The sequence below is a fragment of the Sphingomonas sp. GW822-FHT03G08 genome (genome assembly GCF_058801135.1).
The window spans coordinates 54,076-970,463 of the sequence record NZ_JBXAMZ010000002.1 but is presented as its reverse complement, the minus strand read 5'-3'; the positions used below and the strand labels follow the sequence as shown (position 1 = coordinate 970,463).

General features: G+C 67.2%; 778 protein-coding genes, 4 tRNA genes, 2 pseudogenes and 2 riboswitches (1 of these 786 running past the window's edge). Of the genes and pseudogenes, 408 read left to right on the top strand and 376 right to left on the bottom strand.

Annotated features, from left to right (window positions below; translation table 11 throughout):
* The 3 genes from AC1RJ5_RS21630 to AC1RJ5_RS21620 form a co-directional block, all read right to left on the bottom strand.
* Window positions 1–623: the 5' portion of a FecR family protein gene (locus tag AC1RJ5_RS21630; protein ID WP_493115654.1), read on the bottom strand. It extends 358 nt beyond the left edge of the window; the window shows 623 of its 981 coding nt (coding positions 1–623); the start codon lies at window positions 621–623; its stop codon lies beyond the left edge, outside the window.
* Between the two features lie 76 nt (window positions 624–699).
* Complete coding sequence (locus AC1RJ5_RS21625) at window positions 700–1,206, bottom strand: RNA polymerase sigma factor (RefSeq protein ID WP_269575923.1); 507 nt, start codon at window positions 1,204–1,206, stop codon at window positions 700–702.
* A gap of 73 nt (window positions 1,207–1,279) precedes the next feature.
* Window positions 1,280–1,627 (bottom strand): DUF2958 domain-containing protein, encoded by a 348-nt coding sequence (locus tag AC1RJ5_RS21620; RefSeq protein WP_269575924.1) that lies wholly within the window; start codon window positions 1,625–1,627, stop codon window positions 1,280–1,282.
* Window positions 1,628–2,306: 679 nt separating this feature from the next.
* On the opposite strand from AC1RJ5_RS21620, the gene AC1RJ5_RS21615 reads away from it, so the two are divergent.
* From AC1RJ5_RS21615 to AC1RJ5_RS21605, 3 genes are read left to right on the top strand one after another with little or no spacing between them, the layout of a single operon-like run.
* Window positions 2,307–3,050 carry a response regulator transcription factor gene (locus tag AC1RJ5_RS21615; RefSeq protein WP_269575925.1) on the top strand — a complete coding sequence of 248 codons (744 nt, stop codon included), beginning with the start codon at window positions 2,307–2,309 and terminating at the stop codon, window positions 3,048–3,050.
* Window positions 3,047–4,345 carry a FecR family protein gene (locus AC1RJ5_RS21610; RefSeq protein WP_493115651.1) on the top strand — a complete coding sequence of 433 codons (1,299 nt, stop codon included), beginning with the start codon at window positions 3,047–3,049 and terminating at the stop codon, window positions 4,343–4,345. Before AC1RJ5_RS21615 ends, AC1RJ5_RS21610 begins: the two co-directional genes overlap by 4 nt.
* Window positions 4,346–4,347: 2 nt before the next feature.
* Complete coding sequence (locus tag AC1RJ5_RS21605; protein ID WP_269575927.1) at window positions 4,348–6,531, top strand: CHASE2 and HATPase_c domain-containing protein; 2,184 nt, start codon at window positions 4,348–4,350, stop codon at window positions 6,529–6,531.
* On the opposite strand, the gene AC1RJ5_RS21600 is transcribed toward AC1RJ5_RS21605, so the two are convergent.
* The 8 genes from AC1RJ5_RS21600 to AC1RJ5_RS21565 form a co-directional block, all read right to left on the bottom strand.
* A complete protein-coding gene (locus AC1RJ5_RS21600; protein WP_493115649.1) occupies window positions 6,499–6,996 on the bottom strand; it encodes a hypothetical protein in 498 nt (165 codons plus the stop codon). The two genes, AC1RJ5_RS21605 and AC1RJ5_RS21600, sit on opposite strands and share 33 nt — an antisense overlap.
* A 169-nt stretch (window positions 6,997–7,165) precedes the next feature.
* Entirely contained in the window at window positions 7,166–8,590 is a 1,425-nt protein-coding gene (locus AC1RJ5_RS21595) for a sensor domain-containing diguanylate cyclase (protein ID WP_493115647.1), read from the bottom strand.
* 231 nt (window positions 8,591–8,821) lie between these two features.
* Window positions 8,822–9,154 (bottom strand): c-type cytochrome, encoded by a 333-nt coding sequence (locus AC1RJ5_RS21590; RefSeq protein WP_493115645.1) that lies wholly within the window; start codon window positions 9,152–9,154, stop codon window positions 8,822–8,824.
* A gap of 11 nt (window positions 9,155–9,165) precedes the next feature.
* Entirely contained in the window at window positions 9,166–10,611 is a 1,446-nt protein-coding gene (locus tag AC1RJ5_RS21585; protein WP_342249883.1) for an alkaline phosphatase family protein, read from the bottom strand.
* 41 nt (window positions 10,612–10,652) lie between these two features.
* Window positions 10,653–13,997: an outer membrane beta-barrel protein gene (locus AC1RJ5_RS21580; RefSeq protein WP_493115642.1), complete on the bottom strand. Its 3,345-nt coding sequence runs from the start codon at window positions 13,995–13,997 to the stop codon at window positions 10,653–10,655.
* Window positions 13,998–14,089: 92 nt separating this feature from the next.
* Window positions 14,090–15,097: a FecR family protein gene (locus AC1RJ5_RS21575; RefSeq protein WP_342249881.1), complete on the bottom strand. Its 1,008-nt coding sequence runs from the start codon at window positions 15,095–15,097 to the stop codon at window positions 14,090–14,092.
* Window positions 15,063–15,665 carry an RNA polymerase sigma factor gene (locus AC1RJ5_RS21570; protein ID WP_493115640.1) on the bottom strand — a complete coding sequence of 201 codons (603 nt, stop codon included), beginning with the start codon at window positions 15,663–15,665 and terminating at the stop codon, window positions 15,063–15,065. Before AC1RJ5_RS21570 ends, AC1RJ5_RS21575 begins: the two co-directional genes overlap by 35 nt.
* Before the next feature lie 94 nt (window positions 15,666–15,759).
* Complete coding sequence (locus AC1RJ5_RS21565; RefSeq protein ID WP_342249880.1) at window positions 15,760–16,119, bottom strand: response regulator; 360 nt, start codon at window positions 16,117–16,119, stop codon at window positions 15,760–15,762.
* Between the two features lie 313 nt (window positions 16,120–16,432).
* Between AC1RJ5_RS21565 and AC1RJ5_RS21560 the strand changes: the two genes are divergently transcribed.
* The 3 genes from AC1RJ5_RS21560 to pgmB all read left to right on the top strand — a co-directional run bounded on the left by AC1RJ5_RS21560 (window position 16,433) and on the right by pgmB (window position 20,452).
* Entirely contained in the window at window positions 16,433–17,473 is a 1,041-nt protein-coding gene (locus tag AC1RJ5_RS21560; protein WP_342249879.1) for a LacI family DNA-binding transcriptional regulator, read from the top strand.
* A 121-nt stretch (window positions 17,474–17,594) separates the two neighbouring features.
* Window positions 17,595–19,814 carry a glycoside hydrolase family 65 protein gene (locus tag AC1RJ5_RS21555; RefSeq protein ID WP_493115637.1) on the top strand — a complete coding sequence of 740 codons (2,220 nt, stop codon included), beginning with the start codon at window positions 17,595–17,597 and terminating at the stop codon, window positions 19,812–19,814.
* Window positions 19,811–20,452 (top strand): beta-phosphoglucomutase, encoded by a 642-nt coding sequence (gene pgmB / locus AC1RJ5_RS21550; RefSeq protein WP_269575938.1) that lies wholly within the window; start codon window positions 19,811–19,813, stop codon window positions 20,450–20,452. Before AC1RJ5_RS21555 ends, pgmB begins: the two co-directional genes overlap by 4 nt.
* Before the next feature lie 169 nt (window positions 20,453–20,621).
* Here the strand turns inward: pgmB and AC1RJ5_RS21545 are convergent, their stop codons facing one another.
* Window positions 20,622–21,845: an MFS transporter gene (locus AC1RJ5_RS21545; protein WP_493115635.1), complete on the bottom strand. Its 1,224-nt coding sequence runs from the start codon at window positions 21,843–21,845 to the stop codon at window positions 20,622–20,624.
* Between the two features lie 69 nt (window positions 21,846–21,914).
* Complete coding sequence (locus tag AC1RJ5_RS21540) at window positions 21,915–24,158, bottom strand: glycoside hydrolase family 3 N-terminal domain-containing protein (protein WP_493115633.1); 2,244 nt, start codon at window positions 24,156–24,158, stop codon at window positions 21,915–21,917.
* A 234-nt stretch (window positions 24,159–24,392) separates the two neighbouring features.
* On the opposite strand from AC1RJ5_RS21540, the gene AC1RJ5_RS21535 reads away from it, so the two are divergent.
* Complete coding sequence (locus AC1RJ5_RS21535; protein ID WP_184168432.1) at window positions 24,393–26,921, top strand: TonB-dependent siderophore receptor; 2,529 nt, start codon at window positions 24,393–24,395, stop codon at window positions 26,919–26,921.
* A gap of 89 nt (window positions 26,922–27,010) precedes the next feature.
* Window positions 27,011–29,080 carry a hypothetical protein gene (locus AC1RJ5_RS21530; RefSeq protein ID WP_493115630.1) on the top strand — a complete coding sequence of 690 codons (2,070 nt, stop codon included), beginning with the start codon at window positions 27,011–27,013 and terminating at the stop codon, window positions 29,078–29,080.
* Window positions 29,081–29,142: 62 nt separating this feature from the next.
* On the opposite strand, the gene AC1RJ5_RS21525 is transcribed toward AC1RJ5_RS21530, so the two are convergent.
* The 5 genes from AC1RJ5_RS21525 to AC1RJ5_RS21505 form a co-directional block, all read right to left on the bottom strand.
* Window positions 29,143–29,808, bottom strand: a complete 666-nt coding sequence (locus AC1RJ5_RS21525) for a DUF6445 family protein (protein ID WP_493115628.1) — start codon at window positions 29,806–29,808, stop codon at window positions 29,143–29,145.
* Window positions 29,805–31,319, bottom strand: a complete 1,515-nt coding sequence (locus AC1RJ5_RS21520) for a tryptophan halogenase family protein (RefSeq protein WP_493115626.1) — start codon at window positions 31,317–31,319, stop codon at window positions 29,805–29,807. The genes AC1RJ5_RS21525 and AC1RJ5_RS21520 overlap by 4 nt, the downstream gene beginning before the upstream one ends.
* A 107-nt stretch (window positions 31,320–31,426) precedes the next feature.
* Complete coding sequence (locus AC1RJ5_RS21515; protein WP_493115624.1) at window positions 31,427–32,887, bottom strand: FGGY family carbohydrate kinase; 1,461 nt, start codon at window positions 32,885–32,887, stop codon at window positions 31,427–31,429.
* Complete coding sequence (locus AC1RJ5_RS21510; protein WP_493115622.1) at window positions 32,887–33,840, bottom strand: transketolase family protein; 954 nt, start codon at window positions 33,838–33,840, stop codon at window positions 32,887–32,889. The genes AC1RJ5_RS21515 and AC1RJ5_RS21510 overlap by 1 nt, the downstream gene beginning before the upstream one ends.
* The gene (locus AC1RJ5_RS21505) at window positions 33,837–34,697 is read right to left on the bottom strand and encodes a transketolase (protein ID WP_493115620.1); all 861 of its coding nucleotides are present in this window, start codon (window positions 34,695–34,697) and stop codon (window positions 33,837–33,839) included. The genes AC1RJ5_RS21510 and AC1RJ5_RS21505 overlap by 4 nt, the downstream gene beginning before the upstream one ends.
* A 321-nt stretch (window positions 34,698–35,018) precedes the next feature.
* Here AC1RJ5_RS21505 and AC1RJ5_RS21500 point away from each other — a divergent pair, with 321 nt between their 5' ends.
* Window positions 35,019–35,807 (top strand): DeoR/GlpR family DNA-binding transcription regulator, encoded by a 789-nt coding sequence (locus tag AC1RJ5_RS21500; RefSeq protein ID WP_493115618.1) that lies wholly within the window; start codon window positions 35,019–35,021, stop codon window positions 35,805–35,807.
* 90 nt (window positions 35,808–35,897) lie between these two features.
* Window positions 35,898–36,878 carry a sugar phosphate isomerase/epimerase family protein gene (locus AC1RJ5_RS21495; RefSeq protein WP_342249868.1) on the top strand — a complete coding sequence of 327 codons (981 nt, stop codon included), beginning with the start codon at window positions 35,898–35,900 and terminating at the stop codon, window positions 36,876–36,878.
* 112 nt (window positions 36,879–36,990) lie between these two features.
* On the opposite strand, the gene AC1RJ5_RS21490 is transcribed toward AC1RJ5_RS21495, so the two are convergent.
* Both AC1RJ5_RS21490 and AC1RJ5_RS21485 read right to left on the bottom strand, forming a co-directional pair.
* Window positions 36,991–38,238, bottom strand: coding sequence for an SGNH/GDSL hydrolase family protein (locus AC1RJ5_RS21490; RefSeq protein WP_269575950.1), 1,248 nt, complete (start codon window positions 38,236–38,238; stop codon window positions 36,991–36,993).
* A 2-nt stretch (window positions 38,239–38,240) separates the two neighbouring features.
* On the bottom strand, window positions 38,241–39,824 hold the full coding sequence (locus AC1RJ5_RS21485; protein WP_269575951.1) for a DUF5060 domain-containing protein: 1,584 nt from the start codon (window positions 39,822–39,824) through the stop codon (window positions 38,241–38,243).
* A gap of 202 nt (window positions 39,825–40,026) precedes the next feature.
* Between AC1RJ5_RS21485 and AC1RJ5_RS21480 the strand changes: the two genes are divergently transcribed.
* A complete protein-coding gene (locus AC1RJ5_RS21480; protein WP_269575952.1) occupies window positions 40,027–41,286 on the top strand; it encodes an MFS transporter in 1,260 nt (419 codons plus the stop codon).
* A gap of 93 nt (window positions 41,287–41,379) precedes the next feature.
* Here the strand turns inward: AC1RJ5_RS21480 and AC1RJ5_RS21475 are convergent, their stop codons facing one another.
* The 4 genes from AC1RJ5_RS21475 to AC1RJ5_RS21460 all read right to left on the bottom strand — a co-directional run bounded on the left by AC1RJ5_RS21475 (window position 41,380) and on the right by AC1RJ5_RS21460 (window position 46,892).
* The gene (locus tag AC1RJ5_RS21475) at window positions 41,380–41,748 is read right to left on the bottom strand and encodes a hypothetical protein (RefSeq protein ID WP_269575953.1); all 369 of its coding nucleotides are present in this window, start codon (window positions 41,746–41,748) and stop codon (window positions 41,380–41,382) included.
* 146 nt (window positions 41,749–41,894) lie between these two features.
* Entirely contained in the window at window positions 41,895–45,005 is a 3,111-nt protein-coding gene (locus AC1RJ5_RS21470; RefSeq protein WP_269575954.1) for a TonB-dependent receptor domain-containing protein, read from the bottom strand.
* A gap of 148 nt (window positions 45,006–45,153) precedes the next feature.
* On the bottom strand, window positions 45,154–46,107 hold the full coding sequence (locus AC1RJ5_RS21465) for a transketolase family protein (RefSeq protein ID WP_493115614.1): 954 nt from the start codon (window positions 46,105–46,107) through the stop codon (window positions 45,154–45,156).
* Entirely contained in the window at window positions 46,104–46,892 is a 789-nt protein-coding gene (locus tag AC1RJ5_RS21460) for a transketolase (RefSeq protein ID WP_342249862.1), read from the bottom strand. The genes AC1RJ5_RS21465 and AC1RJ5_RS21460 overlap by 4 nt, the downstream gene beginning before the upstream one ends.
* Window positions 46,893–47,328: 436 nt before the next feature.
* On the opposite strand from AC1RJ5_RS21460, the gene lldD reads away from it, so the two are divergent.
* From lldD to AC1RJ5_RS21400, 12 genes are all read left to right on the top strand, one after another.
* Entirely contained in the window at window positions 47,329–48,468 is a 1,140-nt protein-coding gene (gene lldD / locus AC1RJ5_RS21455) for an FMN-dependent L-lactate dehydrogenase LldD (RefSeq protein WP_269575957.1), read from the top strand.
* The gene (gene lra1, locus AC1RJ5_RS21450) at window positions 48,465–49,229 is read left to right on the top strand and encodes an L-rhamnose 1-dehydrogenase Lra1 (RefSeq protein WP_342249861.1); all 765 of its coding nucleotides are present in this window, start codon (window positions 48,465–48,467) and stop codon (window positions 49,227–49,229) included. The genes lldD and lra1 overlap by 4 nt, the downstream gene beginning before the upstream one ends.
* A 216-nt stretch (window positions 49,230–49,445) precedes the next feature.
* Window positions 49,446–50,840, top strand: a complete 1,395-nt coding sequence (locus AC1RJ5_RS21445) for a glycoside hydrolase family 140 protein (protein ID WP_493115611.1) — start codon at window positions 49,446–49,448, stop codon at window positions 50,838–50,840.
* A 10-nt stretch (window positions 50,841–50,850) separates the two neighbouring features.
* A complete protein-coding gene (gene rhmD / locus AC1RJ5_RS21440; RefSeq protein WP_493115609.1) occupies window positions 50,851–52,041 on the top strand; it encodes an L-rhamnonate dehydratase in 1,191 nt (396 codons plus the stop codon).
* Between the two features lie 12 nt (window positions 52,042–52,053).
* A complete protein-coding gene (locus AC1RJ5_RS21435; RefSeq protein ID WP_493115607.1) occupies window positions 52,054–52,911 on the top strand; it encodes a fumarylacetoacetate hydrolase family protein in 858 nt (285 codons plus the stop codon).
* The gene (locus AC1RJ5_RS21430) at window positions 52,908–53,657 is read left to right on the top strand and encodes an SDR family NAD(P)-dependent oxidoreductase (protein ID WP_269575962.1); all 750 of its coding nucleotides are present in this window, start codon (window positions 52,908–52,910) and stop codon (window positions 53,655–53,657) included. The genes AC1RJ5_RS21435 and AC1RJ5_RS21430 overlap by 4 nt, the downstream gene beginning before the upstream one ends.
* The gene (locus AC1RJ5_RS21425; RefSeq protein ID WP_493115605.1) at window positions 53,657–54,568 is read left to right on the top strand and encodes an amidohydrolase family protein; all 912 of its coding nucleotides are present in this window, start codon (window positions 53,657–53,659) and stop codon (window positions 54,566–54,568) included. Before AC1RJ5_RS21430 ends, AC1RJ5_RS21425 begins: the two co-directional genes overlap by 1 nt.
* A complete protein-coding gene (locus AC1RJ5_RS21420; protein WP_493115603.1) occupies window positions 54,565–57,648 on the top strand; it encodes a family 78 glycoside hydrolase catalytic domain in 3,084 nt (1,027 codons plus the stop codon). The genes AC1RJ5_RS21425 and AC1RJ5_RS21420 overlap by 4 nt, the downstream gene beginning before the upstream one ends.
* A 2-nt stretch (window positions 57,649–57,650) precedes the next feature.
* Window positions 57,651–58,334, top strand: coding sequence for an aspartate/glutamate racemase family protein (locus tag AC1RJ5_RS21415; protein ID WP_493115834.1), 684 nt, complete (start codon window positions 57,651–57,653; stop codon window positions 58,332–58,334).
* Window positions 58,331–59,575 (top strand): MFS transporter, encoded by a 1,245-nt coding sequence (locus AC1RJ5_RS21410; protein ID WP_342249856.1) that lies wholly within the window; start codon window positions 58,331–58,333, stop codon window positions 59,573–59,575. The genes AC1RJ5_RS21415 and AC1RJ5_RS21410 overlap by 4 nt, the downstream gene beginning before the upstream one ends.
* 11 nt (window positions 59,576–59,586) lie before the next feature.
* On the top strand, window positions 59,587–60,972 hold the full coding sequence (locus AC1RJ5_RS21405; RefSeq protein ID WP_493115601.1) for a glycoside hydrolase family 140 protein: 1,386 nt from the start codon (window positions 59,587–59,589) through the stop codon (window positions 60,970–60,972).
* On the top strand, window positions 60,969–63,041 hold the full coding sequence (locus AC1RJ5_RS21400) for a beta-galactosidase (RefSeq protein ID WP_493115599.1): 2,073 nt from the start codon (window positions 60,969–60,971) through the stop codon (window positions 63,039–63,041). The genes AC1RJ5_RS21405 and AC1RJ5_RS21400 overlap by 4 nt, the downstream gene beginning before the upstream one ends.
* Before the next feature lie 882 nt (window positions 63,042–63,923).
* Here the strand turns inward: AC1RJ5_RS21400 and AC1RJ5_RS21395 are convergent.
* The 6 genes from AC1RJ5_RS21395 to AC1RJ5_RS21370 all read right to left on the bottom strand — a co-directional run bounded on the left by AC1RJ5_RS21395 (window position 63,924) and on the right by AC1RJ5_RS21370 (window position 74,617).
* The gene (locus AC1RJ5_RS21395) at window positions 63,924–65,198 is read right to left on the bottom strand and encodes a four-carbon acid sugar kinase family protein (RefSeq protein ID WP_493115597.1); all 1,275 of its coding nucleotides are present in this window, start codon (window positions 65,196–65,198) and stop codon (window positions 63,924–63,926) included.
* A gap of 105 nt (window positions 65,199–65,303) precedes the next feature.
* Entirely contained in the window at window positions 65,304–66,569 is a 1,266-nt protein-coding gene (locus AC1RJ5_RS21390) for a ribulose-bisphosphate carboxylase large subunit family protein (protein ID WP_342249852.1), read from the bottom strand.
* Window positions 66,570–66,573: 4 nt separating this feature from the next.
* On the bottom strand, window positions 66,574–68,397 hold the full coding sequence (locus tag AC1RJ5_RS21385; protein ID WP_493115595.1) for a beta-L-arabinofuranosidase domain-containing protein: 1,824 nt from the start codon (window positions 68,395–68,397) through the stop codon (window positions 66,574–66,576).
* A gap of 141 nt (window positions 68,398–68,538) precedes the next feature.
* Window positions 68,539–69,300 carry a FadR/GntR family transcriptional regulator gene (locus AC1RJ5_RS21380; RefSeq protein ID WP_493115593.1) on the bottom strand — a complete coding sequence of 254 codons (762 nt, stop codon included), beginning with the start codon at window positions 69,298–69,300 and terminating at the stop codon, window positions 68,539–68,541.
* 95 nt (window positions 69,301–69,395) lie between these two features.
* Window positions 69,396–70,439: an aldo/keto reductase gene (locus tag AC1RJ5_RS21375; protein WP_493115591.1), complete on the bottom strand. Its 1,044-nt coding sequence runs from the start codon at window positions 70,437–70,439 to the stop codon at window positions 69,396–69,398.
* 128 nt (window positions 70,440–70,567) lie between these two features.
* Window positions 70,568–74,617 carry a glycosyl hydrolase gene (locus AC1RJ5_RS21370; RefSeq protein WP_493115589.1) on the bottom strand — a complete coding sequence of 1,350 codons (4,050 nt, stop codon included), beginning with the start codon at window positions 74,615–74,617 and terminating at the stop codon, window positions 70,568–70,570.
* A gap of 144 nt (window positions 74,618–74,761) precedes the next feature.
* On the opposite strand from AC1RJ5_RS21370, the gene AC1RJ5_RS21365 reads away from it, so the two are divergent.
* A complete protein-coding gene (locus AC1RJ5_RS21365) occupies window positions 74,762–76,840 on the top strand; it encodes a beta-galactosidase (RefSeq protein ID WP_493115587.1) in 2,079 nt (692 codons plus the stop codon).
* Window positions 76,837–78,039 carry an SGNH/GDSL hydrolase family protein gene (locus tag AC1RJ5_RS21360; RefSeq protein ID WP_493115585.1) on the top strand — a complete coding sequence of 401 codons (1,203 nt, stop codon included), beginning with the start codon at window positions 76,837–76,839 and terminating at the stop codon, window positions 78,037–78,039. Before AC1RJ5_RS21365 ends, AC1RJ5_RS21360 begins: the two co-directional genes overlap by 4 nt.
* Window positions 78,040–78,123: 84 nt before the next feature.
* On the opposite strand, the gene AC1RJ5_RS21355 is transcribed toward AC1RJ5_RS21360, so the two are convergent.
* From AC1RJ5_RS21355 to AC1RJ5_RS21295, 13 genes are all read right to left on the bottom strand, one after another.
* Window positions 78,124–80,334 carry a hypothetical protein gene (locus AC1RJ5_RS21355; RefSeq protein WP_493115583.1) on the bottom strand — a complete coding sequence of 737 codons (2,211 nt, stop codon included), beginning with the start codon at window positions 80,332–80,334 and terminating at the stop codon, window positions 78,124–78,126.
* A gap of 62 nt (window positions 80,335–80,396) precedes the next feature.
* Window positions 80,397–82,022 carry an alpha-L-fucosidase gene (locus AC1RJ5_RS21350; RefSeq protein WP_493115581.1) on the bottom strand — a complete coding sequence of 542 codons (1,626 nt, stop codon included), beginning with the start codon at window positions 82,020–82,022 and terminating at the stop codon, window positions 80,397–80,399.
* Window positions 82,019–82,471 carry a hypothetical protein gene (locus tag AC1RJ5_RS21345; protein WP_342251363.1) on the bottom strand — a complete coding sequence of 151 codons (453 nt, stop codon included), beginning with the start codon at window positions 82,469–82,471 and terminating at the stop codon, window positions 82,019–82,021. Before AC1RJ5_RS21345 ends, AC1RJ5_RS21350 begins: the two co-directional genes overlap by 4 nt.
* Window positions 82,472–82,490: 19 nt before the next feature.
* The gene (locus AC1RJ5_RS21340) at window positions 82,491–84,272 is read right to left on the bottom strand and encodes a DUF5060 domain-containing protein (RefSeq protein WP_493115579.1); all 1,782 of its coding nucleotides are present in this window, start codon (window positions 84,270–84,272) and stop codon (window positions 82,491–82,493) included.
* A 203-nt stretch (window positions 84,273–84,475) separates the two neighbouring features.
* On the bottom strand, window positions 84,476–85,528 hold the full coding sequence (locus AC1RJ5_RS21335; RefSeq protein ID WP_269575982.1) for a glycoside hydrolase family protein: 1,053 nt from the start codon (window positions 85,526–85,528) through the stop codon (window positions 84,476–84,478).
* A gap of 14 nt (window positions 85,529–85,542) precedes the next feature.
* On the bottom strand, window positions 85,543–86,265 hold the full coding sequence (locus AC1RJ5_RS21330; protein WP_269575983.1) for an SDR family oxidoreductase: 723 nt from the start codon (window positions 86,263–86,265) through the stop codon (window positions 85,543–85,545).
* An 11-nt stretch (window positions 86,266–86,276) separates the two neighbouring features.
* Complete coding sequence (locus tag AC1RJ5_RS21325) at window positions 86,277–87,329, bottom strand: Gfo/Idh/MocA family protein (RefSeq protein ID WP_269575984.1); 1,053 nt, start codon at window positions 87,327–87,329, stop codon at window positions 86,277–86,279.
* An 8-nt stretch (window positions 87,330–87,337) separates the two neighbouring features.
* The gene (locus AC1RJ5_RS21320) at window positions 87,338–88,492 is read right to left on the bottom strand and encodes an extracellular solute-binding protein (RefSeq protein ID WP_493115576.1); all 1,155 of its coding nucleotides are present in this window, start codon (window positions 88,490–88,492) and stop codon (window positions 87,338–87,340) included.
* A complete protein-coding gene (locus AC1RJ5_RS21315; protein WP_269575986.1) occupies window positions 88,489–89,607 on the bottom strand; it encodes an ABC transporter permease in 1,119 nt (372 codons plus the stop codon). The genes AC1RJ5_RS21320 and AC1RJ5_RS21315 overlap by 4 nt, the downstream gene beginning before the upstream one ends.
* A complete protein-coding gene (locus AC1RJ5_RS21310; protein WP_493115574.1) occupies window positions 89,604–91,250 on the bottom strand; it encodes a sugar ABC transporter ATP-binding protein in 1,647 nt (548 codons plus the stop codon). The genes AC1RJ5_RS21315 and AC1RJ5_RS21310 overlap by 4 nt, the downstream gene beginning before the upstream one ends.
* Window positions 91,244–92,245 (bottom strand): sugar ABC transporter substrate-binding protein, encoded by a 1,002-nt coding sequence (locus AC1RJ5_RS21305; protein WP_493115572.1) that lies wholly within the window; start codon window positions 92,243–92,245, stop codon window positions 91,244–91,246. Before AC1RJ5_RS21305 ends, AC1RJ5_RS21310 begins: the two co-directional genes overlap by 7 nt.
* 5 nt (window positions 92,246–92,250) lie before the next feature.
* Window positions 92,251–92,700 (bottom strand): MaoC family dehydratase, encoded by a 450-nt coding sequence (locus tag AC1RJ5_RS21300; protein ID WP_184168470.1) that lies wholly within the window; start codon window positions 92,698–92,700, stop codon window positions 92,251–92,253.
* Window positions 92,697–93,845, bottom strand: a complete 1,149-nt coding sequence (locus tag AC1RJ5_RS21295; protein WP_269575989.1) for a CaiB/BaiF CoA transferase family protein — start codon at window positions 93,843–93,845, stop codon at window positions 92,697–92,699. The genes AC1RJ5_RS21300 and AC1RJ5_RS21295 overlap by 4 nt, the downstream gene beginning before the upstream one ends.
* Before the next feature lie 144 nt (window positions 93,846–93,989).
* Between AC1RJ5_RS21295 and AC1RJ5_RS21290 the strand changes: the two genes are divergently transcribed.
* The 8 genes from AC1RJ5_RS21290 (at window position 93,990) to AC1RJ5_RS21255 (ending at window position 106,623) form a co-directional block, all read left to right on the top strand.
* On the top strand, window positions 93,990–95,069 hold the full coding sequence (locus tag AC1RJ5_RS21290; RefSeq protein WP_493115832.1) for an extracellular solute-binding protein: 1,080 nt from the start codon (window positions 93,990–93,992) through the stop codon (window positions 95,067–95,069).
* Window positions 95,063–96,181: a CaiB/BaiF CoA transferase family protein gene (locus AC1RJ5_RS21285; RefSeq protein WP_493115569.1), complete on the top strand. Its 1,119-nt coding sequence runs from the start codon at window positions 95,063–95,065 to the stop codon at window positions 96,179–96,181. Before AC1RJ5_RS21290 ends, AC1RJ5_RS21285 begins: the two co-directional genes overlap by 7 nt.
* Window positions 96,182–96,194: 13 nt before the next feature.
* Window positions 96,195–97,028, top strand: coding sequence for a ThuA domain-containing protein (locus AC1RJ5_RS21280; RefSeq protein ID WP_493115567.1), 834 nt, complete (start codon window positions 96,195–96,197; stop codon window positions 97,026–97,028).
* 388 nt (window positions 97,029–97,416) lie between these two features.
* Window positions 97,417–100,170 carry a TonB-dependent receptor gene (locus tag AC1RJ5_RS21275; protein WP_493115565.1) on the top strand — a complete coding sequence of 918 codons (2,754 nt, stop codon included), beginning with the start codon at window positions 97,417–97,419 and terminating at the stop codon, window positions 100,168–100,170.
* Between the two features lie 65 nt (window positions 100,171–100,235).
* On the top strand, window positions 100,236–101,642 hold the full coding sequence (phoA, locus tag AC1RJ5_RS21270) for an alkaline phosphatase (protein ID WP_493115563.1): 1,407 nt from the start codon (window positions 100,236–100,238) through the stop codon (window positions 101,640–101,642).
* 52 nt (window positions 101,643–101,694) lie between these two features.
* Window positions 101,695–102,339: an RNA polymerase sigma factor gene (locus AC1RJ5_RS21265; RefSeq protein WP_269575993.1), complete on the top strand. Its 645-nt coding sequence runs from the start codon at window positions 101,695–101,697 to the stop codon at window positions 102,337–102,339.
* Window positions 102,305–103,267: a FecR family protein gene (locus AC1RJ5_RS21260; protein WP_269575994.1), complete on the top strand. Its 963-nt coding sequence runs from the start codon at window positions 102,305–102,307 to the stop codon at window positions 103,265–103,267. Before AC1RJ5_RS21265 ends, AC1RJ5_RS21260 begins: the two co-directional genes overlap by 35 nt.
* Window positions 103,268–103,350: 83 nt before the next feature.
* Window positions 103,351–106,623: a TonB-dependent receptor domain-containing protein gene (locus AC1RJ5_RS21255; RefSeq protein WP_493115561.1), complete on the top strand. Its 3,273-nt coding sequence runs from the start codon at window positions 103,351–103,353 to the stop codon at window positions 106,621–106,623.
* A 69-nt stretch (window positions 106,624–106,692) separates the two neighbouring features.
* Here the strand turns inward: AC1RJ5_RS21255 and AC1RJ5_RS21250 are convergent, their stop codons facing one another.
* The 4 genes from AC1RJ5_RS21250 to AC1RJ5_RS21235 all read right to left on the bottom strand — a co-directional run bounded on the left by AC1RJ5_RS21250 (window position 106,693) and on the right by AC1RJ5_RS21235 (window position 111,048).
* Window positions 106,693–107,070 carry a YdbL family probable chaperone protein gene (locus AC1RJ5_RS21250; protein ID WP_269575997.1) on the bottom strand — a complete coding sequence of 126 codons (378 nt, stop codon included), beginning with the start codon at window positions 107,068–107,070 and terminating at the stop codon, window positions 106,693–106,695.
* Window positions 107,070–107,294, bottom strand: coding sequence for a YnbE family lipoprotein (locus AC1RJ5_RS21245; RefSeq protein WP_260396173.1), 225 nt, complete (start codon window positions 107,292–107,294; stop codon window positions 107,070–107,072). The genes AC1RJ5_RS21250 and AC1RJ5_RS21245 overlap by 1 nt, the downstream gene beginning before the upstream one ends.
* Window positions 107,291–110,320 carry an intermembrane phospholipid transport YdbH family protein gene (locus tag AC1RJ5_RS21240; RefSeq protein ID WP_493115558.1) on the bottom strand — a complete coding sequence of 1,010 codons (3,030 nt, stop codon included), beginning with the start codon at window positions 110,318–110,320 and terminating at the stop codon, window positions 107,291–107,293. The genes AC1RJ5_RS21245 and AC1RJ5_RS21240 overlap by 4 nt, the downstream gene beginning before the upstream one ends.
* Before the next feature lie 329 nt (window positions 110,321–110,649).
* Window positions 110,650–111,048, bottom strand: a complete 399-nt coding sequence (locus AC1RJ5_RS21235; RefSeq protein ID WP_342251317.1) for an Imm39 family immunity protein — start codon at window positions 111,046–111,048, stop codon at window positions 110,650–110,652.
* A gap of 246 nt (window positions 111,049–111,294) precedes the next feature.
* Between AC1RJ5_RS21235 and AC1RJ5_RS21230 the strand changes: the two genes are divergently transcribed.
* Entirely contained in the window at window positions 111,295–112,164 is an 870-nt protein-coding gene (locus AC1RJ5_RS21230) for a hypothetical protein (protein ID WP_493115556.1), read from the top strand.
* Between the two features lie 453 nt (window positions 112,165–112,617).
* On the opposite strand, the gene AC1RJ5_RS21225 is transcribed toward AC1RJ5_RS21230, so the two are convergent.
* Window positions 112,618–115,593 (bottom strand): TonB-dependent receptor plug domain-containing protein, encoded by a 2,976-nt coding sequence (locus AC1RJ5_RS21225; protein WP_493115554.1) that lies wholly within the window; start codon window positions 115,591–115,593, stop codon window positions 112,618–112,620.
* A 110-nt stretch (window positions 115,594–115,703) separates the two neighbouring features.
* Window positions 115,704–118,769: a glycosyl hydrolase family 28-related protein gene (locus tag AC1RJ5_RS21220; protein WP_493115552.1), complete on the bottom strand. Its 3,066-nt coding sequence runs from the start codon at window positions 118,767–118,769 to the stop codon at window positions 115,704–115,706.
* A 158-nt stretch (window positions 118,770–118,927) separates the two neighbouring features.
* Here AC1RJ5_RS21220 and AC1RJ5_RS21215 point away from each other — a divergent pair, with 158 nt between their 5' ends.
* Complete coding sequence (locus AC1RJ5_RS21215; RefSeq protein ID WP_260396174.1) at window positions 118,928–119,455, top strand: gluconokinase; 528 nt, start codon at window positions 118,928–118,930, stop codon at window positions 119,453–119,455.
* 128 nt (window positions 119,456–119,583) lie between these two features.
* On the opposite strand, the gene AC1RJ5_RS21210 is transcribed toward AC1RJ5_RS21215, so the two are convergent.
* Both AC1RJ5_RS21210 and AC1RJ5_RS21205 read right to left on the bottom strand, forming a co-directional pair.
* Window positions 119,584–120,261 carry a FadR/GntR family transcriptional regulator gene (locus tag AC1RJ5_RS21210; protein WP_184168485.1) on the bottom strand — a complete coding sequence of 226 codons (678 nt, stop codon included), beginning with the start codon at window positions 120,259–120,261 and terminating at the stop codon, window positions 119,584–119,586.
* 43 nt (window positions 120,262–120,304) lie between these two features.
* Complete coding sequence (locus tag AC1RJ5_RS21205; protein WP_493115549.1) at window positions 120,305–121,645, bottom strand: GntP family permease; 1,341 nt, start codon at window positions 121,643–121,645, stop codon at window positions 120,305–120,307.
* A 318-nt stretch (window positions 121,646–121,963) separates the two neighbouring features.
* On the opposite strand from AC1RJ5_RS21205, the gene AC1RJ5_RS21200 reads away from it, so the two are divergent.
* The 4 genes from AC1RJ5_RS21200 (at window position 121,964) to AC1RJ5_RS21185 (ending at window position 128,997) form a co-directional block, all read left to right on the top strand.
* Window positions 121,964–122,194: a helix-turn-helix domain-containing protein gene (locus tag AC1RJ5_RS21200; RefSeq protein ID WP_269576481.1), complete on the top strand. Its 231-nt coding sequence runs from the start codon at window positions 121,964–121,966 to the stop codon at window positions 122,192–122,194.
* A gap of 64 nt (window positions 122,195–122,258) precedes the next feature.
* A complete protein-coding gene (locus AC1RJ5_RS21195; RefSeq protein WP_493115547.1) occupies window positions 122,259–125,249 on the top strand; it encodes a glycosyl hydrolase family 28-related protein in 2,991 nt (996 codons plus the stop codon).
* A gap of 116 nt (window positions 125,250–125,365) precedes the next feature.
* A complete protein-coding gene (locus AC1RJ5_RS21190; protein ID WP_493115545.1) occupies window positions 125,366–128,359 on the top strand; it encodes a sensor histidine kinase in 2,994 nt (997 codons plus the stop codon).
* Complete coding sequence (locus AC1RJ5_RS21185; RefSeq protein WP_493115543.1) at window positions 128,356–128,997, top strand: response regulator; 642 nt, start codon at window positions 128,356–128,358, stop codon at window positions 128,995–128,997. The genes AC1RJ5_RS21190 and AC1RJ5_RS21185 overlap by 4 nt, the downstream gene beginning before the upstream one ends.
* Window positions 128,998–129,075: 78 nt before the next feature.
* Here AC1RJ5_RS21185 and AC1RJ5_RS21180 read toward each other — a convergent pair whose 3' ends face one another.
* From AC1RJ5_RS21180 to AC1RJ5_RS21160, 5 genes are all read right to left on the bottom strand, one after another.
* Window positions 129,076–129,537, bottom strand: coding sequence for a cupin domain-containing protein (locus tag AC1RJ5_RS21180; RefSeq protein WP_493115541.1), 462 nt, complete (start codon window positions 129,535–129,537; stop codon window positions 129,076–129,078).
* On the bottom strand, window positions 129,534–130,451 hold the full coding sequence (locus AC1RJ5_RS21175) for an alpha/beta fold hydrolase (protein ID WP_493115539.1): 918 nt from the start codon (window positions 130,449–130,451) through the stop codon (window positions 129,534–129,536). The genes AC1RJ5_RS21180 and AC1RJ5_RS21175 overlap by 4 nt, the downstream gene beginning before the upstream one ends.
* Before the next feature lie 106 nt (window positions 130,452–130,557).
* Window positions 130,558–131,844 carry an alanine racemase gene (locus AC1RJ5_RS21170; RefSeq protein ID WP_493115537.1) on the bottom strand — a complete coding sequence of 429 codons (1,287 nt, stop codon included), beginning with the start codon at window positions 131,842–131,844 and terminating at the stop codon, window positions 130,558–130,560.
* Complete coding sequence (locus tag AC1RJ5_RS21165) at window positions 131,837–133,252, bottom strand: D-arabinono-1,4-lactone oxidase (RefSeq protein WP_493115535.1); 1,416 nt, start codon at window positions 133,250–133,252, stop codon at window positions 131,837–131,839. The genes AC1RJ5_RS21170 and AC1RJ5_RS21165 overlap by 8 nt, the downstream gene beginning before the upstream one ends.
* Before the next feature lie 3 nt (window positions 133,253–133,255).
* Complete coding sequence (locus tag AC1RJ5_RS21160) at window positions 133,256–133,597, bottom strand: c-type cytochrome (RefSeq protein WP_342251641.1); 342 nt, start codon at window positions 133,595–133,597, stop codon at window positions 133,256–133,258.
* Between the two features lie 330 nt (window positions 133,598–133,927).
* On the opposite strand from AC1RJ5_RS21160, the gene AC1RJ5_RS21155 reads away from it, so the two are divergent.
* From AC1RJ5_RS21155 to AC1RJ5_RS21140, 4 genes are read left to right on the top strand one after another with little or no spacing between them, the layout of a single operon-like run.
* Complete coding sequence (locus tag AC1RJ5_RS21155) at window positions 133,928–136,354, top strand: TonB-dependent receptor (RefSeq protein ID WP_493115532.1); 2,427 nt, start codon at window positions 133,928–133,930, stop codon at window positions 136,352–136,354.
* A complete protein-coding gene (locus AC1RJ5_RS21150) occupies window positions 136,341–137,714 on the top strand; it encodes a GH1 family beta-glucosidase (RefSeq protein ID WP_493115530.1) in 1,374 nt (457 codons plus the stop codon). Before AC1RJ5_RS21155 ends, AC1RJ5_RS21150 begins: the two co-directional genes overlap by 14 nt.
* Before the next feature lies 1 nt (window position 137,715).
* Window positions 137,716–138,933, top strand: coding sequence for an MFS transporter (locus AC1RJ5_RS21145; protein ID WP_493115528.1), 1,218 nt, complete (start codon window positions 137,716–137,718; stop codon window positions 138,931–138,933).
* A gap of 28 nt (window positions 138,934–138,961) precedes the next feature.
* Window positions 138,962–139,615: a TetR/AcrR family transcriptional regulator gene (locus AC1RJ5_RS21140; RefSeq protein WP_184168497.1), complete on the top strand. Its 654-nt coding sequence runs from the start codon at window positions 138,962–138,964 to the stop codon at window positions 139,613–139,615.
* On the opposite strand, the gene AC1RJ5_RS21135 is transcribed toward AC1RJ5_RS21140, so the two are convergent.
* The 6 genes from AC1RJ5_RS21135 to pal form a co-directional block, all read right to left on the bottom strand.
* The gene (locus AC1RJ5_RS21135) at window positions 139,612–140,790 is read right to left on the bottom strand and encodes an NAD(P)/FAD-dependent oxidoreductase (RefSeq protein ID WP_493115526.1); all 1,179 of its coding nucleotides are present in this window, start codon (window positions 140,788–140,790) and stop codon (window positions 139,612–139,614) included. The genes AC1RJ5_RS21140 and AC1RJ5_RS21135 overlap by 4 nt on opposite strands.
* Entirely contained in the window at window positions 140,787–142,082 is a 1,296-nt protein-coding gene (locus tag AC1RJ5_RS21130; RefSeq protein WP_493115524.1) for a dipeptidase, read from the bottom strand. Before AC1RJ5_RS21130 ends, AC1RJ5_RS21135 begins: the two co-directional genes overlap by 4 nt.
* A gap of 26 nt (window positions 142,083–142,108) precedes the next feature.
* Complete coding sequence (locus AC1RJ5_RS21125; RefSeq protein WP_269576016.1) at window positions 142,109–142,603, bottom strand: nuclear transport factor 2 family protein; 495 nt, start codon at window positions 142,601–142,603, stop codon at window positions 142,109–142,111.
* Between the two features lie 13 nt (window positions 142,604–142,616).
* Entirely contained in the window at window positions 142,617–145,082 is a 2,466-nt protein-coding gene (locus tag AC1RJ5_RS21120; protein WP_493115522.1) for a TonB-dependent receptor plug domain-containing protein, read from the bottom strand.
* A gap of 274 nt (window positions 145,083–145,356) precedes the next feature.
* The gene (locus tag AC1RJ5_RS21115; protein WP_493115520.1) at window positions 145,357–146,631 is read right to left on the bottom strand and encodes a glycosyltransferase family 4 protein; all 1,275 of its coding nucleotides are present in this window, start codon (window positions 146,629–146,631) and stop codon (window positions 145,357–145,359) included.
* 49 nt (window positions 146,632–146,680) lie between these two features.
* Complete coding sequence (pal, locus tag AC1RJ5_RS21110) at window positions 146,681–147,196, bottom strand: peptidoglycan-associated lipoprotein Pal (RefSeq protein WP_269576019.1); 516 nt, start codon at window positions 147,194–147,196, stop codon at window positions 146,681–146,683.
* 253 nt (window positions 147,197–147,449) lie between these two features.
* On the opposite strand from pal, the gene AC1RJ5_RS21105 reads away from it, so the two are divergent.
* The 3 genes from AC1RJ5_RS21105 (at window position 147,450) to AC1RJ5_RS21095 (ending at window position 151,342) form a co-directional block, all read left to right on the top strand.
* Window positions 147,450–148,952: a sensor histidine kinase gene (locus tag AC1RJ5_RS21105; RefSeq protein ID WP_342251213.1), complete on the top strand. Its 1,503-nt coding sequence runs from the start codon at window positions 147,450–147,452 to the stop codon at window positions 148,950–148,952.
* Window positions 148,949–149,629, top strand: a complete 681-nt coding sequence (locus AC1RJ5_RS21100) for a response regulator transcription factor (RefSeq protein ID WP_493115517.1) — start codon at window positions 148,949–148,951, stop codon at window positions 149,627–149,629. The genes AC1RJ5_RS21105 and AC1RJ5_RS21100 overlap by 4 nt, the downstream gene beginning before the upstream one ends.
* 81 nt (window positions 149,630–149,710) lie before the next feature.
* Window positions 149,711–151,342 carry a Na+/H+ antiporter gene (locus AC1RJ5_RS21095; RefSeq protein WP_493115515.1) on the top strand — a complete coding sequence of 544 codons (1,632 nt, stop codon included), beginning with the start codon at window positions 149,711–149,713 and terminating at the stop codon, window positions 151,340–151,342.
* A gap of 58 nt (window positions 151,343–151,400) precedes the next feature.
* On the opposite strand, the gene AC1RJ5_RS21090 is transcribed toward AC1RJ5_RS21095, so the two are convergent.
* Complete coding sequence (locus tag AC1RJ5_RS21090) at window positions 151,401–152,099, bottom strand: pirin family protein (RefSeq protein ID WP_184168505.1); 699 nt, start codon at window positions 152,097–152,099, stop codon at window positions 151,401–151,403.
* Window positions 152,100–152,213: 114 nt separating this feature from the next.
* Here AC1RJ5_RS21090 and AC1RJ5_RS21085 point away from each other — a divergent pair, with 114 nt between their 5' ends.
* Entirely contained in the window at window positions 152,214–153,143 is a 930-nt protein-coding gene (locus tag AC1RJ5_RS21085) for a LysR family transcriptional regulator (RefSeq protein WP_269576023.1), read from the top strand.
* A 98-nt stretch (window positions 153,144–153,241) separates the two neighbouring features.
* Here AC1RJ5_RS21085 and AC1RJ5_RS21080 read toward each other — a convergent pair whose 3' ends face one another.
* From AC1RJ5_RS21080 to AC1RJ5_RS21045, 8 genes are all read right to left on the bottom strand, one after another.
* Window positions 153,242–153,940, bottom strand: a complete 699-nt coding sequence (locus AC1RJ5_RS21080; protein WP_493115512.1) for a YoaK family protein — start codon at window positions 153,938–153,940, stop codon at window positions 153,242–153,244.
* 131 nt (window positions 153,941–154,071) lie between these two features.
* Complete coding sequence (locus tag AC1RJ5_RS21075; RefSeq protein ID WP_493115510.1) at window positions 154,072–155,409, bottom strand: alginate export family protein; 1,338 nt, start codon at window positions 155,407–155,409, stop codon at window positions 154,072–154,074.
* A 112-nt stretch (window positions 155,410–155,521) separates the two neighbouring features.
* Window positions 155,522–155,944, bottom strand: a complete 423-nt coding sequence (locus AC1RJ5_RS21070) for a DoxX family protein (RefSeq protein WP_493115508.1) — start codon at window positions 155,942–155,944, stop codon at window positions 155,522–155,524.
* 3 nt (window positions 155,945–155,947) lie between these two features.
* Complete coding sequence (locus AC1RJ5_RS21065) at window positions 155,948–156,862, bottom strand: glyoxalase (protein WP_493115506.1); 915 nt, start codon at window positions 156,860–156,862, stop codon at window positions 155,948–155,950.
* 110 nt (window positions 156,863–156,972) lie between these two features.
* Window positions 156,973–158,901 carry an amidohydrolase gene (locus AC1RJ5_RS21060; RefSeq protein ID WP_493115504.1) on the bottom strand — a complete coding sequence of 643 codons (1,929 nt, stop codon included), beginning with the start codon at window positions 158,899–158,901 and terminating at the stop codon, window positions 156,973–156,975.
* Window positions 158,898–159,146, bottom strand: coding sequence for a DUF1427 family protein (locus AC1RJ5_RS21055; RefSeq protein WP_493115502.1), 249 nt, complete (start codon window positions 159,144–159,146; stop codon window positions 158,898–158,900). The genes AC1RJ5_RS21060 and AC1RJ5_RS21055 overlap by 4 nt, the downstream gene beginning before the upstream one ends.
* Before the next feature lie 27 nt (window positions 159,147–159,173).
* Window positions 159,174–160,010 (bottom strand): alpha/beta fold hydrolase, encoded by an 837-nt coding sequence (locus tag AC1RJ5_RS21050; protein ID WP_493115500.1) that lies wholly within the window; start codon window positions 160,008–160,010, stop codon window positions 159,174–159,176.
* A gap of 81 nt (window positions 160,011–160,091) precedes the next feature.
* A complete protein-coding gene (locus AC1RJ5_RS21045) occupies window positions 160,092–160,751 on the bottom strand; it encodes a hydrolase (protein ID WP_269576031.1) in 660 nt (219 codons plus the stop codon).
* Between the two features lie 256 nt (window positions 160,752–161,007).
* Between AC1RJ5_RS21045 and AC1RJ5_RS21040 the strand changes: the two genes are divergently transcribed.
* The 7 genes from AC1RJ5_RS21040 (at window position 161,008) to nusG (ending at window position 167,040) form a co-directional block, all read left to right on the top strand.
* A complete protein-coding gene (locus AC1RJ5_RS21040; RefSeq protein WP_493115497.1) occupies window positions 161,008–161,964 on the top strand; it encodes a GAF domain-containing protein in 957 nt (318 codons plus the stop codon).
* 151 nt (window positions 161,965–162,115) lie between these two features.
* The gene (gene adh / locus AC1RJ5_RS21035) at window positions 162,116–163,642 is read left to right on the top strand and encodes an aldehyde dehydrogenase (protein WP_493115495.1); all 1,527 of its coding nucleotides are present in this window, start codon (window positions 162,116–162,118) and stop codon (window positions 163,640–163,642) included.
* A gap of 77 nt (window positions 163,643–163,719) precedes the next feature.
* On the top strand, window positions 163,720–164,751 hold the full coding sequence (adhP, locus tag AC1RJ5_RS21030) for an alcohol dehydrogenase AdhP (protein WP_342250984.1): 1,032 nt from the start codon (window positions 163,720–163,722) through the stop codon (window positions 164,749–164,751).
* A gap of 10 nt (window positions 164,752–164,761) precedes the next feature.
* On the top strand, window positions 164,762–165,139 hold the full coding sequence (locus AC1RJ5_RS21025; protein ID WP_269576035.1) for a DUF779 domain-containing protein: 378 nt from the start codon (window positions 164,762–164,764) through the stop codon (window positions 165,137–165,139).
* A gap of 378 nt (window positions 165,140–165,517) precedes the next feature.
* Entirely contained in the window at window positions 165,518–166,099 is a 582-nt protein-coding gene (locus AC1RJ5_RS21020) for a YqaA family protein (RefSeq protein WP_184168514.1), read from the top strand.
* A 168-nt stretch (window positions 166,100–166,267) separates the two neighbouring features.
* Window positions 166,268–166,465, top strand: a complete 198-nt coding sequence (secE, locus tag AC1RJ5_RS21015; protein ID WP_269576036.1) for a preprotein translocase subunit SecE — start codon at window positions 166,268–166,270, stop codon at window positions 166,463–166,465.
* Window positions 166,466–166,500: 35 nt separating this feature from the next.
* Window positions 166,501–167,040, top strand: a complete 540-nt coding sequence (gene nusG / locus AC1RJ5_RS21010) for a transcription termination/antitermination protein NusG (protein WP_184168516.1) — start codon at window positions 166,501–166,503, stop codon at window positions 167,038–167,040.
* Window positions 167,041–167,104: 64 nt separating this feature from the next.
* On the opposite strand, the gene AC1RJ5_RS21005 is transcribed toward nusG, so the two are convergent.
* From AC1RJ5_RS21005 to AC1RJ5_RS20995, 3 genes are all read right to left on the bottom strand, one after another.
* Window positions 167,105–167,647 (bottom strand): GNAT family N-acetyltransferase, encoded by a 543-nt coding sequence (locus tag AC1RJ5_RS21005; RefSeq protein ID WP_269576037.1) that lies wholly within the window; start codon window positions 167,645–167,647, stop codon window positions 167,105–167,107.
* A gap of 95 nt (window positions 167,648–167,742) precedes the next feature.
* A complete protein-coding gene (locus AC1RJ5_RS21000) occupies window positions 167,743–170,295 on the bottom strand; it encodes a TonB-dependent receptor plug domain-containing protein (protein ID WP_269576038.1) in 2,553 nt (850 codons plus the stop codon).
* A gap of 383 nt (window positions 170,296–170,678) precedes the next feature.
* Window positions 170,679–172,004, bottom strand: coding sequence for an MFS transporter (locus tag AC1RJ5_RS20995; RefSeq protein ID WP_493115830.1), 1,326 nt, complete (start codon window positions 172,002–172,004; stop codon window positions 170,679–170,681).
* A 169-nt stretch (window positions 172,005–172,173) separates the two neighbouring features.
* Between AC1RJ5_RS20995 and cyoA (AC1RJ5_RS20990) the strand changes: the two genes are divergently transcribed.
* From cyoA (AC1RJ5_RS20990) to cyoD (AC1RJ5_RS20975), 4 genes are read left to right on the top strand one after another with little or no spacing between them, the layout of a single operon-like run.
* Window positions 172,174–173,202, top strand: coding sequence for a ubiquinol oxidase subunit II (gene cyoA, locus AC1RJ5_RS20990; RefSeq protein WP_493115491.1), 1,029 nt, complete (start codon window positions 172,174–172,176; stop codon window positions 173,200–173,202).
* 15 nt (window positions 173,203–173,217) lie between these two features.
* The gene (gene cyoB, locus AC1RJ5_RS20985; protein ID WP_493115489.1) at window positions 173,218–175,218 is read left to right on the top strand and encodes a cytochrome o ubiquinol oxidase subunit I; all 2,001 of its coding nucleotides are present in this window, start codon (window positions 173,218–173,220) and stop codon (window positions 175,216–175,218) included.
* A 1-nt stretch (window position 175,219) separates the two neighbouring features.
* Entirely contained in the window at window positions 175,220–175,855 is a 636-nt protein-coding gene (cyoC, locus tag AC1RJ5_RS20980) for a cytochrome o ubiquinol oxidase subunit III (protein WP_269576041.1), read from the top strand.
* Entirely contained in the window at window positions 175,852–176,202 is a 351-nt protein-coding gene (gene cyoD, locus AC1RJ5_RS20975; RefSeq protein WP_184168522.1) for a cytochrome o ubiquinol oxidase subunit IV, read from the top strand. Before cyoC (AC1RJ5_RS20980) ends, cyoD (AC1RJ5_RS20975) begins: the two co-directional genes overlap by 4 nt.
* A 62-nt stretch (window positions 176,203–176,264) precedes the next feature.
* Here cyoD (AC1RJ5_RS20975) and AC1RJ5_RS20970 read toward each other — a convergent pair whose 3' ends face one another.
* Window positions 176,265–176,912 (bottom strand): hypothetical protein, encoded by a 648-nt coding sequence (locus AC1RJ5_RS20970; RefSeq protein ID WP_184168523.1) that lies wholly within the window; start codon window positions 176,910–176,912, stop codon window positions 176,265–176,267.
* A 288-nt stretch (window positions 176,913–177,200) separates the two neighbouring features.
* Between AC1RJ5_RS20970 and rplK the strand changes: the two genes are divergently transcribed.
* Both rplK and rplA read left to right on the top strand, forming a co-directional pair.
* Window positions 177,201–177,632 (top strand): 50S ribosomal protein L11, encoded by a 432-nt coding sequence (rplK, locus tag AC1RJ5_RS20965; RefSeq protein WP_184168524.1) that lies wholly within the window; start codon window positions 177,201–177,203, stop codon window positions 177,630–177,632.
* A 4-nt stretch (window positions 177,633–177,636) separates the two neighbouring features.
* Window positions 177,637–178,329 (top strand): 50S ribosomal protein L1, encoded by a 693-nt coding sequence (gene rplA / locus AC1RJ5_RS20960; RefSeq protein WP_184168525.1) that lies wholly within the window; start codon window positions 177,637–177,639, stop codon window positions 178,327–178,329.
* 240 nt (window positions 178,330–178,569) lie between these two features.
* Here rplA and AC1RJ5_RS20955 read toward each other — a convergent pair whose 3' ends face one another.
* The 4 genes from AC1RJ5_RS20955 to AC1RJ5_RS20940 all read right to left on the bottom strand — a co-directional run bounded on the left by AC1RJ5_RS20955 (window position 178,570) and on the right by AC1RJ5_RS20940 (window position 180,415).
* On the bottom strand, window positions 178,570–179,034 hold the full coding sequence (locus tag AC1RJ5_RS20955; RefSeq protein WP_184168526.1) for a helix-turn-helix domain-containing protein: 465 nt from the start codon (window positions 179,032–179,034) through the stop codon (window positions 178,570–178,572).
* A 15-nt stretch (window positions 179,035–179,049) separates the two neighbouring features.
* On the bottom strand, window positions 179,050–179,481 hold the full coding sequence (locus AC1RJ5_RS20950; protein WP_269576042.1) for a hypothetical protein: 432 nt from the start codon (window positions 179,479–179,481) through the stop codon (window positions 179,050–179,052).
* Window positions 179,482–179,526: 45 nt separating this feature from the next.
* A complete protein-coding gene (locus AC1RJ5_RS20945; RefSeq protein WP_269576043.1) occupies window positions 179,527–179,871 on the bottom strand; it encodes a hypothetical protein in 345 nt (114 codons plus the stop codon).
* A 67-nt stretch (window positions 179,872–179,938) separates the two neighbouring features.
* Complete coding sequence (locus AC1RJ5_RS20940; RefSeq protein ID WP_269576044.1) at window positions 179,939–180,415, bottom strand: helix-turn-helix domain-containing protein; 477 nt, start codon at window positions 180,413–180,415, stop codon at window positions 179,939–179,941.
* A 255-nt stretch (window positions 180,416–180,670) separates the two neighbouring features.
* Here AC1RJ5_RS20940 and AC1RJ5_RS20935 point away from each other — a divergent pair, with 255 nt between their 5' ends.
* The gene (locus AC1RJ5_RS20935) at window positions 180,671–182,464 is read left to right on the top strand and encodes a hypothetical protein (protein ID WP_493115485.1); all 1,794 of its coding nucleotides are present in this window, start codon (window positions 180,671–180,673) and stop codon (window positions 182,462–182,464) included.
* 54 nt (window positions 182,465–182,518) lie between these two features.
* On the opposite strand, the gene AC1RJ5_RS20930 is transcribed toward AC1RJ5_RS20935, so the two are convergent.
* Window positions 182,519–185,089: a TonB-dependent receptor gene (locus AC1RJ5_RS20930; RefSeq protein ID WP_493115483.1), complete on the bottom strand. Its 2,571-nt coding sequence runs from the start codon at window positions 185,087–185,089 to the stop codon at window positions 182,519–182,521.
* A gap of 393 nt (window positions 185,090–185,482) precedes the next feature.
* Here AC1RJ5_RS20930 and rplJ point away from each other — a divergent pair, with 393 nt between their 5' ends.
* The gene (rplJ, locus tag AC1RJ5_RS20925) at window positions 185,483–185,998 is read left to right on the top strand and encodes a 50S ribosomal protein L10 (RefSeq protein ID WP_184168532.1); all 516 of its coding nucleotides are present in this window, start codon (window positions 185,483–185,485) and stop codon (window positions 185,996–185,998) included.
* A gap of 54 nt (window positions 185,999–186,052) precedes the next feature.
* Window positions 186,053–186,430, top strand: coding sequence for a 50S ribosomal protein L7/L12 (gene rplL / locus AC1RJ5_RS20920; protein ID WP_086130246.1), 378 nt, complete (start codon window positions 186,053–186,055; stop codon window positions 186,428–186,430).
* A 488-nt stretch (window positions 186,431–186,918) separates the two neighbouring features.
* Here rplL and AC1RJ5_RS20915 read toward each other — a convergent pair whose 3' ends face one another.
* Window positions 186,919–188,109, bottom strand: coding sequence for a hypothetical protein (locus AC1RJ5_RS20915; protein ID WP_269576048.1), 1,191 nt, complete (start codon window positions 188,107–188,109; stop codon window positions 186,919–186,921).
* A gap of 125 nt (window positions 188,110–188,234) precedes the next feature.
* Between AC1RJ5_RS20915 and AC1RJ5_RS20910 the strand changes: the two genes are divergently transcribed.
* A complete protein-coding gene (locus AC1RJ5_RS20910; protein WP_342250994.1) occupies window positions 188,235–190,235 on the top strand; it encodes an acyltransferase family protein in 2,001 nt (666 codons plus the stop codon).
* A 139-nt stretch (window positions 190,236–190,374) separates the two neighbouring features.
* Here AC1RJ5_RS20910 and AC1RJ5_RS20905 read toward each other — a convergent pair whose 3' ends face one another.
* The 5 genes from AC1RJ5_RS20905 to AC1RJ5_RS20885 form a co-directional block, all read right to left on the bottom strand.
* Window positions 190,375–191,784 (bottom strand): M16 family metallopeptidase, encoded by a 1,410-nt coding sequence (locus AC1RJ5_RS20905; protein WP_269576050.1) that lies wholly within the window; start codon window positions 191,782–191,784, stop codon window positions 190,375–190,377.
* The gene (locus AC1RJ5_RS20900) at window positions 191,784–193,175 is read right to left on the bottom strand and encodes a M16 family metallopeptidase (protein ID WP_493115479.1); all 1,392 of its coding nucleotides are present in this window, start codon (window positions 193,173–193,175) and stop codon (window positions 191,784–191,786) included. Before AC1RJ5_RS20900 ends, AC1RJ5_RS20905 begins: the two co-directional genes overlap by 1 nt.
* A gap of 295 nt (window positions 193,176–193,470) precedes the next feature.
* Window positions 193,471–195,420 (bottom strand): CocE/NonD family hydrolase, encoded by a 1,950-nt coding sequence (locus AC1RJ5_RS20895; protein ID WP_269576052.1) that lies wholly within the window; start codon window positions 195,418–195,420, stop codon window positions 193,471–193,473.
* 115 nt (window positions 195,421–195,535) lie between these two features.
* A complete protein-coding gene (locus AC1RJ5_RS20890) occupies window positions 195,536–196,855 on the bottom strand; it encodes a hypothetical protein (protein WP_493115476.1) in 1,320 nt (439 codons plus the stop codon).
* 130 nt (window positions 196,856–196,985) lie between these two features.
* A complete protein-coding gene (locus tag AC1RJ5_RS20885) occupies window positions 196,986–198,263 on the bottom strand; it encodes a phage tail sheath family protein (RefSeq protein WP_493115474.1) in 1,278 nt (425 codons plus the stop codon).
* A 288-nt stretch (window positions 198,264–198,551) separates the two neighbouring features.
* On the opposite strand from AC1RJ5_RS20885, the gene rpoB reads away from it, so the two are divergent.
* From rpoB to AC1RJ5_RS20860, 5 genes and pseudogenes are all read left to right on the top strand, one after another.
* Window positions 198,552–202,709: a DNA-directed RNA polymerase subunit beta gene (gene rpoB / locus AC1RJ5_RS20880; RefSeq protein WP_269576055.1), complete on the top strand. Its 4,158-nt coding sequence runs from the start codon at window positions 198,552–198,554 to the stop codon at window positions 202,707–202,709.
* A gap of 87 nt (window positions 202,710–202,796) precedes the next feature.
* Window positions 202,797–207,083: a DNA-directed RNA polymerase subunit beta' gene (gene rpoC / locus AC1RJ5_RS20875; RefSeq protein ID WP_342250858.1), complete on the top strand. Its 4,287-nt coding sequence runs from the start codon at window positions 202,797–202,799 to the stop codon at window positions 207,081–207,083.
* A 172-nt stretch (window positions 207,084–207,255) separates the two neighbouring features.
* The gene (locus tag AC1RJ5_RS20870) at window positions 207,256–207,690 is read left to right on the top strand and encodes a hypothetical protein (protein WP_269576057.1); all 435 of its coding nucleotides are present in this window, start codon (window positions 207,256–207,258) and stop codon (window positions 207,688–207,690) included.
* Between the two features lie 103 nt (window positions 207,691–207,793).
* A pseudogene (locus AC1RJ5_RS20865) lies at window positions 207,794–208,141 on the top strand (YciI family protein); the annotation flags it as partial.
* A gap of 232 nt (window positions 208,142–208,373) precedes the next feature.
* The gene (locus tag AC1RJ5_RS20860) at window positions 208,374–210,047 is read left to right on the top strand and encodes a tetratricopeptide repeat protein (RefSeq protein WP_342250859.1); all 1,674 of its coding nucleotides are present in this window, start codon (window positions 208,374–208,376) and stop codon (window positions 210,045–210,047) included.
* On the opposite strand, the gene AC1RJ5_RS20855 is transcribed toward AC1RJ5_RS20860, so the two are convergent.
* From AC1RJ5_RS20855 to AC1RJ5_RS20845, 3 genes are all read right to left on the bottom strand, one after another.
* The gene (locus AC1RJ5_RS20855; RefSeq protein ID WP_184168546.1) at window positions 210,044–210,307 is read right to left on the bottom strand and encodes a hypothetical protein; all 264 of its coding nucleotides are present in this window, start codon (window positions 210,305–210,307) and stop codon (window positions 210,044–210,046) included. The two genes, AC1RJ5_RS20860 and AC1RJ5_RS20855, sit on opposite strands and share 4 nt — an antisense overlap.
* Window positions 210,308–210,351: 44 nt before the next feature.
* Window positions 210,352–211,278 (bottom strand): sulfotransferase domain-containing protein, encoded by a 927-nt coding sequence (locus tag AC1RJ5_RS20850; RefSeq protein ID WP_269576059.1) that lies wholly within the window; start codon window positions 211,276–211,278, stop codon window positions 210,352–210,354.
* 218 nt (window positions 211,279–211,496) lie between these two features.
* Window positions 211,497–212,642 carry a carbohydrate porin gene (locus AC1RJ5_RS20845; RefSeq protein WP_269576060.1) on the bottom strand — a complete coding sequence of 382 codons (1,146 nt, stop codon included), beginning with the start codon at window positions 212,640–212,642 and terminating at the stop codon, window positions 211,497–211,499.
* Between the two features lie 150 nt (window positions 212,643–212,792).
* On the opposite strand from AC1RJ5_RS20845, the gene AC1RJ5_RS20840 reads away from it, so the two are divergent.
* Complete coding sequence (locus AC1RJ5_RS20840; protein WP_269576061.1) at window positions 212,793–214,553, top strand: methyl-accepting chemotaxis protein; 1,761 nt, start codon at window positions 212,793–212,795, stop codon at window positions 214,551–214,553.
* Between the two features lie 82 nt (window positions 214,554–214,635).
* Here AC1RJ5_RS20840 and AC1RJ5_RS20835 read toward each other — a convergent pair whose 3' ends face one another.
* A complete protein-coding gene (locus AC1RJ5_RS20835; RefSeq protein ID WP_493115469.1) occupies window positions 214,636–217,410 on the bottom strand; it encodes a TonB-dependent receptor in 2,775 nt (924 codons plus the stop codon).
* Between the two features lie 236 nt (window positions 217,411–217,646).
* On the opposite strand from AC1RJ5_RS20835, the gene AC1RJ5_RS20830 reads away from it, so the two are divergent.
* The 4 genes from AC1RJ5_RS20830 to AC1RJ5_RS20815 all read left to right on the top strand — a co-directional run bounded on the left by AC1RJ5_RS20830 (window position 217,647) and on the right by AC1RJ5_RS20815 (window position 220,617).
* Window positions 217,647–218,153, top strand: a complete 507-nt coding sequence (locus AC1RJ5_RS20830) for a DUF1993 domain-containing protein (RefSeq protein WP_269576063.1) — start codon at window positions 217,647–217,649, stop codon at window positions 218,151–218,153.
* Window positions 218,153–219,022 carry a 2-dehydropantoate 2-reductase gene (locus AC1RJ5_RS20825; protein WP_493115467.1) on the top strand — a complete coding sequence of 290 codons (870 nt, stop codon included), beginning with the start codon at window positions 218,153–218,155 and terminating at the stop codon, window positions 219,020–219,022. The genes AC1RJ5_RS20830 and AC1RJ5_RS20825 overlap by 1 nt, the downstream gene beginning before the upstream one ends.
* 45 nt (window positions 219,023–219,067) lie before the next feature.
* On the top strand, window positions 219,068–219,814 hold the full coding sequence (locus AC1RJ5_RS20820) for a GGDEF domain-containing protein (RefSeq protein WP_269576065.1): 747 nt from the start codon (window positions 219,068–219,070) through the stop codon (window positions 219,812–219,814).
* 92 nt (window positions 219,815–219,906) lie between these two features.
* Window positions 219,907–220,617: an HAD family hydrolase gene (locus AC1RJ5_RS20815; protein ID WP_269576066.1), complete on the top strand. Its 711-nt coding sequence runs from the start codon at window positions 219,907–219,909 to the stop codon at window positions 220,615–220,617.
* A 24-nt stretch (window positions 220,618–220,641) separates the two neighbouring features.
* Here the strand turns inward: AC1RJ5_RS20815 and AC1RJ5_RS20810 are convergent, their stop codons facing one another.
* The 5 genes from AC1RJ5_RS20810 to AC1RJ5_RS20790 all read right to left on the bottom strand — a co-directional run bounded on the left by AC1RJ5_RS20810 (window position 220,642) and on the right by AC1RJ5_RS20790 (window position 224,006).
* Complete coding sequence (locus AC1RJ5_RS20810; protein ID WP_493115464.1) at window positions 220,642–221,250, bottom strand: ATP-binding cassette domain-containing protein; 609 nt, start codon at window positions 221,248–221,250, stop codon at window positions 220,642–220,644.
* Window positions 221,240–221,926, bottom strand: coding sequence for a molybdate ABC transporter permease subunit (gene modB, locus AC1RJ5_RS20805; RefSeq protein ID WP_493115462.1), 687 nt, complete (start codon window positions 221,924–221,926; stop codon window positions 221,240–221,242). Before modB ends, AC1RJ5_RS20810 begins: the two co-directional genes overlap by 11 nt.
* A 27-nt stretch (window positions 221,927–221,953) precedes the next feature.
* Window positions 221,954–222,106 (bottom strand): hypothetical protein, encoded by a 153-nt coding sequence (locus AC1RJ5_RS20800; protein ID WP_184168556.1) that lies wholly within the window; start codon window positions 222,104–222,106, stop codon window positions 221,954–221,956.
* Between the two features lie 84 nt (window positions 222,107–222,190).
* Window positions 222,191–222,961, bottom strand: a complete 771-nt coding sequence (gene modA, locus AC1RJ5_RS20795) for a molybdate ABC transporter substrate-binding protein (protein ID WP_493115460.1) — start codon at window positions 222,959–222,961, stop codon at window positions 222,191–222,193.
* Window positions 222,962–223,001: 40 nt separating this feature from the next.
* A complete protein-coding gene (locus tag AC1RJ5_RS20790) occupies window positions 223,002–224,006 on the bottom strand; it encodes a phytase (protein ID WP_493115458.1) in 1,005 nt (334 codons plus the stop codon).
* Window positions 224,007–224,141: 135 nt separating this feature from the next.
* On the opposite strand from AC1RJ5_RS20790, the gene AC1RJ5_RS20785 reads away from it, so the two are divergent.
* Both AC1RJ5_RS20785 and AC1RJ5_RS20780 read left to right on the top strand, forming a co-directional pair.
* On the top strand, window positions 224,142–225,845 hold the full coding sequence (locus AC1RJ5_RS20785) for an Hsp70 family protein (RefSeq protein WP_493115456.1): 1,704 nt from the start codon (window positions 224,142–224,144) through the stop codon (window positions 225,843–225,845).
* Entirely contained in the window at window positions 225,842–227,539 is a 1,698-nt protein-coding gene (locus AC1RJ5_RS20780) for a hypothetical protein (RefSeq protein WP_493115454.1), read from the top strand. The genes AC1RJ5_RS20785 and AC1RJ5_RS20780 overlap by 4 nt, the downstream gene beginning before the upstream one ends.
* A 12-nt stretch (window positions 227,540–227,551) precedes the next feature.
* Here the strand turns inward: AC1RJ5_RS20780 and lepA are convergent, their stop codons facing one another.
* The 4 genes from lepA to pnuC form a co-directional block, all read right to left on the bottom strand.
* Entirely contained in the window at window positions 227,552–229,360 is a 1,809-nt protein-coding gene (lepA, locus tag AC1RJ5_RS20775) for a translation elongation factor 4 (RefSeq protein WP_493115452.1), read from the bottom strand.
* A gap of 122 nt (window positions 229,361–229,482) precedes the next feature.
* Window positions 229,483–231,804: a TonB-dependent receptor gene (locus AC1RJ5_RS20770; protein WP_342249805.1), complete on the bottom strand. Its 2,322-nt coding sequence runs from the start codon at window positions 231,802–231,804 to the stop codon at window positions 229,483–229,485.
* A 216-nt stretch (window positions 231,805–232,020) separates the two neighbouring features.
* Window positions 232,021–232,542: an ATP-binding protein gene (locus AC1RJ5_RS20765; RefSeq protein ID WP_269576074.1), complete on the bottom strand. Its 522-nt coding sequence runs from the start codon at window positions 232,540–232,542 to the stop codon at window positions 232,021–232,023.
* Window positions 232,539–233,093 (bottom strand): nicotinamide riboside transporter PnuC, encoded by a 555-nt coding sequence (gene pnuC / locus AC1RJ5_RS20760; protein ID WP_269576075.1) that lies wholly within the window; start codon window positions 233,091–233,093, stop codon window positions 232,539–232,541. Before pnuC ends, AC1RJ5_RS20765 begins: the two co-directional genes overlap by 4 nt.
* A gap of 98 nt (window positions 233,094–233,191) precedes the next feature.
* On the opposite strand from pnuC, the gene AC1RJ5_RS20755 reads away from it, so the two are divergent.
* The 3 genes from AC1RJ5_RS20755 (at window position 233,192) to AC1RJ5_RS20745 (ending at window position 236,599) form a co-directional block, all read left to right on the top strand.
* Complete coding sequence (locus tag AC1RJ5_RS20755; protein ID WP_269576076.1) at window positions 233,192–234,487, top strand: FAD-dependent oxidoreductase; 1,296 nt, start codon at window positions 233,192–233,194, stop codon at window positions 234,485–234,487.
* 77 nt (window positions 234,488–234,564) lie between these two features.
* Window positions 234,565–234,641, top strand: a tRNA-Pro gene (locus AC1RJ5_RS20750).
* Window positions 234,642–234,736: 95 nt separating this feature from the next.
* Window positions 234,737–236,599: an ABC-F family ATP-binding cassette domain-containing protein gene (locus AC1RJ5_RS20745; RefSeq protein WP_493115448.1), complete on the top strand. Its 1,863-nt coding sequence runs from the start codon at window positions 234,737–234,739 to the stop codon at window positions 236,597–236,599.
* Between the two features lie 246 nt (window positions 236,600–236,845).
* Here the strand turns inward: AC1RJ5_RS20745 and pelA are convergent, their stop codons facing one another.
* The 4 genes from pelA to AC1RJ5_RS20725 form a co-directional block, all read right to left on the bottom strand.
* Window positions 236,846–238,135: a pectate lyase gene (gene pelA / locus AC1RJ5_RS20740; RefSeq protein ID WP_493115446.1), complete on the bottom strand. Its 1,290-nt coding sequence runs from the start codon at window positions 238,133–238,135 to the stop codon at window positions 236,846–236,848.
* Between the two features lie 234 nt (window positions 238,136–238,369).
* The gene (locus AC1RJ5_RS20735; RefSeq protein ID WP_269576079.1) at window positions 238,370–240,865 is read right to left on the bottom strand and encodes an FtsX-like permease family protein; all 2,496 of its coding nucleotides are present in this window, start codon (window positions 240,863–240,865) and stop codon (window positions 238,370–238,372) included.
* Window positions 240,866–240,886: 21 nt separating this feature from the next.
* Window positions 240,887–241,567, bottom strand: a complete 681-nt coding sequence (locus AC1RJ5_RS20730; protein ID WP_269576080.1) for an ABC transporter ATP-binding protein — start codon at window positions 241,565–241,567, stop codon at window positions 240,887–240,889.
* A gap of 20 nt (window positions 241,568–241,587) precedes the next feature.
* Complete coding sequence (locus tag AC1RJ5_RS20725; RefSeq protein ID WP_342249809.1) at window positions 241,588–242,892, bottom strand: efflux RND transporter periplasmic adaptor subunit; 1,305 nt, start codon at window positions 242,890–242,892, stop codon at window positions 241,588–241,590.
* Window positions 242,893–243,293: 401 nt separating this feature from the next.
* On the opposite strand from AC1RJ5_RS20725, the gene AC1RJ5_RS20720 reads away from it, so the two are divergent.
* The 3 genes from AC1RJ5_RS20720 (at window position 243,294) to AC1RJ5_RS20710 (ending at window position 247,809) form a co-directional block, all read left to right on the top strand.
* Window positions 243,294–244,694 (top strand): sigma-54-dependent transcriptional regulator, encoded by a 1,401-nt coding sequence (locus tag AC1RJ5_RS20720; protein ID WP_269576082.1) that lies wholly within the window; start codon window positions 243,294–243,296, stop codon window positions 244,692–244,694.
* Window positions 244,684–246,009, top strand: coding sequence for a sensor histidine kinase (locus tag AC1RJ5_RS20715; RefSeq protein ID WP_493115442.1), 1,326 nt, complete (start codon window positions 244,684–244,686; stop codon window positions 246,007–246,009). The genes AC1RJ5_RS20720 and AC1RJ5_RS20715 overlap by 11 nt, the downstream gene beginning before the upstream one ends.
* A gap of 171 nt (window positions 246,010–246,180) precedes the next feature.
* Window positions 246,181–247,809 (top strand): response regulator, encoded by a 1,629-nt coding sequence (locus AC1RJ5_RS20710; protein WP_493115440.1) that lies wholly within the window; start codon window positions 246,181–246,183, stop codon window positions 247,807–247,809.
* 60 nt (window positions 247,810–247,869) lie between these two features.
* Here AC1RJ5_RS20710 and AC1RJ5_RS20705 read toward each other — a convergent pair whose 3' ends face one another.
* The 3 genes from AC1RJ5_RS20705 to AC1RJ5_RS20695 all read right to left on the bottom strand — a co-directional run bounded on the left by AC1RJ5_RS20705 (window position 247,870) and on the right by AC1RJ5_RS20695 (window position 250,431).
* On the bottom strand, window positions 247,870–248,745 hold the full coding sequence (locus AC1RJ5_RS20705) for a type II secretion system minor pseudopilin (RefSeq protein WP_493115438.1): 876 nt from the start codon (window positions 248,743–248,745) through the stop codon (window positions 247,870–247,872).
* Window positions 248,742–249,314, bottom strand: a complete 573-nt coding sequence (locus AC1RJ5_RS20700; protein WP_493115436.1) for a PulJ/GspJ family protein — start codon at window positions 249,312–249,314, stop codon at window positions 248,742–248,744. The genes AC1RJ5_RS20705 and AC1RJ5_RS20700 overlap by 4 nt, the downstream gene beginning before the upstream one ends.
* Before the next feature lie 76 nt (window positions 249,315–249,390).
* Window positions 249,391–250,431 (bottom strand): penicillin-binding protein activator, encoded by a 1,041-nt coding sequence (locus AC1RJ5_RS20695; RefSeq protein WP_342249815.1) that lies wholly within the window; start codon window positions 250,429–250,431, stop codon window positions 249,391–249,393.
* Window positions 250,432–250,520: 89 nt separating this feature from the next.
* Between AC1RJ5_RS20695 and gspN the strand changes: the two genes are divergently transcribed.
* Window positions 250,521–251,147: a type II secretion system protein N gene (gene gspN / locus AC1RJ5_RS20690; protein ID WP_493115828.1), complete on the top strand. Its 627-nt coding sequence runs from the start codon at window positions 250,521–250,523 to the stop codon at window positions 251,145–251,147.
* A gap of 46 nt (window positions 251,148–251,193) precedes the next feature.
* Here the strand turns inward: gspN and AC1RJ5_RS20685 are convergent, their stop codons facing one another.
* From AC1RJ5_RS20685 to gspL, 4 genes are all read right to left on the bottom strand, one after another.
* Entirely contained in the window at window positions 251,194–252,420 is a 1,227-nt protein-coding gene (locus AC1RJ5_RS20685) for a type II secretion system F family protein (protein ID WP_493115434.1), read from the bottom strand.
* A 121-nt stretch (window positions 252,421–252,541) separates the two neighbouring features.
* Window positions 252,542–254,017 carry a type II secretion system ATPase GspE gene (gene gspE / locus AC1RJ5_RS20680; RefSeq protein WP_493115826.1) on the bottom strand — a complete coding sequence of 492 codons (1,476 nt, stop codon included), beginning with the start codon at window positions 254,015–254,017 and terminating at the stop codon, window positions 252,542–252,544.
* A gap of 5 nt (window positions 254,018–254,022) precedes the next feature.
* The gene (locus tag AC1RJ5_RS20675) at window positions 254,023–254,520 is read right to left on the bottom strand and encodes a type II secretion system protein M (RefSeq protein ID WP_493115432.1); all 498 of its coding nucleotides are present in this window, start codon (window positions 254,518–254,520) and stop codon (window positions 254,023–254,025) included.
* Complete coding sequence (gene gspL, locus AC1RJ5_RS20670) at window positions 254,517–255,536, bottom strand: type II secretion system protein GspL (RefSeq protein ID WP_493115430.1); 1,020 nt, start codon at window positions 255,534–255,536, stop codon at window positions 254,517–254,519. Before gspL ends, AC1RJ5_RS20675 begins: the two co-directional genes overlap by 4 nt.
* A 171-nt stretch (window positions 255,537–255,707) precedes the next feature.
* Here gspL and gspG point away from each other — a divergent pair, with 171 nt between their 5' ends.
* The 5 genes from gspG to gspD are packed head-to-tail and all read left to right on the top strand — an operon-like array spanning window position 255,708 to window position 259,990.
* Entirely contained in the window at window positions 255,708–256,169 is a 462-nt protein-coding gene (gspG, locus tag AC1RJ5_RS20665) for a type II secretion system major pseudopilin GspG (protein ID WP_493115428.1), read from the top strand.
* Between the two features lie 5 nt (window positions 256,170–256,174).
* A complete protein-coding gene (locus AC1RJ5_RS20660) occupies window positions 256,175–256,657 on the top strand; it encodes a prepilin-type N-terminal cleavage/methylation domain-containing protein (protein WP_269576095.1) in 483 nt (160 codons plus the stop codon).
* 35 nt (window positions 256,658–256,692) lie between these two features.
* Entirely contained in the window at window positions 256,693–257,091 is a 399-nt protein-coding gene (gene gspI, locus AC1RJ5_RS20655; RefSeq protein ID WP_342249849.1) for a type II secretion system minor pseudopilin GspI, read from the top strand.
* The gene (locus AC1RJ5_RS20650) at window positions 257,091–257,921 is read left to right on the top strand and encodes a type II secretion system protein N (protein ID WP_269576097.1); all 831 of its coding nucleotides are present in this window, start codon (window positions 257,091–257,093) and stop codon (window positions 257,919–257,921) included. The genes gspI and AC1RJ5_RS20650 overlap by 1 nt, the downstream gene beginning before the upstream one ends.
* An 11-nt stretch (window positions 257,922–257,932) precedes the next feature.
* Window positions 257,933–259,990, top strand: coding sequence for a type II secretion system secretin GspD (gspD, locus tag AC1RJ5_RS20645; RefSeq protein ID WP_269576098.1), 2,058 nt, complete (start codon window positions 257,933–257,935; stop codon window positions 259,988–259,990).
* Between the two features lie 660 nt (window positions 259,991–260,650).
* On the opposite strand, the gene AC1RJ5_RS20640 is transcribed toward gspD, so the two are convergent.
* From AC1RJ5_RS20640 to AC1RJ5_RS20630, 3 genes are read right to left on the bottom strand one after another with little or no spacing between them, the layout of a single operon-like run.
* Window positions 260,651–261,097 carry a hypothetical protein gene (locus AC1RJ5_RS20640; RefSeq protein WP_342249823.1) on the bottom strand — a complete coding sequence of 149 codons (447 nt, stop codon included), beginning with the start codon at window positions 261,095–261,097 and terminating at the stop codon, window positions 260,651–260,653.
* A complete protein-coding gene (locus tag AC1RJ5_RS20635; protein ID WP_342249824.1) occupies window positions 261,088–261,555 on the bottom strand; it encodes a type IV pilus inner membrane component PilO in 468 nt (155 codons plus the stop codon). Before AC1RJ5_RS20635 ends, AC1RJ5_RS20640 begins: the two co-directional genes overlap by 10 nt.
* Entirely contained in the window at window positions 261,552–262,079 is a 528-nt protein-coding gene (locus AC1RJ5_RS20630; RefSeq protein WP_269576101.1) for a hypothetical protein, read from the bottom strand. The genes AC1RJ5_RS20635 and AC1RJ5_RS20630 overlap by 4 nt, the downstream gene beginning before the upstream one ends.
* Window positions 262,080–262,239: 160 nt before the next feature.
* Here AC1RJ5_RS20630 and AC1RJ5_RS20625 point away from each other — a divergent pair, with 160 nt between their 5' ends.
* Window positions 262,240–264,699, top strand: coding sequence for a PhoX family protein (locus AC1RJ5_RS20625; protein ID WP_493115424.1), 2,460 nt, complete (start codon window positions 262,240–262,242; stop codon window positions 264,697–264,699).
* Between the two features lie 335 nt (window positions 264,700–265,034).
* On the top strand, window positions 265,035–267,590 hold the full coding sequence (locus AC1RJ5_RS20620; protein ID WP_493115422.1) for a TonB-dependent receptor: 2,556 nt from the start codon (window positions 265,035–265,037) through the stop codon (window positions 267,588–267,590).
* Between the two features lie 84 nt (window positions 267,591–267,674).
* Here the strand turns inward: AC1RJ5_RS20620 and AC1RJ5_RS20615 are convergent, their stop codons facing one another.
* The 5 genes from AC1RJ5_RS20615 to AC1RJ5_RS20595 all read right to left on the bottom strand — a co-directional run bounded on the left by AC1RJ5_RS20615 (window position 267,675) and on the right by AC1RJ5_RS20595 (window position 272,948).
* Window positions 267,675–269,012 (bottom strand): sensor histidine kinase, encoded by a 1,338-nt coding sequence (locus AC1RJ5_RS20615; protein ID WP_342249828.1) that lies wholly within the window; start codon window positions 269,010–269,012, stop codon window positions 267,675–267,677.
* 3 nt (window positions 269,013–269,015) lie between these two features.
* Window positions 269,016–269,720 (bottom strand): response regulator transcription factor, encoded by a 705-nt coding sequence (locus AC1RJ5_RS20610; protein ID WP_342249829.1) that lies wholly within the window; start codon window positions 269,718–269,720, stop codon window positions 269,016–269,018.
* 68 nt (window positions 269,721–269,788) lie between these two features.
* Window positions 269,789–270,157: a hypothetical protein gene (locus AC1RJ5_RS20605; RefSeq protein WP_269576106.1), complete on the bottom strand. Its 369-nt coding sequence runs from the start codon at window positions 270,155–270,157 to the stop codon at window positions 269,789–269,791.
* Window positions 270,158–270,219: 62 nt separating this feature from the next.
* Window positions 270,220–271,527, bottom strand: coding sequence for an amidohydrolase family protein (locus tag AC1RJ5_RS20600; protein WP_493115419.1), 1,308 nt, complete (start codon window positions 271,525–271,527; stop codon window positions 270,220–270,222).
* Window positions 271,527–272,948, bottom strand: coding sequence for an amidohydrolase (locus AC1RJ5_RS20595; RefSeq protein WP_446745978.1), 1,422 nt, complete (start codon window positions 272,946–272,948; stop codon window positions 271,527–271,529). The genes AC1RJ5_RS20600 and AC1RJ5_RS20595 overlap by 1 nt, the downstream gene beginning before the upstream one ends.
* A 222-nt stretch (window positions 272,949–273,170) precedes the next feature.
* Between AC1RJ5_RS20595 and AC1RJ5_RS20590 the strand changes: the two genes are divergently transcribed.
* Both AC1RJ5_RS20590 and AC1RJ5_RS20585 read left to right on the top strand, forming a co-directional pair.
* Entirely contained in the window at window positions 273,171–275,831 is a 2,661-nt protein-coding gene (locus AC1RJ5_RS20590; protein WP_493115416.1) for a PAS domain-containing sensor histidine kinase, read from the top strand.
* Entirely contained in the window at window positions 275,832–276,446 is a 615-nt protein-coding gene (locus AC1RJ5_RS20585) for a response regulator transcription factor (RefSeq protein WP_184168596.1), read from the top strand.
* A gap of 14 nt (window positions 276,447–276,460) precedes the next feature.
* Here AC1RJ5_RS20585 and AC1RJ5_RS20580 read toward each other — a convergent pair whose 3' ends face one another.
* A complete protein-coding gene (locus tag AC1RJ5_RS20580) occupies window positions 276,461–276,811 on the bottom strand; it encodes a hypothetical protein (RefSeq protein ID WP_342249832.1) in 351 nt (116 codons plus the stop codon).
* Window positions 276,812–276,927: 116 nt separating this feature from the next.
* The gene (locus tag AC1RJ5_RS20575; RefSeq protein ID WP_493115413.1) at window positions 276,928–278,268 is read right to left on the bottom strand and encodes an alginate export family protein; all 1,341 of its coding nucleotides are present in this window, start codon (window positions 278,266–278,268) and stop codon (window positions 276,928–276,930) included.
* Between the two features lie 202 nt (window positions 278,269–278,470).
* Between AC1RJ5_RS20575 and AC1RJ5_RS20570 the strand changes: the two genes are divergently transcribed.
* Both AC1RJ5_RS20570 and AC1RJ5_RS20565 read left to right on the top strand, forming a co-directional pair.
* On the top strand, window positions 278,471–280,363 hold the full coding sequence (locus AC1RJ5_RS20570; RefSeq protein ID WP_493115411.1) for a methyl-accepting chemotaxis protein: 1,893 nt from the start codon (window positions 278,471–278,473) through the stop codon (window positions 280,361–280,363).
* Window positions 280,364–280,438: 75 nt separating this feature from the next.
* Window positions 280,439–282,319, top strand: a complete 1,881-nt coding sequence (locus tag AC1RJ5_RS20565) for a methyl-accepting chemotaxis protein (RefSeq protein ID WP_342249835.1) — start codon at window positions 280,439–280,441, stop codon at window positions 282,317–282,319.
* On the opposite strand, the gene AC1RJ5_RS20560 is transcribed toward AC1RJ5_RS20565, so the two are convergent.
* Window positions 282,316–282,966, bottom strand: a complete 651-nt coding sequence (locus AC1RJ5_RS20560) for a TetR/AcrR family transcriptional regulator (RefSeq protein WP_269576113.1) — start codon at window positions 282,964–282,966, stop codon at window positions 282,316–282,318. The genes AC1RJ5_RS20565 and AC1RJ5_RS20560 overlap by 4 nt on opposite strands.
* 91 nt (window positions 282,967–283,057) lie before the next feature.
* Here AC1RJ5_RS20560 and AC1RJ5_RS20555 point away from each other — a divergent pair, with 91 nt between their 5' ends.
* Entirely contained in the window at window positions 283,058–283,639 is a 582-nt protein-coding gene (locus AC1RJ5_RS20555) for a DUF308 domain-containing protein (RefSeq protein ID WP_269576114.1), read from the top strand.
* A 77-nt stretch (window positions 283,640–283,716) separates the two neighbouring features.
* Here the strand turns inward: AC1RJ5_RS20555 and flaF are convergent, their stop codons facing one another.
* Complete coding sequence (gene flaF / locus AC1RJ5_RS20550; RefSeq protein ID WP_184168603.1) at window positions 283,717–284,079, bottom strand: flagellar biosynthesis regulator FlaF; 363 nt, start codon at window positions 284,077–284,079, stop codon at window positions 283,717–283,719.
* 115 nt (window positions 284,080–284,194) lie between these two features.
* Between flaF and AC1RJ5_RS20545 the strand changes: the two genes are divergently transcribed.
* The 15 genes from AC1RJ5_RS20545 (at window position 284,195) to AC1RJ5_RS20475 (ending at window position 296,884) form a co-directional block, all read left to right on the top strand.
* Window positions 284,195–286,591, top strand: a complete 2,397-nt coding sequence (locus AC1RJ5_RS20545; protein WP_493115408.1) for an HAD family hydrolase — start codon at window positions 284,195–284,197, stop codon at window positions 286,589–286,591.
* Window positions 286,588–287,406, top strand: a complete 819-nt coding sequence (locus AC1RJ5_RS20540) for a class I SAM-dependent methyltransferase (protein ID WP_269576116.1) — start codon at window positions 286,588–286,590, stop codon at window positions 287,404–287,406. Before AC1RJ5_RS20545 ends, AC1RJ5_RS20540 begins: the two co-directional genes overlap by 4 nt.
* 81 nt (window positions 287,407–287,487) lie before the next feature.
* The gene (gene motA, locus AC1RJ5_RS20535) at window positions 287,488–288,372 is read left to right on the top strand and encodes a flagellar motor stator protein MotA (protein WP_269576117.1); all 885 of its coding nucleotides are present in this window, start codon (window positions 287,488–287,490) and stop codon (window positions 288,370–288,372) included.
* Complete coding sequence (locus AC1RJ5_RS20530) at window positions 288,347–288,664, top strand: STAS domain-containing protein (RefSeq protein WP_184168607.1); 318 nt, start codon at window positions 288,347–288,349, stop codon at window positions 288,662–288,664. Before motA ends, AC1RJ5_RS20530 begins: the two co-directional genes overlap by 26 nt.
* On the top strand, window positions 288,661–289,026 hold the full coding sequence (locus AC1RJ5_RS20525; protein WP_269576118.1) for a response regulator: 366 nt from the start codon (window positions 288,661–288,663) through the stop codon (window positions 289,024–289,026). Before AC1RJ5_RS20530 ends, AC1RJ5_RS20525 begins: the two co-directional genes overlap by 4 nt.
* Window positions 289,023–291,206 carry a chemotaxis protein CheA gene (locus AC1RJ5_RS20520; RefSeq protein WP_269576119.1) on the top strand — a complete coding sequence of 728 codons (2,184 nt, stop codon included), beginning with the start codon at window positions 289,023–289,025 and terminating at the stop codon, window positions 291,204–291,206. Before AC1RJ5_RS20525 ends, AC1RJ5_RS20520 begins: the two co-directional genes overlap by 4 nt.
* Window positions 291,203–291,700 (top strand): chemotaxis protein CheW, encoded by a 498-nt coding sequence (locus AC1RJ5_RS20515; protein WP_184168610.1) that lies wholly within the window; start codon window positions 291,203–291,205, stop codon window positions 291,698–291,700. Before AC1RJ5_RS20520 ends, AC1RJ5_RS20515 begins: the two co-directional genes overlap by 4 nt.
* A complete protein-coding gene (locus tag AC1RJ5_RS20510) occupies window positions 291,697–292,575 on the top strand; it encodes a CheR family methyltransferase (RefSeq protein ID WP_409372639.1) in 879 nt (292 codons plus the stop codon). The genes AC1RJ5_RS20515 and AC1RJ5_RS20510 overlap by 4 nt, the downstream gene beginning before the upstream one ends.
* On the top strand, window positions 292,575–293,612 hold the full coding sequence (locus AC1RJ5_RS20505) for a protein-glutamate methylesterase/protein-glutamine glutaminase (RefSeq protein ID WP_493115404.1): 1,038 nt from the start codon (window positions 292,575–292,577) through the stop codon (window positions 293,610–293,612). The genes AC1RJ5_RS20510 and AC1RJ5_RS20505 overlap by 1 nt, the downstream gene beginning before the upstream one ends.
* On the top strand, window positions 293,612–294,001 hold the full coding sequence (locus AC1RJ5_RS20500) for a response regulator (RefSeq protein ID WP_184168612.1): 390 nt from the start codon (window positions 293,612–293,614) through the stop codon (window positions 293,999–294,001). Before AC1RJ5_RS20505 ends, AC1RJ5_RS20500 begins: the two co-directional genes overlap by 1 nt.
* Window positions 294,001–294,525 carry a chemotaxis protein CheD gene (locus AC1RJ5_RS20495; RefSeq protein WP_184168613.1) on the top strand — a complete coding sequence of 175 codons (525 nt, stop codon included), beginning with the start codon at window positions 294,001–294,003 and terminating at the stop codon, window positions 294,523–294,525. Before AC1RJ5_RS20500 ends, AC1RJ5_RS20495 begins: the two co-directional genes overlap by 1 nt.
* Complete coding sequence (locus AC1RJ5_RS20490; RefSeq protein WP_269576122.1) at window positions 294,525–294,860, top strand: hypothetical protein; 336 nt, start codon at window positions 294,525–294,527, stop codon at window positions 294,858–294,860. The genes AC1RJ5_RS20495 and AC1RJ5_RS20490 overlap by 1 nt, the downstream gene beginning before the upstream one ends.
* A gap of 2 nt (window positions 294,861–294,862) precedes the next feature.
* Window positions 294,863–295,717, top strand: a complete 855-nt coding sequence (locus tag AC1RJ5_RS20485; RefSeq protein WP_269576123.1) for a flagellar motor protein MotB — start codon at window positions 294,863–294,865, stop codon at window positions 295,715–295,717.
* A gap of 11 nt (window positions 295,718–295,728) precedes the next feature.
* Window positions 295,729–296,181 carry a hypothetical protein gene (locus tag AC1RJ5_RS20480; protein WP_184168616.1) on the top strand — a complete coding sequence of 151 codons (453 nt, stop codon included), beginning with the start codon at window positions 295,729–295,731 and terminating at the stop codon, window positions 296,179–296,181.
* Between the two features lie 85 nt (window positions 296,182–296,266).
* Window positions 296,267–296,884: a PilZ domain-containing protein gene (locus AC1RJ5_RS20475; RefSeq protein WP_269576125.1), complete on the top strand. Its 618-nt coding sequence runs from the start codon at window positions 296,267–296,269 to the stop codon at window positions 296,882–296,884.
* Between the two features lie 301 nt (window positions 296,885–297,185).
* On the opposite strand, the gene AC1RJ5_RS20470 is transcribed toward AC1RJ5_RS20475, so the two are convergent.
* The 4 genes from AC1RJ5_RS20470 to AC1RJ5_RS20455 all read right to left on the bottom strand — a co-directional run bounded on the left by AC1RJ5_RS20470 (window position 297,186) and on the right by AC1RJ5_RS20455 (window position 299,414).
* A complete protein-coding gene (locus AC1RJ5_RS20470; protein ID WP_342249841.1) occupies window positions 297,186–297,521 on the bottom strand; it encodes a hypothetical protein in 336 nt (111 codons plus the stop codon).
* A gap of 339 nt (window positions 297,522–297,860) precedes the next feature.
* On the bottom strand, window positions 297,861–298,595 hold the full coding sequence (gene fliP / locus AC1RJ5_RS20465; protein WP_342249842.1) for a flagellar type III secretion system pore protein FliP: 735 nt from the start codon (window positions 298,593–298,595) through the stop codon (window positions 297,861–297,863).
* Entirely contained in the window at window positions 298,588–299,178 is a 591-nt protein-coding gene (locus AC1RJ5_RS20460) for a FliO/MopB family protein (protein WP_342249843.1), read from the bottom strand. Before AC1RJ5_RS20460 ends, fliP begins: the two co-directional genes overlap by 8 nt.
* Complete coding sequence (locus AC1RJ5_RS20455; protein WP_184168621.1) at window positions 299,178–299,414, bottom strand: FliM/FliN family flagellar motor switch protein; 237 nt, start codon at window positions 299,412–299,414, stop codon at window positions 299,178–299,180. The genes AC1RJ5_RS20460 and AC1RJ5_RS20455 overlap by 1 nt, the downstream gene beginning before the upstream one ends.
* Window positions 299,415–299,531: 117 nt before the next feature.
* Between AC1RJ5_RS20455 and flgC the strand changes: the two genes are divergently transcribed.
* The 5 genes from flgC to flhB are packed head-to-tail and all read left to right on the top strand — an operon-like array spanning window position 299,532 to window position 302,366.
* On the top strand, window positions 299,532–299,939 hold the full coding sequence (gene flgC, locus AC1RJ5_RS20450; RefSeq protein WP_269576128.1) for a flagellar basal body rod protein FlgC: 408 nt from the start codon (window positions 299,532–299,534) through the stop codon (window positions 299,937–299,939).
* A 12-nt stretch (window positions 299,940–299,951) separates the two neighbouring features.
* The gene (gene fliE / locus AC1RJ5_RS20445) at window positions 299,952–300,269 is read left to right on the top strand and encodes a flagellar hook-basal body complex protein FliE (RefSeq protein WP_342249844.1); all 318 of its coding nucleotides are present in this window, start codon (window positions 299,952–299,954) and stop codon (window positions 300,267–300,269) included.
* Between the two features lie 5 nt (window positions 300,270–300,274).
* The gene (locus AC1RJ5_RS20440; RefSeq protein ID WP_184168624.1) at window positions 300,275–300,541 is read left to right on the top strand and encodes a flagellar biosynthetic protein FliQ; all 267 of its coding nucleotides are present in this window, start codon (window positions 300,275–300,277) and stop codon (window positions 300,539–300,541) included.
* A complete protein-coding gene (gene fliR / locus AC1RJ5_RS20435) occupies window positions 300,538–301,296 on the top strand; it encodes a flagellar biosynthetic protein FliR (RefSeq protein ID WP_269576129.1) in 759 nt (252 codons plus the stop codon). Before AC1RJ5_RS20440 ends, fliR begins: the two co-directional genes overlap by 4 nt.
* Window positions 301,296–302,366, top strand: a complete 1,071-nt coding sequence (flhB, locus tag AC1RJ5_RS20430; RefSeq protein WP_493115397.1) for a flagellar biosynthesis protein FlhB — start codon at window positions 301,296–301,298, stop codon at window positions 302,364–302,366. Before fliR ends, flhB begins: the two co-directional genes overlap by 1 nt.
* Before the next feature lie 31 nt (window positions 302,367–302,397).
* Here flhB and AC1RJ5_RS20425 read toward each other — a convergent pair whose 3' ends face one another.
* The 3 genes from AC1RJ5_RS20425 to AC1RJ5_RS20415 all read right to left on the bottom strand — a co-directional run bounded on the left by AC1RJ5_RS20425 (window position 302,398) and on the right by AC1RJ5_RS20415 (window position 304,769).
* Entirely contained in the window at window positions 302,398–303,699 is a 1,302-nt protein-coding gene (locus AC1RJ5_RS20425) for an OmpP1/FadL family transporter (protein WP_342249845.1), read from the bottom strand.
* A gap of 49 nt (window positions 303,700–303,748) precedes the next feature.
* Window positions 303,749–304,162 (bottom strand): DUF2147 domain-containing protein, encoded by a 414-nt coding sequence (locus AC1RJ5_RS20420; RefSeq protein WP_184168628.1) that lies wholly within the window; start codon window positions 304,160–304,162, stop codon window positions 303,749–303,751.
* A 184-nt stretch (window positions 304,163–304,346) separates the two neighbouring features.
* Window positions 304,347–304,769: a flagellar assembly protein FliX gene (locus AC1RJ5_RS20415; RefSeq protein WP_269576132.1), complete on the bottom strand. Its 423-nt coding sequence runs from the start codon at window positions 304,767–304,769 to the stop codon at window positions 304,347–304,349.
* A 101-nt stretch (window positions 304,770–304,870) separates the two neighbouring features.
* Between AC1RJ5_RS20415 and AC1RJ5_RS20410 the strand changes: the two genes are divergently transcribed.
* Genes AC1RJ5_RS20410 through AC1RJ5_RS20400 form a run of 3 tightly spaced genes read left to right on the top strand, consistent with a single transcriptional unit; the run spans window position 304,871 to window position 306,681 of the window.
* A complete protein-coding gene (locus tag AC1RJ5_RS20410; protein ID WP_269576133.1) occupies window positions 304,871–305,953 on the top strand; it encodes a flagellar basal body P-ring protein FlgI in 1,083 nt (360 codons plus the stop codon).
* Window positions 305,953–306,255 (top strand): rod-binding protein, encoded by a 303-nt coding sequence (locus AC1RJ5_RS20405; protein WP_342249846.1) that lies wholly within the window; start codon window positions 305,953–305,955, stop codon window positions 306,253–306,255. The genes AC1RJ5_RS20410 and AC1RJ5_RS20405 overlap by 1 nt, the downstream gene beginning before the upstream one ends.
* On the top strand, window positions 306,256–306,681 hold the full coding sequence (locus AC1RJ5_RS20400; protein ID WP_269576134.1) for a flagellar protein FlgN: 426 nt from the start codon (window positions 306,256–306,258) through the stop codon (window positions 306,679–306,681).
* A gap of 99 nt (window positions 306,682–306,780) precedes the next feature.
* Here the strand turns inward: AC1RJ5_RS20400 and AC1RJ5_RS20395 are convergent, their stop codons facing one another.
* Window positions 306,781–307,194: a flagellar basal body protein gene (locus AC1RJ5_RS20395; RefSeq protein ID WP_184168632.1), complete on the bottom strand. Its 414-nt coding sequence runs from the start codon at window positions 307,192–307,194 to the stop codon at window positions 306,781–306,783.
* Between the two features lie 3 nt (window positions 307,195–307,197).
* Window positions 307,198–309,918, bottom strand: a complete 2,721-nt coding sequence (locus AC1RJ5_RS20390) for a hypothetical protein (RefSeq protein WP_493115393.1) — start codon at window positions 309,916–309,918, stop codon at window positions 307,198–307,200.
* A gap of 159 nt (window positions 309,919–310,077) precedes the next feature.
* On the opposite strand from AC1RJ5_RS20390, the gene AC1RJ5_RS20385 reads away from it, so the two are divergent.
* From AC1RJ5_RS20385 to AC1RJ5_RS20350, 8 genes are all read left to right on the top strand, one after another.
* Window positions 310,078–311,112, top strand: coding sequence for a flagellar motor switch protein FliG (locus tag AC1RJ5_RS20385; RefSeq protein ID WP_184168634.1), 1,035 nt, complete (start codon window positions 310,078–310,080; stop codon window positions 311,110–311,112).
* A 12-nt stretch (window positions 311,113–311,124) separates the two neighbouring features.
* Entirely contained in the window at window positions 311,125–311,787 is a 663-nt protein-coding gene (locus AC1RJ5_RS20380) for a FliH/SctL family protein (RefSeq protein ID WP_184168635.1), read from the top strand.
* Between the two features lie 267 nt (window positions 311,788–312,054).
* Window positions 312,055–313,662 carry a flagellar basal-body MS-ring/collar protein FliF gene (gene fliF / locus AC1RJ5_RS20375; protein WP_493115391.1) on the top strand — a complete coding sequence of 536 codons (1,608 nt, stop codon included), beginning with the start codon at window positions 312,055–312,057 and terminating at the stop codon, window positions 313,660–313,662.
* 10 nt (window positions 313,663–313,672) lie between these two features.
* Window positions 313,673–314,026, top strand: a complete 354-nt coding sequence (gene fliN / locus AC1RJ5_RS20370) for a flagellar motor switch protein FliN (RefSeq protein WP_269576137.1) — start codon at window positions 313,673–313,675, stop codon at window positions 314,024–314,026.
* 17 nt (window positions 314,027–314,043) lie between these two features.
* Window positions 314,044–315,369: a sigma-54-dependent transcriptional regulator gene (locus AC1RJ5_RS20365; RefSeq protein ID WP_269576138.1), complete on the top strand. Its 1,326-nt coding sequence runs from the start codon at window positions 314,044–314,046 to the stop codon at window positions 315,367–315,369.
* Window positions 315,370–315,406: 37 nt separating this feature from the next.
* Window positions 315,407–317,488, top strand: coding sequence for a flagellar biosynthesis protein FlhA (gene flhA, locus AC1RJ5_RS20360; RefSeq protein WP_269576139.1), 2,082 nt, complete (start codon window positions 315,407–315,409; stop codon window positions 317,486–317,488).
* Between the two features lie 75 nt (window positions 317,489–317,563).
* Window positions 317,564–319,006 carry a flagellar hook-length control protein FliK gene (locus AC1RJ5_RS20355; RefSeq protein WP_493115388.1) on the top strand — a complete coding sequence of 481 codons (1,443 nt, stop codon included), beginning with the start codon at window positions 317,564–317,566 and terminating at the stop codon, window positions 319,004–319,006.
* 12 nt (window positions 319,007–319,018) lie between these two features.
* Window positions 319,019–319,732, top strand: coding sequence for a flagellar hook assembly protein FlgD (locus AC1RJ5_RS20350; RefSeq protein ID WP_269576141.1), 714 nt, complete (start codon window positions 319,019–319,021; stop codon window positions 319,730–319,732).
* Window positions 319,733–320,040: 308 nt separating this feature from the next.
* On the opposite strand, the gene AC1RJ5_RS20345 is transcribed toward AC1RJ5_RS20350, so the two are convergent.
* The 7 genes from AC1RJ5_RS20345 to flgF form a co-directional block, all read right to left on the bottom strand.
* The gene (locus AC1RJ5_RS20345; protein WP_342251578.1) at window positions 320,041–320,322 is read right to left on the bottom strand and encodes a hypothetical protein; all 282 of its coding nucleotides are present in this window, start codon (window positions 320,320–320,322) and stop codon (window positions 320,041–320,043) included.
* Between the two features lie 149 nt (window positions 320,323–320,471).
* A complete protein-coding gene (locus AC1RJ5_RS20340) occupies window positions 320,472–320,873 on the bottom strand; it encodes a hypothetical protein (RefSeq protein ID WP_184168643.1) in 402 nt (133 codons plus the stop codon).
* A gap of 153 nt (window positions 320,874–321,026) precedes the next feature.
* Window positions 321,027–321,881, bottom strand: a complete 855-nt coding sequence (locus tag AC1RJ5_RS20335; RefSeq protein ID WP_269576143.1) for a flagellin — start codon at window positions 321,879–321,881, stop codon at window positions 321,027–321,029.
* Window positions 321,882–322,202: 321 nt separating this feature from the next.
* The gene (gene flgH, locus AC1RJ5_RS20330; protein WP_184168645.1) at window positions 322,203–322,955 is read right to left on the bottom strand and encodes a flagellar basal body L-ring protein FlgH; all 753 of its coding nucleotides are present in this window, start codon (window positions 322,953–322,955) and stop codon (window positions 322,203–322,205) included.
* Between the two features lie 25 nt (window positions 322,956–322,980).
* Window positions 322,981–323,409, bottom strand: a complete 429-nt coding sequence (flgA, locus tag AC1RJ5_RS20325) for a flagellar basal body P-ring formation chaperone FlgA (protein WP_493115384.1) — start codon at window positions 323,407–323,409, stop codon at window positions 322,981–322,983.
* A complete protein-coding gene (gene flgG / locus AC1RJ5_RS20320) occupies window positions 323,409–324,194 on the bottom strand; it encodes a flagellar basal-body rod protein FlgG (protein WP_493115382.1) in 786 nt (261 codons plus the stop codon). The genes flgA and flgG overlap by 1 nt, the downstream gene beginning before the upstream one ends.
* Before the next feature lie 29 nt (window positions 324,195–324,223).
* Window positions 324,224–324,961 (bottom strand): flagellar basal-body rod protein FlgF, encoded by a 738-nt coding sequence (gene flgF, locus AC1RJ5_RS20315; RefSeq protein WP_269576146.1) that lies wholly within the window; start codon window positions 324,959–324,961, stop codon window positions 324,224–324,226.
* Between the two features lie 114 nt (window positions 324,962–325,075).
* On the opposite strand from flgF, the gene AC1RJ5_RS20310 reads away from it, so the two are divergent.
* The 4 genes from AC1RJ5_RS20310 to AC1RJ5_RS20295 are packed head-to-tail and all read left to right on the top strand — an operon-like array spanning window position 325,076 to window position 327,625.
* Complete coding sequence (locus AC1RJ5_RS20310) at window positions 325,076–325,624, top strand: flagellar basal body-associated FliL family protein (RefSeq protein ID WP_342251624.1); 549 nt, start codon at window positions 325,076–325,078, stop codon at window positions 325,622–325,624.
* Window positions 325,621–326,640 carry a flagellar motor switch protein FliM gene (gene fliM, locus AC1RJ5_RS20305; RefSeq protein ID WP_269576148.1) on the top strand — a complete coding sequence of 340 codons (1,020 nt, stop codon included), beginning with the start codon at window positions 325,621–325,623 and terminating at the stop codon, window positions 326,638–326,640. Before AC1RJ5_RS20310 ends, fliM begins: the two co-directional genes overlap by 4 nt.
* Window positions 326,637–327,038 carry a DUF6468 domain-containing protein gene (locus AC1RJ5_RS20300; RefSeq protein ID WP_184168651.1) on the top strand — a complete coding sequence of 134 codons (402 nt, stop codon included), beginning with the start codon at window positions 326,637–326,639 and terminating at the stop codon, window positions 327,036–327,038. The genes fliM and AC1RJ5_RS20300 overlap by 4 nt, the downstream gene beginning before the upstream one ends.
* Window positions 327,038–327,625, top strand: a complete 588-nt coding sequence (locus AC1RJ5_RS20295; RefSeq protein ID WP_493115380.1) for a MotE family protein — start codon at window positions 327,038–327,040, stop codon at window positions 327,623–327,625. The genes AC1RJ5_RS20300 and AC1RJ5_RS20295 overlap by 1 nt, the downstream gene beginning before the upstream one ends.
* A 74-nt stretch (window positions 327,626–327,699) precedes the next feature.
* Here the strand turns inward: AC1RJ5_RS20295 and AC1RJ5_RS20290 are convergent, their stop codons facing one another.
* Window positions 327,700–328,110 carry a hypothetical protein gene (locus AC1RJ5_RS20290; protein ID WP_493115379.1) on the bottom strand — a complete coding sequence of 137 codons (411 nt, stop codon included), beginning with the start codon at window positions 328,108–328,110 and terminating at the stop codon, window positions 327,700–327,702.
* Between the two features lie 139 nt (window positions 328,111–328,249).
* On the opposite strand from AC1RJ5_RS20290, the gene AC1RJ5_RS20285 reads away from it, so the two are divergent.
* The gene (locus AC1RJ5_RS20285; protein ID WP_269576152.1) at window positions 328,250–328,417 is read left to right on the top strand and encodes a hypothetical protein; all 168 of its coding nucleotides are present in this window, start codon (window positions 328,250–328,252) and stop codon (window positions 328,415–328,417) included.
* Complete coding sequence (locus AC1RJ5_RS20280) at window positions 328,417–330,234, top strand: hypothetical protein (RefSeq protein ID WP_493115377.1); 1,818 nt, start codon at window positions 328,417–328,419, stop codon at window positions 330,232–330,234. The genes AC1RJ5_RS20285 and AC1RJ5_RS20280 overlap by 1 nt, the downstream gene beginning before the upstream one ends.
* Window positions 330,235–330,612: 378 nt before the next feature.
* On the opposite strand, the gene AC1RJ5_RS20275 is transcribed toward AC1RJ5_RS20280, so the two are convergent.
* From AC1RJ5_RS20275 to AC1RJ5_RS20265, 3 genes are read right to left on the bottom strand one after another with little or no spacing between them, the layout of a single operon-like run.
* Window positions 330,613–331,521 (bottom strand): flagellin N-terminal helical domain-containing protein, encoded by a 909-nt coding sequence (locus tag AC1RJ5_RS20275; RefSeq protein WP_269576154.1) that lies wholly within the window; start codon window positions 331,519–331,521, stop codon window positions 330,613–330,615.
* A 23-nt stretch (window positions 331,522–331,544) separates the two neighbouring features.
* Entirely contained in the window at window positions 331,545–333,626 is a 2,082-nt protein-coding gene (locus tag AC1RJ5_RS20270) for a flagellar hook-associated protein FlgK (RefSeq protein WP_269576155.1), read from the bottom strand.
* A gap of 24 nt (window positions 333,627–333,650) precedes the next feature.
* Window positions 333,651–335,009, bottom strand: a complete 1,359-nt coding sequence (locus AC1RJ5_RS20265) for a flagellar hook protein FlgE (RefSeq protein WP_269576156.1) — start codon at window positions 335,007–335,009, stop codon at window positions 333,651–333,653.
* Between the two features lie 184 nt (window positions 335,010–335,193).
* On the opposite strand from AC1RJ5_RS20265, the gene AC1RJ5_RS20260 reads away from it, so the two are divergent.
* From AC1RJ5_RS20260 to AC1RJ5_RS20200, 13 genes are all read left to right on the top strand, one after another.
* On the top strand, window positions 335,194–335,586 hold the full coding sequence (locus tag AC1RJ5_RS20260) for a flagellar biosynthesis repressor FlbT (RefSeq protein ID WP_269576157.1): 393 nt from the start codon (window positions 335,194–335,196) through the stop codon (window positions 335,584–335,586).
* 9 nt (window positions 335,587–335,595) lie between these two features.
* Window positions 335,596–336,936 (top strand): flagellar protein export ATPase FliI, encoded by a 1,341-nt coding sequence (gene fliI / locus AC1RJ5_RS20255; RefSeq protein ID WP_269576158.1) that lies wholly within the window; start codon window positions 335,596–335,598, stop codon window positions 336,934–336,936.
* Complete coding sequence (locus AC1RJ5_RS20250; protein WP_184168660.1) at window positions 336,933–337,358, top strand: hypothetical protein; 426 nt, start codon at window positions 336,933–336,935, stop codon at window positions 337,356–337,358. The genes fliI and AC1RJ5_RS20250 overlap by 4 nt, the downstream gene beginning before the upstream one ends.
* A complete protein-coding gene (locus AC1RJ5_RS20245) occupies window positions 337,355–338,410 on the top strand; it encodes a peptidoglycan-binding protein (protein WP_342251261.1) in 1,056 nt (351 codons plus the stop codon). Before AC1RJ5_RS20250 ends, AC1RJ5_RS20245 begins: the two co-directional genes overlap by 4 nt.
* Before the next feature lie 227 nt (window positions 338,411–338,637).
* The gene (locus AC1RJ5_RS20240; RefSeq protein ID WP_269576160.1) at window positions 338,638–339,699 is read left to right on the top strand and encodes a sigma factor-like helix-turn-helix DNA-binding protein; all 1,062 of its coding nucleotides are present in this window, start codon (window positions 338,638–338,640) and stop codon (window positions 339,697–339,699) included.
* Window positions 339,700–339,765: 66 nt separating this feature from the next.
* On the top strand, window positions 339,766–340,281 hold the full coding sequence (locus AC1RJ5_RS20235; protein ID WP_269576161.1) for a hypothetical protein: 516 nt from the start codon (window positions 339,766–339,768) through the stop codon (window positions 340,279–340,281).
* Between the two features lie 69 nt (window positions 340,282–340,350).
* Window positions 340,351–341,460 (top strand): helix-turn-helix domain-containing protein, encoded by a 1,110-nt coding sequence (locus AC1RJ5_RS20230; protein ID WP_493115372.1) that lies wholly within the window; start codon window positions 340,351–340,353, stop codon window positions 341,458–341,460.
* 27 nt (window positions 341,461–341,487) lie between these two features.
* Window positions 341,488–342,159 carry a dTMP kinase gene (locus AC1RJ5_RS20225; protein WP_342251259.1) on the top strand — a complete coding sequence of 224 codons (672 nt, stop codon included), beginning with the start codon at window positions 341,488–341,490 and terminating at the stop codon, window positions 342,157–342,159.
* Window positions 342,160–342,267: 108 nt separating this feature from the next.
* On the top strand, window positions 342,268–343,371 hold the full coding sequence (locus AC1RJ5_RS20220; protein ID WP_342251258.1) for a fumarylacetoacetate hydrolase family protein: 1,104 nt from the start codon (window positions 342,268–342,270) through the stop codon (window positions 343,369–343,371).
* 48 nt (window positions 343,372–343,419) lie between these two features.
* Complete coding sequence (gene xylB, locus AC1RJ5_RS20215) at window positions 343,420–344,217, top strand: D-xylose 1-dehydrogenase (protein ID WP_184168666.1); 798 nt, start codon at window positions 343,420–343,422, stop codon at window positions 344,215–344,217.
* Window positions 344,218–344,220: 3 nt separating this feature from the next.
* On the top strand, window positions 344,221–345,108 hold the full coding sequence (locus tag AC1RJ5_RS20210) for an SMP-30/gluconolactonase/LRE family protein (protein WP_269576164.1): 888 nt from the start codon (window positions 344,221–344,223) through the stop codon (window positions 345,106–345,108).
* 206 nt (window positions 345,109–345,314) lie between these two features.
* Window positions 345,315–345,764: a MarR family winged helix-turn-helix transcriptional regulator gene (locus AC1RJ5_RS20205; protein ID WP_493115369.1), complete on the top strand. Its 450-nt coding sequence runs from the start codon at window positions 345,315–345,317 to the stop codon at window positions 345,762–345,764.
* Between the two features lie 443 nt (window positions 345,765–346,207).
* Entirely contained in the window at window positions 346,208–348,259 is a 2,052-nt protein-coding gene (locus AC1RJ5_RS20200; protein ID WP_493115367.1) for a hypothetical protein, read from the top strand.
* A gap of 134 nt (window positions 348,260–348,393) precedes the next feature.
* Here AC1RJ5_RS20200 and AC1RJ5_RS20195 read toward each other — a convergent pair whose 3' ends face one another.
* From AC1RJ5_RS20195 to AC1RJ5_RS20185, 3 genes are all read right to left on the bottom strand, one after another.
* Window positions 348,394–350,172, bottom strand: a complete 1,779-nt coding sequence (locus AC1RJ5_RS20195; RefSeq protein ID WP_493115365.1) for an IlvD/Edd family dehydratase — start codon at window positions 350,170–350,172, stop codon at window positions 348,394–348,396.
* An 81-nt stretch (window positions 350,173–350,253) separates the two neighbouring features.
* Entirely contained in the window at window positions 350,254–351,657 is a 1,404-nt protein-coding gene (locus AC1RJ5_RS20190; RefSeq protein WP_342251254.1) for a sugar porter family MFS transporter, read from the bottom strand.
* Window positions 351,658–351,941: 284 nt separating this feature from the next.
* Entirely contained in the window at window positions 351,942–353,030 is a 1,089-nt protein-coding gene (locus tag AC1RJ5_RS20185; RefSeq protein ID WP_342251253.1) for a LacI family DNA-binding transcriptional regulator, read from the bottom strand.
* 158 nt (window positions 353,031–353,188) lie between these two features.
* Here AC1RJ5_RS20185 and AC1RJ5_RS20180 point away from each other — a divergent pair, with 158 nt between their 5' ends.
* Complete coding sequence (locus AC1RJ5_RS20180; protein ID WP_342251252.1) at window positions 353,189–355,579, top strand: glycoside hydrolase family 3 N-terminal domain-containing protein; 2,391 nt, start codon at window positions 353,189–353,191, stop codon at window positions 355,577–355,579.
* A gap of 143 nt (window positions 355,580–355,722) precedes the next feature.
* Here the strand turns inward: AC1RJ5_RS20180 and AC1RJ5_RS20175 are convergent, their stop codons facing one another.
* Genes AC1RJ5_RS20175 through AC1RJ5_RS20150 form a run of 6 tightly spaced genes read right to left on the bottom strand, consistent with a single transcriptional unit; the run spans window position 355,723 to window position 365,080 of the window.
* On the bottom strand, window positions 355,723–357,546 hold the full coding sequence (locus tag AC1RJ5_RS20175) for a glycoside hydrolase family 9 protein (RefSeq protein ID WP_493115362.1): 1,824 nt from the start codon (window positions 357,544–357,546) through the stop codon (window positions 355,723–355,725).
* Complete coding sequence (locus tag AC1RJ5_RS20170) at window positions 357,543–359,207, bottom strand: glycoside hydrolase family 43 protein (protein ID WP_493115360.1); 1,665 nt, start codon at window positions 359,205–359,207, stop codon at window positions 357,543–357,545. The genes AC1RJ5_RS20175 and AC1RJ5_RS20170 overlap by 4 nt, the downstream gene beginning before the upstream one ends.
* Window positions 359,204–360,721: a tryptophan halogenase family protein gene (locus AC1RJ5_RS20165; RefSeq protein ID WP_493115358.1), complete on the bottom strand. Its 1,518-nt coding sequence runs from the start codon at window positions 360,719–360,721 to the stop codon at window positions 359,204–359,206. Before AC1RJ5_RS20165 ends, AC1RJ5_RS20170 begins: the two co-directional genes overlap by 4 nt.
* Complete coding sequence (locus tag AC1RJ5_RS20160; protein WP_493115356.1) at window positions 360,718–362,235, bottom strand: tryptophan halogenase family protein; 1,518 nt, start codon at window positions 362,233–362,235, stop codon at window positions 360,718–360,720. Before AC1RJ5_RS20160 ends, AC1RJ5_RS20165 begins: the two co-directional genes overlap by 4 nt.
* Complete coding sequence (locus AC1RJ5_RS20155) at window positions 362,232–363,632, bottom strand: tryptophan halogenase family protein (RefSeq protein WP_493115355.1); 1,401 nt, start codon at window positions 363,630–363,632, stop codon at window positions 362,232–362,234. Before AC1RJ5_RS20155 ends, AC1RJ5_RS20160 begins: the two co-directional genes overlap by 4 nt.
* The gene (locus tag AC1RJ5_RS20150; protein ID WP_493115353.1) at window positions 363,629–365,080 is read right to left on the bottom strand and encodes a tryptophan halogenase family protein; all 1,452 of its coding nucleotides are present in this window, start codon (window positions 365,078–365,080) and stop codon (window positions 363,629–363,631) included. Before AC1RJ5_RS20150 ends, AC1RJ5_RS20155 begins: the two co-directional genes overlap by 4 nt.
* Window positions 365,081–365,353: 273 nt before the next feature.
* On the opposite strand from AC1RJ5_RS20150, the gene AC1RJ5_RS20145 reads away from it, so the two are divergent.
* Window positions 365,354–368,680 (top strand): TonB-dependent receptor, encoded by a 3,327-nt coding sequence (locus AC1RJ5_RS20145; RefSeq protein ID WP_493115351.1) that lies wholly within the window; start codon window positions 365,354–365,356, stop codon window positions 368,678–368,680.
* Between the two features lie 128 nt (window positions 368,681–368,808).
* On the opposite strand, the gene AC1RJ5_RS20140 is transcribed toward AC1RJ5_RS20145, so the two are convergent.
* Window positions 368,809–369,537, bottom strand: a complete 729-nt coding sequence (locus AC1RJ5_RS20140; protein WP_493115349.1) for a DUF6445 family protein — start codon at window positions 369,535–369,537, stop codon at window positions 368,809–368,811.
* 39 nt (window positions 369,538–369,576) lie between these two features.
* On the opposite strand from AC1RJ5_RS20140, the gene AC1RJ5_RS20135 reads away from it, so the two are divergent.
* A complete protein-coding gene (locus AC1RJ5_RS20135; RefSeq protein ID WP_184168681.1) occupies window positions 369,577–370,584 on the top strand; it encodes a cupin-like domain-containing protein in 1,008 nt (335 codons plus the stop codon).
* A gap of 47 nt (window positions 370,585–370,631) precedes the next feature.
* Here the strand turns inward: AC1RJ5_RS20135 and AC1RJ5_RS20130 are convergent, their stop codons facing one another.
* Entirely contained in the window at window positions 370,632–372,782 is a 2,151-nt protein-coding gene (locus AC1RJ5_RS20130; protein WP_493115347.1) for an alpha-glucuronidase family glycosyl hydrolase, read from the bottom strand.
* A 132-nt stretch (window positions 372,783–372,914) separates the two neighbouring features.
* Here AC1RJ5_RS20130 and manD (AC1RJ5_RS20125) point away from each other — a divergent pair, with 132 nt between their 5' ends.
* The 4 genes from manD (AC1RJ5_RS20125) (at window position 372,915) to AC1RJ5_RS20110 (ending at window position 377,290) form a co-directional block, all read left to right on the top strand.
* Entirely contained in the window at window positions 372,915–374,126 is a 1,212-nt protein-coding gene (manD, locus tag AC1RJ5_RS20125) for a D-mannonate dehydratase ManD (RefSeq protein WP_493115823.1), read from the top strand.
* Between the two features lie 17 nt (window positions 374,127–374,143).
* Window positions 374,144–375,283, top strand: a complete 1,140-nt coding sequence (locus tag AC1RJ5_RS20120; RefSeq protein ID WP_493115345.1) for an endo-1,4-beta-xylanase — start codon at window positions 374,144–374,146, stop codon at window positions 375,281–375,283.
* Between the two features lie 72 nt (window positions 375,284–375,355).
* Window positions 375,356–376,357 (top strand): P-loop nucleotide/nucleoside kinase family protein, encoded by a 1,002-nt coding sequence (locus tag AC1RJ5_RS20115; protein ID WP_493115343.1) that lies wholly within the window; start codon window positions 375,356–375,358, stop codon window positions 376,355–376,357.
* A gap of 3 nt (window positions 376,358–376,360) precedes the next feature.
* Window positions 376,361–377,290 (top strand): 1-phosphofructokinase family hexose kinase, encoded by a 930-nt coding sequence (locus tag AC1RJ5_RS20110; protein ID WP_269576183.1) that lies wholly within the window; start codon window positions 376,361–376,363, stop codon window positions 377,288–377,290.
* Here the strand turns inward: AC1RJ5_RS20110 and AC1RJ5_RS20105 are convergent.
* Window positions 377,263–377,589 (bottom strand): ArsR/SmtB family transcription factor, encoded by a 327-nt coding sequence (locus tag AC1RJ5_RS20105; RefSeq protein ID WP_269576184.1) that lies wholly within the window; start codon window positions 377,587–377,589, stop codon window positions 377,263–377,265. The genes AC1RJ5_RS20110 and AC1RJ5_RS20105 overlap by 28 nt on opposite strands.
* A 129-nt stretch (window positions 377,590–377,718) precedes the next feature.
* On the opposite strand from AC1RJ5_RS20105, the gene AC1RJ5_RS20100 reads away from it, so the two are divergent.
* A complete protein-coding gene (locus tag AC1RJ5_RS20100; RefSeq protein WP_493115340.1) occupies window positions 377,719–378,297 on the top strand; it encodes an alpha-ketoglutarate-dependent dioxygenase AlkB in 579 nt (192 codons plus the stop codon).
* Between the two features lie 43 nt (window positions 378,298–378,340).
* On the opposite strand, the gene AC1RJ5_RS20095 is transcribed toward AC1RJ5_RS20100, so the two are convergent.
* The 4 genes from AC1RJ5_RS20095 to AC1RJ5_RS20080 all read right to left on the bottom strand — a co-directional run bounded on the left by AC1RJ5_RS20095 (window position 378,341) and on the right by AC1RJ5_RS20080 (window position 387,094).
* A complete protein-coding gene (locus tag AC1RJ5_RS20095; RefSeq protein WP_493115338.1) occupies window positions 378,341–379,582 on the bottom strand; it encodes a threonine synthase in 1,242 nt (413 codons plus the stop codon).
* A 4-nt stretch (window positions 379,583–379,586) separates the two neighbouring features.
* Complete coding sequence (locus AC1RJ5_RS20090) at window positions 379,587–380,753, bottom strand: serine hydrolase domain-containing protein (protein ID WP_493115336.1); 1,167 nt, start codon at window positions 380,751–380,753, stop codon at window positions 379,587–379,589.
* A 37-nt stretch (window positions 380,754–380,790) separates the two neighbouring features.
* A complete protein-coding gene (locus tag AC1RJ5_RS20085; RefSeq protein WP_493115334.1) occupies window positions 380,791–383,796 on the bottom strand; it encodes a TonB-dependent receptor plug domain-containing protein in 3,006 nt (1,001 codons plus the stop codon).
* Window positions 383,797–384,028: 232 nt separating this feature from the next.
* Window positions 384,029–387,094, bottom strand: coding sequence for a TonB-dependent receptor domain-containing protein (locus tag AC1RJ5_RS20080; RefSeq protein ID WP_493115332.1), 3,066 nt, complete (start codon window positions 387,092–387,094; stop codon window positions 384,029–384,031).
* 257 nt (window positions 387,095–387,351) lie between these two features.
* Here AC1RJ5_RS20080 and AC1RJ5_RS20075 point away from each other — a divergent pair, with 257 nt between their 5' ends.
* From AC1RJ5_RS20075 to AC1RJ5_RS20065, 3 genes are read left to right on the top strand one after another with little or no spacing between them, the layout of a single operon-like run.
* On the top strand, window positions 387,352–388,902 hold the full coding sequence (locus tag AC1RJ5_RS20075) for an MFS transporter (RefSeq protein ID WP_493115330.1): 1,551 nt from the start codon (window positions 387,352–387,354) through the stop codon (window positions 388,900–388,902).
* Window positions 388,899–389,903: a serine hydrolase domain-containing protein gene (locus AC1RJ5_RS20070; RefSeq protein WP_493115328.1), complete on the top strand. Its 1,005-nt coding sequence runs from the start codon at window positions 388,899–388,901 to the stop codon at window positions 389,901–389,903. Before AC1RJ5_RS20075 ends, AC1RJ5_RS20070 begins: the two co-directional genes overlap by 4 nt.
* Entirely contained in the window at window positions 389,900–391,087 is a 1,188-nt protein-coding gene (locus AC1RJ5_RS20065) for a dipeptidase (protein WP_493115326.1), read from the top strand. The genes AC1RJ5_RS20070 and AC1RJ5_RS20065 overlap by 4 nt, the downstream gene beginning before the upstream one ends.
* Window positions 391,088–391,129: 42 nt before the next feature.
* On the opposite strand, the gene dacB is transcribed toward AC1RJ5_RS20065, so the two are convergent.
* Window positions 391,130–392,581, bottom strand: coding sequence for a D-alanyl-D-alanine carboxypeptidase/D-alanyl-D-alanine endopeptidase (dacB, locus tag AC1RJ5_RS20060; RefSeq protein WP_342250459.1), 1,452 nt, complete (start codon window positions 392,579–392,581; stop codon window positions 391,130–391,132).
* A gap of 122 nt (window positions 392,582–392,703) precedes the next feature.
* Between dacB and AC1RJ5_RS20055 the strand changes: the two genes are divergently transcribed.
* Both AC1RJ5_RS20055 and AC1RJ5_RS20050 read left to right on the top strand, forming a co-directional pair.
* Complete coding sequence (locus tag AC1RJ5_RS20055) at window positions 392,704–394,719, top strand: S9 family peptidase (RefSeq protein WP_493115324.1); 2,016 nt, start codon at window positions 392,704–392,706, stop codon at window positions 394,717–394,719.
* A gap of 8 nt (window positions 394,720–394,727) precedes the next feature.
* The gene (locus AC1RJ5_RS20050; protein ID WP_493115322.1) at window positions 394,728–395,993 is read left to right on the top strand and encodes an amidohydrolase family protein; all 1,266 of its coding nucleotides are present in this window, start codon (window positions 394,728–394,730) and stop codon (window positions 395,991–395,993) included.
* A 287-nt stretch (window positions 395,994–396,280) separates the two neighbouring features.
* Here AC1RJ5_RS20050 and AC1RJ5_RS20045 read toward each other — a convergent pair whose 3' ends face one another.
* The 7 genes from AC1RJ5_RS20045 to AC1RJ5_RS20015 form a co-directional block, all read right to left on the bottom strand.
* On the bottom strand, window positions 396,281–397,522 hold the full coding sequence (locus AC1RJ5_RS20045; RefSeq protein ID WP_493115320.1) for a dicarboxylate/amino acid:cation symporter: 1,242 nt from the start codon (window positions 397,520–397,522) through the stop codon (window positions 396,281–396,283).
* Complete coding sequence (locus tag AC1RJ5_RS20040; RefSeq protein WP_493115318.1) at window positions 397,522–399,087, bottom strand: N-acyl-D-amino-acid deacylase family protein; 1,566 nt, start codon at window positions 399,085–399,087, stop codon at window positions 397,522–397,524. The genes AC1RJ5_RS20045 and AC1RJ5_RS20040 overlap by 1 nt, the downstream gene beginning before the upstream one ends.
* The gene (gene dgcA / locus AC1RJ5_RS20035) at window positions 399,084–400,073 is read right to left on the bottom strand and encodes an N-acetyl-D-Glu racemase DgcA (RefSeq protein ID WP_342250464.1); all 990 of its coding nucleotides are present in this window, start codon (window positions 400,071–400,073) and stop codon (window positions 399,084–399,086) included. The genes AC1RJ5_RS20040 and dgcA overlap by 4 nt, the downstream gene beginning before the upstream one ends.
* A complete protein-coding gene (dgcN, locus tag AC1RJ5_RS20030) occupies window positions 400,031–401,065 on the bottom strand; it encodes an N-acetyltransferase DgcN (RefSeq protein WP_269576197.1) in 1,035 nt (344 codons plus the stop codon). Before dgcN ends, dgcA begins: the two co-directional genes overlap by 43 nt.
* 94 nt (window positions 401,066–401,159) lie before the next feature.
* Window positions 401,160–402,041 (bottom strand): LysR family transcriptional regulator, encoded by an 882-nt coding sequence (locus tag AC1RJ5_RS20025; protein WP_269576198.1) that lies wholly within the window; start codon window positions 402,039–402,041, stop codon window positions 401,160–401,162.
* Window positions 402,042–402,111: 70 nt separating this feature from the next.
* A complete protein-coding gene (gene hutC, locus AC1RJ5_RS20020) occupies window positions 402,112–402,804 on the bottom strand; it encodes a histidine utilization transcriptional repressor HutC (protein WP_269576199.1) in 693 nt (230 codons plus the stop codon).
* Entirely contained in the window at window positions 402,801–404,141 is a 1,341-nt protein-coding gene (locus tag AC1RJ5_RS20015; protein WP_493115314.1) for a formimidoylglutamate deiminase, read from the bottom strand. The genes hutC and AC1RJ5_RS20015 overlap by 4 nt, the downstream gene beginning before the upstream one ends.
* A gap of 59 nt (window positions 404,142–404,200) precedes the next feature.
* On the opposite strand from AC1RJ5_RS20015, the gene hutI reads away from it, so the two are divergent.
* From hutI to hutU, 4 genes are read left to right on the top strand one after another with little or no spacing between them, the layout of a single operon-like run.
* Window positions 404,201–405,394 carry an imidazolonepropionase gene (gene hutI / locus AC1RJ5_RS20010; protein ID WP_493115312.1) on the top strand — a complete coding sequence of 398 codons (1,194 nt, stop codon included), beginning with the start codon at window positions 404,201–404,203 and terminating at the stop codon, window positions 405,392–405,394.
* Complete coding sequence (hutH, locus tag AC1RJ5_RS20005; RefSeq protein ID WP_493115310.1) at window positions 405,391–406,920, top strand: histidine ammonia-lyase; 1,530 nt, start codon at window positions 405,391–405,393, stop codon at window positions 406,918–406,920. The genes hutI and hutH overlap by 4 nt, the downstream gene beginning before the upstream one ends.
* Window positions 406,917–407,726, top strand: coding sequence for an N-formylglutamate deformylase (hutG, locus tag AC1RJ5_RS20000; protein WP_493115308.1), 810 nt, complete (start codon window positions 406,917–406,919; stop codon window positions 407,724–407,726). Before hutH ends, hutG begins: the two co-directional genes overlap by 4 nt.
* Complete coding sequence (hutU, locus tag AC1RJ5_RS19995) at window positions 407,723–409,378, top strand: urocanate hydratase (RefSeq protein ID WP_493115306.1); 1,656 nt, start codon at window positions 407,723–407,725, stop codon at window positions 409,376–409,378. The genes hutG and hutU overlap by 4 nt, the downstream gene beginning before the upstream one ends.
* A 183-nt stretch (window positions 409,379–409,561) precedes the next feature.
* Here the strand turns inward: hutU and AC1RJ5_RS19990 are convergent, their stop codons facing one another.
* The gene (locus tag AC1RJ5_RS19990) at window positions 409,562–410,053 is read right to left on the bottom strand and encodes an asparaginase domain-containing protein (protein ID WP_342250740.1); all 492 of its coding nucleotides are present in this window, start codon (window positions 410,051–410,053) and stop codon (window positions 409,562–409,564) included.
* 120 nt (window positions 410,054–410,173) lie between these two features.
* On the opposite strand from AC1RJ5_RS19990, the gene AC1RJ5_RS19985 reads away from it, so the two are divergent.
* The 6 genes from AC1RJ5_RS19985 to AC1RJ5_RS19960 all read left to right on the top strand — a co-directional run bounded on the left by AC1RJ5_RS19985 (window position 410,174) and on the right by AC1RJ5_RS19960 (window position 418,500).
* A complete protein-coding gene (locus tag AC1RJ5_RS19985; RefSeq protein ID WP_342250741.1) occupies window positions 410,174–410,572 on the top strand; it encodes a DUF2946 family protein in 399 nt (132 codons plus the stop codon).
* 33 nt (window positions 410,573–410,605) lie between these two features.
* Complete coding sequence (locus AC1RJ5_RS19980) at window positions 410,606–412,888, top strand: TonB-dependent receptor (protein WP_342250742.1); 2,283 nt, start codon at window positions 410,606–410,608, stop codon at window positions 412,886–412,888.
* Window positions 412,885–414,270, top strand: a complete 1,386-nt coding sequence (locus AC1RJ5_RS19975; RefSeq protein ID WP_493115303.1) for a PepSY-associated TM helix domain-containing protein — start codon at window positions 412,885–412,887, stop codon at window positions 414,268–414,270. The genes AC1RJ5_RS19980 and AC1RJ5_RS19975 overlap by 4 nt, the downstream gene beginning before the upstream one ends.
* A gap of 85 nt (window positions 414,271–414,355) precedes the next feature.
* Window positions 414,356–414,481 (top strand): hypothetical protein, encoded by a 126-nt coding sequence (locus AC1RJ5_RS19970; RefSeq protein WP_269576209.1) that lies wholly within the window; start codon window positions 414,356–414,358, stop codon window positions 414,479–414,481.
* Window positions 414,482–414,793: 312 nt separating this feature from the next.
* Window positions 414,794–418,159, top strand: coding sequence for a glycosyltransferase (locus tag AC1RJ5_RS19965; RefSeq protein WP_493115301.1), 3,366 nt, complete (start codon window positions 414,794–414,796; stop codon window positions 418,157–418,159).
* Entirely contained in the window at window positions 418,156–418,500 is a 345-nt protein-coding gene (locus tag AC1RJ5_RS19960; protein ID WP_311768497.1) for a hypothetical protein, read from the top strand. The genes AC1RJ5_RS19965 and AC1RJ5_RS19960 overlap by 4 nt, the downstream gene beginning before the upstream one ends.
* 39 nt (window positions 418,501–418,539) lie before the next feature.
* Here AC1RJ5_RS19960 and AC1RJ5_RS19955 read toward each other — a convergent pair whose 3' ends face one another.
* Genes AC1RJ5_RS19955 through AC1RJ5_RS19945 form a run of 3 tightly spaced genes read right to left on the bottom strand, consistent with a single transcriptional unit; the run spans window position 418,540 to window position 421,022 of the window.
* Complete coding sequence (locus AC1RJ5_RS19955; protein WP_493115298.1) at window positions 418,540–419,901, bottom strand: sensor histidine kinase; 1,362 nt, start codon at window positions 419,899–419,901, stop codon at window positions 418,540–418,542.
* Between the two features lies 1 nt (window position 419,902).
* Window positions 419,903–420,586, bottom strand: coding sequence for a winged helix-turn-helix domain-containing protein (locus AC1RJ5_RS19950; protein WP_184168711.1), 684 nt, complete (start codon window positions 420,584–420,586; stop codon window positions 419,903–419,905).
* Window positions 420,555–421,022, bottom strand: a complete 468-nt coding sequence (locus AC1RJ5_RS19945) for a PDZ domain-containing protein (RefSeq protein ID WP_184168712.1) — start codon at window positions 421,020–421,022, stop codon at window positions 420,555–420,557. The genes AC1RJ5_RS19950 and AC1RJ5_RS19945 overlap by 32 nt, the downstream gene beginning before the upstream one ends.
* A 119-nt stretch (window positions 421,023–421,141) precedes the next feature.
* Here AC1RJ5_RS19945 and AC1RJ5_RS19940 point away from each other — a divergent pair, with 119 nt between their 5' ends.
* The 3 genes from AC1RJ5_RS19940 to mprF all read left to right on the top strand — a co-directional run bounded on the left by AC1RJ5_RS19940 (window position 421,142) and on the right by mprF (window position 424,957).
* On the top strand, window positions 421,142–421,876 hold the full coding sequence (locus tag AC1RJ5_RS19940; RefSeq protein ID WP_493115295.1) for an AcvB/VirJ family lysyl-phosphatidylglycerol hydrolase: 735 nt from the start codon (window positions 421,142–421,144) through the stop codon (window positions 421,874–421,876).
* Between the two features lie 76 nt (window positions 421,877–421,952).
* Window positions 421,953–422,378 carry a DUF2147 domain-containing protein gene (locus AC1RJ5_RS19935; protein ID WP_493115293.1) on the top strand — a complete coding sequence of 142 codons (426 nt, stop codon included), beginning with the start codon at window positions 421,953–421,955 and terminating at the stop codon, window positions 422,376–422,378.
* Window positions 422,379–422,389: 11 nt separating this feature from the next.
* A complete protein-coding gene (gene mprF / locus AC1RJ5_RS19930) occupies window positions 422,390–424,957 on the top strand; it encodes a bifunctional lysylphosphatidylglycerol flippase/synthetase MprF (RefSeq protein WP_493115291.1) in 2,568 nt (855 codons plus the stop codon).
* Window positions 424,958–425,003: 46 nt separating this feature from the next.
* Here the strand turns inward: mprF and AC1RJ5_RS19925 are convergent, their stop codons facing one another.
* The 14 genes from AC1RJ5_RS19925 to cyoA (AC1RJ5_RS19860) form a co-directional block, all read right to left on the bottom strand.
* On the bottom strand, window positions 425,004–426,152 hold the full coding sequence (locus AC1RJ5_RS19925) for a glycosyltransferase family 2 protein (RefSeq protein ID WP_493115289.1): 1,149 nt from the start codon (window positions 426,150–426,152) through the stop codon (window positions 425,004–425,006).
* Window positions 426,153–426,418: 266 nt separating this feature from the next.
* Window positions 426,419–428,803, bottom strand: a complete 2,385-nt coding sequence (locus AC1RJ5_RS19920; RefSeq protein ID WP_493115287.1) for a TonB-dependent receptor — start codon at window positions 428,801–428,803, stop codon at window positions 426,419–426,421.
* The gene (locus AC1RJ5_RS19915) at window positions 428,790–429,743 is read right to left on the bottom strand and encodes a FecR family protein (protein WP_260396190.1); all 954 of its coding nucleotides are present in this window, start codon (window positions 429,741–429,743) and stop codon (window positions 428,790–428,792) included. Before AC1RJ5_RS19915 ends, AC1RJ5_RS19920 begins: the two co-directional genes overlap by 14 nt.
* A gap of 33 nt (window positions 429,744–429,776) precedes the next feature.
* Window positions 429,777–430,289, bottom strand: coding sequence for an RNA polymerase sigma factor (locus tag AC1RJ5_RS19910; protein WP_269576219.1), 513 nt, complete (start codon window positions 430,287–430,289; stop codon window positions 429,777–429,779).
* A gap of 82 nt (window positions 430,290–430,371) precedes the next feature.
* Complete coding sequence (locus tag AC1RJ5_RS19905) at window positions 430,372–431,964, bottom strand: ArnT family glycosyltransferase (protein ID WP_493115284.1); 1,593 nt, start codon at window positions 431,962–431,964, stop codon at window positions 430,372–430,374.
* 119 nt (window positions 431,965–432,083) lie between these two features.
* Entirely contained in the window at window positions 432,084–432,491 is a 408-nt protein-coding gene (locus AC1RJ5_RS19900; RefSeq protein ID WP_269576221.1) for a hypothetical protein, read from the bottom strand.
* 102 nt (window positions 432,492–432,593) lie between these two features.
* Window positions 432,594–434,189 (bottom strand): SulP family inorganic anion transporter, encoded by a 1,596-nt coding sequence (locus tag AC1RJ5_RS19895; protein ID WP_493115282.1) that lies wholly within the window; start codon window positions 434,187–434,189, stop codon window positions 432,594–432,596.
* A 284-nt stretch (window positions 434,190–434,473) separates the two neighbouring features.
* Complete coding sequence (locus AC1RJ5_RS19890) at window positions 434,474–435,007, bottom strand: response regulator transcription factor (RefSeq protein ID WP_269576223.1); 534 nt, start codon at window positions 435,005–435,007, stop codon at window positions 434,474–434,476.
* Window positions 435,004–436,293: an ATP-binding protein gene (locus tag AC1RJ5_RS19885; RefSeq protein ID WP_342250753.1), complete on the bottom strand. Its 1,290-nt coding sequence runs from the start codon at window positions 436,291–436,293 to the stop codon at window positions 435,004–435,006. Before AC1RJ5_RS19885 ends, AC1RJ5_RS19890 begins: the two co-directional genes overlap by 4 nt.
* A complete protein-coding gene (locus tag AC1RJ5_RS19880; RefSeq protein WP_342250763.1) occupies window positions 436,290–436,952 on the bottom strand; it encodes an SURF1 family protein in 663 nt (220 codons plus the stop codon). The genes AC1RJ5_RS19885 and AC1RJ5_RS19880 overlap by 4 nt, the downstream gene beginning before the upstream one ends.
* 44 nt (window positions 436,953–436,996) lie before the next feature.
* The gene (gene cyoD / locus AC1RJ5_RS19875) at window positions 436,997–437,368 is read right to left on the bottom strand and encodes a cytochrome o ubiquinol oxidase subunit IV (RefSeq protein WP_269576224.1); all 372 of its coding nucleotides are present in this window, start codon (window positions 437,366–437,368) and stop codon (window positions 436,997–436,999) included.
* Window positions 437,365–437,994, bottom strand: coding sequence for a cytochrome o ubiquinol oxidase subunit III (gene cyoC, locus AC1RJ5_RS19870; RefSeq protein ID WP_269576225.1), 630 nt, complete (start codon window positions 437,992–437,994; stop codon window positions 437,365–437,367). The genes cyoD (AC1RJ5_RS19875) and cyoC (AC1RJ5_RS19870) overlap by 4 nt, the downstream gene beginning before the upstream one ends.
* Window positions 437,995–437,997: 3 nt before the next feature.
* The gene (cyoB, locus tag AC1RJ5_RS19865; RefSeq protein WP_493115278.1) at window positions 437,998–439,998 is read right to left on the bottom strand and encodes a cytochrome o ubiquinol oxidase subunit I; all 2,001 of its coding nucleotides are present in this window, start codon (window positions 439,996–439,998) and stop codon (window positions 437,998–438,000) included.
* Between the two features lie 14 nt (window positions 439,999–440,012).
* Entirely contained in the window at window positions 440,013–441,188 is a 1,176-nt protein-coding gene (cyoA, locus tag AC1RJ5_RS19860; protein WP_493115277.1) for a ubiquinol oxidase subunit II, read from the bottom strand.
* A 165-nt stretch (window positions 441,189–441,353) separates the two neighbouring features.
* Here cyoA (AC1RJ5_RS19860) and AC1RJ5_RS19855 point away from each other — a divergent pair, with 165 nt between their 5' ends.
* On the top strand, window positions 441,354–442,679 hold the full coding sequence (locus tag AC1RJ5_RS19855) for an MFS transporter (RefSeq protein WP_269576227.1): 1,326 nt from the start codon (window positions 441,354–441,356) through the stop codon (window positions 442,677–442,679).
* A gap of 96 nt (window positions 442,680–442,775) precedes the next feature.
* On the opposite strand, the gene AC1RJ5_RS19850 is transcribed toward AC1RJ5_RS19855, so the two are convergent.
* Both AC1RJ5_RS19850 and AC1RJ5_RS19845 read right to left on the bottom strand, forming a co-directional pair.
* Entirely contained in the window at window positions 442,776–443,240 is a 465-nt protein-coding gene (locus AC1RJ5_RS19850; protein ID WP_493115276.1) for a DUF3617 family protein, read from the bottom strand.
* On the bottom strand, window positions 443,234–443,563 hold the full coding sequence (locus AC1RJ5_RS19845) for a hypothetical protein (protein ID WP_493115275.1): 330 nt from the start codon (window positions 443,561–443,563) through the stop codon (window positions 443,234–443,236). Before AC1RJ5_RS19845 ends, AC1RJ5_RS19850 begins: the two co-directional genes overlap by 7 nt.
* Window positions 443,564–443,916: 353 nt before the next feature.
* Between AC1RJ5_RS19845 and AC1RJ5_RS19840 the strand changes: the two genes are divergently transcribed.
* The 4 genes from AC1RJ5_RS19840 (at window position 443,917) to AC1RJ5_RS19825 (ending at window position 451,409) form a co-directional block, all read left to right on the top strand.
* On the top strand, window positions 443,917–444,651 hold the full coding sequence (locus AC1RJ5_RS19840) for an EF-hand domain-containing protein (protein ID WP_493115274.1): 735 nt from the start codon (window positions 443,917–443,919) through the stop codon (window positions 444,649–444,651).
* Window positions 444,652–444,658: 7 nt separating this feature from the next.
* The gene (locus AC1RJ5_RS19835; protein ID WP_493115273.1) at window positions 444,659–447,265 is read left to right on the top strand and encodes a TonB-dependent receptor plug domain-containing protein; all 2,607 of its coding nucleotides are present in this window, start codon (window positions 444,659–444,661) and stop codon (window positions 447,263–447,265) included.
* A 242-nt stretch (window positions 447,266–447,507) separates the two neighbouring features.
* Window positions 447,508–449,745: a TonB-dependent receptor gene (locus AC1RJ5_RS19830; RefSeq protein ID WP_493115272.1), complete on the top strand. Its 2,238-nt coding sequence runs from the start codon at window positions 447,508–447,510 to the stop codon at window positions 449,743–449,745.
* Window positions 449,746–449,810: 65 nt separating this feature from the next.
* Window positions 449,811–451,409 carry an AMP-binding protein gene (locus AC1RJ5_RS19825; RefSeq protein WP_493115271.1) on the top strand — a complete coding sequence of 533 codons (1,599 nt, stop codon included), beginning with the start codon at window positions 449,811–449,813 and terminating at the stop codon, window positions 451,407–451,409.
* Between the two features lie 158 nt (window positions 451,410–451,567).
* On the opposite strand, the gene AC1RJ5_RS19820 is transcribed toward AC1RJ5_RS19825, so the two are convergent.
* Both AC1RJ5_RS19820 and AC1RJ5_RS19815 read right to left on the bottom strand, forming a co-directional pair.
* Entirely contained in the window at window positions 451,568–453,184 is a 1,617-nt protein-coding gene (locus AC1RJ5_RS19820) for a carboxylesterase/lipase family protein (RefSeq protein WP_493115270.1), read from the bottom strand.
* Window positions 453,181–454,461: a spinster family MFS transporter gene (locus AC1RJ5_RS19815; RefSeq protein WP_493115269.1), complete on the bottom strand. Its 1,281-nt coding sequence runs from the start codon at window positions 454,459–454,461 to the stop codon at window positions 453,181–453,183. The genes AC1RJ5_RS19820 and AC1RJ5_RS19815 overlap by 4 nt, the downstream gene beginning before the upstream one ends.
* Window positions 454,462–454,602: 141 nt before the next feature.
* Between AC1RJ5_RS19815 and AC1RJ5_RS19810 the strand changes: the two genes are divergently transcribed.
* The 3 genes from AC1RJ5_RS19810 to AC1RJ5_RS19800 all read left to right on the top strand — a co-directional run bounded on the left by AC1RJ5_RS19810 (window position 454,603) and on the right by AC1RJ5_RS19800 (window position 457,490).
* Complete coding sequence (locus AC1RJ5_RS19810; RefSeq protein WP_269576235.1) at window positions 454,603–455,283, top strand: TetR/AcrR family transcriptional regulator; 681 nt, start codon at window positions 454,603–454,605, stop codon at window positions 455,281–455,283.
* Between the two features lie 76 nt (window positions 455,284–455,359).
* Window positions 455,360–456,250 carry an SDR family NAD(P)-dependent oxidoreductase gene (locus tag AC1RJ5_RS19805; RefSeq protein WP_493115268.1) on the top strand — a complete coding sequence of 297 codons (891 nt, stop codon included), beginning with the start codon at window positions 455,360–455,362 and terminating at the stop codon, window positions 456,248–456,250.
* A gap of 82 nt (window positions 456,251–456,332) precedes the next feature.
* Window positions 456,333–457,490, top strand: a complete 1,158-nt coding sequence (locus tag AC1RJ5_RS19800) for a cytochrome-c peroxidase (RefSeq protein WP_493115267.1) — start codon at window positions 456,333–456,335, stop codon at window positions 457,488–457,490.
* 179 nt (window positions 457,491–457,669) lie between these two features.
* Here the strand turns inward: AC1RJ5_RS19800 and AC1RJ5_RS19795 are convergent, their stop codons facing one another.
* Window positions 457,670–459,298 (bottom strand): hypothetical protein, encoded by a 1,629-nt coding sequence (locus AC1RJ5_RS19795; RefSeq protein WP_493115266.1) that lies wholly within the window; start codon window positions 459,296–459,298, stop codon window positions 457,670–457,672.
* Window positions 459,299–459,540: 242 nt separating this feature from the next.
* On the opposite strand from AC1RJ5_RS19795, the gene AC1RJ5_RS19790 reads away from it, so the two are divergent.
* Complete coding sequence (locus AC1RJ5_RS19790) at window positions 459,541–460,296, top strand: helix-turn-helix domain-containing protein (protein WP_269576239.1); 756 nt, start codon at window positions 459,541–459,543, stop codon at window positions 460,294–460,296.
* A gap of 43 nt (window positions 460,297–460,339) precedes the next feature.
* Here the strand turns inward: AC1RJ5_RS19790 and AC1RJ5_RS19785 are convergent, their stop codons facing one another.
* Both AC1RJ5_RS19785 and AC1RJ5_RS19780 read right to left on the bottom strand, forming a co-directional pair.
* Complete coding sequence (locus tag AC1RJ5_RS19785; protein ID WP_493115265.1) at window positions 460,340–461,185, bottom strand: ABC transporter permease; 846 nt, start codon at window positions 461,183–461,185, stop codon at window positions 460,340–460,342.
* Complete coding sequence (locus tag AC1RJ5_RS19780; RefSeq protein WP_269576241.1) at window positions 461,178–462,101, bottom strand: ABC transporter ATP-binding protein; 924 nt, start codon at window positions 462,099–462,101, stop codon at window positions 461,178–461,180. The genes AC1RJ5_RS19785 and AC1RJ5_RS19780 overlap by 8 nt, the downstream gene beginning before the upstream one ends.
* A gap of 342 nt (window positions 462,102–462,443) precedes the next feature.
* Here AC1RJ5_RS19780 and AC1RJ5_RS19775 point away from each other — a divergent pair, with 342 nt between their 5' ends.
* From AC1RJ5_RS19775 to AC1RJ5_RS19755, 5 genes are all read left to right on the top strand, one after another.
* Window positions 462,444–464,159, top strand: coding sequence for a pectinesterase (locus AC1RJ5_RS19775; RefSeq protein ID WP_493115263.1), 1,716 nt, complete (start codon window positions 462,444–462,446; stop codon window positions 464,157–464,159).
* A gap of 143 nt (window positions 464,160–464,302) precedes the next feature.
* Window positions 464,303–464,953: a sensor histidine kinase gene (locus AC1RJ5_RS19770; protein ID WP_269576243.1), complete on the top strand. Its 651-nt coding sequence runs from the start codon at window positions 464,303–464,305 to the stop codon at window positions 464,951–464,953.
* Between the two features lie 80 nt (window positions 464,954–465,033).
* Window positions 465,034–466,554, top strand: a complete 1,521-nt coding sequence (locus AC1RJ5_RS19765; RefSeq protein ID WP_269576244.1) for a sensor histidine kinase — start codon at window positions 465,034–465,036, stop codon at window positions 466,552–466,554.
* Entirely contained in the window at window positions 466,551–467,210 is a 660-nt protein-coding gene (locus AC1RJ5_RS19760) for a response regulator transcription factor (protein WP_493115260.1), read from the top strand. The genes AC1RJ5_RS19765 and AC1RJ5_RS19760 overlap by 4 nt, the downstream gene beginning before the upstream one ends.
* A 66-nt stretch (window positions 467,211–467,276) precedes the next feature.
* The gene (locus tag AC1RJ5_RS19755) at window positions 467,277–467,645 is read left to right on the top strand and encodes a response regulator transcription factor (RefSeq protein WP_269576245.1); all 369 of its coding nucleotides are present in this window, start codon (window positions 467,277–467,279) and stop codon (window positions 467,643–467,645) included.
* A gap of 214 nt (window positions 467,646–467,859) precedes the next feature.
* Here AC1RJ5_RS19755 and AC1RJ5_RS19750 read toward each other — a convergent pair whose 3' ends face one another.
* On the bottom strand, window positions 467,860–468,903 hold the full coding sequence (locus AC1RJ5_RS19750; protein WP_269576246.1) for a cupin domain-containing protein: 1,044 nt from the start codon (window positions 468,901–468,903) through the stop codon (window positions 467,860–467,862).
* Between the two features lie 225 nt (window positions 468,904–469,128).
* Here AC1RJ5_RS19750 and AC1RJ5_RS19745 point away from each other — a divergent pair, with 225 nt between their 5' ends.
* The 3 genes from AC1RJ5_RS19745 to AC1RJ5_RS19735 all read left to right on the top strand — a co-directional run bounded on the left by AC1RJ5_RS19745 (window position 469,129) and on the right by AC1RJ5_RS19735 (window position 471,157).
* The gene (locus tag AC1RJ5_RS19745; RefSeq protein WP_269576247.1) at window positions 469,129–469,428 is read left to right on the top strand and encodes a hypothetical protein; all 300 of its coding nucleotides are present in this window, start codon (window positions 469,129–469,131) and stop codon (window positions 469,426–469,428) included.
* A 188-nt stretch (window positions 469,429–469,616) separates the two neighbouring features.
* Window positions 469,617–470,453, top strand: coding sequence for an alpha/beta fold hydrolase (locus AC1RJ5_RS19740; protein ID WP_269576248.1), 837 nt, complete (start codon window positions 469,617–469,619; stop codon window positions 470,451–470,453).
* Window positions 470,454–470,539: 86 nt separating this feature from the next.
* Window positions 470,540–471,157 carry a hypothetical protein gene (locus tag AC1RJ5_RS19735; RefSeq protein ID WP_493115257.1) on the top strand — a complete coding sequence of 206 codons (618 nt, stop codon included), beginning with the start codon at window positions 470,540–470,542 and terminating at the stop codon, window positions 471,155–471,157.
* Between the two features lie 13 nt (window positions 471,158–471,170).
* On the opposite strand, the gene AC1RJ5_RS19730 is transcribed toward AC1RJ5_RS19735, so the two are convergent.
* Window positions 471,171–471,641 (bottom strand): hypothetical protein, encoded by a 471-nt coding sequence (locus AC1RJ5_RS19730; protein ID WP_493115255.1) that lies wholly within the window; start codon window positions 471,639–471,641, stop codon window positions 471,171–471,173.
* A 92-nt stretch (window positions 471,642–471,733) separates the two neighbouring features.
* Window positions 471,734–472,249, bottom strand: coding sequence for a Dps family protein (locus AC1RJ5_RS19725; protein ID WP_269576251.1), 516 nt, complete (start codon window positions 472,247–472,249; stop codon window positions 471,734–471,736).
* 216 nt (window positions 472,250–472,465) lie between these two features.
* Between AC1RJ5_RS19725 and AC1RJ5_RS19720 the strand changes: the two genes are divergently transcribed.
* A complete protein-coding gene (locus AC1RJ5_RS19720) occupies window positions 472,466–472,747 on the top strand; it encodes a UBP-type zinc finger domain-containing protein (protein ID WP_342251083.1) in 282 nt (93 codons plus the stop codon).
* A 16-nt stretch (window positions 472,748–472,763) separates the two neighbouring features.
* Complete coding sequence (locus tag AC1RJ5_RS19715; RefSeq protein WP_342251082.1) at window positions 472,764–473,954, top strand: MFS transporter; 1,191 nt, start codon at window positions 472,764–472,766, stop codon at window positions 473,952–473,954.
* Between the two features lie 118 nt (window positions 473,955–474,072).
* Here the strand turns inward: AC1RJ5_RS19715 and AC1RJ5_RS19710 are convergent, their stop codons facing one another.
* The 6 genes from AC1RJ5_RS19710 to AC1RJ5_RS19685 all read right to left on the bottom strand — a co-directional run bounded on the left by AC1RJ5_RS19710 (window position 474,073) and on the right by AC1RJ5_RS19685 (window position 485,525).
* Complete coding sequence (locus tag AC1RJ5_RS19710; RefSeq protein WP_493115252.1) at window positions 474,073–475,536, bottom strand: MFS transporter; 1,464 nt, start codon at window positions 475,534–475,536, stop codon at window positions 474,073–474,075.
* Window positions 475,533–477,617 carry a glycoside hydrolase family 97 protein gene (locus tag AC1RJ5_RS19705; protein WP_493115250.1) on the bottom strand — a complete coding sequence of 695 codons (2,085 nt, stop codon included), beginning with the start codon at window positions 477,615–477,617 and terminating at the stop codon, window positions 475,533–475,535. The genes AC1RJ5_RS19710 and AC1RJ5_RS19705 overlap by 4 nt, the downstream gene beginning before the upstream one ends.
* Before the next feature lie 11 nt (window positions 477,618–477,628).
* On the bottom strand, window positions 477,629–479,248 hold the full coding sequence (locus tag AC1RJ5_RS19700; RefSeq protein ID WP_269576256.1) for an alpha-amylase family glycosyl hydrolase: 1,620 nt from the start codon (window positions 479,246–479,248) through the stop codon (window positions 477,629–477,631).
* Window positions 479,245–481,020 carry an alpha-amylase family glycosyl hydrolase gene (locus tag AC1RJ5_RS19695; RefSeq protein ID WP_493115248.1) on the bottom strand — a complete coding sequence of 592 codons (1,776 nt, stop codon included), beginning with the start codon at window positions 481,018–481,020 and terminating at the stop codon, window positions 479,245–479,247. The genes AC1RJ5_RS19700 and AC1RJ5_RS19695 overlap by 4 nt, the downstream gene beginning before the upstream one ends.
* A gap of 107 nt (window positions 481,021–481,127) precedes the next feature.
* Entirely contained in the window at window positions 481,128–482,633 is a 1,506-nt protein-coding gene (locus tag AC1RJ5_RS19690) for a tryptophan halogenase family protein (protein WP_493115246.1), read from the bottom strand.
* 60 nt (window positions 482,634–482,693) lie between these two features.
* On the bottom strand, window positions 482,694–485,525 hold the full coding sequence (locus AC1RJ5_RS19685; protein ID WP_342249038.1) for a TonB-dependent receptor: 2,832 nt from the start codon (window positions 485,523–485,525) through the stop codon (window positions 482,694–482,696).
* A 189-nt stretch (window positions 485,526–485,714) separates the two neighbouring features.
* On the opposite strand from AC1RJ5_RS19685, the gene AC1RJ5_RS19680 reads away from it, so the two are divergent.
* Window positions 485,715–486,737 carry a LacI family DNA-binding transcriptional regulator gene (locus AC1RJ5_RS19680; RefSeq protein WP_342249039.1) on the top strand — a complete coding sequence of 341 codons (1,023 nt, stop codon included), beginning with the start codon at window positions 485,715–485,717 and terminating at the stop codon, window positions 486,735–486,737.
* Window positions 486,738–486,808: 71 nt separating this feature from the next.
* On the opposite strand, the gene AC1RJ5_RS19675 is transcribed toward AC1RJ5_RS19680, so the two are convergent.
* The 9 genes from AC1RJ5_RS19675 to AC1RJ5_RS19635 all read right to left on the bottom strand — a co-directional run bounded on the left by AC1RJ5_RS19675 (window position 486,809) and on the right by AC1RJ5_RS19635 (window position 495,676).
* Window positions 486,809–487,132: a hypothetical protein gene (locus AC1RJ5_RS19675; RefSeq protein ID WP_269576260.1), complete on the bottom strand. Its 324-nt coding sequence runs from the start codon at window positions 487,130–487,132 to the stop codon at window positions 486,809–486,811.
* A 143-nt stretch (window positions 487,133–487,275) separates the two neighbouring features.
* A complete protein-coding gene (tdh, locus tag AC1RJ5_RS19670) occupies window positions 487,276–488,349 on the bottom strand; it encodes an L-threonine 3-dehydrogenase (RefSeq protein WP_342249040.1) in 1,074 nt (357 codons plus the stop codon).
* Window positions 488,349–489,545 (bottom strand): glycine C-acetyltransferase, encoded by a 1,197-nt coding sequence (locus AC1RJ5_RS19665; protein ID WP_269576262.1) that lies wholly within the window; start codon window positions 489,543–489,545, stop codon window positions 488,349–488,351. The genes tdh and AC1RJ5_RS19665 overlap by 1 nt, the downstream gene beginning before the upstream one ends.
* Before the next feature lie 71 nt (window positions 489,546–489,616).
* Window positions 489,617–490,177 (bottom strand): helix-turn-helix domain-containing protein, encoded by a 561-nt coding sequence (locus AC1RJ5_RS19660; protein WP_269576263.1) that lies wholly within the window; start codon window positions 490,175–490,177, stop codon window positions 489,617–489,619.
* A gap of 103 nt (window positions 490,178–490,280) precedes the next feature.
* On the bottom strand, window positions 490,281–491,096 hold the full coding sequence (locus tag AC1RJ5_RS19655) for a TorF family putative porin (protein ID WP_342249041.1): 816 nt from the start codon (window positions 491,094–491,096) through the stop codon (window positions 490,281–490,283).
* A gap of 272 nt (window positions 491,097–491,368) precedes the next feature.
* Window positions 491,369–492,877 carry a SulP family inorganic anion transporter gene (locus AC1RJ5_RS19650; protein ID WP_269576265.1) on the bottom strand — a complete coding sequence of 503 codons (1,509 nt, stop codon included), beginning with the start codon at window positions 492,875–492,877 and terminating at the stop codon, window positions 491,369–491,371.
* Window positions 492,874–493,569, bottom strand: a complete 696-nt coding sequence (locus AC1RJ5_RS19645) for a carbonic anhydrase (protein ID WP_493115242.1) — start codon at window positions 493,567–493,569, stop codon at window positions 492,874–492,876. Before AC1RJ5_RS19645 ends, AC1RJ5_RS19650 begins: the two co-directional genes overlap by 4 nt.
* An 83-nt stretch (window positions 493,570–493,652) precedes the next feature.
* Window positions 493,653–494,807 (bottom strand): ATP-binding protein, encoded by a 1,155-nt coding sequence (locus AC1RJ5_RS19640; RefSeq protein ID WP_493115240.1) that lies wholly within the window; start codon window positions 494,805–494,807, stop codon window positions 493,653–493,655.
* Between the two features lie 158 nt (window positions 494,808–494,965).
* Window positions 494,966–495,676 carry a response regulator transcription factor gene (locus tag AC1RJ5_RS19635; protein WP_184168763.1) on the bottom strand — a complete coding sequence of 237 codons (711 nt, stop codon included), beginning with the start codon at window positions 495,674–495,676 and terminating at the stop codon, window positions 494,966–494,968.
* 191 nt (window positions 495,677–495,867) lie between these two features.
* On the opposite strand from AC1RJ5_RS19635, the gene AC1RJ5_RS19630 reads away from it, so the two are divergent.
* On the top strand, window positions 495,868–496,110 hold the full coding sequence (locus tag AC1RJ5_RS19630) for a hypothetical protein (protein ID WP_493115238.1): 243 nt from the start codon (window positions 495,868–495,870) through the stop codon (window positions 496,108–496,110).
* Between the two features lie 203 nt (window positions 496,111–496,313).
* Window positions 496,314–497,819, top strand: coding sequence for a hypothetical protein (locus tag AC1RJ5_RS19625; RefSeq protein WP_493115236.1), 1,506 nt, complete (start codon window positions 496,314–496,316; stop codon window positions 497,817–497,819).
* Window positions 497,820–498,088: 269 nt separating this feature from the next.
* On the opposite strand, the gene AC1RJ5_RS19620 is transcribed toward AC1RJ5_RS19625, so the two are convergent.
* The 3 genes from AC1RJ5_RS19620 to AC1RJ5_RS19610 are packed head-to-tail and all read right to left on the bottom strand — an operon-like array spanning window position 498,089 to window position 500,186.
* A complete protein-coding gene (locus AC1RJ5_RS19620) occupies window positions 498,089–499,180 on the bottom strand; it encodes an HlyD family secretion protein (RefSeq protein ID WP_493115234.1) in 1,092 nt (363 codons plus the stop codon).
* A complete protein-coding gene (locus tag AC1RJ5_RS19615) occupies window positions 499,177–499,596 on the bottom strand; it encodes a PaaI family thioesterase (RefSeq protein WP_493115232.1) in 420 nt (139 codons plus the stop codon). Before AC1RJ5_RS19615 ends, AC1RJ5_RS19620 begins: the two co-directional genes overlap by 4 nt.
* On the bottom strand, window positions 499,593–500,186 hold the full coding sequence (locus AC1RJ5_RS19610; RefSeq protein WP_493115230.1) for a TetR/AcrR family transcriptional regulator: 594 nt from the start codon (window positions 500,184–500,186) through the stop codon (window positions 499,593–499,595). Before AC1RJ5_RS19610 ends, AC1RJ5_RS19615 begins: the two co-directional genes overlap by 4 nt.
* Before the next feature lie 71 nt (window positions 500,187–500,257).
* Here AC1RJ5_RS19610 and AC1RJ5_RS19605 point away from each other — a divergent pair, with 71 nt between their 5' ends.
* Window positions 500,258–501,805, top strand: a complete 1,548-nt coding sequence (locus AC1RJ5_RS19605; RefSeq protein ID WP_493115228.1) for a DHA2 family efflux MFS transporter permease subunit — start codon at window positions 500,258–500,260, stop codon at window positions 501,803–501,805.
* Window positions 501,806–501,980: 175 nt separating this feature from the next.
* On the opposite strand, the gene AC1RJ5_RS19600 is transcribed toward AC1RJ5_RS19605, so the two are convergent.
* Complete coding sequence (locus AC1RJ5_RS19600) at window positions 501,981–502,352, bottom strand: winged helix-turn-helix transcriptional regulator (protein WP_342249048.1); 372 nt, start codon at window positions 502,350–502,352, stop codon at window positions 501,981–501,983.
* 99 nt (window positions 502,353–502,451) lie between these two features.
* Here AC1RJ5_RS19600 and AC1RJ5_RS19595 point away from each other — a divergent pair, with 99 nt between their 5' ends.
* The 6 genes from AC1RJ5_RS19595 to AC1RJ5_RS19570 all read left to right on the top strand — a co-directional run bounded on the left by AC1RJ5_RS19595 (window position 502,452) and on the right by AC1RJ5_RS19570 (window position 509,794).
* The gene (locus AC1RJ5_RS19595) at window positions 502,452–503,564 is read left to right on the top strand and encodes an NADH:flavin oxidoreductase (RefSeq protein WP_493115226.1); all 1,113 of its coding nucleotides are present in this window, start codon (window positions 502,452–502,454) and stop codon (window positions 503,562–503,564) included.
* A gap of 242 nt (window positions 503,565–503,806) precedes the next feature.
* Complete coding sequence (locus AC1RJ5_RS19590) at window positions 503,807–504,538, top strand: response regulator (protein ID WP_269576275.1); 732 nt, start codon at window positions 503,807–503,809, stop codon at window positions 504,536–504,538.
* Entirely contained in the window at window positions 504,535–507,306 is a 2,772-nt protein-coding gene (locus AC1RJ5_RS19585) for a hybrid sensor histidine kinase/response regulator (protein ID WP_493115223.1), read from the top strand. Before AC1RJ5_RS19590 ends, AC1RJ5_RS19585 begins: the two co-directional genes overlap by 4 nt.
* 72 nt (window positions 507,307–507,378) lie before the next feature.
* Window positions 507,379–507,867, top strand: a complete 489-nt coding sequence (locus AC1RJ5_RS19580; protein WP_184168772.1) for a hypothetical protein — start codon at window positions 507,379–507,381, stop codon at window positions 507,865–507,867.
* Window positions 507,868–507,884: 17 nt separating this feature from the next.
* Entirely contained in the window at window positions 507,885–509,174 is a 1,290-nt protein-coding gene (locus AC1RJ5_RS19575) for a hypothetical protein (protein WP_493115221.1), read from the top strand.
* Window positions 509,175–509,197: 23 nt separating this feature from the next.
* Window positions 509,198–509,794 (top strand): hypothetical protein, encoded by a 597-nt coding sequence (locus AC1RJ5_RS19570; RefSeq protein ID WP_269576278.1) that lies wholly within the window; start codon window positions 509,198–509,200, stop codon window positions 509,792–509,794.
* A gap of 93 nt (window positions 509,795–509,887) precedes the next feature.
* On the opposite strand, the gene AC1RJ5_RS19565 is transcribed toward AC1RJ5_RS19570, so the two are convergent.
* Complete coding sequence (locus AC1RJ5_RS19565; protein WP_493115219.1) at window positions 509,888–511,231, bottom strand: sigma-54-dependent transcriptional regulator; 1,344 nt, start codon at window positions 511,229–511,231, stop codon at window positions 509,888–509,890.
* On the bottom strand, window positions 511,231–513,015 hold the full coding sequence (locus AC1RJ5_RS19560; protein WP_493115217.1) for a sensor histidine kinase: 1,785 nt from the start codon (window positions 513,013–513,015) through the stop codon (window positions 511,231–511,233). Before AC1RJ5_RS19560 ends, AC1RJ5_RS19565 begins: the two co-directional genes overlap by 1 nt.
* A 217-nt stretch (window positions 513,016–513,232) precedes the next feature.
* Here AC1RJ5_RS19560 and AC1RJ5_RS19555 point away from each other — a divergent pair, with 217 nt between their 5' ends.
* The 13 genes from AC1RJ5_RS19555 to AC1RJ5_RS19495 all read left to right on the top strand — a co-directional run bounded on the left by AC1RJ5_RS19555 (window position 513,233) and on the right by AC1RJ5_RS19495 (window position 531,910).
* On the top strand, window positions 513,233–514,576 hold the full coding sequence (locus tag AC1RJ5_RS19555) for a dicarboxylate/amino acid:cation symporter (protein ID WP_269576281.1): 1,344 nt from the start codon (window positions 513,233–513,235) through the stop codon (window positions 514,574–514,576).
* On the top strand, window positions 514,573–517,659 hold the full coding sequence (locus tag AC1RJ5_RS19550; protein WP_493115215.1) for a TonB-dependent receptor domain-containing protein: 3,087 nt from the start codon (window positions 514,573–514,575) through the stop codon (window positions 517,657–517,659). The genes AC1RJ5_RS19555 and AC1RJ5_RS19550 overlap by 4 nt, the downstream gene beginning before the upstream one ends.
* Window positions 517,659–518,585 carry an alpha/beta hydrolase gene (locus tag AC1RJ5_RS19545; protein ID WP_493115213.1) on the top strand — a complete coding sequence of 309 codons (927 nt, stop codon included), beginning with the start codon at window positions 517,659–517,661 and terminating at the stop codon, window positions 518,583–518,585. The genes AC1RJ5_RS19550 and AC1RJ5_RS19545 overlap by 1 nt, the downstream gene beginning before the upstream one ends.
* Window positions 518,586–518,728: 143 nt before the next feature.
* The gene (locus AC1RJ5_RS19540) at window positions 518,729–519,187 is read left to right on the top strand and encodes an RNA polymerase sigma factor (protein ID WP_493115211.1); all 459 of its coding nucleotides are present in this window, start codon (window positions 518,729–518,731) and stop codon (window positions 519,185–519,187) included.
* Entirely contained in the window at window positions 519,184–520,152 is a 969-nt protein-coding gene (locus AC1RJ5_RS19535; RefSeq protein WP_493115209.1) for a FecR family protein, read from the top strand. The genes AC1RJ5_RS19540 and AC1RJ5_RS19535 overlap by 4 nt, the downstream gene beginning before the upstream one ends.
* Before the next feature lie 109 nt (window positions 520,153–520,261).
* Window positions 520,262–523,669: a TonB-dependent receptor gene (locus AC1RJ5_RS19530; protein ID WP_493115207.1), complete on the top strand. Its 3,408-nt coding sequence runs from the start codon at window positions 520,262–520,264 to the stop codon at window positions 523,667–523,669.
* A 69-nt stretch (window positions 523,670–523,738) separates the two neighbouring features.
* Window positions 523,739–526,456, top strand: coding sequence for a M16 family metallopeptidase (locus AC1RJ5_RS19525; RefSeq protein WP_493115205.1), 2,718 nt, complete (start codon window positions 523,739–523,741; stop codon window positions 526,454–526,456).
* Between the two features lie 170 nt (window positions 526,457–526,626).
* Window positions 526,627–526,794, top strand: a complete 168-nt coding sequence (locus tag AC1RJ5_RS19520) for a hypothetical protein (RefSeq protein WP_184168783.1) — start codon at window positions 526,627–526,629, stop codon at window positions 526,792–526,794.
* 113 nt (window positions 526,795–526,907) lie between these two features.
* Window positions 526,908–527,351 carry a MarR family winged helix-turn-helix transcriptional regulator gene (locus tag AC1RJ5_RS19515; protein ID WP_269576287.1) on the top strand — a complete coding sequence of 148 codons (444 nt, stop codon included), beginning with the start codon at window positions 526,908–526,910 and terminating at the stop codon, window positions 527,349–527,351.
* 3 nt (window positions 527,352–527,354) lie between these two features.
* Complete coding sequence (locus AC1RJ5_RS19510) at window positions 527,355–529,400, top strand: FUSC family protein (protein ID WP_493115202.1); 2,046 nt, start codon at window positions 527,355–527,357, stop codon at window positions 529,398–529,400.
* Window positions 529,397–529,612: a DUF1656 domain-containing protein gene (locus AC1RJ5_RS19505; RefSeq protein ID WP_184168786.1), complete on the top strand. Its 216-nt coding sequence runs from the start codon at window positions 529,397–529,399 to the stop codon at window positions 529,610–529,612. Before AC1RJ5_RS19510 ends, AC1RJ5_RS19505 begins: the two co-directional genes overlap by 4 nt.
* Entirely contained in the window at window positions 529,609–530,514 is a 906-nt protein-coding gene (locus tag AC1RJ5_RS19500) for an efflux RND transporter periplasmic adaptor subunit (protein WP_342249060.1), read from the top strand. Before AC1RJ5_RS19505 ends, AC1RJ5_RS19500 begins: the two co-directional genes overlap by 4 nt.
* Window positions 530,507–531,910 carry an efflux transporter outer membrane subunit gene (locus AC1RJ5_RS19495; RefSeq protein ID WP_269576290.1) on the top strand — a complete coding sequence of 468 codons (1,404 nt, stop codon included), beginning with the start codon at window positions 530,507–530,509 and terminating at the stop codon, window positions 531,908–531,910. Before AC1RJ5_RS19500 ends, AC1RJ5_RS19495 begins: the two co-directional genes overlap by 8 nt.
* Before the next feature lie 6 nt (window positions 531,911–531,916).
* On the opposite strand, the gene AC1RJ5_RS19490 is transcribed toward AC1RJ5_RS19495, so the two are convergent.
* Together AC1RJ5_RS19490 and AC1RJ5_RS19485 are read right to left on the bottom strand one after the other, a co-directional pair.
* Complete coding sequence (locus tag AC1RJ5_RS19490; protein ID WP_493115199.1) at window positions 531,917–533,632, bottom strand: M61 family metallopeptidase; 1,716 nt, start codon at window positions 533,630–533,632, stop codon at window positions 531,917–531,919.
* An 87-nt stretch (window positions 533,633–533,719) separates the two neighbouring features.
* Window positions 533,720–534,226 carry an Lrp/AsnC family transcriptional regulator gene (locus AC1RJ5_RS19485; protein WP_493115197.1) on the bottom strand — a complete coding sequence of 169 codons (507 nt, stop codon included), beginning with the start codon at window positions 534,224–534,226 and terminating at the stop codon, window positions 533,720–533,722.
* 143 nt (window positions 534,227–534,369) lie between these two features.
* On the opposite strand from AC1RJ5_RS19485, the gene AC1RJ5_RS19480 reads away from it, so the two are divergent.
* Both AC1RJ5_RS19480 and AC1RJ5_RS19475 read left to right on the top strand, forming a co-directional pair.
* Window positions 534,370–535,560 carry an aromatic amino acid transaminase gene (locus AC1RJ5_RS19480; RefSeq protein WP_493115195.1) on the top strand — a complete coding sequence of 397 codons (1,191 nt, stop codon included), beginning with the start codon at window positions 534,370–534,372 and terminating at the stop codon, window positions 535,558–535,560.
* A complete protein-coding gene (locus AC1RJ5_RS19475; protein WP_493115193.1) occupies window positions 535,557–536,480 on the top strand; it encodes a DMT family transporter in 924 nt (307 codons plus the stop codon). The genes AC1RJ5_RS19480 and AC1RJ5_RS19475 overlap by 4 nt, the downstream gene beginning before the upstream one ends.
* Here AC1RJ5_RS19475 and AC1RJ5_RS19470 read toward each other — a convergent pair.
* Window positions 536,460–536,933 carry an Lrp/AsnC family transcriptional regulator gene (locus AC1RJ5_RS19470; protein WP_183998663.1) on the bottom strand — a complete coding sequence of 158 codons (474 nt, stop codon included), beginning with the start codon at window positions 536,931–536,933 and terminating at the stop codon, window positions 536,460–536,462. The genes AC1RJ5_RS19475 and AC1RJ5_RS19470 overlap by 21 nt on opposite strands.
* 128 nt (window positions 536,934–537,061) lie before the next feature.
* Between AC1RJ5_RS19470 and AC1RJ5_RS19465 the strand changes: the two genes are divergently transcribed.
* The 3 genes from AC1RJ5_RS19465 to AC1RJ5_RS19455 are packed head-to-tail and all read left to right on the top strand — an operon-like array spanning window position 537,062 to window position 540,799.
* Window positions 537,062–538,015 carry an ornithine cyclodeaminase family protein gene (locus AC1RJ5_RS19465; RefSeq protein ID WP_269576294.1) on the top strand — a complete coding sequence of 318 codons (954 nt, stop codon included), beginning with the start codon at window positions 537,062–537,064 and terminating at the stop codon, window positions 538,013–538,015.
* Entirely contained in the window at window positions 538,015–540,090 is a 2,076-nt protein-coding gene (locus AC1RJ5_RS19460; protein WP_493115190.1) for an amidohydrolase family protein, read from the top strand. The genes AC1RJ5_RS19465 and AC1RJ5_RS19460 overlap by 1 nt, the downstream gene beginning before the upstream one ends.
* 46 nt (window positions 540,091–540,136) lie before the next feature.
* Complete coding sequence (locus AC1RJ5_RS19455) at window positions 540,137–540,799, top strand: hypothetical protein (RefSeq protein ID WP_493115188.1); 663 nt, start codon at window positions 540,137–540,139, stop codon at window positions 540,797–540,799.
* Here the strand turns inward: AC1RJ5_RS19455 and AC1RJ5_RS19450 are convergent, their stop codons facing one another.
* Both AC1RJ5_RS19450 and AC1RJ5_RS19445 read right to left on the bottom strand, forming a co-directional pair.
* The gene (locus tag AC1RJ5_RS19450; protein ID WP_269576297.1) at window positions 540,800–542,311 is read right to left on the bottom strand and encodes a S10 family serine carboxypeptidase-like protein; all 1,512 of its coding nucleotides are present in this window, start codon (window positions 542,309–542,311) and stop codon (window positions 540,800–540,802) included.
* Between the two features lie 11 nt (window positions 542,312–542,322).
* The gene (locus AC1RJ5_RS19445) at window positions 542,323–543,555 is read right to left on the bottom strand and encodes an aminotransferase class V-fold PLP-dependent enzyme (RefSeq protein WP_269576298.1); all 1,233 of its coding nucleotides are present in this window, start codon (window positions 543,553–543,555) and stop codon (window positions 542,323–542,325) included.
* A 314-nt stretch (window positions 543,556–543,869) separates the two neighbouring features.
* Here AC1RJ5_RS19445 and AC1RJ5_RS19440 point away from each other — a divergent pair, with 314 nt between their 5' ends.
* The 6 genes from AC1RJ5_RS19440 to AC1RJ5_RS19415 all read left to right on the top strand — a co-directional run bounded on the left by AC1RJ5_RS19440 (window position 543,870) and on the right by AC1RJ5_RS19415 (window position 553,170).
* The gene (locus AC1RJ5_RS19440; RefSeq protein ID WP_493115186.1) at window positions 543,870–545,285 is read left to right on the top strand and encodes a S10 family serine carboxypeptidase-like protein; all 1,416 of its coding nucleotides are present in this window, start codon (window positions 543,870–543,872) and stop codon (window positions 545,283–545,285) included.
* A 166-nt stretch (window positions 545,286–545,451) separates the two neighbouring features.
* On the top strand, window positions 545,452–548,502 hold the full coding sequence (locus AC1RJ5_RS19435) for a TonB-dependent receptor domain-containing protein (RefSeq protein WP_493115184.1): 3,051 nt from the start codon (window positions 545,452–545,454) through the stop codon (window positions 548,500–548,502).
* Between the two features lie 177 nt (window positions 548,503–548,679).
* A complete protein-coding gene (locus AC1RJ5_RS19430; protein ID WP_493115182.1) occupies window positions 548,680–549,789 on the top strand; it encodes a pyridoxal phosphate-dependent aminotransferase in 1,110 nt (369 codons plus the stop codon).
* A gap of 2 nt (window positions 549,790–549,791) precedes the next feature.
* Window positions 549,792–551,252 (top strand): S10 family serine carboxypeptidase-like protein, encoded by a 1,461-nt coding sequence (locus AC1RJ5_RS19425; RefSeq protein ID WP_493115180.1) that lies wholly within the window; start codon window positions 549,792–549,794, stop codon window positions 551,250–551,252.
* Window positions 551,249–552,583 (top strand): APC family permease, encoded by a 1,335-nt coding sequence (locus AC1RJ5_RS19420; protein ID WP_493115177.1) that lies wholly within the window; start codon window positions 551,249–551,251, stop codon window positions 552,581–552,583. The genes AC1RJ5_RS19425 and AC1RJ5_RS19420 overlap by 4 nt, the downstream gene beginning before the upstream one ends.
* 98 nt (window positions 552,584–552,681) lie before the next feature.
* Entirely contained in the window at window positions 552,682–553,170 is a 489-nt protein-coding gene (locus AC1RJ5_RS19415; RefSeq protein ID WP_493115175.1) for a hypothetical protein, read from the top strand.
* 1,011 nt (window positions 553,171–554,181) lie between these two features.
* Here AC1RJ5_RS19415 and AC1RJ5_RS19410 read toward each other — a convergent pair.
* Window positions 554,182–556,914 (bottom strand): TonB-dependent receptor, encoded by a 2,733-nt coding sequence (locus tag AC1RJ5_RS19410; RefSeq protein WP_493115173.1) that lies wholly within the window; start codon window positions 556,912–556,914, stop codon window positions 554,182–554,184.
* A gap of 444 nt (window positions 556,915–557,358) precedes the next feature.
* On the opposite strand from AC1RJ5_RS19410, the gene AC1RJ5_RS19405 reads away from it, so the two are divergent.
* From AC1RJ5_RS19405 to AC1RJ5_RS19370, 8 genes are all read left to right on the top strand, one after another.
* The gene (locus AC1RJ5_RS19405) at window positions 557,359–558,087 is read left to right on the top strand and encodes a GntR family transcriptional regulator (protein WP_493115820.1); all 729 of its coding nucleotides are present in this window, start codon (window positions 557,359–557,361) and stop codon (window positions 558,085–558,087) included.
* Window positions 558,088–558,118: 31 nt separating this feature from the next.
* Window positions 558,119–559,000 carry an IclR family transcriptional regulator gene (locus AC1RJ5_RS19400; RefSeq protein WP_269576306.1) on the top strand — a complete coding sequence of 294 codons (882 nt, stop codon included), beginning with the start codon at window positions 558,119–558,121 and terminating at the stop codon, window positions 558,998–559,000.
* Between the two features lie 215 nt (window positions 559,001–559,215).
* Window positions 559,216–560,511 (top strand): L-fuconate dehydratase, encoded by a 1,296-nt coding sequence (locus AC1RJ5_RS19395; RefSeq protein ID WP_493115171.1) that lies wholly within the window; start codon window positions 559,216–559,218, stop codon window positions 560,509–560,511.
* A 346-nt stretch (window positions 560,512–560,857) separates the two neighbouring features.
* A complete protein-coding gene (gene fucP, locus AC1RJ5_RS19390) occupies window positions 560,858–562,141 on the top strand; it encodes an L-fucose:H+ symporter permease (protein ID WP_493115169.1) in 1,284 nt (427 codons plus the stop codon).
* Window positions 562,138–562,476, top strand: a complete 339-nt coding sequence (locus AC1RJ5_RS19385; protein ID WP_269576309.1) for an L-rhamnose mutarotase — start codon at window positions 562,138–562,140, stop codon at window positions 562,474–562,476. The genes fucP and AC1RJ5_RS19385 overlap by 4 nt, the downstream gene beginning before the upstream one ends.
* Complete coding sequence (locus tag AC1RJ5_RS19380; protein WP_269576310.1) at window positions 562,473–563,498, top strand: aldo/keto reductase; 1,026 nt, start codon at window positions 562,473–562,475, stop codon at window positions 563,496–563,498. Before AC1RJ5_RS19385 ends, AC1RJ5_RS19380 begins: the two co-directional genes overlap by 4 nt.
* A gap of 63 nt (window positions 563,499–563,561) precedes the next feature.
* Window positions 563,562–564,299 carry an SDR family oxidoreductase gene (locus tag AC1RJ5_RS19375; RefSeq protein ID WP_269576311.1) on the top strand — a complete coding sequence of 246 codons (738 nt, stop codon included), beginning with the start codon at window positions 563,562–563,564 and terminating at the stop codon, window positions 564,297–564,299.
* Between the two features lie 25 nt (window positions 564,300–564,324).
* The gene (locus AC1RJ5_RS19370) at window positions 564,325–565,167 is read left to right on the top strand and encodes a fumarylacetoacetate hydrolase family protein (protein WP_493115166.1); all 843 of its coding nucleotides are present in this window, start codon (window positions 564,325–564,327) and stop codon (window positions 565,165–565,167) included.
* Between the two features lie 41 nt (window positions 565,168–565,208).
* Here the strand turns inward: AC1RJ5_RS19370 and AC1RJ5_RS19365 are convergent, their stop codons facing one another.
* The 3 genes from AC1RJ5_RS19365 to cysK all read right to left on the bottom strand — a co-directional run bounded on the left by AC1RJ5_RS19365 (window position 565,209) and on the right by cysK (window position 569,466).
* Window positions 565,209–567,569, bottom strand: a complete 2,361-nt coding sequence (locus tag AC1RJ5_RS19365; RefSeq protein WP_493115164.1) for an arylsulfatase — start codon at window positions 567,567–567,569, stop codon at window positions 565,209–565,211.
* 242 nt (window positions 567,570–567,811) lie between these two features.
* Window positions 567,812–568,495: a DOPA 4,5-dioxygenase family protein gene (locus AC1RJ5_RS19360; protein WP_493115162.1), complete on the bottom strand. Its 684-nt coding sequence runs from the start codon at window positions 568,493–568,495 to the stop codon at window positions 567,812–567,814.
* Between the two features lie 14 nt (window positions 568,496–568,509).
* Window positions 568,510–569,466, bottom strand: coding sequence for a cysteine synthase A (cysK, locus tag AC1RJ5_RS19355; protein ID WP_269576315.1), 957 nt, complete (start codon window positions 569,464–569,466; stop codon window positions 568,510–568,512).
* 168 nt (window positions 569,467–569,634) lie between these two features.
* Between cysK and AC1RJ5_RS19350 the strand changes: the two genes are divergently transcribed.
* The 6 genes from AC1RJ5_RS19350 to AC1RJ5_RS19325 are packed head-to-tail and all read left to right on the top strand — an operon-like array spanning window position 569,635 to window position 576,818.
* The gene (locus tag AC1RJ5_RS19350; RefSeq protein WP_493115160.1) at window positions 569,635–572,007 is read left to right on the top strand and encodes a TonB-dependent receptor; all 2,373 of its coding nucleotides are present in this window, start codon (window positions 569,635–569,637) and stop codon (window positions 572,005–572,007) included.
* A gap of 2 nt (window positions 572,008–572,009) precedes the next feature.
* On the top strand, window positions 572,010–573,350 hold the full coding sequence (locus AC1RJ5_RS19345) for an LLM class flavin-dependent oxidoreductase (protein WP_493115158.1): 1,341 nt from the start codon (window positions 572,010–572,012) through the stop codon (window positions 573,348–573,350).
* 20 nt (window positions 573,351–573,370) lie between these two features.
* Window positions 573,371–574,309, top strand: a complete 939-nt coding sequence (locus AC1RJ5_RS19340; protein WP_269576318.1) for a TauD/TfdA dioxygenase family protein — start codon at window positions 573,371–573,373, stop codon at window positions 574,307–574,309.
* On the top strand, window positions 574,306–575,283 hold the full coding sequence (locus tag AC1RJ5_RS19335) for an aliphatic sulfonate ABC transporter substrate-binding protein (protein ID WP_493115156.1): 978 nt from the start codon (window positions 574,306–574,308) through the stop codon (window positions 575,281–575,283). The genes AC1RJ5_RS19340 and AC1RJ5_RS19335 overlap by 4 nt, the downstream gene beginning before the upstream one ends.
* On the top strand, window positions 575,280–576,059 hold the full coding sequence (locus AC1RJ5_RS19330; protein ID WP_269576320.1) for an ABC transporter permease subunit: 780 nt from the start codon (window positions 575,280–575,282) through the stop codon (window positions 576,057–576,059). Before AC1RJ5_RS19335 ends, AC1RJ5_RS19330 begins: the two co-directional genes overlap by 4 nt.
* 3 nt (window positions 576,060–576,062) lie before the next feature.
* On the top strand, window positions 576,063–576,818 hold the full coding sequence (locus AC1RJ5_RS19325; protein WP_342249082.1) for an ABC transporter ATP-binding protein: 756 nt from the start codon (window positions 576,063–576,065) through the stop codon (window positions 576,816–576,818).
* A gap of 81 nt (window positions 576,819–576,899) precedes the next feature.
* Here AC1RJ5_RS19325 and AC1RJ5_RS19320 read toward each other — a convergent pair whose 3' ends face one another.
* The gene (locus AC1RJ5_RS19320) at window positions 576,900–578,219 is read right to left on the bottom strand and encodes an NAD(P)/FAD-dependent oxidoreductase (protein ID WP_342249083.1); all 1,320 of its coding nucleotides are present in this window, start codon (window positions 578,217–578,219) and stop codon (window positions 576,900–576,902) included.
* Between the two features lie 83 nt (window positions 578,220–578,302).
* Between AC1RJ5_RS19320 and AC1RJ5_RS19315 the strand changes: the two genes are divergently transcribed.
* A complete protein-coding gene (locus AC1RJ5_RS19315) occupies window positions 578,303–578,923 on the top strand; it encodes a TetR family transcriptional regulator (RefSeq protein WP_493115153.1) in 621 nt (206 codons plus the stop codon).
* Window positions 578,924–578,931: 8 nt separating this feature from the next.
* Here the strand turns inward: AC1RJ5_RS19315 and AC1RJ5_RS19310 are convergent, their stop codons facing one another.
* Together AC1RJ5_RS19310 and AC1RJ5_RS19305 are read right to left on the bottom strand one after the other, a co-directional pair.
* Window positions 578,932–580,122, bottom strand: a complete 1,191-nt coding sequence (locus AC1RJ5_RS19310; protein WP_493115151.1) for a carbohydrate porin — start codon at window positions 580,120–580,122, stop codon at window positions 578,932–578,934.
* A gap of 197 nt (window positions 580,123–580,319) precedes the next feature.
* Window positions 580,320–582,749, bottom strand: a complete 2,430-nt coding sequence (locus AC1RJ5_RS19305; RefSeq protein ID WP_493115149.1) for a glucose/quinate/shikimate family membrane-bound PQQ-dependent dehydrogenase — start codon at window positions 582,747–582,749, stop codon at window positions 580,320–580,322.
* 282 nt (window positions 582,750–583,031) lie between these two features.
* On the opposite strand from AC1RJ5_RS19305, the gene AC1RJ5_RS19300 reads away from it, so the two are divergent.
* The 4 genes from AC1RJ5_RS19300 (at window position 583,032) to AC1RJ5_RS19285 (ending at window position 589,402) form a co-directional block, all read left to right on the top strand.
* On the top strand, window positions 583,032–584,237 hold the full coding sequence (locus tag AC1RJ5_RS19300; RefSeq protein ID WP_493115147.1) for a TetR/AcrR family transcriptional regulator: 1,206 nt from the start codon (window positions 583,032–583,034) through the stop codon (window positions 584,235–584,237).
* Between the two features lie 61 nt (window positions 584,238–584,298).
* Entirely contained in the window at window positions 584,299–585,633 is a 1,335-nt protein-coding gene (locus tag AC1RJ5_RS19295; RefSeq protein WP_493115145.1) for an MFS transporter, read from the top strand.
* Between the two features lie 102 nt (window positions 585,634–585,735).
* The gene (locus AC1RJ5_RS19290) at window positions 585,736–588,114 is read left to right on the top strand and encodes a TonB-dependent receptor (RefSeq protein ID WP_493115143.1); all 2,379 of its coding nucleotides are present in this window, start codon (window positions 585,736–585,738) and stop codon (window positions 588,112–588,114) included.
* 73 nt (window positions 588,115–588,187) lie between these two features.
* Window positions 588,188–589,402, top strand: coding sequence for a Ca2+-dependent phosphoinositide-specific phospholipase C (locus tag AC1RJ5_RS19285; RefSeq protein WP_493115141.1), 1,215 nt, complete (start codon window positions 588,188–588,190; stop codon window positions 589,400–589,402).
* A 147-nt stretch (window positions 589,403–589,549) separates the two neighbouring features.
* Here the strand turns inward: AC1RJ5_RS19285 and AC1RJ5_RS19280 are convergent, their stop codons facing one another.
* From AC1RJ5_RS19280 to AC1RJ5_RS19235, 10 genes are all read right to left on the bottom strand, one after another.
* Window positions 589,550–592,102 (bottom strand): glycoside hydrolase family 3 C-terminal domain-containing protein, encoded by a 2,553-nt coding sequence (locus AC1RJ5_RS19280; RefSeq protein WP_493115139.1) that lies wholly within the window; start codon window positions 592,100–592,102, stop codon window positions 589,550–589,552.
* Window positions 592,102–594,120: an AMP-binding protein gene (locus AC1RJ5_RS19275; protein WP_446745947.1), complete on the bottom strand. Its 2,019-nt coding sequence runs from the start codon at window positions 594,118–594,120 to the stop codon at window positions 592,102–592,104. The genes AC1RJ5_RS19280 and AC1RJ5_RS19275 overlap by 1 nt, the downstream gene beginning before the upstream one ends.
* Window positions 594,117–595,715, bottom strand: a complete 1,599-nt coding sequence (locus AC1RJ5_RS19270; RefSeq protein WP_493115137.1) for a tannase/feruloyl esterase family alpha/beta hydrolase — start codon at window positions 595,713–595,715, stop codon at window positions 594,117–594,119. The genes AC1RJ5_RS19275 and AC1RJ5_RS19270 overlap by 4 nt, the downstream gene beginning before the upstream one ends.
* Window positions 595,712–596,599 (bottom strand): alpha/beta hydrolase, encoded by an 888-nt coding sequence (locus AC1RJ5_RS19265; RefSeq protein WP_342249092.1) that lies wholly within the window; start codon window positions 596,597–596,599, stop codon window positions 595,712–595,714. The genes AC1RJ5_RS19270 and AC1RJ5_RS19265 overlap by 4 nt, the downstream gene beginning before the upstream one ends.
* A complete protein-coding gene (locus AC1RJ5_RS19260; RefSeq protein ID WP_493115134.1) occupies window positions 596,596–598,080 on the bottom strand; it encodes a carboxylesterase/lipase family protein in 1,485 nt (494 codons plus the stop codon). Before AC1RJ5_RS19260 ends, AC1RJ5_RS19265 begins: the two co-directional genes overlap by 4 nt.
* On the bottom strand, window positions 598,077–601,310 hold the full coding sequence (locus AC1RJ5_RS19255) for a family 78 glycoside hydrolase catalytic domain (protein WP_493115132.1): 3,234 nt from the start codon (window positions 601,308–601,310) through the stop codon (window positions 598,077–598,079). Before AC1RJ5_RS19255 ends, AC1RJ5_RS19260 begins: the two co-directional genes overlap by 4 nt.
* A gap of 79 nt (window positions 601,311–601,389) precedes the next feature.
* On the bottom strand, window positions 601,390–604,083 hold the full coding sequence (locus tag AC1RJ5_RS19250) for a TonB-dependent receptor domain-containing protein (protein WP_493115130.1): 2,694 nt from the start codon (window positions 604,081–604,083) through the stop codon (window positions 601,390–601,392).
* Window positions 604,084–604,236: 153 nt separating this feature from the next.
* On the bottom strand, window positions 604,237–605,523 hold the full coding sequence (locus AC1RJ5_RS19245) for a TetR/AcrR family transcriptional regulator (RefSeq protein ID WP_493115128.1): 1,287 nt from the start codon (window positions 605,521–605,523) through the stop codon (window positions 604,237–604,239).
* 437 nt (window positions 605,524–605,960) lie between these two features.
* A tRNA-Gln gene (locus AC1RJ5_RS19240) sits at window positions 605,961–606,035 on the bottom strand.
* A 23-nt stretch (window positions 606,036–606,058) separates the two neighbouring features.
* Window positions 606,059–607,156 carry a branched-chain amino acid aminotransferase gene (locus AC1RJ5_RS19235; protein ID WP_184168846.1) on the bottom strand — a complete coding sequence of 366 codons (1,098 nt, stop codon included), beginning with the start codon at window positions 607,154–607,156 and terminating at the stop codon, window positions 606,059–606,061.
* 67 nt (window positions 607,157–607,223) lie between these two features.
* Between AC1RJ5_RS19235 and AC1RJ5_RS19230 the strand changes: the two genes are divergently transcribed.
* Window positions 607,224–607,709 (top strand): MarR family winged helix-turn-helix transcriptional regulator, encoded by a 486-nt coding sequence (locus tag AC1RJ5_RS19230; protein WP_269576383.1) that lies wholly within the window; start codon window positions 607,224–607,226, stop codon window positions 607,707–607,709.
* 115 nt (window positions 607,710–607,824) lie between these two features.
* On the opposite strand, the gene AC1RJ5_RS19225 is transcribed toward AC1RJ5_RS19230, so the two are convergent.
* Window positions 607,825–608,487: an O-methyltransferase gene (locus AC1RJ5_RS19225; RefSeq protein WP_493115125.1), complete on the bottom strand. Its 663-nt coding sequence runs from the start codon at window positions 608,485–608,487 to the stop codon at window positions 607,825–607,827.
* A 97-nt stretch (window positions 608,488–608,584) separates the two neighbouring features.
* Here AC1RJ5_RS19225 and AC1RJ5_RS19220 point away from each other — a divergent pair, with 97 nt between their 5' ends.
* The gene (locus tag AC1RJ5_RS19220; RefSeq protein WP_269576385.1) at window positions 608,585–609,244 is read left to right on the top strand and encodes a TetR/AcrR family transcriptional regulator; all 660 of its coding nucleotides are present in this window, start codon (window positions 608,585–608,587) and stop codon (window positions 609,242–609,244) included.
* Here the strand turns inward: AC1RJ5_RS19220 and AC1RJ5_RS19215 are convergent.
* From AC1RJ5_RS19215 to AC1RJ5_RS19185, 7 genes are all read right to left on the bottom strand, one after another.
* Entirely contained in the window at window positions 609,233–610,276 is a 1,044-nt protein-coding gene (locus tag AC1RJ5_RS19215) for a rod shape-determining protein (protein ID WP_446745948.1), read from the bottom strand. The genes AC1RJ5_RS19220 and AC1RJ5_RS19215 overlap by 12 nt on opposite strands.
* Window positions 610,277–610,472: 196 nt before the next feature.
* Window positions 610,473–611,081, bottom strand: a complete 609-nt coding sequence (locus AC1RJ5_RS19210) for a hemerythrin domain-containing protein (protein ID WP_493115122.1) — start codon at window positions 611,079–611,081, stop codon at window positions 610,473–610,475.
* A gap of 62 nt (window positions 611,082–611,143) precedes the next feature.
* The gene (locus AC1RJ5_RS19205) at window positions 611,144–611,941 is read right to left on the bottom strand and encodes a pyrroline-5-carboxylate reductase family protein (RefSeq protein ID WP_342249097.1); all 798 of its coding nucleotides are present in this window, start codon (window positions 611,939–611,941) and stop codon (window positions 611,144–611,146) included.
* Window positions 611,938–612,441, bottom strand: a complete 504-nt coding sequence (locus AC1RJ5_RS19200) for a type III secretion system chaperone family protein (protein WP_446745949.1) — start codon at window positions 612,439–612,441, stop codon at window positions 611,938–611,940. Before AC1RJ5_RS19200 ends, AC1RJ5_RS19205 begins: the two co-directional genes overlap by 4 nt.
* Window positions 612,442–612,544: 103 nt before the next feature.
* Window positions 612,545–612,838, bottom strand: coding sequence for an accessory factor UbiK family protein (locus tag AC1RJ5_RS19195; protein WP_269576388.1), 294 nt, complete (start codon window positions 612,836–612,838; stop codon window positions 612,545–612,547).
* 19 nt (window positions 612,839–612,857) lie between these two features.
* Entirely contained in the window at window positions 612,858–613,415 is a 558-nt protein-coding gene (locus tag AC1RJ5_RS19190; RefSeq protein ID WP_269576389.1) for a TspO/MBR family protein, read from the bottom strand.
* A 91-nt stretch (window positions 613,416–613,506) separates the two neighbouring features.
* Complete coding sequence (locus AC1RJ5_RS19185) at window positions 613,507–614,241, bottom strand: TlyA family RNA methyltransferase (protein ID WP_342249098.1); 735 nt, start codon at window positions 614,239–614,241, stop codon at window positions 613,507–613,509.
* 106 nt (window positions 614,242–614,347) lie between these two features.
* Between AC1RJ5_RS19185 and AC1RJ5_RS19180 the strand changes: the two genes are divergently transcribed.
* The 8 genes from AC1RJ5_RS19180 (at window position 614,348) to AC1RJ5_RS19145 (ending at window position 623,610) form a co-directional block, all read left to right on the top strand.
* Window positions 614,348–614,812, top strand: a complete 465-nt coding sequence (locus AC1RJ5_RS19180) for a lysozyme (protein ID WP_342249099.1) — start codon at window positions 614,348–614,350, stop codon at window positions 614,810–614,812.
* Window positions 614,813–615,008: 196 nt separating this feature from the next.
* Window positions 615,009–615,686, top strand: coding sequence for an RBBP9/YdeN family alpha/beta hydrolase (locus AC1RJ5_RS19175; RefSeq protein ID WP_269576392.1), 678 nt, complete (start codon window positions 615,009–615,011; stop codon window positions 615,684–615,686).
* Between the two features lie 163 nt (window positions 615,687–615,849).
* On the top strand, window positions 615,850–616,830 hold the full coding sequence (locus AC1RJ5_RS19170) for an alpha/beta hydrolase (RefSeq protein ID WP_493115118.1): 981 nt from the start codon (window positions 615,850–615,852) through the stop codon (window positions 616,828–616,830).
* A 243-nt stretch (window positions 616,831–617,073) separates the two neighbouring features.
* Window positions 617,074–617,460, top strand: a complete 387-nt coding sequence (locus AC1RJ5_RS19165; protein ID WP_269576394.1) for a MerC domain-containing protein — start codon at window positions 617,074–617,076, stop codon at window positions 617,458–617,460.
* 38 nt (window positions 617,461–617,498) lie between these two features.
* Window positions 617,499–617,957 carry a Fur family transcriptional regulator gene (locus tag AC1RJ5_RS19160; protein WP_184168859.1) on the top strand — a complete coding sequence of 153 codons (459 nt, stop codon included), beginning with the start codon at window positions 617,499–617,501 and terminating at the stop codon, window positions 617,955–617,957.
* Between the two features lie 83 nt (window positions 617,958–618,040).
* Window positions 618,041–619,966 carry a 1-deoxy-D-xylulose-5-phosphate synthase gene (gene dxs, locus AC1RJ5_RS19155; protein ID WP_184168860.1) on the top strand — a complete coding sequence of 642 codons (1,926 nt, stop codon included), beginning with the start codon at window positions 618,041–618,043 and terminating at the stop codon, window positions 619,964–619,966.
* Between the two features lie 108 nt (window positions 619,967–620,074).
* Window positions 620,075–622,426, top strand: coding sequence for a penicillin acylase family protein (locus AC1RJ5_RS19150; protein WP_493115115.1), 2,352 nt, complete (start codon window positions 620,075–620,077; stop codon window positions 622,424–622,426).
* Window positions 622,423–623,610, top strand: coding sequence for a serine hydrolase domain-containing protein (locus AC1RJ5_RS19145; RefSeq protein WP_493115113.1), 1,188 nt, complete (start codon window positions 622,423–622,425; stop codon window positions 623,608–623,610). Before AC1RJ5_RS19150 ends, AC1RJ5_RS19145 begins: the two co-directional genes overlap by 4 nt.
* A 99-nt stretch (window positions 623,611–623,709) precedes the next feature.
* Here AC1RJ5_RS19145 and AC1RJ5_RS19140 read toward each other — a convergent pair whose 3' ends face one another.
* Window positions 623,710–625,251 (bottom strand): N-acyl-D-amino-acid deacylase family protein, encoded by a 1,542-nt coding sequence (locus AC1RJ5_RS19140; RefSeq protein WP_493115111.1) that lies wholly within the window; start codon window positions 625,249–625,251, stop codon window positions 623,710–623,712.
* Between the two features lie 188 nt (window positions 625,252–625,439).
* Here AC1RJ5_RS19140 and AC1RJ5_RS19135 point away from each other — a divergent pair, with 188 nt between their 5' ends.
* From AC1RJ5_RS19135 to AC1RJ5_RS19105, 7 genes are all read left to right on the top strand, one after another.
* Complete coding sequence (locus AC1RJ5_RS19135) at window positions 625,440–626,471, top strand: COX15/CtaA family protein (protein WP_342251330.1); 1,032 nt, start codon at window positions 625,440–625,442, stop codon at window positions 626,469–626,471.
* A complete protein-coding gene (gene cutA, locus AC1RJ5_RS19130) occupies window positions 626,468–626,782 on the top strand; it encodes a divalent-cation tolerance protein CutA (protein ID WP_342251328.1) in 315 nt (104 codons plus the stop codon). The genes AC1RJ5_RS19135 and cutA overlap by 4 nt, the downstream gene beginning before the upstream one ends.
* Window positions 626,782–627,540 carry a hypothetical protein gene (locus tag AC1RJ5_RS19125; protein WP_269576399.1) on the top strand — a complete coding sequence of 253 codons (759 nt, stop codon included), beginning with the start codon at window positions 626,782–626,784 and terminating at the stop codon, window positions 627,538–627,540. Before cutA ends, AC1RJ5_RS19125 begins: the two co-directional genes overlap by 1 nt.
* A gap of 45 nt (window positions 627,541–627,585) precedes the next feature.
* Window positions 627,586–628,524: a hypothetical protein gene (locus AC1RJ5_RS19120; protein ID WP_493115109.1), complete on the top strand. Its 939-nt coding sequence runs from the start codon at window positions 627,586–627,588 to the stop codon at window positions 628,522–628,524.
* Between the two features lie 145 nt (window positions 628,525–628,669).
* Window positions 628,670–629,149, top strand: coding sequence for a 50S ribosomal protein L13 (gene rplM, locus AC1RJ5_RS19115; protein ID WP_184168867.1), 480 nt, complete (start codon window positions 628,670–628,672; stop codon window positions 629,147–629,149).
* Window positions 629,149–629,706 (top strand): 30S ribosomal protein S9, encoded by a 558-nt coding sequence (gene rpsI, locus AC1RJ5_RS19110; protein WP_269576401.1) that lies wholly within the window; start codon window positions 629,149–629,151, stop codon window positions 629,704–629,706. Before rplM ends, rpsI begins: the two co-directional genes overlap by 1 nt.
* 86 nt (window positions 629,707–629,792) lie before the next feature.
* Window positions 629,793–630,278, top strand: a complete 486-nt coding sequence (locus tag AC1RJ5_RS19105; RefSeq protein ID WP_184168869.1) for a hypothetical protein — start codon at window positions 629,793–629,795, stop codon at window positions 630,276–630,278.
* Here AC1RJ5_RS19105 and AC1RJ5_RS19100 read toward each other — a convergent pair.
* The 6 genes from AC1RJ5_RS19100 to AC1RJ5_RS19075 are packed head-to-tail and all read right to left on the bottom strand — an operon-like array spanning window position 630,275 to window position 634,426.
* Window positions 630,275–630,694 carry a hypothetical protein gene (locus AC1RJ5_RS19100; RefSeq protein ID WP_493115106.1) on the bottom strand — a complete coding sequence of 140 codons (420 nt, stop codon included), beginning with the start codon at window positions 630,692–630,694 and terminating at the stop codon, window positions 630,275–630,277. The genes AC1RJ5_RS19105 and AC1RJ5_RS19100 overlap by 4 nt on opposite strands.
* Complete coding sequence (locus AC1RJ5_RS19095; RefSeq protein WP_269576403.1) at window positions 630,691–632,295, bottom strand: saccharopine dehydrogenase family protein; 1,605 nt, start codon at window positions 632,293–632,295, stop codon at window positions 630,691–630,693. The genes AC1RJ5_RS19100 and AC1RJ5_RS19095 overlap by 4 nt, the downstream gene beginning before the upstream one ends.
* Window positions 632,292–632,684: a thiol-disulfide oxidoreductase DCC family protein gene (locus AC1RJ5_RS19090; protein ID WP_493115104.1), complete on the bottom strand. Its 393-nt coding sequence runs from the start codon at window positions 632,682–632,684 to the stop codon at window positions 632,292–632,294. The genes AC1RJ5_RS19095 and AC1RJ5_RS19090 overlap by 4 nt, the downstream gene beginning before the upstream one ends.
* Complete coding sequence (locus AC1RJ5_RS19085; protein ID WP_269576405.1) at window positions 632,681–633,157, bottom strand: hypothetical protein; 477 nt, start codon at window positions 633,155–633,157, stop codon at window positions 632,681–632,683. Before AC1RJ5_RS19085 ends, AC1RJ5_RS19090 begins: the two co-directional genes overlap by 4 nt.
* Before the next feature lie 4 nt (window positions 633,158–633,161).
* Complete coding sequence (locus AC1RJ5_RS19080) at window positions 633,162–633,848, bottom strand: DUF4166 domain-containing protein (protein ID WP_493115101.1); 687 nt, start codon at window positions 633,846–633,848, stop codon at window positions 633,162–633,164.
* A 17-nt stretch (window positions 633,849–633,865) separates the two neighbouring features.
* The gene (locus AC1RJ5_RS19075) at window positions 633,866–634,426 is read right to left on the bottom strand and encodes a GbsR/MarR family transcriptional regulator (RefSeq protein ID WP_342251325.1); all 561 of its coding nucleotides are present in this window, start codon (window positions 634,424–634,426) and stop codon (window positions 633,866–633,868) included.
* A gap of 248 nt (window positions 634,427–634,674) precedes the next feature.
* On the opposite strand from AC1RJ5_RS19075, the gene AC1RJ5_RS19070 reads away from it, so the two are divergent.
* The 3 genes from AC1RJ5_RS19070 to AC1RJ5_RS19060 all read left to right on the top strand — a co-directional run bounded on the left by AC1RJ5_RS19070 (window position 634,675) and on the right by AC1RJ5_RS19060 (window position 638,302).
* The gene (locus tag AC1RJ5_RS19070) at window positions 634,675–636,369 is read left to right on the top strand and encodes a DUF1800 domain-containing protein (protein ID WP_342251324.1); all 1,695 of its coding nucleotides are present in this window, start codon (window positions 634,675–634,677) and stop codon (window positions 636,367–636,369) included.
* A gap of 12 nt (window positions 636,370–636,381) precedes the next feature.
* Window positions 636,382–637,761: a DUF1501 domain-containing protein gene (locus AC1RJ5_RS19065; RefSeq protein ID WP_269576409.1), complete on the top strand. Its 1,380-nt coding sequence runs from the start codon at window positions 636,382–636,384 to the stop codon at window positions 637,759–637,761.
* A gap of 160 nt (window positions 637,762–637,921) precedes the next feature.
* Complete coding sequence (locus tag AC1RJ5_RS19060; RefSeq protein WP_221416472.1) at window positions 637,922–638,302, top strand: bleomycin resistance protein; 381 nt, start codon at window positions 637,922–637,924, stop codon at window positions 638,300–638,302.
* Here the strand turns inward: AC1RJ5_RS19060 and AC1RJ5_RS19055 are convergent, their stop codons facing one another.
* From AC1RJ5_RS19055 to AC1RJ5_RS19045, 3 genes are all read right to left on the bottom strand, one after another.
* On the bottom strand, window positions 638,303–639,049 hold the full coding sequence (locus tag AC1RJ5_RS19055; protein WP_493115097.1) for a metallophosphoesterase family protein: 747 nt from the start codon (window positions 639,047–639,049) through the stop codon (window positions 638,303–638,305).
* Window positions 639,046–639,882, bottom strand: a complete 837-nt coding sequence (locus AC1RJ5_RS19050; protein ID WP_269576412.1) for a diacylglycerol/lipid kinase family protein — start codon at window positions 639,880–639,882, stop codon at window positions 639,046–639,048. Before AC1RJ5_RS19050 ends, AC1RJ5_RS19055 begins: the two co-directional genes overlap by 4 nt.
* Before the next feature lie 103 nt (window positions 639,883–639,985).
* Window positions 639,986–641,437: a DUF5597 domain-containing protein gene (locus tag AC1RJ5_RS19045; protein WP_342251322.1), complete on the bottom strand. Its 1,452-nt coding sequence runs from the start codon at window positions 641,435–641,437 to the stop codon at window positions 639,986–639,988.
* Window positions 641,438–641,534: 97 nt separating this feature from the next.
* On the opposite strand from AC1RJ5_RS19045, the gene AC1RJ5_RS19040 reads away from it, so the two are divergent.
* Window positions 641,535–641,852 carry a hypothetical protein gene (locus AC1RJ5_RS19040; protein WP_269576414.1) on the top strand — a complete coding sequence of 106 codons (318 nt, stop codon included), beginning with the start codon at window positions 641,535–641,537 and terminating at the stop codon, window positions 641,850–641,852.
* A gap of 13 nt (window positions 641,853–641,865) precedes the next feature.
* Here AC1RJ5_RS19040 and AC1RJ5_RS19035 read toward each other — a convergent pair.
* Together AC1RJ5_RS19035 and AC1RJ5_RS19030 are read right to left on the bottom strand one after the other, a co-directional pair.
* Window positions 641,866–641,939, bottom strand: a tRNA-Gly gene (locus AC1RJ5_RS19035).
* Window positions 641,940–642,102: 163 nt separating this feature from the next.
* Complete coding sequence (locus AC1RJ5_RS19030; RefSeq protein ID WP_493115094.1) at window positions 642,103–642,696, bottom strand: cysteine hydrolase family protein; 594 nt, start codon at window positions 642,694–642,696, stop codon at window positions 642,103–642,105.
* A gap of 79 nt (window positions 642,697–642,775) precedes the next feature.
* Here AC1RJ5_RS19030 and AC1RJ5_RS19025 point away from each other — a divergent pair, with 79 nt between their 5' ends.
* From AC1RJ5_RS19025 to AC1RJ5_RS19010, 4 genes are all read left to right on the top strand, one after another.
* Window positions 642,776–643,501: an NUDIX hydrolase gene (locus AC1RJ5_RS19025; protein ID WP_269576416.1), complete on the top strand. Its 726-nt coding sequence runs from the start codon at window positions 642,776–642,778 to the stop codon at window positions 643,499–643,501.
* Window positions 643,502–643,547: 46 nt separating this feature from the next.
* Window positions 643,548–644,852 (top strand): nicotinate phosphoribosyltransferase, encoded by a 1,305-nt coding sequence (gene pncB / locus AC1RJ5_RS19020; protein ID WP_342251319.1) that lies wholly within the window; start codon window positions 643,548–643,550, stop codon window positions 644,850–644,852.
* Window positions 644,853–644,957: 105 nt separating this feature from the next.
* Window positions 644,958–646,343: a M20/M25/M40 family metallo-hydrolase gene (locus AC1RJ5_RS19015; RefSeq protein WP_493115091.1), complete on the top strand. Its 1,386-nt coding sequence runs from the start codon at window positions 644,958–644,960 to the stop codon at window positions 646,341–646,343.
* Between the two features lie 13 nt (window positions 646,344–646,356).
* Entirely contained in the window at window positions 646,357–647,532 is a 1,176-nt protein-coding gene (locus tag AC1RJ5_RS19010) for an aromatic ring-hydroxylating oxygenase subunit alpha (RefSeq protein ID WP_493115089.1), read from the top strand.
* A 190-nt stretch (window positions 647,533–647,722) separates the two neighbouring features.
* On the opposite strand, the gene AC1RJ5_RS19005 is transcribed toward AC1RJ5_RS19010, so the two are convergent.
* The 3 genes and pseudogenes from AC1RJ5_RS19005 to AC1RJ5_RS18995 all read right to left on the bottom strand — a co-directional run bounded on the left by AC1RJ5_RS19005 (window position 647,723) and on the right by AC1RJ5_RS18995 (window position 649,065).
* Window positions 647,723–648,007, bottom strand: coding sequence for a methyl-accepting chemotaxis protein (locus AC1RJ5_RS19005; RefSeq protein ID WP_446745959.1), 285 nt, complete (start codon window positions 648,005–648,007; stop codon window positions 647,723–647,725).
* Window positions 647,984–648,370 (bottom strand): annotated as a pseudogene (locus AC1RJ5_RS19000) (PAS domain-containing protein); the annotation flags it as partial. The gene AC1RJ5_RS19005 and the pseudogene AC1RJ5_RS19000, both read right to left, overlap by 24 nt.
* Window positions 648,371–648,498: 128 nt before the next feature.
* The gene (locus AC1RJ5_RS18995; protein WP_269576421.1) at window positions 648,499–649,065 is read right to left on the bottom strand and encodes a hypothetical protein; all 567 of its coding nucleotides are present in this window, start codon (window positions 649,063–649,065) and stop codon (window positions 648,499–648,501) included.
* 146 nt (window positions 649,066–649,211) lie between these two features.
* On the opposite strand from AC1RJ5_RS18995, the gene AC1RJ5_RS18990 reads away from it, so the two are divergent.
* Window positions 649,212–650,801, top strand: coding sequence for a phytoene desaturase family protein (locus tag AC1RJ5_RS18990; protein WP_493115087.1), 1,590 nt, complete (start codon window positions 649,212–649,214; stop codon window positions 650,799–650,801).
* Here the strand turns inward: AC1RJ5_RS18990 and AC1RJ5_RS18985 are convergent.
* Both AC1RJ5_RS18985 and AC1RJ5_RS18980 read right to left on the bottom strand, forming a co-directional pair.
* Complete coding sequence (locus AC1RJ5_RS18985) at window positions 650,781–652,064, bottom strand: APC family permease (RefSeq protein ID WP_493115085.1); 1,284 nt, start codon at window positions 652,062–652,064, stop codon at window positions 650,781–650,783. The genes AC1RJ5_RS18990 and AC1RJ5_RS18985 overlap by 21 nt on opposite strands.
* A 12-nt stretch (window positions 652,065–652,076) precedes the next feature.
* Window positions 652,077–652,832, bottom strand: coding sequence for a competence/damage-inducible protein A (locus tag AC1RJ5_RS18980; RefSeq protein ID WP_493115083.1), 756 nt, complete (start codon window positions 652,830–652,832; stop codon window positions 652,077–652,079).
* Window positions 652,833–652,915: 83 nt separating this feature from the next.
* Here AC1RJ5_RS18980 and map point away from each other — a divergent pair, with 83 nt between their 5' ends.
* Entirely contained in the window at window positions 652,916–653,740 is an 825-nt protein-coding gene (gene map, locus AC1RJ5_RS18975) for a type I methionyl aminopeptidase (protein WP_269572599.1), read from the top strand.
* 44 nt (window positions 653,741–653,784) lie between these two features.
* Here map and AC1RJ5_RS18970 read toward each other — a convergent pair whose 3' ends face one another.
* A complete protein-coding gene (locus tag AC1RJ5_RS18970; RefSeq protein ID WP_493115081.1) occupies window positions 653,785–654,720 on the bottom strand; it encodes a 6TM ABC transporter family protein in 936 nt (311 codons plus the stop codon).
* Window positions 654,721–654,940: 220 nt separating this feature from the next.
* Between AC1RJ5_RS18970 and AC1RJ5_RS18965 the strand changes: the two genes are divergently transcribed.
* The gene (locus AC1RJ5_RS18965; RefSeq protein ID WP_269572601.1) at window positions 654,941–655,543 is read left to right on the top strand and encodes a hypothetical protein; all 603 of its coding nucleotides are present in this window, start codon (window positions 654,941–654,943) and stop codon (window positions 655,541–655,543) included.
* A 55-nt stretch (window positions 655,544–655,598) separates the two neighbouring features.
* On the opposite strand, the gene AC1RJ5_RS18960 is transcribed toward AC1RJ5_RS18965, so the two are convergent.
* On the bottom strand, window positions 655,599–655,826 hold the full coding sequence (locus tag AC1RJ5_RS18960; RefSeq protein ID WP_269572602.1) for a hypothetical protein: 228 nt from the start codon (window positions 655,824–655,826) through the stop codon (window positions 655,599–655,601).
* A gap of 264 nt (window positions 655,827–656,090) precedes the next feature.
* Between AC1RJ5_RS18960 and AC1RJ5_RS18955 the strand changes: the two genes are divergently transcribed.
* The 5 genes from AC1RJ5_RS18955 (at window position 656,091) to AC1RJ5_RS18935 (ending at window position 659,877) form a co-directional block, all read left to right on the top strand.
* The gene (locus AC1RJ5_RS18955) at window positions 656,091–656,429 is read left to right on the top strand and encodes a P-II family nitrogen regulator (RefSeq protein ID WP_086131131.1); all 339 of its coding nucleotides are present in this window, start codon (window positions 656,091–656,093) and stop codon (window positions 656,427–656,429) included.
* Between the two features lie 93 nt (window positions 656,430–656,522).
* Window positions 656,523–657,935, top strand: a complete 1,413-nt coding sequence (glnA, locus tag AC1RJ5_RS18950) for a type I glutamate--ammonia ligase (RefSeq protein WP_269572603.1) — start codon at window positions 656,523–656,525, stop codon at window positions 657,933–657,935.
* A gap of 167 nt (window positions 657,936–658,102) precedes the next feature.
* Window positions 658,103–658,588 carry a hypothetical protein gene (locus tag AC1RJ5_RS18945; RefSeq protein WP_493115078.1) on the top strand — a complete coding sequence of 162 codons (486 nt, stop codon included), beginning with the start codon at window positions 658,103–658,105 and terminating at the stop codon, window positions 658,586–658,588.
* Window positions 658,589–658,598: 10 nt separating this feature from the next.
* Window positions 658,599–658,967 (top strand): hypothetical protein, encoded by a 369-nt coding sequence (locus tag AC1RJ5_RS18940; protein ID WP_342249288.1) that lies wholly within the window; start codon window positions 658,599–658,601, stop codon window positions 658,965–658,967.
* A gap of 148 nt (window positions 658,968–659,115) precedes the next feature.
* Window positions 659,116–659,877 (top strand): SPFH domain-containing protein, encoded by a 762-nt coding sequence (locus tag AC1RJ5_RS18935; protein ID WP_184168901.1) that lies wholly within the window; start codon window positions 659,116–659,118, stop codon window positions 659,875–659,877.
* A gap of 63 nt (window positions 659,878–659,940) precedes the next feature.
* On the opposite strand, the gene AC1RJ5_RS18930 is transcribed toward AC1RJ5_RS18935, so the two are convergent.
* Entirely contained in the window at window positions 659,941–662,415 is a 2,475-nt protein-coding gene (locus AC1RJ5_RS18930; RefSeq protein ID WP_493115075.1) for a TonB-dependent receptor domain-containing protein, read from the bottom strand.
* A gap of 184 nt (window positions 662,416–662,599) precedes the next feature.
* Between AC1RJ5_RS18930 and AC1RJ5_RS18925 the strand changes: the two genes are divergently transcribed.
* Entirely contained in the window at window positions 662,600–664,636 is a 2,037-nt protein-coding gene (locus tag AC1RJ5_RS18925) for a M13 family metallopeptidase (protein WP_493115073.1), read from the top strand.
* A gap of 137 nt (window positions 664,637–664,773) precedes the next feature.
* Here AC1RJ5_RS18925 and AC1RJ5_RS18920 read toward each other — a convergent pair whose 3' ends face one another.
* Window positions 664,774–665,004, bottom strand: coding sequence for a hypothetical protein (locus AC1RJ5_RS18920; RefSeq protein WP_269572608.1), 231 nt, complete (start codon window positions 665,002–665,004; stop codon window positions 664,774–664,776).
* Window positions 665,005–665,082: 78 nt separating this feature from the next.
* Between AC1RJ5_RS18920 and AC1RJ5_RS18915 the strand changes: the two genes are divergently transcribed.
* From AC1RJ5_RS18915 to AC1RJ5_RS18890, 6 genes are read left to right on the top strand one after another with little or no spacing between them, the layout of a single operon-like run.
* Complete coding sequence (locus AC1RJ5_RS18915; protein WP_184168905.1) at window positions 665,083–665,364, top strand: RebB family R body protein; 282 nt, start codon at window positions 665,083–665,085, stop codon at window positions 665,362–665,364.
* A gap of 20 nt (window positions 665,365–665,384) precedes the next feature.
* Window positions 665,385–665,654: a RebB family R body protein gene (locus AC1RJ5_RS18910; RefSeq protein WP_184168906.1), complete on the top strand. Its 270-nt coding sequence runs from the start codon at window positions 665,385–665,387 to the stop codon at window positions 665,652–665,654.
* Window positions 665,655–665,682: 28 nt separating this feature from the next.
* Entirely contained in the window at window positions 665,683–665,979 is a 297-nt protein-coding gene (locus AC1RJ5_RS18905) for a RebB family R body protein (protein WP_493115070.1), read from the top strand.
* Window positions 665,980–665,982: 3 nt separating this feature from the next.
* Complete coding sequence (locus AC1RJ5_RS18900) at window positions 665,983–666,354, top strand: hypothetical protein (RefSeq protein WP_269572610.1); 372 nt, start codon at window positions 665,983–665,985, stop codon at window positions 666,352–666,354.
* Window positions 666,355–666,366: 12 nt separating this feature from the next.
* Window positions 666,367–667,389: a hypothetical protein gene (locus AC1RJ5_RS18895; RefSeq protein WP_493115068.1), complete on the top strand. Its 1,023-nt coding sequence runs from the start codon at window positions 666,367–666,369 to the stop codon at window positions 667,387–667,389.
* A 28-nt stretch (window positions 667,390–667,417) separates the two neighbouring features.
* Window positions 667,418–667,630 carry a hypothetical protein gene (locus tag AC1RJ5_RS18890; protein WP_269572612.1) on the top strand — a complete coding sequence of 71 codons (213 nt, stop codon included), beginning with the start codon at window positions 667,418–667,420 and terminating at the stop codon, window positions 667,628–667,630.
* A 46-nt stretch (window positions 667,631–667,676) separates the two neighbouring features.
* On the opposite strand, the gene AC1RJ5_RS18885 is transcribed toward AC1RJ5_RS18890, so the two are convergent.
* Entirely contained in the window at window positions 667,677–670,226 is a 2,550-nt protein-coding gene (locus AC1RJ5_RS18885; RefSeq protein ID WP_493115065.1) for a TonB-dependent receptor, read from the bottom strand.
* Between the two features lie 190 nt (window positions 670,227–670,416).
* Here AC1RJ5_RS18885 and AC1RJ5_RS18880 point away from each other — a divergent pair, with 190 nt between their 5' ends.
* The 4 genes from AC1RJ5_RS18880 (at window position 670,417) to AC1RJ5_RS18865 (ending at window position 676,123) form a co-directional block, all read left to right on the top strand.
* Window positions 670,417–671,940 (top strand): PQQ-dependent sugar dehydrogenase, encoded by a 1,524-nt coding sequence (locus AC1RJ5_RS18880; RefSeq protein ID WP_493115063.1) that lies wholly within the window; start codon window positions 670,417–670,419, stop codon window positions 671,938–671,940.
* A gap of 36 nt (window positions 671,941–671,976) precedes the next feature.
* On the top strand, window positions 671,977–673,788 hold the full coding sequence (locus AC1RJ5_RS18875) for a vWA domain-containing protein (RefSeq protein WP_269572615.1): 1,812 nt from the start codon (window positions 671,977–671,979) through the stop codon (window positions 673,786–673,788).
* Window positions 673,789–673,874: 86 nt separating this feature from the next.
* A complete protein-coding gene (locus tag AC1RJ5_RS18870; RefSeq protein ID WP_493115061.1) occupies window positions 673,875–675,299 on the top strand; it encodes an aldehyde dehydrogenase family protein in 1,425 nt (474 codons plus the stop codon).
* Window positions 675,299–676,123: a hypothetical protein gene (locus AC1RJ5_RS18865; protein WP_493115059.1), complete on the top strand. Its 825-nt coding sequence runs from the start codon at window positions 675,299–675,301 to the stop codon at window positions 676,121–676,123. The genes AC1RJ5_RS18870 and AC1RJ5_RS18865 overlap by 1 nt, the downstream gene beginning before the upstream one ends.
* A 33-nt stretch (window positions 676,124–676,156) precedes the next feature.
* Here the strand turns inward: AC1RJ5_RS18865 and AC1RJ5_RS18860 are convergent, their stop codons facing one another.
* The 3 genes from AC1RJ5_RS18860 to AC1RJ5_RS18850 form a co-directional block, all read right to left on the bottom strand.
* Window positions 676,157–677,131, bottom strand: a complete 975-nt coding sequence (locus AC1RJ5_RS18860) for a quinone oxidoreductase family protein (RefSeq protein WP_493115057.1) — start codon at window positions 677,129–677,131, stop codon at window positions 676,157–676,159.
* A gap of 12 nt (window positions 677,132–677,143) precedes the next feature.
* Window positions 677,144–678,916: an SLC13 family permease gene (locus tag AC1RJ5_RS18855; protein ID WP_269572619.1), complete on the bottom strand. Its 1,773-nt coding sequence runs from the start codon at window positions 678,914–678,916 to the stop codon at window positions 677,144–677,146.
* 162 nt (window positions 678,917–679,078) lie between these two features.
* Window positions 679,079–679,291 (bottom strand): hypothetical protein, encoded by a 213-nt coding sequence (locus AC1RJ5_RS18850; RefSeq protein ID WP_269572620.1) that lies wholly within the window; start codon window positions 679,289–679,291, stop codon window positions 679,079–679,081.
* A 159-nt stretch (window positions 679,292–679,450) separates the two neighbouring features.
* On the opposite strand from AC1RJ5_RS18850, the gene AC1RJ5_RS18845 reads away from it, so the two are divergent.
* Window positions 679,451–679,636 carry a hypothetical protein gene (locus AC1RJ5_RS18845; protein ID WP_269572621.1) on the top strand — a complete coding sequence of 62 codons (186 nt, stop codon included), beginning with the start codon at window positions 679,451–679,453 and terminating at the stop codon, window positions 679,634–679,636.
* A gap of 59 nt (window positions 679,637–679,695) precedes the next feature.
* Here AC1RJ5_RS18845 and AC1RJ5_RS18840 read toward each other — a convergent pair whose 3' ends face one another.
* The gene (locus AC1RJ5_RS18840) at window positions 679,696–680,331 is read right to left on the bottom strand and encodes a S24 family peptidase (protein ID WP_493115054.1); all 636 of its coding nucleotides are present in this window, start codon (window positions 680,329–680,331) and stop codon (window positions 679,696–679,698) included.
* A 79-nt stretch (window positions 680,332–680,410) separates the two neighbouring features.
* Between AC1RJ5_RS18840 and AC1RJ5_RS18835 the strand changes: the two genes are divergently transcribed.
* Window positions 680,411–680,611: a hypothetical protein gene (locus AC1RJ5_RS18835; RefSeq protein WP_269572622.1), complete on the top strand. Its 201-nt coding sequence runs from the start codon at window positions 680,411–680,413 to the stop codon at window positions 680,609–680,611.
* The gene (locus tag AC1RJ5_RS18830; RefSeq protein WP_493115052.1) at window positions 680,608–680,925 is read left to right on the top strand and encodes a hypothetical protein; all 318 of its coding nucleotides are present in this window, start codon (window positions 680,608–680,610) and stop codon (window positions 680,923–680,925) included. Before AC1RJ5_RS18835 ends, AC1RJ5_RS18830 begins: the two co-directional genes overlap by 4 nt.
* A 127-nt stretch (window positions 680,926–681,052) precedes the next feature.
* Here AC1RJ5_RS18830 and AC1RJ5_RS18825 read toward each other — a convergent pair whose 3' ends face one another.
* The gene (locus tag AC1RJ5_RS18825) at window positions 681,053–682,099 is read right to left on the bottom strand and encodes a hypothetical protein (RefSeq protein ID WP_493115050.1); all 1,047 of its coding nucleotides are present in this window, start codon (window positions 682,097–682,099) and stop codon (window positions 681,053–681,055) included.
* Window positions 682,069–683,313 carry a TIGR04063 family PEP-CTERM/XrtA system glycosyltransferase gene (locus AC1RJ5_RS18820; protein ID WP_493115048.1) on the bottom strand — a complete coding sequence of 415 codons (1,245 nt, stop codon included), beginning with the start codon at window positions 683,311–683,313 and terminating at the stop codon, window positions 682,069–682,071. The genes AC1RJ5_RS18825 and AC1RJ5_RS18820 overlap by 31 nt, the downstream gene beginning before the upstream one ends.
* 87 nt (window positions 683,314–683,400) lie before the next feature.
* Here AC1RJ5_RS18820 and AC1RJ5_RS18815 point away from each other — a divergent pair, with 87 nt between their 5' ends.
* Genes AC1RJ5_RS18815 through AC1RJ5_RS18805 form a run of 3 tightly spaced genes read left to right on the top strand, consistent with a single transcriptional unit; the run spans window position 683,401 to window position 685,983 of the window.
* On the top strand, window positions 683,401–683,553 hold the full coding sequence (locus tag AC1RJ5_RS18815) for a hypothetical protein (RefSeq protein ID WP_184168923.1): 153 nt from the start codon (window positions 683,401–683,403) through the stop codon (window positions 683,551–683,553).
* Entirely contained in the window at window positions 683,546–684,898 is a 1,353-nt protein-coding gene (locus AC1RJ5_RS18810) for a putative O-glycosylation ligase, exosortase A system-associated (RefSeq protein WP_269572626.1), read from the top strand. The genes AC1RJ5_RS18815 and AC1RJ5_RS18810 overlap by 8 nt, the downstream gene beginning before the upstream one ends.
* Complete coding sequence (locus AC1RJ5_RS18805) at window positions 684,895–685,983, top strand: acyltransferase family protein (protein WP_493115045.1); 1,089 nt, start codon at window positions 684,895–684,897, stop codon at window positions 685,981–685,983. Before AC1RJ5_RS18810 ends, AC1RJ5_RS18805 begins: the two co-directional genes overlap by 4 nt.
* On the opposite strand, the gene AC1RJ5_RS18800 is transcribed toward AC1RJ5_RS18805, so the two are convergent.
* Window positions 685,934–686,485: a type 1 glutamine amidotransferase domain-containing protein gene (locus tag AC1RJ5_RS18800; RefSeq protein ID WP_493115043.1), complete on the bottom strand. Its 552-nt coding sequence runs from the start codon at window positions 686,483–686,485 to the stop codon at window positions 685,934–685,936. The genes AC1RJ5_RS18805 and AC1RJ5_RS18800 overlap by 50 nt on opposite strands.
* Before the next feature lie 102 nt (window positions 686,486–686,587).
* Here AC1RJ5_RS18800 and AC1RJ5_RS18795 point away from each other — a divergent pair, with 102 nt between their 5' ends.
* The 8 genes from AC1RJ5_RS18795 to AC1RJ5_RS18760 all read left to right on the top strand — a co-directional run bounded on the left by AC1RJ5_RS18795 (window position 686,588) and on the right by AC1RJ5_RS18760 (window position 693,616).
* On the top strand, window positions 686,588–687,616 hold the full coding sequence (locus AC1RJ5_RS18795; protein ID WP_269572628.1) for a DNA topoisomerase IB: 1,029 nt from the start codon (window positions 686,588–686,590) through the stop codon (window positions 687,614–687,616).
* Complete coding sequence (locus AC1RJ5_RS18790) at window positions 687,613–688,773, top strand: mechanosensitive ion channel family protein (protein WP_269572629.1); 1,161 nt, start codon at window positions 687,613–687,615, stop codon at window positions 688,771–688,773. The genes AC1RJ5_RS18795 and AC1RJ5_RS18790 overlap by 4 nt, the downstream gene beginning before the upstream one ends.
* A gap of 203 nt (window positions 688,774–688,976) precedes the next feature.
* Window positions 688,977–689,408 carry a MaoC family dehydratase gene (locus AC1RJ5_RS18785; RefSeq protein WP_184169284.1) on the top strand — a complete coding sequence of 144 codons (432 nt, stop codon included), beginning with the start codon at window positions 688,977–688,979 and terminating at the stop codon, window positions 689,406–689,408.
* A 21-nt stretch (window positions 689,409–689,429) separates the two neighbouring features.
* Window positions 689,430–690,608, top strand: coding sequence for an acetyl-CoA C-acyltransferase (locus tag AC1RJ5_RS18780; RefSeq protein WP_184168929.1), 1,179 nt, complete (start codon window positions 689,430–689,432; stop codon window positions 690,606–690,608).
* Between the two features lie 2 nt (window positions 690,609–690,610).
* The gene (locus AC1RJ5_RS18775; RefSeq protein WP_493115040.1) at window positions 690,611–691,177 is read left to right on the top strand and encodes an SMI1/KNR4 family protein; all 567 of its coding nucleotides are present in this window, start codon (window positions 690,611–690,613) and stop codon (window positions 691,175–691,177) included.
* A 548-nt stretch (window positions 691,178–691,725) separates the two neighbouring features.
* On the top strand, window positions 691,726–692,676 hold the full coding sequence (locus tag AC1RJ5_RS18770) for a glucokinase (protein WP_269572630.1): 951 nt from the start codon (window positions 691,726–691,728) through the stop codon (window positions 692,674–692,676).
* 47 nt (window positions 692,677–692,723) lie between these two features.
* Window positions 692,724–693,203, top strand: coding sequence for a pyridoxamine 5'-phosphate oxidase family protein (locus AC1RJ5_RS18765; protein WP_269572631.1), 480 nt, complete (start codon window positions 692,724–692,726; stop codon window positions 693,201–693,203).
* Between the two features lie 38 nt (window positions 693,204–693,241).
* The gene (locus tag AC1RJ5_RS18760) at window positions 693,242–693,616 is read left to right on the top strand and encodes a YkvA family protein (RefSeq protein WP_269572632.1); all 375 of its coding nucleotides are present in this window, start codon (window positions 693,242–693,244) and stop codon (window positions 693,614–693,616) included.
* A 143-nt stretch (window positions 693,617–693,759) separates the two neighbouring features.
* Here AC1RJ5_RS18760 and AC1RJ5_RS18755 read toward each other — a convergent pair whose 3' ends face one another.
* Complete coding sequence (locus tag AC1RJ5_RS18755; protein WP_493115037.1) at window positions 693,760–694,992, bottom strand: polyhydroxyalkanoate depolymerase; 1,233 nt, start codon at window positions 694,990–694,992, stop codon at window positions 693,760–693,762.
* Between the two features lie 273 nt (window positions 694,993–695,265).
* On the opposite strand from AC1RJ5_RS18755, the gene AC1RJ5_RS18750 reads away from it, so the two are divergent.
* Complete coding sequence (locus AC1RJ5_RS18750; protein WP_269572634.1) at window positions 695,266–697,047, top strand: ABC transporter transmembrane domain-containing protein; 1,782 nt, start codon at window positions 695,266–695,268, stop codon at window positions 697,045–697,047.
* Window positions 697,048–697,054: 7 nt separating this feature from the next.
* On the opposite strand, the gene AC1RJ5_RS18745 is transcribed toward AC1RJ5_RS18750, so the two are convergent.
* Both AC1RJ5_RS18745 and AC1RJ5_RS18740 read right to left on the bottom strand, forming a co-directional pair.
* Window positions 697,055–699,007 carry a PAS domain-containing sensor histidine kinase gene (locus tag AC1RJ5_RS18745; protein ID WP_493115034.1) on the bottom strand — a complete coding sequence of 651 codons (1,953 nt, stop codon included), beginning with the start codon at window positions 699,005–699,007 and terminating at the stop codon, window positions 697,055–697,057.
* 167 nt (window positions 699,008–699,174) lie between these two features.
* Window positions 699,175–699,600: an organic hydroperoxide resistance protein gene (locus tag AC1RJ5_RS18740; RefSeq protein ID WP_269572636.1), complete on the bottom strand. Its 426-nt coding sequence runs from the start codon at window positions 699,598–699,600 to the stop codon at window positions 699,175–699,177.
* Window positions 699,601–699,738: 138 nt separating this feature from the next.
* On the opposite strand from AC1RJ5_RS18740, the gene AC1RJ5_RS18735 reads away from it, so the two are divergent.
* Both AC1RJ5_RS18735 and AC1RJ5_RS18730 read left to right on the top strand, forming a co-directional pair.
* Window positions 699,739–700,176 carry a MarR family winged helix-turn-helix transcriptional regulator gene (locus tag AC1RJ5_RS18735; protein ID WP_493115032.1) on the top strand — a complete coding sequence of 146 codons (438 nt, stop codon included), beginning with the start codon at window positions 699,739–699,741 and terminating at the stop codon, window positions 700,174–700,176.
* A gap of 323 nt (window positions 700,177–700,499) precedes the next feature.
* Window positions 700,500–701,669: a saccharopine dehydrogenase family protein gene (locus tag AC1RJ5_RS18730; protein ID WP_493115030.1), complete on the top strand. Its 1,170-nt coding sequence runs from the start codon at window positions 700,500–700,502 to the stop codon at window positions 701,667–701,669.
* Here the strand turns inward: AC1RJ5_RS18730 and AC1RJ5_RS18725 are convergent.
* From AC1RJ5_RS18725 to rnr, 3 genes are all read right to left on the bottom strand, one after another.
* The gene (locus tag AC1RJ5_RS18725) at window positions 701,658–701,972 is read right to left on the bottom strand and encodes a hypothetical protein (protein ID WP_493115028.1); all 315 of its coding nucleotides are present in this window, start codon (window positions 701,970–701,972) and stop codon (window positions 701,658–701,660) included. The genes AC1RJ5_RS18730 and AC1RJ5_RS18725 overlap by 12 nt on opposite strands.
* A complete protein-coding gene (locus AC1RJ5_RS18720) occupies window positions 701,969–702,382 on the bottom strand; it encodes a hypothetical protein (RefSeq protein WP_184168940.1) in 414 nt (137 codons plus the stop codon). Before AC1RJ5_RS18720 ends, AC1RJ5_RS18725 begins: the two co-directional genes overlap by 4 nt.
* A 69-nt stretch (window positions 702,383–702,451) precedes the next feature.
* Window positions 702,452–704,692, bottom strand: a complete 2,241-nt coding sequence (rnr, locus tag AC1RJ5_RS18715) for a ribonuclease R (RefSeq protein ID WP_342249305.1) — start codon at window positions 704,690–704,692, stop codon at window positions 702,452–702,454.
* 54 nt (window positions 704,693–704,746) lie between these two features.
* On the opposite strand from rnr, the gene glpD reads away from it, so the two are divergent.
* The 5 genes from glpD to AC1RJ5_RS18690 all read left to right on the top strand — a co-directional run bounded on the left by glpD (window position 704,747) and on the right by AC1RJ5_RS18690 (window position 709,812).
* Window positions 704,747–706,195 carry a glycerol-3-phosphate dehydrogenase gene (gene glpD / locus AC1RJ5_RS18710; protein ID WP_493115025.1) on the top strand — a complete coding sequence of 483 codons (1,449 nt, stop codon included), beginning with the start codon at window positions 704,747–704,749 and terminating at the stop codon, window positions 706,193–706,195.
* A gap of 49 nt (window positions 706,196–706,244) precedes the next feature.
* Entirely contained in the window at window positions 706,245–706,577 is a 333-nt protein-coding gene (locus AC1RJ5_RS18705; protein ID WP_493115023.1) for a PilZ domain-containing protein, read from the top strand.
* Between the two features lie 318 nt (window positions 706,578–706,895).
* Entirely contained in the window at window positions 706,896–708,905 is a 2,010-nt protein-coding gene (locus AC1RJ5_RS18700) for a beta strand repeat-containing protein (RefSeq protein ID WP_493115021.1), read from the top strand.
* Entirely contained in the window at window positions 708,902–709,402 is a 501-nt protein-coding gene (locus AC1RJ5_RS18695; RefSeq protein WP_342249309.1) for a TadE family protein, read from the top strand. Before AC1RJ5_RS18700 ends, AC1RJ5_RS18695 begins: the two co-directional genes overlap by 4 nt.
* Window positions 709,399–709,812, top strand: a complete 414-nt coding sequence (locus AC1RJ5_RS18690; RefSeq protein ID WP_342249310.1) for a TadE/TadG family type IV pilus assembly protein — start codon at window positions 709,399–709,401, stop codon at window positions 709,810–709,812. The genes AC1RJ5_RS18695 and AC1RJ5_RS18690 overlap by 4 nt, the downstream gene beginning before the upstream one ends.
* 4 nt (window positions 709,813–709,816) lie before the next feature.
* Here the strand turns inward: AC1RJ5_RS18690 and AC1RJ5_RS18685 are convergent, their stop codons facing one another.
* The 3 genes from AC1RJ5_RS18685 to AC1RJ5_RS18675 all read right to left on the bottom strand — a co-directional run bounded on the left by AC1RJ5_RS18685 (window position 709,817) and on the right by AC1RJ5_RS18675 (window position 713,109).
* The gene (locus AC1RJ5_RS18685; RefSeq protein WP_342249311.1) at window positions 709,817–710,824 is read right to left on the bottom strand and encodes a pectinesterase family protein; all 1,008 of its coding nucleotides are present in this window, start codon (window positions 710,822–710,824) and stop codon (window positions 709,817–709,819) included.
* Window positions 710,821–711,429 (bottom strand): TIGR02466 family protein, encoded by a 609-nt coding sequence (locus tag AC1RJ5_RS18680; RefSeq protein WP_269572647.1) that lies wholly within the window; start codon window positions 711,427–711,429, stop codon window positions 710,821–710,823. The genes AC1RJ5_RS18685 and AC1RJ5_RS18680 overlap by 4 nt, the downstream gene beginning before the upstream one ends.
* Before the next feature lie 144 nt (window positions 711,430–711,573).
* Complete coding sequence (locus AC1RJ5_RS18675; RefSeq protein WP_342249312.1) at window positions 711,574–713,109, bottom strand: aminoacyl--tRNA ligase-related protein; 1,536 nt, start codon at window positions 713,107–713,109, stop codon at window positions 711,574–711,576.
* Window positions 713,110–713,338: 229 nt separating this feature from the next.
* On the opposite strand from AC1RJ5_RS18675, the gene AC1RJ5_RS18670 reads away from it, so the two are divergent.
* Both AC1RJ5_RS18670 and AC1RJ5_RS18665 read left to right on the top strand, forming a co-directional pair.
* Window positions 713,339–714,136 (top strand): hypothetical protein, encoded by a 798-nt coding sequence (locus AC1RJ5_RS18670; RefSeq protein WP_493115018.1) that lies wholly within the window; start codon window positions 713,339–713,341, stop codon window positions 714,134–714,136.
* Between the two features lie 50 nt (window positions 714,137–714,186).
* The gene (locus AC1RJ5_RS18665; RefSeq protein WP_269572650.1) at window positions 714,187–715,092 is read left to right on the top strand and encodes a DMT family transporter; all 906 of its coding nucleotides are present in this window, start codon (window positions 714,187–714,189) and stop codon (window positions 715,090–715,092) included.
* Between the two features lie 132 nt (window positions 715,093–715,224).
* Here AC1RJ5_RS18665 and AC1RJ5_RS18660 read toward each other — a convergent pair whose 3' ends face one another.
* The gene (locus AC1RJ5_RS18660; RefSeq protein ID WP_493115015.1) at window positions 715,225–715,806 is read right to left on the bottom strand and encodes a DUF938 domain-containing protein; all 582 of its coding nucleotides are present in this window, start codon (window positions 715,804–715,806) and stop codon (window positions 715,225–715,227) included.
* Entirely contained in the window at window positions 715,803–716,312 is a 510-nt protein-coding gene (locus tag AC1RJ5_RS18655; RefSeq protein ID WP_493115014.1) for a CcdC protein domain-containing protein, read from the bottom strand. Before AC1RJ5_RS18655 ends, AC1RJ5_RS18660 begins: the two co-directional genes overlap by 4 nt.
* Window positions 716,313–716,441: 129 nt before the next feature.
* Between AC1RJ5_RS18655 and AC1RJ5_RS18650 the strand changes: the two genes are divergently transcribed.
* Complete coding sequence (locus tag AC1RJ5_RS18650) at window positions 716,442–716,915, top strand: methyltransferase family protein (protein ID WP_269572653.1); 474 nt, start codon at window positions 716,442–716,444, stop codon at window positions 716,913–716,915.
* Between the two features lie 21 nt (window positions 716,916–716,936).
* Here the strand turns inward: AC1RJ5_RS18650 and AC1RJ5_RS18645 are convergent, their stop codons facing one another.
* Window positions 716,937–717,263 (bottom strand): phage tail protein, encoded by a 327-nt coding sequence (locus AC1RJ5_RS18645; RefSeq protein WP_342249316.1) that lies wholly within the window; start codon window positions 717,261–717,263, stop codon window positions 716,937–716,939.
* 125 nt (window positions 717,264–717,388) lie between these two features.
* On the opposite strand from AC1RJ5_RS18645, the gene AC1RJ5_RS18640 reads away from it, so the two are divergent.
* Complete coding sequence (locus AC1RJ5_RS18640; RefSeq protein WP_493115011.1) at window positions 717,389–718,300, top strand: oxygenase MpaB family protein; 912 nt, start codon at window positions 717,389–717,391, stop codon at window positions 718,298–718,300.
* A 138-nt stretch (window positions 718,301–718,438) separates the two neighbouring features.
* Here AC1RJ5_RS18640 and gcvPB read toward each other — a convergent pair whose 3' ends face one another.
* The 6 genes from gcvPB to AC1RJ5_RS18610 all read right to left on the bottom strand — a co-directional run bounded on the left by gcvPB (window position 718,439) and on the right by AC1RJ5_RS18610 (window position 724,382).
* The gene (gene gcvPB / locus AC1RJ5_RS18635) at window positions 718,439–720,013 is read right to left on the bottom strand and encodes an aminomethyl-transferring glycine dehydrogenase subunit GcvPB (RefSeq protein WP_342249318.1); all 1,575 of its coding nucleotides are present in this window, start codon (window positions 720,011–720,013) and stop codon (window positions 718,439–718,441) included.
* Entirely contained in the window at window positions 720,010–721,368 is a 1,359-nt protein-coding gene (gcvPA, locus tag AC1RJ5_RS18630) for an aminomethyl-transferring glycine dehydrogenase subunit GcvPA (protein WP_269572657.1), read from the bottom strand. The genes gcvPB and gcvPA overlap by 4 nt, the downstream gene beginning before the upstream one ends.
* Window positions 721,369–721,378: 10 nt before the next feature.
* The gene (locus tag AC1RJ5_RS18625) at window positions 721,379–721,867 is read right to left on the bottom strand and encodes a hypothetical protein (protein WP_493115009.1); all 489 of its coding nucleotides are present in this window, start codon (window positions 721,865–721,867) and stop codon (window positions 721,379–721,381) included.
* Window positions 721,864–722,235 carry a glycine cleavage system protein GcvH gene (gcvH, locus tag AC1RJ5_RS18620; RefSeq protein WP_269572659.1) on the bottom strand — a complete coding sequence of 124 codons (372 nt, stop codon included), beginning with the start codon at window positions 722,233–722,235 and terminating at the stop codon, window positions 721,864–721,866. The genes AC1RJ5_RS18625 and gcvH overlap by 4 nt, the downstream gene beginning before the upstream one ends.
* Window positions 722,235–723,398 carry a glycine cleavage system aminomethyltransferase GcvT gene (gene gcvT / locus AC1RJ5_RS18615; protein ID WP_493115007.1) on the bottom strand — a complete coding sequence of 388 codons (1,164 nt, stop codon included), beginning with the start codon at window positions 723,396–723,398 and terminating at the stop codon, window positions 722,235–722,237. Before gcvT ends, gcvH begins: the two co-directional genes overlap by 1 nt.
* A 67-nt stretch (window positions 723,399–723,465) precedes the next feature.
* Window positions 723,466–723,555, bottom strand: a riboswitch (glycine riboswitch).
* Window position 723,556: 1 nt separating this feature from the next.
* Window positions 723,557–723,645: riboswitch (glycine riboswitch) on the bottom strand.
* 89 nt (window positions 723,646–723,734) lie between these two features.
* Window positions 723,735–724,382 (bottom strand): hypothetical protein, encoded by a 648-nt coding sequence (locus tag AC1RJ5_RS18610; RefSeq protein WP_184168961.1) that lies wholly within the window; start codon window positions 724,380–724,382, stop codon window positions 723,735–723,737.
* 108 nt (window positions 724,383–724,490) lie between these two features.
* Between AC1RJ5_RS18610 and ispH the strand changes: the two genes are divergently transcribed.
* The 4 genes from ispH (at window position 724,491) to AC1RJ5_RS18590 (ending at window position 728,342) form a co-directional block, all read left to right on the top strand.
* A complete protein-coding gene (gene ispH, locus AC1RJ5_RS18605; protein WP_269572661.1) occupies window positions 724,491–725,444 on the top strand; it encodes a 4-hydroxy-3-methylbut-2-enyl diphosphate reductase in 954 nt (317 codons plus the stop codon).
* A gap of 81 nt (window positions 725,445–725,525) precedes the next feature.
* A complete protein-coding gene (gene thrB, locus AC1RJ5_RS18600) occupies window positions 725,526–726,482 on the top strand; it encodes a homoserine kinase (protein ID WP_342249323.1) in 957 nt (318 codons plus the stop codon).
* Window positions 726,479–726,919 carry a ribonuclease HI gene (rnhA, locus tag AC1RJ5_RS18595; protein WP_269572663.1) on the top strand — a complete coding sequence of 147 codons (441 nt, stop codon included), beginning with the start codon at window positions 726,479–726,481 and terminating at the stop codon, window positions 726,917–726,919. The genes thrB and rnhA overlap by 4 nt, the downstream gene beginning before the upstream one ends.
* A 64-nt stretch (window positions 726,920–726,983) precedes the next feature.
* Window positions 726,984–728,342 (top strand): class I SAM-dependent methyltransferase, encoded by a 1,359-nt coding sequence (locus tag AC1RJ5_RS18590; RefSeq protein ID WP_493115003.1) that lies wholly within the window; start codon window positions 726,984–726,986, stop codon window positions 728,340–728,342.
* A gap of 31 nt (window positions 728,343–728,373) precedes the next feature.
* Here AC1RJ5_RS18590 and AC1RJ5_RS18585 read toward each other — a convergent pair whose 3' ends face one another.
* On the bottom strand, window positions 728,374–728,730 hold the full coding sequence (locus AC1RJ5_RS18585; protein WP_493115001.1) for an STAS/SEC14 domain-containing protein: 357 nt from the start codon (window positions 728,728–728,730) through the stop codon (window positions 728,374–728,376).
* Window positions 728,731–728,832: 102 nt separating this feature from the next.
* Complete coding sequence (locus AC1RJ5_RS18580; RefSeq protein ID WP_184168966.1) at window positions 728,833–729,243, bottom strand: acyl-CoA thioesterase; 411 nt, start codon at window positions 729,241–729,243, stop codon at window positions 728,833–728,835.
* A gap of 179 nt (window positions 729,244–729,422) precedes the next feature.
* Between AC1RJ5_RS18580 and AC1RJ5_RS18575 the strand changes: the two genes are divergently transcribed.
* From AC1RJ5_RS18575 to AC1RJ5_RS18565, 3 genes are all read left to right on the top strand, one after another.
* Window positions 729,423–730,121 (top strand): hypothetical protein, encoded by a 699-nt coding sequence (locus AC1RJ5_RS18575; protein WP_493114999.1) that lies wholly within the window; start codon window positions 729,423–729,425, stop codon window positions 730,119–730,121.
* Between the two features lie 87 nt (window positions 730,122–730,208).
* Window positions 730,209–731,384 carry a glycoside hydrolase family 88/105 protein gene (locus tag AC1RJ5_RS18570; protein WP_493114997.1) on the top strand — a complete coding sequence of 392 codons (1,176 nt, stop codon included), beginning with the start codon at window positions 730,209–730,211 and terminating at the stop codon, window positions 731,382–731,384.
* 9 nt (window positions 731,385–731,393) lie between these two features.
* Window positions 731,394–732,335, top strand: coding sequence for a DUF4861 family protein (locus AC1RJ5_RS18565; protein WP_493114995.1), 942 nt, complete (start codon window positions 731,394–731,396; stop codon window positions 732,333–732,335).
* Between the two features lie 43 nt (window positions 732,336–732,378).
* Here AC1RJ5_RS18565 and AC1RJ5_RS18560 read toward each other — a convergent pair whose 3' ends face one another.
* The 4 genes from AC1RJ5_RS18560 to AC1RJ5_RS18545 form a co-directional block, all read right to left on the bottom strand.
* Entirely contained in the window at window positions 732,379–733,500 is a 1,122-nt protein-coding gene (locus AC1RJ5_RS18560; protein ID WP_493114993.1) for an alginate lyase family protein, read from the bottom strand.
* A 181-nt stretch (window positions 733,501–733,681) separates the two neighbouring features.
* On the bottom strand, window positions 733,682–736,600 hold the full coding sequence (locus AC1RJ5_RS18555) for a TonB-dependent receptor (protein WP_493114991.1): 2,919 nt from the start codon (window positions 736,598–736,600) through the stop codon (window positions 733,682–733,684).
* A gap of 114 nt (window positions 736,601–736,714) precedes the next feature.
* Window positions 736,715–738,592: a hypothetical protein gene (locus AC1RJ5_RS18550; protein WP_493114989.1), complete on the bottom strand. Its 1,878-nt coding sequence runs from the start codon at window positions 738,590–738,592 to the stop codon at window positions 736,715–736,717.
* A gap of 70 nt (window positions 738,593–738,662) precedes the next feature.
* Entirely contained in the window at window positions 738,663–739,433 is a 771-nt protein-coding gene (locus AC1RJ5_RS18545) for a FadR/GntR family transcriptional regulator (RefSeq protein ID WP_184168972.1), read from the bottom strand.
* 87 nt (window positions 739,434–739,520) lie between these two features.
* Between AC1RJ5_RS18545 and manD (AC1RJ5_RS18540) the strand changes: the two genes are divergently transcribed.
* The gene (gene manD, locus AC1RJ5_RS18540; RefSeq protein ID WP_493114987.1) at window positions 739,521–740,732 is read left to right on the top strand and encodes a D-mannonate dehydratase ManD; all 1,212 of its coding nucleotides are present in this window, start codon (window positions 739,521–739,523) and stop codon (window positions 740,730–740,732) included.
* Window positions 740,733–740,969: 237 nt separating this feature from the next.
* On the opposite strand, the gene AC1RJ5_RS18535 is transcribed toward manD (AC1RJ5_RS18540), so the two are convergent.
* The 5 genes from AC1RJ5_RS18535 to AC1RJ5_RS18515 form a co-directional block, all read right to left on the bottom strand.
* Window positions 740,970–741,830 carry a hypothetical protein gene (locus AC1RJ5_RS18535; RefSeq protein ID WP_493114985.1) on the bottom strand — a complete coding sequence of 287 codons (861 nt, stop codon included), beginning with the start codon at window positions 741,828–741,830 and terminating at the stop codon, window positions 740,970–740,972.
* Window positions 741,831–741,842: 12 nt separating this feature from the next.
* Window positions 741,843–742,097, bottom strand: a complete 255-nt coding sequence (locus AC1RJ5_RS18530; protein WP_493114983.1) for a hypothetical protein — start codon at window positions 742,095–742,097, stop codon at window positions 741,843–741,845.
* A 242-nt stretch (window positions 742,098–742,339) separates the two neighbouring features.
* Window positions 742,340–742,513, bottom strand: coding sequence for a YegP family protein (locus AC1RJ5_RS18525; protein ID WP_269572675.1), 174 nt, complete (start codon window positions 742,511–742,513; stop codon window positions 742,340–742,342).
* A gap of 34 nt (window positions 742,514–742,547) precedes the next feature.
* Window positions 742,548–743,633 (bottom strand): NAD(P)/FAD-dependent oxidoreductase, encoded by a 1,086-nt coding sequence (locus AC1RJ5_RS18520; protein WP_493114981.1) that lies wholly within the window; start codon window positions 743,631–743,633, stop codon window positions 742,548–742,550.
* Entirely contained in the window at window positions 743,633–744,577 is a 945-nt protein-coding gene (locus AC1RJ5_RS18515; protein WP_269572677.1) for an alpha/beta fold hydrolase, read from the bottom strand. The genes AC1RJ5_RS18520 and AC1RJ5_RS18515 overlap by 1 nt, the downstream gene beginning before the upstream one ends.
* A gap of 49 nt (window positions 744,578–744,626) precedes the next feature.
* Here AC1RJ5_RS18515 and AC1RJ5_RS18510 point away from each other — a divergent pair, with 49 nt between their 5' ends.
* The 10 genes from AC1RJ5_RS18510 to AC1RJ5_RS18465 all read left to right on the top strand — a co-directional run bounded on the left by AC1RJ5_RS18510 (window position 744,627) and on the right by AC1RJ5_RS18465 (window position 754,522).
* The gene (locus AC1RJ5_RS18510; RefSeq protein WP_184168977.1) at window positions 744,627–745,100 is read left to right on the top strand and encodes an A24 family peptidase; all 474 of its coding nucleotides are present in this window, start codon (window positions 744,627–744,629) and stop codon (window positions 745,098–745,100) included.
* A gap of 62 nt (window positions 745,101–745,162) precedes the next feature.
* Window positions 745,163–746,194, top strand: coding sequence for a Flp pilus assembly protein CpaB (gene cpaB / locus AC1RJ5_RS18505; protein WP_269572678.1), 1,032 nt, complete (start codon window positions 745,163–745,165; stop codon window positions 746,192–746,194).
* Window position 746,195: 1 nt separating this feature from the next.
* Window positions 746,196–747,917: a type II and III secretion system protein family protein gene (locus AC1RJ5_RS18500; protein WP_269572679.1), complete on the top strand. Its 1,722-nt coding sequence runs from the start codon at window positions 746,196–746,198 to the stop codon at window positions 747,915–747,917.
* A 29-nt stretch (window positions 747,918–747,946) separates the two neighbouring features.
* The gene (locus tag AC1RJ5_RS18495; RefSeq protein ID WP_311768512.1) at window positions 747,947–748,573 is read left to right on the top strand and encodes a CpaD family pilus assembly protein; all 627 of its coding nucleotides are present in this window, start codon (window positions 747,947–747,949) and stop codon (window positions 748,571–748,573) included.
* A complete protein-coding gene (locus AC1RJ5_RS18490) occupies window positions 748,570–749,862 on the top strand; it encodes a CpaE/TadZ family protein (protein ID WP_269572680.1) in 1,293 nt (430 codons plus the stop codon). Before AC1RJ5_RS18495 ends, AC1RJ5_RS18490 begins: the two co-directional genes overlap by 4 nt.
* Before the next feature lie 51 nt (window positions 749,863–749,913).
* Window positions 749,914–750,894, top strand: coding sequence for a type II secretion system F family protein (locus AC1RJ5_RS18485; protein WP_493114977.1), 981 nt, complete (start codon window positions 749,914–749,916; stop codon window positions 750,892–750,894).
* A gap of 4 nt (window positions 750,895–750,898) precedes the next feature.
* On the top strand, window positions 750,899–751,906 hold the full coding sequence (locus AC1RJ5_RS18480) for a type II secretion system F family protein (protein WP_269572682.1): 1,008 nt from the start codon (window positions 750,899–750,901) through the stop codon (window positions 751,904–751,906).
* Between the two features lie 67 nt (window positions 751,907–751,973).
* Window positions 751,974–752,546 carry a hypothetical protein gene (locus AC1RJ5_RS18475; RefSeq protein ID WP_269572683.1) on the top strand — a complete coding sequence of 191 codons (573 nt, stop codon included), beginning with the start codon at window positions 751,974–751,976 and terminating at the stop codon, window positions 752,544–752,546.
* 12 nt (window positions 752,547–752,558) lie between these two features.
* Entirely contained in the window at window positions 752,559–753,071 is a 513-nt protein-coding gene (locus tag AC1RJ5_RS18470) for a helix-hairpin-helix domain-containing protein (protein WP_493114974.1), read from the top strand.
* 176 nt (window positions 753,072–753,247) lie between these two features.
* Window positions 753,248–754,522 carry a serine hydrolase domain-containing protein gene (locus AC1RJ5_RS18465; RefSeq protein WP_269572685.1) on the top strand — a complete coding sequence of 425 codons (1,275 nt, stop codon included), beginning with the start codon at window positions 753,248–753,250 and terminating at the stop codon, window positions 754,520–754,522.
* Window positions 754,523–754,537: 15 nt separating this feature from the next.
* On the opposite strand, the gene ppdK is transcribed toward AC1RJ5_RS18465, so the two are convergent.
* From ppdK to AC1RJ5_RS18450, 3 genes are all read right to left on the bottom strand, one after another.
* Window positions 754,538–757,204: a pyruvate, phosphate dikinase gene (gene ppdK / locus AC1RJ5_RS18460; protein ID WP_269572686.1), complete on the bottom strand. Its 2,667-nt coding sequence runs from the start codon at window positions 757,202–757,204 to the stop codon at window positions 754,538–754,540.
* Window positions 757,205–757,483: 279 nt separating this feature from the next.
* Window positions 757,484–759,598: a glycine--tRNA ligase subunit beta gene (gene glyS, locus AC1RJ5_RS18455; protein WP_493114971.1), complete on the bottom strand. Its 2,115-nt coding sequence runs from the start codon at window positions 759,596–759,598 to the stop codon at window positions 757,484–757,486.
* Window positions 759,595–760,488, bottom strand: a complete 894-nt coding sequence (locus AC1RJ5_RS18450) for a glycine--tRNA ligase subunit alpha (protein WP_493114968.1) — start codon at window positions 760,486–760,488, stop codon at window positions 759,595–759,597. The genes glyS and AC1RJ5_RS18450 overlap by 4 nt, the downstream gene beginning before the upstream one ends.
* A gap of 81 nt (window positions 760,489–760,569) precedes the next feature.
* Between AC1RJ5_RS18450 and AC1RJ5_RS18445 the strand changes: the two genes are divergently transcribed.
* The 5 genes from AC1RJ5_RS18445 (at window position 760,570) to pth (ending at window position 763,961) form a co-directional block, all read left to right on the top strand.
* Window positions 760,570–761,469, top strand: a complete 900-nt coding sequence (locus tag AC1RJ5_RS18445; protein WP_493114966.1) for a TraB/GumN family protein — start codon at window positions 760,570–760,572, stop codon at window positions 761,467–761,469.
* A 181-nt stretch (window positions 761,470–761,650) separates the two neighbouring features.
* Complete coding sequence (locus tag AC1RJ5_RS18440; RefSeq protein ID WP_269572689.1) at window positions 761,651–761,980, top strand: ArsR/SmtB family transcription factor; 330 nt, start codon at window positions 761,651–761,653, stop codon at window positions 761,978–761,980.
* Complete coding sequence (locus AC1RJ5_RS18435; protein WP_269572690.1) at window positions 761,977–762,453, top strand: SRPBCC family protein; 477 nt, start codon at window positions 761,977–761,979, stop codon at window positions 762,451–762,453. The genes AC1RJ5_RS18440 and AC1RJ5_RS18435 overlap by 4 nt, the downstream gene beginning before the upstream one ends.
* Window positions 762,454–762,687: 234 nt before the next feature.
* Window positions 762,688–763,308, top strand: a complete 621-nt coding sequence (locus AC1RJ5_RS18430) for a 50S ribosomal protein L25/general stress protein Ctc (protein ID WP_269572691.1) — start codon at window positions 762,688–762,690, stop codon at window positions 763,306–763,308.
* Window positions 763,309–763,391: 83 nt separating this feature from the next.
* Entirely contained in the window at window positions 763,392–763,961 is a 570-nt protein-coding gene (gene pth, locus AC1RJ5_RS18425) for an aminoacyl-tRNA hydrolase (protein ID WP_493114963.1), read from the top strand.
* A 61-nt stretch (window positions 763,962–764,022) separates the two neighbouring features.
* Here the strand turns inward: pth and AC1RJ5_RS18420 are convergent, their stop codons facing one another.
* Window positions 764,023–764,418 carry a MerR family transcriptional regulator gene (locus tag AC1RJ5_RS18420; protein ID WP_493114961.1) on the bottom strand — a complete coding sequence of 132 codons (396 nt, stop codon included), beginning with the start codon at window positions 764,416–764,418 and terminating at the stop codon, window positions 764,023–764,025.
* A gap of 76 nt (window positions 764,419–764,494) precedes the next feature.
* Here AC1RJ5_RS18420 and AC1RJ5_RS18415 point away from each other — a divergent pair, with 76 nt between their 5' ends.
* Together AC1RJ5_RS18415 and AC1RJ5_RS18410 are read left to right on the top strand one after the other, a co-directional pair.
* Window positions 764,495–765,475 (top strand): aldo/keto reductase, encoded by a 981-nt coding sequence (locus tag AC1RJ5_RS18415; protein ID WP_493114959.1) that lies wholly within the window; start codon window positions 764,495–764,497, stop codon window positions 765,473–765,475.
* A gap of 86 nt (window positions 765,476–765,561) precedes the next feature.
* Window positions 765,562–766,002: a GFA family protein gene (locus AC1RJ5_RS18410; RefSeq protein ID WP_493114957.1), complete on the top strand. Its 441-nt coding sequence runs from the start codon at window positions 765,562–765,564 to the stop codon at window positions 766,000–766,002.
* Between the two features lie 34 nt (window positions 766,003–766,036).
* On the opposite strand, the gene AC1RJ5_RS18405 is transcribed toward AC1RJ5_RS18410, so the two are convergent.
* Window positions 766,037–767,224, bottom strand: a complete 1,188-nt coding sequence (locus tag AC1RJ5_RS18405) for a JmjC domain-containing protein (protein WP_493114955.1) — start codon at window positions 767,222–767,224, stop codon at window positions 766,037–766,039.
* Between the two features lie 187 nt (window positions 767,225–767,411).
* Window positions 767,412–768,437 carry a HupA family protein gene (locus AC1RJ5_RS18400; protein WP_269572697.1) on the bottom strand — a complete coding sequence of 342 codons (1,026 nt, stop codon included), beginning with the start codon at window positions 768,435–768,437 and terminating at the stop codon, window positions 767,412–767,414.
* Between the two features lie 269 nt (window positions 768,438–768,706).
* Here AC1RJ5_RS18400 and ychF point away from each other — a divergent pair, with 269 nt between their 5' ends.
* Window positions 768,707–769,804 (top strand): redox-regulated ATPase YchF, encoded by a 1,098-nt coding sequence (gene ychF, locus AC1RJ5_RS18395; protein ID WP_184168997.1) that lies wholly within the window; start codon window positions 768,707–768,709, stop codon window positions 769,802–769,804.
* A gap of 38 nt (window positions 769,805–769,842) precedes the next feature.
* Window positions 769,843–770,952, top strand: a complete 1,110-nt coding sequence (locus tag AC1RJ5_RS18390) for a DUF4272 domain-containing protein (protein WP_493114952.1) — start codon at window positions 769,843–769,845, stop codon at window positions 770,950–770,952.
* 7 nt (window positions 770,953–770,959) lie between these two features.
* Here AC1RJ5_RS18390 and AC1RJ5_RS18385 read toward each other — a convergent pair whose 3' ends face one another.
* Window positions 770,960–772,279: an acetamidase/formamidase family protein gene (locus AC1RJ5_RS18385; RefSeq protein WP_493114950.1), complete on the bottom strand. Its 1,320-nt coding sequence runs from the start codon at window positions 772,277–772,279 to the stop codon at window positions 770,960–770,962.
* Between the two features lie 125 nt (window positions 772,280–772,404).
* On the opposite strand from AC1RJ5_RS18385, the gene AC1RJ5_RS18380 reads away from it, so the two are divergent.
* Window positions 772,405–773,019, top strand: a complete 615-nt coding sequence (locus AC1RJ5_RS18380; protein WP_493114948.1) for a hypothetical protein — start codon at window positions 772,405–772,407, stop codon at window positions 773,017–773,019.
* On the opposite strand, the gene AC1RJ5_RS18375 is transcribed toward AC1RJ5_RS18380, so the two are convergent.
* Window positions 772,988–774,442: an alpha/beta hydrolase gene (locus AC1RJ5_RS18375; protein ID WP_493114946.1), complete on the bottom strand. Its 1,455-nt coding sequence runs from the start codon at window positions 774,440–774,442 to the stop codon at window positions 772,988–772,990. The genes AC1RJ5_RS18380 and AC1RJ5_RS18375 overlap by 32 nt on opposite strands.
* 129 nt (window positions 774,443–774,571) lie before the next feature.
* Between AC1RJ5_RS18375 and AC1RJ5_RS18370 the strand changes: the two genes are divergently transcribed.
* Entirely contained in the window at window positions 774,572–775,852 is a 1,281-nt protein-coding gene (locus AC1RJ5_RS18370; protein WP_493114944.1) for an alkaline phosphatase family protein, read from the top strand.
* A 172-nt stretch (window positions 775,853–776,024) separates the two neighbouring features.
* Window positions 776,025–776,480, top strand: a complete 456-nt coding sequence (locus tag AC1RJ5_RS18365; RefSeq protein ID WP_269572704.1) for a MaoC family dehydratase — start codon at window positions 776,025–776,027, stop codon at window positions 776,478–776,480.
* Between the two features lie 133 nt (window positions 776,481–776,613).
* Here the strand turns inward: AC1RJ5_RS18365 and AC1RJ5_RS18360 are convergent, their stop codons facing one another.
* The 4 genes from AC1RJ5_RS18360 to petA all read right to left on the bottom strand — a co-directional run bounded on the left by AC1RJ5_RS18360 (window position 776,614) and on the right by petA (window position 779,916).
* A complete protein-coding gene (locus AC1RJ5_RS18360) occupies window positions 776,614–777,144 on the bottom strand; it encodes an adenine phosphoribosyltransferase (protein WP_184169003.1) in 531 nt (176 codons plus the stop codon).
* A 99-nt stretch (window positions 777,145–777,243) separates the two neighbouring features.
* A complete protein-coding gene (locus AC1RJ5_RS18355) occupies window positions 777,244–778,080 on the bottom strand; it encodes a cytochrome c1 (protein WP_184169004.1) in 837 nt (278 codons plus the stop codon).
* 15 nt (window positions 778,081–778,095) lie between these two features.
* Complete coding sequence (locus tag AC1RJ5_RS18350) at window positions 778,096–779,355, bottom strand: cytochrome b (protein WP_184169005.1); 1,260 nt, start codon at window positions 779,353–779,355, stop codon at window positions 778,096–778,098.
* 12 nt (window positions 779,356–779,367) lie between these two features.
* Window positions 779,368–779,916 carry a ubiquinol-cytochrome c reductase iron-sulfur subunit gene (gene petA / locus AC1RJ5_RS18345; RefSeq protein ID WP_184169006.1) on the bottom strand — a complete coding sequence of 183 codons (549 nt, stop codon included), beginning with the start codon at window positions 779,914–779,916 and terminating at the stop codon, window positions 779,368–779,370.
* Between the two features lie 202 nt (window positions 779,917–780,118).
* Here petA and AC1RJ5_RS18340 point away from each other — a divergent pair, with 202 nt between their 5' ends.
* The 3 genes from AC1RJ5_RS18340 (at window position 780,119) to AC1RJ5_RS18330 (ending at window position 782,149) form a co-directional block, all read left to right on the top strand.
* A complete protein-coding gene (locus AC1RJ5_RS18340) occupies window positions 780,119–780,571 on the top strand; it encodes a tRNA (cytidine(34)-2'-O)-methyltransferase (RefSeq protein ID WP_184169007.1) in 453 nt (150 codons plus the stop codon).
* Window positions 780,568–781,422, top strand: a complete 855-nt coding sequence (gene hemF / locus AC1RJ5_RS18335; RefSeq protein WP_493114940.1) for an oxygen-dependent coproporphyrinogen oxidase — start codon at window positions 780,568–780,570, stop codon at window positions 781,420–781,422. Before AC1RJ5_RS18340 ends, hemF begins: the two co-directional genes overlap by 4 nt.
* Window positions 781,423–781,549: 127 nt before the next feature.
* Window positions 781,550–782,149: a GNAT family N-acetyltransferase gene (locus AC1RJ5_RS18330; protein ID WP_493114938.1), complete on the top strand. Its 600-nt coding sequence runs from the start codon at window positions 781,550–781,552 to the stop codon at window positions 782,147–782,149.
* Here AC1RJ5_RS18330 and AC1RJ5_RS18325 read toward each other — a convergent pair.
* Complete coding sequence (locus AC1RJ5_RS18325; protein ID WP_269572709.1) at window positions 782,113–782,853, bottom strand: hypothetical protein; 741 nt, start codon at window positions 782,851–782,853, stop codon at window positions 782,113–782,115. The two genes, AC1RJ5_RS18330 and AC1RJ5_RS18325, sit on opposite strands and share 37 nt — an antisense overlap.
* A complete protein-coding gene (locus tag AC1RJ5_RS18320; RefSeq protein WP_269572710.1) occupies window positions 782,850–783,683 on the bottom strand; it encodes a DUF7847 domain-containing protein in 834 nt (277 codons plus the stop codon). Before AC1RJ5_RS18320 ends, AC1RJ5_RS18325 begins: the two co-directional genes overlap by 4 nt.
* A 93-nt stretch (window positions 783,684–783,776) precedes the next feature.
* Between AC1RJ5_RS18320 and lipB the strand changes: the two genes are divergently transcribed.
* The 3 genes from lipB (at window position 783,777) to AC1RJ5_RS18305 (ending at window position 785,644) form a co-directional block, all read left to right on the top strand.
* Entirely contained in the window at window positions 783,777–784,421 is a 645-nt protein-coding gene (gene lipB, locus AC1RJ5_RS18315; RefSeq protein WP_269572711.1) for a lipoyl(octanoyl) transferase LipB, read from the top strand.
* 114 nt (window positions 784,422–784,535) lie between these two features.
* Window positions 784,536–784,772: a hypothetical protein gene (locus tag AC1RJ5_RS18310; RefSeq protein ID WP_269572712.1), complete on the top strand. Its 237-nt coding sequence runs from the start codon at window positions 784,536–784,538 to the stop codon at window positions 784,770–784,772.
* Between the two features lie 191 nt (window positions 784,773–784,963).
* Complete coding sequence (locus AC1RJ5_RS18305; RefSeq protein WP_269572713.1) at window positions 784,964–785,644, top strand: hypothetical protein; 681 nt, start codon at window positions 784,964–784,966, stop codon at window positions 785,642–785,644.
* Window positions 785,645–785,807: 163 nt separating this feature from the next.
* On the opposite strand, the gene queE is transcribed toward AC1RJ5_RS18305, so the two are convergent.
* The 8 genes from queE to AC1RJ5_RS18265 all read right to left on the bottom strand — a co-directional run bounded on the left by queE (window position 785,808) and on the right by AC1RJ5_RS18265 (window position 792,649).
* Entirely contained in the window at window positions 785,808–786,440 is a 633-nt protein-coding gene (gene queE, locus AC1RJ5_RS18300; protein ID WP_342250776.1) for a 7-carboxy-7-deazaguanine synthase, read from the bottom strand.
* Between the two features lies 1 nt (window position 786,441).
* Window positions 786,442–787,125, bottom strand: a complete 684-nt coding sequence (queC, locus tag AC1RJ5_RS18295) for a 7-cyano-7-deazaguanine synthase QueC (protein WP_493114934.1) — start codon at window positions 787,123–787,125, stop codon at window positions 786,442–786,444.
* A 163-nt stretch (window positions 787,126–787,288) separates the two neighbouring features.
* On the bottom strand, window positions 787,289–787,699 hold the full coding sequence (locus tag AC1RJ5_RS18290) for a hypothetical protein (RefSeq protein WP_342250778.1): 411 nt from the start codon (window positions 787,697–787,699) through the stop codon (window positions 787,289–787,291).
* A gap of 69 nt (window positions 787,700–787,768) precedes the next feature.
* Window positions 787,769–788,695, bottom strand: a complete 927-nt coding sequence (locus AC1RJ5_RS18285; RefSeq protein ID WP_342250779.1) for an Hsp33 family molecular chaperone HslO — start codon at window positions 788,693–788,695, stop codon at window positions 787,769–787,771.
* 101 nt (window positions 788,696–788,796) lie between these two features.
* On the bottom strand, window positions 788,797–789,219 hold the full coding sequence (locus AC1RJ5_RS18280) for a hypothetical protein (RefSeq protein ID WP_493114931.1): 423 nt from the start codon (window positions 789,217–789,219) through the stop codon (window positions 788,797–788,799).
* 1 nt (window position 789,220) lies between these two features.
* On the bottom strand, window positions 789,221–790,141 hold the full coding sequence (gene argF / locus AC1RJ5_RS18275) for an ornithine carbamoyltransferase (protein ID WP_493114929.1): 921 nt from the start codon (window positions 790,139–790,141) through the stop codon (window positions 789,221–789,223).
* Window positions 790,142–790,318: 177 nt separating this feature from the next.
* Window positions 790,319–791,515: an aspartate aminotransferase family protein gene (locus AC1RJ5_RS18270; protein ID WP_269572719.1), complete on the bottom strand. Its 1,197-nt coding sequence runs from the start codon at window positions 791,513–791,515 to the stop codon at window positions 790,319–790,321.
* 294 nt (window positions 791,516–791,809) lie between these two features.
* On the bottom strand, window positions 791,810–792,649 hold the full coding sequence (locus tag AC1RJ5_RS18265) for an ABC transporter permease (RefSeq protein ID WP_269572720.1): 840 nt from the start codon (window positions 792,647–792,649) through the stop codon (window positions 791,810–791,812).
* Between the two features lie 55 nt (window positions 792,650–792,704).
* Between AC1RJ5_RS18265 and AC1RJ5_RS18260 the strand changes: the two genes are divergently transcribed.
* Window positions 792,705–793,376, top strand: a complete 672-nt coding sequence (locus AC1RJ5_RS18260) for a GcrA family cell cycle regulator (RefSeq protein ID WP_184169023.1) — start codon at window positions 792,705–792,707, stop codon at window positions 793,374–793,376.
* A gap of 163 nt (window positions 793,377–793,539) precedes the next feature.
* On the opposite strand, the gene AC1RJ5_RS18255 is transcribed toward AC1RJ5_RS18260, so the two are convergent.
* A complete protein-coding gene (locus AC1RJ5_RS18255) occupies window positions 793,540–795,270 on the bottom strand; it encodes a phospholipase D-like domain-containing protein (protein WP_493114926.1) in 1,731 nt (576 codons plus the stop codon).
* 262 nt (window positions 795,271–795,532) lie between these two features.
* Here AC1RJ5_RS18255 and AC1RJ5_RS18250 point away from each other — a divergent pair, with 262 nt between their 5' ends.
* From AC1RJ5_RS18250 to AC1RJ5_RS18235, 4 genes are all read left to right on the top strand, one after another.
* Entirely contained in the window at window positions 795,533–795,847 is a 315-nt protein-coding gene (locus tag AC1RJ5_RS18250; protein ID WP_493114924.1) for a hypothetical protein, read from the top strand.
* Complete coding sequence (locus tag AC1RJ5_RS18245) at window positions 795,844–797,370, top strand: methyl-accepting chemotaxis protein (protein WP_493114922.1); 1,527 nt, start codon at window positions 795,844–795,846, stop codon at window positions 797,368–797,370. Before AC1RJ5_RS18250 ends, AC1RJ5_RS18245 begins: the two co-directional genes overlap by 4 nt.
* 199 nt (window positions 797,371–797,569) lie before the next feature.
* A complete protein-coding gene (parE, locus tag AC1RJ5_RS18240) occupies window positions 797,570–799,552 on the top strand; it encodes a DNA topoisomerase IV subunit B (protein ID WP_493114920.1) in 1,983 nt (660 codons plus the stop codon).
* A gap of 220 nt (window positions 799,553–799,772) precedes the next feature.
* Window positions 799,773–801,101 carry a serine hydrolase gene (locus AC1RJ5_RS18235; protein ID WP_493114918.1) on the top strand — a complete coding sequence of 443 codons (1,329 nt, stop codon included), beginning with the start codon at window positions 799,773–799,775 and terminating at the stop codon, window positions 801,099–801,101.
* 58 nt (window positions 801,102–801,159) lie between these two features.
* Here the strand turns inward: AC1RJ5_RS18235 and AC1RJ5_RS18230 are convergent, their stop codons facing one another.
* Window positions 801,160–801,423 (bottom strand): hypothetical protein, encoded by a 264-nt coding sequence (locus tag AC1RJ5_RS18230; RefSeq protein WP_184169028.1) that lies wholly within the window; start codon window positions 801,421–801,423, stop codon window positions 801,160–801,162.
* On the bottom strand, window positions 801,420–802,253 hold the full coding sequence (locus tag AC1RJ5_RS18225) for a TIGR00266 family protein (protein ID WP_269572726.1): 834 nt from the start codon (window positions 802,251–802,253) through the stop codon (window positions 801,420–801,422). Before AC1RJ5_RS18225 ends, AC1RJ5_RS18230 begins: the two co-directional genes overlap by 4 nt.
* Window positions 802,254–802,357: 104 nt before the next feature.
* Here AC1RJ5_RS18225 and AC1RJ5_RS18220 point away from each other — a divergent pair, with 104 nt between their 5' ends.
* Window positions 802,358–803,548, top strand: a complete 1,191-nt coding sequence (locus tag AC1RJ5_RS18220; protein ID WP_493114915.1) for a hypothetical protein — start codon at window positions 802,358–802,360, stop codon at window positions 803,546–803,548.
* A gap of 4 nt (window positions 803,549–803,552) precedes the next feature.
* On the opposite strand, the gene AC1RJ5_RS18215 is transcribed toward AC1RJ5_RS18220, so the two are convergent.
* From AC1RJ5_RS18215 to AC1RJ5_RS18200, 4 genes are read right to left on the bottom strand one after another with little or no spacing between them, the layout of a single operon-like run.
* On the bottom strand, window positions 803,553–804,104 hold the full coding sequence (locus AC1RJ5_RS18215; protein ID WP_342251638.1) for a GNAT family N-acetyltransferase: 552 nt from the start codon (window positions 804,102–804,104) through the stop codon (window positions 803,553–803,555).
* Window positions 804,101–804,892: a LysR family transcriptional regulator gene (locus AC1RJ5_RS18210; protein ID WP_269572729.1), complete on the bottom strand. Its 792-nt coding sequence runs from the start codon at window positions 804,890–804,892 to the stop codon at window positions 804,101–804,103. Before AC1RJ5_RS18210 ends, AC1RJ5_RS18215 begins: the two co-directional genes overlap by 4 nt.
* The gene (apaG, locus tag AC1RJ5_RS18205) at window positions 804,889–805,287 is read right to left on the bottom strand and encodes a Co2+/Mg2+ efflux protein ApaG (protein WP_184169032.1); all 399 of its coding nucleotides are present in this window, start codon (window positions 805,285–805,287) and stop codon (window positions 804,889–804,891) included. Before apaG ends, AC1RJ5_RS18210 begins: the two co-directional genes overlap by 4 nt.
* Window positions 805,287–806,495: a trans-sulfuration enzyme family protein gene (locus AC1RJ5_RS18200; protein ID WP_493114912.1), complete on the bottom strand. Its 1,209-nt coding sequence runs from the start codon at window positions 806,493–806,495 to the stop codon at window positions 805,287–805,289. The genes apaG and AC1RJ5_RS18200 overlap by 1 nt, the downstream gene beginning before the upstream one ends.
* 237 nt (window positions 806,496–806,732) lie before the next feature.
* Between AC1RJ5_RS18200 and AC1RJ5_RS18195 the strand changes: the two genes are divergently transcribed.
* Window positions 806,733–808,034, top strand: coding sequence for a phospholipid carrier-dependent glycosyltransferase (locus AC1RJ5_RS18195; RefSeq protein WP_493114910.1), 1,302 nt, complete (start codon window positions 806,733–806,735; stop codon window positions 808,032–808,034).
* 35 nt (window positions 808,035–808,069) lie between these two features.
* Here the strand turns inward: AC1RJ5_RS18195 and AC1RJ5_RS18190 are convergent, their stop codons facing one another.
* The 7 genes from AC1RJ5_RS18190 to uvrC all read right to left on the bottom strand — a co-directional run bounded on the left by AC1RJ5_RS18190 (window position 808,070) and on the right by uvrC (window position 817,903).
* Entirely contained in the window at window positions 808,070–809,170 is a 1,101-nt protein-coding gene (locus AC1RJ5_RS18190; protein WP_493115816.1) for a glycosyltransferase, read from the bottom strand.
* On the bottom strand, window positions 809,170–810,222 hold the full coding sequence (leuB, locus tag AC1RJ5_RS18185) for a 3-isopropylmalate dehydrogenase (RefSeq protein ID WP_269572732.1): 1,053 nt from the start codon (window positions 810,220–810,222) through the stop codon (window positions 809,170–809,172). Before leuB ends, AC1RJ5_RS18190 begins: the two co-directional genes overlap by 1 nt.
* A gap of 47 nt (window positions 810,223–810,269) precedes the next feature.
* On the bottom strand, window positions 810,270–811,001 hold the full coding sequence (recO, locus tag AC1RJ5_RS18180) for a DNA repair protein RecO (RefSeq protein ID WP_493114907.1): 732 nt from the start codon (window positions 810,999–811,001) through the stop codon (window positions 810,270–810,272).
* 119 nt (window positions 811,002–811,120) lie between these two features.
* Window positions 811,121–812,062, bottom strand: coding sequence for a GNAT family N-acetyltransferase (locus AC1RJ5_RS18175; protein WP_493115814.1), 942 nt, complete (start codon window positions 812,060–812,062; stop codon window positions 811,121–811,123).
* Window positions 812,063–812,067: 5 nt separating this feature from the next.
* The gene (locus AC1RJ5_RS18170; RefSeq protein WP_493114905.1) at window positions 812,068–813,024 is read right to left on the bottom strand and encodes a polysaccharide deacetylase family protein; all 957 of its coding nucleotides are present in this window, start codon (window positions 813,022–813,024) and stop codon (window positions 812,068–812,070) included.
* A 62-nt stretch (window positions 813,025–813,086) separates the two neighbouring features.
* On the bottom strand, window positions 813,087–815,876 hold the full coding sequence (locus AC1RJ5_RS18165) for a DUF3857 domain-containing protein (RefSeq protein ID WP_493114903.1): 2,790 nt from the start codon (window positions 815,874–815,876) through the stop codon (window positions 813,087–813,089).
* Between the two features lie 104 nt (window positions 815,877–815,980).
* On the bottom strand, window positions 815,981–817,903 hold the full coding sequence (gene uvrC / locus AC1RJ5_RS18160) for an excinuclease ABC subunit UvrC (RefSeq protein ID WP_493114901.1): 1,923 nt from the start codon (window positions 817,901–817,903) through the stop codon (window positions 815,981–815,983).
* Between the two features lie 98 nt (window positions 817,904–818,001).
* Here uvrC and AC1RJ5_RS18155 point away from each other — a divergent pair, with 98 nt between their 5' ends.
* Window positions 818,002–818,748: a class I SAM-dependent methyltransferase gene (locus AC1RJ5_RS18155; protein WP_342249550.1), complete on the top strand. Its 747-nt coding sequence runs from the start codon at window positions 818,002–818,004 to the stop codon at window positions 818,746–818,748.
* A 173-nt stretch (window positions 818,749–818,921) separates the two neighbouring features.
* On the opposite strand, the gene AC1RJ5_RS18150 is transcribed toward AC1RJ5_RS18155, so the two are convergent.
* Window positions 818,922–819,113: a hypothetical protein gene (locus AC1RJ5_RS18150; protein WP_269572738.1), complete on the bottom strand. Its 192-nt coding sequence runs from the start codon at window positions 819,111–819,113 to the stop codon at window positions 818,922–818,924.
* A gap of 71 nt (window positions 819,114–819,184) precedes the next feature.
* Between AC1RJ5_RS18150 and AC1RJ5_RS18145 the strand changes: the two genes are divergently transcribed.
* Complete coding sequence (locus AC1RJ5_RS18145; RefSeq protein WP_493114899.1) at window positions 819,185–819,640, top strand: surface-adhesin E family protein; 456 nt, start codon at window positions 819,185–819,187, stop codon at window positions 819,638–819,640.
* Window positions 819,641–819,667: 27 nt separating this feature from the next.
* On the opposite strand, the gene AC1RJ5_RS18140 is transcribed toward AC1RJ5_RS18145, so the two are convergent.
* From AC1RJ5_RS18140 to AC1RJ5_RS18115, 6 genes are all read right to left on the bottom strand, one after another.
* The gene (locus tag AC1RJ5_RS18140; RefSeq protein ID WP_342249552.1) at window positions 819,668–821,527 is read right to left on the bottom strand and encodes a CHASE3 domain-containing protein; all 1,860 of its coding nucleotides are present in this window, start codon (window positions 821,525–821,527) and stop codon (window positions 819,668–819,670) included.
* 55 nt (window positions 821,528–821,582) lie between these two features.
* The gene (locus AC1RJ5_RS18135; protein WP_184169043.1) at window positions 821,583–822,134 is read right to left on the bottom strand and encodes a F0F1 ATP synthase subunit B family protein; all 552 of its coding nucleotides are present in this window, start codon (window positions 822,132–822,134) and stop codon (window positions 821,583–821,585) included.
* The gene (locus AC1RJ5_RS18130; RefSeq protein ID WP_269572742.1) at window positions 822,127–822,621 is read right to left on the bottom strand and encodes a F0F1 ATP synthase subunit B family protein; all 495 of its coding nucleotides are present in this window, start codon (window positions 822,619–822,621) and stop codon (window positions 822,127–822,129) included. The genes AC1RJ5_RS18135 and AC1RJ5_RS18130 overlap by 8 nt, the downstream gene beginning before the upstream one ends.
* An 18-nt stretch (window positions 822,622–822,639) precedes the next feature.
* On the bottom strand, window positions 822,640–822,855 hold the full coding sequence (locus tag AC1RJ5_RS18125) for a F0F1 ATP synthase subunit C (RefSeq protein ID WP_086130767.1): 216 nt from the start codon (window positions 822,853–822,855) through the stop codon (window positions 822,640–822,642).
* 63 nt (window positions 822,856–822,918) lie between these two features.
* Entirely contained in the window at window positions 822,919–823,692 is a 774-nt protein-coding gene (locus tag AC1RJ5_RS18120) for a F0F1 ATP synthase subunit A (protein WP_342249553.1), read from the bottom strand.
* Complete coding sequence (locus tag AC1RJ5_RS18115) at window positions 823,689–823,991, bottom strand: AtpZ/AtpI family protein (RefSeq protein ID WP_446745967.1); 303 nt, start codon at window positions 823,989–823,991, stop codon at window positions 823,689–823,691. Before AC1RJ5_RS18115 ends, AC1RJ5_RS18120 begins: the two co-directional genes overlap by 4 nt.
* Before the next feature lie 174 nt (window positions 823,992–824,165).
* On the opposite strand from AC1RJ5_RS18115, the gene radC reads away from it, so the two are divergent.
* Together radC and AC1RJ5_RS18105 are read left to right on the top strand one after the other, a co-directional pair.
* Entirely contained in the window at window positions 824,166–824,846 is a 681-nt protein-coding gene (gene radC, locus AC1RJ5_RS18110) for a RadC family protein (protein WP_269572743.1), read from the top strand.
* A gap of 283 nt (window positions 824,847–825,129) precedes the next feature.
* Complete coding sequence (locus tag AC1RJ5_RS18105) at window positions 825,130–825,426, top strand: hypothetical protein (protein WP_493114895.1); 297 nt, start codon at window positions 825,130–825,132, stop codon at window positions 825,424–825,426.
* Window positions 825,427–825,528: 102 nt separating this feature from the next.
* On the opposite strand, the gene AC1RJ5_RS18100 is transcribed toward AC1RJ5_RS18105, so the two are convergent.
* A complete protein-coding gene (locus AC1RJ5_RS18100) occupies window positions 825,529–826,077 on the bottom strand; it encodes an EF-hand domain-containing protein (RefSeq protein WP_493114893.1) in 549 nt (182 codons plus the stop codon).
* Between the two features lie 244 nt (window positions 826,078–826,321).
* Here AC1RJ5_RS18100 and purB point away from each other — a divergent pair, with 244 nt between their 5' ends.
* The 3 genes from purB (at window position 826,322) to AC1RJ5_RS18085 (ending at window position 831,466) form a co-directional block, all read left to right on the top strand.
* Window positions 826,322–827,632 (top strand): adenylosuccinate lyase, encoded by a 1,311-nt coding sequence (gene purB, locus AC1RJ5_RS18095; protein ID WP_184169049.1) that lies wholly within the window; start codon window positions 826,322–826,324, stop codon window positions 827,630–827,632.
* Between the two features lie 240 nt (window positions 827,633–827,872).
* A complete protein-coding gene (locus tag AC1RJ5_RS18090; protein WP_493114890.1) occupies window positions 827,873–830,425 on the top strand; it encodes an HWE histidine kinase domain-containing protein in 2,553 nt (850 codons plus the stop codon).
* Between the two features lie 234 nt (window positions 830,426–830,659).
* On the top strand, window positions 830,660–831,466 hold the full coding sequence (locus AC1RJ5_RS18085; protein ID WP_493114888.1) for a hypothetical protein: 807 nt from the start codon (window positions 830,660–830,662) through the stop codon (window positions 831,464–831,466).
* 42 nt (window positions 831,467–831,508) lie between these two features.
* On the opposite strand, the gene AC1RJ5_RS18080 is transcribed toward AC1RJ5_RS18085, so the two are convergent.
* Window positions 831,509–831,832 carry a winged helix-turn-helix transcriptional regulator gene (locus AC1RJ5_RS18080; RefSeq protein ID WP_269572747.1) on the bottom strand — a complete coding sequence of 108 codons (324 nt, stop codon included), beginning with the start codon at window positions 831,830–831,832 and terminating at the stop codon, window positions 831,509–831,511.
* Between the two features lie 158 nt (window positions 831,833–831,990).
* On the opposite strand from AC1RJ5_RS18080, the gene AC1RJ5_RS18075 reads away from it, so the two are divergent.
* Complete coding sequence (locus tag AC1RJ5_RS18075; protein ID WP_269572748.1) at window positions 831,991–832,566, top strand: NADPH-dependent FMN reductase; 576 nt, start codon at window positions 831,991–831,993, stop codon at window positions 832,564–832,566.
* Between the two features lie 73 nt (window positions 832,567–832,639).
* On the opposite strand, the gene AC1RJ5_RS18070 is transcribed toward AC1RJ5_RS18075, so the two are convergent.
* Entirely contained in the window at window positions 832,640–833,032 is a 393-nt protein-coding gene (locus tag AC1RJ5_RS18070) for a glycine zipper 2TM domain-containing protein (protein ID WP_269572749.1), read from the bottom strand.
* Window positions 833,033–833,297: 265 nt separating this feature from the next.
* Here AC1RJ5_RS18070 and AC1RJ5_RS18065 point away from each other — a divergent pair, with 265 nt between their 5' ends.
* The gene (locus AC1RJ5_RS18065; RefSeq protein WP_493114885.1) at window positions 833,298–834,161 is read left to right on the top strand and encodes a hypothetical protein; all 864 of its coding nucleotides are present in this window, start codon (window positions 833,298–833,300) and stop codon (window positions 834,159–834,161) included.
* 68 nt (window positions 834,162–834,229) lie between these two features.
* On the opposite strand, the gene dnaJ is transcribed toward AC1RJ5_RS18065, so the two are convergent.
* Together dnaJ and dnaK are read right to left on the bottom strand one after the other, a co-directional pair.
* On the bottom strand, window positions 834,230–835,351 hold the full coding sequence (gene dnaJ / locus AC1RJ5_RS18060; protein WP_269572751.1) for a molecular chaperone DnaJ: 1,122 nt from the start codon (window positions 835,349–835,351) through the stop codon (window positions 834,230–834,232).
* Window positions 835,352–835,423: 72 nt separating this feature from the next.
* A complete protein-coding gene (dnaK, locus tag AC1RJ5_RS18055) occupies window positions 835,424–837,334 on the bottom strand; it encodes a molecular chaperone DnaK (RefSeq protein ID WP_493114883.1) in 1,911 nt (636 codons plus the stop codon).
* A 188-nt stretch (window positions 837,335–837,522) separates the two neighbouring features.
* Here dnaK and AC1RJ5_RS18050 point away from each other — a divergent pair, with 188 nt between their 5' ends.
* From AC1RJ5_RS18050 to AC1RJ5_RS18030, 5 genes are all read left to right on the top strand, one after another.
* A complete protein-coding gene (locus tag AC1RJ5_RS18050; RefSeq protein WP_493115811.1) occupies window positions 837,523–837,936 on the top strand; it encodes a copper chaperone PCu(A)C in 414 nt (137 codons plus the stop codon).
* Window positions 837,937–838,209: 273 nt separating this feature from the next.
* Window positions 838,210–839,937, top strand: coding sequence for a TadE/TadG family type IV pilus assembly protein (locus AC1RJ5_RS18045; RefSeq protein ID WP_493114881.1), 1,728 nt, complete (start codon window positions 838,210–838,212; stop codon window positions 839,935–839,937).
* The gene (locus AC1RJ5_RS18040) at window positions 839,934–840,533 is read left to right on the top strand and encodes a TadE/TadG family type IV pilus assembly protein (RefSeq protein ID WP_493114879.1); all 600 of its coding nucleotides are present in this window, start codon (window positions 839,934–839,936) and stop codon (window positions 840,531–840,533) included. Before AC1RJ5_RS18045 ends, AC1RJ5_RS18040 begins: the two co-directional genes overlap by 4 nt.
* Window positions 840,530–841,249 (top strand): TadE/TadG family type IV pilus assembly protein, encoded by a 720-nt coding sequence (locus tag AC1RJ5_RS18035; RefSeq protein WP_269572756.1) that lies wholly within the window; start codon window positions 840,530–840,532, stop codon window positions 841,247–841,249. The genes AC1RJ5_RS18040 and AC1RJ5_RS18035 overlap by 4 nt, the downstream gene beginning before the upstream one ends.
* A gap of 60 nt (window positions 841,250–841,309) precedes the next feature.
* Window positions 841,310–841,846 carry a PH domain-containing protein gene (locus AC1RJ5_RS18030; protein WP_493114877.1) on the top strand — a complete coding sequence of 179 codons (537 nt, stop codon included), beginning with the start codon at window positions 841,310–841,312 and terminating at the stop codon, window positions 841,844–841,846.
* A 144-nt stretch (window positions 841,847–841,990) separates the two neighbouring features.
* Here the strand turns inward: AC1RJ5_RS18030 and AC1RJ5_RS18025 are convergent, their stop codons facing one another.
* Both AC1RJ5_RS18025 and AC1RJ5_RS18020 read right to left on the bottom strand, forming a co-directional pair.
* Complete coding sequence (locus AC1RJ5_RS18025; RefSeq protein ID WP_269572758.1) at window positions 841,991–842,668, bottom strand: CDP-alcohol phosphatidyltransferase family protein; 678 nt, start codon at window positions 842,666–842,668, stop codon at window positions 841,991–841,993.
* 81 nt (window positions 842,669–842,749) lie between these two features.
* Window positions 842,750–844,324, bottom strand: a complete 1,575-nt coding sequence (locus tag AC1RJ5_RS18020; RefSeq protein ID WP_493114875.1) for an ABC-F family ATP-binding cassette domain-containing protein — start codon at window positions 844,322–844,324, stop codon at window positions 842,750–842,752.
* A gap of 148 nt (window positions 844,325–844,472) precedes the next feature.
* Between AC1RJ5_RS18020 and AC1RJ5_RS18015 the strand changes: the two genes are divergently transcribed.
* Window positions 844,473–845,120: a hypothetical protein gene (locus AC1RJ5_RS18015; RefSeq protein WP_493114873.1), complete on the top strand. Its 648-nt coding sequence runs from the start codon at window positions 844,473–844,475 to the stop codon at window positions 845,118–845,120.
* 31 nt (window positions 845,121–845,151) lie between these two features.
* Window positions 845,152–845,604, top strand: a complete 453-nt coding sequence (locus tag AC1RJ5_RS18010) for a vgr related protein (protein WP_269572761.1) — start codon at window positions 845,152–845,154, stop codon at window positions 845,602–845,604.
* On the opposite strand, the gene AC1RJ5_RS18005 is transcribed toward AC1RJ5_RS18010, so the two are convergent.
* Complete coding sequence (locus AC1RJ5_RS18005; RefSeq protein ID WP_493114871.1) at window positions 845,601–847,280, bottom strand: hypothetical protein; 1,680 nt, start codon at window positions 847,278–847,280, stop codon at window positions 845,601–845,603. The two genes, AC1RJ5_RS18010 and AC1RJ5_RS18005, sit on opposite strands and share 4 nt — an antisense overlap.
* Window positions 847,281–847,483: 203 nt before the next feature.
* Here AC1RJ5_RS18005 and uvrA point away from each other — a divergent pair, with 203 nt between their 5' ends.
* The 12 genes from uvrA to AC1RJ5_RS17945 all read left to right on the top strand — a co-directional run bounded on the left by uvrA (window position 847,484) and on the right by AC1RJ5_RS17945 (window position 857,239).
* On the top strand, window positions 847,484–850,432 hold the full coding sequence (gene uvrA, locus AC1RJ5_RS18000; protein ID WP_493114869.1) for an excinuclease ABC subunit UvrA: 2,949 nt from the start codon (window positions 847,484–847,486) through the stop codon (window positions 850,430–850,432).
* Between the two features lie 166 nt (window positions 850,433–850,598).
* Entirely contained in the window at window positions 850,599–851,903 is a 1,305-nt protein-coding gene (locus AC1RJ5_RS17995; protein ID WP_493114867.1) for an AAA family ATPase, read from the top strand.
* Entirely contained in the window at window positions 851,904–852,557 is a 654-nt protein-coding gene (locus AC1RJ5_RS17990; RefSeq protein ID WP_493114865.1) for an RloB family protein, read from the top strand. It begins immediately after the preceding gene.
* A 103-nt stretch (window positions 852,558–852,660) separates the two neighbouring features.
* Complete coding sequence (locus AC1RJ5_RS17985; RefSeq protein ID WP_493114863.1) at window positions 852,661–853,767, top strand: hypothetical protein; 1,107 nt, start codon at window positions 852,661–852,663, stop codon at window positions 853,765–853,767.
* Window positions 853,752–854,198 carry a hypothetical protein gene (locus tag AC1RJ5_RS17980; RefSeq protein WP_493114861.1) on the top strand — a complete coding sequence of 149 codons (447 nt, stop codon included), beginning with the start codon at window positions 853,752–853,754 and terminating at the stop codon, window positions 854,196–854,198. Before AC1RJ5_RS17985 ends, AC1RJ5_RS17980 begins: the two co-directional genes overlap by 16 nt.
* A 180-nt stretch (window positions 854,199–854,378) precedes the next feature.
* On the top strand, window positions 854,379–854,591 hold the full coding sequence (locus tag AC1RJ5_RS17975) for a cold-shock protein (RefSeq protein WP_184169071.1): 213 nt from the start codon (window positions 854,379–854,381) through the stop codon (window positions 854,589–854,591).
* Between the two features lie 98 nt (window positions 854,592–854,689).
* Window positions 854,690–854,899 carry a hypothetical protein gene (locus AC1RJ5_RS17970; RefSeq protein ID WP_493114858.1) on the top strand — a complete coding sequence of 70 codons (210 nt, stop codon included), beginning with the start codon at window positions 854,690–854,692 and terminating at the stop codon, window positions 854,897–854,899.
* Entirely contained in the window at window positions 854,896–855,051 is a 156-nt protein-coding gene (locus tag AC1RJ5_RS17965; protein WP_269572771.1) for a hypothetical protein, read from the top strand. The genes AC1RJ5_RS17970 and AC1RJ5_RS17965 overlap by 4 nt, the downstream gene beginning before the upstream one ends.
* Before the next feature lie 182 nt (window positions 855,052–855,233).
* A complete protein-coding gene (locus tag AC1RJ5_RS17960; protein ID WP_493114856.1) occupies window positions 855,234–855,767 on the top strand; it encodes a DUF3617 domain-containing protein in 534 nt (177 codons plus the stop codon).
* A gap of 92 nt (window positions 855,768–855,859) precedes the next feature.
* The gene (locus tag AC1RJ5_RS17955; RefSeq protein ID WP_493114854.1) at window positions 855,860–856,264 is read left to right on the top strand and encodes a hypothetical protein; all 405 of its coding nucleotides are present in this window, start codon (window positions 855,860–855,862) and stop codon (window positions 856,262–856,264) included.
* A gap of 67 nt (window positions 856,265–856,331) precedes the next feature.
* On the top strand, window positions 856,332–856,736 hold the full coding sequence (locus AC1RJ5_RS17950) for a glycine zipper 2TM domain-containing protein (RefSeq protein ID WP_184169076.1): 405 nt from the start codon (window positions 856,332–856,334) through the stop codon (window positions 856,734–856,736).
* 77 nt (window positions 856,737–856,813) lie between these two features.
* Window positions 856,814–857,239 carry an OsmC family protein gene (locus AC1RJ5_RS17945; protein WP_184169077.1) on the top strand — a complete coding sequence of 142 codons (426 nt, stop codon included), beginning with the start codon at window positions 856,814–856,816 and terminating at the stop codon, window positions 857,237–857,239.
* Window positions 857,240–858,429: 1,190 nt separating this feature from the next.
* Here AC1RJ5_RS17945 and AC1RJ5_RS17940 read toward each other — a convergent pair.
* Window positions 858,430–858,867 carry a cupin domain-containing protein gene (locus tag AC1RJ5_RS17940; RefSeq protein ID WP_493114851.1) on the bottom strand — a complete coding sequence of 146 codons (438 nt, stop codon included), beginning with the start codon at window positions 858,865–858,867 and terminating at the stop codon, window positions 858,430–858,432.
* 106 nt (window positions 858,868–858,973) lie between these two features.
* Here AC1RJ5_RS17940 and AC1RJ5_RS17935 point away from each other — a divergent pair, with 106 nt between their 5' ends.
* The 5 genes from AC1RJ5_RS17935 (at window position 858,974) to AC1RJ5_RS17915 (ending at window position 862,276) form a co-directional block, all read left to right on the top strand.
* Complete coding sequence (locus tag AC1RJ5_RS17935; RefSeq protein WP_269572775.1) at window positions 858,974–859,333, top strand: glycine zipper 2TM domain-containing protein; 360 nt, start codon at window positions 858,974–858,976, stop codon at window positions 859,331–859,333.
* Window positions 859,334–859,435: 102 nt separating this feature from the next.
* On the top strand, window positions 859,436–860,611 hold the full coding sequence (locus AC1RJ5_RS17930; RefSeq protein WP_269572776.1) for a glycosyltransferase: 1,176 nt from the start codon (window positions 859,436–859,438) through the stop codon (window positions 860,609–860,611).
* A 62-nt stretch (window positions 860,612–860,673) separates the two neighbouring features.
* Window positions 860,674–860,832 carry a hypothetical protein gene (locus tag AC1RJ5_RS17925; protein WP_184169081.1) on the top strand — a complete coding sequence of 53 codons (159 nt, stop codon included), beginning with the start codon at window positions 860,674–860,676 and terminating at the stop codon, window positions 860,830–860,832.
* A 77-nt stretch (window positions 860,833–860,909) separates the two neighbouring features.
* Window positions 860,910–861,608, top strand: coding sequence for a hypothetical protein (locus AC1RJ5_RS17920; protein WP_342249573.1), 699 nt, complete (start codon window positions 860,910–860,912; stop codon window positions 861,606–861,608).
* A 41-nt stretch (window positions 861,609–861,649) separates the two neighbouring features.
* Window positions 861,650–862,276: a TMEM175 family protein gene (locus tag AC1RJ5_RS17915; RefSeq protein ID WP_493114847.1), complete on the top strand. Its 627-nt coding sequence runs from the start codon at window positions 861,650–861,652 to the stop codon at window positions 862,274–862,276.
* A 3-nt stretch (window positions 862,277–862,279) separates the two neighbouring features.
* Here AC1RJ5_RS17915 and AC1RJ5_RS17910 read toward each other — a convergent pair whose 3' ends face one another.
* The 5 genes from AC1RJ5_RS17910 to yajC form a co-directional block, all read right to left on the bottom strand.
* On the bottom strand, window positions 862,280–863,398 hold the full coding sequence (locus AC1RJ5_RS17910) for a DUF3089 domain-containing protein (RefSeq protein ID WP_493114845.1): 1,119 nt from the start codon (window positions 863,396–863,398) through the stop codon (window positions 862,280–862,282).
* 62 nt (window positions 863,399–863,460) lie between these two features.
* Complete coding sequence (locus AC1RJ5_RS17905; RefSeq protein ID WP_342249576.1) at window positions 863,461–863,832, bottom strand: Mth938-like domain-containing protein; 372 nt, start codon at window positions 863,830–863,832, stop codon at window positions 863,461–863,463.
* 4 nt (window positions 863,833–863,836) lie between these two features.
* Window positions 863,837–864,787, bottom strand: coding sequence for a protein translocase subunit SecF (secF, locus tag AC1RJ5_RS17900; protein WP_269572781.1), 951 nt, complete (start codon window positions 864,785–864,787; stop codon window positions 863,837–863,839).
* A gap of 14 nt (window positions 864,788–864,801) precedes the next feature.
* On the bottom strand, window positions 864,802–866,394 hold the full coding sequence (gene secD / locus AC1RJ5_RS17895) for a protein translocase subunit SecD (RefSeq protein ID WP_184169086.1): 1,593 nt from the start codon (window positions 866,392–866,394) through the stop codon (window positions 864,802–864,804).
* Window positions 866,394–866,735 carry a preprotein translocase subunit YajC gene (gene yajC / locus AC1RJ5_RS17890; protein WP_184169087.1) on the bottom strand — a complete coding sequence of 114 codons (342 nt, stop codon included), beginning with the start codon at window positions 866,733–866,735 and terminating at the stop codon, window positions 866,394–866,396. The genes secD and yajC overlap by 1 nt, the downstream gene beginning before the upstream one ends.
* A 144-nt stretch (window positions 866,736–866,879) precedes the next feature.
* Here yajC and AC1RJ5_RS17885 point away from each other — a divergent pair.
* Window positions 866,880–866,956, top strand: a tRNA-Pro gene (locus AC1RJ5_RS17885).
* A gap of 26 nt (window positions 866,957–866,982) precedes the next feature.
* Here AC1RJ5_RS17885 and AC1RJ5_RS17880 read toward each other — a convergent pair.
* The 5 genes from AC1RJ5_RS17880 to AC1RJ5_RS17860 all read right to left on the bottom strand — a co-directional run bounded on the left by AC1RJ5_RS17880 (window position 866,983) and on the right by AC1RJ5_RS17860 (window position 874,013).
* On the bottom strand, window positions 866,983–868,323 hold the full coding sequence (locus AC1RJ5_RS17880; protein WP_269572782.1) for a hypothetical protein: 1,341 nt from the start codon (window positions 868,321–868,323) through the stop codon (window positions 866,983–866,985).
* A 12-nt stretch (window positions 868,324–868,335) separates the two neighbouring features.
* Window positions 868,336–870,519: a polysaccharide biosynthesis tyrosine autokinase gene (locus AC1RJ5_RS17875; RefSeq protein ID WP_269572783.1), complete on the bottom strand. Its 2,184-nt coding sequence runs from the start codon at window positions 870,517–870,519 to the stop codon at window positions 868,336–868,338.
* Between the two features lies 1 nt (window position 870,520).
* Window positions 870,521–871,378, bottom strand: coding sequence for a UTP--glucose-1-phosphate uridylyltransferase GalU (galU, locus tag AC1RJ5_RS17870; protein WP_269572784.1), 858 nt, complete (start codon window positions 871,376–871,378; stop codon window positions 870,521–870,523).
* A gap of 350 nt (window positions 871,379–871,728) precedes the next feature.
* Window positions 871,729–872,664 carry a hypothetical protein gene (locus tag AC1RJ5_RS17865; protein ID WP_269572785.1) on the bottom strand — a complete coding sequence of 312 codons (936 nt, stop codon included), beginning with the start codon at window positions 872,662–872,664 and terminating at the stop codon, window positions 871,729–871,731.
* A gap of 68 nt (window positions 872,665–872,732) precedes the next feature.
* Window positions 872,733–874,013 (bottom strand): aldehyde dehydrogenase family protein, encoded by a 1,281-nt coding sequence (locus AC1RJ5_RS17860; RefSeq protein ID WP_493114840.1) that lies wholly within the window; start codon window positions 874,011–874,013, stop codon window positions 872,733–872,735.
* Between the two features lie 312 nt (window positions 874,014–874,325).
* Here AC1RJ5_RS17860 and AC1RJ5_RS17855 point away from each other — a divergent pair, with 312 nt between their 5' ends.
* From AC1RJ5_RS17855 to AC1RJ5_RS17840, 4 genes are all read left to right on the top strand, one after another.
* Complete coding sequence (locus AC1RJ5_RS17855; RefSeq protein WP_269572787.1) at window positions 874,326–875,678, top strand: UDP-glucose dehydrogenase family protein; 1,353 nt, start codon at window positions 874,326–874,328, stop codon at window positions 875,676–875,678.
* Window positions 875,675–876,688, top strand: a complete 1,014-nt coding sequence (locus AC1RJ5_RS17850; RefSeq protein ID WP_342249580.1) for an NAD-dependent epimerase/dehydratase family protein — start codon at window positions 875,675–875,677, stop codon at window positions 876,686–876,688. The genes AC1RJ5_RS17855 and AC1RJ5_RS17850 overlap by 4 nt, the downstream gene beginning before the upstream one ends.
* Window positions 876,689–876,725: 37 nt before the next feature.
* Entirely contained in the window at window positions 876,726–877,907 is a 1,182-nt protein-coding gene (locus AC1RJ5_RS17845; RefSeq protein ID WP_493114838.1) for a glycosyltransferase family 4 protein, read from the top strand.
* A 520-nt stretch (window positions 877,908–878,427) separates the two neighbouring features.
* Window positions 878,428–880,614 (top strand): calcium-binding protein, encoded by a 2,187-nt coding sequence (locus AC1RJ5_RS17840; protein WP_493114836.1) that lies wholly within the window; start codon window positions 878,428–878,430, stop codon window positions 880,612–880,614.
* A 110-nt stretch (window positions 880,615–880,724) separates the two neighbouring features.
* On the opposite strand, the gene AC1RJ5_RS17835 is transcribed toward AC1RJ5_RS17840, so the two are convergent.
* Window positions 880,725–881,894 carry an acyltransferase family protein gene (locus tag AC1RJ5_RS17835; RefSeq protein ID WP_493114834.1) on the bottom strand — a complete coding sequence of 390 codons (1,170 nt, stop codon included), beginning with the start codon at window positions 881,892–881,894 and terminating at the stop codon, window positions 880,725–880,727.
* Between the two features lie 198 nt (window positions 881,895–882,092).
* Between AC1RJ5_RS17835 and AC1RJ5_RS17830 the strand changes: the two genes are divergently transcribed.
* From AC1RJ5_RS17830 to AC1RJ5_RS17820, 3 genes are read left to right on the top strand one after another with little or no spacing between them, the layout of a single operon-like run.
* Window positions 882,093–883,286 (top strand): glycosyltransferase, encoded by a 1,194-nt coding sequence (locus AC1RJ5_RS17830; protein WP_493114832.1) that lies wholly within the window; start codon window positions 882,093–882,095, stop codon window positions 883,284–883,286.
* Complete coding sequence (locus tag AC1RJ5_RS17825; protein ID WP_269572793.1) at window positions 883,283–883,846, top strand: polysaccharide biosynthesis/export family protein; 564 nt, start codon at window positions 883,283–883,285, stop codon at window positions 883,844–883,846. The genes AC1RJ5_RS17830 and AC1RJ5_RS17825 overlap by 4 nt, the downstream gene beginning before the upstream one ends.
* Window positions 883,847–883,851: 5 nt before the next feature.
* Window positions 883,852–884,595: a serine acetyltransferase gene (locus AC1RJ5_RS17820; RefSeq protein ID WP_493114830.1), complete on the top strand. Its 744-nt coding sequence runs from the start codon at window positions 883,852–883,854 to the stop codon at window positions 884,593–884,595.
* Here the strand turns inward: AC1RJ5_RS17820 and AC1RJ5_RS17815 are convergent.
* From AC1RJ5_RS17815 to AC1RJ5_RS17795, 5 genes are read right to left on the bottom strand one after another with little or no spacing between them, the layout of a single operon-like run.
* On the bottom strand, window positions 884,571–889,367 hold the full coding sequence (locus AC1RJ5_RS17815) for a beta strand repeat-containing protein (protein WP_493114828.1): 4,797 nt from the start codon (window positions 889,365–889,367) through the stop codon (window positions 884,571–884,573). The genes AC1RJ5_RS17820 and AC1RJ5_RS17815 overlap by 25 nt on opposite strands.
* Window positions 889,368–889,380: 13 nt before the next feature.
* Window positions 889,381–890,679: an outer membrane beta-barrel protein gene (locus AC1RJ5_RS17810; RefSeq protein WP_493114826.1), complete on the bottom strand. Its 1,299-nt coding sequence runs from the start codon at window positions 890,677–890,679 to the stop codon at window positions 889,381–889,383.
* Window positions 890,676–891,593, bottom strand: coding sequence for an endonuclease/exonuclease/phosphatase family protein (locus AC1RJ5_RS17805; protein ID WP_493114824.1), 918 nt, complete (start codon window positions 891,591–891,593; stop codon window positions 890,676–890,678). Before AC1RJ5_RS17805 ends, AC1RJ5_RS17810 begins: the two co-directional genes overlap by 4 nt.
* Window positions 891,590–892,543: a glycosyltransferase family 2 protein gene (locus tag AC1RJ5_RS17800; RefSeq protein ID WP_493114822.1), complete on the bottom strand. Its 954-nt coding sequence runs from the start codon at window positions 892,541–892,543 to the stop codon at window positions 891,590–891,592. Before AC1RJ5_RS17800 ends, AC1RJ5_RS17805 begins: the two co-directional genes overlap by 4 nt.
* On the bottom strand, window positions 892,543–893,412 hold the full coding sequence (locus tag AC1RJ5_RS17795; protein WP_493114820.1) for a glycosyltransferase family 2 protein: 870 nt from the start codon (window positions 893,410–893,412) through the stop codon (window positions 892,543–892,545). Before AC1RJ5_RS17795 ends, AC1RJ5_RS17800 begins: the two co-directional genes overlap by 1 nt.
* A 224-nt stretch (window positions 893,413–893,636) precedes the next feature.
* Here AC1RJ5_RS17795 and AC1RJ5_RS17790 point away from each other — a divergent pair, with 224 nt between their 5' ends.
* The 5 genes from AC1RJ5_RS17790 to AC1RJ5_RS17770 are packed head-to-tail and all read left to right on the top strand — an operon-like array spanning window position 893,637 to window position 900,437.
* Window positions 893,637–894,398, top strand: coding sequence for a glycosyltransferase family 25 protein (locus tag AC1RJ5_RS17790; protein WP_269572800.1), 762 nt, complete (start codon window positions 893,637–893,639; stop codon window positions 894,396–894,398).
* Window positions 894,388–895,869 (top strand): lipopolysaccharide biosynthesis protein, encoded by a 1,482-nt coding sequence (locus AC1RJ5_RS17785; RefSeq protein ID WP_342249590.1) that lies wholly within the window; start codon window positions 894,388–894,390, stop codon window positions 895,867–895,869. The genes AC1RJ5_RS17790 and AC1RJ5_RS17785 overlap by 11 nt, the downstream gene beginning before the upstream one ends.
* Window positions 895,866–896,867, top strand: a complete 1,002-nt coding sequence (locus tag AC1RJ5_RS17780) for a polysaccharide pyruvyl transferase family protein (protein WP_269572802.1) — start codon at window positions 895,866–895,868, stop codon at window positions 896,865–896,867. Before AC1RJ5_RS17785 ends, AC1RJ5_RS17780 begins: the two co-directional genes overlap by 4 nt.
* Window positions 896,868–896,892: 25 nt before the next feature.
* Window positions 896,893–899,046, top strand: a complete 2,154-nt coding sequence (locus AC1RJ5_RS17775) for a type I secretion system permease/ATPase (RefSeq protein WP_493114817.1) — start codon at window positions 896,893–896,895, stop codon at window positions 899,044–899,046.
* A complete protein-coding gene (locus AC1RJ5_RS17770) occupies window positions 899,043–900,437 on the top strand; it encodes an HlyD family type I secretion periplasmic adaptor subunit (protein ID WP_493114815.1) in 1,395 nt (464 codons plus the stop codon). The genes AC1RJ5_RS17775 and AC1RJ5_RS17770 overlap by 4 nt, the downstream gene beginning before the upstream one ends.
* A gap of 283 nt (window positions 900,438–900,720) precedes the next feature.
* Here AC1RJ5_RS17770 and AC1RJ5_RS17765 read toward each other — a convergent pair whose 3' ends face one another.
* Window positions 900,721–902,109: an exopolysaccharide biosynthesis polyprenyl glycosylphosphotransferase gene (locus AC1RJ5_RS17765; RefSeq protein WP_342251426.1), complete on the bottom strand. Its 1,389-nt coding sequence runs from the start codon at window positions 902,107–902,109 to the stop codon at window positions 900,721–900,723.
* Window positions 902,110–902,280: 171 nt separating this feature from the next.
* Between AC1RJ5_RS17765 and AC1RJ5_RS17760 the strand changes: the two genes are divergently transcribed.
* Window positions 902,281–903,630 (top strand): MFS transporter, encoded by a 1,350-nt coding sequence (locus AC1RJ5_RS17760; protein ID WP_269572805.1) that lies wholly within the window; start codon window positions 902,281–902,283, stop codon window positions 903,628–903,630.
* 38 nt (window positions 903,631–903,668) lie between these two features.
* On the opposite strand, the gene AC1RJ5_RS17755 is transcribed toward AC1RJ5_RS17760, so the two are convergent.
* Window positions 903,669–905,954, bottom strand: coding sequence for a glycoside hydrolase family 3 N-terminal domain-containing protein (locus AC1RJ5_RS17755; RefSeq protein ID WP_342251427.1), 2,286 nt, complete (start codon window positions 905,952–905,954; stop codon window positions 903,669–903,671).
* Window positions 905,955–906,160: 206 nt separating this feature from the next.
* On the opposite strand from AC1RJ5_RS17755, the gene AC1RJ5_RS17750 reads away from it, so the two are divergent.
* Window positions 906,161–907,177 (top strand): LacI family DNA-binding transcriptional regulator, encoded by a 1,017-nt coding sequence (locus tag AC1RJ5_RS17750; protein ID WP_269572807.1) that lies wholly within the window; start codon window positions 906,161–906,163, stop codon window positions 907,175–907,177.
* Between the two features lie 171 nt (window positions 907,178–907,348).
* Window positions 907,349–908,785 (top strand): glucoamylase family protein, encoded by a 1,437-nt coding sequence (locus AC1RJ5_RS17745; RefSeq protein ID WP_269572808.1) that lies wholly within the window; start codon window positions 907,349–907,351, stop codon window positions 908,783–908,785.
* 104 nt (window positions 908,786–908,889) lie between these two features.
* Here the strand turns inward: AC1RJ5_RS17745 and AC1RJ5_RS17740 are convergent, their stop codons facing one another.
* Together AC1RJ5_RS17740 and AC1RJ5_RS17735 are read right to left on the bottom strand one after the other, a co-directional pair.
* Window positions 908,890–910,692, bottom strand: coding sequence for a family 43 glycosylhydrolase (locus tag AC1RJ5_RS17740; RefSeq protein ID WP_493114811.1), 1,803 nt, complete (start codon window positions 910,690–910,692; stop codon window positions 908,890–908,892).
* 77 nt (window positions 910,693–910,769) lie between these two features.
* Window positions 910,770–913,652, bottom strand: a complete 2,883-nt coding sequence (locus AC1RJ5_RS17735; protein ID WP_493115809.1) for a TonB-dependent receptor — start codon at window positions 913,650–913,652, stop codon at window positions 910,770–910,772.
* 317 nt (window positions 913,653–913,969) lie between these two features.
* Here AC1RJ5_RS17735 and hslV point away from each other — a divergent pair, with 317 nt between their 5' ends.
* Together hslV and AC1RJ5_RS17725 are read left to right on the top strand one after the other, a co-directional pair.
* Window positions 913,970–914,521: an ATP-dependent protease subunit HslV gene (hslV, locus tag AC1RJ5_RS17730; RefSeq protein WP_269572811.1), complete on the top strand. Its 552-nt coding sequence runs from the start codon at window positions 913,970–913,972 to the stop codon at window positions 914,519–914,521.
* A gap of 19 nt (window positions 914,522–914,540) precedes the next feature.
* On the top strand, window positions 914,541–914,909 hold the full coding sequence (locus AC1RJ5_RS17725; protein WP_342251431.1) for a hypothetical protein: 369 nt from the start codon (window positions 914,541–914,543) through the stop codon (window positions 914,907–914,909).
* Between the two features lie 116 nt (window positions 914,910–915,025).
* Here AC1RJ5_RS17725 and AC1RJ5_RS17720 read toward each other — a convergent pair whose 3' ends face one another.
* The gene (locus AC1RJ5_RS17720; protein ID WP_269572813.1) at window positions 915,026–915,346 is read right to left on the bottom strand and encodes a hypothetical protein; all 321 of its coding nucleotides are present in this window, start codon (window positions 915,344–915,346) and stop codon (window positions 915,026–915,028) included.
* 116 nt (window positions 915,347–915,462) lie between these two features.
* On the opposite strand from AC1RJ5_RS17720, the gene AC1RJ5_RS17715 reads away from it, so the two are divergent.
* Window positions 915,463–916,299, top strand: a complete 837-nt coding sequence (locus AC1RJ5_RS17715; protein WP_493115807.1) for a 23S rRNA (adenine(2030)-N(6))-methyltransferase RlmJ — start codon at window positions 915,463–915,465, stop codon at window positions 916,297–916,299.
* Window positions 916,300–916,388: the final 89 nt, after the last annotated feature.

Sequence of the window (916,388 nt, the reverse complement as noted above, 5' to 3'; positions counted from 1 at the left end):
GCGACATCGGCGCCCTCGCCATTGCCGGTCGAGACTTCGAAGGCGGTGCCGACATCCTCGGTGGTGCCGCCCGCCGCATCGACGCGGAACGGCCGCCGGTCGCCATGCGCGACGTTGAACCAGGCTCGCCCGCGCAGCAGCCGCACCCGGCGCTCGCCCTGGGCATACTCGACGGCAATCGCCGATCCGCTGTCGAGCATGGCGGCGGAACCGTCCGCCAGCGCGACCGAACGGATCTCGCCGGTGCCGGTCAGGTGATCAGCCCGCAGCCGGACGTTCAGCTCAGGTGCGGCGACCAGCGCGGCGAGGCAGGCCGCCATTCCCGCCCCCACCAGCCCGCGCCGCACCGGCCGCGGCAGCGCGCGCCATCCGCCTCCACTCCGGCGATCCCGCCGCGCGGTCACCGGCGACAGCTCGGGCTGGGCGAACAGGCCGCGATGCACCTCCAGTTCCTGCCAGAAGGCCCGCTCGCGCTCGAAGGCACGGGCATGCGCAGGGTCCGCCGCCAGCCACTGCCGGAGTTCCGCCAGCGCCCCGCCGCGCATCTCACCCGAGGCGAGCAGCCGCACCCATTCGCGCGCGCGCTCGGCAATCTCGCCGGACCTGTCCATCGATCCCGTCATCCGTTCGCGCAAGAGCCCCTCCGCGCATAGGACTGTCAGTCGCGCCAAACACCCAACCCCCGATACCGCGATTTCCTCATTCGCCGTCGCGCGCCCTGGCCAGCAGTTGCATCGCGCGCCGCATATGCTTCTCGACCGTGGTGGTCGAAACCCCCAGCCGCTCGGCGACCGCACGCTGCGACAGCCCTTCATAGCGATGCAGCTCGAACACCCGCCGCGTCTGCTCGGGCAGCGCCCGCGCCGCCGCCTCCACCCGGGCGAGCGTGTCGTTGGCGATCGCCACCCGCTCGGCCGCAAGCGCTTCGTCGCATCCCCAGAGCAGCGCCTGCGCCTCGACCTCGATGTCGGATCGGCGCGCCTCGCCCTTGAGGTGATCGATCGCGAGATTGGTGGCGAGGCGATAGAGATAGGCGCGTTGATTGGTGATCGGCGGATCGTCCGCGATGCGCTGCGCCCGCAGCCACAGGCTCTGCGTCACATCCTCGGCCGCCGCCGGATTGCCGACAATCCGCCCGATCAGCCGCAACAGGGACGGCCTCTCCGAAACTACGAGCCGGGATATGACGAGTGCGTTCGTCCGCATGTCGCGGCTCTAGTAAGTTTGCGAATGACTCGCAACAACCAGCGAAGATCGGTCGCTGCGGATCAGGTCCCGCTCAGGCGATGATCCGTCCCGCGGCCAGCGCCCCTTCGCCATAGGCGCGCAGCGACCGGTCCGCCTGGAAGAGCAGGTCCCGTTCGATCGCCAGGCCCAGCGGCCCGCGAAACTTGCCGAGTTCGGCAAGCGAAACCGTGCACACGCGCGGGGCGCCGGGAAGCGGATCGCACAGCCCAAAGGCCCGGTCGGGATCCCTCGGGTCGAGTTCCGTCAGGAGCCAGATGCCCCCGGTATCGGGGCAGTGCAGCTTGACGACGGGCATGGGGTCATGGGCGATACCTGCCAGGGTCTTCTCGCCATTTTCGAGGAGCGCGCCCAGGATCGCGGTGGGCAAATCAAGCGTCATATGGTTTCCGTTACTGACATGCGACGCGGTCCCCGCGCCTCGCCGCCGTTCGGATCCCGGCACTCCGCCGGTCTTCCCCAGGTAAATCAGGGCCTTGGCCCGGACAATCGGAAGCCCGCCTGCCTGACAAGATTTTACATCGGGATGGGGCGCTCCCCTGCCAGCCATGCGCCTAGCCCCGCCGGGCCGGGGGACCCGGCGGGGCAGCACGGCCCGACAATCGAGGGAGAGTCGGACCGGCCGGGACTCCGGGAGCACGTGGGGCGTGCTGTCCGGAGGGGGGCGAATATCGTCTGCACGAACGCGCGCACCCCTGAGCCACGCGTCCCGAGACGGCCCGCCAATATCCCATCCGCCTGGGCAAAGCCCGATCAAATGAGCTTCGGTTACAACAGTTTACAATCGCGCTCCGCGACGATTGCGCCAGCGCGCGGACAGGAGGGCTCGAACCGCACCTTCCCGTTACAACAGTTTACACCGGCAATGACTGTCCCCGTGGGCAGCGCTTTGCTAGCACCTCACCGTGAGGCGAGTTGGTAGCAGCCAGGAAAGCCCCGCGTCCATTCGGCGCGATCGATCTGGAGGAAACGCACGCGACACCGACATCTGGAGTTCGGGAATAAATGCTCGCTCTCAATGACAAAGGACGAGACGTACTTGCGTAACGGTTTCAGCCGCGATGGTCGCTGTTAAGCCGGGGTTCCCGGACCAGAACGGTGCGATGCACATCGCCGTGGTCGACGATGACGAGGAGATCATCGACTTCGTCAGTGCCGCGCTGACCGCAGCCGGATATGTCTGCACCCCGTTCCGGACCGGCGCCGCCCTGCTCGCCGCGCTGCGCCGCCAGACCTTCGACCTCATCCTGCTCGACTGGAACCTGCCCGACAGCCTGGGCATCGACCTGCTCCGCTCGATCCGCGGCACAGGAGCGCATTCGACCGCGATCATCATGCTGACCAGCCGCTCGGACAAGGACGACATCGCCGTCGCCCTGCAGACCGGGGCCGATGACTATGTGGTCAAGCCCGAGAGCTCGATCGTGATCGCCGCGCGCGTTGGCGCGGTGCTCCGCCGCTCGCTGCCCGATGCCGCGCAGCAGCGCGTCTCGATCTTCGGCAAATACGGCTTCGACCGGCTGACCGGCCATGTGCGCTTCGAGGGCGCCGATATCCCGCTCAGCGCCAAGGAGTTCGGGCTCGCGCTGCTGCTCTTCGAGAACATGCACCGGCCGCTGTCGCGCAGCTATCTGCTCGAGAAGATCTGGCAGAGCGCGGGCGACCTCCCTACCCGCACGCTCGACATGCACGTCTCGCGCATCCGCGCCAAACTCAACCTGACCCCCGCCAATGGCTACCGCATCGTGGCGATCTCCGGCTTCGGCTATCGCATGGAGCAGTTCGGCGCGGAGGAGTTGCAATGATCCTCGACACGCCCCCACCCGTCACGCGGCCCGCGCCGCATGCCAATGCCATCGCCTATGTCATCCGGCGCGGCGATACGGCTGACCAGCTGAGCCGCAAATATCTGGTCGAGGGACGCGACTGGCGCGCGCTGCTCAAGCTCGCCCGGGTGCAGAACCCGCGCCGCCTGCCGACGGGTCGGCAGCTCCTGATCCCGCGAAGCTGGCTGCGCTACCGGATCGAGCCCGCCCGGCTGGCCAGCTATCGCGGCAAGGTGGCGATTACCGTCAACGGGCGCGAAGCCTCCGCGGTGATCGGCGCGAGCATCGACGAGGGCATGTTCATCGCCACTGCCGCCAACAGCTTCGCCACGCTGATCCTTGCCGATCAGTCGCGGATCGTGCTGCCCTCGCAAAGCCGCGTGCGGGTCCGTGAATTGCGCCGCATCCTGCTCACGAACGCGATCGACTATCGCCTGGAGATCACCAGCGGCCGGCTGGAGACCAAGGTCCAGCCGCTGGAGGGACCGTCCGGCAGGTACCGGATCGAGACGCCGGTGAGCATGACAGCCGTGCGCGGCACCGAGTTCCGCGTGTCGTTCGCGGCGGGAACGGCGATCACCGAAGTGCTGAGCGGCCATGTGCTCGTCACCGACAGCGACGGGCAGACGCGCGCGCTGGCGCTCGATCCCGGCATCGGCGCGGCCCGCGACGGCGACGGCGCGGTGCGTACCGAGCCGCTGCTCCCTGCCCCCGCGCTCGAGGATCCGGGCGCCGTGCAGCTCGACGACAATGTCGCGTTCCGCGCCGCGCCGACGCCGGGCGCCGCGCGCTATCGACTGGTCATCGCCAGCGATGCGGGCTTCATCGACAATAATGTCGAGCAGGTCTCCGAGGATGGCCGTTTCACCTTCACCGACATTCCCAATGGCAACCAGTTCGCGCGCATCTCGGCGATCGCGCCGAGCGGTGTCGAAGGCTTTGCCCAGAGCTATGGCTTCAAGCGCCGCCTCGCCTCGCTCCATGCCTCGGTCGACACGGCGGACGATGGTTATCGCTTCCGCTGGTGGGGCTCGGGCAATGGCACTCGCCGCTATCGCTTCCAGCTGCTGAGCGACACGCCCGAGGCCCCTCCGATCGTCGATCGAGTCGGGCTCGAGCAGGACTCGCTCACGCTCCACCGGCTCACGCCCGGCGTCTATCACTGGCGCGTCGGCCTGTTGCAGATCGAGGCGGACGATACCGTCGAGACCTGGACCAATCCGGAGAAGCTGACGATCGCCGGCCCGTCCGCCAGGCGCAAGGCGGATCGCTGACCTTGGCCCGCACCCGGCTGCTGCTGGAGTGGACGGCGATCGCCCTGCTGGCACTGGCCGTTTCCAGCGGCCTGGTGCTGGGTGGCGGCGTCTCCCGGCTGGACAGTGCGCTCTATGACGGCCTGGTCCGCTTCCGTGCCGCGCCGCCCTCCGACCGGATACTGATCGTCGCGATCGACGATGCCAGCGTTGCCGCGCTCGGCCATTGGCCTTGGCGCCGCGACATCCATGCCCAGGCGCTCGCGCGCATGACGGCGGCCCGGCCCGCCGCGATCGCCTATGACGTGCTCTTTACCGAGCCCGCCGCGCGCCCCGCCGAGGATCGGGCACTGGCCGGGTCGATGCGCCGCGCGCCGATCGCCCTGCCCATCCTGCTAGAGGCACCCGGCACCGCCGGCAGGGAATTCGACGCGACCCTTCCGATCTCGCCCGAGCGCGAGGCGGCGGCGGCGCTCGGCCACGTCGCGCTGCCGCACGATCCGGACGGCAGCGCCCGCGCCGCGCTGCTCGCCCTCGACATCGACGGCCACCCCTTCCCGCATCTCGCCGAGACGGCCTATCGGCTGGCCAACCGCGCGCCCTCGCCGGCCTTTGCCCACGCCGCCGCGCAGGGCGACTACCGGGTGTTCGTGCCCTATGCCGCAGCGGGCAGCTTCCGCACCGTGCCGTTCAAGGACGTGCTCGCGGGCGACGTTCCCCATGGCTTCCTCGAGAACAAGCTGATCCTGGTCGGCGCCACCGCGGCGGGCCTTGGCGACCGGCATTTCGTCGCGGGCGCGGGCACCCTGCCCGGCGTGGAGGTGCAGGCCAATCTGCTGAACGCGCTGCTCGCCGACCGCTTCGTCCAGCTCGCATCGACGCCGTGGCGCCTGCTCTTCGCCGGATTGCCCAGCATCATCCTGCTGCTGCTCTTCCTGCGGTTGCGGCCGACCCAGTCCCTGCTCGCAGCGCTGGCGATCTTCGCGGTGACGGCGACGCTGCCCATCATCCTGCTCCTGCTCGCCGGCATCTGGATCCCGCCGGTATCGGCACTGCTGGCGCTCGCGCTGGTCTATCCGCTCTGGGGATGGCGCCGGTTGAGCGCCATCCACCGCGCGATGTCCGATGAGCTGACCCGCTTCGGGGCGGACAGCGCCATCGCCCCTTCCGCGCCCGTGGGGCTCGATCCGACGGGCAGCAATGCGCTGGCGCTGAGCAGCTCGATTGCGCGCCTGCGCGATCTCAAGCAGTTCGTCGCGGACACGATCGAGGGGGTTGCCGATCCATTGATCGTGACGACCCTGTCAGGCGAGGTGCTCCTGGCCAACCAGCCCGCACAGCTGCTGCTCGACGGCCCGCTCGACCTGTCGGAAGTGGCGCGGCTGATCCAGGAACCGCCGGCGGAGGACTTGCGCCTTTCCGACGGACGCAGCTTCTCGCCGCGCAAGACCGCCCTCACCGGTGCGACTGCCGAGCAGCGCGGCTGGATTCTGCTGCTCGCCGACATCAGCGCGATCCGCGCCGCGGAGCGCGACCGCGAGGTCGCGATCGAGTTCCTCAGCCACGACATGCGCTCCCCCCAGGCCGCGATCGTGGCGCTGGTCGAGGGCGAACCGGGCAAGGATATTCCCGATAGTCTCGCGCGCCGGCTCACCGGCCATGCCCGCCGAACGCTGCGCCTGGCCGAGGATTTCGTACAGTTTGCCCGGCTGGAGACCGCTGCCTTCCAGCCCGAGGAAATCGACGTGGCGGATTGCCTGGCCGAAGCGAGCGACGCGGTCTGGCCGCTCGCCAACGCCAAGGGCGTGCGCGTCGTCGTCGATGCCGGCTTGGAACCGCACTGCATCCAGGGCGAGCACCAGGCATTGACGCGCACGCTGCTCAACCTGCTCGACAATGCCGTGAAATTCAGCCCAGAAGGGGGAGAGGTTCATTGCACCCTGGAAGCGGTGACGGAGGAAGGCGCACGCTGGCAGCGCGTCGAGGTGCGGGACGCCGGATCCGGCGTGCCCGCCGAACAGCTGCCCTGGCTGTTCGAGCGCTTCGGCCCGACATCGAAGGAGAAGAAGGGCCTAAGCGCCGGCCTGGGCCTCGCCTATGCCCGCACCGTGGCGGAGCGCCACAACGGCGTCCTGGTCTATCGCGCCGCACCAGGCGGCGGCGCCTGCTTCACCCTAGTCCTTCCCGCCAGTCCAGGGGCTGCCTGACAGGGCGGCGCGGGCCAGCAGCGGCAGCACCTTCCGGACCGAGCGCGGGCAGCGATGCGCGGTCGCCGCGCTCCGGAAGAGCACCCGACCGCTGTCCCGCGCGATCATCGCGACCGACAGGACATACTGGCTACGACGGCAGGTGGCGATGCCTTCGGGATCGTCGGGAACCGGCCTGACGCCCGGAAGCGCTACCTGGAGCGCCTTGCGCGCTACCGCGAACCCCACATCGACGCGGACCGACGCGGCAGGATCCTCCTGCAGGCCGGCTGCGACCAGGGCGCGACGCACTTCCTCGCGCGCCTCGATGCCGATCGGCGTACTGGTGTCCGTGCCGGCGATGGTGAAGCGCGTCGCTGGCGGCACCGAAGGCTCGCCGACGATCAGGTCGCTCCGCTCGATCGGCGCGACGCAACCGGCCAGAAGGGCGCAGAAGGCAGCCGTGATCCAGAAAGCACAACGCAATTCGTTCCCCCTCATGGTCCACCGGGGAGAACCATAGAGATGCCGCCGCCGAGCCTCAACTCGGCGGCGACTGCGACCGATGGGAGGTTCGCAACCATGCGTGTAACCGGTTAGATCATAGGAAGTCGCGCGCCATTTCGCCCGCTTTACAAGGTTTTACAAAGCCCGATCAGAAGCGGGTAACCACGACCCGGTCTCGCCCTTCCTTCTTCGCCCGGTACAATGCCTTGTCGCTCTCCCCGATGATGTCTGCAGGCGCGATCGCGCCGGGATCGGTCACCACCACACAGCCGCAGCTCATCGTCACGAAGGGCGAAATGGGCGACGCGGCATGCGGGAGCCGCGCCCGTGCCAGTTCGGTCGCGATATCCTCGAGCAGCTGTCGGGGCTGGTCTGTGCCGGGCAGCAACAGCATGAACTCCTCACCGCCATAGCGCGCGGCAAGGTCATAAGGCCGCCGGGCCGCGTCGGCGAGGATATCGGCGATCCGCTTCAGCGCGGCATCGCCGCGCACATGGCCGTAGCAATCATTGTAGAGCTTGAAGAAATCGACATCGACCATCGCCAGGGCAAGCGGCTGGCCCGTGCGCGCGGCATGCAGGCAGGCCCGTTTCAACGCTTCGTCGAAGCGGCGGCGGTTGGCGATACCGGTCAGCGCATCCTCGCCGGCCTGCCGCCCCAGCTCGGCGGTGCGCAGGGAAAGCGCCAGCTTCTCCTCTTCCAGCGAGAGATTCGCCTGCGTCAACCGTGCCTCGACCAGGCGGGCGCGCTCGCGAAGATCGGTGACGTCGCGGGCGATACTCACCAGGCCGTCGATCTCGCCCCGTTCGTTGCGATGCGGACTCCGGGTGATGAGGAAGATCCGTTCCCCGCCATCCACCCGGAAGACTTCCTCGGTGACGGAGCAGATGCCAGTCGACAGGACCTGCTCCTCCCCCGCGCGAAGGCGCATGCCGATCGCGTCGCCGAAGATCTCGATCGCGTTCCGGCCGAGGATTTCCCCGCGCGGCAACCCCGCCAGCGCCTCCGCGCTGCGATTGAGCATCAGGCAACGGCCCAGCCGATCCTGGAAAGCGATGACGTCGTCGGCGCTGTCCATAACCGCGCGCAGCTTTCCATGGACCGACTGGGCCTCTCGCGCCCTGTCGCGGGTGGAGATCCCGGGCGATGTGACACGGGGCGATGCGGGGAAGCCCAGGTTCCGCACGAACGCCATGAACAACTTGCGGCCGGCGACCATCTGGCAGGCAAGGCGAACCTCGGCCGGATAGGTGGTGCGATCCTTGCGGACGACGATCTGCGACAAGGTGGCGGCGGCCCCCGGAACCGCGGCGGCCCACAGCCTTGCGTTCGCAGCCCGCGCCCTGCCGCAGGATATCTCGTCGACCGTCAGCCCGGTCAGCTCCGCCCGGCTATAGCCCAGGTCGCGGCAGAAGCGGTCGTTCACGTCGAGGATGCGCCCGGTCATGTCATGCACCAGGAAACCGTCCGGCGAACCTTCGATCAGGATGCGGAGGCTGTCCGCGCCCATCGCCGGCACGTCCGGCACGATCTCCAGGGGATGCGCGCCCATCAGGCCCTGCGCCGCGCGCACGGGATCGCGCGCCCTTCCCCGTTCAGTTCCGGCCGATACCGGCAATAGTTGATCACGCCCCACCCAAGCTCTTCGCAAACCCGATACAGATCGCTGAGCCCATCCGGGATCAGCGCACCCACCGTATCCGCCAAAAGCTTTACCGAAGAACAGCCCCGCAATGTAAAATTCGTTTTACATTACAAGATTTTACAACGGCAATATCCGAGTCAAAGTGAGTTCGTTCTGCAGCTAGTTGCCCGCCCCGGTCGTCGCGAGCCGGCCATGGTTGGCCGCGGAGACTAGCGCGACGAGGTCCGCAGCGTCGGCCTGTGAAAGCGATCCGGGGTCGTCCTGTGGCATCGAGCGCCGGATCTTCTCGTAGAGCCTCACCGTCTGGCCGCGCCACTTCGCTTCGAACCGCGCCCCGGTCAGCGCCGGGGCTTCCTCGACGCCTTCGAAGCTGCGGCCGTGGCAATCGGCGCAGCGGGCGAGATAGACCGAGCGCCCGCGCTCCCCGACGGCAGGCCGGGGCAGCGCCGCTGCGGACAGCAACGCCACCACGCCCGGAAGCAGCAGGTGCAAATGCAGGCACCTCACTTGATTCGCTTGCGCGTGCCCTTCTCCTGCACCGGTAGCTGCTGTTCCGCGCCCGGCACCGGCGGATTGGGCAGGTTGGCCGCCGCATAGGTCGCGCGGTCAAGCATCGCCTGGGTGCCGGGCAGCGGCGGAAATCTGGTCGCGGACTGCTGGAAGCGGAATGCCGCGGTCAGGTCGCCGAATGCCTGGCGGCGCCATGCGCTGATATTGGGCTCGCGCACGCCGGTCACCTGCTCGCAGAACTGGAGCACCGAGGTATGGTCGAAGGGCTGGCTGCACACCCAGCCACCCGCCGTCCAGGGCGAGATCAGGATGCAAGGCACGCGGAAGCCGCCGCCGATCGGCAGGCCGTTGACGAACTCCTGCGGCGTGCCCGGCGCGGGCACCGGCGGCGCCACGTGATCGAACAGCCCGTCATTCTCGTCATAGTTGAGGATGAAGACGGTCTTGGCCCAGACTTCTGGATTGGCGGCGAGCTCGTTCAGCCGGTCGGCGATGAACTTGGCGCCGGCCGCCGGCATGTGTTCGGGGTGCTCGTTCGCCTCGGCGCTCGGCATGATCCAGGAGACGGCGGGCAAGCGGTCGTGCAGCACGTCCTGCGCGAAGGCGCCCTCGTCGGTGTCGGGCATGCCCTTCACCGCCAGCGGCGAGCCCGCCGGCGCTCCCCGGAACTGGGCGAAATACTTGAACAGATTGTGTGCGCGCTTGCCCTGCTCGCCATATTGATAGACCCGCCACGGCACGCCCGCCGCCTCGAGCCGCTCGGCATAGGTGGTCCAGCGGAAGCCCTCGGGCGGGGCCTTGTTGCTGATCACCGGGCCGCCACCGGTCGCCTCGGTGTCGATCATGCCGGTCATCCAGTAGAGCCGGTTCGGCCAGGTCGGCCCCATCACCGAGCAGTGATAGGCGTCGCAGATCGTGAACGCCTCGGCCAGCGCATAGTGGAACGGGATGTCCTCGCGCTTGAAATAGCCCATGGTGTAGGGCCCATCGGTGCCGTCCGCCGCGCGGTGCGCCGGCAGCCACTGGTCCATCCTGCCTCCGTTCCATGCCTGGTGCTGCACCTTCCAGGCATGGCTGGTCGAGGGCAGCTTCTGCGCGTTGGTGGTCGCGGTATCGAGGTGGAAGGGCAGCAGGTAGCCGGCCGGGTTCTCGGCGTCCGGCTGGTGGAACACGCTCCTGCCGTCCGGCAGCTTCAGCGCATCGGGATCGCCGAAGCCGCGCACGCCGGAGAGCGTGCCGAAATAGTGATCGAAGGAGCGGTTCTCCTGCATCAGCATCACCACATGCTTGATGTCCTTGATCGATCCGGCGCGGTTCGGCGCCTGCGCCAGCGCCTTCTGCACGTTTGGCGGCATCAGCGTGGTGGCGGCGGCGAGCGAGGCGAGCTGCGCTGCATCGGCGATCAGGCGGCGGCGGGTTAAGATCGGGGTATCTGCCATGGGAAGGTTCCGCTGGTTGCGATGAAAGGAGTACGCGCGCCCTAGAAGCGTGCGCGGATGCCGAACGTGCCGGTGCGGCCGTTCTGGACGAAGATGGCGCTGTGGTTCGGGAAGCTGCTCGCGCTGGTGGCAAGCGTGCCCGGCACGATCACGTTGTAGGGCTGGCTGAGCAGGTTGTTCACCGAGAAATAGGCCTCCCAATGCTTCACCAGCTTGATCCGGCCCGACACGCTCAGATCGGTGCGCGCCTGGAACCAGCTCGGCGTGGTGGAGCGGTATTTGTCGTCGTTCCACAGCATGTTGACGAAGAGCTTCACCGGCCCCTTCTCGTACATCAGCGCCGCCGATCCGATGTTCTTGCCGACACGGGTGATCGGCTCGCTCGGCTCGTTGTGCATGAAGCCGCCGCGTACCGACAGCCCGTCGAACGGCGCGGGCAGCCAGCTCAGCGCATGCTGGAACGAGACCTCGATCCCCTTGATGCTCACCACGCCGAGCTGGCGATAGGTGGTGTAGGTATAGTCGGCATAGGACGGGTCGTCGGCATAGCCGCCGGCCGCGCTGCCCACCTCCGCGGCGCTCAGCCCCTCCTGCAGGTCGGCCAGGCCGTCGATGCGGTTGTAGTAGAAGCCCGCGGTGAACAGGCCGACCGACTTGAAATAGTGCGAGAGCCGGACCGAGATATTGTCCGACATCGCCGGGGTCAGGCCTGGATTGGGCACCGAGATCACCTTGTCGGCATCGTCAACGCTGGCGCTGCCGGCGATCGCGTTGAGGCCCGGGCGCAGGATGGTGCGGCTATATCCCACTTCGGCATCGGTGCTGCGGGCGAAGGTGAACTTGGCCGAGGCGCTCGGATAGAGCTTGAAATAGTCGCCCTTGATCGCCTGATAACCGTTGGTCCGGAACTGATAGTCGACACAGGGAATGGTGGTGGCGATCCCGGTCGAGGCGGTGACCGCGCACTTCACGCCGTTCACCGTCGCTGCCTTAACGTCGGTGGCCGAGAGCGGCGACCAGCCCCAGCTGGTGTTGGCTGTCCATTCGGCACGCAGGCCGGCACGCAGCTTGAGCTTGCCGATCTGCGCGGTCGCCATGCCATAGGCGGCCTTGATGTTCTCCTGGAACCGCGTGTTGTTCGAATAATTGGCCGCGGCGTAGTTCGCGGCGGTGAGCGTGTGCGTCCACTCGTCCGGATGGGTGGCGTACATCTCGTAGAGCTTGCTCATGTCGATCATCGGCACATAGGACGAGCCCGAGATCGAGGTGAAGCTGGCGTTGCTCTTGTCCCACGAGGTGCGGGTGTAGGGGCCGGTCACCGCCGCGAGGAACGCCGCGTTCGAGAGGCCGCCGGTATAGGTGTAGAGATTGTCGCCCGAGGTATCGCCGAAGCGATAGACCGTGTCGGTGACCTTGAAGCCCGCCTTGAAGGTGATCGGCACATTGCCGAACTGCGCGTCATAGCTGGCGTTCAGCCCGCCCGACTTCTCGTAGATAAAGGCATTGGCGCCGCTGGTGGTGCGGATCTGCGGCGCGGCGGAGAGAGTATAGGAGCCCGTCTTGCTCCAGTCCGGCCCGCTCACCTGGGTGATGTCCCAATCGGTATAGGCCAGGCTCGAGCTGCCCTTCACCGCCGAGAAGTTGCCGGTCGAGGTCACCGTCGGGATGAACGAGGTGACCTGCCCCATGTGCGGCGAGTCATAATAGGACCTGGAATCCGAATAGGCGAAATAGCCGTCGAGATGCAGGTTGCCGCGGTTCCACTCGAAGCTCGGCGCGATGATATTGCCCTTGTTGACCTTGTACTGGGTGGAGTTCGCCGCCTGGAAGGTCTTGGTCGTGGCCGGGTTCAGCGTCGTATAGTCGCTGAGGATATCGCCGCTCACGCCATTGGTGCGGGCGCCGGTGGTGAAGGTCGCGTCGGACTGGTTCTGATAGACATTGCCGCGATAGGCGATGCCGAGCAGCGACACGGTCAGCCGGTCGTCCACCTTGAAGTCGATCACCGTCGAGGCGGTGCGCCGCGTCGTCTGGCGCGCCGAGGTCTCGAACTCCATCGACGTGAAGGCGAGCGGATCAGGGCTCTTGGCGGTCGGCACATAGTTGCGGCTCATGGTGAGCTGCTCGCGCTCGATATAGCTGTTGTTGTAGCCCAGCGAGAGCATCACGCCGAGCCGCCGGTTGAAGAAGCTGTTGGCGTAGAAGAACGATGCCTCGGGCAGGAAGCGATCCTTCCCGTAGCCGCGCGGATCGGGGCCGGTGTGGATGGTGCCGTCGAGCATGTTCTCGTGGCTGAAGCCGCCGACCGAGATTACCAGCGCCTGCTTCTTCCGGTCATAGGCATGCTTGGTACGCAGATCGATGATGCCGGCCGGGGCATCGGCATTGTTGTCGGCGCTGACAGTCTTGTAGACCGTCACGGAATCGATCGCCGACATCGAGATCGATTCATAGCTGAAGATCCGCGCGGCGGCCGCCGAATTGGCATAGCCCGACGGCGCATTGGCATTGGCCGACACCACGTCCATGCCGTTCAGCTGGGTGCGGGTATATTCCGCCGGCAGGCCGCGCAGGAAGGCGTAGAGCGAGCTGCCATTGGTGCCGTCCACATCGATGCCCGGCATGAATTTCAGGAACTCGGCCGGATTGCCGCCGGCGATGTCGCCATAGGCATCGGTCGACAGCACATCGACGATGTTCATCGACTTGCGCTGCTGCATGATCTCCTGCGCATAGTCCTCGCGCGCGCCGTTCACGACGATGCGGTTGCTCGCCTGCTCGCCGTCCGCCCCGCTCTCGCTCAGGCTGAAGTCGAGCTTCGCGGTCTTGCGCGGCTGGACCTGCACGTCCGCTTCCTCGGTCGCATAGCCGGTGAAATGGACCGACACCCTGGCCGGCCCGGCCGGCACGTCGTTGAAGCGATAGGCGCCGCCTTCGCCCGAGGTGGCCGAACGGCGTTCCCCGTTGGCAGCGACCAGCTCGACGATCGCGGCGCGCAGATAGTCGCCGCTCGTCGTGTTGGCGACCTGGCCGGCAACCGTACCCCGCCCGCTCACCTGGGCGGCATTGTGGCCGGGCGCCCGGCGCGAGCGCAGCGTGATGACCTGGCCATCGTCGCTGGCGATCTCCAGCGCGGTGCCGGCAATCAGGCGATGCAGGGCCTGCCGCACATCCATGGCCCCCTTGATCGCCGGCGTGCGCACACCGGCCAGGTCACGGGCCGACGCGATGACCTGGATCTGCGCCTGGCGGGCGAATTCCGGAATGGCCTTGACCGCGGTCTGTGCGGGAATGTCGAAGCTGCGGACCTGCGCGAAAGCCGGCGCCGTTGCCGTGCATGCGGCAAGGATCGCCGTGGTCGAGAGAATGGCATTCCGGGAAAACATGGTTCTGGGACCCCCAATCCGTGCGGCGGGCGCCGCACCCTTTGGTGGCTGAGAGACCTGGCGGAGAAAGTTCCGCCATTCCGGCGCTAAATTTAGGGACGTCCCTGGGTTCGGCTGAGCACCACCGTGTTGCCGCTCTGCTCGATCCGCGCTCCGAACAGGCTGGCAACCGCGCGGCTGAAGCCGATCGGATCGCTGGCTGCGAACAGTCCGGCAACGGGTTCGCGCGCCAGCGAAGGATCGCGGATCTCGATGCGGACCTTGCTGTAGCGCGCGAACTCGGCGGCGGCGTCGATCAGCGCCTCCCCCTCAAAGGCGATCTTGCCTTCACGCCAGACAAGCTCGCGCGAGACGAGGTCCGGCGCGATCGCTTGCGGGATGGGCAGCTGCCCGATCGGACTTTCCAACGGGAATACCAGCCGGCTGCCCTGGGGAAGCTGCAACGGCGCAGAGGCGCTTGCCGCCACCAACGCGAGCCCGCCCTGATCGGCCAGGATATCGACCGGCTTGCCCTCGAGCTTGCGCACGCGGAAGGTGCCGCGCGTAGCGCGAACCCTTTTGCCGGGCAGCTCGACGAAAAAGGGGCGGCCCGGGTCGGCGAGAACGGTGAAGAAGGCTTCGCCGTAGAGCAGCTCGACGCTGCGCTCGCGGGGCCCGTAGTGCACCTTCACGCTGGTCTGCGTGTTGAGCATCATCGTCGATCCATCCTCGAGCGTGACGAGGCGGACCTCCCCCAGTTCGGTGGTGATCGCGGCGGCTGGCAGGCTGATCCCCAGTGCCACGACCGACGCCGCGATCGCGCCTCCCGTACCGATCATCGCGAGCATCGATCGTCGCGTGACGCGCCGGGTGCGCGGCTGCGGTGCGGGTTCGGGCACGGCAAACTGCTTCGGGTCGAACTGCGGGCCCAATGCTCGGGCGGACTCGCTCAGCATCCCCAGGGCATTGGCGCGCAGCATCGCGCCGCGCCGGCGGGGATCGCCGGCCAGCCAGTCGTTCAGCGCCTGCGATTCCGCTTCCGATAGCCCCCGATCGAGCCTGGCGATCCAGTCGGCGGCTTGCTCGTCAATGGATCGACTGGTTTCTCGCTCGATCGTCAAAAGCGCTACTCTCCATTTCCCTTTCCCTAGAGGCTTTTGCCAGAGCTTTTCCGCCATGGCCAAACCAATCGATCAGGAAACGAAGCCCCCGCGAGATATGCTTCTCGACCGTATTCTCCGAAATCGCCATGCGCGCGGCGATCTCGCGCTGGGACAGTCCGTCCACCCGGCGCAGCATGAAGGCCTGCTGCGTCTTCGCCGGCATCGCCCCGATCGCCTGGGCCAGCCGCCCCAGTTCGTCGCGATCGATCGAAACCTGTTCGGGGGATGGGCGATCATCCGCCATATCCAGCTCGCCGAGATCCTCCACGGTGTGGATCGACACGACCCGGGCGCGGCGGACATGGCGGGTGATTACTGAACGGGCGACCTGGAACAGATAGGCGCGCGGATTGCGGATGCCGTCGATCCCGTCGAGATCGACCAGGATCGCATAGGATTCCTGGATGATGTCGTCGACATCGAGGCCGATCGGCTGGCGCCGGGCAAGCCAGCTGCGCAGCGCCGGTTCATGCGGCAGGATGTTGCGCAGGAACCATCGCGTCCGTTCGCGGTCAATCGCGTGCATCGGCCATCCCTGCTGGGTGCAACTCGATCCCGCCGGGCGGCGAGTCGGCATTCCGTTAGGCGGCGAATGTGACAGTCTGAGTTTGGAGAACTGCTCAATCAAGCCCGGCGAATATCCCCCGGAGCTGGTCCAGGTCGACCGGCTTGGACAGGACGAAATCGACATGGGCGGGCGCCTGGTCGTCCGTCGCCATCCGGCGCCCCCATCCCGTCAGCAGGATCACCGGGGTGTCGGGGAATATCGCCTTGGCCGTACGCGCGACCTGGTTGCCGTCGACATGCGGCATGCCCAGGTCGGTGATGATGACATCGAAACCCTCGCCCTTCCGCGATGCGTGCTGCATGGCATCGATCCCCGCCTGACCGCCTCCCGCGGCGGTGACGCCATGCCCGCTCAGACAAGAAAGTCGGCATCCGCTGCCACTTGAGGCACGTCCGGTCCGGTCACAAAGCACCAGACCACGAAAGAGCAGATACAGACATATCTTCCCTCGAACCGATCTTAACCTGGATCATACAGGGAAATACTTTGCAATCCACCCTCATCACTTCCACGAGATAGCTTAGGTATATTTCCTGATGCCCAATTTCTCCAAGCATCGCGGGCCGGACGGGCGCATTCACCTGCCTGCGGTGCACGCCGTTATCTTGTGAATGCTCCGCCCCTTCGTCAAAACGAGGCACGCGCCAGCAGGTTCTTCCGCAATCCGGTCCGCATGTTGCGCTTGAGCAGTTGATGCCTGTCGATTCCACGCCATAGTGGCGGCAATGACGAAGAAATCGGCAAGCAAGAACGAACAGCGCCCCAAGCCCGGTGCCCGCCTGACGATGCAGGACATCGCGCGGCTGGCGCAGGTCTCCACGCCCACCGTCTCACGCGTGCTGAACGGCAGCCCGCTGGTGACCGAGGAGACGCGCGAGCGCGTGATGGCAGTGGCGCAGGCGCATGGCTATGCGGTCAACCGCAACGCCGCCAAGCTGCGCCACACCCGCACCAATACCGTGGCGGTGATGCTTGATTTCGGCTCGCACCGGCATGGCGCGATCGGCGATCCCTTCATCTTCGAGCTGCTCGCCGGGGTGTCCGAGGCGCTGTCGATCCGCAACCAGGATCTCCTCCTTTCCCCGCCCGGGCTCGAGGACGTCCGCGCCTTTCGCGATTTCTACCAGGCACGCGGCGCCGACGGGTTCATCGTGCTCGGCCAGGGCACGCGGGACGCGATGCTGCGCGAGCTGGGCCGCGCCGATGTGCCGCTGGTCGTCTGGGGGGCGGTCGCCCCCGATGCCGGCTATTGTGCGATCGGCAGCGACAATTTCCTGGGCGGCGAGCTGGCCGGGCGGCATTTCCTGGCGAAGAAGCGCAAGCACTGGCTGTTCGTCGGCGACATCCGGCATGAGGAGCTGCGCCTCCGCTATGAGGGCCTGTGCGCGGCGGCGAAGGAGCAGGACGACGTCACCGTCGATTTCCTGCCGATCGCCTCGATGGCCTTCCACGCCACCGCCGATACGGTGACTGCCTATCTCGCCGCGGGCCGCCTGCCCGATGCGGTGTTCGCCTTTTCGGACACCGCCGCGATGGCGGTGATCGGTGCGTTCAAGGAACGCGGCCTCGCCGCCCCCACCGATTATTCGCTGGTCGGCTACAACAACATCCCGCCTGCAGCGCATTTCAGCCCTGCGATCACCACGATCAACCAGAAGACCGACGTGGCCGGCGCACTGCTCGTCGAGAAGCTGATGCAGCAAGTCGATGGCGGCCGCGCGCGCTCGACCACGCTGCCGACGGAGATCGTGGTTCGGGATACCTGACCGGCGGCGGCCCAACTCTCCCTCGTCATCCGAAACTGGAAACACCAACCGGTCCTTTATCCTTGAAAACGATATCAAAGACCCTGTATCGCACCACTCGATAAGAGTTGGGGAGCGGGTGTTGGCTCGAGTATTGAACGGCGCGGACGATGGTGTGCTCTTCGCGGAGGACGGCTGGTCGCTCGATGTGATCGGCGACGACCCCGCCCGCGAAGGCTGGGCCGCGACGATTCTCGCTCTCTCGAACGGCGCACTGGGTGTGCGCGGCGCCATCGAGGAGCGCGCCGAGGCGACGACCTTCCTTGCCCATGCCTATGAACAGGCGCCGATCCATTATCACGAAAAGCTGAAGGGCTTTGCCGCCACCTCCGATTCGCGCGTCCCCGTTGCCGAGGGGCTCGGCCTCGAGGTCCGGCTGGACGGCGAAGCAATCGATTTCAGCGCCCTCCGCTCGGCCACCCGCCGCACGCTCGACCTGCGCGCCGGCATGCTCCGCCGCGAGACGCGCTGGTCCTTTCCCGATGGACGGCTGCTGCGCATCCGCAGCGAGCGGATCGTGCCGCTCGATGGCAGCACCCTGCTGCTCCGCCGTTTCCAGGCCGAGATCGACGGGGAGGCCGACGTCACCCTCCACCCCCGCCTCGCCCCCGCTCCCAGCGGCGCCGCGCAGTCGGACGACCCGCGCATCGGCGTGAATCTTGCCTCGCGCGGGTTCGAGACCGAACAGGCAACCGATGAACAGATCGTCGAGCGGCTGCCCGGCAGCGGCATCGGTGTCGCCGCGGTTCAGCGGATTGGCGAGGAAGATGGCTGGCTGCTGGTCGCCACCGGCTTCGCGGCAGGCCGCGACGCTTCCGAGACACTGGTCGCCGATGCCGGCGCGCTGGCCGGCACCGCGCTGGCCGACGGCTTCGTCGCCGCCGCCGCTACCCAGGCCGCCTTGCTCGACCGCTTCTGGGCCGCCGCCGACCTTTCCATCGCCGGAGAGCCGCGCCTTGCCGCGACGCTGCGCGCCAACCTGTTCCACCTCTTCGCCTCTGCGGGCCGCGACGGCCGCTCGAGCGCCGCCGCCAAGGGCCTGACCGGCGAAGGCTATGAGGGCCATTATTTCTGGGACACCGAAGCGTTCATGCTGCCGGTGCTCTCGGTACTGGCGCCGGAGATCGCCCGGGCGATGCTGGTGTACCGCGCCGGCACGCTCGATGCGGCCTTCGCCAATGCCCGCGCGCTCGACCACAAGCAGGGCGCGCTATACGCCTGGCGGACGATCGAGGGCCGCGAATGCTCGGCCCATTATCCGAGCGGATCGGCGCAATATCACATCAATGCGGCCATCGCCTTCGCGATCGGCGCCTATGTCGATGCGACCGGCGACGATGCTTTCCTGGTCGAGCACGGCGTGCGCATGCTCGTCGAGACCGCACGGATCTGGCTGGCGCTGGGCGATTGGGCGGATGGCAAGTTCCACCTGCGCGGCGTCACCGGCCCGGACGAATATACCGCGCTGATTGACGATAACTGGTACACCAACCGGATGGCCCAGAAGCATCTGCGCCTCGCCATCTCGGCCGCCGACCGGGTCTCCGCGCTCGATCCGGAAGCCTGGGGTTGGCTCGCCGCCGAGATGCAGCTCGGCGCCGAGGAACTGGCGGAGTTCACGCGCGTCGCCGATGCGATGCATTTGCCGTTCGATGCCGAACGCAACCTCGATGCGCAGGATGCGAGCTTCCTCGACAAGCCGCGCTGGGACGTTGCCGGCACGCCCGCATCGGACTTCCCGCTGCTGCTCAACTACCACCCGATGACGCTCTACCGGCATCAGGTCTCGAAGCAGGCGGATATCGTCCTCGCCATGGTGCTGGGCGGCGAGGAGGTCTCGGCGGAGCGCAAGCGCCGGGTGTTCGACCATTACGAGCCGATCACCACGCACGATTCCACCCTCTCCGCTTCCACCTTCGCGATCCTCGCCAGTGAGGTCGGGCACGAGGCACAGGCGCTCGATTTCTTCGCCGAGACCAGCCTGGTCGATATCGACGATCGTCACGGCAATACCGGCCACGGCGTCCATATGGCCGCGCTTGCCGGCTCCTGGCTGGCACTGGTCTGGGGGTTCGCGGGTTTCCGCCCCTATGGCCCGCAGCTCCGCTTCCGCCCGACCCGTCCGGCCGCCTGGCCCGGCTACAGCTTCGGCCTCAACTGGCGCGGCACGCTGGTGCGCGTCGAAGTGGCGGGCGAGCAGATCACCTATAGCGCCGTCTCGGGGCCCGCGATCGTGATCGGCCACCACGATGCCGAGATCGCCCTCGCTCCCGGCGAGAGCTGGACGGGCCTGCTGGCATGAACCTCAAGGGTGTCGCCTTCGACCTGGACGGGGTGCTGACCGACACCGCCCGTGCGCATTACCGCGCCTGGAAGAAGCTTGCCGACAGTCTTGGCATCCGCTTCGACGAGGAAGCGAACGAAGCGCTAAAGGGGGTAGACCGGATGGGCAGCCTGGCGCTGATCCTCGGCGACCGTCCCGGCTATGGCGAGACCAAGCGCCTCCGCCTCGCTGCGCAGAAGAACGACTGGTATCTCCAGGAGATCGCCCATTTCGGGCCTGCGGACCTGTTCCCCGGCGCCCGCGAGGCGCTGGAGCAGTGCCGCGCCGCCGGACTGCGCATCGCCCTCGCCTCGGCCAGCCGCAACGCGCCGTTGCTGGTCGCACGGATGCAGGTGGCCGACCTGTTCGACACGATCATCGACCCCGCCAGCCTCGCCGCCGGCAAGCCCGCGCCAGACATCTTCCTTGCCGCCGCCCGGGCGCTGGGCGCCGCTCCCGCCGAGATGCTCGGCGTCGAGGATGCTCCCGCGGGGGTCGAGGCGATCCATGCCGCCGGCATGAAGGCCGTCGGGGTCGGCACCCCGGCCGCGCTCCCCAAAGCCGACTGGATCATCCCGGCGATCGCCGACTTCGACCTGGCCGCCTACTCGGCCTGACGGCTCCCTCCCGCCATCCCTTCCCCCACACCCCGGGGATGGCGGACCTAGTTCCCCGGCGAGGGCCCAGTAGCGCGCCGCTTGCCAGGCCCGGCCTTCTCCGGGGAACCATCTTTTCCAGAAGCATTCCAACCCTGTTCCCCGGCTTCCGCCGGGGAACAGGTAGCGCCTAAATCTTCCGCGTCAGGCGCTCGAGCCGCACCAGTGCGAGCGCAATCAGCACCAGCGGCACCAGCACCAGGTAGAAGGCGGTCTGGCCCGAGAAGCGGTCGAAGGTGAAGCCGGTGATGAACGATCCGATCGTGCCGCCCAGCGCCGAGAAGATCACCATCAGCCCGACCATCGCGGCGTGCCTTTCACGCGGCAGCGCGCTCAGCACCACCGAGGAGACGATCGGGTAGATCGGCGCCATGAACACGCCGATCAGCGGGAAGATGTACGCGGCGATCGGCGCGTCGAACCAGCCCATCTCCGCGCGCGGCTGCAGCCCCTGGGTGGTCGGCAGGGTGAGCAGCACCAGCGCCGCGAGTTGGCTCAGGCAGCCGAGCAGCAGCCTGAGCCAACCGAGCCGGGCGACCAGCCCGCTCGCGCTCAGCCGCCCCACCGCAAGCGCGGCGATGAAGATGCTCGACGCCTGCACGCTCATCGCGCCGGGCAGGTGGAGCACCTGGTTGTTGAAGGTCGGCAGCCAGGTGCCGACGCCCTGCTCGATCAGCACATAGAGGAAGATCGCGGTGAGGAAGGCGATGGTCGAGGGCAGCACCAGCAGCGCCAGCGCATCGCGGTAGCCGCCGGCCGCCTGGCCTTCGACGGCGCGGGCGCCGCTCTCGTCGAGATCGGCGAACCACCACAGGATCGCTGCCAGCACCGCCAGCACCGCGACCACCCGGTAGACGCCCAGCCAGCCCTGCCCGGTCGTGTCCTGGCCGATGAACCAGCCGAACAGCCAGATGCCGGCGAGGATGCCGACCATGAACACGCCTTCGATCAGCGAGGTCAGGCTGGCGTGGCGGGCGGGATCCGGGCGAACCAGCCCGATCGAGCTGTAGGTCGCCACCTTGGCGATGCCGAAGCACAGGCCGACCAGCACGAAGAACAGCTGCATCGCCCAGAAGCTGTTGGCGAAGCTGATCGCCACCGCCCCGGCCGCCACCGCCAGCATCACCCCGATCTGTGCGCGGCGGAAACCGAAGCGCGGGAGCGTGGTCGCGAACAGGAACGAGGCGACCACCACCGACAGGTCCTTGCACGCCTCGAGCGTCGCGGCATGGGTCTTGGTGACGCCGTAATGCGCGATCGACTGGAGGATCACGGTGCCGACGCTGTTCATCAGCAGCCCGAGCAGGGCGTAGCTGGTGATCAGGGCGGGTACCGCCCAGGCTGCGCGCTTCATGGATGATCCTCTCTCGTCGCTTTGTCCGGCGCAGCCAAGCAGATCATGCAATGCATTTCAACGCCTGCTTCACAGGGCCTCGAATTGGCTGTGGAGTTCCTCGCCCCCGGCGCTCACCCAAAGGTCGAACACCCCCGGCTCGGCCCGCCACTGCCCGTCCGCCGCGACCAGCGCCAACTCGCCATAGGGAATGGCCAAGGTCACCACCCGCCGCTCGCCGGGATCGAGCGTGATCCGGGCATAGGCCTTCATCTGCCGCACCGGCCGGGTCCGGCTGGCGACACGATCATGCACATCAGCCCGCACGAACGCCGCGCCGCGCCGGAGCCCGGCATTGGTGACGGCAACGCGGACCTGCACCGCCTCGCCCTTCGCCACCCGTGCCGGGGCCTGCAGCTCGGCCAAAGCGAAGCGCGTATAGCCCTGCCCGCTGCCGAACGGGAACAGCGCCCGGTCCGGCGCATCGCGCCAATGGCTGCGGCCCGGCTCCATCGGATCAGCGTCTCCCGCCGGCCGCCCGGTGCTGCGCCGATCATAGGACCAGGGCTGCTGCCCGGTGGCGAGCGGGAAGCTGACCGGCAGCCGCCCGGTCGTCTCACGCACCCCGAACAGGACATCCGCCACTGCCGGCCCGGTCTGCTCGCCGAGGAACCAGGTGCAGAGGATCGCCGGCGCATCGCGCACCGCCCCTTCCAGCGCCAGCGCACGCCCGTGGCGCAGCAGCACCACCACCGGCTTGCCCGTGTTCGAAACCGCTTCGGCCAACGCCTGCTGCGCCGCCGGCACAGTGATCTCAACCCGGCTGTTGCCCTCACCCGACATCTCGCCCGCCTCGCCGATCGCGAGCAACACCACATCCGCCGCCTTGGCCGCCGCCACCGCCCGCGCGACACCTCCGGCGAGCGGTTCGTGGATCCCGCTCCCCGCCTCCACCGCCAGCGCTGCGGGATCGGCGAGCATCGCGCGGATGCCGGTCGCCAGGTCGATCCCGTCCCCAGCATCGCCGGCAAAGGACCAGGGTCCATTGAGGTTCGCCTTGTCCGCCCCGAACGGGCCGATCAGCGCGATCTTCTTCCCCTTCACCGGCAGCGGCAGCAGATCTCCCGCGTTCCGCAGCAGCACGATCGAGCGCGTCGCCACTTCCCGCGCAATCGCCTTGATCGCAGGCGTCGCAGTCCGCTTCTTCTCGGCGACGGCATCGAGCGAGCGGAAGGGATCGTCGAACAGGCCCAGCGTTTCCTTGAGCGCCAGCACCCGCCGCACCGCCTCGTCCACCCGCGCCATCGGCACCTTGCCGTTCTCGACCAGCGCCGGGAGATATTTGTTGTAGAGCCCGCTCTGCATCGAGACATCGACGCCCGCCAGGATCGCCAGCCGCGCCGCATCCGCCTCGTCCGCGGCAACGCCGTGCGCGATCAGTTCGCGATCGGCGTCATAGTCGGAGACGCAGACGCCCGCGAAACCCAGCTCGCCACGCAGCACATCGGTGAGCAGCCAGCGATTGGCGGTTGCCGGCACGCCATTGAAGTCGGTGAACGACGCGATCGTCGCCAGCGCACCCGCGCCGAACCCGGCGGCAAAGGGCGGGAGATAGGTCTCACGCAGCTCGGCCAGGCTCATGTCGACCGCAGCATATTCCATGCCGCCGCGCACCGCCGAATAGCCGGCGAAATGCTTGGGCGTCGCGAGCAGGCTGTCCGCCCGGCGCAGATCCTTCCCCTGGAAACCGCGCACTCGCGCGGCGGCAAGCTGGCGGTTGAGCAGCACATCCTCGCCCGCCCCCTCGGCCACCCGCCCCCAGCGCTGGTCGCGCGCGACATCGACCACCGGCGCGAAGGTCCAGTGCAGTCCGCCGGCGCTGGCCTCCTCCGCCACCGCCCGTGCCGCGCGCTCGGACAGCGCGGGATCGAACGCCGCCGCCTCGGCCAACGGGGTCGGGAAGACGGTGCGACAGCCATGTATCACGTCGGCCGCGAAGATCAGCGGGATGCCGAGCCGGCTCCGTAGCGCCGCGGCCTGCGCCTTGCGCGCGCCAGCCACGCCATAGCCGTTGAACAACATCCCCACCCGACCGGCGGTGATATCGGCGAGCATCGCATCGGCGCCGCGCGGATCGACCACCGGATTGAACACCGCGCCGACCGGACGGATCTCGTCGTTGAAGCAGCTGAGCTGTCCCGCCTTCTCCGCGATCGTCATCCGCGCGATCAGCCCCTCGATCCGCGCCGATGCCGCGCGCGCCCGGACCGGCAGCAAACCGTGCAGCGCCGCCTGCGCCGATCCCGCCATCAAGGCACGCCGGTTGATTCGCATGCCCCCTGCGCCACCCGCGCTTTTCTGTGTCAAAATCTCTCTCCCGCGTGGCGTAGCATTGCAACGAAGCCCGCCGAAATCCGTTGGTTTCGGCACCTGTTGCACCAGCGCACCAGTGCTTGGCAAATTCCGCGTGACAGTTGCAGAAAACGATTTCATTATGCGGGCGTCGTGATTAATCGAGCGGGATCAACCCGCCGGACTGTCCGGCATAAACTCGGTTGGGGAGGATATATGTTGCTTTCCGTTCGCGCTGGCGTTCGCGCCGCGCTGTTGGCCAGTGCCGCGCTCGCGCCGCTCGCCGCCCAGGCCCAGACGGCCACCACTGATGCGGCTGCTCCCGCCGCGCAGGATGACGCCGCCGATGAAGGCCAGATCGTCGTCACCGGCCAGACCACGCCGAACCGCCCGCTGATCACCTCGTCGGCCGACATCACGCTCGCCAATCGCGAGCTGATCGACCAGAAGGCCCCGCGTTCGACCGCCGACCTGCTCGAAATGGTCCCGGGCATATTCGTCGAGGCGACCGCCGGCGCGGTTTCGAACAACTATTCGGTCCGCGGCCTCCAGGGCGGCGGCCAGCGCTTCGTCCAGCTGCAGGAAGACGGCATGCCGATCCTGTACGGCGGCGGCGGCGCCGACTTCTTCTTCGATCAGGACCTGACCATCGATCGCCTCGAAGCGGTCAAGGGCGGTTCGTCGGGCGTGCTCACCGTCAACGGCGCGGGCGCGACGATCAACTTCATCTCCAAGGCCGTGAACCATGAGCGCCCCGAGGGCGCGGTCCGCTTCACCGGCTATAATTACGGCCTGAAGCGCGCCGACGGCTATTACTCGCAGCCGATCACCGACAAGCTGGCCTTCAGCGTCGGCGGCTATTTCCAGTCGAGCCCGGGCGTTCGCAAGAACACCAACGACTATACCGGCTGGCGCATCAAGGGCGCGCTCGAATACAAGTTCGACGACGGTGGCTATGTCCGCCTGTCGGCCAAGGGCGGCGACATGAAGAACGCCTATTACGCCGACCAGCCGTACAAGTTCACGGATGGCGAGCCGGGCGGCGTGCCGAGCCTCGACACCCAGTTCGGCAATGTCGGCGGCCGGGCCTTCTCGAACATCGCGGTGCCGGTTTCGACCAACGCGCATTCGAGCGGCTATCGCGAATTCAACTATGACGACGGCATCGTCTCGAAGACCTGGCAGGTCCGCCTCGACTTCGAGAAGCCGATCTCGGACTCGTTCACGCTGTTCGGCCATGGCCGCTATCTCGACTACAGCTACGACTTCAACGGCCTGTTCCCCGGCTCGGGCACCGGCAATGCCGGCCTGACCAGCGCGGTGAACTACCTGACCCCGGGCAGCAGCTCGCCGATCAACGACCTGCTGACGCTTGGCCAGGCCGCCTTCCCGACCACCGTGCGCTATGGCATCAAGAACCTGCGCACCGGCCAGGTGATCGGCTCGAACCAGACGGCGCTGCTCAACGCGCTGAACGGCAACGGCTTCCTGCAGCGTACCACGCTCAACCACGACGCGATCGACGCCTATGACCTGGGCTTCAACGTCGGCGGCCGCTGGAACTTCGAGAGCGGCAGCTTCAAGAACTCGCTCACCGCGGGCGTGATGTACTACAAGACCAAGCGCAACCAGGACCAGTCGGCGACGGCGAGCGTGGTCAACGATGTGCGCACCAACAGCGATGTCTATGACATCGTCGCGCTCAACGCGAACAACCAGGTGATCGGCACCCTGTCCGACAACGGCCTGGTCTCGTACGGCGACTGGGGCGCGGGCATCCGCAGCCGCCAGGATTCGAGCCTGTCGCTCTATGTGAACGACGAGTTCTCGATCGGCGACCTGCACATCGACGCCGGCGTGCGCTGGGAGCATGACAGCGCGACGGCGTGGGACGGCAACACCGCGGCGGTGAACCAGGCGGTGCAGCCGGGCACGGCCGGCGTGCTGACCACGGTCGGCTCGACCTGGGACGGCACCTATGCGGTGCGCAAGGCGAACAAGAAGGCGGTGGCCTACACCGTCGGCGCGAACTACCTGATCACGCCGAACTTCTCGATCTATGCCCGCTACGCCAACGGCTTCCAGATGAACAATGTCGATCCCATCACCGGGATCGAGCTGTACGAAGCCGGCGTCCGCTACCAGATGGGCCGCCTGGTCTCGGCTTCGGCGACGGTGTTCCGCACCAACTTCCGCAACCAGAACTACAACTTCGCCGATCCGGTGAACCCGTCGCAGCAGAGCAACATCAACGCCGATCTGCGTACCAACGGCGTCGAGCTCAACCTCAACGTCCGTCCGGTCGATGCCTTCAGCATCGACTTCCAGGGCGTGTTCCAGGATCCGAAGCTCGTCAACCTGGCGATCAACGGCGCCAACCAGCAGGGCTTCGAGGGCAATCGCCCCGAGCGCACGCCGGCACGCCTGTTCACGATCACGCCGAGCTACAAGCTGCCGAACGGTCTCGGTGAGATCTATGGCCGCTACAAGTATATCGGCAAGATCTACGCCGATGCCGGCAACGGCGTGGCGCTGCCGAGCTACGGCGTGACCAGCGTGGGTGCCTCGTTCAACCTCAGCAAGCAGCTGCAGCTGAGCGTGAACGCGGACAACATCTTCAACGTCATCGGCCTGACCGAGGGTAATCCCCGCCAGGGCCAGACGCAGGCGATCACCGACGGCTATTTCTATGCCCGCGGCATCGTCGGCGCCACCTATGGCGGCACGATCACGTTCAAGTTCTGATAAACCCCGCAAGGGTCGCAAAAGGGAGGGCGCGGCAACTGAAAGGTTCGCCGCGCCTTTCCATTTCTGGATTAAGAGGAGAGAGACGGATGCGAGGTTCGATGCGGTTGCTGCTGGCGGGCGGGCTGCTGCTCGCGGGCACCAGCACGGTGGCGATGGCGCAGAAGGCGGCCAGGGCGCCGGAGCTGGCCTACAGCCTGACCGAGGGCCAGAACCTCAACGCGTTCGTGCGCGAGGGCAAGGTCGCGGCGCACCTGCTGCTGCGCAACGGCAGCGATCCGCGCATCCTGGTCGCCTTCCCGGCCGGCAACAGCGGCGTCGGCCTGTGGTTCCAGCCACTTGCCCGCCCCGCCACCTGGCGGCTCGACCAGGCGCCGCGCCCGGTGACCTTCGCCGACGCCAGGGGCCGCCCGCTCCACGGCATCGAGAGCATCGCCACGATCGACACCCCGCGCCTCGCCCCCAAGCAGGCCGTGCTCTCCAATGTTCGCTTCCTGCGCGATTACCAGTCGGTCAGCCGCTTTCCCGCCGAAGTGGCGGCACCGGTCCGCATCGAGGGTAATCGCATCCTCTACGCCCGTGACCGTGTTGACGGTGCGCCGGGCTACAGCCTGGAGATTCAGGTGCTGAGCGGCCGGATCGAGAAGGGCGAGATCGTCGCCGGCGCGAATGGACGCATTCAGTTGCGGATCGTTGCAGCGACCGGCGATACGCCGCTGACCGGCCTCAGCAAGGCAGAGCTGCTCAATAGCAAAGCAGCCTCCGATCCGGCAGCGCGCAACGCGCTCGCTTTCCTCAGCTACCGCGAGAAGTTTCTGGCCGGCTCGTGGCGCTTCGACACCTATTTCGGCCGCGACACGCTGATGTCGGTTCGCCTGCTGATGCCTGCGCTCAAGGGCGCTGCGGTGGAAGCGGGCCTGGGCGCGGTGCTCGCCCGGCTCGATCGGGACGGCGAAGTCGCGCATGAGGAGGGGCTCTCCGAATTCGCGCTGATCGACCATGCCCAGCACAAGCAGCCGGGCGGTGCCGCTGCGACTCTCGATTATGGTATGATCGACGACGATTACATGCTCGGTCCCGTCTCCGCCGATTATCTGCTCGGCTCGGCAACCCGGGCCGCCGCGCAAACTTTCCTGGCCAGAATGGTACAGAGCGAAGCGAATCCGGGCAGTGCGGCGTCGGCAGGAACCCTCCTGGTGCGCAACCTTCGCTACGTTATCGATCAAGTGCGTCCATTCGCCGAGGATCCGCGCTGGAACAACCTCGTCGCGATCCACAAGGGCCGCCTGACCGGCCAGTGGCGCGATAGTGAGGAAGGTTTGGGCCGTGGCCGCTATCCCTATGATGTGAATGCGGTTTTTGTCCCTGCCGCGCTCGAGGCCGCCGACAAGCTGCTCCGCGCCGGCCTGCTCGATCGCTTCCTCACCCCGGACGACCGCGCCGCGCTGGAGCGCGCCCACGCCATGGCGGCGACCTGGCGGAGCAAGGCCCCCGGCCTGTTCGCCGTCGAGACCCCCGGCCCCGAGGCCGCAGCCCAGGTCCGCGCCTATGCCGCCCGCGTCGGCGTCCCCGCCGCCCCGGCCCTCGCCTCGCTCAAGGGCCAGCCCCTGCGCTACCACGCGATCGCGCTCGACGATCATGGCAAGCCGGTGCCGATTATCAATTCGGATGAAGGCTTTAGCCTGCTGTTCGGCCATCCCGACCCGGCCGATCTCCAGGCCTATGTCGGCGCGCTGGCACGGCCGTTCCCGGCCGGGCTGATGACCGATATCGGCCTGCTCGTCGCCAATCCGGCGCTGGCCGGCACCGAGGTGCAGGACCGCTTCACCCCGGCCGCCTATCACGGTGCGGTGGTGTGGTCGTGGCAGCAGGCCCTGTTCGCCGCCGGCCTCGAGCGCCAGCTCGCCCGTACCGACCTGCCCCCCGCCACTCGCGCGGTGCTGAAGGATGCACAGGCCAGGCTGTGGCGCGCGATCCAGGCAACCCGGGCGACGCAGAGCTCGGAGCTCTGGTCCTGGGCGTTCGAGAATGGCCGCTACAAGGTCGTCGCCTTCGGCGCCGGCAAGGCGGACGTCGATGAGTCCAACGCCGCGCAGCTGTGGAGCACGGTCTATCTCGCCGTACAGCCACCCAAGGCTGCGGCGAAGAAGAAGCACTGAGCTGCGCTAACCCTACACCCCACCTCGACCCGTCATCCCTCCCCAGGGATGGCGGGTGATTTTTATGTGGCGGAGAGGAACGCCGTCACCGTCAGCCGCCCGGTCGCCGGATCGCCGTCCAGCACCGCATCCGGCGAGATCGCGCCGCTATGGAGCAGCGCGCTGCGGTAGATCACCGCGCGATTATAGCGTGCCTCGACATGCGCGATCCGCTCGAAAAGCTTCGTATCGCCAAAGGGATAGGCCGCTTCCGGCGGATCGGCGCGCAGCTCGGCGTTGAGCGTGGCGAGATAGCCGGCCGAGCGCGCCGCATCGATCGTCTCGAACCCCGTCGCCCGGTGTCGGAAGAACGCCGTGCCGTCGCCTTCCGACAGATAATGGACCAGCGCGATCCGCCCGGGTTGCACCGCATCGATATGCGGCAGCCGCTGTTCCACGCCGAGTTCGGCGGGCGGGGTGGTCACCATCGAGAAGCTGGCATCGAGCAGCTCCACGCTCGCAGCCCCCAGCACCTCGCGCAGCACCGGCACCAGCGCCGGGCGCACCTGGGCGAAATACTCGGCCGGCAGCGGCGCGCGGATGCCTGGATAGTGATGCCGTCCCGGCTCGAACTTCGCCGCCAGCGCCGCCGCGCGCAGCGCATCCGGGTCGGGATGGAAGCCGTCGACGATCGCGATCGGCTGGCTTTCGCTGCCGATCCGCCGCGCGACGATGTCCGGCTTGATCACCCGCCCATCGCCGCCGCAAGCGCCGCGTCGTGCAGCGGTAGCGTCGGCGCGGCGCGCTGGATGACTTCGGCGACCTGGCGGACCTGCGCGCTGTTGGCCGCGCTGTCGAGCACGTCGGCGAGCGGGTTATAGTCCTCCGCCACGATCTCCTGCCCGTTGAGCACCGCCAGCCAGCTCGCGTCGCGGAACAGCTCCTCGGGGCCGAGCATCAGCCGCCCGGAGCGGCGATATTGCTCCTCGCGCGCCACCAGCGTCTCGGGCAACGCCATCTCGCGCCGCTCCACCCAGAACGGATCGGTGCGGCCGGGATTGGCGTGGTAGTGGAGGATCAGGAAGTCCTTGATATTGTCCATATCGGCATTGAGGAGCGCATTGTACCGCTCGGCCAGCGCCGGATCCATGTCGCGGTCCGGGAATAGCGTCAGCAGCTTGGCGATGCCGCTCTGGATCAGGTGGATCGACGTCGATTCCAGCGGTTCTAGGAAGCCCGAGGACAAGCCGATCGCGATAACATTGCCGATCCAGGCCTTGCGCCGCGTGCCCGCGGTGAAGCGCAGCGTGCGCGGCTCGGCCAGCGCCTCGCCGTCGAGGTTCGCCAGCAGCGTCCCCGTCGCCTCGTCCTCGCTCATGAAGCGGCTGGAGAAGACATGCCCATTGCCGATCCGGTGCTGGAGCGGAATGCGCCACTGCCAGCCCGCCGGGCGCGCGGTGGAGCGGGTGAAAGGCGTGGTATGCTCGGTCCGCGCGCAGGGCACCGCCACGGCACGGTCGCAGGGCAGCCAGTGCGACCAGTCCTCGAATCCACCGCCCATCGTTCCGTCGATCAGCAGCGCGCGGAAGCCCGAACAGTCGACGAACAGGTCGCCCTCGATCCGCTCGCCGCGCTGGGTGGTGAGCGCGGTGGCCAGCCCGCTCTCGCCGTCGCACGCGACGTCCTGCAGCTTGCCCTCGATGCGGGTGACGCCCGCTGCTTCGGCAATGCCGCGCAGGTGGCGGGCATAGAGGCTGGCGTCGAAATGATAGGCATAGCCGAGCGTCGACAGGATCGAGCGCGCGTCACCCGTCGGCATGGCGAAACGCCCCTGCCCGGCCAGTTCGGTCGCCAGCGAGAAGGCGGCAAGCGGCAGGTCGAGGCCCTCCGCCCTGGCCTTCATCCAGCGATGGTGGAAGGCCACGCCCGGGAAGCGCACGCCATAGTCGCCGAACGGGTGGAAATAGCGATGCCCCGGCCGCACCCAGTCGACGAACTCGATGCCCAGCTTGAAGCTCGCCTTGGTCTCGCGGAGGAACGCCGCCTCGCCGAGCCCGATCAGCTGGTTGAACCAGTGGATCGTCGGGATCGTCGCTTCACCGACGCCGACCGTGCCGATCTCCTCGGACTCGAGCAGGGTGATATCCAGCGTCCGGCCGAATTGGCGCGCCAGCGCCGTCGCGGTCATCCAGCCGGCCGTTCCACCACCCAGGATGACGACGGAACGCACGCGCCGCGAAGGGGTATCGGACAGGCTCATGGAATCGATTTCTCACTCGTAGTTTCACGAGTGTTTAGCCGAGCGATTTCCTGCTGACGACCTCGGATTTCGATGTTCTACGGGTGACTCCGCCGGGCATGCACCGGCTAGGGATGCGCCGCGGCGGACGCGGCAACCGCCTGGCGCCAGCGCGCCATCAGGTGCGCGCGATCGGCACCGGCGATGCCCGGCTCGAAGCGGTCCTGATCCACTATTGCCCAGGCATTGCCACCCAGCTTCCCGGCAGCCAGCTGCGCCACCCCGCGCGCGCCCAGCTCGAGCTGGCGCGGGCGCAGGACCGGGCGATCGATCACGTCGGCGAGGATCTGGACGAGCAGGTCATTCGCCGCAGCCCCCCCATCGACGGACAGCACATCAAGCGGCGCGCCGAGATCGGCGTCCATCGCAAAGACGATATCGGCGATCTGCAGCGCGATGCCCTCCAGCACGGCGCGGGCGACGTGCGCCGGGCTGGTGCCGAGCGACATGCAGCTGAGCAGCCCCCGCGCTTCCGAGCGCCAGTGCGGCGCGCCGAGCCCGGCCAGCGCGGGTACGAAGGTCACGCCCTGGCTGTCGGGCACTTCGGCGGCGAGCCGGGTCAGCTCGCCCTCGTCGCGCAGGTTGAGCAGGCGCACCGCAAAGGCCGCGGCATGGCCCGACACCGCGACATTGCCTTCGAGCGCATGAAAGACGTCATGCCCGCGTGCCCAGGCGATCGTGCTCCACAGGCCGTGCGCGGAGGTGACGCGCGCCGGCGTCACCGCCATCAGCGAGGAACCGGTGCCGCAGGTGACCTTGGCCTGTCCGGGCGCCGCAAAGCCGTGGCCGAGCAGGGCCGCGTGTGAATCGCCGAGCAGCACTTCGATCGGCAGGCCCGAGGGCACGCCGCTCGCGGCGGTGAAGCCAAACTGGGCGTCGGACGGACGGATCGTCGGCAGCACCAGCCGGGGCACCCCGAACAGCGCGAGCATCGAGCGGTCCCAGTCGAGCGCGTCGAGCGACATCAGCTGGGTACGCGAGGCGTTGCTCACATCGGTCGCGTGCTGCGCGCCGTTGGTGAGCTTCCATAACAGCCAGCTGTCGATCGTGCCGGCGCGGAGCAGCCCGGCCTCGGCCCTGGCGCGCGCGCGCGGCGTCTCGTCGAGCAGCCAGGCAAGCTTGGTGCTGGGCGCCAGCGGATCGATGCCGAGCCCGGTCGCCGCAATGATTTCCTGCGCACGCGGCGCCAGCGCGGCACAGCGATCGGCGGTGCGCCGGCATTGCCAGCTGATCGCGGGTGCCACCGCCTCGCCGCTCTCGGCGTCCCACAGCACGATCGTCTCGCGCTGGTTGGCGATGGCGAGCGAGGCGACTTCGGCGCCCGGCGTCGTCGCGATGACTTCGCCGATCGCGCCGGCGACGCTGCCCCAGATCGCCTCGGCCGATTGCTCGGCCCAGCCGGGACGCGGATGGACCACGCCCAGCGGGTGCGAGGCACGGCCGAGCACTTCGCCGGTGTCCGCCGCGAACAGCAGCGCCTTGGTGTTGGTCGTGCCCTGGTCGACCGCCAGGATCGCCGGGCGCGCCATCAGCCGCGCTTCTCGACCAGCTCGCGCGCCGCGGCAGCGATGCCTGCCGGTGTCAGCCCGTGCCGCTCGAACAGCCATTCGGCCGAGCCAGTCTCCAGGAAGCCGGGGAAACCCAGGACGCGCATCGGAACCGGCCTCTCCTCCACCACGACTTCGGCCACGGCGCCGCCCAGGCCACCGCGCACGACATGTTCTTCAGCGGTGACGATAGCACCCGTGCCGGCCGCGGCAACGATCGCCTCGCGGTCGATCGGCGAGATCGTCGCCATGTTGAGCACACAGGCCGAGATGCCTTCCGCCGCCAGCGCCTCGGCGGCGTCGAGCGCACGGTGCACCAGCGTGCCGCAGGCGATGATTGCGACGTCATCGCCTTCGCGCAGCACTTCGGCCTTGCCGGCCTCGAAGCGCGCGCCTTCCGGACGGGCCAGTGCGGGCACTGCCATGCGGCTCACCCGGATGAAGACCGGACCGTCATAGCCGGCGGCCCAGCGGATCGCCTCGGCGGTTTCCCAGGGATCGGACGGCACGATCACCGTCAGCCCCTTCATCGCGCGCAGCCAGGCCAGGTCCTCGATGCTGTGATGGGTCGCGCCAAGCTCACCATAGGCGACGCCGCTCGAGATGCCGCACAGCTTCACATTGACGTTGCTGTACGCGATGTCCGCCTTGATCTGCTCGAGCGCGCGGCCGGTGAGGAAGCACGAGGCGCCGCTGACGAACGGCACCTTGCCGCCATTGGCCAGGCCCGCACCGACGCCGACCATGTTCTGCTCGGCGATGCCGACATTGACCAGCCGCTCGGGAAACTGGTCGCGAAACTTGTTGAGCTTCGACGAACCGACCGAGTCATTGACCACCGCGACGATCCGGGGATCCTCGGCCGCCAGAGCCTCCAAAGTCTCGACATAGGCATTGCGGCAATCGAAGCCCTTGCCCTGCGGCGCCGCACTCATGCCGCAAGCTCCGCGTCGAGTTCGGCGAAAGCCTGGGCCAGCTGCGCGTCATTGGGCGTGCCATGATGCCAGCCCGCCTGATTTTCCATATAGCTCACGCCGCGTCCCTTGATCGTATGCGCGATGATGCAAAGCGGCTTGCCGTCGGCGCCACGCGGTGCGGAGAGCAGTTCGAGCAGGGCCGCGGGATCATGGCCGTCGACATCGGCGACTTCCCAGCCAAAGGCTGCCCATTTGTCGGCGAGCGGCTCGAGCGAATTGGTATCCTCGGTCGGCGCGCCCTGCTGCAGCCGGTTGCGATCGATGATGACCGTCAGCTTGCCGAGCCTGCGATGCCCGGCGAACATCGCCGCTTCCCACATGCTGCCTTCCTGCAGCTCGCCGTCGCCAGTGAGCGCAAAGACCCGGAAGTCCGCCGCGTCGATCTGCCCGGCCACCGCCATGCCGACCGCGACGGGCAGGCCATGACCGAGCGGGCCGGTATTGGTCTCGACGCCCGGCAGATAATTGCGGTTCGGGTGGCCGTTCAGCCGCGAGCCCGGCTGAAGATAGGTCTCCAGATCGGCGACCGGAAAATAGCCCGCACCTGCAAGCGCCGAATAGAAGGCACCGGTGCAGTGGCCCTTGCTCATCACGAAGCGATCGCGCGTCGGGTCCTGCGGATTGGCGGGATCGAAGCGCAGCACGGCGGAATAGAGCGTCGCCAGGATATCCGCGCACGACATATCGCCGCCCGGATGCCCCTGCTTCGCGCGGTGCGCCATCGTCAGCGCCTCGCGCCGTATCCAGTCCGCGCGGCGGCGAATGTCCGCCACCCGCGCATCGACGAATTCCTCGGTTGCTACTGCCTTGCCCATGGCCGGGCCTTAACCGAGGACGGATATGAACGGCAACCGGCTTCTTACGATTATTTTCGTTTACCTCCATTTCGCAACGAATCTCGGTTCGTTCGTTGACACTTCGCTGCGTTACCGCTTAGCGTTGCGCAAAATCCGGCGATCAGAGCTACGATACGGAAGAGGATGGGCTGTGCGGCGTTTCGGCATGGAAAATGGTGAGCAGGCGGGCGCGCCTCCTGCCCTTGCCGCAGCCTCGGAAGTCCGCCGCATCTATGCCGCACGCGCCCGCATGCTAGAGCCACTGCAGCTCCGCATCGCAGGCGGGGATTGGAGACAGGCATGAACACTCGAGCCGGAACGCCCGGGCTGCTTGGCGAAGCCCGCCGGATGAAGATCCTGGAATGGATGCAGGAAGAAGGCGCCGCCCGCGTCCGCACGCTTGCGGATGCTTTCGGCGTGTCCGAAGTAACGGTGCGCCAGGACCTGGAGAAGCTCGAGGCGGAAGGCCATGTCGTGCGCGAGCATGGCGGGGCATTCCTCAAGTCGGTCACCCAGCAGGTGCGCGCGATGGCGCTGCACCACATGGTGCACATGGAAGCCAAGCGCCGGATCGGCCGCGCGGCGGCGGCGCTGGTGCAGGATGGCGAGACGATCATCCTCGATTCCGGATCGACCACCACCGAGATCTCGTCCCACCTCGCCACCCGCAGCGGGCTGACGGTGATCACCAACGCGCTCAACATCGCGCTGGCGCTCGGCGGCCTGCCAGGGTTCGACGTCCATATGCCGGGCGGCCATTTCAAGGCACCGACCCTGTCACTCAGCGGCGAGCGCTCAGGCGACTATTTCCGCGGGCTGTTCGCGCAGAAGCTGTTCCTGGCGACGGCAGCGGTGTCGCTCGATGCCGGCCTCACCTTCCCGTCGCTTTCGGACATCACGGTGAAGCGCGCGATGATCGAATCCGCGGCCGAGGTGATCCTGGTCGCCGACAGCAGCAAGATCGGGCAGCGCTCCTTCTCGTCGCTCGGCGGCATCGAGCTGATCCACACGCTGGTGACCGACGACGGCATCCGGGACGAGGACCGTGCGGGCTTCGAGGCCGCCGGGGTGAAGCTACTCATCGCCTGACCGGCAGGCGCACGGCCAGGCGCGAAAACGCGACGGCCCCATGATTTCACGTCCGGCACGAAGCCGGGCGGCACTTCGAGAGGACTGATGATGGCGAGCGAGCAGAAGTACGGCGCGGGGATCTGGCACTTCGCCACCTATGTGGATCGCTATGCGACCGATGGCTATGGCCCGGCGCGCTCGCTGATCGAGATGATCGACCTGGCCGGCGAGGTCGGTGACCTGTCGGTCGTCGACATCAATTACCCCTTCCCGGGCGGCGAGACCGATTTCGCCGCGGTCGAGGCGGCGCTCGCCCGCAACAACCTGTCGGTCATCGGCATCACGCCGGAGATCTACACCCGCAAGTTCGCCAAGGGCGCCTTCACCAATCCCGATCCAGGCATCCGCCGCGAAGCGCATGCGATGATCACCGAGGCCGCCGGCGTCGTCCGCCGCTTCGGCGCCAAATATGTGAAGCTGTGGCCGGGCCAGGATGGATGGGACTATCCCTTCCAGGTCGATCATGGCGATCTGTGGCGGATGAGCATGGACGGCGTCGGCCAGCTCGCCTCCGAGAATCCCGATCTCCAGTTCGTGATCGAATACAAGCCGCGCGAGCCGCGCAATCACATGAGCTTCGACAGCGTCGCGCGCACGCTGCTCGGCATCGAGAAGATCGGGCTGCCCAATATCGGCATCCTGCTCGATTTCGGCCACGCGCTGTACGGCGGCGAGAGCCCGGCGGATTCGGCCCAGCTCGCGATCGATCATGGCCGGCTGTTCGGCATGGACGTGAACGACAATCTGCGCGGCTGGGACGACGACATGATCGCCGGCTCGGTCCACCCGATCGAGCTGTTCGAGTTCTTCTACACGCTGCGCAAGAACAAGTGGGAAGGCGTGTGGCAGCTCGACCAGTTCCCGTTCCGCGAGGATTGCGTCGGCGCCGCCAAGAGCGCGATCGGCTTCCTCAAGCATATCGAGAAGGCGCTCGACCGGCTCGACTTCGACGCGATGAAGGCGGCGCAGGCGAAGCAGGATGCGGTCGAGACGCTGCGCCTGGCGCGCGAGGCGCTGTTCGCGGGGTAATTCTTTCAAACTATTCTGTTCCCCGGCGAAAGCCGGGGCCCAGGGTCACAAGCGGGATGGCAGAGAAACCCTGGGCCCCGGCTTTCGCCGGGGAGCTTTCAGGGTGCGAGCGTCACCCCGCCCTTCGAAACAAAGCGATATCGACACTATCACCCATCGCTCGGTATCCCGCCTCGCCCGGATGGATATGGTCGCCGGAATCATAGGCGGGCAGAAGCTGCAGCGGCGCGGCGGGATCGCGGACGGCCTTGTCGAAATCGATCACGCCGTCGGGCTCGCCCGAGGTGCGGATCCAGCGATTGACCGCCTGGCGCTGCGCTTCCCGCGCCTCATTGTACGAAGTCGCGCCCCGGAACGGCGTCAGCGTCCCCATCACCACCTTGATATTGGCGGCATGCGCCCGGGCGATGATCTGGCGGTAGCCGGCGATCAGCTCGTCCACGTCGAGCGGCGGGTTGTTGCCGAACATGGTGCTCGATCCGCCATTGCCGATATCGTTGATGCCTTCGAACAGGATGACGTGGGACACGCCCTGCACGCGGGCGACATCGCGATCGAACCGGGCCAGCGCCGCCTTGCCCCAGCTGGTCGAGAGCACCCGGTTGCCGCCGATACCGGCATTGATCACCGCCAGCGCCGGGCGGACGGGCGCGGCGGCGATGCGCTGGTTCAGCCGTTCCGGCCAGCCATGCAGCTGGTCGAGCGCGGGCCGGTTGCCGTCGGTGATCGAATCGCCAAGCGCGACGATAACGCGCGGGGGGCTGGCGCTGCGCACCATGACACCGCTCACCGGCGGCCGGCCGATGATCGTATCGGCATTTGCGATCTTTTCAGCGAGGATTTGGTCGCCCTCCCCCATCGCCATCACCGCATTCCCGAATCCCTTGAGCTTAAGCCCCGCGGGAATATGCACGCTCACCACCAGCTCGCCCATTGCCGGAACGGACAGGGCGACAGGATCGCTCAGCACAGGCGCACCCGGTGCGATCGTCACCTGCGCCGCGCCACCGAAGCTGAGCCGGCGCAGCGTGCCGGGCTTCGCATCGAAGCCGGTCGCGGCGATGCCGGCGCTGGCTGCAACCACGGTGAGCGGCGTTGTGCCATCCTCATTGGACAGGCGGATACGGACCTGCCGCCCGCCCGCCGCAACCGCGAAGCGCATCCGCAGCGTGCCGGTCACCGGCGGACGATCACGCAGACGCTGGCGGGTCTCGGGCGGGAGCTTCATCTCCTTGGGAATGACGAAGTCGTAGTCGGCCGGGCTCGACTGATAGGCGTCGATCCACACCTCTCGACTACCCTGCGCGGCGGCAGGCAAGGCGAACAGCATCGCCGCTGCGAAGAAGCCCGCGTACCGCATCCCTATGCCTGCACCTTGACCATCCGCAGCGCGATCCAGGGCTTGCCCGGCAGCTCCACGGTCGGCCGCGCGGGATCCTGGACGTCATAGTCATTCTTCTTCGCCATCCGGAACAGCCCCTCGACCGGAGTGACTGTCATGTTCCAGGTGTCGATGACGTCGATCCGATAGCTCTGCAGCGACTCCGGCCCCTTGCCGGGCAATACCACCGGCCATTCGGTCGGCTGCTCGGCGCCGAAATAGCGGAGGTAATACGCGTTCTGCTGGCCACCGAGATGATAGTTCCACCAGGCCTGGATCGGCTCGACGCCCGGCACCGGCCCTTCCTCCATAATCTTGCGCAGGAAGGCGAGCCGCGGCGCGCTGTGCCCGGCCAGGCTGCCACCCTGACCCAGCCAGGAACTGTCGGCATTGCGATCCGCCGCGAAGGTCTCGCTATGCCCGACATAGCAGCCGCCGATCAGCCCGTACCAGAAACGCTGGACCATATCCTCGGCGCTCAGATTGCCCCAGCGCTTGGCGATGTTCCCCTCATAGACGACCTCGTCGAAGACCACCGGCTTGAGCGTCATCGCGCGGTGCAGCTCGGCGCGCAGATCGTCGAGCACGGCCGCGCCATTCTGCACGCTGGCATGGGTGATCCACGGCTTGCGATGGTCGTAATAGGTGTTGATCTGGTGGATCGAGCGCAGCCGATCATGCGGATCGGCGGCGACCAGCACCTCGAAGAGATGGTCCCAGTCCGCGATCGTCTTGGTTTCGATATTGTCGTATTCGTTGGCCATCGACCACCAGACGTTGCGGTACGCGCCAAAGCGCGCGGCGACGTAGCGCAGATAGCGCTCGTCATCGGCACGCTGCATGTCCGAATAGCCGCGCTTCTCGTCATAGGGGTGGTAGAGGATCACGTCCGCTTCGATCCCCAGCGCGCCGAGCTTCTGGATGCGATCCTCGTAGCGGCGGAAATAGGCGGGATCGAACCGCGCCGGATCCCAATCCCTTGGCCCGTCGCCGGTGCGCGCGAACGGGTTGGTCGCCACCGACGGGACATTGGGGAACACCAGCATCCGCATCTTGTTGAACGGCGCGCCGGCGAGCGTCTTCAGCGTCTCGGCGCATTTCGCGTCGGACTGGAGCGCCCAGCTGTAGCAGGTCGTGCCGATCTGGCGGAACGGCGTGCCATCGGCATAAGCGAAGTGATAGCCGTCCTTCGACACACGGACCGGTCCGCGACTGCCCTTGCCCGGCGCGACTACGGTGAACTCGCCCGACTTGCCAGCAAGCGCACCGGCATTGCTCTCGCTGCGCCAACGCCACGCGCCCAGCTCGGGCGGGCTGAAGCGGATGCGGTAGGTGCCATTGCCGTCATAGAAGCCGGGCACGCGGACCCGCTTTCCCGCCCCTTCGAAAACCGCGGCAAGCGTCACGTTGACGAACGGATTGCCCCCTCTCGGGCCGGCCAGTTCGATCTCGAACACACCCCAGCGCTCGACCGTTCGAGGGGCTGCGGCGGCCATGGCGGGAGTGGAAGTCGCGGCACCGATCGCCATGGTCTGGGCGAGCATGTTCCGTCGCGTGATCTTCATTCCAACCCTCTCCCGATCTGCCGCATCCGCCCCGGAAGGGCGTCGCGCTTTATAATAATATTATCGTACTAGAAATCACTGCCCGCACAACCATGATTAAGGGGTCGGCGAGGCGCTGCAAGCGCTTGCCCCGGCCCTCGGGCACCGCTAGGCTGCGCCACAAATAATACTATCATATGTTGTAAAGGAGGGGTGCCAGGCGATGGCCAGCACGAATGCGCAGGACAAGGACGATTGGCGGAACACGATCCTCGCCGGCCTTGCGAACTATATCGACGCCGGGTCGATCGTCGCCGGATCGGCAGCGCTCGCGCTGTGGCAGGAAGCCTATCATCTCAACAACAATACGGTCGGGCTGATCGGCGCTTTCGGGCCGAACGCGATCTCCGCCGGTATCGGCGCGTTGATCGGCGGGAGGCTGTGCGACCTGTTCGGGCGCAAGAAGATCTACCAGTACGACATGCTGTTCTACGCGTTCGGCATGCTGTGGCTGGTGTTCGCGATGAACGCCTGGATGGTCGTGCTCGGCTTCTTCCTGGTCGGCCTCGCGGTCGGCGCGGACATTCCCGCTTCCTGGTCGATCATCGCCGAGATGGCGCCCAAGGGTAAACGCGGCAAGCATAGCGGCGTGGCGCAGGTGCTTTGGTATCTGGGTCCGGTCGTCGTGCTGCTGCTGTTCCTGGTGCTCACCCCGCTCGGGTTGCTTGGCGCGCGCATCGTCTTCGCGCATCTCGCGCTGCTGGCAATCGGCCTCACCTTCCTGCGCTCGCGCATGCAGGAATCGCCGCGCTGGCTCGAAGCCCAGGCCGCAGACGAGCACAAGCAGATCGAGCCGGCCAGGATCAGCGCGCTGTTCAAGCCGCGCTATCTCGGCTCGATGGCGTTCCTGATCGGCATGTACGGCATGTGGAACCTGTGGGCTGGCACCAACGGCTTCTTCTTCCCCTATATCTTGCGCACCGTCGGCGATGCCAGCCAGGCGACCGCGGTGGCGATCCAGACGCTCAGCTTCCTGATCGGCATGCTGTCGATCTGGGGGGTATTCATGCAGTTCTCCGACCGGCTGAACCAGCGGACGATGTTCCTCGTCTCGGCAGTGATCCAGGTGGTCGGCATGTCGCTGCTCGCGCTGTTCCCGCTCACCCTGCCGCTGGCGATTCTCCACGTCTTCCTGATGGCGTTCGGCCAGGGCTTCGGTGCCCAGTCGTTCTTCCAGCTGTGGAGCTCGGAGATGTTCCCGACGCTTCTGCGCTCGACCGCGCAGGGCCTGATGTTCGCGGTGGTGCGCATCGGCCTGGGCATCTGGAGCTTCTTCGTGCCGGTGCTGACCGCCACGGGCTTCACTACCCTCGCCTGGATCCTCACCGGCTTCCTCGCGGCGAGCGGCATCATCGGCATGCTCGGCGCCCCGCGCAACGAGGGCAAGTCGCTCGAGGAGCTGGAGGCCAAGCTGAAGGCCTGAACGAACTGCGGGCCGCCGGTTCTTCGACCCGCCGGCACCTCGCACGGGCGGTCTCCGCAAGGAGGCCGCCCTTCTTCATTCGCCCATACCGGCCTATTTCAAGACGCGAACGCTGACGAGACGTTCGATGAGAACGTCCCTGCTGGCATCGCCCAGATAGCGCTTCTTGTGCTGCGCAAGGCTCACCCGCCCCACCAGCTGGACCGTGAAGTTGCCCCAGGGCGGCTCGGCTTTTCGCCAGCCCGATGCCTCCCGGGCTGCGGCATCCAGTTGCCTGCACGTGTCTCCACGGCATTTGATCGATGCCCCGTCGCCTTCCCCCAGCAGCGGTCCTGTCGCGTCCCGGCATTGCTCGAATCGGCTATTTTCGAAATTGGTGAACCAGGTGCAGCTAAGGGTGCGCTGTGGGCCGAAGGCCACGCCTTCGAAAGTCACGCCCTGCCCCGCGGGCGAAGCAGACATCAGAGCAAGGATAGCCGGTTGCCACATCGGGCCAGCATATCCTCGCGCTCCCCGCTGGCAATCCAGTCGATTTGGGCGCCCCTGTCGCGCACAAAAAAAGGGGCGGTGCAATGCACCGCCCCGACAGGAGGCAACTTGGGGGGCCTTCAGAACTTGAGACGGATACCCGCATAGTAACGGCGACCGATGATATCCCAGATCGCGTTCGGGCTGCCGTTGGGCGTGCCGGTCCAGAGCGGCGGCGCCTGGACGTTGAACAGATTGTTCACACCCGCATAGAGCTCGAAATTCTCGATGCCCTTATAGCGGATTTGGGCGTTGTTGTAGTTCTTCGCGCCGATCGTGAAGTACTTCTTGTCCGGAAGCGAACCGTTGGCCAGACGGAACGTCGTCTGGTAGTTCTCATAGTCGAACATCTGGGAGCCGGTGACTTCACCCGTGATGGTGAACCCGAACGAGTCATTGTCCCAGTTCAGGCCGTAGTTGAACGAGTCGCGCGGCGTGCCGATCTCGCCCATGGTGTTGTCATAGGCGTCGCCGGTCAGCGGAACGATGCCCTGCTTGAGCAGGTGGGTCCAGCTGCCCGACCAGGTCGCCGTGCCGCCCAGGATCTTGTGGCTGTAGCTCAGCGTCATGTCGATGCCGCGGGTGAACTGGCCACCGCTGTTGACGAGACCGCGCACCACCTGCTCGACCGAGCCGACGCTGAACGCGCCCGAAGGCTGCTGGCGGCGGGTCACGAACTGGCAGAAATCCGCCAGGCCACTGACATAGCATTTGTTGAGCACGGTCGCCGCAGCGAGGCGGTTGATCGCGTTCTCGAGCTTGATGTCGTAGTAGTCGGCGGTGATCGTCAGGCCGCGCAGCGCGTGGATCGAGCGCGGGTTGATCACCACGCCGAACGTCTTGGTCTTGCCGGTTTCCTGCTGGATGCCGGGGTTGCTAGCCGTGATGCTGCCGACGCCCGCCGTGTCCGACGAAGTCAGCGTCATCGATCCGTTCGCGTTGATGTTCGCGAGCACGCCCGGATCCTTGCGGCAGTTCACTGCCACCGCCGAGGTCTGCGCCAGCGTCACGCCCTGGCACGGATCGGTGATGGTGATGATGCCGGCCGCGGCCGCCGCATAGAGCTCGCCGATGTTCGGCGCGCGGACGGCATGGGCATAGACCGCACGGAAGCGGATATCCTCGACCGGCGCCCATTCGCCGCCGACGTTCCAGGCCCAGAAGCTGCCGACGGTGGAGTAGTCGGACAGGCGCGCAGCGCCGCGCAGCGTCAGGTTCTGGAAGAAGGGCGTGTCGCGCAGGATCGGCACGACGAGTTCGCCATACGCTTCCTTGACGTTGAACTTGCCCTTGGTGTCGAGCAGTTGGACATAGCCGTTACGCGCGGTGTTGGTCAGCGGATCGAAGTCGTCCATGCTGTACTCGGAACGCCACTCGGCGCCGACCGAGACCTGCACCGGGCCGGCCGGCAGGTTGAACAGCGTACCGCCGACGTTCACCGCCGCCGTCTGCAGCTCCTGCTTCGAATAGCGGCTCATCTCGGTCATCAGCCACGCAGCGGCTTCCTTCGAGACCTTCGAAGTACCGTCCGCGTTCAGGCCGAAGACGTTGATCGGCACGCAGCCATTCGCACGCGCGGTCGCGTCGACGCACACGGCTTCGGTGGTGTTGCCGTTCTTGTTGTAGTCGAACACGTCGGGCATCACCTGCACCGCCTGGGCAAGGCGGTTGAGGTCGGCGAGGCCGGTCATGCTCTGGCGCTGCTTGGTGAAGCCGTACTGATAGTAGAAGTCGGCGGTCCAGTCGCCGCCGATCTTGTAGGTGCCGCCGATCACCGCGCGGAAATTGTCACGCTCGGTCGGGGTACTGCGCGTGCCGTCGCCGAACATCGTCGTGCGGAGCAGAAAGCTGACGTCCTTCGAAGCGATCGCGTCGTTGACGGCGCGATTGTCCGCCGCGTTGAACACCGCGGTCGGCACAAACGGGTTGTTGACGATGCGGACATCAGCCGGGTTGCTCGGGTTCACGACCTGGAACTGGATCGGGAAATACCCGTTCGTGCCGTTGAACGCGCCCAGCGCGCTGTCCGTGCGCATCGGCGAGGCTTCGCGACGGCCCTTGGTCTTGTAGTTCGAGAAGGTCGATTCAACGAACAGGTTCAGCTTGTCGCTCACGTCGAAGTTCGCGCGCGTGGCGACCGTGATCTGGTTCGACGGCGAGGCCTGCTGGCCCAGCGCGGCCGCGTTATAGCCGTACTTGTTGATCTTCGCGACGACCGTGGGGTCGTTGTAGTTCGTGCCGTTCACCGCCGGATAGGTGTCGAGCGTGCCGTCCGCCAGGATCAGCCGGCTGCCGACGCCACCGAAGTTGAACACGCCGCCCGGACCGACGTTCGACGGCTGGTAGAAGCGCGTGAACAGGTTCTGCGCGGCGGTCAGGTTCGCGTCGCTGTTGCCTCCAACGCGCTGCGTGTTGCCCAGGCTGCTATAGCCGGCTGCGGTCCGCTCGCGCTTGTAGTTGGGCACGTCACCTTCGTGATTGTACCCGGCATAGATCATCACGTTGCCACGGCCGTCGGCGAAATTCTGGCCGAAGGTTCCGTTGATCGAATAGCGCTTGTCGTCGCCGAGTTCCGAGATGCCGGCCTGTGCATTGGCCTGGAAGCCCTGGAAATTCTTCTTGTAGACGAAGTTGACCACGCCCGCGATCGCGTCCGAGCCATAGACGGCTGAGGCGCCGCCGGTCAGCACGTCGACACGCTCGACGAACGAGGTCGGGATCATCGACAGGTCGACGGTCGAGGTGCCCGGAATGCCGGCGACCGAGCGGCGGCCGTCGATCAGCACCAGGGTGCGGTTGTCGCCAAGGTTGCGCAGGTTGACGGTGGCGAGACCCGGATTGGTATCGCCGGCGTTGCTGACGCGGGTCTGGCCGGGCACGCCGACCGCCGGGATCTGGGCCAGTGCTTCCTGGACGTTGGTCGCGCCGATATTCTGGATCGTCTCGGCGGTAACGGCCTGCAGCGGCGACGGCGAAGTCAGCGTCGGGCTTTTGATGCGGCTGCCGGTGACGACGATCGCATCATTCTGCGTCACTGGCTCCTGCGGCGTCTCGGCCACGGTGTCCGGCGCCGGCGCGGTCTGCTGCGCGAATGCGGCAGGCGCGACGACGAGCGTCATGGCGCTGACCCCGGTCAGTAGCATTCCGCGCAGCAGCGGCGCGGGACGCACTGTCTTGAACGACTTATTCATTTCCACTCCCTTCCCAATTCTTATGTTCTCGTGCCGAAGCACCTCACGTCATTCGTTGCGGCCCCACCGCCGCCCCGTCACGTTCCCCCCGGCGGCAGCGCGGAGCGCTCCGCCATGTTGCGACCGGTCGATGCCGACGGCGCTGCCATCAGCCTTTCCCCGCCACCAGTTCGCGGGCGGCATCGGCGATGCCTTCCGCGGTGAGTCCGAAATGCTCCATCAGCCAGCTCGCCGACCCGGTCGGCAGGAAGCCGGGGAAGCCCAGCATCCGCATCGGTACCGGGCGGTGGCGCGCGCAATGCTCGGCAACCGCGCCGCCAAGCCCGCCGGTCGCCAGCCCTTCCTCGGCCGTCACGATCGCGCCGGTTCCAGCCGCGGCAAGCACCGCATCGCCGTCGAGCGGCGACACCGTCGTCATGTTGACCACGCGCGCCTCGATTCCCTCGCCGGCCAGCAGCGCGGCAGCGGCCAGCGCGCGGTGCACCAGTGTGCCATTGGCGAGGATCGCAACGTCGCCGCCGTCGCGCAGCAGCTCTGCCTTGCCGATCGTGAAGGCCGCATCCTCGCCGCGCGCGAGCGCCGGCACCGGCATCCGGCTGATCCGGACGAACACTGGCCCGGCGTGCGCCGCTGCCGCCTTGATCGCCTCCGCGGTTTCCCAGGGATCCGACGGGACGATCACGGTCAGCTTGTCGATCGCGCGCAGCCAGGCGACGTCCTCGATGCTGTGATGCGTCGCGCCGAGCTCGCCATAGGCGACGCCGCTCGAGATGCCGCACAGCTTCACATTGGCCTGGCTATAGGCGCAATCGACCTTGATCTGCTCCATCGCGCGGGCGGTCAGGAAGCAGGCCGCCCCGCTGACGAAGGGGATCTTGCCGCCATTGGCGAGACCGGCGCCGACGCCGACCATGTTCTGCTCGGCGATGCCGACATTGATCAGCCGCGCCGGAAAGCGATCGCGAAACTTGCCGAGCTTGGACGAGCCCACCGAATCATTGACCACGGCGACGATGCGCGCATCCGCCGCGGCCAGTTCCTCGAGCGCACCGACATAGGCGTCGCGGCAATCGAACATGTCGGGTGCGACCACGTCCTTCACGCGCGCAGCTCCGCTTCCAGCTCGGCGATCGCCTGGGCATATTGCTCGGCGTCCGGCACGCCGTGGTGCCAGCCTGCCTGGTCGCGCATGTAGCTGACGCCCTGCCCCTTGAAGGTGTTCGCGATCAGCACGCGCGGCTTGTCGCGCGGCTCGGCAGCTTCATCGAACGCCGCGAGCAGCGCTTCATGGTCATGGCCATCGACTTCGACCACGTCCCAGCCGAACGCGCGCCACTTGTCGGCCAGCGGTTCGAGCGAATTGGTGTCCTCGGTGCGGGCGCCCTGCTGCAGCCGGTTGCGGTCCACGATCACGGTGAGGTTGCCGAGGCCGCGATGGCCGGCGAACATCGCCGCTTCCCACATGCTGCCTTCCTGCAGCTCGCCGTCGCCGGTGAGCACGAACACGCGGTAGTCCGCACCGTCGATCTGCCCGGCCACCGCGACGCCCACGCCCACCGGGAAACCGTGCCCGAGTGGTCCGGTGTTGGTCTCGACGCCAGGCAGATAGTTGCGATTCGGGTGGCCGTTCAGCCGCGAGCCCGGCTGAAGATAGGTGTCGAGCTCGGCCTCGGGAAAGAAACCCGCCCCCGCCAGCGCGCTATAAAGCGCGCCGGTGCAATGGCCCTTGCTGAGGATGAAGCGATCGCGCTCCGGCGCATCGGGCGATTTCGGATCGATCCGAAGGATATCGAAATAGAGCGATGCCACGATGTCAGCGGCTGAGAGGTCGCCGCCCGGGTGCCCCTGGCCGGCAACGAAGATCATCTTCAAGAGACGCCGGCGCATCCAATTGGCGCGCTCACGCACGTGGTTTGCACGAATTTCCAAGCGCGTGGAGCGGTCGCCCGCCACCTCCGGCCTTTCCAGCTTATGCATCTATCTCTCCTTTCCGCTCGTTAGCCGGGGAAAGGGGCAATTGCAACGATTAGTACTATAATATCTTCAATATCCCGGGTATCCGGCTTACGACTTTTTTGTTTTCCGTCATTTAGCGAAGAAATTGACAATATCGAAACCGGGCCGTTAGACCGGCGCAGCACCCCCAAGACGCTGCCAGAGGGGCGAATTTTAGGATCGAGATGATGAAAGCACGCGACTCGCGCCGGTCGGGAAAGCGCCGGCGCGCCCCCTTCGGAGCAGCCCTCATCGCCAGGAAAAATGTGGCGACGATGATTGCACAATCCGTTTCCCGCGGCCGCGCCGAACGCCATAAGGCATTTCCATGATCATCGCTTCAGCCACTGATTTCCGCGAGGCCGCCCGCCGCCGCCTGCCGCGCTTCCTGTTCGACTATGCCGATGGCGGAGCCTATGCAGAGGAGACGCTCCGCCGCAACGTGAGCGACCTGTCGGGCATCGCCCTGCGCCAGCGCGTGCTGAAGGATGTCGCCACGATCGACCTTTCCACCACCCTGTTCGGCCGCGAGATCGCGCTGCCGGTGGGGCTCGGTCCGGTCGGGATCAGTGGCATGTACGCCCGGCGCGGCGAGCTCCAGGCAGCAAGCGCCGCCCGCGCAGCCGGCGTGCCGATGTGCCTGTCCACCGTGTCGATCTGCCCGATCGAGGACGTCGCGCAAAAGGCCGATCCCTTCTGGTTCCAGCTCTATGTGATCCGCGACCGCGCCTTCATGAAGGACCTCATCGCCCGCGCGAAGGCGGCCGGAGCGAAGGCGCTGGTATTCACCGTCGACATGCCGGTGCCCGGCGCACGCTACCGCGACGCGCATTCGGGCATGTCCGGCCCCAATGCGCCCCTGCGCCGCGTGCTCCAGGCAATGGGCAAGCCGCACTGGTCCTGGGATGTCGGCCTGCGCGGCCGCCCGCACACGCTGGGCAACCTTCTTCCGGTGCTCGGCAAGGACAGCGGCCTCAACGACTATATGGGCTGGCTCGGCGCCAATTTCGATCCGTCGATCCAGTGGCGCGATCTCGAATGGATCCGCGCCGCCTGGGATGGCCCGCTGATCATCAAGGGCATCCTCGATCCCGAGGACGCGCGTGAGGCCGCCGCGATCGGCGCCGACGGCATCGTCGTCTCGAACCATGGCGGCCGTCAGCTCGACGGCGTGCTGTCGAGCGCCCGGGCGCTGCCCGCGATCGCCGATGCCGTCCGCGATAGACTGACCATCCTGGCGGATGGCGGCGTGCGCAACGGGCTCGATGTGGTGCGGATGCTCGCGCTCGGCGCGCACTCGGTGCTGCTCGGCCGGGCTTGGGTCTATGCCCTCGCCGCGCAGGGCGAAGCAGGCGTGACGAAGCTGCTCGAGCTGATCGCCAAGGAAATGACGGTCGCGATGACGCTGACCGGGGTCAATCGGATCGAAGCGATCGATCGCTCGATCCTGGCAGAGGATGTAAGATGAAGCTTCTTGAAGGAAAGACCGTGCTGGTCACCGGCGGCTCCACCGGCATCGGCCGCGCAGCCGCGATCGGCGCCGCGCAGCACGGCGCCGATGTCGCGATCAACTATGTGGCGAGCGACGAGAAGGCCCAGTCCTGTCTCGCCGAGATCGAGGCGCTGGGCCGCCGGGGCATTGCGGTGAAGGGCGACGTCGCACTGCCCGAGACCGCGACCGATTTCGTGGCCAAGGCGGTCGAGGCATTCGGCAAGGTCGACGTGATGGTCTCCAACGCGGGCATCTGTCCGTTCCACGCCTTCCTCGACATGCCGGTCGAGACGGTCGACCGCACCTTCCGGGTCAATCTCCACGGCGCCTATTACATGGTGCAGGCTGCGGCCAACCAGATGGTCAAGCAAGGGCATGGCGGCGCAATCGTCGCGGTCTCCTCGATCTCGGCGCTGGTCGGCGGCGAGTTCCAGACGCACTACACGCCCACCAAGGCCGGTGTGCATTCGCTGATGCAGTCGGCTGCGATCGCACTCGGCAAGCACGGCATCCGCTGCAACAGCGTGCTGCCTGGCACCATCCTCACCGAGATCAACAAGGACGATCTCGCCGACGAAGCGAAGCGCCATTACATGGAAGAGCGCACCCCGCTCGGCCGCCTCGGCATGCCCGAGGATCTCGCCGGGCCGATCGTCTTCCTTGCTTCGGACATGGCAGCCTATGTCACCGGCGCCGCGCTGCTGGTCGACGGCGGCATGTTCGTGAACCTCCAATAAGCCCGCCGCCCCGTTTGGGGCCGGAGGGATCGCCGGACAGCGCATCATGCTCCGCGTGATGCGCTCGACTGCGTACGCCGCGCGCCGGCGTCGGCCCGTATCCACCGCAATTAACGGCAGAAGTGCGCGACGGCGGTTGACTTAAATAATACTATTATACAATGAACGTCAGACAGCGGGGGCCACGATTCCCGCGCTTCGGGAGAGGGAAGTCTGATGCACGCCGGCTCGTTTCTGCTGGCCGCGCTTGCGGCCGCTGCGGCAGTCGCCACGCCGGCCGCCGCGCAGACCCCCCCCCTCTCGGTCGCGCCGAACGGCCATTATCTGCTCGCCGGCGGCAAGCCCTTCTTCTGGATGGGCGACACCGGCTGGCTGCTGCTCAGCCGCACCAGCCGCGCCGAGGCAGAACAGTACCTCCTCACCCGCAAGCGCCAGGGCTTCAACGTCGTCCAGATCATGGTGCTCCACACCGAGAAGATGACCAACCCGGCTACTGGCCCCGCGCTGGTCGATGGCGATCCCGGCCGCCCGCGCACGACGCCGGGCAATGATCCGGCCAGGGCCGGCGAATATGACTATTGGGACCATCTCGACTGGGTCGCGAAGCGCGCCGAGGAACTCGGCATCTATCTCGCGATGGTGCCCTGCTGGGGCTCGATCGCAGACGGCGGCAAGCTGAACCTGCAAAACGCACCCGCCTATGGCCGCTTCCTCGCCGAGCGCTACAGGAACCAGCCCAACATCATCTGGCTCAACGGGGGCGACACCCGTTCAGAGATGCGCACCGCAGTGTGGGACGCGCTGGGATCGACGATCAAGCGCTACGATCCCGGCCATCTGATGACCTTCCACCCGATCGGCCGCACCGACTCCTCCTGGCAATATCACGACGCGCCCTGGCTCGATTTCAACATGTTCCAGTCAGGCCATCGCTCCTATGCGCAGGAAGGCGCGAGCGCGATTGGTGAGGACAATTGGCGCTATGTCGCCACCGACTGGATCCGCCTGCCCACCAAGCCGGTGATCGACGGCGAGCCGAGCTATGAGGGCATCCCCCACGGCCTGCACGAGGCGAACCAGCCGCGCTGGCTGGCCCCTGACGCGCGCCGCTATGCCTGGTGGGCGGTGATGGCCGGCGCGTTCGGCCACACCTATGGCGAAAACCACGTCATGCAGTTCTTCACGCCCGGTGCGGACACGGCCAATTTCGAGCCGGTCACGCCGTGGCAGCAGGCGATCGAGGCGCCCGGCGCCAACCAGATGCAGTATCTGCGTCGCCTGATCGAATCGCGCCCGATGCTCGAGCGCGTGCCCGATCCGTCGCTGATCACCGACAATGGCACCCGCTATGACCGTGTGCTGGCGAGCCGCGGCAAGGGCTATGTATTTGTCTATACATATACCGGTCGCCCGTTCACGCTGCGGCTCGGCACGACCACGGGCAAGCAGGTCAGCGCGCACTGGTATTCGCCGCGCGACGGCCAGTCGGTGGAAATCGGGACTTTCAACAACACAGGCCAGCACCGCTTCGATCCGCCGGGGGAAACCGCGCCGGGCAATGACTGGGTGCTGGTGCTCGACGACGCGCGCACGCCGCGCGCCGGTCAATAAGGGAATGCGCATGAGCCTGCCGAAGATCAAACATGTCCGCGCCTTCGTCGTGCGCGGCGGTGGCGGCGCCGATTATCACGACCAGGGCGAAGGCCATTGGATCGACGATCACATCGCCACGCCGATGGCGCGCTATCCCGAATATCGCGCCTCGCGGCAGAGCTTCGGCATCAACGTGCTCGGCACTTTGGTGGTCGAGCTGGAGGCCGAGGACGGCACGGTCGGCTTCGCGGTCACCACCGGCGGCGAGCCCGCCGCCTATATCGTCGAGAAGCATCTCGCCCGCTTCCTCGAAGGGCGCAGCCCGTACGAGTTCGAGAAGATCTGGGACCAGATGTATTTCTCGACCCAATATTATGGCCGCAAGGGCCTGGTGATCAACGCGATCTCGGGCGTCGATCTCGCGCTTTGGGACCTGCTCGGCAAGCTGCGCGGCGAGCCGGTCTATCACATGCTCGGCGGCGCGGTCCGCGACGAGCTGCAATTCTACGCGACCGGCGCGCGGCCGGACATCGCCAAGGAACTCGGCTTCATCGGCGGCAAGCTTCCGCTCCACCACGGCCCGGCCGAAGGCTTTGAGGGGCTGGAGAAGAACATCGCCCTGCTCGCCGACATGCGCGCCAAGTGCGGCGACGATTTCTGGCTGATGTATGATTGCTGGATGTCGCTCGACCTCGACTATGCCACCCGCCTCGCGCATCGCGCCTGGAACGAGTGCGGGCTGAAGTGGATCGAGGAGGCGCTGAGCCCCGATGATTACTGGGGCTATGCCCAGCTCAAGAAGAATGCTCCCAAGGGCCTGCTCGTCACCACCGGCGAGCATGAGGCGACCCGCTGGGGCTTCCGCATGCTGATGGACATGGAATGCTGCGACATCATCCAGCCGGACGTGGGCTGGTGCGGCGGCGTGACCGAGCTGATCAAGATCGCCAACTATGCCGATTCAAAGGGCGTGATGATGGTCCCGCACGGCTCGTCGGTGTACAGCTATCACTTCGTCATCACCCGCCACAATTCGCCCTTCGCCGAGTTCCTGATGATGCATCCGGGGCCGACCGAGGTGGTGCCGATGTTCGCGCCGCAGCTGCTCGGCGAGCCGGTGCCCGTAAACGGCAGGATCCGCGCGAGCGAACTCGACAAGCCGGGTTTCGGCGTCGAGCTCAACCGCGATATCGCCCTTCACCGCCCCTATTCCCGCTAAGGATAGTACCTCATGAAGCTTTGCCGTTATGGCGCCCCGGGCGCCGAGAAGCCCGGCCTGATCGACAGCGATGGCCGCATCCGTGATCTCTCCGCGCATGTCGCCGATATCGGCCCCGACGCGCTCGGCAAGGATGCCCTCGCCCGCCTCGCCGCGATCGATCCCGCCAGCCTGCCCTTGGTCGAGGGCGATGTCCGCTACGGCGCGTGCGTCGGCGGCACCCGCCAGTTCATCGCGATCGGCACCAACTTCGCCGATCACGCCGCGGAATCGAACCTGCCGGTGCCCGAGGAGCCCGTGGTCTTCCAGAAGTGGGTGAGCTGCATCCAGGGCCCGAACGATCCCGTCACCATCCCGAAGGACTCGAAGAAGACCGATTGGGAAGTCGAGCTCGGCGTCGTCATCGGCACCGCCGCTTCCTACGTCACCGAGGAGGAAGCCCTCGACTATGTCGCCGGCTATTGCGTCATCAACGACGTGTCCGAGCGCCACTGGCAGGTCGAGCGCGGCCTGACCTGGGACAAGGGCAAGGGCTTCCCGACCTTCGGCCCGATCGGCCCGTGGATGGTGACCAAGGACGAAGTCGGCGATCCGCAGGATCTCGGCATGTGGCTGTCGGTCAACGGCAGGAAGATGCAGAACGGCAACAGCAAGACGATGATCTTCACCGTCGCGCAGATCGTCGCCTATTGCTCGCAGTTCATGACGCTGCTCCCCGGCGACGTCATCACCACCGGCACCCCGCCGGGCGTCGGCCTCGGCCAGAAGCCCGAGCCCTGGTATCTGAAGGCCGGCGACGTGGTCGAGCTCGGCATCGAGAAGCTCGGCGAGCAGCGCCAGGAGTTCGTCGCATGGCAGGCCGCCAAGTGAGCGTGTTCGCGGGACGCTATGCCGGCCGCTGCGCCGTCGTCACCGGCGGCGCCTCGGGCCTCGGCAAGGCCGTGGCGACGCGGATCGTCGCGGAGGGCGGCAAGGTCGTCCTCTGGGATCTCAACGCAGACGCCCTCGCCGCCGCCCAGGCGGAAGTCGGCGCTGCCGGCGTGCAGGCGCTCGACGTGTCCGATGCCGCCGCGGTCGAAGCCGCTGCGAAAGCCAGTGCCGAAATCCTCGGCAAGATCGACGTGCTGGTCTGCTCGGCCGGGATCACCGGCGCGACCGTGCCGGTCCATGAATTCCCGCTCGACAGCTGGCTGCGGGTGATGGACATCAACCTGAACGGCCTGTTCTACTGCAACCGCGCGATCGTGCCGCTGATGCTCGAGAACGGCTATGGCCGCATCGTCAACATCGCCTCGGTCGCCGGCAAGGAAGGCAATCCGAACGCCAGCGCCTATTCGGCGTCCAAGGCCGGTGTGATCGGCTTCACCAAGTCGCTCGGCAAGGAACTGGCCGGCAAGGGCGTGATCGCCAATGCGCTCACCCCCGCCACCTTCGAGAGCCCGATCCTCGCCCAGCTCCCCCAGAGCCAGGTCGATTACATGCGCTCGAAGATCCCGATGGGCCGCCTCGGCGAAGTCGAGGAATCGGCCGCCATGGTCTGCTTCATGGCCTCGGAGGAGTGCAGCTTCACCACCGCCTCGACCTTCGACACCTCGGGCGGCCGAACCACCTTCTGATGCCCCAGCGCCCGCCCTTCATCGATCCGCACGTCCATCTCTGGAACCTGTCGCACATCCGCTATCCGTGGCTGATGCCGCCGTTCAGCGAGGACGGGCCCAATGGCAGCGTCGAGCCCATCGCCAGCGATTATGGGCTCGACGACTATCTGGTCGATGCGGGCGATTGGGACGTGCGCGGGATCGTCCATATCGATGCGGGCGCGCATCCCGACGACGCGCTCCGCGAAACCGAGTGGCTCCAGGCCATGGCCGACCGGAGCGGCATGCCCAACGGTATCGTCGCCTTCGCGGCGCTCGAAAGCCCGACGCTGGAGGGCCTGCTCGGCGCCCATGTCGCGCACCCCAATGTGCGCGGCATCCGCCACATCGTGAACTGGCATGCCGATCCGCAGCGCAGCTATTCGCCGGCCGACATCACCACTTCGGACGCATGGATGCGCGGCTTCGGCCTGCTCGCGAAATACGGCCTGAGCTTCGATCTCCAGGCCTATCCCGGCCAGCTCGCGCATCTCGCCGGGCTGATCGCCAGGCACCCGGACATCCAGGTCATCGTCAATCACACCGGCATGGCGATCCCCGGCGACGCGCATGGCTGGGCGGTCTGGCGCAACGGCATGGCAGCGCTCGCCGCGCTGCCCAATGTCGCGGTCAAGATCTCGGGCATGGGCTTCACCTGGCGCCCCTGGGACCTCGACCGGGCCCGCCCCTATGTGCTCGAGACGATCGAGCTGTTCGGCACCGACCGGGCGATGTTCGCCAGCAACTTCCCCACCGACAAGCTGTTCGGCAGCTTCGACCGGCATCTCGGCGCCTATGACGCGATCACCTTCGATTTCTCGGCGGACGAGCGCCTCGCGCTGTTCGCCGGCAATGCCAACCGCATCTATCGTCTTGGCCTGACCCTATGACCCTGCACGTCGTCGATCTGCGTACCGAGAACACTGTCGAGCTTCTCGGCACCGAGGCCGAGCGGCCTCGCCTTTCCTGGCGGATCGAAAGCGACACGCCGGGCACGGTGCAGGCACAGTACCGCATCCGCGCCGCCGCCAGCGCAGACTCACTCGCCGGCGCCGGTCTGCTCTGGGACAGCGGCGCGGTGGCCAGCGATGCCAGCTTCGACATCGCCTATGCAGGCCCGCCTCTCGCTTCGATGCAGCGCATCTGGTGGTCGGTCGAGGCCCATGACGATGCCGGGCGCGTCGCCCATTCTGACCCGTCCTGGTTCGAGACCGGTCTGCTCGCGCCCACCGACTGGCGCGCCGACTGGATCGAAGCCGAAGACGCATTCGCCGCAGCCGAACGCGCCGCCGGGGTCACCTGGGTGTGGAGCGAAACCGCGCTCGACGACCGACCCCACGCCTTCCGCCTCGATTTCGACGCCCCCGCCGATCTCGTCCGCGCCGAGGTGCTGGTCGCCGGCAAGGACCACCTCCGCGGCGTCTGGGTCAATGGCGAGAAGTCGCCGCTCGACTGGCATTTCGACTGGGACACCTATCTCCCCTTCTGGGGCACGCTCGCCCCCTATGCCGGCGAAGTGAAGCCAGGCCGCAACAGCGTCTGCGCGCTGGTCGAAGCCGACACCACCGGCTTCTTCCCCGTGGATGGCGGCGCCTTCGCCGCGCTGATCCGGCTGTACCGCGCCGATGGCAGCGTCGATCGGATCGTCAGCAGCGCCTTCCGCCTGATGCCCTCCCCGCCGGAGGGCTGGACGGCGCCCGGCTTCGACGCGAGCGACTGGACCGCGCCCGTCCCCAGCGGCGCCAACGTCCACAACGATCCGCGTCCCAGCGAACCGGCGATGCTGCTGCGCACGGAGTTCACCGCCGACCAGCCGGTCGTCGCGGCACGGCTCTATGCCACCGCGCTCGGCGCCTATGACGCACGGATCAACGGCCAGCCCGTCTCCGGCGCGATCCTCGCCCCTGAGATCAGCGTCACGGCCGACCATGTCCTCTACCAGGCGTACGACGTCACCGACCTGATCCGCCCCGGCGCCAACGCGTTCGGCGCGACGGTCGGCGACGGCTTCTATGCCAGCCCGTTCGGTTGGCGGATCGAGCGCTATGGCTTCGGCCCCGCCCCACGCCGCTTCCGCGCCCAGCTGCGCCTCGATTACGCCGACGGCACCAGCCGATGGATCGAGACCGGCCCCGACTGGCGCCTCGCCCCCTCGGCGATCTCCAAGTCCGAAATCTATGACGGCGAGACCCGCGATGCCCGCGACGAGCAGCCTGGCTGGGACCTGCCCGGCTTCGACGCCTCGGCATGGACGCAAGCCAAGCGCGGCGCGGAGCCCGACACCCGCCTGATCGCCCTGACCTCGCCCCTGCTCGAACGCACCGGCAGCCTGAAGGCACGCAGTGTCAGCGAGCCGCTGCCCGGCCGCTACGTGTTCGACTTCGGCCAGAACTTCCCCGGCTGGGTCCGCATCCGTGCGACCGGCCCGGCGGGTACGACGATCACCGCCAAGTTCGCCGAACTGCTCAACCCCGACGGCACCGCCGATCTCGCCAATCTCCGCCTGGCAAAAGCGACCGACAGCTTCACCCTAGCTGGCACCGGCGAGGAAGTCTTCGAGCCGAGCTTCACCTATCACGGCTTCCGCTATGTCGAGATCGCCGGCTATCCCGGCGTGCCGACCCTCGACGACATCGAGGGCGTGGTCGTCCACAGCGCCTGCCGCGAGACCGGCGGCGTGACCTTCCACGACGCGCCGCTGCTCCAGACCATCTTCGACAACGCATTGTGGAGCCAGCGCTCGAACTTCTTCGCGGTGCCCACCGATTGCCCGCAGCGCGACGAGCGCATGGGCTGGATGGGCGACATCCAGGTCTTCGCGGACGCCGCCGCGTTCAACATGGAGGTCGATCCCTTCATCCGCCGCTTCCTGCTCGAAGCGCGCGCGGCGCAGCGGCCCGACGGTGCCTATCCGATCGTGGTGCCGCAGCCGCTCTCCTTCCCTGACGTCGTGACCGCGGGCTGGAGCGAGGCCGGGATCATCCTGCCCTGGCAGCTCTGGCGGCGTTACGGCGACACCGCCGTGATCGACGAGAATTGGGACGCGATGGCAGGCTGGATGGCCTTTGTCGCACGCACCAACCCCGACCATATCTGGCGCAACGATCGCGGGCTCGATCTCGGCGACTGGCTCTCGGTCGATGCGATCAAGCCCGATGACGAGACCACTCCGCGCGTGCTGTGCGCCACTGCCTATTGGGCCTGGTGCGCCGAGCTGATGGCCGAGATGGCCGAGGCCACCGGCCGCGACGCCGGCGAATGGCGCGCGCTGCACGCGAAGATCGCCGCCGCCTTCGCCGCCGAGTTCGTCGCCGCTGACGGCACCGTCGGCAATGGCAGCCAGGCGAGCCAGGTGCTCGCGCTGTTCATGGGTCTGGTGCCCGAGGATAGCCGCGCCGCCGCTGCCGAAGTGCTGGCCAAGGACATCCGCGCACGCGGCATGAAGCTCTCCACCGGCTTCCTCGGCACGCCCTATATCCTTGACGTGCTCGCCGATGCCGGCCGGCATGACGAAGTCACGGGGCTGCTGCTCCAGACCGGCTATCCGAGCTGGGGCTATATGCCTGCCCAAGGCGCTACGACGATGTGGGAACGCTGGAACGGCGACACCGGCGACCTGTCGATGAACAGCTACAACCACTATGCCTTCGGCGCGATCGTCGGCTTCTTCTACCGGCGACTGGCGGGCATCGCGCCCGCCGCGCCCGGCTTCCGCCGGATCGCCGCGCGGCCGCTCTGGTATCCGGCGATCGGCCGGGTCTCGGCGCGCTACGAGTCCGTGGTCGGCCTTATCGCCGCCGAAACCGATGGCGATGCAAGCGGCCTCACCCGCTTCACGCTCACCATCCCCGCCAACACCATCGCCGAAATCGACCTGCCCGGAAGCGGCTGGCGCCTCGGCGACACGCCGGTCGACAGCCGTACGGAAGTCGGCGCTGGCACCCATGCATTCATGAAATCCGGAGAGTGACGATGCCTACCCTCGGCCTGATCCATAATTCGGCAACGCTGGTGCCGATCTTCACCGAGATCGCGGCACGGGTAATGCCCGCCGACGTCAAGCTGCTCCACTTCGTCGACGAGAGCACGATCAAGAACACGATCGCCGCCGGCCATCTCCAGAAGTCGACGATGCGCCAGGTGGTCCGGCTGGTCGGCTCGGCATTCGATGCCGGCTGCGATGTCGCGATGGTCACCTGCTCGTCGATCGGCAAGGCCGTCGAGATGGCGGCCGAGCTCTACGACCAGCCCGTGCTGCGCGTCGATCGCGCCATGGCCGAGAAGGCCGTCGCCAGCGGCACCCGCATCGGCGTGGTCGCCACGCTTCCCACCACCCTCCAGCCGACCGCCGACCTTGTCCGCCGCGTCGCCGCCGAGCAGGGCAAGCAGATCGAGATCGTCGAGCATCTCTGCGAAGGCGCGTTCCAGGCCGTGATGGCCGGCGACGGCGCCACGCATGACCGGATCGTGAGCGAAGGACTGACCGAAGGCATGAAGGGCGTCGACGCGATCGTCCTCGCCCAGGCATCGATGGCGCGCGTCGTCGCCAGCCTGCCCGAGGGTGCGGTTTCGGCACCCGTGTACGCCAGCCCCGAACTCGGCATGGAGCATGCCCGCGCCGTGCTGGCGGGCCTCGGCCAAGGCTCGGGGAAGTGAAGAAGCGGCGGCTGGTCCTCGGCTTCCTCGCCACCCTATCGATCATCACCTTTATCGACCGGCTGGCGATCGCGGTCACCGGCCCGTCGATCCAGAAGGACCTCGGCATCACCCCTGCCGAATGGGGCTGGGTGCTGAGCGCCTATGTCATCGCCTATGCGGTGTTCGAGATCCCCTCGGGCGCGATGGGCGACAAGCATGGCTATCGCAAGGAGCTGACCCGGATCACGGTCTGGTGGTCGTTCTTCACAGCGATCACCGCGGTGTGCCGCAACTTCTGGCAGCTCGCCGCCGCGCGCTTCCTGTTCGGCCTCGGCGCGGCCGGCGCCTATCCCAACATGACCGGCGTGCTCTATCGCTGGCTGCCGGCGCGCGAGCGTGCGCGCGGCCAGGGCGTGATCTGGGCCGCCAGCCGCTTCGGCGGTGCCCTCGCCCCGCTACTACTGGTTCCCGCCAACAAGCATCTCGGCTGGCAGGCGGTGTTCGTCCTGCTCGGCGTAATCGGCGCGATCTGGGCGCTGGCCTGGTGGAAATGGTTCCACGACAAGCCCGCCGAACAGCCCGGCATTACGCCTGAGGAAGTCGCCGAGATCGGCAGTGACGAGCATGCCGGCCATAGCGGCACGCCGTGGAAGCAGCTGTTCGCCCTGCCCCAGCTGTGGCTGATCTCGATCGCCTATCTGTTCTACGCCTTCGGCAGCTGGTTCTTCTTCGGCTGGTTCCCGACCTGGATGGTCAAGGGCGCCGGCTTCACCGTCGACGAGATGGGCCTGTACGGCTCGATTCCGTTCCTGCTCGGCGTGGTCGGCAACCTCGTCGGCGGCGTGCTGTGCGATCGCCTCGCGGCGCGGATCGGCATCCGCAACGCCTATCGCCTGATCGCCTCGACCTGCCTGGTGGTCACCGCTGCTTTGCTCGTCGCAATGAGCCTGGCGACCAGCAAGTTCGCGATCGTGGCACTTGCCGGCGCCGCCTTCATGGTGATGGACCTGATGCTCCCCGCCGCCTGGGCGATGTGCATGGCGATCGGCGGTCGCTTCGGCGGCACCGCCTCGGGCGTGATGAACACCGCCGGCAATCTCGGCGGCTTCGTATGCTCGGTGGCGTTCGGCTACGTCGTCGCCGCCACCGGCAACTACAACCTGCCGCTGCAGGGCATCGCGCTGATGGTGGTCCTGGCGGCCGTGATCTTCGCGACCATCGATTGCACCAAGGGCTTCGACCACAAGAAGTCGATCTGAGGAGGGAAGACATGCGCTGGCTGATCGCCGCCGCCGGATGCTCGCTCGCCACATCCGCTGTGTCCGCGCAGGACCGCACGCCGCCGCTCAAGCTATCGGCGAACGGCCGCTATCTGGAATCGAACGGCAAGCCCTTCTTCTGGCTCGGCGACACCGGCTGGCTGCTGCTCGGCAAGCTCAACCGCGAGGAGACCGAAGCCTATTTCGCCAAGCGCGAGGCGCAGGGCTACAACGTCATCCAGGTGATGATGCTGCACGGGCCGAAGATGGAGAACCCCGTCGCCGGCCCGGCCCTGGTGGAAGGCGACCTCACCCGCCCGCGCGTCACCCCCGGCAACGATCCCGCCAAGCCCGGCGAATATGACTATTGGGACCATCTCGACTGGGTGTTCGACCGTGCCGCCGCGCACGGCCTCTACATCGCGCTGGTGCCGGTCTGGGGCGACTTCGCCGATTTCCGCCTGCTCAACGCCGATACCGCCCCGGTGATCGGCCGCTTCGCCGCCGAGCGCTACAAGAACAAGCCCAACCTGATCTGGGTCAACGGCGGCGATCGCTATCCCGAGCTCTCCCCGCTCGCCTGGGACATTCTCGGAAAGACGATCCGCGCGATCGATCCCAACCATCTGATGACCTATCACCCGGCCGGCCGCGCCAGCTCGTCCTGGATGTTCCACGACGCGCCCTGGCTCGATTTCAACATGTACCAGTCGGGCCACCAGAGCTATGCGCAGGACCACCAGCTCAACGCGCGCGGCGAGGATAACTGGGTCTACACCACCGACGATCTCTCGCGCAGCCCGGCCAAGCCGACGATCGACGCCGAGCCGAGCTACGAGAACATCCCCCACGGCCTCGATCGCGCGCCCGAGCCGCGCTGGGGCGCCGCCGACGCACGCCGCTATGCCTGGTGGTCGGTCCTCGCCGGCGCCTTCGGCCACACCTATGGCGAAAACAGCGTCATGCAGTTCTTCACGCCGGGCAAGAAGGCCAATGCCTATTGGCCCAAGCTCTCCTGGCAGGAAGGGCTAGACGCCCCCGGTGGCAGCCAGATGCACCACCTCAAGGACCTGATCCTCTCGCGCCCCTTCTTCGAGCGCGTGCCCGATCAGTCGCTGATCCCCGACAGCGGCCCGCGCTACGAGCGCGTCGCCGCCACCCGCGGCAAGAGCTACGCCATCGCCTATACCTATACCGGCCGCCCCTTCCATGTCCGGATGGGCAAGATCAGCGGCACCCGCGTCCGCGCCGCCTGGTTCGATCCGCGCACCGGGGCAAGCACGCCGATCGGCACTTTCGCCAACACGGGCGTCCGCCTGTTCACGCCGCCCGGCAAGACCGCACCGGGCAATGACTGGGCGCTCGTGCTCGACGACGCCAAGGGGAATAACCAGTGAAGACCTTCGCCCTCGCCACCGCCCTCCTGCTCGCCGGCGCCGCCGCCCCGCTGCCCGCGCTTGCGCAGCAGGAAGCGCAAAAGGCCTCCCCCGCCGCCGCCAAGGTCGCGCACGAACGCCTCTATATCGGTTCGGCATGGTATCCCGAGCAATGGCCCGAAAGCGCCTGGGCCGAGGATCTCCGCCTGATGCAGGGCCACGGCGCCAATGTCGTCCGCATCGGCGAATATGCCTGGAGCAAGATGGAGCCGGAGGAAGGCAAGTACGACATGGACTGGCTGGTCCGCGCCGTCCGCATGGCCAACAAATACGGCATGAAGGTCGTCATCGGCACGCCGACCGACACGCCCCCGGCCTGGATGACCCAGAAATACCCGGACACGCTGCAGATCGACGGCACCGGCAAGCAGATCGGCCATGGCAGCCGCCGGCAATTCTCGATCTCCTCAAGCCGCTATCGGACGTTCGCCCGCGACATCGTCACCCGCATGGCCCAGGCGCTCAAGGACGAGCCCAATGTCATCGGTTGGCAGATCGGCAACGAGCCGACCGACGAGAGCTATGACCCCGAAGCCCGCGCCGCCTGGGTGGCGTGGCTCAAGCAGCGCTACGGCACGCTCGACAAGCTCAACGCCGCCTGGACCACCGAATATTGGTCGCAGACCTACACCGCCTGGGAGCAGGTGCCGTTCAACAGCGACAAGGCCAATCCCGGCTGGATGCTCGAGCTCAAGCGCTTCATCACCTCGCAGTGGCGCGCCTTCCACCGCAACCAGATCGACGCGGTCCGCGCCGTGGTCGGCGACAAGCAGTTCATCACGATCAACTTCGGCGGGCTCGGCTGGGCCAATCGCTTCGATCGCTACGAGATGAACCGCGACCTCGATTTCGCTTCCTGGGACGAATATGTCGGCATGGGCCATGTGAAGCCCTATCGCATGGGCGCCACCCACGACCTCGTGCGCGGCTGGAAGCGCAAGAATTTCTGGGTGATGGAAACCCAGCCCGGCTTCGTGAACTGGGCGCCGGTCAGCAACATGCTCTATCCCGGCGAGACCCGCGCAGTCGCCTGGCAGGCGGTCGGCCACGGCGCCGACGCGGTGCTCTACTGGCAGTGGCGCAACGCGCTGAACGGCCAGGAGACGATGCACGGCTCGATCGTCGGCCCCGACGGCAAGCCGCTGCCCGTCTATCCCGAGATCCAGCAGATCGGCCGCGAGATGAAGGCCGCCTCGCCGGCGCTGGCCGGCACCACCCCGGTCTCCCCGGTCGCGATCCTCCAGGACTATCCGAGCCGCTGGGCGATCGACTTCCAGCTCCACCACAAGGATTACGACCAGATCGAGACGCTGCTCGACTATTACCAGCCGCTCAAGAACGCGCTGGGCGCCGTCGATGTCGTCGAGGCAGCGGAAGCCCCGCTGGCCGGCTACAAACTGGTCGTCGCCCCCAGCCTCAACGTCATCACGGACGCGACTGCCAAGCGCCTGACCGACTATGTCCGCGGCGGCGGGCACCTGATCCTTGGGCCCCGCTCGGGCATGAAGGACGAGTACAACCGCCTAGACACCGTCCGCCAGCCCGGCCCGCTCGCCGAACTGCTCGGCGGCCAGGTCGAGCAATTCTACGCGCTCGACGAGCCGATCGAGGTTGGCACCGGCAAGGCAACGATCTGGGCCGAAATGCTCTCGACCAGCGCACCGGACACCCAGGTGCTGCTGCGCTACGGCAAGGCCAATGGCTGGCTCGACGGCAAGCCCGCCGCGATCTCGCGCAAGGTCGGCAAGGGCAGCATCACCTATGTCGGCGCGCTGGTCGATGACGGCGTGATGAAGACCCTTATCGACACCGCCCTCGCCGACGCCAGGGTATCGCGCGATTTCGCCGTGCCCGAGGATGTCGAGCTGATGACCCGCGAGGGCCAGGGCAAGCGCATCGTCATCCTGGTCAACCATAGCCGGGAGCCGCGCGAGGTGGTCCTGCCGGCGGCGATGACCGACCTGCTGGCGGGTGGGAAGGTGAGCAAGGTTACGCTGGGCAGTGAGGGTGTCGCGGTGCTGCAGCGGTGAGAGGCAACAATTCCCCTCCCTGCAAGGGAGGGGCAAGGGGTGGGTTAGAAAAGGTCGGGCTCGATGCCCGGCCTTTTCTTTTCTCCCCCAACGGCCAGCTGAGCTCGCTACGCTCGCAACCCACCCCCAACCCCTCCCTTGCAGGGAGGGGAGCAAGAAGGCGGGGTGGTGTGTTCGCTCAACCCCACCCCTTCCCCGGCGAAGGCCGGGGCCCAGTTTCGGCGCAGTATCGATGGCGCAGGAACCTCACGAACGACATCGCAACTGGGCCCCGGCCTTCGCCGGGGGAACGAAAATAGCGAAATGCCGACGGCCTGGGCTCTTGCCTTCAGCTTCAAAGCCCGATGAACCGGCGGCGCCGAACTAACGTCGAGGATGCTTCATGCTCTTGGAGCTCTCGATCCGCCATCTATTGTCGGCTCTAGGCTTCAGGGTAGCTATCTCAAGGATAGCGAAAGATCGATATTTGACCGTATATCGACAATCGACTGCCGGTCCCAACGCATCTGTCGCATCGACGCATGCTATATCGCTGATTCTGGGGTCGTTTGTCGTCTTGACGAACTCCATATCCCCGTCGAGCACCGAAAGACCGGCCGTAGCTCTGCCAAATTCTTCAGAGTCCCGCTCGATAACCGCTTCAAGTAATTGCCCTTTCGTTGGGCACACGGGCATGGATTGGCAATTCAGAGCTTGCACCAATGCGAACAACAGCATCCTGATCTCCCCCGCTGTCGAGAATCAGATGCTACGCGGGAGATCAACCTCCGCATACCCCTACGGGCCTTTGACCTATTCCGTCCGCGCGGATTGGTGGCTGCCGGGCACAAGGCCGGAGTGAGGCGGCATCCTGGGAAAGCCCGACGCTGATAGGCCCCAAACCTATCCCCCCAGCCGAACCGTCTCGAAAAACCCGTCCCCGCCCATCTGCCCGCCCTTGAGCACCAGCTCGAGCCCATCCACGGCAGGATCGGCAGCATGCGCCCGCACCAGCGGCGCGCCGCGTTCGATCGGTGCGGCCCAGGTCAGCGCGTCGATGCCGAGCTGCGCGACGCCGTGGCTCGACGTGTCGCCGCCCGCGAACAGCAGCCGCTGCAATCCGGCCCGGCGCACCACCTGCGCGGCAACCCGGCCCAATGCCTGACCCAGCTTCTCGCCCGCCGCCGGTGCCGTCGCGTCCAGTGGCCCCTCGGCCGAATGGATCAGCGCCTTGCCCTGCCCGGCCAGCGCCGCCAGCGCCGCATCGGCCAGCCGCGCCTCTTCCGCCGAAGACCCCTCCAGCAGCGCGCCGACATCTGCCAGCGTCGCGGCGAAGCCATCCGCCGCACTCCGCCCGATCTGCCGCGCCGTCGCCGGCGAGCAGCTCCCGCTCACTACCAGCAACCGGTCGACCGCCCCGGCGCGCACCTCCGCCGGTCGCCCGTCGATCAGCCCGGCCGCCTGCCAGGCCAGCACCAGCGCCCGGGTCACGCCTGAGCTGCCCGCCGCGAAGCGCACGCCGCGCGACAGCAGCACCTCGCCCGCCGCCGCCAGATCCTCCATCGCGACGCCGTCGAACAGCACTGCATCGGCATCGGCCGCGTCGAACCCCGCGCCCGCCTGCCCGGCCCGGATCGCTTCCAGCGACACCAGCGCCACCCGTGCTTCGCTCTGCCCGGCGAGATGGCGGATCAGGTCGGCCTCGTGCATCGGCGTTACCGGATGGCGCGCCATGGTCGGGTGGCGATCGATGCGGAACACCTCGGCGCCCGCCGCCGCGAACAGATTGCCGAACGCGACATAGCGGCGCAGGTGCGGCGCGCCGACCAGGATCGCCGCCTTGCCCGGAAACGCCGCCCGGCCCAGCTCGATCGCGCGGCCGATCGATCCGGTGGTCGGGCTGGAATCGAAGGTTGAGCAGGTCTTGTAATGGACCGTCGCTCCCTCCCCCAGCGCCGCGAAGGCGGGGGGAAGATGCGCGTCCATCCACGCGGGCGATTGGCTGCGGCTGTCCCCGGCAATGCCGATCGCGCGCACGTCGGCAAAGCGCGCCCGCAGCGCCGCATCGGGCGCGCGCAGGAACAGCACCGCCGGCACCCCGCCTTCGGCAAGCTGCTCGAGCACATCGGTGGAGCCGGTGAAATCGTCGCCGTAAAAGCCGTAGAGAAGGTCGGTCATTTCACTCTCATCCGTCATCCCGGCGAAAGCCGGGATCTCAGGCGAAGGCACGGGACAGGAGCCGCGCGAGATCCCGGCTTTCGCCGGGATGACGACGGTGGCGGATCATCCCCCAAACGCCCCCAGCGCCGCCGCCAGTTCGGGCGCGTCCTTCGCCGCCTGCTCGGCCGGCACCCCGGCAACCGCCGCATCCCAGGCCTGGCGCAGCGCGCGCACGCCTGCCGCCGGGCCGCCCGGATGCGCCATGATCCCGCCGCCGGCGGCGAACATGCAATCGACCGATCCGAGCGCGGCATAGGTCGGCGCCGCCTGCCGGGCCGACTGGCCCGAGGAGAAGACCGGCATGATCTCGCAGCCCTTGTTCGGCGCGTCGAACATCGGCGTCAGGCATTCGCGGGCCGATGCGATCACGCTCTCATTGGTCTCGCAGAACTTGTTGTCGATGCCGTTGACATGCGTGTGGTCGATGCCCGCAAGCCGCCACAGCTTCTGGAAGGCGATATAGCTCATCCCGATCGCCGGCGAGCGGCCGAGCATGCCCCAGCCGTTGCGGTGCCCGTGGATCGGCAGCTGCGAATGGGCGCGCAGCACCTTCATCGCCGGCAGGCCGATCGAGTTCATGCTCGCCATGATGCAGGTGCCGCCCTCGGCCAGAACATGGTCGTGCCGCGCCAGCATCTCGTCGATCTCGCCGGTCAGGTTCGCGGCGTACATCACCTTCTTGCCGGTGCGCTGCGCATGATCGTTGATGACGCGCATGACCGCGCTCACCCGCTCGTTGAACGGACAATGCGGCCCGTCGGCCTGGAGCTCGTCATCCTTGATGAAGTCGATCCCGGCCTCGACCAGCCCGCGCACCTGCTCGGCGGTCGCTTCGGGGGAGAGGCCGACGCTCGGCTTGATGATCGTGCCGATGATCGGGCGACCATGCACCCCGGCCAGCTTGCGCGTGCCCTCCACGCCGAATTGCGGCCCCTGGTAACGGGTGAGGAATTCGGGCGGCAGCTTCAGGTCGATCAGCCGCAGGCCCGAAAAGGCCTTGAGCTCGCTGAGGTTGCCGTTGACCGTCGCCAGCAGATTGGGAAGCGACAGCCCCATGTTCGACACCGGCCAGGACAGCACCACGCGTGCCGCCCGCCGGGTCGCGTCACCCGATTTGGGCAGCCCCGATCCCGGCAGCGACGGCACCGCGACTTCGCCCAGCTCGGTCAGTTCCTCGACACGGGCCGCATGGGCCTCGCGCAGCTCATCGGTCTCGCCCGGCACGCGGACGAAGGTGCCGGTCGATTGCTCGCCGGCCATCGTCGCCGCCGCCTGCGCGAGCGGGAAAGCGGTTTCGATCCAGTAGGTAGCGTAGATCCGCGGTTCCATCCGATCAGGCCGTCTTGAAATAGGTGGTCGAACGCTCGGTATCGACGTTGAAATAGGGGATGAAGACGAGGTTCCGGCCATCCACCTTCACGCGGTAGGCCTGGTCCTGGTCGGGCATCGCCTCCAGCGCGCCGGGCAGCGCGATGGCCTGCTGGTCGATGCCGTCCCACGGGTTAATCCCGGCATACATCACCGCACCGCGCATCACGGCGGCGAGGTTGGGGTTCTGATCGTCGATCGGCAGCGTGCGCAGCGGCTGCGGGATGGTCAGCTCGACCACATCGCCCGCCTTCCATGTCCGCTTGACCACCGCGAGCGTGCCCGGCGTCGCGGCCTGGGCTACGCCGTTGACCTTGAGCGTCGCGCCCTTGGTCCAGGCCGGGATGCGCAGCTTCATCGCGAAGCGGCCATTGCCGGCCTTGCGCACCTTGAGCTTCACCGTGTCGCGCGCCGGATACTCGGTCTCCTGCACCACCTCGACCGTGCCGCCGGCGCGATCCCAGCTGACTTCGGACGGCGCGTACATGTTGACCAGCAGGCTGTCGTCGTCATGGAAATAGAGGTTCAGCACATAGTCCGCCACGCCCTGCACCAGCGTGCCCGAGCAGCACGGCCATTTCTGGTGATAGTAGCGCTTCTCGCCCGCCGCGCCGTAGTCCGAATAATAGGGATAGCCGCCGTCGCTGTCGGGCAGGCGGACGGCCAGCATCGTGTTGTACAGCGTCCGCTCCAGCCCGTCGCCATAGCGCGCGTCGCCGGTGAAGCGCATCAGGTAGCGCGCCAGCTTGAGGTCGGCAAAGGCGCCGCACGGCGTCTCGAAATGCGCCTTGGAGCTCTTCAGGCTCGCGGCGAGCTTGCCCTGGTGGAGGTGCACGAACTGCTCCTCCGGCCCCCAGCCGCCCGAGGCGAAGCGCTGCGGCTCCATGAACTTCCAGGCATTTTCCAGCGCCTTGCGATACTTGTCGTCGCCCAGGTGCAGATAGGCCTGCGCGCCCGAGCTCAGCGCGATCGTGTGGCTATAGGCATGCTTCTCCGGCAGCACGTCCTGCCCGGCCGCGAGCGGATCGAACCATTCCTTGTCGAGCAGATAGTGCACCGCCATGTCGCGATACTTCTGGTCGCCGGTGATGTCGGCGACGTGGAACAGGTTCTCCGACATGATATAGGTTTCGTCATACGGCGGGTTCACCTTGCCGATGCGATCCCGCGAGACCGGCGAGATATAGGGCCGGCACTTCTCGATGATGATCGGCAGCAGCTTCTTCGCCTGCTCGACGCCCGACAGCCGGTACGCGTCGATCATGCCGACGACGTACTTGTCCATCACATAGGCGGCCCACTGGTCCTGCGCCTTGGGACCGGCATAGGGGTTGCTGCCCTTGACGAACGCCTCGCCGAACCCCTGGACGAGGGCTGCGACCTTGGCGTGGATGTCCTTGTCGCCGGTGGTGGCGCCAAGCCGGGCGAGGCCCGAGATATACTGGCCGATCGTCAGCCCGGGGACGAAGCCATCCTTGTCGTACCAGCCGCCCATGTTCGGGCCCGGCGCCGGCAGCCCGGCATTCTCGCGGAACACCTTGAGCACCCGGTCATTGTCGAGCGCCAGGTAATGCGACTGGATATGGTCGTATTGCTGCTTGATCCGCCCGCCGGTCAGCCGGACTTTGCCATAGGCGAACTCGTGCACGGCTTCCTTGCCGCCCGCCACCGCGGCGGCGGCCGCCAGCGCTGCGGGGCTCGCGATCGTCGTGCCGGCAGCGGCAGTCGCGCACGCAGCGCAATGGACGAACTCGCGACGCGAAATTCCGGCCTTTTCGAAGCCCTTCATAGCGATCCTCTCACATGGAATCGGCTACCCTTACGCGGCGCGCCGATCGTTATCGCTAGGCTTATAATAATACTAATCAGAGGCGCAAGGCCGGACAAACTTTGTAACGCAAATCCTCCACCAGGGGGAAGAATTGCGGAATCAATCCTTGCCGCGCTTCTTCCGCGCCCCACCGCTGCCCGCCCGCTCGAGCCGCGCGAAGCCGTGCCCGATGATATCCCGCATCGCCTGCGCCGCGCCTTCGCCGTCGCGTGCCTCGATCGCATCGACGATCCGGCTGTGCCCCTTCACGCTCTCCTCATGCACTTCCGCCTCGCGCACCGGCGAGCTCATCCGGAACGAAGCGAGCAGCGCGGTCTCGATCACCGCGGAGAGCGAGCGCATCAGCACATTGCCCGAAGCCTGGCCCACTGCCTTGTGGAACTCTAGGTCGGCGGTGGCGAACTCGCCCGCATCGCCCGGCGCATCGCCCATCCGCGCCACACAGTCGCGCATCAGTGCGATGTCCGCCTCGGTCGCCTGCTCGGCCGCCGCCTGCGCCGCCGCCGGCTCGATCGCCAGCCGGATCGCGGCGAGATCGCGCACGAACGCCATGTCGAAGCCCTGCGACACCTTCCAGGTCAGCACATCGGCGTCGAAGAAATTCCAGTGCGCGCTGTCGAGCACGGTGGTGCCAACCCGCGTCCGCGACACGATCAGCCCCTTGGCGGTCAGCGTCTTGAACGCCTCGCGCAGCACGGTGCGCGACACGCCGAAGCGCGCCAGCATCTCGGCCTCGGAGGGCAGCTTCGCGCCGGGCGGATAGACGCCGGCCAGGATCTCGCCCCCCAGCGCCCGCGCCACCTGATCGTGGCTCGACAGCGCTGTCTCTGCAAAACGGCTGAAGTTCGGGCGGGCCAGCATTTTCAAGGTTCTCCAGGGGACCGGAATAGCCGGCCAGTCCACTTCCTTACAGTTATAATAGTATTTGTGGCCAGCCCCTCGTCGCGGTTCCGGTGCTATCTCCCCCGCCCGGAAAGCGCCGCCTCCAGCGGTCCGTCGGCGGCGTTGCGCCAATGCCAGTGCGGGTAGAGCTCGGCCGGCGCGGTCAGCGCATCGAGCCGCGCCACAACGTCATCGGGCAGCACCAGTTGCGCCGCTCCCAGATTGTCGGCCAGCTGCTCGGGCCGCGACGCCCCCAGGATCACGCTGTCCACCGACTTGGCGAGCAACCAGGCCAGCGACACCTGCGCCACGCTCGCCCCCAGCTCCCCCGCGATCGCGCGCAGTTCGTCGACCAGCGCGAAGCCCAGCTCCCGGTCGAACGGCATGTATCCGGTCGCCGCCAGCCGATCCTCCGCCCCGCCCGGCCGGTCGCGATCATATTTGCCCGACAGGAAGCCGCCCGCCAGCGGGCTCCACGCGGTAACCCCGATCCCGTAGCGCCCCCGCATCATCATCAGGTCGCGCTCGATGTCGCGGCCGAGCAGCGAATAATACATCTGCCCGTGCGTGAACGGCGCCCAGCCATTGGCCCGCTGCAGCTCGAGCGCGGCGGCGACCTTCCAGGCCGACCAGTTGGAGAAGCCGAGATAGCGCGCCTTGCCCGCGCGGACGACCGCGTCGAGCGCCTCCAGCGTCTCCTCCAGCGGTGTGCGCACATCCTCGTTGTGCGCGATATAGACGTCCACCCAGTCCGTCCCGAGCCGCCTCAGGCTCTGGTCGATCGCCCAGCCGATGTGCCGCCGGGTCAGCCCCGCCTGCACCAGCGGCGCGCCCATCCGCCCCATCACCTTGGTCGCGATCACCACGCCGTCGCGATGCGGCGCCAGCGCCTTGCCCAGCACTTCCTCGGACTGGCCGCCCGCATAGATGTCGGCGGTGTCGAAGAAGTTGATCCCGGCATCGAGCGCCTGGCCGACCAGCGCATCGGCATCCGCCCCGCGCACCTTGGCAAGGCCCTGCATCGGATCGTCCCGGGTCAGCGTCAGCGCGCCGAACGCAAGCCGCGAGACGACCAGCCCGCTATTGCCGAGCAAGGTGTATTGCATGGCCTCAGGCATCCATCGTCATCCCGCTCCTTCGCTTCCCCGGCGAACGCCGGGGCCCAGGGTTACTCTGCCGTCTCGCTTGTGACCCTGGGCCCCGGCGTTCGCCGGGGAACAGCTGCCACACCCAAGGTTGATGCCACCTAGCGCTCCCGCTTCACCGAAACCTCCTGCGCGAACACCAGCCGCACCGGCCCGAGCAGCCCGGAATCGAGCAGCGGCTCGTCCGCCGAATAGAAGGTCCAGGGCGTGAAACCCACCCGTCCACCCGCCGGCTTGGCTTCGCCGGCCTTGTACCAGTCGGGCAGCGCGGTGATCTTGCGCGCCATCACTGGCACCTTCCTGCCGTCCGCCGCCACCTTCTCGCCGATCTGCCATTCGGCATCGACGAACTTGCCTTCCTCGGGCAGCGCCGCATCGGCGATCATCCGGTTGGCCCAGAGATTGGTCACGGCGAACGAGACGCTGTTCGCCCCCGGCTTCACCACATCGGTGATATCGACGCGGTACGGCTCCTTCCATACCACGCCGAGATCCTTGCCGTTCACGGTCACGCCCGACAGCACCTCGACCCGGCCCAGATCGAGATAGACCCGCCGCCCCTTGCCCAGCGCGCTCGCCGGTACGTCGATATTGCGCTGATAGGTCGCGGTCCCCGAGAAATGCCGCACCCCGTCATCGGCATGATGGCTAAGCGATTCCAGCTTCGGCAAAACCACGCTCTCGGGCGCCCCGCGCCCGGGCTGGAAGCGCACCGTCCACGGCCCCGCCACCGTCACCGGCTCGGGCACCTTGGCGGTGAAGCCGCTGCCACCCTCCAGCGTATAGCGCCCGCTCGCCCAGGCGAGGCCACGCAGCCCGCCCGTGTCGTCGCGCTCCACCGTCACCGGCGTCGCCGCGATCGGCGCCACCGGCGGATCGCCCGCCGCTTCGGCAGCGATCTCGTCCGCGCTCAGCGCCCGCGCCACCGTCTTGAGCGGCGTCGAATTGCCCTCGAAGAAATAGCTCACGCCCAGCGGCTGCGGCGCGTCGCTGCCGCCCGCGAACACCCGCCGCCCGCTGCGCAGCCCGGTGCGCACCAGCTTGCCGTTCAGATAGAGGCTCGGTGTGCCCCGATCATAGACCAAAGCGACATGCGTCCAGCCGGAAACCGGCACCCGGCTTACCAGCACCGCCGGCACGCTGTCCGGGCTCGACCGCTCGATCACCATCGCGCCGTTGCGGCCGATCGCCAGCCCGGCAATCGCACTGCCCTCGCCGTGCAGGTCACGCCCCGATCGCGCGTTGATGAGGTAGTTCTTGCCGGTCTCGTTGATCCGCCCCTCGGTCTTCTCGTCGGGCAGCACGCGCAGGTCGATGTCCGGCTTGGCCCAGAGCGACAGCGTGAAGCTGCCCTCCGGCGCCGCCGCCCGTACCGCGACCGGCGGATCGAGTTCCGCCACCCGCTTGCCGTCCCGCGCGATCCAGCCGGCCCGCGCCTCGCCCTTGTCGGGGTCGAGCATCACAAAGGTCGATCCGGCCGGCGACAGGTCGAACGTCACCTTCGTCTCCGCCGCATCGCTCGCGAACAGCACCGGCCGCGAGACCGTCCCCGTCTCGGCATCCCAAAGCGACGGCACGGCACTGCCGACCCGGAAGCTGCACGTCACCGTCTCGGCGCGGCGCTGGCGATTGGCGACGAAATACATCTCGCTGCCCGCCAGCTTGCGGTGCAGCCACGCCACCTGCCCGTCGGGCGTCCGCGTCTCGCACCGGGCGTCAGGCCCGACCTTGAGCGCGTCCATCGCCTCGAGCACGCTGCCCTTGGGGAACACCATTCCCGCGCCGACCTTATGCGGCGCATCCCCGCCGCCCCACAGCGCCTCGGTCGCCGCGCGGAAATCCGCGTCGCCCGTCATCGTCATCGAATGGACCGGCCGCGGCCCGAGGATCACCGCACCCTGCTCGACCAGCGCATGCAGCTTGCTCGCCAGCTGCGGCGTCATGCTCGAAAGCGTCGCGGGCAGCACCAGCAGCCGATAGTCCGCGCCGTTCGCCAGCACGATCCGCCCGTCCTTCACGCGCGCCCGGGTCAGCAGCACCTCGGCATTGACCAGGTCATATTGATAGCCCGGCGGGATATGCGGCTCGAAATACTGCCCGATCTTCGGGTTGCTGTCCGGCGACACATCGGGCCGCGCATATTCGGCCTGATAGGGCGTTTCCTCCCCGGTGAAGAACAGCACATCGGCAACGTAATTGCCCTGGCGCAGCAGATACTGGCTGCGCGCCAGATACTGCATCCACGGCTTGGCCTGGGCGAACCAGGTGTTCGACCGGTCGAGGTTGATCCCCCACGGCCCCATCACCATCCCCGGCGCCGCCTTGGGATTGGGCTGATGCGCATAGCGATGGAAGATGATCTGGTTGAGCCCCAGCGCGAACATCTGGTCGCCCAGCGCCTTCATCGCATAGGGATAATCCTGCCAGCGGCTGGTCTGCGCCTCGCCGGTGAAGCTCTCCGCCGCGATCACCGGCTTGCCGTACACATGCGCCGCCGACGTCACCATCTTCATCGATCGGTTGTCGGTCCAGGGCGTGCGCGTCCAGAACTCGCTGCTCGGCACCTCCGTCCGCCCCGACACCTGCAGCGTGTCGAACGCGCCGGGGCCGTACGGCTCGGCATAGAAATGCAGGCCGATCGCGTTGGCATGGCTCTGCATCCGGCCGTAATAATTGTCCGCCATCAGGTCCGAGAGCGTGTCGCGGAAATCGAACAGGAAGCGGTCGGACTGGTCGGCATCGCCGACGATCCGCCCGGTCAGCGCCGGCAGCCAGGGCGTGATCGCATAGCCCTTCTGCCTGGCGAAGAACTGCGGCAGCTTCGCCGTCCAGTTCTGCAGCCCGGCTTCGTAGCTGTCGATCATCAGCATGTCGAAGGTCTTGCCGAGATACCCGCCCGAAGCCTCGGCCAGCTTGCCGACGCTGCTCTGGAACTGGAAATCCACCGCATCGGGATCGAGCTTGTCGACCTCGAGGCCCCGCCCGGCATCCGATGCCGCGACGTTCAGATGCGCGGTGCTGGTGTGCCCCAGCCGCAGCACCGTCCAGCGCCCCGCCGGCGGCGTCCAGCGCAGCGTGCCGCTGGCATCGAGCTTGCCGGTGAGGTCGATCACCTTCGCCGGATCGATCGCATCGGCCTTGCGCAGATCGCTCGGGTGCGGCTCCACGGCGGGCGAGGCACGGAACAGATGCTCGCCCTTCAAATCCCAGCCATCGATGCGCGGCGTCGCATGGAACAGCGCCTCGGTGAGCTTCAGCCGCCCCTTCGGCGTGACGCGGAACCAGCTGGCAGTGACCGGTGCGAAGTTGATCGTGCCGGGCGCCTCGATCCCGCGCTCATGCTGCGCCGGCGCGCTGACCTGGCCGATGCGCGTCCAGCTCTTCCCGTCACTTGAGACTTCGATGCTTGCACTGAACGGCCCGGCATGCGCGTCGCTGTACAGAGTCACCGCCTGCGCGGTGAAGGGCGACTTCATCCTTATGGTCAGCGGCGCATCGGGGGTTGCATCCGTGCCCGTGTTCAAGTCCCGGTCGGTCAGCACGGCCGAGGGGACCGGGCTCGCCGTCCGCATCTCGGCGACTGCATCGCGGTACAGGCTGTCGTCGCCCGCGCTCGCCGGAAAGGCGATCAGCGCGGCGTCGCGATAATAGCCAAGCTTCGTATAGGGTTGCGCCAGCTTCACCGTGATCGGCTTGCCACCCGCCACGGTCGTCTCGGTCCAGACGAGCTGCTGCATCGATCGCTCGGGGGTGATCCAGGGCCCGCCCGAGGACGACCAGCCCGGCGCGTTGTGCAGCCCCACCTTCATGCCAAGCTGCTCGGCTTTCGCCATCATGTGCGTCATCAGTCCCAGCCACTGTGGACTGAGATAGTCGACCGGCCCCTTGGGCACATCGCTGCTCCCGTCGAACGCCATCACGCTGCCGATGCCGATTTCCCGCATCGCGCCAAGATCGGCGTCCAGACCGTCTGCTGAGACGTTCCCATTCATCCAGTGATAGAAAGTCCCGGGCCGCACCTCGGCCGGCGGATCGCGGAACGCCTCGGGGCTGGGCCGGTCGGCTGCCGGTTGCGGCACCTCCTGCGCCATCGCTCCCGCCGCCGGAATCACCAGCGCGCACCTCGCCAGCCACCGTCCGATGCCCGCCATATCTCTCCCTCTTCGGCTATTCTTTTGCCGTAACCTAGCAGGTCAAAACATCATATAAAACGATAAATAAGGCTTGGCCTCCGGGTCATCTCGCGGCATCACCTTTGCAACCAAAAGCGTATGAAACGACAAGGGAGAGAGAGGATGGCCCGTTGGGCAGGATGGGCAGTGCTGGCATTGGCCCTGAGCACCACCGCCCCGGCGGCTTTGGCGCGGGCAGGCAGCCTCGACCGCGCCACTGCCTTTGCCGACAAGCCGGCCATCGCGGTCGGCGTCGCCTGGTATCCCGAGCAATGGCCGGAAGCGCGCTGGGACGTCGATCTCGCGCTGATGAAAGCCACTGGATTCAACACGGTACGCGTCGGCGAGTTCGCCTGGAGCCGGATGGAGCCGGAGGAAGGCAAGTTCGATTTCGCCTGGCTCGACCGCGCGATCGCGGCGGCGAAGAAGCACGGCATGATGGTAGTGATCGGTACCCCCACCGCCGCCCCGCCCGCCTGGCTCACCCAGAAATATCCCGAGGTGCTGCGGGTCGACGAGAACGGCACCCGCGCCGGCCATGGCGGCCGCCGCCACTTCTCCTTCGCCAGCGCCCGCTACCGCGACTTCTCCCGCCGCATCGCGGTCGAGATGGCCAGGCGCTACGGCAAGGATCCCGCGGTAGTCGGCTGGCAGATCGACAACGAAGTCGGCCCGCCCTCGTTCGATCCCGAATCGGTAACTGCCTGGCACGCCTTCCTGCAGAAGCGCTACGGCAGCATCGACGAGCTAAACCGCCGCTGGACCACCGAATATTGGAGCCAGCATTACAACGACTTCGGCCAGATCCCGCTGCGAGCCACCGGCCAGCAGAACCCGGGCTTGCTGCTCGATTTCAAGCACTTCACCACCGCGACCTGGACCGACTATGTCCAGAACCAGGTCCGTGCGATCCGCCCGCTGATCGATCCCCGCGCCTTCGTCACCACCAACACGATGTTCTGGAATGCGGGCTTCGATCACTTCGCGATGCACCGCGATCTCGATATCGCCTCCTGGGACAATTACATCCAGGAAGGCCGCCCCGATTGGGTGGCGAACGGCGCCAATCACGATCTCGTCCGCGGCTACAAGCAGCGCAATTTCTGGCTGATGGAAACCCAGCCCGGCCGCGTCGACTGGGCGCCGGTCAACCGCGCCCTCGACCCCGGCCAGGTCCGCGAAATGGCATGGCAGGCGGTAGCGCACGGCGCCGATGCCGTCCTCTACTGGCAGTGGCGACCGGCCGCCAACGGCCAGGAGACCTATCACGGCGCGGTGCTGGGGCAGGACGGCAAGCCCAACCCGATCCAGCCCGAGATCGCCCGCACCGCCGCCGATCTCGTCGCCGCCGCGCCCCTGCTCGCCGACACCGCCCCCGCCGCCGGGGTCGCGATGCTCTTCTCCTATGACAGCCGCTGGGCGATCGATATCCAGCGCCATCACAAGGACTTCGACGCCATAAGGGCGTTCACCGACTTCTACCGCCCGCTGCGCACCCAGGCGCAGGGCGTGCATGTCGTCGCGCCTGAAGCCGACCTCGCCCGCTACAAGCTGGTGGTCGCCCCCAATTTGATGGTCCTCACCGAAGCACAGGCCAAGGCGCTGGAAACCTATGTCCGCGGCGGCGGCAACCTCGTGCTCGGCCCGCGCTCGGGCATGCGCGACGATGCCAATGCGCTCTGGCCGCAGAAGCAGCCCGGACCGCTCGCCGGGCTGCTTGGCGCTGAAATCGCCCAATATTATGCGCTGGACGAAAGTATCGGCGTGACCGGTGCTGTCGCGGGCAAGGCGACGATCTGGGCCGAAGACATCACCCCGCTGGCCAAGGACGTGCAGGTTCGCGCGACCTATGCCGACAAGGGCGGCTGGCTCGACGGCAAGCCCGCGATCGTCACCCGCAAGGTCGGCAAGGGCAGCATCACCTATGTCGGCGCCTGGCTTGATCCGGCGACGATGCAGCAGCTCGCCACCAGCCTGCTCGCCGATGCGAAAGTGAGTCCGGTAATCCCCGGCGCCGACCCCGATCTCGAGATCGCCGTCCGCGCCGGTGGCGGCAAGCGCGTGCTGATCGCGATCAACCACGGCAAGCAGGCCCGTCCGCTCACCGTACCCGCCGGTGCGAAGCCCGTGGGCGGCGACTGGACGAACGGCCAGGTTGCCGCGCACGGCATCGCCTGGTTCACGCTGGGAGAGGCCAAATGATCAAGCCGCTGACGCTCTCGCTCGCCGCCCTGCTCCTCGCCGGCGCGGCAAGCGGCCCCTATCGCTGGGTACCCGCCTGGTCCGGCCCGCCGATCGGCTATGAGCCCGACACGCGCGACGGCAAGGCGCTCGGCCGCCCGTTCAAGGCCGAGACGGTCCGCCAGGAGCTGCGCGCAGGCATTGCCGGCAAGACGCTGCGTGTCCGCCTCAGCAACGAGCTTGCCGACGAGGCGCTCCGCATCGGTGGCGCCTCGATCCTCCGTCTCGACGCCGAGGGCAAACCGGTGCCCGGCAGCCTGCGCACGCTGACTTTTGGCGCCGCGCGGGATGTTCGCATCCCCGCCCGTGCCCCGATGCTCTCCGATCCGCTCGCCTATCCGGTGGCCGCCGGCGAGCGGCTGGCGGTCTCGCTCTACTTCCCCGGCGAAGTGGCGCCGCCCACCCATGCCCAGATGGTCGACATCGCCAGCGGCGACGCCAGCGCCGAACTCACGCTTCCCAGCCCCCGCCGCGCCCGCGCCTCGGGCGTGGTCAGCGCGCTGGAGCTGTCCGGCACTGCGGCAACCAAGGTGCTGGTAACCTTCGGCGATTCGATCACCGAAGGCGCCGGCGCCTCCAAGGCGATGAGCTGGCCCGACCAGCTCGGCCGGATGCTGCCCGCCAATCCGCAGGGCCGCTGCTGGGCGGTCGCCAATGCCGGGATCAGCGGCAATCGCCTGCTGAGCCAGGGTCGCGGCCCCGGCGCGCTCGCCCGCTTCGATCGCGATGTGCTGTCGGTCCCGGGCGCCACCCATGTCGTGATCCTCGAGGGCATCAACGACATCGGCACGGTCAGGAACCCGGGCAAGGACTGGCAGCCCCCCGCCGCCAGCCTGATCGCCGCCTATGAGCAGTTGCTGACGCGAGCCAAGGCACGGGGCCTCAAGGTGATCTTCGGCACCCTGCTGCCCTATCAGGGCGCCGCCTATGCCGATGCGGCGGGCGAGCAGCGCCGCCAAGCGGCCAATGCCTGGATCCGCGCCAATGCAGGGCGTTTCGACGGCCTGATCGACTTCGACAAGGCGATGGACGAGCCCGGCCAGCCGGGCACGATGCGCCTCGCCGAGCAGATCGGCGATCATCTCCACCCCAACGATGCGGGTTATACCCGCATGGCGAAGACCGCCCTGCCCCAGATCCTGAAGCAGGGCTGCCGGTAACTGGGGTGTATCGATATTCAACACTTAGGTTCCCCGGCTTTCGCCGGGGAGCTAAAGGGTGCCGAAACTACATAATACCGATGCCTAGCGCTCGACGCGGATCAGATAACTGGTCGTTGCCGGCGCGCCCACGCGGATCTCCCAACCCGGCTCGATCATCTTGCCGGAGATCTCCTTGCCGATCGGACGCGCCGCCCCGTCCAGCGGCTGGGCAAAGACACCAATCGCGCCTTCCAGATCCTTGAGCTGGATCCAGCCGGTCACCGGCTCGATCAGCGTAGGCGCGGTACCCCAGTTGGTCAGCATCGCCCGGCGCTCATCCCAGGTGGCGCCGGTGTTCTGGGTCGTGCTCGTCGTGGTGAGCAGCAGCCGGTTCGACAGGTTGATCGGCTTGCCGTCGAGCGACGACAGGGTGATCGTCGCGAAGCGGTTGGCGATCTCGGCCGAGAGGTTGCGCGTCTGCACCTTCGGGTTCTCGCGCACGAAGCCGACCAGCGCCTGGCTGCGCGCCGTATCGACACTGACGATGCCGTCCTTGCCGTCCGAGGTCTTCCAGCTGAGCTCCTTCGTATCCGAGACGATCGGGTTCGCAGGCGGCAGCGGCGCGGGCAGGCTCGGCTTGCAATCAAGGCACGAGACGCGCGAGCCGTGCACCAGCGGGATCATCTTGTCGAAGCCCGGCGTGTAATAGGGCATCTCGGCCCGCGGCAGGCGCGAGGCCTCGCTGATCTGGTCGGTCGAATAGGACCGCGTCAGCACCGTCTTCGCCGCCGAAACGTCGCCGCGCAGGAAGATCATCGCCCCCGCCGGCATCTGCGCCATCTTCACCGGGTCCAGCGTCATGTCGAAATGGTCGGCGATCGCCGGCTTCCACTCGCCGCTGATCTTGGTCTCGAAGGTGTAGAAGAAGATGCCATCCCAGTCCTGCAGCGCCGCATAGGAGGCGAGGATCGGGATCATCTCCGATCCATATTCGCTCGGGAACGGGTGATTGACCTCGCTGACCGTGAACGGCTTGCCGACAGCGGTGCTGCGCGCCAGCTTCTGGATGATCGACAATTCCGGACTGTTCACCATCGGCTCGTTGCGCCGCCCATAGATCGCCGGGTGCTGCCAATAGACATGCGCATCGACGATATCGCCCTTGAGCGCGGTGCGCATCAGCGGCTGGTTGGCGATGAAGTAGGTGTGGTCCGCCATCGGTACGACCGGCGACTTCACGCCCAGCTCGTCCTTCAGGAAGTGCTTCATGTCGGCGTGGAAGTCGATCTCGACCTGGGTCAGGAACGCCAGCTCGGCGTCGAGGCGCAGGCGCGGCGCATCCGGATGGTCACCGCGCCGCATGAACGGCACCGGCTTGTCCGCCATCACGCCCGCCATGCGGTGCAGCTCGGCGACCTGCGCCGGCGTGCGGTTCTTCGCCAGCCACGCATTGTACTTGTCGACCAGCAGCGCCTGGTAATGCGGCGTCATGTCGAGCTGGTAGTTGGCCCCGCCCTTCACCCGCTCGCCGCGCAGCCAGTTGCGCATCCAGAATTCGAGCACCGAATTCTCGTTGACCACTTCGACGGTCATCACCGCCGGATCATCGGCATAGCGCAGCCCGGTATATTGGTTGGTGTGGCCGAGCAGCTGCTTCGCATATTCCTTCTGCAGCGCGACCAGCTCGGGCCCGAAATAGGTGAAGGCCTTGGCGTTGTTGATCAGATCGACATCGGGCACCCCGTCACCGGGCTTGAAGACGCGGCCGACATTCAGGTTGAAGTTGACGTAGATGCCGTTCTTCTTGAGCTGCGCGAACCAGTAATCGAGCCGCTCCATCCGCTCGGGATTGATCTCGCGGCTGTTGTTCACATCGCCGCGGATCAGGCCGCGCGGGCCGTGCGTGACCGGCCCGTTCGTACCCTCGTTGCGCATCTGGTCCGGCGTGTCGGGCCGGTCGAGGAAGTGCATGCGGACGCAGTTCACCCCCAGCCGCGCCAGCGCATTGGCATAGGTTTCGGCATCCTTGTGCGACGGGATCTCCTCGCCGCCGATCGTCCAGCCGGTCAGGTTAACGCCCCAGCAGCGGAAGCGCTTGCCGTCGCCGCGATAGAGGTGGCCGTCGCGCGCCTGGATGAAGCCGTATTTGCCCGCCGGCCCATCGAGCAGGAAACGGGCATCGGCACCGGAATCGACCCGGGCCTCATGGTCCACCGGGAAGGGCTGCATCGGAATGTCCTGCGCCGAGGCAGGTGCAGAGAGCGCCGTCCCCGCAAGCGCGGCGGCGGTGAACAGGCAAGCGAACCGCTTCATGATATCTTCCCCTGAGTGTCGGCCGGCCGGTGCACCTGGCCCGGCCGTGCCTTTTCGTTGATTCAGCGCGTGCGGATGCGGAGGGCGTAGGGATAGGCCCCGTCGCCAACCGCCGGCAGCGTGATGCGCAGCCCCTTGGGGGTCTGCTCCCATTCGACCTTGCCGCCGTCGAGCAGCGCGATGCTCTTGATCGGCGCCGTCAGATAGGGCGTGCCGGCATAGAGCGTCTTGATCAGCACCGCGCCGTCCTTCGGCCGCTCGAGCCCCAGCGCGTAGAGATTGTCGCCCTTGGTGGTGAAGCGGATGTCGGCGGGCGTGTAGCCCTTCACCGCCGATTCCTCGACCTGGCCGCCCACGCGCACCTGACCCGACTTGGTCGGCCCCTCACCGAAGAACTGGAACGGGCGCGTGCCGTAGATCGCTTCGCCGTTCACCTTGAGCCAGCCGCCCATGCCCTGTAGCACCTGGGCGATCTCGTCGGGGATCGTCCCATCGGCCTTGGGGCCGACATTGAGCAGCAGATTGCCGTTCTTGCTGACGATGTCGATCAGGTCGGAGATCAGCGACTGCGCCGTGCGGTAACTGTCGTTCCTGGCATAGCCCCAGCTATGGACGCTCACCGAGGTATCGGACTGCCAGGGCGTCAGCTTGAGCGCGTCGGTCTTGCCGCGCTCCATGTCGAACAGCGCGCTGCCCTCGGCGAACTGCCCGCCCTTGTACGCGATGATGCCCTGCTGACCCCAGCCCGCCGAGCGGTTGTAATAATAGGCTGCGGTATCGCGCATCAGCGGTTCGAAGCTGGGCGCCGCGGTCCACCAGTCGAAATAGATCAGCTCCGGCTTGTACTTGTCGACCAGCTCCGAGGTGCGCGCCATCCAGTCATTGAGGAACGCCTTGTTGGGCGGCATCCAGGTCTGCAGCTGGCCACCATCGGGCCAACTCTCGGGCCTGTCGGCCGGCAGGCCCATCGGCGCCGCCGGCCCGTACAGGCCGTCATTCTTCGGATCGTTCACGTCGGAATCGAAGGTGCGGCCCATATAGTACCACCACCAATGCTCGGCGCGATGCGAGGACAGGCCGAAATGCAGGCCCGCCGCACGCGCGGCCTTGGCAATCTCGCCGGTGGTGTCGCGCTTCGGCCCCATCTTGGAGGCATCCCATTCGGTGAAGTCCGACGCGTACATCGCGAAGCCGTCGCAATGCTCGGCGACCGGCACGACATATCTGGCTCCGGCGTCCTGGAAGAGCTTCATCCAGGCGGTGGGGTCGAACTTCTCCGCCTTGAACTGCGGAATGAAGTCCTTGTAGCCGAACTTGGACTGGGGGCCGTAGGTCTCGACATGATGCTTGTACGCAGCGTTGCCGGGCACATACATGTTGCGCGAATACCATTCATTGGCGAACGCCGGGACCGAGTACGGCCCCCAATGGATGAAGATGCCGAACTTGGCATCGCGGAACCATTCGGGCGTGCGATACTTGCCACGCAGCGCGTCCCAGTCCGACTTGAACGGCCCCTTCGCGATCCCCGCCTTGACCTGCTTCAGCTTGGCATCGACCTTGGCTTCATAGCCCGGCACCTGTGCCGCCGCCGGCACGGCCAGCGCCAGCGCGGCCATCGCCACCGACGCGCCAAAAATGCGCTTGCCCGATATCATCCTGGTCTTCTCCATGATCCTGGTGCTCACCGCTTCCACGCGGTGATGCGAACTTCCGCGCCTTCGTCGACTGCTGTGGCGGTACCGAAGGCGATGATGCCGACGCCTTCGATACGCACCCGGTTGTCCAGGTCATCGCGGCCTTCATTGCCCTTGGAGCTGGTCAGCGAAACGATCCGCGACTGGATCGGGATCACCTTCCCGCCGACGATGATCCGGTCGAACGCGAAGTCGAGGATGGCGTGATCGGCGCGCACCACCTTGCCCTCGATCACCGCCCCGCGCAGCTCGCGCGGATCGATCAGCATACCGGTGATCGGGTCGCCGGGCTTGCTGGCGGTGCTGCTGATGGAGGTGTTCATCTTGACGAGCATGCTGCTGTTCATCGGCGACACGACCTCCGCGCCGCCGCCGCCTTCCTGCGCGAGGGCAGCGGGCGAGAGCAGCAGGGCTACGAGCGTGAGTAGAAGCTTGTTCATGGCTTGATCCTCTCTGCGCTCAGCGCGTGCCAGTCTTGCGGACGAGCACGGTCCAGTCGCCGGCGGCACCTTTCGGTGCGGTGCCGAGCGTGACGGCGGCCCCACCCAGGACGGTCCGCACGCTGCCGTTCTGCAACGCGCCGCCGGTCCGCGGATTGTACCATTTGACTTCGAACGGCCCCGTCGCCGCCGACAGATCCAGCGTGGTCGTGCCGCCCTCTGGCAGATAGACCGCATAGACCGCGCCCGGCTTGGCCAGGACATAGTCGTCGGTCGCCGGGGTCAGCGCATCGGCATGCTTCATCTCGGTCACCGGCAGATAGTTGCTGACGAAATCATGCGCGTGGCGGATCAGGTCGAACAGCTGATCGCGGCTGCGGAAGTCCTCCATGTTCAGATCACCGATCGGATCGGTGAAGAAGAACATCGTCCCGGTGCCGCCGGCCATGTAATGGCCCCAGATCGCCAGCTTGCGGACCTTGTCGTGGCCCGGATCCTCGATGTCGGTGCGCACGCCCGGGTTCATCTCGATCAGCTGGACCAGCCACGGATGTCCGGCAGCCGCCGACTTGTCGAGCCACTTGATCGTCTCGGCATGGGTGTTCTCGGGATCGTGCTGGAGCGCGGTCGCATCGAAGTTCTTGAAGCCGAGCAGCCGACCATAGGTCTTGTCGTCGGCGATCATCTCCGCCTTCCACTGGACATACTGGATCGGGTGCTTCCAGGGATCGATCGCCTTGATGTAGTTGGAGATTTCCTCGATGTCCCGCGTCGTGAAATAGCGGAACCGGTCCATCTCCTCATCGAGATCCCAGATCACCCCGCGATGATGCGCGAAGCGCGCGATCAGCTCGCGATAATAGATCCGCCGCTCCACCCCGAGCTTGCCGAGCGTCTGCTCGCCTTCCTCTTCCTGGGTGATGAGCATGACCTGCATGCCCAGCCGGTCCATGTGCGAGAACACGATCTCCCACTGGGCCAGCTTCGACACGTCATAGCGGGTATGCGCGTCGTAGGAGATCCATGGATTGATATCCATGGCGTCGCCGTAGTTGTTCATCGTCAGCGTGTAGAAGGAGTTCATCCCCTTCGACGCGAGATAGTTGAGCGCGCCGATGATGCCCTTGCCCTTGCCGCCCTGCCAGGTCGGGTCGCCGGCCTTCCAGTCGCGGACGTGCGGGTCGTAATGGTGGAGCTGGTCCTCGGCCGCGAAGCCCTTCGCCCCCCGATAGTCCTTGGTGTTGTCGAACTGGTAATAGGCGAGGAAATTCTCCGGGCTCTGCGATCCCGCCATCACGAAGTATTTCCCGCTGCCGGAATAGCGCAGGAAATGCTGGCCGACATATTGCAGCATGCCGTTGTCGAGCTTGTTGCGGCCCGATTTGTCCGCCGCCGCAATCTGGAGCGTACCCTTCTCGCCATCGATCGAGACCCCAGTGCCGGCGCCCGGATCCTGGCTCGCCGCCACGTCCTTGCCGGTGCGGAACGACACCCGATAGCTCCAGATACCGGCCTCGTCCGGCACGAAATGGACGCGCCAGATGCTGCCTTCGCTCGCGCTGGTTTCGGCGGCATTGCCGTCCGCGGCGAAATAGCCGGGCACGACATAGGTCTTGCTGCCGTTGGTGAAGGTGACGTTCAGCCGATAGTCGCTGAAGGGGTTGGGATCGGCGGTCTCGCTCGTCTTCGGTCCGTTGAAGCTGAGCCGGACATCGCGCCATTGCTGGAGCTTGCCCTCGATCGTCGCCGCCGAAGCTGCAACACCGCCGCCAATGCCGACCAGCACGGCGACGAGTTTCAAGCAGACAAGCAGCGGCCTCCACCGCCGTTGGGCGTGTGCCATCATCCCTCTCCCTGTTTGCGCGGCAACCCCGCGTCAGAGCGCTCCTCGGCACCCGCTCTTCACTGGGCGCCGGCTCCTACGCAACCGCATCAATAATATTCTAATATGATTATTCAGCGAAGCTATTTCTGCAGTTTTGCCGAGTCAAATATTTTGATCGCTCACCAGGGCTTCGAGCGCGCCACTGCGAGCCCGCGCACGTCGTTCGGCCATTTTCCGCTCACCGCGCAGTAGAAATGGTAGAGCGCGCCGTCGTGGTGGATCACCGCCGGCTTGTGCGCGAATTTCTCGTCGATCGAGCCGGGGGGCCCGACATCGATCAGCACCTCGTCCGCCTTGGTGAACCGGGTCGGGCTGTCGCCGAACGCGAACAGGTCGCGCGCATAGCCGTCCTTGGCGAGGCCGAAATAGAACATGCCCCATTGCCCGCGGTGCGAGACGACGACGGGGTCGCTCGCGAAGCGGAAGTCGGGCGCGCCCTCAGCCCCGTTGCGGATCAAGGGACTGGCGGGATGCCGTGCCCAGCTCTTGAGATCCTTCGAGATCGCAAGGCCCGTCTGCTCCTTCCAGGGGCGACCGGTGGTCTTGGCGTTGTAATAGAGGTGAAAGGTGTCGCCGATCTTGACCAGATAGGGCTTGTAGAGCCCGCCGCGCTCCCATTCCGCACCGTCCTCGGCACGCAGGATCACGGGCCCGCGCTCCCAGTGGAACAGGTCGTCGCTCCAGGCGAGCCCGATCACGGCCGCCCCTTCCTCATAGCCCGCATTGGGATAGGCATGCCACGCAGCGACATAACGCCCACCCACCTTGACCAGCCGCGCTGGCGATTGCAGCTCGTTCTCCCGCAGGATCGAGGCGCAGGCGATGTTGAACCGGGTGATCGGATCGCTCGGGTCGCGGGCCAGGATCACCCCCTTGCGGGTCCAGTCGACCAGGTTGGTCGATTCACAGATGCCGGTCTGGTAGCCGGTGCCGTCGAAGCCGACATAGGTCAGGTAGAATTTGCCGTTGGCGGAAAAGACGAACGGGCAATCGACCGCCTTCTCGTCGAAGCTGCCGGGAATGCCCGACCCGCCGAGGATCAGCTTGGGATATTTGTAGGACGTCCGATAGGGCGCCAGACGATCGGGCGCCGCGCTCGCGGATCCCGGCAGCAGCATCGTCCCCACCGCACCTGCCCCGGCGCCCAGCACACTCCGTCGATCGATCGTCATCACCCTGCCTCCGCTCAGATCGTCCAGCCGCCATCGATGATCTGCACCTGCCCGCTCGTGTAGGTCGCGCCCGCCAGATAGACGACGAGGTCGGCGATCTCCTCCGGCGTGCCGATCCGCCCGATCGGCTGGCGCGCGACGAAGGCGGCGCGTGTGCCTTCATAGTCGCCGCCCGCGCCCAGGCGCTCCTGCAGCGACGGGGTATCGACCGTACCAGGGCAGATCGCGGTGACGCGGATGTTCTGGCCGACGAAATCGGCGGCAATCGAGCGGGTGAGCCCGACCACCGCCGCCTTGGTGACCGAATAGGCAAAGCGGTTCGGCACGCCCTTCACGCTCGAGGCTACCGACGACATGTTGATGATCGCCCCGCCCCCGCGCGCAGCCATGCCGGGGATGACCGCCTTGCAGGTGTGCACCATCGCCATCACGTTGAGCCGCCAGGCGAAGTCGAGATCGGCGTCGCTGGTCTCGAGCACCGTGCCGCCGTGGACGACGCCGGCGCAGTTGAACAGGATATCGATCGTCTCATCAGCCAGCGCAGCCACCGCGGCAGGATCGAGCACGTCGAGCCGCCGCGTCTCGACGCGGTCGCTGGCAAGTCCTTCCAGCCGCACTTCGTCGATATCGGTCGCGATCACCCGCGCGCCAGCAGCGGCAAGGGCGAGCACCGAGGCGCGACCGATGCCCTGGGCGGCGGCGGTCACGAGTGCGGTCTTTCCGGTAAGGTCGGTCACAATAGGGTCCTTCAGGGTCTGGGAATGGACATGCCGGACTGGTCGCCCGAGCGATAAGCGGCCTCGACGAGCGCCATGGTGCGCCACGCGTCTTCGACATGGGTGGAAAGCACCGTGTCCTCTCCCGCGGCGAAGCGCTGGAGATTGGCCATCGGGCCGATGAATGCGTCGGGGAACCAGGCGCCGGTCAGCGGCACCTGCTCCCAGTCCCGCCGCCGATCGGTCAACCAGAGCGCGTCAGGTTCGCCGGCCGGATAGTCGAGCAGCACGCCCAGCGTGGCGATCGCCGCGCCTTCCAGGCCCTCCACCCGGAAGCTCGCATCCTGGAAGCGGCGGCCGAAATCATGCTGGTGGTTGATCGACAACAGGCAGCGCAATGTCGGGCCGTAATCGAGGATCATCGAGGTCCGCGTATCGGCAAGCTCGCCCGAGGGATGATCGAAGCTGCGCGCGAACACGCTTTCCGGCTCGCCGACGAGCGCGCGGATCGCGTCGAGATAGTGGATCGAGTGGCTGACGATCTCGACCCGCTTGTTGCTCCGCAGATGCGGGAACAGGTGCCAGGGGGTGGCGAGGTTTATGCGGACTTCGATTTCCGTCAGCGTGCCCAGCCGGCCCTGTCGTACCGCATCCCGTATCGCCAGCATCATCGCCGAATAGCGGAGCTGGAAATTTACCGAGGCGACCAGGCCGCGCTTGCGGCAGGTGTCCCGGATTGCCGTTGCGGCCTGCAAATCGAGGCCCATCGGCTTTTGCAGAAGTACCGTCGCGCCATAGGGGAGGGATTCGAGAATCTCTCCGTGCGCCACCGGCGGGGCGGCTATATCGAAGACCGCATCCGCCTTTGCCGCCTCTTCCAGCGAGGCGAACACGCGGGGCACGCCCCACTCGGCCGCCAGCGCCTCGGCACGCCCGCGATCCACATCGTAGAGCCCGGCCACCGGGAAACCGGCCTTGAGATAGGCAGGGAGATGCGCGTCCGCAACGATCCCCCCGGTGCCGAGGATGACGATCGGACGCGGGGCCGAGGGCATCGGCCAGCTTTGCTGGAGCTTGTGGTTCATGGGAGCATTCATCGGATTGCGCGGCTCTGCGCTTCGGCGAGCAGTTCGGCCGTCGGGCGATCGCCGGTGACCGCTGCGGTCATCAGATCGTCGACGATATGGCTGATCCGCGCGAGATCGGGCGTGATCGGCATCGAACGGGCATGCGCGTGCAGCCATTCGAGCCGGTGATAATAGGGCAGACGCGCGTTGATCTCCGCATCCAGCCAGGTCGAGCGCCGCACGCCGATCGCGCCCTCGCTCGTGGTCAGCCGGTCCATCGGTGCGGTCGCGCAGTGGCGCAGGAAATCCCAGGCCAGCGGCTTGTTGCCCGAGCCAGACCCGATCGCCAGCACCCAGAAGACGTTGAGCGACACGTTTCCGGGCAGCGGCGCGACATCGACCAGCCCGCGCACTCGGCTCTCCGGCGCGGTATCGGCATAGGCCGCGAAGCCGAACCAATTGGCCATCAGCGCGACCTTGCCCTCGGCAAACAGCCCGCCCGAGGCGACACTGTCGAGCGACCGGCAATCGGGGGCGATCGCACTGGTATCGCGCGCCAGCATGCGCAGGAAATCGAGCGCTTCATGCGCCTGAGGCGAAGCGAGATCGGGCCGTCCGAGACTGTCGAAAACCTCGCCGCCGCGCGACCAGACATGGATGCAGAAATCGTAGAAGCTGTTGTGCCCGTCCGGATAGAGCGCGAGCACCGTGCCGTAGCGATCCTCCGCCGGCGCATGATGCGCCCGCGCCAGCGCATGGAATTCCGCCCAGGTCGCGGGCGGCTCGGCGATCAGGTCCTTGCGATAGACGAGGCATTCGGGCCCGTCATGATAGGGCATCGCCCACAACCCGCCGCCGAACTGCTGGAGGCCGGTGAGCGACGGGCTCCAGGCATCGGGCCAGTCGGGGATCGGCGCGCGCGCCTGATGCGGCGCCAGATCCTCGAGCAACCCGTCGGCCACCGCCTCGGCCAGCCAATCGGTGTTGAGAAAGGCGATGTCCCATTCGCCGCTGGCCAGCCCGCGCCCGGCAATCGCGCTTTCGTGCAGCGGATTGAGGTCCATCGCCACGGCTTCCAGCGTCGCGTCACGGCCGGTCACGCGCAGGAAATCGTCGAACTGCTTGCGGATCGCGCTCTCGAACGGGCCGAAGCGGCGGACGGCGATGCGCAGCCGGCTCATCGCGCCGCCTCCTTGCGGCGGCGATCGCCACCAACCGTGTAGATCGCAGCCGCGGCGATCACGACCACGCCCTCGATCAGCCCTTGATAGCTGGCGCCCAGATCGAGCACGTTGAAGCCGTTGGTGAGCGTGAACAGCAGCAGCGCGCCGGCCACTGTCTTGAGCACGCTCCCCGCCCCGCCGAACAGCGAGGTGCCGCCCAGGATCGCCGAGGCGATGACGGTGAGCTCGGCACCCTGCAGCGCGGTGGGGTTGATCGCGCCGAGCCGGCAGCCGAACAGCACCCCGGCAAAGCCGGCTGCCGCGCTCGACAGGATGAAGGCGCCGAGCTTGTAGGCATGGACGTTGACGCCCGACAGCCGCGCTGCCTCGGCGTTGCCGCCCACGGCGTAGATACGGCGGCCGACCACGGTGAAGCGCAGCACCGCCCAGACCAAAGCCGTGAACAAGGCGAGATAGACCACCGGCGCCGCCACTGCGAAATCGCGCCCGGCCAGCAAGGCCAGGCCCGCGACGACGACACCACCCAGCCCCAGCGCGATCCGGCGGCGGAAGGCGGCGTAGGCGAACAGCGCGACGGCCAGCGCGAGCAGCGGCCAGAACAGCGGCACCCGCGTGCTTTCGAAGGCCAGCATCTGCTGGAGCACTTCGGGCTGTTCGACCATCAGCGAGCGGCCATCGGTGAGCACCAGCACCAGCCCGCGCACCGCCGTGAGCGTGCCCAGGGTCACGATGAAGGCGTTGATGCCGACGAACTGGACGATCACGCCGTTAAACAGGCCGACCGACACCGCGGTGACGATCGCGGCGAGTGCCGCCAGCGGAAAGCCGATGCTCGGCGCCAGCCCGACCAGCACCGCCGCCGCCAGCGCCGCGACCGAGGCGACCGAGAGATCGAAGGCGCCGGTGATCAGCATCACCGTCATCGCCACGCCCATGATCCCGACGAGCGAGGCCTGATAGGCGATGTTGCCGAGATTCTGCGCCGAGAGATAGGCCGGGAGCCCGCGCGATTGGGCGATGCCGGCAAGCAGCGCGAGCAGGATCAGCAGCGCGTAGTAAATGCCGGCCTTGCGCAGCCCGAGGCCGGCGCGCCAGTCTGTCGTCTGCATCATGCAGCCATTCCTGTGCTTGGAAAATTGCCACTGGCGCGCTGGATCAGCGCCGCCTCGTCGGTGGTTTCGGGATCGACTTCGGCGATCACCAGACCGTCGCGCATCACCAGGATGCGATCGCAGATGCCGATCAGTTCCTCGAACTCGGAGCTGACCAGCAGCACCGGCAGGCCTGCATCGGCGAGCCCGCGGATCAGCCGGAGGATGTCGGTGCGCGCGCCAATGTCGATGCCGGCGGTCGGCTCGTCGAGCAGCAACAGCCGCGTATCGGGGGTGAGCCATTTGGCGATCACCACCTTCTGGGCATTGCCGCCCGAAAGCTCGCCGACCGGGGCATCGGGCCCCTGCACCTTGATCGCCAGCCGCTCGATCGCCGCCAATGCGGCTTCGCGCTCCTGCCCCGGCGACTGGAACAGGCCGGTGCGCGGCAGCGCGATATTCTCGGCGACGCTCATGCCGGCGACGAACCCCTGGGTCGCCCGATCTTCGGGCACCAGCGCGATGCCGGCCGCCACGGCTTCCTCGGGCGTGGGACCCACCCGCTTGCCGTGGAGCAGCACCGTACCGCGCGCGGCGGGATCGGCGCCGAAGATCGCATGGAGCAGCTCGCTGCGCCCGGAACCGAGCATGCCGGCGATGCCGACGATCTCGCCGGCTGCGACGGTGAGGCTGGTGGGGGCGAGCTTGCCGGGGGAAGCTAGGTCGCGCAGTTCGAGAGCGGGTGGATCTGACGGGGTCAGGTCGTATCGACCTTCAGGCGGGATCGTCACCCCAGCTGTTCCCCGGCGAACGCCGGGGCCCAGAGTTTCTCTGCCGTCTTGCTCTGTTACCCTGGGCCCCGGCGTTCGCCGGGGAACAGAAAGTGCCGTGGGCACGATTGCGCCCAACGGCCTGGCCCGCGACCTACGTTCGAGCGCCTGAACCGAACGGCCCGCAATCGCTTCCGCAATCGCCGCTTCGTCCAGCGTCGCGGTCTGGGCGTGCAGCACTGCGCGGCCATCGCGCAGCACGGTGACTTCGTCGGTGAGCGACAGGATCTCGTCGAGGAAATGCGAGACGAACAGCACCGCATGGCCCTGTGCGGCGAGCAGGCGGACCACGGCATAGACGCGTTCGCGCTCATGTTCGGCGAGCGAGGCGGTCGGCTCGTCCATGATGAGCAGCGCCGGATCGGCCATCAGCCCCTGGGCGATCGCGACCATCTGGCGCGTGCCGATCGGCAGATCGCCGACCAGCGCATCGAGATCGAAGGGATTGCCGAGCAGCCCAGCGACTTCGGCGGCGCGGGCGCGCCCTGCCCGATCGGCGCGCCAGCCGCCGGCACGCTCGAGCAGCATGTTCTCGACCACCGACAGCGTCGGCACCAGCGGGATATGCTGGTAGATCGTCGCCACGCCTGCCGCCCGTGCCGCGCGCGGGCTGGTCCAGTGCACGGGTTCGCCCCGCCAGTGGATCGTGCCGCCGCTCGCCGGGATCGCGCCGGCAAGCACCTTGATCAGCGTCGACTTGCCCGCGCCGTTGGCGCCGAGCAGCCCGTGGACGCGGCCGGCATGCAAGGTGAGATCGACCCCGCGCAGCGCGGCGGTGCCGTTCGGCCAGATCTTCTCGACGCCGGCGAGGCTGAGGAGCGGCGCGCCTACCATTGGCCGACACATTCGCTGACGGTCGCCCGGGTCACCGCCGGGATCGGATAGGTGCGGAAGCGCGAGGCGCCCTGGGCCTTGTCGTGCAGCGCTTCGAAGGCGAGCGCGCCCAGCGCCTCGGGCTTGAAGCAGACGGTGCCGTCGACCGCGCCGGCCTTGATCGAGGCGATGGCGAGCTTCGAGCCGCCGACGCCGATCAGCCGGGCCTTTGCGCCCGCCGCGCGCACGGCGCGGGCGCAGCCGATCACCATGTCGTCGGCCTCGTTATAGAACAGGTCGATATCGGGCTGGGCGGCCAGGATGTTCTGACAGGCCGCCTCCCCGCCCTGGCTGGTCCAGTTGCCCGGCTGCGAAGCGACGATCCGGTAGCGCAGCCCGGCGGCATCGAGCGCGAGGCGGAAGCCGCGGGCGCGCTGCTCGACTTCGGGGAAGCCGGCAGCACCTTCGATGATCGCGATGCGGGCGGTGCGGTCGCGCGGCAGCCAGGTCGCGGCGAGCGAGCCCGCCGCGCGGCCGGCGGCGACTTCGTCCTGCGAAGCGAGCGCGACGAGGCCGGGATAGACGTTGTCGATCGCGCGGGTGCGCGGATCGCCGACCAGCGCCGCCACCGCCGCGATCGGAACATTCTGGCTATTGGCGCGGCGGACCCAGCCCTGGGCGACGACGGAGTCGATCGGCATCACCGCGACGCCGGCGACCTTCTGGGCGATCAGGTCGTCAATGTCGTTGGCCTGTTTCTGGACGTCGCCCTTGGCATCGAGCACCACGGCGCGGGCACCGGCCCTGGCGGCGGCGTCGCTGAAGCCCTTGGCGATGGCGGCGGCGAAGGGATAGCTGAGCCCGACGGTGGACAGGCCGTAGCGCGGGCCGTTGCCCGCCTGGCTGGCCACCGCGCCATTGGCCGCGCGCGCGGCATTGCGCACGCCGGCGAGCGATGCCGCCGAGATGGCGACGACGCAGAGCGCGAGGACCAGGGGGATCGGGCGCAACCGCATCGGGTTCAGGCCAGATCGCGCCGGGCGACGAGATAGAGATGCTCGCAGGCCAGCACGGTCTCGCCGCGCTGGTTGCGGATATCGACCGCCTCGGTGACGACGCCGTGGCTGGTGCGCTTGGGGTGGTCGCGCTTGTCGGCGATGCGGGTGATCGTCGTGATCGTGTCGCCGATATGGACCGGGCGGATGAAGCGCAGCCGATCATAGCCATAGGACATGGCGTGCGGATTGATCACCGTGGCGGTGAGCCCGATGCCGATCGCGAAGATCATCGTGCCATGCGCGATGCGCTGGCCGATCTCCTGCGTGCTGCACCACTCGGCATCCATGTGATGCGGGAAGAAATCGCCGGTATGGCCGGCGTGGACGACGAAATCGGTCTCGGTGATCGTGCGGCCGAAGCTCGTGCGGGTGGCACCGATTTCGTACTGCTCGAAATATTGCTCGACGATCATGCGGCGAACTCCCGGTCGATTGCGGTGCGGTCGGCGCCGAGACGGGGCGCGGCGCGCGGCGAGGTGAGGATGCTGCCGTCGATGCGGATCGGGCAGCGGGTGAGCGTGAGTTCGGCGCCGTCGGGGGAGCGAACCGTCTGGGTGGCGTGCAGCGCGGCGAAGGCGGGTTCGGCCCGGAGCGCCGGCCAGTCGAGCACCGGCGCCGCCCAGATGCCGGCAGGCTCGAGCAGGGCGAGCCAGTCGGCGGTGGCTCGGGTAAGCAGGTGGTCGCGGAGCAGCGCCTTGATCGCGTCACGCTCGGCGAACCAGCTGGCGGGCGGGAAGCCGGCCAGGGTTTCGAGGCCGATTATGGTGCCGAGCCTGTCGACCGGGGCCATGGCGAGCGCGAGCCAGCCGTCCGCGGTCTGGTAGATGCCATAGGGGGCGGCGAGATAGACATTGCCGTTCGCGACAGCACTGCGCGGGGGCATCGTCTCGTCGCGGTTGAGATGGACCGAGAGATGCTCGAACTGGAGGTCGATCGCGGTCTCGATCAGGCTGACATCGACGCGGCCGCCCTGCCCTGTGGTGCCGCGGCGGACGAGCAGCGCGAGGATGCCCTGGGCGAGCTGGGCGCCGGCCATCATGTCGGTGATCGACAGGCCGGCGGGGACTGGCGGGCCGTTCTGGTCGCCCGAGAGCCAGGCGATGCCGGAGAGCGACTGGACGAGCAGGTCCTGTCCCGGCTTGTCGCGCCACGGGCCGTCGGGGCCATAGCCGCTGACGCCGGCATAGATCAGGCGCGGGTTGAGCGCCGAGACGTCGGCCCAGCCGAGGCCGAGCCGCTCCATGATGCCGGGGCGGAAATTGTGGATCAGCACATCGGCGCGGGCGACGAGGCGGCGAACGGCGTCGAGGTCTTCGGGGTGCTTGAGGTCGGCGGCGTAGCTCTGCTTGCCGCGGTTGATCGCGTGGAACAGCGCGCTGTCCTGGTCGAAAGCCATGTCCGCGAGAAACAGGCCGCGACTCGAATCGCCGCCCTCGCGCCGCTCGACCTTGATGACGCGCGCACCGAGGTCGGCGAGACGCAGCGCGCAGGACGGGCCGGCGAGGAACTGGCTGAAATCCAGCACCGTCACGCCGGCCAGCGGCGCTGATGCGCCCATGCCTGTGCTGTGGTCACCCTCTCCCACAATCCACTCCGATTAATATTCTAATATGATTATTGCCCTGACGCTATTGTCGCGGCTATGCCGAGTCAAATGATTTCCCGGGAAGCGGGAGAAACGGGAGAGAAGGCCGTGCGCGGCATGACCTGGGACCATTCGCGTGGCTATGATCCGCTGGTGGCGGCGGCTTCGGCATGGGAGGCGCGGACCGGGCAGGCGATCGCCTGGGACCGGCGCTCGCTGCAGGATTTCGAGAGCTGGCCGGTCGAGGAGCTGGCGCGGCGCTATGACCTGATCGTGATCGATCACCCCCATGTCGGCCAGGTCGCGGAGAGCGGATGCCTGGTGGCGCTCGATGGCTTGGTGGACCTGGCGGAGATCGCGAGCGGTTCGGTCGGCGGCTCGTATGAGAGCTATGCGTGGGGCGGGCATCAATGGGCTCTGCCGATCGACGCGGCGGCGCAGGTCCAGGCCTGGGCGCCCGGGCGGATCGCGGGGCCGGTGGCGCGGTGGGAGGAACTCGCGGCGCTGTTTGCCGAGGGCCGCGCTTCGCTGCCGCTGCGACCGCCGCACAGCCTGATGAGCCTGTTCACCCTGTGCGGGCTCGCCGGCGTCGAACTGGGCGGCGAGGCGTTCTTCCCGGCGGAGGCGGTGCGGGCCTATGACCTGCTCGCGGCGGTGGCGGATCCGGCGGCGTTCGCGATGGACCCGATCGCGATGTTCGAGGCGATGGCGGCGCCGGACAGCCGGCTGGTGGTGGTGCCGCTGATCTATGGCTATGTGAACTACGCCCTGCCCGGCTACCGCGGCACGCGCATCCGCTTCGCCGATATCCCGGTGCTCGACCACGGCCCGCGCGGATCGGCGCTGGGGGGCACGGGCATCGCCGTCTCGGCCTATGCGCAGGATCGGGCGGCTGCAGTTGCTTTCGCGGCCTGGGTGGCGAGCGGGGCGGTGCAGCGCGGGATCATCGCTCCGAATGGCGGCCAGCCGGGGCATGCAGATGCGTGGGAAGATGCCGACGCCAATGCGGCCAGCGGCGACTTCTACCGCGCGACCCGGAACACCCTGGACAATGCCTGGGTCCGGCCGCGGCATGCCGGGTACATGGCCTTCCAGCATGCCGCCTCGGAACGGCTCAACCAGGGGCTGCGCGCGGGCGAGGACGGCGCCTCCGTCATCGCGGCGCTCAACCGGCTCTACGCGGACTCGCAATGCTAGAGGGGCTGCTCATCATCGACATGGCGCAGTTCCTGTCGGGGCCCTCCGCCGCGCTGCGGCTCGGCGACCTCGGCGCGCGGGTGATCAAGGTCGAGCGGCCGGGGAGCGGCGACATCTGCCGCTCGCTCTACCTGAGCGACACCGACATCGCCGGCGACTCCACGCTGTTCCACGCGATCAACCGCAACAAGCAGAGCCTCGCCGCCGACCTGAAGGACCCGCGCGACGCGGCGCGCGTCCACCGGCTGATCGCGCGGGCCGATGTGGTGATCCAGAACTTCCGGCCCGGCGTCGCCGAGCGGCTCGGCTTCGGACCGGCGGCACTGCGCGCGCGGAACCCGCGGCTGATCGTCGGCAGCATCTCCGGCTATGGCGAGGACGGCCCCTGGGCCGACCTGCCCGGCCAGGACCTGCTGGCCCAGGCACTGTCCGGCGCGATGTGGCTGAGCGGCGATGCGCAGGACGGCCCGGTACCCTTCGGCCTGTCGGTGGCGGACATGCTCGCCGGGCACGTGCTGGTCGAGGGCATCCTCGCCGCGCTGGTCCGACGCGGCATCTCGAGCGAAGGCGCGCATGTCGAGACCAGCCTGCTCGAGGCACTGATCGACCTGCAGTTCGAAGTGCTGACCACCCATCTGAACGACGGCGGCCGCCCGCCCCGCCGCGCGGCGGTGGACAATGCCCATGCCTATCTCGCCGCGCCCTATGGAACCTATCGAACGCAGGACGGCTGGCTTGCGCTGGCGATGACCCCGCTCGAGACGCTGGCGCCGCTGCTCGACCTGCCGCTTGCCGGCCGCGATCCCTTTGCCGAACGCGACGCGATCAAGGCGCTGATCGCCGTGCGACTTGTCGGGGCAACCACCCGGCACTGGCTCGACCGGCTGCGCCCGCACGACATCTGGTGCGCGCCGGTGAACGACTGGCCCCGCCTGCTTGCCGAAGACGCCTTCCAGCGGCTCGACATGCTCCAGCAGGTCGGGCGCGGCGTGACGACTACCCGCAGCCCCGTCCGCATCGATGGCGCGCGGGCCGGCAGCCCGGCCGGCGCCCCCCGAGTGGGCCAACATGATGACGCGATCGTCGCCGAATTCGGCCTCGACCAGGATTGATCGGAGAGAGTTGATGTCGCTGAGCCTGCTTGCCCTCGCCCTGCTCGCCCAGACCGCCCCCGCCACGCAGCAATCGGCGACGCCGCCGCCACGCGACCCGCGCAACTGGCCGACACCAGTGATGGACACGGCCGCCCCCAAGCTGCCGCCGCTGCGGCGCGGCGCGGTGCTCGTCCTGTCGAAGACCAACGGCTTCCGCGATCCCGAGCAGATCGATGCCGCCAACGCCACCCTGGCCGAGATCGTCCGCAAGCAGGGGCGCGACGTGTTCGAGACCGAGAATGCCGCGGTCATCAACCCGCGCGACCTCGCCAAATTCTCGACGATCGTGCTCAACAGCACTTCGGGCAACATCTTCGACGACGGCCAGCGCGCAGCGTTCAAGGCCTGGGTGGAGAAAGGTGGTGGCGTGGTACTGCTCCACGGCGCCGGCGGCGATCCGACCTATGACTGGAAGTGGTATCCCGAGACGCTGATCGGCGCGCAGTTCATCGGCCATACCGGACGGCCCAAGCAGTTCCAGCAGGGCAGCATCGACGTGATCGACCGCAGCAACCCCGCCACCCGCGACCTGCCCGCCAAATGGGTGCGGACCGAGGAATGGTATTCGTTCGACAAGGTGCCGAGCGGCAACTGCACCCGCATTCTCGCGACGCTGGACGAGACCAGCTACGAGCCGTTCCCGGAGCGCACCCGGATGGGCAAGACGCATCCGCTGATCTGGACCCGGTGCGTCGGCAAGGGGCGGGTCTTCTTCTCGGCGCTGGGGCACAAGGCCGAGACCTATGCCGAGCCGCTGCACCAGACGCTGATCTCGGGGGCGATCCGCTGGGCCGCGCGGCGCTAGGCAGTATCGGCAACCGCCAGCCAACACCCCAGCAACATTTTGTCTGATATCCGGCCGGCGGCGTGTTTTCCCCTACGGCCTGCGGGCATTGCACGCGGATCGCCGCGCGGGGGATGCCCGCGCGGCGCGGATATATTCGCCCCGCGTCACAGCCACGTAATATCTGTTCCCCACCGGACCCCGCGAAAGAAAAGTTTCAGGTCGAGACGCGTCAGGGCCGTCGTCAGACCTGGAGGAGCGGAGAGGCAGGCGTGAAGGGGCCGACGGGCCCCTGAATCGCCGACAGAAGAAGTTCGAACAACGCCGCCATCCCGGTCTCTCGCAGGCCGGGAAACGCCGGCGTTCGCCCGCGCAACATGGCGGGATCCATATCCAGAGGGGGATAGATATGCTTATCAAGTCGAGTCATCGTACCCATGCCGCGCAGCTTCTGCTGGGCGCGGCGTTCGCGGCGCTCTGCGTCGCTCCAGCCGCCGCGCAGACCGCGCCGGCTGCCGAGCCGGTCGCCGAGGAAGACAGCGGCGCGATCGTCGTCTCCGGCTATCGCCGCAGCCTCGAAGACGCGATCGACATGAAGCGCAACACGATCGGCTTCTCGGATTCGATCGTCGCCACCGACATCGCCGACTTCCCCGAGCAGAACCTGTCCGAAGCGCTGCAGCGCGTGCCCGGCGTGACCATCGAGCGCGAAAAGGGCCTGGGCACCCGCGTCAATGTGCGCGGCCTGCCGAGCGAGTTCACCTTCGTCTCGATCAACAAGCTCGCCACCGCCTCGGGCTCGGGCGGCCGCGACGTCGAGTTCGACATCTTCGCCTCCGAACTGATCCAGTCGGTCACCGTGCAGAAGTCGCCGACCGCGGCGGACGAGGAAGGCGGCATCGCCGGCTCGGTCGCGATCCGCACTGCGCGCCCGTTCGACAATCCTGGCCTGCGCCTGGTCGGCAGCGCCGAAGGCGCCTACAACTCGATCTCCGAGAAGATCGACCCGAGCTTCTCGTTCCTCGCCAGCAACACCTTCGGCGATTTCGGCGCGCTGATCTCGGTCGCCAAGCAGCAGCGCACCAACCGCACCGATTCCAATTCGGGCATCAACTTCCGCCCGATCGCGCGCTGGACCGACCGTGCCGGCACCACCTATCGCAACCAGGCGATCGCGGTGCTGCAGCGCGACGCCGGCATCACCTTCACCGACGCGATGAAGAACAAGATCGTCTTCCTCGACAAGGTGGGCGACCGCGTCTACCAAAACGACCAGGACCGGCTCGGCATCTCGGGCTCGCTCCAGTACAAGCCGCACAACAATTTCAGCCTCGCCTTCGACGCGTTCCTCGGCTCGTACGACACGACCGAGGACGAGTATGACGCGGCGGGCTATTCGGCTTCGAGCAACTCGACGCTGGAGACGATCCACGGCTTCGACGCGACCACGCTGTCGAGCGCGGGCATCGTGGTGCTGCGTGACGTTTCGTACACCAACACCCAGCACGAATTCCTGAGCAAGCAGTACATCACCGATACCGATTATCGCCAGTTCAGCGGCGAGATGAACTGGAAGACCGGCCGGCTGACGATCAACGCGCTGGGCGGCTATTCGGGCGCCAAGCGCGTGCTGGACTATGCCAACCTCAAGCACGTCGCCTATGCGCCGTCGCGCACCCGCTATACCGAGAATGGCGGCGAGACGATCCCGAGCGCCAACCCCAACACGATCGACATGTACAATGCGCCGAGCAAGTACCTGTTCGAGGCCTATGAGACGACGCGCGAGCAGATCAACGACGACAAATATGCCGGCCAGATCGACCTGGGCTATGATTTCGGTTCGTCGGTATTCAAGCGCTTCACGCTGGGCGGCCGCTACACCAGCAAGACCAACGAGCGCCAATATGGCGAGGAGAAGATCCAGGGCCCGACGCGCGGCAGCACCGCCTATGTCAACGTCCGCAAGCTCGGCGACAGCCCACTCACCAATGTGACCGACATCGTCGGCGGCAAGGACTATCAGGCGCGCAACCTGAGCTGGTCGCAGATCTCGAACGACTATGCCCGCAGCTTCTTCCGCCCGGCCGGCTTCGTGACGCCGTTCCAGAACGCCAACTATTACAAGGTCAAGGAAGAGACGATCGCGGGCTATGCGATGCTCGACATGGAGTTCGACGTCTCGTTCCCGATCGTGGCGAACCTGGGCGGGCGCTATGTGCGCACGACGATCAATTCCGAGGGTTTCCACCAGGTCCAGAACCCGAACGGCACCACCGGGCTGACCCCGGCGCCGGTTTCGAGCACGGGCCGCTACGAGAAGTTCCTGCCCTCGTTCAACGCGCATGCTGAGCTGACCGACAGCTTCTACCTGCGCGCCGCCGCTTCGCAGACGCTGATCCGCCCGGCGCTGACCGACCTGGCCTACAAGCGCACCGCGAGCTTCAGCAGCTATCGCTACACCGACGGCAATCCGGGCCTGAAGCCGACCTTTGCCGACCAGTGGGAAGTCGGCGTCGAGAAGTATCTCGGCAAGGACGGCGGCATCCTGGCGGCGTCGTATTTCTGGAAGAAGATCAAGGGCGTGGTCCAGAGCCGCCTGACCGGGGTGGTGAAGGGCGTGACCGTGTACAACGCCAACGGCTCGGTCAACGGCGTCTATGATTTCGACGTCTACCAGCCGGTCAATGCCGAGGGTTCGTACAATGTCAGCGGCATCGAGCTGAACGCGGTGATCCCGTTCGGCATGTTCGCCCGCTGGATGGAAGGCTTCGGCATCAACGCCAACGCCACCTTCCTCGACAGCTCGCTGACCGGCCAGTCCGACCTGGGCGTGCCGACCTCGCCGATCGGCCTGTCGGACAACACGTACAATGCGACGGTGTTCTACGATAAGGGCCCGATCTCGCTGCGCGTGTCGTACAACCGCAAGGGCGCCTATGTGGAGCGGATCGAGCGCAACATGTATCCGGTCTATCGCGACGCCTATGGCCAGTTCGACTTCGCGGCGAGCTACCAGCTGATGCGCAACTTCCGCGTGGAGCTGCAGGGCATCAACGTGGGGAACGCCAAGACCACGGGCTACACGATGGATCCGTCCTTCCCGACCACCTACGAATTCTCGGGAAGCCGCATCACGCTGGGCATCCGCGCCCAGTTCTGACCCCTCTGACCGGGCCGGCATGTCCTGGGCATGCCGGCCCGCTATCCGCTTCGGAGTATATTGCCATGATCTCGCGCATCGCCCTCGCCGCGCTTCTCGCGCTTTCCAGCCAGCCCGCGCTGGCGCAGGAAACCACGCCCGACCTGTCGCGCACCGCGCGCGGTGACGTGCGCGAACCGGGCGGCGCGCGCCGCCTGCCGGGCGACATGCGCGCGCTCTACGAGAAGCTGAGCAAGGAGGGCGAGGTCCGCAACGTCATCCTGCTGATCGGCGACGGCATGGGCGATTCCGAGATCACCCTGGCGCGCAACTATGCCGAAGGCGCCGGCGGCTATTTCAAGGGCATCGACGCCCTGCCCTTCACCGGCCAGTACACCCATTATTCGCTCGATCGCGAGACCGGCAAGCCGAACTATGTGACCGACAGCGCCGCCTCGGCGACGGCATGGGCATCGGGTGTGAAGAGCTATAACGGCGCGATCGGCGTCGACGTGAACGGCAAGGCGCAGCGCACGCTGCTCGAATATGCCAAGGCCGCCGGCCTCGCCACCGGCGACGTCTCGACCGCAGAGATCCAGGACGCGACCCCGGGCGCGCAGATCGCTCATGTCGCCTTCCGCAGCTGCTACGCCCCGGCGGTGACGCTCAAGACCTGCCCGCAGAACGCGCTGGAGAATGGCGGCCTCGGCTCGATCACCGAGCAGCTGCTCGACGTCCGCGCCGATCTGGTGCTGGGCGGCGGCGCCAAGAGCTTCGCCGAGGCCGCGAGTGCCGGCAAGTGGAAGGGCAAGACGCTGGAGCAGCAGGCCCGGGCGCGCGGCTACCGCATCGTCCGCAACGCCGCCGAGCTCGACGCCGTCACCCGCGCCGATGACAGGCAGCCGCTGATCGGCCTGTTCGCGGAGGGCAACATGCCGGTGCGCTGGACCGGCCCCAAAGCGAGCTATCACGGCAATATCGACCAGCCGGCGATCACCTGCCAGCCCAATGCCGATCGCACTGCCGGCATCCCGACGCTGGCGGGGATGACGCGCAAGGCAATCGCGCTGCTCAAGGGCAACCCCAGGGGCTTCTTCCTCCAGGTCGAAGGCGCCTCGATCGACAAGCAGGATCATGCCGCCAATCCGTGCGGGCAGATCGGCGAGACGGTCGATCTCGACGAGGCGGTGCAGGTCGCGCTCGAATTCGCCCGCAAGGACGGCCACACGCTGGTGATCGTCACGGCGGATCATGCCCATACCAGCCAGATCGTCGGCAACGGCACCAAGGCGCCCGGCCTGACCGCGGCGCTCAACACGCTCGAGGGCGGGGTGATGACGGTCAGCTACGGCACCGCCGAGGAAGGCTCGCAGGGGCATACCGGCACCCAGCTGCGCATCGCGGCCTATGGCCCGCGCGCGGTCAACGTCAGCGGCCTGCTCGACCAGACCGACCTGCACTACATCATCCGGGACGCGCTTGGATTGAAGTGATCGGGCGCCACCGCATCCGACTTGTCACAATGGCGTGGCAGGGGGCGCCGAGATGAGTGTTCCGTCCGACGATCGCAGCCAATGGCTCGCCACGCGCATCCTGCCGCACGAGCCGGCGCTGCGGCGCTGGCTGCACGGGCTGAGCGCGCTCGACGACGCGGATGTCGATGACCTGGTGCAGGAAACCTATGCGGTGCTCGCCACCCGCGCCTCGGTCGCCGAGATCGCCGATCCGCGCGCCTATGCCTTCCAGGTCGCGCGCTCGCTGTTCCTCCAGGGGGTGCGGCGCGCCAAGATCGTGTCGATCCAGGCCGTCGCCGACCTGGCCGAGCTCGACACGGCGGACGATGCGCCCTCGCCCTTCGATCAGGCCGCCGGGCGCGAGGATCTGCGCCGGCTCGCCGCCGCGATCGAGGCGATGCCGCCCCAGACGCGGCGCGCCTTCCAGCTGCGCCGGGTCGAGGGATTGTCGCAGCGCGAAGTCGCCGCCGCGACCCGGCTTTCCGAGAGTACGGTCGAAAAACATATCGGCCGCGGCATCAGAATATTGATGGCGCAATTTGGACGTGGCGGAAAAGCGGTGCCCCGTGCATCTACATCCGGGGAAAGGGTGCCGGGCACGCCGGAGCCGAACGAAACCAGCCAGAAGAACGCCACGCCGGATGCACGATCGCGAGACAGCCGAAACTATCGATGATGCGGCGTCCGAATGGGCGGCGCGGATCGATCGTGGGCTGAGCGAACCCGAGCAACAGGCGCTCGACGCCTGGCTGGCAGTCGATACGCGGCGGATCGGCGCACTTGCACGGGCACGCGCGCTATGGGTCCACGCCGACCAGGCAGTGGCCGCGCCGCCCACCCTTCCCGATCCACCTGCGGGCCTGCTGGGCCGTCGCCGGCTGCTCGCCGGAGGCGCCACCGCCCTGGCCGCCACGCTCGCCGGCGTGCTGGTCGTGCCGCGCCTGCTGGGAGACAGCGGCGAACTTGCGAGCGGGATTGGCGAGACCCGCCGGGTGACGCTGGAGGACGGTTCGGCGGTTACTCTCGGGCCGGGCACCCGGTTGCGGCAGAGCTTCGACACAGCGCGCCGACTGATCGAGCTGGTCTCCGGAGAAGCATTCTTCGAAGTCGCGCAGGATGCGCGCCGGCCCTTCGTCGTCCTCGCCGGGCAGCTCACGATGCGTGCGCTCGAAAGCGCCTTCGGCGTGCGCGCGATCGAAGGCGTGCCGCTGGCGGTGATCGTCTCGACCGGCAAGGTCAGGGTGGGCGCCGGCGGCGTCGAACGGGTGCTGGAGTCCAATATGCGGCTCGACGCCAGCGCGCCCGGCGCCACGGCGCGGGTGACCCGGCTCGAGCCCGATGCGTTGCAGCGCTCGCTCGCCTGGCGCGAGGGGATGCTGGCGTTCGAAGGCGACATGCTGGCCAGCGTCGCCAAGCAGTTCGATCGCTACGGCGCGGCGCGGATCGTGATTGCCGATCCGGTGCTGGCGCGCGAACCGATCACCGGCAGCTTCGCCGCCAATGATCCGCGTGGCTTCGCCCGGGCGATCGCCGCCAGCCTTGGCGCGCGGGTCGCTATCGAAGGCGACACGATCCGCCTGAGCCGGCAACCGCCAGCGAAATAATTTTCGCGCACCGGTGGGGGAAGATCGCGCCCCGGCCATCTACCGGGTGACGCCGGCGTTTGCCGGCCCAACGGGGATACTCAATGCAGTCCAGGATGGTGTGTGGCACGGCGATTGCCGTGGTGGTGGCGTGCGTCTCGCAGCCGGCCCAGGCGCAGGTGCGCCAGTTCAACCTGCGCGAGCAGGCCGCGGTAAAGGGCATTCCGGAGTTCAGCCGCCAGGCCGGCATCCAGGTGGTTGCGCCCGCCGGGCGCCTTGCGGGCAAGACGACCAAGGCGGTGAGCGGCCGCATGTCGATCGACGCCGCGCTTGACCAGCTGCTGCGCGGCACCGGGCTGCGCGTGGTTGCGCGCAGCGGCGCGACGATCAGCCTTGGCCAGGGGCCGGAGGATCCCCGCCCCCAGCCGGAACCCGCCGTCGCTGAGGACGAGGGCCAGGAAATCACCGTCACCGGTTCGCGCATCGCCCAGCGCGTCCGCGATACCGCCACCCCGGTCGCGGTGGTGACCGAGGAGGACATCCAGCTCTCCGGCACGATCAATGTCGAGGATTTGTTCAACGACATGCCGCAGTTCGTGCCCTCCACCAATGGCGGCGCGTACGGCAATGTCGTGCCCGGCGGCACGGCGGATGCGAATTTGCGCGGCTTCGGCGCGACGCGGAACCTGGTGCTGGTCAATGGCCGGCGCTTCACCATCTCGGGCCCCGAGCAGGTTACCGATCTCAACTCGATCCCAACCGCGCTGATCAAGCGCACCGAGATCGTCACCGGCGGCTCGTCGGCGGTCTATGGCTCGGACGCGATCACCGGCGTGATCAACTTCATCCTGCGTGACGATTTCGAGGGGATCGAGCTCGGCAGCCAGCTCAATCTAGACAGCCCGACCGCAACGCCGACCTACAGCATCGACCTGACGCTGGGTAAGAACTTCGGCGGCGGGCGCGGCAACCTCACCGTGTCGGGCAACTATCTCGATCGCGGCGCGGTGACCCGGCGCCAGCGCGGCGACTTCGCGCCGCAATGGCTGGTCGATGGCTGCGTGACGCCCGAAAGCTATGACAAGCGCGGCGCGGGCAAGCCGATCGCGGTGCCCTCGGGCTCGACCTGCCGCGCGGCGGGCGGCGTGCCCGGGCTGATCGCCAGCGGCAGCGGCGACATCCCCAATGGCCGCTTCACCGGCGTGCCGCTGGTCGGCTCCTCGACCTCGACCCCGGGGCTCGATGCGGCGCTGGTCGCCGCCGGCCTGGGCGGGCTCGGCTCGCGCGGCTTCACCTTCAACGATGCCGGCACGGCCGCGCGCCCGGCGCTCGATCCGCAGGACAATTACAACCTCCAGTCCGACAATTATCTGATCGTGCCGCAGAAGCGCTGGATGGTGAACGCGTTCGGCCATTACGACTTCAGCGACGCGGCGACCGCCTATGGCGAGTTCCACTACAGCCAGAACAAGGTCGACCAGCAGCTGGCGCCGGCGAGCATCAGCGGCACCTTCCTGTTCAACACCAACAATCCCTATCTCACCCCGGTGATGCAGAATGTGCTGCAGCAGCTCGACCTGGCCGAGCGCACCTCAAGCGCGACCAACCGGCCCGGCGACGGCATCGTCGCACTCACCGCGGCACGGCGGCTGGTCGAGGTCGGCCAGCGCGTCAACCACAGCCAGCGCGACGTGGTGCGCGGCGTGTTCGGCCTGCGCGGCGAGATCGGCAGCGTGTCGAGCAGCTTCCTGAGCGACCTCAACTACGACGTCTATTACAGCTATGCCGAGACGAAGCAGCGCGACAGCCAGGACGGCAATATCTCGCGCAGCCGCTACCAGACCGGGCTGCTCTCGCAGAACGGCGCGACGCCGCTGATCAACATCTTCGGCCAGAACATGTCCCAAGCGGCAGTGGACTCGATCATCGGCGACGCGACCAACCGCAGCGTGGCGAAGCAGCAGGTGGCGCAGGCCACGCTTTCGGGCACTTTGTTCAAGCTGCCGGCCGGCCCGGCGGGCTTCTCGCTGGGTGCCGAGTGGCGCAAGTCCTCGGCGCGCTACACGCCCGACACCTTCCTGTCCTCGGGCGACGCGGTCGGCTTTCCGGCAAGCCAGCCGACCAAGGGCAGCATCACCGCGCGCGAGATCTTCGGCGAGGTCAAGCTGCCGCTGCTCCACGACCTGCCACTTATCCAGAAGCTCACCGCCAATGGCGGGTTCCGCTACTCCGACTATGACCTGAAGGGTGTCGGCGGCGTCTGGACCTATCTCGGTGGCATTGAATGGCGCGTCGACGACAATATCGCGCTTCGTGGCCAGTATCAGCGCGCGGTGCGGGCGCCCAATGTCGGCGAGCTGTTCGGCGGCCTGCGCCAGAGCAGCGAAGCGGCGATCGACCCCTGTTCGAGCCGCCAGCCGACCGCGCAGCAGACTGCGGCGGTGCGCGATCTCTGCATCGCCACCGGCGTGCCGGCATCGATGGTGTTCACCGCGCCGGTGCAGCCGAACAACACCGTCACCGCCACCTATGGCGGCAACCCCAGTGTCGGTGAGGAGCGCTCGAACACCTATACGCTGGGTGCGGTGATCACGCCGCGCGCGATCCCGCGACTGGTGCTGAGCGTCGACTATTTCAACATCACGCTCGACGGCGCGATCGCGCCGCTGGGCGGCGGGCTGAACAACACGCTGAGCCTCTGCTACAACACGGTGCAGGACGCCACGAGCGAGTTCTGCCGCGCGATCAGCCGCAACCCGGCGACCGGCGAGATCAGCGGGCAATACACCGCGCAGATCCTCCAGGCGAACACCGGTTCGCTCAAGACCTCGGGCATCGACTTCGGCGCACGCTATGCCTTCGACCTGGGCTTTGCGCTGCCGGGGCTGGGCGACGGGCACAGCACGCTGGAGCTGGGCACCAATTGGACCTGGACGCGCGAGTTCACTTCGGTTCCCGTCGCGGCGCTGCCTGCGATCAAGAACGAATGCGTCGGCGCGTTCGGCACCACTTGCGGCGAGCCGATCCCCGAATTCCGGGGCGTGACCCGCGTCACCTGGCGCAACGGCCCACTCGACCTGAGCGTGCGCGGTCGCTTCATCGATGCGGTGACGATCGACACCTATCTGCTGCCCAGGCGCCGGGGCAGCACGACCACGCCGGACCTGGCGAACCTGGTCAATCCGCGGATTCGCCCGCAGCAATATTTCGACCTGTCCTTCGCCTACAAGATGGACAATGTCCGGCTGTTCGGCGGGATCAACAACCTGCTCGATCACAAGCCGCCGATCGTCAACAATCCGCGCGCGAACACCTATCCCACCACCTATGACGCAATGGGAATGGGCTTCTTCTTCGGTTCCACGATCAAGTTCTGAAGAAGGATGGCCGGGCGGTTCCCTCACCGCCCGGCCACACCCTGTTCCTGCAATTCCGACGCGATCGCGTCAGAGGCAGCGCGGGTCGCGCACCGGAGCGTCGTTGCCACGGGTCAGCCAGCGGCCGTCGGGGGCGCGGTACTTTTCGCCCGGCACGGTGCGCAGGATCAGGTTGCAACCGGTGACGAAAGCCATCTGCTCCACGGTCGAGCTCGCGGCAGCCTGCTTGGTGTACTGGCTCTTCCGCTGGATGTTGATGTTGTTCACGATCGCCTGAAGCGCGGGCGTGGCCGCGCCGACGATGCCGATATAGCCGTCGGGCTGCTCGCCCACGAGCCCGTCCTCGCGCGCGGCCTGATAGGCCGGGTCGCGCTGGGCGAAGGCGGGAGCGATCAGGCCGGCTGCGAGCGCCGCCGACAGGCCGAGAGTGGAGAGCATGTTGCGCATCAGAAAATTCCCGGATTGTCCTGGATGAGTTCCTTCGCCTTGTTGTCGAGACGATAGACTACTTCCTGGGTGATCGAAATATTGAGGTTGATGACGATCGGCTTGTCGGGCGCGGTCACGTTGATGCAGCCGCCCGCGAGCAGGATCGGAGCTACTGCAAGATATCTGCGCCAGCATGGTTGCACCTGTGTCATGCGTCGAAACTGCATCTTCTTGCCTTTCATGGAACAGGGGCGCTTTCGCGAGGCTGAACGGCTGGTTTCGCCGCCTCCTGTGCACGATTCTGCTCCTCGATCAATGCGGGCAGGTTCCGCTCGATCAGGCGGCGGGGATCGTACCAGGACTGCACCGAGTCGAGCAGCTGGCGGAAGGGTGCGCTGATCCGCACGTTGAACACGAAGGGCAGCCGCGCCAGCCGGCGGATCAGGAAGTTCGATTTCGTGCCCTTGCCCTGGCTGATGCCGGAGAAGTTGATGTCGGTGATCATCTCGCCGGCCAGCGGGCCGTTCATGCGGATCGTGAGGTTCCGGTAGTTCAGCGACTTCAGCGCCTGGAAAGCCATGTTCCCCCACAGGCCGACATCCTGCCGGGAGACCTCGCCGACATAGGCGATGTGTCCTCCCTCCCGGGCGCGGAGCTCGCCGCCCTCGATGCGCCCGCCATTCGCATCGAAGATCATCGGCAGCGTGCCATCGAACGTGCCGGTGGCGTCGAGATTGTCGAACGCCATTTCCTTCAGGAACAGCGCCGCATCCGCGCCCTTGACGTGGAAGGTCAGCCGCCGCTCGCCCTTTTCGTTGAAGTCGAGGATGGTCGGGTCGAGGACGAGCTCGCCGCCCGCGAAGGGCCAGCGGGCGCCCTCCACCTGGACGCGGCGGCTGTCGAGCAGCTGGTAGCGCAGGGCGCCGTCGCGGACCGGGACGCCGGGGTTGATCTCGGCGACGCGGGCGGCCTGGCCCGGCGCGGTGCGCATGTTGAGCAGGTCGACGAAATCGAGCTGCGTCGTCAGCCCCGAGACCGGACCGAATGCCGCCGCCAGGGCGATGTCGGTCGCGGTGAAGCGGCCCGTGCTGGTCACCGTGTCGCCCGACCAGGCGAAGCGGCCGGTGCCGGCTACCAGGCCCTCGACATCCGCGATCACACCATAGGTGAGCGCGGTAAGATCCGTCGGCTGGAGGCCGTCGACCTTGAAGCGGATGCCCGGGATATCGAGCACGGCCTGTCCCTCGCCCTTGGCCAGGTCATGCGCGACTTCCACCTTGCCCACCGCGACCTGGCGCTTGGGGCCGAGCAGATCGGCATGCGCTTCGATCCTGCCGTCGCGAAAATTCACGGTCGCGGCGGGGGCGGCGAGGGATTCGAAACGCGCAGGGGCTTCGGCGTCGGAGAGGGTGAAACCGCCCAGCAGCGCGAGGTTCCCGTCCTCGAATTTCCAGCTCCCCTTCCCTTCCGACACCACCAGCGGCACCGCGCCGATCCGGCCGCCGAGCCCCAGAAAATCGCCGGCCAGCCCCGACCCGAACCCGCCGCCCAGCTGGGCGATATCGAGCCGCGTCGGCTGATCGACACCCAGGCGCAGCGCGGCCCCGGCAAGACGGAAGCGGCTCGCGCCCAGATCGAGCTGCGCCGCGTCCACCACCAGATCCAGCGGACTGTCGCCGACCTTGCCGTGCAGGTTCAACTTAGTGCCGCGGACCCCGCCCGCAAGGCCCCGGGGGCTCCACCGGACCATCGCCGGGCCGACCGGGCAAAGCGGCAGCCGATCGCCGTCCAGCACCACGCTGCCCGCCGAGATCCGCGCGAAGCCGAGCGTGGCGCAGCCCGGGTTCAGCTCGAACGCGCGCGCGTCCCAGCGGGCGAGCAGCGGCATCGCCAGTCCCTCGACGCGACCGCCGCTCACCGGACCCGACAAAGTGGCCGAGGTGCGCACTTCGCCGGCAGTGCCGCGCAGGCGGAAATCGAGGTTCGAGAATGCGAGCCGCGCATCGCCCGCCACATAGGGCCGGACGAAACCGGTACCGCGCAGCTCGGCGCTTCCCGGCCGGCGCGACAGGCGGACCACGGCATCGGGCAACCCGCCGCCGCCGAGCGACAGCTGGCCCGCCAGATCGATCGCGCCGCCCGGCAAGGCCAGCCCGGCGCCCGACCCCTGGCCGAAATGCAGCCGCGCGCCCGATGCCGCCGCGACCGCCAGGTTGCGCAGGCGAAGCTCGGCCGGGTTGACCGCCACCACGGCGGTACCGCTGAAATTCCGGCCGGCGTCGCGCACGGCACCGGCGAACTTGCGGACCAGCGGCGCCACCGGGCTGCCCTGGCCGAGATCGCCATAGCCGGCCAGGCGCCCGAGCATCGCCGGCGGCAGCGCCGCGCGCTCGACCGCGACTTCGCCCTGGAACGCCGCCGCGTCGCCCAGCGCGTAGCTGCCCGAGATCGCAGCCGCGCCCGCGCTGATCTCCCGGGCGGCCAGCGCGCCGGAGCGGAGCGCGACCTTGCCCTCGGTGCGGGCGCCGGTGCCGGCGAAATCGACCGTGCCGCTGAACAGGCGCAGGCTGCCGAGCGAAGACGCGACGGCCGGCGCGGCGAGGCCGGCACTGCCCTGCCAGCGTGCCAGCGACGCGTCGAGCGCGGCGCGGAGATCGATGCGCGGCTGCGCGGCGCGGACATCCGCACAAGCCAGCCGCGCCGCCTGGGCCGGCCCTTCGAGGCTGGGCGCTCCCTTGCGGATGCGCAGCTGCATCCGGGCGGTGGTGCCGTCGAGCGTGCACTCGGCAAGGCGCAGGCGCGGCGCGGTGGCGCGCACATTGCCGGCGAACCCGTCGCTCAGCATCCCCTTACCGCTGAACTGCAGCAGGACGCGGCCGGCATCGCTGTCGAGCCGGAGCCGGGCATCGGCGAGATCGACGATCATGCGGGGGAGCGAGAAAGGCTTGCCCGAGGGCGGCGGCATCAGCCGGTCGAGCGATCCCAGCGAGAGCGCCCCATTGACGATGCGCCCCTTCGCCCGGATCGCGCCGGCCTTCACCACCAGCACTTCGGCACGCCAGGGAGAGAGCGCGGTGCGCAGCTCGATCCAGTCCGCGGCCAGATCGGGATCGCGCGGATCGCCGATCGACACATTGGTCAGCCGCTGCCGCCAGGGCGACAGCTGCTCGATCTCGTAGCGGGCGGCAACGCCGCGCGCGGCCAGCTCGCGATCGACAAAGCCGCGCGCGATCGTGCGCCGCTGCAGCCAGACCGCGGCGAGCGCCACCACCAGAACGATGGACAGGACAATGGCAATGCGGCGCCGGCGCGACATCCCGCGGGGGGCAGCGGGTTGCACACTCCCTGCGTCCGTCTCTTCCTCCCTGCCGCTCACACCCGCTCCAGCTCACCAGCGGCCGTCCGGTTGCGGCGCCGTAATCACTTAGAGCTTTTCTATGCTGCAAAGGTTCCGTGAAAGGCAACGGCGTGCGGGTTACACCCCTGCCTTAGAGGGAGGGGTGCGTATCGATATTCAGATGCAGCGGTTTAGGCCGTGGGCTCATAAGAGCAGCTTGTCGGCTAACGCCCCAATAGCGGACGTGGGATTTGCCGGCCTCAAGTCGCATCAAGAAGTTCTTTAAACCTATCGATGGGCAAATTGTATTTCTTGCCAGCGTGGACCAGTGCAGTAAGCGTTGCCTTCCGATATACCCGAGCCATCTCATCTTCGGTTGCGCCCAATAGCCGATGAACATCGATTTCTATCGCCAGTGGCAGTTCACCATCTTTGGGGTCTATCCTGCCAAAATGCGGCTTTTCCTCATCGACCAACCCCTCTCTAATGATGAGCCCGACCCACCTGAATGGCGTATTTTCGAGATACTCTGACTGGATTATTTCCTGTTCCAATTCCTCGCGTACCCGATTACCGGCCGATGCCACGGCCTTTGTGGGCCGCACTCTAGCCATCGTAAGCGCGACACAGCCTATTACCAACTTTCTATTGTGAGCCATGTCGAAGCCCGCTTCCCGCTATCGCTCGTTCGTGAGAACGATCGACCATTTCCTAGGCAAGCACAACGACCGCTTTCCGCCCAATAGCGGCCGCTCAGCGGAGACGGCCGATCCAAAAGCTGCCGGGCTGCAAACGCCCGAATTGCAGCCATGCCCGCGAAGGCTATAGTCTACTTTGCGGCGCTTAGATTATGAACCTCGATTTGGAGCTTGGGCATTGGATATCGTGTTCGGGGAGTGTGACCAGTGAGAGCGATGTGGCGATTCCTTTCCTTCGGGTGGATAGGGTTCGTTCTCTTTGGGGCCCCAGTCCATGCTCAGGATGGCCCGCGCCTGCAGAAGCTCTCCGATAACTATATCGCGTATCTGACAGGTGGCGCATCGACATCCAATGGACCGATCGAGGCGACAATTCGTCGATTTTCTGAACGGCCGGCAGGGCCTAAGATTATTTCAGCGGCGGAATGGGAAACGTTGGTCGACAGTCGATTGATCCCCATTACTCAATTGCGCGCTATGCTATCGAATTGTCGGGGAGGCGGAACCGCTCTGCTCTGGGAGGATAAAGTCCCTGAATTTAGCCGCCATCAATTTTTGGAGTGCGTCATCGCGGGCGAGGTTAGGGTGATGTATGTCATCGTTCGGGCAAGGCAGAACGACGGCAGCATCGTCTCCGTGAAGGCTATCGAAGGCAGTCCTATGGGTTGGCAGCCGCCGCCCCCAAGCGGACCTGCGTGGCGGCAGTTCGATGAACACCTGTTTGCTCAATACAAGTCAACCGTTGGCAGATTTATAGACACTTTGTCTAAAGGCACGCCCCCAAGCGACGCCCATTCGCCGAAATCAATTGAACTATATCGAGACGAAGGTGATCCAGAGAGCATCTCTGTAGGTGCGCTGAGGAATATTACGACGGGGTGCAAGGTTGCATTTATGGCAGCCGCGAAAGTTTGGATCAGAAAGGAAAAAATTCAAAAAGAGGGCATTAAGACTGCCCTAAAGTGCGACGCAGCTAGTTCTGCGCCTTCGGATATTGTAATTTATTCGTCATTCTCGGGCGTGGATATCGATACCGTAGCAGTGGCGGCGGCGAACAACTATAAATTGCCACATTAGAAGCGGCGGCGCGGAAATAAAAATGGCTGGCCCGCCCCAAATTCCCGATGAAGCCAAGCCTCGCCCGCATGGACGAATGACCCATAAAACGTCCAGCAAATCTGGCCGTGGCGGCTAGCCACCCAATCTCGGACGTTCCACCCTCGTGCCAGAAGCGGTCGTTTAGGCGTTCGCGACCTGGCAGTTCCCCGGCGAAGGCGGGGTCCAGGGTCACAGGCGATCCGGCAGAGAAGCCCTGGGCCCCGGCCTTCGCCGGGGAACTGGAAGGGCTGGATGTCGATATGGTGACGCCGGGCTTGCCCTGACATATCGCCAGGCCTCCACCCACCCCTAGCCCCTCCCTTCCAGGGAGGGGAATTTGCCGCTGTCCCGCAGTGTCCTCCCCCAAAAAACAGAGCAGGCTTGGCGGAGGGACGGGCCCTGCGCCAAGCCAGAGGGGAGTTCGGAAGGCGATCAGAACTTCAGGCGGACACCCACGCGATAGGTGCGGCCGAGCGTGTCGTAGAGCGCCGGGTTCACGTCGAGGCCGGTGTTGGTCTGCGGCGACGGCGCGGGATCGTGGTCGAAGAGATTGTCGACCTTGAAATAGGAGGTGATGTTGCCCGTCAGGTTCACCGAGCCGCCGACGTCGAAGTAGAAGGCGCCCTTCATCGTGTTGGTGTTGATCGTCGGGTGGTTGGTGGTCGAGACCGGGCAGCCCGACTGGCAGACGACATATTGGTTGCCGTACACGCCGTCGGAGAACCAGCGCTGCTGCGCCATCAGCGTGAAGCCGGGGCCGTCATAGGACTGGACGGCGAGCCACTTCCAGTGCGGCGTGTTGCCGGTGTTGGCGCCCGCCTGATCGACGACGTCCACACCCTTCACGCCGGCATCGACGAGGAACTCGCGGACATGCGTGCCGAGCGCGCGGACCGTGAAGGAACCGGGCAGGCCCAGCGGCCGCTTCCACTGGTAGCTCGCTTCGATATCGAACCCGCTGGTCTTCCACGAGGCGAGGTTGAACGGCTGGACGTTGACGAAGTTGCCGCCCTGGGTCGGGCTGTTGAGCACGAAGCCGCCGCAGAACTGGGTGAGGCCGTCATGGCAGAACTGGACGATCTGCGCCGCCGAAAGCGTCGAGATCACGCCCTTCAGCTTGATGCTGTAATAGTCGAACGAGAGGCTGAGCCCGGGCAGCCAGGACGGGTTCGAATAGACCACGCCCAGTTCGGTGTTGCGGGCGATTTCCGGCTTCAGATCGGGGTTGCCGACCGTGTTCTGGAAGATCTGCACCGTCGGGCCATAGGGATTGGCGAAGCTCGGCACCGTGGTGACGGTGGGCGCGGCGTAGAGTTCGGAAAGGTTCGGCGCGCGGACGTCGCGCGAGGTCACCGCGCGGAAGCGGAGCCCGTCGAGCGGCGTATCCCAGGTGCCGCCGATCTTCCACGCCCAGACGGTTCCCGAGGTGCTGTAATGGGTCATGCGGGCGGCGGGGTTGAGGTTCGCCTTGCCCATCGGCCCGTCGAACAGCGGCAGGTTGAGCTCGAGAAAGCCTTCATAGACGCTGTAGGCGCCGTTGCCGTTCTTGTAGTTGCCCGCCGCATAGTTGCTGCCCTGCGCCGAATTGAGCAGCGGATCGGCGGGATAGGCGGCCGAGTTCGGGCTGATCGCGGAGACGCCGGCGCCATAGGGATCGGCGTTCACCCGGTAATATTCGTGGCGATACTCGCCGCCGAACGCGACCGTGAGCGGCCCCGCCCAGAGATCGAACGCCTCGCCCGAGAAGTTCACGCTCGCGACATCCTGGGTCAGCGTGGTGTGCTGGAACGGCCCGTTCTCCGGCTGGACATAGGCGAGCGCCGCCGCGGACGGCGCCGCGCCGCCGAAGACGTTGATCGGCTGGCAGCCGAGCGCGCGCGCCTGGGCGTTGGCACAGACGACCGCGCCGTTGAGCATGACCGCGTCGACCGCCGCGGCATAGCGGTTCTGCAGCACGATGTGATCGACATCGATGTACGACTTGGTGGTGCCGCGCTCGTAATAGGCGTCGTAATGCCACTTGCTGCCGAGCGCGCCCTTCACGCCGGCGACGAAGCGATATTGCCGCCGGTCGGTGCTGACCTTCGGGCTGGGGAACGAACCGTTGCTCGATCCGAAGGCGAAGGAGGTGATGTTGGCGGTGCCGCAGCGATCCTTGATCGACTGGGGCAGGAAGGCGTTGGCGCAGGAGATGGTGAGGTTGACGCGGTTATAGCCGGGGCTCGGCTGGTTGCTGGTCAGCACCTGCGCGACATTGGCGGTGATGTAGAATTCCTGGCCCTCGGCGAAATCGAAGCCGATCCGGCCATAGCCGTTGATGCGCTCGAGCGAGGACTTGAGCGAGGCGCCCGAGCCGACGCCGCCCGAAAGATCGCCGCCGACGCAGAAGCTGTTGCCCGGATAGCAGTTCGACACGGTGCCGTTGCCCTGGGGCACGCCGTTCGAGCCATAGTTGAAGTTGTAGGGGACGCCGTTCTGGTCGAACGCGATGCCCTGGAGCGGCCCGTTGGTGATCAGGCCGTATTTCGCATACTGATAGGACTGGGCGTAGTCGCTATAGGTATATTGCGGCGCGCCGCCGGTGGTGACCCGGCTGTCGAGCAAGGTCGAGGCGCGGAACCAGTCGCGGTCGCCGGCAAGGTCGGTGCCGAAATTGCCCGGCCCGACGCCGCCTTCATTGTCATATTCGCCGCTGACCACGAGGTGCACGCGATCGTCGAACAGCGAGGTGCCGAAGGCCGCCTGGGCCAGCCCGGTCTTGTCGTCGTTGTAGCGGGTGATGCTGCCGAGGATGTTGGCCTTGAACCCGGTGAAGTGGGTATCGGTGATGAAGTTGACGACACCGCCGACCGCGTCCGAGCCATAGGAGGCCGAGGCGCCGCCGTTCACCACGTCGACGCGCTTGACCAGCAGCTGCGGGAACATGCTGATGTCGGGCACGCCGGTGACGTTGGCGCCGACGACGCGCTGGCCGTCGAGCAGGGTCAGCGTGCGGATCGCCTGGAGGCCGCGCAGCGAGAAGGAGCTGAGGCCCTGCTGGCCGCTCGAGGTGCTGAACGTGCCGGTGGAAGCGCCGGTCGAGCCCTGGAGCGAGGGCAGCTGGGCGATCGTGTTGAAGATGTTGGGCTGGGCGTTGCTGGCGATCTGCTCCTCGCCGATCACCGTGGTCGGCGTGGGCGCGTTGAAGCCGCTCGCGATGATGCGGGTGCCGGTGACGATGATCTGGCCATTGTCGCTGGCCGCGCTGTCGTCCTGCGGCGCGGCGGCGGGCGCCTCCTGGCTTTGCGGCGCCGGTGCCGGCGCGGTCTGCGCGAAGGCCGGCGTGCAGCACAGCGCCGCGGCGAGCGCGGCAAGGCTGGTAGCGCTATCACGAAGCAACGCACCGCGGGTGAAGCTATTCCCCATCATCCATCCCCTGATCGTTATCGTCACATGGTCTGTGCCATTGTGTCCGAACCTTATCTGATCGGGGTGGGCGCGGCATCTACGACCATGGTCGCAGACGCCGCCGGGCCGGTTCAGGGACGGGCCGAATAGAGGCCGTGATGCGCGAGGATGAGCAGGGTCTTGCCGTCGGTACCGCCGAAGAGGAGCTGCAGCGGACGCTCGGGCACGGTGATGCGGCCGAGCTCGCTGCCGTCGACCGCATAGACGAAGACATCGCCGTTCGCGATGTAGACACGCCCGTCCGGCCCGACGGCGACGCTCTCGCCGCCGCGCGGGGCGAAGGGCTTGAGATCGGTGACCGCGCCGCCCGCGCCGAGCAGGCCGGTATAGGTGCGGTTCTCCGAGCCGTTGGCGAGGTGGACGCGCTCGCCGGGCTTGCCGGTGACCCAGCCATAGGTGTCGAGCGTATCGGAGAAGCGCCAGCCGAGATGGTCGGACGGGCCCTGCTGCCAGACGCGGAAGGCCGGCAGGCGCAGGCTGCCGTCGGGCGAGACATATTCGCGCGGCTTGGGCACGGCCATGTCGCGCGCAAACATCTCGGCGAGGGTGGTGAAATGGTCGGTCCTCGCGTCATACTGGTCGCGGAACTCGCCATTGTTCCAGAAGCTGCCGGGGAGCGCGACCTGGGCGCCCTTCCCTTCCTTAACGGCTGTCGGCTCGATCAGGCGGACCTCGGCGGGCCTGGCCGGATCGATGCTGTAGACGGTGGCGGCCGGGCCCATCGAGGACAGGACGAGCAGGTGGCCCGAGCGATCGACCGCGAGGTTGATCGCGTCGAGCGGGGCGTCGGCGGCGATGGTCAGCCCTTCCTTCTCGGACCAGCCATGGATGCGCTGGAACGGGCGGTCGATGAAGTAGAGCTTGCCCGTGCCGTCCACCGCGCCGCCGCCAAGTGCGCCGAAGCCGGTGGCGAGCTGGGTTACCGGGGCGAGCGAAGGCGTGGCGGCGGGCGTGGGTGCGTCGGTCACGTCGAGCACCGCGAATTCGCGCTCGCGCACCTCGCCGCCGCGGGTCACGTCGACGATCGCGTTCGAATAGGGATATTTGCTGGCGCGCAGATAGGTGCCGCAGCCATTCGCGTCGCAGGTCGAGAAGCCGCTCTCGGCGTTCACATGGACGTTGCGGAAGCGGATGTTGGTCGAGTTGGTGAGCTTGACCGCCGCCGGGGCCGGCTGGAGCGAGCGGGTGACGCGGTAGCCGTGGAAATTGGCGAACAGGATGTCGCCCGAGTTGCGCACCTCGAGCGCGACGGTGTTGCGGCTCTCGCCGGCTTCCTCCTCGGTCTGGGGGGCGAGGAACTCCCAGTTGCGGACGCGGTCGAGCACGATCTCGGCACGGACATGATGCTCGGCGGACATCTCGTAGACGAAGCCGGGGGTGTCGGTGTCGGAGACGTAGAGGCCGGCATGGGCATAGGTGTTGGGGGTCCACAGCCCGTTGAAGGTGCCGCCGCCGCCATCGGTGACCCAGAGGCTGGAATATTGGCCGTCCCAGCGCTTCTTCGGGTCGGCGTCCGCCGTGTGGTTGGCGTTGTACGGATCGAAGCGGCTGCCGTCGGCGAGGTTGGTGCCGTGGCCACCCTGGAACTTGACGTCATCGACCAGCGACTTCGTGCCGGCGCGCCAGAGCAAGGCGGTGGCGCGCGGGTTCTGCCCACCGGTGAACAAGCCGAGGCCGGAGACGAGCGCGTCGCCGCCCTTCGCGCTCTCGATCAGCGCCCTGGCCGGGCCCACGCCGCGATAGGCAGGGCTGTCCTCGGCGAGGACGATCTGGGTGAGGCTGGGGTGGAGGCCGATCAGCACGCTGTCGGCACGCAGCTTCAGCGTGTCGGTGACGCGGTAGAAGCCTGCCGGAAAGTAGAGGACTCGGTGCGTATCGATCGCCTTCTGAAGGGCGGCGGTGTCGTCGGTGGCGTTGTCGCCCTTGACGCCGAGGTCGCGGACACTGGTCCAGCTGGTGACTGCCGGGAAGGCGCGGATGGCGGGGTCGCGGCGGGCTGGGAGCTTGGGCAGCGCTGCTGCGGCGATGCGGGTTTCGTAGCGGCCCGGCTGGTTCAGGCCGGCAAGCGTCAGGCCATAGGTGAATTCCTTGACCCGGTAGTTCGGCCCCGAGCCCGCCACCGTCTTGCCGCTGTCGCGGAAGCTTGCGAAAACCGGGGTACCGCTGGCCAGCGCATTGTCGAAGCCGATCTGAGTATAGGCATTGCCTTCGTTGCTGATGACGACGCCGGCCCTGGAGACATTCTCGAAGCGGACGTCCTTGCCCCACAGCCAGTCGCCATAGCCGCGGTCGATATCGATGCCGACGGGCGTGTTGCGGATGACGGTGTTGACCAGGGTCAGCCCCGCCTCATGCTCGCGGATCGCCGCATCGCGCTGCCCGTCGAAGCTGGAATCGAGCAGCGTGTACTGCCAGGCGGGCGAGGTCTTCTCCGCGAGGATGCCGTAGCGCCCGCCATGGAAGCGCAGGTTCATGCCGAGATTGCCGACCTGGTAGATGCCGGCGAGGCCCGAGCCGAGATGGAAGTCGATATGCGCGAGATAGCTGTGCTGCGCGGTATGCTGGCGCACCGCCGTCGCCGCCGGATTGCCCGCGCCGATCTCGAAATCGACATTGGCCAGCGCGGAATAGAAGGTGCCCGAATTGGCGTCGGCAATGTCGGGATTGAACGGCACGCTGGTCGGCGGCGGCACTGGGACCTTGCCGCGCAGCGGCACCCCGCCTGCCCCCGGCGCCGCGCCGTTCGGCTGGTTGCCGGTGAAGAAGACCATGCTGCCGACGCCCTGCTGGAAGCCCGGCGTATTCGGTGCCAGCACGAAGACCGGCCGCGTCCTGCCCACCCCGAACAGGCGGACGCCCGGCCAGATATAGATGGTGCGGGTAATGCGGTGCCGGCCCGAGGGCAGGAAGACGATGCCGCCGCCGGGCTTCGCCGCCGCCACATCGATCGCGGACTGGATCGCGGCGCTGTCGTCGGTGACGCCATCGCCCTTCGCCTTGACCAGGACCGCGGCAGGATCGTTCGGCGCCGTCGCATAGACCGAGACCGACCGGACCCGCTGCGCCTGGGCGGGCATCGCGGACACCGCCACTGCGATCACCGACGCCGCGGCGCCCCATCGAATCCCGCCGATCATGCCGGTCCCCTCTTTTGTTATGGCCAATCCTGACACGCGGATACGCGCGCGCCCAGACCCGGACGACCGCGACAAAGGTCGCAATGGTCAAAGCGCCCGCATGCGAACATCTAGCGTCCTGTCCGAAGCCGGGGAACGACGTGAAAGCGCAGCCAAAAATGACCGGATTGCTCCCCTGCGCGGTCGTCGTGATGGGCGTGAGCGGCTGCGGCAAATCGACGCTGGCCAGCCATCTCGCCACCTATCTCGCCGCCCCGGCATTCGAGGGCGATGATTTCCACTCGAGCGAAAGCGTCGCCAAGATGCGCGGCGGCCAGCCGCTCGACGATGCCGACCGCTGGCCCTGGCTCGACCGGCTGGGCGCGGCGATCGGCGGCGCGGTGCGCGAGCGCGGCATCGCGGTCGCCGCCTGCTCTGCGCTCAAGCGCAGCTATCGGGAGCGGCTGGAACGTGCGGCGGGCGTGCCGATCGCCTTCATCCTGCTCGACGGCGAGCCAGCGGAGATCGCGCCGCGACTGGCCGCGCGCGCCGGGCATTACATGGCACCGAGCCTGCTCGACAGCCAGTTCGCAACGCTGGAGCGCCCGGACGGCGACGAGCGCGCGCTGGCGCTGCACTGCTATCGGCCGGTCGATGCGCTTTGCGGCGAAGTGTTCGCGTGGCTGCGGACAGAGCTTGGGTCGTAGGGACACATCGTCACCCTGAACTTGTTCAGGGTCCAATCCTCCACCCGCGAAGACATCCTTTGTTGTGCGTTGGATGCTGAAACGAGTTCAGCATGACGGTTTGGGGGTATTGGACGACGGTTGGGGCTTCAGGGCATCAGCCGCTTGCGGCCCTGGGACAGGTGCCAGCGCATCGCCAGTGCCGCGCCGTCGCCGTCCTGGGCGCGGATCGCGTCGACAACCGCGTCGTGCTCCTCCATCATCGAGCCGATCACCTCGGGCGGGCGCGATCGCGAGATGTCGACGCCAGCGCGCAATATGCCCATCACGTCATGCTGGAGATGATCGAAGGTGGAGATGAAGGCGCTGTTGCCCGTCGCCTCGGCGATGGCGCGGTGGAGCCGCCAGTCCTCGTCATGCGCCGGTGCGCTGGAGAGCAAGGCGGTGCGCAGCGCCTCGAGCGCCGCGTCGATCTCTTCCATCTGCTCCTGCGAGCGGCGCTGCGCCGCGAGGCGCGCGGCCTCGGCTTCCAGCACGAAGCGCACCTCATAGGTGCCGAGCGTCGCCGCCAGCCCGTCCATCGGCACGTGCGAGCCGAGCCGGGCGGAAGGCCGGCGCTTCACATAGGAGCCGGCACCGCGCCGCGCCTCGGTGATCCCGTCGGCGGCGAGGCGGACCAGCGCCTCGCGCACGATCGTGCGCGACATGCCGAACAGCTCGGCCAGCCGCGCCTCGGACGGCAGCCGGTCGCCGACCGCCAGATCGTCTTCGTTGATGATCCCGACGATCGCCGTATAGGCGCGATCGGCGAGCCTGCCCTCCTGCACGGCGCCTCTCTTCTTCGCGCCTCGATTTTCTCCAGGGCGCGTCTCAGACAAGGTAGCTGAGCCCCACCACCATGACCAGACCGGCGACCGAGATCACCGTCTCGAGCAGCGACCAGGTGCGGAAAGTGTCCGCCGTGGTCGTGCCCATATAGCCTTTGACCAGCCAGAAGCCGGGATCGTTGACGTGGCTGAAGAACACCGAGCCCGCGCCGATGGCGAGCACGACCAGCTCGGGCGAAGCGCCCGAGGCGGCGACCACGCCCGGCATGATGCCGACCGCGGTGATCGTCGCCACCGTCGCCGATCCGGCCGCCAGGCGGATGCCGACCGCGACCAGCCAGCCGAGCAGCAGCGGCGAGATCGAGTACATCATCACCAGCCGCGCCAGCAGGTCCGACAGGCCGGCAGTGACCAGCACCTGCTTGAGCGCGCCGCCCGCACCGATCGCCAGCAGGATCGCGCCCGCCGCGCCCATCGTCTCGAACCAGATAGCATCCTGGATGCTTTCCTCGCCCAGCCGCCGGCCGAACAGCAGCGGCAGCGCGAGGAGGTTGGTGATGAGCAGCGCGAGCACCGGATTGGCGGCGGCGGCGAGCAGGGGCGAATTGGCCAGCGCCGGCACCAGCTTGGCGAGTTCGCCGGTGGCGATCAGCACGATCGGCAGCAGCACGATGAACAGCGAGACCGCGCGGTGCGGCGGCTGCAGGTCGTGCACCGGGTCGCTCAGCACCGGTTCGGTGAGCTTGACGCCGGGGGTGACGAATTTGGCGAGGACGGGTCCGGCGAGGATCGCGATGGGGATGGCGATGATGACGCCGTAGAGCATGGTCAGGCCGAGGCTGGCCTTGAGCGCCTCGACCGCGAGCAGCGGGCCGGGATGCGGCGGGACCAGCGCGTGGACGACGCCGAGACCGGCCAGCGCGGGCATGATGAGCCGCAGCTTGGTACCGTCGGGATCGCCATTGTCGGGCATCGCCTTGGCGGCGGCGACGACGATCGGCAGCAGCAGCACGAGGCCGGTCTCGAAGAACAACGGCAGGCCGATGACGATCGCGATGCCGAGCGTCGCCCAGGGCGCGGCCTTTGGCCCGGTCAGGCGCAGCGCGCCGGTGGCGAGTGAGGCCGCGGCGCCGGAAAGGTGGAGCATCGCGCCGAGCGACAGGCCGAGCGCCACGACGAGGCCAGTGCCGCCGACGATATCGCCCACGCCCTTCTGCACCGCCTTGGCGGTGTCGGCGAGCGGCAGGCCGGCGAACAGGCCGACGGCGAAGGCGCCGACGAGCAGGCCGATAAAGGGATGGAGGCGCCAGCGGACGATCAGCAGGATCGCCAAGACGATGCCGGCGACCGCAGCGATTACCAGCCGGATATCCTCGCCGTTCATTCGGCGATCCCCTGGGCGCAATCGAACGCGAATCCTGACATCGTTGTCCTCCCCGGAAGTCCTCGGCTTTTTATCGCAAGCTCATTGGACACGCAGAGTTGTATGACAAGTTTTTGCAAATCGGCAACGAAAAAGGCTTGCTACCGTTACCAATTGGGGAACATATTAAAACCTGTCCAACCGATTCCATCAGAAGGAACATGGACAGGGATCGTGCAGAACCGCCGATCCGCGAGCATGACGCCATGCGCCTCGGGGAGAGGATCGATGAAGGTGACCGTTCAGGAAGCGAGCCAGAAGGCGGCAGTTTCGGCCGCGATGCCCCATCTGATTGATGGCGCGGGCCGGCCCGTGCATCTCACGCCGACCCAGCTCAAGGTGATGCGGGGCGTGCATTCGGGGCAGCTCAACAAGCAGATCGCCTATGAGCTCGGCATCGCCGAGGCGACGGTGAAGGCGCACATGACCGCGCTGATGCGCAAGCTCAACGTGCGCAACCGCACCCAGGTGGCGATCGCGGCGCAGAGCCTGGCGCTCAGCCAGGCCTGATTTCCCGGGCGCGGCCCTGCCCGCGCCCCATTGTCTTTCCATCAGCCCATTCCGGGAGAGGTTCATGAAGGCCTTCCGCCTGCTTTGCGCGGCCCTGTTGCTGTGCCCGCTTCCCGCGCCTGCCCAATCGACCTCGGTCTACCGGACCCAGCCGAACGATCCGCGCGCGATCACCGTGAAGGGCGTGGGCGACGGCCGCGCCGACGACAGCGCCGCGCTGCAGCAGGCGATCGACGCGGCGGCCGTGGGGGGCAAGGGCGGCGTCGTCTTCCTGCCCTCCGGCCGCTACCGGATCAGCCGCACCATCTTCGTGCGCTCGGCCGTGCGCGTGTTCGGCGTCGGCGCCACCAGGCCGGTGATCGTGCTGGGCGACGATACGCCGGGCTATGGCAAGGGCGTGGCGGCCATGGTCAGCTTCACCGGCGAGGACCAGTACCGCGTCGGCAAGGTGCCGGTGCCGCCGCCCACCAGCGTGCCGGCCAATCCGGACATCTATGACGCGACGTCGAGCACCTTCTATTCAGCGCTGTCCAATGTCGATTTCGAGATCGGCAAGGGCAATGGAGGCGCGGTCGCGGTGCGTTTTCGCGTCGCGCAGCACGGCTTCCTGCGCCATGTCGACTTCCATCTCGGATCGGGGCTGGCCGGCATCTACCAGGCCGGCAACGAGTGCGAGAATCTGCGCTTCTATGGCGGGCGCTACGGCATCCTGACCGAGAAGACCTCGCCCGCCTGGCAGTTCACGCTGATCGATTCCGAGTTCGAGGGGCAGCGCGACGCGGCGATCCGCGAGCATGAGGTTGACCTGACCCTGGTCAATGTCGCGATCCGCAACACCCCGGTGGGGATCGAGATCGACCGCGGCTATTCGGATTCGCTGTGGGGCAAGGACGTGCGCTTCGAGAATGTCGCCCAGGCCGGGGTGCTGATCTCGAACGAGAACAGCGTGTTCACCCAGGTGGGCTTCATGAACGCGGTGGCGCAGGACACGCCGGTCTTCGCCCGCTTCCGCGACAGCGGCCGGACGGTGGCGGGCCAGGGCCGCGCCTACCGGGTGAGCGACTTCTCCTATGGGCTCAAGCTGCCCGGGCTGGGCGCGATGGGCGCCTTCGCCACCGATGTGTCGATGGCGCCGCTGGCGAAGATGCCCAAGCGCCCCGCGCCGGCGATCCGCGCCCTGCCCCCGGTCAGCGAATGGGCCAATGCCCGCGACCTGGGCGTGAAGGGCGATGACGAGACTGACGATACCGCCGCGTTGCAGAAGGCGATCGATACCCACCGCGTGGTCTATCTGCCGATGGGCCGCTACCGGGTGACCGACACGCTGCGGCTGCGGCCGGACAGCGTGCTGATCTCGCTGCACCCCAGCCTCACCCATCTCTACCTGCCCGACGAGACACCGGCCTATGCCGGGGTGGGCAGCGCCAAGGCATTGTTGGCGAGCGCCAAGGGCGGCGACGCGATCGTCTCGGGCATCGGGTTGTGGACCGGCGGGGTCAATCCGCGCGCCACGGCACTGCTGTGGAAGGCGGGCGCGGCCTCGATGGTCAACGACGTCAAGATCCAGGGCGGCGGCGGCACCGTGCTCACCAAGGGCAGCCCGATCGGCTTCGGCGACCCCAAGGCGCGCTTCGACGGCCAGCATCCGAGCATCTGGGTGACCGATGGCGGCGGCGGCACCTTCGCGGCGGTCTGGTCGCCCAACACGCTGGCCTCGGCGGGCTTCTATGTCTCGGACACCACGACGCCCGGCTATGTCTATGAGCTGTCGGCCGAGCACCACTACCGGGCCGAGATCGTGCTCGACCATGTCGAGAACTGGGAGTTCCATGCGCCGCAGACCGAGCAGGAAGTGCGCGACGGGGTGAACGCGATCTCGACGGAGTTCCGCAACTCGCGCAACATCCTGTTCGCCAATTATCACGGCTACCGGGTCACGCGCTCGATCAAGCCGATGGATGCGGCGGTGAAGCTCACCAACTCGAGCGACATCCGCTTCCGCAACGTCCATGTGAACGCCGAGAGCGGCTTTGCCAGTTGCGACGACAAGGGCTGCGGCACCTATTTGCGGGCGAGCAAATATCCGTTCGAGAATGCGATAAAGGACGTGACCGGCGGGCAGGAAGTGCGCGAGCGCGAGTTCGCCCGGCTCGATGTCGGCGCGGTCGCACCAGGCAGGACGCCGGTGCCGGTATCGCCGGAGGTGCGCAAGCTGGCCGACGGCTTCTATTCGATCGCGGGCGCTGCGACGGATGCGAAGGGCAAGCTCTACTTCATCGACCGGCAGTTCCAGCGGATTCATGGCTGGTCGGAGAAGGAAGGCCTGACCATCGTCGCGGATGCGCCGCTCGATCCGGTGAGCCTGGCGGTGGACGCTTCGGGCCATCTGCTGGTGCTGTCCTCGGCCGGGCATGACGCCACGGTCTACAGCATCGATCCGGCCAGGCCCGGCGCGGTGCGGGTGATCGACCCGACCGCCGCCAGGGTGCAGGACGGCGCGGCGACGCTGCTGCCGGTCAACATGTGGGCCAACGGCGAGTTCGCCGACCGCATCGACCCGGAGACCTACCAGTTCCCGCCGATCGCCGACTTCTTCACCCGGGCGATGGCCACGCCCAAGATGCGCGAATATGTCTCGCCCGACGGGTCGCTGGTGCTGCCGGCATTCCGGGTGTGGAACCAGGGGCCGGACGATCACAATGGCTGGCGCTGGTCGGACACGCTGGACGCGCACGGACTGGTCGCGGCGCGGCCGGGCGAGCGGGTGACGCTGACCAACGGCTCGGAGAACCGCACCTATAGCGGGCTGGTGGGCGCGAACGGGACGGTGACCGACCTGCGCATCGTCGCGGATCGCGGCGGCGAGAGCGTGGCTCGCGACAAGGACGGCACGCTCTATGTCGCGAACGGGCAGGTGTTCGTCTATGACGCCGCCGGCAAGCCGGTCCGCCGCATCGACGTGCCCGAGCGGCCGCTGCAACTGGTGATCGGCGGGGCGGACGGGCGCACCCTGTTCATCCTCGCGCATCACGCGCTCTATGCCGTGCGCCTCTGACCCGCACCGCCGCGGGCTGGAGAAGGGCCCGCGGCTTTGCTATCGCTACCAGAACGGGGACGAACTGGGCGCGGGGCTGGATGATTTGGCGGGGGATCGTCGGCTGGCGGGGACGTTTGGCGGGTAGTGCCCGGGCGCTGCTCGCCGCCTGCCTGCTCGCGCCGATACCGCTCCAGGCGCAGGTCTCGCCGCCGGGGTTCGGCGGGCTGAAGCATGTCCGCTGGGGTCCCGATGAAGGCGCGCCGAACGGTGTCTTCAGGATCACCCAGACCCGCGACGGCTATATCTGGCTGGCGGGCGACGCGCTCTACCGGTTCGACGGAATCAGCTTCGAGCGGATCGACTGGCCCGCCGACGCGGCGCGGACACGCGTGGAGCCGACCGGGCTGCTGGCCGGCCGCGACGGCACGCTCTGGGTGGGGCTGGGCGGCAATGGCGCCGTGGCGATGTACCGCGGCGGGCGGCTCGTCGACATGCACCTGCCCGCCCCGCCCGCCTCGATCGGCCCGATGGCACAGGCGCCGGACGGCTCGATCTGGGTCGCCTCCGGACGGTTCGACACGCAGCTCAGGCGCCTGCGCGGTGGAAAATGGGAGTCGATCGGGGAAAAGCTGGGGCGGCCCGAAGGCGCGGTCATGGGGCTGGTGATCGCGCCGGATAGCGGCGTGTGGATCGCGCTCACCCACCAGGGCGGGAACAGCGGCGCCCTCGCCTATCTCGCACCGGGCACGACCCGCTTCCAGCTGCTGCCCGACCGCGTCTCGGGCAGGCCGAGGATCGCGCTGGATCCGTCCGGCGCGCTGTGGGTCTCCGACGGGACGGGCACGCGCATGGTGCGCGACGGACATGGCCGGGCGCCCGCGCGCGCCATCCAGTTCCCCTCCGCCCCCAATGTCCGCTCCGCCACGCTGAGCTTCGACCGGCAGGGCGGGCTGTGGCGCACGACCGCGGCCATCGGCATCTCGTACATTCCGTCGGCCGCCGGCGCGAGGGCAACCGCCTACCCGTTCGACGCGGCGAACGGGCTGACCTCGGACTTCAGCTATGAATCATTCGTCGATCGCGAGGGCAGCGTCTGGATCGCCACCGAGACCGGCATCGACCAGTTCCGCCGCGCCAGTGCGACGCAGGAACTGGCCATTCCGGCCGACCCGGTCCACGGCCTGGCGCTTGCCGGCGCCAGCGACGGCAGCGTCTATATCGAATCGAACGACACGCTGTTCCGGATCGCGCCGGGGGGAGCGCCCCGGCCGATCCTGAAGCTGGACGGCAGCAACCTGTCGATGTGCCGCGCCCGTGCCGGCGGCATCTGGATCGTCCAGAACGCCCGCACACTCCATATTGTGGGCGAGCATATCGAGACCGCACCAGGCTTTCCCGGTCAGGGCACATCGACCTATTGCGCCGAGGATGGCCAGGGCCGGCTGTGGGTCGCCATCTTCGGTGAGCCGCTGGTCTGGCGCGACGTGGGGGGCTGGCACCATGCCACCGGAGCGCTCGCGCAGCAGCATGTGTGGGACATGATCGCCACGCCCGCGGGCGGCATCGCCTTTACCGGCCGTCCCGACTTCACCACGCTCGAGGGCGATCGCCTCACCCTGAGAAAGGGCTTCGGCACCGCCACGATGCTCGCTGCCGGCACGCGTGACATCTTCCTGAGCGACGATCGGGGCCTGGTGCGCCTGCGCGACGGCAAGCTGACCCGGCTCGACCAGAGCCGCTTTCCCTGGCTGATCTGGCTGCGAAGCCTGGTGCAGACCGCGCGCGGCGAGACCTGGCTGGTCGCCCGCACCGGCATCTCCCGGGTGGCCACCGCCGACCTGGACCGCGCCTTCCAGGACCCGCATGCACCGTTGCCGCGCACGCTGTTCAACTCGCAGGACGGGCTGGTCAGCGCGGCCCAGCATGCAGGCTTTGCGGGCCTGCAGAGCACGGTCGCCGGCGACGGCCGCGTCTGGTTCCTCAACCGCCAGGGCGCGGGCTATTTCGATCCGGCGACGCTCAAGCAGAACGCTCTCCCTCCGCCCGTCACGATCCGTTCGCTGACCAGCGGTGGACGAAGCTGGCGCGATCCGGGCAGCCTGACCCTGCCGCCCGGCACTCGCGCGCTCGATATCGCCTATGCCGGTCTCAGCCTTGCGGTGCCGCAGCGCGTGCACTTCCGCTATCGGCTGGACGGCGTGGACGATGGCTGGGTGGATGCCGGCACCCGGCGCGTGGCCTCCTATGCCAATCTCGGCCCGGGCAGCTATCGCTTCCATGTGATCGCCGCGAACAATGACGGTGTGTGGAACCGTAGCGGTGCCGAGATCGGCTTCGAGATCCGCCCCACCTTCGTGCAGAGTTGGCCGTTCCTGCTGCTGTGCGCGGCCGCGCTGCTCGCGCTGCTCTGGCTCGCCTATTCGATGCGGATGCGCGTGGTCGCCAGCCGCATCCGGCTGCGCATGGCGGAGCGTTTCGAGGAGCGTGAGCGCATCGCCCGCGAGCTGCACGACACACTGCTGCAGGCGATCCAGTCGCTGACCCTGCGATTCCAGCTCGCGGTCGACGATCTGCCGGCGAAGCAGCCCGGCCGCCCGGCGCTGCTGCGGGCGATCGACACCGCCGACCGGGTGATCGCCGAGGGACGCGACCGGGTGCTCGACCTGCGCTCCCGCCAGGCGGCGGATATCGAGCAGGTCATCCGGGAGCTGATCGCCCGACAGGGCTTCGGCCCCGACGTCGAGATATGCGTCGCCATCAACGGCACGCCCCGCGCGCTGGACACGCCGGCGCTGGAGGAGACCGGCCGCATCGCGGGCGAAGCGCTGTTCAACATCTGGCGGCACGCCTGCGCCCGGCGCGTCGAGGTGGAGATCGACTATGGCGCGAGCTTCGCGCTGCGCATCGCCGACGACGGCGTGGGCATCGACCCCGAGCTCGCGGCGCGAGGCCGCACCGGGCATTACGGGCTGGCGGGCATGCGCGAACGGGCGCGGAGGCTGCGCGGAAGCCTTGTCATCCGCCCCTCGGCGGATCAGGGTACCGAACTGCTGCTCACGGTGCCTGGCGGAATCGCGTACAAGGCCGAGAAGCGCAGCCTGCTAGCACGCCTGTGGAGCCGTGGATGACCGTTGCCTCGCCTGGTGCCTCGCCGATCCGCGTCCTGGTGGTGGACGATCATCCCGTGGTGCGCGAAGGCGTGACCGGATTGCTGGCGCGGCAGGACGATATGGAGGCCATCGGCGAGGCATGCGACGGCCCGGACGCGATCGCGAAGTTCCGCGACCTCGCGCCGGACGTCACGCTGATGGACGTCCAGATGCAGGGCATGAGCGGCATCGAGGCGATCGAGAAGATCCGGGCGCTGTCCGGCGACGCGCGCATCCTGGTGCTCACCACCTATCCCGGCGATGCGAACGCGATCCGCGCGATCCGAGCAGGGGCATCCGGCTATCTGCTGAAGAACTGCGTCCGAAGCGAGCTGATCGACGCGATCCGTTCGGTGCATGCCGGGCGCCGGGTGGTCTGTTCCGACATCGCCCACGCGCTGGCCGAGCATGCGCTGGACGAGCCGCTGACGGACCGCGAGGCAGCGATCCTGCGCCTTGTTGCCGAGGGCCATCCCAACAAGCAGATCGCCTGGCGGCTGACCTTGTCGGTCGACACCATCAAGGCGCAACTCAAGACCATCTTCGAGAAGCTGGGCGTCCATGACCGCACCCACGCCGTGACGGTGGCGACGCGGCGGGGCTATATCGATCGCTAGAGCGTATCGAGGTTTAGCGCTTCCTGTTCCCCGGCGAACGCCGGGGAACCGTAGAGTAACGGCCGCACCCACGATGGCTCAGGGCTTGGCAGTGTAGACCGTGTCGGTCGGCCCCCAGCCGCTGATATAGACGATCGCCGGTTCGTCCCGCGTCAGGGCGAAATGCGCATCGTTCGCGCCTTCGGTATAGAAGCTGCCCGGCGGCAAGGCCTTCACCTTCGCTTCGTCGGCGATGGCGCCATAGCCGAAATACCAGGTACCGCTGACGACCACCGCGCTGCGTTCGTCGCGGTGGGTGTGCGCCTGGATCCGGGTATGCGCGGGCACCCGGATCTCGATCGTGTAGGGGCCGGCCTTGGTGGGATCGCCGAGCAGCACGGTGGTGCGGATGCCGGCGACACCGGAGGTCCCCGGCCCTGCCCCGCCTTTTGCCAGCGCCTCGATCTCCGCCGGCGTCAGCCGCACCTGCTGGGCGTGGGCGGAGAGGCTGGTCAGCAGCGCGAACGGCGCGATACCGGCGGCGAGCAGGGACACCCTCATCGGCCGGACTCCAGGAAGGCCTTCACCAGCTTGACCGTGGCGGCGGGGTTTTCCTCCATGATCCAGTGGCCGGAATCGGGGACGACCCCTTCGGTCACGTTGGTGGCGCCGGCGCGCATCACCGCGGCCGTGGTCAGCCCGAACGACTTCTCGCCGCCGAGTGCGAGGATCGGCATGTTCAGCTTCGCACCGGTGGCGAGCCAGGCGCGGTTGTCGACCGCGTCCTGGTCGAAGGCCGCGAACTGGGCGAAGCCGGAATGCATGCCGCCGGGTCGTGCGTAGAGCGCGGCATAGTGCTGGCGCGACTTCTCGTCGAACCGCGCCGGATTTGCGGAGAACTCGTTCCAGAAGCGATCGAGATAGATCCGCTCGCGCCCGGCGACGAGGCGCTCCATGTCCGGTCCGCCGAAGCGGAAATGCCAGAGCAGCGGGTTCTTGAGGATCTCTTCCCAGGGACCGACACCCGGCACCGGCGCGTCGATCAGCACGAAGCGGCCGACCCGGTCGGGCTGCTGGGTGGCAAGGGCGAAACCGACCATGTTGCCGATATCGTGCGTGACCAGATCGAACTTCTGGATGCCGAGCGCGGCGAGCACGCCCTGCATGTCGCGTCCCTGGTTCATCTTGTCGAACCCGCCGGCGGGATGGGCGGACAAGCCCATGCCGCGAAGATCGGGCACGATCACGGTGTGATCGTCGTCGAGCGCGGCGGCGAGCGGCGACCACATGTCGCCGGTCTCGCCATAGCCATGGAGCAGCAGCACGGCGGGGCCGTGCCCGCCGACGCGGACATGGATGGTGGTGCCGTTCGTGGCGATTTCCTGCGTCTTGAAGGCGGCCGGGAACGGCGCGACCTGCGCGACGGCGGGCGCGGCGACACAAAGTGCCGTCGCCATGAGAAGGGATTTGAGCATTGGGACTTCCTCGAGCCTGGGATCCGGTTTTCGCGAGGAGAGTGTCCGGCCCGCCTGCCCGTCTCAATGCCAGTGCGGGCGCCAGACGTTACCCGGACGGGTAAAGTCAGGCCGAGACCGGGAGCGTCGGCCAGCGATCGACGATGCGCTGGCCATCGAACAGCGCGATGTCGCCGAACTGGAGGAACAGCGCCTCGCTCTGGTTCGGGCGCAGGAAGACATAGTCGTCCGGGCGCAGCGCGACCCTTGCCGAGCCGGTGAGCAGCTCCTGGTTGCTCGACCGGCCGAACAAGCCATTATATTCGAGCCCCGGCGGCGAGACCGGCGTGGCGAGCCAGTGGCCGCCATAGACGAAGAAGCCCTTCTCGGTGTTCGGATCGAAGAAGTTGATCGGCCCGGATAGCCATTCATAGCCCGGCAGGCGGAAGCGCTGCTGTGCCTTGATCACCGGCGTGGCGATGAAGGCGGCGGGCAGATGCGGCTCGAGCGTGGACACGTCGAAGTCCACCGGCTTCACAAAGGCCGAGCCGACCGAGACTTCGTTCGCCACCGTGCCCTTGCCGGCATGGAGCGCATAGGTGGGGCTGCCGGCACCGTTGAGGGTGAGCCCCGCGAGGTCGATTCCGGCAGACCTCATCGCTGCTATTGATTTGCGATAGCGTTCCTGCGCCTCGGCATAGGCGGCGTCGGGATCGAGCATCTTCACGACATGCGGGTCATAGCCCATCAGCCCGGAGAGGCTGAGCAGCGGGTTGGCCCGCGCCTGCGCCACCGCCCTGGCCAGGCTCTCCGTGTCGGGGAAGCCGCCCCGGTGCAGACCGACATCGATCTCGAATGCGACACGGATCGGGCGGCCGATGCCCTGCGCGATCCCGGCATATTGGGCCAGCCGCTCAGGGGTATCGACCAGCCATTGCACCCTGGCGCCGGCCTCGGGGCTGTGAGTGCGCAGGAACGCCGCGGCTTCGATCGCCGGCAGCGGCTTGCCGAGCAGCAGGTCGGCATCGGGGTGCAGCCGCGCCATGTCGGCCAGCATCGCGCCGTTGAACACCATCAGCCGGTTGGTGCCCATGCCGGCCATGACATGGCCGATCAGTCCCGGCGCGGGCAGCGACTTGACCACCACGCGCAGCGGCAGGCGCGACGGCGCCAGCACCTTCTTCGCGGCGGCGATATTGTGATCCAGCCGCTGGCGATCGACCACTAGGATGGGATGCGCGATGCCGGCGTCGCGCAGCGCCCTGCTCAGCTTGAGGAAATAGGCGTCATGCGCGCCGCCCTGGTCGCCCTTGCGCAGCGCCGCGACGCCGATGCCGCCGGCGACCACCGCCGCGCCGCCGACGATCATTGCCCGGCGGCCGAAGCGGCGCGGTCTTGCGGGTGCGTCAGCCATTTCCCAGGATACCCTTCAGATAGGGGTTGAGCATGCGCCCCTGCGGATCGAGCGCGCGGCGGATCTCCATCGCATCGCGCCAGCGCGGATAGAGCGCGGCGAAGTCCTGTGCGCCCAGCGAGTTCATCTTGCCCCAGTGCGGCCGCCCGCCATGGCGGCGCAGAATCGGCTCGATCAGGGCGAAGAAGAAGTCGTGGTCCTCCTTGTAATAGGCATGGACCGCGACCGATCCGCTCTCGCGCTGGTAGAAGGGCGAGAGCCAGGCATCGTCTGCGGCGACGATCCGCGCCTCGAACGGGAAGAACACGTCGCGGCGATGCGTCTCGACCGCATCGATCACCTCGCGCAGCGCGGCGACATGCGCCTCGATCGGCACATGATATTCGATCTCCTTGAAGCGCACCGGGCGCTCGTTGGAGAGCAGCTTCCAGCCTTCGTCGACCGCGATCTCCGGCGCGATGCGGTCGAGCTCGCGCGCGGCGATGGTGCGGCGAAAGCCGGGGGCGAACTCGAACACATCGCGCAGCGTCTTGAGGCTCATCAGCGTCTCGGCGTCCGCATCGGGGCCGCGCGGCTGGACCGGGTCGCTGGTCACGTCATGGGTGATGACCGCGCAGCGATTGGTGAAAGGCAGCACGAGGAACTCGGCATTGCGGTGCCGGGCGCGCAAGGCGGGCCAGTCCTCGAGCACTTCGCGGGTAGGCCGGATCTCGACGCGCTTGCGCACGCGGGTGAGCGGCCGGTTCTGCAGCGTGACCTGGGTCACCACCCCGAAAGCGCCGAGATTGACCCGGGCGGCGTTGAAGATGTCGGCATTGCGGGTGGCGTCGCAGTCGAGGATCTCGCCCGCGGGCGTCGCCAGCCGCATCGCAATCACTTCGCCGTGCAGCGCCTTCAACCCCTTGCCGGTGCCGTGCGTGCCGGTCGCCAGCGCGCCGGCGAGCGACTGTTTGTTGATGTCCGGCAGATTGGGCATTTCCTGCCCGATCGCGGCAAGCGCGCTGCCCAGCTCGCGCAGGCGGGTGCCGGCCCAGACCGTCGCCTGATGCTTCGCAGCATCATGGCTAACCAGGCCGGTCAGCCCGTCGAGCGTGAGCAAGGTGCCCTCGGTCGGCACCAGCTGCGAGAAGGAATGGCCCGAGCCGACCGGGCGCACCGGCGCCGGGCCCGACTTGAGCAGCGCGACCAGCTCGTCCTCGCTGGCGGGCGCGGCGCGCCTGGCGGGATAGGATTGCGCGGTGCCCGCCCAGTTGCGCCATAGCAGGTTGCCCGCCTTGTCGGCGAGTAGCGGTTCGGGGGGCTCGCGGTCGAGCCAGAGCCGGCGACCGGCAAGCCCCCCTGCGGTCAGCGCCCCCGCACCGACCACACCCCCACCGACCAGCAGCGCGCGGCGCGAGATCCGGGCCATCGCTCAGCGCCCCGCCATGAAGCGGATCAGCGCGGCATAATCCTCGGGCTTGCAGGCGAAGCATTGCCCGCCCGGCGGCATGCCGTTCAGCCCGGCCACGGCGTTGCGGGTGAGCTCCTGCTCGCCCTTGGCCCAGCGCGGATCCCAGGCATTGCGGTCGCCGGTCAGCGGCGCGCCGGTGTCGCGCACAGTGTGGCAGGCCTTGCACGAGGTCTCGTAGAGTTGGGCGAGGTGCGTATCGCCGGGCTGCATCGCCGCGCTCTGCGCCTCGGTGATCGGCGACGGGCGGGCAGCGGGCGTTCCGGTGGAACCGCCACAGGCGGACAGCGCAACCAGGCTCGCCACGGCCAGGCTTCGCGCCCCTGCCCTCCAGCCAGAAGCCCCACGCAATTCCCCCCGCGGCAAGGCCATGCGCACCCCCATTGACACTATAAATTAGTCATGGCTAACTAATAGTCATCGCTAATCCGGTCAAGAGCCGTACGCGAGGGGGACTGGGTGGCCGACCAAGCGAACCAAGCATTGTCCGATACCCGAAGGGCGCCGCGCGGCGCCCCACCCCACCTGCATTTCGATCCGACCCGGCGCGTCATCGCGCGGGAACCGCGCTGCCCGGCAACGGGCCGAAAGGACTTCTAGCAAAAAGCAAAACGGCACACGCCAGAGGGAGGCGACATGAGGGACGTGCAAAGGGGGACGGCAATCTGCGCAGCGGCATTGCTGTGGAGCGGCCAGGCATGGGCGCAATCGACGACGACTTCGGCCGAGACCGGCGCCGGTGGAGGGAACGGCCAGGCAGCGGGGGTCGAGGAAATCGTCGTCACCGCGCAGCGGCGCGAGCAATCGCTCCAGGACGTGCCGATCAGCGTCAACGTGTTCAGCGCCGCGACGCTCGACGCGCTGGGCGCGCAGAGCGCCGGAGACATCGACACCTTCACGCCGGGCCTGACGATCGACGACACCTCGGTCACCCAGCCCCATTATGCGATCCGCGGCGTCTCCTCGGACGATTTCGGCATCGGCACCGAGCCCGCGGTCGGTGTGTTCCTCGACGGCGTCTATACCGGGCGCTCCGGCTCGGCGCTGATCTTCTTCAACGATGTCGACCGGGTGGAGGTGCTGAAAGGCCCGCAGGGCACGCTGTTCGGGCGCAACACCTCGGCGGGCGCGATCTCGATCATCACCAAGAAGCCGGTCGACGCGTTCGAGGGCAATGCCCAGCTGCGCTTCGGCAATTACGGGCGGAAGCGTGCCGAGGGCATGGTCAACGTTCCGCTGGGCGACACGCTCGCGCTGCGGGTGAACGGTGTCTACAACAAGCGCAACGGCTATCTGACCGATGCCGTGACAGGGCGCGACTATGAGCGCGAGGACAATTGGTCGGGCCGCGCCGCGCTGCGCTTCCGCCCCGGTGCGGGCACCGACATCCTGCTCGCCTATGACCATGACAACACCCACAAGGACGGCCCCGCCGCGATCGGCATCGGCCCGCTCGCGCTCAGCCAGGATCCCGAAGGCCCCTTCGCCAACGACACGCTCGGCGGATCGCGCGAATCCCGGCTGCTCGACGCCTTCACGCTGACGATCGACCAGGATCTGGGCAACAAGCTCAAGCTGACCAGCCTGTCCTCCTATCGCTGGTTCAAGACGCTCAACCGCGAGGATGAGGACGGCACCAACCTGGCCGCGCATCACCTCGACACCGAGAATAACGAGCGTAACCGGAGCTATTACCAGGAACTGCGCCTCGCCCAATCGACCAGCGCGCTCACCTGGGTGCTCGGTGCCAGCTATTTCCACGAGAGCGCCACGCAGAAGACGCGGACGATCGCGCTGACCGATTCGATCGACACGGTGCTCGCCAATGTCGCCGGCCTGCCGCTGTTCACCGTGCTCGACAGCGTCGGCCTGCCGGTGTTCGGCATCCCCTGGGTGGAATCGATCGACAACCATGCCGACAATGATTCCTACGCGGCGTTCGGCGACCTGACATGGTCGGCCACGCCCAAGCTGAACCTCACCGTCGGCCTGCGCTACACGCGGGACGAGAAGAAGTTCTCCTGGCAGGTCAATCCGTACAGCGCGCCGGGCCTGGCGCAGGTCGGCGCACCGGGCGCGCTCTACAACGCGATCCTGGGCGCCAGCGTCTTCCCGGACACCGCAACGATCAGCGTCGCCGATTTCTACAACGCGGTGGTCGGCACCAACATCATCTTCGAGGCTGGCGCGCTGAACGGCACCCGCTTCACCCGCAAGGAAAGCTTCTCCGACGTCAGCCCGCGCTTCGTGATCGACTATCACTTCACGCCGGACGTGATGGCCTATGCCTCGGCCGCGCGCGGCTACAAGGCGGGCGGATACAACAGCGTCGAGCTCAATTCCTTCTTCAAGCCCGAGACGGTGTGGAACTTCGAAGGCGGCCTCAAGTCGAACCTGTTCGAGCGCCGGCTGCAGTTCAACCTCTCCGCCTATCACTATGTCTATCGCGACCGGCAGCAGCTGAGCCTGGAATCGATCAGCGGCTCGGGCGTGCCGCAATATGTGACGCTGAGCGGCGACTCCAGGGCATGGGGCATCGACCTCGACACCCGTTTCTCGATCGCACCGGGCATCTCGATCGGCGCGGTGGCCGGCTATATCGACTCGGTCTGGGTCAGCCGCACCGAGCAGGGCGTGGACATTGACGGCCAACCGACCGGCGAGCCCAGCTTCCGCGGCGTGCTGAACGCGCATCTGGACCAAGACCTTGGCGGCGGCGCCGGCGGCATCTTCGCCGATGCCAGCTACAGCTACACCTCGAAGCGGCGGCTCAACGATGCGATCCGCGCATCGGATGCAGCGCTGGAGAACAGCCCGATCTACGGCGACATGGTCGATTTCTCGAAGCTCAAGCGCCTGCGCGGCAGCCGCGAGATCGTCAATGCGCGGATCGGCTGGCGTCTGCCGGGGAATGCCTTCTCGCTGTCGGTCTTCGCCGAGAACCTGTTCGACGTGCGCACGCCGCGCACGCTCAACCCGATCAGCGCGCAGACGCTGGGCACGCCCTATGTCCGCATGGACCGGCCGCGTTTCTGGGGAGTGGAGTTGAATGGGCGGTTCTGAGCCGGGCCGCCCGGCCTTCCCGCCCGGCTTCCGCTGGGGCGTGTCGGCCTCCGCCTATCAGATCGAGGGCGCGGTCGCCGAGGGCGGCCGCGGCCCTTCCACCTGGGACCGGTTCTGCGCCGAGCCCGGGCGGATCACCGACGGCAGCAGCGGCGCGGTGGCCGCCGATCATTATCATCGCTTCGCCGAGGACATCGCGCTGATGCGCGACCTGGGGGTGACCGACTATCGCCTGTCGATTGCCTGGCCGCGTATCCTGCCCGAGGGTCGCGGCACGGTGAACCAGCCCGGGCTCGACTTCTACGAGCGGCTGGTCGACGCGCTGGGCGAGGCCGGCATCGCGCCGATGGTGACGCTCTACCATTGGGACACGCCCCAGGCGCTGGAGGACCAGGGCGGCTGGACCAACCGCGACATGGCCGGCTGGTTCGCCGATTATGCAGGGATCGCCGGCGCGCGGCTTGCCGACCGCGTGGCGCGATGGGCGACGCTCAACGAACCGATGGTGCTGACCAACATGGGCTATGCAGTCGGCGGCCATGCACCCGGCAGGACGCTCGGGCTCGGCGCTCTGCCGGTGGCGCATCACCAGCTGCTTGGACACGGTCGCGCGGTCGCCGCGCTGCGCGCTGCCGGGGCGTCGGGCATCGGGATCGTCAACAACCAGATGCCGGTATGGCCGGCCAGCAACGATCCGGCCGACGTGGCTGCCGCCAATCTCTACCGCATCCTCACCTGCTGGCTCTATTCCGACCCGGTGCTGCTCGGCCGCTATCCCGAGGCGATCGGCGCGGTGATGCCCGGTCCGGTCGAAGCCGACCTCGCTGAGATCTCCGCACCGATCGACTGGTATGGTCTCAACTACTACAATGCCGAGAAGGTCGCCGCGCCGAGCGAGACCGTGCGGGTGGTCGATGGGCATGCAATGCCGTCCGACCTGCCCTTCGACCTGGTGCCGATCGAGGACCGCGCAACCACCGATTTCGGCTGGCCGGTCACTCCTGAGGGGCTGGGCGAGATACTTGCCGAGCTGCGCGCCCGCTATGGCGCGGCGCTGCCCCCGATCCATATCACCGAGAATGGCGCGGCCTTTGGCGACGAACCCGGCCCGGACGGCGTGGTGCGGGACAGCAGGCGGATCGACTATCACGCCGCGCATCTGGAGGTGCTCGCCGCGGCGATCGCGGACGGCGCGGACGTGCGCGGCTATTTCATCTGGTCGATCCTCGACAATTTCGAATGGGCGGTCGGCCTGTCGCAGCGCTTCGGGCTGGTGCATGTCGATTACGAGACGCTAAAGCGCACGCCCAAGGCGAGCTTCGCCTGGTATCGCGACTTCATCCGGGCCCAGCGGAGCTGAGATGACCGGGATCGCCTCCGCCTCGCCGGCGCCGCGGAGCGATCCCCTTTCCGCTGCCGGGCTCGCCGCACTGTCGCTGGCCAATGCCGGGCTATGGGCCGCGCTGTTCGGCCCGATCGAACTGCTGCTCGCCCAGCATTCGAGCCTGCTGGCGCCGGACGGCAAGGTCGCCGTGCTCGGCATGGTCAGCGCCGCCGGAGGCGCGGCGGCGATGCTGACCAACCCGATATTCGGCGCGCTGTCCGACCGCACCCGTTCGCGCTTCGGCCGCCGCCGTCCCTGGGTGGCGCTGGGCGCGCTGGCCGGCGCGGGGAGCCTGTTGCTCCTGTCCGGCGCGCAAAGCGTCGCGATGCTGACGCTCGGCTGGTGCCTGGTCCAGGCATCGCTCAATGCGATGATGACCGCTTTGGTCGCGACCATCGCCGACCGTGTGCCGGTGGCGGAGCGGGGTGCGGCCGGCGCCTGGTTCGCCTTTGCCCAGGCGCTGGGGATCGTCGGCGGCGTGGCACTTGCCCATGCCACCGCGCCGGACCTTGCCGCCGGCTATCGCAGCTGCGCGGCGCTGCTGCTGGTCTGCGCCCTGCCCTTCCTGCTGATCGAGGATCCAGGCCCGACACCACTGCCCGCCGCGCCGGCAGCGACGGCGCGTCCGCCCGCCGGCACCGCCGACATGGTCTGGGCCTGGCTGACCCGCTTCTGCTTCAACCTGATCTCCGCCCTCGCCCTGCTCTATCTGCTCTACTATCTCGGCGACGCGATCCATCGCCCCGCGCCGGACAGCGACGTGCTGCTGCTCACGGCGCTCCACATCGCCGCCATGGTCATCGTGCTGGTGCCGGCGGGCCTCGCCTCGGACAGGATCGCGCGGCGCAAGCCGTTCGTGCTCGCGGCATCGGCTTCGATGGCGATCGGCATGACCCTGCTCGCGGTGCAGCCGGCCTGGGGACTGGTCATCACCGGGGTTGCCTTCGCCGGGATCGGCTTCGGCCTCTATTCGGCGGTGGACGTCGCCATCGTCACCGAAGTTATCCCCGAGGCGACGGAATCGGCGCGCGATCTCGGCATCTTCAACATCGCCAATGCCCTGCCCCAGGTCGCCGCCCCGGCGCTGGCCGCCGCGCTGATCGCCTTTGCCGGCTATGGCGCGCTCTATGGCGCGGGCGCGCTGCTGGCGCTGGTCGCGGCGGCTACCGTGCTGCGGATACGGGCGGTTGGATGACGCCGCCCGATCGCGTAGAGCGCCCCCGATGGCGAAGCTGAATATCTCCCGGCCCTCCTCCACCGTCGAGCCGAAGCAGGCCCGGGCGCTGCAGACGCGCGAGACGCTGCTGGAAGTGACCGCCGAGCTGCTCGCCGAAGTGGGCATCGAGCGCATCTCGACCAACATGATAGCCCAGCGCGCGGGCATGACCCCGCCGACCTTCTATCGCTATTTCGACGACAAGTTCGCCGTGGTGGAAGCACTGGGCATGCGGCTGATGGAACGCCAGAACGCCGTGCTCGCGGACTGGATCGAGCGCTATGCCCATCGCGGGATCGAGGTAGCGGCCGCGCATGCCGGGGATCTGCTGCGCGAAACCGCGCTGGTGACCCAGAACGAGCCCGGCGGGGTCTGGGTCGAGCGCGCGCTCCACGCGACACCGCGCCTCGAGCATATCCGCATCGAGTCCCACCGTTTCGTCGCGGACAAGCTGGCCGACGCCTTCGCGCCGCTGCTGCCGGCAATTCCGCGCGAGGCGATCTGGCGGCGGATGCGGATCGCGGTCGAGTTCGGCTATGTCACCGGCGAGCTGCTGCACAGCGAGCAGGACGTGCCCGAGGAGCTGCTGCTCGCGGAGACGGCGGAGATGCTCCGGTCGGCCTTCACCAGCTGGGGCAGCGCCGCGGGGAGCGCCGGCTAAGCGAAGCGATCCGGCCGGAAGGCGGCCAGCGGTTCGGCGGTTACGCCATCCACGATCTCCTGCGCCGCCAGCCGCCCCAATGCGGGCGCGAGCGTGACGCCGCTATGGGTGACGGCGACATAGAGCCCGCCCAGCTTCGGCGTGAACCCGACGACGGGGAAGGAATCCGCCGGCACCACGCGCTGGCCGACGCTGACGCGCTCGATCCCGGCATTTGCGATGCCCGGCAGATAGGTGGCCGCCGCGCGCTGGATTGCCTGTCCGAAGGCTTCCACCCCCGCCCCTTCCGGTGCGCCGCCCTCATGCCCGCTGATGCTGGCGACGAAGCGACCGTCCGGCATCTGCTTGAAGGTACTGCGCGGCGCGAAGACCACTCGATCGAGCACCGGCCTTTGCGGACGGGTGTGGAGCAGCACGCCCGGCGAGGCGGTGAGCGGCAGCCCTATGCCCGCCCGACCGGCCAGCGCCTCACTGCCCAGGCCCGCCGCGAGCACCACGGTATCGGCTTCGATCACGCCATCCGCCGTCTGCACGCCGGCAACCTTGCCGTCGCGGACGAGCAGCGAGCGCACTTCGACCGGCGCCCGCAATTTCGCACCGAGTTTCCGCGCACGCTCGAGCAATGCGGCCACCGCGCCGGCGGGATCCACCGCCCCTTCCTCCGGGAAGAAGGCCGCCGCCGAGACCGAGCCGATGCCGAGCCCCGGCAGCAGGGTCTTGAGCGCCCCCGCATCCACACTGCGACCGGCATAGCCCCAGGATTGCGCGATTCTCAGGCTCGCACCCAGCCTGGCCGCCTCGGCCTCGCTGTCACGCCAATAGGTGGCTCCGCCCCATTGCAGGGGGAGCGCAGGGCCGGCCTCCTGCTGCCAGATCCGCCAGCCGGCCATGCCCAGCCAGTTCAGCTGGAAATAGGGCCGCGAGCCGGTCTTGGTCGAGGCGTTGAGATAGGCGAAGGAATCGCCCGTCGCCCCCGCCGCCGGCCTGGACTTCTCGAGGATAGTGACCGCGACGCCACGCTTGGCCAGCTCATAGGCTATCGCGGCGCCGACGATCCCGGCACCGATCACGATCGCGGTGCGGGTCCCCGGCGCGACCGGACGGGCGCGTACGGCCCCGGGAAGCAGCGGGGCGGCTGCCAGCAGCCCCAGCGTGGCGCGGCGGTCGATCCTCACTGGCCGGCCTTCGGCTTGGCGAGCGCCTGCACCTGGCCCCAGACGCGCAGGAAGTTGCCACCCCACAGCTTGGCGATATCGCCCTCGCCATAGCCTCGGCGCTGCAGCTCGGCGGTGATGTTGACGGACTCGCCGACATCGTTCCAGCCGATCACGCCGCCGCCATGGTTGAAGTCGGACGAGATGCCGACATGGTCGATGCCGATCTTCTTCACGACATAGTCGATCTGGTCGACATAATCCTTGAGCGACGCGCGATAGTCCGGGCTGCCGGTGATTTCGTGGAATTCCTCGCTGTACTTCGCGAAGACCTCGGGCGGGAGCACCTTCACGCCCTTGTCCGACAGCGGCTGGATGCCCGCCGGCGTCTTGTCCTCGGGAATGCCGTAGCGGCGGCGGATCTCGTTGAGCTTGGCCAGCGCTTCCGGCGGGAAGGCCTTCACCCAGGAGCTATAGGCGTTGATCGCGACGACGCCGCCCTTGGCCGCGATCGCCTGCAGGGTCGCGTCGTCCAGGTTGCGCGGATGGTCGATCACCGCACGCGCATTCGAATGCGAGGCGATCACCGGGGCACGGCTCAGCTCCAGCACCTGGCGGACGCCCTGCGCGGTGATCTGCGACACATCGATCACCACGCCGAGGTCGTTGAGCCGCGCGACCGCCTGGCGACCCAGCGGCGACAACCCACCGTGTTCATTGAGCTTGTCACCGCGCAGCAGGTTGGGCCGGGCGGAATCCGCCAGGTCGTTGTTGCCGGCATGGGTGAAGCCGAAGATCGACACGCCCTTGGCGTGCCATGCGTCGAGCTGGCTCAGGTCCTTGCCGATCAGATTGCCGTTGAGGATCGACAGGATGATCGCGACACGGCCCGAGCCTTCGATCGCCTGCAGCTCCTCGGGCGAACGCGCGATCTCGGTTTGCTGCGGATAACGGCGGACCACGGCTTGGATCGCATCCAGCTTCTGCTGCCCCTTGGCCGCGGCTTCGGCATAGCCGGCGGGGGTGCGCGCGTTCTGCGGCACGAAGATCGCCAGCACTGCGCCCTTCAACCGGCCGCGCTTCGCCTTGACGAAGTCGAACTGGTCGGGCCCGTCCTGGCCGGGGTCATGCGCGCCGGTGCCGAAGTCGAACGGAATATCGAGATGGTTGTCGAGATTGGGGATGCGCTCCTGCAGCGCGGTCGCCGCCTGGAGCTGTTCCGGCGTGAAGCTTTGGGCATGTGCACCGGCGAAGGGCAGCGCAGCGCCTGCCAGCAGCAGGAGCAGTTTCGAACCAAGGGCAAATCGGGCCATGGAATGTCTCGCTTGGAAAAGGGGGATTATTGCGCGGGGCGGGTCAGCTGGCGGGCGATGAGCTGCCAGCCGCGCGATCCCTTGGTCCACACGTCGAGGCCCGAAAGCCGTGCGGTGCTGGTGGTGCCGTCGTCCTTGCTCAGGTGGAAGGTCCAGCTGGCGGTGACATAGGCGACATTGCCGTAGCTGCGGACGCTGGCATCGGCGATGTCGACTGCGGTGAAGCGCTTGCCGGGCGCCAGCGTCCGGTCGATCTGCTCATTCTTGCCGAGTACCGCACCATCGGTGTGGCCATAGGAAAGGTCGGGATGGAAGGCGGCGTCCAGTCCCGAGCGGTCAGCCTTCACCACCGCCGTGCGATAGGCATCGATCGCAGCGATCACGGCAGTGCGGGTCGCGGCGGGGCCACGCTCCTCGACCGCCGCATGCTCCTGCGCGAAGACGGGCATGGACGACAGGCTGACGGCACCGGAAAGGCCGGCCGCGGCGATCAGCAGCGCGCTAAGATATCGGGATTTCATGGGGACTGGCTCCTTAGAAGGACAGGTCGAGGCGAGCGAAATAGGTGCGGCCGGCGCCACCCTCGGGCGACAGGCCGGAATAGAGCGCGACCACGGGATTGCGGGCGGCCGGGAGCACCTGATCAGGACGGCTGTCGAGCAGGTTGTTGATGCCGGCCGAGACACGCGCATTGGCGAACAGGCGATAGCCGGCCGAGAAGTTCACCACTTCCTGCGGCCCGAAGCGCTGGTCATAGGCGACCACGGCGTTGCGCGCCCAATAGATGCCGTAGCGTGTGCCCGAGAGGTGCGCGTCGAAGCCGCCATTGGTGTAGTCGGCGGCCAGGCGGACGAACGTATCGGGGTTCCATTCCTCGATCAGCCCGCGCGCCTCATGCCCGATAAGCGACAGGCCGCTGCCGGCCAGCACCGCCGGAGTTGCCTTGATATGGGTGATCCTGGTGTCGCTCAGGTTGAAGCCCGCGCTCAGGTCGAGCCGCTGGTCCTGGTCCAGCCGCCAGCGATAGCGCGCGGTCGCATCGATGCCGCGGGTCCGGGTGTCGACGGCATTGGTGAAATATTGCGCGCCCGAATAGGTCGGGAAGCCGGCACCGGTCAGCACCTGGCGGACCAGCGTGCCGGTCAGCGTCTCGGACAAGGCGATGCGATCGTCGATCGTCGTCTGGTAGAAATCCACCGTCACCGACAGGTCGCCGCTCGGCGTCCAGACCAGGCCGGTCGAAAGGTTGGTTGCCTTTTCCGGCTTGAGCGGCGTCGCGCCGAGCGCCCGGGCAACCGCGCTGTCCACCCGCGCCAGCTTGTTGGTCGCCAGCACGCCATTGGTGATGTTCGGGATCGTGCGCGAATAGGCCGACTGGCCGAGCGACGGCGCGCGGTAGCCGGTGCCGGCGCTGCCCCGCCAAGCAAGCTTCGGCGTCACTTCATAGCGCAGCGCCAGGCGGGCGTTGGCGGTGGTGCCGAAGTCCGAATAATGCTCGACGCGGCCGGACGCGGTGACGCGCAGGCCCTTGGCAAGTTCGGTCTCGAGCTCGAGATAGCCGCCGACCACGTCGCGGGTGGTGCGTCCGGCATCGTCGGGCGAGAAGCCGCCAAAGCCCTGCGAAGCCGGCGTCGCCACCTTGCCGGCATTGGGGCCGTCGAGGATCGGCACGCCGCCATTGGCCCAGGAACCATAATCGCCCTGGAACACCTGATAGGCCTCCTGGCGATAGGCCAGGCCCGCCGCGACATTAAGCGGCCCGCGCAGCAAGCCGGTCTCGAACGGACGCTTCCAGTCGAAGGTGACATTGGCCTGCTCGTTGAGCAGGTCGCCGGTGTTGAACGATGTCGGACTGGCCGTGCCGAGGCTGGCATTGTTGGTGTTGTAGACCAGGCTCTCCACCCGGTTGCGGCCATAGTTCGCCCCCAGGTCGAAGTCGCCGGCCTTGCCCGACCAGCGCGCACCGCCGCCGATCGAGGCGTCGCGCGAATGGACGCGCAGGAAGGGCTGGAAACCATCCGGGAAAAGCGCGCGAACCGTCTGGTCCGCATTGGGCTGGCGGAGATTGCCAAAGCCCTCATCCTTGCGCCAGCCATAGCTTCCGGTGAGGTAAAGCGTCACGCCGCCGACGGTGCTCTCGGCGTTGAGCAGCAGGTTCTCCCGCTTGGTGGCGCCGCTGCCATAGAACCAGTTGCGGTTGGGGAAGCTCGCTTCGCGCGGATCTCCGGCGAAGTACATCGTCCGGTTGTCCCGGCCCGAAAGCCGAGTACGGCCGATGTCCCAGACGTCGAACGCCAGGGTGACCGAACCGTCGCCCGGCAGCTTCGCGCCGATCGAGCCCTCGATGCTCTTGGTCTCGCCATCGCCCTTGTCGTTGACGCCGTACTGGACCGCGAGATTGCCGTGCCCGGCCTGCTTCTTGAGCACGATGTTGACCACGCCCGCGATCGCATCCGAACCATATTGGGCCGAGGCGCCGTCGAGCAGCACCTCGACGCGCTCGATCGCGCTCAGCGGGATGCTGTTGAGGTCAACCGTCTGCGCGCCCTTGGCAACACCGCTGCCGGCGTTGAGCTGGGCGGTCGCGTGGCGGCGCTTGCCGTTGATCAGCACCAGCGTCTCGTCCGCCGCCAGGCCACGCAGCGACACGCCCTTCACGAAGCTGGCCGCATTCGAAGACGGTACCGATGTGGGGAAATTGAAGGAGGGCACGAGGCGCTGCAGCGCTTCGGACAGGGTGCGGGCGCCAGTTGCCTGCAGATCCTCGCCGCTGACGAGCTGGACCGGAGCGGAGCTTTCCAGCGCCTTGTTGCCGCTGCGCGAGCCGACCACAACGATGGCGTCCTGCTCGTCTCCGGTCGCGCCGGATTGCGCCTGGGCGGGGGCGATCAGCGCGAGAGGCGCCGCTATCGCAGCGGCGGCAACGCCACCGAACAATCGAAGATCAATCCTGCCGATACCAGCGCTCGCCGCTGGAGCACCATAGTTCTGATAACGCATGACTATGCTATCCCCCTGATGGACATCAGGCGGGTTGACCCACATTATTTCAGCACAACTTCCCGTTCGCGAAGCCAGTTAAAAAGCTTCATCGCATGGAATTATCATCCCTTCCGGGAATCATTGCAGAAACGCGCAACCCACCTTTGTTTTGCTTACGGCTAAAAACCTATCCAAATGGTGGGAATTGGCGAGATAGTTACCCTTTATGTCCACTTAGGGGAGCTATCGGTAATTAAATTTCGCAAGCAAACCCAGGGCTTGGCTGCCTTTGTCAGCGCGCGATCAGCCCGGAATAGGATTGGAGGACCTGGTCCAATATGCCCGGCCAGCGATACCCACTCGCCGCGACATGCGCCTCGCGGGCGAGCGAGAAGCGCAGGTCAGGCCGCTCGATCAGCTGCTCTGCCGCTTCGGCCAGTTCCGGTGCCGAGGCCGGTGTGAGCATGCCGGATCGTCCCGGCGCGATCAGTGCCTGGGCGCTCCCGACATCGGCGCTGACCACCGCAAGGCCGGAGGCCATCGCCTCGAGATTGACGTTGCCAAAGGCCTCGGTCGTGCTTGGGTTGATCAGGACGTCGGCACTCGCCACCGCGCGACCCAGCGCCTTGCCGTCGAGATGACCCGTGAAGACTGCGTCGGGCAGCAAGGTGCGGAACCGCGCCTCGGCCGGGCCGGTGCCGACGATCAGCGGGCGCAGCGGATAGCCGCGCTCGCGCAGCAGCCGGATCGTGTCCGCGAATACGGCGATGCCCTTCTCGATCACCAGCCGGCCGAAGAACAGCGGGACGATCTCGTCGTCGCGGTAGCCCAGCGCGCGGCGCCAACCCAGGTCGCGCAGCATGGGCGAGAATGCGGCGGGGTCGATGCCCCGTCCCCAGATCGCGATATCCTCGCGCGCCACACCCATTGCCACCAGGCTGTCGGCCGAGGCGGCATTAGGTGCCAGCACCCGGTCGCTCGCCTGGTAGAAGCGCCGCAGGTGCCATTCGCCCAGCCCTCGCAGCGCGCCCAGCCCGTAATAGTCGAAATAGGTCTCGAACCGGGTGTGCAGGCTGGCCACCACCGGCACATCAAGCCGACGCGCCAGCTTCTGGGCGCCCCTGCCGAGCAGGTCCGGCGCGGAGACATGGATGATGTTGGGCGCGAAGCGCTCGATATCGGCGCGCACCGATCGCGGCACGCCCAGCGCGATGCGGAACTCACTGCGGCCCGGTATCGGCACCGACGGCACCGACACCAGGTCCCCCGCCGGCGCGAAGGCGGGCTCCGCTATGGTCGGGGAATAGACCCGCACATCGGCGCCACGATCGAGCAGGTGGTCGACCAGGCGATTGAGCGCCCGATTGGCTCCGTCCCGTACGCAGTTATAGTTGCCCGAGAACAGCGCGACCCGCATCCGCGTCGCCGGTGCACCGTCATTGGCGGGGCGGTCGGTACGTGCGGGCGCTGCCAGATCGGGCGCTCCGATCGGGCGGACCTGTGGCGGCGGGCCCGGCCTGCGAGCGGAGACGTCGGCACGGGGAAATTCGGCGGGCGAAATCTTCATGGCAATGCAGATCATGCGCGAGGCGACGCTGCCTCGCACGCACTATTCGTTACGGAAGCTGAATGACGACTGACACGGCGCGGCGGTTCTGCGCGTGCGAGGCCTCGTCGGAACCCAGCGCCTCGGGCCGCTCCTTGCCATAGGAGATGGTCGTGATCCGCGCCGGTGCGATGCCCTGCATGGTCAGGAACTCGGCTGCGGCCCGCGCCCGGCGATCCCCCAGCGCGAGGTTATATTCGCGCGTGCCGCGCTCGTCGGCATGCCCCTCTACCAGGAAGGCGACGCGCGGATGCTGGCGCAGCCACTGCGCCTGGCGGGTGAGCGTGGCGCGCGCTTCCGGCGACAACGTATAGGCGTCGAAGGTGAAGAACACGCGGTCCCCCGCGGTTGCTGCCAGATCGGCCTGGAGACGAGCCAGAGCCGGATCCTCGCCATTCTCGGCATAACCCTCGCCACCCGTGCCACCGCCGGTGACGTCGGAGGCGTTGCCCGGCGCCTGCCGCTTGGTGCAGCCGCCAAGCGCCACCGCACCGATCATCACCGCCAGCATCAGTTCCTTACGCATACCCTCTCCCAGGGAATGTTTCGGAAACATCCCTAGAGAGGCTTTGGCGGTAGGCGTTACTATAGGTTTTTTATGCATGGACCCGCATGCACAGGCGCCATAGCCCTTTTCGTCGAGAGCGCGCTTTTCTGCATTCCCCTCTCGCAGGCCTCCCCCCAAAAGAGGCGCGTGTTCCCACCGCGGCGGCGGGCAGCAAGGTCGTCCCCGGCCAAGCCCGCCGCCCGGACCAGCCAGAGGCAACGCAACGAGCTTGATGACGTCCCGACGCCCGAACGCGATCGCCCGCCTGCTTCTCGCGCGTCTGCACCTGGACCGCGACGACATGCTGCGCACCGCGATCGTGCTCGCGCTTTCGGCCGTCATCGCCTTTACCGTCTATCCACTGGGTGAAGTCGCTTCGGCGCTGGTATTCGTGCTCGGCATCACTGTCGCCGGCGCGCTGAGCGGTCTGGCATCGGCGCTCATCGCCGCGCTCGCCGCGTTCCTGATCTACAATTTCTACCTCACCGAGCCCGCCCTCACCTTTCGGATCGCGACCGGGGGCGATCTTGCACCGCTGATCGTCTTCAACCTGTGCGCTTTGGTCTCCGGCGTGCTGGCCGGCCAGCTCAAGGATCATGCCCAGGCGGCGCGATCGAGCAACCTGCAGCTCCACAGCCTGCTGGCGCTGAGCCGCCAGCTCCAGTCCGCGATCCGCCTGCCCGACGTTGTCGCCACGGTGGAGCGCGCCGTCCATGACATCCTTGGCGCGCGTGCCGCCCTGTTCCGCTTCGAGGACGGAGAACTGCGCAGCCTTGCCGCGGCGCCGGCCGAAGCCGACTGGTATGCATTCGCCGAACGAATCGCGGCCCGCGCCGAGCCCCAGGGTGAAGGCACGTTGTTGGGCAGGCTGCTCAAGCCCGCCAACGCTTCCGATGCCGTGCTGGTAATCGAGCCGCTGCGTCCGGGAAAGATCACGCCGGCCTTCATCGATGCGGTCGCCAATCTGGTCACGCTCGCGCTCGAACGCGCCGCCCTGTCCGAGCAGATCACCGAGCGCCAGGCGGTCGCGCGCGCCGAACAGCTCAAGACCGCGTTGCTCGCTTCGGTGAGCCATGATTTCCGCACCCCGCTCACCGCGATCAGCGCCTCGGCGTCGAGCCTGATTGCTTATGGGGAGAGATTCGATCCCGAGACCTCGGCGGGGCTGTTGCGGGGGATTGTCGAGGAATGCGAGCGGCTAAATCGCTACACCGCCAACCTGCTCGAGATGAGCCGGCTGGAAGCGGGGGGTGTCGCGCAGCCGCTGCAGATCCTGGGCGCTGCCGAGATGGCCGCCGCGGCGCTCCACCGAGTCCGCCCGCGCGCCGGCGGGCGGCAGATGGTGCTCCAGGCCCCCGCCCCCGATCTGCTCGTCGCCGCCAATGCCGCCCTGTTCGAGCTGGTGCTTATCAACATCCTCGACAATGCGATCCTCTACAGCGACGACGATGCCCGGGTGGAGATCGCCATCACCGCCGAGCAGGGCGCCTGCCGGATCGACATCGCCGACAGCGGCCAGGGCATTCCCGAGGCGGCACTGCGCCGCGTGTTCGAGCGTTTCTATCGTGCGGGCCGCAGCGAGGCGGCCGGGCGCGGCAACGGCCTCGGGCTCGCCATCGCCAAGGGCTTTGTCGAAGCGCTGGGCGGCACGATCGAAGCCACGCTTCCCGGCCTGGACGGCCGGGGCACCCGCATCACCATTCGTCTCCCGCTCGCCGAGGCAGCCCAAGCATGACCAACATCCTCCTCGTCGATGACGAACCCGCGCTGATCGCGGTGCTGAAACCGGTACTCGGCGCCGAGGGCTATAGCGTCGCCACCGCATCGGGCGGCGCGGCGGCGCTGCGCATGGCCGAGGACATCAAGCCCGAAGTCGTGCTGCTCGACCTCGGCCTGCCCGATATCGACGGCAAGGACGTGATCCGCGCGCTTCGCGCGACCAGTGCCGTGCCGATCATCGTCATCTCCGCCCGCCACCAGGAAGGCGAGAAGATCGCCGCCCTCGACAATGGCGCCGACGACTATGTGAACAAGCCCTTCGAGATCGGCGAGCTGATGGCCCGCATCCGCGCGGCGATCCGGCGCAGCTCCAGCCTGGAGAACGCCCCCAGCACCTATCGCAGCGGCCCACTGGAAATCGATTTCCAGACGCGGCGGGTGTCGCTGGCCGGTGATGCGGTGAAGCTTTCCCCCAAGGAATATGACCTGCTGCGCACGCTGGCGCTGAGTGCAGGCCAGGTGGTTACCCACAAAAGGCTGCTCGCCGTCGGCTGGGGCAGCGACGGCGCCGACAGCCAGTATCTGCGCATCTATATCGGCCTGCTTCGCCAGAAGATCGAGGAAGACCCGAGCGATCCCCGCTTGCTGGTGACCGAGCCGGGCGTCGGCTACCGCCTCGCCAGCGCCAACTGATCCATAACGGAACCTCGCAGCGGGGTCCGGACATTCAACAGGGCAGCCGCGATCGGGCGGCGCCAGAAACGGGACAGAGCCTTGGAAACCGTATCGATCATCCTGTTCCTGCTGCTTGCCGTGGTGGTCAGCGGCGCATTCGCCCGGATGCTGCCGTTCGGCGTACCGGTGCCGCTGGTGCAGATCCTGCTCGGCGCGGTGATCGGGCTGTCCACCTCGCACCGGGTCGTGCTGGATCCCGAACTGTTCCTCTTCCTGTTCCTGCCGCCGCTCCTGTTCCTCGACGGCTGGCGCATCCCCAAGGACGAGCTGTTCAAGGATCTGTCGACCGTGGTCGAGCTCGCGCTCGGGCTGGTGCTGCTCACCGTGATCGGCATGGGGCTGCTGATCAACTGGATGATCCCGGCGATGCCGCTCGCCGTTGCCTTCGCGCTTGCCGCCGTGGTCTCGCCGACCGATCCGATCGCGGTTTCGGCGATCGCCGCGCGCGTGCCGATCCCGAAGCGCATGATGCACATCCTCGAAGGGGAATCGCTGCTCAACGACGCATCGGGCCTGGTCTGCCTGCGCTTCGCCGTGGCCGCCGCGCTGACCGGCAGCTTCTCGGCAGGCGAAGCGGCGCTCACCTTCCTCTGGGTCGCCGGCGGCGGTCTGGCGATCGGCGTGCTCGTCACCCTGGCGGTCTCGGCTGCCAAGACCTGGGTGACCCGGCGCTGGGGCGAGGATACCGGCTCGCAGATCCTGGTCAGCCTGCTGATCCCCTTCGGCTCGTACCTGCTGGCCGAGCATTTCCACGCCTCGGGCATCCTTGCCGCGGTGGCGGCGGGCGTGACGATGACCTTCGCCGAGATCTCCCGTCAGGCGATGGCCGTCACCCGCATGCGCCGCAACTCGGTGTGGGACACGCTGCAGTTCACCCTGAACGGCGTGATCTTCGTGCTGCTCGGCGAGCAGCTGCCCGGCATCGTCGCCGGCGCCAAGGAAACCGTGCTGCTGACCGGGCACCATTCGCCCTGGTGGCTAGGCATCTATGTCGTGGCGATCGTCGCCGGCCTCGCCGCGCTGCGCTTCGCCTGGGTGTGGACGTCGCTGCGCCTGACCATCCTGCGCAAGCGCGAGGGCACCGCCGAGATGCAGAGCCCGAACTGGCGACTGGTCGCGGCGACTTCCTTCGCCGGCGTGCGTGGCGCGATCACCCTGGCCGGTGTGCTCACCCTGCCGCTCGCGCTGCGCGACGGCACGCCCTTCCCTGCGCGCGACCTGGCGATCTTCCTTGCCGCCGGCGTGATCATCGTGTCGCTGGTCCTCGCCAGCGTCGGGCTGCCGATCCTGCTCAAGGACCTGAAGCTGCCGCCCGAGCCCTCCCGCCAGGCGGAAGAGGATTCCGCGCGCGTCGCCACGGCGGAGGCGGCGATCCGCGCGGTCGAGCGTCACCAGCATGAACAAGGCGAGGCGCATGACGATCCCGGCCTTTATGCGGCGGCCGGCGCCCGGGTGATGGACTTCTACCAGGAGCGGATCGACGGGCTGAGCGACGGCAGCGCCGACGAGCTGCGCCTGCAGGAACGGCTGGCCAGCGAATTGCGCCTGGTCGGCATCCAGGCCGAGCGCGCTCAGCTGCTGGAGCTTGCCAGGGGGCGTGCGATCGGCAGCGAGATCGCCCGCAAACTAACCCGCGAACTCGACCTCGCCGAGGCCCGCCACCGCGGGTGAGGCACGCGAAAAAGCGCGCGGTGCCGGAACACCGCGCGCCCTTCGTTCAGCTGGTCGTTCAGGCAGCGTCGACCATCACGATCTCGCTGTCCTCGATCGCAGTGACCTTGAGCACGGCAAGGTCGCTGATCGCGGCGCCGTCCCGGGCGTTGACCCGGACGCCGTCGATCTCGATCGCGCCGGTAGCGGGAACGAGATAGGCCTTTCGGTCCGCGCCCAGCGCATACTCGGCGGTCTCGCCGGCCTTGAGCGTGGCGCCGATCACTCGCGCATCGGTGCGGATCGGCAGGGCGTCATTGTCGTTCTCATAGCCCGATGCGAGCGTGACGAAATGGCCCGAGCGATCGCCCTTGGGGAAGGGCTTGGCGCCCCAGCTCGGCGCTTCGCCGTCACGGGTCGGCACGATCCAGATCTGGAAGATCCGGGTGGTGACGTCCTCCAGGTTGTATTCCGAGTGGCGGATGCCGGTGCCGGCGCTCATCACCTGGACGTCGCCCGCTTCGGTGCGGCCCTTGTTGCCCAGATTGTCCTGGTGGGTGATCGCGCCTTCGCGGACATAGGTGATGATCTCCATGTCGCGGTGCGGGTGCGGCGGGAAGCCGGTCTGCGGCGCGATCGTGTCGTCGTTCCACACGCGGAGGTTGCCCCAGTGCATGCGGGCGGGATCATGATAGCCGGCGAACGAGAAGTGGTGCTTGGCGTCGAGCCAGCCGTGATTGGCGCCGCCGAGGCTGTCGTAAGGGCGAAGTTCGATCATCTTGTATCTCCTGTGGGGTAGCGCTGGCCGCCCCTTGTGAGACTGGATTTAGGACTTGCCCGCTTTATTGATCAGAGGGATAAAATCCTTCGAAACGTTCGAGGAAGTTGAATAGTGAATACGCCGGGCACGCCGACCTATGACCAGCTGCGCATCTTCCTGACGATCGTCGATACCGGCAGCTTCGCGGGCGCCGGGCGCAAGCTCAACCGGGCGGTTTCGGTCATCAGCTACGGCATCGCCAATCTCGAGGCACAGCTCGGCATCCTGCTGTTCGAGCGCGAAGGCACGCGCAAGCCGCAGCTCACCGTCGCCGGCCGCGCCCTGCTCGCTGAGGCGCGCAGCATCGCGCACGGCATGGACGGGCTGCGCGCCAAGGTGAAGGGGCTGCTCGACGGGCTGGAGGCCGAAGTCAGCCTGGCGGTGGATGTGATGCTGCCGGCCGAGCGGCTCGGCAAAGTGCTGCGCGCCTTTGCCCGCGAATATCCCACGGTGCAGCTGCGCCTGCATGTCGAGGCGCTCGGCGCGATCACGGCGATGGTGCTCGATCACGAAGCGGTGATCGGCATTTCGGGGCCGCTCTCGTCCGGCGTCGAGGGGATCGAGAGCATGACCGCGGGATCGGTGCCGATGGTGCCGGTGGCTGCGCCCGATCACCCGCTCGGACGGATGGAAGTGATCCCGCCGGGCGCCGGGCGCGACTATACCCAGCTCGTGCTGACCGACCGTTCGCGCTTCACCGAGGGGCAGGATTTTTCGGTCACCAGCCCCAAGACCTGGCGGCTGGCCGACCTGGGCGCGAAGCACGCGCTGCTGCGCGAGGGGATCGGCTGGGGCAACATGCCGCTGCCGATGATCGAGGCGGACCTGGTGGCGGGCACGCTGATCCGGCTGGGGATGCCCGACCATGTCGGCGGCACCTATCGCTTCTCGGGCATCTGGCGCCGCGACACCCCGCCGGGGCCGGCGGCGGCGTGGCTGCTTGACCAGTTCGTCCAGCTCGGCGCGCATGATGCGGAGCTGGCGGGGATGACGGATGTCTAGAATTTAGCTGCTACCCGGCGGAAGCCGGGGCCCAGGGTTTCTCTACCGTATCGCTCTGTTACCCCGGGCCCCGGCTTTCGCCGGGGAGCGGGAAGGCGTTACTTTGCCAGCGGCTCCCGCGCCGCCGGGTGCAGCGCGCAGGCGGCGGTGCCGACCAGCACCATCGCGCCGGCAAGGATCAGCGGCGGGGTGAGCCCGTAGCGGTTGACCAGCAGCGCCCCCAGCACCGCGCCGAGGAAGATCGCCGCCACGCCGCCAATCCGCCGCGCCCAGTTGGGGTTGCTGCCCCCGGCGAAGTGCGAGTCCGCCGCCAGGCCGGTGAGCGTCAGCGTCAGCACCGTCGTCGTCAGGTCGGGCACCTTGAGCTGGCGGATCGTCGCGTTGCGGAAGCCCATCGCTACGCCCGTGAGCGCGATGATCGCGAACACGCTGGCGGTCGGCGACTGGCTGGGAATGTCGAAGCCGATCGAAACGCCGGCAGCGATCCACAGCAGCGCCGCCTCGACCAGCGCCGCGACGATCAGCCAATGGTGCAGCGGTCGTCCCGCATGATGCTTGCCGATCCGCCCCGCAATCAGCGCTCCCAGCAGGAAGGCCGCGATCGCGGCGACGAACGGCGCCACCCGGAAGCCCGGCGTACCGGCGGCGGCGAAACCGAGAAAGACGATGTTGCCGGTCATGTTGGCGGTGAACACCTTGCCCAGCCCGAGCACGCTGATCGCATCCACCAGGCCGGTAGTGACCGAGAGCAGCAGCAACAGCCAGGGGAGCGGGGTCGAGGATTTGGCGGCGGACATGGTGGGAACTCCCTTTTTCTAATCTGGCTGTTTGATCTGGCTTTCGCCGGGGAACGATTGGGTCCTAGGGCGCCCCCGATTTCGCAAACATCCGAATAAAATCAGCCCTATCATTCGATATTTTCGAAAGGTCAGAACCGGAAATTGGCCTCCAGCCCCAGCATGGCGATCGTCTTCGCCGGTCCCGTCTCGCGGATGAAGGCGCCGGGTACGAAGGCGGAGAGCGAGGCGGACAGCTCGAGCTCGGCCGTCGCCTGCCAGGCGATCGTCGCCTCGGCTTCCTTGCCGATGAAGCGGGCACGGCTGTTCCCCGCCGCGCGGATCAGATTGCCGGGAATGTCATAGACCCCGTCAATGCGGCTGTACCGCCAATAGGCCATGGCGGCGAGGCTGGCGGAGATGTCCCTGGCCAGTGTGGCGCTGACGCGGGGATTGAGGCTGACGATGTTGGTCGGCCCGACCGGCGACAGCTCGCCGAAATACTTCCCCTTGGGAAACAGCGCATTGAAGGTGCCGAGCGTGCCGTTACCGGGCTTGCCGTCGCCGCTGACAATATTGAAGCGCAGTGTCGCATCGGGCGCCAGCGGCGCGACGGGAAAGCTGCGGCCGACTTCGGTGCCCAGCGTCCAGGCAGCGATGCGTTCACGCCCGAAGCTGCCGAACTGGGCGACACCCTCGACATTCCAGTGCCAGTCACCGCGCGTCCCGTGCGAGCGCAGCCCGAAGCTGTGCCGCGTCTCGCGTCCGGCCACTCCGCCGAAGCGCGCGAGATCGTTGCGATAGCCGAGATAATAGAGGTCGAGCCCCGGCAGCACGCCGTACGCGCCCCAGAGCGACTTGCTGTCCGAGGTCCGGTCGTCGAACGTCCCCGGCCGCGGCTGGACCGGACGGACCGCGAGCAGGCTCACCTTCGCCTTGCCGAGCGTCACATCCGCCCGCGCCCCGTCGAACGCGAGCGGGACATTGGGGCCATAGCGGGTGCCGACCAGCCGCTCGGTGCCGAGCGACAGCATCTGGCGCCCGGCGCGCAGCGTCACCGGGCCGAGATCGACCTCGCCGAACCCCTGGAGCAGGTCCACCCGGGTCTGGTCGACCGGCCCGGCCGCCGGCGCCACGCCTGCCGCATAGGCGGCAATCGGCTGGACGAAGGCGCGTACCCGGCCGACATGGAGATCGGCATAGGGCATGGCGCGCAGCCACAGATAGCCGTCGTCCGGCGCATCGGCCCCGCCCCAGAGATTGTCGTGGTAGTTCTCGTTGCGGGCACGCAGTTCGATGCCGGTGGAGAGCCAGGCGTCTTCGCCGAGCGGGATGTACTTGAGCGGCCCGGTCCAGTGATGTGCGCGCTTCTCCGCGTCGCTCAGGTCGGACCAGTCCTCGTCATAGCGCGTGATGCTGAGGGTTGGGGCTTGCCAGGGTTCGTGATCCTGAGCGGAGGCGGGGATGGTGGTGAGGAAGAGGGCCGGCAACAGGAGCGTAGCTGCTGCCCGGCGAAGGCCGGGGCCCAGGGTAGCGAGCGAGCCGGAAGAGAAACCCTGGGCCCCGGCTTTCGCCGGGGAACTGAAAAAAGCAACCCCAAGCCTACCCACGCCGCCGCTCCCACTCGGCGACCAGCGCCACCAGCACGAAGCCGCCGATCAGCCCGAGATGCTCAAAGAACGCATTGGTCGCGCCGAACCGCTCGGCGCTCCCCGGCACCATCGCCCAGAAGGCGTTGGCGGTGATCGCGGCGAAGAAAGTGAACACGCCCAGCATCCCCGCGCCCAGCCAGACCAGCCGCCCGCTCAGGATCAGCACCGGGCCGATCAGCTCGACCGCGATGGTCAGCGCCGCCCAGAGCGCCGCGGGCTGCATGCCGAAATGCGCCTGCTCGGCGACGGCGCCGTGCCAGTCGGTCAGCTTGACCACCCCGCCGAGCAGATAGGCGCCGCTGAGCGCCAGCCGGGCAAGGAACCAGGTCGGACGCCAGTCAAGCACGGCATCCACGAAGCGGGGCGTGTCCATCGCTCAGTTCTTCGCCACGGGAGCGTGGATCTCGGCGATATAGCCGCCGGGGAAGCGGACGATCGCGGCATCGCGGTCGCCCTCGCGGTGCGCCGGCACCAAAGTCTCGACGCCTGCCGCCTTGGCCTTGTCGAGCGTCACGGTGAGGCTCGATACCTCATAGCCGGTCAGCTCGCGGCCATAGGGCCAGGGCAGCTGCCCGTCCGACACCAGCACCGTCATCTTGCCATAGCCCGAAGTCAGGCGGACGCGGCGATAGGTCTTGCCCGGCTGGCCGATCTCGACGCCCGGCGCCGCCTTGTCCTCAGAGACGATCTTGGCATGGGCATAGCCGGTCCAACTCTTAAGGAAAGCGTTCGCCGAGTCCGCGGTCAGATAGACCCGGTTCTCCGGCACCGTCGCCAGCGGCGCGTAGTGCGGCTTGGTGGTGTGCCAGTAGAGCTGCATGTTCACCCCGCCCGGCCACTGCACGACCACATCGCGACCGATCGGATCGGGGAAGCTGGTGACCAGCCGGCTCGCGCCATGGCTGAGAGCGGAGGTCACCGCCGCATCGATATTATCGACCAGATAGCCGGTCCGCTCGTCCCCGAACGGATAGGGCACCGGGGTAACGAAGCCGAACACCGAGAGGATGCCAACAGGCGTGAGGACGAGCTGCGAGTTGGTCTGGCTCGCGGTCGGGGTAACCTGGAACACGCCCTTCTTCGTGGCAGTGCCGCCGAAAGTGGCGGTCACGCTGGTAACGAAGCGATCAAAATCCTCGGGCGCGACATAGACATGGGTGGAATCATATTCCGGCCCGATCGCGTGATCGGCGCTGGCCTTGGGCGCCTGCTGGGCAAAGGCAGCACTGGGGGAAACGGCGGGAGAAAGCACGACCAGAGCGGTCGCGAGCAGGAAGGTGTGGCGGGTCATTTCAGCTACTCCGATGGGATATGCACTGCCTCTGCGGACGGGTTTAGCCACCGCCCGAAAGCCGAACGATCCGAATAAAATCATCGGAACTGTTCGACATTCTGGAACAATCAGACCGCCCAGCACCCGCAACCGAGCGCGCCCCAGAAGCTCTGGACATCGGCGGCCGGCACCTTGGCGCCGAGTGCGGCAGCATGGTCATGGCCATGCACCCCGCAGGCCGAGTGGCAGGCGCACGCAGCGGCGAGCTTCTTCGCGTCGTCACGGCGATAATGGCCACCGAAGGTCGCGACCGGCGACCAGTCGGGCATCGCCTTGGGCGCCTTGGGGCCGAGCGGCGCGAAATCGCCCTCGCCATAGACCACCTTGCCACCGAGCACGGTCAGCACCGAGCGGAGATGCGCGATGTCATCCTCGGCGACATGGAAATAGTCGTCCGAGAGCAAGGCGAGATCGGCGAGCTGGCCCGCCTTGATCTGCCCCTTCTTGCCGACCTCGTTCGAGAACCAGGTATTCCGCTCGGTCCACAGCCGCAGTGCGGTCTCGCGGTCGAGCCGGTTGCGCACCGGGTAGAGCGCCATGCCGCCGACAGTCTTCGAGGTGACCAGCCAGCTCAGCGACACCCAGGGATTGTAGCTGGCGACGCGGGTGGCGTCGGTCCCCGCCCCCACCGGCACGCCGGCATCGAGCATCCGGCGGATCGGCGGCGTCGCTTCGGCCGCCTTGGCACCGTAGCGCTCGACGAAATACTCGCCCTGGAAGGCCATGCGGTGCTGCACGGCGATGCCGCCGCCGAGTGCCGCGATGCGATCAATGTTGCGCTCGCTGATCGTCTCGGCATGGTCGAAGAACCAGTTGAGGCCCTTGAGCGGAATGTCGCGATTGACCTTCTCGAACACGTCGAGGGCGCGGCTGATCGTCTGGTCATAGGTGGCGTGCATCCGCCACGGCCAGCGGCGCTCGGCGAGCAGGCGGATCACCGGCTCGAGATCGCCTTCCATCTCGGGCGGCATGTCCGGCCGGGCGACACGGAAATCCTCGAAGTCCGCCGCCGAATAGACCAGCATCTCGCCCGCGCCATTGTGGCGATAGCTGTCGTCGCCGTCGCCCGGCTTGATCTGGGTCGACCAGCTGGCAAAGTCCTTCAGCTCTTCCTTCGGCTTCTGGGTGAACAGGTTATAGGCGATACGCAGCGTCAGCTCGCCATCCTTGTGGAGCTTCTCGACGATCTCATAATCGTCCGGATAATTCTGCGAGCCGCCGCCCGCGTCGATCACGCTGGTCACGCCGAGCGAATTGAGCTCGCGCATGAAGTGCTTGGTCGAATTGAGCTGATATTCCGGCGGCAGCTTCGGCCCCTTGGCCAAAGTCGCATAGAGGATCGTCGCGTTGGGCTGGGCGAGCAGCAGGCCGGTCGGGTTGCCCTGCGCATCGCGCAGGATCTCGCCGCCCGGCGGGTTCGGCGTGTTCCTGTCATAGCCGACCGCGCGCAGCGCCGCGGCGTTGAGCAACGCGCGATCGTAGAGGTGGAGGATGAAGACCGGGGTTTCGGGCGCGGCGGCATTGATCTCGTCGAGCGTCGGCAGGCGCTTCTCGGCGAACTGATGCTCGGTAAAGCCGCCGACCACGCGCACCCATTGCGGCGGCGGGGTGTTCTCGGCCTGCTTCTTGAGCATTGCCATCGCATCGGCCAGCGTCGGCACGCCTTCCCAGCGCAGCTCCATATTATAGTTCAGCCCGCCACGGATCACATGGATATGGCTGTCGATCAGGCCGGGGATCAGGCGGCGCCCCTTCGTATCGATCACCTGGGCATTCGGCGCGGCGGCGGCGCGAACCTCGCCCTCGGTGCCGACCGCGAGGAACTTGCCGTCGCGGATGGCGACGGCATCGGCAACCGGGTTCTCGCGATCGAGCGTAGTCACCTTGGCGTTGACGAGGATCAGGTCTTGGGGCGGGGTCATGGCGAAACTCTCGGAAATGGGCAGCAGGGCGGTGGAGGCGGCGGCGCCGACAAGCGCCTGGCGGCGGGAGATCACGCCTCGTCCTTTCGGTTGGCCGGCAGCCGGCCAAGGACATGATCGGCGCAGTCGCTGGTGACGAAGCCGACCACTTCCTTGCGATCCAGGATGCGCTTGGCGATCGGCACCAGCTGCTCGCCAAGCAGGATCCCCGCCAGCCCGAGCAGGGCGATCACCGGCGGGGCGGGAGAACGAACCCCAAGCAGGCTGTACACGACGCCGACCAGCAGACCGGCACCCAGCGAGAGAAGATAGGCTTTCATGGGGTTCGTCCTTCCGACTTTTGGGGATCAGGCCTGGATGAAGGCGAGGATGTCGGCGTTCAGCACGTCGGCATTGACCGTCAGCATGCCGTGCGAGAAGCCCGGATAAGTCTTCAGCGTCGCGTTCGGCAGGATCTCGGCCTGGAGCACGCCGGCATTCTTGTACGGTACGACCTGGTCGTCCTCGCCGTGCAGCACCAGCGTCGGCACGGTGATCGCCTTGAGGTCGTCGGTCTGGTCGGTCTCGGAGAAGGCCTTGATGCCTTCATAATGGGCCTGCGCGCTGCCCATCATGCCCTGGCGCCACCAGTTGTCGATCACACCAGGCTTCAACTCCGCACCGGGGCGGTTGAAGCCGTAGAACGGGCCGGATGCGACATCGCGGAAGAACTGGGCGCGGTTGGCGGCGACGCCTGCGCGGAAGCCGTCGAACACTTCGATCGGCAGGCCGTTCGGATAGCGCTCGGTCTTGAGCATGATCGGCGGCACGGCGCTGACGAGGATGGCCTTAGCGACGCGGCCCGCGGGCTGGCCATGGCGGGCGACATAGGCCGCGACTTCGCCACCGCCGGTCGAGTGGCCGATATGGACGGCGTTGCGCAGGTCGAGATGCTCGGCGACCGCGGCGGCATCGGCGGCGTAGTGGGCCATGTCATGGCCGCTGCTCACCTGAGCGGAACGGCCATGCCCGCGGCGGTCATGCGCGATCACGCGGAACCCCTTGGACAGGAAGAACAGCATCTGCGCGTCCCAGTCGTCCGAAGACAGCGGCCAGCCGTGGTGGAACATGATCGGCTGGGCGTCCTTGGCCCCCCAGTCCTTGAAGAAGATCTCGGTGCCGTCCTGGGTGGTAATGGTGCTCATGGGAATTTCCTTGGGATTTCGTGGGATTGGGAAAGGCTGGGGTGCGGCCGGGCCAGGGGGCACGGCCCGGCCGCGCGGGGATCAGTGACCGCCTTCGGAAGCGCCGAACATGGTCTTGGCGTAGGTGATGCCGATGCCGTAGGCGCCGCCCAGCTTGCGGGCGATGCCGGTGGTCATGTCGTAGGTCTCGGTCCGCGCCCAGTCGCGCTGCAGCTCGAGAAGGTACTGGAGCGAGGTGATCGGGCGGGCACCGGCCTGGATCATCCGGGCAACCGCACGCTCATGCGCTTCCTCCGAGATGTCGCCGCTGGCGTCGGTGATGACATAGGTCTCGAAGCCCTGGTCGATCGCCGAAAGAACGGGGCCAACGATGCAGACCGAGGTCCAGAGCCCTGCGAACACCAGGCGCTGCTTGCCGATGCGGTTGACCTCGTCGATCACGGCGGCGTCTTCCCAGGTGTTCATCGACGTGCGGTCGAGCAGCTTCTGGCCCGGAAACGGATCGGTGACTTCGCTGAACATCGGACCCGAGAAGCTCTTCTCGGCGACGGTGGTGAGGATCGTCGGCACGTTGAAGCCGGCGGCGGCATTGGCGACCAGCGCGGCATTGTTGCGCAGCAGCTCCGGGGCGATCGACTTGGTGGCGAAGGCCATCTGCGACTGGAAATCGATCAGCACGAGCGCGTGATCGGTCGGGTTCAGCAGGGTCTTGCCGGGGGTCGGGGTGGCGGTGATGGTCATGGTGATTTCCCTCTTTTGGTAGTGTCGGCGGCCCGGAGCGTTCCGGATGCACAGGGTCTAGGCGGCCGAAGAACTGCGATGCAGCCGGATAAGATCGTTCCAACTGTTCCACTAAATCGAAAAGCTGCCCACACCCGGGGGAGTGAGCCACCGCCCCCATGCGAGTGAGAAATGCCTAATTCCGCAGGTTCGGGGACTTGCTTGCGTTGACTCGCCCCGGGCTTTGCTGCGACCCTCGCTGGCAGGAGAGTCGCGTATGAAGCAGGCAGGCGCCCGTCATGGCGAAGCCGTTTTCGAGGCAGTCCGGTCGCCCAGCCGCGCCGGGGTTTCCGCGATCGCCGCGTCCTGGTGCCGCTCGGTGCTCAACCACGGCCTCGATCCGGATGCGGGAGGTGCCCGCGAGCGATTCGACGGTACTTCACTGCGTGCCTTGCGTGCCGAGCACGAGGTGATGCTCGCCGTCGCCGGCCCCGTCCTCGATCATATGTTCCGCTCGGTCGGCCGCTCGGGCTGCGCAGTGATCCTCAGCGACGCACGCGGTGTGATCCTCGATCGCCGCGCCGGCGACGGTGATGCGGAGGGCTTCACCTCTGTCGGTCTGGTCGAGGGCGCGCGCTGGGGCGAGGCGGAGGAAGGCACCAACGGCATCGGCACCTGCCTGTTCGAGGGCAAGCCGGTGATCATCCACCGCGACCAGCATTTCGCGAGCCGCAATGTCGACATCAGTTGCATGGACGCGCCGGTCCATGATCCGCAGGGGCGCCTCGTCGCAGCGCTCGACGTGTCGAGCTGCCGGGACGATCATGGCCCCGCCATGGCCGAGATGGTCGCGGCGCTGGTCCGCGACGCCGCCCGCAAGATCGAGCGCGACTATTTCTGCCGCTATTTCGAAGGCAGGCGGATCGTCTTCCTCTCCGACGACGCAGTGACCGGCACGGCACTGCTGGCGGTGGACCGCGATGACCTGGTGATCGGCGCCAGCCGCGCCGCCCGCCTGCGCTTCGGCATGGACGACACCGCCCTCGCCGCGCCCCAGGCACTCGACCAGCTGCTCGGCGAGCAATCCTCGCCTTCTTTCGAGGATGCCGATCGCGCCGTGCTGCGCCAGGCGCTGGCCCGGGCCGGCGGCAATGCCAGCCAGGCCGCACGCCTGCTCGGCATCGGCCGTGCGACGCTCTACCGGCGCATGGGACGCGCCGGATTGAAGCTCTGATCCTTTTCCCCCGCAACCTGTCTCGATAGCGAGACACATGGCCCGGGCCGCGTTTCCCGGCCCCTTCCTGCCCCGGCGATCCCCGATTTAGGATCACGGACAGACGCCAGACCAAGTGGCGCCCGTAACCGCAAGGAAGAGGATCAGGCACATGGATGCCATCGTTCAGGATCGCCCGGGAACCCGTCTCAAGGCGCCTTTCGCTCCCCGCTACGACAATTTCATCGGCGGCACCTGGCTCGCCCCCAAGGCCGGGCGCTATTTCGACAACATCTCCCCGATCAACGGCCAGGTGGTCGGCCAGATCGCGCGTTCACAGGCCGAGGATGTCGACGCAGCACTCGACGCCGCGCACAAGGCGAAGGACGCCTGGGGTCGCACCTCGGTTGCCGAGCGTGCCCGCATCCTCAATCGCATCGCCGATCGGATGGAGGGGAATCTCGAGCTGCTCGCCACGGCCGAGACCTGGGACAATGGCAAGCCGCTGCGCGAGACGACCGCCGCCGACATCCCCCTCGCCATCGATCATTTCCGCTATTTCGCCGGGGTGATCCGCGCGCAGGAAGGCACGATCGGCGAGATCGACCACGACATGGTCGCCTATCATTTCCACGAGCCGCTCGGCGTGGTCGGCCAGATCATCCCGTGGAACTTCCCGCTGCTGATGGCCGCGTGGAAGATGGCCCCCGCCCTCGCCGCCGGTAACTGCATCGTGCTCAAGCCCGCCGAGCAGACCCCGGCATCGATCATGGTGTGGATCGACCTGGTCGGCGACCTGCTGCCGCCGGGCGTGCTCAACATCGTCAACGGCTTCGGGCTGGAGGCCGGCAAGCCGCTCGCCACTTCGCCGCGCATCTCGAAGATCGCCTTCACCGGCGAGACGACGACCGGCCGCCTGATCATGCAATATGCCAGCGAGAACCTGATCCCGGTCACGCTTGAGCTGGGTGGGAAGTCGCCCAACATCTTCTTCGAGGATGTCGCGCGCGAGGATGACGATTTCCTCGACAAGGCGATCGAGGGCTTCACCATGTTCGCGCTCAACCAGGGCGAGGTCTGCACCTGCCCCAGCCGCGCGCTGATCCATGAGAAGATCTACGACCGCTTCATGGAACGCGCGCTCAAGCGCGTCGCCGCGATCGTCCAGGGCAATCCGCTCGACATGGGCACGATGATCGGCGCCCAGGCCTCGTCCGAGCAGCGGGACAAGATCCTGTCCTATGTCGATACCGGCAAGCAGGAAGGCGCAGAACTGCTGATCGGCGGCAACACCGCCGATCTCGGCGGCGAGCTGGCGGACGGCTATTATGTTCAGCCGACTGTGTTCAAGGGTCACAACAGGATGCGGATCTTCCAGGAGGAGATCTTCGGCCCCGTCGTATCGGTAACCACCTTCAGGGACGAGGAAGAGGCGCTCGCGATCGCCAACGACACGCTCTATGGCCTCGGTGCCGGCGTGTGGAGCCGCGAGGCGAACACCTGCTACCGCTTCGGCCGCGCGATTCAGGCCGGGCGCGTGTGGACCAACTGCTACCACGCCTATCCCGCCCATGCGGCTTTCGGCGGCTACAAGCAGTCCGGCATCGGGCGCGAGACGCACCGGATGATGCTCGATCACTATCAGCAGACCAAGAACATGCTGGTCAGTTACAGTCCGAAGAAGCTCGGCTTCTTCTGATTGTTCCCCCGCGCCCGGCCGCCCTTGCCCAAGGACACCCCCGGCCGGGCGCACCCTCCCCAGGAAAGGAGAATTCCATGGCCAAGACCATGAAGGCCGCCGTCGTGCGCGAATTCGGCAAGCCCCTGACGATCGACGAAGTCCCCGTCCCCGAAGCCGGCCCTGGCATGATCCAGGTGGCGATCCAGGCGTCGGGCGTCTGCCACACCGATCTCCACGCCGCCGAGGGTGACTGGCCGGTCAAGCCCAACCCGCCCTTCATCCCGGGGCATGAAGGCGTCGGCTATGTTAGCCAGGTCGGCGCGGGCGTGAAGAACGTCAAGGAAGGCGACCGCGTCGGCGTGCCATGGCTCTACACCGCCTGCGGCCACTGCGTGCATTGCCTGGGCGGCTGGGAGACCCTGTGCGAGAGCCAGCTCAACACCGGCTATTCGGTCAATGGCGGCTTTGCCGACTATGTCGTGGCGGACCCGAACTATGTCGGCCACCTGCCCGCCAACATCGGCTTCAACGAGATCGCGCCCGTGCTCTGCGCCGGCGTCACGGTCTATAAGGGGCTGAAGATGACCGACACCAAGCCGGGCGATTTCGTCGCGATCAGCGGCATCGGCGGGCTGGGGCACATGGCCGTGCAATATGCCGTCGCAATGGGGCTCAACGTCGCTGCGATCGACATCGACGATGCCAAGCTCGATCTCGCCCGCCGCCTCGGCGCGACGGTGACGGTCAACGCCCGCAACGAAGATCCGGCCACCGTCATCAAGCGCGAGACCAGCGGCGGCGTGAACGGCGTACTGGTCACTGCTGTGAGCGAGAAGGCATTCGAACAGGCGATAGGGGTTACCGCTCGCGGGGGTACCGTGGCGTTAAACGGGCTACCGCCGGGTGATTTTCCGCTCAACATCTTCGGACTCGTGCTCAACGGCATCACCGTGCGCGGATCGATCGTCGGAACCCGGCTCGACCTTCAGGAGTCGATCGATTTCGCCGCGCAGGGCAAGGTCAAGGCAACGATCGAGACCGCCAGGATCGAGGACATCAACAAGGTGTTCGATCGCATGCACAAGGGCCAGATCGAGGGCCGCATCGTCCTCGACATGGCCTCGTAGGAGACACGAGATGACCGACGGGGTGGCCAGGATCGAACGGGTCGTCGCCACCCCGGCGGCGCTCGAACTCATCGCCGAGATCCGGGCCGAACACGGCCCCTTGCTGTTCCACCAGTCCGGCGGCTGCTGCGACGGATCCTCGCCGATGTGCTACCCCATCGGCGAGTTCCGCATCGGCGACGGGGACATATTGCTCGGCGAAGTCGACGGTACCCCGGTCTATATCGGCCGCGCCCAGGGCGAGGCATGGGCACACACCCAGCTGATCCTCGACGTCGTGCCCGGGCGCGGCGGCATGTTCAGCCTCGACAATGGCCGCGAGCGCCGCTTCCTCACCCGAGGCCGTGTGTTCACCGACGCCGAGCGCGACCAGCTCGCCCGGCCCTGACCGCGCCCCTCGCGCAACATCCGTTCAAGCGCGTGACACCATGGTTCAACACGGAATCGCCGGACCTGCCCTAGGAGAAGGCCGACAATTGCCCTGGCGCAATACCGAGAACCAGCGAAGCCACGGTTTGAGGGGCCGACCCGCTTCTTACCGGACATTGCTGCGGCCTCTTTTTGGGGGAGGCCGAGAGCCCGCGCGGGAAACTGCGCGGGTTCTTTGCTTGACGCAGCCTGCCATGGCCCGCGACATGTTGCCCGCAGAACAAGCCGGTCGTCCGGGCAGATCGCCCGAACGGCCCCTCGTCGCCATGGACAAGCGCGGGCGCCGCCCATAAAGGACAGGCCCTCCCTTCTCCGCTTGGAAAGTTGCCCGGCACCGATGTTCCGACCCCTGTATGACTGGGTGCTGCGCATGGCGCACCACCGCCATGCGATCTGGCTCCTCGGCCTGGTTTCCTTCGCGGAGAGCAGCTTCTTCCCGATCCCGCCCGACGCGATGCTGATCCCGATGGTGATCGCCCGCCGCGAGCAGGCATTCCGCATCGCGCTGGTCTGCACCATCGCCTCGGTGCTGGGCGGCATGCTCGGCTATTATATCGGCTATGGCCTGATGCAGACGGTGGGCGAATGGATCGTCCACACCTATCATCTGGAGGCCAAGCTCGCGGAGGCGATCCATGCCTATCAGAGCGAATATGGCACCTGGATCATCCTGCTCAAGGGCCTGACCCCGATCCCGTTCAAGCTGGTGACGATCGCGAGCGGCGCGGCCAGCTTCAACTTCCCGCTGTTCGTGCTGCTCTGCTGCATCACCCGCGGCGCCCGCTTCTTCCTCGTCGCCCTGCTGCTCAAGCGCTACGGCGCCCCGGTGCAGCAGTTCATCGAGAAGCGGCTGGACCTGTTCGCCTGGGCCTTTCTCGGCCTGATCGTGCTGGGTTTCGTCGCCGTCGCGGTGCTCTGATCGGGGCCGGTTTCTTTTCGCGCTTGCGCCAGCTTGCACCTGCGCTCGCGACTCGCTAGATACAGCCCCCAATCCGACAGCGTGGTGGGTAGCACCGGTTCCTCCAGAGAGGACCGGGCAGCGGACCCGTGCCCCGCAGCCGGCGAACTTTGAAGCGAGGATGCCCCAGTGGCGAAGACCAGTCCGACCGAATTCGTGAAGCAGGTGCAGACCGAGGCGCGCAAGATCGTGTGGCCGTCGAGCCGCGAAACGATCATGACCGGCGTGATGGTGATGATCATGACCACGCTGCTCGGCGTGTTCTTCCTGGGCATCGACTCGATCTTCGATTTCATCGTCAATTCGCTGCTGCGCCTCGCGCAGTAAGCCGCACCGCAGAACACCAAAGGGAAAACGAACGCATGGCGCGCTGGTACATCATCCACGCCTATTCGGGCTTCGAGGGCAAGGTTCGCGACCAGATCCTGGCCGACGCGACCCGCATGGGCCTCGAGCAGCTGGTCGAGGCCGTCGAGGTTCCGACCGAGACCGTCACCGAGGTCCGCCGCGGCAAGAAGATCCAGTCCGAGCGGAAGTTCTTCCCGGGCTATGTCCTCGCCAAGCTCGAGATGAACGACGACGTCTATCACCTCGTGAAGAACACGCCGAAGGTGACGGGCTTCCTCGGCTCGTCGGGCAAGCCCCAGCCGATCAGCGAGGCCGAGGCCGCGCGCATCCTCAACACCAAGGACGAGGCGGCCACCGCAGCGCCCAAGGCGAAGGTCAAGGTCGACTACGACATCGGCGACACCGTCAAGGTCATCAGCGGCAACTTCGCGACCTTCTCGGGCGTGGTCGAGGAGCTCGACTACGACAAGAGCCGCGTGAAGGTCTCGATCTCGATCTTCGGCCGCGCGACGCCGCTGGAGCTGGGCTTCGAGGACGTCGAGCGCATCAAGTAAGAGACGCGCGACAAGCGAATCCGAAGGGCCGGGGCGGAAACGCTCCGGCCTTTTCCGTTCGGGGCTAGGCGCCCAGCACCTTGCCCATCCGTACCAGCGGCACCATCACGCCTTCGATCGGGCCGGCCGAGACCTGCTCGATCGGCGCATAGCCGCAGGCGCGGTAGAGCGGCACGCCGGAGAGCGTCGCCATCATCTCCGCGCGGCGGAAGCCGTGATCGGCGGCGGCCCGCTCGCACAGCGCGAGGATCATCCGCCCTACCCCCTGCCGCACGAAGCCGGGATCGGTGTACATGGCGCGGATCCGCGCGGCGTCCGTCGCCGGGTCGAGCGGGGCCGGCTCGCGCTCGATCACGCTGTCATCGCCACCGAACAGGGTCGCCCGCCAGCTCCAGCCGCCGCAACCCGCGATTTCGCCGTCGCGCTCGACCAGGAAATAGGTGCCGTCGCGAACGAGCTGGCTGTCGAGGCCCATCACCTTGTGGCTGGCACGGACCTGTTCGGGGGTGAGGAAACCCTGCTGCAGCGCCTCGATCGCGCGGCCCATCAGCGCATGCAATGCGGGCAGGTCCTCGATGCGGGCGATGCGATGCGTCAGTTCAGCCATGGGACGGCGATAGCGACCGGCGCGTACAGGGTTCAAGCACTACGAAAGGGACCCCGGAGGCGGATGCCCCCGGGGAAGTCAGAGGGCACCATGCGTCAGTATTTGATGCGCAGCCGGGCGTAGTAGAAGCCGCCGTTGAAGCCGAAGGGGCCGCCGTTGCGCGGATAGACCTGGCCGTCCGACGTGCCGCCGGTGATCGGGTAGATGGGCACCGATGCCGCGGTCAGCCGGTCCGGGCGCTCATCGGTGAAGTTCTGCGCGCCGATGGTGATCGTGTAGTGCTCGGCGAAGGTGTAGCTGACGTCGAGATCGGTGACGAACTTGTCGCCGAAGGTCTGGCCCGGGCCATAGTCCTGGGCGCTCTTCCAGCTGCCGTAATAATTCTCGCGCACGTTGAAGCTCAGCCCGTCGAGCGACCAGCTGGCGACGAACACCACGCGGTGGTTGGGTGCGAGATGCTCGGCGTCGATGATCTGGTTCGGGCCGATCACCTTGGGATTGTACTTGGTGATCTCGCTCTTGTTGTAGTTGTAAGCGAGCGAGAAATTGAGCTCCGCCTCGCTGAGCACGGTCTTCCAGGTGCCGACCACGTCGATGCCGCGGGTGCGGGTGTCGAAGCCGTTGGTGAAGAAGTTGACCTGGCCGCCCACGCCCACCGCGATCAGCGATGGCTGCGCCGCCACGTCGGCCGCGGTGACGGTGTAGTTCTGGGTGATGCCGATCCGGTTCTTCACGTCGATCTGATAGGCATCGACGGTGAACGACAAGTCCTTGTCCGGCGTCAGGATGAAACCCACGCCGTAGTTGGTCGACTTCTCCGGATCGAGCGTAGTCGCGCCATAATATTGGGCGATCGCGGTGTTCACCGGATAGGTGCCGACCTGCACCGCCGTGCCCGCGACGAACGAGGTGGTGATGATCGCATCGTTCGACTGGCCTGGCGACGGCGCGTGGAAGCCGGTGCCGATGCTGCCGCGCACCGAGAAGGCATCGGCGAACTTGTAGATGCCGTTGATCTTCCACACCCAGGCATCGCCGAACGTGTCGTAATGCTCGTAGCGGCCGGCGGCGCCGACGCTCAGCGCGTCGGTGATGTCGGTCTCGAGATCGATATAGGCGCCATAGCTTTTCTGGCTGAACCGTCCGGCCGCCGCCGGGCTGGTGCCGGCATAGCCGCTCGCGCCGACGCCCTGGGCGTTGCTGGTGCCGGTGAAGGTATACACGCCGGGCGCGGTCTGGGTGTAGAGCCGCTGCGCCACCGCATAGGGACCAGCGCCATAGGACTGCACGTCGCCGGCGGTCTGCTCATAGGTCTCCTTGCGGAATTCGCCGCCGGCGGAGAAGGTCAGCGGGCTCGCCAGGCCGATATCCACCGGATAGCTGAAGTCCGCGTTGAGATTGGCCTCCTCCTGGATCAGCTTGCCGAAGGCGAAGCTGGTCTGGGTCCTGGGGCCGTAGGAGGCGTTGAGCGAGCTGTACATCGACAGGGTCAGCGTGTTGCGGGCCCAGGAGCCGGACAGGTCATAGCGGAAGCCGCTCTCGGTCTCGCCCTTGTAGCCGAGCGTGCCGTAGATCTCCTCGGTCTCGCCGACGAAGCGCGGGGTGAAACCGGCCGGATAGAGCTGGCTGAACCGGAAGACATTGCTGTCGACCACGAAGCTGCCCGCCGGGCAGGTCGCGTTGCCGGTGGGGCATGGCGTAAGGTAGAAAGTGTTGTTGAACAGCGCGTTGGCGCCCTGGGTGCGGACCACGCCGGCGGAATCGACGGCGGTGCTGGTAACCGAGGGGCGGTAGTTGAAACTCTGGTTTGCGTGGATCTTTGCAAAGTTGGCGAAGAAGTAGAGCTTGCTCTCATCGGTCACGTTCAGCGCCGAATTGAGCAAGAGCTTGTAACCATGGGATGGCGAGGTGCCCCAGATCTGCGCGGGCAGCGGATAGTTGGGCAATTGCGACGCCAGTGAAGGGAAGTTGATCGCAAAGTTCGCGGCGGATGGCCGGGTGACGCCGCGGCTGGTCTGCGCATCGTCGTCATATTCGCCGGTCAGGTTGATGAAACCGATTGCCCCGGCAAGGCCGATATTGCCGGCGATCTGGTAACTCTCTCCATCGCCTGCATAATATTGGCCGGCCCGCGCCACGACCTCGAAGCCGCTTCCCTCCTTCAGGCCATAGTTGAGCACGCCAGCAATCGCGTCTGAACCATATTGCGCCGTCGCACCCTCGCGCAGCACCTGGAGGTTGCTGATCGCCAGCGACGGGATGGCGGAGATGTCCGGCCCCTGCGAGCCGCGCCCGAGGCCGGTGTCGCTGCCGGCATAGACCTGGACCAGCGCCGAGCGATTGTAGCGCTTGCCGTTGAGCATCACGAGCACCTGGTCGCCCGGCAGGCCGCGCAGTGACGGCGAGCGCACGAAGGTGGACGCGTCCGAAATCGAGTTCTGGCCGGCATAGAAGGACGGCACGACGTTCTTCACCGCATCGATCATGTTCGCGGCGGGCTGTGCGGTAAGCTCGGCGGCACTGATCACGTCTACCGGAGACGCGGAGGTTGTGAGCGTGCGATCGGTACGTCGCGTGCCGATGACGACGATCTCGCCGGCCGGCTCGGACGTAGTTGTCGCTTCCTGAGCCGCCGCGACATCAGTCAACAGCAGCGATGTTACAATGGCGGAAGACGCAAACAGGATACGCCGACGAACTGATGAACAGGTAACGCCCATTGGATGCCCCCTCGATTGCGATGTTGAATCGCCTTTCGAGGCACCCCGTCCTGAAACAAAAGCTACGTGAAACAGCAATATTGTCAATCAGTCATGAAACAAGCCTGTAACAATGACTTCCCGACGGTTTTTCTTGAAATTCCGTGGCGGAAGGTTCGCGGCGGATTCACTGCGGCGCCCCGCGGCGAGGCATCCCTGCCCGTTCCATATCGTGGCAGACACGAAGCGAAGCACCGGGCGATTCCCGCCCCGCACGAAAAAGGCCGGAGCGATGCCGCCCCGGCCTTTGGGTTCCTGGGACAAGCGGGCGATCAGGCTTCCCTGCCGCCCCATTCGCGGTTGAGCCCCAGCGCCGCCAGCGTGCAGGCGGCACCCGAGAGGAGGTAGGCACCGACCGAGAGCAGCCCGAAATTGCTGGCGAGCAGCAGCGCCGCCAGCGGGGCGAAGCCGGCGCCGATGAACCAGGACGCGGTGGCGGTGGTGCCCGCGCCGGTATAGCGGCGCCTGGCGGAGAAGCTGCTGTTCACCGCGCCCGAGGACTGGCCGAACGACAGGCCGAGCAGGACGAAGCCCAGGATCATGTAGGTCCATTCGCCGGCCGACCCGGTGCCGAGCAGCTGCGGAGCGAAGCCGCTATAGGCGGCGATGAAGGCGGCCGAGACGCCGAGCAGCGTACGGCGGCCGATCCGATCGGCGATATAGCCCGAGAGCACCATGGCGAGCATGCCGAATACGGCACCGACCAGCTCGATCACCAGGAAGTGCACCGGCGGCTCGCCCTTCAGCACCACCCAGGAAAGCGGGAAGACGGTGACGAGGTGGAACAGCGCGAAGCTGGCGAGCGGCGCGAAGGCACCGAGGATCACGGTGCGCCCCTCCTCGCGGAACAACTCGCCCACCGGGGTCGGCTGCAGCTCCTGGCTCTCGTAGAGCCGCTCGAACTCCGGCGTGGAGATCAGGCGCAGCCGGGCGAACAGCGCGACGACGTTGATCACGAAGGCGACGAAGAAGGGATAGCGCCAGCCCCAGTCGAGGAAGTCGGCCGGGCTGAGCGCCGTGAGCAGGAAGGCGAAGACGGCGGCGGCCACGAACAGGCCGATCGGCGCCCCGAGCTGCGGGATCATCGCGTAGAAACCGCGCTTCTCCTGCGGCGCGTTGAGCGAGAGCAGGGCGGGCAGCCCGTCCCAGGTGCCGCCCTGGGCAAAGCCCTGACCGAGGCGGAACAGCGCGAGCAGCGCCACCGCCACGCCTCCCGCCTGGGCATAGCCGGGCAGGAAGGCCATCGCCGCGGTCGATCCGCCGAGCAGGAACATCGCGATGGTCAGCTTCACCCCGCGCCCGTGCGTGCGATCGAGCCAGATGAAGAGCAGCGCCCCGAACGGCCGCGCGACAAAGGCGAGCGCGAACACCGCGAAGGAATAGAGCGTGCCGGTCAGCGCATCGGCGAACGAGAAGATCACCGCCGGGAAGACGAGCACCGAAGCGATCGCATAGACGAAGAAATCGAAGAATTCGGAGGCGCGGCCGATGATCACGCCCACCGCGATATCGGCGGGGCGCACCGCATGGTCGCGCGCATCGATAAGGCGGGCATCGCGTTCGAGCGTGCCCGAATTCGTCGTGCTCGGCGTGGCCATCATCCCCATTTCGTCCTTCCTGAGTGCGGGCGCACCCTAGCCGAGCGGCATTCGCAGCCCTTTGACTCGGATCAAAGGCAGACCCGCAACGTCCGGTTAGCCGGGATGCATGCGGATACCAGGATCCAGACCAGCTCGCCGGGCTCTCGCCAGCCTGCCCCTACTCACCTTGCCCCTGCTCCTCGGCAGTTGCGGCGACATGGTCGTCATGAACCCGACCGGCGACATCGCGGTGCAGCAGCGCAACCTGATCCTGTTCTCGACAGGCGTCATGCTGCTGATCATCGTGCCGGTGCTGGCGCTGACGATCTGGTTCGCCTGGAAGTATCGCCGCAGCAACCCGAACAAGACCTATGGTCCGAACTTCGACCACTCGACCACGCTCGAGCTGGTGATCTGGACCTGCCCGCTGCTCATCATCATCGCGCTGAGCGCGGTGACCTGGACGAGCACCCATCTGCTCGATCCCTTCCGCCCGCTGGAACGGATCGCGCCGGGCAAGCCGGTGCCGGCCGGCACCAGGCCGCTGGAGGTCCAGGCGATCGGCATGGATTGGAAGTGGCTGTTCATCTATCCCGACCTGGGGATCGCCACGGTCAACGAGCTGGCGCTGCCGGTGGACCAGCCGGTGCATTTCTCGATCACCTCGACCGACCAGTTCAACACCTTCTTCGCGCCCACCCTGGCGGGCATGATCTACGCGATGCCGACGATGAAGTCGGAGCTGCACGCGGTGCTCAACAAGACCGGCGACAGCTGGGGCTATTCGGGCAACTATACCGGCGCCGGCTATTCGGACATGCGCTTCAAGCTGCGCGGCATCGACAAGGCCGGGTTCGAGAAATGGGTCGCCGAGGCCAAGGCCAGCGGCAAGGCGCTGGACACCGCCACCTACCTCACGCTCGCCAGGCCGAGCACCAAGGTGCCGGTGATGCGCTTCTCGGCGCCGATGCCGGGCCTGTTCGACAAGATCGTCAACCAGTGCGTCGCCCCCGGCACGCCCTGCATGGTCGATGTGATGCGCAGCGACATGATACGCGCCGCCGGCAAGCCGCACGATCCAGGCCATGACCCGGCCAAGGCACCCACCGCCCATACGCCGCCGGCGGGCACGCACCAGGATGCGCCGAAGCATCCGGGCATGTCCGCCCTCGCCCCCTTCCGCATGCCCGGCGCCGCGCGCGTCGCCCAGGCCTGAGCCAACGGAACCGCCATGACAGACCATTTGCTAAAGACGGTGTTCGGACGCCTGTCCCTGGAGTCCTTGCCCTTCCTGCACGAGCCGATCCTGCTCGGCACCTTCATCGTCGTCGCGCTGCTGGGCCTCGGCCTGCTCGGCGTGGTGACGAAGTACAAGCTCTGGGGCTATCTCTGGAAGGAGTGGTTCACCAGCGTCGATCACAAGAAGATCGGCATCATGTACATCATCCTGGCCATCGTGATGCTGCTGCGCGGCTTCTCCGATGCGCTGATGATGCGCGCCCAGCAGGCGATCGCCTTCGGGAGCAATCCCGGCTACCTGCCGCCCGAACATTATGACCAGATCTTCACCGCGCACGGGACGATCATGATCTTCTTCGTGGCGATCCCGCTGGTGGTGGGCATCGTCAACTTCGTGATGCCACTGCAGATCGGCGCGCGCGACGTGGCCTTCCCGTTCCTCAACAACCTCAGCTTCTGGCTGACGGTCGCGGGCGCGCTACTGACCATGATCTCGCTGTTCGTCGGCGAGTTCGCGCGGACCGGCTGGCTGTCCTACGCCCCGCTCGCCGGGCTGCAGTACAGCCCGGATACCGGCGTGGACTATTATCTCTGGTCCCTGCAGATAGCCGGCGTCGGCACCACCCTGTCGGCGATCAACATGGTCGCCACCGTCATCAAGATGCGTGCCCCCGGCATGACGATGATGAAGATGCCGGTGTTCACCTGGACCGCCTTCTGCTCGAACATCCTCGCCATCGCCATCTTCCCCGCGCTGACCGCCGCCTTCTTCCTGCTGATGCTCGATCGCTATGCGGGCACGCATTTCTTCACCAACGAGCTCGGCGGCGCGCCGATGATGTACTGGAACATGGTGTGGATCTGGGGCCACCCCGAGGTCTATGTGCTCGTGCTCCCGGCCTTCGGCATCTATTCCGAGATCACCTCCACCTTCACCGGCAAGAAGCTCTTCGGCTATTCGTCGATGGTCTACGCCACGGTGGTCATCACCATCCTCAGCTACCTAGTCTGGCTGCACCACTTCTTCACCATGGGTGCCGGCCCGACGGTCAACAGCTTCTTCGGCATCGCCACCATGGTGATCTCGATCCCGACGGGCGCGAAGATCTTCAACTGGCTGTTCACGATGTACCGCGGCAACATTCGCTTCGAGCTGCCGATGATGTGGGTGGTCGCCTTCATGCTCACCTTCACGGTGGGCGGCATGACCGGCGTCCTCCTCGCCATCCCGCCGGCCGACTTCGTGCTGCACAACTCGCTGTTCCTGGTCGCCCATTTCCACAACACGATCATCGGCGGCGTGGTGTTCGGCCTGTTCGCGGCGATGGTCTACTGGTTCCCCAAGGCCTTCGGCTTCAAGCTCGACGAGTTCTGGGGCAAGGTCGCCTTCTGGGGCTGGGTCGCCGGCTACTGGATCGCCTGGACGCCGATCTACATCGTCGGCCTGATGGGCACCACGCGCCGCGTGAACCATTTCGACGACCCCAGCTTCCAGCCCTATTTCATCATCGCCGCGATCGGCGCCGTGATCATCCTGATCGGCATCCTCGGCTTCGTGATGAGTATCCTCGTCGGCTGGCTGAAGCGCGACCAGCTCAAGGACGCGACCGGCGATCCCTGGGACGGCCGCACGCTGGAATGGTCGACCTCCTCGCCGCCCCCGGCCTACAACTTCGCGTTCACCCCGGTCATCCACGACCTGGACGCCTGGTACGACATGAAGAGCCGCGGGTACGAACGCCCGACCACTGGCTTCCGGGCGATCCACATGCCCAGGAACACCGGCGCGGGCTTCATCCTCTCCGCCCTGGCGCTGGTGATGGGCTTCGCGATGGTCTGGTACATCTGGTGGCTCGCCGCGCTCAGCTTCGCCGGCCTGTTCGCGGTCGCCGTGGGCCACACGTTCAACTTCAAGCGCGACTATTACATCCCCGCCGAGGAAGTCGCCGCAACCGAGGACAAGCGCACCATGCAGCTTGCGCAGGGGGCCTGACATGACCGACCACGCAATCGACCCCCAGGCCGCTCCGGTCTGGCACCTCACCGAGGAAGAGGAGCATCACGACCATTCGGGCGGCAGCCCGACGGTCCTGGGCTTCTGGATCTACCTGATGAGCGACGCGCTCATCTTCGCCTCGCTCTTCGCGATGTTCGGAGTGGTGGCGAGCGCCTATGCCGGCGGCCCGGTGCCGCGTGAGATCTTCGACCTCAAGCTGGTCGCGATCAACACCGGCCTGCTGCTCGCCTCGTCGATCACCTTTGGGGAAGCTATGCCGCACATGGAAGGCGGCCGGGTCGGCCCCGTCCGCTTCTGGCTGGCGCTTACCGGCCTGCTCGGCGCGGGCTTCGTCGCCATCGAGCTCTATGAGTTCGCGCACCTGATCGCCGAGAATGCCGGACCGGATCGCAGTGCCTTCCTCTCGGCCTTCTTCACCCTGGTCGGCACCCACGGCGCGCACGTGACGATCGGCCTGGTGTGGATCGTCACCATGCTGATCCAGCTCGGCCAGCACGGCCTCAACCCCGCGACCAGGCGGCGCCTGATCTGCCTGTCGATGTTCTGGCACTTCCTGGACATCATCTGGATCGGCGTCTTCACGTTCGTCTATCTGTATGGAGTGATCCGTTGAGCACCCCGCACGAAACGCCCGGCACCCACGGGCACGGCAATGGCCACCGCATCGGCTCGCTGCTCGCCATCGTCCTGACGGTGATCCCGTTCTGGCTGGTGATGAGCGGATCCCCCCTTTCCCCGGCCTGGACCGCGGCGGTGATCTTCGCCTTCGCGATCGTACAGATCATCGTGCACGTCGCCTTCTTCCTGCACCTCGACACGCGGTCCGAGGGCGGATGGACGCTGCTCGCCTTCCTGTTCACGGCGGTGATCGTGATCCTCACCATCGGCGGTTCGATCTGGGTGATGTACCACCTGAACCTGAACATGATGCCGATGCCGGATATGGGTGCCGGTCACTAGGGAGACCGGCGCCCTGCGGGGGATCGGCCAACTAGGCAGGGCCGATCCCCCTATTCCCCTTCTCAGATCGAGATCTCCGTCCACTCGATCGTCGAGCCGCCGCCATTGTTCGTCTGGTTGCTGCTCGTGTTGTAGGCGCCCATCTTCGGATAGAAATAGCGCCCGCTCTTGAGGCTGCCGTCATAGACGGTGCCGGCCTTGTCGCCGTCCGGATTCGATTTTTTGCAGACCACGCCGTTGATCCGGTATTCCGGGCTCTGGCCGGTGCTCACCGACACGCTGACATCGTAGGAGCTGCCGATCACCACGGTCGGCGCGCCGCTGCACAGCTGGCCACCCTGCACCACGTAGAACTCGAAATTGCCGCCCGACTTGGGCCGTACCGCGAGCTGGGTGATCGGCTCGGACGGGCCCGAGGTAGCGCCGGCCGCAACGACGTTGAGCACCTGCATCACGCTCACATATTTGCCGCCGCTCACCAGCTTGAACCGTCCGCTCGCCGAGACGCCGGTGGTGCTGGACGTGCCGCGCAGCTCCGCCCTGCCCGGCGTGCTGTCGGTCCGCTGCTGGATGGTGAAGCGCTTGCCGCCGCTGATATTGGTGATGCTGCCGCCCGAATCGGTGTCGGTGGTATAGGCCCAGGCGACGCCGGCGGTGGCGAGGATCAGGCCGGTGGCCGCCAGCAGGGCGGTGCGATTATGCTTGAACATTGCATCTTCTCCAGGCGCCTCCTGGATTGCCCGGCGCTTCTGTGCGAGCTGGTGCCCGTGTCGCCGGTGACGGCACCCTGCGAATTGTCAGGCCAGTTGGCAAGGCCCGATTGCACCGGCGCGGCGGCGCCATGCGCCTTGCCTTTCCCCCCGGGATGCGCTAGGCGCGCGCCCTTCCAAAGCAACAGCTACGGAAATCCGCGGGAGGCCGTGTTCGCACGGCCGCTTAACCGCTCGACTTGATCAGGGCCCCGAGCTTCGCGCGAAGGGCCCGCGAAAGAGAGTGACATGGCAAAGAAGATTACCGGCTATATCAAGCTGCAGGTGCCTGCGGGCGCCGCCAACCCCTCGCCGCCGATCGGCCCTGCCCTGGGTCAGCGCGGCGTGAACATCATGGAATTCTGCAAGGCGTTCAACGCCCAGACCGGCGACATGGAGAAGGGCACGCCCCTCCCCACCGTCATCACCGTCTATGCGGACCGCTCGTTCTCGTTCGAGACCAAGACCCCGCCGGCGACCTATCTGATCAAGAAGGCCGCGAACCTGAAGTCGGGCTCGAAGGAGCCGGGCAAGGTTTCGGCAGGAAAGATCGCTCGCGCCGAGCTGACCAAGATCGCCGAGATCAAGATGAAGGATCTCAACGCTAACGATATCGAGGCGGCCACCCGCATCATCGAGGGCTCGGCCCGCGCGATGGGCCTCCAGGTTGTGGAGGGCTAAGGACATGGCAAAGCTGACCAAGAAGCAGAAGGCGTGGACCGTCGACAGCGAGAAGCTGCACGGCGTGGACGAAGCGATCGCGATCGTGAAGGCCAATGCCACCGCCAAGTTCGACGAGTCGATCGAAGTCGCGCTGAACCTGGGCGTCGATCCGCGTCACGCCGACCAGATGGTCCGCGGCGTGGTGACCCTGCCCAAGGGCACCGGCAAGACCGTGCGCGTCGGCGTGTTCGCCAAGGGCGCGAAGGCTGACGAGGCTCGCGAAGCTGGTGCGGACGTCGTTGGCGCCGAGGACCTGCTCGAGATCGTCCAGGGCGGCAAGATCGAGTTCGATCGCTGCATCGCGACCCCGGACATGATGGGCCTGGTCGGTCGTCTCGGCAAGGTTCTGGGCCCGAAGGGCCTGATGCCGAACCCGAAGCTCGGCACCGTGACCATGAACGTCGCCGAGGCCGTCAAGGCTGCCAAGGGCGGTCAGGTCGAGTACCGCGTCGAGAAGGCCGGCATCATCCACTCGGGCATCGGCAAGGCGTCGTTCCCGGCGGAAGACCTGCGCGCGAACTTCGACGCGCTGGTCGACGCAGTGGTCAAGGCCAAGCCGTCGGGCGCCAAGGGCAAGTACCTGCGCAAGGTCGCCCTGAGCTCGTCGATGGGCCCGGGCGTGAAGGTCGACGTCGCCGAAGTCGCGGCCGTCTGATCTCAGCGCACCGCTGAAACAAAAAGGGGCTGGGAAGAGCGATCTTCCCGGCCCTTTTTGCGTCCGCACGCCCTGGCACGGCATCTCGATATCCGGGCGTCCGCGAGTTCGGCAACTGTGCCTCGGCCTTCGCCGGGGAACCGAGAGATACGCGGGAGCACCCGCCAGGCCGCGCGCCCAGACAGAGAAAGGGCCGGGACATCGCCCCGGCCCTCTTCGCCCCACAAAGCACCGGATGGTTCAGGCCACCGCTTCGCCCGGCAACGCCGTTTCCGCCTTCCAGGTACCGCGCACGCGCCGTGCCCAGTCATCGACCCGGCGGATCGCTTCCTCGGTGAGCGTCACGATGCCCGCCCGATTGTCCATCGGATTGGGCGAGCGAACGACCAGCCCGGCGCTCTCGAGCAGGGCAAGGTGGCGGATCGCCGTGGTCTGGGGCGCACCGCTGCCGATACAGGCACTGCTCACCGATACCGGGCGCCCCTTGGCGGCCGCCAGGTAGAGATCGAGCAATATGTCCCAGGTCGGCTCGCGGAACTGCCCGGCGATCGGCCCAAAGGCGTCGTCGCGCAGCCGGCGGGCACGATAGATGCCCTCCACCAGGTCCGCTGCCTTGCCGGTGAACCCGACACCGCCCGCTGCCGCCTTGCTGGGCACCGCAGGGCGCTCGTGCAGGCGATACAGGGCATTGTCCGCCTCAGCCATGATAGGCCTCCCCGGTCAGGACCAGGCGGGATCCGCTCCATAGAGCTTCAGCCGCTGGCGATGCCGCACCGCGCCGATCGCGATCAGCAACGGGCTGGGATAGCTCCACGCCGCGTTCGCCACGGCATAGGACCATGGCATCAGCGAAGGCGAAAGGATCAGCAGATGCGTGATCACCGTGTTGAGCTTCACCGCGGCGAGCCACATCGGCCAGTAACGCTGCGCCTTCAGCGCCAGCACGGTCATCGCCAGGAACAGGCACGTATCGACCGTGAGCATGCCCATCTCGAGTTGGAAGAAGCGATGCGCGCCGGTGGAGGGCGTGAAGGCCGAGGCCGCGACGGCGGAGACCAGGATCCCGACGGCCGCACGTTCCGGCGTGCCGCCCCGCGCGAGCGCGTAGAGGCAGCAGCTTACCAGCAGGGCGAGATAGAGGAACTTGCTCATGCGACATGATCGCACCAGTGAAGCTGACCCAAGTCAACGCCTCCATCACGCTGCAGCCGCGATTTTGATGATCGCCGGCTCGATTGCTTCGTGCCCGGGCGTTTCATAGATGTCGCCCTCGCCGATTACCTGGTGGCGAATGCCGACGCTGCGCAGCTCGCCATGCGCCTTCTTGATGTCGGAAAGCGCACCGAAGACCTTGGCGGTGGCGGCACCGACATAGTCGACGGCATCCTGCGCCTCGAGCGGGTGGAAAGTACCGTCGGCCCGCGCAGTGAGCACGGCAGTGCCCATGGCGAGAACCTTGAGCGCAGCCTGGTTCACCGCGAGTTCCGCGGGCTGGAGCGAACGGGCGATGCGCACAGAAGCGATCTTCTTTGCAGAAGGCATGAGTCCTCCTTCGCGCAGCCACAATGCTGCGACGTGGTTGATGGTCCGGCTTTGGAAGAGACCTAGTTCAGCTGGTAATGCGCCAGAGCGCGCCCAGCCCATTGAGGAAGTTGGCCACCGCGATCAGCATCAGGATCGAGAGACCGAATATCCACATCAGGCGGTTGAGCGGGTCCAGATCATTGGTTTGCCTCCCTTGCCTCAGAAACGGAACCCGAAAGCGCGGTTCGGCTTCGGACCGTTTCGGTGGCAATGGAACTCCCGAATGCACCGTTTCGGCAAGGTCCACCGGCTCGGCCCCCAAATTTTGGGGGGGTGTTTCCGGGGGCTGCAGAGAGGCATCCTCGTGCGCGGTGAGGATGCGCGCGGCCTCGCGCCGGCTGGATACGCCGAGCGTGCGGGCTGCTTCCTTCAGGTACCCATCGACCGTGAGCGGCGACAGGCCAAGCGCGAGGGCGATTTCCTTGGACGACATGCCGCGCGCGACAAGCCGCAGGCAGTCACGTTCACGTGCAGTGAGTTGCTCGATCGTCCCGGTCACCATCGCTGCCAGCTTTTAGCCATCGCGCGTGGAAATCCAACCGAGTTGGTGTGAAAGAGTGTGAGTTTCCGCGCAAAATCGCGTTGGGAAAAACGGATCGCATGCAAATGGGAATCCAGCCGAAACGGCCTTCCTCCTCCCGCTAGAAACACCTGCGTATCCGGGCCTGGCCGAACCGCCATCGTGCGCTTCCTTCCCCCCGACGTAACGCGCATAGTAACGCACTAACGATATAGCGGGAGAGGCGATATGCGGGGCATGCGCGCGATTTTGGCACTGGGCCTGATCGGCACGGCAGGAAATGCCGTGGCGCAGGAGGCGAATCCGCCCGGCCAGGATGCCGCGATCGTGGTGCAGGGCCAGCGCGACCGCCCGAGCAACTGGCGCCAGGCCGAGACCGATCACGTCGTGGTGATCAGCGACGGCGGCGAGAAGGAGCTGACCCGGATCGCCCATAATCTGGAGCGACTCCATTTCCTGCTTTCGGTTCTGCTCAACCGAATCGACCGGCCGGACAACACCCGCAAGCTGCGCATCACCCTGGTCGGCAACGGCGCCGAGTTCGATGCGATGGACCTGGCGAACCTGCGCTATTCGCCCGGCCCCTATGCCCGCGCCTTCCCCGAGCCGGCCTATTATGATCCGCGCGAGGACGGTGCGGTGTTCGCCGCGAGTCGCTTCGACCAGAAGGCAGTGCTCGAGCCCGGCCAGTCGCTCGCCAATATCCTTCCCGACCTGGTCCGCGCGACGACACCGGCGGCCGATCCCGCCGCCGGGGCATCGGGCGAGAACCCCGGCACGGCGGCCGCGCTCGCCGCCGGCCAGGCCGGATCGATCGCGCGATTCGGACGGGAGGACCCGCTCGCCCTTTCGGTGAACGAGCTGGCGGTGCCGATCTCCGCGGAGGGCCGCATCTATGCCGGCTATGCGCGCCATTTCCTGGTCACCTATTTCCCGCATGCCTATCCCCGCTGGTATGTTGACGGCTTTGGCGAGCTGTTCGCGACGATGGCAGCCGAGGGTGATGCGAAGATCGAATATGGCCGCGCGCCGGACGGGCTGCGCAAGGTGCTCGATCGCTATGCCCGCACGCCGATCGCGGATGTCCTGACCGGCCGCTATCTGAGCGACCGCAAGGCTGCCGAGCGCTGGACCCCGCTCCACGCCTGGGCGCTCACGCACATGCTGTTCTTCTCGAACACCCGCCGGGGCCAGCTCCACGCCTATCTCGCATCGATCGCCGCGGGCGAGTCGATGGCGCGCGCGGCGGCGGCATTCGGCGACCTCGGCAAGCTGCAGGCCGAACTTGCCGCCTATGACAATGGCAAGCTGCCGTTCGAGCAGATGTCCTATCCCGCCGATCGCGCCGGCGAGCCGATCGTGCGGCGGCTGACCGAAGGCGAGGCGGCCTTTGTGAAAGGACGGCTCGAGCTCGGCTCTCGGGTCGAGCTGCCGCCCGCCTCCAGCGACCCGAAGCTGGACAAGGCGCGACGGGACGCGATCGCGCACCGCGACGACTGGTTGCGCAGCCTGCGCCGCGACGCCGCCCGCTATCCGGCGAACCTCGACGCGCAGCTGCTGCTTGCCGAAGCCGAATGCCGCAGCGGCAACGGCACCGAATGCGCCACCGCCGCCGGCAAGGCGCTGGCGATCGCCCCCGGCAATGGCGACGCGCTTGCCTGGCAGGGCGTAGCCCAGACGCGGATCGCGCTGGCGGCGCCGGCGGCGGACAGGCAGGCGATGCTGAAGAGCGCCCGTGTCACCATCGCCCGCGCCAATCGCGCCGACAGCGAGAACCCGCTGCCGCTGCTCGCTTATTATCGCAGCTTCGCCGATGCGGGCGAAGCCGTGCCCGATGTCGCGATCGAGGGGCTGATGAAGGCCGCGGACACCGTTCCCGCCGCCCCTGCCCCGCGATTGCTGCTCGGCGAGGCACTCGCCGCGCGGGGCAGCACCGTTGCGGCGCGCGGCGCGCTGCTGCCGGTGGCCAACGGCCCCTATGGCTCGCCCGAGGCGCTTCCCGCCCGCGCGCTGCTCGCCACGCTGAAATAGAAAAGGGCCGGAGGCGATGCGCCCCCGGCCCTTCCTTTTCAGCCGATCCGAGGATCAGAACTGCGACGAATAGGTCAGGAACCACTGGCGCGGCGCAATCGGATACGCCGAGTAGCTGTTGGTCGCCGAACCCACCGAGATCGTCGACCAGCCCTTGATGTCGCCCAGGTTGGTGACGTTCAGGCTGAGCTTCGCCTTCTTCATCCCGACCATGTCGGCCGGCAGGTCGACACCGACGCTGAGCGAGGTGAGGAAATAGGAGCCGATGCTCGCGTCGTTCGAATAGGTGGTGTAGCGGCGGCCGACATAGTCGCCCACCAGCTGCGCCTCGATCGGGCCGACATTGAACGTCGCGACGCTCTTGTTCATCCACTTCGGCGTGCCCGGCAGCTGCTTGCCGCAGGTAGGGACGACGCCGCCCACCACCAGATAGCCGCCGATGCAGCTGCTGGTCGCGCCACCGATGCCGGTCGCGGTCGAGCTATAGTCGCTCTGGTACTTGGACAGGTTGTACGACGTGGCGTTGTAGAACGAGAAGATGCGGCCGAAGCGCAGCGTGAACGCCGCATCTACGCCGTTGGTCTTCACGTCGCCCACGTTCACCAGGATCGAGGTGCCGCCGGCGATCTGGCCGCCCGCGATACCGCCCGGATTGGTCGAGATCGCCAGCAGGCGGTCGCTGAAGTCGACATGATAATAGTTGATCTGCGCCTCGAGGCCGATGCCGCCGCCGAAGTTGCGGTGGGTGCGCAGGCCGGCTTCATAGGTCCAGCTGCTCTCGGGCTTGCCGTCATTGGCGAAGGCGTTGAACGCCGCCTGGCTGCCGGTGAACCACGGGCCGCCGCCACCGGCCAGATATGCCTGATACTGGCGCAGGTTCTTCTGGACGTTGAAATAGACTTGCTCGTGCCCGTTGACGTCATAGGTCGCGCCCACGGCCGGCAGGAACCACTTGAGCGTGTTGATCTTGCCCTCGGGCAGGCCGCCGGTCAGGCCGGAGAGCGAGCCGAGCTTGGGCTGCACCGGATACCAGCCATTGGCCCATTGCGCGCTGGTCTTGAAGCCGAACTGGACGAGCAGCGGCTCGAACACCTGCCAGGTGTCCTGGACGTGGAGCTGCAGTTCGTTGATCCGCGCCTCGCCCTGATACTGGGTGAACAGCGGCTGCATCACCCGGATCGGGCGGATGTACGGGGTGCTGAGCTCCGGGCTGCCGACGGGCACGGCATACCAGCGGCGCCACTGGGTGGTGCTGTTATGCTCGAACCAGCCGCCCAGCTCGATCTTGTGATTGCCCAGCTCGACGTTGAGCGAGCTGATCGCGCCGCCACGATCGATGCGATATTCGGTGGTGCGGGTGATCAGGCCCGAGCCGCCGGTCGCCGCGACCATCGCCGCACCGACCGCTGCCAGCTGCGCGTCGGTCCGCGCGGTGCAGGCGGCGGGGCGCACGCCGTTGCCGTTGGCGGTGAAGCGACAGTTGGTCGGCAGCGCGGCATAGCCGGCATCGAGATAGGGCTGCGCCGTGGTGATCGACTGGCCGAGCGGGCCGGCGACGACGCCGACACCGTCATTGTGGTGATAATAGATAGTGTTGGTCAGCCGGATATTGTCGGCGATCTTCGCCTCGTACCGCGCATAGGTCAGGTGGTCGGTGCGCTGCGCGTCCGAATAATAGTTGCGGTAATTGCTGCCCACCGCGGCGGGCGAGTTGCCCAGCGCGTTGATATAGCTGCGATAGCCGCCCAGGTCCGGATAGGAGAAGGGCTTGGTGTAGGGCGTGTAGAGCTGCACCGGGGTGGCGGTGCCGCCGGCCGAGGGCTTGAAGAAGACGGTGGCGTCCTCGTTCGGCTGCTTCATGTCGTTATAGTCGAAGTACAGCGTGAACTTGCCGACCGAATCGTCGTGCACATACTTGGCATTGCCCTGCCAGCCGCCCTGCCAGCCGTTGAAGTCCCATGCCTTGGCCTTGTGGCGCGTGATCGCGAAATAAGCGGAGTCGGTGCCCGCCTTGCCCAGGCCGGTATCGAGACGCAGGAAGGTGCGCGAGGTGTTGTAGCTGCCCACCGTCTGGTTGGCGGTCACGCCGAAGCTCGGGGTCGGATCGGACGAGAAGGTCTCGATCGTGCCGCCCAGGTTGCTGTTCGACGGGGTGGCGAGATCGCCGGCGCCGGCCGACACGACGACGCGGGCGACGTTCTCGGAGATCACCGCGCGCTGCGGCGACAGGCCATTATAGTTGCCGTAGCTCTGGTCGCCGAGCGGGATGCCGTCCATCGTGTAGCCGAGCTGGTTGCCGGCAAAGCCATGGATGAAGATCTGGGCGTTCTGCTCGTTGTTACCCCAGGGATCGGCGGTGACATAGAGCACGCCGGGCAGCGTCTGGATCGCCTTGAGCGGCGAGACGCCCGGCAGGATCTTCTGGATCTCACTGGCCGGGATCGCGGTCGCCGAGCGGGTCTGCTTGGCCGTCACGAGGATCGCCTGGTCGCCGGCATTCTCCGGTGCGCTCGCCTCGTCGGACGGCGCTGCCTGGTCCTGCTGGGCATAGGCCGGCGCGGCGATGGCGGTGAAGGAAAGAGCCGCTGCGCAAACAGTGGCACGAAGAACGTGGCGAGCCGTCATATATCCCCCTGGGAATCGCGGCTTCGTTGCGCCGCAGCATCGGCCCCTAGGCGGGGGATGTGGCAGTCTCGTTCCGGTTGTGAGACACATTGGCGAAACGAATAAGACCGATCCGAGACACGTCGGAGCGCCCGCCGCCGCCGCGATTGACTTATCCACAAATATCGCTATTGGCGCGCCTTCCTCCTTCGGGAGGTGACCGTCCGAGACAGCGAGTGCAGGGAATTTGCCCTGCTTAATCTCTCGCCTAGACGGGGACAGATTTTCACCGGCGGCTCCCTGAGCGGAGCGCGCGGGTCATGCCCAGGGATCTGGGCACGACGATCCTTCCCCTCGGACATTTTGTAACCGGGCATTTCCCGCAAGGGAGGTGCTCATAACGAGGAGACCGGCATGGATCGTTCCCAGAAGGCTGATGCCGTTGCCGAGCTGAACCGCACCTTTGGCGAGGTTGGCGTGGTGGTTGTCACCCGCAACCTCGGGATGACCGTCAAGCAGTCGACGGACCTCCGTAACAAGATGCGTGAGGCCGGCGCGAGCTACAAGGTCTCGAAGAACAAGCTTGCCAAGATCGCTGCCGACGGCACCGATTACGCGGCGATCGCCGACCTGCTTACGGGTCCGACGGCGCTCGCCACCTCGATCGACCCCGTGGCTGCGGCCAAGGTGGCGGTCGAGTTCGCCAAGACGAACGACAAGCTCGAAATCGTCGGCGGCGCAATGGGCACGCAGGTTCTCGACCAGGAAGGCATCAAGGCACTCGCCTCGCTGCCGTCGCTGGACGAGCTTCGCGGCAAGCTCGTGGGCCTCATCGTTGCTCCGGCAACGAAGCTCGCGACCGTCACCCAGGCACCGGCCGCGCAGCTCGCGCGCGTTTTCGGCGCCTATGCGGCCAAGGACGCCGCATAAGCGGATCTTGCAAGACTTTTTATCCCGAAACACCTGATTTGATTGGAGTTTATCATGGCTGACCTTAACGCGCTTGTTGACCAGCTTTCGGAACTGACCGTCCTCGAGGCCGCTGAGCTCTCGAAGCTTCTCGAAGAGAAGTGGGGCGTCTCGGCCGCCGCTGCCGTCGCCGTTGCCGCCCCGGGTGGCGCTGGCGCCGCTGCTCCGGCTGCTGAAGAGAAGACCGAGTTCGACGTGATCCTCACCGGCGACGGTGGCAAGAAGATCAACGTCATCAAGGAAGTCCGCGCCATCACCGGCCTGGGCCTGACCGAAGCCAAGACTCTCGTTGAGTCGGCTCCGAAGGCTGTCAAGGAAGGCGTCAACAAGGACGAAGCCGAGAAGATCAAGAAGCAGCTCGAAGAAGCCGGCGCGACCGTCGAGGTCAAGTAAGCTTCCTAGCTTCTCGCTTTTCAGCGAACCAGATCAGGGCGGTCCGGCAACGGGCCGCCCTTTTCTTTTGCCTGCGCATCACCTCCTCCCCGGCTCGCCTCGGGGTGGAGGGAGCGCCGCGAAAGCGTCCTCCTTGTTCGTCACCCCGGCCTTGTGCCGGGGTCCACCAGGAGGCAAGCGCTGGCCCCACGGCTCGATGCCGCCCCCCGAGGCACGGTGGATCCCGGCACAAGGCCGGGATGACGGTTAATTGGCCAACAGCCCTCCGCCTCCTTGCAATGTAGGATTTCGCCTGCTGGGCTCACCCGGCCGGCCTCAACCCGGCAGCTCTTTGACGCCGTGGGAGAAATAGGATCACGCGCGCGCAACTATGTTGCGAGATGCGACGCGTTTCCGGGGAAACAGGGAAAATAGGCGCCGCGAAAACCCGCTCTTGGCCTGTACTTTGTGTACTTTCGCGAGTCGGCACCGATCCGCTGTTGGATGGATCAGGCCGCCGCCATCTGCTTCGCAAGATAGCGGTTCGCCGCCAGCTGCCCGGTCGGCGCCGGGCGATCGAGCCAGATCGGGCCGAGCTTGTCGCCCTGCCCCGCCGTGCCCAGGATGAAGTCCGCGCCGAAGCGCCGGATGCTGAGCCCGCCGCGCCAGCGCAGGTCGATCAGCACGATCGGCACGAACATCGGCCGCCCGCCGACATCGACCACGTTCACGCCCGAACGCGGGATCGCGAGGCGTACCGGCATGCGCCCGCCGCCGCCGGCGGGCAGGTCGAAGGGCGGTCCACCCGGCTCGCCCGGCGGGCCGCCATGGAAGCCGGCGATCACTTCGTCCTGCCGGGCATGCGCGCTCATCGCGGCATAGGCGACGCGGATGCTGTCGGCCGCAGCGCCCGTGCCGTTGGCGATCAGCAGCTCGAATTCGACCAGCACTTCATTCTCGCCAAACACGATCCGATGCGGGTTGATACCAAGCTCGAACGGCTCGGTGCCAACCAGCGCAGGTGCTGGAATGGCAGGCTGGGCGGGTGCGGGTACGGGCGCAGGCGTCGCGCGGCCAAGGCCCGGCGGCGGCTGGAGCGGCGGGGCGGCAACGGCCATCGGCTCGGCCTCGTAAGCCTCCGCTTCGTCTTCTTCCCGGCGGCGGCGGCCGAGCAGCAACCAGCCGCCCAGCCCAAGCAGCGCCGTGCCCCCGGCACCAGCGGCGGCCCAGAGCCATGGCGAAGACGCGGATGCCGGCTCGGGCACTGGCACGGCGGTCTGCACCGGCTGGGGGGCAGGAATGGGCTGAGCGACCGGGCTCGGCATCGCCGTCGGCGCCGGAGTCGCGGACGGCGTCGGCGAAGCGGCAACCGGCGCAGCCTCGCGCGGTGCCGGGGTCGCGCGGGCGACAGGCGCTGCGCGTTGGGGCTGCGGTTGCGGCGTGGCGGTACGGGCTGCCGGCGTTGGCGTGGGTGTCGGCACCGGCGCGGGTGTCGGGCTGGGTGCCGGCGCGATGCTGAACCGCTCGGGGATCACGCCCGGCAATTGTTGCGGCTGCGGACGGACGCTTGGCGGCGGGGTGATGATCGGTGCGGAGCCGGAGCCCGGCGCCGGTGCGTCCTGGGCATGCGCCAGCGGCGCGGCGATCGATGCCGCGGCCAGGCCACACAGCCAAACAGTTCTGAGCCTCCCAGCGTTCACCATCATTTCCTGGCCTTCCGAAGATGAACCGCGGCTGCACATCGCGCGTCATTCGCCGCATGTCGAGGGCGGATTGTCCCTGCCGTCTCCGTCCCTTACAGCGATGAAACACTGGGGAGACATTGGTGACTGGCGAGCGATCGGGGCCCGGCCCCGGCTATATACCGGCGATCGACGGGCTGCGCGCCATTGCCGTCACTTCGGTGATCCTCTTCCACCTCTGGCCCTGGTCGCTGCCCGGCGGCTTCACCGGCGTGGACATCTTCTTCGTCATCTCGGGCTTCGTGGTGACGGGTTCGCTGGTCGGCCGCGAGTTCACCAGTTTCAGGCAGCTTGCGGCATATTTCTATGCCCGCCGCCTGATGCGGATCATGCCGGCGCTGGTGGTGATGCTGCTGGTCTCGCTGCTGGCGTCGCAATTGTTCATCCCCGACGCCTGGCTGAGCAACAGCCTGTCCCAGGTCGCCCGTTTCGCCTTTTTCGGGCTCAGCAATGTGGTGCTGGCCACCGATACGGACAGCTATTTCGGTCCCCAGGCGGCGTATAATCCCTTTACCCACACCTGGTCGCTGGGCGTGGAAGAGCAGTTCTACCTGTTCTTCCCCTTCATCCTGTGGTGGCACCACCGCCTGCATTCGGGCGCCAAAGCCGTGCGGCTGGTGGCGATCCTCTCCGCCCTGTCGCTGCTGCTCTGCGCGGTGCTGGGCATCTTCGCCCAGAAATTCGCCTTCTACCTGATCTTTCCGCGCTTCTGGGAACTGGGCGCCGGCATGCTGCTCTGCCTGTCCCGCGAGAGGTGGCAGCCCTGGGCGGCAGGCCGGCGCTGGCTCGCGCCATTGGGCATTCTGCTGATCGCGGCGGGCTTCGCGATCCCCGAAGGACCGCTCTTCCCCTTCCCCGGCGCGCTCTTGCCGGTGGCGGGCACGTCGCTGGCGATCATGGCGATCCTGGGCGGCACCGCGCCGCGTGCGCTGGGCGGGCGACCGATGGTGGCGGTGGGACTGCTCTCCTACTCGCTCTATCTCTGGCACTGGCCGGTGTTCGTGCTGTTCCGCTGGACCGTGGGGCTGCACACGCTCAAGCACCAGCTCGCCGCGCTGGTGATCGCGATTGCACTGGCGATCTTCTCCTATTTCCTTGTCGAGAAGCCGCTTCGGATGAGCCCCCTGCTCGTCCGCTGGCCGCGTGGCCGAGTAGTCGCGGTGGCGGTGGCGGGGGTGCTGGTGGCAGCGCTGGGCGGGCAGCTGCTCATCGCCGCGCATAACCGGATCACGCTGAGCGTCACCCGGGATCGCTTCGCCTGGTATGCCGAGCCCGGACGGGCGTTGCCGCTGGATCTTACCGGATGCGTGCCGGTCGATGGTGGGGAGTGGCTTGGCGGGGGTAGAATCGCGACCTGGACTGCCCGGTGCGCGCGGGGGGAGGGATTCACACTGTTCGTCCCAGCCGACTCGCATGGGCTGGCTTATTCGCCCGCTTTGCGACGGCTCGCCGCAGAGACGGGCGCGAGCGTGCGGCTCTATTTCAAGCCCGGCTGCCCCTATCTCAAGCTCATCCAGACCCATGCCTCGCGCCCGCGCTGCACGGTCTGGTACGATGCGGTGGAGAAGGAGATCGCCGCCCGCTCGAAACCCGGCGACGTGGTGTTCCTCCCCGGGCTGCGCGTCACCCGCCTCGCCAACCAGTTCGAGAATGACCGCGACCTGATCGGCGCCCGCGAGGATGTGGTGTCTGACGCCGCGCTTGTCGAGGCCCGGGGCATCACCCAGAGGCTCGCCGCCGGCGGCGCCCGGCTGGTGCTCGAAGCGCCCAAGCCGGTCTTCCCCAGCCCCGTCTTCCGCTGCGCCGACTGGTTCAACCGCGCCAACCCGTCGTGCCACGGGCTGACGATCGAACGCGAGCGGATGCTCGAGCGCCGCCGCCACGTGATGCGCGCGATGAGCGCGCTGGTCGCCAGCGAGAAGCCGACGATCCTGTGGGACCCCCTGCCCCTGTTCTGCCCCGGACAGACCTGCGAGGCGCTGCCCGGCGGACGGCCGCTGTTCTTCGACGGCGACCATCCGAGCGGCCTGGGCAACGACCTGATCTATGCGGATCTCAAGCGGACGGTGCTGGGGGTTCGGTAAAGACGCTCCCCTCCCTGGAAGGGAGGGGCTGGGGATGGGTCCCGTCTCGACGGTACGGAGAGGCCTGACGATATGGTTCCGTATCGCCAGGCCTACACCCACCCCTCGATCCCCTCCCTTCCAGGGAGGGGAAGATGTATTACGGCACCGTCACCGTGGTCATCGGGACGTTCGCCAGCTCGGGCTGGGCCTTGAGCTGGGGCACCACGGTCTTGAGGTCGCCGACCACGACCAGGATGAGCTTGCCGAGCGGATAGGAAGCGTTGGCCGAGGCCTGCATCTGCTCCGGGGTCACCGCCAGCACCGCGGGCACATAGCGCTCGGTCCAGTCGCCCGGCAGGCCGAGGATGTCGCGCGTCGCCAAGGTGCCGACCACCGAGCCCGAGGTCGAGTTCGAGATCGCGAACAGCCCGGCCATATAGGTGCGGATGCCCCTGGCTTCCTCGGCCGGGACCGGCTCGGTCTGCATCCGGCGGATCTCCTTGAACACCTCGTGCAGCGAATCGCCGGTATGCTCGGTGGTCACGTCCGCCTGGAAGCCCCAGAGCGCCTGCTCGGGGGTGAACTCGACGTCCGAATAGGGCGAATAGGTATAACCCTTGTCCTCGCGGATGTTGGTCGTGATCCGCGAGCTGAACGCGCCGCCGAGCAGCGCATTGGTGACGCGCTGGGGAATGTCGGCATCGGTCCCCGCACGGCTGGCGTCGAAGGCGAGGCGCAAGGTCGCCTGCGGCGCACCGGGGCGATCGACCAGCACGATCTTCGGGCCCGGCTGGTGCGGGCTCTGCAGCACCACCGGATCGGGACCGGCCTGCCAGCCGGCGAACGCCTTCTCGATCGCCGCCTTCACCGTCGCCGTGTCGAACCGGCCGGCAACATAGAGTCGCGCGCGCTTCGCGCCGAACTGGCCGGCATGGAAGGCCTTCACCTGGTCGATCGTATAGCCCTGGAGCTGCGCCGCGCTCGGGATGATCCGGCCATAGGGATGGCTGGTGCCGTAGACGGTGCGGCCCAGCGCCACGTCCGCCAGCGTGCCCGGCTGCGACAGCGCGACCGAGAGCTGGCGGCCGAGATTGGCCTTCACCCGGGCGAGCTCGCTCGCCGGCAGCGTCGGGCGGACCGCCACGTCGCTGAGCAGCTGGATCGCATCCGGCGCATATTCGGAGAGCACATTGGTGCTCACCGTGGTCGACTGCATGCCGGCGCTGACGTTGAGCTGGCCGCCCATCCCCGCCGCAGCGGCGGCGAGATCGGAGGCGGTCTTGCCCGCCGCGCCTTCCTTCATCAGCGCGCCGGTGACTTCGGAGAGCCACACCGCATCGCCTTCATTGACCGCACCGGCGCGCACGCGCAGCGACACGACCGTCTTGGGCGCGATGCCATAGGGGATCAGCGTGACCTGAAGCCCGTTGGGCAGCGTGTAGGTCTCGGTCGCCGGCAGCTTGAACGGCTTGGGATCGGCGATCGGCGGCGCGGGCGGGAACTTGTCCTGGGCCAGGGCCGGCGTGGCGGCGAGCAACGCCACCGATGCGAGGAGCATGCGCTTCATCACTTGCCTCCCTTGGGCTGGGCGCCCGGCTCGACGACGTAGACCGAGCGGTTGGTCTTGCGGAGATATTCCTGGGCGGTCTTCCGGATCAGCTCGGGCGTCACCTGCGCGAAGCCCTGCTCGATCCGGTTCACCGCGGTGGGATCATTGTCGAACAGCGCATAGACCGCGAGCAGATCGACCAGGCCGACCCGGCCGCCCCCATCGATCGTGCCGTACAGGTCCGAGCGCATCTTGGTGCGGGCGCGCTGCAGCTCGGCCGCGCTGACCGGCTTCGCACGAAGCTCCTCGATCACCTCGTCCACTGCCTTGGTGATCTGCGCGGTGCTGTGGGTCGTGTCGTGGGTGAAGCTGAAGCTCCACAGCATCGGCCCGCGATAGTTGAACATGTTGCCGAGATCGCCATTGATCCCGCCCGAAAGCTCGCCGGCGATACCTGTATCGGTCACCAGCTTGCGGAACAGCCGGCTGTCATCGCCCTGGAGCAGGATCTGGTCGATCAGCCCCATCGCATACCATTCGGGCGTGCCGCGATCGGGCACGTGATAGCCCGCGGCATAGCCCGGCTTGGGCGCCAGCGCATCGACACGGCTCTTGAACTTCTCGGCGGTCTGGCGCGGCTCGGAAATATCGGGCTGCTTGACCGGGGCGGCCGAGGCGATCGGGGTGAAATATTTCTCCACCATCGCGCGGGTCGCGGCATAATCGAGGTCGCCGGCGATCACGAGCACGGCATTGTTCGGCCGGTAGAACTCCTTGGAGAAGGCCTGGGCGTCGGGAACCGTCGCCGCCTCGATCTCCTTCAGGTCACCGTAGAAATTGTGGCTGTTGTACCAGTTGGTGTTGGCCAGCATCGGCAGGTCGATCCACGGCCAGGTGCTGTAGGGCTGGTTGAGGACGTTGACCTTGACCTCGTTGCCGACCACGCCCTGCTGATTCTTGAGCACGACATCGTCGATCACCGGATTCTCCATCCGGTCCGCCTCGAGCCACAGCATCCGCTCGAGCGCACCCGAGGGGACGATCTCGTAATAGTTGGTGAAGTCGAAGCGGGTGGAGCCGTTGTTGACCCCGCCCGAATTGGTGATCGTGGTGTCGAACACGCCCTTGGGCGCGTGCTTCGATCCCTGGAACATCAGATGCTCGAACAGATGGGCGAAGCCGGTGCGGTCCCGCGGCTCCACGCGGAAGCCGATGCCGTAATAGACGCCGACCGTCACCGTCGGCGCGATCGTATCCCTGGTCAGGACGACGCGCAGGCCGTTGGGCAGCGTGAAATATTGCGTGTCGACATGCAGCTTGCTCGCCGCGGCGGGCTGCGCCGCCTGGGCATGCGCGAGCGCGGGAAGCGCAGTCGCGGCCAAGGCAAGCGCGAGGCTCCATTTAGGCATCAATTCCTCCCCGAAGGATGAGTCGAAGGTGAGTTATTCCATCCGCACACCGGGATGGGAAGGGGTTTAGGGGGTTCGCTCCACGGAGCGTTTCCACGTTCACGCTCAGCGGCTGGTGCAACGGTTCCCCGGCTTTCGCCGGGGAACAGAGAGCTGAATGGTTGATACCCGAAACCCCGCCGCATGAGATCCCGTCTTTCGCCGGGATGACGAATGGGGATGGCGAGAGAGTGCGCCGATGAGATGACGCGGGATGCGGGGGAGGATGCAGTGACGGCCCCTCCCCCGTTTCGCCTTACTTCTGCGCGTTCGCCGACTGGTCGAGCGGCACCACCGGCAGCAGCACGCTGCTCGAGTTCGCGCCGCCATACATCAGCGTCACCGTCGCCTTCTGATAGTCCTCGGGCTTGGCGAAGAAGATGTTCGGCACGAACTTCTGCGGGTTGCGGTCATAGACCGGGAACAGGCTCGACTGGACCTGGACCATGATCCGGTGGCCCGGCTGGAAGACGTGGTTCACCGTCGGCAGGCGGAACTTGTATTCCTGGACCTTGTTCGCCGGAATGGCGGTCGGGTGCTCGAACGAGTTGCGATAGCGGCCGCGGAAGATGTCCATCGAGATCGGCAGCTGGAACCCGCCCATCTCCTTCTTGGTGACATAGTCGTCCGGATAGACGTCGATCACCTTGACCACGAAGTCACCGTCGGTGCCGGTGGTCTTGGCGAAGATGTCCGCGAGCGGCGCGCCCGAGACGCGGACCGGGGCGGTCAGCGGATCGGTGACATAGGTCATCACGTCGGGCCGGCCATCGACGAAGCGCTGGTCGGTGACGAGATAGGTCGACCAGCGACCGTCCTGGAAGTTCACCGGGCGCGGCAGGTGCGGCACCGGCTTGGCGGGATCGGAGACGTAGCTGTCCGATCCGGCGGCCGGCTTGTCGAAGCCCAGGCCCTCGGTCGGCTTGAGGTAGATCGGAGTCAGCTTGGCGTCGCAATTGGCCTCGCAGGCGAGCGGCCACTTGTTGAGATAGTCCCAGCGGTTCTCGCCGGTGTTGTAGAAGCTCGCCTTAGCCGGGGTGAAGGGCGGCGCGCCGTCCTTCAGATAGGCGTTGAAGAAGGGCAGCAGGATGTCGCGGCGCGCCTGGAGCGCGGTGTCGCCCTCGAAGTTGAGCTGGCCGAGCGTCGAGCCGTTATAGTTGAAGCCCGAATGGCGCCACGGGCCCATCAGCAGGAAGTTCTTGTCGGCCTGCGGGGTCTTCTGCAGTTCCTCCCAGGCGTGGATCGCGCCGTACATGTCCTCGTGATCCCAGATGCCCTGCTCCCAGAGCGTCGGGATGTTCGAGGGGTTGGCGGCGAGCAGCTTGTCGAGCGCCTGACCCTGCCAGAACTTGTCGTAGGAGACGTGCTGGCTCATCTTGTTCCAGGCGGGCAGCTGGTCATAGCCGAACTGCTTGGCCCAGTCGCCGGCGGAGCCGACCTTGCGGAAGGTCTCGTAATCGTCCCAATCGGGGCGCGGCGGGGCCTTGCCGGCGCCCTTGTAGCCGGTCTGCGCGCCGATCCAGCCGATGTTCGCCAGGCGGAAGGCGCCGTGGTGGAACCAGTCATCGCCCATCCAGCCGTCGATCATCGGGCTCTCGGGGGCGGCGACCTTGAGCGCAGGGTGCGGGCCCATCAGCGCCATCACCACGGTGAAGCCCTCATAGGACGAGCCGAGCATGCCGACCTTGCCGTTGGTCTCCGGGACGTTCTTCACCATCCAGTCGATCGAATCATAGGCGTCGGTGATGTGATCGACCTTGGTCGGGTTGAGCGGACCGACCGGCGGGCGGGTGATGACGTAATCGCCCTCCGACTTGTACTTGCCGCGAATGTCCTGGAACACGCGGATATAGCCCGCCTTGACGAACACCTCGTCGCCCTCGGGCAGCGTGTTGATCATCTTGCCGCTCTCGGTGCGGACGACGCGGCCAGCGGCGTTGTAGGGCGTGCGGGTGAACAGGATCGGGGCGTTCTTCGCGCCCTTCGGGATGATCATCACCGTGTAGAGCTTCACCCCGTCGCGCATCGGGATCATCACTTCGCGCTTGATGTAATCGGCCGGGAGCGCGGGCGGCTGGAAGTTGGGCGGGATATCGTTGAACGCGGCGGGCGCCTGGGCCGGCGCGGGGCTTTCCTGGGCCTGGACGGCCGTGGCGGTGAGGATCGCGGTCCCCGCGGCCAGTGCGAGCAACGACTTCTTGTTCATGTGATGTTATCTCCCTGAGGAATGGCTTCTCGTAGGCCCAAATCCATCCGCAAGGAAAGAGCCCGCTCCTCCCTTTCGGAAGAAGCGGGCTCTTGTGTCCCCGATATGTCAGGGATCAGGCGTGCTCGGGCTGGCCGTACAGCTCGGCGGCAAGGTCGTCGGTCACGTGCGGGCGCGACGCGCCGATCGCTCCGATGCCGCCTTCATAGGCCGGGCGGCCGATCCGGAACGCGGCGGCGGTGCGCGCTTCGCTGCCGTCCGGGAGCGTGTAGCGGGCCTCGGCGACGACGACCGGGTTGAAGACGCGGCCCAGGTCGCCCTTCGGCACCGCGAGGTGCGCGTCGACGCGGGTGCCGTCGCCCGGCTCGATCGAGACCGGCGGGACGATCGTGTCGGCACGGCGCTCGGTGAGCATGCGTTCCATCTCGCTGCCCTCGGCCTCATCGGCGAGCATGAAGCTCGAGATGCGGACGTTGCGGGCCTCGGTGTCGCCCGAATTGCCGACGGTCAGCTCGAAATCGACCATCGCCTCTTCCTCGGTGGTGCCGGCGCTCACCGGGCGCAGGCCGAGCTCGATCCAGGGACGGTGCGCGACCGGGGCGGTGGCGTCGGCGACACCGGCGAGGTCGTCCTTACTGGCATCGGCGAGTTCCGCCTCCTGCTCGGCGACGACCGGCTCGATCGCGGGCGGGACGACGCGCGGATCGATGCGCGGATCGATGCGCTCGTCGGCCGGCGGGACGATCACCGCGGCGTCGGGCGCTGCGACCGGCTCGACGATCGGCTCACGGGTCACGACCGGCGCGGCGGCGACGGGGGTCGGCTCGACATAGACCGGATCGGTGGTGGTCGTCTCGTCGTTGCGACGGCGACGGGCGAGCAGGAACACGGCGAGGCCGGCAACCAGCAGCGCGACGCCGCCGAGCAGCCACGGCCAGGCGATGCTGGTGCTGCTGGTCTGCTCGGTGGTGGTGGCGGTGTCCGCCGTCACCGGCGCAGCGGCTTCAGGCGCGGGCGCGGGCTCGACCTGGGGCGGCAGCGGCTCGGGCGCGGTCTGCACCGGCGGCGACGGCGGGGCGACCGGGGTCTCGGCGGTCGGGGCCGGGGCGGCCTGGCGCGCGGGGGCCGGAGCGGTGCGCGTGGTGGTGGTCCGCGTCGTAGTGGTGCGGGTAGCGGTCGCACGGCGCTCGGCCGGGGCCGGCGCATCGGCGGCAGCGGCGCCGCGCTGCTGCTCCTCGACCGAGGGCACCTGCTGGACGACCGGGGCAGAGGGCTGGATGACCACCTGCGGCTGGGCCGCCGGCGCGGGGGCGGGCGTCGGGGCCGGCGTCGTCATGATCGGCGGCGGCGTCACCTGCTGGGGAGCGTCCTGCGCGAACGCAGGAACGGCGAGGAAAGCGGCGCCGAGAAACAGCGCGGCACGGGTGGTACGCATTACAGGTCTCTCCTTCATGTCGCAGGTTCAATGAATGGAACCCGGATTCCGTCGCGAAGGAGGCTCGAAACTGCGATGAACAGTGGGAGGGAAGCGATGAATAACGCTGTTAATTCAACGTTCACGCAGGTCAGGCCGGCTGCATTTCCTGCTCGATCCCCAAAAGGATGAACTCGGCGGGATGCGCTATTGCCACCCCGATCTCGAGACGTAGCCTGCCCGCCACCACGTCCTGCGCCGTCATCGTCGTGCCCAGCCCGACCGATACGAAAAACGCGTCGGAGGGCTTGGCACCCTGCAAGGCGCCAGCTTGCCACAAGGTGGCAAGGAAGTTCTCGACCATGGCCTTCACCCTGCCCCAGGTCGAACTGTTGTTGGGCTCGAAGGCGAAGGCCTGCATCGCCCGGCCAATCGACTGCTCGACATAGATGCAGGCACGGCGGACCGCGAGATAGCGCCAATCGTCGCTGTTCCCGTCGAGCGTGCGCGCACCCCAGACCACGAGATTGTAGCCGGGGATGAAACGGAGGATGTCGACGGCCACGCCGTCCAGCGGCGCGTTGAAATCCCCCTGCTCGTCGCCGCCCATTCGAAAAGCCAGATCCGCGACGCCGCCGGACTGCGGATCCGCGACGACCTCGAACTGAACGCCGGCGGGCGGCACCCAGACGCCTTTCGCAAGATCGCTCCGCGCCCAGACCCCGGCAACCGCGCCGCTGGGCGGGGTGACCAGGTCGGCACCCGGCCCGCCCGGATATTGCAGCTTCAGCGCCGGGGCATAGGCCGCGCCATAGCTTGCAAATTCCGCAACCGCCGCCAGCGCGGCAGCGAGATCGGCTCGCCCCTGGCGGAGCGCCGGCAGGTCGGTTGCCTGAATGCAGCCGGGCAGATCGAGGATCGCCATCCGGTTCCGCAAGGTGCCGGCCTGGCGGAGCATCGCCTGGATCAGGCGCGCATGATCGGGCGTGGAGAGCAGACAGGCCTCGGGCACGACCAGCATCGTGATCTCCGCGACCTCCCCGGCCACTGCGAGCGCGGCCAGCAGCGCGTCCGCCGCAGGCGCGGCGAGCCGCCAGTCCCCAGTCGCTTCAGGCGCCGCCTCGGGCGCCCGCCCCTCCCAATAGCTTCCGGCGGAGATCACCAGGCAGCTCGCACCGCCATTGGCGAAGAACAGCCCGATCTGGACGGCGAGCTGGAACGCGGCGCCCGCGGGCGGCATGCCGCCGAACCGGAACGCAAATTCCCGCGCCGACGATATCCGCACCGGCTCGCCATAGGCGCCGAACGCCGCGAACTCCGTAAAACCGATAAAGACGGGCATCGCGGTAATCACGCCCTGCACTTCCGGCACCGGCGAAGGAATCTCACCGACGTAGACGCCGGGCGTCTTGTAGCTGCGCTCCGTCATCACGCTTCCTTTCGCCATCAGGCTAGCCGGAAGCAGAGTTTCCGCCAAACCCGGCTTGCACCGGTTTGACAGAATCCAACACGCTACCTATATCGCGCTTCCTACCACGGCTCCGGGAAATGATGCGTCGTCGCGCAACGCATCGGGCGAATTGGGGTCGCGGTCTCATAAGACGCTGAAAGCTGCCGAAACCCGAAATGGGAGTCGCGCGGCTTTTTCTGCGTCTTTCCGCACGTCCCGGCCCCGGACAGGGGCACCGAAATTACGGCTGACGAGGCAAAAACACCCATGGCAACCAAGGCAATCGAGGGCGGCACGTTCAAGCGCCGCATCCGCAAGGTGTTCGGCGACATCCACGAAGTGGTGCAGATGCCGAACCTGATCGAGGTTCAGCGCGAATCCTACGAGCAGTTCCTGCGGTCCAATCCCTCGATCGGCTACGTCTCCGGCCTCGAGAAGACCCTGCGCTCGGTCTTCCCGATCCGCGACTTCGCCGGCACCGCCGAACTCGACTTCGTGAACTACGAGCTCGAGAATCCGAAGTTCGACGTGGAAGAGTGCCGCCAGCGCGGCATCACCTATGCCGCTCCGATGCGCGTCACGCTGCGCCTCATCGTGTTCGAGGTCGATCCCGATACGGAAGCCCGTTCGGTCCTCGATATCAAGGAGCAGGACGTCTACATGGGCGACATGCCGCTCATGACCGAGAACGGCACCTTCTTCATCAACGGCACCGAGCGCGTGATCGTGTCGCAGATGCACCGTTCGCCGGGCGTTCTGTTCGACCATGACCGCGGCAAGACCCATGCCTCGGGCAAGTATCTCTTCGCGGCGCGCGTGATCCCGTATCGCGGCTCGTGGCTGGACTTCGAGTTCGACGCCAAGGACATCGTCAACGTCCGCATCGACCGCAAGCGCAAGCTGCCGGTGACGTCGCTGCTCTATGCCCTGGGCCTGAGCGGCGAGGACATCCTCAACTATTTCTACAACCGCGTGACCTTCGTCCGCGGCCCGAACGGCTGGCAGATTCCGTTCGACCCGACCAACTGGCGCGGCGCCAAGCCGTCGTTCGACATCGTCGACGCCAAGTCGGGCGAAGTGATCTTCCCGGCCGGCCAGAAGATCAGCCCGCGCGCCGCCAACAAGGCGCAGAAGGACGGTCTCGAGACCCTGCTGATCCCGACCGACGAGATCTTCGGCCGCTATTCGGCCTATGACCTCATCAACGAGGCGACCGGCGAGATCTATATCGAAGCCGGCGACGAAGTCTCGGCCGAGAACCTGGAGAAGCTGGACAAGGCCGGCATCGACCGCGTCGAGCTGCTCGACATCGATCACATCTCGACCGGCCCGTGGATCCGCAACACCCTCGCCGCCGACAAGGCCGAGGAGCGCCAGCAGGCGCTTGCCGACATCTACCGCGTCATGCGCCCCGGCGAACCGCCGACGCTCGAGACGGCAGAGTCGCTGTTCGCCGGCCTGTTCTTCGATCCGGAGCGCTATGACCTCTCGGCCGTCGGCCGCGTGAAGCTCAACATGCGCCTCGACCTCGACGCCGAGGACACCGTCACCACGCTGCGCACCGAGGACATCCTCGCTGTCGTCAAGACGCTCGTCGACCTGAAGGACGGCAAGGGCGAAGTCGACGACATCGACAACCTCGGCAACCGTCGCGTGCGTTCGGTGGGCGAGCTGCTCGAGAACCAGTACCGCGTCGGCCTGCTCCGCATGGAGCGCGCCGTGAAGGAGCGCATGAGCTCGGTCGACGTGTCGACCGTGATGCCGAACGACCTGATCAACGCGAAGCCGGCGGTTGCCGCGGTTCGCGAGTTCTTCGGCTCGTCGCAGCTCTCGCAGTTCATGGACCAGACCAACCCGCTCTCCGAAGTGACGCACAAGCGTCGCGTCTCGGCGCTCGGGCCGGGCGGTCTCACCCGTGAGCGCGCAGGCTTCGAAGTCCGCGACGTTCACCCGACCCACTATGGCCGTATCTGCCCGATCGAAACGCCGGAAGGCCCGAACATCGGTCTGATCAACTCGCTGGCGAGCTTCTCGCGCGTCAACAAGTATGGCTTCATCGAGACCCCGTACCGCAAGGTGATCGACGGCGTGGTGACCAACGAGGTCGTCTATCTGTCGGCAATGGAAGAGGCGAAGCACACGATCGCGCAGGCCTCGGCCGAGGTCGATGCCGATCACCGCTTCACCGAAGAGCTGATCTCGGCCCGCCAGGCCGGCGAATTCCTGATGGCGCTGCCGGAGACGGTGACGCTGATGGACGTGTCGCCGAAGCAGCTCGTCTCGGTCGCAGCGTCGCTCATTCCGTTCCTGGAAAACGACGACGCGAACCGCGCACTGATGGGCTCGAACATGCAGCGCCAGGCCGTGCCGCTGGTGAAGGCGGAAGCGCCCTTCGTCGGCACCGGCATGGAAGAGACCGTCGCCCGTGACTCGGGCGCCGCGATCGCGGCTCGCCGCGGCGGCGTCGTCGATCAGGTCGACGCGACCCGTATCGTCATCCGCGCGACCGGCGAGGTCTCGGCGGAAGAGAGCGGCGTCGACATCTACACGCTGATGAAGTTCGAGCGCTCGAACCAGTCGACCTGCATCAACCAGCGTCCGCTGGTGAAGGTGGGCGAGACGGTCAACGCCGGCGACATCATCGCCGACGGCCCGTCGACCGAGTTCGGCGAGCTGGCCCTGGGCCGCAACGCGCTCGTCGCGTTCATGCCCTGGAACGGCTACAACTACGAGGACTCGATCCTGATCTCCGAGCGGATCGTGAAGGACGACGTGTTCACGTCGATCCATATCGACGAGTTCGAAGTGATGGCCCGCGACACCAAGCTCGGGCCGGAGGACATCACCCGCGACATCCCGAACGTCGGCGAGGAAGCGCTGCGCAACCTCGACGAGGCCGGCATCGTCTATGTCGGCGCCGAAGTGGAGCCGGGCGACATCCTGGTCGGCAAGATCACCCCGAAGGGTGAATCGCCGATGACGCCGGAAGAGAAGCTCCTCCGCGCCATCTTCGGCGAGAAGGCCAGCGACGTGCGCGACACCTCGCTCCGCCTGCCCCCGGGCGTGGCCGGCACGATCGTCGACGTCCGCGTGTTCAACCGTCACGGCATCGACAAGGACGAGCGCGCCCTGGCGATCGAGCGCGAGGAAATCGAGCGCCTGAAGAAGGACAGCGACGACGAGCGCAACATCCTCAACCGCGCGACCTGGTCGCGTCTGCGCGAGATGCTGCTCGGCCAGGTCGCGACCGCGACGCCGAAGGGCCTGAAGAAGGGCGCCGAGATCGACGCCGATCTGCTCGACAGCGTGGATCGTCACGAATGGTGGAAGTTCGCCGTCGCTGACGACAAGGTCCAGGGCGACCTCGAGGCGGTGAAGGGCCAGTATGACGAGGCCGTGAAGCGCATCAAGGACAAGTTCGAGGACCGCCGCGAGAAGCTCGAGCGCGGTGACGAGCTGCCGCCGGGCGTGCTCAAGATGGTCAAGGTCTTCGTCGCGGTGAAGCGCAAGCTGCAGCCGGGCGACAAGATGGCCGGCCGTCACGGCAACAAGGGCGTCATCTCGCGGATCCTGCCGCAGGAAGACATGCCGTTCCTCGAGGACGGTACCCCGGTCGACCTGGTGCTGAACCCGCTCGGCGTGCCTTCGCGCATGAACGTCGGTCAGATCTTCGAAACGCATCTTGGCTGGGCTGCCCGCAACCTGGGCATGCAGGTCGCCAAGCAGCTCGAAGAGTGGCGCGAGCAGAATCCGGACGCGGTTGCAGGCGAGATGCCCGACGCCGTCAAGGACCGGCTCAAGACCGTCTATGGCGGCCACTATGCCGAAGAGATCGAGGCGCGCAGCCCCGAGCAGGTCAACGAGCTGATCCACAACATCCGCACGGGCATCCCGATGGGCACTCCGGTGTTCGACGGTGCGCGTGAGGCCGATGTTTCGGACATGCTGGAGCTCGCGGGTCTCAACACCTCGGGCCAGTCGGACCTGTTCGACGGACGCACGGGCGACAAGTTCGACCGCCAGGTGACCGTGGGCATCATCTACATGCTGAAGCTCCACCACCTTGTGGACGACAAGATCCACGCGCGTTCGATCGGCCCGTACTCGCTCGTCACCCAGCAGCCGCTGGGCGGCAAGGCACAGTTCGGTGGCCAGCGCTTCGGCGAAATGGAGGTCTGGGCCCTGCAGGCGTACGGCGCTGCCTACACGCTGCAGGAAATGCTGACGGTGAAGTCGGACGACGTGGTCGGCCGCACCAAGGTTTACGAAGCGATCGTCAAGGGCGACGACACCTTCGAGGCCGGCATCCCCGAGAGCTTCAACGTGCTCGTCAAGGAAATGCGCTCGCTGGGCCTCAACGTCGAACTCAAGGCGCTGGAAGACGGCACCGAGGACGACGCCGGCCTGGCCGAGGCGGCGGAATAACGGGAACCCGGGAGCGTCGGTTTACAAAACCGGTGCTCCCTCCCCTCCCCGCCCAGAAGATTTGACCCTCCAGAGGGACGAAAGAATATGAACGAACTTACCAACTTCGCGAACCCGCTCGCCAAGCCGGAGACCTTCGACCAGATCCAGATCGGCATCGCATCGCCGGATCGGATCCGTTCGTGGTCGTTCGGCGAGATCAAGAAGCCGGAAACCATCAACTATCGCACGTTCAAGCCCGAGCGTGACGGCCTGTTCTGCGCGCGCATCTTCGGTCCGATCAAGGATTACGAGTGCCTGTGCGGCAAGTACAAGCGCATGAAGTACAAGGGCATCGTCTGCGAAAAGTGCGGCGTGGAAGTGACCGTTTCGAAGGTTCGCCGCGAGCGCATGGGCCATATCGAGCTCGCCGCCCCGGTCGCGCACATCTGGTTCCTCAAGTCGCTGCCGTCGCGCATCGGCCTGCTGCTCGACATGCAGCTCAAGCAGCTCGAGCGCGTGCTCTATTTCGAGAGCTACATCGTCACCGAGCCGGGCCTCACCCCGCTCGAGAAGTTCCAGCTCCTCACCGAGGACGAGCTGCTCGACGCGCAGGATGAATATGGCGAGGACGCGTTCTCGGCCGGCATCGGCGCCGAGGCGGTCAAGATCATGCTCATGGATCTCGACCTGGAAGGCGAGCGCAAGGAGCTCCTCGAGGAGCTGGCGGTCACCAAGTCGGAACTGAAGCCGAAGAAGATCATCAAGCGCCTGAAGGTCGTCGAGAGCTTCATCGACTCGGGCAACCGCCCCGAGTGGATGATCCTCGACGTCGTGCCGGTCATCCCGCCCGAGCTGCGCCCGCTGGTGCCGCTGGACGGCGGCCGCTTCGCGACCTCGGATCTCAACGATCTGTATCGCCGCGTGATCAACCGCAACAACCGCCTGAAGCGCCTGATGGAGCTGCGCGCGCCGGACATCATCGTCCGCAACGAAAAGCGCATGCTGCAGGAAGCCGTTGACGCGCTGTTCGACAACGGCCGCCGCGGCCGCACGATCACCGGTGCCAACAAGCGTCCGCTCAAGTCGCTGTCCGACATGCTCAAGGGCAAGCAGGGCCGCTTCCGTCAGAACCTGCTCGGCAAGCGCGTCGACTATTCGGGCCGTTCGGTCATCGTGACCGGTCCGGAACTCAAGCTGCACCAGTGCGGCCTGCCGAAGAAGATGGCGCTCGAGCTGTTCAAGCCGTTCATCTACGCCCGCCTGGACGCCAAGGGTCTCTCGATGACCCTGAAGCAGGCGAAGAAGTGGGTCGAGAAGGAGCGCAAGGAAGTCTGGGACATCCTGGACGAAGTGATCCGCGAGCACCCGGTTCTGCTGAACCGCGCTCCGACGCTCCACCGTCTGGGCATCCAGGCGTTCGAGCCGGTGCTGATCGAGGGCAAGGCGATCCAGCTCCACCCGCTGGTCTGCTCGGCCTTCAACGCCGACTTCGACGGCGACCAGATGGCCGTGCACGTTCCGCTGAGCCTCGAGGCCCAGCTGGAAGCGCGCGTCCTGATGATGTCGACCAACAACATCCTGTCGCCGGCGAACGGCAAGCCGATCATCGTGCCGTCGCAGGACATGGTGCTGGGTCTCTATTACCTGTCGATGCTCAAGGAAGGCGAGCCCGGCGAGGGCATGCTGCTCGGCGACATGGCCGAAGTGCACCAGGCCCTCGAGGCCGGCGCCGTCACCCTGCACACCAAGGTGATCAGCCGCGTTCCGCAGACCGACGAGGAAGGCAACACCTACCTCAAGCGCTTCGAGACCACCCCGGGCCGCATGCTGCTCGGCGAGTGCCTCCCGAAGAGCCACAAGGTGCCGTTCGACACCGTCAACCGCCTCCTCACCAAGAAGGACGTGGGCGACGTGATCGACGAGGTGTATCGCCACACCGGCCAGAAGGAGACCGTGCTGTTCGCCGACGCGATCATGGCGCTCGGCTTCCGTCACGCGTTCCGCGCGGGCATCTCGTTCGGCAAGGACGACATGATCATCCCGGCGAGCAAGGAAGCGATGGTCGACGAGACCCGCGCCCTCGTGAAGGACTATGAGCAGCAGTATCAGGACGGCCTGATCACGCAGCAGGAGAAGTACAACAAGGTGATCGACGCCTGGAGCCGTTGCGGCGACCAGGTGGCGGGCGCCATGATGGACGAGATCAAGGCGGTGAAGCGCTTCGAGGACGGCCCCAACAAGGGTCGTGAGAAGCCGATCAACGCGATCTACATGATGGCCCACTCGGGTGCGCGTGGTTCGCAGGCGCAGATCAAGCAGCTTGCCGGCATGCGCGGCCTGATGGCCAAGCCGTCGGGCGAGATCATCGAGACGCCGATCATCTCGAACTTCAAGGAAGGCCTGACCGTCCTTGAGTACTTCAACTCCACCCACGGCGCCCGTAAGGGCCTGGCGGACACCGCGCTCAAGACGGCGAACTCGGGTTACCTGACCCGCCGTCTGGTCGACGTGTCGCAGGACTGCGTGATCATGGAGCTGGACTGCGGCACCGAGCGTGCGCTGGAAATGCGCGCGATCGTGCAGGGCGGCTCGACCATCGCTTCGCTTGGCGAGCGCATCCTCGGTCGCACGACCGCGGAAGACGTGGTCGACAAGGACGGCAACGTGGTCATCCCGACCGGCACCCTGCTCGACGAGCCGGCCGTGGCGAAGATCGAGGCCCTGAACATTCCGGGCATGAAGATCCGCTCGCCGCTGGTCTGCGAAGCCAAGATCGGTGTCTGCGGCAAGTGCTACGGGCGTGACCTCGCCCGCGGTACCCCGGTGAACATCGGCGAGGCCGTCGGCGTCATCGCGGCGCAGTCGATCGGTGAACCGGGCACGCAGCTGACCATGCGTACCTTCCACATCGGCGGTGCGGCGCAGCTGAACGAAACCTCGAACCTCGAGGCGGCTGTCGACGGCACTGTCGAGTTCCGCGACCTGCGCCTGATCGAGGATCAGCGCGGCCGCCGCGTGGTGCTGAGCCGTTCGGGTGAGATCGCCATCCTCGACATGGAAGGCCGCGAGCTCGCGGTCGATCGCATCCCCTACGGTGCGTATGTCATGTTCGACGACGGCCATATCATCTCGAAGGGTGATCGCATGGCCGAGTGGGATCCGTTCACCATGCCGGTGATCACGGAAACCGGCGGTGTCGTGAAGTACCAGGACCTGCTCGACAACAAGACGCTGACCGAGCAGGTCGACGAAGCGACGGGCATCGCCCAGCGCGTCGTCACCGAGTATCGCGCGGCCAGCAAGTCGAAGGAGGACCTCCGTCCTCGCCTGACCCTGACCGGCGAAGGTGCCGCCGAATCCGCCCGCTACATGCTGGCGCCGGGCGCGGTGCTCTCGGTCGAGGATGGTGCGACCGTGCAGGCCGGTGACGTTCTCGCCCGTGTCGCTCGCGAATCCGCGAAGACCCGCGACATCACCGGCGGTCTGCCGCGCGTCGCCGAGCTCTTCGAGGCCCGCAAGCCGAAGGAAAATGCGATCATCGCGAAGGTCTCGGGCCGTGTCGTGTTCGGCAAGGACTACAAGGCCAAGCGCAAGATCGGCATCCAGCCCGAGGACGGCGGCGAGGTCGTGGAGTATCTGGTTCCGAAGTCGAAGGTGATCGACGTTCAGGAAGGCGACTACGTCAAGCGTGGCGACAACCTGATCGGCGGCTCGCCCGATCCGCACGACATTCTCGAAGTGCTCGGCATCGAGCCCCTGGCAGAATATCTCGTGTCGGAAATCCAGGAAGTCTATCGACTGCAGGGCGTGAAGATCAACGACAAGCACATCGAGGTGATCGTTCGCCAGATGCTGCAGAAGGTTGAGATCACCGAAGCCGGCGACACCACCCTGCTCCCCGGCGAGCAGGTGGATCGTACCGAGATGGACGAGACCAACGAGAAGCTGGCTCCGGGTCAGGCTCCCGCACAGGGCAAGCCGATCCTGCTCGGCATCACCAAGGCCTCGCTGCAGACCCGCAGCTTCATCTCGGCGGCGTCGTTCCAGGAGACCACCCGCGTCCTCACCGAGGCTGCGGTCCAGGGCAAGCAGGACACGCTGATCGGCCTCAAGGAGAACGTGATCGTCGGCCGTCTCATCCCCGCCGGCACCGGCGCGGGCATGAACCGTCTGCGTGTCGCCGCTACGAGCCGCGACGCCGCCCTCCGCGTCCAGCAGCGTGCGCTGCAGACCGCGCTGGTGGCGCCGAATTCGGCCGCGGAAGAGCGTGAAGCCGAGCATGCGCGCTCGGCACGCGACGCCGAGGGCACCGGCAGCGATCCGCTCGCCTCGGTCGTGCCCTCGGGCCATGGCACCGATGCCGACGCCGGGGACTATCTGACCGAGGAGTGATCTCCTCGCGACGTTAGGAACTGACGCAAGAAACACCGCCGTCCGGGCAACCGGACGGCGGTTTTCTTTTGGGGCGAGCCGAGCAGTTTGCGCGGCCGTCCGGGTGTGGCGCGATTGCCTGTGTCACCATGCTCCGGCGAGAATGCGCGCGGGCGGGACGTTGGAGAAACACATGCTTCGACACGTGCCTGCCTTCCTGCTGATCCTCGGCCCGGTCCCGATGGCCGGGGCCGACCCCGCACCCGCCGCCCAGCGCGCCGGGCAATGCTCGATGAACTCCCTGCCAGAGCCGGAGAAGCGGCGGCTGATCGAGGGCTACAAGCTGCGACTCAAGACCCAGGGCCGCGCCGGCGCCGATGCCTGGGCGAAGTCGCAGGAGGAATCCACCTACCAGCAGCTCGTGGCGCAAGGCTCCTGCCCGGCCACCCGCGCCACCGCGCCACGCCAGGCCGCAAGGGGCCCCGCCCCCGCGCGCACGGCCGGCAAAAAAGTGATCCTCAACAAACAGGGCAAGCCGTGCCGCAACATCACGGTGGAGAACCAGGTATTCCCCGGCTTTGGCGGCGAGCCAATGCGATTGGCGCTGGTGCAGGTCTGCAAGGACTGACGCAGGCGGAAAATAATCCGGCGCAGGCGATTTCCCCGAACCCCGTTCGTCGTCAGACTTGGGAAATACAGGGCGCTTCCGGCGAACCAGAAGGAGAGGAACGATGCGGGTAATGGTGCTGGTGAAGGCAACCGAGGACAGCGAAGCGGGCCTGATGCCCTCGACCGAGCTGCTCGACGCGATGATGAAGTATAATGAGGAGCTGGTGCAGGCCGGGATCATGACCGGCGGCGACGGGCTCAAGCCTTCCTCCGCAGGCGTGCGGATCGCATTCGACGGAGCGGGGCGCACCGTGATCGATGGCCCCTTTGCCGCAACCCGCGAGCTGGTCGCCGGCTATTGGCTGTGGGAAGTCAAGGACATGGACGAAGCGATCGCCTGGGCGAAGCGCTGCCCCAATCCGATGCCCGGCCCGAGCGAACTCGAGATCCGGCCCTTTTACGAGATGGCTGATTTCGGCGCGGAGCTCACGCCCGAGATCGCCGAGCGCGAGGCCCGGCTGCGCGAGCAGACCGAGAACCGCTGACCGCCACGATCGACAAGCACCGGAATGGCTCAATCCCATTTCGCTTCACAGGGCCGTCACGCTGCCATGGGATCGAGGCGGGATTGATCCCTCGGGCCTTCCGGGGGATGATGGACGCACTTCGTCTTCGAACGTGTTGAAATCCGGGAACGATGCCATGTCGATCGGTCGCTGCTGCGCGCTTCTGCTCTGCCTGCTCACCCCGGCCCTGGCCCAGGCGCAGACGGGTTCGTCCGACATCGTCGTGCAGGGCAATGGCGAGGAGAAGAAGAGCGACTGGCGCCGCGCCGAGACCGCGCACCTGATCGTCTACAGCGACGGCAGCGAAAGCGAGCTCAAGCGCGTCATCACCAATCTTGAGCGGCTGCACGGTCTGCTTTCGCGCATCTATCGTGGCGGGGCGAAGACGGACGAGACCGCCAAGCTGCAGGTCACGCTATTCGGCGACGGCAATTTCCAGGACAAGCTGGGTCTGCGCAACGTCCGCGGGATCGAAGGCCCCTATGCCGGCAGCTTCGCCGAGCAGCGCTATTACGACATGCGCGAGGAAGGCGACGTGATCGCCATCGCGCGCAAGGACCAGCTGCTCGACATGAACACCAAGCGGGCCGAGGACCTCGACTGCGCCGACGCGCTGGCCGAAGGCGCGTGGGACTGCCCCTTCCCGCCTCCCTATTTCCCGCCGCTGGTCCGGCGCTGGGATGCTGTGCTCTACTCGGCCTTCGCCCAGCACTTCCTGCGCACCCATACGCCGGACGTGTTCCCCCGCTGGTACATCGACGGCGTCGGCGCGATCTTCTCGACATTGCTGGTGCGCGAGAACGGCGTGATCGACTATGCCCGCGCGCCTGACGGCTATCGCGCCTTCTACCGCGCCTATCAGCCGATCGACGTGGGAGATGTGGTGACCGGCCGCTATCTCGATGCGCCGAAGAACCAGTGGAATCCCTATCAGGCCTGGGCGATCGCCCATTATTTCCTGTTCTCGAACCTGAAGGCCGAACGATCCAAGCAGTTCCGCGCCTATCTGGCCGCGATCGGCCGGGGCAGGCCGATGGCCGAGGCGGCGCAGGTGTTCGGCGATCTGGGCAAGCTGCGCGCCGATCTGACCACCTATCGCGGCAGTGTGCTCGCCTATGCCCGGACCGCCAAGCCGCTGGCGCGCGAGGAGGAGCCGCTGGTCACCCGCCTGTCGCTAACCGGTGGCGCGATGGTCGAGGCCCGTCTCCAGCTGGGCGCGCGCCTTGCCCCCTTCCCCACCGATACCGCCGCCGCGGAGCCCTGGCTCAGCCAGTTGCGCGGCAGGCTCGCCACCCTGCCCTATGAACCCGAGGCGATGCTGGTCGAGGCCGAGGCCGAATGCCGCGCCGGCCATGCCGATACCTGCCTCACCATGGCCGAGCGCGTGCTGGAGAAATCGCCGGACGATATCCGTGCGCTGAGCTGGAAGGGCGTCGCGCTGACGACGCAGGCGGTTGCGGCGCCGGCCGCGGAACGCGCCGCCCTGCTCGCCGCCGCCCGCAAGACGCTGGAGCGCACGATCCAGCTCGACGGCGAAGCGCCGCTGCCGCTGATCGCCTATTTCCAGAGCTATGCCCGCCTCGGCGAGCGCGTGCCCGATACGGCGATGCGTGGCCTGGCCATCGCGATCCGCGCGGTGCCGGCAGCCCCTGCCCCGCGGCTTTACATGGCGCAGGAGCTGGTGCGGCAGAACCATGCCGATCTCGCCCGCCAGGTCGTCTGGCCGCTGCTCTACGGCGCCGACGACACACCCGAGAAGCGCGCTGCCCAGGCGCTGTTCACCGGCGGCAGCGCCACCGCCGCGCGCTAGTCGCGCTCGAGCTTCCAGGCGGCGTCGAGATATTTCTCCGCCGCCACCCTGAGCGCCGGCTCCTCGTCAAAGGCTTCTGCCGGCAGAGGCGCGATGCCAAGCCCTTCCATCACCACCCACAAGGCGAACTTGCGCGAGGGCTCCTGCTCGACACCGAAATCGATGCGCAGCCGTTCCTCGCCCCGCGCGCGCTCGGCTTCGCTGAGCGCCTCGGGTTCGTCGGTGTCGAAATAGTGGAGTAGCAGTGCGTCGAGGTCCATGTGCCCTACTTCGGCGCACGGACCCCGATCTGCAAGCGGGGCAATTACGCCGCTTCGCCGCTCGCAAGCCATGCGGCGCATTCCGGGCCGAGCTCGGCCAGCGCCATCGCCTCGTAATTGGCGACATCCTGAGCGGTGAGCACCTCGCGCCAGCGGCCATTGGTGCCCTTGTTGATGAAGGTCTCCGCCCCGCCGTCCCAGAACACGCCGCCCAGCGGCGCCGACCTGGCGGCATTGGCCTTCATCCAGTCGAAGCTGCAATGGCGCAGGATACGCGGGAAGCTCTCCGCCTCGATCTCGATGTCGAGGAAGGCCGCGATCTTGCGGATCTCGCCCGCCAGGTCGCGCTTCAGCGCCTCGAAATGGACGAGATGGACGTTGGGCAGGTCGCGCACCGCCCACCAGCTGCGCACATTCTCCCAGAAGGACCAGAACGGGGCGCCATCGCCGTCGAGCCATTCGCGGAAATATTCGGCGACATCGGGATTGGCGCGCGGGATCGGCGGGCCAACCCGGCCGGGCGTGTTGTTGAGGATCTCGTACCAGGCGTCGGTCGCGTGGAAGTGATGGTTGTGCAGGCTCCACGCCACGTCGCGGCCGTCACGCGCGACATAGAGATATTTGGCTCTGGGGCTGAAGCGCAGCGCGTCCACCGGCAGATGTGTCTTCAGGATCCGGCGATGCTCCTGCTCCTCGAGCGCGGCGAGCTTCACCAGCACCGGCGGCACGCGCAGGTCTACCCAGGGCGAGATCTCGGCCACCGAAACCTCGGGATCGCCACCGAAGATCAGTTGGGCGACGATCTGCTGCGTCCAGGTGGTGCCGGCCTTGGCATAGGTCGAGACGACCACGTCATCGGCGCGAAACGACAGGTCGTTCCACACGGTCGAATCGAAATGGTGGTTGTGCAGCTCACGCAGCTTACGCGGATACGCCGCCGGCTTCGCAGCCGGCGCAAAGGTCACGGGCATCTCGTCAGTCCTTCAGGGGGTGCGACCAGTGATTTATTCTTGCAACACACCAGCGTCAATTTTCAAATCACGCCAAGTGTTATCAAGATAAACGAGCGCTATAGCCCGGTGCTATACCGTAAAACTGCAGTAACGCCCTGAAACAATTGAAACGAGAATTACCGTTGACTATCAGGACTTTGCGCATCGATTTACCAAAATCGACGCGCAACGCCCGGTCAGAATTCCAATGTCGCCCGGAGCGTGAGCACGGTCACCCGTGCCGCATCGACATCGCCGCCGCGATTCCAGATGAACTGCACGTCGGGCTGCAGCGTCAGGAAATCGGTAAGCTTGTCGGAGAAGGTGAATTCCACCGCATTCTCGGCCTGCGCGGTATGCACGCCGTCGCCGCGCAACAGGTCGCGATACCCCCTCGAAAGATAGGCCTGGTTCACGCCGAAGGAGACCTGGCTATCGTCGCGACCGGGCAGGACATGGGTGGCGAGCACGCCCGCCTGCCAGCCGCCCTTGAACGGGCTGGTCTTGCCGTCCGAGATGCCGGCGCGGACGAACAGGCTGGTGGCGAAGGGGCCGTCCTGGTCACCAATCGCCTTCTGCGCGATCACATAGGCGCCGCGCGCATGGCGGCGGATCGGATCCCCAGCGCTGTCGGTCTCGGCGATGTCGTCCTGGCGCTCGCTATAGCCCCAGGCACCCAGCGCGAACTTGTTGCCGTCCTTCTCCACGCCCGCCTCGCCGATCAGCAGCACACCGTGGTGGAAGTCGAATGCGTGGCCGCGATCGTCGCCGAGCGCGCCGGCGGTGGCATTGAGCAGCGCGACCCGTGCGAAGCCCGCGCCGCCGAAACGCTGCTCAAGCCGCACGGCCAGCGCCGTCGTCGGGAAGATCGAAGGGCCGTTGGGCCCGGTCGAGGCGATTTCCGAGCCCACGCCGAAGGCCGGGGCGATCAGCAGGCCGGCGGCATCATTGGCGTAGAATTCGCTGTTGAGGTCATACAGGCCGGCGCGCAGCGAGGTTGCGGCGCCGAGCTTCTGCTCCACCCAGATCTCGAACAGGCGCAGCTTCGCACTGGCGACTTCGATATTATCGACGCCCTGCAGCGTACCCGCCGCGTCATTGGGGCGGCCGCCCAGATTGTTGAGCACGTCGACATGGAAGCTCGCGCCGTTCCAGCCGACCAGGCGCTCCAGATCGCCATTCGCTTCGATGTTCAGGTCGTCCAGCCCGAAACTGCGCAGCTTGCGCCGGTCCGCCGCCACGCCCGAGAGATCGGCGCGATAGGTGGCACCGATATCGAGTGCCGGCTCCTGCGCGTCCTGCGCAAATGCCGAAGGAATGACCAGCAGAGAAAGTACGGACACCGCCGCACCGAAATTCGCACGCATTTAGCAAGCCCCAGTTACCGACATCCCTCGGAAACATTTGTAGAGGGCTCGAACCCGCAGCGGACTTTCCACCTATAATTCGTGCTGAAACCGGATGCCGCGACAGGCACCGCGCGGGAGACTTTCGTGAAGATCACGTCGCTCAACAAGGCAACGACCCAGGCTGCCGCCGTTCTTATCGGCATCACCGCGCTTTCGGGCGGCACCGGGCTGTTCATCGTTGCAAAGGAAAACAACGCGATCGCCCAGCAGGCGGCCGCCGCGGGCCTGCTCCAGAACCATATGGAAGCGGACATGATGCACGACGCGGTCCGCGCGGACGTGCTCGCCGCGCTGGTCGGCGGCGACGACGCCGCACGCAAGCAGACGCTCGATGATCTCAAGGATCATCTCGGCACGCTTTCCCGGACGATCAACGAGGATGCCGCCTTTCAGGGCATCGACAGCATCGTAGCTGCGACGAGCAAGCTCAAGGCGCCGATGGACGCCTATGCCGCCGCCGCGCAGAAGATCGTCGATACCGCCGCCAGCGATCCCCTCGCCGCCCGCGCGCAGATGCCCGGCTTCATGGACCAGTTCCGCGCGCTCGAGAAATCGATGGAAAGCGCTTCGGAAGCGATCGAGGGCCATGCAAAGGAAGTCGCCTCCAGCTCGGCCACGCTCGGCACGGTGGCGATGATCGTCCTGTTCCTCACGCTGCTGGCGGGCATGGCCGCCGCATTCCTGCTGGCCCAGGCCGCACGCCGCTTGCTCGTCCGCCCGCTGCTCGACCTTGCCGACACCATGCGCGCGCTCGACAGCGGAGACCTGTCGGTCAAGGTGCCGCACGCCGCACGCGAAGACGAACTGGGCGGCATGGCCCAGGCGATCGATGCCTTCCGCGACAAGCTCAAGGCCGCCGAGGAAGCCAAGGAAGCACAGACCAAGCTGATCGTCGAAACGATCGGTACCAGCCTCGACGCGATGGCACGGGGCGACCTCAGCGTCGAGATCGATGCCGAGCTCACCGGTCCGTTCGCCGCGCTCAAGCGCAGCTTCAACGATGCCGCGCACGGCCTCCGATCGCTGATCGGCACGGTTGTCACCGGCACCGAGAATATCCGCACCGGCGCCAATGAGATCGCCTCCGCTTCCGAGGATCTCGCCCGCCGTACCGAACGCAATGCCGCAACGCTCGAAGAGACCAATGCCGCGGTCAATGCGATCGATCACCGCCTCAAGTCGATCGCGCTCTCGGCCAACGAGACGCTGTCGCGCGCCGATGGCGCCATCGCCGTGGTCGGTACCGGCCGCGCGATCGCCGACGAAGCGGTGCAGGCGATGACCCGGGTCAGCGAAAGCGCCAAGGGCATCGACTCGGTTATCGAGGGGCTGGACAAGATCGCCTTCCAGACCCGCGTTCTCGCGATGAACGCCGCCGTCGAAGCGGGCCGCGCCGGTGAGGCAGGCCGCGGCTTCGCAGTGGTCGCCGATCTCGTCTCCGCGCTCGCCATGCGCGCCGAGGAAGAAGCCGGCCGCGCCCGCGACCAACTCACCCATACCCAGGCCGAAGTCGTCACCGCGGTCGACGCCGTGATGAAGGTCGATGGCGCGCTTGCCGATATCTCGGGCGATGTCGGCCAGGTCCATGCCCTGATCGGCACGATGGCGGAGGACAACAACGCCCAGAGCCATGCGATCAGCCAGGTCAGCGAAGCGATCGGCGACATGGATCGCGGCACCCAGCAGAACGCCGCGATGGTCGAGGAAACCTCGGCAGCCGCGCGCAACCTCACCCAGGAAGTGGACTCGCTGGCGGACAGTGCCGCGAACTTCACGATCGACGCCCCGCACGGCCACCGCGCCGCGCCGCAGCGCCAGGTCGTGAACGGCACCACCGTGCACTAGGTTCAGGCCATACCGGAAAATGAGAAGAGCCGGCGCGGTATCCACCACGCCGGCTCTCTTCGTTTCAGCGCTCAGCGGGCGATCAGAACTTCACCTTCACGCCGAACTTTCCGGTGAAGCTGTAGTCTTCATACTGCAGCAGCCGCTGGCCACCCTGGAAGTTGCGATAGGCGAAATAGGGCTCGTTGGTCAGGTTGATCAGGTCGCCGAACACCTGGACGTTCTTGGTCACCCAGTATTTGGCGCTGATGTCGAGCTGGAAGTGGTTGTCGACATAGCGGTCCTCGCTCGCATCGTCGCCCAGCTCGTCCAGATACTTGTCGCGATAGGTGCCGGCGACGCGGAACGAGACCGCCCCCTTCTCATAGCCGAGCACCACGTTGAACGTATTGCGCGAAGACGAAGGCAGCGAGATTCGGCGCGGATCGCCGATATCGCCATCCTCCAGCACCGTGCCCTTGGCATCGGTGAAGGTGTAGTTGATCTGGGTCAGCAGCCCGCTGAGTACGCCCGGCAGGAAGCTGTAGACCTGGCTGTAGCTGAACTCGATGCCGTCGATACGTGCGCTCGGCCCGTTGTATGGCACCTGCGCCTCGTCGAGCACGCCGCCGTTATAGGCATAGTCCTCATACACGCGATCGACGATGTAGTTCTTGATATCCTTGTGGAAATAGCCAAGCGAGATGCCGCCGCCCTTGCCGAAATAATATTCGGCCGCGGCATCGAAGTTCCAGGCTTCATAAGGCTTGAGGTTCGGGTTTCCGAACTCGCCCTCATTGTCCTCGATCACCACGCGCGGGGCGAGCTTCGAGAATTTCGGGCGCACCAGGCTGCGATAGCCGGCAGCGCGCAGGACGAGGCCATTGGTCGGCTCGAAACGCGCGGTCAGGCTGGGCAGCCAGTCGGTATAGCTGCGGGTGACGCGGATCGGCGTGACCGTCTCGTCATCCAGGTTCAGTTCCTGGCCCTGGATGTCGTTATAGGTGTGCTCCATACGCACGCCGGCGATCAGACGGATCTTCGAACTGTCCCAGCGTGCGAGCAGATAGCCGGCCGAGACGTCTTCCTTCACCTTGTAGTCACTGTCGTTCGAGCTTTCGAACGTGTCGCCGTCATCCAGCTCGAACAGGCCGCTATTGTTCTTGAAATAATTGCGGAACGCGGTCTTCGACAGCGCCGGCTCGATGTTCGCCAGGTCATAGTCCTGCGGACCGAGCAGATCCTTCATCGTCAGGTCGCCCGGGCCGTCATATTCATAGACGTCGATGTTCGCGTTGTAGCGCTTGGTGCGCCAGCGGAACTTGGCGCCGCCCTGCACGGTGAACTCGCCTCCGCCGGTTGCGAAGGTCCTGGCGACGTCCGCCTTGGCCGACCATTCGGTATCGACCGAGTCGCTCAGCGTGGTGCGCTCGAGCTTGTCGAACTCATATTCGCTGGCGTTGTAGAAGGCGTTGGCGCCCGCCAGGATGTTGTAGCGGGTCTTCATCGGGTTGGCATAGTCGAATGCCACGATGAAATTGTCGCCGTCGTCGAACTTGCGCTCGAACGCGGCCGGATCGATCGAGCCGTTCTCGCGCTCGCTCGAACGCGCCCAGCTGCCCGAATAGTTGAGCTTCCAGCCATTGGCCTTGGTCTCGCCGCCCAGCGTGATCGACTTGATCTCCTGGCGCTCGAACCGGTCCTTCAGGTCGCGGGTGACGGTGATTTCGCCATCCTGCGAGTCGAAGGTCGCGCCGGTGGCGGTCGCGCTGGTCGGCGACTCGTCCATCTCGAAGGTCAGGCGGCGGCGATATTCCTGATCGTCGAAGCGCGAGTAGAGGCCTCGGGCATAGAGCGTCGTGGTGTCGCTGGGCTTGAAGTCGAGCGACAGCGACGAGCTGAAGCGCTGCCGCTCCACGTCATAGTCGCGATACTCCATGGTGTCGGCATAGGCCTTGCCACCATCCTCGTCCCAGCCATCCATCTCCTCGTTGTTCGTCGCGAACTTGCGCTGATAATAGGAGACACCGCCGGCGATGCCGAAATTGTCGGTGATCCGCGTCGAGAAATCGAGACCGACCTTGGGCGTCACCGCCTCGCGCAGATTGTTGTAGCTGCCCTCGACCGAGACGGTCAGCAGGTCCTTCTTGCGAGCGAAGGCGCTCACCGTGTTGATCTCGATCGACGCACCGATCGTATCGGCGTCCATGTCCGGCGTCAGCGACTTCTTGACCTCGATCGACTCGATCGTGTCGCTCGAGATCACGTCGAGCGCGACCGAACGGATGTCGGATTCGGGCGAGGGCAGACGGGTACCGTTCACGGAGGTGGCGTTAAGCTCCGGATCGAGGCCGCGAACGGAGACAAAGCGCCCCTCGCCCTGATCGTTGAGGATGTTGACGCCGGGCAGGCGGCGCAGCGATTCCGCGACATTCTGGTCCGGGAACTGGCCGACCGAGTCCCGGGTGATCACGCTCTCCACGCCGTCCGCGGCGCGCTGGCGCGATAGCGAACCGAGCAGGTTGGCGCGCTGGCCCATGACGAGGATCTGGCTGCCGTCGGTGCCGAGCACCAGATTCTGCTGGGCCACGCCGTTCTCGGGCACGACGATCTTCTCGTCGCGGGCCGGCACGCCGGCGAACTCGGCGCGCAGCGTATAGGTGCCGGCCGGCACATCGGAGAAGCGGAAGCTGCCCGAAGCGTCAGCCTCGGTGGTCCGGCCCAGCTCGACGATGGTGACGCGCGCACCCTGGAGGTTGCGGGTTCCGCTCGCTTCCGAGACGTTGCCGGTCACGTCATTGGCATAAGCGGATACCGGCACGGCGAAGAGCACCGCGCCAAACATCAGGCGCGTGCGGAAGGACGGTTTGCGAGACATCGGAATTCAACCCCCATCAGGAATGCGGGGGCCGCGTTGCAACCGATCATGAACGGTACATTGCGTCTCGGCGACACTTCAATGACATGAGGGCCAGCTATCTGATTTCCATAGACTCTTTTCGTCACCCGCCCCTGTGCGAAATGTTGCGGCGCAACAGTATCAGGCGATCCGGAAACATATCGCCGGCGTCACGCCCGTTGCACAGCCGCCCCGCTCCCCTTATCTCCGCGCGCATGTCGACCGAACTCTACGACCTCACCGTCCCCGTCTTCCTGCGTGGCTTCAAGGCCATGTCGGCGTTCCTCGAAAAGGCACGCATCTGGGCGGACGAGAACAGCATCCCGCATGCCGAGCTGCTCGAAGCGCGCCTTGCCGACGACATGGCGCCGCTGAGCTCGCAGATCCAGCGCGTCAGCGACGGCGCCAAGTTCGCCCTCGCCCGGCTCGGCCAGCTCGAGGCACCGGCGATGGCGGATACCGAGACCAGCTTCGATGAGCTGCAGGCCCGCATCGCCGCGACCGTGGCCTTCCTCAAGTCGGTCCCGCGCGAAGCGGTCGACGGGCGCGAGGACGCTGATATCGAAGTGAAGACGCCGAACCGCAGCTTCCACTTCAAGGGCCTGCCCTACGTCACCACCTTCGCGCTGCCGAACTTCTACTTCCACATCACCACCGCCTACGCGATCCTGCGCCACAAGGGGGCGCCGCTCGGCAAGATGGACTTCCTGGGCGGCATCTGATGGTCCGGATCGCGGTGATCGGCGCGGGCGCCATCGGCGGCACCCTCGCCGCCTGGCTCGCCCAGAGCCATGACGTGACGGTCTGCGCCCGCTCGCCGCTCGCCGACCTGGAGGTCGAGACGCCCGAAGGCGTGATACAGGCCACCCCGCGCATCCTCACCGATCCCGCGGAGGCGACCCAAGTCGACTGGGTGCTCTGCACCACAAAGACCTATGACTGCCCCGCCGCGGCCGCCTGGCTGCCCGGGCTGATGGGCCCCACCACCCGCCTGGCGGTGATCCAGAACGGCGTCGAGCAGCGCGAGCGCTTCCCCCAGGTCCCCGCCCAGCGCACCGTGCCGGTCATCATCGACCTGCCCGCCGAGCGCACTGCGCCGGGCCGCATCATCCAGCGCCGTGAGGGCACCATCCATGTGCCCGAGGGCGAAGCCGGCGAGGCGCTGGTCGCGCTGTTCACCGACACGCCGATCGACGCCCAGACCACGCCGGACTTCCTCACCGCCGCCTGGCGCAAGCTCGCGATCAACTGCTCGGGCATCGTCAGTGCCCTCACCCACCGCCCCGCCGAAGTCGCCAATGACGAAGGCGCGGCGGAAGTGATGCGGGCGCTGGTCCGTGAGTGCATCGCGGTCGGCCGGGCCGAGGGTGCCGACCTGCCCGACAAGCTCGCCGACCAGGTGGTGAAGTGGACCACGCTCGCCCACCCGCAATCGGTCAACTCGCTCCACGCCGATTTCGAAGCCGGCCGCCAGACCGAAGTCGATGCCCGCAACCAGGTCATCGTCCGCCTCGGCGCGAAGCACGGCATCGACGCGCCGATGAACCGAGCGCTCGCATCAATACTGATCGCCGCTTCCACCCGTCCTTAACCGTTTCGGGGGCAGAACCCGGCCATGGAAGCCGGAGTTCGCGCCTTGTTGCTTAACCGGAGCGTCTGGTTCGTCGTCCTGCTGGCGATGGCCGGGCTGTATGGCATCTTTGCGTTCGACATCTTCCGCGACGAGACCTCGTCGGTCACCGACCGCAAGCTGCGGATCGAGCTGGACGAGTTCCTGCTCTTCGCGTCGGCACTCATCCTGTTGCTCTTCAGCTATGGACTGAACCAGCACCGCGCGCGTGGGCGCGAGCGAGACCGCCGCATCGCGGCGGAGCGCAGCGCGCGCGACCTAGGCTATCACGACGCGCTCACCGGCATGCCCAATCGCCGCGCCTTCGACGAAGCGCTCGGCAAGCTCACGCCGAGCGGGCTCCATGCCGTGCTGATGCTCGACCTCAACGGGTTCAAGGCGATCAACGACACCCATGGCCACGGCGCCGGTGACGCCCTGCTGCGCGTCGTCGCCGATCGCATCGCCGGCGCGGTACGCGAGGGCGACACCGCCGCGCGGCTGGGCGGCGACGAGTTCGCGGTCATCACCCCCGGCCTCGCCAATCCCGAGATCGCCAGGGTCATCGCGGGCCGGCTCGCGGAGAGCATTGCCCGCCCGGTCTTCGTCGAAGGGCGCACGCTGCATGTCGGCACCGGCATCGGCATCGCCCTGTCGCGCGCCGAGAAGCTCGGCCCGGCGGAACTGACCCGCCGCGCCGACCTTGCCCTCTACGCCGCCAAGCGCAGCGAAGGCGTGCCCTGGCGGGTCTACGGGCCGGAGCTCGAGGCGTAGCCATAGCTCCAGCCCGGGCAGTCTTGCCCAGCCCGTTGAACTCGCTGGCCGAAGCGCGATAGGGGCCAGCCAGCAATGATGGAGCTGCGCCCATGATCAGAATCATCTGCGTCGATGCCGATGATACGCTGTGGCACAATATGCGTCACTTCAACGCCGCGCTGCAGGCGTTTCAGGCATTACTCCTGCCATTCGCCGAAGCGTCCGTGACGCAGGCCGCCCTGGATGAAGCGGAGAACCGGAATCGCCACGCCTATGGCTATGGCGCGAAAGGCTTCACGCTGGCGATGATCGAGACGGCGATGGAAGTTGCGGGCGATGCTTTCTCCCGGGACCTCGTAGCCCATATCCTTGACGCCGGGCGGATGCTGCTGACCCATCCCGTCGAGTTGTTCGACGGCATCGACCATACATTGCGCGCGCTGAAGGAGCGCGGGGATCTGATCCTGGTGACCAAGGGTGACCTGCTGCACCAGGAAACGAAACTGGCCGCGTCCGGCCTCGGCGACCTTTTCACCGGGGTTGAGATCGTCAGCGACAAAACCGAGCAGACCTTCCAGAGGCTCTTCGCGAAATATGATGTCGCGCCCGGCGAATGCATCATGGCGGGCGACTCTATGCGATCCGATGTTCTGGCACCGCTGAACGCTGGCGCCTGGGCCGCCTATATTCCCCAGGAGGGTGCATGGGCCCATGAAGTTGCGGATAGACCGAGCGAGCAAGGCCGCTTCAGGCAGCTTTCGAAGCTGTCCGAACTGATCGGGTGGATAGACGAGATCAACCGAACCGCCTCGAGCAACTGAACCCTGCTGCCGGTGACCGGCTTCTCAGAGCTCCACGATCCGCGTCCCCAGCCGCACCGCCTCGTCACGGTCGTGCGTCACCATCAGGATCGGCAGCCGCACTTCATCCCGCAGGCGCTCGATCAGCGTCATGATCTCCTCGCGCCGCGCCCTATCGAGCGAGGACAGGGGCTCGTCGAGCAGCAGGAAGCGCGGATCGGAGAGCAGCGCCCGCCCGATCGCCACACGCCGCGCCTCGCCGCCCGAAAGCGTACGCGGCCAGCGGTCGAGCAGGTGGGCGATACCGAGCAACGCAATCGTCTCGTCCACGTTCAGCCCGGCCTCGTCGCGCCGGCCATAGAGCAGGTTCGCCCGTACCCGCAGGTGCGGGAACAGCCGCGGTTCCTGGAAGACATAGCCGGCGCGGCGCTCGGCTACCGGTACGTCGATTGCAGCCGTCGCATCGAACAGCGTTTCGCCCGCCACCCGCACATGCCCGGCATCAGGCTCGATCAGCCCGGCAACCATGTTGAGCACGCTGGTCTTGCCCGCGCCGGATGGGCCGAACAGCACGGTGAGCCCGTCGCCCGCCTCGATCCGGCAGGCGATCTCGGCCTCGCCGATCCGCTTGGTCAGCGCGATGTCAAAGGACATGCAGCCCCCTGCCCGCGCGCCGCGCGATCAGCTCCGAGGCAAGCAAGGCCGCCAGCGAGAGCAGTACCGAGATGCCCGCCAGCCGCAGCACCATCGCCTCTCCGCCCGGCACCTGGAGTGCGGCATAGATGGCGAGCGGAAGGGTCTGTGTCTCCCCCGGCACGTTCGACACGAAGGTGATCGTCGCGCCGAACTCGCCCAGCGCCCGCGCAAAGCCCAATACCGTGCCGGCCAGCACGCCCGGCAGGCTGAGCGGCAGGGTCACGCTGGTGAACACCCGCCAGCGCCCGGCACCCAGCGTCGCCGCGGCCTGCTCCAACCGCCGGTCGACCGCCTCGATCGACAGCCGCATCGCCCGCACCGTCAGCGGCAGCGCCATCACCGCGCTCGCAATTGCCGCCCCGGTCCATCGGAACAGCACCGAGACACCAAACCAGCTCTCCAGCCAGCTCCCGATCGGCCCGGCGGGGGCGAAGGCGAGCAGCAGCAGCCAGCCTGTGACGACAGGCGGCACCACCAGAGGCAGGTGTACCAGCCCGTCGAGCAGCAGCTTGCCCGGAAACCGCCCACGCGCCAGCAGCCAGGCCAGCGCGAACGCCACCGGCAGGCATGCGAGCACCGCCACCCCGCCCACCTTCAGCGATAGCCAGACAATGCCCCAGAGCTCGGGGGTCATCGGGCAAACTCGCCTGGGGCCGGGGAATCAGGCATCCCCGCGCTTCACCGGGAACTTCAGGATGCCGAAGCCGACGGCGAACCCTATCAGCAGCCCGATCGCCATATTGTCGATGAGCGCGCCCAGGATGATGCCGCCAAACACGCCCGCGGCGAACCCGATCGAACCGTTTCTGCTCATCAAATGCCCCCGCAATCGGCTCCATGCCGCGAATGGGTCACTAAAGGCGAAGCCAGGGCCCCGGGTCAACCGAGCGACCTTCCTCTAAAGCGGCCGGAACCCGAAGCGACGGAAGATCGCCTTGCCCTCGCCGCTCAGCAGGAAGCGGCGGAACGGCTCGGCGTCCGGGCTGGTCGAGGCCTTGAGCCGCGCCAGCGGGTAGCGGATCGGCGGATGGCTACGCTCGGTGAAGATCGCGGCGATCCGGACCTTGCCAGATGCCTGGGCGTCGGTCGCGTAGACGATCCCGCGCGGCACGACACCCCTCTCGACCAGCGCGAGTGCGGCGCGCACGCTCTCGGCACGCACGATATTGGGCTCGACCGCCGCCCAGCGCCCGCCGCTCTCGAGCGCAGCCTTGGCATAGCGCCCTGCCGGCACGGCATCTGGATCGGCAATCGCCACGCGGGTCTTGCCCAGCGCGCGCAGCTCGTCCTGGGGCCGGGCGAGCCGCGCGCCGGCCGGGGCGACGATCACCAGCCGGTTGCCGAGGAACGGCGTGCGGGTGCCCGGCAGGATCAGCCCGCGCTTCTCGATATCGTCCATCCAGGGTTCGTCGGCCGATGCGAACAGATCGGCGGCGGCGCCGGCCGCGATCTGCCGGGCCAGCGCCGAGCTTGCCGCGAAGGAGCAGACCGGCCGGACATGGCCCTTGCGCGCCCAGGCATCGGCCGCGGCGGTCATCGATTCCTGCAGGCTGGCGGCGGCCAGCACCAACGGCGCCTGCGCAGCCCGTGCGGTAGGCGGCCCGGCCAGCGCCACCGCTCCGATACCGGCGAGCAGCGCCCGCCGGTCGATCCCTGGGTTGGTCGTCATGCCCCCTGCCTGACAGTCGCCGGGCGGGGAGGCAAGGCCCTCACTTGAGACGCAGCGCCTTGCGGACATCGGCCCAGCGTACCAGCTTGAAATTCTGCGCGGCGGGGGCGTTGTCGCCGTCCTGCGCAAGCATCAGCCCGCCCTGGAGATCCGAACCGAAGCCGGCGGTGGAGACTTCGATGCCATCGGTCTCGCTGGTCGCACCGAATTTGCCGGCGGTGATCCGGAAACGCCCGGCATAGGCCAGGTCAGGCAACCGCCACAGGCCATACGCGCTGTCACCCTGGCTCGAGACGACCAGATAGCCGCCCCGCGTGCCCTGGGCGGCAATCGCCACGCCTTCGACATCGGCAACCAGCGTCTTGCCGTCGGCTGCGATCACCTTCTCGCCGCCAAGGGCATCACGGGAGTTCGCGCCGAAGCGCCAGACGCCGACATCCTCCTCGCCGACGTAGAGCAGGCCGGTACGATCGTCCGCGACACAGCCTTCGGACTGGGTTGCAAGCTTCATCGTGCGCACCCGGTCCGCCTTGATCGCCCCGCCCTCGGGCAGGATCTCCATCTGCACGATCGTGCCGGCCTTGTGGACGACAAAGGCGTACAGCTTGCCGCCGCGCGGCGCGTACATGCACAGGCCATAGGCTTCGCCGGCACCGGCATCGAAACGGCCGATCTCGGTTAGCTTCGCCGCCTTGGTATCGAGCGTATAGAGCGCCAGCTTCGCGTTCGCCTTGTCGTTGCGGTCGCTGGCCGCGACGATCACCTGCCCGCGCCAGCTGCGCAGGTCGACATTGTTGACCCGGCCAGCCGGCAGGGTCGAACGGAGCTTGCCGGACAGGTCATAGACGTTGAGCCCCGCCTTCTTGTCGGTCGCGACGATCAGGCTTTGCCGCGGATCGCGGGCATTGCGCCAGATCGCAGGATCGTCCGCGGCATCCTCAAGGCTCGCCACCGCCACCGTCTCGCCAACCGCATGAACCTGCGCGGTCGGCACGTTCTGCGCGGCAGGCGCAGTCTGAAGCAGCATCAGCGTGGCAAGCAACATGGTATCCCCCTTCAAGTCCGCTCGGGCCTTTATGAAGCGATTGAGACGCTTGGGTTACACTTCGTGACCAGGGTGTTGCGACTGGCGCCCGCCCGGCCCCCTCGATAGGCTGCGACGTCAGGGGGGACGAATCACGTGATCATCGGCATCGATCTTGGCACCACCAACAGTGCCGTCGCGATCTGGCGCGACGGGGAGTCCGTGCTCATTCCCAATGCGATCGGTGACCTGCTGACTCCTTCCGCCGTATCGGTTGACGAGAGCGGCGCGGTGATGGTCGGCATGGCCGCGCGCGAGCGCCAGTCCACCCATCCTCGCGACACCGTCACCGCCTTCAAGCGCTATATGGGCACTCAGCAAACGGTGACCCTGGGCAAGCGCAAGTTCGATTCGGAGGAGCTGTCGGCCCTCGTCCTGCGCCAGCTCAAGGCAGATGCGGAAGCCTTCACCGGCGAGAAGGTGACCGGCGCGGTCGTTACCGTCCCCGCCTATTTCAACGATCGCCAACGCAAGGCCACCCGCCGCGCCGGCGAGCTGGCGGGACTCAAGGTCGAGCGGCTGGTCAACGAGCCGACTGCGGCCGCGCTCGCCTTCGGCATCCAGATGCGCGAGCAGGAGCCGTTCCTGGTCTTCGACCTGGGCGGCGGCACGTTCGACGTGTCGATCGTCGAAGTGTTCGAGGGCGTGGTCGAGGTCCGCGCATCTTCGGGCGACAACCGGCTGGGCGGCGAGGATTTCAACGAGCTGCTCGTCCAGCATGTCCGCCCGAAGCTCGATCCGGCGGGCAAGCTCGCTGGCGCCGATCCGGTGGTGTTGCAGGAACTGCTCCGCGCCGCCGCCGAGCGCACCCGCCGCAAGCTCAGCGAAGGCGACGAGGCCGAGTTCACCATCGTCTGGCAGGGCGAGCAGTTCGCGACCAACGTCACCTCCGCCGATTTCGAAACCGCCGCCGAGCCGCTGCTCAAGCGACTGCGCGATCCGGTGCTGCGCTCGCTGCGCGATTCCAGCATCCGGGTCGAGGCGCTGAGCGAGATCGTCCTGGTCGGCGGCTCCACTCGCATGCCGGTGGCCCGCCGCGCGATCACCCGCATGTTCGGCCGCTTCCCGAATGCGACGGTGCATCCGGATCACGCCGTGGCCCTCGGCGCCGCGGTCCAGGCCGGGCTGCTCGCCCGCTCGGAAGCGCTGGAGGAAGTGCGCCTCACCGACGTCTGCCCCTTCACCCTGGGTGTCGACCATGCCGAGCCGGACGGGCGCGGCGGCTGGCGCACCGGGCTGTTCTCGCCGATCATCGATCGCAACACCGCGATCCCGGCGAGCCGGGTGAACTACTACAACACCGTCTCGGACAATCAGCGCGAGCTGCGCTTCGGCATCTATCAGGGAGAGGCCCGCGAGGTCTCCGGCAACGTCAAGCTCGGCGAAGTCCGCGTGCCTATCCCACCCAAGCCCGCGGGCGAGGTCGTCGTCGAGTGCCGCTTCAGCTATGATACCAGCGGTCTGCTGGAAGTGGACGTCAACGTCCCCGGCACCAGCACCAGCCGCAACCTGGTCATCATGGACGACGCCGATCCACTGACCGACTCCCAGCTTGCCACCCGCCGCGATGCGCTCGCAGCGCTCAAGCAGCACCCGCGCGACGAGAGCGACAACATGGCCGTGCTTGCCCGCGCCGCCCGCTGCTACGAGGGCTTTATCGGCGACCGCCGCGACGCCGTTGGCCATTGGATCGGCGTGTTCGAGAATGCGCTGGCCACCCAGGATCCGCGCACCATCAAGGAAGCGCGCGCCCGGCTGGTAGAGGCGCTGGACGAGATCGAGGGCGAGCGCTTCCTGTGAACCGCGGCGGGCCGGCATGGCGCACGCTCGGCATCGAGCCGACGGACGACACTCGCGCGATCCGCCGCGCCTATGCGGAGAAGCTCAAGGCGATCGATGTCGATCGTGACCCTCAGGCCTTCATCGCGCTGCGCGAAGCGTTCGAGCAGGCGCAGAGCGAAGCGCAGTGGCTACGATATGAGCAGGAGGAGGACGAAGAGGCCGAGGCCGAAACCGCCCAGGCCGAAGCCAGTCGTCCCGACCAAGCGCTATCCGAGCCGGAAGAGGATCCCGACGAATGGGACGATGAGCCCGGCATCGAGATCAACTTCGACGCGTGGGAACGCGATCCACTCGCCGCCGAGATCGCCTTCGCTCCACCGGCGCCCAATCCCTGGGCGCCACCTACACCGGAGGACTATGACGATCATGCCCGCGCTCTGGCCGGGCTGTTGCTCGGCGAGCATGCGGAGCAATGGCCGAGCCCGGAAGAGACCGAGGCGATGCTCGCCCACTGGCAGCGCATCACCCGCGACCCGCGCATGCAGGAAATGTCCTTCTATGCCGACGCGGAGAACTGGTTCGCCGACCTGATCGCCCGCGCCGTCCCCTTCTCGGATCCGCTCGTTGCATCGGTGGCCGACCATTTCGGCTGGATGAGTGCCGCCGGCGAGATCAGCCAGTCGCCCGCGATCGCCTATGTCGTGCGCCGCCGCCAGTCGCTCGACTTCTTCGAGGCGGTCCGCGCGCCATCGCATCCACTCCACGCGGCATGGCGCGAACTGACCAGGCCAGCCCACGAGAAGTCCCGTCGGGGCTGGGTGCGCGGAAAGAGGGTCCGCGAACTGCTCGCCACGGTCCGCACCCATTATCCAGAGCTGGAGGCCAATTTCGACTCCTATCGCGTCGAAATGTGGGAGCCGACATCCCGCAGCGGCGGCTGGAACTGGACCGGCATGATCGTCGTCTGGATCCTGATCTCGCTGCTCCACTTCGCCAACAGCCAGTGCAAAGAACAGAACCGCTTCGCCCCGATCCCCGGCGTCGAGGCGCCGGTGATTCCCGAGACGCTGAGCAACGAGCGGGTCGATATCGATCGCGCACTCGAGGCGCTGTACGAACGCAATCTCGACATTGCGACGATCGAGGACAAGAACCCCGAACTCTATGTCGCGCTGATGACGTACTGGAAGGATTCGTTCCTGCGGAAGGACAGCTGGGTCAACTTCACCAACGGCATGATCCCGTTGCTGAACGCGCGCGTCCAGGCGGGCATTCCCGGCGCGCCCCTGCCGCTGCTGCGCGACTATCACCGCCTCGCGCTCGACCGCGCCCTGGCGCTGCGCGCCGTCAGCCCCGACGTCTGCGCCAATTATCTCGCCGGCAAGGACTATGACGGCAGCAAGCTTCCCAAGAACCTGGCGGAACGCAACCGTGCGATCATGGCGCGGATACTCCTCGCCACCCGTGCCGGGCCCGACGGCAAATCGACGCCGTCGCCGGAGCCCTCAGCCGGCCAGACCAAGACGTTCAACGTCCCGGGCTTCATCATGGAGAAGGCATCCGCCCGCGCGGGGATGACGCGCGAGCAGCTTGGCCAGGCGATGCGGTACCAGGGCAGCAACGCGCAGCAATGCAACGGGCGCATCGCCTTCATGCAGACCGTGCCGGCAGAGCCCGACGACAAGGTCGGCAAGCTGCTGCGTACGCTATGAAGAGGGCGAGGGTTATTCCTCGCCCATCCGCAGCGCGGCGATAAAGGCTTCCTGCGGGATCTGCACCGAGCCGTACTCGCGCATCCGCTTCTTGCCTTCCTTCTGCTTTTCCAGAAGCTTGCGCTTACGCGTGATGTCGCCACCATAGCATTTGGCGGTAACGTCCTTGCGCAGCGCCGCGATCGTCTCGCGGGCGACCACCTTGCCGCCGATCGCCGACTGGATCGGGATCTTGAACAGATGGCGCGGGATCAGGTCCTTGAGCCGCTCGCACATGCCGCGGCCGCGCGTCTCGGCGGTCGAGCGGTGGACGATCATGCTCAGCGCATCGACCGGCTCGTTGTTGACGAGGATGCTCATCTTGACGAGGTCGCCGGCGCGGTGGCCGATCTGCTCATAGTCGAAGCTCGCATAGCCGCGGCTGATCGACTTGAGGCGGTCGTAGAAATCGAACACCACTTCGTTGAGCGGCAGTTCATAGGTCACCTGGGCGCGGCCGCCGACATAGGTGAGGTTCTTCTGGATGCCGCGGCGATCCTGGCAGAGCTTGAGGATCGGGCCGAGATACTCGTCGGGCACGTAGATCACCGCGTTGATCCACGGCTCCTCGATCTCAGCGATCCGGTTGGGATCGGGCATGTCGGCCGGGTTGTGCAGCTCGATCTCGCGCGCTTCCGCCTCGCCCGCCGCCTTGGTCAGCTTGAGCTTGTAGACCACCGACGGGGCGGTGGTGATCAGGTCGAGGTCGTACTCGCGGCTCAGGCGCTCCTGGATGATCTCCAGGTGGAGCAGGCCGAGGAAGCCGCAGCGGAAACCGAAACCGAGCGCCGCCGAGGTCTCCATCTCGAAGCTGAACGAAGCGTCGTTCAGGCGCAGCTTGGAGATGCTCTCACGCAGTTTCTCGAAGTCGTTGGCATCGACCGGGAACAGGCCGCAGAACACCACCGGCTGGACTTCCTTGAAGCCCGGCAGCGCTTCGGCGGCGGGCTTCTTGGCGTCGGTCAGCGTGTCGCCGACGCGCGCCTGGGCGACTTCCTTGATCTGCGCGGTGATGAAGCCGATCTCGCCCGGGCCGAGATCCGGCAGGTTCTCGATCTTCGGGCGGAAGCAGCCGACGCGGTCGATAAGGTGCATCGTGCCGGTCTGCATGAACTTGACCTGCTGGCCCTTCTTCAGCGTGCCGTCGATCACGCGGACGAGGATGACGACGCCGAGATACGGATCGTACCAGCTATCGACCAGCATCGCCTTGAGCGGCGCATTCGGATCGCCCTTCGGCGCCGGGATGCGCTCGACAACGGCGTCGAGGATCTCGTCGATGCCGATGCCGGCCTTGGCGCTGGCGAGCACCGCGTTCGACGCGTCGAGGCCGATGATCTCCTCGATCTCGTTCTTCACCTTCTCGGGCTCGGCCGAGGGGAGATCGATCTTGTTGATGACCGGGATGATCTCGTGATCATGCTCGATCGACTGGTAGACGTTCGCGAGCGTCTGCGCTTCCACGCCCTGCGCCGCGTCCACCACCAGCAGCGCGCCTTCGCAGGCGGCCAGGCTGCGGCTCACTTCATAGGCGAAGTCGACGTGACCCGGCGTGTCCATCAGGTTGAGGACATGGCCCTTCCACTCCAGGCGCACGGTCTGCGCCTTGATCGTGATGCCCCGCTCCTTCTCGATGTCCATGTTGTCGAGGACCTGCGCGGACATCTCGCGCTCGGAGAGCCCGCCGGTGCGCTGGATCAGACGATCGGCCAGGGTCGACTTGCCGTGGTCGATATGCGCGATGATCGAAAAGTTGCGGATCTTGGAAAGTTCGGTTGCCATGATGTTGCGCGCGTTAGCAGGCGCGGGCCAGTGCCGGAAGTCCCGCGCGAAATACAAAATAGAAGGGCCCGGTGGCGAAGGACGCCACCGGGCCCGACTGACTGGCCGAAAGCAAAGGGGGCTTAGCGGGTCCGGCCGGTCAGCGAGATGCCGATGACGCGCGGCTCGTTGAGCACGGCGGCCATGTAGTTCTCGATCACGCCCTTGAGGTTCTTCTCGTTCGTGATGTTGCGGGCGAAGGCAGCGATTTCCCAGGTGCCGTTGCCGCCCTGGTAGCCGAGCTTCAGGCCGCCCTCGAAGTTGCCGTCCGAGTAGAACTCGTCGGTCTTGTAGAGGACGTAGTTGGTGTAGCCCTGCAGGTTCCAGTCGGTCGAGATGAAGAACTTGCCGCTGTCGCTCACCGGCACGTCGTAGCGGGCGGTGAGGTTCAGGTTATACTCCGGCGCGTTCGGCAGCGGGTTGCCGTCGATCTGCGCGAAATAGGCGTTGGCGCCGAAGACGGTGCGGGTCACGTACGGATCCTTGACCGTGCAGACCAGCACGCCGTTGAGGGCACAGGCTTGGGCATAGACGCGCTTGTCCTTGATCTCGCTGTGCAGCCAGCTTGCGCCGGCGGTCAGCGTGAAGTTGCGCACCGGGCGCAGCGTCAGGTCGGCCTCGACGCCATAGGCTTCGGCCTTGTCGGCGTTGAACAGCACGCCGTTGCCGTTCGAGTCATTGCCGTTCAGCTGGATGTCGTCGACGGTGTAGTAGAAGCCGGTCAGGTTGAACCGCACCCGGTTGTCGAACAGGCTCGACTTGAAGCCGCCCTCGTACGACACGATCGTCTCCGACTTCGCGGTGGTGAAGTCCGAGTTGAACACCGCCGAGCGACCCTGGATGGTCGGGCCGCGGAAGCCGCGGGCGACACGGGCATAGAGGCTCAGATCGTCGCTGACCTCATAGAGCGCGCTCACGTCCCAGCTGGGCTGGGTGTCCGACATGCGGACGTGGCGGCGACCCGGATAGGTCACGGCGCCGGCCGCGGTGTCGGCGGTCTTGAGCAGGTCGGTGGTCTTGGTGTCCTCGGTCACGCGCACGCCGGCGGTGAGGCGGAACTTCGGGGTCACCTGGTAGCTGGCCTGGCCGAACAGCGCCCAGCTGGTGTTGACGTCGTGCAGGCGCACCCAGTTGTTGGGGTTGCGGGCCGCGGTGTTGAGGAACCAGGCGCGCTGGTAGAACTCGGTGATGTCGCGGCTATCGAAGTACATGCCGCCGATCTGCCACTTGAACGGACCGTCGCCGTTGCTGGCGAGGCGCACTTCCTGGGTCCACTGGTCGAGGTCCGCGAGGCGGCCCATCGACTGGCCATAGCCGTTCGCAACGCCGCCGACCGGGAAGTCCGCCGCCGCGCCACCATCGGTGTCGCCGCGGCTGTAGCCCGACGAGGTCTCATAGGCAGTGATCGAGGTCAGCGTGACGCCGCCCAGATCGAAGCTGTTGTTCCACGACATGCCGTAGGTGTCATAGTCCTGCGGATTGTCCATCGCCTCGTCGAAGCGGACCGTGGTGCGCGAGACGTTGCTGACGTCGTTCGAGCCCTTCTTCAGCGCCTGGCGCAGGAACAGGGTCGAGGTGCCGTTATAGTTGCGCATGTGCGCCGAGAAAAGCGAGGTCCAGTCGGCGGTCGGCTCGACCAGCAGCTGCACGCGCACGTCGCGCTCGTCGAAGCCGCCCATCGCGTTCTTGCGGGGGGTCTTCGTGCCGTCGGCGCTCGGGCCGGCATAGGCATTGTCGACATAGTCGTCGCGGTGCTGGAACAGGCCCGACACGCGGATCGCGACATTGTCGGCCAGCGGGCCGCCGATGCCGGCGTCGAGGCTCACGCTGCCATAGCTGCCATAGCTCGCCGTGCCGCGCGCATCGAAGCGATCGAGCGTCGGGCGGACGGTGTCGAACTTGACGATACCGGCAGTGGTGTTGCGGCCGAACAGCGAACCCTGCGGGCCACGCAGCACTTCGACGTGATCGAGGTCATAGACCGGGTTCGACTTGAGCACGACATGCTCGAGCACCACATCGTCCTGGATGATCGACACGGGCTGCGAGGCGCCCAGGTAGAAGTCGATATTGCCGAGGCCACGGATGTAGAAGCGCGGGAAGATGCGGCCGGTGGTCGTCTCGGCGTAGAAGCTCGGCACCTTGCCCGAGAGCGAGAGCAGCGTGTCGTCGCCGGCGGCGGTGAAGTCACGCGCGTCCTGGCCGCCGATCACCGCGACCGAGACCGGGGTGTTCTGCAGCGTTTCCGGGCGGCGCTCGGCGGTGACGACGATCTCGGTGGTCGCTTCGTCTTCGACGGCGGCGGCGGGAGCCGTGGCGTCCTGCGCCTGGGCGGTGCCGCCAAGGACGAGCGCGCCGAATGCCGCGCCCAGGAAAAGAGCAGACTTGGTGATGCCAGTCTTCATGAGATTGTTCCCTGCTGTGCGTCCAACGCGCAGCAGCGGCCACGTCCCCGATCGGAGTCGTGCCGTCGTCGCGCCGGACATTTCTCGTTATCGAGGGGCTTGCCTGCCCCTTCCGAGGCGGCGGTTAGGATTGGATTGTGTACGAACTGTGACAATCATCTACGATTTTTCGCAACTGCAGCATTCGTGCAACGCAATCGCAGATACGCCGGGAAATCAGCCTGCCTGAACAGCCTCGATCGCGGCGATGGCCTTGGCGTAGCGCTCCTCGTCCTGGCCCGAGACCAGCGCCCAGCGCACCCCGCGCCGCTCCAGCTCGGCCTTGCTCAGCTCGAAGAATTTCCGCCGCAGCTCCTCGGTGCCGAACATGCGGGTGCCGTCGGGGCGCCAGGGCATGTCGATATCGAACAACAGGTAGAAATCGGCGGTGCCCTGCCACTCGTCGAACCAGGGATCCCGCTCGCCGAACAGCATGTCCGCCCACACCGCCGTCATCAGCGGATCGGTGTCGAGGATCAGCGGCGTCATCCCGGCTGCAAGGAGGGTGCGGGTGCCGGCGTCATGCGTCTTGGCGATCTCGAGCAGGTCGCGCATCGTGAACGCGATACCGCGCGCCTCGGCATATTCGCGGCCATATTCGTCCACCACCTCGCCGCCGAGATATTCGGCGATGCGCGGCGCCAGCGTCGACTTGCCGGTGCTCTCGGGCCCGTGGAGACAGATGGTGCGCAGCTTCATTTTCTTGCCCTCAGCCAATCGACCAACCCCCACCCGGACAGAACCAGGAACACGCCATAGAGCCCGGCGGTGAGCCACAGTCCCTTCACGGCGAACAAAGGGACAGCCAGTAAATCTACAAGGATCCAGAGGACCCAGCATTCCCAGTTGCGCCGCGACTGGAGGATCTGCGCGGCGATGCTGAGCACCGCGATGCTGCCGTCCCACCAGGGCCAGGCCGCGTCGGTCAGCCGGTGCATCATGGCGCCCCAGAGCGCGATCACAACGGCCGCGCCGATCGCCCAGCCGCCGCGCGCCGGCCAGCCCAAGGTCTCGACCACGACTTCGCCGCTTTCCCCGCGCGAACGGGCCCAGTTCCGCCAGCCATAGAGATTGACCGCGAAGAAGAAGAGCTGGAGCAGCGCGTCGCTGTAAAGCTTCTCGTGGAAGAAGATCCACGCATAGAGCGCGACCATCGCCAGCGCGAACGGGTAGTTCCAGATGCTGCGCCGGACGACCAGCACGATGTTGATCAGGCCCAGCAGGCTGGCAGTCGCTTCGATCGGGCTCACGGTTACGGCCTAGCAACAAGTTGCGCCCGACGTCGAGAGGCTTGCCCTCCCCCCGCTTGCCGCTACGGTAAGCGCCTAGATCGCGGGAGGAGAGGCCCATGCGTCATGTCGCGGTGATCGGTTCCGGGCCGGCAGGCTATTACACTGCCGAAGCCTGCCAGAAGGTATTTGGCGACCAGGTTCGGGTCGACATCCTCGATCGCATGCCGGTGCCCTTCGGGCTGATCCGCACCGGCGTTGCCCCCGATCACCAGTCGATCAAGGGCGTCTCCCGCCGGTACGAGGCGGTGGCGCTGACCGACAATGTGCGCTTCGTCGGCAATGTCACCATCGGCAAGGACGTGTCGATCGACGAGCTGCGCGAGCTGTACGACGCGGTCGTCCTCGCCACCGGCGCGCCGCACGACCGCAAGCTGGAGATACCGGGAGCGGAGCTGCCGGGCGTGACCGGATCGGCGGCGTTCGTCGGCTGGTATAACGGCCATCCCGACTATGCAGGCCTCAATCCGCCGCTCGACGGGCCAGCCGTGGTGATCGGCAACGGCAATGTCGCGCTCGATGTCGCCCGGGTGCTCGCCAAGGCCGAGGACGAGCTGGAGGCGTCGGACGTCGTCGCCCATGCGCTCGATTCGCTGCACGGCTCCAAGGTGCACAGCATCACCCTGCTCGGCCGCCGCGGGCCGCACCAGATCGCGATGACCCCCAAGGAACTGGGCGAGCTGGGCGAACTGGGCCACGCCACGCCGGTCGTCGACCCGGCCGATTTCCCGCCGGTGGAGGAGGACGGCGCACTCGATCCCGGCCAGCGCAAGTCGGTCGGCCATCTGCGCCGATTCGCGCTGGGCATGCCAGACAAGCCGATTCGCATCGTCTTCGATTTCTTCGCCATGCCGATCGCGATCGAGGGCGACGGCAAGGTCGAGCGGGTGATCGTCGAACGCACCGCGCTGGGCCTGGACGGCAGCGCGCACGGCACGGGCGAGACCTATGCCATCCCCGCCAGCCTGGTGGTGAGCTGCATCGGCTATCGCACCCCGCCGATCGAGGGCGTGCCCTATGACGACAAGTCCGGGCGATTCGCGAATATCGACGGGCGGGTGCTGCCCGGCCTCTATGCGGTGGGCTGGGCGCGGCGCGGCCCGACGGGGACGATCGGCACCAACCGCCCGGACGGCTTCCACATCGCCGAGAAGATCGCCGAGGACATTGGCGAGGGTGCGGGCAAGCCCGGCCGCCCCGGCCTGGATGCCCTGCTGGAGGCGCGCACGGTGGAGCCGGTGACCTTCCGCGACTGGCTGAAGATCGACGCCGCGGAGATCGCCGCGGCCCGCATCGGGGCCCCCCGCGAGAAGTTCGTTTCGGTCGATGCGATGATGGACGCGCGGAAAAGCTGATTCAGTGGCTTGCGTGACTCAAATAGCGTGGTTATAGGCGCCCCCTCGCAGTCGGGGTTCGCCCCGGAGGCGCCGGTCGGGGAATAGCTCAGCCTGGTAGAGCACTGTCTTCGGGAGGCAGGGGCCGGAGGTTCGAATCCTCTTTCCCCGACCATTTTAATTCCCGCTAAATCAGCACTTTAAGCGAAGTGACCACCAGGGGTCACGGAGCGCTTGGGTGCGCCTTCATCTGCTGCTAGGCGCCCGCGCATGCTTTCCTTCCGCGACATCACCATCCGGCTTGGCGGCCGTGCGATCATCGAGAACGCTTCTGCGGCGATCCCGCCCCGTGCCCGCGTCGGTTTCATCGGCCGCAACGGCGCCGGCAAATCGACGCTGATGAAGGCGATCGCCGGGATGATCGAGACCGACAACGGCTCGGTCGATATCCCGCGCCAGGCCCGGTTCGGCTATCTCCGCCAGGACGCGCCGAGCGGCCAGACCAGCGCCTTCGACACCGTGCTCGAAGCCGATGTCGAACGTGCCGCGCTGCTGCTCGAGGCCGAGACGCAGGACGATCCCGACCGGCTGGGGCATATCTACGAACGGCTCGACCAGATCGACGCCTATGAGGCCCCTGCCCGCGCCGGACGGATCCTGAAGGGCCTGGGCTTCGACGACGCGATGCAGGCGCGGCCGATGGACAGCTTCTCGGGCGGCTGGCGGATGCGCGTGGCGCTCGCCTCGCTGCTGTTCCTCAACCCCGACATCCTGCTGCTCGACGAGCCGAGCAACCACCTCGACCTCGAAGCGGTGATGTGGCTCGAGGGCTTCCTGCGCGCCTATCGCGGGACGATCCTGCTGATCAGCCATGAGCGCGACCTGCTCAACAATGTCGCCGACCATATCCTCCACCTCGATCGCGGCCAGACCACGCTCTATGTCGGCGGCTATGACGCGTTCGAGCGGCAGCGGGCCGAGCGGATGGCGCAGCAGGCGGCGGCGCGCGAGAAGCAGGTCGCCGAGCGCGAGAAGCTGCAGGCGTTCGTCGATCGCTGGCGGGCCAAGGCGAGCAAGGCCAAGCAGGCGCAGAGCCGCGTCAAGGCGCTGGAGCGGATGCAGCCGATCGCGGCGGTGGCCGAGGATCCGAGCATGCGCTTCGACTTCCCCAATCCACAGGGCCTGCGCCCGCCGCTGCTGACCCTCGACCATGCCGCGGTCGGCTATGAGGAAGGCAAGCCGATCCTGTCGCGGCTGGGGCTGCGGCTCGATCCCGACGACCGGATCGCGCTGCTCGGCCGCAACGGCAACGGCAAGACCACGCTCGCCCGGATGATCGCCGGCGAGCTGCCGGTGATGGCCGGCGAGATGACCACCGCCACCAAGCTGACGGTCGGCTATTTCACCCAGTACCAGGTCGAGGAGCTCGATCCCGACGCCACGCCGGTGGAGACGATGGGCCGGGTGATGAAGGCCGCGACGCCGGTGCAAGTGCGCAACCAGCTGGGCCGCTTCGGTTTTTCGGGCGACAAGGCGCTGACCAAGGTCGGCAAGCTTTCGGGCGGCGAGCGCGCGCGACTGGCGCTGGCGCTGGTCACCCATAACGCCCCGCACCTGCTGATCCTCGACGAACCGACCAACCACCTGGACGTCGACACCCGCGAGGCGCTGGTCCAGGCGCTCGCCGAGTTCAAGGGCGCCGTGGTGCTGGTCAGCCACGACCGGCACATGCTCGAGCTGGTCGCCGACCGGCTGTTCCTAGTCGATGGCGGCACCGCCCGCGAATATGATGGGACGATCGAGGACTATGCGGCCTTCGTCGTCTCGGGCAAGCCGGTGCCCGGCAGCCCCGGCGCATCGGGCGACAAGAAGGAAGAGCGCCGCGCCGCCGCCCAGGCGCGCGAGTCCTCGACCGGGCTGCGCAAGGCGGTGAGCGACGCCGAGGATGCCATCGCCAAGGCACAGAAATCGCTGGCGGAAATCGACGCGGCACTGGCCGGCAAGCCGCCCAAATGGCTCAAGACGCTGTCGATGGGCGAACTGATGAAGCGGCGCGGCGAGGTCGTGGCGCAGCTGGAAGAGGCCGAGGCGACCTGGCTGCGGGCAACCGAGACGCTGGAATCGGCGAACTAGACGCTTCCAGTCGCCGATGTTGGCGTAAGTTGCGCGCCTCGCGGTGTTGCGCGCGCGGTTTTCGATATGGTTCGCGGTGCGCGGAGGCGGTGCATCTGCATACGCTTCCATGCGCGAATGTTTGCGCGGGTTCCCTGACGGTTCAAAGAGCGGCCCTTGCGGGACGCTGGAACATTAGCGGAACATGCGCGTGTAGGACAGGTAATTCGTCACCCCGGCGAAAGCCGGGGTGACGGATCGTCCCCGTTACTTCTTCGCCACCCATTTGTCGTAGGTCGCCAGGGCCTTGGCCGGGCCGTTATTGTACCAGCTATAGCCGTTGCGGCGCTCGGCGCTGAGTTCGTTCACGTCCGTATGGATCGTACGGTCCCGGTCGCCGAAGATGGGCTTGCCGGTCTGGATGTCATAGTAGCGCGACCAGATCGGGCCGGCGCCGGGCCTGGCGATGAGCTTGCGGCCGTCCGGGCCCTTCTCGAACACGAAGCCGTGAATCGCGTGCGCCTTCAGCCAGTTGACCCCGTCCGCCACCGCCGCGTCGACCGAGGGCGAGCGCCCCGCCTGCTTCATCAGGAAGACCAGGAGGTCGGCGCTCTCATCCGAGGACAGTGCGACTGGTTCGAAGTTCCGGGCGCCCGCCGGCGCCAGGGTGAGCGCGTCATGCTGCTGACCCCACACCGTGCGCTTGCCGTCGATAACCACCTGAGTCTTGAGAATCAGCTGGATCGCCTTGTTGCAGGCAGCTTTGGCTTCCAGAGCGAGCTGGTCCGATACAAAGGCGTAATCGCCCTGGTGGCGCGCCACCTCGGCCAGCACGCCCACCACCGACGAGAGCGCATCGTCGTTGAAAGTGAGCGCATCGTGATATCCGCCCTGGAGCGGATAGACCTGGGGCCAGCCGCCATTGGGAAACTGGGCGTTCAGCAGGTAGCGGATGCCCTTGAGGAAGCTCTCGCGATAGGCATTGCCCTCGGCACCCGGCGCGGCGGCCTGGGCGCGGGCGAGGAAGCGCAGCTCGGTGGTGGTGGCGTTGTTGTCGATCGTGCCGACATAGCTCCAATTCTCGTCCGACATGTCGGACTTCGCATTGGCCGGCAGCTTCTCGATCGGCACATAATGCTCGCCGCGCGCGCGGACCGGGCCGGTGCGATCGACATTCTTGCCCCAGCCGCCGGCAGGCGTCTGGAAGCTGACGATATTGTCGGCGACATGGCGCGCATCGGCACCCGCATACCAGCCGGCCGGCTTGTCGAGCGGCATGCCGCTGCCGCCCGAAGGACCGGTGGGCGGCGAGACGGGCGTGGGCAAGGTGCCGTCGGCGCGCTCGGCCGCGAGCGCGGCCTTGTCGGCCTCCATCAGCCCGACCGACTTGTCGAGATAGACGTTCCAGGCGCGCTGCTGGCCGATCGGCAGCGTCGCGATCCGCGCATGCGTGATCGGCTCAGCCGGCGTCATCTTGCCGATTACTTCGACCGCGGCATATGCCACCGGTGTCATCGCTGCAGCTGCGAACAGAGCGATCTTTGCGATACGAATCATGTCCCCTCCCGATTTTGGTATTGGGCGGAGGATAGCGCGCTGTGGGTTTGGGTAAATCCCCCTCCGTCATCCCGGCGAAAGCCGGGATCTCGTGCGGCTCCTTCCTTGCGCCTTCGCCTGAGATCCCGGCTTTCGCCGGGATGACGCCTGGGTGGTGTCCGGGGACGGAGTCCAACGAAAAACGGGCGAGGGGTTGCCCCCTCGCCCGCCCTTCATGACCCCGAACTGACGCGCCTACTCGTAGCGCAGGGCATGAACCGGATTGGTGCGCGCCACGCGGATGGCGTGGGCACCGATGGTGAGCACCGCGATCGCCAGCGCGAGCAGGCTGGCGCCGATGAACGGCACCGGAGTGAGCGAAATGCGGGCATCGAAGGCGTTGAGGAACTCGCGCATCAGCCACCAAGCCACCGGCCAGGCGATGATGTTGGCGATCACCACCGGGCGGGTGAACTGCCAGACGAGCAGCCGGGCGATGTCGCTGGTGCGCGCGCCCAGCACCTTGCGGATGCCGATCTCCTTGGTCCGCCGCTCCGCCGTGAAGGCAGCCAGACCGAACAGGCCGAGACACCCGATCACCACCGCGAGGATCGCGAACATGCCGAACATCTGCGCCCGGGCATCGAGCTTCTCATAGGCACGGGCGATGATGTCGTCGGCCAGCGTGGCATCGAAGGGCAGATCGGGGGCGTAGCGGCGCCAGACCTGCTCGATGCCCGCGCGGACCGTGCGCGGATCGCCGTGGAAGCGCGCGACCAGCCAGTTCACATTATGCTTGTCGAGCAGGTACATGGTCGGCTCGATCGCGGCACGGACGGTGCGGAAGCGGACATCGGCGACGACACCGATGATGGTGAGGTTCATCATCCCCCCATATTCGTCCTTCACGCCGTAGCGGATCGTCTTGCCGATCGCGTCCTGCGCGGTCTTGAAGCCGAGGCGCTTCACGCCGCTCTCGTTGATGACGATATGCCCGCCGCGCGCGACCAGCGCCCGCTCGGCCGCCGGATCCTCCGGCACCGGGGTGGTCATGTCGTCGGCGGGCCGCTCGTCGAACACCCGGCCCGCAATGGTGCGGATCTGCATGGTGGGGAAGAAGCCGGCATCGACGCCGTAGATGCCCATATCCACGGGATCCTCGCGCCCCGGCACGACCACGCCGGTGGTGGAGGACTGGCCAGTGATGACGCCGATCATCGTGCGGCCACTGGATTCCACGCCGGGGACCTGCGCGATCGCGCGGGTGAGCGCATCGGCCTGGGGCTCGAGGATGCGGGAGCCGACACCGGCGAGCTGGATCAGGCCGGCACGCTTGTATCCCGGATCGAGCGAGCGCGCGTAGACATTCTGGGCATAGATCACCGCGGTGCAGATGATCAGGCCGATTGAGACGGCGAACTGGATCACCACCAGCGCGCTGCGCAGCCGGCCGGAGCCTTCCGCGTCGGACGCCGACTTGTTCGCCTTGAGCACACGGGCCGGCTGGAAGCGGGAGAGATAGAAGGCCGGATAGAGGCCACCCGCCGCGCCGACGAGCAGCACCAGGCCGATCATCGGCAGGATCAGCCCGCCATGACCGAAATAATGCAGCTCGAGATCGGCATCGAGGAAGTTGCCGAACCAGGGCAGCGCGATCTCGACCACCGCCAGCGCGAGCAACATCGCGATCGTGGCGAGCAGCACCGATTCACCGAGGAACTGGGCCATCAGCTGCCGGCGCGTGGCGCCGAGGACCTTGCGCAGCGCCACTTCGCGGGCGCGCTGGCTGGCGCGGGCAGTGGCGAGGTTGGTGAAGTTGATGCAGGCCATGGCAAGGATCAGCAGCGCGATCACCGCGAAGGTGGCGATAGTCTGCACGTCGTTGCCCGGCGCCATCCCGGAACCGGTGGCACGGCCGAGATGCACATCGGGTGCCGCGACCAGGGCAAAGGTGCGCTCGTCACCGGCATTTACCTTCTTGCCGTTGAAGGTCTCGTCCGGGATGTTGCGCTTTTCCCAGGCGTCCATCTGGTTGTTGAGCGTGGCGACATCGGTGCCCGGGCGCAGCTTCACATAGACCCAGCCCGAGGTCCAACCCCAGCTGGTGAGATAGCCATTGTCTTCCGGGAACATGCTGGGGAAGTCGGCACGGGCGAACATCTTGCCGGTCAGGTGCGACTTCTTCGGGACGTCCTTGAACACGCCGGTGATGCGATAATCGTCCTTCCGCCCGGCGGTGAGCAGCGTCACCGTGCGGCCGACGACGTTCTTCGAGCCGAAGATGCGGACCGCTTCCGACTCGCTCATCACCACGGTGCCCGGGCGCGAGAGCGCCTTGCTGTCGCCCTGGGCCATCGGCAGCGCGATCGTGTCGAGGAAGGCACTGTCGACCAGTCGCCCGTCATCGACGACCGTTGCCTGGCCATCCTTGATCAGGGTGAGCGGCGGGCCGCCCATATAGGTGGCGCTCTCGATCTGCGGGAAATCCTTGAGCAGCGCCGCCTTGGTCACATAGGGCGCGCCCTGGTTCTGGAACTTGTCGCCGTTGGTCTTGCTCTCATAATAGACCTGGAGCTGATAGGTGCGCTTCGCATCGGGCAGCCAGTCGTCATAGCTGCGCTCATACTGGACGTAGAGCAGGATCAGCAGGCAGGCGGCCAGGCCGATCGCCAGCCCGAACAGGTTGATGAAGGCATAGGTGCGGTTCTTCGCGAGCGCGCGCAGGCCGACCGTCAGATAATTGCGCCACATGGGCTTTCTCCCCCTTTTCGATCAGGCCGCGCGGCGGCGTTCCTGGAGGACGCGGCCGTCGAGCATCGAGACGATGCGGCCGGCATAATCGGCATGCGCGGGCGAGTGGGTGACCATCACGATCGTCGAGCCCTCGGCATTCAGCGTCTGCAGCATGTGCATCACTTCCTCGCCATGCTGGGTGTCGAGATTGCCGGTCGGCTCGTCCGCCAGGATCAGCTTCGGGCTGGCGACGAGCGCGCGGGCGACGGCGACGCGCTGCTGCTGGCCGCCCGAGAGCTGGCTGGGGCGATGCTTGGCGCGGTGGGCGATGCCGGTACGGTCCATCACCTCGTCCACCCGGCGCTTCCGCTCGGCGGCGGGGACATTGTGATAGAGCAGGGCGAGCTCGACATTGTCGCGGACGCTCAGCTCGTCGACCAGATTGAAGCTCTGGAAGATGAAGCCGATATTCTCCTTGCGGACATCGGCGAGCTTGCTCTCGGAGAGCCCCGCGACTTCCTGGCCGTTGAACAGATAGGATCCCGAGGACGGGCTATCGAGCATGCCGATCATGTTGAGCAGGGTCGACTTGCCGCAGCCCGAGGGGCCCATGATCGCGACGAACTCGCCCTGGGCGATTTCGAGGTCGATCGCGTCGAGCGCCGTCGTCTGCACCGTGTCGGTGCGGTAGACCTTGGAGAGTTCGCGCATCTGCAGCATCGGATTCCCTTTCTGGTTCGTCATTTGGTGAGGTCCAGGCGCGTCTTGTCGGTGAGGCCGGTATAGGGCGAGGTGATCACCCGCTCGCCGGGTTCGAGGCCGTCGAGCACCTCGATGAAATCGCTGTTGCGGCGGCCGAGGCGGACGTTGCGCTTCTCCGCGCTGCCGCCGCCGGGGGCGACCACGAACACCCAGGCACCGCCGGTATCACTGTAGAAGGCCCCGTTGGGGATCAGCAGCGCCGGGGCGGAATCGCCGAGCGTGAGGCGGGCCTGCATCGTCTGGCCGCGCTGGAGCTGGGGCGGCTCGCCATCGGTGAACTGGAGATCGACCTGGAACTGGCCGTTCTGCACCTGGGGATAGATCTTGGTGACCTTCGCGCCGTAGCGCTTGCCGTTCCAGTCGAGCGCCGCCTTCTGGCCGATCTGGACGCGACCGAGATAGAATTCGTCGACGCCGGCGATCAGCTTGTTGCGGCCGGGGCTGTCGATCTGGCCGACGCGCTCGCCGCGGCCGAGCGACTGGCCGACCTGGACCGAGAAGCCCGAGAGCTGGCCGGCGACCGGCGCGCGCAGCTGGAGCGCATCGAGATTGGCGCGGGCGATGGCGAGGCCGGACTGCATCGACTTCGCCGCCTGTTGCTGCTGGGTGAGCTGGCTGCCCTGGAGACGGGCATCGGTGCTCTGGCTGCGCTTGAGGGCCGCCAGGTTGCGCTGGCTCAGTTCGTAATCGGCCTCGGTATCGGCGAACTGCTTGCCCGAGACGAAGCCCTTGTCGGCGAGCGGCTTTTCGCGCTCATATTGGCGGCGGGCCTTCTCATAGGCGGTCTGTGCGGCGAGCACGGCGCGCTCGTTGGAAAGCTGGGTCTGGGCCAGCGACAGCTCCTGGCTGCGCATGTTGTTGATCTGCTGCTCGACTTCGGTCTGGCGGGCGAGCGTGGAGAGCTGGAGCTCGGCGTTCGACAGCAGCGCGATCGGCTGGCCGGCGGCGACGGTGGCGCCGTCCTCGACCAGCATCTTCTCGACCCGGCCGCCCTCGACCGCGTCGATATAGACGGTCAGCAGCGGCGTAACGCGGGCACGCAGCGGCATGAAATCGTCGAAGGTGCCGCGCGTGACATTGGAGATGGTCACGCGGTCCATCGTCACGGTCTGGCTGACGCCCGACGGGGCGAACCACCAGAAGGCAGCAGCGGCCAGCGCGGCGGCGACCACGCCGAGCGCGACCTTGAGGCGCGTGGAGAGCGCGCGCTTCTCGACCACCTGGTCCATCCCGCTGCCCGAGACGGCGCCCGCCTTTTCCTTCTGCATCCGTAGCACTGTCATGCCCCCAATCCTCGCAAGTGCCGTGCCAGCCCCGCTCCCTCGGGCCGAGGATCGGCGGCGGCGTGGCAAGTGTTCGATTTCGGACAGGCGCGTCCGGAATCGAACGCTATCCGTAACGATGTGATGCCGAGCCGAAGCACGGCATGGCCGCCGGCGCCGTCCATGCGGAGATCGATCCCCAGGGGTGCGCGGGGCAGGCACAGGAGGAGGATCGTCACCGCGATCACCGCTCCCTTGCGCATTCCCCCTGCCGACCGCTGCACGATTTTCCTCCGCCGGCGGATGCGCCGTTCATCCCAGTGTCAGCATGTCCCGTGCCAATTGCGCTTTCGGGGGGACCGTGGCTTGGCACGCAATTTGATTGTCCGGTTCCGCACAGTAACTGTACGGGAGTGGGCAGCATGGGCGATCCGGAATTCGATTTCTGCGTCGTGATCGACGACGACGACGATATCCTGATGGCGTCGCGGCTGTTGCTGCGGCGGCTGTTCAAGGATGTCGAGGCGGTGCGCAGCCCCGACGAGGCGCTGCCGCTGGTACAGGCGCGCACGCCCGACGCGGTGCTGCTCGACGCGAACTTCGCGCGCGGCGCTACGGACGCGAGCGAGGGACTGGCCTTTCTCGACAAGCTGCTCGCGGTCGATCCCGAGATGGTGGTGGTGATGATCACCGCGCATGGCGGGGTGCAGGTCGCGGTCTCGGCGATGAAGCGCGGGGCGACCGACTTCGTCTCCAAGCCCTGGTCGAACGAGAAATTGCTGGCGACCGTGCGCACCGCCGCTTCGCTGCGCCGCTCGCGCAAGGCCGTGGGCGGCGGGAGCGCAGCCCCCGCCCCGGCGGCGCAGGCGGGCGCCTCGCCCCTGCTCGGCGGTTCGCCCGCGATGGCGCGGGTGCATTCGCTGATCAGCCGCGCCGCGCCGACCGACGCCAATGTGCTGGTGCTCGGCGAGAACGGCACCGGCAAGGAGCTGGTCGCGCGCGAGCTGCACCGCCAGTCACTACGGGCGAACCAGGTGATGCTCACCGTCGACCTGGGCGCGGTGAGCGAGGAGCTGATCGACAGCGAACTCTTCGGCCATGTGAAGGGCGCCTTCACCGACGCGCGGACCGACCGGGTCGGCCGTATCCAGGCGGCGGACGGGGGCACGCTGTTCCTCGACGAGATCGGCAATCTGCCGCTGCGGCTGCAGCCCAAGCTGCTCACCGTGCTCGAGCAGCGCCAGGTGACACCGGTGGGCGCCAACAAGCCGGTGCCGGTCAATATCCGTGTGATCGCCGCGACCAACCTCCCACCCGAGAAGCTGCGCGACGAGAGCCATTTCCGGCAGGACCTGCTGTTCCGCCTCAACACGGTGGAGATCGACCTTCCGCCGCTGCGCGACCGCCGCGAGGACGTGCCGCAGCTGATCGAGCATTATCTCCAGCACTACGCCAGGCGCTATGGCCGGCCGGTGCCGCAGCTCAGCCCGGCGGCGCGGATGGCGCTGCTCGACCATGACTGGCCGGGCAATGTCCGCGCGCTGCGCCACGCGCTGGAGCGCGCTGTGATCCTGGCGCGCGAAGAGGCGCTGGAGCCCGAGGACTTCGCGCTGGTCCGCGCGATGCCGCGCGTCGTGCCCGCCACCGCGATCACCCCGCCCCGCCCGCCTGGGCCGAGCGACGACCTCAACCTCGAGCGCGTCGAACGCCGGTTGGTCGAGGAGGCGCTGAAGAAGCACGGCTATAATATCTCGCTGGCCGCCAACGAGCTCGGCCTGTCGCGCGCCGCGCTCTATCGCCGGATGGAGAAGCATGGGCTTTGACCGGCGCTTCACCCTGGGCCTGATCGCCTGGATCGCCGCGCTGGCCGCGGCGGTGACGGCGGCCGTGCTGAGCTTCCTCACCCCCGGGCTGGGCGCCGCGCGGATCGTCGCGCTGCTGCTGGTCGCGGGCGCGCTCTGGGGGATGTGGCGGCTGGTGTCGCGCACCAATGTCGCGCTCGCCCGCTTCGTCGAGGCGCTGCGCTTCGACGACACCTCGGCCCGCTTCGGCGGCACCCATGGCGGCGGATTCGAGGCGCTGGGCGCGGCGCTGGACGGGGCGATGGACCGGCTGCGCGAGCGCCAGATGGCGAGCGCGGCGGAGATGCGCTTCCTCGAGGCGCTGGTCGACGACATGCCGGTGGCGCTGCTGACCATCGACGGCGAAGGCCATGTCGACCCGGCCAACAAGGCGGCGCGGCGGCTGTTCCGCGGCGCGCCGGGCACGCGGGCGGAGGATTATGCCGTCTATGGCGCGACCCTAGCAAAGCGGCTGGCGGGCGGCGATGCGGCCGAGGAGATCCTGCTGCTGGCGATCGAGGGGCGGACGCAGCGCGTGCTGGTCCGCTCGGGTACGCTGGAGCGGCTCGGCCGCAGCATCCGCGCGGTGACGGTACAGCCGATCCAGGGGACGCTGGATGCCGTGGAAATGGCGGCGCAGACCGACCTGGTGCGCGTGCTGACGCATGAGATCCTCAACTCGCTGACCCCGGTGACCTCGCTGGCGGCGACGGCGGCGGACCTGCTCGACGATCCCGAACTGGCAGGCAACCCGCGGATCGGCGATGCGCGGGCGGCGGTCTCCACCCTCGCCCGGCGCGCGCATGGGCTGGGGCATTTCATCGAAGCCTATCGCGCGGTGGCGCACACGCCGGAGCTGCAGCGCCAGACCTTCGCCGCCCAGCCCTGGGCCGAGGAACTGGGCCGCATCTTCGCGGCACGCGAGCCCGAGGTGCCGCTGGATATCGAGGTGACTCCAGCGCGGCTGGCGCTGGAGGCCGATCCGGACCTGCTCGCCCAGGTGCTGATCAACCTGCTCCAGAACGCGGCGCAGGCCATGGCCGGCCAGGACCGCCCGCCCCGCCTCGCGCTGCGCCTCTTCGCCGACCGCGAGGCACTGGTGATCGAAGTGGAGGACAATGGCCCCGGCGTACCCGAAGGACTGCGCCAGGACGTGTTCCTGCCCTTCTTCACCACCCGCGCGACCGGGACGGGCGTGGGGCTGAACCTCGCGCGGCAGATCGTGGTGGCGCATGGCGGGAGCATCGATGTGGGCGATGCCGAGGGTGGCGGGGCGGTGTTCCGGATTTTGATTTAGGGGGTGAGGGCCGCTGGGTTAGTGGCTGGCGCCACTGGAGACGTGACACCTGTGGTTAGGCTTTCACTTGATTAGATAGCAAGCCGATTAAGGAGATTTGAAACCATCTGATATTGATAAGCCGAAGCCGCACCGCCATGCTCGCAGACCAGATATTCCTGGGGGCTGAGTTTGATCACGCGCAGTAAAATCGATGTTGACGGCCTGCTTCCCCTGCGCTTCTCGACCCTTCTGGCAGGAGGGGAAATTGTCAGTCAGAAAATTGAGGAAACTGCCTACGCACGCCTTCAGCAGATACGAAGCGCGATATCAGAACAAGACCTGCTCGTTACATTCTACGCGCTTTTCCTTGAGGCGCTCGGGGAATACGAGGCTGACGGGCAACTACTCCCCCTCAATCTTGATGGCCACCCACCACTAGCGTACAATTTGCATACCCTAGACCTGCCACATCGAGCAGCCTTTATATTAATGTACTGCTCAAGCTTCTCATTTGATGAGTCAGCCAAGATCCTGGAGGTCGGCAGACGCGAATTCGACGAACTGGCCAGAACTGCATTCGCCGAAATTTCCGGGATGTTAAATGGCTCGGTCCTGATTCTCGAGGACGAGCCAATTATCGCCATGGATCTTGAGCAAACCGTCAGGGATATCGGCCTTTCCGTTGTCGATGTGGCCGCCACCCAAGCCGCAGCTGTGGCCTCTGCAGTTCGGAATCGGCCGGATCTAATCCTTACGGATATTCAACTCGCAGACGGATTCTCGGGGACAAACGCAGCGATCGAAATCGTGTCCAAGATCGACACGCGGATCGTTTTCATCACGGCTTTCCCGGAGCAACTGCTGATTGGGCACCGACCGGATCCTACCTACCTGATCACCAAGCCCTTCCAGCGAGAAACGGTGCGCCACACCATCATCCAATCGCTCTTAATGACCGAGTTCGCCCCGGAGGAGCCCCATCGACATGCCCAGCAGCGACTCGCTGAAGTGGAGCCTCTCGCGCCTCAGGCTGCCCCTATCGACGCGATTGTTACCGATAACCAGCTGAGGCTCAGAAAGGGTACACTTCCACAGTCTAGAATCGCATCGGACACTCTAGAGTCTCTGCGCGCACATCATCGTGAAGCGATAGAAGCTTTTCTTCGCGAACTTGCAGGCAAGAACAGCGCGCCTTCATTGTGGCGGCGCCTATCAGAACTGGCACGCCTGCTCGCAGAACCGCTCACTGAAGGGAATGCATTGGCGGTTGGCGTATCGGTCGATGGGCTGGTCCGATTGGCGCCTACAATCCGCGAGCAATTGATGGACGTCGATTCTTCCGACCTATTCACATTGCTACAGGATCTTCAAAGCTTATCTGAGCAATTTCCTGTCTATCGGCTATTTCGGGAGGAGGCGCTGAGCGCGAAATCCCTCGGTGAGGCAGATGAGGTGGCTTTGCAGGAAATAGTCGGAACGCTGGTCGCGATGCCAGATGAAATTGTGGAGCCGGCGCTGAAGAACAGTCTGAATAGCCTTTCAGAGGCCGGCACCAATCCCCTTTCTGACGCCGCCAAATTGCGTTCGGTTGCGAACGTGTTGAAGGCGGTGGCACGCGAGGTAAAGCTCTTTGCAAAGGAGGTGGGCTCAGACTCCCGCAAGAGAGCTATTGCGGGTTTAGGCTTTCTTGTAGTGGCACTTCCCACTGGAACTGCGCTCACTCTATTGGGCGCCTCCTACCCGATAGAGTTTGGACTTTTGGCGGGCATCCTCTCCTCCGCAGCTACTGCCATTAGAGCTCAGAAGGACGCAAGCTAGTTCGATCGCGGAATGCCGCGTGCCAATAATTCGGGCTCAATAGTAACTAATCCAGCGCAATCACCGCCCCACCACAAACCCCGGCGCATCCGGCGGCACGCTAGCCCCCCGCCATCTCTCCACCACCCCGACCGCGATCTTGCCGTCCTGGCGCAGCACGCGCTGGATCAGCACCGCCGCCTGCTGGTTGGTGGTGCCGATCGTCGCGCGGGTGCGGACCCAGAAGGTGTTCGAGCGGAATCCGGTGCCCCAGGGGAGCGAGAGGTTGAGGTCGCCCAGGTCCTTGAGGGTGAGCTTGCCGTTGCGGGCGCGGATCTCGGCGAGGCGCTGGGCGGCGAGCGGGTCGCGGAACAGGACCTGCAGCATCTCGGGACTGGCGGCGTTGAGATTGATCGCGGTAGTGCCGGGCAGCGCCGTCACCAGTTGCTCGAGCCGGGCGGTCGCCTGGGGCTCGAGCCCGGCCATGCGCAGCGGGCGGATATCGGTGACGGGCCCGTAGAGGCGGACATAGGTGACCGCCTTGACCACATCCTCCGCCGACAGGCCGACATCCTTGGCGATCGTCTGGAACAGCACGATCGCGCCGGCATCGCCACCGCGCAGCATGTTAAGGTTGAAGCGCCCCTCGGCATCGGCGATCGCGAGATCGAAGGTGCCGCCCTCGATCGGGGCGGCGCTTTCGGAGAGTTTCGCCCAGGGCTCGGTCTGGTTGTCCTCATTGGGCGCGGCGACCATGTCGCGGCGGAGGGCGACCACGGCGGAGAGTTCGCCGCCGCGGACAACGGCCAGGGCACGGGCCGCCTCGCGGGTCCGCAGGGCGCGATCGAGCGCGATTTCTTCGCGATTGATTAGCAATAGCACAAGTCCGGACGCGATCGCGACGAACATCAGCACGTTGACGAGGATCATCCCCGCTTCGTCTTCGCGGCGTCTCATGGCTTGGGATACTCCGCCTGATCGGGCAGCGTGACGACGCGGCGCAGCGCGCCCGGCGTGCCGCCCGGGCCGGTCGCCTGGAGGGCGATCTCGATCGCGCGGGGCCATTTGTCCTTGTCTTCCTCGCGCATCGGCCAGCGCGGGCTCCAGGCGGTGCCGTCGAAGAAGCGCCAGCGGACATTGGCGACGCCGCCGACCACGGTCTGCACCATCGCGCCCGAGCCGCGGACGAGATTGCCGTTGGCGACCGAATATTGGAGCGGCACCGCCGGCCCGCCGAAGCCGGGCGCGGCGCGGGTGAAGCTGAGCTTCTCGCCCCCGCCCTCGACGCGGCCGACCGAAATCTGGTCGATATCGCTCGACACGACGAACATCGCGCGCTGGAGGTCGGCGAGGCGATCGAGGCGCTTCTCGGTGCGCCCCTGGACCTTGATGATGCCGTCGACCAGCGCGAGGCCGGCGACGGCGATCAGCGCGAACAGGCCGAGCGAGATCATCAGCTCGATCAGGGTGAAGCCGGTTTCGCCCTCCCCTTCGTCGTCCCCGCGCAGGCGGGGATCCAGAGTCACGGGCGACGCCCTGCTTGACCCTGGCCCCCGGCTTTCGCCGGGGTGCTGGAGGAGGATGGTGCTGGCCACGACAATCCTAGGAACCCGAGCTCGACGCCACCGGGGTGTAGCCGGTCGGGCCGGCGACGACGATCGCGAAGTCGCGGGCGACCGAGCCATCGGTGCGGAAGCGTACCGGGCCGGTAACGCCGTGGAAGCCCTTGGCGTCCATCAGCCCCTCGATGCCGAGGCGATTGTCGGCGCGCAGCGTGTTGGCGATGCCGGCGGCGTCATAGGCGAGTGCGGCGATCGTGCCGGGATCGCCGCCGTTGCGGGCCTGGAAGGCGCTGGCGAAGGTGCCGAAGGCGTTGGGATCGGGGCTGGCGAGCCAGGCGCCCTCGAGCGCGGCGAGCGCGGCCGGGCGGTTGTCGAGCCCCTGGAAGGTGCCGAGCAGCTGGATGCCGGTATCCTTGAGCGCGCGGGCGGCGGCGAGGACGGTCTCGCCCGAGCCGGGAAGCAGCACCGCGTCGGGCGCTTCGCCCGGACTGGGCAGCGGCTGGCCGGGCTTCACCTGAAGCACGGTGACGGTGATGCCGAGCTCGCCTTCGGCCTTGCCGGCAGCGAGCGCAGCGGCAGCGCTCCAGGGCGAGCCGTCATCGATCATCGTGACGGTCTTGATGCCGCGTGTGCGGGCATAGCGCAGGATCGCGGTGGTCACCTGCCCGGCGGTGATCCCGAAGATCCAGGTGCCGGGCGCGCGGAGCACGGAGTCGTTGCTGAACGCGATCACGGGGATGCGGCCGGCGATCGCGCTGGAGACGGCGGGGACTTCCTCCGCGCTGAGCGGGCCGAGGATCAGCGCGGGCTTGAGCTTGATCGCCTTGGCGGCCGCGGCAGCGGCACCGGCCGCGGTGCCGCCGGTGTCGAAGCTCTGCACATAGGCATTGTTTTCCGCGAGCAACGCCGCCTGCCGCATGCTAAGGCCCAGCCGCGCTCGCGGCCCCGTGAGCGGCAGCAGCAGGGCGATGGGGCGCTTGTCCTTCTTGTCCGCTGCGAAGACGACAGAGGGAAGCACGACCGATGCCGCTGACGCGACCAGTCCTGATTGCAGCGACTTCAGCAGGGACCGTCGATCCATTGCCGACTCTGGGAGGGGAAAGCGGGTCACGCCGGTCTATTATCCTCTTCGCCCTGATCGGCATAGGGGCGTATCTGCTCGCTTTGCTCGTGACGATGCCGGCGAGCGTGATCTTCCGGAACGCGCCGTGGCGTACCGGCGTGGCGGGCACGGTGTGGAACGGCGAAGTGGGTGTCGCGGGCGGCGCGACCTTCGCCTGGCACATGGCGCCGCTGCGCTCGCTGACCAGCCTGGCCTTTGCCGCCGACTGGAAGGCGACGGGGCCGGACACCGACCTAGGCGGGCAGATGCTCCAGCACCTCGGCGGACGGACGGTGCTCGACCATGTCAGCGGATCGGCAGATGCCAGCCTGTTCAAGGCGCTGCAGCCCAACCTGCCCTTCACCTGCAACCTGACGATGCAGGTGGAGATGCAGCGGATCGCGAGCGGTGGCGGGGCGCGGATGGCGGATGGCAAGATCACCACCGATCCGGGCAGCTGCCGGGCGAAGAATGGCGGCGGACCGGTGGCGGTCCCTGCCCTGCTGATCACCGCCGAGCATGTCGGCGACCGCACGACGATCCGCGTCGCACCCTCGGCCCAGCGGATGAAGACGCTGATGACCGCGGTGCTCAGCGAGAGCGGCGCGCTGGAGATCTCGATGACTGCGGACGGTGCGGCGGTGCTGCCGTTCGTCGGGCTGCCTGCCGGGGTTACGGTGCAGGGGCAGATGTGACTTCACTGTTCCCCGGCTTTCGCCGGGGAACAGCTGAGCAACTGGCTTAGAGCCCAACCAGGTTGTTGAGGTTGATGATCGGCAACAGGATCGCCAGCACCATCATCAGCACCAGCCCGCCCATCACCAGCAGCACCAGCGGCTCGACCAGCGCGACCAGGGTGGAGACGAGCGCATCCAGTTCCCGCTGAAGCTCGTCCGAGGCGCGGCCGAGCGCGGGGGCGAGCTTGCCCGAGCTTTCGCCCGAGGCGACGATCGCGACGAGCATCGAGGGGAAGACCCCCGCCTCGCTCATCGCGGCGCGCAGGCTGATGCCTTCCCGCACCCGGGTAGCGACGCCGATCGCCTTTTCGCGGACCCAGCGATTGGGCGTGACCGCGGCGGCGGCATGGAGCGCATCGACCAGCGGCACCGCACTGCCGACCAGCGTGGCGAGGCTGCCGGCGAAGCGGGCGGCGCTGAGCTGGCGGCTGAACCGGCGGAACGGGCGCTTCTCCGAAAAGAAGCGATCGATGCGCAGGCGGTTGGCGGGGACGCGTGCCCAGCGGCCGAAGACCAGCCCCGCCACGGCGATGCCGAGCAGCAGGTAGAGCCCGAAATTCTGCAGGAACCAGCTCACTGCGATCAGCAGGCGCGTGAGAAAGGGCAGGTCGGCGCCGCGCGAGACGAACACCTTCACGATGTCCGGCACGATGTAGACGAGCAGCAGCGCCATCATGCCGATCGACACCAAAGCCAACAGCGCTGGGTACATCAGGGCGAGCTGGAGCTTCTGGCCGTTCGCCTGGCGGTTCTCGACGAACTCGGCGAGGTGGTTGAGCACGTCGGGCAGCTTGCCCGAGGCCTCGCCCGCCGCGACCGAGGCGCGGTAGAATTCGGGGAAGGCCTTGGGATGCTGGGCCAGCGCGGCGGCGAAGCTGCGGCCGTCGAGGATCGCGGCGCGGACGTCGAGCAGGAGCGAACTGGTCGCGGCCTGTTCGGACTGGGTGGCGACGAGGCGCAGGGATTCCTCGATCGCGATGTCAGAGCCAACCAAAGTCGCGATCTGGCGGGTGACGGTAGCCAGCGCCTTGGACGACAGACCGGCACGGCGGAAACGGGGAAGCTCGATGCTGCCGAGGCTGGCGCCCTTCTCCGCTGCGACCTCGACCGAGAGCGGTAGCAGCGACTGCTCGCGAAGCATTGCGCGTGCGGCGGAGGGACTGGAGGCTTCGATGATGCCCTTCCGGGCGGCGCCGGTCTTGTCAGCCGCGCGATAGGCGTAGGCGGGCACTAGCGATGCCTCGAATTACGCTGTTCCCCGGCGCAAGCCGGGACGCAGAGCCAAGCAGCGTGTCGCGTGCAACCCTGGGCCCCGGCTTGCGCCGGGGAACAGATATTTGCGGGGACCGTGGTCACCCTTCGTCCCTCACCACCCGGGCGACTTCCTCGACGGTGGTCACGCCGGCCTTCACCTTGGCGATGCCGTCGTCGAGCAGGCTGGGGTTCTCCTTGCGGGCATGGGCTTCGAGCTCGGCTTCGGAGGCGCCGTCGTGGATGAGCTTCTGGAACTTCTCGTCCACGGCGACGACTTCGTAGAGGCCGGCGCGGCCGCGATAGCCCTCGTCATGACACTCAGCGCAGCCGACCGCGCGCCAGACCTTCTTGCCGGGCTTGAGTGCGCCGCCGAGCAGGAGCGAATCCGCTTCGGTCGCTTCGTCGAGCCGAGCGCAGCTCTGGCAGAGCTTGCGGACGAGGCGCTGGGCGCAGAGGCCGACAACCATCGGGGCAAGCAGATAGCGCTCGACGCCCATGTCGATCAGGCGGGTGACCGAGCCGACCGCGCTGTTGGTGTGGAGCGTCGAGAGCACGAAATGGCCGGTCATCGACGAGCGGACGGCGACCTGGGCGGTCTCCTGATCGCGGATCTCGCCGACCATGATGACGTCGGGATCCTGGCGCAGGATCGCGCGCAATCCCCGCGCGAAGGTCATGTCGGTGCGCGGATTGACCTGGGTCTGGCCGATGCCGGCCAGCTCATATTCAATCGGATCCTCGACCGTCATGATGTTGCGCTTGCGGTCGTTGAGCTTGTTGAGCGCTGCGTAGAGCGTGGTCGTCTTGCCCGAGCCGGTGGGGCCGGTGACGAGCAGCATGCCGTGCGGGCGCTCGAGCAGGCGGGTAAAGACACCCCGGTCGCGCTCGCTCATGCCGAGCACTTCCATGTCGAGGCGCAGCGAGCCCTTTTCGAGCAGACGCATCACCACGCGCTCGCCATGCTGGGTCGGGATGGTCGAGACGCGGGCGTCCACGTCATGGCCGCCGATGCGCAGCGTCACGCGACCGTCCTGCGGGATTCGGCGCTCGGCGATGTCGAGCTTGGCCATCACCTTGATGCGGCTGACCAGCAGCGGCGCGAGCGCGCGCGGCGGCTCGATCATGTCGCGCAGCACGCCATCGATGCGGAAGCGGACGACGAGGCGCTTTTCCTGCGTCTCGATATGCACGTCCGAGGCGCCTTCGCGCACGGCCTCGAGCAGCAGCGCATTGATCAGGCGGATGACGGGGGCGTCGTCGCGAGTGTCGAGCAGGTCGTCGACGGAGGCAGCACTGTCGGCGAGTGCGGCAAGGTCCATGTCGCCCAGATCGATATCGGCGGCGGCACCGGCACCCGAATAGGCGGCGCTGAGCGCGGCGTCGAACGCCTCGTCGGGCAAGGTGACGAAGCGCGCGGCGGGCGCGAGGCGCTGGACCTCGAGCAGGCCGTCGAGCGCGGCACTTGCCTTGTGGGCGCATTCCAGCCCGGCATCGGTGACGCGCAGGAGCACGCCGTTGCGGCGCGCAAAGCTGTAGGGCAGCGAGGCGGGAGCGTCGTCGGTCAGGATCAGCATCTCGTTCATGCGCCGAAATCCACGGTGGCGCTGACCCGACCAGGGGTAGCAGTGCGCTGGATGTCCACCCGCTTGATCCGCAGGCTGGAGGTTGCCGAGAGATCGGCGAGCCAGGCCATGACGCTGTCATAGCTGCCATCGGCGATCGTTGCACGGGCACCGCCGGTGACGGGTGAGACCGTGGCGGTAAGGCCGAAGCTGCCGGTCGAACCTTTGATCACGTCTGCCGGCGAGCCCTGGCGGCGCTGGGGTTGGCCCGAGGAGAGCGTGCCCGCGGCGCGGATGCGCGCGGTGAGCGTCTCATAGGTGCGGATATCCTGCAGCGCCGAGGCGCGGGCGGACTGGAGCGGCTTGATGATGCCGAAGACCAGCACCAGCGCGGCGAGGAACAGCGCGAGGCCGGTGAGCATGACCTGCTCGCGGCGACTGCGGCCGCTCCACCAGCCATCGAAGCGGATCAGCGCGGCGTCGAGCACCGGCATGCGGGCGAGAATCAGTCTCATGCGGCACTCGCCGTAATACGGATCGCGCCTTCGGGCGAGCGCACGACCTGGGCCCCTACCCCGGCGCCCTTGAGCGCGGACTCGATCTGACCCTGCAAGCCGATATCGGGCGAAGCTTCGAGATCGAGGGTGAGCAGCCTGCCCTCGAATGTCATAGCGCGGACGGTGAGAGCGCCGGAGAGCGGACCGAGCGCACCCGAGACGCGGTTGACCAGCGGCAGGAAGAGCTGCGGCACCTGGCCGCCGCCGGTGGGCAGCAGGCCGGTGATCGAATTGGCGAGATCGTCGCCCAGTGCGATGCCAGGCGCCGCGACCAGCGCGGCTGCTCGGGTCTCCGCCTCGCGCCGATCGGCGATACTGCGCAGCATTATCACGTCACCGAGCGCAATCACGACATGCGCGGCAGCACCGATCGCGGCGACCCAGGCGAATTTCCGCCAGAGGCTCGATCCGGCGACCTTGCGGACCGCATAGGCGCCCTGGCGCAGGTTGAGCGCGGCGACCGCGGCACCGGCGGCGGGGCCGAAAGCAGCGGCGTCGAGCGCAGCCGAGCCCTTCTGCATGTCGTCGGGCAGCGGCTCGCCATAGCTGATGATGCCCGGGCGATCGGCGGCTTCCCAGGCTGGGCGCAGCAGCGGCGCGGGGACTTCGAAACCGGTGCCATCGGCATCGCGCACCGCGGCACGGCCGCCGGACTGCGAAACCGCCCAGCCCTCGGCCGGGCGCGGCAGGGTTAGCACGTCGGGCACCATCGCGGCATGGCCGATCCCGGCTTCGTCGGCCTGGGCGACCCAGCGGGCCATCACGTCATGGCGGACGATCCCGACCAGATAGCGGCCGGGCGCGATCTGCTCGCCGAGCGCGACGTGCACCGAATCGACCGGCTCGGCGATTCGGTCCTCGATTGCGAAGGGCAGCGCCGCGACGCGGCGGGCATGGCTGGGCAGCGGCAGGTCCACCGCGAGCAGGCGCACCTGGCCGGTGGGGACGAGAATGGTTGCGGGCCAATCGCGCACGGTTATTATCAGGCGGTCACCCGCCAGCGTCCACACACCTGCGGCGGAGGGAATATTTGGGTCGGGCGCACCCGTGGCGTTTGGGCTCATTGTCACATTTGCTTCATGGGCAGGACGCATGGGGCGGGGATGCGCATAGTTTTGAAACAGTTCCATGACATCGCACCTGAGGTGCGTACTCACATTGCACCTAAGGTGCAGGACCGCAAGCACGCCGTGCCCGAGGGCGAGGCCGGTTTGACACTCATCGAAATGATGATCGTGCTGGTGATTATTGCGATCGTGGCGGGGCTTGTCGCGATGAACGTGATGGGCCGCCCGGACGAAGCAAAGGCGACCGCCACCAAGAGCAACATCGCCGCCATATCCGGCGCGCTCAAGATGTACCGGCTCGACAATGGCGACTATCCCACCACCCAGCAGGGGCTGAAGGCGCTGGTCGAGAAGACCACGACGCCGCCGCTGCCGGCGACCTTCCCGCAGGGCGGCTATCTCTCCGCCCCCGCGCTCGATGCCTGGGGCAAGCCCTATGAGTACAGCTCGGAAGGCGGCGCCTTCACGATTCGCTCGCTCGGCAAGGACGGCAAGGTGGGCGGCGAAGGCGTGGACGCCGACATCGAAGGCAAGGGCTGATCCCCATGCGGGGGGCCGACATCACTGGACGCCCCTCCGAGACGGGCATGACGCTCGTCGAGATGCTCGTGGTGCTGGCCATCATCGGCGTGATGGCGGGCGCGGTGGCGCTCGGCATGGGCTCGGTTACCCGCGCGCCGAGCGTGGAGACCGAGGCGCGGCGGCTGGCGACCATGCTCCAGTCGGCGGCGGACGATGCGATGCTCGGCGACCGGACCGTCGCCTTCACCGTGCGCAAGGACGGATACGGCTTCGCGGTGATGAACCGCGACGGCGGAATCGTGCCAAGGACGGACAAGGCGTTCGGCTTCCATCAGCTGCCTGGCGGCATGGTGATGACGCTGAGCGTCAAGCCACCGGTGGTGCTCGGCGTAGATGGCGCGGGCAAGCCGATGCAGGCGGTGATCGAGAGCGGGCAGCGGAAGTGGACGGTCGTCTATGACGGAATGACCGTGCGTGCGTTTCCGGCGACGGGATTGAAGTTGTGAAGGTTGGGCCGCCTCCCCTAGCGGAACACGCAAAGCTGTTCCCCGGCGAAAGCCGGGGCCCAGCTTTTCCGCCGGATGACGGCGGGCACGACGACGCCGGGTTTTCATTGATCGAAGCCCTTGTCGCGCTCGCGGTGCTCGCCATCGCTACGGTGGGCCTGATGCGCACGGTCGAATCGCATATCGATTCCACCCGGGCGATCGAGCGCCGCACTACGGCCATGTGGGTGGCCGAGAACCGGCTCGCCGAGCTGGAAGCGGGCGCGCCGGGGAGCGAGCAGGTGGAGATGATGGGCCAGGCATGGCGGGTTTCGGTGGATCGGCGGCGGACCGACGATCCCGAGATTCAGCGCGTTCGCGTCCAGGTGTTCGCGGGGCAGGAGAACAGCGCGCTTGCATCGCTCGACGGCTTCGTGGACGGACGGAAGCTGTAATGACCGGCCTTACCCTGACCCCGCGCCAGGCGCGCATCGGACTCAACCTGTTCACCGGCGCCATGGTCGTCTCGGTGGCGGTGGCGCTTGCCGGGCTGACCTGGCGGATCGCCGGCCATGCCGGCACCGGCGCGATCACCGTGCCTTCGGGGGCCAGCGGCCCGGCCGTGGCACCCGATATCGGCGCGGCGGTAGCGCTGGCACCGTTCGGCAAGCCCTCGGTCTCCGAGGCTGGCCAGGCGACGAGCCTGCCGCTCGAGCTCAAGGGCGTGATCGCCGCGGGACCGGGCGAGCTCTCCAGCGCGTTCATCTCGATCAGCGGCCAGCCGGCCAAGGCGTACAAGGTAGGCGACAATCTCAACGGCGCGACGATCCAGTCGATCCTGCGCGACCGGGTGATCCTCGCCAATGGCGGGCGCAACGAGTTCCTCGCCTTCCCGGATCCGACGCTGACGCCCGAGCAGCGGCAGGCAGCGGCGCAGGGCCAGCCCGTCCCTGCCCCCGCCAATCCGGTGACCGCGCCCGCAGGGGCACCGCCGATCCGCACCGTCCCGGGCGCCCCGCCTCCCCCCGCCGGGCCGCCCCAGGCGAGCGTGGGCAGCATCCTCCAGCGCTTCGATGCGTCCCCCGTGCCGGGCGGATACCGCATCGGCGACAACGGCCCGCCCGGCATGGTGGCGGGTGACGTGATCCAGTCGGTCAACGGCACGTCGCTGTCCGACCCCGCCGCAGCCCAGGGCGCCTTCGCGGCGGCCCAGGCGAACGGCAACGCCCAGATCCAGATCCTTCGCGACGGCAAGCGTATCACGCTTACCGTGCCGCTCCGTTAGAAAGTGCCCCTGTGAAGATTCGCTCCGCCATCGCCGCACTCGCGCTCGCCGGGATCGCCCTGGACACGGTTGCCATCGCCCAGACTGCACCTGCCCCGCAGGATGCCGGCACCGGCGACGTGGTGGTGAACATGCGCGGCGTCGAGATCTCGGACGTATCCGACCAGATCTCGCGCATCACCGGGCGGACGCTGATCCTCGATCCGGCGGTGAAGGGCACGGTGACCGTTACCTCCTCGACCCCGCTGTCGCCGCAGGGCGTGTGGGAGCTGTACCAGTCGGTGCTGCGCGCCAACGGCTTCGCGGCGGTGCGCTCGGGCCGGGCCTGGCGGATCGTGCCGGCGGCCAATGCGGTGCGCGACGGCGGCATCCCGAGCCGCGGCGCCTCGGGCCAGGAGCTGGTGACGCGGATGGTGCGGCTGCAGAACGTGCCCGCTGCCGATGTCGCCCGCGTGGTGCGTCCGCTGGTCGCGACCTTCGGCAGCGTCGAGCCGCTGAGCACACCCAACGCCGTGGTCATCACCGACTATGCCGACAATGTCCGCCGGGTGGAGGCGATCGCCCGCCAGCTCGATGGCGGCAGCGGCGCGACCTTCATCACCTTCTCGCTGAAGAACGGCAATGCGACCGACGTGGCGCAGTCGCTTCAGGCCGTGCTGGGCGACGGCACGCGGGTGGCCGCCGATGCGCGCAGTAACACGGTGATCGTGCGCGGCACCCCGGCTTCGGTCGCCGAGGCGCGCAAGATGCTGATCTCGCTCGACCAGCCGGGCGGCGCCACGCCGATCACCCGCATGTTCCGCCTGAACTATGCCGATGCCGAGACGGTGACCGACGTGCTGCGAGGCGTGCTCGGCCAGGGCGACAGCGCCGACAATCCCGTGGCGAAGAGCCTGGGTAGCGGCAGCTCGAACCCGTTCGCGCGGCTGAGCCAGAGCAACCAGAACATCTCCGCCCTTCCCAACAGCTCGGCCTCGACCAGCGGCGGGATCGGCAGCGCGATGCAGAATGCCCAGACCAACGGCACGACGATGCAGAACGTGCAGACGCCGACGCCGAGGGGCTTCTCGACGCCGGAGCTGAACGTGCAGCCCGCCCCCGAGCTCAACGCCGTGGTGGTGCGCGGCACGCCCGCCGCGATCGCCGCGATCGAGCCGCTGATCACCGATCTCGACGTGCGCCGCCCGCAGGTGCTGATCGAGGCGGCGATCGCCGAGATCACCGGCGACGATGCCGAGCAGCTGGGCGTGCAGATCGGCACGAGCGGCGCGGTGCTCGACCAGGTGAAGGGCGTGGGCACCTCGTTCGACCAGTCGGGCGCATCGCTGGGCACGATCCTCAAGGCGCTGGGCGTGCCTGCCGGATCGGTGCTGGGCAACGGCCTGAACGCCAATTTCGCGATCGGCGACGATTTCTCGATCCTGGTGCAGGCGCTGGGCACCTCGACCCGCGCCAACCTGCTCTCCACGCCGCAGATCACCGTGCTCGACAATGTCGCGGGCGAGTTCGTCTCGGGCCAGAACGTGCCGTTCCTGACCGGGTCGATCCTGACCGACAGCTCGACGGTGAACCCCTATACGACGATCGAGCGCAAGGACGTGGGCATCACCCTGCGCGTGCTTCCGCGGGTCAATGCGGGGGACACAATCCGGCTGCAGGTGAACCAGGAAGCCTCGTCGATCGCCGCCGCGCAGACCGCCGCGGCATCGGACCTGGTCACCAATCGCCGCGCGATCACCACCACGGTGCTCGCCGACAATGGCCAGACGATCGTACTCGGCGGCCTGACCGCCGACGACTATACCGACACGCGCCAGCAGGTGCCGATCCTGGGCGACATCCCGATCGTCGGCGAGCTGTTCAAGAGCCGGCGCGAGCAGCACCAGAAGCGCACCCTGTTCATCTTCCTCAAGCCGACGATCCTGCGCGACGGCGCCGATGCGGCGGCGGCAGCGAAGGACCGCTATGCCCGGCTGCGCGCCGACGAGATCGCCAATGCCAAGCGCGGCAGCCTGCTCCTCGCCCCGCCGACGCCGCGGCTGACGGTGGAGATCGACGGGATTTATTGAGGGGCGGAGGCAGCGTTCACATTTCCCAGGAGTATCGGCGTGAGCACTATCGCCATAGCGTGAGAGAGGGCTCCAATTTCACGCATCCTTTCCTGCAATTCATCATTTGTGAAATATCGGTCCTCGAACGCTGGCTCATGCCCACGAAGTGTCAGAAGTTGCGCTCGCCAACGAAATGTGCGGCCTACCTGAGATAGGTTTCCGTGCACAATCCAATCACGGTGAGACCGTAACCTCCCAATAGCGGGCACCCATTCCTTGATAGCCGAACGCAAAACACTCGGCATGCGCTCATCATTTCCGATGACTACAAGGTAGGCGATCTTTTCACCCAGCGAACTAGGCAACCCTCTCGTGCGCAATTTATCAGAAGCGATGTGATGATATTGGCAGATAAGAGTGTTGATTTGACGCTCTATCAACCCCCAGCTCATCATAAGGCTTCCGATCGACGCAAGAACGCTCTGAACATAAGTCCAATTTGCGTCATCCCGCTGCTTCCGTAGCGTTGCTAAGTGCCTCAACCCGAGCGCTTTAAGGCCACCGCATTTACGGGCAATCCTTTGAACGAGATTCTTTCGCGCCACTAATCTACCCCCACCGGGTGAGGCTTTACCTTATTAAGACAGCCACACGCCCGCAAATGGGTCCTTAGCGCTACTAGCCAACCCGTCCCGCAGCCTCATCCCCGCTCGGTTCGATCGGCAGGGGCACCCGCACCCGCTCGCTGCCCCGGGTGAAGAAGGCCGCATCGATCGCCAGGCTGGCGAGGCTCCAGCCGTCGACGCTTTCCCCCACCTTCAGCGTGCGGGTGGAACCCTCGCTCGACCTGACCAGCGCGACCGCATCGACATTGAGCCGGCCGACGATGCCGACCAGCTGGGGCGCATCGGTGGGCGCTGCGGCGGGCTCGGACGTACCGAACAGCGGGCGCTCATAGGCACGGGCGAGCGGCGGTATCGAGCCTGCGCCGATCGGGGCGGGTACCGGCGGCGCCTTCGGAGCCTTGCCCGTTACGCCAGGGAGCAGGAGCAGCGCCGGCATGCCGATCGCCAGCACCGCGGCGGCAGCCAGCGCGGCCCATTCGGGGCGAAACTTCATCGCCATGCCGCGACCACCTCGCCGATCAGCCGAACGCCGCCGCCCTCGGGGATCGGTTCGATCCGCCAGGTCCGCAGGCGCATCAGCGGCTTGCCGCGCTCCAACGCGTCGCTGAGCGCAACCACGGCCTTTTCCGCGCCGGACAGGCGGATGCGCAGCGCGACCACGCCCTCCGGCGCCGCTGCAACGCCCGCCTCCTCGACCAGCACGCCTCCCGACTGCGCGAGCCCTCGGACCCGTTGCAGGATCGCTGCACGACCGGCGGCAGGGTCAGCGACATGCAGGCCGAGGCCCGGAGCGAGCAAAGGTGGCGGTGCCGCAGGTTGCGCTGCGACGGCGGCGAACTTTGCGCGCTCGGCCCTTGCCGCCGCAAGCTCGCCGAGCGCAGTGCCGGTGGCCGGGGCGAGCAGCAGCGCGACGGCCAGGCCCGCCAGGCCGCCGATGACGATCGGAGGAAGCTTCATTGGGCGTCCTCGCGCATCGAGACGATCATCGCCGCATCGGCATGGCGCTGGCTGGTATTGCGCATGCCGGCGAATTCGGGCGCGCGGCGGACGGCGGCGCGCAATGCGTCGGGATCGCTTCCCGCCACGTCGAACTCGAGCCCGCCGTCGCGAGTCCGCTCGATCCGGGTAAGCTTTGCCTCGGGTGGCAGTACGCCGGAGAGCAGCTCGACAACCTGCCCCGGTGCGGCACGGCCGGCGGCATTGGCGAGCGCGGTGCGCGCCTCGCGCGCAGCGGCTTCGGCCTGGAGGCGCGGGGCCAGCTGGTCCTGCAGCTTCGCTGTCGCACGCTTTTCATGTTGGACGAGCATGGAGGCGCCGGCGAGGGTGAGCAGCGGCCCGGCGGCGAGCAGCGCGCCGAATGCCGTCGCCACACGCCAGCCTCCTGCGGGCAAGGGCAGGCCGCGCAGCGTAGCTGCCAGACGCTGCGAAAGGCTATGCGCCGGCGCCGGAGGCATCTGGGGCTCGGGATCGGTGGCGTCCATCGGCCGCCTGCCTAGACGCTGCCGGGCGCCCGCGCAAAGCGTCATGAAGCGGCAACAGAAAAGTCACGCCGACGAAACGACAATCGCATGCTGCCGTCACGTCCCGCTTCCAAGGACCGGGCGACCGGGTCGCCAGTGACTCGGCTGCTTGGGGGTTTCCATGACCAATCTCACCGAGACCGGCTTCGGCTACACCGATGGCGACGTCGATCAGAACATCCACAACACCGGCCCGACGCTGAACGAGCTGGCCGACCAGCGCTATTCGCGTCGCCAGACGCTGCAGCGCGGCGGCGCGGCGATCGTCGCCGCCACCATGGGCGGCTCGGTCCTCGCGGCCTGCGACAGCAAGACCGAGGAACTGACCGCACCGACGATCAGCGCCGGCTCGGCCGCGACCACTGCTTCGGGCCGCACCGTGACGCTGACCGGCACCGGCAGCGCCGAAGCCTATTCCTGGACCCAGGTTGCCGGCCCGACCGTGACGCTGAGCAGCACCAACGCGCTCACCACCAGCTTCCTGGCTCCGTCGGTCGCCACCGCGACCAAGCTCACCTTCCAGCTGGCCGCCGCGAACAGCACCGGCACCGCGGGCATATCGACCGTCGAAGTGACGGTGAACCCGACCGCGCTGGGCTTCACCGCCGTCGCGAAGAACAAGAACGACGTCGTCACCGTGCCGACCGGCTACACCGTGCAGATCGGCGCGCGCCTGGGCGACCCGATCACCGGCAGCGCCGCAGCGTACAAGAATGACGGCACCGACACCGGCTTCGCCAACCGCATCGGCGACCATGGCGACGCGCTGTTCTGGTTCGGCCTGAGCACCACCGGCGCCCGCGACGAGACCAGCTCGACCCGCGGCCTGATCGTGCAGAACCACGAGAACATCAACCAGCAGTATCTCCACACCGCCGGCGCCACCTCGCCGGGCGGCGTGCGCCCCGAGGCGGAAGCGCTGAAGGAGATCGAGTGCCACGGCGTCTCGGTCGTCGAATATTCGGAAGGCGCCAGCCGCGCCTGGACCTTCTCGTCGACCTCGACCTTCAACCGCCGCATCACCCCGAACACCCCGATGGTGTTCAACGGGCCGGTGAAGGGCTCGGACCTGATCAAGACCCCCTATTCGCCGACCGGCGTTGCGGGCCGCGGCACGATCAACAACTGCGCAAACGGCTACACCCCCTGGGGCACGCTGCTGACCTGCGAAGAGAACTGGGCCGGCTATTTCCGCCGCTCGGGTGACAATGCCGCTCGCACCGCCAAGGAGCTGACCGCGCTCAGCCGCTATGGCGTGACGAGCAGCACGGGCAGCTATGGCTGGTCGACCGTCGTAGCCGCCGACACCGCCAACACGACGTTCCGCCGCTGGGACGCTCGCGCGACCGGCGCCAGCGCGCTCGCCGATTACCGCAACGAGCCGAACCAGTTCGGCTGGGTGGTCGAGATCGATCCGTACGCGCCGACATCGACGCCGCGCAAGCGCACCGCTCTGGGTCGCCTGGGCCATGAAGGCTGCTGGCCGGGCAAGTTCGTCGCCGGCACCAAGCCCGCCTGGTACATGGGCGACGATTCGCGCCGCGAGTATCTGTACAAGTTCGTCTCGAACACCGCCTGGGTGGCAACCGATGCGACCGCGACCGATCGCCTGGCGATCGGCGACAAGTATCTCGACGCCGGCACGCTCTATGTCGCCAAGTTCGCTGCAGACGGCACCGGCAGCTGGGTCGCCCTGGTGTTCGGCCAGAACGGCATCACCGCCGCCAGCGCAGTCTATCCGTTCGCCGACCAGGCGGACGTGCTCGTCAACGCCCGCCTCGCCGCGGACGTGGCCGGCGCAACCCCGATGGACCGCCCGGAATGGACCGCGGTGAACCCGGTGACCGGCGAGGTCTACCTCACTCTCACCAACAACAACGCCACGCTGCGTCCGCTGAACGGCACCGACGCGGCCAATCCGCGCCACTATAACGATCCGTACGGCACCGCCGGCACGGCACAGTATGGCAACCCGAACGGCCATGTGATCCGGATCAAGGAAACCAGCACCGAATCGCTGACCTTCACCTGGGACATCTTCGCCTTCGGCGCGGGTGCGGACCTGGACGCGACCAACATCAACCTGTCGGGCCTGACCGCGGACAACGACTTCTCGTCGCCCGACGGCTGCTGGTTCGGCCGCGCGACCAACGCATCGGGCCTGGTCAAGCCGATCATGTGGCTGCAGACCGACGACGGCGCCTATACCGACGTCACCAACTGCATGATGCTCGCGGCCCAGCCGGGCACCGTCGGCGATGGCGGCGCGCGCACGATCACCAACACCGGCACGGGCGGCGCGACCGCGACCCAGGCGACCCGCATCGGCGCGGCGCCGGGCGCGAACCTGAAGCGCTTCCTGGTCGGCCCGGTCGAGTGCGAGATCACCGGCGTGGACTCGACACCGGACGGCCGCACGCTGTTCGTCGGCATCCAGCACCCGGGTGAGAACGGCACCCCGGCGGCACCGTCGAGCCACTGGCCGGACAGCCAGGCGACCGGCACCGCCGGCGCCACGATCCGCCCGCGCTCGGCGATCGTGATCATCACCAAGAATGACGGCGGCGTGGTCGGCCTCTGATCCGACCTGTTTTCGAAAACAACGAGGGAGGCTCCGCGAGGGGCCTCCCTTTTTGTTTGCGGGACACAATCAAACCCGCAGTCCAAGGATAAACTTCAGCGCAGCCAGCAAGATATAACTCAGAATAAACTTTATTTAACTTTCATAATCACGGATAATATATCGACCAATTTCATATTACATCACAATCATTCCAGATCGTATTTTAATATGTCGATTATGAAACGAAAATGTCATGACGTGTATTTATACATTACTATCGAAGTAACATAACTGCCAACTACGCTGCGTAGGCGCCCCGTCAGAACCAGACCTGACCTTTGGGGGTTAACCTAATGCAGAATTTCTCGCGCTTCCGTTTGTCGCTGCTGGCGGGCTCGACCCTGCTGGCGCTGGCAGCCACGCCGGCGCTCGCCCAGCAGCAGGCTGCCGACCCGGCGACCCAGACCGCTGCGCCCGATGACGACCAGACCGGCCTGACCGACATCGTCGTCACCGCGCAGCGCCGCGAGACCAACCTGCAGGAGACTCCGATCTCGATCTCGGTGCTGAGCACCGAGGCGCTGCAGGATCGCCACGTCCAGAGCCTGTTCAACCTGGCAGACGGCACCGTGCCGTCGCTGCGCGTCGCCACTTTCGAGGCGCGCCAGTCGGCGCTGACCATCGGCATCCGCGGCATCGTCCCCTATGACCAGAACCAGACCGCGCGCGATGCCGGCGTGGGCGTCTATATCGACGGCGTTGCCCTCGGTAAGACCCAGGGCCTGAATGCCGCACTGTTCGACATCGAGCGCATCGAAGTGCTGAAGGGCCCGCAGGGCACGCTGTTCGGCCGCAACACCGAAGGCGGCGCACTCAGCCTCGTCACCCGCGCACCCACCGGAGAGTTCGGCGCCCGCATGACCGCCGGCCTGGGCAATTACGGCAGCCGCAACGCCGAAGCGCATATCGACCTGCCCGCCTTCGCCAACATCGCGCTCAAGTTCGACGGCATCTACCAGCACCAGGATCCGACCGTGAAGGACCCGCTCGAGGGCTCGACCGGCTGGAACTATTATGACCGCAAGGGCGGCCGCGCCGCCGCGCGCTGGACCCCGTTCGACGGCCTGACCGCGGACTTCTCGTATGACTATGCCAAGGACGAGAACACGCCGCAGTACAGCCAGCTGATCAACTACAATCCGAAGGGCTATGCCGTCGGCAGCTACACCCCGGCGGGCGGCACGATCGGCACCACCCTTTATCTGCCCGGCACCACCACGGCATGTGGCGGCACGATCGCGGCGGGCAGCACCAAGCCGGTCTGCGTCGCCCCGCGCGCACCGCTGGTCGGCGTGCATCCCGATCGCCAGACCGTCGCCGATGTCGGCGTGCCGCAGCAGCCGAGCGTGGACATCACCCACGGCTTCACTTCGAACCTGAAGTACAAGGTCTCGCCGAACATCGAACTGCGCTCGATCACCGCATGGCGCGGCGTCTCCACCGACCAGTGGGACAATTCGGGCGGTCCGGAGCGCAGCACCTATGCGCCGAACGCGAACTTCAGCCGCTACAGCCTGTCGTTCCTCGACCAGCACCAGTTCAGCCAGGAATTCCAGGCCGTCGGCAGCTTCGACCAGTTCGATTTCGTGCTGGGCGCCTATTACTACACCGAGCATGCCACCGAATATGCAGCGACCCCGCTGAGCAACCTGTGGAACGCGGACGGTACTGCCTACACCATCCGCAGCCCGATCGTGTCGGGCACGGTGACCAGCGCCAATTCGGGCTACCAGCCCTATAACGCCTCGTGCGTGAACACGCTGGCCGCGACGGTGCCTCAGTTCGCCAACAGCTGCCAGTTCATCACCCGCGCCAGCAAGGCATGGGATCACAACTACTCGGCGTTCGGCAACCTGACCTTCTCACCGGAAGGCACGGGCCTGCACTTCACCGCCGGCGGCCGCTTCACCAAGGACAAGCGCCACGGCAACCTCTACGTCGTCAACAACGTCGTGCAGGGCTTCTCCTTCGAGAACAGCGTCAACCGCTTCGACCCGATGTTCAACATCGCGTACGACGCGACGCCGGACATGCACTTCTATGCGAAATACTCGACCGGCTTCCGCGCCGGCGGCGCCAATGACCGCTCGCAGAGCTTCAACGCGTTCGGGCCGGAATCGGTGAAGTCGTACGAGATCGGCGCGAAGATGGACTTCCTCGATCATCGCGCCCGCCTCAACCTGGCCGGCTACATCATGAACCGCACCAACACGCAGTTCGACTTCGACCTGTTCGACACCTCGGCCACCAGCCCCACCAACGGCAGCCATATCGAGCAGACCCAGAATGCCGGCGACACCAAGATCCGCGGTATCGAGGCGGACCTGACACTGAAGCCGACCCGCGAGCTGACGCTGACCGGCTCTTATGCCTATACTTATTGGAAGGCACCTTCGGCGGTGAACCCGCTGACCGGCGGCCTGCCGCAGCAGCTCTACATCGTCTACACGCCGACCAACGCGGCCTCGGGCGCAATCGACTATGTCCTGCCGGTGCCTGTCGCGGGCGGCGCAAACCTGCGCATCCACCTCGACGCCAACTATGCGAGCAGCCAGTACAGCTTCCAGCTCGAGCCGACCAAGACCGACCCGAGCTTCGTCATGAACGGCCGCATCGCGCTGGCGGACATCGAGATGAAGAACGGCAGCACGGTGACGCTGTCGATCTGGTCGCGCAACCTGCTCGACCACACCTATATCTATCGCCGCTCGAACGCGAACTCGTCGCCGGTGCTCAACTACGGTGCCAATGGCGCACTGGTGTCGACCAACTATGGTGGCATCCTCGGCGACTATGCCAACTTCAATCCGCCGCGGACCTTTGGCGGCGAGGTCAGCGTCAAGTTCTGATCCTGCCCTTCAAGGCGAACAGGAGCGGCCCGGATGGTACCCACCATCCGGGCCGTTTCGCTTGCAGGCCTTCGCCGGGAAAGGTCAGCCAGCCAGCGGCAGGCTTATCCTGACGATCAGGCCAGGCTTCGCATCGGCAAGTTCAAGCTCGCCCCGATGCAGCGTCGCGATCGCCTGGACCAGCGGCAGGCCCAGGCCGTGCCCTGGACTGCCCCGGCTCCCATCGAGCCGCCCGAAGCGGCGTAGCGCGCGGCTGCGGGCATCCTCGGGGATCCCAGGGCCGTTATCGGCCACAGCGAGAACCGCCCGCCCTCCCCGCACCGTCGCTTCGACGGTGATCGTTGCCTCGGGCGGCGTATGATTGACCGCGTTCTCGATCAGGTTGACCAGCAGCTGGGTGAGCAGGCGGACGTCGCCCTCGACCGGCGCCGGGGCAAGCGTGCCGAGCCGCAATACCCGCCCGCTGTCCTCGACCATCGCTTCAAGCGATTCCGCGACATCGCCGGCGAGCGCACCGAGATCGATCCGCTCGAACATCGCGCGGCGCTCGCCACCCTCAATTTCGGCGATACGCAGGATTGCTGCGAACATGGCGAGGATATCCTCCGCCTCGGCCGCCGCTTCCTCCAGCTCAGGCGAGACCGGGCCCGCCTCCGGCCGCTCGGCGAGCAGGGCCAGGCGTCCGCGCAGCCGCGCGAGCGGCGTGCGCAGGTCGTGCGCCACGTCGTTGGAAACCTGGGCGAGGCTGGCCATCAGCGCCTCGATCCGATCGAGCATGCGGTTGAACGCCTTGGCCTGGCGCCCGAAAGCGGTGCCCGGCGCCTCGACCGGGACACGGGCGCGCATGTCACCTTCGACGATCGCCTCGGCCGCGGCGCGGACCGCCTCGATATTGCGCCGGATCGTCAGACTGAGCGCCAATATGCCCAGCACCACCAGCAGCAAGATTGCCCCGAAGCCCGATGCCAGGATCAGCAGCCGGTGCGCGTCGTGATCCTCGATCGGTTCGCTCTCGGCGAGCAGGGTCAGCGTAAGCCCCTCCGGCAACCGCTCGACATGGGCGCGACCACGCGTGAGCCCCGGAATGCCCGCGCCGTGATCGATGGTCGAGACGCCGGGTGGGATAGGCGCGGTGGGCTCGATATTGCCGGCCAGGCGCCGGCCGTTCGTATCGGTGAGCAGGAAGCCGATATCACCGCTGTCACGCCGCCGGCTCTCCTCGCCGATGCGCAGGCCGAGCAGCACGCGGTCCGGATTGCCCTGGAGCAGCGCGGCGGACTCGCGCTCCAGCCGCTTGTCGACCTGGCGGTCGATCGCGCCAAGCAGCGCGAAATAGACCGCCGCGAAGGTGAGCAGGGTCGCCAGCGTGATCGCCGCAATGAAGGCGAAGGCAATCGCCCGCAGCGAACGGAGCGGCCCCATCCGCTAGCTGCGGAACATGTAGCCGACGCCCCGGACGGTCACGATCGGATCGGGCAGTCCGGTCGCCTCCAGCCGCTGGCGCAGGCGGCGGATATGGGCATCGACGATGTTGGTGGTCGGCACGAAATCATAGCCCCAGACCCGCTCGAGCAGCAGCGGGCGGGTGAGCACCGTGCCGGCCTCGCGCACCAGCTCGGCAAGCAGCTTGATCTCGGTCTTGTGCATCTCGACCGGTTTGCCGGCGCGGGTGACGCGGTGGCGGGCGACGCTGACCGTGATGTCCCCGGCGGTGACCGTGGCGCTGTCGGCGTTGGCGGCGGTGCGCCGGCGAAGCACCGCGCGAATACGGGCGTGGAGCTCGTCGATCTCGAACGGCTTGACGACATAGTCGTCGGCCCCCGCCTCCAGCCCCTCGACCCGCTCGGGCAGGCGGCCGAGCGCGGTGAGCAGGATCACCGGGGTCTTCACCTCCTGCTCGCGCAGCCAGCGCAGCACATCGACCCCGTCGACAAAGGGCAGCATGCGATCGAGGATGATCACGTCGAACGGCGTGGCGCCGACTGCCCCGATCGCCGCGCGCCCGTCGGTCACAGAATGCACGTCGTAGTCGCGTGCCTCGAGCTGGTCGGCGAGCATCGTGCGCAGGGGCTCGTCATCCTCCACCAGCAGGAGGCGGATGGCTTCGCTTTCGGGGGATGGAGTGGTCAACGCGCAAATCCTGACAGATGCCGCCGCTCTCTTAGAGAAGCGGCGGCATCCCGTCGATTGGAAAGGCGTCAGCGATCGGTGCGGCTGATGATCTTCGCGATCCCGTTGGGCGGGATGCTGACCATGTAGTTGATGCCGCCCTGGCAGGTGACACGCCAGGTCGGCACCTTGTCCTGATCGGCGATGCGCGTGGCGCTGTCGACATGCTCGCATTCGAGCGACGCATCCTTGAGCGCGCGAATGAAGGTCGCGCCGCGCTGCGCGTCGTTCTGCTTCAGCACCTCGGCGCTGTAGTTGATCGTATCGGCCGCGTTGACCGCGTCCTCCCCGTTGAGCGGCTGCGCCGTCACCGCATCATTGGCAGTGAGATTGCCCTCGCTCCCGCCCCCGCAGCCCGCGAGCGCCAGCGCTGCCAGCATCGGCACAATAATCCGCATGTCGCTTCCCCATATTGTGGTCCCGCACTTCAATGCGGGACCGTAACCAAGGTTCCTGCCCCTCAGCGCTGATAGGCCTTGGGCAGAGCCCCTTCCTTCGGATCGAGATAGCGCTGGCGCAGGCGCGTCCAGCGGTTCTCGAGCGGCTGCTCGACGCCGTCGATGAAGACATTGACCGCCGAGGTGCCGATCTCGAGCGGATCGCCGTCCCAGATCACCACATCGCCGCGACGACCTGGCTTGAGCGAGCCGAACTCGCCGCCCATGCCGAGCACTTCCGCCGGTTTCGACGTGATCGCCGCAAAGGCCGCACCCCAATCCAGGCCGGTAGCGCCGGGCACCTTGGTCAGCGCAACCAGGTTGCCTGCATATTGCTTCTCCCAGCGCGCCTGGCGGGATTCGTCCTGGTTGATCGTCCCGATCGCCACCGTGACGCCCGCCGCGGCCATGCGGCCGATGTTCGACTGGCTGGCGGCAAGCTGCTCGAAGCTCTCGGGCAGGTCGGTGAGCGCAGTGGCGATCACCGGCACGCCGGCCGCCGCGATCTGCGGGGCGACGGTCCAGCCTTCGGTCGCACCGACGAATACCAGCTTGAGCGTCGGGATTTCCTTCTTGAGCTGGAGCAGCACAAGCATGTCCGAGGCACGTTCGACATGAACGAGCAGCGGCGTACGGCCCTGGAGGACCGGCACCAGCGCCTCGGCATCGGCGCGCGTCAGGAAGGCATCCTTGCTGCGGTCGTTGAAGCTGGCCGGTGCGCGGATATAGTCGCGGATCTCGAACAGCACGTTCTTGAGCGCGGCATAGGCGGCCGGGCGGCTGCCGCCGGCGGCGCGGGCGCCGCTCTCTCCCCATTCCATGAACTGGAAGGCGCGCGGCTTGCTGACCGCGTCCATGTCCGCCCCGAGGTCGATGATCGCGCCCTGACCGGCGAAGATCGATCCCGAATTGTCGGGAGCGACCACGGCGCGGGTGATACCTTCGGCCCGGTTGATCGCGATCGGCGTGGACTTGGGGTTCACCGCCGGGGTGACGTCGATCGCGGCATGGAAGCCGACATTGCCGGGACCGGTGTCGTTGGTCTGGTCGACACCATCGACCTCGACAATGCCCATGCGGGTGAAGCCGGCGAAGATGCCGGGCGAGACCCATTTGCCGCCCGCGTCGATCACGCGAATACCGGCGGGCACGGCAACGCCCGGACCGGCCGCGACGACGCGGCCATCACGGATCACCACGGTGCCGCCATCGACCGGCTGGCCACCGTCGCCGATGACCAGCTTGGCATTAGTGATAGCCACGGTCTGCGCCGTGGCCGGGAAAGCGAAGGCAAGCGCCGCGGTGGCGGCGAGAAGGAGCTGCTTCTTCATCACTTCACATCCCCTTCGCCCGGCTGACCGAGTTCGAAATCGGAAACCGGTCGGCGCTTCGGATCCTTGGCATCGTACATCAGCGCGCCATCGACCCAGACCATCTCGGGCCGGGTGTAGACGCTGAACGGATTGCCGTTCCACAGCACCACGTCCGCCATCTTGCCGGGCTTGAGGCTGCCGGTCTTGTCGGCGATGCCCAGCGCCTTGGCCGGATTGATCGCCAGCCAGGTCCAGGCATGTTCCTCGCTGATGTTCATGCCGACCTTGATGCCGGCGGCGCGCGCCTTGGCGACTTCCTGGTTGAGCCGCTGGATGCCGTTGGCGTCGTCCGAATGGATCATCGCGCAGGCGCCCTCCTTGTCGAGGATGGCGAGGTTCTCGGGCACCGCGTCATAGGCTTCCATCTTGAAGCCGTACCAATCGGCCCAGACCGCGGCGCAGGTGTTGTTCGCCTTGAGCAGGTCGGCGATCTTGTAGGCTTCCACGGCGTGGTGGAAGGCCGAGACGTGGTAGCCGAACTCCTTGGCCATATCCATGACGATGGCCATCTCGTCGGCGCGGTAGCAATGGTTCTGGACGAGGATTTCGCCTTCCAGCACGCCGCGCAGCGTGTCCATCGCGAGGTCGCGCGAGGGGGCCTCTCCGCCCTTTTCCTCATAGCGATCCCAGCGGCGCTTATACTCGGCGGCACGCGCCCAGGTCTGGCGATCGACGGCGATATTGCCCATGCGGGTGGAGGGCATGCGGCCCTTCGAGCCATAGACGCGCTTCGGGTTCTCGCCGCACGCCATCTTGAGGCCATAGGGGGCGCCCGGGAACTTCATCGCCTGCATGGTGCGGGCATAGACGTTCTTGAGCACGACCGAGCGGCCGCCCATCAGATTGGCGGAGCCGGGCAGGATCTGGAGCGTAGTGACGCCGCCATTGGCGAGCGCACGGCCGAACCCGGGGTCCTGCGGCCAGACGCTATGCTCGGCCCAGACTTCGGCGGTGACCGGGCCGGTCATCTCGTTGCCGTCCGAATTGGCCTGCACGCCCGGCGACGGATAGTCGCCCAGATGGCTGTGGATGTCGATCACGCCCGGGGTGACGTACTTGCCCTTGCCGTCGATCACCGCGGCGCCGTCCGCCGACAGGTTCTGGCCGACAGCAACGATCTTGCCGTCACGGAACAGCACCTGGCCATTGTCGATCCGGCCGCCCTCGCCATCGAACACCGTGACGTTGGTCAGCAACGTCGGCGCGCCGGGATAGGCATGATAGGTCGAGGGGAAGGGATCGTGGCTATAGCCCTTGCCCTTGCCCGGCCCGCCAGCGGCCGGAGCAGGCTCCGACGACGCGGTCTGTGCCCTGGTGGTGCTGGAATCGCAGGCGGCAAGCCCGGCCAGCGCACCAAAGATGATTAACGAGCGGATCAAGCGACTCCTCCCCCTTGCGTAACGGTTGGGTGATCGCTCAGGTGCTAGCCACTTGGCAAGCCGTGCTTCTTCAGAAAGAGACTGAACCACTCTGGACTATCCCCATTTTCTCCTTGGCTTGATTGGTGTTATTGACAGCTCCCGGAAGGGGAAGGTGCATCGTTGCGCGTCGCAATTGACCCTGCCGAGCCGTCATCCGTGACGGCACCCGTGAACCGGCGAGTGGCCATCGCCCTCGCCGCCTTCGGGCTGGCCTGTAGCATTGCCGCGTTTTGCGGGTGGGTCTTCGACGTACCAGAGCTCCGCGGGTTCGGCTTCAACGACTTCCCGATCTGGCCCTGGACCAGCCTGGGCTATGTGGGGCTTTCGCTCGGCTTCCTTGCCTCGTTCGTCGGTCGCAGGCGGCTGGCGATGAATCTCCTGGCGATACCGCTGGGGATCGCGGTCATCGCCCTGTTCGAGCGCTGGACCGAGATCGACCTTGGCGTCGACGAGCTGCTGTTCGCCGCCCATATCAATCAATTCCCGTTCCCCAATCCGGGTCGCACCGGGATCAATCCCGCCGCGGTGTTCCTGATCCTGGGGCTTGCCGGGCTCGGCCAGTGCGTTCGCGACCTTGTGGCCAAGGAAATGCGCAGCCTCGTCGCGACCGTGGCGCTCGGACTGGCCTCCGCCGCCGGGATCATCATCCTCTTCTCGCATCCGGGCCCGAGCCCGAGCGTGCCCCTGCTCGGCACGTCCCTGCCCGCCGCGCTGGTTTCGATCAGCCTGTCGCTGGCGGCGATCGCCTGGAACAGCGGCTTTGCCTGGGTGCGCGAGCTGGCCCGCGATCCGGACAACCGCCGGCTGCTGCGCATCCTGCTGCCCGCCGCACTGATCCTGCCGGTTCTGCCCGCGGCGCTCGAATTGCTGTTCTCGCGGCAGATCGCCTTCGCCGCCGCGCCGGGCCAGCTGCTGGCGATGCTCGGCAATGTGCTGGTGGTCGGCACCATCGCCTATTGGGCAGTGACTCGGGTGGCCCGCGAGCAGTCCGTTCAGATCGAGCTGACCGAGGCGATCGACGTCACCACCATGGCGCTCACCTCCCCGGATGGGCGGATTGTCCACTGGTCGGCGGGTGCCGCGGAACTCTTCGGCTGGAGCGCGGAGGAGGCACGCGGACAGAACAAGTACCTGCTGCTCCGCTCGCGCTGCGAAAGTGCCGAGGCCAGCCTGCCCCGCCGCCCTCAGGGCAGCGCGCAGGAACTGATCGAGATCACGCGCGACGGCCGCGAAATCGCCATCCTCGAGCATGTCCACCGCGTCGAGATTGCGGGACGCGACCCGGTGGTCATCCACAAGATGACCGATATTTCCGATCGCGCGCGCGCCGTTGCCGAACTCCGCGAAAGCGAGGAGCGCCTGGGCATCGCCATCGCCACGCATGAAGTGGGCGTGTTCGAATGGGACGTGCCGACCGGAAGGATCAGCTGGGCGCCGGGCGCCGAGGAACGGCTAGGGCTGGTCCCGGGCACGATCACCGATTTCGACAGCTGGCGCGCCCTGGTCGAGCCGAGTGACGTTGACGCGGTGTTCGAAACAATCGAGCGCGCCGTGGCGGACCGCTCCCCGCGCTTCAGTTTCCGATATCGCTTCAAACAGGCAAATGGCACCGTGCTCGCAGTCGAAGGCTCTTCCCGCGCATTTTACGATACCGACGGCAATCTGATGCGCACTGTCGGGGCGATGCTCGACGTCACCGAGCGCGAGGAACGCGAAGCGGCGCTGCGCCGCCGCGAAGCCCAGCTGCGCTCGATCATCGAAACGGTGCCCGAGGCGATGCTGGTGGTCGACGAGGAAGGTACGATCCGCGTGTTCAGCACCGCGGCCGAAGCGCTGTGGGACTATCGCGCCCATGAAGTGCTGGGCCACAATTTCGCGATGCTCACGCCCTATCCGAAGGATGAGGACCCGGAATCCCGGCTAAGCGCGTTCCTGAAGGCGGGCAAGCCGATGGGTCGCGACGAGACGATCGCCGCCTCCGGCCTGCACCGCGACGGCACCCGCTTTCCGATGGAAGTGCGCGCGGGCGTGGCCCAGATCGACGGCCACACGCTCTACACGCTTTTCGCGCGCAACCTGAGCGAGCAGTTCGCGGCCGAGGAGCGGTTGAGCGACCTCAACGCCGAGCTGGCCCATGTCGGCCGCCAGTCGGCGATGAGCGAACTCGCCGCCGACATGGCACATGAGTTGAATCAACCACTTGCCGCGACATCGAACTTCCTCGCAGCAGCGCGCATGCTGCTCGACAAGGGCGAAGATTTCGAGCGGGTCGCCGAACTATTGCGCATGGCCAATGAGCAGACATTGCGCGCCGGCGAAATCATCCGGCGTCTGCGAAGCTTTACGATGCGTGGTGATGTCGATCTGCGGATCACGCCGCTGGCTCCCACCATTCGCGATGCAGCAGATTTGGTGCTGGTCGGCACCAGCCAGTTCAACATCCGGCTGACTTATGACCTCGATCCCGATGTACCCTGCGTCTTCGCGGATCGTGTGCAGGTGCAGCAAGTCGTAGTTAATCTTTTGCGCAATTCTATCGAGGTTCTTCGTCAGCAGGGCGCGGACGACAGGCGGATCACGGTAAGTTCGCGCAAGTCCAGCGAAGACATGATTGCAATAGAAATTGCAGACAGCGGGCCGGGCATACCGGAACCAATGCTCGACCAACTCTTTTCTCGTTTCACGACCACAAAAAAGGAAGGTGCGGGAATGGGTATTGGACTTTCCATCAGCAAGCGTATCATTGAGGCGCATGGTGGGGTCCTGAGTGCTGAGAACCGGCCAGAGGGTGGCGCGGTTTTCAGGTTCACTCTTCCCGCCACGGAACAGGGTGGAGAGTAGATGACAAAAACGGTCTATATCGTGGACGACGACGACGCCGTCCGGGCCTCCTTGCACAGCCTGCTTTCTCTGCGATCAGATCTGGTGATCCGAGCGTTCCGCTCGGGAGATGTTTATCTGGAATCCCTGCCGGACCTCGATCCGGGCGTGCTGCTGCTGGATTTCCACATGCCGGGATCGACCGGGCTCGACGTGCTCAACGCAGTGGGCAACGATCCCCGCTTCGTGGCGATCATCCTGACCGGCCAGGGCAATGTCGGCCTGGCGGTGCAGGCGATGAAGGCGGGCGCGCTCGACTTCATCGAGAAGCCCTATGAGGCCGAGTTCCTGATGACGGCGATCGACCTCGCCTTCTCCAGGCTGGAAGAGGGCAATGAGGCGGCCGCGCGCGTCAACGTCGCCGAGACCAAGATCGGCAAGCTTTCGCCGCGCGAGAAGGACGTGCTCAAGGGGCTGATCGAGGGGCGCTCGAACAAGATCATCGCCTATGAGCTGGATATCAGCCCGCGCACGGTGGAAATCTACCGGGCGAACCTGATGGAGAAGCTGGAAGTGCGCAGCCTTTCCGAGGCGCTGCGCATCGCCTTTGCCGCAGGCATGTTTCCCAAGAGCTGACAGCCGTCCGGAGCTCAGCGCTCCGGATAGCCCCAGCCCGGCAGCATCGCTTCGATCTCGGTTGCGGCATCGGCGGCCGGAATACGCGGCGGATATGCGGGGTTTTCCGCTGCGCCGCCGATCACCGCTATGGCGCGCCAGCGCGGATCGGCGCGCAATGCGGCTTCCCCACCCTCGCGCGCCTGTAGCGCGGCCTGATCGAGGATCAGCACGGGGCCCTTCGCGAGCCAGCGCTGGATCCGCGGATCATCGATATTGTCGATCGTGACCAGATCGGCGCCCGCCATCGACAAGCGCGCGATCAGCGTGCTGCGGAGGCCCGCCTCACGCACCACAAGCACCAGCAATGGGGACAACGGGCTCACCTGGCCCTCCTGAATTCGCGACCCGGACTTGGTGCCCGTGTTGGCGGGATTTATGCGCGACCGTGCAGGTCCCGCCATCCGTGGCTTCTACCTAAGGGTCTGACCGCGCTCGCGGATCAGAAGGAGAAGGTGAGGTCGCCGTGCACGAACTTGGTGTCGCCGCTGCGCGGGGCATTGGGTGCATCCTGCAGGAACTCACCCTTTGCGAGATAGGCGGCACCCAGCTCGAAGCGTAGCTTCTGGGGGACCAGCCAGCGGCGACCGCGCAGCTCGAACTGGACGCCGCCGAACTTGCCAGAGCGGCCGGTCTTGTCGGTCACGCCGGTTGAGGAGAAGGCGTCGATCGACGACGCCAGCCAGGCGCCGCGCACCGAGGCCATCAGGTCGAGGCGCTTGGAAGGCCGCGCCTCGAAGCGCACGCCCGGCGAGACGATGTTGGCCCGGCCCAGCGCGCCATAGAGCGAAAGCGGGCCGAAATCGGCACGACGGGCGCCGTACAGCGTGTCGAAGCGGGTATAAGTGTTCGGGTTGGCCGTCTCGCCGCTGGCATAGTCGAACAGCGCGGCGACGCGCGGTGCCCACTTGCCGGCAAAGGTACGGCCCAACTCGGCATGCACGAACCCGGCATGGACCTTGAGGTCGCGGACATCGCTCACCGCTGCGGTTGCCCGGGCGAGGCCGCGCTGGAGCGCCGCTTCCACTTCATAGTCGATCGCGCCCTTGGCCGGCGCCCGGCGAAGGCGCGTGCCGAAGGTGATCAGGCGGCGATTGCGCGTCGGGTGGGTGCTGCGGTCATGCTCAATCAGCCGGAAGCCATAGGCTTCGATCGAGGTCTTGCCGAACAGCTTCGCCAGCATCGCATTGCCGCCAAAGAACTCGATGTTCTCGGTCGCGCGGTCGAGCTGGACCTTGTTGTCATAGATGTCGGCCGGGGTATCCGGCAGTGCGGTGAACGGGCGCGTCCAGAACAGGTAAAGCTGGTTCTTGTTCTTGTCCTGCAGCTCGAACTTGGCGCCGAGATAGGTCGGCACGCCATTGGGGAAGTCGGTGCGGCCGACGAGGCGGCTGGCACCAATGTCCATCGCGAACTTGCCGACCGTCAGCTGCGCACCCTTGGTCGGGCGCACCGCGATATAGGCCTGGACCGGCTCGAGATCGTTGATCTCGTTGGTCCGCACCGTACTCTTCTCATTCTCCCCATAGCCGCGCGCATCGACCACCTCGCCGCCAAAGGTGAAGGCGCCGATATCGGCTTTCGCCGCGAGCACCGTGCGGAACGAGACGAAGCTGTCGCTTTCCGGCGAGTTCGGGCGGAACTGGCCGCCGATCGTCTCGACACGGGCCCGTACGCTGCCGTTCACGCTCAGCTTCACCTTGTCCTGCGCAAATGCCGGCATGGCACTGACGAGAGGCAGGATCGCCGCAAGGGCGAGAGAGGGGCGAACTGAACGGGCCACGGGACACTCCGGAAATGGTTACCCGAGCAATTATAGGATGATCCGTAATTTGAGGGGCGGACCTGTGGAAACTACGCAGTTTGGGAATGGTGGGCACAGTTAGTCCTATAATGGCTCTAGTTTCCCGCCCGTTAGGGCTCCCCTGTCAATCACGGCGCCTACAATAATCAAGGACGCCGGAAGCTAGTGGAAGATCAAGAGAATGCTCGGCATCATAAACAGCTGGCCCCTCGCGAAGAAAATGCTGGTGGCCTTTGCCCTTATCGGCACCCTGGTCCTTGGCCTGGGTGTCAATGGTTATGTGTCCAACAAGACCCTCAGCGGTGTCGCCACCCGCCATGTCGAGAATGGCATCACCGGCCTCTCGGGCCTGACCGACGTTCTTGCCGACATCCGCGAGCTCCGGATCATCGTCTACAGCTATTACAACGCCGCGACCCCGAAGGATGAAGCGAGCCTGGTTGAGCGCCGCGCCAAGGGCGAGGCCAAGCTGCTCGAGGATATCGACGCCTATCGCAAGGTCGCGGGCAGCGACTTCAGCGCCGATGTCGATGGCCTGCGCGCCAAGGCGACCGAGCTGATCGACGCCAACAAGACGATCTTCGAGCTCCGCGCCGCCAGTGACCTGGACGGCGCCGTCAAGGCGATCAAGGGCGTGGGCAAGGATCGCTCGCGCGCCGCCATCGACGCCGCCGACGCCCTGCTCACCCGCACCCGCGAGCGCTCGGCCAAGGACAATGAATATGGCCAGGGCCAGACGCAGTTCGCGCTGATCATGACGATCCTGCTGTCGCTCGTCGCGTTCGGCGGCCTGGGCGCGATCTGGCTCGCGATCAACCGCACCGTCGCCCAGCCGATGGCCAAGTTAACCGAAGCGACCACCGTGCTCGCCAAGGGCGGCGAAGCCGAAGTGCCGAGCCGTGACCGCCAGGACGAACTCGGCCAGATCGCCAACGCCGTCGAGCAGTTCCGCCTGGGCACCAAGGCCCGCGCCGAAGCCGATGCGCGCTCGGCCGCCGAACTTCGCGAAGTGATGGGCACGCTGCGCGATACGCTGCAGGCGCTGAGCCGCGGCGACCTGACCGCCGAGATCACCGCCGCCTATCCCGAGGCCTATGCCGAACTGAAGACCAACTTCAACGAAGCCGTGACCAGCCTGCGCACGCTGATCAGCTCGGTGATGGAATCGACCGCGTCGATCCACACCGGTTCGAGCGAGATCGCCCAGGCGTCGGAAGACCTCGCCCGCCGCACCGAGGCGAATGCCGCGAGCCTGGAGGAAACCTCCGCCGCCGTCGCACAGATGGACGACCGTCTGCGCGCGATGGCGAGCTCGGCCGGCCGCACCGTGGAACGTGCCGACGGCGCGATCAGCACCGTCTCGGGCGGCCGCGCGATCGCCGATGAAGCCGTGCAGGCGATGACTCGCGTCGCCGACAGCGCCAAGGGCATCGACAGCGTGATCGAAGGCCTCGACAAGATCGCCTTCCAGACGCGCGTCCTCGCGATGAACGCCGCCGTCGAGGCCGGCCGCGCCGGCGAGGCGGGCCGCGGCTTCGCGGTCGTCGCCGACCTGGTCTCGGCGCTGGCCATGCGCGCCGAAGAGGAAGCCGGCCGCGCCCGCGACCAGCTGACCGCCACCCAGACCGACATCGTCGCGGCGGTGGAGATGGTCGAGAAGGTCGACGGCGCGCTCGCCAACATCTCGAGCGATGTAAGCGAAGTGCACACCCTCCTCGCCGAAATGGCGACCGACAATGCCGCCCAGTCGACCGCGATCACCCAGATCAGCACCGCGATCGGCACGATGGACCAGTCGACCCAGCAGAATGCCGCGATGGTCGAGGAAACCTCGGCAGCCGCACGCAATCTGAGCAGCGAAGTCAGCTCGCTTTCCGAGCAGGCCGGCCGCTTTACCGTCGGCGCCGCCACGGTGCGCCCAGCGATGCGCTCCGCCCCTGCGCCGACTCCGATGCCTTCGCGCCCGGCCAAGCCGATTGGCAAGAAGAGCAATGGATATGTTTCACCGGTGAAGGCCCTGCCTGTCGCCAAGTCCTCAGCCACCGCCGGCGATGACGACTGGACGTCGTTCTGATGCCGGTCCGTTCAACCTAGCAATTGTGGGGGCAGGTCCGTGCAGGGGCCTGCCTCGTCACAGGAGACGCGGAAAATGCTCGCAAAGTTCAAGATACCAACCAAGATTCTGGCGCTCGTCGCCATTGTCGCCTCCGTGGGATTCGCCCTGTCGCTATTCGGGTCGAGCACGCTGCAGCGCATCGACACGAATTATGCCGAGCTGGTCGAAAACCGCATGCCGGTTCCCACGGAGCTGGCACGCGCCAATCGCCGCGTCTCCGACATGGCCTATGCCGGCTACCGCGCGCTGTCCTATGACGGCGCGTCGAAGGCTGCGCAGGAAGCCGGCAAGATCGAGCAGGGCAACTTCGAGGCGGCGACCCGGCTGCTCGGTAATGCCGAGAAGATGCAGCCCGCCCTCAAGCCCCAACTCGACGATTATCGTGGCCAGATCGCCAAGATCCACGATCTCGCAGCGCGCGCGATCAAGCTTGGCCAGCGCAACGACAATGACGGCGCCAAGGTCCTGCTGACCGAGATGGACCAACTGATCGACCAGCTGGCGGCCCAGATGGTCAAGTTCAACGACCAGATCATCGCCGACAGCAAGGCCAAGTCCGACGAGCTCGGCGAGAGCAGCGACAGCGCGTCGTACACGATGCTGATCGTCAGCATCGTCGCGATCCTGGCCGCGATGGGCATCAGCTTCGTCGTCTCGCGCTCGGGCATCACCCAGCCGCTCGCGCGCCTGCAGGACACGATGCGCGCGCTGGCCGGCGGCAACAACCGCGTCGACGTGCCGGGCACCGATCGCGGCGACGAGCTGGGCGCGATGGCGAAGACCGTGCTGGTCTTCCGCGACACCGCCCAGGCGCAGGAAGCCGCGGCCGCTGCCAAGGCGATCGCCGATGCCGAGCAGAAGATGGTCGTCGACACGCTCGGCCAGAATCTCGGCGAAGTCGCCAAGGGAGACCTGACCGCCGAGATCACCCGCGAATTCCCGGCCGACTATGCCGCGCTCAAGAGCAACTACAATGAAGCGCTCAGCAGCCTGCGCGCGCTGATCGGCTCGGTGATGGAATCGACCCAGACCATCCATACCGGCTCAACCGAAATCGCCCAGGCATCGGAAGACCTGGCCCGCCGCACCGAAGCCAATGCCGCCAGCCTCGAGGAAACCTCGGCCGCCGTCGCGCAGATGGACCAGCGGCTACGGACCATGGCCGGTTCGGCCGGCCGCACCGTGGAGCGTGCCGACGGCGCGATCAGCACCGTCTCGGGCGGTCGCGCGATCGCCGATGAGGCGGTGCAGGCGATGACTCGCGTGGCCGACAGCGCCAAGGGCATCGACAGCGTGATCGAGGGCCTCGACAAGATCGCCTTCCAGACACGGGTTCTCGCGATGAACGCGGCGGTCGAAGCCGGCCGCGCCGGTGAAGCCGGCCGTGGCTTCGCGGTCGTCGCCGATCTCGTCTCCGCGCTCGCCATGCGCGCCGAGGAAGAGGCCGGCCGCGCCCGCGACCAGCTGACCGCCACCCAGACCGACATCGTCGCGGCGGTGGAAATGGTCGAGAAGGTCGACGGCGCGCTCGCCAATATCTCGAGCGACGTGGGCGAAGTGCACACGCTGCTCGCCGAAATGGCGACTGACAATGCCGCGCAGTCGACGGCGATCTCGCAGATCAGCACCGCGATCGGCACGATGGACCAGTCGACCCAGCAGAATGCCGCGATGGTCGAGGAAACCTCCGCAGCCGCGCGCAACCTCAATACCGAGGTGAGTGCACTGTCGGACCAGGCCAGCCGCTTCAACGTGGGCAATGCCCAGGTTCGTCCGGCGGCACGTCCGGCCGCGACGAGCGCCACCCGCGCCTCGAAGCCGGCGGCGAAGGCCGGCACCGGCTATGTCTCGCCGGTAAAGGCCATGCCTCTCGCAACCGCCGGCACCGGCGGTGACGACTGGGCTTCCTTCTAAGGCCTGGCTCCAGCGTCAGGAGAAAGGGCGTCCCGGCTTCGGCCGGGGCGCCCTTCACTTTGGGGGGGGCAGTGCAGCTGCACGACCCGCGACAGCAATGTCTCGGTAATCGTCATAAAGCGGCTGGGATCGGCAAAAGCACGGGCCGAAAGCATTGCGCCGTAGATTGCGGACATGAAGGCGTCGGCCTCCTCGGCCGGCGAACCGACCAGCGCGACGCTATCCTGCCGCACACCGAGCGCGAGGATCCGCGCCAGCCAGTCGGTCAGCTCGGCGAAATGCGCGCGGACCGAGACGGCAAGCTTGTCGGGCAAGCTCGGCAGCTCGGCAGCGAGCATCGCGGCGACGCAGAAAGGCGCCGAATTGTCGAGAATGCAGCGCTCCCAATAACCGGCATAGGCACGCAGCTGCGCGGCGGCGTCGGGCTCGCCTGCCGCGAGTTGCGCGACCTGGGCATGGATTATCGCCCGTGACTGATCGACCACGGCCCTCGCCAGGTCGCTCTTGGCTGCGAAATGATGATGGATGCTCGCCTTCCGGATGCCGACCGCCTCCGCGATATCGGCATAGCTGAACCCGTTATAGCCCCGGGTCATGATGAGCCGCCGCGCCGTATCGACGATCTGCTCGGCTGTGTTCTGCGCCATATTCCTACCTTCCAATAGGTAGATACCACTTGCCGGCGAGCAGGCAAGTGGCTAGCGGAATATACCTACTAGTAGGTAGATGGAGATTCGAATGTCGGAAGTGATCGAGCACCGCCCGGGAAATGGGGCGCCCGGCGTCGCCGCCGAGGATGTGGCCGGGCTGCGAAGCTATTACTGGGTACGCGGGTTGGTCGCCGCTTGCTGGGTCGCCGCGACGTTTACGATCGGGAAAAACGCACCGGTGGTCGGAGCCGGGCTATTGGTCGTCTATCCAGCTTGGGACGCAGTCGCCAATCTGGTCGACGCGACCCGCAACGGCGGCCTGGGGCGCAACCTCACCCAAGCGTTCAACATGGCCGTCAGTTTCCTGACCGCGCTCGCCGTGGCGGCGATGCTCGGTAACATGCATGCGGTGCTCGCCATCTTCGGCATCTGGGCGCTCCTTGCCGGCCTGCTGCAGCTCGCCACCGGGATACGGCGCTGGAAGACCTACGGTGCGCAGTGGGTGATGGTGTTGAGCGGCGCCCAGTCGGCACTGGCCGGCATCTTCTTCTTCCAGCGCGCGCAAGGAAGCGCGACGCCGGGTATCACCGACATCGCCCCCTATGCCGCATTCGGCGCCTTCTATTTCCTGGTCTCCGCGCTGTGGCTCAGCTTCCGGCGCGGCCGCTAGCCCGACCCGCTTGACTGAAAGGAAAAAGGGCGCCGCGGCTATTGCCGGGCGCCCTTTTCTGTCGATCGGAGAATGGTTCAGGCGGCGACGCGCTGCGGGACGCGAAGGCCTTCGATGATCATCCGGTTGACTTCGATCAGCTCGCGGATGCGTTCACGGCCGGCGATCACGTCGCTGGTGTAGCGATCGACCCACAGGCCGAGCGAGACGATCTGCGCGCGCAGGTCGCGCGGCAGGCCATTATTGGGGTCGTTACAATCGGTGGTGAAGGCGTGCCACATCTCGCGATTGCGATGCAGCGACGGCATCAGCAGCGCGCCCTTCGCGCCCCGCTCTTCCGCATCCATCATCTCGCCGGTGATCTCGCCCAACAACCTGAGCTCCGCCGAGCGCGGCGTTTCGGCCCGGGCACGGGCTGCCTGATAAGCACTAAGGGTCATGCTCGCTCCATTTGCTTGACCCTTCATTCTAGGACGGTTGCGACCGCTCCGGGTGCGAACATCCTATAAGATTACTGCGCCCACCCGATTTCGGGCGCGCATCCGGGGAAAATCATTGGCCAACGCTATCCTTCCGCACGCGCTGCCGTCGGCACTGGACGCCTATCCGGGCGTGACCCTGTTGTCGCTCGACTGCTTCGACACGCTCCTGTGGCGCGACGTGCATGCCCCGCGCGACCTGTTCGGCGCGCTGGGCGAAGCCAATCTGCTCCAGCGCGGCTGGGCCGAGCAGACCGCGCGTAACAACGCCGCCGTCAGCCACCGCCGCAATGAAGTCCATATCGACGAAATCTACGCCGAGCTGATGCCCAAGGCGAGCACCGCCGAGCGCCGCGCCGCAGTGCAGGATGAGCTCGACGCCGAGGCGCGCCACTGCTTCGCGTTCGAGCCCACTGTCGAGCTGATGCGCGCTGCCAAGGCTCGCGGCATCGAGACGATCATCGTCTCCGACACCTATCTCGACGAAAAGCAGCTGCGCGGGCTGATCGCCGCCGCGGCGGGCGAGGAAGTCGCCGGCCTGATCGGCCGCATCTTCTGTTCGTCGCACTACGGCAAGGCGAAGAGCGAAGGCCTGTACGAGCCGGTGCTCAAGGCACTGAAGATTGCGCCCGAGAAAATCCTGCACATCGGCGACAACAAGAAGGCCGACGTCGACGGCGTCGCGCCCTTCGGCGTCAATACACTGCACCTCAAGCAGTTCACCGAAGGCACCGAGCAGCGCATCCGGCTGGAGAGCGCGATCAGCAACATCTTCCATGCGACCGAAGCGGGCTTGGCGATCACCCATCAGCCGCATCGCGCGACGATCGCGGCGAACGAGCCGCAGATGAGCGACACGGCCGAGGTGCTCGGCTACACCACGCTCGGGCCGGCACTGCTCGGCTTCGACCGCTGGCTGGAAGAGGAAGCTGCCGCGCTGCAGGCGCAGAATGGCGGCACCGTCCATGCCGTGTTCCTGATGCGCGACGGCTATCTGCCGCAGCTGGTGCATGAGGCACGCGGCCGCACCGGCCACGCCGTCGAGATCAGCCGCTTCACCGCCACCGCCGCCTCGCTGCGCACCGCGGAAGAGGTCGAGCATTATGTCCAGCGCGAAATCCTGAGCGATCTGCGCGCGGTTGCGCAGCAGCTGCTGCTGCCGGCCCCCGAAGCCGCCAAGCTGCTCAAGGAGAACAGCCGCCCCCTGCCATTCATGCGGGCGGTACAGGAGCCGCAGCGCATGCGCCGCATCATCGCCACTTCGCGTGCCTTTGCCGAGCGGCTGGTCGCCCATGTCCGCAAGGAAGTGAACCCGGCCAAGGGCGACACGCTGATGCTGGTCGACCTGGGCTATAACGGCTCGGTCCAGAACGATATCGACAGCCTGCTTGCCGCCGCGCTCGGCGTGAAGGTCGCCGGCCGTTACCTGCTGCTGCGCGAGCAGTCGCGCAGCGGCCTGGATAAGAAGGGCTTTATCGGCCACGACGACTATGACTGCGCGGCACTGGAATCGCTGTGCGCCAATGTCGCCGTGCTCGAGCAGCTATGCACCGCGGCCCAGGGCTCGGTTGTCGATTACGAGAAGGATGGCACCGCCATCCGCCGCGGCAACTCGATCAAGTCGCGCCAGTCGGCGGTACGCGACCGGGTGCAGGAAGGCTGCCTGCGTTTCGTTCGCGACGAAGGCAAGGCGATCATCCGCGCGGTCGCGCCGGCGCACGAGACGGTCATGTGGCGCCGTGCTGCCGCGGCCGTCCTCGGCCGGCTGATGTATGTGCCGCTCGGGTCCGAGCTGGCGGTACTCGGCGAGTTCGAGCACGACATCAACCTGGGCGTGGACAACACCGTCTCGCTGTTCGACCCGGCCATCGCGAAGAAGGGCCTGCGCCAGCGCGGCCTGTTCTACATGAAGGGCGCCGAGCGCATGTACCTGCCAGCCGAGCTGCACGGCGAAGGGCTGGCGCTCAAGCTGAGCCTGCTCGCCCAGCGCCGCTTCGCGATGCCGCTCAAGTACCAGGATTTCGTCGACAACTCGATTTCGCTCCCGCTGATCGTCGCCGACGGCAACCAGGTCTCGACCGGCAACGTGACCGCCACGCCGACGCATGACGGCTATTACCTGGCTCCCATCCCGATCGGCGACAGCCGCTTCTCGGTGGGCGTCCAGTTCGGCCAGCTCTACGACTATGTCCAGGTGGAGAGCGCGGTGTTCATGCCGGTCGAAACCTTCCTGAGCGACAAGATCCAGCACGGCACCGGCGAGATCGATGCCCTGCCCTCGCTCGAAGGCATGGATCAGGTCGCGCCGCACCTCTTCCGCTGCGAGAACGAGTTCTCCTTCATGATGGTGCCGCCGCCGCCCCGCCAGGGCGACCGGCCGATGATGCTCGCCATCGCATTCCGCCCGATTGCCGCGCGCGCGCCCGCCGCGCCCGCGCCCGCCACCACCACGCTCATGGGAGCCGTCGCATGACTCTGCTGATCCACTCCATGTCCGAATTCTCGGACATCATCCTCCAAGCGCTGCACATCGCCGGTGCCCGCAACATTGCCGAGGTCGGCGCCGAGTTCGGCGGCACCTCGCAGCAGCTCGCCGCCTATGCCCGCGCGACCGGAGGTAGCCTGACCAGCATCGATCCGGCGCCGAAGCAGGAGTTCATCGACTGGGTCAACCAGACCCCCGAGGTGCGCCACATCGCCAAGCCGAGCCATGACGCGATGCCCGAGCTCGCGGACATCGACGCCTGGGTGATCGACGGCGACCACAACTACTACACCGTGATCGAGGAGCTGCGCATCGCCGACCGGCTGGCGCGCCGCGACGGCAAGCCGCTTTTCGCGCTGATGCACGACGTCTCCTGGCCCTGCGCCCGGCGCGACTGCTATTACGCACCCGACCGCATCCCCGAGGAACACCGCCACCCCTACAGCTTCGAGGGCGGCGTGGCGCTCGGCAGCGCGGCCTGCACCCCCAATCGCGGCTTCCGCGGCGCCGGCAGCTTCGCCTGGGCACTGCACGAGGGCGGCCCGCGCAACGGCGTGCTGACCGCGGTAGAGGATTTCCTCGACGAAGCCCGCACCGACGACCGCCAGCTCGCCTGGGCGCATGTGCCCGCGGTGTTCGGCCTGGGCGTGCTCTTCGAGTCCTCCGCCCCCTGGGCGCCGGCGCTCGCCGAGATGATCATGCCCTGGCACAACAACAAGCTGCTGGCTTCGCTCGAGGCGAACCGCCTGCGCAACTACCTGGCCGTCATCGACTGGCAGGACCGCGCCGCCGAGGCCGCTTAACCAATTTGCCGCGGCGGCGACCCTGCCCCGGCAAAACCTTCCTATAATTCTGGAAACAACAGGGACATTGGGCGAACCGCCATGCTCAACGGCATCGGATTCATCATCATTCTCGTCTGCGTATTCGGCAGCTTCGTGATCTCGGGCGGCAAGTTCGAGATCATCGCGCACGCATTGCCGCACGAGATGATGGCTATCGCAGGCGCATCGATCGGCGCGTTCATCGTCGCCAACTCGATGTCGACCGTGAAGAACGCCGGCAAGGGCATCATGCGTGCCTTCAAGGGCAGCAAGTGGAAGGCGCAGGACTATAAGGACCTGCTCACCCTGATGTTCACCGTGCTCTCCACCTTCAAGAAGGGTGGCGCCACGGCACTCGAGCCGCACCTGGACAAGCCTGAGGAGAGCAACCTCTTCACGCCCTATCCGCGCCTGCTCAAGGACCATCACCTGATCGAGTTCGTCTGCGACTATCTCCGCATGATGACGGTCAACTTCGAGGACCCGCATCAGATCGAGGCCGCGATGGACGCGGACATCGAGAAGCATCACCACGAAGAGGCCGGCCCGCAGCACGCGCTCCAGATCATGGCCGACGGCCTGCCCGCGATCGGCATCGTCGCCGCCGTGCTCGGCGTCATCAAGACCATGGGCTCGATCGACCAGCCGACCGAGATCCTCGGCTCGATGATCGGCGGCGCGCTCGTCGGCACCTTCCTCGGCGTTCTGCTCAGCTACTGCGTGGTGGGCCCGCTCGCCTCCAAGCTGCTCGAGACGATCGATGCCGACTGCAAGCCCTTCCAGATCGTGAAGACGGCAATCGTCGCCTATGCCCAGAACCAGCCGGTTCAGGTGGCCATTGAAATTGCTCGCCGCATGACGCCGTCGGCCTACGCGCCGACCTTCCAGCAACTCGAAACCGCACTTGACGAGGCCAAGAATGGACCAGTCCCAGCAGCTGCCTGATGCCGAGGAGCGCGCGCTGCGCCTCCCCGCCCATGGCACCACCGTTACGGCCGAAGACCTGCGCGTGCGCCTCGTGCTCGCCGCAGACCTCGACGACGCGATCGAAATCGATGCGTCGGAAGTCGAGAGCGTCGGCCAGGCCGTCCTCCAGCTCCTCGTCGCCGCGCGCGCCGAAGCTGCTGCGGGCGGCCAGGAATTCCGCATCGCCAACCCTAGCCCCGCATTCGTCGATCGCGTGAACCGCAGCCAGCTGGCAGCGGCGATCGGCCTCGAGACCGGAGACGTTCTGTGAGCAAGTTGATCCTTACCGTCGATGATTCGGCGAGCATGCGCATGCTGCTCAAGACGTCGCTGACCGCCCAGGGCTTTCGCATCGAAAGCGCCAATGACGGCGAGCACGGCCTCGAGCGCATGCACGAAGTGAAGCCCGACCTTCTCATCACCGACATCAACATGCCGAAGATGGACGGTTTCGAGCTGATCGAGGCGGTGCGCGGCGTCGCCGAGTTCCGCGGCACCCCGATCCTCGTGCTGTCGACCGAATTCTCGGACGAGAAGAAGGCCCGCGCCCGCTCGGCCGGCGCCACCGGCTGGATCACCAAGCCGTTCGAAGCCACCAAGCTGGGGGCGGCCATCCGCCGCGTGTGCCCGTGAGCGACGAACTCGACGAAATCCAGGCGATCTTCTTCGAAGAATGCGCCGAAGGTCTGGTGACCGCCGAGCAGGGCCTTTCGGCCATGCAGGCCGGCGACGTCTCGGCCGAAACCATCGCGGGCGTGTTCCGCGCGGTCCACTCGATCAAGGGCGGCGCCGGCGCGTTCGGCCATGCTGACCTCACCGCCTTCGCGCACAAGTTCGAGAACGTCCTCGACGAAGTGCGCGGCGGCAAGATCCCGCCAAGCCCCGGCGTGGTCAAGGTGATGCTGAGCGCCTTCGACATCCTGACCGACCATGTCGAATCCGCCAAGGGCCTGGCGCCCCGCCCGGCCGACCAGGCCGCGCTCGCCGCGCTCGAGCAGGTTCTTGAGAACAAGGGCGCCGATGACGGCGCGCCCGTGGCCAACTCCACCGCCCCCATACCGGCGGCGGTGGAGACTCCGGCCGCGCCGGCTGCCGCCGACGAGGCGGACGAGTTCGGCTTCGTGCCGATGGCCGTGTCGCTTGACGATTTCGACGCCCCCGCCGAGGCTCCGGCCGCGGACGCACCGTGGATCGTCACCTTCAAGCCCTCGCGCGCCGCGCTGGCCAATGCCGGCGAGCCGCTGCTGATCGTCCGCGAACTCGAAGCGCTCGGCGCCGAGATCGTCGCGGTCGATACCTCGACGGTGCCGCCGCTGCGCGACCTCGATCCCGAGGACGCCTATTTCACCTGGACGCTGCGCGTTCCGGGCGAAGTGAGCGAGAGCGACATCAACGACTGCTTCGACTTCGTCGCACCGGATTCGATCGTAGAGGTCCGCCGTGACGAGAACGCTGCCCCGGCCACCGCGCCGGTAGTCGAGGTTGCCGCCGCGGACGAGTTCGGCTTCGTGCCGGTGACCGCCGGCGTCGAGGACTTCGCCGCCGAGATGCAGCGCGTCGTCGAGACGATCGCCGCGGCCTCGCCGGCCGTCGGCAGCGTCGATACGCCCGCCATCGCCCCCAAGGCGAACAGCGATGCGCAGCAGACGATCCGCGTCGACCTGGGCAAGCTCGACCTGCTGCTCAACCTGGTCGGCGAGCTGGTGATCCGCAACTCGATCCTGGCCGACCGGCTCTCGCCGGCCGATCGCCAGCGCGTGGAACTCCCGGAACTGGCCCGCCTGACGCGCCAGATCCAGGACAATGTCATGTCGCTGCGCGCCCAGCCGATCAAGCAGGCCTTCAGCCGCGTGCCGCGCATGCTGCGCGACCTCTCGGTCGAGACCGGCAAGACGATCAACCTCGAGACCACCGGCGAGACGACCGAAGTCGACAAGGGCGTGATCGAGAAGATCGGCGATCCGCTGACCCACATGATCCGCAACGCCGCGGACCATGGCCTGGAAAGCGCCGAGGAGCGCATCGCCGCGGGCAAGTCGCCTGAGGGTACGATCAAGCTCTCGGCCGAGCAGAAGGGCGCGCGCATCTTCGTGCGGGTCTCGGACAATGGCCGCGGCATCAATCGCGAGCGGGTCAAGGCCAAGGCCATCGAAAAGGGCATCATCCCCGCCGATGCGCAGCTGTCGAACGAAGAGATCGATCAGCTGATCTGCGCTCCCGGCTTCTCCACCGCGGAGACGATCTCGAACATCTCGGGTCGCGGCGTGGGCATGGACGTGGTCCGCTCGAACGTGGAAGCGCTTGGCGGCCGCATCGAGATCCACTCGGTTCCGGGTGAAGGCACCACCTTCACCATGATCCTGCCGCTCACCCTGGCGATCCTGGACGGCATGATCGTCCGCCTCGCCGGCCAGCGCTTCGTGCTGCCGCTCGCGCATGTGCTCGAGACGGTCCAGCCCGAGCCGGGCCAGGTCAAGCGCACCGCGCCGGACAGCGAAGTGATCGACATGCGCGGCGAATATGTGCCGGTGAAGCGCACGACCGAGATCTTCGGGCTGAACGACGACCGCGCGGTCGAGGACAGCCTCGTCGTGATCGTCGAGAGCGAAGGTTCGGGCAAGGTCGGCCTCGTCGTCGACACGATCGATGACCGCCGCGAGGTCGTCATCAAGAGCCTCGACCAGAATCTCCACCCGATCCGCGGCCTGGGCGGCGCCACCATCCTTGGTGACGGCTCGATCGCACTCATCCTCGATATTGAGGCGCTCGTCGCCTCCACCAACCGCTATACCCCGAAAGGACTGGCAGCATGACCACGACCAACGACAACGCCGGTACCGACCGCAAGATCGTTACCTTCTCGCTCGCCCAGCAGACCTTCGGGATCGACATGCGCGCGCTGATCGAAATCCGTGAATGGGACGAGCCGACCCCGCTCCCCAACGTCCCGGGCTTCATCAAGGGCGTGACCAACCTGCGCGGCAACGTGATCCCGGTGGTCGGCCTCGCCGAGCGCCTGGGCTGGGAGCCGAGCGTGATCCACGCCCGCTCCTGCGTGCTGGTCGTCAACATCGCGGGCAAGCAGGCCGGCTTCCTGGTCGACGAAGTCAACGACATCGTCGCCATCGGCGAGACCGAGATCCAGCCGGCCCCCGAGGTCGAGACGATCGAGCCGACCGTGATCGCGGGCCTGGTGCGCATCGCCACGCGCCAGAAGGACGGCACCCGGGACGAGAAGGGCACCATGGTGCTGCTGCTCGACCTCGACGCGCTGAGCCTGACCAAGCACCTGGATCTCGCAGCGTGACCGCCGCCGGGGGCGCCCTGGCGCCTGCCGGCGTCGGGGTGGGCATGGCGGCGGCGAATGCGGAGCTCACGCCCCGCGATTTCGCCGCCATCGCCGCCATCATGCACGAGGATGCGCGCATCGCGCTGAGCGAGGCGAAGACCACGCTCGTCCAGTCGCGCCTGGGGCGCCGGCTGCGCGAGCACGGCCTGGCCAAGTTCTCCGACTATGTCGCGCTCGTGCAGAGCGACCCGGTGGAACGCCATGCGATGGTGGTGGCGCTGACCACGAACCACACGCATTTCTTCCGCGAGCCGCATCACTTCGATCATTTCCGCGAACACGTCCTGCCGGTGCTCAAGCGCAAGCAGGGCCCGATCCGGATCTGGTCGGCGGGATGCTCGTCGGGCGAGGAAGTCTATACGATCGCCATGTGCCTGCTGGGCCCGGACCGCACGTCGGCCACCTGGCTGCGCAACGCGGACGTCCGGCTGCTCGCCACCGACATCGCTCCCCACGTGGTGGAATCGGTACGTCGCGGCTTCTATGCCGACAACGTCGCCGAGGCGGTGCCCGAGCCTTATCGCTCCACCTGGATGAAGCCCGTGCAGGGCGGCTACCAGATGGCCGACGAGGCACGCGCGCTGGTGACGGCCAAGGTGCTCAACCTGTTCGAGCCCTGGCCGCTCAAGGCCGCCTATGACGTGATCTTCTGCCGTAACGTGATGATCTATTTCGGGGATCCCGCGAAGGAAGAGCTGGAGGCGGGTTTCGTCAACCAGCTGGCTCCCGGCGCGCACCTCTATATCGGTCACTCGGAACGGCTGATCGGGCCGGCGGCGCGCCACATGCGCTCGTGCGGTCACACCATCTATCAGAAGCCGGAGGTGCACTGATGGCACCGGTACGTACGCTTATCGTCGATGACAGCGCCTCGATGCGCGCGACGCTCAAGCGCATGCTTGCCGCGGACCCGGCAATCGAGGTCGTCGGCATGGCGCCTGAGCCGTTCGCGGCGCGGGAGATGATCAAGCAGCTCAACCCCGATGTGCTGACGCTCGACGTCGAGATGCCGGGGATGGACGGGCTGTCGTTCCTCGAGCGCATCATGCGCCTCCGGCCGATGCCGGTGGTGATGTGCTCGACGCTGACCGCGCGCGGCGCCGAAGTGACGATCGAGGCGCTCCGCCTGGGCGCGGTCGACTATGTCACCAAGCCCAGCGGCACGCCCGAAGATATCGAGCGCGACGCGGTGCTGCTCTGCGAGAAGGTGAAGGCCGCCGCCCGTTCGGTCGCCCGCGCCGGCCCGCAGCGCCTGCCCGCCCAGCCGACCCTCGCCGCCGGCGCGGTCGGGGACCGGATCATCGCGCTCGGTTCGTCCACCGGCGGTGTCGAGGCGCTGTTCTCGCTGCTGCCGGCACTGCCGGAAAACTGTCCGCCGGTGCTGATCGTTCAGCACATGCCGGCCGCGTTCACCCGCAACTTTGCGGAGCGGCTGAACGGCGAATGCAGGGTCAATGTCGTGGAAGCTACGGACGGCGCACCGGTGCTGCCTGGAACCGTCTATATTGCTCCTGGAGGGCAGCGCCACATGGAGCTGCGCGGAGGCATTCGCGGCCATATCAAGCTGCGCGATGGCGATCCGGTCTCCGGCCACCGGCCTTCGGTGGACACGCTGTTCCACTCGGTCGCGCCGCTGGGCGCCGCCGCGGTCGGCGTGATCCTTACCGGCATGGGTTCGGATGGTGCGCAAGGAATGCTGGCCATGCGCCAGGCAGGTGCTCGTACGCTGGGCCAGAGCAAGGAAACTTGCGTGGTCTGGGGGATGCCGCGGTCAGCCAAGGAGCTGGGTGCGGTGGAACATGAAGTTGGTTTGTCTGGCATGCCTGAGGCGATCCTCAAGGCCTGCCGCGAAAAGATTGGGAGCGTCTGATGCCTGCTGCTGCAGCGATCAAGGTGATGGTGGTCGATGACCAGACCAGCATGCGCGCGATGATCCGTCGCGCTCTGCAGGATCTCGGGTTCAAGGACGTGCGCGACAAGCCGAGTGCCCAGGAAGCCCTGGCCTCGGTCAAGGCCGACCGCGTGCACCTGATCATCTCCGATTTTAACATGCCGGAAATGGACGGCCTCCAGTTCCTGGAAGCGGTCCGCACCGATGCGGTGATCGGCAAGACGGTGTTCATCATGCTCACCGGCTCGTCGGACAAGGAGATCGTCCAGAAGGCCGCGGCCCTGGGTGTGAACAACTATGTCGTGAAGCCCTTCGCGCCCGCCGCGCTGAAGGAGAAGATCGAGCGCGTCTTCGGCGAGCTCACCTGATGCGCCGGCTCGCCATTGTTCAGGGCGAGCATGCCGTGGTCGCCGAGCCGGGGGTGGTCGTTTCCACCCTGCTCGGCAGCTGCGTCGCGGCCTGTCTGTTCGATCCGGTCGCCCGGGTCGGGGGCATGAACCACTTCCTGCTCGGCGAGCCCAGCGCGGACCAGCGCGTGGGTGCCGCCGAGATGGCGCGCTACGGCGTGCATGCCATGGAAGTGGTCATCAACGGGATGATGCAGAAGGGCGCGGTGCGCGGCCGGCTGATGGCGCATCTATACGGGGGTGCCAACATCGTCTCCGGACTGGGCTCGATCGGCTCCTCGAACGCGTCGTTCGCGCGCCGCTTCATGGAAACCGAAGGCATCCAGGTGGCGCATGCGGACCTGGGGGGAACGAGCGCGCGCAAGATCGAGTTCCTGCCGCATGAGGGCCGCAGCCGCTGCGTCAAGGTTACGGACCGCGTGCCCGAGCGCCCGCTGGTCCCCGTTCAAGCCCCGGTTTCCGGTGGCGATTTGGAGCTGTTCTGATGTCCTGCATGCCCATCCCCTCACAGCTCTCCGGTTCGCAGGCGATCTCCGGCTTCGACCCCTTCTCGTCGACGCTCCACACCGTGGTGGCGAACGAGATCCGCGAGATGCGGGTGAAGCTCGAGGCACTGGCGGAAGTGCTCGTATGCGACGAGCATTTCGCGGCCTCGTACCTCGAGCAGCTGCAGGACTTCGACTATCTCATCCAGCATGCCGATGAGTGCGTGAACCTGCTCGAGCGGATTGCCGGGGGCGAGGACTCGCTCACCGCGATCGGCCATATCCGCCTCGGCGCCGTGCAGCAGCGCATGCGCGACGCGCTTCGGAGCGCCTGACCATGCCAGCTTATGGCGGCAATGATCGTCCGATCATCATCAAGCGGGTCAAGAAGGTCGCCGGGGGTCACCATGGCGGCGCCTGGAAGGTCGCATATGCCGACTTCGTGACCGCGATGATGGCGTTCTTCATGCTGCTATGGCTGATCGCCAATCCGGACAAGCAGCGCCTGAAGGGCCTCGCCGCCTATTTCTCGCCGACCGTGTCAGACACCGCGCCGTCGACTCCCGTGATGGGAACGTCGGAAGGTGCCGGCGGCCAGGCGCGCCGTTCGTCGAACGACAGCAGCCGCGCCAATGGCACGCCAACCACCGAGGCCGCGACCAGCGGCGCGGCGCGCGGCGGCACCGCCAATGTGCCCGACACCTCGATGCGCGTCCTCGCCAGCGAGCTGCAGGTCGCGCTCGATTCCGTGCCGCAGGACCAGGGCCGCAAGAGCGTGGCGATCCAGCCCGACCGCGACGGCATGCGCATCACGCTGATGGACACCGACAAGCAGTCGATGTTCCGCGCCGGCACTGCCGAGCTCAATCCGTTCGCCCGTTCGCTGCTCGCCAAGACCGCGGCCAAGCTCGCCCAGTCGGGTGGCCAGATCGCGATCGAGGGACATACCGATGCCTCAGGCGGCGGCCAGAGCGACGCCAACTGGCAGCTTTCGGGCGCCCGCGCGCTCGCCGCGCGCCAGGCGATGATCGCATCGGGCATGACAGCGGACCGCTTTGCAGAGGTCGTCGCCATGGGCGGCACCCGGCCGGTGTTCCCGGACCAGCCCGATCGACCGGAGAACCGGCGGATCACCATCGTCCTGAAGGCGGAAGCTTCGTCGCTGCCGACCGACAGCAGCTTCAAGTTCTGAGTATCGGCGCCATGAAGAAGATCCTGTTCCTGATCGTCGTGCTGCTCTCCGGGCTTGGCCTGGGGGGCGCTGCTGCATTCGGCACCCTGCTGGTGCTGGGGCCCCGCCCCGCCCAGGCCGCTTCGGCTCCGGCAGCTGCAGAGGAAGTCAAGACGGCGTTCGTGCCCGTCGACAAGCTGCTCGCACCGCTTGTCTCGGCCGATGACGGCCGCCTGACCGGCTATGTCCAGTTCCAGTTCAACCTCGAGGTGCCGGAGGACAAGTCGTCCGAGGTGACCGCGCGGCTGCCGCTGCTGCTCCACGCCATCAACATGCGCACCTTCAAGACGCCGATGGCAGCGGGCAAGGACGGGCTGCTGCCCAGCCTCGACCAGTTCCGCAAGGTAGTGGAAGCATCGGCCCCCGAAGCGTTCGGCGCCGGCGTCGTCCGCAAGGTCGCGATCACTCAGGCTACTCCTGCGTAAACTACGTATTTTGTAGGATATGGGCCCGCCTCCGCCGTCGCCCACCCTATAAAATAGGAAGAACCCGCAACCAGCCGAGGACAAAGTGGAAGCCATCCCCGCCAGCGCATTCGAGGATCGCGACGACTGGGTCGAGCGCGCACCACGTGCCGTGGCCACCCTGCTCGTCGGCAAGCTGAGCCATGAGGGAAATCCCGGCCAGCTTTGCCGCGTACGGAATATCTCCGAGCATGGCATGCAGATCGACACGATCGCGTCCCTGCTGCCGGCCATGAAGATCAGCGTCGAGCTGCGCGGTGGCGCCCAGCTGAGCGGCGCGATCGCGTGGACCAAGGGCAGCCGTGCCGGCGTCCGCTTCGACGCACCCGCCGACGTCAACGCGATCCTAGGCAAGCCCCAAGCCGAAGCCACCGCAGCGCGCCCGCGCTCGCCGCGCTTCACCGCCGACGTGCCGGCGCGGATCAGCTCGCTCGGCCGCTCGATCGACGTGATCGTTGCCGACCTGTCCCAGGGCGGCGCCTGCCTCCGCCTGCAGCGCACGCTGCGCGTCGACAGCGAAGTGATCCTGATGATCCCCGGCCTGCCCACGCGCCGCTGCACCACGCGCTGGAGCAACGAGGAATTCGCGGGCATCGCCTTCCACGATCCGATTTCCTACACCGAACTCTCGGCCTGGCTGGACAGCCCCGCAGCGCATAGCTGAACGATTTTACGATCTTAACGCAGACTGGGGCGTCCGCGCCGTGGCACGGGCGCCTCTTTTTGCGTTCCAACACCGGGTGCGCTCCGACTCGCGGAAGTACACAAAGTACAGGCCAAGAGCGGGTTTTCGCCCTCGCTATCTTCCCTATTTTCCCGGAGACGCGTCCGATTTCGCAATATTCTTGCGGCAGCGTGATCCTATTTTCCAACAGAATGACAGAGCGGCCAGCGAGCGGACGGGCCGGACCAGACGACCAGGCGAAATCCCACATTGCAAGGACGGGACGGAACCACGGCCTCGCTCAGCAGGGGCCGTGCCAGAAGACCTCGTGGCTGAGCTCGGAATAACAGCCCTCGAGCATCGGCAACGCCCGCTTGCCGGCACCGACATGATATCCCCAGCCGCCATCGAAAAAGGGCTTGATCAGGATATCGACGCCCCATTCGTGCACGATGACCCGATCGGGATGGAGGCCCGCAATGGCAGCGGGCCATTGGCTCTCCGGGATGGAAGCATAATATTCCGGCGGCCTGGCCGGATATCTTGCGATCAGCGCTCGGGCTTCGCCGCGGATCGCCGCCAGCCTTGCCGGATCGGATACGGGCCAGGGGAGATGCGAGAGCAGCAACGGCGCCATAGGCCAGCAGCATCGCCAGGGCGACGAGCGCGATGGTGCAGCCTTTCCGACGCGTCATCTGCGGAGTGAAGCATATCTTCGATGCGTTAGCTATCGGCGGCACAGATATACGGCACCGCAATCCTCCCCCGGAGTGCGAGGGGGACCGCCAGCGGAGCTGGTGGTGGAGGGGAGCGCGCCTCAAGCGACATAGCCCGTGGAGAATACCCCTCCACCAGCTTCGCTGCCCCCCTCCCCCTCCGGGGGAGGATTGATTGAACAACCCTCCGCCCCCCGAAGCAAAAAGGGCGGGCGCCCCCCGGCACCCGCCCTTTCTTCCCTGAACACTCGGCCGCTTCGCTATGTGGCGAAGCTTTTGACCAGCGACCCGGCGACCAGCGCCCAGCCATCCACCAGCACGAAGAAGATGATCTTCATCGGCAGGGATATCGTTGGTGGCGGGAGCATCATCATGCCCATCGCCATCAGCACCGCCGACACCGCCAGGTCGATGACCAGGAACGGCAGCAGCAGAAGGAAACCGATCTCGAAGGCGCGGCGCAGCTCGGAGATCATGAAGGCCGGCGCCAGCGTCGTCAGCGGGGTCTCGGCCCGGTTCTGGATCGGCTTGCCGCCCAGATCGGCGAACAGCTTGAGGTCGCCGTCGCGCACCTGGCTGAGCATGAACTTCTTGAAGGGCTCCGCGGTGCGCTCGAACGCGACCTGCTCGGTGATCTGGCCCTTGGTGTAGGGATCGACGCCCTGCTCCCACGCCTTGTTGAAGGTGGGGGCCATGACGAAGAAGCTGAGGAACAGCGCCAGGCTGATGATCACAGGGTTGGGCGGCACGCCGGGCGCGCCGATACCGGTGCGCAGCAGCGAAAGCGCGACCACCATGCGGGTGAAGCTGGTGACGGTCATCAGCAGGCCCGGGGCCAGGCTGAGCACCGTCAGCATCAGCACCAGCTGGATCGCCTTGGCCGAGAGCGCGCCGTCAGCGCCGCCGATGTTGATCGTCGTGCCCTTGGACTGGGCATACGCCTCAGCCGGCATGAAGATCAGGGCGGCGACCGCCGCCGCGAGGATCTTATGCATCGATCGCGGCCCGGACCGCTGCGCGGTTCCACCGCGTGGTGTTGCGCGGCTCGCGGACGCGCTTGGGCGGACGCTGGGCCGACGGCGTGCAGGCTGCAACTACCGTGGGCGAGGCCACCTTGGCGGCAGTGCGCTTGGCCGGGCGCTTCGGCAGCTCGATCGACTTGGGTAGCTCGATCAGCTTCGAAATCTCGGGAAGCTTGGGCAGCTCGACACGATCGACCAGCTTGGCGAAGTTGCCGCGCAACGCGGCGAGATCCTCGGCCAGGTTGGCGGCCGGCACCGGCTCCGCGGCGACTTCCGGCTCGGCCGGCTCGGGCGCGGCGATGCCGGTCTCGATCGTCGACTGGCCCTCGGGGCCGAACATCACGAGATGCTCCATCCCGTCACGGCGGATCAGCGCGACCGAGCGCTTGCCGTCGACCGACAGCCGCTCGACGATCTCGATACGCTTGCGGCGCGAGCTGCTCACGCGGCCGGGCAGCTTCACGTCATAGCGCTTCACGAACCACAGCGCGCCGGCGAGCATGCCGAGCACCATTCCGAGCGCACCGATGGTGCGCAGCATCGACAGGATATCCATCAGTGGCGCTGCTTCTTCACGAGCTCGGTGATCTCGAGCGACATCACTTCGCCGTCGACCAGGACGACGCCCTTCGCGACGAGTTCGTCATTCACATATACGAGCGAGGGATCATCCTGGCTGCTTTCCAGCGGGATCATCGCGCCACGGCTCATCTGCAGGACCTGGCGGATCGGCACATTGGCCGAGCCCAGCACGATCGACATATCGACCATAATTCCGTCGAGCACTGACATGCGTGTTCCTTTCTGGATGACTTATAGGAACCTTTTTTCCGCGCTCGGCGCCCGGCCCGGCAATTTTTGCCTACAATGGAGGAAACGGCCCATCGGGGGCTGTCTGGAAGGACGATCATGGACCTCAAGACCTCGCTCGGCATCTCCGCCTCGGGCCTGCGCGCGCAGTCGCTGCGCATGCGCGTGATCGCGGAAAATCTGGCGAACCAGGACTCGGTTTCGGACACCCCGGGCGGCGATCCCTATCGCCGCCGCGTCGCCAGCTTCAAGGCCGAAGTCGATCGCTCGACCGGCGGCATGGGCGTGAAGGTCAAGTCGATCGAGAACGACAAGTCCGATTTCACCAAGGTCTATCAGCCGGGCCACCCGGCCGCGGACAAGGACGGCTATGTCCTCAAGCCCAACGTCAACGGCCTGATCGAGACCGCCGACATGAAGGCTGCGCAGCGCAGCTACGAAGCCAATCTCAATGCCATCGAGGCCGCGAAGAGCCTGACGATGCGCACCATCGATCTCCTCAAGTAAAGGATACCCGGAATGTCCATCGGAGCACTTGATGCGATGTCGGCCTATAGCCGCGTCGCAGGCCTTGGCGGTACCAACAGCAAGACCGACCCGATCAAGACCGGCGGCAGTGCCGGCGGCTTCGGCGCAATGGTCGAGGACATGGTCACCGGCACCGCCGACCAGCTGCGCACCGCCGAGAAGGCGTCGGCCCAGCAGGTTGCCGGCAAGGGCGACCTGATCGACGTCGTCACCGCCATCGGCGCCGCCGAGACCGCGCTCGACACCATGGTCGCCGTGCGCGACCGCGTGGTGAACGCCTATTCCGATATCATGCGGATGCAGATCTAACCGCGATGCTGCCGTCGCAGGTCCTTGCGCTGGCGCAGAGTGCGCTGATGCTGGTGCTCACCATCGCGGGTCCGCTGCTGCTGACCTCGCTGATCGTGGGCACCGTCATCGGCCTGCTCCAGGCGCTGACGCAGATCCAGGAAACGACGCTCACCTTCGTCCCAAAGCTGCTGGCGATGGGACTGGTGCTGCTGTTGATGCTCCCGACGATCGGCGCGGCGCTGAGTGACTTCATGACCAAGATCAGCGGCATGATCGTGACCGGCGGATGACCCTGCCCCCCGATCTTGCCCTGCAGGCCTCGGCCTTCTTCATCGTCTTCGCCCGCGTGGGCGCGGTGCTGATGCTGCTCCCGGTGTTCGGCGACGATGCCATCCCGGGCCGCATCCGGCTGATGATCGCCTTCGGGCTTTCGGCCACCATGTACGGCCTGGTCGGCGCCCCTGCCCGCGTCGCGGTCGAGGCCGGCGCCGCCCTGCCCGCCGTGCTCGTCGCCGAGCTGATGACCGGCCTGGCCATGGGCATGATCGTCAAGATCCTGTTCTTCTCGGTCTCCATGGCGGGATCGATCATCTCCACCCAGATCGGCCTGTCCTCCGCGGTGATCTTCGATCCCGCGCAGAGCGGCAGCGCGCCGATGCTCTCCAAGTTCGTCGCCATGGCGGCGGCGCTGGTCTGCATGGGCATGCAGGTCCACCACCTCTGGCTCGGCGCGATCGTCCACAGCTATCAGAGCTTCCCGGTCGGCGGTCTGCCGCCCGCGCATGACTTCGCGATGCTCGCGGTCGAGGCGATCACCCGTTCGATGACGCTCGGCCTCAGCCTGGCCGCGCCCCTCCTCATCTACGGCATCGTCTTCAACGTAGCCCTCGGCCTCGCCGCGCGCGTCGCCCCGGCGATCCAGGTCTTCTTCATCGCCCAGCCGCTCAACCTGCTGCTCGGCATCAGCCTGGCCGCAGCCACGCTCGGCACCATGCTCACCTTCTTCGCCCGCGCGATGGGCGATGCGATGCAGGGAGGCTGGTGATGTCGGGCGATACGGACCAGGACGACAAGACACACGACCCTACAGACAAGAAGCTGGAGGACGCCCGCGAGAAGGGCGACGTGCCGATGGCCCCCGAGATGAAGCATGCCGCGATCTTCATCGGCATGCTCGTCGTCATGGGCGGGCTCGGCACCTATACCATGCAGCTGATGGGCAATCTGTTCGTGCGGCTATGGGGCAGCGCCGACGATTTCCGGATGGAGCCACAGGGCGCCGAGGACTTCGCGACCGGCGTGATGAGCGCCACCGCGACCGCGCTGATGCCGGTGCTCGGCACGCTGTTCGCGATCGCGCTGCTCGGCGGCATCCTCCAGGGGCGGCCCATGATCAGCTGGAGCCGGGTCAAGCCCAAATGGTCGAAGCTCAATCCGGCGAGCGGCGCCAAGCGGATGTTCGGCAAGCAGGCGCTGGTCGAATATGCCAAGACCGTCGCCAAGCTCTGCCTGGTCGGCGGTGTGGCGGCATATCTGGCATGGCCGCATGCCGCCACCGTCGACTCGATGGTCGGCGCGGACCTGCAGCAAGTGGGCAGCGCGACGCATGGCATCGTCTATTCGATGCTGCGCCCGATCGCGATGCTGGTTGGGGCGCTCGCTTTGTTCGATTTCGTCTGGCAGCGCCGCGCGTTCCTGAAGCGGATGCGCATGAGCCTCCAGGAGATCAAGGACGAGCATAAGCAGAGCGAAGGCGATCCGCACATCAAGGCGAAGATCCGCCAGATCCAGATGCAGCGCTCGCGCAACCGCATGATGCAGAACGTGCCCAAGGCGAGCGTGGTGATCACCAACCCGACCCACTACGCCGTCGCGCTGCAGTACGATCACGGCCAGATGGCGGCACCGGTAGTGGTCGCCAAGGGCGTCGATGCCATCGCGCTCAAGATCCGCGAGATCGCGACCGAGAACAACATCCCGCTGGTCGAGAACCGCCCCCTCGCCCGCGCACTCTATGCCAATGCCGAGCTCGATCACCCGATCCCGGTCGAGCACTATGCCGCCGTGGCGGAAGTCATCAGCTATGTGCTGAAGATCGCGAAGAAGCGCGCCTGAGCGCCACTTCCCCGCGATCGTTCAAAGTCCGTCAGAACTTCAGGCGTGCACCCGCGGTCAGCACCACGGCGCTGGCGTTGCGCAGTTCGCCATCGGTGAGGATCGGCGTCTGCGCGGCGGTGCCGGCATAGGCCGCGGTCACGCGGTCGATCGGCGCGTCGGCGAAGCTGACATAGTTGGCCGCGAGATCGAACGAGAGCTTCTTGCTCGCCGCATAGCTGCCGCCCAGGCCGAAGTTCCAGCGATCCGAATCCGGCACGCGGGCGTCACGCTCGGTATCCTGGGTCGGCGTGGTCGCGCGCTGGACGCCGGCACGCAGCGTCACCTTGGGCGACACGGCATAGTCGACGCCGCCGGCATAGCTCCAGCTGGTGCGATAATTCTCGGGGAGCGCGGCATTGACCGGCGCACCGAGGCGGATCGCGTCGAACTTGTCCCAGCCATAGCGGATGACCTGCGCGTTGAGGGTCAGCTTGTCGGTCGCCGCGAAGCGCGCGCCGGCAATCGCCTGGGACGGCGTGTAGAACTTCGCCTCGATGCCCGAGAGCGCCCGGTTCGACGTCGCGAGCGGGCCGACCAGCCCGGAGACGGTGAGGTCACCCTTCAGCGTATGCTCGATCGCCGACTTGTAGCTGAGGCCCAGGGTGAAGCGGCTCGAGTGGAGTTGCACGCCGGCGGTCCAGCCGAAGTCCCAGCCGTCGCCCTTCAGCTCCTGGCGGCCGTCCGGCAGCGTCGCGGCGAGGTTGGGCAGCGCGTTGCTCAGGCTGGCATCGGTGTACTCGATGTTGAGGCCGGCGCCGACGCGCAGCCAGTCGGTCACCGCCACGCCGATGCTCGGCTGGATGTCGATGGTGCGCAGCTTGGTCTTGTCGGCGCTGTAGCGCGCCCAGCTGTCCGACGGATAATCGGTAGTGAAGCTGTAGGGCGAGGTGATCGACACGCCGAGCGCGATGCGATCGTTGAGCGGCACGGCGATCGCGCCCGACGGCAGCACGCCGTTGTTGATCGGATTGCGGGTGATGCCGTTGCCGCCGACCGGCGCGGCCGGCTGGCCCGGACGGACGATCAGCGTGCCGCTGTCGACGACTTCGCCGCGCGGCAGGATGACGGAAGCGGAGATGGTGCCATCGCCATTCTCGATGCCGCCGATCGAAGCGGGATTCCACCAGATCGAAGCCGAGCCGGTGTCGGCGGCCTCACCGGAGAAGGCGCGGCCGGCGGCGCGCGCGGACTGTTCCTGGAGGTAGAAGGCCTGGGCGTTGGCAGCCTGAGAGAAGCCGATCAGCGCGAACAGCGCACCGCCGGTGGCAAGCGAAACCTTGTAGGGGGACATTCGGGTAATCCTTGATACGCAGTACTGAACGGAAACTGGGAAACGCGTCTCAGCGGACGCGGGTCCAGGTCTGGGTACGGCAGAAGGGCTTGAATACGCAGCCGCGCAGGTTGAGCTGGTCGTTGCCGGTCATCGTCACTTCGGCGCTATAGGTCTTGCCGTCCTCGGCATTGTAGATCTTGCCGCCATACCAGCCGGCGCCCTGCTGCTTGAAGCCCGACAGGATCTGCAGGTTCATCAGCCGCCGGTTGCGCAGCGCCTTGTCGCTGTTCTGGGCATCGGCCAGGTTCGGATTGGTGCGCAGCTTGTCGGACGAGACGATCTTGCCACAGATCGACGTGCCGCAGCGCGCGATCTCGACGATTCCATTGTGCACGGGGGTCTTCCAGCGGCCGACGACTGCGTCGCCGGACTGGGGTGCCGGGGCCGCTGCGACGGCGAGCCCCATAAGCAAAGCCAACATAGGCATACTCTCCTCGAGGGGTCTCCATGCCGGGCTCTCACGGCCGGTCACGGGTGAAACGATCTCGCCCTTTCGAACGCGAAACCGTTGTCGCCTCCCTAGGTTCCAAAAACCGGGTATGCAAATGCGTTCGGATTTGAAACTGAAAAGTCGCTGATGCCGTAGGGTAAATCCGGGCGTGAAATCAGGCCTGAAGATCGAGTTTGGCCAGTTCGACTCGCACGCGCAGCTCGATATCGGACAGGATGGCCGCCAAAGCAGGATCGTCGCTGTGCTCGAAGGTCTCGGACCATTCGACGATCGCCTGGAGCTTCGCCGGGCTGACCACGCCGGCGACCAGCTCGCGGTGGAGCTGATCGAGCATGTCGACACCGCGCTGGGCATCGACTGCCTGCTTGCGGCGGCGCTCGATCGCGGGATCGGCGGCGGCAAGCGTGACGAGCATCGCGACCGAGGGATTGAGCGCCTGCGCGGCGTTGGTCCCCTGCGGCACGGGCGCAGGCGCGGCGGGCGCCTCGCCTTCTTTCACCGAGAAGCCGGACGCGACCTTGGGCAGCGCAGCCAGCAGGCTTTGCAGCATGGGTCCCTGGAGGTTCTCGATACGCACGAAATCTCGTCCTTCGGCACTTTTTGCCTACCTCTATCCTATAAGAGAATTATCGGAAATTTTCCACTCCCAGGGGTTATATGCTGCGCTACGCCGCTCCCATGATCGCCCTGCTGCTGAGCACGGCCATCGCACCGGCCGCAATGGCCCAGACGCGGATCAAGGACGTCGTCAACGTCGAGAACGTTCGCGACAACCAGCTCGTGGGCTATGGCCTGGTCGTCGGCCTGGCCGGCACCGGCGATCGCCTGCGCAACACGCCGTTCACCGAGGAATCGATGCAGGCCATGCTCGAGCGCATGGGCGTGAACATCCGCGGCACCGAGATGAAGACGCAGAACGTCGCCGCCGTCTCGATCACCGCGACGATGCCGCCCTTCGCGCGCAACGGCTCGCATATCGACGTACAGGTCTCCGCCCTTGGCGACGCGACCAGCCTGCAGGGCGGGACGCTGATCGTCTCCTCGCTGCGCGGCCTCGACGGCGAGATCTATGCCGTCGCCCAGGGCAATGTCGCGGTCTCGGGCTTCAAGGGCCAGGGTGCCGCCGCCAGCGTCAGCCGCGGCGTGACCACCTCCGCCCGCATCGCCGGCGGCGCGATCATCGAGCGCGAAGTCCCCTATTCGCTCCAGTCGGCCACCGGCCTCAAGCTGGCGCTCAAGAACCCGGACTTCGCCACCGCCGATCGCATCGCCGCGGCGATCAACGCCAAATATCCGGGCAGCGCCACCGTGCTCGACCCCGCGACCGTGCAGCTCACCCCGGGCCCGAACTTCGTCGGCAACGTGATCGACCTGGTCACCCGCATCGGCGAGCTTGCGGTCAAGGTCGATCAGCCGGCCCGCGTCGTCATCAACGAGGCATCGGGCACCGTGGTGATGAACGCCGATGTGCGGATCACGCCGGTGGCGATCGCCCAGGGCGGCCTGACCATCACCGTCACCGAGAGCCCGCAGGTCTCGCAGCCGGCACCGCTTTCGAACGGCCAGACCACCGTGGTGCCGCGCACCAATGTGCAGGTGGACGACGGCAACGGCGCCAGCCTGGCGCTGATCGACGGCGCCAGCCTGCAGACGCTGGTGAGCGGGCTCAACACGCTGGGCGTATCCCCGCGCGACCTGATCACCATCCTCCAGGCGATCAAGACCGCCGGCGCCCTCCAGGCCGACATCGAGGTACAGTGATGCAGAACGTGACCAATGTGCCGGGGCAGCAGGTCCCGACCAGCACGAACAATCCCAAGCTCGACGCCAAGAACCGCGAGACCGCCAAGAATTTCGAAGCGGTGTTCCTCGGCCAGATGACCCAGCTGATGCTCGAAAGCGTCCAGCAGGGCGATGGCGAGTTCTCCGGCGGCCACGGCGAGGAGATGTTCCGTGGCATCATGGCGGAAAAGCTCGGCAATTCGATCGCCGAACGCGGCGGCATCGGCCTCGCGCCGGTCGTACTCGACCAGATCATCAAGCTTCAGGGGGGAAATAAGTAAGTGACCGAGCAGCTCATCGACGCAATGGTGTCCCTCACCCACATCATGGAAGAGGAAAGCGAGCAGCTGTCCCGGGCGCCCTATTTCCCCGAGATGCCCGAGATCGCCGCGGTCAAGCTGCGCCTGACCGGCCGGATCGAAGCCGAAGTGGCGCGGATGAAGCGCGAAGCGCCGGACAATTGGGCCGAGCGGCTCGCTCCGGAAGAGCGCGAGCGGCTGGCCGAGGCGAGCCGCGGCCTGCGTGACGCCTCCACCGTCAACCAGCAAATCCTCAAGCGCCAGATCGAGCTGTCGACCGACATGATGGGCGCGATCGCCGCCGAGGCCCAGCGCCTGACCGGCACCCGCAACATGACCTATGGCGCAGGCGGCGGCCTGGCCTCGAGCGAGGCCCCGGCGCCGATCTCGATCAACGCGCGGCTGTAAATCTCTCCTAAAGCCCTCTCCCGCAATCGGGAGAGGGCTAACAAAAAAGGCCCGCGATCGCTCGCGGGCCTTTTTGCATTCTACAACCGAAGGAAGCGCTTAGCCGCCCTTGCCCACAGCGGTTTTCAACATGCTGATCTGCTTGCGGTAGAGGTTGGTCATCGCGGTGAAGTCGGCCTGGACCTGACCGAGCTTGAGCAGCTGGTCTTCGAGCGTGACGTTGTTGCCGTCGGGCTTGGTCTCGCTGATGTCCTTGTCGAGCACGATGCCCGCGCCGGCCGGCTGGATCGCGCCCAGGCCCTTCATGCCGGCGGTCAGCTCGACGCGCGGCTTGGCGACCCGGATGCCGCCCGTGCTGTTGCCGACCAGATCGGAGAAATCGGCGTCCTCGACGGTGCGCGCCTTGAAGCCCGGGGTCTCGCTGTTGGCGATGTTCTGGGCGATCACGCGCTGGCGATCGGAGAGGTTGTCCATCTGGCGGCGGATGCCGGCAAGAATCGGAGGCATGTCCATGGATCAGAACCCGTATGAAGAAGGAGTGGAGCTGTTCAGGCGATCGAGTGCCGCCTGATAGTTTGCGAGCTGGGCATTCACGATCGCGGTGCTCTCGGTGCCCGTCGCGGAATTGCGCTTGGTGCCGTTGATGATGTTGCTCTTGGAATCGTCCCAATAGAGCGAGCGATAGGCGGTCTGCGTCATCGAGATCGCGTCCTTGATCTTGCCGAGCGCGACCTTGGCCATGTCGAGGTTGCTCAGGTTGAGCCCCTCGCCCAGGTCGAGGCCGAAGCTGCCGCCCGGACGGACCTTGGGCGCGCTGCTCGAGACCGCCGCCTGGGTCGAGATCCGTTGCGGCTCCATGCCGAGCTTGGCGAGCGCATCGCTGTCGCCGGTGCCGGCCAGCAATTGCAGCTGATGTCCCGGCTTCATGGTGATGCGCAGCTGCTGGACGCCATCGACCGCGGTGGCGGTGACGGTCGCCTTGGACGCGCCGAGCATGCCCTGCATGCGCGTGGCGATCGACTGGAGCGTGTCGTCGGCGAGGATGGTGAGCTTGCGGACCGAGCCGTCATCGGCCTTGAACGAGAAATAGTCGCCCGCCTTCAGGCCGGTCTGGGTGGTCACCTTGTTCGACGCGATCGCGTTGATCGTGCCGCGGCCATAGCCGAGCGCCGAGACCGCGCTGGCGCCGCCGCTATCGGCCGATACGCGGACCGGCTCGGTACGCAGCAATGCCTGGCCGAATTGAGTGGTATTCTCGACTGCGCCAGTCGAGCCGTCGACACGTGTGACGAAGCCATCGGTGGGTCCCCGCCGCGTCGCAGCGAGATCGCCAGTGGTGCGGCCGCCGGCATAGAGATCGCCGTTCATGAAGGCGATGCTGTCGACTTGGTCGTCCGCCGAGGAGCCGATATAGGTGGTGCTGGCGTTCGACAGATTGGCGTCGATCCGCGTAACGAAACCATCACGACCGCCGCTGATCGAATTCACCTGGGTGCCCGAAAGCGCGCCGGAGGTCGCACCGCCCACGCCGATCGTGCCGTCATCGGCGACAGCGAGCACGCGTGCATCGGCGGTGCCGAGGCTGAGGCTGCCGAGATCGGTGGCGAGCGCCCCTCCCTGCATCTTGAGCAGTTCGGCATTGCCGTCATGTGAGACGAGCGCGAGGACGTTGCCGTCATTGTCGACCGCGAGCGCATTGACGCTGTCGCTGCCGGCACCGGTAATGGTACGACGCTCGGCGATCTTGCCGCTGGTGTCGATCCGGGCGACGAAGCCGTCATTGCCCGATGCGATGCGGCCGCCGATATAGATGGAGCCGTCCGCGCCGACCGCGACGGCCTTGGCGACATCGGTGCCGCCCGAGCGAACCACGGTGGAGAATTTCTCGTCGCCGTTCGCGGCATATTTCGCAACGACCATGTCGCCATCGGTGGAAGCGCCGCCAAAGCTGCCGGTGACGGTGCCCGCGACGACGATGCTGCCATCTGGGCCGAGGCTGACAGCGGCGCCGGTCGACGAACCAGTCGCGCCCAGGCTCCGCTGCCACACGACATTGCCCGCGCCGTCCACCTTGGTGAGGAACAGGTTGCTGTCGCCATCAGACAGGTTGGCGCCAAGGTCGCCCTTGGTGGTGCCGACGATGTAGCTGTTGCCCTGCGCGTCGGTAACGACCGAGGCCGCATCGGTATTGGCGTAGACGTTGCTGGTCGACGTCTTGACGGTCTTCACCTTGCCGTCGAGATCAGTCGTCGTCGAAGTGGTCGTCGTGGTCTTGCCGGCGGCGACGTTCTGCGCGGTCGCCTGGCGATCGAGCGCCTGGATCGTGCCCATGGCGGTACGGGTATTGTCACCGGCAGGATCGTCGAAGCGGAAGAGCTGGGTCGAGCTCGGTGCATCGAGCGCGGTCTGGCCAGTCGCGACGACCAGCGCGTCCTTGGCGTTGGTCTGGTCGAGGGTGATCTGTTCGAAGCCGGTGGGATTCGAAAGCGTGAAGCCCCATTTGCCGCTTTCGTTGGTTACCTTGAAGGTAGACTTCCAGCGCGGCACCGTATTGCCGTTGGCATCCAGCTGCGGCGTGCCATCGGTGTTCAAATTGGGAATTGCCTGGATCGCGGCGTTGAACTGGGCCGCGACCGAGTCCAGCGTCGGCGGCTGGGTGCCCTGCGACAGATCGACGGTGACGGTCTGCGCCGAGACGCCGGGCTTGCTCAGCGTGATCGAGAACTGCTCGCTGCCGGTCAGGCCCGGAATGGCCTCGGCACGCGTCTTGACCAGGCCCTTGCCCTCGGTCTCGTACACATTGGTGGAGACGAGCTTGTTCGTCGTGACGCTCGACGAGGGCTTGCCATAGGCGAGCTTCACCAGATCGGACGGCGCGGTGCTGAGATAGGTCTGGAGTTCGTCCAGCCCCTTCTGGAAAGTCTTCTGGAGATTGGCGCGCTGGGCGTCCGACGTGGTCTTGGCGCTCGCCGTCTCGGCCAGCACGCGCAGCTTGTCGAGCGCCTGATAGGCCGTGAAGCTGGTCTGCACGTCCTTTGGCAGGAACGCACCACCGGCGTCGGTGGTGGACGGCGTGATGATCGAGCGCAGCGCCGTGATCGCCGCAACCTGGCTGGCGTTAACCGGAAGCTCGTTGCTGCTCTTCCACGGCGCGATCGTCGCCGCGGTGGTGAACTGCGCCTTGGCAGCGCGCACGGCCTTGCTGTCATAGGTGATCGCCGACACCGCCGAGGTCATCGTCGAACTCGACCCCGTCAGAATACTTAAGCCGATCAGACTACCAGATAAATTAACCGTCATCGCGCTCCGCCTCGCTTCCTCGATCCTATAATAGAGGGAAAGCCGCCCCCACCCGTGTGTACGGGCGCAAATTTTTCGCGAGGGAAACGAAAAATCATGACCGTCATGGCGCCGATTGCCGAACCGCCCGAACTCAAGCGTTTCACTGGCCCGCAGCGCGCCGCCGCGCTGATGCTGGCCCTGGGCAAGGATCATGGCGCCCCGATCTGGGAACAGCTGACCACCGACGAGGTGAAGGAGCTGTCGTCGTGCATCGCCGGGCTGGGCCGGATTCCGGCCCCGGTGGTGGAGCACCTGCTCGTCCAGTTCACCAGCGAGATCGCCTCGATGTCGTCGATGCACGGCAGCTACGAGACGACCGAGCGCCTGCTCGCCGGCATACTGCCTGCCGAGAAGGTGAAGGAGATCATGGAGGACATCCGTGGTCCCTCGGGCCGCACGATGTGGGACAAGCTGTCGAACGTCTCGGAAAGCGTCCTCGCCGGTGCGCTCAAGCACGAATATCCGCAGACCGTGGCGGTGATCCTCTCCAAGCTGCGCCCCGACCATTCGGCCCGCGTGCTGGCCGAGCTGCCGCGCGACTTCTCGGTCGACGTCGTGATGCGCATGCTGCGCATGGAGACGGTGCAGAAGGAAGTCATCAACCAGGTCGAGCAGACGCTGAAGAGCGAGTTCATGACCAACCTGTCGCGCTCGCAGAAGCGCGATCCGCACGAGGCGATGGCCGAGCTGTTCAACTCGCTCGACCGCTCGACCGAGGAAGCGATGCTCAACGCGCTGGACAACAAGGCGCCGGAAAGCGCCGAGCGGATCCGCGCCCTCATGTTCACCTTCGAGGACCTCGGCAACCTGCTGCCGCCGGCGATCGCCGCGATCGTCCGCAGCGCCGACAAGCGCCAGATGGCGCTGGCCCTGAAGGGTGCGCCGGAAAGCCTGAAGACGCTGTTCTTCGGTGCGATGACCGAGCGTGCGTCGAAGCTGCTGCGCGAGGACATGGCGGGCATGGGCCCGGTGCGCGCACGCGATTGCGAAGAAGCCCAGTCGGCGCTGGTACGCCTGGCGAAGGACCTGGCGGACCGCGGCGAGATCCTGCTCGTCGACCCCAAGTCCGACGACGCGATGATCATCTAAGGAACCGATACGATGAGCATGCACGCCCATGTGAATGTCGAGCGCTTCGGCTTCGACCGGATCTTCGCGATCCCGCCGGGCAAGGGTGCGCCGATCGGCCCCGACGCCACGCTCGAAGTGGCGACGCTGCGCGCCGAACTGGCGCTGCTCCGCTCCGAGCAGGAGTCGGCGCTCGCGCTGGCGCGGGCGCAGGGCTATGAGGCCGGGCTCGCCCAGGCGCGCAACGAGCGCGAAGTGGCGCTGCTGAGCGCCGTAGATGCGCTGCAGGCCGGGATCGAGGGCATCGACGCCCGCTTCGGCCAGGTTTCCGAGCGCGTGACCGGCGAAGCCGCCGAAGTGGCGCTCGCCGCCGCCGAGCTGATCGCCGGCCGTGCGCTGGAAGTGGCGCCGGGCGCCGCGATCGACGAGGCGATCGGCCGCGCGCTGGGCCAGGTCGCCCGCGGCACCGAGCTGCAGATCCGCGTCCACCCCGACCTGCTCGACGACATCGAGGGCCGCATCGCCGACCGCCAGTCGCGCGACCGCCGCAAGCTCAACCTGATCGTGGTGCCCGACGAGACCATCCCGGTGGGCGATGCCCGTATCGGCTGGGAAGAAGGCGGGCTGGCGCTCGACGCCACGGCGCGGCGCGCGGCGGTGCTCGGCGAGCTCGAGACGCTGCTGAAGGGGGCGTGATCTAAATCTCCCCTCCCTGGAAGGGAGGGGTCGGGGGTGGGTCGCGGCCAGGCTTTACGGCACCCTCATGCGGCGCCGTAACCGCATCGCCAAGCATCCACCCACCCCTGCCCCTCCCTTCCAGGGAGGGTTTTTTGATTCGGGGAAAGCCAGCCGGCACAACCGACTAGGCAAAAATTTCCCCCGGCAAAAACTGCCGCCTCCCCCACCCCTCTATAATGATCGCAAGGGGCATCCGCCCCACCAGTTCTCACCCACGGGGCGACATTGGAAGCGATCAAAAATCTCGTAGGCCAGATCGGGCCCAAGCGGCTGATGCTGATGGGAGGCGTGGCGCTTGCGCTGCTCGCCGCCCTCGCCTTCGTCGCTACCCGCGGCTCGAACCCGAGCATGGGTTTCCTCTATACCGACCTTGACCCCTCGGCCGCCTCGGCGATCACCGAGAAGCTCAAGGCGCAGAATGTCGAGTTCCAGCTCTCGGCCGACGGCACCTCGATCATGGCGCCGCAGGACAAGCTGGCCGAGCTCCGCATGAGCCTGGCCGGCGAGAAGCTGGGCGGCAAGATCGGCTATGAGGTGCTCGACGAAGAGCAGCCCTTCGGCGTTTCCGCCAGCCGCGCCAAGATGAACGAGACGCGCGCGATCGAAGGCGAGCTCGCCAAGTCGATCCAGACGATCCAGAACGTCACCGGCGCCCGCGTCCATATCGTGATGCCCGAGCGCGCGATGTTCGCCGAGGAAAGCCGCAAGGCGACCGCGGCGGTCACCGTCAAGACGCGCGGCCGCATCCCCAGCGAGACCGTCGCCTCGATCCGCTACCTCGTCTCCTCCTCGGTCCCCGAGCTTTCGCCCGACGCCGTCTCGGTCGTCGACCAGACCGGCGCGCTGCTCGCCCGTGCCGGCGACCCCGGCACCGCCAGTGCCGGCGACGCCGATGAGCGCCAGCAGGCCGTCGAAGCCAAGCTGCGCGACGAGATCGAAGCACTGCTCGCGCCGATCGTCGGCCAGGGCAAGGTCCGCGCCGAAGTCTCGGCCCAGATCGACCGTGACCAGTCGCGCGAGGAATCGAACGTCTTCGATCCGGACAAGCAGGTCATCTCGCGCCAGGTGAGCGTGGAGACCGGCGAGCAGAACCGCGAGACCGATGCCGGTCCGCAGACTGCCTCGGTCGGCAACCAGCTGCCCGCCGCCCAGATGGGCGCGGCGAACACCCCGGGCGCCTCGCGCCAGTCGGGCAGCAACCAGACTTCGGAAGACACGACCTACGACAACAGCTCGACCAAGACGGTCACCGTCCGCACCCCGGGCAAGGTGACGCGCCTGAGCGTCGCGGTGATGGTGGATGGCGGCGATAAGGGCCTGGCCCAGCCGCAGATCGATCGCCTGCAGCGCCTGGTCGAGAATGCCGTGGGTGCCGACACCCAGCGTGGCGACAGCGTCGTCGTCGAGAGCATGAAGTTCAACACCGACGACACGCCCGCCGACGCGACGAGCAGCTTCCTGTCGTCGCTGCCGATGGACCGGATCTGGAGCCTGCTCCAGCTGGTGGTGATCGGCGTGGTCGGCCTGGTGGCGCTGCGCATGCTCAAGCCGAAGCCGGCACCCGCGCTGGAATTCGCCGAGGCGTCACCTGCCCTGCCGACGCACTCGCCCGAGATGCTCGCGCTCGCCGAGCGTGCCGCCGATGGCGACACCGAAGCGATGGCCCAGCTCGAAAACATGAGCCAGTCCGACGTGCCGCAGCTCGATCAGGAGATCGCGCTGGCCCAGGTCGACGGCCGCATCAAGCTCTCCGCGCTCAAGCGCATCGGGGACGCGATCTCCGCCAGCCCGCCCGAAGCGGCCTCGGTGATCCGCCAGTGGATGAACGCATAGGATTATGACCATGGACATCGAACCCCACGACATCATCCCCACCGATACCGCGGCCGACCAGCCCGCGCCGGTGTTCGAAGACTTCGATACCCATGGCGGCGTTGACACCCACCAGGGTGGCGTCGAGGGCCTGGAAGCCGTGCACGACGTGCCGGTGAAGGTGCAGGCAGTGCTGGGCCGTGCCCGCATGCCGATCGGCGACCTGCTGCATCTGGGTGCCGGCACCGTGGTCGAGCTCGACCGCCGCGTCGGCGAGCCGGTGGACATCTTCGTCAACGATCGACTGATCGCCCGCGGCGAAGTCGTCCTCATCGACAACGCGCTGGGCGTCACGCTCACCGAGATCGTGCGGGCCGAGAATTGAGCATGGGCCCCATCCGGATGTTGTTGATCGGTGCGCCGGGCAGCGAGTTCCGCCGGGCGGCGGAGCTGGCGCAGGGCGCCGGCGCGGAGGTCACCATGGCCGACGCCCCCGCCCCCGCGCTGGAGACGCTGCGCGAACAGGGCGCCGATCTCGTCATGATCGACGTGCTGGAAGACGTGGTCGGCTTTCTGGGCGACCTGCGCACCGAGCGTTTCGTCGTGCCGGTCCTCGCCTGCGGCATCTCGGCCCCGGCCGAGCGTGCGGTGGCGGCTATCCGTGCCGGCGCCCGTGACTATGTTCCCCTGCCCCCGCAGCGCGAGCTGATCGCCGCCGCCATCGCTTCGGTGGTCGAGCGCCAGAGCCAGGTGCGCATCGGCGGCCATCCGGTGCTGGAACGCGCCATGGCGCTGGCCGGCGCGGTCGCCCCGAGCGGCTCGCCGGTGCTGGTGAGCGGCGGCAAGGGCAGCGGCAAGGAAACGATGGCGCGCGAGATCCACCGGCTTTCGGGCCGTGCCGATCCGATCGTCTCGGTCGAATGCGCCGGCGTTGCCGCCGATGTGCTGGAATCCGAACTGTTCGGGCATGAGGCCGGTGCCTTTCCGGGCGCCGCCGCACGCCGCGTCGGTCGCCTCGAGGGTGCCCGCACCGGCACGATCTTCCTGCGCGAAGTCGGCGCGCTTGCCCCGGCCACCCAGGCCCGGCTGCTCGCCGCGCTGATCGAGAAGCGCTTCCGCCGTCTCGGCGGCGAAGAGGACGTGCCCTTCGAGGCACGGCTGATCGCTTCGACCAGCATGGACCTGGAGCTGGCGGTGGAAGCCGGCAGCTTCCGCGAGGACCTGCTCGTCCGCCTGAGCCTGGCCCGCATCGAGGTGCCGCCGCTCACCGAGCATGGCGATGACATTGCCGGACTGGCCGAACACTTCATGGAAGAGTTCGCCCAGGCGGACGGCCTGCCCGCCCGCCCGCTTTCGCTGCAGGCGATCGCGGTGCTGCGCGCCTATGGCTGGCCGGGCAACATCCGCGAGCTGCGCGAGTGCATCCACCGCGCCGCGCTGCTGGCCCATGGCCAGCAGATCGAGGCGGAGGACCTGACCCGCGCCGACGGCTCGCCGCTGGAAGCGATCGTGTCGCTGCCCTCGGTCGCCGATGGCCGCATCGAAGTGAACGGGCTGATCGGCCGCACGGTGGAAGAGGTGGAGCGCGAGCTGATCCTCGGCACGCTGGAGCGCTGCCAGGGCAACCGCACCTCGGCGTCGAACATCCTGGGCATCTCGGTGCGCACGATGCGCAACAAGCTGCGCACCTTCATCGAGGGCGGCATCGCCGTGCCGCCCGCGGCCTGAGCCGTTTCACGCTGACCCCAAATAAAGTGAGAGCAGAATGCCTCCCGTTATCGTGAACTTCATGCAGAGGATCGGCGCCAACCGCGACATGGCGCTCGCGGTCGGCGTGATCGCCATCATCGCGATGCTGATCCTGCCGATCCCGGGCTGGCTGCTCGACCTGGGCCTCGCCCTGTCGATCACCGTTTCGGTGATGATCCTGATGACGGCGCTGTTCATCGAGAAGCCGCTGGAACTCAGCGCCTTCCCGACGATCCTGCTTGTCGCGACGATGCTGCGGCTCGGCCTCAACCTCGCCTCGACCCGCCTGATCCTCACCCACGGCCATGAAGGCCATGACGCCGCCGGCGGCGTGATCGGGGCATTCGGCGAGTTCCTGATGGGCGGCGAGGTCATCATCGGCCTCACCATCTTCATCATCCTGATCGTCATCAACTTCGTCGTCATCACCAAGGGTGCCGGGCGCATCGCCGAAGTCGCGGCGCGCTTCAGCCTGGACTCGATGCCCGGCAAGCAGATGGCGATCGACGCCGACCTGTCGGCCGGCATGATCAACGAGGACCAGGCCAAGGCCCGCCGTGCCGAAGTGGAAGCCGAGAGCGGCTTCTACGGCGCGATGGACGGTGCCTCGAAGTTCGTGAAGGGCGACGCGATCGCCGGCCTGCTGATCACCGCGGTCAACATCGTCGTCGGCCTGACGATCGGCGTCGTCTCGCACGGCGTGCCGATCGGCGAGGCGTTCCACACCTATACCGTGCTGACCGCCGGCGACGGCCTGGTCAGCCAGATCCCGGCGCTGATCATCTCGATCGCGGCGGGCCTGCTCGTCTCCAAGGGCGGCGTGAAGGGCAAGACCGGCTCGGCGCTCAGCGAGCAGATGGGCCGCTACCCGAAGGCCTTCGGGATGGTCTCGTTCCTGATGGGCGCGCTGGCGATCATGCCGGGCATGCCCTTCCTGCCCTTCGCCATCTTCTCGGCCGCCTCGGGCTTCGCCGCGTGGAAGATGAGCAGGAACGCCGCCGCCAAGACCGCGATGGAGAAGCTCGCCGTCGCGCAGGAGCAGGCCGCCGCCGCCGTGGTCGAGCAGCCGATCTCGCAGACGCTGGCGATCGACGCGGTGCGCATCGAGATCGGCTATGCGCTGCTGCCGATGATCAACGAGGCCGAGCGCGAGCCGCGCCTCGACGACCAGGTCCGCGCGCTGCGCCGCCAGATGGCGACCGACTTCGGCTTCGTCCTCCCCTCGGTCCGGATCATCGACAATATGGGCCTAAAGCCCAATGAATATGTCATCACGATCAAGGAAACCGAGGCCGCCCGCGGCGAGATCCGCATCGACAAGCTTCTCATGATCAACCCCGGCGGCGGCCCGGCCGGCCTGCCCGGCGAGCCGACCACGGAACCGGTGTTCGGCCTCCCCGCCCTGTGGATCGATCGCGAGCTGCGCGACGAGGCGGGCTTCCGCGGCCTGACCGTGGTCGAGTGCGGTACCATCATCACCACCCACCTGACCGAGCTGGTGAAGGACAACATCGCCGACCTGCTCTCCTATTCGGAGACGCAGAAGCTGCTGACCGAAGTCCACAAGGACTCCGAGAAGCTGGTTGCGGACATCGTGCCCAGCAAGGTCTCGATCTCGAGCGTGCAGCGCATCCTGCAGAACCTGCTGAGCGAAGGCATCTCGATCCGCGACGTACCGACGATCCTGGAAGGCATCGCCGAGGCTGCGCCGCTGACCAGCAACCTGACCCAGATGACCGAGCATGTCCGCTCGCGCCTGGCCCGCCAGATCAGCGCGTCGCAGGTCCGCGGCGAGGCGATCCCCGTCGTCACCCTGTCGCCCGAATGGGACCAGGAGTTCGCCGAGAGCATCCTGGGCCAGGGCGACGACCGCCAGCTGGCGATGGCGCCGAGCTCGCTGCACAAGTTCATCCAGCACGTCCGCGAGACCTATGACCGGCTGGCGCAGGACGGCGAGATCCCCTGCCTGCTGACCAGCCCGGCGATCCGCCCGTTCGTCCGCTCGATCATCGAGCGCGTCCGTCCGGCCACCGTCGTGCTGTCGCAGAACGAGATCCATTCCCGCGCCCGCATCCGTGCGCTCGGGACAATTGGATGAGGTCCCGACCCTAGTGGCCGAGACCGTCCTATAAGGAATATTGCGGGCCCAGATGCCCGCCCATGAGGCGCCTGAATGCAGATAAACACGATCGGGTCTCCTACGGGTCTGTTCGGCGCAGGAGGCGCCATTCCCGCAGCCGGTGGCATCGGCTTCGCGGCGCTGCTCGGCGCGCCGGCGAACCCCGCCGCTTCGCCGGCCAACGGCCTCACGCCGCCGCTCGCCGCGAACGACACGCTTGCGCCCGCCACGCCGTTGAGCATGGCGCAACTGCTCACCACCGCCGCGCCGCTGGCGCCGGCGGCAGGTGCCCCCGTGGCGATGCCCGAGGCCCCGCTTGACGCTGCGGCCCCGACTGCAACCGCGCCGGTGGTGCAGTTGCCCACCGAGGCGCGGCCGGAAGCCGACATGATGCCGGTACCCGTTGCGGTGCCGGTAACGGCGGAGCCTGCGGCCCCGGCTCCCACCGGTGACAAGCCGTCCGCGCCGATCGTCGATGCCAAGCCCGCAGCCGGTTCCAAGCCCGTGCTCGCCGAGCCTGCGCCCGAGCCCGGCGTACCCGCCAAGCCGCGGGGCGAAGCGGAGGTCGAAGTCCAGGCCGAGCAGCCCGCCGATGCTCCGAAGATTCCGGTCAAGCGCGGCTCGCGCCAGACCGACGGTGCGGAGAAGCGAGGCGAGATCGATCCCGCCGCAACGCCGGATGCCGCGCCCCTGGCCGGCGACATGGCCGCAGTCGCGATCGTCCAGGCGCCGGTACGCGGGGAAGTCGCGGTGAAGCCGCAGCCCTCCGACACGCGCCAGATCGGCGAAGTCACGATCGGCGGCCGCAAGGCCGATGCCGCGCGCACCGCTGCTTCCGACACGCCAGGTGCCAATTCCGCAACCGTGGCCGACAAGGCCTCGGGCGCGGTCTCCGCCATCACGGGCAAACAGGGCAAGAACGACAATGCAGCCGGCGGCGACGAGCGCGGCCAGGCGCCGGCGTTCACGCTGCGCCAGGACGCCGCTCCGTCGCATGCCGCACCCACGCATGCCGCCACCGATCCGGCTCGCGCTCAGACCGCTCCCGCGGCAGTCGCAGCGGAGCCGGTCGTCGTTGCCCGGCCCGGCCATCTCGGCCAGCAGATGGGCATCGAGATCGCCCGCAAGGTCGAGGCCGGCGAGGATACGCTGCGCGTCCGCCTGAGCCCGGACAATCTCGGCAAGGTCGAGGTGACGCTGTCGTTCGACAACGGCGGCAAGCTGCACGCCACGGTGCGCGCGGAAAGCGCCCATGCGCTCGACCTGCTCCGCCAGGACATGCCGGACCTTGGCCGCTCGCTCGACCAGGCAGGGATCCGCGCCGACGCGCAGAGCTTCCGCTTCGAGAGCCGCAGCGAGGGCGGCAACGCCCAGTCGCAGCAGCAGCAGGGCCAGAACGCCTCCGGCAACCAGCTTGCCGGCAATGACGAAACTGACACCAACGACACCGCCTATCGCAGCATCCGCGGCGACGGGCAGGTCGATCTCCTCGCCTAGGAGCGCACCAGCATGACTACCGTCACCAACACGACCAACACGGCTGCGACCAACAGCACCGCGACCGCGAACAGCACCGGGCTGAACGCCGACTTCACGATGTTCCTGAAGCTACTGACCACGCAGATGCAGAACCAGGATCCGCTGAGCCCGATGGACACCAGCCAGTACACCCAGCAGCTGGTGCAGTACTCGCAGGTCGAGCAGTCGATGGCGCAGACCTCGACGCTCAAGGACATCCTGTCGACGCTCGGCACGCAGAACCTGACTCAGGCTTCGTCGCTGATCGGCCGCGCGGTGGAGGTGGACTCGCCCGTCTCGGGCCTGAGCGACACCCAGGCCGCGCAGTGGAGCTGGACGACCCCGCGCACCGCCACCTCGATCGTCGCGACGATCACCGATGCCTCGGGCAAGGTGGTTGATACGCGCACGGTGGAAGTGAAGGGCGACCAGGGCACGCTCGCCTGGGACGGCCTGACCTCGACCGGCACTGAGGCGCCCGCCGGCAAGTATTCGCTGTCGATCAAGGCACTCGACGCCTCGGGCGGCGAGATCACCAACACCACGGTGCACAGCATCGGCGTGGTCAACGACGTCCAGCTCGCCAACGGCGCAGTCCTGGTGACGGTGAACGGCAACGAAGTGGATTCGAGCAAGCTCATCCGCATCGGCACCGCCCCGGCCACCAATACCGACACCAACACTGGCACCGACACCGGCGCCTAGGGGAATTCCTGAGGGACGTACGTTTGGGAGGCCCCTTCCCGGCCTCTATAATGAAAGAAGAGAGGCGGGCGGACGTATCAATCCCCTCGCGATCCGTCCGCCTCTCTGCCGGCGCCCAGGCGCCCTGTTTTCCTTTCGCTTAAAATAGAGCGGCCCGGTTCCTCCTCCACCGGGCCGCTCTTTTTTGTGCCCGACGCAGACGGCACGGCCCTTGATCAGCCGCATATCAACCGTCCCGCCGATATCGGCGGCACATACGAAAACGGGGCCCCGAAGGACCCCGTTGCCGTTTCACAAGTTCGGGAAGATCAGCCGAGCGCGGCGCGCAGCAGCGGCTGCGTCGGCAGCTGGATGATCTGTGCCGGAGCCAGACCCATGTCCGGGTCCAGCACCTCATAGCCGTCCAGCGTGCAGCCGGGCAGCGCCGCCGGCGCCGTCAGCATAGCAATGCAATCCGCAATCGACGGATCCTCGCGCGGCCCGATCGTGTCGAGCACGTCCGCCAGCGTCATCCCCGGTGCAGCCAGCGCCCGCTCGGCAGCGGCTGCCCACAGCGTGCGGGCGTCCTCCACCGTCAACGAAAGCGTCACCGTGTAGCTGGCGGAAACCCCTGTACCAAACGCCAATTCACCAACGCCCATTTGTCACCCCTGACCCGTTCGTGTGGAATTTGTACCCTAGATGCAGCAAACGCGGCCCCGGGCGTAGTACGGGCAAGCCCGTATGTGTTTTTGCGGAATCAATGGACACGCGCTTCGGCGCGCCGGCCGAGTTCGCGTGCATGCGCCGCGACCAGGCAGAGCTCTGCATAGAGCCGATCCCAGAACGGCGCGGGAATATCGAGGGCCGGGCCGCTCGACTGCGTGAGTGCAAGCGCCGCGCAGGGATCCAGGCCGAGGCGGAAACGCGTGGCGAAGACGCCGTCGATATGCTCGTCGGGCAGCGTATCCGGCACGGCGAGGCGCGCCGACATGATATAACCCGAGAGCACGTCCACGCCGTAGCCGTCGAGCATCACGCGCGGGCGGCCGAGCATGTCGGGCCGCTCGAGTACCACCAGTGCCCCTGAAGGATGCTCCTCGACGCTCACCTGCAGGCGGCCGCCGAACGCATCCGTGATTTCTCTGATCCTGGGAAACAAGACCTATTCTCCTCTTAGGATCATTATAGAGGCGTCAACCACTATAGACGCGCGAACGCGCCGAAACCGACCCAACAGGCACAAAAAAAGGAGGCCGGGACTTGCGTCCCGGCCTCCTCGTCAGGGCCATAGACTCCAGGGAAAAGTCTGGCCTTAACGGAACAGCGACGTGATGGTCGACGGCGCCTGGTTGGCGATCGACAGAGCCTGCACGCCGAGCTGCTGCTTGACCTGAAGGGCCTGCAGCTTCGCCGATTCCTTCGCCAGGTCGGCGTCGACGAGGTTGCCAATGCCGCCTTCGATCACGTCCGAGAGCTTGCTCGTGAAGGTCGACTGTGCGTCGATCTTGCGCGAAGCAGCGCCCAGGGTGCTGAGGCTGGTCTTCAGGTTGCTCTGGGTGGTGGTGATCGTGTCGATCATCGCCTGAGCCGAAGCCTGGCTGCTGATGTTGCCCGAGGCGCCGATGGTCACGACCGAGCCACCAAGGTCGAGACCCTGGTTGGCAACGCTCAGCGAATCCGGATCCCAGGTGGTCGAGCCGGTGTTCGAGTCCTGCAGCGACTGCAGAGCCGTCACGGTGCCGCCCGAAGCCTTCAGCAGGTTCGTGCCGTTGAAGTCAGACGAGTTCACGATCGTGGTGATCTGGTCACGCAGTGCAACGAAGTCTGCGTTGAGCGCGTCACGGGTCGACGTGTCGATGCCGGCGTCAGCAGCCTGGTAGGCCTTCGCCTTCATCTGGTTCACGACGTCCGAGATCTGCTCGGCGCCAGCCACCGCCACGTCGGTCACGCTCTTGGCGCGGCTCAGCGACGAAGACACGGCAGCGAGGCCGCCCATGTCGCCACGCAGGCCCTGAGCAATGGTGTACGAAGCCGAGTCGTCCTTGGTCGACGCAACCTTCAGGCCGGTGTTGATGCGGCTCTGAACCTGCGACAGGCCCTTGTTGGTCTCGTTCAGGCTCTGGAGAGCCGCCATCGCACCGACGTTGGTGTTAACCGAAAATGCCATGTTACTATCCTTCTTGGATCGAAGAGCCGCTTCTGCGACCCAAACCGGAGACGCCGGTTCGCGACGGAACGTGATCGGTACGCCCGCATGTTCATTGTGGGAAAAATTATAGGATGACCAAAATTAGTCCGCGAATTTAAATGGTTAGCGAAAGGTTAATTTGAAACCTTGCCGCAAAGCCTCCCGATTTCAGCGACTTGCGCAGACCGCGATCGAGGCGAGCAGGTCCACGGAATGCGGCCCGGCGGGCGCCATAGCCCAAAAGAAAATCGCCCCGCAGCACAGGCTGCGAGGCGATCCTCATGTCGATGTGGCGACGGCTCAGAAGGGGAAGAGCGCGTCGTAGATCTGCTGGCCCCAGCGCGCCTGCTGCGCGTCGGTGAGCTGGCCCTTGCCGCCATAGATCACGCGCGCCTCGGCGATCTGCGAGTGGCTGATCGAATTGTCGCGGGCGATGTCTTCCGGACGGATGATGCCGGTGACGATCAGCTCGCGCATCTCGAAGTTGACGCGCACTTCCTGGCGTCCGCGGATCATCAGGTTGCCGTTCGGCATCACCTGGGTGACGATGGCGGCCATCGTCATGTTGATCGTTTCGGAGCGCGCGGTGGTGCCGCCGCCGGCATATTTCGAGCCCGAATTGGTCTCGAGCGCGGCATTGGCGTCGGCGCCAAGCAGCTTCTTCACCGGGCTGATGCCGAGCAGGCCGCCCAGGCCGCCGCTCTCGCTGCCACCGCGGGTGCGCGACGTGTTGTTGCCCAGATCCGCCTTGTCGGCGATCTTGATCTTGATGGTGAGGATGTCACCGGTCTTGTTCGCACGCTGATCGCGGAACAGCGCGCCGGCGCCGGTGCGGAACAGCGAAGCGCTGCCGCCCTGCTGCTGAGCCACCGCGGCGGGCGTGCCGGTGCGGGTGCGATCCGCAGGCGCCGCGAGCGACGGCTCGATCTCGGGCATGTCGACCGGCTGCATCTCGGAGAGCTTCGGCGCCTTGCCGACGGCCTTGAGCCGACCGACTGCGCCGCAACCCGAAAGCGTGGCGGCCATCGCCGCAATCAGAATGATCTTACGCATGCTACTTTCCCTGTAAGCTGCAAGTTCAAGGTGTGACGATCCGCACGGTGCCCGAGGCCTCGACGACCCCGTCCAGCGTGCGGTTGGTGGCGTTGGCGACGACCCGCACGGCCTCGCCCTTCGAGCCGCCGGCGAGCGCGCGGCCCGCGGCGGTGATGATCAGCGGACCGCTGACGATACGGATCGTCACCGGCTCGCCGCGACGAACCATCTGCGGCCGCATCAGGTCTGCCTGGCGCACCACCGTGCCTGCCGGCAGGTTGCGCGCGGCTTCCATGCCGGCGGCCTGATCGATGGTGAGCGCGCCGCGCGCCGAAGCGGCGGGGCGCTGCTCGACCGAGAAGTCGCCCGCCTCGATGCGATCGCCCTTCTGCACGGCATGGCCGAGCACGGCGACGGGCACGTCCTCCGGCGAACCGAAGGCGAGCAGCGCGAGGCTGAGGAGGTTCATCATCAGCGCAGCTGGCTGGTGGTGGCCAGCATCTCGTCAGCGGTCTTCACGACGCGGCTATTCATCTCATAGGCACGCTGCGCGGTGATCAGCGCAGTGATTTCGGCCACCGGATTGACGTTCGAGGCCTCGACAAAGCCCTGCATCAGCGTGCCGAAGCCGGGATCGCCCGGGGCGCCGGCGATCGGCGCACCCGAAGCGGCAGTCTCGAGGAACAGGTTGCCGCCCTTGGCCTCCAGGCCGCCTTCGTTGACAAAGGTGGCGAGCTGGAGCTGGCCGAGCGTCTGCGGGGTGGGATCACCGCCGCCGAGCACGACATCGACCTGACCGGTCTTCGAGACGGTGACGCTGACGGCGTTCTGCGGCACGGTGATGCCCGGCTGGACCGGGAAGCCGTCCGAATTCACCAGCTCGCCCTGGTCCGACACGCCGAACGAGCCGTCGCGGGTATAGCCGGTCGAACCGTCGGGCAGCGTGATCTGGAAATAGCCATGGCCCTGGATCGCCATGTCATACTGGTTGTCGGTCTGCTGGACCGAGCCCTGCTCGTTGATCCGGTAGATCGCGCCGGTCTTCACACCCGAGCCGATCTGAATGCCGGTGGGGCTACGGGTCTGCGCGCTGGTCGACGAACCGGGACGCACGACCTGCTCATAGAGAAGGTCCTGGAACTCGGCGCGCTGGCGCTTGAAGCCGGTGGTGTTCATGTTGGCGATGTTGTTCGAGATCACATCGACATTGGTCTGCTGTGCGAGCATGCCCGTCGCAGCGATGGAAAGCGTACGCATGGTTCAGTTCCTTGTGCTTAGGGCGCCCGTCAGCCGACCCGGCTGAGCTTGTCGATTGCCGACTTGCGCATGTCGTTCATGCTCTGGGAGAGGTTCTGGCTCGTCTGATAGGCGCGCAGGATCTCCACCATGTCGGTGGTTTCCTGGATCGCATTGACGTTGGAGCCTTCGATGCCGCCGGCCATCAGATGCGTCTCGCCCGCGGGCAGCTCACGGCCGCCGGTGCCGTTGAAGAGGCCGTCGCCGCGCGGATCCACGCCCGCCTCGTCGAACTGCGTCACCGTCAGGCGACCGAACGGGCCACCCGGACCGTTGATCGTGCCATCCTTGCCGATCTCGATCTGGTTCGCCGCCTCGGCCGGGATGACGATCGGCTTGCCGCCCTCGCCCAGCACCTTGTTGCCGCTCGAGGTGGCAAGCTCGCCGCTCGGCAGCATCTTGAGCTGCCCCGCGCGCGTATAGGCAGTCGAGCCGTCAGGCGCCTGGACCGACAGATAGCCCTGCCCTTCGATCATCACGTCGAGCTGGTTACCCGTTGGCTGGAAGGCCCCCTGGCTGAAATCATGGACCGCGCCATAATCGAGCACGAACGAAGTCTGCTTCGCAGGCTTCACCGCGCTGTCGGTCTTCTCCACATATTCGCGGAAGACCGGCTGCTCGCGCTTGAAGCCAACCGTGTTCATGTTGGCGAGATTGTTCGCCGCCACGTCCATGCGACGGCGAAGCGCCGTTTCCTGGCTGAGCAGCACATAGGAAGAAATGTCCACCGGACGTCCCTCAAAAAGTTCGCACTAGGCAACAATTGCCGGGCGCTCCTCCTATAATAGAACGAAATGCACCGACGCGGTGTCGGCGTGCAGATTTCGGAAGGTCACCAGGGAATGTCGTCTCCGGAAATCATCGAGGAGGGCGCGGAGGCTGCGAAGGCAGCCAAGCCCAAGTCGAAGAAGAAGCTCATCATCATCGGTGCCGCGGCAGGCGTTCTGCTGCTCGGCGGCGGCGGTGGTGCCGCCTTCATGTTCTCCGGCTCGAGCGCCAAGGCTGAGGAAGCCAAGAGCGAGCATGGATCGAAGACGGAAGCAAAGAGCGCCGAGGGCGGCCACGGCGAAGGGACCGAGAGCGGCAAGGACGCATTCCTCGACGTGCCCGCGATGATGGTGAACCTGCGTTCTCCCGACGGCCAGGCCCGCTTCCTCAAGCTCCACTTCATGATCGTGCCCGGCGACGGCGTCGCCCCGGACGACCTGAAGGAGAAGTTGCCTCTGGTGCTCGACAGCTTCCAGCCCTTCCTGCGCGAACTGCGCCCCGAGGACCTTTCCGGCTCGGCCGCCGTCTTCCGCATCAAGGAAGAGATGATGGTTCGCGCCACGGCCACGCTCGGCGACGGCCAGGTGAAGGACATTCTGATCCAGGATCTGGTGCAGCAATGATCGATCTCGAGGATTTTGACCTCCCCGATCCCCCCGCCCCTCCGGGCGATATGGGCGGCGGCAGCTTCGACCAGGCCGATATCGACGCGCTGTTCGGCGATTTCGGGCCCACGGTCGGCAAGAAGGGCCTTCGCGCCGTCATCGAGTCCAAGGTCATCAGCCACGAGCGTCTGCCGATGCTCGAAGTGGTGTGTGACCGCGTCGTCCGCACCTTTGCGAGCTCGATGCGCAACCTGACTTCGGACGGCGTGGACGTGAGCCTGGAGGAAGTGACCTCCACCCGCTTCGGCGAGTTCATGAACCGGGTCGCGCTGCCGGCGATGGTCGGCGTGTTCAAGATCGAGGAATGGGAAAGCTACGGTCTCGTCACTGTCGATTCCGGCCTAATCTACTCGGTGGTCGATGCATTGCTCGGCGGTCGCGGCGGTGGTTCGCCGGTGGTCATCGACGGTCGCGCCTTCACCACGATCGAAACCGGCCTGGTATCGCGCATGCTGAGCCTGGCGCTCGCGGACTTCTCCGAGGCCTTCGCGCCGATCGAAGCCGTGAACATGAACCTGGAGCGCATCGAGACCAATCCGCGCTTCGCCGCGATCGCGGGCGTCTCCAACATCTGCGCCACCGCGACCTTCCGGGTCGATATGGACGGGCGCGGCGGACGGTTCACCCTGGTGTTCCCCTACGCGACGCTCGAACCGGTGCGCGACAAGCTGCTCCAGCGCTTCATGGGCGAGAAGAGCGGCCGCGACAGCATCTGGGAGGCCCATATGGCCGCCGAGGTGCGCAAGACCAACGTGTCGATGAGCGTGCTGCTCGGCGAGAAGGCCATGTCGATCGCCGACTTGCGCAGCCTCGAGATCGGCCAGACCATCGCGCTCCACAAGAGCCCCGACGACGCACTCGATATTGCCTGTGGCGGCGTGAAGCTCGCCCAGGGCCAGATCGGCCAGCGCAGCGGCAAGGTTGCCGTGCGCCTGATCAACGACGTTTCCTCCGACAAGAAGGTGAAGCAATGAGCATCGCGCTACTCGCCAATGTGCTGACGATCATCCTGTGCATGGCCGTGCTCGTGCAGAGCGTGCGGATGATGAAGAGCCTGCGTACCGTGAAGGACGGCGCGCTCACCCAGGTCGTCGAGGCTCTGCAGGTCGCCACCGTCCAGGCCCGCGCCGTGCTTTCGGACATGAAGCATACGCTCGGTACCGATTGCGCCCGCCATGCCCAGCTGGTCGAACGCGCCCGGGAGCTGCGGGACGAGCTGAGCCTGATGACGGGCCTGGCTGATTCCGCGGCCGAGCGGATCGTCAGCGCGGTCGGCATGGCCAATGCCCAGCGCCATGCCCGTGAGGACGCCGAGACAGTCGAGACCGACAGCGAAGGCGAGACTGCGGCTCCCGTGGCGGAAGCCGCGTAATGGCCCGCCCTTCCCTCCTCCTCCTCACCGCCGGCGTCGCCGGGATGGCGGTGGTCGCCAATGCAGCGACGATCGCCACCGGGCAGCAGGACAGCAGCGCAAACACCACGCGGCTGGGCAATGCGATCACCCAGGACATGAACGACCGCGACGCCGCCGCCGCGCGCCGCAAGCGCGGGCTCGACCTGCGCGAGCAGGCGGCCAAGGCCGCCACCGCGCGGCTCGCCGCCGATGCCGAGGCACGAAAGAAGCAGGATGAAGCGCAGCAGATGGCGGGCGGCCCCAGCGGCGCCCCCGGCGCGCCGAACCCGGCGGACTCGCAGTTCGACGAGCTGGCCCGGATCTACCAGGCGATGAAGCCCAAGGCCGCTGCAGTGGTCTTCGAGCAGCTCGACATGGAAGTGCAGATGAAGGTCGCGCAGCGCATGCGCGAACGCTCGACCGCGATGATCATGGCCGCGATGACGCCCAAGGGTGCCGCGTCGCTGAGCATGGCATTGGCTCGCCGCAACGCCGGGCACGCTCAGGCCCAGCCCCAGGCTACGCCCCGCCAGGCGACCGGCCCGGCTCAGGCTGCACGCCGCTAAGCTGAAGCACAAAGAAAAGGGCCACCCCGGCGCCGTGCCGGGGTGGCCCTTTTCTTTTGCGTCTCGCGAGCCGCTCAGCCGGTGCGGGCGTCGACCTCGACGATCAGCACGCGGACCAAGCCGGGCTCCGCCTGCTTGAGTGCCGCAGTAAGGTCGTGATCGAGCTGCTGCGCATCGACGGCGCGCAGTGCCGAGGCATTGAGCCGCGCGAACTCGAGGCCGGCTGCGACCGTCGCGGCGCGCAGAACCGGCATCTCGCCATTCAGCTTGGTGGCCGCTTCCGCCGTGCCGGCATCAATGACCAGCTTGAAGCGCAGCACGCCGTTGACCCGGTCCGCGTCGATGATCGGCACGGTGACTTCTTCCATCGGCACGAGGTGCAGCCCCTCGCCCGCGGCGCCGCCGCCGGAGGCAAAAGCGCCGCCACCCGGCATCGGCAAAGCCGCAAGCCCAAGCGCTACCAGCGTTTCGCGTCGCAAAATCATGCCCTCCGATATCGGTACATGGCGCCGCGCGGGCGCCCATCACTCTATAATAGAATGAAATCAGTGAGCAGGTGACGAGTTGAGCCACGATCAGCGCCCGGGAAAGATGCGTGTCGTCAGCGATGGGGGGCATCCGAATGTGCGGACCACCATCGAGGGCACCGCGGAAGTCGTCAGGCCCCGCCCGGCTCCCGTCGCGGCACCGGCCAAGCCGGCACTGCCGATGATGCCGGCCATCCTGTTCCTGCTCGCCTGCATCGGCGGCGGCATCGCCGTCGTCGTCATCCGTCCGTTCGGGCTCGGCTGATGCGCAGCTTCTTCCTCATCCTTGCCGCCGGTACCACGACGGCGCCCGCCACGACCGCACCGACGGTCCATGGCGGCGATGCCGCGCATGCCGCGGCCCCTGCTCCCGCGCCCGCCGCCGGCGCCACGCCGCCGGCGACCATCCCGAGCGTCGCCCTGCCCCGCTTCGCCGCCACGCTGGCACAGATGCCGATGATCACCGGCGGCGACGGCTGGAGCGGTGTGACCGGCACCGAAGCGTGGCACCAGCTCGCCACCGCCACGCCCGACACCCGCCAGTCGGTCCGCTGGAGCTATGCCAAGGGCCTGATCGCCGCCGAGCGCGGTGCCGAGGCGCTGGGCGTGCTCGAGGCGATGCGCCTCGCCGATACCGACCTCGCGCTCGTCGCGCCCTATCAGCTTGCCCGCGGTGCGGCGCTGACCATGCTCGGCCGCGATGCCGAAGCGGTGGAATCGCTGAGCAGCGCCGAGCTTGTCGGCAATCCCGAGGCCTGTGCCTGGCGGATGCGCGCGCTTGCCCATTCGGGTGCGGCGGCCGAAGCCGTCGGCCAGATCGAATGCGCCCGGGTGGCGATCAACGCCCGCGCCCCGCGCGACCGGGTGGACTTCATGCTGGCCGCCGCGGGCGCCGCGATCGATATCGGCCAGCCCGACCCGGCGCTGCAATGGCTCGGCCTGTTCAGCGACCGGAACCCCGATGCGAACCTGCTTCGCGGCAGGGCACTGCTCGCGAAAAACGACCTCGCCGGCGCACGGCTGAGATTCGAACGCGCGGCGCTGACCGGCTCATCCGAGGTCAAAGCGGGCGCAAAACTCGGTACGATCCAGGTTTCGATCGACGGCCACGCGATCAGCCCGGCCGACGCGATCAAGCAGCTCGACGCGCTGCGCTTCGGCTGGCGCGGCGGCCCGGTCGAGCGGCGCGCGCTGACCATCGAATATGGCCTGGCCAAGGAAGCCCAGGACCTGCGCACCGAGCTGAAGAGCGGCGCCACGCTGCTGCGTTATTTCAAGCTCGGCGCCCAGGCCGGCCCGATGCTCGCCGAGCTCCAGCAGGCCATGATCTCGGTACTGGCTCCGGAAAGCGGCATACCGCTGCCCCAGGCGGCCGGCCTGTACTGGGACTATCGCGAACTGGCCCCGGCGGGCGGCGACGGCGACCTGCTCGCCAACCGGCTCGCCGACCGGCTGCAGACCGCGGGCCTCTACGCCCGCGCCGCCGAACTCCTCACCTACCAGCTCACCCAGCGCGCGCAGGACGTCGCGCAGGGCCCGCTGTCGGTGCGCGTCGCGACGCTGCAGATCCTCGCCGGCCGCCCCGACCTGGCGCTCAAGGCCCTGCAGAACAGCGAACAGCCCAGCTATTCCAACCAGATGCGCTGGGACCGCAAGCGGATGGAAGCCGTGGCGCTCCACCGGCTCGGCAAGGACGATGCCGCGGCAGCCGCGCTGGACGGCGTGCCGGACGGCGCGGCGGTGCGTGCCGAGATCCACTGGCGCACCCAGGACTGGGGCAGCTTCGTCACCGAGAGCGAGAAGAGCCTGCCCGCCGCCAAGGGCGCGCTGGGCGCGCCGCAACAGGCGGCCGTGCTGCGCTATGCCGTGGCGCTGGCGATGACCAATCGCGAGGACAAGCTGCGCGCCCTGCAGGGCCGCTATGCCGCCGCGTTCAAGGGCCTGCCCAGCGCCGGCGCCTTCGACATGCTGACCGCCAGCATCGACAGGATCGATCCCGCCAAGCTGGACGCCGCGATCGCCGCGATCCCCGAGGCGAGCCCGGCCGGCGCGATCGGCGACCTGCTCGACGCGGGCGGCTGAGGGCGCACCGCGATCGTAGCGGATCCCCGGCGAAGGCCGGGGTTCAGAGTCACGAGCGATACTGCAGAGAAGCCCCGGACCCCGGCTTTCGCCGGGGATCCGCAGGTATCGGTGGGCTGCGCCCGCCTATTCGACATGAAGAAAGAGCGGCCGGGACTGGATCCCGGACGGATCCAGCCAATCATGCGAAATCCTACATTACAAGGAACTGGTGCTCCCCGGCGGAAGCCGGGGCCCAAGGCCACAAGCGACACCGCAGAGAAACCCTGGGCCCCGGCTTTCGCCGGGGAAGCAATGGCGGCGAACCGAGCCCAAACGGAAAAGGCCGGGCATCGAGCCCGGCCTTTCCTGACCCATCCCTTTGCGGGAAGGGAATGCTTACTTCAGATAGTTGGTCAGGTTCAGGCCCGAGAGCTGGGCGAAGACCGAGTAGCTCGCCTCGAGCACGCTCTTCTGCTGGGCGAGGTCGATCGCGACCTGGCCGAGATCGGCGTCCTCATTCTCCTGGATCACGTTCTTCAGAACCAGTCCGCGCTCCTCGCCGCGCGAGGCGAGCGTGTCGACCTGGTTCTGCTTGCGGCCGTTCTCCGCATTGACGGCACGCAGATCGCCAAGGCCGGTGTCGATCTGCGACACCGCCTGCTTGATCGAATCGAGCTGGGCGTCGGTGAGCTTGGTGCCGATCGCGCCAGCCGCGCCGAGCGTGCGGAACGCCTCGTAGAGATTGGCGCCGATCTCGCTGGCGCCGACGCCATACTTCACGTCCACGCCGTCTGCGACGCGGGCATTCGCCTTCACAGTGTCGTTGTGGAAGGCACTGGCACCCGGCGTGGCGGCCGCATCGGCCAGCGTGTTCACCGAGAAGGGCGCCTGATCGATCTGGCTGCCGGCGAACAGCGGCGTGCCGCCTTCCGACGCGTTGAGCGAGGTGCGGAACTGATCGAAGGCAGTCTGGATCGCTTCCTGGAGGCCGGCGGAATCGCCGGTGCCGACCGCGTTCATCAGGCTGGAGCGCAGGTCCGAGGTCGCGTCCTCGATGCCTTCCATGTTCGCCTGGTAGAGCGAGAGGGTGGTACCGACGCGCTTCGAGACGGTGGACTGGGCTTCCTGGCGCGCGAGCAGCGTGTGCGCCGACAGGTTGCGCACGGACTCGGTGCCGAGATCGGCGAAGGTCGCGGCCTTCTTGCCGGTCGAAAGCTGGGTCTGAGTCGCTGCGAGCTTCTCCTGCGCACGCATGATCGCGCTGGACATGGTGCTCTGGAGCGGAATGGTGGCGACGCGGGTCATGGGTCTTCCCTTCTTTCTGGCCCTTAGCGGAGCATGCCGAGGAGCGTGTCGTACATGTCGTTGGCGGTGGTGATCACCCGCGCGGCGGCCGAATAGCTGTTCTGCAGCACGACCATCTGCGAGAGTTCCTCGTCGATGTTGACGCCGGCGAAGCTGTCGCGGCGGTTGATCGCATCGGCACTGCGCGCCGAGGCATCGGCGAGCCGGCCCTGGGCCTGGCTGGCATCGAGGCCGATCCGGCCCATCAGGTTGCTGGCGAAGGCATCGACCGTCGACTTGCCGTCCTTGCCGAGATCGATCGCGCTGCCGAGCTTGTTGACGAACGCGGTCGCGCCGCGCGTGTCGCCCGAGCCGAGCGCCTTGGCGCCGACCGCGACATCCTGCAGCTGCGCAAGGCCGAGCTTCTTCGGATCGGCGAGGATCTCGGGGCGCACCTCCGCCATGCCGAGCCCGCTCGATGCCCCGGTGAGGTTCATCATCTGCGAGAAGGAACGGCCGGTGCCGAAGCGATTGGTCGAATCCGCCGGGATCGACAGCGTCGCACCCGCGACGTTCGCCGACGGCTGGAAGCGCATGCGCCCGGCATCGTCGAGCGAGAAGGTGCCGAAATTGGCGAGCGGGCTGGCGTTGAGGTCGTTGACCATGTCGCCGACGGTACCGCCGGCGGCGGGCGACAGCGTGTAGCTGGTCAGGGCCCGGCCCGAGCTGTCGCGCAGCACGATCTGCGCGGTCTCGCCCGCAGCAAAGCCATGGGGGTCGCCAGTTGCGAGACCCGAGGGGACCAGCGAACTGCTGTCGCTGCGGACGAGGTCGTTGAGACCGAAGAACTGCGAAACGCCCTGCCCGGCGCGCGCGCTGGGCTTGGTCGCGTCCTGGCCGACGGCCACGCCGTTGCCCGCGCCGGTGGCGCTGATGCTGAGCGTGCCGTTGACGAAGCTCGCCGTGCCGGCGCCGCCCAGGCCAGCATTGATCGCGTTGACCATGTCGTCGACCGTCGCGGTCGGGCCGAGCGCGTCGAAATCGATCTTGGTGCTGGCGACGAGCGTGCCGTCGGCCTTGGTCACCGCGAAAGTGGCCGCGCCGGTGAAGCCCAGCCGGTCCGCGCCGACCAGGCCGCTGTTGCGGCCGGTGAGGCTGGCGGGCGGCGGCACGGTGCTGTTGGCGTTGGAAACCGCGTTGAGCGCCTGGGACAGGCCGGTGAACAGCGTACCCAGCTGCTCCTGGACCGCGGGCAGCGCGCGATCGCGCAGATCGAGCAGGCCGCCGAGCTTGCCGCCGATCGCGGCGGAATCGATCTTGTCGCCGGTCGCCGCGTCGGGCTGGGCCAGGCGGATCTCGATCGGGGGATAGGTAGCCTGCGAAACCGACCCGCTGCTGGGATAGGAGAGCTGGCGCAGGCGCTTGTCGAGCAGCGTCTGGCCATTGCCGGTCTCGATCGAGACGCGGCCGTCCGGCTGATCGCGGATGGTGACCTGCATCAGCCCGCTCAGCTCCTGGAGCGCGCTCATCCGCTGGTCGGCCGCGCCGCCGGCGCTGCGGCCGAGCCCGGTCGCCTGGGCAATGGTGCCGTTCAGGTCGTGGATGCGCTGGAGCAGCGAATTGATCTTGTCGACCGAATAGCCGACTTCCGACTCCACGTCGGCACGCAGCTGGGACACGTCATTGTCCATCTGCTGCATCGAAGTGATCGCGTCCTGCACGTCATTGGTGAACTGTGCCACCGTCTGCGTGGAGGCGAGCGAGCCCGTCATCGCCACGGCCGAGGCCGAGACGGCGTCGAGGCGCGCCGGGAGGCCCGAAGAAGCCCCCGGCTGCCCGAGCAGCGCCTGCATGCGATCCAGATAGTTGGAGACCACTTCCGAGCGGCCGAGATCGCCCGCCCGAGTATAGACCGTCGCTTCGAGGAAGCGGTCGGCGACGCGGGTGGGCTCGCCCACCACCACGCCGCTGACCTGCCCCGCGACCACGCCCGTGGTGAGGCTGACGCGCTCGCGCGCATAGCCGGCCACTCCGACATTCGCGATGTTGTTGGAAACCGAGCGAAGTCCGGCCTGAGCAGCTGTCAGGCCGGAAATCGCGGTACCGAGAATGTCGTTGAGCGCCATGATCCCCTGCGTTCAGTTAGAGTTTTAGCGCTTCAGGTCGCTGACTTCGCGCAGCATGTCGTCGACCGTCGTGATGATCTTCGACGACGCGCTGTACGCACGCTGGAAGCGGATCATGTTGGTGAACTCGCTGGCGAGATCGACCGTCGATGCTTCGAGCGAGTTCGGCGCGATGGCGCCCGCACCGAGTTCACCCGGCTCGTTCAGCGTGAAGCCGCCCGAGGTACGGCTGGCGGTGTAGGCGTTGCCCGACACGCGGGTGAGGCCATCCGGGTTCTGGAAGGTCGCCAGCGGGAGCTGGAACACCGCACGGGTGGTGCCGTCGTCGAACACCGCGTTGACGACACCGTCCTTGGTGATTTCGATCTGCGACAGATTGCCCAGCGTGCCGCCATCGGTGTTGCCCGAGATCAGCGAGCTCGGCTGGCCGAACTGGGTAAGGCCGTCGATCTTGCCGTCGCTGCCCAGTTCGAGCTTGATCGGCACCGAGGACGCCTGGTTGGCATAGGTGATGTTCAGCGCGCTGTTCAGCCAGCTGCCCGACGGGAGGTCGAGGCTGCCGTCCGGCTTGAAGTTGACGTCGCCGCCGGCGATGAAGCCGTTGGTGCTGGCGACAGGCGGGGTCACGCTGGTGTCCATGACGTCAGCGGCCGGGACGGAATAGACTTCCGCCTTCCACGCATTCGGGCCGGTCTTGATGAAGGCCATGTTCAGCGTGTGCGAACCGCCCTGCTGGTCATAGACAGTGAACGAGCGCTGGAACTGGTTCTCGGTCTTCGGCGTGTAGGTGTTGTCGGCCGCATACTTCGCCAGGTCGCCGGTGGCGTAGGTGGCAGCAGCGGGCGAAACCTCGGTCGCGGTGTTGAGGTTGATACGCGCCTGGATGCGCGACGTCGCCGCCGCGGTGCCGGTCAGGTCGCTGACGCGGATCGCTTCCAGGTCGTCGATATTGCCGGTGTTGTTGTACTTGCCCTCGGCATCGAGGCGATAGCCGTACAGGTACAGGCCGGTCGCCGGGTTCTTCAGGAAGCCTTCCTCATCGGCGCGGAACGAGCCGGCGCGGGTGAAGGCGACCTCGCCCTGGCCGCCCGAGGCGGTGCGGGTGACGAAGAAACCCTTGCCGTCGATGGCAATGTCGGTGCTGCTGCTCGAAGCCTGCATCATGCCCTGCTTCGAGATCATCGCGGTCGGCGCGGCGACGACGCCGCCAGCCGAATAGCTCGAACGGGCACGGCCGTCCGTGACCATCGTCTTGAACTGGGCTTCGACGCCCTTGTAGCCGATGGTGTTGATGTTGGTGATGTTGTCGGCAACCGCTGCCATCGCGCTGGACTGCGCGTTGAGACCGGAAACGCCGGCATAGAGAGCGGAATAGAGGCTCAAGACGAATACTCCCTCGATGCCCGCGAAACGCGCACGGGCCCACGCCCCAATTGTAGGATGAGCGCGGCGCCGACCCCAACAAAGGCGCAAATAAGATTCGATGGGCAAAAATTGCCGGGTGCGCGCACGCTACCCCGCAAACACATCCTATAATGCAGCCAAACGAACGAAAGGCTGTTTCCCAATGCTTCGCATCACGCTTCGCGATGGCGAGAAGGCAATCGTCAACGGCGCGGTGATCCGTGCGGTGGGCCGCACCCAGATCGCCGTGGAGAACAAGGTGTCCATCCTGCGCGGGCGCGAGATCATGCGCCCCGAGGAAGCGACCACCCCGGCGCGCCAGCTCTATTTCGCCGCCATGCTCGCCTATATCGACCCGGCCAGCCGTGACAGCCACCACGACGCCGTGGTCGGCCTGGTCGGCGCGCTGATCGCCGTGCTCGGCACGCAGGACGCCAAGTCGGCCTGCATCCGCTTCGCCAGCGAGATCGCCCAGGGCGAATATTACAAGGCACTGGCCACCGCGCGCGACGTGATTGCGTTCGAGGACGCCGTCATCGCCCAGCAGGCCGCCTGAGGCTATAAGGTGCAGACGCTCGCCAGCGCAGCCCGTGCGATCCGGGACATGATGCCCGATCGCCGCTTCGGCCGCGTCGTCGCGGTTCGCGGCGCGCTGATCGAAGTGGAAGGGCTCGCCGGCGCCGCGCAGATCGGCAGCCGGATCGAGATCACCGCGCCCAACGGCATCGTCCAGGCGGAAGTGACCGCGCTCGACCGCGAAGTCGCCTTGTGCCTGCCGTTCGTCGACCCGCAGGGCGTGGGCCTGGGCGCGCGCGCCGAGCTCGGCGCCGGCCAGTTCAGCGTCCGCCCCTCCCAGGCCTGGCTCGGCCGAATGATCAACGGGCTCGGCCAGCCGGTGGACGGGCTCGGCTCGCTCCCCAATGGCGCCGACCCGCAGCCGATCAAGGCGCCGCCGCCCGCCGCCGCCAACCGCGCCCGCGTGGCCGAGCGGATCGAGACGGGCGTGCGCACGCTCGACCTGTTCGTGCCTTTGTGCCGCGGCCAGCGCCTCGGCCTGTTCGCCGGCTCGGGCGTCGGCAAGTCGGTGCTGCTGTCGATGCTGGCGCGCTGGACCCAGTGCGACGTGGCGGTGATCGGCCTGATCGGCGAGCGCGGCCGCGAAGTGCAGGAATTCATCGAGGACGATCTCGGGCCGGAGGGCATGGCCCGCTCGGTCGTCGTCGTCGCGACTTCGGACGAGCCGGCGCTGATGCGCCGCCAGGCCGCCTGGACCACCCTCGCCGTCGCCGAGCATTTCCGCGACCAGGGCCTCAACGTGCTGTGCCTGATGGACTCGGTCACCCGCTTCGCCATGGCGCAGCGCGAGATCGGCCTCGCCAGTGGCGAGCCGCCGGCGACCAAGGGCTATACCCCCACCGTCTTCGCCGAGCTCCCCCGCCTGCTCGAGCGCGCCGGCCCCGGCGAGCCGGGCAAGGGCATGATCACCGGCCTGTTCACCGTGCTCGTCGATGGCGACGACCATAATGAGCCGGTCGCCGACGCGGTGCGCGGCATCCTCGACGGCCATGTCGTGATGCGCCGCGCGATCGCCGAGCGCGGCCGCTATCCGGCGATCGACATCCTCAAGTCGGTCTCGCGCACGCTGCCGCACTGCATGAACGACGAGCAGAACGACATCCGCGTCGGCGCCCGCAAGCTGCTCTCCACCTATACCGACATGGAAGAGATGGTGCGGCTGGGCGCGTACAAGGCCGGTTCCTCGCCCGAGGTCGACCGCGCCGTCGCGCTGGCACCCGAAATCGAGAAGATGCTCAACCAGGGCAAGAACGACCAGGGCAATGCCGACGCCGCCTTCGCCGCGCTCGGCGAGATCGTCGCGCTCAGCATGGAGATGATGGAGCAATGACTCCGTTCGACACCGCCCTGAGGGTCCAGCGCCGCGAAGTCGATGCCGTGAAGGTGTCGATCAGCGTCGAGATCGAGACGATCACCACGCTCAACAGCCAGGCGCACGCCCATGACCTGCGCATGCGCGAGGAGCGTGCGCTCGCCGCCATCGTGCCGATCGCCAGCGATGCATGGCGGCTGCGGATGAAGGCCGAGCGCGCCCGGCTCGACCACCAGGCGCAGCTCGCCAATGTGCGCCTGACCTCGCTGCGCGCCCAGGCCGTCGAGGCCTATGGCACGATGCGCGCGATCGAAGGCGCCGCCGGCCGCTTCAAGGACGAGGCCGAGCGCGTCGCCGCCGGTGCCGAACAGTCGATGATCGACGATATCGCCGCCGCCAAGCTGGTGATCGCCCGCCGCAATGCGGAGCGCAGCGCATGATCCCGCGCGCAGATCTTGCCTCGCTGAGCCCGGCCAACCGCGCCAAGGTGATCTACAGCGAGGCCCAGACCGAGCTTGCCAGCCGGTTGTGGAAGGCCGCGCTCGGCGATGGCGACAAGGACGACCGCAAGGGCAATGGCATCGGCCAGAACGGCCTTTCCGGCGATTCGCTGCTCGAGCTGCTCGGCAAGCAGAACGGAGTGCAGGCCGGCGCCGCACAGGGCTGCCACTGCGCCTGTGCCTGCTCCTGCCACCAGAAGCCCGCCGCCAGCGCGAGCTTCGCCAATGACTGCGTCGAGGACCTGCGCGGCGCGATCGGCGATGCCGCCGAGCAGAGCAGCCGCAAGATGGCCGCGATGATGAGCACCGGCGCGACCGTATCGGTTGCCAACGGCGCCGTGGTTTCCGGCCTCGCGCTCGGCGCCAATACCCGCTTCGCCCCGGCCCTCGCCATGGCCGAGGCGCGCACCGGCATTCCCGCGACCGCGCTTGCCGCGATCGTCGACGCCGAGGCGGCCAAGGGGCATGACGGTGTCTGGAACACCATGTCGCGCAATCCGCGTTCCAGCGCGGCGGGGCTTGGCCAGTTCCTCAGCGGTACCTGGGAGCAACTCGCCGAGACTTCGGGCACCTGGCTGAACCAGGTCGCATCACAGAATGGCTGGCTCGACGGGCGCGGCCAGGTGCAGCCCGGCGCGCGCAGCGAGCTGCTGGCGCTCCGTTATGACGGCCAGGCATCGATCCTGGGCGTCGCCGATCTCGCCAAGATGAACCTCACCCGGCTCGAACAATCGGGCATCCGCGTCAACACCGATGCCGAGACCCTGGCCAAGTCGGCCTATCTCTCGCACCATCTCGGGCTGGGCGATGCGAAGAAGTTCCTCGCCGGCGGCATCGAGGCCGGACGCGCCCGCATGCTGCTTGCCGCCCAGATCGGCGGCGGCGCGGCCGATCAGCGAATCGCCGCGGCAGGCAATGCCACCCAGGCACATCGCCAATGGCTGCTCGGATTCATCGATCGTCGAATCCGTCCGGAACAATTCGCCGGCTAAATTATTTTTATCCTATAATGCTGGCAGCGGCGCCTTTCAGGCGCCGATATCCCCATAAAAATACATATTTACCGTGTTTTACCATGTTGAGAGTTCCGTAGGGGAAACCTCCTGATTGGTAGGACTACATATAGGAATTTAAGGGTTCTGTTAAAGGATTAGAAGCCATGTTGCCCCTGTGAACGGCGGCCGAGACCCGGCTGGCCAGGACAAACAGGGGATACGCAATGTCGAAGATCACGATCGCGCTGGAAGCAGCCGTCGCCACCGTCATCGAGAATACGCCGCAAGACGGCGCCGCTCGTAGCAACCGCCAGCGCGTCTATGTCGACCGTGCCTTCGCCCAGATCCTCAAGCTGATCGCCCCGCGCATCCGCCACTTCGTCCGCCAGTACGGCCTGACCGCACACTGGGAAGATGCCGAGCAGTGCTGCGCCATCGCCGTGCACCGCGCCATCGAAGCCTATGACCCCGCCAAGGCGCAGTTCACCACCTTCGTGAACTGGCAGATCCGCGGCGAGCTGCAGAGCCTGCGCTTCCGCCTGATGACCGATCAGCGTCCGTCGGCGAAGAAGGTCGAGGCCACCACCGTTTCGCTCAGCGCCCTCGCCACCTCGATCGATGGCGACGAGATCTCGCCCGAGGCGATGATCGAGGACGAAGAAGCCGTGTTCCGCACCGAAGCCGCCGCTTCCGACTATCTCGCCGAAGGCGCCGTCTCGCAGCTCATCGACGCCTATGTCGACCAGCTCCGCAAGGTTGGTGTCGAGGCACTCCGCCGCCGCCCGCGCCCGAAGCGCGCCGAAGCCGCCCTGCGCCGCGCCGAAGGTCCGCGCCTGCGCTCGGCCACCTATGGTATCGACCCCGCCGAGCTGGAGAAGCTCGAAGCCAAGCTGGCCCGCGACCGCGAGATCGTCGAGCGCCGCGTGTTCCAGACCGCCACCCTCGACGACCTGTCGCTCGAGACCGGCGTGACCAAGGAGCGCGTCCGCCAGATCACCAAGCGCGCCGCCAAGGCGATCGCCGAGATCGCCGCCAAGGATCCGCGCTTCGCCGTGATGGCCGAATATGGCCAGCCGGGCACCCCGAAGCGCCGCCCGGCCCCGGCCGCGCGCACCACGCCGCTGCTGCCCGACACGAACCTGCCGCACAACCGCCTGGCGAGCGTCCGCGCCGTCGACCCGACGACGCTGTCGCCGGTGCTCAGCACCCCGGCCGTCCAGCAGGTCGAGCGCGCCGAGACGGCCCAGCTTGCCGCCCCGGCCCCGTCGAGCGCTTCGCTCCACTGATCGCATCGGAACGCCCCGCGCGCGCCTAGCCATCCTATAATGCTCACAAGAGGCATGGAGGACCCGATGCATCGCAATCTCGACTGGACCGGCAAGGAGGAGTCGCACGGCTCGCTGCCGCGCCCCAATCGCCGCCTGACCGCGCTCGCCCAGGATGTGGCGCGACTGGCCCAGCCGCTGCTGCCCACCGGCAGCGACCTGTTCCTTGGCCTGGAGGCCACTGCCGACGGCCAGATCCACCTGGTCTGGTGGCGCCAGCACGACTTCAAGCGCGTCGCCACCATCTCGGCGTCTCCGGACGCCTTCTGCCCCGAGGACAGCGACGAAGGCGCGCTGCAGGACGCAGCGGCGGCGCTGCTCGATTATCTCGCCGGCCGCTGGCCGACCCCGCCGGGCGCGCTCGGCGTGATCACCGACGGCGTGGGCGTGGCCTTTGCACCCGACCACCCCTCGCCTTCCGCGGACAGCTGGCTGCTGCGCCACGCCACCGGGGAAAGCACGCTGGCGATGATCCTGGATCTCGACGCTGCCGGCCCCTGCGGACTGTTGATCGGCGGACAATCCACAGGTTCATTCCACTAACGGAATGGCGTTTACCTTGTATTATCCTTGAATTGCTTCAAGATACCTTCAGATTCGAGGGGATCATTGATGGCAGGCGCGAACGGCAAGGGTAAGATGCGGGTGGGATCCGCGGGCGAGCCCCTGATCGATTACTATCGTGCAATCGTTTTCCCGAACCGGGTGCGTGAGCAGCGCCAGCGCCATGGCTTTGCGAAGCTCCTGCGCCTTTCTGCAAATATTCCCGCAATACCCTATATTCGTCTTTCGAAGATCGAGCGCGGTGAAGTCGTGGCCCGGCCGGACGAGCTGCGCCGCATCGCCACCGCTCTTGGCATCGCGCCGACGGAGCTGCTGCTCGATATCGACGCGAAGGATTTCGACATCGCTGCCTGGGCCGCGCCGTTCGGCGACGGGGCCCAGCTCGACCTGGAAGAGGAGCGGTTCGCGGTGCTGCTCGGCGCTGCGCTGCGTGCCCGTCGCACGCTGGATCCCGCGCTGACCATTGCCGTGATCGAACGCGATTTCGCGCTGCCTCCGGTCAACCTCTCCCGCGTGGAAAATGCCCAGAAGCCGTTCGGCCGCTGGAACGCGGCCATCCACAACGCCTTGTTCGCCCTGTTCGGCGTAACCGACGAAGCAGCCCTGCGCGCGGAAGTCGAGCAGCGCCATGCGATGGGCGCGCTGGATGCATTCCTGGCCACCATCGCCAATCCCGAGACGCGCATCGCCCGCACCCGCGAGCGCACTGCCGAACTGACCATGGCGCTGAACGCGGAGCCGCCGGCGGAGCCCGCGCCCGCCGTGGCGCTGCCGCTGGCAGGGCCAGTCGGCGCCGTCCGGCTGCTGCCCGTCTTCGGCGTGCCGCTGCCCCAGGGGCTGATCGGCGACCAGCCGACCGGCGAGACGGTCGAGGCCCCGCACATCGCCGGCGTGCGTGCCTTCGGCATCAAGGTATGCCGCGCGACGCTGGGCGGCGGCCTGCCCGCCCAGGCGACCGTGGTCGCCGATCCCGATCGCCTGCCGCTTCCCGGTGGCCTTGCGGCGCTGCGCGAAGGCGAAGGCTGGCGCCTGCTCTCGGTCGCTTCCGGCCGCGACGGACGGATGATCGGCTACAGCGTCAATCCGGACATGGAAGTGCCGCTCGACGATTGCGATCCGTCGAGCCTGGCCGCGATCGTCTCCGCCGTCTTCCTCTGACCGCCCCGTATTGCTAGGGCGCTGCCCATGGGGATCATTGTCGCGATCGAAGGCGCCGACGGCGTCGGCAAGAACACCACGTCCAGGCTGCTCTGCGAGACGCTGCAGGCCGCCGGCAAGACAGCGACCGTGATCGGCTTCCCGCGCTATGGCGAGACCGTGGCCGGGGTGACGATCGGCCGCTATCTGGCCGGCGACATGCCGGTGCCGGTGAGCCCGCATGCCGCCGCGACACTCTATGCGCTCGACCGCTTCGAGTGGCGGGACGAGATCCTCAAGGCCGTCGCAGCACATGACGTGCTGATCTTCGATCGCTATGTCGCCTCGAACATGGCCTATCAGGGCGCGCGCGTGCCTGCCGGGGAGAGCCGGGCGCTGATGGAGTGGATCCTGGCGCTGGAGACCGGCCAGTTCGCCCTGCCCGTCCCCGCGCTATCCATCTATCTCAACACGCCCTGGGACCTGGCGCGTGCGCTGATCCTGCAAAAGGCCGAGCGCAGCTATACCGACAAGAGCTTCGACGCCTATGAGGCGGACGTGGCGCTGCAGCAGCGCGTGCGCGCCAATTACGAGTCGATCGTCGAGGCCGGGCTGCTCGGCCCGTGGCACATGGTGCATGCCAGCACCGACGGCACGATGCGCCCGCCCGCCGAAATCGTCGGCGAGATCATTTCCCTGCTGGAAGCGGTTCCGGAATAAGCCCGAAAGCCGTGTGACCGGCTTGACAGCTCCCCCCGCGGCGCCGCATGGTAGCGCTATCAAAAGCAATATCGGGGTGAGAGGATCTTGAACGCGTCTCCGGCGGAAATGCTGCCTGTCGATCATGCCCAGGCGATTCTGGTTGGCCGAATCCTTACCGAGGCCGGCCCTAGCCCCGTGATCCTGCGCGGCGGGCGTATCTATGACGTCTCGGCCACTGCCGCGACCGTGGCGGACCTGCTCGACCTGGCCGATCCCGCGAACGCCGCCGGCACCGATATCGGCGCCGCGGCCGACATTGGTAGCGATACCGGCCCCAAGCTGCTCGCCCCGATCGACCTGCAATGCGTCAAGGCATGCGGCGTGACCTTCGCCCTCTCGGCGATCGAGCGGGTGATCGAGGAGCGCGCGCGTGGCGATGCCGACAAGGCGAACGAGATCCGCGGCGACCTGGAAGCCAAGGTCGGGTCGGGCATCCGCTCGGTCGTGCCGGGCACATCGGAAGCCGCCAACCTCAAGGCCGCGCTGATCGAGGCCGGCATGTGGTCGCAGTATCTCGAGGTCGCGATCGGACCCGATGCCGAGGTGTTCACCAAGGCGCCGGTGCTCTCGGCAGTCGGCTGGGGCGCCGATATCGGCGTGCGCTCGGACAGCGACTGGAACAACCCGGAGCCCGAAGTCGTCCTGATCGTCGACAAGACCGGCACGCCGCGCGGCGCGACGCTGGGCAACGACGTCAATCTGCGCGACTTCGAGGGGCGCAGCGCGCTGCTGCTCGGCAAGGCCAAGGACAATAACGCCTCGACCGCGCTGGGGCCGTTCATCCGCCTGTTCGACGCAGCCTTCACGATGGACGATGTCCGCTCGGCCGAAGTCGATCTCGTCATCGACGGGCCCGAGGGCTATCGGCTCGAGGGCACCAACAAGATGAGCCAGATCAGCCGCGATCCGACCGACCTGGTCCGCCAGACGCTGAGCGAGCACCAGTATCCGGACGGCTTCGCGCTGTTCCTCGGCACCCTGTTCGCGCCGATCCAGGACCGCGACCATCCCGGCCGCGGCTTCACCCACAAGGACGGTGACGTGGTGCGCATCTCGAGCCCCAAGCTCGGCGCGCTGGTCAACCGCGTGACCACGTCCAAGGCCGCGGCGCCCTGGACCTTCGGCATCCGCGAGCTGATCCGCAACCTGGCGGGCCGCGGCCTGCTGTGAGCGCCACGCGCGGCCCTAGTCATTGCATTTCCAAGGTATTCCATTCCCATGTCTGAAGCCGATCCCGCCAATACCGTGCTGACGCGCGACCAGCGCGCCATCTATCCGAGCCTGAAGGGCAAGCGGGTGCTGATCACCGGCGGCGGATCGGGCATCGGCGCCGGGCTGGTCGAAGGGTTCGTCCGCCAGGGCGCCGACGTCACCTTCTTCGACATCGCCGACGCGGACTCGCAGGCGCTGGTCGGGAACCTCTCCGGGCTCGGCAAGGCGCCGACCTACGAGAATGTCGACCTGACCGACATCAAGGGCGCCAAGGCGACCATCGCCCGGCTGATCGAGGAGCATGGCGCCTTCGACGTGCTGATCAACAACGCCGCCAATGACGACCGCCACACCATCGAGGAAGTGACGGAAGACTATTGGGAGAACCGGCTCAACGTGAACCTGCGCCACCTGTTCTTCTGCGCCCAGGCGGTGATCCCGGGGATGAAGGCCAAGGGCGGCGGCGTCATCATCAACATGGGCTCGATCTCCTGGCACCTCGCGCTGGAGGGGCTGATCCTCTACCAGACCGCCAAGGCCGGCATCGAGGGCCTGACCCGCAGCCTGGCGCGCGACCTGGGGCCGGACAATATCCGCTCGGTCTGCATCGTGCCGGGCAATGTGAAGACCCCGCGCCAGATGAAATGGTACACGCCCGAGGGCGAGGCCGAGATCGTCAACGCCCAGTGCCTCAAGGGCCGGCTGGTGCCCGACGACATCGCGGCGATGGCGCTGTTCCTCGCCTCGGATGACGCGCGGCTGATCACCAGCCACGAGTTCTTCGTCGACGCGGGCTGGCGCTGAGCCATGGGCGTGGTGACGTCGGCGCCGCAGAGCGTCTGGTCGCTCGCCGCTCCCCTGCTCGAAGGGCCGGTCTGGGTGGCGCGCGACGCCGCCCTGTGGTTCGTCGACATCAAGGGCCACAAGATCCACCGCTATGACCCGGAGACGGGCGACAAGCGGAGCTGGGATGCCCCCGACCAGGTCGGATTCGTGCTGCCGGCCGCGCGCGGCGGGTTCGTCGCCGGGCTGAAGACCGGGCTTGCCCATTTCGATCCCGAGACCGGCGCCTTCACGCAACTGGTTGATCCCGAGCCGGAAAAGCCCGGCAACCGGCTGAACGACGCCACCGTCTGCCCCGATGGCCGGCTGTGGTTCGGCACGATGGACGACGCCGAGGCGGCGGACAGCGGCGCGGTCTACCGGCTGGCGGCGGACGGCGGCTGCGTGGCCTCGACGCCCTTCTGCTCGATCACCAACGGGCCGGCGATCAGCCCCGATGGCAGGACGCTCTACCATATCGACACGCTGGGCGGCCTGATCTTCGCCTGCGACCTGGCGCCGGACGGCAGCCTGTCCAACCGGCGGGAATTCGCCCGCATTCCCAATGACCAGGGCTATCCCGACGGGCCGACCGTGGATGCCGAGGGCTGCCTGTGGGTGGGCCTCTACAAGGGCTCGGCGGTGCGGCGCTATTCGCCGGCCGGCGAGCTGCTGGAAACCGTGGAATTTCCGGTGGATGCGATCACCAAGATCGCCTTTGGCGGGCCCGATTTGAAGACTGTGTTCGCCACCACCGCCAACAAGCACCTGACGCCCGAGGAGAAGGCCGCGAACCCGAGTTCGGGAGACCTTTTCAGCTTCCGGGTATCGGTGCCGGGGGTGGCGGGGACGCTGGTTCGGGAAGGCGTCTGAACTGTACGCCGAAGGTGGCTAAGGTTGCGCGGGTCAGGGCCTCGGCTATATAGTCAATATTATTGACTATCCATGTTTCATACTATATCTCCATCGTCATTCCCGCGAAGGTGGGAATCCATTGGCGCTGCTGGCGCGGCTCCTCCGGGAGGCCAGCCAGAATGGATCCCCGCCTTCGCGGGGATGACGGATTTGGAGATTCACCCGTGACCGATTCTACCCCCTTGAGCGAAGTCGCGATGCCGGCGCTGTTGCGGCATGCGCGGCATACCTATGGCGCGGCGATGCGGGCAGCGCTGGCCGCGCGCGGCTATGACGATATTCCGGCCAATGGCCTGTATGTGATCGGCGCGCTGGCGCTGGGCGAGGCACCGCTGAGCCAGATCATCCGCGAGCTGCGCGTTTCCAAGCAGGCGGCCGGGCAGCTGGTCGATGCGCTGGTGCTGCGCGGCTATCTGGAGCGGCAGGTGGACGCGCAGGACCGGCGGCGCCTGACCGTGACGCTGACCGAGCGCGGCAGCGCGGCGGCGGATACCCAGCGCGAAGCGCGCGAGGGGATCGATGCCAAGCTGCTGGCGTGCATCGGCGAAGAGAAGGTGCTGCATGCGCGCGAGGTGCTGGCGGCGCTGATCGGGATCGGGCGCGAGGGGGAATAGGGCTGCCGTTCCCGACCAGTGCTTCCTGTTCCCCGGCGGAGGCCGGGGCCCAGTTGCCATGTCGGTCGTTAGGTTCCCGCGCCATCGATAGGGCGCCGAAACTGGGCCCCGGCTTTCGCCGGGGTACCGTACCCACATGGGGCGGCATCGCGTTGCGCTGTGGACGCTTGAGCCGCGGATGTTCGCACTGGGCCCGGTGGCGCCGTGGTTCCGCAAGCGGGTAGCCGCGCGTGACGCCGGTGGCCGACCTCTCCGTGCGGAGCGATGAAAGCGGTTCCGGCGCGGGCGGAAACAGCGCGCATCAGCTTCGGCGTATGGTGCGGATGTTCCTCCTCCTCGTCACCCCGGATCAAGGCCGGGTGACGCGGGTGCCCACAACATGGCTTACGGCCCGTTAACCATCCCCTGCCATGCAAGGCGTGCAAACGTTTATGGGGATGGACGTGCAGCAACTATCGGGATTCTGGATCGGCAGCGATCTGGACGAGACGGCATTCGGGCATTTTGCCGAGGACATGGTGACGCGCGAGGACTTGGGCAGGCTGCCCAATGTCCTGCTGCTCGCCGAACGCCATGCGGGCTTCTGGGAGACCGAGCGCGGCCAGCTGGTGCTGGTCGGCATGCTGGGAATGCTGGTCGATTCCCTGGAGACCGGGGATGCAAGCGAAGCGCTGGGCGCGATCAGCGCCTGCCCGCCGTGGCTGGCGCAGCAGGCGCTCGACCTTCTGATCGCGGCGCTGCCCGAAGGCGCGCTCGATGTGCCGCAGGAAATGGACGATGCCATGCTGTTCTGTACGGCAATGCTGGCAGGCGCCAGCGGCCAGCGGGCCGCCGCCGCCGCCTTGCTCGAACAGGGGCGGCCGGGGCGCGTGGAAGCGGCCTATGGCCCACCTGCCGCCGCGATCGCTGCGGCCTATCCACCGGCGCCCGAAAAGGCCGAGGCGTTCAAGCCCAAGCTGATCATCTGGGACCTGGACGATACGCTGTGGCACGGCACGCTGGCGGACGGCGACGCGCCGGTGCTGATCGAGAAGCGGGCGGAGTTCGTCCGGGCGTTCAACCGGCACGGCGTGGTCTCGGCGATCTGCTCGAAGAACGAATTCGCCAAGGCCCGGGCCGAGCTGGAGCGCTTCGGGCTGTGGGAGGAATTCGTCTTCCCGCGCATCGCCTTCGTGCCCAAGGGCGCGGTGATCCGGCGGATGATCGCGGACATGCAGCTGCGGCCCGAGAATGTGCTGTTCGTCGACGACAACCCGCACAATCTCCACGAAGTCGCCGATGCGGTGCCGGGGATCAGGGTTGTGGATGCGACCTCGGGCGCATGCGATGTGCTGCTGGAGGAGCTGCTGGCGGGCCAGGCGCATGTCGCGAAGAGCCGGGTGGCGGACTATCGCCTGCTTGAGACCAGGGTGGCCGAACGCGAAGGCGAGCAGCTGAGCGACGAGGAATTCCTGCTCAAGAGCGGGATCTGCGCGACCTTCACCGACCGGATGGACAACCTCGAATTCGCCGAGCGAATCGAGGAGCTGATCAACCGCTCCAACCAGTTGAACTATACCCAGAGCCGGATCGCGCCGGGCACGATCCGCGACAAGATCCAGGACATCGACCATTACGAAGTGCTCTGCGCCTTCGTGTGGGACAAATATGGCTATTACGGGCTGGTCGGCGTGGCGGTGTATGCCTTCCGGACGAAAACGCTCGAGCATTTCGCCTTTTCGTGCCGGATCATGCACATGGGCGTGGAGGACGCGATGATCCGGATGCTCGCCGAGCGCGGCTATCCGCTGCAGGCGAGCCCGGCGTTCCGCAAGCCGCTGCCGGCCCAGTCGTCGCGGGCGATCACCACCCTCTCCTATTCGGATGCCGAGGTGCGCGCGCGCGTGCTGGCCGAGGAAGCGCCGCGCGACTGGAGCAAGGTCGACCTGCGGATCATGGCGGATTGCCAGTCGGGCGCCTTCTACCATTACAGCCGGCACCAGGCGGTGACCGATTTCGACAACAACCCGCGGCTGTTCAGCCTGCCCCAGATGAAGACCGGGGCCTATCTGGAGCAGCATTTCCCGCGCCACCTCGTCTATGCGGCGGCGAGCGATTACATCGACTGGCGCTGGGAAGCCTATTCGCGCGAGATCGATTACGCGCTGTTCCTCGACTGCGCCGACCGCTTCGTCGAGATGGCCGTGACCGGCGGGCACAGGGTGCTGCTGTTCCTGCCGCCCGAGGGGCTGGCCCTCAAGATGTACGAGCTGCACAAAGGCTGCGTGCCCGAGCGCAGCCGGGTGTGGCACCCGGTGCTCAACCATTACTGGCGCGGCGTGGCGGCGCGGCATCCGGGCGTGTTCACGCTGGTCGAGCTGGGGGACGAACTCGCCGCCGACGAGCTGGTCCATGCGCATCATTATGTGCCGTCGGCGCTGCAGCGGATCAGCGGGATGATCGACGACTGGTATGAGGCTGTGACGGCGCAGGTGGCGCTGGGGGTGGCGGCGTAAAGCTCCCCTCCCTGCAAGGGAGGGGCTGGGGGTGGGTGGATGGCCGCGATACGGCAGGGCCAGTCCAGAACTTCTCCGTATCGCCAGGACGCGACCCACCCCTCGATCCCCTCCCTTCCAGGGAGGGGAAGACACTAGTGATTGTGCCGCGGCACCTTCTCGCTAGTGCGGCGGTACTTGAGCGCGAATTCGAGCGCGGCGCCGTCGCCGAGCTGGCCGGTCTTTTCGCGGTAGAGCTCTTCCCAGGGGGTGTTGCTCTCCGGGATCGGCGGGGCCGGCTCGGTCTTGCGGCGGGCGATCTCTTCCGCGTCGACCAGCGCGTCGCAGGTGCCGGCGTTGAGATCGACGCGGATGATATCGCCCGAGCGCAGCCAGGACAGGCCACCACCCGCCGCGCTCTCGGGCGAGGCGTTGAGGATCGAGGGGCTGTCCGAGGTGCCCGACTGGCGGCCGTCGCCGAGCGTCGGCAGGCTCATGATGCCCTTCTGGATCAGGTGATCGGGCGGCTGCATGTTGACGACTTCCGCCGAGCCGGGCCAGCCGAGCGGGCCGGCGCCGCGGATGACGAGGATGCAGTTCTCGTCGATGCCCAGCGCCGGATCGTTGATGTTGTGGTGATAATCGTCCGAGCCGTCGAACACGATCGCGCGGCCCTCGAACACGCCTTCATGGCCGGGGCGCGAGAGATAGCGGGCGCGGAAATCCTCGCCGATCACGCTGGTCTTCATGATCGCGATGTCGAAGAGGTTGCCGGACAGGACGAGGAAGCCGGCCTTCTCCTTGAGCGGCTTGTCCCAGTCGAAGATCACTTCGCGGTCCGAGACATGGGCATCGGCGATGTTCTCGGCGAGGGTCTTGCCGGTGCAGGTGAGCACCGAGCCATCTAGCGCACCGTTCGCGAGCATTTCGGTGAGCACGGCGGGGATGCCGCCGGCGCGGTGGAAACGCTCGGACAGGAACTGGCCGGCGGGCTGCATGTTGACCACCAAAGGCAGGTCATAGCCCTGGCGCCAGTCGTCCGGGGTGATCTCGATCCCGGCATGCGCGGCCATCGCGACAAGGTGCGGCTGGGCGTTGGTCGAGCCGCCGATCGCAGTGAGCAGCTTGATCGCGTTGAGGAAGCTCGCCTTGGTCAGGATCTTCGACGGGCGGAGATCGTCATAGGCCATCTCGACGATGCGCTTGCCGGTCTCGTATGCCATCTGGCCGCGTTCGCGGTAGGGCGCCGGGATCATCGCGCAGCCGGGGAGCGACATGCCGAGGCCCTCGGCGATGCTGTTCATCGTCGAGGCGGTGCCCATCGTGTTGCAATGGCCGGACGAAGGGGCGCTTTCCATCGCGCGCTTGAGGAACTCGGCCTCGTCGATCTCGCCGGCGGCCATCTTGCGGCGCGAGCGCCAGATAACGGTGCCCGAGCCGACCAGCTCGCCTTCGTGCCAGCCGTCAAGCATCGGGCCGCCCGAGAGGACGATCGCCGGGATGTCGACGGTGGAGGCGGCCATCAGCGACGAGGGCGTGGTCTTGTCGCAGCCGGTGGTGAGGATGACGGCGTCGATCGGATAGCCGTTGAGGATCTCGACCAGGCCGAGATAGGCGAGATTGCGATCGAGCGCAGCCGTAGGCCGGCGGCAATTCTCGAAGATCGGGTGGAGCGGGAACTCCATCGGAATGCCGCCTGCTGCCAGGATGCCGGCGCGGGCGCGCTTGACCGTCTCGAGATGGATGCGGTTGCACGGGGCGATGTCGCTGCCGGACTGCGCAATGCCGATGATCGGCTTGCCCGAGGTCAGTTCCTCCGGGGTGATGCCGTAGTTCATGAAGCGCTCGAGATAGAGCGCCGCCATGTCGGCGCGGCCGGGCGCGGCGAACCATTCGCGCGAGCGGAACGGACGGACGGGGGTGCGGGTGGTCATAACTTCCTCTTGTGTGCAGAGGGGCGCAAGCCCTGCGGCCCGCGCCCCTCCCCTGTACTCAATCGACGTGAAGGGCCGGGATCAGCCCTCCATCGCCTCCAGTTCCTTGCCCTTGGTCTCGTGGATGAACTTCTGGACCAGGAAGAAGCTGATCACCGCGCAGACCGCGTAGAAGGTGTAGGCGCCGGTGAGGCTCCACTTCGCCATGCTCGGGAAGGTCTGGGCGATGACATAGTTGGCGCCCCACTGCGCGAAGCCGCAGACCGCCAGCGCCGAGCCGCGGATCTGGTTGGGGAACATCTCGCCGAGCATCACCCACATCACCGGGCCCCAGCTGACGTTGAAGAAGATCACGTAGAGATTGGCGGCGACGACGGCGACCATGCCGAGCTGCGGGGTGAGCACCAGCTTGCCTGCCGGGTCGAGCGTGCCCTGGCTGAAGGCATAGACCATCACGAACAGGGTGACAGCCATGCCGGCCGAGCCGATCAGCAGCAGCGGCTTGCGGCCGATCTTGTCGATCACTGCGATCGTCACGAAGCAGGCGGCGATCGAGACCGCACCCGAGACGATGTTGATCAGCAGCGCGTCATTCTCGGTGAAGCCGGCGAGCTGCCACAGGGTGGCGCCGTAATAGAAGATCACGTTGATGCCGACGAGCTGCTGGAACACCGCGAGCAGCAGGCCCGCCCAGACGATCGCGCGGATGCCGAGGAAGCCGTTCGGCGCGAAGATGTCGGCCAGACGCGGGCGATGGTCGGTCGAGAAGCTCGCCTGGATCTCGGCGAGCTTGAGGCCGCCTTCGGTGGCGCCGAACAGGCTGGTGAGCACCTTCAGCGCTTCGGGGTTGCGCTTCTTGGCGACGAGGTAGCGCGGGCTCTCCGGGATGAAGAACAAGGCGACGAGGAACACGCCGGCCGGGATCGCCTGCATCAGGTACATCCAGCGCCAGGCCTCGATCCCGCCGAGATGGCCGAGCGAGCTGCCGGCGGCCTGGGCGAGGTAGTAATTGACCACGAAGGCGGCGGTGAGGCCGGTGATGATCATGATCTGCTGGACCGTCGTCATCCGGCCGCGGATGTTCGCGGGGGCGACCTCGGAGATATAGGCCGGCGACAGCACCGACGCGGCGCCGACGGCGATGCCGCCGATGATGCGGGCGATGACGAAAATGGTGTGATCGTGCGCGAAGCCCTGGACGAGCGCGCCGCCGAGGAAGAGGAGCGCGGCGAGGCGCATGACGTTGCGGCGGCCCATCGCGTCGGCAAGGGTGCCGGCGAAGAAGGCGCCGAACACGCAGCCGATCAGCAGCGAGCCGACAGTGAAGCCGAGGCCGGCTTCGTCGAGCGTGAAGGCATGCTTGAGGCCTTCCTGCGTGCCGTTCACCGCGCCGCTGTCATATCCGAAAAGCAGGCCGCCGATCGTCGCCACCGCGACGATGGCGCCGATCAGGCCGATATTGGCCTTCTGCGCCGTATCATTCATCTGGTTCGTTCCCCTCCACATGCCCCGATCGGGCAATTGTTAGCGGTAACGGTGGCTCGATCCGGCGGGAAAAGCAAGGGCGTTCCGCGCGGCCGGGCGACTCCGTCCAGCGTTGTCATGCTGGACCTGTTTGGGCTGGAGGCCAAGCGTTTCCGCTCCCCTCCCTGGAAGGGAGGGGTTGGGGGTGGGTAGTGTCAGGGCGATATGGTGAGGCGAGGGTTGAACCAGCAATATCGCCAGGCTTCCACCCACCCCTAACCCCTCCCTTCCAGGGAGGGGGATTTTCAGCGCTTTACCGTCTTGCCCGTCGCCGGCTTGCCCGCGCCCGGGGGCGGGCCGCAGGATTCGCGCTGGATCAGCTCGAAATCGAGGACCTGCTCTTCCAGCTTGTCGTTGGTGCCGGCGCGGTGGGCGCGGAGGCGGGCGAGGAGCAGGGTCAGCGCGCTCTCGGCCATGGCGGCGATCGGCTGGCGGACCGTGGTGAGCTCCGGCCACATGGTGGTGGCGAGCGCGGTATCGTCGAAGCCGACGATGCTGATGTCCTGCGGCACGTGCAGCCCGCGACGATGCGCGACGCCGACGGCGGCAGCGGCCATGTCGTCGTTCGAAGCGAAGATCGCGGTCGGCGGGTTCTTGCGATCGAGCAGCCGCTCGGCGGCGACGATGCCCGAGCGGAAAGTGAAATAGCCCTGCTCGACCGGCATCGCCTTGACGTCGAGCCCGGCGGCCTCGATCGCCTCGACAAAGCCGCGATGGCGCTCGGCCGACGAAGTCTGGTTCGGGTTGCCGCGGATGAAGCCGATATTGCGATGGCCCATGTCGAGCAGATGCTTCGTCATCGCGGACGCGGCGGCGGCATCGTCGATGCGGACGTTGAGGCTGCGCTCGGGCGGCAAGCCCATCGCGACCGACACCCAGGGGATGCCCGCGGTCTCGAGCTCGGCGCGGACCGGCGCGGCCTCGGACAGCGGCGGCGGCAGGATCACGCCCTCCACACTGGTCGCGGCGAACTGGCGCGTGGCCTCGGCCTGCTCGTCCGCGCGCTCGCCTTCACAGGCCTCGAGGACGAGGTGGCAGCCGGCCCGCCTAGCCGCGGCGAGCGCGCCGATCAGGAACTGCGAGAGATAGGCCGCCGACGGGTTCGAATAGAGCAGGCCGATCTGGGTCGCCTCGCCCGCCGCGAGGCTACGCGCGGCACTGTTCGGCGAATAGTTCAGCTTGGCGATCGCCTCGAGAACCGCGTGGCGGGTTGTTTCCCTAACATTGGAACCACCATTGACCACACGCGATACCGTCATCGCGGACACGCCCGCTTCACGCGCGACGTCCTGGACGGTGACCGTGCCACGGCTTCTACGGCTGGGTCTGCTCATCGTTACGGGGATATGCTGCGGTTTCCCTAAATGCAATCGGCGTGAAATCGGTTCGAATGCCCCGGTTGACCGCTCCGGATTTACGCTGATAGTGATAGCGCTACCATAACGCAGACAAGATCGGCGCCCGAGCGCCGCACCACAGAGGGAGAGGTTCGTTGCGCAATTTCCGCCGCATCGCCGCGCTTGCCATCGCCGCCACGGCATTGACGCCTGTTGTTGCTCCGGTCGCGCATGCGCAGACCGCTAAGGCAGATCGGCCGCTCTACAAGGACGCCAGCCAGACGGTGGAAGCACGCGTCGACGACCTGCTCGCGCGGATGACGCTGGAGGAGAAGGTCGCGCAGCTCGTCGCGATCTGGCTCAAGAAGGACGCGATCCAGACCCCCTCGGGCGAGTTCGATCCGGCCAAGGCGAGCGTGTCCTTCCCCAATGGCCTGGGCATGATCTCGCGCCCGTCCGACCGCAAGGGCGTGGCCGCGGGCACCACCAATGCCGGCGCCGACGCGACCGCCAACCGCAACGCGGTGGACACCGCGACGTACATCAACGCCGCGCAGAAATGGTCGATGGAGAAGACCCGGCTCGGCATCCCGATGATCATGCACGAGGAAGCGCTGCACGGGCTGGTAGCGCCGGGCGCGACGAGCTTCCCGCAGTCGATCGGCCTCGCCTCGACCTGGAATCCGGGGCTGCTTGAGAAGGTGTTCAGCGTCGCCGCCGCAGAGGCGCGGGCGCGCGGCGCCAATCTGGTGCTGGCACCGGTGGTCGATGTCGCGCGCGACCCGCGTTGGGGCCGCATCGAGGAGACCTATGGCGAGGATCCGTATCTCGTCTCCGAGATGGGGCTTGCGGCGATCCGCGGCTTCCAGGGCACGACCCTGCCGCTGGCCAAGGACAAGGTGTTCGTCACGCTCAAGCACATGACCGGGCATGGCCAGCCCGAGAGCGGCACCAATATCGGCCCGGCCTCGCTCGGCGAGCGGACGCTGCGCGAGGATTTCTTCCCGCCCTTCGAAAAGGCAGTGACCCAGCTGCCGGTGCGCGCGGTGATGGCGAGCTATAACGAGATCGACGGCATCCCGAGCCATGCCAACAAATGGCTGCTGAACGATGTGCTGCGCGGCGAATGGGGCTTCAAGGGCGCGGTGGTCAGCGACTATTTCGCGATCCGCGAACTCGTGACCCGCCACCACATGTACAAGGACGTCAAGGACGCCGGCGCGCGCGCGCTCGATGCGGGCGTGGATGTCGAGACGCCGGACGGGGAGGGATTCAATTTCCTGATCCAGCTGGTTCGCGAGGGCAAGGTCAGCACGGGCCAGATCGACAATGCGGTGCGCCGTGTGCTCGAGATGAAGTTCGAAGGCGGGCTGTTCGAGAACCCCTATGCCGATGTGAAGCTGGCCGAGAAGCGCACCAACACGCCCGAGGCGATCGCGCTGGCCCGCCAGGCGGCGCGCGAGAGCGTCGTGCTGCTCAAGAATTCGAACGGGCTGCTGCCGCTCGACGCCACCGGCATCAAGCGGATGGCGGTGATCGGCACGCACGCCAGGGACACCCCGATCGGCGGCTATTCGGACACCCCCAACCATGTCGTCTCGCTGCTCGAAGCGATGCAGGCCGAGGGCAAGGGCAAGTTCGCGGTCGACTATTCGGAAGGCGTGCGGCTGACCGAAGGGCGCGTCTGGGCGCAGGACAAGGTGACGCTGACCGACGCGGCGACCAACGACAAGCTGCGCGCCGATGCGGTGGCGGCGGCGAAGAACGCCGATGTCGTGGTGATGGTGCTGGGCGGCAACGAGGCACTGAGCCGCGAAGCCTGGGCCGACGACCATCTGGGCGACAGCGACAATCTCGAGCTGCCGGGGCCGCAGAACGAGCTGGCCAAGGAAATCATCGCGCTGGGCAAGCCGGTGGTGGTGATCCTGCTCAACGGCCGTCCCTATGCGGTCAACTATCTCGCCGAGAAGGCGCCGGCGCTGATCGAGGGCTGGTATCTGGGCGAGCAGACCGGCAATGCCCTTGCGGACGTGCTGTTCGGCCGGTTCAACCCGGGCGGCAAGCTGCCCGTGTCGATCGCGCGCAATGTCGGCCAGCTGCCCAACTACTACAACAAGAAGCCGAGCGCCCGCCGCGGCTATCTGTTCGGCGATACCAGCCCGCTCTACCCGTTCGGCTATGGCCTTTCCTATTCGACCTTCTCGGTCGGGGCGCCGGTGCTGGGATCGGGCACGATCGGGATCGCCGACAATGTGAAGGTGAGCGTCGACGTGACCAACACCGGCAAGCGCGCCGGGGACGAAGTCGTCCAGCTCTATGTGCGCGACGACGAGGCGAGCGTGACGCGGCCGACGATCGAGCTCAAGCGCTTCCAGCGGGTGACGCTGCAGCCGGGCGAGAAGAAGACGGTGAGCTTCGAGCTTACCCCGGCGGACCTGTCGCTTTGGAACGTGCAGATGAAGCGGGTGGTGGAGCCGGGGACGTTCACGATCTCGGCCGGGCCGAACTCGGTGGATTTGAAGAGCACGACGCTGACGGTTCGGTGACCGCGCTTCCCCTCCCTGGAAGGGAGGGGATCGAGGGGTGGGTGTAGGCCGGGCGATACGGCCAACACCCACCCTGCTTCACCGTATCGCGGGCAAATACCCACCCCAAACCCCTCCCTTCCAGGGAGGGGCTTCTCATTTCGCTACTCAGCCAGCCACGCCCCCACCCATACCAGCGGGGCGTTCCAGTTGATCGCGACTTCGTTGAGCGCATAGGCGCGGACGTCGTCGGACCAGCAGGTCTGGGGCGCGCATTTCCCCTTCATCTGCAGCGCCACCGGATCGACCATCGAGGTGGAATTGGGGCCGCCCGAGAGCACGCCGGGCGGCGGGCCGGGCAGTGTCGGATCCAGCGAGGGCGCCCAGAAGCGGTGGTGCGGGTGCTGCATCGAGGCCGTGCCATAGCCGCTGACATAGGAGACGTGGTTCGGGTTGCGGCCGAGGATATAGTCGATCGCGTCGATCACCCCTGCCCGGTATTTCGGGTCGTGCGTGAGGTCCGAGGCGACGCCCAGCACCATCGCGCGGTTGAGCAGCGCGCCGTTCGAGCCCCAAGGATAGTCCTTGGCCAGATAGGGGATGCGATAGCCGTTGCCGGCCTCATCGCCGAGGAAATGGTCGGCCAGCGCCGTGAGCCGGCCCCGGAGGCGCTTCACGTCAGGCGCGGTCAGCGCCGAGGGCCGGGTCGCCAGGGTGATCGTGCCGAGCGTCGCGACCTGCGGCCAGCCAGGCTCGCCCGCCGGGTTCCAGAAATGCGGCGAGGCGGCCAGCGCCTGCTGGTATTCCGCCTTGCCGGTGGTGACGAACAGCTCGGCAGCCGCCCAGTAGAATTCGTCGGAGAGCTGCTCGTCGCCATAGCCGCCCGAGCCGGTGAAGCTGTTGGTGGCATAGACTTGCGGGTTGCGCCGGGCCGCGGCGAAGGCCCGCTCGGCGGCGGCCAGACAGCGGGCGGCGAAGGCCGGGTCGAGCGTCTTCCATATCCGCGCGCACTGGGCGGCGGTGGCGGCGAGGTTGAGCGTCGCGGCGGTGGTCGGCGGATAGAGCAGTCGTTCCTGGGTGTCGTTCTGCGGTGGCGTGGGCAAGGCGGTCCACCAGCGATCAGCGACCTTCTGGTGCGCCATGCCCGAGACATCGAGATCGGCCAGATCCGCCGGGACCGAGCGCCAGCCGGGGCTGTTCGCCAGGGGCTTGGACGGACCCGAGGGAAGCGACATGCGCGTGCCCTGCGGCACCTGCATGCGCAGCAGGAAGTCCATCTCGTAGCGGGCTTCGTCGAGCAGGCTCGGCGCGCCGTTCGGACCCGCCGGGAGCGCCTTGGGGTTGCGCTCATGAGCGTTGAGCAGGGTCCACAGCGCGATGCCGCCATTGACGACATATTTGCCGTGGTCGCCGGCGTCGTACCAGCCGCCGGTGACGTCGAGGCTGTAGGGACAGCCGCCGAGCCACAGCATCTCGCGCTCGTCCTTGCCCGTGAAGCATTTCGCGACTTCATGCGGGTGGCCGGCAGGGCGCGCCCATTTCGCGCCGACGATGCGCGCTTCGATGGGGACGCCGGCACGCTGGTGGTAGAAGAAGGCGAGCGCATCGCGGGCGAGCGGACGGTAGAGGTTCGGGCGAATGTCGAAGGGAACGCTGGCATGGTTGCCGGCGACCAGTCGATAGCCGCTGCCGGGCGTGCGGAAGCTGCTGAAATCGATGCGCTGGACGATCTCGCCAGAGGCCGGATCCTTGCCGAACACGCTCGCGGTGCCGCGCGCAACGGTGCGTCCGGAAGCGTCCTGCAACTCCCAGGGCAACGCCGCCCCTTCGTCGTCGAGCGTTGCGGTCTTGGGATCGCCGGGCTGGAAGCCGAGCTGGTTGAGGTTGATCGGCGTAGCGGGCGGGCTCGCGCCGAGGAGCAAGGGTGCGGCGAGGAGGAGCGCGGCTCCCCTCCCTGCAAGGGAGGGGAGTTTGTCGGCGAGCTTCACTCCCCTCGCCCCGCGAACACGCCGAACACCGAGCCGACGAAACCGCCGGCGACCTTGGTCGTGAGGCTGTCGGTCTCGACCTTGCCGAGATGCTTCCAGGCGGGCTTCGCGCCGGGCGCGGCATAGCTGAAGGCGTAGCTGCGGCCCTGCACGGCGATGCGCAGCCGCACCGGGCCGGCGGGCGCGGGCACGGTGGCCAGGGTCTTGCCGAGCTTCGGGCTATCCGGCCCTTCGCGCTGGTCCAGGGTGAGGACGGCCTTGCCCCCTACCCGCTTCACCCCGACGAAGAACCAATAGTCGTCGTTCTGCAGCACCGCGAGCCCGGCGCGGTCGCCGTCCTTTTCGGGCGCGAACTTCACCGTGGTTTCGGCCACCGCGTTGGTGTGCTGCTGGCGGCGGGCGAGGAACGACGGGTTGGCGTTGTCGCCGAGGCCGGCGGCGCGCGCCTTGAGCATCAGGCCGGCGGCGCCGGTGCGGTACCAGTCCTCGCGCGGGTTGCGGAGCATCATCCAGTAGCTGGGGAGCTTGCCGCGGAAATCGTCGCGGATGGTGAAGGCGCCAGACGTGGGGATCGGCGCCTTGCTTTGGGGCCGCGCCGGCCGCGCGTGCGCCCAGGGGATCGGCGTGGTGGCAGGCAGGATCACCGGCCAGCCGTCCTTCCATTCGACCGGCAGCAGAAAGGTCTCGCGGCCGGTGGTGTAGAAATCGCCCTCGTACGGGCGCACGGCGAGGAAGGTGGCCCACCATTTGCCGTCCGGGGTGGTGACGAGCTGGGCGTGGCCGGCCGAAGTGATCGGCATCGGGCGGTCGCGCGGCAGATCACGCTGGGTGAGGATCGGGTTGCCGCTCCACGCCTCGTAAGGGCCGGTGACCGATTTGGAGCGCAGGATCACCTGGCTATGGCCCTCGGCGGTGCCGCCCTCGGCGCAGCTGAGATAATACCAGCCGTCCTTCTTGAAGATGTGCGGTCCCTCGATCCAGACGGGCTTCTTCGAGATGTCGATGCCGCCGTCGACCAGCAGCGTGCGCGGACCGAAGGTTTTGCTGGTCTTGCGATCGAACTCCTGGACCCAGATGGCGCGGTGCCCCTGGTAGAGCGGCTTGCCCTTGGTCGGGCCGTTATTGACCACCCAGGTGCGCCCGTCGTCATCGAAGAACATCGAGGGATCGATGCCACCCTCGAGATCGGGCAGCCAGATCGGATCGGACCACGGGCCGGCGGGGTTCCTCGCGGTCAGCAGGAAATTGCCGCCGCAATCGACGCAGGTGTTGAGCAGGTAGAAAATGCCGTCCTTCGCCTGGATCGACGGCGCGAAGACGCCGCGCGACAGGCCGAGCTGCTTGAAGTCGAGCTGGCCCGGCCGGTCGATCGCGTTACCGATCTGGGTCCAGTGGACTAGGTCGCGGCTGTGGAAGACCGGGATGCCGGGGTACCAGCCGAAGGTGGAGGTGACGAGGTAGAAGTCTTCGCCGACCCGGGTGACGCTCGGATCCGGATAGAAGCCCTTGAGGATCGGGTTGCGATAGTCGTTCGGCCCGGCGGTGAGCGCGTCGGACGCGTCCCTGCCGCTATAGGTGAAGCTGGAAAAGGTCGCGACCGGCTGGGCGGTGGCGGGCACGGCGAGGAGCAGCGCGGCGGCGGTGGTCAGGAATCGGTTCATGCTGCGCAATTGTCCCGGATGAAGTCGCGGTGCCTGGGCATGTAGGCGGCGCTGTTCGCGACCGCCTCGCGGATATGGGCGAGACGCGAGCGGGTCTCTTCCAGGGGCATGACGTCGGCGACCGGGTCATGGCCGGCGGGCTCCATCAGCTGGCCGAGCATCACCGCGAACCAGCTGGTGTCGTTGAACAGCTCCTCATTCTCGCGGAAGGCGCGGCCATGGCTGCGGAAGACGCGCATCTTCTCGGCGAGCCGCTCGGGGATCTCCATCGTCCGGCAGTAATTCCAGAAGGGGGAATCGGTGCGCTCGGTCGCGTGGTAGTGCAGGACGAGGAAATCGCGGATCTCCTCGTAATCGGTCTGCATGATGCGGTTGTAGCGATCGATGTCCGCCTGGTTGAAGTCTCGGTCCGGGAACATCGTCAGGAAGCGCGACAGGCCGGACTGGATCAGCCAGATCGAGGTCGATTCCAGCGGCTCGAGGAAGCCGCCCGACAGGCCCATGGCGACGCAGTTCTTGACCCACATGCGGTTGCGGTGGCCGGTCTTGAACGGGACGGTGCGCGGATCGGCGAGCGGAGCGCCGTCGAGGTTCGCCAGCAGGATCGCGGTAGCCTCGTCGTCGGACATATAGTCGGACGAGAAGACATGGCCGTTGCCGATCCGGTGCTGGAGCGGGATGCGCCATTGCCAGCCCGCCGTATGTGCGGTGGAGCGGGTATAGGGCGTCCAGGCATCGACGCTCTCGCAGGGCACGGCGATGGCGCGGTTGCAGGGCAGCCATTGCGACCAGTCGGTATAGCCGGCCTTCAATGCCTGCTCGATGATCAGGCCGCGGAAACCCGAGCAATCGATGAACAGGTCGGCCTCCAGTTCGGTGCCGTCCTCCATCTTCACCGACTGGACGAAGCCGTCCTCCCCGCGCAGCTGCACGTCGACGATCTTGCCCTCGCGGCGGACCACCCCGAGATCCTCGGCATAGCGGCGGAGGAACTTGGCATAGAGGCCGGCATCGAAATGATAGGCATAGGCGATGTCGGAGAGCGGCGAATTGCCGGCATCGATGCCGCGCATGAACTTGTCGTCGCGCGCCGCCATCGCCTGGAGCGACCATTCATCGACGTCCGGTGCCTCGCCGAGCTGGCGCATGCGGAGATAATAGGCGTGGAAGGACACGCCCTTCATGTCGAGCCCGTAGCGGCCGAAGGGATGGAAATAGCGGTGGCCGATCCGCCCCCAGTTCACGAACTGGATGCCGAGCTTGAAGCTGCCCTTGGTCTCGCGGATGAACTGGTCCTCGTCGAGGCCGAGCATGCGGTTGAAGGTGGCCATCTGGGGGATGGTCGCCTCGCCGACGCCGATGATGCCGATCTCGTCGCTCTCGACCAGCGTGATCTTCGCATAATCGGGGCCGAGGATGCGCGAGAGCGTGGCGGCGGTCATCCAGCCGGCGGTGCCACCGCCTACGATCAGGATGGAGCGGATATTGCGATCCGTTGGGTCTTTGTCGGTCATGCGTCGTTCCTTGCGGGCGCGTTGCGGGCGAGCCATTCCTCGTGGCGGGGCATCGCCTGGGCGGCGCGGGCGAACATTTCGTGGATGCGCGACAGGCTGGTGGCGAGCTTGTCCTCGTCGAGCCCGTCGACCAGCGGATCCCAGCCGGCGGGGATCACCCCCTGCCCCAGCAGCACCGCGATCCAGCTCGATTCGGCGAACAGCTCGTCCTCGTAGCGGAAGAAGCGGCCGCGGTTGCGGAACAGGGCGAGCTTGCGAGTGAGGCTCTCGGGGATCGTCATCTCGCGGACGCGGCGCCAGAGGTCGCCGTCCTGGCGTTCATTGGCGTGGTAGTGGAGGATGATGAAGTCGCGGACCTGCTCCATCTGGGTGTCGGTCAGGCGATTGAATTCGTCGCGCTCCACGGGCGAGAAGCCGGTGTCGGGCAGCAGCGCCATCAGCTTGTGGATGCCCGACTGGATCATGTGGATGCTGGTCGATTCCAGCGGCTCGAGGAAGCCGGAGGAGAGCCCGAGCGCGATGCAGTTCTTCTCCCAGGCACGCTTGCGGCGGCCGGCCTCGAACTTGAGGAGGAAGGGATCGCGCAAGGGGGCGCCGTCGAGATTGGCGAGCAGCGTCTCGCTGGCCTCGTCGTCCGAGATGTCGGCGCTGCAATAGACATGACCGTTGCCGACGCGGTGCTGGAGCGGGATGCGCCATTGCCAACCGGCGCGGTGGGCGGTGCTGCGGGTGAAGGGGGTGATCGCCGGCCCCGGGCTGGCGCTGGGCACCGCGACGGCGCGGTCGCATTGCAGCCAGTGCGCCCAGCTTTCCCAGCCGGTGTGGAGCGCCTGCTCGATCAGCAGCGCGCGGAAGCCGGTGCAATCGATGAACAGCTCGCCTTCGATCCGGCGATCGCCTTCGAGGACCACCGCCTCGATGAAACCGTCGGTGGCACGCAGCGGGACATGGGCGACCTTGCCCTCGACGCGGACGACGCCGCGTTGTTCGGCATAGGTGCGCAGGTACCTGGCATAGAGCGACGCATCGAACTGATAGGCATAGGCCATGCGCGACAGGATCGAGCCCGGGTCCTGCACCGGCGGCTGGTAGCGCCCGGCGGTCATCGCCAGCGCGCAGACATTGTAATCGTCGATCTCTCGCGCGCGCCCCTCTTCATGGAGCTTGCGCCAGATCTGGTGGAACTTCACGCCCTCGATATCGAAGCCGAACTCGCCGAACGGGTGGACATAGCGATGTCCCTCGCGCGTCCAGTTCAGGAACTCGATGCCGAGCTTGATCGTGCCCTGGGTCCTGGCGAGGAAGTCGCTCTCGTCGAGGCCGAGCAGCGCGTTGAAGTTGCGGATCGGCGGGATCGTCGCCTCACCGACGCCGACCGTGCCGATCTGCTCGGACTCGACCAACGTGACCGACACCCCGGTGGGGACCAGCCGGGAGAGCGCCGCGGCAGCCATCCAGCCAGCGGTGCCGCCGCCGACGATGACGATTTGGCGGATCGGCGCGGGGGCGGTCATGCGATCAGTCCTTCGGCACTAAGCGTGGCGCCATGGTGCGGCATCGCGCGGACCGCGTCGAGGATCAGCGAACGGATGCGGCCGAAATGCTGCGCGAGCGCTTCCTCCGGAATGACATCGGCGAGCGCATCGTGGCGGCGCGGACGGATGCCCTGGCCGTCGAGCACCGCGATCCAGTCCTCGGCTTCGAACAGCTCACCGTCATAGAGCGGCACGCGACCCCGGCTCGCGTACAGGTCGAGCTTGTGCTGGAGCGTCTCGGGGACCGGTGCGGTGCGGGCATGGTCCCAGAGCGGTTCGCCGGTGCGGCCATTGGTCTTGTAGTGGAGGATGGCGAAGTCGCGGACGCGGTCTGCTTCCTCGGCGGTCAGCCGGTTATATTCGGCGGGCTCGGGGCCATTCGGGGCGGCGGGAAGCAGGCCGATCAGTCGGGCGAGCGTGTTCTGGAGGAGGGCGAGGTTCCAGCCGTGGAGCGGCTCGACCAGCGTGGCGGCGGCGCCCAGCGCGATGACGTTGCCGGCCCAGGCCTGGGTGCGGCGACCCTGGACGATCGGGATCGCGCCGGGCTGCTCGGGGAGATGTGCCGCGCTGTAGAACAGCGCCCCGCTTTGCCCGCCGACCAGCGGCACAGTGCGCTGCCAGCCGGCCTCGAAGGCGCCGGCATGGCCGTAGGGCGGCGGGATGCCCTCGGCCGGGTTCCAGCTCTCGACCACACGGTTGCAGGGCAGCCATTCGGCCCAGCTTTCCCAGCCGCTGTCGCCGGCGAGCAGCGCGGCCGGGCCGGAGCAATCGAGCCAGAGATCGGCGGCCAGGCGGGTACCGTCCTGCAGCTCGACTTCATCGTCGGCAAAGGCGCGGAAGCTGCCGACCGGCTGCAAGCCGGTGGCGGTGCGCAGGGTTTCGGCAAGGCGGGCGCGGTGGAGATGGAGGCCATATCCATAGCTCGACAGGATCGAACGCGGATCCTCGCTCGGCCGGATGAAGCGCCCCGAGGCGGCGGCGATGGCGGCAAGCGAGAAATCGGCGAGGCGTACGGGCTGGCCGGCCTCACGCAGGCGTGCCGCCAGCTGGTGGAAGGCGGTAGTGGCGAGCGGGGCGCCGATCGTGCCGAAGGGCAGGAACCAGTCCGCCTCCCCTGCCCAGCCGGAGAAAGCCGTGCCGAGCGAGAAGCTGCCCTGGGCTGCCCGAAGAAGTCCCCCTTCGTCCACGCCGTGATCGGCCAGCCAATAAGGGAAGTCCGGCAGGCTCGTCTCGGCCGAGCCGAAGGGGCCGAGGCTGTGGTCCGGGCCCTCGGTCGCGATGACGATGATCTCGGTGCCGGGCAGCGCGCGGGTGAGCGCCAATGCGGCCATCCAGCCGGCGACGCCGGTGCCGACAATGCCGATGCGCGCGATCATGCCGCCATTCCCAGCGCGGCTTCGTGGCTGGGCATCGCCCCGGCTGTCGCGAGGATTTCGGCACGCATCGCGGCCATGGCAGCGGCCACCTGCGGCCCGCCGGCGCGCGGGTCGGTGTGACGCGGGGTGACGTGCTGGCCGAGATAGACGGCGAGCCAGCTCGGCTCGAGAAAGGTGCCTTCGCGATACTGGACCACGACGCCGCGCTCGCGGAACAGCTCGAGCTTGTGGGCGAGCGAGTCCGGCACGGTCATCGCCCGGCAGTGGCGCCAGAATTCGGCATCGTCGCGCTGCTGGCAGTGATAATGGAGGATCAGGAAATCGCGGACGCGCTCATAGTCGAGCGCCATCAGCCGGTTGAATTCCTGCGCGTCGAGCGGGTCCCATGCCTGGGTGGGGAACAGATCGAGCAGCCGGCCGATCGCGACCTGGATCAGGTGGATCGACGTGGATTCGAGCGGTTCGAGAAAGCCCGAGGCGAGGCCGATCGCGATCGTGTTCCCCACCCATTGGCGCTTGCGCTTGCCGGTGACGAAGCGGAGGCGGTTAGGCTCCGCAAGCGGATCGGCGGAAAGCTGGGCGAGCAGGGTCTCCAGCGCGGCATCGTCGCTGGTGAAGCCGCTCGAATAGACATGGCCATTGCCGGTGCGGTGCTGGAGCGGAATGCGCCAGATCCAGCCGCTTTCCTGCGCGGTGGCGCGGGTGAGCGGCGGCAGCGGGCCGGTATTGGGACAGGGCAGCGCGATGGCGCGGTCGCAGGGCAGCCAGTGCGTCCATTCTTCATAGCCGGCATGCAGCGCCTGCTCGATCAGCAGGCCGCGAAAGCCCGAGCAATCGACGAACAGGTCCGCTTCCAGTACCTCGCCGCTTTCGAGCGTGACCGAGCGGACGAAGCCGGTTTCACCGTCGAGCGCGACATCGGTGACCTTGCCCTCGCGCCGGACAACGCCGCGCGCTTCGGACCAGACGCGGAGGAACCGGGCGTAGAGGCCGGCGTCGAACTGATAGGCATAGTTGTAGGGATCGCCGTCCGGCCGGCGGAAGCGGCCCTTGCGGGCGGCCTGGATCGGGAGCGAAAACTCCTCGAACGCCCCTGCCGCTTCGCTTGCCAGCCATTGGTGGTGGAAGGGCACGCCATCGATCGGGGCGCCGAACTCGGCGAAGGGATGGATATAGCTGTCGCCCTTGCGGCCCCAGTCGACGAACTCGATGCCGAGCTTGTAGGTGCCCTTCGTCGCCGCGAGGAACTCCGCCTCGTCGATGCCGAGCGTGGCGTTAAAATGGCGGATGTGCGGGATCGTCGCCTCGCCGACGCCGACCGTGCCGATCTCGGCCGATTCGACCAGCGTGATCGCCATGCCCGTGCCCGCGAATTTATGCGCGAGTGCGGCGGCGGCCATCCACCCCGCAGTGCCCCCGCCGACCACGAGTATGCGCCCAATCAGCATTCTTGCGATGCCCCTCTCCAGCCCGAATGTTAGCGCTCCCGTCGCGAAACCGTCAATCGTTCCAGCGGCCGATTCGAAGCCTTCCTGGCCCCTTCGCAGGTGCGAAATTCGTGCCGCAACGCAGCGAAACCGTTGCGAAAACACCACAAATCCGAGGTTTACATGAAAGCGTAACAAGACGGCTTGATCTTTCCATAACTCCTACATTAGTTTGGACACAAACAAGAAACGCGCTCGGAAATGATAGCGCTAACAGGGAGGGGAGACAGCTCGATGCGCAAGCACGATTCTATTCATCACATCGACAGGACCGCCAGGCTCCGCACCGGCGCATTGCGCGCCGGCGTGTCGGCCGCGGCGCTTGCCTGCCTTTCGGTAGCGGCACCTGCCTGGGCACAGGACAGCCAGGCCGCGGGCACGCCCGCGCCGACGACCAGCGAGACCACCCAGGAAGACACGATCGTCGTCCAGGGCTATCGCCAGTCGCTGCAGAGCGCGCAGAGCCTCAAGAAGAATTCGGACGTGATCGTCGACTCGGTGACGGCCGAGGACATCGGCGCCCTGCCCGACCGCTCGGTCACCGAAACGCTGCAGCGTATCCCGGGCGTCTCGATCAACCGCTTCGCCGCCGGCGTCGATCCCGACCACTTCTCGGTCGAGGGTTCGGGCGTGGTCGTGCGCGGCCTCACCTATGTCCGTTCCGAGTTCAACGGCCGCGAGGCGTTCACCGCCAATAACGGCCGCTCGCTGAGCTTCGCCGACGTGCCTTCGGAAATGATGGGCGGCGTCGACGTGTTCAAGTCGCCCTCGGCCGACCGCATCGAAGGCGGCATCGCCGGCGTGGTCAACCTGCGCACGCGCAAGCCCTTCGACAACAAGAAGGGCCTGATCGTCGCCGGTTCGCTCGAGGGCAATTACGGCGACTTCGAGAAGAAGTGGACGCCGACCGGCTCGATCATGGTCAGCAACCGCTGGGACACGGGGATCGGCGAGTTCGGCGTGCTCGCCAACTTCTCCTATTCGCAGCTCAAGAGCCAGTCGGACCGCTTCCAGGTCTCGAGCTTCCGTATCCGCAACCTCTATTCGGACGGCGACGTCGTCGACAATGGCGGCACGACGATCAGCAAGCAGGTCTATTTCCCGCGCGGCGCGGTGATGGGCCGCCAGGAGTTCAACCGCGAGCGCTACGGCTATGCAGGGGCGATCCAGTATCGCAGCAATGACGGCTCGGTGGAGGCCGTCGCCCAGTTCCTGCGCTCCGACGCGCGCCAGGCCTGGAGCGAGCGCACGATCGAGATCGCGACCGACAACGTCTCGGCCAATGGCGACTCGCGCCGGGTGCCGGGCACCACGCTCGACTTCGACAGCGACGGCATGTTCGTCAGCGGCACGATCACCGGCCCGACCGGCTGGCGCGGCGACCAGAACACCGGTGCGGCACGCGTGCCGATGCTGGGCCTGCAGTCGAACAACATCCGCCGCGACCACCAGGAGAAGCTCGTCACCGACGATTACGGCTTCAACCTGAAATGGAACGCAACTGACCGGCTCGGCGTGATCTTCGACTATCAGCATGTGAAGTCGACCACCAACGTGCTCGACAACACGCTGTGGAACTCGACCTACCAGAACGCGTCGATCAAGCTGAACGGGTCGGACTTCCCGACGGTGGCGTTCGTCGCGCCGCAGGTCTGCAACGGCCCCGCCGCGAATTCGCAGAACCCGCCGGGCACCGGCTTCGACTGCAACAGCGCCCAGGCGCTGGGCGGTTCGGCGAACCCGACCTATTTCGGCGCGGGCCACACCAGCTTCGTCGATCCGTACAACAGCTTCCCGCGCGCGGCGATGGACCATATCGAGCAGAGCAGCGGCAATTCCGACGCCTTCCGCCTCGACCTCGACTATGCCCTGCCCGAGAACGGCTTCCTCAAGTCGATCCAGGGCGGCATCCGCTATGCCGATCGCGACCAGGTCTCGCGCTATTCGCGCTACAACTGGGGCGTGCTCTCGGAGCAGTGGGGCAATAACGGCCCGGTCTGGCTGAGCATGCCGGTGAACGGCGACCGCACCAACCACACCGACGGCACCGCGAATACCGCGAACTCCGCCTATTATTTCAACAACTTCTTCCGCGGCCAGGTGACCAACCCGCTGGGCGGCGACGGCCGGCTCTACTATTCGGGCAACACCGCGTCCGACTATGCCGCGATGATCGACTATGCCAACGCGATCTCGCGCGAATGGCAGGCGACCGGCACCTGCGCCGATGGCCGCGTCGTCAATGGCGGCTGGAACGCGCTGGCCAATCGCTGCGGCGTGATCCAGGGCACGCCGTTCCTGCCGGACGAGATCAACCCGATCCGCGAGCGCAACTACGCTGCCTATCTGATGGCGAAGATCGACACGCATCTGGGCGGGTTGCACCTGACCGGTAACGTCGGCGTGCGCTACACCAAGACCAAGCGCGACACCGACGGCTATGTCTCGTTCACCAACACCACGGCCTTCCCGACCGACGCGACCTGCGCCGCGCCGGTGACGCCGCCGGCGACGCCATCGCCCTTCTGCTCGTACAGCATCGCGGATCGCAACGCGGCACGCGCCTTCGTCAACGGCGCGCTGACCCCGTCGCACGTCTCGCTCGACTATACCTACTGGCTGCCGAGCGTGAACCTGAAGCTCGAGGCGGGCGGCGGCCTCCAGTTCCGCGCCGCCTATTTCAAGGGCGTTTCGCCGCCCCAGACCGGCCTGATCCGCAACTATCTGCAGGCGAACCTGTCGGTGGTGCAGAATGTGGACGCCAACGGCAATCTCGTCCCCGGCAGCTTCCGCTTCCAGGGCGTGACCACCGCGGGCAACCCCTATCTGAAGCCGGTGGAAGCCGACAATTTCGACCTGACCGCCGAGTGGTATTTCTCGCGGGTCGGCTCGCTGACCGTCTCGGCCTTCTACAAGGTGCTGTCGGGCGTGGTGACCAACGACACCCGCCGCGTCGACCTGACCAACAACGGCCAGACCTATCCGGTGGTCATCACCACCCCGATCAACGCCACCGAGAAGGGCAAGATCAAGGGCGTCGAAGTCAGCTACCAGCAGACCTTCGACTTCCTGCCGGGGCCGCTCAAAGGCCTGGGTCTGCAGGCGAACTACACCTATGTCGACAGCTCGGGCGTGCCCCAGTCGACGCTGTCCGAGACCGATCCGGACGTGGCCGCCGGCCGCGTGACCACGGTCAACACCTCGCTGCTGCCGCTGCAGGGGCTGTCGAAGCACCAGGTGAACATCACCCCGTTCTTCGACTATGGCCCGGTCTCGCTGCGCGCCAGCTACTCGTGGCGTTCGGACTTCCTGCTCACCGTGCGTGACGTGATCACGCCGAACGACCCGATCATCAACAAGGCGACCGGCCAGCTCGACGCATCGATCTTCTTCGCGGTGACCCCGCAGATCAAGATCGGCGTGCAGGGCTCGAACCTGACCAACGAGGTTACCCGCACCAATGCGGTGATCTCGAAGATCGGGGGCGGCATCATCGAAGTGCCGCGCGGCTGGTACATGAACGACCGCCGCTTCGCCGCGATCGCACGCTTCAACTTCTGATCCGAGATACACCCTGCCTGGCGCTGCCGGTTTCCAACCGGCGGCGCCTATTTTTTTGGCAAAGCGCCATTCGGCGCTTTGCGGTGCCGCCTGGAAATGCGCCCTTTCGCGCATTTCCAAACAGACTCTCAGACGGCGCGGTAGCTGACGAAGATGTTGGCGGTGAGCCGGCCCGTGCGCGGATCGCTCGTGCCCGTCCCGGTCACCAGGCCGGAATGGAGCTGGCGGCTGCGATAGACAAGCAGCCGGTCGAACACGGCATCGACGGCGGCAACCTGTTCGAACTCGGCTGTGTCGCCAGCGATATAGCCGGGCGCCGGCTCGGGCTCGGTGGCGCGCACCGCTTCATAATGCGGCTGACGTTCGGGAGTGATCACCTCGAACCCGGTCGCGCGGTGGCGGTAGAAGGCGGTGCCGCCCTGCTCCGGGCCGCAGAGATAGTGGAGGAAGGCGAATTGCAGCGGATCGGTGGTGTCGATGTGCGGCACGCGCTGCGACGGCGCGAGATCCCCGCCCCCCAGCGTGACGATCGAGAAATTGCACTCGGCGCGGCCGAGCCGGACGCCGTGCAGCCCGAAGGCTTCGCGCAGCACCGGATCGAGCGCGCGGACCACCGCCCCGACATAATCGAGCGGCGCGGGCGCCCGGATGCCGGGATAGCCGCCGGCCGGGCCATGGACCGGCTCGAACCCGCCCTGCTCCGCAGCATAGTCGACCAGCTGCCCGGCATCGCGCATCAACCCGTCGAGCCGGAGCAGGGGCTCCCCTTCCCTGCCGATATGCGAGAGCTGCGCCGCGGGGCGTGGATTGAGCGAAAGATCGAGCGAGTTCACCGACATGCCCCGGAAACGAACCACCGGGATGTGGCCGGCGCATTTCCGGGATATTGAAAAGCGATGCCGATGCAACCGATCCGCGAAATCCAGGGCACGCCTGATGCCGAAGCCTTCCGCGCGCTGGTCGCCGGCTATGCGCCGGTGGTGCTGCGCGGACTGGTGAAGGACTGGCCGCTGGTAGCCGCCGGCGCCTCGCCACAGGGCGCCTGCGACTATCTGCTGGGCTTCGATGGGGGCGCGGCCGCGGAAGCCTTTGTCGGGCAACCGGCGATCGAAGGTCGGTTCTTCTATGCGCCGGACCTGCGCGGCTTCAATTTCGAGCGGCGCAAGGGCAGCTTCGCCGACCTGCTGCGCTACCTGCTGGCGCTCCAGGGGCGAGAGAACGTGCCGGCTGTCTATGCCGGCGCGGTGGAGACCGGACGGGCATTGCCGGGGCTGACCGAGGCCAATCCGATGCCGCTGCTGGCGGGGCTCGATGCGGAGCCGCGGATCTGGATCGGCAACGCCTCGCGGATCAGCACCCATTTCGACGCATCGGACAATATCGCCTGCGTCGCGGCGGGGCGGCGGCGCTTCACCCTGTTCCCGCCCGAGCAGACGCCCAACCTCTATGTCGGCCCGCTCGATCATACGGTGGCGGGGCAGCCGACCAGCATGGTCGATGCCAATGCCCCTGACTTCGACCGTTTCCCCCGCTTCCGGGCAGCGCTGGACGCGGCACTGGTCGCCGAACTGGAACCGGGCGACGCGATCTTCATCCCCGCGCTCTGGTGGCACCAGGTGGAGGCGCTGTCGCCGTTCAACGTGCTGGTCAATTTCTGGTGGGCGGACGCCCCCGAACAGGACATGCGCTTCGATGCGATGATGCACGCGGTGCTGGCACTCGGCCATTTGCCGGCCGAGCGCCGCGCGGCCTGGTCGGCCTTCTTCGATACCTTCGTGTTCCGCGAACATGGCGACCCGGCCGCGCACATGCCCGACGGCATGCGCGGCGTGCTGGGCGAACCGACCCCGCAGCTCCGGGGGTATATCCGGCAATATCTGATGCGCGGATTGCAGAAGGGTTAGGCACTCTTCCCTCTCCCGCGAAAGCGGGAGAGGGAATTCGGGAAAGGCTACTTCCCCTGCCCCGGGGCGTAGGGGTTGGAGATCGCCTTGTAATATTCCAGATCATGCGCGGGCGGCTTGTGCCCGGCCGGCAGCGGGCGCTTCGAGATCGACTGGAAATAGGCGATCGAGGCGTCGCGCCACCAGGTCGCTTCGGCATGCTGGATCGCCAGGAAGTCGCGGACCTCGGCCCAGCGGGTCTCGTCGACCTTGCCGCGCAGGGCGGCCCAGTCGGCCTGCATCTTGCCGACGACATCGACACCCGCGTCATAGCGGGTGACCAGTTCGTCCCACAGAGTGCGGCCGGATTTGGTGCGATAGTCCCAGGGCAGGTGGTGGAACCAGAGCAGCAAATTCTCCGGAATGGTCTTCGGGCTGCCCCAGGCCTTCACGACCTCCGGGGCATATTGCGACAGCGCATCGCCGCCCTTGGCCGTCCGGTCGAAGCCGATCCCGGCCGCATCGGCCTTGTGGTAATAGACCGGGTTCCATTCGGGACGGGCCAGGTCGGACACCCAGGGGCCGGGGCCATAATGGTGGCCCGTCGCCATCAGGTGCGCGAGGCCGAGCGGGGTCATGTAATCGACCACCGCCTCGCGCGAGCCCATCATCATGCGGACCACAGGATCGGCGGCTTCCCTGCCCCAGGTCATCGCCGCCCAGTCGCGCGCGATCGCTTCGGCCTTCGCATCGGGATCCCAGGCGAAGCGGCCGAAGGCATACCAGTTAGCCTGGTCGAACTGCGAGCCCGACCAGTTGCGGTCGCTGCCGATATTGGCGACCCCGGCCATGCCGGTGGCGGCGCCGGCATCGATCGGCGTCTCGATCACCTTGGCGACGGTGCTGCCCTTGCGCGAGCGGAAGGTATCGGCCTCGAGCACCTCCTCCCACATCGTGCCGAGATAGGCGAGGTGCGTGGCGAAGCCGAGATATTCCTTGGTGATCTGGAATTCCATCATCAGCGGCGTGCGCGGCATCGCGCCGAACAGCGGATGGAAGGGCTCGCGCGGCTGGAAGTCGATCGCGCCGTTCTTGACCTGAACCAGGACATTGTCGCGGAACTTGCCGTCGAGGGGCTGGAACTCGGTATAGGCCTGCTTGTGCCGGTCCTCGGCATTCTCGGCGGCATAGACGAAGGCGCGCCACATGAGGATGCCGTGATGCGGAGCGAGCGCATCGGCAAGCATGTTCGCGCCCTCGGCATGGGTACGCTTATAGTCGGACGGGCCTGGCTGGCCTTCCGAGTTCGCCTTGACCAGCAGGCCGCCGAAGTCGGGGATGGCGCTGTAAATCTCGTCGATCTTGGCCTTCCACCAGGCCTGGACCTGCGGATCGAGCGGATCGGCGGTCTTGAGCTTGCCGAGCTCGATCGGCGCGGAGAAACGCGCGGTGAGGTAGACCTTGATGCCGTATGGACGGAACACTTCCGCCAGCGCCTTCACCTTCTGCAGGTAATCGGGGCGCAGGATGTCGGCATTGGCGTTCACGTTGGTCAGCACCGTTCCGTTGATGCCGATCGAGGCATTGGCACGGGCATAATCAGTGTAGCGCGGGTCCTTGTGGAGCGGCAGCTTCTGCCAGTCCCAGAGCGATTGCCCCGCATAGCCGCGCTCGACATGGCGATCGAGATTGTCCCAATGGTTGAGCACGCGGACCTTGAGCTTCGGCGCGTCCGTGATGTCGAGATTGTCGATCGGCTGGCCGGTCTGGAGCAGCTTCAGGAAGCGGAACACGCCATAGAGCGTACCGACATCGCTGTTTCCGGCGATGATCGTCGTACGGTTGCCGGCGATCACCGCGGTGCGGATCAGATAGCCTTCCTCGCCCAGCTTCGCGAACGGCAGATCAAGCCCCTTGAGGTTCGGGGAATCGGCACGCGTGACCAGCACCGCGCCGTTGCCCATCAGTGTCTCGCGCTGGACGAGGTCATAACCGAACATCGCCTTGAAGCCGCGCTGCAACTCGTCGGTGGCAGCCCGGATCGTTGGGCGCGCATTGGGCGCCACCAGATGCGTGACCAGCGGCTCGTAACGCGTCTTCGCACTGGATTCGAGCGGCTGATAGCGCAGCCAAAGGTCATATCCGTCTTCGGCATGGCCTTGATTCGCAAGGCCGAAACACAAAAACGCAGACAAAATAGCCAGCAATTTCCGAAGCATCGCTCTTCCCGTCTCTACGCGGTCATACGCCGCCGTTGACAAGCTTGTATCAGCGCAACAATGGTAGCGCTACCAAGCATAGTGGCGCGCGGCGACGACGCGCCGGACCAGGAAGGGGAAGCAGGGAACATCATGGCCGAGATCGTATCCGCGCGCGTGATCGTCACTTGCCCCGACCGCAATTTCGTGACGCTCAAGATCGAGACGGCCGACGGCACGACCGGCATCGGCGACGCGACGCTCAACGGCCGCGAGATGGCGGTGGTCGCCTATCTCCAGGATCATGTCATCCCCTGCCTGATTGGGCGCGACGCGCACCGGATCGAGGACATCTGGCAGTATCTCTACAAGGGCGCATACTGGCGGCGCGGCCCGGTGACGATGTGCGCGATCGCCGCGGTCGACATGGCGCTGTGGGACATCAAGGCCAAGCTCGCCGGCATGCCGCTCTACCAGCTGCTCGGCGGCGCGAGCCGCGAGGGCTGCATGGTCTACGGACACGCAAACGGCGCGACGATCGACGAGACGATCGAGGAAGCCGTCCGCCATGTCGAGCAAGGCTACAAGGCGGTTCGGCTCCAGGCCGGTGTGCCGGGGCTGAAATCCACTTATGGCGTCGCCAAGCCGGGCCAGCGCTACGAGCCGGCCGACGGCGCGCTGCCGACCGAAAGCCTGTGGTCGACCGAGAAGTACCTGCGCTCGGTGGCGCCGCTGTTCGAGAAGGCGCGCGAGGTGCTGGGCTGGGATGTACACCTGCTCCACGACGTCCATCACCGGCTGACCCCGATCGAGGCGGGGCGGCTGGGCAAGGAACTGGAACCGTACCGGCTGTTCTGGCTCGAGGATGCGACCCCGGCCGAGAACCAGGCCGGCTTCCGCCTGATCCGCCAGCACACCACCACCCCGCTGGCGGTGGGCGAGATCTTCAACACGATCTGGGACTGCAAGCAGCTGATCGAAGAGCAGCTGATCGACTATGTCCGCGCGACGATGGTGCATGCGGGCGGGATCACGCACATGCGCCGGATCGCGTCGTTCGCGGACCTCTATCAGGTGCGCACGGGCTGCCACGGCGCGACCGACCTGTCCCCGGTCTGCATGGCGGCGGCGCTCCACTTCGGCCTATCGGTGCCCAATTTCGGCATCCAGGAGCTGATGCCGCACACGGCGAAGACCGACGCGGTGTTCCCGCATGCCTATTCGTTCAATGACGGAATGATGCACCCGGGCGATGCGCCGGGGCTGGGTGTCGAGATCGACGAGGAACTGGCTGCGAAATACGAATATAAGCGCGCCTATCTCCCCGTCGCACGGCTCGAGGACGGAACCTTGTTCAACTGGTGAGCGGGAGAGGCTTGCTGATGACTGACATTACGCGTCGTGGACTGCTGGGCGCCGGGGCGGCGCTCGCCATCCTGCCCTTCCCTGCCCTCGCGCAGGCGGTGGAGGGGATCAATGCGGTCGCGAAGACCAAGGGCATGCGCTTCGGCTCCTGCTTCGCCTGGGGACCTCCAGGGGCGGATCGCGGATCCTTCGCCAATCCGAAATATGCCGAGCTGCTCAAGCGCGACTGCGGCATCCTGGTGCCCGAGAACGAGTTCAAGTGGCAGGCGATCCGGCCCGACGCCAAGACCTTCAACCTCGATCATTTCTCCGACATGCTCGACTATGCCGAGGCCAACGGCATGGCGATGCGCGGCCACACGCTGCTGTGGCACAAGACGCAGTACTTCCCGAAATGGCTGAACGAGCATGACTTCGGCGCCAGCCCGGTGAAGGAAGCCGAGAAGATCCTCGGCCAGCACATCCGCACCTTGTGCAAGCTCTACGGCAACCGCATCGTCAGCTTCGACGTGGTCAACGAGACGGTGGAGGAAGGCACCGGCGCGCTGCGCACCTCGTCGCTCTCCAAGGCGTTCGGCGGGACCGAGGCGATGCTCGACTTCGCCTATCACACCGCCCGCGAGCACGCCCCGGGCGTCGAGCTGGTCTACAATGATTACATGAGCTGGGAGCCGGGCAATGAGGGGCACCGCTACGGCGTGCTCAAGCTGCTGGAAGGCTTCCGGAAGAGGGGGATCCCCTGCGACACGCTGGGCGTGCAATCGCATATCGGCCTGACCGGCGACGGCACGGTGGGCGCGCTGGTGAGCCGGCAGGAGAAGCCGTGGCGCACCTTCCTCGATAGCGCCACCCAGATGGGCTACAAGCTGGCCGTCACCGAGTTCGACGTGGACGACCACCTGCTGGCGACCGACGCCAAGCTGCGCGACGGGATCGTCGCCAACTATGCCGCAGCGTATCTGGAGATCATGTTCTCCTACCCGCAGCTCCGCGACGTGCTCGCCTGGGGCATGTGCGATCGCTTCACCTGGCTCAACGGGTTCAAGCCGCGCAAGGACAAGACATTACAGCGCGCCACGCCCTATAATGACCAGTACCAGCCAAAGGCACTCCATGGGGTGATCCGGGATGCCTTTGCGGGTGCCGCGGCGCGATAGGTCGATCTTGTCCAAGATCGTTCAGGAAACTCGTGCTAGGGGCTGATTCGACGGACGAGAAAGGGGTGGGATATGGCGGCGCTGGCAGTGAGCCAGGACCCGGATTTCGAGGCGCTGCTGGGCGGCGAACTCGACACGGCCCAGCTGCACGCCCTTGCCGACCGGATCGCCGCAGCGCACCTCGCCGCGCCCAAGGGTGACGGCGGCGCCTTCCGCAAGACGCTGGCGCTGAGCGCGACCACCGACGCCCAGCGTACCGAGCTTGCCGCCCAGACCGACTCGATCGGCCGTCGCATCGCCGCCGGCCGCATCCGCGCGGTGATGGGCGAGCCGCTGGACGTGCTCCACGACCTTGCCCGCCCCGTGCTCGACGTGATGCGCGCGGGCATGGCCGGCGAGGCGAACACGCTGGCCAACCGCTATCTCGACGTCGCGCCGCAGGGCGCGACCGGCTGGGCGCTGCTGCCGCTCTATCTCTCGTTGCGCGCCAGCCTGGACGGTGATGCCGAGCTGGCCGACAGCCTGCTCGCCCCGGCCAGGCCGCGGCTGGTGGTGATCGGCGGGCTATCGGGCACCGGCAAGTCGACGCTGGCGCGACTGCTCGGCAGCCGGATCGGCCGCCTGCCCGGCGCGCGCGTCCTGCGGTCGGACGTGTTCCGCAAGCGCCTCGCGGGCGTGAGCCCGGAAACCCGGCTGCCGCCCAGGCATTATACCCGGCATAATGACGACGAGACCTATGAGGCGCTGTTCGAATCCGCCGACGATCACCTTGCCTGCGGCAACAGCGTGATCCTCGACGCGGTGTTCATGGCGCGCAGCGAGCGCGACGTGGTGGAGGCGCTGGCCGATCGCTACCGCGCTGCCTTCACCGGCATCTGGCTGGAAGCGCCAGAGCGCGACCGGATCGCCCGGGTGAATGCGCGCGAAAACGACGCTTCGGATGCGACCGAGATGGTGGTGCGCGAACAATCGCGCCGCTCGGTGGGCGAGATCCACTGGCACCGCATCCGGGTGAACCGTCCGCAGGAGACGATCGTCGCCGCCGCGCGCGCCGCGCTGGACCGGACCCACTGATCCGTGACCATTGCGACGCTGACGCTCAACCCGGCGCTCGACCTCACCACCTGTACCGAGAAAGTCCGCCCCGGCCACAAGCTGCGCTGCTCCCCGCCCCGCTTCGATCCGGGCGGTGGCGGGATCAATGTCGCGCGGGTCATCACGCATCTGGGCGGCGATGCGGTCGCGGTGTTCCCGAGCGGCGGACCGGCGGGCGCGACGATCGTCCAGCTGCTCGAGGAACAACGGGTCCCGATCCTGCCCGTGCCCATCAAGGGCGCGACCCGGGAGAGCTTCACCGTCGATGAAGGCCGGCCGGGTGACCAGTATCGCTTCGTGCTGCCGGGCCCCGAGCTGAGCGCCGACGAACAGGCGGCGCTGCTCGACGCGTTGTTCGGGGTGAAGGACGTCAGCCATATCGTGGTGAGCGGCAGCCTGCCGCCGGGCTGCGATCCTGCGATCCTCGCGCGGATCGGTTCGCGCTGCGCAGAGGCCGGCGTGAAGCTGGTGATCGATACCTCCGGTCCTGCCCTTGCCGCCTGTGAAGGCGCCGGTGCCTGGCTGATCAAGCCGAGCCTGCGCGAAGTCGCCGACCTGCTTGGCCGCGAGATCCACGGCGAGGAAGACGAGATGGCGGCGGCACGCGAACTGCGGAAGCGCGGCTTTGCTGAAGTCGTGGTGGTGTCGCTCGCCGAACGCGGGGCGCTGCTGGCCGGCGAAGGCGTGGAATTGCGGGTGCCGGCCATCCCGGTCGAGGCCAAGGGCACCGTGGGTGCCGGGGACTCGATGGTGGCGGCGATCACCCTTGCCGCATCGCAGGGCAAGGGGATCGAGGACGCTTTACACTATGGCATCGCCGCCGGAGCCGCGACGCTGATGACTCCCGCGACCGAGCTGGCCCGCAGGGAGGATGTCGAACGGCTTTATGCCGGAACGGCTTCGCGCGGCTGATCCGCTTCGGTGCGGTAGAACAGGCCGTACATCGCCTCGAACATCTGGCGGACTTCGTCGCTGGCCAGCGAATAGAAGATCATCTGCCCGTCACGACGCGCGGCAACCATGCCCTCGCGTCGCAGGAGTGCCAGCTGCTGCGATACGGCGGTATCGCGCGCCTCGGTAAGACGTGCGAGCTCACCTACCGACTTCTCGCCATCCAGGAGATGGCAGAGCAGCAGAAAACGGCTTCGACCCGATAGCGCCTTCAAGAACGAGGAGGCGCGATCAACAACTGCGATCATTTCGTTTTTCACGGTGCGGACAGCTAGGGAGGCTAGCCCCAGGTTGCAACCGCTATCTCGCGGGAAAGACATAGGAATTCCATATAAATGTGAAGATCTTCATGTCTGGAAGTTGCTAGTCGCACTTCCCATATCCGGGAGGTGTCCACACTGTTTCCCGAGCTTTTCAGGAATCCGCTGCCACCGGGAATCGAACAGGCGAAGAATATCGTCAGCGCCGAGGAAGAAGCTGATCTGATTCGTCGGATCAATGGCTCGGCACTGGAGCCGTTCCGATTTCGGCAATGGCTGGGCAAGCGACTGACGCACAGTTTCGGCTGGCGCTACGACTTCACCGACGCAAGTCTTTCAGAGGCGGAGCCCCTGCCCGACTGGCTGCTGCCGGCACGCGCAAGGGCGGCCGAAGCTGCCGGGCTTGCGGCGGATACCCTCGTCCAGGCGCTGGTGACCCGCTACGATCCCGGCGCCGGGATCGGCTGGCATCGCGACCGGCCGGTGTTCGAGCATGTCGTCGGGATATCGCTGGGCGCGCCTGCGGTACTCCGGCTGCGTCGGCGACGGGCCGACGGCAGGTTCGACCGCGCGGAGATCCCGCTGGAACCGCGCGGCGGCTATCATCTGTTCGGCGAAGCCCGGCACGGCTGGGAACACAGCATCGCGCCGATGGACGCCAGCCGGTGGTCTGTGACGTTCCGAAGCTTGGCTACCCACGCTCGCTAATTCTATCCGTCATCCCCGCGAAGGCGGGGATGACGGTTAAAGGTTAGAGCGCCGCGAAGTCGATCGCCCCATCCTTGTCGAGCGTCTTCGACTGGTCGGCGAGCGGGTATTTCAGCCCGGTGGCGCAGTTGAACAGCACCACCTTCTCGTCAGCCGACACCAGCCCCTCCGCCAGTGCCTTGCGCCACGCCGCCAGCGTCGCGCCGCCTTCGGGGCAGAGCAGCAGCCCATCCTTGCGCGCGGCATCCTCCACCGCCTGGGCAATGGCTTCGTCGCTGACCGCCATCGCCACGCCGCCGCTCTCGCGCACCGCGTCGAGGATCAGGAAGTCGCCAACCGCCTGGGGCACGCGGATGCCCATCGCGATCGTGCGCGCGTCCTGCCAGCGCGTCGCATGGCGCTCGCCGGCCTCGAAGGCGCGGACCATCGGGGCACAACCCTCGGCCTGGACCGCGATCATCCGCGGGCGCTTGCTGCCGATCCAGCCGAGCGCCTCCATCTCGGCGAACGCCTTCCACATGCCGATCAGGCCGGTGCCGCCGCCGGTGGGATAGAAGATCACATCGGGCAGCTCCCAGTCGAGCTGCTCGGCAAGCTCGAGCCCCATCGTCTTCTTGCCTTCGATCCGGTACGGCTCCTTGAGCGTCGACAGGTCGAACCAGCCGCGCTCCTTCGCCCCCTGCCCGACCAGCTTGCCGCAATCGTCGATATAGCCATTCACGCGGTACACCCGCGCGCCCTGCGCCGCGATCTCGCGGACATTCACTTCGGGGGTGTCGGCCGGGCAGAAGATCACGGATTCGATCCCCACCCGGCTGGCATAGGCAGCGGCGGCGGCGCCGGCATTGCCGTTGGTCGGCATCGCGATCGTCTTCACGCCCAGTTCCTTGGCCATGGCGATCGCCATGACCAGGCCGCGCGCCTTGAACGAGCCGGTGGGCAGCCGCCCCTCGTCCTTGACCCAGAGGTGCTTCGCCCCGGCTTCGGCGGCGAGCTTGTCGAGCGGAATGATCGGCGTGGCGATCTCGCCCAGGCTGACGATGTTCCGGGTAGCGCGAACCGGCAGCAGCTCGCGATATTTCCACAGGTCCGCCGGGCGGCGGGCGAGTTCGTCGCGCGGCAGCGCCGCCTTCGCGCCTTCCAGGTCATAGCGCACCAGCAGCGGCCGGTCGACACGCGACAGGCCGTGAAGCTGGTCGGCCTCATAGCGCTCGCCGGTCATCGAGCATTCGAGATGGGTGACGAAGGTGGGGCGGTCGGCGGTGAGATTGGCGTCGTGGCGCAAGTTGCTACTCCGGGCGGGCGAGCGATTCCTCCGTCGGCGTATAGGCCGATCGTTTCCCCGGCACATCCGGAACATCGGTGGCGAAATAAACCACGCCCTTGCCCGCCGCGCGATCGACCCACAGCCCGGACTTGAGGCCATAGGCATCGCCCGAATGGCCGAAGCGCCTGACGCCATCGCCGACCGGGTCATCGCGGCAGCCGGGCGCCCCGGTCGTCGTGAACATCACCGCCAGGCCATAGGAACAGGTCGCACCGCCGGTAGGCACCGCGACGGAGATGTCGCCGCCGACGTCGCCGTTGTGGCCGTCATAGGTCCAGAGCGGCGTCTCCAGCGTGCGGACCGAGCGCGCGCGCAGGATGCGGGTGCCGTCGAGCGTGCCGTTGTTCAGGAACATGCGGCCGATCCGGGCGAGCCCGCGCGCCGAGATGCGCAGCCCACCCTGCGGCGCGAAGACCGCACCGTTCGCACCGGGGCGCCAGACGGCGAGGTCGCAGCTGCCATCCCTTGCCGGGGTGACCGGACAGGCGGGCGCGGCACCCTGGTTGTCGTCCTTGGTCGGCTTGCGCTCGCGATACTGGACTATCGCCCGGGCAGCCGTCTCCCGCTTGCAACTCGCCCAGTTGTAACAGGCATCGAGCTTCATCGGGCGGAGGACGAGGCGATCCATCAGCCGATCGAAACGCTCACCGGTAGCGCGCTCCATCACCGCGGCGACGACCGGGAAATTGAAGTTGGTATAGGCCCACCAGCTGCCGGGGGCGTGCTTGTCGTCCCAGGCCCTGGGGTCCTGCAGCACCGCGCGCATATCGGCATCGAGCGGCAGGACATAGTCCACCCGGTCGGTCAGGCTGGAGCGGTGCGAGAGCAGCAGGCGCAGCGTGATCGGCTTGTCCGCGAAGGCCGGGTTGCGCAGCTTCCAGCCGAGCCAGCGCGAGACGTCGGCGTCGAGATCGAGCCTGCCCTGCTCGACCAGCCGCATCACACCGATGGCGACCACAAGCTTGGAGATGGAGGCGATCCGCACCGGATCATCGGCGGTGACGGGCCGCGACGAGGAAAGGTCGGCCAGCCCTTTCAGGCTGACCGAAGTTTCCCCATGCGTGTCGAAAGTGATCCGGACCGCGGCGACCGGGTCCGATGCCGCCAGCAGGAGCGCTGCGGCGATCATGCCGGCTCCTTCACGAGAGAGGGAGCCGGCATGGGCGTTACTTCAGGCTGATGCGGATGCCCGCGCGGAACTGGCGCCCGAGCATGTCCGAATAGGTGCTGTTCGCGGCGAGGCCGGTTTCCGGCACCAGCAGCGGCCAGCGGTTGAACAGGTTGGTCACGTTGATGAAGAACTGGGCCTTGTTGTCCCCGAAGTTCACCGTCTGGCTCAGGTTGAGGTCGACGTAGAACAGGCCCGAGACCTGGTTGTTGTCATAGGTCTGGTAGGTCGAGGTCGTCGTCGTGACCGGGCAGCTGGTGGTGCACTCGATGCCGGTGGCCGAGTATTTGCCGGCGCTGACGCCGCGGCCGGTGACGGTGACCGAGAAGGTCTCGGTCTCATAGGTCGCGCTGCCGCGGAAGATCCAGGTCGGCGTGCTCGCCTGGCCGCCATTCGCGCCGACGGTGTTCACCGCCACCTGGCCGGCGATGCCGGTGTCGGACAGGTTCTCGATATAGCGCGTCGCGACACCCTTGAGGGTGAAGGCGTCCGAGCCGACCGGGATGCGATAGGCCATGTCGAAATCGATGCCGCGCACCAGCTTGCGCACGAAGTTGAACGGCTGGCTGCGGATCAGCTTGTACGGCGCCGTCGGCGTCGAGCGGACCGGATCGTCGCTGATCGCGGCGCAATAGTCGGCAAGGCCCTCGGCGCAGCGGTTCATGATCTCCTGGGCGCTGATCGAGTCGATCGCCCCTTCGAGATCGATGCGGAAATAGTCCGCCGAGGCGGTGAAGCCCGGCAGGAAGCGCGGCGAGACGACCGCGCCGATATTCCACGAATTGGCGATTTCCGGACGCAGGTTCGGATTGCCGGTGACCAGGCCCGAATAGCCGAAGGTCTGCGGGCCGTTCAGGCCGTCCGCCGTGTACTTCGGATTGCGGACGGAATCGCTGTTGGCGGTGCCGGCCTGGTAAAGCTCGTTGAGGTTGGGCGCGCGGATGTCACGCGAGCGGGTCACGCGGAAGCGGATGTCCGGGATCGGCGCCCAGGTCGCACCCAGCTTCCAGGTGGTGACATAGCCGGCGTTGGAATAGTCGGTCGCGCGGACCGCGCCGTTGAACTCCAGCCCCAGGCCGAGCGGCACCACCGTCTCGAGATAGGCTTCCTTCACGCTGTATTCGCCGGTGAAGGGCAGGTAGTTGCCCACCGACCACGCATTGGTGGTGCCGGTGGTGGTGATGACCGGCTGATATTCCTTCGGCACGCTGCCGCGGATCTTCTCCTTGCGGACTTCGCCGCCGACCGAGACGCTGACGTCCCCGGCCCAGGTGGCGAACGGCGTGACCGACCAGTTGGTGCCGGCGACATATTGCTCGAGCACCTGGTCGCGATACGGGTTGCCGAGCACATAGTTGATCGCCGCCGGATCAGCGACGCCGACGCCGAGGCGGTTCAGCGGCACGCAGTTCGGATCGTCGTTGGTGGTGCTCGTATCGACGTTGATCAGGCACTGGATCGAGCCGGTCGCATAGCCGCGGGCATTGCCTGCGGGCGCGAAGGCAGCGGCGGTCGCATTGGCCATGCGCGTATTGTGCATGATGTTGCGCAGCTGCTCGCGCACGTCGGAGCGGCCGTACTGGGCATAGACTTCCCAGTGCGCGGCCTTGCCGAACGCTTCGAAGTCGCCATTGGCGCCGACGACATAGCGCTGCACCTTGCGCTCATTGTCGATCGCGCGGAACGGCAGGTCGGCCGCGGTGGTCGCCACCGTCACGCTGGTGACGCCGGCAAGCCGCGACGCGCCGAGCGCCTGGAGCGCGAAGGCGTTGCAGGTCACCGGAACCGGCACGGTGGTGCAGCCGGTGGTGTTGTAGGTGATGCCGGTCGACAGGTTCGGGCCCGCGTTGAAGAAGACCTTCTGCTTGTTGTACGAGCCCTCGGCGAACAGCTCGATGCCGTCGGCCACTTCGTAGCTCAGCCGGCCGAACACGCCCCAGCGATCGTCCTTCGGCATCAGGCCGATGCGCGTGCCGGAATCATTGACCTGCCACGACCCGCCCTGGGTGACGCTGGGCGCCGAGGAGCCGGCCGCGCGGGTGAAGGCCGGGAAGGTGAACGTGCCATAGTCGAAGGTGTTCACCGCCCCGCCATAGCCGAAATACAGGCCGCGCAGCGCGTTGGCGGTGGTGCCGGCCGAGCCGGTGATCAGGCCGCCCGGGGTCGAGTTCGACGCGCCGACTTGGCGCTTGGTGGTGAAGTAGCGATTGAAGGTGCTGCTGCCCGAAACCCAGGCGGGGTTCTCCACGCGGACATAGCCGGTGTGGTTCCATTCGCGATCGTCACCGACCTCGAAGATGCCGTCCTGATGATCGATATTGGCGCTGAGCAGGATGTGGCCGCGGCCACCGGCGAACGACTTGCCGCCCGCGATGCTCGCCGAGTAATTGCCGCCGTCGCCATAGGTGGTGATGCCGGTATCGGCCTCGATCTTCAGCCCCTCGAGCTTCTTGTTGAGGACGAAGTTGACCACGCCCGAGACCGCATCCGAGCCATAGGCCGAGGAGGCGCCGCCGGTGACGACCTCGACGCGATCGACCAGCGCCTGCGGGATCGTGTTGATGTCGACCCAGCCATAGATGGTCGAACCGACCGAGCGGCGGCCATCGAGCAGGACGAGGACGCGGCCTTCGCCGAGGTTGCGCATGTTGAGCGCGTTGATGCCCGCCGAGCCGTTCGACAGGTTCAGGCGCGAATTGGCCGGCTTGGTCGAGCCGGCGAGCTGCGGCAGCTGGTTGACGAAGTCGGCGATGTTGTTGGTCGGCGAGGTGTTCTGGATGTCCTGCTGGGTCAGCACGGTCAGCGGCGTCGGAGCCTGGAACCCGTCGCGGCGGATGCGCGAGCCGGTAACGAGGATCTCGCCCTCTTCGGCAGGTGCCGTCTGCGCCGTGGTCGCCTGCGGTTCCGGAGCCGCGGTCTGTGCCCAGGCCGGCATCGCAGTTGCAATCGCCGCGATCGCCGAGCTGCCCGCAAGTAGCTTCTTAAACGCCTTTACTTCGATCATGTCGCCAATTCCCTGATACCCGCAACTCCCGTGCGGTGAGGGAACATTAGGTACAAAGAATGTTGCGCAGCGCCATAATTTCTGTTCCCGGCGCCATAACCCGATGGCATCCGACGGGACGAGCCGGGGCCTGATTCCGGCGACCCGACGGTCCCTGCACCACCCGGCCGGAAAGGAAAAGGCCGGAGCATCACTGCCCCGGCCTTCCCTGCGTGCCTCGGTCAATCGAGGATCAGAACTGCACCTGCGCCGAGACGGTGTAGGCGCGGCCGCGCGGATCGGCGACGCGCGGATCCCACGAGCTGCCGGCGCCGCTGTTGCCGTCATAGGTGATGGTGAAGGGCGGATCGGTGTTGAAGATGTTCTTCACACCCAGGCTCAGGCGATAGCCCGGTGCCAGGCCGTTGAAGCTGATCGAGGCGTTGTAGATGATGTAGTCGTCGGTGCGGACATTATAGTCCGGACGCGTGACCGTGCCCGCCGCGATGCCCGGAAGGGCGCCGTTCTTGAAGCCCTGGCGGAAGATCTGGCTGAGCGAGATCGACCACTGGTCGTTCGACCAGCTGACGAACGCGTTGTGCTTCCACTTGATGCCCAGGTCGCCGGCATAGCTGAACACGCCGATCAGGCTGGGGCCATAGGCCGAGCTGGGCGTGAGCTTCTCGCGCTTCTTGAGCAGCAGCGTGCCGTCCAGGCCGGTCGAGAACTTGCCACCCAGCGCCTCGAAGCCGCTGCGATAGGTGAATTCCAGGCCCTGGGTGCGGCGCGAACCCGCGTTGATCCAGCGGTCGTCGATCACCTGCACCGTGCCGCTCGCGTCGCGGACGAAGCGATCGGAGAACAGTGCGGCATTGTCGATCAGCTGGCGCAGCGTCAGCAGCTGGATCGTGTTGTCCACCGCGATCGACCAGAAGTCGACCGACAGGCTCATGTCCTTCATCGGCTGGAAGACCACGCCGGCGCTGAACTGCTTGGCCGTTTCCGGACGCAGGTCCGCCGTGCCGCCCGTCCAGATGTTCGGGCGGATCTGCGCGCAGGGCAGGCCGCTGCCGAAGTTGCTGGTCGGCACGCCGCCCGGGCACTTCACCGGATCGGCGATGTCCGAACCCGCATAGGGGGATTCGGTGATGCCGTTGTAGATCTGGTTGAAGGTCGGGACGCGGAAGCTGGTGTTGTACGAACCGCGGAACATCAGCTCGTTGATCGGACGGTACTTGAACGCGATCTTCGGGTTCTTGGTGCTGCCGAAGCCGGTGTAATCGTCGATGCGGCCGGCCAGCGTCAGCTCGAAGCCCTTGAACAGCGGCACGAGCAATTCGGCATAGGCCGCCTTCACGTCGCGCTTCTTCGGGGTGAGCGCGTTGACGTTGTCGAACGCGGCCAGGAAGATCACCGGCGCCGCCGCGGCAGCCGCCGCCGAGCCGTTGAACTCATAGGTCTCGCGACGATAATCGACGCCCGCGGCGAGCTGGACGTCGCCACCCCAGATCGGGAAGAGCGGGCCCGAGATCGAGGCATCGGCCTGCTTCACTTCATAGCGGCCGCCATAGAGCGTCGCGCCATAGGCCGAGACCGATTCCAGCGCGGCAAGGCCGGCTGCGGTCTGGGTGAGGCTGAACGGATTGATGAGGCCGGAGTTCATCACGCCGACCAGGCCGCGCGCCTGCTGGCCGTTGATCAGGCCGGCGCCGGCAACCGCGGGTGCGTTGACGTCATAGCTGCCGTTGGCGTTGGTGCCGCGATAATAATAGCCGCTGCCGAGCACCGACGAGCTTTCGCTGCGCGCATAGGATGCGCCCGCGCGATAGTCCCAGCCGGTCCAGAGCGGGCCTTCGAAGCCGAGCGCGGCGCGGAAGGTGCTGGTGTTGGTCTTGTACTCGCGCGGACCGCAGGGGATGCAGCGCCAGCGATAGGAGATCGGCTGGCCGAAGCGCGCGTTGAGCGCCGCGATCTGCGCGGTGCGGTTCGGGTTGGTCGGGACGTCGAACGCCGAACGGATCGCGTTGAACACCGAGTCATACTGCGCCTGCGTCGCCGCATTGCGCGGATAGGCGATCGGCAGGTTGGTGGTGTTCGCGGTGAGCTGCGCGTTCGAGAAGCTCTTGGCCGAGTCCGCGTCCGATCCGGTCACTTCGAAGGCGACGATATGGTCGCCCGAGATGCGCCAAGTCGCCTTGGTATAATAGGTCAGCGTCTGGATCGGCTGCTGGATCACCGCGGCGCGGCCCGTATCCCACGAACAGGCATATTGCGCGCTGGGCGTGTTCCACAGCTGCTCGTCATAGGCCATGCCGCCGTCGATCGAGTCACAGCCCGCGCCGCCCGGCAGGTCGAGGATGTTGATGCCGCCCGACGCGCCGTTCGCGCCGTTCGGCAGCGTCAGCGTCAGGCCGGTGAGCAGCGTGCCGCCGGCAGTGATGCTGCCCGGCTGGGTGTTCGCGCCGATATTGAATGCCGTCGCCACCGGGGTGCCGCGCGTATCGACCGAAAGGCCGCGATTGGGCTGGCTGCCGTTGACGAAGCTGCGCTCCGAACCGCGCAGCATCTTGTTCCAGCTATAGGCGACGGCGCCCATCACGTTGAAGCCGTCCTCGTCGAGGTCACCAAAGCCCGCGACGCCGCCGATGCGATAGATGTTGCCGCCACCCTGTTCGGTGGTGTCGGTGAAGCCGTTGAGGCTGAGGCCCTGGAAGTCCTTCTTGGTGATGAAGTTGATCACGCCGCCGACAGCGTCGGTGCCGTAGATCGCCGAGGCGCCGTCCTTGAGGACTTCGACGCGCTCGATCGCCGCGAACGGGATCTGGTTGACATCGACCGCGGAGCCCGAAAGGCCGTGCGCGGCGACGCGGCGGCCGTTGAGCAGCACGAGCGTGCCGCCGGCGCCCTGGCCGCGCAGGTTCGCCGCCGACAGGCCGTTGGTGCCGCGCTGCGCGCCGGTGACCACGTCGGAGTTCGAAGCGAGATTGTCCGCGCCGCTGCCGCTGGTCGTCAGGAACATCATCAGCTGCTCGGGGCTGCTGATGCCGTTGCGGGTGATTTCCTGCTGGGTGATGATCTGCAGCGGCAGCGCCGAATTGTTCGGGTCCTGCTTGATGCGCGAGCCGGTGACGATGATCTCGTTACCCTTGCTCGGCTTGCCGCTCTCGTCGGAATCCGTGGTGGGAGCCGCGCCCGTTGGCGTTGCGGCTTCCTGCGTCGTGGTGTCGGTGCTCTGCGCCCAGGCCGGCATGGCGCTCGCCATGGTGGCGAACGCAACGCCCGAGACAAGAATCCTCCTGAGAGTCCTCGCTTCGATCATGTTGTCTTACCCCCTGAAACCGCGTTTCCCGCGCGGTGAGAGGGCATTAGGTATCAAGAATGCTGCGCCGCGCCATAGTTTCTGTGCACCGGGGCATAACCCAGTGGCATCAAATGAGACGTTTCTGCGGGAAAGCGTGACACGACTGCAACACAAGCGTGCTAGCGTCGCCATTGACTGCGCCGCCGCCCCGTCCGAGCGTTAGGGAAACCAGGGCGAGGGAGCCTGCATGAAGCGTTTTTATTGCCCGGTGCCGCGTGACTGAGGCGCCGAGTCCCGCTGCGGCAGCGGTCCGCCCCGGCTGGGGGCGCATGGGCCTGTACCTGCTGCTCGGCTTTGCCGCCGGCCTGCCCTTCTACCTGTTCAGCGCCACGCTTTCGCTGCGGCTTGCGCGGCACGGCGTCGACATCGTGATCATCGGCTTCTTCGCCTGGGTCTCGCTGATGTCGACGATCAAGTTCGCCTGGGCACCGCTGCTCGAGAAGTACGACGTGCCCGGCTTCGGCCGCTTCTTCGGCAAGCGCCGCGGCTGGATCATGCTCTCCCAGCTCGCCATATTCGCCTCGACCGTGGGCATGGCGTTCACCGCCTCGGACACCAACCTCCCGCTCACCGCGCTGTTCGCCGTGCTGCTCGCCTTCTGGACCAGCACGCTGGAGATCGCTGCCGATGGCTGGCGCGTCGAACTGGCGCCCAATGCCGAGGAGCAGGGCCCGCTCGTCGCCGCGAACCAATGGGGCTATCGCGCCTCGATGGTGATCGCCAGCGGCGGCGCCATCTTCATGGCGGCGAAGTTCGACTGGACGATCGCCTATCTCTCGGTCGCGGTGCTGGCCTTCGTGCCCTTCCCGATCCTCGCCGCGATGCGGCCCGAGGCGGAAGGCGGCGGCGGCCGCCCGGTGGCGCTGGTCACCGGCATCCTCGCCAGCCTTGCGGCGATGGTGGCAAGCGTCCTGGTGGTCGGCGCGCTCGGCTGGGCGCTGCTCTCCGCGATCGGGTCGGGCGGGATCCGCAATCCCGGCGTGGTGAGCTACTGGGTGTTCGCGATCTGCCTGCTGCCGTTCATCATCCTCGGCACCGCGGTGCCCTGGCTGAAGAAGCTGCCCTGGGATGCGCCGCTGCGCCGCTCGGCCGCGGTCGGCCCCTATGTCGATGTCGCGTGGCGCTACGGGATCGTGGTGATCCCGATCCTGCTGTTCATCTCGGTCTATCGCACCGGCGACGTGATGGCGAACGCCCTCTCCCACCCGATGTTCAACCATCTCGGCTACGGGCTCGAGCAGATCAGCGTCGCCGACGGCTTCGTCGCGCTGATCGCCGGCATGCTCGGCGTGACGATGGGCGGCATCCTCGCCGCCAAGGCGCCGATGGGCTGGGCACTGGTGATCGGTGCGGTGATGTCGGCGCTGTCCAACTGGATCTTCGCCTGGCTGGCCTATCAGTCGCCGGGCGGGCCGGTGTGGTTCTCGCTGTTCGGCGTGCAGGTGACCGCCGGCGATTTCGACCTGTATCTCGCCATGGCGATCGACCAGTTCGGCCACGGCTTCGAAGGCGCGGTGTTCGTCGTCTATCTCTCGCTGCTGGTGAACCCGCGCTTCCCCAGCGCGCAGTACGCGCTGTTCTCCGGCCTCGCCTTCCTGATCCCCAGGCTGCTCGCGGGCCTGTCGGGCGTGTTCCAGAAGGCGATCGGCTATGATGGCTTCTTCATCATGGCCGGCGCGATGAGCCTCGGCGCGCTCGTGTTCCTGCCCTTCATCGTGAAGGCGAAGCCGCGCCCGGACGACACGCCCGCAGGCGCCGCGGCATGATCGAGCGCGCTTTCGCACCCGCCGCCGAGGCCGTCGCCTCGGGCCGCATCCCGGGCGCGACGCTCGGCGTGGTCGCGGCGGACGGGCGGCGCTGGGTGACGCATACCGGCATGGCAGCCCTCGTCCCCGAGCCCGAGCCGCTGACGCTCGACCACTGGTTCGACCTCGCCTCGGTCTCCAAGGTGGTGGCGACCACGACGATGATCCTCCGCCTCGCCGACGAGGGCCGGATCGATCTCGACGCCCCGCTGACCAGCGTGATCCCGGACCTCCGCCAGTACGACGTCGCCGGCGCCTATGAGCGCACGCTGACGTTCCGCGACTGCCTGGCGCACCGCACGCTCTTCCCCGCCGTCGAGCCGATCTACACCTATGGCGACGATCCGGACCGCCTCCGCGCCTTCGTGCTCCAGCGCGAGTGGAAGCATATCGCCGAGCCGGTCTATTCGGACATCAACTTCCTGCTGCTCGGCATCGCGATCGAGCGGGTGACCGGCAAACCCCTGGGCGAATGGCCGCTGGGGCCGGGCCTCGGCTACGGCCCGCCCCCCGGCCCCGCCGTGGCGACCGAGCGCTGCATGTGGCGGAACCGCGTGCTCAAGGGCGAGGTGCATGACGAGAATTGCGCGGCGATGGGCGGGCAGACCGGCCATGCCGGGCTGTTCGGCACCGCCGCCGGCGTGCTCGACTTCGCCCAGGGCGTGCTGGGCGGCAGCTTCTCCGATAGGATGCTAGAGGCGATCCGCACCCCGCAATATTCGCACCGCACCTGCGGCTGGGAGCGCAAGTTTCCCGGCTGGTCGGGCGGCCAGGCCTGCTCCGACGAGACCATCGGCCACACCGGCTTCACCGGCACCGGCCTGTGGATCGACTTCGACCGCGGCCTCGCCTGGACCCTGCTCACCAACCGCGTCCACCCGACGCGCCATTTCGACAGCGGCATCTTCGTGCTGCGCCCCGCGACGGGGGATGCCGTCATCACTGCCTGGGAGGCCCTATGATCTCGCTCCTCGCTCTCGCCATCGCCCTGTCCGGGCCCGATAGCGACACCCCCACCCCCGCCGACCGGCTGGCGCATCAGCAGATGCTGGTGCTCGACACCCATCTCGACACCCCCGAACTGTTCGAGCATCCCGGCTGGAAGTTCGACGAGTGGCACGACCGCGACTTCGACAAGAGCCAGATCGACCTGCCGCGCATGGAGCAGGGCGGCCTCGATGGCGGCTTCTTCGTGATCTACACCGGCCAGGGCCCGCTCACCCCCGAAGGCTATGCCAAGGCCCGCGACGCCGCGCTCACCCGCGAGATGTGGATCCAGCGCGTCGTGGCCGCGAACAGCGACAAGATGGAATTCGCGACCACGCCCGAGGATGCCTATCGCATCGCCAAGGCCGGCAAGCGCGTCGTCTTCCAGTCGATCGAGAACAGCTATCCGCTCGGCACCGACCTCACGCTGCTGAAGTGGTATTACGACCAGGGCGTGCGCATGGCCGGCCCGATCCACTTCCGCAACAACCAGTTCGGCGACAGCGCCACCGACAAGGTCAAGCAGTGGAACGGCCTCAGCCCGCTCGGCAAGCAATGGGTCGCCGAGATGAACCGGCTGGGCATGGTGATCGACGTCAGCCACTCGTCGGACGACGTGTTCGACCAGGCGATGGCGCTGTCCAAGACCCCGATCATCGCCTCGCACTCGGGCCCCAAGGCGATCTACAACCACCCGCGCAACCTCGACGACGATCGCATGCGCAAGCTCGCCAAGGCGGGCGGCGTGCTGCAGGTCAACAGCGTCTATCTGGTCGAGGGCGACCATGACGATGCCCGCAACAAGATCTCGAACCGCCAGGACGACTGGCACGCGCTTTCGGATGCGGAGCAGAAGAAGCTGATCGCCGACAAGGCGAAGGCGGACGCGACCAACCCCTATCAGGGCGCCGATTTCGAGCTGTTCATGAAGAGCCTGCTCCACTGCATCGCCGTGATGGGCGTCGACCATGTCGGCATCGGCGCCGACTGGGACGGCGGCGGCGGCGTGCGCGGAATGGAGGACATCACCGCGCTGCCGAAGATCACCGCGCGGCTGAAGAAGGAAGGCTTCTCGGATACCGACATCGAGAAGATCTGGAGCGGCAATGTGCTCCGCGTGCTCAAGCAGGCCGAGGACTGGGCAGCGAAGAACAAGTAACCTTAGGAAACGTCATCCCCGCCTTCGCGGGGATGACGGCTTTCAGTTGGCGGAAGCCACTAGGTTCAGCGCGTCGTCCATATACTTCGTACCGCTCGCATCCTGCGGCACGTCGTTGGCGTAGAAGGCGAAGGTGTAGTTCTTCCCGCTCGCCCCGGTGAAATAGCCGGCCAGCGCGTTGGTCTGGTTGAGCGTTCCGGTCTTGGCGAACAGCCTGCCCTCCAGCGGCGTGCCCTTGAAGCGGCGGGACAGCGTGCCGTCCACGCCGGCGATCGGCAGCGTGTCGCGGAACTGCGCGCCCCAGGGCTGTGCGGCCACCCAGCGCAGCAGCAGCACCGAACCGCGCGGGCTCACCCGGTTATAGCTCGACATGCCCGATCCGTCGGAAAAGTCCCAGGCGGTACGCGGCACGCCTGCGGCGACCAGCACCTGCTCGACCTTCGCGACCCCGTCCGCGATCGAACCGCTGCCGCCGTCGAGCAGGCCGACCCGACGCAAGGTCAGCTCGGCATGAAGGTTCTGGCTGACCTTGTTGATATGCTTGAGGTCCTCGGCGAACGGCGCCGGGGTCAGCCGCGCGAGCGCGGGGATGCCGGGCACCGTGACCTCCACCGGCGGGAAGGTGCGGTTCGCACGATCATCCTGCGGGGTCAGTCGCCGATGCAGCGATTGAATCGCCCCCTTCACCTTCACCCCGCGTGCCTCGAGCAGCACCTTGAGCCGCCACGCCGCGTACTCAGCCGGATCGTCGATCCCCAGCTTCCACACCCGCGGCTTGGCGTCCGCGCCGATGGTGCCGGTGATGTGGAGCAGCTTGCTGTTGGGATCACGGTCCCAGCCCAGCTCGGTCTTGTCGCCCGGCACCGTCTTCGCCTGGTTGTCGATCGTGAAATAGGGCCAGAGCTCGACCTTCGCGGCTTCTCCGGCCTTGGCGGGCGCAACGGTGAGCTTCAGCTCGTTATCGTCGAGCGTCAGCGCCGAGATGCCGGTGCCCGACGAGCTCGGGATATTGTTCCAGCTCATCCCCGGGCTCCAGCGCTGGTCCGGGAATAGCGTGTCGTCGCCGATGATGTTGCGGACATGCTTGGTCTTCGCCGCGATCGCATCGGCCAGCGTGGCGAGGCAATCGACGGTGCAATCGTCTGCGCTCGACAGCCGCGCGTCGCCCCGCCCTTCCAGCACGACATCCTGCCCCTGCAACCGCACTGCGGTACCGGCCGCCGCATCGGGCGCGTTGATGTCGGCCAGGTTCGCGAAGGCAGCCGCCGTCGTATAGACCTTCGTATTCGACGCGGGGATGAAGCGGCCGTCCGGGTTGATCGCGATGATCTCCTTGCCGCTGTCGTCCACCACCACCAGCCCGAAGCGGGTGCCCTGCGGCGCCTCGGCCAGCTTGGCGGCGACCCGCTGCTCCAGCGTCTGCTGCGCGAGCGCGGGGGTGGCGAGCGTCAGGGCGATGCCGAGCGCGACAGGACCAAGTGCGATGTGCTTCATGCCGCAAGCGTAACCGCGCCCGTGCGGCGTGCAAACCCGCGATCATTCAGAGGCATGGCCCCGGCATAACCACCGCGCATGCCAGCATTGTACCGGCAACATGGCACCGGCACGTTCGCGTAATGAAGATGATCCGGATCGCCCTCAACCTGTCCTGCGCGACGATGCTCGCAAGTGCCGCTCCCGCGCTCGCCCAGACCAACGACCTGGCCGCCGCGCTCGCCTTGCCGACTGCGAGCCAGATGGCCGGCGCCCGCGACGTGCCGCGCTTCGCCTGGGTCGAGAACCGGGCCGGCGCACGCAACCTCTGGGTGGCCGATGCCGGCCAGCAGGCGCGCCAGGTGACGGGCTATGCCGAGGATGACGGCATGATGCTCTACGACGTGGCGCTCAGCCCGGACGGCAAGCGCATCGCGTTCGTGCGCGGCGGCGATGACGAGTTCCCCGACGGCAAGATCCCCAACACCGCCTCGCTGCCCTGCACGCCAAACCAGCAGCTCTTCCTCGCCGAGGACGGCCAATCCCCGGTCGCGATCGGCGAAGGCCATATGCCCGCCTTCTCGCCCGACGGGCAGCGCATCGCCTTTACCAGGCGCGGCGAGATCTGGGTCTGGGTCGGCGGCAAGGCGGCGCGGATCGGCGCGGTCGGCGGTGGAGTCAGCGATCTCAAATGGACGCCCGATGGCAGGAAGCTGCTGTTCGTCGATAATCGCGATGGCCACGGCTTCGTCGCGTTGCTTGATGTGGATGCGGGCAAGCTGACGTACATGGATCCGGCGCTCGGCTATTCGGCCGAGCCGGCGCTGTCGCCCGATGGCAGCCAGGTCGCCTATATCCAGTATCTCGATCCGCCCGCAGGCGCCGCAGCGGATGGCGGCCCCTATTGGTCGATCCGCGTCGCCGATGCCGCGACCGGCAAGGCCCGCACGCTGTGGAGCCCGCCGAAAGGCATGGGCGGCCGCTATTACGGCACCCGCCAGCACAATCTCTACTGGAGCAGGGCCGGCCAGCTGCTCTTTCCCTGGGAACGCACCGGCTTCCTCCATGTCTATGCGATCGACGCCGCCAGGGGCGGCGAACCCAGGGAGCTGACTCCGGGCAAGTTCGAGGTCGAGACCTTCCTCCTCGGCGCCGACGATGTCGTCACCTTCGCCGCCAATGCCGATGAGGCCGATCGCCGCCATTTCTGGCAAGTGCCGGCCAGCGGTGGCGCGGCCAAGCGGGTTACCCAGGGCAAGGGCAGCGAGAGCTTGCCCCTGTTCGGCGGCGGCCAGCTTGCCGGCATCGCGGCCGATGCCAGCCACACGGCGCATCCGGTCCTCGCAAGGGGGCTGGCGCCGCTGGGCGAGGTCGCCGAGCTGAAGGGCGCAATCACGCCCGAAGCGGTGACCTACACGGCCGAGGACGGCGTGACCGTCCATGCCCAGCTGTTCCGCGGCCAGGGCAAGGGCAGGCATCCCGCGCTGATCTTCGTCCATGGCGGGCCGCGCCGCCAGATGGTGCTCGGCTTCCACCACGCCCAATATTATTCGAACGCCTATGTGATGAACCAGGTGCTGGCGGCGAAGGGCTATACCGTGCTGTCGGTCAATTATCGCAGCGGCACCGGCTATGGCCAGGCGTTCCGCGAAGCCCCCGGCATCGCCCGCGACGGCGCCACCGAATATCGCGACGTGCTCGCCGGCAGGCGCTGGCTCGCGGCGCAGAAGGATGTCGAGGCCGACAGGATCGGCATCTGGGGTGGCAGCTGGGGCGGCTATCTCACCGCCCTCGCCCTCGCCCGCAACAGTGACCTGTTCAAGGCGGGCGCCGACTTCCATGGCGTCCACACCCTGCTGCGCAATGTCGATGGCAATCTCTCGCCCGATGCGCAGGTCGCGGCGCGCCAGAAGCAATGGGAGAGCTCGCCCATGGGTTCGATCGCGACCTGGCGCTCGCCGGTGCTGCTCGTGCACGGCGACGATGACCGCAATGTCGATTTCGCCCAGTCGCTGCTGCTCGCCCGCGAGCTGGCGGCGCGCGGCATCCCGCATGAGGAGCTCGTATTCCCCAATGAACGCCACGAATTCTTCCGCAATGCAGACTGGCTCGCCGCCTATGGCCGCACCATCTCCTTCTTCGACGCGCATCTGAAATGAGGGTGATCATGGCAGCGGCGGCACTGGTCGGAGCGGGCACTGCCCAGGCACAGACGCAGGAGCGCGCGACGCTGATCCACGGCGCCCGGGTGTTCGACGGCACCGGCGGCAAGGCGAAGCTGAGCGACGTGCTGATCGAGGGTGACCGGATCGTGCGCGTCGGCAGGAAGCTGCGCGTGCCCGAAGGCACCGAGGTGATCGACGCGACCGGGCTGACGCTGATCCCCGGTCTGCACGACCTCCACATCCACACAAGGCGCGAGGCCTTTACCGACGCCGCGTCGCTGCACCGTTTCTACTCGCCGTACCTGCGCGCGGGCGTGACCAGCATCAACGAATTCTCTGTCTCGGGCGAGATGATGGCCGGCATCCGCGCGCTCCGCGCCGATACGCCGCGCCTGACGCTGGCGGTGCGATTGGGCGTGCCTGACGGGCATGGCACCGAGAGCCAGTTCACCAATGCGATCACGCTCCAGGTCACCAGTCCGGAGGAGGCGCATGCGGCAATGGCCAGGGCGCTGCCCTACAAGCCGGACATGGTGAAGGTGTTCGCCGATGGCTGGCGCTATGGCGATCCCGCCCGCCCCGACAAGCCGAGCATCGACGAGCCGACCCTGGCGGCGATCGTCGCGGATGCGCACAAGGCGGGCATCAAGGTGATGACCCACACCGTCACGCTCGAAGGCGCCAAGATCGCAGCGCGCGCGGGCGTGGACTCGCTGGCCCACGGCGTCGGCGATGCGCTGGTCGACAATGAGCTGATCGGCCTGATGAAGAAGCACCACATGGCCTATGTCGCGACGCTCGCGACCTATGAGCCGCTCGAGGCGCGCGTGCTGGCGCCCGAGGAACTGGCCCTGCTCACGCCCGAGCAGCAGGCACGCGAGACCGCCCGGCTGGCCAAGGGCGAGGCAATCGCTCCCTATGACAGCAAGCGCTGGGAGATCATGCGCGAGAATATCCGCCGGCTCCAGGTCGCCCGGATCCGCATCGGTGTGGGCACCGATACCGGCATCGAGGGCGTCTATCCCGGCTTCGGCGCACTGCGCGAGATGCGCATCCTCACCGAACTGGGCTTCACCCCCGCCGAGGCGATCGAGGCGGGCACCAAGGTCAGCGCCGAGATCATGGGCCGCAAGGACGAAGGCGTGATCCGCAAGGGCGCCCGCGCCGACCTCGTCTTGGTCGCCGGCGCGCCGGATGTGACGTTCCGGGACCTGTACGCGGTCAAGCGGGTCTGGGTTGGCGGGCGTGAGGTTTCGCTGGCGGACTGATCTCCCTCTCCCGCCTGCGGGAGAGGGCTGAACTTGCAATGTAGGATTTCGCCTGCTCGGCTCCCACAGCCGGGGTTACCCCCAGCCGCTCTTTGACCCCGCAGGAAAAATAGGATCACGCGCACGCAACAATGTTGCGAGATGCGGCGCATACCCGAGGAAACAGGGAAAATTTCGGGCCGGAAGACCCGCTCTTGGCCTGTCCTTCGTGTACTTTGACGGGTCGCACCCGCATCCCGTGTAGGACCTCCGTCCTCCCCGCCCGCGCGGGAATGACGATGAAAGGCTCAGGCCATATCGGGCGCGCGATAGACCTCTTCGTCCAGCTCCCCTTCCCAGCGCGCGACCAGCGTCGCGACGGTCAGGTTCGCCGAGGCGCTCGGCACGGTGCGGGTCATGTCGAGCAGCCGGTCGAACGGCAGCACGAAGCCGACCACGAGCGCAGTCTGTTCCGGCGAGACGCCCACCGCGCTCAGCACCGCCGCCAGCATGAACAGCGAGGCCGAGGGCACCGGCGCGGTGCCGAACGCCGCCAGCGCGCCGGTCAGCAGCACGGTGACATAGACGGTCGGGGTCAGGTGAACGCCGAATGCCTGGAGCGCGAACATGCTCAGCAGGCCGACATACATCGCCGTGCCGTCCTTGCCGATGCTCGCGCCAAGCGGCAGCACGGTCGAGAAGACCGGGCGGCCGATGCCGAGATTCTGCTCGGAGACGCGCATCGCCACCGGCAACGTCGCGCCGCTGGACGCCGTGGAGAAGGCCACTGCCAGCGCATCCACGATGCCGCGGAAGAAGGGCAGCAGCGGCAGTTTCGCGACGAAGCGCAGCAGCAGGCTGTGCACCACCAGCATCTGGATCAGCGAGCCGAGCACCACCGCCAGCGCCAGCCAGCCGACATGGACAAACACCGCCGCGCCATTGGCGGCCACCGCATTGGCGATCAGCGCGAACACGCCGAAGGGCGTCGCTTCCATGACGATACCGACGACGCGGAGCAGCACTGCGGACGTCGATTGCAGCAGATTGGCGAAGGGCTTGCCGGGCTCGCCGGCCACCACGGTGCCGCAGCCGATCAGGATCGAAGTGAAGATCAGCGCCAGCATATCGCCCTTGGCCAACGCGTCGAAGATGTTGGTGGGGATGATGTTGATCAGCTGCTCATAGGGCGTAACCGGCTTGCCGAGTACATGTGCCTCGGCCGTACCGAGCGGCGCGCCCACGCCCGGCTGGACGATCGCGGCGACCAGCATGCCGACCGAGACGGCGATGAAGGTGGTCAGTGCGAACATGCCCACCGTCCGCCCGCCCAGGCTCCCCAGCCGCTTCGGATCGGCGAGCGAGGTGATGCCCGAGGCGATGGTGACCAGCACGATCGGCGCGACCAGCATGCGGATCGCCCGGACGAACAGGTCGCCGATGAACTGGAGATAGGGAGCCCCCTGCGGCAGCACCAGCGCGAAGACCACGCCGAGGACGAGAAAGGCGAGGACGCGCTTCCACAGCGCCGTGCCGAACCACCAGGCCATCAGTTGCAGCTCCCCGCGCTCGGCTTGTGGGCAATGGAACGTCCGGCCGCCTTGCCGGTCATCGCCCCCCTGTCGACCGCGACCACGCCGTTGACCACCACGGTCCGCACACCGGCCGCGAGCAGCGCCGGCTGCTCATAAGTGGCGCGCGATGCATAGGTCCTGGGATCGAACACCACGACATCGGCATAGGCGCCGCCGCGCAGATGCCCGCGCCCCGCCAGCCCGAAGGTGTCGGCGGTCAGCGACGAGCTGCGCTCGATGAACTGGCGCAGCGTGATGACATGGTCGGTCTTGACGTACTTGTCGTACTTGCGGGCGAACGAGCCATAGACGCGCGGATGGCCGCCCGAGGCATCCGACCCGGTCATCACCCAGGGCTGCTGCATGAAGGCGGCGATATCGGCCTCGCTCTGGTTGAACGAGACGGTGCCGGGATCACCGATGCGGATCACCGCGATCGCGGCATCGACCGGCGCCAGGTTCATTTCCTTGGCGACTGCATCGAGATAGCGGTTCTTGTACTTGCCCTCGACGATCAGCAGCTTGTCCGCCCCGCCGCGCTTGCGGAGGTTCTCGACCATGCCGGCATGCATCTTCTCGGCAAGCGACGGATCGTCGAAGCGCTTGAGCAACGCCGGACGGCCGCCATCCTGCGCCCAGAGCGGCACCAGCGAAGCGACCAGGCTCGTGCCCGATGCCGACCAGGGATACTGGTTCGCCGTCACCTTCTCGCCGCGGGCACGCGCCGCGTTGATCGTCGCGATGATCTTCGGCGCGTCGCCCTGCACGTCGACGCCGAGCGCCTTGATATGGCTGATATGCGCGGGCAGCCCGCCCTCGCGGCCGATGCGGATCGCCTCGTCGATCGCCGCGATCAGGCCAACAGTGTAGCTGCTCTCGTCGCGGATATGGCTGTCATAGCTGCCGCCGCGCTTGCCGGCTTCCTTGGCCAGCTCGATGACTTCCTGGGTCTTGGCGAAGCTCTGCGGCGCGTAGAACAGACCAGTCGAGAGGCCGAGCGCGCCCTGGCACATCGCGGAGGCGACCAGCCCCTTCATCTTCGCCAGCTCCTCCGGCGTCGGCGCGCGATTGTCCTCGCCCACCACTTTCTCGCGGATCGCACCGAAGCCTACCCAGGCCGCATAGTTGATGCCCACCGGTTTGGTCTTCGCGCTGCCGAGCACCTTGGCGACATCGGGATCGCCGCCGCCGTCATTGCCGATGAAGGCGGTGGTAACGCCCTGCATCAGGAAGGCCGGGACCAGCCGCCTGGCCTGGTCATCCGAGGCTAGGTCGCCGCCCATATGGGTGTGCGGATCGATGAAGCCCGGCGCGACGATCATGCCCTTGGCCTCGATGATCCGCGCCGCAGTGACGGTGGCGTGCCGGCTCACCGAAACGATATGATCGCCACTGATCGCCACGTCTCCGACGAACGGGGCGTCCGAGCCCGTATAGATGGTGCCGCCGCGGATCAGCAGGTCCACCTTCTGCGGCGGGAGCGGCGCGGCGGCGGCTCCCAGTGAGACAGCGGCAATACCCAGCAGCAGCGCGACCTTCATGGCGTTCCCCAAAATCCTTTGACGGGCGGATAAAGCGTGCCGTCCCGATCCTCGACGCCGCCCGGATGATCCTTGGCGAGCCAGAGGGGACCGTCAAGGTCGGCGAAATCGGACATGCGGGCGATGTGCAGCGCCGCGGCGATCGACAGCGACGAGCTGACCATGCAGCCGGTCATCAGCCCGAGCCCCCGCGCACGGGCAGCCTGGGCGAGGCGCAGCCCCTCGGTGAGGCCGCCCGACTTGTCGAGCTTGACGTTCACCACCTCATAGCGGCGCGCGACCAGGTCCAGCTCCGTGCTGGTGTGGATCGATTCATCCGCAGCGATCGGCACGCGGTGCTGGAACGTCTCGAGGCAGGCATCGATCTCGGCGGAGACGGGCTGCTCGAGCAGATCAACCCGCAGCTCCGCCAGCACCGGCTGCATCGCCTCGACCAGCCGGGCGTCCCAGCTCTCATTGGGGTCGACGATCAGCTTCGAATCGGGCGCGGCGTTGCGGACCGCGCGAATCTGCGCATCGGGCAGGCGCCCATCGACCTTTACCTTGAGCAAAGGCGCGGCAGCGGCACGGCGCGCGGCGACGCCCATCATCATCGGCGTGTCGATCACGATGGTGAGCGCGCTGGCCAGCGGCCCCGGCTCGGGCGCACCGATCAGCTCGGCAACGCTCCTGCCCGCCTCCCGCGCCTCAAGATCCCACAGCGCGCAGTCCACTGCATTGCGGGCGGCGCCGGCCGGCAGCAGCGACAGCAGCTCCTCGCGCCCCGCGCCGGCCTCGATCGCCGGGCGGATGCCCTCGATCGCCTCCAGAGCGCTCTCGACGCTCTCGCCATATCGGGCATAGGGCACGCCCTCGCCCCGCCCTTCCAGCGCCCCCGCGCGGATCGTGACCGTGACCATATCGGCCTCGGTCTTCACCCCGCGCGAGATGCGGAAAGGCCTGGTCAGGAGGAAGCGGTCGTGACGGGCCGCGAGACTTCGGTGCATAGCAACTCGTCGATGATCGCCTCGACCCCGAAGGCGATCGGATCGGTGCAGGGAAGTCCAAGCTCGGCCTCGATCCGCCGGCACAAAGCCTCGGCCTCGACCTTCTCCATGCGGGAAGTGTTGAGGCAGACGCCGACGGCGCGAACGTTCGGGCTGGTCAGGCGCGCAGTCTGGAGGTTGGCCTCCAGGCACTCCTTCAGCCCCGGCAGCGCACGGCCCGGAATGCCGCGCATATGGCTGCGGCTCGGATCGTGGCAGAGGATCAGCGCCTCGGGCTGGGCGCCGTGGAGCAGGCCGGTCGAGACGCCGGCGAAGCTCGGGTGGAACAGCGAGCCCTGGCCCTCGATCACGTCCCAGCCGCCATCGGTGCGCTCGGGCGCCAGCGCCTCGATCCCGCCCGAGATGAAATCGGCGACGACAGCGTCGATCGGCACGCCCGAGCCGGCAATCAGGATGCCGGTCTGGCCCGTCGCGCGGAAATCGGCCTTCTCGCCCCGCGCCTTGAGCGCATCGGCGATGGCGATCGTGGTGTACATCTTGCCGACCGAGCAATCGGTGCCGACGGTGAGGATGCGGCGGCCGGCGCGGGCATAGCCATTGCCCACCTTCATATCCGCCGGCGGATCGCGCACGTCGAACAGCTGCAGGTTCTTCTCCCGGGCCAGCGCGGCCAGCTCGGGCACGTCGCGCAGCCGCTGGTGGAGACCGGCGGCGATGTTCATGCCCGCATTGAGCGCGGCCATCGCATCACGGACCAGGTCACCGCCCATGACGCCGCCCGAATTGGCGATGCCGAGCACGAGCGTCTTCGCCCCCGCCGCAGCGCCTTCTTCGATGGTCATGCGCGGCAGGCCGAGCGTGAGGGTGGAATCGTCGTGGCGGAACTCACCCACGCAATCCGGCCGCCGGAATTCGGCGAGGCCGCGCGAGGTCTTGATGCCTACGAAGTCGGTGCTGTGACCGAGGTAAAGGAGGTAAGGTGCCGGTATCATTGGGTGATAACGCTATCGCTCCGCATCCGGCACCGCGCATAGCGAGTCGGCGCCTCGGCATAGCCAGCCGTTATGGCAGCCTAAGGGCTTGCCCTTAGGCGTCGATCACCTTGGCCAGCGTCTTGAGGAAATCGGTGGCCAGCGCCGTCGGCGGGCGGTTGAGCAGGAACATCGCATGGACGTCGAAAGTGAGCTGCGGCTTGAGCGGCCGCATCGACAGGCCGGGGACGAGCGAGGCCTGGGCGGTGAAGCTGTCGACCACCGTCATGCCCACACCCTGCGCGACCAGCGCGGTGGCGATGTAGAAGGTTCGCGCCGAGATCACCTCGTCGAGATCAAGCTCGAGCCGCGCGCATTCCTGGCTGAACAGCTGGCCGATCGGGCCCGAATTGGCGAGGCTGATGAACGGGCGGCCACGGAGCCGCTCCAGCTCGATGCGCGGCGGCGCGTCGGGCATGTCCTCCTCGCGGTAGAGCACCACCAGTTCACCCTCGCCCAGCCAGCGATGGCCGATCGGCGCGGCGTGCGGCACTTCATACGCGATCGCGACATCGGTCTCGCGCTCGTAGAGCTTGCGGAGAAGGTCGTCGTGATGGACGGTCTGCAGGTCGAAGCGCACGCCCTCATGGTTGCGCATGAAGCGCGACACCGCGGTGGGCAGCGCGTTGAGCGCCAGGCTGGGCAGCGCCGAGACCTTGAGCATGCCGCCCGCACCACGCTTCAGGTTCCGCCCCGCTTCACGCAGCGCATAGACGCGGTCCTGGATCTCCGAGACTTCGGTGAACAGGGTGTGCGCGTCCTCGGTGGGGACGAGCCGGCCATTGGTGCGGTGGAAGAGCTGGAAGCCGAGCAGACTCTCGGCATGCCGCAGCATCTTCGACACCGAAGGCTGCGAGACGTTGAGCGCGCGCGCCGCCCCGCTCACCGAGCCGTTGACATATACCGCGTGAAAGATCTCGATGTGGCGCAAGTTCATTGCGCGCAAACTATAGTGGTTTGGGAAAAGGGAAAGGCCCCGCTGCCTCCCCTCCCTGGAAGGGGGAATTTCAGCCCCCCGGCGTGAACTCCGCGACCAGGTCGTAGCGATCGCCCGGGAAGGTCTGGCGAACGAAGGTCACCGCCCTGCCCGTGCGCCAGGTCCAGCGCTCCACCTGCAGGCAGGCGCTATGCGTATCGAGCTTGAGCCGCTTTGCCAGCGCGCCGCCCGCGGAGACGGCGCGGATGCGGTGGCGCGCGTCGGTCCAGGGTACGTGGTGGAGCAGCCAGGAGCCCGGCGCCTCGGTTTCGAAGGTATCGGCGCGCGGCACCGGCACCGTGTCGAGCGCGATCAGCCGGCGTTCGAGCGCGAAGGGCTGGCCACCAGCGAAATGCACGCCCTCGATCAGCAGGGCCGGTGCCGGGATGCCGGAGACTTCGATGTCGGGATCGCGATTGACCACACGGCAGGTGTCGAGCTCCCAGCCATAGGCTTCGCCGCGCGCTTCGATCAGCTGGGCGAGATCGGGCACCTCGAGCACCGCGGCATGGACCTTGGGCTGGGCGACGAACGAGCCGACCTTGCGGCGGCGCTCGATCAGCCCGGCATGGGCGAGCCGCTCCAGCGCCTTGCTCACCGTGGCGCGGGCACAGCCATAATGGGCGACCAGTTCATGCTCGAACGGGATGCGATCGCCGGGACGCAACTCGCCCGAGCGGATGCGATCCTCGATGTCCGAGCGGATGCGTTCCTGGAGCGTCACCCGAGCAGGCGCTCAAGGGTTTTATGATAATGATTAGCAATAACCTCGCTCGCGCGATGCCTGCCGCGAACGACTTGCAGCTGGCCGGCACGCCAGACGCAGTCGATCGCGCCGGCGCGGCCGGCGAAGATCCAGCGATCGAGGAAGGTGCCGGCGGTGGCGCCGGCGAAGCTCGGATGGTCCATGTTCAGGCTCAGGATATCGGCAGGCGCGCCGGGCGCAATCCCGGTTGCGACGCCCAGCGCCTGGCCGGCGCCGGTAAGCGCCGCGTTGAACAGGGTTTCGCCGACCGAAGCGCCTTCGGGCGAGAGGATCGCGCGGCGGCGCAGTGAAAGGCGCTGCGAATATTCGATTGAGCGGAGTTCGTACGCGGCGTCGATCTGGATGTTGGAATCGGTGCCGGTGGCGATGCGCCCGCCGGCGGCCAGATAGCGCTCGGCCGGGAAGATGCCGTCGCCGAGGTTGGCTTCGGTGACCGGGCACAGGCCGGCGACCGCGCCGGAGCCGGCGAGGCGATCGGTCTCGGAGTCATTGAGGTGCGTGGCGTGGATCAGCGTCCAGCGCGAATCGACCCCGGCATTGTGGAGCAGCCACTCGACGGGGCGCGCGCCGCTCCACTGCTCGCACGCCTCGACTTCCTTGACCTGCTCGGCGGCGTGGATGTGGATCGGGCCGTCGGTCAGCGCGGTGACCGCGGCCAGTTCCTCGGGCGTGACCGCGCGCAGCGAATGCGGTGCGACGCCGAGCACGGCATCGGCGGGGAGCTTTGCGCGGCTCGCCTCGACCAGCCGGGCGAAGCTGTCGATATCCGAGAGGAAGCGGCGCTGGCCGGGCTTGGGCAGGCGGCCGCCGAAATCGCTGTGCGCGTAGAAGACGGGAAGCAGGGTCAGGCCGATGCCGGTCTGCTCGGCAGCGCTAATGATTGCCGCTGCCGTCTCGGCCGGGTCGGCATAGCGGCCACCGTCCACGTCGTTGTGGAGATAATGGAACTCGCCGACACGAGTATAGCCGGTCTCGAGCATCTCGACATAGGCCTGGGCCGTGATCGCGGCGATGTCGTCGGGCGTGAGCCGGTCGAGGAACCGGTACATGATCTCCCGCCAGCTCCAGAAATCATCGTCGGGCCGGCCGCGACGCTCGCTCAGCCCGGCCATACCGCGCTGGAAGCCGTGGCTGTGGACATTGCCGAGGCCGGGAATCGCGACGCGGTGGCGCTCGGCATCGGGCGCGGGATCGCTGCCGGCAAGGACGTCGGCGATCCGCCCTTCGGCGATGCGCAGCGTGACCCGCTCGGCCCAGCCGGTGGGGAGCAACGCGGTTTCGAACCAGAGATTCATCCAGGGCCTCCTGCGCATTATGTCTAGACATAACTCAAGCCACAGGCAAGGATGCGCGCATGGATCGACTCTGGACCAACGCACGGATCGCGACGATGGCGGGGCCTGGCCTCGGCATGATCGAGCATGGCGCGGTCGCGGCCCGGGGCGGGCGGATCGCCTGGGTCGGCCCCGTGGGCGAGGCGCCGGCCGCGGCCGAGACGATCGACTGCGAGGGCCGCTGGATCACCCCGGGCCTGGTCGATTGCCACACCCACCTCATCCATGGCGGCGACCGCGCGCACGAGTTCGAACTGCGCCTGCAGGGCGCCAGCTATGAGGAGATCGCCCGCGCCGGCGGCGGGATCGTCTCGACGATGCGCGCCACCCGCAAAGCCGGCGAGGCCGAACTCGTCGCCAGCGCCCTGCCACGGCTCGACGCGCTGATCGCCGAGGGCGCAACCACGGTCGAGGTGAAGTCGGGCTATGGCCTGTCGCTGGACGACGAGCTGAAGATGCTGCGCGCTGCCCAGGCACTGGGTCGCGAACGCCCGGTGCGGATCGCGACGACCTTCCTCGGCGCGCATGCCCTGCCGCCCGAATATGCCGACGACCGCGCCGGCTATATCGATCTCATCTGCGAAGAGATGATCCCGGCACTGGGCAGTCTGGCCGATGCGGTGGACGCGTTCTGCGAGGGGATTGGCTTCACCCCCGACGAAACCCGGCGCGTGTTCGAGACCGCAAAGGCGCACGGCCTGCGCGTGAAGGTCCACGCCGAGCAGCTCTCCAACCAGCATGGCGCGGCGCTGGCGGCTTCATACGGCGCGCTTTCGGCCGATCATCTCGAATATCTCGATGAGGCCGGTATCGCGGCAATGGCGAAGTCCGGCACGGTCGCGACATTGCTTCCCGGCGCCTATTACTTCGTCCGCGAGACAAAGCTGCCGCCGATCCAGGCGCTGCGCGCCGCCGGCGTGCCGATTGCACTGGCGACCGACTGCAACCCGGGCACCTCGCCGCTCACCAGCCTGCTGCTCGTCATGAACATGGGCGCGACGCTGTTCCGCCTCACTGTCGAGGAATGCCTGGCCGGTGTCACCCGCGAGGCGGCACGGGCGCTGGGGCTGCAAACCGAAATCGGCACGATCGAACCCGGCAAGTCCTGTGACCTCGCGATCTGGGACATCGAGCGGCCGGCCGAGCTTGTCTATCGCATGGGGCTGAACCCGCTCCATGCCCGAGTCTTCAAAGGTATCTGGAAGGGCGTATGACCGAAATCCTGCTGATCCCCGGCGACGTGCCGCTGGCCGAGTGGCGCGCGATCTGGCGCGGCGCGGTGCCGAAGCTCGACCCCGCCAGCGCGCCGCGCATCGCCGAGAGTGCGGCCGCGGTCGCCCGCATCCTCGCGCATGGCGCGCCGGTCTATGGGATCAACACCGGCTTCGGAAAGCTCGCCAGCGTCAAGATCGAAGCCGAGGACCTCACCACGCTCCAGCGCAATATCGTGCTGAGCCACGCCGCCGGCATCGGCGCGCCCTCCCCCGCCCCGATCGTGCGGCTGATGATGGCACTCAAGCTCGCCAGCCTCGCCCAGGGTGCCTCGGGCGTGCAGCCCGCCACCGTCGCGCTGCTCGAGGCGATGCTCGCCAAGGGCCTCACGCCGGTCGTACCCAGCCAGGGATCGGTCGGCGCCAGCGGCGACCTTGCCCCGCTCTCGCATATGGCCGCGACGATGATCGGCGTCGGCTCGATCGAAATCGAAGGCCGCGTGCTGCCCGCCGAACAGGCGCTGGCCGAAGCAGGCCTCGCCCCGGTGACGCTCGGCCCCAAGGAGGGGCTGGCCCTTCTCAACGGCACCCAATTCTCCACCGCCAATGCGCTTGCCGGCCTGTTCGAGACCGAGACGCTGTTCCAGGCGGCGCTGGTCACCGGCGCGCTCTCGACCGAGGCGGCCAAGGGCACCGATGCGCCCTTCGATCCACGCATCCACCAGCTGCGCCGTCATCCCGGCCAGATCGCCGTGGGCGAGACGCTGCGCACGCTGATGGCCGGCTCCGCGATCCGCGCCTCGCACCGCGACGACGATCCGCGCGTGCAGGATCCCTATTGCCTGCGCTGCCAGCCGCAGGTGATGGGCGCGGTGCTCGACCTGCTCCGCCAGGCCGGCACCACGCTCGAGACGGAGGCGAACGGCGTCAGCGACAATCCGCTGATCTTCCCCGAGACCGACGAGGCGCTGTCCGGCGGCAATTTCCACGCCGAGCCCGTCGCCTTCGCCGCGGACATGATCGCGCTGGCGATCTGCGAGATCGGCTCGATCGCCGAGCGCCGCATCGCGATGCTGGTCGACCCCGCGCTCTCCAACCTGCCCGCCTTCCTGACTCCCCAGCCCGGGCTCAACTCGGGCTTCATGATCCCCCAGGTGACCGCTGCCGCTCTCGTCTCCGAGAACAAGCAGCGCGCCACGCCGGCGAGCGTCGATTCGATCCCGACCTCGGCCAATCAGGAAGACCATGTCTCGATGGCCGCGCACGGTGCCCGGCGCCTGCTCGACATGGCGGCGAACTGTGCCGGGGTGATCGGCATCGAGCTGCTCGCTGCCGCGCAGGGCTGCGACTTCCATGCCGGCCTCACCTCCTCGGAAGCGCTGGAACGCGTCCGCGCCCGGCTGCGCAGCGAGGTGCCAACGCTCGACCATGACCGGCATTTCCACCCCGACATCGAAGCCGCCACCGCACTGGTCCGCGCCGGCGCGGTCGCCAAGGCAGCGGCGATCGCGCTGCCGGGGGTCGCATGAGTTGGCTGCAAGTCCATCGCGGCGAGGCGCCGCTGATCGTCGCCTTTCCGCACACCGGCACCGACCTTGCCGATGTCGAGGCGCAGTTCGTCTCGCCCTGGCTGGCGCGCAAGGACGCGGATTGGTGGATCGACCAGCTCTATGACTTCGCCGCCGGACTGGGTGCGACGACAATCCGCACCACGCTCTCCCGCAGCGTGATCGACGTGAACCGTGATCCCTCGGGCGCCTCGCTCTATCCGGGCATGGCGACGACCGAGCTTTGCCCCACCACGACCTTCGACAACGAACCGCTCTATCGGGACGGCAATCCCGGTACGGACGAGATTGCCCGGCGCCGCGCTGCGTATTTCGATCCCTATCATGCCGCGATCGAAGCGGAGATCGCTCGCCTACGCGCAACCCACCCCGGGATCGTCCTCTACGACGCCCATTCGATCCGCAGCCATGTCCCGCGCCTGTTCGACGGCGAGCTGCCCCAGTTCAACATCGGCACCAATGGCGGCACCACCTGCGCGCCGGCTCTGCGCGAAGCCGTTGAAGCCGCGTGCGCAGCAACACCGTGGAGCCAGGTGACCGACGGCCGCTTCCGCGGGGGCTGGACCACCCGCCACTATGGCCGGCCCGAACAGGGCGTCCACGCGATCCAGATGGAGCTGGCCTGCCGCGGCTATATCGACGAGCCCGCCCGCTTCGACGAATCGCACTGGCCGACGCCCTATGACCAGTCCCGCGCCGCGCCGATGCGCGCGGCGCTGACCAGCATCCTCATCGCCTGCCTCGAATTTGCCGGAGCCCCGGAATGACTCGCCTCGACAACAGCCGCATCATCAAGCCCGCCACCGGCAAGGAGCGCAGCGCCAAGAGCTGGCTCACCGAAGCGCCGCTGCGCATGCTGATGAACAACCTCCACCCCGACGTCGCCGAGCGGCCCGAGGAGTTGGTCGTCTATGGCGGCATCGGCCGCGCGGCCCGCGACTGGGAGAGCTATGACAAGATCGTCGCCGCGCTGCGCGATCTCGAGGCCGACGAGACGTTGCTGATCCAGTCGGGCAAGCCGGTCGGCGTGTTCCGCACCCACGAGAACGCCCCCCGCGTCCTCCTCGCCAATTCCAACCTCGTGCCGCATTGGGCGACCTGGGAGCATTTCAACGAGCTCGATCGCAAGGGGCTGGCGATGTACGGCCAGATGACCGCCGGCTCGTGGATCTATATCGGCACCCAGGGCATCGTGCAGGGTACGTACGAGACCTTCGCCGAAATGGCCCGCCAGCATTATGGCGGCAGCCTGAAGGGCCGCTGGCTGCTCACGGCCGGCCTTGGCGGCATGGGCGGCGCGCAGCCGCTAGCGGCGGTGATGGCAGGCGCTTCCTGCCTCGCGATCGAGTGCCAGCCGAGCCGCATCGAGATGCGCCTGCGCACCGGCTATCTCGACCGCGCGGCCGAGAGCATCGACGAGGCACTGGAGATCATCCGCTGCGCCGACAAGCCGGTCTCGGTCGGCCTGCTCGGCAACGCGGCGGAGCTGCTGCCCGAGATGTTCGCGCGCGGCATTCGCCCCGACCTGCTCACCGACCAGACCAGCGCGCATGACCCGATCAACGGCTATCTGCCCGTCGGCTGGACCGTCGCCGAATGGATCGAGAAGCGCGAGCGCGATCCCGAGGGTGTGGCCAAGGCCGCCAAGGCATCGATGGCGCAGCATGTGAAGGCGATGCTCGACTTCCACGCCGCCGGAGTGCCGACGGTCGATTACGGCAACAACATCCGCCAGGTCGCGCTGGACGAGGGCGTGACCAATGCCTTCGACTTCCCCGGCTTCGTCCCCGCCTATATCCGCCCGCTCTTCTGCCGCGGGATCGGTCCGTTCCGCTGGGCGGCGCTCTCGGGCGATCCCGAGGACATCGCGAAGACCGATGCCAAGGTGAAGGAGCTGCTGCCTGACAACGCGCATCTCCACAACTGGCTCGACATGGCCGCCGAGCGCATCCACTTCCAGGGCCTGCCCGCCCGCATCTGCTGGGTCGGCCTGGGCGACCGCCACCGGCTCGGCCTTGCCTTCAACGAGATGGTGGCCAGCGGCGAACTCAAGGCCCCGATCGTGATCGGCCGCGACCATCTCGACAGCGGATCGGTCGCCAGCCCCAATCGCGAGACCGAGGCGATGCAGGACGGATCGGACGCAGTCTCGGACTGGCCGCTGCTCAACGCCCTGCTCAACACCGCATCGGGCGCGACCTGGGTGTCGCTCCATCACGGCGGCGGCGTCGGCATGGGCTATTCGCAGCATGCCGGCATGGTCATCGTCGCGGACGGAACGCCGGAAGCCGCGGCCCGGCTCGAGCGCGTGCTGTGGAACGACCCCGCGACCGGCGTGATGCGGCATGCCGACGCCGGCTACGTCGAGGCTTTGGACTGTGCGCGTGAGAAGAGGCTCAAACTGCCCGGTATCTTGTAGGCAGTCCTTCTTTCCGGAAACGGAGAGACTGGAGGCGGGCCGTGCTGCAACCAGGGTCCGCCTCTGGCAACCCCGTCATGCTGAACCTGTTTCAGCATCCAAGGAACCGCGAAGGAGATCGCCGGTGCGAGCATTTGACCCTGAAACAAGTTCAGGGTGACGATGGAATGGCCAGGTTAGCCCTCAAATTTCCACGAAGCGCCCGGCTTCGCGGTCCTTCACCACCTTGCCCGCTTCGAACACGGTGCCATTCATCGTGATGTAGACGCCGGGCTGCGCGACCTGGACGGTGGCGAAGGCCATGCCCAGGTTGAAGGTGGCATCGCTCTCGGCGAAGCGCGCCGGCGCCAGCGCGCCGACCAGCACGATCGTCTTGCCCGGAATGCCGGCAAGCGCCCTGGCGGTCTCGGTCATCGTGTCGGTGCCGTGCGTGATGACGATGCGCTCCGCATCCGACGCGGCGACACGGGCAGCGATCGCCGCGCGGTCGGCATCGTCCATCTCCAGGCTGTCCTTGCGCATCACTTCGTCGATCTCGAAGGGATGCAGCACCCGGCCCAGCTCGAACAGCCGCGTCACCATTGTGCCGACGATCGTGTACTGGCTCGAGGCGTCGAAATACTGCTTGTCGATGGTGCCGCCGGTGGTGAGCACGAGAATGGGCTGCTGGGTCATGCGCGGCCCCTTACGCCGGTTCGCCTCTCGGGGAAACCTGCACGGTTGGACAAAATGCCCATCCCCTTCGACGCATTCCGGACGTGACAGGCGGCGGCGAAGCGAATAGCCCGGTCCTCCATGGGGGCATGGCGCGTCTTCCTGAAGGAGCATCGCTGGCTGGCATTGTGGCTGATCGCCACGGCGCTGGCGGCGAAGGCGCTCGTGCCCGCCGACTATATGCTCGGTGAAACCGGCGGCAAGACGCTCACCATGGTGATCTGCGACGGCAGTGGGCCCGCGACCATGACCGTCGACATCCCGATGGACCCCGATCACGCCAAGCCCAGTGACGGCGGCAAGCAGGATTGCGCCTGGTCGGGACTCGGCCATGCCATGCTCGGCGGCGCCGATCCGGTGCTGCTGCTCGCCGCGCTCGCCTTCCTGCTCGCACTCGGCTTCGCACCCGTCGCCACGCCAGCACCACGCCGCCGCGCTTTTGCCCAGCCGCCTTCGCAAGGACCGCCCTCGCTCGCCTGAACCCTTGGTCCTTCCTCGTTCAGGTGAGTTTTCATGTCTTCTTGTCGTCGCGCGCGCATCGCCGCGCTGCCGCTGTTCTGCATTGCCGGTCCCGCCCTCGCCCAGGAGGCGCAGGACGAACCTTCCATCCTCGTGGTCGGTCAGAAGGACGCGCCGATCAGCATCGATCCGCGCGGGCTCTCGGTGAGCATGGGCGAGGCGCAGTTCGCCGGCGTCAACGCACAGAATGTCGAGGACCTGATGAAATACGCGCCCGATTTCTTCGTGCGCAAACGCTATGCCGGGGACTCGAACGGCGTGCCGGGCTTTCGCGGCACCCATTCGATGCAGAGCGCCCGCGCGCTGGTGATGGTCGACGGGTTCGTGGTGTCGAACTTCCTCGGCAACAGCTTCGCCTTCTCGCCCAAATGGGGGGTGGTCGGCCCCGGCGAGGTTGAGCAGTTCGACGTGGTGTATGGCCCCTATTCGGCGCGCTACTCGGGCAATTCGATGGGCGGCATCGTCAACATCACCACCCGCTCGCCGGAGAAAACCGAAGCCTTCGCGACCGTACAGGGGCTGGCCGAGCCCTATGACCAGTACGGCACCCACGCGACCTATTGGGGCTGGTCGGGCGAGGCCGGCCTGGGCTGGCGGCAGAAGGACGGGCCGTGGTCGGCACGGCTCTCCGGGCGCCATTTCCGCAACGATGGCCAGCCGATGAGCTGGTATGGTCTCACCCCGGCAACCGGCGCCCCCGGCACCGTGGTGACCGGCGCGATCGTCGATACGGGCCAGGCGATTCCCAATTCGCCCGGCCGGCCGACCAGCCCGATCTTCGCGGCGCAGAGCCCGGCGCGGACGACGCAGGACCAGGCCAAACTGCGCATCGGCTATGACGGCACCTCGGGCATCACCGGCGAAGCGCTGCTGGCCTATTGGCACAATGTCGACGCGCAATATGCGCCCGACTGCTATCTGCGCGACGCCGCCGGCAACAAGGTTTGCGAAGGCAGGGTGACCACGCTCGGCCAGAGCTGGACGGCGTCCGGCGCGCGCTGGTCGCGCACGGTGCGCGACGAGTTCCTCGCCGGCGCCAAGCTCACCGCCCCGATCGCGCCGGACGTGACCGCGAAGCTCAACTTCTCGACCTACCAGATCGCCCGCTCGGACGGCTTCACTTCGGCAAGCTGGACGGCGGGTGCGAACAATGGCGCGGGCACGCTGGCGCGCCAGGGGCCGACCGGCTGGTACACCGCCGAGCTTTCGGTCGACGGCCGCACCGGCGCGTTCGAGCTTGCGGGCGGCGCCAGCGCCAATCTCTACCAGACCGACCAGACCAACTACACATTGCCGGTGTGGCGCGGCGATGGCGGCCGCGCCTTCTCCACCCGCACCCATGGCAAGACCCGGCTGCTCGCCGGCTGGGCCGAGGGGCGGCTACGCGCTGAGGCGCTGGTCTTCACCCTCGGCGCGCGGCTGGAGAACTGGCGGGCGTTCGACGGCGGGCTTGGGCGGCTCGGAACTGGCGGGGTCCCGGTCACCAATAGCTATGCCGCGCGCAGCGACACCGCGTTCGATCCGAAATTCTCTGTCGAATGGCATGGGCAGGCGACCAGCGTGCAGCTCAGCCTGGCCGAGGCGACGCGCTTCCCGACGGTGGGCGAGCTGTTCCAGGGCAGCCTCAATGGCGATGGCAGCTTCAACCCGAACAGCTTCGATCCGAACCTCAAGCCCGAGCGCTCGCGCGACGCCAACCTGCTCGTCGCGCATGACTTCGGCGGGCTGAAGCTCACCGGCTCGGCCTTCTGGCAGCGGGTTGAGGACACGATCTTCGCGTTCACCGGCTTCAACCAGAACGGGATCACCACCTCGAGCTTCAAAAATATCGACACGACCCGCCAAGTCGGACTCGAGCTGATCGCCGAGGCACGCGATGTCGGCGTGGCCGGCCTGGATATCGACGCCAATGCCGCCTGGATCGACTCGAAGACCGTGCGCAACGACAGCGCGCCGGCGGCCGAGGGCGTGCAGTTCCCGCGCATCCCGCGCTGGCGGCTCAACGCTAACATCCGCTATCAGGTGACCCCGCGCGTGCTGGCCTCGCTCGGCATGCGCTATGCTACCCGGCCCAATACCGACCTTTTCGGCACCCAGCGCGGCGACACGTTCGGCTATACCTCGGAGCTGTTCGCGCTCGATGCCAAGGTGAACTGGAAGATGACCGACAATTTCCGGCTGAGCGCAGGCGTGGACAATATCACCAACAACAAGGCGTGGGTGTATCACCCCTATCCCCAGCGCAGCGTCCTGGTCGAAGCGGGGTGGACGCTGTGAGCGACGGGACCGTCCGCCACGAACGCTGGTTCCGCGCGGTGTGGCGCTGGCATTTCTATGCCGGGCTGTTCTGCCTGCCCTTCATCCTGTGGCTGTCGGTCACCGGCGGCATCTATCTATTCAAGCCGCAGATCGAAGGCTGGCTCTATGCGCCCTACACCCATGTCGCGACGCCCGGCCGCTCGATACTCGCCCCCGAGCAGATCGTCGCGGCCGGCACGGCGGCGGTGCCCGGCGCGGTGCTGCACAAATACGTCCTGCCCGAAGCGCCGGACGACGCCGTCCAGCTGCTCGTCGGCGCCGGCGCGGAAGAAACGCGTGTCTGGGTGCATCCCCAGAGCGGGCAGGTGCTCAAGGCCGTGCCCGAGGAAGACCGTTTCATGCGCGTGGTTTTCCGCCTACATGGCGAGCTGCTCGCCGGCAAATGGGGCTCGGCCCTGGTAGAGATCGCCGCCTGCTGGACGATCGTGATGCTCTTCACCGGCCTGTTCCTCTGGTGGCCGCGCGGCCGCAAGGGCAAGGGGCTGGGCGGCATCCTCTGGCCGCGCCTCAGGGGCGGCAGGCGGATCTTCTGGCGTGACCTTCACGCGGTGATCGGGCTGTGGGTGTCGATCGGCGCGATCTTCCTGATCGTCTCCGGCCTGCCCTGGGCAGAGAACTGGGGCGACTATCTCAAGCAAGTGCGCATCGCGACCGGCACCGCTGCCGTCCGCCAGGACTGGTCCGCCGGATCCGAGGCCGATGCGGCGGCACGTGCCGATCTCGACAAGGGCGTCCGCGCGATGCTCGACGAGCATGCCGAGCATCACGGCATGACCATGGCGCATGTCGCTCCCAAGGGCCCGGCGCTCGACCGGGTGGTGGCCAAGGCCATGACGCTCGGCCTCGCCGCCACCGCCGAAGTCAGCCCGCCCACCAGGGCAGGAGGCCGCTGGCTGGTCCAGTCCCAGGCGGAAGATCGCACCCGCCGCGTCTCCGTCGAGATCGGCGACGACGGCGCGGTGATCGGATCGCAGGGCTTTGGCGACCGCCACTGGATCGATCGCGCGGTCGGCTTCGGCGTCGCGGTGCACGAAGGCGCCTGGCTGGGGCTGCTCAACCAGCTCGTGAACCTGCTTGTGCTGGTCGGGCTGGTGCTGCTGGCAGTGTCGAGCGCCGTGCTGTGGTGGCGCAGACGCCCCCAGGGAGTGCTGGGCGCGCCCACTCCCAAGGATCCGTTGCGGCACAGCTGGGCGCTGGTGGGACTCACGATCCTGCTCGGCGTGTTGATGCCGCTGTTCGGCATCACCCTCGCCCTCGCTACCGCCTTCGACCAGCTCATGCGCCGACTCGCTCCGCCGGCTGCCCGCTGGCTGGGCCTGCGCCGCCTCTCCAACTTGTAACCTTCCCGACACGGCCGGGACACGTGCGTTCCGGCAAAACCTGTCTCACGGTCGGCGAGCGGCCGGTGAAACAGGAGGCCTGAAGATGTCCAATCCCCGCATCGCAATCGCACTTCTGGCGCTGGCCACGCTCGTCTCCGGCTCGGCCGCCTGGTCGACCGCCGATGCACGGCTGTCGAACCACACCCCGAGGGTCGCAACCAGGAACTGAGCCAGTTCCGGCATCGCCCGACACTCCCTGTTCCGGACGATGCCAGCGGGTGCGGGCAACCCTCTTCAGCCTGCACCCGCAACCTGAACGGCCGGCGCGTCTCCCCTTCGCGCCGGCCGTTTTGCTTTGCCGAAATCGTCCACATGACAGGAAGTTAATGCCGCGGGCAGGTCCGGGAAGGACTGGCGGGGTTAACCAGACAGCGCTGGCCATATCCGCGTTCATGGCCGGCAAACCAGCGGCGCCCGGTCCTCCTGCACTCCTCGGGCCGGGCGTCGCACCACCAGACATTGCAATCAGGGCACAGAGGCGATGGAACGTCCGATCTTCTTCGACGCAAGCGGCAAGCGAAACCGCTGGACGATGCGCGCCTTCTTCGCGCTCCTGCTGGTGATCGTGCTGGCCGCCGGTGCGTTCGCGATGACGGTGGTCCGCGTGCCCACCCCGGGCCCACTTGCCATGGCGATGGAGCATCCCCAGCCCCGTTCGCTGAAGCAGCAGGCCAATCACTTGCGCCACAGCTTCGCTTCCTGGCTGCCGCGCGGCAAGGCGCATGCGTCGAGCGCGCCGCTCTCCGTCGGCTTCTACGTGCCTTGGGACGATGCCAGCCGCGCCTCCCTCCGCCGCCACGTGAACGACCTCGATTGGGTCGTGCCGTCGCTCTACAGCGTCACCGGCGCGCAGCACGCAATCGCCGTCACCCCCGATCCCCAGTTCGATACGATCATCGCCGGCGCCACCAGGCGCCCCAAGGTGCTGCCGATGGTGCAGAACGCCACCGGCGACAACTGGGACAGCGCCGGCGCCGCCGCGCTGCTGCGCGATCCCAAGGCGCGCGCCGCCTTCCTCGACAGTCTCCAGCGCACCCTGGTCGCCCGCAAGGCGGACGGCGCCGTGTTCGACTTCGAGGAGCTGCCCACCGCCGCCCAGCCCGGCTATCTCGCGCTGCTGCGCGACGCGCATGCCCGCTTCGCCGCGGCGAAGATGAGCGTCTCCGTCACCGTCCCCGCCCAGGACGACGACTGGAACATGAAGGCCTATGCCGCCGCGACGGACAAGCTGATCCTGATGGATTATGACGAGCACGCGCCCGTCACCGCGCCCGGCCCGATCGCCAGCCAGGCCTGGTTCGTCAACCAGATGAACGCCGCGCTCACCCAGGTTCCGGCCGACAAGCTAATCGTCGGCATCGCCAACTATGGCTATAACTGGACCGCCCCCGGCAAGGCCGATCCGATCTCGATCGAAGAGGCCTGGCTGATCGCGCACGACAGCGACGCCACCGTCACCTTCGACAAGGCGAGCGGTAACCAGAGCTTCGCCTATGAGGAGAACGGCACCGAGCACACCGTGTGGATGGCCGACGCCACCACCGCCTGGAACCAGCTGCGCGCCGCCAACATCAAGGGCGTCGGCGGTGTCGCGCTGTGGCGCCTGGGCTCGGAAGACTCGAACTTCTGGCCCGCCCTTGCCGCCGCGCATTCGGGCAAGATCCCCGATCTGCGCCGAATCGAGGCGGTTGGCGACGTCGACGTCGAGGGCTCGGGCGAGATCCTGCGCATCACCAGCACGCCGAGCGTGGGTGCCCGCACCATCGTCCAGAACCCGAACGGCCTGATCGTCGACGAGACCTTCCAGTCGCTGCCCACGCCCTATGTCGTCACCCGCACCGGCTATATGCCCGGCAAGGTCGCGCTGACCTTCGACGACGGCCCCGATCCGGACTGGACGCCCAAGATCCTCGACATCCTGAAGGCCAAGCAGGTCACCGGCACCTTCTTCATGATCGGCGAGAATGCGATGGCCGAGCCGTTCCTCGTCCGCCGCGTCGTCGACGAAGGCAATGAGATCGGCAGCCACACCTTCACCCACCCGAACCTGGCGCTCGCCTCAGCGCGCGGCACGCGGATCGAACTCAACGCCACCCAGCGCCTGCTCGAAGCCTATACCGGCCGCTCGGTCCGCCTGTTCCGCGCGCCCTATTTCGGCGACGCTGAGCCGACCACCGCGGACGAATTGATCCCTGCGCTCACCGCGCAGCGCGCCGGCTACACCAATGTCGGCCTGCACGTGGACCCGAACGACTGGCAGCGCCCGGGCACCGACGAGATCGTCAACACCGTGCTGCGCGAGGTCGAAGCCGGCAATTACGAGCAGTCCGGCCAGATCATCCTGCTGCACGACGGCGGCGGCGACCGCTCGCAGACCATCGCCGCACTGCCCCGCATCATCGACGCGCTCCGGGCGAAGGGCTATCAGTTCGTCCCCGTCTCGCAACTCGCCGGCCTCACCCGCGATCAGGTGATGCCAGAAGTGAAGGGTGCCGATCTTGCCGCGGTGCGCACCGATGTCGGCATCTTCCTCGTCGCCGCGATCATCGGCTTCGCGCTGAAGTGGCTGTTCTTCGTCGCGATCGCGCTGGGCATCGCCCGCGCCCTGGTCCTCGCCGCGCTGGCGGTGAACGGCAACCGCAGGAAGAACCGCCCGGTCGCTCCCGCGATCGATCCCGGCCGCTTCGTCTCGGTGCTGATCCCGGCATATAACGAGGCCAAGGTGATCGAGAACTCGATCCGCCGCGTGCTCGCCAGCGAGCAGGTCAATGTCGAGGTTATCGTGCTCGACGATGGTTCGAAGGACGGCACCAGCGACGTGGTCCGCAACGCCTTCTCCGCCGAGCCGCGCGTCAAGCTGCTCACCCTGGAGAATGGCGGCAAGGCTCGCGCGCTCAACAAGGGGCTGGAGATCGCCCGCGGCGACATTGTCATCGCGCTCGATGCCGATACCCAGTTCGAGCCGCTGACCATCGCCCGCCTCGCCCGCTGGTTCGAGGATGACGAGATCGGCGCGATCGCCGGCAATGCCAAGGTCGGCAACCGGATCAACCTGGTCACCCGCTGGCAGGCTGTCGAATATGTCACCTCGCAGAATCTCGAGCGGCGCGCGCTGGCCAGCCTCGATGCGATCATGGTCGTCCCCGGCGCGGTCGGCGCATGGCGCAAGGCGGCGCTGGACGATGTCGGCGGCTATCCGGTCGACACGCTGGCCGAGGACCAGGACCTGACCATCGCGATCCAGCGCAAGGGCTGGCGGGTCGGCTATGACATCGACGCGGTCGCCTGGACCGAGGCGCCCGAGAGCTTCGGCGCGCTCGCCAAGCAGCGCTTCCGCTGGGCGTTCGGCACGCTCCAGTGTCTGTGGAAGCACCGCGCGATCCTGCGCACCCGCAAGCCCGCCGGCCTCGCGCTGGTCGGCATTCCCCAGGCATGGGTGTTCCAGATCGCCTTCGCGCTGATCTCCCCACTGATCGACGCCGCGCTTCTCGTCTCGATCCTCGGTACCGCGCTGCGTGTCTACCAGCATGGCTGGGCGCAGACCGAGAGCGACGTGATCCGCATGGGGATCTACTGGGTGTCGTTCATGGCGATCGACTATCTGTGCGGCTGGATCGCGTACCGGATGGAGAAGCGCGAGAAGCGCTATCCGGGCCTGCTGCTACTCGCCCAGCGATTCGTCTATCGCCAGCTGATGTACTGGGTGGTGATCCGCGCCGTCGCCAACGCGCTGCGCGGACCCTGGGTCGGCTGGGGCAAGCTGGAGCGCAGCGGCCGGGTGGAAGCCCACGCGGTGGCCGAGCCGGAAGCCAAGGTGGAAACCCGGACCCCGGTCGCCGCCGAGTGAAGGGGCCGCCGCAGGAGCATCACAGCCAGTACATGCTCGACGAGCGTGCCTGCCGGATGATCTGCCCGATCGCCGCCGCGATGGTCGGCGTCTGCCTCACCGCGATCGGCATCCTCCGGGTGGTGATCGCGGTGCGCAAGGCCAATACGCTGGCCGACGACATGCTGGCGCTCGATTCGGTGCTGTTCCTGATCGCGACGCTGACCAGCTATTTCGCGATCCGCCACGGGCCGGCCAAGCGCCTGCACGAGCTGGAGCGGATCGCCGACGTGACCTTCATCGCGGCCATGTCGCTGATGACGGTGGCGGCACTGGTGATCACCTACGCGCTGGCGGTGTGACCCTATTCTCTCTCCCGCAAGCGGTAGAGGGATTGGCGCTTAGAACCGCAACACCGCCCGCAGCCCCGGACCGGCATCCTCCAGCGCGAAGCTCCCCTGGTGCAGCCGCGCCACCGCCTCGACCAGCGACAGCCCCAGGCCGGACCCGGCAATATGCCGCGCCGGATCGAGCCGCCCGAAGCGGCTCAGTGCCTCAGCGCGGCGCGCCTCGGGAATGCCCGGCCCGTCATCCGCCACCGACAGCGAAACCCCGCCGCCTTCGCGCGCGGCTCTCACCGTTATCCGATGCCCGCCCTCGGCATATTTGGTTGCGTTCTCGATCAGGTTGCCCAGCGCCTGCCCCACCAACTCGCGGTGCAGCGCCACGTGCAGGCCGGACTCCGCCTCCACCGCGATCTCGAAGCCCCGATCCTCAGCCAGCGGGCCATAGACTTCGGCCAGATCCTCGAGCAGCGCCGCGATGTCGGTATCGACGAAGCGGTCGCGCCCGATCCCGGCTTCGGCGCGGCTGATCAGCAGCGCGGTGGAGAGCATGCCGAGCAGCGTCTCCGCCTCGCCCGAGACCCTTTCCAGCGCCGCCAGCGCGGTCTCGTCCTCGGTCTCGATGATCGCGCGCTCCAGCGCTACCTTGATCCGGGTGACCGGCGATTTCAGGTCATGCGCCAGCCCGTCGGTCATCATCCGCAGTTGCGAGACCAGCGCCTCGATCCGGTCGAGCATCGCATTGACCGACTGGCCCAGCGCATCGAACGCGTCGCCGCTGCCGTCGATCGGCACGCGCCGACCTAGCCGGCCCTCGCCCACTTCGCGCGCGGTGCTCACCACGCCCTGGATCTGGTTGGAGAGCACCCTGCCGATCAGCAGCGCACTGAGCAGCGCGAAGATCACGCCGATCACCAAAGCCGCGGTGATCGCTTCCTCGTTCACCCGCGCCAGGCGCACGCTGGAACTGATGACGTGCCCCGCCAGCAGCAGCTCGCCATTGGGCAAGGTGGTGGAGGATACCCCCATCAGCTCCGCCCGGTCGCTGCCGGTGCGGTAGAGCTCGATTGCCTGCCAGTCGGTCCGGGCCGGGATCACCGTCGGCCAGTCGCCCAGATTGCCGCGGATCGGGTCCTGCCTGGCGGTGGCGAGCAGGATCACAGGCGGGCTGGCATGCGCCTGCTCCAGCCTGGCATCAATCAGCCGCCGCAACCCCTCGTCCCCGCCGGCGCGCCAGGCCGAGACCAGGTCGTCGCGCAGTTCGGCGACCAGGGTCTTCTGCTCGGCCGCCAACGCGCGTTCGCTCGCCTGCTGGACGAACAACAGGATGCCGCCGGTGACGATGAGCTGAACGAGGAAGGCGACGATCACGAAGCGCGCCGTCACCGAACGCGCCAGCGGCCCCAGACGGAGCGTCATCTCAGGCTGCCGGGCCGAGCCGATAGCCGGCGCCGCGGATCGTGTGGAGGATCGGCTCGCCACCATCGTCCAGCTTCTTGCGCAGCCGGCTGATATGGACGTCGATCACGTTGGTCCCCGGATCGAAATGATAGTCCCACACGCCTTCGAGAAGCATGGTGCGGGTAATCACCTGGTCCGGGTGGCGCAGGAAATATTCGAGCAGGCGAAACTCGCGCGGCTGCAGGTCGATCACCCGGGCGCCCCGCTTCACCCGCCGCGACAGCAGGTCCATCTCGAGGTCGCCGGAGTTGAGCTTGGTCACCGCGCCCTCGGCCGCCCCGCGCTTGCGCAGCAGCAAGCGCACGCGGGCGAGGAGTTCGGCAAAGGCGAAGGGCTTCACGAGATAGTCGTCGGCGCCCGAGGTGAGCCCGCCGACCCGGTCGTCAGGGGTGCCGAGCGCGGAGAGGATGATGACCGGAGTCTCGATCTTCGCGGCACGCAGCGCACCGAGCACGGCCATTCCGTCCATGCCCGGCAGCATGCGGTCGAGCACGATCGCGTCGTAACTGCCGTCACTGGCGAGGAACAGGCCGTCGCGCCCATTGTCGGCGCGGTCTACCGTGAACCCCTCTTCGGTCATTCCTTTGACGATGTACGCGGCGGTGGCCTCGTCATCCTCCACCAGCAGCAGCTTGTGCCCCATTCTCTCCACTCGCACTTCGCAAGAGCTTGAGATGGCGTAGCTGCTTTTGGTGGACCAAGTCGAGATATACCTCTGGATGACGGTCGTCACGCAGGTAACGCCGCGCCTGGTCGAGCGTGTCGATCCCGCGGCCATCGATCGCCACGATCGCGTCGCCCACTTCCATCCCGTCCTGCGCCGCCTCGCTGCCCGAGCGCAAGCTGGTGACGACCAGCCCGTGCGCAGCGCCGCTGGGGGTCTCTGCGGTGAAGCCGGGGAACATGTTGGCGCCGGTCTGTGCGGCGAAGACGTGGTTGATTCCCGATCGCCAGGCCCAGCCCAGGATCACCATGGCGCTGAGCGCGAAAGAGAGGACGAGGATCAGCACGAACCCGTCGGTCCCGCGCATCGCGCGGCCGGCGGTCCTGGCGTCTTCCCGGATTTCATTGGTGGTCATTTCGAGCATCGGGATGCCCGCCATAGGTCAGCAAGTCACGTTAAGCTTTGGTCATGATCCGGCCACTCCTTCGCGAACTGCGACAGGCTACACGGCGAGCAGTTTCAAGGAGTTCGCGCATGCGCCGTAGCCGCCGCAAGTTGAAGATCGCCCTGGTCGCCCTAGCGCTGGTGCTCGCCGGATTCACCGGCTTCCTGACCTATATCGGCTATTTCGGCGGCCCGGTCTTCTATGACATCGCCCCCACCAAACCCACGCCCCCGCATGCGCGCGGCCTGGCGGTGGTGCTGGTCTCGGGCGATATGGGCTTCAAGATCGGCATGGGGCCGGAGATCGCCAGGCGCTTCGCCGCAGAGGGCGTGCCCGTGGTGGGTGTCAGCTCGCTCGCCTATTTCCGCCAGCAGCGCAGCCCGGCCGAGGTCCAGGCGCTGATCGCCGCCGCCGCGCGCCGCGCGCTCGCCTTCGGGCACGCGGACCGATTGGTGATGATCGGCCAGTCCTTCGGCGCGGACATGATGCATGTCGGCCTGACCGGCCTGCCCGCCGACCTGCGCGCCAGGGTGAAGGCCGTCGCGCTGGTGGTGCCCACCGACACCGTCTTCTTCCGCGCATCACCCAACGAGCTGTTCAACTGGGCCAAGCCCGATGCGATGGCGCTGCCTACCGGCCGCCAGCTCACCTGGGTGCCGACGCTCTGCGTGCAGGGCGTGGAAGAGACCGACAGCCTCTGCCCGAAGCTGACCCAGACCAATGTCCGCCGCATCGTGCTGCCGGGCGGGCACATGCTCCACCATGATCCGGACGCGCTGTTCAAGGCGCTCCACGCCGGCATCGCCAACATTACCAATATTTAGGTTTGGGATCACGCGGCGGACAGCCGCGCCTACCTAGAGCGGGCCGCGACAACGGACCAACAGAGGGACATTCGACATGCGCTTCGGCAAGATCCTGGCCGGCTTCGGCCTCGCCGCCACGGTGCTCGGCACCATGCAGGCCTCCGCCCAGGCTCCGGTCGCCGCCGCGACCGGCGTGATGGGCACCTGGGTCAATCCGCGCGGCACGGTGAAGGTGCAGACCGGCGCGTGCGGCGACAAATTGTGCGGCTGGGTGGTCTGGGCCAATGCCGAGGCGCAGAAGGACGCGAAGGACAGCGGCGTCGCCAAGCTGATCGGCACCGAACTGCTCCAGGACTATCACCCCACCGGCAACGGCAAGTGGCAGGGCCGGGTCTATGTCCCCGACATGGGCCAGACCTTCTACTCGAAGATCGAACAGCAGGGCCCGAACAGCCTGAAGATCAGCGGATGCATCCTGGGCGGCTGGATCTGCAAGTCGCAGGTCTGGCAGCGCGGCTGAGGGCCGACGCGATGCGCCCCGCCCACAAAACCGCGCTCCAGATCGGCGCCGTCATCGGCATCGTCGCGCTCGCCTTCGCGGCGCTGCACGGGCTGCTCCACGAGGTCCGCTGGCGCGACGTGCGCCACGCCTTCCACGCGATCGGTGCCTGGCAGGTCGCCGGCGCGCTGGCGCTGACCGTCGGCAGTTACCTGATGCTGACGCTGTACGACGTGCTGGCGCTGCGCATCATCGGCCGTCCACTCCCCTATCGCACTGCCGCGCTCGCCTCCTTCACCAGCTACACGCTGAGCCATAACCTGGGCTTCGCGCTGCTTACCGGCGGTTCGGCACGCTATCGTGTCTACCATGCCGCCGGGCTCGACACCGCCGATGTGGTCAAGGTGATCGCCACCGCGAGCCTGACCTTCTGGTCGGGCGTGGTCGTCATGGCCGGCGCCGCGCTCGCGCTGCACGGCGGCGGGCTTGAGCTCGCCGGCGTCACCATCTCCGCCAGCGTCCAGCGCGCGATCGGCATCGCGATCCTCGCGACAACCCTGGGCGTACTCGCCGTGCTGCGCGCCAGGCCCCGCGACCTGCGCCTCGGGCGCTGGCACGCCCCGCTCCCCAGCCGGACGCAGGCGCTCGGTATGATCGCCACCTCGGCGGTCGACCTCGCGCTCGCCAGCGCCGCGCTGCTGATCCTCGTCCCCGGCGCCGGCCTCCACGCCTTCCCGGCCTTCTTCCTCGGCTATGCGCTGGCGATCATCGCCGCACTGGTCACCCATGTCCCCGGCGGCGTCGGCGTGTTCGAGGCGGTAATGCTCGCGGTGCTGCCGGGCGCCGACCCGTCGCGCATCCTCGCCGCGTTGATCCTCTACCGGCTGATCTACTATGTCCTGCCGCTGCTGGTCGCCGCCGCGCTGCTCGCGGTGCATGAGCGCCGCCAGCTGAAGAAGCCGCTCGCCGCGATCCGCGCGGTCGGTCTGGCGATGCATGGCCTCGCCCCCACCTTCCTCGCGGCACTGGTTTTCGTCGGCGGCATCGTGCTGCTTGTCTCGGGCTCGCTCCCCGCCATCCCCGCGCGCCTGCGCGACCTCCACGCCTTTGTCCCCCTGCCCTTTGTCGAGGCCTCGCACATCGCCGCCAGCCTGGCCGGCACCGCGCTGCTGCTGATCGCCCCCGCGCTCTATCGCCGTCTCGACGCCGCTTTTCTGCTCTGCCGCACGCTGCTGCTCGCCGGCGCGCTGTTCTCGTTGATGAAGGGGGTCGATTATGAGGAAGCTGTGATCCTGCTGATCATCGCCGGCCTGCTCCAGCTGTCGCGCACCGCCTTCTATCGCAAGACCGCGCTCACCAGCGCGCTCACCGGCCGCGCGCTCCTGTCCGTCGCGGTCGCCGTCGCGCTTGCTACCTGGATCGGCTTCTTCGCCTTCAAGCACGTGCCCTATCAGGACAATCTCTGGTGGGAATTCGCCTGGAAGGGCGACGCCTCGCGCTTCCTGCGCGCCAGCTTCGCCACTGCCGTGGCGCTCACCTGCGTCGCCGTCACCCAGTGGTTCGGCTATGCCCAGCCCAAGCGCGAGGAGCACGCGCCGGACACCGAGCTGCCCCGCCTCGCCCTGGTCCACGCCAACCGCACGGACTCGCTGCTCGCCTATGCCGGCGACAAGCGCTTCCTGCGCTCCGAAAGCGGCGAGACGCTGCTGATGTACCAGGTACAGGGCCAGAGCTGGATCGTGATGGGCGACCCCGTCGGCCCGAAGGAGGAATGGGGCGACCTGCTCTGGCAGATCCGCGAGATGGCTGATGCCGCGCAGGGCCGCCTGCTCCTCTACCAGATCTCGACCGACACGCTGCCGATCGCGATCGACCTCGGCCTTCAGCTGGTGAAATATGGCGAGGAAGCTCGCGTGCCGCTCCCAGGCTTCTCGATGGATGGTTCGGAAAAGCGCTCGCTCCGTCATTCCGATCGCCGCGCCGCCCGCGAAGGGGCGGTCTTCGAGATCGTGCCCTCGGCGCAGGTCCCTGCCCTGATGCCCGAGCTCCGCGCCGTCTCCGATGCCTGGCTCGCCGACAAGGGGCATGGCGAGAAGGCCTTCTCGGTCGGCCGCTTCGATCCCGCCTATATCGCCCGCTTCGATTGCGCGCTGGTCCGCCAGAACGGCAGGATCGTCGCCTTCGCCAATGTCTGGGCAACCGAAAATCGCGAGGAGCTGTCGGTCGATCTGATGCGCCATCTCGACGAGATGCCCTACGGCACGATGGACTTCCTGTTCGTCCAGCTGATGATCTGGGGCCGCGACCAGGGCTATCGCTGGTTCAATCTCGGCATGGCGCCGCTGTCGGGCATCGAGTCCCGCCGCCTCGCCCCGATGTGGGCGCGGATCGGGGCGCTGCTCTACCGGCACGGCGACGCATTCTACGGCTTCGAAGGTCTGCGCGCCTACAAGGACAAGTTCTCGCCGGTCTGGACCGCCCGCTACATCGCGGCGCCTCCGGGCCTGGGTCTGGCGCGCGGGATGATCGACCTGCAGACGCTGATCGGCGGCAGCTCGCGCAGCGCGGCGAGGAAGCGGCGGCTGCGGCTGGTGGCGTAAAACTACCGCTTCCCCGGCGCAAGCCGGGGAACGGATACGTGGGTGGTCAGTACCGCCCCCACACGAAACGCGACGAGAGCGCGAAGTTCCAAACCGCCGCCACGCCGATCCCGGCCAGCGCCGACAGGCGCCAGTCGCCATGCTGGACATTGTGGAGGAACGCCGCGACGCCGACATTGGCCGCCGCGCCCGCGCCGCACACCACGCAGAAGCTGGCCCAGCCGCGCAGCAGCCTGGCCGCGCCCTTCAGCCTTTGCTCGCGATAGGTCAGCGCGTTGTTGAGGAAGAAGTTGAAGGTCATCGCGCCCAGCACCGCGAACATCGTCGCACCGACGAACGACCATCCGAGCCCGCAGAACAACGCAGAGAGCACCGCGAAATGCACCGCCGCACCCAGCGCACCGATGCCGGAGAACATCACGAAGCGCACCGGCACGACCTTGCCGAACATCCGGTCATAGAGCGCGATCAGATATTCCATCGCCACGACATGATCGAGCTTGGACTCGCCCAGCGCCCGGGTGCGGAACACATAGGGCAGCTCGACGAACTTCAACGGCCGCGGCGAGGCGGTCATGATGTCGAGCAGGATCTTGAAGCCGATCGCCGAGAGCCTGGGCACTAGGTCGCGCACCACGCCGGCGCGGATCATGAAGAAGCCGCTCATCGGATCGGAGAGATCGGCCTTGAGCACCTTGCGGGAGAGCCTGGTCGCGAAGGCCGACTTGGCCACCCGGTCCTCATCCCACTCGCCGGTGCCGCCGCCATCGACGAAGCGCGAACCGATCGCCACGTCGAGGTTCTGGTCACGCTCCAGCGCATCGAGCATCTGGGGCAGCAGCGTCTCGTCATGCTGCAGGTCGCCGTCGATCACCGCGACGAAGGGCGCCGAAGTGGCGCACATGCCCTCGATACAGGCCGAGGAGAGCCCGCGCCGGCCGATCCGCTGGATCACCCGCACCCGCATGTCCTTGCGACCGAGCGCACGTGCCGCATCGGCGGTACCGTCCGGACTGTTGTCGTCGACGAAGATCACCTCCCAGCTCCGCCCTTTCAGCGCGGCGTCGAGCTTGTCGATCAGCAGCGGCACATTGGCCCGCTCGTTGAAGGTAGGGATGACCACGGCAAGTTCGAGATCGGCGCCGGGTGCGATGCGCGCGAAACGCGCAATCTCGCCGTCGAGGAAGAGCTTCATGCGATCCCTTTTCTGGGCCCTTGAATTGGGCCCCGGGAGGGGCGCGCCGGGGCACAGATACGCAATGGCGCGCCCCTCCCGGGGGTTCGAGACAGCGAATGCGGTGCCGGGGGACGACTAAGCATTCCTGCCTCGGGGGCATGGTTGAGACGGAGCCCCTGTGGCGATCCCGCAACGCTTTTCAAAAAAATTAGGCAAAGATTACGGGACTCGCTTTTTCCGTTCTCCGGCGAAAGCCAGGGCCCAGCGTTTCTCCGCCGTAAAGACTAGAACCCCAGCTCAACCCCAAGCCGCACGGTGCGGGGGCGCAGCGGGGTGATCTGCTTCTCGTCGCGGATCAGCAGCGGTGATCCCAGCGCGAAGCGGTTGCCGCGGGTATCGAGCAGATTGGTCGCCGACAGGGTGATCGCTCGCCGGCCACGCTCCAGTCGCAGCTCCATGCCGGTATCGACATAGTCGCCCTGCGGCTTGCCCAGCACCGGCCCGATGCCCAGCGTCGAGCGCCCGACATAGCGCAGATAGCTGCTCGCCGAGAATTCGGTCTCGCCGCCCAGCGCGGTGCGATAGGCGGCGCCCAGCCGCCCGCTCGCATCGGCGACATTGGGCAGCCGGTTGAAGTCGGACGGTCCCTCGGCGAGCGGGAACACAGCCGCGGAAGGGTCGGTCACCTTCGAAGCGTTCAGATAGAGCGAACCGTCCAGGTCCAGCCCCGGCAGCGGCCGCCATCGCACCGCCATCCCCAGCGACAGCACCCGCCCGTCGCCGATGTTCGACGTGGTCGGGAAACCATAGCCGTCGATCAGGTCGGCCTGAATGCTGGTCCACCAGGTCATCGATGCGCTGGTCGATACGCTCAGCCCATCGGCGGTGTAGCGCGTGCCCGCCTCGACCGTGGAAAGCCGGTCGCCCTGGAAACGCTGGATCAGGTCGCGCCGTACCGCCAGGCCGCCGGGGCGGAAGCCCTGCTCGAAGCGGCCGAACACAGTGAGCCCGTCGAACGGGCGATAGGCGATCGCGGCCGAGGGCAGCAGCCGCGTCTCGGTGCGCGCCGCCTTCGCACGTGGATCGGCGCGGAAGGCGAAGAAACGGTCCGCGTCCTGCGCATTGCCGGTCAGGTGCGAGCGCGTCAGCCGCCCGCCCGCGGTGATCGTCACCCCGCGTACCGGCTCCACCGTGCCCTCGCCGTAGAGCGTCGCCTCGTCCACGGTGTTGCGCACGCCGGTCAGCGCCGCGCGCATCGACCCATAGCTGCGGTTCACCCGGCCGCGATTCTCGAGGAAACTGACCCCGATCAGCCATCCGGTACCGCGCGGGCCGCGCCGTGACAGCCGCGTCTCCGAGGTGATCATGCTCACCCGGTTGATTTGCTGATAGCCGATCAGCGGGGAGTTCAGCGCGGGCAATGGGAAACCCTGGTTGACGTCGTCGACCGAGGCACCGGCAAAGACTTCGGAGACATATTGCCGGGCATAGGCACCGGCCGTGCTCAACTCGATATCGCCCCAGCGCTTGCGGGCGACCAGCTCGGCCAGCCAGAAGTCATTCTGGAACGGCTGGGCGATCGGGCTCCTCCGGCTCAGGCCATCGCCCTTGCCGTCCGAATATTGCGCGTCATTGCCCTTGATGCTCTGGCCGACGCCGCCCACGTCGATCGTCCAGCCATCGACTTCCCAGCGCAAGGCCGCACGGCCACCGGTGGTGCGCACGCTGTTGACGTCAGCCAGCCCGCGCTCGCGGTCGTCGATATAGCCGCCGTCGCGCGAACTGAATGCCAGCGCGCGGAAGGCCAGCTCGCCTTCCTTGATCGGCATGTTGACGATGCCACCCACGTCCCAGCTCGGGTCGCCATGCTGGGTGAGCGAGCCGCCGCCCCAGACCTGGCCGCCACTTGCCCAGAAGTCAGGCGCGCGCGGCACCACGCGGACCACGCCGCCCAGCGATCCCGCGCCATAGAGCGTGCCCTGCGGCCCCTCGAGCACTTCTACCCGGCCGATGTCGTACAGCTTCAGGTCGGGATCGGGCGCACTGTAGGTGATCCGGCTGTTGCCCCAATATTGGCCAACAGTCGCCTGGGTCGGCCCGACAAAGCTCGAATCCGCGATGCCGCGGATGAACAGCTTGTTGCGCCCCGGCCCGAGGTGGGTGGAAGCGAGGCTGGCGACGCGGTTGGCGATGACATCGCTGCCCTTGCCGCCTTCGGAGACCGGGATGTCCTCGCCCTCGACGATCTGCACGCCGCCCGGATAGGCCTTGAGCGGCACATCGCGCTTGCTGCCGGTGACCAGGATCTCGGCCGGCGGCGCATCGGGCTCCTCGCGGGGCGGTGGCGGCGGCGCCGGACGATGCCGCACCGGCGGGGCGCGTTCGATCAGCCAGGTGCCGGGGGCAACGCGGCGCGCGCGCGCGCCGGTGCCGCGCAGCATCTCGGCCAGCGCGCCATCGACACTGTGCTTGCCCTTGATCGGCCGCACCGTGATGCCGCCCAATGCGGGCTCGCGCAGGCCGATGCTGCTGCCGGTCTGCTTGCCGAGGGTGAACACCGCGGCATCGAGCCGTCCGGCAGGCACGGAGACGCTATGCCGCTTCTCCTGCGCAAGCGCAGGCGAAGCCGCCAGCAAAGCGATCGGGAGGATCAGCTTAGTGCGGTGCACCGTCGATCGCGTCCAGCATCCATCCATTGCCCGCACGGGTCGCACGGGTACCGGTCAGCGCGGCGATGCGCTCGACCACGGCTCCCGGACCGCCCTGGGTAGAGATCGTGCCCGTGAACGGAATGGCTTCCGTTCCCTTCCCCACCCGCACCTTGACGCCCAGGTTGCGGGAGAGATCGGCGGCGACGCGCTCGAGCGTCGCATTGCGATAAACGAGCTGCCCACCGCGCCACGCCCCGATATCGGTGACGATGGTCCGGCTGACTTCGGGGCGGCCGCTGCCGGCAACGCTCAGCGAGTCGCCTGGGCTCAGCCGCACCGCTTCGGCCTGGGGCTGGTAGATCACCGCGCCCTCGGCCACCGAGACGCGCAACCCGGTCTCGTCGCGCACCACATTGAACACGGTGCCGGCATCCTGCAGCGTGACGCCGCCGGTCTTGACGATGAACGGGTTGGCGGCGTCGTGCCGTACTTCGAACAGCGCCTCGCCCTCGATCAGTTCGGCGCTGCGCTTGTCGAGCACCGCCACGCGGGTGGCGCCGTTCAGCACCATCCTCGATCCGTCGGCCAGCGCGACTTCGCGGCGCTCGCCGGCGCGCGTGGCATATTCATGCCCGCCGGGACCGCTGCCCAGGCTGGACCAGCCGACCACCACCGCCAGCGCGGCGGCGACCGCGCCGCCCGAGATCAGGAACAGCCGCCGTGGCGCACGCGGCGCCACCGGTTCGGCCTCAGGCACCACCACCGGCGCCGGCGCCAGCTGGAACAGCCCCGCCATCGCCTCATCGGCGTCGAGTGCCTGATTATAGGCCTGCAAGTGCGCGGGATCGCGCTCCAGCCAATCGGCGAAAGCGTCCCAATCGGCGAAAGCCGAGTCTTGCAGCCGGATCACCCACCCCCGGGCGTCCTCTGCAAGAAGTTCCGAAACCTGCCCGTTCATGCCCACCTCAACCCGAGGACGGAGTCGATGCGATCATTCCGCATCGAACCGGTCCTTCAGCTGGGCGAGGGCGCGGTACGCTTTCTGCAGATCCTTTTCCACCGAGCTCAAGCTTATCCCCAATTCCCGAGCGATCGCTGCCTGGCCGAGCCCCTCCAGCCGGTAGCGACGGAAAACCTGATCGACTCGCGGCCCAAGTGCAAGCAGCGTCGTCTCCGCCTCGCGCAATCGCTCGCGCGCGATCAGCACGCGCTCGCCCTGCGGCGCGTGATCGCTGGCCGCAAGGTCCTGCCATTCATGCTGGCGCCGCCCGCGACTCAGGTTGGCGCGCTGGCGATCGCGCAGCACATTCTCGGCGGCGCGGAACAGATAGGAGATCGGATCGGAGACCGGGCGCGCCTCGGCGCCCGAGATCTTGTGCCACAGGTCCTGCAGCACATCCTCGGCATCGTCGCCCGCCCCGCGCGCAGCGAGGAAGCGCAGCAGCCGCGGCCGCTCGTCCTCGAGCACGCGCTGCAAGCCGCTGATCGACGAAGTGGCAGTCATGCCCGAAGCCAAAGCATTGCGCGCTTCTCTTGCCAAGCCTTGGCTGCGAGATGGCGCAATTGCGGCAGCGGAAAGGAGGAGCTCAGGCACCCGCCCGCCGCCGATAGACGATACGGCTGCGGCTCCCCACCGGCACTTCCAGCGCCGGCGCATAGTCGCGCGCCAGCAGCGCGGTCATGTAATCGAGCACTTCGGGGCTCAGGTCGCGGTCGGGCCGGGTGCTGGCGACGACGAATTCGGGCCGCGCCGCCATGATCCGCTTCACCTCGGCCATCGGATCGGCGCCTATCGCGCGCGATTCGCGGGTGAGGCTCAGATGGCTCGGGAACGGCCAGCGCGTCGGCAGGCAGCTGCCGGTCAGCCGGTAGAGCGCCGGTTCCCCGTCGAACACGTACAGGCAATCGCGCAGCTGCGGCCGGATATAGTCCGCCATCCGCTCGACCTGCGGGCCCCAGCCCCGGTCACGGCGATTGTCGTTGACGATGTTGAGCGAGATCGTGGCGATCAGCGCCATCATCGCCACGCCCGCCGGGATCCGCCAACGCGTCCGCCCCGATGCGAGCACCAGCCCCGCCGCCCCGTCGCCGAACCAGGCGGCGGCCAGCACGCAGAGCGGCGCGATCAGCGGCAGCGCATAATGGTCGAAAAAGGTGCCGAAGAGCAGCACGCCGCCGATCGCCGCGATCGCCCAGCCGTCGAGCAGCTTGCGGACATCCTCGCTCACCGGCCGCGCCATGCCGCGCCCCAGCCATGCCGCAATCCCGAGCGGCGCGAGCAAGAGCGCCATCCAGCCCAGCCGCTTGAGCACGATGCCGGTGCCGTCCGAGCTGCGCTCGAGGATCGACAGGAAATTGGCCTGCACGAACGCGTCGCCCTGCCCGATCGCGGCATACCAGCCCCAGGCCACCAGCGTCGGCAGCAGCGCCGCGGCGATCCAGGCCGTGCCCATCGCGAACAGCCGGCCTCTCCGGACCCCGCGCTGCGCGGCGAACCAAAGCAGCGCGAGCCCGAAGAACACACCTTCGAACAGCGCGGTGTACTTCACCTGCATCGCCGCGCCGATCAGCAGCATCACGGCCAGCCCGCCGGCGAAGCCCAGCCAGTCGAAGCCTGGGCGACGCACGATACCGGTCATCGCCCAGGCCGCGAGCGCGACGAACAGATTGTAGAAGACCGGCGACTGGCCGGCCTCGCCGCCGAATATGCCGAGATAGAGGATATAGACCACGCCCGCCGCCGCCGCGCCGTGCGGCCCGGCCAGGTTGCGGGCGATCCGCGCGATGACGAAGGCCGTGGCCACCGCGAACAGCGTCGCCACCAGCTGATATGCCAGCACGCCTTCCCCGCCGAGCAGGCGGATCGCGGCATAGATCAGGAACAGCCCGATTGGCTTGCGGTCCCAGATGTCGACATAGGGCAGCGCCCCATGGAGCATCCGGTCGCCGGTCAGCAGGTAGAATTCGTCATCGACCTGGACGACGGGATTGCCGAACTGCGCAGCCCGCGCGACGATCGCGACGACCAGCAGCAGCGCGGCCAGCAGGGCCGGGTTGCTCGCCCACACCCGCGTCGCCGCTGCCACCCGTGCCGTCCAGGGCAGATGCCCGGGCTCGACCAGCCGCAATGGCCGGTGGCGGGGCGCGTCGAGCAGGGTGCGGGCTGGGACGTGCTGCATACTCAACCTGAAAACTGGGTTCAGGTCGAGACGGAGCTACGGCGCCGATCCCGCAAGGCGATCGCGACCAAACGGCACTCCTGAACGATGGAGCGCCGGTTCGATCGGCGATCAGCTCCTCAGCTGCGCGGCGGCTTCGGGTAGGGCACGAAATCGCCCAGACCCACCCAGCCGGTAACCGAGCGCAGGCCGGTGTCGTACAGCCGCACCGTGTCGATCCGGCAGAGCTGGCTCAGCGTCGTCTCGGTGACGAGCACGTCGGTCCAGTCGAGCGTCTGCGCACCGCTCCGGGGGCGGTTCACATATTTCACGCCGTTGTTCATCTCGTAGATGATCGCGGTCCCGTCGATGATCTTCGACGAGCGGATGTCGCGCAGGTTGATGCAATCCACCGGCTTGCCGGCAGTACGCCCGGCGACCGCCTTGGCGATCTCGGCCTCGCCGTCCTTCTGCCCGGCCGCGGCGGCCGGCATGGCCAGCCCGGCCAGCAAGGCGGCGCCGAGAAGCTTGATCGAAATCCTGTTCATGGCACTGTCCTTTCGAGCCCCCATGATCCGATGACGGAGCATATAAGCACGATCCGCATCCGGGTCATCGGCTCGCCGGGCGATTTTGTGTCGCAATCGGTATCATTGCTCCAGCCGCCGCACCGAATCGGCAACGCTGTAGTCGCTCCGCTCCACCACCCCCGGTGCGCCCGCAGCATGCAGCAGGTCGCGCACCCGGTCGTGCACCCGCGCATAATGGACGCGCAGCCCCTTCGCCCCCATCCCCCGATCGAACTCGAGCAGCGCGTCGAGCGCCGTGCTGTCGATATCGATGCTCTCCTCCAGGCTGATCACCACCGCGCGCAGGTCCGGCTCGGCCAGGGTCCGCCGCGCGATCTCGGCGAGCATCCGCTCGGCATTGGCGAAGAACAAAGGCGCCGCCGGCCGCCAGATCGCGATTCCGGCGGGCATCACCGCGTCGTGGTGGCGATAGGCATCGACGAAGTCATGGCTCTCCCCCAGCCGCCCCAGTCGCGCCAGGCGGGCATTGCCGAAGCGCTGCACCAGCGCCGCGAGCGAGAGCAGGATCGCGCAGAGCATGCCGTCAAGCACGCCGAGCACCAGCACGCCCAGCGCGGCGGCGAGCGCGATATACTGGTCGCGGTTGAGCCCCCAGAGCCGCAGGATCGGCCGCGGATCGAGCGAATGGGTCAGCGCCGCGATCACCACTGCCGCCAGCACCGGCTGGGGCAGCAGCGCGACCAGCGGCATCGCGAACAGCACCAGCGCGCCCAGCGCCAGCGCCGCCGCCGTGCCGGCCAGTCGCGAGCGTGCGCCCGACGCCTCGTTCGCCGCGCTGGCGGAGAGTCCCGCCCCCACCGGCATCCCCTGCACCAGCGCCGACGCGAGATTGGCCAGCCCCAGCGCGCGCAGCTCGCGGCCGGAATCGAGCAGGTCGCCGTGGCGCAGCGCCAGCGTCCGCATCGTCCCCCAGCTCTCGGCCAGCAGGATCAGCGCCAGCGGCACCGCGACCTGCGCCGCTTCCAGCAGCATCGCCGGTGAGTAGGCCGGTATCGTCGCCCTCTCCGGCATCAGCGCGATGTGCCCCACCGTCGCCACGCCATGTGCCTGGAGTTCGAGCAGTCCGGAGGCCGCGACGCCCGAGACCAGCACGATCAGCGCCGCCGGTACGCCGGGCCAGCGCCGCAGCACCAGCAGCGTCGCCAGCGCGGCCAGCCCCACCGCCAGGCTCGGCACATGCCAGTGCGGTACGGCCCGCAGCACGGCGAAGCCGGTATCGAACAGACTCCCGCTCGGCGCGTGCACGCCCGCCAGCACCGGTAGCTGCTTGACGCTGATCGTGATCGCCAGTCCGAAGGCGAAGCCGCGGAGCACCGGATGCGAGATGAATCCGGTCAGCCCGCCCAGCCGGAACGCCCATGCCAGCAGGAACAGCAGCCCGGCCAGCGCCACCGCCATCATCAGGAACAGCGCACGCATTCCCTCGCCGCCCGGCACCGCAGCCAGCGAAGCGGCAAGGATCGCCGCGGAGGAGGACGTCGCCGATACGATCGCGAACCGGCTCCGCCCGACCAGCGCATAGACGAGCGTGCCGACCAGCGCCGCCAGGATCGCATGCCCCGGCGCCATGCCCGCGATCCCGGCATAGGCCACCGCCTCGGGCAGCATCAGCCCGGCAACCGCGAGGCCGGCGACGATATCGGCACGAATCTTCAAATGGCCCCTCCCGGAGCCCCACCTCTGCGCCCGCTTGCGATGGATGGGAAGCCGCCCGCCTCTCTCCTTCCGTCATGCTGAATCTGTTTCAGCATCGAACTCTCCATAAGCGACACCGCCAGACCCTGAAGCAAGTTCAGGGTGACGAAGATATTTGAGGTCGTCGGAATTCCCCTTCGGTTCCCCGGCGAAAGCCGGGGCCCAGAGTAACAGGCGACACGGCAGAGAAACCCTCGTCCCCGACCTTCGCCGGGGAACTGCTTGGGTTGTACGTCATCAAAACCCTAGCGAAGCTGCCGCTTCTCCAGCTTCCGCGCCAGCGTCCGCCGGTGCATCCCCAGCCGCCGGGCGGTCTCGGAGATGTTGAAGTCCGTCTCCACCAAAGTCTGGTGGATATGCTCCCATTCCACCGTCTTGATCGACGAGGGCCGGCTGGCGATCTGCGCGTCCGGATCGCCTTCCTCCCGGCCGAACGCCGCCTCGATATCGTCGGTGTTGGAGGGCTTGGCGAGATAATAGGAAGCGCCCAGCTTGATCGCCTCCACCGCGGTGGCGATGCTGGCGAAGCCGGTCAGCACGACGATCTTCATCCCCGCATCGGTGGCGCGCAGGCTCTGGACGCAGGCCAGGCCCGAGGCCCCGCCCAGCTTGAGATCGACCACCGCATAGCCGGGGTGGAAATTCTCCAGCAGCACGGTCAGGTCCTCATGGCTCGCCGCAGCCTCGACGATATAGCCGCGCCGTTCGAACGAGCGTCGCAGCGTCCGGGCAAAGGCCTCGTCATCCTCGACGATCAGCAGCTTGCGGATTGCGCTCATGCCTGTTCCTCCCCGGGGCGGGCGATCGCGTCAAGCGGCAGGCGGATGCGCACCACCGCCCCGCTGCCCGGAAGATTCTCCGCGCTTGCCGTGCCCCCCAGCTTGCGCAGCACGTTGACGAGCAGGAACAGCCCCAGCCCGCCGCCCGGCTTGCCCTTGCTCGATCGATAGGGCTGGCCGAAGCCGGCGAGCATCTCGGGCGCGAAGCCCGGTCCCTCGTCGGCGATGTCGATCACCAGGTCGTCATGGTCGCGCAGCGCGGTGATGCCGATCCAGTCGGAAACCTCCGCCGCGTTGTCGATCACGTTGCTCAATACTTGGCGAAGCCCCGGATCGGAGACGATCGCCAAGTCCGGTTCGAAATGATCGGCATAGTCGAGCGTGCCGGTCAGCCGGCTTGCCCGCCAGTCCGCGACCAGCGAGTCGAGAAACTGCCGCACGGTAGTGAATTCCGAGGAAAGGCCGCGCGCCTCGCCCGCCGAGGCCAGGATGCCGCTGACGATCGTCTTGCAGCGCGCCACCTCGGCCTGCATGTCGGCCACGTCCTGCGCCAGGTCCCGGTCGCCGGCGATGCGCGGCATGCGCTGCCAGTCGCCCAAGATCACCGAGAGCGAGGAGAGCGGCGTGCCCAGTTCGTGCGCCGCCCCGGTGGCGAGCAGGCCCATGCGGACGATGTGATCCTCCTCGGCGGCGCGCTGGCGGATCTCGGCGCGCTCGGCATCGCCGTCGCGCAGGTTGCGGGCGATGCGGGTGATCAGCGAGACCAGCAGCACCGCGATCAACGCGAAGCAGATCAGGCTGCCCGCCAGATAGAGCCGGAAGGGGTCGTTGACGCCGGTCGGCAGGTCGAGCGGCACCGGATTTATCGCGATGCCGAACACCGCCAGGCTGGTCGCGCCGACGATCAGCCAGCTCGATCCCGGCTGGAGCAGCATCGCCCCGGTCACGACCTGGAGCAGGAACAGCGAGGCGAAGGGGTTGGCGAGGCCGCCGGTGAAGTGGAGCTGCCAGGCGAGCGCCGCGACGTCCGCCAGCATCGCCAGGGTCAGCTCCCAGTTGGTGATCGCCGCGCGCCGGTCCAGCAGCGGATAGGTCGCCAGGTTGATGCCGATCAGCACCAGCGGGGCGATGAACAGCGGGACCAGCGGCAGCTTCACGCCCATCACGAAATGGACAAAGCCGATCGTGCCCAGCTGGCCACCGACAGCGATCCAGCGCAGCTGCACGAGCAGCCACATGTTGCGCCGGCCGGGGTCGGTATCCTCCTGCCCCCGGGCGTGGATCACTGGGCGCTTCCCCGCCGCCAGCCGATGAACCAGGCGCCCCACAGCGCCATCGCGCACAGCCCGAACCAGGTCAGGGCGTAGACCAGGTGATTGTCGGGGAACTTGACCACGGTCAGCCCACCCACCGGCCAGCCGCCCGGATTGGGCGTGGCATCCGCGTCGATGAAATAGGGTGCGACCTGTCCGAGCCCATGGGCGCTGGCGATAGCCGCGACGTCGCGCGAATACCAGCGATTGGCCCTGGGGTCGTTTGCGCGGAGGAACCCGCCGCCGGGCTCGGTGACACGCAACAGCCCGGTCACCTGCAGATAGCCGGGCCCGGCGGGAACCTTGTCGCGCATCGCGTCGGGGATGAAGCCGCGATTGACCAGCAGGGTGAAATCGCGGGTCTTGAGCGGGGTCATCACCCAATAGCCCGAACCGCGTTCGGTCACCGCCTTCACCAGCGTGGCGCGGTCGTTGAGGAGAGTGCCGGTGGCGGTGACGCGGCGATAGGCGTCGGTCCTGGCGGTGATCGCGCTCCAGGCGCCGGGCCCGGGCGCCGCTGCGGGCGTGCCGTGCGCACGGCTCTCGACCGCGGCAATCAGCTCATGTTTCCAGACGCGGCGCTCGAGCTGCCAGATGCCCAGCCCCGCCAGCAGCCCCGCGCAGACGAGCATCGCAACCGCGATGCCCCATCTGACGCGGGGCCGGGGTTCATCGTTCACGGAAGCTGGCTCGGATCGACCATCGGCATCATGTTCGCGTTGAGGTGGTACATCACCCACAGCGAACCCGAGAGCATGATCACCACGACGATGATCGTGAACAGCAGCGCGGTCATCGTCCAGCCACCCTCGGCCTTGGGCTTGAGGTGGAGGAAATAGACCATGTGGACCACGATCTGGACCATCGCGAACGCCATGATCGCCGCGGCGGTGACGCCGTTCGAGAACGGGCGTTCCATGACGAGGTAGAACGGGATCGCGGTCAGGATGACCGAAAGCACGAAGCCGATGACATAGTCGCGCATCGAACCGTGCGGGATCTCGACGCCGTGGCCGTGATCCCCGTGGTCATGGGTGTCGTGGCTCATCGCAGCATTCCCATCAGATAGACAAAGGTGAAGACGCCGATCCAGATGACGTCGAGGAAGTGCCAGAACAGGCTCAGGCAGGCCAGGCGGCGCTGGTTGGCGGCGGTCAGGCCGAAGCGGCTCACCTGCACCATCAGCGTGATCAGCCAGATCGAGCCGAAGGTGACGTGCAGGCCGTGCGTGCCGACCAGGGTGAAGAAGCTCGACAGGAACGCGCTGCGCCACGGGCCTGCGCCCTCATGGATCAGCTCGCTGAACTCGTAGAGCTCGATGCCCAGGAAGCAGCCGCCGAACACCAGCGTGATCGCCAGCCACACCAGCACTTGCGTCTTGTTGCCCTTCGCCATGCCGAGCATCGCGAAGCCATAGGTGATCGACGAGAACAGCAGCATCGCCGTGTTCAGCGCGACGAGCGGCAGGTCGAACAGGTCCTTCGGCCCCGGGCCGCCGGCGAAGTTGCCGCCGAGCACGGCGTAGCAGGCGAACAGGATCGCGAAGATGAGGCAGTCGCTCATCAGGTAGATCCAGAAGCCCAGCATCGTGCTGTAGCCTTCCGGGTGCGGATGCTCGTCCAGGTCGTAGAAGCGGACCGGTTCGTCCGCGGCGGGAATCGTCGTGGTGCTCATCGATCAGGCTCCGGCGAGCTGGCGCGTGCGCGCAGCCTCGGTCTCGGCAACGACTTCGGCGGGAATGTCGAAATCGCGCTTGTAGTTGAAGGTATGGAAGATCGCGCCGCCGATCAGCGCCACGAAGCTCACGCCGACCAGCCACCAGATGTGCCAGATCAGCGCGAAGCCGATCAGGGTGCTGATGCCGGCGAGGATCACGCCCGCGCCGGTGTTGCTCGGCATGTGGATGTCCTTGAAGCCGGTGAGCGGACGCTCGCAGCCGCGGCTCTTCATGTCGTACCAGGCATCCAGGTCGTGGATGACGGGCGTGAACGCGAAGTTGTACTCCGGCGGCGGCGATGAGGTCGCCCACTCCAGGGTACGGCCGTTCCACGGATCGCCGGTCACGTCCTTCAGCTCCTCGCGCTTCCAGATGCTCACCGCGAACTGGACCAGCATCGCGCCGATGCCGGCGGCGATCAGGGCAGCGCCGAGCGCCGCGACGACGAAGAAGATCTGCAGGCTGGGGTCGTCGAACACCCGCATGCGGCGGGTCACGCCCATCAGGCCCATGATGTAGAGCGGCAGGAAAGCGAGCCAGAAGCCGGGGACCCAGCACCAGAAGCTCACCTTGCCCCAGAAGGTGTTCAGCTTGAAGCCGAAGGCCTTGGGCCACCAGAAGTTGATCGCCGCGAACAGGCCGAACAGCACGCCGCCGATGATCACGTTGTGGAAGTGCGCGATCAGGAACAGCGAGTTGTGCAGCACGAAGTCGGCAGGCGGGATGGCGAGCATCACGCCGGTCATGCCGCCGATCGCGAAGGTCAGCATGAACGCGACGGTCCACATCATGGGCAGCTCGAAGCGGATGCGGCCGCGATACATGGTGAACAGCCAGTTGAAGATCTTGGCGCCCGTCGGGATCGAGATGACCATCGTCGTGATGCCGAAGAAGCTGTTGACGCTGGCGCCCGAGCCCATGGTGAAGAAGTGGTGCAGCCACACGAGGTACGACAGGATCGTGATGACGATCGTGGCATAGACCATCGACGAATAGCCGAACAGCTTCTTGCCCGAGAAGGTCGAGGTGACTTCCGAGAACACGCCGAACAGCGGCAGGATCAGGATGTAGACCTCCGGGTGACCCCAGATCCAGATCAGGTTCACGTACATCATGGCGCTGCCGCCGAAGTCGTTCGTGAAGAAGTTGGTGTGGGCGTAGCGGTCAAGACCGAGCAGCGCGAGCACTGCGGTCAGCACCGGGAAGGACGCGACGATCAGCACGTTGGTGCAGAGCGAGGTCCAAGTGAACACCGGCATCTTCATCAGGGTCATGCCGGGCGCGCGGAGCTTGAGGATCGTCACGATCAGGTTGATGCCCGAAAGTGTCGTGCCCACGCCCGCGACCTGCAGCGCCCATAGATAATAGTCGACGCCGACCCCGGGGCTGTAGAGGATCCCCGAAAGCGGCGGATAGGCCAGCCAGCCGGTCTGGGCGAACTCGCCGACGAACAGCGAGGCCATCACCAGCACCGCGCCGCCGGTCGTCATCCAGAAGCTGAAATTGTTCAGGAACGGGAACGACACGTCGCGCGCGCCGATCTGCAGCGGCACGATGTAGTTCATTAGGCCGGTGACGAACGGCATCGCCACGAAGAAGATCATGATCACGCCGTGGGCGGTGAACACCTGGTCGAAGTGGTGCGCGTTCAGGTATCCCTCGGACCCGTTGAACGCGAGCGCCTGCTGGAGGCGCATCATCAGCGCGTCGGCGAAGCCGCGCAGGAACATCACGAGGCCCAGGATCATGTACATGATCCCGATCTTCTTGTGGTCGACACTGGTGAACCAGTTCTTCCACAGATAGCCCCAGAGCTTGAAATAGGTGAGCGCGGCGACGAGGCCGATGCCGCCAAGGGCGACGCCACAGAAGGTCGCCACGACGATCGGCTCGTGCAGCGGCAGCGCGTCGAGCGACAGCTTGCCCAGGATAGGGCTAACGGGTGCGGGTTGCGGGATCATAATCTGCTTCGCGATCAGGAAAGAGGACGCGGCCGGGTTTCGGACGCAACGCTGGGAGCGGTCGGGGTCGGCGCGCCCGAAGGCTGCTTCAGGCCGGCGCCGGCGAGCGGTGCCTGCCTGATCGGCTTGGGCTGGGCGCGGACGGCGACGTCCATCTTGTCGGCGCAGATCTCGCCGACGAAGCTCTTGCCGCCATGCATGTGAGTGCCGGTGGCGCTGGTCTTGTCCTCGACGTGGCGGACATTGTGCAGCCCGGCCTTGCCCATGCCGCCCTCGGCATCGAGCGCCATCATCTGGTGCATGCACATCTTGCCCGGCTGCACGCACAGGTTGGTCACCCGATCGAACAGCCCGGTCTCCACCGCGGCGAAGCGGCGCACCGGATCGCCCTCGCTCGGGCGCTCCAGCTGGAGATAGGCCGCGCGGTCCAGGTTGCCGCCGGCCTTCTTGGCTTCGGCCACCCAGGCGTCGAACCCGGCCTGGTCCACGCTGTGCGCCTTGAAGCGCATCTTCGAGAAGCCATGACCGCTATAATTTGCCGAGAAGCCCTGGAAGACGCCGGTCTTGTCAAACACGGCATTCAGCGGGGTCTCCATCGCCGGCATCGCGTAGATCTGGCCGGCCAGCGCGGGGATGTAGAAGGAGTTCATCACCGACGAGGCCGAGATCCGGAAGCGGATCGGGCGGCCCACCGGAGCGGCCATCTCGTTGACCGTGGCGATGCCCTGCTCGGGATAGATGAACAGCCACTTCCAGTCGAGCGCGACGACCTGGACCTCAAGCGGCTTCACATTGGCCGCCACCGGCTGGTTCGGGCCCGTGCGCGCCAGCGGGCGGTACGGATCGAGCAGGTGGGTGCTCACCCAGGTGATCGCGCCAAGGCAGATGATGATGAGCAGCGGGGCCGACCAGATCACCAGTTCCAGGCCGGTCGAGTGATCCCAGTCCGGCTCGTAATGCGCTTCCTTGTTCGACTCGCGATAGCGCCAGGCGAACAGGACGACGAGCGCCATCACCGGGATGATGATCAGCAGCATCAGCAGCGTCGACACGATCACCAGGTCACCCTGTTGACGGGCGACATCGCCGGCGGGGTTGAGCACGACCATGTCGCATCCGCACAACAGCGCGAAAGCCGGCAGGGTCAGCAGCGCACGGAGGCGTGCGGAGAGCGGACGGGGTCTAGGCATGGCGGGCGCCTAGGCCCCCGATGTTGCACCGCACATAGGACATTTTGTCCAATCCCTGCGTTGTCTGCTATGGCGCAAGAGCGCCGCGCCGGGGCTATCTTAGCCCCCTTAACGGCATTATGAAACGCGCTTGCGCTGCGCGTGTTGCAGGAAAGTTCGAACTCGATGAGCGGTGAACCCGTCCCCACCCTTACCGCCGAGCGGGATGCCCGCGCGCTGCACAGCGACGGCCATGCCATCCATCCCGGCGAGATCGCCATCGGCGTGATCATCGGGCGCACGTCCGAGTTCTTCGATTTCTTCGTCTACGCCATCGCCTCGGTGCTGGTCTTCCCGAAGCTGATCTTCCCGTTCCTCGATCCGCTGCAGGGCACGCTCTGGTCGTTCGCGATCTTCGCGCTCGCCTTCATCACCCGTCCGGTCGGTACGCTGATCTTCACCGCCGTCGACCGCGCCTATGGCCGCGGCGCCAAGCTGACGATCGCGCTGTTCCTGCTCGGCGGCTCGACCGCTTCGATCGCCTTCCTGCCCGGCTATGCCGAGGTCGGCCTCGCCGCGCCGCTCCTGCTCGCGCTGTTCCGCATGGGCCAGGGCGTGGCACTGGGCGGCACCTGGGATGGCCTCGCCTCGCTGCTCGCGATCAACGCACCGAGCGACAAGCGCGGCTGGTATGCGATGATCCCGCAGCTCGGCGCGCCGCTCGGCCTGTTCGTGGCCAGCCTGCTCTTCGCCTTCTTCATCGCTGCCCTGCCGGCCGAGGACTTCCTCGCCTGGGGCTGGCGCTATCCCTTCTTCGTCGCCTTCGCGATCAACGTGGTGGCGCTGTTCGCCCGCCTGCGCATCGTGGTGACGCCGGAATATGCCCGCCTGTTCGAAGACCGCGAGCTCGAGCCCGCGCCGATCTCCGAGACGGTCAGCGCCGACTGGCGGATCATCGTGATGGGCGCCTTCGCCCCGCTCGCCAGCTTCGCCATGTTCCACATGGTCACCGTGTTCCCGCTCTCCTGGGTGTTCCTCTACACCGAGAACAGCCCGGTCGACTTCCTGGTGATCGAAGCGGTCGCTGCGATCGTCGGCACCATCGCGATCGTCATCTCGGGCAGCCTGGCCGATCGTGTCGGCCGCCGTACCCTGCTCGGCAGCTCGGCCGTCGCGATCGCGGTGTTCAGCGGCTTCGCCCCGCAGCTCCTCTCCTCGGGCGAGGCGGGCGAGATCGTGTTCATGCTGTTCGGCTTCGCGCTGCTCGGCATCTCGTTCGGCCAGTCGTCGGGCGCGCTGTCGTCGATGTTCACCAAGTCGCACCGCTACACGGGCTCGTCGCTCACCTCGGACCTCGCCTGGCTGTTCGGCGCCGCCTTCGCGCCGCTGATCGCCCTGTGGCTGGGCGCCGAGTTCGGCCTGCTCGCCGCCGGAGCCTATCTCCTCTCCGGCGCGATCGGCACCCTGGTGGCGCTCTGGTTCAACCGCGAGCTCGCCAAGAACATCGACTGATCGATCCGGTCAGCGAAAAAAAGGAGCCGGCAACCCCAGGAGTCGCCGGCTCTTTTTGTTTCGCATCCCGGGAAGGGAGGATCGGCAAGTCTCAAGTCACCCTTCGCCCTTCCCGCAATCGGCCGACACGAACGTGCCCGTCTCGCGGTTCTTCATCGTCATCATCTCGCCATTGTGCTCGAAGGTCATCACGGCATCGACGGTGAAGCTCGTCGCGGTGTAGCTGCCCCTGTACACCATCCTGCCCTTGGACGGACCCGTCGCCTCGAGATCCACCGTACCGCCCGAGGCGCGGTTGCGCACGATCTTCCAGCCCGGCTGCAGGTCCTTGACCGCGATATACTGGCCCGCGGCGATGATCTCATTGGTGATGCAGCGTTCTTCCTCGCCCCCGCCATCGCCGGTCTGGACGATCTTGTAGAGCCCCGAACGCAGCGAGCCCGGCGCTCCCTGCCCCCGCTGCTCCGCGCCGGCAGCCGTATTGGCGACGCCCTGCCCGCCGCATGCGCCCAGCAGCCACGGCAACACCAGCGCGACCCGAAGGAAACCCGTCTTCAGCACTGCGGCGTCTCCACCGCGTCGGACGAGCCGCTCGGCTGGCTGGCCGCAACGTCGATCGCCGTGCTGGCCGCCGCATTGGCGATATAGGAATTGCCGCCCACCTTGCCGGCCAGGCCGCCGACCAGGCCCGAATTGCGGGCGGCGCGCAGCAGTCCGCCAAGGCCAAGGCCCTTCTTCTTTTTCTTCGGCTTGCATTCGGGCACCGCCGGCGCGGCTTCGGCCGGGGCGGCCTGCTGGGTCTGGGGCACGTCCTGGATACCGGCCTGGGCCGGCACCGCGAGCAGCATCGCCGCGCAGGACGCGGCCGCCATCATCTTCCTCATCACATCGTCTCCTTGAACAGGGCGGACGTGCGAGGAGCCACCAGGGAAGACGGAGGACACGCAGGGCCGCGTCGGGCAGAGGTGCGCGCCACCTCCCCCGCGCGGAACGATTCTGCGACCGGCATCCGCTTGGACGCGACCAAGCCGCCATATGGCCGCGACGGGAGCAGGCCTGGCGCGGCATCGTCATGCTCACAGGGCACCGCGAAGTTGATCCGTTCAGCTTCCATGGGCTGACGCAGCGCCAGTTTCTCCGCGTTGCAACAAATCGAAATTCCCGCGTGCACCGGGCGGCCGAGAGCGGCTGCGAGACGGTTTGCACGGGGGACGTGATGCAAGGATCTAAACAAGGCGTGGTGCGCACCCTCCTATTGGGTGCGGCGCTGGCCGTGGCGGCGCCGGCCTATGCCCAGATGGGCCCCGGCAGCGGCGGTGGCGGCTTTCCCGGCGGCGGCGGCGGGCCCGGCGGCCGTGGCGGCCCTCCCGGCGGTGGTCCGGGTGGCGGGCGTCCCAAAATGATGAAGCCGGTCAAGCGCGAGAAGCTCGACAAGGTCGTCACCGAAATGTTCAGGACCGCCGACAAGAATGGCGACGGGCTGGTCACCTTCGAGGAGCTCAAGACCGTGATCGAGGCGCGGCGCGACGCGCGGATCAAGGCGCGGTTCGAGCGGATCGACACCGATCATAACGGATCGCTGAGCGCCGCCGAGTTCTTCGCCTGGCAGCACGACATGGGCTCGGTCGCCTCGGCCGAGCATCAGCCGGTCGCCGAGATTGGCGGGCCGGTCTCCGAGAGCATCATGCCGGACCTGGACGAGGATGACATGGCGCTGCGCCGGCTGGTCGAGCCGCTCAACGCAATGGTGATCGTCAACGCCAACACCAATTACGACAATGGCGTCTCGCTCGACGAACTGCTCGCCTATGAGCGCAAGAAGTTCGACGCGGCCGATGCCGATCATGACGGCGCGCTGACGATGGAGGAGCTGCGCAGCCTCGAGCCGCGCGACCGTGACGGACCGGGCGGTCCGGGTGGATCCGGCGGTTTTGGCGGCCCGATGGGCCGTCCGCCGCGCGGAGAAGAATGAGCCCGTCATGACGCAGATCAGGATGAAGCTGCTCGCGGGCGTGGCGCTGGCCGTGCTCGCCCCGGCGGCGCACGCCCAGACCCAGGCACCGCCCAGGCAGGACAACCCCGCTCCCAAGCAGGGCGAGGACGACATCGTCGTCACCGGCAAGGCCCCGCCGGGATCGGTGATCGGCGACATTCCGCCGGAGAACCGGCTCGGCCAGGCCGATATCGCCGCCTATGGCGTGGGCACGGTGAGCGAGTTGCTCGACGCGATCGCCGAGCAGACTGCGAGCGCGCAGGGCCGCGACGACGAGGGCCCGGTGGTGCTGGTCAACGGCAAGCGTATCTCGGGCGTCAACGAAGTCTCGGATCTGCCGACGGAATCGATCGTCCGCGTCGATATCCTGCCCGAGGAAGTCGCGCTCAAATATGGCTATGACGCACAGCGCAAGGTGGTGAATATCATCCTTCGCCGGCGCTTCGAAGGGCGCGTCGCCAACCTGGCCGGCGGGCTCGCGACCGAGGGCCAGGGCGAGAATGGGAGCGGCGACTTCACCTATACCCGCATCCGCGACAATGACCGGGTCAACATCGCCGGGCGGGCCAAGTCGACCGCCTCGCTGCTCGAGAGCGAGCGCGACCTGGTGCCGGCGAGCACAGCGGCCGACGGCACGGACGACCGGGGCTATCGCACGCTCAAGCCCGCTACGCGGAGCTATGGGCTGAACGCCAATGTCGCCCACCAGCTGGGCGCGAAGACCAATCTCTCGGTCAACCTGCGCGGGGACTATACGAGCAGCGACGGGCTGAACGGCCTGCCGCTTGGCACCTCGAACTTCCTCTCGGACGATCCCCTGCGCCAGGACAGCCGAACCACGACCGTGGGTGGCGGGGTGACGCTCAACCACGACCTGAGCAGGCGCTGGCGGCTGTCGGCGGTGGCGAGCTACAGCCATGCCGACACGCGGCGGGATACCGATCGCGCGGACAGCGGCATGATCGGCACCGACCGGGCCAGTTCGCTGACCGATACCGGCAATGCCAGCCTGCTGGTCAACGGCAAGCTGCTCGCTTTGCCCGCCGGCGATACCGCGGTGAGCGTGCGACTGGGGGGTGATTTCAGTTCGCTGAGCACCCGGAGCACGCTGGGCGGCACAGCCACATCGGGCGACAGCAGCCGGACCAATGCGGGCGGGCAGATCAGCCTCGACCTGCCGCTGGCCAGCCGCGCCAAGGGCGTGCTGCCGTTCCTCGGCAAGCTGACCGCGAACCTCAATGGCGGGGTCACCCAGGTCTCCGACTATGGGACGCTCGGCACCTTTGGCTACGGGCTCAACTGGACCCCGGTCACGGGGTTGAGCCTGATCGCGGCGGTGAACGAGGACCGGGTGGCCCCCACCCTCGCCCAGCGCGGCGACGCGGTGGTGATCACCGACAATGTCCGCGCCTATGACTATGCCACCGGCCAGACGGTGACGGTCAGCCGGATCTCGGGCGGCAACCCGCTGCTCAAGGCCGATGACCGCCACGTGGTCAAGCTGGGACTGACCGCCAAGCCCTGGACCAAGCTCAATCTGAGCTTCACCGCCAACTACAACAACAGCCGTACCGAGAATGCTATCCTCAGCATCGCCGACGGCTCGGCGGCGCTGGAAGAGGCATTTCCCGAGCATTTCGAACGGGATGCCGCCGGCCAGCTGACCAGTATCGACACCCGCGCAGTCAACATCGCCCGCGAGGATCGCGAGCAGCTGCGCTGGGGCATCAACTTCACCCAGGTGCTGCGCGCACCCAAGCGACCGACGCCTCCTCCGGGCTTCCGGCCGCCATGGATGCGCGACCGGCCCGAGGGCGGACGGCCGAACGGGGAAACCCGCTACGACCGTCCGCCCGAGGGCACCGATCCCGAGCATCGCGATGGCCCGCCGCCCGGCGAGGACGGCGACATCGTGGTCAATGGCCGCGAACTGCGCGACCCCAGCGGGCCCGGCCGGCCGGGCGGGTTCGACGGGCCGCCGGACGGATTCGGTCCGCCCCCGGGAGGTCCGCCGCCCGAAGGCTTCGGACCGCCTCCCCCGGGCGGACCGGGCGGGTTCGGGCCGCCACCGCCGGGCGGTTTCCGCGGTGGGCCGGGAGGGCCTGGCGGCGGAGGCAGCGACAATGGCGCACGGCTGCAATTCTCGCTCTACCACAGCGTGATCCTGAAGGATGAAATCGTGCTGCGCGAGGGACTTGCGCCGATCGACCTGATGGACGGCGGGACGCTGGGCGGCACCCCGCGGGCGCGGCACAATGTGCAACTCAACACCGGTGTGATCGACAATGGCGTGGGCGTGCGCCTGTCGGGGAGCTGGAAGAGCGCGGCCGAGGTGACCGGCACGTCACCGGCCGGGGATTTGCGCTTCGGGGCGCTGGCGACTTTCGAGCTTCGGGTCTTCGCCAACCTGGCCAACCGCTTCCGCGGCAAGGACTGGGCGCGCGGGACAAGGGTGAGCCTGTCGATCGCCAACCTGCTGAACACGCGACAGAAAGTGACCGACGCCAGCGGGGCAACCCCGCTTGCGTATCAGGGGGCCTATCTCGATCCCGAAGGGCGGACACTGCTGCTTTCGGTGCGGCGGATTTTCTAGCCTTGCGTCGCCCCGGGCTTGCCCCGGCCCCGGCTTAAGGCCGGGGTGACGCGCTAGTTGGGGCACGCTCTCTCCCATCCCCTTCCATTCCCCGAAGTGACCAAAGGTTGCGCGGGTCGGCCTTTCCCGGTCACAACATTCACTCATGAGTGAATTAGTGTTGCAAGCCCTCCGGCTTTGCGGCATCTTTCCCGCCATCGCGACGAAGATCGCGTCTGGAGATGGATGTGGGAGGGACCCGAATGAACTATCGCCCGTTGCTGGCCGGCGCGTCCGCGCTTGCCCTGGCCTGGAGCGGCGGCGCCGCAGCGCAGACCGCCAGCCCCGAAACGCAGGACAAGCCGGTTGCGGCTGCATCCGCTTCGAACGCGGAAGATGGCGAGATCGTCGTCACCGCGCAGCGCCGCAACGAGAATCTGATGACCACCGCGGTCTCGGCCTCGGTGCTCTCGGGCAGCCAGCTGGACAACAAGGGCGTCGCCAATGTCGACGCGCTGCAGTTCGCGATGCCCTCGATCGTCGTCAATAATTTCGGCCAGGGCAATGACTTCAACGTCCGCGGCATCGGCAAGGCCGAGCACAACACCCAGACCACGACGGGCGTGATCACGTACCGGGACGGGGTGCCGAGTTTCCCCGGCTATGTGCAGGGCGAGCCCTATTTCGACGTTGCCAACATCCAGGTCCTGAGGGGACCGCAGGGCACGATCGTCGGCCAGAACGCCACCGGCGGCGCGGTGTTCGTCAACACCAACGATCCGATCATCGGCGGCGGCACGCACGGCTATTTCAACGTCCATTACGGCAACTACAACGACGCCGGCTTCCAGGGCGCGGTGAACCTGCCGGTGAGCGATACCTTCGCCGCCCGGGTCGCGCTGTTCACCCAGCGCCGCGACAGCTTCTACAACATCACCGGCGCCGGCGGCGCAGCCTATCCCTATGAGAAGGGCAAGGTGGGGTTGATGGCCGGGCGGATCAGCCTGTTGTGGAAGCCGAGCGACAATTTCTCGATCCTGTCGAAGACCGATTTCGACTGGCTCGACTTCGGCGCCTATCCCGCCTCACCCTTCGCCAATTATTTCAAGACGCTGCCGGGCACGAGCACGCCCAACCCGAATCACCGCGACCTGTTCGACGTGCAGTACAACGCCCCCCAGGCGGCACGCGACAATTTCGTCCGCTCGATCCTGAAGGCCGAATACGAGTTCGCCGGCGGCACCAAGTTCCGCTCGGTCTCGAGCTATCAATGGGCCAACACGATGTACAAGGCGGACCTGGACGGCACCGCCACCGGCAACAGCTATTTCTACGACAGCGTCGACGAGCAGCAGGTCACCCAGGAGTTCAACCTGATCTCGGCCGACAACCAGCGCTTCACCTGGCTGCTCGGCGCATTCGGCGTGTGGAACGACTACCACTTCAAGCGGCCGTACCAGTTCATCATCGATGTGGCCTATCCGCTCGACCTGCCGGCGGCGACGTACAAGTTGCAGGGCAACAACTTCACCCGCTCGCTCGCGGCATTCGGCCAGATCGGCTTCAACATCACCCCCAGCCTGAAGATCGAGGCGGGCGGCCGCTATACCGAGAGCCGATCGATCAACGATGTCGATGTGCGCCAGTACGGCACCCCGATCATCGCCGATCAGGAAACCAGCTCGAAGAACTTCTCGTACAAGGTCACGCTGGGCTGGAAGGCGAGCAAGGACCAGTATCTCTATGGCTTCGTCGCCACCGGCTTCCGCCCGGGCGGGCTGAACGTGCCGGTGGGCCTGGGCCTGCCCGCGCCGTTCAAGCCCGAGGAAGTGACTTCGTACGAAGCAGGCTGGAAGGGCAATTGGGCCGGCGGCAAGCTGCGCACGACGATCACCGGCTTCTACAACGACTACAAGAACTTCCAGGTCATCATCGGCTATCCGACCTTCCCGACCTTCGGGATCGAGCTGAACGTGCCCGACAAGACCAAGATCTACGGGTTCGAGGCCGAGGCGGAGTTCCGCAGCGGCGGGCTGACGCTGGATGCCGGCATCAACGTGCTGCACAGCGAGCTGGGCACCTTCTTCGCGACCGACCCGCGCGGCGCCAGCACGGTGGCCTGCAACCCGAATACGGGTCCCGCCAGCACCAGCTGCATCGCGCTGAAAGGCCGCCGCCAGACCTATGCGCCCAACCTGACCTTCAACCTGGGCGCGCAATATGAGCTGGAACTGAAGAGCGGCGACAAGATCACCCCGCGGGTGAATTTCGGCCATGTCGGCGACCAGTGGGCGACTTTGTTCGAGAACCCGGCGCGCGGCGACCATCTGGAGGCGCGCAACATCCTGAACGCGCAGCTCGCCTTCCAGCACAAGACGTGGACGGTGACCTTGTACGGCACCAACCTGACCGACCAGCACTATCCGGCAGCGCTGAACTCCGGCCTCTATTTCGCGGGCCCGCCCCGCCAGTACGGCGTCAAGCTGCTGAAGACGTTCTGATTTCCTGCCTGGCCGCCGGTGCTCCCTCTCCGGCGGCCTTTCCTTTCTCAAAGTGCCAAGGTTTCATGCAGCCCTACGGTCTGACCATCGACAAATTCCTCGATCATGCCGCCAAGTGGTTCCAGGACTGCGAGGTGGTCGAGGCCGAGGCGGGCACGATCGTCAAGCGCTCGACCTATGCGGCGCTGCGCGAGCGGAGCAACCGGTTGTCAGGCGCGCTCGCGGCGCTGGGGCTGCGCCAGGGCGCGGTGGTCGGCACACTCGGCTGGAACACGATCCACCATTTCGAGATCTATTACGCAGCGATGGGCATGGGGCTGGTGTGCCATACGCTCAACCCGCGGCTGACCGCGGCGCACCTCGCCGCGATGATCAACGAGGCGGAGAACCGGGTGCTCGCGGTCGCGGCGGACCTAGTGCCGCTTGCCGCCGAGCTCATCCCGCACTGCCCGAGCATCGAGCATGTGATCCTTCTGGACGCTTCGGACGCGGAACTTGGCACCCTCGGGTCGCACCGGGTGCAGGTCTGGCGCCATGACGCCTTGCTGGCGGCGCATGGCGCCCCGATGGCCTGGGGGGCGTTCGACGAGAACGCCCCCGCCGGGCTCTGCTATACCAGCGGGACGACGGGCAGCCCCAAGGGCGTCGTATATACCCACCGCTCCAACTACCTCCACACGCTGCGCGCGCTGCAGGCGGACGCGGTGGCGATCACCGCGCGTGACACGTTGCTGCTCGGCGTGCCGATGTTCCACGCCAATGGCTGGGGCATGCCGTTCGCAGCGCCGGCGGTTGGCGCGAGGCTGGTGCTGCCCGGGCGGACGCTCGACGGGGCGAGCCTGGCACGGCTGATCCGCGACGAAGGCGTGACTGTGGCTGTTGGCGTACAGACCGTCTGGTTGACGCTGGCCGACCAGGCCGAGGCGAGCGGCGAAGCCTTCCCGACGCTGGAGCGGGTGCTGATCGGCGGATCGAGCTGCCCCGACGCGCTGCTCCGGCGGCTGGAGGAGAAGCTCGGCGCGCGGGTGCAGACGAGCTGGGGGATGACCGAGCTGTCGCCGGTCGGCGCGATCGCACCGAGGGACTTGCCCGGGGATGCGGCGCCGGCTTCGGGGCGGCCGGTCATGGGGCTCGACCTCAAGCTCACCGATGCGGACGGCAACACGCTGGTGCCGCAGCGCAATGTGCTCGGGCATCTCAAGGTGAAGGGGCATAGCGTGATCGAGCGCTATTTCCGCAGCCGGGAAAGCGCGCTGGACGAAGAGGGCTATTTCGACACCGGCGACCTGGCGATGCTCGACACCGAGGGCAATCTGACGATCTGCGGGCGGGCCAAGGACCTGATAAAGTCGGGCGGCGAGTGGATCAACCCGAACGAAATAGAAGCGATCATTGGCACGCACCCGGCGGTGCGCCATGTCGCGGTGATCGCGCGGGCGGATGCGAAATGGGGCGAGCGGCCGGTGCTGATCGTCGACAGCCAGGGCGAGGACCCGCGCGCGCTGCTCGAGATGCTGCGCGGCAAGGTTGCGGACTGGTGGATCCCGGGCGAGGTCGCCGAGGTGCCTGCGATGCCGCTGGCGGCCTCGGGGAAGATCGACAAGAAAAGGCTGCGCGATGACTATGCCGAGGGGCGGATCGCTGCGGCCAGGGTTGGGCGGTAACCGTCGCCGTTTCTGCTCCCCTCCCTGCAAGGGAGGGGTTGGGGGTGGGTTGCGAGCGCAGCGAGCCCAGCGAGACGGCGGAGATAAAGAAAAGACCGGGCATCGAGCCCGGCCTTTTCTAACCCACCCCTAGCCCCTCCCTTGCAGGGAGGGGAATTTTACTGACAGCCCTTTGCCTTCGCAGGCAGCTTGGGCGAGGCCAGGCCGGCGTTCCAGTTCCACGCGACCCCGGCGGCGCGGCGGCGGCAGACCACGGCTTCGTACTGGTCGTACATACCCGGCATCAGGTCCGCCTCTGCCTTGGGCGTGTTGGTAATGTGGAGATAGGCGCGGTCCTTGCCGAACGCCGGCCAGGCGGTGCCCGGATTGCCGGTCCTGGTGAAGCTGGCCCAATAGCCGAGCATCGCGTCGGACAAGGGCCGGTCGCTCGCGGGGATCGTCGGCCAGAGCGGGGGCAGCGGGGTCAGGTTGCCGAAGACATAGGGCAACTCGCTGGCGTGGAAGGCGTGGAGGTCCTTGTCGTCCATCGCCGGATAGCCGTGATCCCAGAGATAGACATACGCCGGCTTGCCGAGCGCCGCCTGCTTGCGGGCGAGGCGCTCGCTGGTCCAGCCATAGAGCGCGTCGCGGGTGGTCGCGAGGATGCTCTCCTTGTAGGTCGCGGCCGGATAGAGCTTGAGGAAGGCGTCGGCGAATTCGCCGTACTTCTCGCGGATGGCCTTCTCATAGTCTTCCGCAGTGGCCGGCGCCTTGGGGGCGAGCATGCGGAGCGAGCGGATCTCGCCCTGGTTGAAACCGGTGAGGATCGGCACCGGGGCCTGCTTGCCCTGGTCGAACGCCTCGACCATCTGGCTCGGCAGGACGAGCCCGTCGACCACGCCGAACGGGAAGAAGCCGAGCTTCGCCGCGCCGTCGGTGAGCTTCTGGGCGTCCATGCCGCGCAGCGCGGTGAGGTTCGGGGCCTGGAGCCCGGCCGAGAGCATCGTGCCGACCGCCTCGGCCGAGGGCGCGCCATACGCCTCCTTCCTGAGGCTGGGCATCGCGACCATGTACGCGCTCTGGGCGATCGCCTGGGAGAAGGTGCCGCGGGCGAGCGGGGATTCCATCAGGTACATCACGCTGAGGCCGCCGGCGGATTCGCCTGCGATCGTCACCCTGGCGGGGTCGCCGCCGAACGCGGCGATATTGTGCTTCACCCAGGCGAGCGCGGCCATCTGGTCGAGCAGGCCGTAATTGCCCGAGACCTTTTGCGGGGATTCGGCGGAGAGCTGCGGGTGGGAGAACCAGCCGAGGACGCCGAGGCGGTAGTTGATCGAGACGACGATCACGCCCTGCTCGGCGAGCTTGCGGCCGTCATACATCGGCTCGCGGCTGGAGCCCGAGAGCAGCGCGCCGCCATGGATCCAGAAGAAGACTGGGGCCTTCTTTGCGTTCGCCGGCGCCCAGATGTTGAGCGTCAGGCAATCCTCGCTGACCGGCATCGGCTGGGCTGGGGCGTAGACGTTGGTCGGTGTCTTGGCCTGGGGCTGGACGCAGGCGGGGCCGAAATCCTTCGCGGCGCGGGTGCCGGCCCAGGGCTGCATCGGCGCGGGCGGGCGCCAGCGCATGCCGCCGACCGGGGGCACGGCATAGGGAATGCCCTTGAACGCGCGGATCTGGCCTTCGAGCGTGCCGCTCACCGAACCCGAGGGCGCGTTGACGACCGGCTCCTGGGCGAGCGCGGTGCCGGAGAGCAGCAAGGCGGCGGCTATGGCGGCGTGGCGGAACGGCTTCATGCGGGCACCTTTGCGGCTTGCTCGGCGCGGAGAACGCGGGCGAGCGTGAGGAAGAGCGCGATCGCGATCAGGTAGAAGGGCGAGAGGGTGTAGAGGGCAAGCTGGAGGCCGTGCTCCCAGCCATGCGCCTTGAACCAGTCGCTGGCGGCGCCGACCCAGGTCGGGCCGAGGCCGAGGCCGATGAAGTTCATCACCAGCAGCAGCAAGGCGCCCGAGAGCACGCGCTGGTCGGGGCGGACCTCCTCCTGGACGAGCGCGACCGAGGCGGAGAGGTAGAAATAGTTGAAGCAGTTGACGACAGTGAGCAGCAGCAGCGCGAGCGGCCAGGCGGGGGCCCAGACGAACGCCACGTAGAAGGGCATGGCGATGGCGAGCGATATCGCCGGGCCGAGCGCATAGACGGTGCGGCCGCGGCGGCTCAGCCGGTCGATGATGCGGCCCGAGATCAGCATCGCGGCGCTCATGCCGATACCGACGACCAGCGCGTACCAGATCGCGATCTCGGGCAGGGTCATGCCCTTTTCGCGGATCAGGAACAGCACCGCGAATTGGCCGAGGCCATAGGTGACGAACTGGGTGGCGCCGCTGCCGAGCGCGGCGAGCATGAGCACCGGGTGGGTGAAGAACATGGCGCAGGTGCCCCAGAAGGGCGCCTTGGCGGCAGTGGGCGTGGCGACGGGATTGACGTCGGTGGCGCCGCGGCGCGGCTCTCGGACGATAAGCGGCACGAGGATCGCGGAGACCACGCCGACCGCGCCGATCGCGATGAAGGCGATCCGCCAGTCGAGCAAAGCCGCGATCAAGGCGCCGAACGCGATGCCGAGCGCCGCGCCGATCGGCGGCCCCAGGTTGAAGATGCCGAAGGCGGTGCCGCGCTCGCCGGGCCGGAAGGTGTCGGTGATGATCGCGTAGGACGGGGGCACCCCGCCCGCCTCGCCGAAGCCGACGGTCATCCGGGCGATGACAAGCTGGGTGTAGCTGGTGGCGAGCCCGCAGGCGATCGTCGCGCCGCTCCAGATCGCGCAGGCGAGCGAAAGGATGGTTACGCGGCTGGTGCGGTCGGCGAGCCAGCCGACGGGGATCGCGATGAAGCAGTAGAACATCGCGAAATAGAGCCCGCCGATCAGCCCGAGCTGGCGGTCGCTCAAGTGGAGCGAGTCCTGGATCGGCTTGGCGAGGATGCCGAGCAGCTGGCGGTCGAGGAAATTGAGGACATAGACGAAAGTGAGCGTGACGAGCACGATCCAGCGGCGGCTGCCACCTGCCTGAGTTTCCACGCGTCTCTCTCCCGTGGCGGTTTTCTCCGCCTTTCCCGCATCATGCGGGCAAGGCCGCGGCGCTGTCAACACACACTATCACGCGTGTGAATATCTGCGCATGGGCTTGACGATGGCCGCGCCAGACCGGATGGACGGGAGGTGACCGAGACAGCCAAGCCCGTTCGCCGCTCGCGCAAGGCCGAGCAGCGCGCCGAGACGATGGAGCAGATCTACGACGCTGCCGAGGAGCTGTTCTCGCAGCACGGGCTCTATGGCGTCACGCTGAAGGACGTCGCCAAGAAGGTCGGCGTCCACCACACGCTGCTCAATTACTATTTCGACGACAAGAAGGCGCTGTTCGATGCCGTCTTCGCCCGGCGCGCGGTGGTGACCAGCGAGCGGCGGATGCAGGCACTCGATGCCTATGAGGCCGAGGTGAAGGGCAAGCCGACCGTCGAGGGTGCGCTGCGGGCGTTCCTCGATACCGATCTCGACACCTATATCGAGGGCGGCGAGGGCTGGAAGAACTACGCCAAGCTCGGCGCGCAGGTGGCCAACACCCCGGCCTGGGGCGCCGACCTGATGGACGCGCATTTCGACCCGGTGGTGCTGCGCCTGATCGGGCTGCTCAAACAGGCCCTGCCCGACTGCGCCGAGGAGGACATCTTCTGGGGCTATCACTTCGTCACCGGCGCGCTGATGCTCACTCTCGCCCGCACCGGGCGCATCGACAAGCTCTCCCACGGCCTGTGCCATTCGGACGACTTCGCCGCGGTGAAGGAGCGGATGGCATCGTTCATGGCCGCCGGCTTCCTCGAGATCTGCAAGCGCGGGAAATAGTCCGAACAATTCGCTCTCTTGCGAGTGAATGATTGCGACGCTACGAAGCCCTCCGAAAAACCAAAGGGAGAGCGGGATGTCGCTGGCGGGTCGTGTAGCAATTGTGACGGGTTCGGGCGGCGGACTGGGGCGCGCGCATGCGCTGTACCTGGCGAGCCGGGGCGCGAGGATCGTCGTCAACGACCTGTCCCAGCCGGCCGCCGACGCGGTTGCCGCCGAGATCCGCGCGGCCGGGGGCGAGGCAATCGCCTTCGCAGCGTCGGTGACCGACGAGCTGCGCGTCGCGACGATGGTCGCCGAGACCGTCGAGCGGTTCGGCAGGGTCGACATCCTGGTAAACAATGCCGGCATCCTGCGCGACAAGAGCTTCGCCAAGATGAGCGTCGACGATTTCCGCCTGGTGGTCGATGTCCACCTGATCGGCGCGGCGATCTGCTGCAAGGCAGTTTGGGAAACGATGCGCGCGCAGAATTACGGGCGGATCGTGATGACCACTTCCTCCTCCGGCCTGTACGGCAATTTCGGCCAGGCGAATTACGGCGCCGCCAAGCTCGCGCTTGTGGGCCTGATGCAGACGCTGGCGATCGAAGGCGAGAAATACGGCATCCGGGTCAACAGCCTGGCCCCCACCGCAGCGACGGGCATGACCGAGGGCGTGCTCTCGGCGGAGAGCCTCGAGATGCTGGCGCCCGATCTGGTCAGCCCCGGCCTGCTCGCGCTGGTCGGCGAAGGCGCCCCCACCCGCGCGATCCTGTGCGCCGGCGCCGGGCATTTCGCCGCCGCGCATGTAACGCTGACCGACGGCATCCAGGTGGGCCGCGCCGCCGATGCCGGCGAGCAGGTGGCGGCCGGCTGGGCCGAGGTGACCGACCGGACCGGCGAGATCGTTCCCGCCTATGGCTTCACCCAGGCCGAGCGCGAAGTGGCCGCCGCCACGGGCAAGGCGCCGGTCGCGGCGGTGCGGTGAGCGACACGCTCCGCGGACGGGGAAAGCCGTCGCCCCCTTCGGAAAAGCGCGATACGATGTCGCGTCGGGCGAAGGAGGTGCGATGCGCTGGGGAACTGCGGGACTGGTTGCGAGCGCGTTGACGCTGGCATTGGCGGCGTGCGGGGGGCTCGGCAAGGCGCCGGGCGCCATCACGCCGAAAGCCGTTGCCGAGCGGACCACCATCGATTTCTCCAGGGTCGCCAATTACTCCAGGCCGAAGCTGCCCGCCTATTTCGATGGCACGGTGCGATCACTGGACAACAGCCCGGCTGCCAACGCGAACGACGACCGGGTGGCGACGCTGGGCCGGGTGCTGTTCTACGACCTGCGGCTGAGCACCAACGACCGCGCTTCCTGCGCTTCCTGCCACCAGCAGGCGATCGGCTTCACCGACGCGATGCGGTTCAGCAACGGGATCAGCACCGCCGGCACCACCGATTTCCACGCGATGCGGCTGGGCAATCTGCGCTACTGGCAGCCCGGCACCACCTTCTGGGACCGTCGCGCGGCAAGCGTGGAGGCACAGGCCAGCCACCCGTTCCACAGCCTGGTCGAGATGGGCTGGGGCGAGAATATGGGCGGCTTCGGCGCACTGACCCGGAAGATGGCCGGGATCGGCTATTATCCCGGGCTGTTCGCCTGGGCGTTCGGCGATCCCGCAATCAGCGAGGCGCGGATCCAGCTGGCGCTGGCCCGGTTCACCCGTGCGATGATCGCGAGCAGCAGCCGGTGGGACACGGGCTATGCCCGGGTCTTCTCGGCCGCTGCGCCCGATCGCGCGCTCGATGTCGACCTGCCGGGCTTCACGCCACAGGAGAATCGCGGGCGGCATCTGTTCATGGCCGATGCGAGCCGGGGCGGCGCGGGTTGTTCCGCCTGCCATCTGCCGCCGACCTTCGCGCTGTCGGCGAGTGCCCACAGCAACGGGCTCGACGCCGGCGAGACGCGGCTGTTCAAGGCGCCGTCGCTGCGCAATGTCGCCCTGGCCGGCCCCTATATGCATGACGGCCGCTTCGCCACGCTGGCGGAGGTGATCGACTTCTACGACCATGGCATCCAGGACGGGCCCGCGCTCGACCCCCGCCTGCGCCGGGGCAAGACACCGCAACGGCTGAACCTGAGCGCGCAGGACCGCGCGGCGCTGGTCGCCTTCCTGATGACGCTGAGCGACCCGAAGCTGACGACCGATCCGAAGTTCAGCGATCCGTTCCGGCGGTGAGGGCGAAGTGCTTCCTGCAAACCTTCCCTGATCCCCGGCGAAGGCCGGGGCCCAGTTGCAATGTCGCCCGAGAGGTTAGACCACCCCAACCAGCTGCGCCGAAACTGAGCCCCGGCCTTCGCCGGGGGACAAGAAGGTGGGGCGATGCAGCAATCCCCTTCGAAGCGGGAAATCCGGCCCTAGGCGCGGATCGCGTATAGCGTGGCGTTGCTGATCGCGTAGACCGCGCCGTCCGCGCCCGCCAGGGTCGGCGTATAGGCCTGACCGAGCCCGGTATTGAGGCGGATGTTCTGCGACAGCGTGTTTGTCGCCAGGTCCCAGCGATAGAGGATGCCGTCCTCGTTATTGGCGAGGATCGAGCCGCGCAGCGGATCGGCGAGCATCGTATTGATGCACCATTCGCGCCGCGAATTGGCCGTGGTGCCGTCCCGCGTCGGGCCGACGATGGTGATCACCTCGCGCATCACCTGGATCGCGGGCAGGATCGTATCGGCCTGGCTTGTCCTGGGATCGAGCACGGCGATCCGGTTGAGCCCGTCGCCGGTCCCTACCCCGGCATAGTTGTTGTACTTCTGGACGAGCAGATAGGTGGAGATGCCCGTGTAGGAAGGCACCATCGTCGCCGGAATCACGCTTGGCGACACGTCCCAGCCGAAGCTGCCCGGCACGCCCACCGGATTGAGCAAGGCGTCGAACTGGAGCAGCCAGCCGCGCGCATTGTGCGTGCCGAACTGGGCCTCGAGCACGCCATAGAACACCCGGCCATCCGGCCCGACCACGGGCGAAGCGGTGCCGTCATCGCTGATCCGCGCGGGCGTGAGCGCGCTGGGATCGATCAGCGCGGCCTTGCCCCGGGTGGCGAGCGTGGTGCTGTCGAGCGCGAGCAGGAAGCCGGTCTGGGTCGCGGTGGTCGATCCTCGGTTGACCGCGATATAGACGGTGGCGCCATCGTTCGAGAGTGCCGGCGCGCAGTTCATCGCGGGCTTGACGATCGACGTGTCGCCCGCCGCCGTGGCGACGCCGACCCAGCTGCCGGTGCCGTCGGCCGCGACTCGAGCGACGCCGCTGACCAGCCCGGCCGGGTTCGCGCCGGTGACGACGAAGCCGAAGAACAGGTTGCCCAGCGCATCGGCGGTGATCGGAGTGTTGATGAAGACCGTGCCGTCATAGGCAGCCGGATTGGCGTTATAGGCGGCCGCGCCATAGAAGATCTGCGTCGCGAGCGTGCCGGTGGTGGCGTCCGCATCGGCGCGCATCAGCAGCTTGCCGCCGGCGCCCGGCGCATAGAGGCGGCCCTGCGCGGTGAGGAGCAGATTATAGGGCGGCAGCCAGTTGCGCGGCGGCGTGACATAGTCGGTGGTCGCCGACCAGAGGAGCGTCCCGGTCGCGCCGGACCGGCCCTCGATCCGGTAGCTGCCGGTGGCGGCGGTCTTCACCGGGAGGACGATCGTGTTGTTGGTGGTGACGACCGGCGAGCCATAATGGGTGAGCAGCGCGCCCGAGGCGGTATATTGCGGCGCCAGGTCCATCGGAGTGGTCCAGGCGATGCGGCCGAGATCCTGGGTGGCGATCGCGCTCACGGCGGTGTGCTGGGCATTGCGGCCATAGCCGAACCAGGCGGGGCCGGAGACCGGGGTGGGCGTGGCGGTGGGCGTCGGAGTCGGCGTGGGCGACGGGGCGGGTGAACCGCCGCCACCGCCGCTGCTGCAGGCTGCGACCACCGCGGTGGACGACAGCATCGCCAGCGCGCGACGGCGCGAAAAGCGGATCGGAAAGCGCGGAGCGGACGGAAGATTGTTGTGGCTCATGACGAAGCTCCACCGATAGGCACGCGAGGACCTGTGCGCTTGTCACGCATATACACCTCTCCCCCCGCTTGTTGACGCCTAAGCGCCGCCAGAGCCACAAATTTCTCGAAAGCAGGCGCGCGCCCGCGACCGCTTTGCGACCGGGAACCGAAGCCATGCGACCAAGCCCGCGGGCTATCGGCCGGGAGTACGAATTTTTTGGGGTGGCTGCGACGATATCGCTGACCTAGGCCCTGGCAGCTATGGACATGCGGGTGACAGAAGCGGGCTGGGCGCTGACCGAGAAGGAAAAGCAGACCCTGCGCCTGATCGTCCGCGGGCATGACGCCAAGTCGATCGCGCGCAGCCTGGGCCTCTCCGTCCACACGATCAACGAGCGGCTGCGCGATGCGCGGCGCAAGATGGCGGTGTCGAGCAGCCGAGAGGCGGCGCGGCTGTTGCTGGCAGCCGAGGGCGGACCCGAATTGTTCGGGGACACGGGAATCGGGGAAGACCCGGCGCGCGCCGGGATCGATCAGGGAGCCACGCCGGTCGACGGCGCCGGGCAGGCACATCGCCGGCCCTGGATCATCCCTGGAGTGTTTCTCATGACCTTTGCCCTTGGCCTGCTGGCGCTGGCCCTGCTCCCCGCCGCCCCGACCGCGACGCCCGCGGCTTCGCAAGTCGCGCCGAACCCGGAAGTGGTCGATGCGGCGCGCGCGTTCCTCGTACTGGGCGACCAGGGCCGCTGGGACGAAAGCTACAAGGCGACCGGCGCCGCGTTCCGTAAGCTGAACACCGCGGCGGTATGGCGGACGGTGTCGGAGAAGGTGCGCACGCCGCTCGGCGCCGTCGCCTCGCGCACCCTGATCGGCCAGGAGAATTTGCCCGCCCCGCCCCATGGCTATGAGGTGGTCAAGTTCCGCACCAGCTTCGCCAACAAGGCCGAGGCGGTGGAGACGGTCACGCTCGAGCGCGAGGGCGGCGCCTGGCGCGTGGTCGGCGTGACGATCGACTGAACCAAGGGCCGGCGGGAACGCACGGGTCCCGCCGGCCTTAGCGTCAGTTGAGGTCCTGCCGCAGGAAGCGGAACTGGGTGAGCGCGCCCGCCGCGAGGATCCAGGCGGTAAGGATCCAGAGCGAAGCGCCCCGGTTGAACGCGACCACGTCGCCCGGCCCGAGCGGCAGGGTGAGCCCCGTGCCCTTCGCCCAGTTGGCGAGATTGGTCATGTGGTAGAAGGGCAGGAACTTGACCAGCGCGGTGACGAGCCCCGCCGCATATTGGTGCGCCCAGAGCGCGATGAAGGGGAATAGTCCCTCGATCACCACGATCGCGATCGACAGGATCACCGTGGCGAGGATCGACTGGGTGAGGATCGCGAACAGCGCGGCGAAGGCGATGGTGAAGAGGATCGGCACCAGCGCGTTGCCCGCCGCCTGCCAATGCGCCTCGGCGACCGCGCCCAGGGTGACCCCGGCCGGGATCCTGTCGCCCTGGAACGAGCCGAGCCAATCGCCGAACAGCAGGATCAGGTCTGCGGCGATGAAGGCGATCATCACGAAACCGAAGGCGACCACCCATTTCGCCGCGATCAGCTGCCAGCGCGCGCGCGCCGGGATGATCAGCTTCCAGGTGTTCCAGCCATATTCGCCGGCGAACACCACCGCCGAGAAGCCGGCGATCAGGAAGCGGCCGGGGCCGGAGCCCGGCACCTTCCACAGCAGCGCGCTGTCGGCGATCCACTTGGCGGCGGAGCGTTCCTCGCCGGTCGTATGGGCCGAGAAGGCGCCGTAGATCAGGATGCCGATCACGAGCAGCGTGGTGACGATCGGATAGAGCCAGACCATCATCCAGGTGGCCCGATGGCGGCGGAGCTTCAGCGCCTCGGCGCGGACGGCATCAAGCATCGGAATCCCTCGTCATGGTCAGGAAGATTTCCTCGAGGCTCTGCTCGTCAGGCCCCACGCGGAACACATCGGCGCCGGCCTCGACCAGCTTGCGGACGATCGCCGGCGTCTCGGCGCGACCGGCCTGGACGGTGAGCCCGCCATCGGCGATCTCGAACGGCCAGCTACCCTCGAGCGCGGCGGCGGCCTTGTCGAGCGGCTCGGCCTCGACGCGCAGCGCCTCGCCCTGGTCGAGCAGTTCGCGGATCGTCGCCTCGCGCAGCAGCTTGCCCTTGTGGACCACCGCCACCCGATCGCAGATCTGCTCGACTTCGTGGAGGAGATGGCTGGAGAGGAACACCGCCTTGCCCTCCGCCGCCAGGCCGCGCAGCAAGGTGCGCATGTCCTGGATGCCGGCGGCGTCGAGGCCGTTGGCCGGCTCGTCGAGGATCACCAGGTCGGGATCGTCGAGCAGCGCGGCGGCAACGCCGAGGCGCTGCTTCATGCCGGTGGAATAGCCCTTCACCTTGCGCTTGGCGTCGCGGCTGAGCTCGACCCGCTCGAGCACCGCGTCGATGCGCGCGCCGTCATGCCCCTGGGTGCGCGCGAGCACGCGCAGATTGTCGCGGCCCGAGAGGAAGGGGTAGAAGGTGCCGCCGTCGACCAGCGAGCCGACCCGGCGCAGCGCCGTGCGGTCCGAGACCGGGCGACCGAACAGCGAGACCTCGCCGTCGCTCGGGCGGATCAGCCCCAGCGCCATGCGGATCGTGGTGCTCTTGCCGGCGCCGTTGGGGCCGAGAAAGCCATAGACTTCGCCACCGCGCACGGTGAGCGACACATCATCGACCGCGCGCTTGGCCCCGGCCCCGCGGCCATAGGTCTTGCCGAGCGCGCGCAATTCCAGCGCGGGCATCCCGCTGAGTTCGCTTGTGGACACTCTGATCCCCCTTCCGGCGCCTGGCTGGCACCGTGGCGGCGGATTGTGCATGAACGATTGCGTGTTAGCAAGATAATACACAAGGAAACGGTCCGCGCCACCGGGCGCTACGTTGAACGACCCTTTCTGGATACCGGTGGCATAGCGTTGCCGCAGCCGATTCCCGGCCGAGAGACAGGCGCGCCAGAATATTGGCACCGATACTTTCCATAAAAATCAGCTACTTGATTCAAGTTACAAGCGCGAATCTTCGCCTTGACTATCCCTGACACCGGTATCAAGATGAACACTGGGTTAGTCGATCAGCTAAAAAAGCTGACGACCCAAAGGGGAGAGGCAAATGTGAAGCTGCGCGCTGCGTCGGCGAGCCTTGCGCTCGTCATGATCCTTGCCGGATGCAACAACAACGATAGCGGATCGGTGGTGTCACCCACCCCGACACCAGCTTCGACACCGACGCCGGGGGTGTCGATCACTTCCGCATTGCTGCCCGCATCGGGCGAAACCGCCGCCTATAAGGACACGCTGCTCAAGCTGACCTTCAACGGACCGCCGGTGGCGACCGGCAGCGGCCAGATCCGCGTCTACAAGAGTGACGGCACGCTGGTCGACACGATCGACACCACCGGCGGCGTCACCGTCGCCGGCGGCGAGACGCAGACCGCGCTGGGCAATGGCAACACCGAGATCGACAAGATCGGCAACGGCGTTTCCACCCTGACCCAGTATCGCTTCACCTATTATCGCCCGATCCGGATCAGCGGGAACACCGCGACGATCAAGCTCCACGACAATGTGCTGGCCTATGACACGTCCTATTACGTCCAGATCGACCAGTCGGTGTTCAACGGCCCGATCGCCGGGTTCAACAGCTTCCCCGGCATCAGCGGCACGACCGGCTGGACGTTCAAGACCAAGGCGGCACCGACCTCGACCACCGCGGTGACCGTGGACGATGACGGCGCGGCCGATTTCCGTTCGGTACAGGGCGCGCTCAACTACATGATGACGGTGGGCTGCGCCTCGTGCGGCGCCGGCAACACCGCGGCCAAGACGATCACGATCAAGAACGGCACCTATGACGAGCAGCTGTTCCTCCGCAACGTCAACAATTTGACGATCAACGGCGAGAGCCGCGCGGGCACCGTCGTCCAGAACAACAATTGGGAAGCGTTCAACCCCGGCGTGGGCGGTAGCCGCGCGACGCCGAACACCACGCTGACCAATATCGGCGGCAACACGGCACTGGGCAACCGGCTGACGCTCGGCGGCGGTCGCGCGGTGCTGCTGATCGAGGGCGGCGACCAGATCAAGGTCAGCAACTTCACGATGCAGAACACGCATGTGAAGGATGCGACCCAGAACAGCCAGGCGGAGGTGATCTACTACAATTCCGCCAACCTCAACGGCTCGCGTTTCATCGGCACCGACATGAACTTCATCGGCACGCAGGACACGCTGCAGATGAAGGGCTGGGTGTGGATCTACAACAGCCTGATCGCCGGCGATGTCGACTTCATCTGGGGCTATCCCTTCGCGATGGCGATCGAGAATTCGGAACTGCGGACGGTCGTCGACCCCTCGGCGCCGACCTCGGGCGGCTACATCTTCCAGGCACGCTCGGCCAAGGGCTATCCGGGCTTCGTCGTGCTGGGCGGATCGCTGACCTATGCCAATGGCGTGCCGAGCGGATCGACCTATCTGGCGCGCTCGGGTGGCGTGAACCAGGCCGGCGGCTATTGCACCACGATGCAGGTGCTGGGCGCATCGGCGAGCAACGCCACCCAATATTGCGACAACCTGGCGTTCATCGGCGTGAAGATGGACAGCCATGTCGCCGCGGCCGGCTGGTGGATCAACCCGATCCCGGACCTGCTGCCGAGCGCAACCGAGGGCTGGCGTGAGAGCGGCTCGCTGACGCCGACCGGCACGGCGCTGTCGATGACCGGGCGCAACACCACCTATGGCAGCAGCACCGCCAACCTGACGGGGCTCAACACCCGCGCCAAGGTGTTCGCCCAGTGGAACGGCAATGTCGGCTGGGCGCCGGCGCCGTAACTATCTGCCCCATCGGGAGGGCGAATATCCGTTCGCCCTCCCGACACCATTGTCCACCCTCACCCTAAACCAGCGTATGATACCCCCGGGCCGCCCGATGCGGGATTTCTGCCGTCAGAAGTTCCCGAGGAAGGACGGCCCCGATGCTCGACATGGCGAACACCGTTGCCGATACCGGCACGACGATCGAAATCCTGCCCGCCGCGCGGGTAAGCGATGCCGACGAGATGAACCACCGCATCGCCAACAGCCTGCAGCTGCTCTCGGCAATGGTCTCGGTCGAGGCGCGCGGGATCGCCGATCCGGTGGCACAGGCCGCGCTCGACGTGACTCAGCGGCGCATCGCGGCGGTCGCCAGCGTCCACCGCCAGCTCTACCAGGCGCATGAGAGCACCAGCGTAGACCTGCGCGCCTATCTGGAGAGCCTGGCCGCCGATCTGCAGGCTGGCGCGACCGGACGGCCGGTGCTGGTCGATGCGGCGGCGGTCTCGGTCCGCTCGGAGGATGCGACCGCGATCGGCATCATCGTCTCCGAACTGGTCACCAACGCCTTCAAATATGCCTATGCCCCGGGTGCGCCGGGCAATGTGCGGGTGATGCTGCGCAGCCTGCCGCTGGGCGGCTACATGATCGAAGTCTCCGATCGCGGCCGGGGCCGGGTCGCCGAAGTGATCCAGGGCAGCGGCTTCGGCAGCCGGCTGATCGAGCTGATGGCCGCGCGGCTGGGCGCCGAGGGCAGCTATCGCGACGCTCAACCGGGTACCCGCTTCCTACTCTTTGTGGGTGGCCGCTGAACCCCATGTTGCGACCCATTCGTGATGCGCTAGGCCTGCTGTATTGGTCCGATTCCGACGGACCATTGCATGAGGGTGAGATGGCGCACGAAGCCGAGAAGAAGCGCAGGCTGGCGGCGCAGGTGCAGGGCGTGGCCACGGTCGCGCTGGCGCTGGGCATCTTCGCGCTCGACGTGCTGAGCCCGCTGCAGGGCGCGGTGGCCGTTCTCTACACGATCGTCGTGCTGCTGACGACGCGGGCCAATGCGCGCGGGCTGACGCTTTCCGCAGGCTTCGTCTGCGCGCTGCTGGCGATCGCGGGCTATTTCATCAGCCATGACCATGAGGCGCTGGGATCGGCGGCGGTGCGGCTGTCGGTCGCGCTGGTCGCGATCGGAGTGACCACGCTGCTTTCGGTGCGCCACATGGCCGCGGCCGAGCATCGCCGCATTGCCGACCGGCGCTACCGGGCGATCTTCAACGCGGCCGGCTTTCCGATCTGGGAAGGCGACTGGTCCGAGGCGTTCAGGCTGCTGCGCGGCAAGCAGGCGCCGGATGCCGAGGCGATCGATATCGCCGCGCGCACCGCGACGATCTGCGACGCCAACCACGCCGCGGCCGCGCTGTTCGGCCTGGAGCGGCGCGAGGAGCTGGTTGGTGGCACGCTGGTCCGCTTCCACACCCCCGCCGCGGAGGCGACCCTGGGTCGTATCCTCCAGGCGATGATCGCCGGCGAGACGACGATCGAGGAAGAAACGCGCTTCATCGATGCGAAGGGCGAACCGGTCGACGTGCTGCTGCGCGTGACCATCCCGCCCCAGCAGAAGGAATGGCGCCAGGTGCTCATCATGGGCCTGGACGTGACCGAGCGGAATCAGACCAATGTGCGCCTGGCCCAGGCACAGGCGCAGCTCACCCACGTCTCGCGGATCACCACGCTCGGCCAGCTCGCCGCGTCGATCGCGCATGAAGTGAACCAGCCGCTCTCCGCCCTCATCACCTATGCCAAGTCGGGCAAGCGCTGGCTGGCGCGCGAGGCACCGGATGCGGCCGAAGTGGCGGACTGCCTGGATCATGTCGTCTCGAACGGGACGCGCGCGGCGGACGTGATCGCCCGCATCCGCGCGCTCGCCCGGCGTGCCGATCCGCGCCAGGACGCGATCGACCTGGGCTCGCTGGTCGACGAGACGATCGAGCTGCTGCGCCGCGACCTCAACACGCACGACGTGACCGTCGAGGTGACGATGCCCGGCGGGCTGCCGCCGCTGGTCGGCGACCGGGTGCAGATGCAGCAGGTGCTGATGAACCTGATGCTCAACGCCGAGCAGGCAATGGCGCAGGTGGCGCCGGGCGCCCGGGTGATGTGCGTCGAGGTGGTGGCCGAGCCGGACAGCGTCGCCGTGCATGTCCGCGACAGCGGCAGCGGCATCTCGGTGGAGCCGGAGAGCCTGTTCAGCCCCTTCTTCACCACCAAGTCCGAAGGCATGGGAATGGGCCTGTCGATCTGCCGCTCGATCATCGAGAGCCATGGCGGTACGCTTGGCGCGGAAAATCATCCTGAGGGAGGCGCGGTGTTCAGCTTCCGCCTGCCCGTGGCGGGCGCGATGGAGAGTGCGGCATGAGTGAGATGTTCGAAGGCGCCATGGGACCTGGTTGCGTGTGCGTGGTCGATGACGATGACGGGATCCGCGGGTCGCTGGGCAGCCTGTTCCGATCGGCCGGGCTGGCGGTGGCGCTGCATGACAGCCCCGATGCGTTCCTGAAGACCGGCCTGCCCAAGGGCCCGGCCTGCCTGGTGCTCGACGTGCGCCTGCCGGGGATCAACGGGCTCGATTTCCAGGAAACGCTGGCGGCCCAAGGCATGGGCATCCCGGTCATCCTGATCACCGGGCATGGCGACATCCCGATGACGGTCCGCGGCATGAAGATGGGCGCGATCGATTTCCTGCCCAAGCCGTTCAGCGACGAGCAGATGCTCGCCGCCGTCGCCACCGCGCTGGAGCGCGACCGCGAACGCCAGGCGGGCGCCGAGAGCGATGCCAGGCTCAACGAATGCTATGCCCGGCTAACGCCGCGCGAACGCGAAGTGCTGGGGCTGGTCGTCGCGGGCCTGATGAACAAGCAGGTCGCGGCGAAGATGGAGCTTTCGGAGATCACCGTGAAGATCCACCGCGGCAATGTGATGCGCAAGATGGAAGCCCAGTCGCTCGCCGACCTGGTGCGCATGGCCGAGCAGCTCGGCGTGCGCGACGAGAGCGCGCACCGGTTTAACATCTGAGTATGATGGCGCCTGCAGGCCGACTAGCCCAAATGGGTAGTCTAGATCGCTATCCGAGTAACCAGAGTGACCGAATTGCATCCCTCCCCGCTCGTCGCGGTCGTCGATGACGATCCCGGCATCAGGGGAAGCCTGAACAGCCTGCTGCGCTCGGCAGGCCTTGCCAGCGAATTGTTCGACAGCGCCGAGGCGCTGCTCGCGGGCGATCCCGCGCGCTTCGACTGGATCGTGACCGATCTGCATATGCCGGGGATGACCGGGCTCGAGCTGCAGGCCGAGATCGGCCGGCTGGGCTGCGACTGCGCGATGATCGTGATGACTGCCTTCCCCACCCCCGCCTCGCAGTCCCAGGCGCTCGGCGCCGGCGCGAAGGCGTTCCTGACCAAGCCGATCGATCCGGACCTGCTGCTGGATGCGATCGAGGGCGCGGCCTGAAGCCAGTATCCCCTGGCCGTCATCCCCGCGAAGGCGGGGATCCAGAGCCAGAAGCTGGAAGCGTGCGGATCGCGGCGGCGTCCGATCAAGCGCACGCCAGATTGCTTCGACTATCCTGAGCTACCCTGGATCCCCGCCTTCGCGGGGATGACGGAAATGGCTGGTGTCACTCCTTGCGACTTGGGCGGGAGCGCGGACGCCCCCGCCCCGAACTTCACTTGACCGGATCGAGATCATTGACCCGCGGCACGATCAGCGGATCGACCGGGGTCAGCGGCAGCGGTGGGACAGCGTCGGGCGCGACGCCGAAGGTCGCCGCCAGCACTTCCTTCGAGAAGGACGAGGTCGCCGCGCGATAGCCGACATCCTCGGGCGTCGGCTGGTCGAAGAACACCAGGAAATGGATATCCTCCTCGCTCAGCACCTCGATCTGGTGCGGATAGGAGCGCGGGATGAAATAGGTGTCGCCCGGCTCGAGCAGATAGGTGTCGACGCTGCCGTCCGGGTCGAGGATCGACATGCGGGCGCGGCCCTTGTGGACATAGCCCATCTCCGCCGTGTCGGGATGCCAGTGCGGCTCGCGCATGCCGTTCTCGCGGACATCGATCGAGTACATCGAGAGGTGCCGCAGCGCCGGCCAGAACTGGGCGCGGGCAAGCTGGGCGGTGCCATAGGGGAAGTCGATCGGCGGGGTCTGCCCGGCGATGCTGAACTTGTGCGGATCGGGGAAGGCAGCCGATGCCGGCACTTCGGCCGGGCCGCTGCGCTTCACGAGATAGCGCGCGCTCGACGTATCGCGGCGGATTGGAGCGAAATCCCCGGCCGGCAGCGTGAAGGTGTTGCCGAGCACCGCGTCGCTCATCGCGCCGAACGCGGCCTGGAGGGTGAAATCCTCGGGCCGCTCGTTGCTGAACAGGATGATCAGCTCGGCATCGTTGTCGCCGACATTCTCGATCGTGTGGAGCGAGCCGGTGGCGATGTGGAACATCTCGCCGGCCGAGATGGTGAAGCGGCCGAAAACATCGGCGGTGTCGAGCACCGAGACGAGCAACTCGCCCGAGAGGCAATAGGCCAGCTCATCGGCATTGGCGTGCCAGTGCGGCTCGCGGATCGCGCCGGGCGCGAGCACCAGCCGCTTGATCGCCATGCGGCGGAGCATGGGAAACTCGTCGGCGGTGATCCTGCGTACCGAGCCGAGTTCGCCCTGATAGGCGGGCTCGGCGTGGAGCAGCGAACGTACGTGCCGGGATGCGGCCATGTCTTCCTCCTGCGAAGGGCCGCGCATCGCGTGCGGCCGGAACCGGGGAATTGGGGCACCAGACCGCTGCGCCCACCCCTACCCATGTATGAGCCGCCACCGCTGCATGCACGCCGGAAGCCCTTGCGATACCAAGGTTTATGCAAACCTTGGTATTCTGACCCCCGGGCTGCCGCCCCCTTATCTTCGCTCCTGCCACTACCCCCCGACGCAAGGAGATGACTCATGAAGAAGATGATGATCGCCGCCGCCCTGATCGCCTTCGGAACCGGCATTGCCCAGGCGCAGGACGTCCCCCAGGATGCCCGCATCTTCACCGACGCCAGCGGCTTCCGCGCCGAGGAGACCCCAGGCGGCTACCAGCCGGCCAGTTCGCCCTTTTCGGGCCCGGTGACCCCGACCACCCAGGTGGTGTTCGTGCCGCAGACACTCACCCCCAGCCAGGCCTATCCGGCCCCGGCGCCACTCAAGGCCTATCCGGCGTGCAAGCCGGGCCGCGAGGACAATTGCCGCCAGCGCCAGTGACCTGACGCACAGGCGGAACGCGCGGCGCGCCGGCGGCCCATGGGCTTCCGGCGCGCTTTCGCATCCGCCGGTCGCACGCCCCAAACTCCTGTATGATGGCGGTCACAAACCGGGTGCCCGATATCGATCCCAGCAGCCGGGGTTCCCCCGCTCCGGCCGCCCTCAACCAAGACGCTGGAGTATTCGACATGGCTACGATCACCACGCAGGACGGCACCGAGATCTTCTACAAGGACTGGGGCCCCAAGGATGCCCAGCCGATCGTCTTCCACCATGGCTGGCCGCTGTCGTCGGACGACTGGGACGGCCAGATGCTGTTCTTCCTGAACAACGGCTACCGCGTCGTCGCCCATGACCGCCGCGGCCATGGCCGTTCGGCGCAGGTGAGCGAAGGCCATGACATGGCACATTATGCCGCCGACGCCTCGGCCGTCGCCGAGCATCTCGACCTGCGCAATGCCGTGCATATCGGCCACTCGACCGGCGGCGGCGAAGTCGCGGCCTATGTCGCCCGCTACGGCCAGCCCCAGGGCCGCGTCGCCAAGGCCGTGCTGGTCAGCGCGGTGCCGCCGATCATGCTCAAGACCGAAGCCTATCCGAACGGCCTACCGATCGAAGTGTTTGACGGGATCCGCGCGGGTCTGGCCGCCAACCGCGCCCAGTTCTTCCTCGATTTCGCCTCCGGTCCCTTCTACGGCTTCAACCGCCCGGGCGCGGCCGTTTCGGAAGGCGTGATCCGCAACTGGTGGCGCCAGGGCATGATGGGCAGCGCGCAGGCCCATTATCTCGGCATCAAGGCCTTCTCCGAGACCGACCAGACCGAAGACCTCAAGGCGATTACTGTGCCGACGCTGGTGCTGCAGGGCGATGACGACCAGGTCGTCCCCTACAAGGAAGCGGCCGAGCTTCAGGCAAAGCTGATCCCGAACGCAGAGCTCAAGATCTATGCAGGCTATCCGCACGGCATGCTGACCACGCACGGCGATGTGATCAACGCCGATCTGCTGGCATTCGTGAAGGCCTGAGCTCCCGGCCACACGCGGAAGGGCTCGTCCTGCGGGACGGGCCCTTTTGCTTATCCGGCACGGCGATCGCTGCTATGCCCGCTGCCATGTACCGCTTGCTCGCGCTTGTCGCCCTCGCCCCGATCGCCGCGCCGCACCAGGATGCGCCGGACCCGTCGCGGATCAGCGAAGTCGACGCGATCGAGTGCCAGCTGTCGGTGCCGGACTATACCGGCTTCGCCCTGTCGGTGAGCGAGGCGGACGGCGTCGGTCAGGCGCGCGGGTGGAAGAAGATCGATTCCGCCAATCCCTTCCTCAGCGAATATGAACTGCCGCAGCCGATCACCGTGGCCGGCAGCTACCGCACCACCCGGATCGCCTTCTCCGCCAATGCGATGCTGGCGATCCTCGACGTCGCCGATCCGGCGGAAGTCGCGCGCGGCCTGGGCGTGCCCAACGCGATGGACCCCGATCCGATGATCGCCGACCTCGCCCGCTCGAGCGGCAAGAGCTATGCCGAGGTCGCCGCGGGAATGAAGTTCCGCAAGTTCCTGGGCGAGAAGATCGTCTCGGAGAAGACCGAGCCCGCGGCGGACGCGGAGTCGTTCGGCAGCCGCATGACCGTGGCCCGCAGCATTTCCAATGCCACCAGCCATCCGGGCAAGACGCTCTATGGCTGCTCCTATCGGATGGAGATACTCGACAAGGACGGCAAGCCGCTCTGAGCGGTTCCGGCGCTTAACGGCCCGTTTCGCCGCCCGCATAATAGCGCAGCCGATCGTGAAAGTCGGCAACCGCCTCGCCGAGGCGCGTCAGCCGGAAGGCCTTGACCGAAGCGGCATTGCCGCACTTCACCCGCGCCTGCCGGAGCCAGCCGGCCATGTCGGCCCGCAAGCGGCTTTGGACCTCGCGGCGCGCCTGGCGCATCCAGTCCTGGACGGGAACGGAATAGGAGGCCTCGAAATCCTCCTCGCCGGCGCATTTGTCGATGTCGATCGAGACCCAGACCGGGCCTCCCGGATCCCAGCTGACCTGCATGACATCGGGCTGGTCGCCCTGGACAAGGATCACGGAAGCATCGTCGTTGCCCGCGCCGGATAGGCTGGAGATGCTCACGACATGCCATGGCCCATAGGCCCGCATCTCCGGCTGGGAGGGTCCGGCCGGCACGCTTGCCGCGATCAGCCCAAGGCAGAGAATTGCCCGCATCCAGCGATGCTGGACCAAAGGCCGCCGGAGCGCAATCCGTCTCCAGCGGCCATTCCGGCTTGCGGGTTGCCGCCCACCGCGGGCGGCGGGGATCACACCATCTCGGGCGTGCGGCAGGCCTCGTAGAGGAACCAGGCACGGCGCTCGCCTTCGTCGATCCACACTTCGATCAGGCTGGCAGTGGCGACATCCGAATAGGCGTCGCACAGCTCGTGCACGCGGCGTAGCGCGGCGACGAGCTGCTTGTTGTCACCGTGGAGCTCGGCGAGCATGTCCTGCGGATCGACATAGTCGGCATTGTTGTCGAGGATGCGCTGCTTGCCGGCGATGTCCGAGATCGAGCGGATCGTGGTGCCGCCGATCTTGCGGGCGCGCTCGGCGATCACATCGGTCATCGCGAAGATCTGGTCGCCCTGCTCGTCGAGCATCAGGTGATAGTCGCGGAAGTTCGGGCCGCTCATGTGCCAGTGGAAGTTCTTGGTCTTGAGATAGAGCGCGAACACATCGGCGAGCAGCGCCTTGAGGCCGCCCGAAATATCGCGGGTGGCGCTTTCGCCAAGGTCGGTGGGCGTGCCGAGCTTGCGCTGGGCGGGCATGATGAGCGTCATCGGTTTCTCCTGGAGCGCGGCGCGGGGGATGCGCCAGACGGGAGCGCAGATCGTCGTCGAGCCCCGCCGCGCCAACCCAAACCAAGGTGTGGCCCCGGCCTACCCGGAAGAGGGCGACCACCGGGCAACATCTTCGTATGATTGGCCGCCCGCCCCGTTCCATGCGAGGCGGAGCCGAACAATGGAAAGGGCGTAGCCATGGAATGCCGGCATGTGATGACCGTGAACGAAGTCACGCCCAGCGCGCGCGGCTGCGAGGAATGCCTGAAGATCGGCAGCCCCTGGGTGCACCTCCGCCTGTGCCGGGCCTGCGGCCATGTCGGCTGCTGCGACCAGAGCCCGCATCGCCACGCCCGCGCCCATTTCAACGCCACCCGCCACCCGATCATCGAAGGCTATGACCCGCCCGAAGGCTGGGGCTGGTGCTATGTCGACGAGATCGAGGTTGATCTGCCCGACCACACACCCCAGCTGGGGCCGATTCCCCGCTTCTACTGATCCTTCGGAGACAATCATGAGCAGCACCGCCCCCCAGGCCGCTCCAGCGGCACCGGACGCGCTCGGCCGTCCGCTGATCTTCGCCATGGCCGCCGCGGCGGGCATCGCGGTCGCCAATATCTATTATTGCCAGCCGATGCTGGGCGTGATGCAGCGCGATCTGCCGGGCGCACTGACCGTGCTGGTGCCGACGGCAACGCAGATCGGCTATGCGCTGGGCCTGTTCCTGCTGGTGCCGCTGGGCGATCTCGTCGAGCGCAAGCGGCTGATCGCGATCCAGTTCGTCGTGCTGGCCGGCGCGCTGGCCCTGGCCGCCATCGCGCCGAGCGCTGCCATGATCATCGCAGCGTCGGTCGCGGTAGGCTTTGCCGCCACGGTGGCGCAGCAGGTGGTGCCGCTCGCCGCGCACCTGGCACCGCCCGAGAAGCGCGGCGCCGTGGTGGGCACCGTCATGGCCGGACTGCTCTGCGGCATCCTGCTCAGCCGGACGCTGGCGGGCTTCGTCGCCGCCCATGCCGGCTGGCGCGAGATGTTCTGGCTGGGCGTGCCGCTGGCGCTCGCAGCAGGCGGGGTCATGGCGCTGGCATTGCCGCACAGCGCACCGGATTCGGACCTGCGCTACCCCCAGCTGCTCCGCTCGCTCGGTGGGCTGTGGCGCGAGTTCGGCGCACTGCGCCATGCCGCGATAACCCAGGGCCTGTTGTTCGCGGCGTTCAGCGGTTTCTGGACGATCCTGGCGCTGCGCCTGCAGGAGCCGGCCTTCGGGATGGGCTCGGAAGTGGCGGGCCTGTTCGGCGTGATCGGCGCGGTGGGCGTGCTTGCCGCTCCGATCGCCGGGCGCATCGCCGACCGGAAGGGGCCGCGGCCGGTGATCCTGCTCGGCGCGCTCTGCGTGCTGATCGGCTGGGCGTTCACCGGGCTCTGGGCCTCGATCGCCGGCATGGTGATCGGCGTGATCCTGCTCGATTTCGGCGTGCAGGGCGCGCTCGTCTCGCACCAGCATGTCGTGTTCGCGCTGCGGCCCGAGGCGCGAGCGCGGCTCAACACCATCTTCATGGGCGCGATGTTCGTCGGCGGTGCGACCGGATCGGGCGCGGCGACCTGGGCCTGGTCGATCGGTGGCTGGACGGCGGTGTCGCTGCTGGGCGGCGCGTTTGCCGCGGTCGCGGTGGCGATCCAGTTCACCCATCCGCAAAAGGGGCATTGAAGGCGCATCCTGCGTCATGCTGAACTTGTTTCAGCATCCAACGCGCCGCGAGGGATATCGCTTGGGGCGCGTTGGACCCTGAAACAAGTTCAGGGTGACGATGGGAAGAGAGGCCGGGTCAGGCCTCCCGAACCCGCAGCGTAGCGAGCGCCGCCAGCCCCATCACCACCGCCGCGATCGCCATCGTCCAGATCGGCTCGCCGGGGAAGAAATGGCGCATCACGATGCCGATCAGGGCCGCGACGAGCAGCTGCGGGATCACGATGAAGACGTTGAACAGGCCCATGTACACGCCGAGCTTGGCCTGGGGCAGCGCCGAGGCAAGGATCGCGTAGGGCATGGCGAGGATCGACGCCCAGGCGATGCCGATGCCGATCTCGGCGAAGAGCAGCGCCTGCGCATCGCGGATCACCAGGAAACCGGCATAGCCAAGCGCGCCCAATAGCAGCGCGATCGCATGGGTCCGCGCCTTGCCGAAGCGCGCGGCGAGCGGGCGCAGCAGGAACAGCGCGGCGAGCGTGGCGACGGCGTTCTGGGCTGCGGACAGGATACCGACCCAGTTGCCCGCCTCGTTGAACAGAGCCCCGGAGGTGTCCGGTGCGTGGAAGACATACTGCGCCACCACCGGCGTGGTGTAGATCCACATGATGAACAGCGCGGACCAGCTGAAGAACTGGACGAGCGCGAGCCGCTTCATCACCAGCGGCATCGCCGAAAAATCCCCCATCAGATCGCCGAGGATGCCGGCCCGGGTCACGGCAGTGATCATCCGGGCAAGGCCGAAGGCGGCGAGCAGGCCGGCGAGGAGGTAAAGTTCCTTCTCCAACCCCGCGAAAAAGACGAGCGCGCCGAGCGCCACGCCAACGGCCAGCCAGGGAATGCCCGCGCCGATCGTCGCGGGCGGTGGCGGCGGCAGCGCCTCGACCGGGCCGTCGAACGCAGCGATCTCCTCGGGCGAATATTCGCGCGTGGTCAGCACCGTCCACAGCACTGCGAGCAGCAGCGCGCCGCCGCCGAGATAGAAGCTCCAGCGCACCGTATCCGGCAGGCCGCCATTCGCCGCGACATTCGATACGCCGAAATGATCGAGCAGCCAGGGCGTCGCCGATCCGATCACCGCGCCCGCGCCGATGAACGCGGTCTGGATCGCATAGCCGGCGCTGTGCTGCTCCTTGGCGAGCATGTCGCCGACAAAGGCGCGGAAGGGCTCCATCGAGACGTTGAGCGAGGCGTCGAGCACCCAGAGCAGCAATGCCGCGACGAGCAGCACCGGCGCATTGGGCATCCCGATCAGCGCCAGCGTCGCCAGCACCGCGCCGGCGAGGAAATACGGACGCCTTCGGCCGAAGCGGCCCCAGGTCCGGTCCGAATAATGGCCGATGACCGGCTGGACGAGCAGGCCGGTCAGCGGGGCGGCGATCCACAGCAACGGGAGATTGTCGATGCTCTCGCCCAGCGACTGGAAGACGCGGCTCATGTTCGCGTTCTGCAGCGCGAAGCCGATCTGGATGCCAAGGAAGCCGAAGCTGATGTTCCACAGCCCGGCAAATCCCTGGCGCGGCCGCCCCCCTGGCTTGCTCACCGGCGGCGGGCCTTCTTGGCCGGCGCGACGAAGCGGATCGCTTCGCCGCCGCCGGGCGCCAGCGCGATGGTCAGCGTGTCGCCCTTCTTCACTACCTTGGTCTCGATCGTGATCGAATGGCGGGCATCGGTGCGGTAATCCGCGCCGGGGCCGTCGCGATAGATCTCGGCGGTGTAGCTCTTGCCCGCGTCGAGGAAGTCGAGCGTCACGGTCGAGCTGCGCGCTTCCTCGTCGCCCACGGCGCCGAGATACCAGTCGTCGCTGCCCTTGGCCTTGCGGACGATCGTGGCATAGTCGCCGACTTCGCCGTTCAGCACGCGGGTGTCGCTCCAGTCGGTCGGCACGTCGCGGATGAACTTCATCTCGCGCGGGTATTTCGCATAATTCTCCGGCGTGTCGGCGGCCATCACCACCGGCGAGTAGAGCACGACATACAGGGCCAGCTGCTTGGCGATGGTCGATTTGATCGCCGAACCGTTCGAGCCGCTCAGGCTGAGCACGCCCGGAGTGAAGTCCATCGGGCCGCCGAGCAGCTGGGTGAAGACCATGTTGGCCTCATGCTCGGGCGGGTTCTTGCCGCCTTCCCAGGCGTTGTATTCCATGCCGCGGCCGCCCTCGCGCGCCACCCAGTTCGGGTAGGTGCGGCGCAGGCCCGTGTCCTTGACCGGCTCGTGGCTGTCGATCGAGACGTGATACTTGGCGGCGGTCTCCACGACGCGGAGGTGATGGTTCACCATCCACTGGCTCTCATGCCATTCACGGTGCTGCGAGCCGTCCGGATCGACGCGCTCGATCTGGCCGGCATCGGTGACATAGCCGGTCTTGACCACCGGGATGCCGTGGTCCTGCGCATATTTGAACGCGCGATCGAGCTGGCTGTCATAATGGCTGGCCGAACCGCCGGTCTCGTTATGGCCGATCAGGTATACGCCCTTCGCCTTGGCATAGCGCGCCAGCTCGGCGGCATCGAAATCCTCGGTCGGCTGGTCGAAGTTCATGTCCTTGCCATTGCCGAACCAGTTGCCGTCCCAGCCGACGTTCCAGCCCTCGACGAGCACGCCGGGGATGCCGTTCGCGGCGGCGAAATCGATATACTGCTTCACATGCGCGGTGGTGGCGCCGTGCTTGGGCCCGCGCGACCAGGTCCATTCGCCCTTGATCATGTTCCACCACACGCCGACGAACTTGCCCGGCTTGATCCAGGAAACGTCGCCGAGCTTGTTCGGCTCGTTGAGGTTGAGCGTCATCCGGCTGGCGGCATAGAGGCCGGCCGCGTCATCGGCGATCGCGATCGTGCGCCACGGCGTCGAGAAGCCGGCATCGCGCGACACCTTGGGCGCGCCGGCACCGGGGGTGAGCGAGGCCTTGAAGGTATTCCCCTCGGCCCGCTGCAGGTTCATCGCGGCATAGTCGACCAGCGCCGCCTCGTGCAACGCGACATGCGTGCCGTCGGCGAGCTTGACCGTCATCACCGTCTGCGCGGTGCCGACTGAGTCGAGCGGGGTCTTGTTGTAGAGATATTCCTCGCGGTTCCACAGATAGGCCGGCTTCCACCAGGCAGTGCCCGGCCCGGCGAAGGCGAACTCGGTCAGCTCGTCGGCGATATTGGCGTGCTTGAGGTTCGCTTGCGCGGGCAGCGTGTAGCGGAAGCCGACGCCGTCGTCGAAGATGCGGAAGGTGACGTCCATCTCGCGCTTGAGATCGGACTTCTCCTGCAGGCGCACCGTCATCTCGGTATGGTTGTCGCGAATGCTCGACCATTCGCCGAAGGGCTGCGTCCATGTCGTGTCGGACTTGTCGCGCTTTACTTCGACGACGCTCATGCCCCGGTCGAGCTTGGGCGCATCGGTGAACAGGAAGCCGAGCCGGCTGTCGGTGAGCAGCGGCTTGCCGGCGCGCTGCACGGCGTAGCTCGCACGACCTTCGTTATCGAGGCTGATCGTCACGGTGAGCTTGCCGTCAGGCGAGGCGGCGCGCGCAACGACATTGCCGTCGGTCTTCTGCGACAGGTCGTCCTGGGCGAGGGCCGGCGGCGCGAAGCTGAAGGCGGCGAGCGCCAGCGCGAGGGGGGCGAACTTCATGGGGGAACTCCTCAAGCTTCGGTGCGGGCGATCAACCCGGAATAGGGGGCAAAGGTCCAGTCGGCGATGCTGCCGGTCGAAAGCAGCGGGCGCCAGCGCGCCGCATCGCCGGGCACGAATTGCTGCGCAGCATCGCCCAGGTTGAAGATGCAGAGCAAGCGCTCGCCCTCCGCCTCGCGTTCGAAGGCGAGCAGTTCGCCCGGCGCATCGAGGAAAGCGATCCCGCCGGTCCGGAGCGCGGGCGAGCCGTTGCGGAGCGCGAGCACCTTGCGGGTCCAGGCAAGCAGCGAGCCGGCATCGGCGTTCTGCACGTCGATCGCCAGCCTGGCATGGTTGGGGCCGACCGGCAGCCAGGGCTTGCCGCTGGTGAAGCCGAGCTGCGGCGCTTCTCCCTCCCACGGCATCGGGGTACGTGCGCCGTCGCGCGAGAGCGTGCGCGGCCAGTTGGCGATCGCCTCCGGATCCTGGAGATCCTCGAACGCGATCTCGACCTGGTCGAGCCCCAGCTCCTCGCCATAATAAAGGAAGATGTTGCCGCGCAGCGCGGCGAGCAGCAGCATCTTCATCCGGGCGAACGCATCGGCGTGCTCGGGCGCGGCCCAGCGCGAGACGGCGCGGGGTGCGTCGTGGTTTTCGAACGCCCAGCTCGGCCAGCTGCTATCCGCCGACCAGTTCTCCAGCGCTTCGCGTACCGCCGATGCGGTCAACTGCGACGCGTAGAGAAAGTCGAAGCCATAGGCTGTGTTGAGCCGGTTGTTGCCCGCGGTGAACAGCTTCATCTCGCGGTCGGCATCCGCCCCGCCCACCTCGGCGACGGTGAAGCGCTCGGGATATTCGTCGAACACCCCGCGCAACCGCTCCAGGAACGGCGGGATGTCGGCGTGGCTCTGGTTGTAGATGTGGAGCTGGAAGTCGAACGGGCGGGTGCGCGGCGTGTTCGAATCAGGGGCCGGCGGATTGTCGCGGAATTCCGGGTCGTGCATCGAGAAGTTGATCGCATCGATGCGGAAGCCGTCCACGCCGCGATCCAGCCAGAAGCGGGTGATCGCGAGCAGTTCGTCCTGCACCTCCGGCAGGTGGCAGTTGAGCTGCGGCTGCTCCTTCAGGAAATTGTGCATGTAATATTGGCCGCGGCGCGCGTCCCAGGTCCAGGCCGGGCCGCCGAATACGGACTGCCAGTTGGTGGGCGGAGAGCCGTCGGGCCTGGCGTCGTGCCAGACGTACCAATTGGCCTTGGGATTATCGCGGCTGGCCCGGCTCTCGACGAACCAGGCATGCTCGTCCGAGGTGTGCGCCCAGACCTGATCGATCAGCACGCGCAGGCCAAGCGCATGGGCGCGGGCGATCAGCGCGTCGAAATCGGCAAGCGTGCCGAAGATCGGATCGACGTCGCGATAGTCCGCCACGTCATAGCCGAAATCGGCCATGGGCGACTTGAAGAAGGGCGACAGCCAGATCGCGTCGACGCCGAGGCTGGCGATATGCTCCAGCCGCGCGGTGATGCCGGGCAGGTCGCCGATGCCGTCGCCGTTCGAATCGAAGAAGCTGCGCGGATAGATCTGGTAGATTACGGCGCCCTTCCACCAGGGTTGGGCGTGTTGAAGTTCCGCTTTCGCGGCAAGCTGGGTCACTTCTGGGTCTCCGCCGCGCACACCGCATATCCAAGCGGCGGCAGGGTAATGGAAAGGGAGCCGGGCGCACTGGCCGTGGTGGCACAAGAGCCCGCGAGCGGGTGGAAGCGCGCGGAACGGGTCTCGACCTCAACCTGGCGCGTGATCGCGGCAGTCGATGTGTTGAAGGCAAGCACCAGCTCGGCGCCGGTTACGGGATCGAAGCGCGAGAAGGCGAGCAGGCCGGGCTTGTCCTCGCGGGCGCGCAATAGCTGGCGGCCGCGAGTGAGCGCCGGATGGGCGATGCGCAGCCGGGCAAGGCTGGCGATCTCGCGGAAGATCGGATTGGCCTCGTCGAAGCGCGGCGTGGCCGTGCTGGCATCGCTGCCGACCAGCTTGCGGGCGTTATACTGCGCCACCTTGCTGCCGAACTGGTCCTCGCGGGCATCGACATCGTTCGAGCCGCCGGCAAAGCCCTGCTCGTCACCGGCATAGATGGTCGGCACGCCGCGCAGGGTAAGCAGCAGGGCGTTGGAAAGCAGGACACGCTGTAGCACCTCGGCCTCGCTCGCCTGGGGGAAAGCCTTGCGGACGAACCAGGCGAAGCGGCCATTGTCGTGATTGCCGCTGAAGGTCGGCAGCGTGATCGCGGTGTCGAAGCCTTGGGCGTAGAGCACATCGCCGTCGAACAGCTTCTCGAACACATCGGTGCCCTTGGTCCCGGCGACGCTGTCGAGCAGCGCCTGACGGAAAGCGAAATCGAGCACCGAGGGGAATTTCGCGGTGATCGTGTGCGCGGCCTGGGCGGCGGGATCGGCGACCTCGCCGAAGATGTGGAAATTGGGGATGCCCTTCGCATGCGCGCGGTCGAGCATGGCGGGAACGAAGGCCTGCCAGAATTCCGGGTTCACATGGCGGGCGGTATCGATGCGGAAGCCGTCGACGCCGAACCGGTCGATCCAGCTGCCATAGATGTCGATCATCCCCGTGACGACCCGCGGGTTCTCGGTCATCAGGTCGTCGAGGCCGACGAAATCGCCCATGGTCGAGCTCTCGCCGGCGAAGGTCGAGTCACCGCGATTGTGATAGTAGATCGGGTCGTTGAGCCACGCGGGGAACTTGGCGTTCTTCTCCGCCTCGGGGACGAAGGGCCTATAGGCGTAGCCGGGGTCGGTCAGCTTCGCGAAATTCTCCGCCGTCTGGACGGCATCGCCGACGAAGCCCGGGTTGATCGGCGCGCCGTTAACGCCGCCGCGGCGCTGATAGGGATAGTCGGCCTTGCCGCGATAGGGGCAGGCACTGGCGCCGACGCACTCGCGATACTGGATCACGTCAGCCGTATGGTTGGCGACGATGTCCATATAGACTTTCATGCCGCGCGCATGAGCAGCGTCGATCAGTGCCTTGAACTCGGCATCGGTGCCGAAATGCGGATCGACATGGGTGAAGTCGGTGATCCAATAGCCGTGATAGCCCGCGCTTTGCTGGCCCGGACCACCCTGGACGGGCTTGTTGACGAAGATCGGCGCGACCCAGATCGCGGTGATGCCCAGCTTCTGAAGATAGGGAAGCTTGCTCGCGAGCCCCTTGAGGTCGCCGCCATGATAATAGCGCGCGTCGGCGGGATCGAAGCCGGTGGTGCCGCGGTCGCCTTTCAGCCCGCCGCGATCGTTCGCCGGATCGCCATTGGCGAAGCGATCGGGGAGGACGAAGTAGATCACTTCGTCCTGCGGCACGCGGGCGCGGTAATCCTGCGCGGTGGCGGGAGTGGCGGCGAGAAACGCCAAAGCCAACGCGGCTCCCCGGCGAAAGCCGGGGCCCAGGGTTTCTCTGCCGATTTGCTTGCCGCCCCGGGCCTCGGCTTTCGCCGGGGAACGGGATAGGGTGAACCAACGGGCTTTCATGCGGCAGTCTTCCCCGCGCAATGCTGCGCCACGAATGCGGCGTGATCCTGCATCTGCCCCACCTCGCGCGCATTGAGCAGCTCGATCAGCTCGAGATACTCCGCGATCTCCTCGCGCGAGGGCGCATCGGCAAGCGGGTGATATCCGGTCACCGCGATCCCCTGCCCCGCCAGCACCTGCAGCCAGGCGACTTCGCTGAACAGGTCCGCCTCTCCGCGCACGATCTGGCCCGAGGCACGCCACAGTTCGATCTTGTGCTGCAGGCTGTCTGGCAAGGCCGCGGCGCGGCGTTCGGCCCAGAAGGGCTCGTCACGGTCGTTCGCCCAATAGTGCAGCACCAGGAAGTCGCGGATGCGGTCATACTCGACATGCGTCTGGCGATCATATTCGTCGCGCTGAACCTGGCTGACATGGCGGCCGGGCAGCAGCTTGAGCACCCGCTCGATCGCCGACTGGATCATGTGGATGCTGGTCGATTCCAGCGGTTCGAGGAAGCCGCTGGCGAGGCCGAGCGCGATGACATTGTGCTTCCAGAAGCTGGTCCGCTTGCCGGCGGTGAAGCGCAGCGGCCGGGGATCATCGAGCGGCTTCTCATCCAGCCCGGCGAGCAGCCGCGCCGCCGCTTCGTCGTCGGAGAGATGCGCGCTCGAATAGACGATGCCGTTGCCGGTGCGGTGCTGGAGCGGGATGCGCCACTGCCAGCCGGCGCCGTGCGCGGTGGCACGGGTATAGGGGGTGAAGTCGCGGGCGCGCTCGGACGGGACCGCCATGGCGCGATCGCAGGGCAGCAGTTCGCTCCACGCCTCGAATCCCGCGCCCAGCGTCTCGCCGAGCAGCAGCGCGCGGAACCCGGTGCAGTCGAGGAACAGGTCGCCAGGGATCTCGCGCTCGCCGTCGAGCTTCAAAGCTGTGACGTCACCGCTCTCGGCGTCGCGCTCGACCGAGACGATCCTGCCTTCGACGCGCTCGACGCCTCCGCTCTCGGCGAGGCCGCGCAGGAAGCGCGCGTACAGGCCGGCGTCGAAATGGAAGGCATAGGGCATTTCGGGCAGCAGCTTCGCTGTCCGCGCGGGTCCGCGCTGGAACTTGTTGGCGAGTGCCGCGGCGTTGTTGAGGGCATAAGGCGCCAGCGGCTTGGCGACGCCCTCGGCCAGCCCGCGCAGCCAGCTGTGCTGGAAGGCGAGCAGGCCATTCTCGCGGCCGACATCGCCGAATGCGTGCATGTATCGACCGCCCTTCGTCCAGCCGACGAACTCGATCGCGAGCTTGAAGCTGGCCTGGGTGGCGGCAATGAACTGGTTCTCGTCAATCCCGAGGCTGGCGTTGAACAGCCGGATCTGCGGGATCGTCGCTTCGCCCACGCCGATCGTGCCGATCGCCTCGGACTCGACCAGGATGACGCGGAAACGCTTGTCGAGGAACCGGGCGAAGGCCGCCGCGGCCATCCAGCCCGCGGTGCCGCCACCGGCGATCACGATGCGGATCGGCTGCTCAGTCTGCACGTCAGCGCCTCGACAAAAACAGGTGGCCCGGCGGGGAAGCCGGGCCACAGCTCGGGGGGATCAGAACTTGTAGGTCAGGCCGAGATAATAGTCGCGGCCATAGCGCTGATACTCGCGGACCAGGCGCTTGTCGGTCGCCTCGGTGGTGACGAAGGGCTGGTCGGTGATGTTCTTCGCCTGGGCGAGGATCGAGAGGCCCGCGAGCGGTCCGCTCTTGAACTCATAGCCGATCTGCGCATCGAGCACGCCTTCCGCACGGCCCAGGCGATATTCCGGGTTCGCCGAGAGGCCGGCCAGTTCGGCCAGGAAACTGTCGCGCCAGCGATAGGTGGCACGGGCCTGGAAGCCGCCCTTCTCGTAATAGGCGGTGGCGGTGGCGACCCACTTGGACTGGCCGGGCAGCGTGATCGGCGTCGCGCTGTTGCCGTAGCGGATCTTGCTGTCGACATAGGTGCCGCTGGCGAACACGCCGAAGCCGTCGAGCGCCGAGCTGAACACGGTGAATGGCAGCGATGCGGTCGCTTCCACGCCCAGGATGTCGCCATTGCCGGTGTTGGCGGGCGAGCTGACCAGGCCGAACTGCGCGTTCTGGCCGCGGACGATCGCCTGCTGCGCCGGGGTGAGCGCCGCGAGCAGCGGGGTGAAGTCGTACAGCACCGAATTGTTCGGGTCGACGAAGTCGGTCAGGTGCTTGAAGAAGCCGGTCAGCGCCAGATAGCCGCCGCTGTTGCCGAGATACTTCTCGAACGAGATGTCGATGTTGGTCGACTGGTACGGACGCAGGTTCGCATTGCCGCCGTTCGAGCTGAACGGGCTGTTCTGCGGCAGGCTGCCCATGCCGATCTTCGAGATGTCGATCGACACCGCCTGGGTCACGCGCTCCTGGTCGAGGCGCGGGCGCACCATGGTCTGGGCCGCGCCCAGCTTGATGTAGAAGTTCGGCTCGAGTTCGAGGCTGAACGAGGCCGAGGGCAGGAAGTTGGTGTAGCTGGTCGAGGCGCTCACCGGCGAGATCGTCACCACGCCGTTCAGCAGGCTGGCGATCTGGCCGTCACCGCCCTGCTTGGTGTGCACCACTTGCAGGCCGAGCGAGCCCTTGAGCGCCTTGCCGCCCACTTCGCCGTCGACGGTCAGCTTGGCATAGCCGGTGATCACGTCCTCGGTGACGGTGTTGTCACGCACCAGCGAGTCCGGGCGGTTGTCGAAAACCGAGTTGAGCAGCCCGTAGATCTTCATCGGATCGACGGTCAGCATCTTGGGCACGCCCAGATAGTCGAGGCTCACGCTCTCGCTGAGCACCGCATCGGCCGGCACCGCGACGCTGGTCGGCGTGCCGCTGGCGACGGTGCAGTTGGTGCCGCCGCCCTTGGGGCAGAGGAAGTAGCTGGTGTACTTGCTCTGCTTCTCGCGGCGGCTGTAGTTGCCGCCCACTTCCCAGCCGCTCAGCACGCTGCCGGCGATCTCGCCCTTGAAGCTGGCGCGCAGCGACTTGAGGTCGTCGGTGAAGTCCGGGCGATTGAGGAAGCCGGCCTGCACCACGGCGGTGGTGCCGTTATAGCCCCAGCCGCGCGGATCGGTCAGGCGGATCACGCTGGTGTTCGAATAGTCGAGCGTCGGCACGATGTCATAGGTGCCGTCGCTGTTCTGGGTGATGTGGACCGTGTCCTTCGCGCCCGTCGAATTGTAGCCGGTGCCCGAATAGGTCTCGAGCAGGAAGTCGGTGCGGGTCGCGCGGCTCCAGCTGGCGTCGACGTTGAAGTGGATCGTGTCGCTCAGCTTGAAGTCGTTGTTCCAGCCGATCGAGATGTTCTCGGCCTTGCGCTCGTTCAGGTCGTTGCGCTGGACATTGACCAGGTTGCTGATGGTCGCATCGGTGACCAGGCCGTTCTCGACCTTGTAGCCCGGCGCGATCACGCCGTTCGAGCCCCAGGTCGGCGCGGTGCCGAACTCGATGCCGCGCAGGTGCTGGGTTTCCTTGAAGTTCGAATAGAGCACGTCGAGGGTCGAGTGGAAATTGTCGCTGGGCGCCCATTCCACCGTGGCGACGCCGCCATAGCGCTTCAGCAGGTTCGACTGGACGTACGGCTTGGCGCCGCCGAGGAACAGGTTGCCGCCGGCGGCCGGCTCGCTCGGGAAGCCCCAGGCCGCGTAGCGCTCGATCTGGGTCGGCGTGCTCTGCGCCGAGACGCCCAGCGCGATGCCCAGCGTGTCGTTGGCGAACTTGCCGACATAGGTGGCCGACGCCTTGTAGCCGTAGCGGGTGCCGTCCGGATTGAGCTTGTCCTTCTCGTTCATCTGGCCGCGGGCCGAGACGACGAACGTGTCCTTCTTCTGGTCGAGCGGGCGCAGCATGCGCAGGTCGACGGTGCCGGCGATGCCAGCCGCGATCAGCGAGGCGTCGGCCGACTTGTAGACGTTGACGTTCTTGAAGAATTCCGAGGGATACTGGTCATATTCGACGCCGCGATTGTCGCCGACGGTGACCTGCTCGCGGCCGTTGAGCAGCGTGGTCGAGAAGTCGGGGCCGAGGCCGCGGATCGACAGGCGCTGGTCGCGGCCCTCGAGGCGCTGCGCGGTGACGCCCGGGATGCGGGCCAGCGAGTCGGCGATCGAGACGTCCGGCAGCTTGCCGATGTCTTCCGAGGAGACCGAGTCGACGATCGTGACGTTGTTGCGTTTGATGTTCGCCGACGAGGTCAGCGAGGCGCGGATGCCGGTAACGACCAGCGCGGCTTCGTCGCCGGTCGACTGGTCGGCGGGTGCCGGTGCGGGATTGGTGTCCTGCGCAAAGGCCGGGGTCGCGCCCAGCAGCAACAGGGCAGCACCGAGCGTGCGGGTGCTGGCGCTCAGCGAAAGCGTGCGCAGAATCGCGGCGTGATTGGACAAAGCCATCTTCATTCCTCCCCAAGATCATCGCCGCCTTCACTGGCGACGGTTTTTCTAACGTCTTCCCCAATCGTCCGAGCGGGCCGCCAAGTGAAGGCAAACGCATACGTATTCAGCGCTGCTTCCGATTCCGGCCCGGGCGCGCTACTTGGATAGGGCGCACGACAACTTCGCGCTTCGGGAGCAGGAAACGGCATGGCCTCGCCGGACAAGCCGACATCATTCGACATCGCGGCGCTGGCGGGTGTCTCGCAGCCGACGGTGAGCCGTGCCCTGCGCGGCGATCCCACCGTCAATGAAGGCACGCGCAAGCGGATCGAGGCGATCGCCACCCAGATCGGCTACAAGGTCGACAAGAACGCCTCGTCGCTCCGTCGCGGCCAGAGCAGCACGCTCGCCCTGCTCTTCTTCGAGGATCCGCTGCCGGACGGCACCGCGATCAACCCCTTCTTCCTGGCGATGCTCGGCTCGATCCTGCGCACCTGCGCCAAGCGCGGCTATGACCTGCTGACCTCGTTCCAGCAGCTCTCCTCCGACTGGCACAAGGATTTCGAGGATACGCGCAAGGCCGACGGGCTGATCCTGCTCGGCTATGGCGATTACGAGCTCTACCGCGCCCGCCTGCAGGACCTGGTGCGCCAGCGCACCCATTTCGTCCGCTGGGGATCGGTCGAGCTCGACGGGCTTGGCACCACGATCGGCTGCGACAACATGCTGGGCGGCCGACTCGCCGCCGAGCATTTGCTGTCCCGGGGCCGGCGGCGCCTGGCGTTCATCGGCGAGGCGAGCAGCCATTATCCCGAGTTCCGCGATCGCTATCACGGCTTTTGCGACACCCAGCTCGAAGCCGGGATCGAGCCCGATCCGCGCCTGCAGATCGGCGCGCTGTCGATCGAGGAATCAGGGTTCGAGGCGGCACGCCAGCTGCTCGCCAACAAGGTGCCGTTCGACGCGATCTTCGCCGCGTCGGACCTGATCGCGATCGGCGCGCTGCGGGCGCTGCAGGAAGCCGGAAAGTCGGTGCCCGGCGACGTCTCGGTGGTCGGCTTCGACGACATCCCGGCCGCCAGCCTGACCCACCCGCCGCTCACCACTATCGCCCAGGACTATAACGCCGCCGGCGAGGCGCTGGTCGACACGCTGATCGGCGAGATCGGCAACCACAGCGCCGAGATCCGCCTGCTCCCGCCCCGGCTGATCGTCCGCAAGACGAGCTGACGGTTCGGCGATCACTTCCCGGTTCCCCGGCGAACGCCGGGGAACCGATGAGCCTTGGCACCTTCCCCGCCCTAGTCCTGCTCGTCGGCCCGGCGCAGATACTCGTCCGCCATCGCGAAGCGGATGCGGCGGACGGTGGGATCGTCGCTGTCGGCGGCGCGGGCGCGCTCCTCGCGGGCGCGGCGCTCGAGATAGGCGCGCTCGGTCTCCGGTTCGTCCGGCAGATGGCGGGCCCTGCTCGAAGGCGCGACGCCCTTGGGCTTCGCCTCCGTCGCCAGCGCTTCATACATGGCGGCCAGGGTCAGATGCTGCTGGCGCGCGGCGCCGTTCAGCTGCTCCGCAATCTCGCGCTGGCCCGCTGCGCGGGCCTGATAATAGTCGTGCTGCTTGTTCATCGACCCAGATCCCGCCTCTGCAGGTTATTCTAGGTAACGTTGAGCAATTGCGAAGGTTTCGCGAAAGCAACAGTCGCACGGCCGCGCCGTTCCGTCGCATATCTGCAACGGTTCGAGGGACCCGATGGCCCCTCCCCCCGGTTTTACCAGCTCAGCACGACCTTGCCGGACTGGCCCGATCGCATCGCGTCGAAGCCCTGCTGGAACTCCTCGGCGGCGAAGCGGTGGGTGATCAACGGCTCAAGGTCCAGACCGTTGCGGATCAGGCCGAACATCTTGCGCCAGGTGCCGAACATCTCGCGGCCATAGACGCCGCGAATGTTGAGCGCCTTGAGGATGATGTCACCCCAGGCGACGTCCATCGACTGGCCCGGGATGCCGAGCATCGCCAGGTTGCCACCCATCATCAGCACGTCCATCGCCTGGCGAATCGCCGGGATCGCGCCCGACACTTCCAGCGCGGTGGCGAAGCCGCTGGTGATGCCTTCCTGCGCCATCACGTCGCGCAAGTCCTCGCGGCTGACGTCCACCGGGCGAACATCGGCGATGCGCGCGGCGAGATCGAGCCGGTAGCGGTTGACGTCGGTGATGACGACCGAGCGGGCACCGGCACGGCGCGCGACGGCGGCGGCCATGATACCGATCGGGCCGGCACCAGTGACCAGCACGTCCTCGCCCATCAGGTCGAACTGCTGGGCGGTGTGCACCGCGTTGCCGAACGGATCGAGCAGCGAGCCGACTTCGTCGCTGACATCCTCGGGCAGCGGCACGACGTTGAACGCCGGGATCGCGAGGTACTCGGCGAAGGCGCCCTGGCGGTTGACACCGACGCCCACCGTATTGGGATCGAGGTGGAAGCGCCCGGCGCGCGCGGCATCGCTGTTGAAGTCGATGACATGGCCCTCGCCCGACACGCGCTGGCCGATATGCAGGTCGCGCGTCACGGCCTTGCCGATCTCGACGATCTCGCCGGCGAATTCATGGCCGACGATCATCGGCACCGGAATCGTCTTCGCGGCCCATTCGTCCCAGTTGTAGATATGGATGTCGGTGCCGCAGATCGCGGTCTTGCGCACGCGGATCAGCACCTCGTCCGGGCCGATCTCCGGGATCGGCGCGGTGGTGCTCCAGATGCCTTCGCGCGGCTCGAGCTTGGCGAGTGCCTGCATCGTGCCGGTGGCGGCCTCGGCGCGGGTCTCGATCTTCACGTCCAGCATCAGATAATCCTCAGTTCACGGCCGATTTCGGCGAAGATGTCGGCAACCCGCTCGACCTGGGCGGTGCTGAGCGCAGCCGACATCTGGGTGCGGATGCGCGCCTTGCCCTGCGGCACGACGGGGAAGGAGAAGCCGGTGGCGAGCACGCCCGCCTCGAGCAGCCGCGCCGAGAAGCGCTGGGCGAGCGCCGCCTCGTAGAGCATCACCGGGATGATCGCGTGCTCACCGGGGACCAGGTCGAAGCCTGCGGCGGCCATCCGGGTGCGGAACACGCCGGCATTGGCCTGGATCTGCGCGCGGCGGGCATCGCCGTCGGCCGAGCGGGCGATCTCGATAGCCGCCAGGCTGGCGCCGCACACCGCCGGGGTAAGGGCGTTGGAGAACAGATAGGGCCGCGCGCGCTGGCGCAGCAGGTCGACCACGGCCTGGCGCGCGGCGATGAACCCGCCCATCGCGCCGCCCAGTGCCTTGCCGAACGTGCCGGTGACGATGTCGATCTTGCCCTCGACGCCACGCAGCGCCGGGGTGCCACGGCCCTGCTCGCCGATGAAGCCGGTCGCATGGCAGTCATCGACCATGGTCAGCGCTTCGTACTTCTCGGCCAGCTGCGCGATCACGTCGAGCTGGGCGATCGTGCCATCCATCGAGAAGACGCCGTCGGTGACGACCAGGATCGTGCGCGCGCCGTCGGCGCGGGCCTGCTGCAGCACCCGCTCCAGATCGTCCATGTCGTTGGTGGCGTAGCGGTAGCGCTTGGCCTTGGAGAGGCGGACGCCGTCGATGATCGAGGCGTGGTTGAGCGTGTCGGAGACGATCGCGTCCTCCTCGCCGAGCAGCGGCTCGAACACGCCGCCATTGGCGTCGAAGGCAGCAGCGAACAGGATCGAATCCTCGAAGCCGAGATAGTCGGCGATCGAGCGTTCGAGTTCCTTGTGGATCTCCTGGGTGCCGCAGATGAACCGCACCGACGCAAGGCCGGCGCCCCAGCGGCGCGTGGCTTCGATCGCACCCTCGACGACGCGCGGATCGCTGGCGAGGCCGAGATAGTTGTTGGCGCACAGGTTGATGACCGGCTTGCCGCCGATCGTCACTTCGCCGCCCTGGGCCGAGCCCAGCACGCGCTCGGGCTTCATCAGGCCATCGCGCTCGAGCCCGGTGAGCGTCTCGGCGACGCGGGAATAGAATTGCGAGTCCATCGGTCCTCCTCGTGAGGCCGATGGGCTACATCATAGTGGAATTCTCGTCCAGTATCCCGGAAACAAGAAAATCAGCTGGTCATGACGAGCAGTGCCCGCGCCGCGCCGTCGCGTGCGCGCAGGCTGTGCGGCACGTCGGCGGGATAGCGTGCGGTGGCGCCTGCGGGGACCATCACCCGGTCGTCGCCGGCAACGACTTCCACCGCGCCCTCGAGCACGGTCAGATGTTCGCGCGTGCCCTTGGGATGGGGATCGGAGACCAGCGCCCCGCCCCGCTGGAACAGCAGTTCATACCATTCATATTGCTCGGCATGGTCGGGTGGGCTGAGGATTCGGAGCGTGCAGGATCCGTCCTCGGTCTTGATCTCGGGCGTGAACGAGGCCGACGAGATCTCGATCCGGACCTCATGCTCGGTCACCTTGCCGGCGATCAATTCCGATATATCGACGCCGAGCGCGTTGGCGAGCGACCAGACGGTGGCGAGCGACGGGTTGGCCTGGCCCCGCTCGATCTGCGACAGCATCGATCGCGACACGCCGGAGAGCCGGGCGAGGTCATCGAGCGTGAGCGAACGCGCCTTGCGATAGGTCTGGATATAGGGGCCGATCTGCGGCGCGCCGGCTTCGGACACGGGGTTCCTTCCATCAATAGATGGCCCGGCATATCAACACTGACCGCAGTTTAGCAAAGGGCATGGGGAACCGGCGCCCCCGCCGGCTCCCCGCCCCCTGAACTCAGAAAGCCGCGCTGACCGAGAACACCACCCGCCCGTCGGCGATGGACGAGCCGTCCTTCACTCGCGAGAAGTTCGGCTGGATGTAGGTCGTCTCCGACTTCTTGATGTTGGTGTCGACATAGGCGACGCCGAACACCAGCGGTCCCACCGCCGCATCGGCGCCGAGCATCCAGTCGAGATAGGAGCCGGTCGGGGTCACGCTGGTGCCGTTCGGGCCCAGGCCGGGATTGCCCTTCGAGCCGCCGAGATGCGCCTTGAGCGTGATCGGGGTGTTCGGGATGCCGCCGCTGACATCGGCCCAGAGATACAGATTGTCCTCCTTGTCGCCGGCCGCGCTCTCGGGCGTGTTGCTCCAGTTGCCGAGCGCTTCCTGCGCCGGGGCATAAGCGACGCCGGCGAGCACCGACACCGGGCCGAGCGAGCTGCTGAGCTTGACATAGGGCTCGGCGAAGTCGGTCTTGTCGGCGCCCGAGGGGTACATGTACCAGGTCACGCCGACGTCGAGCGCCAGGCCGTCGCCCAGGTCCTTCTTGTAGCCCGCGATCAGGTCGAGCTCCATGTTCGAGCCGCCGAAGGTGCCCCAGCCGGCCAGGTTCGAGCCCCAGGTGCCGACATAGAGGCCGCTTTCGTGGGAAACGGTGATGCCGCCCTGGATCGCCGCGCCCTTGTCGCTCTGCGAGACGCCGCGGAAGCGATAGTCGGAGACGAGCGCGACATTGCCGGAAACGGTGATCGGCTTGGGCGGCGCTTCTTCCTGCGCGTAAGCCGGAAAGGCCGTGCAGCTCAGCACGGCCGCGATCAGATACTTCTTCATGCGGGCATTCCCCAATAGCCTGAGAATGTTCCCGCCTGCGCCGAAAAGCGCGGCCCTCTCATCCCGGAAGGGTGTGGAACGGGGGCCGCTGCTATCCGATCTTCAAAATGCCGGGGAAATCATGTCCGCGGGTTTCCTGATTGTAATAAACTGTTGCTCTCGCCGGGTGTGGCCATTCGCACACACTGCGCCGGAACGCCGAAAGGGCAGGCAAGCGACCCTCTCGGTCCGCTCCCCTGCCCCTCCCGTGGCGTGTCGAGGTCGCTACGGCCTCAGGCCGGCTGCACCTTGCGGAGCTGGTCCGGGTGACCGCTCAGGTCCACCCGCAGGCCCCGCGCCCGGCGGCGCTGCACCCAGTCGCGCAGCGTCTCCGCGCTGGTGTGGTCGATCGCCGGCACCTTGCCGAAGTCGAGGTGCACCGGCTGGTCGGCCGGCACCGCGTCGAGCGCATTGTTCAGCTTGGGCAGCATCACGAAGGTCGCGGCGCCGTCCAGGTTGATGCGATGCGCATCCTCGCCATGTTCCGCGTCCACCTTCAGGCGCAGGCGCCGGAAGTGCGGCAGCAGCTCCAGCACCGACAGTCCCAGACCGATCAGCACGCCGGTCAGCAGGTCGGTTGCAACGACCAGCACGAAGGTGACTGCCCAGATCGCGGCCGGGAGCAGGCCGTAATGCTGGAACAGGTGACGGACATGGCTGACGCTCACCAGCTTCCAGCCGGTGACGACGAGGACGCCGCCCAGCGCCGCCATCGGGATCTCGCGCAGCAGCCAGGGCAGCAGCGCGGCGAAGCCGAGCAGCCAGGCGCCGTGCAGCACCGCCGACATGCGGGTGATCGCACCCGCCTGGACGTTGGCCGAGCTGCGGACGATCACGCCGGTCATCGGCAGCGCGCCCGCGAGACCGCAGAGCAGGTTGCCCACGCCCTGCGCGCGCAGTTCCTTGTTGTAGTCGGTGCGCACGCCGTCATGCATGCGGTCGACCGCGGCGGCCGAAAGCAGCGTCTCGGCACTGGCGATGAACGCGACCGCAATCGCGGCGATGATGATCGTCGGGCTGAGGAACGAGTTCAGGAAGCCCTCGCCCGGCAGCGTCACCGCCGAGACCAGCGAATCCGGCACCGCGACGCGAACCACCTCGAGACCGAAGCCGAAAGCGACCAGGGTCGCGCCGACCACGCCGACCAGCGCGCCCGGGATCAGGCGCAGCGCCTTGGGCTTGAGCTTGTCCCAGCCGAGCATCAGCACGATCGTCAGCACGCCGAGCGCCAGCGCCAGTTCGGTGCCGGTGACGTTGGTGGGATCGATGCCGAGCAGCCGCCCGGGGAGCGCCGCGAGGTTCTCGACGCCGCTCGACAGCGGCTTGGCGTCGAACAACGTGTGGAACTGGCCGACCACGATCAGCGCGCCGATGCCGGCGAGCATGCCGTGCACCACCGCGGGCGAGATCGCGCGGAACCAGCCGCCGACCTTGGCGACGCCGGCCAGCACCTGGAGGACACCCGCCAGCACGAGGATCGCGCCGAGCGCGGCCAGGCCATGCTCGCGCAGCAGCTCGAACACGATGACCGCGAGGCCGGCCGCCGGGCCGCTCACCTGGAGCGGCGAACCAGCGATCAGGCCGACGACGAGACCGCCGATGATGCCGGTCAGCAGGCCCTTTTCGGGCGGCATGCCCGATGCGACCGCGATGCCCATGCAGAGGGGCATCGCGACGAGGAAGACCACGATCGAAGCCGTGAAATCACGGACGACCCAGCCCTTGGGAAGTGCGGAGGTCATTCGGCGGCTTCCACCAGGTCGAAGTCGGCGGCGCGGCGGCGGCCCGGCTTCACGGCGACGGGCAGCGGCGTGTCGTCACGCACGACGATGAAGCGGTCGGTCTCGCCGTCCAGCGCCAGGATCTGGCCGGCATGGATGTCGACGAACCAGCCGTGCAGCGCGATCTCGCCGCGCGCGATCCCCGATGCGACCGAGGGGTGGGTGCGGAGATGCGCGATCTGCGCCACGACATTCTCCAGGCTGATGGCGCGGACGCGGGCAGCGTCGCCGAGGCCCGGATAGGCATCGGCGACCACCTTCTGCGCGGCGTCCGAATGGTTCAGCCACACCGCGACGTTCGGCATCGCCGCAACCATCTCCGGATGGGCGACCGCCTTCATCGCGCCGCAGTCCGAATGGCCGCAGACGATGATGTCGCGCACGCCGAGCGCCATCACGGCATATTCGACGGTGGCGGAAACGCCGCCGATCTTCTGGGCGAACGGCGGCACGATGTTGCCGGCGTTGCGGCAGACGAACAGGTCACCGGGCTGCGCCTGCATGATGTGCTCGGGCACCACGCGCGAATCGGCGCAGGAGATCATCAGCGCCTTGGGGCTCTGGCCCTGGGTAGCGAGCTTGCCGTAGAGGTCGCTCTGGTTCGGGAAGACGGTCTTCTCGAAGCTGAAGACCCGGCCAATCAACTCGTTCACGTTGAACACTCCTATTAACTCGGAGTGCAACCTAAGCAGTCAAAATTGCCGCGGCGCAGCGGGACTGTGAAGAAGTGTTGCCGTCAGCCGGGAAGACGGATTTCAGCGATGAGTCCCGTCTTCGGGGGGCTTGCATTGCTGAGCATCAGCCGCCCCTTCTCCAGCGCCACCGCCTGCTGGACGATGGCAAGGCCAAGCCCCATGCCCTTGGTATTGCGGCCCCGTTCGACATCGAGGCGGACGAAGGGCTGCAGCGCTTCCTCGATCTTGTCCGGCGGGATACCGGGCCCGTCATCGGCCACGCACAGCACCAGCTCGCCTTCTTCCTCGCGCACCGAGACCTGCACCGATTTGCCGTAGTGCAGCGCGTTTTCGATCAGGTTGCTCAGCGCCCGGCGCAGCATCGAGGGGCGCACCATCCAGTCGAGATGCTGCGGCCCGGCATAGGTCGCGTCGCGCCCGCGATCGGTGGCGTCCTCCACCAAGGTCGCCGCCATCACCGCCATGTCCACCGCCACCGCCGGCTCGGGATCGTCCTCGCCCTTGAGGAAGGTGAGCAGCGAGGCGATCATGTCGTCCATCTCGCCGATATCGTCCTGCATCGCGCGGCGGCTATCCTCGTCGCCCACCCCTTCCAGCCGCAGCTGGAGCCGGGCGAGCGGCGTGCGCAGGTCATGCCCCACCGCGGCCAGCGCCTGGGTGCGATTCTCGATCAGCTCATGGATGCGGCGCTGCATGCCGTTGAAGGCGTGGATCAGCCCGCGGATCTCGGCGGTGCCCTCCTCTTCCACCGTCACCCGCTTGCCCGATCCGACATGGCCGATCGCGTGGATCAGCTTGCGCAGCGGTCGCAGCGTGCCGCGGATCAGCAGCGCGCCCAGCGTCAGCAGCAGCAGTGCCGGCACCAGCGCGACCAGGGTCCGCTCGATCGCGAACTGCCAGACCTGCACCGCCTCGCGCGTCTTGAACACGATCCAGCTGCCGTCGGGCATGCGCATCTCGCCGGCCACGACCTGGCCATGCGAACTCGGCGCCAGGCGGAGCTGGAGATGCGATTCCGCCAGGCCCTTTTCCCAATTGGTCACCTGCGCTTCCATCCGCTTCTGGCGCGGCGGGAAGGCGGGGCGCTGCGGGATCGTCGGCGACCAGCGGACGATATAGCGATCGGTGGTAAGCTCCTGGGCGGCCGTCGGCCGCTCGGCCACCGGCCGTTCGGACAGCAGCTTCTCGGCGATCACCAGATGCTCGGCGAGCCGGTGCGCGTCGCTTTCCTCGATCGAGTAGCGCGACGACCGCTCATAGAGGAAGGTGCTCGCCCCGAACTCGACCGCGACGGTGAGCAGCAGGATCAGCAGGATCCTGCCGAGCAGCCCCAGCGGGTGGCGCGGGAGCAGGCTCAGGACCGGGTGACCTCTGCACGGAAGATATAGCCGATGCCGCGCACCGTGCCGATCGGCGGCTCATGGCCGGCGGCCGAGATCTTGCGGCGCAGCCGGCTGACCAGCACGTCGACGCTGCGATCCGAGCTGTCGCCCAGCCGGACGCGCGAAAGCTCCACCAGCCGCTCGCGCGCGATCACGCGCTGGGGCTGGCTGAGGAACGCGGCGAGCAGGTCGAACTCGGCACCGGTCAGCTCGACCACGGCGCCGCTCGGCGACTTCACTTCGCGGCGCGGGAAATTGACCGTCCAGCCGTCGAAATGCGCCTGGGTCTCGCGGTCGCCGCCCGCCATGCGCTCCAGCCCGCCGCGGCGAAGCACCGCGCGGATGCGGGCGATCAGCTCGCGGGTGCTGAACGGCTTGGCGAGATAGTCGTCGGCACCCAGCTCGAGCCCGAGCACGCGATCATGCTCATTGCCCTTGGCGCTGATGAAGATGATCGGCACGTCGCTCTTGCGCCGCACTTCGCGGCACAGGTCGATGCCGCTGGTGCCCGGCAGCATGATGTCGAGCAGGACCAGGTCGACGGGACCGTTGTCGAACGCCAGCCACATCTCCGGCGCGGTCGCCGCCTGGCGCACCGAATAGCCGTTTTCCTGGAGCGCCCGTGCGGTGAGGGTTCGCAGCGCGGGATCGTCTTCAACCAGAACGATGACGGGCGCGCTCATGCCATGGTCTCGAGAAAATTCATGGACGCGATCTAGGCCTGATGCCCCTTCTCCTCAAGATGGGGGCTTTACGGCAATGCTTTGTCACGGACGGGCAGCGCTTCGTAACGTACGGGAAAACCTTCCTTACAGGCGCGCAAAACACGGTATCGGCGCCGACGCTATCTCTGCGAATATCTGAAGGAGATAGCATGAAACTCGCCCTTGCCGCCGTTGCGGCTTCCGTCCTCGCCTTCGCGCCGGCCGCCCAGGCCCAGTCGCTACACGAGACCCATCAGCTGGTCTGGGCGCCCTCGGGCAAGTCCACGGCCACCCATTGGCGGATGCGCGACAAGCCGGCCTGCCCCCAGGCCCAGACCCATCACCAGGCGGGCAAGTCCGCCCTGCCGGTGCGCACCAGGTGCGCGGTGCAGGTCGCGCAAAAGGCACGTTGAGCCGCACCGGCCAACAGCCCTCGAACAAAAAGCCCGCGCGGTGATGCCGTGCGGGTTTTTTCTTGCCTTGAATACAGCATCCTGCAGTCGATCCAGTCATTACGGACCGATGAGTCAATGGACAGCCCAAATGATCGATGCGACCATTTGAAAATATCGACCTGTCGATTTTTCCAGCCAATCGTCTGATGGGAGCAACGACCATGGTTCTTGCTGATCCGAAACTCGAAGTTTCGCAGTTCATCGATTTCGCAAAGAAGACAATGGGCAAGATCGGCGACGAAGGAAGCCTGGCCGACGCCTTCGCAAGCCAGGCCGGCCAGTTCTCGCTGGAGGCGGAATATCCCAATTTCTGGCAGGTCGGCTGCGTGTTCGACACGGTGCTCGATTATTTCCTCGCGCTGAAGGAAGCGGGCGAGCTGGATCCGGACAGCGCGAATCTGATGGAAGCCCTGGTCGCCAAGGCGGTCCATGGCTATCAATATGGCATCGTCGGCCTGATGGCGGCCTGGTATGACGACTGGTCCTGGTGGGGAATCGCCGCGTCCAAGGCGTTCGATCCGGACTATACCGAGGTCTTCGGCGACAAGCTGGAGTTCTTCCAGACAGCGGCGATCGACCTGTGGGGGCTGGTCGATGACGGCGATTTCGCAACGATCGCGAACCGCATTCCGGACGCGATCTGGGCGAACAGCGCGCTCCAGAGCAACTGGGTCAAGTTCACCAGGGAAATCCTCAGCGCGCGCGGGCAGCTCCATATCGGCACGCGCAACAGCTGGGCGCTGATCGAACGTGGCGCCGATGGCCAGGGCACGCCGCGCCAGAATGCGGACTACAAGATCTTCACCAACCAGATGGTGGATGTCTGGGCGGTGCCGCGCTTCCCGGGCGGCTGCTGGCAATATGATTTCTCCACCCTGCCCTTCCCCGTCGATGACGGGCCGGACGCCAGCGATCCCAATCCGGCAAACAACACGCTCGGCGTGTTCCAGGTCACGCTGATGTCGGGGCTCTACCTCTCCTTCTGCTGCAGCCTGATCGCCGCCGCCAGCCGCAAGGCGACGGAGAAGCTGAGCGGCGGGGCATGGGACCGGCTGCAATCGGTCGAGACCTATCGCCAGAAGGCGGACGAGGTGGCGGCCTTCCTGGCAAGCTGGCTGAACCTGACCGGCAGCGATTCGCTGGCGACCGAGTTCGCGCACGGCAAGCTGGTACATGAGCGCACGCCCACCTACGCGCCGTTCGACACCGGCGGCTGCCCGCCGGTCGAGGGCTATTTCCCCAATGCCTATTGGGGCGGGGATCAGGGGCTCATCATGGGGGCGCTCGCCCAGTACGCCCAGCTTCCCGGCGCCAATCTGCCCGACGCCGGCAGCATTCCCGCCGACCTGCTGCAGGGCGTCTTCTACAACATGCCGGCATCCAACTGGAGCCAGCCCAACATGGTCGGGCCCTATCTGGATCCCACCAATTCCTCGCCGATCAGCGGCGATTCGAACGACTATGGCTCCGGTTCGGGCGTTTTCTGGCGCTATGTGATGCGCACCTGCCGCGCCGATCCCGCCTTCGGCAATCCGGCCCGGCAGGATCCCCATATCGTGAACATGGCCACCAATTCGGGCACGCTCGACAATGATTGGGGGAACAACCTGTTTCAACCGTTCAACACGGTCGCCGCCGCGATCGGCGCCTGGTACCTGCTGAAATAGGGCTGCCCGCCACAGGGCGTGATCTCCCTGCGCCCTGTGGCGGCCTCGCCGCCTGGTCCGCTTGCCCCAAGGCGGCACCGCCGCCTGATCTGCTTGCCCCAAGGCGGCACCGCCGCCTGGTCTGCTTGCCCCAAGGCGGCACCGCCGCCTGGTCTGCTTGCCCCAAGGCGGCACCGCCGCCTGGTCTGCTTGCAATGTAGGGTTTCGTCTGTTTGGCTCTCGCAACCGGGCCTGGTGCCCGGCCGCTCTTTGAGTCCGTGGGAAACGCCTCAGCGCGCCAGCTTCACCGTCACCGTGGTCGACAGGCCCGGCCGCAGCCGCGCCAGCGCCGGCTGGCCCGGGTCGAGCGCGATGCGCACCGGCACGCGCTGGACGATCTTGGTGAAGTTGCCCGATCCCGGCTCGAACGGCAGCAGGGTGAATTCGGAGCCGGAGCCCGGCGCGAAGCTCTCGACCCGGCCGGTCAGCGCGTCGCCGCCCAGCGCGTCGACATGCACCTTGGCCGGCTGGCCGGTGAGCATGCGCGCGGTCTGGGTCTCCTTGAAATTGGCGACGACATAGAGCTGGCGGCTCGGCACCAGCGTCAGCAGCCTGGTGCCCGGCTGGACCAGGTCGCCGGCCTGGGCGCGGCGGTTGCCGATCACGCCGCCGATCGGCGCGCGGATCAGGGTATAGCCCTCGTCCTGCTCGGCCAGCCTCAGCGCGGCGCGGGCGCGCTCGGCGCCGGCACGGGCCTTTTCCAGCTCGGCGAGCAGGCTGTCCTTGCGCGCGATGGTCACGCCGGCGCTGTCCTGCGAAGCGGCCAGGCTCGCGCCGCTTTGCCGCGCCTTGGCCCGCGCATCGATCAGGACGGCCCGGATCCGCTCGGCGTCCCTCCGCGTTGCGAATCCCTCCGCTAGCAAGGCCTGATACCGAAAATCATCCGCCTCGGCCCGCTGCAACTCGGCATTGGCCGAAGCAATACCGGTCCGCACCACCGCAACATTCGCCCCAGCCAGCTGCGTCTCGACCCCATGCGACTTGATCGCCGCCAGGGCGGCGGCAACATCGGCATCCGCGTCCCGCACCGCTGCGCGGGCCGAATCGAGCCTGGCGGCGAACTCGTGATCCTCGATGCGGACGAGCGGCTCGCCGGCCTTCACTTCCTGGTTGTCGCGGACCAGCACCTGCGCGATCTGCCCGCTGATCCGTGCCGACACGATCGTGCTGTCGGCCCGGAGATAGGCATTATCGGTCGTCTCGCTGGATGCCGGGCTGGCGATCCACAGCGCACCCGCAGCGGCGACCAGCACGGCTGCGCCTCCCGCCACCGCAACCTTGGGCAGCTTGCGCCGCGGCTTGGTTTCTACCTGCTCGCTCACTGGCTGATCACCAGCAGCGTGGAAGTTGCCGAGGCAAGCAACCGCCCCTCGGCATCGGCCAGCTTCGCCTCGGCGAAGGCGACGCGGCGACCGATCGAGATCACCGTGCCGATCGTGCGGACGAGGCCGGTCTGCTCGGTCATCGCGCGGTGATAGGCGACCTTGAGCTCCAGCGTGGTGTAGCTCTGCCCCTCCTGCAGGGCGCTATGCGTGGCGATGCCGCAGGCGGAATCGAGCAGGGTCGCGGCATACCCGCCATGGATGGTGCCGAGGGGATTATAGGCCCGCCGATCGGGCACACCCTCGAACACCGCATGGCCCTTGGCCACTTCCACCAACGAGAAGGCCAGCGTCTCGCCGATCGGCGGCTGCTTGCCGGCGGCGAGCAGCGCCTGCACCTGTTCGAGCCCGTTCATGCCTTTGCCTCCAGTTGATAGCGCGCCCGGATCGCTGCGGCGGAATCGGCGAGGATCGCGTCGGATTCCGCCGGATCGGTGGCGGTGCGCGAGAGCAGCAGGGCGCCGACCAGTTCGGCCAGCATCGAACGGCCCGCCGCCGGGGCATTGGCGATGCCGTGCCTCGCCAGCACCTCGCCCAGCCGCTGCGCGAGGGCGGTGCTGCCCTGGCCGAAACGCTCGCGGGCTGCGGGTTCGAGCCGTGCCATGTCGCCCGACAGCGCAGCTACCGGGCAGCCCCGGCCGCGCGCATCGCGGTGGAGCGGCGAGAGATAGAAGCCGACATATTTGTCGAGCGCCGCGCGCGGATCGGCCTCGGCCAACGCCCAGTCGAAGCGATTGCGCGCCTCCTCGAACATCACCCCGATCGCCTCGGCGACCAGCGCGTCCTTGGAAGGGAAATGGGCATAGAAGCCGCCATGGGTGAGGCCGGCCTGCTTCATCAGCGCGGACACCCCGACGCCCTCCGGCCCCTTGGCCCGGATCGCGGCGGCGGCCTCCTTCAGAATCTTCAGACGCGTAAGTTGGCGATGTTGAGGCGCATAGCGCATTTCCCGGGCCGTCCTTGCTTTATATGACGTACATCATATAATCATCCTCGCACCCGTTCAAGAGGCCCCGGATGGCGCAGACGATCGACCCGCAAGCGCTGCCCGACAGCCGCAAGTTCCTGATCTTCGGGGTGATGGCGTTCGGCCAGTTCATGGCGCTGATCGACATCCAGATCGTCGCCGCCTCACTCAACGAAGTGCGGGCCGGGCTCTCGGCCAGCTCGGACGAGATCAGCTGGGTGCAGACCGCCTATCTGATGGCCGAGCTGGTGATGATCCCCTTCGCCGCGTTCCTTGCACAAGCAGTCTCCACGCGCTGGTTGTTTGCACTCTCGGCCGGACTGTTCACCCTGGCGAGCGCGCTGTGCGGCCTCGCCTGGAGCATCGAATCGATGATCGCCTTCCGCGCGCTCCAGGGTTTCGTGGGTGGCGCGATGGTCCCCACGGTGTTCGCGACCGGTTTCGCGATGTTCACCGGCAAGCAGCGCGCGATGATCCCGGCGATCCTCGGCATGGTTTCCGTGCTGGCGCCAACTTTGGGGCCTACTCTGGGTGGATGGATAACAGACGCCATGGGCTGGCGCTGGATCTTCTACGTCAACATACTCCCCGGCGCGGTGGTGGCGACGCTCTCGCTGTTGTTCATCCGGGTCGATCAGTCCAAGCTTTCGATGCTCAAACGGATTGATTGGGTACACTTGATCGCGATGGCGATCTTCCTCGGCGGGCTGGAATATGTGCTCGAGGAAGGCCCGCGGAACGACTGGTTCCAGGACCACGAAATCGCCACCGGCGCATGGCTGAGCTTCGTCGCGCTGCTGCTGTTCCTCGAGCGCTCCTTCCGCTCCGAGAATCCGATCGTGAACCTCTCCCCCTTCCGCAAGCCGACCTTCGTCTTCGCCTGCGTGTTCAACCTGGTGATCGGCTTCGGCATCTATTCGGCGACCTATCTGGTCCCGGTCTTCCTCGGCACGGTGCGCGGCTACAACGCGTCGGAGATCGGCACGACCGTGTTCATCGCCGGCATCGTCCAGATGCTCGGCGTGCCGATCGCGGCCGGCCTCTCCCAACGCCTTGATCCGCGGATCATGATAACCTTTGGCCTGAGCCTGTTCGCCGCCGGACTATGGCTGTTCAGCTTCATGACGCCCGAATGGGGCTTCCACGCCCTGCTCTGGCCGCAGGCGGTGCGCAGCTTCGCGATCATGCTGTGCATCGTGCCGAGCGTGAACCTGGCGCTGGCCGGGTTCGAAGGACCCGAGCTGCGCTATGCCTCCGGCCTGTTCAACCTGATGCGCAACCTGGGCGGAGCGATTGGCATCGCGCTGGTCAACACCTGGCTGCAGGACAATGCCCGTATCCACATGCTGCGGCTGGGCGAGGCGCTGGGCGTGGCCGGACGCGCCGGCAGCGAGCTGATCGAGAATCTCGCCGCCTATGCCGGCAGCTACACGCCCGACCGCGCCGAAGCGCTGCTGATGGCGCAGGGCGTCGTCGGGCATATCGTGCAGCGCCAGGCGATGACGCTGGCGTTCAACGATGTGTTCCGGTTGATGGCGTATCTGTTCCTGGCGGCGCTGGTGCTGGTGCCGTTCTGCCGGCGGCCGAAGCTGGGGTAGCGTGCCCTTCTTCCTCCCCTCCCTGCAAGGGAGGGGTCGGGGGTGGGTTGCGGGCCCGGTCTTCCGGGCGCGCCCAGCGAGACGGCACCCGAAAAAGAAAAGGCCGGGCATCGAGCCCGACCTTTTCTAACCCACCCCTAACCCCTCCCTTGCAGGGAGGGGAATCTTGAATACCCTAAGCCACCGCCCGAGCGTCAAAGGCCTGGCGGGCTTCCTCGACCACGCCAAGATTTTCGAAGGTCCAGCGGTACAGCGCCTTGAACGGCGGCTGGAGCGAGCGGCCGAGCGGAGTGATCTCATATTCCACCGCCACCGGCGACAGCGGCAGCACGCGGCGCACGACGATGCCGTTGCGCTCGAGCCGGCGCAGGCACTGGGTAAGCGCCTTCTGGGTCACCCCCTCCAAATGCCGCTTGATCGCGTTGAACCGCAGCGGCCCGCCATCGAGAACGGCCAATACCATCATCGACCATTTGTCGGCGATCTGGTCGATCAGCTCGCGGCTGGGGCAGCCGGCCGAGAAATGCCGGGGGTCGCAATGGTCCAAGGTTTCCTCCGATATACCTGGTCGACAGCAGGTGCGTTCTTGCACCCAAGTTTACATGATATACCTAGTCACGTCCAACCAACACGGATTTCATTCCCTATGCCCGACAGCGATATCCTCTTCCGACCCTTCGAGCGCGGCAACCTGAGCCTCAAGAACCGCATCGTCATGGCTCCCATGACCCGCAGCTTCGCGCCCGAGGGCATTCCGGGCGAGCCGAACGCGGCCTATTATCGCCGCCGGGCCGAAGGCGGCGTCGGCCTGATCCTGTCGGAAGGCACGGTGATCAACCGCCCGGCATCGCGCAACGAAGGCGGTATCCCCTTCTTCCATGGCGAGCAGGCGCTGGCCGGCTGGAAGAGCGTGATCGACGCGGTGCACGGCGCCGGCGGCAAGATGGGCCCGCAGATCTGGCACACCGGATCGACCAAGAGCCAGGGCGGCTGGGAGCCGGAGAGCCCGGTCGAGAGTCCGTCGGGCCTGCTCGGGCCCGGCACCCCGCGCGGCGAGGTGATGACCGAGGAAGCGATCGCCGACACCGTCGCCGCCTTTGCCAGCGCAGCAGCCGATGCCAAGCGGCTGGGCTTCGACCTGGTCGAGCTGCACGGCGCGCATGGCTATCTGATCGACCAGTTCTTCTGGGGCGGCACCAATGAGCGCGAGGACCGCTATGGCGGCGCCTCGATCAGGGAGCGCGCCCGCTTCGCCGGCGAAGTGATCGCAGCCGTCCGCGCCGCAGTGGGCCCCGACTATCCGCTCGCGCTGCGCGTCAGCCAGTGGAAGCAGCAGGACTTCGCCGCCCGGCTGGCCGAGACGCCGCAGCTGATGGAAGACTGGCTGCAGCCGCTGGTCGATGCCGGCGTGGACATCCTCCACTGCTCGCAGCGCCGCTTCTGGGAGCCCGAATTCCCCGAGATCGACGGCGAGGAAGGGCTGAACTTCGCGGGCTGGGCCAAGAAGCTCACCGGCGCCACCACGATCAGTGTCGGCTCGGTCGGCCTGTCGGGCGAGTTCATCGCGGCGTTCGGCGGCGAGGCTTCGACCAGCACGGGCATCGAAAAGCTGGTCAAGCGGATGGAGCGTGACGAGTTCGACCTGATCGCGGTTGGCCGCGCGTTGATCAGCGACCCGCACTGGGCCGAGAAGATCCGCACCGGCGATACCGGCAGCCTGAAGGGTTTCGATCGCTCGGCATTGGGCGAGCTCGTCTGAGCGACTGAACGCGGGAGCCCTTGCGCATAGCTGTTCCCCGGCGAAGGCCGGGGCCCAGTTGCAATGTCGTTCGTGAGGCTCCCGCGCCATCGATAGTTGGCCGAACCTGGGCCCCGGCCTTCGCCGGGGAACTTGATAGACTAAGTACCCAGCGGGCGACCGGGAACCGGTCGCCCGCACCCGGTACAATTGAAACAAAACTGCCCGGTGCGGCTCCCGTCGGAATTGGGTATCGTGGCCATGTGAAGGACGGCGAACCTCAGGCGGGCGTGGCGGCGCGGATCATCGTTTGCGATGACGATCCCGACGTGCTCGACATGGTAAGCGAGTTCCTGGCCGGCTGCGGATACCAGGTGGAATCCGCCGCGAACGGCGCCGCGCTGCGCAAGCTGGTGCCGAGCTTCCGCCCCGACCTGGTCGTCTGCGACATCACCATGCCCGGCGAGGACGGGCTGTCGCTCACGCGCTGGCTGCGCGCCGAGAGCAGCGCCGCGGTGCTGATGCTCACCGCGATGGGATCGACCACCGACCGGATCGTCGGGCTGGAGATGGGCGCCGACGATTATCTCGCCAAGCCGTTCGATCCCGCCGAGCTGCGCTCGCGGGTGAAGGCGGTGCTGCGGCGGACGATGGCGCCGGTCAACCGCCACGGCCGGCCGCCGGCGCGGATGCGGATCGGCAAATGCGTGCTCGATGTCGAAACGCGGCAGATGTTCGACGATGCCGGCGAGCAGGTGCCGCTCACCGCCATGGAGTTCGACCTGCTCTATGTGTTCATCACCCATGCCCGCCGTGCGCTGAACCGCGACCAGCTGCTCGAACTGGCGCATCACCGCCGCTGGGACCCGTTCGACCGGTCGATCGACATCCGCGTTGCCCGGCTGCGCAAGAAGATCGAAGTCGACCCCGCCTTCCCCCGCATCCTGCGCACCGTGCGCGGCGAAGGCTATATGCTGGTGCCCGAAGGCGAATGAGCGAAGCTGCCCCTCGCGGCAGGCGCACCACCCAGGCGCTGGTCGCCGCGGTGGTGTCGATCGGGCTGCTGCTCGTCGCGGTGGCGACCTGGGTGGTTAAATCCGAATATGACCGCCAGCTGCGCGTCGCCGCCACCGGCGCGCGGGCGACCGAGAACCAGATCGCCGCACTGGTCACCGCCGCCAACCAGCGCGTGCTGACGCTGCGCTCCAGCGCCCAATATGCCTATCAGGCGATCGAGCGCGGCGGCGCGGTGCCGACACAGGGCGTGCGCGGCAACACGCTGGGCTATCGCGGCTCGGTCAGCGGCACGCCGGCCGATATCGTCACCGATCGCGCGGTGGTGGAGGAATTGTGGCTCACCCTGGCCGGCGTCCATGCCGCCGCGCCCGACATCGCGCTCAGCTATGTGATGTCGGCGCGGACCGGCTTCGCCGCCAACTATCCCAGGCTGCCCGATGCCGAGCATCTCGCCATGGCCCGGGCGATGGCACGGAAGGTCTTCGATCCCGCGACCCACCAGTTCATCCAGTCGGTCGCGCACCGGCCGGAAACGGCCCCGCCGCTATGGACCGCCGTCTACCGCGACAATTACACCGGCCGCACCCGCGCCGGCCGAGTGATCCGGGGCGACGGACGCCTGGTATCGCTGCTCGCCCCGGTCTGGGTCGATGGCCAGTACCGGATGATGGTGGGGATCGACGTATGGGCCAATGACCTGCGCGAGATCCTGCGCAATCAGCCGGTGCCGGGTGTCGAGCTGACCCTGGTCGACGGCAACGAGCATGTGATCGCCACGTCTCGCGCCGCCGATATCCCGCTCGCGGCCGGACCGTTCAGCAAGGCGAAGACCGCCGGGACCGAGGTCCGCGATTTCCTGGGCTTCGATCCGGATGGCGAGCCGCCGCGCGGGGTGCTCACCGGCAAGCGCGTGGTACGTGCCCAGGCGATCGGCGATACGCCGTTGCGGGTGATCGCCATCGCCGACATGGGCAATGTCACCCGCCAGGTGCTCTTCCGGCTCGGCGCGCTGCTCGCGGTGATGCTGGGGCTGTACGCGCTGCTCTGCCTCGTCGCCTGGTATGTGCTGCGCCGGGTGCTCGCCCCCGCCTTCCGCCTGGCCGGGCATATCGAGCGCTCGGGCACCGGCACTCCGCCCGAAGTCTCGCGGCTGTGGCGCCCTACCCTTGCGGCGATCGACGCCGCCTTCGCCGCCCAGCGCGGCGCGGTGGCCCGGCTGGAGGAGGCGCACGCCACCACCTCGGCGGTGCTCGACGCGGCGTTCGACGCGGTTGTGCTCGCGGACGCCGATCTGCGGGTGGTCAGCGCAAACATGGCCTTTACCCGGATGTTCGCGCCCACGGGCGTCGCCAGCATAGGCCGCCCCCTGCCCGATCTGATCGCCCCGGCCAAGGAAGCCGAGCCGATCGGCGACGCGCTGCGCTTCGACGGCGAGAGCATGGCAGATGCGTGGCCCTTCGAGGCGCGCGGCGTGCGCGGCCGGCGCTTCCCCGCCGAGCTCCAGGCCCGCCGGCTGCAGCAGGGCGGTCGCGCGCTGATCGTGGTGTTCATCCGCGACATCACCGAGCGTCGGCGGATCGAGGCGGAAGTCGCCAGCCAGCGCGAGGCGCTGCACCAGAGCGAGAAGATGACCGCGCTGGGTTCGCTGCTTGCGGGCGTGAGCCACGAGCTCAACAATCCGCTGGCGGTGGTGCTCGGCCGCTCGACGGTGCTGGCCGAGCAGCTTGCCGGCACGCCGCATGAAAGCGCGCTGCAGAAGCTGCGCTCGGCGGCGGACCGGTGCGGGCGGATCGTGCGGACCTTCCTCGCCATGGCCCGGCGCAGCGCGCCCGAGCGCAGCGCGGTCGACATCAACGCGCTGGTCAACGACGCGCTGGAGATCACCGGCTATGGCCTGCGCACCGCCGGCATCGAGCTGGTGCTCGACCTGGATACCGGCCTGCCGCGCACCAGCGCCGATGGCGACCAGCTCGTCCAGGTGGTGATCAACCTGCTGATCAATGCCCAGCATGCGCTGACGGCGCTGCCGGACAGCGCCCCGCGCGAGGTACGGATCGAGACGGCGCGAGACGCCGCCGGCCGCATCCTGCTGACGGTGCGCGACACCGGCCCCGGCGTGCCCGATGCCGTCCGCCGCCGGATCTTCGAACCCTTCTTCACCACCAAGCCGGTGGGCGAAGGCACGGGCATGGGCCTGTCGGTGTCGCGCGGGATCGTCGAGGCGCATGAGGGCGCGCTCGAGCTGGTATCCGGGGCAGGCGGCGGCGCGGCGTTCCGCATAACCCTGCCGGTCGAGCCGGTGGCGCCGGTGCGTACCCGCCAGGCGCCGCGTCCGGCGACGGGCGGCAGCCGGGGCCGCATCCTGATCGTCGACGACGAGGCCGATGTCGCCGAACTGATCGAGGAATGCCTGCGCCCGCTTGGCGCCGCGATCCGCGTGGTGCACGGCGGCGAGGCGGCGCTGGCCGAGATCGCCGCCGGCTGGTTCGATGTGGTGGTCTGCGACGTCCGCATGGCGGGGATGGACGGGTTCGAGACCTGGCGCCGCGCCACGGCGGCACGCGCCGGCCAGGGGGAACGCTTCCTGTTCCTAACCGGCGACATCCTCGCCGGCGACACCAGCCGCCGCGCCGCCGAGATCGGCCGGCCGGTGATCGAGAAGCCCTTCGACCCGGCCGAGATCCGCGCCGCGGTCGAGGCGGTGCTCGCCGAAGCATCCGCCAGCGAAACAATTGAAACCCGATAGGGCCGGAAGCGAGGTCAGGGCGAAACAGCGGTCTCCTAGTCCATGCTCATCCCAAACAGATGAGTGAAGACCATGCTGTTCCACATTTCGATCTCCTCAGACGCGCCGGCGGCCACCGCCTTTGCGCTCGCAGAAATCATGGGCGGCGTTGCCATGCCCTTCCCGCCGATCGGCAACGATAGCTGGATCGCCTTTGCCGGCGACGAGAACGGCACCGCGATCGAAGTCTATGCCCGGGGCTGGCAGCTCGAGCCGAGCTTCAGCGGCAACGGCGTGCGCGAGCGCTTCGCGATCCACTCCAACCGGTTCAGCCCGTTCCACGCCGCCGTCGCCACCCCGCTCGACGAAGCGGCGGTGCACGCCGTCGCCCGGCGCGAATCCTGGCATGTCGAGACGGTCAGCCGCGGCGGCGTGTTCGACGTGATCGAGGTCTGGGTCGACAACGCGCTGATGCTCGAGATCCTCACCGCCGAGATGCAGGACGCCTATCGCGCCTCGATGACGGTGAAGGGCTGGGCGTCGATGCTCGCCGCCGCCCGCATGGCGCATCTCGCCGCCTGATTTCCGAGAGACCCGCCATGTCCAAGCCCCTGTTCTCCGCCGGCATTGCCCTTGCCGGCATCGCCCTCGCCGCGCCTGCCGCCGCCCAGGACTATGCGCCGAGCGCGACCGACCTGAACACGATGCGCCTGATCGACAACACCATCTGGCGCTCCAACCAGGGCTTCCAGGGCCAGGCGCACCGCTCCGCGGGCAACACGCTGTCGCTCCAGACCTTTGCGCCCGATGGCAGCGCGATCACCCAGGATATTGGCGGCCCGCTCGACCGCGCCGGGCACGTGGCCGGCAGCTTCCAGGCCTATGCGGGCTCCAGCCTGATGGAAAATGGCGCGGCCGAGTTCAGCTTCGACGACGGCCGGATCAGCGGGACGATCACGCGCCCCGGCTTGGCGCCGGCGCCCTATTTCGCCTGCCGCGTCACCGGCAAGACGTCGATGTCGCGCCATTCGGGCGGCTGGCTGTGGAGCAGCCGCGTGTCGCTGGCCCGTGACGGCGAAGGCGCCGTGGCGGTGATCGAGTTCCAGAACGTCTCCGACCAGGCGCAATTGCTCGACTTCTCGGCGATGACCGGCACGCTGCGCGGCGCCAACGGCCAGAAGGCGATGGCATCCCGAGCGCGCAGCACCGGCGGCGAGACCATGCTCGGCCGCCGCGCGATCAATGTCTGCGAGACCCGGACCTATTCCATTCCGTTCGGATCGGTGCCGTTCGGGGCCAGCGTGCTCGAGCTCGCTACCGGCGACAGCGTGATCGCGTCCTGGATGTCGCCGCTTTCGGCCCCCGAACCCAAGCCCCAACCCACGCCACACCCAACGCCGGAGCCATCCCCCCCGACACCAGCTCCGGCGCCACCGCCGGCACCCGCGCCGTCGCCCGCCCCCACCCCGGTTCCCGCTCCGGGCCCGGGTGGCGCGAGCGTTCCCGCGGGTGCCGGCAACTGGCAGCTCTATGGCAGCCTCTGGTCCTTCAAGGTCGACGAGGTCCGGCAGGGACCGGACGGCAGCTGGCAGGCGATCATCTCTGTCCGCGCCGAAGCCAATCGCATCGGCATGGCCTCCGCCCAGATCGAGATGTCGCTGATCAACAATGACGGCGAAGTGATCCGCCAGGCAGGCCGCCTCTATCGCCCCTCGGTGACTGGCCCCGCCAAGTCGCTCGAGCCGATCATCGGGACGCAATGGATGCAGAAGGGCGACACGATCCGCGTCCGCCTGCTCTTCGAAGAATCAAAGGATCTCCACCCCACCAGGCTGCGCATCGCCGACACCGGCTATCGCCCGGTCTCGCGCGACTTCGCGATGCGCTGAGCCCGCAGACGAAAGGTCATTCGATGAAATATGTGATCGCCGCGGTCCTGCTGCTGACCGCAGCCGAGCCCGCGCACGCCCAGTCCTTCCTCAAGAAGCTGGTGAAGAGCACCGCTGCCACGATGGTGGGCGGCGACAGCCGCGACGGCACTGTCGAGCGCGTTGCCGAAACGCTGATCGACCTCGCCTCCAGCGCCAAGGGCCCGGACAGTTCCGGCCCCGCCGGACCGGGCGTGCCCGCCGGTGCCGGCAGCTGGCAGCGCTACGGCATCTGGTCGTTCAAGGTGGACGAGCTTGCCCAGGGGCCGGACGGCCATTGGCAGGCGATCGTCTCCGTCCGCGCCGAGACGGACCATATCGGCATGCGCGCCTCGGAAATCGACGCGTTCCTGATCGACGCCGACGGCCAGTCGATCCGCGACGACGGCAATCTCTACGATGACAAGGTCACCGGCACCGCCGCCGGCCTGGAGCGCGATCCGGGTACCAACGGCATGCAGCGCCGCGACACCGCCCGCTTCCGCCTGCTCTTCCCGGACTCGAAGGACCTTAACCCGGTGACGCTGCGCATCCGCAACAGCGGCGCCGACCAGGTCTCGAACGACTATCCGATGCGCTGACCCGCATCCCCGGCTTACCGGAACTCCGTTTCTGCGACCCGACGGAGTATCCACAACCTGCCGGCCGGCGCTCCCGGCGCCGGCCGGTCTTTCTCACCGGACCCGCTTGATCTCGGCCAGGTCGATGCCGAGCCGGGCGATCTTGTCGTAAAGCGTCTTGCGCGGCACCCCGAGCTCGATCAGCGCCTGCGAAACGCGGCCACCATTGCGGACCAGCGCGTCACGGATCAGGCTTTCCTCGAACTTTGCCAGGCGGGTGGGCAGATCGGCGCGATCCCCCTGCTCCGCAGCGGTGAAGCTCCGCCCCGCCGCGACTTCGAAGGCGAAGTTGCGCAGCTCGCGGACATTGCCCGGCCATTGATGGCGGGCGAGCTGGGCGTGCACCGCCGGGCCTAGCACCGCGTCGCTCGCGCCAAGCTGCTGCTTGGCTTCCTCAAAGAAGGCCGCGAACAGCAGGAACACGTCCCCGCCCCGCTCGCGCAGCGCCGGCACGCGGATGCGCATCGCCGCCAGCCGGTAATAGAGGTCCGCCCGGAAACGCCCCTCGGCGACCGCGGCGGCAACGTCCTCCTTGGCGGTGGCGATCACCCGCAGATCGACCGGATCAGGCCGCTCGGCACCGATCGGCTGGACCTCGCGCTCCTCGAGCACGCGCAGCAGCCGGGCCTGCATCTGGAGCGGCATCGAATCGATCTCGTCGAGCAACAGCGTGCCGCCGCTCGACGACGCAATGCGGCCGACCCGCGAGAGCCGCGTGTGGGAGACGCTGTCCGCCGCATGGCCGAACAGCTCGATCTCCGCGATCCCCTCGGGCAGGGCGGCACAGTTGACAGCGATGAAAGGCTTGCCGCGCCGCCGCCCGCTCCGATGCAGCATGCGCGCGACCAGTTCCTTGCCGGTGCCGGTCTCGCCTTCGATCAGGATATCGACATCGGTCTCACCGAGCTGGCCGATCATCGCGCGCAGCCGGGCCATGGCCGGGCTGTCCCCGATCAGCGGGCTCTCTTCCTGCGCCGCAACGCTGGCCGCAGCGCGCAGGCGGCGATTGTCCATCACCAGCGCCCGCCGATCGAGCGCACGGCGCACCGCCGCGAGCAGCCTTTCCTTGGCGAAGGGCTTGGGGATGAAATCGAACGCGCCGTCCTGCAGCGCCGACACCGCCATCGGCACGTCGCCATGCCCGGTGACCAGCACCACCGGAATATCGCTATCGATCGCCCGCACCCTGGCGAGCAGTTCCAGCCCGTCCATCCCCGGCATGCGGATGTCGGAGACGACCACGCCGGGAAAGTCCGGCGTCAGCTGGGCGAGCGCAGACGCGGCACGATCGAAGGGCAGCACCTCGAGGCCGGCCAGTTCCAGCGTCTGCACCGTGGCAAGGCGCAGCGGCTCGTCATCCTCGACGAACATCACCATGGCATTGTCGGGCGCGAGCATCAGAGGACCTTGAGCAGGAGACGGAAGATCGCGCCGCCATCCGGGCCGGGCGCATAGGCGATATCGCCACCGAACTCGCGTGCGATGTCGCGGGCAATTGCGAGGCCGAGCCCAAGCCCGCCCTCCTTCGCCGAAGTGAAGGGCGAGAACAGGGTTTCGGCGATTTCCGGCGCGACCCCGGGGCCGTTGTCGATCACCGAAAGCCGCGCGACCTCACCGTCACGCGAGCCCTCGACCAGAATCCTGGCTTCCCGGCTCCCCTGCACGGCATCAAGCGCGTTCTGGAGCAGGTTGATCAGGATCTGCTCGAGCCGGATGCGGTCGCCGCGTACGGCGAGATGGCGCTGGGCCTTGGAGACCTTGACCGAAACCACGCCGCGGGCGCGCTCTCCAAGCAGCAGCAGCGTACCGTCGAGCACCGATCCCAGCTCGGCACTGCCCTCGACCGGGGTCTTGCGGCGGGCAAAGGCGCGCAGTTCCGAGGTGATCGTGCCGATCCGCTCGGTGAGCGAGACGATCTGCTTGAGATTGGCGCGGGCCTTGTCCGCCGCCGAACGGTCGAGGAAGGTCTCGGCATTCTCGGCGAAGCTGCGGATCGCGGCCACCGGCTGGTTGATCTCATGCGCGACGCCGGCGGTGATCTGGCCGAGCGAGCCGAGCCGGCTGGCCTGGGCGAGCTCCTCCCGCGCGGCGCGATAGCGGCGATCGGCCTCGACGCGCTCCTCGGACTCGACGATCAGCTGCGCATTGGCCTCCCGTAGTTCGACGGTACGGCGCTCGACCTCGGCTTCGAGCCGGGCCTGGTGGTGGCGCTGGAGGCGGCGCTTCTCGGCCGAGCGCAATGCGAAGCCGGCGAGCATGCCGGCGGCAAACAGGATCGCCAGCGCGATCAGCAACGCCTGGGTGCGCGCGGCGGCGAGCGGCGGCTCCAGCGGTGCAAGATGAACGAGATGTGCGCCGGCGAGCTGGGCGGGCTCGGCGGCGGCGCGGTAGCGTTGTGCCTTGCCGCTGGCCTCGACGCGCGCATTGGCACCGTCGATCGTCAGCGGGGCGCGCCTGGGTGGTCCGGCACCGAACTGGAGCGTGCGGCGCGCATCCGCCAAGGTCGCGGCATCGAGCGCCTGGGTCGCCTTGAAGCGCCAGTCGCGGATCGAGGTGACCAAGATCACGCCATGTGCGTCGGTGACGACGGTGATACCGGGCGCGCGCGCCCAGGCCGCCTCGACATCGTCGAACTCGACCTTGACCACCACCACGCCGAGCGCCTGTCCGTTCCGGTCCACCCGGCGGGCGAGATAGAGGCCCGGGCGGCCGCTGATCGTGCCGAGTGCGAACAGCTCCGAGGCGCCGCGCTCCATCGCGTCCCGGAAATAGGGTCGGAAGCCATATTGCTGGCCGACAAAGCTGGTGGGCAGCCGCCAGTTGCTCGCCGCGACCGTGCGCCCCTTGCGATCGATCGCGTAGATCGCGGCGGCATCGGTGCGCGCGGCAAGCAGCTCGAGCGTCTCGTTCAGCCTGCGCTCGGCATCGGGATCGCCGCCGCGCAGCGCCGGGGCGATCTCGGGATTCTCGCTGAGCACCAGCGGCAGCAGGCGGAACTTCTGCAGCTCCGAATTGAGCAGCCCGACATGCGCGCGCGCCGTCTGCTGCGCGACTGCGTCGGCCGAGCCGCGCGCCTGCCCGTTCGCCCAGCGGCTGCCCGCCCAGGCGAGCACCAGGATCGCCGTGAGCGCGATGCCGGCAAGCACCAAGTTGCGGCGGCGAAGAAGGGCTGCGGGACTCATTTGTGCGGATTATCGCACATTTCAGCGGAACTCCGCGCGAAATTCCGCACGATTTCGTGCGGGGCGACAGTACCGCCAGCCAGCTGAATCCAGATAAACCAAATACTTATCCCGCAAATTCCGAAGTGCTGGAGGGCCACAACAGGAAGGATAAGGTGCACGACCAAGGCCCCGACACAAGAGGCTGCGCGCCATCCGGGCGCGGACAGAGGAGAGTATGATCATCCAGTCGATCCCCGACGGGCAGCCTGTGGCTGCTCGCAAGCCATTCTATCACCACCTCTATTTCCAGGTGCTGGTGGCGATCGCGCTGGGCGTGACGCTCGGCCATTTCTGGCCCTCGGTGGGCGAATCGTTCAAGCCGCTCGGCGACGGCTTCATCAAGCTGGTGAAGATGGTGATCGCCCCGGTGATCTTCCTCACCGTGGTGAGCGGCATCGCCGGCATGCGCGAGCTCGGCTCGGTCGGTCGGGTCGCGGCCAAGGCCTTCGGCTATTTCCTGTTCTTCTCGACGCTGGCGCTGATCATCGGCCTGGTTGTCGCCAATGTCGTCCAGCCCGGCGCGGGGATGAACATCGATCCGCGCACGCTCGATGGCAGCGCGGTCGCGGGCTATGCGCACCAGGCGCACGAGACGACGGTGGTCGGCTTCCTGATGTCGGTCATCCCGACCACCATCCCCTCGGCGCTGACCGAGGGCTCGATCCTGCAGACCCTGTTCGTCGCGGTGCTGTTCGGCATCGCCATGGTGCTGGTCGGCAAGCCCGCCGAGCCGGTGCTCGACCTGGTCGAGCGGATCGCGCTCATCGTCTTCCGCATCGTCGGTATGCTGATGCGCCTGGCCCCGTTCGGTGCGTTCGGCGCGATGGCCTTCACCATCGGCAAGTACGGGGTGGAGTCGCTGGGCAACCTTGCCTGGCTGGTCGGCACTTTCTACGCGACCTCGCTGTTCTTCGTGCTGGGCGTACTGGGCGTGGTCGCCCGGCTGAACGGCTTCTCGATCTTCAAGCTGCTGCGCTACCTCAAGGCCGAGCTGCTGCTGGTGCTCGGCACCTCCTCGTCGGAAGCCGCCCTGCCCAGCCTGATCGCCAAGCTGGAAGGCGCGGGCTGCGAGAAGGGCGTGGTCGGGCTGGTCGTGCCGACCGGCTATTCGTTCAACCTGGACGGCACCAACATCTACATGACGCTCGCCGCGCTGTTCATCGCGCAGGCCTGCGGGGTGCACCTGAGCTGGGGCGAGCAGATCCTGCTCGTCCTCGTCTCGATGCTCAGCTCGAAGGGCGCGGCGGGCGTGACCGGCGCCGGCTTCATCACGCTGGCGGCGACGCTGTCGATCGTGCCGAGCGTGCCGGTGGCGGGCATGACGCTGATCCTGGGCGTGGACCGCTTCATGAGCGAGTGCCGCAGCCTCACCAATTTCGTCGGCAACGCGGTGGCGGCGATCGTAGTCGCGCGCTGGGAAAACAAGCTCGATCGGGAGGCGCTCGACGCCGCCCTCTCGGGTCGCAGCATTTCAAAATCAGAAGACCTAGAACAAATGGAACAGGGAGAGAGGGCATGAAGAAGGGATATGGGCGCATCGCCTTGACCGCGGGCAGCGCGCTGGGCGTGCTTATGCTCGCGCAGGCGGCGCACGCGCAGGACGCGGCCGCACCGGCCAGCCAGGAGACGCCGGCCGCGCAGGAAGGCAATGAGAAGACCGACGAGATCGTTGTGGTCGGCACCCAGATCCGGGGCGCCAGCACCACTGCGGCGCTGCCCGTCTCGGTGCTCGACGCCAACCAGATCGACGCTACCGGCGCGCTTTCGGGGGACGAGCTGTTCCGCTCGATCCCGCAGGCCGGCGATGTGAGCTTCAACGAATCGAATAATCCGCAGACCAGCAACGCGGCGCGCGGCGACGTCAATTCGATCAACCTGCGCAACCTGGGCGTGGGCAACACGCTGGTGCTGCTCAACGGCCGCCGTCTGGTGAGCCACCCGACCAGCCAGGCCGGCGACGGCAATGTGCCGGTGCTCGGCTACAACGCCAATTCGCTGCCGGTCGCCGGCATCCAGCGGCTCGAGATCCTGCGCGACGGCGCCGCCGCCATCTATGGCTCGGACGCGGTGGCGGGCGTGGTCAACACGGTCACCAAGAACAACATCGACGGCGGCTCGCTCGACATCCGCTATGGCGGGGCCGAGGGCACGCATCGCCGCGAATTCCAGGTAACCGGCACCGTCGGCAGCAACTTCGCCGAAGGCCGGGGCAACATCTCGCTCTATGTCGACTATACCCACCGCACGGCGCAGCTGGCCGAGGACCAGCCCTATACGGCGACGGACAACCTCATGTCCTATTTCGCCAATGATCCCGCCTATGCCGGCAACCTTACCGCCGACGGCCGCGCTACCCAGTCGCCCTGGGCCAATCTCGCAGTCGTCAACGGGCCCGGCACGATCCGCCGCAACCCCGGCAACCAGGCGCTGACGTCGTCGGCCGGCGCCTTCCACACCCAGTCGACCGCCAACCCCGGCTGCCTGGTGACGATCAGCGCCGACACCTGCTTCGGCACCGGCACCCGCGCGACCGCGACCACCTTGCGCAGCGAGCGATTCGATACGCGGCCGGGGACCACGGTTTCGCCGACGATCGAGCGCTATAACAGCTTCGCCAGCGCGCATTACGACATCTCGGACAGCGTCACCGTCTATGGCGAGGCGGGTTTCTATTACGCGGAGACGCACCGCATCCAGCCGCCGACGATCAACCTCAACGCGATCGTGATCCCGGCTTCCAACTATTGGAACCCGTTCGGCCCGACCACCTTCAACGGTGTCGCCAACCCGAACCGTATCGCCGGCCTGACCAACGTGCCCGCCGCCGGCCTGGCGGTCCGCCTGTCCACCTATCGCTTCGTCGATGCCGGCCAGCAGGAAGTCGACGTCACCAACTGGCAGTCGCGCTTCCTCGGCGGCGTGAAGGGCCAGATCGGCAGCTTCGACTTCGACAGCGCGATCCTCTATTCGGAGGCCGAGGCGACCGACGTCTCGAACGCGATCAACATGACCGCGCTCCAGCGCAACCTCGCCCTCTCCACGCCCGAGGCGTACAACCCGTTCAGTGGCGGCTGCGCGGCGACGCCGAGCGTCGGCGACTGCTCGCCCGCCTCGGGTACCACGATCGACTCCTTCCAGTTCGACCTGAAGCGCCGCTCCAAGACCACGCTCGCACTGGCCGATTTCAAGGTCTCGAACGGGCGCCTGCTCGCCCTGCCGGGCGGAAACCTGGGCGTGGCCTTCGGCATCGAGGGCCGCCGTGAGACGCAGCGCGACGACCGCGACCCCAACCTCAACGGCTCGATCGGCTTCGTCGACATGGTGACCGGCGAGACCAACCTCTCCAACGTCGCCGCCGTCAGCCCGACGCCGAGCACCAGGGGCGCCCGCACCGTCTTCTCGGCCTTCGCCGAGCTCGCCGTGCCGGTGGTCTCGCCCGAAATGCACGTGCCGCTGATCCATCGTCTCGATGTACAGCTCGCCGGACGCTACGAGCATTACAGCGACTTCGGATCGGTGGCGAAGCCCAAGATCGCCGCGGCATGGGACCTGGTCGACGGCCTGCGCATCCGCGGCTCCTGGTCGCAGGGCTTCCGCGCACCGAACCTCGAGCAGACCAACACCGTCGCCTATTCACGCCTCAATTCGAATACCGACTATTATCGCTGCGAGGCCGACCTGCGCGCCGGCCGCATCGCCAGCTACGGCGCCTGCTCGCGCGGCATCAGCTACTCGATCTTCGTCAGCGGCAATCCGAACCTGAAGCCGGAGAGCAGCACCAGCTGGACCATCGGCACCGTGCTCCAGCCCAAGTTCATTCCGGAGAGCGCCGGGCGGCTGACGCTGACCGCCGATTTCTGGTCGATCAAGCAGACCGGCATCGTCGGCCAGTTCGGTGCGCAGAACGCGCTGGTGCTCGACTATCTCCTGCGCCTGCAGGGATCGAGCAACCCGAACGTGATCCGCGCCGCAGCGACCGCGGACGACACCCCGGTCTTCGCCGGCACCGGCCTAGCCCCGGCGGGCGCGGTTACCCGGATCAACGACCAGTTCGTCAACCTGCTGCCCCAGACGGTGCAGGGCATCGACGTCGCGCTGCTCTACAATGTTCGCACCGGCATCGGTAAGTTCGACCTGGCACTGAACGGCGCGCGGCTGACCAAGTTCTCGCGCGATACCCCGCCGGCGGTGCAGGCGCTGTTCGACGCGCGCGAAGCCGGGCAGATCAACGCCGCTACCCCACTCACCGATGCGAGCGACCTGATCCAGGATCGGGGCAAGCCCAAGTGGCGCGTCACCGGCTCGCTCACCTGGTCGAAGAGCGGCTTCCAGATCGGCGCCTTCGCCAACTATATCGGCACGGTCTACGACACCAACTTCCTCGATGCGAACGGCAACCCGTACAAGCTCGAGGGCCAGGTAACGTTCAACCTCTACACCCAATATCGCTTCAAGGGCGGGCTGGGCGACGATACGCGGCTTCGCGTCGGCGTGCGCAACCTGTTCGACAAGCAGCCCCCGATCACCGCCGACGGCTATCTGGGCTCGCTCTACAGCCCCTATGGCCGCTATTGGTACGTGACGCTCGGTACGAGGTTCTGATGCGCTTTCTCCTCTCCCTCCTGGCCACGATGTTCATTGCGGCCAGCCCTGCCCTCGCCCAGGACAAGCTGGGCAAGCCCGAAGTCTATGCCGTGTGGCCGGGCAACCCGCCCGGCCACGGCAAGCCGACGGGCCCGGAAAAGGTGGGCAACGAGGGAGGGCAGACCGGCTCCTACTCGAACATCTCGGAGCCGCGCTACGAAGTCTACCGCCCCGCCCATCCCAATGGCGCCGCGGCACTGCTGCTGGGCGGCGGCGGTTACTTCCGCATCCAGATCGGCTCGGCCAAGGATGTGGCGGAGAAGCTCGCCGCCGCCGGCATCACGCCGATCATCCTCTATTACCGCCTGCCGGGCGACGGCTGGAATGCCGATGCTCCCTTCCAGGACGCCCAGCGCACGCTTCGCCTGCTCAAGGCCGGTGCCAGGCGCTGGGGTCTCGATCCGGCGCGGATCGGCGTGGTCGGCATGTCGGCCGGCGGGCATCTGGCCGGGATGATGGCGACACGCAGCGATCATGATTTCTATGCCCCGATCGACGATGCCGACAAGCAGAGCGCCGCGCCGGCCTTTGCCGGCATGATCTACCCGGTCGTCTCGATGCGCCCGCCGATCGACACCACCCAGACCCGCAAGAAGCTGTCGGTGCTGCCCGACTATCGCGACTTCTACTCGGTAGAGGCGCAGGTGGGGCCGACCACACCGCCAGTGTTCCTGGCGCACGCCGCCGACGATCCGATCGCCAATGTCGAGCATACGCTGCGGATGTTCGGCGCGATGAAGGCTGCCGCGCGACCGGTGGAGATGCATGTGTTCGAGAAGGGCGGCCATAGCTGGGGCGCCGGCAAGCCGGGCACGCTGGTGGCGCAGTGGCCGGACCTGTTTCTTGCCTGGCTTCGTGAGCACCAGCTCATCCCCGGCCGGTGATAGCGTTACCACTTGGCAAGGAACCCGGGACAGTCCAGACATTGTGCAATGATCGATTCTTGCACCGTTCCCGATCCTTCTTGTCGGGTTTGCGCCGCTCGCTCGTCTAGCTAGCGGAAGCGACGTTGCGGGACCTTGCGAACATGCTCGCCAAGGCAAAGCGCGCGGTAGTGCGGCGCGGCGTCGCCGAACAGGATGCGGATGAGCTGGTGCAGGAGGCTTTCCTGAGGATCGAGCGCTACGAGCGCGACCGGACCGCCCGCTCGCGCGAGGCGCTGCTGGTGACGGCAGCGGTAAATCTCTCGATCGATCGCAAGCGTCGCGATGCGCGCGCGCCGTTCGCCGAAACGCCCGACCTGCACAATATCGCGGACTCGACACCCGATCCCGCGCAGATCATGGAACAGCAACGGCGGCTTGAACATGCCAAGGCAGGGCTGGAAACACTGCCGGAACGAACCCGCCGTATCCTGCTGCGGCGAAGGCTGGAAAATGCCAGCTATGCCGAAATTGCGGCCGATGAGGGGATGAGCGTGGCGGCGGTGGAGAAGCAGGTGGCGCGGGCGACGTTCCAGCTGATGCAGTGGATGGAGGGGTGGTGAGCCAGCCCTATTCCCGCGCATCGGCCGAAGCCGCCGCATGGCTTGCCCGTCTCCAGGGCGATGCCCGCACGCCCGCACGCGAGGCTGCCTTCCAGGACTGGCTGCGCGCCGATCCCGCCCATCAAAGTGCCTTTGAGCGCGCCACCGATATATGGGCCGACCTGCCCGGCGCCGCGCTGCTGCTCGATGAGCCGCCGGTCCGCGCGCCCAAGCCGACGCCCCTCCCCGTCGCCGGACCGCGGCGGCGCCTGCCGCTCCATCAGCTGGCGCTCGCGGCATCGCTGCTGATCGCGATCGGCATCGGCAGCTTCCTCTGGCTGAGCCGGCCTTCGGCCTATTCCACCGCGATCGGCGAGCAGAAGGTGGCAACGCTGGAGGATGGCAGCCGTATCGCGCTCAACACCGACAGCAGCGTCGAGGTGCGCTACGACCCGGCCCAGCGGCTGGTGGAACTGGAGCATGGCGAGGCGATGTTCGAAGTCGCGCACAACACCGCCCGCCCCTTCATCGTCCGCGCCGGCGACAAGCAGGTCCGCGCGGTCGGCACCAGCTTCGTCGTGCGGCGCGAGGGCAAGGAAGTGACCGTCACCCTGCTCCAGGGCAAGGTGGTGGTGACCGACATCCGCCCCGCGGTGAGGCGGATCGCACCCACCTATCTCAATCCGGGCGAGCGGTTGCGTGCGCAGCCCGAAGGCGCCGTGCGGGTCGATGCGCAGCCGGCCGAGATCGCCACCGCCTGGCGGCGCGGCCAGGCGATGTTCTCCGATACGCCGCTCGCCGACGCGGTCACCGAGTTGAACCGCTATGGCGGGCCGCGCCTCGTCGTCGATGATCCCCGGCTCGCCGCCCTGCGCGTGTCTGGCGTATTCGCCACCAACGACACCGGCGAGTTCGCCCGCGCCGTCGCCGCACTACACGGGCTGCGTATCGAGCAGACCGGCCAGACTATGCACATCGTGCGCTGATTTCCGACCGGGCGACATTTTTGTTTCTTTGCCATGTCGGTTTCGCAACGCAGCGTCGTCTAGACCTGTGAGGGAGTGAGAAAAGGTCGCACTCCCCCGGGGGAAAATCATGCCGTCCAAGCTCACGCTGTCCACGCTCGCCGCAAGTTGCTGCCTCTTCGTCATCCCGGTTGCCCAGGCGCAGACGCGCTACAGCTTCGACATGGCGGCGCAGCCGCTTGAGGCCGCGCTCCGCTCGGTGGCGACGCGCACTTCGACGAACATCATCTTCGACAGCGCGGTAATCCGGGGGCGGACCGCGCCGGCGCTGCACGGCGAGTATACGGCGCAGGGCGCATTCCAGGCGCTGCTGCAGGGATCGGGGCTCTCTCTCAACGCGACCCAAGGCGGTTCGTACATCGTTTCCGCGCCCGCCGGGCAGAACCGCACCAGCGGCGAGAAGGGTGCGATCACCGGGCACCTGACCCGCGAGCAGGGAGGCCGCGCGCTTGCCGGCGCGCTGGTCCGCATCGCCGAGACCGGCGACAGCACCACCGCCGACAAGAATGGCGACTTCAGCTTTCCCGACGTCGCGCCCGGCCAGTACACGCTGGAGATCTCGTTTCTCGGCTTCGGCACCCGCACCCAGCCGATCGTGGTGGGATCGGGAAACGCCTCGACCATCGACCTGGCGATGAACGAAGGGGTTGAGGAAGGCGTACCGATCGTCGTCTACGGCACCCGCAGCGCCCGCGCCAACGCGCTCAACCTGCAGCGCGCGGCCGAGAACAACACCGAAGTCGTCTCGGCCGACGACCTGGGCAATTTCACCGGCACCACCTTTTCCGACGCGCTGCGCCGCACCGCCGGCGTATCGTTCCAGCGCGACAGCGTGACCGGCGACGGCACCAACGTCATCGTCCGCGGCCTCGATCCGGATATGAACAACGTCAAGCTCAACGGCCTGCAACTGCCCGTTGGCAACGGCACCGGCCGCTCGGCGGACCTGAGCAACCTGCTTGCGGACTCGGTAGGCAAGATCACGATCAGCAAGAGCCTGCTCCCCAGCCAAGACAGCGCCGGCACCGGCGGCCTGATCGAGATCGAGACGCTGTCGCCGCTCAACCGGCCCCACCGCTATGCCAATCTCCAGGTGGAAGGCGGCCTGAGCGGCAAGGATTTCAGCAAGGATTTCCTGGTCTCCGGCACCGTTGCCGGCCGCTTCGGCGCGCAGGACAATTTCGGCCTGAGCGCGTCGGTCCAGTATCGCCGCAACTCGGTACGCAACGTGTCGTACAACACGGTGACCAAGTTCGGCGCGTTCCTGCCTAATGCCGCCAACGGCACGCCGACGCTGACCGCGGGGGACGCGGTGAACCCGAACACGATGTTTCCCTTCGTGCCCGGGGATGACGGCGCCTACATCACCCAGCTCGAGACCAGCTTCAACCATGTGAAGCAATCGACCCTGGCGGCGACGGTCTCGGCCGAGTGGAACATCGGCAACCACAGCAACTGGAAGTTCGATTTCCAGCATGCGGAGGTCAACCGCACCTATTACGCGATGACCGACATCTTCACCGCGACCAGCAAATATTCGGACGTGCCCGGCGGCCAGGCGATCTCGGCGCTGCACCTCGACCTGACGCCCGGCAATGCCGCGCTGGGGCGGGAGCAGGCGTACAGCTATGATCCCGATGCCAAGACGATCACCGATACGTACAGCTTTTCCGGCAAGAGCACCGCAGGCAAGCTGACCTTCACCTATCTCGCCGGCTATGCCCATGGCAGCGAGAAGCATGACCGCAACACCACGCTGGACATGCGGGTGAGCGGCATCGATGCGACCGCGGCATACTTCCAGCCCGGCGCGACCGACTCCACGCTCGGCTACATCATCACCCCGTTCGCCCGGCGCAGCGGCGATGCGATCCCGATCCCGCTGCTCAGCACCGCCGGCTGGGCGCTGATCAACGATTCCTCGCGCTATACTATCACCAACGGCACCGGCGGCATCGACAAGACCACCGGCAGCAACAACCGCTATACCGGCGAGGCCAGCCTGCGCTGGGACATGGACTGGGGCTTCCTGAAATACGTCCAGGTCGGCGGGCGCTTCGAGCGGGCCGAGTTCAAGCATGACCTGACCCGCACCCAGTTCGCCGGCAACGCCTCGATCGCGTCGCTCGGCCTGCCCTTCTCGCCGACCGACCTCACCCGGGTGGGGGTTACCGGCGCCAACTTCACCGCGATGAGCGAGGGGACGGTGATCCGCTTCCTCGACAATCTCGGCAATTATCCGCAGGTCGTGCTCTCACCGATCGCGCCGGCCATCGGCCAGGACAAGCAGAAGACGCGCGAGGACAATTACGCGGCCTATGTCCAGAGCCGGCTCCAATTCGGCAAGCTCGAGATCATCGGCGGCGTGCGCTACAACCGCACCGAGCTGTCGGCCTCGAACCTGGTGTTCCCGACCTATATCGGCCCGATCCTGCCGGCGAACGGCGGGGGATTCGGTAGCGACATCCTCTTCCAGAACCAGTTCAGCAAGCTGGTGACCGAGACCGCCGAGTCCGAGGATTTCCTGCCGCGCGTGCTGTTCAACTTCCGGCAGAGCGACAACCTGATCTTCCGCGGCGGCTATTTCCTGTCGGTCGCGCGGCCGCAGATCAACGACCTGTCGCAGCAGACCCGGATCAGCTTCATCAACATCCCGATCCCGGGCCCGGACGGCGTGAAGCCTATCCTGCAGATCAATTCGGGCAACCCGAACCTGAAGCAGGCGACCACGCATAACTTCGACCTGAGCGCCGAATATTACCACAAGATCGGCATCATCAAGCTGAGCGGCTTCTACAAGCGGATCAACAACCTGCTCCAGGCCAACCAGACCAACGGCCCGGCAAACCTGGCAAACATCACGCTACCCAACAGCCCCTATTTCCAGGGCGCGCCCTATTTCGATCCGGCGCACCCGGAGAATTATTTCATCAACGGCGGCTCGCCGATCAACAGCCAGCATCCCGCCACCATCTGGGGCGTGGAAGGCCGGTTCGAGCGGCAGTTCGACTTCCTGCCGGGCGCTCTCGCCGGGCTGGGCGTGATCGCCAACTACACCTACACCAAGAGCAGCCGCTACCAGCAGTATAGCTGGGCCTATGCCCCGGCCGGGCAGAGCAATATCTATCAATTCTCGGGTCTGCCGTTCAACCAGCAGCCCAAGCACAGCGGCACGCTCGCGCTGACCTACCAGAAATACGGCTTCGACGGCACGCTGGCCTATAGCTTCCAGTCGAAGACGCTCGACAATTTCTACCCGCGCGGGCTGTCTGTCTACAACCAGGACGTCCAGACGCTCGACCTGCGCGGCGAATACTACATCGATCGCGGCCGGAAATACCGGATCTATGTCGAGGGCTCGGACCTGCTCAAGGGCACCGAGACACCCGACGTCCAGCAGCTGATCGCCGGCTACTACACCCGCGCGACCTACCTCGGTGGGCGCAAGTTCAAGATCGGCGCCGCCGCGATCTTCTGAGGCACTGCACGCACCTGCCGGCTCCCCTGTGCGCAGGGAGCCGGCTCTTTTTTGCTTGAGGATATTCCCATGAAGGCCACCAGGTTGCTCCTAGCCGCGGCGAGCTTCGCCATCGCCGCCGCACTGCCCGCCAGTGCGCAGGAGCTTGTTCCGTACCAGCAGTTCACGCTTCCCAACGGCCTGCGCGTCGTGGTGCACGAGGACCACAAGACGCCCAAGGTGGCGGTCGCGGTCTGGTATCACGTCGGATCGATGAACGAGCCCGACGGCAAGTCCGGCTTCGCACACCTGTTCGAGCACCTGATGTTCAACGGCTCCGAACATCACGACAAGGAGTACATGCCGCCACTCCAGGAGATCGGCGTGTCGGGGGTCAACGGCGCCACCTCGCTCGACCAGACCTACTATTACGAGATCGTCCCGACCGGCGGGCTCGAGCGCGTGCTCTGGCTGGAATCGGATCGCATGGGCTATCTCGCCGGCGCGATCAGCCAGGCCAAGCTCGATGAGCAGCGCAAGGTCGTCCAGAACGAGAAGCGCACCCGCGAGAACACCCCCTATGCGCTGATGGACCAGCGCGAGGCGGCGGCGCTGTTCCCGGTCGGCCATCCCTATCACCACCCGACCATCGGCTCGATGGAGGACCTGAGCGCCGCCTCGCTCGACGATGTGAAGGGCTGGTTCGCCCAATATTATGGCGCGACCAACGCCGTGGTCACCCTGTCGGGCGACGTCACGCTCGAACAGGCCAAGACGCTGGTCACGAAGTATTTCGGCAGCGTCCCAGCGGGCCAGCCGGTCAGCCGCACCACCGCCTGGGTGCCGACGCTGGAACGCGACAAGGGCGAAGTGATGCAGGACGCGGTGCCGCAGACCGCGATCGCCTGGAACTGGGCGGTGCCCGGCCGCGGCACGCCCGAGGCCTCGGCGCTCCAGCTCGTCGCCCAGGCGCTCGGCCGTGGCAAGACCTCGCGCCTCTACCAGGTGCTGGTCCAGGAGAAGCAGCTCGCCACCTATGCCTCGGCCCAATATGCGGGCTATGCCATCGCCGGCATCTTCTCGGTCGATCTGCGGCTGAAGCCGGGCGTCGATCGCGCGGTGGCCGAAGCGGCGGTGAAGCAGGTGCTCGACGAGTTCCTCGCCAAGGGCCCGACCCCGGCCGAACTCGCCCGGGTCAAGGCCAGCGCCTATGCCGACAATGCCCGTGCGATGGAGTCGATCTACGTCAAGGCGATGGCGCTTTCCGACGGCACGATCTTCGCGGGCAACCCCGGCAACTACGCCGTGGAAGACAAACGCTTCCAGGCGCTGACTGCGGCGCAGGTCCGCGGCGCCGCCGCCAGCTGGCTCGGCAAGCCCAACTACAAGCTCACTGTCTTGCCCTTCGGGAACCCCAAGGTCATCGCCGATGGCGCAGATCGCACCAAGCTGCCGCCGCTCGGCCCCTCCCCCGCGCTCAAGCTTCCGGAGCTGCGCGAGGCGAAGCTCAGCAACGGCATCCGCGTGGTGCTGGCCGAACGCCCGGGCACGCCGACCGTCGACATGACCATGGTGTTCGATGCCGGTCAGGCTGCCGAGCAGAAGCTCAAGCACGGTATCGGCGGCTTCACCCTGGGCATGATGGACGAAGGCACCACCACGCTCAGCGGCACCCAGTTCGCCGAGCGTCAGGCGCTGCTCGGCGCCCGCCTCTATGCCACGTCGAGTGTCGACACGACTGACTTCATGGTCTCGTCGATGACGCGCTCGCTACCCGAAACGGTAGCGCTCTGGGCCGACTATATCCGCAACCCGGGCTTCCGGGTCGCCGATCTGGAACGCGACCGCCAGCTCCACCTCTCGGGCCTGGCTCAGTCGCTCGCCTCGCCGGACGAGATCGCCCAGCGGACCTTCACCAACCTGATCTACGGCGCCAACCACGCATATGGCGTACCGCTCGCTGGCCGCGCGGACACGCTCAAGTCGATCACCCGGCAGGACCTGGTCGCTTTCCATGACGCCTGGCTGCGGCCCGACAACGCAGTGATCTATGCCGCCGGCGGCACCGATCTCGCCACGCTGACCGCCGCGCTCGAAAAGGCGTTCGGCGACTGGAAGGCTCCAGCCACTTCCAAGGGCGAGAAGACCATCGCGCCCGTCGCGGATATCACCGCCCCGCGGATCGTGCTCGTCGACAAGCCGGGTGCGATCCAGTCGGTGATCCGGGTCGGCCAGATCATGCCGAAGGGCGACGATCCGCGCGGGTTCGAGATCGGCGCGATGAACGACGTGCTCGGCGGCAACTTCACCGCGCGGCTCAACATGAACCTGCGCGAGGACAAGGGCTGGACCTATGGCGCCAGCTCCTATGTCGCCGAGGCGCGCGGACCGCAGGTGTTCGGCGTGGCGACCAGCGTGCAGACCGACAAGACTTCGGAAGCGCTGGGCGAGATCGACAAGGAACTCCGCGCGATTCGCAAGGACAAGCCCGCCACCCAGGCCGAACTCGACCTGCTCACCAAGGGCGAAGTGCTTGGCCTGCCCGGCCGGTTCGAGACCAACAATGCGATGGTCGGCTATCTCCAATATGTGAACCGCTTCGGCCGGTCCTATGACTGGATCACGACCCTGCCCGCGCAATATGCGGCGCTACGCACCGACACGATCACCAATACCGCGCAGCTGCTCCATCCGGATGCGATGACCTGGGTCATCGTCGGCGATCTTTCGAAGATCGAGGAGAAGGTCCGCGCGCTCAAGCTCGGCACGGTCGAGGTGTGGGACGCGGAAGGGCACAAGCTGCGCTAAGCGCCGTTTCAGGCAATCCTCGGCGGCCGGCCCGGTTTATCCGGCCGGCCGTTTGCCGTTTACCGCCCCGGCGCAGGATCGGCACGGCTCGACCGACCCTACGCGTTTGTACGGAATGCGGTCCGCTTCATGATTGAATATTTCCGAAATGGATGAATGACGGAGCGGAAATGACCGACAGCGCCTATTTCGCACAGCGTGCCGACGAGGAACGCGACGCTGCGCTGCGTGCCAAGGGCATGGCGAGCTTCCGCGCGCATATGGGCATGGCGCAGGAATATGAGCGCCGCGCCCGCGGCTTCGAACCGCGCCACGCCGACAAGGTTGTGCTCGACTAGATCGGGCCCGGCCTGCGGCAGATCGACCGCGCCAGCCCTCCCCATAACAAAGTCTGAATGCGCACCCTTTCGCGCCTCTTGAGTTCATTTTATTAGATAGCTATCTATCTAAAATGACTCGAGCCAATCTTCGACGCGATGTTGCGCGCACCATGCCGCAGGTGAGTCGTGGCTGGCGCCAGCTCGCCGATGCCGCGCTCGCCGAACTCCGCGTTTCCAATTCGATGGGCTGGTGCCTGATCCATCTCCACCGGCTCGGACCGGAGGCGCGGCAGACCGACCTGGCGCAGGAGATCGGGATCACCGGCCCCTCCACCGTCTCGGTGCTCAACCAACTCGAACAGGCGGCGCTGGTCGAGCGCGTGCCCAATCCCGACGACAAGCGGTCGAACCGGTTGGTGCTGACCGAGGCGGGAGCCGCGCTGGTCGACAAGATCGAGGCCCGCTTCGCCCAGCTGCGTCGCGAGCTGTTCGACGGCGTGCCCGAGGAGGAGATCGCGACGATGCTGCATCTCCTCGAGCTGCTCAACGCCCGGATCGCGGAGCGGCGAGGCTGAACCATGGGGCAGAAGTTCGGGCTTCCGACCGCGCTGTTCGCGGTCAAATGCTACGTCGCGGCGATGCTCGCGCTGTACATATCGCTGAGCATCGGACTTGAGCGTCCTTACTGGGCCTTCCTGACATCGTTCATCGTCGCACAGCCGCTCGCCGGCGCGGTTATCTCCAAGGCGCTGTTCCGGCTGATCGGCACCTTTGTCGGCGGCGTCGCGGCCGTCGCGATGGTCCCGCCCCTGGTCAACGCGCCGGAACTGCTCACGCTTGCGATCGCGAGCTGGCTGGCGATTTGCGTGTTCGTGTCGCTGCTCGACCGCACGCCGCGCGCCTATATGTTCGTGCTCGCCGGCTACAGCGCCTGCATCATCGCACTGCCGAGCGTGGACGCGCCCGGAGACATCTTCACCGTCGCGATCCTGCGCGTGCAGGAGATCGGCATCGGCATCCTGTGCAGCAGTCTGGTCCACGGCGTCGTGATGCCCGGATCGATCACCCGGCTGCTGCTGTCGCGCGTCGATGCGATCCTGGGCGATGCCGAGCGCTGGTCGCGCGATGCGATCGCCACCGAGCCGGTTCCCGAACTCGAAGCCGAGCGCCGCCGCCTAGCGCTCGACGTAACCGAGCTGCACCAGCTCTCGATCCATTTGCCCTTCGATCCCTCGCGCCTCGCCCCGCGCGTCCGCACCGTGCGCGCGCTGCAGGACCAGCTCTCGATGCTGCTCCCGCTCGGCGCCGCCGTGCAGGACCGGCTCGAGACGTTCCAGAGCGCGGGCGGCATCGTCTCGCCGGAAGTCACCACGCTGATCGACGATTGCCGCGTCTGGCTCGCCGCGCCTGAGGCCGATCCTGCCGAACGCCATGCCAGCGCCGAGGCACTGATCGCGCGCTGCTCGGCGTTGGAGCCGGCGGCAGGCCCCGAAACGAACTGGACCGAGATGCTGCGGCTGAGCCTGCTCGCCCGGCTCGGCGCGCTGGTCGCGGTGCATCGCGACTGCCGCGACCTGCGCGACCAGCTCATCACCCATCGCCGCCAGCCGGTGACGCCGCGTGTCGCCGAACTGCTCGGCGGACGTCGCAATCGCGAGCTGCACCGCGACTATGCCGGCGCGGCGCGCGGCGCGTTCGGGGCGTTCATCACGATCGTCCTGGGCTGCGCGCTGTGGATCGGCAGCGGCTGGGCGGACGGATCGACCGCGGTGATGCTCGCGGGCGTGTTCCTCGCGCTGTTCTCCGCCTTCGACAATGCGCTGGCGCCGCTCAAGGGCTTCATGATCGGCACGCTGATCGCGACCGTGCTTGGCGCGATCTACGGCTTCGCAATCCTGCCGATGCTCGACGGTTTCTGGATGCTCGCCCTGGCCCTCGCACCGGTGCTGCTGGTCGGCGGCGCACTGATGTCATCCCCGCGCTATGGCGGCATCGCGCTGCCGGCGATGATGGGCATGGGCAGCCCGGCGCTGCTCGCCGCGACCTACAGCAGCGACTTCGCCAGCTATGCCAATGGCTCGATCGCCCAGCTGGTCGGCACCTGGTTCGCAATCGTGATGACCGCGCTGATGCAGGCCGCCGGCGCGCATCACGCGATCCGACGGACGATCCGCGCCGGCTGGGCCGACATCGCCCAGCGTGCCAACCTGATGCGCGCGCCGGACGTGCGCGGCTGGATCAACCGGATGCTCGACCGGATCGGCCTGCTCGCCCCGCGCCTGGCTGCGATCGGCGAGGACAGCGGCCGCCCGCTCTACGACGCGTTGCGCGACCTGCGCACCGGCGTGGCAATCGGCGAGCTGCGCCAGCTGCGGCTGGACCTGCCGCCCGGGCAGGGCGATGCGCTGACCGAGGTGCTCTCGGGCGTGGCCGATTATTATCGCAGCCTCGATCCCGACATGCCGCTCCCATCCGATCCCGCGCTGCTCGACCGCATCGACGGCGCGATCGCGGCGACCACCGAATATCCCCAGCCCGCCTTCCGCCGCGAAGGCACGCTCGGGCTGGTGAGCCTGCGCCGCAACCTTTTCCCTGAAGCAGCCAGTTATCGGAGGGCCGCATGATCGGCGAAGTCTCGCTGGACGGCGTCTATCTGCCGACGCTGTTCGTTCTCGCGCTCGGCGCATTGGCGCTGAGCTTCGTGCTCACCCGGCTGATCGGCGCCTTCGGCCTCTACCGCTTCGTCGCCTATCGCGCGGCGGTCGACCTCAGCCTGTTCGTGCTGAGCCTCGGCCTGCTCGCCTTCCTCGTCCCGTTCTTTGGATTGCGTCTATGAAACGTCTCGCCCTCCCGCTGGCGCGCAGCGCCGCCACCCTCGTCATCGTCCTTGCCGCGATCGCCGTGGCGGTGTGGATGTGGAACCATTACGAGCGCAGCCCCTGGACGCGCGACGGGCGGGTGCGCGCCGATGTGGTGCGGGTGACGCCCGATATCGGCGGGCTGGTCACGTCGGTGGCGGTCCATGACAACCAGCCGGTCAAGGCCGGCGACCTGCTCTTCGTGATCGACACGCCGCGCTATGCCCTGGCCCTGCAACAGGCCAATGCCCGGGTGGCGAGCGCTCGGGCGACTCTCGGCCAGGCACGCCGCACCGCGCAGCGCGACCTGGCACTGGGCGACCTGGTCGCGGCCGAAGCGCATGAGCAGAACCTCGCCGCCGTCGCCACCGCCGAGGCCGCGCTGGCCCAGGCGATCGGCGCGCGCGATGCCGCCGCGCTCGACCTCAAGCGTACCCGCGTCCACGCCTCGGTCAATGGCGTCGTCACCAATCTCGACCTGCATCCGGGCGACTATCTGGGCGCGGGCAAGCAGGCGATGGCGCTGATCGACCGCGACAGCTTGCGGATCGAGGGCTATTTTGAGGAGACCAAGCTGCCGCTCGTGTGCATCGGTGCGCCGGTCCATGTCCGGCTGATGGGCGAGAGCAGCGACCTGACCGGCCATGTCGACAGCATCGCCTATGGCATCAATGATTCCACCCGCAGCGACAGCGGCAACCTGCTGCCGACCGTCCAGCCGACCTTCTCCTGGGTCCGCCTCGCCCAGCGCATCCCGGTGCGCGTGCGGCTCGACAAGGTACCGGCCGACATGCGGCTGATCGCCGGGCGTACCGCCACAGTTACCGTCCAGCCGGCCGACCCCAACGCCAAGCAGCCGGTGGCCTGCCACCATGCGTAAGCCCTTCGCCATATCGCTGGTCGCGCTGGCACTGGCCGGCTGCGCCACCGCCGGGCCGGACTATCATCCGCCCGAGACTTCGGCCGCAACCGCGCCGGGTGCCACCGGTCCATTTCTCTCGGCCACCGGCCCGGGGATCGACGGCAGCACGTCGCTGCCCGATCACTGGTGGCGGCTCTACCAGGACCCGCGGCTCGATGGGCTGATCGAGCAGGCGCTGTCCGCCAATACCGACCTGCGCGTTGCCCAGGCCAATCTGGTGCGCGCCGAGGCGGTGCTGCGCGAAGCCGATGCCGGGCGCGACGTCACCACCGGGATCAGCGGCGGCACCACGCTCGCCCGCCCGTCGGGGACCGGCACCGACCTGCCGGGCAACGTCGCCTATAATTTCGGGATCAGCGCCTCCTACCCGATCGACCTCAACGGCCGGCTGCGCCGCGCGATCGAGGCGAGCCAGGCCGATGTCGAGGCGGTGACCGCCGCGCGTGACTATGTCCGCGTCAGCGTCGCCGCCGCCACCGCCCGCGCCTATGGCAAGGTCTGCGCCGCCAATTACCTGCTCGGGGTCAACCGCAAGGTTGTCGCCCTCCAGCGCGACACGCTGACCGCGACGAAGCGCCTGTTCCGCGGCGGGCGCGGTACCGCATTCGACGTCAGCCGCGCCCAGGTTGCGGTCGAGACCAGCGAAGCGGCGCTGCCCGCCTTCGAAGGCCAGCGCCAGTCCGCGCTCTATCTGCTCGCCACGCTGCTCGGGAAGCCGCCTGCGGACTATCCGCGCGAAGTCGCCGATTGCTCGGTGTTGCCGAGCCTGCGCAGCCCGCTGCCGACCGGCGACGGCGCCGCGCTGATCCGCCGCCGGCCCGATATCCGCCAGGCCGAGCGGAAGATCGCCGGCGACACCGCGCGGCTGGGCGTCGCCACCGCAGCGCTTTATCCGCAGATCAGCATCGGCGGGTCGCTCGGCCTGTCCGGTCCGCTCAAGGATATCGGCGGTGGCACGTCCTTCGGGTTCAGCCTGGGACCGCTGCTCAGCTGGTCCTTCCCCAACCGGCCGGTGGTAAAGGCACGGATCGCCCAAGCCGATGCGCAGGTGCGGGCCGATCTCGCCGGGTTCGACGGCAGCGTGCTCGAGGCGCTGCGCCAGACTGAGACCGCGCTAGAGACCTATCGCCGCGACGCGCAACGGGCCGATGCCCTTGCCCGGGCGAGCGGCAGCGCGGCGCAATCGGCGGCGCAGGCGGGCAAGCTGTTCCGCTTCGGCCGGGGCGACTTCCTGTCGCTGCTCGACGCGCAGCGCAGCTATGCCGGCGCCGAGGTGACCAGCGCAGCGGCCCGGGCGCAGCTGCTCGACGACCAGCTGGCGATCTTCCTCAGCCTCGGCGGGGGCTGGGAATAGCCTGCCTCACTTGCCGGCGACGCGCTCCCATTGCCAGGCGGCGACGGTTTCGCCGCGCGGCAGGTAGCGGATCGACAGCGTCTCGGCGCCGCGCTTCACTTCGAGCGTGAGCATCAGGGTCTGGTCGCCCTGCAGGCCGTCCTGCGAGAAGGTGTTGAGGATCTCGTCGCCATTGCGCAGGCCGGCCTTCTCGGCTTCCGAGCCCGCGATCAGACCCTTCACCAGCTTGGGGCGAACGGTCAGCGAGGCGGGATCAAAGCCGAGATCGAACCGGCGCAGCGGGCGCGAGACGCGGCGGAAGCCGGGGCCAAAGGCATCGGACGGCGGGGTGACCGTGCCGCCGGCGAGCATCGCGTCGAGATCGGCGACGCCCCTGGCGCCAAGCTGCTGCCTGAGCAGCGAACGCCACAGCGCCTCGTTCATCGGCTTGCCGGCCTGGCGCGCCGCCAGCATCGTCCGCACCATGTCATCGAGGCTGCGCTTGCCGGCCGAAGCCTTGCGCACCGCGGCGTCAAGCGCGGCGAAATAGAGCGAGCCGCGGTCATAGGGCAGCACGCGGATGCGGGTGTCCTTCCAGAAACCGCCCGGGATCTCAGAGTTCGGCACGTTGATCTTGATGTTGGTGTAATAGCGCGCGGCGGTCTCGTTGAGGTCGGCCAGGAATTCGTCGGCGGTTATCATCCCGGCGCGATAGGGCAGCATGCGCTGGTAATGCACGGCCAGCCCTTCGCCGAACCAGGACCGGTCGAGCCCACCCGCTGAGTCCATCGATTCATCTAGCGAGCGCACCCAGCTGTGCAGCATCTCGTGCGCGAGCAGCGACTTGAGGTCGTCGGGCTTCGACGTGTGGTTGAAGGTGAAGGCGAAGCTGTCGGTCAGGCCGATGCCGCTGCCCGGGTTGCGGACATTGGTGCGCCCGAACACGCCGAAGCTGGGCGGCATGTACCCGAAGAACTTGCCGTAGAAGCGATGAAGGTCGCCCGCCCAGTGCATCAGCGGGTCCATCGCGAAAGGCGGCGTGCCCTGCCAGGCGGCGAAGAAGCCGTCGCCACCGGCCTGGAACACGCCGGGCTTGCCCGCCAGGTAATAGACCGAGGACAGGCGCGATGCGGGCAGCGGCTCGCTGCTGGTAACGTCGCCGACGCCGAAGCTGGAGACACCGATGCCGCCCGGGCCATAAGCGGCGAAGTCCCAGTGGATCTTCGCGCGGCGGGCGGTCTCGTCGGCGGGGAGGATCACGAACGCATTGGCGGCGGCGGAGAAGCCGTCCAGCTCGGTGCGCATCTCATATTGCGGCAGCGCGAGCGGCGGCGCGGCGGCATCGATCGGCACGCGGTAGCGGATAGTCACGGCACCATCGATCGCGCGGGGCGCCTGCCAGATACGGGTGCGGTTCGAGCCGTCTTCCTCGACATCCTTGACCGTGGCGGCGATCGTGCCGGCGGCGTCGGTGATCGCCAGGCCCTGCACGTCCTTGCCGCTGGTGACCACGGTGTTGGCTACCAGCGCAAGCTTGAACAGGTCTTCCCCGGCCTTGCGGTGCACGCCCTGTGTAACCACCGTCACATCGACATAGGGGATGTTGTGCGCGGCGTCGGGCGCGGAGGGCGCGATGGTGATCGCCAGTTCGGGCACGGGCTCGGCGCCCCCCCCACTGCTCGCCGAAACCGGCACCAGTGCAATGGCCATTGCCAGGACAGTGTTTCGGGCAATCTTGGTCATGAATTCTCCTCCGCTGCCCCGATCCTATCGGCTGGAGCCGCGAAAATTTCTGCGATCTCCCGCCGCAGAGCCGCCCCCGCACATGATTTATGCGTGGTCGGGGGCCTGCCCGACCGATTGCCGCGCGAACCGGACCGGCAGCGCCGTGCTGCTCTTGAGGTTTTCCAGCACGATGCTGGAGCGCGCCGTCGCCACTTCGGGAGCGACCAGCAGCTCGCTGACCAGGAAGCTGTTGAAGCTCGCCAGGTCCCGCGTGGCCACCTTGAGGATGATGTCCGCCTCCCCGGTCAGCGCCTGGCATTCGAGCACTTCATCCATGGCGGTAATGCGCTGGTGGAAGGTCTCCAGCCACCCGGGCTCGTGCGAACGCAGGCTCAGCAACACATAGGCGCTCACGCCGATCCCCAGCTTTTCCGCATCCAGCACGCCCGCCACCCGCGCCAGATAACCGGCCTCGCGCAGCTGATGCATCCGGCGCGAGCATTGCGAGGCGGAGAGGTGCACACGCTCGCTCATCTCTACCGGACCAATGTCGCCCTGTACCTGCCATTGCTCGAGGATACGGAGATCGAAGCTGTCGAGTTCGCGCGCCATTCCGCGATCCTGCATCAAATTTGCGCGAACTGCCACATCCATACATCGATGATGCAATATCCACGAAAAGGCCGACCATTTCGCACGCACTTTGGCGCGCCACCCCCGTATTTTGCAGCGCAATAAACAAAAGGGGTCTCACCATGTCGTTCGATACGCTTGCGCTCCAGCCCGCCGATCCGCTGCTGAAGATCATCGGCGCCTTTCGCCGCGATACCCGCACCGAAAAGATCGACCTGGGCGTCGGGGTATTCCGCGATGAGGACGGCAACACGCCGGTGATGCGCGCGGTGAAACTGGCCGAGGAGAAGCTGCTGCGCGAGCAGCAGAGCAAGTCCTATCTGGGCCCCGAAGGCGATATCGGCTTCGTCGAGCGGCTGGCGGACAAGGTGCTGGGCAATGCCGTGCCCGTCGAGCGGCGCCATGGGCTGCAGACGCCGGGGGGCACGGGCGCGCTGCGCCTCGCCGCCGAACTGCTCGCCAAGGCCGGGGTGCGCCGCATCTGGGTCGCCGCGCCGAGCTGGGCGAACCACGCCCCGGTATTCCTCGCAACCGGGATCGAGCCGCGCTTCATCGAGTGCTTCAGCATCGCCGCGCAGCATCTCGACCTCGCCTATTTCCTTGAGGAGCTGGATGGCGCGACACCTGGCGACGCGGTGCTGCTGCACGGCTGCTGCCACAACCCGATGGGGATCGATCCCGGCCCGCTCGGCTGGCAGGCGATCACAGAGGTGGTGGTGCGCCGCGGCCTGTTGCCGCTGGTTGACCTCGCCTATCAGGGATTGGGCGAGGGTTTCTGCGAAGACTCGCTCGGCACCCGCATATTGCTGGCAGCAGCACCGTTCGGCCTGCTCGCTTATTCCTGCGACAAGAATTTCGGCCTCTATCGCGAGCGCGTCGGCGCGCTGTGGGTGACCGCACCCGATGCAGAGCAGGGCGCGATCGCCCATTCCAACCTCCTCGCGCTCGCCCGCGCCAACTGGTCGATGCCGCCCGATCACGGCGCTGCCGTCGTCCGCGTGATCCTGGAGGATGCCGAACTCACCCGGATCTGGCGCGAGGAGCTGGATATGGTGCGCGAGCGGCTTGCCGGGCTGCGCCGGGCGCTGGCATCCGAAGGACGGATCGGCAAGGTCGACCTGACCCAGATCGCCCGTGGCAAGGGCATGTTCGCCACGCTGCCGCTCAGCCGCACCCAGATCGACTGGCTGCGCGACGAGCATGCGATCTACCTGGCGGGTTCCGGCCGGATCAACATCGCTGGCTTCACCCTGCCCACCATCGCCCGCTTTTGCGACGCGCTTCGCGCATTGGACCGCGCGGGCGTGGCATGACCGGAGCGAACCTGACCACGCGCGCCGGGACGCGATCGTCCAACGCACGCTGGTCGCTGTGGAACAGCCCCTATCTCCTGCTCACGCTGGCGGCATCGCTCTGGGCAAGCAACTTCGTGCTCGGCCGGGCGATACCGCACGGCATGGCACCGGTGAGCATCTCCTTCTGGCGCTGGACACTGGCGGTGCCCTTCACCCTGCCCTTCGCCTTCCCCTATCTGGCGCGCGACTGGCCGCTGATCCGCCGGGGCTGGCCGGTGCTGCTGCTTCTCGCCGGGCTCGGCCTCGCCGGCAGCAACACCCTCGCCTATTACGCGGTGCGGGTGACCGGGGCGACACCGGCGCTGCTGGTGCAATCGGCGATCCCGATCGCGATCATCGGCCTGGGCTTTCTGTTCTTCGGCGAGCGCCCTGCGGCACGCCAGCTGGGTGCCATGGCCTTCGCGCTGGCCGGAGTGCTCTGCGTCATCCTCGGCAAGCCGGGCACCTCGGGCAGCCTCAACATGGGTACCCTGCTCGCCTGCGCGGCGATGCTCTCCCAGTCGCTCTACGCCACGCTGCTGCGCAAGCGCCCGCGCGTGCATCCGGCGAGCTTCCTGTTCCTGACCTTTGCAGGCGCCGCGCTGCTGATGCTGCCCTTCCAGCTTGCGATAGGGACGCCGCTACCGCTCAAGGACGCGAGCGGGTTCGCCGCACTGCTCTACCTCGCACTCGGGCCGTCGATCCTCGCCTTCTTCCTGTTCAACCGCGGGGTGGCGCTGGTCGGATCGGCGCGGGCAGGGCTGTTCTTCTATCTGATGCCGGTGTTCGGCACGATCTTCGCCGGTATCTTCCTGCACGAGAGCATCGGCGCGGTCGAACTCGCCGGCTTCCTGCTGGTCGGTGCCGGCTTCGCCCTGTCAGCGCGACGGCAGCGGTAAGCGGTGGCTGCACTTCATCTCGGATAACGTCGCCACCGATCGGATATCCTCGACGCCGGGCAGGCGCAGAAGCGTGCGGAAGGTGAAATTCTGATACCAGGCCATGCTCGGCGCCAGCACCTTCAGCATCACGTCCATCTCACCGAACAGCGTATAGGCCTCGGTGATCTCGGGGATTTCCTCCACCGCGCGCATGAAGCGCTCGCGGCCCTCGTCGCTCAGCCGGCCCATCTTGAGCTGGGCGAAGATGTACATGCTCTCGCCGAACTTCTCGCGATCGAGGATCGCGACCTGCGCCTTGATATAGCCTTCCTCGCGCAGCCGCTGGATCCGGCGCCAGCAGGGCGATTGCGACAGCCCCACCCGCTCGGCGATCTCGCTGGAGGACTCGGAGGCGTCGATCTGCAGCCGCTCCAGGATCTTGATGTCCATCCGGTCGAGATTGTCCGCCATATTTATGCGCCTCCCCGGCGAAAATTGGATCATATTCTCGCGAACGCTAAATTACAGTGCGATGACAGGCAAGCGTTTGCGGGGTCGCCGACTTATCCTGCCTGCAAGGTTCGACGGGAGGACGAGGCATGAAGCGCGAGCAGCTGGCGATTTTCGACGGCCAGTATGTGCGCGATCACCTGAGCTATCCCGACTGCATCCGCGTCGTCCGCGACGCGATGGAGGCGCTGTCCGCGGGCACCACCCGCCAGCTCCTCCGCACGATGATCCCCCTGGGCTCGGGTCGCACCTTTGCCCAAATGCCCGGAGCGCTCGGCGAGCGCGAGATGTTCGGCGCAAAGATGATAAGCGTCTTCGCCGATCCCAGTTCGCCGGGCCTCCGCCGGCATCGCGGTGTCGTGCTGCTGTTCGAGCCGGACGAAGGCGAGCCGGTCGCGATCGCCGATGCCGAGGAGATCACCCATATCCGCACCGCGGCGGCCACCGCGGTCGCCACCGATGCACTCGCTCGCGCCGATGCCCGCACGCTGCTGATCGTCGGCACCGGCGGCCAGGCGCGCACCCATCTGCGCGCGCTACCGCTGGTCCGCGCCTTCGACCGCGTGCATATTTGGGGTCGCTCGTTCGACAAGGCGGTGAGCCTCGCCGCCGAGTTCGCCGCGATCGGCGCCGAAGCGGTCTCCGACCTCGAAGCCGCCACCAGCCGGGCCGACGTGATCTGCACGCTCACCACCTCGGCCGAGCCGGTGATCCTCGGCGCCTGGCTGCGCCCCGGCACGCACGTCAACCTGGTCGGATCGAGCGGCCCGGGTCCGGTCGAGGCCGACAATGCGCTGGTCGCCATGAGCCGCTATATCGCTGACAGCCGCGCCTCCGCGCTGGACGCCGCCGCCGAGTTCCTGGTGGCGAAGCAGGCCGGCGTGGTGACGGACGACCATATCGTCGCGGAGATAGGCGAAGTCCTGCTCGGCCGCGTCCCCGGCCGCCGAAGCGCCGATGAGATCACCCTCTACAAGTCGTTGGGCCATGCCGTGCAGGACCTGGCCGTTGCCGCCCATCTCTACCGGAGCTCGCTCAGCTGATGTCGCCCACCCTTTTGCGTGCCGCTCTTCTCGCCTCCACCCTCTTCACCGTCACACCCGCGCTTGCCCAGCATGAGCGGCTGAGCGTGATCGCCAATGGCGAGAAGGTCGGCTTCGTCGATGCGGACCAGCAGGGCAGCAACGTCACGATCAAATATGACGTAAAGAACAATGGCCGCGGCCCGACCATGTCGGAGACGATCGCGCTGGGTACCGACGGCCTACCGGTGCGCTGGGCACTGGACGGCAAATCGACCTTTGGCGGCGATGTCCATGAGAGCTTCACCCGCGAGGGCGGCACCGCGCGCTGGACTGACTCGATGGGCGAGCGCACCGCCCCCGTCACTGGCGCCGGCCTGTATATCGGGCAGAATGCCAGCCCCTGGGCGCTCGGCCTTTATGCCCGTGCCCTGCTCAAGCGCGCGGACGGCACGCTGCCGGCAATGCCCGGAGGGCAGCTGCGCATCGAGAAGCTGGGGCCGGCGAAGATCGGCACCGCGACCTATCAGGCCTATGCGATCAGCGGCATCGACCTCTCGCCCGAGATGATCCTGCTCGACGGCCAGCAACGGCTGTTCGCGGTGCTCGACACCGGCGGCGCGGTGGTGCGCGAGGGCCATGAGGCGGAGGTGCCGGCGCTGGCAAAGCTGGCGACCGCGCTGACCGCGAAGCGCTATGCCGCGCTCCAGCAGCGCTTCGCCCACAGGATCGACGCGCCGGTGCGCATCCGCAACGTCCGCGTCTTCGATCCGGCCTCGGGCAAGCTCGGCGATCCGGTCTCGGTGCTGTTCGCCGAGGGACGGATCACCGGCATCCAGCCGTTCGACGCCCCCGCCTCGCCCGGCGAGGCGACGATCGAGGGCAATGGCGGCACGTTGCTGCCCGGCCTGCACGACATGCATGCGCATATCGGGCTGGAATCGGCGATGCTCTATATCGCCGCCGGCGTCACCTCGGTGCGCGACATGGGCAATGACAATGTCTTCCTGCCCCAGCTGATCCGCCAGATCGATGCGGGCGAAGTCGCCGGGCCGCGGATCGTGCCCAATGGCTTCCTGGAGGGCCGCAGCCCCTATTCGGCGCGGCTGGGCGTGGTTGCCGACAGCGAGAGCGCGGCGATCGACGCCGTCCGCTGGTATGCCGCGCGCGGCTATTGGCAGGTAAAGATCTACAACAGCATGAACCCGGCCTGGGTGCCCGCCATCGCCAAAGAGGCGCACCGGCTCGGCATGGGCGTGACCGGGCACATCCCGGCCTTCACCAATGCCGATGCGATGATCGCGGCGGGCTATAACGAAGTCACCCATATCAACCAGCTGATGCTCGGCTGGGTGCTCGATCCCAAGGAGGATACCCGCACCCCGCTGCGCCTGACCGCGATGCGGCGCACGGCCGGGCTCGATCTCGCTTCGGCAAAGGTGAGCAAGACGGTGGACGCGATGGTCGCCGGTCATGTCGCGCATGATCCGACCGCGGTGACGCTCGAGCTGCTGATGCTCAGCCGCAATGGCGCGCCCAGCCCCTCGGTCGCCAGCTATATCGATCACCTGCCGATCGGCCTGCAGCGCCGCCGCCGCCAGGCGATCGCGCCGATCGCCGGGCCGGAGGATGCCGCCGCCTATGACGGCGCGATGGTCAAGGTGAAGCAGCTGCTCAAGCTGCTCCACGATCGCGGCATCACGCTCCTGCCCGGAACCGACGACCAGACCGGGCTGTCGGTGCACCGCGAGCTGGAAATCTATGGCGAGGCGGGCATCCCGATCCCCGAGGTGCTGCGCCTCGGCACGCTGACGCCCGAAGTCTATATGGGCCGCGACCAGGAGCTGGGCTCGATCGCGCGTGGCAAGCGCGCCGACTTACTGCTGCTGCCCGGTGATCCTACGAAGGATCTGCGCGAGCTGCACCGCATCGCGATGGTGGTGAAGGGCGGGACGATCTATTTCCCCTCGGAAATCTATCCGGCCTTCGGGGTGAAGCCGTTCGTGGACGCGCCAAAGATCACCCGTCCGGCGGCGGCGCCCAAGGCAGCGGGCAGCGGCCCGTCGCATGACGTGGCGGACGAGTTCCTGTTCTGATCGAGCTGGCTTGACGCCCCGGGCGCGGGATGATCGAACCACCGGCGTGAGTACCGATTCCCCCGAACCCGAAGCGCCCGTGGATCAGAAGAGTGAGGAACGCGCGGCCGAGGCCGCCGCGATCCGTCGCCGCTGGATAACCTTGGGCGAAGTGCTGGCGGTGGTTGCCGTCATCATCTCCGCGCTGACCCTCTGGAACAACTGGAGCGAGCGCAGCGACAGCAAGGCTGCGGAGAGTGCGAGTGCCGAGCGTGCCTCCGCCCGCGCCGGCACGCTGGTGCTGGTCGCGGCCGATTCCGGCGAGCGGGTGCTGGTGCTCAAGCCGTCTTCGGCCGACCAGACCGTCCAGAGCCAGAAGATCGCCTTCCCCTCGCCGCTGGGCATCGCCGCGGTGGAGACCACCGGCGAGCCGCGGATCGACGTGAAATGGTTCGACGAGGCGCTGAAAAAGGCGCGCAACGCGGCCAGGCTGCCCGACAACAGTCGCGGCGACGAGCGCCTGCCGGTGCTGGTCACCACCCAGTTCCTGGTGAATGGCGAGCCGCATTCGGACAGCGCGCTCTACGATGTCGGCTACACGATCTCGGGCAAGCTGCTCGGCGGCCACAGCGTCACGCTGCGCGGCATTTCCTTCATCGCCACCGCGAAGGGCAAGAGCGCGGCGGCGAAACTGGACGAACGCTGGAAGGCGAACTTCCCCGCCCGGTGACTACGGCTTGGCGGCAACGACCTGCGCGACAAAGGCGTGCAGGTCCGCACTGAGCGCCGCCAGCCCTTCCTCGTCCTCGAACACCGAATGCCCGGCGGCATAGTGATGCGCCGCGACGCGGTCCATCGACACACCCGCCTGCTCGAGCGCGAACTGCCCGGCATAGACCGGCGTAGTGATGTCGTAATAGCCACCGCCGGTGAAACCGCGCAGGCTCGGCTTGGCGTCCATCGCCGCCTTCAGATATTGCGCGAAGGACATGGAGCGGTAGCTGCCGCCATATTCCTTGTCCCAGTTCCACTTGAAGTTGATGCCCAGATTGAGGCTGCGATAGGGGCTGGGCAGCGCATAGGCGAGCTCAGTCTTGAGATAGGTCTCGATCAGCTGCGCCGAGCTGGCGCCGAGCGTCATCGAGGGATCGTCGAAGGGGGGGCGGAGCTTGGATTCGGCGATCGCCCGGGTTGCTCGGCCGTCTAGCTGGCCGGTGCGGAGGCCCTTGGCGGCCAGCAGGTTCAGCATGAAGTCGTAATTGTCGAGCCGCAGGTTCTTCTCTTCGAGGAGCGAAACCGGCAGGCCGGTGAGGGCTGCCATTCGCGTTGCGACTTGCCGGCGGGCCTCAGGGGAGAGATTCGAACCCTTGAGGAGGGCCAGTGCATAATCGCCCTGCGCGAAGGCCAGAGCCTCCGCATAAAACTGCTCGACGCTGCGCCCGCCGCGATCGATCGCCTGGTGATACCAGGCCACCGCAGCCAGGGTCGGCAGCTTGACCACGTCCGAAATCACCGGCCCGTCGCTGTCGCCGATCGCCAGCGAGAGCAACGCGACACCATCAGGCAGCGCCTTCTTCGCCTTGCTGGTCTCGTTCAACACCGCAAGCGCCCGCGAGGTTCCATAGCTTTCACCGACCAGCACCACCGGCGAACCCGTGCGCCCGTTCGCCGCCAGCCAGCGCTCGATCATCAGCGCCACCCCACGCGCATCGCCGCCGACGCCCCAATAGCCCGAAGCATCCTTGTCCTTGAGCGGCATGCTCGCGCCCGTCCCCACCGGATCGATGAACACCAGGTCGGCGGCGTCGAGCAGGCTGAAGCGATTGTCCTCGAGATGCGCCGCATCGCCCTTGCCCACGATCCGGCGCGGGCCGAGCGCCTGCATGTGCAGCGGCGAGGACGAGGCGCCCGGGCCGCCGTTGAACACGAACAGCACCGGCCGCTTCGTCGCATCGCCCTTCACATCCGCGAGATAGCCATAGCTGACCGCCACCGCGACCGGCGTGCCGTCCGCCCCCGGCATCGGCAGCTCGGTGACGACGGCGCGATAGGCGAGCTTCTTGCCGCCGATCATCGCGGCATGCTGCGTCGTCACCACCCGGTCGCTGGCGGCATCGCGCGGGACCATCGGCTCCATCGCGCGCATGAAGGCCGGCGGCATCGGCGCATTGCCGTCCTGCGCATGAACGGCAACGGGGCTGACGGCAGCGAGCAGCAGGGCGACAGACAAAGCACGGCGCATCAGGGGGCCTTTCAGGAAATGCGGGGAAGCGCGGCGAGCAGGCGCTCGATATCGTCCAGGTCGTTGAAGACGGACGGACAGACACGGAAACGGTTGCGCGACAGAGTGATCTGCACCTTTGCCGCCTTCAGCGGATCGGAGAGCTTCGCATAGGCGCCCTCCAGCGCGCAGGTGAGCAGCGGGGTGCGGCTGCCGGCCGGGGTGACGATCGTATAGCCGCGCTCGGCGAGCCCCTTGCGCAGCCGCGCCATCAGCGGCTGGCGATGCGCGACGATGCGATCGACGCCGAGCTTGAGGATATAGTCGAGCGACCAGTCGAGCTGCGCGACCACGGTGTGCGAATGGGTGCCGCCGGCGAACAGCCCCTCCATGTCCGGACGGGGCGCGACATCGGCGATCGTCTCGCCCGGCGGATCGAAGGGATAGACGTGCGGCGCGAACTTCGCGAGCTGGTAATAGCCATAGCGGGTGCGCTTGAGCCGGTCGTGCAGGTCGGCGCGGGCATAGAGGAAGCCCAGCCCGAAATCGCCCATCAGCCATTTGTAGCTGGCGGTCGCGGCGAAATCGACATTGGTGGCGCGCACGTCGATCGGGATCGTGCCGGCGGCGTGGATGATGTCGGCATAGACGAGCGCGCCGCGGGCATGGGCGATCTCGCACACGCGCTTCAGGTCATGCTCGAAGCCATTGTACGTCGACACCAGCGACAGCGCGACCAGCCGCGTGCCCGGGGTGATCGCCTTTTCCATTGCCTCGACCGAGATGCGATTGTCGATGGGCTTCACCCAGGCGACATCGACGCCCTGCTTCGCCAGCTCCTGATAGAGGTAGAAGGAACCGAAGAAGTGCAGCGTGTCGGTGACGATCCGCCCGCCGGCGCGCGGGAAATCGAGCGCGTCGATGACGAGCTGCTCGCCCGCCGTGGTGCTCTGGACGAAGGCGATCTCCTCGGGCGCGGCGTTGATGAGTTTGGCGAAGCTCGCCTTGACCCGGGTTTCGACCGCATCGGTGGGATAATGGCCATCGGTGGTGGCGCGCTGATCGAGATAGGCGCGCACCGCGTCGCGGGCGCCGAGCGGGATCGGGTGCATCGTCCCCGAATCCAGATAGGGCCCGGGCATCGGCGCAAAGCTCGCCTTGTCGGGCAGCGGCGTGGAGGCCCCTGCAGCGGAGGCAGCCTGCACGACCAGCGGCGCGGCGCCCGCCCCTGCCAGGATTTCGCGCCGTGTGACGCCCGATCGCATGCCCCGCCTTCCCCTGTTCGAATTGCCGATCAGCTTAGCGCCGGTTGCGCGAATAGTTTTTGCCGATTTTCACGGGCTATCACAGCGAAGCCGATCCCGTGCCTCCCCGCAAACTCGCCATGTTGCGCATAAAAATTCCCCACGAGCCCGGATAGGATGGATCGAACCTCTCTTCGTCATCCTCGCGAAGGCGGAGATCCATTCTGGCTGGCTGCGATGTGCCTCACTGCGTTCAGCGACTATGGATCCCCGCCTTCGCGGGGATGACGGAGGAAGAGAGGGATGCCGGGGGTTCGGCAAAGGGAGTAAAGCCGATGAAGGTTCGAGCACTGACTTGCGCGATGCTGCTGGCCGGTGGCGCGCTGATGCCGATCGCCGCCAGCGCGAAGACCTGCACCGGCGACGCGGTAGAGACGCAGCACAGCGCCCGGATCGGTGGCAAGACGCTGCGCTATATCGCCTGTGCCGGCACGCTGCCGGTGCGCAACCTGCGCGGCGAAGTGCGCGGGCGGATCTTCTACACCGCCTATCTGGTGCCCGGCGGCAAGCCGCGCCCGCTCGCCTTTGTGTGGAATGGCGGCCCCGGCGCGGATTCGCGCACGCTCCAGTTCCACGCGGTCGGCCCGCGCATCCTCAAGCAGGGCAAGCTGGTGGACAATGAAGCGAGCCCGCTCGGGGTGAGCGATCTCGTGTTCGTCGACCCGGTGGGCACCGGGTTCAGCAAGGCCGACGATCCCGCCCATGCCGCCGACTTCTACGGCACCAATGCCGATATCGCCTCGGTCGCCGGCTTCGTCACCGATTTCCGTACCGCCTATCGCCGCACCGGTTCGGCGCTCTACCTCGCCGGCGAGAGCTTCGGGACGTGGCGCGCCGCCGGGGTGGCCGAGCGGCTGATCGACGCCAAGGTGCCGGTGGCCGGCATCGCGCTGATCTCCGGCGGCATCCCGCTGGGCGACCTGCCCGACCGCAACCGGCTGCGCGCGCTGTCGCTGGTCAACCGCACCGCCACCGCGCATGCGCTGGGCAAGCTCGCGCCCGAGCTGCAGGCCGACCAGCCGCGCGCGCTGGCCGAGGCGCGACGCTGGGCCGAGAAGGTCTATGCCCCTGCCCTGGCGGCGCCCGATGCACTCTCCGCCGAGGACCGCGCCCGAGTGATCGCCGCGCTTGCCCGCTTCCAGGGGCTCGATCCCGCGACGATCGACGCCAAGACTCTGTGGGTCTCGCCGCGCGCCTTCCGCACCGGGCTGATCGCGGGCGACACGCTGGGCCTGTTCGACATGCGCAAGACCGGAGCGCCCGAGGACGAGAGCGCCGATGGCCGGACCGTGCTCGACTATTATCGCACCGCGCTGAACTATCGCACCGGCAGCTATGCCGGGATCGATGCGCCGGAAAGCGATGCCGGCAGCCAGTGGCAATATGACCAGGCGCCGATCACTCCGGACTCGCTCGCCCGCGCCCGTGCCGGCGAAGGGCCGCCCAGTCCTTCCCAGCCCTGGACGCTGCGCGCGATGGAGAAGGCCCCGCGCCTGCGCGCCTGGGTGGCGACCGGCCTGTATGACTCGCTGAACAGCTGCGCCGGCAACGAAGCGGTGGCGGCGGAACTGCCCCGGGCCGTCTCCGCCCGGTTCACCCTGCGCTGCTATGCCGGCGGGCACATGATGTATGAGGATCCGCGCGAGACGCTGCGTTTCGGCAAGGATCTCGCAGCCTTCCTGCGACCCTGAGCATAAATCTTGCGCTCACCCGCCCAGACATTGCGAATTTGTTTCATATTTTTCGCTCCCGGGCGTGGCTTCGGCAAAAAATTCCGCGCCGCCCGCCTATTCTGATGCGGATCCGGGAAAGAGCCGCACAGGCCACCGGAACGCATTTCAGGGAGCAAGGGGTAGCATGACAAACACACATACCCGCATCGCGCGCCGGCTGATGGCATCGACGGCGCTGTTCACCGCCATGGCCGCAATGCCGGCACTGGCACAGCAGGCCGCGCCGCAGGACACCGGCGCAAGCGAAGCCGGCGAGCCGATCATCGTCACCGGTTCGCGCATCCGCCGCCCGGAATCGGACAATGCCGCGCCGGTCTCCGTGATCGGCCAGCAGGCAGTGATCGATCGCGGCTATACCAGCGCCGCCGACGCGCTGAACGACCTGCCCTCCAACGTTCCGGTGCTCAACCAGGCCGACGGATCGGGCGAGGCGAGCGGATCGGGCATCCAGGCGCCGAACCTGTTCGGCCTGGGCGCCGGGCGCACGCTGACCCTGGTCAATGGCCGCCGCATGGTCACCAGCAGCTCGGGCATCGGCGATCCCGGCGGCGTGGGCGACGCGCAGGTCGATTCCAACATCATCCCGCTCGGCCTGCTCGAGCGCGTCGAAGTCTATCAGGGCGGCGGCGCCGCCGTGTACGGCTCGGACGCGATCGCGGGCGTGGTCAACTATATCCTCAAGAGCGACTTCACCGGGCTGGTGCTCGACGGGCAGACCGGCATCTCGGGCCGCGGCGATTACGCCACCTACAGCCTGCGCGGCACCGCCGGAACCAACTTCGCCGGCGGCCGCGGCAATGTCGCGATCGATGTGGGCTGGTCCAAGTCGCCGATCCTGCGCTTCTCGGATCGCCCGCTGTCCAATCTCGGCCGCCTGACCGTGAGCAACTCGGCCGATACCGGCCCGAGCGACGGCATCCCTTCGGTGAAGGAGATCTTCAACGCCGCCTTCTGGCCGTTCAACGGCAATGGCGTGATCTTCACCCGCCCGGCGCCGCCGCCCAACTTCCTGGCGCGCAACGCCAGCGGCAGCGCGCTGCAGTTCGATTCCGCGGGCAATGTCGTCGCCTACAACACCGGCACGATCCAGGGCATTCCCTTCGCCTCGGGCGGCGACGGCTTCGCCTACCAGGAGCTGGCCGGCCTGCGCACCGGCGTGGAGCGCTACACCGCCAACCTGATCGGCCATTACGACCTGACCGATCGCATGAAGATCTCGACCGAGCTGCTGTTCGCACGCACCACCGGCAGCGAGATCCCGCAGGGCAACAGCCGCACCACGCTGAACGCCGGCACCTATGCCGGGCCGATCGCCTTCACGATCAACAACGGCTTCCTGACCGCCCAGGCCAAGGCGGCGCTGAGCGCGATCTCGCCGACCTTCGCCGCCGGCGCGCCGCTGTACCTGTCCAAGTATTTCTACGACCTGGTGCCGGACGCCACCCGCACCACCACCACCGACACCTATCGCGCGCTCGTCACGCTCGACGGCGACTTCGATATCGGGGCGCGCAACTTCTACTGGTCGGTCTCGGGCAGCTATGGCCGGGTCGAGGGCAAGCAGCGCACCTGGGAAGTGATCAACAGCCGCTACAACAACGCGATCAACGCGGTGCTGAGCGGCGGCAAGGTGGTCTGCGCGATCAATGCCGATGCCATCACGACCAACGACGATGCGAGCTGCGCCCCGATCAATCCGTTCGGCCGCGGCAATGTGAGCCAGGCGGCGCGCGACTATGTGAGCACCCGCGCGGGCATGGACTGGACCAACGAGCAGGTCGACCTGCTCGCGACGCTGGGCGGCTCGCTGTTCAGCCTGCCGATGGGCGATGTCGCGTTCAGCACCGCCTATGAGCATCGCGACGAGAAGGCGCGCTTCTCGCCGCTCGCCGCCAATTTGCAGGGAACCTTCGGCGACGGATCGACCCAGATCGCCCAGTCCGGCGGCTACAATACCGACGAGCTTTCGGCCGAGCTTTCGATCCCGCTGATCGGCAAGGGCTTTACCCTGCCGCTGGTCAAGGCGCTCGAGCTGAAGGGCGCGTTCCGCTATGTCGACAACTCGCTCGCCGGCAGCGAGAATGTGTGGGACGTCGGGCTGCGCTGGGAAGTGACCAGTGGGCTGACCCTGCGCGGCTCGCGCAGCCGAAACTTCCGCGCGCCGACGCTGACCCAGTTGCTCGCGCCGACCTCGAGCGGGCTCGGCTCGGTGGGCTTCGATCCCTGCGATGCCGACCGGATCAACAGCGGGCCCAATCCGGCGGCGCGCCGGGCCAACTGCCTGGCGCTGTTCGCCGCCAACCCCGGCTATGGCGTCGATCCCGACGGCACCGGCGCGGGGCTGAGCGCCGCCCAGCGGCTCGCCCGCTTCCAGGATCCGGCCGAGAATTTCAGCATCGCGACGATCACCAGCGGCGGCAATACCGGCCTGCGCAACGAGATCTCGGACACGCTGACCTATGGCTTCGTGTTCCAGCCGCGCTTCGTGCCCGGGCTGACGGTGAGCGCCGACCGCGTCCAGATCGATCTGAAGGACGGCCTGTCGCCCTTCACGACCGAGGATTTCATGGCGGCCTGCTATGACGAGGCGAGCCCGGACGCGGCGGTGTGCAGCGCCTTCTCGCGCATCGCCAATCCGAGCGCGACGGCGATCGGCGGCTCGGTGCTGACCGGCACCACCACCACCTTCAACGCGGGCGTGATCAAGTATCGCGGCGAGACCTACATGATCGACTATCGCTTCGCGCTGGCCGATGTGTTCGGCGGCGGCGATATCGGCAAGCTCGGGCTGCGCGCGGTGGCGACGCACAATGCGCTGCTGACGCGGTCGGTGACCGGCACGACCTTCACGCGGACCGACGACACCTATCTCAGCCCGAAATGGGTGGGGCAGTTCAACGCGGTCTATGAGAATGGGCCGTTCCGGCTGACCTATCAGCTCGATTATCGCGGCCGCACCCGCTCGGCGGCGAACGCGACGATCGAGACGACGCCGACGCCGATGCTGAGCGCCAATGTGGTCCACAGCATCTCGACGCAGTACGATCTCGGCAATTTCGCGCTGCGCGCCGGCGTGGACAACTTCACCGACAAGGCACCGTCCTACCCGCAGATCGCCTATGGCGACATTCTCGGGCGGCGCTTCTTCGTCGGCGCTACCATCAAGCTCAAGTGATCCCTCGGCCGCCCGGCACAATGCCGGGCGGCACCCCACAGGCTTGACCCCAGGCACGGACGGAAAACGAACCAGAACATGAACCGGCCGGAATTTACCGACCTTTCCCCCGCGGCCCTGGGCGAAGCGGATATCCCTGGCGCCGGGGCGCCGGTTGGGGAATCCTATTCGCATTGGGTGCGCCGGGTGATCCGCGCCGTCCGTTCGGAGCGCAATTTGCTGGTGAGCCTGTTCGACAGTTCCGTGCCGGAACCCTTCGACCTGCTGCGCCAGATCATCCTCGAAGGATTCTCGGAACCGATCACCTCGCGCTACACCAGCGCCTTCGCCAGCGGGAATCCCTATGTGGTGGAGCAACTCGCCCACCGCTACCAGGTGCCGGCGGAGCAGGTGCTGTGCACGACCGGCGCGACCGGCGCGCTGTCGCTGATCTACCGCGCGATGCTGGCGCCGGGCGACCGGGTGCTGGTGGAAAATCCCGGCTTCGACCTGTTCCACAAGATCGCCGAGACCCACGGCTTCGGCGTCGACCGCTTCGAGCGGCGCGGGGACCGGTTCACGATCGACCCCGACGAGCTCGCCGCGCGGATCGGCCCGCGGACAAGGCTGATCGTGCTATCCGACCTGCACAACCCCTCCGGCATGGCGCTGGACCGCGAGACCCTCATCGCGATCGGCAATATCGCCGAGGCGCGGGGGATCAGCGTGATCGTCGACGAGGTCTATGGCGACTATGTCGACGCGGCGCTGCGCCCGCTGCCCGCCGCCAGCCTGTCGCCCGCGCTGATCAGCGTGAGCAGCCTGACCAAGTCGCACGGGCTCAGCACGCTGCGCTGCGGCTGGATCGTCGGCGAGCCCGGCCGGATGGCGCGGATCCGCGCGCTGGCCGAGGAGATCGACTTCGGCGTCTCCAACCTCGCCCACGCCTTCGCCGCCCTGGTGCTCGAGCAGCCCAAGATGTTCGACGGCTATCGCAGCCGGATCATGTCGCGCGCGCGGCCGATCATCGAATCCTATCACCGCCACTGGCTCGACGAAGGACTGTTCGAAGGCGCCCTGCCCGATTTCGGCTGCATCGCCTTCCCCCGGCTGGTCGGCATCGAGGACAGCATCGCCTTTTCCGAATGGCTGGCGGACCGCTGCGGCGTGATCGTAGCACCCGGCGAGTATTTCGGCGCGCCGGGGCATATCCGCATCGGCTTCGCCCGGGCACCGGCGGAAGTGGACTATGGCCTGCAGGCCCTGACCGAAGGCCTGATCCGCTATCGGGAACAACAGGGAGGATGAGCATGCGGGGGAATATCAGGCGGCTGCTGGCCGGAACCGCGCTTGCCGCCGCCCTGCTGAGCGGCAACGCCGCGCTGGCACAGGTCCAGGCCCGCAGCGAGCAGGCGGTGAAGGTCGCCGGGAAGACCGTGAAGGTCGAGGCCGAGGTCGGGCTGGTGCCCGTCGCCAGCAAGCCGGGCAAGCAGGACGCGACCGCCGGATACATCTCCTATACCGGCCCGGCGCGCGCCGATCGGCCGGTGCTCTTCATCTTCAACGGCGGCCCGGGCGCCGCCTCGGCCTATCTCAACATGGGCGCGCTCGGCCCGATGCGCGCGCAGGTGCCGCAGGACCCGGCCGCGCCGCTGCCCGCCGACGCCAGTGTCTCGGCCAATCCTGCGACCCTGCTCGACCTTGCCGATCTCGTCTTCCTCGATCCGCCCGGCACCGGCTTCTCGAGCTTCGCCGAGGATGCCGATCGCGGCACCTACCAGTCGGTGAAGGGCGATACCGATGCGGTGGCGCAGGTCGCTTTGGCCTGGCTGGCCGCGCACGGCCGCACCGGCGCGCCGCTCTACATATTGGGCGAGAGCTATGGAACGATCCGCGCCGCCGCGATGGTCGAGGCGCTGCGCCTGCGCGACCCCGCGCTGCAGGTGCGCGGCGTGCTGCTGCTCGGCCAGGCGCTCAACATGATCGAGACGTCGCAGCGGCCGGACAATGTCATCACCTATCCGATCTCGCTGCCCACCCTCGCCGCCATCGCCTGCTACCACCACAAGCGCCCAACGGGCTGCGATCCCGCCAAGAGCGCCGCCGAGGCGACCGCGTTCGGACCTGTCTATCTCAACGCGCTGTTCCGCGGCGCGGCGCTCGACGCCGCCACCCGCGCCGAGATCGCGACCAAGCTCGAAGACCTGACCGGCATCCCGCGCGCCTATTACCTGGCGCACGACCTGCGCATCTCGAAGGAGCAGTTCCGCACCGAGCTGCTGCGCGCCGAAGGCAAGGTGCTCGGCCGCTACGACGCGCGCTACACCGCGCCGCGCCCCGCCAATGCCGGCGAGATCGTCGGCCCCGATGCTTTCTCGGCAGTCTCCGACCTGTACGGCAAGGCGGTGCTGGGCGAGCTCAAGCGGATCGGCGTCGCCGACCCCTCGGCCTACAAGGTGATCGCGCGCTTCCCCGGCGACTGGGCCTATGGCGCCGGCGATTCCCCGTTCAACGACTGGCCGTTCATGGCGCAGCTCGAGAAGAACATGGCCGATAACCCCAGGATGCGCCTGTTCGTCGGTACCGGGCTGTTCGACCTGACCACCACCGTGGGCGCCGCCGATTATCTGTTCGCCCAGTCCGCGCTTCCCGCCGAGCGCTACCGGAACGCGCGCTATCCCGCCGGCCATGTCGCCTATTCGGACGATGCGAGCTGGCAGAAGCTGGTCGCCGATATCCGCGCTTTCCTGATCGCGGGCGCCGCGCAGTGAGCGAGGGCGCGGGCGACGAGAAGCTGGCCAAGGGCATCGACCTTGGCGGCGTGATCGCGATGGGGCTGGGGACGGCGGTAGGCGTCTCGATCTTCTCGGCTATCGCCCCGGCCGCCGCGATCGCGGGACCGGCGATGCTGCTCTCGGCATTGATCGCCGCGCTGCCGATGTACCTGATCGCAGTCAGCTACGCCTTTCTCGGCTCGGCGCTGCCGGTGTCGGGCGCGTCCTTCGCCTGGCCTGCCCGCTTCCTGAGCCCGAACTGGGGCTTCTTCATCGCCTGGGCCCGGATCATCGCGAACATGGGGGCGATGGTGGTGCTGTCGCTGGTGCTGGTCCGCTACGCTTCGATGCTGGTGCCGCTGCCGGTGAAGCCGACCATGTTCCTGGCGCTGCTGCTGGCGCTGCTGCTCAACCTGTTCGGCGTCCATATCGCCACCCGCGCGCAGAAGATCCTGCTGACCGGCATGCTGATCCTGTTCGCGATCTTCGTGGCCTGGGGCGGCGCGACGGCGGTGAATTTCGACCATTTCGAGCCGATGTTCCCTGAGGGCTGGCAGGGGATGATCGCGGCAACCCCGCTGCTGATGGGGTTGTTCTTCGGCATCGAGGCAGCGACCGAAGCGGGCGCCGAAGTCGCCAACAGCCGGCGGACCATTCCGCTGGGCATCGCGCTGTCGATCGGATCGGCCACCCTGCTCTACCTCGCGGTCGGCTTCGTCGCGCTGGGCGTGCTCGGCGCACCGGCGCTGGGCGCGAGCCAGGCGCCGATCCTCGACGCCGCAAAGCAGTTCATGGGCCCGGTGGCGACGCCGCTGATCGTGCTCGCCGCGGTGCTTTCGATCGGCAAGTCGCTCAACGCGATGTTCGCGATGTTCAGCCGCAGCCTCTACGCGATGGGCACCGCCGGCATGCTCCCGGCCGCCTTTGCCCGGGTCCATCCGCGCTGGAAGACGCCCTATGTCGCGCTGATCGCCGTGTTCGCGATCGGCTGTGTCGGGCTGTTCCTGCCGATGGAGCTGACCTTCCTGTTCCTGGCGGTCAACATCCCCAACCTGCTCAAATATGCCAGCATCTGCCTGTCCGCCGCGCGCGTGACCGAGCGCCATCCCGAGCTGTACGCGGCCGCCGCGTTCAAGCTGGCCCCGGGCCCGATGCGGCTGGTTTCCTATGCGGGCACGCTCTGTGCGCTGGCGCTGATCCTGGTCGGCTTCGAAGCGGACTGGCGGCCCTATGCGCTGCTGGGCGGCTGGCTGGTGGTTGGGGTGGTGTTCCGCCTGGTCATGACGCGCGGGCGGCGCCCTGCCGCCCACCAGGACGTGGGCCCGTAAAGCGGACCGGTCGCTCACGCCCGGATATCGAGCGCTTGTGACGCCTTTCGTTCGCTGGCAGGATCGATTGGCGGGCTTGGGACCAGGGGGCAGGCAAGATGAAATTGGGGACGATGAGTGCGGTCTCGGCATCGTTTGTGGCCCTGCTTTCTGCGTCGCAGGCGCGCGCCGATGACTTCGTGGTGCTGAACTCGCCGGGGTATCGCACGGTGGTGGTTGCCGATCTCAACACGCTGGAACGCAGCGGCGATGAGCTCCGCGTCGGCATTTTCGTCTTCCCGCGGACCGGTTCCGGCGCGGACATGCTGCAGGCCGCTGCCGTGATGCGGTGCGGCAAGAACATCATGAATTCCGATCGCACCGCCTATTACGACGTGACGATCGCACAAGGGCGCCTCGACGGCCTCCGGTTGATCCGCGAAGAGGTTAGCAGTTTCGACGGCAACACCGGCACGCAATACGGGCTGGACAACAGCGTCTACGCGGCGCTCCTGCCGCTTTGCAGCGGCACGCCGGCAAGCGCCCGGCGCGAGAAGGGCGACGAGAACGGCATCGTCGGGAAGCTGGCACCCGAATTCGTGCCCTGACCCGGTGCGCCAGCGGCGAGATTGCCGTCATTGTGCCGTTCGGGCCGGGAGTGGACCGTTAGCTGCCAATCCGCTTTTGGACTCCACCACACCATAGCTGCCGTCGGTGCGAGACATCTTCGAACGGCAGCTCACGCCCCAAAGTCGATCGTTCGAGCTGGAGCTGAACAGGGTCAAAAGCAGTCGCTTATGACGTTCAGGTCTTACATCGCACGGAAGTCTTGGAGTGGCCCCCTTTTCTAGGGGGACGCGTGTGAACAACACTCCATGCCCCGTCCGCTCGCACAAAGTCAGCGACACAAGCCAAGGTATCCGGAGCCGTCTCATTCATTACCCTGACCGCACCGCCGTCACGATACAGGACAAACGAGCACCGCTGACCAGAGCGACTCTTCGCGCATGCCAGCGCCTGGATGTGGAGGTTCGGAGCGGTGTCACTTCCCGCCTGATACCAAAGCGAGGCCAGGCGAGCGCCGTTACCGATCATCGCATTCCTCTGCAGATCCATCCAAATAGCCGATTGGAGTTGGCCCTTCAGCGGCTCCGGTGGCGCTTCGAGGGTCTGCAATGCAGCGATGAGAACGACAGCGAGCATTTCCAAAGGTAACATGCGATCTGTCCGCTATCCAAGTCGTGCCTATGGAGCGGACAGGCAGCTCCCACCCAGCCTCTGCCATGGAAAGATCGTCATCGCCTGCCTCCCGCCGTCGGCCCGGCCTTGTGCCGGGGTCCACGGTGCCGCACGCGCTGAACCGGAACTCTCGAATTCTGCCCTCGCCGCCCGGTGGCCCCCGGCACAAGGCCGGGGTGACGAGGTTTTGGAACCTTCGGCCCACCCTGGAACCGCGAGAAGATCTCCTCGCCCCGCGTGCACCAGCGCACACACAAAAATGCCGCCCTTAGCAGAGCTAGGGGCGGCTAGTGTGGGATGCCAGACTTGGAGACACCGGCATCGCAAAGGGACTTGGGAAGGGTGGGCGCGGCGAGAACGCCGCCGCGCCCGGGGCACACTTACATGCGGAACGAAGCGCTCAGCGAGTAGACGCGACCGTTCTTGTAGACCGAAGTCGGGAACTTCGGATCCGAGCTGTACTGGTAATAGGTTTCGTCGAGCAGGTTCGACGCCGAGGCGCTGACCTGGAGCTTGTCGGTGAGGTTGTACGAGATCGACGCGTCGAGCTGGCTGTAGCCGTCGGTATAATCCTGCGACTGCTGGCGGCCGAAGCGATAGAAGTACTTCGAGCGACGGTTGAAGCTGACACGCGCCTGGAACGGACCCTTTTCGAAATAGGGCACGAGCGTGAAGGTGTCGCGCGACAGGAACGGCAGGCCGGTGGGCGAGCCGGTATCGGCGTCGGTGAAGGTGTAGTTGGACTGGATGCCGAAGCCCCAGAACAGATTGGCGTTCGCAGTGAGCGAGAAGCCGGTCACCTTTGCCTTGCCGCCATTGACCGGGCGCGAGATCGAGTATTCCAGCGTGCGGCCGGTCACCGTGTTGGTGAGGCTGACGCCGTCCTGCACCGCGTTGCCGATATAGTTCGACACGTCGCGGTAGAAGACTTCACCCGAGATGTAGCTCGCCGGGGCGAAATACCATTCGGCGGAGAGGCCGAAATTGGTCGCCGCATAGGGCTTCAGATCGGGATTGCCGCCGCTGCCCGAGCGGGTGGTGTCGTCGAGCGAGAGTGACCCTGCGAGATCCGAGTAGCGCGCGCGCGCCATCACCTTCGCCGCCGAGGCACGCAGCACCACATTCTCGCCCGCCTGGAAGATCAGGTTCGCGGCCGGCAGGAAGCGGTTGTCGTCGGTGTTCACCTGGGTCGGTGCGAATACGCCGCCGCTCTGCACGTAGAATTGCGACTGGTCGCGGGTGAAGACATAGCGACCGCCGATGTTACCGCGGAAACGGCCGGCCTCGAAATTGGCCTGCAGATAGCCCGAGACGATCGTTTCCTTGACGTGGAAATACTGGTCCTTCGAGAGGCCGCGGCTCACGCTGATATTGCCGTACTTCTCCAGCGTCGCGCGGATCGCATCGGCATCGAGCGTGGCATAGGGCGTGCCGTTGCCGCTGACACCCAGGCCATCATACAGATTGCTGTCGAGGACATAGGGGTTGAGATCGGCGAGCGTGAAGTTCTGGTTGGTGAACGTCGCGCCGCCGACCGTGGTGTTGCTGTTGGTGTGGCTGGCGAAGCGCGCACCGAACAGGATCTCGGTGATCGGGCCGAGATTGACCTTGCGGCTGACGTCCGCCTGGCCGAACAGCTCGTTGTCGCGGGTCTTTTCGGCGTAGGTGATGCCACCGATCTGGCGCCCGAAGAACGGGTTGCCGCCATTGGCCGCGCGCACCGCCGCCTCGGTCTGGTTCTCGCCGCCGAGCGCCGTGTAGTTGCTCAGCCAGCGCGAAGCGTCGCTCGCCGGATACTGCCAGTTGACATAGGTGTCCTGGCCGTTGGTGCCCGAGGTGAAGCCCTGCTTGGTGCGGAAATCGAGGAGATATTCCGGATCCTTGCCGCCCGAGGCGCGGGTGCCGCCGAAGTTGCCGGTGACGACCCAGTCGCCCGGCTTCCAGTCGAACATCAAGGTGAGCGAGTCGTTCTTGACGCGGGTGCGACGGAAGTTGGTGTCGAGCTGGCCGGTGGCGCCATTGCCGCTGGTGATGCCAGCGAAGGTCGCCGAGGTGACCATGCCGTCGGCATAGGTCGCGCTCTGGAGGAGCGAGCCCTCATAGCCATAGGTATATTCGGAGTTCGACAGGTTGTCGTAATTGCCGCGGATCACCAGCGCGGTGCCGGTGAGCGTGAGGTTGTCGGCCGGGCGAACCTGGATCGCGCCCGAGAAGCCGATGCGCTCGCGCTCCTGCTTGAAGAATTCGCGGGCGAGGAACGAGGCGACGCGCGCCTTGCTGAACTCGGCGATCATCGCGGCGTTGGGCAGCTGGCCGTTCAGCGTCGGACCGCTGGTGACGCGGCCGTCCGCACCGTAGATGATGTTGCCGTTGGCGTCCTTCGGGTAGCGATCGAGCAGCGCATCACCGGTACGATACCAATAGACCGCCGAGCCGGCGCGGCTGAGCTGTTCCTTGTCGTAGTTGACCGCGCCGAGGAAGCCGATCGTCTCGTCTTCATTGTGCCAGCTGTACAGCGCCGAGCCGCGGAAGCTGCCGCGCTTGGCACGGCTGTTATACTCGCCGCCGCCGGTCAGCGCGACGGTGTTGGGCTTCAGGTCCAGCGGCTTGCGGGTGACGATGTCGACGCTCGCGCCGATCGCGCCTTCCTGGAGGCGTGCCTCGGGGGTCTTGTAGACCACCGCCTGGCTGATGATCGTGGGCGAGAGCAGCGAGTAGTTGAACGAACGGCTCGAGCGATCCGAGGGGTTGCCGCCCCAGTCAGCCGAGGCGACCGAGTGGCCGTCGATGGTCAGGCGGTTCAGCGCGGGCTCGACACCGGCGATCGAGAGCTGCTCGCCCTCGCCGAACTGGTGGTCGACCGTGACGCCCGGCAGGCGCGACAGCGATTCCGCGACGTTGCTGTCAGCGAGCTTGCCGACATCCTCGGCGCTGATCACGTCGACGATCGAATTGGCGCGCTTCTTGGTCTCGATCGCGTCCTGAAGGCTCTTGCGGATGCCGGTGACGACGATCTCGCCGTCGTCGCGCGAAGGAACGGAATCCTGCGCATAGGCCGGAACCGCGGCGCAGGTAAGCGCCGTACCGACCAGGAACTTAAGCCGTAGATTCATTCGTTTAACCCCCCTCGCTTGCATCGCAGGACTGGCACCGCCAGCCCGGCATTTCCTGCGGATACAGAATTGTTCTGCAGCGCCTCTCCCGACCGATTCTGCGAATCCGAGCTTCGGGGCGCCTAGGGACCAGTGTGTAACCACGAACGAACCAATCACGCAACGGTTTTTTGGAAACTAATTTTGCATATGAAAATGAAACGTGGCATTTGTCAGATTGATCTTGATGTTACGCCTGAAAACCAGAGCCGGATGAGGGGGCAGAATGGACGATCGAGGCTTGGGCGCGGCGCGACCGTGCGGGCAGCGGAGAGGCCATGCCGAGGATGCAATTGGTCTCGTCGACACGCGAGTCGCGGCATGAGCGCGAGCATTCCGCTGCTCGGCCCGCAACCGCGCGCGGTGCTTGCCCCGGCGGCGGCGTACGCCGGGTCCTCGCTGGGCATGCTGGTGCTGCGGGATCGCAAGCCGCTCTACGCCCAGTTCGCCCGGCTGCTGCGCACGGCGATCGCCGAGGGGCGGCTCAAACCCGGTGCGACGCTGCCGCCGGAACGCGACCTTGCCGCCGAATATAGCCTTTCACGGATCACCATCCGCAAGGCGATCGCGGAGCTGGCCGAGGACGGGCTGCTCACCCGGCGGCAGGGCGCCGGCACCACGGTCACCCGGCGGATCGAGCAGGATTTCTCGCGGATCAGCTCCTTTTCCGAGGAAGTGGCGGCGCGGCGGCAGCTGGCGCGCAGCAGCTGGATCCTGCGCGCGGAGGGGACGGTCACGCCGGCCGAGGCGATGCACCTCAACCTGTCGCCCGGCGAGCCGGTGCTGCGCTTCCACCGCATCCGCATCGCCGACGACGCCCCGATGGCGCTCGAATTCTCGACGGTGCCCCGCTTCTGCCTGGACGGGATCCATGAGGTCTCGGGATCGCTCTACGCGGCACTGGCCCGCACCGATCACCGGCCGGTCCGCGCGCTGCAGCGCCTGCGCGCGGTGCCCTTCACCGAGTCCCAGGCCCGGCTGCTCGATGTCGATGCGGGCACGCCGGGGCTGCTGATCGAGCGGTGCGGCTTCCTCGGCGACGGGCGGCCGGTAGAATATACCCAGTCCTATTATCGCGGTGACGCCTATGACTTCGTCGCGGAACTGACGGATCTCCAGTCAGTGCCGGCATGACAAGCCGGTTTTGCTGCGCTAGCGTCGCCTGATGCCCCCAAAGCCCGCATCGCAGAACAAGCCGGCCAAGAAGCAGGCAAAGCCGGACGACAAGTCCGCCGCGCCCAACTACAGCGCTCCCGCCCTGGAGAAGGGCATCGACGTGATCGAGCTGCTCGGCAACGAACCGTTCGGCCTGACCATCACCGAGATCGCGCAGCGGCTGGGCCGCTCGGTGAGCGAGCTCTTCCGCGTGGTGGTCGCGCTGGATCGCCGGGGATGGCTGCACAAGGATGCGACGAACGACCGCTACCGGGTGACCTACAAGCTGCTCGAGCTCGCGCACCGCGCGACGCCGGCGCAGGAGCTCACCTATGTCGCGGCGGCGCGCATGCACGCCCTGGCCGCAGAAACGATGCAATCCTGCCACCTCGCCGTCGTCAATGGCGACCGCGGCCTGATCGTCGCGCGCCAGGAGAGTTCCGGCCCCACCGGCTTCGCCGTTCGGCTGGGTACCGAGATCGTGCTGGAGACCAGCTGCTCGGGGCATGTGCTGCTGGCGTTCATGGACGAGGCCCGCCGGCTGGAAGTGCTGGGCGCGCCCCCTTCCCGTCAGCTCGCCGAGCGCCTGGCCGAGGTGCGCGCCCAGGGTTATGAATCGATCGAGAGCTCGCGGCTGGCGGGTGTGTCCGACCTGTCCTGCCCGATCTTCGGGTTCAGCGGCCAGGTGGTGGCGGCGCTCACCATCCCGTATCTGGCGGTGATCGACGACGCACCGCACCTGTCGCTCGAAGAAACGCTCGCGCTGCTGAAGGTCGCCGCCTTCGATATTTCGACCATCCTCGGCTGGTACGACCGCGAGGAAGCACCCGTGGTCCCCACCCTTTCCGTGCCCCAGCCGAAACGTCCACGCCGAAGCCGCAAGGCCAGCTAGCGGCGCCGCCGGCGACAAGCACCCCCCCGCACCGGCCCAACCCGATCGAGTCCGCTTGATCGGAACCGAAGACATGCGCGAAATGTGTCCATCCGGATCGGATCAGATTTCATCTGGAAACAATATTTCCATATACAAAATACTGTCGTCGCAATATGGAAGGCCTCGTTTAGTGCCCGACACTCGCTTCCCCTGTCACAGAGAAAAAACCGCCAATGACCGTGATCACCGGCCTGCGCGTGCTGGATATCAGATTTCCCACCAGCCTCTCGCTGGACGGCTCGGATGCGATGAATCCGGATCCGGACTATTCGGCCGCCTATGTGATCCTGGAGACCGATACGCCGGGTCTCAGCGGGCATGGCCTTACCTTCACGATCGGGCGCGGCAACGAGGTCTGCGTCGCGGCGATCGAGGCGCTCCGCCCGCTGGTCGTCGGCCAGTCGCTCGACTCGATCCGCGCCGAGCCGGCTGCCTTCTGGCGCCACATCACCGGCGACAGCCAGTTGCGCTGGATCGGCCCCGACAAGGGCGCCATCCATCTCGCCACCGGCGCGATAGTTAATGCGGTGTGGGACCTCTGGGCAAAGGCCGATGGCAAGCCCGTGTGGCGCCTGGTCGCCGAGATGTCGCCAGCCGAACTCGTCCGCGCGATCGACTTCCGCTACATCACCGATTGCATCACGCCTGAAGAGGCGCTCGCCCTGCTCGAAGCACGCGCCGCCGGCAAGGAAGAGCGGATCGCCCTGCTCCGCGCCGAAGGCTATCCCTGCTACACCACCTCGGCCGGCTGGCTCGGCTATGACGACGACAAGCTGCGCCGCCTGGCCCAGGAAGCCGTCGATGCCGGCTTCCGCCACATCAAGCTCAAGGTCGGCATCGACCTGGAGGACGACAAGCGCCGCGTCGCCATCGCACGCGAAGTGCTGGGCCCCGATCGCACGCTGATGATCGACGCCAACCAGGTGTGGGAAGTCGGCCAGGCGATCGACTGGGTCAACGCCCTCGCCTTCGCCAAACCCTTCTTCATCGAGGAGCCGACCAGCCCCGACGACGTGCTGGGCCATGCCAGCATCCGCGCCGGCATCGCGCCGGTGAAGGTCGCGACCGGCGAGATGTGCCAGAACCGCATCCTGTTCAAGCAGTTCATCATGGGCTCGGCAATCGACGTCGTGCAGATCGACGCCTGCCGCCTGGGCGGCGTCAACGAAGTGCTGGCGGTGCTGCTGATGGCCGCGAAATACGATCTGCCCGTCTGGCCGCATGCCGGCGGCGTCGGCCTGTGCGAATATGTCCAGCATCTCGCGATGATCGACTATCTCTGCTTCGCCGGCACGCGCGAGGGCCGGGTGATCGAATATGTCGACCATCTGCACGAGCATTTCCTCGATCCCTGCGTGATCCGCTCGGCGGCCTATATGCCGCCCGAACGGCCAGGCTTCTCGATCGAGATGAAGCCGGAAACGCTGACCCGCTATCAGCACCGTCCCGGCCGCGAGCAGGCAGCCTGAATGCGCGGCGGGGCCTCTGCTCCGCCCGACAGGGACATTGCGCGTGCGATCCTGCCCAGCAGGGCCGGCGGGCGGTGCGATTGGAAACGGCCCATCCGGGCGCAGCCCGGGCCCAATGGGACATTGCCGGGCTTGCGGACCGGACCCGTTGCGCTGCAACGTCTCTTCGCCCTGCCCCACTTCGACAGGATCGGGCCGACACCGCAATCGCTCGCGCGAGGACAGGAAATTTCAGGGAGAGGCCGCAATCACCGGGTCGACCTATTGTTTTTTCCTATGAACTTGTATTTTAAATACGCAATTATAAAAAGTGCATCCCGCACCGCCGGGGGGAGGAAATCCGAGAATGGCCAGTCGCGCCTCCGTTGCCGCACCGCCGATCGTCGAGCGCCGCTATGTGGTCGCCTTCGCGCTCGTAACGTCGCTCTTCTTCTCCTGGGCATTGGCGGCAGCGCTCAATGACGTGCTGATCCGGCAGTTCCAGAAGGCGCTGGACCTCACCCGCACCGAAGCGAGCCTGATCCAGTTCGCCTTCTATGTAGGCTATTTCTGCGCCGCGATCCCGGCCGGCCTGCTGATCCGGCGACTGGGATACAAGAACACGATCCTGATCGGCCTAGCCTGCTATGCCGGTGGCGCTTTCCTCTTCTATCCGGCAGCGGCGGCGGAACGCTACAGCCTGTTCCTGGTCGCGCTCTACGTGATCGCGATCGGCCTCGCCTTTCTGGAGACCGCATCGAACCCCTATGTGACGATCCTCGGCGCGCCCGAGACGGCCTCCTCCCGGCTGAACCTGGCGCAGTCCTTCTACGGCGTCGGCGCGATCCTGGGCCCGATCGTCGGCGGGCTGTTCATCTTCTCCTCGAACGAGCGGACCCAGGCGCAGATCCTGGCGATGACCCCGGCCGAGCGCGCCGCCTGGCGGTCCGCCGCGGCGACCGCGGTGCAGGGCCCCTATATCGCGATCGGCCTGGTGGTCTGCCTGATCGGCCTGCTCATCGCCTTCACCCGCTTCCCGGTCATCGCGCATGCCAAGGTGAGCGAGGGCCCGCGCCGCCCGATGTTCGCGGTGCTGCGCCACCGCTGGCTGCGCGCGGCCGTCATCGCGCAATTCCTCTATGTGGGGGCACAGGTCGGCGTGTGGAGCTTCTTCATCGACTTCACCAAGTCGCAGGCCCCGCAGCTTACCGAGCGCACGACGGCGTTCCTGCTTTCGGCCAGCCTGGCGATGCTGATGATCGGCCGGTTCAGCGGTGCCTTCCTGCAGCGGCGGATCGCCCCGGCGAAGCTGCTTGCCATCTATGCCGCGGCCGGCGCGCTGCTCTGCGGCTTCGCGGCGCTGGCATCGGGCATGCCGGCGGTGGGCGCGCTCTGGCTGACCAGCTTCTTCATGTCGATCATGTTCCCGACGATCTTCGCGCTTGGCGTCGAGGGGCTGGGCGAGGAGACCGAGAGCGGTTCGGCCTTCCTGATCATGGCGATCATCGGCGGCGCGGTGTTCCCCCCGCTGATGGGGATCGTTTCCGAGCGGATCGGCGGCGTACACCACATGATGCTCGTGCCGATGCTTGCCTTTGCCGGCGTGCTGGCCTTTGCCGTGCTGCGGCTTCGCGAAGGACCTGCCAAGTGACACGTGCCCTGTTCGCCCTCGACCTGAAAGACGATCCCGACCTGATCGCCGCCTATGAGGCGCGTCACGCGCCCGGCGCGGTATGGCCTCAGGTGCTGCGCGACATCCGGCAGCGCGGCTTTAGCGAAATGGAGATTTGGCGCGTCGCCGATCGGCTGGTCATGCTGGCCGAGGTTCCGGCGGAGGGGCTCGCTCCGTCCGACCCCGCGCTCGAGACCGTCATCGCCGAGTGGGAATCCGCGATGGACGCCTATCAGCGCCCGATCGCGGCCGACGGCCCGAAATGGCTGCCGATGACGCGGATCTTCGCGCTCGACGAGCATCCCGACGCATGATCGCACGCCGCAAGATTCACCGTTCAGGCATCGAAGTCAGTGAAATCGGATTTGGCGCGGCGCCCCTCGGGAACCTGTACCAGCCGGTCAGCGATCTGGAGGCAAGGGCCACGCTGGAGCACGCGCTCGCAGCGGGCATGAACTATGTCGATACCGCTCCGCATTACGGCCACGGGCTGAGCGAGCGGCGCACCGGTGATGTGCTGCGCGGTCGGGAAGGCGTTGTGCTCTCGACCAAGGTGGGCAGGTTGCTCCGCGCGGACCCCACGCTCCGCGGCGATGCCGAGCGGCAGGGCTTTCGCTCGCCGCTGCCCTTCGAGCGGCATTTCGACTATAGCTATGACGGCGTCCTGCGTTCCCATGAGGACAGCCTGCAGCGGCTGGGCCTCGCCAGGATCGACCTTCTCTATGTCCATGACATCGGCGTGCGCACCCACGGCGCGGACAATGGGCGGTATTTCGATCAGCTGACCCAGGGCGGCGGCCTCAGGGCGCTGGAGCGATTGCGCGGCGAAGGCGCCATTGCCGGTTTCGGCGTAGGCGCGAACGAATGGCAGGTGGGCGTTGAGGTGCTGCGGCACGCGGACTGCGACGTCATGCTCCTCGCCGGCCGCTATACGCTGCTCGAGCAGGGTGCGCTGGAGCAGTTCCTGCCGCTCTGCCTCTCGCGGCAGGTCTCGGTCATCATCGGCGGCGCCTATAATTCGGGCATCCTCGCCACCGGCACCGCGCCGGGCCATGCGCCGCGCTACGACTATGGCGAGGCACCGGCCGATATCGTGGCGCGCGTCGCCCGGCTGGAAGCGCATTGCCGGGAATATCAGGTGCCGCTGGCTGCCGCCGCGCTCCAGTTCCCGCTTGCCCATCCCGCGGTGGCCAGCGTGCTGCTCGGCCTGGGCTCGCCCGAACAGGTCGAGGATACGATCCGGCTGCACGCCTTCGAGATCCCGGCGGAATTCTGGCACGGGCTCCGCGATGCGGGCCTGATCGCCCCGGACGCTCCCCTTCCGACGGATCGGTAGATGCGCATGACCTTTCTCGGTGCCGATGCGGCACACGACCAACAGCCCTGACGGAGACATGAGATGACGAAAGCTGGCCGGCTGGCGGGCAAGACCGCGCTGGTGACCGCGGCGGCGCAGGGGATCGGGCGGGCGACCGCCGAGCTCTTCGCCGCGGAGGGCGCCGCCGTATGGGCGACCGACATCAACCTGGACGGCCTGTCGGGCCTGGCCGGGTGCAAGGTGGCAAGGCTGGACGTGCGCGACGATGCCTCGATCGCCGAGGCCTTGGCGCTTTCCGGACCGCTGGACGTGCTGTTCAACTGCGCCGGCGCGGTGCCGGGCGGGACGATCCTCGATTGCTCGCCCGAGGACTGGTCGCTCGCCTATGACCTCAATCTCACCAGCATGTACCGGATCATCCGGGCGGCGCTGCCGGACATGATCGCGCGCGGCGGCGGGAGCATCGTCAACATGTCCTCGGTCGCCAGCTCGATCAAGGGCGTGCCCAATCGCTTCGCCTATGGCGTGACCAAGGCGGGCGTCATCGGCCTGACCAAGGCGGTGGCGGCGGATTTCGTCGGCCAGGGCATACGCTGCAACGCGATCTGCCCGGGCACGATCGAGACGCCATCGCTGCACGAGCGCCTGCGCGCGACCGGCGACTATGAAGGCGCGCTCGCCGCCTTTGTCGCGCGCCAGCCGATGGGGCGGCTGGGCCAGGCATCGGAAGTCGCGGCCCTCGCCCTCTATCTCGCGTCCGACGACGCTGCATTCACGACCGGCCAGATCCATGTGATCGATGGCGGCTGGACCAACTGATCCCGCGATTGAAGGAGTTCCGTACATGAAATTGCTGCGCTTTGGCCCGAGCGGCGACGAGAAGCCCGGCCTGCTCGATTCCGACGGCAGGATCCGCGACCTGAGCGGAGTCGTCGCCGATATCGACGGCGGCACGATCACGCCGGAAAGCCTGGAGCGGCTTCGCGCGATCGACCCGGCGAGCCTGCCGCTGGTCGAGGGCGATCCGCGGCTCGGCGCCTGCGTCGCGCGACCGGGCAAGTTCATCTGCATCGGCCTCAACTATGCCGATCACGCCGCCGAGACCGGCGCCGCGATTCCGGACGAGCCGATCCTGTTCATGAAGGCGACGAGCGCGCTTTCCGGGCCCAATGATCCGATCGTGAAGCCGCGCGGATCGACCAAGCTCGATTGGGAAGTCGAGCTGGCCTTCGTCGTCGGCACCGAATGCCGCTATGTCGACGAGGCGCAGGCCGAAGCGGCGATCGCCGGCTATTTCGTCTGCAACGACGTCTCCGAGCGCGCCTTCCAGCTCGAGCGCGGCGGCACCTGGGACAAGGGCAAGGGCTGCGACAGCTTCGGCCCGATCGGCCCCTGGCTAATGACCGCGGACGAGGTGGGCGACACGGGCGACCTGCACATGTGGCTCGAGGTCAACGGCAAGCGCTACCAGGACGGGTCGACTTCGACGATGATCTTCCGGCCGGCGTTCATCCTGTCCTATCTCAGCCGCTTCATGAGCCTTCAGCCGGGCGACATCGTCACCACCGGCACGCCGCCGGGCGTCGGGCTCGGGCAGAGCCCCAATGTGTGGCTCCACAAGGGCGACCGGATCGCGCTCGGGATCGCCGGCCTGGGCGAGCAGCACCAGGTGGTCATCGAAGCCTGATCGCAACAAGGCGGGGGCCGGCCGAACCGGCCCCCTGCCCGCTATTTCAGCAGCAGCCGCACTTCGCCGAGCGTCTGGGTGTAGCGCGCCTGCCCCGCCGGGTCGGCACTGACCAGCGAGCCGCGATCGAGGCCGATGTCGAAACCCTCGGAATAGGCACCGACGGCGGTCAGGAACTTGCCGATCGGCCCCGAGGCGACCTGCCTGCCGTTGAGGTAGAGCGTGACCGTGCCCGGCACCGACGGGTTGAACAAGGTGCCCTTGGCAGTGGCCAGATCGGGCACATATTCGTAGGCGACGGTAAGCGGCCCCGCAGGCAATGCCTCGCCCGCGACCACCGTCTTGTGGGACTGGCCATAGGCGTTGTTCTCGAACACCAGCCTGCCCTGCTTCACATAGAGCGCGAAGCCGCCAAGCCGGCCGCCTTCGGCGAGCAGCACGCCACTGCCGGTGGCGGCGTCCCCCTTGATATCCACCTCGAAACGATGCGCGCGACCCGAGAGGTCGGGAAGCGCGTTGCGCGGCAGCTGGCCTATGCCCGCCTGCCAGGCGAAGCGGGTAGCCGCCTTGTCGTAGAGGCCCGGCGCGCCGACCGGGGCCGGCAGCAGCGGGAAGACGCCGTTACGCAGCCCTTCCTTCTCGAACTCGGCCTTGAGCTCGGCAAGCTTCGCGGGTTCCTTGCCCGCCAGGTCGTTCGCTTCGCTGAAATCCTGATCGACATGGTACAGTTCCCAGCGATCCGTGGCGGGGTCGCTGGTGTAGACGCTGAGGCCGGACTCGATCAGCTTCCAGGGCAGATAGGGCCGGCGCGCCGCCGCCACCCAGCCGTCGCGATAGAGCGCACGGTTGCCGAATATCTCGAAATACTGCTCGCGATGCGCCTCGGGCGCCTTGGGATCCTTGAAGGTCGGGACGAGGCTGTGCCCCTCGAACGGAATCTGCTTCACGCCGTCCACGCTCTCCGGGAAGGCGATGCCGGCAGCGTCGAGGATGGTCGGCGCGATGTCGTTCACATGGCCGAACTGACCACGCACCGAGCCGGGCACATCGGTATGCCCCGGCCAGGACACGATCAGCGGGTTGCGGGTACCGCCGAAATGCGAGGCAACCTGCTTCATCCACTGGAACGGCGTGGTCGTCGCCCAGGCCCAGCCCGCGGCATAGTGATTGGCGACATCGGGGCCGCCGAACTTGTCGAGTTGCGCCAGCTGGGTCGCCGCGCTCGCCTGCCCCCCGGTGCCCGAGGCAGCCTCGTTGGCGATCGAACCGTCGAGCCCGCCTTCGGCGCTGCCGCCATTGTCGCCAACGATGTAGAAGATCAGCGTGTTCTGGCCGCCGGGGCGGCTGCGGATCTCATTGATCAGCCGGCCAACCTCGGCATCGGTATGCTCGACGAAGGCCGAATAGACTTCCATCTGGCGGGCGTAGAGCTTCTTCTGGTCCGGGCTCAGGCTATCCCAGGCGGGCAGTCCCTCGGGGCGCGGGGTGAGCTGCGCATTGGCAGGGATGACGCCGAGCCGCTTCTGCCGCGCGAAGGCCTCCTCGCGATACTTGTCCCAGCCGCCATCGAACCGCCCCTTGTTGCGGGCGATCCAGTCGGCCGGGGCATTGTGCGGCTGGTGCGCCGCGCCAGTGGCGAAATAGAGGAAATAGGGCTTGGCGGCGGCCAGCGCGTCATGCTCGTCCACCCAGCGCAGCGCATGATCGACCAGGTCGCTGGTCAGGTGATAGCCGAGCCCAGCCTTTTGCGGCGATTCCACCGGTGTGGTGTTGTCATAGAGATGCGGCTCCCACTGATCGTCCTCGCCCGACATGAAGCCGTAGAAATGATCGAAGCCGAGCCCGGTCGGCCAGCGATCGAACGGCCCCGCGGACGAGATCTCCCACTGCGGCGTGTTGTGCCACTTGCCGACCGCGGCCGTGCTGTAGCCATTGTCATGCAGGATCCGCGCGATCGACGCGGTCTCCTTCTTCCAGATCGAGTTGTAGGCGGGGAAGCCGGCCGCGATGTCCTGCAGATTGCCGAAGCCGACCTGGTGCTGGTTGCGCCCGGTGAGCAACGCCGCCCGGGTGGGCGAGCAGATCGCCGTCGTGTTGAAGCGATTGTAGCGCACCCCGTCCCTGGCCAGCGCGTCGAGATTGGGCGTGCGGGCCAGGCCGCCAAAGGTCGAAGTCGCGCCGAAACCGACATCGTCGAGCAGGATCACCACGACATTGGGCGCGCCTTTCGGTGCCTCGGGACGCCGGGGAAAGGCCGGCACCGAGTCCGCCCGCTTAACCGCGATCCTGCCGGTGAATCCCTCGCTCCCGCCGGGCGCGGTCTGCGCCTCGGCCGCCAGCGGCGCGGCCAGGGAAACACTCGAAGCGGACAACAGCAACAGCGTGCGGCGGAATATGGTCATGAGCCCCTCCAGTCGGAATCGATTATACTCTACTTAATAAGTAGAGATACAGGAGATGAGCTTTAGGCCGCAAAAGCCGAACTTGCTTTTCAATTCATACTACATCGATAGGAATTATCGCCGTGCCGATGAAGCCGGCAGCCGCTCTCGTCCGGTTTCATCGCTTCCCCGAGCGAGGTTCATTCCCCAAGCTCAGGTCTTGGCCGCGCCCCATCCCGCAGGGCGCGGCCACTTTTTTTCGTTCAGACCTCGGGACGGACGCTCGGCCGCGTGTTCGGGTAGATCTGCTCCACCTTCGGCTCACCGGGCCCGGACGCATGCATGCCGTATGCATTCACCGGCTGGGACCGGTTCACCCACAGCGCGTAGTGGAGATGGTCCGCGCGGGGATCCTTGGTGTTCGGATGCAGCAGGATCGTCAGGCCGAGGCTGTTGAGCTGCAACCAGGGGACGATCACCGGCAGCTGGTCGTTGGTAAAGCCGAAATAGAAGGACGGCGTGACATGCGGCCCGCGCGGCTCGAGGTTCCAGTTGCCGAGCTCGACGGAGAATCGCTCGGCCGCCCATTTGCGGATCAGCGCCGCCTTTTCATAGCTGTCCTCGTCGAAATAGATGTGCGCGTGGTAGCTCTTGATGTCGGTATAGGCGCGCGGGCTAGATGGCAGCACGGCTTCGCCGGGGCGCACCGATTTCGGGCGGGGTGTCGCCTCCTTGTAGGTCTCATAGCCCCAGGGGCTACGCCCGGTGGCCTGCGGTGCGACGGGTATGGCCGGCGCGGGCGTGGTTTGCGCCTCCGCGCCTCGCGCAAGGCCGATTGCGGCCAGTGCCGCCGCGCCCCCTCCCAATAGCGCGCGACGCCCGGGCGACAGCAAATCGGCCCACATCTGGTCGTCGCGCTCGTTGAAGAAATCGGGATCGAGCGACATGGAAGCTTCTCCGGTCAATGGGCGCGGACGCCGGCCAGGGTGAATTCCGGCGCCGCTTCTTCCGGAAGGAAATCGGGCACCGAGAGATAGCGCTCGCCCGTGTCATAGGCGAAGCCGAGGATGTTCGCGCCGGGCAGCTCGGGCAGCTTGCGGGCAATCGCCGCAAGGGTCGCGCCGGAGCTAGGGCCGACGAGCAGCCCCTCCTCGCATGCCGCGCGGCGAGCAAAGCCGCGCGCTTCGTCGGCGCTGACCTGGATCACGCCATCGAGCATGTCGGCATGGAGATTGGCCGGGATGAACCCCGCACCGATGCCCTGGATCGGGTGCGGACCCGGCGCGCCGCCGGAAAGCACCGGCGAAAGTTCGGGCTCAACCGCGAAGACCTGAAGCGTCGGCCATTCCATCTTGAGCGTCTCCGCCAGCGCAGTGATGTGCCCGCCGGTGCCGACGCCGGTGATGATCGCGTCGATCGGATCGCTGCGGAAGTCCGCCAGTATCTCCTGGGCGGTAGTGCGGACATGCGCATCGATATTGGCCGGATTGTCGAATTGCTGCGGCATCCATGCGCCCGGCGTCGCGCGCACCAGCGCATGCGCCCGGTCGATCGCGCCAGCCATGCCCTGCGCGCGCGGGGTGAGATCGAAGCTGGCGCCATAGGCCAGCATCAGCCGGCGGCGCTCCACGCTCATGCTTTCGGGCATCACCAGGATCAGCCGGTAGCCCTTCACCGCCGCGACCAGCGCGAGCCCGATGCCCGTATTGCCGCTGGTCGGCTCGATGATCGTGCCGCCCGGACGAAGCAACCCCTTGCGCTCGGCTGTCTCGATCATCGCCAGCGCGATGCGGTCCTTGATCGACCCACCGGGATTCGATCGCTCGGCCTTGATCCAGACCTTCGCATCCGGGAACAGCCGCGACGCACGGATATGCGGCGTGTTGCCGATCGTCTCGAGAATGCTGCTCGCCCTCACGCGCGCCTCCCTCTTCTCAGGGCCGGATTTATATCCTACTAGATTGATGGATAATAAGCCAGCTCAGCGCGACGCGGTCCTGATAGTTTTAGCTCACCGCGGTGAAGCCGAACTCCGGTTGCCCCATTTAATCTCTACTAGAATGATAGAGATAAGGGAGGCACGAACATGCACAACAGGAAGATCCGGGTTCTCGCACTGGCCGCCACCGCTCTCACCCTGGTCGCTTCCGCGCCGGCCTGGGCTGCCGATGACGACAAACCAAAGCCCGTCGCGGCGACCGCCGACGATCCCGTCGCCGACGAGGAAGCGCAGCACGCCACCGGCCAGGAGATCCTGGTCACGGCGCGGCGGCGTGAGGAGAAACTGCAGGAGGTGCCCGTCGCGATCAGCGCGGTCTCGGGCAGCGAGCTGGCCGACCAGCATATCTACCGCGTCGGCGATTTCGCGGCGAAGCTGCCCAATTTCGCCGCTGTTCAGCAGAACACCCGCGTATCCGGCCTCTATGTCCGCGGGCTTGGCGGCAATGCCAGCAATGACGGCGCGGAATCGGGCGTCGGCCTGATCGTCGACAATGTGTTCTTCACCCATGTCGGCTTCAGCTGGCTCGATTTCGTCGACCTCGACCATGTCGAGCTGGTGCGCGGGCCGCAGGGCACGCTGCTCGGCAAGAACACCACGATCGGCGCGCTGATCGTCACGACCAAGCGGCCGAGCTTCACCCCCGAGCTCAATCTCGAGGCGGGCTATGGCAACCAGAACCACTTCCAGATCCGCGCCAACGCGACCGGCCCGCTGATCGGCGACACCCTGGCCTATCGCGCGACCTTCTATGTCGATCGCTCGGATGGCTGGGCGAAGAATGCCCAGGACGGCCAGAAATATCTCGATGTGAACCGCTGGGCGGCACGCGGGCAGCTGCTGTTCCAGAGCGGCCCGGTGACCAGCCGCCTGATCGGCGAGCATTACGAGACCAGCGAGTACAATAATTACTATCCCGGCTTCGCGGACGCGACGACCTTCGCCAATGGCGCGGTCCGCTCGGGCGCCTGGGAGAACAAGCTCAAATCGATCTTCGGCTACACGCCCAGCTACAGGATCGGCCAGAACGCCAATCTCAACACCCAGGAGCGGATCGACTCCCGGGTCAACGGCCTGTCGAACGAGCTGACGATCGACCTGGGCGGCCCCACCCTGACCGCAGTGAGCGCCTGGCGGCAGCTGCGCTTCCGCCCGCATAACGACAGCGACCTCTCGCCCTTCTCGATCCTGCGCGCCGGCTATGACGTGGATGTCGATCAATATTCGCAGGAGATCCGGATCGCCTCGGCCGCCGGCAATCCGATCGAATATCAGTTCGGCGGCTATTTCCTGCGCGAGGACCTGGTCAGCAACAACCGCTCGATCTTCCAGGCGGACTCGACGAAGTATTTCCTCACCGGGGCGCTGCCCGCCGCCGCGCTGCTCCCGGCGATCCTCGATGGCGTGGAGTATGACCAATATGGCAAGCTCCAGGTCACCAGCGGCGCGGCGTTCGGCCAGCTTACCTGGCATGCGAGCGACCGGCTGGCGTTGACCGGCGGCCTGCGCTTCACCCGCGAGAACAAGAAGGCGTCGAACACCGCGACCGTCTTTGGCGGTTCGGCGCTGCCGGCCACGCTCGCCCCGGCGCGCACGGCGATCGTCAACGCGTTCGGCGGGATCTTCGCGGTTGCCGACGAGAAGACCACCAGCAGCTGGTCGTGGCTGGTCAATCCGTCGTTCAAGCTTTCCGACGACGTGCTGCTCTATGCCTCGGTCAGCTATGGCGAGAAGTCGGGCGCGGCCAATCTGGGCGCGACGCCGGGCAAGCCGGTGATCATCGATCCGGAGAAGTCGACCGCTTACGAAGCCGGCATCAAGACGACGCTGGCCGGCGGCAGGGCGACCTTCAACGTCAATTTCTACTGGAACGACATCAAGGACTTCCAGGCGACGCAATATGACCCGAACCGGGTGGCGCTCGGCTATTTCCTCGGCAATGCGGCGCGGGCCCGGCTGCGCGGCGTCGAGCTGGAGGCGTCGGCCAAGCTCGGCGGCGGGTTCAGCGCCTCGGCGAGCGGGTCGTTCAACGACGCGACCTTCCGCTCCTATACCAACGCGCCGCCGCCGGTGGAGCTCAGCAATGTCGCGCCCTCGGTGAACCTGTCGGGCACGCGCATACCCGGCTCCTCGAAATGGAGCGGCCAGTTCAGCCTCAACTACGACAACACCGTCTCCGATGCGCTCGGCCTGTTCGGCTATGTCAACCAGACCTATCGCAGCGAGACCAACCTGCTGAGCGCCGTCTCCGTGTACGGCAGGCAGGAAGGCTATGGCCTTACCAATGCCGGCATCGGGATCCGTAGCGCCGACGGCCGCTATTCGCTGCAATTCTGGAGCCGCAACCTGTTCGACAAGCGCTATGCCGTCGGCATCGGCCAGGCGACCGCGATCACGCCGTTCATCAAGGTGCTCGGCGAGACGCGCACCTTCGGCACCACCGCGCGGGCGCGGTTCTGACCGTGGCGCGCGATCGGCAGATGCGGCTCGGCGCCTTCCTGATGGGGGTCGGCCATCACGCCGCGGCCTGGCTGCACCCGTCGGCCGATCCGCGCGCGCTCACCCGGCTCGGCCACTATGTGCATCAGGCACAGGTGGCCGAGGCAGCGAAGTTCGACGCGATCTTCTTCGCCGACAATGTCGCGATGCTGGGGCCGCCTTCCGAACTGGGGGCGCTGGCGGCCCTGCCCTATTATTTCGAGCCGCTGTCGCTGCTCGCCGCGCTCGCGCCGCAGACCGAGCGGATCGGCCTCGTCGCCACCGTCTCGGCGACGTATCTCCCGCCCTATCACCTCGCCCGGAAGTTCGCCTCGCTCGATCATCTGAGCGGCGGGCGAGCCGGGTGGAACTGCGTGACTTCGGGCTCGGACGCCGAGGCGCATAATTTCGGGCTCGATCACCAATATGAGCACGCCCATCGCTACGCCCGTGCCGGCGAATATGTCGATGTGGTCAAGGCGCTGTGGAACAGCTGGGAGGACGGCGCGCTGATCGCGGACCAGCAGGCGCGGCGCTTCTACGACCCCGCCCGCATCCACCGGATCGACCATGGGGGCCAGTTCTTCAAGGTCGCCGGGCCGCTCCAGCTCGACCGCACGCCGCAGGGCCATCCGGTGATCGTGCAGGCGGGCTCGTCCGACGACGGGATCGCACTCGCCGCCGCCACCGCCGAACTGGTCTTCACCGCCCAGCAATCGCGGGAGGACGCCATCGCCTTCCGCACCCGGCTGCGCGCCGCTGCTTCGGCGAACGGCCGCGACCCGGACGAGCTGCTGGTGCTGCCGGGGATCATGCCCTTCGTCGCCGAGACACGGGAAAAAGCCCAGCAGCTGCACGACGAACTGCTCGCGCTGGTCGATCCGCGGCTCGGCATCGGCTTCGTCTCCGGGCTGATGGGCACCGACCTGTCGCAATATCCGCTCGACGGCCCGCTGCCCGAGCCTGCCTCCACCCAGGGCTGGCAGAGCCGCCAGAAGCTGCTGGTCGATACCGCGCGGGCCGAGGGTCTGAGCATCCGCCAGCTCATCGCCCGGATCATCACCGCGCGCGGGCACAAGACAGTGGTCGGCACACCCGGCGAGACCGCCGACCTGCTCGAGGACTGGTTCACCGCGGGCGCGGCGGACGGCTTCAACATCATGCCGCCGATCCTGCCACAGGGGCTGGAGGCGTTCGCGGAACTGGTCGTGCCCGAGCTGCAGCGCCGCGGACTGTTCCGCACCGAATATGCGGGCCGGACGCTGCGCGACCATCTGGGCCTGCCCCTTCCCCAAACCCCGGCGCTGGCCGCCGCTGCCGAGTAACCCAACGAAGGAGAGCTGCCATGACCGTCTCTACCCGCAGTGCCTATCTGAACACGCCCGACCCCCAGATCCCGCTCGACGTAGTGCCTGTCGGCGGGCGCATCGGCGCTGAAGTGCGCGGGGTCGCGCTCTCCGCCGATCTCCCGCCCGAAACACTGGCGGCGATCCGCGCCGCGCTGGTGCGCCATAAGGTGCTGTTCTTCCGCGGCCAGCATCATCTCGACGATGCCGGGCAGGAAGCGTTCGGCCAGACATTCGGCACGCCGTTCGAGCACCCGACCGTGCCGTCGCGCGGCAATTTCCTGTTCGAGCTGGACTCGCACCACGGCGCCCGCGCCAATCACTGGCACACCGACATCACTTTCGTGCCGGCCTATCCCTTCGCCTCGATCCTGCGCGGCGTGACGATCCCGCCGGCGGGCGGCGACACGGTCTGGGCCAATACCGTCGCCGCCTATCAGGACCTGCCCGAGCCACTGCGCGAGCTGGCTGACGGGCTGCGCGCGATCCACACCAATGCCTATGACTATGCCGCCGAGCGCCCCGACGCGACCGAGGAGCAGCGTAAGCGCTTCGCCGCCGTGTTCGCGCGGGTGGTGTACGAGACTGAGCATCCCGTGGTGCGCGTCCATCCCGAGAGCGGCGAGCGGACGCTCCTGCTCGGCGGTTTCGTCAAACAGTTCGTCGGACTGCCGCAGGCGGACTCCAAGGCGCTCTACGATCGGCTGCAAAGCTATGTGACCCGGCTCGAGAACAGCGTGCGCTGGCGCTGGCGCGAAGGCGATGTGGCGATCTGGGACAATCGCGCCACCCAGCATTATGCGATCGACGATTATGGCGACCAGCACCGCGTCGTCCGCCGTGTGACGCTGGCGGGCGATGTGCCGGTCGGCGTCGATGGCCAGTCGAGCCGCGCGATCCTGCCCGCGCCCGAGGCGCTGCTGGAGGCAGCGGAATGATCTCGCGCCGCCAGTCGCTCGTCCTGCTCGGCGGCACTGCCGCCGGGCTGGCCCTTGCCGGCTGCGGCCGCAAGGCCGGCCCCGAGCGCAAGGACGTGATCTTCGCCACCCAGAAGAACGGCGTGCCCTTCCTCGCAGAGACGCGGGGCGAGTTCGCCAAGCGGCTGGATAAGCGCGGGATAGCGCCGGTGAAGTGGGTCGAGTTCGCCTCGGGCCCGCCGCTGATCGAGGCGATCCGCGCCGGTGCCGTCGATATCGGCCTGGTCGGTGACACTCCGGTCGCCTACGCCCAGGCGGCGGGAACCGACCTCAACTTCGTTGCCGCGCAGAGCTTCCCCGGCCTGGTCGGCAGCGGGTTGCTGGTGCCGGCCAAGTCGAGCGTAACGAACCTCGCCCAGCTCAAGGGCAGGCGCGTGGCCTATACCAAGGGCTCCGCCGCCGAGTTCGCGCTGGCAGCGGGGCTCAAGCAGGTCGGGCTGGGCCTCAAGGACATCCAGACGGCCAGCCTCGCCCCCGGCGACGCGCAGACCGCGCTCGCCAATGGGTCGGTCGATGGCTGGGTGGTGTGGGATCCGTATTTCACGCTCGCCCAGATCCGCGGCGGCGCCCGTGAAGTGCCGCTGCCCGCGTCCGGGCTCAACACCACCGCCTTCTACATCGCCTCGGGCGATTTCGTGCGGAACCGCACCGATGTGCTGCGCGCCACGCTCGACGAGCTGCGCGCGGAGGCCGCCTGGGGCAATGCCAACCGCAACTTCTATCGCGACCAGGTCGCCAAGGCGACGCGGCTGCCACCGCAGGTGCTCGACGGCATGCTGACACGCTACAAGGACTTCCTGTTCCGCGTCGATCCGGTGACCCCGGAGGTGATCGAGAACCAGCAAAAGGTCTCGGACTATCTGTTCGACGCCGGGGTGCTGCCCAAGCGGGTCGATGCCTCCAAGGCGGCCTGGACCGGCTGGAAGCCGGCATGACCCGGGGCGCCGGCTGGAAGGAAAGCCCGCTCGTCCCGGCGATCGTGCCGGTGGGACTACTCGTCGTCTGGCAACTCGCCTCGACCACGGGACTGCTGCCCTCGCAGATCCTGCCGGCGCCGACGGCCGTGGTGAAGGCAGCGGCCGAGCTGACCGCCGACGGTGAGCTGATCCACCATCTTGCCGTGAGCACCGCCCGGGCATTGACCGGATTGGTGGTGGGCGGATCGATCAGCTTCGTGCTGGGGCTGGTCTGCGGGCTGTCGCCCTTCGCGCGGAGGCTGCTCGACCCGACCTTGCAGATGGTGCGGACGATCCCGCACCTCGCGCTGCTGCCGCTGGTCATCCTGTGGTTCGGCATCGGCGAGCAGGCCAAGATCCTGCTCGTCGCCTGGGGCATCTTCTTCCCCATCTACCTGAACACCTATCACGGCGTGGTCTCGGTCGATCCCCAGCTGATCGAGATGGGCCGGGTCTATGGGATGAAGCGCTGGGAGCTGTTCCGCCGGATCATCTTCCCGGGCGCCCTGCCCTCGATCCTGGTGGGCTTGCGCTTCGGCCTGGGCATCATGTGGCTGACCCTGATCGTCGCCGAGACGATCGCCGCCAATTCGGGCATCGGCTACATGGCGACGCAGGCCCGCGAGTTCAGCCAGACCGACATCATCGTGCTGGCGATCTTCGTCTATGCCGGCCTCGGCAAGCTCGCCGACAGCCTGACCCGCGCGCTGGAGCAGCGCCTGCTCCGCTGGAACCCCGCCTACGCAAGGGCCTGAGCCATGAACCTTCCCGCACTTCGTCTCGTCGAACAGGCTGACCGCCCGGTCAGCGGCGCGCCGGTGGCCGTCCGCGAGCTCTCCGTCGCCTTTGGGCAGAACCAGGTGCTCGACCGGCTGAGCCTGCATATCGAACCCGGCGAATTCGTCGCGATCGTCGGCCGATCGGGCTGCGGCAAGAGCACCCTGCTGCGCGCGGTCATGGGGCTGATCCAGCCGGGCGGCGGCGGCATCGAGGTCGATCTCGCCGCGGCACGGCTGGTTTTCCAGGAGCCACGGCTACTGCCCTGGGCGAGCGTGCGCGAGAATGTCGCGATAGGCGCGCCGACCGGGCTCGATGCCGCCGAGCGCGACCGGCTGGTCGATGCCCGGCTTGCCGAAGTCGGGCTGGCCGACAAGGCCGAGCAATGGCCCGCCGCGCTCTCCGGCGGCCAGCGTCAGCGGGTTGCGCTTGCCCGCGCGCTGATCAGCCAGCCGCGCCTGCTCGCGCTCGACGAGCCGCTCGGCGCGCTCGACGCGCTTACCCGCATCGAGATGCAGGCACTGGTCGAGACCGTGTGGGCGAGCGAAGGCTTTTCGGCGCTGCTCGTCACCCATGACGTGGCCGAGGCGGTAGCGCTGGCCGACCGGGTCGTGGTGATGGAAGCGGGCAGGATCGCGCTCGACCTGCCGATCGCCGTGCCCCGCCCACGCCGCCACGGCGATGCTGAGCTGGCGGCGCTGGAAGGGCTGATCCTCGACCGGCTGCTCGGGCGCTGATTGCCTACACCGTTCCGGCGGCGATCCGCGAAAGTACACGAAGTACAGGCCAAGGACGGTTTTGCGCCCAGAGCCGAGTTCTCAGTGCAGCTTGAGCCTGGGGCGAACGAACCTGTTGATATAGCTTACTAAAATCAGGATCGTACCGCGGATCCTGCCATGCACCGCCAGCAGGTGCATGCGGTAGAGCGACATGTAGACGAAGCGTGCCAGCCGTCCTTCAACTGCCATGCGTCCGCCGACCAGCCGGCCCATCAGCGATCCCACGGTGGAGAAGCGGCTGAGCGATACCAGCGAACCGTGATCGCGGTAGACAAAGGTCTTGAGCGGCATGCCGGCCATCAGGCGGGAAAGATTGGCGAAGGCGGTGTCCGCCATCTGGTGTGCCGCCTGCGCGCGCGGCGGGATCGGGCGGTCGCTGCCGGCGGGCGTATAGGAGGCGCAGTCGCCGATCGCGAAGATGCGCTCGTCGTCCAGGCTCTGCAGCGTCGGCCGCACGATGACCTGGTCGCCTCGCGACAGCCGCAGCCCGTCCAGCCCCTCGCGGATCGGCGCCGCCTTCACCCCGGCGGCCCAGAGCTGGAGATCGGCGGGCACGAAAATGCCCCCACGCGTCTCCATGCCGAGTGGCGTCGAGGCGGTTACGGCGACGCCAGTCATCACCTTGACGCCGAGCACCTCCAGCTCCTCGCGCGCGGCATCGGCCAGACGCTCGGGCAATGCCGGCAGGATGCGCGGCCCAGCCTCGAGCAGGGTCACGTCCAGCCGCTTCCGGTCGAACACCTCGAGCCCGTAATAGCTGAGGCCGTCGGCTGCGTTGTAGAGTTCGGCCGCCAGCTCGACGCCAGTGGCGCCGCCGCCGACAATGGCGATGCGCACGCGCGCATCCGATGCCGGATCCTCGGACATGGCGCGCGACACGCGCAGGCAATGATCGAGCAGCTGGTCGCGGAAGCTGTCCGCCTGGGCCTGGCTGTCGAGGAACAGGCAGTTCTCGGCGACGCCCGGCGTGCCGAAGTCATTGGTGACAGAGCCATAGGCCAGCACCAGATAGTCATAGCGCACCGTATGCGCGCCGATCACTTCGCGCCCCTTGGGATCGAGCACGGGCGCGAGATGGACGCGGCGCGCGGTGCGATCGATCCGCTCCAGCGTGCCATAATGATAGCGATAGCCCCAGCGATGGCAGTGGCTGCGATAGCCCACCTCGTCGAGGCTGGCATCGAGCGAGCCCGCCGCCACCTCGTGCAGCAGCGGCTTCCAGATATGGGTGCGGTTTCGATCGATCAGGATGATGTCGTGCCGCTTGCGGCCGTAGCGGCTGCCGAGCTTGCGCGCGAGTTCAAGGCCGGCGGCACCGCCGCCGACGATCACGATCTGGATCTTCCTGTCGCTTGTCATGCTCGCTCCGCGGTCTGGGTCGTTCGAGTCACATCCGGCGCGTTGCACGTTGCAATGCCTCGCGGCGGATCGCAAAACAGGATGTGGCCGACGACAATTTCACTGAACGCAATCGCCAGGAGATCATCGCGATCGCCACGCGGCATTTCGCCGACAAGGGCTTTGCCGGCGCGCGGGTCGACGAGATCGCCGCGGCCACGGCCACCTCGAAGCGGATGATCTACTATCATTTCGGCAGCAAGGACGGGCTCTACCGCGCGGTGCTGACCGAAGCCTATCGCGGCTTCCGCTCGGCCGAGCTCGACACCGGGCTCGACGCGCTGCCGGCGATCGAGGCGCTGGCCCGACTGACCGGGCACAGCTTCGATTTCCACTTCCGCCATCCCGAGCTGGTGCGGCTGGTGATGGACGAGAACATGCGGCGCGGGCCGCATGTCGGCGGGATCTCGGAAGGGCGCAACGAAGTGGTGCTGCCGCGTACCCGGGCGCTGCTCGATCGCGGCGTGGTCGAGGGGAGCTTCCGTGCCGGCATCGACGCCGCCGACCTGCACATGACGATCAGCGCGCTCGCCTTCTACTTCGTGGCCAATCGCTACACTTTCGGCACGATCTTCGGCGCGGACATGGAGAGCGAGGCGGCCGTCGCGCAGCGGCGCGAACAGGTGATCGACACTGTCTTGCGCTATTGCCGCGCGGATGGCTGACGCCTGCATCAGAACTGGACCTTGACCTGGCTGCCGAACGCCAGCGCGTTGCGGGTGCGGCGGAAGGCGAAGGTGCCCGGATCGAGGATATACTGGACGTCCGGCCGGATGCTGAGCCAGCGGCGCAGCTGGATGCCGTAGCTCAGCTCGATCGCGGTCTCGCCGGCCGGCAGCGAGACGAAGCCTTCGGGCACGGCCTGGGACGCCTCGTGCAGGTCGCGCAGCCGCGGATTGACCCGCGCCTGGATAATGCCGAGCGCGATCGTATCGGCATCGCGGCTGGCGAAGGTGCCGGTCTTGACCAGGCCGGCAGCGAACCACCGGGTGATCGGCGCCGATGCCCGGGGATTGGCGGCGAACTGCCCGAAGACAGAGAGCCCCCTGCCCCCGCTGCCGCGCACCACCATCTGGTCGGCCAGGATATAGGCGCCGTAGCGGCCGGTAACGCTGCCCGGGCGGCCCTGCCGCGCCACCGTCGAGCTGTCATAGTAGAAGCCGAGCTTGTAGTGGCCCGGCAGCACGCGACTGTCCTTGCCGATGCCCGGATCATATTCGACTTCGATCGGCACCAGCACGCCCGTCGAGCCGCCGGCGAAGGGACGGAAGGCATTATGCTCGTCGTTGAGGCGGGGATTGACCTGGAAGAGGCCGGTGCGCAGCGTCACATCCGGGCGCAGCCGATAGCGCAGCGTGGCGCCCCAGCGGGCATTGGGGTAATTGTACCAGCCGGTGTCGCCCGAAAAGGCCAGCGGGTGCGCGCAGAAGGCGGCGTTCACCAGGTTGCAGCCGATCGCCATGCCGCCCAGATCATTGCCCATCGCGAAATAGCCGACGCGCAGGTTCAGCCGGCCGCTATCGAAATTCTGCTCGATGCTGAATTCGGTGAGCTTGGTGAAGTTGCCGCCCGCCGCTTCCTGGATCGGCAGGCGGTTGCCGACGATATCCGACGAGACGCCGATGCCGCGCCGGTCGTTGAGCGTGAGATGGAAGAGCGCGCCCGACCAGCCGATCGTCCTGTCGAGATCGACATCGACGCCGGCGCGCAGCTGCTGGGTATAGCCGGTGCCGCGCTTCAGGCCGCCATCGACGGCGGCGAAGGTCTCGGAGACATAATCGGCGCGGAGGCTGATCCCCGCCTCGCGCAGGTCGCTGCGCGCGCCGCCCCAATCGCCGGTGAGCGTCTCCCGATCCGGGGACAACAGGCCCGGCTCGGCAGGCGCAGACGCTTCCGCTTGGGCATGCGCTCCTGAAAGGGGGGCGGCGGACAGCAAAGCCGCTGCGAATATCGGTGTGTACCGGGCCAAAGCGCCCTCCTTCCCGTGTCGTCGGACACGGGATCATCCAGTGTTGAACAAGGGCGGGAGCGCAGCGGCGGGCCGCGCTCCCGATCATCGGGTCAGGGCAGCGCGTAGGCGATCACATAGTCGCCCCGATCAGGGGACTGGCGCGCGCCGCCTGCGGTGATCACGACATATTGCTTGCCGGTGCGCGGCGAGCGGTAGCTCATCGGCCCGCCCTGGCTGCCGACCGGCAATCGCGCCTTCCATACCTCTGCGCCGTTCGCCGAGTTGAAGGCCCGCAGGTAATAATCCTGGGTGCCGGCGATGAAGACGAGGCCGCCCTGCGTGGCCAGCGTGCCACCCAGAGTCGGCAGGCCGATCGGGATCGGCAGGCCCATGCGGATGCCGAGCGGGCCGGTGTCGCGCACCGTGCCGACCGGCACCTGCCACTTGATGCTGCGCGTCTTGAGGTCGATCGCGGTCAGCGTGCCGTAGGGCGGCGCCTGGCATGGCACGCCGAGCGCGGAGAGGAAGCGATCCTTCACCACCGAATAGGGTGTGCCCTTCAGCGGAACGCTGCCCATGCCAGTGTTGACCGCCTCGCCGGCCGCGCCGCTCTTGCCCGCCTGTGTGGCGGTCTGCGGCACCATCCGCACCCACAGGCCCAGCCGCATGTCGTTGACGAAGACGGTGCCGGTGGTCGGATCGGTCGAGACGCCGCCCCAGTTCATGCCGCCGAGCGAGCCGGGGAAGCTGAGCGACTTGTCGGTGCCGGGTGCGGTGTACAGCCCCTCATAGCGCATGCCCTTGAACGCGATGCGGCAGAGCAGCTGGTCGAACGGGGTGGCACCCCACATGTCCTTCTCGGCGAGCGGACCCACGCCGATCTGCGGCATGCCGACCGAGCGCGGCTGGGTGCGCGCATAGGGTTCGCCGGGGATGTCCGCCGCCTTGACCGGCGTCTCGACGACCTTGGTCAGCGGCTTGCCGGTGGCGCGGTCGAGCACATAGACCTGCCCGGCCTTGGTGCCGACGATCAGCGCCGGGACGGCCGGCCGACCGGGCATGGGGAAGTCTATGAAGCTCGGCTGCATCGGCACGTCGAAGTCCCAGAGATCGTTGTGGACGGTCTGGAAATGCCACTTCTCGCGGCCGGTAGTGGCGTCGAGCGCGAGGATCGAGGCGCCGTATTTGTGGTCGAGAGCCGTGCGCGGCACGCCGTACAGGTCGACCGACGAACTGCCGACCGGCATGAACACAGTGTTCGAGTCCGCGTCATAGGACATGGAAGACCAGACGTTCGGGGTCGAACGCGTATAAGTCTGTCCCGCCGGGGGCGTGCCGGTGATCGCGGGATTGCCGGGATCGAACGCCCAGCGCAGCTTGCCGCTGATCACGTCGAAGCCGCGGACCACGCCGCCGGGCATGTCGGTCTGGACATTGTCGGCGATGCGGCCGCCGACCACGACCGTGGTGCCGGCCAGCGTCGGCGCGGCGGTGAGCTGATATTGCGGGTCGGGCGCGTTGCCGAGGCCGGCCTTGAGATCGACCCGGCCGCCCTGGCCGAAGTCCGTGCAGAACTTGCCGGTATCGGCGTCGAGCGCGATCAGCTCGGCGTTGATCGTGTTCATCAGGATGCGGCGCTGGCAGGCGGCACCCTCCGGCACGGTGGCTGCGGCGACCGGCGTCGCGCCGGGCAGGCTCGGCTGTTGCAGCGGCGCGCGCGCATCGAAATAGGCGAGGCCGCGGCAGCGCATCCATACCGAGGCATGCGCGTTGATCAGCGCCTTCCACTTCTCGCGGCCGGTATCGGCATCGAGCGCGATGACGTTGTTGTGCGGGGTGCAGATATAGACGGTGTCGCCGATCTGCAGCGGCGTATCCTGATCCTCGGCGCCATTGCCGTCGCTCACCGCGACATCGCCGGTGCGATAGGTCCAGGCGACCTTGAGGTTCTGCACATTGTCGCGGGTGATCTGGTCCAGCGCGACGAAGCGGCTGCCGCCCGGCGTGTTGCCATAGGCGGCCCAATCCTTCTGCGCCTGTGCCGGATCGACGGGGAGCAGCGCGCCCGGCGTGCTGGCAAAGGCCACGGTCGGGTGCGGCACGAACATCGCGCCGAAGCCGGTCGCCGAGGCGATGCCGAGCACGGCGCCCGTCGCAAGCGCCGGGCGCCACATCGGGGCCAGCCCCTCTGCGCGGCGCAGCAAGGGATAGGACAGCGCCACCACCGTCGCGCCGACGCCCATCGCGAGCAGGCGGGAGATCAGCGGCCAGAAGCTCAGACCGACTTCCCATAGCGCCCAGAGGATCGTCAGCGCGAAGGTGGCGCCGAAGACCAGCGCGCCGGCCGAGCGACGGCGCGCGATCAGCACGCCGGATGCCACCAGCGCGATACCCGCGAGCAGGAAGTAGAAACTGCCGCCAAGGCTCACCAGCCTGGCGCCGCCGATGGCAAAGAACAGGCCCGCCGCGAGCAGTACCAGGCCCAAAAGCACCAGCCAGCTGCGCGTAAGCAGGCTGGCCCATTGTCTAGTGCCCGACATGCGGCACCTCCTTCTTGCGTAACGATCGTCGGGGAGGCCGGAATGCGGTTGGGCGATGGGACGCGTCGAATCGCGGAACCGTCGCGGCGGCGACGTCAACTGTGTACCAGTTAGTACATTCAGGGACGAAGTTCAAGCCGGACGGCCTGGCGGAGTGGTCGCCGGCAAATCCGGCACAGCGTCTTCCACCCGACCTGGCACCCTTGCGGCAAGCCCAACGAGGAACGCGCGCGATGCTTCGCGGATCGTGACCGGGAGAAGGGATTGCGATAGACCCGCGGCGTGCCCGTGAACCGATCAACGCTTCCCCTTGGTATTTCCGTCGATGCGATCGTCGACCAGGCGCTGGATCTTATTGCGTCCGGGGGACTCGCCGAACTGACACTGCGACCACTCGCGACCAGCCTTGGCGTCAGCGTGCCTGTCATCTCGGCGCGCATGGGCAGCAAGGAGCAGCTAGTTGAGGGCGTAACGCAGGCAGCGCATGCGCGCGACCTGGTGTTCTTCGAAAAATGGGGAGCGCTTGCGAGCGATGTGGGCGCCAGGGACAGCGCCTCGCGCGCCGCCATCGCCGAACTGGCACTGCGCGAATGGGTGACCCGGGAGCGACGCCAGGCGATCCTCCTGATCGAGCTGGTGCATGATCGTGCGTTGCGGCCCGATCGGCTGCCTGTGCTCGAGGATTGGCTCGACGATGCCGGGCGGTTCTGGGCCGAACTGATCTTCGGGGACGCGGCGCTGGCCGAGCTGGCGCTCGGCTATGTGCTGGACGAGGCCGGATTCTCGCTCGGCGCCGGCGACGATCCGAAATATGCGCTGCTCCGTTCGCTGTGCCTCCAGCGCTTTGCGAGTGGCATCTTTCCAGGCGCGGATGCCGACAAGGGCGCCGTGATCGCATCGCTGATCAGCCGGCTCGATGCCGCCGTGACGCCGGCAGCCGAGGAAGAAGATGCGAAGCGCCAACGGATCACGAGCAGCGCCGCCGACCTGATCGTCTCGCAAGGCATCGAAAGCGTCACGCACCGCTCGGTCGCGCTTGCCGCCGGCGTGCCGGCCTCCACGGTCGTCTATCATTTCGGGGCCCGCGCCACCCTGGTGGTGGCCGGCCTCCATGCGGTCATTGCCCGCTTCCATAGCCGGCGGAGTGATATCCGCATCGACCATAATGGCACGCCCCCCAACGACACCAGTATCCAGGACCTGGTCAAGGCAACCTCGATGATCGCGCTCGCCAGCGCCCGCGAACCCAGCCTGCTGCCCTATGCGATCGACATGCGGCGCAGGCGCGGCGAGAACTGGCGCGCGAGCGACATGGCGCCAATGGGGATCGGTATCGGCGCGGGCTTCGACCGCGCGGCCGGACAGGTCCTATCGATTGCCGCCTTCGGCATGGGCATGATCGGCATGGCGCGCAAAACTCCCGATCGCGCGCACTTTGCCCATGCCCTAGCCGCGCTGGAGACCTGGCGGACCCGGTCGACCGGCTGAGCGCGCGGAGTCATCGAAACGGCACAACCCGCTGATAGGCGCCGGGCCGGAGTGCGGCGGGATGGCGGATCGGGAAATATTGTCGGGCACGCGCCTCGTCGTGCTGTCGCTGCCGTCGCTGGCCTTTGCAGGCTATGACCTCGCCCGGCGGGTGTTCCTGGCACCGTATCTTTCCGGCGAACTCGCGCTGCAGGTCGGTGTTGTCGGCTGGCTGGTGCTGCTCGCCAATTTCGCGTCGATTCCGGCCGAGTTGCTCGCGGGATCGATGGGCGATCACGGATCGGATCGGCTCGGGCGGCGGCGACTATGGATGATCCTGGGTACCGCGCTGGTGCTGATCGGCACCGCCGGACTGCTGCGACAGGGCACCGCGCCATCGATCACCTCGGTGGCAGTCGCACTGGTCGCGCTGGTGGTCGGCTGGGCCTTGTGCAACGTCACGCACGGCGCCTGGGCACTCGAGGCCGCGCACGATAACCGGTCCCGGGGACGGATATTCGGCACGCGGACGCTGTTCGGGATCGCTGGCGGTATCTGCTTTTCGGCGATCGGCGCACTGCAGGTCGCCAGCTGGCCCTCCCCTTTCACCGTCATCATGATCACCGTCGCCTTTGGTGCGCTGGTACTGCACGCCACACTCGTCACCCTGTTGCCTGACCAGGCGCCCGCGCCGGGCAGGTGGCGGCTCGCCTCGCTGCTCGATCCGTTGCGGCTGCTGTTCGCCAGTCGCGGCAATCGCCGGCTGGCAGCGCTGTTCGCGCTCAACGGTGCACATGCGGCGATCACCACCACCGGCTATTTCTACATGGTCGACAATGGCCTGGGGCTGCACGGCTGGGCGCCAACCGGGATCCTCGTTCAGACCATCTGCGCCGCCATCGGCATCCTGGCGGCGATCCGGATCGGCGCCAGTCTCAGCGCGCACGCGCTGCTGCGGCTGACGCTCTGGGCGAATCTGGGCCTGGCGCTTGCCCTGCCGCTGCTGCCCGCCGGCTCGCCAGTCGCGCTGATTCTGTGGACGGTGCCGTTCGGGCTGACCTCCGCGATCGACTTCATGGCCCTGCGGATGCTGCTCGGCGCGCGGCTCGATGCCGGAGGCTCGCCGTCGGGGAAGCGTGCAGCCGCGCATTATGCCGGGTTCCACCTGCCCTTCAATCTATGTGGCGCCGTCGCTTCGGGGCTGTTGTTCGCGGGCTATCGCACCCTGGGCTTCGACCCGCGCGCGGCCCTTGGGCCTGAACAGACGTTCGCGCCGGTGCTGCTCGTCCCGGGCGCGGCAGCCGCGCTGATCACGTTGGTTTCACTCAGAATTCTGGCGGATTCCTCGCTGGACGAGCCCGCCGGAATATCTTCAGCAATGCGCACAACTCCCGAGGCACTCACTGAACAAGTGTAATTATGCCGTCATGGATACACCATAGGAGGTGCCCCGTATCCCGCCGAATCGGTGGGACTTCGAGGGGTATTTCGGATGAGAACCGACCTGTTTCGTGCGCTGATGGCCAGCGCAGCAACGCTCGGCTGCGGCTTTGGCGTTACTGAACAAGCGTTTGCACAGAACGCCAACACCGCTCCCGTACAGACGAGCGAGGCTTCCGGGGATACCGGCCTCGCCGACATCGTCGTCACTGCGCAGCGCCGCCAGGAAAAGGCACAATCGGTGCCGATCTCGATCACCTCGGTCAGCGGCCAGGCGCTGGAGGACAGCGGCTTCACCTCGCTCACCGACCTGCAATATGTTGTGCCCGGCGTTCAATATGACCCCACCCAGGGCGCCGCCTTCCAGATCCGCGGCGTCGGCAGCACTTCGTTCGATTTCTCCAATGCCAAATCAGTCAATGTCGTCGTCGACGACGTCGTGATGGATGCCCAGCGCGACAACGGCCTGATCGGCCTTACCGATATCCAGCGCGTCGACGTGCTGATGGGCCCGCAGGGCACGCTGTTCGGCAAGAACTCGACCTCGGGTGTGATCGCGATCACCACCAACAAGCCGGTGATCGGCCAGTTCTCCGGCACCGCCTACGCCAGCTATGGCGAGCGCAACGACCGCAACACCAATGCGACCGTGAACGTGCCGCTCAGCGATCAGGCCGCGCTGCGCGTCTCCGCTTTCGCACTGGGGCAGGACGGCAAGGGCCGCTATGTGGTGCTCGACCGCAATCTCGGCCTGGTCAGCGAATGGGGCGTGCGCGGCAAGCTGCTGTTCCAGCCGGCGCCGTCGCTCGAACTGGTGCTCGCCGGCGAATATACCCACCATATCGACACTGCCATCCGCGTGCCCGTTGGCGGCCCGGCCGGATCGACCTTTGCGCCCGCCGCCGCGCTAACCGCGGCGCAGATCGCGCTTGGCGTCGTCCCGGGGCCGGAGAACGCCGACAGCGCCGACGGATCGCTGGGCCATAACACCACGACCAACAAGGGCGGTTCGCTCCATGTGAACTATGAGATGGGCCAGCACACGCTGACCTCGATCACCGCCTATCGCGAGACGAGTTTCGACAACGACACGCCCGCCGATCTGCTGCCCCGCAACGTCTATGCCTATATCCCGTTCAATTCAGGCCGGCTGAAGACGAACAAGTTCAGCGAGGAGATCCACTTCGCCTCGCCCACCGGCGGCACGATCGAGTATCTGTTCGGCGCCTTCTACAACAAGCTGAATGCCAAGCAGACCCAGCTGCAATGGGGCACGCTCGGCACGCCGCTGCTGTCGCCTGCCGGTGTCCCGTCGCCGACGCTCTATGCGGTGACCGGCGCCTTCGATCCGATCACCAAGGCGATGCTGGGCAACGCCGTGCTGTTCGACGCCACCAACGAGGCGGCGGCCGCGTTCGGCCAGGTCAAGATCACGCCGGCGCGCCGGTTCAGCGTGACCTTTGGCGGGCGCTACAATTACGACTGGAACAGCCAGACGATCAGCTACGTCAATATCGATCCCAGGCCGATCACCGGCTATTCGCCGATCTTCGTCGCCACCGGCGCCGGGCCGACCGAGGCGTTCCGCACGGGATCGAAGAAGGGCGGCCGCTTCACCTATCGCATCGCGCCGCAATTCACGATCAGCCGCGACCTGATGGTCTATGCAAGCTATGCCACGGGCTACAAGCCGGGCGGCGTCGCCTTTGTCGGCAACCGCTACGATCCATACAATCCGGAATCGGTGAAGAGCTGGGAAATCGGCTTGAAGAGCGAGCTGTTCGATCGCCGCGCCCGGTTCAACCTCGCAGCCTTCTCGTCAAAGTTCACCGATTTCCAGGCGACGATCCTGACGCCGGTGAGCACCGGCATCGGCGGGTTCATCCTGGCGTCGGCGATCGGCAACGCGCCGGGCCTGCGTTCGCGCGGCATCGAGGCGTCGCTCATGGTCAAGCCGGCGCGGCAGATCACGCTGGGCGGCTCGGTTACCTATACCGACGCCACCTTCACCGATTATGTCGCCAGCCCGACCGCCAACTATACCGGCACGCGCCTTACCAATGCGCCCGAATGGCAGGCTAGCGTGACGATGGACTATGCCGACGAGATCGGCGCCGGGCTGAACTTCAAGGCGCATCTCGACTATGGCTATCGCAGCGACACCCAGACGGTGACCGGCGCGATGCTCGGCGACATCCTCGCCCCGGCCGTCAGCAACGCGGATGGCACCAAGACGCCCAATTCCACCTATTCGCGGATCCCGGGCTATGGCTTGCTCAACGGGCGTGTCAGCCTGGCCAAGCTGGACGGCGTGGTGGAGTTCGGCGTCTATGCCCGCAACCTGCTGAACACCTATTATTCCACCGGCTGGCAGATCTACGGCCCGCTTGGCCTGCTGCACTATACCTCGCCGAACGCCTACCGGACGCTCGGTGCCTTCGCCAAGATCAACTTCTGACGCGCCTTCGCCGCCGCTCCCGGGCCAATCGGCAGGGGGCGGCGCGCGATCCGTCGCACCAAGGACCCACGACATGAAGAAGCTCGCCATCGGCCTCGGCCTGATCGCCACCTGCACCGCCGCCGCGATCGCCATTGCCCAGGAAGCGCCCCGCACCGACGAGGTGCGGCTCAACGAGATCCAGGTGATCGGCACCCACAACAGCTATTCGCAGGGCGTCGACCCGCAGCTGCTGGCGATGGTCGATGCCACGCTCGGCCCGAAGCTGGCCGCCTTCACCAAGGCCATGCCCGAAAAGATGAAGGCCGACTGGCAGGAATATCATCCCAACTTCACCAGCATGAGCGAAGGCTTGAGCTATCGCTACACCAGCCTGACCGACCAGCTGGACGCCGGGATGCGCAGCCTCGAGATCGACATCAACAACGATCCCCAGGGCGGGCGCTACGCCCATCCGGCAGGTCTAGCCGCGTTGCGTGCCAAGGGCGTCAGCGACAGCCAGATGCTGCCCTATGACGCCACCGACATGGAGAAGCCCGGCCTCAAGGTGTTCCACGTCGCCGATCTCGACGTGCGATCGAGCTGCAACCTGTTCACGCGCTGCCTGAAGCAGCTTCGCGCCTGGTCCGATGCGCATCCGGATCACGCTCCCATCTTCATCCTGGTCGAAGCGAAGAGCGATGCGCTGCCGGTGTTCCCGAACTCGTCCCCGCCCCTCGCCTTTGATCGTGCCGCGTTCGACGAGATGGACCAGTCGATCTTCCGCGAGATTGGCCGCGACAAGCTGGTGACGCCGGACCAGGTCCGCGGCACCTATCCCACGCTCGAGGCCGGCGTGCTCGCGCACAACTGGCCGACGCTTGCGAAGTCGCGCGGCAAGTTCGTCTTCCTGCTGCTGACCGCGATGGATCCCCAGGCGCTGGCCGCCTATCATGCCGGGCATGAGAATCTGGAGGGCCGCGCGGCCTTCCTGCGCGCCACGCCGGGGCAGAGCTATGCCGCTTTCCTGCTGCTCGACAATGCCAATGTCCGCGCCAGGGAGATTCCCGAGCGCGTGAAGCAGGGCTATCTGGTCCGCGCCCGTGCCGACATCGAAACCTATGAGGCGAAGGTGAACGACCCGACCCGCGCCAACCAGGCCTTTGCAAGCGGCGCGCAGATCGTCTCGACCGACTTCTACAAGCCGGGCAACGCGTATGGCACCAGCTATGTCGTGCGACTGCCCGGTGGTGGCGAAGCGCGCTGCAACCCGGTCAACGCCCCTAAGGCCTGCCGGCTCGGGCGCTGACGAGTTACACCACGGGAGAGAGTGATCCCGCGGCGGCCAGTGTTTCCTACCCGGTGCGTTGGAAACACTGGCATCCACAATCCCGAGTGTGGCCGATGTCTCCGCCTTCGCCTGGTCGAAGCGTTCGTGCCCTGGAGCCATCGCGCTTCAGGGCACGAACGCGTCCCCGCCCGCAACCATCACCTCGCCGCGCAGCCGGATGTCGTCGGAACCGCCACCAACCTGGAGAGCATAGGCACCCGGGCGCACCCGCCAGCGGTGCTCGGCTTCGTCCCATGTCGCGAAGGCGCGCGGATCTATCGTCAGCGAGACCCTGCGGCTCTCGCCCGGCGCGAGCGCGACTTTCGCGAAGGCACGCAATTGCCGCACCGGCTCGCCCTCGCCCCGCTCGGCGGGCGCAACATAGAGCTGGACGACTTCCTTGCCTCCGGGGCCGGCCTGATTGCGTAGCGTGAGCTGGACCTTGAGCGGCGCACCGCCCCTCAGCCGACGCGGTGCCTTGAGCGCCGAATAGCCGAAGCGCGAATAGGAAAGTCCGTGCCCGAACGCGAACAGCGGCGCGGTGCCCGCCGTGTCGAATTTGCGGTATCCGACGAGCAGGTCTTCGGAATAGTCGCTGCTGATCTTGGAGAGATCGGCGCGGTCATCGGCATCCGAAGCGGGAAAGCTCACCGGGAGCTTGCCCGAGGGATTGACCCGGCCGGCAAGGATAGCGGCCAGCGCCTGCGCGCCTTCCTGGCCGGGGAACCAGAGCTGGAGGATCGCGGGCACCTGGTCGCGCCACGGCATCGTCACGGCGGCGCCGCTGTTGACCACCACTACCGTGCGCGGGTTCGCCGCGGCGACGGCGGCGACCAGCTTGTCCTGCTCGCCCGGGAGCGCAAGCGTCGGGCGGTCATAGCCTTCGCCCTCGGTCGTCGAGGAGGAACCGACTAGCACGATCGCGGCGTCGGCGGCGCGCGCTGCGGCCACGGCTTCGTCGAGCGAAGGCGAAGGCTCGCGGAGCCCGAAGGCGAGCGCCTCATAGGGCGTCTGGCCGGTCGCATAGTCGAGGCGGATGCGATAGCCGCGCCCGGCCTCCAGATCGAGCGCAACGGTGCGGCGGAGCACCGGGAAGCCGATCACGTCGCGCGCGTCCGGCACGCCCTTCACGCTCTTGTCGAGGATAGTCTTGCCGTCGAGAATTAGCGTCGCGGAGCCCGTGCCGCGGATGCTGAGCTCGTGGCGTCCGCTGCGGCGCGGCCACAGCCAGCCCTCCCAGCGGAGCGCGGCGTAGCCGATGACGCTGGCGCTCGCGACATTGCCGCTGATCCGCTTGATGAAGCGGGTCTCGCGGGCGCTGCGCACCGGCTCTCCCGCGAAGTCGGCTGCAGCGAAATAGCTGGCCTGCAGCCCGGAATCGGCATGGCCGGCATCGGGGCTGAACAGCGCAGCATCGGCCGCGGGAGGCGTTTCCTCATTGTCGACGCCCTGAGCATAAGTAATCCGTACGCCCGGATAGGCCGCGCGCAGCGCCGCGAGCGGCGACGCGATGGCGTCGAACGGCACGACTTCGGAGCTCCCGCCACCCTGCATCCGCGCGGAAGCGGCATTGGGACCGATCACCGCAAGCGTGCGGATGTCGGAGCCGAGCGGCAACACGGCCTGGTTCTTGAGCAGGACGATCGCTTCCTCCGCAGCAGCGCGCGCGACATCGGCATGATTGCGGGCCGGAGCCGGCGCCGAGGGTGCGCGATCCAGCACGCCGCTGCGCAGGATCATCCGCAGCACGCGCCGGGCGTTGTCGTCGATCTGCGCAAGCTTCACTTCGCCCGCATCGACCGCCTTGCGCAGCTTCGCGCCGAACTGCGCGGGCGGGCCCGGCATTTCGAGATCGAGCCCGGCATTGGCGGCCGGCGCCGTCGAGTGCGTTGCGCCCCAATCGGAGACGACCGCGCCGGGGAAGCCCCAGTCCTTCTTGAGTACGTCAGTGAGCAGCAGGCGGTTCTGCGACACATAGGTGCCGTTGACCTTGTTGTATGACGCCATCACCGACCAGGGATTGGCCTGCTTCACCACCGCTTCGAAGGCCGGGAAATAGAGCTCGCGCAACGCGCGCTCCGAAACCCGGGCATCGACGAAGAAGCGATTGGTTTCCTGGTTGTTCGCGACGAAATGCTTGAGCGACACCCCGATACCTTCGCGCTGGACGCCACCGACATAGCCGAGCGCGATCTGTGCCGTGAGATAGGGGTCCTCGGAATAGGTCTCGAAATTGCGGCCCCAGCGCGGCGTGCGCACGATGTTGACCGTCGGGGCGAGCAGCACCGAAGCACCGTCGGCACGGGCCTCCTCGGCGATCGCGCCGCCGACGTGCGCGGCAAGCGCCGGATTCCAGGTCGCGGCGATCGCGGCACCGACCGGGAACACGGTCGCGGGCTTGCCCTCGGGCGACCGCACGCCGGTCGGCCCGTCGGTCATCTTGATCCCGGGCACACCGAGGCGCGGCATGCCGTTCGTCGTCATCGAGGAAGCGCCGGCCAGCAGCGCGATCTTCTCGTCGAGCGTCATCCGCGCGATCAGATCGTCGACGCGCGCGTCCAGCGGCGCGGATAGGCGGCGATACACCGGCGCTTCCGCGTCCTGCGCCGACGCGGGCGCGAGCCCGGCGGCGGAAGGAACCGACAGCGTCATCACAAACGCGATACTCAGGCCGCGCATCAGGGGATCTTCGCGAGATCGGCGGCGGTCTTTGCGAGCAGCTCGTCGGTGAGCTTGCCGCCCGAATATGGCTGGAGCTGCGTGAGGCTAAGGCCCTTGATCATCTCATATTGCGGAATCTCGAGCAGCCCGGGCAGATCGGCATTGAGAACGGCCTTCGCCGCTTCGTTGGCGGCGAGCGTCTCGATCGGCGTGTCGAGGGAATATTTCGGCGCGGCGGCCGGCACCGGGCTCGCAGCAGGCGCGGCCTGGGGCGCAGTCTGCGGCAGCGCGGCCGCGGCGAGAGCCAGCAACATAATCATCATCGTATCTCCTGGGATTCGCCGGAAGCCGGCGGCGACGTTTTCAAGACCCAGTTCGGCGACCATCGCCTCGCGGATCAGAAACTTCTGGATCTTGCCCGTGACCGTCGTCGGAAAGGCATCGACGAAGCGGATGTGGCGCGGAATCTTGTAGTGCGCGATGCGTCCCTGGCAGAAGGCGCGGACCGCCGCCTCGTCGCCCGCTGCCCCGAGGCGCAACCGGATCCAGGCGCAGAGCTCCTCGCCCATCCGCGCATCCGGCACACCGACCACCGCGACGTCCTCGATCGCGGGGTGGCTGAGCAGGAAATCCTCTATCTCGCGCGGATAGATGTTCTCGCCACCGCGGATCACGACATCCTTGATGCGGCCGACGATCCGGCCATAGCCCTCGGCGTCGATGGTCGCGAGATCGCCGCTGTGCATCCAGCCGTCTGCGTCGATCGCATCGGCGGTGCGCTCGCGATCGTTCCAGTAGCCGAGCATCACCGAATAACCGCGTGTGCACAATTCGCCGGGCCGACCCGCGGGAAGCGTCGCGCCCTCGCCATCGATCACCTTGCATTCGAGATGCGGCAGCACGCGCCCGATCGAATCCACGCGCCGATCGAGGCTGTCACCCAGCCCGGTCTGGAAGCTCACCGGGCTCGTCTCAGTCATCCCATAGCCGATCGTCACGTCGCGCATGTGCAGCCGCGCGATCACGTCGCGCATCAGCGGCTCGGGGCACACCGCGCCCGCCATGCATCCAGTCCGCAGCGAAGTGAGGTCGAAGCGGGCGAATTCGGGATGCGCCAGCACCGCGATGAACATCGTCGGCACGCCGTACAGCGCAGTGCAGCGTTCGGCTTCGACGGCTGCGAGCACCGCGCCCGGATCGAACGCCGCCGCGGGATAGATCATCGCCGCGCCGTGCGTGATGCTGGCCAGATTGCCCATAACCATGCCGAAGCAATGGTAGAGCGGCACGGGGATGCAGATGCGGTCTTCGGGGCCCAGCGCCATGCCGCGGCCGACGAAATAGCCGTTGTTCAGGATGTTGCGATGCGAGAGCGTCGCGCCCTTGGGCAGGCCGGTGGTCCCGCTGGTGAACTGGATGTTGATCGGATCGACCGGATCGAGCCTGGCGGCCAGCCGATCGAGCTCGGTCCGCGCACCGGGGCGCATCGCCGCGATCTCGTCGAACGCCAGCCAGCCGGGGCGCGGACCGCCGCCGATCCGGATCGCCGCCCGCAGCGTCGGCAGCCGCGCCGCGACCAGCCGGCCCGGCTCGCTCTCCGCGAGCTCCGGTGCCAGCGCCTCGATCATCTCGAGATAGGCGCTGGTCTTGAAGCGCTCGGCCGCCACCAGCGCCTTGAGGCCGACGAGGTTGATCGTGAATTCGGCTTCGGAAAGCTGATAGGCCGGGTTGATCGTCACGAGGATAAGCCCCGCACGCGCCGCGGCGAACTGCGTGAGCGCCCATTCGGCGCAATTGGGCGACCAGATGCCGATCCGGTCCCCCGGCTCGAGCCCCAGCGCGAGCAGCCCCGCCGCGAGCGAATCCGCGCGCGCAAGCAGCTCGGCGAAGCTCCAGCGAACGCCCTGCGCGACCGACACTAGCGCATCGCGACCGCCCCAGCGCTCCGCGGCGTGCACCAGCGCCTCGCCGATGGTGATGTCGAGCAGCGGAGGCGCATCCGCCCCCGTGACGTGGCTGAGCGCGTGCGCGGTCATGGCTTGCCCGGCGCCGTGCAGGTGAAGTTGGCCGCGTCGTCGGTGGATCCCGTGCCGCTCCAGCGCGCGACCTTGGGATAGGCGCATAGCGGGCGGGTGCGAACCGGCTTCGCCGGGAAGCCGAGATAGCCGAACAGGTCGTTGTCGAACTTGGTCGCCATGATCCGCTCGGGGGCTGCGCCGCCCTGGTGCCAGGCATCGATCGTTCCGAGCGCGTCGAACACATTGGGGCCTGGCCCGGCGAGGCAGTGCGACACGCCCGGCATCATGAAGAGCCGCGCGGAATCGCGGGCCGCCCGGTTTGTCCGCTGCACCCGCGTGAAATAGTCGATAGTGTTCTCAGGCGCGATCGCCGCGTCCTGCCAGCCGTGATACATCAGCAGCTTGCCGCCCCGGCCGAAGAAACTCCGAAGATCGGGATTATCGGCGTCGAGGTTCGCGCCCTGAAGCCGCTTCGCCAGCGCATAATCGCGCGCCAGATCGAAGCGCGCCAGGTCCCAGGACGGATCCGAATGGACCATGTAGCGCATGAAGTCGGTCGAGAAACGACCGTGCTGCGCGTTCGGCCCGGTAAGCCACAGATCCCAGGTGCCCGGCACCGCCTCGGCACCGGGCATATACCCCGGATAGAAGGGCTTGCCGTCCGCCGTCCGCACGCCGCGATAGAGCGCGCGCGCCGTCTGAACCTGCGGCGCGGTGAGGCAGCTAGGCGCGTCGCCGGCCTTGCACAGGAGCACACCCGGATCGAAGCGGCACGTGCGCGGATCGTCGATTACCCCGTCGGCCACGCCGTCCTTCGCGTCGCACTGCGCGAGCGCCGCGTCCTGGAGCAGCTTGAGCTTGGCATTGGGGATCACCGCTTCGGGCCGCGCGAAGGAGATGCGAGCGTCGGCGGCGAACGCGCTGGTCATCCGCGTCCAGGGTATCGCCGGCGCACCCGCGACGATCGCGTCATAATCCGTCGGAAAGCGCTGCGCTTCCATCAGCGCTTCCCGGCCGCCATCGGAGCAACCGTGGAAATAGCTCGCCGCCAGCGGCCGGGGATAATAGGCCGCGACCACGCGCTTCGCCGCCTCGGCGCCCAGATGGTTCGCGCGCCAGCCGAAATCGCGGATCTTCTCGGGAGCATTCAGGGCCCATTTTCCGTCGACGTCGCCGCTGCCGACATGCCCCATGTCGGTGCCGACCGCGGCATAGCCGCGTGCGACGCCGCCGCGCATCGTGAGCGAAGGGATCATCAGGCTGCCGCCAAAGCCGCCATTGCCCGCACCGAGCAGCTTGCCGTTCCACGCCGCGAGCTCGGGCAGCCACACCTCCACCTTGATCGACGAACCGGGAACCGGCGTGAGCACCGCCTGCACGCGGCAGAAGGGCGCCGCGGCGGGAAGCCCGGGCTTCCCGGGCTCGGTATCGATCGTCGTCCCCTTGGCGACGGGAGTCGCGGAAACGACACTGCCGTTGCCCAGCGCCAGCCCGGCGAGCCCCGCGCAGCCCTCGCCCGAGCGGGCGGGTGCCGGAGACAGTCTCCTGCCTTCGGCTGCACCGGTGACGACCAGCGCCAGCACGCCGGCGGAGAGCAGGTGGATCGACTTCATTTGCGCAGCATCCCCAGCGATTCGAGCCAGTCGCGCATCCGCGCGGTCCATTGATCGACAGACTTGCCCTTGTGCTCCATGCCGAAGCCATGGCCGCCATCGGGATAGGTCACGAGCTCCGACCTGGCCCCCGCCGCGCGCCAGGCGGCATCTAGCCTGGCACTGTCGTTCCGCGAGAGCTTGTCGTCATCGGCGACGAGCACGAAGAGCGGCGGCGCATGCGCCGGCACCGCGATCGGATCGGGGAGCAGTCCGGGGTAGATCGCCGCGGCAAAATCGGGACGGCTGTCGCGGTGGCCGGCAGCGAGCGTCCATACCGTCACCGCCCCGCCGGCGGAGAAGCCCATCAGCCCGATCCGATCCGGCTTGATGCCATATTGCCCGGCATGCGCGCGGACGAAGCGCACTGCCTGCTCGCCATCCGCCGTCGCAAGCGGCCGCAGCGGTGCGACAGCGTCGGCAAGCTCGGGCAGATGCGTCAATCGCCGAATGAACTGCCCGGTGAAATCGTCGCCGGTCTGCAACAACCGGTAGCGCAGCACGAAGGCGGTCACGCCCATGCCATTGAGCCACTTCGCCACGGCGGTGCCTTCGTTCTCGATCGAAAGCAGGTGGAAGCCGCCGCCCGGAGCGACGATCACGGCAGTGCCGTTCGCGATTGCCGGATCGGGGCGATAGACGGTGAGCGTCGCATCGCTGACATTGCGAACGATCGTGCCGAACGGAAAACGCGTCTCGGTCACTTCGGGACGGGACGGCGCCTGCGGCGGCGGTGCAGACCAGATGCGCCGGGCACCCGGATCCTGCGGCAGCACATGCGGAGCGCAGCCCATTGTCAGCAGGGCAAGCATGGCGCCCCATCGCAACTTCTTTGCCATCGTCATTGCCCTGCCTCCCGTGCGGCGGCGATCGCGGCGAGCGACGGGCTGCCGGCCTCCGCCATCGCTGCGGATGCGCCGATCGCGAGCAGGCGCGGCGCGGTGCCGTTCAGGCGATCCCAGCGCGGCAGTCCCTTGCCGTTAGGGTCGCCGGTAGCCGCGAAGCCGGTCCAATAGTCCGCGATCCGCGCCGCCACCGCCGCATCGACGGCGCTCGGCTTCGCATCGCCGTTCGCGAGATTGTCGAACTGGAAGATCACGTCGGTCGCATGGCCCGCGCCGATGCCTTCCTTGCGCTTGGCCTCGGCGACATAGCCGAAGCGATAGAGCCAGGTCGGCGCGCCCGTCGCCGCGTGCCAACGCGCCATCGCGAGTGCCGGCTCGGTGAACATCGCGTCGCCGGCCAGATAGCGCGTGGCCTTCTCGGGCGAGGCATAGCTCGCCTTGACCGCATCGGCGCCCTTGCCCAACGCCGCGAGCACCGGACCATTGACCATCGGCAGCAATCCCACGGGGACAAAGCCCAGCTCGTCGTCATTGCTGCCGATGATCAGCGGCACCCTGGCCTCGCGCCCCGCCGCGAAGACGCGCGCGGCGTCTTGGGGCACGATATCACCATCGGTGATCGGCCCCGAATAGCGCGCATCCTCCTTGTTGAGCATGTTGATGCCGCCAAGCACCGCCGGCGCGGGCAACGCACGCAGGCTCGCAGCATCGCCAGCGCCGGCTGCGGCCGCAAAGGCGCTGCCCTTGGCCTCCGCCTCGGACGGGACGGGCCAATGATCGCGCCCGCCACCCGAGGCGCTGATCGCCCGGGCGAACAGCCCGCGAGCCGCCGGGGACGCCATCAGCCGCAGCACCGATTCTCCGCCCGCGGATTCGCCGAAGACCGTGACTTTCGCGGGATCACCGCCAAAGCCCGTAATGTTGCGCTTCACCCATGTCAGCGCGGCGATCTGGTCCATGAGGCCGTAATTGCCACCGCTGCCCTCAGCGGTGAGCGCAGGGTGTGCGAAGAAGCCGAAACGGCCGAGCCTGTAGTTGAAGCTCACCACCACGACGCCGCGCGCCGCCAGCCGCACGCCATCGGTCTCGGCAAGCGAACCCGATCCGCTGACGAAGCCGCCGCCATGGATCCACACCATTACCGGCAGCTTCTCCCCGGCAGCGGCGTTCGGCGTCCAGACGTTGAGGAACAGGCAGTCCTCGCTCGTCGGCTGGCCGCTCGTCGTGACGCCGGGCATCGCATTCTGCATGCAATCATTTCCGGCCCGGCTCGCGTCGCGCGGCGCGGTCCAAGGCACGGTCGGCGCGGGCGGTCGCCAGCGCAGGTCGCCGACCGGCGGCGCGGCATAGGGAATCCCGCGAAACGCCATGATCCCCTCGGCGCTGACGCCACGCACCGGCCCCGCCTCGGTCCGCACCTGCTGCGCCACGGCGGGCATCGCAACGAACAGCAATGCGCCTGCGGCCAATATCCGGATCATCGCCTGCCTCCCGTCTGAAATACGAAGCTGCCGGCGCCGGTGCGATAGACCGCGTGACCGGCCTCATCGCGCACCCGCGAGGCGTCCGCTGGCGCCGTGATCGCGCCGAAGCCGAGCGGCACCCAGATCTCGCCAAGCGCATTGGCGGGGACCTCGGCGGTCAGCGTCAGCCGTCCCGCCTCCACGCGCCAGCGTGACGCGGCGCGACCCTGAACGGTCTCCATCACTGCCTCGGCGCTCGCCAGCCCCGCGGGGATCGCAGGCTTCACCAGCACCGTCTTGTAGCCCGGCGCGCCCGGCCTCAGCCCCGCGAGCCGCTGGCGCATCCAATCGGCAATCGACGCGAAATAATGATGGTCGCGCGAGCGGCTGGCGAGGCTCCAGCTCTCGAACATCGTCGAGTGGCCGTTGACGATCCACCAACCCCAGCCGGGCTCGTCGGTGCGCGTCGCCAGCCTGTAGGCAAGGTCGGCATGGCCATGGTCGCTCAGCACATCGAGCAGGTGACGCGTGCCGAACACACCGGTGCGCAGCCCCTGTTTCTCGACATCGCGCGCGATCGTGTCGGCGACGCCCTGCGCACGCCCCTCCGGCGCCATGCCGAAGGCTAGCGCGAGCACATTCTGCACCTGAAGCGGCGGTCCCGCCACGCCCTTGGCGTCGATGGTGCGGTACCAGCCGTTCGCGGCATCCCAGTAGCGGGCATTATAGGCCGTCCGGATGGCGTCGGCGAGCGCGCGATATCGGGCCGCATCCTCCTCGGCACCGATCACGGCAGAGGACCTGGCGAGCAGGTCGGCCTCATGGAAGAAATAGGCCGTCGTCACCGCATCGACGCCGCCGCCACGCGAATTGAAGAAGTCCAGGCTTCCCGGCGGCAGCCATTCGCTGAGCCCCTTGGCGCGGAAGAAATCAGGCGCCCGGATGAAGGTCGCGGTATAATCGACCAGCCGCCGCTGCATCGCATGGCTGCGCGCCAGGATGCGCGTGTCGCCGTCGGTGACGTAGAGCTCCCAGGGGAGGATCAGCGCCGCTGCGTCCCAGGGCGTGGTCGGTCCCCACATCAGGTTCCAGCCCGGCGTGTCCTCATAGCCGTAATAGGGCGTGGCGGGCACGATCTCGGGGATCTCGCCCTTGTCCGACTGGGCATCGCCGAAATCGTCGAGCCATTTGGTCCATACGCGCGCGATGTCGAGGCTGCGCGCCGCGGCTCCCGCCGACGCCTGGGCGTCGCCCGTCCAGCCATTCTTCTCATAGGTCGGCGTGTCGGTCTGGAAACCGTGGAGATTGTTGAGGATCGTCGCGGTGGCGGCGGCGTCGATCTTGCCCAGCAACGAGTCGGCGCTGGCGAAGCTGCCGATCCGCGCGACGTTCGAATGCACCACGCGCACACGGAGTGCGCCATCGCCCGGGGTGCCCGGATAGCCCTCGACCTGGACGTACCGGAAGCCGCGATAGCCGAAACTCGGCTCCCAACGCTCAAGCCCCCTGCCCGCCAGCGTATAACGATCGGTCTGCAGCTGGGCATCGATCAGCCCCGATGCAGGCACCACCTGCCCGTCGTCGCCGAGCCGCTCGCTCGCCACCATCGAGACGGTTGCGCCCCGCGCGCCCCGCACCTCGAGCACCGGCCAGCCGGCGACGATCCGCCCGAAGTCATAAACCCATACGCCCGGCGTCGGCTGCGTGACCGTGACCGGCGCGATCGTCTCGACCGGCGCGATCGGCTCGGAATTCGCGGCAACCAGCTTGCCCGCGGGTCCGGCGACCAGGCGCGCGGCCTGCCAGCCCGGCCCGGTGCCGGCGCGATCCCAGCCGTCAGGCAACAGCCGTGCGTCGTAGCGTTCGCCGCGATGGATCGAATCGCCCAGCGTCGGCCCCGAGCGCGTCTGCCAGCCGGGGCCGCTGGCGACCGTCTGGCGGGAGCCGTCGTCATAATCGATCTCGAGCTGAACCTTGAGCGCGGGCTCCGCATGCCAGGGTGCCGCGTGGAAATACCATTCGTTGGGATCGCTGAGCCCGTACCATCCGCGGCCCAGCTCGGCCCCGATCACATTCTGCCCGGCACGCAGGAGGCTGGTGACGTCGGCGGTGTATGCCAGCACGCGCTTGTCATAGGCCGTAAAGCCGGCCCCCAGCGGCGAACCCACCGCGGCCCCGTTCAGCGTGATCCGGGGCATCCCGCCCGCGGAATAATAGAGCCGGGCCCGAATGGCCTTCTTGCCGGGCGTGAGCCGGAACGCATGGCGTACCAGCGGCGCCGGCGCTTCGATCGGCAGCACCAGATCGATGTTCGGGACGCCGCTTGCAACCACCAGCCCCTGCGACGAGACGCTGCCGCCGGTGAAGGGATTGTCGTTGCGTGCGAAATCGGTCGAGATCGCGGGACTGTCGCTTCCCGATACCGCGACGGCGTGGATCACGGCGGCCCGCGCTTCCTTTGCGCTGAACCCGATTGTGCCGTGGCTATGCGTCGCATCTTCGAGCGTATCGGCGATCACGCCGTCCAGGCTGGTGACGATGCGCGTACCCACCGCCTGAATGCGCAGCCGGTGCCGCACACCCTTGAGCGGCTTCGCCAGCGGCACGCGCTTCAGCTGTACGGTCTTCACGGCCGAGCTGGTTCCGCCCGGATAGGTACGCAGGCTTTCGATCAGCTCGGGCCCGTCCTTGCCCTCGCGCAAGGTCCAGACATAGGCATCACCGAAGGTCTTGCCGTGCGGCAGCGCCCGGAACAGCACATCGACGGCGCTGCCAGTGAGCGTCAGGTCGGCTTCGAGTGTGACGTCGCGCCAGTCATGGTCGCGGCGATCGGGCCCGGAAATCCAGCGCGCACTCCAGTCTGCGGAGGCGAGCAGCCCCATCTCCCACCAACCGGGCGTGCTCCACTCCGTCGCGCGGCCATTGCCGTCCCAGGCCTGCACCTGCCACCAATAGCGCCGGCGCGCCTCGAGCCTCGGACCGGCATAGGCGATCTGGACATTGGCGTCGGAAGCGACCTTGCCGCTGTCCCATACATATGGGCCGGTCTTCAACGCGGCGGGAGACGCTGCCACCCGGATGCGATAGCCAGTCTGGCGCGCCACCGGCGAATGCCAGGCGAGCCGTGGCGCCGGTGAGTCGAGCCCCAGCGGCGCCTCGGTATATTCGACTTTCAGCTTCCACGGATCGGGGCCCTGGCGACCGAGACCCGCCGTTGCCGGCATCGCGAGCACCAGTCCCGCCAGCAACGGCAGGAGACGGCGGCACCACCGCGCACTGCCTTCACGTCCCCCACTCGATACGCGCATCGACGACAACTTCCGCTCCCTAGAACTTCGTCCGGATGCCAAAGGCGAACAGCCGCCCCAGCGTGCCACCATTGGTGTAACCCGGCGCGCTGTTCAGGAACGGCGGATCCTGATCGAACACATTATCGACATTCAGCGTCAGCGATGTGTTCTTGATCAGATTGCCGAGGTCATAGGAGAAGAACAGGTCTACAGTGTCGAACGCCGAGACGCGCGTCTGCGGAAGCACGCCGCCCAGCGGGAAGCCGCTGCGATGGTTGAGCGTCGCCTGACCGGTAAATCCTCCGACCTTGCCGCCCAGCCCCGCCGTGAAGGCCAGGCGCCCGGTGCCATTCTTCAGATCGTCGCTGAACGGGCCGCCCTTGATCGTCTGGGTCTTGCGGCCGAGCGTGTACGTCCCCGCGAAACTCGCGTTCAGCGAACCGAACGACGTCGAGTGGACATAGGCGAGATTGAAGTCGATCCCGTCGGTATGCACCGCACCCAGGTTGGCGCGCGTCGCCAGGAACAGCACGTAGGGAGAACTGGCCGCGTAGAGTGCGGCAAGGCTCGGCACGCCGTCGATACGCAAGCTGCCGGCCGCGGCCGTCGCCTGCGCGAGCGTGGGGTTGAGGATGTAGAAGCTTGAATAATTAGGGTCGGCGAAGAGCACCGGCGACGTGAACGGTGGCACTGCGATCGCATCGGTGAAGCGGACGTTGAAATAGGTCGCGCTCAGCACCAGCCCGGGCGCGAAGTCGGGCTTGAAGTCGAAACCCAGCGACCAGGTGTCGGCTTTCTCGGGCTTCAGGTTGGCGTTACCGCCCGCAATCGCGATCGTAGGACGCAGGATGTCGAACGGGGAGCTGTTCGCCGCACGGAACGGGCTGAACGGAATCACCTGCACGCGCGAGTCGACCGAATTGCCGAGATCGGCAAGGCTCGGCGCATGGAACGACGTTCCGTAGTTGCCGCGCAGGGTGAGCGAACGGACCGGACGATAGGTGATGCCGATCTTGGGATTGGTCGTCCCACCCACGTCGCTATAATCGTCATAGCGCGCCGATCCGGAGATCTCGAGGCTGTAGAGTCCCGGCGACCGATTGCCTTCGCCGACGAGCGGCACGAGCAGCTCGCCGAACACCGACTTGACGTCGCGCTCGGCAAAGGAACTGCCGCCCGTGATCGCGGCTATGGGGCCGCTTCCGGTGAAGGACCGGATGTTCTCATAGTGATATTCGGCGCCTGCCGCGAGGCGAACTTCGCCACCCGCCAGAGCGAACAACGGGCCATCGACCACGGCCCGGCCTTCGGCAAGCTCCTGCGTCGCCTGGCCGTAGTTGACGAAGTCGTTGATCCTCGCGAGCACGCTCGGCGACGTCGCGGACAGATTATAGGGATTCAGCGCCGTCGCCGTGGTCGTCCCACCCAGCGCCGCGGTCACCGCGCTCGCATTGATCGCATCCTCGGTCGTCTTATTCTCGCTACGCCCCAGATTGGCGCGCGTACGCAGCTGCCAGCCCCCGCCGAGGTCGAACTCCATCGAAGGCGTAATGCCATAGGAGGAGAAGCGCGCCGGGCTGACGTTGCTCGGCCCGAACACCGAATCGAACGACATCGCCACGGTCTGGGAGAGTTCGGTGCCGATCCGCGAGAAATAGGGGTTGAGGATCGTGATCGTATCGCTCTGCGTCGATTGCGCGCTGCGCGTCACGGTATCGCGCTGCGACCAGTAGCCGGTCAGCGAGAAATGGACCGCATCGCTCAATTCCTGCGTCAGCCCGGCGAACACGCTGTGCCGCTTTTCGCGCGGGACAATGTCGGCATAATCGGTCTGGTCGCAGCGGTTGATCGTGCCCGGCACCTTGCCCGGCAGCGCATAGGGAATGCCGCCGATCAAGACATTGGCGGGCGTGCAGGCCGTACCGCGGTTGTCATTGCCGCCACCCGCGCGATTGTCCGCCGTCACATAGTCGCGGTCGATGCCAAGAATATTGTCGTGCCAGGCATAGGCATAGGAGACGAAGATCGATCCAGATCCCCAGTCCTTGCCTGCGATCACGCTGCCGTCGAACGACTTATAGTCGTCCGCCATTCCGTAGCGCGCATTGATGCCGAGGCCGTTGTAGCGCTTGCGCGTGATGAAATTGATCACGCCCCCAATCGCGTCCGATCCATAGATCGACGAGCCGCCGTCGGGAATGATCTCGACCCGCTCGATCGCATCGGGCGGGATGATCGAGGGATCCACCGACGTCTGGAGCACGCCCGCGCCCACCAGGCGGTGGCCGTTCATCAGCACCAGCGTGGTCGATCCTCCCGACGCGCCGAGATTCCGGATGTTGGGGCGCACGATCGGCAGGGCATAGCTGCCGGTGCCGATCGGTACTGTCCCGAAATTGCCCACCTGCGGAATCTGCGCGAGCAGATCGTTGGTCGAGACGGCGCCCGTCGCCACCACCGCCTCACGATCAACGCCGATGACATTGGTCCCGACCGGAGCAACACCGCGGATCAGCGTTCCGGTGACCACGATGTCGCCACCCCCGCTGCCGTCCGCCGCGGCGTCCTGCGGCGACTTGCCGACCTGTGCGACAGGCTCCGCTGGAGGCGCGCTGTCCTGCGCATATGCGACGCTGCCCCCGCCCAGTATCCAGGCGATCGCCGCCGCCGACACGCCGAGGCGCAGCAAATGAAATCCCGCGGCACCGCGGCCCGCAAATTGTCCGTTCATCCCATCCTCCCCGATGGCCGGATTCCCGGCTCGTTTCGGTTGGAGAGGCGCAAGGCGCCACCCCGGTCGTGCCCCGCTTCTTTGAGGCGGTTTGCACTATTCAGGGTTACGACCTCCGGGCCGATGCGTCAATATTTTTAAAAATATGTACTGTTAATGAGTTGACGCTCTGCCGGCAGCGGCAATCTCGTCGCGAAATGCACTTCGCGCGGCGGAGAGTTGCGCAATCGGGCTGCCTGTTGAAAGCGCGCGGATCTGCTTTCCGATGAACACTGCCTGCATCCGCAGCGCGTCGAAAGCGGCGACATCCTGATTGAGTTGCTCGAGCTGGCGACGCCATGCCTTTGCCTGGTCGGCGATCACGCTCCACACGGCCGAGCGCAGGTCCAGCCGCCGCGCCGACTCGACGCCGATTGAATAGATCGCGATCGCGGCGCGGCCGTGCTGCGTCACTTCGCGGACGAAAACGGCGGCAGTCAGGTCGGCGAGTCCGTCGAGTGTCAGTCCTGCGCCCCCTGCCGAGCCGACCATGTCACGGTAGCGGTGCTTGGAGCGTGCGAACAACTCGGCTTCCGCGGCCTTCAGCAGGCCGTCGATCGACCCGAAATGATATGCCGGCGCCGCAATGGTAAGACCGCATTCCTGCGCCACGGCCTTGTAGGTGACGGCGCCCGCACCGTTCGCCACGAGCAGCGCGATCGCACCTTCCAGGATGCGCTCACGCGTTTCACGCGCCTTGGGCGTTCGCCGTGCAGGCGGGGACGGCCCGGCCTCGGGCGCGGTATCGCGGGGTGCCCAATGGATGACGGGATCGGCGCCTGCGGCGAAAACCGCGGCGACCTGCTCGGGCTTGAGCTCGAGCGGCAGCGTGATGAACAACAGGCCGATGGCGGTGTCGATGCCGGACACGACCGCCTCATCGCTCAACTCGCCGTACATGGCACGCGCCAGATCGCTCCACGCCTCGAACAGCTTGCCGAACCATTCGTCTGCGATCGCATGGCCTTCTGCGGTACGCGCGGCCTCAAGGATGATCTCGCACCATGCGAGCGCCAGCCGCCGATATCGGCCGGAAGCGTTGGTCAGCAGCTTGGTGACGAAGCCCGCAAGATCGGGCGCCCTGCCCTTGCCACGGCGCTGCCGCAGGGCCGCACGACGGAAAGATTCGACATAGCCATCGAGCAAGCGCCGGGAAGCATCGGCGATCATCTCGCCCTTGGTGGCATAATGATAGGTCGTCGCGGCAAGCGACACTCCGGCCGCCGCGGCAACCAGGCGATGCGTCACGCGGCTCGAACCCGCTTCGGCGAGCAAGGTGATGACGGCATCGGCGATCCGGGCTTTGGTCCGTGCCGCGCGCGCGGGGGATCCCGGCTGTCGCCGCTCTCGCACCGACCCGTCGGTCGCCATGCGTTCGCTCGATCCAACGTTCTTCGGCATCACCAAACCATATTCCTTAGCGCTACAGGGGCACTAGTCTTCGCGACGCTCCAACGATGCGCGGCACCGCGCCATCAGCACTCCCTCGAGAAGAAGGCCGCAAATCACCTACGCCATTCAGGCGGCATGTTTTAAACAATTGTACAATGAATGCCACCCGAGGCCAGACGCGAGCGCCACCGCTCCATTTCGCAACCGACGGGCTCTTCGGCCACATCAACGAAATGCGCTCCCGGTGCCGATACGCATGCCGGGATCGCAGCAGTGATGGGAGGACCGTCACGGTCCATCGGGTGGCAAAACATACGTCGCGACGACAGCCGGGCCGAGCGATTCAGCCGGCGCAAAACCCGAGGCAAATGGCCGAGATTTTACGGAAAGAGGCGCGGCATGACCGCCCTCTGCACGCGAAATCTATGCATATGTGTTGATTGCACTGGCTGGGGCGGCAGGATTCGAACCTGCGAATGACGGTACCAAAAACCGTTGCCTTACCACTTGGCGACGCCCCAGCAGAGCGGCGGCTTATAGGGCCTTAGCCCAGCCGTTCAACCCAGCCATGCGTGTCCGGCACGGTACCGCGCTGGATGCCTCCGAGCTCGGCGCGGAGCTTCTCCGTGACGATGCCCGGACCGCCATTGCCGATCATGAATTCATAGCCGTTGCCGCGCACCTGGCCGATCGGCGTGAGCACCGCCGCAGTGCCACAGGCGAAGGCCTCGCGTAGCTTGCCGCTCTGGGCATCGGCCTTCCACTGGTCGATCGAATAGCGCTCCTCGCGCACTTCGATCCCCTGCTCGCGCGCCAGGGTGAGCAGCGAGGCACGGGTGATGCCCGGCAGGATCGTGCCGCCCAGCGGCGGGGTGATGATCGAGCCGTCGTCCATCACGAACATCACGTTCATGCCGCCCAGTTCCTCGACATAGCGGTTCTCCACCGCATCGAGGAACACGACCTGATCACAGCCATGGCCGATCGCTTCCTTCTGCGCGACCAGGCTCGCGGCATAGTTGCCGCCGCACTTGGCCGCACCGGTGCCGCCCGGCGCCGCGCGCGTATAATGCTCCGAGACCCAGAGCGTGACCGACGGCGCACCGCCCTTGAAATAGGCGCCCGCCGGCGAGGCGATCACCATGTAGAGATATTCGCTGGCCGGCTTCACGCCGAGGAACACTTCGCTCGCGAACATGAAGGGGCGCAGATAGAGCGAGCCGCCCTCGATCTCGGGGATCCACTTCTCGTCGATCTTCACCAGTTCGCGGATCGACTGGAGGAACAGCTCCTCCGGCAGCGGCGCCATCGCCATCCGCTCGGCGGACTCGCGGAAGCGGCGGGCATTCTCGTCGGCACGGAACAGCGTGACCGCGCCATCGGGCGTGCGATAGGCCTTGAGGCCCTCGAAGATCTCCTGCGCATAATGCAGCACGGCCATTGCCGGATCGACCTGGATCGGCCCCCGCGGCTGGACCTTCGCGTCGTGCCAGCCCTTCTCTACCGAATATTTGATCACCACCATGTGATCGGTGAACACCTTGCCGAAGCCCGGATTGGCGAGGAGCACGGCGCGGTCTGCATCGCTGACCGGGTTGGTGTGCGCTTCGAACTCGAAATCCAGATTGGTGGTGGTGTTCATCTTACTCTTCCCGACTCTGCCTTGAGCGGCTTGCAGCGGGTTAGGCGCGGTGGCAGAAAGCGTCAACATGGCTGCCCCAATTCCTGCCTCCCCGCTGTTCCTGCGCGAGCCCGAGATCCGGCGCGGCGTGGAACTGCTCTATTTCGGGTACGCCCATCTGACCCGCTCGATCGATGCCGGCCTCGCCGAACAGGGCCTGGGCCGCGCGCATCACCGTGCGCTCTATTTCATCGCCCGCAAGCCGGACCTGACGGTGAGCGAGCTGCTCGCGATCCTCTCGATCACCAAGCAGTCGCTCGGCCGGGTGCTGACCGAGCTGGGCGACCGCGGCTTTGTCGAGACGCGCACCGGCGAGAAGGACCGCCGCCAGCGGCTGTTGCGACTGACCCCGGCGGGCGCCAAGCTTGAAGGCGAGCTGTTCGACGCGCTGCGCGGCAAGATGGCGGCGGCCTATTCGAGCGCCGGCCCCGGCGCGGTGGGCGGCTTCTGGGCGGTGCTCGAAGGACTTGTGCCCGAGAGCGAGAAACAGGTGGTGGCGGCGCTGGGGCGGTAGCATCCCCGTCATATCCGCGAGTAACCCCGTCATCCCCGCGAAGGCGGGGATCCAGAGCCAAACAGGACATCGCCCGCGACCCTGGATCCCCGCCTTCGCGGGGATGACGGGGGAATTAGAGCCGGATCGAAAGCTCCACCTCGTCGCTGAACGGCATCGACATGTAGCCGTTCGCCACATCACCGACGCGCTCCAGATATTCCGGGCAGTAATCGGCATTGTCGGCCACCAGGATCGCACCGCGGCGCAGCCGGGCCTCCACCCGGTCGAGAATGTCCGAATAGAGCGCCTTGGCGCCGTCGAGCAGCAGCAGGTCGATATGTTCGGGCAGCTCGGTCGAGAGTGTCTCCAGCGCATCGCCCTCGCGGAACTCGACCAGGTCGGAAAGGCCGGCCTCGGCGAGATGCGCCTTGGCACGGGCGAGCTTGGCGGGTTCGAACTCGGTGGTGATCAACCGGCCGCCGCCATTGTCACGCAGCGCCGCCGCGAGATGGAGGGTAGACAGGCCGAACGAGGTACCGAACTCGACGATCGAGGTAGCACGCGTCGCGCGGACCAGCGTGTAGAGCAGCCCGCCCACCTCAGGCGAGACCGGCAGGGCGAAATCGGCGAGCTTGGCGTAGAAGTCACGATACCCGGTCTTGCTGCGCATCATCGCGCGGTGATCCTCGCTGGTCGTGCCGGCGAAGAGCGGGCTCGCGGCCGGCGGGTTGGCATCGACCTCGGCAAACAGGCGCGCGAGCAGGGGCGCCACAGGGGCGCTGGAAAGCGTCGTCATCTTGGGGTTCTCCATGTGGAAGCAGGGGCTTGCCTGCTGATCCGGAAAATACGACTAGTTCGTCAGGTTTGACTATTCGCATTGGCCGGAGCCCCGTATGCCCCCTGCCCGCACCACCCGCGTCGCCTCGCGGAAAGAGCCCAGACAGGCGCGCTCGAACCAGCTGGTCGAGGCCGTGCTCGACGCCGCTGTTCAGGTTTTGACGAAGGAAGGCGCGCAGCGTTTCACCACCGCGCGAGTCGCCGAGCGGGCCGGCGTGAGCGTCGGCTCGCTCTACCAGTATTTCCCCAACAAGGCGGCGATCCTGTTCCGCCTGCAGAGCGACGAGTGGCAGCAGACCTCGGCGATGCTGCGCGCGATCCTGGAAGATGCGAGCATCCCGCCGCTCGACCGGCTGCGCCGGCTGGTCCACGCCTTCATCCAGTCCGAATGCGAGGAAGCGGCGATCCGCACCGCGCTGACCGACGCCGCCCCGCTCTACCGCGACGCGCCCGAGGCGATCCACGCCCGGGCGGAGAATGCTGGGATCTACGACGCGTTCCTGCGCGAGGCGCTGCCCGGTGTGGGCGAGGAGGAACGGAAGCTGGCGGGTGGCCTGATCAAGATGACGCTGAGCGGCGTCGGCGAGCGCTTCTCACAGAACCCGCGCACGGAGGCGGAGATCGCAGCGTGGTCGGACGCGCTGGCGGACATGTTGTGCGGCTATGTGGCAGGCATCCCGACCGCACAGGGCCGGGGCGACCAATCAGGTGGATGACATTGCGCCCCGATAGACCGGATCCTCGAGCGCACGCCCCGCACCCATAGCCACGCACATTAGGGCATTCTCCGCGACTACGACCGGCAATCCGGTTGCCTTGGACAGTACATCGTCAAGATGCGCGAGGAGGCTGCCGCCACCCGTCATCACGATACCCTGATCGAAGATGTCGGAGGCCAGTTCCGGTTCGGTTTTCTCGAGTGCGGAATGCACCGCCTCGACGATCTGGGCGGTCAGGTCCGCAAGGGCGTTTGCGATCTCGCCCTGGTTCACCTCCACTTCGGAAGGCATGCCCTTCACCAGATCGCGTCCCCTGACTTTCGTGGTCTGGCCGATGCCGTCCTCCGGAAGCCGGGCAGTGCCGATCTCGACCTTGATCCGCTCGGCGGTCGCTTCGCCGACCATGAGATTGTGCTTGCGGCGGATCGCGGAGGCGATCGCATCGTCCATGCGGTCTCCGCCGACACGAATCGATGCGCTATAGGCCAGGCCCTTGAGGGACAGGACGGCCACCTCGGTCGTGCCCCCGCCAATGTCCACGACCATGGCGCCGAGCGGTTCGGTGATCGGCAAGCCGGCACCGATCGCCGCTGCCATGGATTCCTCGATCAGATAGACCTTGCCGGCGCCGGCATTGGTGGCCGCTTGCTGGATGGCACGCCGTTCCACCTGGGTGGCGCTGCTCGGGATGCTGATCGCGATTTCGGGTCGCCGCCCGATCCGCATCGAACGGCCACGGACCTTGTCGATGAAATATTTGATCATCTGCTCCGCGACATCGACGTCGGCGATGACGCCATCGCGCATGGGACGGATCGTGCGGACGTTGTCGGGCGTCTTCCCCAGCATCAGCTTCGCTTCGGCGCCGACCGCCCGGACGCGCGAGATGCCACCTGTCGTTTCCATCGCAACCACCGAGGGCTCGCTGAGGACGATCCCGCGGTCCCTCAGATAGATGACTGTGTTTACCGTGCCGAGGTCAATCGCAAGATCGTAGGAACCGCTCGAGAACAAACGAGAAAATCGCATCAAATTCAATCTGTTGGCACAAAATTCGCCTCACAGGATTGCAAGAGGCGACATCGGTTGCGCGGGCCCGTGCGGTGAGCTGGCGCAGGGCTCGGGTCAACCTGTTATCGGCTGAACGACCGACTGGGGCGCCGATATGAGTGCAACCGGGCTGGCGCCCCTTCCCTTGCCCCTGGGGGACGAGGGAGGAATTGGCTCACGCCAACTTGAACCCTTCCTTGTTCATCGTCAGCGTCAGCGCCTTGTTCTTCTCGTCGCTCAGCTGGGCGCGGAGCATCGGGAAGAGACGCATCTCCTCCTCGGCCATATGCTCCTCGATCTCACCGCGGAACTGGCGGACCTTGGCTATCCAGTCGGGCGAGGCGGTGGGCGTGTTCTCCAACTCGTAGAGATACTGCTTCACATAGCCATGTTCCCTGGTGAGTTCGTCGGCCGCCTGTTTCTGGCCTGCCTCGCGCAGCGCCGGGTAGATGACATTCTCCTCCTCCACCGCATGCTTCATCAGCGCGTGCTTGAGGTGCGCGAGCAGCAGGTTGCGCTTCGTCGTCGAATGCTCGTCGCTGGCCTCGATCTGGTCGAACACCTTGCGAACCGCCTCATGCTCGGTGGCAAGCGCTTCGTCCCAGTTTCCGGCGAGCGCCGTGGGTGCCTGGATCACCGCCTTGCGGCCGAGCAGCGCCAGCACCCCCAGCGCCACGCCGCCGGCGGCGGCTCCGGCGATCACCCCGAGATTGTGCGTCGTGCTCGTGCGCTTCGAACCGGTGAAACGGCCCTTGCTGTCGCGGGTTGCGGTGGTGGTCGTCATGGCTACGCCTCCAATGTTTCGCTGTCAGCGCAACAACGGAGGAGCGCGGCGGGCGTTCCGGCCTATCCGCGGGCTTCCGCCGCCATTTCGGCGTTACGCCGGGCGGAAGCGGTGAGCGTGGCGAGCAGCAGCTTCTTCAGCGCGTCGTCGGCATCGAGCACATCGAGGCCCTTTCGGGTCGATCCGCCCGGGCTGGCCACCCGGTCCGCCAGCACCGCAGGCGAGACCTCCGCAGCGCCGGCGAGCAGGCCGGAACCTTCCACGGTGGCGATGGCAAGCCGCTGCGCCTGACCCTCGGGAAGGCCGAGCGCGGCGCCGGCCGAGGCCAGCGCATCGATGAAGCGATAGACGAAGCCAGGCCCGCAGCCCTCGAGCGCGGTGACCACGTCGAACAGCTTCTCGTCGGCGATCCACTCGACCAGCCCGAGCGGCTGCATCAGCGCCTCGACCGAGCCGTTGGCGGGCCCGTGCAGCGCGACCACGCCCTTGCCGATCGCGACCGGCAGATTGGGCATGACGCGCACGATCGCGCCCGCATCGAAGCGCGAGGCGAGCGTGGCGATTTCGACGCCAGCGAGGATGGAGAGCAGCAGCGGCACGCCGGCGATGCTGGTGCCGTGCGCTTCGGCGATCGCGTCGATCTGCTGCGGCTTCATGCCGAGCATCACCGCATCGGGTAGCGGACCGGCAGGGAATGCGCGGCCCTGGCGGACGCCCGCGGGCAGTTCGCGGTCCTGGCGGTTGACGACGAAGACATTGGCGGGGTCGATCGTCCCCGCTTCGATCCAGCGGCGCAGCATCGCGCCGGCCATGTTGCCGCAGCCGACCAGCCACAAGCGGGCCGGCGGAGCGGCGCTCACGCTTCGCCCTGCGTTTCGATCAGGGCAGCGGCCAGTGCCTCGGCCGGGGTCTTGCCGCCCCACAGCACGAACTGGAAGACGGGGTAGAAGCGCTCGCACTCATCGACGGCGCTTTCGACCAGCAGCTCGGCCTGGGGCAGGCTGAGCGTCGGCTCATCGCCATCGATCATCGCGGCGTGGCGGAACAGCAGGATGCCGCTCTGCGACCAGAGCTCGAAATGGCCGATCCACAGCTGCTCGTTGACCAGGCCCACCGTCTCGTAGAGCGCCATCCGGCGCTCGTCCGGCACCCGGATGTCCGGGAATGCCAGGAACTGGAGCACGCCGTCGTCCTCGCGCCAGATCGCGCGAAGCTCATACTCCGTCCAGCTGCCTTTGACCTTCGCCACGATCTCGTCGTCCTCGCGGCTGTGGGTCCAGCCATGGGCGGCGAAATAGCTTTCGAGCATGTCGATAGGGGCTGCGTCGTCGCGGTCGAATTCCGCTTCGTCGAGCATCAGTTTCTCCACTGGGGCCGGATTGCTTGGCCAGAATCTGCCAATCGCACCGGGCCCGCACAAGCGCAGGGTTCGCAACCCTGCGCAAAAGCTGTGGACAAGGTGTTTATGCTTGCCCTTCCGTCTTTTTAGGCGATTTCGCCGCCTTGGGAGCCGCTGCGAGCTGCGATTCAAGTGCCGCCAGGCGTGCGGCGAGGGATTCGTTCTCGTCTCGGGCGGCTACCGCCATTGCCTTTACGGCTTCGAATTCTTCGCGCGAAACGAAGTCCATGCCGCCGATCCACTCGCGGGCACGCTCGCGCGCGGCACCTTCGGTCTCACGGGCGACGCCGGCGAGCGTGCCGGCCGCGCCGTTCACGAACTTCACGAAATCGTCGAACAGGCGGTTGTCGGTCTGCATTGTCGTGTTCCTTACGCGATCACTTGATCTGTATTTCGTCAGCCGGACGCGCGGATACAAGGCTTCCGGCGTTCGGGTTGAGCTCGTGGATCTGATAGAGGAGAAAGCCCGCGAACGCGATCCAGGCGAGATACGGGACCAGCAGCACCGCCGCAAAGGTGCGGATGCGGGCGAAAAGGATGAAGGTGACCAGCGCCAGCACGAACAGCGCGCCGATGATCGCCAGCGCCGCCACGACCTGGTGCATGCCGAAGAACACCGGCGACCAGGCCAGGTTCACCGCCATCTGCACCGCGAAGACGACCAGCGCGGGCCCGCGCAGCGCCGACCCGCGCGCGTTGATGATCATCGCCAGCGCCAGCCCCATCAGCACGTAGAGCGTCGTCCAGGCGACCGGAAACGCCCATTCGGGCGGCATGATCGCCGGCTTCACCAGCCGGGCGAACCAGGGATTGTCGCTGCCCGAGGGCGCCAGCCGCGCCGAGGTGATGCCCAGCAACAGGATGAACGGCACCGTGACCACGGCCCATCGCAGATAGGCGAGCCTCAGCTGCCCCTTCGATGCGATTTCCCTCAATGCGGCCTCCGGTTATGTGTGCGGCGAAAGGGCTATGTTGCAGCGCGCCGAAACGCAAGCGTTGCCATATGGGGTGTCCACAGCTTGTACATCAGCCGCGGGTCGCTCCGATCAGGAATTCGACATTGCCCTCGGGGCCCGTGATCGGGCTGGTGGCGATGCCGGCAACGTCCCAGCCCTGCGCCGCCACCCAATCGCGCACTTCGCGGCAGACGCGCTCGTGCACCGCGGCATCGCGGACCACCCCGCCCTTGCCCACTTCGTCGCGCCCCGCCTCGAACTGCGGCTTGATCAGCGCGACCAGATGCGCCCCCGGCCGGGCGAAGCGGAACGGCACTTCGAGCACCTTGGCGAGGGAGATGAAGCTCGCGTCGCAGACGATCACGTCGACCGGCTCGGGAATGTGCGCCTCGGTCAGGATGCGCGCGCTGGTCTGCTCATGGACGATCACGCGGGGATCCTGGCGCAGCTTCCAGGCGAGCTGGTTGGTGCCGCTGTCCACCGCATAGACGCGCGCGGCGCCCTTGCTCAGCAGCACATCGGTGAACCCGCCGGTCGAGGAACCGACATCGATCGCCACCGCGCCGGTGACGTCCCAGCCGAAATGCTCGAGCCCGTGCGCCAGCTTGATGCCGCCGCGCGACACCCAGGGATGGTCGCGGCCCTTCACGTCGAGCACGGTCTCCTCGGGGAGCTGCTGGCCGGGCTTGTCGACCTTGCGGTCGCCGGCAAAGACCAGGCCGGCCATGATCAGCGCCTGGGCGCGGGTACGGCTCTCGGCCAGGCCGCGATCGACGAGCATCTGGTCGGCACGTTGCTTGGGCATGCAGCGCCTTTAGGTCCAACCGCTTCGGATGCAAAGCCGCGCGCCTTCAAACCCCGGCTGGGGCACATTGCGCCAAAGAGAGGGCCAGAGAGGGGAGAGCATCGCCGTGACGCCCAGCCAGAATTGCATCGCGCTCGTCCAGGAGTTCGAAGGCTGCGCGCAGAAGCAGCCCGACGGCAGCTTCAAGGCCTATCCCGATCCCGGCACCGGCAAGCTGCCCTGGACGATCGGCTGGGGCTCGACCGGTGCCGACATCGTCGAGAACACGGTGTGGAGCCAGGCGCAGTGCGATGCCCGGCTGGAAGCGAACCTCACCAGCTTCTCCGCCCAGGTCTCCTCGCTGCTCGGATCGGCGCCGACCAGCCAGAACCAGTTCGATGCGCTGGTCGATTTCGCCTACAATATCGGCGTCGCCAATCTCGAGAGCAGCACGCTGCTGCGACTCCACAAGGCCGGCGACTATGCCGGCGCCGCGGCGCAGTTTCCGCTGTGGGACCATGCCGACGGCAAGGTGCTCCCGGGCCTGCAGAAGCGCCGCGCGGCCGAGCAGGCGCTCTACGAGAGGACGTAAGGGGAGCGGCCGCGTTCAAGATGCCGAAGGTTGGTCAGCTGTTCCCCGGCGAAAGCCCGGGAACCGAGATTCAATGTCTTGGGACCTCCCCAACAGCTCGGCGCAATCGGACTTCAATCCGGCGCAGAGCCTATTGCCTATCTATCTAGTAGGAATAAATTGGAGCTCCGGCCTGCCCTCCCTTGGAGTGCAATTGATGAGTATCTTTGCTCCGTTTGACGATCATTCGCCGATCGTCCTCACCGTCCCCGGGCTCGGTGGCTCGGGGCCCTCACATTGGCAGACGCTCTGGGAGCAGTCGCGCCCCGATACCAGCCGAGTCGAACTCGGCATGTGGAATACGCCCCATCGCAATGCCTGGGTGACCAGGCTCGACCAGGCGATCCGCGGCGCGCAGGCGCCGGTGGTGCTCGCCGCCCACAGCCTGGGCTGCCTTGCCGTCGCCTGGTGGGCCGAGCTTTCGCCCCAGCCGTTCGGCTGGCCCGTCGCCGGCGCGCTGCTGGTGGCCCCGGCGGATGTCGACCGGCCGGACGTGAAGTCCGAGCTGGCGGGCTTCTCCCCCGCCCCGGCCAGGCCGCTGCCCTTCCCCTCGATCACCGTCGCGAGCCAGGACGATCCCTGGATCTCGATCGAGCGCGCCCGCGATCTCGCCAAGAGCTGGGGCAGCTTCTTCGTCGATGCCGGCCCCCAGGGCCATCTCAACGCCGCCAGCGGAATCGGCTGGTGGCATGAGGGACAGGAGCTGCTCGACCGGGTGCTCGACGCCGCATCGGACCGCAGCGGCCGCGTCCGCTCCGCCGCCGATGCCCGCTCGATCCTGGCGATCAACGCAACCGAGGCTGCCCAGGCCCATTATCTGGGGAGCCATGCGTGAAGAATCGGCGGCCGGCCGGTGCTTTCGGCCAGCCGCCTCTGGTAACTGCCCGCAAATCCTCTACATAGGAAATGCGGGCGTGGCCGGGTGACGTACCCTAGAGCGTCACCCGGCCTACCCGCGCCCCTTTCCCTTACGTCCTGCTTGCGGTTAGACCGGCGCCATGGATCGCCGAGACCTGCTCGCCGCCGCCGGAATTGCCGGCCCGTTGCTGCCGCTTGCCACCAGGGCCAGCGTAGCGCCGCCTGCCGGCCCGGCCACTCCAGATGCCAGCTTCCCGCTCTGGCCCGGCGAAGCGCCCGGGCTGCTCGACAAGGCCCTCCAGGACCATGTCGTCGTCCGCAATCCCGACCCCGCTTTCCCCGATCGCGCGATGGATCACATCCGCACGCCGCGGCTCGACGTGTTCCGCGCGAAGGAGCCGAACGGCGCCGCGATGCTGGTCATCCCGGGCGGCGGCTATGCGCGGGTGGTGGTCGACAAGGAGGGCTATGAGCTGGGACCCTGGCTGGCCGCGCGCGGGATCACCGCCTTCGTGCTGTTCTACCGGCTGCCCGGCGACCCGTGGCAGGACCCGAGCAACGTCGCGCTGGCCGATGCCCAACGCGCGATGCGGCTGATCCGCCACCAGGCACCGAAGTGGAAGATCGACCCGAAGCGCGTCGGCGCGATGGGCTTCTCGGCCGGCGGCCATCTCTGCGCCGATCTCGCCACCCGCTTCGACCGGAAGGTCTATGCACCGGTCGATGCCGCCGACACGCTCGACGCCCGGCCGATCCTGGCCGCGCCGACCTACCCGGTCGTCTCGATGGACCCGGGCTTCGCGCATATGGGCTCGCGCACCCAGCTGATCGGCAAGGATCCCAAGCCCGAACTGGCCGCCGAGCATTCGCCCGAGCGCCAGGTCGGCCCGAACACCCCGCCCTGCTTCCTCTGCCATGCCGAGGATGACGCGACGGTGCCGGTGCAGAACGCGCTGGCACTGCGCTCGGCGCTGGTGGCGGCCAAGGTGCCGGTGGAGACGCATCTGTTCGAACAGGGCGGCCATGGCTTCGGCTGGGGCAAGCGGACAGAGGGCAAGCCGGCGCATCTGTGGCCCGAGCTGTTCCTGGCATGGGCCAGGGGACATGGGCTGCTGGGGTAGCAGGGCTCAACATTCCCCTCCCTGCAAGGGAGGGGTTAGGGGTGGGTTAGAATAAGGTCGGGCTCGATGCCCGGCCTTTTCTGTTTTCCGATACCGTCTCGCTGGGCGCCTCCGGAAGACCGGAGGCGCAACCCACCCCCGACCCCTCCCTTGCAGGGAGGGGGTAAGAACGCGAATGACGGCCCATTCATTTTCGCCGCATGTTATGTTGTATCTTTAACTCGCTTGCCCTATATCCCGCCCATGCCGGTGAGTCTTCCGCTAGCCCGTGTATGGGGCAATCTTGATGGGCGCCTTGATCGCATCGCGATCGGGGTCAGTGGCCTTTGCCTGGTCCACTGCGTCACCACGACCATCCTGCTCACCATCATTTCCTCGGCCGGCGGCCTGCTCAACCCGGCGATTCACGAAGTCGGCCTCACGCTTGCGATCGGCCTCGGCGCCTTCGCGCTGGTCCGCGGCGTGATGTCGCACGGTTATATGGCCCCCGCGATCGTCGGCGCCTTCGGGCTCGGCATCATGGCCGGTGCGCTCTCCCTGCCGCATGGCGAATTCGAGATTTTCTGGACGCTCGTCGGCGTCAGCCTCGTCGCGCTGGGCCATGACCTGAACCGGCGCGCCACCTACTGAATCTTGCCGCAAGCCCCCCGGACGCCTACATTGGCGCCATGCACGCGCACGATCATCATGAGCATCACGGCAACGACCTGACCAAGGCCGCACAGACCACGCTGGAGAAGTCCGGCGAGCAGTGGACGGCGATGCGCGAGCGCGTGTTCGAGGCGCTGGCGGGCTTCGACAAGCCGGCTTCGGCCTATGACATCGCCGAGGCGGTCTCCAAGGCCGAGGGCCGCCGAGTCGCGGCCAACAGCGTCTACCGGATCCTCGACCTGTTCGTCGGATCGAACCTCGCCCGCCGGGTCGAGAGCGCCAACGCCTATATGGCGAACACGCATCCCGACTGCCTGCACGACTGCATCTTCCTGGTCTGCGACAATTGCGGGCAGACCACGCATATCGACGACGACTCGATCACCAAGACGGTGCGCGCCGCCGCCAAGGGCGCGGGCTTCTCGCCCGAGCGCCCGGTGATCGAAGTGCGCGGCAAATGCGCGGATTGCGACTGATCGCGCCCCGCGCGGACACCTGCACCAAAAATCCATGACCGCAACGTTCGACTTCGCGAAAACGGAGGAGTAAGGGCAGTCGGATGGCCGATCTACCCAGCACCCCGCTGCTCGATACCGTCGACACGCCCGATGCCCTGCGCAAGCTCCAGCCGCACCAGCTCCGCCAGCTCGCCGACGAGCTGCGCGCGGAGACGATCTCCGCCGTGGGCAGCACCGGCGGGCACCTCGGCTCGGGCCTGGGCGTGGTCGAGCTGACCGTCGCCATCCATTACGTCTTCAACACCCCCGACGACCGGCTGATCTGGGACGTCGGGCACCAATGCTATCCGCACAAGATCCTCACCGGCCGCCGCGACCGCATCCGCACGCTGCGCCAGGGCGGCGGCCTGTCGGGCTTCACCAAGCGCAGCGAGAGCGAGTACGACCCGTTCGGCGCCGCGCACTCGTCGACCTCGATCAGCGCCGCGCTCGGCTTCGCGGTCGCCAACAAGCTCTCGGACAAGCCCGGCAAGGGCATCGCGGTGATCGGCGACGGTGCGATGAGCGCCGGCATGGCCTATGAGGCGATGAACAATGCCGAGGCGGCGGGGAATCGCCTGGTGGTGATCCTCAACGACAACGACATGTCGATCGCGCCGCCGGTGGGCGGCCTCTCCGCCTATCTGGCGCGGATGGTGTCGTCGTCCGAATATATGGGGCTGCGCAGCCTCGCGAAGCGGGCGATCCGCAAATTCTCGCGCCGGCTTACCACCGCGGCGGGCAAGACCGAGGAGTTCGCGCGCGGGCTCGTCACCGGCGGCACGCTGTTCGAGGAGCTGGGCTTCTATTATGTCGGCCCGATCGACGGCCATAATCTCGAGCACCTGATCCCGGTGCTGGAGAATGTCCGCGACAGCGCGGAGGGGCCGATCCTCATCCATGTCGTCACCAAGAAGGGCAAGGGCTATGCCCCGGCCGAGGCGGCGGCGGACAAATATCACGGCGTCCAGAAGTTCGACGTGATCACCGGCACCCAGGCCAAGGCGCCGCCGGGCCCGCCGGCCTATCAGAACGTCTTCGCCGACCAGCTGATCAAGGATGCCGAGAGCGATCCGCGGATCGTCGCGATCACCGCCGCCATGCCCTCGGGCACCGGCGTCGACCGCTTCGCCAGGGCGTTCCCCGACCGCACCTTCGACGTCGGCATCGCCGAGCAGCATGCGGTGACCTTCGCCGCCGGCCTGGCCGCGCAGGGGATGCGGCCGTTCTGCGCGATCTACTCGACCTTCCTGCAGCGCGCGTACGACCAGGTCGTGCATGACGTGGCGATCCAGAACCTGCCGGTGCGCTTCGCGATCGACCGCGCCGGGCTGGTCGGCGCGGACGGCGCGACGCATGCGGGGAGCTTCGACATCACCTATCTCGCCACCCTGCCCAACATGGTGGTGATGGCCGCGGCCGACGAGGCCGAGCTGGTCCATATGACGCATACCGCGGTGCTGCACGACAGCGGGCCGATCGCGCTGCGCTATCCGCGCGGCAACGGCACGGGCGTGGCGCTTCCGGAAGTCGCGCAGCGGCTCGAGATCGGCAAGGGCCGCATCGTCCGCGAGGGCAAGACCGTGGCGATCCTCTCGCTCGGCACCCGCCTGGCCGAGGCGCTCAAGGCCGCCGATGTGCTGGAGGCCAAGGGTCTTTCGACCACCGTCGCCGACCTGCGCTTCGCCAAGCCGCTCGACGAGGAGCTGATCCGCCGCCTGCTCACCACGCATGAGGTGGCGGTGACGATCGAGGAAGGCGCTGTCGGCGGGCTCGGCGCGCATGTGCTGACCATGGCGAGCGACCAGGGGCTGATCGATGCCGGCCTCAAGCTGCGCACGCTGCGCCTGCCGGACGTGTTCCAGGACCAGGACAAGCCCGAGCTGCAATATGCCGAGGCGGGCCTCAACGCCGACAATATCGTCGACACGGTGCTCAAGGCGCTGCGCTGGAACGAGGCGGCGGTGACCGACGGGGCGCGGGCCTGAGGTTCTTCCGATAACCCCTGGTTATGTCCGTCGAACGCCTGTTCCGATGGACAGCGCCGCCCGCGCGGACCAGCATCCCCGGCAAAGCGTAACCCCGGGGATTGTCCAATGCTGAACCGCCGTGCCTTCCTGCTGAGCTCCGGCGCGGCTTTTCTCTCCGGCAGTGCCGCCGCGGCCGCCGTCACCCGGCAGCAAACGCGCGTCCGCGGGGCCGGCGCGCCGATCGAGATCGTCGATGACCTGTGGGGCACGCCGCATATCCGCGCCGCCACCATCCCCGATGCGTTCTTCGGCCAGGGCTATGTCGTGGCGCGCGACCGGCTGTTCCAGATCGACCTGGCGCATCGCCGCGAGCTCGGCCGGCTCGCCGAGGCGTTCGGGCCGAGCTTCGCCAGGCACGACGCCAATGCCCGGCTGTTCCACTATCGCGGCGACATCGACGCCGAGCTGCGCCGCGTGCCGGCCGATGTGCTCGCCTGCGCCAGGGCCTATGTCGCCGGGATCAATGCGCGCATCGAGGAAGTGATCGCCAACCCGGCGCTGCTCCCGCTCGAATATCGCATCCTGCAGATCATGCCCATCCGCTGGGACCTGCGCGACATGGTCCGCGCCCGCGAAGCCGCCGGCGGCAATGTCGATGACGAGATCCGCCGCGCCCGGCTCGCGGCGATCGGGATGCTCGACCTCGACGCGATCGTCGCCCCGCTGCGCCCGGCCTGGAAGATGGCCGTGCCCGAGGGCCTCGACGCCGCCGCGATCAGCCCGGCCGATCTCGGCGTGCTCAATATCGACGGCCTGCCCTGGGCCAACCTCACCGGCCAGGACCCCGCCGCCGCCTCGGCCGAGCGCGCCAATGCCGGCAGCAATGCCTGGACCGTCTCGCCGTCGCGCACCGCCACCGGCCGGCCGATCCTGGCGAATGACCCGCATCTCGGCATCGGCGGATTCAGCCCGCGTCACAATGCGCACCTGACCGCGCCGGGGCTCGACCTGATCGGCGGCGGCGCGCCCGGCCTGCCCGGGATCATGCAGGGCCATACCGATCGCTTCGCCTTCGGCCGCACCAACTTCCATATCGACCAGGGCGACTTGTTCATCCTCGAGCTCGATCCCGCCGATCCCGAGCGCTACCGCCATGACGGCGGCTGGAAGCGGTTCGACAAGGTCGAGGAAGCGATCGCGGTGAAGGACGGCGCGCCGTCCATGGTGACGCTGCGCTATTCGGTGCAGGGGCCGGTGATCTCCTACGATCCGGCCAAGCGCCGCGCCACAGCGCTCGCCACCATCGCGATGCAGCCGGGCGGCGACGGCGCCTTCGCGATGATCGCGATCAACCTGGCAAAGGATTGGAAGAGCCTGCGCAAGGCGTTCGAGCTCCACCCCTCGCCGACCAATTTCCACTATGCCGATGTCGAGGGAAATACCGGCTGGCAGGTGATCGGCTTCGTGCCGGTGCGCAAGAAGGGCGACGGGCTGCTCCCGGTGCCGGGCGACGGCCGCTACGACTGGACCGGCGTGCGCAAATATGAGTCGCTGCCGAGCGAGTACAACCCCGCCAAGGGCTGGTTCGCCTCGGCCAACCAGAACAACCTGCCCGCCGACTGGCCGCGCGACCGCATCCCCGCCTTCTCGTTCCGCGATCCCTATCGCTATGATCGCATCGCCGAGGTGCTGACCTCGCAGCCCAAGCACACGCTGGCCGACAGCGTAGCGCTCCAGCACGACACGCTCTCCACTCCGGCGCGCCAGTTTGTGGCCCTGCTCCCGCAAGTCCCCTCACCCGCGGCCAGGCCGGCGATCGACATGCTGCGCGGCTGGGATGCGCGGATCGACCGCGACAGCGGTGCCGCCGCATTGTTCGAAGCGGTGTGGCGCGAGGCCGGCAAGCGCATGCTCGCCGCGATCGTGCCGGCCCGGGCAAAGGGGCTGGTCTCCAGCATCGCGCCCTCGATCCTGCTCGATGCGCTGGCGAAACCGGACAGCCGGCTCGGCCCCGACCCGGTCGCCGCCCGCGACGCGCTGCTCGACGCCGCGCTTGTCGCCGGCTGGGCGGCAATCCGCGACAAACTCGGCGCCGATCCGGCGGCCTGGCGCTACGGCGCGCTCCACCAGGTCCGCCTGCGCCACCCGCTCTCGGCGATCCCCGCCATCGCCAGGGCCTTCCCGGCGATCGAAGGCGAAGGATCGGGCGGCGACGGCTATACGGTGATGGCGCGCTGGCTCGGCTCCGGCCCGGGCTGGCAGGTCGGCGGCGGCGCGAGCTATCTGCAGGTGATCGATGTCGGCGCCTGGGACAATTCGCTGATGCTCAGCCTGCCCGGCCAGTCGATCGACCCGCGCTCGCCGCATTACCGCGACCAATATGGTAATTGGGCGAACGGACGGATGCAGCCCATGCCATTCAGCCGCGCCGCGGTCGACGCCCGTGCCGCCACCCGCACCACGCTGAACCCCGCATGAGGCGCGCGGCCCTCCTCCTGCTTATCCTCGCCACGCCGGCAGCGGCGCAGGACCGCGGCTTCGACAAGGCGGTTACCGCGTTCCGCGCGCTCCACCGCGCAGAGGTGACCAAGGCAGGGATCGCCGGCAGCAGCTTCTATGTGATCCGCGACGGCCGCACGGTGGTGGCGGACCATCTCGGCGAGCAGGATGCCGATGCGCATGTGCCGGTCGACGCGCAGACCATCTATCACTGGGCATCGATCACCAAGACGATGACCGGGATCGCGATCCTGCAGTTGCGCGACCGCGGCCTGCTCAAGCTCGACGACCCGATCATCCGCTATGTGCCCGAACTCGCCCGGGTCCATGACCCGTTCGGCGATGCGTCCGAGATCACCATCGGCCAGCTGATGAGCCATAGCGCGGGCTTCCGGAACGGCACATGGCCGTGGCGCAACAAGCCCTGGCAGCCCTTCGAGCCGCCCGCCTGGGAACAGCTCAAGGCAATGATCCCCTATACGGAAGTGCTGTTCAAGCCGGGCAGCCGGTTCAGCTATTCCAACCCCGGCATCGTCTATCTCGGCCAGGTGATCGAGCGGCTCTCGGGCGAGGATTTTGAAGTCTATATCGACAAGAACATCCTGCGCCCGCTCGGCATGCACGCCAGCTATTTCGACCGCACCCCGCCCTTCCTGCTGCCGCACCGCTCACACAGCTATCACATCGAGAACGGCAAGCGCGTGGCGGCTCCGTTCGATGCCGATACCGGGGTGACCGTTTCGAACGGCGGCCTCAACGCGCCGCTGCCGGACATGGCGAAATATGTCGCCTTCCTGCTCGGCGACCCAAAGCGGCCCGACTATGACCTGGTCCTCAAGCGCGCTTCGCTCGACGAGATGTGGGAGCCCCGGATCAGCGCGGGCGAGGATTTCACCCAGGGCCGGATGGCGAGCACGACCTGGAGCGGCCTGTCCTTCTTCGTCGACAAGACCGACGGCATCCGCATCGTCGGCCATAATGGCGACCAGAACGGCTTCCGCGCCTATCTGAGCCTGTGCCCGGACCAGCATCTCGGCACGCTGCTCACCTTCAACACCGAGACGCGCGGGGTGGAGAATGCGCCGGGCAACCGCGACATGCCGGAGTCTCGGGTCGCGCTGGCGACGGATGGGCTTTGCAAGGCGGTTGCCGCGAAGAAATAGGCTGTTCCCCGGCGAAAGCCGGGGCCCCGGGGTAATAGAGCGAGACGGCAGAGAAACCCTGGGCCCCGGCTTTCGCCGGGGAGCAGTGAGCGCCAAACGTTAACGCGCCCGAAGCAGCCTGCCCCGCTTCGCCACTCGCGCGCCACCTTCATAGGCCGCCTGCCCGCCGACCATCACCAGGTCGAAGCCCTCGGCCTTCGCAAACGGATCGACATAGCTCGACCGCGCCTTCACCTTCGCGGGATCGAACAGGATCAGGTCCGCCTGCATGCCCGGCCGGATCACGCCGCGATCGCCGAGCCGCAGGATATGCGCCGGCAGGCCGCTGCCCTTGCGCACCATCTCCGCGATGCCGAGCTTCCTGTCCCGGACCACATATTCCTCGACCAGCTTGGCATAGGTGCCGGTCGCGCGCGGATGGCGCATGCCGGGGCCGCCATCGGTCGAGAAGGCGACATAGGGATCGAGCAGCAGCACGTCCTGCAATGCCTTGTCCTGGGTGAAATGCGCGCCGGAACCGCTCTGCGGGCCGATCTTGATCAGGAAATCGGCATAATGGAGCCCCGCCTCCTGCGCCGCCTGGGCCAGCGTCTTGCCGGCATAGGGAGCGGTGCCGATCAGCAGCGCCTCGGGACCGCCGCGCCGCGTCATCCGCTGCACCAGATAGTCGCGCAGCTCCTGCCGGCGTTCGGCCACCACCTTGGCATAGGCCGTCGGCGGCAACGCCCATTTGGGGAAGAGGATGGCGATGCCGGTATAGCCCGCCTCATAGGGGTATTGATCGGCGGTCAGCTCGATCCCCTGGCGGCGCTTGTCCGCCAGGAAGGCGAGCAGCTCACGCGCCCGCGCCTCGCCCTTCCCGAACACCACCTTCAGGTGCGAGATATGCGGCCGCGCCGGCAGCGACGAGGCGATCAGCTCGTCGATCGACGCCTTGATGTCCTCGTCATTCTCCGAGCGCATATGGCTCATCACCACGCCGCCATAGCGGCTCACCACCTTGCCGAGATTGGTCAGCTCGGCGGTCTCTGAATAGATGCCCGGCACATATTCGAGGCCATAGGACAGGCCGAACGCACCGGCACGCATCTCGCTGTCGAGCTGCGCCGCCATCCGCGCCAGCCCCTCGGCGTCGGGCACGCGCACCGAATCCGGCACCCCGGCCGCGCGGCGCAGCGTGCCGTGGCTGGCGAGCAGCACGACGTTAAGGTCGATCGGTGCCCGGTCCACCGCCGCCATCCAGCTGCGCGGATCGAGGTCCTTGCCCAGCCGCGGGCCGCTGCCGTCCTGGCCGAGCGTGATCGTGGTAACACCCATTGCCAGGAAGGCTTCATAGCTGTCCTTCAACGGGTCGCCATGGCTGTGCATGTCGATGAAGCCGGGCGCCAGCACCCTTCCCTCGCCCGCGATGACACGCCGGGCATCGCCCCCGGCCGAGGGCGGATCGATCCGCGCGATCCGATCGCCGCTGACCAGCACATTGGCGAGCCGCGGCGGCGTGCCGGTGCCGTCGACGAGCAGCACTTCGCGGAACAGCGTGTCGGGTTGCGCCGCAAGCGTCGCGACCATCGGCCATGCGGAAAGCCCGCCCGCCGCCACCGCTCCGCCCAATGCCTGTCGCCGTGTCAAACGTTGCTTCATGCCGCTCCCCGATCGCTTTTGCCGGACTATGCGCACAAGCGCGGCGCACGCGAATCACCAAGGCTGCATAAAGTCATGGCCTCAACGCATGGGGTGTCGGTTTGCCGCCGGTCAAAGCCGTGCGCGCGGCGACCGCGCAGGACTGGCCATCCCCCCTGATCGGAATTACACCACCGCCCGTGCTCAAGATGACTTCGCTGCCCGCCTCCGTCCGCCTCCGCGCGCTTGCCACCTGGCTCTTCGCCGTCGCGGCGCTGATCGTGCTGATGGTGGTGATCGGCGGGATCACCCGCCTGACGGAATCGGGACTCTCGATCACCGAGTGGAAGCCTTTCACCGGCACCATCCCGCCGCTCACCGAAGCGGCGTGGCAGGCGGAGTTCGCCCGCTACCGCGAGATCGGCCAGTACACCCAACTCAACCAGGGCATGACCCTCGCCGAGTTCAAGAACATCTTCTTCTGGGAATATCTCCACCGGCTGCTCGGCCGGGTGATCGGCATGGCCTTCGCGCTGCCGTTGCTCTGGTTCGCCATCCGCCGGGCGATCCCCAAGGGCTATGGCTGGCGGCTGATCGCACTGCTCGCGCTGGGCGGGCTGCAGGGCGCGCTCGGCTGGTGGATGGTCAAGTCGGGCCTGAACAAGACCAGCACCGCGGTCGACCATTTCTGGCTCTCCGCGCACCTGATGACCGCGCTGTTCACGCTCGGCGGCATCATCTGGACCGCGCTCGACCTGCTCGCGCTCAGGCGCAACCCGATGGCGCGCCCCGCCCGCCTCACCGGCCTGGCGGTCGCGGTACTGGCGGTGCTCGCCGTCCAGCTCTTCTACGGCGCGCTGGTCGCGGGGCTGCGCGCCGGGCTGGTCACCGACCAGTGGCCGCTGATGAACGACCATTTCTTCCCCGGCGTCAGCCAGGCGGGGCAGAGCCTGGGCCATATCCTCTTCTCCGATCCGGCGGTGGTGCACTTCATCCACCGCTGGTGGGCCTGGATCACGGTCGCCGCGCTGGTGATCCTCTCCCGCAAGGTCCGCGCCGCCGATCGCCGCGCCTCGATCGCCATCCACAGCGCGTTCGGCACCCAGATCCTGCTCGGCATCGCCACGGTGATGGCCGGCATGCCGATCTGGCTCGCCGCGCTCCACCAGCTCACCGGCGCGCTGGTCGTCATCGCCACCGTCTGGGGCGCGCATGTCGCGGGCAGCCGGGCCGGCGCTTGAGCGAGCTGGCGCTCTTCTACGTGACCTTCGCCACCCGGGCGGATGCCGAGCGCGTGGCCGAGACGGTGCTGGCCGAGAAGCTTGCCGCCTGCGCCAATATCCTCGCGCCCTGCACCTCGCTCTATCTCTGGCACGGGGAGCTGGAACGCGCCGAGGAAGTGCCGGTGTTGTTCAAGACCCGCCCGATGCTCTCCACCCGGCTGCGCGAGCGCATCGCCGCGCTCCATCCCTATGACCTGCCGGTGATCGAGAGCTGGACCGCCACCGTCGGCGGCGATGTCGCCGCCTGGGTGGAAGGCGAGACGCGCTGATGCTGCTCGCCGCGATTGTCCTCCAGGCAAGCGCGGCCAGCTTCTCCCCGCCGCTCGACCGGGCCCTGCTGGTCGTGACCGAGCGCCATGACGATACCCGCCTCTACCGCATGGAGCGCCGCATCCGCTTCGCACGCGAGGACGGCGGCTATCGCGCGGAAGTCGTGCTCGCCGAAGCGGAAGGCGAGACCAGCGACAGCAGCGGCGCGCTGTTCGAGGCAGGCTATGCCGCGCTCGCCGGTACGCCTCTGATATTCCACCTCGACAAGGCCGGCACGGTCACCGCGATCGACGACCTCCCCGCATTGTGGGAGCGCTTCTGCCGCCGCGTCGCCGAAGTCGCCGCCGCGCGTCGCGCGCTCGCCCCTGCCGAGCGCCCCAAATTCGCCGAGCGCGTCGCTGCTCCGATCCGGGCCCTGCCCGACAGCCGCCGGCGCGCGATGCTCGGCTCGCTGGTGCTGGCGGTGGTCCCCGACGAGCCGCTGGTGCCGGGCACCACCCCGGTCCGGCTGCCCGGCAGCTCGGCCTATGGCAGCGCCAGGCCACTCGAGGGCATGCGCAGCGTAACAGCTTCGCCCGGCGGCCTGCTCCGCAGCACCACCGTCGCCAGCGGCGAGAACGTGACCCTCGAACGCATCACCGAAGTCGATCCCCATACCGGCCTGATCACCCGCAACAGCAAGACGCTGCGCATCCGCACCGGCGGCCTGGAAAGGATCAGCCGCACCCGGCTAACGGTCGAACCGCTCGCCGATTGACTCGCCGTGCCGCGCATGGCCGAACGCCGGGCAAAGGGGAAATCCATGCGCTCGATTCTTGCCGCCGCTCTGCTCGCCTGCCTCGCGGCCGCACCGCCCGCAGCGGCCCAGGCATCGACCAAGGCCGAACCCGCAACGATCGATATCGTCTTCAACCCGCCGACCGACGCGCCGATGCGCTACCGCGTCGCCCGCGACCGCGCCGCCCGGACCAGTCGCCCGGCAATGTCGGCCAGCTGGGTGGAGGAACTGCGCTTCACCAGGGCCGGCGACGGCTTCATCGCGCATTGGCGGATGGAGGCCGCTTCGTTACCGCCCGAGATGCGCGCGCCCGGGATCGCCCCGATGATCGCCCCGTTCACCGGCGAGCCGATCGCCTTCGATCTCGACGCGGAAGGCACCGTGCTGCGCGTCCGCGACTGGCCGGCGGCGCAAGCCCGGATCCTGGCCGCCGTCGATGCCGCCGGGCAGCTGATCCCCGCCGCGGATCGCGACAAGGTGATGCCGCAGGTCCGCGCGATGTTCACCGGCCTCACCGCCGAGACCGCGCCCTCGGCCCTGTTGCGCAACGTCGAGCCGCTGTTCGGCGGTGGCGGGCTGTCGATGCATGTCGGCGAGGAGATCAGCACACCGATCGAGCAGCCGGTGCCACTGCTCGGCGGCAGAGTCGCGATGGACGTCACCGTCACCCTGAGCGCCGCCGAGCCCGGCCGCACCGCCACGCTCACCTCCCGCTCCGACTATGATCCCGATTCTTTCAAGCGGCTGCTCACCCAGCTCGCCGATCGCTTCACCCCGGCGGAGAAGGCCGCGCGTACGCAGGAGCTCGAGCAGATGCTGCCCGAGATGCTGCTCAGCGAAACCGGCACCACGCTGATCGACCTGCCCAGCGGCATGCCGCTGCGCTACGAAAACAGGCGCATCGCCACCATCGACGGCAAGACCGTTCCTGTGGAATCGCTCGCACTTACCTGGCTGCGCTGAGGGGAAAACGACCCACGGTATTCAGATACCCGTCAGCAAAGCCCCACTTTTCTTGACTTTTCCCGAGCGAATCGTCAGAGGGCCTTCAGCCGCGCTGCCCGAAAGGGTGGCGCGCTCGCGTTTCATACTCGAAAGGTCCCAGCCCATGAAGGCGCTGATGAAGACCACCAAGTCGGCGAAGCCGGCCGAGGTGGAGAAGAAGTGGCATATCGTCGATGCCGACGGCCTCATCGTCGGCCGCGCTGCCGTCGTGATCGCCAATGTGCTTCGTGGCAAGCACAAGACGAGCTTCACCCCGCACGTCGATTGCGGTGACAATGTCATCGTCATCAACGCGGACAAGATCAAGTTCACCGGCAAGAAGCTGGGCCAGAAGGTGTACTACAAGCACACCGGCTATGCGGGCGGCATCAAGGGCATCACCGCCGGCAAGGTCCTCGAAGGCCGCTTCCCGGAGCGCGTCCTCGAGAAGGCCGTTGAGCGCATGATCCCGCGCGGCCCGCTGGGTCGCCAGCAGATGCGCAACCTGCGCATCTATGCCGGCGCTGCGCATCCGCACGAAGCGCAGAACCCCGAGGTCCTCGACATCGCCGGCATGAGCCGCAAGAACAAGGTGGGCGCATAATGTCTGACAACCGCCAGTCCCTTTCCGATCTCGGCGCCATCGCCGCCGGTGAGCAGGCCGTGGCCGCCCAGGCGCAGGCTGATTCCGATACCCGCGCCGATGCGTATCTCGCCGGCCAGCTCGACGAGCCGGTCAACACCGCCCCGCTGCGTGCGCAGGAGCTCGACAAGTTCGGCCGTGCCTATGCGACCGGCCGTCGTAAGGACGCCGTCGCCCGCGTGTGGCTGAAGCCCGGCACCGGCAAGATCACGATCAACGGTCGTGACCAGGAAGTCTATTTCGCGCGTCCGACGCTGCGTCTCGTCATCAACCAGGTGTTCGGCATCACCGAGCGCGAAGGTCAGTATGACGTGATCGCCACCGTCAAGGGCGGCGGTCTTTCGGGCCAGGCCGGCGCGGTGAAGCACGGCATCAGCCAGGCGCTCACCAAGTACGAGCCGATCCTGCGCACACCGGTGAAGCGCGCTGGTTTCCTGACCCGCGACAGCCGTACGGTCGAGCGTAAGAAGTACGGCAAGGCGAAGGCCCGTCGTAGCTTCCAGTTCTCGAAGCGCTAAGCGCCTCGGCAACTGCCAACGAATTGGGGCGGTCCGGCAACGGGCCGCCTCTTTTCGTTTGGGGAATGCGCGGCTAGCCTTGCGCCATGGCGCTCGATCACCCCGACACGATCCGTATCCTCGCCTTTCTGGGCGAGATCGGCATTCCCGTGTCCCAGGGGACGATCGCCGGCGACAGCTTCCTGCCCGGCATCGAAGTGCGCGACGGCGGACTGCTGCTAGACCCCGAGCGCCCCTTCTATCCCGGCGACCTGCTCCATGAAGCGGGGCATATCGCCTGCACCGATCCCGCGGACCGCCCGACGCTGTGCGAAGTCCGTGACGATCCGGGCGAGGAAATGGCGGCGATCGCCTGGTCCTATGCCGCTGCCCGCGCGATCGGGATCGACACGCGCGCGCTGTTCCATGCCGACGGCTATCTCGGTGGTGGCGAGGCGCTTGCGATCGCCTTCGACAGCGGCAAGGGCCCCGGCCCGCCCATGCTCCAATTTTACGGCATGGCCGCCGAGCCGCACCAGGCCGAGAAACTCGGCCTTCCGGTCTATCCACAAATGGCGAAATGGCTGCGCTAGGGTTTGCGCATCAGGTCATAGAGCGCCAGCCGGAACACCAGCCCGCCGCCCGCACCGCTCGCTCCGACTATCAGTAGGAGCGCGATGCCTTCCCATGCCGATGCGGGCCCGATCCAGATGAGCATCGGCACGACGCCGACCACGGCACCCGAGGCCATCGCGTTCCACCAATGCAGCCGATAGCGGCGCTCGAGCCACAGATAAGCCGGCAATCCCAGCACCAGCGCATGGCCGAAGGCGAATGGGAAGCCCAGCACCAGCGCATAGAACAGGATGGCCGGCGTGTCCGTGAATGCCGCCAACGGCGCTTCGCGTGCGAACAGCAACCAGAGGATTGCGCCGGCAAGAAGGGATGCCGCGATCGAGGCGACCAGGAACGCGCCCATCACCTTGCCGAAAGGCGCCGGTTCTCTCATGCCCGCTCCAGCCAGCCGGTATAGTGCACCACGTCGCCGATGATCGGCAGGCGCACCCGTACCTCGAAACGGAAGCGTCCATCCTCCTGCCATTCGCGCGCATCGATGCGCGGCCCCAGCCGGCGCGGCATCGGCACGCCGAAGGCGGTCCAGCCGCGCAGCACCATCTTCAGCCCCTGCCCATCCGAAGGCAGGTCGAAGGCGAAGCGCAGCGGCCCGAACCGCTCGGCGACACCCTGCCCCGCCTGGCTGAGTTCGCTGGAGAAGGCATGGCCGCCAAAGTCGCGCGTCCAGCGTTCCTTGCCATGTTCCGCCGAGAAAGCGACGCGGAGTGACCAGCTGCCCTCGGGCGGAAAGCCCATCACGCGCCCCACCAGCCAGGCCAGCCCCCTGCCCCGACGCACCTCGCCTTTCCCCGACGCCCCGGCATCGCCGATAAAGTCGTGCATCCCACGCACCGCCTCCGGCAGCTTGCCGAAGCGCGAGCCCATCGCCCGGACATAGAGCGGATCGACCGCACGCTCGACCACTTCGGTCCGGATCGCGAGCCTGGCGAACAGCGGCTCGAACCGATCGAGCGTCAACAGCCCGCTCGCGTCGCGCGCGCCCGGCGGCACCTTTCCGGAGAGGATATCCTCTGCAAGCAGCTCCGCCGCCAGCGTCGGAATCTCGGGCCCGTCGCCCCGCTCGGCAATCAGCGTCCAGCGCCGCGCGATGCCCGATCCGGTCAGCGTCACGGTCATGGCCGAACGGTCGCTGCCACCACGCCCGGTGAGCGTCTGGAGCTTATGCATCCAGCGCGCCGTCCCACCGAGCGAGCCGATCCAGCCCCAACGCACCGGCCAGCTCATCAGCCATAGTCCGAGCATGTGGAGACCGAACTCGGTACCGGCGTGGAAGGTCACCGCCGGGCGGCCGGGCAGCGCATCGGGCATCAGCGACAGATCGGGCACCTCGGCAAGCGCAACCCAGCGATGGAGCGGCGCCATCCCGTCCACCATGAACCGCACGCGCCGGAGCGCCTGCCAGCCGGTCGCCCCGATCCAGCGGCGCCCGCGCCACAGCCGCACCGGCCTGCCGACATAGGACAGGATCGCCGCCGCGACCGCCGGACCTGCCACCGCCCGGTTCGATGCGCTCAGCGCGATATCGACCCGCTCCACCTGGTCCAGCCCCTCCGCCAGCTTCCGCACCACCGCGCCCGACAGCGCCGGCAGGCTCGAGGCTCCGCTGATGATCGGCACCGCAACCGCTGCACCCTTGTCGAGCGCGCCGACCCCGGTGACGAAATCGCGCGCATCGGCCAGGTCGAGATAGGGGATGCGCATCGCGATGCAGGCCTCGGGCACCGTGGTGCCGCTACCCTGGAAAGGCCCGGCCGCGTCGATCACAAGGTCCGGCCGCTCGCGAGCCAGCACCATGCCGATGCCGTTGGTCCGGTCCGCCACCACCGGCTCCGCGCCCGCCAGCCCGGTGCAGAAAGCCGAGGCGCGCTCGAAGCTTCGCCCCGCCACCAGCACCGCGTGCCCGGCGCCCAGCAACCGCCGGCTTAGCCGCGCACCAAAGCCGCCATAGCCGCCGATGACGAGGATGCGGCTCACAGGATGCGCGCCCTTTGCTCGGGGCTGGGCACCCAGCAGGCATCATGCTTGCCAAACAGCCGGTAGCGGTTGCGCGCGATCCGGCGATAGGCGGCGTCGCGCCAGCCGCGCGGGATCACCCGCATCACGCCGAGCGCCCGCCACGGCCAGCCCAGCGCTTCGGCGATCGCCAGCACGCCGTCGCTGTCCCGCCGGGCACGGTCACCGTCGATCACCAGCATCGTATCCGGATCGTCGGGATCGACACCGAAGCGCTTGCACAGCGCCTGCCCCGCCTCGCTCTGCACCGAGGCGAGCCGGAAATGCCCGCGCCGGTCATGCCGCAGCACGAAGCGCGCGTTCGTCGTGCACAACACGCAGACGCCATCGAACAGGATGATCGGGTTCATTCGGGTGCTTCCCGCCGCCAGTTCAGGGCCGCCCAGAATGCCAGCCCCGCCAGCGCCCCGATCAGGCCCAGCCAGGCACACACCTCGAACAGCTGGCGCCAACCCGCCGCGGTATAGCGTCCATGCTCGGACAGCACGGTGCCGCCGATCTGCGAATATTCGCCCGGATTGTTGAGCAGCACGAGATAGGGGAGCCCGCCGACCAGGAAGCCACCGATCGCGGCGCTCCACCAGCGCAACCGCCAGCGCAGGCTGAGCAGGCCGTAGAGGGGCAGGCCCAGCAGCGCCACATGCCCTGCGGCCAGGATCGCCCCGACGATGAAAGATGCCACCGCCATGAACCAGGCCTGCTCGACGACGCCCTCCATCACGCCGGTCACGATGAAATAGGCGGGAAACGCGCTCGCCCCGACAAGAACCGCGGACAGGATGGCGGCCAGCAGGCGTCGTCCGGAGGGCTGGTCCTGGTTCATCGCCTCACTCCGCCGGATCCGCGAACACGCAGAGCTGGTGGACCAGCTCGCCGAGCAGCGGGTGCACCAGGTCGAGGCTGAACACGAAGCGGCCATCGCCGATGTCGATATGCCCCACCGTCAGCTTGCCCGGCATCGCCCAGTTGGGCAGCTTCACCCGCAGCCTGCCGAGCTTCAGGAAATAATGGTCGCTGACGAACAACAGCGCCCCGCCATCCTCCTCCAGCCGCAGCGCTATCCCCACGCCAAGCCCCAGATATTCCTCGATTCCCGTCGGCCCGGCGAAGCGCTTGGCGCTGTGGATAACCTGTGGAAAACCCTGTGCACGGCCATATTGCCGCGTCCAGTATTGCCCTTGGCCGTCGCCATCCGCCGTCACGCTGACGCTGGCCGATACGCCGACGTCCGTGCCCAGCGGCAGCGGTGCGCCGATCGCGCGGGAAAGCTGCGCCAGCAGCCACCCCACCCGGCTCATCCGGCATTCGGCGACTTCGCCCAGATAGGAGACACAGGCGCCGGCCTTGATCTTGCGCAGGAAGCGGCGGCGCGTCGCCGGCGGCAGGAACAGCCAGCGCTCGCCGAGCAGCCGCGCGAACGGGCTCTCGGCATCGTCCCAACGCGGCGCCGCGACACGGTGCCAATCGGCGTAGCGGGCCAGCGAACCCGGCGCATATCCGATTGCCGCTCCCATGGGACCGCTCCTTTCGCTTACTCGCTCTTGCCCTTGGGCAGGAATGCCAGAATCTTCTTGCCCAGCCGGATCAGCGTCATCAGCCGTCCCGGCGGCACGCTCATCATCTGCTGGTACCAATCGTCGATCGTCACGACGAAGTCCTGCATCGCCACGATCCGGCTACGCGCCGTGTCGGAGATCGCCGCATCGCGTCTCGCTTCCTCGGTGCAGACGCGCAGCGCCGCCACCGCCGGATCGATCTCGCGCTCCTTGCGGCCCTGGGCAATGCGCGTGAGCATCTGCATCAGGTCAACCTCGGCCTCGTAATGATCGCGCCGGTCGCCCATCACCGGCACGCGGCGGATCAGCTTCCAGCCCAGCAGTTCCTTCAGGCTGTTCGACGTGTTGCTCCGCGCGATGCGCAGCGTGTCGCTGATCTCCTCGGCGTTGAGCGGCCGGTCGGAGAGGTAGAGCAGCGCATGGATCTGGGCGACCGAGCGGTTGACGCCCCATTGCCCGCCCATCTCGCCCCAGTGCAGCACGAACTGCTGCACCGCGATCGGCAACTGAACAGCGTTGTCCGTAATTTCTGTCATAACAGAAATATGAGACAGAATTGCACGGGAGTCAATCGCCTTCGCGGTCCATCGCGCCCCAGCCTCGCTTCGCCGCCATGCATGCCGTTGCGGCAGCGCAACTAGCGGCCTGGGCTGCGACGTTTGCGCACGGCGCAATCGCGATGAAGATTTCCTTAGGTATTTCTGCAGGTTGTTCGGATTCTTCCTCTAAATTATTCATGGAAGTGCAGGTTGCGGCGGTTCCGCGGCCTCGGGGGAAATTCGGGGTGTTCCAAAATCACAGGACGGCCGTGCTTGGCGCGGCGCTTGGTCTGCTTGTGCTCGGCGGCTGCGATGGCGGCGGCGGGGGTGGTTCGTCGTCGAGCGGCAGCGCCGGCGGCGTGGTCACCACGCCCAGCCCCACGCCGGCACCGGTGGTGTTCACCGATGGCGATGCCGCCCGCCTCGCGCGGCAGGCGAGCTTCGGCCCGACCACCGACCTGGTCGCCCGCATCAAGTCGCTCGGCGCCACCGCCTGGGTCGACGAGCAGCTTGCCGCCTCGTCGAGCAGCTATGCCGATCTCACCACCGAGGTCCGCCGCGATTTCTGCGTGAGCACCGATACGGTGTGCAACCGCGCGCATTTCAGCCGCACGCCGGTGGCGATGCGCTTCTTCGCCAATGCCGTTGCCGGATCGGACCAGCTGCGCCAGCGCACCGCCTTCGCGCTCGGCCAGATGATCGTCGCTTCGGAAGCGGAGGTGAACTCCACCGCCGGCATCGCGACCTTCAACCAGATCTTCCTCGCCAACGCCTTCGGCAATTACCGCGACATCCTCGCCCAGGTGACGATGAGCGGATATATGGGCGATTATCTCGACATGGCGGACAGCAACAAGTCCGGCCCCTCGGAGAATTACGCCCGCGAGCTGCTCCAGCTCTTCTCGATGGGCCCGGACGCGCTCAACATGGACGGCAGCCTGAAGCGCGACAGCGCCGGCGGCGCCATCCCCAACTATACGACCGACGACATCAAGGGCGTCGCCAAGGCGCTTACCGGCTGGACCTATGCCCGGGTCGGCGGCGCGGCGATCACCGATGGCAATGCCCGCGACTATTCCAAGCCGATGATCCAGGTGGCGGCACGCTACGACACCACCCAGAAGAGCTTCCTCGGCACCAGCGTCGCCGCGGGCGCCGCCCAGGACGCCAGCGTCGCCGCCGTAGTGGACGCAGCCTTCAATAATCCGTCGACCGCGCCCTTCGTCGCGCGCCACATGATCGTCCACCTGGTCACCGCCAATCCCAGCCCGGCCTATATCGGCCGCGTCGCGCAGGTGTTCGCCGATAATGGCAGGGGCGTGCGCGGAGACATGAAGGCCGTGGTCCGCGCGATCCTGCTCGACAGCGAGGCCCGCTCGGCGCCCACCGCGACCGGCGGCAAGCTCAAGGAGCCGGTGCTGCTGATGACCGCGCTCGCCCGCGCGATCGGCTTCGCGACCGATGGCTATGTCTTCACCACGCGCGATACCAGCCTCGGCCAGCCGGTGTTCCGCGCGCCTTCGGTGTTCAATTTCTATCCGGACGATTTCCCGCTGCCCGGCTCGGCCACGCTGAAGAGCCCGGCCTCGAAGCTGCTCAACACCTCGAACGTGCTGCGCTGGCACAATTTCGTCTATGACTGGACCGTCTCGGGCGATGCCAGCCGCAGCGAGTACGCGCTGGATTCGGGACTGCCCATGTCCTCGCTCACCCAGCCGCTCTGGACGAGCTGGGAAGCGTATGGCGTCGACCTCGATGCGATGGTGGCGCGGATCGACCTGACGATGTTCGCGAACACGCTCAGCCAGGCGCAGAAGGATGCGCTCAAGGCGGCCGCCACCCCCATCACCAATACCGATGTCGCCATCCAGGCGCGCCGCCGCGCCCAGATGATGCTCTACGTCGCGGCCTCGAGCCCGATGTTCCTGGTCGATCGCTGAGGAGCCGGACCGATGACGTTTTCCCGACGCGACTTCATGAAGGTCACCGCCGGTGCCGGCGCACTCGCCGCAATCGGCCAGCTCGGCCGCACCACCGCCATGGCTGCCCCGAACGGCAGCTACCGCGCGATGGTCGGCGTGTTCCTGTTCGGCGGCAATGACAGCTGGAACATGGTGATCCCCACCGATGCCCGGCACGCTGCCTATCTCGCCGCGCGCGGCAGCGTCGGCATCGCCGCCAGCCGCCTCACCGCGCTCACCGGCACTGCCTATGCGCTGCATCCGGCGATGGCCGCGCTCCGCCCGATCTGGGACGAGGGCAGCCTGGGCCTGGTGCTCAACGCCGGCACCCTCTACGCGCCGCTGACCAAGGCGACCTACCAATCGCGGGCCGATCTCCGCCCAACCAACCTGCTCAGCCATTCCGACGAGCAGGCGCACTGGCAGGGCCTGCGCGCTCGGGACTTCGCCACCGACGGCTTCATGGGGCGCCTCACCGACAAGATGGGCGCGAGCAGCGTCCCCTCGATGATATCGATCGCGGGCTCGCAGCTCGCGGTGATTGGCAAGACCAGCTCGGCGCTCGTCCTGCCCTCCACCGGCACGCTGTCGCGCTCGGGCTACTCCACCGCGTCGAACGCCGCAAACACCGCCAAGAACAACGCGCTCGGCACCTTCTCCTCGGCCACCGGCCTGGGCGACCTGTCCGAAGCCACCGCGCGCGACGTAAACGGCAGCTATGCCCAGGCGACCACCGCCAACACCATCATCTCGGCGACCAGTTCGCTCGACGGCTATTTCGTCAACCCGACCACCGGCGCCGCGCTGACCAGCGACGTCGCCCGTCAGCTGATGCGCGTCGCCCGGATGATCGATGCGCGCGGCTCGCTCGGCCATGGCCGCCAGACCTTCTTCGTCAGCCAGGGCGGGTACGACAATCATTCCGGCCAGGTGAATGGCGGCACCAACGACACCGGCACCCACGCCAACCTGCTGGGCGACCTCGCCATGGCGCTCGCCGGTTTCCACCGCGCGATGCAGTCGATCGGCATGGCCGAGAACGTCACGGCGTTCACGATGAGCGACTTCGGCCGCACCTATCGCGGCAATGCCCAGAACGGCACCGACCATGCCTGGGGCGGCAACCACCTGGTGGTCGGGGGCAACGTCGCCCCCGGCGGGATCTTCGGCGCCTATCCGGATCCGGTGCTCGGCGGTGCGACCGACGTCAGCAGCGAGGGCCGCTTCGTCCCCGCCGTCTCGCAGGAGGAATATATCGGCGCGATCGCCCGCTGGCATGGCGTCAGCGACGCGGACATGCCCTATGTCTTCCCCAACTGGTCGACCTGGAGCACCGGCGGGCGCGCGCCGCTGAGCCTGTTTCGAACCTAAGCGGACCTCATTCCCGCCGTCACCCCGGCCTTGAGCCGGGATGACGTGCAAATGGGAGCATTCGATCTACCGCATACGGTTCCTGCGCGCTTAACTGCGTATCCGGATTGCGCTATCGTTGCGCCCGGGTAATGGGGCGCGCCTTTCGGGGAGGCGAGTGATGGCCAATCTTTATCGCATTACGCCGTTCATGCATGTGCCGGACTTCGAGAAGGCGCTGTGGTTCTTCACGGACGTGCTGGGCTTCGAACTCTATTTCCGGACGCCCAACTATGCCTATGTCCGGCGCGAGCAGGCGGCCTTCCGCATTCTCGAGAATATGGGCGACGACGGCGCGCCTCCGGGCAACCGCCGCTTCTGCTATTATATCGACGTCGAGGATGTCGATGCCATCGCCGAGGAGCTCGCCCCCAAGGCGCCACTGCTCAACGACGGCGATATCTATGGCCCGATCGACCAGATGTACGGCCAGCGCGAGCTGATGGTGGTGGCCCCGGACGGGAACCTGCTGGTGTTCGGGCAGGATATCTCGAAGCGGTGACTAGAGGGGGACGCTTCCCTCTCCCATGAACCGCGCCCGGGTGGAGAAGCTCGCGCCCTCCACCGTGATCTCGTTGAACGAGGGCGGCCTGGCGCGCACCCGCTCAGACAGCGTCCCCGCTCCGATCAGCCGCACGGTCCGCCCCTCGACCTGATGCTCGACATCGAACGGGTCATGGACATGCCCGGTCAGCACCGCATGCGCACCTGCCCGGGCCAGCGCCGCAAGCGCCTCGGGCCCGCGCCGCGTCTCGCTGGTCATCCGGGTGCCGCCTTCCACCAGCGGATGATGGCAAGCGACGAATACCAGGTCGCCCGCCGGCACCGCCTCAACCTGCGCCAGCGATTCCTGCAGCGCCGGCGCGCTCACATAGCCCTTCGCCCAGTTGAGCCGCCACTGGAAGCGCGCCGTGGTCTTGAGCGGCACCACGGCCACGCCCCGGCGGTCGAGCGGCCGCTCGATCATCGCCTCCAGCGCCCGGTAGCGCTTGTAGGGCGTCACGAACCGCGCCCAGAGGTTGAACCAGGGCAGGTCGTGATTGCCCACTTCCACGGTCACCGGCCGCCCAAGCCCCTGCAGCCACGCCGCCGCCGCCGTGAACTCCTTCGCGCGCGCATGCATCGTCAGGTCGCCGGTCATGATCACCGCATCGGGCTGTTCTTCCCGCACACGCGCGCCGAACCAGTCGATGGCGGCGCGATCCTCGCAGCCGAAATGGACGTCGCTGACGTGGAAAAGCCGCGTCACCCCAGCGCCGCCCGCGTCGCGATGAACACCTCGCGGCTCATCCCCGCGGTGACCGCCGTACCCGGCGCCAGCGACACCGGTTCGCCGTCGAACAGCGCGAGCACCGGCTTCTTGCCCGTGGTGCGCAGTTCATCGGTCAGGCTCTCGCTCACCGCGTGTGCGGCCACCCAGTCGCCGGTCAGCCATTCCCAGCCGAGCTGGACGATCGAACCCCAGTCGCGCGCGTCCACCGCTGCCACATGCAGCTCCTTGCCCTCGGGCCGGACGAACACCGCCTGATATTTGTCCCTGAGCGCCGGCACCCCGCCGATGCGGATGCCGCTGCCGCCGAAGGTGCGGTTCCACGCGATATGCGCGGCCTGGAACAGCTTCTTGATGGCGCCCTTGCGCGCCGCCTCGCGCGCCCGGAACCACGCGGTCGCAGGCCCCAGTATCAGTCCGACAAATCCGCGATGCTCGCCCGCCTCGATATAGGGCAGCGCCACCCGTGTCGTCTCGTCATGCGCCGCCTCGATGATCGTCTTCGGATCGAGCGTATCGTGCAGCGACTTGGCCAGCAGATTCATCGTGCCGCCCGGCAGGATCAGGAAACTGCCCTTCCACTTCTCCAGTGCGCAGAGCGTCGTGTTGATCGTCCCGTCACCGGCGAACAGCACGACGGTGTCCACCTTCTTCCGCGTAAGCGACGCTCCCTTGGGCAGCTCCTCCGCCGGGAATTCGGTGCGGCCGACCAGCGTCAGCCCGCGTTCCTCAAACACAGCCTCAAGCGCATCGCACTTGGCCTTGGTGGTCGATCCCGAGCCGGGGTTGGTAATGAACCAGAGTCTTTCCATCCCGGTCGTAACGCCCGGGATACGAAATGGCTCAACCTGATCCCTCTTTAAGCGTCATCCCCGCCTTCGCGGGGATGACGAAAAAGCGGGAAGAGCGGCCCACTCAATACCGATACAGCCGCACCTTCTGGATGCCATACTGCCCCGGCGGCAGGCGGACATGCCGCCCCTGGTGCGTCTCGTCACCATTGAGCCGGCGCCCGGCCACCCATTTGCCATCCTCGAACCCGCCTTCCTCGACCAGGTCCAGTCCGACCCGCGGCTCGAAGGTGAAGGTCACCCCACTGCCGGCGACCAGATAATCCTCGCCGCCCAGCCAGAGCAGGATCGCGCCATGCTCACCGGGCTCCTGCTTGTCCTTGGGCGTCCAGGGATCGACGAAGTTCGCGGTGATCCGGTAGCCGCCCATGCTCGCCACCTGCGGGCTGCTGTCGACCACGCCTTCGAAGCTCACTACCGGCGAGAAGCCGTCCTGCGCCTTTGCCGCGAACAACGCCGGCGTCAGCTGCTCGAGCATCGCATAGAAGCCGCCCAGCCGGTCCTTGTCGCCGATCTGCTCGATCGCGAAGGGGCTGAACCCGATCGCCTTGTGCTTGCCGATCACCCGCATCGCATTGGCCGGTGCGCGCAGGTCGCCCGCCTGGTTCGCTTCGGGCACGAACAACACATTGCCCGGCACGACATAGCCGTCGGCGATCCCGGCGAAGTTCGGGAAATAGATGTCGGGTGAGAGCATGTCGATCGCCGGCGCGGCGTCCTTCCATTCGCGCATCAGATGCGCCAGCGGCCCGCCGCTGGGATATTCGCCCGGCAGCTTGCCCGGCCGTCCCTGCGCGCCGTTGACGTACATCGGCAGCCTGTATTCGCGCTTCCCCGCCTCGGCGACGACATTGGCGAAGCGGGCATAATGGTGCGCGGTGAAGCCTTCCTCGCTGCCCCTCCATTTCGCGAAGGCGGCATCGGCGAGCGGGCCATGCTCGCGCGCGCTCGGCAGGAAGCCGATCTCGTTCTCCACCTGCACCATCAGCACCGTATGGCGGTCGCCGTCGATCGCCTTCAGATGCTTCATCACCGCCGCGAATGCCCGCGCGTCGCTGTCGAGCGTCGCCTTGCCGAACGCCGAGAGGATATCCTGCGGCTGCCCGTCCTTGCCGGTCGAGCGCATGAAGCGCTTGCCGTCGCGCTTCACCCAGGCGGGCACGTAGGTCGACATGCTGTTCTTCCAGGTACCGAACCAGAGCAGCACCAGCCGCATGTCGTTGGCACGGGCATCCTCGACCAGCCAGTCGAGGCTGGAAAAGTCGAACTTGCCCTCCTCCGGCTCGATCGCTTCCCAGGTTACCGGCGCCAGTACGGTGTTGAGGTGCAGCGTCTTCAACCGCTGCCAATGCGGCTTGAGCCAGGCGCGATCGGTCGCGGAGCTGTTCCCCAGCTCGCCCCCGCGGATCAGGAACGGCTTGCCGTCCACGATCAGCCGCCCCCCCTCCAGATGCGGCGCCTGCGCGAGCGCGGGGGTGGCAAGGAAAAGGGCGAGCGTGGTGAGCCAGCGAAGCATGACCTGCACAATAGTCAGAGTTATTAGCCCATGGGAAGGTCGAGCTTGCGCCGATCGCCCGGGTGGGCCAACCGGCGGGTCGAAGATTGGAGCCCCTATGTCCCGAGCCGAATTCCAGCGCGTCGCGCCGCCCCAGCTGACGGCGGAAGTGCGCATGTACGAAACGGCCGAAGGCGGCCTTGAGAGCCCGGCGCAGCCGGGCTGGACCTGCCCGGTGATGACCGAGACGACCAAGCCACTGGTCGGCTGGGACGCGCTGCCGCTGCTCCGCGATGCGCCGCTGCATCCCGGCGAGACCCGCGAACTGGGCTTCGTCTTCCTCTCGGGCGACGCCGCGGTCCGCGCGCTGCGCGAAGCGGGCCATTTCTATTTGTGGGAAGGCCGCTTCATCGGCGAAGGCCGGGTGATCGACTGAAGCGTGGGGAAGTTGGAGCGGGTAGCGGGAATCGAACCCGCGCTAGAAGCTTGGGAAGCTCCTGTGATACCATTTCACCATACCCGCTCGGGCCCGCCGAAATCCCCGCTTTTGCCGATTCTGTCAAGCGGCTCCGCTCAGTGCCGCAGCTTGAGGTGATGCAGCGGCGGCCGGCGCTTGCGGAACAGCAGCTTCAGGCAAACCCAGAGCAACAGCCACTCCCATAAAGAGGGGACGCGGTCGGCACGCATCACGCCACCTCCTCGATCGCCACCGCCGCGCCCGGCCATTCCTCGGCGGCGACCTGGGAGATCGGCCGGGCGATACCGCGCGTCAGCCCGATGGGTACGGTCACCCGGAAGCCCCGCGCGATCAGCCCTTCCACGGCCCAGCGCACGCAATAGTCCGCCGCGACGCCGACCACGGTCACCACGTCGATTCCGGAAGCGGTCAGCCCGGCGAAGAAGCCGTCGCGGTCCGCAGCCTCCCCGCTGCCGATCCGCTCCACCGCAAGGCCCGGCTCGGCCCACATGTCGAACACGCCCTTCTCCAGCCGCAGCACCGGGATCCCGGGACCCACCGCGCCGGGATCCACCATCAGTTCCCAGCCCGGCGTCCCCTCCACGCAATGCGGCGGGAACTGCTTCGCTTCCTCGGATACCGCATAGACCTCGGGTACATGCGTATCGAAGGTGAACAGCACGCCGGCGGTGTCCCCGGGATGCAGCCCGGCCAGCCAGGCCTGCATCGGCGCGACGATCTCCTCAGCGCCCGGCACCGGCAAGGCACCGTCCGCCGCCACGAAGTCCCGCTGCATGTCCACCACGATCACGAAGTTCGGCATGATCCATCTCACTTCCCGGATTTGACATATATCCGATTCGCACATAAGTAAAGCGCACAGTGAATATAAGGCTCCGCCGATGGACGAAGCGACCTTCCTCGAAAGCTATGACCCGGCCGCGTTCGAGCGTCCGTCGGTGGCGGTTGACCTGATCCTGATGAGCGTGGTCGAGGGCGCACCCGCGGTGTTGCTCACCCGGCGCGACCAGCATCCCTTCCAGGGTGACTGGGCACTTCCCGGCGGGTTCGTCGGCATCGGCGAGAGCCTGGACGCGGCCGCCCACCGTATCCTCGCCGAAAAGGCGCACATGGCCGATGCGTATGTGGAGCAGCTCTACACCTTCGGCGCGGTGGACCGGGATCCGCGCATGCGGATCATCAGCGTCGCCTATTTCGCGCTGATTCCCGCCACTGTCTTCGCCGCCGCACTCCGGGCCGCGCCCGAACTCGCCCTTGCCAGACTGACCGTCCCGGCCGGCGGCCTGGTCGAGGCCCGGCTTGCCGAGGGCGAGATACTCACCCTCGCCTTCGATCATGGCGCGATGCTCGGCGTCGCGATGCTGCGGCTGCGCGGCAAGCTCGACTATTCGGGCATCGCCTTCGCGCTGCTTCCCGAGCGCTTCACCCTGCGCGCGCTGCAGGACGTGTACGAGGCGATTCTCGACACGCGCCTCAACAAGCCCGCCTTCCGCCGCCGCATGCTCGATCGCGGCTGGCTGGCGGCAACCGGCGAGCGTGAGACCGGTGCCTCGTTCCGCCCCGCCGAGCTCTATCGCTACCACCCGCCCGGCGAAGCCCCTCGCTGAGCCGCACTGCCCCGTCTATCGTCACCGGCCGAACCCGGAGGAAGCCTTGCCCGTCACCGACATCGCCACCCGCGTCTACAACCATGGCTGGCGCCTCGATCCGATCGTCCGCAGCCTGCTCGATACCGATTTCTACAAGCTGCTGATGCTGCAGATGATCCGCCACCTTCATCCGGACGTGCAAGCAACCTTCTCGCTGATCAACCGCAGCAAAAGCGTCCGCCTCGCCGAGGTGATCGACGAGGCCGAGCTCCGCGCCCAGCTCGATCATGCCCGCACGCTGCGCTTCTCGAAGAAGGAGTTGATCTGGCTCGCCGGCAACAGCTTCTACGGCAAACAGCGCATGTTCGCGCCGGATTTCATCGCCTGGCTCGCGGAGTTCCAGCTGCCGGAATATGACCTGCACAAGGTCGACGGCCAGTTCGAGCTGCATTTCGTTGGCCCCTGGACCCACACGATGATGTGGGAGATTCCTGCGCTGGCCATCGTCAACGAGCTACGCTCGCGCGCCGCCCTGAAGGGCAAGGGACGGTTCGAGCTCGACGTGCTCTATGCCCGCGCCAAGGCCAAGATGTGGGACAAGGTCGAGCGGTTACGCCAGCTCCCCGATCTCGTCATCTCGGACTTCGGCACGCGCCGCCGCCACGGCTTCCTGTGGCAGCGCTGGTGCGTCGAGGCCTTGAAGGAAGGCCTGGGCAACCGCTTCATCGGCAGCTCAAACGTGCTGCTCGCGATGGACAATGACCTGGAGGCTATTGGCACCAACGCGCACGAGCTGCCCATGGTCCTCGCCGCCCTGTCCGAAACCGACGAAGCGATCGCAGCCGCACCCTATCGTGTGCTCGAGGAATGGCAGGCGCATTATGACGGCAACCTGCTGGTCGCCCTGCCCGATGCCTTCGGTACCACTGCCTTCCTGCGCAATGCTCCGGACTGGGTCGCCGACTGGACCGGCTTCCGCCCCGATTCCATGCCCCCGATCGAAGGCGGTGAGCAGATCATCGCCTGGTGGCAGGCGCGCGGCCGCGATCCACGCACCAAGCTGCTGATCTTCTCCGACGGCATGGACGTCGACAGCATCGAGGCGACCTATCGCCACTTCCACGGTCGCGTCCGGATGAGCTTCGGCTGGGGCACAAACCTGACCAACGACTTCCGCGGTTGCGATCCGGCGGGCGGTCACGACCTCGAGCCGATCTCGCTCGTCGCCAAGGTGACCAGCGCCAATGGCCGCCCCGCCGTCAAGCTCTCGGACAATCCCTCCAAGGCCACCGGCGATCCGGCCGAGATCGCCCGCTATTTGCGCATCTTCGGCGAGGAGGGCCGCGTCGCCCAGAAGGTCGCGGTGTAGCTCCCATCATGCTGCGCCACCACCGTCATCCCGACTTTCGTCGGGATGACGGCTTCCCCCCTGACCTCACGCCCGCTAGCCTGCCCGCACAGCAAGGAGATACGAATGAAGCGGGTTCTGGCAGGTGCGGCGCTGGTCGCGATGGCGTTCACCGGGCACGCCCATGCGCAGCAGAACCCCCAGGCGGAAGCCCAGGCGCTCGAGCTGCTCAAGCGCGGCATCGCCTTCCGCACTGTCGCCGGCCCGGGCAACCAGACGCCCGAATACGCCGCCTATCTCAAGGAGCAGCTGGTCGCCGGCGGCTTCGATCCGGCCGATATCCGTATCGAGAAGCTGGGCGACACCGCGTGGCTCGCCGCCCGCTATCCGGGCACCGGCAAGACCGCCAAGCCGATCTACATCTCGGGCCATATGGACGTGGTCGAGGCCAAGCCCGAGGACTGGACCCGCGATCCGTTCAAGCCGATCGTGGAGAACGGCTATATCTTCGGTCGCGGCGCCACCGACATGAAGTACGACCTGTCCACGGTCGTCGCCACGCTGATCCAGCTCAAGCGCGAAGGCTATAAGCCGTCCCGCGACATCATCCTCCTCGCCTCGGGCGACGAGGAGACCAGCATGAAGACCACCGCCGCCATGGCCGAGCAGTACCATGACGCCGAGCTGCTGCTGAACGTCGATGGCGGCGGCGGCGGGCTCGACGAGAATGGCAAGCCGGAGATCTTCGGGCTGCAGGGCGCCGAGAAGACCTATGCCGATTACGAGCTGACCTTCACCAATCCCGGCGGCCATTCGAGCGCGCCCGGCGCCAGCAACGCGATCTATTCGCTCGCCCATGCGCTGGCGAAGATCGAGGCCTACCAGTTCCCCGGCGAGATCAACGAGATCACCCGCGCCGGCTTCGTCCAGGGCGCCAAGACCGCCGATCCCGAGATGGCCCGTGCGATGCGCGCCTTCCTTGCCAACCAGCAGGACCCCAAGGCACTCGCCACCTTGCGCTCCGAGCCCGGCCTGATCGGCCAGACCGGCACCACCTGCGTCGCGACGATGGTCAATGCCGGCCACGCCACCAACGCCCTGCCCCAACGCGCCACCGCCAACATCAATTGCCGCATCTTCCCCGGCACCTCGGTCGAGGCCGTCGCCGCGACGCTCGCCAAGGTGGTCGGCGATCCCGAGCTCAAATTGAAGACGCTCGACAGCGGCAGCATCGCCAGCCCGGCCTCGCCGCTGCGCCCGGACCTGATGAAGCTGGTGGCGGAGGGCATCCATGCCCGCTTTCCCGGCGTGCCGATCGTCCCCGCCATGTCAGCCGGCGCCAGCGATTCGATGTGGTTCCGCGCCAAGGGCGTGCCGAGCTACGGCGTCAGCCCGATCTTCATGAAGGGGTCGGACAGTTTCGCTCACGGCCTCAACGAGCGCACCCCGCTCAGTGAAATCGCGCCCTCGATCGTGTACTACAAGCTCCTGCTCAAGGGCCTTACGAAGTGATGGGAGACCGAAGGTGGCGCACAGCTTCGCGTCGGTGGGAGCCGATCCGGACGATCATCTGAGCCTGCCCGGCTGGCTCTACACCGATCCGGAATATTACGCCGTCGAGCTCGACGCGGTGCTCCGCCCGTCCTGGCAGATCGTCTGCCATGAAAGCGATATCGCCGGCCCGGGCGACTTCCACACGCTCGACTATCTCGGCGAGAGCGTCATCGCGATCCGCGGCCAGGACGGCGCGGTTCGCGCCTTCACCAATGTCTGCCGCCACCGCGCGATGCGGCTGGTCGAGGGGCCGAGCGGCTGCGCCAGGAAGCTGGTCTGCCCCTATCATGCCTGGACCTATGAGACCGACGGCCGCCTTAGCGGCGTCCCCTCGCGCGCCGACTATTCCACCCTCGATCCCTCGCAGCACGGCCTCGCCCCGGTCGATGTCGAGATCTGGCGCGGCTTCGTCTTTGTCCGGCTGGAGGATCGCGGCGGGCCCTCGGTCGCCGAGATGATGGCGCCCTATGATGCCGAGATCGCGCCCTATCGCTTCGAGGAGATGCGCACGATCAGCCCGGTCCGCCTGCGCGACCGCGCGGTCAACTGGAAGAATGTCGGCGACAATTATTCGGACGGGCTCCACATCCCCGTAGCCCATCCCGGCCTCACCCGGTTGTTCGGCAAGAGCTATCGGATCGAGGCGATGCCCTGGGTCGATCGCATGTCCGGCTATCTGGCGGACAGCCCACGTTCGAACTTCTGGGAGCGCTTCTATCAGGAGCGCCTGCCGCACGCCCCGCACCTGCCCGACAGCCACCAGCGGCTATGGCTCTACTACAAGCTCTGGCCCAACCAGGCGTTCGACCTCTATGCCGACCAGATCGACTTCATGCAGTGGCTGCCCACCGGCCCCACCAGCTGCGTGCTGCGCGAGATGGCCTTCGCCCTGCCCGACGACAGCCGCGAGATGAAGCTGGTCCGCTACGCCAACTGGCGGATCAATCGCATGGTCAACGCCGAGGACACCTGGCTGATCACCAACGTCCAAACGGGCATGGCCTCGAAAAGCTACACGGTCGGCCCGATCGGCGACAGCGAGGTGTGTTTGCGCAGCTTCGCGCGGAAGATCCGCGGCCTGATCCCGGAAGCAAGGCTCCATCGCCCGCCGCCTGCTGGGTGGTCGCGTCGGCTGCGGGCGACCTAGAGAGGGCGATACTCAATTCCCCTCCCTGCAAGGGAGGGGCTAGGGGTGGGTTAGAAAAGGTCGGGCTCGATGCCCGGCCTTTTCTGTTTCCGCAGGCCGTCTCGCCGGGCGCCTCCGGAAGACCGGAGGCGCAACCCACCCCCAACCCCTCCTTGCAGGGAGGGGAGCAAGAATGCTCAGACTTCCGCCCCTAAGCCGCCAGCGCGCGCGCTGCCATCATCCGCGTCGCCCGCTCGGTCGCCAGCCTGGTATCCCCCGCCAGCTTCTTCACTTCGCCCGCCACTACCGCGAAGCCGCGCCCGGCATCGCCGGCACGCGCCGCCTCGATCGTCGCGTTCAGCGCCAGCATGTTGGTCTGCGAGGCAATGTCGCTGATCGATCCGACGATCTCGGCCAGCTGCCCCATCGTCTCCTCGAGCGCCTGTTTCTGCTCGCCCAGCGCATCGCGCAGCGCCACCTGGTCGGTGATGTCCATCGCGAACTTCACGATCCGTTCGGGCCATCCGCGCGCGTCGAGAATGGGGTTGTAGGTCGCCTGCAGCCACACCGCGCTGCCATCCTTGGCGAGCCGCGGATAGACGCCGGAATCATAATGGCCGTTGCCGAGCTTGGCCCAGAAATCGGCATAGGCCTGCGAGCCGAGGATATCGGGCGCGCAGAAGATCCGGTGGTGCCGCCCGGCGATCTCCGGCAGCGTATAGCCCAGGGTCGCAAGGAACCGGTCGTTGGCCCACAGGATATTGCCCCGCAGGTCGAATTCGATGATCGCCTGCGAGCGCGAGATCGCCGCCCAGGCGGCCACCGCACGGCTCTGATCGGAAGAAAGAGATTGCACCATTGGCAATTCGGCTAGGGGCCGAAGGGCTAATTTTGGGTAACCAATTGCCCGGGGTTTCGCCAAAATGGGTGACTTGCAAACTTTGAAATATAGACGATCCGGTCGTCCGGGCGGGTTTCCGCGTACATTTATCCCGTGGACCGGCTCGCCCCCTTCGCCGCAGCGTGGAAGAACAGCGCCGAGATCAGCCAAAGCGCCGCGAACACCCCGCCGAACACCATCGCCTTGAACGGCCCGTCCGCCACGCGCGCGGTGTCGGGCGCAGTCGAGATCGCCAGCCCGAGCAGCGCCTGCATCACCGCCACGCCCAGCATCGCCCGCGCCATGCCGGCCGGGCGGAACCAGGCGGCAAAGGCGCCCACGCCTGCGGCCATCACCACCAGGAAATAGCCGATCCCCGTCCCGTCATCGCGGACAAACACCGCCCACACGCTCAGGAACGACGCAATCAGCGCGACGGCGGCACCGGCGCGATAGGCCCGGCTTGCGCTCGCCCGCTCGGCCAGTTCGTAGAGCAGCCCGACCCCGCCGATCATGATACCCGCCATCACGAAGCTGCCCGCTTCCCAATGCCATTCGTCGCTGATCTGCATCATCACCAGCGGCGTCAGCAGCAGCGCCACCGCCACGCTCCAGCGGGCGATCCGCCAGCCATTCCAGGGGCCGGCACCGGCCAATTCCCGCGATCCCGTCATCTGCCTGCCTTCCACAATCCATCCTGCCCGCATCATGGCACGGATCGCCTGCGCCGTTGTGCAGAAGCCAAGGAGAAAGCGAGGATAGCCGGCTTGCGGCGTGTCCGCTTTCGCCGTCTACTGCGTCCGGAAGGGGATAGGCCAGCATGACCAGCAGATACGACGCGCTCATCATCGGCGGCGGCCATAACGGTCTGGTCTGCGCCTTCTACCTCGCCCGCGCCGGCCTCAAGGTCCGGGTGCTCGAGCGGCGCCACATCGTCGGCGGCGCGGCGGTGACCGAGGAATTCCACCCAGGCTTCCGCAATTCCACCGCCAGCTACACGGTCAGCCTGCTTCGCCCCAAGGTGATCGCGGACATGAAGCTCCACGCCCGGGGCTGGCGCGTGGTCGAGCGACAGATCTCCAACTTCCTGCCGCATGACGGCGGCTATCTGAAGCTGGGCGGCGGCTTTGAGCGCACCCGCGCCGAATTCGCCCGCTTTTCCGCGAAGGATGCCGAGGCCTTTCCGCGCTACGAGGAAGCGCTGGAGCGCGTCGCCGAAGTGCTGCGCGACATGGCGCTCAAGACTCCGCCCAATGCAGGCGGCGGCATCCGCGCCCTGCTCGCTGCCGCCGCGCAGGGCCGCAAGCTCGCCGGCATGTCGCTGGAGGCCCAGCGCGACACGATGGACCTGTTCGTCAAGTCGGCGCGCGACTTCCTCGATAGCTGGTTCGAGAACGACTATATCAAGGCTGCGTTCGGCTTCGACGCGGTGGTCGGCAACTATGCCAGCCCCGACACGCCGGGCAGCGCCTATGTGCTGCTCCACCACGTCTTCGGCGAAGTGAACGGCAAGAAGGGCGCCTGGGGCCATTCGGTCGGCGGCATGGGCGCGATCACCCGGCTGATGGCGGAGGCGTGCGCCGAGGCCGGGGTCGAGATCAGCGTGGAAGCGCCGGTCGCGAAGCTGCTGGTGGATGGGGGCAAGGTCGCCGGCGTCCGGCTGGAGAGCGGCGAAGAGATCGCGGCCGGGGTGGTCGCCGCGAATGTCGGCCCGGCCCTGCTCTATCGCCAGCTCGTCGACCGCGCCGACATGCCCGCCGACTTCGCTCGCCGCATCGACCACTACAAGGCCGGCTCGGGCACCTTCCGGATGAACGTCGCGCTCTCCGAGCTGCCCGACTTCACCGTGCTTCCCGGCACCGGGGAGCATCACACCGCCGGCATCATGATCTGCCCGACGCTCGATTACATGGACCGCGCCTATACCAGCGCGAAGGCCAACGGCATGTCCGAAGAACCCATCGTCGAGATGACGATCCCAAGCACGGTGGACGACAGCCTTGCGCCGCCGGGCTGCCATGTCGCGGCGCTGTTCTGCCAGCAATTCGCCCCCGGCCTCGACTGGGACGCGCGCCGGGAAGACGCCGCCGACCGGATCATCGACACGGTCACCGCGCATGCTCCGAACTTCAAGGCATCGGTGATCGCGCGCCAGCTCCACTCCCCGCTCGATCTCGAACGCAAGTTCGGCCTGATCGGCGGGGACATCATGCACGGGCACATGTCGCTCGATCAGCTCTGGGCCGCGCGGCCGGTGCTGGGGCATGGCGATTATCGCGGACCTATCAGCGGCCTCTACATGTGCGGCGCCGGCACCCATCCCGGCGGCGGCGTCACCGGCGCGCCGGGGCACAATGCCGCGCACGAAATCCTGCGCGATCGCAGCCTGCTAGGCCGGCTGTTCGGCTGATCCCCGCCGCAACGCGAGGAAATAGAGCGGCACCGCCGTCAGCATCAGTCCGATGCTGAGCAGCACCGCCTCCAGCCCGGATCCCCACAGCACCCACAGCGCGAAGCCGAGCCCCAGCACCGCCACCGGCCGCGCCACATCCAGCCGGATCGCCGCCAGGCAGCCCCCGACATAGAGCCACAGCGTCGCCGCGGTGGTCAGCCGCAGCATGAAGTCGAGCAGGCCACCCGTGGAGCGCGTGGCGTTGCTCAGCACCAGCAGCGAGGCCAGCGTGCTCGCCGCCAGCAGCACGCCCACCGGCACGTCGCGCTTGTTGGTCACGGCCACCCAGCGCGGCAGCAATCCCGCCCGGCTCATTCCCAGCGGCACTTCTCCCTGCAGCAGCACCCAGCCGTTCAGGCAGCCGATCGCCGCCACCGCCGCGAACCCCGCCACCGCATAGCCCGCGGCGGCACCGCCATAATGCGCGACGAACAGCGCTATCGGCGCCTGGGCTTCGGCCACCGCCGCCACCGGCATGGCGAAGATGATGCCCGAGCAGATGACAAGGTAGAGCAGTGCCGTCAGCGCCAGCCCGGCCAGGGTCGCACGCACCACGTTGCGCGCCGGATCGCGCACCCGTTCGGCGGCGACACTCGCCCCCTCGAAGCCGACCAGCGCGAAGAATGCCAGGGTAATTGCGGGCGTCAGCTGGCCCGCCGCGAAGGGCGCATGCGCCTCCGTGCCGAACTGCCTGCCGCCGGACAGCGCCAGCCCGGCAAGGATCGCCACGACGGCGATGAGGGGCAGCAGCTTGAGCGCGGTCGTCACCAGCTGGAAGTTTCCCGCCGCCCTGGCGCCCTGCAGGTTGAGCGCGGTGAGCAGCCAGATCAGCGCCACCGCCCAGAGCGCGCTCGACAGCGCGGTCGCGGTCATCGCCGGCCAGAATACGCCGAGATAGCGTATGGCGGTGAGCGCGATCACCGCATTGGCGCACCACACGCCCACCCAATAGGCCCAGCCGACGAGCACGCCAGGCAGCGGCCCCAGCGCGCGCGCGCAGATCGCCACCGCGCCGGGTTCCTCGGGCATCGCCCTGGCCAGCGCGGCGAGCACGGTAGCGAGCAATGCGGCGGCGGCGATCGCGCAGACCCAGGCCGCAACCCCGGTCCAGCCGAACGGCGCGAGCTGGGCGGGCAGCACGAAGATCCCCGATCCGATCATCCCGCCGACGACGAGCGCCGCCGCCGTCCAGAAGCCGAATGGTCGCTTGCCTTCGCCCATATGCCGTCCCCCTCAGATGCCGCCGTCGACTGCCTCCAGCCCCTTGGCGGCCAGCCCCGCGATCAGGTCTTCCGCACAGGCATCGAGCACCCCCTGCTCGGTCGCCCGCACCACGAAGTTCGCGCCGATCCTGCCGTCGCGGAAAAAGGGATAGCTGCCGATCGCCACGCCTTCGTGCGCGCGCTCGGTAGCGGCCAGCATGTCGGCGATCTCGCTTTCCGCCGCCCAGGATCCGATCGTCCGCGACAGCACCGGCCGGCCGCCTTCCAGTGTGCCGGTCAGCGCATCGAGCATACCCGCGGTGATATGCGGCACACCGGCCAGGATGAAGAGGTTTCCCACGCGGATGCCGGGCGCACCGGACATGCGATTGGGGATCAGCTCGGCGCCCTCGGGCACCCGCGCCATGCGCAGCCGCGCATCGGTGATGCCGCCGCGCGTCTCGTAATAGCGCTCCAGCACCGCGCGCGCCTCGGGATGGATCACCACGCCGACGCCCAGGGCTACGGCAATGGCATCGACAGTGATGTCGTCATGCGTCGGCCCGATGCCGCCGGTGGTGAAGCAATAATCGTAGCGCTCGCGGAGCGCGTTCACGGCCTCGACGATGCGTTCCTGCACGTCCGGCACCACCCGCACCTCAGCCAGGCGGATGCCCTGCACGTTCAGCCAGGTCGCGATCTGGGCAATGTTCTTGTCCTGCGTGCGGCCCGAGAGAATCTCGTCGCCGATCACCGCCAGCCCAGCCGTCCAGATGCGCTCTCCCATGGCACCGGCATAGCCGCATGCGGTGCCCGCGCCTAGCGTTTCTGCCTCTCGAAAAACCCGGCCGATCGGCCTATATGGCCTCGATGACCGAATATGTGACCGTTACTGCCGACATGCCGCAGGCCCGCGATGGCGCGATCAAGCTCCATGGCCCGGCGGGCTTCGAGGGCATGCGCCGCGCCGGCCGCCTCGGCGCCGAGATCCTCGATGCACTCGTCCCGCATGTCGTGCCCGGCGTCACCACCGCCGAGCTCGACGACATCGTCCGCCAGATGACGATCGCCGCCGGCGGCGTGCCCGCCACGCTCGGCTATCGCGGCTACACGCACAGCTGCTGCATCTCGAGCAACCATGTCGTCTGCCACGGCATCCCCAGCGAGAAGGCGCTCAAGGACGGCGACATCGTCAATATCGACGTGACGCCGATGCTGGACGGCTGGCACGGCGACACCAGCCGCATGTTCCTGGTCGGCGATGTCGGGATCAAGGCGCGCCGCCTGGTCGATGTGACCTATGAGTGCCTGATGCTCGGCCTCGAGCAGGCCAAGCCCGGCAATCATCTCGGCGACATCAGCCACGCGATCCAGCGCCATGCCGAGAAGCATCGCTACGGCGTCGTCCGCGATTTCTGCGGCCATGGCCTTGGCCAGGTCTTCCACGACGCGCCCGAGGTCGTCCATGTCGGCCGCCCCGGCACCGGCCCTGAGCTGCGCCCCGGCATGTTCTTCACGGTCGAGCCGATGATCAATATCGGCCGCGCCGACGTGAAGCTGCTCGACGACGGCTGGACGGCGGTCACCCGCGACCGTTCGCTCTCGGCCCAGTTCGAGCATTCGATCGGCATCACCGAAACCGGCTGCGAGATCTTCACGAAGAGCCCCAAGGGCCTCGACCACCCGCCCTATTGAAGCGCGGGGAATGAGGGGCGGTCCGCACCGCCCCTCCCCTCATCTCACGACTTGTAGGGCCGGCCCGACTGGATCAGCCTCTGGCGGTTGGTGTTGCCCGGCACCGCAATGTGCGTCGCCGGGTCATATTCCCGGCCCGCGGCGGGGCTGCCCTGCGGCACCCAGATCTCGACGATCGTGTTGGTGTAGCTCTGCGGCAGGTAGCGGATGAAATAGCCGTCCGGGTGCTTGCTCCAACGCCCGCTCGGCACGTCCTCGCTGCCCTCGCCCACGCCGGCCGCGCCGGCGAGCACCGCCACCCGCTCAAGATCGGCATAGCTGCCGCCCGAAGCCAGCATCCGCCGCAGGTCCGCCTCGGCGCGCAGCGCCTGGCGCACGCCGCTCGGCAGATTGTCGGCGATCGGCCCCTGGTTGAGCAGGTCGAGCGCGCTGCGGTTGAGCGAGGCGAGCTGGCGCGGAGTGAGCAGCTGTGCCGCCACCGCCTTGTGTTCGGTCGACAGATCCTCGAACTTCGCCCGCGCGATGATCGCCCAGAGCAAAGTCTGGATGATGTGCTGGTCTATCTCGGGATGGCTCACCGAATTGCGCACGATCGCCAGCACCACATCCTCGGCCGGTCCCTTGGGCGGCGCGTAAAGATAGCCGTCACCCCCGCCCGGACCGTGGGTGCCGGCCTTCAGGCAATAGCTCTGGTCGTGGAAGCTGTAATAGCCTGGCTGCAGCACGAACCCGCCAGCCGCCGTGCGCTGCAACTGCGAAAGCGGCTTCTTGGGTTCACGCGGCACGAAGCCGTCCCGGCTCGGATCGCCCCATTTCGCGTCCGGCAGGCTCGTCGTGATCGGCTCCTTCTGCAGGCTCGGCATGCTCACGCCGGCCTTCTTCACCAGCTTGCCGATGCTGCCGAACTGCGCCTGTGCCGGCGCCACGGAAAAGAGAAGTCCGGCCGCAACGGCCGCACCGAACATCATGCGGAGGTTCATGATCGGTTTTTCCTGCCCTGTTTCAAGGAAAGCGACCGCCCCTTTGGGGTCGCAGGACCGAATACCGGTTCGAACCGAAGCGGACCAGTCCTCACGCCCGCTTTTCTTTCGCAACTGCGGGGTAACCATCTAACCGCATGGAACGCGGACCAAATATTGTTTGACCTTTGCAACGACCCGCGCAACCAATTGGGGGCAATTCTTTGCACTGGGGGGAATCATGAATATCGTTATTGGGATGATGCTGCTCGTGTCCGGCACGCAGGATGCGCCGCAGAGCGCACCGCAGACCACGCCTGCGGTGGTTACCGCCACGCCGGGGGGCTCGGCACCGATCGTCGCACGCCCGATCGAAACCGCCATCGCCGGCTCCACGGCCACGCTGGCCCCGAACACCGAAGTCACCGTCAGCATGAATGCCGAGCTGAACTCGAAGAAGTTCAAGAAGGAAGGCCACAAGTTCGACCTGAGCGTCGCGAACAATGTGATGATCGGCGACTTTGTGGTGATCCCGAAGGGCACGCCGGCCTTTGGCATCGTCACCTATCGCACCGGCAAGGGTGCGTTCGGCAAGTCGGCCAAGATGGAGTTCGACATCACTCATATCGAGCTCAACGGCAATCGCATCCCGCTCAAGGGCCATTTCCGCCAGGAGGGCCAGGGCAATACCGGCGCCGCGGTCGGTGCGGCGGTGGCGGTCGGCGTGTTCGGCGCCTTCGTCACCGGCAAGAGCGCGATCGTCGAGCAGGGCCGCGAGTACAAGGTGTTCACCACCGAGCCGCTCAACGTCCAGATCCCGGGCGGCGGCCCCGCCACCCGCTGATCCTGCCTTTTCAGGTTACGAGACGCCCCTGGAAGCCCGTGCTTCCGGGGGCGTTTCAATGCGGCAGCCTGCCCCAGCCTTCGAGCTGCTCCTCGGCGCCGGCCGCGTCCAGGTCACCCGCCTCGCTGTGAATCCAGCAGCATTTGCGCGCTTCGGGGTCGAGCGCGAGCAGGCCCTGCGCCATGATGACCAGCGGCCCTCGGGCGACGATCACGTCGCCACCCGGCACATCGCTTCCCCGCCGATGCAACTCGGCGGGCAGGTTCATCGGCATTGTCTGCATTTGGGTCACACCCCGGTACGCTCAAGCAGCGTACAACCCGCGACCGGCCTTGCCGGTTCCCAAAAAGACCTGCCGGTCGCCCCGTTTCAGCCTCGCACCGAGCTGCTGCCCCCAAATCCGGCACCACGGGCCCCGCTGCTCAATTGATAGGCACTTGTTAAAGCTTTGCCCGGCGTGCATCCGAGGGAGCAAGCCGAGTCCCGCACTGGCACGAACCTTGCCAGACGCGCGGACAGGCAAGCCTCATGTGCCTCGGGGGAAACCGTGAAAAAGATCGAAGCGATCATCAAGCCGTTCAAGCTCGACGAAGTGAAGGAAGCGCTGCATGAAGTGGGCGTTTCCGGCATCACCGTCACCGAAGCCAAGGGCTTCGGCCGTCAGAAGGGCCATACCGAGCTCTATCGCGGCGCAGAATATGTCGTGGACTTCCTTCCCAAGGTGAAGCTCGAGGTCGTCGTGGAGGACTCGCTTGCCGATCGCGTGGTCGAGGCGGTTGCCGCCGCGGCGCAGACCGGCCGGATCGGCGACGGCAAGATCTTCGTGATCCCGGTGGAGACCGCGCTGCGCATCCGCACCGGCGAGCGCAACGAAAACGCGATTTGACGCGGCGCAACATAGCGTCGATGTAGCACCCCTCTGGGGCAAGATTCTTTCCCGATTCGTCGGGTCAACGAAAGAGAGCGAAAGGGTTCAACAATGGCGAATTCGGCCAGCGACGTTCTGAAGATGGTGAAGGACAACGAGATCGAGTGGATCGATCTTCGTTTCACCGATCCCAAGGGCAAGTGGCAGCACCTCACCATGGTCGCCAAGGTGATCGGCGAGGACGAGCTGACCGACGGCCTGATGTTCGACGGTTCGTCGATCGAGGGCTGGAAGGCGATCAACGAGTCGGACATGATCCTGAAGCCGGATCTGGACGCCGTCTGGATCGATCCGTTCTCGGCCACCCCGATGCTGATCCTGGTCTGCGACATCGTCGAGCCCTCGACCGGCGAGCTCTATGCCCGTGACCCGCGCTCGACCGCGAAGCGCTCCGAGGCCTATCTCAAGTCGCTCGGCATCGGCGACACCGTCTATGTCGGTCCGGAAGCCGAGTTCTTCATGTTCGACGACGTGCGCTTCGAGAACAGCTACTCGACCTCGTACTACGCGATCGACGACATCGAGCTGCCGGGCAATTCGGGCAAGGAATATGAGGCCGGCAACCTCGGCCACCGTCCGCGCGCCAAGGGCGGCTACTTCCCGGTCGCGCCGGTCGACTCGGCCGTCGACATCCGCGGCGAGATGGTCGCCACCATGCTCGAAATGGGCCTGCCCTGCGACAAGCACCACCACGAAGTCGCCGCGGCGCAGCATGAGCTCGGCCTGACCTATGGCACGCTCGTCCAGACTGCCGACCGCATGCAGATCTACAAGTATGTCGTGCACCAGGTCGCCAACGCCTATGGCAAGACCGCGACCTTCATGCCGAAGCCGATCAAGGAAGATAACGGCTCGGGCATGCACACCCATATCTCGATCTGGGAAAAGGGTGCCAACACCTTCGCGGGCAACGGCTATGCCGGCCTGTCGGACGCGTGCCTCTACTTCATCGGCGGCGTCATCAAGCACGCCAAGGCGCTCAACGCCTTCACCAATCCGTCGACCAACAGCTACAAGCGCCTGGTCCCGGGCTATGAAGCTCCCGTGTTGCTCGCCTATTCGTCGCGCAACCGCTCGGCTTCGTGCCGCATCCCGTACGGTGCGGGCACCAAGGCGAAGCGCGTCGAGTTCCGCTTCCCGGATGCGCTGGCCAATCCGTATCTCTGCTACGCGGCGCTGCTGATGGCCGGCCTCGACGGCATCCAGAACAAGATCCACCCGGGCGACCCGATGGACAAGAACCTGTACGACCTGCCGCCGGCAGAGCTCGAGCAGGTCCCGACCGTCTGCGGTTCGCTCCGCGAAGCGCTGGACAGCCTGGAAGCCGATCAGGACTTCCTGCTCAAGGGCGACGTGTTCACCAAGGACCAGATCGCGGCGTATATCGACATCAAGCGCGGCGAAGTCGCTCGCTGGGAGATGACCCCGTCGCCGGTCGAGTACGACATGTACTATTCGGCCTGATCCCTACGGACAGACCAGAAGCGAAGCGCCCGGGCCGGAAGGTCCGGGCGTTTTCGTATCCGCTCGCCGCCGATTGCACGGAATTGGCCAAATAACCGCTTCCCCCGGCAGCACGCCTGTGATGAATCGAGGCATCCTTGGGGGTGGGCATGATGGTTCCGGCAATCTTGAAGCGCACTGTCCTGCTATGGGCCTTCGTGCTCGCGGCCTGCACGGTCCAACTGGCACCCGCCTATGATCCGGCGCTGGTCCAGGGGCTGGACCAGACCAACACCCAGGCGCTGACGCTCTTCGCCGAGCTGGAAACCGGCTCGCCGGCCTCGGATTTCCCCACTTATGCGCCGCGCTATGCCGCGCTGATCGGCCAGTTCGAATCCCTCCGCCAGCAGGCGATGACCCGTCAGATCCCGCCTCTCGCGAGGCGGCTTTCCGGGCTCAAGCTCGTCGAGAAGCTCTGCAAGAGCGAAACCGATCCCACCGCCTGCGTGAACACTTCGCCGGCCAGCCTGGCGCAGATCCTGAGCACCTTCCGCCGGATGCGGGACACCCATAAGAGCGCCGGTCTCCAGCCCGATATCGTCGTCCTGTTCCGCGGCAACTATGATCCGGCGATCGCCCAGGCGCTCACCGTCGAAAACGCCTTGAAGCGCTAAGGGGGAAGCCATGAATAGTCAGGACATTCTGGGCAACATGGTCGCCGCGCTGAAGGGCGAACTGGGCCAGGGCTACTCGGTGATCAGCAATTTCGTGCAGAGTCAGGGCAATCTGCTTGCCAGGCAGGCCGAGAACATCGCCACCTCGCGCGCGACCGGATCGCTCAAGAACGACGACGAGCTCTTCGCGTTCTTCCTCCAGGGCCTTCAGCAGAATGCCGAGAACGCCGCGAAGTCGGTCGTCATGCTGTCGGCGCTGACGATCGAGCAGGCGTGGAACGCGATCGCCGGTGCGCTCTGGGGCGGTGTCCGCGCGATCCTGACCGGTGCCGGATTCCCCGCCAATCGCCTGCCGGAAACGCCGCCGATCAATCTCTGATCCACCGGCAGGCCGCAACGGCAACATGCATTTCCTGCAACCGCAAATCCGCGTGACGCTGCTTGGTTCGTCTTCGCAACGAGCGTAAATGGTGCCTGCGGCAATCGCCGCACCTCGCCGCGTGCAAGCGGCATCGAAGGCATTCGAAATGCTCCCGACATCGCTGGTAATTCTCGCCCCGATCGGGGTGATCGTGCTTGCGTTTGCGTTGAATTCTTTCGGCATCAACCAGGAATATGAGCGCGGCGTCGTCTTCCGCCTCGGCCGGCTCCACGAGACCAAGGGGCCGGGCTGGTTCTGGCGCATCCCGCTGGCCGACCGCATCGTGAAGGTCGACCTGCGCACCCTCACCTGGGCGCTCGACACGCAGGAGACCGTCACCCGCGACGGCGTCGCGGTGCGCGTCAACGCGGTGCTATGGTTCCGCGCCGCGCAGGCCGAACGCGTCGTCACCACCGTCGCCGACTGGCGCAGCGCCGTGATCCAGGCCGCCGAGACAGCGATGCGCGACGCGATCGGCCAGAGCGACCTCGACCGGATGCTCAAGGACCGCACCGCGATCAACCAGCGCCTGCTCGAGCTGCTCGCCCAGACCTGCGAGCGCTGGGGCGTCGCGATCGACGCGGTCGAGATCAAGGACCTCGACATCCCCTCCCAGATGCAGCGCGCGATCGCCAAGGAAGCCGAGGCGATCCGCGAGAAGCGCGCCCGCATCATCAAGGCCGAGGGGGAACAGGAAGCCGCCCGCACCCTCGCCGATGCCGCGAACGTCATCGCCGCCAGCCCGGGCGCGCTCGAGCTGCGCCGGCTGCAGACGCTCACCGAGATCGGCGTCGAGCATAATTCGACGATCGTCGCGATGTTCCCCACCGAACTGCTCGAGGCGGCGCGCAAGCTCGGCGCCGCCTGATCCGCCCGGCATGAAAAAAGGGGCGCCCGGTCTCCCGAGCGCCCCTCCCCCATGCGCCGCGCCTCAGAAGTCGTAGCGCAGCGAACCCGAGATCGTCCGCCCGTTGATCGCGCGGCCCGAGCCGATGCCGTTGGCCGGCACGGTGCTCTGCGAGATCTCGAAGAAGCCGATCTTGTCGAACAGGTTGTTCGCGTTGAGCATCAGCTGGACCCGCGGCAGCGGGCGCACCTGCAGGAACGCGTTGACCACGGTGAAGCCCGGCATCCGCAGCAGGTTGCTGTCCTGCGCATAGCTGCTGGTCAGGCCCACCACGTTCGCACCGACAGTGAAGTGCTTCGTCTCGAACTGCGGCGTCGCCTCGAAGGTCCAGGCCGGCTGGTGACGCGGTTCCTTGCCGGTCAGCGTCGAGTCGAGCTTGTCCTCGGTGATCTTCGCCTTGGTATAGGTCGCGCCCGCGGTGATGCTGAACGCACCCCGGCGGAAGCCGCCTTCCATCTCCAGGCCATAGGCCCGGTAGCTGCGGATGGTCTGGTTGGCCGAGCCGTTGAGCACATTGTGATCATCGGCATGCGCGAGGAAGGCGGTGGCGTTGAAATTGGCGCCGCCCTTGCGGAACTTGAAGCCGCCTTCCAGCTGGCGAACCGCGTCATATTTGTCGCTGTCATTCGCCACACTGCCATCGGTCGTGCTCACCACCGGGGTGAACAGGATCTTGTCGGCATTGGCGCGCCCGCCCTTGCTGTAGCGGGCGAACAGCGAGAAGGGCTCGGCGACGCGGTAGTTGATGCCGGCCGAATAGCTCAGATAGCCATAGTCATAGTTCACTGGCGCCGGCTGGCTCAGCGGCAGCCAGGCGACGCTGCGCTCGGGCACGCTCAGCGTACCGTCGCCATTGACGTCGTACGAGATCAGCCCGGTGCCCCGACCGCCCAGATCGGCGCCGTAGAGCGACCCGCGCACCTTGCCGATGTCGTAGCGCAGGCTGCCGCCGATCGCGACCTTGCCGACATGATAGTTCACCGAGCCATAGGGCGCGGTGACATCATACTTCACGTCGAAGATGCGGCGGAACTTGCTGCTGCGGCCCCGGCCATAGGCGTAGAAGCCGTCCTGGGTCTGGGCCACGCCGGCGGCGTTGAAGATGTTGACCATCGCAGTCTCGCCATTGCCGGCGACATCGACGTCGATCGCCGAGTGGAGCCACTCGGAATTGAGCGTCTGGATCGCCTTGTAGACGCCGGCCGTCATCGTCAGCTTGCCCTTGCCGACGCCCCAGACGCGGGTGGCACGCAGGTCGTTGGTGAAGTTGTCGAGCGAGCGGGCGCGGGTCTCGGCCATGTAATAGAGCGCGAGCAGGCCGTTGCCATTGGCGTTGGCCGGGACCAGCTGACCGGTCTTGGGGCCGGTGGCATAGCGCGCGGTCGCGCCGGCGCCGCCCTGCGATACGGCGAAGTTCGCCACCGTGTCCGCGCTATTGGCGAAGACGCGCAGGAAGTCGCCCGAGTTCTTCGAGAAGCGCGCCTTCTCGCTGATCGTCCAGCCGCCGAAGTCGAACTGGGCCTCGAGCCCGATCGACTTGGACTTGGGATGCATGCCGTCCTTCACCGGGAAGCGGTGCAGCTGGTTCTTGCCGTCCAGCGTCGTCACCGGGCTGATGTTCGGCGAGAGCACCGAGTCGCTGCGAATGTCGAAATTCGCCAAGTTGGCGATCACCGGATTGGCATCGGTGCCGGTCAGCTTGAAATAATAGGGCGCGAAGGTCGGCGAGCGATCGTCGAGATACTTCGCGTTCAGCCGGATATAGCCGTTGCTGAACTGGCGGGTGACGTTGAACTTGATCTGGCCGCCGCGATAGCCGGTGAAGCCGATCTCGCGCGGACCCTCGCCCCAGCGATAGAAGCCGCCGACATGGAAGCGGAGATTCTCGCTGAGCTTCGCGCCATAGTCCGCATCGATGCGGTTCTCGCCATAGTCGAGCCCGCGGGTGACCTGCACCGCGCCGCCCGGCTGATCGCCGGTCTTCGAGATCAGGTTGATCAGGCCGCCCGGCGAGTCCGAGGCGAAGGTCGAGGCCGAGCCGCCGCGGATCGATTCCACCGCCGCCAGGTTGAAGTCCGCGCGCAGGAACACGTCGCCGCCGAAGTTGAAGAAGTCGCCGAACTCGAGCGCCGGCAGGCCGTCTTCCTGCAGCTGCATGTACTTGGAGCCGCCAGCCGCAAGCGGCAGGCCGCGCACGGTGTAGTTGGCATTGCCCTCGCCGATCGCGGATTCGACGCGCAGGCCGGGCATGGTGCGCAGGATATCGCCAAGCGGACGCGGCCCGAGCTTCTCGATCTCGCTCGCCTTGAGCGCGCTGGTCGAGGTCGCGCTGTCGAGCCGGTCACGCCCCTTGGCGACACCGGTCGAGAACACATCCTGCGTCGCGGGCTTGGCCGGCTTGGCCGCGTCGGTTTCCTTCGGCGCGGTCTCGGTCTGCGCCAGCGCAGGCGTAGCAGCACAGCTCGCCGCGAAGGCAAGCAACAGGTAACGTAATTTCACTTCGGCCCCTTCCCCATTAAATGCGCAATTCTTGTAATTTTGACTTTATAGAACCGATCCGGGACGAAGCTTCGTTCGGGGACATTTTTCGGAAACATTTGCCGTACTGCGCGGTACGCCGGGAGCGATTGATCGGGCCGGTTCCGGTGTGATAGCCCGCTGCACCACCCGGAGGTTTCCCCGCATGCGTCTATCCCGTCTCGCCGCCGCCGCGCTGCTGCTCGGCACGTCCGCGCTCGCCATGCCTGCTCTTGCCCAGACCAGCCCCGCCAAGCCGAAATATGGCAGCTGGGGCGTCGACTATGCGACGATGGACAAGAGCGTGAAGCCGGGCGACGACTTCTTCCGCTTCGCCGAAGGCAGCTGGCTGCGGGACGCGCCGATCGCGCCGGACAAGTCGCGCGCCGGCTATAATTACGACCTGCCCGACGAAACCGAGGTCGAGGTCCGCACCCTGGTCGAGGGTGCCGGCGCGCACCCCGCCGATCCGGTGATGCGCCAGGTCAGCGACTTCTACGCCGCGTGGATGGACGAGGCCGGGATCGAGGCGCGCGGCACCGCTCCGCTCAAGTCCCATCTCGGGCGGATTACGGCGGTGAAGGACCGCAAGGCGCTCAACCTGCTGATGGCCGAGCCGGGCTATGCCGCACCGATCGGCATCGGCATCTCGGCCGACGAGAAGAACCCGACCCAGTACACCGTGATGGCCGGCCAGGCGCGGCTCGGCCTGCCGACCCGCGACTATTACCTGCTCCAGGGCGAGAAGTACGACACGATCCGCAAGGCCTATCGCGCCTATGTCGTGAAGATCCAGCAGCTCGCCGGCATCGCGGATGCCGAGGCAAAGGCGGACGCCATCCTGGCGCTCGAGACCCGGCTGGCGCAGGACCAGTGGACGCCCGAGGCGCGCCGCGACCCGCAGAAAACCTATAACCCGATGACCCGCGCCCAGCTGGCGAAGCTCGCCCCCGAGTTCGACTGGGACGCGACGCTTGCGCATATGGGTCTGGCGAAGATGCCGACCGTGGTGGTGCGCGAGACGACCGCCGTCACCGCCGCCGGCAAGCGCATGGCCGATGTGCCGCTCGCCACCTGGAAGGACTGGCTCGCCTATCGCTTCGTCAGCGATCACGCCCAGTATCTGCCAAAGGCGTTCGACGACGCCCGCTTCGATTTCTACAGCCGCACGCTCAACGACGTGAAGACCCAGTCCCCGCGCTGGAAGCGCGGCGTGCGGTTGCTTGACGGCAGCCTCGGCGAGGCGATCGGCAAGATCTACGCCGAGCGCCACTGGACCAGGGAAGCCGCCGCCCAGGCCAACGAGCTGGTCGAGGACCTGCGGGCCGCCTATGCCGACAAGATCAACGCCGCCAAATGGATGGACGAACCCACCCGCAAGGAAGCGCTCGCCAAGCTCGCCGCCTTCGATCCGCGCCTGGGCGGGCCGGTCAAATATATCGATTATTCGTCGATGCCGGTCAGCCGGACCGATCCGCTGGCCAACAACCTTGCCTCGGAGCGGTTCGACTGGAACCTCCAGCTGTCGCGCCTCGGCAAGCCGGTCGACCGCACGCTGTGGGACATGACGCCACAGACCGTGAACGCCTATTACGACCCGGTTCTCAACCAGGTGACCTTCCCGGCCGCGCAGCTCCAGCCGCCCTTCTTCGATCCGGCGGCGGACCCGGCGGTGAACTATGGCGAGACCGGCGCGACGATCGGCCATGAGATGGGCCACGGCTTCGACGACGAGGGCCGCCAATATGACGCGAGCGGCAGGCTGCGCGACTGGTGGACCAAGGAGTCGGCCGATCGCTACACCGCGCATGCCCAGGCGCTGGTCAAGCAGTTCGACAGCTACGAGCCGATCCCCGGCGTCCATATCAAGGGCCAGCTGACCCTGGGCGAGAATCTCGGCGACCTGGGCGGGCTCGAGGCGGCGTACGCCGCCTATCGCCGCTATGTCTCGCGCCACGGCGAACCGGCGGTGATCGACGGCTATACCGGCGACCAGCGCTTCTTCCTCGCCTATGCGCAGAGCTGGCAGGGCAAGGCGCGCGAGGGCGCGCTGCGGGCGCAGCTGCTCTCCAACCCGCACAGCCCGGAGGAGTACCGGGTCAACGGCATCGTGCGGAACATGGACGAATGGTATGCCGCTTTCGGCGTGAAGCCCGGCGACAAGCTGTATTTGCCGCCCGAGGAACGGGTCCACGTCTGGTAAGCCAGCGGGACAAAAGGAAAAAGGGACGCCGGGATCCGATCCCTGCGCCCCTTTTCTTTGCTCCGACCATACATGCCGATGAAATAAAACATTCAAACCGAAATGGCGTCATTTTCATCAAATAGATGAACGGTGCGTCAATTATATAATCCAGCTTGCAAATCCACTTCCGTGGAATAGTTTCGGCACCGCAACTTGATGAATGACGCTTCGAGTCTTTCGAACGACGAGAACCCATTTGAAAGTTGCAGATATTTGGCTGCTGCCTTGCGGATCCACGGATCCGTCATCTGCCGCCAGAGGGGAGGATCGCGGTGACCGAGAAGAACCGGTTCGACAGTCAGATCGTCGATTCCATCGACATGCATGCGCGCCTTTCCCTCGCTGCCCGCCCCGCCTGATCGCCCGCTTACCCCGCCCCAGACCAGCCCAGGAAGGAAGCTCCGATGGCATTTCCCACGGCAATCAACAGCCAGATCACCGACAGCGTCACCCAGGCGAACACCAAGGTGCTGGGCGACGCCCCGGCGATCGCGATGGGCAATCTGTTCGTCGCCACCTCGCAGGCGCTGTCCAACGCCGCGCACAACGCCACCACCGCCCAGCAGCAGAGCTGGGTCACCGCCCAGGCGGCTACGACGATGAGCGTGACCACCCTCTATTCGCTCGACACCGCCGAAGGCGTCGAGCTGACGGATCTCCTCCACGCCCTTCGCCCGGCGGCCTGAACGCAGAAAGGAACAGGAAAATGGCATTCCCCACTTCGGTCAACGACCAGATCACCGACAGCGTTACCCAGGCCAACGTCAAGGTGCTCGGCGATGCGCCGGCCATCGCGCTCGGCAATCTCTACCAGGCGACGGCGCAGGCGCTGGCCAATGCCGCGCACAACGCCACCAACGCTCAGCAGCAGAACTATGTGACGGCCCAGGCCGCGACGACGATGGGCGTGGCAACGCTCTATTCGCTGGACACGACGACCAGCGGCATCGCGACGCACGACATCCTGTCGGCCTGAGCCGGGCACTGCGCCCAGGAGCACGATCATGAGCTCAACGTTGAACGCCCAGGTGGTCGATTCCGTCGCCGCCACCAGCACGCTCGTCGTCGGCCACGCGCCGGCCGGCGCGCAGGCGATGGTCGACCTCGCCGCCGCGCACGCGCTGGGCACGCTGCTCCACGGCGCGGTCCATCACCACCAGCAATCGGCGATATCGGGTGCAGCGGCCGCCACCGCGGCCTGCACGCGCATCCTCGCCGCGCGCAGGGTCGTCGCGCCGGCACCCGTGCCCCCGTCCCCTCCTGCCCCATCCGCCGCCCCGCGCGCCAGCAAGGAGGGCTGAACGATGGCCGCTGACGAAACCGAAGCCGAACCCCAGGCATCCACGATCGATCCCGCCATCCTCGACGCGATCCACCAGACCCAGAATGCCACGCTCGGGCCGCAGGTGCTGCTGGCGAGCGGTGCCGGGCGTGCCTATCAGTCGGTCGCCGCCTCCGCCGCGATCGCGGTGCAGGACGCGACCGACATGCTGCGCAACGTCTCCACCGTCTCCACCACCGCGATCGGCGTGGCGATGGCGCAGATGCTCGAGGGCGATGCCGGCGCGCGGGAAACGCTCGCCGCGGCGCAGGCCACGCTCGACACTGCGGTGCGGAGCTATGCGACGATCTGCGAAGCCGCCGCCACCGCGCTCAAGGGTTTTCCCAGCGCCTGAGGAGAAACCGGGATGACACTGATCGTCGCATCCAAGCCGGTCTTCCAGCCGGCGGGGCTGTCGCAGCCCGCTTTGCTCGTGCTGAGCTGCATCGATGGCGGCAATGAATGGCTCGCCCATGCGATCCAGGCGCCGCGCGTCTATGCGTTCGAGGACGAGATGGCGCTGGTCGTCGCCGCCCAGCAGGGGCTGCACGGCATGCCGCTGGTGCTGCTTCCCAAGCTCGGGCTGCTGGCCGGCGCGGCGCGGCTGATCGCGCTGTCCGCAGCCGACCTGCGGCTGCTGATGGCGGTGGAGGCAGGCAGCGAGGACGCGGCCACCACCGCCGCGGCGCAGACGCTGCTGGCGAGCGAGGCGCTGCATACCGCCGCCGATCTCGCCGCGGTCGATACGCTGCTCAAGTCGCTCGGCGTGGCGGGCGCCCCGCTGTTCCAGGCGCTGTCGCTGGGCGAGCGGATCGCGCTGCTCGACCTCAAGGCCCAGCTCGCCGCCGATGGCGCACCGGCCGCCGCGGCGCAGAAGGCCGCGGCCCGCTTCGCCATCGACTGGGCCTATGGTCCGGTCGAGTTCGTCGACTATCTGGGCGCGTTCCTCGCGCTCACCACCGGCACCTCCCCGCTGGGCGCCGACGATGCCCGCGCCGCGCTCGCCGCGCTGGCGCCGATGCTGTTCGATGCGCTCGACTGCCCGGCGGTCGCTGGCTTCGTCGCGCCGGAAGCCGTTGCCGGGGCGGTCGCCGGATGGATCCGCACGGGCCGCCGGATAGGCTTCCCCCGCCTGTCGCGCGGCGTCTGGCAGCTTGTCGTCCATGGCGGCTATCGCGGCGAGACCGGCACAGCGGGCCAGGCACTGGTCGATGCGCATCTCGATCAGGCCCAGGCGTTCCTGACCCGTGCCTCGCTCGATCGCGCCCGCCTTGCCCAGGATGGCGGCACGGCGCATTTCGCGGCGCGCGAGCCGGACCAGCCCGGCGAAGTCGGGCTGCAGCTCGATGCCACGGGCGCGATCACGCTCGAGCACTTCGCCCCGGCCTAGGCCGGCCTCAGGCAGCAGGAGACAGGCTATGAGCGACGACCTGATGGATGCCCATGCCGCGATCGCCAACGCGGTGGCGGAGGAAGCACTGGCAATATCGCGGACCGCCACCGTGACACAGCCCGAGCCCGCACCGGAAACGCTGGCCAGCGCCGCCCCACCGGCCAGGGCAGCGCCCCGGCCCAAGGCCGCGGCAAAGCCCAGGACTGCCGCCAAGCCAAAGCCGGCCCCGAAGAAATAAGCGCCCGGCTCCCTGTCGGAATACCGGGCGCTCCCCCTTTTACCCGTTAGCGCGTGCCCAGCTTCAGGCTCGCGGCGATGCCATAGATGCGCGGTTCGCCGGCGATGAAGGTCGGCATGCCCAGCGCGTCGCCGGTGTTGCCGGCGTCCTTGATGTACTTCTGGTTGAAGGCGTTGGTGACGAAGCCCTCGATCCGCCAGCGGCCATTGTCGGTCTCGAAGCCGAGCCGCGCATCGACCAGCGCATAGCTGCCCTGGACCTCGTCCTGCACCAGGTCGGGTACCAGGTTGTTCACCTGCAGCGCCGGCAGGTCGTTGTCGTCGTCGAAGAACACCTTGGACTGCCAGGTCAGGCTCGGGGTGAAGTCGATCTTCACCGGGCCGGCCGGCACCTTGAACTGCACCGCCACCGCGGCGCTGTGATCGGGCGACAGGCGGAAGCGGTTGCCCTCGCGCGCGCCGGCGCTGAAGCGGCTGTGGTTATAGGCATAGCTGCCGAACAGGTTGACCCAGTCGGCCGGGCGCCAGCTGACCTGCCCTTCGAAGCCATAGCTTTCGGCGCGGCCGGCATTGATCGTGACGAAGGTCGTGCCCTGCTGCTCGGTCGTCTGGAAGTTCGAGTAGCGATAATAGAACACCGAGCCGTCGATGAAGAGCGTGCGGTTGGCGAGCGCGGTCTTCACGCCGGCCTCATAGCTGTCCACCGTCTCGGACGGCAGCACGTTGAAGCGTGCCGCGCCGCCCGGGGCCGAAGGCGCGCCGACGGCCAGGATCTCGGGACGGCGGCCCCGCGCATAATTGGCGTAGATGTTCGCTTCGGGCGAAAGCTCGTACTTGGCGACCGCGCGCCAGGTGAAGCCGCTGTCGTTGTGGTCGGCGCTGTAGAGCTGGCCGTTGGTGCCGGTCGGCTGCGCGCCCAGGCCGAACATCGGCACCGGATAGAGCGCCGAGGTCGGGATGTTCGCCGCGCCGGGCACCGCCAGCGCGCCGAGCAGCGCGGTGCGGGTCGCCGCCGGCTGGCCGAGCGCGCCGATGAAACCGCCCAGGATCGAGCGGCCGTTGCTCACCGCCGAGGAGAAGCCGGTGGTCTTCGCGTCATGGCTCCAACGCAGGCCGCCGCCGATCTCGAGCCGCTCGGTGACGTTGAAGCTGACATCCCCGAACAGGTCCCAGCTCTCGGTGCGGCCATAGTTGGTCGTGGTTTCCTGATGCGCCGACTTGAGATTCGCCGCGATCGCCTGGGCCTGGGCGGTGGGCAGCGCCACGCCGTACGCACCCGCCACACCCTGGAGCAGCTGGCCGGTAAAGGCGGTGTTCGAGAACAGCGCCAGCGGCGCCGGGTCGCTCGCCGCACGGCCCGGGATCGCGCCGCCGCCGTTCAGCGTGTTGGTCAGGCGGGCCAGGGCGACGCGCTCGTCGAACTGCGACGGCGCGCGCTGGAAGCCGTTCTCGCGGAAATAGGTACCGCCGAAGAACGCCGTCATCCGGTCGTTCTTCCAGGTCAGGCGCAGCGTGCCCATGGTCTGGTCGCCCTGCGCGTCCTCGGCCGCGGTCAGCGCCGGCAGCGAGATGCCGTCGGCGTCGAAGATCTCGATGCCGGCGAACTCGCGGTACGATCCGATCGCGTTGAGCGAGAGGTTGGGCGAGAAGTCGTAATTGGCGATGCCGGTCACGCCCCACACGTCGCGGTCGAGACCCAGCGGCCGCCCGCGCTCGAAGCTCGACGGGCTGGCCAGCGCCGCGCCGCTGTGGCGCCCGCGATCGCCGATCACCGCGCCGGTGGTCGGGTTGGTGGGATTGTAGGCGATCGACTTGAACGAGGTGCCGGTCGCCTTGTCGTGCTGGTAGTTGCCGATCAGGTCGAAGGTGAGCGCGCCGGGCGCCCAGCGCAGCGATCCGCGCACCGCCTCGGACTTGATGCCGTTGAAATCGTCGCCGCCCAGCAGGTTGGTGACAAAGCCGTCGCGCTCCTTGATCCGGCTGGCGACGCGGATGGCGAGATCGTCGCTCAGCGGCAGGTTCACCGTCTGGTCGATGCGATAGCCGTTGAAGTTCGAGTATTGCCCATAGACATAGCCATAGGCGTTCTTCGGGTCGGCCTTGGCCTGGACCAGGTTGACCGCGCCGATCAGCGCGCCGCGGCCATAAAGGGTCGATTGCGGCCCCTTGGCGACTTCGACGCGCTCCATGTCGAACAGCTCGACATAGGAGCCGCGCGACTTGGAGATTGAAACGCCGTCCTGGAAGACCGAGACGCGCGGCTCGTTATAGGCCGCGCCCGAGTCCGAGGTGATGCCGCGCATCACGAAGCCGGGGTTGTTGGGCGACTGATTCTGCACGTCGAAGCCCGGGATGAACTGGCCGAGCCGATCGAATTCGGTGATGCCCAGGTCGTCGAGGAACTGGCCCTGCAGCGCGGTCAGCGCGAACGGCACGTCCATCGGCTTCTGCTCGACCAGCTGCGCGGTGACGACGATCTCGCCGCCCTCGCTCTGCGTGGCCGCTTCCGGCTGCGCGGCTTCCTGCGCGGCCGCGTCGGTGGCGGCGAGCAGGGCAATCGGGCTTGCAAGCGCGAGCAGCGCGTAGCGGATGGACATGATGTGCTCCCTGTTGTTGCGGGAGCGTTCCCCTGCCCCCTGATCAGGGCCGATGGCCCGGGATCATGACAGCCATGTTGCGGCGCAACGAAATCTTACATTGTCCGATCACTCCGAAACGGTCGCGTTTCCGCGGCACGGAGCGAAATCGCGTCTCACCAGTTTGACAATAGCTTCTAAGGTGATGGCCATGCGTAGCTTATCGACCATCTCCGCCCTGCTTCTCGTCACCGCGTGCAGCAGCGGAGGTGGCGGCGGTAGTCCTGCGCCAACGCCCACGCCGACTCCGACCAATACCGCTCCCAGCTTCACCTCGGGCGCGACCGCGAGCGTGGTGGAGAACACCACCGCCGCCTATCAGGCGGCCGCGACCGATGCCGAGGGCAATCCGATCACCTTCACGATTGCGGGCGGCGCGGATGCCGCGCGCTTCGCGATCACCGCGGCCGGCGCGCTGAGCTTCGTCGCCGCCCCCAATTTCGAAGCACCGGCCGATGCGGATGCCGACAATCTCTACCAGGTCCAGCTCCGCGCCAGCGACGGAACGCTTTCGTCGACGCGGGACCTGGCCGTCACCGTCACCAACAGCCGCGAAGGCATTGCGGTGAAGCGGGTCGGCACCGGTTTCACCCAGCCGGTCATGGTCTCCGCGATTCCCAATGACAGCCGGGTGATCGTGACGGAGAAGGGCGGCGGCATCTGGCTGCTCGATCCGGCCACCGGCGCCAAGACGCTGCTCACCACGATCACCGGCCTGTCCACCGATGGCGAGCGCGGCCTGCTCGGCCTGGCGGTGCAGCCCCAGCTCAGCCAGGGCGTCCAGCCCCAGGCCGGCACCGCCACCGACGGCCCCTTCTTCATCCACCGCACGGTCACCGACGGCACGATCGTGATCTCGCGGATCGCCCGCAACGGCACGTCCTGGCCGCAGATCGACATCGTCAGCATCCCGCATCCAACCAACAACAATCACAATGGCGGCTGGCTCGGCTTCGGGCCGGACGGCAATCTTTATGTCGGGATCGGCGATGGCGGCGGCGGTGGCGATCCGTCGAACAACGCCCAGAACCCCAATTCACGGCTCGGCAAGATCCTGCGCATCGCGCCCAATCCCGATCCCTATGCGGGGGCCGCGCCCAGCTACTACATGCCGGCGCCGGGCAATCCCTATATCGCGGGCGGCGGTGATCCCTGGGTCTTCGCGATCGGCCTGCGCAACCCGTTCCGCAACAGCTTCGGTCCCGATGGCCGGCTCTATATCGGCGATGTCGGCGAAGGCGCGATCGAGGAAGTCAACGTCGCACGTCCCAACCAGCCCGGGCTCAATTTCGGCTGGAAGTTCCTGGAAGGCACCAACCCGTTCAGCGGCACCGCGCCCGCCGGGCTCACCGCGCCGGTCACCCAATATACGCACGGCTCCGGTCCCAAGCAGGGCGCGTCGATCATCGGCGGCTATGTCTATCGCGGGCCGGTCACGTCGCTCCAGGGCAGCTATGTCTTCGGCGATTTCGTCAACGGCAATATCTGGACCGTGCCGGCCACCTCGCTCGTCCAGGGCCAGCTCTTCGCCAGCACCAATTACGAACGCCGCAATCTCGACTTCACCCCGGATGCCGGAACGATCAACAGCCTGTCCTCCTTTGGCGAGGATTCGGCCGGCAATCTCTATCTGGTCGATATCGGTGGCAGCATCTTCATGATCCAGCCCGGATAGGTTATTCTGCTCCCGCAATAAAATGGGAGGACTGCCATGAAGTCTCTGTCCCTCGTGTCGGGCATCGCCCTCGCCGCGCTTGCGCTGCCGCTTTCCCCGGCCTTCGCCCAGACCAGCACCCCGCCGCCGCAGGACGATCAGCAGGACCAGAGCCAGGATGCCGAGGTGCTGATCGTCACCGGCTCGATGCGCGTGCGCCAGGGCGGCGCGCAGGACATCAAGCATTTCCGTGCAGCCGCCGCCTCTGCCGGCCTGCCGCTTCCCGGAGGGCTCACGGTCGAGGGGCTGATGGGCGAGCACGACCTCACCCTTCCCAGCAGCGCCGCCTGCCGCCAGCTCTTCTGCATCGTCGCCGAATCGATGCCCGCCGCCCTGCCGCTGCGCGCGGACGACAAGCTGTTCGTCGGCGTCGGCTTCGCATCCAACCTCGATGCCAGCCAGTGGAAGCGCGAACCGCTCAATCTGGTGGCGGTGGTCGACCAGTCCGGCTCGATGAGCAACGAGCCGATCGAACTGGTCCGCCAGAGCCTGCTCAAGATCCTCGGCCAGATGCGGGCCGGCGACCGGATGTCGATCATCCTCTATGGAAACGATGCGCATGTGCACCTGAAGCCGCTCGATTTCGCCGGCAACCGCGATCGCATCGCAGCCGCGATCCGCGCGATCGACATCGACGGCGCGACCAACATGGAATCGGGCCTGCGTCTCGGCTATGATACCGCCATCGCCGACGCGCCCGGCTTCAAGGGCAACACCCGCGTGATGCTGTTCACCGACGAGCAGCCCAATGTCGGCGCCTCCGACGCCGAAAGCTTCATGGGCATGGCCGAGGCAGCCTCGCACAAGGGCATCGGCCTCACCACGATCGGCGTCGGCGTGCAGTTCGATGCCGCGCTTGCCACCAGGGTGTCGAGCACCCGCGGCGGCAACCTGTTCTTCATCGCGGACGCCGCCGAAGTCGCCAGCGTGTTCGACAAGCAGCTCGATACGATGGGCACCGAAGTCGCGCACGATCTGGCGCTCACGCTCAAGCCAGCCGCCGGCTACCGGATCTCGGGCGTGTTCGGCGTCCCCGCCGATGTGATGGAGGAAACCGCCGAGGGCACGATCACCGTCCGCGTGCCCACTGTTTTCCTCAGCACCAATGGCGGCGGCATCTTCGCCACGCTGGCCAAGGCATCGGACCGCCGGGATCTTCCCGTCGCCCAGCTCGCGGCCGGCACGCCGGTGCTCGATGTGTCGGTGAGCTGGAAGGACGCCAAGACCGGCGCGCCCGGCACCGACCGTGCCGCCGCCCTGGCGCCGGCAAGCAAGGCCAGCGTGGCGCTCCAGTCGGCACACCTGCTGGTCGACGAGTTCCTTGCGGTGCGTGACGCCTCGGTCGCCTATCACAAGGAGGAGAACCCCAAGGCCGCCTTCGCCCTGCTCGACGGGCTGGCCGGCCGCATCGAGGCGGCATCGCTGCCCGGCATGGACGACGAGACCAAGCTGGTCGGCAACATGCGCGCCCAGGCCGCCTTCTATTCCGGCTATGGCGGCGAGCTGCCCAAGGCAATGCGCCACCTTGCCGTGGTCGGCCGCTGGGAAGTCACCGGCGCGACCGGCTTCGAGGACATCCATCGCGGCGACCGGATGGAATTCACCAAGAAAATGGAGCTGCTCACCTATCGCAAGGCGAGCGGATTCGAGTCCCCCGACGAGACCGAAGACTATGAGATCAACGAGAAGCAGGTGCATCTCGTCGATTCCAAGCTGGTGATGAACTACCGCCCGAACGGCGACAAGATGGTCATGTCGCTCTCGGACAATGACGGCCGCGCCTATATCTGGCTCCGCCGCATGGATTGAACAGGCGCCGGGCCGGTTGCGGCTTGCAACCGGCCTCCCGCCCCGCCATCTCCATACCACAAGTTCGAATCGGAGAGGCGAGAGTGATGCGCAGCTATCTGAAGCAGTTCATCGGTGGCGAATGGGTCGATAGCGTCGGCGGTACCCGCCACGAAGTCATCAACCCGGCGACCGAGGAAGCGGTCACCGAGATCACGCTCGGCTCCGAAGCCGATGTCGACAAGGCGGTCGCCGCCGCGCGCACGGCGTTCGAGAGCTTCTCGCGCACCAGCGTCGAGGAACGCATCGCGCTGATCGAGGCGATCCTGGTCGAGTACAAGAAGCGCGCCGGCGACATGGCCGAGGCGATCAGCCTCGAGATGGGCGCTCCGATCAGCCTGGCCAGGACCGCGCAGGTCGGCTCGGGCCTCGGCCATTTCATGTCCGCCGCCAATGCGCTCAGGGAATTCCAGTTCGAGGAGCAGATCGGCAACTCGCTGGTGGTCCATGAACCCATTGGCGTCGTGGCGATGATCACCCCGTGGAACTGGCCGCTCAACCAGATCGTCTCCAAGGTCGCCCCCGCGCTCGCCGCCGGCTGTTGTATGGTGCTCAAGCCCTCGGAAGAGGCGCCCGGCTGCGCGATGATCTTCGCCGAAGTGCTTGCCGCCGCCGGCGTGCCCGCGGGCGTGTTCAACCTCGTGAACGGCGACGGCCCCGGCGTCGGCACCGCGCTCAGCCGCCACAAGGGCGTCGACATGGTGAGCTTCACCGGCTCCACCCGCGCCGGCGTGCTGGTCGCCAAGAATGCCGCCGAGACCGTGAAGCGCGTCCATCAGGAGCTGGGCGGCAAGTCGCCCTCGCTGATGCTCGAGGGCGCCGACATGGGCCGCGCGGTCCAGACCACCCTGTTCAGCGTGCTGCTCAATTCGGGCCAGAGCTGCATCGCGCCCACCCGCCTGCTCGTCCCTGCCGGGCTGCAGGACCAGGTCGCCGCCGCCGCGACCGAAGTGATGAAGGCCACCCACACCGGCGATCCGGCCGAGGAAGGCCGCCATATCGGCCCGCTGGTCAACAAGACCCAGTGGGAGAAGGTCCAGGGCCTGATCGCCAAGGGCATGGAGGAAGGCGCGAAGCTCGAGGCCGGCGGCCCCGGCCGCCCCGACGGCGTCGAGACCGGCTATTTCGTCCGCCCGACCCTGTTCTCCGGCGTCACCAACGAGATGACGATCGCCCGCGAGGAGATCTTCGGACCCGTCGTCACGATCATCCCCTATGCGGATGAGGAAGACGCCGTCCGCATCGCCAACGACACCGATTACGGCCTGTCCGCGGTGGTGTTCGGCAGCGGCGAGGCGGTCCGGCGCGTCGCTCCGCGGCTGCGCGCCGGCATGGTCTATGTGAATGGTGGCCAGCCCGATCCCAACCTGCCCTTCGGCGGCTACAAGCAGTCGGGCAATGGCCGCGAGCACGGCAAGTTCGGCCTGGCCGAGTTCCTGGAAGTGAAGGCCGTGGTGGGCGCGCTCGCCTGATGCGGACCGCCCTGTTCCTCGCCGCCCTGCTCGCGCCGTCGCTGGCGATGGCGCAGCAGGCGGGCGACCAGTTCCAGCTCGTCCGCACCACCGAGACCCAGCAGCGCAGCGCCGGCGCGATGAGCAGCTCGCGCAACAGCGATGCGCTGGTCGAGCGCGTGGTCTCGGTCACGCCCGCCGGGGTCGAGCTCGAATACAGCCTGCCGCCGGGCAGCCGCTCCGCCGACTGGACCTTCCCGCTGCGCGTCTTCCAGCCGCAGTCCGGCCCGCTCCAGCTCCGCAACCGCGCCGAGCTGGAAACGCGCATCGACAGCTGGCTCAAGGGCGCGAACCTGACGCGCGCCGCCTGTGGCCGCTGGGTCGCCGGCTGGAACAGCTTCCGCATCGAGTGCGACCCCGAGGCCGCGCTGCGCACCGTCGACGCCTTCGCGATCGGCCAGATCAGGCTCGCCGACGGCGCGCCCTATGCCGATGCCCAGGCCCAGCGCCCGGTGCCGCTCAAGGCGAAGCCCGACGGCAAGGGCTTCACCGCCGAGCTGGCGATCGATCCCGCGCGCCTCCGCGACGATCTGGCCAAGGGCGATGTCGCCCTGGCCGAGCTCAACGGCCAGAAGCTGACCCTGGAGGCCGCCCGCAAGGCGCGTGCCGCCGACCAGGTCTCGGGCACGATCAAGGTGACAATCGACACCGCCGGCGACGTCCGCCGCCGCGCGCGGGTCGTCACCCAGACGATCACCCGGGGCGGCCAGAGCGAAACCCGCACCACCACCGAGATCGTCGAGCGCCGCCCGATCAAGCAGCGCGTCGATCCGAACAGCATCTGATCCGCCTTCCCTCCCCGCCCGGGGAGGGAAGCACTACGGCACCAGCACCGTCGATCCGGTCGTCTTGCCCGCTTCCAGCGCGCGGTGGGCATCGGCGGCATCCTCCAGCGCGAACCGCTGGCCGATGTCCGCGCACACCGCGCCGCTCCGCAGCATCTGGAACAGCCGCGCGCTGCCCAGCGCCCGCTCCTCGGGCGTCACATAATAATCGAACATCGTCGGCCGGGTGACATAGACCGATCCGGCGCGCGCCAGCGATCCCAGCGCCACGCCATCCACCGGGCCGCTGGCATTGCCGAAGCTCACCACCAGCCCGCGCCGCCGCACGCTGGCGAGCGAGCCTTCCCAGGTCGCCTTGCCGACACCGTCGAGCACCACTTCCACGCCCGCGCCGCCGGTGATCCCGCGCACCCATTCGGCCACGCCGTCGCCGCGCGAGACCAGCACATGGTCCGCGCCCGCCGCCTCGGCCAGCGCCACCTTCTCCTGCGAACCCACCGTCGCCAGCACGGTCGCGCCGATTGCCTTGAGCCAGCGCACCGCGATCTGGCCGACGCCGCCGGCCGCGGCATGGACCAGCACATGCCAGCCCGGCTCCACCCGGGCGCAGCGCTCGACCAGGAACTCCACCGTGCCGCCCTTGAGCAAAGCCGCCGCCGCGGTCTCGTCGCTGATGTCGTCGGGCAGCGCGAACAGGTTCGCGGCCGGCAGGTTGCGCGCCGTCGAATAGGCGCCGAGCCCGGGCCCGAAGGTCGCCACGCGATCCCCGACGGAGAAATCGGTCACGCCCTCGCCCACCGCCTCGATCACGCCGGCCGCCTCGCCGCCCAGCCCGCTCGGCAGCGGCACCGGGTAGAGGCCCGAGCGAAAATAGGTGTCGATGAAGTTCAGCCCCACCGCCGTGTTGCGCATCCGCACTTCGCCCGGTGCGGGCGGCGCCAGTTCGACATCCACCCACTGGATGACCTCGGGCCCGCCGGTCCGTTCGATCCGTGCCATCCGTTCCATCACGCGACTCCTTTAATGTACCGGCCACACCCATAGGATCAGCGGCGTGCCGACCACCAGCACGATCACCGAGAGCGGCGCCCCCAGCCGCGCATAATCGCCGAACCGGTATCCGCCCGGGCCCATCACCAGCGTGTTGCACTGGTGGCCGATCGGGGTGAGGAAATCGCAGCCCGCGCCCACCGCCGTCGCCATCAGGAACGCCTCGGGCCGGTAGCCGAGCTCGCTGGCGAAGGTCGCGGCGATCGGCGCCATCACCAGCACGGTCGCCGCATTGTTGAGGAACGGCGTCACCGCCATCGCCGCCGCCAGGATCAGCGCCACCGCGCCCCAGGGCGGCAGCGTCGCGGCGAACTGCCCCAGCCAGTCGCCGATGATCTGGCTGGCGCCGGTTGTCCGCAGCGAATCCGATACCGGGATCAGCGCGCCGAGCATCACCAGGATCGGCCACTCGATATGGTCATAGGCCTCGCGCACCGGCAGCGCGCCGCTCAGGATCGTCAGCCCCGCCGCCGCGAAGAACGCCACCGCCACCGGCACATAGCCCAAAGCCGTCGCCAGCATCGCCGCGCCCAGGATCGCGATCGGCAGCAGCCCCTTGCGCGCGCTGCCCAGCCGCAGGGTGCGCTGTGCCAGCGGCAGGCAGCCCAGCTCGCCCAGCCGCTCGAACAGCAGGTCGAGCGGCCCCTGCAGCACGATCACATCGCCCGGCTCGAGCATCACGTCGCCCAGCCGCCGCGCCAGCCGGTCACCGCGGCGCGACACCGCGATCAGGTTCACCCCGAAGCGCTCGTGCAGCCCCAGCCGTCCGGCGGTCCGCCCGATCAGCGGGCTCTCGGTACCGATCACCGCCTCGATCACCCCGACTTCGCTGCTCGCCCCGTCGGGTGCCTCGCGATGCGCCCCTTCCAGTTCCAACCGGTCGCTGGCGATCACCCGCTCCAGGCTGTCAGGCGATCCGGCGAGAATCAGCACGTCCTCGGGCTTGAGCACCGCGTCCGGAAACGGCGTCGAGCGGATGCCCGCGCGCAGGATCGCGGTGACCATCACCTCGCCGTCGTGCCGCTCGCGGAACGCCGCCACGGTCTCGTCCACCGCCGGCGATCCGGCGGGGATCTCCGCCTCGGTCACATAGTCCTGGATGTCGATCGCCTCGCCCAGGGTCGGCGCCGCCCGGCGGTCGCGCGGCAGCAGCCGGTAGCCGAAGCGCAGGAACACCAGCCCGACCACGGTCAGCCCCAACCCCACCGGGGCATAGTCGAACATGCCGAAGGGCTGGCCGGTCATCTCCTCGCGCACCCGGCTGACGATGATGTTGGGCGAGGTGCCGATCAGCGTGATCAGCCCGCCGAGCAGCGAAGCGAAGCTCATCGGCATCAGATAGGCCGCCGGCGACACCCCGGCCTTCTTGCTCATCTGCAGCGCCACCGGGATCATCATCGCCAGCGCGCCGATATTCTTGACCAGTGCCGAGGCGAAGCCAACCGAGGCGCTGAGCAGCAGCAGTTGCGAACGGACATGGGTGACCCGCTTCTGCAGCACCAGCATCGCCCGCTCGATCACCCCGGAGCGCTGCACCGCGCCCGACAGCACCAGCGCGCTCGCCACGATGATCACGATGTCGTCGGAAAAGCCGGTAAATGCCTGTTTCGGGCTGACGATGCCCAGCGCCAGCGCCGCGAGCAGCGCGATCACCGCAACCATGTCGTAGCGGAATTTTCCCCAGATGAAGAGCAGCATCATGCCGGCGAGCACGCCGACGGAGAGCAATTGGGGCGTGTTCATCGCATGGGAGAACGCCACGCGATGGTTTCGGGTCCGTGCCTTTTTAAAAGCCCCTCCCCTTCAGGGGAGGGGTTGGGGTGGGGCCTATCCGCGAGCAAAGATCTCGGTGAGACACCTGCCCACCCCGAACCCCTCCCCCAAGGGGGAGGGGCTGAGACTGGTTCAGTGCACCGTCCCCACGGCCCTGCCCACCGACATCAGCACGATCAGCCGCTCGATCTGGCGCCAGCGACAGAAGTGGATGTGGTTGCCAAGGTCGCGGCTGCGATCGGCACGCGCGGCTGCCTCGCTGCCAGCACGCTCGCCGAAGCAGGCAATGAGTTCATTGGCGTCGGCGATTTCGCGGCGATCACCGAGATAGGGCATCATATCCATGCGCGCGAGAGACTCACGACGCGTGCCAACTTCCTGCGATTCAACAGTTTCCGCGCCACACGAGAGTCAATTCGCGGTAACCATCCCGGAATCGCCGTGCCGCGTGCCCCGGCATGGCACAGGTAGCGTCCCGGCCCGGGACGTGGCAGACAGGACCGCATGACCAAGACCCCTTCCAAGACGCCGATGGCCGGCGGCTTCCTGCTCGCGCTCAGCCTGCTCGTCGGCGTGTTCGCCGGCATCGCGAAGGGCGAGGCCTCGTTCGGCTTCGTGATCGGGCTCGGCGTAGGGCTGGCGCTGCTGATCGCGATATGGGTCGTCGATCGCGTGCGCGTGGGGCGGTAAGGTCAGCTGCTTTCCTTCCCCCGGCGAAGGCCGGGGAAAGCATATCAAGGCGCCGCCGCCTAAACCGCCCGCCCCAGCCAGGCGACCCGCCCCACAATCTCCACCGCCCGCGCCGGCACCACCCGGTCATCCCACTCCGGATTGTCCGAGATCACCTCGATCCCGCCGACGCTTACCCGCAGCCGCTTGACCATCAGTTCGCCGCCGAGCCGGATCACGAACACCCCGCCGCGCCCTTCCACCCGCCGCCGATCGCCGTCGACCAGGATGCGGTCGCCGTCCGCCAGCGTCGGCGCCATCGAATCGCCCTTCACCCGGATCACCGAAGCCGCTTCGGCTCGCACGCCCAGTTCGCGCAGCAGCGCCGGGCTGAACTGGTCCGGCCGCCGCCGCGCCTCGCCGTCGACCAGCCCGCCGGGCCCGGCCGAGGCGCCGACATCAAGCCGCGCCACCTCGACCATTCCCTCCGGCTCCGGCCCTCCCAGCCGCGCCTCGGGCACCCCGAAATAGCGCGCCAGCAGCGATCGGTCCGCCTCGGCCAGCAGCCGCGGTGTGCCGCGCACCAGATATTGCTGGAGATAGGCCAGGTTGCGCCCAAGCAGCCGCGAGAGCTCGGAGAGGTTCGCCCCCTGCTCCGCGATCAGCGCCTCCAGCGCGGCTCGTTGCGCATCCGGATCCATAGTGGCGCAATACATCTAGGATTTTTCCTAGACAAGTAGGAAATAGAGAACAAATTAGGAACGATCTTGAGCGAATCGGATGGGAGACCAGTGCATGTCGGTGCATCGCAAGATCGAGAAATTCCTCCGGGCGACGGACATGCCGCCCACCAAATTCGGCCGGCTTTCGGTGCGCGATCCGCGGCTGGTCCACGACCTGCGTCGCGGCCGCGAGCTCGGCCCGCGGATCAGCGCGCGGATCGAGGCGTTCCTCGCCGCGCAGCAGGCCCAGCGCCAGCAGGGGCTCCGTCCATGAGCCGCGGCCCCGATGCGGAAACGCTGCTCCGCCGCGCGCTGGAGGCGCAGGCGGAAGCTGCGGGCTGCCCGGTGTCCCTGGTCGAATCGGACTGGAACCGCTGGGCCAGCGCCACCTTCACCGGCGCGCGCCACTTGCTCAAGCTGGCCGCCCCGCCCTCGCCCGCGCTCGACGCCTGGATCGCGCGCCTGCCCGAGGCGGAACTGCGCCTGCGCGGGCATCTGGTCGCCGATCTCGCGGTCGAGCATGTCCGCCGCGCGGCGGATCGGGTGACGGTGTCGCTCGAGGTGCTGATGGTGGAGGAAGGGCGGTAGGTTCGCCCCTTCGCCCTCTCCCGTCATTCCCGCGCAGGCGGGGATCCATTGCCGCTGCGGGTGCGGCTCTTTTCCGACTTTCAGGAAGAATGGATTCCCGCTTTCGCGGGAATGACGGCCTGGGAAATCAGGCCGTCCGCCGCGCCAGGTTGCGCAGGGTGACCAGCGCCTCTTCCAGCCCGCGCTCCTGCTGCTTCGCTTCCGCGCGCGAGGTCGGCGCGATCCGCTTGTCGGCAACGCCGCGCTCGAGCCGCTCGAGCAGGGCATGGACCGAGGCATCGGTCTCCGGCCGGACGATCCGCTCACGCGGCGGCATGGCCACCGGCTCGGGCGCCTCGGGCAGCGGCGGCGGCACGTGCGCGCGCACCGGCGGGGTCAGCTCGAAGATCTCGAACCGCTCGCTGGCATCGAATACCGAGGGGCGCGGCGTGCGGCGTAGCGGCGCCAGCGGCACCGGCGCGGGCTTGGGCACGGCCGGGATCGCCTGCGGATCGAAGGCCGAGAGCGGCTGGTCGAAATCGATCGGCATGTCCTGCTCGATCAGCGGCTGCGGCGCGGATGCGGCGACGGGCTCGGGAGCCGGTTCAGGGGCCGAAGTAGTGTGCAGTTCGTAAACTTCCGCGGCCTGGGCCACCGGCTCCGGCGCCACGGCAGGCACCACGGTCGGCGTCGGCGCGCTGATCGGGCGCGGCGGGAAGATCACGTCGAAATCGACATGCTCGTCCTCGGGCTCGGCAGGCACGGCGGGTGCGCCGGCGCGGATCTCGAGGAACGGCTTGCCCAGATCACGGGTCGCGAGCAGCGGCGGGCGCGGCGGCGCATCGGGATGCGCATCGGCCCGGCGCAGCACCGGGACCGGTACTTCGGCCGAGTCGACCGGCTCGGCCTCGCCGCCGATGGTCAGCCCGCGCGAGCCGAGCAGGATGAAGGCGGAAAGCCACATGAAGGCGCCGACGAACGCGCCCGCACCCAGCGCCACCGCCAGCCGGGCGGTCAGGCCCAGCGGCGGCTCGGCCGCGGCAAGAATCGAGGGGAGACCGGAGTCCATCACCAGCGCCTCGAGCGCGGGCACGGGGATCATCGCCACGCCGAGCGCAGCGAGTCCACCCGCGACCGCGGCGATCAAGGGCGCCAGCGGCAGGTTCATGCGCTCACCACGGACGTGTGCGACCACGAGTCTTCCATGGCCCCGATCTTGGCGAGTCTTTGGTAAACGGAGTCATAACGCCCGACATTGATCGCCCAGCTCCGTTCGGTCTCGACAAAGGCCCGGCCCCGTTCGCGTCGTGAATCCCACCCCTCACGCGCGCCGAACAGTTTTGCGACCGAGTCGGCAAGTGCCGCGGGATCGTCGGGCTTGAACAAGGTCCCGGTATCGCCGTCCCGAATCAGCTCCCGGTGCCCGCCCACATCGGAAGCAGCAACCAGCCGGCGCTGCGCCATGGCCTCCAGGGGCTTGAGCGGCGTCACCAGGTCGGTGAGGCGCATATGCTTGCGCGGATACACCAGCACGTCGATCACGCTGTAATAGCGCTCGACCTGCTGGTGCGGCACCCGGCCGACGAAATGGATACGGTCCGCCACCGGCGATGCCGCCGCCTGCGCCATCAGCGCCGCGTCGCACGGCCCGCCGCCGACAAGCACCAGGTGCATCTTCGGCCGCAGTGCCACCAGCGCGGGCATCGCCTCGATCAGGCCGTCCAGCCCCTCATAATCATAGAAGCTGCCGATAAAGCCGATCGTCTCGGCGCCCTCGATCCCCAGCTCCTTCGCAAGCGCCGTGTCATGGGGCAAAGGCTCGCCGAACAGGCCCAGGTCGACGCCATTGGGCGAGATCATGATCTTGCCCGCATCGATCCCGCCGCGCGACAGCAGATCGTTCTTCAGCCCTTCGCAGATCACCGCGACCGCATCGGCCTTGCGCACCGCCCGCGTCTCGAGCCAGCGCGTCGCCCGGTATTTCCAGCTGCCCTCGGTGCCGGTGCCATTGCCTACGGCGGCATCTTCCCAGAAGGCGCGGATCTCGTAGATCAGCGGCAGGCCGAGCCGGTTCGCCACCCGCTGCGCCGCCATTGCGCCCAGCACCGGCGAATGGGCATGGAGCACGTCCGGCTGCCACTGCCGCGCCACCGCCTCGATCCGCTTCGCAAAGGCAGAGACCTCGCGCAGCTCGCCGATCACCGGCGGCCCGGAATTGACCCGCGGCGTCCGGTAGAAGCGGATACCGTCGATCGTCTCCTCATCGGTGTCGAACTTGCCGTGGCGCGGGCTTGTCACCGCGGCGACTTCCCAGCCGCGCGCCATCTGCGCCTTCAGGATCGCCCGCGTGCGGAACGTGTAGCCGCTGTGCAGCGGCAGGCCGTGATCGAGGATGTGGAGAATCCGCATGCCCGCCCCCTTGCCACAGGAGCACTTAACGCGGCGTCAACCGCATCGCGCTACACCGGCCCGGTAAGCAGGAGCGGCAACGGGCCCATGATCGACAATCTATCGCTCGCGATCTCGCACGGGCTGATGCTGCTCGCGGCCTTCCTGCTGCTGCGCCGGCCCGATCTCGATCACGAGCCCGGCCCCTCCGACGAAGCCTCCAAGGTCAAGCCCAGCCGATGGGGCAAGCCCGGTGCGTGATCTCGTCTTCGTCGCCTTCCTGCTGGCCTTTTTCGGGATGGGCTTCCGCAAGCCGTTCATCTTCGTGCTGGTCTACGCCTATATCGATATCGTCTCGCCGCAGCGGCTGACCTATCTCCTGCTCAACTCGATCCCGATCTCGCTGATCGCGGTGGGGCTGTCGGTGCTCGGCTGGCTGGCGATGGACGACAAGAAGGACGTCCGCGTCGCGCCGCGCCAGCTGCTGATCGTCATCCTGCTGGCCTATTGCTTCTACACGACGAAAAATGCCGACTTCAAAGTCGAGGCACTCGATAAATGGGACTGGGTTTGGAAGGCGCTCGCCTTCGCCGCCTTCCTGCCGCTCACCCTGCGCACCAAGCTGCGCATCGAGAGCCTGCTCCTGTTCATGGTCCTCTCCGCCTCGTCGATCATCATCGTCGGCGGCATCAAGACGCTCGGCTCGGGCGGCGGCTATGGCGAGCTCAACCTGATGGTCGCCAACAATTCGGGCCTGTACGAGGGCTCGACCATCTCCACCGTGGCGATCGCGATCATCCCGCTGATCGTCTGGTTCATGCGCTTCGGCACGATCTTCAAGCCCGACTGGAAGGTGAAGAGCTTCTGCCTCGCGCTGATCTTCGCCTGCCTGCTGATCCCGGTCGGCACCTCGACGCGCACCGGCCTGCTCTGCATCGGCCTGGTCGCGCTGCTGATGATCCGCGATGCCAAGCGCAAGCTGGTGTACCTCACCGCGCTCGGCTGCCTCGGCCTTGCCGCCATTCCGTTCCTGCCCAGCTCGTTCACCGAGCGGATGGGCACGATCAAGACCTACAAGGCCGATGCTTCCGCTTCCACCCGCCTCGCCGTGTGGCAGTGGACGATGGACTACGCCAAGACCCACCCGATGGGTGGCGGGTTCGAGGCCTATCGCCAGAACAAGATTCGCTACGAGAAGGTGGCGACCGAGAATGACGGCGCCGGCCAGACCACGGTCGATCGCAGCCTCGAGGTCGACAGCGCCCGCGCCTATCACAGCGCCTATTTCGAGATGCTCGGCGAGCAGGGCTATCCCGGCCTCGCCATCTGGCTGCTCATCAACATCCTCGGCATCTTCCGCATGGAAGTGCTGCGCCAGCGCTACAAGAAGCCCGAGCCCGGCCAGGAATGGGTCGCCCCCCTGGCTTCGGCACTCCAGACCGCGCATATCGTCTACATGCTCGGCGCCACCTTCATCGCGATCGCCTTCCAGCCCTTTGTCTACATGCTGATCGGCGCCCAGATCGGCCTCGATACCTATATGGCCCGCAAGCGCGAGGAGTCCGCCTGGCGGCCGTTGCGCAAGGCGAGGCCGGCACTGGCATGAAGGGTCCCGAGCTGAAGGCGCTCACCAGCGTCCGCGGTATCGCGGCCTGGATGGTGGTGCTCTTCCACATCCGCACGGCGATGGCCGACCTGCCCTATCCGTTTCCGCCCCTGCTGGGACGAGGCTATCTCGCCGTCGATTTCTTCTTCCTGCTCTCGGGCTTCGTGATCTGGATGACCTGGAACGAGCGTGTCCGCAGCGGCGGACTTGCCTCGGTGCCGGACTTTCTCCAGCGCCGGGTCGCCAGGGTGTGGCCCCTCCACCTGTTCATGCTCGGCTTCGCGGTGGCGGTCGCCCTGGCGCTCCAGCTTACCGGCCGGGGCAGCGACCAGTTCCCCTGGCACGAGCTGCCGCTCCATGTCCTGCTGCTCCAGAACTGGGGCTTTACCGGCCATCTCACCTGGAACGATCCTGCCTGGTCGATCTCCTGCGAGCTCGCCGCCTATCTGCTCTTCCCGTTTCTCGCGCTGGCCGTGGACTGGCGCCGCGTGCCGAGCTGGGGCGTGATCGCCGCCATCGCCGTCCTGCTCGCGCTGCTCCACCTGATCTTCGCCGGCAGCGGCGCCGTCGCACTCGGCCAGCGTATCCCAAGCCTTGGCCTGATCCGTTGCGTGCTGGAGTTCGCTTGCGGTACGGCCGTCGCCGCGCTCTGGCTGCGCTGGCGCGGGCAATGGCGCCTGCCCGCGCTCGGTAGCTTCGCCCTCGCTTTTGCCTTTGCCGGCGGCTGGGCGCTGGGCCTGCCCGAGACCTTCATGGCACCTGCCACCTTCGCGGCGCTGCTGCTCGCCCTCGCACTCACCGCGGCAAAGCCCGGCAACCCGCTCGAGATCGCCCCGCTCCACTATCTCGGCGAGATCAGCTACGCGACCTACCTCTCCCACTATCTCCTGTGGTTCGCCTTCAAGCTGGCGTTCGTCCAGGACGAGCACGCCGTGCCCTGGCCGCTGGTCGGCGGCTTCCTGCTGCTCGCCCTGCTCGCCTCGATCGCGCTCTATCACCTTGTCGAGCGGCCGGCCCAGCGCTGGGTGAACGGCATCAGACTGCGAACGGTACCTTCTCCAGCGCAGCAATCACCGCACGGTTGAAGGCCGGGATATCGTCCGGCTTGCGGCTGGTGATCAGGTTCTCATCGACCACCACTTCCTGATCGATTACCTCGGCCCCGGCATTTTCCAGGTCGGTGCGGATCGAGGGCCAGCTGGTCACCTCCCGCCCCTCGACCGCATCCGCCTCGACCAGCAGCCACGGTCCGTGGCAGATCGCCGCGACGATCTTCTCGTCGTCCATGAACTCGCCGACGATCTCCACCGCCCGCTCGCTCATCCTGAGCTTGTCGGGATTGGCCACTCCGCCGGGGAGTACCAGCGCATCGTAATTCTCGGTATCGACCTCGTCGACGGTGGTATCCGGCGTGATGCTCTGGCCCTTCTCACCGCCCTTCTCGCCGGTGATCGGATCGGTATCGAGCGCCGCCAGCGTCACCTGCGCGCCGGCATCGATCAGCGCCTGGCGGGGCAGCATCAGCTCGTCCTGCTCGAAGCCGTTGGTGGCCATCATCAGCACGCGAACATGAGAGAGATCGGTCATGGCAGGGCTCCTCGGTTGCTCCCGCTGAACCGGCCGCTCGCCGCCGGGTTCCGGAACGAAGCGACAAGCCGCGCATTGACCGGGGCATTGCGAGGAGGCCCCATGCCCGACGGGTTACCCAGTACCGATATCGTTTATGTCGATGACCAGCAGCCCGGCATCACCCGCCGCAAGGTGCGGCACGGCTGGGGCTATTGGGATGCCGCGGGCCAGCGCATCAAGGACCGCGAGGCGATCGACCGCCTGAACGCGATCGGCCTGCCGCCCGCCTATGTAAACGCCTGGTACTGCCCCGATCCGCGCGGCCATATCCAGGCGACCGGCTATGACGAGAAGGGCCGCAAGCAATATCGCTACCACCTCGCCTTCCGCGAGGCCCAGGAAGCGGCGAAGTATGACCGCTGCGCCGATTTCGGCGAGCATCTGGCCCGGCTTCGCGCGAAGGTGGAGCACGATCTGAAGCTGCGCGGCCTGTGCAAGGAAAAGGCCGTCGCCGCCGTCGTCCGCCTGCTCGACCTCGGCAGCATCCGCGTCGGCAACGAGCAATATGTCCAGGCCAACAAGAGCTTCGGCGCCACCACGCTGCGCAAGCGCCATGCGGTCGTGAAGGGCCAGACGCTCCGCCTCCAGTTCCGCGCCAAGTCGGGCAAGCTGCGCGTGCTGACGATCACCGACGGGTCACTCAGCCGCTTCGTCAAGCGCTGCCAGGACCTGCCCGGCCAGCACCTGTTCCGCTGGCTCGACGATGCGGGCGAAGCGCATCCAGTCACCTCGACCGACGTCAACGCCTATATCCGCGGGGCGACGCACGAGGACTTCACCGCCAAGCATTTCCGCACCTGGGGCGCCAGCGTCCTCGCCTTCCGTGCGCTTGCGGAAGCGGACGGCCATCTCGGCCTCAAGGCGATGCTCGAGCCGGTGACCGAAGCGCTGGGCAACACCCCCGCCATCGCCCGCAAATCCTATGTCCACCCGGCACTGATCGATCTCGCCAAGGATCGCGAGGCCCAGGCCTGCTGGCGCGCCGATCTCCACTTGCCGCGTGCCACGCGCTGGCTCAATCGTTACGAACGCGGACTGATCGCCCTTCTGGAGGGCATTTCCGCCTGCCAACCCAAGAAAGCTGCATGACGACATCGACCAATCGCAACGCCGCCGGTTTCCCACAGAGCGAGGACCTTCAGATTCAGGCCGAGACCTTCGCCAATGACAGCTGGACCTGGGCGCAATCGCACTGGCTCCAGATCCTGATCGCCGCGGGCGTCGCCATCGCGGTGTTCTTCCTGCTCCACGCGATCAAGGGCTGGGGCGCGCGCCTGTGCAAGAAGGGCGAGGGCGTCGCCAACTGGTATGCGATCATCGGCCGGGCGATCGCCAAGACCGGCAATTTCTTCATCCTGATGGCCTCGATCCGGCTGGTCACCGGCTATGCCAACCCGCCGCAGATGGTCGAGAGCACGGTGGAGTTCCTCTTCACCATCTCGGCCGCCTTCCAGTGCGCGATCTGGCTGCGCGAGCTGATCTTCGGCGCGATCGAGCACAAGACCAGCGCCGACAATTACCACGGCTCGGGCCTGGCCAGCGCCCTCGGCATCATCCGAATCCTGATCACCGTGGTGCTGTTCGCGATCGCCGCGGTGATGGTGCTCGGCAATCTGGGCGTGAACGTCACCGGCCTGATCGCCGGTCTCGGCGTCGGCGGCATCGCCATCGGTCTCGCGGCGCAGGGCATCTTCGCCAATCTCTTCGCCGCGCTGACCATCCTCTTCGACCGCCCCTTCCGCGTCGGCGACAAGATCCGCTTCGATCGCAACAGCGGCACCGTCGTCTCGATCGGCCTGATGAGCACGCGCATCCGCTCGTTCATCGGCGAGGAGCTCGTCTTCTCGAACAAGCAGCTGCTCGACAAGCTGATCGAGAACCTCTCGCTGCGCCACCACACCCGCACCAAGCTGCCGATCGGCGTCGCCTATGAGACCCCGGTCGAGAAGCTCGAGGCGCTCCCGGCAATGTTCAGGGAGATCGTCGAGCAGGCCGGCGGCACCCTGTCGCGCGCCAGCACCGAAGGGTTCGGCGCCAGCTCGATCGACTTCGTGATCGAGTTCGACGTTGCGGGCGACGACGTGCCGCATGCCCAGGCGGTGCGCGACAAGATCATCTTCGCGATCCTGCGCAAGTTCGCGGCGGAGGGCATCTCGATCCCCTACCCGACCCAGACCAGCTACACCGCCGGGCCCGACGGAAAGTTCATCCTGCCCTATCCGGAGCATCCGGAAGGCACCGCCTGACCGACTCGAAAACGCCGTTTTCGAATATCGGGTTTGCCAGCGCCCTGCACGCTAACCCCAATCAAGCCACGACGGACGCTACGTCAGTCGTGGCTTTCAAATTTCCGGTCGGGTGAGGCTTGCGGGAGCCCCCACCCCGCCACTAGATGGTGCCGAGAACAGGCGAGAGGACCGCTTCCTTGGCGACGATCACCGTGCAGCAGATGGCCGAAAGCATCGGTACCGAGCGCGTTTCGGACTGGGTGGAAGTCACCCAGACGATGATCGACCAGTTCGCCGAGGCGACCGGCGACCACCAGTTCATTCATGTCGATCCCGTCCGCGCCGCGCAGACTCCGTTCGGCGGCACGATCGCCCACGGCTTCCTGTCGCTCTCGCTGATGCCGATGCTCGCCGCCCGCACCGATACGCCGTCGATCGAGGGCGTGAAGATGGGCGTCAACTATGGCGGCAACAAAGTCCGTTTCATGCAGCCGGTCCGCTCGGGCAAGCGCGTCCGCGGCCGGTTCAAGCTGCTCAAGTTCACCGAGCGCAAGCCCGGAGTCTGGGAGCAGGTCCAGGAATATACCCTCGAGATCGAAGGCGAGGAGAAGCCCGCCCTGATCGCCGAGTGGATCGCGCTCGTCTACGTCTAAGGTCCAAGAGAAGGAAAACCCATGTCTCGCTCCGCAGTCATCGTCTCCACTGCCCGCACCGGCATCGGCCGCGCCTATCGCGGTGCGTTCAATGCCCTGCCGGCGCCGACGCTCGGCGCCCATTCGATCAAGGCCGCGGTCGAGCGCGCCGGCATCGATCCGGCCGAAGTGCAGGACGTCGTGTTCGGCGCCGCGCTCCAGCAGGGCAGCCAGGCCGGCAACATCGCCCGCACCGCCCTGCTCCGCGCCGGCCTGCCGGTCTCGGTCGCCGGCATGTCGGTCGATCGCCAGTGCGCCTCGGGCCTGATGGCGATCGCAACCGCCGCCAAGGAGATCATCGTCGACAATATGGACATCGCCATCGGCGGCGGCGTCGAGTCGATCAGCCTTGTGCAGACGCCGGCCATGCGCCTCGAGCCCGATCGCGAGCTGCTCGCGATGCACGGCGACATCTACATGCCTATGCTGCAGACCGCCGAGGTCGTCGCCGCGCGCTACGGCATCGGCCGCGATCGCTGCGATGCCTATGCCCTCCAGTCGCAGCAGCGCACCGCCGCCGCCCAGGCCGCGGGCAAGTTCGATGACGAGATCGTGCCGGTCACCGCGACGATGAACGTCGTCAACAAGGAGACCAAGGAAGTCTCCCAGAAGGAAGTCACCCTCACCAAGGACGAGGGCAACCGCGCCGATACCACGCTGGAAGGCCTGCAGTCGCTCAACCCGGTGCTGCCGAACGGCACCGTGACCGCCGGCAACGCCTCGCAGCTGTCGGACGGCTCCTCGGCCTCGGTGCTGATGGAAGAGAAGCTCGCCGAGAAGCGCGGCCTGCAGCCGCTGGGCCGCTATGTCGGCATGGCCGTCGCCGGTACCAAGCCGGACGAGATGGGCATCGGCCCGGTCTATGCGATCCCGAAGCTGCTCGAGCGCTACAACCTCAAGATGGACGATATCGGCCTGTGGGAGCTGAACGAGGCTTTCGCGGTGCAGGTGCTCTATTGCCAGGACCAGCTCGGCATCCCGAACGAACTGCTCAACGTGAACGGCGGCGCGATCTCGATCGGCCACCCCTATGGCATGTCGGGCGCCCGCATGACCGGCCACGCGCTGATCGAAGGCAAGCGCCGCGGTGCGAAGTACGTCGTCGTCACGATGTGCATCGGCGGCGGCATGGGTGCGGCTGGCCTGTTCGAGGTTCTCTAACGATGGGCTGGCTTGCCGGTTGGTTGTCCAGACGGGCCGCCGACCGGCAATTCCGCGCGGACCTTTCGAGCCCCGAGATTTTGGCGCGCGTCGAGGTCGCCAAGGTCCGCCGCGCCCGCGCGCTTGCGAACCCCGCGCTCACGCTTCTCGAGCGGCTGCTCTACTGGTGGGATCAGCAACCGGCAGCGAATCCATCCGAGCAGGATGTCCGGGTGCTTGAGACACGATACGCGCTGCGCTTGCCCGAGGATTTCCGCAGCTACCTCCTCGCCACCATGCCCCAGGGCAATGAATGGGACGATGAGGGCACGCGCTGGTTTCCCCTGGCCGACATCAAGTCGCTACGGGAGGAATGCGCGACTTGGGATAGCGAGTCAGCGCTGGACAGCGACAAGCTGCTGGTCTTCGCCGATTATATGATCTGGTGCTATGCTTGGGCCATCGACTGCTCCGAGAGCCAGAACCGCGGCAGAATTGCGCTGATCACGGGCACCGATCACTATGTCGCTGACAGCTTCGACGAATTCCTTGACCGCTATATCCGCGACGACGTTGAGCCGCACCGCTGAGGACTTAGGCCGAACCATTGAAAAATCGTGCCGGCACAGGGGTGCTGCAAGCGACATGGAGCACGCTCCGTTCGATATGGGCCTCGGTCGTGGCAGCGATCGGAGCCCAAATCGTTCGGGGCCCGGCTGGCAGGCCGAGCCCCTCCCGTCGTGCTTATTTGGAACGCGCCACCTCGACGACCTTGAGGATCAAGGTCGCAAGGCGAACAACGCCGCAAGGATAAGGCACAAGTCGGCAAGTGACATATGCGTTCTCCTTTCAATGGCGGCGGGATTGCCGCCGCCGGAAAGACTACACGCACCCCCACGACCTGCGCTGAGACTGGCCCGGAATGGACGCATCTGCCTCCGCGGTAAAAGATCGACCTCAGCCCCGACCCCGCACTGTAACGCGCGGTGTAACAAACCCGCTTGCGCGGCCGCGCAACTTCGCGCACCTTCCCTGACAACGCTGCCAATCGCGACCCACTTGTTGTTTCAGTAACAAGTGTTAGCGATAACAGCTCTCGGACCACGCAAAGCGCGGCCGGCAAAAGGAGGGGTACGCCATGAGCGAAGGCTTGGCGTTGGTGGCCGATATCGGCCGCCAATCGGTGCGTTTCGGGCTGACAGGAGGCGATGCGGGGTTCACGCCGCGCGACATCCGTCGCTTTTCCACGAGCGAGCATCCCACTTTCACCAGCGCGCTGGTATCCTATCTGAGCGCCCTCGGGCTGCAGGATGCCCGCCTGCCCAGCGTCCTCGCCGTAGCCGGTGCGGCGCGCGGCGACCTCATCAATCTCACCGGCAGCCGCTGGTACATCTCGCTATCAGGGGTCGAGGCAGTGCTGCGCGCGCCGCCCCGCGCGCTCAATGAATGCGCCGCCAACGCGCTGGCGCTCACCACCCTGCCGGCAAGTGCTTTCACCGCGCTGCACGGTCCGCCGCCCCGCCCCGTTGCGCCCGGCGGCAACTATGTCGTGATCGGCACCGGCACCGGGCTCGGCGTCGCCGCGCTGGTCACCACGGGTGATCGGCTGATCCCGGTGCAGAGCGAGGCCGGCCATATCGCCTTCGCCCCGCAGACCGCGGACGAGCGCAAGTTCGCCGAGTTCTGCCGGCTGCGTGGCCATGCGCTCGATGTCGAGACGCTGATCTCCGCGCCGGGCCTCTGCCTCGCCTATGAGGCGCTGTCGGGCGGCGCCAAGCCCGCCTCGCCCGAGGAAGTCACCCGCAACACCGCCCGCGATGCCGTCGCCGCCGCCGTGGTGCGCATGTTCGTCGAGCATCTCGGCAGCTTCGCCGGCGATCTCGCCCTCGCCTTCGGGGCCTGGGACGGCATCTACCTCACCGGCGCGATCAGCCGCGCGCTGCACCCGCATCTGATGGACCCCGCCTTCCGCCGCCGGATGGAAGGCAAGGCCGCCTTCCGCCGCCAGATCTCCGAAGTGCCGGTGGTGCTGGTCAACCGCAACGACCTCGAGCTGATCGGCGCGGCCGCCGCCTATGGGAACGCCTGAGCCCGGCCGCCCGTTCTCCCCGCACATCACAGCATCGGGAGAGACTCATGGCCGACATCGCCGAACTCAAGCAGCATCTCTGGTCGAAAATGGCATCCAGCCCCTTCGTGATGGCCGGCCTTGTCGACAGCCCGCAGCACCATATCCCGCTCACCGCGCAACTCGATGCCGACCAGGTCGACACGCTGTTCTTCTTCGCGGCGAAGGACAATCGCCTCGCGCCTGGTGGCCGCGCGATGGTGCATTTCGTCGCCAAGGGGCATGACTATTTCGCCTGCCTCGATGGCGATATCCGCATCGACAATGATTTCGCCCAGATCGACAAGCTGTGGAACAAGCATGTCGAGGCCTGGTTTCCCGGCGGCAAGGACGATCCCAACCTTGCCCTGCTCCGCTTCGACATCGACAGCGCCGAGCTGTGGGAAGCCGACATGTCGCTGGGCGGCTTCGCCAGAATGCTGTTCGGCGGCAAGCTGAAGGGCAGCGAGGAAGGCAGCCATGCGGTGGTGGACAGCACCGCGACCTAGCGCTTGACCGACGGCGCCGGGCAAGTCACCCAAGGTGCATGTCCGGCCCGTCGCTCGCCCACCGCATCCGCACCGAAGCACATGCGATCTGGTTCGCGGTGCGCGATCCGCGCACGCCGCTGCTCGCCAAGCTGGTCGGCGTGCTGGTCGCTGCCTATGCGCTGTCGCCGATCGACCTGATCCCGGATTTCATCCCCGTGCTCGGCCTGGTCGATGATGCGATCGTCATCCCGCTCGGCGTCTGGCTGTTCGAACGGCTGATCCCGCCCGCCCTCTTCGCCGAGCACCGCGCCCGCGCCGAGATCGAGACCCAGCGCCCGGTCAGCTGGCCGGGCGTGGCGCTCATCGTCGCGATCTGGGCAGGCGTGGCCTGGCTGGTGTGGAGCGTGGTCGCGACCAGCGAGTATAATTGACCCCGGAATTCCCCTCCCTGGAAGGGAGGGGTAGGGGTGGGTGGATGTACGCGATACGACCAGAACGGGGCGTAACGTCGGCAGTACGCCAGGACGCGACCCACCCCCAGCCCCTCCCTTCCAGGGAGGGGAGTTCACACGCCTCAGCCCTTATGCGTCGCCATCCACTGCTCCAGCACCGGCGCGATGCGGTTGCGCCACTTGGAGCCGTTGAAGATGCCGTAATGGCCGACGCCTTCGGCAAGGTGATACTGCTTCAGCGATTCCGGCAGCGAAGTCGCGATGGTCAGCGCGGCCTTGGTCTGGCCGATACCCGAGATATCGTCCTTCTCGCCTTCGATCGCGAGGATGCCGACGTCCTTGATCGCCGCCGGGTCCACCTTGCGCCCGCGATGCATCATCTCGCCCTTGGGCAGCGCATGCGCCTGGAACACCAGGTCGATCGTCTGGAGGTAGAATTCGGCGGTCATGTCGCAGACCGAGCGATATTCCTCATAGAACTTCATCGTCGCTTCGGCACCCTCCTCATCGCCCTGGACGAGATGCTTGAACATCTCCCAGTGCGAGATCATGTGGTTGCCGAGGTTCATCGTCATGAAGCCTGCGAGCTGCAGGAAGCCCGGATAGACCTTCCGCCCCGCGCCCGAATAGCTCATCGGCACGGTAGCGATGACGTTCTGCTCGAACCAGCTGAACGGACGCTCGGTGGCGAGCGTGTTGACCGCGGTCGGCGCCTCGCGCGTGTCGATCGGGCCGCCCATCATGGTCAGCGTCGCCGGACGGTTCGGGTGGTTGTCGGCGCTCATCAGCGCAACCGCCGCATAGGCCGGCACCGAGGGCTGGCACACCGCCAGCACATGCGGGCGCGGATCGCCGTCCTTGCCGATGAAGGCGAGGAATTCGATCAGGTAATCGACATAGTCCTGCAGGTCGAAGCGCCCCTCGGCCATCGGCACCAGCTTCGCGTCGCGCCAGTCGGTGATGTAGACGTCCGCCACCGGCAGCATCCGCTCGACCGTGCCGCGCAGCAGCGTGGCATAGTGGCCGGACATCGGCGCGACGATCAGCAGCTTGGGACCGCCTTCCACGCCCTCGCGCACGAAGCGCTTGAGCTGGCCGAACGGCTTGCGCAGCACGACTTCCTCATGGACCTGCACGGTCTCGCCGTCGATCTCGGTATGATCGAGCGCGAAATCTGGCTTGCCGCGCGGCGCGGAGGCATGCGCGAACACCTCCAGCGCCGAGGCCATCACGGGCCCGCCGCCGAAATAGGCGAACGGATTCGCGGGATTGTTCAGCAGCCCGGCGGAGAAATTGGCCAGCGCGCTCGCACCTGCGAGAAGCGAGCGCTGGATCTCATAAGCGTCGTACAGCATTGCGTCCCTTCCGCCGTCCCCCTCCCCTCGACGGCGGCGGCTATGGTAGCGTTATAGTAGGCCCGTGCTGCGGTGCAACGGCGCCCGGTATCATAATGCGACGGAACGAGGACAAGTTCCCATACCGTGATTACGAAATCCTATAACCGCTCCGCCTAACCCTCTCTGCATGCACGATTAAACCACCATCCTCTGATTCGCGTTAATTCGCCGCGATCACCCTCCGGCAAAGGACAGTTTCCCTGCCCCGCCATGTGCGCTAGTCCCGCGCCCATGGCCGAAACCGCCCCCGCCGCGCCGCCGCAGAAGCGCAAGCTCTCCAACCTGCTCGTGGTGTGGAGCTTCACCCGGCGCTATCCGCTCCAGCTGCTGATCGCGATGATCGCGCTGCTCGGCTCGTCGGTGACGACCTTGCTGATCCCGCGCACCTTCCAGCTGATCATCGACCATGGCTTCGCGACCGGCGTCGATACCAGCCGGATCGGCATCTATTTCGAGGGGCTGCTGCTCGTCGTCCTCGCGCTCGCGCTGTTCACCGCGATCCGCTTCTATTTCGTCTCGTGGCTGGCCGAGCGCACCGTCGCGGACCTGCGCATCGCCGTGCACCGCAATCTCCTTCGCCTGCCGCCCAAATGGTTCGAGGAAAACCGCCCGTCCGAGATCGCCTCGCGCCTCACCGCCGATACCGCGATCGTCGAGCAGGTGGTCGGCTCCACCGTGTCGATGGCGCTCAGGAACCTGCTCACCGGCGCCGGCGGCGTGATCTACCTGTTCGCGCTCTCGCCCAAGATCGCCGCCTATCTGATCGTCGGCATCCCGATCACGATCCTGCCGATCGTCTGGCTGGGCAGCCGCGTCCGCCAGCTCTCGCGCAACAGCCAGGACCGCGTCGCCGATGTCGGCTCGATCGCCAGCGAGACCCTCGGCGCGATGCGCATCGTCCAGGCCTTCGGCCAGGAAAAGCGCGAGGGCGAGCGCTTCCAGGGCGCGGTCACGCGCACCTTCGAAGCGGGCAAGCGCCGCTTCGGCCTGCGCGCGATCATGACCGCGCTGGTGATCGGCGCGCTGTTCTCCGCGATCGTGCTGATCGTCTGGGCCGCCGTCGCCGATGTCGCCGCCGGGCGCACCTCGGGCGGCTCGATCATGGCCTTCGTGCTTACCGCCGGCCTGGTCACCGGCTCGTTCAGCACGCTGACCGAAGTCTATGGCGACCTGCTGCGCGCCTCGGGCGCCGCCAGCCGCCTGGCCGAGCTGCTCCAGGAAGAGCCCGACATCGCCGCCCCGGCGAATCCGGTCGCCCTGCCCCAGCCGCCCCATGGGGCGGTGGCGTTCGACCATGTCACCTTCCGCTATCCCACCCGCCCCGAAGTCTCGGCGCTCAGCGACTTCTCGCTCGACATCCGCCCGGGCGAGACGGTGGCGGTGGTCGGTCCCTCGGGCGCCGGCAAGTCCACTCTCTTCCAGCTGCTCCAGCGCTTCTACGACCCCGAGGGCGGCGAAGTCCGCATCGACGGTGTGCCGATCCGCTCCGCCGACCCGGCCGATGTCCGCGCCCGCATGGCGATGGTGCCGCAGGAGACGGTGATCTTCGGCGCCTCGGCCCGCGACAATCTCCGCTACGGCGCCTGGGACGCGTCGGACGAGCAGATCTGGGCCGCCGCCCGGGCCGCCAACGCCGCCGATTTCCTGCGCGACCTGCCCGAGGGCCTCGACACCTTCCTCGGAGAGGGCGGCGCCCGCCTCTCCGGCGGCCAGCGCCAGCGCATCGCCATCGCCCGTGCGCTGCTCCGTGACGCCCCGATCCTGCTGCTCGACGAAGCGACCTCCGCGCTCGATGCCGAGAGCGAGCGCCTCGTCCAGGACGCGCTCGAGCGGCTGATGGAGAACCGCACCACGCTGGTGATCGCCCACCGCCTCGCCACCGTCCGCGCCGCCGGCCGGATCATCGTGATGGACGAAGGCAGGATCGTCGAGACCGGCACCCATGCCGAGCTGGTCGCCCAGGGCGGGCTCTACGCCCGGCTCGCCGCGCTGCAGTTCAACGAAGCCGCCTGAACGCGGACTAATGGGCGGCGTGCAGCGCGCCCGGCAGCGTGAAGCAGAAGGTCGCGCCGCCGTCTTCGCCATTGACCGCGCGCATCGTGCCGCCATGCGCCTCGACGATGCGCCGCGAGATCGACAGGCCGATGCCCATCCCCGCCCCGGCCTTGGTCGAAGTGAAGCGCTCGAAGAGCTGGTCGAGGATCGTCTCCGGCACACCGGGGCCGTCGTCGCGGAATTCCACTTCCACCCAGTCGCCCGCGATCGGGTGTGCCGCGATCACGATTCGCCCGGCGGCCTGCTCGGCCGACCGGATCGCCTCCACCGCGTTGCGCAGCAGGTTGACCATCACCTGCTGCACCTGGATGCGATCGACGAACACCGCGACGTCCGCCGGCTCGATCGCCAGCTCCACCTCGACATCGAGTGAATCGCTGCCGGCGCGGACCAGCTGGATCGCGTCGTCGATCATCGGCCGCAGCGGCTCCAGATGCTTGCGCACTTCGCGGTGCTGGGCGAAGTCGCGCATCCGCCGGATGATCTCGCCCGCCCGTGTCACCTGGCCGCGCGCCTGCGAGACCATCTCGGGCGCCTTGCCCGCATCGCCCTGCTGGCCGAGCAGATAGCCGACGGCGGAGAGATAGTTGATCGCCGCGGTCAGCGGCTGGTTGAGCTCATGCGCCAGGTCGGCCGCCAGCTCGCCCATCGCATTGTGGCGCGAGACATGGGCGAGCTGCGCCGAGAGCTTCGCGACATGCTTCTCGGCGGCAAGCTTTTCGGAAAGGTCGCGCGCGAACAGGGTGAAGCAGGTGATCCCGTCGATCCCCTTGAACTTCGCCCCGCGCAGCTCGAGCGGAAAGCGCGTGCCGTCGGTGCGCACGCCTTCGCCGGTCAGCAGGAATTCGGGCTGCTCGCGCCCCAGCATCGCCATCAGCTTGGTCCGCTCGCGCTCGCCGAGATAGCTGCCCATGTTGCAGCCCTGCGCCCCGGCCGGGACCAGCCACAGCGCGGCCGCGGCCTGGCTGAAATCGGTCACCAGCCCTTCGCGGTTTATCACGATCACGGCATCGGGAACCCCGGCCAGGATCGCGCGCAGCTGCTCGCCGCGCAGCCGCACCACATCGTTCTGCTGGCGCGCGCCGCGCAGTCCGACGATCAGCAGCAGCGACACGATCAGGATGTTGCACGCCACCACCATGAACTGCGCTTCGTTGAGCCCCAGCCCGCCATCGCGGACCAGGACGAGCGCCAGCAGCGAAGGGAAGACCGGCAGCGCGATGATTGCCGGGGAAAGCCGCCGGAACAGCCGGTATTCGAAGCCGATCTCGCGCCGCTCCCGGCCATGCAGCACATGGAGCAGGATCGCGGTGGCCAGCGCGAAATTGGGAATGGCGGTGGTGATCGAACGGCCGATGAAGCTCGGCGAGATCTGGGTCGGCGCCTCGACCAGCATCATCGTCGCGGTCAGCGCGGTCAGGCCGATACCGGTGCTGGCGATCAGCGCCGCCCAGGTCCGCGGCAGTGGCGCATCGCTGGTGATCAGCAGCATCGCGGCGCAATCGAGCATCAGCATGCTGATCGCGCCCGTGCCCGGGATGCCCTTGTTGAGCACATTGAGCTCGATCACCTGCCGGTAGAACAGCAGCCGCTCGAGCCCCAGGTCGAAATGGGCAAGGTAGTGGAATGCCTGCAGGCTCAGCAGCGCCAGCGCCACCCCGATGACGATGCGGGCGGCCGTGCGCTTCTCGCGATGCGCGAGCAGCCCGCCCAGCGCCACCAGGAAGAACAGCACCGATGCCAGAGGCATGATCGAATAATGGGGATTGCCCAGGCCGCGCAGGATCGGGATGCCAAGGGTCCAGCCGAGCAGCACCAGCACCGGCTGCGCCACCGAGAAACCGAACAGCCAGGTCGCCCAGCGATAGGCCGCCGTGCCCCCCGTCGTCTCGGAACCCTCGCTCCTTGCGATTGCCATCGCTTCCCTTCCTCCGGCCGGGCCGGCGGTGCCCCCATGGCGATTCGCTATGCGCGATCTACCACTAGCTATGATCTTTCATCATTGTGCAGGTTAACTGCCAGCCCGGAAAATTGCGGATGTTCCGCATTTTACGGGCCGGCAGCCGGGAGCTTCATAAGGTCAGGTCAGGCGATGGTCAGGCCGACATTGATGTTGCCGCGCGTGGCGTTCGAATAGGGGCAGATCTGGTGCGCTGCCTCGACCACCTTCTCGGCATCGGCGCGATCCAGGCCCGGCAGGTTCACTTCCAGGTCGGCGGTGATGCCGAAGCCGCCTTCCGAACGCGGGCCGATGCCCACCGTCGCGGTCACCGTCGTCTCGGCCGGAACCTTGATCTTCAGCTGCATGCCGGCAACCTTCAGTGCGCCGATGAAGCAGGCCGAATAGCCCGCCGCGAACAGCTGCTCGGGATTGGTCCCCTCGCCGCCGGCGCCGCCCAGTTCCTTCGGGGTCGAGAGCTTCACGGCAACGCGGCCATCCTCGCTGCGGGCTTCGCCATCGCGTCCGCCGGTGGCAGTGGCGCGGGTGCTGTACTTGACGTCGACGGACATGCTCGGTCTCCTTAAAAACGTTCTGCGATAATCATTATCGCGATAACGTTTAGCTAGTGCGTGAGTCGGCCCTTGTCCAGCGAATATTTATCGCGATATGTATTTTGACGAATTTGGCTCTTGCCAAGGAGACCGATCATGCCCGCCGCCGCACCGCTCGACGACCAGCTCTGCTTCTCGCTCTACGCGACCAGCATGGCGATCACGCGCGCCTACAAGCCGATGCTCGACCGGCTCGGCATCACCTATCCGCAATATCTGGTGCTTCACGCGCTGTGGGAGCAGGACGGCCGCACCGTCGGCGCGATCGCCGAGCGACTCGCGCTCGAATCGAGCACGATCACGCCGCTGGTGAAGCGGCTCGAGGCTGCCGGCTTCGTCCGGCGCGAGCGCAATCCCGAGGATGAGCGCCAGGTCCTGGTCCGCCTGACACCGCGCGGCGCCGAAATGCGCGAGGAATGCGGCTGCCTCGCCGAGGAACTGCTCACCCGCTCGGGCATGCGGGGCGAGCAGTTGATGGGACTCAACCGCGACGTGAAGTCGTTGTGGAACGCGCTGCGCGAGGGGCAGGACTGAGAGAGGCGCTACCCGCCTGCCCCACACCCATCGTCACCCTGAACTTGTTTCAGGGTCCAACGCGCCTCAAGCGATATCCTTCGCGGCGCCTTGGATGCTGAAACGAGTTCAGCATGACGGAGAATAGCGTGGATGGTCGCCAAACCACGCCATATCACCATACCGCCTCTTCCAATGTAGGATTTCCTCTGCTTCACTAGCTCCGGTCAAGAAAGCCCGCGCACGGGAAATCGGCACCCCGCCGCTCTCCCACGCACGTAAAAGCGAGTATCAAGAGATTCAATGAATCGCCCCAAAGGCGAGCAGGAGCAGGAACCGGAAGAATGGCAAACCGCGAATTCGATATCATCGTCTATGGAGCCACTGGCTTCACCGGCCGGCTCGTCGCGGAGTATCTCGCCGCCCGCTATCCGGACGTGAAATGGGCAATGGGGGGCCGCTCGCTCACCAAGCTGCAGGAAGTCCGCGACGAGATCGGCGCGCCGGCGGACACGCCGCTGCTCACCGCCAATGCCGATGATCCCGCCAGCCTCAAGGCGATGGTTGCCCGCGGCACGGTGGTCATCACCACCGTCGGCCCCTATCAGCTTTATGGCGAGGCGCTGCTCGCCGCCTGTATCGAGACCGGCACTGCCTATGTCGATCTTTGCGGCGAGCCCGCCTGGATGGGCCAGATGATCCGCAAGTACGAGGATGCTGCCAAGGCGAGCGGTGCGCGCATCGTCTTCTCCTGCGGCTTCGATTCGATCCCCTTCGATCTCGGCGTATGGGCCGTGCAGCAGGCGGCGATCGCCCGCTTCGGCAAGCCGGCGCCGCGGGTGAAGGGCCGGGTGCGGGCGATGAAGGGCACCTTCTCCGGCGGCACCTTCGCCAGCGGCAAGGCGTCGATGGCCGCCGCGGCCAGGGATCCCTCGATCCTCAAGCTGATGGTCGATCCCTTCGCCCTCACCCCCGGCTTCCAGGGGCCGCACCAGCCGAACGGCATGGTTCCCTATCATGACGAGGCGGTCGATGCCTGGGTCGCCCCCTTCATGATGGCGGTGATCAACACCAAGAACGTCCACCGCTCGAACTTCCTGGCCGGCCAGCCCTATGGCGCGGACTTCCAGTATGACGAGATGACCATCGTCCCCGGGCTCGGCGAGATCGGCAAGGCCGCGGCCGAGACGCTGGCGAAGATCAACCCCATGGCCGCCGACAAGGGCCCCGCCCCGGGCGAAGGCCCGAGCAAGGAGGAGCGCGAAACCGGCTATTACGACCTGGTCTTCGTCGCCGAGATGCCGGACGGCCAGCGCCTGTCGGCAACGGTCAGGGGCGACAAGGATCCCGGCTATGGCTCGACGAGCAAGATGATCGCCGAAAGCGCGCTCTGCCTGCTGCGCGACGTGCCTGCCGAGGGCAAGGGCGGCATCTGGACCGCCGGCGGCCTGATGCCCGAGCCCCTGGTCAAGCGGCTCGAGGCCAATGCCGGGCTCAGCTTCTCAGTAGAGTAGGGTCAGCAGCCCCGCGGCGAGCAGGCAGAGGACGATGACGATGGGAACCAGGATGGCGCGGGTGCGGTCCTGGTCCTTCTGGAAGGCGGCAAGGTCGAACCAGTAGCGGTCCTGCCCGGCCGCATGGATGATCCCGGCGCACTGCATGCGCTCGAACTGGCGGCGCTCGATGGGCCGCTGCGGCACGAAGGGAACCGCCTCCTCGGCGGATACGGCGTGGAGGGCGAAGAAATGGGCGCGGATTCGCCGCCGCGCCCCTGCGGCCAGCGCCCCGATGGAGACCGGGACGCTGGAGGAGATCACTGCGGCGTCGCCGGAGCGGCCGGCGGGCAGGTGGTGACGGTCGGGCCCTTGGCCAGCTTGCCGCCGTCGAGCGAGTCGACCCGCATCGACACGCCGGTGGCGAAGAACTGCGGGGCCGTGCTGCAGAAGCCGCCGACCAGCGCGGTCGAGATGTCGGCGGGGGTCAGCTGGGTACGCCAGCCGGCCGGACCATCGACGGTGAGGACCAGGGTATTGGCCTCGGAAGTGATGTTCTTGAGGACGATGCCGCCCTCGAAGGTCTGGCCGACGGCGCCCTGCATGTTCTTGGCGAAGTCGGCGGCGGTCGGCTTGGCCTGGGCCGCGGGAGCCGGAGCCGGCGCGGTCTGCGCGGCGGCGGGCAGCGCCGGGGCGGCAGTAAGCGCGAGGGCAAGGATGAACGGCTTCAGCATTGGGTCGAATCCCCCGGAATGTGGAAGGCGAAGCATAAGGGCACAGGACACATGGTCAATGAACCCAGATCAGCGCCGCTTCCCATTGTGGCGAATATTGGCCGGTCTGCCCCGCCTCTTAATCGGGCGCGGCCGCCCTTTGCCAGCCCGTTCCGGCCGGAAGCCCGAAGGACCGGCCGAACCGACGCCGTCCGGCAGCTCGAAGCGCAGCGCGCCCGATACCGGGTTCGCCTCGACCAGCCGCAGCTGCAGCCGCATGCCGAGGGTGAACTCGTCGCCGCTCTCGTCGCCGACCAGCCGCTGTCCGGCTTCGTCGTACCGAAAATATTCGGTGCCGAGGTCCCGTGCCGCGACCAGCCCGTCGCCGCCGACGCCATCGACGGTGGCGAAGAAGCCGAAGCTCTGCACTCCGGTGATCCGTGCCTCCAGCACCTCGCCGACATGATTGGCGAGATAGGCGGCGACATAACGGTCGATCGTCTCCCGCTCCGCTTCCATTGCCCGGCGCTCGAGGCTCGAGATGCTCTCGCCGATCCGCTCCATCGTCGCGGCTTCTTCCTGCGTCAGCCCGCCCGGGCCGAGATCATAGGCATGGACCAGCGAGCGGTGGACGATCAGGTCGGCATAGCGGCGGATCGGCGAAGTGAAGTGCGCATAGCTGCCGAGCGACAGGCCGAAATGGCCGTGGTTCGCCGGGCCATACGAGGCCTGCATCTGGCTGCGCAGCACCTGCTGCATCACCTGCTCGCGAAAGTCGCTCTCCCCAACCCGCTTCAGGATATGGTTGAACGTCGCCGGCTTGATGACCTGCCCCAGTGCGAACTCGATGCCGAAGGTCTTGAGATATTCCCGCAGCGCGACGAGCTTCTCCCGGGCCGGCGGCTCGTGGATGCGATACATCACCGGCGCCTTCTTCGCCTCCAGCGCCTTGGCCGCCGCGACATTGGCCGCGATCATGTAATCCTCGATCAGCTTGTGCGCATCCAGCCGCTCGCGCGGAGCAACCGAGAGGATACGCCCCATCTCGTCGAGGACGATGCGGCGCTCCGGCAGGTCGAGGTCGAGCGGCTCGCGCTTGTCGCGCGCCTTGTTGAGCGCATGCCAGCAGCTCCAGAGTGGCCTGAGCGCCGTTTCGGTGAGCGGATGCTCGATCTTGCCGTCGATGGCGGCCTGGGCATCCTCATAGGCGATGTTTGCCGCGATGCTGACCACGGCGCGCGTGAAGCGCCAGCTTTTCAGCTCGCCATGCTTGCCGATCTGGAGATGGCAGGCGAGCGCCGCCCGGTCCTCGCCTTCCTTGAGCGAGCAGACCTCGGCCGAGAGGATCTCGGGCAGCATCGGCACGACGCGGTCGGGAAAATAGACCGAGTTGCCCCGCTTGCGCGCCTCGCGGTCCAGCTCCGAACCGGGGCGGACATAGAAGGATACGTCGGCGATCGCGACCACGGCCTTCCAGCCGCCTTCATTCTTCGGATCCTCGTCCGGCGCGGCCCAGACCGCGTCGTCATGGTCGCGGGCATCCGCCGGGTCGATGGCGACGATCGGCAGATGGCGAAGGTCCTCGCGCTTGCCGAGGTCGAGCTTCGACACCCGCTCGGCCTCTTCGAGCAGGTCCTCCGAGAAGACATTGGGGATGCCATGCCGGTGGATCGCGATCAGCGAGAAGCTGCGCGGGGCGAAGGGATCGCCGAGAATCTCGACCACCTTGGCGGTGATCCGCGGCGGGCGGCCGGTCTTTTCGGCCAGCACCAGGTCGCCGACTTCGCCGCTGCCAGCGTCGGAGACCATCCAGTTGCGCCGCTCCTTCTTCTCGACGCCCTGCAGCCAGAGCCGCCCGGCCTCTTCCTTGAGCACACCGAGCATCAGCTCCTCGCCGCGGGCGAGCTTCTTCATCGGATGGGCGATCCAGCCGTTGCCGGCCTCTTCGGTGCGGGCAAGGATGCGGTCGCCGATCGCCAGCGCAGAGCGCTTGCCGCGCGGCTCGCGAACCCGCAGCCGCGGCACCGGCACGCCCTCGGCCTCCCAGCGCTCGGGCACCGCCCAGGTGGTGTCGCCGTCCGCGTCGGTGATTCGCAGCACGGTGACCTTGGGCACTCCGCCCATCTTGTGGAAGGCGCGGCCGGGGGCGACGTCGATCAGCCCCTCGTCGCTCATGTCCTTGAGCAGCGCCTTGAGCAGGATCTTGTCCTGCCCGTGCAGTCCGAAGGCCTTGGCGATTTCGCGCTTGCCTGCGGGCGTGTTGGAATTGGTGATGAAATCCAGAATCTGCTGCCGCGTGGGCAGTCCAGCTTTATGTTTTGGTTTTGCCATTGACCCCTAAGATAAGGACTCGCGAGCCGCCTGCCAACGCCGTAACCTCACAGCGTGACATATGACCTGCTCATCGTCGGCGGCGGGATCAACGGGTGCGCGATCGCCCGCGAAGCCTCGCTGCTCGGGCTCAAGGTGCTGCTCGTCGAGAAGGACGATCTCGCCAGCCATACCAGCTCGGCCTCGACCAAGCTGATCCATGGTGGGCTGCGCTATCTCGAGACCTACGAGTTCCGCCTGGTCCGCGAAGCGCTGCACGAGCGCGAGCGGCTGCTGGAGGCCGCACCGCACCTGATCCGCCCGCTCACCTTCGTGCTGCCCCATGCCCATGCGCTGCGGCCGTGGTGGATGGTCCGGCTCGGCCTCTACCTCTACGACGCGCTGGCGATAGGCAGCAATTCCACCCTGCCCCGCTCCCGCGACCTGACTGCCCGGGACCAGGCCTTCACCGCCCCCCTGGCCGGCACCCACAGGGGCTTCGTCTATTCGGACTGCCGCGTCGACGACGCCCGCCTCACCCTCGCCAACGCCGTGGACGCCGCGGCCCATGGCGCCGAGATCGCGACGCGCACCGAGCTGCTGGGCGCCCGGCGAGAGGGCGAAATCTGGCATGCCGAGCTCTCAGACGGCCGCACCGTCGAGGCGCGCGGCCTGGTCAACGCCGCCGGACCGTGGGTGCGAAACCTGCTCGACGCGCTGGCTATTGCTAATCATTCTCAGATCAGGCTGGTCAAGGGCAGCCACATCGTCGTCCCGAAATTGTTCGACGGCGACCATGCCTATATCCTCCAGCAGCCCGACGGCCGGATCGTGTTCGCCATCCCCTATGAGGGCGGCTTCACCGAGATCGGCACCACCGACATTCAGGTCGAACGCCCCGAGGATGCCGTGTGCAGCGAGGAGGAGAAGACCTATCTCTGCGCGGCGGTGAACCGCTATTTCGCCCGGCAGGTCACCCCCGCTGACATCGTCTGGAGCTGGTCCGGCGTCCGCCCCCTGCACGATGACGGCGCCGCCAAGGCTCAGGCGGTGACCCGCGACTATGTGCTCGAGCTCGACGACAAGGGCCCACCCCTGCTCTCGATCTTCGGCGGCAAGATCACCACCGCCCGTGCGCTGGCCGAGGAAGCGCTGGCGAAGATCGGCCCGGCACTCGGCGGCGAAGTCGAGCCTGTTACCCGGGCCCGCCCCTTCCCCGGCGGCACGATCGCCGATTTCGACAGGTTCGTGGCGCAGACCAAGGCGCGTTGGCCGTTCCTCGGCGATGCCCGGGCCGAACGCATGGCGCATGCCTATGGCTGCTGCCTGGCGGACATGCTGCGCGACGTGACCGATCTCGGCGAGGACCTGGGCGCGGGCCTCACCGCCACCGAGATACGCTGGATGCGCGACCATGAATGGGCGCGCACCGCCGAGGACGTGCTGTGGCGGCGGAGCAAGCTCGGGCTGCACGCCGGTCCTGAACTGGCCTCCAAGGTCGAAATGGTGCTGAAAGGCCCTTAAGCCCTTCTTAAACCGTCCAAGGCAGGGTGCGCGCCGGGGCGGAGAGAGAATGGCAACGAAGTTCTCCCAGTATCGGGCCGTAACACCTGCGCTCGTAGAGCAGCGGGCCGCTACGCGTCATCGCATTCTGGTCACCCGCGCCACCCTCACCAAGCGCGGCAACAAGCCGGTCGAGGCAATGCTGCACGACCTGTCGGTCTATGGCTGCCGCCTCGCCTGCGAAGCCCCGCACGGAACAGGCGACAAGGTGTGGCTCAACCTGCCCGACGGCGCCCCGGTGCCCGCCACGGTGGTGTGGAACGACGGCACGCATATCGGCTGCCGCTTCGACGAGCCGATCGAGCGCAGTCTGGTGCGCCAGCTGACCTTGGTGATCCGCTAGCCGTTTCACGGCAGGGCGAGGCCGGAGATGCTCGAGAGTCCCCAGAATGGCGGATTTCGGCTCATCTTCGTCGCTGGCGATGTACATATCCGGCGACGACGCGACCTACAATTTCTCTATGTTTACAGCATTTTAGAGATACAAGCGTGCACCGGAGGCCGGTTGAACGATTGCATCTCGCGCAACCGTGATACCGATACCAACATGCATCCGTAATGGATCGTTTACCCCGCCTACCTAGCGCCCGACGCAAAGAACAAGGGTCGGGAAATTCCTCTAAAGCTCTCACATGCCTTGCGCACGATATGCGCGCGCTTGGTGCGCGACAGTCGTGGCACTGTCGCGGTGATCGGCGCGCTGTCGCTGGTGGCGGTGATCGGCAGTGCAGCGTTCGCGGTGGATCTCAACCGGGGCTATGACCAGCGCATCGCCAATCAGCGCGCGGCGGACATGGGCGCGCTCGCCGCCGCTCTGGCCTACAAGGCAGCGAACAGTGAAATGGTTCTCGCCCCCACCGCGCAGGACGTGGTGCTGGTCAACGGCATCGCCGACGCCACCGTCACCGCGACACTGGTCAACGATGTCCCGACCGCCGGCACCAAGGCCGTGAAGGTCACCGTCACCACCCGGATGCCCTTTGCCCTGGGCACGGCGATGGGCTTCCACGGTGCCTTTGATGTCGGCGCGACCGCCTATGCCTCGCTCAACTCGGCCGCGCAGATCGGCACCCCCTGCATTCTCTCGCTCGCCTCGAGCGGCACCGGGATCTCGACAAGCGGCGGCGCTACGATCAACACGCCCGATTGCGTGGTCGCGGCCGTGTCTACGGTCGAGAATGGCGGCACCGGCATCACCGCGAAGAACATCATCGCCGGCACCGGATCGGTCATCAACAATTACGGCACGCTGTCAGCCGACCTGATCCGTTACGGCAACAGCTTCACCAATCCCTCGTGGAACACCAACGTCCCCTCGTCCGACAAGATCATCAAGGGTACCACCGACATCACCGATCCGCTGGCCGACAATGTCGACCTGGCCAATGCCCGCGCGCTGATCGGCAGTTTCGTCGCGCCGCGCACCCTTGCCAATCCGGTGACGCCGGCCGGCGCCGAATGGACGATCGGCTGGACGCCCTCGGCCAATGTCGCCAGCTATCGCAGCGGCACCAGCGCGAACTACACGATCCCGGCGGGCAACTACACGATCGGCAAGCTGACCATCGATGGCGGCCTCAACGTCCGCTTCGCCAGCGGATCGAACATTACCGTGGCCAATGGCGTCTCGATCGGCGGCGGCTCCACGGTCGTGTTCGGCGACGTTAACCTCAAGGTAAATGGCGGCTTCGCCAGCGGATCGAGCGGTGTCACCCTGGGCAATGGCACGATCGAGATCGGCAGCGGTTCGATCAGCTTCAACGGCACCAACAGCATCGGCAATGGCGCGGTGACGATCAACAGCACGGTGAACCTGGGCGGTGGCTCGTCGCTCAGCATGGGCACCGGCAACCACGCCTTCCAGAGCGTGGCGCTGAGCGGCGGCGGCTGGATGAAACTGGGCGATGGCGACCTGGACGTCGGCGCCGGTATCACGGTGGGCGGCGGATCGACGCTCGCGGCCGGCAAGGGCGACTACCGGCTGGGCAAGGCCAGTTCGGGCGACGCGGTCAACCTGTCGGGCAGCGCGGTGATGCTCATGGGCGACGGCGCGTTCAGCGCCAATGGCAACATCACCACCTCGGGCGGCAGCCGGCTGGTGTTCGGCAAGACCACCAACCACCTGATCAACGGCAACATGACCATCGCCGGATCGGTGCTGTTCGGCACCAGCCGCTACACGATCGCCGGCAACTTCACCAACGGCACCGGCGGCACCACCTGGCCCTATACCTCGTCGGTGACCGGCCTCACCTATGGCAACACGCTCGAGGGCGTGAGCGTTTCCGGCTACGACATGGCCGGGATCAATGTGTCCTTCATCCTCTCCGGCACGCTCAATCTCGGCGGCGGCGCCAAGACCAAGCTGATCGCGGCGACCACCGGCACCACCGGCGGCGCGATCGCCGACCTGCTGATCGACAGCCTGACCAGCAGCGCGACAAGCTGGGGCGCCGGCGCGCAGAATGTGTTCGTCGGCGCGGTCCACCTGCCCAATTCGGATGTGACGATGAGCGGCGGCAGCACCACGCTGTCGTCCGGTCAGTGCTTCATGCTGATCGCCAATCGCATCGCGGCGACCGGCGGCGCGGCGACGGGCTCAGCCTGCACCAGCATCACCGGCGGCGGCAGCTCGGGCAACGGCACCGGCTCGATCGGGCTGGTCCAATGATCCGCCGCCTGCTCCGGGAGCGCCGCGCCGCCGCGACCATCGAGTTTGCGCTGCTCGCCACCTTCTTCCTCGGCGTGATGCTCGTTGCACTCGATATCGGCACCTACCTCATCCAACGCAGCTCGCTCCGCCAGGCCGTGTCCGCCGCGGCGACATCGAGCTTCGCCCAGCGCGACACGGTGAGCTATGCGGCGATCCCCGACTATGTCCGCCGCGCCGCCCGTGCCCCCGCCACGGCGCTGGTCACCACCACCTGCAACGGCAGCGCGGTCTGTAACAACAGCGCGCGCAGCTGCGCCTGCCTGAGCCGCACCGCAACCTATGTGCCGGTCGCGAGCTGCGGCGTGCCCTGTTCCGGCTCGGGCATGGCTGCCGGTGCCACCTCCGGCTATTATCTCAAGATCTCCGCCTCCTATGCCTACCAGCCGCTGGTACTGCCCCGCGGATTGCTGACCGCCTCCAGCATTTCCGAAACCGCCACTGTGCGGCTGCAATGAACCCCGTCCGCCGCCTCCTCCGTGCCACCAGGGGCGCCAGCGCCGTCGAGTTCGCGCTGCTTGCCCCGGTGTTCCTCACACTGTTGTTCGGCATCATCGAGGGCAGCCGCATGCTGTGGCTCCGGCAGACGCTGGGCGAGGTCGCCTTCAGCACGGTGCGCTGCATGTCGGTCAGCAGCACCTGCGCCACGCTCCAGCAGCAGCAAAGCTACGCACTCACCCGCGCCTCGCAATATGGCGTGGCGATCACGGCGACCAACCTGGCGATCAAGGCCAATATCACCTGCGAGGGCAATGCCGCTTCCAACCAGGTCTCGATCACCGCGCCCTTCCGTTCGCCCATTGCCGGGCTGATCTCCGCAATCCCCGCCGAGATCACCGCCAAGGCCTGCTTCCCCAAGCTCGGCTGAGCCCTCAGAAGCCGATCGCCTTCGCCCGGGTGAAGCGCTTCGCCTCCGCCACCGTCAGCAGCTTGCGGTCGGTGCCCGCCGGCGCCGCACCGGGACCCCGGGTCCCGAATTCCCAGAGCCGCGCTTCGGGCGGAGTCAGCCGGCGCGGCTCGCCGTCCGGTCCCTTGTAGCCCATCCAGGTCCAGCCCTCGCGGCGGATATGACCGTCCATGAAGCAGCGCAGGAACACCGCCTCGCCGGTCAGCGCCATGTTGCCGCCGGCACGCCAGGGGCGGCCGAGCCAGGTCGCACGCTCGGGCACGCCGTTTTCGCGCAGCAGGCTGCAATCCGAGAAGACCAGCCCGAATTCCTGCGCCGCCGGCGTGCTCGGCGCAGCGACATAGCCGAAGCTCTCGGCATTCGGCACATAGCGGGTGACGATCTCGCAGCGCTCGAACCACGCCGCGCCGCCACCGAAGATGAAGTCGACCCCGCCGGTGATCCGCGTGCCGGTGATGAGGCTGCGGGCCTGGACATAGAAGGTGTCCTGATAGCCGAGCAGCGTGCAGCGATCGACGGTGGTGCGGTCCGCCTCGCGGCCGATGGCCAGCGCCACTGCCTGGGCTCCGTTGCCCGAGCCGTCCCGCCGGGCGCCGATATAGTCGAAGCTGTTGATGACGATGAGTTCACGCAGCGTCACGCCGGGTGCGGCGATGGTCAGCGTTGCCGAGCCGCCGGTGCCCCAGGTGCCGCCGCCCGGCTTGGGTGTGCCCGACGCGGTGCCATATTCGATCACCGTGCCCGGCGAGCCCTGGAGGGTAAGGCCGGGCACGCGCACCGTCAGCTTCTCGGTGAACAGGCCCGGCTTGAGCAGGATGCGCCAGGGCCGTCCCGCCTTCTCCGCCTCGGCCAGCGCGGCGCCCAGCGTGCCGGTGGCGGGATCGACCACCGCGTCCCATTGCTCCGCGCCCCGCGCCTGTGCCGCAATCGGCAGCGACAGCGCGCCGGCGAGAAAGGCGCGCCGGCCGGTCATCCCCAGCGATAGTTGAAGCTGATGCTGATCCGCACTTCCTTGCCCGAGCCGGGCGGGACCTCATGGCGCAGCCAGCTTTCCCAGAGCAGCACCGTGCCGGGCTCGGGCACGATCTCGACGAAGCTCTGCAGCTCGTCGGGCGCATTTTCGAGGCGCGGCGGCGCGGCCATCATCATCGCCAGCCGCGGGTCCTCGAGTTTCAGGCCTCGCGAACCCTTGGGCAGCGAGACATAGAGCGTGCCCGAGACGACGCTGTGCGGATGGATGTGTGCGCCATGCCCGCCCTTGCCGTCGAGCACGTTCACCCAGAGGCTGTCGAGCTTGAGCTTCTTGCCGCCGAGATCAAAGGCGCAGGCCTTGGCAAACTTGGCGACATGCTTGTCCAGCAGGCGCTTCAGGTCCGCGAAATTGGGGTCGCGGATCGGCAAATCGTCGAGCGAGGCATAACTGGTATAGCCGCGATAATGGTTCTCGCGGCACCAGCGGCGGCCGGCGCTGTCGTCCTCGGCGAGCTGGAGGCAGGAATCCTCCAGCGCGTCGAGGAGATCGTCGTCACCCAGCGGCTCCTGGTAGAGCGGCGTGGAGAAGAGCGTGCGCAGCGTCATCGCTCCCAACCCGTCACCCCGGCCTTGTGCCGGGGTCCACCAGGAAGCGCGCAATGGACAAGGGGCGTGAGGACAGCAGACGCGGCACCGTGGACCACCCCGGCACAAGGCCGGGGTGACGGAAAGTTGTCAGCTCGGCAGACCTCAGTACGCACGCGCCACCAGGATCCGCTCCACCGCCGGCGCGCCGGTGAAGATGCAGGTGCCGGTGGCCGGCGCCGCGTCGTTGGACACGTTGCGGAAGGTGAGCTTGAGCGCCTTGATCCGCTCGACCACCTTGTCGAGCTCCGCGCCGGTCGGCTTCGACCATTCGACCTCGACCCAGCCCGGGAACTTGCCGGCATTCTCGAAATAGCTTTCGAGGCCCGCGAAGTCCGTCACGTCGCGGACGATATTGGCGTCGGTACGCGCCTTGGCCTGATCAAACAGGGTCTTCTGGATACCCTCCAGCGTGCCGACCACATCGCCGAGGAATGCGTCGCGGGCGACGATCTGCGAGTTGAGCTTGCCGTCTTCCTTGTAGAGATCGGTGCGGACGGTGACCGAGACATTGCCCCCGGCCATGTCGCGCCCGCCGACTTCGACCACGATCGGCGCGCCCTTCTTGATCCAGCCCCAGCGCTTGGTGACGGCCTTGATCGCCTTGAGGTCGAGCAGCGCGCGCACCGGCTCGCCGAATACTAGAAGCTTCCCAAGCTCCTGTTGCACGCCCTGGCAATATTCGATCAGCGCCGCGTCCTCGTCATTGTCGCGCAGCATCGGCACGATCACGACCTGCCACGGCGCCAGGCGCGGCGGCACGCGCATGCCGTCGTCGTCGCCATGCGTCATGATCATGCCGCCGATCATCCGGGTCGACATGCCCCAGCTGATCGTCTGGGCGAGCTCCTGCTGCCCTTCCGAATTCTGGAACTTGATGTCCTGCGCCGAAGAGAAGGTGGTGCCGAGAAAGTGGCTGGTGCCCGCTTGCAGCGCCTTGCCGTCCTGCATCATCGCTTCGATGCTGTAGGTCGAGACGGCGCCCGGGAAGCGCTCATTCTCGGGCTTCTCGCCGGCGATCACCGGCATCGCCGCGCAATCCTCGGCGAAGCTGCGATAGATTTCGAGGCCCTTGAGCGTCTCCGCCCGCGCCTGCTCGGCGGTGGCATAGGCGGCATGCGCCTCCTGCCAGAGGAACTCGCTGGTGCGCAGGAACATGCGGGTGCGCATCTCCCAGCGGACGACGTTCGCCCATTGGTTGATCTGCACCGGCAGGTCGCGCCACGACTGGACCCAGCGGCTGAACGCGGCGCCGATCACCGTCTCCGAGGTGGGACGCACGATCAGCGGCTCTTCGAGCTTCGCCGTGGGATCGGGCATCAGCCCACCCTTGCCGTCCGCGATCAGCCGGTGATGGGTGACCACCGCCATTTCCTTGGCGAAGCCCTCGACGTGATCGGCTTCCTTCTCGAAATAGGAGAGCGGGATGAACACCGGGAAATAGGTGTTGTCATAGCCAACGCCCTTGATGCGGTCGTCGAGCAGACGCTGGATCCGCTCCCAGATGCCATAGCCCCACGGCCGGATGACCATGCACCCGCGCACGCCGCTCTCCTCGGCCATGTCGGCCTCGGTGATGACGGTCTGATACCATTCGGCGAAATTGGCTTCGCGGGTGACGTTGAGCGCATGCTTTATCATGGCGGTGCCTGTAATTCCCTGCCCGGCCCGCCGCAAGCGAGCCGATATTCGCGGCGTTGATTGCGAGATTCATTGAATCTCTTGAATCACCCGTACGTGCGCGGGGCACCGTCGGGACCAGCATCGTGGTGACAAATCAAATCCTACATTGCCAGCGCCATCCGCACCGGCACCCGGCTTGATTCCACCGGCCCGGCTCGCTCTACTGCCCGCCAGGGGGAATCGGGGCATGGAACAGCGGGATGTGGCGGGGCGCGAATTCTCGCGCTCGGGGCTTGTCGTCGGGATCGTCGTGCTGCTGCTGGCGGCGGTGGGTCTCGGCGCCGCGCTGTGGTTCGGCGCGAAGCTGCAGCAGCAGGCGCAATCGCCCGAGGGCATCGCCCAGTCGATCCTGAAGGACCGCAAGGGCGCCCCTTTCTTCGAGGCGCTGCGCGACAATTATCCCAAGGAGTTCGCCGACTATACCGCGCTGCTTTCCCGCCGCGTCCGCGAGGGCGCGACGCGCGAGCAGATCCGGGCCGAGAGCTTCACCTGGATGCAGGCGACCACCCAGCGCCATCTCGACGAATTCGTGCAAGCGCCGCACGGCGACCTCAACCTCTATCGCCAGATGGAGATCCAGCTGGTCGAGACGATGCAGCAGGAGGATGTCCGGCTGTGCGGCCAATATGCGATGGGGACGCTGCGCCCCGGCACGCGCTACCCGCCCGAGACCGCCGAGCGGCTGATCGAAGTCGCGGCGTCGTGGATCACCGCCTCGGCCGGCGGGCGCGACCATCCCGCCGATCGCAAGATCCCGAAGGGCGACATATCCGAAGCGGATGCCGTCGCGCTGGTGACGAACATGCGGCACGCGGGGATGAACCAGACCGACCTGGAGGTCTGGACCGATCCCGCGCGGATGGCGCGGGCACGGCCGGAGCAGCAATGCGCGATCGGCCTGTACCTGCTGAAAGGCATCGTCGAGATGCCCCACGCCCCGGCCGACCGGGTTACCGGCTGGCTCGCCTCGCAGAAACTGCCCTGAACGCGCCCGGCAACATTGCCCCCGCGCGCGACTTTCCCTAGCGCCGGGGAATGGCGGGCGATCACATCCTCAAGGGCATCTTGCTGCGATTGTTCGCGGTTGCCTGCCTCGCCACCATGTCCGCGCTGATCAAGCTGGCCGAGGCGCGCGGCGCGGGGCTGGTCGAGACGATGTTCCACCGCCAGCTCTGGGCAGTGCCGCTGGTGACCGCCTGGATCGCCGCGGGCCCCGGCCTGGCATCGATCCGCACCGAGCGCTTCGGCGCGCATGTCTCGCGTACCGCGGTGGGGCTGACCGGCATGATCTTCACCTTCGGCGCGGTGCTGCTGCTGCCGCTGGCCGAGGCGGTGACCTTCCAGTTCACCGTGCCGATCTTCGCGACGATCCTGGGCGCGCTGCTGCTCAAGGAGCCGACCGGCTGGCATCGCTGGGGCGCGGTCGTGGTCGGCTTTGTCGGCGTGCTGATCGTAACCCAGCCGTGGAGCGCGCACGTCCCGCTGTTCGGCGCGACCGTCGGCCTGCTCGCCGCGCTGTTCGTGGCGATCGTCGCGATCCTGCTGCGGCAGATCGGCAAGACCGAGCCGACGGGGACGACGGTGTTCTGGTTCTCCGTCCTGTCGGTGCCGGTGCTGGCGATCCCCTATGCCTTCCAGGTCAAGCCGCACGATCCGATGACCTGGGCAATCCTGGTGGGCATCGGGCTGATCGGCGGGGTCGGCCAGCTCGCCCTGACCGGATCGGTGAAGCACGCCCCGGTCAGCGCGGTGGTGCCGATGGACTATTCGAGCCTGATCTGGGGCACACTCTATGGCTGGGCGATCTTCGGCATGTGGCCGAGCGGCTGGACCTGGCTCGGTGCCCCGGTGATCATCGCGAGCGGGCTGTACATCGTCTGGCGCGAGCGCAAGCGCGGGGTGGGCCCGGCGGTGACCAGCGCGGAGATGGAGCCGGTTTAGGGAAGGTGGAACGGACCTCGGCCACCCCCAACCCAACCGTCACCCTGAACTTGTTTCAGGGTCCAACTCTCCCCAAGCGATATCGCCGGTGGCGCGTTGGATGCTGAAACAAGTTCAGCATGACGACGAATTTCAGACTTTGCGATAGATGAGCATCAGGTTGTTCGCCGGCATCTCCACCAACCGTGCCAGCGCCAGCCCCTGCGCCGCCGCCGCTTCGCTCACCGCCTCGACGAAGCGCAGCCCGAAGCGCGGGTCCTTGTCCTTGAGCCACAGCTCGAACGCCTCGTTCGACGGCGCGGTCTCCACGCCCTCGCGGCGATAGGGTCCGTAGAGGATCAGCGGCGCCCCCTGCCCCAGCACTTTCCCCGCGCCGGCGAGCAGGCCGAGTGTCGCTTGCCACGGGCTGATATGGACCATGTTGACGCAGAGCAGCGCGTCCGCCGGCGGGAAGTCGCCGGCCGCCGCATCGATCTCCAGCGGCGGCTCGACATTGTGCAGCTCGGCGCACCAGTCCGCGATCGAGGCGAGCGCATCGCCGTCCGGATCGCTCGGCTGCCAGGTCAGGCCGGGGAAGCGCTCCGCGAAGAAGGCACAGTGCTCGCCGGTGCCGCTGGCGATCTCGAGCACCATGCCGCTGGCCGGCAGCTCCTCGGCCAGCACCGCGGCGATCGGATCGCGGTTGCGCTCGGTCGCGGGCGCGTGGCGCCTCATGCCGCGCGCGCTTCCTCGAGCAGGCGGCGGGCGCGCAGGAACATCTCGACACGCTGCATGGTCAGCATGCCCAGCGCAAAGGCGATCAGCACGTCGGTCATCGCCATCACGTCGAAATGCACGCCCGGGATGCCGAGCGATTCGGCGTTGCGCGCACCGGTGCGGATCAGCACGAGGACGAGGATGAAGGCCATCGCGGCGATCGAGCCCTTTTGGGAGATCTCGTGCGTCTCCGGGTTCACCGCGATGTGCATCATTCGCCCGCGCTGCCAGCCGAGCGCGGCGCCCGCCAGCAGCGCGGCAAAGGCGGCGACCCAGGTCATCGGCGAGGGCGGCAGGTTCCAGAAGGTCACGCCCGCGATGACGATGTAGAGCGCGGGCACCACCCACAGCCATTCGACCTTGAGCGGGCGCTCGCGAGTGAGCCGCCGCATGCGCAGCGCCAGGACGAGAAGGACGATGGCGATCGGAATCAGGTTGAACAGCGGATTGTGCTGGCCTTGCATGGTTTGCCCCCGGAAACTTGCACGTGACTTATATAAGTAATACAGCTTCTATGCCAGCCGAGTTGCGGTGCAAAGGCAAGAGGATTGCGCATGCGGGATCGCCAGTCCATCAGGGCGTCCGGAGGGTTCATGGACGTCGAACAGGATAGCGCTGGCGTGAAATTCGCGCCGGCGGCCGCTTTCATCGGGACATTGGTGGTGGGCCTCGCGCTCGGCAAGCTGCTGGGCAGCCCCGACCTGCCGCTCAACCATTCGAGCGAGCGCGGGCTGGGCTCATTGGCGACCCTGCTCGGCGTGGGCATCATGCTCTCCGCCGTCGGGCTGTTCCGTGCCGCCGGCACCGATCCCAAGCCGTGGAAGCGCACCACCGCGCTGGTCACCGACGGCGTCTATCGCTGGTCGCGCAACCCGATGTATTTCGGGATGGCGCTGGCCTATGCCGGCGTGGCGATCTGGATGGACAGCCTCGTCACGCTGCTGCTGCTGATCCCGCTGCTGATCGTGATCCAGCGCGAAGTGATCGAGCGCGAGGAGCTGTACCTCTCGGCGAAGTTCGGAGAGCGATATCTGGCCTATAGGGCCGCGGTGCGCCGCTGGATCTAGGCGCCACCTGCTCCCCAACCTCTACGGCCGCCGCGGGAAGTCGCCGCGGATCGCGACGCAGTAGCGCAGCCGCTTTTCCTTGTCGGTCACCGGGGTCGGGATCGCCTTGCGCAGGTCGGGCAGCGCGAAGTTCGTGGAGCCGTTGCCGCCATAGCTGCTGCTGAACAGCGCAAAGAGCGCCTGGTTGCCCTGGATCGGCAGCAGCCGGCCATCGGCCTCGGCCCAGCCTTCCGGGCAGAAATCGAAACCGATCAGCCGGACCTCGCCCACGATCGCGTCGCGCTGGGCATGGGCGGGCAGCGCGAAGCCGATGGCGGCGATGGCGGATGCTAGCAGCACGGTCTTCATGGCATTTCCCCCTTGAAAGCACCGCGCAGCCTGCCTCAGCGCCCGCGCGCGGCGCAATCGGCATTTGGTCGGTTCCGGAGCAGTGCCGCCCTGAACGAAAGCGCCTGCCGGCACGTTGAAGGGATATGATCGACGCCCTCGCCCTGCCCGAGCCCCTGCTCCGCCGTATCGGCGCGGCGGCGAGCGAGATGATGGGCTCGGCGCCCGGAATGGACTTCGATTTCTCGGTACCGGCGGGCGAGCCGGCGCTGGTGCCGGCGGACTCGGTATCGTGGCGGGTGTTCAAGAACCCGGTCACCCTGTTCATCGGCGGCGTTGCGGCGGTAATCCTCGAACTTGCCGAGCCAGGGGTGCGCGACGGCGTGTGGCAGCATTCGAGCTTCCGCACCGATGCGCTCACCCGCCTCAGGCGCACCGGCCTTGCGGCGATGATGACGGTCTATGGTCCGCGCGGCCGGGCCGAGGCGATGATCGCCGGCGTGGTCCGCGCACACGGCCGGGTCGTCGGCACGACCAGCGAGGGCGATTCCTATCGCGCCAATGATCCGGTGCTGCTCGACTGGGTGCAGGCGACCGCCTCCTATGGCTTCATCCGCGCCTATCACTTCCATGTCGAGCGGCTGAGCTACCGCGAACGCGACAGCGCGCTGGCGGAGGGCGCGGCGGTGGCGCGGCTCTATGGTGCGATCGGCGCGCCGAAGAGCGAGGCGAGGATGGCGGCGCTGTTCGCGAAGATGGACGCGCGGCTGGTCCCCTCGCCCATCATCCACGATTTCCTGGCGATCATGGTGAAAGTGCCGGCGCTGCCGCGGGTGGCGCGGCCGTTCCAGAAGATGCTGCTGCGCGCCGCGGTCTCACTGCTGCCCGACGCGCTGGTCGATCGGCTGGGGCTGGAGGACTGGCGACTGCGCGGGTTCGAGCGGAGGCTGGTGCGGGCAGTGGCGCGGATGGCCGAGCGGGTGCCGCTGCTGGACTCCCCGCCGGCGAAAGCGAGCGAGCGGCTGGGATTGCCGGCGGACTGGTTGTGGAAGCGATAGCTCCCCTCCCTGAAAGGGAGGGGTCGGGGGTGGGTGGAGACTTGGCGATACTGCAGCCGAGCGCCCGCTCGATTGCCGTATCGCGTAAATCGACCCACCCCTAGCCCCTCCCTTTCAGGGAGGGGGACCAGAAGGTTCTTACTCCGCAGCCTCGGCCTGGGCCGGAGCCTTCCACGCCAGCACCGGCTTGCGGGCCGCGAGCGTCTCGTCGAGGCGGCGGCGCGGGGCGAAGTGCGGGGCGGTCTTGATCGTCGGGTCGCCATTCTTGGCGCGGGCAGCCACGCTGCGGAACGCGCCGATGAACTGGTCGAGCGTCGCCTTCGACTCGGTCTCGGTCGGCTCCACCAGCATCGCGCCGTGGACGACGAGCGGGAAATACACCGTCATCGGGTGATAGCCCTCGTCGATCAGGCCCTTGGCGATGTCGATCGTCGACAGGCCCTCGGGCAGGCCCTTATCGCTGAAGATCGCCTCGTGCATGCACGGGCCGTACTTGGCGAAGGGTGCGTCGAGCACGTCGGTCATCGAGCGCAGGATGTAGTTGGCGTTGAGCACCGAATCCTCGGCGACCTGGCGCAGGCCATCGGCGCCGTGGCTGAGGATATAGGTCAGCGCGCGCGTGAACATGCCCATCTGGCCGTTGAACGCGGTCATGCGGCCGAAGGTGCCGGCATGATGCTCGCCCGCGGTCTCTTCCTCGACGAGGTGGAACTTGTCGCCCTGCTTCTCGACGAACGGCAGCGGCGCATAGGGCGCCAGTGCCGCCGACAGCACGACCGGGCCCGAGCCCGGGCCGCCGCCGCCATGCGGGGTCGAGAAGGTCTTGTGCAGGTTGATGTGCATCGCATCGACGCCGAGATCGCCCGGGCGGACCCGGCCGACAATCGCGTTGAAGTTGGCGCCGTCGCAATAGACATAGCCGCCCGCCGCATGCACCGCGTCCGAGATCGCCTTCATGTCGCGCTCGAACAGGCCGCAGGTATTGGGGTTGGTGATCATCACGCCGGCGATGTCGGGCCCCAGCCGCGCCTTGAGCGCTTCGAGATCGACACGGCCGTCCTCGGTCGCGGGGATGTCCTCGACCGAGAAGCCGGCGAACGCCGCCGTCGCCGGGTTGGTGCCGTGCGCGCTGGTCGGGACGAGCAGGATCTTGCGGTCCTGCTGGCCCTGCGCGTCGAGCGCCGAGCGGATCGCGAGGATGCCGCAAAGCTCGCCATGCGCCCCGGCCTTGGGGCTCATCGCCACCGCCTGCATGCCGGTGAGCGTGATCAGCCAGTGCGCGAGCTGGTCGATGACCTCCAGCGCACCCTGCACCGTATCGACCGGCGCGAGCGGGTGGATATCGGCGAAGCCCGGCAGGCGTGCCATGCGCTCGTTGAGGCGCGGATTGTGCTTCATCGTGCACGAGCCGAGCGGGAACAGGCCCAGATCGATCGCGTAGTTCTGGCGCGACAGGCGGGTGTAGTGGCGCACCGTCTCGGGCTCGGAAAGGCCCGGCAGGCCGATCTCGCTCGAACGCTCCAGCCCGCCGAGGCGCGAGGGCGCCGCAGGGACTTCGCCGAAATCGACGCCGGTGGTCTCGGACGAGCCGATCTCGAAGATCAGCGCCTCGTCGAGCATCAGCGCACGGTTGCCGGTGAAGGTCGAGAGGTTGCCCGCCTCGCCCGCTTCCGGGGTGGTGGGGCGCCAGCCGGACTGGTTGATCGTGCTCATGCCAGCACCTCCTGGAGTGCGGAGGCAAGCGTCTCGACGTCCTCCGATGTGGTGGTTTCCGTGACCGCGACGATCAGGCCGTTGGCGAGATCATCGGCACCCGGATAGAGGCGGCCGAGCGACACGCCAGCGAGGATTCCCTGGTCGGCAAGCGTGCGGACGACCGGACGAGCCTCCTTCGAGAGCTTCAGCGTGAACTCGTTGAAGAAGGTCGGAGTGACCAGCTCGACGCCCGGCACCTGGGCCAGGCGGTCCGCGGCGGCCGAGGCCGTGGCATGATTGATCGCGGCGAGCTGGCGCAAGCCCTTCTCGCCGAGCAGCGTCATGTGCACCGACATGGCGAGCGCGCACAGCACCGAGCTGGTGCAGATGTTCGAAGTCGCCTTCTCGCGGCGGATATGCTGCTCGCGGGTGCTGAGCGTCAGCACATAGCCGCGCTTGCCCTCGGCATCGACCGTCTCGCCACAGAGGCGACCCGGCATCTGGCGGACCAGCTTTTCCGAGCAGGCGAACAGGCCGACATAGGGCCCGCCGAACTGCAGGCCGACGCCGAGCGACTGGCCCTCGCCCACCACGATGTCCGCACCCATCTCGCCCGGCGCCTTGATCGCGCCCAGCGCCACCGGCTCGGTGACGACGGCGACGAGCAGTGCCTTCTTGGCATGCGCGGCTTCGGCGAGCTTGGAGAGGTCGGCGATGCGGCCGAGGATATCCGGATACTGGACCACGACGCACGAGGTATCGTCGTCGATCCGGGCGATCAGGTCATCGGTGTCCGGAGTCGGGCTCAGCGTGGGGAGCGCCGTGACCAGCTGGTCGCCGGTGAACTTGGCCATGGTCTCGGCAACCGAGACATAATGCGGGTGCAGACCGCCCGAGAGGATCGCCTTGCCCCGCTTGGTGACGCGGCGGGCCATGGTGATGGCTTCCCAGCACGCGGTCGAGCCATCGTACATCGAGGCGTTCGCCACGTCGCAGCCGAGCAGCCGCGCGATCTGCGACTGGAACTCGAACATCATCTGCAGCGTGCCCTGCGCGATTTCCGGCTGATAGGGCGTGTATGCGGTGAGGAACTCGCCGCGCTGGATGATGTGATCGACGCTGGCCGGCACATGGTGGCGATAGGCGCCGGCACCGAGGAAGAAGGGCGCTGCCCCCGCGGCAAGGTTCTTCGCCGCCAGCTTCGTCATGTGGCGTTCGACCGCGAGCTCGCTGGCATGCATCGGCAGGCCGGGGATCGGGCCGTCGAGCACGGCGCTCTCAGGAACATCGACGAAGAGATCGTCGATCGACTTGGCGCCGATGACGCCGAGCATCGCCTCGCGATCGGGCTGGGTAAGGGGAAGGTAGCGCATCAGGGCCTTCTCACTGGGTATTGGCGGGAGCGCCTTCGGACGGGGTCCAGGCGCGGATATCGGAGGGTTCGATGCCGGCGGAACGGTCGGTGCCGCCTGCGCCGGTGCAGCTGTCCTTGGCCACCTGGGCGGTGATCACGACATAGCGTTGCTGGAAGGGCGCGGCCTGGCGGTCAAAGGCTTCGTCGCCCCCGATCCCGATCAGCGGGATGGCCTGCATCTCGTCCAGAGCGGCTCTTGCGGCCTTGAGCGCCTCGGGCGTGGTCTTGTCGCCGGCGCTGCGCTTGAAGGCATCCTTATAGGCATCCCATGCCTGCTTGCTGGCAGTCATGTGGCAGTCATAGCCGGCGCACTCACCGAGATAGCCGGCCAGCCGGACGGGCTTGCCCTTCAACGCCTCGCATTGCGCGATATAGCGATCGACCGTCAGCAGCTGCGGCGCCTGACCGCAGCTGCCGAGCAATGCCGTTGCGGCGCAAAGGGCAAGCGCACGGATCACAGCTTCGAGACGTAGTCCTGATAGGCACTGTCGTTCATCAGGCTGTCGAGCTCGCCGGTGTCGCTGAGCGTCAGCTTGAAGAACCAGCCCTCGCCCTCGGGGTCTTCGTTGACCAGCGCGGGATTGTCGGCGAGCGCTTCATTGCCCTCGATGACGGTGCCCGACACCGGCGCATAGACGTCCGACGCGGCCTTGACCGACTCGACCACGGCAGCGTCGTCACCCTTGGCGACTTCCTTGCCCTCTTCCGGCACTTCGACGAACACGATGTCGCCGAGCTGGCTCTGGGCGTATTCGGTGATGCCTACCGTGGCGGTGTCGCCATCGACGTCGATCCACTCATGATCTTCGGTGAAATAGCGGCTCATCAGGCTCCCTTTCTGACGTACTTGTGGGCGACGAAGGGCATCTTCACGACCTTCGCCGAATGGATCTTGCCACGCTGGGCAAGGGTGATCTTGGTGCCGGGTTCGGCCGATGCGGCGGGCACATAGGCCATGGCGATCGGCTTCTGGAGGGTCGGCGCGAAGCCGCCGCTGGTGACCTTGCCGACTTCGTTGCCGTCGGCATCGAGGACGAGGCCGCCCTCGCGGACCGGCTGGCGTCCCTCGACGATCAGGCCGACGCGCTTGAGGATCGGGCCGTTCTCGCGCTCGAGCATGATGCGCGCGTGGCCGGGGAAGCCGCCTTCCTCGCGACGGCGCTTCTTGAGCGCGAAGCCGAGCTGGGCGGCGACCGGCGTGGTCTCGGTATCGAGGTCATGGCCGTAGAGCGGCAGGTCCGCCTCGAGGCGCAGCGAATCGCGGGCACCGAGGCCGATCGGCTTGACTTCGGGCTGGGCGGTGAGCGCATCGGCCAGCGCGTCGGCAGCCTCCGCGGGCACCGAGATCTCGAAGCCATCCTCGCCGGTATAGCCCGAGCGGCTGATCCACAGGTCGTGACCCTGCCACTGGAAGGCCGCGCCCTGCATGAAGACCAGCGCCGAGACGCCCGGGATCACCCGCTCCAGCGCCACAGCCGCTTCCGGCCCCTGCAGCGCGAGCAGCGCATGGTCTTCCATATGGTTGAGGCCGATCTCGTCGGCCAGGAACTCGCGGAAATGGGCGATGTCGTCCCATTTGCAGGCGCCGTTGACGACCATGTACACTTCGCCGTCCTGGATGCGGGTGAGCATCAGGTCGTCGAGGATGCCGCCATTCTCGGCCATCAGCAGCGAATAGACCGGGTGCGAGAACTTCGCGGCCTGGATATCGGCGGGCATCAGCGCCTCGAGCGCGGCTTCGACGCCTTCGCCGGTGAAGGTCAGCTGGCCCATATGGCTGACGTCGAACAGGCCGGCATGCTCGCGGGTCCAGACATGCTCCGCCATGATGCCTTCATACTGGACGGGCATTTCATAGCCGGCGAACGGGACCATGCGGCCGCCACGGGCGCGGTGCCAGGCATCGAGCGGGAGCTTGAGCAGCTCGGCTTCGCCCTCCCCGCCTTCGGGATCGGCGCTCAGGGTCTGGTCCTGGACTTGCTCGCTCATCTGCACGCTCCGGATTCAAGTAGGGACACGATGCAATGGCGCGGAATCCTCGCGCCGTTCCATCGCCCCCTCTGTCACGGAACCTGAGAGCTTTCGCCAGTCGCCTGGCTTACCCCTTCGGTGGGACGTGGCCGGGCCGCGTCCGCTTTCCAGAGTGTCGTGTACGCGCGGTCCCTTGTGCCTGAGAGATTCCGGGGCGGTTGCTCCTTCGGCGGTGGGTTGCCCCACACTCTCCCGCGCGTGCCTATCGACAGGAGGCAGCCTTGGCCGCCCCCTCGATTCGAGTCAATTGCATTGCTTGCAAAGCGTGGTCGGACGTTGCCGCCCGGGACGCAATCAGCGCGTGACGTTGTACTTGAGCTGGTCCTCGGTCAGCTGGAAGCCGACCAGAGCCTCGAACGTCGCGGACAGAACCGCGCCGCGGATCGAGGGATCGGCGAGCGGGTCCATCGCCGCCGACTGCTCACCGGCCTTGCGCTTCTCGGTCAGGCGCTTGCGGACATCGTCCGGCAGGGTCGCGGCGCTGCGATCGACATAGGTGGTGGCGGTGCCGGTGGTCTGGGCGCGCAGCTGGCCGGGCTCGAAGTGCACGGTAACGCGGTTGATCCGCTTGGCGACCACCGAGCTGCCGCCACGCACGACCGTGACGAAATAGGGGAAGCTGACGTCACGCGCGCCATCGGCGTTCTGGCGGCGAGCCAGCACATCGAAATTGACCGTGGTGACGACCTGGGGGCCGGCGTCGTCGCACTTAGAGGTGACATTGGTCATCACCGCATTGACGTCGATCGCGCTGGCTTCGCGGCTGTTCGCCGGATTGAAGATCGTGATGTCGCCGGTGCCCGCGGGAATCGCGACATGCGGGCAGGCCGAGCGGACCGCCGTGATGCCGGCGCCGCCGCCGGAGGCGTCGATCTCGCCGGTTTTGGCGCAGGCGCCGAGCGCGAGCGGGATCAGGGCGACAACGGCAAGCTTGCGGACCAAGACGGAAACCCTTTCAAACACACGGGACCAGAAGGGGTCCAAAGCGGCGCGCACCATAGGAACCGCGTTGAGCCCGCGCAAGCAATCGCGTAGGTGCGAGGCGGAACTATGGCAGACCAACTCAAACCTGTGCTCGAGCTGCTGATCGCAGCCCCCCGTGGCTTCTGCGCTGGCGTGGACCGCGCCATCCGTATCGTCGAGCTGGCGATCGAGAAATATGGCGCGCCCGTCTATGTGCGGCACGAGATCGTCCACAACAAATATGTCGTCGACAGCCTGAAGGCGATGGGCGCGATCTTCGTCGAGGATCTCGATCAGGTGCCGGACGGCGTGCCGGTGGTGTTCTCCGCGCACGGCGTTCCCAAGGCAGTGCCGGCCAAGGCGGAGGAGCGCGGGCTCGACTATCTCGACGCGACCTGCCCGCTCGTCTCCAAGGTGCATCGCCAGGCCGAGCGGCTGGTCAATGCCGGACGGCATATCCTGTTCATCGGCCATGCCGGCCATCCCGAGGTGATCGGCACCTTCGGCCAGGTGCCCGAAGGCGCGATGACCCTGGTCGAGACGCCCGAGGACGCCGAGCGGGTAAGCGTGGGCGACGGCGAGAACCTCGCCTTCCTCACCCAGACGACGCTGTCGGTGGACGATACCGCGGCGACGCTGGCGGTGCTCAAGCGGCGCTTTCCGAATATCCTGGCGCCCGGCCCGAACGACATCTGCTACGCGACCACCAACCGCCAGGGCGCGGTGAAGGCAATCGCCTCGTCGGTCGACCTGATGCTGGTGATCGGCGGCAAGAACTCGTCCAATTCGCTGCGCCTCGTCGAAGTCGCCGAGCGCCAGGGCACCACCGCCTATCTGATCCCGCGCGCCGAGGATATCGACTGGGCCTGGTTCGAAGGCGTCGGCACCGTCGGCGTGAGCGCGGGTGCCTCCGCCCCCGAACTGCTGGTGCGCGAGCTGGTGGACAAGCTCTCGGAGCGCTTCGAGGTGAGCGAGCGCGAAGTGGAGACGGTGCCCGAGAACGTCACCTTCAAGCTGCCGCGCGGGCTGGAAGCCGCCTGATAGGGCAGCCAAGCACAACTAAGTTGTGCGGGCGCGCCCGACGGGCGATGGGTCGCCGCGTTCGAGGGGATAGGGGGCAGCGTGGCGGTCTACACTCAGGTATCGGCGGAAGCGCTGTCGGATTTCCTGGCGAAGTTCGATGTGGGCGAGCTCGTCTCGGCCAAGGGCATTGCCGAGGGCGTGGAGAACTCCAACTATCTCGTCGATACCAGCAAGAGCCGCTTCATCCTGACGCTCTACGAGAAGCGCGTGGCGGAGGGCGACCTGCCCTATTTCATGGCGCTGCTCGAGCATCTGGCGGACAAAGGCCTACCGGTGCCGCCCGCCGTGCCGGACCGCGACGGCACGCTGATCCACCAGCTGGAGGGACGCCCGGCGTGCCTGATCCAGTTCCTGTCGGGCGTATCGGTGTCGCACCCGACGCCGGCGCAGGCGCGTGCCGCCGGCGAGGCGATGGGCAAGCTGCACAAGGCGGCCGAGGACTTCCCGCTGAACCGGCCCAATTCGATGGGCCTCGCCGAATGGCAGCCACTGTTCGAGCGCTGCGGCCGCGACCTCGATGGCATCGCGCCGGGACTGTACGACCGCGCGGGCAAGGCGCTCGACACGATCCTCGCCGCCTGGCCGGAGGATCTGCCGACCAGCGCGATCCATGCCGACCTGTTCCCCGACAATGTGCTGATGCTCGGCAACCGGGTGACCGGGCTGATCGACTTCTATTTCGCCTGCACCGACATCCGCGCCTATGACCTGGCGGTGATGCACGGCGCCTGGGCCTTTGACGGCAAGGGCGAGAATTTCTCAGCGGAGATCGGCGCGGCGCTGATCGAGGGCTATGCCGCAAGCTTCGGCCTGTCCGATGCCGAGCGCGCCGCCCTGCCGATCCTGGCCGAGGGCGCGGCGCTCCGTTTCTTCCTGACCCGCGCCTGGGACTGGCTCAACACGCCGGCGGACGCGCTTGTCACCAGGAAAGATCCGCTCGCCTATATGCGCCGGCTGGACTTCTACGCGGCAAAGGGCGACGCGCTGTTCGCATGAGCGAACTGCAACATGTCGAAATCGCCACCGATGGCGCGTGCAAGGGCAATCCCGGCAAGGGCGGCTGGGGCGTGGTGCTACGCATGGGCGACACCGAGAAGGAACTCTCGGGTGGCGAGAAGCACACCACCAACAACCGCATGGAGATGATGGCGGCGATCCAGGGCCTGAAGGCGCTCACGCGCCCCTGCCGCGTCACCCTCTCCACCGACAGCCGCTATGTCATGGACGGGCTGACCAAGTGGATCCATGGCTGGATGAAGAATGGCTGGAGGACCGCCGACAAGAAGCCGGTGAAGAATGCCGACTTGTGGCAGGAACTGCTCGCCGCCGCCAAGCCGCACCAGGTGAAATGGGTGTGGGTGAAGGGCCATGCCGGCCATCCGGACAATGAGCGCGCCGACAAGCTGGCGAGCGATGCCGCGATCGGGATGTGACCGGCGACTGCGATTGGCCTATCGAACGGACCGCGCCCCGATACCGATATTCTAGGAAGACGACGTGACCGATCCGGCTTCGACCGACCATATGACCGAGGCACGCGCCGCGCTCGCCGAAGCGATGGCGCTGCATGAACAAGGTGACCTCGAAGGCGCCGAAGCCGGCTATCGCAAGGTGCTGGCACAGGGCTATCGCCCGGCGGACGTGCTGCCGCTGCTCGCCGGCCTGCTCGGGCGCCTGACGCGCCCCGAAGATGCACTCGCCGCCTGGGACCAGCTTCTCGCGATCGAGCCCGATCATGCCGTGGCGCTGCATGAAAAGGGGCTGACGCTGCACTGGCTCGGTCGCACCGGCGATGCGATCGCGACACTCGAGCGCGCCTGCGCGGTCGATCCCGAAAACCCGATCGCGATCGGCAACCTCGCCGTGGTGCTGGCCGATGCCGGCCGGAACCTCGACGCACTCCAGCATTTCCGCCGTGCGCTCGCGCTGCAGCCGGACAATCTGCACCTGCGCCACCAGGTCCGGCGCCTCGGCTCGGGGTCGGTGCCCTTCTGGCACATCCCGATGATGAACGACGCGCCGCGCAACGACGCGTTCGAGGATGCGATCAAGGCCGCGATCGCCGTCACCGGCCCCGACGCCCGGGTGCTCGACATCGGCGCAGGCAGCGGCCTGCTGTCGCTGATGGCCGCGCGTGCCGGGGCAAAAAGGGTCGTGGCGTGCGAGATGGATCCGATGATCGCCGACATGGCGCAGCGGATCGTCGCCCGGAACGGCTACGCCGATCGCGTCACGGTGCACGCCAAGCCCTCGACCGAACTCGCCATCGGCACCGAACTCGATGCGCCGGCCGATATCCTGGTCTCGGAAATCCTCTCAAGCGACCTGCTGACCGAGAAGGTGCTCGACACGTTCGAGGACGCCCATCGCCGCCTCCTCGCGCCCGACGCGATCGTGATCCCGCGCGCGGCGAGCGCGATGGGATGCCTGGTGGCAAGCGAGAACCTGGCCGACTATTCCTTTGTCGGCGAGGTTTCCGGGTTCGATCTTTCCGCCTTCACTGCCTTCGCGCCGCAGCGCCTGCCGATCCACGGCACGATGACCGCATGGGATCGCCTGTCGGACGATCTGGAGCTCGTTCGCCTCGACCTGACGCAGAAGAAGCATGACGCGGTACTCGCGCGGCTGAGCATTCCGGTCACCGCGAGCGGGCGCGCCATCGGCATCGTCCAGTGGATGCATATCGACCTGTGGGACGGCGTGTCGTTCGACAATCACCCCGATCGCTATACCGATGGCGGCTGGCTCCAGCTCCTGCACAGCTTCCCCGAGCCGATCGACGTGGTGGCGGGGCAGACGCTGGACATCGCGGTCGGTCACGACCGGATCACGCTGATCCTGCTCCCGCTCGCCTAACCGTCAGGCTGCGCGAAGACGCGGTGTTGCCTCAGCCCTGACGCAGCAGCCAGGTGAGCGCGGTCTCGGCGCGCCCGAAGATGCGCAGATAGGATTGGGTCATCTCGCGGCGGATCTGCATGCGGGCAATCGCGCTTTCGGTGACGATCGCGATGCGGCTGGCCGCGGGAAAGCCGGCGAAGTGGCGACGAAAGGCCGCCACCGCCGCCTGCGCCTGCACGCCGCTGCGGCGCATGTCCATGCGCAGGAGATAGCCGGGCGCGAACCCCTCGGCATCGAACTGGTCGCGCAGCTTGCGGGCATAGTCGCCGACTTCGTCAGGCCCGAACATCGCAAGCCACTCGATATCGAGCAGATTCAGCTCTTTACGGAAGGCAACGCGGTACATGTGGCCGCTCTTGCAGCCAAAGGTTAAGGGAATCTAGACCGTGCCCAATGCGAAACGATTTGTCATGGGCACGCCACCGGGAAGCGCGCGCGGCTACCGCGCCTAGCCTTCGTCCTTGACGAAGAACTTGTCGATCACTTCGCGGGCCAGCCGTGCCGGACGCAGCGTTTCGGCATCGAGGCAGCACCAGCTCGACTTGACCTCGGCCAGCACTTCGCCGCCGCGGCGGATCACCGTCTCGTAGAAAGCGCGCGCGCCCTGGACCTTTTCGAGCAACACCGTGGCGACCACGTCGTCCTCGAGGAAGGCAGGCTTGCGATAGGTGATCTCGTGCTTGAGCGCGACCCAGAGGTGCTCGGCCACCGCCTCGACCGGCGCCAGCGCCTGCCAGTGGCTGATCACCGCTTCCTGCACCCACTTCAGATAGGAAGCGTTGTTCACGTGCCCCATGAAGTCGATATCGTCCTGAGCGACATCGATCGGGAATTCATAGGGGAGCGCGGTGCCGGACATGTTTCCGGAATGTAGCGCATCAAGCGTTTCGAAGCGACTAAAATCCCCGGAAAACTGCGGTTTATGCGCGAAGCGTGCTTGCCGTAGCGTCATTCCGCAACCGCCTCGTTCGCGGATGCGGTTTTGCACCCAGGATTCCGTCCCAAGCCGCGTCGGGTAGTCACGGGAAGGAATCGCCCATGAAGCTCCGCCACGCCGTACCGACGCTCGTCCTGCTCACCGCAACGGCCTGCACTCCCGTCCAGATGCGCCTGCCCGTCACTTCCCCCGAGCGGACCGAGCAGGCGGTGCTCGAAGGCATAGGGGACAATCATGACGGCGAATTCATCCTGGCCGAATATGGCGGCAGCTTCGTGCGCGGCGCGGGCTATCGCTGGTTCGGCAACGGGATCGGCGAAGCAGTGCAACTGGATGGCGGCGCCGCCTTCATCGTGCGCGGCGGGGAGATCCGGGGCGAGCTGAGCGCGGAATGCCGCTCCTCCGCCACCGATGTCGGCACCGGTGCGATCACCATCCGCACGCGCGGCATGGCCTATCGTTGCCGCTATGCCCGCGACCGCGAGCCGATCGCCGCACGGCTCGTGCTCGACGAGCGCGGCGCGCTGATGCGCGAGGAGCGGCGCGGCCATATCGATATGGAAGGCGTGCGGATCGACCTGCGCTCCGAGCATCGCCTTGCAGGCAGCGGGCTGCCGATGGCGATGCCCCTCGGCTATGTCTTCTCGATCGGTGGCGACGTGATCGGCGGAATCGACCTGAACGGCCGGTCAAAACACGTGCTCCTGCCCCGCGACCCGGCGTTGCGCGAAGCCGCAGCGGCAGCGGCCCTCTCGCTGGCGTTGTTCATCGATGCCGAGATCGGCGAGATGTCGGAATAATTGGCCTTACCACTTGACTCGAAAACGTCGGGCCAACATCGTCCGGGCATAGCCGCGATGACAGCGGTAGCATGATGGGGATGTCCGATGAAACTGAAGCTCGCCGCCGTTCTGGCCGGAGTCGCACTCACCACCGCCGGCAGCGGCATGGCCCGCCCGGTTGCGCCGGCCGTGGCGACCGCCCCCGCCCTGCCCAGCCGCGCGCAGGTGATGGCATCGATGGAGCGCGTCGCCGACTGGCAGCTCACCCATCTCGACGACCTCAGCTACATGCCCGCCGCGCGCCCCAGCACCAAGCGCGCCCGCGACTGGCAGCAGGCGACCTTCTGGGTCGCGCTGACGCACCTCGCCGACCGTTCGAGCAGCGTGCGCTACAAGGACGCGATCTTCGCCAAGGGCAAGGAGGAAGGCTGGCGGCTGGGAGACCGGCTCTACCATGCCGACGACCATATCATCGGCGCAGCCTGGATCTGGGCCGCGCGCCACGGCGCGGGCGCGCAGGCGTTGGCCCCGATGCGCGCGAGCTTCAACCAGATCCTCGCCGCGCCGAAGACCAACGACCTGCTGTTCACCGCGCCCGAGCCCGGCAAGGGCGATCCGACCTGCACCACCCGCTGGTGCTGGTGCGACGCGCTGTTCATGGCACCACCGACGCTGTGGGCGCTGAGCAAGGACACGAAGGACAAGCGCTACGCCGCCTTTGCCGACAAGGAATATCGCGCGACCACCGACTATCTGTTCGACAAGTCCGAGGACCTCTATTTCCGCGACAGCCGCTTCTTCGACCAGCGCGGCGCCCATGGCGAGAAGCTGTTCTGGAGCCGCGGCAATGGCTGGGTGTTCTCCGGCCTGGCCCGGATGATCCCCGAGATTCCGGCCAAGGATCCGCGCCGCCCCTATTACGTCAAGCTTTTCAAGGAGATGGCGGCGAAGCTGGTGAAGCTGCAGCGCGGCAACGGCTATTGGCCGCCCTCGCTGCTCGCCGATCCCGAGCGCTCGCAGGATGAATCGAGCGGCACCGGCTTCTACGTCCATGGCATGGCATGGGGAATCAAGGCTGGTCTTCTCGATCGCAAGACCTATCTCCCTGCGGTTACAAAGGGTTGGGCGGCACTTGAGAGAGCCGTTCAGCCGAATGGAATGTTGGGCTGGGTACAGCAGGTGAGCGACCGGCCGGACGTGGTGAAGGCCGAGGACGCGCAATTCTATGGTACGGGCGCGTATCTGCTCGCCGGCGCCGCGGTCCATGATCTGACGAGGTAAGGAAGACATATGAAGCATGCCCTCTGGCTCCTCGCCGCCCCCCTGCTGGTCGCGGCCGGGCAGGACAGCGCGCCGCCGGCCCCGCTGGCGACGCTCAACGTCCGCCAGGCGGATGGCAGCTACAAGCTGGTCGACCGGTTCGACGTGCCGGCGGATCACAAGATCCATGACGGCATGATCGCGATGGAAGGACCAGGTTGGGAGAGCGACAAGGTCGCCTATCGCCTGTACCTCGACGAGCGGAACGTGCCGGACATCTATGGCAAGAAGCTGCCCGGGAACGTGCTGCCGACGATCGGCATGGGCCAGGACAATTATCACTCGATGGCACCCTGGGGGCAGGACATCTTCCAGGTCGACCAGTCGCTCGGCATGGGCGGGATCGGCGTGCTGCGCGGCGGCGCGGCGACCCAGCTCGGCAAGGCGAAGATCAGCGCGCGCGTGTTCAACACCGATCGCGCGGCGACGGTGCTGGTCAACAATGTCGGCTTCCCCGGCGAAGGCGGGCCGGCCGACCTTTCGACCACCTACCGGATCTTCGCGGGATCGCGGCTGACCAATGTCGAGGCGCGGGTGAGCGGCAAGGTGCCGCAGATGATCGCGGGGCTGACGCTGCACGACGGGGTCAGCAAGATCGAGAGCCCGAAGCGCGGCAAGTGGCGCTATTTCGCCACCTGGGGCAAGCAGAGCCTGGCCGGGGACGATCTGGGCATCGCGCTCTTCTATCCGGCCGACGAGGCCGCGGGCACCGGCAGCGACGGCAAGACGCTGTACGTGACCTTCTGCGACCCGCGGAACATCCGCTATGCGTTCGGTGCCGTCTGGGTGCAGGAGCCGGGCGCGCCGAAAACCGAGCGCGAATTCCGGAAGTGGCTGGACGATACCGCGACCGACCTGGCGACCCAGCCCTATGTGGTGGGCGCGGTGCAGAAGACCTGCGCGGCGAAGTGAAGAGGCCCTGACGGTTCCCCGGCTTTCGCCGGGGAACGGACGCCTAGCTATCTGCCTTAGGATTGGACTCGCTCACGCCCGAGCCGTTCCCGAAATAGCGCTTCAGCTCGGTCTCCGGCGCAAGCGGATAGCTGTCACCCCAGGCACCGCGCGCGCGGCGCAGCAGCTCGTCCAGCTCGCCGGGCAGCGGACGCAGCTCGGGCATCGGCCAGGTCTCGACCTTGCGGTAATAGGGCTTGAGATAGTCGGTGGCCCCGCGCAGGCCCTTGCCGCCGTCCTGGTAGTTCCACAGATCGACGCCGACGCACCTGGCCATATCCGCGACGTCATAGGCGGCAAGCAGCGCATAGATCGAATAATGGAGGCTGCGCGTACGGGTGAGCTCGAGCGGCAGCTTGCCCTCCGGCGTGAACTGCGGCGCGATGCGCTTCTTCGGGAAAGCCTCGGCCACCGCCCTGGTCATTTCCGGCCTGCGGGCGAACAGCGCGAATTGCGCGGTCTGCGCGTCGAACCACATGCCATGGTTGTTCTTGGCGGCATTCTCCGCCTTGCCGTTCCTGCTCGACTGCATCCAGTCGAGATAGTCGGAGAACCACTTCTCCAGACCCTTCTGCTCCTCGGCGGTGAGCTTGCCCGCCGGGCCGATCAGCCCGATGCCGTCGACGACCCGCTCGAGCCGCGAGGTGTCGAGCACGCCTTCCGCCCTGCCCTCCTCGCGCCCGGGAACGGCCTGGGCATAGTTCATGTTCGGGTTCATCCGCGTCGCGGGCGTCAGGAACCAGGTGCGCACCAGGCTGGCCGCGCGACCGGCGTAACGCGGGTTGTCGGAGAAATAATAGGCCAGGCTCAACGTCTCGACGTCCGAGCTCATCCCCTCCAGATCGCTGACGTCGAACTTGTCGGTGTTGCGGTCGGGATTGATCTCGCCGTCGCGGCGTATGTAGGGCAGCCCGGTCTTGGTCGCAGGATCGGGCCACCAATAGGGGCCGATGCTGAGATAGTCGTGGCGATCGCCCGAGGGCGGGATCGTCCTTTTGTCGGTCACCGTATAGAGCGGCCGCTTCATCGCCGCCTCGGCGCGGGCGATCAGCCGCTCATAGGCTGCCTTCACCGCCGGATCGGTGGCGATCGCGGCCTTGAGCCGCGCCATCACGTCCGGCGCCAAGAAAAAGGTCCTGCGTCCACCGAACGCCGCGGAATATCCTTCCGCGCCGTTGCAGACCGGCTGCTGCGTATTCTGGCCAGGGGAGGCGATCCCGGCATGGGAGGCAGCCTGCGGCGCGAACGCCGCAGCCAGGACTAGGAGAGGAATGGGACTGCGGCGCATGGGATATTCTCCTTCGCGCTCAGTAGCGGATCCGGAAGCCGAAATAATATTGCGGCCCGCTCTCGCTCACCTCGGCGATCGAATCGTAGCCGCCCTTGTAGAACACGTCCTTGGTGTTGGTGACGTTGAGCGCCTGCAGCTTGAGCTGGATGTTCTTCGTCACGTCATACTGGACCGAGAGGTTCAGATAGCCCGCGTCCTGCACCCCGCGGTTCGTGCCGCCGTTCGGCTTGTAATAGTGCGAGCGGTAGCGATACATCGCGCGCAGCGAGAAGCCCTTGCGCTCCCAATAGACCGTGCCGTTGGCAACGTACTTGGACAGGCCGATCAGGTTCTCCGGATCGAGATAGGCGCCCAGCGCCGACGTGTCCGGATACTGGAAATTGGCCCAGGCGATGTTGAGCGATCCGTTGACGCCGAAGCCGCTCAGAATGCCGGGCAGCCAGGAGAAATTGTGGCTGCCGGTGAACTCGACGCCGTAGAGGTGACGCAGGTCCGGATCATTGGCCGGGGCGATCAGGTTGACGTTGTAGCTCTGCTGGGTCGGTGCGCCGGCATCCACTTGGGTAGTGACGGTGATCGTGGTCGGGAGACCCGCCGAACGCGAGATCACCGAACCGCGCAGCCATTTGTAATAGCCGGCGACCGAGAAGAGCGTGTCGCGGCTCGGATAGAATTCCAGGCTGACGTCCGCATTCCAGGCGCGCATCGGCTTGAGGTTCGGATTGCCGCTGGTCGGATTGAAGGTCACGCTGGAAGCGCCGCCGGTGCCCGAGGTCGGGTTCAGGTTGATGCCCGCGCCGAAGCTCTCGATCGGCGAACGCGACAGGGCGCGATAGCCGGCGGTGCGCAGCTTGATCTTGTCCGACAGGTCGAAGCTGAGGTTCAGGCTGGGCAGCCAGTAGGAATATTCGCCCTTGAGCGTATCGGTCTGGATCGTGCCGGTGGGATCGGCGGCAACCGTGTAGCTGTCCGCGCCGGTATCGATCGTCACCTTGAACGGCAGGCGATAGCCGACCGAGGTGATGTTGGTCTTCACATAGCGCAGGCCGATATTGCCGCTGACCGGCAGCGCACCGAGATCGCCGCGGAAGCTGGCCATCACATAGGCCGCCTTGATCCGCTCGCGGATGTCGAGGTCGCTCGGGTCGCGGCTCTCGGCCGGCAGCGGCAGCGCGTCCGATCCGGTAAAGGCCTTGTACAGGCACTGGTTGTCGAACGTCGCCCAGCTGGTGAGGTTCGTGCTGGTGCTCGGGAAATAGTCCTTGGTCGGGAAGCCGCGGCGGCAATTGGCGTTCGCGCTGTTGATGATCTGCGCGACGGTCTGGCCGCCATAGGGCAGGATCGTGTTCACATCGTTGTTGCGGTTGTTGTCGAGCGTGCGGTGGTGCTCGGAATAGCGCCCGCCCGCCTTGATCGCGGTGAGGAAGCTGCCCTCGGCAAACTTGTATTCGCCATCGAAGCGGCCCGCCCAGATATTGTCCTTGCGATCGGTGACGAAGCGGTTGCGCGCATAGACCGCGGTCGCGGTGTTGGCGCCGAAGCTCGCCGGATTGTTGACGTCGAAATTGAGGAAAGTGACGCGCGGCACGTCCGGGCTGTCGGTATAGTCGAGCTCATAGCCGACGCGCGTGGTCGAGCGCATGCGGGTGGCCTTCTGCGTCTCGGTGCGGTGCGAGTCCGAGAAGCTGCCATCGGCGGTGAGGATGAAGTTGCCCGGCTTCCAGGTGACGGTCGCGCCGCCGCCCTTGTATTCCTCGTTGCGATTGCGCAGCTCGAGCTGGTTCTCGATGTTCGAGTTGCCGCTGTACTTGATCAGCGCGCCCTTGGTGTAGCCGTTGGTGCCGTCGCCGATCAGGATCGGCTTGATGCCGCGCAGCGCCTCGGCGATCGACAGGATGTTGCGATCCTCGGTCGATTCCCGCTTCGACCACTGCCCGTCGAGCGCGATGTCGAGATTGGGCGCGGGGCGCCACTGGAGCGCGCCGATCACCGCGTTGCGCAACTCGCGCGTATTCTGCTGGCGGAAGTTGCGCGACTGGGTGGCGTAATAGGTGGTGCCGACCGTCTCGCCGATGCCGGCGCGCGGCGCAGTGCCCACCTGGCAGTTCGAGTTTGCGCCCGCCGCATTGAGCTGGGCAGTGGTGCCAGTGACGAGCGTGCCGTTGAGCGCCGAGGTGTTGCACGGCACGAAGTTCGAGTTGCCGTTGTAATAGTCTTCCGGCGCCGCGACGTCCTGGCGCTGATAGCCGATCGCGATACCGAATTCGCCGATACCCGTGCTGAACTGCTTCACAAGGCTGGCATTGGCGCGGTAGCCAAGGCCGTCGCGGCCGATGATGTCGTCATCCTTGGGCAGATAGGATCCGCGGATCTCGGCCTGGAAGCGCGACTTGCCATAATCGAGCGGGCGCATCGACTTGAGCTCGATCACGCCGCCGATGCCGCCTTCGAGGAAGTCGGCGCGCTGCGTCTTGTAGACGATGACGCCGTTGACCAGCTCGGATGGGAATTGCTGGAAGGCGACCGAACGGTCCGCGCCGGCAGTGGAGACTTCGCGACCGTTGAAGGTCGAGAAGCTCAGCGTCGGGCCGAGGCCGCGCACCGACAGTTCGTTGGCATTGCCCTTGAAGCGATCGGCCGAGACGCCGGTGATACGCTCGAGCGTATCGCCTACGCTATTGTCCGGCAGCGCGCCGATCTCGTCGTTGACGATGCCGTCGAGCACCACATCGGCGTTGCGCTTCACGTCGATCGAGCTGCGCTGCTCGGCGCGGGCACCGGTGACGACGATGGCCTGGCTTTCCTCCTGGGGAGCCGCCGCGGCGGGATCGGCCGTCGTGTCCTGCGCATAGGCGGGCACCACGGCACAGGCCGATGCCAACAGCGCCAGGCGCAGTGCATTACGTCCGAAAGCGGAAAAACGGATCCCAGGCATACCAACTCCCCTGCATATATTTTTATCGCGCCCGTTTTCGGGTCGGGCTTCTTGGTAAGGCCAATTTGTCACCGGTGTCAACCCAATTGGCCAGTTCGAGATTTCCAGCCACCGTCAGCGGTAGCTGAGCGACCACCGCAAGGTGAGCGGCCCGGACAAGCGACGGGCGCCAAGGCGACAGCGGACGAGCGAAGCGAAGGCGCCGGTCGGCGCGCGATACTCCTTGCCCTCCGCCGGGCCGACCGTGCAACCCTGATAGCCGGTGGCGGAGAAGCCGGTGACCTCCCCTGCCCCGAACGCCACCGCGCCGGGCCCGGCGCTGCGCGCTTCGCCGGAGAAGCTGGCGAATTCCAGCGTAACGTCGGACAGCTCGACCGGCCCGGCCGCACGATAGGTGTCCGTGCGGGTGATCCGGCCGGGCGTGAATTCGTAGCGGGTGGTGACGGTGATGCGCTTGTCGGCGACCGGGGCATTCTCGCCCATCCGGTCCATCGCATCCTGCCGCCAGCCGACGATCGTCCGACTGCCCTGCCGCTTCCAGCTGATCCCGCGGAACCAGGCCAGCGGCATCAACACGCTGCCGTCCGCCAGCGCGAAGCGCGGGGTAAGCTGCGGGAAGCTGGCGTCCGCGGATCCCTGCAGCATCCCGCCCGAGAAAGGGATCGGGAAATAGGGATTGTGCATATGCTGGTCTTCGGCGCCGTTGATGATCGGCAGGCCGATGACATGCCCCTTGTCGCGCAGCGTGAGCAGCGCGCGGTCATGGTCGCCGCGGGCGAACCAGGTGAAGCGCGCCGCCGGCAAGGTCCGGAGCCAGGCCGCATAGTCGGGCGACGGCGCCGCGCCCTTGTAACCCAGGCCGTTCCACAGCGCGTTGGTATAGATATATTGGCGGGCGAGGCTGAGATTCTCGCCCAGGATCCGGTGCTTGCCGCGATAGCCATCGGTGCGGCGGCCATCGTCCCACAGGTTCACCGATCCCGTTGCCGGGCTCAGCCAGAAATCGGCATAGCGTGCGGCGATCCGGCTGGAGAGCGCATAGGCCATGTCGCGCTCCTTGGGCGTCAGCACGCCGAGCCTTGCCGCGGCGGTGAGCACCTCGAGGAAGGCAGTTTCGCCATAGGTGCCGATGCTGCGGCCATATTCCCAGCCTTCGCCGGTCAGGGTCGCACGGTGGAGCATCAGCTCGGCAGACTTGCGCAACCAGGCCTTTACCTGCGGCGTCGGCGTCATCCCCGTTTCGATGAAGCGCTGGGCGATCTCGCCGATCAGCAGCACCGAATAGCGATCGAAACGGCCATGGCCGTCGGTCTCGTCGGCGAAGCCATATTGGCCCGAATAGCTGCGATAATGCTCGATCATCCGCTGGAGCAGCGCTCTGGACGCCGCTTCGTCCTCCCAGCCGAGCAGGTAGCGCAGACGCGCGACGCTGAAGGCGACGCCGTAGTAGTTGTTGGGCAGGTCGTGAAGCAGGTCGAGCGACTTCGCATCGACGAAGCGCCGCCAGTCGAGCTTCTCGCGAAGCCGCGCGATCGTTTCGGGGCGCACCGCCTGATCGAGCAGACCGGCCCGCTTCAGGGCGTGAAGGGCCGAGATGTAATAGTAGATGCCCCAGGTATCGTTGGGGTCGTCGAGCGTCAGGTCGGCGATCTCGCGGTAGCCGGCGAGATATTCGGCCAGCTTTGGATCGGTGCGCGGCGTGTCGAGCAGCAGATAGCTGAGGCCAGAAGCGATCTTGCCGGGGAGGAACTTGTCGCCGCTGTCGAACACCGGCACGCCGTCGAGCCGCATGGCCCGCTTCTCGCGCAGCAGCTGGTGGAGCAGCGCGGCCAGCTGGGGCATCAGCCGCTGCTCGATCGTCGCGTCCATGGGCGGCGCCACCGCATAGACGGGGCCATGGGGCGAAGGCGCTGCGGGCTGGGCGATCGCCGCGGGGACGGCGAGCAACGCGAGACAGGCGGCGCCCAGCGGTGCACGCGACAGGTTCTTCAATTGGCCTCTCCTTTTGGTAAGGCCAATTTCAATCTTCAGGTAATCGGTGTCAAGCCACTCGCTTGCGGGATCAGGCCGAGCCGATCTTCAGGCGGCGCGCCACGCTGTCGCGGCGCGTCTCGATCTCGTTGCGTGCGCGCTGCATCGCCTCGAGCTCGGTAGCCTCGAGCAGGTCGTCGACCACGCCGCGCAGGTGCCGGCGCATCGCGTTGCGCGCCGCATGCGGGTCATGCGCCTTGAGCGCATCGAGGATCGGGCGATGCTCCTCGACTCGCGGCGTGATGCCGCCGCGCTTGGCGCGGGCGAACATGTTGGCGGCCAGCGGCGAGTTGACGCGCAGGTCCCAGAGATAGTCGACGACGCTGCGGATCGCGGCGTTTCCGGTGGCATTGGCGATGGCGAGGTGGAAGCGGTGATCGGCGTCCATCACCGAGGGCTCGTTCGAGTCGTCGGCCGCCATTTCCTCGATCAATTCCTCGAGCTCGGCGAGCTGCTCGTCGGTGATCGACACCGCGGCCAGGGCAACCGCCTCGCCTTCGAACAGGATGCGCGCCTCGGTCAGGTCGAAGGCGCCGACGTCGAAATTGAGCGAATCCGCCCGCTCGCCACTGCCATGCTCGCGCTTGGTGACATAGAGGCCCGAGCCATGCCGCGCCTCGATCCAGCCCTTCATCTCGAGCGCGATCATCGCCTCGCGGATGGTCGGACGGCTGACCTTGTATTCCTCGGCGAGGTCGCGCTCTCCCGGCAGGCGCGAACCCGGCGACCAGCGCCCGGCCTCGATCGCTTCGGTGATCGAAGCGGCTACCCGCTGGTAAAGCTTGTTGCCTGTGATCTTCATGCCGTCCTCATCCTTACACAACCTCGTAGGTTGACACGATAGGTCATACAAGTGGATATTGGCCTGACCACTTGAGAGGGTTTAAACTTGCCACGTATCACTGCCGCCCGCGTTATCGTGACGCGCCCCGGCCGCAACTTTGTAACGCTGAAGATCGAGACGGACGAGGGCGTTTATGGCCTCGGCGACGCGACGCTCAACGGCCGCGAACTGGCGGTGGCCAGCTACCTCAACGATCACGTCATTCCCTGCCTGATCGGCCGCGATGCGCACAGCATCGAGGATATCTGGCAGTATCTCTACAAGGGCGCCTATTGGCGCCGCGGCCCGGTGACGATGAGCGCGATCGCCGCCGTCGACATGGCGCTGTGGGACATCAAGGGCAAGCTGGCCAACATGCCGGTCTACCAGCTGCTCGGCGGGGCCGCCCGCGAAGGCTGCATGGTCTATGGCCATGCCAATGGCTCTGACATCAGCGAGACGATCGAACGCGCCCACGAATATCTGGAGCAGGGCTACAAGGCCGTCCGCCTCCAGTCGGGCGTGCCGGGCATGGCCACGACCTATGGCGTGTCGGGCGAGCGCTTCTACTACGAGCCGGCCAAGGGATCGCTGCCCGAGGAATCGCAGTGGAGCACGTCAAAATACATGCGCTTCGTGCCGGAGCTGTTCGACAAGGCACGCGCGTCGCTGGGCTGGGACATCCACCTGCTGCATGACGTGCATCACCGGCTGACCCCGATCGAGGCAGGCAGGCTGGGCAAGGACCTGGAGCCGTACCGGCTGTTCTGGCTGGAAGACGCCACGCCGGCCGAGAACCAGGCCGCTTTCCGGCTTATCCGCCAGCACACCACCACCCCGCTGGCGGTGGGCGAGATCTTCAATTCGATCTGGGACTGCAAGCAGCTGATCGAGGAACAGCTGATCGACTATATCCGCGCGACCGTGGTGCATGCCGGCGGCATCACCCATCTGCGCCGGGTGGCCGCACTGGCCGACCTCTACCAGGTGCGCACCGGCTGCCACGGCGCGACCGACCTGTCCCCGGTCTGCATGGCGGCGGCGCTGCACTTCGGCCTGTCGGTGCCGAATTTCGGCATCCAGGAATATATGCGCCACTCGGAGGAGACCGACGCGGTGTTCCCGCATGCCTACAGCCTCAACAACGGGCTGATGCACCCGGGCGACAAGCCGGGGCTGGGCGTGGACATCGACGAGGTCCTGGCCGCCAAATACGAGTACAAGCGCGCCTATCTGCCGGTGAACCGGCTCGAGGACGGGACGATGTTCAACTGGTGAGATTCACGCCGGCGCTTGCCTACAGCGCGAGCGCCGGCGACTCGCGAAAGTACACGAAGTACAGGCCAAGAGCGGGTTTTCGCTGCGGCAATTTTGACCCTTTTGACGGAAACGCGATTCATCCCGCAACATTGTTGCGCGCGCGTGATCCTATTTCATCCGACAGGGCAAAGAGCGGCGGGCAACGAGCACGACCGCGCCAGCCAAGCAGGCGAAATCCTACATTGCAAGGCAGGGCTAGGCGCGTTCCCGCTTCATCCAGCGCGCCTCGCCCGGGAAGGGAATGCGCGGCATGAGCCCCCAGGACTTTCCGTCGATCGCAATCGGCTGCCCCGGCGCCTTGCGCGCCAACAGGCGGTCCAGGGCGGGCAGATCCTGCACCGGCAGATAGAGGCTGTACTGGCCATCCTTCCAGTGGACGGTCCGCGGATCATTCAGGCCGGGCCAGCGCCGCGGCCATGCAAGCGGGGCGCCTTCCGGCACCGGATTATAGAGGCCGAGCACGACTTCGATCCGCTCGGGCATCCACGCCGTGGCGCGCGGAGGATCGAAATGCGCCAGCCGATCATAGGCTGCGACGACCAACGGCGGCAGCTTCTCGCGCACCCGCGCGATCGACGGGTCGCCATAGACCGAGAGGACCTGCGGCGACTCCGCGCCATACAGATACAGCGTGACATTGCTGCCGTCAGTCCAGCTTTCCACCTCATAGTGGCGGGCCAGCCCGGCCTGCACGGGGAGGTTCAGGTCCCGAACCAGCGCATCACGCTCCAACGGTTCGAGCCGGACCGTCCGAAAACCCTCGCCATGCCGATAGATCGCCGTGCCATCGGCATAGAGCGCGAAATCCGGGGTTTCGAGGCCCATGCTGAGCGACCAGACCGGCAGCGAGATCAGCACGACCAGCGGCTCGGCCGCTGCCGCACCGGCAAAGGCGGGCAACGGCATACAGGCAGCGATTCCTGCCATCAGCAACGTGCGGCGTGCAATTTCCATCGAATCCCCCGGGCCTGACGACAGCCACACTGCCCGCGCGACGGCGCCGGGGAAAGACACCGAATGATCCGTTTGGGGAATGCGGAGCGCGCGAAGCTCCACATGGGAAGGCGCCTAGCAGGCCGGCCCCGATTTCAGCGCGCTGTCGCCCCATGCGACCCGGTGGACCACCAGGGTCGGTTCGTGCGCATCGCGTTTGATCTCGAAGCGCTGCGGCGCGTTCCAGGCCACGCTGTGCAGATCGGCATCGCCGCTGCCGTCGAACAGGAAGCCCGGCGTGACCTGTATCTCGGCGCCCGCCCGCACCACCCGGAAGTCATGCACGGCACCGGGGACGAGCAAACGCCCATCGCTGCCCGCGAGTCGCATGACCGGTCTGGTGCCAAGATAATAGCAGCCATCTGCCAGCCTGGGCGCGGGCCCGCATGCGGCGAGAACAGCTGTGGTAAGAAGCGCGGCCCAGAGGGCGCGAGGGGTGCGCAACTTCATGGCCGTACCTCGCCCGCTGCGCCGGACAGTTCCCCGGCGAAAGCCGGGGCCCAGGGTCAGAAGAATTCCAGCGGAGAAACCCTGGGCCCCGGCCTGCGCCGGGGAACGGAAGTGGGAAGGGCTCAGCCCTCCTCGACCGGAGCGCCGGGGCCGTTCTTCAGGATCGACTCGATCGCGTTCTTCGCGCTCGCCTTGGTCGTGTAGCCTTCGGTCCAGAAGATCACTTCGCTGTTGTACTTGAACTTGGCGACATACTCGCCGGCCTTGTTCTGCTCGATCACGAACTTGTGTGCCATTCGCTTTCTCCCGGACTCAAACCGCTAACCTAAGTTAGCCGCCGAAACGTGCAGGCGAATAGGTGGCCGGGTCAATAGCCGCCACCGCGGGATCGGGCGAGGTGCCGAGCAGCAGCGCCGCGGCGAGCTGCGCGGCGGCGGGCGCCGTCTGGATGCCGAAGCCGCCCTGCCCCGCGCACCAGAAGAAGCCCGGCGCGTCGCCCGCAAAGCCATAGACCGGCAGGCGATCGGGCGCGAAGCTGCGCAGGCCCGCCCATTTGTGCTCGAGCTTCTCGATCCGCCAGTCGACGACATGCTCGAACCGGTCGATCGCCAGCGCGACGTCCAGATCCTCGGGCTGGGCGTCGCAGGGTGGGGTCTCGATTTCGTCATGCGGGCTTAGCCAGAGCCGGCCGCCCGCCTCGGGCTTCCAGTAGAAACTGCCGCCGATATGCGCGACCATCGGGCTGAGCGGCGCCGGCGCGGGGTCGGTCTTCAACTGCATGATCGTGCGGCGATAGGGCGTGATGCCGAGCGGAGTGACACCGACCATCTCGGCCACCGGATCGGCCCAGGCGCCGGCGGCATTGACCAGCATATCGGCTTCGAACGCGCCTGCGCGCGTCTCGAGCAGCCAGCGGCCGGCTTCGCGGCGGGCGGAGAGCAGGCCGGCATCGGTATGGAGCGCCGCCCCTGCCCGCTTGGCCGTGGCGAGCATGTCGCCGTGGAGCGCGCCGACATCGATATATTCGCAGCTCGGCTCGAGCACCCCGAGCGTCCATTCGGGGCGCAGCCCCGGGATCAGCGCCTGGGGATCGACGGCGCGCAGCTCGACTCCGGTGCCCTCGAACTCGGCGAGGAACGCGTCGATCGCGCACGCCTCGTCGGCGCGGCCGATATGGACCGAGCCCATCGGCTCGAGATAGCCGCCGTCACGCAAGGGCCCACCCGAGGCGGTGGTCAGCGGCTGGATCGCCGGACCACCATAGCTTTCGGACCAGAAGGCCGCCGAGCGGCCGGTCGAGTGATAGCCGGCACGGTCCTCCGCTTCGAGCAGCAGCACGCGCGCATGCGGCGCGATCTCGGCCGCGAGGCTGGCCCCGGCGATGCCGGCGCCGATGATCGCAACGTCATAGGCCATCAGCGACGCTGGGCGCGGGCGGCGAGGAAGAGGTCGATCTCGCCGATCGCGCGATTGCGGACCTTGTCGCCCTCGCGCAGGATCTCGTGCGCGCTTTCCTTGCCGAAACTGACGATGCGGGCATCGGGCAGCCTGGGAACGATCCTGAGCGCGGCCTTTGCGTCGACCAGCCCATCGGCCTTGGCGACCAGCGCCAGCACGGGGACCGGCATCTTCCTGAGCTTCGGATTGCCGGCAAGCTCGCGCATCGACTTGAACGCCTGGATCAGCCAGCGCCAGCTCGGCGGGCCGGTGACGATCTCGGGATTGTGCTGCTGCCAGAAGATCTCGTCCGAATAGCGATCGCGATCATGGGTGAGCAGGTTGGCCCGGGTTTCGGTGGTATAGGGTTTTTCGTTGCTCTTCCAGGCCGGGCGGGTGGGATCGCCGACTCCGCCCAGGATGCGCGCGGCACGCTCGGCAAAGGGGCCCAGCGCGCTCTTCACACCGAGCATCGGTGCCACGATCACCGCGGCATCGGGGCGGATTGCGCCTTCGACCAGCCCGCGCAGGATCAGATGGCCGCCCATCGAATGGCCCATCACGACATGCGGCCCCGGAGTCGCGGCTTCCCATTCGGCATAGAAGGCGCGCAGATCGGCGATGAAGCTGTCGAAGCTGTCGATGTCGCCGCAATTGGCGCGCGAGGTGAGCCGGCCCGAGCCGCCCTGGCCGCGCCAGTCGAACGAGGTGATCGTCCAGCCCTGTTCGTGCCAGTGGTGGAACGCCTCCAGATACTTCTCGAAGATGTCGCCGCGGCCGCCCTGGAACAGGATCGAGCCGCGCGGCGTGGCGGTGTCGGCGGGCCAGGCAAAGGCGCGCAGGTGCCAGCCATCGGGCGCGGTCCAGTGGTGGACCTTGGCCCCGGCGGGGAGGGTACGGCGAATATCCGGATTTTCACGCATATCGCTTGGTTACGTTTTGATAAGCCGTCCCGTCTAGGACTTTGCTCCTATGGGGGAGTGGTTCGTCACCTTGCTGCTTGTTGCGCTCGCGCTGCTGCTCGTCTCGGCGGGCATCCAGGACGCACGCACCCGTGAGATCGCCAACTGGAAGAATGCGGCCATCGCGCTGATGGCGCCGCTCTGGTGGTGGGCGAACGGGCTGGCCCTGTGGCCGGACATGGCATTGCAGCTGGGCATCGCCACGCTGGTCTTCGGCTTCTTCCTGGGCGCCTTCGCGCTGGGGCAGATGGGCGGCGGCGACGTGAAGATGATCGGCGCGCTCGCACTATGGCTGCCGATGCAGCCGCTGGTGTGGATGCTGGTGCTGATGTCGCTGATCGGCGGCGGGCTCACCCTGGTGATGGTGATCGAGAAGAAACTGCGGCCGGCCCGGGGGGGGCCTGTGGAAATTCCTTATGGCGTGGCCATCGCAATCGCAGCGCTGCTCGTTCTTCGCGAACCGATTTTTAACCAGTTCGGGTGAATACTTAACGCTGGCGCAACCACAACGCCGACGTTTTTTTGAGAAGGCTTGGGAATAGCGAAATGGATGCACGCAAGCTGATCCTGCTCGTCGGTGCGCTGGTCGTGGCCGCAATCACCGCATTCATGGCGCGCAGCCTGATGAGCGGCGCACCCGCGCCCCAGGCCGGGGCCGTGCCTGCCGCGGTGCAGCCGCAGAACACCACCGAGGTGCTCGTCGCCAAGCGCGAGCTGCCCGTGGGCACCATCCTCGACGCCCAGTCGCTCGAATTCCGCCCCTGGCCCAAGGAGCTGGTCGAGGGCGCCTATTACGTGAAGAGCGAATCGGATCCGGCCAAGCTGGTCGGCACCGTGGTTCGCTTCCCGATTCCCGCCGGTCAGCCGGTGACCCAGGGCGCGCTGGTGAAGCCCGGCGACCGCGGCTTCCTCGCCGCCGCGCTCGGCGCCGGCATGCGCGCGGTCACCGTGCCCGTCTCGACCCAGAGCGCCGTTGCCGGCTTCGTCTTCCCGGGCGACCGGATCGACCTGGTGCTGACCCAGTCGGTGTCGGGCGGTGGCGATGGCCCGCCGCTCAAGGCTTCGGAGACGATCCTGCGCAACCTGCGCGTGCTCGCCACCGACCAGAAGACCGACAAGCAGACCGACGACAAGGGCAACACCATCGTCAACACCTTCTCGACCGTGACGGTCGAGGCGACTCCGAAGATCGCCGAGAAGATCGCGGTCGCGCAGACCATCGGCACGCTCTCGCTGTCGCTGCGCTCGATCGCCGACAACCAGGGCGAGCTCGAGGAAGCGATCGCCGCCGGCGACGTCGAAGTGCCGACCGATCCGAAGAAGGAAAAGGAAATGATCGCCAAGGTGGCGACGCGTCCCCAGGAGGGCGCGACCACCTTCGCGACCGGCGCCGACGTGTCGCGCTTCCAGCGCAGCACCGTTCCGGCCAAGCCGCGCGACGCCGCCCCGATGGGCGGGGCGCCTGCCGGCGTGGCGCCGGGCCAAGGCTATCCGGGTGCGGTCGCTCCGCGCGGCCCGGTCGTCACCATCGTTCGCGGCAATGCCGAGACCGCCGTTGCTCTGGGGGGCAAGAACTAAGATGACCAGCAAGCTTCTTCTGAAGCGCTCGCTTGCCGCGATCGTGTCGACCGCGATGGTCGGCGCGCCGGCGACCGGCTTCGCCCAATCGGCAAAGGCCAAGCGCCCGCACCAGACCCGCCCGAGCCAGTCGCGCGCCAATGTCGGCGTCGCCAGCCTGCCGGCCGGCACCCAGCGCCCGACCAGCGAGATCCTGCTGTCGATCGGCGAGGGCCAGCTGATCACGCTGCCGGGCAATGTGGCGAACGTCTGGACGTCGAACCCCGGCGTGGCGGACGTCTATGTCAACAATCCGCGCCAGATCCACCTGTTCGGCAAGGACTTCGGTGAAGCGACCGTGTTCGCCACCAGCGCCTCGGGCGCGGTGGTGTTCTCGACCACCGTCCGCGTCGCGCAGAACCTCACTTCGATCGACCGGATGATCAAGGTCGCGATGCCGGATGCCGACATCCAGGTGACCACGGTCGGCCAGATCGCGGTGCTGAACGGCACGGTGAAGTCTCCGCAGGACAGCGAGCAGGCCCAGCGCCTGGTCACCAGCCTGCTCAACCCGGGCGTCAACGGCAGCGATCCGAACGCCCAGGTGAAGATCGCGGTGATCAACCGGCTGAAGACCGCCACGCCGCTGCAGGTGCAGCTGCAGGTGAAGTTCGCCGAGGTGAGCCGCAGCTTCGTCAAGAATATCGGCGTGAACTTCACGACCAAGGACTCGACCGGCGGCTTCCAGTTCGGCCTGGCCCAGGGCCGCAGCCCGGGTTCGTTCACTGCTGCCGACCTGGCCAAATATCCGGTCGCGACGATGACGCAGAACGGCGTCAGCATCACCGGCGCCTATGATCCCTCCACCGGCCAGTTCCTCAACCCGCGCGCGAGCGGCCTGGCCGACATCACCCGCGGCTCGGACAACGCCACCATGGGCCTGGCCGGCAAGCTGTTCGGCCTGGACGTGCTCTCGGCGATCGATATCGGCGAGACGATCGGCCAGGTGACCACGCTGGCCAATCCGAACCTGACCGCGCGATCGGGCGAGACCGCCAACTTCCTGGCCGGCGGCGAGATTCCGATCCCCGTGGCGCAGGGCCTGGGCACCACCACCGTCGAGTACAAGCAGTACGGCATCAGCCTGGCGTTCACGCCGACGGTGCTGAGCGACGGCCGCATCTCGCTTCGGGTCCGCCCCGAAGTGTCGCAGCTGACTTCGGCCGGCGCGGTGCAGCTCAACGGCGTCACCATCCCCGCGCTCAGCACGCGCCGCAGCGAGACCACGGTCGAGCTCGGTTCGGGCGAAAGCATGGTGATCGGCGGCCTGCTGCAGAACAGCCACAACAACACCGTCACCAAGACGCCCGGCCTGGGCGACGTGCCGGTGCTCGGCGCGCTGTTCCGCTCCAACGGCTTCCAGCGCAACGAGACCGAACTGGTGATCGTGATCACCCCGTATCTGGTGAAGCCGGTCAACGCGAACCAGATCGTGCTGCCGACCGACGGCTATCGCGCGCCGAACGACCTGGAGCGCGTGCTCCTGGGTTCGCTCTCGGGCAAGGACAAGACCAACGATCGTCCGAAGCCGAGCATGGCGCCGGCCGACGGCCAGCCCGCGGTGGGCGCCTTCTCGCCCGCACCGACCAACCAGCCCGTCGCGCCCGTCCAGGTCGCGCCGGCTCCCACCAACAACCGCAAGCAGAAGAAGGGTGGCTCCGCGGCCCCCGGCTTCGGCTTCTGATCCCGATGCGACTGACGAGGAGATCGCCCGTGCTTCCGCGCTTCACTCCCCTGCTCGTCCCGGCGCTGCTGCTCGCAGGCTGCGGCACCTATAATGGCGGCGTCGAATCGGTGCATCAGCCGGTCGTGCAGCGTAACGACTATGTGCTCGACCTGCAGACCACCGGCTATGGCCTTGCCGCCGGCGAGAGCCAGCGCCTGGCCGGCTGGATGTCGGCGATGAACCTGCGCTACGGCGACCGCGTGGCGATCGACGACGGCGCCGCCGGCACCACCGGCCGCCAGGAAATCGCCGCCGAGGCGGGCCGCTACGGCCTGATCCTCGCCGATCGCGCCCCGGTGACCGCCGGCCAGATCGCGCCGGGCACGATCCGCGTGGTCGTCACCCGGATGACCGCTGCGGTGCCGGGCTGCCCCGACAATTCGCGTCCCGCCGAATACACGTTCGAGGCGAGCACCAGCTCCAACTATGGCTGCTCCACCAATGCCAACCTCGCCGCGATGATCGCCGATCCGGCCGATCTCGTCCGCGGCGCGCCCGGCTCGCCCACCGGCGACCCGGCGACCAGCGCCAAGGCGATCGGTGCCTTCCGTACGGCAGCGCCCTCGGGCGCCGGCGGCGCCACGCTGAACTCTGGTGGGAGCACGCCGAAGTGAACGCGCCCTTCAATCCCGCCCGCACCGGGCATCGCGATCCGTTCGTTGCCTTCGTCTGCGACGAGGCGACGGCGGAGATCCTGCGTCCGATCGCCGTCGAGCTCGGCTGGTCGCCGGAAAAGGTCAACAAGGGCGGCCTGCGCAACGCGGTCCAGACCCTGTCGGTCTCGGCCAGCCCGAACATCCTGTTCGTCGACCTGTCCGAGAGCGGCGATCCGCTGAACGACATCAACGCGCTCGCCGAAGTCTGCGAACCGGGCACGGTCGTGATCGCATCGGGCCAGGTCAATGACGTGCGCCTGTATCGCGACCTCGTCGCCAGCGGCATCCACGACTATCTGCTCAAGCCGCTGAACCCGGATGCGCTGCGCGATGCCTTCGCCCAGGCGCAGACCGCGCTCAACGCGCCAAAGGCCGCCGAGACCGGCGCCGAGCGCGCGCACTGCGCGGTCGCGGTGATCGGTACCCGCGGCGGTGCCGGCGCTTCGACGATCGCGACTTCGCTCGCCTGGCTGATGGGCGAGAAGCAGGGCCGCACCACGGCGCTGCTCGACCTGGATGTGCATTTCGGCACCGGCGCGCTCGCGCTCGACCTGGAGCCCGGCCGCGGCCTGACCGACGCGATCGAGAATCCGAGCCGCATCGACGGCCTGTTCATCGAGCGCGCGATGGTGCGCGCGTCGGACCGGCTCGCGGTGCTCAGCGCCGAGGCGCCGATCCACTCGCCGATCATGACCGACGGCGCGGCCTTCTATCAGCTGCAGGAAGAGATCCGCACCGCCTTCGAGTGCACCGTGGTCGACCTGCCGCGCTCGATGCTGGTCAACCATCCGCACCTGATCACCGATGTGCAGGTGGCCGTGCTGGTGACCGAGCTGACGCTCGCCGCCGCGCGTGACGCGATCCGCATCCTCAGCTGGTTCAAGTCGAACGCGCCGCAGACCCAGGTCATCGTGGTCGCGAACAAAATCCAGCAGGCGGGCGTTCTGGAGATCAGCCGCAAGGACTTCGAAGGCTCGATCGAGCGCAAGATCGACTTCCTGCTGCCGTTCGACGCCAAGCTGGCATCGCAATCGGCCAAGCTGGGCAAGCCGCTTGCCGAGGTGGGCCGGAGCAACAAGGGCGTGGCACCGCTGGGTGACCTTGCCCAGCGCATCGTCGGCATCGCCGATTCGGGCACCGATGACGGCGGCGCCAAGGCGAAGGCCAAGGGCGGAAAGCCGGCGAAGGGCGGCGGTTCGCTGCTCGAGAAGTTCAAGGTGAAGATGCCGGTCAAGGCAAGGAAGTAACCTTTGCGCAGCCAGGCTGCGCGGGGATCACACAGGCGGAGTTAGCGCGGCGTGGACATGCTGCCGGTATTGATGCTCGCTGGAGGCACCTTCCTGGTGCTCGTGCTGATGGTGTTCGCCTTTTCGGGCCCATCCGCCGAGCGCGCAGGCGCGCGCCGCGTGAAGACGATGCGCGAGCGCCACGTGGTGAGCGCCGTCGGCGCCAACGCGATGGAAGCGCAGATGCGCCGGGTGGCCGCCGCCCGCGCGACCAAGATGGACGCGACCGCCGCCCGCTTCCTGCCCAATCCGGCCCTGCTCCAGAAGCGCCTGAACATGACGGGCAAGCCATGGACGCTTGGCCAGTACATGATGGTCAGCGCCGGCCTCACGCTGGTGCCCGCCGGCCTGATCCTGCTCCAGGGCCTGCCGATCCTGCTGGCGCTGGGCGTCGGCCTGTTCCTGGGCGTAGGCCTGCCGCACTTCGTGGTCGGCTTCTTCATCAAACGCCGCGTCGCCAAGTTCACCTCCAAGTTCCCCGACGCGATCGAGCTGCTCGTGCGCGGCCTGCGCTCGGGCCTGCCGATCACCGAGACGATGGGTGTGGTCGGGCAGGAAGTCGAAGGCCCGGTGGGCGAGGAATTCCGCGCGGTCAGCGACAAGATGAAGATCGGCAAGTCGCTCGACACCGCGCTTCAGGAAACCGCGGACCGGCTCGGCACGCCCGAATTCCAGTTCTTCACCATCACCATCCAGATCCAGCGCGAGACCGGCGGCAACCTGGCCGAGACGCTGGCCAACCTGGCCGACGTGCTGCGCAAGCGCGCCCAGATGAAGCTGAAGATCAAGGCGATGTCCTCGGAATCCAAGGCGTCGGCACTGATCGTGGGCGCCCTGCCCTTCATCGTGTTCACGCTCGTGTGGTTCATCAACAACAACTACATGGCCAATTTCTTCAAGGACGAGCGGCTGATGATGATCGGCGGCGGCGGCCTGATCTGGATGGGGCTCGGTGCCTTCATCATGGCCAAGATGGTCAACTTCGAGATCTGATGCGATGAACGGCGCACCTCCTTCCGGCCCCACGATCATGGGCATCGACATCATCTGGGTGGCATCGATCCTGTCGGCCGTCGCCGCCTTCGCGGTGCTGCTGGCGATCTACGCCGCCACCACGGTGCGCGACCCGATGGCGAAGCGCGTCAAGTCGCTCAACGAACGCCGCGAGCAGCTCAAGGCGGGCATCACCGCCTCCACCTCGAAGCGCCGCGCCAAGCTGGTCCAGAAGAGCGAGACCACCGACCGGATCCGCTCGCTGCTCTCCTCGATGAAGGTGCTGCAGGACAGCCAGGTCAAGCAGGCGCAGACCAAGCTGCTCCAGGCCGGCATCCGCCGCAAGGAATTCGCGGTCGCGGTGATCTTCGGCCGCCTGGTCCTGCCGATCGTGATCGGCGGACCGATGCTCTATTTCGTCTACGGCACCGAGATGTTCTCGGACTGGAGCCCGATGAAGGCCTATGGCCTGGTCGCAGGCAGCTTCATTCTCGCCTACAAGTTCCCCGACATCTACCTGAAGAACAAGATCACCAAGCGCAGTGCCGCGATCCGCAAGGGCCTGCCCGACGCGCTCGACCTGCTGGTGATCTGTGCCGAAGCGGGACTCACCGTCGATGCCGCCTTCGCGCGCGTCTCCAAGGAACTGGGCAAGGCCTATCCCGAATTGGGCGAGGAATTCCAGCTGACCGCGATCGAGCTGGGCTTCCTCACCGATCGCCGTCAGGCCTTCGAGAATCTCGCCGAGCGCATCGACCTCGATTCGATCCGCGGCGTGGTCACCACGATGATTCAGACCGAGAAATACGGCACCCCGCTCGCCTCGGCGCTGCGTGTGCTCTCGGCCGAATTCCGCAACGAGCGCATGATGCGCGCCGAGGAAAAGGCCGCCCGCCTGCCCGCGATCATGACCGTGCCGCTGATCCTGTTCATCCTGCCGGTGCTGTTCATCGTGATCCTTGGCCCGGCGGCCTGCTCGATCAACGACGCGCTGATCTCCAAGGGTCCTTAACCAATTTCGGTAGCGCGACCTGCCCGGGCGAGATAGCCTCCCGCCCGACTAAGGGGAGGTCGACTCGATGCATGATTTGCCGTTCCAGACGATCACGCAGCTCGCCGGGCTGGGTCTGACGCTGATCGCCGGCTGGTTCCTGGGGCTCGCCAGCCACAGCGGCAGCCGCAAGTGGCGCCAGCGCCTCGAGGAAGAAGAGATCGACAACGCGGGCTATCGCGACCGCGCCGAGAGCGACCTACGCGACTCCGCCCGCCGCATCCGCGACCTGGAAGCCGAGAATGCGAAGCTGCGCGCAGCTGCACCGGCACCGGTGGCCGAGCCCGTCGCCGCCGCTGCGCCCGAACCCGCACCCCAGCCCGAAGGCCATTCGACCGCAACCGTGGCTGCAGCCGCGGTCGCCGGGGCCGTTGCGGGCGCCGCGGTCACCCATGCGGTGGAATCGCACGAAGCTGCCGCACCAGCCGAAGCGGCTCCCGCCGAGCCGGCCCCCGCTCCGGAACCCGCCGCGCACGCCGAACCCGTGCATGTCGAGGAAGCGCCGGCTGCCGTTGCCCCCGCCGAGCCGGTGGCGCATGACGAGCCCCCGCATGCGGAGCCGGCAGCAGCCGAGCCCGCACACCCAGAGCACGCCCACTAGGATCGCCCGATAATGCCGCTTCCGTTCGAAACCGCGACGCAGTTTGCGGCGCTGGGACTGACTCTGGTCGCCGGCTGGTTCCTGGGGCTTGCCAGCCGTTCGGGCGGGGCGAAGTGGCGCGAACGCTATCAGGACGAGGAACTCGAGCACGCGCGCACCCGCGACGAGGCCGAGGAACGCATCCGCGCGCTCCAGGCCGAAGTGAAGGCGCTGCGCGGCCAGGTCCCTGCCCCGCCGGTCGCCGCGGCCGACGACAAGCCGGGTGCTGCCTGGCGTGGCTGGTTCGGCTGGGGCCGCGACAATCTGGTGCGGATCAAGGGCATCGACGACGCCCAGGCGAAGCGGCTCAACGAGCTGGGCATCAAGACCTATCGCGAGATCGAGAAGATGGCGCCCGCCGACGAGGCGGCGCTGGAGCAACGACTCGAACTGCCCGCCGGCACGATCGCCGAACAGGGCTGGCGCGAACAGGCCGCGCTGCTCGCCGCCGGCAACGAGCGCGCGCATGCGGAGAAATTCGGCTGATCGCCGCGACTTTCTTCGTCAAACATAGGTACTGAACGGTTTTTTTACGATGCCGATCCGCCCGGCATCGGCTATAGGCGTGCACGGGATCGCTCTTTCGTCGCCGGCATCGATCGCCCGAATCGGACCGGCTTGGCGCGCACCAGCCCAGTGCCTCTGTCTTTCGGAGAAGAGCCGTGAAGTTGCAGCACGTCCTCGTAGCGATTCCCCTTCTTGGCGTGGCGGCGCCGGCCCTGGGCCAGGTTACCGTCCGCCCGCAACTCCAGGTAACCGCCCAGGACCTTCGCCAGGTCTCGCCCCTCGAACTGCGCCAACGCTTTCCGGCGCAGGACCAGCCGGTCAGCCGCCCCTACAAGCTGCGCCCCGCAAGCTCGGGCAGCTGGCTCCCCAAGGGCGGCATCAAGATCAACCAGGAAGCACTCGCCGTCGCGCAGATCGCCCAGAAGGTGAAGACCCAGTTCGCCGGCAAGGCGGTCGGCTGGTCGGTGACGGTGATGGCCCCCGGCGGCGCGACCGCGACCGCCGCGGGCGGTTCGGCGCGCCGCGCCCCCGACCCCAGCCCGCGCGCGATGAGCGACCAGGAACGCATCACCATCGCCAGCGTGAGCAAGACGATCACCGCCGCCACGCTGATGCGGGTGATGGCGCAGAAGAACGTCACGCTCGATGACAAGGCATACAAGTACCTGCCGAGCGACTGGACCTTCGACGCGAAGTTCAAGGAAGTCAGCATTCGCCAGCTGCTGAGCCATACCAGCGGCATCTGGGACGATAATTGCGGGATCGGCTTCGACACGCTCAAGGCCTGCGCGGCCAAGGCGCCGAACATCAACAAGGCCTATCGCTACGCCAATACCAACTACGCCTTCCAGCGCGTCATGCTGGTCCGCATGTACGGCATCACCGCCAGCAGCGGCGCGGACTATGGCGAGCAATATCACCTGATCGTCAATCGCCAGACCTTCAACAGCGCGGGGATGCCCTTCCTCACCTGCAAGTCGCCCCAGCCCCGCCCGGCACTGAGCTACAAGTCGAGCAAGGATAACGGCTCGGGCGCATATAATGCCGACAATTTCGACTTCACGACCGTGCTGCCCGGCCAGGACTGGGGAGACATGACCGCGGTGTGCGGCTCGCAGGGCTGGAACCTGAACTCGCGCGAGCTCGCCTGGTTCATGCACGACCTGATGCTGACCGAGAAGATCCTGCCCCAGGCGACGGTGGACCAGATGCGCGACGGCAATCTAGGGATGTTCTATGCCGATTATGGCGGCGGGCTCACCGCCTATTACCATGGCGGCTACCACCCGGCCGGCTGGAACAAGGGCGAGATCAACACGCTGATCATCACCTACAGCAACGGCATCACCATCGGCGCGGTAATCAACTCGCGCTACAATGGCGACTTCGGCGGCGAACTGGCCGCCGCCGTGAAAGCCGTGATGCCCTGAACCGCGCGCGGCGGCTCAGGCGGGGTTTCGCAACGCCGCCTGAGCCGCCGCCAGCCGCGCGATCGGCACGCGGTAGGGCGAGGCCGACACGTAATCGAGCCTGGTCTCCTCGCAGAACGCGATCGAGGCCGGATCGCCGCCATGCTCGCCGCAGATGCCGAGCTTGATGTCGGGCCGGGTCGCCCGGCCGCGCTCGGCGGCGATCGCAATCAGCTCGCCGACGCCTTCGACATCGAGGCTGACGAACGGATCCTTGGCGTAGATCCCCTTCTCCACATAGGTGGTGAGGAACTTCGCCGCGTCGTCACGCGACACGCCGAGCGTGGTCTGGGTGAGGTCGTTGGTGCCGAAGGAGAAGAAGGCGCCGACCTCGGCGATCTCGCCCGCGCGCAGCGCCGCGCGGGGCAACTCGATCATCGTGCCGACCAGATATTGGATCGTGCGGTCCTGCTCCTCGAACACGTCCTTCGCAGCACGATCTACCACGGCCTTCATCAGGCTGAGTTCCTTGGCGGTGGCGACCAGCGGAATCATGATCTCGGGGATCGGCGCCTCGCCGCTATTCTCGGCGACGATGCACGCCGCCTCGAAGATGGCACGGGCCTGCATCTCGTAGATCTCGGGATAGGTCACGCCCAGGCGACACCCGCGATGGCCGAGCATCGGGTTGAACTCGTGCAGCTCGGCGGCGCGGCGCTTGAGCGTCTCGACATCGAGCCCGGCCGCCGCCGCGACTTCGGCGAACTCGGCTTCCTCATGCGGCAGGAACTCGTGGAGCGGCGGATCGAGCAGGCGGATCGTGCAGGGCAGGCCGGCCATCACCTCGAAGATCTCGACGAAATCGCTGCGCTGCTCGGGGAGCAGCTTCTCGAGCGCGACGCGGCGCCCGGCCTCGTCAGAGGCGAGGATCATCTCGCGCACCGCGGTGACGCGCGACGGCTCGAAGAACATGTGCTCGGTCCGGCAAAGCCCGATGCCCTCCGCGCCGAAATCACGCGCGGTGCGGCAATCGAGCGGGGTCTCGGCGTTGGTGCGCACCTTGAGGCGGCGCTTGGCATCGGCCCAGACCATCAGCGTGCCGAAATCGCCGGCCAGCTCGGGCTGCACCGTCGGCACCGCGCCGAGCATCACTTCGCCGGTCGAGCCGTCGATCGTGACGAGATCGCCTTCGCGCACTTCGCGGCTGCCGACGCGCAGCAGCTTCTCGCGCGCGTTGATCGCCAGGCTGCCGGCGCCCGAGACGCAGGGCCGGCCCATGCCGCGCGCGACCACCGCGGCGTGGCTGGTCATGCCGCCACGCGCGGTCAGGATACCCTTGGCGGCGTGCATGCCGTGGATGTCCTCGGGGCTGGTCTCGACGCGGATCAGGATCACGCTCTCGCCGGCATTGGCGCGCTTTTCGGCCGTGTCGCTGTCGAACACCGCGATGCCCGAAGCGGCGCCCGGCGACGCCGGAAGCCCCTTGGTCAGCACATCGCGCACCGCATTGGGGTCGAGCGTCGGGTGGAGCAGCTGGTCGAGCGCCGCCGGATCGACGCGCAGGATCGCTTCCTCCTGGGTGATCAGCCCCTCATTCGCCATGTCGATCGCGATCTTGAGCGCAGCCTTGGCGGTGCGCTTGCCCGAGCGCGTCTGCAGCATCCAGAGCTTGCCGCGTTCGACGGTGAACTCGATGTCCTGCATGTCGCGATAGTGCTTCTCGAGCGTCTCGAAGACGGCCGCGAGCTGGGCATAGACCTCGGGCATCGCCTCTTCCATCGAGGCGGGCTTGGCGCCGGCCTTTTCGCGGGCGGCCCGGGTCAGGTATTGCGGGGTACGGATGCCGGCGACGACGTCCTCGCCCTGCGCGTTGATCAGGAACTCGCCATAGTACGCGTTCTCGCCGGTCGAGGGATCGCGGGTGAACGCCACGCCCGTCGCCGAGGTGTCGCCCATATTGCCGAACACCATCGCCTGGACGTTGACTGCGGTGCCCCAGTCGCCCGGAATGTCGTTCAGGCGGCGATAGACCTTGGCGCGCTCCGACTGCCAGGAGCCGAACACCGCGCCGATCGCGCCCCAGAGCTGGTCATGCACGTCCTGCGGGAAAGGCTTGCCCCACAGCTCCTCGACGATCGCCTTGTACTCGGCGACCAGCGCCTGCCAGTCCCTGGCAGTCAGCTCGGTGTCGAGATTGTAGCCGCGGTCTTCCTTGGCGATCTCCAGCGCTTCCTCGAAGCGGCCGTGATCGAGCTCGAGCACCACATCGGAATACATCTGGATGAAGCGGCGATAGCTGTCCCAGGCGAAGCGCTCGTCGCCGCTGATCGCGGCGAGGCCGACGACGGTGGTGTCGTTGAGGCCGAGGTTGAGCACCGTGTCCATCATGCCCGGCATCGACGCGCGCGCGCCGGAGCGGACCGAGACGAGCAGTGGATCACCGGCGTCGCCGAACTTCTTGCCGGTGATGCCCTCGATATGCGCGATGCCGTTGGCGACTTCGGCCTTCACGCTCTCGGGGAAGATACCCCCCTGGTCGTAATAGACCGCGCACATCGGCGTGCTGATCGTGAAACCCGGAGGCACCGGCAGGCCGATCGAGGCCATGCCATCGAGGTTCGCACCCTTGCCGCCGAGCAGGTTCTTGTCGCCCTTGCCTCCGTCCGACACACTCCCGCCGAAGCGGTACACGTACTGCGTCATTCCCGTCCCTTCTTAAGGCTTGGGCAGGCGCGTACCGCAGGTGCGAACAAGGGGAAACCCGCTGACTACGTTGTCAGAAGGCAAGTTTTGCTTGGCCGTGATCAAATCACGGCAAGACACCGGTTACGTAAGATAAATCATTCCTACATCGTGCGCCAATGAGTAAGCATCACCCGCTGATCCCCGGCGAAAGCCGGGGCCCAGGGTTTACCTGCTACATCGCTTGCGACTCTGGGCCCCGGCTTTCGCCGGGGGTCAGCTATGGAGAATGCTCCCGGATCAGCCCTCGATCTTCGAGAAGTCGGCGACGTTGTTCACCGCGTCGCGGATGCGGGCGAGCAGGCTAAGCCGCATCTCGCGCTTGAACTCGTCGGGATCGACCACGGTGACATCGTCGAAGAACTTGTCGATCGGCGCGCGGAGCGAGGCGAGCGCGGCCATCGCCGCTTCGTAATCCTCAGCCTCTACCGCGGCTTCGGCCTTGGGCTCGGCAGCGTCGAGAGCTTCGCGCAGCGCTGCTTCGGCGGGCTCGGCCTCATAGATCTCGTTGTCCGCGACTTCGCCCGGTGCCCAGGCTTCCTTCTTGAGGATATTGGCGGCGCGCTTGTAGCCGGCGAGCAGGTTCTTGCCGTCCTCCGAGGTGACGAAGGACTGGAGCGCCTTCACCCGGGCGAGCAGGCGGACGAGATCATCCTCGCCGCCGAGCGCGAACACCGCGTCGATCAGGTCGTGGCGGACGCCGGCTTCCTTCTGCTGGACCTTGAGGCGGTCGGCGAAGAAGTCGAGCACATCCTTGCTGACCGACTTGGTGAGCGGGAAGCGCAGGCCATTGTCGAGGATCAGCGCGATCACACCCAGCGCCGAGCGGCGCAGCGCGAACGGGTCCTTGGAGCCGCTGGGCTTCAGGTCGACCCCGAAGAAAGACGTGATGCTGTCGAGCTTGTCCGCCAGCGCCACGGCCACTGTCACCGGCGCGGCGGGGACGTCGTCGCCCTGGCCGACCGGCTTGTAGTGATCGCGGATCGCTTCGGCGACGGCGGCGGGTTCGCCCTGGGCGGCAGCGTAATAGCCGCCCATCAGGCCCTGGAGTTCGGGGAACTCGCCGACCATGCCGGTGACGAGATCGGCCTTGGCGAGGCGCGCCGCGCGCTCGGCCATATCCGCCAATTCCGTCATCCCGGCGGAAGCCGGGATCTCGTGCGGCTCCTGTCCCGCGCCATCGCCTGAGACCCCGGCTTTCGCCGGGGTGACGATATTGGATTCAACCAGCCAGCGCGCCAGCTTCGCGACGCGGTCGACCTTGTCGGCCACCGTGCCCAGCTTCTCGTGGAAGACGATCTTCTCGAGCTTGGGGGTGAGGTCCTCGAGGCGGGTCTTGAGGTCGGTCTCGTAGAAGAAGCGCGCGTCCGAAAGGCGAGCGGCGAGGACCTTCTGGTTGCCCTCGACGATCTTCTCGCCACCGTCCGCCGCGTCGATGTTGGCCACGCAGACGAAGGCGTTGGCGAGCTTGCCCGCATTATCGCGGCAAACGAAATACTTCTGGTTCACGCGCGCGGTGAGCTGGATCACTTCGGGCGGCACGTCGAGGAAGGCTTCGTCGAAGCGGCCGAGCAGCGGCATCGGCCATTCGGCGAGGCCGGCATTCTCGTAGAGCAGCCCCTCATCCTCGATCAGCGTCAGGCCCGCCTTTTGCGCAGCCATCTTGGCGCCCAGCGCGATGATGTTGCGGCGCTCGGCACCGTCGACGATCACGTGGCAGGCGCGCAGCTTCTCGATGTAATCGGCGGCCGAGCCGATCGTGATCCCGCCCGGGTGGTGGAAGCGGTGACCGACCGTGACCGAGGCGCTCTTCACCCCGGCGATCTCGACCGGGACCAGCTTGTCGCCGAGCAGCGCGATGATGCCCTGGAGCGGACGCACCCAGCGCAGGCTTTCGGTCGAGGAGGAGGCAGCGCCCCAGCGCATCGACTTGGGCCAGGGGAAGGCGGTGATCGCGCTGGTGATCGCGCTGGCGAGCACCGAGCCGGCGACGATGCCGGGGCGGTCGATCACCGCGAACAGCACCTTGTTGCCCTTGCCGTCGTCGCGCTCGACGAGCTGCTCGCGGCTGAGGCCGGTCGAGCGCAGGAAGCCCTCGATCGCCTGGGCCGGAGCATCGGCGCGGGGCCCCTTGCGCTCCTCGCTGGCGGCAGCGGTCATCGCCGCGACGCCGCGGACGATCAGCGCGAGGCGGCGCGGGGTGGCGTAGCTCTCGATGCTGGCGAACGGCAGGTTGAGCGCGTTGAGCCGCGCCTCGAACAGCGCGGCCAGATCGGCGCGCGCCTTTTCCTGCATGCGGGCGGGAATTTCCTCCGAGCGGAGTTCGAGCAGGAAGTCTTCGGTCACGGCGCTCATACCGTCCACTCCGGGTATTTGGCTTGCCAGGTGGGCGTCATGTGCTGAATCCACGCTTCGCAGCTGCCCTTGGCGAGGTCGCGCACGCGGCCGATATAGGCCTGGCGCTCGGCGACGGAGATCACGCCGCGGGCCTGGAGCAGGTTGAACAGATGGCTGGCCTCGATCGCCTGCTCATAGGCGGCGATGGGCACGTTGTTCGCGAGGCAATTCTCGCATTCGGCCACGGCCTTGCGGAAGCCCTCGAACAAAGTCTCGGTGTCGGCGACCTCGAAATTGTACTTCGACATCTGCTTCTCGTTCTCGAGAAACACGTCGCCATAGCTCACGCCCTGGTCGTTGAAGGCGAGGTCGTACACGCTGTCGACATTCTGGATGTACATCGCCAGGCGCTCGAGCCCATAGGTGAGCTCGCCGGCGACGGGCTTGCAGTCGAAGCCGCCCATCTGCTGGAAATAGGTGAACTGGGTCACCTCCATGCCGTCGCACCAGACTTCCCAGCCCAGGCCCCAGGCACCGAGCGTGGGCGATTCCCAATCGTCCTCGACGAAGCGGATGTCATGCTTGGTGAAGTCGATGCCGATCCCGGCGAGCGAGCCCAGATAGAGGTTCTGCAGGTCGCTCGGGCTCGGCTTCAGGATCACCTGATACTGGTAGTAATGCTGGAGCCGGTTCGGGTTCTCGCCATAGCGGCCGTCGGTCGGGCGGCGGCAGGGCTGGACGAAGGCGGCGTTCCACGGCTCGGGGCCGAGGGCGCGCAGGGTCGTCGCCGGGTGGAAGGTGCCCGCGCCCATGCGCATGTCATAGGGCTGGAGGATCACGCAGCCCTTCTCCGCCCAATAGTCATGGAGCGTGAGGATCATGCGCTGGAAGCTGAGAGGCTGTGCCATAGGCCTGCGCTTTGGCGTCTCCTCTCCTGACGGTCAATGCCGGTGCTGGATCGTGCAGGCTTTCGCGGCTACCGCTTCGGGATGACCGGTAGCCAAGCGATCCGCCGCCTGATCCCCGCGCTGATGGCGCTAACCCTTTGGGGCTGCGGGCAGAAGGCGCCTGCCCCGGCCGAGAAGGCCGATCCGGCTTTGTGGGTGGTCAAGGACCACGACACCACCATCTACCTGTTCGGCACCGTCCATGTCCTCAAGCCCGGCATCAACTGGTTCCAGGGCGGGCTCAAACAGGCGTTCGACAAGGCCGACACGCTGGTGCTCGAACTGGTGATGCCGCCCGATGCCGAGATGCAGGCGATCGTCGCCGAGTTGGGCACCGCCGCCGGTGGCCCGCCGCTGACCGAGCAGCTGCCCGCCGCCGAGGCCGAGAAGATGCGCGCGGCGCTGCCCAAATTCGGCATGGCACCCGATTCGCTCGACCGGGCCGAGCCGTGGCTGGCCGCGACGCTCCTGTCGGTGCTGCCGCTCAAGCAGCTGGGATATGACGACAAACAGGGCGCCGAGCTGACCCTGACCAATGCCGCCAAGGCCGCGGGCAAGAAGCTGGAGGGGCTGGAGACCGCACGCCAGCAGCTGGGCTATTTCGACGCCCTGCCCCTGCCCGCCCAGCGCAAGCTGCTGGTCGAGACGATTGACGATTTGCCCGAGGCCGGGACCAAGATCGACCAGGCGGTGACCGCCTGGCGCAAGGGCGACGCCGATGGGCTGGCCCGGCTGGTCAATGCCGACATGGCCTCCGCCCCCGAAGTGACCGAGGCGCTGCTCGTTCGCCGCAACCGCAACTGGGCCGACTGGATTTCCCAGCGAATGCAACAGCCTGGCACGGTGTTCGTCGCCGTGGGGGCCGGGCATCTGGCCGGCGATGCCAGCGTGCAGGCGGAGCTGGCGAAGCGCGGGCTGAAGGTGGAGCGGGTGCGATATTGAGGCGCCGGACAGGCTCCTGAAATACCACCGTCATCCCCGCGCAGGCGGGGATGACAACCCCCTTTGGGCCCCTTTTGGCGACCAGACGCACCAGACGCCCAAGTGCGCAAAGGTTGCGCGGTTGCTTGACTCCGGCCCGACTCATATTTAACTAATAGGTTATATAGCCAAAAGGTTAGATATGGACGCCCTGAGCAATACCTTCGCCGCCCTGGCCGATCCCACCCGCCGCGCGATCCTGGCGCGGCTGGCGCTGGGAGAAGCCAATGTGGGCGAGATCGCCCAGCCCTTCGCGATCAGTGGCCCGGCGGTGACCAAGCATCTCAAGGTGCTCGAACAGGCCGGGCTGATCTCGCGCAGCCGGGTGGCGCAACAGCGCCCCGCCAGGCTGGAGCCCGAGGCGCTCAGGGCGGCGAGCGAGTGGCTGGGCGAATATCGGCGGTTCTGGGACGCGAAGTTCGATGATCTGGACGCCTATCTGGCGAAACTGCAGACGGGAGAGACGGAATGAACGCGAATGTTGGCATTGGCCGGGAAGTGACGATCGACCGCGTCTTCGCTGCCCCGCGCGAACTTGTCTTCGATTGCATGACCCGAAGCGAACATCTCGAAAAATGGTGGGGCCCGCACGGGTTCGACGTGCCGTTCTGCGAGAGCGATGCCCGCCCGGGCGGCAGTGTCCGCATCGATATGCGGGGCCCGGAACCGTACGGTACCAACCCGGTGCAGGGCGAGTTCGAGGTGGTCGACCGGCCCGAACGGCTGGTGATGGTGCTGCGCGGCTTTCCCGGCGAGGACGGCAGCTGGGGGATCGAGCACCGCACCACCATGGTCTTCACCGACGCGCCCGAAGGCGGCACGCGCATGCAGATGTCGACGGTGGTGCTGCAGGTGAGCGAGGCGCTGCTGCCGGCGCTGGACGGAATGCGCGAAGGGTGGAGCCAGAGCTTCGAGAAGCTGGAAACGCTGCTGCGCCAACTTTAGGGACCAGTGCGCATCATCCCGGCGAAGGCGGGAATCCATTCAGGCTGACGGTGCGGCGCTTTCCGCACGTTCAGCGGCAATGGATCCCCGCCTTCGCGGGGATGACGGTTATGGGATGCATGGCGACTCTCCTTGCTTTCCCCTGCCCGCTCCGCTATGCGCGCGCCTTCCGTGCCAGGGTCATCCCTGGAGGCCTGGCCGGATTGAACTAACTTTAGCTGATTGGAACGACACATGAGCGATACGCTTACGCTGTCGGCCGAGACGCGCGAGCAGGTTGGCAAGGGAGCCTCCCGCGAGCTTCGTCGTAATGGCCGCGTCCCCGCCGTAATCTACGGCAACAAGCAGGACCCGAAGAGCATCCACGTCGAGGAGCGCGAGCTCTATCGTCTGCTGATGACCGGGCACTTCTTCAATTCGGTCGTCATGATCAATGGCGAGCGCACCCTGCCCAAGGACGTGGCTTTCGACCCCGTCACCGATCGTCCGGTGCACGCCGACTTCCTGCGCATCAGCGAGCACGCGACCGTGCACGTGAACGTGCCGATCGTCTTCACTGACGAGGAAGAGGCCCCCGGCCTGAAGCGCGGTGGCGTCCTGAACGTCGTCCGTCACGAGCTCGACCTGGTCGTCGACGCCGCCGAGATCCCCAGCGAGATCACCATCTCGCTCAAGGGCCTCGAAGTCGGCGATTCGCTGCACATCTCGGCAGTGACCCTGCCGAAGGGCGCGACCTCGGCGATCACCGACCGCGACTTCACCATCGCGACCGTGGTTGCTCCGTCGGCGCTCAAGTCGAGCGAAGGCGACACGACCACGACCGAAGCGGCCGAAGGCGAGGAAGCCGGCGAGTAATCGCCCCTTTTCGAACTACGGCTTCAAAAAATCGCCTCCGCATCCTAGGTGCGGAGGCGATTTTCGTTTGAGCAGGAATTGAGATGCAGCTGTGGGTCGGCCTGGGCAATCCGGGCCCGCAATATGCGATGCACCGGCATAATGTGGGCTTCATGGCGGTGGACGCCATTGCCGAGACCCATGGCTTCACGCCCGAGAAGAAGCAGTTCCAGGGCTGGACCCGCGAAGGGCGGATCGGCAGCGAGAAGGTGGTGCTGCTCAAGCCGGGCACCTTCATGAACGAGAGCGGCCGATCGGTGCGCGCGGCGATGGACTTCTACAAGCTGACGCCCGAGGACGTGACGCTGTTCCACGACGAGCTCGACCTGGTGCCGATGAAGGTGAAGGTGAAGCGCGGCGGCGGCACCGCGGGGCATAACGGCCTGCGCTCGACCGACAAGCATCTGGGGCCGGACTTCCGCCGCGTGCGGATCGGCATCGGCCATCCCGGGCACAAGGACCGGGTGCACGGCTATGTGCTGGGCAACTACGCCAAGAACGAGCTCGACCCGCTCGCCGACATGCTCGGCGCGATCGCCGCCGAGGCGAGCTGGCTGGCGGCGGGGGACGATGTGCGGTTCATGAACGACGTGGCGATGCGACTGCAGGATTGATTGCCGCCAGCGGTTGTCGATGCAGCGGGACCCCGGCTCAAGGCCGGGGTGACCGAGATCGTCAGCAGAGATAGTCGGCCAGTTCCGGGGCGTCGCCCGGCTGGCCTGCCTCTACCCAGGCGAGCTTGCCGGTGAGGAACCCCAGCGCGGCATCGATGGCGGCGCGCCGCTCCTCCAGCCGCGCGATCTGCTCGTGCAGTATCTCGGCGGTCCGTTCGGGCGAGCCGGCGCCCGCCCGATATTCGGCATTGAGATCCGCGATCTCGCGCAGCGAATAGCCCAGCGACTGCTGGAGCCGGATCATCCGCGCCGCCGTAACCTCCGCCGGGCCGAAGAGCTGATAGGGATTGGAGCCCCCCTTCGCGCTGCGCTCCGGCCGCAACAGGCCCTTGGAGACATAGAAGCGGACCGTCTCGGGAGACAGGCCGGTTACACTGGCGAATTGCGAGATCAGCATCGGAAAAGCGCCTTGACCCTGTACTAAGCTACGCACTTATGGGCGGGGCTCCTCGAAATTTGGAGTCCTTTCCGCCATGACCCCTCCCCCTTCCCTGCCGCAGTTGCGCCTGGGCGCCGATGGCCCGCTCATCGGGGCGCAAGGCCTTGGCTGCATGGGCATGAGCGAATTCTACGGCGCGACCGATGAAGCCCAGGCCCGCGCCACGCTGGAGCTGGCGCTCGAACGCGGCGTCACCCTGTTCGACACGGCGGACATGTATGGCCTGGGCGCGAACGAGAAGTTCCTGGCACCCTTCCTGCACGCGCATCGCGGCAAGGCGCTGATCGCCACCAAGTTCGGCTATGCCCGCACCGTGGAACGGCCCGATGACTGGAGCCTCGACAATCGTCCGGCCTTCATCCGCACCGCGGTCGAGAACTCGCTGCGGCGGCTCGATGTGGAAGCGATCGACCTCTACTACATGCACCGGCGCGATCCCGCCGTGCCGCTGGAGGATTCGGTGGGGGCGATGGCGCGCCTCGTCGAAGAGGGCAAGGTGCGCTGGCTGGGCCTGTGCGCGGTAAGCGCCGGAGAACTGGAGGCGGCCCATGCGATCCACCCCATCGCCGCGCTGCAATCGGAATGGTCTGTCTTCACCCGCGGGATCGAGGCCGAGGTCGCGCCGGTCGCCGCCCGGCTGGGCGTGACGCTGGTGCCCTATTCGCCGCTGGGGCGCGGGATGCTGACCGGCCGCGACTTTGGCGCCGCGCTGGCAGCGGGGGATGCGCGCCAGCATTTCCCGCGCTTCTCGGCGGACAATCTGGCGGCGAATGCGCGGCTGGTGGCGGAGATCGAGCAGCAGGCCGACGCGATGGGCGCGACTCCGGCGCAACTGGCGCTGGCATGGCTCCACGCAAAGGCAGCGGCGCTGGGCGTGAAGGCCGTGCCGATCCCCGGCACGCGCAGGCCCGCCCGGCTGGAGGAAAACCTGGCCGCGCTGGCGCTGCATCCGCCCCGGGAGGCGCTGGACGCCCTCGATACGCTTGCCGATGCGGTGCAGGGCATCGCGATCTGAACAAATCCGCCGGGAGAGCCGGTTGTGCCTTGCCTCAGGAGCATGGCCGGCTATCCCCGCGCTCCATTTTATCGAAGAGGAATTTCATGCCGGTCACCGGAGGATGCCGCTGCGGCGCCGTACGCTACACGATCGATCTCGAGGCACTGCCGCTCAGCTATGCCTGCCATTGCCGCGACTGCCAGACCTGGAGCGGCGGCGGCTTCGCGCTGCACGCGCTGCTTCCCGAGACGCTGGTGGCGATCTCCGGCGAGGCTGCCGATTTCCGGATCGGAGCGGACGAGGCCATGGCATCCGAGCATATCGGCTGCCCGGCCTGCATGACCCGCATCGCCAATCGCAACAGCGCGGTGCCGGGCATGGTGATCCTGCGGGCGGGAACGCTGGATCGCAGCGACGAACTCACCCCGGCCGCGCATATCTGGACGAGCCGCAAGCAGCCCTGGCTGGACATCGGCGACACGCCGCACTTCGCGGAGACACCCAGCCCCGCGCAATTCGCGCAGGCGCTCGGCCTGGGCCAGTGACGGGATGATCGGTCGCCCGCTGCAGCGCGGCCGATCAGAGTTCCGGCCGGTAAGGCTGGAGCAGGCCCAGCCGGACCAGCTGGGCGAGCAGCGCGCCGATCTCGGCTTCGGGGTGATGCGCGAAGCGGGCGCGGAGCTCCTGGACGCTGACCGCCGGGCGGGACAGCGCATAGTCCGCGGCATCGGCGATCGGGCCGAGCGGCTGGTCGCCGGCGCCGGTGCGCAATGTCGCGCCGGTCTCCAGCCAGGCGACCGAGGCGGCGCGATCGGTGCGCGCGTAGAAATCGAGCATCGGCCGCTCGGGCAGCGCGAGGTCCCGGCCGGGGGCTGCGAGCTGGCGCTGGCGGAGCGTCACTTCCTCGAGCAGCGCGCGGCTGCGCGCGAGTTCCGACAGCCGCGCGCCGAGGGCCGCGAGCTGGCCGGCAAGCGCCTGCCCGCCCTCGACGCGGGCATCGGCGAGATAGGCGCGGAAGGCCGGCTCGCGCAGCGCCATGTCCTGGAGCAGCTCGAACAGCAGCTTGCCCGAATGCGGGGTGATGCCGAGCGTGAGGTGGAGCGATTCGGTGGAGCTGGCCAGCGCATCGTGGAAATAGCCGCGCGGGATATAGAGCACGTCGCCGGGACGCAGCGTGACGTCCATCAGCACCGGCCCCTTGGCGGCATCGATCCGCGCCTGGGCATCGTCGCCGGTCAGCGGCTCGAGCGGATTCTCGGCGCGATTGGCATAGATCCGCCAGCGCTTCTCGCCGACGCAGTGGATCGCGAACACCTCGTGCAGGTCGCAGTGCGAGGCGAAGGCCTGGATGCCCTGGAAGGAGCAATAGAGATTGGCCTCGACCCGCGCCGAGAATTGCCGGGCGAGCGCATCGGTGAGCGCGCGGATCTCGGGCGCGACCTGCTCGACCGCATCGGCGACCAGGCTGGCGCCCATCGCCAGGAACATCTCGACCTTGGCCGGATCGGCGAACCGGCGGGTGCCACCGCGGCCGGGAACCGCGTCCATGTAGAAATCAGGCGCGACCGGCGCGCTGTTGAGCAGCAGCTTGATATGCTCCGGCCCCCAATGGGTCCGCACGCCGAGCAGCTGGTTGAGCCGTTCCCAGCCGATGACGGCCGCGCGGTTCGATCCCGCGGGCGCGGGAATATGGACCGGCTTGCGGCCCCAATAATCGGCAAGGAAGTGCTCGGGCGCCAGCGGCGCGATCAGCTCGGCGAGTTCCACCGGTGCACGCTAGCGGGTGCGGGCGCCGTTTGTCGATGGCGCCGACGCTGGTGGCGATCTCGGTCGGCGCGTTCGACGCAGAAGAAGCGGGACCCAGGGTCGAGCCCGGGGTGACGGAGAAAGGGGCACAAACAAAAGGGGCCCTGGCGAACCGGAGCCCCTTTCCTGTTTTCGCGACGTTGCCGGCTTACTTCTTGCCGACGACCACGCCGATCAGGCGCTGCTGGGCGCCGCCGATCGTGCCCGAGGCCGAGAAGACCACGCCGACCTGCTCGCCCTGCGAGCCGAAGAAGCCACCCGCCAGCGTGCCGGTGAGCGGGCTGGTGTTGGTGAAGCTGCCGGTCCACTGGTTCTGGCCGACCGGGATCGCGCCCTGGGCAGTGAAGTTGGCATAGGCGACCGGGGTACCGCCGCCGGCCGGGATGGTGCTGAGCGTGAAGGTCATGTCGACCACGCCGGTGGCGAAGTTCACGCTGGTGGTCACCGTGCCGCTGACCTTGTTGATCGCGGTGCTGGTGCCGCTGGTGCTGACCAGACGGCCGGTCATGCGGCTGGTGTACGACACGGTGCCGGTGGTCGGCATGTCCGACGTCGCGGTCGAGAAGCCCCAGGCGGTGTAGGCGAGGCGCTTCTGGCCCGCGGTCGAATCGCCGCGCCACCAGTTGGCCCAGCTGACGCGGCTGAGCGCCAGAGCGGTGTCGCTGGTCGGCCCGACGCCGGTGCTCGACACGGCGGTGACCACGTTGTTGAGATACTCGACCTGGTCGAACTTGCCCGCGGTGGTGGTGTCGTCGCGGCGGAAGACGAACTCGGTGTTGGCCGGGACCGCATTGGCGGAGAGCGTCGCGGTGCAGGTCTGGCCGGTCGGCACGCAGAAGCGCGCTTCCTCGGTGTTCTCGCGCATCACATAGGTGCCGGTCGCGATCGCGGTATCGGTGGCGAGGCGCACGCGGCTCGACAGCGTTTCGGTGTTGGCGGCGCCGAGGGTGACCGCGCTGGTCGCCGGATCGCCGGTGTAGCTGGTCGCGGCGCTGAAGGTGTAGAACTCGGTCGGCGCGGTCAGCGGGAAGCTGGCATAGGTCGGCGACGCGGTGGGCGTCGGGGTAGGCGTGGCGGTCGGCGTCGGAGTCGCGGTCGAGCTATTGCCGCCACCGCAGCCCGACAGTGCAACCGTCGCGGCAAGCGCGCTCATGAACATGTGACGGCGAATCATTCCCTGCTCCTCAAAACACACGGGCACCGAAAGGGGTTTGCCCCTGTACCCCAGATGAATGGCCCTCAGTCAAGCCATGCCGGTTCCGGCTAATCCGGACCCAATACGGCGCTTTGAGGGCCTTGGAAAACGAAACCGCGCATGTCGGTGTTCGTCCTCCGTCGTGACGGAGACGGAGCCGCGGCGGACGTTCCGCAAGCCCGTGCTGGCAAAAGCGGCGCTTTGCCTCTATCGGGCGCCTTTCCCCAATTCACTGGAACAGGCTTCACATGGGTTTCCGCTGCGGCATCGTCGGGCTTCCGAACGTTGGCAAGTCCACGCTCTTCAACGCGCTGACCGAGACGGCGGCTGCGCAGGCGGCGAATTATCCGTTCTGCACGATCGAGCCGAATGTCGGCAATGTCGCCGTGCCCGATCCCCGGCTGAACAAGCTGGCCGAGATCGCCGGCTCGCAGAAGATCATCGAGACGCAGCTCGGCTTCGTCGACATCGCCGGCCTGGTGCGCGGCGCGAGCAAGGGCGAGGGCCTGGGCAACCAGTTCCTCGGCAATATCCGCGAGGTGGACGCGATCGTCCATGTGCTGCGCTGCTTCGAGAATGACGACATCCAGCATGTCGACAACAAGGTCGATCCGATCGCCGATGCCGAGACCGTCGAGACCGAGCTGATGCTCGCCGACCTGGAGAGCCTCGAGAAGCGCGTGCCGAACCTGCAGAAGAAGGCGGCGCAGGGCGACAAGGAGTCGAAGGTCGGCGCGAGCGTGCTCGGCCAGGCGCTCGACCTGCTGCGCGACGGCAAGCCCGCCCGCCTCACCGAGCCGAAGGACGCCGACGAGGAGCGCGTGTTCAAGCAGGCGCAGCTGCTCACCGGCAAGCCGGTCCTGTACGTGTGCAACGTCAACGAGGAAGACGCGGCGAACGGCAACGAACTGTCGGCCAAGGTGTTCGCCAAGGCCAAGGCCGAGGGCGCCGAGGCGGTGGTCGTCTCGGCGGCGATCGAGGCCGATATCGCGACGATGCCGGTCGAGGACCGCGCCGAGTTCCTCGGCGAGCTGGGGCTGGAGGAGACCGGCCTCGCCCGCGTGATCCGCGCCGGCTACAAGCTGCTGCACCTGCTGACCTTCTTCACCGTCGGCCCCAAGGAAGCGCGCGCCTGGACGGTGGACGAAGGCGCCACCGCGCCGAACGCCGCCGGCGTGATCCACAGCGACTTCGAGAAGGGCTTCATCCGCGCCGAGACGATCGCGTACGACGATTTCGTCGCGCTGGGCGGCGAAGCCAAGGCCCGCGAGGCCGGCAAGCTACGCGCGGAAGGCAAGGCGTACATCGTCAAGGACGGCGACGTGATGCACTTCCTGCACAGTTGAGCGTTGGGCCCATCGCCATCCACTGAGAGGGGAATTCGATGGGCCTGTTGGACAAGTTGCTGGGGCGCGGCGCGGCCAAGTCCGAACCGGCGGCGCAACCGCTGCCGGCGGACGATGAGGGCGTGCTGGTCAACGCCTATGCCACGGTGCGCGACCTGCCGCCGCTGGGCTTCGCGCATGTATTGCACAACCGGCGCGACCTGTCCGATCCCGAGCTGGCGCCGCATCTCGACGGCTTTACCGGCTATGTGATGGGGCGCGGCGACGGCCAGATGACCGCGGCGCGCTATCATCTGTGGCGGCATATCCAGCGGGTGCGCCACCAGATCAGCTTCTCGGTGGCGGCCGACGCGTTCGGCGAGATCGCGCAATGGGCGCGCGACGCCAACGCCGTGTTCTTCCTGCCCGACGGTTCGGTGCGCGCGCCGGACGGGGCGGTGCTGATCGACGGCGCCGGTGCGAGCGATCCCGCCGCCGCCCTGCCCTACCAGCCCGACGCCGTGGCACGCCGCGAACACACGGTGGCGGCCCTCGCCGGGATAGAGCCGCGGCCGCCCGCCAGCATGCCGCCCGCGCTTGGCGAGGCCGAGGTGGTGCTGCGCCCGGCGGCGGCGGTGCTGCGGCGCGCGTTGGCGCTGACTTGCGCGGCGGTCCATGCCGAGAATCTGGGTGCCGGCGACGACGACATCCGCCCCCGGCTGCGCGAGGCGAACCCTGTCGGCATGGCATCGCTGACCCCGGAGGAAGCGGCCTTCATCGAGGCCGACGCCCCCGATGCGCAGACCGTCAGCAAGATGGGCTGGCGCTACGAAGCGCTGAACACACTGCTCTGGGCGCTGGGCAATCCGGCCGGAAAACTCGACTCCAGCGACCAGATTGCCGATGCCGGCACGCTTGCACGCGCCGTGCTCGAGCTCGCAGAGGCACCGGCGGCCGATCCGCAGCTTCGCCCCGTTCCGGAGATCCTCGATGCGCTCGACCGGACCTGGCGCCAGCACTGGATCGTCCGCCAGGCACACCAGCAGGGGACCCAGCCCGAGGGGCTGAGCCCGGACATCATCATGGAACGCCATGTCGCGCTCAACTGGCTGACCGGGTTCCAGCAGGCGCGCGGCACCGAATGGGACGATATCGACACGCCGAGCTGAGCGGCCCTCAGGGCTTCCTCGCGCCCGGCAGCGTGGCGAGGCGGGCCTTGGGGATCTTGAGGACCATGCCCGCGGCACGGCCCGGCACCGCGCTGACCCGATATTCGGCGGCGGTGCCGTAGATCTGGGCGATGTCGGCCGGGGCAAGGCCGTAGTCGGCCGACAGCCAGCTGAACATGCTCGACGAGGCGGTGCGGAACGACGCGTCGAGCGAGCCGTCCATGCCGATCGCGACGAGGTGGGTCGGCGTCTCGATGCGGACCTGGCCGGCGCTCTTGCCGCGGACGAGATCGACTTCGACCTCGACGTCCATCGACGTCTCGAGCGCGTCGCCGGTGGTCTCGCCGTCGCCCTGCGCCGCATGCGCATCGCCGAAATAGAGCAAGGCGCCAGGCACCGCGACCGGGAGATAGACGGTTGTCCCCTCGCCCATCTCGTTGAAGTCCATATTGCCGCCGAACCGGCCGACATCGCCCGAGCCGGGCGCGGGCGAGCGGGCATCGACCGCGACGCCGATGCCGCCGAGCATCGGCCGGACCGGCACCCAATAGCCCTTGAGCGCGTCGCCCGGCGCCTCGGGCGTGGCGATGCCCTTGTCGCGGTCGAGTCGCCAGGTGACCGGCTTGCCCGTCCCCGCCAGGCGGACCGCGGTGCGCGCGTCCTGGCCGCGCTCGGTCATGCCGTTGGTACTGATCGCGGTATCGCGGTTGAGCCGGAGCTTGCGGATGCGGACGACCAGCGTGTCGCCGGGCATCGCGCCGTCGATATAGAAGGGACCGGTCTGCGGATTGCCGGGCGCGGCGCGGCGGACGCCGTCCGCATCGATGCCGGCGGCATCGATCGTGCTGGTGTGGATCGTGTCGCCCGGATTGACATGGAGCGCAGGCGGATTGGACGGCGAGAACTCCCGGTAGAAACGCGTCGGCACGAATTCGTGGCGCATCGCCGGCCGGGCCACGGGCTCGGACGGGCGCTCGGCGGTAAAGCGCAGGCGGTGCGGGATGCGCTTCGGCTCGGATCCGTCGACCAGCAGCATCTCGCCGGTGATCCGCCCCTTCACGAGCCGGGCGGTGACATCCTCCGAGCCGCCGACGCTGTCCCTGGCCAGGAAGCGGATCTCGTTGCCCTTGACCGTGCCGGTGAGCACGTCGCCGGTCAGGTCGCCGGTGATCGTGGCCCCGTCCTGCCTGAGATTGAGCGTCCAGACGGTGGGCGTGCCGAAATAGTCGACGGTGACGATCCAGCGCCCCGCGACCTGCTCCTGTGCCTGCGCCGCCGCCGGCATCGCGCAGACCAAAGCCGCCGCACTCCAGAAACCACCCCGCATATCGCCCTCCCTGCGACTTCGTTTCGATGAAGCAATGGTTTGAAGACTGAACTTCAAATGAACCACGGGCCGGTTCGCGACGGCATGGCTTGCGCTTGCGGTGGCACGCGGGCCAGATATGCGCCATGCGCCGCCCCTCCCCCGTCCCCGTCCTTCGCCAGCTGGGCATCGTCTCGGGTTTCGCGGTGGCGGGGCTGAGCCTGACCTATCTGCTGGTGCTGGCGATCGGGCTGGCGACGCTGCCCGCGCGCGACGCGCCGATCGGCCAGCCCTGGTTCGGGGCGATGGAAATACTGATCCTGTTGCTGGTGCCGTTCCTGCTCGGGCTCGCCACCGCCGTGCGCGGCACCGGGCTGGCGCCGCGCTTCACCCGGCCCGCCTTGCCCCTGATGGCCGCCGCGCTGGCGTTGACCAGCGTGGTGCATCTGTCGATCCTGGCACTTGGGGTAGAGGACGCCTTCGCCTGGCCGAGCCTGCCCTATATGCTCGACATCCTCGCCTGGGACGGCTTCTTCGCGGTTGCCGTGCTGCTGATGGCGCCGGCGTTTCGCGGCGAGGTCACAATCTACCGGCTGCTGCTCGGCAGCGGCGCACTGGCGCTGCTCGGGCTGCTGGGGCCACTGAGCGGGGTGATGCCGCTGCGGATGATCGGGGTGATCGGCTATGCGCTGCTATTCCCGATCGCGGCGGCGCTGATCGCGCGCTGGTTCAGCCGGTGGCGGCCGGCAGCGCAAAGCTGACCGGCGCGGCATCGACCCGGCCGGGCAGCGCCGGCATCGTTCCGTCGCGCAGGAAGCGCATCGTCGCCGCATCGAGATCGGGATGATCGCGCAGCAGCCGGCCGTTATGCTGGCCGCGATGCACGATCAGCGCGCGGGCATTGGGGAACCAGGGCAGTACGTCCACCAGATTCTCGACCGGGGTGTTGGCGTCCCAATCGCCCTGGACGAACAGGATCGGCGTCTCGTCGCGCACCGGCAGGCGGAAGGCATCGCCGAGATCGGCGGTGGGCCAGGCATCGGCGGTAGCGGCATAGGAAGCGAAATTCCACGGGCCGAGCATGTCGAGCGCCGGGTCCGCCTGGATCTGCGCCCAGCGCGCCGCAGTGACGCCGGTTGCAGTGTCGATCAACGGGCCGATCAGCGCGGTGGTGCTGGCCTTGCGGGTCTCGGCTTCCTCGGCGGCCCAGGCCTGGTAGCGGCCATGATAGGCGTCGATCACGAAGGCCGGCCATTTGCTCGCATCGACGACATGGCTGAACAGCGCACGCTGATAGTCGCCAAGGCCCAGCACCACCTTGCCGGTGCCGGGCAGCTCGACGGTAACCGGCGCGGCGGCGAGGCGATCGCGCACCGTGCGCGCCGCCGCGATCAGCCCGCCTTTGGGAATGAAGGGCTTGAGCGCCGGATCCTGCTCGGCCTCGAAGGCGACGCGCTGCATCACCGCGAAGACATGGGCCGGCATGTCGTACCCGTTGGCGAGCGGCTCGACCAGGGAGATCAGCCCGCGCGCCACCGTGCCCGGATGACGCTTGAGCACGGCAAAGGCCCATTGCGAGCCGAAGCTGGCGGCGGTGAGGCTGATCCGGTCATAGCCGAGCGCGCGGCGCACCGCGTCCACGTCATCGGCGCATTCGGCGATCGTGTAGCCGGCCAGGTCGTGCCCCGGATTGGCGGCCACCGCCCCTTCGGCCAGCTTGCGCGTGACCGCGATCTCGTCCTCGATCCGGCTGGGCCGGTCGAGCGGGGCGGCGGGATAGCGCAGCTCAAGCATGTCGCCGCGCAGCGTGTAGCCGCGCTGTTCGACGATCACGAGGTCGTTGGTCTCGGCATGGTCGAGCCACATGCGCAGCCGGCGCTTCGCGCGCGGGCTGGGATCGCCGAGCGTGTCGAGCAGGGTGACGCCAGGGCCGCCGACGAGGAGGAAGATCGGCGGCTGGTTGCTCGGCTTCGTCGCCTTGATCCGCAGCACGCCGACCGTGATGCGCTTGCCGTCGGGCTTCGCGCGATTTTCGGGAACGGTGATCGCCCCGACCTCGTAGCGGACCGGGCTGCCGTCCGAGGCGGTCTCGGTGCCGGGGGCGAGGGTGAGCGGGCTCTGCGCCGCCGCGGGCGGTGCCGCCGCCAGGCCAACCGCGAAGACCAATCCGAGCAGCAGCCGCATCCACCCCTCCCCCGTTTCGAGCATCGTGACGCAGCCAAAATGAACGGGAGGTTAGCCGGCGATTTGCTCGTCCCGTCCCGTCGATGATACGACTTACCGCCGCAACATTTTGCTGTCAGGGGCCCCGACATGCGCTGGTATTCGAAGATCGCCGCCGCGGCCCTTGCCGCCGTCCTCCAGGCCTGTGCCACGGCACCCGTCGCCGCACCGCCGCCCGCCGTGGCACCGGCGGTTACCGAGCAGCGCGCGCCGGTGACGATCCTCGTCTCGATCGACGGCTTCCGCAGCGATTATCTCGATCGCGGGGTGACGCCGAACCTGTCGCGGCTGGCGGCGGGCGGCGCGACCGGGATCATGCACCCGAGCTTCCCGTCCAAGACCTTCCCCAATCACTGGACGCTGGTGACCGGCCTCTATCCCGACCATCACGGCATCACCGCCAACAAGATGGAGGACACGGCGCGGCCGAAGGAAGTCTTCACCATGCAGAGCGACGACCCGTTCTGGTGGAACGAAGCGATGCCGATCTGGGTGGACGCGGAAAAGGCCGGCATCCGCACCGGCACCGAATTCTGGCCGGGATCGAACGTCGCGGTGGGCGGCGTGAAGGCCGACAAATGGCCGTACAAGATCGAAGGCGGCACGCGGCCGAGCGACTGGGCGCAGTTCAACCAGGTCATCACCGGCGAGCAGCGCGTGAACGCGATCCTCGACTGGCTGCGGCGGCCCGCTTCGATCCGGCCGAAGTTCCTGACGCTCTATTTCGACACGGTCGACAGCGCCGGCCATAGCTACGGCCCCGACGACAAGCGCACGACGGCGGCGGCTGCCGATGTCGACAAGCGGATCGGCGAGCTGGTCGATGGACTCGCCGCCTTGGGGCAGCCCGCCAACCTGGTGATCGTCGCCGACCACGGCATGGCGCAGGTCAGCGGCAAGCGCGCCATCTCGATCAACAACCTGGTGAAGGCCGAGGATTACCATTTGGTCGAATCCGGCCCCTATCTGAGCCTGATCCCGACCCCGGGGCGCGAGGCCGTGGTCGAGAAGGCCCTGCTCGGCAAGCACGATCATTTCGAATGCTGGCGCAAGGCCGAGATCCCGGCGCGCTTCCATTACGGCACCAATCCGCGCGTGCCGGCGATCTTCTGCCTGGCCGAGACCGGCTGGCAGGTCGGCGAGAAGGATATCGATCCCGACCAGATCGGCGGCAATCACGGCTTCGACAATCTCTCGCCCGAGATGAACGCGCTGTTCGTCGCCAATGGCCCGGCCTTCCGGGCGGGGACGACGGTGCAGCCCTTCGTCAATGTCGACATCTATCCACTGCTGCGCGACCTGATCGGCCTGCCGCCCAAGGCCGGGGTGGACGGGAATGACGCGCCGTTCCGGGATGTGCTGGTTCGGTAGGTTTGAGTCATCGCCCTGGCTGCTCCCCGGCGAAAGCCGGGGTCCAGGGTCACAGGCGATACGGCAGAGAAACCCTGGGCCCCGGCGTTCGCCGGGGGACTGAAGAGATTTGACGCCCCCCTCTCACAAAGGAGGGCTTGCGCCCGATCGGTTTTCATCCGAAACTGATTGCATGCTCTATTGGGAAGACATGCAGGTCGGCAAGAAGCGGAGCTTCGGCCGTTATGAGGTCACGCGCGAGGAGGTGCTCGAGTTCGCGCGCAAATATGACCCTCAGCCCTTCCATCTCGACGACGCGGCGGCGGCGCAGACGCATTTCAAGCGGCTGGCGGCGAGCGGCTGGCACACCTGCGCGATGACGATGGCGATGACGGTCGCCGAGATGTCGGTGGTACCCCAGGCGAGCCTGGGCGCGGCGGGGATCGACGAGCTGCGCTGGCTCAAGCCGGTCTATCCCGGCGACGTGCTCCGGGTCGAGACCGAGGTGCTGGAAGTGACCCCCTCGCGCAGCCGGCCCGAGATGGGCAGCCTGAAGAACCAGACCACCACCTTCAACCAGCATGACGAGCCGGTGCTGCGGTTCACCGGGCTGGTGCTGATGCGGCGGCGGCCGGCGGAGCAGGCTTAGCTCCCCTCCCTGCAAGGGAGGGGCCGGGGGTGGGTGGATGACCGCGTTACGGCCGCCATTCCACCCAGCCCAACAGTATCGCCAAGCCTCCACCCACCCCTAGCCTCCCTTCCAGGGAGGGGAATTCAGGGGATCAATGCCCGTCGAACGCCACCAGCGCATGCACCGCGATGCCATCGCTGCGCAGCGCGTCGGCGCCGCCCAGCTCGGGCAGGTCGACGACGAACGAGGCCTGGACGACTTCGGCACCGGCCTTCTTGAGCAGGCGCACCGCGGCACGGGCGGTGCCGCCGGTGGCGATCAGGTCGTCGACGAGCAGCACGCGGGCGCCCGGGGCCAGTGCATCGGCATGGATGGCGATCCGGTCGGTGCCGTACTCGAGCGCATAATCCTCGGCGATCGTCGCGCCCGGCAGCTTGCCGTCCTTGCGGACCAGCAGCATGCCCGCGCCAAGCTTCACCGCCAGCGCCGCGCCGAACAGGAAGCCGCGCGCCTCGATGCCCGCGACCAGGTCGATCTTGCCTTCCACGGCCGCCGCCATGCGGTCGATCGTGAGCGCCAGCCCCTCGGCATCGAGCAGCAAGGTGGTGATGTCGCGGAACATGATCCCCGGCTTGGGGAAATCGGGGATGGTCCGGATACGCTGCCGGATATCGTCATTCATCGAAACGGACCCTTCGAACACTGATCTGAACACAGCAATCCCGCCCGGGCCGAGCCAGGGCGGGATTGCGTTGCTTCGTCTTGTACCGCCGAAGCGGGATCAGTGCTTAACGCCTGCCCACACCGAGCGATAGGCGCCATAGGTCAGGAAGGCCGCAAAGATCAGGAAGCCGAGCACGGCGAAACCGGCCTGGCGGCGGGTCTCGAGCGTCGGCTCCGCGGTCCACACCAGGAAGGCCGAGACGTCCTTGGACATCTGGTCGACCGTGGCGCGGGTGCCGTCCGAATATTGCACCTGGCCGTCCTGCGTCAGGGGCGGCGGCATCGCGATGTTGAGGTTCGCGAAATAGGGGTTGAAGTGCATGCCGTCCGGCGTCTTGGCGAATTCCGGGAACTTGGCCAGCGCCTCGGCCGAGGGCTTCTTGTCGTAGCCGGTCAGCAGCGAGTGGACATAGGCCGCGCCGTCATGCCGCGCCTTGGTGATCAGGCTGAGGTCCGGCGGGGTGCCGGTGCCCGGATAATAGACCTTGGGGAAGCGATCCGAGGGCACGTTGTCACGCTCGCCCCAGGTGCCGCCCTTCTCGTCGAACACCGGCTGCTTGGTGCCCCAGTCCTTGGCGATCTTCTTCACCTCGGCCTCGCTGTAGCCCAGGTCCTTCAGGTTGCGGAAGGAGACCAGGTTGAGCGAGTGGCAGGTCGAGCAGACGTCCTTGTAGACGAGGAAGCCGCGCTGGAGCTGGGCGCGGTCGAACTTGCCGAACGGCCCGTCCGAGGCGAGCTTCAGCTCCTCCGGATGCTTGTGCATGGCGTGCTCGGCGGTTTCCGCCGGCGGTTCCTTGATGACGCCGCGGACCGAGCCGTAGAGCGCGATCAGCAGCACGACGATGAAGGCACCGCCGACCAGGAACTTGATCGATTTGATGAACAGCGAAGTCATGGTTCCTGGTCCCCCTTACGCGCCGGTCTTGGCCAGCACGGCCTCGGTGATCGAGCCCGGCAGCGGCTTCGGCGTCTCGATGCTCGAGATGATCGGCACGATGATCAGGAAGTGTGCGAAGTAATAGGCCGCCGCGATCTGGCTGACGATCACGTAGAGCGGCTCGGCCGGCGAGCCGCCGCAATAGCCGAGCACCAGCACGTCGAACACCAGCACCCAGAACGCCACCTTGTACATCGGGCGATAGGCACCCGAACGCACCGGCGACTTGTCGAGCCAGGGCAGGAAGAACAGCAGCAGGATCGAGCCGAACATCGCCAGCACGCCCCACAGCTTCGCCGGCAGGATGAAGTCCGCGGTGAAGGCACGCAGGATCGCGTAGAACGGCCAGAAATACCATTCGGGGACGATGTGCGCCGGCGTGGAGAGCGGGTTCGCCGGGATATAGTTGTCCGGGTGGCCCAGATAGTCCGGCGCGAAGAAGATCAGCACCGAGAACAGGATCAGGAACACCACCACGCCCAGTCCGTCCTTCGCCGTGTAATACGGGTGGAACGGCACGGTATCCTGCTCGCCCTTCACTTCCACGCCGGTCGGGTTCGACGAACCCGGGATGTGGAGCGCCCAGATGTGGAGGATCACGGCGCCCGCGATCACGAAGGGCAGCAGATAGTGGAGCGAGAAGAAGCGGTTCAGCGCGGCATCGTCCGGCGCATAGCCGCCGAGCAGCCATACGCGGATCCAGTCGCCGGCCACCGGGATCGCCGAGAAGAAGCCGGTGATCACCTGCGCCCCCCAGAAGCTCATCTGCCCCCAGGGGAGCACATAGCCCATGAAGGCGGTGGCCATCAGCAGCAGGAAAATCACCACGCCGAGCAGCCACACCATTTCGCGCGGCGCCTTGTACGACCCGTAATAGAGGCCGCGGAACATGTGGATGTAGATCACCACGAAGAACATCGAGGCGCCGTTCGCGTGGGCGAAGCGCAGGAACCAGCCCGCGTTCACGTCGCGCATGATGCCCACATTCACGCTCTCGAACGCGCCTGCGGCCGAGGAGTGGAAGTGCATCGCCAGCACGATGCCGGTGATCAGCTGACAGACCAGCGCGACCCCGGCGAGCACGCCGAAGTTCCACCAGTAGTTGAGATTGCGCGGCACCGGATAGCCGGCGCCGACGGCGTTGTAGACGAAGCGCGGCAGGGGCAGACGCGAGTCCACCCACTGCATCACCGGGTTCTTAGGCTCATAATGCTTGGCCCAGGGAAAGCTCATCGCGCTCTATCCTCACCCAACCACGGCGATAGCGCCGTTGATGTTATATTTTGGAACCTCGAGGTTCTTCGGCGCCGGGCCCTGGCGGATGCGGCCGGCTGTGTCATAGGCCGAGCCATGGCAGGGGCAGAAATAGCCGCCGAACGGCCCGCGATTCTCACCCTCGCCCGCGCCCAGCGGCACGCAGCCGAGATGGGTGCACACGCCCAGCGTGATCAGCCAGTTGGTGTGGTCCTTCGCCGTGCGCTGCTCGAGCGTCTGCGGATCGCGCAGCGACGAGACAGGCACCGCGTCCGCGGCGGCGATCTCGGCCGGCGTCAGGTTGCGCACGAACAAGGGCTGCTTGCGGAAGCTGGTCTTGATCGCCATGCCCGGCTCGATCTTCGACAGGTCCACCTCGGTGGTGGACTGCGCGAGCACATCGGCCGACGGGTTCATCGAATTGACCAGCGGCAGAACCACGACGCCCGCGCCCACAGCCGCGACCGAAACGGCGGCATATTGGAGATAATCGCGACGACGGGGATTCTCGGGACCGGCCAGATCGGCTTCAATTGCCATGTTTACCCCTTGCACTTCGGACTTGCCGCGGCGAACGCGCGGACAGAACGTAAAGCTCAACACGGGCGCTAAGGGCCCCCTCGTTGCCCTTCGATGTCCCCCGAATAGGCCAGCCGAGGTGATAGACGGCGGCTGCGCGCTTCCGCAACAGCCTTTTTCAGCGGCTTGTTACGCAAGGGAATAGAACGCTAGGAGCAAAGCCATGCGACTAGCCCTGTTCGAACCCGATATTGCCGGCAATGTTGGCGCCGTGCTGCGACTTGGAGCCTGTTTCGACACGCCCGTCGACCTGATCGAGCCGATGGGATTCGCGTGGAACGACGCGGCCTTGCGCCGCGCCGCCATGGATTATGGCGGCCAGGCCGATGTCGTGCGCCATGCCGATTTCCACGCATTCGCCGAGAAGCTGCCGGGCCGCGTGATCCTGTTCACCACGCGCGGATCGATTCCGCTCAACCAGGCGCGGTTCGAGCCGGGCGACACCCTGCTGTTCGGATCCGAGGGGCGCGGCGCCCCCGATTATGTCCATGAACGCGCCGATCTCGCGGTGCGCATCCCGATCCGCGCGGGCCTGCGCTCGCTCAACCTAGCCGTGTCCGCGGGCATCTCGCTCGCCGAGGCACTGCGTCAGACCGATGGATTCCCCCCGCAATGATCGCACCCGACGAGCAGCAGCAGCGCGCCCGCGCCTGGTTCGAGGAACTGCGCACCGCGATCTGCACCGAATTCGAGGCGATCGAGGCCGAGGCCGGATCGGACGCCAGGTTCGACTATATCGCCTGGGACCGTACCGATCCCTCGGGCGAGCCCGGCGGCGGCGGCGTGCGCGGGGTGATGAAGGGCAAGGTGTTCGAGAAGGTGGGGGTGAACGTCTCCACCGTCGGTGGCAGCCTGGAGGGCGATTTCGCCAAGTCGATCCACGGCGCCGGCGAGGACCCGAAATTCTTCGCCACCGGCATCAGCCTGGTCGCGCACATGGCCAATCCGCATGTGCCGGCGGTGCACATGAACACGCGCTTCCTGACCACGACCAAGCGCTGGTTCGGTGGCGGGGCCGACCTAAATCCGCCGGTCCCGTACGAGGAAGACACCGCCGAATTCCATGCCGCGTTGCAGGCGGCCTGCGACGCGCATGACCCGGCGCATTATCCGCGCTTCAAGGCCTGGGCGGACGAGTATTTCTACATCCCCCACCGGAAGACGCATCGCGGGGTGGGCGGGATCTTCTACGATCACCTGGAAGGCGCCGGTGACGAAGGCTGGGAGGCGAATTTCGCCTTCACCCGGGATGTCGGCCGTGCGTTCCTCGACATCTATCCGCGCATCGTCCGCAAGCGGATGGGGATGGACTTCACGCCCGAGGACAAGCAGCGCCAGCTCGAATGGCGCGGCCGCTATGCCGAGTTCAACCTGATCTATGACCGGGGGACGCTGTTCGGGCTAAAGACCGGCGGCAATATCGACGCGATCCTGATGAGCCTGCCCCCGTTGGCGGCGTGGTCGTGATTCACGCTGCTCTCCCTCCTCTCGTCATCCCCGCGCAGGCGGGGATCAAGGGTTACAGAGCGACGTCCTTCGTGACTCTGGATTCCCGCCTGCGCGGGGATGACGGAGTGTGGGACAAGGCCAGCACATGGGCCTGATCCCGGTCTCCGACGACCAGATCGCCACCGTAGTCACCGCGCTCGAGATGCTGGCGCGGCCGCGGCCCCGCCCGCTGCCCGATTCGCCGCTGCGGCTGGTGCGCTGGCCGGCGCCCGACCAGGCCAAGTACCGCGCGCTGTTCCGCCGCGTCGGCGAGCCCTGGCTGTGGTTCTCGCGGCTGGTGATGGCGGAGGACCGGCTGGTCTCGATCATCCAGGACCCGAAGGTGCATGTGTTTGCGGTGGTCGACCGCGCCGGCATCGAGGTGGGCATGCTCGAGCTCGACTTCCGGGTCGAGGCGACCTGCGAGCTGGGGTTCGTGGGTCTCATTCCCGAGCTGGCCGGCAAGGGCCATGGCGGCTGGCTGATGGCGCATGCGCTGATGCTCGCCTGGACGCCCGAGGTCACCCGCGTCTGGGTGCACACCTGCACGCTCGATTCGCCCGGCGCGCTCGGCTTCTACCGCAAGCATGGCTTCGTCCCCTACAAGCGCACGGTGGAGACCTTCGCCGATCCGCGGCTGGCGGGCGTGCTGGCGGCGGATGCCGCGCCTCAGATCCCCTGCCTGGGCGCGCCGGCGAGCCGATAGGCGGCGACGCGGATCAGCGCGAGCGCGGCCCAGGCCGCCCCGCCGATCAGCGCGCTGACCAGCCACGATACCGGCGCGATCGCCTGCACGCCGCCGATCAGGCCGGCGATCGTGCCGAGGATGCCCCCGGCGATCAGCACCAGTCCCAGTGCCAGGAAGAAGATCATCGAGGCGAGGCCGAGCAGCGCGAAGCCGGTCACCCCGGCGCTGCGCCGCCAGCCTTCGCGGAAGGCGCCCAGGATTCCGATCGCGGGATCGGCCGCGAAGGCCGGGCCGGCCAGCCAGGTGCGCACCAGCATGTAGAGGCCGGGAATCACGAACAGCGACAGGCCGAAGGAAAAGAGCAGCCCGGCGATCGTGTTGAGCACGAAGAAGGCGCCGAAGCGCTTGAGCGCGAGCAGCAGCACCTGCCCCAGGGTGCGGCCGTCACCGCGCAGGAACAGGTTGAAGATCGCGAAGCTGCCGAAATCCATCACCAGGCTGATCGCCAGGATGGTCAGCAGGTTCGCGTCGTAAAAGGCCATGATGGCCTCGCGCAGCTTCTCGGCGTCCTGGGTGGCGGGCAGCTGCAGCCCCGATACGAGCAGCACCGCGCCGAGCATCGGCACGACGAAGAACATGCCCGCCAGGGCGATCAGCAGCTCGCGCTCGGCGCGGAACAGGGAGACGGCATCGAGGAAGATGCCGCGGCTGGTGAGGCTCATGCGAGGATCAGACCCTCGCGAAGCCCGGCCTCGGCCGTGAGCGCGAGATAGAGCTTGGCGGCGAAGGCCGGGACCAGCACGGTGAAGCCGGTCTGCACCGCGGCGACGACGATCGAGGTGAGCACCCCGGCCAGCGAGATGCCGTCGGCCGCGCCGCCGGCGACCAGGGCGAAGATGCTGCCGAACACCATGTTGGCGGCCAGGATCGAGACCCAGGAGACCAGTGCGTAGAGCAGGATCACTCCGATCAGCGCCCAGGTCCTGCCGCGGGTGAGCTTCCACGACTGGCGCAGCGCCGAGAACATCCGCTTCTCGCGCACGATCACCGCATTGGTGACGAACAGGCGCGCGCCGAGCCACAGGATCAGCGCGACCAGCACCAGCAGGTAGAGCGCGATGCCGCCTGCCATCTGGGTGCTGAGCGAAGTCAGCTCGCCCCGCGCGATCGCCATCATGTCATAGCCGGCGAGCTGGAGCGCGATCGGGATCGGCATGGCGAGCACGAACATGCCGACGAACAGCGCGACCGAGACGATCAACGCCGGCAGCAGCCGCGCCCGGCCGATCGCGCCTGCGCCACGCGCCTCCGCCATGTCGAGCGCCATCGCGGTGATGGTGAGCGATCCCCAGAGCGACAGGATGCCGAAGGCGAGCTGGACGAGATAGAGCGACAGGACCAGCCCGGGGCCGGCGCTGGCCTTGGCCGCCTGGAAGCTGCCCTCGATCGAGGCGGGCACGAAAAAGGCGAGCAGCGCCACCGGCAGGATCGCCCCCAGATTGTCGCTCAGAAACTCCGCCGTCCGATCCCAGACGGTGCCCATCTTCGCCATGCGCCCGATGTCCTCCCTTTGCCCGGGTGTTAGCCCGCGCGCAGTTTATTGCCAATGCTTGCGGAATCGCCCGCGGATGCGCAATTCGCACGCATGACCAAGGATATCGAATGGCGGGTCGCGCCGGAGCCGATCGAATATGGCGCCGCGCTCGCCGAAATGGAGGCGCATGTCGCCGCGCTGACCGCCGGCACCGCCCCCGAACGGATCTGGCTGCTCGAGCATCCGCCCGTCTACACCGCCGGCACCAGCGCCACCGATGACAGCGAGCTGGTCGATGCGGCGCGCTTCCCGGTGTTCCGCACCGGGCGTGGCGGGCGCTACACCTATCACGGGCCCGGCCAGCGCATCGGATATCTGATGCTCGACCTGCGGAACCGGAAGCGCGACGTGCGCGGCTATGTCCATGCCGTCGAGGGCTGGGTGATCGCGGCGCTGGGCGAACTGGGGATCGAAGCGTTCCGCGCGGAGGGCAGGATCGGCATCTGGACGCTCGACCAGGCCGGCCAGGAAGCCAAGATCGGCGCGATCGGCGTGCGGCTGCGCCAATGGGTGACGATGCACGGCTTTGCGATCAACCTGTCGCCGAACCTCAATGATTTCAATGGGATTGTACCCTGTGGCATCCCCGATTTCCCGGTCACCAGCGCCGAGGCGCTCGGCAGGCCGGTTACGCCCGGGCAATTCGATTCGGCACTGCGCGCCACATTTTTGCCATTTTTGAACGCTCTCTCGTGAGCGCAGGTCAAATCGAGTCTTGAGGGGTTTGCCCGAACCGTCTAATGTCCACTCCGGTTTGGGTATTAAACGGCGTATCCGTAATCCAGATCCATAATCTAGGGAGCTTTCTACATGCGTGCAGTCATTTCGAAGATCGTTGCAGGTTCGATGATCGCCGGCGCGGCCCTCCTGGCCTCGGCGTGCACCAGCAACGAGTCGACCAACGTGACCAACACCACCGAAGTCGTTCCGACCGAGAACGTGACCACCGACACGATGGTCACCAACATCGACGCCGCCGCCACCGAGAACGGCGCCGTGGTCGAGAACACCACCACCGTGACCACCAACACCACCAACGCGATGTAATTCGCGCTCGGTCGAGTGTTTGATGAAAGGGCCGTCCGGGCGACCGGGCGGCCTTTTTCTTTATGCTTTTCCTATGCTTTTGCGATGAAATGCCGCGATGGCACGGATGGACGGCAAAAAGGGGCTTCAACGCGGACTCGGAACACCGTAACCCGTTGCCACGGGGTTAACTGGTAGTTTTCGAGGGCAGCATGTTTGCTTCGCGTATCGCATTGATGCTGGCCGGGGGGATCGGCCTGTTCGTTTCCGCACCGGCTTCGGCGCAGTTCTTCCTCAAGCCCGCCAATCTGGAGAGCGGGCGCGTGACCGGTTCCGAGCCGGGCATGACCGGCCCGGCGCTGCCTGGCGCCACCCCGGTCGAGCTGCAGGCCGCGCTCGCCTGGAACCTGCGCGCCGCGCTGAACGTCGCCGCGCTCCAGTGCCAGTTCGAACCGACGCTGCTTTCGGTCGACAATTACAATTCGCTGATCAAGGATCACGCGATCGAGCTGCGGGACTCATACGCTACGCTCGAGAAATATTTTGCAAGAACGTACAAGAACAAGAAGCAGGGCCAGCTTGAACTCGACAAGTATGGCACCCGCATCTATTCGGGCTTCTCGACTGTTCAGGGCCAGCTTTCTTTCTGCCAGACTGCCGCCGCAATCGGCCATGATGCGGTGTTCGTGAAGCCTGGCAAGTTCAGCGAACTGGCGCAGGACCGCATCAAGGAACTGCGCGCGAGCCTCGGCCCCTGGGGCGAGCAATATCGCCCGTCGGGCTATGTCGTCACCGGCATGTACGGCGTGAAGCTGCCGCCCTTCGGCAACGACAAGTGCTGGAAGAAGGGCCAGTACCAGGTCAAGAAGTGCGGCCCGCTGCTGCTCAACTGAGCTAGGCCAGCCCGCTCGGCAAATTTCGTCACCCCGGCCCTGTGCCGGGGCCCACTGGGCCTCTTACACATCGCTTCGAGCCCCTTGCTGCTCGCCTGCCTCGCGGTGGATCCCGGCACAAGGCCGGGATGACGGCTGGGGGCAGAGGCAACCGCCGGGAAAGTTACCGCAGCCCCAGCATCTTGTGCGTCTGCAGCGTCAGCCGCCATTTCGGCCGTTCCATCGCGAAGGCGATCGCGGCCTCGATATTCTCCTGCGCCGCCACGCTGTCCATCGGCTGAATCAGGAAATTGGCGAAGTCCCAGCCCTCGATCGCCGCGACATCGGTGCCCGGCTGCGGCCAGACCAGCTTGAGCTCGTCGCCCGAGCGCTGGACGACCTCGCTGCCCGCCTTGGGGCTGATGCACACCCAGTCGATGCCGGGATGCGCGGGAAGCGTGCCGTTGCTCTCGATCGCGATGCGGAAACCGCGGGCGTGGAGCGCATCGACCAGTGCGTCATCGACCTGCAGCATCGGCTCGCCGCCGGTGAGCACGACGAAGCGCTTCTCCGCCCCCTCGCCCCAGAAGCCGAGCACGGCGTCGGCCAGCGCATCGGCCGTGGCGAACTTGCCCCCGCCCAGACCGTCGGTGCCGACGAACTCGGTGTCGCAGAACTGGCAGATCGCGCTGGCGCGGTCCTGCTCGCGGCCGGTCCACAGATTGCAGCCGGCGAAGCGGACGAACACCGCGCGGGCGCCGGCATTTACCCCCTCGCCCTGCAGCGTGAGGAACATTTCCTTGACGCTATAGGTCACGTCAGGCCCTCGTTGCGTACTTCGTCGGATCGGCGATGCCCGCCTCTTCGAATCCCTTGGACCGCAACCGGCAGCTGTCGCACAGCCCGCAATGCACGCCACCCGGCGCCGGATCATAGCAGGACCAGCTGAGCCCCATGTCGAGCCCGAGCCGCGTGCCCTCGCGGACGATATCGGCCTTGCTCATGTGCTGGAGCGGGGCGCGGATATGGAAGGGCTCGCCCTCCACCCCGGCCTTGGTCGCCAGTTCGGCGAGCCGCTCGAAGCCCTCGATGAACTCGGGGCGGCAATCGGGATAGCCCGAATAATCGAGCGCGTTGACGCCGATATAGATGTCGCGGGCGCCCGAAGCCTCGGCCCAGCCGAGGGCGAGGCTGAGGAAGATGGTGTTGCGCGCGGGCACATAGGTGACCGGGATATCGTCGCCCACACCGTCCTTCGGCACGTCGATATCGGCGGTGAGCGCCGAGCCGCCGAACGCGCGCAGGTCCATCGGCATCACCACATGGCGCTCGGCGCCCAGGGTGGCGGCGATGCGGCGCGCGGCGGCCAGCTCGACCTGGTGACGCTGGTTATAGTCGAAGGAAAGCGCGAACAGGCGATGCCCCGCCTCGCGCGCGAGCGCGGCGGAGATCATCGAATCGAGTCCGCCGGAAACCAGTACAATTGCAACGCTGTCGGTCATCGACGCGACCTACTCCGGTTTTTGCTGCATGGCAAAAACGACGCAAAATGGGCCGCCCGAGAGCGGCCCAGTTTATTGGGAAAACCCATGCCAGAGAGGAAAGTGCTCACGAGGAGCGATGCCACGGTAGCCCGGTAGCTGTGAAAGAAGCGTTAAGCCCGGTTCAGCCGCAGCTGCCGGGCGCGCGACGCCCTTCATATTCCTGCTCGAAGGGTGCACCATCCAGCACGCCCTGGGTTTCGATGCGGACCAGCCGCGGCGTCTCAACGGTTACCGTGGTGCGGCCCTTGCCGCGGCCGGTGCAGGTATAGACCACCGTCGCCTGGTGCGTGTCCTGGCTGACGACGAACTGCTCGCACGGTGCCGGACCATGAGCGATCTGGATGAAGCTGTTCGGATTGGTGAAGCAGACCTTGCGCTCGGTGCCGAGCCGTTCCTTGAGCAGCCACTGGCCGCGCTCGATCTGCGTCAGGACCGACTGGGTTGCGGCGCGATGCGCCACCGCCGAGCCATCCCCGACCATCAACAGTGACGCGCCGGCAAGTGCCGCGCACATCATACGCCTGAACAACATCACAAGGTCCTCCCGTCACGGCCCCGAAGGCCCGCGCCCTTCGCACCGATATGGCGGTGTTGCAGCGAATTACAACGCCGGTGGAACGAAATCGCTGAGGTGAATCGAGAACTTGCTGGAGCAGAATGCGCAGTCGACGGTGATCACGCCGTTCTCGTCAGCCATTTCCGCGCGTTCCTCCTCGGGGAACTTGGAGAGCACCTGGGTGATGTAGTCCCCATCGCAGCGGCAATTGTTGGCGAGCGTCGAATCGGAGAGGATGCGCACCTCTTCCTCCTCGTTGAACAGCCGCCACACCAGGGACTCGAGCGGGATCGCCGGATCGGCGAGCTCGTCCACTCCCATGGTCATGCCGAGCGCCTCGACATGCTCCCACTCGGGATGATCCATGCGCGCATGCAGGCGCTCGCGCCCGGCTTCGCCTTCCGGCAGATGCTGGAGGAACAGGCCGCCCGCGACCCACTGGCCGCTGGTCTTGTCACGCTGGGCACCCAGGCGGACCACGGTCGGGATCTGCTCGGACTGGAGGAAATAGCTCTGCGCGGCCTCGGCCAGCGAAGCGGTGTCGAGCGGCACGATGCCCTGGTAGCGCTCATTGGTGGCCGGCTGGTCGAAGGTCACCGCCAGATGCCCCTTGTTGAACAGGGCGAAGAGCGACGGATTTTTGCCCAGTTGGGACAAGCGGAGGGAATCGAACTGCACATAGCCGCGCAGGTCGCCATTCTTGTAATCGCACACCAAGAGGTTGACGATTCCGCCCTGGGTCTGCGCCTGGAGGGTCAACTGGCCCTGCGCGTCCTTGAGCGTCGAGCCGAGCAGCGCGGCGAGCGTCAGCGCCTCGGCCAGCAGCCGCTCGATCACCGGAGGATAGGCATGCGCCGCCAGGATCTCGTCCAGCGCCGGCCCCAGCCGCGTGACGCGGCCACGGGTGTGGCGGGCCGGAATGGTGAAGCCGACCGCGCGATCGAGGTCGGTGGTGGGGGCGGTGTTGGTCACGTCGAAATCCTCGCTGCCCGGCGCATAGGCCGGGATGCCGCATGTGGCACGTATTTTCGGAAAGTTGCGCGCTATGTAGGGCGCCGCGGCGCCGAAGCAACTCAGCCGGCCTGCCCGCGCTCGCGGTGCATGAACCGCGTCAACCAATCGCCGCTCACCAGCGCCACGCCGACCGCCAGCGCGAGGATGCTCAGCAGCCACGCGCCGGCGCCGATCAGGACGCGGTCGTCGATCTCCGGATAGTTCGGGATATAGTCGGGCCGCGTCACCCAGACGACCAGCGAGCAGGCAGAACTGAGCAGGACAAGCCAGATCCCCAGCCGCTGCACCCAGCTTCCACGGCGATCGAAACGCGTCAGCACGAGCACCGTCAGCGGCGCCAGCGCACCACCGTCCCAGTTGAACTCGATATGGGCCAGCGCCCGCGCCAGCGGCACCCCGCCGAGCAGGAACCAGGCCCAGCGGACAAGCTGCGCCACCAGCAGAAGCGCGGCCGTGATCCGGATCGCGGTCACGGCCAGCACCTCAGCCGATCTGGCCGAAGCACCAGCGCAAGACCGCCTTCTGCGCATGGAGGCGGTTCTCCGCTTCCTGCCAGATCAGCGACTGGGGCCCGTCGATCACCGCGTCGACCACTTCCTCGCCGCGGTGGGCTGGCAGGCAGTGGAGGAACTTCGCGTTCGGCTTGGCGGCGGCCATCAGCGCCTCGGTCACCTGGAAGGGCATCATCGCGGCGAGCTTGGTCTCGGCATGGGCCTGGCCCATCGAGATCCAGGTATCGGTGACGATGATGTCGGCGCCCTCCACCGCTTCCTGCGGCGTGCCGACCACCTTCGCCCGGCCCTGGCCGCGCGCCACGTCCTCGTCCGACGGCTGATAGCCCTGCGGGCAGGCGGCGACCACGTCGAAGCCCATCAGCCCGCCGGCCTCCATGATCGAGGCGAGGACGTTGTTGCCGTCGCCCAGCCAGGCGACCTTGAGCCCCGGCAGCGCGAAGCCGGCCTCGAGGATCGTCTCCATGTCCGCCATGATCTGGCAGGGGTGCGAGGCATCGGTGAGGCCGTTGATCACCGGCACCGAGGCGTATTTCGCCATGTCGACCACCTTCTGGTGATCGTCGGTGCGGATCATGATCGCATCGCAATAGCCCGAGAGGATGCGCGCGGTATCGGCGATCGTCTCGCCGCGGCCGAGCTGCATGCTGCCGGCGTCCATCACGATCGAGGTGCCGCCCAATTGGCGGATCGCCATGTCGAACGAGACGCGGGTCCGGGTCGAGTTCTTCTCGAACACCATCGCGAGGACGTGGCCGGCGAGCGGGGCGTCGGCATCGACCTTGCCCTTGGGCCAGCCGGCGCGCGCCTGCTTGCGGGCGATCGCATCGTCGAGCATCGCCTGGATGCCGGCGGTGCCGGCGTCGGACAGATCAAGGAAATGGCGGGTCATATTCAAATCCTCCCCCAGCTCGCCTGGGGGAGGGGGACCGCCGGCCGAAGGCCGGTGGTGGAGGGGCTGCGCCGAAGGCGCGGAAGGCCGCTCCATATCCACGCCGCTGCGCGGCGCCCCTCCACCATGCTACGCATGGTCCCCCTCCCCGAGACAAGCTCGGGGAGGAATGGTTCTTCAGTCATCGCTCGGCGGGGCGAACGAACGCGCGCCTTCGCTCAGGCGCTCGATGCACTCGGCAATATGGTCCTCGTTGATCACCAGCGGCGGCAGCACGCGGAACACGTTCTCGCCGGCGGCGACGGTCAGCAGCCCGTGATTGTCGCGCAGATGCGCCACGAAATCGCGGCTGACCACCGAGTCCTTCATCTTGATGCCGAGCATCAGGCCCTTGCCGCGGATCTCCTCGAACAGGTGATCGTGATTGGGGATCATCTGCTCGAACGCCTGGCGCAGGCGGTCGCCCATCTTCTCGACATGCGGCAGGAAGTCGGGCTCGAGCATCACGTCGAGCACCGCCTGGCCGGCCGCCATGGCGAGCGGGTTGCCGCCATAGGTGGAGCCGTGCGTGCCGATCACCATGCCCTTGGCCGCTTCCTCGGTCGCCAGGCAGGCGCCGAGCGGGAAACCGCCACCGATGCCCTTGGCGACGGTCATGATGTCCGGCGTGATGCCGTAATGCTCATAGGCCCACATCTTGCCGGTGCGGCCATAGCCGCACTGGATCTCGTCGAGGATGAGCAGCAGGCCATGCTCGTCGCACGCCTTGCGCAGGCCCTGGATGAATTCCGGGGTGCCCGCGGTCATGCCGCCTTCGCCCTGCACCGTCTCGACCAGGAAGCCGGCGGTCTCGCCATCGATCTTGGCGAGCGCGCCCTCCAGATCGTTGAACTTCACATAGTCGAAGCCCGGCAGCAGCGGCTCGAAGCCGTCGCGCATCTTGGGCTGGTCGGTCGCGGAGATCGCGCCGATCGAACGGCCATGGAAGGCGTTCTTGAAGGTGATCAGCTTGTGGCGCTGCGGGTTGCCGTTGACATAGTGATAGCGGCGCGCGGTCTTGATCGCGCACTCGATCGCCTCGACCCCCGAATTGGTGAAGAACACCGTGTCGGCGAAGCTGACGTCGATGATCCGCTGGGCCAGCGCCTCGCCCTGGGGCGAGCCGTAGAGGTTCGACACATGCATCAGCGTGGCGACCTGGTCCTGCAGCACCTTGGTCAGGTGCGGATGGCCATGGCCGAGCGCGTTGACCGCGATGCCCGCGGCGAAGTCCAGATACTGCTCGCCGCGCTCGCCATAGAGATACACCCCCTCGCCTCGCACCGGCCGCACAGCGCACCGCGGGTAAACGGGCATGAGCGGGGTGATAGTCATGGGAACATACTCCTCTAGGAAAAGCTCGAAACGAGACTCCAGAAACGACAAAGGGCGGCCTATCGGGACCGCCCGAGGCGGGTGTTTACGTGGGGTGGCCGGGAGAGGTCAATAATCGTTTGGGCGAAGGGCATGCCGGGGCGTTATCGGCACAACCGCAAACGCCAAAACCGTCATTCCCGCGAAGGCGGGAATCCATTCAGGCTGGCGCTGCGGTCCCATCCGAGTTCAGCGCCAATGGATCCCCGCCTTCGCGGGGATGACGATGGAGAGGAGCGCACTACGCGCCAGCCCTCAGTTCTTGATCTTCCAGCCGCGGCGCAGCAGCGCGTAGCAGGCGAAGCCCAGCGCGATGTCGAGGCCGAGGATCACCAGGCTGCCGACGAGGATCGGCGAATCGGCGACGCCGATGAAGCCGTAGCGGAAGCCCGAGATGATGTAGAAGAACGGGTTGGCGTGGCTGATCGCCTGGAAGGTCGGGGCCAGCCGCTCGACCGAGTAGAAGGTGCCCGAGAGCAGGGCGAGCGGGGCGACGACGAAGTTGGTCACCGCCGCGGCGTGATCGAACTTCTCCGCCCAGATCGAGGTCATCACGCCCATCAGCGACAGGAACAGCGAGCCGAGGAAGCCGAACCACAGCACCGCCCATAGATGCTGCGGCCAGACATCGACGCCCCACAAGGCCATCGCGAGCCAGACCGTGCCGCCGACGCAGAAGGCGCGGGTGACGGCGCCGCCGGCCAGCGCGGTCAACATCTCCAGCGTCGAGAGCGGCGGCATCAGATAGTCGACGATCGTGCCCTGGATCTTGCCGACGAGCAGCGAGAAGCTGGCGTTGGCGAACGCGTTCTGCAGCATGCCCATCACGATCAGGCCGGGCGCGATGAATTCGGCGAAGTGAATCTCGTGGTGCTGGACGCTCACCATCCGCCCGCCGCCGCCGAGCGCGACGGTGAAAATCACCAGGAACAGCAGCGTCGTGACCGCCGGTGCCCAGATCGTCTGGAGCTGCACCTTGAAGAAACGACGCACCTCCTTGATATAGAGGGTGCGCAAACCTCCCCAGTTGACGTTGCGGATAACCGGAACGCCGGGCTCGGGGAGCTGTTGACCGAATTCAGGCTGGCTGCTCATCGCGCGTTCGCGTAACCGCTGCACGAGCCGACGGCAAGGTGAAGGAAGAGAAGTTTTGAGCTGGACCGAAGAGCGGATCGATACGCTGAAGAAGATGTGGGACAGCGGCCTGACCGCAACCCAGATCGCCGAGGAGCTTGGCGGGGTGAGTCGCAATGCCGTGATCGGCAAGGCGCACCGCCTGGGCCTGCCGTCGCGTCCCTCGCCCGTGAAGCCCAACGAGCCCAAGGCCGCGGCCGAGCCCAAGCCGGCGCCCGCGCCGCGCGCCGCAGCACCTGCGCCCGCCCCCACGCCGGCTCCGGCCCCCGCACCGCGTGCCGCCGCACCCGCGCCGGCGCCCGAATCGGCCGGTGACGACTCGGCCGAGCCCGCTGCGCCCAAGCGCGAAGGCCCGGTCCTCCGCTCGGTCGGCCCCGGTGGTTTCGTCCGCCAGAATCCGGGCGAGCAGGCTCCGCCGATCTCGCCGGCCCCGCCGCGCCGCCTGGTGCCGGCCAAGCCGAGCGACGCGATCGCGGGCAAGACCAGCCTGCTCGATCTGAGCGACAAGATCTGCAAGTGGCCGCTCGGCCATCCGGGCGAGCCGGACTTCCACTTCTGCGGCGACAAGGTGAATCCGGGCTTCCCGTACTGCGTCGAGCATTGCGGCCATGCCTATCAGGCGCAACTGCCCCGCCGCGACCGTCGCCCGCCGCCGCCGCTGCCCTTTGGCGGCCCGCGCGTCCGCTAAGCCGTATCGGCATTCCGTTCTCCCTGTTCCCCGGCGAAAGCCGGGGTCCAGGTTCGATGCACTGACGACGGCTCAGTAGCCCCTCGAACGACATTGCAACTGGGCCCCGGCCTTCGCCGGGGAACTGCCAGCTGTCGCAGCCTGAATGGCGTTGCGTCTAGCGTCAGGCGAACAGCTCGCGGTCGCGGATCTTGACCGGTACCGTGTAGAATTTCTTCCACCAGGGCGGCGTGCCGTCGGTGGGCGGGATCTTCAGTTCCTTGCGCTTGCCATGGGCCTGCTGGTCCTTGGCGGCGAGGCGGTATTGATAGGCGTCGAAGATGCGCAGCGCCTCGACCATGTAGCTGGTGGCAAAGCGCGGATCGCGGATCACCACCAGATTCTCGCCATTCTCCATGTCGGCCGGGTAGGAGAAATTGTAGCTGCCGGTATAGACCCGCGCGCTCGGCTTGTTGAAATCGATCACCACGAACTTGTGGTGCATCTTGATGCCGCCACCGCCGCTCGCCTCGCTGTGGAAGGGCTCGGGCACGCCCTTGGTGAGCGCGGCCGGGGAGACCGAGGCGGGATTGCCGTCGGGCTGCATCAGCTGCATCTCCTCGGTCTCGCCCACCGGCGCATTGGCGATGCCGTAGACGAACAGGTCGCTGCGTCCGGTCGCCTTGAGGATTGCCTTGGTCACATCCCCGCTGGTCTGGCTGAGGAAGGCGAGCGAGTAGAACAGGCTCGACTGGGCGCCGTCGATCGCCTGGCCGATGCTCTTCTGGGTCGAGCGCGCGGCATTGTGCGGGCTCATCGCGATCTCGGCGTCGAGCCCCTCGACCTGCAAGGGCCGCCAGGTCGCCGCACCGCTGGCGGCGAAACTGGCCGCGGTGCCGCTCCAATAGGCTTCGAAGGCATCGCGCTGCTGGGCGACGATCGCCTTGCCGGTGACGATCAGCGCGTTGTTCGCCTGGACGTAGAAGCCGCGCCACGAGAAGTTGGTCGAGCCGAGCACGACCTGCTGCACCGTCGGCCCATCGACCACGATCATCTTGTTGTGCTGGAGGTTGCCCATCTTCTGGCGAACCACCTGGGCGCCCGCGGCGAGCAGCACGGCGGCGGCGCGGCTCTCGGCCGAATGGGGCAGCCCCTTGTCCTTCTCGCCGCTGCCGCTGTCGTCAAGGATGATGCGCAGCCTCTCGCCGATCTTCGCCAGCCGCTCGATCAGCTCGGGCAGGTTGAGCTCATAGGCGACGACCATCACCTCCGCCTTGTCCTTGATCGCGGCATCGAGCAGGCCGACGATCCGCGCCCGCGCCTCGAACCCCATCCAGGCATAGGCGTCCTCGGCCTTGGGATGATCCGACTTGAAATCATTGCCTTCGTCCGCCCTGGCCGGGATCAGCTGCTTGAACCCCTCGGCCCCGCCATATCGGTCCACGAAGCTCTGCGACGAGACATAGCCGCGAGTGAAGGCGACGTTGATCTTGCCGGGCAACGTTTCGGCATAGAGCGAGATCTGCGCCTCCTGCGCCAGCCCGCGCGACAGCTCGCCGGCGGTGTTCATGAACAGCGGCGTGACCCGGTAGGTGAACAGGCCGTGGACATTGGCGATACGCGGGAAATGGATCCAGCGGAACGACTGGAGCGGCGCCTCGGTCGTCGGATATTGCTCGGGCGGCGCGCCCTCCGCGCTCGGCTTGTGGCGGCCGGGAAAGGCGATGCGGTTCTTGATCGCGTAGAAGCGATCGCCGTCGGGCGGGAGATACTCGACCGCGAAGCCGACGAAATCGAGCGGCGGCTCGCCGTGCCGCCAGTTCATCGCGATCAGGACCATGCCCTCCCCGCGGTGCAGCTTCAACGTGAAGGGCGCGACTGCGTTTCTGCCCTCGACCTGCCAATCCATCGTCATCGCAAGATCCCCCAAGTTCCCCGACGGCGCGCGGGCCAGGGAACGGGAGGCGCCAAAGGGCCTCGCACATGCCCTGGAACCGGCAGGCAAGGCCTAGCATGGCCGTTGGGTGCGCCCCAGAAACGATCCGGCCGAAACGGTGGCTAAGGGCCCGTCCGGCCGGCTCGGAACGCCGCCCCGAAGCCCGCAAAAATACGCATATCCGGGGATTTGCGGGCCGTGGTTTACGCGTTGCTAACCGGCTTCGCGCTAGGCGCGGGGAATGAACCGTTTTGGAGTAAAGCTCGGCCGCCATGCCCTTGCCGCGCAGCTGGCGCTGGTCGGGCTGGCCCTGGTCTGCGCCGCCTTCTGGCCGCCGAGCCAGGGGCGGATGCTCCTTGTCCCGATGCTTCCCGGCGCCGCGAACCCGATGCTGGTGCGCGCGATCGACGGCGGCGCGCAGCTGCTCGGCGGCGGCCCGCTGCCCGGCAGCATGGTCGTCACCGGCGCGCATGCCGCGCTGGCCGTGGCGCTGCGCGGCAAGGCGGTGCTGATCCTCGCCGCGCCGCCGGCGCTGTGCGGAGGGCCCGCGGCATGACCGAGATCGACCGCCTGCGCCGCCGCGGCGTCGAGCTGCTCGTCGTGGCGAGCTGGGCCATCGTCCTGGTCGTGTTCGTGCTCGGGCTGATGCTGCGCGGCAGCCAGCGCGAATGGATCACGCTGCTGCTCGGCGCGGCGGCCAATATCGCGCCGACCATCGTCGCGCTGCGCCACCGCTATGATTCCTCCGCGCGGATGATCGTCGGCACGCTCGCCGCGATCCAGCCCGCGCTCGCCGTCTACGCGCTGACCGGCCATGCCTGGCAGATGGACGCGCACATGTATTTCTTCGTCGCGCTGGCCGGGCTGACCCTGCTCTACGACTGGAAGCCGATCGCGCTCGCCTGCGGCCTGATCGCCGCGCACCACATCATCTTCCAGTTCGCCTTGCCCGCCTGGGTGTTCGAGGGCGGCGGCGATTTCGGGCGGGTGATCTTCCACGCCGTGGCGGTGCTGCTCCAGTTCGCGGTGCTCGCCTATCTGACCACCCAGCTCTGCCGGCTGATCGAGGGTCAGGAGATCGCCCGGGCCCAGAGCGACCGCTTCGCCGAGGATGCGACGGCGCGCCGGGACGAGGCCGAAGCGGCATTGCGCGCCGTGCGTGCCGCGGAGTCGCGCGAGCGCGCCGAGCGCGAGCGGCGCGAGGCCAGCGAGCGCGGCGCCGCCGACGAGCGCCGGCGCGAGATGCTCGCACTCGCCACCGGCTTCCAGGAATCGGTCGCCGAGACGGTGCGCGACGTCACCCGCGCCGCCGCCGACCTCGATCGCTCGGCGCATGCGCTCAACACGCTGGCCCACACCGCCAATGTCGAGATCGCCGCGACCGCGCATATCGCCACCCAGGCATCGGACACCGCCGGCGGCCTGGCCGACGGCGTCCGCCGGCTCAGCGCCTCGATCATGGCGATTGCGTCCAGCGTCGACCAGCAGGCGACGCTGAGCGGCGCGGCGCGCGGCGTATCGCGCTCGGGCGAAAATGCCGTCCGTGTGCTTGCCGACCGCACCAACACGATCACCGTCTTCGCCGAATCGATCCAGGAGATCGCGGCGCGCACCAACCTGCTCGCGCTCAACGCGACGATCGAGGCGGCGCGTGCCGGCGATGTCGGCCGCGGCTTCGCGGTGGTGGCGCACGAAGTGAAGGCGCTCGCCAACCAGACCGGGCACGCGACCGAGGAGATCCGCAACCTGGCCGGCACCGTCCGGAGCGGCGCGAGCGAGGCGCATGACGCGCTCGACGAAATCGCCGCGACCGTCGCCGAAGTCGCCGCCGCCGCCGAGGCGATCCGCGGCGAAGTCGACGGCCAGCGCTATGCCGCCGGCATGATCGAGGCGACCGCGCACGATACGGCCGCCGGCGCCACCCGCATGGCCGAGCGAATCGGCGCCGTCGCCAGCGTGGCGAGCGACACCGAGGCGCTGTCCGACCGCGTCTCGAGCGCGGCGACTGGCCTGTCCGAAGCTGCGATGGCGCTGGAGACGGCGACCGATCGGTTCATCGCGCAACTGAAGGCCGCGTAGAGGGACACCCCCTTCGGCAAATCCCTCGTCACCCCGGCCTTGTGCCGGGATCCACAGCGCCGCACCGACGGTCGCTCAAGCCTCTTGCCCATGGCTCGCCTCCCGGTGGACCCCGGCACAAGGCCGGGGTGACGGTATTGGCTGAGCGTCCTCCCCGATTAGCTTGCGCCGCTCACCGTACACCCCCTATACGTTCTCCATGGCTGCTGAAGACCTGTTCGCCGCGCCGGGCGTGCCCTCCGGAACCTATGACGCTTCCTCGATCGAGGTCCTTGAGGGACTGGAGCCGGTCCGGCGCCGGCCGGGCATGTATATCGGCGGCACCGACGAACGCGCGCTGCATCACCTTGCCGCCGAGATCCTCGACAATGCGATGGACGAGGCCGTGGCCGGCCATGCCAATCGCATCGAAGTGACGCTCGAGGTCGGCAACCGCATCACCATTATCGACAATGGCCGCGGCATGCCGATCGATCCGCATCCGAAATTCCCCGACAAGTCGGCGCTCGAGGTGATTCTCTCGATGCTCCACTCGGGCGGCAAATTCTCGGGCAAGGCCTATGCGACCTCGGGCGGCCTGCACGGCGTCGGCATCTCGGTGGTCAACGCGCTGTCGATCGACACCACGGTGGAAGTCGCGCGCGACAAGCAGCTCTATCGCCAGCGTTTCAGCCAGGGAAAGACGCTCGGGCCGCTGGAGCATGTCGGCGGCACGCCCAACCGGCGCGGCACCTCGGTCAGCTTCATCCCCGATACCGAGATCTTCGGCGAGATGCTGTTCAAGCCGGCCCGGCTCTACAAGCTGGTCCGCTCCAAGGCGTATCTGTTCGCCGGCGTCGAGATCCGCTGGAAGTGCGATGCCGAGCTGATCAGCGACGATACGCCGCCCGAAGCGGTGTTCCAGTTCCCCGGCGGCCTGGCCGATCACCTCAAGGAGCAGATCGGCACCCGCGAATGCGCCACCGCCGACTTCTTCGCCGGCAACCAGGATTTCCCGGGCGAGAATAACGGCCGGGTCGAATGGGCGGTCGCCTGGCCGCTGTGGAGCGACGGCTCGTACAGCTGGTATTGCAACACCATCCCGACCCCCGATGGCGGCACGCACGAGCAGGGCCTGCGCCAGGCGCTGACCCGCTCGATCCGCGCATTCGCCGAACTGGTCGGCCAGAAGAAGGGCAAGGACATCACGGCGGACGACGTGATGACCGGCAGCGAGCTGATGCTCTCGGTGTTCATCCGCGAGCCGCAATTCCAGTCGCAGACCAAGGACCGGCTGACCTCGCCCGAGGCGACGGCCCTGGTCGAAAAGGCCGTGCGCGACCATTTCGACCATTTCCTCACCGACAATATGGACCGCGGCAAGGCGCTGCTCGGCTATGTGCTCGAGCGCATGGACGACCGCCTGCGCCGCAAGCAGGAGCGCGAGGTCAAGCGCAAGACCGCGACCAGCGCGCGCAAGCTGCGCCTGCCCGGCAAGCTGACCGATTGCTCGGCCGACGATCCCACCGGCACCGAGCTGTTCATCGTCGAGGGCGATTCGGCAGGCGGCAGCGCAAAGCAGGCGCGCGACCGCAAGACCCAGGCGATCCTGCCGATCCGCGGCAAGATCCTCAACGTCGCCTCGGCCACTTCGGCCAAGATTTTGGCCAACCAGGAAATCGCCGATCTGATCCTCGCCATGGGCTGCGGCACCCGCAAGGACTGCGATCCGAGCAACCTGCGCTACGAGCGGATCATCATCATGACCGACGCAGACGTGGACGGCGCGCACATCGCCACGCTGCTGATGACCTTCTTCTTCCAGGAAATGCCCGACCTGGTTCGCCAGGGGCATCTCTACCTCGCCCAGCCGCCGCTCTACCGCCTGACCGTGGGCTCCAAGAGCCTCTACGCCCGTGACGACGCGCACCGACTCGAGATCGAATCGACGGCGTTCAAGGGCAAGAAGGTCGAGGTCAGCCGGTTCAAGGGTCTCGGCGAGATGAACCCGAACCAGCTCAAGGAAACCACGATGGACCCGGCGACCCGGGGCCTGCTGCGCATCACCCTGCCCCAGGAATATGAGGAGCGCGCAGGCGTGAAGGACCTGGTCGACCGGCTGATGGGCAATAATCCGGCTCACCGCTTCGCCTTCATCCAGGAGAATGCGGCGCGGCTCGACGAGGAAGTGATCGACGCCTGAGCCATGACCGTCATCCCGGTGCAAGCCGGGATCTCAGGCGAAGGCGCGGGACGAGAGCCGCACGAGATTCCGGCGTTCGCCCGGATGACGAGAACACCCATTAATGTTGATATCATGATTATTGCGCGCTATGACGGCTGCGCAACGAAGGTTGACGAGTCTCGCGCCAAGTGTATTAGGCGAGTAATACGACTACAACTGTAATCGGAAAGAGCTCCCCATGCGCCCTGCCCTGTTAGCGTTCTCCGCCCTGCTGCTCGCGCCCGCCGCAGCCGCGCAGACGCAGCCCGCCGCACCGGCCAGCCAGCCGGCCCAGGCCGATCCCGCCTTCACCGCGCGGCTGGACGAACTGCTCGGCATCCTCAACGGCACCGGCGACTATGCTTCGTTCTTCGCCCCCGGCTTCCAGGCGAATGTGCCCAGGGACAAGTTCGACGCGACCACCGCGCGGCTGATTGCAAGCAACGGCAAGCCGAGCGCGATCTTGGGCGTGGCGCAGGCGACACCGTGGCAGGGCGTGGTGCGCGTTCAGTTCGCCTCGGGCGTGGCGCTGATGCAGCTCACGGTCGATCCGGCGGCGCCGCACCAGGTGGCCGGCCTGGTCGTCCGCGGCTTCGAGTCCGCCGAGAAGACGCTGCCCGAAGTCGAGCGCGCGCTCGCCGCGCTGCACGGCGATACCGGCTATGCGATCGCCAGGCTCGGCGCCGGCACGCCGCAGCTGATCGCCGGCCGCAACGCCGACAAGCCCTATGCGATCGGCTCCGCCTTCAAGCTGGTGATCCTGGCCGAGCTGGTCCGCGCGACCAATGCCGGCGAGCGCAAGTGGGACGATCTCGTCACGCTCGACGGCAGCCCGCTGCCGAGCGGTGGCTATATGCGGCAGCCCAAGGGCACGCAGGTGAGCCTGCGCGAGCTGGCGACGCAGATGATCTCGATCAGCGACAACAGCGCGACCGACGTGCTGCTCAAGACGCTGGGCCGGGCAAAGGTGGAAGCGATGCTGCCGGTGCTCGGCATCGCCGATCCGGCGCGCAACCGGCCGTTCCTGTCGACGCTCGACATGTTCAAGCTGAAGGGCGTCCCCGGCCTGGCCGACAAATATCTCGCGCTGGACGAAGCCGGACGCCGCGCGCTGCTCGACGGCGAAGTCGCCGGCCTGCCGCTGATCCTGATCGACCAGACCAGCTTCCAGAAGAAGATTCCCAACCGCATCGACACGCTCGAATGGTTCGAGAGCCCGAACGACCTGGTGCGGGTGATGGACTGGCTGCGCCGCAATACGGACGGCCCCACCGGCGCGGATGCGCGCGCGGTGCTATCGAAGAATGCCGGCCTCGGCCCGGATGCCCGCGGCAAGTGGCAATGGGTGGGCTACAAGGGCGGCTCCGAGCCCGGGGTGATGAACATGACCTACCTGCTCCAGGCGCAGAATGGCGACTGGTATGCCGTCACCGGCAGCTGGAACGACCTGCAGCGCGACGTCGAGCAGGGTCGCTTCGCCGGGCTGATGGGCAAGGCGGTGGAGCTGAGCGCGCCGGCGGCGCCTTAGGCGCATGCCTGAACTGTTCCCCGGCGAAAGCCGGGGAACTACAATGGCTACCCCGACCCTAAATCTCCCCGCGCATCCGGCGCTTGTGGTATTTCGTCCGCGCACCGATCCCCATCAGCATCAGCGCGAAGCCGCCGACGATCGCCGCCAGCGTGAGGAGGTTCGGGATCGGCGTCCAATAGGCGTTGACCAGGATCAGCGCCGAACCCAGCACAGCCAATGCCACGCCGCTGCGCCGCAGCCCCTTGGCCACGCCAAGCAGCTCGCGGCGATAGGCGCGGCGTTCCTCGGGATCGTTGAGATTGGGGATCGGACGGCTCAACGATTGCCTCCGATCAGGTCGCCCAGGCCGCCGAGCACCGATCCCTCGCCGCGATTCTGCCCGCCATAGGACGAGGCCGCCGCCATCATCCGCCCGGCCAGGCGCGAGAAGGGCAGCGACTGGATCCACACCTTGCCGGGACCCCGCAGCCGCGCGAAGAACAGACCCTCGCCACCGAAGATCGCGCTGCGCACGCCGCCCGCGCCGACCAGGTCGAACTCCACCGATGGGGTGAAGGCGGCGACGCAGCCGGTATCGACATGCAGTTCCTCGCCCGGTGCCAGCTCGCGCTCGACCACCATGCCGCCGAACTGGACGAACACCCAGCCATCGCCGTCGAGCTTCTGCATGATGAAGCCTTCGCCGCCGAACAGGCCGGTCATGATCCGGCGCTGGAAGGCGATGCCCATCGACACGCCCTTGGCGGCGCAGAGGAACGCGTCCTTCTGGCAGATCAGCGTGCCGCCGATGCTGTCCAGTTTCATCGGCACGATCGCGCCGGGCACCGGTGCGGCGAACGCCACGCGCGCCTTGCCCGAGCCATTGTGCGTGAAGACGGTGGTGAACAGGCTCTCGCCGGTGACCAGCCGCTTGCCGGCGCCGAGCAGCGCACCCATGAAGCCGCCGCCCTGCTGGCCGCTGCCGTCGCCGAACACGGTGGTCATCCCCACCGATGCGTCCTTCCAGACCATCGCGCCCGCTTCGGCCACCGCGCTCTCGCCCGGGTCGAGTTCGATCTCGACGAACTGGAGCTCCTGCCCCTTGATCTCGAAATCAATGTCGTCGGACACGCCGGCGCTGCGGCTGTGGCTCCACGGACTCTGCGGCATCTCGGTGTCCTCCATCTCGGTTGCATCTGCCCTAGCGCTTCGGACCGCCTCGCGCCAAGTTCCCGTATCGGCGAAAGGCGCGACGAGCGGATCGGGAGAGCGCGATGCGAAACATTCTGGCGGGCATGGCGCTGCTGGTGGCGCTACCATGCTGGGCGCAGGACAATAGCGGGAGCCACCCGCCGGCACCGATCGTCGTCACCGGCAACGGGCTGGCCGATTCGGCCCGCCAGCTCGAGCAATGCCTTGCGCGCAAATGCGCTCCGCCCGAGGATATCGACGCCAGCATCACCCTGGCCGAGAACCAGCTGCTTGCCGGCGATTATCGCAAGGCGCGCGCCACGCTCGCGGCGGCGCGCGACCGCAATGGCGGCCACCGCAAGGACTATCCGGTAGAGGTCGCCGATCTCGAACGCAGCTATGGCCGGATGACCGACCTCGACGGGTTCCCGGACCGGGCCCGCATCGCCCAGGTCGATGCGCTCGATACGCTCAAGGGCGGGCTGGACGGCAAGGACACGCGCGTCCTGATCCAGCGCCTGACGGCCGGGGACGATTTCCGTCTGGTCGGCCGCACCGATGCCGCCGACGAGACCTATCGCCGGGTCGAGAAACAGGCGCGCGAGGCAGGCGAACCGCAGGTCGCGGGTATCGCGATGCTCCGCTCCGCCGCGATGTACACCTTCCTCGCATCGCAGGATTCGATCTTCCGCAGCACCGCGCGGGCACGGATCGCGCGGATCGAGCGGACCACCGAGCCCGAGCTCGAACAGGTCCGCATCGCCGCCCGCGTGCTGCGCGCGCGCCTCACCGGGCTGGCCGGCAGCAGGGACGCGATGGACCGGGCGATCGCCAATCTGGGCGATGCCGGCTTCACCGAACCCGTGCTGGTCTATGAGGATGTGCCGCTTCGCAACGGCGCCAAGGCGGCGATCCGCAAGCAGATCGACTCCGAGCCCGAATGGGTGGATTTCCGCTTCCGGGTCGCTCCCGATGGCCGCGTCCACGACCTCGAGGAGGTCCGCCGCTCCCCCGAGATTTCGGCGGACTGGGCCAACCGGGTGCGCAAGACCGTCGCCATGCGGCGCTATGCCCCGCTGCGCCTGCCGCCGGGATCTGACGGGAAGATCCGCATCGAGCGGTTCACGCTCGTGTTCGACGCGGGCGACGCAACCGGCTCGAACATGAGCACGCGCGCCAGCGAAGGGCGGCTGACCTGGCTCGACATCACGCCGGACCAGCCGGCGCCGAGCATTCCGCCCGCGTCCTACGTGCCGCCGCGCGCGCCCTTCTGAGCGGTCAGCCGCGCCGCCAGTCGTCGCGCAGCAGGCCGTAGAGCGCGGTGTCACGCACGCCGATATGGGTCTCCCATTCGGCGCGCAGCATGCCTTCGAGCCTGAAGCCCAGCCGCTCGAGCAGCCCGCGCGAGGCCAGGTTCTCCGGGTCGGTATCGGCGAAGACGCGGCGCTGCCCCTCGGCGAAGAGCCGGTCGATCACGGCGCTCACCGCCTCGACGGCGATGCCGCCGCCCCAATGCGGGCGGGCGAGCATATAGCCGATCTCGGAGACATTGCCCTGGCGCTTCTCGCCCGCGGCGACGAAGCCGATCGCGGTTTCGTCCTCCCGCAGGGTGATCGCCCAGCAGCGCCATTCGGGCGCCCCTCGCGCGAAGTCCGCGCGCGTCTGCTCGACGCTCGCATGCGGCGGGCCCGACCAGAAATGCATCAGCCCGGCGTCGGAGAGGCTCGGGAACAGCGCCTCGGCATCATCGGGAGTACGCGGGCGCAGGCGGAGACGCGCCGTCTCCAGCACCACCGTCTCGCGCGCGGCCAGCTCGGCGGGCCGGCTCACAGCGCCAGCGCGTCGACCAGCGCCTTCACCTTCTTCTGCCGCCACTGGGGCAGCGGCGCAACCAGCCAGTAACCCAGCTTCGAGCTCTTGGGCTCGCCGACCACGACGACGCGACCCGATTCGATATCGCTGCGCGCGAGCAGTTCGGGCACGGTCGCCCGGCCCAGCCCCTCGGCCGCCGCCTCCAGCGCCAGCCCGGCGTCGGCGACGCGGACCAGCGAGCCTGCGTCCTCGGCCATGCAGCCCGGCCAGGAGATGCGCACGTCGATGCCGCCGCCCGGCCGCTCGATCGTGACCATGCCGTCGCTCTCCAGCGCTTCCCCCTCATGCTCGCCCGGGCCTTCGCCCCAGCGGATCGCGAGATCGAGATTGGCCTCGGTGAAATCGAGTGCGTCGTCAGCCGGCACCAGCACGAAGCGCAGGTCGCTGTCGACGCGGGCGATCTCGGCGAGGCGCGGCATCAGCCACTTCGCGGTCAGGTCGCGCGGCGCGGCGATGGTCAGCGACTTGGACGACTGCCCCGCCTGCATCGCGCGGACGCTTTCCTCGAACTGGAGGAAGCCCGCGCGCAATGCCGACAGGCCGGCCTCGGCCTCGGGGGTCAGCTCCAGCCCCTTGGTGGTGCGGCGGAACAGGACGACGCCCAGCGTATCCTCCAGCGCGCGGATCTGCTGGCCGACCGCGGCAGGGGTCACCGCCAGCTCGTCGGCCGCGCGGGTGAAGCTCAGGTGGCGCGCGGCGGCATCGAGCACGCGCAGGCCATTCAGCGGGAGATGGGTGCGCTTCATTCCGCCACCGCCGGCGCGGTCAGCGCGAACTTCGGAATCGCGACGTCGAACGCCGAACCGTCTTCCCCGATCATGTGATAACTGCCCTGCATGTTCCCGATGGGCGTGGTCAGCGGGCAGCCCGACACATAGTCGAAGCTCGCCCCCGGCGCGATCATCGGCTGCTCGCCGACCACGCCTTCGCCCTCCACGGTATGACGCGCGCCGCGTCCGTCGGTGATGATCCAGTGCCGCGTCAGCAGCTGCACCATCACGCTGGAATTGTTCTCGATGCGGATGTGATAGGCCCAGAACCAGCGGCCGCGATCGGGCTCGCTCTGCTCGGGGAGATAGCTCACCGACACGCGCACGGTGATCCCGCGCGTTTCCTCCGCATCGGTGAACAAGGCGTCCATCACAATCCGGCGGCCCTCAGCGCCTGGTCGAGATCGGCGATCACGTCTTCCGCGTCCTCCAGCCCAACATTGAGCCGCAGCATGCCCTCGGTCACGCCCATCTCCAAGCGCTTCTCCTCGGCGACGCTCGAATGGGTGGTCGAGGACGGATGCGTCATCAGCGAGCGCGAGTCGCCGATATTGTTCGAGATGTCGACCAGCTCGAGCGCATCGAGCAGGGCATGCGCCTGCTTGCGGCCGCCATCGACCTCGAACGAGAAGATCGGGCCCGCCGCCGCCATCTGGCGCATGAACAGATTGTGCTGCGGGTGGCTGGGCAATGCCGGGAAGTTGATCCTGGGCACGCGCTTCTCGAGGAAGCTGCCGACCTTCAAGGCATTCTCGCTCTGGCGGTGGATGCGCAGGTCGAGCGTCTCCATGCCCTTGAGCACCACCCAGGCGTTGAACGGCGACAGCGTCGGGCCGGTATTGCGGGTGAAGGGCAGCAGCACGTCGTTGATGAACTGCGACGAGCCGGTGACGGCGCCGGCGAGCACGCGGCCCTGCCCGTCCATCATCTTGGTCGCCGAATAGGCTACCACGTCCGCGCCGAATTCGAGCGGGCGCTGGAGAGCGGGCGTGGCGAAGGCATTGTCGACCACGGTGGTGATGCCGTGCTTGCGCGCGATCGCGCAGACCGCCTCGAGGTCAACCACGTCCATCGTCGGGTTGGCCGGCGTCTCGAAGAAGAACACCTTGGTGTTCGGGCGGATCGCATCCTGGAACTGCTGGGGATCGCGGGCATCGACGATCGTCGTCTCGACGCCGAAGCGGGGAAGCAGGCTGTCGGTCAGCCAGCGGCACGAGCCGAAAGCGGCGCGGCCCTGGACGATATGGTCGCCGGCGCTCACCTGGCAGAGGATCGCGGCGGTCATCGCCGCCATGCCGGTCGCCATGGTGCGGCAGGCCTCGGCGCCCTCGAGCAGCGCGATCCGCTCCTCGAGCATCTCCACCGTCGGATTCTGCAGGCGCGAATAGGTCATGCCGGCCTGCTCGCCGGCAAAGCGCGCGGCGGCGTCGCCGGCGCAGTCATAGGCGTAACCAGAAGTGAGGAACATCGCCTCGCTGGTCTCGCCCCATTCGGAACGGGCGGTGCCCCCGCGCACGGCCTGGGTGGCGGGTTTCCAGTTGCGGGTTACGCTGCGGTCTTGTCCGGTACGACGCTTCATAGTGCGGCATGCTTTGCGTCTGGGGGGACGAGGCGTCAACACCGGTCGTCATCGTAACTTGTTTGGGATGCCCAACCTCCGCTTCTGGCCAGGGCCGTTCCCCGGCGAAAGCCGGGGCCCAGGGTCACGGGCGATCCGGCAGAGAAACCCTGGCCCCCGGCTTTCGCCGGGGAGCGATCAAATACGGGTGCGAAGTTCAGCATGACGGCCACGAAACGGTCGGCTATCCAACGCGCCATGCTCGATCGCCTCAAGGCCCTTGGCACCCGCCCCTGGCTCGTCGCCCTGCTGCTCGCCATTGTCGCCCAGGCGCTGTTCCTGGTCCATCTCGACCAGCCCAGCGTCATCATGTTCGACGAGGTGCATTATCTGCCCGCGGCGCAGGCGCTGCTCGACCTGTCAGGCCCGCGCAATGTCGAGCATCCGATGCTCGGCAAGGAGCTGATCGCCGCCGGCATGGCGCTGCTCGGTGACAACCCGTTCGGCTGGCGCATCGCCTCGACGTTGTTCGGCACCGCGACCGTGCTCGGCGTGTTCGCCTTCCTGTGGCTGCTCGTCGGCAACATGCGCGCGGCGGTGGTCGGCGCGGTGCTGACGATGCTCAACCAGACGGTGTACGTCCAGGCGCGCACCGGCATGCTCGACATCTTCCTCGGCGCCTTCCTCGTCTGGGCGATCGTGATGCTGCTCTGGGCGATGCAGGGCACAGGCAAGGCGGTTTGGTGGCGCTGGATCGCGGGCAGCGCGCTGCTCGGCTGCGTCACCGCGGTCAAATGGGCGGGCGTACCCTATATCGTGCTCGCGGCCCTCTCCTTCCTCGTCATCCGCGCCCGCGACGCGCGGCTGGCGAAGAAACCGATCCTCTCGGCACTTTCGGGCAAGGACCAGCGCCACTGGGCCGGCCTGCCCGCCATCCCGGCGATCCTGGCGATGGGCGTGGTGAGCGTGGTCACCTATTTCCTCACCTTCACGCCCGCCTTCTTCTACACCACCGATCCGCTGACTTCGCTTGGGGGCCTGTTCAGCCAGCAGATCCACATGTGGCAAATGCAGACCCAGATCCTGCCGCACCACACCTATCAGTCGAGCTGGTGGAGCTGGCCGCTGATGCTGCGGCCGATCTGGTATTTCTATGAATGGGATCGCGGTGCACAGCGCGGCGTTCTGCTGATCGGCAATCCGCTGATCCTGTGGGGCGGGCTGGTCGCGGTCGCCGCCTGCTATTGGGCGTGGTTCCGGGACAAGGCGATCAAGCCGCTGTCGGTGGCGCTGCTATGGACCGGGAGCCTGGCGATCTATGTCGTGATCCCCAAGTCGATCGGCTTCTTCTATTATTACCATCCGAGCAGCATCTTCCTGTGCATGGCGATCCCGATCGCCTTCCAGCATTTCGATCGCGGCCGGAACCGCGGCTGGGAGGAATGGTTCGCCGCGCTGTCGCTGCTGGTGTTCGGCTATTTCTACCCGATCCTCTCGGGCGCGCCGCTGGCCGACAGCCAGGGGTTCACCCACTGGATGTGGCTGGGCAGCTGGCGGTAGGCTGACACTCCCCTCCCTTTCAGGGGGGGATGAGGTCAGTACCGCCCCCAGACGAAGCGCGACGACAGCGCGAAGTTCCACACCGCCGCCACCGCGATTCCCGCAAGCGCCGCGAAGCGCCAGTCGCCGTGCTGGACGTTGTGCAGGAACGCCGCGACGCCGACATTGGCCGCCGCGCCAACGCCGCACACCACGCAGAAGCTCGCCCAGCCGGCCAGCAGCGGCCCGGGCCCCTTCAAGCGCTGCTCGCGATAGGTGAGCGCGTTGTTGAGGAAGAAGTTGAAGGTCATCGCGATCACGGTCGCCAGGATCGTCGCGCCGACGAACGGCCAGGCCATCCCGCGGAAGAACAGCGCCAGCACCAGGAAATGCACCCCGGCGCCCAGCGCGCCGATGCCGGAGAACATCACGAAGCGCACCGGCACGACGCGCCCGAACATCCGGTCGTACAGCGCGATCAGATATTCCATCGCCACGACGTAATCGAGCTTGGACTCGCCCAATGCCCGGGTGCGGAACACGTACGGCAGCTCCAGGAACTTCAGCGGCCGGTGCGACGCCGTCATGATGTCGAGCAGGATCTTGAAGCCGATCGCCGAGAGCGTCGGCACCAGGTCGCGGACGATGCCGGTGCGGATCATGAAGAAGCCGCTCATCGGGTCCGACAGATCGGCCTTGAGCACTTTGCGCGAGAGCCTGGTCGCGAGCGCCGACTTCGCCACGCGCTCCTCGTCCCATTCGCCGGTGCCGCCGCCATCGACGAAGCGCGAACCGATCACCACGTCGAGCGCGTCATCGCCTTCCAGCGCGTCGAGCATGTTGGGCAGCAGCGTCTCGTCATGCTGCAGGTCGCCGTCGATCACCGCGACGAACGGCGCGGCGGTGGCGCACATCCCCTCGATGCACGCGCTCGACAGCCCACGCCTGCCGATCCGCTGGATCACCCGCACGCGCGGATCGCGACGCCCCAGCTCGCGGGCGGCATCCGCCGTCCCGTCCGGGCTGTTGTCGTCGACGAAGATCGCTTCCCAGTTCCGTCCCGCAAGCGCCGCATCGAGCTTCTCGATCAGCAACGGCACGTTCGCACGCTCGTTGAAGGTCGGGATGACGACCGCAAGCTCGAGCTGCGCAGGGATCACACGAGCTCCTTGAGCACCGCGTCACCCATCTCGCTGGTCGACATCGACCCGCCCAGATCGGCCGTGCGCGCGCCCTTGGCAAGCGCCTCGCCGACCGCGCGCTCGACCTTGAGCGCCGCTTCCTCATTGCCGAGCGAATGGCGCAGCAGCATCGCCGCCGAGAGGATCGCGCCGCAGGGATTGGCCTTGCCCTGTCCGGCGATGTCGGGTGCCGAGCCGTGGATCGGCTCGTACATGCCATTGTCTCCGCTCCACGCGCGCAGCGAGGCCGAGGGCAGCATGCCGATCGAGCCGGCGCACATGCTCGCCTGGTCGGAGAGGATGTCACCGAACAGATTGCCGGTGACGATCACGTCGAACGCCGCGGGCGCGCGCACCAGCTGCATGGCGGCATTGTCGACATACATGTGCGTCAGCTGCACGTCGGGATATTCGGTCGACAGCTCGTTGACCACGTCGCGCCACAGCTGCGACGTCTCGAGCACGTTCGCCTTGTCGACCGAGCAGAGCTTCTTCTTGCGGCGCTTGGCCATTTCGAAGCCGACGCGGGCGATCGCCTCCACCTCGATCTCATTGTAGCTCATGATGTCGAAGCCCTGACGCAGGCCCTCGGGCGTCTGCCGGCGGCCCTTCTCGCCGAAATAGACGTCGCCGACCAGTTCGCGGACGATGACCAGGTCGAGGCCCGCCACCACTTCGGGCTTTAGCGGCGAGGCGTCGGCCAGCGCCGGGAACAGCGTCGCGGGGCGGATATTGGCGAACAGGCCCAGTTCGCGGCGGATGCCGAGCAGCGCCGCTTCGGGGCGCAGGCGGCGCTCCAGCGCCTCGAAGCGCGGATCGCCGATCGCGCCGAACAGCACGGCATCGGCCTTCTTGGCGAGGGCGAGGGTTTCCTCGGGGAGCGGCCGTCCGGTGAGCAGATAGGCCGCGCCGCCGACCGGCGCCTCCTCGAAATCGAGGCCCAGGGCCAAGGCTTCCAGAACCCGGCGCGCCTCGCGCGTAACTTCCGGACCGATCCCGTCACCGGGAAGAACAGCAATCAGCGGCAATGCAAGCTCCCACGTCTACGGCGCCCGCTTTGCCGCTGTTGTGGCGCTTAGGCAACAGCGCGCTTCAACCGGTCGACCAGCCTTGCGCGGGCGGCAAGCAGCTCGGCACCCTTTCCGATCAGCACATCGCGCTCGAGGAAATGGCCGGTGAGCTTCAATCCGTCGAGGATATCGTCCCATGCCGCCTCGCCGCCCTCGACCAGGAAGCGCGGCAGGCGGAGCAGCCGGTTCTCATAGCCCTCCGCGCCCAGCCGACTGACCGCGATGCCGCTCTTGGGGCTGACATAGGCGAGGTCGTCGTTACGGCCGGTGGCGGCGCAATGCTCAAGGTCGAGACCGAAGCCGAGCTCGGCGAGCAGCAGCAGCTCGTAGCGGACCAACGCCACTGCCCAGCCGCGCGCCGCCGGCGCCGCCTCGATCGCCGCCAGCACGCCGTCGAGCGCGGAATAGAGCCGCGGATAGGGCAGCCCCTCGGGCAGGGCGAAGGCACTGAGGGCGGTCGCCCATTGGAAGGCGGCGGCCGGCAAGGCCTCGGAGAACATCGCGGCACGGCTATGGAGCAGCTCCACCGTCAGCCCGGGCAGCGCGTCCTCGGTCCGCGAGCGCCATTCGCCATGGACGAGGTTGGCCGGCTGCAGCACCGGCCGCAGCGTCCGGCCATGCCCGCCGCGGACATAGCCCGGCTGCACGCCGTCGGCTTCGGTGAACGCCCGCACAATCGCCCCATGCTCGCCATGCGCGCGAACGGAGAGGATGATGGCTTCGGCGCGGAGATGCATTGCAACGGGATTAGCCCGCCTAACTCCAACCGTCACCCCGGCCTCGAGCCGGGGTCCCGCTGTCGAGCCCTCGGAAAGAAGAAGCGGGATCCCGGCTCAAGGCCGGCATGACCGAGCAATCACCCCCGCCGCACCTTCTTCGCCGCTTTCTCCAGCCCGGCGCGCTTCACCAGCGCCTTCACGCCCGCGACCCCGCGGTTGAACCCGCCCAGCGCGGCCATCGTCACCCGGTTGGCGAGCGAGGGGCGCAGCAGGAACAGGTCGACACAGTCCACGCCGCCGGTGGCGAACTGGCGCTTGTGCTGGCCTTCGCCCTCGGTGAAGTCGAAGCGCGCGAACGCGCCTTCCTCGAACAGGTCGCGCATCGCCTCGAGCTGGAGCACCGCGCCCGGCGACAGGTCGTTGAACGCCGGATCATGCCCGACATAGGCATAGATCACCACGCCGCCCTCGATCACCGGGCAATAGAGATAGGCCGCCGGCTCGCCCGCGATGTAGAGCAGCCAGGCGCGGACCTGCCCCGCCGCGCCCTGCGCCAGCATCGTCGCGATGAACTCGGCGCTGTCGGGCAGGCCCGAGCCGAGCAGACGCTCCTGGTAGGTGCGCAGCGAGATCCGCCGGGCGACGTCATGGAATGCCTCCAGCTCATGCGCGTCGCGGAAGACCCGCACGTCGAGCTCGCCACCGCTCTCGGCCGCGATCTTCTTCGCCTTGCGCTTGATGCCCTGGCGCGCGTTGGACGACAGCCCGTTCCACCACGCATCGAAGCCGATGCCGAACTCGGTGAAGTAGCGCGTGTAGCGCTGGCGGATGAAGGGCAGCATGTCGCCCGATGCCTTGACCAGCCCCGGCACCAGATGCTCGGGCAGCGAGGTAACGACATAGCCATGCGCCTCGCGCGGCAGCTGGGGCAGCACCGGCAACCGGTCCGCCCGGGCCTCGTCGAGCGTCAGCGGCAGGCGCACCAGCGCGCGCTGGATCGTCGCCAGCGTGCGGGCGCCGATCTCGAACTTGAGGCTGGTCGGCTTTGCCTGCGGCATTTCGGCGGTGACTTCGCTCATCGCGTTCACGCGGCACGCTCCTCGACCAGGTTCGACCAGAGCTGCTCGGCCTGGCGCCAGCGCGTGCGGAGCAGGCTCGGCCCGAGCGGTGCGTCGTCCTGGCCCAGCGCCATGCGCGGACGGTCTGCGAAATGTTCGGTCACCAACACCCCCCGGCGGCTGGCCAACATGCGGCACAGCGCCTGAAAGCGCCGTACATGGACAGCGTTAGGCCGCGTCCCGGCGCGATTTGCAAGCTCGAACCCATGGCTGACGATCGTGACTGCCGAATGGCTGCGCACCACGGCATGGTCGAGCGCCGCACGCATCTCGCCCGCCGAGAGCGCGCAGATCTGGAAATGGCGCAAATGCCCGGCGCGATCCTCGATCAGGGTCACTGGAACCTCGACGATCCCGCGATGCTCGATCGGCGCGATCTGGCGCGGACCCAGGTTGATCGCGCTCGGCCAGGGATGCTCGGAGCCGTTATGGCTGCTGTCATAGACGAAGCCGAGCTGCGCCAGCGCGCCCAGCGTGTCGTCGCTCGCCGAATAGCTGCCCGAGCGGAACGCCACCGGCTCCTGCGCGCCCGCCGCGACCAGCATGTCGGACGCGCCTTCGATCAGCTTCACCTGCTCTTCGAAGCTGTAGTCGATCAGCTCGAACGCGCCATAGGTCGCGCCGCCGTCTCCGGCATGCGCCCCGGTCCAGTTGGGATGGAGGTGCAGCTGTACTTCCTGCCCGGCCTCCAGGATCGCGCCGACCACGCGCTTGATCGGGTCGAGGCCATAGACCAGCGCCGGCATAGGATCGACGAAGAAGCAGGCCTTGAGCCCGTGCTGCGCCAGCTGCTCCAGCTGCCAGCCGACCCCCACATTGGCGGGCTCCAGCGAACGCTGGACGATCGTATCGACATCGAGACCGGCGACATGGTGTCGCCACATGATCTCGGTGTCGATCGTGATGAAGACCCGGGTAGCCATTCCGCCCCTTTAACGCAGGGGCGTGAAGATTTAGCCAACGCCCCACCGCATCCCGGGCCGCATCAGGGCTTGATCCCGTACTTCGCATAATCCTCGTCGATGCGCGGAGAGATCATCCGCGCGGCGGCGAGATCGTCGGCCGCACCGGGCGCGCCGGTCTTCGTCCTGATCACCCCGCGCATGTAGAGGCTTGCCGCCATGCCCGGCGCCTGGTCGAGCGCCGCGTCGAAATCGGCAATCGCATCGTCCATCCGTCCGAGCCGGAAATAGACCAGCCCGCGGCTGTCGAGGATGGCCGCCGAAGAGTCGGCCAGCTCGATCGCCTTGGTGCAGTCCTTGAGCGCGGTGTCGAGCGCGACGTTGAGCGTACCCTTGATCCAGCAGCGCTGGTTGAGCAGCGAAGGATTGCCCGGGGTCGCCTTGATCGCCGCGTCGATCGCCGCAACGGCCTCGGTCGGCTTGCCGGCATCGCCGAGCAGGCTCGACTGCAGCATCAACAGGTCGTTCCTGTCCTTGCCCGCGGTCTTCATCCGCTCGGCGACCAGTGCCAGCGCCTCGTCGGCACCGCCATGATCCGCGCGAAGCCGGGCATAGCCGTCGAGCGCCGCCGCCGAGCCCGGCTCGAGCGCGCGGGCCTTCTTCATGTCCTCCAGCGCCTTGACGTCGTCACCAAGCGCCATCCGCAGCCGGGCGCGCCACAGATAATTGTCGGCGCTCGGGGCCAGCGCGATCACCTTGTCGACATCGACCAGCGCCGCCTTGCGGTCATAGATGCTCTCGAGGAAGGTCGCGCGGGCCGAATAGCCTTCCACTTCGTTGGGCTTGTCGGCGATGCGCTTGGCATAGACCGCCAGTACCGGATCGAGCAGCTTGCCTGCCCGCGCCGGCGCGATCGCCTTCCAATAGGGCGGCGTATCCTCGGGCGCGTCGAGCTTGAGCAACCGCAGCTTGGCCGCATCCACCTGCGCGCGCACTGTCGGGATGTCGCCGGACGCGATCTCGCGCACGCCGGTGGTGGCACGATCCTCCACCGTCACCCATTCGCCGGCAAGCTGGACGTTGCGGCTCAGCGCCGCCCCGGCCAGGCTGGCGGGCAGCGTCTGGTCGCCTTCGAGTACGAAGCCGGCGCCGCTTCCGGGCAGGCGGATGCGGGTGCGAACGCGCGTGCTGCCGGGGTCGCCGCTGCTCACCGGGATCGCGGCCCATTCGGGCTTGCTGCGGTCGGGGGCGAACTCGACGCTGCTCACCGCGGTATCGAGGCCCAGCCGATAACGGCCATCCGCCTTCGTCCAGCCCGGCGAGGAAATGCCCGACGCGGTGAGGATCGTCGCGCCGCTCGCCTCGTCATAGCGCACATTGCGTTCGCTGACCTGAGCGTTGGCGACATATTGGCCGACCGTGGCATCCGCCATCTCGGCGGCCTTCTCCTTGCCCATCTGCGCGGAGAAGCGGAGCATCATCGCGCTCTGCCCGCGCAACTCGGCGCGCAGCGTGAAGGGCGCGGGCAGGTTTACGCCGGCGCGCCCGTCCAGCTCGACATCGACCGAGGCATCGGGCCGGGCATTGGCGCGCAGCGGCATCTTCTCCAGCCCGGCGCCCGCCACCCGCAGCGGCAGCGCGTTGCGGAACGGCGGCACGTCATCGAGGTCGGCCTGGCGGCTGCCCAGCGCCGTGCCGTCAAGCCACAGCACCTGCCCGCCGATCGTCGCGCGAACGATCACATGGTCGAAGGCGGACGGCGCCGGCATCCGGTTGGGCACATTGTCGCCCAGCGTCGCATTGACCAGCGCGGGCTCGGCCTCGATCCCCAGCGCGCGCAGCAGCGCGGTCAGCAGCAGCGTCTTCGCCTTGCAGTCGCCATAGCGCAGCGTCCAGGTCTGGGCCGGCGTCTGCGGCACATAATTGCCGCCGTCCATGCCGCGATAGAGGTAGCGCACCTGCTCCTGCACCAGCTGCAGCGCCATCGCCGCACGGGTGCGCGGATCGCTCGAAGCGGCCGCGATCTTCGCCACTTCGGCGGCGATCGGGCCGTCGGGCGCGATCGTGCCATCGGTCTTGTAGAGCGGCGCCATCGTCCGCGACACTTCCTCCCAGCCGGCAAAGGTCGTCGCCTCGAACAGCGGCAACGGGCGGAAGCGCAGCGGCGCGTCGCCCGGTACTTCCTCCGGTTCCGGGAACGGCATCAGCACGCCGATCTCGCGAAAGCCGTCATGGCTGATCGGCACGAAGGTGTCGGGCAGATATTGCGACTTGAAGTTCACCTTCATCGCCTCGGGCCAGATCACCCGGAGATGACCATATTTCACCGGCGCGGGCGCGGCGATCAGCGGTGCCATGGTCTGCAGCCGGCCACCCAGCGCGGGGTCTCGACGCACCGTCGAGATCACGACGCGCAGCACATCGCCCACGCGCAGCCCCTCCACCGCCATGGTCGCAGTGAGCAGCCCGTTCATCTGCGCGCGTTCGAGCATCTGCTCGCGGCGCAGCACGGTGAATTTCTGCCCGGCCTTGAGCACATCGATCGTCTCGCCGCCGCGCAGGATCTCCACGCTGTGGACGATCAGGTCGCCGCTGGTCGGCTCCCAGGGGAATTGCAGCGTGCCCGCCTGGGTGAGGACCTCCGGCGACGCGATGTGGAGCATCATGTCGGCATAGGCCCAGACTTCGTCGCCCTGCAGCTTCTGCTGCTGGTCGATGCGCAGGATCATGGGATCGTCGGCGGTCACCGCCTTGATGTCGATCGCCGGGGCCGGCTGCACCCAGGCGGGCGCCGGCTGGTACAGCGGCTGGTCGCTGGCATGGGCAGTGCCCGCCAGCAGGGCGAGCGCGAACGACGACAGAATGGTACGCAAGATGATCCCCCCGAATTTGATGGGAAATCTAGCGCGCCGCCTTGCCGCCACAAGCGAGGATGGGCGGATTATCTGTGCAGAAATGGTGCTTTAGTGTTTCCAGCTCAGCGCGCGTGGAAATAATCATAGACCTGCTGCGCCACGCCGGCGCTGACCCCCGGCGCCTTTTGCAGGTCCTCCAGGCTCGCCGAGCGCACCGCGCGGGCCGTGCCGAAATGCATCAGCAGCGCCTTCTTGCGCGCCGGGCCGATGCCCGGAACCTCGTCGAGCGGACTCGCCCCGATCGCCTTGGCGCGCTTCTCGCGGTGCGCGCCGATCGCGAAGCGGTGCACCTCGTCGCGTAGCCGCTGGAGATAGAACAGCAAGGGCGAATTGACCGGCAGCATCAGCTCGCGCCCGTCCATCAGGTGGAACACCTCACGGCCCTCGCGCCCGTGATGCGGTCCCTTGGCGACACCGACCAGGCAGACATCCTCGATGCCCAGCTCCTCGAGCACCGCCCTGGCGGCATTCAACTGCCCGCGCCCGCCGTCGAGCAGCACCAGGTCCGGCCAGGTGCCGCCCTGCCGGTCCGGATCCTCCTCCACCGCGCGGGCGAAGCGCCGGCTGAGCACTTCGCGCATCATCCCGTAATCGTCGCCGGCCACGGTCTCGGGCCGCTTGATGTTGAACTTGCGATACTGGTTCTTCTGGAAGCCCTCGGGCCCCGCCACCACCATCGCGCCCAGCGCATTGGTGCCCTGGATGTGCGAGTTGTCGTAGACCTCGATCCGCTCGGGCGGCTCGGGCAGCTCGAAGAGGTCTGCCACTTCGGCGAGCAGCTTGGCCTGGGTCGTCCCCTCGGCCAGCCGCCGGTCGAGCGCTTCCACGGCATTGCGCTTTGCCTGGTCGAGCAGGCGGCGGCGCGGCCCGCGCTGCGGCACGCCCAGCGCCACCTTGTGCCCGGCACGTTCCCGCAGGGCTTCGGCGAGCAGCGCCGCTTCCTCCAGGTCGCGATCGACGAAGATCGTCTTCGGTGGCGGCACTTCCTCGTAGAATTGCATCAGGAACGCGGCGAGCACCTCGTCCTCGGACACCTCGTTGGTGTGCGCCGGGAAGAAGCTGCGATGCCCCCAATTCTGGCCGCCGCGGATGAAGAAGGCCTGGATTCCCATCACGCCGCTCTTGCTGGCGAGCGCGAAGATATCCGCATCGCCCACCCCCTCGGCATTGATCGCCTGGCTGCCCTGGATGAAGGTCAGCGCCTTCAGCCGGTCGCGCAGGATCGCCGCCAGCTCGAAATCGAGCGCTTCCGCCGCGTCCTGCATCTGCGCGCCGAGCTTGGCCTGCACCTTGGTCGACTTGCCCATCAGGAAGTCGCGCGCGTCATCGACCAGCTCCTCATAGGCAGCCGGTTCGATGCGATCGACGCAGGGCGCCGAGCAGCGGCGGATCTGGTAGAGCAGGCACGGCCGGTCGCGCGTGTTGAAGAAGCTGTCGGTGCAGCTCCTGAGCAGGAACAGCTTCTGCAGCGCGTTGAGCGTCTTGCGCACCTGTCCGGCACCCGCGAACGGGCCGAAATAATCGCCCTTCACCTTGCGCGCGCCGCGGTGGAGCTGGATGCGCGGGAAACCGTGGTCGCGCCGCAGCAGGATGAACGGGAACGACTTATCGTCGCGCAGCAGTACGTTGTAGGGCGGGCGGAAGCGCTTGATCAGCTGCGCTTCGAGCAGCAGCGCTTCGGCCTCGTTGTTGGTGGTGACGATCGTCATCGACCGCGTCTGCGCCACCATCCGCTGCAGCCGCTTCGACAGGCGCATGACCTGGGTATAGTTGGTCACCCGGTTCTTGAGCGCCCGCGCCTTGCCGACATAGAGCACATCGCCGCGCGCATCCTGCATCCGATAGACGCCCGGCCGCGCCGGCAGCGTCTTCAGCACGTTGCGGATCGCGGCGACGCCGGCCTCGAGGTCGGGCGCATCGACGCCGCGCACGGCGAAGGTGGCGGTCTCTTCGTTGAATCGGTTGGGCGAATTGGGATCGGACATCGTCGCACGGGATTTAGGGTCCGCCTTCGTCGCAGGCAACTTGAACGGCCACATCAATGTGTCATGCTCGCCTCAAACACATGGAGGAGAGTCGTCCAATGAAACTCGCCCTGTCCGCCGCGCTGCTCGCGCTGGCCGGCCCGATCGCCGCGCACGCCCAGACCGTCCCCGTCCCCATCGCCAAGGGGCTCGCCGATGCCGGCCGCCCGCAGGCCGACAAGGATCGAGACGCCACCCGCCACCCCGGCGAGATCCTTGCCTTCGCCGAAATTGCACCGGGCGAGAAGGTCGCCGACTTCATCATGGGCGGCGGCTACTGGACGCGCATCCTTGCGCCGACGGTGGGCGCCAAGGGCAAGGTCTATGCCTACCAGCCCGCCGAGTTCATCAAGTTCCGCGCGGCCTATGCCGATGAGCAGAAGGCGGCCGTGGAAGGCCGCGCCAATGTCGTGCCGTCGAGCGACAGCCTGCAGAGCTTCGCCTTCCCCGAACCGCTCGACGCGATCGTGACGGTGCAGAACTGGCACGACATGCACCTCAAGGCATGGCCCGCGGGTTCGGCCAAGGCGATCGCGAAGAAGCTCTATGATTCGCTCAAGCCCGGCGGCGTGCTGCTGGTGGTCGACCATGTCGCCAACGCCGATCCGGACTTCGCCGCGCCGCAGACGCTGCACCGCATCGATCCCACCGCCGCCCGCGCCGAGATCGAGAGCGTCGGCTTCAAGTTCGAAGGCGAACTGCCGCTGCTGCGCAACGCCACCGACCCGCATACGGCGAACGTCTTCACCCCGGAGATCCGCGGCAAGACCGACCAGTTCATCTACAAGTTCCGCAAGCCGAAGTGACACGGCGGGCCCCGCGCCCCGTCCCGTTATGTCGGCGGTTTGCTTCGGCAAACCCATCGTCACCCTGAACTTGTTTCAGGGTCCAACTTTCCACTGGCGATATCGTTGGTGGAGGGTTGGATGCTGAAACAAGTTCAGCATGACGGAACGGACGGCCGGCTAATGCCCTGCGCCTACCGCCCCGCCGCATTCTCCAGCGCGTTCGCCCGCGCCTCGATGCGTTTCATCGTTGCCTCGGTCCGCGCGCCGATGTCGTTCGCGCGGCGATGCTCCTGCGCCATGCCGTGCCAGATGACCCCGATCATGAAGACGAGCAGCAGGGCCGTGAGCGCGGTGGCGAGCTGGAGCCAGCGTTGAATGGTCATGCCCCTACCCTAGCGTCCCCGGCCCGGCCCGGCCAGCACGCCTCTTTGCACCGGAATGGAGTCATGGCAGCATGGCGCCACGCAACCTGGGGGAAATCGTCATGCGCATCCTGCTCGCAGCCGCCGCACTTCTGCCGCTCGCTTCGCCCGCTGGTGCCCAGCAATGGTATCATGTCGGCGGCAACGACAACACGCAGAGCTATGTCGACCTGGCCAGCCTGCGCCCGCTTGCCGACAAGATCATCGGCGATGTCGAGAGCGTCTATATCCAGCCGATCGGAGAAGGCATCATCGCCGCCAGGATCCGCACCGAGTTCAATTGCCAGGCCAAGACCTTCCGCACGCTCGAATACAGCTTCTATGCGCCGGGGGGCAAATTCCTCCGCACCGAGCCGTCGGAAACGCTGAACGAGATCAAGACGCCGAAGCCGAATAGCATCAACGAGTCGATCATGGACTTCGCCTGCCTGCGCAAGGGCGGCACCGCAGTGGCCAACCCGTTCACCCACGCGCCGACCCAGTTCTAGGAGCGGGCGGGCACGGGCCCGCCCCGCTCAATCCTCGCGGTCGAGCACCTGTCGCACCTTGGCGGCAAGCTGGCCGATGCTGAACGGCTTGGCGAGGAAGTCGACGTCATGGTCGAGCATCCCGTTATGCACGATCGCGTTGCGGGTATAGCCAGTGGTGTAGAGTACCGGCACCTGCGGCAGCCGCTCGCGCACCCGCCCGGCCAGCGTCGCGCCGGTCATGTCGGGCATCACGATATCGGTGAACAGCAGGTCGATGCTCGGATGATCGTCGAGCATCGCCAGCGCCTGGGTCGGACCCGAGGCGTGGATGACGACATAGCCCAGGTCGCGCAGCGCATCAACCGACATGATCCGCACCTGCTCCTCGTCCTCGACGACCAGGATGATTTCGCCCTTGCCCTGCGGCAGCTCGGCCTCGGGTGCCGGCACCGCGCGGCGGTCTTCCTCGCCGAAATGGCGCGGCAGATAGAGCTTGAGGATCGTGCCATGGCCGATCTCGGAATAGATCTTCACATGGCCGCCGGACTGCTTGACGAAGCCATAGACCTGGCTGAGCCCCAGCCCGGTGCCCTTGCCCACTTCCTTGGTCGAGAAGAACGGATCGAAGGCGCGTTCGATCACCTCCTCGGGCATGCCGCTGCCGCTGTCGGTGACCGAGACCATCACATATTGCCCCGGCACCACCTCGTTGTGGCTGGAGGCATAGGCGTCGTCGAGATGGGTGTTCGCCGTCTCGATCGTCAGGCGGCCGCCCTCGGGCATCGCGTCGCGCGCGTTGACGCAGAGATTGACCAGCGCGTTCTCGAGCTGCCCCGCATCGATGAAGGCCGGCCACAACCCGCCCGCCAGCACCGTCTCGAAGCGGATCGTCTCGCCGATCGTGCGGCGCAGCAGCTCGGACATGCCGGCGACCAGCCGGTTCACGTCGAGCGCGGCCGGGGCCAGCGGCTGGCGACGGGCGAAGGCAAGCAGGCGCGAGGTGAGCTGCGCGGCGCGCTCGGCGCCCTGCAGCGCACTGTCGATCGACTGGGCAGCCTTGGCGGGATCCTTGAGGATCCGCCGCTTGGCCATGTCGAGCGATCCGATCACGATCGCCAGCATGTTGTTGAAGTCGTGCGCGATGCCGCCGGTCAGCTGGCCGATCGACTCCATCTTGCCGAGCTGGCGGAGCTGCGCTTCGGCGGCCTCGCGCTGCTCGGTCTCCGCGAGCAGCTGGCCGTGCGCGGCCTCCGCCGCATCACGGGCCAGCACGGCGGCGTGGGTGCGCCGCATCGCCGTGCGCGTGACGAAGAAGGCCACCACCGCCACGCCGATCGCGGTCAATGCCAGCCACAGCAGCAGCAGGTTGGTCTGCAGCACGGCGTGCCGGTTGCGCTCGGCGAGCAAGGCCGCCTCATGCGCGCGCATCTCGAGGATGAGCGCGCGGATCTGCCGCATCTGGTTGAGCCCGACACCGGTCTTCACCCCGGCGGTGACGCCCGCGGTATCCCCGCGCCGGATCATCTCGATGAACTGGGAAAGCCGGGCAAGCCGTTCGGTGGCGAGCGTGTCGAGCCTGGCCGCACGCTTGGATTCGACCGGACTGTCGGCCACCAGCCGGTGCAGCTCGTCCAGTTCGCTGCGCAGGCCCTGCTGGCCAAGCGTGAACGGCTCGAGATAGGCTTCGTTGCCGGTAATCAGATAGCCGCGCTGGCCGGTCTCGGCCTGCTGCACGACCGAGAGCACGCTGCTCAGCTGCTCTTCCACCTCGAGGGTGTGCGCCACCCAGCGCTGCGACTGTCGTTGCCCCTGTACCAGGAACACCGCGCCGATCAGCGCGGCGGCAAGCAGCGCGAAGGAAATCAGGAGGGCGACAAGCCCGGGGTCCCGTTGTGCGCGCGGCAACGCGCTGCCGACAGCGGGAGGAAGGGCCGAACTGGAATCGCGCCCTTCCGGCACCTCAGTTCAGTCGGCCGAGCCCGGCGATGGTCTTGTCGACCAGTGCCTTGTCCGCTTCGGCGCCGTGCTTCTCGGCGATGATCGCGCCGGCAGCCGCGGCGGCGGCATCGGCGGCCTTGGCACGGACTTCGGCGATCGCGGCGCGCTCGGCGGCGGCGATCTTGTCCTCGGCCATCTTGGCGCGGCGCTTGGTCAGTTCCTTGGCGTCCGCCTCGGCCTTCTTGAGCAGCGCAGCGGCTTCCGCCTCGGCATGGGCGACGATCGCGGCGGCATCCGCTTCGCTCGAGGCGTTGCGCGCCTTGGCCGCGGCCAGCTCGGCCTCCGCTTCGGTGCGCAGCGCGGTCGCCTGGTCGAGCTGCTGGCGGATCGAATCGATCTTGGCGTCGAGCATCTTGCCGATCATCGCCGGCACGCGCTTCCACAGAATGATACCGACCACCACGAGCATCGCGATGGCGACGAAGCCCGGCGCGGTGATGCCGAACGCCGACGGCTCATGATGAAGTTCCACGGTGCCGGTCTCCGCCTTCATGCCATGAGGTTGTTCAGCCATTGGCCAGCGCCGCCTTCACTTGCTTGGTAACCGACGCGCGGTCGGCCTTCACGCCCGAGAGCTTGGCGACGATGTCCTGGACGGCGTCCACCGTCTCGGCCTCGATCTCGCCCAGCGCCTGGGTCTTGGTCGCTTCGATGCGCACGGTAGCCTCGGCGATCTTCGCCTCGGACGCGGCATCGCCCTTCTTCACCTCGGCCTCGGACTTGGCGGTCGCCTTGTCCTTGGCCTTGGTCACCGTCGCGAGGGCAGTGGTCCGGGCCGATTCCAGCCCGGACTCATATGCCACGTCGGACGCGTGGGCAGCATCTCGGGCAGCCTCAGCCGCGGCGAGGTCCCCGGCGATGCGGGCGTTGCGGTCTTCGACCGTACGCTCGATCTTCGGAACCATCGCCTTGCCGATCCCGAAATAGATGAGCGCAAACACGATCGCGAGCCAGAAGAGCTGCGACGCGTAGATCTCAGGGATTTGGGATAGCTGCGGCATCTTGGCTGTCCTTGAACCTTAGCCCTTGACGACGAACAGGATCAGGATCGCGACGACGAACGCGATCAGACCCAGAAGCTCGGCACCGGCGAAGCCGATGAACAGGCGGCCCTGCTGGCCGTCAGCTGCGCCCGGATTGCGCAGCGCGCCCTCGAGGAACGAACCGAACACGTTGCCCACGCCGAGCGCGGCCAGGCCGATGCCGATCGCCGCGAGGCCGGCACCGATGTACATTGCACCAACGTCAGTCATTTCTAGCTCCCTACGTAATCCAATAAACCAAACGAACAGCGCGACTTAGTGCAGGTGCACCGCGTCGTGGAGATAAAGCGAGGTCAGCAGCGCGAACACATAGGCCTGGATCGCGCAGACCAGCAGTTCGAGCGCGCTCACGCCGATGATCATCAGCATCGATGCGAACCACACGCCATAGCCGATGCCGCCCGCGTTGAGGCCCTGCACGGCGAAGCTGCCGAACACCTCGAGCAGGATGTGCCCGGCGGTCATCGCGACGAACAGTCGCAGGCCCAGCGAGAACGGACGCACCATGAACGAGATGAACTCGACCGGGATGATGACCGGCATCAGCCACAGCGGCGCGCCGTGCGGCACGAACAGGCCGAAGAACTTGAAGCCATGCTTCCAGAGGCCGACCGCGAGGACGATGCCGAACGAGAAGAAGGCCAGCACCGCGGTCACGGTGATGTGGCTGGTCACCGCGAAGGTGTGCAGCCCCGGCACCACCGCCAGCGGCAGGATGCCCACCAGGTTGGCGAACAGGATGAAGAAGAACAGCGAGAAGATGTACGGGGCGAACTTCTTGCCGCCCTTGCCGATGCTGGTGTTCACCATCGAATCGATGAAGCCCACCGCGCCTTCGGCCATCAGCTGCCACTTGCCCGGGATCAGCGAGCGCTTCATGCCGCCCAGCATGAACACGAACAGCAGGCCTGCCACGACGAACATGAACAGGGCCGAGTTGGTGAACGAGAGATCGTAGCCAAGCAGATCGAACTTGATCAGCTTGCCGACCTCGAACTGCTCCATCGGATTGATTGCGCCGGCGCTCACTCAACGCGCTCCTTCGAGATCTTGTAGATGTTGCGGAAAGCCGCCGCGATCGACAGCACGAGCAGGGTCAGCAGCAGCCACGGGCTGGTACCCAGCCAATGGTCGAGCGCATAGCCCAGGATACCACCGCCGAGCGGCATGCCGATCAGGTCCATCAGCACGCGCGAGCCCTGCTTGTAGCCCTTGGCATCGGCAGGCGCCTTGACGACCTCGCCGGTGCGCGCAGCCTCGGCCGCCTTGGCATCGGCGATGCGGCGGTCCAGGTCGCTCGGAGCACGGTCTTGGGTCAAGGCGGTCAAGGCGTTCCAGATATGAAAAAAGCCGCCGAGAGAGCGGCGACATTGAGCATCGCCGACTGTTTCAGCCGCGTTGCTCGGGCGCTTTAGGAATGCTGGCCGGGCGAGTCAACTCTAACGCCAAATCGGCGAAATCCTCGCCTTGAATAACTGTGGATTTGCAGGAACAAATCGCGGATGCCCGAGGCCCCGGACAATAGCGGTCACCGCGCGCGCCTGCGCCGCCGCCTGTTCGAGGGCGGGCCGGACGCGTTGCTCGATCACGAGCTGATCGAATATCTGCTCGCGCTGGCGATTCCCCGGCAGGATACCAAGCCGCTCGCCAAGGCGCTGCTCCACGAATTCGGCGGCATCGCGGGGTTGTTCACCGCCGATGCCGAGGCGCTGGCGCGGGTAAAGGGCATGGGCGAGACCAGCGTCGCCGCCTTGAAGGCTACCCAGGCCGCCGCGCTCCGCCTGCTGCGCGCCGAAGTCGCCGAGCGGCCGATGCTGTCCAACTGGCAGGCGCTGCTCGACTATCTCCGCGCCGACATGGCGCACCACAGCACCGAGCGTTTCCGGGTGCTCCACCTCAATTCGAAGAACATGCTGATCCGCGACGAGCTGATGAGCGAAGGCACGATCGACGAGGCCGCGGTCTATATTCGCGAAGTGATCCGCCGCGCGATCGACCTGGGCTCGGCCGCGCTGATCCTGGTCCATAACCACCCCTCGGGCGACCCCTCCCCCAGCCGCGCCGACATCGAGATAACCCGCCAGATCGCCACTGCCGCCAAGGGATTGGGAATATCGGTGCACGACCACATCATCATCGGTCGCGACGGGCATGCGTCGCTGCGGGGACAGGGGCTGATCTGACAACACGATACGACGCGGCAGCAATTGCCCTCCGGTCGGACCAGTGCCACGAACGCGGCATGCGTGACGAAGCAACCTCGGTTTCCGATGCCCCCGCGATCATCGAGTTCGCAGCCTGGCACACCCCGTCGAGAACGAACCCCTGGCCCTTGGCCGACTGAATTTCGACCCAGGATCGCCGCTGGTTACCTATCCGGACGGAAGGTGCCTTGCACTCCCGCCGACACAACCCGCATCGAACCACGAATTCGAAGCGACCTTCATCTCGATTGAAAGCGAAAGGGTGGTCCGGGTCACGTCCAATGAGGTGATCGCATTCCGCGTCCTCGATGAGAATGGACTTCTCGACCTGTGGCACGCTTCCGCCTCGACACCCCGGCCCGGCCAGACAACCTTCCGCGCCACCGGTCACCCTTGGTCACAGGAAAGCTTTCTGGCGTTTCTCGGCGCAGGAGATTGTCCGCGATTCAGCTATTTCATCGCGACCAGCGACCTGTGCCTCGAACTGGTTTGCTCTGCCGATCCCGCCGTGGAGATCGTCGGGCCTGCCCTTGTCGCGCCGCCCGGCCGATCCGCCTGACCAGCGGCCCACATCATTCCGCCCAAACCAAACGGCCGCCGGAGGCAAGTCCGACGGCCGTTCGGGAGTAAGCGCCATGCGTATGGCGGCGCGACGAAAGTATTAGCCGGGCTGCTTCGGCGTCAGGAACACCGTCAGCTCCTGCTTGTTCACCGACGCGTTCTTGTCGGTGTCCGCGCTGGTGAAGGCCTGGCTCGACCAGCTGGTCGCCTCGGCGGTACCCGGCTGGAAGCTCGGCTCCGAAGCCTTGCGCAGCGAGCCCATCCATTCGGCGAACTCGGCCTGGTTCAGCTTGCCATCGGCATCCTTGTCATAGCTGCCGAAGTCGCGGCCCACCGCCTGGGCGACCTGCTCCTGCGTTGCAGCCGGAGTCGCCTCGGGCTTCGTGGTTTCCGCCACGCCCGTGGCGGGCTGGGCCGGAGCCGCCGAGCCGTTATCCTGGGCGACGCTCTGGGCGGGCTGCGCCGGCTGGGTCGACGGGTCGGCCGGAGCCGGATTCGCCTGCGCGGTAGCTGCCTGTTCCGGAGTGCCCGGCGCCTTGTCGTCGGTTACAGGCGGAGTTGCCTGTTCCGGAGCGGGGGCAGTCTGCTTCGGCTGGCTATTATCCTGCGCGGGCGTTTCCTGCGCAAAGGCCGGAACAGCAAACAGCATAGAAGTAGCAAGAAGCATTGGCTTCAGCATTTGCAATTCTCCTGTGTTGTTTCGGACGATTATTATAACCATCCATCTTTAGATCTATTGATCCATTCACGGTAACAACAATCTATCTAGGGATGTTGTTCCGGATTTCAGCCGTTGCAGCCTCAGCCTACCCCTGCTAGGTGCCGCCTCGTCGCATTTGATTTGCCCTGTGGCGCGCCTGCAACGGCAGCGCCGGCCCGAGAAAGGAAAATCCATGGTCCCCCGCTATTCGCGCCCCGAGATGACCGCGATCTGGTCCCCCGAAGCGCGCTTCCGCATCTGGTTCGAGATCGAGGCGCACGCGACCGAGGCGCTGGCCGAACTCGGCGTGGTGCCGAAGAGCGCCGCCAAGGCGCTGTGGGACTGGTGGGCGACCAACCCGGCGATCGACGTCGCCGCGATCGACGCGATCGAGGCCGTGACCAAGCATGACGTGATCGCCTTCCTCACCTGGGTGGCCGAGCAGGTCGGCGACGAAGCGCGCTTCATGCACCAGGGCATGACCAGCTCGGACGTGCTCGACACCTGCCTCGCGGTCCAGCTGGCGCGTGCGTCGGACATCCTGCTCGCCGATCTCGACCAGCTGCTCGAAGTGCTCAAGCGCCGCGCCTATGAGCACAAGCTCACCCCGACGATCGGCCGCAGCCACGGCATCCATGCCGAGCCGGTCACCTTCGGCCTCAAGCTCGCCGAGGCCTATGCCGAGTTCAAGCGCAACAAGGAGCGCCTGCTCGCCGCCCGCGCGGACATCGCCACCTGCGCGATCTCGGGCGCGGTCGGCACCTTCGCCAATATCGATCCGCGCGTGGAGCAGCATGTCGCCGACAAGCTCGGCCTGTCGGTCGAGCCGGTCTCGACCCAGGTGATTCCGCGCGATCGCCACGCGATGTTCTTCGCCACGCTCGGCGTGATCGCCTCGTCGATCGAGCGCCTCGCCGTCGAGGTCCGCCACCTCCAGCGTACCGAAGTGCTCGAGGCCGAGGAATATTTCTCGCCCGGCCAGAAGGGCTCGTCGGCGATGCCGCACAAGCGCAACCCGGTGCTCACCGAGAACCTGACCGGCCTCGCCCGCATGGTGCGCAGCGCGACTGTCCCGGCGATGGAGAATGTGGCGCTGTGGCACGAGCGCGACATCTCGCACTCCTCGGTCGAGCGCTATATCGGCCCGGACGCGACGATCACGCTCGACTTCGCCCTCGCCCGCCTCACCGGCGTGATGGACAAGCTGCTCGTCTATCCCGAGCGCATGCTGAAGAACCTCAACAAGATGGGCGGCCTCGTCCATTCGCAGCGCGTGCTGCTCGCGCTCACCCAGGCCGGCGTCAGCCGCGAGGACAGCTATCGCCTCGTCCAGCGCAACGCGATGAAGGTGTGGGAATCGGACGGCCAGCTCTCGCTGCTCGAACTGCTCAAGGCCGATCCCGAAGTCACCGCGGCGCTTTCGGTGCAGGAGCTCGAGGACAAGTTCGACCTCGGCTATCACTACAAGAATGTCGACGTGATCTTCGATCGCGTCTTCGCCTGATCCGGCAATTTGCGTCATCCCGGCCCATTGCCGGGATGACGCGCCTCCCCCGGCATCTGCCCGCCGGATTTCCCCGCGCCCATCTTGATGCAGATCAGCGCGCCGGGCAGTGGCAGCAACTACGGATGGGTATAGACCGTCTCCTGCGCAGCCCGGCAGCGCCGGAGACCGCAATCGCCGCGGCACCTGCGACCTTTGCGGCCTTCGAGCGTTCAGCGGTCAACTGGAGAAGGGCAGAGATTGGCGACGGACAGTAATTTCGAGGTCGATCTCACCAATTGCGATCGTGAACCCATTCATGAGCTGGGCGCCGTCCAGCCCTTCGGATTCCTGCTCGCGCTCTCGGTCGACTGGCTGATCCGCCGCGTCTCCGCCAACGCCGAGCAATATCTCGGCACGCCTGCCGACGACCTGCTCGGCACGTCCGCGGTGCCCTTGCTTGGCGAGCATGCCGTCCACACGCTGCGCAATCGCCTTGCCATGCTCCGCGGCAATGACGCGGTGGAACGCGTCTTCGGACTGAAGATCGCCAGCGGCCGCAGCTTCGATTTCGCGCTCCACATGATCGGCGACACGATCGTCCTCGAAGGCGAGGAAAGCCGCGACGAGGCCACCACCGATGTCGGCTCGGCGATCCGCGCGATGATGGCCCGGCTCGACGAGACCAGCGATTCGGCGAGCTTCTACCGCGAGGGCGCCCGCCAGGTCCGCGCGCTTACCGGCTTCGACCGCGTCATGGTCTATCGCTTCGATCGCGACGGCTCGGGCGTGGTGGTTGCCGAAGCCGCGCGTGCCGGCATCGGCAGCTTCCTCGACCTGCGCTATCCCGCCAGCGACATCCCGCAACAGGCGCGCAAGCTCTATGTCCGCACGCCCTTCCGCATCATCGCGGACGTCAATGCCGAGCCGGTTCCCGTCCTGCCCCGGCTCGACGAGACCGGGGCGCCGATCGACCTGTCGCTCTCGGTGCTGCGCTCGGTCTCGCCGATCCATATCGAATATCTCAAGAACATGGGCGTCGGCGCCTCGCTGTCGATCTCGATCATCGTCGAGGGCCAGCTCTGGGGCCTGTTCGCCTGCCACCATTATTCGGCCCGCTGCCCCAGCTTCGAGCGCCGCTCGATCGCCGAGCTGTTCGGCCAGATGTTCGCGCTCAAGCTCGAAAGCCGCGAGCGCAAGGAGCTGGCCGCGTACGAGATGGCCGCACGCTTCTCCAGCGACCGGCTGCTCGCCGCGGTCGCGGGCGATTCGACGCTGCTCGACAATCCCGAATGGCTGGGCACGACGATGCGCGAGACGGTGCCGTGCGACGGCGTCGCGATCTGGCTCGACGGCAAGGTCGCCTATTCGGGCATGACCCCGCCGGCCGAGGCGTTCAGCGCGATCACCCGCCGGCTCAACGCGATGGCCGCTGGCAAGATCTTCTCGACCGATCGCCTGGCCGACACGCTGCCGACCGCCTCGGACTATGACGATGTCGCCGCCGGCATGCTGGCGATCCCGATCTCGCGCCGCCCGCGCGACTATGTCCTGCTGTTCCGCCAGGAGAAGATCCGCACGGTCAAATGGGCCGGCGATCCGCACAAGCCCGCCCAGCTCGGCCCCAACGGCCCGCGCCTCACCCCGCGCAAGAGCTTCGAACTCTGGTCGCAGGAAGTCCGCGGCCGCTCCGAGCCGTTCAGCAACGCCGAGCTGCGCGTGGCGGAGATGCTGCGCGCCTCGCTGATCGAAGTCGTGCTGCGCCTCAGCGACGATGCCCAGGAGGAGCGCCGTCGCTTTTCCGAGCGGCAGGAGCTGCTGATCGCCGAGCTCAACCACCGGGTCCGCAACATCCTCAGCCTGATCCGGGGGCTGGTTCGCCAGTCGCTCGATCCGGAATCGGACAAGCGCGAAACCATCCACCTGCTCGAAGGCCGGATCGAGAGCCTCGCCCGCGCGCACGACCAGATCACCCAGGACAATTGGTCGGCGGCCCCGCTCTCCCGCCTGATCGAGACCGAAGCCGCCGCCTATCTCGGCGGCAAGGCCGGCCGCGTGTCGATCGAGGGACCGGCGGTGATGCTGCACCCCCAGGCCTTCTCCACGCTTGCCCTCGTCTTCCACGAGCTGATGACCAATTCGGCCAAATATGGCGCGCTTTCCGACAACGGCACCGTCAACGTCGTCTGGCAGCTCGATCGCGAGGGCGATCTGGAGATCGAGTGGTTCGAGCGCGGCGGCCCGGCCGTCCAGCCGCCGAAGCGCCAGGGCTTCGGCACCACGATCATCACCCGCTCCATCCCCTATGACCTGGGCGGCCGGGCGGACGTCTGCTATCCGCTCACCGGCCTCGAGGCCAGTTTCTGCGTCCCCGCGCGCCACATCGAGATCGACGGAAACCGCGTGCTCGGCCCCGCGCCCACGCCGCAGCCGACTGCCGGCGAGGAGGTCGCCAAGCTGCTCTCCGGCGTGGTGCTGCTGGTCGAGGACAGCCTGATCATCGCGATGGACGCGGAGGATATCCTCACCCGGCTCGGCGCCCGCCGCGTCGTCACCGCCGGCACGCTCGCCCAGGCCCGCGACGAGATCGGCCGCGAGGCGTTCCAGGCCGCGGTGCTCGACGTCAATCTCGGTGCCGAGACCAGCCTGCCCCTCGCCGACGACCTTGCCGCCGCCGGCGTGCCCTTCCTGTTCGCCACCGGCTATGGCGAACAATTGAAGCTCCCGCCCGAGCATGCCGAGGCGCTGGTGACGCAAAAGCCCTACACCCTCGCCAGCATCTCCCGCGCGCTCACCAGCCTGCTTTCAATGTAGGATTTCAACCGATACGACTCGCTGCGTTCGCCAGATCGCAGGGTTGGATCGTATCGATATTCGCATGCGGGTTCCGCAAACCCGCCGTCACCCTGAACTTGTTTCAGGGTCCAATGTGCCTCAGGCGGTATCGCTGGGGGGAGAGTTGGATGCTGAAACAAGTTCAGCATGACGAACGCGTCTGGATGCGTCCGGCCCTTCTTTCGCGCGAAGACTGAGAAGAAGGATCAGGGCATGCCAATCGGCGCATCGGTGGGGAAGAACGGCGTCAACGACCTGGCCGACGTCCTCGTCGTCCAGCACCTGCTCAACGACTGGCTGGGCTTCACCGGCCAGAAGCTGCTGCCGACCACCGGCGAATGCGGCACGCTCACCATCGCGGCGATCATCGGCTATCAGGGCAAGGCTCTCGCCATGCCGGCGCCCGACGGGCTGATCTCCCCCGGCGGCAAGACCTGGCTCGCGCTCGCCGCCGGCCAGGGCGCCCGCCCACCGCTCTCGGGCGCGGACTGGTGGAATGCCAACCAGGCCAGATATCCGAACAGCGCCGCGGTCGCCGACCTCGTCCAGCCCTTCCGCGACAACGTCGCCGCCTTCCTCAAGGCGCTGAAGGACGCCGGCGCCACCGTCACCATCTCCTCCACCCGCCGCAACGCGACGCGCGCGCACCTGATGCACTATAGCTGGCGCGTGGCGAACGGTTCGGTCGCGCCGAACAAGGTCCCCGCCTTGCCCGGACTCGCCATCCAATGGGACCATGGCGAGCTCGCCAGGTCGAAAGCCGCCGCGCAGCAGATGGTCAAGCTGTTCCAGATCGCCTTCGAGCCCTCGCTCACCTCACGCCATATCGAGGGCCGCGCGATCGACATGACGATCGGCTGGACCGGCACGCTCAAGATCAGGGACAAGGCCGGCAAGACCCGCGAGATCGGCACACCCCGTGCAGGCGATACCAATACCGATCTCCACAAGCTCGGCGCCGGCTACGGCCTCATCAAGCTGCTCAGCGACCCGCCGCACTGGAGCGACGACGGACGGTAGCCTTCCCGGATCCTTCCCCTATTTGCTGGGGGAGGAGAGGATTTATTCCCCCTCGCCCGCCGCGTCGAACCGCCGCCGCGCCGCTTCCAGCTCGGGCAAATTCGCGGTCACCCATTGCCCCAGCGCGATCACCGGCACCTGCAGCGAGCGCCCGAGCGGAGTCAGCGTATATTCCACGCGCGGCGGGATCGTCGGGAACACTTCGCGCGTCACCAGCCCGTCGCGTTCCAGCCCGCGCAGGGTGAGCGTCAGCATCCGCTGCGATACCCCGTCGATCCCGCGCTGCAGCTCGCTGAACCTCTTGGTCCCGTCGCTCAGCATCATGATCGTCAGGATGCTCCATTTGTCGCCGATCTTGGCGAGCATCGCGCGGACCGGGATGCAGCTCTCATGCCCGCCGCCTGCGTGCCCCTCGCTTACATGGATGTGCCTGGGTTCCAGAAATGTGCCTCCTTGTGGCGATGCGACCACCGCATCATTTGATCCTAGGTTACGATTCGTAACCGGAAAGGGTCTCAATTTCCATGCTCAATCTCGCACTCATCATTGGCAGCACCCGCCCCCAGCGCTTCGCGGACGTTCCCGCCCAGTGGATCGCCGCCGGCGCCGCCGAGCGTAGCGACTTCCACCTCGATATCCTCGACCTGCGCGACCAGAAGCTGCCGCTGTTCGAGGAGCCGGTCGCCCCGGCCTGGACGCAGGGCGTCTATTCCAATCCGCTGGCAGAGGAATGGCGCCAGAAGATCGGCAAATATGACGGGTTCATCATCACCGCCGCCGAATACAACCACGGCCCGACCGCGGTCCTCAAGAACGCGCTCGATTCGGCGACCTTCGAATGGCGCCGCAAGCCGGTGGCGTTCGTCGGCTATGGCGGCGTCGGCGGCGCCCGCGCGATCGAGCAGCTGCGCGGCGTCGCGGTCGAGCTGCACATGGCGCCGATCAAGGCCGAGGTGAATATCGGGATGGAGCCGTTCCTCGGCATCCTCCAGCAGGGCAAGACGCTCGACGACTATCCCCATCTCGCCGCCGCGCGCACCACGGTCTTCGACGAGATCGCCTGGTGGGGCAATGCGCTCAAGGCCGCCCGCGCCGCCTGAGCCTTGTCCACAAAGAGAAGGGGCCCGGCGTTTCCACCGGGCCCCTGCCTCCTGCTTGAAGTCCTTCGGGACTTTAGCGGCAGCGACGGCCGCCGCTGTTATCCTTGTCGATCGCCTGGCCGAGCAGGGCACCGCCCAGCGCGCCGAGCAGCGTACCCGGGGCACGATCGCCGTAGCGGTCGATGCTGCGGCCGACCAGGGCGCCGGCGACACCGCCGATCAGCAGGCCGGTGGTACCATCCGAACGGCGGCAATAGTTGCGGCCGTCGCGGCCACGCCAGCTCGGGCCGTTGTAATAGCCGCGGTCGTTATAGCCCCGGTCATAGCCGCGATTGTCGTAGCTGCGCTCGTAGCGGCCGTGATCGCGATAGCCGTCATAGCCACCATAACGCTGCGCGGCAGCCGGGGTGGACAGGGCGGGAAGGGCAACGGCCATGGCCGTAAGGCCCAGAAGCGTCTTGCGCATAATCTCAACTCCTCTTCTGGCCGGTGCCTGAGCACCGGGGATGAGATGGTTCTATGCGAGTCGCGCTGAGGCGATGCTGAACTGGGTTTGCAGCTTACGTTAACGTAACGAGATATGCCCTCACGCCCCGGCAGCATCTTCGCGCATTGGTACGATCCGTGTCGTGGCGGCGCTCGCCCTGCCGGCATCCGCCTTGGTCGCGCGCCGCTTGCCGCGGCGGGCTTTCGCTGCCTGGACTGCGCGATCCTGCTGGGGAGAACGCTCGATGATCGCCAAGTTCGTGCCCGGCATCGCCGGCCTGGTCCTGGCACTGGCCGCGCCGCCCGCCGATGCCCAGGACGATGCTGCCCGCACCGGCCGCTGGGCCGACGGCGCGGAATTCCGCTTCCATCGCTATGTCAATTTCTGGCGCCAATCCCCGCCGGGCACCATGCTGGGCGAAACCGCCGACGAACGCGCGCCGGGCCAGGTGCTGCCGGCCCTGTTGAGCACGGACGGCCGTCCCATCTCCGCCGCCGAGCGCGCGCTGTTCGAGCGCAAGGCACGCGTCGCGCTGGATGCGCTGCTGGCCCAGCCGTCGCTCCGCGATCCGCACGGCTATGCGGTCAGGCCGCGCATCTCGATCGGACGCGACCGGTTCGGCAGGCTCTCCGCCACGCTCAGCATCTTCGCGCCGCGGATCCGGCTGGCCGATCCGCGCACCACCAACGTCGCCGGGCGCTACTTCACCCCGGACGAGGCACCCGAGCTGCGGGTGCGGATCAACCATGGCCAGCAATGGCTCAACGAAATCCCGGTGCGCCGCGGCCGCTACAATGGCGCCCTCACCGGCGAGGCGAAGGGGGAGCCCTTCTTCCATGTCGCCACCAATGGCCGCGATCCGCTCGTCTCGACCTGCTGCGATTACAAGGGCCAGCCCCAGGCCGACTGGAACCCGAATTTCTACGATCCCGCCCGCCCGGGCAGCGAGATCCAGTATGTGTCCGGCATGGTGATCTACGACAACCACCGCCGGGGTGCGCTGTGGGACGGCACCTCCCCGCCCGACGGACCGGTACCGCGCCTGCTCGCCGCGCTGTTCATGACCGACTGGACCGACATCACCCGCCGGATGAACGCCGCGCGATAGGCGCCCAGGAAAAAGCCCCCTCCGCGCGGGGCGAAGGGGGCTGATCTTCCAGCGACTGGAACCGGGCTTCAGCCCAGCGCCGCCTTGAGCTTGGCGAAGAAGCCGGTCGCCTGCGGGCATTCGTCGCCGGTCTCGGTCGAGCGGAATTCCTCGAGCAGTTCGCGCTGCCTGGCAGTCAGCTTGCTCGGCATCTCGACGACGAGCTCGACGACCAGGTCGCCGCGCCCGCGCCCCTGCAGCACCGGCATGCCGGCACCGCGCTGGCGCACTTCGCGGCCGCTCTGCGTGCCCGCGGCGATCTTCACGACATGCTTCTCGCCGTCTAGGCCGGGGATGACGATCTCGCCGCCCAGCGCCGCGGTGGTGAAGCTGATCGGCGCATGCGCGAACAGGTTGGTGCCCTCGCGGTCGAACAGCCCATGCTTCTTCACATGCAGGAAGATGTAGAGGTCGCCAGCCGGCGCGCCGCGCGCCCCTGCCTCGCCTTCGCCCTGCAGGCGGATCCGCGTGCCTTCGTCCACGCCGGGGGGCACATTGATCTTGAGCGTCTTGGTCTTGTCCGCCCGCCCCTCTCCGCGGCAGTCGCGGCACGGCTCGTCGATGATCTCGCCGGCGCCGTGGCAATGCTGGCAGGCGCGCTCGACCATGAAGAAGCCCTGCTGCGCGCGCACCTTGCCGTGCCCGCCGCAATATTTGCACTGAGTCGCCTTGGTGCCCGGCTTGGCGCCGGTGCCGTCGCAGGTCTCGCAATGGCCGGAGACATCGACGGTGATCTCGGTGGTCGTCCCGTGGAACGCGTCCTCGAGCGTGATCTCCATGTCGTAGCGCAGGTCGGCGCCGCGGCGCTGCTGGCGCGGGCCGCCGCGTCCGCCGCCCATGAACTCGCCGAACACGCTTTCGAAGATGTCGCTGAACGCGCCGAAATCCTGCGGCCCGCCGCCGCCACCGCCGCCCATGCCGTTCTTGAAGGCAGCATGGCCGAAGCGATCATAGGCCGCGCGCTTCTGGGGATCCTTCAGGCAGTCATAGGCTTCGTTGATCGCCTTGAACTTGCCTTCGCTGTCCTTGCAGCCGGCGTTCTTGTCCGGATGATACTTGATCGCGAGCTTGCGATAGGCGGACTTGAGCGTGGCCTCATCCGCGGTGCGCTCGACTTCGAGCAGCTCGTAGAAATCGACTTCGGTGGTCATTTAAAGCACTGGCCCCCGCCTTCACCCGGCACTCCCGACGCACTGTCGGGAATGCCGGGGAAAGACATGTAGTTACGCCTTGTTGTCGTCCACCTCGGAGAACTCCGCATCGACGACTTCCTCGCCGCCTGCTTCGTTCCCGGCAGTAGCACCGGCCTGGGGCGAAGCCTCGGCCTGCTGCTGCTTCTCGTAGATCGCCTGGCCGAGCTTCATCGCCACCTGGGCGAGGTTCTGGCTCTTGGCCTGCATGTCGTCGGCGTCACCGCCTTCGATCGCTGCCTTGGTCTCGGCCAGCGCGGCCTCGATCTCGGCCTTCAGCCCGCCATCGACCTTGTCGCCATTCTCGGCGAGCTGGCGCTCCGTCGTGTGGACCAGGCTCTCGGCGTTGTTCTTCGCCTCGGCCGCGGCACGGCGCTTCTTGTCCTCTTCGGCGAAGCTCTCGGCGTCGCGGACCATCTGCTCGATGTCGCTGTCCGAAAGACCGCCCGAGGCCTGGATGCGGATCTGCTGCTCCTTGCCGGTCCCCTTGTCCTTGGCCGACACATTGACCAGGCCGTTGGCGTCGATGTCGAAGGTCACTTCGATCTGCGGCACGCCGCGCGGCGCCGGCGGGATGCCGACCAGGTCGAACTGGCCGAGCAGCTTGTTGTCCGCCGCCATTTCGCGCTCGCCCTGGAAGACGCGGATCGTCACGGCCTGCTGACCATCGTCAGCGGTCGAATAGACCTGGCTCTTCTTGGTCGGGATCGTCGTGTTGCGGTCGATCATGCGGGTGAACACGCCACCCAGCGTCTCGATGCCCAGCGACAGCGGCGTCACGTCGAGCAGCAGCACGTCCTTGACGTCGCCCTGGAGGACGCCGGCCTGGATCGCCGCGCCGATGGCGACGACTTCGTCCGGGTTCACGCCGGTGTGCGGCTCCTTGCCGAAGAACTCCTTCACGATCTGGCGGACCTTCGGCATGCGGGTCATGCCGCCGACCAGCACCACTTCGTCGATCGCCGCGCTCTTCACGCCGGCATCGGCCAGCGCCTTGCGGCACGGCTCGAGCGTGCGCTGGATCAGGTCCTCGACGAGGCGCTCCAGCTCGGCGCGGTTGATCGTCTTCACCAGGTGCTTCGGCCCGTTGGCGTCGGCGGTGATGAAGGGCAGGTTCACTTCGGTGGTCTGCGCGCTCGAAAGCTCGATCTTCGCCTTCTCGGCCGCTTCCTTCAGACGCTGGAGAGCCAGCTTGTCCTTGGTCAGGTCGATGCCCTCGGCCTTCTTGAAGTCGTCGGCCAGGAACTGCACCAGCTTGGCGTCGAAGTCCTCGCCGCCCAGGAAGGTGTCGCCGTTGGTCGCCTTCACTTCGAACACGCCGTCGCCGATCTCGAGCACCGAGATGTCGAACGTGCCGCCACCAAGGTCATAGACCGCGATCGTCTTGCCGTCGTTCTTCTCGAGGCCATAGGCGAGCGCGGCCGCCGTCGGCTCGTTGATGATGCGCAGCACTTCCAAGCCCGCGATCTTGCCGGCGTCCTTGGTCGCCTGGCGCTGCGCGTCGTTGAAATATGCCGGAACCGTGATCACCGCCTGGGTGACGTTCTCGCCGAGATAGGCCTCGGCGGTTTCCTTCATCTTCTGCAGGATGAAAGCGCTGATCTGCGACGGGCTGTAGTCCTCGCCGCCGGCCTGCACCCAGGCGTCTCCGTTGGAGCCGCGCACGATGGTGTAGGGCACCAGCTCGGTGTCCTTCTTGGTCACCGGGTCGTCGAAGCGGCGGCCGATCAGGCGCTTCACCGCGAAAACCGTGTTGTCCGGATTGGTCACTGCCTGGCGCTTGGCCGGCTGACCGATCAGGCGCTCGCCATCCTTGGCGAAGGCGACGATCGAAGGCGTGGTACGCGCGCCTTCCACATTCTCGATTACCTTGGGCTTGCCGCCCTCCATCACTGCGACGCAGCTGTTGGTCGTCCCCAGGTCAATACCGATAACTTTAGCCATGGTCCCTCGTTGGCCCCCAGTAAAATTCAAACACTTGGCCCCCAACGCCCCTGCTGGGAGGCAGCGCGGAGAACCGATCACGTTGCCGGATATAGGTGCGCGCACGCTTGCCGCAAGAAGCAGGGCTTTCTAAGGGCTTTCCCGAAATGGGAGTATGGCGGATGCGGCGGTTTTCAGCGATCGTTACGATGGTGGCACTTTCCGCTTGCGCGCCCAAGGGTGAGCTTTCCGCGAGCAATGGCTGGGTTCGCCTGCCCGCCGTCGCCGGCCAGCCGGGTGCCGCCTATTTCACCGTGCGGGGCGGCGCCACCGCCGACACTCTCCTCGCCGTCTCCTCGCGCGCCGCTTTGAAGGCCGAGCTGCACGAGAGCATGAAGGGCGACCACGGCATGATGGCCATGGAACCGCTCAAGGACGTCGCCGTCCCCGCCGGCGGGAAGCTGGAATTCGCCCCAGGCGGCCGTCACGTCATGCTCTTCTCGATCGGCCCGGCGGTGAAGCCGGGCCAGAAGGTGCCGCTCCAGCTGTCCTTCGCCAGCGGCAAGACGCTGCAGATCGACGCCCAGGTGGTCGGCGCAGGCGATCCCGCGCCGGGAAGCTGAACCCTATCCACGTGCGGCGCACACCCTGGCTCGGCAGTTCCCGGCCCTCGCCGGGGAACTGGATGCGTTGAATGTCGGTACAGCCATCCGGCCCGATTTATGAACGGCAGGACAGGTTAAGCTACTGTAGTTGCACGGATGCGTGTTTCTCCGTAACCCTCCGTAAACCACTTCTCCCCCATTATGGTGGCAAGGCCCAGAAGACTGGGTGACCCGCGTCGGGTTGCGGGTCGGAGTGGTCGCGTGATGGAAGATCGGCAGGCATCGCGGTTCATGACGCGCCTCGCGCGCGACCGTCGCGGCAACACGCTGGCGATGATGGCGGCGATGCTGATCCCGCTGGCCGGCTTCTGCGGCGTCGCGATCGACACCGCCCGCCTCTATGTCGTCAAGACCCGCCTCCAGCAGGCCTGCGACGCCGGCGTGCTCGCCGGGCGCAAGTTCATGACCGACACCTCGCTCAGCAACACCACGCTCGATTCGACCGCATCGGCCCAGGCGCAGACCTTCTTCGCCAACAATTTCCGCACCGGCTGGTTCAAGACCGCCACCGCCACCTTCACGCCAACCAAGACCTCGAACGCCCAGGTCGCGGGCACCGCCCAGTCGACCGTGCCGATGACGATCATGTCGATCTTCGGCATGACCAGCCAGACCATCACCGTCACCTGCGAGGCGAGCTACGACATCGCCGATACCGACGTGATCTTCGTGCTCGACACCACCGGCTCGATGGCCTGCCTGCCGCAGGACGACGACACCACCTGCAACGCCTATGTCGGCGCGGCGGGCACGACCAGCTACAGCCGCCCGGCCGACGGCGCCGCCAGCGGCAATGACAGCGTCGCCGGCTATCCGGGCAGTACCGCCTATTACGTCCCCGAGAAGAGCGGCTCGCGCATCGCGGCGCTGCGGTCGGCGGTGCTCAGCTTCTACGACACCATGGCCTCGGCGGCGGACCCGTCCACCCATATCCGCTACGGCTTCGTCACCTACACTTCGACGGTGAACGCCGGCAAGGCGATCACCGCGCTGTCACCCGCCTATATGGTCGGCGGCACCGGCAGCGCGAACACCCAGTGGAACTATGAATCGCGCTACCAGACCGGCACCTATTACGGCACGCCGACCTGGCGCTATCAGCAGCTCGATTTCGACGTGCGCAGCTTCGTTTCCGGCACGACCGTCACCGATCCCAGCAAGACCACCGGCGCCACCAGTCGCTGGACCGGATGCATCGAGGAACGCAACACCACCGCCGGCACGATGAGCTTCAATCAGGCGTCACTGCCGCCGGATCTCGATCCCGACCTGGCGCCCAATTCGAACATCGACACCCAGTGGAAGCCGATGTGGCCGGAGCTGTTCTACGCCCGCAACAACTACAGCAGCACCGGCAGTTCGACTTCGACCGGTGACAATTCGAGCAACCCGAATATCGGCAGCACTCCCTATTACCAGGCGGGCTATGTCTCGTGCGGCAAGCCGGTCGCGCGGCTCGACACCATGTCGCGCACCGATGTGTCGAACTACGTCAACGCCACCGATTTCCGCCCGATCGGCGGCACCTATCACGATACCGGCATGATCTGGGGCACGCGCCTGCTCTCGCCGACCGGCCTGTTCAAGGCGGACACCGCCGCCTGGCCCGGCCGCCAGGCGCCCAACCGGGTGATCGTGTTCCTCACCGATGGCGACATGTCGCCGAACACCGGCGTCTACGGCATGTACGGCAATGAATATTATGATCGCCGGGTCAGCGGTGGCGATTTCACCAATCTCAAGGCCTATCACAACGCCCGCTTCCTGGCGGAATGCAGTGCGGCCAAGGCGCGCAACATCCAGGTGTGGACCGTCACGATCGATTCCTCGGCGACCACCGAGATGAAGTCCTGCGCCACCACCACCAGCCAGGCGCTCGCCACCACCTCGGGCACCGGCCTGTCCACTGCCTTCGCTGCCATCGCCAAGCAGGTGGCGATGCTCCGCGTGTCGCAGTGACGCGTATCCACCGGCTCCTGCCGCGGCTCGCCCGCGATGTCCGCGGCGTGACGGTGGTCGAGTTCGCCTTCGTGCTGCCGGTCATGCTCGTGCTGATGATGGGCATGTGCGAGCTAGGCTATCAGGCCTATGTCCAGTCGGTGGTCACCGGCGCGGTGCAGAAGGCCGGGCGCGACAGCGGCATCCAGGGCGCCACCGCCGCCACGATCGATGCGCGCGTGCTCTCGCAGATCAAGTCGGCGGCCCCCAGCGCGGCCTATGCCACCGGCTATCCGACCCGGAAAAGCTATACCAACTTCAGCGCGATCGCGCCCGAGCCGTTCGTCGATACCAACGGCAACGGCACGCGCGAGACCGGCGAGTGCTACACCGATGTCAACGGCAACGGCCAATGGGACGCCGATGCCGGCCGCACCGGCCAGGGCGGCGCCAACGACGTGACCGTATTCACCGCCCAGATCACCTATAACCGGCTGTTCCCGGTGGTGAAGCTGCTCGGCTGGTCGGGCAGCGCGACGCTCAGCGCCACCACCACGCTGATGAACCAGCCCTACGCCACCCAGAACATCCCCTCGCCCGCGACGATCTGCACATGAAACTCCGCCTCCCCCTTCCCGCGCTGCTCCGCCGGCTCGCGCCCGCCACCCGGGGCGTGGCGATGCTCGAATTCGCGCTGGCGCTGCCGGTGGTGCTCGTGCTCGGCTGCTACGGCGTCGAGACCGCGAACCTCGCCATCGCCAATCTGCGCGTCAGCCAGCTCGCCTCGAACCTCGCCGACAATGGCTCGCGCATGGGGCTGATGAGCAGCACCAGCTCGGTCGTCCAGCTGCGCGAGCTCGATCTCAACAACGCGCTCCAGGCCGCGCGCCTGCAGGGCGACTCGCTCGACATCGGCAACAATGGCCGGGTGATCCTGTCGAGCCTCGAATATATCCAGCAGAGCTACGACACCGCCCCGGTGATGCGCATCCACTGGCAGCGCTGCTTCGGCAAGAAGAGCGGCACCAACTATGATTCGAGCTACGGCACGACCAGCGCCGCGGCGGGCACCGATGCGACCAAGGCCAATGCCGGCACCACCGTCACCGGCATGGGCGATCCCGGCGCCGTCGTCACCGCGCCCAGCGGCTCGGGGCTGATCTTCGTCGAAGTGAACTATGATTATCAGCGGCTGTTCGGCTCCACCTTCATGGGCCCGGCCCGCCTCCACTACGTCGCCTCGTTCATCGTGCGCGACCGCCGCGACTTCGCCCAGCTCTACAACCCTGCGCCCGCCGCCACCCGCTCGACCTGCGACAAATATACGACGTGAGTTGCCGCGGCGGCGATCCGCGCTATCCTCCCTGCCCAACCCGCAGGGAGGCCCGTCTACATGCCGCAAGTCCTGGATCGTTTCCGCTCCTCCACGCTCGGCTGGCTGATCGGCACCGTCGCCGGCTGGGGCACCTGCTTCCTGTTCCTGCTCGGGCTGATCGGCACTTTCTATTTCCTGGCGCAGGGCACCCTGGTCGGCGCCGCTTGGGTCGCGCCGCTGCTGCTCGCCGTCGCGATCGTCGTGCTGATCCTCAAATGGTTCGAGAATCTGGGCATCGCCTATGAGGTCACCGAGGACCGGCTGATCCTGCACAAGGGCATCGTGCAGAAGTCGATCGACGAGATCGAGCTCTACCGGGTCAAGGACGTCCGCATCGACTTCTCGATCATCAACCAGCTGGCCGACATCGGCACGATCACCATCGCCTCGTCCGACGAGACCACGCGCGACGCGCCGCTGGTGATCCGCGACGTGGCCCAGGCCCGCGCTCGCCGCGAGAAGCTGCGCGAGCTGGTCAACACCGCGCGGCGCAACCGCGGCGTCCGCGAGATCGACATGGTCCACGAAGACCTCGGCGAGCCGCCCTTGAGCTGACACGTATCGGCCTGCCATCCTCGTCATGCCGAACTTGTTTCAGCATCCAACTCTCCACGAGCCATATCGCCGTTGGGACGTTGGACCCTGAAACAAGTTCAGGGTGACAGGTTGTGGGATGGCCTCGCCACCCTCACGCAGCCCTCACCGCTTCTCCAGCACCGCCAGCCGGCGCCCGATGATCGCGGTCTGCACCACGAACAGCGTGATCAGGATCGCCGCGATCGCGCCGACGAAGGTGTCGAACGCCGGCACCGGGCCGATATGGTCGCGGCCGGGCCCGACGATCAGCATCGCCACGGTCATCGCGATCAGCATCAGCCGGAGCTCGGTCGGCCCGGCGGCGACATAGGACAGCCGCAGCTCGCCGGTCACCCGCGCCGACAGGAAGGCGTGCACCGACATCAGCAGGTACCCCGCCAGCGCGATCATCGCGATGTCCATCGTCACGAAGGGCGACAGGCCGATGCCCGCCACGATCATCAGATTGGCCAGCCCGTCGCAGCTATGGTCGATGAAATAGCCATAGGAGGGCCGCTCGATCTTGCGGAACCGCGCCAGGCTGCCGTCCATCGAGTCCCCGAACCACTGCACCGCATAGCCGGCCAGCGACAGCAGCAGCCACAGCGAGGAGAGGTTGCTCGCGACATAGCCCAGGAACACCAGGAAGGCGCCGACCATGCCCAGGGCGGTCAGCCGGTCGGGGGTGACCGAGGGCGGCATCTTCGAGCAGAGCCAGATCAGCAACCGGCGCTCGTGCCGTGCCAGCCAGTTTTCCTGAATCCGCGTCAGCGCGGCGCCGTTACCCGAGGGAGTCGTCATGGGGCGCTATGGGGCATGCCCTGCCCTCCGGCAATCGAATAGTCGTAACAGAAGCGTCACATGTCCCGAATGGAGAGCGGTTCACCGCGCCACCGCGATCTCCCGCTCGACGCCGATCGCTTCCAGGAACGCGCGGTCATGGCTCACCACCAGCAGCGCCCCGTCATAGCCCGCCAGCGCCGCCTCCAATATCTCCACCGATTCCATGTCGAGATGGTTGGTCGGCTCGTCGAGCAGCAGCAATTGCGGCACCACCTCGCCGCCCAGCACACAGGCCAGCCCCGCGCGCAGCCGCTCGCCGCCGCTGAGTTCCCCGGCCGGCTTCAGCGCATCCCGGTTGCGGAACGCGAAGCGCGCGCAGGCCGCATGGGCCTCGCGCTCGGTGGCGTCGGGATGCAGCCGCCGGAAATTGTCGAGCACGCTCGCGCCATCCTCCAGCAGCGCGACATGCTGGTCGAGCATCGCCACCCGCCCCTCGGCGCGCACCACCGTGCCGCCCGTCGGCGCCAGCACGCCAGCCGCGATCCGGAGCAGGCTGGTCTTGCCCGCGCCATTGGGCCCGGTCACCGCCACCCGCTCGGGCCCGATGATCTCGAAGCGCCACGGCCCGAACCGCCGCGCGCCGCGCGCCAGCACGACATCCTCGAACGCCAGCAACCGCCGGTTCGCCGGCAGCCCGGTCGCCGGCAGCGCGATCACCAGCGGCGTCACCACCTCGACCCCGGCCCGCGCCGCCGCCAGCCTTTCCCCGGCCTCGCCGACGAGCCGCTCGCCCACCCCGGCGCCGCGCCCGGCCGAATTCTCCGCCCGCTCCTTCTGCCGCCCCAGCAGGATCTTCGGGGCCGATCCGCTGGCGGCATAGGCCCGGCCCGCGCGATCCCGCCGCGCCTGCCGCTCGCGCGCCTGCTGCGCCCCCGCCTCGGCCCCGCGCAGCGCGTCGCCCGCGCGCTCCAGCTCCGCCGCCGCCCGGCCGCGCTCGGCCTCCCGTGCTTCGGCAAAGCCCGACCAGCCGCCGCCGAACACCCGCGCGCCCAGCGGCGTCAACTCGACGATCCGGTCCATCGCCTCGAGCAGCGCGCGGTCGTGGCTCGCCACCAGCACCCCGCCGCGCCAGCCCTCGACCAGCGCCATCACCGCCGCCCGCCCCTCGGCATCGAGATTGTTGGTCGGCTCGTCGAGCAGCAGAAGGTCGGGCGCATCGAGCCGCAGCCGCGCGATCCCCACCCGCGTCCGCTCGCCGCCGGACAGCGTCGCCACCCGCCGGTCGAGCGCCATCGCGCCCAGCCCCGCGCCGGCCAGCGCCGCCTCGACACGCTCTTCCAGCGTCCAGTCCGCCTCGGCGAGATCCGCCTCGCTGCCCTCGCCCGCCAGCACCCGGCCCAGCCGTGCCAGCCCGCCGCGCACGCCCAGCACTTCGTCGATCCGCCAGTCGCCCGGCCAGGACTGGCGCAGTACCCCGACGCTGCCGGCACGCACCACGCCGCCGCCTGCCGGCGCAATCTCGCCCGCGACGATGCGCAGCAAGGTCGACTTGCCGCTGCCGTTGCGCCCGACCAGCCCGGTGCGTTCCCGCCCCAGCGCCAGCGTCAGATTGTCGAAGAGCCGGCTGCCCTCAGGCGTTGCGGCGGAAAGCGAATCCAGGGTTACGAAGGACATGGGGCACCTGCAGACAGGACGAGACGATCGGGCGAACGATGGTCATTTCCTGGCGCATGATGGGTACTCCGTTGGACTGCGAGTGCGCTATCTGGCGCGCGGGGCGATCGATGACAAGCCCGGACCCGCACGCTAGCCTGCCCCCAGGATGGGCCAGGTGACGACATTGCAAGACGAGGTGCGCCGCCGGAAGCGTAACACCCGGCTGAACCTGATCGCCTTTTCGCTCCTGTGCTTCTTCGGCCTCGGCGCGATCCTGCTCCGGGGCACCGCCACCAGCGATACCCTTGCCTCCGATCCGCAGGTCAACATCCTCGGCCCCGCCGCGCTCGGACTGCTGTGCTGGCTGCTCAGCTTGCTCGTGCTGCTCGGTATCAGGCCGCGGAGCTGGAAGACCCTGGTGGCAGCCTTCTTCCTCTCGCTGTTGACCGGCCTGGGGGCGACGGCCTGCACGATTCTCGTCCTCGAACGGCTCCAGGAACGCGCCGAGTTCGGCCACGGTCCGCTGCGCCAGAAACAGGCAGATCTCGCGATCGCGGAGGCGGTGTACTTCCGCGGCAAGTCCGGCCGCTACGAGATCACGCTCCGCGACTATTCCAGGAGCTTCACCGTCGACGAAGCCGACTATGCCGCCGCCTTTGGCGAAGCGGAGCACGTCCGCCCGCGCGGCCGTTGCGCCCGCGTCACCCTGCAGAAATCCGCCCATGCCCTGCGGATCATCGGCCTTGAGCGCGGCGCCCTCCCGCGCGGCACCCTGGTCCGCTGCCGGCCCGACACGCCTGCGCCAAGCTGGTGACAAGCCGCCGGCCACCCGCCATCTAGGGCGGATGGCCCGATCCCGCCCCCTCACCCAAGGCGAAGCCGAGCTCGCCCGCAGCGTGTTCGGCGACGCGCTCGATCCCGCCCGGGCGGCGGTAGCGAACCGCAAATGGGCGTTCTTCCAGCCGCGGCACACCACCATGGCGCCGCTCGGCACGATCCATTTCAACCCGGCCTCAGGGCTCTACCGCGAGGATTTCGCGCATGCCCCGCTCGGGCTGCAGGGGCTGTTCATCCACGAACTCGCCCATGTCTGGCAGCACCAGTCGGGCCTGTTCCTGCCGCTCCAGCGCCATCCCTTCTGCCGCTATGACTATATCCTCGAGCCCGGCCGCCCCTTCGGGCGCTACGGCATCGAGCAGCAGGCCGAGATCGTCCGCCACGCCTTCCTGCTGCGGCGCGGCGCCGATCTCCCCGGCATCGCGCCGCTCAGCCTCTACGAAGCGCTGCTGCCCTTCTAGTCGACGCTCAGGTTCTTGTCGGGCAGCTTGGCCGGCCGCGGCGGCGCGGACCGGGGCGGCGGCGAGGCGGTGCGCGGCGGCGGGGTATAGCTCGGGCGCGGCGCCGGAGCGGCCTGGGGCGGCGGGCTGTAGCTCGGGCGCGGCGCCGCGCTCGGCGTGGCCGGACGCTGCCATCCTTCCGGGCGCGAGGGCCGCGACCAGCTGGGCCGGCTCGGCGCATTGTCCGCTGCCGGAGGCGCCGCCGGCGCGGGAGCAGGCGTCGCACTCGGTGCCGAAGGCCGCTGCCAGCCGCCTTCGGGGCGATCGGGCCGGCTCCAGCCCCCTTCGGGCGGGGCAGGCCGGTTCCAGTTCGGCCGGGACGGCGCGGCATCCCCGGTCGAGGGCGTCGCCGGTGCCGGTGCCGGCGTCACCACCGGCGGGTTCGGCCGCTGCCAGCCGCCTTCGGGCCGCGAGGGTCGGTTCCAGCCCGGCCGGGACGGCGTGGCGTCGCCGGTAGAGGGCCCGCCCGGTGCCGGCATGGGCGTCACCACCGGCGGATTGGGCCGCTGCCAGCCGCCCTCGGGGCGCGACGGCCGCGACCAAGTCGGATTGCCCGCGCCCGGCTGCGAAGGCCGCCGCCAGCCCGTGCCGCTGCCATCGGGCAGCGGGCGCGGCGGGCGCGTGGCATCGGGTGCCGGCGGCGTATCCGGCGCGACATCGCTCGGCGCCGGCAGGCTGGGCCGGCCGCGCCGCCAGCCCGGCGTGCCGTCGGGCCGGAAATTGTCGGGGCGCGTCACCGGCGGGCGGGTGCCGCCACCCGGTGCGTCGGGCGTGGTGCCGGGGCGCCCGCCCCAGCCCGGCCGGCCCGGCCGCCCGCCGCCCGGCGGACGCGACCAGCCCGATCCCGGCTGGTTCGGTCTTCCCGCCCCCGGCCGGCCCGGCCCGTCCGGCCGGTGGAAGCGGCCCGGGGGCGGGCCCTGGAAGCCGCCGTCGCGCCAGTGGCGGAAGCGCAGCGCCTGGTCGCGCCGGCGGCGCTGCTCGGCGTCGAAGCGCCGGCGCCACGCCGCCGCGTCGCTGCGCGCATGGTAGCGCGCCCAGCCGGGATAGCGGCTGCGGCCGATGTCCCAGCTCTGGATGAAGCTGAAGATCAGCGGGCTGGTATCGATCCAGACATCGGCATCGACCGGGCGATAGTCGCGCCCCGACATCGCGTCGCGCAGCCGCAGCGCGCGGTCGTACAGGTCGCCCGCGGCATCGTCATAATCGCCGAACTCGCCGCGCGGCGCCGCCTCGCCATCGGCGTCATAGACCATCGCCAGCCGCCCGCTCTCATAGGCGAAGCTCATCCCCGGCTCGACCGCCAGGAACGGCCCGCGCGCGCCCGGCGCGAAATAATAGCTGCGGATGCCGCCCTCGCCCGCATCCTCGACGATGATCGTATAGCCGTCGGTCGTCTGCCATGCCCAGGGCTCGGCGCCTTCGAAGGGAAAGGCGAAGTCGGGCGGCGAGTCGCCGATCGCGTCCCACAGCGCATCGGCGCGGTCGATCCACTGATAGTCCTCGGCGGACTGGGGTCCGGACTGAGGGCCGGCCTGTGCCGCCGCCTTCGCAACCGGCACCGTCGCCATCGCCAGGCCGGGCATGGCCAACGCCACGCCCGCCAGCATACCCAGCCGGAACATCCTCTCGAACCGCATCGCCCATCCCTCCTGCATGTCCGCGCAAATTTCCACCCCGGGCGCTGAACGGCGGGTGAAATGTACGTGCAGCTTTGCGAAAGGAAGCGGAGAACGCGCGATGCACCCCGCCATCCCAAGCAACACCGGCAACTGGCGCTTTGTGCCGGGCGTTCCTATCTCCCCACTAGAAACCCCAACAGAACAAAGCTAGAACCCTCGGCATGGCACTTACCACCATTTCCGTCCGCGGCGCGCGCGAGCACAATCTCAAGGGCGTGGACGTCGATATCCCGCGCGACACGCTCACGGTGATCACCGGCCTGTCCGGCTCGGGCAAGTCGAGCCTCGCCTTCGACACCATCTATGCCGAGGGCCAGCGCCGCTATGTCGAGTCGCTCTCGGCCTATGCCCGCCAGTTCCTCGAGCTGATGCAGAAGCCGAACGTCGAGCATATCGAGGGCCTCAGCCCTGCCATCTCGATCGAGCAGAAGACGACCTCGCGCAATCCGCGCTCGACGGTCGCCACGGTCACCGAGATCTACGATTACATGCGCCTGCTCTGGGCGCGCGTCGGCGTGCCCTATTCCCCGGTCACCGGCCTGCCGATCAGCGCGCAGACCGTGTCGCAGATGGTCGACCGCGTCCTCGCGCTGCCCGAGGGCACCCGCCTGCTCCTCCTCGCCCCGGTCGTGCGCGGCCGCAAGGGCGAGTATCGCAAGGAGCTTGCCGAGTGGCAGCGCGCCGGCTTCCAGCGCGTCCGCATCGACGGCGAGACCTATCTGATCGAGGAAGCCCCCGCCCTCGACAAGAAGTACAAGCACGACATCGAAGTGGTGGTCGACCGTCTGGTGGTGCGGGACGACATCGCCACCCGCCTTGCCGAGTCCTTCGAGACCGCGCTCAAGCTCGCCGAGGGCCTGGCGTACGTGGATCTGGTCGACGCGACCGTCGCCGAGGCCACCGGCGCCCGCGTGGCCGAGGCCCGGGCCGAGTTCAACGTCACCGGCGGCGCGATGAAGGGCACCGGCATCCCGGACAACCGCATCGTCTTCTCCGAGAAATTCGCCTGCCCGGTCTCCGGCTTCACCATCCCCGAGATCGAGCCCCGCCTCTTCTCGTTCAACGCCCCCCAGGGCGCCTGCCCCACCTGTGACGGCCTGGGCGAGAAGCTGGTGTTCGACGAGGATCTCGTCGTCCCCAATCACGACCTGTCGATCAAGAAGGGCGCGGTCGTGCCCTGGGCCAAGTCCAATCCGCCCTCGCCCTATTACATGCAGGTGCTCGGCAGCCTCGCCCGCGAGTTCGGCTTCAGCCTCGACACGCCGTGGCGCGATCTGCCCGGCGAGGTCCAGCTGATCGTCCTCCACGGCACCGGCGGCAAGCCGGTCACCCTCACCTTCGTCGACGGCCGCAAGTCGTACGACGTGAAGAAGCCGTTCGAGGGCGTGATCGGCAACCTCAACCGCCGCATGCTGCAGACCGAGAGCGCGTTCATGCGCGAGGAGCTGGCCAAGTACCAGGCCGCGCACCCCTGCGAGGTCTGCCACGGCGCCCGCCTCAAGCCCGAGGCGCTGGCGGTCAAGATCGCCGGCGAGGACATCAGCCACGCCACCCGCCTCTCGGTGGTCGACGCGCTCGCCTGGTTCGAGAAGCTCCCCGCCACGCTCACCGACCAGCAGCGCGAGATCGCCCGCGCGATCCTCAAGGAGATCGACGAGCGGCTCGGCTTCCTCAACAATGTCGGGCTCGACTATCTCAACCTGAACCGCACCTCGGGCACGCTGTCCGGCGGCGAGAGCCAGCGCATCCGCCTCGCCAGCCAGATCGGCAGCGGCCTGTCCGGCGTGCTCTACGTCCTCGACGAGCCCTCGATCGGCCTCCACCAGCGCGACAACGACATGCTGCTCGCCACGCTGCGCCGCCTCCGCGACCTCGGCAACACCGTGATCGTCGTCGAGCATGACGAGGATGCGATCCGCAGCGCCGACTATATCCTCGACATGGGCCCGGGCGCCGGCGTCCATGGCGGCGAGATCGTCGCGCGCGGCACGCTCGACGAGATCCTCAACACCAAGGGCTCCGTCACCGCCGACTATCTCAACGGCACCCGCGAGATCGAAGTCCCGAAGAAGCGCCGCAAGGGCACCGGCAAGAAGCTCACCGTCGAGAACGCCACCGCCAACAATCTGCGCGGCGTCACCGCGAGCATCCCGCTGGGCACCTTCACCTGCATCACCGGCGTCTCGGGCTCGGGCAAGTCGAGCTTCACGATCGACACGCTCTATGCCGCCGCCGCGCGCCAGCTCAACGGCGCCCGCCTGCTCGCCGGCAAGCATGACAAGATCACCGGCCTCCAGCACCTCGACAAGGTGATCGACATCGATCAGTCGCCGATCGGCCGCACCCCGCGCTCGAACCCTGCGACCTACACCGGCGCCTTCACCAGCATCCGCGACTGGTTCGCCGGCCTGCCCGAGGCGCAGGCGCGCGGCTACAAGCCGGGCCGCTTCAGCTTCAACGTCAAGGGCGGCCGCTGCGAGGCGTGCCAGGGCGACGGCGTGCTCAAGATCGAGATGCACTTCCTGCCCGACGTCTATGTCACCTGCGACGTCTGCCACGGCGCGCGCTACAATCGCGAGACCCTCGAAGTGAAGTTCAAGGGCAAGAGCATCGCCGATGTGCTCGACATGACGGTCGAGGACGCGGTCGAGTTCTTCAAGGCGGTCCCGCCGATCCGCGACAAGATGGCGATGCTCGCCGAAGTCGGCCTGGGCTATGTCAAGGTCGGCCAGCAGGCGACCACCCTGTCGGGCGGCGAGGCACAGCGCGTCAAGCTCGCCAAGGAACTCGCCCGCCGCGCCACCGGCAACACGCTCTACATCCTCGACGAGCCCACGACGGGCCTGCATTTCGAGGACGTACGCAAGCTCTTGGAAGTGCTCCACGCGCTGGTCGAGCAGGGCAACACCGTGGTGGTGATCGAGCACAATCTCGACGTCATCAAGACCGCCGACTTCCTCCTCGACCTCGGCCCCGAAGGCGGCGTCAAGGGCGGCGAGATCGTCGCCCAGGGCACTCCGGAGGAGGTGGTGAAGGAACCGCGGAGCTTCACGGGGAAGTATCTGGCGCCGTTGCTGGGGAAGACAAAGGAGGCTGTGGCGGCGGAGTAAAGCGCACGATCAGCCAATCGCGGACAATTGCGTGCGATGCGATGCACCAGGCCAAGCTACCGACGCCGGATCGAAAAATGATACCCTCCTCCAAAGAATAACGCTTTTTTCTTGATTCCGCACTATATTTGCAGAATGACCGCAAAAAAGCCGGGGAATCCTGATCATGCTGCTCGAATTTGAGCTAGAGAATGATGGCGCATTCGCGGCCAGCAGTTCCATAAGTTTGCTCGCTAGCAGGTTGCGGGAACAAGATGATGGACGCATCGTAGATATTGGCGATCCTGGCCACACTCGCGCGCTGACATCCGCACTCATTCTTGGGAAGAATGGGAGCGGGAAATCTACCCTTGTCCGCGCAATGAGTTTCGTTTCGTCGTTTGTTCGTACATCTGCGAACGAATCACGTAGAGGCGAAAAGATAAGTTACGAACCAAACCTTCTCGTTCCAGGCCTGGACCAAGAACCCACACGCTATCGCGTAACATTCTCCATGCGCGGCGTGGTATACGAGTTTGAATTCGCTCATAACCGCGAGCGCATCACTCATGAATCGCTTCAGGTTGCTGACCGCTCGGTTCGATTCCGCAAGATGTACCTTCGCCAATGGAACGAAGAATCTTCTAAATACATTTACAGTTTTGGCGAAGCCCTCTCTGGCCACCGGTCGGTATGGCAGGAAAATACTAGGGATAATGCTCTCTTCATTTCGACGGCTTGCCAACTGAATTCGGAAGACTTGCACCCCGCGCATGAATGGCTCAGCGACTACCTGAGAACTGCACAGATTTCATCTGACGGAACAGGTAGATTCACGGCAAAGAAATGCTTAGAAAACCCGGGCTTCCGTAAAAAGGTTGTAACCTTCTTACGGGCTATGGACATCAATGTTGACGATATCAACGTCAAGAAGGATTCCGTAGATCCCAAATTTATTAACTCTACGTTCGCCCCTGAATTCATTGAAATGATTACCAAGCAACTAGATAGTGACGAAATACTTACGTCAAATTTTAGGACGAGCTTCCTTAAAAAGAAGAGCGATGGCAGCACTGTAGAATTTCCCCTAGCAAAGGAATCCACAGGAACAGTTTCGCTTTTCAACCTCGCCGGACCTCTTTTTGCGTCCCTAGAGCACGGCTACTGCCTTCTAATTGATGAAATAAACACCAGCCTCCACCCACTAATCGTCTCATTTCTGATAGATCTATTTGCAGACGATAGGATTAATTGTCGCCGCGCTCAATTGATTTTCACCTCCCATGACACCAGCGTTCTTTCACGCCGTAAGATGCGGCGCGATCAGGTTTGGGTCATAGAAAATACAAGCAGCGGAGCCGATCTAGTCCCTCTATCCGATTTCTCACCCCGCCGAGAGGAAGCTCTTGATAAAGGCTACCTTGGTGGGCGATACGGCGGGATACCCGTCGTTACTCCAGCACTCTTGCGCAACGAATTTTGCGAGGAATAGTTGCCCAGAAAGACCCTCCGAGAGCTGCGTCGCAGAGGTCCAGTCAGACAGCCAAGGCTACGTATCCTGGTTGTTTCTGAGGGACAAAAAACGGAGGGAATTTACCTATCCCTCTTTGTCCAAGACTTACGCGCGGCGAACGTGCACATCGATATTATGGGCCGAGAATGCGGCTCCGATCCGCTCACCGTCGTAGAATTTGCGAAGGCGAAATTCAAATCCGATTCGGGATATGACTTATGTTATTGTGTCATAGACCGCGATGACCACCCAATAAATCGATACAACGCAGCCACGCAGCTCTCCCATTCGATCAACGATAGGCATAAAAGTAGAGAATTCTATGCAATCACATCGGACCCATGCATAGAATTCTGGTTTCTACTACACTTTACCTACTGCAGAGCTCCATTCGTCTCCGAAGGTAAAAAATCTAGAGCAGACACAGCGACTGAAAAGCTTAAAAAATATTTACCAAATTACACAAAAACTGACAGAGATTGTCTTTCGAAGCTCACCCCACTCACACAAAACGCCATAGATAACGCCACGAAAGCTTACGCTGACGCACAGAATACAGGTGAACCTAATCCTTCGACTATGATGCACTTGCTCGTAAAGCGAGTTCTTTCAGAGACCCAGAAGAAAAATTAATTGGCCCACTCTAAAAAGAACAAACCAAAAACAAACCGCTGTCCTACAGCCCCCCTTCCAGCATATCTGACCGGTCCTCAACCAAACCGAGAGGACCGCCACCATGACCAAGCATCAGGAATTCCTGCCGCCCTATGGCGACCCGGACGTGATCGCCCTGCCCGTCGACGAGTACACCAAATCCCCCTCGCAGCGGATCGCCGGCTGGTCCGGCGCCAGCCAGGCGAAGTTCCTGCGCGCGATCGCCGAGGGGGCCACGGTCGGCCAGGCGTGCCGGCTGGTCGGGCTCAGCCAGCAATCGGCCTATGCCTTCCGCCTCTCCACGCGCGGCGCGCAGTTCAAGCTCGGCTGGGAAGCCGCCGCGCTCCATGCCCGCAACGTGCTGGCCGATGCGCTGATGGAGCGCGCGCTCCACGGCAATATCGAGACGATCACCCGCCCCGACGGCAGCGAGGTCGAGCGCCACCGCTTCGACAACCGGCTCGGCATGGCGATGCTCAACCGGCTCGATCGCCTGGCCGACAAGGCGGCGCGGGAAACCACCCATGCCGCCGCTCGCCTCGTCGCGCAGGAGCTCGATGCCTATCTCGAGCTGCTTGGCCAGGATGCCGGCCCGGCGCGCGCCGGCCTGTTCCTCGCGCGGCGGATCGAGCCGGCCGGCGAGGACGACCTTGCGCCGATCCGCACCCTCGCCCGCGCCGATCGCTGGCTGCGCACCCACACCGACCTTGCCGAGCCGCTGGCCGATCTCGATCCCGCCGCCCGCGACCAATGGTCCGCCGCCGACTGGGCCCGCGCCGAAGCCGCCGGGCTGGTCGAGATCGCCCCCGCGCCCGCACGCATGGAGACTCAAGCGATTCAAGATTTCCCCGAGGCCCCCGACACGCCCGAGGACGACCCCCGCGTCTGGTGGGACAATCACGACGAGAAGTGGCGCACCGATTTCCCGCCGCCCGCGGATTTCCACGGCGAGGAGGACGGCGACTATGGCGAGGAGGATTATTCGCGCGAGCTGACCGTCGAGGAAGAGGAACTGGTCGAGGCACCGCGCCTGGCCGAGATCGCGGCGCAGCGCGTGGCCGAAGGCGCAGCCCGCGATCGCTGGTTCGCCGTGCTCGCCACGCCGCATGTGCATGCCTCTGGCGCCGCCGCCGTCACCGGCTACACTGGCCCCGGGGAAGAGGGGACAGGCGCATGCCCGAGCAGCTGACACCGGAGGATCTCGAGCGCATCGCGCGGATCGAGGCAGAGACCGCGGCGCGGGCGGCGCGCGAGAATGAGGGGATCGCCGGCGCAAAGGTCATGTACGCGGTGATCTGCTTCGTCTTCTGCTTCCCCTTCCTGATCTATCCGCTGCTGGCGATCTGGCTCGGCCATCTTCCGGCACGCTTCACCGCCTGGATCTGGCCGGCGATGCCGTTCGTGATGGTGGCGCTCGTCCTGGCCGCGGGCATCTGGCTGCGCGGCCGGCTCAAGCTGCCCAATGGCTGGGAGTTCGAGGGACGACGGCTGCGTATCCTGCTGGTGGCGGCGGTGCTGGCGCCCTTGGTGCTCAGCCTCGCCTGGGCGCTGCTCAAGGGGCCGTTCTGGGCGCTGGTACAGTCCAATCCCTTCCTCGCGGAAATGCTCGACGGCTATTGAGCATGGCACGGGGAAGAAAAAGCCACCCCTTGTATTGCGGCGCCGGCACCCCATCTAACATCTGCTACAGTCGCACATCGACGGTTTTCGGCGCTTTGCGGCCCCTCTTCCTTCCTTCTGCCCCTTGCAGCGCGAGGTCCGCTCGCACTGGGCGCGGCCGATAACACAAGGAAGAATCGCATGAGCCACACCGGAACCGTCAAGTTCTTCGACGCAGTCAAGGGCTTCGGCTTCATTACGCCGGACGGCGGGAACCAGGACCATTTCGTCCATATCTCCGCCGTCGAGCGTTCGGGGCTGGGCACGCTCAGCCAGAACCAGCGCGTGAACTATGAGCTGGAGAACGACAAGCGCGGCCGGGCATCGGCAGCGAACCTGTCGCCGGCTGAATAACGGACACCGAACAGGCGGCCTCGGCCGTCCGGCGGCGTCCCCAAAGTCCCCCTTTAGGGGGCGCCGCCACCCCACGTCCTCTCTTGGAGAACGCACAAGTGGCAAACCAACCCGATTACCGGGCTCAGGCGGCGAAATGCCGTGCCGAGGCCGAGGCAGCGGCGCTCGACAATGTCCGCGAACAGCGGCTGCGGGCAGAGGCGGCCTGGCTCGATATGGCGCTCCGCCAGGAACAGGTCGCCCGCTCGCGCATTGCACGAGAGGCGGCAAGTCCGGCCGTCCAGACAATAACACAGGAAACTACATGAACTTTTTCAATCGCGTACACGAAACTCAGATTACCCGCGGTGCGAGCAAGCCTTTCGAGGCCTTTGTCCCGCTCCACCGCCGTCTCTTCCCCCTCGATGCCAGGCGTCAGCGCGCCATTGCCCGCGCCGCTGTGCTCGAGGTGCTCGGCTAACCAGGCCGGCATTTTCCGGGGCCTTCGACCGGCCCCGCCCAGCATTCGCTTCGTCCCCGGCGCATCCGCCCGTCCGGTCTCAGACCGCGACCAGCCGAGCGCAGCGGTGGTTCGCTCCCGTCCCCATGGCGCCTATGTTCCGGCCCGGGGCGGGGCAAATCCTAAGCAACAAGGGGATGTCCATGAAGCGTATCGCTGTTCTGCTGCCGGTGATCCTGGCAGCCTGCAATTCCGGTCCCAGCGTCACCGCAACCAATGCCTCGGTCGAGGAAGTCTCGAACAAGGTGGCGGCGGCGCAAGGGTCCGGCAATTTCATTTCGCCGGGCCAGTGGACCAGCACGGCCAAGGTCAATCTCGAGATGCCGGGCATGGACAAGATGCCGCCCGAGACCGTGCAGAAGATGAAGGAAGCGGCGAGCAAGGGGGTCGAGGCGACCACCTGCGTCACCGAAGCCGATGTGAAATCTCCCAAGGCGGCGATGTTCGGCGGCGACCAGAGCTGCCGCTATGACCACTACACCATGGCCGGCGGCACCATCGACGCCAAGCTGACCTGCGAGGCGCAGGGCCAGAAGCGGGTGATGACGGTCAAGGGCACCTATTCGGCCGACAGCTACCACATCGAATCCACGGCGGAGGCCGGCCCGATGGGCAAGATGTCGTCGACCATCGACGCCAAGCGCACCGGCGAGTGCACGGGCAAGGAGAAGAGCTGAGCGGAGATCTTGGTTTGGGTCGGCGGGGCCTCGGAACAGTCGCCCCGCCCGCCCGTTCTGGCCGAAACACTCTGAGGTAACGAGGAATTTCAATGGCCACCACCCGCAAGCCGAGCAGCAATCCGACGCCAGCCAAGCGCACCCCGGCGAAGCGCGGCACCACCGCCGCCGCCAAGAAGCCCGCGGCCCGCAAGGCCAAGGCCCCGGCGGCGAAGGCGCCGGCACCGGCGCCCCGCTCGGCCCACACCGCCGGCATCGCCGCCATCGGCGCGCTCGCCGTCACGGTGCTGGGAGCAGCCGCCTTCGGGGCATGGCGCATCTTCCGCCGTCCAAGCGAGGGCATCGTTCCGACGGACCTGCTCGGCGACACGCATTCCGACGGGTCGGAGCGGGCCATCGACGCCTTCCGCCCCGATCCCACCGCCCCGGTGCCGGCCTCGGAGCGCGAGCAGTTCCGCCCTGCCCTGGCTACCGCCGGGATGGACGTAAACTCATGATGCAGGCGAAACTTTTCTGCCTTCCCATGCATTCCGCAAGCGAGCGGGTTCATGGAGGAGAGACAAGATGCGCACCCTGATCCTCGGCCTCGCCGCGGCGACGGCGCTGGCCGGCTGCACCGAATATGGCGCCGGCCCCGGCAGCGGTTATTCTGGCTATCGGGACTATGACTATAACCGCCCGGACCCCGCCTATAACGGCTATTATGCCGACCGCTATTACCGCGAGGGCCGCAACTATCGCGAGCAGCGACTGAGCCGGAATGACCGGGTCTATCGGGGCCAGGACGGCCGCTATTATTGCCGCCGCTCGGACGGCACCACCGGCCTGGTGGTCGGCGCGGCGGCCGGCGGCGTGCTCGGCGCGATCATTGCCCCCGGTGGCTCGGAAGTGCTCGGCGCACTGATCGGCGCGGCGGCCGGCGGCGCGGTCGGCACCTCGGTCGACAAGGGCGAGGTCCGCTGCCGCTGATTACTCAAAAGGGTAGCCTTCAAGCCGGGCCCCCGACGCCCTAGATTGGGGGTCCGGCCAAGAGGGAGACCGAGAAGATGACGACCCGTACCGCGACTGCCCGCTACGAAGGCTTCGGCAAGGAGGGCAAGGGCCACATCACCACCCAGTCCGGGGTGCTGACCGACCAGTTCTACGGCTTCAACACGCGTTTCGGCGATGAACCCGGCACCAATCCGGAAGAACTCGTCGCCGCTGCCCATGCCGGCTGCTTCACCATGGCGCTCAGCTTCGCTTTGGCCCGGGCCGGGTTCAGCGAAGGCTCGCTGGAGACCAGCGCCGCCGTGAAGCTCGAGCAGGATGGCGACGGCTTCACCATCACCCGCTCGGACCTGACGCTCAAGGCCAGCGTCCCGGGCTTGGCCCAGGAACAGTTCGAGGCCCTGGCCGCCGGCGCCCATGCCAATTGCCCGGTCTCCAAGCTGCTCAAGGCCGAGAGCAAGCTCGACGCTACCCTGGTCTGATCGAGCCCCTTGCAATGTAGGATTTCGGCTGCTCCACCATGGCGGTGGAGCAGTCGGTCCGATCTCATTCCCTGATCTTTTGCGCGACGCGGACGGAAGGTCCGTGCGCAATACCTGTCCGCGATCTATCCGTGCCCCGGCGCTTTTACTTGTTCCCCGGCGAAGGCCGGGGCCCAGTTTCAGCGCAGCTGGTTGGGGCGGTCAAACCTATCCGGCGACATGGCAACTGGGCCCCGGCCTTCGCCGGGGAACAAGGATGCAATTGGACTAGGTCGGTCTCCATCTGCCCAAACGCCTCTCTCCTCATTCGGAAACCACCGACCCCAAACGCAAAAGGGGCCCGGCATTGCTGCCAGGCCCCGTGTCGCCGGACTGCTGCCGTGGACCCGGACGGATCTTCGGCATGGTTTCGGCGGCTCCTCGGCCCGCGCCGGCAAGGGCAAGCGAGCTTCGGTCCGGTCGTCGAGGCTGGCCGTTCTCCACGCGTCCCGAGGGAAGCGCTGCGGTTACCAGCCTCGGCGGCCCGCTTCGTCTCTCCGGCCGGGACCGGAAATCGGAAGCAATGTTCGGATGCTGTTGCTCCGCTCGATCCGCTCCGTCCTTCCACCCTGCTTGCGCAGGACTTCCGGCTGGCCAAATCTCCCGGCGGTCCGTTCCTTCGTTCCCGGATCCGGCCGCTTGCGCGCCCATCCCAGCGAACCAGGGTTCCGCACCCTTTCCGTATCGTCCGTCCGCATCGGGCCATGCTTGCGCATCGCCTTCCGCTTCCGCTCCGGAGCCCATTTGCATGGACCCGTCACTCGCACTTCCACCAGCACTTGCGTGCCGCTTTCCGTGCTCGCCTCCAGCCACACTTGCGTGCCGCTCTCGGCTTCCACGACGCACCCTGCTTGCGCAGGATAGGTCGCTTCCCGGTCGATCCGGGCTCCGGCGTCCCTCAAGATCTTGGCAGCGCCTGGGCGGCACTTCGATCCTGCGACATTCCGGGGCTTCGCATCCCCGAGCCGTTCCCGAATGCGGTTTCCCGAAGGCACCTGCACCGTTTCCGGCCCGTGTAAGCTTCTGATCTTGCTTTGGTTTCCCGCCGCCGGACTGTTCCGCTTACAGTTATGATGGTGTCATCGAACCCGAGTCGCGCAAAGTGGAAAACAGGCCTGCAGACTTGTGCAAACTGTGGATAACGTGGACAACTAGGTAATATTATTACACGGAGACCAGTTGGGAGGCGCCAATTCGAACCCGGCGAAATCGAAGCCTGGCACGACGATGCAGCTCACCAGCGCCCATCCATGTGGCGCTTCGGTCGCCTGCCAACGACTCGCCGGGACCAAGCACTGGGGCGCATAGCCTTGGGTGGGGTCGCCGCCAAGCCGGGTCGTCACCGGATTCTCATCGGCGGCGTCCGCGATGTGGAGATCGAGCGGGCTGCCGGCGTGCCACAGCCACCATTCCTCGGCATCGACCCGGTGCCAGTGCGAGCGCTGCCCCTGCTCGAGCAGGAAATGGATGGAGGTTCCCTTGGACCGCCCATTGCTCCCGGGCGCGGCCCGCCAGGTCTCGCGGTACCAGCCACCCTCGGGATGCGGCATCAAACCGAGCTTTTCGATGATCGCCTTGGCGGGATCCATTGCCTTCCTTTCCGATGAACGGCACGTAGTTTTGCGTTCATGAAACCTGATCTGGATCAGGAACGTTACGTTGCCGGTTTATCCATAAGTGCAGCAGGAGTGAGACATGCGTAAACTGATTCTGGCGCTCGGCGCCCTTGCCGTGGCGGTGCCCACGGCCAGTGTCCTTCCCATCGCGGCCAATGCCGCACCGGCCGCCAAGGCCGGCATCGGCAGCGACTTCGCCCCGCAGCAGCGCTACCGCAAGCGCTACGCCTATCGCGAGTGGCAAGGCCGTGACGGCCGCCGCTATTGCCGCAAGCCCAATGGCACCACCGGCCTGGTGGTCGGCGGCGTGGCGGGCGCGCTGGTCGGCCGCACCATCGACACCCGCGGTGACCGCACCGTCGGCACGCTGCTCGGCGCCGCTGCCGGCGCAGTGGCTGGCCGCGAGATCGAGCGGAGCGGCGATCGCAAGTGCCGCTAAGCACCGTCTAGGAATGCGGAACGACCCGCCTGGCGAACGCGCCGGGCGGGTCGTTTTCGATGGGGACCGGCCTGTTAACCCCTGTCTGCTAGAGCGGGGGCCATGCTCCGCGTACTTGTCCTCTCCACGCTCTTCCCCGATGCGTCGCGTCCCAATTTCGGCATTTTCGTCGAGCGGCAGACGCTGTCGCTGGCCGAGCGGAGCGATGTCGAAGTCCGCGTCGTCGCGCCGCGGGGCCTGCCGCCCGGCCCGCTGGCCTGGCTCGGCCGCTATTCCCGCCTCGCTGCCCAGCCGGCCCGGGAGCAGTGGAAGGGGCTGACGGTCGACCGTCCCCGCTTTCTAAACCTGCCCGGCACCGGCGGCCGCTTCCACGCCCGTGCCATGGCAGCCGCGCTGACGCCGCTGTTGCGGGAGATTCGCAAGGACTTCCCCTTCGACGTGATCTCGGCCGAATTCTTCTTCCCCGACGGCCCTGCGGCCATCCTGCTCGGCCGCCGCTTCCATGTGCCCGTGTCGATCAAGGCGCGCGGATCGGACATGCATGACTGGGGCCGACGCCCCGGCATCGGCAAGCAGGTCATCGCCGCCGGCCAGGCAGCGGACGGCGTGCTCGCGGTCAGCGAAGCGATGCGCGACGACATGATCGCCATGGGGGTGCCGGGAGAGAAGATCGAGACGATCACCACCGGCGTGGACCTGACCCGCTTCACCCCTCGCGACCGCACCGAAGCCAAGGCGGCACTGGGCGTCTCCGGTCCCCTCGTCCTCTCGGTCGGCGCGCTGATCCCGATCAAGGGGCATGACATCGTCATCGACGCCATCGCCACCCTGCCCGGCGTCACCCTGTGGATCGCCGGCGAAGGCGGCGACCGCAAGCGGCTGGAGGCGCACGTCGACCGGCTGGGTCTGGGCGACCGGGTGAAGCTGCTCGGCTCCGTCCCGCCGGACCGCGTCGCCGCCGCGCTCGCCGCCGCCGACGCGATGGCCCTTGCCTCGGAGCGCGAGGGCCTGGCCAATGCCTGGCTCGAGGCGCTGGCGAGCGGCACGCCCGTCGTCATCCCCGATGTGGGGGGCGCCCGCCAGGTCGTGACCAGCCCGGTCGCCGGCCGGATCGTCGCACGCACCCCCGCCGCCTTCGCCAGCGCGCTTGGCGCGTTGATCGCCGCCCCGCCGCATGCCGCGGACACCCGCGCCATCGCTGCGCCCTTCACCTGGGCCGCTAACAGCGCCCGCCTCCACGCCTTTCTCCGTCGCCTCGCAGACCAGCGCGTCGCCTAGCGAGGGAACCGCCTTGCCGTGCCCACCGTTCGTGCCCGGGGCATGACGGAGAGAGAAAGACGATGAACCCCTTTCGTACCCTGCCCGAGCCTGCCGCCGATGCGCCGCCGCTCGTCTATTATATCCTGCCGCCCGAGCAGGATGCCGAGGCCCCGATCGGCCCCGGCGACCTGGAGATCGAATTCGAGTTCGAAGCCGATTCGGACGCCGATGACGAATGAGCCATTTCCGCGTTGACTAGCCCGCGCCGCTCCCTGACATTCATGACAGTCAAGTTACCAGCGGCGGAGACCGAGTGATGGCGGGCAAGAAGGACAAGAAGGCCGGCGAGACCAAGCCGGAGAAGAAGGGCTTTCTCCCCAAGAGCATCGCCGGGATGAAATTGCCCAAGGAGCTGCGCAAGCAGCTCGATGCGCTCGCGAAGCACCCTGTGGTGAACGACCTGCTCGCCGCGGGCCTCGTGGCGCTCGCCGCCAAGCTCAAGCCGAGCGAGAAGGCGGAGCCGGCAGCGGAAGCCGCCCCGGCGCCCGCGCCTGAACCGGTCGCAGCGCCCGCACCGGCAGCAACTGCTGCCAAGCCAGTGGCGAAACGGGTGCGCAAGCCGGCGGGCACCGCCGCGAAGCCCGCTGCCAAGGCTCCCGCGAAGACCGAGGCCAAGCCTGCCGAAAAGGCACCCGCCAAGGCCCCGGCAAAGCCGGCCACCGCCAAGCCGGCAGCGGCGAAGGCCCCGGCCAAGTCCGCAACGCCCAAGCCCGCAGCCAAGGCTGCGACGGCCAAGGCACCCGCTGCCAAGCCCGAAGCGAAGCCGACGGCGACCAAGACTGCGGCCAAGCCCAGGACGGCGGCCGCCAAGCCGGCCCCCGCACCCGCTGCGACCGCGGAAGCGGAGAAGCCCGCGCCCAAGCCGCGCAAGCCCGCCGCCGCCAAGGCACCGGCCGCCACCCCGCGCGCCACGACGCGCCGCACCAAGTCGACATCGCCCAAGACGACGCGCTGATCGGCTGCTAGGGCACGCGCCGAATCAAACAGGGGGTAATGATGGAAGACAAGCCGCACGCCGCGGGGCCGGCGCACGGGCTGGAGCGCATGGCGTTCTTTTCAGACGCCGTGTTCGCGATCGCGATCACGCTGCTGGTGATCGAGATCCATGTGCCGCATGTCGAGGCACCCTATACCGATGCTGCGTTCCTGCATGCGCTTGGCGAGGTACGGGCAAACTTCCTCGGCTTCTTCATCTCCTTCTTCGCGATCGGCCTGTTCTGGATCGGGCATCACCGCGCCTTTGCCTGCGCCCGTCACTGGACGCCGAAACTGTTCCTGCCCAACCTGTTGCTGCTCTGCTCGATCGCGGCAATGCCCTTCTTCACCGCCTTCTCCTCGGAATATTATGGCCACCGGGTGCCGGCCGCCTTTTATTGCGGCTGGATGGTGGTGATCTCGATCTTCAACATCCTGGTCCAGCGCATCCTCACCGCCCCGCCGGTACTCGACGAGCAGCTGCCAGCCGAGCAGTCACGGATGATCCGCCAGCGCGGGCTCGCCGCGCTGCTCGGCTCGCTGACCGCCTTCGTCACCAGCCTGTTCGTGCCGCCGCTCGGCCAGGTCGCGCTGATCACCATCCCGCTCTGGCGGCTGCTGATCACCCGGCTAGCGCTGGCACGCTGAAGTTCAGCGCTGCTTCGCCCAGGCGCGATATTGCCGGGCGCTGAGATCGACCAGATCGCCCTGCATCAGGTTCATGTCGATCAGATGCAGGCCCCAGTCCTTGAGGATGGTGGTGCCCAGCTTCACGTCACCCTGGATCGTATCGGTGCGTGGATCATTGGGATCGGCATTCACCGTCACCGCCAGATAGTTGAACCCGTCCCTGCTGACGCATTCGACGGATAGCAGGCCGGGTACGCTGACGAACGGCGTCGTCACCGGCGCGCCGTCTTTGCTCCACGCCTCGGCCGGGCCCTGCACCATCATGTTGCCGCCGGCATTGAGATAGGCATGCGCCATCGCCTTGCCCCCGCCGAGCGCTGCCGGGTTAGTGCAGCCCGCCTCGACGCCCGGACGGTCGCCCTTGCCGAAGCGCGTATTGGGTGGCGGCGGTGAATCAGCGCGGAAGCTGGCATAGGTGACCACGCAGCTCGCCTGGTCCGCGCTGCGGCACAGCGGGACGGTCGGGAATACGCCGCCGACCGCCTTGCCAATCGGCACCGGTACCGAGCTGCCGATCAGCATCGCCGAGACCAGCTGCTTCTGCGCCGGCTTGCCATCGATCGCGGTGGCAACCAGCCGGGTGAGGATCAGCGAGCCCTGGCTATGTCCGATCAACACGACGCCGCGGCCCTTGTTGTCATGGGCCATATAATCGTCCCAGGCCGCTTTCACGTCGTTGAACGCGAGCTCCCGGTCGATGGCGGGCTGCCCGCCGCCGATCAGGTTGCGCAGCGCCGTGAGCGTCACCTGGCGATAGACCGGGGCGAACACCCGGCAATTGGCGCCGAACCGGGCCGCCTGGAACTGCGCGACCCGCTTCTCCTCGGGCCCCGGCATCAGGTCGCTGTTCGGCGTCGCATCCACCGAGATGGTCGGGTAGACGTAGAAACAGTCGAACTTCGGGGCCTTTGCCGCCTTGAAAGGCTCGAGCGTGCGCTTGCCGTCGGCCGCGACTACGGTGGTGGAGAGATCGGCGGTGCACGCATCCTGGCGCCCGGGGCGGCAGAGCCAGTTGGCCTCGTTGCGATAGTCGGGCGTATCCGTCCCGGCAGCCATCGCCAGCGCAAGCGCGAGAATCATGCGTGCATCCCTCCCCTGTTTGGAAGGAGCATAGCCGTGCATTCCCCCGCAGGGGAATGGGCTCAATCCAGCGGGTAGAGCGCCCCGGCGATCCAGCGCAGTTCGGCGCGCAGAACGCCCCAGGCGCGGGCGGCGGCGCGGCTGTCCATTGCTTCCACGCCGATGCCCTTGGCCGCCAGCGCCTCGGTCAGCGCACGTGGCGCGCGAACCAGCGACTTGCCCGTGCCCAGCACCAGGAATTCCGGCTTGGGGTCCAGCCCGAGCACCGGTGCCAGATCGGCCTCGGTAAGCTCGGCGATCGGCGGCGGCGTCCAGCCATCGGCGCGCTCGGGGGTAATCAGCAGCCCCTCGTACACGCCTTCATCGACGCGGAACCCGCGCCCGGAGAAGCCGGAGATGACCGGCCCCTCCGCGCTGGCGCGCTTCACTTCCATCCGCTTAGCCGACGCGCTCTGCGCCGCTCGCGGCGTTCGGCTTCTCCTCGCGCGGCCCGGGCTTGAGGCCCAGCGTGATCAGCAGCGACGAGGAAACATAGATCGACGAATAGGTGCCGACGACGATGCCCAGCATCATCGCCGCGGTGAAGCCGCGCAGCACCTCACCGCCGAAGATCAGCAGCGACGCGAGCGCAAGCATGATCGTCAACGAGGTCATCACGGTACGCGGCAGCGTCTCGTTCACCGAAAGGTCGATGAGCTCGCTCATCCCCATCTTGCGGTACTTGCGCATGTTCTCGCGGATACGGTCGTCGATCACCATCTTGTCGTTGATCGAGTAGCCGATGATGGTCAGCACCGCCGCGACGATGTTCAGGTCGAACACCAGCTGGGTCAGCGCGAAGAAGCCCAGCGTCATCAGCACGTCGTGGATGATCGCCACCGCGGTCGAGATACCGAACTGCCACTCGTATCGGAACCACGAGAAGATCGCGATGCCGATGATCGCCAGCAGCACGGCCAGGATACCGTTCTGCACCAGCTCGCCCGACACCTTGCCCGACACGGTGGAATAGTTGGTGAACTCGGCGCCGAACTTGCTCTTCAGCGCAGCCTTCACCGCTTCCACCATGGTGTTGGTCGCCGCCGGATCGCTCGATTCCGGTACCGGCAGGCGCACGGTCACCGTGGTCTTGTCGCCCAGCTGCTGGAGCGCGGCCTCACCGAAGCCGAGATGGTTCACCGTCGAGCGCACCTGATCGAGGTGCGGCTCGCTGGGGAACTTCTCCTCGATCGACACGCCGCCGACAAAGTCGACACCCATGTTGAGGCCGTGGATCCCAACCAGCGCAACCGCCGCGACCGTCAGGAACGCGGTGATCGCAAAGGCGATGTGGCGGACGCGAACGAACCCGATGTTCGTGTTGTCCGGGATGATCTTGAGGAGCCGCATGGCGCGTCGCTTCCTTAAATGTTGATTTCGGTCGGCCGATTACGGCGCAACCAGATCGTGACGAGCATGCGAGTGAACACGACGGCGGTGAACACCGAAGTCGCAATGCCGATCAGCAGCACGACCGCGAAGCCACGCACCGGGCCGGAGCCCAGGATCATCATGATGACACCGGCGATGGCGTGCGTCACGTTGGCTTCGAAGATCGTGCGGCTGGCTTCCTTGTAGCCCAGTTCGATCGACTGGGTCACCGTCCGCCCGCGCCGGCGCTCTTCGCGGATACGTTCGTTGATTAGCACGTTGGCGTCCACCGCCGTGCCGATCGTCAGCACGAAGCCGGCGATGCCGGGCAGCGTCAGCGTGGCGTTGAGCAGGCCCATCACGGCCAGGATGACCAGCACGTTGATGACCACCGCCAGCGTCGCATAGATGCCGAAGCGGCCATAAGTGAGGATCATGAAGGCGATCACGGCGATGACCGCGATGATCGAGGCGGTGATGCCGGCACGGATGGAGTCGGCACCGAGCTCGGGGCTCACTGTCGATTCCTGCACGACCTTGAGCTTCACCGGCAGCTTGCCCGAACGCAGCGCGATCGCGAGCTGGTTGGCGCTCTCCACGGTGAAGCCGCCGTTGATGACGGCGCTGCCGCCGAGGATCGGCTCGTTGATGTTCGGAGCCGAGATCACGACGCCGTCGATGATGATCGCGAACGGCTTGCCGCTATTCTCCTGCGTCACCTTGGCGAAGCGCTTCGAGCCTGCGCCGTTGAGCTGCAGCGTGACGCCCGGGGCGCCGGTCTGCTGGTCATAGGTCTGCTTGGCATCGACGAGCATGTCGCCGCTGATCATCACCTGCCGCTGCACGGCGACCTTGGCGCCGTTCTGATAGGGCAGGATCACGTCGCCGGCGGGTGCTTCGCCGCGCTGCACGGCGTTCTGGTCGGCGTTGACGTCGACCAGGCGGAACTCGAGCACCGCGGTCTGGCCGATCAGCGCCTTGAGCGCGGTCGGGTCCTGCAGGCCGGGGACCTGCACGACGATACGGTTGCTGCCTTCGCGCACCACGGTCGGCTCGACCGTGCCCAGCGCGTTGATGCGGTTCTCGATCACTTCGCGGGCATCGCCCATCGCGGTGTCGATCGCTTCCTTGATCCCCGCGTCGGTCGGCGTCAGCACGAACTGCGACGAGTTGACCACAGCGACGTCCCACTGGCGCTGGCCGGTGGTGCCGACGCCGGTGCCGGTGATCGCGAGCAGCTTCTCGCGTGCCGCGTCCACCTTGGACGGGTCGCGCACCATAAAGCTGACCTTGCCGCCCTGGACCGAGATGTCGCCGATGTCGACCTTGGGGTCCTTGCGCATTTCGGCACGGACCTGATCCTGCATCTGCGTCAGCTTGGCCTGGCGCACGTCATCGGTGTTCGCCTCAAACAGCAGGAAGCTGCCGCCGGCCAGGTCGAGGCCGAGGTTGATCGCGGGCTTGGGCACCCAGCTCGGCCAATGGTCGCGCGCGCTCTTCGGGAAGAAGCTCGGCACCGACAGCGCGATCATGATCGCGATGCCGGTGAGGATCGTGATGATCTTCCAGCGGGGAAAGTCGAGCATCAGTCGTTCGCGGGCTTGGCGCCACCGGCGGGCATCACGCTGGTGAGCGTGGCCTTGATCGCGCGGACCTTCACGTTCGGGGCGAGTTCGATCTCGACCTCGGTCTCGTCGACCTTAGTGACCTTGCCGACAAGACCGCCACCGGTGACGACCTGGTCGCCCTTCTTCACGGCGTTCACGGCGTTCTGAAGATCCTTCATCCGCTTCTGCTGCGGGCGAATCATCAGGAAGTAAAAGGCGACGAAGATGAGGACGAGCGGCGCGAGTCCGAGGATTCCGCCCATCGGGTTGGCTTGTCCTGCCGCGCCTGCGGCCTGTGCATGTGCTGGCGTGATGAGCATGGGATCCTGATTATAGCTATCGTGGGCGGTGGAATCCGCCTCCGTTCAAGCGCGGCGCGCTAACATGCGGCACAGGTCGGCGCAACTATTGTCGCCAATGGCTTGCATCCCGCGCCGGACCGGCCTAGAGGCCCCAACCTCGGTCGGGGCGTAGCGCAGCCTGGTAGCGCATCACACTGGGGGTGTGGGGGTCGCAGGTTCGAATCCTGTCGCCCCGACCATTACAACAAAATCGCCGGATACGCCCTCAGGGCCAGGCTAGGCGCAGCGGCGCCGGCCGCGGCATCGCCGCCGTCCGCGCCGCGTAGATCGTGTAGCCGCACAGCACCCCGTACAGCGCCAAACCCTCCACCTGCCAGAACGGCATCGTCGCCATGTTGAGCAGGAAGAAGGCGAAATGCGCCGCGATCAGCTTGAAGCGCTCGCCGCGCGCCGAGATTGCCGCCGCGAACATCGTCACCCATAGCCCGAGCATTGCCGCCACGCCGAACCAGCCCAGGTCGTAGAGCGTGCCGACCAGCGTGTTGTGCGGATAGACCTTGAACAGCCCCACCCAGCTTTCCGGCCCGAAGCCGATCAGATGCTGGAGCGGCGTGCCGTCCGCCCAGGCATAGATATAGCTGCTCCAGATCAGCGGGCGGGCCGACATCACCTGGCGCTCGAGATAGTCGAAGTCGCGCGGCGGCTTGATGAGGGCGGTGGGGTCCGAAAGGAACGCCCCCAGATCAGCGAACTTGGCGCTGTAGAGCAGCACCGCCACCGACACGAGCAGGAAGCCCGCCACCGCCGCGGTCACCGCCATCGGCGCGCGCTGGTCGCGGCGCACGCTCAGCGTCAGCCCGCTCAGGAAGGTCGCCAGCGCAAGCGGGGCCAGCGCAAGGATCGTGGTGCGGTAGCCCGCGAGCACGATGCCGATCAGGATAGCCAGCAGGAAGCCGAATCGCACCGCCCTGGGCGCCGATTTGGCGAAGGCGCCGACCAGGAAACCGGTCATCAGCGCGACCGAGAAGGCGGCCTCATGATTGTAGCCGCCGATCCAGACCAGCCCATCGCCATCCTCGGACCCCTTGGGCAGATGCAGCACCACCGACAGCGCCTGGAATACGAGCAGCGGCAGGAAGGATATCATCGCCCAGCTCAGGAACCGCGCCTCGGGATCGATGCGCAACGCCTGGAACACCGCGATCGCGATCACGATCAGATAGGCATATTTGACACCGGCATTGATCCCGCCCGCCGGATCGCCGTTCAGCACGGCGCTCAGCAGGGCCAGCACCACCAGCAGATAGACCGGCAGCAGCCATTTGAGCGCGAGATTGGCCGGCCGCACCACGAACAGCAGCCCGAACGCGGTCACCCCGATCGAGAGCAGCGCATTGCCCGAAAGCCCCGCCGCCAGCGGCTTGAACATGTAGAGGTGATAGGCACCGGCGATGTAGCGCAGCCATAGCGCCACCACGACGAACGCGCCGGCCATGCTGCCGGCCCGCCGCGCGCCGATGACCAGGGGCACCAGCAGCAGCGCCGTGACCGGCAACAGGATACCGAGCCCGAAGGCAGGGCCGTAGGGGAGGGATTCGGTGTTCACGGGGCCGGGCGATCAATCCGCGTAATAGTGGCGGTAGGTCTTCAGGAAGGTGCCGCCATCCTCGTACCCGGCCCGCTCCTGCTCGCGTACATCGACCAGGGTCAGCACCGCGCCCAGCATCTCGGCATGGACGTCGTAGAGCCGGCGCAGCGCCACCGACGCCGCCTTGGACGGCGTCCTGCGCCAACGCACCAGGAACACGACGCCGTCCGCCATGCTGGCGATCACCCGCGCCTCGTCGACCGGCAGCACCGGCGGCGTGTCGAGGATCACCAGGTCGTAGCGCTCGCGTACCTGCTCGAGCAGCTCGGCCAGCCGCGGGCTCTCGGCCAGGCTGATGCCCTTCGAATCGAGCCGCTGCGGCAACAGGCAGGCATTGGACAGGCTGTCCTTGACGATCGCCTGCTCCAGCGTCGCCTGCCCGGCCAGCACTTCGTCCAGGCCCAGCTTCACATTGTCGGTGAATTGCCGGCTGGAGGCACGGCGCCGTGCATCGGCATCGATCAGCAGCACCTTGCCGCCCGCCGCCGCCACCGCCCGGGCCAGGCCCATCGCGGTGGTCGTCTTGCCCTCTCCCGGCACCGAGGAAGTGATCGCGACCACCCGGATCGGCTTGGTTGCCTCGGCGAACTGGATCGAGGTGCGCAACGTCCGGAACGCCTCGGCAAAGGTCGATTGCGGTCGCTTGAGCAGCAGCTCCGCCGGCGGCGCGGGCGGCCCGGTCTTGCGATAGCCCGGCAGCGTGTTCGCATCCGGGATGCTCGCCAGCGTCGGCAAGGCGAGCATCTTCTCGATCGCGTCGCCGCTTTCCATGCCACGCTCCAGCAGCTGGAGCAGCACGACGAGCAGCACGCCCACGCCCAGTCCGCCAACCACGGCCATCGCCGCATAGATCAGCTTGTTGGGCGAGCTCGGCGCACCCGGCACCCGGGCACGGCTGACGATATAGGAATCGCTGCGCTCCAGGCCCGATTGCGCCACCGTCTGGCGATAGCGGTCGAGGAACGCCTGGTAGAGCGTCCGCGCGGATTCGGCGTTGCGCTCCAGCTCGTTGAGCCGGACCGAGGCTTCATTGTCGCTCGCCAGCTTGCCCTGCGACTGCGCCACCGAACCCGCGAGCGATGCCGCACGCTGGTTAGCGATATTCGCCTGGATCGAGACATTGGCGACGATGCGCTGCACCTCGGCCGCGATCGCCTGGTCGGCGACGCGAAGCTGGCTCTGCGCACGGACCAGCTCGGGATGACGCGGTCCGTAGCGTTTCTCCAGCGCCGCCACTTCGCGCGCTACCTCGGCGCGCTGCGAGCGCAGCTGGCTCACCACCGGCGAATCGAGCGAATCGCCCAACTCCTCGCCACTCCGCCCGCGCTGCAGCTGCGACTTCGCCGCCGAGAGCCGGGCCTGGGCCGCGGCATTCTCCGCCTTGGCCTGGGCCAGCTGGGTCGACAGGCCGGAAAGCTCCTGCTGCGTCACCGTCGAGGAATTGGAGACCGCGAACAGCGCGTGCGCCGCACGATAATCGGCCACTGCGCGCTCGGCATTCTGCACCTGCACGCGGAGCTGCTGCATCCGCTGCTCAAGGAACTTGCGCGCGCGCTGCGTCGCATCGGCCTTGGAGCCGGTCTGGCCCGAAATATAGTCGTCGACCACCGCATTGGCGATCTGCGCCGCCTGCACCGGTGTGCTGCCCTCGAAGGTCACGCTGATCGCATAGGACAGGCCATCCCGCTTCACCGTCAGCCCGCCGAGCAGCGTGCCGATCGCGCGCTGCCGCCCGATCAGGTCGGGCTGGGCCGGCGCCGGCTGGCCGGCCTCTACGGCCTTGTTGAACGCTGGATCGCGATCGAGATGCAGACGATCAACCACTCGCCCGAGCAGTTCGGGCGAGCGCAGCGCCTGCACCTCGGTATCGACCGCCGCCGAATCGGGATCGGTGGTGGGCACCACCGAATCGACGTTGATCACGCGCTCGGCAGTGCGCTCCAGCGCAACCTGTGCGGTCGCCTGATAACGCGGCTCCGCGACCAGATAGGCCGCGGCAGCCACCACGAGCGCAGTGAGCATCGCAGTGCACAGCACCAGCCAGCGCCGCCGCAGGACGGCGCCGACATGCCGCAGGTCGATCAGTGCGCCGCGATCGACCTGCGGATCGGCATCAGGGCGCGGCGGCGGCAGGCGCCTCGTGATCGCGTCCATGTCACGCCGTGGCCATGAAGGCGCGGACCGCCGGAGCAAGGTCCGGCCGGGAGAGCGCCATTGCCAGCGTCGCGGTCACGAAACCGCTCTTGTCGCCGCAATCATAGCGCTTGCCCTGGAAGGTCACGCCATGGAACGGCTGCTGGCCGATCATCCGCGCCAGCGCATCGGTAAGCTGGATTTCGCCGCCCGCGCCTTCTTCCTGGCTGGCCAGCAGGTCCATGACCTCGGGCTGCAGGATGTAGCGGCCGATCACCGCCAGCGTGGAGGGTGCGACTTCGGGCGCCGGCTTCTCGACCAGCCCCTTCACTTCGGTGATCGCGCCGGACCGCGCGCCCGGCGTGACGATCCCGTATTTCCGGGTGTCCTCGGCCGCGACTTCCTCGGTGCAGATCAGGTTGCCGCCAAGCTCGGCATAGGCGTCGATCATCTGCTTCAGGCAGCCCGGCTCGCCCATCATCAGGTCGTCGGGCAACAATACCGCGAAGGGCTCGTCGCCGACGATCCGCCGCGCGCACCACACCGCATGGCCAAGACCAAGCGGCTCCTGCTGGCGCACGATGGTGATGTCGCCCGGCGAAGTCCGGGTGCCATCAAGAATATCGAGCGACTTGCCACGCCGCGTCATCGTCTCTTCGAGTTCGAACGCATGATCGAAATGGTCGTCGATCAGGCTCTTCCCGCGACTCGTCACGAAAATGAACTGCTCAATTCCTGCCTCGCGCGCCTCATCGACGGCATATTGGATCAGCGGCCGGTCAACGACCGGGAGCATTTCCTTGGGCATCGACTTGGTGGCGGGCAGGAACCGGGTTCCGAGGCCACCAATCGGGAAAACTGCTTTGCGTACTCTTCGCATCTTCCACCCTTTCATGGTTGCTGGGTCCCCCCGGAAAGACCAGCATCAACCATCAGGGCGAGACGACCTCGCAGATACTCAACACGCCAGTTGGATCTGCGAACTCGATCACCTCGCCTGACTTCATGATGCTGGGCCATTACGCTGCGTTGCAGCAAGAGCCCGGCGTCCAAGCGTGGCCAAAGCGCGCCCGGACCCCGTTTTAGAATTAGAATGCGCCTCTCGGCGCATTGCGGTGCCAGCCCGCTCACCCCCCCGGCCACCCAACGGCAGTATTCTATGGGTGGCCGGGTGGAGGAGCGGGCTGGTACCGCCTGGAAATGCGCTCTTTCGCGCACTTCCAAACAGACTCAGAGCTTCGGCGGAGCACCCGCAAAGGAGATCCCGCCAGGCACCGATCCCTTGCCGCGCGGGCGGACCAGCGGCGTGCCGGGCGGCACCTGGATGTCGTGCGAGCCGATGATGATGTGCGCGGGGCCGTCATGCACGTCGAAGATCGGCCATGCCTTGTCGCTCTTCACCGCCAGGTGCTCGATGCGGATCACGAGCGGCTCGCGCACGCCCTGCGCCGCCATGATCGCGAAATGATTGGTGTCCCCGATCCCGCCGATCTTCTGCGGATTCACGCTGGTCAGCCGCGTCGCCCGGATGCTCGACCACAGCCGGAAATTGCGCGCGTTGCGGCCGCTGGTGCAGTCGTCGAGCAGGGTCTCGCTCGATTTCAGGTCGAACCCGCCATCGCTGTTGTCCCAGGCCGCGCACTGCTTGAACACGAACCGCGCATTGCCGCGCTCGGTCGAGAAGCCGTCGCCGTTCCAATATTTGTTGTCGCCGCGCTTCCAGCGAAAGCCCCGCATCGTGCAGCGCTCGAGCCGGAAGTCATGCGCGGTGTCCTGGAAGCCAATGCCCACTGGCAGATCATGCGCGCCTGTGGTGAGCGTGCCGCTGGCGGTCACGTCCTCGATCACCCCGTCATGGCTGGCATAGCGGATACGGGCGAAGCTGCGACGCAGATCGGCCGCCCTGGCTCCGCGCACGCGCAGCCCCACGCAATCGGCACCCGCCGCGCGCGGGACGGAGCTATTCTCGATCACCCGGTAGCCGCCCGCCACTTCGATGTCGGCGATCCGTACGCCGCGCACCGAGTCGCGGATCACGAACAGCCCGTTGCCGACATCGCGGGCATGCACGCCGCGATAGGTCGCGCCGGAGCGCACGACATAGACCGGCTCGCCCTCGGCAGCGATCCGGACCGAAGGAGCGAAGCGAAGCGGCCTGTCGGTCATGCCCCCGGGCTAGTCGCGCGATGCGCGGCCCCGCCAGCCGGTTGCGATGCAGCGTGGCCCTGCCGGGCTCAGCGCAACGCAGGCTCGGCGCCGCCCAGTGCCTCGGCCTCGCGAACCGGAGAGCCGCCGGACCCAAGCCAGGACCGGCGGCAGGTCCGCCGCACCCGGCTGAACCGCCGGAACCCCGCTTCGGCCTCGCCGGCAGGCAACGGAATCTCCGGGGTGCCAGCCGAACCCCGTATTGCCGCGAGCATCTGTCCATCCGCGGCGAAGAGCGAAGACAAGGTCCCCTGCGCCACGCGCCGGCGTTCGGCCGCGTCCTGTCCCAGATAATAGAGCGCGGGTGCTGGCGGGAGGCGGTTCGTCCAGGCGATCGCGTCCTCGATCCGCGCATAGTTGCTGAGCGGCAGGATCGGCCCGGCGATCTCCTCGCGCATCACGCGCATGTCCGGTGTTGCGTGGCGGACGATGTGCAGCGGCATGCCCGCGCCACGCGGCTCCGCGCTCATCACCTCGCCGCCTCGCGCGCGCGCGTCCTCCAACAGAGCCGCCAGCCGGTCGGATGCCTCGGCCGAAAGCGGCGGCGCCTGGTCGGCTCCCGGCTGCATCGCCCCGCGCCACAGCCAGGCAGCGATCGCTTCCCCCTGCTCTGCCGGCACCAGCATATAGTCGGGTGCAAGCAACGCCCGACCGCCGTCGAACCGCCTGGCCGCAATCACCTCGCCGGCCGCCCGCGGGAATTTCGCCGACCGCCCGAGGATAACCGCCGATTTGCCCGTCCGCGCCGGAAGTGCGCCCGCCGCCTCTCCTGCCGGCTCGCCCGAGACCAACAGGTCAAGTCCGGCCTCATCCGCGTCTTCGGGCATCACCGCCAGTTCGCGCGGATCGAAATATCGGGGGGCCAGTTCGCGCAGCAGCGCATCCAGATGCGACGAAGCGGCGTCCAGCCGCAGCATCACGCGATTTCCTGCCGCCAGTGCGCCGGCGAGCAGGCAGGCGGTTCGCATCAGCGGCAGCGCGGCCGGCGCCATGATGCCGACCACGCCGACCGGCTGATATTCCAGCCTGTCACCGCCTGGCCACAGCCGGCCGAGCAACCCGCGCCCGGCCTCGGGCCGTATCCAGTTCGCCACCTGTTGCCGGGCCTCGCCCAGGACACGCAGCCCCGGCACCACCTCGTCGCGCATCGCCGACTCGGCATCCTGGGCCGCCTGGTCGCGCATGAGTGATTCGGCCATTCCCCGGGCATTCTGCTCTAGCATCAGCGCGGCGCGGCGCAGCCGGTCGCGGCGAACGGCCGGCGAAACCGGCAACTCGGCGAAAAACGCCGCCCGTTGCGCTTCGAGCATCCTCAATCTTCCCACGGCTTGTCGCAGATGATCCTACTCTGCCGCCAATGCGTGGCAAGATCAGGCCGAAGCGTTTGCGACCGGCGGAGCCGAATTGCCTTGCCCTCGTTCTAGTGCAGGCGCGAGCCATTCGTTGCGAATTCGCAATATTTGTGCGGCGCAGCGTAATTTAGCCCCAAAATGACGCCCGGTTCATTTCGCCGCCGATTTCCCTCAGCTCAAAGCTGGCAAGTTGACGACACGAGCGCGCAAGAAGAGTGTTCGCACACGCAAAAGAAAACTTGCGTCTCCGCGTACAGGGAGCAGTGCGTAATGCGTATCGTGATGATCGGGTCCGGCTATGTCGGGCTGGTTTCGGGCGCGTGCTTTGCCGATTTCGGCCATCACGTGACCTGCGTCGACAAGGACGCGAACAAGATCGCCCGCCTCAAGGCCGGCGGCATCCCCATCTATGAGCCGGGGCTGGACGAGCTGGTCGCGCGCAATGTCGCGGCGGGCAATTTGTCCTTCACCACCGAGCTTTCCGAAGCGGTCGGCACCGCCGATGTCGTGTTCATCGCGGTCGGCACCCCCAGCCGGCGCGGCGACGGCCATGCCGACCTCTCCTATGTCCACGGCGCCGCCCGCGAGATCGCCGGCGCGCTTAACGGCTTCACCGTGATCGTCACCAAGTCGACCGTGCCTGTCGGCACCGGCGACGAAGTCGAGCGGATCATCCGCGAGTGCAATCCCGTCGCCGAGTTCGCCGTCGCCTCGAACCCCGAGTTCCTGCGCGAAGGCGCCGCGATCGAGGACTTCAAGCGCCCCGACCGCGTGGTGATCGGCATCGAGGACGAGCGCGCCCGCGCGCCGCTCGAGGAAGTCTATCGCCCGCTCTCGCTCAACCGGGCGCCGATACTTTTCACCCGGCGCCGCACCAGCGAGCTGACCAAATACGCCGCCAACGCGTTCCTCGCGATGAAGATCACCTACATCAACGAGATCGCCGAGCTGTGCGAGCGCGTCGGCGCCGATGTCCAGGAAGTCGCGCGCGGCATCGGGCTCGACAACCGGATCGGCTCCAAGTTCCTCAATGCCGGCCCCGGCTATGGCGGTTCCTGCTTCCCCAAGGACACGCTGGCGCTGATGAAGACGTCGCAGGATTACGAGACGCCGCTGCGGCTGATCGAGGCGACGATCGCGGTCAATGACCAGCGCAAGCGCGCCATGGGCCGCAAGGTGCTGAACGCGATTGCGGGCCCGGTGCGCGGCCGCACGGTCGCGGTGCTCGGCCTCACCTTCAAGCCCAATACCGACGACATGCGCGACGCCCCGTCGATCGCGATCATCCAGGCGCTGCAGGATGCCGGCGCGAAGGTCCGCGCCTATGATCCCGAGGGCATGGCCGCGTCCGAAGCGGTGCTGAACAATGTCGACTATGCAGGCTCCGCCTATGAAGCGGCGGAAGGTGCGGCGGCGACGGTGATCGTCACCGAATGGGATGCGTTTCGCGCCCTCGACCTCAAGCGCCTCGCCGGGATCATGGCCGATCCGCTGCTGGTCGATCTCAGGAACATCTACCCGCCCGCCCGGGCGGAGGAAGCGGGCCTGCGCTATGTCAGCGTCGGCCGGCCGGGCAAGTTGGAGGAGGATGCCGAGACCTCTAACGAGAGGCAGGCAGCGTGACGGTCGGCGGCCCCGTCCTCGTGACGGGCGCCGCTGGCTTCATCGGCCATGCGGTGTCCGAGCGGCTGCTGGCGCGCGGCGAGCGCGTGATTGGCCTCGACAATTTCACCGACTATTACGACGTCGCGCTCAAGGAAGCGCGGGTCGCCCGGCTGGTCGACAATTTCGACTTCCGGCTGGTCCGCGGCGACATCGCCAGCCCGGAGCTGCTTGCCGAGCTGGTGGCGGGCAATGGCGTCCGGCGCATCGTCCATCTCGCCGCCCAGGCAGGGGTGCGCTACAGCATCGAGAACCCCTTCGCCTATGAGCACAGCAACCTGAAGGGCCACCTCGCGGTGCTCGAGGCGGCGCGGCAGGCGGGCAATGTCGAGCATCTCGTCTATGCCTCGTCGAGCTCGGTCTATGGCGAGCGCCCGCTTGGCGGTAGCGGCTTCCGCGAGGACGAGCCCTGCACCGCGCCGGTCTCGCTCTATGCGGCAACGAAGCGAAGCTGCGAGCTGATGAGCCAGAGCTATGCCACGCTCTACGGCCTCAGGATGAGCGGCCTGCGCTTCTTCACGGTCTACGGCCCCTGGGGCCGGCCCGACATGGCCTATTTCGGCTTCGCCCAGAAGATCCTGCTCGGCCAGCCGATCGAGGTCTATGGCGAGGGCAGAATGGCGCGCGACTTCACCTATATCGACGACATCGTCGACGGAGTGGTCGGCGTGCTCGACAAGCCCCCGGCGGATGGCGAGCATCGCCTCCTCAACATCGGTGACTGCAATCCGGTCGGCCTGATGGACATGATCGCGACGCTCGAGCGCGCGCTCGGCCGCCAGGCGGTCAAGCTGATGCGCCCGATGCAGCCGGGCGACGTGACCGCGACCTATGCCGACATCTCGGCGATCCGCGATCTCACCGGATACAGCCCCAAGGTCGCGCTCGAACAGGGCATCGAGCGGTTCGTCGACTGGTATCTGAGTGAAATAGAACAGGGTGGAAGAGGACCGATGGCAGCGGTGGCCTGAGCCGGGAAAACCGGCCGGGCGTGTATGGAGTAAGAACATGCTGCAACGGACAAGCACGCCTGCGGGCGACGCCCCCATGATCTGCGTGACCGGGTTGCGCGGCTTCCCGCACGTGATGGGCGGGATCGAGAGCCATTGCGAGGAGCTGCTGCCGCGAATCAAGGCGCTGTGGCCCGATCACCGCTCGGTGGTGCTCGGCCGAGCGCCCTATCTGCCCGCCGCACATAACGAGCATCGCGGAGTCGAGATCATCGGCATCCCCTGCCCGCGCTCCCAGCATCTCGAAGCGATCGTCTCGACCTTCCTCGCGGTGCTCTCCGCCCGCAAGCGCGGCGCGGACCTGGTCCATATCCACGCGATCGGCCCCGGCCTGCTCGCGCCCTTTGCCCGCCTGCTCGGCCTCAAGGTAATCGTGACGCATCACGGCACCGATTATCACCGCGCCAAATGGGGCAAGGTCGCGCGCACCGCGCTGCGCGCGGGCGAATGGCTCGCGCTCAACTTCGCCGACCGGGTGATCGCCGTCTCGCCGTCGCTGGCGACCCAGCTCAAGCGCCAGTTCCCGGCGCGCGCGCAGCGGATCAGCTATATTCCCAACGGCACTTCGGACCTGCCCGGCGATGCCGATCCCGATCTGGTGCTGGAGCGGATCGGGGTGGAGCGCGGCGGCTACCTGCTCGCCGTCGCCCGGCTGGTCCCCGAAAAGGGCCTGCACGACCTGATCGACGCCTTGCACGCCTCCAGGTCCACCACCAGGCTGGTCATCGCCGGTGCCGCGGATCATGAAAGCGACTATGCCCGCGAACTCATGGCCCGCGCCGGCGACCGGGTGATCTTCGCCGGAGTCCAGTCGCGCGCGACGCTCAAATGCCTCTATGAGAATTGCGCCTTGTTCGTGATGCCCAGCCATCATGAAGGGCTGCCGATCGCCGCGCTCGAAGCCGCAAGCTGCGGCGCGCCCATGCTGCTCAGCGACATCCCCGCCAATCTCGACATCGGCCTGGAACCGCGAAACTATTTCCCGGTCGGCGATGTCGCCGCGCTCACCGAGTTGCTCGATACCGACCGCGCCGCCTTCCGGATCGACAGCGACACCGTCCGCGCCCGCTTCAGCTGGGATCGCGCGGCCGAGGACACGCTGGCAGTCTATCGCAGCGCGCTTGCCCCGGGGCGGGCAAAGTCGCGGGCATCCGGCCTGCCGGGGACGGTGGAAGGCTGAACCTATACTCCTCTCCCTGGAAGGGAGGGGCCGGGGGTGGGTGGAGGCTTGGCGATACGGAAAGCCTTGCGCACACTTCGCCGTATCGCGTGCAAGAACCCACCCCTAACCCCTCCCTTTCAGGGAGGGGAACGGGATCATCCGAGCCGAGCCATCACCTCCGCCCGATCCGCCGCATCGATCTTCCCCGAAATCTCAATCCCAGCAACGCCCGCCACGGCATGCGCGATCGCCGGCCGCCAGGCATCCCCGCGCCACGCCCAGCTCCGTACCCGCCAGCGCCCATCTCCGTCGGCATCGATCGCCAGTGGCGGCCTTCCGGCGACCTCACTCGCCGGCTCCCGTGCAGTGCATGCACTTCCCGCTGCAAGTCCCGCAATCGAAACGATAAGTCCGCGACGGTCCATCGCAACAACCTCTCCGGCAATCAGCATAATCCGCGCTTAACCATGCTGCGACGCAACACGGAAGCGATCTTGATCGATGTTAGCCGGGCCAAGAACAGCAAGGGATCGCTGCCATGCCTAGCCTGTACATCTCGCCAGCCGGATCCGGAGACAAAAGCGGCCGGGACATCAACAACGCAGCGTCGATCGGTTCGCTCAACACGCTGATCGGAAAAGCCGGCCCCGGCGGCGAAGTGCTGCTCGTCGCCGACCAGGGCGACTACAACGTCACCGGCATCCTCGGCATCACGCGCGGCGGCACCGACGGCAATCCGGTGACCGTGCGCGGGATCGATTCCACCGGTAACCCGATGCAGGCCCAGTTCGCCGGATCGCGCCCCGAAAACTGGCAGGCGGGCGATGTCGCCGGCAACGAGTTGTTCAAGCTCGGCACCGGCGCGAACAACCTGGTGTTCCGCGACCTCCAGATCGACAATGTCGGCACCGCCTTCCGCGTCACTGCGGACCTCAGCAACCTGCGGATCGAGGGCGTCGATGCCAACAATGTCCGCCGCTTCTTCGAGGATTATTCCAGTGCCGCCTCGGGCACCGCGACGATCACCGGCCTGACGCTGCGCGACATCGATGTGCTGGGCTTCTCCAAGACCGCGATCCGCCTCCAGTACGACACCAGCAACGTCCTGATCGACAATGTCCGCGCCGACATGGCCGGGCAACTCGGGGATGACCTGCCCGCCGGTGTCCATCTCGACGGCACCGTCCACAACGTCACGCTCAACCAGGTCGTGATGGAGAATGTCCAGAGCACCGCCGGCGCCTATTACAATGGCGACGGCTTCGCCACCGAGCGCGGCGCCTATGACATCCGCTTCATCGATACCGAAGCGCGCGGCAACAGCGATGGCGGCTATGACCTCAAGTCGAACGGCACCGTGCTGGTCCGCGCGCTCAGCGAGGAGAATGGCCGCAACTATCGGCTATGGGGCGAGGCAACGCTGATCGACCCGGTCGGGCTCAACCCGGTGCTGCGCGGCGGCATCTCCGAGCAGAACCAGCTCTGGCTCGATACCGCCGCCAATGTCACCGTGATCGGCGGCCGCTTCGACGATGCCGGCTCGCGCACCAAGGTGATCTCGTCGAGCGGCAAGCTGATGCTCCGCGGTACCGAGATCACCCATTCGGAGCTGGCGACCCTCGCGACCCAGGCCAGCCTCCCGGGCCTCGGCGGCGCCAACACGATCCGCGAGACGCTGACCGTGGACCAGGGCAGCGCCTCCCCGGGCGCGACTTCCTATATCGCGCTGCTCCCGCTCCCTGCGACCGCCACCGCCGATGCGATGACGGGCGGCACGGGCGACGACATCTTCCTGGTCGACAACACGGGCGACCGGATCACGGAGGCGGCGGGCGCCGGCCTCGATCGCGTCGAGACCACGCTCGCCGGCTACACGCTCGCCGCCAATATCGAGGACCTGATCCGCCGCGGCGCTGCCGACTTCACCGGCAGCGGCAATGCCCTCGCCAATTCGATGATCGGCGGCGCGGGCAGCGACACGCTTTCCGGCCTCGACGGCAATGACATGATAGCCGGCAACACCGGTGCCGATACGCTCACCGGCGGCAACGGCGAAGACCTGCTCCAGGGCCAGGCCGGCGCCGACAGCCTGCTCGGCGGCTGGCAATCGGATACGCTGATCGGCGGCACCGGCGCGGACCGGCTGGTCGGCGACCAGGAATGGCTGAGCAGCCAGGGCGCCAACGACCAGCTCGACGGCGGCGACGATGCCGATCTGCTGATCGGCGACGCGACCAACCTCTATGCCAGCGGCAAGGGCGGCAACGACCGGCTGGTCGGCGGCGCCGGCGACGATATCCTGATCGGCGACGGCGACGTGATGAAGGACGACGCCCGGGGCGGCGCCGACACGCTCGAGGGCGGCGACGGCAATGACTGGCTCTATGGCGATGGCCGCGACATGAGCGGCAACGTTACCGGCGGCGCCGACAAGCTCTATGGCGGCCCCGGCCCCGATCACCTGATCGGCGGCGGCGGCAACGACCTGCTCGTCGGCGGTGCCGGCGCCGACTGGTTCGTCTTCGCCCCCGGCTCGGGCAGCGACGAGATCAGCGACTTCGCGTCGAGCGAGGGCGACCATATCGATCTCAGCGCCTTCGACATTGCCTATGAGCAGCTGAGCTTCGCCGGCAGCGCGGACGGCATCCGCGTCGGCATCGGCACCGACACCATCTTCGTCCGCGGCGCCCAGAGCCTGAGCCCCAGCGACTTCGTGTTCGGGTAGTGCTCCGGCATCCGTCACCCCGGCCTTGGCCGGGGTCCCGTTACATCAGGACTTGCCGGGCGGAAGCGCCCCCCGGGTCGAGCCCCGGGGTGACAAGGAACGCAAGGTCATCAGGGCGCCGCCAGTTCCTCCGGCACGGTCTGCCGGGCCCGGCCGGAACTGCCCGTCACGCGCCGGATCACGGCCTTGCCCAGCTTCTGCCCGGGCAGCTCGACCAGCTTGTAGGTGACGAACGCCAGCGCATAGGTCAGCGGCACCACCACCGCCCCGGTCAGCACGAAGCGCCCGAGCGCGCCCAGCCCGGTGCCGAAGCGCCCGATCACCGCCGCCGCCACCGGCTGCAGGATCAGCAGGTGGATCAGATAGGTGCCGTAGCTGAGCTCGCCCAGCCAGTGGAACGGCTTGCTGCCGAGCAGCTTCGCCACCCCGTCGATCGGGCCCAGCCGCCGCAGATGCACCAGCGCGAAGAAGCCGAGCACCACGCCCTCGCGCACCACGAAGTGCAGCACGTCCTGATCGCCGCCGATCGGGATCGCCGCCAGCAGCACCGCCGCGGCCAGGTGCAGCCAGATCCGCTTGCCCGGTCCGGCGTCGGCGGCGATCAGCATGCCGCACAGGAACAGGTGCAGCTTGAGTGGCAGGAAGCTCGGCATCGGCCAGTCGAGCCCGATCGCCCCCGCCGCCAGTGCCAGCGCCACGCCGATGCCTGCCGCGATCAGCGCCGCCGGCACCCAGCCCGCCCGCCGGGCCAGCAGCACCAGGAAGGGGAAGGCCGCGTAGAATTGCATCTCGAGCCCCAGGCTCCAGTCGGGCAGCGGGGTACGGAAGGCATAGTCGGGCAGCAGGCCGAACACGAAGCTCAGATGCGCCGTGACATTGGCCAGGCTTGCGTCGGTATAGCGCTCGGCCGGCTGGAGACCCTGGCCGAGGAAGCTGTCGATCGCCACCCGGCTCTCATAGATGGCCGGGCCCGCGATCAGCGCCGCCGCCAGCGTCACATAGAAGAGCGGCGCCAGCCGGAAGAAGCGCCGCGCCCAGAAGCTCGCCCAGGTGCCGGGCGTGTTCCAGTCCTCGCTGCCGGCGCGTAGCTGATACTGGAACACCATCAGGAAGCCCGAGAGCAGGATGAACAGGTCCACGCCCAGATCGGGCTTGCTCAGCAGCGGCAGCCGGAAGCCGGTGAGGATCATCATGTGCCCGATCAGCACCCAGAGCGCTGCCAGCCCGCGCAACCCGTCAAGGCATTCGACCCGGCGGATACCGCCTTGTTCCAGGCCCATCGCGCACCTTTCGTGTCGTTCGTCGATGTCCGCTGATGACCCGCATGACGGGCCAAGACCACCTCGCGGCGGCCCCTAATCGGCCAGTTGCCCCGCCCGGGCGGCAGGGCGGTGCGCAGCGTGGTGCAATGCAGCAAATCGCCGTGGTACGCCTTGTTGCAAGGGGGCCGTATTTCGCGCGAAAGCGAGCGAGGGACGATGCCGAACAACAAGCGAATAGTATTCGCGATCAATTCACTCGCCGGCGGTGGTGCCGAGCGCGTGCTCACGACTTTGCTCGGTGGCTCCGCACCGTGGCGCAACCGTTACGATATTCACCTGGCACTGCTCGACGATGAGGAGCGTGCCTATAGCGTGCCCGATTGGGTGCAGGTGCATCAGCTCGATGCCCGGCATAAATTGCTGCCCAGCCTCACCCAGCTGCGCGGGCTGCTCGGCCGGCTCCAGCCCGATGCGACGCTCAGCTTCCTCACGCGCGCCAATGTCGCCAATGCCTGGGCGATGGCCGGGCGCGGCAGGCCCTGGCTGATCAGCGAGCGGGTCAACACCAGTGCCCATCTCGGCAGCAACGCCTCGGCCCATGCCGCCCGGGCGATGGTCCGCTTCGCCTATCCCCGCGCCGCCCATGTCATCGCGGTATCGGAAGGGGTGGTCGACGATCTCGCCGACAATTTCGGCGTCCGCCGCGCCCGCATGTCGGCGATCGCCAACCCGGTCGATCATGACGCGATCGCCCGGCTCGCCGCCGAGGAACCAGCCTTCGTCCCCAGCGGTCCCTATATCGTCGCCGCCGGCCGGCTGGTGCCCAACAAGAATTTCGCCCTGCTGCTGCGTGCCTATGCCCGGGCCGACCTGCCGGAGCGGCTGCTGATCCTCGGCGAGGGACCGGAGCGCACCGCGCTCGCCACGCTCGCCGCCTCGCTCGGCATCGCCGACCGGGTCGACATGCCGGGCTTCATCGCCAATCCCTATGCGCTGCTCGCCCGCGCCCGCGCCTATGCGATGCCCTCCAATGCCGAGGGTTTCCCCAATGGCCTGGTCGAGGCGATGGCCTGCGGCGTGCCGGTGGTCGCCACCAACTGCGCCTCCGGCCCGTCCGAGATTCTGGCGAACAGCCCCCGGCATGCGATCAATGCCGGGATCGATGTCGAGGCCGGGGCATTGGTTCCCACCGATGACGTCAATGCCTTTGCCGCGGCCCTGCGCCGGGTGCTGTCCGAGCCGCGCCGCACTGCCTGTGGCGCTGCCGCCCGCGCACGCTCGCTCGATTACGGCGTCGAACGGGCCGCGACAAACTACTGGGACCGGATCGAGGCCGCGCTCGCCGCGCCGCCCGCCCCAGCGCCCAGCCTCAACGACAATGTACGTCTGCGTCAGGGAGTAACCTCATGAAGTGGCACATGCAGATCGCGCTGGCGGGGGCGCTTGCGATGCTTGCCGGCTGCGCCGGCCAGACCCCGCTTGCCGGCACCGGTGCGCCGCCGCCGGCCTCCGCCGCCTTCACCCTGTCGCCCGGCGACAAGGTGAAAGTCGCCACCTATGGCGAAGTCGCGCTCAGCGGCGATTTCGAAGTGACGCCGGCAGGCACCATCGCCTTCCCGCTGATCGGCGAGGTCAAGGCGGCCGGCCTTGAGCCGGACCAGCTCTCCAAGGCGATCGAGACCCAGCTTCGCGAAGGCTATCTGCTCCAGCCCAAGGTCTCGGTGCAGGTCGCCAGCTTCCGCCCGGTCTATATCCTGGGCGAAGTCAACAAGCCGGGTGAGTATCCCTATACCCAGGGCCTCACCATCCGTGGCGCCGTCGCCAAGGCGGACGGCTTCACCTACCGGGCAAACGAGAAGCGCGTCTTCCTCAAGCGATCGGGCGAGCCCGGCGAGCGCGCCTATCCGCTCACCGCAGATTTCGCCGTGCTGCCCGGTGACACGATCCGATTCGGGGAGCGCTATTTCTGATGGACATGGCCACCGCAAGCTTCGCGCCCGATCCGGCGCCAGAGCTGACTCACGCTGACCCCTTGCCCGAAACCGGCAAGCCGCATCTGCGCGGCTGCCCGGTCAGCTTCGCCAAGCTGAAGGCGCTGCTCGCCGCCGACCTGTACCGCTATGCGGGCCGGGTCAGCACGGGCGCCTTCCTCAAGCATTATGCCTTCACCCCGGGCTATAAATACACGGTGCTGATGCGCACCGCCGGCTGGCTCAAGCTCAAGCCGGCCAAGGCGTTCGGCTTCTATCCGCTCGCCAAATGGCTGCTGCTGCGCGCCCGCTACAAATACGGCTTTGCCATCCCCGAATATATGGAGATCGGCCCGGGCCTGTTCCTCAACCGGTTCGGCGGCTTCTACTTCCATGGCGACACGGTGCTGGGCAGCAACGTCAACATCACCCACGGCGTGGTGCTTGGTTATATGAACCGCGGCGCCAAGCGCGGCGCGCCGGTGATCGGCGACCGCACCTTCCTGGGCTCGGGCGCCAAGGTGATCGGCGGCATCCAGGTCGGCGCGGAGGCTGCGATCGGCGCCAATGCGGTGGTGACCAAGGACGTGCCCGATCGCGGCGTGGTTGGCGGCATCCCCGCCAAGCTGCTATCGGACCAGGGCTCTGACGGTTACATCAACCGCCTGGCCCCGCCCGAACTGCTCGCGGCCTGCGAAGGCGCGCTGCATGGCTGGATCCAGGATCAGCCGAAGATGAAGTCGTTCTGATCCAGTGACGTTACGCCGCGCACCAGGATGGTGTCGGTGCCGCCGAGCTGGATCGTCACCCCGGCGCTGCTCGTGGCGAAGCGCAGCGCCTCATAGGCGATGTCGAAGGCGCTGAGGTCGATCCGGTCCGCCTCGGCGCCGCCGCGGGTGAAGTCGGTGATCTCGTCCTGGCCCGAACCGCGCGCGAAGACGAAGCGGTCGCTTCCGCCACCGCCGGTCAGCTTGTCGTTCCCGCCCTTGGCGCCGGCCGCCATGTTCATGGCGTCGCCGTAGAGCACGTCGTTGCCAAGCCCGCCGATCAGCGTATCCGCGCCGCCGACCCCGGTCGCGGTCATGCTCGTCCCGTCGCCGACCAGCACGTCATCGCCGTCGCCACCGTCGAGCGTGTCCTTCGCCGCCAGCGAGGACACCCATTCGCTGTCGCCGACCAGCATATCGTTGCCCGACCCACCGTAGAGACGGTCGGTCTGCTGGCCGCCATACAGCGTGTCTGCCCCGTCCTCGCCGTAGAGCAGGTCCTCATTCTTGCCGCCGTCCAGCCGGTCGGCGCCGAGCCCGCCCCAGAGCGTATCATTGCCGTCATCGCCCGACAGCGTGTCGGCACCATCGCCGCCGGTCAGCAGATTGGCCCCGGTGCTGCCGAGCAGCGTGTCGTCAAAAGCCGAGCCTTGCGCATTCTCGATGCTGGTCAGCTTGTCGCCGGTGGCATCGCCGCCGCTCGCGGTCTGGGTGCGCAGATTGACCAGCACCCCGCCAAGCGACCCGGCATATTCCACCGTGTCCGATCCCGCGCCGCCGTCGAGCAGATCGCCGCCCGAGCCGCCTCGCAGCACGTCCGCGCCATCTCCACCCGAGAGCCGGTCCTCGCCTCCGCCGCCGACCAGGAAATTGTCGAGCACATTGCCGGTCAGCGTCGCGCCGACCGTGCCGGTATAGACCAGTTCCTCGAGATTGGCGCCGAGAGTGTAGTTGCTTGCAGCGGTGCGGACCCGGTCGCGCCCTTCGCCCGCCGCCTCGATCACCTGATCGCCGGCCTCATAGACGATATAGAGATCATTGCCGGTGCCGCCGCGCAGCACGTCGTTGCCGGCGCCGCCGTCGAGCTGGTCGTCGCCCGCGCCACCGATCAGCACATCGTCGCCACCTCGGCCATAAAGCATGTCGCCGACCAGCGCATCGTCGCTGCCGGTGATGCTGTCGGCATAGTTGGAGCCGATCACGGTCTCGATGCTGACCAGCCGGTCACCCTCGGCCTCGCCGCCATGATTGATATTGGTGGCCAGGTTCACGGTGATCGCGGTCGACTTGGTATAGTCGACCTGGTCGCGCCCGGCGCCGCCATCGAGCAGGTCCGCACCCGCGCCGCCGACCAGCTTGTCGTCACCGTCGAGCCCGTAGAGCGCATCGTCGAGCGCCTTGCCGTAGATGCTGTTGCCCAGCGCGTTGCCGGTGCCGGTGAAACCGCCGCTTCCGGTATAGCTCAGGTCCTCGACGCCATCGGCCAGCGCCAGCGCGGACAGGCTGGTCCGCACGATGTCGGTGCCGCCCTCCTCCGCCTCGATGATCTGGTCACCGGCATTGTCGACCACATAGCTGTCGTCGCCCGCGCCGCCGATCATCACGTCCGCGCCTGCGCCGCCGTCGATCGTGTCGTTGCCGGCGCCACCCTCGAGCCGGTTGGCATTGGCGTCGCCGGTCAGCGTATCGGCAAGGCTGCTGCCGACCACCGCCTCGATCCCCGATATGCTGTCGCCCTGCGCATCGCCGCCCGACACGGCACCCGTCGCCAGGTTGACCTTCACCGCCGCGGCGCTGCCCGAATAGACCAGGGTATCGAACCCGCCGGCGCCATCGATCCGGTCGCCCCCCGCGCCGCCGATCAGGATCTGGTCGCCGCCATCGCCGATCAGCGTGTCCGCAAAACTGGTGCCGATGAAGCGCTCGACCCCGTCGAAGCGATCGCCCTCGGCATCGCCGCCGGTACTGGCACCGGTCTGCAGGTTGATCGAGATCGCGCTCGCATTGGCGCTGAAGTCGACCGTGTCCACGCCATCGCCGCCGATCAGCGTGTCCGCGCCGGCGCCGCCCTGGAGCAGGTCGTCACCGCCCCGCCCTTCGAGACGATCCGCACCCGCACCGCCATAGAGCGCCTCGGCGCCACTCGTCCCCGCCAGCACATCGTCGAAGCCCGAGCCGATCACCGACTCGATGCTCACCAGCCGATCGCCATCCGCCTGCACCGCCAGCGCGAGATCGACCTGCACCGCTGTCGCCGATCCCGCATAATCCGCCGTATCGAACCCGTCGCGCCCGTCGAGCAGGTCCGCGCCCGCGCCACCGGCCAGACGATTGGCACCGGCATCGCCATAGAGCGCATCGGCAAGGGCGGTGCCGACCAGATCCTCGATCGCCACCAGGGTCACGCCGCCCGAAGCCGTGCCCGCGGCAAGGTCCGCCGTCACGCCGCTCGCGCCGCTCGCAAAGTCCGCCGCGTCGGTGCCGGCCCCGCCATCGAGCCGATCCGCGCCGCCATTGCCGACCAGCCGGTCATTGCCCGCACCGCCCGACAGCGCATTGGCCGTGCCATCCCCGGTCAGCACGTCGCCAAAGCCCGAGCCGGCCAGATTCTCGATCCCCGACAGCACATCGCCCTGCGCGTCGCCGCCGCTGCCGGTGCCGCCCAGCGTCACGGTCACCGCCGCGCCGCTGGTCGAATAATCGGCGGTATCGATGCCCCCGCCGCCGGTCAGCCGATCCGCACCCGCACCGCCGACCAGCACATTGTCGAACGCATCGCCGCTCAGCACATCGTCGAACCCCGAGCCGACCAGCCGCTCGATCCCCGACAGCACATCCCCCTGCGCGTCCCCGCCGCTGCCGGTGCCCGCGACCAGATCGACCGTCACCGCCGCGCCGCTGCCCGAATAGTCCGCGCTGTCGAACCCAGCGCCGCCGATCAGCGTGTCCGCGCCTGCCCCGCCAACCAGCAGATCGTCACCGCCGCGCCCGTCGATCCGGTCATTGCCCGCGCCGCCGCCGAACCAGTCGGCGCCGTCGGTACCCGATAGCGTGTCGGCAAAGGCGGAGCCTTCCACCGCCTCGATCCCGATCAGCCGGTCGCCCGCCGCCTCGCCGCCGCTCGCCGCGCCATTGGCGAGGTCGACCGTCACGCCCGCGGCGCTGCTGCCATAATCCACCCGGTCGATCCCGGCGCCGCCATCGAGCAGGTCCGCGCCCGCGCCGCCATCGAGCAGATCGTCGCCCGCGCCGCCCGAAAGCCTGTCGTCGCCATTGCCTCCGAACAGCCGGTTCGCCCCCGCATCGCCGGCAAGCGCATCGGCAAGGGCCGATCCCTCGACATCCTCGAACCCGTCGAACAGGTCTCCCGTCGCATCGCCGCCGGCGGCCGTCAGCCGCGCCAGGTCGATCTGCACGCCAGCGGCGCTGCCCGCATAGCTGAGCAGGTCGCGCCCCGCGCCGCCGACCAATATGTCCGCGCCCGCCCCGCCGCTCAGCACATCGTCGCCGGCATTGCCGAGAAGCATGTCGTCGCCCGCGCCGCCGAGCAGCGCGTCCGCGCTCGCCGTGCCGCCGATCCTGTCGTCACCCGTGGTGCCCGCGGCCACCACCGCCTGCTGCCCGTTCAAGGTCAGCACCGATCCGGTGCCCTTCTTCGAGACCACCGTGCCCGCCCCGGTCGCGAGCGCATAGTCGTTCACCGTCAGCGCGCCGTTCTTCTCGGCCAGGTTGAACAGGGTCGGCGAGCCGGGATCGGAGAAGAACGCCCCGTCGATCGTCGCGCTGGCGCCTTCGGCCAGCCAGATATGCTCGCGATTGCCGCCAGGGGTGGAAGCGCCCGCATCGAGGCTGACGATGTTGCTCAGCACCGCCCCGTCGCCCCACAGCCGGATGTTCCGGCCATTGCCCGAGACGATCGCGCCATCGACCACGACATTGTCGCTCTTCAGGTCGAGCCCGCCATCGCTGTTGCCGGTGGCGATCACGTCGCGCAGCGTGATGTTGTAGGTGCCGCGCTCGGTCGCGAAGCCGTCGCCGTTGCGATAGTCGTTCACCGTGTCGAGCGCGTTGCGCATCGCGACATGGTCGATCACCACGTCATGCGCGGTGCCGTCGATATGCACGCCGATCGCGAAATTGTCGCCGTCCTGGAACTGGCTGTCGCCGCGCACATCCTCGATCAGCACGTTGCTGCTGTTGTACTGGACGCGGATCGCGCCCTTGGAAAACCCGTCCACCGCCACGTCGCGGATCGTCAGCCCGGTGATGCTGGCGCCGGCATTCGCGCCCGAGGCGATATTGTCGAAGAAGCGCATCACGTTGCGCGCCTCGACATGCTCGATCACCAGGTTGCTGAGGTCGCCGCCCACCCGGAAGCCGGTGCCGACATTCTCGAAGGCGATGTCGCTGAACCGCAGGTTGTTCGCCCCGCCCAGCAGCCGGAACACTTCCTCGCCGTCCGCACCCGCCGGGTCGAAGGGATCGGCCCGCGTCCCGACGATCGTCGCCGCCATCGCATTGCCGGCACTGTCGACGCCCCGGATCGTCACCGGCGCGCTCGCCGAGCCGCCCGCCACGATCGCCAATGCCTCGCTCGGCGCCGTATATGCGCCCTGGTCGGCCAGCATCAGCACCTGCCCGCCCGGTCCGGCCGCGGCGATCAGCTTCGGCAGGTCCTTCAGCGTCGCGGCGTTGGCAGCACTCGAGCCGTCGCCCGAACCGCTTCCGGTCGGCGAGATATACAGCGTCGGCATGGCAAGGGTCTCCTCATAGGCCCGAGAAGGTCACCCCCATTGAAATCCGGTTGTCGGTAAACCGGCGCCCCGCCGTTACACCCCAGCTTGCCTGGGTCCGCCGCTGCAGGTCGAGCCGCAGCGCCATCCGCTTGCTGACCAGGTACGAACCGCTGGCCCGCCAGGTCCAGCGATCGTCGCTCCGGTCGATATTGTTGAAGTCGCGCTTTTCCAGTTCGCCGCCCACGCCAAGGATGAGATTGCGCAGCAGCTCGTAATCCGCGCGCAGCGTCATGTTGGTCGCGAGATAGCCGGTCGCGCCGTTGACGCCGGTCTCGCGGATGCCGCGGTCGATCGTGCCGGTGATCGTCACCAGCGGCGTCAGGAAATAGGCAAGCTCGCCGCGCACCAGGAAGCCGGAGATGTCCTGGAACTGCGCCGGCTTGTAGTCCTGGCGGATATAGCCGAGCCGCAGCGCGCCGCGCGCCTTGCGCCCCAGCTCGAAGCTCGCACCGCCGGCCAGCTCGAAGCCCGAGGAATCGCGCGCCGGCACCGGCCCGGTCCGCTCGCGATAGTCGCGCTGGTTGACCGATCCGGCCACGAACAGCGCGATGCTCGGGCTCAGCGCATATTCGCCGATCGCCGTGCCGGTATAGGTCGTGTGATCGCGGAAATCCTGGTCGATCGCCGCGCCCGAAGGCGTGACGCTGTCGGCATAATTGCGGTTCTCGACATCGAACACGCCGCGCACCCGCAACCGGTTGAAGACATGGGTGTAGGTCGCCGTCCCCTCGCTCAGCGTGAAGCGGATCGGCCGAGTCGCCTGGGTCGGGGAATCGGGCGAGACGCGCTCCTGGCTGTAGCGCCCGTTGCGCAACGCCAGGTTGAACGTGTCCGACTTGCTGATCGTGTAGAGCGCGCTCGCGTTCACCGCATATTGCGTAGCATTCTCACTCGCCCGATTCGCATAGCGCAAAAGGTCGAGCTCGCCGTCCAGGCTCAGCTTGAGCGTCTGCGAGGGCCGCACCAGCGAGACTTTCGGCCGGATACGCAGATAGGCATCGCCGGTCCGGTCATCGGGCTGGGCATAGAGATTGTCGTCATAGCCGGCACCGATCGCCACGCGCGGCATCAGCTCGAGCGTGCCGACATGGATCGGCTCGGGCGTGTAATCCGGCCGCCGCCGCTCGAGCACGCCGACATTGCGGTCGCGCCCGAAAGGATTCTCGCTCGCCACCGAGCCGAGCCCGTCGGTCGCGTCCGATTGCTGGGCGAGCGCCGGCGTCGCCAGCGCACAGCCGCCGAGCAGCAGGGTCCAGGCCGCGCGCTTCACCGGCGCCCCAGCGTGACGAGCACCGGCCGGTGGTCCGATCCGGTCGCCGGCAGCTTCTCGGCCGAAACCAGCCCCCAGTCGGGCCCGGCATAGAGCTGGTCGATCGGCAGCACGGGAAGGGCGCGCGGCCAGCTCGGCAGCGCGCGGGTCATGCGGGTGAGCGGCGCGAAGCCTTGGTCTTGCGCATGCATCGCAGCGGCCCAGGGGGTGAGGTTCATGTCGCCTGCAACGATGAGCCCCTCGCGATCGATCCGTGCCAGCGCCTGCGCCATGTCGCGTATCCGCACCGCCTGGTCGCGCATGGTCGGATGCGGATAGTGGAGCGTCATCACGGTGAAGGGGCGCTGGTCGGGCCCGATGATCCGCGCCCAGGTCAGGGGCGGCCCGAATTTCCGCCCGGCTTCGTCCCGCAGCAGATAGCCGCTGTCGTCGATCGGCCAGCGCGAGAGGATCGCCATGCCGCAGCCCTTTGGACAATCGGTGCCATAAGGCAGTTTCTGGCGCAGTGCTGCCAGCATCGGCCGGAAATTGCCGTCCAGTTCCTGCAGCATCACCACATCGGGCCGGGCGTCGAGGATCGTCTGCGCGGTCTCGGCGGGATCGCTGTTCTTCACCCAGACATTGTGGCTGAGCACCCGCACCTGCTGCATGCCAGATCGCGCGCGCGGCACGTCGCGGGTCAACTCGGGCACCACGCGCAATGCTACCGGCGCCAGCCCGAGCAGTGCCGCCGCGACCGCCCACAGTCCCAGCCGCCGGCCCAGCGCGAGTCCGGTCAGGATCATCAGCCCGAACAGGGGCATGAAGGAAGCGACAGCGTCGAGCGTCGGCACGAAGGCGCCTGCGTAGGACACCCACGCCGCGAGGCTGCCCCCCGCGATCAGCAGGGCGCCCAGGATGCGGACCAGCCTCACGCGCGGGCAAGCAGCCGGTTACGCAGGGCATGGCCGGATTGCCGGAGCGGTGCCGGGATCAGCTTGGCGGCGAGCAGCAGCGCGGCGGTGCCGGCGCCTTCGGGCAGATAGACATCGCCCACCCGGATCGCGGTGCGCCCCGGATGCTTCATCGCATAGCGGGCGTAATGCGCGATCTCCTGGTTCACCAGCCGGCGCAGCAATGCCGCCTCGCGCGGCCCCGCTCCATCGATCAGTCCGCGCGCGGTATCGACGAGACAGGGCAGCCCCAGCGTCGTGGTCGACTTGCTCACCTTGTTCTCGGAGTCGCGGTGGAATACCGCGCTCACCCGCGGGTCGTAGCGCAGGCTACCGCGCGCCAGCACGCGCAGCCACAAATCCTTGTCGCCGCCGCGCACCGCCTTGCCCTCGGGAAACAACCCTGCGGCGAACAATGCGTCACGCCGGATCGCGATCGCCCCGGTCCACATCGGGCATTCGCGCACGGTCAGCCACGCATCGAGGAACCCCGCTAGGTCGAGCGTCACCGCCTGCGCGAGCGACGGCGCGATCCGCTGCTGCTGGCTGCGATCGGCAAAGACATGGTCGAACCGCGTCGCCACCGCCGACACCGTCGGATCGGCCGCAATCCCCTCGGCAAGCTGGGCGAGATGTTCGGGCGCCCAGAGATCATCGGCGTCTAGGAAGGCGATCCAGTCGCCCTCTGCCGCGCGGATGCCAAGGTTGCGCCCGGCATAGCCGCCCGGCCCCGGGATCGGCAGGTCGAGCAGCCGGATGCGCGGATCGTCGATCGCGGCGACCAGCGCCCGCCCGCCATCGGTCGAGCGGTTGTCGATCACCACGATCTCCTGGGGCGGCAGGCGCTGCGCCAGCACGCTGTCGATCGCGGCGCGGACATGGCCGGCCTTGTTGAAGAGCGGCATCACCACGGAGAAATTCGGGGACGTCATCAGTCGCGTGCTGCCTTTCGTCCCCCGGCGAGATGGAAGAATTCGCCCACCGCCACCCCGGCGAGCTCGATGGTCAGAAGCATCACCGCCAGCCGGCGGCGCAGCGACAGTTCACGCGAGACCGCCGCGCGTCGCAGCCGGCGGACCGTATCCACCGCGGTCACGCCCAGCACATGCGCCAGCCTGGGGCGCTTCGCCGTGCGATCCCAGCGCCCGCCGCTCAGCCGCTGCCGCTTGCGCACCAGCTCGGCCCGGTTCGCGCGCACCGGATGGCGCACCACCATCTCGGGTACATAGACCAGCGGGTAGCCGGCCTCGCGGATGCGCAGCGCCATCTGCCGGTCGCCGCCGGACTTGAGCGCGGCATCGAACCCGCCCAGCTGCTTCAATACCGCCGTCTCGCTCGCCCAGTTGGCGGTAGCGCAATTGCCGCGTGCCGCATGTGCCTGGGGGAAGCTGAACAGCCGCTCATAGTCGCCGAACACCTCGCGCTCCTGCGCGATCTCGTCGAACAGCTCGATCTTGCCAGCGAGCACGCCGAAGCCCGGATGGGCCGCCGCCGCGCGCAGCACCTGTTCGAGCCAGTCGGGCGCCGGCGTGCAATCGGCATCGGTAAAGGCGGTGATCGGCGCATCCACGCGCCCGATCCCCAAATTGCGCGCGACATAGGAGCCGGGCCGCGTCTCCGCGATTACCTCCACGCCCGCGAAGCCGCGCGCTATATCGGCGGTCGAATCGCTCGATCCATTGTCGACGACGATGATCTGATACGCGTCACGCGGGATGCTCTGCCTGGATAACGCCTCCAGGCAGCGGCCGATCACCGCTTCTCCGTTCCACACGGGTATGACGACAGCTACTTGAAACATAGATACGCCTGTTCAGTGCAGTCAGGCTTCAGACAGCCCGGCGCAGCGCCCGGGTCAACCGCATGTCGCACCTGCGAAGACGAGCTGCCCCTTTGTCCGGATGACCGGAGCCAAACCCGCCTTCGCGCCTCAAGATTTGCCCGCTACCAAGGATCGCGCCGGACGATTCAATGTTGTTGCACTGCATCATGCAGGTGGGAACATGAGCAGGAGGCGTGTGCTTAATGGGTGAGTCCCTGCCCGAACTGGGGGATGCCGCCGAAGTTCTGGTGGTGTCGCTCGAAACCGCTGAAACGCGTCGTGCGGCATTTGCCGCGCGGGCGACGAACACGTCGCTCGTCTGGCGCTTTTTCGATGCATGCACCGGCCCCGCGCCGGGCATGACCCTCGACGAACCCGCAATCCGCGCCAACAAGGGGCGCGCGATGAGCAAGGGCGAGATCGGCTGCTATGCCAGCCATTTCTCGATCTGGCTCGACATGGTGGTGCGCGGCGTGCCCCAGGCGATCGTGCTGGAAGACGATACCGTCGTCGACTGGGACTATCTGGAGCCGCTCGCCCGCACCGATCTGCGCGCGCAGGGCATCGACTATCTGCGCCTCTATGCAAAGCGCCCCACCTGGCAGCGCGTGGTGCGGCGCGATTTCCTCCAGCATTCGCGCACCATCGTCGAGCTTGTCGGGCCCGCCTATGGCACCCAGGGCTATGCGATCACGCTCGAGGGCGCGCGCCGCCTGGTCGAGCATTGCCGCATCGTCCGCCGCCCGGTCGATGACGAGATGGATCGCAGCTGGGCGCACGGTCTGCCCAACCTCGCGCTCTTTCCCGCGCCGATCCTCGAGGCGGCGGTGGTGTCGGACATCGGCGCCGCGCGCTTCGGCCCCAAGACCGATCCGCTCTATCATTCGCTGCGGCAGAAAATCTGGCGCCACGCCGAGCGCACCCGCATGCGCATGCTGAAAGCGAGGCGCCTGCTTGAACGCTGAGCTTCCCAACCGCTTCGACGACGGGCTGCGCGCCCGCAGCCGCAGCTCGATCGGCTGGACGATCACGCGCTTCCTGTCGGACCAGCTCTTCTCCTTCATCGTCTTCGTCATCCTCGCCCGCCTGCTCACGCGCGCGGACATCGGCGCGTTCGCGGTGATGGCGGTGACTGCCGAGGCGTTCCGGATCATCGCCACCGCCGGGCTCGTCCAGACGATCGCGCGACGCGCCGAGATCACGCCGCATTTCCTCGACACGATCTACCGCTCGCAGCAGGGCTTCTCCTTCCTCTCGGCCGCGCTGATCGTCGCGCTCGCCCAGCCGATCGCCGACCTGATGGGCGCACCGAACATCGCGCTGCCGCTCGCGGTGATGAGCCTGGTCCTGCCGATCTCCTCCTTCGGCGGCACCCATCTTGCGCTGCGCCTGCGCGAGTTCGGCCACAAGACCACGGCCCTGCGCTCGGTGGTCGGCGGGCTGATCGGCGGCACCTGCGCGGTGGTCGCCGCGTTCGCCGGGCTCGGCCTGTGGAGCCTGGTCATCCAGCGCCTCGTCACCGAGATCGCCGGCGCGATCCTCTCGCGCATGTCCTATGACTGGAAGCCAGGCTGGAAGTTCGACACCGCGATCCTGCGCGACAACCTCATGCTCAATGCCAGCCTGATCTACGTCCAGCTCATCTTCCTCGCGACCGTGCGCGTCCAGGAAATGGCGATCGGCGCGGGCATCGGCCTCGCCGCGGTCGGCGTCTATCGCACCGCCTGGCGCACGGTCGAGCTGATCGGCCGCGGCGCGATCCAGCCCTTCACCCAGGTCGCGGTGCAGACCCTCGCCCGCGTCAAGGACGAGCCGGCCGAGCTGCGCCAGGCCTATCGCTGGATGATCGCCCAGGCCTCGGCGATCTCCTTTCCGGCGCTGGTCGGCTTCGGCGCACTCGCCCCAGTCGCCATCCCCACCGTGTTCGGCGCGAAGTGGGACGAGGCCGGGCAGCTCGCCCAGATCTTCGCCTTCATGGCGGTGCCCTTCACGCTCAACTTCTTCGCCTCGCCGTCCTTGAGCGTACTCGGCGCCTCGCGCAGCCTGATGTCGCTGTCGACCACCCAGCTGGTGCTCGGCGTGATCCTGACGCTGGCTGCCCTGCCCTATGGCCTGCTGGCGGTCGCCGTCTCCTATGTCGGGCGCGCCTATCTCACCTTGCCGATGCAGATCCTGCTGCTGCGCCGCGCCTCGGGCATCCGCCCGGTCGACACATGGCGCGCGGTCGGTGCCCCGCTGATCGCCTCGACCGCGATGGGTGTCGCGCTCGCGGTCGCGATGCGGCTGCTCGACACGCATCTCTCGGGCTGGAGCGTGCTGCTCCTGCTCACCGGGCTCGGCGCGCTTTTCTACGGCGCCCTGCTTCTCGCCATCTCGCGGCCGTGGCGCGGCCGCCTCCTGTCCCTGTCCAGACGCCTCAGAAAGGGCCGGATATGACCACCAAGACTGCCGACCAGCTCGTCGGCGAACTCGCCCAGCGTTTTGCCCAGGTGCTCGACAGCGTGCTGCCCGCGGGCCGCATCGCGCTGGTCGATTTCCCCGATCACTCCAATGTCGGCGATTCCGCCATCTGGCTCGGCGAGATGGCCTATCTCAGGAAGCGCGGCCGCCTGCCCGTCTATTATTCGGCGATCACCGATTTCGACGATGCCGCCTGCCGCGCGGCGATCGGCGGCGGCCCGATCCTGATCCACGGCGGCGGCAATATGGGCACGCTCTGGCCGAAGCACGAAGCCTTCCGCCTGCATTTGCTGCGCACGCACCGTGGCCACCCGATCATCCAGATGCCTGAATCGATCCACTATGCCGATCCCGAGGCGGCGCGCGAGATGGCCGAGGCGATCCGCGCGCACGGCAAGTTCACCCTGCTGGTCCGCGACGCCCGCTCGCTTGCCTTTGCCCGCGAGCATTTCGATTGCCCGATCCATCTCTGCCCCGATGCCGCGCTGATGCTCGGCCGCCAGCAGCGCCAGCCCGCCACCTCGCCGGTCTTCGCGCTGCTCCGCACCGATCACGAGCGCGCCGCCGGCACCGACGAGCCGCTTCCCGCCGGCGTGGTCGCCGATGACTGGCTGATCGAGGATCCCGCCCAGAAGCGCCACCTGCGCCTGTCGCTCAAGCTCAACCGGCTGCTCAACCGCGATCCGATGTCGCAGCGCGCCACCCGCCAGCGCCGCCTCGCCGAATGGCGCCTGCAGCGCGGCCTCGCGATGCTGTCCACCGGCGAGATCGTCGTCACCGATCGGCTGCACGCCCATATCCTGTCGCTGCTGCTCGATATCCCGCACGTGCTGCTCGACAACAGCTACGGCAAGGTCGCGGGCTTCGCCGACCAGTGGACCGGCGACTATTCCGGCCTGCTCCGTGCCACCAGCCGGCCCCAGGGCTTCGCCACCGCGCTCGCCTGCCGAACCCCGCAGATCGTCAACGGCTAGGAGCCCCAACGAGAGGAGGCGCACCGTGCAGCAGGACCTGAGCTTCGAGCCGTCCAGCCCCGCGCCGGACAACGCGCTGGCCGCCTTCGCCCTGATCCTCGCCATGCACCGCGTCGCCGTGGACCCGGCCGAGCTGCGCCACGATCTCGGCCACGGTGACCCCGTCACCACGCCCGACCTGCTCCGCCTGGCCAAGCGGATCGACGGCGTCCGCGCCCGCGCGACCAGAGCCGATTTCGAGCGCCTCCGCCGCCTGCCGATGCCGGTGCTGGCCAGCGGTCCGCAGGGCTGGTTCGTGATCGGCCGGGTCGGCGAGGATGCCGCCGCCGTCCAGCGCCCCGGCGAGCCGATCGCCCGCTGGGACCGTACCGCGCTCGACGCCAACTGGTCGGGCGAACTGCTGCTCGTCACCACCCGCGAGTCCGCTCAGGTCGCCGCGCCCGCCTTCGACATGACCTGGTTCATCCCCCAGATCGTCAGATACCGGCGGCTGATCGGCGAAGTGCTGCTGATCACCCTCGCGCTCAACCTGCTCGGCCTCGCCGCCCCGCTCTTCTTCCAGAACGTCGTCGACAAGGTCCTCGCCCACAACAGCCTCGCCACCCTCCAGGTGCTGGCGATCGGGCTGGTGCTGGTCTCGCTCTGGGAAGTCGCGTTCGGCTGGCTGCGCACCCGCCTCTATTCGGAGACCAGCCAAAAACTGGATGTCGAGCTGGGCAGCCGGTTGTTCCGCCACCTGCTCCGCCTCCCCCTAGCCTGGTTCGAGAACCGCCGGGTCGGCGACACCGTCACCCGCGTCCGCGAGCTCGAGACGGTGCGCGAGTTCATGACCAGCGCCTCGCTCACCGTGCTGGTCGATCCGCTGTTCACGATCGTCTTCCTGATCGCGATGTGGCTCTACTCGCCGATCCTGTTCGTCATCGTCGCACTGACGCTGCCCGCCTATGTGATCGTCTCGCTGGTCGTCACGGGCCCGCTGCGCCGCCGCCTCGACGAGAAGTTCGCCCGCGGCGCCGCCAACAACGCGCTGCTCGTCGAGAGCGTCTCGGGCATGCAGACGCTCAAGTCCGCCGCGGTCGAGCCGCTCTGGCAGGATCGCTGGGAGCGCCAGCTCGCCGCCTACAGCGCCGCCAACCAGCGCGTCATCAACCTCGGCAATTCGGGCAGCCAGGCGGTCCAGTTGATCTCGAAGCTCAGCCTCGCCGCGATCCTGTTCTTCGGTGCGCAGCAGGTGATCGCCGGTGCGCTCACCGTCGGCGGGCTGGTCGCGTTCAACATGTTCGCCCAGCGCGTCTCCGGCCCGGTGATCCGCATGGCGCAGCTCTGGCAGGACTTCCAGCAGGTCCGCCTCTCGATCCAGCGGATGGGCGACATCCTCAACGCCGGCCCGGAGCCCGGCGCCGGCTCCCGCGCCGCGCTCCCGGCGCTCCACGGCCACATCCATTTCGAGAATGTCCGCTTCCGCTACGCCGCCGACGGCCCCTGGACGCTCGACGACATCAATCTCGACCTGCCCGCCGGCGCCACGCTCGGCATCGCCGGCGCCTCGGGCTCGGGCAAGTCGACGCTGACCAAATTGCTCCAGCGCCTCTATCTCCCCGCAAGCGGCCGCGTGCTGATCGACGGTGTCGACCTGGCCCAGATCGATCCCGCCTGGCTCCGCCGCCAGATCGGCGTGGTGCTGCAGGAGAATGTCCTGTTCAACCGCTCGATCCGCGACAATATCGCGCTCGCCGACCCCGCCCTGCCGATCGAGCGGGTGATGACCGCCGCGCGGCTGGCCGGCGCGCACGACTTCATCCTCTCCCTCCCGCAGGGATACGACACGATCGTAGAGGAGCGCGGCGTCAACTTCTCCGGCGGCCAGCGCCAGCGCCTCGCCATCGCTCGCGCGCTGATCGCCAACCCGCGCATCCTGATCCTCGACGAAGCCACTTCTGCGCTCGATGCCGAGAGCGAGGAGATCGTCCAGCGCAACCTCAAGGCGATTGCCGCCGGCCGTACCGTCCTCATCATCGCCCACCGCCTCTCCGCGATCCGCCAGTGCGATCGCATCCTGACGCTCGACAAGGGCCGCATCGTTGAGAGCGGCACGCATGACGAACTGCTCCGCCTCGACGGCCGCTACGCCGCGCTCCACCACCGCCAGATCGGCGTGCAGGCGGGAGCCGCCGCATGAACGCGATCACCCATCACTGGACCGCGATCCGCGACGCACTCGACAATGAGCGTGCCCGCGCCCGCACCGCGATGCGCACCGAGGAGACCGATTTCCTCCCCGCCGCGCTCGAAGTGGTCGAGCGCCCGGTCTCGCCTACCGCGCGGATCACCGCCTGGGTGCTGCTCGGCCTGCTCGTGGTCGCGCTGCTGTGGCTGTTCCTCGGTCGCGTCGATGTCGTCGCTTCCGCCCCCGGCCGCCTCGTCCCCGCCGACGACGTCAAGCTGATCCAGCCCGGAGCCGGTGGCGTGGTCCGCGCCATCCTGGTCCGCGACGGCCAGCAGATCCGTGCCGGCCAGCCTTTGGTCGAGCTCGATCCCACTGTCTCCGATGCCGATGCCGCCCAGGCCGGCAAGGCGCTGGAAGCCGCCGAGCTCGACGCCGCCCGGCTGCGCGCGATCCTCTCCGGGCTCGACGGACAAGGCCTGCGCTTCACCCCGCCCGCCGGCACCACCGCCGAAGTCGCCGCCACCCAGGTCGCGCTCGCCCGCGCCCAGCTCGCCGAGATCCAGGCCGGCACCCAGACCCGCGCCGCCGATACGGAAGCCGCCCGCGCCGCCCGGGCCGAGGCGCAGATCCAGGCCGCCAAGCTCGGCGAGACCCTGCCCCTGCTCGACGAGCAGATCGAGGCGAACGAGAAGTTGCTCGAGAAGGGCTATGTCTCGAAGCTCAAGGTCATCGAGATGCGCCGCCAGCGCCTCGCCGCCGCGCGCGACCGCGACGCCGCGCTAGCCACCGCGCGCAAGGCACAGGCGCAGATCGCAGTGGCCGGCGGCAATTCCAGCCAGTCCGCCGCCGAGGCGCGCGCCCGGATCCTCGCCGATCTCGCCAAGGCGGAGAGCGACGCCCGGCTGCGCAAGGAGGAGCTGACCAAGGCGACGAAGCGCTCCAGCCTCCAGCGCCTGGTCAGCCCGGTCGATGGCACCGTCACCCAGCTTGCCGTCCACACGGTCGGCGGCGTGGTCGAGGCGGCCAAGCCGATCATGGTGATCGTGCCGGCCCGCGGGAAGCTGGTCGCCGAAGTGGCGATCGCCAACAAGGATGTCGGCTTCGTCACCGCCGGCCAGCCGGTCGCGCTCAAGGTCGAGGCCTTCCCCTTCACCCGCTATGGCGCGGTACCCGCCAGGCTCGAGCAGATCAGCTCGGACGCGGTGCAGGACGAGAAACAGGGCTTGATCTACACCGCCCGCATCGCGCTCGACCGCGCGACGATCCAGCGCGACGGCGCCAGCGTGAAGCTCACCCCCGGCATGGCGGTAACCGCCGACATCCGCACCGGCCGCCGCTCGCTGGCGTCCTATCTGCTGAGCCCGATCGACGAGATCCGCACCACTGCGGGACGGGAGCGGTAGGGCTTACCCTAGTTCCCAACCTTCACTCGTCATCCCCGCGAAGGCGGGGATCCAGAGTCACAAGGGACGCCGCTCTGCCACCCTGGATCCCCGCCTTCGCGGGGATGACGAAGGGTTAGAACAAGGCTCTTCCCCCCAATCGTCATCCCGGCGAAAGCCGGGATCTCAGGCGAAGGCGCGGGGAAAGAGCCGCACGAGATCCCGGCTTTCGCCGGGATGACGGCTAGATGCCGCGAAGTTTGAGAATGTTGGCGAGTCGCACCGCCCCTCGCCGCAGGCCGCCTCAATACGCGTTGTGATGCATCAGCACCTGCGCGGTCCGCACCAGGATCGAGATGTCGCGCAGCAGCGACCAGCCATGCTGATATTCCAGGTCCGCCTCGAGTCGGTCGATGATGTCGCGCTTGGTATTGGTCGCGCCGCGGAAGCCGCGGATCTGCGCCAGCCCGGTGATGCCCGGCTTGAGCGCATGGCGGTGCCAATATTGCCGGTCGACGCGCCAGAACAGCTCGTCCCCGGCGGTCGATCCCAGCGCATGCGGGCGCGGGCCGACCAGGCTCATCTCGCCGAACAGCACGTTGATCAGCTGGGGCAGCTCGTCGATGCTGGTCATCCGGATCAGCCGGCCGACCTTGGTGATCCGGTCGTCGTCGCGGCTTGCTGAGCGCGCGCCGGTCGCGTCGCTGGTCTCCACGCGCATGCTGCGGAACTTGAGGATCTGGAAGATGCGGTTGCCGCGCCCCATCCGCTCCTGGCGGAAGAACACCGGCCCCGGCGAATCGAGCTTGATCGCGATCGCGACCATCACCAGCACCGGCAGCAGCATCAGCAGCGCCGGCACCGTGATCGCCAGGTCGAGCGCGCGCTTCTTTACCCGGTTGGCGCGGTTGAGCGGCCCCCAGGAGACCACCACCGTCGTCACGCCGTCGCGCTGCCGCGTGGTCAGCGGGCCCAGCTCGGCGATCTCGGGCACCACGATCTCGCCGACGATGTTGACGCCCTTCAGCGCCCGCGCCCATTCGGCCTTGCGCTCGGGCGCGCAGGCGATGACCACCCGGTCATAGTCCTGCAGCACGGTGCCGAGGCGATCGAGCATGTACGGATCGTCGAGATCGGTGCGCAGCCCGGCGAGCCGCGCATCGAGCACTTCCCGGTTGCGATAGGGCCGCGGCGCCATCGCTCCGTCGGTGATCACCAGCTCGACGCTGAGCTGGCCGAAAGCCTTGCGAACCATGTGGCAGATCAGCAGCCGCTGGGCGAGCAGCAGCGTCAGTGCGGTGACCATCGCCATGCCCAGCGCGAAGCGCGGCACCTTGCCGGTCACCCGAAGCGCAAAGGCGGCGAACAGGAAGACGAGCAGGGTCGTGGCGAAGGAGAGCAAAGCCTGGCGCACGCTCTTGCTCGGCTTGGTCAGGCAGCGCGGGTTATAGGCCTGGTTCTGGAACGCAATCGCAGCATGGACGAACAACAGCCCCGCCATCGCGGTCCACAATTCGTCGGAGATATGGCGCGGTTCCTCGATCACCAGCGCCACCGCGAAGCCCAGCGCAAGTGCCAGCGCGTCGGACGCGATCAGCGATAAACTGAGCCAGATCTTGGCGTTGCGCCGCGCCACTTTCGCAAGCGGCGTTCTGGTTGGAACCCCCTGGATCGCCAAGTCGATCTTGGACATGGGCCACCGATACTCCCTGAGCTCAAATACGCGAGCTTGTTGCGACGCAACATGACTTGGAGGTTAGAGAACACAAGCGGCCAGCGCGGGTACGTGCCGGATACGAGACGATCCGTTCCGGTGTGAGATAAAGCGGTGACGCAGGGGGGCGAGCCGCGCTAGAAAGTCCCCATGATCGCCCGTCTCGGCGCCGCGCCGGCGCGCATCCGGCTGCTGTTCTTCGCCTTCGGGGACTTCGCCTTCAATCTCTACTGGCAGAGCATCATGCTCTTCCTGCTCTTCTACTATACCGAGGCGCTGGGGCTGCCGGTGGCGACCGCCGCGGCGATCTACACCGTCGCCTCGGTCTGGGACGGCCTCGCCAATTTCCTTGCCGGCGCGGTGGCGGACCGGCGCGAGCCCGGGCGCGGCTATGGCCGGTTCCTGATGCTGGGCAGCGTGCCCCTCGGCCTCGCCTTCGTCCTCACCTATCTGCCCCCGCTCGCCGGGGGATGGTGGGGGATAGCGACGGTCTTCCTCGGGCATTTGCTGTTCCGCACCGCCTATGCCGCGGTCAACGTGCCCTATCTGGCGATGAGCGCGCGGGTGAGCAGCGACAGCCGCGACCGTGCCTTCCTCGCCGGGATGCGCATGGTGTTCGGCACGATGGCGGCGGTGCTGGTCGCCCGCGGCACGCTGCCCTTCGGCGCGTGGATCGCCGGGAGCACGGTGCCCGCCCAGGCCTATCTTGGCGCGGCGATCCTGTTCGCCGTCCTCGGCACCTGCATCCTGATGCTGGTCGGCGCCAGCTACCGCGAGCAGGTGGTGCCCGCCCGCACCCAGCCGCCCTCGATCGCCGCCAGCCTCCGCAGCCTTGCCGCCAACCGCGCCTTCGTCACGCTCAACCTTGCGATGATGGCGATGATCGTCGCGGTGACGATCCTCAACAAGTCGGTGCTCTATTATTTCAAGTATTTCGTCGGCGATGCCGTGGCCGGGCAGAGCGCGCTGGCCTGGATGGGCGTGGTCGGCGCCGCGGCGGTACCCTTGTGGATGCTGCTCCAGCGCCTGCTCGGCACGCGCAGCCTCTGGTTCCTCGCCGCCGCCTTCTGCATGGCCGGGCTGCTGCTGTTCAGCGGCATCCACATCGACAAGGCCGGGCCGATGCAGCTGTTCCTGGTCGCGATGCAGGCGGTGATCGTCGGGCTCCACTTCGCCTATTGGGCGATGCTGCCCAACACGGTGGAATATGGCGAAAAGACCACCGGCCTGCGCGTCGAGGGCGCGGTGTTCGGCATGGCCGCCCTGCTCCAGCGCATCGCGATCGGCGTCGCCACGCTGCTGCTTGCCGCCGGCTTCGACTCCGCCGGTTTCGTCGCCAATGTCCGCCAGAGCGAGGCGACGCTGGCGACGATGCGCTTCACCATCGCGCTGGTGCCGCTCGCCTTCCTGGCGCTGTCGGTGGTGCTGATGTGGCTCAACCCGCTCGGCCGCGGCGAGCATGCGAAGATCGTCAGGGACCTGGAGGACCGCGCCTCCTAGTAAAAGGCCGGAACGACAGCCCCGGCCTTTCTGATGCGTTATGCCACCAGCGTGAACTGGGCATGCACCCCGTCGGCCTGGGCCGAGGGTGCGATCCACAGGTCGAACAGCCCCGGCTCGACGGTCGGCTTGTTGTCGCGGCCGATGAACAGCAGCTGCTCGCGCTTGAGCTTGAAGGTGACCGTCTCGCTCGCCCCCGGTGCCAGTGCCAGCTTGCGGAACGCCTTGAGCTCGCGCACCGGACGGGTCACGCTCGCCACCCGGTCGCGGATATAGAGCTGGACCACTTCCTCGATCGCATGCGCGCCCGAGTTGGTGATCTTCGCCGAGACGCTGATCTCGCCGTCCCAGGCCAGGTTCGCCGGCACCGAGAGGTCCGAATAGCCGACCTTGCCATAGGTCAGGCCGTGGCCGAACGGGAACAAAGCCGAGTTCGGGATGCCGCGATAATGCGCCTTGTAGGGCTGCAGCGCGCCTTCCGGGTTCGGGCGGCCAGTCGGCTTGTGGTTGTAGTAGAAGGGTTGCTGGCCCGGCGAGCGCGGGAAGCTGCACGGCAGGCGGCCGGCCGGGCTGTAATCGCCGAACAGCACGTCGGCGGTGGCGTTGCCGCCTTCCGAGCCCAGGAACCAGGTGACCAGGATCGACGGCGCGTTCAGCACCGCGCCCTCGAGCGCCAGCGCGCGGCCGTTCTTGAGCACCACCACGATCGGCTTGCCGGTCTTGGCCACTGCTTCCGCGAGTTCCATCTGCGGCGCGGGAATGACGATCTCGGCGCGCGACTGCGCTTCGCCCGACATGTTCTCGCTCTCGCCGATCGCCAGGATCACCACGTCCGCCGCGTTCGCCGCGGCCACCGCCGCCTCGATCCCGCCGGCCAGCGGCTCCTCGACCTTCGAGCCGAGCGTCACGCTCACCGCATTCTTGTCGGCCACCGCGCCGCGCACGCCCGTCGCCAGGTCGATCGCCAGCTTGTTGTCGCCGTAAACCACCCAGGGCCCGTTGATGTCGTGCTGGCCTTCCGCGAACGGGCCGATGATCGCGATCTTCTTGCCGCTCTTGGGCAGCGGCAGCAGGTCGCCGTCATTCTTGAGCATCACGATCGACTTGCGGCCGGCCTCACGGGAAAGCGCGATCGCCTGCTTGGTGCGCGAGCGCGCCTTTTCGCGCTTGGCGTCGATGCGCCGGAACGGATCCTCGAACAGGCCGAGCCGGGCCTTCATCACCAGCACCTTGCGCACCGATTCATCGACCCGCGCGATCGGCACTTCGCCCTTGGCGACCAGATCGGGCAGGTGATCGCGGTAATAGCCGCTGGTCATGCTCATATCGACGCCGGCCAGGAAGGCGAGCTTGGCCGCCTCGCGCGCGTCCGCCGCGAAGCCATGGTCGATCATCTCCATGTCGCCGGTGTAATCCGAGACGACGAAGCCATCGAACTTCCACTCGTCGAGCAGCAGCGTGCGCATCAGCCATTCATTGCCGGTCGAGGGAATGCCCGAGATCTCGTTGAACGAGGCCATGCCGGTGAGCGCGCCGGCGTCGATCGCGGTCTTGAACGGCGGCAGATAGACTTCGCGCAGCGTCCGCTCGGACATGTCGACGCTGTTATAGTCGAGCCCCGCCTCGGCCGCGCCATAGGCGGCGAAGTGCTTGAAACAGGCCAGCATCGAATCGATCGCCTTCAGGTCCTTGCCCTGGAAGCCGCGCACGCGCGCCGCCGCGATCAGTTCGCCGAGCAAGGTATCCTCGCCCGCGCCTTCCATCGTGCGGCCCCAGCGCTGGTCGCGCGCGATGTCGACCATCGGCGCGAAGGTCCAGTCGATGCCGGCCGCGGCGCCTTCGTACGACGCCATGCGCGCGGTGCGCTCGGCCAGGTCGGGATCGAAGGCCGCGGCCTCGCCCACCGGCACCGGGAAGATCGTGCGATGGCCATGGATCACGTCGGCGGCGAACAGCAGCGGGATCTTGAGGCGCGACTTGGTCATCGCCACCGTCTGCATCCGCCGCGCCATCTCGGCGCCATTGCCGTTGAACACGCCGGTCAGGCGCCCCTTCTCGACCTCGGCGAGCTGCCCGTCGAAGCTCGGGCCATTGGTCGGCGGATTGAGCGCAGTCGCGACGGTACCGGACCAGGCGGCCGGCAGCAGCGTCAGCTGCCCGGCCTTTTCCTCCACCGTCATCTTGGCGATCAGCGAATCGATGAAGGCGGGCGCCGGCATCTGGCCGGCCGCCTGCAGCATCGCGCGCGCCGGGCTCGCGGCCCAGGCCGCGACAGCGCCTGCGCCCATCAGAGCCGCGCGCCGCGAAATCCTGGTGTCGAACATCGTGTTTCCTCTCCTGTGCGCCCCTGGCCAACCACCAACGGACATTGTCTCAACCATATCCGGTCGCGAAACTTTTTTGCTTGTCGCAACCGTCCGTAACCGGTTACATAACTCGCACACGGCTTGCATTGCAATCGCCGAAGCGGTCTGAAACGCAGGAAACATGCGCCCAAGCTTTTGGGGGGCCGAGGGAGGAAGGGACTGAAATGGCCGAGGCCACCATCCGGGATGTCGCGCGCCGCGCCGAGGTATCGGTCGCGTCGGTGTCGCGCGCCCTGAACGGCCTGGACAATGTCCGTGCCGAGACCCGCGAAAAGGTCATCAAGGCCGCGAACGAGCTCGGCTATGTCCCGCATGCCGGCGCGCGCAGCCTCAGCCTGGCCCGCGCCCATGCGATCGGCGTCGTCCTGCCCGACCTGCACGGCGAGTTCTTCTCCGAATGCGTGCGCGGCATGGACAAGGAAGCCAGCCGGCGCGGCTATCTGCTGCTCCTCTCCAACATGCATGACGACAGCGACCAGGCGGCGGTGGCATTGCGCGCGATGCGCGGCCGGGTCGACGGGCTGCTGGTCATGGCACCGCACATCGCGCCCGAGACGCTCGAGCATGCGATCCCGCCCGCGCTCCCCTCGGTGATGCTCAACAGCCATGCCGACCTGCCCGGCCGCCCGGCGCTGCGCTTCGACAACCGCGCCGGCGCCGAGGCGATGGTCGATCATCTCGTCGCCAATGGCTATCGCCACATCGTCCATATCGCCGGGCCCGAGGGCAATCTCGACGCCGCCCAGCGCGCCGAGGGCTATCTCGCCGCCTGCGCGCGCCACGCCCTGCCCGCGCGCATCCTGCCCGGCGACTTCAACGAGGAAGCCGGCGAAGCCGCCGCGCGCGCGATCCTGGCGAGCAGCACGCCCACCGACGCGGTGTTCGCCGCCAACGACATGATGGCGATCGGCTGCCTCCACGCCCTGCGTTCCGCCGGCACCCAGGTGCCCGAGCAGATCGCCGTCGCCGGCTTCGACGACGTGCCGCTCGCCCGGTATCTCTCGCTCAGCACGATCCGGGTGAACATCGCCGAGATGGGCGCCCGCGCCGTCGCCCGGCTGATCGACCTGCTCGAAGGCAAGGACCTGACCCGTGCCAGCGAGACCCTCCCCCCCGAGCTGGTTACGCGCGCCACCACGGCGCCGCGCACCGCTCACCCCAACGGAGCCGCGCATGCGTGACCGCGGCTCCGTCCCTTTTTCGGCCTGGAATGTAACCGGTTCCAACGCCAATTTCCGCGGATACACCCCCCTCGGGGGCGGCGCCTCATGCGCTGCCCCCAATTTTTCCGGCCGGAACTCCGGCCCGGGGTGGAACCGTTACTCTCTCTTATCGTGTATGAGGCTTTGGACATGATCGACCGGCGCGCGCTCCTCTCGCAGTCTTCGGCGCTGCTCGCGGCCACGGCAGTGCCCGGCGCCGCCGCGGCCCAGTCGCGCAAGGGCGCGGGCGTCCGCACGCTGCCCGCCTTCTACGAGGACATCGAGTACCGCACCTTCCGCTGGTTCTGGGAAACCGCGCGGCGCGACAACGGCCTGGTGCCCGATCGCTACCCCTCGCCCAGCTTCTGCTCGATCGCTTCGGTCGGCTTCGCGCTCACCGCCTACCCGGTCGGCGTCGAGCGCGGCTGGATCACCCGGGCCGAGGCACGCGACCTCACCCTCACCACGCTGCGCTTCTTCTGGGAAGCGCCGCAGGGCCCGGAGCCGAGCGGCAATATCGGCTACAAGGGCTTCTATTATCACTTCATCGACATGATCAGCGGCGCGCGCTTCGGCCGCACCGAACTGTCCAGCGTCGATACCACGCTGCTGCTGATGGGCGTGTTGTTCGCCGGCCAATATTATGACCGCGCCGATGCGAAGGAGCGCGAGATCCGCGATCTCGCCCACAAGCTCTATGCCCGGGCCGACTGGAACTTCTTCCGCTCGGACGGCCGCAAGCCCGTGTCGATGGGCTGGCATCCGGAGCGCGGCCTGATCCCGAGCAGCTGGACCGGCTATAACGAGGGCATGTTCGTCTACATCCTCGGCCTGGGCGCGCCGGAGCATCCGCTCCCGGCCGACAGCTGGGACGTGTGGACCGCAACCTATCCGCGCAGCTGGCGCGGCGAAGGCCCTACCCGCCACATCGCCTTCGCGCCGCTGTTCGGCCACCAGTATAGCGAGTGCTGGATCGATTTCCGCGGCATCCGCGACAAGGTGATGCGCGAGGCCGGGTTCGACTATTTCGAGAACAGCCGCCGCGCCACCTATGCCAGCCGCGCCTATTGCATCGCCAATCCGCAGGGCTGGGACGGCTGGTCGAAGGATATCTGGGGCCTCACCGCCTGTGACGGGCCCGGCGGCTTCAAGCTCGACTTCAAGGGCAAGCCCACCGACTTCTTCGGCTATTCGGCACGCGGCCCGCTCGGCCAGCCCGACGGCCGCGACGATGGCACCCTGGCACCCACCGCGGCGCTCGGCTCGCTTCCTTTCGCGCCCGAGATCGTGATCCCGGCCGCAGAGGCGATGCGCCGCGAACATGGCGACCTGCTCTACGGCAAGTACGGCTTCTTCGATTCGTTCAACCCGAGCTTCCGCTGGACCGACAAGAAGCTGTCGAACGGCCGCGTCGATCCGGTGAAGGGCTGGTACGACACCGACTATATCGGCATCGACCAGGGCCCGATCCTGCTCCAGGCGGCGAACTACCGGAACGACTTCGTCTGGAAGCGCATGCAAGGCTGCGCGCCGATCCGGAAGGGCCTGAAGGCGGCGGGATTCACCGGAGGCTGGCTGGGCGCATAATAGCCCTCTCTCGCCCAATACCGTCATCCCGGCGAAAGCCGGGATCTCAGGCGAAGGCGCGGGAAAGGAGCCGCACGAGATCCCGGCTTTCGCCGGGATGACGGCTATTTGATCCGCACCGCCTTGGTCCGCTTCGAAACCCCATTCTCGTCGAACGCCTCGACCGCGACCCAATAATCCACCCCGACATTGAGCGCGCGGATGTCCAGCGCCGAACCCTGGTCGGCCCAGCGCTGATAGGTCAGCGTCAGCCGGTCGGGCCGCACGCCCCACAGCACATTGTAGCCGACCGCGCCGGACACCGGCTTCCACGTCACATGCGCATTGCGGGCATCGCTGTCGCGCTTCGCCGTCACGCCGCCCGGCGCCGCGGGCGCCTTGCCGCCGGCCGAACCGAACACGCGCAGGTCGGCGATCGCCAGGTTCCTGCCGCCGACATGGCCGTGCACATAGCGCACATACCGCGCCCGTACCGGTGCCGGCAGCTGGAAATAGGCGTTGGGCCGGTCGCGCCGCGGCGCCTCGGTCTTCGCCAGCGGCGACCAGTTCTTGCCGTCGAGCGAGGATTGCAGCTCGAACTCGGTATAGATGTCCGGCGCATCGCCGAACCGCCCGGCCTTGTAGTCGGCGAAGTTGACCTGCACCGCGCGCAGCGTCTTCACCGCGTCCAGGTCGATAGTCAGCGTCTCGCCCGGCTTGTTCGCGCCCGCCACCCAGAAGCTGCGGGGATCCTCGTCGGTCGCACGGCCCGCCGCGAACTCGCCCATGGTCGACGAAGCCATTGCCGGCTTCTTGTACGAAAGCAGCATCCAGCCGGTGAACAGGCTCTCGGGGTCTTCGACCTTGCCGGTCGGGGCATAGTGCGGGAAGTCGCCGAAGCGGGTCGAGACCGCCATCTGCCCGTCCGCCCAGAACCTGGCCGGCCACATCCCGATGCGGCGCTCGAAGGTCCAGTTGTATCCGATCCACGGCGTGCCGGTGTTCCACCAGTTGCCGTTGACGTCCTCGAAGGTCGAGCCGTGCCCCGCGCCCTGCACGAAGCCGCCGGGCTTGTAGGCTACCGGGTTCCACGGCGCATATTCGAACGGCCCGAGCGGCTTGTCGGAGACATAGGTGCCGTTGGAATAGGCGTTATATTCGGTGCCCGGCGCGCCGTACTGGAGGAAGTAGCGACCGTTCACCTTGGTCATCCAGGCGCCTTCCATGAAGGGCTGGATTGGCGTCCCGTTGGGCAGGGTGCCCGAATGATCCTGGCCGAACCGCTCCCAGCCATGCTGGTCCGGATGCAGCGACAGCATCGGCCTGGGCTTGCCCTTGTAGATCAGCTTGCCGTCCTCGAACGCGATCTCGATCCCGTAGAGCGGGAAGACGTTGGACGAGCCCCAGTACAGGTACCATTTGCCGTCCTCGTCCTTGAACAGCGCCGGGTCCCAGGGGCCGGGCGGCACCTTGTCCTCGCCCGGCGCGGGGACGTGCCCCTCGCCCACCGAATCGACCAGCTCGGGCATCCGGCGCACGAAGAAGTCGAGCGTGCCGCTGTCGGGGTCGGTGGTCGACAGGATCGATTCCGCCCGCGTCATCGACGGCTGGATCAGGATGCGCTCGCCGTCGCTCCACACCGCCGGCGCGACGATCGAGTTGAAGGGCCAGCGGCTCGGCTTGATGAAGGTCCAGTGGACCAGGTCGCTCGACGACCAGTATCCGTCCGCCAGCGTCTGGAAGAGATAGTATTTGCCCTTGTGGGTGACGATCGCCGGGTCGGCGCCGGTGCGGTACGAGACGCCCTGGTTCACCTGCTCGAAATTGTAGCGGTAATCGATGTCGATCGGATTGGCGTAGGTCTGGCGCACTTCCTGCGCGTGCGCGGCGGTGGCCACGACCAGCCCGAGCGGAAACAGGATACGCATGTCACTTCCCCGAAAAGAAAAGGGGGAGGAAAGCCCGTGGCTCGCCTCCCCCCGAAATTGTCAGCGCGAAGCCGGGCTTAGAACTTGTAGCCCAGGCGGAACTGGATGCGCCGCGGCAGCGTGATCGTGTTGTTGCCGATGCGGCCCGGATCGAGCGGATCGGTCGCGCTGAAGAAGCCGTCGAAGTCCTTGAAGTTCTTGTTGTTGAACGCGTTCAGGATGTCGACCGCGGCCTCGACCTGGCCGATGCCGTTGATCTTGAAGCGGTTCGCCAGCGTCAGGTTGACTTCGCAGAAGGCGAAGAGCCCCTCGATGCAGTTCTTCTCCGGATAGGCCGAGGTGATGCGCAGCTTGCCGGTGTCGAAGCCCTGGGTGGCGTCGGTGACCTGATAGGCCTGGCCGCTACCCAGCTGGGTGACCGTCGAGAACGAGAAGCCGAGCGGCAGGTCGACCATGCCCGAGATCACCACCCGGTGACGCTCGTCGCCCGGACGGGCACGCCAGCCATAGGCGTCCGGGGTGATGCCATCGAGGCTGAACAGGTCGTTGCCGTTCTGCTCCGCCTTGGACAGCGTATAGGCGATGTTGAGGCCCCAGCCCGACGACTTGGTGTAGTTCTTGTCGAGCGTGACGAAGAGCGCCTTGTAGCGCGTGTCGAGGCCGTCATAGCCGATCAGGACGTTGGCATAGCCGTACGGCACCACCGTCGAGGTGTTGCAGCAATTGCCCAGGCCGTTGTTCTGACGCGTCGCGAACAGGTTGGTGTAGCCGTTGCGGCCGCGCTGGTACGAGCCGGTGATCGAGGCCTGGAACACGCCGATACGCTGGCGCACGCCGAGGCTGAACTGGTCGTTGACCGGCGGCTTGGCATCGTTCTTCACCGCGAACAGCTCGGGCAGGCCGGCGCCGGCGGCGCTGGCGCGCAGCGCGATCAGGCCCTCGCGGGTCAGGTAGGACGGGTTCCACGCCACGGTCGGCAGGCCCGAGCGCGGCGAGCCGTCGGTCGAGAAGCGGAACACGCCGATCGGGTTGAGCACGCGCGACAGCTCGTCGACCGTGTTGTTGAAGTTGTTGCGGTCGTAATAGCGGCCCCAGCCGCCGAAGATCACCGTCGAGCGATCGCCGTTGAGGTCGTACGAGAAGCCGACGCGCGGCGCGAAGGCGCCGGTGAACGGCTTACGGTCATGCCCGTCGGTGATGTAGTTCTCGGGGTCGAAATAATAGGTCTTGGGCAGCGAGCGCAGCGCGGCGGCGGCACTGGCCGGCGTCACATATTCGTTGTTGAAGCCGTTGGTCTCATAGTCCCAGCGCACGCCCAGGTTGAGCTGCAGGCGCGGGGTGAGGTTCCAGTCGTCCTGCACATAGACGCCGACCTGGGTGTTCGACGCCTGGATCAGCGAATTGCCCAGGCCCAGGCGCGCCTCGCTCGGGAAGGCGAAGCTGAGGTTGTTCCCGGGGTCGCTGACGAAGGTGTAGTGCGGCTGGACATAGGCCTGGTTGTCGAAGGTGATGTCGGTCACCTGGACGCGGACGCCCGCCTTGAACACATGGCCCGCAATGCCCGAATAGGTGAAGTCGTTGCGGAAGGTGTAGCTGTTCTGCGTTTCGCGGCGGGTCGAGTCCTTGCCGCCCGCGATGATCACGCCGGCATATTCATATTGCGGCAGCTCGGGGTGCAGCGAGGTCGGGTTGAACGTGTAGTTCAGGTAGCTGGCATTGAACTCGTTGACGAAGTTGCTGCCGTTATACGCCCATTTGAACTGGTAGGTGTCGACCCGGTTCTTCTTGTTCTCCGCCGCCTCATAGGAGGTCTGGTTGCCGAAGCCCTGGATGTCGGACTCGTCGCGGCGGCTGAACGACAGGTCGAAGGTCTGGCGATCGTCCGGGGTCAGCGTCAGCTTGCCGAAGTAGAAGTCGCTGCGGAACGGGCTGACGAACGCGCCCTCGAGCGTGCTGATGTCGCGGCCGAGCGAAGCCGAGGCCGCGGCGCGCAGCGCGGGCGTGCCGCCGGCGACCACGTTGAACGCGCGGTCCTGGTCGTTGCCTTCATAGGCGCCGAAGAAGAACAGCTTGTCCTTGATGATCGGGCCGCCCAGCGCCGCGCCGTACTGCTTGCGCTCGAACGCCGGCTCGGCGCGGTTGTTGCGCTTGTCGAGGTACGACTTCTCGCTGAGGCTCTTGTCGGTGTACTGGCCGAAGATCTCGCCGTGGAACTCGTTGGTGCCCGACTTGGTGATCGCGGTCACGATCGCGGCGCCGGCCTGCTCATACTCGGCCTTGTAGTTCTGCGTCAGGACGCGGAATTCCTGCACGGCGAGCTGGCCGAACGGGTTGCCGCGGCTGTTCTGCTGGCCGGCGATGCCGCCCTCGCGCAGCTGGTTCTTCAGGCTGACGCCGTCGATGAACACATTGACCTGGCTCGCGGTCGACGCGCCCGAGGTAATGCCCTTGTCGGTCTCGCTGTCATTGTAGCGCACGCCCGGGGCGAGCGCGGCAAAGGCCAGGAAGTTGCGATCGGTCTGCGGCAGGCGCTCGATCTGGGTGGTGCTGACGTTGGTGGCGACTTCGCTGGTGCGCGTCTCGCGCAGGCGGGTGCCGGTCACCACGATCTGGCTGCCTTCGGTCGGTGCGGTCGCCGCGGCGCCGCCCACCGCCAGGTCGAGGCTGGCCGCCTCGCCGACGCCGACGACGATGTTCTGGCTCACCGTCTCGGTGCCGGCGGTCGCGGTCACTTCATATTCGCCGGGGCGCAGGCCGTTCAGCGCATAGCCGCCATTGGCGTCGCTTACCGCGCGGAAGGTCTGGTTGGTCGCGATGCTGCGCGCGGTCACCTGGGCGCCCGCGGCGGCGCTGCCGTCGGCGCCGGTCACCTGGCCGCTAAGGCTGGCGGTGCTCACCTGGGCGGATGCCAGGGTCGGCAGCATCACTGCGCCGCCCGCAAGCAGGGTCGCGGCGGCCATTGCCGTCGCCGAGATGCCACGTGTCAGGACACGACGCTTCGAATTGGAAATCGCCACTCTAATCCTCCCCAGCCCAAGGCTGTAATCGGTTACAAACTCGGATCCGCATTGGTCTTGTTTTTATGCGCGGACAGAAACGCCCCCTGGAACCGGTTACATGAAACTGTCAATCCCATGTTTGCGTCAGCGTTGTCGGGAGCGCATTTTGCTGCGGTGCGATGTGTCCCGCATGCAACACTCGTCCCTGGCTGGCGCGATCGACCGGTCATCGGGAGTCCCTCTTGCGGCGCATGCGGGGTGTTCCCCATATCTGCGCCATGAGCGAAACAAACGCGTGGCACGGCACGACGATCCTTTCCGTGCGCAAATCCGGCAAAGTGGTGATTGCAGGCGACGGGCAGGTCTCCGCCGGCAACACCGTGATGAAGCCCAATGCCCGCAAGGTGCGGCCGCTGGGCGATGGCAAGGTGATCGCGGGCTTTGCCGGCGCCACCGCCGACGCCTTCACCCTGTTCGAGCGGCTCGAGGCCAAGCTGGAGCGCCATAACGGCCAGCTGCTCCGCGCCGCGGTCGAGCTCGCCAAGGACTGGCGGACCGACAAGTATCTCCGCAACCTCGAGGCGATGCTGATCGTCGCCGACGCCGAAGTGACGCTGGTCGTCACCGGCAATGGCGACGTGCTTGAGCCCGAGGGCGGCGTCGCCGCGATCGGCTCGGGCGGCAATTTCGCCCTCGCCGCGGCGCGCGCGCTGGTCGATTACGAGAGCGATCCCGAGAAGATCGCCCGTCAGGCGATGAAGATCGCCGGCGAGCTCTGCGTCTACACCAACGATCGCCTCACGGTGGAAACGCTGGACAGCGCCAATTAACCAACGCATCGGCGGCGGCATGAAGTTCCGCATGGATTATGACGCCGCCCGCAACCGCATCCTGGTCGAGATCCGCGATTTCTGGACGATCGACACCGTCCGCGAATTCGCGGCGGCGGCGGGCGCGCAGGCCCAGGAAGTGCTGGCGATCCGCAACGACTATGACGTGCTGATCGACTCGCGCGACTTCCCGGTCCAGGCCAACGACGTCGCCGACCTGCTGCCCAGCATCGCCGAGGCCGGGCTCACCCTAACCTCGGGCCGCGCCGCCTCGGTGGTCGGCAGCCACCTCAACAAGCTCCAGGCCGAACGCACCCAGACCCATCCCCGGATGCGGATCTTCATGACGGTGGAAGAAGCCGAGGCGTGGCTGGCCGAGGCGCGCTGAAATTCAGCCCCTTAATTCCCCGGCGAAGGCCGGGGCCCAGTCTCAACGCAGCCGGTCAGGCGCGTGAACCTCTCGAACGACATGGCAACCGGGCCCCGGCATTCGCGGCGAACGCCTCAGTTGCCGTCGGCATCGACCATGAACACCATCGGCCTACCGCGCGACATCGGCTCCCAACCGGCCGACAGGGCGGCGCGCACGCACCGCGAGATCGTGGCGTCATCGAGCTGGAGACGACCGCGTGGCAACCCCTTCAACAGCCGCTTGGGCGGCGGAAATTCCACCAATGCTTCGCGCTTGGCATCCTGCTGGAGAATGGAAATCGTCATTCCCTTCCAGCCTTCGTCATCCGACAGATGCGGTTCGCGCTGAAGGTGCCAATCATAGGATACGCCATCGACATTTACGGTGCCGGCATTGCCTCGGGAGTTCGACATATGGCCGGCACTAGCATACCAGCCGTGGCGAAGCACGGGGCGGGTTCATGTCCAGGGTACAGGCGACGCCTGCACTTGGCGCATGCAAAGGCAAACCGGCAGGGTTTTGGATTCCAATGAATTATCGCCATTCCTTCCATGCGGGCAACAGCGCCGATGTCGTGAAGCATAGCCTGCTGATCGCCCTGGTCCGGGCCCTGCAGCAAAAACAGGGCGCGCTGACCCTGATCGACACCCATGCCGGCTGCGGGCTCTACGACCTTGGCGGCGAGCAGGCCCAACGCACCGGCGAAGCCGCACAAGGGGTGCTGCGGGCCTTTGCCGACGCGAACCCCTTGCTCGACGACTATCGCGCCGCCGTACGGGCAGTGAATGTCGGGCCGGAGCCACAGCTCTACCCCGGCTCGCCGCAGTTCCTGGCGCAGCTCCTGCGCCCGCAGGATTTGCTGATCCTCAATGAAAAGCATCCCGAGGACGCCAATGCCCTGCGCGGCGCGATGCGCGGCACACCCGCTGCCGTGCACGAGCGCGATGCCTATGAGCTTTGGCTGGCGATGCTGCCGCCCCGAACGCCGCGCGGCGTGGTGGTGGTCGATCCGCCGTACGAGCAGACGGACGAACGCGCCCGCATCACCGCCACCCTCGCCGCGGCGCACCGCAAATGGGCACATGGCGTGACGGTGATCTGGTATCCGCTGAAAGACCGCGCGACGCATCAGCGGTGGAAGGGCGATCTGCGCAGGCTCGGCATCCCGAAATTCCTGGTCGTGGAGCATTGGCTGTATGACGCCGATCAGCCCGGCATCTATAACGGCGCGGGCCTTTTCATCGTCAATCCACCCTATGCCTTCACCCAGGCGCTGCCGCCGCTGCTGGAAGCCCTCCGCGCCGCGCTGGCACCGGAAGGGCATAGGGGCGAGATCATCGCCGATTGGCTGGACGATAGAAACTGAGCCTGGTCCCGGATCCAGGCTGTATCGACATTCAAGCGGCGCCCCGAGCCTATGCTGATCCCCGGCGAAGGCCGGGGCCCGGTTGCCAT

Bases quoted from the DNA above. Each gene is read 5' to 3' on its own strand.
- AC1RJ5_RS21625 (WP_269575923.1), bottom strand. From the start codon at position 1,206: ATGCGGACGAACGCACTCGTCATATCCCGGCTCGTAGTTTCGGAGAGG.
- AC1RJ5_RS21620 (WP_269575924.1), bottom strand. From the start codon at position 1,627: ATGACGCTTGATTTGCCCACCGCGATCCTGGGCGCGCTCCTCGAAAAT.
- AC1RJ5_RS21615 (WP_269575925.1), top strand. From the start codon at position 2,307: ATGGTCGCTGTTAAGCCGGGGTTCCCGGACCAGAACGGTGCGATGCAC.
- AC1RJ5_RS21610 (WP_493115651.1), top strand. From the start codon at position 3,047: ATGATCCTCGACACGCCCCCACCCGTCACGCGGCCCGCGCCGCATGCC.
- AC1RJ5_RS21585 (WP_342249883.1), bottom strand. From the start codon at position 10,611: ATGGCAGATACCCCGATCTTAACCCGCCGCCGCCTGATCGCCGATGCA.
- AC1RJ5_RS21580 (WP_493115642.1), bottom strand. From the start codon at position 13,997: ATGTTTTCCCGGAATGCCATTCTCTCGACCACGGCGATCCTTGCCGCA.
- AC1RJ5_RS21570 (WP_493115640.1), bottom strand. From the start codon at position 15,665: ATGCACGCGATTGACCGCGAACGGACGCGATGGTTCCTGCGCAACATC.
- AC1RJ5_RS21560 (WP_342249879.1), top strand. From the start codon at position 16,433: ATGACGAAGAAATCGGCAAGCAAGAACGAACAGCGCCCCAAGCCCGGT.
- pgmB (WP_269575938.1), top strand. From the start codon at position 19,811: ATGAACCTCAAGGGTGTCGCCTTCGACCTGGACGGGGTGCTGACCGAC.
- AC1RJ5_RS21545 (WP_493115635.1), bottom strand. From the start codon at position 21,845: ATGAAGCGCGCAGCCTGGGCGGTACCCGCCCTGATCACCAGCTACGCC.
- AC1RJ5_RS21540 (WP_493115633.1), bottom strand. From the start codon at position 24,158: ATGCGAATCAACCGGCGTGCCTTGATGGCGGGATCGGCGCAGGCGGCG.
- AC1RJ5_RS21535 (WP_184168432.1), top strand. From the start codon at position 24,393: ATGTTGCTTTCCGTTCGCGCTGGCGTTCGCGCCGCGCTGTTGGCCAGT.
- AC1RJ5_RS21530 (WP_493115630.1), top strand. From the start codon at position 27,011: ATGCGAGGTTCGATGCGGTTGCTGCTGGCGGGCGGGCTGCTGCTCGCG.
- AC1RJ5_RS21520 (WP_493115626.1), bottom strand. From the start codon at position 31,319: ATGAGCCTGTCCGATACCCCTTCGCGGCGCGTGCGTTCCGTCGTCATC.
- AC1RJ5_RS21515 (WP_493115624.1), bottom strand. From the start codon at position 32,887: ATGGCGCGCCCGGCGATCCTGGCGGTCGACCAGGGCACGACCAACACC.
- AC1RJ5_RS21510 (WP_493115622.1), bottom strand. From the start codon at position 33,840: ATGAGTGCGGCGCCGCAGGGCAAGGGCTTCGATTGCCGCAATGCCTAT.
- AC1RJ5_RS21505 (WP_493115620.1), bottom strand. From the start codon at position 34,697: ATGGGCAAGGCAGTAGCAACCGAGGAATTCGTCGATGCGCGGGTGGCG.
- AC1RJ5_RS21500 (WP_493115618.1), top strand. From the start codon at position 35,019: ATGAACACTCGAGCCGGAACGCCCGGGCTGCTTGGCGAAGCCCGCCGG.
- AC1RJ5_RS21495 (WP_342249868.1), top strand. From the start codon at position 35,898: ATGGCGAGCGAGCAGAAGTACGGCGCGGGGATCTGGCACTTCGCCACC.
- AC1RJ5_RS21490 (WP_269575950.1), bottom strand. From the start codon at position 38,238: ATGCGGTACGCGGGCTTCTTCGCAGCGGCGATGCTGTTCGCCTTGCCT.
- AC1RJ5_RS21485 (WP_269575951.1), bottom strand. From the start codon at position 39,824: ATGAAGATCACGCGACGGAACATGCTCGCCCAGACCATGGCGATCGGT.
- AC1RJ5_RS21480 (WP_269575952.1), top strand. From the start codon at position 40,027: ATGGCCAGCACGAATGCGCAGGACAAGGACGATTGGCGGAACACGATC.
- AC1RJ5_RS21475 (WP_269575953.1), bottom strand. From the start codon at position 41,748: ATGTCTGCTTCGCCCGCGGGGCAGGGCGTGACTTTCGAAGGCGTGGCC.
- AC1RJ5_RS21470 (WP_269575954.1), bottom strand. From the start codon at position 45,005: ATGAATAAGTCGTTCAAGACAGTGCGTCCCGCGCCGCTGCTGCGCGGA.
- AC1RJ5_RS21460 (WP_342249862.1), bottom strand. From the start codon at position 46,892: ATGCGCCGGCGTCTCTTGAAGATGATCTTCGTTGCCGGCCAGGGGCAC.
- lldD (WP_269575957.1), top strand. From the start codon at position 47,329: ATGATCATCGCTTCAGCCACTGATTTCCGCGAGGCCGCCCGCCGCCGC.
- lra1 (WP_342249861.1), top strand. From the start codon at position 48,465: ATGAAGCTTCTTGAAGGAAAGACCGTGCTGGTCACCGGCGGCTCCACC.
- AC1RJ5_RS21445 (WP_493115611.1), top strand. From the start codon at position 49,446: ATGCACGCCGGCTCGTTTCTGCTGGCCGCGCTTGCGGCCGCTGCGGCA.
- rhmD (WP_493115609.1), top strand. From the start codon at position 50,851: ATGAGCCTGCCGAAGATCAAACATGTCCGCGCCTTCGTCGTGCGCGGC.
- AC1RJ5_RS21435 (WP_493115607.1), top strand. From the start codon at position 52,054: ATGAAGCTTTGCCGTTATGGCGCCCCGGGCGCCGAGAAGCCCGGCCTG.
- AC1RJ5_RS21425 (WP_493115605.1), top strand. From the start codon at position 53,657: ATGCCCCAGCGCCCGCCCTTCATCGATCCGCACGTCCATCTCTGGAAC.
- AC1RJ5_RS21420 (WP_493115603.1), top strand. From the start codon at position 54,565: ATGACCCTGCACGTCGTCGATCTGCGTACCGAGAACACTGTCGAGCTT.
- AC1RJ5_RS21415 (WP_493115834.1), top strand. From the start codon at position 57,651: ATGCCTACCCTCGGCCTGATCCATAATTCGGCAACGCTGGTGCCGATC.
- AC1RJ5_RS21405 (WP_493115601.1), top strand. From the start codon at position 59,587: ATGCGCTGGCTGATCGCCGCCGCCGGATGCTCGCTCGCCACATCCGCT.
- AC1RJ5_RS21395 (WP_493115597.1), bottom strand. From the start codon at position 65,198: ATGACCGACCTTCTCTACGGCTTTTACGGCGACGATTTCACCGGCTCC.
- AC1RJ5_RS21390 (WP_342249852.1), bottom strand. From the start codon at position 66,569: ATGGAACCGCGGATCTACGCTACCTACTGGATCGAAACCGCTTTCCCG.
- AC1RJ5_RS21385 (WP_493115595.1), bottom strand. From the start codon at position 68,397: ATGAAGGGCTTCGAAAAGGCCGGAATTTCGCGTCGCGAGTTCGTCCAT.
- AC1RJ5_RS21380 (WP_493115593.1), bottom strand. From the start codon at position 69,300: ATGCTGGCCCGCCCGAACTTCAGCCGTTTTGCAGAGACAGCGCTGTCG.
- AC1RJ5_RS21375 (WP_493115591.1), bottom strand. From the start codon at position 70,439: ATGCCTGAGGCCATGCAATACACCTTGCTCGGCAATAGCGGGCTGGTC.
- AC1RJ5_RS21370 (WP_493115589.1), bottom strand. From the start codon at position 74,617: ATGGCGGGCATCGGACGGTGGCTGGCGAGGTGCGCGCTGGTGATTCCG.
- AC1RJ5_RS21365 (WP_493115587.1), top strand. From the start codon at position 74,762: ATGGCCCGTTGGGCAGGATGGGCAGTGCTGGCATTGGCCCTGAGCACC.
- AC1RJ5_RS21360 (WP_493115585.1), top strand. From the start codon at position 76,837: ATGATCAAGCCGCTGACGCTCTCGCTCGCCGCCCTGCTCCTCGCCGGC.
- AC1RJ5_RS21355 (WP_493115583.1), bottom strand. From the start codon at position 80,334: ATGAAGCGGTTCGCTTGCCTGTTCACCGCCGCCGCGCTTGCGGGGACG.
- AC1RJ5_RS21345 (WP_342251363.1), bottom strand. From the start codon at position 82,471: ATGAACAAGCTTCTACTCACGCTCGTAGCCCTGCTGCTCTCGCCCGCT.
- AC1RJ5_RS21335 (WP_269575982.1), bottom strand. From the start codon at position 85,528: ATGACGATCGATCGACGGAGTGTGCTGGGCGCCGGGGCAGGTGCGGTG.
- AC1RJ5_RS21325 (WP_269575984.1), bottom strand. From the start codon at position 87,329: ATGAACCACAAGCTCCAGCAAAGCTGGCCGATGCCCTCGGCCCCGCGT.
- AC1RJ5_RS21320 (WP_493115576.1), bottom strand. From the start codon at position 88,492: ATGAGCCGGCTGCGCATCGCCGTCCGCCGCTTCGGCCCGTTCGAGAGC.
- AC1RJ5_RS21315 (WP_269575986.1), bottom strand. From the start codon at position 89,607: ATGATGCAGACGACAGACTGGCGCGCCGGCCTCGGGCTGCGCAAGGCC.
- AC1RJ5_RS21310 (WP_493115574.1), bottom strand. From the start codon at position 91,250: ATGGTAGGCGCGCCGCTCCTCAGCCTCGCCGGCGTCGAGAAGATCTGG.
- AC1RJ5_RS21305 (WP_493115572.1), bottom strand. From the start codon at position 92,245: ATGCGGTTGCGCCCGATCCCCCTGGTCCTCGCGCTCTGCGTCGTCGCC.
- AC1RJ5_RS21300 (WP_184168470.1), bottom strand. From the start codon at position 92,700: ATGATCGTCGAGCAATATTTCGAGCAGTACGAAATCGGTGCCACCCGC.
- AC1RJ5_RS21295 (WP_269575989.1), bottom strand. From the start codon at position 93,845: ATGGGCGCATCAGCGCCGCTGGCCGGCGTGACGGTGCTGGATTTCAGC.
- AC1RJ5_RS21290 (WP_493115832.1), top strand. From the start codon at position 93,990: ATGACCTGGGACCATTCGCGTGGCTATGATCCGCTGGTGGCGGCGGCT.
- AC1RJ5_RS21285 (WP_493115569.1), top strand. From the start codon at position 95,063: ATGCTAGAGGGGCTGCTCATCATCGACATGGCGCAGTTCCTGTCGGGG.
- AC1RJ5_RS21280 (WP_493115567.1), top strand. From the start codon at position 96,195: ATGTCGCTGAGCCTGCTTGCCCTCGCCCTGCTCGCCCAGACCGCCCCC.
- AC1RJ5_RS21275 (WP_493115565.1), top strand. From the start codon at position 97,417: ATGCTTATCAAGTCGAGTCATCGTACCCATGCCGCGCAGCTTCTGCTG.
- phoA (WP_493115563.1), top strand. From the start codon at position 100,236: ATGATCTCGCGCATCGCCCTCGCCGCGCTTCTCGCGCTTTCCAGCCAG.
- AC1RJ5_RS21265 (WP_269575993.1), top strand. From the start codon at position 101,695: ATGAGTGTTCCGTCCGACGATCGCAGCCAATGGCTCGCCACGCGCATC.
- AC1RJ5_RS21260 (WP_269575994.1), top strand. From the start codon at position 102,305: ATGCACGATCGCGAGACAGCCGAAACTATCGATGATGCGGCGTCCGAA.
- AC1RJ5_RS21255 (WP_493115561.1), top strand. From the start codon at position 103,351: ATGCAGTCCAGGATGGTGTGTGGCACGGCGATTGCCGTGGTGGTGGCG.
- AC1RJ5_RS21250 (WP_269575997.1), bottom strand. From the start codon at position 107,070: ATGCGCAACATGCTCTCCACTCTCGGCCTGTCGGCGGCGCTCGCAGCC.
- AC1RJ5_RS21245 (WP_260396173.1), bottom strand. From the start codon at position 107,294: ATGAAAGGCAAGAAGATGCAGTTTCGACGCATGACACAGGTGCAACCA.
- AC1RJ5_RS21235 (WP_342251317.1), bottom strand. From the start codon at position 111,048: ATGGCTCACAATAGAAAGTTGGTAATAGGCTGTGTCGCGCTTACGATG.
- AC1RJ5_RS21225 (WP_493115554.1), bottom strand. From the start codon at position 115,593: ATGATGGGGAATAGCTTCACCCGCGGTGCGTTGCTTCGTGATAGCGCT.
- AC1RJ5_RS21220 (WP_493115552.1), bottom strand. From the start codon at position 118,769: ATGATCGGCGGGATTCGATGGGGCGCCGCGGCGTCGGTGATCGCAGTG.
- AC1RJ5_RS21215 (WP_260396174.1), top strand. From the start codon at position 118,928: ATGACCGGATTGCTCCCCTGCGCGGTCGTCGTGATGGGCGTGAGCGGC.
- AC1RJ5_RS21205 (WP_493115549.1), bottom strand. From the start codon at position 121,645: ATGAACGGCGAGGATATCCGGCTGGTAATCGCTGCGGTCGCCGGCATC.
- AC1RJ5_RS21200 (WP_269576481.1), top strand. From the start codon at position 121,964: ATGCCCCATCTGATTGATGGCGCGGGCCGGCCCGTGCATCTCACGCCG.
- AC1RJ5_RS21195 (WP_493115547.1), top strand. From the start codon at position 122,259: ATGAAGGCCTTCCGCCTGCTTTGCGCGGCCCTGTTGCTGTGCCCGCTT.
- AC1RJ5_RS21185 (WP_493115543.1), top strand. From the start codon at position 128,356: ATGACCGTTGCCTCGCCTGGTGCCTCGCCGATCCGCGTCCTGGTGGTG.
- AC1RJ5_RS21180 (WP_493115541.1), bottom strand. From the start codon at position 129,537: ATGAGGGTGTCCCTGCTCGCCGCCGGTATCGCGCCGTTCGCGCTGCTG.
- AC1RJ5_RS21175 (WP_493115539.1), bottom strand. From the start codon at position 130,451: ATGCTCAAATCCCTTCTCATGGCGACGGCACTTTGTGTCGCCGCGCCC.
- AC1RJ5_RS21170 (WP_493115537.1), bottom strand. From the start codon at position 131,844: ATGGCTGACGCACCCGCAAGACCGCGCCGCTTCGGCCGCCGGGCAATG.
- AC1RJ5_RS21165 (WP_493115535.1), bottom strand. From the start codon at position 133,252: ATGGCCCGGATCTCGCGCCGCGCGCTGCTGGTCGGTGGGGGTGTGGTC.
- AC1RJ5_RS21155 (WP_493115532.1), top strand. From the start codon at position 133,928: ATGAGGGACGTGCAAAGGGGGACGGCAATCTGCGCAGCGGCATTGCTG.
- AC1RJ5_RS21150 (WP_493115530.1), top strand. From the start codon at position 136,341: ATGGGCGGTTCTGAGCCGGGCCGCCCGGCCTTCCCGCCCGGCTTCCGC.
- AC1RJ5_RS21145 (WP_493115528.1), top strand. From the start codon at position 137,716: ATGACCGGGATCGCCTCCGCCTCGCCGGCGCCGCGGAGCGATCCCCTT.
- AC1RJ5_RS21140 (WP_184168497.1), top strand. From the start codon at position 138,962: ATGGCGAAGCTGAATATCTCCCGGCCCTCCTCCACCGTCGAGCCGAAG.
- AC1RJ5_RS21130 (WP_493115524.1), bottom strand. From the start codon at position 142,082: ATGGCCCGATTTGCCCTTGGTTCGAAACTGCTCCTGCTGCTGGCAGGC.
- AC1RJ5_RS21125 (WP_269576016.1), bottom strand. From the start codon at position 142,603: ATGAAATCCCGATATCTTAGCGCGCTGCTGATCGCCGCGGCCGGCCTT.
- AC1RJ5_RS21120 (WP_493115522.1), bottom strand. From the start codon at position 145,082: ATGCGTTATCAGAACTATGGTGCTCCAGCGGCGAGCGCTGGTATCGGC.
- AC1RJ5_RS21115 (WP_493115520.1), bottom strand. From the start codon at position 146,631: ATGAAGATTTCGCCCGCCGAATTTCCCCGTGCCGACGTCTCCGCTCGC.
- pal (WP_269576019.1), bottom strand. From the start codon at position 147,196: ATGCGTAAGGAACTGATGCTGGCGGTGATGATCGGTGCGGTGGCGCTT.
- AC1RJ5_RS21105 (WP_342251213.1), top strand. From the start codon at position 147,450: ATGACGTCCCGACGCCCGAACGCGATCGCCCGCCTGCTTCTCGCGCGT.
- AC1RJ5_RS21100 (WP_493115517.1), top strand. From the start codon at position 148,949: ATGACCAACATCCTCCTCGTCGATGACGAACCCGCGCTGATCGCGGTG.
- AC1RJ5_RS21090 (WP_184168505.1), bottom strand. From the start codon at position 152,099: ATGATCGAACTTCGCCCTTACGACAGCCTCGGCGGCGCCAATCACGGC.
- AC1RJ5_RS21080 (WP_493115512.1), bottom strand. From the start codon at position 153,940: ATGTCCGCCGCCAAATCCTCGACCCCGCTCCCCTGGCTGTTGCTGCTG.
- AC1RJ5_RS21070 (WP_493115508.1), bottom strand. From the start codon at position 155,944: ATGGACACGCCCCGCTTCGTGGATGCCGTGCTTGACTGGCGTCCGACC.
- AC1RJ5_RS21065 (WP_493115506.1), bottom strand. From the start codon at position 156,862: ATGACCCGCCACACCTTCCTGCTCGCGACCGCTCTGGTCGTGCTTTCT.
- AC1RJ5_RS21055 (WP_493115502.1), bottom strand. From the start codon at position 159,146: ATGAAAGCCTATCTTCTCTCGCTGGGTGCCGGTCTGCTGGTCGGCGTC.
- AC1RJ5_RS21050 (WP_493115500.1), bottom strand. From the start codon at position 160,010: ATGAGCACCATTACCACCCAGGACGGCACCGAGATCTTCTTCAAGGAC.
- AC1RJ5_RS21045 (WP_269576031.1), bottom strand. From the start codon at position 160,751: ATGACCATCACCGCCACCCCGACCCCCGGCAAGACCCTGCTGAACCCG.
- AC1RJ5_RS21040 (WP_493115497.1), top strand. From the start codon at position 161,008: ATGAAGCAGGCAGGCGCCCGTCATGGCGAAGCCGTTTTCGAGGCAGTC.
- adh (WP_493115495.1), top strand. From the start codon at position 162,116: ATGGATGCCATCGTTCAGGATCGCCCGGGAACCCGTCTCAAGGCGCCT.
- adhP (WP_342250984.1), top strand. From the start codon at position 163,720: ATGGCCAAGACCATGAAGGCCGCCGTCGTGCGCGAATTCGGCAAGCCC.
- AC1RJ5_RS21025 (WP_269576035.1), top strand. From the start codon at position 164,762: ATGACCGACGGGGTGGCCAGGATCGAACGGGTCGTCGCCACCCCGGCG.
- AC1RJ5_RS21020 (WP_184168514.1), top strand. From the start codon at position 165,518: ATGTTCCGACCCCTGTATGACTGGGTGCTGCGCATGGCGCACCACCGC.
- nusG (WP_184168516.1), top strand. From the start codon at position 166,501: ATGGCGCGCTGGTACATCATCCACGCCTATTCGGGCTTCGAGGGCAAG.
- AC1RJ5_RS21005 (WP_269576037.1), bottom strand. From the start codon at position 167,647: ATGGCTGAACTGACGCATCGCATCGCCCGCATCGAGGACCTGCCCGCA.
- AC1RJ5_RS20995 (WP_493115830.1), bottom strand. From the start codon at position 172,004: ATGGCCACGCCGAGCACGACGAATTCGGGCACGCTCGAACGCGATGCC.
- cyoB (WP_493115489.1), top strand. From the start codon at position 173,218: ATGACAGACCATTTGCTAAAGACGGTGTTCGGACGCCTGTCCCTGGAG.
- cyoC (WP_269576041.1), top strand. From the start codon at position 175,220: ATGACCGACCACGCAATCGACCCCCAGGCCGCTCCGGTCTGGCACCTC.
- AC1RJ5_RS20970 (WP_184168523.1), bottom strand. From the start codon at position 176,912: ATGTTCAAGCATAATCGCACCGCCCTGCTGGCGGCCACCGGCCTGATC.
- rplK (WP_184168524.1), top strand. From the start codon at position 177,201: ATGGCAAAGAAGATTACCGGCTATATCAAGCTGCAGGTGCCTGCGGGC.
- rplA (WP_184168525.1), top strand. From the start codon at position 177,637: ATGGCAAAGCTGACCAAGAAGCAGAAGGCGTGGACCGTCGACAGCGAG.
- AC1RJ5_RS20955 (WP_184168526.1), bottom strand. From the start codon at position 179,034: ATGGCTGAGGCGGACAATGCCCTGTATCGCCTGCACGAGCGCCCTGCG.
- AC1RJ5_RS20950 (WP_269576042.1), bottom strand. From the start codon at position 179,481: ATGAGCAAGTTCCTCTATCTCGCCCTGCTGGTAAGCTGCTGCCTCTAC.
- AC1RJ5_RS20945 (WP_269576043.1), bottom strand. From the start codon at position 179,871: ATGCCTTCTGCAAAGAAGATCGCTTCTGTGCGCATCGCCCGTTCGCTC.
- AC1RJ5_RS20940 (WP_269576044.1), bottom strand. From the start codon at position 180,415: ATGGTGACCGGGACGATCGAGCAACTCACTGCACGTGAACGTGACTGC.
- AC1RJ5_RS20935 (WP_493115485.1), top strand. From the start codon at position 180,671: ATGCGCGCGATTTTGGCACTGGGCCTGATCGGCACGGCAGGAAATGCC.
- AC1RJ5_RS20930 (WP_493115483.1), bottom strand. From the start codon at position 185,089: ATGACGGCTCGCCACGTTCTTCGTGCCACTGTTTGCGCAGCGGCTCTT.
- rplJ (WP_184168532.1), top strand. From the start codon at position 185,483: ATGGATCGTTCCCAGAAGGCTGATGCCGTTGCCGAGCTGAACCGCACC.
- rplL (WP_086130246.1), top strand. From the start codon at position 186,053: ATGGCTGACCTTAACGCGCTTGTTGACCAGCTTTCGGAACTGACCGTC.
- AC1RJ5_RS20905 (WP_269576050.1), bottom strand. From the start codon at position 191,784: ATGAAGCGCATGCTCCTCGCATCGGTGGCGTTGCTCGCCGCCACGCCG.
- AC1RJ5_RS20900 (WP_493115479.1), bottom strand. From the start codon at position 193,175: ATGCCTAAATGGAGCCTCGCGCTTGCCTTGGCCGCGACTGCGCTTCCC.
- AC1RJ5_RS20895 (WP_269576052.1), bottom strand. From the start codon at position 195,420: ATGAACAAGAAGTCGTTGCTCGCACTGGCCGCGGGGACCGCGATCCTC.
- AC1RJ5_RS20890 (WP_493115476.1), bottom strand. From the start codon at position 196,855: ATGCGTACCACCCGTGCCGCGCTGTTTCTCGGCGCCGCTTTCCTCGCC.
- AC1RJ5_RS20885 (WP_493115474.1), bottom strand. From the start codon at position 198,263: ATGACGGAGCGCAGCTACAAGACGCCCGGCGTCTACGTCGGTGAGATT.
- rpoB (WP_269576055.1), top strand. From the start codon at position 198,552: ATGGCAACCAAGGCAATCGAGGGCGGCACGTTCAAGCGCCGCATCCGC.
- rpoC (WP_342250858.1), top strand. From the start codon at position 202,797: ATGAACGAACTTACCAACTTCGCGAACCCGCTCGCCAAGCCGGAGACC.
- AC1RJ5_RS20870 (WP_269576057.1), top strand. From the start codon at position 207,256: ATGCTTCGACACGTGCCTGCCTTCCTGCTGATCCTCGGCCCGGTCCCG.
- AC1RJ5_RS20860 (WP_342250859.1), top strand. From the start codon at position 208,374: ATGTCGATCGGTCGCTGCTGCGCGCTTCTGCTCTGCCTGCTCACCCCG.
- AC1RJ5_RS20855 (WP_184168546.1), bottom strand. From the start codon at position 210,307: ATGGACCTCGACGCACTGCTACTCCACTATTTCGACACCGACGAACCC.
- AC1RJ5_RS20850 (WP_269576059.1), bottom strand. From the start codon at position 211,278: ATGCCCGTGACCTTTGCGCCGGCTGCGAAGCCGGCGGCGTATCCGCGT.
- AC1RJ5_RS20835 (WP_493115469.1), bottom strand. From the start codon at position 217,410: ATGTCTCGCAAACCGTCCTTCCGCACGCGCCTGATGTTTGGCGCGGTG.
- AC1RJ5_RS20830 (WP_269576063.1), top strand. From the start codon at position 217,647: ATGTCGACCGAACTCTACGACCTCACCGTCCCCGTCTTCCTGCGTGGC.
- AC1RJ5_RS20825 (WP_493115467.1), top strand. From the start codon at position 218,153: ATGGTCCGGATCGCGGTGATCGGCGCGGGCGCCATCGGCGGCACCCTC.
- AC1RJ5_RS20815 (WP_269576066.1), top strand. From the start codon at position 219,907: ATGATCAGAATCATCTGCGTCGATGCCGATGATACGCTGTGGCACAAT.
- AC1RJ5_RS20810 (WP_493115464.1), bottom strand. From the start codon at position 221,250: ATGTCCTTTGACATCGCGCTGACCAAGCGGATCGGCGAGGCCGAGATC.
- modB (WP_493115462.1), bottom strand. From the start codon at position 221,926: ATGACCCCCGAGCTCTGGGGCATTGTCTGGCTATCGCTGAAGGTGGGC.
- AC1RJ5_RS20800 (WP_184168556.1), bottom strand. From the start codon at position 222,106: ATGAGCAGAAACGGTTCGATCGGGTTCGCCGCGGGCGTGTTTGGCGGC.
- modA (WP_493115460.1), bottom strand. From the start codon at position 222,961: ATGACGACCAACCCAGGGATCGACCGGCGGGCGCTGCTCGCCGGTATC.
- AC1RJ5_RS20790 (WP_493115458.1), bottom strand. From the start codon at position 224,006: ATGTTGCTTGCCACGCTGATGCTGCTTCAGACTGCGCCTGCCGCGCAG.
- lepA (WP_493115452.1), bottom strand. From the start codon at position 229,360: ATGGCAACCGAACTTTCCAAGATCCGCAACTTTTCGATCATCGCGCAT.
- AC1RJ5_RS20770 (WP_342249805.1), bottom strand. From the start codon at position 231,804: ATGAAGACTGGCATCACCAAGTCTGCTCTTTTCCTGGGCGCGGCATTC.
- AC1RJ5_RS20765 (WP_269576074.1), bottom strand. From the start codon at position 232,542: ATGAAGCTGCGCACCATCTGTCTCCACGGGCCCGAGAGCACCGGCAAG.
- AC1RJ5_RS20755 (WP_269576076.1), top strand. From the start codon at position 233,192: ATGCGTCATGTCGCGGTGATCGGTTCCGGGCCGGCAGGCTATTACACT.
- AC1RJ5_RS20745 (WP_493115448.1), top strand. From the start codon at position 234,737: ATGCTTTCCTTCCGCGACATCACCATCCGGCTTGGCGGCCGTGCGATC.
- pelA (WP_493115446.1), bottom strand. From the start codon at position 238,135: ATGATTCGTATCGCAAAGATCGCTCTGTTCGCAGCTGCAGCGATGACA.
- AC1RJ5_RS20735 (WP_269576079.1), bottom strand. From the start codon at position 240,865: ATGTGGCGCAATTATCTGACGGTCGGCCTGCGCGCGCTCGCGAAGAAC.
- AC1RJ5_RS20730 (WP_269576080.1), bottom strand. From the start codon at position 241,567: ATGCTGCAGATGCGCGAACTCTCCAAGGTCTACCGCACCGACACGGTG.
- AC1RJ5_RS20725 (WP_342249809.1), bottom strand. From the start codon at position 242,892: ATGACAGTGCTACGGATGCAGAAGGAAAAGGCGGGCGCCGTCTCGGGC.
- AC1RJ5_RS20720 (WP_269576082.1), top strand. From the start codon at position 243,294: ATGGGCGATCCGGAATTCGATTTCTGCGTCGTGATCGACGACGACGAC.
- AC1RJ5_RS20715 (WP_493115442.1), top strand. From the start codon at position 244,684: ATGGGCTTTGACCGGCGCTTCACCCTGGGCCTGATCGCCTGGATCGCC.
- AC1RJ5_RS20705 (WP_493115438.1), bottom strand. From the start codon at position 248,745: ATGAGACGCCGCGAAGACGAAGCGGGGATGATCCTCGTCAACGTGCTG.
- AC1RJ5_RS20695 (WP_342249815.1), bottom strand. From the start codon at position 250,431: ATGGATCGACGGTCCCTGCTGAAGTCGCTGCAATCAGGACTGGTCGCG.
- gspE (WP_493115826.1), bottom strand. From the start codon at position 254,017: ATGCTGATCCTGACCGACGACGCTCCCGCCTCGCTGCCCTACAGCTTT.
- AC1RJ5_RS20675 (WP_493115432.1), bottom strand. From the start codon at position 254,520: ATGAGACTGATTCTCGCCCGCATGCCGGTGCTCGACGCCGCGCTGATC.
- AC1RJ5_RS20660 (WP_269576095.1), top strand. From the start codon at position 256,175: ATGCGGGGGGCCGACATCACTGGACGCCCCTCCGAGACGGGCATGACG.
- AC1RJ5_RS20650 (WP_269576097.1), top strand. From the start codon at position 257,091: ATGACCGGCCTTACCCTGACCCCGCGCCAGGCGCGCATCGGACTCAAC.
- AC1RJ5_RS20640 (WP_342249823.1), bottom strand. From the start codon at position 261,097: ATGGCGATGAAGTTTCGCCCCGAATGGGCCGCGCTGGCTGCCGCCGCG.
- AC1RJ5_RS20635 (WP_342249824.1), bottom strand. From the start codon at position 261,555: ATGAAGCTTCCTCCGATCGTCATCGGCGGCCTGGCGGGCCTGGCCGTC.
- AC1RJ5_RS20630 (WP_269576101.1), bottom strand. From the start codon at position 262,079: ATGGACGCCACCGATCCCGAGCCCCAGATGCCTCCGGCGCCGGCGCAT.
- AC1RJ5_RS20625 (WP_493115424.1), top strand. From the start codon at position 262,240: ATGACCAATCTCACCGAGACCGGCTTCGGCTACACCGATGGCGACGTC.
- AC1RJ5_RS20620 (WP_493115422.1), top strand. From the start codon at position 265,035: ATGCAGAATTTCTCGCGCTTCCGTTTGTCGCTGCTGGCGGGCTCGACC.
- AC1RJ5_RS20615 (WP_342249828.1), bottom strand. From the start codon at position 269,012: ATGGGGCCGCTCCGTTCGCTGCGGGCGATTGCCTTCGCCTTCATTGCG.
- AC1RJ5_RS20605 (WP_269576106.1), bottom strand. From the start codon at position 270,157: ATGCGGATTATTGTGCCGATGCTGGCAGCGCTGGCGCTCGCGGGCTGC.
- AC1RJ5_RS20600 (WP_493115419.1), bottom strand. From the start codon at position 271,527: ATGAAGAAGCAGCTCCTTCTCGCCGCCACCGCGGCGCTTGCCTTCGCT.
- AC1RJ5_RS20585 (WP_184168596.1), top strand. From the start codon at position 275,832: ATGACAAAAACGGTCTATATCGTGGACGACGACGACGCCGTCCGGGCC.
- AC1RJ5_RS20570 (WP_493115411.1), top strand. From the start codon at position 278,471: ATGCTCGGCATCATAAACAGCTGGCCCCTCGCGAAGAAAATGCTGGTG.
- AC1RJ5_RS20565 (WP_342249835.1), top strand. From the start codon at position 280,439: ATGCTCGCAAAGTTCAAGATACCAACCAAGATTCTGGCGCTCGTCGCC.
- AC1RJ5_RS20560 (WP_269576113.1), bottom strand. From the start codon at position 282,966: ATGGCGCAGAACACAGCCGAGCAGATCGTCGATACGGCGCGGCGGCTC.
- AC1RJ5_RS20555 (WP_269576114.1), top strand. From the start codon at position 283,058: ATGTCGGAAGTGATCGAGCACCGCCCGGGAAATGGGGCGCCCGGCGTC.
- flaF (WP_184168603.1), bottom strand. From the start codon at position 284,079: ATGACCCTTAGTGCTTATCAGGCAGCCCGTGCCCGGGCCGAAACGCCG.
- AC1RJ5_RS20540 (WP_269576116.1), top strand. From the start codon at position 286,588: ATGACTCTGCTGATCCACTCCATGTCCGAATTCTCGGACATCATCCTC.
- motA (WP_269576117.1), top strand. From the start codon at position 287,488: ATGCTCAACGGCATCGGATTCATCATCATTCTCGTCTGCGTATTCGGC.
- AC1RJ5_RS20530 (WP_184168607.1), top strand. From the start codon at position 288,347: ATGGACCAGTCCCAGCAGCTGCCTGATGCCGAGGAGCGCGCGCTGCGC.
- AC1RJ5_RS20515 (WP_184168610.1), top strand. From the start codon at position 291,203: ATGACCACGACCAACGACAACGCCGGTACCGACCGCAAGATCGTTACC.
- AC1RJ5_RS20505 (WP_493115404.1), top strand. From the start codon at position 292,575: ATGGCACCGGTACGTACGCTTATCGTCGATGACAGCGCCTCGATGCGC.
- AC1RJ5_RS20500 (WP_184168612.1), top strand. From the start codon at position 293,612: ATGCCTGCTGCTGCAGCGATCAAGGTGATGGTGGTCGATGACCAGACC.
- AC1RJ5_RS20495 (WP_184168613.1), top strand. From the start codon at position 294,001: ATGCGCCGGCTCGCCATTGTTCAGGGCGAGCATGCCGTGGTCGCCGAG.
- AC1RJ5_RS20490 (WP_269576122.1), top strand. From the start codon at position 294,525: ATGTCCTGCATGCCCATCCCCTCACAGCTCTCCGGTTCGCAGGCGATC.
- AC1RJ5_RS20485 (WP_269576123.1), top strand. From the start codon at position 294,863: ATGCCAGCTTATGGCGGCAATGATCGTCCGATCATCATCAAGCGGGTC.
- AC1RJ5_RS20480 (WP_184168616.1), top strand. From the start codon at position 295,729: ATGAAGAAGATCCTGTTCCTGATCGTCGTGCTGCTCTCCGGGCTTGGC.
- AC1RJ5_RS20470 (WP_342249841.1), bottom strand. From the start codon at position 297,521: ATGGCGCCGTTGCTGCTCTCGCATCTCCCCTGGCCCGTATCCGATCCG.
- fliP (WP_342249842.1), bottom strand. From the start codon at position 298,595: ATGCATAAGATCCTCGCGGCGGCGGTCGCCGCCCTGATCTTCATGCCG.
- AC1RJ5_RS20460 (WP_342249843.1), bottom strand. From the start codon at position 299,178: ATGGATATCCTGTCGATGCTGCGCACCATCGGTGCGCTCGGAATGGTG.
- AC1RJ5_RS20455 (WP_184168621.1), bottom strand. From the start codon at position 299,414: ATGTCAGTGCTCGACGGAATTATGGTCGATATGTCGATCGTGCTGGGC.
- flgC (WP_269576128.1), top strand. From the start codon at position 299,532: ATGGACCTCAAGACCTCGCTCGGCATCTCCGCCTCGGGCCTGCGCGCG.
- fliE (WP_342249844.1), top strand. From the start codon at position 299,952: ATGTCCATCGGAGCACTTGATGCGATGTCGGCCTATAGCCGCGTCGCA.
- AC1RJ5_RS20440 (WP_184168624.1), top strand. From the start codon at position 300,275: ATGCTGCCGTCGCAGGTCCTTGCGCTGGCGCAGAGTGCGCTGATGCTG.
- fliR (WP_269576129.1), top strand. From the start codon at position 300,538: ATGACCCTGCCCCCCGATCTTGCCCTGCAGGCCTCGGCCTTCTTCATC.
- flhB (WP_493115397.1), top strand. From the start codon at position 301,296: ATGTCGGGCGATACGGACCAGGACGACAAGACACACGACCCTACAGAC.
- AC1RJ5_RS20425 (WP_342249845.1), bottom strand. From the start codon at position 303,699: ATGTCCCCCTACAAGGTTTCGCTTGCCACCGGCGGTGCGCTGTTCGCG.
- AC1RJ5_RS20420 (WP_184168628.1), bottom strand. From the start codon at position 304,162: ATGTTGGCTTTGCTTATGGGGCTCGCCGTCGCAGCGGCCCCGGCACCC.
- AC1RJ5_RS20410 (WP_269576133.1), top strand. From the start codon at position 304,871: ATGATCGCCCTGCTGCTGAGCACGGCCATCGCACCGGCCGCAATGGCC.
- AC1RJ5_RS20405 (WP_342249846.1), top strand. From the start codon at position 305,953: ATGCAGAACGTGACCAATGTGCCGGGGCAGCAGGTCCCGACCAGCACG.
- AC1RJ5_RS20395 (WP_184168632.1), bottom strand. From the start codon at position 307,194: ATGGACATGCCTCCGATTCTTGCCGGCATCCGCCGCCAGATGGACAAC.
- AC1RJ5_RS20390 (WP_493115393.1), bottom strand. From the start codon at position 309,918: ATGACCTCGGCGGTGTCGGCGATCACCTATGACAGCAAGGCCGTGCGC.
- AC1RJ5_RS20385 (WP_184168634.1), top strand. From the start codon at position 310,078: ATGACCGTCATGGCGCCGATTGCCGAACCGCCCGAACTCAAGCGTTTC.
- AC1RJ5_RS20380 (WP_184168635.1), top strand. From the start codon at position 311,125: ATGAGCATGCACGCCCATGTGAATGTCGAGCGCTTCGGCTTCGACCGG.
- fliN (WP_269576137.1), top strand. From the start codon at position 313,673: ATGGACATCGAACCCCACGACATCATCCCCACCGATACCGCGGCCGAC.
- AC1RJ5_RS20365 (WP_269576138.1), top strand. From the start codon at position 314,044: ATGTTGTTGATCGGTGCGCCGGGCAGCGAGTTCCGCCGGGCGGCGGAG.
- flhA (WP_269576139.1), top strand. From the start codon at position 315,407: ATGCCTCCCGTTATCGTGAACTTCATGCAGAGGATCGGCGCCAACCGC.
- AC1RJ5_RS20355 (WP_493115388.1), top strand. From the start codon at position 317,564: ATGCAGATAAACACGATCGGGTCTCCTACGGGTCTGTTCGGCGCAGGA.
- AC1RJ5_RS20350 (WP_269576141.1), top strand. From the start codon at position 319,019: ATGACTACCGTCACCAACACGACCAACACGGCTGCGACCAACAGCACC.
- AC1RJ5_RS20335 (WP_269576143.1), bottom strand. From the start codon at position 321,881: ATGGCATTTTCGGTTAACACCAACGTCGGTGCGATGGCGGCTCTCCAG.
- flgH (WP_184168645.1), bottom strand. From the start codon at position 322,955: ATGCGTAAGATCATTCTGATTGCGGCGATGGCCGCCACGCTTTCGGGT.
- flgA (WP_493115384.1), bottom strand. From the start codon at position 323,409: ATGATGAACCTCCTCAGCCTCGCGCTGCTCGCCTTCGGTTCGCCGGAG.
- flgG (WP_493115382.1), bottom strand. From the start codon at position 324,194: ATGCGTACGCTTTCCATCGCTGCGACGGGCATGCTCGCACAGCAGACC.
- AC1RJ5_RS20310 (WP_342251624.1), top strand. From the start codon at position 325,076: ATGTCGTCTCCGGAAATCATCGAGGAGGGCGCGGAGGCTGCGAAGGCA.
- fliM (WP_269576148.1), top strand. From the start codon at position 325,621: ATGATCGATCTCGAGGATTTTGACCTCCCCGATCCCCCCGCCCCTCCG.
- AC1RJ5_RS20300 (WP_184168651.1), top strand. From the start codon at position 326,637: ATGAGCATCGCGCTACTCGCCAATGTGCTGACGATCATCCTGTGCATG.
- AC1RJ5_RS20295 (WP_493115380.1), top strand. From the start codon at position 327,038: ATGGCCCGCCCTTCCCTCCTCCTCCTCACCGCCGGCGTCGCCGGGATG.
- AC1RJ5_RS20290 (WP_493115379.1), bottom strand. From the start codon at position 328,110: ATGATTTTGCGACGCGAAACGCTGGTAGCGCTTGGGCTTGCGGCTTTG.
- AC1RJ5_RS20280 (WP_493115377.1), top strand. From the start codon at position 328,417: ATGCGCAGCTTCTTCCTCATCCTTGCCGCCGGTACCACGACGGCGCCC.
- AC1RJ5_RS20275 (WP_269576154.1), bottom strand. From the start codon at position 331,521: ATGACCCGCGTCGCCACCATTCCGCTCCAGAGCACCATGTCCAGCGCG.
- AC1RJ5_RS20270 (WP_269576155.1), bottom strand. From the start codon at position 333,626: ATGGCGCTCAACGACATTCTCGGTACCGCGATTTCCGGCCTGACAGCT.
- AC1RJ5_RS20260 (WP_269576157.1), top strand. From the start codon at position 335,194: ATGCTTCGCATCACGCTTCGCGATGGCGAGAAGGCAATCGTCAACGGC.
- AC1RJ5_RS20250 (WP_184168660.1), top strand. From the start codon at position 336,933: ATGACTCCGTTCGACACCGCCCTGAGGGTCCAGCGCCGCGAAGTCGAT.
- AC1RJ5_RS20245 (WP_342251261.1), top strand. From the start codon at position 337,355: ATGATCCCGCGCGCAGATCTTGCCTCGCTGAGCCCGGCCAACCGCGCC.
- AC1RJ5_RS20240 (WP_269576160.1), top strand. From the start codon at position 338,638: ATGTCGAAGATCACGATCGCGCTGGAAGCAGCCGTCGCCACCGTCATC.
- AC1RJ5_RS20235 (WP_269576161.1), top strand. From the start codon at position 339,766: ATGCATCGCAATCTCGACTGGACCGGCAAGGAGGAGTCGCACGGCTCG.
- AC1RJ5_RS20230 (WP_493115372.1), top strand. From the start codon at position 340,351: ATGGCAGGCGCGAACGGCAAGGGTAAGATGCGGGTGGGATCCGCGGGC.
- AC1RJ5_RS20225 (WP_342251259.1), top strand. From the start codon at position 341,488: ATGGGGATCATTGTCGCGATCGAAGGCGCCGACGGCGTCGGCAAGAAC.
- AC1RJ5_RS20220 (WP_342251258.1), top strand. From the start codon at position 342,268: ATGCTGCCTGTCGATCATGCCCAGGCGATTCTGGTTGGCCGAATCCTT.
- xylB (WP_184168666.1), top strand. From the start codon at position 343,420: ATGTCTGAAGCCGATCCCGCCAATACCGTGCTGACGCGCGACCAGCGC.
- AC1RJ5_RS20210 (WP_269576164.1), top strand. From the start codon at position 344,221: ATGGGCGTGGTGACGTCGGCGCCGCAGAGCGTCTGGTCGCTCGCCGCT.
- AC1RJ5_RS20195 (WP_493115365.1), bottom strand. From the start codon at position 350,172: ATGACCACCCGCACCCCCGTCCGTCCGTTCCGCTCGCGCGAATGGTTC.
- AC1RJ5_RS20190 (WP_342251254.1), bottom strand. From the start codon at position 351,657: ATGAATGATACGGCGCAGAAGGCCAATATCGGCCTGATCGGCGCCATC.
- AC1RJ5_RS20185 (WP_342251253.1), bottom strand. From the start codon at position 353,030: ATGAGCAGACCCAGCCGTAGAAGCCGTGGCACGGTCACCGTCCAGGAC.
- AC1RJ5_RS20170 (WP_493115360.1), bottom strand. From the start codon at position 359,207: ATGAACCGATTCCTGACCACCGCCGCCGCGCTGCTCCTCGCCGTGCCC.
- AC1RJ5_RS20165 (WP_493115358.1), bottom strand. From the start codon at position 360,721: ATGACCGACAAAGACCCAACGGATCGCAATATCCGCTCCATCCTGATC.
- AC1RJ5_RS20160 (WP_493115356.1), bottom strand. From the start codon at position 362,235: ATGACCGCCCCCGCGCCGATCCGCCAAATCGTCATCGTCGGCGGCGGC.
- AC1RJ5_RS20155 (WP_493115355.1), bottom strand. From the start codon at position 363,632: ATGATCGCGCGCATCGGCATTGTCGGCACCGGCGTCGCCGGCTGGATG.
- AC1RJ5_RS20150 (WP_493115353.1), bottom strand. From the start codon at position 365,080: ATGCTGATTGGGCGCATACTCGTGGTCGGCGGGGGCACTGCGGGGTGG.
- AC1RJ5_RS20145 (WP_493115351.1), top strand. From the start codon at position 365,354: ATGCGCAAGCACGATTCTATTCATCACATCGACAGGACCGCCAGGCTC.
- AC1RJ5_RS20135 (WP_184168681.1), top strand. From the start codon at position 369,577: ATGCCGATGCAACCGATCCGCGAAATCCAGGGCACGCCTGATGCCGAA.
- AC1RJ5_RS20130 (WP_493115347.1), bottom strand. From the start codon at position 372,782: ATGCTTCGGAAATTGCTGGCTATTTTGTCTGCGTTTTTGTGTTTCGGC.
- manD (WP_493115823.1), top strand. From the start codon at position 372,915: ATGGCCGAGATCGTATCCGCGCGCGTGATCGTCACTTGCCCCGACCGC.
- AC1RJ5_RS20120 (WP_493115345.1), top strand. From the start codon at position 374,144: ATGACTGACATTACGCGTCGTGGACTGCTGGGCGCCGGGGCGGCGCTC.
- AC1RJ5_RS20115 (WP_493115343.1), top strand. From the start codon at position 375,356: ATGGCGGCGCTGGCAGTGAGCCAGGACCCGGATTTCGAGGCGCTGCTG.
- AC1RJ5_RS20090 (WP_493115336.1), bottom strand. From the start codon at position 380,753: ATGATCGCCGCAGCGCTCCTGCTGGCGGCATCGGACCCGGTCGCCGCG.
- AC1RJ5_RS20085 (WP_493115334.1), bottom strand. From the start codon at position 383,796: ATGATCGAAGTAAAGGCGTTTAAGAAGCTACTTGCGGGCAGCTCGGCG.
- AC1RJ5_RS20080 (WP_493115332.1), bottom strand. From the start codon at position 387,094: ATGATCGAAGCGAGGACTCTCAGGAGGATTCTTGTCTCGGGCGTTGCG.
- AC1RJ5_RS20070 (WP_493115328.1), top strand. From the start codon at position 388,899: ATGATCGAGCGCGCTTTCGCACCCGCCGCCGAGGCCGTCGCCTCGGGC.
- AC1RJ5_RS20065 (WP_493115326.1), top strand. From the start codon at position 389,900: ATGATCTCGCTCCTCGCTCTCGCCATCGCCCTGTCCGGGCCCGATAGC.
- dacB (WP_342250459.1), bottom strand. From the start codon at position 392,581: ATGAAGCACATCGCACTTGGTCCTGTCGCGCTCGGCATCGCCCTGACG.
- AC1RJ5_RS20055 (WP_493115324.1), top strand. From the start codon at position 392,704: ATGAAGATGATCCGGATCGCCCTCAACCTGTCCTGCGCGACGATGCTC.
- AC1RJ5_RS20050 (WP_493115322.1), top strand. From the start codon at position 394,728: ATGGCAGCGGCGGCACTGGTCGGAGCGGGCACTGCCCAGGCACAGACG.
- AC1RJ5_RS20045 (WP_493115320.1), bottom strand. From the start codon at position 397,522: ATGGCCTGGTGGTTCGGCACGGCGCTGTGGAAGCGCGTCCTCGCCTTT.
- AC1RJ5_RS20040 (WP_493115318.1), bottom strand. From the start codon at position 399,087: ATGAAGGTCGCGCTGCTGCTGGGTATTGCCGCTGTCTCACTGGGAGCC.
- dgcA (WP_342250464.1), bottom strand. From the start codon at position 400,073: ATGCACCGAAGTCTCGCGGCCCGTCACGACCGCTTCCTCCTGACCAGG.
- dgcN (WP_269576197.1), bottom strand. From the start codon at position 401,065: ATGATACCGGCACCTTACCTCCTTTACCTCGGTCACAGCACCGACTTC.
- AC1RJ5_RS20025 (WP_269576198.1), bottom strand. From the start codon at position 402,041: ATGAACTTGCGCCACATCGAGATCTTTCACGCGGTATATGTCAACGGC.
- AC1RJ5_RS20015 (WP_493115314.1), bottom strand. From the start codon at position 404,141: ATGAATCTCTGGTTCGAAACCGCGTTGCTCCCCACCGGCTGGGCCGAG.
- hutI (WP_493115312.1), top strand. From the start codon at position 404,201: ATGGATCGACTCTGGACCAACGCACGGATCGCGACGATGGCGGGGCCT.
- hutH (WP_493115310.1), top strand. From the start codon at position 405,391: ATGACCGAAATCCTGCTGATCCCCGGCGACGTGCCGCTGGCCGAGTGG.
- hutG (WP_493115308.1), top strand. From the start codon at position 406,917: ATGAGTTGGCTGCAAGTCCATCGCGGCGAGGCGCCGCTGATCGTCGCC.
- hutU (WP_493115306.1), top strand. From the start codon at position 407,723: ATGACTCGCCTCGACAACAGCCGCATCATCAAGCCCGCCACCGGCAAG.
- AC1RJ5_RS19990 (WP_342250740.1), bottom strand. From the start codon at position 410,053: ATGACCCAGCAGCCCATTCTCGTGCTCACCACCGGCGGCACCATCGAC.
- AC1RJ5_RS19985 (WP_342250741.1), top strand. From the start codon at position 410,174: ATGGGGGCATGGCGCGTCTTCCTGAAGGAGCATCGCTGGCTGGCATTG.
- AC1RJ5_RS19980 (WP_342250742.1), top strand. From the start codon at position 410,606: ATGTCTTCTTGTCGTCGCGCGCGCATCGCCGCGCTGCCGCTGTTCTGC.
- AC1RJ5_RS19970 (WP_269576209.1), top strand. From the start codon at position 414,356: ATGTCCAATCCCCGCATCGCAATCGCACTTCTGGCGCTGGCCACGCTC.
- AC1RJ5_RS19965 (WP_493115301.1), top strand. From the start codon at position 414,794: ATGGAACGTCCGATCTTCTTCGACGCAAGCGGCAAGCGAAACCGCTGG.
- AC1RJ5_RS19955 (WP_493115298.1), bottom strand. From the start codon at position 419,901: ATGACGCTCCGTCTGGGGCCGCTGGCGCGTTCGGTGACGGCGCGCTTC.
- AC1RJ5_RS19950 (WP_184168711.1), bottom strand. From the start codon at position 420,586: ATGGGGCACAAGCTGCTGCTGGTGGAGGATGACGAGGCCACCGCCGCG.
- AC1RJ5_RS19945 (WP_184168712.1), bottom strand. From the start codon at position 421,022: ATGACCACCAATGAAATCCGGGAAGACGCCAGGACCGCCGGCCGCGCG.
- AC1RJ5_RS19940 (WP_493115295.1), top strand. From the start codon at position 421,142: ATGCGCCGTAGCCGCCGCAAGTTGAAGATCGCCCTGGTCGCCCTAGCG.
- AC1RJ5_RS19935 (WP_493115293.1), top strand. From the start codon at position 421,953: ATGCGCTTCGGCAAGATCCTGGCCGGCTTCGGCCTCGCCGCCACGGTG.
- mprF (WP_493115291.1), top strand. From the start codon at position 422,390: ATGCGCCCCGCCCACAAAACCGCGCTCCAGATCGGCGCCGTCATCGGC.
- AC1RJ5_RS19925 (WP_493115289.1), bottom strand. From the start codon at position 426,152: ATGAAGCTCTTCCTCGACGGCGAGATTGCGCGTTTCGCGCGCATCGCA.
- AC1RJ5_RS19915 (WP_260396190.1), bottom strand. From the start codon at position 429,743: ATGAACGGGCAGGTTTCGGAACTTCTTGCAGAGGACGCCCGGGGGTGG.
- AC1RJ5_RS19910 (WP_269576219.1), bottom strand. From the start codon at position 430,289: ATGACTGCCACTTCGTCGATCAGCGGCTTGCAGCGCGTGCTCGAGGAC.
- AC1RJ5_RS19905 (WP_493115284.1), bottom strand. From the start codon at position 431,964: ATGCAGCACGTCCCAGCCCGCACCCTGCTCGACGCGCCCCGCCACCGG.
- AC1RJ5_RS19900 (WP_269576221.1), bottom strand. From the start codon at position 432,491: ATGAACAGGATTTCGATCAAGCTTCTCGGCGCCGCCTTGCTGGCCGGG.
- AC1RJ5_RS19890 (WP_269576223.1), bottom strand. From the start codon at position 435,007: ATGAGCGCAATCCGCAAGCTGCTGATCGTCGAGGATGACGAGGCCTTT.
- AC1RJ5_RS19880 (WP_342250763.1), bottom strand. From the start codon at position 436,952: ATGCTCGTCTGCGCGGGGCTGCTGGCGGGGCTGGGCATCTGGCAGCTC.
- cyoD (WP_269576224.1), bottom strand. From the start codon at position 437,368: ATGAGCCACGACACCCATGACCACGGGGATCACGGCCACGGCGTCGAG.
- cyoC (WP_269576225.1), bottom strand. From the start codon at position 437,994: ATGAGCACCACGACGATTCCCGCCGCGGACGAACCGGTCCGCTTCTAC.
- cyoB (WP_493115278.1), bottom strand. From the start codon at position 439,998: ATGATCCCGCAACCCGCACCCGTTAGCCCTATCCTGGGCAAGCTGTCG.
- cyoA (WP_493115277.1), bottom strand. From the start codon at position 441,188: ATGCCTAGACCCCGTCCGCTCTCCGCACGCCTCCGTGCGCTGCTGACC.
- AC1RJ5_RS19855 (WP_269576227.1), top strand. From the start codon at position 441,354: ATGAGCGGTGAACCCGTCCCCACCCTTACCGCCGAGCGGGATGCCCGC.
- AC1RJ5_RS19845 (WP_493115275.1), bottom strand. From the start codon at position 443,563: ATGAGGAAGATGATGGCGGCCGCGTCCTGCGCGGCGATGCTGCTCGCG.
- AC1RJ5_RS19835 (WP_493115273.1), top strand. From the start codon at position 444,659: ATGACGCAGATCAGGATGAAGCTGCTCGCGGGCGTGGCGCTGGCCGTG.
- AC1RJ5_RS19830 (WP_493115272.1), top strand. From the start codon at position 447,508: ATGAACTATCGCCCGTTGCTGGCCGGCGCGTCCGCGCTTGCCCTGGCC.
- AC1RJ5_RS19825 (WP_493115271.1), top strand. From the start codon at position 449,811: ATGCAGCCCTACGGTCTGACCATCGACAAATTCCTCGATCATGCCGCC.
- AC1RJ5_RS19820 (WP_493115270.1), bottom strand. From the start codon at position 453,184: ATGAAGCCGTTCCGCCACGCCGCCATAGCCGCCGCCTTGCTGCTCTCC.
- AC1RJ5_RS19805 (WP_493115268.1), top strand. From the start codon at position 455,360: ATGTCGCTGGCGGGTCGTGTAGCAATTGTGACGGGTTCGGGCGGCGGA.
- AC1RJ5_RS19800 (WP_493115267.1), top strand. From the start codon at position 456,333: ATGCGCTGGGGAACTGCGGGACTGGTTGCGAGCGCGTTGACGCTGGCA.
- AC1RJ5_RS19795 (WP_493115266.1), bottom strand. From the start codon at position 459,298: ATGAGCCACAACAATCTTCCGTCCGCTCCGCGCTTTCCGATCCGCTTT.
- AC1RJ5_RS19790 (WP_269576239.1), top strand. From the start codon at position 459,541: ATGGACATGCGGGTGACAGAAGCGGGCTGGGCGCTGACCGAGAAGGAA.
- AC1RJ5_RS19785 (WP_493115265.1), bottom strand. From the start codon at position 461,185: ATGCTTGATGCCGTCCGCGCCGAGGCGCTGAAGCTCCGCCGCCATCGG.
- AC1RJ5_RS19770 (WP_269576243.1), top strand. From the start codon at position 464,303: ATGCTCGACATGGCGAACACCGTTGCCGATACCGGCACGACGATCGAA.
- AC1RJ5_RS19765 (WP_269576244.1), top strand. From the start codon at position 465,034: ATGGCGCACGAAGCCGAGAAGAAGCGCAGGCTGGCGGCGCAGGTGCAG.
- AC1RJ5_RS19760 (WP_493115260.1), top strand. From the start codon at position 466,551: ATGAGTGAGATGTTCGAAGGCGCCATGGGACCTGGTTGCGTGTGCGTG.
- AC1RJ5_RS19750 (WP_269576246.1), bottom strand. From the start codon at position 468,903: ATGGCCGCATCCCGGCACGTACGTTCGCTGCTCCACGCCGAGCCCGCC.
- AC1RJ5_RS19745 (WP_269576247.1), top strand. From the start codon at position 469,129: ATGAAGAAGATGATGATCGCCGCCGCCCTGATCGCCTTCGGAACCGGC.
- AC1RJ5_RS19740 (WP_269576248.1), top strand. From the start codon at position 469,617: ATGGCTACGATCACCACGCAGGACGGCACCGAGATCTTCTACAAGGAC.
- AC1RJ5_RS19735 (WP_493115257.1), top strand. From the start codon at position 470,540: ATGTACCGCTTGCTCGCGCTTGTCGCCCTCGCCCCGATCGCCGCGCCG.
- AC1RJ5_RS19730 (WP_493115255.1), bottom strand. From the start codon at position 471,641: ATGCGGGCAATTCTCTGCCTTGGGCTGATCGCGGCAAGCGTGCCGGCC.
- AC1RJ5_RS19725 (WP_269576251.1), bottom strand. From the start codon at position 472,249: ATGACGCTCATCATGCCCGCCCAGCGCAAGCTCGGCACGCCCACCGAC.
- AC1RJ5_RS19720 (WP_342251083.1), top strand. From the start codon at position 472,466: ATGACCGTGAACGAAGTCACGCCCAGCGCGCGCGGCTGCGAGGAATGC.
- AC1RJ5_RS19715 (WP_342251082.1), top strand. From the start codon at position 472,764: ATGAGCAGCACCGCCCCCCAGGCCGCTCCAGCGGCACCGGACGCGCTC.
- AC1RJ5_RS19705 (WP_493115250.1), bottom strand. From the start codon at position 477,617: ATGAAGTTCGCCCCCCTCGCGCTGGCGCTCGCCGCCTTCAGCTTCGCG.
- AC1RJ5_RS19685 (WP_342249038.1), bottom strand. From the start codon at position 485,525: ATGGCTTTGTCCAATCACGCCGCGATTCTGCGCACGCTTTCGCTGAGC.
- AC1RJ5_RS19680 (WP_342249039.1), top strand. From the start codon at position 485,715: ATGGCCTCGCCGGACAAGCCGACATCATTCGACATCGCGGCGCTGGCG.
- AC1RJ5_RS19675 (WP_269576260.1), bottom strand. From the start codon at position 487,132: ATGAACAAGCAGCACGACTATTATCAGGCCCGCGCAGCGGGCCAGCGC.
- tdh (WP_342249040.1), bottom strand. From the start codon at position 488,349: ATGCTGGACGTGAAGATCGAGACCCGCGCCGAGGCCGCCACCGGCACG.
- AC1RJ5_RS19665 (WP_269576262.1), bottom strand. From the start codon at position 489,545: ATGGACTCGCAATTCTATTCCCGCGTCGCCGAGACGCTCACCGGGCTC.
- AC1RJ5_RS19655 (WP_342249041.1), bottom strand. From the start codon at position 491,096: ATGAAGAAGTATCTGATCGCGGCCGTGCTGAGCTGCACGGCCTTTCCG.
- AC1RJ5_RS19650 (WP_269576265.1), bottom strand. From the start codon at position 492,877: ATGACCTCCGCACTTCCCAAGGGCTGGGTCGTCCGTGATTTCACGGCT.
- AC1RJ5_RS19635 (WP_184168763.1), bottom strand. From the start codon at position 495,676: ATGAGCGCGCCCGTCATCGTTCTGGTTGAAGACGATCCCGCGCTGCGA.
- AC1RJ5_RS19630 (WP_493115238.1), top strand. From the start codon at position 495,868: ATGAAACTCGCCCTTGCCGCCGTTGCGGCTTCCGTCCTCGCCTTCGCG.
- AC1RJ5_RS19625 (WP_493115236.1), top strand. From the start codon at position 496,314: ATGGTTCTTGCTGATCCGAAACTCGAAGTTTCGCAGTTCATCGATTTC.
- AC1RJ5_RS19615 (WP_493115232.1), bottom strand. From the start codon at position 499,596: ATGAACGGGCTCGAACAGGTGCAGGCGCTGCTCGCCGCCGGCAAGCAG.
- AC1RJ5_RS19610 (WP_493115230.1), bottom strand. From the start codon at position 500,186: ATGCGCTATGCGCCTCAACATCGCCAACTTACGCGTCTGAAGATTCTG.
- AC1RJ5_RS19605 (WP_493115228.1), top strand. From the start codon at position 500,258: ATGGCGCAGACGATCGACCCGCAAGCGCTGCCCGACAGCCGCAAGTTC.
- AC1RJ5_RS19595 (WP_493115226.1), top strand. From the start codon at position 502,452: ATGCCCGACAGCGATATCCTCTTCCGACCCTTCGAGCGCGGCAACCTG.
- AC1RJ5_RS19585 (WP_493115223.1), top strand. From the start codon at position 504,535: ATGAGCGAAGCTGCCCCTCGCGGCAGGCGCACCACCCAGGCGCTGGTC.
- AC1RJ5_RS19580 (WP_184168772.1), top strand. From the start codon at position 507,379: ATGCTGTTCCACATTTCGATCTCCTCAGACGCGCCGGCGGCCACCGCC.
- AC1RJ5_RS19575 (WP_493115221.1), top strand. From the start codon at position 507,885: ATGTCCAAGCCCCTGTTCTCCGCCGGCATTGCCCTTGCCGGCATCGCC.
- AC1RJ5_RS19570 (WP_269576278.1), top strand. From the start codon at position 509,198: ATGAAATATGTGATCGCCGCGGTCCTGCTGCTGACCGCAGCCGAGCCC.
- AC1RJ5_RS19565 (WP_493115219.1), bottom strand. From the start codon at position 511,231: ATGCTCGCGCCCGACAATGCCATGGTGATGTTCGTCGAGGATGACGAG.
- AC1RJ5_RS19560 (WP_493115217.1), bottom strand. From the start codon at position 513,015: ATGAGTCCCGCAGCCCTTCTTCGCCGCCGCAACTTGGTGCTTGCCGGC.
- AC1RJ5_RS19555 (WP_269576281.1), top strand. From the start codon at position 513,233: ATGATCATCCAGTCGATCCCCGACGGGCAGCCTGTGGCTGCTCGCAAG.
- AC1RJ5_RS19550 (WP_493115215.1), top strand. From the start codon at position 514,573: ATGAAGAAGGGATATGGGCGCATCGCCTTGACCGCGGGCAGCGCGCTG.
- AC1RJ5_RS19545 (WP_493115213.1), top strand. From the start codon at position 517,659: ATGCGCTTTCTCCTCTCCCTCCTGGCCACGATGTTCATTGCGGCCAGC.
- AC1RJ5_RS19540 (WP_493115211.1), top strand. From the start codon at position 518,729: ATGCTCGCCAAGGCAAAGCGCGCGGTAGTGCGGCGCGGCGTCGCCGAA.
- AC1RJ5_RS19530 (WP_493115207.1), top strand. From the start codon at position 520,262: ATGCCGTCCAAGCTCACGCTGTCCACGCTCGCCGCAAGTTGCTGCCTC.
- AC1RJ5_RS19525 (WP_493115205.1), top strand. From the start codon at position 523,739: ATGAAGGCCACCAGGTTGCTCCTAGCCGCGGCGAGCTTCGCCATCGCC.
- AC1RJ5_RS19520 (WP_184168783.1), top strand. From the start codon at position 526,627: ATGACCGACAGCGCCTATTTCGCACAGCGTGCCGACGAGGAACGCGAC.
- AC1RJ5_RS19515 (WP_269576287.1), top strand. From the start codon at position 526,908: ATGACTCGAGCCAATCTTCGACGCGATGTTGCGCGCACCATGCCGCAG.
- AC1RJ5_RS19510 (WP_493115202.1), top strand. From the start codon at position 527,355: ATGGGGCAGAAGTTCGGGCTTCCGACCGCGCTGTTCGCGGTCAAATGC.
- AC1RJ5_RS19505 (WP_184168786.1), top strand. From the start codon at position 529,397: ATGATCGGCGAAGTCTCGCTGGACGGCGTCTATCTGCCGACGCTGTTC.
- AC1RJ5_RS19500 (WP_342249060.1), top strand. From the start codon at position 529,609: ATGAAACGTCTCGCCCTCCCGCTGGCGCGCAGCGCCGCCACCCTCGTC.
- AC1RJ5_RS19495 (WP_269576290.1), top strand. From the start codon at position 530,507: ATGCGTAAGCCCTTCGCCATATCGCTGGTCGCGCTGGCACTGGCCGGC.
- AC1RJ5_RS19490 (WP_493115199.1), bottom strand. From the start codon at position 533,632: ATGACCAAGATTGCCCGAAACACTGTCCTGGCAATGGCCATTGCACTG.
- AC1RJ5_RS19485 (WP_493115197.1), bottom strand. From the start codon at position 534,226: ATGGCGCGCGAACTCGACAGCTTCGATCTCCGTATCCTCGAGCAATGG.
- AC1RJ5_RS19480 (WP_493115195.1), top strand. From the start codon at position 534,370: ATGTCGTTCGATACGCTTGCGCTCCAGCCCGCCGATCCGCTGCTGAAG.
- AC1RJ5_RS19475 (WP_493115193.1), top strand. From the start codon at position 535,557: ATGACCGGAGCGAACCTGACCACGCGCGCCGGGACGCGATCGTCCAAC.
- AC1RJ5_RS19470 (WP_183998663.1), bottom strand. From the start codon at position 536,933: ATGGCGGACAATCTCGACCGGATGGACATCAAGATCCTGGAGCGGCTG.
- AC1RJ5_RS19465 (WP_269576294.1), top strand. From the start codon at position 537,062: ATGAAGCGCGAGCAGCTGGCGATTTTCGACGGCCAGTATGTGCGCGAT.
- AC1RJ5_RS19460 (WP_493115190.1), top strand. From the start codon at position 538,015: ATGTCGCCCACCCTTTTGCGTGCCGCTCTTCTCGCCTCCACCCTCTTC.
- AC1RJ5_RS19450 (WP_269576297.1), bottom strand. From the start codon at position 542,311: ATGCGCCGTGCTTTGTCTGTCGCCCTGCTGCTCGCTGCCGTCAGCCCC.
- AC1RJ5_RS19445 (WP_269576298.1), bottom strand. From the start codon at position 543,555: ATGCGATCGGGCGTCACACGGCGCGAAATCCTGGCAGGGGCGGGCGCC.
- AC1RJ5_RS19440 (WP_493115186.1), top strand. From the start codon at position 543,870: ATGAAGGTTCGAGCACTGACTTGCGCGATGCTGCTGGCCGGTGGCGCG.
- AC1RJ5_RS19435 (WP_493115184.1), top strand. From the start codon at position 545,452: ATGACAAACACACATACCCGCATCGCGCGCCGGCTGATGGCATCGACG.
- AC1RJ5_RS19425 (WP_493115180.1), top strand. From the start codon at position 549,792: ATGCGGGGGAATATCAGGCGGCTGCTGGCCGGAACCGCGCTTGCCGCC.
- AC1RJ5_RS19415 (WP_493115175.1), top strand. From the start codon at position 552,682: ATGAAATTGGGGACGATGAGTGCGGTCTCGGCATCGTTTGTGGCCCTG.
- AC1RJ5_RS19410 (WP_493115173.1), bottom strand. From the start codon at position 556,914: ATGAATCTACGGCTTAAGTTCCTGGTCGGTACGGCGCTTACCTGCGCC.
- AC1RJ5_RS19405 (WP_493115820.1), top strand. From the start codon at position 557,359: ATGCTGGTGCTGCGGGATCGCAAGCCGCTCTACGCCCAGTTCGCCCGG.
- AC1RJ5_RS19400 (WP_269576306.1), top strand. From the start codon at position 558,119: ATGCCCCCAAAGCCCGCATCGCAGAACAAGCCGGCCAAGAAGCAGGCA.
- AC1RJ5_RS19395 (WP_493115171.1), top strand. From the start codon at position 559,216: ATGACCGTGATCACCGGCCTGCGCGTGCTGGATATCAGATTTCCCACC.
- fucP (WP_493115169.1), top strand. From the start codon at position 560,858: ATGGCCAGTCGCGCCTCCGTTGCCGCACCGCCGATCGTCGAGCGCCGC.
- AC1RJ5_RS19380 (WP_269576310.1), top strand. From the start codon at position 562,473: ATGATCGCACGCCGCAAGATTCACCGTTCAGGCATCGAAGTCAGTGAA.
- AC1RJ5_RS19375 (WP_269576311.1), top strand. From the start codon at position 563,562: ATGACGAAAGCTGGCCGGCTGGCGGGCAAGACCGCGCTGGTGACCGCG.
- AC1RJ5_RS19370 (WP_493115166.1), top strand. From the start codon at position 564,325: ATGAAATTGCTGCGCTTTGGCCCGAGCGGCGACGAGAAGCCCGGCCTG.
- AC1RJ5_RS19365 (WP_493115164.1), bottom strand. From the start codon at position 567,569: ATGACCATATTCCGCCGCACGCTGTTGCTGTTGTCCGCTTCGAGTGTT.
- AC1RJ5_RS19360 (WP_493115162.1), bottom strand. From the start codon at position 568,495: ATGTCGCTCGATCCCGATTTCTTCAACGAGCGCGACGACCAGATGTGG.
- AC1RJ5_RS19350 (WP_493115160.1), top strand. From the start codon at position 569,635: ATGCACAACAGGAAGATCCGGGTTCTCGCACTGGCCGCCACCGCTCTC.
- AC1RJ5_RS19340 (WP_269576318.1), top strand. From the start codon at position 573,371: ATGACCGTCTCTACCCGCAGTGCCTATCTGAACACGCCCGACCCCCAG.
- AC1RJ5_RS19335 (WP_493115156.1), top strand. From the start codon at position 574,306: ATGATCTCGCGCCGCCAGTCGCTCGTCCTGCTCGGCGGCACTGCCGCC.
- AC1RJ5_RS19330 (WP_269576320.1), top strand. From the start codon at position 575,280: ATGACCCGGGGCGCCGGCTGGAAGGAAAGCCCGCTCGTCCCGGCGATC.
- AC1RJ5_RS19325 (WP_342249082.1), top strand. From the start codon at position 576,063: ATGAACCTTCCCGCACTTCGTCTCGTCGAACAGGCTGACCGCCCGGTC.
- AC1RJ5_RS19320 (WP_342249083.1), bottom strand. From the start codon at position 578,219: ATGACAAGCGACAGGAAGATCCAGATCGTGATCGTCGGCGGCGGTGCC.
- AC1RJ5_RS19305 (WP_493115149.1), bottom strand. From the start codon at position 582,749: ATGTCGGGCACTAGACAATGGGCCAGCCTGCTTACGCGCAGCTGGCTG.
- AC1RJ5_RS19295 (WP_493115145.1), top strand. From the start codon at position 584,299: ATGGCGGATCGGGAAATATTGTCGGGCACGCGCCTCGTCGTGCTGTCG.
- AC1RJ5_RS19290 (WP_493115143.1), top strand. From the start codon at position 585,736: ATGGCCAGCGCAGCAACGCTCGGCTGCGGCTTTGGCGTTACTGAACAA.
- AC1RJ5_RS19285 (WP_493115141.1), top strand. From the start codon at position 588,188: ATGAAGAAGCTCGCCATCGGCCTCGGCCTGATCGCCACCTGCACCGCC.
- AC1RJ5_RS19280 (WP_493115139.1), bottom strand. From the start codon at position 592,102: ATGCGCGGCCTGAGTATCGCGTTTGTGATGACGCTGTCGGTTCCTTCC.
- AC1RJ5_RS19275 (WP_446745947.1), bottom strand. From the start codon at position 594,120: ATGACCGCGCACGCGCTCAGCCACGTCACGGGGGCGGATGCGCCTCCG.
- AC1RJ5_RS19270 (WP_493115137.1), bottom strand. From the start codon at position 595,715: ATGAAGTCGATCCACCTGCTCTCCGCCGGCGTGCTGGCGCTGGTCGTC.
- AC1RJ5_RS19265 (WP_342249092.1), bottom strand. From the start codon at position 596,599: ATGACGATGGCAAAGAAGTTGCGATGGGGCGCCATGCTTGCCCTGCTG.
- AC1RJ5_RS19260 (WP_493115134.1), bottom strand. From the start codon at position 598,080: ATGATCCGGATATTGGCCGCAGGCGCATTGCTGTTCGTTGCGATGCCC.
- AC1RJ5_RS19250 (WP_493115130.1), bottom strand. From the start codon at position 604,083: ATGAACGGACAATTTGCGGGCCGCGGTGCCGCGGGATTTCATTTGCTG.
- AC1RJ5_RS19245 (WP_493115128.1), bottom strand. From the start codon at position 605,523: ATGCCGAAGAACGTTGGATCGAGCGAACGCATGGCGACCGACGGGTCG.
- AC1RJ5_RS19235 (WP_184168846.1), bottom strand. From the start codon at position 607,156: ATGAACACCACCACCAATCTGGATTTCGAGTTCGAAGCGCACACCAAC.
- AC1RJ5_RS19230 (WP_269576383.1), top strand. From the start codon at position 607,224: ATGGCTGCCCCAATTCCTGCCTCCCCGCTGTTCCTGCGCGAGCCCGAG.
- AC1RJ5_RS19225 (WP_493115125.1), bottom strand. From the start codon at position 608,487: ATGACGACGCTTTCCAGCGCCCCTGTGGCGCCCCTGCTCGCGCGCCTG.
- AC1RJ5_RS19220 (WP_269576385.1), top strand. From the start codon at position 608,585: ATGCCCCCTGCCCGCACCACCCGCGTCGCCTCGCGGAAAGAGCCCAGA.
- AC1RJ5_RS19215 (WP_446745948.1), bottom strand. From the start codon at position 610,276: ATGCGATTTTCTCGTTTGTTCTCGAGCGGTTCCTACGATCTTGCGATT.
- AC1RJ5_RS19210 (WP_493115122.1), bottom strand. From the start codon at position 611,081: ATGACGACCACCACCGCAACCCGCGACAGCAAGGGCCGTTTCACCGGT.
- AC1RJ5_RS19195 (WP_269576388.1), bottom strand. From the start codon at position 612,838: ATGCAGACCGACAACCGCCTGTTCGACGATTTCGTGAAGTTCGTGAAC.
- AC1RJ5_RS19185 (WP_342249098.1), bottom strand. From the start codon at position 614,241: ATGCCCAAGCAACGTGCCGACCAGATGCTCGTCGATCGCGGCCTGGCC.
- AC1RJ5_RS19175 (WP_269576392.1), top strand. From the start codon at position 615,009: ATGAGTATCTTTGCTCCGTTTGACGATCATTCGCCGATCGTCCTCACC.
- AC1RJ5_RS19170 (WP_493115118.1), top strand. From the start codon at position 615,850: ATGGATCGCCGAGACCTGCTCGCCGCCGCCGGAATTGCCGGCCCGTTG.
- AC1RJ5_RS19165 (WP_269576394.1), top strand. From the start codon at position 617,074: ATGCCGGTGAGTCTTCCGCTAGCCCGTGTATGGGGCAATCTTGATGGG.
- AC1RJ5_RS19160 (WP_184168859.1), top strand. From the start codon at position 617,499: ATGCACGCGCACGATCATCATGAGCATCACGGCAACGACCTGACCAAG.
- dxs (WP_184168860.1), top strand. From the start codon at position 618,041: ATGGCCGATCTACCCAGCACCCCGCTGCTCGATACCGTCGACACGCCC.
- AC1RJ5_RS19150 (WP_493115115.1), top strand. From the start codon at position 620,075: ATGCTGAACCGCCGTGCCTTCCTGCTGAGCTCCGGCGCGGCTTTTCTC.
- AC1RJ5_RS19145 (WP_493115113.1), top strand. From the start codon at position 622,423: ATGAGGCGCGCGGCCCTCCTCCTGCTTATCCTCGCCACGCCGGCAGCG.
- AC1RJ5_RS19140 (WP_493115111.1), bottom strand. From the start codon at position 625,251: ATGAAGCAACGTTTGACACGGCGACAGGCATTGGGCGGAGCGGTGGCG.
- AC1RJ5_RS19135 (WP_342251330.1), top strand. From the start codon at position 625,440: ATGACTTCGCTGCCCGCCTCCGTCCGCCTCCGCGCGCTTGCCACCTGG.
- AC1RJ5_RS19125 (WP_269576399.1), top strand. From the start codon at position 626,782: ATGCTGCTCGCCGCGATTGTCCTCCAGGCAAGCGCGGCCAGCTTCTCC.
- AC1RJ5_RS19120 (WP_493115109.1), top strand. From the start codon at position 627,586: ATGCGCTCGATTCTTGCCGCCGCTCTGCTCGCCTGCCTCGCGGCCGCA.
- rplM (WP_184168867.1), top strand. From the start codon at position 628,670: ATGAAGGCGCTGATGAAGACCACCAAGTCGGCGAAGCCGGCCGAGGTG.
- rpsI (WP_269576401.1), top strand. From the start codon at position 629,149: ATGTCTGACAACCGCCAGTCCCTTTCCGATCTCGGCGCCATCGCCGCC.
- AC1RJ5_RS19105 (WP_184168869.1), top strand. From the start codon at position 629,793: ATGGCGCTCGATCACCCCGACACGATCCGTATCCTCGCCTTTCTGGGC.
- AC1RJ5_RS19100 (WP_493115106.1), bottom strand. From the start codon at position 630,694: ATGAGAGAACCGGCGCCTTTCGGCAAGGTGATGGGCGCGTTCCTGGTC.
- AC1RJ5_RS19090 (WP_493115104.1), bottom strand. From the start codon at position 632,684: ATGAACCCGATCATCCTGTTCGATGGCGTCTGCGTGTTGTGCACGACG.
- AC1RJ5_RS19085 (WP_269576405.1), bottom strand. From the start codon at position 633,157: ATGAACCAGGACCAGCCCTCCGGACGACGCCTGCTGGCCGCCATCCTG.
- AC1RJ5_RS19080 (WP_493115101.1), bottom strand. From the start codon at position 633,848: ATGGGAGCGGCAATCGGATATGCGCCGGGTTCGCTGGCCCGCTACGCC.
- AC1RJ5_RS19075 (WP_342251325.1), bottom strand. From the start codon at position 634,426: ATGACAGAAATTACGGACAACGCTGTTCAGTTGCCGATCGCGGTGCAG.
- AC1RJ5_RS19065 (WP_269576409.1), top strand. From the start codon at position 636,382: ATGACGTTTTCCCGACGCGACTTCATGAAGGTCACCGCCGGTGCCGGC.
- AC1RJ5_RS19060 (WP_221416472.1), top strand. From the start codon at position 637,922: ATGGCCAATCTTTATCGCATTACGCCGTTCATGCATGTGCCGGACTTC.
- AC1RJ5_RS19050 (WP_269576412.1), bottom strand. From the start codon at position 639,882: ATGGAAAGACTCTGGTTCATTACCAACCCCGGCTCGGGATCGACCACC.
- AC1RJ5_RS19045 (WP_342251322.1), bottom strand. From the start codon at position 641,437: ATGCTTCGCTGGCTCACCACGCTCGCCCTTTTCCTTGCCACCCCCGCG.
- AC1RJ5_RS19040 (WP_269576414.1), top strand. From the start codon at position 641,535: ATGTCCCGAGCCGAATTCCAGCGCGTCGCGCCGCCCCAGCTGACGGCG.
- AC1RJ5_RS19030 (WP_493115094.1), bottom strand. From the start codon at position 642,696: ATGCCGAACTTCGTGATCGTGGTGGACATGCAGCGGGACTTCGTGGCG.
- AC1RJ5_RS19025 (WP_269576416.1), top strand. From the start codon at position 642,776: ATGGACGAAGCGACCTTCCTCGAAAGCTATGACCCGGCCGCGTTCGAG.
- AC1RJ5_RS19015 (WP_493115091.1), top strand. From the start codon at position 644,958: ATGAAGCGGGTTCTGGCAGGTGCGGCGCTGGTCGCGATGGCGTTCACC.
- AC1RJ5_RS19005 (WP_446745959.1), bottom strand. From the start codon at position 648,007: ATGGACATCACCGACCAGGTGGCGCTGCGCGATGCGCTGGGCGAGCAG.
- AC1RJ5_RS18995 (WP_269576421.1), bottom strand. From the start codon at position 649,065: ATGACGGGATCGCGGGAATTGGCCGGTGCCGGCCCCTGGAATGGCTGG.
- AC1RJ5_RS18990 (WP_493115087.1), top strand. From the start codon at position 649,212: ATGACCAGCAGATACGACGCGCTCATCATCGGCGGCGGCCATAACGGT.
- AC1RJ5_RS18985 (WP_493115085.1), bottom strand. From the start codon at position 652,064: ATGGGCGAAGGCAAGCGACCATTCGGCTTCTGGACGGCGGCGGCGCTC.
- AC1RJ5_RS18980 (WP_493115083.1), bottom strand. From the start codon at position 652,832: ATGGGAGAGCGCATCTGGACGGCTGGGCTGGCGGTGATCGGCGACGAG.
- map (WP_269572599.1), top strand. From the start codon at position 652,916: ATGACCGAATATGTGACCGTTACTGCCGACATGCCGCAGGCCCGCGAT.
- AC1RJ5_RS18970 (WP_493115081.1), bottom strand. From the start codon at position 654,720: ATGAACCTCCGCATGATGTTCGGTGCGGCCGTTGCGGCCGGACTTCTC.
- AC1RJ5_RS18965 (WP_269572601.1), top strand. From the start codon at position 654,941: ATGAATATCGTTATTGGGATGATGCTGCTCGTGTCCGGCACGCAGGAT.
- AC1RJ5_RS18960 (WP_269572602.1), bottom strand. From the start codon at position 655,826: ATGCAGACAATGCCGATGAACCTGCCCGCCGAGTTGCATCGGCGGGGA.
- glnA (WP_269572603.1), top strand. From the start codon at position 656,523: ATGGCGAATTCGGCCAGCGACGTTCTGAAGATGGTGAAGGACAACGAG.
- AC1RJ5_RS18940 (WP_342249288.1), top strand. From the start codon at position 658,599: ATGAATAGTCAGGACATTCTGGGCAACATGGTCGCCGCGCTGAAGGGC.
- AC1RJ5_RS18935 (WP_184168901.1), top strand. From the start codon at position 659,116: ATGCTCCCGACATCGCTGGTAATTCTCGCCCCGATCGGGGTGATCGTG.
- AC1RJ5_RS18925 (WP_493115073.1), top strand. From the start codon at position 662,600: ATGCGTCTATCCCGTCTCGCCGCCGCCGCGCTGCTGCTCGGCACGTCC.
- AC1RJ5_RS18920 (WP_269572608.1), bottom strand. From the start codon at position 665,004: ATGCATGTCGATGGAATCGACGATCTGACTGTCGAACCGGTTCTTCTC.
- AC1RJ5_RS18915 (WP_184168905.1), top strand. From the start codon at position 665,083: ATGGCATTTCCCACGGCAATCAACAGCCAGATCACCGACAGCGTCACC.
- AC1RJ5_RS18910 (WP_184168906.1), top strand. From the start codon at position 665,385: ATGGCATTCCCCACTTCGGTCAACGACCAGATCACCGACAGCGTTACC.
- AC1RJ5_RS18905 (WP_493115070.1), top strand. From the start codon at position 665,683: ATGAGCTCAACGTTGAACGCCCAGGTGGTCGATTCCGTCGCCGCCACC.
- AC1RJ5_RS18900 (WP_269572610.1), top strand. From the start codon at position 665,983: ATGGCCGCTGACGAAACCGAAGCCGAACCCCAGGCATCCACGATCGAT.
- AC1RJ5_RS18895 (WP_493115068.1), top strand. From the start codon at position 666,367: ATGACACTGATCGTCGCATCCAAGCCGGTCTTCCAGCCGGCGGGGCTG.
- AC1RJ5_RS18890 (WP_269572612.1), top strand. From the start codon at position 667,418: ATGAGCGACGACCTGATGGATGCCCATGCCGCGATCGCCAACGCGGTG.
- AC1RJ5_RS18885 (WP_493115065.1), bottom strand. From the start codon at position 670,226: ATGTCCATCCGCTACGCGCTGCTCGCGCTTGCAAGCCCGATTGCCCTG.
- AC1RJ5_RS18880 (WP_493115063.1), top strand. From the start codon at position 670,417: ATGCGTAGCTTATCGACCATCTCCGCCCTGCTTCTCGTCACCGCGTGC.
- AC1RJ5_RS18875 (WP_269572615.1), top strand. From the start codon at position 671,977: ATGAAGTCTCTGTCCCTCGTGTCGGGCATCGCCCTCGCCGCGCTTGCG.
- AC1RJ5_RS18870 (WP_493115061.1), top strand. From the start codon at position 673,875: ATGCGCAGCTATCTGAAGCAGTTCATCGGTGGCGAATGGGTCGATAGC.
- AC1RJ5_RS18865 (WP_493115059.1), top strand. From the start codon at position 675,299: ATGCGGACCGCCCTGTTCCTCGCCGCCCTGCTCGCGCCGTCGCTGGCG.
- AC1RJ5_RS18860 (WP_493115057.1), bottom strand. From the start codon at position 677,131: ATGGAACGGATGGCACGGATCGAACGGACCGGCGGGCCCGAGGTCATC.
- AC1RJ5_RS18855 (WP_269572619.1), bottom strand. From the start codon at position 678,916: ATGAACACGCCCCAATTGCTCTCCGTCGGCGTGCTCGCCGGCATGATG.
- AC1RJ5_RS18850 (WP_269572620.1), bottom strand. From the start codon at position 679,291: ATGGATATGATGCCCTATCTCGGTGATCGCCGCGAAATCGCCGACGCC.
- AC1RJ5_RS18845 (WP_269572621.1), top strand. From the start codon at position 679,451: ATGACCAAGACCCCTTCCAAGACGCCGATGGCCGGCGGCTTCCTGCTC.
- AC1RJ5_RS18840 (WP_493115054.1), bottom strand. From the start codon at position 680,331: ATGTATTGCGCCACTATGGATCCGGATGCGCAACGAGCCGCGCTGGAG.
- AC1RJ5_RS18835 (WP_269572622.1), top strand. From the start codon at position 680,411: ATGTCGGTGCATCGCAAGATCGAGAAATTCCTCCGGGCGACGGACATG.
- AC1RJ5_RS18830 (WP_493115052.1), top strand. From the start codon at position 680,608: ATGAGCCGCGGCCCCGATGCGGAAACGCTGCTCCGCCGCGCGCTGGAG.
- AC1RJ5_RS18820 (WP_493115048.1), bottom strand. From the start codon at position 683,313: ATGCGGATTCTCCACATCCTCGATCACGGCCTGCCGCTGCACAGCGGC.
- AC1RJ5_RS18815 (WP_184168923.1), top strand. From the start codon at position 683,401: ATGATCGACAATCTATCGCTCGCGATCTCGCACGGGCTGATGCTGCTC.
- AC1RJ5_RS18805 (WP_493115045.1), top strand. From the start codon at position 684,895: ATGAAGGGTCCCGAGCTGAAGGCGCTCACCAGCGTCCGCGGTATCGCG.
- AC1RJ5_RS18800 (WP_493115043.1), bottom strand. From the start codon at position 686,485: ATGACCGATCTCTCTCATGTTCGCGTGCTGATGATGGCCACCAACGGC.
- AC1RJ5_RS18795 (WP_269572628.1), top strand. From the start codon at position 686,588: ATGCCCGACGGGTTACCCAGTACCGATATCGTTTATGTCGATGACCAG.
- AC1RJ5_RS18790 (WP_269572629.1), top strand. From the start codon at position 687,613: ATGACGACATCGACCAATCGCAACGCCGCCGGTTTCCCACAGAGCGAG.
- AC1RJ5_RS18785 (WP_184169284.1), top strand. From the start codon at position 688,977: ATGGCCGAAAGCATCGGTACCGAGCGCGTTTCGGACTGGGTGGAAGTC.
- AC1RJ5_RS18780 (WP_184168929.1), top strand. From the start codon at position 689,430: ATGTCTCGCTCCGCAGTCATCGTCTCCACTGCCCGCACCGGCATCGGC.
- AC1RJ5_RS18775 (WP_493115040.1), top strand. From the start codon at position 690,611: ATGGGCTGGCTTGCCGGTTGGTTGTCCAGACGGGCCGCCGACCGGCAA.
- AC1RJ5_RS18770 (WP_269572630.1), top strand. From the start codon at position 691,726: ATGAGCGAAGGCTTGGCGTTGGTGGCCGATATCGGCCGCCAATCGGTG.
- AC1RJ5_RS18765 (WP_269572631.1), top strand. From the start codon at position 692,724: ATGGCCGACATCGCCGAACTCAAGCAGCATCTCTGGTCGAAAATGGCA.
- AC1RJ5_RS18760 (WP_269572632.1), top strand. From the start codon at position 693,242: ATGTCCGGCCCGTCGCTCGCCCACCGCATCCGCACCGAAGCACATGCG.
- AC1RJ5_RS18755 (WP_493115037.1), bottom strand. From the start codon at position 694,992: ATGCTGTACGACGCTTATGAGATCCAGCGCTCGCTTCTCGCAGGTGCG.
- AC1RJ5_RS18750 (WP_269572634.1), top strand. From the start codon at position 695,266: ATGGCCGAAACCGCCCCCGCCGCGCCGCCGCAGAAGCGCAAGCTCTCC.
- AC1RJ5_RS18745 (WP_493115034.1), bottom strand. From the start codon at position 699,007: ATGGCAATCGCAAGGAGCGAGGGTTCCGAGACGACGGGGGGCACGGCG.
- AC1RJ5_RS18740 (WP_269572636.1), bottom strand. From the start codon at position 699,600: ATGTCCGTCGACGTCAAGTACAGCACCCGCGCCACTGCCACCGGCGGA.
- AC1RJ5_RS18735 (WP_493115032.1), top strand. From the start codon at position 699,739: ATGCCCGCCGCCGCACCGCTCGACGACCAGCTCTGCTTCTCGCTCTAC.
- AC1RJ5_RS18730 (WP_493115030.1), top strand. From the start codon at position 700,500: ATGGCAAACCGCGAATTCGATATCATCGTCTATGGAGCCACTGGCTTC.
- AC1RJ5_RS18720 (WP_184168940.1), bottom strand. From the start codon at position 702,382: ATGCTGAAGCCGTTCATCCTTGCCCTCGCGCTTACTGCCGCCCCGGCG.
- rnr (WP_342249305.1), bottom strand. From the start codon at position 704,692: ATGGCAAAACCAAAACATAAAGCTGGACTGCCCACGCGGCAGCAGATT.
- AC1RJ5_RS18705 (WP_493115023.1), top strand. From the start codon at position 706,245: ATGGCAACGAAGTTCTCCCAGTATCGGGCCGTAACACCTGCGCTCGTA.
- AC1RJ5_RS18695 (WP_342249309.1), top strand. From the start codon at position 708,902: ATGATCCGCCGCCTGCTCCGGGAGCGCCGCGCCGCCGCGACCATCGAG.
- AC1RJ5_RS18690 (WP_342249310.1), top strand. From the start codon at position 709,399: ATGAACCCCGTCCGCCGCCTCCTCCGTGCCACCAGGGGCGCCAGCGCC.
- AC1RJ5_RS18685 (WP_342249311.1), bottom strand. From the start codon at position 710,824: ATGACCGGCCGGCGCGCCTTTCTCGCCGGCGCGCTGTCGCTGCCGATT.
- AC1RJ5_RS18680 (WP_269572647.1), bottom strand. From the start codon at position 711,429: ATGACGCTGCGCACGCTCTTCTCCACGCCGCTCTACCAGGAGCCGCTG.
- AC1RJ5_RS18675 (WP_342249312.1), bottom strand. From the start codon at position 713,109: ATGATAAAGCATGCGCTCAACGTCACCCGCGAAGCCAATTTCGCCGAA.
- AC1RJ5_RS18670 (WP_493115018.1), top strand. From the start codon at position 713,339: ATGGAACAGCGGGATGTGGCGGGGCGCGAATTCTCGCGCTCGGGGCTT.
- AC1RJ5_RS18665 (WP_269572650.1), top strand. From the start codon at position 714,187: ATGGCGGGCGATCACATCCTCAAGGGCATCTTGCTGCGATTGTTCGCG.
- AC1RJ5_RS18660 (WP_493115015.1), bottom strand. From the start codon at position 715,806: ATGAGGCGCCACGCGCCCGCGACCGAGCGCAACCGCGATCCGATCGCC.
- AC1RJ5_RS18655 (WP_493115014.1), bottom strand. From the start codon at position 716,312: ATGCAAGGCCAGCACAATCCGCTGTTCAACCTGATTCCGATCGCCATC.
- AC1RJ5_RS18650 (WP_269572653.1), top strand. From the start codon at position 716,442: ATGGACGTCGAACAGGATAGCGCTGGCGTGAAATTCGCGCCGGCGGCC.
- AC1RJ5_RS18645 (WP_342249316.1), bottom strand. From the start codon at position 717,263: ATGAAGACCGTGCTGCTAGCATCCGCCATCGCCGCCATCGGCTTCGCG.
- AC1RJ5_RS18640 (WP_493115011.1), top strand. From the start codon at position 717,389: ATGATCGACGCCCTCGCCCTGCCCGAGCCCCTGCTCCGCCGTATCGGC.
- gcvPB (WP_342249318.1), bottom strand. From the start codon at position 720,013: ATGAGCACGATCAACCAGTCCGGCTGGCGCCCCACCACCCCGGAAGCG.
- gcvPA (WP_269572657.1), bottom strand. From the start codon at position 721,368: ATGCGCTACCTTCCCCTTACCCAGCCCGATCGCGAGGCGATGCTCGGC.
- gcvH (WP_269572659.1), bottom strand. From the start codon at position 722,235: ATGAGCCGCTATTTCACCGAAGATCATGAGTGGATCGACGTCGATGGC.
- gcvT (WP_493115007.1), bottom strand. From the start codon at position 723,398: ATGAGCGAGCAAGTCCAGGACCAGACCCTGAGCGCCGATCCCGAAGGC.
- ispH (WP_269572661.1), top strand. From the start codon at position 724,491: ATGGCAGACCAACTCAAACCTGTGCTCGAGCTGCTGATCGCAGCCCCC.
- rnhA (WP_269572663.1), top strand. From the start codon at position 726,479: ATGAGCGAACTGCAACATGTCGAAATCGCCACCGATGGCGCGTGCAAG.
- AC1RJ5_RS18585 (WP_493115001.1), bottom strand. From the start codon at position 728,730: ATGTACCGCGTTGCCTTCCGTAAAGAGCTGAATCTGCTCGATATCGAG.
- AC1RJ5_RS18580 (WP_184168966.1), bottom strand. From the start codon at position 729,243: ATGTCCGGCACCGCGCTCCCCTATGAATTCCCGATCGATGTCGCTCAG.
- AC1RJ5_RS18575 (WP_493114999.1), top strand. From the start codon at position 729,423: ATGAAGCTCCGCCACGCCGTACCGACGCTCGTCCTGCTCACCGCAACG.
- AC1RJ5_RS18570 (WP_493114997.1), top strand. From the start codon at position 730,209: ATGAAACTGAAGCTCGCCGCCGTTCTGGCCGGAGTCGCACTCACCACC.
- AC1RJ5_RS18565 (WP_493114995.1), top strand. From the start codon at position 731,394: ATGAAGCATGCCCTCTGGCTCCTCGCCGCCCCCCTGCTGGTCGCGGCC.
- AC1RJ5_RS18555 (WP_493114991.1), bottom strand. From the start codon at position 736,600: ATGCCTGGGATCCGTTTTTCCGCTTTCGGACGTAATGCACTGCGCCTG.
- AC1RJ5_RS18545 (WP_184168972.1), bottom strand. From the start codon at position 739,433: ATGAAGATCACAGGCAACAAGCTTTACCAGCGGGTAGCCGCTTCGATC.
- AC1RJ5_RS18530 (WP_493114983.1), bottom strand. From the start codon at position 742,097: ATGCGACTCGCGGGCAGCGATGGGCGTTTGCTCGTCCCCGGTGCCGTG.
- AC1RJ5_RS18525 (WP_269572675.1), bottom strand. From the start codon at position 742,513: ATGGCACACAAGTTCGTGATCGAGCAGAACAAGGCCGGCGAGTATGTC.
- AC1RJ5_RS18520 (WP_493114981.1), bottom strand. From the start codon at position 743,633: ATGGCCTATGACGTTGCGATCATCGGCGCCGGCATCGCCGGGGCCAGC.
- AC1RJ5_RS18515 (WP_269572677.1), bottom strand. From the start codon at position 744,577: ATGCGTGAAAATCCGGATATTCGCCGTACCCTCCCCGCCGGGGCCAAG.
- AC1RJ5_RS18510 (WP_184168977.1), top strand. From the start codon at position 744,627: ATGGGGGAGTGGTTCGTCACCTTGCTGCTTGTTGCGCTCGCGCTGCTG.
- cpaB (WP_269572678.1), top strand. From the start codon at position 745,163: ATGGATGCACGCAAGCTGATCCTGCTCGTCGGTGCGCTGGTCGTGGCC.
- AC1RJ5_RS18500 (WP_269572679.1), top strand. From the start codon at position 746,196: ATGACCAGCAAGCTTCTTCTGAAGCGCTCGCTTGCCGCGATCGTGTCG.
- AC1RJ5_RS18480 (WP_269572682.1), top strand. From the start codon at position 750,899: ATGAACGGCGCACCTCCTTCCGGCCCCACGATCATGGGCATCGACATC.
- AC1RJ5_RS18475 (WP_269572683.1), top strand. From the start codon at position 751,974: ATGCATGATTTGCCGTTCCAGACGATCACGCAGCTCGCCGGGCTGGGT.
- AC1RJ5_RS18470 (WP_493114974.1), top strand. From the start codon at position 752,559: ATGCCGCTTCCGTTCGAAACCGCGACGCAGTTTGCGGCGCTGGGACTG.
- ppdK (WP_269572686.1), bottom strand. From the start codon at position 757,204: ATGACGCAGTACGTGTACCGCTTCGGCGGGAGTGTGTCGGACGGAGGC.
- glyS (WP_493114971.1), bottom strand. From the start codon at position 759,598: ATGAGCGCCGTGACCGAAGACTTCCTGCTCGAACTCCGCTCGGAGGAA.
- AC1RJ5_RS18450 (WP_493114968.1), bottom strand. From the start codon at position 760,488: ATGGCACAGCCTCTCAGCTTCCAGCGCATGATCCTCACGCTCCATGAC.
- AC1RJ5_RS18445 (WP_493114966.1), top strand. From the start codon at position 760,570: ATGACCGGTAGCCAAGCGATCCGCCGCCTGATCCCCGCGCTGATGGCG.
- AC1RJ5_RS18440 (WP_269572689.1), top strand. From the start codon at position 761,651: ATGGACGCCCTGAGCAATACCTTCGCCGCCCTGGCCGATCCCACCCGC.
- AC1RJ5_RS18435 (WP_269572690.1), top strand. From the start codon at position 761,977: ATGAACGCGAATGTTGGCATTGGCCGGGAAGTGACGATCGACCGCGTC.
- AC1RJ5_RS18430 (WP_269572691.1), top strand. From the start codon at position 762,688: ATGAGCGATACGCTTACGCTGTCGGCCGAGACGCGCGAGCAGGTTGGC.
- pth (WP_493114963.1), top strand. From the start codon at position 763,392: ATGCAGCTGTGGGTCGGCCTGGGCAATCCGGGCCCGCAATATGCGATG.
- AC1RJ5_RS18420 (WP_493114961.1), bottom strand. From the start codon at position 764,418: ATGCTGATCTCGCAATTCGCCAGTGTAACCGGCCTGTCTCCCGAGACG.
- AC1RJ5_RS18415 (WP_493114959.1), top strand. From the start codon at position 764,495: ATGACCCCTCCCCCTTCCCTGCCGCAGTTGCGCCTGGGCGCCGATGGC.
- AC1RJ5_RS18410 (WP_493114957.1), top strand. From the start codon at position 765,562: ATGCCGGTCACCGGAGGATGCCGCTGCGGCGCCGTACGCTACACGATC.
- AC1RJ5_RS18400 (WP_269572697.1), bottom strand. From the start codon at position 768,437: ATGATTCGCCGTCACATGTTCATGAGCGCGCTTGCCGCGACGGTTGCA.
- ychF (WP_184168997.1), top strand. From the start codon at position 768,707: ATGGGTTTCCGCTGCGGCATCGTCGGGCTTCCGAACGTTGGCAAGTCC.
- AC1RJ5_RS18390 (WP_493114952.1), top strand. From the start codon at position 769,843: ATGGGCCTGTTGGACAAGTTGCTGGGGCGCGGCGCGGCCAAGTCCGAA.
- AC1RJ5_RS18385 (WP_493114950.1), bottom strand. From the start codon at position 772,279: ATGCGGGGTGGTTTCTGGAGTGCGGCGGCTTTGGTCTGCGCGATGCCG.
- AC1RJ5_RS18380 (WP_493114948.1), top strand. From the start codon at position 772,405: ATGCGCCGCCCCTCCCCCGTCCCCGTCCTTCGCCAGCTGGGCATCGTC.
- AC1RJ5_RS18375 (WP_493114946.1), bottom strand. From the start codon at position 774,442: ATGCGGCTGCTGCTCGGATTGGTCTTCGCGGTTGGCCTGGCGGCGGCA.
- AC1RJ5_RS18370 (WP_493114944.1), top strand. From the start codon at position 774,572: ATGCGCTGGTATTCGAAGATCGCCGCCGCGGCCCTTGCCGCCGTCCTC.
- AC1RJ5_RS18365 (WP_269572704.1), top strand. From the start codon at position 776,025: ATGCTCTATTGGGAAGACATGCAGGTCGGCAAGAAGCGGAGCTTCGGC.
- AC1RJ5_RS18360 (WP_184169003.1), bottom strand. From the start codon at position 777,144: ATGAATGACGATATCCGGCAGCGTATCCGGACCATCCCCGATTTCCCC.
- AC1RJ5_RS18355 (WP_184169004.1), bottom strand. From the start codon at position 778,080: ATGACTTCGCTGTTCATCAAATCGATCAAGTTCCTGGTCGGCGGTGCC.
- AC1RJ5_RS18350 (WP_184169005.1), bottom strand. From the start codon at position 779,355: ATGAGCTTTCCCTGGGCCAAGCATTATGAGCCTAAGAACCCGGTGATG.
- petA (WP_184169006.1), bottom strand. From the start codon at position 779,916: ATGGCAATTGAAGCCGATCTGGCCGGTCCCGAGAATCCCCGTCGTCGC.
- AC1RJ5_RS18340 (WP_184169007.1), top strand. From the start codon at position 780,119: ATGCGACTAGCCCTGTTCGAACCCGATATTGCCGGCAATGTTGGCGCC.
- hemF (WP_493114940.1), top strand. From the start codon at position 780,568: ATGATCGCACCCGACGAGCAGCAGCAGCGCGCCCGCGCCTGGTTCGAG.
- AC1RJ5_RS18330 (WP_493114938.1), top strand. From the start codon at position 781,550: ATGGGCCTGATCCCGGTCTCCGACGACCAGATCGCCACCGTAGTCACC.
- AC1RJ5_RS18325 (WP_269572709.1), bottom strand. From the start codon at position 782,853: ATGAGCCTCACCAGCCGCGGCATCTTCCTCGATGCCGTCTCCCTGTTC.
- AC1RJ5_RS18320 (WP_269572710.1), bottom strand. From the start codon at position 783,683: ATGGCGAAGATGGGCACCGTCTGGGATCGGACGGCGGAGTTTCTGAGC.
- lipB (WP_269572711.1), top strand. From the start codon at position 783,777: ATGACCAAGGATATCGAATGGCGGGTCGCGCCGGAGCCGATCGAATAT.
- AC1RJ5_RS18310 (WP_269572712.1), top strand. From the start codon at position 784,536: ATGCGTGCAGTCATTTCGAAGATCGTTGCAGGTTCGATGATCGCCGGC.
- AC1RJ5_RS18305 (WP_269572713.1), top strand. From the start codon at position 784,964: ATGTTTGCTTCGCGTATCGCATTGATGCTGGCCGGGGGGATCGGCCTG.
- queC (WP_493114934.1), bottom strand. From the start codon at position 787,125: ATGACCGACAGCGTTGCAATTGTACTGGTTTCCGGCGGACTCGATTCG.
- AC1RJ5_RS18290 (WP_342250778.1), bottom strand. From the start codon at position 787,699: ATGTTGTTCAGGCGTATGATGTGCGCGGCACTTGCCGGCGCGTCACTG.
- argF (WP_493114929.1), bottom strand. From the start codon at position 790,141: ATGACCCGCCATTTCCTTGATCTGTCCGACGCCGGCACCGCCGGCATC.
- AC1RJ5_RS18270 (WP_269572719.1), bottom strand. From the start codon at position 791,515: ATGACTATCACCCCGCTCATGCCCGTTTACCCGCGGTGCGCTGTGCGG.
- AC1RJ5_RS18265 (WP_269572720.1), bottom strand. From the start codon at position 792,649: ATGAGCAGCCAGCCTGAATTCGGTCAACAGCTCCCCGAGCCCGGCGTT.
- AC1RJ5_RS18255 (WP_493114926.1), bottom strand. From the start codon at position 795,270: ATGACGATGGATTGGCAGGTCGAGGGCAGAAACGCAGTCGCGCCCTTC.
- AC1RJ5_RS18250 (WP_493114924.1), top strand. From the start codon at position 795,533: ATGAACCGTTTTGGAGTAAAGCTCGGCCGCCATGCCCTTGCCGCGCAG.
- AC1RJ5_RS18245 (WP_493114922.1), top strand. From the start codon at position 795,844: ATGACCGAGATCGACCGCCTGCGCCGCCGCGGCGTCGAGCTGCTCGTC.
- parE (WP_493114920.1), top strand. From the start codon at position 797,570: ATGGCTGCTGAAGACCTGTTCGCCGCGCCGGGCGTGCCCTCCGGAACC.
- AC1RJ5_RS18235 (WP_493114918.1), top strand. From the start codon at position 799,773: ATGCGCCCTGCCCTGTTAGCGTTCTCCGCCCTGCTGCTCGCGCCCGCC.
- AC1RJ5_RS18225 (WP_269572726.1), bottom strand. From the start codon at position 802,253: ATGCCGCAGAGTCCGTGGAGCCACAGCCGCAGCGCCGGCGTGTCCGAC.
- AC1RJ5_RS18220 (WP_493114915.1), top strand. From the start codon at position 802,358: ATGCGAAACATTCTGGCGGGCATGGCGCTGCTGGTGGCGCTACCATGC.
- AC1RJ5_RS18210 (WP_269572729.1), bottom strand. From the start codon at position 804,892: ATGAAGCGCACCCATCTCCCGCTGAATGGCCTGCGCGTGCTCGATGCC.
- apaG (WP_184169032.1), bottom strand. From the start codon at position 805,287: ATGGACGCCTTGTTCACCGATGCGGAGGAAACGCGCGGGATCACCGTG.
- AC1RJ5_RS18200 (WP_493114912.1), bottom strand. From the start codon at position 806,495: ATGAAGCGTCGTACCGGACAAGACCGCAGCGTAACCCGCAACTGGAAA.
- AC1RJ5_RS18195 (WP_493114910.1), top strand. From the start codon at position 806,733: ATGCTCGATCGCCTCAAGGCCCTTGGCACCCGCCCCTGGCTCGTCGCC.
- recO (WP_493114907.1), bottom strand. From the start codon at position 811,001: ATGCATCTCCGCGCCGAAGCCATCATCCTCTCCGTTCGCGCGCATGGC.
- AC1RJ5_RS18175 (WP_493115814.1), bottom strand. From the start codon at position 812,062: ATGAGCGAAGTCACCGCCGAAATGCCGCAGGCAAAGCCGACCAGCCTC.
- AC1RJ5_RS18170 (WP_493114905.1), bottom strand. From the start codon at position 813,024: ATGGCTACCCGGGTCTTCATCACGATCGACACCGAGATCATGTGGCGA.
- uvrC (WP_493114901.1), bottom strand. From the start codon at position 817,903: ATGTCCGATCCCAATTCGCCCAACCGATTCAACGAAGAGACCGCCACC.
- AC1RJ5_RS18155 (WP_342249550.1), top strand. From the start codon at position 818,002: ATGAAACTCGCCCTGTCCGCCGCGCTGCTCGCGCTGGCCGGCCCGATC.
- AC1RJ5_RS18150 (WP_269572738.1), bottom strand. From the start codon at position 819,113: ATGACCATTCAACGCTGGCTCCAGCTCGCCACCGCGCTCACGGCCCTG.
- AC1RJ5_RS18145 (WP_493114899.1), top strand. From the start codon at position 819,185: ATGGCGCCACGCAACCTGGGGGAAATCGTCATGCGCATCCTGCTCGCA.
- AC1RJ5_RS18135 (WP_184169043.1), bottom strand. From the start codon at position 822,134: ATGGCTGAACAACCTCATGGCATGAAGGCGGAGACCGGCACCGTGGAA.
- AC1RJ5_RS18130 (WP_269572742.1), bottom strand. From the start codon at position 822,621: ATGCCGCAGCTATCCCAAATCCCTGAGATCTACGCGTCGCAGCTCTTC.
- AC1RJ5_RS18125 (WP_086130767.1), bottom strand. From the start codon at position 822,855: ATGTACATCGGTGCCGGCCTCGCGGCGATCGGCATCGGCCTGGCCGCG.
- radC (WP_269572743.1), top strand. From the start codon at position 824,166: ATGCCCGAGGCCCCGGACAATAGCGGTCACCGCGCGCGCCTGCGCCGC.
- AC1RJ5_RS18100 (WP_493114893.1), bottom strand. From the start codon at position 826,077: ATGCTGTTTGCTGTTCCGGCCTTTGCGCAGGAAACGCCCGCGCAGGAT.
- purB (WP_184169049.1), top strand. From the start codon at position 826,322: ATGGTCCCCCGCTATTCGCGCCCCGAGATGACCGCGATCTGGTCCCCC.
- AC1RJ5_RS18085 (WP_493114888.1), top strand. From the start codon at position 830,660: ATGCCAATCGGCGCATCGGTGGGGAAGAACGGCGTCAACGACCTGGCC.
- AC1RJ5_RS18080 (WP_269572747.1), bottom strand. From the start codon at position 831,832: ATGCTCGCCAAGATCGGCGACAAATGGAGCATCCTGACGATCATGATG.
- AC1RJ5_RS18075 (WP_269572748.1), top strand. From the start codon at position 831,991: ATGCTCAATCTCGCACTCATCATTGGCAGCACCCGCCCCCAGCGCTTC.
- AC1RJ5_RS18070 (WP_269572749.1), bottom strand. From the start codon at position 833,032: ATGCGCAAGACGCTTCTGGGCCTTACGGCCATGGCCGTTGCCCTTCCC.
- AC1RJ5_RS18065 (WP_493114885.1), top strand. From the start codon at position 833,298: ATGATCGCCAAGTTCGTGCCCGGCATCGCCGGCCTGGTCCTGGCACTG.
- dnaJ (WP_269572751.1), bottom strand. From the start codon at position 835,351: ATGACCACCGAAGTCGATTTCTACGAGCTGCTCGAAGTCGAGCGCACC.
- dnaK (WP_493114883.1), bottom strand. From the start codon at position 837,334: ATGGCTAAAGTTATCGGTATTGACCTGGGGACGACCAACAGCTGCGTC.
- AC1RJ5_RS18050 (WP_493115811.1), top strand. From the start codon at position 837,523: ATGGTGGCACTTTCCGCTTGCGCGCCCAAGGGTGAGCTTTCCGCGAGC.
- AC1RJ5_RS18045 (WP_493114881.1), top strand. From the start codon at position 838,210: ATGACGCGCCTCGCGCGCGACCGTCGCGGCAACACGCTGGCGATGATG.
- AC1RJ5_RS18035 (WP_269572756.1), top strand. From the start codon at position 840,530: ATGAAACTCCGCCTCCCCCTTCCCGCGCTGCTCCGCCGGCTCGCGCCC.
- AC1RJ5_RS18030 (WP_493114877.1), top strand. From the start codon at position 841,310: ATGCCGCAAGTCCTGGATCGTTTCCGCTCCTCCACGCTCGGCTGGCTG.
- AC1RJ5_RS18025 (WP_269572758.1), bottom strand. From the start codon at position 842,668: ATGACGACTCCCTCGGGTAACGGCGCCGCGCTGACGCGGATTCAGGAA.
- AC1RJ5_RS18020 (WP_493114875.1), bottom strand. From the start codon at position 844,324: ATGTCCTTCGTAACCCTGGATTCGCTTTCCGCCGCAACGCCTGAGGGC.
- AC1RJ5_RS18015 (WP_493114873.1), top strand. From the start codon at position 844,473: ATGGGCCAGGTGACGACATTGCAAGACGAGGTGCGCCGCCGGAAGCGT.
- AC1RJ5_RS18010 (WP_269572761.1), top strand. From the start codon at position 845,152: ATGGCCCGATCCCGCCCCCTCACCCAAGGCGAAGCCGAGCTCGCCCGC.
- AC1RJ5_RS18005 (WP_493114871.1), bottom strand. From the start codon at position 847,280: ATGCGGTTCGAGAGGATGTTCCGGCTGGGTATGCTGGCGGGCGTGGCG.
- uvrA (WP_493114869.1), top strand. From the start codon at position 847,484: ATGGCACTTACCACCATTTCCGTCCGCGGCGCGCGCGAGCACAATCTC.
- AC1RJ5_RS17995 (WP_493114867.1), top strand. From the start codon at position 850,599: ATGCTGCTCGAATTTGAGCTAGAGAATGATGGCGCATTCGCGGCCAGC.
- AC1RJ5_RS17985 (WP_493114863.1), top strand. From the start codon at position 852,661: ATGACCAAGCATCAGGAATTCCTGCCGCCCTATGGCGACCCGGACGTG.
- AC1RJ5_RS17980 (WP_493114861.1), top strand. From the start codon at position 853,752: ATGCCCGAGCAGCTGACACCGGAGGATCTCGAGCGCATCGCGCGGATC.
- AC1RJ5_RS17975 (WP_184169071.1), top strand. From the start codon at position 854,379: ATGAGCCACACCGGAACCGTCAAGTTCTTCGACGCAGTCAAGGGCTTC.
- AC1RJ5_RS17965 (WP_269572771.1), top strand. From the start codon at position 854,896: ATGAACTTTTTCAATCGCGTACACGAAACTCAGATTACCCGCGGTGCG.
- AC1RJ5_RS17960 (WP_493114856.1), top strand. From the start codon at position 855,234: ATGAAGCGTATCGCTGTTCTGCTGCCGGTGATCCTGGCAGCCTGCAAT.
- AC1RJ5_RS17955 (WP_493114854.1), top strand. From the start codon at position 855,860: ATGGCCACCACCCGCAAGCCGAGCAGCAATCCGACGCCAGCCAAGCGC.
- AC1RJ5_RS17950 (WP_184169076.1), top strand. From the start codon at position 856,332: ATGCGCACCCTGATCCTCGGCCTCGCCGCGGCGACGGCGCTGGCCGGC.
- AC1RJ5_RS17945 (WP_184169077.1), top strand. From the start codon at position 856,814: ATGACGACCCGTACCGCGACTGCCCGCTACGAAGGCTTCGGCAAGGAG.
- AC1RJ5_RS17940 (WP_493114851.1), bottom strand. From the start codon at position 858,867: ATGGATCCCGCCAAGGCGATCATCGAAAAGCTCGGTTTGATGCCGCAT.
- AC1RJ5_RS17935 (WP_269572775.1), top strand. From the start codon at position 858,974: ATGCGTAAACTGATTCTGGCGCTCGGCGCCCTTGCCGTGGCGGTGCCC.
- AC1RJ5_RS17930 (WP_269572776.1), top strand. From the start codon at position 859,436: ATGCTCCGCGTACTTGTCCTCTCCACGCTCTTCCCCGATGCGTCGCGT.
- AC1RJ5_RS17925 (WP_184169081.1), top strand. From the start codon at position 860,674: ATGAACCCCTTTCGTACCCTGCCCGAGCCTGCCGCCGATGCGCCGCCG.
- AC1RJ5_RS17920 (WP_342249573.1), top strand. From the start codon at position 860,910: ATGGCGGGCAAGAAGGACAAGAAGGCCGGCGAGACCAAGCCGGAGAAG.
- AC1RJ5_RS17915 (WP_493114847.1), top strand. From the start codon at position 861,650: ATGGAAGACAAGCCGCACGCCGCGGGGCCGGCGCACGGGCTGGAGCGC.
- AC1RJ5_RS17910 (WP_493114845.1), bottom strand. From the start codon at position 863,398: ATGATTCTCGCGCTTGCGCTGGCGATGGCTGCCGGGACGGATACGCCC.
- AC1RJ5_RS17905 (WP_342249576.1), bottom strand. From the start codon at position 863,832: ATGGAAGTGAAGCGCGCCAGCGCGGAGGGGCCGGTCATCTCCGGCTTC.
- secF (WP_269572781.1), bottom strand. From the start codon at position 864,787: ATGCGGCTCCTCAAGATCATCCCGGACAACACGAACATCGGGTTCGTT.
- secD (WP_184169086.1), bottom strand. From the start codon at position 866,394: ATGCTCGACTTTCCCCGCTGGAAGATCATCACGATCCTCACCGGCATC.
- yajC (WP_184169087.1), bottom strand. From the start codon at position 866,735: ATGCTCATCACGCCAGCACATGCACAGGCCGCAGGCGCGGCAGGACAA.
- AC1RJ5_RS17875 (WP_269572783.1), bottom strand. From the start codon at position 870,519: ATGGACGCGATCACGAGGCGCCTGCCGCCGCCGCGCCCTGATGCCGAT.
- galU (WP_269572784.1), bottom strand. From the start codon at position 871,378: ATGCGAAGAGTACGCAAAGCAGTTTTCCCGATTGGTGGCCTCGGAACC.
- AC1RJ5_RS17865 (WP_269572785.1), bottom strand. From the start codon at position 872,664: ATGACCGACAGGCCGCTTCGCTTCGCTCCTTCGGTCCGGATCGCTGCC.
- AC1RJ5_RS17860 (WP_493114840.1), bottom strand. From the start codon at position 874,013: ATGCTCGAAGCGCAACGGGCGGCGTTTTTCGCCGAGTTGCCGGTTTCG.
- AC1RJ5_RS17855 (WP_269572787.1), top strand. From the start codon at position 874,326: ATGCGTATCGTGATGATCGGGTCCGGCTATGTCGGGCTGGTTTCGGGC.
- AC1RJ5_RS17845 (WP_493114838.1), top strand. From the start codon at position 876,726: ATGCTGCAACGGACAAGCACGCCTGCGGGCGACGCCCCCATGATCTGC.
- AC1RJ5_RS17840 (WP_493114836.1), top strand. From the start codon at position 878,428: ATGCCTAGCCTGTACATCTCGCCAGCCGGATCCGGAGACAAAAGCGGC.
- AC1RJ5_RS17835 (WP_493114834.1), bottom strand. From the start codon at position 881,894: ATGGGCCTGGAACAAGGCGGTATCCGCCGGGTCGAATGCCTTGACGGG.
- AC1RJ5_RS17830 (WP_493114832.1), top strand. From the start codon at position 882,093: ATGCCGAACAACAAGCGAATAGTATTCGCGATCAATTCACTCGCCGGC.
- AC1RJ5_RS17825 (WP_269572793.1), top strand. From the start codon at position 883,283: ATGAAGTGGCACATGCAGATCGCGCTGGCGGGGGCGCTTGCGATGCTT.
- AC1RJ5_RS17820 (WP_493114830.1), top strand. From the start codon at position 883,852: ATGGCCACCGCAAGCTTCGCGCCCGATCCGGCGCCAGAGCTGACTCAC.
- AC1RJ5_RS17815 (WP_493114828.1), bottom strand. From the start codon at position 889,367: ATGCCGACGCTGTATATCTCGCCGACCGGAAGCGGTTCGGGCGACGGC.
- AC1RJ5_RS17800 (WP_493114822.1), bottom strand. From the start codon at position 892,543: ATGACGTCCCCGAATTTCTCCGTGGTGATGCCGCTCTTCAACAAGGCC.
- AC1RJ5_RS17795 (WP_493114820.1), bottom strand. From the start codon at position 893,412: ATGTTTCAAGTAGCTGTCGTCATACCCGTGTGGAACGGAGAAGCGGTG.
- AC1RJ5_RS17790 (WP_269572800.1), top strand. From the start codon at position 893,637: ATGGGTGAGTCCCTGCCCGAACTGGGGGATGCCGCCGAAGTTCTGGTG.
- AC1RJ5_RS17780 (WP_269572802.1), top strand. From the start codon at position 895,866: ATGACCACCAAGACTGCCGACCAGCTCGTCGGCGAACTCGCCCAGCGT.
- AC1RJ5_RS17770 (WP_493114815.1), top strand. From the start codon at position 899,043: ATGAACGCGATCACCCATCACTGGACCGCGATCCGCGACGCACTCGAC.
- AC1RJ5_RS17765 (WP_342251426.1), bottom strand. From the start codon at position 902,109: ATGTCCAAGATCGACTTGGCGATCCAGGGGGTTCCAACCAGAACGCCG.
- AC1RJ5_RS17760 (WP_269572805.1), top strand. From the start codon at position 902,281: ATGATCGCCCGTCTCGGCGCCGCGCCGGCGCGCATCCGGCTGCTGTTC.
- AC1RJ5_RS17755 (WP_342251427.1), bottom strand. From the start codon at position 905,954: ATGTTCGACACCAGGATTTCGCGGCGCGCGGCTCTGATGGGCGCAGGC.
- AC1RJ5_RS17750 (WP_269572807.1), top strand. From the start codon at position 906,161: ATGGCCGAGGCCACCATCCGGGATGTCGCGCGCCGCGCCGAGGTATCG.
- AC1RJ5_RS17745 (WP_269572808.1), top strand. From the start codon at position 907,349: ATGATCGACCGGCGCGCGCTCCTCTCGCAGTCTTCGGCGCTGCTCGCG.
- AC1RJ5_RS17740 (WP_493114811.1), bottom strand. From the start codon at position 910,692: ATGCGTATCCTGTTTCCGCTCGGGCTGGTCGTGGCCACCGCCGCGCAC.
- AC1RJ5_RS17735 (WP_493115809.1), bottom strand. From the start codon at position 913,652: ATGGCCGCCGCGACCCTGCTTGCGGGCGGCGCAGTGATGCTGCCGACC.
- hslV (WP_269572811.1), top strand. From the start codon at position 913,970: ATGAGCGAAACAAACGCGTGGCACGGCACGACGATCCTTTCCGTGCGC.
- AC1RJ5_RS17725 (WP_342251431.1), top strand. From the start codon at position 914,541: ATGAAGTTCCGCATGGATTATGACGCCGCCCGCAACCGCATCCTGGTC.
- AC1RJ5_RS17720 (WP_269572813.1), bottom strand. From the start codon at position 915,346: ATGTCGAACTCCCGAGGCAATGCCGGCACCGTAAATGTCGATGGCGTA.
- AC1RJ5_RS17715 (WP_493115807.1), top strand. From the start codon at position 915,463: ATGAATTATCGCCATTCCTTCCATGCGGGCAACAGCGCCGATGTCGTG.